Origin of the sequence: Brevundimonas sp., from assembly GCF_965279155.1 — a bacterium.
Classification (GTDB): domain Bacteria; phylum Pseudomonadota; class Alphaproteobacteria; order Caulobacterales; family Caulobacteraceae; genus Brevundimonas.
This window is the reverse complement of the sequence record NZ_OZ257138.1, coordinates 1,016,615-1,918,270: the sequence shown is the minus strand read 5'-3', so window position 1 is coordinate 1,918,270 and position 901,656 is coordinate 1,016,615. Positions and strand designations below refer to the sequence as shown.

Genomic DNA, 901,656 nt, shown 5'->3' with positions numbered 1-901,656 from the left:
ATCGGCGGGTTTGGCTTTGGCGGTCATGGCCGCTAAATCCTCAAACGAAACTCAGGTTCAAACAATACATAGGAACGACCAGGATGAAACTCGACAACACCATCGCCGCCGTGGTCACCGGCGGCGCATCGGGCCTGGGTGAAGGCACCGCTCGCGCCATCGCCGCGACGGGCGCACGGGTCGCCCTGTTCGATTTGAACGCCGAACGCGGCGAGGAGATCGCCAGGGAAATCGGCGGCGTCTTCTGCCAGGTGGACGTGACCGACGACGCCTCGGTCGCGGCCGCCTTCGAAAAGGCCCGCGCCGCCCATGGTCAGGAGCGTCTGACCGTCAACTGCGCCGGCATCGCCACGGGCCAGAAGACCGTTTCGCGCAAGAAGGACACCGGCGAGATCCGCGCCCACGACATGGCCCAGTTCGAACGCACGGTGCGGGTCAATCTGTTCGGCACATTCCGTGTGCTGTCGCAATCGGCGGCCGGAATGATCACGCTGGAGCCGATGGCGGACGGCGAGCGCGGTCTGATCGTCAATACGGCGTCGGTGGCGGCTCAGGACGGCCAGATCGGCCAGGCGGCCTATTCGGCGTCAAAGGGCGGCGTCTACGCCATGACCCTGCCGGTCGCGCGGGACCTGGCCCAGGAAGGCGTGCGCTGCAATACCATCCTGCCAGGCATCATGTGGACGCCGATGATGGCCGGCATGGACCAGAAAATCCAGGACGCCCTGGCCGCCGCCATCCCCTTCCCCAGCCGCCTGGGCACGCCGGCCGACTATGCGTCCCTGGTACTGGAGCTGGCCCGCAACGTCTATATCAACGGCGAATGCATCCGCCTGGACGGGGCTATACGTTTGGCCCCGCGCTGACGCGCGGGGGCGCTACGCTCGCGACGCGGTCGCTCGCTGCTTGAGCGCGAAAGCGCTCAGGCGGCGGGCCTAAAGGCGTTCTGGCAGCGGCCGTCGGCACACGAATTCGGCTCAAGCAGCGCGAAGCGCGATAGCCGCAAAAAAGAGCTTGCAGGACCGCTCAACCCTCCGCTATACGCCCCCTCCTCGACGGGGAGCGCACCTAGCTCCTACGGAGTGCGGGCGTAGCTCAGTGGTAGAGCACAACCTTGCCAAGGTTGGGGTCGAGAGTTCGAATCTCTTCGCCCGCTCCAAGTCGAGACTGATAAAATCAGGGGCCTGTCGTTCTCGGCAGGCCCCGATTTTTTGCCCGGTTCATGTCGGCGTCCGTCAGATCAGACCGGCTGCAATCGTCAGAACGCCCAGCCCCAGCGACAGCGGGATGCGCAAGGCCAGCCAGCCTTCAGGCGTCAGCCCCGCAGCCTTGAGCCGCAGATCGACCAGCAGGCTGGCGGCGATGAAGACCCCGAGGAGGATCAGGGACGGGCCAGGCCAGGCCGAGCCGGTCGCCAATCGCCAGGCGGTCGTCAAGGTCAGCAGGGTTGGTAACACGGCCGCGATCCAGACCCAGCGCGGAACCAAGCCGCGCGCCATGGCGGCCAGGCCCCACCAGACTCCGCCCAGGAAGCTGAAGATCAGGGCGGCGTAGGCATAGGCGAGGCCGAGACCGGCGAACCGCACGTCCGGTCCGCCGAATATCAAAACCGCGACCGCGGCCGCCTGGGGCAGCAGGCCCGCGAAACCCAGGACACGGGCGATCGGCGCCAATCGACGTCGGTCGGTCATTTCGTCATCCATCGGACACCTGTCGGGGCTGCGTGCGATCCGGACTATAGAGGACGCCCGTATATCATGGCGATCGCGCACTCCGTCCACGAAGGCCCTCGACGTCGATGACCCAACTGCTTGTCTGGTATGATGGCGGCTGCCCCCTGTGTCGTCGCGAGATCGCGCTGATGCGTCGGCTGGATCGCCGGGGCGCGATCCGGTTCATCGATGTGGACAAGGGAGACGCGACCTGTCCCATCGACCGCGACGCCCTGCTCGCCCGGTTCCACGCCAGCGAGAATGGGCGGCTGCTGTCCGGCGCGGCGGCCTTCGCGGCGATGTGGCGGGCCATTCCCCTGCTGCGGCCTATCGGGCTGGCGGCGCGTGTCCCGGTGGTTCTTGCGGCGCTGGAAGGCGCGTATCGGCTCTTTCTTCGCGTGCGTCCCCGTCTTCAGTCTCTGGTCCGCAAGTGGGGATGACGCATGTCGGTGCTTAGGCTGGTGCTGGGCGATCAGCTCTCCGACAATCTGTCGGCGCTGAAGGAGCTGGACCCTGCAGCCGACACGGTCCTGATGGCCGAGGTCCGGGACGAGGCGACCTATGTCCGGCATCACAAGCAGAAGCTCGCCCTGGTCTTCGCCGCCATGCGAAACCATGCCGCGCGGCTGAAGGCGCGGGGCGTGCGGGTGCGCTATGTGCGGATCGATGATCCCGACAATAGCGGGTCGATCACCGGCGAACTGGCCCGCGCGCTGGACGAAGACGCCTATGAGGCGGTGGTGCTGACGGAATGCGGCGAGTGGCGGCTGGCCGAGCATCTGGCGGCCTTCGCCGAGGGTGCGGGCCTGCCGGTCGAAATCCGTGAGGATCGCCGCTTCATCAGCTCGCACGACCGCTTCCGACGCTGGGCCTCGGGCAAGTCGCAGCTGCGGATGGAGTTCTTCTATCGCGAGATGCGGCGCGAGACCGGCATTCTAATGGACGGCGCCCAGCCGGAGGGCGGGCGCTGGAACTATGACGCCGAGAACCGCAAGAAGTTGGCGAAGGGCGTGACGCCGCCGGGTCGGCTGCGCCTCCCGCCCAACGCCGTGGCGCGCGAGGCGATGGCGGATGTGGAGCGGCTGTTTGGCGACCATTTCGGGTCGCTGGACGGGTTCGGCTGGGCGACGACGGCGGACGAGGCGGAAACGACGCTGGCGCACTTCCTGATCGAGGTCCTGCCGTCGTTCGGGGACTGGCAGGACGCGATGGCGCAGAACCAGCCGTGGATGTGGCACGGGCTGATCTCGACCTCAATCAACCTGGGCCTGCTGGACCCTCTGGATGTCTGTCGCCGGGCCGAGGCGGTCTATCGGGCGGGGCGCGCGCCGCTGAACGCGGTCGAGGGGTTCATTCGCCAGATCCTGGGGTGGCGCGAGTTCGTGCGGGGAATCTATTGGCTGAAGGCGCCGGAATATCGGGCGCGCAACTTCCTGGACGCCGATCGGGAATTGCCCTGGTTCTACTGGTCCGGTGAGACCGACATGGCCTGCGTCGCCGATGTGGTGAAGACGACGCGCGACAACGCCTATGCCCATCACATCCAGCGGCTGATGGTGACGGGCAATCTGGCCCTGTTGCTGGGGGTGCATCCCGACGCGGTCGACGACTGGTATATGTGCGTTTACGCCGACGCCTATGAATGGGTGGAGATGCCCAATACGCGCGGCATGGCCCTGTTCGCGGACGGGGGGATCGTGGGGTCCAAACCCTATGCGGCGTCGGGGGCCTACATCGACCGGATGAGCGATTACTGCGGGGCCTGTCGCTATGACGTGAAGAGCAAGAGCGGCGATGCGGCCTGTCCGTTCAACCGGCTGTACTGGGGCTTTCTGGAGCGCAATCGCGGCCGGCTGCGCGACAATGTGCGGCTGGCCATGTCGTACAAGACGCTGGACGGGTTCGGCGAAACCAAGCGGGCGGCGCTGAAGGCCGAGGCCGAGGCGTGTCGCACCCTGCTGGGCGCGACGCCGATCGGGTGAGGTCGGAACCTAGACCCGGCGGTCGGGATTTGCTTGGCTGACACAAACTGTCGAAGAGGCCGCCCGTGATCCTGCCCCGCCGTTCCGCACTCGTCCTGACCGCCACCGTCGCGGCCTTGGCCCTGTCGGCCTGCGCCTATAACGAGGCGCTGGGTCGCAACCAGTTCCTGCTGGTGGACAACGCCGCCTTGTCGCAGCAATCGACGCAGGCTTGGCGCGAGGCCATCGCCAAGCCCGGCGTGATGACGACGGGCGCCCAGGTGGACCGGATCCGGCGCGTCGGCGACCGGCTGGTGCAGACGGCGGGCCTGGGGAACCGGACCTGGGACTATGCGGTCTTCACTGAGGCCAGCCCCAACGCCTTCGTCCTGCCGTCGGGCCAGATCGGCGTGACCACCAGCCTGTTGGCCCTGGTCCAGAATGACGACCAACTGGCCAGCGTCATCGGTCACGAGATCGGCCACGTCGTCGCCAACCACGCGGCCGAGCGGGCCTCGAACCAGACGGTGACCAGCGTCGGTCTGGCGGCCGTGGGCGGGGCGGCCGGGCGGTATGGGGATGCCGTGAACGCTTATGGCGGTCTGGCGGCCCAGTATGGCCTGCTGCTGCCCTATTCGCGGCGTGATGAGCTGGAGGCCGACCGGCTGGGCGTCGACTATATGGCGGGGGCGGGGTTCAAGCCGTCGGAGGCCGTCGCCCTGTGGCGGCTGATGGCGGCGCAGCGCCAGACCCAGACGCCGCAGTTCGCCTCGACCCACCCGTCGGATGCGACGCGGATCGACATGCTGCAGCAGTATATCGCCAGCCGCGGCTGGAACTGATCAGACCCGAATGTCGATGTAGGAGCCGGGGCGCATGATGCGCGGCTCCTCGCGCTGAGGCGGGGCCGCCGGCGCCTCGACCGGGCGGGCAGGGTTGGCGGTGCGGATCGTGGACATGACGGCGGCGGCCGGAACCGGCGGTTTTGGCGCGGCGGTCTGGTCCATCGCCGCACGGAAGAAGGCCGCCTGGGCGTTGCGCGCACTGGGCAGGTCGAGGCCCGGGGCGGGCAGGTTCAGCGGCAGGCCGGTGCGAATCGCGCTCATGCCAGTATGGTTAATGGAAACCCTCGAAAAAGGGTTAACGCGCGTTCAGCAGGATTACTGAGGACGCGGCGCCGGGCGCGGCGGAGCCTGCATGGAGGCGACCAGCCGCTCGATGTCGGCGTCGTCCAGCAGGGGGCCGGACTGTTTGGCGGTGATGCGGCCCATGGCGTCGACGGCGAAGGTCTCGGGCACGCCGGAGATGCCCAGGTCCAGACCTGCACGGCCTTCGCGATCCACCAGCACCATCGAATAGGGGTCGCCCAGCTCGTCCAGGAAGGCGCGGGTGGCGACCGGCTCGTCCTTGTAGGCGACGCCGACGACGGCGATGCCGCGCGCCTTCAGCGCCAGAAGCTTGGGGTGTTCGATTCGGCACGGCGCGCACCAGGAGGCGAAGACATTGACCAGCATGGGTCGTCCGACGCCGGCGGTCTTGAGGTCCAGATTGCCCGGCCCCGCCTGATCGCCCGACAGCAGGGGCAGGACGGTCTCGGGGATTGTCTGGCCGACCAGGGCGTCAGGCTTGAAGGCCGGATCGCGCTTCAGCGACCAGCCGACGAACAGGGCCGCCAGCGCCGCGAGGACGACCAGCGGAATAAGGGCCAGCCAGCGGTTCATTTTTGTTGCCCTATCGCGCTTCGCGCTACTTGAGGGCGGTTGGTGTCCGCTGCTTCCGGGGGTGTGCCTTGGTCTGCCTCAAGTTTGGCCAGTTCGCGCTTCCATTTCCGAGAGGCGATGAGGGCGCGGACGGTCAGAGCGGTCAGGACCAGGGCGCTGACGCCCCAGGCGGGCCAGACGAAGGCGGCGTATGGGGTCATGTCGAGGTCGAGCACCTAGGCCTCCTGGACCATGCGGGCGCGCAGGGTCATGACGCGGCGGCGGCGGATCTCGGTGCGGATGGCGGTCAGCCACAGGGCTAGGAACAGCACGCCGTAGGCCGCCAGCATGGTCAGGAAGGGCGGCAAATAGACGGGATCCAGGCCCGACGATCCGGGGGTCAGGAAGCTAGCCGGCTGATGCAGGGTGTTCCACCAATCGACCGAGAACTTGACGATCGGCAGGTTGATCAGGCCGACCAGGCCCAGGACGGCGGCGGCGCGGCCGGCCTTCTGCTCGTCGTCGATCGAGGCCCTCAGCGCCATATAGCCGAGGTAGAAGAGGAACAGCACCAGCACGCTGGTCAGGCGCGCGTCCCACACCCACCAGGTCCCCCACATCGGCTGGCCCCACAGCGAGCCGGTGAACAGGGCCAGGGCCGTGAAGGCGACGCCGGGCAGGGCGGCGGCGCGGGCGGCGGCGTCGGCCAGAGCGTGGCGGAAGACGAGCGCGAAGAAGCTGGACACGCCCAGGGCCGCATAGGCGCCCAGGCCCAGGGTGGCGGCGGGGACATGGACGAACATGATCCGCACCGTGTCGCCCTGCTGATAATCGGCCGGGACGGAGAAGCTGAGCCAGGCACCGACGCCGAGCAGCACGGCGGCGAGGCCCCACAGAACGGGCGTCAACGGGCCGGTGAAGGCCATGAAGCGCTGCGGATTGGACAGGCCGAACATCGGTTCAGCGCTTACGCAACGAATGGGCGGCGGGCAAGCTCACCCTTGCGCGTTCCGAACGGCGGCCGCCCCGGCGAAGGGGGCGATGACGGCGGCGAACAGGACATAGGCGCAGAGCAGGGCCAGGGCCGGGCCGACGGGCTGACCCGAAGCGGCGCGTTCCAGGGCGCCGGCGCCGAAGACCACGGGCGGGATGAACAGAGGCAGGACGACCACGGCGATCAGCAGGCCGCCGCGCTTGGCGCCCAACGCGAGCGCTGCGCCCAGCGCGCCGGTGAAGGCGAAGCCCGCGCCGCCGATCAGGGCGGTCAGGGCGACGAGCGGCGTCAACGGCGCGGGCAGGCCCAGCGCCAGGGCGGCGACGGGCGCGGTCAGGGCGAGCGGCAGGCCGACGGCGATCCACTGGGCCAGGGCCTTGATCAGCACGACCTGCTCCAGCGACAGATGGCCGAGCGCCAGCAGGTCCAGGCCGCCGTCCTCCATGTCCCGCTCGAACAGCCGCTCCAGCGACAGCAGGGACGCCAGGGCCAGGGCCAACCAGGCGACGCCGCCCGCGACCGGGCCGAGCGTGCGGGGGTCGCCCCCGGCCGCCAACGGCAGGATGGCGGTCAGACAGGCGAAGAAGCCGCAGGCCAGCAACGGCCCGCCGCCCCCGCCCCAGGCCAGGTCCAGTTCGCGCTCCAGCAGGACGCGGGTCGCGCCGCGCAGGCCAGGCGGGCGTGGTTCCTGATCGGCGTCGCGGCGGCTCATTTCAGGTTCCCCAGGTCGAGAGCGCGGGTCGGCAGGGGCAGGGGATCGTGGACGGCGACGACGATCAGGCCGTCCGCGTCGAGATGGCGCTGCATCTGGTCGGCGAAGGCCTCGCGCCAGCGGGCGTCAAGCGGGGCCATAGGCTCGTCCAGCAGCCACAGGGCGCGCGGCGATCCGACCAGCCGGCCCATGGCCAGGCGACGGCGCTGGCCGGCGGACAGGCGGCGGACTTCCAGGTCCAGCAGAGGTTTGAGGCCGAAGGCTTCAACGGCGTGATCGAGGCCGTACTGGGTGTGGCCCAGCCAGTCGCACTGAAAGCCCAACTCCTCGCGCGCCGTGCGGCCGCCCTTCAGCCCGTCGAGATGGCCGAGAAAATGGGTTTCGCGTCCGCGCGCCTGCCGCTCGTCCAGCGGATTGCCGTCGCCGTCCTGAAAGGCGACCGATCCGGCGTCGGGCCGCAGCAGGCCGGCTATGGTCCGCAACAGGCTGGTCTTGCCCGCGCCGTTCGCCCCGGTCAGGGCCAGGACCTCGCCGGCGCGCAGGGTCAGGTCGAGGCCGTGGAACAGCCGCCGGTCGCCGCGTGAGACGGTCAGGTCGGAGAGGGTGAGGGTGTGGATCATGCGTAATTCTCCCTCCCCGCTCCGGGGAGGGTGGCCGAGCGTAGCGAGGTCGGGTGGGGGCGGCGCCGCGCCGCGTCTCCGATCCGCTTTGCGTCAGGCCGTGCGTCCCTGCCGGGCCGCCCCCACCCGGTCGCTGCGCGACCACCCTCCCCGGAGCGGGGAGGGAGAAGTGGGGCGCAGAATCTGCGAACCCTTCTCAATGTCCCTGTCGAGGGTGTGGACACATGGACGGTGCGATCCCGTGGAGCTATAGGCACGGTCGCCGCAGCAGGCTTTCGCCGCGCGCGCAGGGGCCCTGTGAGCCGCTGCGTCTGTCGCGCGAAGGCGCAACCGGATTGTCGGGCGGCGCTGACCAGAGGAAGACTCCATGCCGTCGAACGACAGCTTCAAGACCCGCCAGGACCTTTCCGTCGGGCGTAAGAAATACGCCTATTACAGCCTTCCCGCCGCCGAGGAAGCCGGTCTGACCGGGATTTCCCGCCTGCCTCGCTCGATGAAGGTGCTGCTGGAGAACCTGCTGCGCAACGAGGACGGCGTGTCCGTCACCGAAGCCGACCTGAAGGCCGTCGCCGCCTGGGTCGAGAACAAGGGTTCGGTCGAGCACGAGATCGCCTTCCGCCCGGCCCGCGTGCTGATGCAGGACTTCACCGGCGTGCCCGCCGTGGTCGACTTGGCCGCCATGCGCGACGCCATGAGCGCCCTGGGGGCCGACGCCGCCAAGATCAACCCGCTGGTGCCGGTCGATCTGGTCATCGACCACTCGGTGATGGTCGACAACTTCGGCACGTCGAAAGCCTTCGGCCAGAACGTTGAGCGCGAATACGAGCGCAACATCGAGCGCTACAACTTCCTGCGCTGGGGGTCGTCGGCCTTCAACAACTTCCGCGTCGTGCCCCCCGGCACCGGCATCTGCCACCAGGTGAACCTGGAGAACCTGGCCCAGACCGTCTGGACCCTGGACGAAGGCAAGAAGACCGTCGCCTATCCCGACACCGTCGTCGGCACCGACAGCCACACTACCATGATCAACGGCCTGGCCGTCCTGGGCTGGGGCGTCGGCGGCATCGAGGCCGAGGCGGCCATGCTGGGTCAGCCGATCCCGATGCTGATCCCCGAAGTCATCGGTTTCAAACTGTCGGGCGCGATGCCCGAGGGCACGACGGCGACCGACCTGGTGCTGACCGTCACCCAGATGCTGCGCAAGAAGGGCGTTGTCGGCAAGTTCGTCGAGTTCTTCGGCGACGCCCTGCCGAACATGACCATCGAGGACCAGGCGACCATCGCCAACATGGCCCCGGAATACGGCGCCACCTGCGGCTTCTTCCCCGTCTCGGCCGCCACCATCGGCTATCTGACCGCCACGGGCCGCGACAAGGCGCGCGTCGCCCTGGTCGAAGCCTACGCCAAGGCCCAAGGCCTGTGGATCGACGAGACCTCGGAAGACCCGGTCTTCACCGACGTGCTGGAACTGGACATCTCGACCGTCGTGCCGTCGCTGGCGGGTCCGAAACGTCCGCAGGACCGCGTCGAACTGACCACCGCCGCCCCGGCCTTCGAAACCGCCCTGGCCGAAGTCTTCAGCCGCCCGACTGACGCCGAGCGCGTGTCGGTCGATGGCCAGAAGTTCACCGTCGGCGACGGCGACGTGGTCATCGCGGCGATCACCTCGTGCACCAACACCTCCAACCCGTCGGTGCTGATCGCCGCCGGCCTGGTGGCGCGCAAGGCCCATGCCCTGGGCCTGAAGGCCAAGCCGTGGGTCAAGACCTCGCTGGCCCCCGGTTCGCAGGTCGTCACCGACTATCTGACCGACGCCGGCCTGCAAAAGGACCTGGACGCCCTGGGCTTCAACCTGGTCGGCTATGGCTGCACCACCTGCATCGGCAACTCCGGTCCGCTGGACCCGGCCATTTCCAAGGCGATCAACGACAACGCCCTGGTCGCGACCTCGGTCCTGTCGGGCAACCGCAACTTCGAAGGCCGCGTGAACCCCGACGTCCAGGCCAACTACCTGGCCTCGCCGCCGCTGGTCGTGGCCTACGCCATCGCCGGCTCGATGCGGATCGACATCACCAAGGATCCGATCGGTCAGGACAAGAAGGGCAACGACGTCTTCCTGAAGGACGTCTGGCCGACCTCGCAGGAGATCGCCGAAATCCAGAAGAAGTCCGTCACCCCGGCCATGTTCGCCAAACGCTACAAGGACGTGTTCAAGGGCGACAAGCACTGGCAGGCCATCAAGGTCACGGGCGGCCAGACCTATGAGTGGGACGACAGCTCGACCTACGTCGCCAACCCGCCCTACTTCGACGGCCTGTCTATGGACCTGACCCCGGTCCAGGACATCGTCGAGGCGCGTGTCCTGGCCATCTTCGGCGACAGCATCACCACCGACCACATCAGCCCGGCCGGTTCGATCAAGAAGACCTCGCCCGCCGGCGTCTATCTGACCAACCACGGGGTCGAGGCGGCCGAGTTCAACAGCTACGGCGCTCGTCGCGGCAACCACGAAGTCATGATGCGCGGCACCTTCGCCAACATCCGCATCAAGAACCGTATCACGCCCGAGATCGAAGGCGGCGTGACCAAACACTTCCCGTCGAACGACACCATGTCGATCTATGACGCCGCCATGCGTTACCAGTCGGAAGGCCGGCCGCTGGTCGTCTTCGCCGGCAAGGAATACGGCACCGGCTCGTCGCGCGACTGGGCGGCCAAGGGCACGCGTCTGTTGGGCGTTCGCGCCGTCATCGCCGAAAGCTTCGAGCGCATCCACCGTTCGAACCTGGTCGGGATGGGCGTCGTGCCGCTGCAGTTCAAACAGGACGGCTGGCTGAAGCTGGGCCTGACGGGCGAAGAGATCGTCACGATCCGCGGCCTGTCGGACGCCAATATCGGCAAGCTGAAGCCCCGCCAGGACCTGTGGGTCGAGCTGTTCCGTCCGTCGGACGGCAAGATGGCCCGCTTCCCCGTCCGTTGCCGCATCGATAACCAGACCGAGCTGGACTATCTGCTGGCCGGCGGCGTCATGCCCTACGTGCTGCGCAACCTGGCGCGCGGCCCGGAAACCGAAGCGCCCATCGCCGCCGAATAGGCAGCGGTTCGCTGAGATAGAGAAAGGGCCGGCGGAGCGATCCGCCGGCCCTTTTTATTTGCCGATAGGCGGCGGGTCAGTCGGTGCTGACGACCACCAGCTTGCGGTTGACGAACTCCTTGATGCCGACATCGCCCAGCTCGCGGCCGAAGCCTGAGCGTTTGATGCCGCCGAACGGCAGTTCGGGCATGGAGGTGGTGGTGGTGTTGATGAAGACCATGCCGGTCTCGATCCGCGAGGCCAGCTTGCGGGCGCGATTGGTGTCGCCCGAGAAGATCGATCCGCCCAGGCCGAAGCGGGAATCGTTGGCCAGGGCCACGACCGCGTCGTCGTCCTCGACCACAAAGACCTGGGCCACGGGGCCGAAGAACTCCTGATAGAAGGCCGGGTTGTCGCGGGCGACGTCGGTCAGGACGGTGGGTTCGTAGAAGAAGCCGGTGCGGTCTGCGGGCTTGCCGCCGATGACGGCCTTGGCGCCGTGTTGAACCGCCTCCTCGACCTGTTTGGTCAATGTCTTCAGCGCGTCCTCGGACGACAGCGGACCCAGCACGGTCGTCTCGTCCAGCGGGTCGCCCATGACCGCGCTCTTCATGCCCTCGACGAAGCCGGTGGTGAAGGCGTCGGCGACCGACTTCTGGACGATGAAGCGTTTCGAGCCGGTGCAGACCTGGCCGGCGTTGGACAGCCGCCCCTCGACCCCGGCGGCGATGGCCTTCTCGATGTCGGCGTCGTCCAGCACGACGAAGACGTCGCTGCCGCCCAGTTCCAGCGTGGACTTCTTCAGCATCTCCGACGCGCGAGCCGAGACCTTGGCGCCGGCGCCCTCCGACCCGGTCAGGGCCACGCCCTGGATGCGGTCGTCGCCGATCAGTTCGGCGACCTTGTCCGAGGAGATGTAGAGGTTGGCGACGCAGCCCTCGGGCGCGCCCGCCTCACGCACCAGTTCGGCGAAGCGGGCGGCGCATCGGGGCACGATCCCAGCGTGCTTGTAGAGCACCGGATTGCCGACCGCGATGGCCGGGGCGACGACGCGGATCAGCTGATAGATGGGGAAGTTCCACGGCTCGACCGCCAGCAGCACGCCGACGGGATGGAACTCGACCCAGGCCTCGCCCAGCTCGCTGTCGATCTTCTGGGGTTTGAGGAAGTCGGCGGCCTTTTCGGCATAGTAGGCGGCGATGCCGGCGCACAGGTCGATCTCGCCTTGGCCCTGGGCCAGGGGCTTGCCCATCTCCTCGGCAATGGTGCGGGCCAGGCTGTCGCGGTTCTCGGTCAGCAGGGTCGATAGGGACTTCAGCACGGCGAGGCGCGGCTGGATGTCGCCCTGCGACCAGTCGGAGCGGAAGACGGCGTCGGCCTTGGCCAGGGCGGCCTCGACGGCGTCGTCCGAGTGTTCGGGGTATTCCTGGAGCGTCTGTTCGGTGAAGGGATTGAGGGTGCGATAGGCCATGCGGCGTCCTGAAGCTTCGGCCGGACGCCCGGGGCGGCGCCGATCCGTTGTCAGGAAAGCCAACGCCTGCTGGGCAGGGCGGTTGCCCTGTTCCTAATCAGCGTCGCTGAACGGCGGCGGCAGCTGGCCGGACTTGAAGATGATCGTCGGCTCCTCGTCGTAGTCGCCCATTTCGGTGTCGGCCGAGACGGCGAAGGCGACGACGCCGAGACGTAGAGGCGCCAGGCGTTCGGCCTTGCGGCGCGCCTCCTCGGCGTCCTTGCAGCCAACCTGCTGTTCGGCGCGGAGGGCCTTGCCCCGGCCCTGAACATAGGCCTGGACGATGTAGACGGTTTCGGTTGCCATGCGTCTCCAAGCGGCCTGTTCGGCGCTCAGGTCAACAGGGTCGGTCCAGTTTCAGCGCCTCGGCCTCCGTCGGAAGGACAGCCACGCCGATAGTCATTTCTGCGGATATCGAGCACTGTTCGTTTAGGTGAGCGATTCAAGCGCCCGCCGTTTGGGGGATTCATGAGACACGCAACGGCTCTGGCGTTTGCTATTTCTCTGCTGTTCGGCGGCCTCGCATCGGCATCGGAACCGCTCGATCCCCGGCGTGTCGTGGATGAGGTGGCGAACGCGATCGAAGCCAACTATTTCGATGTGGCGGGCGCGCGGACCGCCGCCTCTGCCCTGCGCACGGAGGCCGAAGACGGCGCCTACGACCGATACTTGGACAGTGAGCAGTTGGCCGTTGCGCTGACCCGGCGTCTGAAGCCTATCGATGGGCATTTCGGCGTCGCTGGACCGCCGTCGGCGCCAGCCCCCGAAGAAGAAGCCGGTCTGCATATTGACTATGAGGACCAGGTTCGGCGGATCAATTATGGATTTCGAAGCCTCGAAATACTGCCGGGCAATATCGGCTATATCGATCTGAGGTTCTTCGCGGACATCGATTTCGACGCCGCCAAGAGTCCGGAGAAAATGGCTGCTGACGCTGCGCTCCAGACCTTGGCGCACACCGATGCAGTGGTCATCGACCTGCGGGACAATGGCGGGGGATCGCCCGCGATGGCTATGTATCTGGCCAGCGCCTTTCTGCCTCCAGAAAGCAACGCCTATATGTTCGAGCGCGACCGCACCGGGACCGAAACCAGTCTGAGGCCAGCAGAGCCCTATGCCCAGCCACGCGTCGATGTGCCTTTGATCATCCTTATCAGCGCGCGCTCCGCCTCTGCCGCCGAGGCCTTCCCCTATATGCTGCAATCCGCCGGGCGGGCGACGATCGTCGGTCAGCCAAGCATGGGAGCGGCCAGCATGGCGCAACCCATTGCGACGCCGTCCGGGTTCTCCGTTTTCGTGCCGTTCGCCGTAACTCTCAGTCCTCTGACCCAGACAAACTGGGAGAGATCTGGCGTCCAACCCGACATTGTCGGGCCTGTAGAGGACGCTCGAAACCACGGATGGGCTCTGGCCTTGCAGAAGGTCGTGGATCGAGGCGCGCCAGAGGCGATCGCCGTCGAAGACCGCTGGATCATCGAGACATTGGGGGCGCCGGACTATAAGGCGCCGCTTGATCACTATGCTGGTCAGTATGGCGACGTGCGGGTGTTCGTCGAGAACGAGAGGCTGCTGTATCGTCAGGGGCAACGTCCGCCGTGGACGCTGCGTGCGCTGTCAGTGGATCTGTTCACCGTCGAAGGCGAACCGACCCAGCGGGTGCGTTTCAACCGTGATGGGCAAGGTCGGATCAGCGGGCTGAATGTCCTGTGGTCGGAGGGTTCGACATCACCGGCCGCATTGCGGCAGGACTAGCGTCCGGTCGGTCCCGTTTCAGTCCAGTTTCAGGGCCTCGGCCAGTAGCCGGGCCTCGGCGGCGCGGCTGGAGCCTGCGCGCCAGGCGACGACGATCTCGCGGTGGGGCGGCGCGCCGTCAGCCTGGTTTTCGAAGGCGCGGATGGCGACGGACGGGGTGTCGGCCAGTCCCGCCTGCACCGCCATTTTCGGCAGGAAGCTGACGCCAAGGCCCGAGCCGACCATCTGGACCAGGGTGTGCAGGCTGGTGGCGGCGAAGACGTCGTCGCCGCGCGGCGCCTCGATGTCCAGGGCGGCCAACGCATGGTCGCGCAGGCAGTGGCCGTCTTCCAGCAGGATCAGGTCCTCAGCCCGCAGCGAGCCGGGGCGGATGGGGCCAGGCGCGGCCAGAGCATGGTCGTGGGGGGCGGCGGCCATGATCTCGTCGTCGCCGATGCGGGCGTGTTCGATGCCCGGCGCCTCATAGGGCAGGGCGATGACGGCGGCGTCGATCTGGCCTGCCTTCAGGGCGGCGATCAGGCGCGGCGTCAGATCCTCGCGGATGAACAGCTTCAGGCTGGGGTAGGCCGCCTTCACCGACGGCAGTTTGGCGGGCAGCAGGAAGGGGGCGACGGTCGGGATGACGCCCAGCCGGAACCGGCCCGACAACAGGCGGCCGGCGTTCTTGGCCGCCTCGACCAGATCCTCGGTGCGGGCCAGCACGTCCTCGGCCCGGCGCACGGCCTCGGCGCCAACGGCGGTCATGATGACGGCGCCCCGCGTCCGCTCAACCACGGGGGCGCCCAGGATACGCTCAAGCTCCTGCACCCCGGCGCTGAGGGCGGGCTGGCTGACGTGGGCGGCCTCGGCGGCGCGCGAGAAGCTGCCGTATTCGGCCAGGAGCTTGAGATACTGGAGCTGACGCAGGGTGGGGAGCATGGGAGTGAGATAGGCCTGTCCTATGCCGACGCCAAGGATAATCGATTGGCTTTATCCGTTTGACCCGTGTCGAATGACCTCGTCATCTACAGGGCTATCGAGACCGGCCCTCAAGTCGCGCGAAATCAGCAGGAAACATCACCATGACCGACGAAGCCAAATGCCCCTTCTCCGGCCGGACGACCGAATCCGTCGCGGGCGGCGGGGTGCAGAACCGCGATTGGTGGCCGGGCCAACTGCGCACCGATCTGCTGAACCAGCATTCGAACCGGTCCGACCCGTTGGGCGAGGCCTTCAACTATCGTGAGGCCTTCGCCAAGCTGGACTATGAGGCGCTGAAGGCCGACTTGCGCGCTCTGATGACGGACTCGCAGGATTGGTGGCCGGCGGACTTCGGGCATTATGGGCCGCAGTTCGTGCGCATGTCGTGGCACAGCGCCGGCACCTATCGCGTCGGCGATGGACGCGGCGGCGGCGGGCGCGGCCAGCAGCGGTTCGCGCCGCTGAACTCCTGGCCCGACAACGTCAACATCGACAAGTCGCGCCGCCTGCTGTGGCCGATCAAGCAGAAATACGGCCAGGCCATTTCCTGGGCGGACCTGCTGATCCTGACCGGCAATGTGGCGCTGGAGACGATGGGCTTCCGCACCTTCGGCTTCGCCGGCGGTCGCGAGGATGTCTGGGAGCCGGATCAGGACGTCTATTGGGGTCGTGAGACGACCTGGCTGGGCGGCGACGAACGTTATGCCCACGGTTCGCAAGGGGTGGTGAAGCCCGGCGACGAGGCAGTGCTGGTCAGCGATGACCGGGCGGACGGTGACGAGCATACGCGCGATCTGGAGAACCCGCTGGCCGCCGTGCAGATGGGCCTGATTTACGTCAACCCGGAAGGGCCGGACGGCAATCCCGATCCGATTGCGGCGGCGCGCGATATCCGCGACACCTTCGCGCGGATGGCGATGAACGACGAGGAGACGGTGGCCCTGATCGCCGGGGGCCACACCTTCGGCAAGACCCACGGCGCCGGCCCGGCCGATCACGTCGGCGCAGAGCCGGAAGGCGAGGGCCTGGAGGCGCAAGGGTTGGGCTGGGCCTCCAGCTTCGGGACGGGCTCGGGCGGCGACGCCATCACCAGCGGGCTGGAAGTCACCTGGACCCAGACGCCGGCCCAGTGGAGCAACTTCTATTTCGAGAACCTGTTCGGCTTCGAATGGGAGCTGGAGAAGTCCCCGGCCGGGGCGCACCAGTGGGTGGCCAAGGACGCGGGCGAGATCATCCCCGACGCCCACGATCCGGCGAAGAAGAAGCGGCCGACCATGCTGACGACCGATCTGTCGCTGCGGTTCGACCCGGCCTATGAGGCGATCTCGCGGCGCTTCCTGCACAATCCGCAGGCCTTCGCCGAGGCCTTCGCGCGGGCCTGGTTCAAGCTGACCCACCGCGATCTTGGACCGCGTTCGCGCTACGTCGGGCCGGAAGTGCCGCGCGAAGTGCTGATCTGGCAGGATCCCGTGCCGGAGGTCGATCATCCGCTGATCGATGCGACGGATGCGGCGGTTCTGAAAGCCAAGGTGCTGGACGCAGGGCTGAGCGTGTCGGAACTGGTCGGCACCGCCTGGGCCTCGGCCTCGACCTTCCGGGGCGGGGACAAGCGGGGCGGGGCGAACGGCGCGCGCATCCGCCTGGCGCCGCAAAAGGACTGGGCCGCCAACCAGCCCGAGCAGCTGGACCGGGTGCTGAAGACGCTGGAACGCATCCAGTTCGAGTTCAACCAGGGCCAGACGGGCGGCAAGAAAGTCTCGCTGGCCGACCTGATCGTGCTGGCGGGCAATGCGGGCGTCGAGCAGGCGGCCAAGGCGGCGGGCCACGAGGCCAGCGTGCCGTTCACTCCGGGTCGGACGGACGCCAGCCAGGCGCAGACGGACGTCGAATCCTTCTCCTATCTGGAGCCGGTCGCCGATGGGTTCCGCAACTTCCAGAAGGCCCGCTATGCGGTTCCGGCCGAGGCCCTGCTGATCGACCAAGCGCAGCGGCTGACGCTGACCGCGCCCGAGATGACGGTGCTGATCGGCGGCTTGCGGGCCATCAACATCAATGTCGGCGGGGCGACCCACGGCGTGCTGACGGATCGGCCGGGCGTGCTGTCCAACGATGTCTTCGTCAACCTGCTGGACATGGACGTGAAGTGGACGGCGACCTCGGACGCCAAGGATGTGTTCGAAGGCCGCGACCGCAAGACGGGCGAAGCCAAGTGGACCGGCACCCGCGTCGATCTGGTGTTCGGCTCGAACGCCGTGCTGCGCGCCCTGGCCGAGGTCTATGCCGGTGCGGACGCGCAGTCCAAGTTCGTGTCGGACTTCGTGGCGGCCTGGACCAAGGTGACCGAGCTGGACCGGTTCGACCTGCACGGTTGAGCCTGAGCCAGAACTGAAAGCAAAGGGCCGGACGCCGCCGTGGCGTGCGGCCCTTTCGCTGTTCTAGCGCAGCTTGATCTCGAACAGTTGGGGCCAGCGCTTGCCGGTGACGAACAGACGCTTGCCGGCCGCGTCCCAGGCGATGCCGTTCAGGACGTCGTCGTTGGGGTCCAGGCCGATGCCTTGCGGGACCAGGGCGGTCAGGTCGATGAAGGCCTTCACGACGCCGGTCTCGGGGTCGATGCGGGCGATGCGGTTGTCCTGCCACAGGTTGGCGAAGACCTCGCCGTCGATCCATTCCAGCTCGTTGATCTGATCCAGCGGCTGGCCGTCGGCGGTGACGGAGACGCGTCCGGTCTCGGCCAAGGTGTCGGGATCGAGAAAACGCAGCTGGTCGGTGCCGTCGCTCATGATCAGGCGGCGGCCATCGGTAGTCAGGGCCCAGCCCTCGCCCGGATAGGAGAAGCCGCCCAGAGGCGAGAAGTCGTCCAGCTTCCAGATGAAGCCGATGTGGTTGCGCCAGGTCAGGCTGTAGAGCTTGCCGTTCAGCGTGGTCATGCCCTCGCCGAAATAGACGGTCGGCAGGTCGCGTTGACGCAGCACCTCGCCGGTCTCCAGCCGCACCTGACGGATGAAGGACGGATACAGGCCGGTGCTCTCGTAGAGGGCGCCGCCATGGAAGAAGAGGCCCTCGGTGAAAGCCCCCGTGTCGTGCGGATAGGCCCGCACGACGTCCCAGGACTGGACCGGAACCTCGGCCCGGACAGCCAGGGACGCGCCTGTCGCCAACAGCAGGCCGGCGACAAGACCGGCGAGGCGTAACGACAGGCGGGTCATAGGTATCAGGCCTTTTCTGCGGCGGCTTCGGCCTCGGCCTTCTGGGCGCGGACCTCGGCGGCGTTCGCCTCGCTGCGGGCCCGTTCGGCCTGTTCCTTCTTGGTGGCGCCGCGACGACCCATCATGTTCAGGGCCTCCACGCCGGCCGAGAAGGCCATGGCGGCGTAGATGTAGCCCTTGGGCACGTGATAGCCGAAGCCGTCGGCGATCAGCACCATGCCGATCATCAAGAGGAAGCCGAGCGCCAGCATGACCACGCTGGGGTTCTTGTTGATGAAGTTGGCCAGGGGATCGGCGGCCAGCAGCATCACGGTCACGGCGACCAGGACGGCGACGACCATGATCGGCAGATGTTCGGTCATGCCGACGGCGGTCAGGATCGAGTCGATCGAGAAGACGATGTCCAGCAGGATGATCTGGAAAATCGCGGCGCCCGCGTTCATGATCATCACGTCCTTCTTGTCCATGACGTCATGGCTGGGCGTGGGATCGACGGTGTGGTGGATTTCCTTGGTGGCCTTCCAGACCAGGAAGAGGCCGCCCGCGATCAGGATCAGATCCTTCCACGAGAATTCGTTGCCCATGACGGTGAAGACCGGCTGAACCAGGCCGACCAGCCAGGCGATGATCGACAGCAGGGCCAGGCGCATGATCAGGGCCAGGCCGATGCCGAGGCGACGGACCTTCTGGCGCTGATGCTCGGGCAGCTTGTTCGAGAGGATGGAGATGAAGATCAGGTTGTCGATACCAAGCACGACCTCCATCACGATGAGGGTCACCAATGCGGCCCAGGCGGCCGGATCGGAGAGCAGAGGGGTGATGCTGTCGAGCATTGGGGTTCCTGATGGGAGATAAAGCTTGAGCGGAAAGCGCTAGGGCCGACGTGGGTTCCGATCAAGCCGGAGGGTGCGGCGTCATGGTCGCACCCCCGCCTGTTCGCCGCAATGACCCGATCCTCATCGCCCGGCTTGCACGACGTCCACGACCAGGGGGAAATGATCCGAGATCACCTGACCCGCGAAGGTGTCCGTGGGCACGCCGAACCGCTGTACGGACAGGCTCTGTCCGACGAAGACATGGTCGATGGCCACGCCGTCGTTGTCCTGGGCCACATCGAAATCGTTGAACGTGCTGGCCGGACCGAAGACGACGGGGCTGATGGCGCGGGCGTCCTTCAGGCCCGAGGCGAGGACCCGGCGATAGGGGGCGCTGTCCGGCCCGGCGTTGAAATCCCCCAACAGGACGACTGCCGCCGTCTGGCCATCGATAGCGGCGGGCGCCAGATCGGCGGCAAGGGCGGCGCAGCGCTCGCGCGAGACTGCGCCGACATGGTCCAGATGGGCGTTGCGCACGTCCAGCAGCCGGCCGCTGGTTCTGTCGCGCAGGACCACGCGCGTCACCGTGCGCGGCAAGGCCGCGTCCCAGCCTTTCGACGGTCGGTCCGGCGTGGGCGAACACCAGAGCGTCTGGACGCTGATCCGCTCGAACCGGGTACGCCGCCACAAGACGGTGGTCGTCTCGCCGATCTGAGCGCCGTCGTCGCGGCCGAGACCGTAATGATCATAATGGGTCGCGTGGTCGGCCAGATAGGCGACCATTGGTGAAAGGGCCTCCTGCACCCCCAGTATGTCGGGGTCGAAGAAGGCGATCTGGCGCGCCATGTGCGGTCGGCGCTGCGTCCAGTTCGGCGTGTCCGTCGGCGCGTCGTAGCGGATGTTGTAGCTCATCAGCCGGATGGGGCGGGCGTCGTCGTCGAACGACGACTGCGCGTGGGCGCTTGAGATCGCCAGCAATGGGATCAGAACGGCGACAAGGAAAGAAATCGACTTCATCTTGGCTCTCGGGACAGGGGCGAGTGAATTTCACACAGGCTGATGACCGGCGTGCGACATCGATAGTGAGGGGGTGCGGCTTCATCGCCCCTTCACGCAATGTTGCGAGCGGCGAAACCCCGTGCTATCAGGCGCCCGGCTTGAAGGGGGCGTATTCACGGATACGGCCTCTGTCGTGCTTTCCGTAAGCATTTCAAGCTTTTGACCGTTGCGACCCTCGCAATCGGTCGCGACCCTGACACAACGACCTCGGACCCTAATCAGTGGCTGATGATTTCAGAACGACGGAAGTCGGCGATCGCTACGCACAGGCGCTGTTTGACCTGGCGCTGGAAACCGGCCGCCTGGATGCCGTGCGCGCCGATCTGAAGTCGCTGAAGGCGGCCTGGATCGAGAGCGCCGACCTGCGTCGTCTGGCCGCCTCGCCCGTCATCGGCGCCGACGATCAGGCAAAGGGTCTGGTCGCCATCGCCGCCAAGGCCAAGTTCGAACAGACCACGTCCAACTTCCTGGGCTTGCTGGCCCAGAACCATCGCGCCAAGGACCTGCCCGCCGTCATCGCCGGCTTCGAAGCCCGCTACGCCAAGCACGCCGGCGTCGTCGCCGCCGAGGTCGTCTCGGCCCAGGCGCTGGACGCCAAACAGGTCGCCGCCATCACCGCCGCCCTGTCCAAGAGTCTGGGCAAGGCGCCGGAACTGACCGCGCGCGTCGATCCGTCGATCCTGGGCGGCCTGAAGATCAAGGTCGGCTCGAAACTGTTCGACGCCTCGCTGAAGACCAAGCTCGACCAGATGAAGTTCGCCCTCAAGCGGGCTTAAACGCCCGCTCCCGCCAAACGAATGCGCGCCTGAACGGCGCACCCGCAGAAGACTGAAGAACAGAGAGCCCGTCATGGACATCCGCGCCGCTGAAATCTCGGCCATCCTCAAGTCGCAGATCGCCAACTTCGGCGTCGAAGCCGACGTTTCCGACGTCGGCAGCGTGCTGTCGGTCGGCGACGGCATCGCCCGCATCCACGGTCTGGACAATGTCCAGGCCGGCGAAATGGTCGAGTTCACCAAGGCCGGCGTCAAGGGCATGGCCCTGAACCTGGAACGCGACAACGTGGGCGCCGTGATCTTCGGCGCCGACGCCCAGATCGCCGAGGGCGACGACGTGCGCCGCCTGGGTGAGATCGTGGACGTGCCGGTCGGCCGTGGCCTGCTGGGCCGCGTCGTCAACCCGCTGGGCGAGCCGATCGACGGCAAGGGCCCGATCGAGTTCACCGAGCGTCGCCGCGTGGACGTCAAGGCGCCGGGCATCATCCCGCGCAAGTCGGTTCACGAGCCGATGCAGACCGGCCTGAAGGCCATCGACACCCTGATCCCCGTCGGCCGCGGCCAGCGCGAGCTGATCATCGGCGACCGTCAGGTCGGCAAGACCGCCGTCGCCGTCGACACCATCCTGAACCAGAAGAACGTCAACAAGACCGACGACGAGAGCGCCAAGCTCTACTGCATCTACGTCGCCATCGGTCAGAAGCGCTCGACCGTCGCCCAGATCGTCAAGACGCTCGAAGAGGCCGGCGCGCTGGAATACACCATCGTCGTCGCCGCCACGGCCTCGGAACCGGCCCCGCTGCAGTTCCTGGCCCCGTTCGCCGGCACCGCCATGGGCGAGTTCTTCCGCGACAACGGCATGCACGCCCTGATCGTCTATGACGACCTGTCCAAACAGGCTGTGGCCTATCGCCAGATGTCCCTGCTGCTGCGCCGCCCGCCCGGCCGCGAAGCCTATCCGGGCGACGTCTTCTACCTGCACAGCCGCCTGCTGGAGCGTTCGGCCAAGCTGAACGAAGACTACGGCTCGGGCTCGCTGACGGCCCTGCCGATCATCGAAACCCAGGCCAACGACGTGTCGGCCTATATCCCGACCAACGTGATCTCGATCACCGACGGCCAGATCTTCCTGGAATCGGACCTGTTCTATCAGGGCATCCGTCCGGCCGTGAACGTCGGCATCTCGGTGTCGCGCGTCGGCTCTTCGGCCCAGACCAAGGCGATGAAGAAGGTCGCCGGCACCATCAAGGGCGAGCTGGCCCAGTACCGGGAAATGGCCGCCTTCGCCAAGTTCGGCTCTGACCTGGACGCCTCGACCCAGAAGCTGCTGGCGCGCGGCGCCCGCCTGACCGAGCTGCTGAAGCAGCCGCAATATTCGCCGCTGGCGATGGAAGAGCAGGTCGTCTCGGTCTACGCCGGCACGCGCGGCTATATCGACGGCATCGCCGTGGGCGACGTGGGGCGTTTCGAGAAGGAACTGCTGGCGCGCATCCATGCGAACCACGCCTCGCTGCTCGAAGGCATCCGCACCAAGAAGGACCTGACCTCGGACCTCGAAGCCGAGCTGAAGGACATCCTGGCCGCCTTCGTCAAGACCTTCGCCTGAACCCCTCCGGACAGCTGAGAGAGTAGCGCCGGATGGCCAGCCTCAAGGAAATGCGCAATCGGATCGGAAGCGTCAAAGCGACGCAGAAGATCACGAAAGCCATGCAGATGGTCGCCGCGGCCAAGCTGAAACGCGCCCAGGATCAGGCCGAGAGCGCCCGACCCTATGCGCAGAAGATGGCCTCGGTCATCGCGAACCTGGCCGCCAGCGTCTCGGGCGCCGACGCGCCCAAGCTGTTGGCCGGCACGGGTCAGGACCATCGTCACCTGATCGTGGTGGCGACGGCGGACAAAGGTCTGGCGGGTGGTTTCTCGACCAACGTCATCCGCGCCGCACGCGAGCGGATCAACAGCCTGATCGCCAACGGCAAGGATGTGAAGATCATCGCCGTCGGCAAGAAGTCGCGCGATCAGCTGACGCGTCTGTACGGCGCCAAGGTGATCCACACCTTCGAACTGAGCGAGCACAAGACCATCGGCCTGCCTTCGGCACAGCCGGTCGCCGAGATGATCGCCACGGCGTTCGAGGACGGCCAGGCCGACGTGGTCACCCTGTTCTACAGCCAGTTCAAATCGGTGATCCAACAGGTTCCGACCGGCAAGCAGCTGATCCCGGCCGTGGTCGAGGGCGACGTCCAGCCCATCGACCTGAACGGCGCGGTCTATGAATACGAGCCCTCGGAAGAGGAAATCCTTGAGACCCTGCTGCCGCGCAACCTGACGACCCAGATCCTGGCCGCTCTGTACGAGAACCAGGCGGGCTTCTTCGGGTCGCAGATGGCGGCGATGGACAACGCCACGCGCAACGCCGGCGACCTCATCAACGCCCTGACGCTGCAATACAACCGCAAGCGCCAAGCCCAGATCACCACCGAACTGATCGAGATCATCGCCGGCGCCGAAGCCCTCTGATCCCGACCGAACAGACATTCCGATACGGACCCCAGCCATGACCGACACCGTCGCCAAAAAACCCGCCGCCAAGAAGCCTGCCGTCAAGAAGGCGCCCGCCGCCGCGACCGCGCCCGGCTCCATCGTCGCCACCGGCAAGATCGCCCAGGTCATCGGCGCCGTCGTCGACGTCGAGTTCACCGGCCATCTGCCGGCGATCCTGAACGCCCTGAACACCCAGAACGTCGACCAGAAGACGGGCGAGCCCTTCACCCTTGTGCTGGAAGTCGCCCAGCACCTCGGCGAGAACATGGTCCGCACCATCGCCATGGACACGACCGAAGGCCTGACGCGCGGTCAGCCCGTGATCGACACCGGCTCCTCGATCCAGACCCCGGTCGGACCGGGCGTGCTGGGCCGCATCATGAACGTCGTCGGCCAGCCGATCGACGAAGCGGGTCCGATCCAGACCACGCAATACCGTCCGATCCACCGCGAGGCGCCGACCTTCGAGGAGCAGACCAACTCGTCGGAAATCCTGGTCACGGGCATCAAGGTCATCGACCTGATCTGCCCCTACACCAAGGGCGGCAAGACCGGCCTGTTCGGGGGCGCCGGCGTCGGCAAGACCGTGACGATGCAGGAACTGATCAACAACATCGCCAAGGCGTACGGCGGTTATTCGGTTCTGGCCGGCGTGGGCGAGCGCACCCGCGAAGGCAACGACCTGTATCACGAGATGATCGAGTCCAACGTGAACGTGGACCCGGCCAAGAACGGCGGCTCGACCGAGGGCTCCAAGTGCGCTCTGGTCTACGGCCAGATGAACGAGCCTCCCGGCGCCCGCGCCCGCGTCGCCCTGACCGGCCTGGCCCAGGCCGAGTATTTCCGCGACGAAGAGGGCAAGGACGTCCTGCTGTTCGTCGACAACATCTTCCGCTTCACCCAAGCCGGTTCGGAAGTGTCGGCTCTGCTGGGCCGCATCCCGTCGGCCGTGGGCTATCAGCCGACGCTGGCCACCGAGATGGGTAACCTGCAGGAACGCATCACCTCGACCAAGAAGGGCTCGATCACCTCGGTCCAGGCCATCTACGTCCCCGCCGATGACCCCACCGACCCGGCTCCGGCCGCGTCCTTCGCCCACTTGGACGCGACCACCATGCTGTCGCGCGACATCGCCGCCCAGGCCATCTTCCCCGCCGTCGATCCGCTGGACTCGACCTCGCGGATCATGGACCCGTTGGTCATCGGCGAAGAGCACTACCAGGTCGCCCGTTCGGTCCAGGAAGTGCTGCAACAGTACAAGGGCCTGAAGGACATCATCGCCATCCTGGGCATGGATGAGCTGTCGGAAGAGGACAAGCTGGTCGTCTCGCGCGCCCGCAAGATCCAGCGCTTCCTGTCGCAGCCCTTCTTCGTGGCCGAGCAGTTCACCAATGCGCCGGGCAAGTTCGTCGAACTGGCCGACACGATCCGCTCGTTCAAGGGCATCGTCGCCGGCGACTACGACCACCTGCCGGAAGCCGCCTTCTACATGGTCGGCGCGATCGAAGAGGCCGTCGCCAAGGCCGAGAAGATGGCTTCGGAAGCCTGATCATGGCCGGCAAGCTGAACTTCTCCCTCGTCTCGCCGGAACGCGAGGTCTTCACCGGCCTCGTGGACCAGGTGGATGCGCCGGGCGTCGAGGGCGACTTCGGCGTCCTGCCGGACCACGCCCCCTTCATGACCGCCCTGCGCGCAGGTCTGGTCACCGTCTATAACGGCGGGACCAAGGTCCAGTACGACGTCCACGGCGGCTTCGCTGACGTCAACGGCGAAGGCCTGACCATCCTGGCCGAACAGGCTGTCGAGGTCTTCGCGGGCTGAACCCTCCCAAGGGTCGAACGATTTGAGGCCTCCCGTTTCGGCGGGAGGCCTTTTTCGTGAGCGGCGGTCGCGCTAGGACCAGCTCATGACCGATCCCATCGACATCCAAGGCGTCTGCGCACCTGGCTTTGAGGCCGTGCGCGAGGCGTTCGCCGCCAACTTCACCGAGGCGCCCGAGGGGCTGAACGAGCAGGCGGCGCGGTTCAGCGTGCTGGTCGAGGGCGAGGCGGTCGTCGATCTGTGGGCGGGCCATGCGGATACGGCGAAGATGACGCCGTTCACAGACACGACCCTGACCTCGGTCTTCTCGACCGGCAAGGCGGTGATGGCGATCCTGATGGCGACGGCGGTCGAGGCGGGGCAGGTCGACTACGACCAGACGGTCGCCTCGCTGTGGCCCGAGTTCGGGGCGGCGGGCAAGGCGGACGTGACCGTGGCCCAGTTGATGAGCCACCAGGCTGGGTTGCCGGGGTTTTCCCAGGCGGTCGATCCGACCATCTGGTTCGACGTGCCCGCCGTTCTGGCGCGGCTGGCGGCCCAGGCGCCGATGTGGGCGCCGGGGACGGCCTCGGGCTATCACCCGGTCACGGTCGGCTATCTGGCCAATGAGGTGTTCCGCCGCGCGACGGGGCGGACCATGGGCCAGACGCTGCGGCAGGACTTCCCCGATCTCGATCTGTGGATCGGCCTGCCGGAGAGCGAGCATGGGCGGGTGGCGCAGATGAGGAAGCCGACGGCGGCGCCCAGCCTGGGCGTGGTCGATCCGATCAAACAGGCGGCCTTCCTGGATCGCGGCTCGGCGCCCGGCGGGCGGGGCTCGGCCGCGTGGCGCGAGATGGAAATCCCGTCGGCCAATCTGCACGGCACGGCCCTGGGGCTGGCGCGGATGCTGGGCGTGGTCGCCAATGACGGCGTGCTCGACGGCCGGTCGGTGCTTTCGGCGGGGACGCTGGAGCAGTTGACGCGCGAGCGCATCCACGGACCGGACAAGGTGCTGCCGTTCGAGATCAGCTGGGCGGCGGGTCTGATGCGAAACGACGGGCTGAAGGTGTTCGGGCCGGACGAAGCCTTCGGCCACTACGGCTGGGGCGGGTCGATGGCCATGGCCGATCCGTCGCGCCGGTTGTCGGCCGCTTATGTGATGACGCGCCAGTCGCCGCACCTGATCGGCGATCCCAGGCCCAAGCGCCTGTTGGACGCCCTTTACGCCGCTTTCTGAACAGGGCCGGGCGCGGTCAGCAGGCCGATCAAGCCCGCGACGCCCGCGCAGGCGGCGCAGGTCAGGATCACCGCCCGGAACGCCGCATGAAAGGCCTCACGGCCAAGGGGCGTCATCTCCGCGCCCGACATGACCTGGGCCAGCAGGGCGCGGCCGTCGGGTTGGTCCACGACGGCCGCGAAGACCGCCGACAGCACCAAGCCCAATAGGGCCACGGCCAGCAGGCTGGCGACCCGCGCCACGGCGTTGTTGACGCCCGAGGCCACGCCGGTGTGTCCGGCCTTCACCGCCCCCATCACCGTCGCCGGGCGCAGGAACCGCCAAAAGGGCCAGGCCGATCCCCGCCAGGGCCGGACCGACGCTGAGCGACAGGCGCGCGCCGAACCGGTCGGCGATCCGCCCGGCCAGGCCCGAGAACAGCCCCATGACAGCGGCGAAGGGCAGCATGGCCGCGCCAGCCTCGGTCGCGCTCCAGCCCTGCACTCGGATCAGGTCGAACGGCAGGAAGAACATGGCGCCGCCCAGGGCGAAATAGAGCAGGAGGGTGAGCAGATTGACGCCGCTGAACACCGACGATCGAAATAGGTCCAGCGGCATCATGGGTTGGCGTTGGCGTGCCTCGGCCCAGAGGAAGGCGGCCAGCAGGGCGACGCCGGCGATCAGTCCGCCGAGAATGACAGGCGAGGCGAAGCCCAGATCGGGCGCCGCCGTCAGCGCCCAGGTCAGGGCGCCCAGACCCGCGACCGCCAGCACGGCGCCCATCCAGTCCAAGCCCTTGGCGTCGGGATCGCGGCTTTCGGGCGTGACCGCCAGGGTGACGACAGCGGTCAAGATGGCCAGCGGGACATTGATCCAGAAGATGGCGCGCCAGTCGGCGGCGTCGGCCAGCCATCCGCCGACCAGCGGCCCGATCATGCCGGTCAGGGCGCCGAAGCCGGCCCAGGTCCCAAAGGCCTTGCCGCGCTCCTCCGGCGGGAAGGTCGCGCCGATCACCGCCAGGGCGCCGGGCGTGAGCAGGGCTGCGCCGATCCCCTGGACCGCGCGACCGGCGATCAGGGCCTGAACTGAGGGCGCCAGGGCGCAGCCGATGGAGGCCAGGGCGAAGATCGCCACCCCGATCAGGAAGACGCGGCGTCGCCCGAACCGGTCGCCCGCCGCCCCGCCGATCAAAACGAGGGCGCCCAAGGTAAGCAGATAGGCGTTCGACACCCACTGCACTGCGGCTGTTCCCGCCGCCAGGTCGCGTTGCACGGCGGGCAGGGCGACGCCCAGGGCCGAGCCGTCGATGAAGGTCAGGCTGGATCCCAGGACGGTCGCCACCAGCACCCAGCGTTTGCGCGCCGCCGACAGGTCATGTTCGGGATGGGCGGCGGCGTGGACCTGTCCGCCTTCGCAGGGGCCGGGTTGGGCGGTCGTCATGGCCTCGCCTCCTAGAAGAGCAGAGGCTACGCCGGTTCCGCCGTCGTCTTCAACGCCTCGCGCGCCGCGCGGCTGCGATTGGCGGCGCCCAGGGCGAAGACGCCGGCGCCGGTCCAGATGAAGACGAACGAGACGATGCGCAGCGGCGTCAGGGCCTCGCCCGTCAGGACGCCGCAGGCGAACTGGAGCGTGGGCGCCAGGAACTGGATGAAGCCGACGGTGGACAAAGGCAGACGCCGCGCCGACCAGGCGAACAGCACTAGCGGGATCACCGTCGCCGGCCCGTTGACCAGGGCCCAGGCCAGGCCCGAGGGCGAGGCGAAGCCCACCGCCTGGCCCTGGATCGTCAGCCAAGCCAGGAAGACCGCGCCGATGGGCAGCAGCACCAGACATTCGACGAACAGGCCTGTCTGGGCCGAGGCGGGGACGCGCTTTCGGATCACCGCATAGCCGCAGAAGGTGACGGCCAGGGTCAGGCCGATGATCGGCACATGGCCCAGGGCGATGGTCTGGATCACGACGCCGATGGCGGCGAGGCCGATGGCGACGGCGCTCCAGCGGTCGATCTTCTCGCGGAACAGCACGGCGCCCGCCGCCATGTTGAGCAGGGGATTGATATAGTAGCCGAGACTGGCCTCCAGCGTCGCATGGTGCGTCGTGGCGTAGACGTAGAGGCTCCAGTTGGTGGCGATCAACAGGGCGGACAGGGCTAGCCAGGCCAGGGTGCGCGGCGTGGCCAGCACCTTTTTCGCCTCGCCCCACTGACCCGCCAGCAGCAGGACGAGGCCGGCGACGAAGACCGACCAGACGGCTCGGTGGGCCAGGATTTCGGGTGCGCCGAAACCGTTGGCCGCCATCGCCATGAACAGCAGCGGCAAGAGGCCCCACAGGGTGTAGCAGGCGATGGCCGTGCCGACCGCGCGGGGGTCATTGGGGGTGGCGGGGGCCGGGAGCATGGCGCCTATCCTTTCGTCATCCTCCGGCGAGCCGCGCAGCGGCGAAGACCGGGGGACCCAGCGGCGCGCGTGAGCGCGAACCTGTCGCGGAGAACCTTTCGACGATCCAGCGGCCGAGGGATTTCGCCTTCGGCGCCGCTGGGTCCCCCGGTCGCGCTAGGCGCGCCGGAGGATGACGAAAGTCCGGATCAGACGGTGATCGAACGGTATCCCGACGAGGACGTGATCACGCCTGTCTCGTCCAGCAGCTGGGCGATCTGGATGGCGTTCAGGGCGGCGCCCTTGCGCAGGTTGTCGGACACGACCCACAGGTTCAGGCCGTTCTCGACGGTCGGATCCTTGCGGATGCGCGACACATAGACGCCGTGTTCGCCGGCGGCGTCGACGGGGGTGATATAGCCGTCGTGCTCCTGCTTATCGATCACCAGCACGCCCGGCGCCTCGCGCAGGATGGCGCGGGCTTCATCGGGAGCCATCGGGCGGTCGAACTCGATGTTCACCGCTTCGGAGTGGCCGACGAAGACCGGCACGCGTACGCAGGTGACGGTGACCTTGATGTCGGGGTCCAGCATCTTGTGCGTCTCGTCCGACATCTTCTGCTCCTCGTCGGTCGAGCCGTCCTCAAGGAAGGCGCCGATGTAGGGGATGACGTTGAAGGCGATCTGTTTGGGGAACTTTTTGGGACGCGCGTCGCCCAGGCCGTAGATGGCCTTGGTCTGGTTCCACAGCTCGTCCATGCCTTCCTTGCCGGCGCCGGACACCGATTGATAGGTCGATACCACCACCCGCTTGATCTTCGCCACGTCATGCAGGGGCTTCAGCGCCGTCACCAGCTGGATGGTCGAGCAGTTGGGGTTGGCGATGATGTTCTTCTTGGTCGCGTCCTTGATGGCGTCGGGGTTCACCTCCGGCACGATCAGCGGCACGTCCGGGTCCTTGCGGAAGGCCGAGGAGTTGTCGATCACGATGGGGCCGGCCTTGCCGATCTTCTCGGACCAGGCGCGCGAGACCTCGCCGCCGGCCGACATCAGGACGATATCGACGGTCGAGAAGTCGAACTGTTCGATGTCCTGGCATTTGATGGTCTTGTCGCCGAAGGAGACTTCGACGCCCTTGGACTTGCGCGAGGCGATGGCGTGGATGGCGTCGACGGGGAATTCGACCTCTTCCAGAATGTTCAGCATTTCGCGGCCCACATTGCCCGTGGCTCCGACGATGGCGACGCGATAACCCATGATGCTTGGTCCTTCGGACGCGCTACCGCTCGGCTCAGCGGAGCCTTGCTGCTTGAGCGCCTTTTTTTGGTGTGGTGTTCGGCATTGCAAATAGGCGTTCGGGGCCGCGAAGCAATCGCTTTTCGGCGGAGGGGGCGTTAAGCAGCCGTCCCATGACCTCCCGCATCCGCAACGCCTACGATATCCGCGTGGAAGAGGGCGTGCTGACGCCCGATCCGGCGCAAAGCGCTGTGATCGCGGCGCTGGAGCGGCTGGAGGTCGATCTGGCCAGGCGCGGCCTGTTCGGCAAGGCGCCGGAGGTGCGGGGCGTCTATCTCTACGGCCCGCCGGGGCGGGGCAAGTCGATGCTGATGGACCTGTTCTATTCGGCGACGCCCGAGCCGCGAAAGACGCGCGCCCACTTCCACGCCTTCATGGCCCGCATCCACGACCTGGTGAAACAGTGGCGCGAGGGGGATGCCAAGACGAGGAAGGCCGTGTTCGGCACCCACAAGGGCGACGACCCGATCCCGCCGATCGCGAAACTGATCGCGTCTGAGGCACGGCTGTTGTGTTTCGACGAACTGCAGGTCACCGACATCGCCGACGCCATGATCCTGGGCCGGCTGTTCGAGGCCCTGTTCGAGGACAAGGTGGTGCTGGCCATCACCTCGAACCGGGCGCCCGAGGACCTGTACAAGAACGGCATCAATCGTCAGCTGTTCGTCCCCTTCATCGACATCATCCGCGAGCGTTGCGCGGTGGTGGAGATGGCTGGCGCGCGCGACTGGCGGCGGGACCGGATGACTTCGGCCCAGGTCTGGCACACGCCTGACGACCGGGCGGCGTTCGAGGATCTGTGGCGCGAGCTGAAGGGTGGGGAGCCGGAGGAGCCGTCGCACATGACCGTGCTGGGCCGCGACGTGGTGGTGGAACGCACCGTCGGATCGATGGCGCGGGCGACGTTCGCGGAACTGTGCAGCAAGCCGCTGGGGCCGCAGGACTATCTGGCCATCGCCCAGCGGTTCCACACCCTGTTCCTGGAGGATGTGCCGATCCTGAGTTCGGCCAATCACCACGAGGCGCGGCGTCTGGTGACGCTGGTGGACGCGCTCTACGAGGCCAAGACCAAGCTGATCGTGCTGGCGGCGGCCAAGCCGGAGGCCCTCTATACCGAGGGGGTAGGGGCGTTCGAGTTCGAGCGGACCGTGTCGCGGTTCAACGAGATGCAGAGCAAGGACTGGCTGGCGCACGTCCGCGACTGACGGCTAGGGTGGGGGCTGACCTTCGGAGAGTTTCCATGCGCCGCCTCGCCCTCGCCGCCGCCCCCATTGCGGCAGTTGCTTTGAGTTTGTCGCCGCTGACGGCGGGGGCGGCCTTGGCTCAAACGGCGCCGGCTGCGGCCAGTCGCGGTCTGACGCCGGCCGAGGTCGGGACCTAGATCACCGGACTGGGCGGGCGCGTCGGGCCGGTGCAGACACAGAACGGCCTGACCTTCTTCACCGTGACCAATGCGGGCCTGACCTGGGCGGTGTTCTTCTACGGATGCGAGGCGGGCGGCTGCGGCGAGGTCCAGTTCAGCGCCGTCGTGCCGGGCGCGGGCGCGACGCTGGACAAGGTCAATGCCTGGAACCGCGACAACCGCTATCTGAAAGCCTTCCACACGGCCGCGGAGACCCCGACGGCGACGGTGCAGTACGATGTCGTCGTGCTGTCAGGCGAAGGCGTGGCTCAACTGGTGGACCCGCTGGCGGTCTGGCTGCAACTGCTGCCCAAGTTCTCAGGCGAGATGGAATACCAACCGCAATGACGTCCCTCTCCCTGTGGGAGAGGGCTTGAGCACACGGCGGCGATAGCCGTCGTTCTGGTGCGAAAGGGTGAGGGGCGCGCTCGTGCGATTTGGCCCACTGGCCGACCCTCATCCGGCCCTGCGGGCCACCTTCTCCCACTGGGAGAAGGGAAAAGAAAAAGGGCTCCGGATCGCTCCGCAGCCCTTTCCTTCGACAACAAAGCGCTCAAGCAGCGCGGCTCCGCGAGCCGCGCGATAGCGCCCTTCGCTGGCGTTAAGCCAGCGAGGCGTCGATATCCTTGCAGGCTTGCAGCAGGCCCTGGACCGAGGCGACGGACTTTTCGAACATCGCCTTTTCTTCGTCGTTGGTGGTGAACTCGATCACCTTCTCGACGCCGTTCGCGCCGATCAGGGCGGGGACGCCGACGTAGAGGTCCGACAGGCCGTATTCGCCCGACAGCCAGACGGCGCACGGCAGTACGCGCTTCTGGTCCAGCAGGTAGGACTTGGCCATGGCGATGGCCGATTCAGCCGGGGCGTAGAAGGCCGAGCCGGTCTTCAGCAGGGCCACGATCTCGCCGCCGCCCTTGCGGGTGCGGTCGACGATGGCGTCCAAGTCGGCTTGGCTCAGCAGGCCGGCGGCGACGGCGTCGGGCAGGGGCAGGCCGCCGACGGTCGAGTGGCGCACCATGGGCACCATGTCGTCGCCGTGACCGCCCAGCGTCCAGGCGTGGATGTCCTGAACCGACACGCCGGTCTTTTCGGCCAGGAAGTAGGCGAAGCGGGCCGAGTCGAGCACGCCGGCCATGCCGACGACCTTCTCCTTGGGCAGGCCCGAGAACTTCTGCAGGGCCCAGACCATGGCGTCGAGCGGGTTGGTGATGCAGATGACGAAGGCGTTGGGGGCGTGGGCCTTGATGCCTTCGCCGACGGCCTTCATGACCTTCAGGTTGATGCCGATCAGGTCGTCGCGGCTCATGCCCGGCTTGCGCGGCACGCCGGCGGTGACGATGCAGACGTCGGCGCCCGCGATGTCGGCATAGTCATTGGCGCCCTTCAGGGCCACGTCCGAGCCGAAGACGGCGGTGGCCTCGGCGATGTCGAGGGCTTTGCCTTGTGGCGTGCCTTCGGCGATGTCGAACAGGATCACGTCGCCCAGGGCTTCGCGCGCGGCCACGTGGGCCAGGGTTCCGCCGATCATGCCGGCGCCGATAAGGGCAATCTTCGCGCGAGCCATGGATGTCTCCGTTTATTGCGTGTGCGAAATGGGGATTAATCGTGCGGGCGGTCTAGACCCCTCTCGCGACTGTCGCAAGAACCTCGCTTTACGGCCTTGGTCGGGGCTGCGAAGGTCTGGTCCCAACCGGAGGATTTCGATGCGCCCTTCTCTCACTCTCGCCCTGCTGCTGGGCGCCGCGCCCGTCGTCGCTTCTGCGCCGGTTCTGGCCCAGACGCCGCCCGCCACGATCGGCGATCGCTATATCCCCGCCCCCTGGTGGATGCGCGATCCGGTGATCGCCTCGGTCGGCCAGGTGCGGGTCGAGATCCAGGCCAACCGCGCCTTCGTCTCCGCCAGTTTCCAGTCGGTGGACCGCAGCGTCACCGAGGCTTCGCGCGCCGCCGCCGACCAGGTGCGGGCGCTGAGCCAGTCTCTGTCGGCCTATGGTGCGGACAAGGTGCGGGTCGAGACCAGCGTCACCACCCGGCCCTTGTATGATCAATACCGCGACGAGAACGGGGTGATGCGCGACAACACCCGCGCCGACCGTGTGGCCCGGTATCAGGCCGACGCCTCGGTTAGCGTGACGGTGCGCGACGTGCGCCTGATCGAGCGGGTCTATGCGACCATCGTGGCCTCGCGCCCGACGTCGATCGGTCAGGTGAACTTCAACCTGGAGCCGGAGAACAGCTGGAAGGCCAATCTTCAGGCCGAGGCGATGAAGGATGCGCGCCGCCGGGCCGAGGCGGCGGCGACGAATGCGGGCGCGACCCTGGGCCGGGTGAAGATCATCGATCCGTCGGGGCGGGTCTGTCAGACGGACGTGCTGGCGGGCTGGCCGTCCTACGCCGTCGGAGGACAGGCGACGACGGTGGACGACATCGTGGTGACGGGGTCTCGGTCGGAGGCGCGGATGGAATTCGCGGCGCCCCCGCCGCCGGCGCCGATCTCTGGCGGTGAAGGGCCCAGCGAGGCTCAGATCGAGGCGGCGCGGCTGGCGCTGCAACCGCCGTTGCAGACCCTGACCGACAGCGCCTGCGTCATCTACGGGCTGAACTGATGGGGTTTGAGGTTGCGCCCGCCTTCGAGGCCGGATCGGTCGCCGCCGCCGAATGGCCGCTGTGCCATGTGCGGCTCCAGGACGATGCGCGGTTTCCCTGGCTGATCCTGATCCCGCGCGTCGAGGGGGTGGTGGAGCTGGAGGATCTGAGCGTCGAGCAGCGGGCCATGCTGATGGAGGAAACGGTGCGGGCCGGGGCGCTGGTTCGGCAGTTGGGTGTGGTGGAGAAGCTGAACGTCGGCGCCATCGGCAATGTGACGGCGCAACTGCATGTCCATGTGGTCGGGCGGAGGCGAGACGACGGCCTTTGGCCCGATCCGGTGTGGGGGCGAGGGGCGGTTATTCCGTATACGGATGAAGAGCGGGTGCGACTGCTGGGAGTGATCGCTGATGATGAGGTTTCGGGTCTCTAGGACCAAAAATCCTCTTTTATCTCAAACCCGTCACCCTCGGGCTTGTCCCGAGGGCCCACGGTAAGGCAAGCTCGGTCGCAAGACGCTGTAAGTCACGCCCTGAACGTCAGACTGCCGAGCCTGAACCTGCGGTGGGCCCTCGGGACAAGCCCGAGGGTGACGAATTAAAGCTCTGGAACTCAGATAATATCCAGCGGCACCGCATGGTTCGGCGCCCGGAACGCCTCGTCCAGCCGTTCCAGGTCTTCCAGGTCGAACTGGATTTCCAGGGCGTCGGCATTGGCCTCGACGTGTTCGACGGAGCTGGCCTTGGGGATGGCGATGACGCCGTCGTGGCGCAGGACGGCGGCGAGGGCGACCTGGGCCGGGCTGGCCGAATGGCGATTGGCGATGTCGCGGATCAGGGGCTGTTCCAGCAGTTCGCCGCGTCCCAGGGGCGAATAGGCCATCATCGGCATGTCGCGCGCCTGCATCCACGGCAGCAGATCGAACTCCACCCCGCGCGAGGCCAGATTATAGAGCAGCTGGTTGGCGGCGCAGTCCTCGCCCCCCTCGATCTCCATCAGCTGCTCCATGGTCCGCAGGTCCAGGTTGGATACGCCCCAGCGGGCGATCATCCCCTCGTCGACCAGGTCGCGGAAGGCCTCGACGGTCTCTTCCAGCGGGACATTGCCTTCCCAGTGCAGCAGGTAGAGATCCAGCCGTTCGACGCCCAGCCGTTCAAGCGACTTCTCGCAGGCCAGCATCATCTTCATCTCCGAGGCGTTCTCGGGCCGGACCTTGGAGACCAGGAAGACCTCGTCGCGGCGGTCGGCGATGACCTCGCCCACCAGCCGCTCCGAGCGGCCGTCGCCATACAGTTCGGCCGTGTCGATCAGGGTCATGCCCAGGTCGATGCCGCGGGCCAGGGCCTGCTGCTCCTCGTCGCGCCAGGCCGGGTCGTCGCCCAGCTCCCAGGTGCCTTGGCCGAGGGCGGGAACGGTCGTACCGTCCGCAAAGGTGACGAGGCGGGTCATGTCCGTCCTGACGAAACTAGACGCGGCGAAGACCGCGAAAGAGGGTGGAATGCGAACGCGGCTTATCAAGACCGACGGCCTGGTCCAACAGGTTCTGGACGCCGGGTTCGCGGACCACAACGCGCCGCTGGTCCTGCTGATCCACGGCTTTCCCGAACTGGGGATCAGCTGGCGAGCCCAGGTCGAGGCCTTGTCCCAGGCAGGATACCACGTCGCAGCCCCGGACATGAGGGGTTATGGCGGGACCGAGAAGCCAGCGGGGGTGGAGGCCTATTCCATCCTGCATCTGGTCGGGGACATGGTGGATCTGGTCCGGGCGCTGGGCAAGCGGTCCTGCGTCGTCGTGGGCCACGACTGGGGCGCGCCGGTCGCCTGGCACTGCGCCCTGTTGAGGCCCGATGTCTTCACCGCGGTGGCGGGCCTGTCGGTGCCGTTCCAGCCGCGCCGGCCCAAGGGACCGCCCACCGCCGCCATGGCCGCGATCTCGAAACGGGCCGGACTGGGCGATCTCTACATCAGCCGGTTCCAGGTGCCGGACGCCCATCTGCCGATGGACGCCGATCCGGCGACGGCGTTGAGGAAGCTGTTCTACGCCTATGACGGGGCGACCCCGGCGGTGAGGAAATCGACCGGCTTCATGCCCGAGGGCGTGGCCTTGTTGGACACCATCGCCGGCGACGCGACCCTGCCGCCGTGGATGAGCGCGGATCATTTCGACGAATATGTGCAGGCCTTCTCGGCCGGTGGGTTCGACGGGCCGCTGAACTGGTATCGCGCGATGGACCTGAACTGGTCGCTGACGGCCTTCGTGCAGGACCAGAAGATCACGCCACCGGCCCTGTTCGTCGTCGGCGAGGACGATCCCGTACGTCACTATGCCGGGGGGCATGAGGCGGGGTTGAAGGACTGGGCGCCGGGGCTGACCCGGTCGGTGGTCGTGCCTGGGGCGGGGCATTGGATCCAGCAGGAGCGGGCGGCAGAGGTGAACGGGCTGCTGCTGGAGTTTCTGAAAGCGCTTTAGGCCGCGTCGGCTATCGCCATCTGCTCGCGCGCCTCGGCGACGATTTCCAGGCTGTGGATGCGGGCGGCGTTGTCGAACATCATGCCAGTGACCATCAGCTCGTCCACGCCGGTCAGGGCGATGAAGTCGGTGAGTTGGCGCTTGACGGTCTCGGGTCCGCCGACGGCGGAATAGAGCAGGCGGCCCTTGGCACCCTCGATCTGTTGCGGCGTCAGGATGGTGGTGATGTCATCGACCGGCGGGGGCAGTTTGCCGGGCTTGCCGGTCGAGAGGCGGGCGAAGCTCTGCTGCATGGAGGTGGACAGGCGCATGCCCTCCTCGTCCGTGTCGGCAGCGAAAACGTTGATCGCGGCCATGGCATGGGGCTTGGCCAGGCGGTCGGAAGGGGTGAAGCTGCGGCGATACAGAGCCAGGGCCTCAAGCAGCAGTTCGGGGGCGAAGTGGCTGGCGAAGGCGTAGGGTAGGCCTAGTTGGCCGGCGAGCTCGGCGCTGAACAGGCTGGAGCCCAGCAGCCAGACGGGTACGCGCAGCCCGGCGCCGGGCACGGCGCGGACGGGCTGGTTTTCGGACGCCGGCTCGAACCACTGGATCAACTCGACCACGTCGCGCGGGAACTGGTCGGCGCCTTCGAAATAGCGACGGAGCGCACGGGCGGTAGCGCCGTCCGTGCCGGGCGCACGGCCCAGGCCGACGTCGATCCGGCCGGGGAACAGGGTCTCCAGCGTGCCGAACTGTTCGGCGACGACCAGGGGCGCGTGATTGGGCAGCATGACGCCGCCGGAGCCGACGCGAATACGCTGCGTCCCCGCCGCCACATGGCCGATGACGATGGACGTCGCCGCACTGGCGATGCCCGGCATGTTGTGGTGCTCGGCCAGCCAGAACCGCTCGTAGCCGAGACGGTCGGCGGCCTGGGCCAGGGCCAGGGTTTCGTCCAGGCCGCGGCGGGCGTCGCCGCCTTCGACGATGGGGGAGAGGTCGAGAACTGAGAACGGGATCATGACGCCTAGATCGGGGTTGTGCGCCGAGGTTCAAGGGCGCGGGGGCGGAACCGCAACCGGGTCGGGCGCTTTAAGACTCAAATCCTCACCACGGAGACCTGCGCCATGACGGACATCGATCCCAACAAGCCCGAAGTGGATTGCGATGACGCAAGAGAGGCCGCCGACATGGGCGAAAAGCCGGATCTGGGGCACAAGGCGGACACGCTGATCGACGCCCTCGACGGCAGCGATTCGGGATCGGACACGCGTGCGGGATCGCTGCGGGGCGGATCGGCTTCGGGATCTGACGACGATCCTGATTCACGCGAGATCAACGACGCCCTGGCGGAAGAGGGACGTGAGTCCGCTGATGCGGCCGAGCGTGGGGACTGACGACGGCGCCTTGCTGCAGCCGCACGCATGCGCCACGGTGGCGCTTCGACCAAACTCGGTCAGGGACGATCTCTCGATGAAGCTTCGTAGGGCGGCAGCCGCCGCCGTGGTTCTGTTCTGTCTCGCCGGATGCGACCGCACGGCCAAGCCGGCCGATGCGAAACAGGCGCCCGATGCGGCTGCCACTGCGGTGGTCGCAGAGCCGCCGGCGCCTGACCCGGTCGCGCCGTCCGACGACGCGACCGTCGCGGCCGCGCCTGCGATCGACGGCGCGCCGGCCTTTGCGGCGCTTTATCCGGGCGCCCAGGTCGAGGGACAGCCGCTGCTGGCAGGCGGCGAAGCGGGCGCCGGCGGTCTGGTCACCTTCACCACAGACGCCTCGCCGGATCAGGTCGTGGCCTTCTATCGCGAGCGGGCGGAGGCGGCTGGGCTGCGATCCGTCACAGGCATGAACCAGGGCGAGGCGCGGGCCTATGGCGCGGCAGGCGACCAGGCGAACGGGCCGTCGCTCCAGGTCGTGGCGGCGCCCATGGATGCGGGCGCGACCTCGGTCCAGCTGGGCTGGAGCGCCGGGCAGTGAGGCCGGTCGCCGCCCTAGGCGCGGCGACGGCGATCCTGCTGGTCGTCGGTTGCGCCGGCGCCCCGAAACCGGCCGTGACGACGCCGAGCGAGGGATTTCTGGCCGAGGGCGCGATCGCGCGGCTGGCCGAGGCGGTCCCGCTGCCGCCTGCGGTTGGGTCGGCCCAAGACCTGGCGGACAAGGCGGCCTCCGCGCGCTATGTCGCGCTGGAAGACAGTGATCGCTGGCTGCTGGCGACCTCCCATGCGGAACTGCGTCCGCCCTTGGCCTTGCAGCATTTCGACTGCGCCTTGGGCGTGCGGCTCGGGTCGGCCGAGACCCCGGCGCTGGATCGGTTGATGGCGCGGGTCTTTCATGACGCGAACAGCGTGGCGGAACGGGTGAAGGCGCGACAGGCGCGGCCCCGACCGGTCGGCGACGATCCCAACCGACGCGCCTGTCAGGTGGTGAACGCCGCCGCGCGAAACAGCGCCTCCTATCCGTCCGGCAGCGCCGCCGTCGGCATGGCCTATGGCGAGGCCTTCGCGGCGCTGGAGCCGGATCGCGCCGAGGCCGTGCGAAGGATCGGCCATCAGATCGGCGTCAGCCGCCTGATCTGCGCCATGCATTATCCGACCGATGTCGCTGTGGGTGAGCAGATCGGCCGGGCCGTCGTCGTTGAGACTATGCAGACGTCCGCCTTTCAGGCTGACGCCGCTGCGGCGCGAGCGGAACTGGAGGCCGCGCGTCGCAGCGGCCTGACCAACCCCGGCTGTGCTGCTGAACGCGCGGCCCTGGCGACCGTCCTGCCCTGACATGGCGCTGTGGCTCGCCCTGGCCGCCCTGGCGTTTCAGGCGCCGCCTGCCGACCGGTCCTGCACGGCGCAGGAACTGCGCGAACTGACGACACCGTCCGACCAGCCGTATCGTCTCAGGTGCCGGGCCCAACTGTCTGGAGCCGATGTTCGCCGCCGCGTCCTGATCGAGGGCGCCGAGGCGTCGGGCGCGTCGCTGGACTGCGGCGGGGGCGCCGTGCGTGCGCCGGGCCAGGCGACGACCTCTGCCCCGACCGTCGCCGTCTGGTCCAGGCGAGATGGAGACGCGTGGTCGCGGCCGGTCGATGTCACGGTGCGCAACTGCGCAGTCGTCGGCAATGTGCGGATCTGGGGCATGGGGGCGGGCGGGTCGATGCGCGACCTGCTGGCCTCGTCGCGCACCGCCGGCCATACGCAGGCGGCCCAGTCCGCAGCGCCGATCCGGGTCACCCTGGACCGGGTGCGGTTCGAGGGGGCGGGGACCATTCCCCTCTACGTCGGGCCGGGCGTGACGCGCACGACCGTGACGCGTTCGACCTTCTCAGGGCGTTCAATTTCTGCGGCGATCTATCTGGACGCCGAGAGCGCGGGCGCCCTGATTCAGGACAACGATTTCCACATCCGAACTGGGCGCGAGCAGATCGCCGTGGACGGATCGGGCGCCAACCGCATCGTCGGCAACCGGCTGGCCCTGGGCGGCAAGGGCGGGGTGTTCCTGTATCGAAACTGCGGCGAGGACGGGGTGATCCGGCACCAGACGCCGTCCTATAATCAGATCACGGACAATGTCTTCACCGGGGCCGGCTGGCTGCATCCGCGCGCGGTGGTGATCGGCTCGCGCGAGGGCGGACGGCGCTATTGCGGTGACGACCGGGGCTGGCCGTTCGGCTCCAGCGCAAACGACAGCGATGGCGCCACGGGCAATGTCGCGGCGCGCAATATCGTCCGGCGGTGAGGCCTTTGGGCCGCACTTGCGCAAAGCGGTCGTTCAAGGCTGACTGAGCGTCTGATCGATCGGGGGATTTGAGTATGCGGCTGGTCCTGTTTCTCGCGTCCCTGGCCGCCGCCCTGGGGCTGGCCGTTTTCGCCAGCCAGACGCCCGCGCCCCTGCCGGCCTCGACGCCCGCCATCGGCTTTTCCGCCGAGCGGGCTATGGTCGATGTGCGCCGCATCGCCCGCGCGCCGCATCCTGTCGGATCGGCCGAACATCAGCAGGTCCAGGCCTATCTGGTCCAGCGTCTGGCCGCGCTCGGGCTGCAGCCCAGCCTGCAATCCGGCGCCCTGTCGCCGGCGGCGGTGGCGCGGATCGTGAAGGACGGCGGCGACGCCGGCGCGCTGAGAGCTGTCAATATCGTGGGGGTTCTGCCGGGACGAAATCCCGGGCTGCCCGCCGTCGCCCTGATGGCCCATTACGACAGCGTGCCGAACTCGCCGGGCGCCGCCGATGACGCGAGCGGCGTCGCGGCGATCCTGGAGGCGGTGCCGGCGATCAAGGCGCGAGGCGGGGCGGACAGGACGCTGGTCGTGCTGCTGACCGATGCAGAGGAGCTGAACCTGGACGGGGCGCGGGCCTTCTTCAGCGAGCATCCGTTGCGCGACCGCATCGGGGCGGTGATCAATTTGGAAGCGCGGGGCGGCGGCGGTCGCGCCATGATGTTCGAGACCGGCCCCGGCAACGCCGAGACCATCGCCCGCCACGCCCAGGCGACGCAGAAGGCGACCGGCGGCCCGTCCAGCAACGCCCTGGCGATCTTCATCTATCGGCTGATGCCCAACGGCACGGATTTCACCGTTGCGGCTGGGCGCGAACTGGCGGGGATCAACCTGGCCTTCATCGGCCGCCCGGCCCAGTATCATTCGCCGTCCTCGACGCCCGAAGCGCTGGACCAGGGCAGTCTGCAGCATATCGGATCCCAGGCGCTGGAAACCGCCGACGCCTTCCTGCGCGCGCCAAACCTGCCGCAGGCGACGCAGAATGCGGTCTATGCCGATGTGTACGGTCTGTTCGTCGTGCGTCATCCACCGGCGGTCGGCTGGATCCTTCTGATCGTCGCCGGTCTTGCGACCGCCTTCGCCGCCTGGGGCGCGCACCACGCGACGGGGCTGAGGGCGATGTCGGTGGTGCGGGGCGCGACCGATGGACTGTGGCTGCTGGCCAGCGCCGTCGTCGTCGGCCAGGCCGTGCGGGTGCTGGCCGGGCCGGTCGGCAGCCGGATCGATTCGGCCGACACCTACTACACCCTGCTGCGGTGCCTGCCGGTGCTGGAGGTCGGCGTGGCGCTGGCGGTCGCGGGGCTGGTCATGGCCCTGGTCGTCAGGCGGGGACGGATCGGCCGCAGGGTCACGGCCGGGGTCGTCGCCGCGGCGGCGGTGCTTGCGACGGCTCTGGGCGGGTTCAGCCTGCTGGTCGTCGGGGCGGCGGTGGTCGCTGTGGGGCTGAGCCTGTGGCCCTCGGGCGAGGACGAGACGCCCTGGGGCGGTTGGCTGGGCTTGATCGTGCTGGTGTTGGTCCTGGGCGGGTTGATCCAGGCCGTGGCGCCCGAGGCGGCCTTCCTCTTCCTCTGGCCCGGCCTGATCGCCGCGCTCGCCGCAGCGATTGCGGCCGTGATCGGAGCCAGCCTGGCTCCCTGGCGCGCCTTGATCCCGGCAGCGGTCGCAACCGTAGGCGTGGGCGGATGGCTGCTGGTCCAGGGGCACGGCGTGTTTCTCGGCGTCGGCATGGACCTGCCCGGCGCGCTGGGTCTGATCGCCCTGTTGGCGGTGCTGACGGCCCGGCCGCTGGCGCCGACATCGGCAGGCGAGGTGCGGGTGATCGGCGGGCTCGCGGCTGTCTGCCTTGTGGCTGGATGCGGGGTCGCCCTGGCGGCGAGGGCCATCGCCTGACGCGGTGAGCTTACGTCAAAAACGGACGTGCCTTTTTGATGTTCTTGTTTTGATCGATGAGAACATCTTGTGAACCAGAACAAACCATGCACATAGTCGTCTTCACGAAACGGGGGCGGGTCCAGGCGGGTCTCTCCCAAGCTTAATGACGGGAATCATGGCAAGGGAGACGAAGGCAATGGCTTCACAGGCAGCACTCAAGTTGGTGGGCAAGGACGACGGCGACAAGCAACGCGCCCTGGAGGCGGCGATCGCACAGATCGATCGCGCCTTCGGCAAGGGTTCGGTGATGAAACTGGGAAAGGGCGGGGTCGCCGACGTGATCCCCTCGGTGTCCACCGGATCGCTGGGTCTGGACATGGCGCTCGGCATCGGCGGGTTGCCGCGCGGGCGGGTGATCGAGGTGTTCGGCCCTGAATCCTCGGGCAAGACGACCCTGGCCCTGCATACGGTCGCCGAGGTTCAGAAGGCCGGCGGCGTCGCCGCCTTCGTGGACGCCGAACACGCGCTTGACCCGGGCTATGCCCAGAAGCTGGGCGTCAATCTGGACGATCTTCTGGTGTCGCAGCCCGACACGGGCGAACAGGCGCTTGAGATCGTCGACACCCTGGTGCGTTCGGGCGCGGTGGATATCGTGGTGATCGACTCGGTCGCCGCCCTGACGCCGCGCGCCGAAATCGAGGGCGAGATGGGCGACAGCCTGCCGGGCCTTCAGGCGCGTCTGATGAGCCAGGCGCTGCGCAAGCTGACGGCGTCCATCTCCAAGTCGAACTGCATCGTCCTGTTCATCAACCAGATCCGTCACAAGATAGGCGTCATGTACGGCTCGCCCGAGACGACGACGGGCGGCAATGCGCTGAAGTTCTACGCCTCGGTGCGTCTGGACATCCGCCGCACCGGCGCGATCAAGAACCGCGACGAGGTGGTCGGCAACACCACCCGAGTCAAGGTGGTCAAGAACAAGGTCGCCCCGCCGTTCCGCGAGGTTATCTTCGACATCATGTACGGCGAGGGCATCTCCAAACTGGGTGAGGTCATCGACCTGGGCGTGAAGGCCGGGATCATCGAGAAGTCGGGCAGCTGGTTCAGCTATGACTCGACCCGGATCGGCCAGGGCCGCGAGAATGTGCGCGAATTCCTGAAACAGAACCCGGACATCGCCGTCTCGATCGAGAAGGCGGTGCGGGCCTCGACCAACAAGATCGCCGACGAACTGCTGGGCACACCCGAGCCGGACGAAGGTCAGGATCTCGAAGGCTGACGCCAAGACAAGAGGCTGGGCGGCCGGGGCGGACCTGAAGGGTTCGCGCTCCGGCTACGGCCCGGTCTTTTCCCCCACTCCGTCGCCCCCAGCGACCCGCCACCGACCCCGCGAAGGGCGGCGGAGCGACCCGCTCGACCTCGTGTCGGGCGGGTCTTTCTTTTGGCCTATCGCGCGTTCGCGCTACTTGAGGCCGGATTCAGATATCCGCTCATCCCGGCGAAAGCCGGGACCCAGTTCTGTCGCTCGGCACTGCGTTGGATTGATTGACTGGGCCAGAGGACGAGCCGGATCGCCCAAAGCACTGGGTCCCGGCTTTCGCCGGGATGAGCGGAAGAAAGATAGGCCAGACGAAAACGGGCGACCCGAAGGCCGCCCGTTCCGTAGTTTAAAGCTATCTGCACCGATCAGGCGGCGGCCTTCGACGGGGCGAACTTGCCGTAGAAGGTCTCGTTCTTGGCGGCCATGTCGCGCAGCAACTGCGGCACCTTGAACCGGTCGCCGTACGCAGCGGCCAGGCGGTCCGCCGTTTCCACGAACTGGGCCAGGCCGATGCCGTCGATCATGCTGATCGGGCCGCCGGTCCAAGGCGCGAAGCCCCAGCCCAGGATGGCCCCCAGGTCAGCCTCGCGGGGGTCATCGATGACGCCCTCGGCCCAGCAGCGAGCGACCTCGACGGCCTGGCGATACAGCAGGCGCGTCTTCAACTCGTCGATCTGGGCGAAGGCGGTCGCCTCCTCGGGCTTGTCGATGCCCTTGGTGGTCGGCGCGAGGTCGGCCAGGCCTGCCCAAAGCGTCTTGGGCTTCTGATCATAGTCGTAGAAGCCCTTGCCGTTCTTTCGGCCGAAGCGTCCACCCTCGACCATGGTGGCGACGATCTGCTCGCCCTCGTTGGCCACATACTTGTCGCCCAGGTCGGCCCGGGTCTGTTTGGCGATCTTGTAGGAGAGGTCCAGAGCGACGTCGTCGTGCATCTCCAACGGGCCACGCGGCATGCCGGTCATTCGTCCGACATTGTCGATCAGGGCCGGGCCGTAGCCCTCTTCCAGCATCGCCATGCCCTCCATCAGGAAGGTGGAGAAGCAGCGCGAGGTGTAGAATCCGCGGCTGTCGTTGACGACGATCGGCGTCTTCTTGATCTTCAGCACATAGTCCAGCGCCTTGGCGATAGCGGCCTGACCCGTCTTTTCGCCCAGGATGATCTCGACCAGCATCATCTTGTCGACGGGCGAGAAGAAGTGGATGCCGATGAAGTCCTCCGGCCGCACCGAGGCCTCGGCCAGGCCGGTGATCGGCAGGGTCGAGGTGTTGGAGCCGAAGACGGCGCCCTCGGCCAGTTGCGCTTCGGCGCGCTTGGTCACGTCGGCCTTGATCTCGCGGCTTTCGAAAACGGCCTCGACGACCAGGTCCGAACCCTTGATCAGGTCATAGTCGGTCGTCGCCGTGACCGAACCCAGCAGGGCGTCGTATTTCTCCTGCGTCAGCTGGCCGCGCGACAGGCGCTTCTTCAGCAGCTCCTCGACATGGGCCTTGCCCTTGTCGGCGGCCTCCTGGGTCTGATCGATCAGGATGGTCTCGATGCCGGCGAGCGCCTGCACATAGGCGATGCCGGCGCCCATCATGCCGGCGCCGATGACCGTGACCTTCTTGGGATCGGACTTGGGCACGCCGGCGGGACGCACGGCGCCCTTGTCCAGCTCCTGCTTGGACAGAAACAGGCTGCGGATCATGGCCTGGGCCTGCGGCGTCATCAGGGTCTTGATGAAATAGCGGGTCTCGATGCGCAGGGCCGCATCCATCGGCACCTGTGCGCCTTCGTAGACCGCCTTCATCAGGTTCACGACGGCCGGATAGTTGCCGTAGGATTGTTTGCGCAGCATGGCGTTGCCGACCATGAAGTTCTGGATGCCGGCCGGGTGATAGGGGCCGCCGCCGGGCAGTTTGAAGGACTTGTCGTCCCACGGCTGGACGGCTTTTCCGCCACCCTTGATCCAGGTCTTGGCGGCCTCGACCGACTGGCCCTTTTCGACCACCTCATGGACGATGCCGGCGCCCTTGGCGTCGTTGGGGCGGAAGGACTTGCCTTCGCTCATGGCCATCATGGCGTTCTGAACGCCGACCAGTCGGGTCAGGCGCTGGGTGCCGCCGCCGCCGGGGAAGAGGCCGACCTTGATCTCGGGCAGGCCCAGCTGGATCTTGTTGTCGTTCTCGACCACGCGATAATGGCAGGCCAGGGTGAACTCCAGCCCGCCGCCCAGGGCCAGGCCGTTGATCGCGGCCGCGATCGGCTTGCCCGAGGTTTCCAGCGCGCGGAAGGCGCCGTTCAGCTTCCAGCCGGCGTCGAACGCCTTCTGCAAATCACCGCCGCCCGACAGGACGCCGCCGGCCATGTCGCCCAGATCCGCCCCGGCGCAGAAGCCCGAAGCCTTGCCCGAGGTGATGACCGCGCCCTTGATGGCGTCGTCGGTCTTGATGCGTTCGACCAGTTCGGGGATTTCCGCCATCACCGAAGAGGTCAGGGTGTTCATCGAACGGCCCGGCACGTCGAACGTGATCAGGGCGATGCCGTCGGCGTCGACGTCGATCTTGAAGTTTTCCATGGGTGTGATCCTCAGACGCGTTCGATGACGGTGGCGGTGCCCATGCCGCCGCCGATGCACAGGGTGATCAGGGCCGTCGACTTGTTCGAGCGTTCCAGCTCGTCCAGGGCGATGCCGGTGATCATGGCGCCGGTGGCGCCCAGGGGGTGGCCCATCGAGATGCCGCCGCCGTTCACATTCATCTTGGCGTGGTCGATGTTCAGGGCCTGCATGTAGCGCAGCACGACGGCGGCGAAGGCCTCGTTCAGCTCCCACACGTCGATGTCGTCGGGGGTCATGCCCAGCTTGCCCAGCAGTTTGCGGGTCACATATTCCGGGCCGGTCAGCATGATCGACGGCTCCGAGCCGATCGAGGCGCCGCCCAGGATCTTGGCGCGCGGCTTAAGGCCCAGGGCCTGGCCGGCTTCCAGCGAACCGATCAGCACGCCGGCCGAGCCGTCGACGATGCCGGACGAGTTGCCGGGGGTGTGGACGTGATTGACGCGTTCGACCTCGGGGTAGCGTTGGTTGATCACGCTGTCGAAGGCCATCTCGCCCATCATGGCGAAGGAGGGGTTCAGGCCGCCCAAGGCCTGCATGTCCGTGTTCGGACGAATGGTCTCGTCATGGTCCAGGATGGTCAGGCCCAGCTGGTCCTTGACGCCGATGACCGAGTTCTTGAACCGGCCTTCGGCCCAGGCCTTGGCGGCGCGCTTGTGGCTCTCGACCGAATAGGCGTCTACGTCGTCGCGGCTGAAGCCGTATTTGGTGGCGATCATGTCCGCCGACACGCCTTGCGGCACGAAATAGGTCGGGAAGGCCGACGACGGATCGGTGGGCCAGGCGCCCATGTCCGAACCCATGGGCACGCGGCTCATGACCTCGACCCCGCCGCCGACGGCGAAGTCGGCTTCGCCGGACTTCACCTTGGCGGTGGCCATGTTCACGGCTTCCAGGCCCGAGGCGCAGAAGCGGTTGACCTGAACGCCCGCAGTATATTGCGACCAGCCGGCCGAAAGCACGGCCGTGCGCGCGATATCGGCGCCGAGTTCGCCCACAGGGGTGACGCAGCCCAGGATGACGTCGTCGACCTTGGACGTGTCCAGATCGTTGCGGTCGCGCAAGGCCTCCAGAACCTGGGTCGCCAGGCTCAGGCCGGTGATCTCGTGCAGCGAGCCGTCCTTTTTGCCCTTGCCGCGCGGCGTGCGGACGGCGTCGTAGATATAGGCGTCAGCCATGGGAGTAGGTCTCCATCTTTGGCCCCTAGGCTCACCACGTGGCGGGTCGCGACATGAGGGGCAGGGCGGTTCCAAGCGTGAACGCCAAGAACCCTACGTTTACGTCAACGTCAAGTAATAAGCCGCATGACGCCGTGCCATGGGTCCGGTGTTTTTCGATTCAAGATGAGTTTCGACGCCTCTGGCGAGCGGACCGGGCATGGCTGACTGGCCCGCTCGTGTTCCGTCAGCGCGGCGGAATACGTGTCGCGCCGCCGGTGATCTTGCAGGCGTATTCCGTCTGGGGGCGCCCGGTCTGCAGGCCGGTCGGCGTCAGAATGCCCTGGCTGCGGCTGCATTCCGCCTCCAGCGCGTCCATGTCCTTCTGATAGCTGCTGACGCCGCCCATCGTGCCGCAGGCCGCCAGCAAGGGCAGGCTGATCGCGGCGGAGAGAATGAGGATACGCATGGCTCGGTGCTCCCTGGAGCGTCGACGCGCTCCCTCATTAGCCCCCCGGCGTTTGAAGGTTACTGCGTCGCCGCCAGCCTGACCAGCTTGCCGTTTTCCTCGTCGGTGATGGCCCAGACCGAGCCGTCGGCGCCGACTGCTACGTCGCGGACGCGTTCGCCCAGGTCGGTCAATAGACGCTCCTCTCCGACCACGCGGTCGTTCTGGATCATCAGACGGGCGATATGCTTTTCCTTCAGCCCCGCGACCAGCAGGTTTCCGTCCCAGCCGGGGAACATGGCGCCCTGATAGAAGGTCGCGCCACCCGGCGCGATCACCGGATCCCAGTAATAGACGGGCTGTTCCGTGCCCGGCACCTGGGTCGCGCCGGTGTTGATCTGGCCGCCGGCGTATTCGACGCCGTAAGCCGCGTCGGGCCAGCCGTAGTTCAGGCCCGGCTTGTCGATATTGACCTCGTCGCCGCCGCGCGTGCCGTGTTCGATGGTCCAGACGGTGCCCGTTCCTGGCTGGACGGCGATGCCCTGGACGTTGCGGTGGCCCAGGCTCCAGATCTCGGGCAGGGCGCCGGCGCGACCGACGAAGGGATTGTCCTGCGGAACCGTGCCGTCGGCGTTGATGCGGATGGTCTTGCCCATGTGCGAGCCCAGATCCTGGGCCTGGGGCCGCATGGGCCGGTCGGAGCGTTCGCCCAGGGTGATGAACAGCTTGCCGTCCGGCGCGAACGCCAGGGACGAGCCGAAATGCTTGTCGCCGTCATAGATAGGCAGGGCGCGGAAGATGACCTGAACATTCTCCACCTGCGATCCGTCGTCTGACAGCCGCGCGCGGGCGACGGAGGTGGCGTTGCCGCCCTGACGCGGTTCGGAATAGCTCCAGTAAATCATGCGATCCTGGGCGAAGTCGGGGCTGACGATCACATCCAGCAGGCCGCCCTGACCGCGTGCATCGACGGCTGGCAAGCCCGCGACCGGCTCCCCCACCTGACCCTGGGCGGTGATGATGCGCAGGCGACCGGACTTTTCCGTCACCAGCCAGCGACCGTCGGGCAGGGCGGCAAGGCCCCAGGGATGAGCCAGGCCGGAGGCGACCACCGTGTGAGCCATCGCCTGTGCGGTCTTGACGCCCGGCGCGCGCGTTTGGCCGGCGAAAGCCGGCTGCTGATCGGGATTGTTGGCCTGCCGGGTCTCCAGCGGTGCGCCGGCCTGGGGCGGGGCGTTCGCGCTTTCGCCGTTCGCGCCACAGGCGGCGGCGAGGACAAGCAGGGACGTCGAGGCGGCGGCGACGATCAGGCGCATTGGCGAAGGCTCCGATGGGAAACAGGCGTTGGTTCGGGAACGGCGACGCCAGCGTTACCGTTCCGGCCCTGCGGCGTCTTGCGCCCTATCGCCGCACGATCTGCACCGAGACGACTTGAACCGCGCGCCCGACGGCGATATAGGCACGCCTCTTTCGCGCTGGCCCTTGGCCTCGCGCAGGCCCGGGACTGGGTAGCTCAGATGGTTAGAGCGGTGGATTCATAACCCACAGGTCGGCGGTTCGATCCCGCCTCCAGTCACCACGCTTCGAAGGCCAGCATCTTTAGTGGGGCCTAGTTTGGGTTCGGGATGCCGACGATGCCCCGGTCATTCTGAACATTGTTGCCGCCCTGGAGTTCCTGCGCCTCTTTGCGCTTGGCCTCGACAAGCGCGGCATATTGTTCGGGCGTGTAGCAAATTCTTTGCTCCAGCCGGCGTCCGGTCGGGGCGCGCTGTTCGCAGATACGTCGTGCGCGGGGCGGCGCCGGCTGCTGTTGCGTTGCGCCGGTCTGAGGGGAAGGTGCCGTCGTCACGGGTGGCGTTTGAGCGGACGCTTGAAACGCAAGCGCGGATGCGAAAATGAGGGGGGTTGAGAGCATGGCTTTCTCCTGATCAGCCAAGCTCTCATGTCTGCGCCCATGTGGCAAATCCGACGGGCCATCGGCAGGGACTTACGGTTGCGGTGTCAGGTTTTATCCCTTGGCGCGCTCGACCTCTGCGCGGGGCGCCATCGCCGGGCCCCACTTTCGCATCAAGTCGCACGCTTGCGCTTATGGTCCCGCTTGCGAATCTTGATGCTGCAACCTGCGCCGTGGTGCTGCGTTCTCGGTCGAGACCTTAACCTTGACCGGAGATCCGCCATGACGATCCGAACCAAAGCCTTGATGGCGGCCGTCGCCGCCCTGACCCTGGGCGCCGCCGCCTGCACCCAGGCCGAGCAGGAAAAGACCGAAGCCCATGCCGAGGCCGCCGCCGACAAGACGGCGGATGTCGCGTCGCAGGCCGGCGAAGTGATCGAGGGCGGGGCGATGAAGGCCGCTCAGGCGGTCGAGACCGGCGCGGGGCATGTCGCGAACAAGCTGGAAGGCGAGCAGGCTGAAGCTGCTGCTGAAGGCAAGCCGGGCGCGATCAATCCCGCCACCGACCAACGCGTCCCGGCCGACAACTGAAGCACGGATCAGGCGGGAGGCGGTGAGCCGCCTTCCGCCAGCACCGCGTCGATCAGGGCGCGGGCCTGGGGGCTGGACCAGTCCGCCTCGCCCGCCATGGTGGCGCGGATACGGCCCTGGCGATCCAGGATGATCGTCTGCGGCATGGCGCCCTTGCCCGGAAACTCGAACGGCAGCTGGAAACGAATGTCGCTGTAGAAGGGCAAGGGGGCGTGGGCGTCGAGGAAGCGTCTGGCCTCGGCCGCCGCCTCTGGCGTGGCGTCCACATTGATCGGCAGGACCACCAGATCCTCGTTCGCCTCATAAACTTTGGCCAGGGCCTGAAGCGTCGGCATCTCCGCCTTGCACGGCGCGCACCACATGGCCCACAGGTTCACGACGACCACCTTGCCCTGGAAGGCCGAGAAGCGGACGGCCGTGCCGGTGCGGTCGCGAAACGCATATTCAGGAGCCATTTCGGCCTGAGCCGGGGTCGAAAGCGCCGCCAAGGGGCCGACGGCGAACCGCGCCAGGTCGCTTTTTGGCGTCGCGGCGGCGGTTGCGGCCTGTTCGACTTGCGCCTTCTGGCGATGATTGGCGTATAGCGACATCGCCATGCCGCCGGCGCCGGCGATGGTGCTGATGACGACGACCGCGCCGACGACCGCCCAGATCGCCTTCCTAGAGCCGCTCATGACTGAATCCACCTCTTCCGACGCCAAGCCATCTGGCGGTTCGACTGCGCCGGTGAAGCCCGCGGGTCAAGACATGTGGGGCGGACGCTTTTCGTCGCGCCCTGCAGAAATCATGCAGGCGATCAACGTCTCCATCGGCGTGGACCAGCGTCTATGGCGCCAGGATCTGGCGGGGTCGCGCGCCCACTGTCGCATGCTGGCCAAGCAGGGCATCATCCAGCAGGCTGACGCCGAAGCCATCCTGGGCGGGCTGGACGCCATCGAATCCGAGATCGAGGCCGGCACCTTCCCCTTCCGAGATCAGTTCGAGGACATCCACATGAATGTGGAGGCGCGGCTGAACGAATTGATCGGCGAACCGTCCGGCCGCCTGCACACGGCGCGCAGCCGCAACGACCAGGTCGCCGTCGATTTCCGCCTTTGGGTGCGCGACGCCTGCGATCGTTCGGTCGCTCAGTTAAAGGCGTTGCAAGCCGCACTGCTGGCGCGCGCCGAACAGCATGCGGGCGACCTGATGCCCGGCTTCACCCATTTGCAGACGGCCCAGCCCGTGACCCTGGGTCACCACCTGATGGCCTATGTCGAGATGTTCGGCCGCGATGCGGGACGGTTCGCCGACGCGCGCGTCCGGATGAACGAAAGCCCGCTGGGCGCCGCTGCCCTGGCCGGTTCGCCCTTCCCCATCGACCGGCAGATGACGGCGGCGGAACTGGGCTTCGATCGGCCGATGGCGAACAGCTTGGATGCGGTGTCGGACCGCGATTTCGCGCTGGAGAGCCTGGCCGCCGCCTCGATCACCGCCGGCCACCTGTCGCGGTTGGCCGAGGAGATCGTGATCTGGATGACGCCGATGTTCGGCTTCGCCTCTCTGCCCGACGACCTGACGACCGGGTCGTCGATCATGCCGCAGAAGCGCAATCCGGACGCCGCCGAACTGGTGCGGGCCAAGACGGGCCGGATCATGGGCTCGCTGGTCGCCCTGTCCACGGTGATGAAGGGCCTGCCGCTCGCCTATTCCAAGGACATGCAGGAGGACAAGCCGCCGGTGTTCGAGGCGTTCGACGCCCTGGACCTGGCCCTGGTCGCCATGACGGCGATGGTGGCGGCGCTGCAACCCAATACCGAACGCATGGCCCAGGCGGCGAGCGCAGGCTTCTCGACCGCGACGGATCTAGCCGACTGGCTGGTGCGCGAGCTGAACCTGCCGTTCCGCAAGGCGCACCATGTGACGGGCGCGGCCGTCAAACAGGCCGAGGCGCTGGGCGTGGATCTGTCGCAACTGCCGCTGGAAGAAATGCAGAAACTGGAGCCGGGGATCACCGAAGCGGTTTACAAGGTGCTGACCGCCCAGGCTTCCTGCGAAAGCCGTCAAAGCTATGGGGGAACCGCGCCGGAACAGGTCCGTGCGCGTATCGCCGACTGGAGAGCCCGCCTGTGAAAAGAACCCTCATCGTCGTGGGCGCGCTCGCCCTTATGACCTCCGCCTGCGGCCGCATGGCCGATCTGGAATCGCCGGTGCGCCAGACTGAACGCGCGCCGCGCGACGGCCGCGCGCCGCATCTGCCCGAGCCGGCGACCATGAACCGCCCGTCCAGCAGCGTGCCGATCGACGGCGGCCCGTCCAACCCCATCGGCGCCGGCGCCGCCCAGAACGACCCGCGGTAACCGTTGCACCATTTCGACCTCAAGGACGGCGCCCTGTATGCCGAGGGCGTGCCGCTGGAGCTGATCGCGGACGAGGTTGGCACGCCGGCCTATGTCTATTCGACCGCGACGCTGAAGCGGCATTACGGCCTGCTGCGCGCCGCCGCCGATGCGCATCGCGATGCTCTGGGCGAGGCGCTGATCGCCTTTGCGGTCAAGGCCAACTCCAACCTGTCGGTGCTGGCGACCCTGGCGAAACTGGGGTCCGGGGCCGACACCGTGTCCGAAGGTGAAATCCGCCGGGCGCTGGCGGCAGGCGTGCCGTCCGACCGGATCATCTTTTCCGGCGTGGGCAAGACCGACGTGGAAATGGCCTTCGCCATCAGCGTCGGCGTGCGCCAGATCAATATCGAATCCGGCGCGGAACTGGACCGGCTGATCGCCATCGCCGCCATGATGGACATGTCTCCGGCCATCGCCGTGCGGGTCAATCCCAACGTCGGCGCGGGCGGTCACGCCAAGATCACCACGGGCGGCAAGGGCGACAAGTTCGGCGTGCCGGTCGAGGAGGCGATGGGGCTGTACGCGCGAGCTTCGGCTTCGCCCCATGTCACGCCGGTGGGGCTGGCCTGTCATATCGGCAGCCAGATCACCGACCTGGCCCCGCTGGAGGCCGCCTTCACGGTGCTGGCCGAGATGACGCGGGATCTGCGGGCCCAGGGCCATGCCGTGACGCGGCTGGATCTGGGCGGCGGGCTGGGCGTGCCCTATTCGGGTGGGACCGAACCGCCGTCGCCGGCCGAGTATGTCGCCATGGCGGCGCGGGTTCTGGAGGGCCTGGACGTCGAGGCGGCGTTCGAGCCGGGGCGGCTGCTGGCCGCCAACGCCGGCGTGCTGCTCAGCCAGGTGATCCAGGTCAACGAACGCTCGGACGGGCGGCGCTTCCTGGTGCTGGACGCGGCGATGAACGACCTGATGCGGCCGGCGCTGTACGACGCCTTCCACGACATCCAGCCGGTCAATCCGCGCGTGGGCGAGCGCCTGCCGCACGATGTGGTCGGGCCGGTGTGCGAGACGGGCGACACCTTTGCGCGCGACCGCGACCTGCCTCCGCTGGAGGCCGAGGACCTGGTCGTCTTCACCGGGGCGGGGGCTTACGGCGCGGTGATGTCGAGCGAATACAACAGCCGGCCCCTGGTCCCCGAGGTCCTTGTGGACGGCGATCAGTGGGCCGTGATCCGGCCGCGACCGACCTATGAGGAAATGCTGGACCGCGAGCCGTTCGCCGACTGGCTATGACGTCGAATTCCTCTCGACTGTTATAAAGTAACACGCTATAGGGCCGCTCATGTCCCCCGGTCCCGAACAGTCCGTCATGCTTTCCCTGCTGGGGGGCGGCTTCGTCGCGGCCTTCCTGCATGCGGCCCTGCCGACCCACTGGCTGCCCTTTACGCTGGTGGGGCGGGCGCAAGGCTGGCGACCGTCGCGGATCCTGATGGCGGTGACGGCGGCGGGCCTGGCCCATATCGCCACGACGGCGGTGGTCGGCGGCCTGATCGTGGCCGCGGGCCTGGCTTTGGATGAGTGGATTGGAGGCGTGCTGCCTCATCTGGCGGCGGTGTTGCTGTTCCTGTTCGGCGCCTTCTATCTGGCGCGCGCGACCCTGAAGCGGCCCGCGATGGCAGGCGGCCCCGCTGTCGAGACGCCGGAGCCGGCGGTGTCGGACAAGGCCGCCTTCGTGGGTCTTGTCGTGATGATGGCGGTGTCGCCGGGCGAGGTGCTGTTGCCCATCTATCTGTCCTCGGCCTCGGCGGGCCTAGGCGCCTTGGCGATGCTGACCCTGGTGTTCGCAATCGGCACGGTCGCGGGCATGGCGGTGTTCACGGCCCTGGCCAGCGCCGGCGCCTCGATCCTGCGGCTGGAAAGGTGGGCGAGGTACGAGGGGGCGGTGCTGGGCGTGGCCCTGATCGTTTTGGGCCTCGTCGTCGCCATGCATCAACACTGAGGCGACATTACGTGATAACATTCAACGCGTTATCATGTATCGGCTTGGCTGTTCCGCCAAAGGGCGTATAGGCGAACCATGAACGCCGCACACGACCATGACGACGACCACGATCATGCCGACCATGGTCACGGAGATGGTCACTCCCACAGCCATCATGGACACAGCCACGGTCATGGCGGACACAGCCACGGCCCGGTGGATACCGGCGACTGGCGCTATGCCGTCGGTCTGGTGGTCAATCTGCTGTTCGTGGCGTGCGAGTTCGGGGCGGGGCTGATCGCGGATTCGACGGCGCTGCTGGCCGACGCCGGGCATAATCTGTCGGACGTGCTGGGCCTGGCCATGGCGGGCGGTGCGGCCTGGCTGGCGCGGCGCGGCGCGCATGGGGCGGCGGGCGGTCGGCGCACCTATGGATTCGGCAAGGCCACGGTTCTGGCGGCCCTGGGCAATGCGTTGCTGCTGATCTTCGCCTGCGGGGCCATCGCCTTCGAGGCCGTGCGCCGCTTCAACGAGCCGGCCCCGGTTGGGTCGGGCGTCATCATGGCGGTGGCGGGCATCGGCTTCTTCATCAACCTGGGCACGGCGCTTCTTTTCATGAAGTCGCAGCACGACCTGAATGCGCGCGGCGCCTATCTGCACATGATGGCCGACGCCGGGGTGTCGCTGGGCGTGGTCCTGGCGGGCGGGCTGATCATGATGACCGGCTGGTCGGTGGTCGATCCGCTGGTCAGCCTGGCGATCGTGGTCGTGATCCTGTGGTCGACCTGGGGCCTGCTGAAGGATTCGGTCAACCTGGCAATGGACGGCGCCCCGACGGGCGTGGACGTGTCGGCGCTGGAAAAGGCGTTGGTCAGCCTGCCGGGCGTGCGGGCCGTGCATGATCTGCACGTCTGGGGCCTGTCCACGACCGAGACGGCCCTGACGGCGCATCTGGTGCACGACCGCGAGGATGCGGCGGCCCTGATCGGCGAGGCCCAGGCCGTGGCGAAACGTTACGCCATCGGCCACACGACGCTGCAGCTGGAGAACGAGCCGCTGCCGGATTGCCCGGGCTGCTGACCCTCTAGGCCTGGGCGAAGGTCAGGGGCGCACCCCAGAACTGGGACACCATCTCCGACTGGGGGCCGGCCTGGCCGGTGGTCAGGAAATCGCGGCGGCCGCTGTCGCCCAGGTCGTATTCGGGATGCGCCTTGAAATACCGCTCCAGCGCATCGGCGACCGCCTTGGGCTGTTCGATCAGCGCCGTTCCCGCCGGAAGGGCCTGGGCGAACAGTTCGGCGACGATCTCGTAGTGGGTGCAGCCCAGTATGGCCTTGTCGGGATGGCGGCCGATGCGGCGGCGCAGGGCGTCGACGTGGTCGTCGATCACCACCTTCAGTTCCTCGGGCGGGGCGCCCAGCTCGATCAGGCCCGCCAGGCCAGGGCAGGGTTCGGAGAAGACGGCGATGTCCTCGCGCCGCTTGTCGATCTCGATCTCATAGACGCGGCTGATGGCGGTGGCGGCGGTGCAGAAGACGCCGGTGATGGCGATGGAGGCGACCTTTTCGCCCTCCTGCGGGCGCTCGGCTTCGAAACTCCAGGGCTTGCCGGTCGCGGCCTCGATGGTCGGCACGATGATGCCCAGAATGTTGACCGGACGGCCCAGCCGTTCGCGCAGACCTGGCAGCCAGGTCTGCTGCAGACGGCGAAGCGCGATGGCGCTTGCGGTGTTGCAGGCCAAGACGACCACGGAGGCTCCCGCGTCGAACAGCCGCTCGCACCCCGCCCTGGTCAGTTCGACGATGTCTTCGCCGCTGCGCCCGCCATAGGGGGCGTGGGCCTGATCGGCTAAATAGATGAAGTCCCGTGCCGGGAAGCGTCGGGTCAGTTCGCGGTGAACGGTCAGACCGCCCACGCCGGAGTCGAAAACACCAATAGCCATGGGCGCGCTTTAGAGCAGTGCGACGACGTATCCAACCGACTTGGCGACAAGATTATGCCTGCATCAGGTGACGGGACCGGTCAGTGCGCCTAAGTGTGTGGGCAATCATGATCTTCTTTCGGAGCATTCCATGCATAGACGCCAGCTTCTCATCGCGGGCGGCAGCCTGATGGCCCTGTCCGCCTGCGCCTCGACTGGGGCCGCCTCGGGCGGGTCCGCCGCCGCGCCGTCCGCCGCCAGCCTGGCCGAGGAAGCGCGCATCGCCCGCGCCGTCCTGCCGACCCAGACGCCGCGCGCCGAGCTGCTACAGGTCTGGACCGGCTCCTATGACGGCGTGCCGCCGTTCGACAAGGTGACGCCGGCCAAGCTGCGCGCCGCCATGCTGGAGGCGATGGAACTGGCCCGTGCCGACGTCGCCGCCGTGGCGAACAATCCCGAGCCCCCGACGTTCGCCAACACCATGGCCGCCCAGGAATTGTGGGGCCAGCCTCTGGACCGCGCCTACAACATCTACAGCGTCATGACCGGCAACATCGGCGGAGAGGCCTATGACGCCCTCGACACCGAATTGTCGCCCCAGCTGTCGGCCTTCTTCGACGAGATCAACTTCAACGACAAGCTGTTCCAGCGGGTCAAGAACGTGGCGGACAATGCGGACGCCATGGGCCTGAGCGCCCAGCAGAAACGTCTGGCCGAGCGTCGCCGCGACGAGTTCATCCGTTCCGGCGCCAATCTGGACGCGGCCGGCAAGGCCGAGCTGGGCCGGATCAACACCGCCCTGTCCAACGCCTTCACCCGCTTCGGTCAGAAGGTCGTCGCCGACGAGAACGCCTGGACCCTGATCCCCAACGAAGCCGGTCTGGCGGGCCTGCCGGCCTCCAACAAGGCCGCCGCCGCCGGCGCGGCGCGCAGCCGCAACCTGCAGGGCTGGGCCATCCTGAACACGCGTTCGGCGGTCGATCCCTTCCTGACCTTCGCCGACGACCGGGCGCTGCGCGAGCAGGTCTGGAAGAAGTTCGTCAATCGCGGCGACAACGGCGACGCCAACGACACGAACGCGACCATCGCCGAGATCGTCAAGCTGCGCGACCAACGCGCCAAGCTGCTGGGCTATGGCAATCATGCCGAACTGCGCATGCAGGACACCATGGCCAAGACGCCTGCGGCGGCCCAGGCCCTGATGGACCGCGTCTGGGCGCCGGCCAAGGCCCGCGTCGCCGAAGAGGTCGCCGACATGAAGGCGATCGCCGGCTCTGCCCTTGAAGGGGGGGACATCGAGCCGTGGGACTACCTCTACTTCGCCGAGAAGGTCAGGAAGGCCAAGTACGACCTGGATCAGAACGAGCTGAAGCCCTACTTCGAGCTGAACGCCGTTCGCGCCGGCTCCTTCGCCATGGCCGAGCGCCTGTACGGCTTCACCTTCAAGAAGCTGCCCAAGGGAACGGTCCCGACCTTCGAACCGGACGTCGAGGTCTATGAGGTCCACGACAAGACCAAGGGCCGCCAGATCGGCCTGTACTACACCGACGACTACGCCCGTCCGGGCAAGCGTTCGGGCGCCTGGATGACCACCTATCGGTCGTTCTCGACGCTGGACGGGTCCAAGATCATCCTGGGTTCGAACAACAACAACTTCACCAAGCCGGAGCCGGGCGAGCCCGTCCTGATCTCGCTGGACGACGCCGAGACCCTGTTCCACGAATTCGGCCACACCCTGCACTACTTCTCGTCGAACGTGACCTATCCGTCGTACGGCAACACGCCGCGCGACTTCGTCGAATATCCGTCGCAGGTTCACGAACACTGGGTGCTGAGCCGTCCGATCCTGGACGGCTATCTGAAACACTATCAGACGGGTGCGGCCATGCCGCAGGCGCTGGTGAACAAGATCGAGGCCGCCGCTACCTTCAACCAGGGTTATGCGACGGTCAGCTATCTGTCCTCGGCTATCGTCGACATGGACCTGCACACCCAGGCCACGCCGCCGACCGACATTGATGCGTTCGAAAAGGCCAGCCTGGCGCGGATCGGCATGCCCAAGGAAATCGTGATGCGGCACCGCCTGCCGCAGTTCAATCACCTGTTCACCTCGGACGGCTATTCAGCGGGCTACTACAGCTATCTGTGGTCCGAGACGATGGACGCCGACACCTGGGCCTATTTCGAGGAGTCGGGAGACGTGTTCAATCCGGACATCGCCGGCCGCTTCAAGTCGATCATGCTGGCGCCGGGCAACACCACGGATCGGGCGGAAGCCTATCGCGCCTTCCGCGGTCGCGACCCGGACGTGGCGGCCCTGCTGAAGGTCCGCGGCTTCCCGGTCTCTTGATCTTGAGCCTATCGCCCTTCGGGCGACTTGAGGCCCGGAAAGCGGCTTCGGCTTTGTGAAATGGGACGCCGTCGGACGATCGGTCCGGCGGCGTCCTGCGTTTCAGGCCTCGAAGGCGACGCGACCGCGCGCGTATTCGGTGCGGGCGCGTTCGGGCAGGAGGGACATCGCTTCGTCTCGCACCTTGTCCATGCAGCTCAGGCGTTCGATGGGCAGGCGGCCGGTGCAGAGATTTCGCGCGACGCGCTGGACTCGGGCGTCGAACGCCGTCGCGCCGGCGCGGCTCGACAGGTCGAGGTCGCCGTAGGGAATGCGGGCTTCGATGGGAGCGGAGGAGATTGCGCCGGCGGCGAGGAAGGCGGCGGTCGTCAGAGAGGCGAGTCCGAGCATGATCCTGGTTCCATTTTTCTCGCCCCTTGTCGTCCGGGGCAGGGAACGGTGACGCTGGATCGGATCGAAACGGCGAAGCTTCCGAGGCGGAAAGGCGGCGCTTTCATAATTCGACGTCATGACATTTCGGTCAGGATCGACGCCGCGATGAACGTGCGGGTGCGTCAGGTGCTTCAACTGGGGCCGTTCAGCCTCTAAGTCAGGGGCGGGCATCGGCCTGCTGGAGATTTCATGACCGTCGTCGCCTCCTACGTCTATCGCGACGGCCAGCGCGTGCGCGAGGCGCCGTTGACGCCCGAAGGGCTGGCGCTTGAGCCGGGCGAGTTCGTCTGGGTCGGGCTGTATGATCCGACGGACGCCGAGATCGATGTCCTGGTGAAGCGGTTCAAGCTGCATCCGTTGGCGGTCGAGGACGCCCTGGTCGCGCACCAGATGCCCAAGGTCGAGGTCTATGGCCGCGAACTGTTCGTGGTGGCGCGAACGGCGATGAAGATCGACGACCGCATCGCCTATGGCGAGACCCACGTCTTCGTCGGCGACGACCATGTGGTCAGCATCCGTCACGGCTCGGCGCGGTCGCACAATCTGTTGCGGGCGCAGCTGGAGGCGTCGCCGCTACAGCTCAAGAAGGGGCCGGACTTCGTCCTGCACGGCATTCTGGACTTCATCGTCGACGCCTATTCCCCCATCGTCGACGACGCCGAGGACAGCGTGCTGGAGATGGAGCAGCGGACGCTCGACGCCTTCCTGTCGCGGGTCGAGATTCGGCGCCTGTTCACCCTGCGCCGCGAACTGCTGAAGTTCCGCCGCATCCTGGGGCCGATGGAGGAGGTGCTGGGACGGTTGCAGTCGCTGGATCTGCCCTGTATCGATCCCGACGTGCGGCCCTATTTCCGCGACGTGGGCGACCACGTTCGGCGGATCAACAGCCGGCTCAGCGGGCTGAACGACATCCTGTCGTCGGTGTTCGAAGTGGCCAATCTGCTTGAGCAGCAACGCCAGGGCCTGATCACCCGAAAACTCGCCGCATGGGCCGCCATCCTGGCGGTGCCGACCGCCATCGCCGGCATCTACGGCATGAACTTCGAGCATATGCCCGAGCTGCGCTGGGAATACGGATATTATGCGGTTCTGGGCGTCATCGCGGCGATCTGCGCGGCCCTGTACGTGACGTTCAAACGCACGAAATGGCTGTAGGCGGCGAGGGGACGTAAGCGCCCCCTCGCCGTTACGCTTCAGCTGAGAACGAACAGATCGACGACCTGGGCGACCTGACGGTCGGCGCGCGGCGAACGTGCATAGTCGGTCTGGCGCGCGCGGGGCAGTTCGCGCAGGGCTTCCTGACGGATGATCGTGAGGCAGCGGCGTTGATCGACGGCCAGACGGCCGGTGCGACGCATGTCGCGGCACAGGCGAACGCCGGCCTCATCGACGCGCGTGTCGAAGGCGGCGGCGCCGGCGGCCGTGGACAGGTCCAGGTCGCCATAACGGATGTGGGCGTCCTGGGCTGTCGCGGGGGCGACGACGGCGGCGGACAGAACGGCGGCGGCGAAGAGGACGGGGGAGAGAACCTTCATCACTTAGCTCCTGAGGCGAAAAATTATCGCTCGAAGTGGCGACGAGGGCGCAATAGTCTTGTCGTGCGACAGGATGATGAGGGTTCAGCCGCCGATCCGCGACAATGGGATTAAATCGTCGTCACGGTCGCGGCGCCGTCACCCGCTGTTCCTCAACCCCGCCGCCACGCCATTGATAGCCAGCAGGATGCCCTCGCGAACGCGGGGGTCGTCATCGCCGGCGCGGCGGCGGCGGATCAGCTCGATCTGGACGTGGTTCAGCGGCTCGACATAGGGCATGCGCAGGCGGATCAGCCGGTCCAGCTCGGGCTGGCCGCCCAGCAGCTTGTCATGGCCGGTGATGGCCAGGATGGCGTCGTGGGTGCGCTGCCACTCCTCGCGGATCTCGCCATAGATGCGCGCCGCCAGCGACGCGTCGGGGACCAGGGTGGCGTAGCGGCGGGCGATGGTCATGTCGGACTTGGCCATGACCATCTCCATGTTCTGGACCAGGGTCTTGAAGAAGGGCCAGGCCTCGGCCATCGCCTTCAACTGGCCCATGTCCTGGCCCTGGGCGGCCGAGCCGAAGCCGAACCAGCCGGGCAGCATGACCCGGCTCTGCGACCAGCTGAACACCCAGGGAATGGCGCGCAGATCCTCGATCCGGGTCGAGGCGGTGCGCGACGACGGGCGCGAGCCGATCTTCAGGTCGGCGATCTCGGCGATGGGGGTGGCGGCGCGATAGTAGTCGACGAAGCCGTCGGTCTCATAGACCAACTGGCGATAGGCGGCCATCGACCGGGCCGACAGGTCCGACAGGGTGTCGCCGTGTTCGGCGGTGAAGGCGTGATCCGTCCCCTTGCCCAGCGAGGCCAGCATGGCGCCGCAGGTCAGGGCGTCGAGATTGCGAAGCGCGATCTCGGGCTCGCCGTATTTGTTGGCGATGACCTCGCCCTGTTCGGTGGTGCGGATGCGGCCCTGGACCGTGCCTTCCGGCTGGGCCAGGACGCCGGCGAAGGACGACCCGCCGCCGCGCCCGACCGTGCCGCCGCGCCCGTGGAACAGTTGCAGCTTCAGCCCGTGTTTCTGCGTCACCTCGACCAGGGCGCGCGAAGCCTCGTGCAACTCCCAGCCCGAGGTCAGGTAGGAGCCGTCCTTGTTACTGTCCGAATAGCCGATCATCACCTCCTGCACCCCGCGCGCCTTGGCGACGGCGAGGGCGGACGGTTCCTGAAGCAGACGCTCCAGGGTGGGACGGGCGGCGCGCAGATCCTCGATGGTCTCGAACAGGGGCGCAGCCTGGATCGGGCAGGCGGCGGGGTCTTCGGGCCGATAGAGACCGACCTCCTTGAGCAGCAGATAGACCTCCAGCAGGTCCGAGGCCGCGTCGGTCTTGGACACGATATGGGTACGGATGGCCTGGGGTCCGAAGGCGGCGAGCGAGGTCGCAGCCGCCTGAAGGATGGCGCGTTCCTTCAACGTCTCGGGTTCGTATTCGGCATAGGGGCTGAACAGCAGGCGCGACGAGGCCAGTTCCTCGGCCAGGACGTTCAGCCGCCCTTCCTCGTCCAGCGCCAGATAGTCGGACTGGACGCCTGCGACCTTGAGCAGGTCCGCGACGACGCGTTCGTGGACGTCGGCGTTCTGGCGCATGTCCAGGGTCGCCATGTGGAAGCCGAAAACCTCGACCGCCGTGATCAGGTCGCTGAGCCGGTCGTCGGCGAAGACGCCGCCGTGGTGCGACACCAGACTGTCGTGCAGGGTCTTCAGATCCGCCTCGAAAGCGTCGGGACCGGGGTAGGGCTCGGCCTCGACGGCGGGTCGGCGGGGCGGCGGGGCGTCGCCCAGCTTGCGGTGCGTGGCGGCGAGGCGGGCGTAGACGCCGGTCAGGGCGCGGCGATAGGGCTCGTCGGCGCGGTGAGGCGAGGGGTCGTGGGCGGCGTCGGCTAAAGCCTGAAGTTCGGGCGACACCTGGGCCAGTTCGGCCGCCAGACTGAGCTCGGCGCCCAGGGCGTGGACCTCGTCCAGATAGAAGGTCAATACGGCCCGCGCCTGGGTGCGGAAGGCGGCAGTCATGACCGTGGCGTCCACGTTCGGATTGCCGTCGCGGTCGCCCCCGACCCAGGTGCCGACCCGCATGAAGGGCTTCAGGTCCGGTGCGTCCAGCAGACGCCGCCAGGCCGCCAGCTGCTTGGGCGCGACGTGCAGGAAGATGCGGTCCAGGAAGGAGACGACGGTGTCGATCTCGTCCTGCACCACCAGGCCCTGGGTGCGGACCAGCCGGGTGGCCCACAGGATGACGATCTGGCGGCGCAGCGGCTCGTTCAGCGCGTCGAGGGTGCAGGCGTCGCCGGCCTTGTCGCAGGCGTCCAGCAGGTCGGAAATTGCGGCGATCCGGTCGATGACGCTCTTTCGGCGCACCTCGGACGGGTGGGCGGTCAGGACGGGCGAGATCAGCGACTGGTCCAGCAGGGCGCGCACGGCCTCACGGTCCACGCCCTGATCGGCCAGGCGCTTCAGCGCGCCTTCGGGCGTGTCGGGCCGGGCGCCGGCCTCGGCCTGGCTCTGGGCCCGCCTGCGGGTCGATCGGTCCTCGGCGATGTTGGCCAGGAGGGAGAACAGGGCGAAACCGTGCGCCAGCCCCGCCGCCTGATCCACCGACATGGCGGTCAACAGCTTCTCCAGCCGCTTGGCGGGATGCGAGGCCGGGTCGCGGTGATAGGCGATGGAGGCCTGGCGCACCGCCTCGACGTGGTCGAACAAGGCCTGTCCGCCCTCGTCGCGGATGATGTCGCCCAGAAGACCGCCCAGCAGTCGGACTTCGTCGCGCAGGGCGTCGTCGGCGGCGGGGCTCATCATCGGGCAAATCCTTGGTCGGCACGGGGAGATGGGTATCTGGAAGAGCTGAAGCGGCTGCGTCAACGCACGATCCGTGACAGCCGCCCCCAGAAATCCCCACCGAGATCATGGTGAACCGGCTGTTAGGGTTTCTTAACCGGCGCGGAGCGATGATGCGGGCCTAGGATTCCAGATCGGTTCCGTCCTTGCCCATGTTCGCCAAACGCCAATCCGCCCTCGCCGCCGCCGCCGGAGCCGCTCCGCGCGCAAAGGACGGCCCGAGCTTGACGCCCGTCATCAACGCCCTGAAGAAGCCGCCGGTCGTGGCGGGCCTGGCCGGGCTGTTTCTGCTGAGCACCAGCGCCCTGTTCCTGACGGTGTTGGGCGACCCCAAGGCCGGCACGCCCTCGGCCCATGTTGCGCTGGAGCGCGAAGCCCCGGCCCCGCAAGCGCCGGCCCCGACGGGCTTCGAGGCCTTCTCCATGGGGGCGATGGGCCTGTATCAGAACCTGGCAGGCGGCGGGGACGCCGCCACGGGCGGCGAGGCCATGATCACCCTGCCGGACGGCGGCAGCGTCTCGGGCGGCGGCGCGGCCTATAGCGCGCCGGTCCATGCCGCCTCGCCCCTGGCCAAGGCGCCGATCGCGGGCCTGTCGCAGCCCGGCCCGAACGGCGTCCTGCCGATGATCGCGCCTGACGGCCGCGTCCCGGCCCAGGCCTATGCCCGACCCTTCCGACCGAACGGCAAGCCGCGCGTGTCGCTGATCGTCGGCGGTCTCGGATTGAATGCGGTGACGACGCGGGCCGCCATCGAACGCCTGCCGCCGGAAGTGACGCTCAGCTTCGTGCCCTATGCCGACAACCTGCAATCCTGGATCGACCAGGCGCGGGCGCAGGGCCACGAGGTCATGCTGGAAATGCCGATGGAGCCGACCGGCTATCCCGACAACGATCCCGGCCCCTATACGCTGCTGGCCGACGGCGGCGCGGACGACGTGGGCGCCAAGATGGACTGGCTGCTGGGTCGGGCGACGGGCTATTTCGGCGTCACCAACTATCTGGGCGACCGGTTCGCCACGTCTGACGCCGGCATGAGCGCCTTCCTGGGCGTGTTGCGCCAGCGCGGGATCGCCTTCCTGGACGACGGGTCGTTCCAGCGCCGGCCCGGCGCCTGGGCCCGCGCCAGCGCCGACCGTGTCATCGACCGGACCCAGTCGCCCGCCGCCATCATCGCCTCGCTGAACAGCCTGGAAGCCCAGGCCAAGCTGCGCGGCTCGGCCCTGGGAACCGGTTTCAGCTATCCGGTGACGGTCGAGGCCGCCGCCCGCTGGACCGCCGGTCTGGAACAACGCGGTCTGCAACTGGCCCCCGCCTCGTCCATGTCGATGCGGCCGGGGCGGTAGTGTCCGATCTCGACGTTTATCGCCCCAATGTCGGGGTGGTTCTATTCAACCGCGACGGCCTGGTCTGGTACGGCCAGCGCCACGCCACGCCCGGCCCGCACAACTGGCAGTTCCCGCAAGGGGGCGTCGACGAGGGCGAGGATCTGGAATCCGCCGCCCGACGCGAGCTGCGCGAGGAGACGGGCGTGACCTCGGTCGAACTGCTGGCGCGGACCGACGACTGGATCCTGTATGACTTCCCGCCCGAGGCCATGAACAACGCCAAGGCCTGGCGCGGCTTCAAGGGTCAGAAGCAGCAGTGGTTCGCCTTTCGCTTCACCGGCGACGAGAGCGAAATCGACCTGGCGGCCGACGACGATGTCGAGTTCGACGCCTGGCGCTGGGGCCCGTTGTCGGACGCCTGCGACCTGATCGTGCCGTTCAAGCGGCCGGCCTATGAACAGGTCGTCGCCGCCTTCGCGCATCTGGCGACATAGAATAAAGGGCGGCGCGAACGCCGCCCTTTCAGAGTTCGCCTTGAAACGACTTAAGCCGCTTCGGCCTTGTTTTCGGCCTTGCCTTCGATCAGGGGCTGGCCGGCGCCGATCTCGATGCGGCGGGGCTTGAGCGCCTCGGGCAGTTCGCGCTTCAGCGAAATCGACAGCAGGCCGTTGACCAGGTTCGCGTCGGTGACGACGACATAGTCGGCCAGCTGGAAGCGGCGCTCGAAATCGCGCTCGGCCAGGCCGCGATGCAGATAGGTCTTCTGCGCGGCATCGTCGTTAGCGGTCTTGCGGCCGGTTACGGTGAGCAGGTTTTCCTTCACCTCGATATTCAGCTCGTCAGGGCCGAAGCCGGCGACGGCGATCTCGATGCGGTAGGCATTCTCGCCCGTGGTCTCGATATTGTAGGGCGGATAGCCCGTGTCCTGGCTGGTCGTGCGCGAGGCGCTTTCCAGCAGATTGGCCAGACGGTCGAAGCCGACGGCCGAACGGTACAGCGGGGTGAAATCATAGGTACGCATCAGCATCCTCCTGAGGATCAGCAAGGTTGAGCCGCCCGGCGGTTTGGCCCGGACGGTAGGGATGCAGTCCGACGACCCGAAACCGGCGTCGTCAGTCTGGAGAACCCGAAATCGGCGTTCTCGGGAGCAAAGATGGTGACCTGAAAAACCGCGTCAAGGGCGCGGCGGCGATGATTTTGCTTGCGTCAAATTGGCCGGCGTCTCGCGAACGTCATTTGCTCGGGCGCCGCGCCTGCCTATGGAGAAGGACCTGAACCCGGAGCCCCTGATCATGCGCCCTGCCGTCTTCGGCCTCGCCGCCGTCCTGCTGTCCGCCGTCCCTGCCGTCGCCCAACAGTCGCCCCAGACCGAAGGCGCGTGGACCCCGCCGCGCTCGGCCCTGTCCAGCGCCTTGCCGACCTTGGCCGAGGACACGGCCTTGCAAGCTGCTGTCGCCGCCGAGACCCGGCCCGCCGCCGACCGCGCGCGCGACGTCTATCGCCACCCCTACGAATCCCTGACCTTCTGGGGCCTGACGCCTGGCATGACGGTGGTTGAGATCGAGCCGGGCGGCGCCAGCTGGTGGCGGCATATCCTGGAACCCTATGCGGCGGCGACCGGCGGTCGCTATGTGCCCGTCAACCGCCCGCTGGAGGACATGGGCGTTGCTGAAGGCAGCGCGGACTTCATCCTGGTGGCGCGGGCCTTCCACAACTGGTCGCGCAACGACCGGACCCAGCCCTATCTCCAGGCCTTCTTCAAGGCGTTGAAGCCCGGCGGCGTCCTGGCCGTCGAACAGCACCGCAGCGCCGAGGGGCTGAACGTCGCCGACGTGGCCTCCACCGGCTATGTGCCCGAAAGCTACGTCATCCACGAGGCGCGCAACGCCGGCTTCGTGCTGGAGGCGCGCAGCGAGCTGAACGCCAATCCCAAGGACGATCACGACCATCCGTTCGGCGTCTGGACCCTGCCGCCGATCCGTCAGTCGGCGGCGCGCAACGATCCGTCGGGCCGCACCCTGACGCCCGAGGAACGGGCCGCCTTCGACGCCATCGGCGAGAGCGACCGGATGACCCTGCGGTTCCGCAAGCCGGAATAAGGGATGTTGCGTTTTGACCGGGCCTGCGAACCTGATTAAGCCCAAGGGGTCAGGGTGCGTCGGACGCGTGTCCCGGCGTCCTGCGGGAGTTTTGAATGGCTGATTGTCTGGCGAGCGCGGGCGGGTTTTCGCGTCGGTTCCTGCTGAGCGGCGCTGCGGCGCTGGCTTTGACCGGCGTGGCGGCTTGCGGACGCAAGGACGAGGCCGCCAAGGCGCCCGAGGCGCCGCCCACGCCCGCCGGCCCGGCGGAAGGATCTCTGGAATGGGCGGTCCAGGGGTCCTGGCGTTCGGCCCAGGACAAGGCGCGCGACGCCTTCCGTCATCCGATGGAGACCCTGCGGTTCTTCGGGCTTCAGCCGCGCATGACGGTGGTGGAGTTCTGGCCCGGCAGCGGCTGGTACACCGAAATCCTGGCCCCCTATCTGGCCAAGGGATCGGGGACCTATGTCGCCGCCCTGTTCCCGGAAGGGCCGACCGCCGATCCGGCCCAGGCGGTGCTGAACGCCGCCTTCCGCACGCGGTTCTCCAGCGACAAGAAACTGTATGGCGAGCCACAGTTCACGGTGTTCGGCGCGGGGTCCGGCCCGGTGACCGCAGCAGCGGGGACGGCGGAACTGTGCCTGTTCATGCGCACCCTGCACGGCTGGATGGCGGCGGGCATCGTCGAGAAGGCCTTCTCCGACGCCTTCGCCGCGCTGCGGCCCGGCGGCATATTGGGCATCGAGCAGCACCGGTTGTCGCCGGAAGAGGATCAGGATCCCGTCGCCGCCAACGGCTATGTCCAGGAGGCCTTCGTGCGCCAGCTGGCGGCCGAGGCGGGCTTCGTCTTCGTCGAGGCGTCGGAGATCAACGCCAATGAGGCCGACACCAAGGACCATCCGTTCGGCGTCGACACCCTGGCGCCCACGCGCCTGACGGCGCCGCGCGGCGAGCCGGTCGATCCCGAGTTCGACCGTTCGAAATACGAGGCGATCGGCGAGAGCGATCGCATGACCTTGAAGTTCAGGAAGCCCGAGTGAACCGCGCCCAAGCCTTCGCCGCCAACGCCCCCCTGATGGGGGTGCCCGGCGCCGCCTCGCCCCCCGGCGGCAAGGGCGACTGGTTCCGCGGCGCCGGCGGAATGCGCCTGCGCGCCGGCCTGTGGAAACCCTCGCACCTCAGCGCGGACAAGGTGCGCGGGACGGTGGTGCTGAGCCCCGGCCGCACCGAGCCGATCGAGAAATACTACGAGGTCATCGGTAACTTCCTGGCGCGCGGCTGGTGCGTGCTGAGCCATGACTGGCGGGGCCAGGGCCTGTCGGCGCGCCTGCTGCCCGACCGGCTGAAGGGCCACGCCCGCGCGGTCGAGGAGTTTCTGGACGACTACAACCGCCTGCTGAACGCCTATGAGGACCAGTGCCCCAAGCCCTGGATCATGGTGGGGCATTCGATGGGCGCCTGCCTGAACCTGCTGACCCTCGAAAGCGGCGAGGATCGTTTCGCGGGCGCGGTCCTGTCCAGCCCCATGCTGCGGATCAAGACCGGCAAGCGGTCGATGTGGTCGGTCAAGCTGGTGGTGCGCTGGAACATCCGCCACGGCCAGGCGGGCGATTATATTCTGGGCGATCCCGACGATCCGTTCGACCACAACTTCGCCGAGGACGCCCTGACGTCCGACGAGAGCCGGTACGAGATGTGGCGTCAGCAGCTTTACGCCTGCCCGCACCTGGCCATCGGCGGCCCGACCTACGGCTGGCTGGCCTTTGCGCTGGACGCGGGCGAGCGGGCGCTGAAGCCCAAGGCGCTGAAATCGGTCAAGCCGGCGGTCGCCATCGTCCAGGCCGACGCCGACGACGTGGTGTGGAAACAGACCAACCGCTGGGCCGCCAAACGCATCCCGCGCGGCCGCTATGTCGAGGTCTCCGGCGCCAAGCACGAGGTCATCATGGAGGCCGACGACCTGCGCGCCGTCTTCCTGAACGAGTTCGACGCCATGGCCGACATGGTCGCCCCGACGGCGGATGCTGTCGCTGACCCATCGGCGAGGACGGTGGATGTGACGGCGGAGCCTCCGGTCGGGGCCTAATTCAGAAAGCTGGTTTGAGGCGCGATAGGGGTAACGCGATGAGTTCAGAAACCGCCTATTTTGAGTGCCGATCTGTCGGGTCGATTGGCAGGTATTGTTCTGATCGTTCGATCTGAGGTGGCGGTTCGTTTGAATCCTCCAGCCAAGGGCAGCGTGTCATTAGAACGTCCGTAAACGCGCCATAACCGCGATAGAGATAGCTCCAGTAAACACGTCGTCCATCGGTGGTTTCAATGAAACAATAGTCTGTGATGGTATTGCCTACTCTTACTACTTCGCCCCAACGTATTTCAGTACGCTTGATTCCCAAGGTTGGGCCAAATAGCCGGCATGGGCCTTCGACGCCTTCTGCAGACCAATGCACGCTATGAATGTCGGTAAGCGAAGGGGCCATAAACGCCGCGCATGCCAGACCAATCAGTATTGCTCCCAAGCCTAACGCTATTTGGCTGGCAAACAGTGCAGCTACACCGGCAACTGCAAACGCCAATCCGATTAGGACCGTCATAGCCGCGGTCCATCTTTCGGGCCTTATAATTCCAGATTCGCCTTCCAAGTGGCGTGGTGCAAGATACGCAAAAAACTGCCCGGACAAGCGAACAAGCAAGGCGGCGACGTTTGAAATGAAGACATGATGCATCTGTGAAATCCCCCCTACGCAGATCATCAAAAACACTTGAGAGCACAGTCTCAAGTGACGGCAACCGACTCTCTTCGTTGTGCGATTACATCGCCGCCCGTTTCAGCGTCACCAGGGCCTGATCAATGAGGCGAGCGTCGCCGACGGCGAGGACTTGGCCGCCGTCGTCGGGCGCGGCGCCGCGCCAGTTGACGACCTTGCCGCCGGCGGCCTCGATGACGGGGACCAGGGCGGACCAGTCCCAGGGCTTGAGGCTGGTCTCGGCGACCAGGTCCATCTTGCCGGCCGCCACCATGGCATAGGCATAGGCGTCGCAGCCCAGACGGGCGAGGCGGGCGGTGGCGCGGACCTGGGTCCAGGCGCCCAGTTCGGCGCCGTTGAAGATGTCGGGGTCGGTGGTCGAGATGACGGCGTCGGTCAGTTTCTCGCACGCCCGCACGGCCAGCGGCGTCTCGGTCTCGCCTTGCAGCAGCCGCGCGCCGGACGGGCCGCCGATGAAGATCTCGTCCAGATAGGGCTGGGCGATGACGCCGACCGTAGGGCGGGCTTCCTGGCGTAGGGCGATCAGGGTGGTCCACAGCGGCAGGCCCGAGATGAAGGCGCGGGTGCCGTCGATGGGGTCCAGCACCCAGACATGCTCTGCGTCAGGCCGGTCCTGGCCATATTCCTCGCCGATAACGCCGTGGTCGGGATAACGGGCGGCGATCAGACGGCGGATGGCGACCTCGGCCTGTTTGTCGGCCTCGGTGACCGGGTCGAAACCGGCGGCCCCGCCCTTGTCCTCATGCCCGATGTCGGAGCGGAAGAAGGGCAGGGTGACGCGCGCGGCTTCGCGCGCCAGTTCGATGGCGAAGGCTTCGTAATCGGTCATGAGGCTCCCTTACCGTGCTTTCGCCGGCTTGGGCGCCCCTGGTCGTCTTACGCCGGAGCCACATCCGTGTGCAGGGACTTGGCCAGGTCCAGCAGGCGGCGACGGGGCCGTTCGTCCAGCTGATAATAGGCTTGGATCAGGTCCAGGGTCTCCTTGCGCGAGAAGACCTCGCCGCCCTTGGGCGTCGGCGCGTCATCATCCATCGCTTCGGCGAGACCGTCGTAGAAATAGGCGACGGGCGTTTCCAGCGCCTCGGAGAGTTGCCACAGGCGGGCGGCGGAGATGCGGTTGGCGCCGCATTCGTATTTCTGGATCTGCTGGAAGCGGATGCCGACCTGGACGGCCAGCTGCTGCTGGGTCAGGCCCAACAGACGCCGGCGCCGACGCAGGCGGCGGCCCAGGTGCAGGTCGATGTCGGCGGCCATGGCCGTGATCCTCGTCTCAACGTCTGTCCCGATGCGGGACGACACACGTCGATGGGGGCAATCACCGTGCCGGATCGCGTCCGAGGCGAATTCGACCTTATTGCGGCGACTGCGAGGAAAGGACGCAACCGTATGGCCCGAGTTGCATTTACTGCAACAGCTTGGCTTTTAAAGGAAGGAACCACAGCATGGGTTTGGGAATCATTGGTTGGCTCGTCATCGGCATCGTCGCCGGCTGGCTGGCTGAAAAAGTCATGGGTCGTAATCACGGCCTGCTTACGAATCTGATCGTCGGCGTCATCGGCGCTCTGCTCGGCGGCTTCATCTCCAACAACATCTTCGGCACGCCGGTCGGCGGCTTCAACTTCGTCACGCTGATCGTGGCGTTCCTGGGCGCCTGCCTGCTGCTGTTCCTTCTGGGACTGGTCAAGCGTCGCGCTTGATCCGGCAATAGGCTGAAGACGGAGAGGGCGGCTTGAAAGAGCCGCCCTTTTTGCTGCGTGCTTTTCAAGGCGGCGCGCAAGCGGACAAACGAAAGGGCGGCCGGGAACCGGCCGCCCTCGTCATTCCGTCCGTCAGGACCAGTTATTGCGGCTCGGTCGGAGCCGGCGTCGCCGCGTCCGGGGCCGGGGTGGCCGGTTCGGTCGTAGCTGGATCGGTCGGCTCCGTCGTCGGTTCACTCATCGGGTCCGGCGTGGGCGCTGCGCTCGGCGCAGGAGCAGCGGCGGGGGATGCGGCCGGAGCAGGGGGTGCGCCCGCGATGGGGGAGGCGGCGTCGAACTCGGCCTTGGTGTAGGCCACGACAACGCCGGTGCCTTCCTGGCGGATGCCGCTCAGCGGCACGGCGCGAAGCTGGCCGTCTGCGCCGCGAACGGTGAGCTCTTGCTTGCCTTCGGCATTGGACTGAACGCCTTCCAGCTTGCCCAGTTCGCCGTCAGGACCTGCGACGCTCGAACCGGGGTTGAGCGAGAGCGATTGCTGCGAGGACGGAGCGGCGGCAGGCGCAGCAGCCGGAGCGGGCGTGGTTTCTTGCGCCATAGCCGGCGCGGCGGTCATGAAGGCGGCGGCAGCGCCGGCCAGAAGAACAGTCTTGATGGTCATGGGAGAACGTCCCCGGTTACGCGGGCCCGACGCCCGCACCAGACCAAACTCGCCATGTTACGATATGTTTCACGTGCCTAGAAATGACCTCGGGAGCGCCCCGGTTGGACGATTCTTGGTCTATGTTCGGGCAATTCCCGATTCGAGAGGCCAAGCTTGTCCAGCCGACCCAGACGCACTTCCGGTCTGAACCGTCGTCTTCTGGGCCTGGCCTATGAATTGACGCCGCAGATCTTCGCCATCGTTGCCTTCGTGGCCGGGGCCTTGATGCTGGTGACGGCGGTGACGCCCGAGTTCGACGATCGGCTGCGGCGGCTGACGGGGGTCGTGTCGCCGATTCTGATCGATCTGTCCCACTTCGTCGCCAGCATCGCTGGCTTCCTGCTGCTGCTGTTGTCGGCGGGGCTATGGCGGCGTCGACGTGGGGCCTACTGGGCGGCTCTGCTGGTGCTGGCGATGGGTGCGGTGTTCTCTATCCTCAAAGGCCTGGACTGGCAGCAGGCGATCAATCTCGGGATGGTCGCGGCCCTGCTGGCGCCTTGCCGTTCGGCCTTCAATCGTCGGTCGAGGTTGAGCGAACCTTTGCGGCCAAGCTGGCTGCTGCTGCTGACGGCGGTTGTGGCGGCCATGCTGTGGCTGGGTTTCTTCGCCTATCGCGACGTGGCCTATAGTGATGAGCTGTGGTGGCGTTTCCTCAGCGATCGCCAGGCGTCGGGCTTCCTGCGGGCGGGGCTGGTGCTGGCGATCCTGACGCTGGTCGTGGCGGGGCGCTCCTTGTTGAGTTCACCGGGCGCCCACAATCACGGCCCGGCCAGCGCCGCCGACATCGAACGCGCGACGGCGGCGCTCAAGGCGGCGGATTCGGCCACGCCCGAGGCCTGGCTGGCCATGCTGGGCGACAAGGCCCTGATGTTCAGCCCGTCGGGGTCCAGCTTCCTGGCCTATCGCGTGCGCGGGCGACGCTGGATCGCCATGGGCGAACCGGCGGGCCTAAGGAGCGAGCGGCGTGAACTGCTTTGGAACTTCGCCGAGACGGCCGACAGCTACGGCGGCGCCGCGGTCTTCTATTCCGTCAGCGAGGACGTGCTGGGCGATCTGGCGACGATGGGGCTGGCGGTGCGCAAGGTCGGCGAGACGGCGGTGATCGAGGCCGAAAAATTCTCCATCGAGGGCAAGGGCAAGCAGAACCTGCGTACGGCCGTCAATCGCGCCGAACGCGAAGGGTCGTCGTTCGAGGTGCTGCCGCCCGGCTCGGCCGGACCCATCGCCGACGAGCTGCGCGAGATTTCGGACGCCTGGCTGGCCATGCACGAGGGGTCAGAAAAGTCTTTCTCCATGGGTCGGTTCGACGCCGCCTATCTGGATCTGACCCCGCTGGCCGTGGTGCGCGAGGGGGGGCGGATCGTGGCGTTCGCCAATCTTCTGACCTCGCCGGACGAGGCGGCGGTGGACCTTATGCGCCACAGGCCTGACGCGCCGCACGGGGTGATGGACTATCTGTTCATCCGCTGCGCCCAGTGGGCCAAGGCGGAAGGCCTGGCCAGTTTCGACTTGGGGATGGCGCCGCTGGCGGGCCTGGAGGATCGCCGGATCGCTCCTGTCTTCGCGCGGGTCGGCGCCCTGGTGTTCGAGGAAGGCGGGGCGCTTTACGGCTTCCAGGGCTTGCGCAGTTACAAGGGCAAGTTCGGGCCGGACTGGCGTTCGCGCTTTATCGCCGCGCCGGTTTCGACGCCCCTGCCGCTGGCGCTGCTGGACGTGGCTTTGCTGACCAGCGGCGGCTGGCTGGGGATGCTGGGACTCAAGAAAGGCTAGGTCAGCAGCGCCTTCAGCACACCGTCCAGCACCGGACGGCCGCGTGCGGTGGCGATCAGCCGGTCGTCTTGCAGCCTCAGAAACCCGTCGGCGATCAGGTCCGCGACCGGAGCGCGTTTGGGCGAAAGGTCCAGAGCCGATAGTAAAGCCACGGGTGCGCCCTCGGTGGTGCGCAGCGCCAGCAGGAACCGTTCCTCGGCCGCGTCGGCGGGTGTCTGGGCGTCGCGGTCCGACCAGGGCGTGCCGGCCGAAACCCCCGTGACATAGTCGGCGATGCGGCGATGGGCGACGGTCGCGGTCCTGGCGCCGTCCAGCGTCAGCCGTCCGTGGGCGCCGGGGCCGAGGCCCAGATAGTCGCCGCCGCGCCAGACATGCAGATTGTGCGACGACCGGGCGGCCGGGCCGCGCGCATGGTTGGACACCTCATAGGCGTCGAAGCCGGCGGCCGAGAGCACGGCCTGGGTGGTTTCATAAAGAGAGGCGGCGCGGTCCTCGTCGGGCGGCGTCAGGGTTCCGCGCGCAAAGGCCCGTCCGAAGGCGGTCGTGGGTTCTATGGTAAGTTGGTAGGGCGAGACGTGTTCGAACCCCAGGGCCAAGGCCGTGGTCAGTTCGGCGGCCCAGTCGGCGGGCGTCTGGTCCGGGCGGGCGTAGATCAGGTCAATGGACAGCCGGTCGAAGGCGCGGCGGGCCAGATCGACCGCGCGCAGGGCCTCGGCCGCCGAATGGTCGCGACCCAGAAAGCGCAGGGCGGCGTCGTCCAGCGCCTGAACTCCCATCGACAGGCGATTGATCCCGGCGTCGGCCAGGGCGGCGAACCGGCCGGCCTCGGCGTCGGTGGGATTGGCCTCCAGCGTGATCTCGATCTCGCCGATGGGCGGGAACAGGTCGCGCGCCGCCGCCACGATGCGGGCGACGGCCTCGGGCGCCATCAGCGAAGGCGTGCCTCCGCCGAAGAAAATCGAGGCCAGTCGTCGCGGCCCGGTCAGAACCCTCTGGGCGCGCAGATCGGTCAGGATCGCCGCGACCAGTGCGACCTGTTCCTCGGTGCGCCCCCGGTCGCGCACGACGTTGAAGTCGCAATAGGGGCAGATGCGCGCGCAATACGGCCAGTGGACGTAGAGGCCGACATCGGTCCCAGGGTCGCGGGGATCAGTCAATCAGGGCGGCCTTCAGCTTGGCGAAGGCGCGGGTGCGGTGGCTGATGGCGTCCTTGGCCTGCGGCTCCATCTCGCCGAAGGTCAGGTCGCCGCCGTCGGGCCCATCGTCAGGAATGAAGAGCGGGTCGTAGCCGAAGCCCCGGTCGCCGCGTGGCGGGAAGGTCAGCTGGCCGTGGACCTCGCCCTCGACCACCACGCAGGGCCCGTCGGGCCAGGCGACTGCGAGGGCCGAGGTGAACCAGGCGGCGCGGTCGGTCGCGCCGATCTCCTCCAGCCGCTCCTCGACCTTCGTCATGGCGACGGCGAAATCCTTGCCCGGTCCAGCCCAGCGCGCGGAGAAGATGCCCGGCGCTCCGTCCAAAGCCGCGACGGACAGGCCGGAATCATCGGCCAGCGAAACCTCGCCCGACAGCTGGGCGGCGTGGCGGGCCTTCAGCATGGCGTTGCCGGCGAAAGTGGTCTCGGTCTCGTCCGGCTCGGGCAGATTCAACTGGCCGGCGGTGACGATCTCGTAATTTCCGCCCAGCACGGCCGAGATTTCCGGGACCTTGCCGGGGTTGTGGGTCGCGACGACGAGCCGCATCCCCTTGATAAGCTTGAGATTCATCGACGATCACGCCCCTGAAACAGTCTATTGCCAAAGTTTAATATCGTTAAACGATATGTAACGTGCCTTTTTCGTTCGCACGGCCTATCTATTGATCGTCAGGAACGAGGTAGCAGCGTTCATGACTTCCGCGAAAACGGAAACGATCATGCGATTAACAAATGCAAAGGGCGATAATCGCCCAAACAGGAAAGACGGAGAAATACCATGCACACGATGAACGCCTCGATGTGGCTCGACAAGGTCGGCGCTGCTTTTGTCGCCACCGTTCTGATCGCCGCCCTGCCGACCGCCCTGGTCGTCATTCTGTTCCAAGGCTTCTGATCTAGCCTTTTTCGATCAAGAGAGCTTTGACGACCAGCATGAAGACCGCGATGTATAGAGCCGCGCGCGGGTTCGCCGGACCCCGCGTGGCCATCGCCCCGCCTTCCCCGGCCTGAGACCAGAAAGACCATGCGCCTGCCTACGCCGCCAAATCCGCTGAAGCGAGGCGAGGCAAGCGCCCTGAAGGGGCTGAACGCCCTGCGCATTCCGTTCAAGGCCCCGTTCAAAGCGATGGGACCGGGTTCGGTCTCCAGCATGCTGAAGATGGTGCTGGACGTCGCCTATATCCTTTTGTGGCTGATCACCGGCTTTCTGCTGCTGCTGGTCATCGCTGCGATCTTCATTCCCCTGGACAATGTGAACATCACCGTCAGCGGGGATTCCGGCGGCAAGCAACTGCCGCTGACGCGCACCCTGCTGCTGTTCGGCCTGGGCGCCGCGACGGCCTATTTCGGCGGCTTCATGCTGATCCTGCGCAGCCTGCGCCGCATCATTCGCACCCTGACCATGGGTGACCCCTTCCAGCCCGACAATGTGCGCCGTCTGCGCCAGATCGGCCTGACCCTGGCGGTCGTGACCGGCGGCGTCTGGGTGGCGCAAGGCTTCGTCGCCAAGCGGCTGGCCCCCGGCGTCATGGACCCGCAGGGGTTGGGCGAACTGCTGACCCCGATCTTTTCCGTGCTGATCGTCTTCGTGCTGGCGGAGGTGTTCCGCGAGGGTGCGCGCCTGCGCCGCGAATCCGAACTGACGATCTGAGCTGTTTCGAATAGGGTTTTCCGCATGGCCATCCGCGTCCAGCTCGACCGCGTCCTCGTGGAACGCCGCATGTCGTTGACCGAACTCGCCGACCGGGTCGGGGTGACGGTGGCGAACCTGTCGATCCTGAAGACGGGCAAGGCGCGCGCGGTGCGGTTCTCGACCCTGGACGCCCTGTGCCGCGAACTGGACTGCCAGCCCGGCGACCTGTTGGCGCACGAGCCGGGTCCGGGCGACACGATCGAGGACGACGGCGAGGCATGAGGCGAAAGGGTCCGAGTCGCGACGAGAACGGGCTGACGCCCGAAGACCGTCGGATCTGGACCCGGATCACCGGCACGGTGGCCGCGCCCAGAACGCGCAAGGCCGCCCGCGTCACTCCCGGCGCCGAGACCCCGCCCGAGATCGTCGTCGCGCCGGTCGAGCGCCCGCGTCCGCTGGCCAAGTCGTCGCCCAAACGCGTCGCCGCCGCGCCCCCGATCGAGAAACGCCCCTCGCCCCCGCGTCCCAAGCCCGCGCCCGAGGATCTGGAGCCGCGTCGCAAGCAGCGGCTGTCGCGCGAACGCGACCCCATCGAGGCGCGCATCGACCTGCACGGCTTCGGCCGGTTCGAGGCCGAGGATCAGCTTCGCGGCTTTTTGACATCGTGCCAGGCGCGCGGGATGCGGGCGGTGCTGGTCATCACCGGCCAGGGACGGATGGGCGGCGGGGTCATCCGCTCGGCCTTCGCGGAGTGGATGTCGTCGCCCGCGCTGCGCGGCGTGGTGTCCGGCTTCACCGTCGCCCACCAGCGGCACGGCGGAAACGGCGCCTTCTACGTCACCCTGAAACGTCGGGCCTAACGCCCACGAAAAAGGCCGGACCCGCGCTGGCGGACCCGGCCTTTTCGAAAGCGGTTGTCGTCGGCTTATTTGGCGGCGATGGCGCCGGCCAGGATCACGTCGATCTGCTTGCCCATATGGTCCGACAGGGCCTGCGCGTCCCATTCGTCATAGGCGGCGCGGCGATAGTTGGACAGATAGGCATCCCAGATCAGCTCGACCAGAAGACGGCTGTCGGCGTCCTTGGACAGTTCGCCCTTGGCCACGGCGTCCTGCAGGATGCCGCCGATGGCGAGCAGCAGGTTCTTGGTCGCGGCGCGGGCGCGCATCTCGGCGGCCAGGGGCTGGAACCACGACCGGGCGACGATGGCCTGGAACAGGGGCAGCTGGTCCAGCGACGAATGGTAGCCGGCGCTGAGGGCGGTCACGAGACGCTGGCGGACGGGCTCGCCCTTGGGGGCGGCGGCCTCGACCACTTCGGCGAGACGCGTCATGTCCTCGGTCAGGACGGCCTCGAACAGTTCGGCCTTGTCCTGGAAGTTGGCGAAGACGGCGCCGGTGGACATGCCTGCGCCCTTGGCGATGTCGCGGATGGTGGCGGGCTCATAGCCGCGCTCGGCGAAGAGCGAGCGGGCGGCGTCGAGAACCTTTTGTCGCGTGCGGATCTTAGCGGCCTGGCGCCGGTTCAGGCGGGGTTCGACGGCGAGGGTTGCGACAGTATCAGTCATAAATCAGGCTTTTACTCTACTTTAAGTCGCGGATGAGGGGAGCATCCGCCATCGACTTCAGGTGAATATCTCGGCCCGAGGGCGGGACGGATGGGCGCTGCTGCTCCGAAGATGCAGGGATATGGAAGCCGCGCTTGCATCACGGAACCATGACGAAAATGGGTCCGCTTGGCGACCGTAGGTATCAGCCCCTAGTCTGGACTGGGGGCAGTTTTGGCCGGACGGACCGTGCGGCGCAGCGCCCGGCTGGGGCGATTGCGGCGCTCGATCGGGGTCGCCGCCTGGAAAGCCTTGCGGAACTGGTCGCGCCGTTCGTGGATGGAGGTCAGCACCAGACCCATGGGCACGCCCAGATCCACCAGGGTGTTTTCGGCCAGCTGCAGGCTGGCCTCGGTCGTCTCCGGCACGGCGTCGGTGACGCCCAGGCCATACAGTCGCATGGCGTGCTGGTCGTCGCGGGCGCGGGCGATCAGGATCAGATCCTCGCGCATGGACCGCGCGGCCGTGACTACCTCGTCCACCTTGGTCGGGGCGTCCATGGTCACGATCAGGGCGCGCGTGGACTGGACGCCGCAATGCTGAAGCATCTCGCGGCGGCCGGCGTCGCCATAGAAGACGTCGAAGCCGTCGCGTCGGCCGGCCGAGACGATGCCGGGATCGGTGTCCAGGGCGATGAAGGCCTGGTCGTGCTCCTTCAGCATCTCGCCGATCAGCCGCCCGACGCGGCCGAAGCCGACGATGATCACGGCCCCGTCCATCGCCTCTGGCGTGGGAAGGTCGGGCAGGCGCTCGCCATCCGGCGCCGTCTTGCGCGCCAGCCGCTGACCCAGCATGGCCAGCAACGGGATGGAGAAGATGCTGACCGTCGCCGACAAGGCCACGGTATTGGTCAGTTGAGGCGGCGCCAGACCCTCGACCAGGCCGGTGGCGAAGATGACGAAGGCGAACTCGCCCGCCGGCGCCAGGACCAGGGCCGTCTCCAGCGCCGGTCGCGCGCCCAGGCCCCAGACCCTTGCCAGGCCGAAGATGACGCCTGTCTTCACCACCGTCAGCGCTAGGGCCAGTCCGAAGACGCCGACGGGATCGGCGGCGATGGCGTCCACGTCCAGCCCCAGGCCGACGCCGACGAAGAAGACGCCCAGCAACAGGCCCTTGAACGGTTCGATGGAGACCTCGACCTCGCGCCGGAATTCGGTCTCGGCCAGCAGCACGCCGGCCAGCAGGGCGCCGATGCTCATCGACAGGCCGCTGGCCTGGGCGGCGAGGCCGGCGCCGACCACCACCAGCAGGGAGGCGGCGACGAACAGTTCGCCGCCCTGATCGACCTTGCGGGCCTTGGCCACTGACCGGAACATCGGCCGCAGCACGACGCGCCCCAGCAGCACCATCAGCCCCAGGCCTAGCGCCGCCGGCACCAGGGTGAACAGGGCGCGCCCCAGGACGGCGGCGTCCAGCGCGCCGCCCTGCTGCGCCAGGGCCGCCAGGACGGTGACGGTGATCAGGATGGGGGCGACGGACAAATCCTGGGCCAGCAAGATGGCGAAGGTGGAGCGGCCGACCGTGCCCTTCAGCCGGCCCCGCTCGGCCAGGACCGGCATGACCACGGCGGTCGAGGACAGGGCCAGGCCCATGCCCAGCACCACGGCGCTGGCCAGCGTCTGGCCCATCAGCAGGAAGCCGCAGGCCAGAACGGCGGTGCAGACCACGACCTGCATCATGCCCAGGCCGAACACCAGCCGGCGCATGGCGCGCAGCCGTTCCCACGACAGCTCCAGCCCGATCATGAACAGAAGAAAGGCGACGCCCAGTTCCGACAGCTGGGCCAACTGGTCCGGATCGCCGATGGTCAGCCACGACAGCCAGGGCAGGGCGTGCGCGAACCGGCCCAGTCCATCTGGTCCCAGTAGCACCCCTGCCGCCAGGAAACCCAGGACGGGGCTGATCTTGAGCCGATTGACCAAGGGCACGATGACGCCGGCGGCGGCCAGAAAGACCACCAGATCCTTATAGTCCCCGCCCTGACCGTGCATCCGCCCTCCTTAAGTCTACGTATGTGACCCTGATCCCCCAGCCGTGGCGAGAGGTCGCACGGCTTTCATGAACTTTTTTTAAGGCGACACCCCATCGCGCGGGTCTAGGGTCCGGCCCGACCCGTCCGTTTCAGGGGCGGCTTCCAGGAATCCGTGATGAAAAGACTGCTTATCGGGGCTGCTGTCAGCGCCCTTCTTCTGCCCGCCAGCGCCGCCCTAGCGCAGGACGTCGGCCACGACCACGCCTGTATCGACGAGACCTGCTCGATCGTTTCGCTGTTCTCGGGCGAAGAGACGGCGGCAGGCTGGCAAGGCACAGAGGCGCCCCGCTACGGGACCTGGGGCTTTGACATGGCCGGCCGCGACACATCGGTGAAGCCGGGCGACGACTTCTTCCAGTACGCCAACGGCACGGCTCTGGAAAAACTGGTCATCCCGTCGGATCGCACCAGCTACGGCTCGTTCGCCCTGCTGCGCGAACTGTCGGACAACCGTATGAAGGAACTGGTGCTGGGCCTGGCGAATCGCACCGACCTGGCGCCCGGCTCGGACGAGGCAAAGGTCGCCGACGCCTATCGCGCCTACATCGACGAGGCGCGCATCGAGCAGCTGGACGCCCAGCCGCTGCAACCCTATCTGGCCGCGATCCGCGCCGCCGACAGCCATGACAAGATGGCCGTCTATATGGGCCAGACGGTCGGCCGCTTCGGCTCGTCCTTCTTCGGCACCGGCATCACCATCGATTCCAAACAACCGACCCGCTACGTCGTCTCGACGGGCCAATCGGGCATCGGCCTGCCGAACCGCGACTACTATCTGGACGCCCGTTTCGCCGACAAGAAGGTCCTGTACGAGGCCTATGTCGCGCGCATGCTGGGCATGATCGGCTGGGCCAACCCGACCGAGACCGCCGCCCAGATCGTGGCTCTGGAAGGCAAGATCGCCGAGGCCCACTGGTCGCCTGCCGAGAACCGCAACCGCGACAAGACCTACAACGAGTTCACCATCGCCAAACTGGCCGAGGACGCGCCGGGCTTCGCCTGGCAGGCCTATTACGACGCCGCCGAACTGGGCGGCGTGCCCCGCCTGATCGTGCGCCAGGACACGGCCATGCCCAAGATCGCGGCCATCTACGCCGAGACGCCGGTCGAACTGTTGCAGGCGTGGGAAGCCTTCCACACCGCCGACGACATGGCGCCGATGATGTCCAAGCGTTTCTCGGACGCCCAGTGGGAGTTCCGCTCTCGCGACCTGTCGGGCCAGCCCGAGCAGCGCACCCGCGAAAAGCGCGCCATCTCCTTCGCCGAAGGTTCGCTGGGCGAAGCTGCGGGCCGGCTCTATGTCGCCCAGTATTTCCCGGCCGAATCCAAGGCCAAGATGGAAGAACTGGTCGCCAATCTGCGCACCGCCCTGTCGCACCGGATCGAGAACCTGACGTGGATGGGGACCGAGACCAAGGCGGCGGCGCAGGAGAAGCTGCGCAAGTTCACGGTCAAGATCGGCTATCCCGACAAGTGGCGCGACTATTCCGGCCTGGAGGTCCGCCCCGACGACCTGGTCGGCAACGCCGAGCGAAAGGGCCTGTTCGAATGGAACTATGACCTGGCCCGCCTGAACGAGCCGGTCGACAAGTCCGAGTGGGGCATGACCCCGCAGACGGTGAACGCCTATTACAACTCGGCCAACAACGAGATCGTCTTCCCGGCGGCGATCCTGCAGCCGCCCTTCTTCGATCCGAACGGTGATGCGGCGGTCAACTATGGCGGCATCGGCGGCGTCATCGGCCACGAGATCGGTCACGGATTCGACGACCAGGGCTCCAAGTCCGACGGCGACGGCGTGCTGCGCAACTGGTGGACGCCTGAGGACAAGGCCAACTTCGAGGCCCTGACCGCGCGTCTGGGCGCGCAATATGCGACCTATGAGCCGATCGCGGGCTACACCATCAATCCCGGCCTGACGATGGGCGAGAACATCGGCGACGCCTCGGGCGTGGCGGTGGGCCTTGAGGCCTATCACCTGTCGCTGAACGGCCAGCCGGCGCCGGTTCTGGACGGGGCGACGGGCGACCAGCGCTTCTTCTACGGCTGGGCCCAGGTCTGGCAGTCGAAATACCGCGACGAAGCCCTGAAGCAGCAGGTCGCCACCGACCCGCACTCGGCGGCCCAGTTCCGGGTCATCGGCCCGCTGCGCAACGTGGACGCCTGGTACGACGCCTTCGACGTTCAGCCGGGCACGAAATACTATCTGACGCCGGAGGAACGCGTTCGCCTCTGGTAAGGCGAAGCTTGTTCGATAATGGAAAGGCCGGGGTTCGCCCCGGCCTTTTTCATATCAACAATCCCCTGTCGGAACCTCGATATCGCATCGATAATTTATCGAGGTTTTTCAGAGGTTGCGCTGGGCTCCAAGCGCGAAAAAGCCCGCTGCGGGGGATACATCGCAGCGGGCTTTCGCGCTCTTTGCAGAGCGGACGTTTCCTCCCCGAAACGCCTTCAAGTGCTGCGCGCTTGAGCAACGCTTGCCCTTGAGTGAGTTCATTTGACGCATCGGCCCCGTCCGCGTCAACGACCGGTTTCGTCCGAGTCGAACTTTCTTCGACTTATCGCTGATAACTCATCTTTGGGGTCCCTTATTATCGAAGCTTATTCGATAATGGATTTTATGGCGGCGACCAGGCCTTCGCGGGGGATTTTCATCTGGCCAGGACGTTCGGCCTTCCAGGCGTCGTTGTCGGTGATGGCGGCGGCGGCGGCGCGGCCGGCGTCCAGATCCTTGATGGTGACCTCGCCCGCCGCGATCTCGTCCCCGCCCAGGATGACGACGGCGGGGGCGCCGCGGCGGTCGGCGTATTTCATCTGGGCCTTCATGCCCGCCCGCCCGAGGTAGAGCTCGGCGGAGACGCCCGCGGAGCGCAGTTCGGCGACGGCGGTCAGATAATGAGCCATGTCGTCCTCGGAGAAGACGATGACCACAACGGGGCCGCGCACGGCATCCTCGGCGCCGCGTCCTGCCGCACGCAGGGCCGAGGCCAGGCGCGAGACGCCGAAGGAGAAGCCGGTGGCGGGCGTGCTCTGGCCGGTGAAGCGGGCGACCAGGTCGTCATAGCGGCCGCCGCCGCCGATGGAGCCGAAGCGGACCGGGCGGCCCTTGTCGTCCATGGTGTCCAGCAGCAACTCGGCCTCGAATACGGCGCCGGTGTAGTATTCCAGGCCGCGCACGATGGTGGGGTCGAACTTGACCGCCTCTTGGCCGACCGACATGGCGGCCAGCGCCCGGTCGATGGCGGCCAGTTCGTTCAGCGCCGCCTCGCCCGCCGCGCCCAGATCGCCGGAACGCGCGACGGCGTCCAGGGTCTGCGCCCGCGACAGGCCGGGCGTATTGGCCGAGGCCAGGAAGGCCTCGATGGCGGCCGTGACCTTGGTGGGCAGGCTGGCTCCCTTGGTGTAGTCGCCGGATTCGTCCAGACGGCCTTCGCCCAGCAGCTGGACCACGCCCTCCCAGCCCAGCCGGTCGAACTTGTCGATGGCGCGCAGGGCCGTCAGTCGCTGACCGGCCTCCGTCACGCCGCCGGCGTCGAACAGGCCGTCGAACAGTTTGCGGTTCGAGACGCGTATCTGAGCCTGTCCTGCGTCCAGGCCTGCGCTTGCCAGACCTTCGCAGGCCATGGCGATGATCTCGGCGTCGGCCTCCGGCCGGTCGGAACCGACGGTGTCGGCGTCGCACTGCCAGAACTCGCGGAACCGGCCGGGGCCGGGCTTCTCGTTCCTCCACACCGGGCCATAGGCATAGCGGCGGAACGGCTTGGGCAGGGTCTCCCACGTCTGGGCCGCGAACCGGGCCAGGGGCGCGGTGTGGTCGTAGCGCAGGGCCATCCATTCGCCCGGCTCGTCCGAACCCGCATCGTCCTGAAGCGCGAACACGCCTTCGTTGGGGCGGTCGGCGTCGGGCAGGAATTTGCCGAGCGCGTCGGCATATTCGAACGCCGGGGTCTCCAGCGGTTCGAAGCCCCAGCGCTCATAGACCTCGGACACGCGGGCGACGATGCGCCGCTCAGCGGTCAGGTCGCGGCCGCGCTTGTCGGCGAAACCGCGCGGGTTGCGGGCAATGGGTCCTCGGGTCTCGCCCGAGGATGACGAGGTTTTGTCGGCGGTGCTCATGGCGCGCGCTTAAGCCAAGGGGAGGGCCATCGCAAATTGCATGGGCCGCTGACGCCATATGCGCCGGGCGGTCCAATGTCGGTCGGCGGACACAGGCGTTTGTTTACGCGAAGAGAAATCGCATTGGGGCGGAACCTGGGCATAGGTTTTCCGTTGCTGATCGCCATGACGCCACACGCCCTTCTCGTACCCCGCACCTGCAACACGTCGGACCGCCGCACCATCCGCTGGTGGGAGTGCGAACTTGTCGATACGGACGGGTCGCGACATATCCGCGATCAGGCCTTTTTCTCCATCGGCGAGGCGAAATCCTGGGCCTCGGCTCAAGGCTATCCGGTCAGCGACGACGCCGCGTCGTCCACCGAATCCTGATGTCCCGTTCCGCGCCGACGGGCGTCCTGACCGCCGAAGCCTTTGACACGCCGCGCATCCTGCTGGCCGGCGCCGTCGATTATGCGATGTATGATCGGTTCCGCGATCAGTTGGCGGACGCTCCCAAGACCGGGTTGACGGTGATCGAGCTGTCCACCCTGGGCGGCGATCCCGAGGTGGCGCGAATGATGGGCGAGGACGTTCGGTTCCAGAGCGACATCAACCCGTCGCGGCGGCTGGTCTTTCTGGGCAAGGCGGCGATCTATTCGGCCGGGGCCACCTTCATGAGCTTCTTCGCCACCCCGAACCGTTATCTGACGCGGGGCACACGGGTGATGATCCATGAGCGCAAGATGGACAAGCATCTGCATGTCACCGGGCCGCTGACCACCTGCGTCGCCTCGGTCAAGGCGGTGCTGCACGAACTGGAACACTCCATCGCCATCCAGAACGAGGGGTTCGAGAACCTGGTGCGCGGATCGTCGGTGACGATGGACGACGTGCTGAAACGCGCGCCGGCCAACTGGTATATAGAGGCCCAGGAGGCCAAGGCGCTGGGCCTGATCGCCGAGGTTATCTAACCCGGCGGCCGGCTCAAGCCTCCAGCGTCTCCACCGTCAGATTGCCGTTGGTGTAGACGCAGATTTCGGCGGCGATCTTCATGGCCTTGCGAGCGACCTGTTCGGCGTCCAGCTCGGTTTCCTCGATCAGGGCGCGGGCGGCCGACAGGGCGTAGTTGCCGCCCGAACCCACGGCGGCGACGCCGTATTCCGGCTCCAGCACGTCGCCCACGCCGGTCACGGTGAAGATGGACGACTTGTCCGCCACCAGCAGCATCGCCTCCAGCCGACGCAGATAGCGGTCGGTGCGCCAGTCCTTGGCCAGGTCCACGCAGGCGCGGGCCAGCTGGTCGGGATATTGCTCCAGCTTGGCCTCAAGCCGCTCGATCAGGGTGAAGGCGTCTGCCGTGGCCCCGGCGAAGCCCGCCAGCACCTTGCCGCCGGCCAGAACCCGCACCTTGCGCGCCGCGCCCTTGACGATGGTCGGCCCCATCGAGACCTGGCCGTCGCCGGCGATGACGGTGCGGCCGTTCTTGCGCACCGCCAGGATGGTGGTGCCGTGCCAGTCGGGAAAGTTCGAAGCGCTCTGTGTCATTCCCGTCAGATGGCGCGCCGGGCGGCGTGCATCAAGCCCGTGCCGGACTGGGATAACCGTGTCTTATTTTGACCCCGATAATGGCTAGAACGCACACTCCGCATCCATTAGCACGCTAAATGAGGGCATTATCTTGCTTTATCGCGTCGTTTTCGTAAGCGAAATGATCGGCGCGACGGGCAGAGATGTTCAGTCGGTCGCCGAAATCCTGGGCGTATCCGAGCGCAACAATCGCCGCGACGAGATCAGCAGCGCCATGATGTTCCACGAGGGCGAGGCGGCCCAGATGGCGGAAGGCGCGCGCGGGGATCTGGACCGACTGCTGGCGCGGCTGTCGCGCGATCCGCGGCATCGCAACATCCGCATTCTCGAAGACCGTCCGGTGATGCAGCGCCGCATGCGGGATTCAGCCCGTCTGTGTGCGCTCACGGACATCCAGGCGCGGGACATTCTGTACGGTCGGCGATTGAGCGATCTGTCCTGTGCCGGACTGGAAAAGCTGCTGTCGTGCGAACACGTCAAGATGGCCGCCTGACCCGCCCCTGACCCGCCCCTGATCCGCCCCTGGGGCGGCGCCTTCTGTTAACCCCGATCACCTAGCTGTCACGCGTCGGGCCTTGGCCCTGAGTTGCGTAAGAGTGGTTATGGCGTTGTTCCGTATTGTCTATGTCAGCGAGGCGACCGGTTCGGTCGGCTCCGGCCTCATGCCCCTGATCGACATCATCGGCGTGTCCGAACAGAACAATCGCCGCGACCATCTGACCGGCGTGCTGATGCGCCACGACGGGCGGTTCTTTCAGGTTCTGGAAGGCGCGCGCCCCGATCTGAACCGCGTCATGGCGCGGGTGAGCAACGACCGCCGCCACGACAATCTGCGCACCCTGTCGGACCAGCCGATCTCGGAGCGGCTGTTTCCTGCCTGGGCCATGGCGCGGCTGGAGGCGACACCTGAGGTCGAGGCTTTTCTGGCGACCGATATGACGCAGGCGGACGTCCCCGCCGAGGTGGATCGCCTGGTGGCGGGCCTGGTTCAGACGACGGCCGACGCCGTTTAGCGCGGCGCCCCTCGCGCACCGCCGTCGGGATGGCTAGATGAGGCGGTGATCTTTTCCGAAGACGAAGTCGAACGCTATGCGCGCCACCTTGTCCTGTCCGAAGTGGGCGGGCCGGGGCAGCAGGCGCTGAAGCGCGCGCGGGTGCTGATTGTCGGCGCGGGCGGCGTGGGCACGCCGGCGGCGCTTTATCTGGCGGCGGCGGGCGTGGGGACGCTGGGGCTGATCGACGACGATGTGGTGGGCCTGTCCAACCTGCAGCGCCAGATCGCCTTTTCCACGGCGGAGGTCGGCCGGCCCAAGGTCGAGGCGGCGCAGCAGAGGTTGGAGAGGCTGAACCCCCATGTCTCCATCGAGACCTTTGCCGAGCGGCTGACGGCCGAGAATGCGCAGGCGCGGGTCGGCGCCTTCGACATCGTCCTGGACGGCACCGACGATTTCCAGACCCGGCTGTGGGTCAATGCGGCCTGCGTGGCGGCGGGCAAGCCACTGGTGTCGGGGGCGTTGGGGCGCTGGAACGGTCAGGTCGGAGTGTTTGCGGGCCGGCCCTGCTATCAATGCCTGACGCCGGAGATTCCGCCGGATGCGGAAACCTGTTCGCGCGTGGGTGTCGTGGGGGCGCTGGCGGGCGTGATCGGGTCGATGGCGGCGCTGGAGGCGATCAAGCTGATCACGGGCGCCGGCGAGCCTCTGACCGGGCGGCTGCTGCTCTATGACGGTCTTGCGGGCATGGCGCGCACCGTGCGGGTGGGGGCTGACCCCCATTGTCCGGTCTGCGGCGGCTAAGCCTCAGGCGGCCGTGGCGAAGCGGACGTCGGCCAGATCAAAGCCGGGCAGGGGTGCGGCGAAGCCCAGGGCGGGGTTGCTGAGCACCGTCACCAACCGCTCGCCGCAGTAGAGATACAGGGTCTCGAACCCGACCCAGTTGCGGGCGATCCCCTCCAGCGCCTGATTGGCCGCCGTGTCGTTGGCGGCGTCGAGGACGCAGATGTCCCGCACCGGAACGCCGGGCAGGTTGACGATGCAATAGTAGGAGTCCAACGCAACATTTCCTCGAATACGCCGCCGGAAACGAAGCCCGCTCGCGGCGGTTCCTCCCCTGCCCGTGGTTTTCGACAGCCGTGTGAGTCCGGTCCGACAGACTTGTGAAAAGGAGCCCCGATGGCCCGACGTCCCGCCTCGCCCAAACGCCTGAACGCCGCCAATCTGAGCGGGTTGGGGGCGGATCGCCTGGGCGAACTGCTGATGCAGGCGGCCGACGCGGACGCCATTCTGAAGCGCAGGCTCAGGCTGGTGCTGGCGGCCGAGGCCGGGCCGGACCTGCTGGCGCTGGAACTGGACAAGCGTCTGTCGACCATCGCCGCCAGCCGCGCGCGGGTGTCGTGGAGGAAGCGCCCCGACCTGCTGCGGGATCTGGACATCCTGCGCGGGGCCATCGTGGACGATCTGGCCGTGGCGGCGCCGGGGGAGGGGCTGGAGCGGCTGATCGCCTGGTTCGACCTGTTTCGCGGTCTGGCGACGCGGGTCAAGGATCAGAAGGGCGAGGTGTCGGCCGCGTTCGAGATGGCGGCGCCGGACCTGTGGCGGATCGCCGGGGCTGCGGTTCAGGCGAACGAGAAGGCCGTCGCGCCGCTGGCCCAGGCGGTGGAGCGTCAGCCGCTGGAATACGCTCGCTGGATCGGGGCGGGCGGCGAGGATCTGACGGCGGACTTGGCCAGGCGGCTGCTGGACGCTGTGGACAAGACATCGAGCGCGCGCGGGATGCGGACGGTGATGCGGCGGCTGGCGGACCGGGCGGGCGATCTTGATCTGTGGCTGTCTCTGACCACGCCGGAGGAGCGGGGTTCGCCGGATTTCGCGGCGGTGATGGCCAAGCGGCTGCTGGTCGCCGACCGCGTTCCGGAGGCGCGGCAGGCGCTGGAGGGGGCGCTGAAACCATCGGCAGGCAACCGGCGCTGGACGTTCGGGCGTTCACCGCAAGCCGGCCAGCCGACCCTGACGCCGGCTTGGGAGGCGACCTCGATCGACCTCCTGGAAGCCGAGGGCCGCAAGGACGAGGCGCAAGAGCTTCGCTGGGCGATGTTCGAACGCGACCTGTCGACGCCGGTGCTGAGGGCCTATCTGGCGCGCCTGCCGGACTTTGATGACGTGGAGGCGCTGGACCGCGCCCTGGCGCATGCCGCGACCTATGCCGACTTCGAGACGGCGCTGGGCTTTCTGATGGACTGGCCCGCGCACCGCGAGGCCGCCGCCCTGGTCGAACGCCGCATCCGCGAGGTCCGCGCGCCTCTGCCGTTGAAGGCGGACTGGGCGGCGCGGCTGGCGCAGAAATACCCCGATGCGGCCGAACGGTTGCTGGCTGCGGCCTAAAGCATCGCGGGGATGACACGGTCCGGCGGACGGTGGCCGTTCTGGTAGGTCATGACGTTGGCGATGACGCGGTCGCCCATGTCCTGGCGCGCCTCAAGCGTCGCCGAGCCCAGGTGGGGCAGAAGGACGACGTTGGGTTGGCCCAGCAGGCCGGGATGGATGTCCGGCTCGTTCTCGAACACGTCCAGGCCGACGCCGGACAGGGCGCGCATGGCGACGGCCTGGGCCAGGGCCGCCTCGTCGATCAGTTCGCCGCGCGCGGTGTTGATCAGGATGGCGTGGGGCTGAAGCCGGGCCAGACGTTCGGCCGACAGCAGATGGTGGGTGTCCTTTGTCGCCGGACAGTTCAGCGAGACGATGTCCATCCGCGCCAGCATCTGGTCCAGATCGTCCCAATAGGTCGCGCCCAGCTCTTCCTCGATCAGGGCCGAGACGGGTTTGCGGTTATGATAATGGACCTGCAGGCCGAAGGCCTTGGCGCGCCGGGCCAGGGCCTGGCCGATCCGGCCCATGCCGACGATGCCCAGCCGCTTGCCCCACAGTTTGCGGCCGCACATCCAGGTCGGGGTCCAGCCCTCGAACCGGCCCTCGGCGACCACCTGGGCGCCCTCGACGATGCGACGGCTGACGGCCAGGATCAGGCTCATGGCCAGGTCGGCGGTGTCCTCGGTCAGGACGCCGGGGGTGTTGGTGACGATGATGCCGCGCGCCACGGCCGCGTCGATGTCGATATGGTCCACGCCGGCGCCGAAGTTGGCGATCATCTTCAGCTGTTCGCCCGCGCCGTTGATCAGTTCGGCGTCGATGACGTCGGTGATGGTTGGGACCAGGACCTCGGCGCGCTGGACCGCGGCCTGGAGCGCGGCGCGATCCATCGGCTGGTCCTTGAGGTTCAGCTCGGCGTCGAACAGCTCGCGCATGCGCGTTTCCACCGCGTCGGGCAGGCGTCTGGTTAATACGACCTTAAGCTTGCGGGCGGACATTGCGGGCCTTGGTTTGCGGGCGGCGATTCAGACGGATCGAAAGCCCGCGCGACGGGTCGTTCCATTCAGTGTCTAGCAAAGCCGCCGCCATCTTCCAAAGCCTGCGACGCCGCACCGCCGTCGTTCTGGCGATTCTCGGTCTCGGGGTGATGGCCAGCGCCGGTGCGACCATGCCCGACGGTCGTCCGACCCCGACCGGGCTTGAGGTGCCGCGCTGGATTTCGTTGAAGTCCTCGCACGTGCGCGCCCGTCAGGGGCCGGGGCTGGATTATCCGATCCTGTGGGAATACCGCGCCGCCGGCCTGCCCGTTCAGGTGATCGCCGAGACGACCGAGTGGCGCAAGATTTGCGATCCCGACGGCGCTGTCGCTTGGATCCACCGCACCGTGTCGTCGGGCCGCCGCTATGTCTTCAACACCACCACCCAGGAAGTGCCGATCCGGTCGGGCCGATCCGAGACGGCCTCGGTGCGGGCGCGTCTGTCGCCGCGCGCACTGGTGTCGCTGGACGAATGCGAAGAGGGCTGGTGCAAGGTCCGGGCGCGCAGGCTGGAAGGCTGGGTGGCGCAGCGGGCGGTGTTCGGAACCCAGGAACGGGCGCTGTGCAACGCCAATCGGCCGGCGGGCACGGGCCGCAACTGAAGCCCTGCTGTTGAGCGAAGCGGCGCGGTCGTGTAACCCGCGCGCAACGCATTAAGAAACGGAAGCGCCTTGACCCAGTCCCAATATCCTTCGTCCTTCGATCATGAGGCCCTGCTGGCCTCGGGCCGCGGCGAGCTGTTCGGTCCCGGCAACGCTCAGCTGCCCGCCCCGCCGATGCTGATGTTCGACCGCATCACGACGATCAACTCGGACGGCGGCGAGCACGGCAAGGGCTATATCGAGGCGGAACTGGACATCAATCCCGAGCTCTGGTTCTTCCAGTGCCACTTCATCGGTGACCCGGTCATGCCCGGCTGCCTGGGCCTGGACGCCATGTGGCAGCTGGTCGGCTTCTACCTCGGCTGGATCGGCGGACCCGGAAAGGGCCGCGCCCTGGGTGTCGGCGAGGTCAAGTTCACCGGCCAGGTCACGCCGGACGTCAAGAAGGTGGTCTACAAGATCAACCTGAAGCGCGTCATCAACCGCAAGCTGGTCATGGGCATCGCCGACGGCGTGCTGGAGGCCGACGGCCAGGTTATCTACACCTGCAATGACATGCGGGTCGGCCTGTTCGGCGCCAAGGATGAGGCGGTCGGCGCTTAAGCCCCTATATAACCGCGAACAAGGCGGACGGTCCTCGGGCCAGCAAGCATCAAGAAGGAAACACCATGCGTCGTGTCGTCGTCACCGGCCTGGGCATCGTCTCCTCCATCGGCCACGGCGCCGAAGAGGTCACCCAGTCCCTGCGCGAAGCCCGTTCGGGCGTCGTCCATGCCCCCGATCACGCCAAATACGGCTTCCGCAGCCAGGTCTGGGCGCCGCCGAAGATCGGTCCGTGGGAAGAGCTGGTCGATCGTCGCGCCGCCCGCTTCCTGGCCAACGGAACGGCCTGGGGGCACATCGCCTTCGAAGAGGCGCTGAAGTCGTCGGGCATGACGGCCGACGAGATCAAGGACGACCGCATCGGTCTGATCGTCGGCGAGGGCGGTCCCTCGACCCAGGTCATCCTGCAGGCGGCCGCCACGACGGTCGAGCGTGGCTCGCCCAAGCGGATCGGCCCGTTCGCTGTGCCCAAGGCCATGGCGTCCGGCCCCTCGGCGGTTCTGTCGACCTGGTTCCAGATGCGCGGCGTCAACTATTCGATAAGCTCGGCCTGCGCGACCTCCGCCCACTGCATCGGCGCCGGGGTCGAACAGATCCAGTGGGGCAAGCAGGATGTGGTCTTCGCCGGCGGTTGTGAGGACATCGACTGGTCCATGTCGAACATGTTCGACGCCATGGGCGCCATGTCCTCGGACTTCAACGAAACCCCCTCGGTCGCCTCGCGCGCATATGACGTCAACCGCGACGGCTTCGTCATCGCCGGCGGCGCCGGCATCGTGGTGCTGGAAGAATACGAGCGGGCCAAGGCGCGCGGCGCGACCATCTATGCCGAGGTCACCGGATACGGCGCCAACGCCGACGGTCACGACATGGTCGCCCCTTCTGGCGAGGGTGCCCAGCGCTGCATGAAGATCGCGCTGGAACAGGCCGGCAATCCCCGGATCGACTATCTGAACCCGCACGGCACCTCGACCCCGGTTGGTGATTCCAAGGAAATGGAGGCCGTGCGCGCCGTCTTCGGCGACCAGATGCCGATGATCTCCTCGACCAAGTCGCTGACGGGCCACTCGCTGGGCGCGGCGGGCGCGCAGGAAGCCATCTACTGCCTGTTGATGATGCAGAACGGCTTTGCGGCCGAGAGCGCCCACATCGAAAACCTCGATCCGGCGTTCGAGGGCATGCCCATCCTGCGCAAGCGGCACGAGGGCGAACTGACCCACGTCATGTCCAACAGCTTCGGCTTCGGCGGCACCAACGGCACGCTGATCCTGTCGAAGGTCTGAGCCTCTACCGATGACCCGTCATCCCAGGGCTTGTCCCTGGGATCCAGACTCCCGGTGTTCAACGATGGCGCACGCTGCGAACGCACCGGGAGTCTGGATCCTCGCCACAAGGGCGAGGATGACGAAGTTTTTGCGCGCGGGACTGTCAATGGGGACGCTCGCGCCCGATCATGCCCAACTTGGCTGTTTACACGACCGATTCTCGCCCTTAAGAGCGTCGCCGTGACCCAGCGCCAGATTAAAGCGATGACCTCGAAAACCACCGGCTTCGGCGGGGCGGTTTCGGGTGTGCGCAAGGTCTGAAGCGCCGAACCCCGATCCCAAGCCCCGCCGATGCGCGGGGCGGTCGATCCGGCTGAACCCCGCGCCTCCATCCTTCCAGGAGACGCCTGAATGTCCTTTTCCCCGTCCAATCCCCCCCATGTCGGTATCGTCGGCGCCACCGGCCTCGTCGGCGAGATGATGCGCGGCCTGCTGGTCGAGCGGAACTTCCCGCTGGCCTCGCTGCGCCTGTTCGCCTCGGCCCGGTCGGCGGGCAAGACGGTTCGCTTCGGCGAGACCGACCTCGTGGTCGAGGATGCGGCGACGGCGGATTACGCCGGGCTGGACATCGTCTTCTTCTCGGCCGGCGGCGAGACATCCAAGGCCCTGGCGCCCAAGGTGGCGGCCGCCGGGGCGGTGGTGATCGACAACTCCTCGGCCTGGCGCAGCGACCCCGAGGTGCCGCTGGTGGTCGCCGAGGTGAACCCCCACGCCCTGGCCAACCTGCCCAAGGGGATCATCGCCAATCCCAACTGCACCACCATGGCCGCCATGCCGGTGCTGAAGCCTCTGCACGATGCGGCGGGGCTGAAGCGTCTGACGGTCTCGACCTATCAGGCCGTCTCGGGCGGCGGGGTCGAGGGCATCCGCGTGCTGGAGGACCAGGCGCGTGCGGCCGTGGGACAGGGGGCGGCCCTGGCCCGCGACGGCGGGGCGGTGGACTTCGGCGCGCCGGAAAAGTGGGTCGTGCCGATCGCCGCGAACGTCGTGGCCCTGAACTACTCACTCGGCGAGGACGGCTATACCGACGAGGAGCTGAAGCTGCGCGACGAGAGCCGCAAGATCCTGGAAATCCCCGGCCTGCCGGTCTCGGGCACCTGCGTGCGCGTGCCGGTCTTCACCGGCCACTCCTTGTCGATCAATGTCGAGTTCGAACGCGCGCTGTCCGTGACCCAGGCGCTGGAGCTATTGGGCCAGGCGCCGGGCGTGGTCGTCACCGCCGTGCCGAACCCGCTGGAAGCTGCGGGTCAGGATCCGGTCTTCGTCGGCCGGGTGCGTCCTGATCCGACGGTCGAGCACGGCCTGGCCCTGTTCGTTTCCAACGACAATCTGAGGAAGGGCGCGGCCCTGAACGCGGTGCAGATCGCCGAGGTGCTGGTCCAGCAGCGCGGCTGATCCGGCCCCAGGCGGGGTTCAGTCGTAGCGCACGCCGCTGAGATAGAGCCCCGCCGATGGGGCGACGGGGCCGCACCGGGCGCGGTCCTTCGCCTCCAGCGCCGCCTTGACCTCATGGGCGGTCCAGCGGCCCAGACCCACCTCGACCAAGGTCCCGGCCATCGACCGGACCTGGCGGTGCAGGAAGCTGCGGGCCTGGAAGACCAGGTGCACCTCTTCGCCGAAGCGGGAGACGCGGGCCACGTCCAGTGTCTTGACCGGCGACTTCGACTGGCAGCCCACGTCGCGGAAGGTGGTGAAGTCGTGGTGGCCGACCAGAACCTGGGCCGCGTGGTGCATGGCCTCGGCGTCCAGCGTCTTCTTGACGTGCCAGACGCGGTCGCGCTCCAGCACCGGCTGGGGGCGGCGGTTCAGGATGCGATACAGATAGCCCCGACCGGTCGCCGAGAACCGGGCGTGCCAGTCGGGATCGAGCGCATAGTCCGCCGACAGGACGCAGACATCCTGTTTGATGAGATGGGCGTTCATGGCGTTCAGGACCGTATCGACGGGCCAGTCGCGTTCCAGATCGGCATGGATGACCTGGGCGGTCGCATGGACGCCGGTGTCGGTGCGCCCGGCGGCGGCGATGCGGATCCGCTCGCCTGAAAAGGCCTGGATCGCCGCCTCCAGCGCGCCCTGCACCGTCGGCTGGCCGTCCTGGGCCTGGAAGCCGTTGTAGGCCGTGCCGTCGTATTCGATCGTCAGCTTGTAGCGCGGCATCAGCCGAGCACGGTCCCGGCCGGCAACGCGAAGCCGCGCAGCATCTCGTCCGCCGATTGCGCCGCCTTGCCCTCGCGCTGGACGCGGATCAGGCGCACCGCACTCTCGCCACAGGCCACGGTCAGGGCTTCGTCCAGGGCCTCGCCCGGCGCGCCCGAACCGTCCGCCAGGGCCGACAGCAGGGCCTTCACCCGCACCGGACCCGTTTCCGACGGCGCCTCGAACCAGGCGCCGGGGAAGGGCGACAGGCCGCGGATGTGGGCGTCCACCTCGGCCGCCGGACGGGTCCAGTCGATGCGGGCCTCGGCGGGCGTGATCTTTTTGGCGTAGGTCGGTTCGCCGACCTGATCCGAGGGAGTGACGCTGCCGCGCTCGATGGCGGCCAGGGCGCGGGGCCACAGGCCGGCGCCGACATGAGACATGCGCTCGGACAGGGTGGCGGCCGTGTCGTCGGGGCGGATGTCCATCAGTTCGGTCAGCAGGATGGGGCCTTCGTCCAGGCCGACGCCCATCTGCATGATCTGGACACCCGTCTGGGCGTCGCCGGCCATGATGGCGCGCTGAATCGGCGCGGCGCCTCGCCAACGGGGCAGCAGCGACCCGTGCAGGTTGAAACAGCCCAAGCGGGGCGCATCCAGCACCTCGGCCTTGAGGATCTGGCCGTAGGCGACGACGCAGGCGGCGTCGAGGTCCAGGCTCTGGAAGGCGGCGATGGCGTCCGGCGCCTTCATACTGTCGGGCGTGAAGACGGGCAGGCCCATGGTCTCGGCGAAGGCGTGGACCGGCGACGGCGTCAGCTTCTGACCCCGGCCCTTGGGGCGCGGCGGCTGCGAATAGACGGCGACGATCTCGTGGCCCGAGGCGATCAGCTCGGCCAGAGAGGCGACGGCGAAGTCGGGAGTTCCCATGAAGGCAAGGCGCATGGGCACGCCTTTAGAGGTTTACTGCCAGCGGGTGAAGACGCCGCCGCCCTCGTCCCACTCGCCGCCCGCGTCCAGGGCGTCGTCGAAGTCGAGCAACTTGTCCAGCAGCAGGCCCGCCACCACGCCCAGCAGGGCCACGCCGGCTAGGGTCGCGACCCCGGCGACGCCGATCTTCTGACTGCGGGTCAGGCGACGCCGGCCCGAGGAATCGATGATCAGCGAGCGGCCGCGCGGAATGGACGGCGCGATGCGGCGCGCGGCGCGTTCGATACGTTCAGGGCGGACGATCTTGGTCATCAGGCGGCGATCCTGTCGCGGGCGGCCTTCTTGACCTTGGTCACGGCGCGATCCCGCTTGAGACGCGACAGATGGTCGATGAAGAGCACGCCGTTAAGGTGGTCCATCTCGTGCTGGATGCAGACGGCGTAGAGACCCTCGGCCTCTTCCTCCACAGACTGACCGTCACGGTTCAGATAGCGAATGCGGACGCGGGCGGGGCGTTCCACCTTGTCGAAATACTCGGGGATCGACAGGCAGCCCTCCTCGTAGGTGTAGAGCTCGTCCGAGGTCCACAGGATTTCCGGGTTGGCGAAGAAGCGCGGGTTCTTGCGCGCCTCGAACGCTTCGGGGGTATCCTCTTCCTCGGTCTCGGGGATCGTGCCGTCGCGATCGCCCAGGTCCATGACGATGACCCGGTCCAGGGCGCCGATCTGCACGGCGGCCAAGCCGATACCCGGCGCGTCGTACATGGTCTCCAGCATGTCGTCCATCAGGGCGCGGACGGAGTCGTCCACCGCCGCGACGGGCGTGGAAACCTGCTTCAGGATCGCCAGGTCGGCGGCGTTGTCGATGGTGAGGATGCGTCGGATGGCCATGGCCGGGACGTAAGCCCGCCCCGGCGTCAGGTCAAGATTTGCGCCTATTCCTCGCCAGCCTCATTCCTAGCCAGGAAGCGCGCGCGGTTTGCGGTGCTCGTCGATGGCGACATAGGTGAAGACGCCCTGGGTCACGCGGACGGACGCAGCCTGGGGCTGGCCTCGCGCGCGCTTCCAGGCCTCGACGTGGACGCGAATGGAGGTGCGGCCTGAGCCGATGACATGGGCGTAGATGCTGACCTCGTCGCCGACCGAGACGGGCTGATGAAAGACCATGCCGTCCAGCGCCACGGTGGCGCAGCGTCCGCAGGCCAGTTCGAACGCCGGCGTCGCGCCCGCCACGTCCATCTGGGCCAGCAGCCAGCCGCCGAAGATGTCGCCCTCGGGGTTGGTGTCCGCCGGCATGGCGATGATGCGGCCGACGGGCTGGAACTCGGGCGGTTGTTCGGGGGCGTCGGACATGATGGAGCCTGCTGTTCGGGGAGGCGGGCTCTCTAGCGCGGCTTTGGCGGCTTGTCGCCTTTGAGCGATCTTGTCCGTGTCGGTACAGACAGCGTCAGGCGGGAGGTTCGCACGGCCTGGGCGTCGCGCAACGCGCGCCAGGCGGCGCCAAGCTCCATCGCCGTCAGCAGATGATCCTGCGTCAGGATTTCACGTCGAGAGTTTCGCAATGCCGCCACATCGCCCAAAAGACGGGCGGCGACTCGGAGGTCTTCACGCTCTGACCGGGCGCCCAAATCCTGAAGCCTGGCGAACCGCCAGCCTTGTTCCGGCGGGTATTCCAGCGCCAGGGCGAAGCGTTCGGACGGCCCAAGGTCGGCGGACAGAAAGGTCCAGTCCTTGCTGTCGGGTTCGCGCCGGTAGTGACCGGGCTGCGTCGGCAAGTCGGCGTTGGCATAGATATCCAGCGCGCCGGCCTCAATCTCGTCCAGCGCCAGACTGAGGGCGTCAGGCTCTGTGGGTTCGAGGTCGCCTGAACGTTCGAAAGGATCGGCGTGGTCGTCGGCAGGCGCGGCCGCCGACCTGCGTGAAAACAGACCCGAAAGCAGCGCCCGCCGTCTGGCCATGATCAGTTGTTCAGAGTGCTGGTCACCGACACGTCATAGACGACGCGCGTCAGGCTCTGAACCACTTCGAAGAACTTGCGCATCTCGGCGGCGCCGGCCAGCGGCACATAGATCACGTCTTCCGGCATGACTTGCATGTTGGTGGCGGCGAAGACATTGGCGGCGTCGCTGAAGTCCAGCTCATAGACGACGGGCACGCCGCGCGGGGTGGCGGGCTGGCTGATGCCAAGGGCCTGGGCCACCTCGGGACGTTCGAAACGGAAGATCAGGACGCGACGGGCGTTGGCGGTGTTGGTGTTCAGGCCGCCGACCTTGGACATGGCGCCGGTCAGGGTCATGGGCCCGGCCGGCATGTCGACCTGGGCCACGGCGTTCAGGCCGCCGAAGGTCGAGAAACGGCGGGGCTTGTACTGGACATTGACCACGTCGCCGCGTTGCAGCCGGACGTTCTCGCCGAACTCGGTCGTCACGGCCGACAGGGGGGCAGTATAGGTCCGGCCCTCGCGCTGGATCGAGATGGTCAGGTCGTCGGTGGTGCGGGCCGAACCGCCGGCCGCAGCGATGACGTCCAGGATGCGGTCGCTGTTGACGCCCAGGGGCGCACGGCCCGGCTGGCGCACATCGCCCAGGACGTTGACGGTGTTGGACGCATTGCCGGCGATGGACACCAGCACCTGCGGATTGGCGACCTTGCCGACCAGCGAGCGCCGGATCGCCGCTGCGGCCTGGGTCGAGGTCAGGCCTTGGACGCGAACCTGACCGCCGAACGGAATGGCGACCGAGCCCGAGCGATCGACGACGGCGCCCGGCAGGGCCTGGTTGCCGCCGGACAGGGTCGTGTTCGTGCGGCTGGACGAAGAGCCGGAGCCCAGGGTTCCGCCGAACAACGAGCCGGAAGGGTCGAAGATCGAGATCGCCAGGGTGTCGCCTTCGCCGATCACGTCGGCGGGCTGGTCGCTGGATCCGGCGGCCAGGGTGCCGAAGAACTGCGGCGGAACCTGTTTCATCCGCTCGGTGACCTCATAGGTCAGCGGGACAAGGGCGTAGCTGCCCAAGGCCGAGGCGGTCGTGGCGCCGGCGTTGACCGAGGCCCCCGACGGCCCGTCGCGCGGCAAGGTGGAGCAGCCGCCAAGGATGGCGACGATGGCAAGCGGCAGGATGGTGCGCGTCATGAAGCGGGTTAGCCTTTGTTCGCGGATTGATTACAAGCCTTTGAGCGCGCTCGCCAGAGGCTAGGCGCGTTCAAGGCCGATGGCGTCGGCGACGATGCGGAAATGCCCCGGCCAGTCGGGCGCGACATAGGCGGGCGGCGGGGGCGGGGCCACCTGGGTCGCGCGCTCGATGGCGGCCAGCCAGCCCAGGCCGTCCAGCGGGTCGATCAACTCGGCGTTCGGCGTCAGTTCGCGATGCGGCGCGATGTCGGAGGCGATCAGCGGCAGGCCCATGGCGCAGGCCTCGACCGCCGGCAGGTCGAACCCTTCGACGGATGAGGGCGCGAGCAACGCGCGGGCGCCGCGCATCAGACGCGCGAGGACGGCGTCGGACAGGTTGGAGGCCTGATGCACCACGCCCTGAAGATTGGGCGAGCGTTGCAGGTGGTCCAGCACGGCCTCGTTCTCCCAGCCATAGCGACCGACCAGCACCAGCGACGGTGTCTCGTCGCCCAGCCGCTCCTCCAGTCGGCGCCACAGGGTCAGCAGCAGGGCCAGGTTCTTGCGCGCCTCGATCGTGCCGACGTGGACGAAATAGGGGCGGGGCGCCGTGACGGCGTCGCCGGCGACAAAGGCCGGCTCCAGGCCCAGGTGGGCGACGTGGACGGGCGGCAGGGGCAGTTCCTCGCGCCCCGCGAAGGCGCGCAGTTCCTCGCCCGTATAGGCCGAGTTGACGATGATCCGGCTGGCGTGACGCAGGGTGTTGGCGACGCGGGCGTGGTGTTTTTCGCCGTCGCCTGGACGGCAGAACTCGGGGTGGGTCACGGGGATCAGGTCGTGGATCAGGACGACCCGCTCGATTCCGGCCGCCTCAAGGTCCTGAAGCGCCGCCGGGTCGTGCAGGGTGGTGTGGCCTACGGTCAAATAGAGGTCGGCGTCCGGCAGGGGCGCGACGTGGCGCGAGCGGAAGAACTGCTTCAGCACGCGAGCCTTGTCGGCGGGCTTTTCTTGAACGAGAGCCGGGGGCGCTCCGAGTACCGATGTGGTCGGACGCGTGTCGGAGGTCAGCGCCGCCAGCAGTTGCTGTTCGTGCGCCAGATCGGTGGGAGAGCTGGCCGCCCCGTTCCATTTGGCCCGCAAGTCGGTGACGAAGCGCCGGAACCAGCCGATCTCGACGGCGACGAGCCGGTTCTTGCGACCGCGCACCGGAATGGTCGTCACGTTGGGCGAGGTCAGCAACCATTCGGCATAGGCCAGACAGACCCGGTCCACGCCGGTCGGGGCGGAGCGGTCGGCCCGGCTCATCAGCCGGCTGGCGTCATAGAGGATACGCATTTCAGGCGACGTAACCGGCCTGCATCAGTTCGGCGATGTGGACGATGGCGGTGGGGCGTCCGTCCTCGACCACGAACAGGTTGGCGATCTTGTTGGCGGTCAGCAGATCGACGACATCACTCATGCGGGCGTCGGGATCGACGGTGATCGGGTTGGCGCCCATGATGTCGGCCGCCGTCAGATGGGTGGTGTCGCGCTGGAAGGCGCGGCGAAGGTCGCCGTCCGTGACGATCCCCGCCAGGGTTCCGTCTTCGTCCAGCACTGCCACGGCGCCCTTTCGGCCCTCGGTGATGGCCGAGACGACTTCGCGGAAGTCGGCGTTCAGCGGGACGCTGGCCGGGATGGCGGCGTTGTCGCCCATCCATTCACGCACGCTCTGCAGGCTCATGCCCAGGGCGCCGCCGGGGTGGTGCAGGCCGAAGTCCATGGCCGTGAATTCGCGACGATCCATCAGCACCATGGCCAGCGCATCGCCCAGGGCCAGGGCCATCAGGGTCGAGGTGGTCGGCGCCAGGCCGTTGGGACAGGCCTCGGCGACGCTGGGCATGGTCAGGCAGACGGCGGCGTTGCGGCCCAGGAAGCTGGTGGGGCGCTGGGTGATGGCGATGACGGGAATGTTGTTGCGCTGGCAATAGATCAGCGGATCGCGCAGTTCGCGGCTTTCGCCCGAGTTGGACAGCGCCAGCAGGGTCACGTCAGGGCGCAGCATGCCCAGGTCGCCATGGCTCATTTCGGCCGGGTGGACGAAGAAGGCGTTGGTGCCGGTGGAAGCCAGGGTCGCGGCGATCTTGTTGCCGATATGGCCAGACTTGCCCATGCCGGTGACGACGACATAGCCTGGTCGGCTCATGATCACATCGACCGCGCGCGCCATCGACACATCGATCGAACGCTCCAGCGCCTCCAGCGCCTCGATGTTCAACCGGACGACCTCGCGTGCGCGATCAGTCATGACGGCGATGTCTTCGGGCGTGGAGTGGGTGATCTCGGTCATGCTTTGACGGCCCGCAACCGGGCTCTCCTTCTTCGAGACGCGCGATCTGCCGTAATCGAAGATCGTGCGCAACGCGTCCTTTCAGACGACTTTGTCGGTTTCGGGTCAACCTTTGCCGCATTGGCGCGTTACGGTCATGGGGAAGCCAACAAGAGAACTGATCGTCCATGCCGTCTCACGCCGGAGCCGCCGCGCTATTGCTCCCATCACCGCCTGTCCTCGCCGACGGGATCGCCCTGTTCCTGGACATGGACGGCGTGCTGGCCCCGATGGCGCCGACGCCGGATGCGGTCGTGCCGACGGTGCGTCGCACGGCGGCGCTGAAGGCGGTCGAGGCGCGGCTGTCGGGTCGGGTCGCTATCGTCAGCGGCCGCACCATAGCCGAGATCGACCGCATCTCGGACCACGCCCTGGTGTCCGGCTCGGGCGTGCATGGGTTGGAGCGAAGGCTGAAGGACGGCTCGATCGAGCGCAAGGTCGCCGACGCCGGGGTCGCCCAGGCATTGGAAGCCTTTGAGGAATTCGCCGCCGACCGGCCGGGCGTGATCGTGGAAGACAAGGGCGTCTCGGTCGGCCTGCATTATCGCCAGGCCCCGGATCAGGCGGGCGCCGCCAAGGATCTGGCCGCCGCGCTTCAGGCCGAGACGGGCCTGACGTCGCAGCCGGGGCATATGGTGCTGGAACTGAAGACGCCGGGGGCCGACAAGGGCACGGCCGTGACCGCCTTCATGCAGGAGGCGCCGTTCAAGGGTGCGGTCCCGGTCATGTTGGGCGACGACTTGACCGACGAATACGGGTTCGAGGCGGCGGCGGCGCTGGGCGGGTATGGCGTGCTGGTCGGCCCCGAGCGCGAGACGGCGGCGCGCTACCGCCTGGACGATGTCGACGCCGTACTGACCTGGCTTGAAGCCGTAGCGAAGGCCTGAACCGATGAAGCCCAATCTTGATCTTTTCCCCATCGGCAACTGCGGCGTCAGCGCCCTGATCGACCGTCAGGGCCGCTTCGTGTGGGCCTGCGCGCCGCGCGTGGACGGCGACCCGGTCTTTTCCGCCCTGATGGACGGCGAGGAACCCGAGCACGGCTTCTGGGCCATCGAGATGGAGGGGATGACATCGATCGAGCAGGCCTATGTCCGCAACACCCCGGTGTTGCGCACGGTAATGACGGCCGAGGACGGTTCGAGCGCAGAGATCATCGATTTCGCCCCGCGCCATCCCAAACATTCACGCACTTATCGCCCGTTGGCCTTTGCGCGGATGGTGCGGCCGCTGTCGGGCACGCCGCGCATTCGGGTCAGGCTGCGGCCCTCGACGGACTGGGGCGCGCGCCCGGCGCCGAACACCTCCGGCTCCAACCATATCCGCTATATGTGCGCCGACGTGACCTTCCGCCTGACGACCGATTGTCCGGTGTCGCATGTGCTGGAGGAGCGGGTGTTCCGGCTGGAACGGCCGCACGCCTTCTTCCTGGGGCCGGACGAGGGCTACGATCAGGACGTCGGCCACGGCGTGCAGGGCGCACTTGATCGGACGGTGGCCTATTGGCAGGACTGGGTACGCAAACTCTATCTGCCGCTGGACTATCAGGAGGCGGTGATCCGTGCGGCCATCACCCTGAAACTGTGCGCCTATGAGGAGACGGGGGCCATTGTCGCCGCCATGACGACCTCGGTGCCCGAGTTCAAGGAAAGCGGGCGCAACTGGGACTATCGCTACTGCTGGATTCGCGACGCCTATTACACGGTGCGGGCGCTGAACCGGCTGGGCGCCGTGGACATCCTTGAGAACTACCTCGTCTATCTGAGGAACCTGGTCGACGATTCCGCCGGCGGTCACGTCCAGCCGGTCTATGGCGTGGGTCTGGAGCCCGGTATCGGCGAAAGCATCATCGATTCCGTCGAAGGCTATCGCGGCATGAAGCCGGTGCGGATCGGCAATCAGGCGCACGAGCATCTGCAACATGACGTGTACGGACAGATCGTCCTGCCGCTGGTCCAGGCCTTCTATGACGCGCGTCTGCTGCGTCCTGGCACGCTCGAAGATTTCCATGCGCTGGAGACCATCGGCGAGCGGGCCTTCGCCATGCACGATCAGACCGACGCCGGCCTGTGGGAGTTCCGCACCATTGCGCGGGTCCACACCTATTCCTCCGTCATGTGCTGGGCCGCCTGCGACCGTCTGGCCAAGGCGGCGGACCATCTGGGCCTGCCGGATCGGGGCGAGTTCTGGCGCGAGCGGGCAGGGATCATTCGCGAGCGGATCGAGGCCGAAGCCTATCTGCCGGACGAGGGGCGGTTCGCCGCCAGCTTCGGCGGGCGCGAGCTGGACGCCTCCCTGCTGCAGATGACCGATCTGGGCTTCCTGGAGGCGCACGATCCGCGTCAGGTCGCCACCTTCGACGCCATCGAGCGCGACCTGAAGAAGGGTCCGTTCCTGTTCCGCTACGTCGAGCCTGATGATTTCGGCGAGCCGGAAACCGCCTTCAACTTCTGCACCTTCTGGTTCATCGAGGCCCTGCACCAGAACGGCCGGATCGAGGAGGCGCGCACCATCTTCCAGGAAATGCTGGACCGCCGCACCGCCGCAGGCCTGCTGAGCGAGGACATCTCGATCGACGACGGCGAACTGTGGGGCAACTATCCGCAGACCTATTCGCTTGTCGGGATCATCAATTGCGCCGTGCTGTTGAGCCGTTCGTGGACCGATGTGCGTTAATATCCGGACCCCGGGGCTGGGGTCGCCGTTCGAAGTGAAGTCATGAGCCGCCTTATCGTCGTTTCCAACCGGGTCTCCGCCCCGACCGACCCTGCCGCAGGGTCTGCCGGCGGCCTGGCCATGGCCCTGTCCGCTGCGTTGAGAAAATACGACGGCCTGTGGTTCGGCTGGTCCGGCGAGACTATCGACCATTACACCGGCGAGGTGAAGATCGAGGATCGGGCCGGCGTCACCGTGGGCCTGGTCGATCTGGAAGCCCAGGACGTCGACGAATACTACAATGGCTACGCCAACAAGACGCTGTGGCCGCTGTTCCACCACCGCATCGATCTGGCGCAGTACGAGCGGTCATACGGCGAGGGCTATGAGCGGGTGAACCGCCGCTTCGCCGAGGTGCTGGCCCCGTTGATCCAGCCCGACGACATGATCTGGATCCACGACTATCACATGATCCCGATGGCGCGGGACCTGCGCCGGCTGGGGATCAGGAACCGGATCGGCTTCTTCCTGCACACGCCCTGGCCCGCGCGTCAGTTGCTGGTGACCCTGCCGCACCATCGGCGGCTGGTGGAGTCCATGTTCGACTTCGACCTGATCGGTTTTCATACACAGGAATGGAGCGACCTGTTCACCGACTATGTGGTCAGCGAAGCCCAGGGCGAACTGGACGGGACCGGCGGGCTGGAGTGTTTCGGACGCAAGGTCCAGACCGGCGTCTTCCCCATCGGCATCGACGTGGACGGCTTCCTGGCGGCGCGGAATTCGACCCTGGGCGCGCGGACCTATGACAGGATGGCGGCATCGTCGGCCTTCCGGTCGATGATGGTGGGCGTGGACCGGCTGGACTATTCCAAGGGGCTGGAAGAGCGGCTGCTCGGTTATGAGCAGTTCCTCCAGGACAACGCTTCGATGCGGGGCGAGGTCTTCCTGTTGCAGGTCACGCCGATCTCGCGCGACGACGTGGACTCCTATCAGGATATTCGCGCGCGGCTGGACGCCCTGGCGGGGCGGATCAACGGCGCCTTCGGCGACATGGACTGGCAGCCGATCCGCTATCTGAACCGCACCTATCGCCGGGATCAGCTGGCCGGCATCTATCGCGCGGCGCGGGTCGGTCTGGTGACGCCCTTGCGCGACGGCATGAACCTTGTGGCCAAGGAATATGTCTGCGCCCAGAACCCCGACGATCCAGGCGTGCTGATCCTGTCGCGCTTCGCCGGGGCGGCCGAGCAGATGGGCGAGGCCCTGCTGGTCAATCCCTACAGCCGCGAGGAGCTGTCGGACGCCATTCAGAAGGCGCTGACCATGCCCTTGTCCGAGCGCATTCGGAAATGGGAGGCCCTGATGGAGGTGGTGCGCGCCACCGATGTGGGCATCTGGCGCGACGACTTCGTGCGCGCGCTGCGCGCCGACGACACGACTGCTCAATCGACCCAGTGGGCCGGAGCCGCCTGAAGATCAGTCCAGGTCGAAGGCCAGCATCAGGGTTCGCTGGGCCGGATTGAAGTTGTCGTCGGACAGGATGTACAGGCGCGTCTTGCCATGGCGCGTCTCGGCGGCGACTCCTTCGAAATTATCGGTGGTGCCGGGCAGTTTCAACTCGATCAGGATCGGCCCCAGGGTCCCGTCCGGGGCCATGCGACGCACACGCGCGCGCATGTCGATGGGCGCACGGTACAGGCGCTGAACCACGAACCATCCGTCGCCGGACGTATCGCGATCCAGGCCGGTGATGCGGTAGTCGCTGTCGGGAATGGGCGTCTCGGGCGGGGCGCTCACGACTGTGCACCGGGCCGATGAGCAGTCCCAGACGCCGCCCGCCTCGCCCGAGACGCGCCAGCCGTTGGGCGAGACGGCCAGGCCTTCCATCCCGTCGTTTTCGGTGAAGGCGAAGTCGGGCGCCCGCATCGGCGTCGGCTGGCCCTTCAGGGCTGACAGTGGGCCGTAGTTCCAGATCCGGTGACGCCGTTCGAAACTGACCAGCAACTCGCCGGAGGGGGTGATGGCCAGGCCTTCGGCGTCGCCGTCCTGCTTGTCGGAGATCGCCCGCCCGTCTTCCAGCGTCAGGCGGCGCGAGCGGAAATGATCGAGGCCGATCAGTCGCCCGGAGGCGTCCAGGCGAATGTCGCCGCGCACCAGATCGCCCGCATCCGACACGGTGACGAAGCCGCTGTCGTCGGTCAGTTTCAGGTCCGACAGGCTGTGCAGGGGCGAGGTCGGGGCGGCGATGAGTTGCAGCCCCCCGGCGAACCGCACGCCGTCCGCCAATTGCGCCCCGCCGGGCAGGCCCAGGCTGACGCTTCTCAGTTCCGCGACCGCCGGCGTCCAACCATCGGACGACAGCGGATAGGGACGCGGCGCGCCGAGCGAGGCGGCGCAGGCCGTCAGCGACAGGGCGATCCAGACGGAGGCCAGACGGCCGAAACGGCTCATGCCGCCAGCTTTCGTCTGACCCGACGCGTGGGGCCCGCCGGGCCTTCGTTCTCGAACAGTTCGGCCAGCTTCTCGGTCATGGCGCCCGCCAGCTGTTCCACGTCCACGATGGTCAGAGCCTTGCGATACCAGCGGGTCACGTCGTGGCCGATGCCGATGGCCAGCAGTTCGACCGGCGAGCGATCCTCGATTTCGGCGATGACTTGGCGCAGGTGCTTGTCCAGATACAGCGCCGCATTGGCCGATTGGGTCGAGTCGTCGACCGGCGAGCCGTCGGAAATGACCATCAGGATACGGCGCTGCTCGGTGCGAGCCAGCAGGCGATTGTGCGCCCATTGCAGGGCCTCGCCGTCGATGTTTTCCTTCAGAAGGCCCTCGCGCATCATCAGGCCCAGGTTCTTCTTGGCCCGGCGCCAGGGCGCATCGGCGGCCTTGTATATGATGTGGCGCAGGTCGTTCAGGCGTCCTGGATTGGCGGGCTTGCCGGCGGTGATCCAGGCCTCGCGGCTCTGCCCGCCCTTCCAGGCGCGGGTGGTGAAGCCCAGGATCTCGACCTTGACGCCGCAGCGTTCCAGCGTGCGCGCCAGGATGTCGGCGCAGACCGCCGCCACCATGATCGGACGCCCGCGCATCGAGCCGGAGTTGTCGAGCAGCAGGGTCACGACCGTATCGCGGAACGGGCTCTCGCTCTCGGCCTTGAACGACAGGGGCGCGGTCGGGTCGGTGACGATCCGGGTCAGGCGGGCTGTGTCCAGCATCCCCTCTTCCAGATCAAAGACCCAGGAGCGGTTCTGCTGGGCCAGCAGGCGGCGTTGCAGCTTGTTGGCCAGGCGCGAGACGACGCTGGACAGGATGGCCAGCTGGCCGTCCAGCAGGGCGCGCAGCCGGTCCAGCTCGACCGGGTCGCACAGGTCGGCGGCGTCCACCACCTCGTCGAAGGCGGTGGTGAAGACGCGGTAGAAATCGACCGCGCGGCCGTCGTCGGCCGTCTGCTGGCGGTTCGGCTGCTGGCCTTCCTGCAGCTCGGGGCCGTCGTCTGAGCCTTCGCCGTCGGGATCGGCGGGCGCGCCCTCGGGACGGCTCTCGCGTTCTTCGTCCGAGGACTGATCGTCGGCGTCGCCCTCCATCGACTGGGAGCCCTCGCCGCCGTCCTCTTCTTCCTCCTCGTCCTGATCGTCGTCGGCGGCCGGATCCTGGGGATCGGGTTCCTCGTCGCCGGGATTTTCGGAAGAGTCCTCGCCGCGCCCGTCGCCGGGATCGAGATCCAGGGCGCGCAGCACCTCGCGCATCTTCAGCGCAAAACCTTCCTGATCGCCCGCCGTGCCTGCCAGGGCGTCCAGCTTGGCGCCCGCCTTGGCCTCGATATTGGCGCGCACCAGATCCAGCATGGCCTTGGCGCCGTCGGGGGCGGGCCGTCCGGTCAGCCGCTCGCGCACCAGAAGCGCCACGGCCTCGGACACCGGCACGCGGTCGGCGTCGTTGATACGAAGCGCGCCGGTCTTTTCCAGCCGGGTGATCAGGGCGGCGCCCAGGTTGTCGCGCACCCCGGCCAGATGCTCCGAGCCGAACGCCTCGACCCGCGCCTGCTCGACCGCGTCGAACACCTCGGCGGCCTTGGCGTCCGCCGGCCGCATCTTCGCGTTCACCGCCACGTCGTGGTTGGCCAGCCTAAGCGCCAGCCGGTCGGCCTGGCCGCGCAGGGACGCACTCTCGGGCCCCGACGGGTCGCGCGGCGGATGGGGCAGGGTCAGGACGCCGTTCGACAGCTTGGGGCCGTCGGACCCGAACAGGACCTCCAACTCGGGCTGTTCGGCCAGCGCCCGCGCGGCATGACCCAGCGCGCGTTTGAAGGTTTCGGCGGGAGTATCCTGGGCGGCCATGGCCCTCAGTTAATCCCTTCGCGCCTGCGATAAAAGCGCCGTCAGCCGGGTTTCTGGATCGGCACCCGACGACCATAGGTCAGACAGCGCCAAACCCACTCCAGCGGCCCCATGCTGAACCGCGAAAGCCACAGCGGCGACCAGACCAGTTGCAGCGCCCAGACGCCCAGGACCAGGCCCCACATCTGCACATAGTCCACCTGTCCGAACAGGCGCGGCCCCCAGGGCATGTAGAAGATCGTGGTCATGATCAGGGTCTGGGTCAGATAGTTGGTGAAGGCCATCTGGCCCACGGGCCGCAGCGCCGCCGTGATCCACGCCAGACCTCGCGTCGTCGCCAGCACGATCAGGCTGACATAGGCCAGGGTGACGAAGATCGGGAAGGAGGCGACCACGCCCGCCAGGCCGCGCGTCGGGTCTGTGTTCGGCGCCGCCATGGCCTCGGTCCATTCCAGCACGCCCAGCAGGGCCAGCACCGCCCCGCCCACGGCGATCAGCGTGGCATAGACCCATGTCGGCGCCCGGCCGCTGAAGAACCCCGACTTGAACAGCCCCATGCCCAGCATCATCAGCGCCACGGTCGAGAAGACGAACATGGTCAGGCTGGCCCCTTGCAGGAACATCCAGCTCTGAAGGTTCTGGCCCATCGCGCCGGCCCAGCCGCTGCGATAGGCGGCGATGGCCTCGGCGACCATGGCGGCGGTGTAGTGAGGCCCGCCCTGGCTCATCGCCTCGGTGAAGGCCGGCGGTCCGGCGACCATCAGCCAGGTGGCCAGGGCCTGCATCGCGCCCAGCGCCAGGGTGACGCCCAAGCCGACGCCGATCAGCGTCCCGGCCCGCATCGACCGCATCAGCATCACGAACAGGCCGGACCAGGCGTAGAGCAGCAGCACGTCGCCGTACCAGAAAGCCAGGCCGTGGATCAGGGCGATGATCGCCAGCCAGAACAGGCGCCGCCGCAACAGCCGCCCGCGCGCCGGATCGCCGCGCTCGCCCCCCACCAGAAAGATCGAGGCGCCGAACAGCATGGAGAACAGGGTGATGAACTTCTGATGGAAGAAGACGTCCATCGTCCAGCGCGCAACCGCGTTGGCGCCCGTCACCGCGAACGGGCTCAGGCTCGCGTCTTCATAGACCATGAAGGGCAGGGCGAAGGAGACGACGTTGACCGCCAGGATGCCCAGCACCGCCAGACCCCGCATGACGTCCAGGCTGGCGATGCGCGAGGTCGCGACGACCGGCGACAGCATCGGCGCGGCGTCGGCTTCGTTATCGTCCATGGTCATGTGCGGATCCCCCAATCCCCAGATGTCGGCCTTAAGCGCGGCGGCCTCAGCGCTTGGGCATCAGGCCTAGTCTGTCCTTGACCGCCGGCCGGGCCTCGAAGGCGATGAAGGCGGCGCACAGACCCGCCCACAGGGCGTAGCTGACGCCCACGATCATGGCGATGGGCAGGCCGCCGACGCCGAAGATCAGCAGGGTCGTCTCGGTCGCGCCCAGGGCCTGCATGAAGTCGCCGGCCTCGATCCAGCCCATGACGCTCATGCCCAAGGCGACGACGATCTGGACCAAGGCCGCCGCCAGGCCGCCGTACATCATGAAGCGCCACACCACGCCCAGCCGCGTGCCGGGGCGACCGTCACGCTTGCGCTCGTTCAGGATGCGATACAGCGCCAGCGGCACGGTGATCAGGCCGATCACCATCACCACCAGCCGCCAGTCCATGTCGCGTCCCGGCATGAAGGCATGAGGCCGCCAGAACGGCAGGGTCAGCCACAGCGGCGGCCAGGCCGCGCCCGCCAGACAGGCCAGGATCGGATACAGAGGCGCGGGCCGTGCGGCGATGGTCGCCTGGCCCGGCAGATCGGAATAGCTCTCGAACCGGCTCATCGCGTCGGCGCCGGCGTGTCGCCGGAATAGTCGTAGAAGCCGCGCCCGCTCTTCCTGCCCAGCCAGCCGGCCTCGACATATTTCACCAGCAGCGGGCAGGGGCGGTATTTGCTGTCGGCCAGGCCGTCGTACAGCACGTTCATGATGGCCAGGACCACGTCCAGACCCATGAAGTCCGCCAGCTCCAGCGGCCCCATCGGATGGTTGGCCCCCAGACGCAGCGCCTTGTCGATCGAGGCGACGTTGCCGACCCCTTCGTACAGGGCGAAGATCGCCTCGTTCATCATCGGCACCAGGATGCGGTTGACGATGAAGGCGGGGAAGTCCTCGGCGTCCGTGGTCGTCTTGCCCAGGCTCTCGGCGAAGGCGACGGCGGCGGAATGGGTCTCGGCCGAGGTGGCGATGCCACGCACGATCTCGACCAGTTTCATGATCGGCGCCGGCTTCATGAAGTGCAGGCCGACGAACCGATCCGGCCGGTCGGTCGAGGACGCCAGACGGGTGATCGAGATCGAGGAGGTGTTGGACGCCAGCAGCGTCTGCGGCCCCAGATGCGGCAGGACCTGCGCATAGATGGCCTTCTTGACCGCCTCGTCCTCCAGCGCGGCCTCGATGACCAGGTCGGCGCCGACGACGGCGTCGGCCATCACGTCGCTGACGGCGATGCGGGCCAGCGCCGCGTCGGCGGCGGCCTGATCGATCAGGCCGCGCGACACATGGCGCGACAGACTGGCCGCGATCTCGCCCTGCGCCAGCGGCAGCCGGTCGGCGACGACGTCATAGAGCCGGACCGAATAGCCCCCGAGCGCCACCGCCTGGGCGATGCCTGCGCCCATCTGTCCGGCGCCCAGAATGGCGACTGTGGTGATCGTGGTCATGAACCGTGGTCGAAAGTGGTCGGGCGGGCACCTTTAGGAAGGACGGCGCGCGGCGCAAGAGCGGATCGGCGCTCCGGTGCCAGTTTTCCGCCCGCCGTGTCGCCTCAGCCCAGCAGTTGGACCAGGGCCGGCGCCGCCGTGCGGTTGAACAGCACGCTGATGAACTGCAGCAGCAGGATGACCACGATGGGCGAGATGTCGATGCCGCCCAGGTTCGGGATGATGCGGCGGAACGGCTCCAGCAGGGGCGCGGTGACCCTGTCCAGGAAGGTCCCGACCGAATAGACGAAGCGGTTGCGATAGTTGACGACGTCGAACGCCACCAGCCAGCTCAATATAGCTTGGGCGATGATGAACCAGATCATCAGACTGATGATGGCGTTGATCAACCAGACGAGGGCGTAGCCCATGAACCGTAACTCCTGCTTGGATCGGCGCTTCTAGCGTGTTCGCACCCGGTCCGACAACGGCCGTTTCCGGGCTGCGCGGATTGCGCGCACAAGCCCGTTGACACCACGCCCGCCCGCCTTCTATGTCCGCCACGCCTGTGAACCCGATCCCACGCTGGAAACGGGGCCGTAGCTCAGTTGGTAGAGCGCGTCGTTCGCAATGACGAGGTCAGGGGTTCGACTCCCCTCGGCTCCACCAGGCGGGGCACGCAGGAAGTACGCCCAACCTAATTCTTCGATAGCTTGAGCCTCAGCTTGTGATCGACAGATTGCCGCTGTTGCAGCTTGTACTCAGCTGGTTGGGACGTAACCGTCCGCCACCAAGAGTATTTTTCACCACCACGGCGTGTTATTGCTGTGCATGCCTCTTCAGCCACGCATCGCATCCATTGAAAGTCTGAAGCCGCAAGAGGTGATGGGGCGTAATGATCGTTGTTGGTGTGGGTCAGGCGACAAGTGGAAAGCCTGCCATCGCAACCGGCACTTGGAGGCCCGCCCAAACTATCACGAAGTGAAGCCTGGGATGGCGAAGCTATTCGCCAAAGGGGAGTGTGGTCACCCAGATGCTCCCAACGGCTGTAGCGGAGAGGCGATAAATTCACACACGCTTCAAAGGGGCGGTGCGCTTGCGGCATTGGCCGAGAACGGTCACGTGATTTCAGCTCGTCAAGCCACGGAACGGCTGTTCAAGAATAAGGGACGGCTAGTCCCGCAGAAGACGGGTGTGAACTCAGCTTCGACCTTCCCAGGTTTTTGCAACGCCCACGACACGGCGTTCTTTTTACCCATAGAGTCTGGAGCCTTGCCGCTCACAAGAACTTCGGCGTTCCTGTTGAGCTATCGAGCTATGGCTTATGAGCGTCATACGAAAACAGCGGGCCTCGCGGGCCTCAATGAGATGCGTCGAAAGGGAGATGCTGGTTTGCCATTTCCTGCTCAGGTTGATGTCCAGCAGAGCTTGCATCACATGACTGCAGGAATGCGCCTTGGCCTTGAGGACCTAAGGGTTTGGAAAAACCAACTCGACCAGATGCACCGGTCAGGCGACACGAGCGACATCGGACTTATGGCCGTAACCTTCGAAGGAGTGCTGCCTTTCGTGGCTGCCTTCGGGAAACTCCCTACGGTGGATTTTCAAGGGCTAAAGCGGCAGTCTCTGATGTCTCGTAACGTCTCCACTCTGTCGCTCACGGTCACAGTCGCGGCAGGGCGAACGATAGCTGTTTTCTCATGGTTTGATGGCCCCAAGAGCGCCGGCGCGAAGATGGCCGAATCGTTCGCCAACGTTGCCGAGAACGAAAGGCCGTCGGCGTTGTTGCGCTACTGCCTGAGCAGTTCTGAAAATATCCACATGCGACCCTCTTGGTGGGACGGCCTGACGAGTGAAGATCGTTCAGATGCTGATGTTCTAATACACATGGGTTTACCACTTTCGGACGAAGGCGATCCCGCCCATTTCGTAGTCGGCAAGGGGCCTTTAAGTCTTGCCCCTATGGCGTCCGAGGTCGTTCATCTGTGACCAGAAGGCTATTAGCTGGGTCTCGCTCGCTCCTGGAATCGGAAGCGACGTCACCTCACCGCAGCGAGATATACCCCCGCTCGATGATGCGGCGCAGGGCCTCGTAGGCTTCGGCGAGTTCGTCGTAGGCGGTGCGGGCGGCGGTCAGGCGGGCGACCTGGTCAGGCGTCACGGCCGAGCCGGAGTGGGCGAGGCGCAGGGATTCCGCCACCCATTTGGCGCGGGCCGTGGCGGTCATGACCGCCAGCTTTTGCAGGGACGAGGCGTCGACGCCGGTCAGGGCGTGGCCGATCACCTCCTTGTTGGCAACGTAGGCGGCGTAGTCGATCTGTTCCAGCTGGCCGCGCAGGCGGCGCTGTTCCTGGGGATCGGTATCCTGCGGCTCGAAATGATCGCTGTGTCGGCGGATGCTCGACGTCATTTTGGTCGACATGGGCGAGCCCTCCCCGGCCTGTCCTGGCGGCTGATGGCGACCGCTTCGGCATGAAGGTGCGCTGCGTCGGTTAACGCCGCGTTGCGTCGGACGGGCAGGCGTCCGATATCGAGGGCTGAAACCCAAGCCGGAGATCGACCATGGACCTGAAACTGGACCGCAAGCGCGCCCTGATCTGCGGGGGATCATCCGGCCTGGGCCGCGCCGTGGCGACGGCTCTGGTCGCCGAGGGGGCGCATGTCGCCCTGCTGTCGCGCGATGCGGAAAAGCTTCAGGCCGTGGCGGATGCGCTGAACGCGGCCGGGCCGGGCAAGGCGGTCGTGGTGACGGCGGACCTGGCCGATCACGCGGCGCTGCTGAAGGCGGCGGACCTGGCCGAAGAGCTGCTGGGCGGTCATATCGAGATCCTGCTGAACAACACGGGCGGGCCGCCACCGTCGGGGGTGTCGGGGCTGGAGCCGGCGGTGTGGCGCGATCATTTCGAATCGATGGTGCTTTCGATCTTCCGCCTGACGGACCGGGTGTTGCCGCGCATGCGGGCGGCCGGCTGGGGGCGGATCCTGAACGTCGCCTCGATCACGGTTGTGGAGCCCTCGGCGGCGCTGGGCGTGTCCAACACCCTGCGGGCCTCGGTCGCCGCCTGGGCCAAGACGCTGGCGAACGAGGTCGGCCCCGACGGGGTGACGGTCAACACCCTGTTGCCGGGTCGAATCGACACGCCGCGCATCGAACGGCTGGACCAGGCGGCGGCCGAGCGCACCGGGATCACGCCGCAGCAGGCGCGGGCCGAGTCCGTCAAGGCCATCCCCGTCGGCCGCATCGGTACGACCGAGGAGTTCGGCGCAACCGCCGCCTTCCTGGCCAGCCCCCTGGCGGCCTATGTCACCGGCTCGCTGATCCGGCTGGACGGCGGGGCGATCAAGGCGATCTGACCGCGCCGGCGGCTGAGGGGCGGCGACGCAGCACGCCGCCGAAGGCCACGCGGCTGCGGCCGTAATCCAGGGTGATCCGGCTGAACCGGCTCAGGATGTCGGCGCCCAGCAGCAGGGCCGGCTGGTCGATCAAGCCCATGACCTGAAAGACATGCAGGTCGGCGAACAGCAGCGGGGTCGGTCCCAGCGACCGTCCCGCCACCTGCATGGCCGGGGCTGTCCCCGACTGCGCCGTCACCGCACCGCCGACGATGCCGACCATGCGAACCGGCTGCGACAGGTCGGTGGTCTGGCCGATCCCGGCCGCCTGCATCAGCGCCAGATTGCCGATCGAATATTGCGCGCCGCTGTCGATGAAGGCGGCGACCTCGACGCCCGCCACTTCGATCCGGGTCAGGATCAGTTGGCCGAACCGACCGCGATGGCCGGCGACGAGGATGTCCTGCTGGCGAAGCCGCGCGCCGTCGGTGCTGGTCGTCAGGGCGATGCTGGTCGAGCCCGAGGGCGACAGGGCGACCTGGCGCGCATTGACGTCTAGGGTCAGGCGAAAGCGCGACAGAAGGTCGAGACCCAACAGGCCGTCGGCGCCCAGGGCGGCGCGGGGGAAGACCGGCAGGGTCAGGTCGGCGAAACGCCGCCGCCCGATCTCGATCTGTGCGATTTCGACGGTCGGCGTGACCTCGGCTGCGGTGATGCCGTGCACCACGACCGGGCGGCCGGGCGGCAGCATCAGAGCCTGCGCCAGCTCGGCCGAAAGCGCGCTGCGTTCGGCGCCGGTGTCGATGACGAACACCTGCTGCACGCCGCCGTTCAGACGCACGCCCACGCCCATCCGAGTCAGCAGGTTCTGCAAAAGCCGGATCTGATCGGGCGGCGGCTCCGACGGGGCAGCGGTCTGGGCGGAAAGAAACGGGACAGCCGCCAGCAGGCTCAGCGCCTCGCGCCGCGACGACGTGCAGGAAGTCTGGTCGCCAACTGCAAGGCGCACCCGCCTGTCCTCCTTGACGCCATGGCCGAGGCCATCAGGTTAGGCGCTTTCCGCCAAGGCCATGCGACATATTCTTGTCGGTCCTGTGGTTCGGCGCCGATCTGGTCAATCCGAGGTTGCCGGCGTAGTGTCGGCCTAGAACCCGGAGGATGCGATGCTGACCTTGCTCATGCTGGCCCTGTCTGATCCTGCATCCATGACGCCTTCGACGGCCATGATCGACCATGGCGCGGTTCGGGTCGTTTCCGTTGCGACCCAAGGTACGGAGCCTTGCGCCCCTGCCTTGATGCAGGCCCAGCAAGGCGGCAGCGACCCCGCCATGACGCTGGACCGTTCGCTCGATGACGGCCAGGCGCGACGCTATCTGTTGCTGGATCGGCGCGATCGGAACAACTGCCCCTTGCCGATCAGCTATGTCATCCCCGATCAGCCGCGCGCCCTGGGCCGGGTGTTCGGCCCGACCGTGTCGGTGACGCCGCCCCGTCCCTCACGGCCGGGTCAGTAGGTTAGTCCGGGACCGGGGTGACCGGCGGCTTGTCCGCCAGCACGGCCTCAAGGTTCGCCATCATCAGTTCGGCCATGGCGTTGCGGGTCTCGACGGTGGCCGAGGCGACGTGGGGCGTCAGGACGCAGCGGTCGCTGTCGATCAGGGCCTGGGGCACGTTCGGTTCGTCGGCGAAGACATCCAGGCCCGCGCCGCCCAGTTTGCCTGAGGTCAGGGCGGCGACCAGGGCGTCCTGATCCACCACCTCGCCGCGCGCGACATTGATCAGCACGCCGGTCGGGCCCAGGGCCTCCAGCACCTCGGCCGAGACCAGGCCGCGCGTCGCGGCGCCGCCCGGCACGATGACGATCAGCACATCGACCTCGGCCGCCAGATCGACCAGGTTCGGCACGTGCCGCCAAGGCGCATCCTTGACCGGATTGCGGTTGTGATAGGCGATGTCGCCAGCGAAGGGCTCCAGTCGCCGCGCGATGGCCTGGCCGATGCGACCCAGACCCAGCAGGCCGTAGCGCAGGCCCGTCGCGCTGCGCGACAGCGGCGGCGGCCCGTCCGAGACCCAGCGTCCGGCGCGGACATAGGCGTCCATGGCCGGCAGGCATCGCAGGGTCCCCAGGGTCAGCAGCAAGGCCAGATCGGCCACGTCCTCGTTCAGGACATCGGGCGTATGGGTGACGACCACGCCGCGCGACCGGGCGTGGGCGACGTCGGTCAGATCATAGCCGACGGCGTGGACCGAGACGATCTTCAGTGCGGGCAGGGCGTCGATCAGTCGGGCGTCCACGGTCGCGGCGCCAGAGGCGGCGACGCCGACGATGCGGTCGGCGACCTCGGGCGAAGGCAGGCCGTCGGGGCCGGGGCGATGCAGGGTCCAGCCCAGACCGGGCGCGCGCTGGGTCAGCATCTTGTCGGCGAGGGCGGGCAGGCCGATGGCCAGGATGTCGATACTCATCCAGCCGTTCTAGGCGCGGGGATGGGCGGCCGCATAGGCGTTCAAAAGTCTATCGGCGTCGACGCCGGTGTATTTCTGGGTCGTGGACAGACTGGCGTGGCCCAGCAGTTCCTGGATCGAACGCAAGTCGGCGCCGGCGCCCAGCAGATGGGTCGCGAAACTGTGCCGCAGGGCATGGGGCGTGGTGCGCTCTGGCAGGCCCAGCCGCCCGCGCAGCTTCTGGACCGAGGCCTGGACATGACGGGGGCTGAGCGGGCCGCCGCGTCGGGCGCGGAACAGGGCGTCTGAGGGCTGAAGCGGGAAGGGCAGCAGGGCCAGATAGGCGTCCACCGCCGCACGCACGGCGGGCAGGATGGGGGCGATTCGGGTCTTGGAGCCCTTGCCGACGATGCGCAGGGTCTCGCCCAGCGGCGCGTCGCTGCGGACCAGCGACATGGCCTCGGAAATCCGCAGGCCGCAGCCGTAGAGCAGGGTCAGCACCGCCCGGTCGCGCGCGGCCTCCCACGGTTCGGCGTCGGGATCGGCGTCGGGTTCGGCCAACAGCCCGCGCGCCTGATCCTCGGTCACCGGCCGAGGCAGGGACGGCTTGACCTTGGGCCCGCGCACCAGAGCCAGTTGCGGCGTGGGCGTTTCCAGCCGCCGGTCGAGGAAGGCGTGGAACCCGCGAATGGCCGACAGGCTCTGGCTCAGCGACCGCGCCGCCAGCGGGTGATCGCCTGAACGGCGCTCGGCCATGTGGGCGCGGACCTCGGCGGCGGTGATCGTGCCCATGTCCTTCAGCGACAGGGTCTCGCCGCGATGGCGTTCGAGGAAGGCGACATAGAGCCGGCCGATGTGGCCATAGGCTTCCAGCGTGCGCGGCGACAGCCGACGTTCGTGCGCCAGATGATCCAGCCAGGCGCGCAGGGCGTCGGAGGCGGTCAGTTCAGGACGGGCCATCGCTCGGCCATCCGCTCCACAACCCGCGCCAGGAAGGCGGCCAGTTCGCAGCCCATGTTCGGGGTGAAGCCTTCCGGCTCGGGCGAGCCGAAGGCGCAGATGCAGGGGCGCGGCGGTCCGCCGGGCGTCAGATGCGGGGCCATGCGGACCAGGGCTATGGACTTCACCTGATCCTCGGTCGCGCCGAAGACGTTAAGCCCCGGGATCATCGGACCCAGCCAGGTCAGGCCGTGCTCGCCCAACAGGTTGTCGACGTCGCCTTCTTCCAGCGCGCGCCAGCCGAAGGGCACGCCGCCGGGCTTTTCCAGGGCGATGGCGGCGCCGGCCAGGCCGAACCGCCCCTGCGCCGCCGCATCCAGACGCCGGGCCAGGTCGGAATGGTTCTTGGCCTCCATCAGGTCCAGGGTCGCCACATGGGTCTGGGTCTGGGCGGCGAAGTTGGCCCGCGCGATCAGTTCGATCTCGCGCCGGGCGCCGGTCTCGCGCTCGACCACCGCCTCCAGCCGCGTCAGGGCGGCGGCGCCGAACTCGACCACGTTGCGGCCGTGCGGACGCAGACCGATCTCTTCCAGCAAGGAGCGGTCGTCCAGCAGGGTCTGGGGATGGGTCTGAAGCCAGCCGCGCACGTCGGGCCAGTGCAGGCCGTCGCCGATATGGGGCGTTGCGTCCGCTTCCGACGTTTCGAAAAGGTCCAATGAGCCGCTCAAACAGACCTCTCCGGGAAACGCGATGCTACAGGATCGACTGACCGGTCTTGGCCCAGTCCGCCACGAAGGCATCAAGACCCTTGTCGGTTAACGGGTGGTTCACCAGGGCCTTGAAGGTGTCGGCGCCGAAGGTGGCGGCGTCCGATCCGGCGACGGCGGCGGCGGCCACATGGGCGACGTTGCGCAAGGACGCGGCCAGGATCTGGGTGTCGAACCCGTGGACGTCATACAGGACGCGGATTTCTTCCAGCAGGCCGATGCCGTCGGCGCCGTTGTCTTCCAGCCGGCCGACGAAGGGCGAGACGAAGGTGGCGCCGGCCTTGGCGGCCAGCAGGGCCTGGGCGGCCGAGAAGCACAGGGTGACGTTGGTCTTGATCCCCTTGTCGGTGAAGACGCGGCAGGCGCGCAGACCGTCCCAGGTCAGGGGCAGTTTCACGACCACGTTCGGGGCGATGGCGGCGAGCTTGTCGCCCTCCTTGACCATGGTCTCGAAATCGAGCGAGACGGCCTCGGCGGAAATCGGCCCCTCGACCAGGGCGCAGATTTCGGCGATGACCTCGGCGATGTTCCGACCCGACTTGGCGATCAGCGACGGATTGGTGGTGACGCCGTCCACCATTCCGGTGGGGACCATGTCCTTGATGACGGCGACGTCGGCGGTATCGAGAAAGAGTTTCATGGGCAGGGCTTTTAGCGCCACCGAACAGCGGATGCGACTCCCTTTCTCCTCCCCATCGCTCGCGATGGGGAGGTGGCGCGGCACGTCTTCGCGCCGTGACGGAGGGGCTCTGGCCGCACGACAGGCGCCCCTGATGCGGCAAGAGCCCCTCCACCGCGTAGCCTGTCCTCGGGCTCGCCTTCGGCGAGACCCGGGGGTGGTCCCCCTCCCCATTGCATGGGGAGGAGACGGCGAGTGAAAGTCGCCTCGGTCCTCATTCCTCTACCGGTGCCGGAAGCCTTTGATTATGAGGTTCCCGAGGCCCTGACCCTGGCGCGCGGCGATCAGGTCGCCGTGCCGCTGGGGCCGCGCCTGATGCGGGGCATCGTGTCGGAGGTGTTCGAAACGACGGGGTCGAACCGGCGGCTGAAGGCGGTGGACAGTCTGTTGGACGATCCGGCCCTGCCGTCGCGCGTCGTGGATTTCGTCGAATGGGCCGGGCGCTGGACCCTGTCACCGCCGGGTGAGATGGCGGCGACGGCGTTGAAGGGCCTTCGCGCGCCGCGTCCCCGGCCGGAACGTCGGGTTCGGCGGGTAGACGAGCGGGCGCCATCGCGGGCCACGTCGGCGCGAACGGGCGTGCTGGAGGCCCTGGGCGAGCGATCCATGAAGGGCGCCGATCTGGCGCGAGCGGCGGGGGTGTCGTCCGCCGTGATCAAGGGACTGATCGACGAAGGCGTGCTGGAGATCATCGAGATCGCGGCCGAGGCGGCGTTCGACCGGCCCGATCCCGATCATGCGCCCGCATCGCTGAACGGCGATCAGGCGGCGGCGGCGGCGGCCCTGGCCGAGGGCGTGACCGGCGGCGGTTTCCGTCCCTTCCTGCTGGACGGGGTCACGGGATCGGGCAAGACCGAGGCCTATCTGGAGGCGGTCGCGCGGGTGCTGCGGGCCGATCCGGCGGCGCAGATCCTGATCCTGTTGCCCGAGATCGCCCTGACCCAGGCCCTGATCGAGCGGATCACGGCGCGGTTCGGCGCGGCCCCGGCCGAATGGCATTCCGGCGTCGCCCCGCCGCGCCGTCGCCAGGTGTGGGAGGCCGTGGTCGCCGGGCGCTGCAATATCGTTGTCGGGGCGCGGTCGGCCCTGTTCCTGCCCTTCGTCAACCTGCGCCTGATCGTGGTGGACGAGGAGCACGACGGCTCGTTCAAGCAGGAGGAGGGACTGGTCTATCACGGCCGCGACCTGGCCGTGGCGCGGGCGCGGATCGAGGGTGCGGCGGTGGTCCTGGCCTCGGCGACCCCGTCGCTGGAGACGCTGTGGAACGCCCAGAGCGGTCGCTACGACTGGCTGAAGCTGGGCGCGAGGCACGGGACGGCGGTCCTGCCGGACATCGCCCTGCTGGACCTGCGCCAGAACACGCCCGATCCCCAGACCTGGCTGTCGCAGCCGCTGCGGCTGGCCATCGGCGAGACCTTGCTGCGGGGTGAGCAGACCCTGCTGTTCCTGAACCGGCGCGGCTATGCGCCCGTCGTCCTGTGCCGCGCCTGCGGGCACCGGCTGACGGCGCCCGACACCGACAGCTGGCTGGTCGAGCATCGCTATACCGGGCGGCTGGTCTGTCACCTGACCGGCTTTTCCATGGCGCGGCCCAAGCTGTGCCCGTCGTGCGGGGCAGAGGATTCGCTGGTCTCGGTTGGTCCCGGCGTGGAGCGGGTCGAGGAGGAGGTGCGCCAGCTGTTCCCCGAGGCGCGGACGGCGGTGTTCAGCTCCGACACCGCGCCGGACGCCAAGTCTGCGCGCGCCCTGATCCAGCGGATGACCGACGGCGAGATCGACATCCTGGTCGCCACCCAGGCGGCAGCCAAGGGGCACAACTTCCCGCGCCTGACCCTGGTCGGGGTGGTGGATGCGGATCTGGGCCTGCGCGGCGGCGACCTGCGCGCGGCCGAGCGGACCTACCAGCTGCTGGCCCAGGCGACGGGGCGGGCGGGGCGGGCCGACCGACCGGGACGGGCCATCTTGCAGACCTGGACGCCCGAGCATCCGGTGCTGATGGCGCTGGCGGCGGGCGACCGGGACGCCTTCGTCGAGGCGGAGATGGCCGAGCGCGAGGCGGCGTCCCTGCCGCCCTATGGCCGGCTGGCGGCGATCATCCTGTCCAGCGAGAATGCGGCTGCGGTTGAGAAGGTCGCCGCCGACCTGGCCCAGGCCATTCCCAACGCCGAACGGCTGGAGGTCTATGGTCCCGCCGATGCGCCGCTTGCTTTGGTGCGGGGGCGACGGCGCAAGCGGCTGCTGGTCCGTGCCGACCGCGACGTGAACATCCAGGCCTTCCTGCGCGCCTGGCTGGCGCGGGTGAAGGTTCCGGCCTCGGTCCGCCTGACGGTGGACGTGGACCCCTATTCGTTCTTGTAGGCGCTCAGGCCGCCATCACCGTGCCGAGCAGCACGCGGGCGCCGGCCCGGCCCAGAGTGGCGTTGGTCGCCGCCTGAAGCTCGGCCGACAGCTGGTCGATATTGGGCACGGCGCCCGGACGCAGGCCGTTGGCGAAGCGCTGGGCGGCGGTGTTGTAGGCGGCGCGAAGACGCGGCGCCGACTGCTGGGCGCGGGTGCGAAGGGCGGCGTCGGGCACATCGACCCCCGTCTCGATGGTCAGAACCCCGCGACGGCCGCTGGCCTGGATGATCGAGGCGGTGATGACCGGCAGACGGAAATAGGTGTCGGCGGACGGCGCGGCGCCTCCGCTCGACGCGCGAGCAGAGGTCGAGGCGGCGGCCGTCGCAACAACGGCGAGACCGAGAAGAGCGCGGCGTTCCATGCCGCCAGCCCTAACCCCAATCCCTTAATTCGCCGTTGCACCCACCGGCATGGGCTTCAGATCCAGCAGGGAGAACAGGCGGGCGTCCTCGTCCTGCTCGGGGTTGGGGGTGGTCAGCAGCTTGCCGCCCACGAAGATGGAATTGGCGCCGGCGAGGAAGCACAGGGCCTGCATCTCGGGGCTCATGGTCTCGCGACCGGCCGACAGGCGCACCATCGCCCTGGGGCAGACCAGGCGGGCGACGGCGACGGTGCGGACGAACTCGATCGGATCGATCTCGCCGGTCTTCAGCACGCGCTCGCCCAGCGGTGTTCCCGTGACGGGGACCAGGGCGTTGACCGGCAGGCTGTCGGGGTGGGCGGGCAGGGTCGCCAGGGCGTGCAGCAGGCCGGCCCGTTCCCGCCGCGCCTCGCCCATGCCGACGATGCCGCCGCAGCAGGTGCTCATCCCCGCGTCGCGAACATGCTCCAGCGTATCCAGCCGGTTCTGATAGCTGCGGGTGGTGACGACCTCGGCATAGTAGTCGGGACCGGTGTCGAGGTTGTGGTTGTAGTAGTCGAGGCCGGCGTCCTTGAGCTGCCTGGCCTGATCGGCGGTCAGCATGCCCAGGGTGGCGCAGGTCTCCAGCCCCAGGGCCTTCACGCCCGAGATCATCGCCGCCAGTTTGGGCGTGTCGCGATCCTTCAGCTCGCGCCATGCCGCGCCCATGCAGAAGCGGCTGGCGCCGCCGGCCTTGGCGGCCATGGCCTCGGCGATGACGGCGGTCGGCTCCATCAGTTTCTCGGCCTTCAGCCCGGTCTTGAAACTGGCCGATTGCGAGCAGTAGCCGCAGTTCTCGGCGCAGCCGCCGGTCTTGATCGACAGCAGCTGCGACTTCTGGACCTGGCTGGGGTCGAACCAGCGCCGGTGGACCGAGGCGGCGTCGAACACCAGCTCCATGAAGGGGCGGGCGAACAGGGTCTCGACCTCCTCCAGCGTCCAGTCGTGGCGGGGTTGCGCCGCGTCGATACCTAGGTCGAGGCGGGCGGGAAGGGTGCGGGAAAGGTCGTCGGCCATGACCCAACGACTAGCATCCGTTTCCCCTGATGCAAGCAGGGTCATACGCAAAAGCGTAATTTTGCAAATCTGGGCCTTCACAAAATTGGGCGTCACGACAGCGCATCACATAAGGATATCTTTATGGGTTTCTTGCTCCTTTTGTCCGCTCGGGCTATGAGGCCCCAAACCTTCTTGCGGCTCGGAGCCCTGACATGACCGACTACATCGTTCGCGACATCACCCTGGCCGATTGGGGCAACAAGGAAATCGAGATCGCCGAGACCGAAATGCCGGGCCTGATGGCTCTGCGCGAGGAGTTTGGCGAGCAGCAGATCCTGAAGGGCGCCCGCATCGCCGGCAGCCTGCACATGACCATCCAGACGGCGGTCCTGATCCAGACGCTGGAAGCCCTGGGCGCCGAAGTGCGCTGGGCCTCGTGCAACATCTTCTCGACCCAGGACCATGCCGCCGCCGCGATCGCCGCAGCTGGCACGCCGGTCTTCGCCACCAAGGGCGAGACGCTGGAAGAATACTGGGACTATGCGCATAAGATCTTCGAATGGGCCGACGGCGGCTATCCGAACCTGATCCTGGACGACGGCGGCGACGCGACCCTGCTGACCGTGCTGGGCCCCAAGGCCGAGAAGGACATCTCGGTCCTGGCCAACCCGCAGAACGAGGAAGAGGAAGCCCTCTTCAAGGTCATGAAGCGCTATATCGCCGAGAAGCCCGGCTTCTATTCGGCCATCCGCGACGCCATCGGCGGCGTGTCGGAAGAGACGACCACGGGCGTTCACCGCCTGTATCAGATGGCCGAAAAGGGCGAGCTGCCCTTCCCCGCCATCAACGTCAACGACAGCGTCACCAAGTCCAAGTTCGACAACCTGTACGGCTGCCGTGAATCCCTGGTCGACGCCATCCGTCGCGGCACCGACGTCATGCTGTCGGGCAAGGTCGCCGTGGTCTGCGGCTATGGCGACGTGGGCAAGGGCTCGGCCGCTTCGCTGCGCCAGGGCGGCGCCCGCGTGATCGTGACCGAGATCGACCCGATCTGCGCCCTGCAGGCCGCGATGGAAGGCTATGAGGTCCAGACGCTGGACGACACCGCCGGCCGCGCCGACATCTACGTGACGACGACCGGCAACAAGGACGTCATCACCGTCGATCACATGCGGCAGATGAAGAACAACGCCATCGTCTGCAACATCGGTCACTTCGACAGCGAGATTCAGGTCGCCGGCCTGAAGAACTTCAAGTGGGACGAGATCAAGCCGCAGGTCCACCACATCGAGTTCCCGGACGGCAAGAAGATCATCCTGCTGTCGGAAGGCCGTCTGGTGAACCTGGGCAACGCCACCGGCCACCCCTCGTTCGTGATGTCGGCGTCCTTCACCAACCAGACCCTGGCCCAGATCGAGCTGTGGACCAACGCCAAGGCCTACGACAACAAGGTCTATACGCTGCCCAAACACCTGGACGAGAAGGTCGCCATGCTGCACCTGGCCAAGCTGGGCGCCAAGCTGACCGTCCTGACCAAGGACCAGGCCGACTACATCAACGTGCCGGTCGAAGGCCCGTTCAAGACGGATCACTATCGTTACTAAGACCCTCATACCGAGGGGCCTGTCATGACGAGGGCGTCGTTCGACGTCCTCGTCGTGGGGGCAGGGGCGGCCGGGATGATGGCCGCCATCGAGGCCGGACGACGTGGACGCCGGGTGCTGGTCGTGGATCATGCCGACCGGCCGGGCGAGAAGATCCGCATCTCGGGCGGCGGGCGCTGCAACTTCACCAATCTGGGCTGCGGGCCGACGAACTTCCTGGGCGAGAACCCCCGGTTCGCGACCTCGGCCCTGCGCCGCTACACCCAGCACGACTTCATCAAGCGGATCGACAAGGCCGGGATCGCCTGGCACGAAAAGACGCTGGGCCAGCTGTTCTGCGACGACAGCGCCAAGCAGATCGTCCGTATGCTGACGGATGACATGGCTGCGGCGGGCGTCACCCTGAACATGAAGACCGGAGTGGAGCGGATCGCGCGGTCGGCTGATGGCTGGTCGGCGACCCTGTCGGACGGATCGCAGGTCGCGGCGGTGTCCCTGGTCGTGGCGACGGGCGGCAAGTCGATTCCCAAGATGGGCGCGACCGGCTGGGCCTATGATATCGCGCGCCAGTTCGACATTCGCGTCACCGAGACGCGGCCGGCCCTGGTGCCGCTGACGTTCGAGGCGGGCCTGCTGGAGACGCTGGTTCTGCTGGCCGGGGTGGCTGTGGACGCCTCGGTCGCCTCGGCGCCCGAAGGGACCAAGGCGCGCAAGGCCAGTTTCAACGAGGCGATGCTGTTCACCCACCGGGGCCTGAGCGGTCCGGCCATTCTGCAGATCAGCTCCTACTGGCGCGAGGGCGAGGCGGTGGTGGCCAGTATGGCGCCGGGCCGCGACGTGTTCGAGGAGATGAAGGCGGCCAAGGCGGCGAACGGACGCCAGGCCGTGCATACGGCGCTGGGCCATATCGTGCCGCGCCGCTTGGCCGAAAGCCTGTGCGTACGTGAAGGCGCGTCGGGCAATCTGGCGGACCTGTCGGACAAGGTGCTGAGGCGGCTGGATCAGGCGGTCAACGCCTGGGCCGTCAAGCCGGTGGGGTCGGAAGGCTATCGCACCGCCGAGGTCACCCTGGGCGGGATCGATACGGCCGCGCTGGATCAGCAGACGATGCAGGCCAAGGCCGTTCCCGGCCTGTATTTCATCGGCGAGGCGGTGGACGTGACCGGCTGGCTGGGCGGCTATAATTTCCAGTGGGCGTGGTCGTCGGGCTGGGCGGCCGGGCAGGTCTGCTAGGTTTTCAGGGTGCAATCTGTGCACTTTGGCCGGTCGGACCGACCGAAAAACACCGTCTAATTCCTCTAATGTGTCTCCTTCGGCGCTCGATCTTGCGCGCGCAAGACGATGTCAAAGACCAGGGAATCCAGTTTAACCGGGTTTGGCGCCGTGACCGGCAGATGGTCCCTGGTCGGTTTCAAAGCACGGAAAAGCTGCGCATTTTCCTCGGCAGATAGGATGGAAGGGCGTCGAAAGCACCCTGCGGCCCCGCGACGCATGGCGGCGGGGCAGGGCGGCGCCTAGCTTGAGGGAGCGGAACGGGCCCCTCTGGCGTTGTTGCGGTCTGGCGTTCCCCCTTCCTTGCGCCGGGCTGTGCGACGCGATGTCGGACCGCACGGGTGCGTCGATGCGATGGGGCTTTCTCCCCTCCTGGCTCGTCGTATCGACCGCCCGATCCTGAATCTTTCGACCGGAGCCCGAAATGCCTCTTCTGATGTGTCCCAACGACAATGCCGCCATGCAGACGCTGGAGCGCAACGGCGTCCAGTTCGACATGTGCCCCGACTGCCGGGGGGTCTGGCTGGATCGCGGCGAGCTGGAAAAACTGATGGCCGCCGCCGTCGAGGAAGGCCGCGCCTCTGCGCCGGTCGCGCCCGCGCCCCAGGCCTATGCTGCGCCGCCGGTTCAGCCCCAGCCGCAGCAATACGCCCAACCTCATCCCCAACCCCAGCCGTGGGGTGGTGCGGCGCCGCAGCCCTATCGCGACGACCGGGGCTACAAGAGCGACAAATACCGCGACGACCGGTATCGCGACAACGAGCATGGCTACAAGAAAAAGAAGCGCGACAGCATCTTCGACATCTTCGACTGAGTGTTGAGATAACCTCCCGTCACCCTCGGGCTCGTCCCGAGGGCCCACCCCGGATCGCGCTTTGCATGGGGGGGGCGAGCGGTGCGTAACCCCGACCTTCCGTGTCCAAACCTGCCGTGGGCCCTCGGGACGAGCCCGAGGGTGACGGGTTGCGGGAGAGGCTAGGCGGCGAGACCCGCCGCCTGCATCAGGCCCTTCAGGGCGGCGACGCTTTCGGGCGCGGCCGACAGGGCGGTGCGGACGTCCGGCGCGCGCAGAAGCTTGATCGCTTCGGACCGGGCGCGGTCGGCCGCCGGCCCCAAGGGGCCGGCCTCGCCTGTCGCCAGTTTCAGCAGGGCCGCCAGCTTCTGGGGGGCGGAGACCTGGGCGCGGACGATCTGGGCGATCAGGTTGGCATCGACCTCCAGATTGGCGCCGACCGCGCCGATGGCCTCGGCGATCTGGGCCTGGTCGTGTTCGCCCAGATGGGCGGCGCGGACCGCGCGTTGCAGGCGCGCCAGGGTCGCCAGTTTCTGTGACGCGCTGGGGCCGCCGGGCACGGCCTGACGCATCTCGGTCTCGAACCGCAGCGAGCCGATGCAGGCGCTGAGCCAGCGGGCGGCGGCGCGCTTGTTGGCTCCGCCGGTGACGTTCTCGCACAGGCGTGTCAGCTGTTCGGCCTCGGCCAGGACGGTCGGGCAGGGGTTGACGTAGGCGCCGACGAAATCCGCCGTGACCAGGCTCTTGGAGCGTTCGACGAAGGCGGTCTGAACCTCTTCCAGCGTCAGCAGCCGGCCGGCCGAGGATGTCAGGGCCATGGCCAGAAGCCGCAGGATGTCGATCTCGCCCACCGGATCGGCGGGGCGAAGGCGACGCGGGCTGGTCAGTTCGCGCGTCACCAGACGGGCCAGGGACGCGGCCAGAAGCGGGAAGTCGCCGGCCGCCAGATGCACGCCCAGGCGCGCGGCCGGGCCGTCCACATCGGGCATCATCAAAGCGAGGCGCGGGTCCATGCGCAGAAGGCCGTCCATCTCGGCCGGGGCCACCATCCGCACGATGGCCGCCAGATTGGCGCCCTGATCAAGCGACGGGCCGAGGATTTCGGTCAGGTTGGTGCGCACCGCCAACATTTCGGCGACGATCTGTTCGACCACCACGACGACCAGGGCGCGCGGCGGACCGTCCGTGGGGGCCGCGTCCATCAAATCCATCAGCGCGCCCAGCCGCTCGCGCGCGCCGCGTCGGTCCTTCAGGGCGCCGGCGACGACGCCGCCCATGCTGAAGGCGCGATCCGAAGCGCCGGCCAGACGGTGGGCCAGGTCGGCGATGGAGCGGCCTTCCAAAGCAGGGAACATGCCGTCGCGGCCGGCCTTGCGCAGGCGCGCCATGCCCTGTTCGACCAGCTTCTGATAATGGCGCACGACGCCGTGGACGTCCTGGCCGGTGGCCTGGCTTTCGGGGACGGCGACCTTCTGGATGGCGTGCTGAAGCTCGACGCCCGAGGCCTCCAGCCGTTCGGCCACGTCCGGGCGGTGCAGCAGTTCGAATGCGGTGACGCCCTCGCGCTTCAGCCAGTCCTCAAGCACCCGGCCGATCATGGCGCGGGCATGGGGGGAATAGAGCTCGGCCGGGCCGTTGCAGGCCGGTCGGAGCGTCGGGTCGGCGACCTTCTTCTTTTTCTCTTCCGGCGCGCCCAGGGTCAGGATGGTGAGGGAGCTGAACTCCATCGTGTCGGGGTCCAGCGTCTCCTTGGTGACGCGCGAGGCGACGGCGAGGCGGTCGTTCAGCTGGTCTTCGGCGGTCTCGATGGCGTGTTTGCGGTCTTCGGTGGCGATCAGCAGGGTCCAGGCGGACGGCGCGCTCTTGCGGACATAGACTTCGTAGTGGATCGGACCGGCCATGGCGCCACCCTGGCGCGCAAGGCTTTAAGGCGAGGTTTGCAGAGGCGAATTTGGCGCCGCGTTGAAATGGGCGGGGCGACGAACCATCTTGGGCCTTCGCGCGCTGTTGGAGATCGTGGAGCGAATTCCCTTCTGCCCGCCGGGCTCCAGCCCTAATGTCACCGTGATCGAACGGTTACGCTTGTTGCGCGTTGTCGTTCGCGAGAACGCAAGTTCAGGAGAAGACAGACTTGGCCAACATCACCCTGATCGATGACGACGAGAACATCGTGGCGTCCGTGTCGCTGGCGCTTGAAAGCCATGGCCACAAGATCACCGCCTATCACGACGGCGCATCGGGCCTGGCCGCGCTGGAATCCTCGCCGCCCGATCTGGCGATCCTGGACGTGAAGATGCCGCGCATGGACGGGATGGAGGTGCTGCGTCGCCTGCGCCAGACCTCGCAGATCCCGGTCATCATGCTGACGTCCAAGGACGAGGAGATCGACGAGATCCTCGGCTTCAACCTGGGCGCCGACGACTATATGCATAAACCGTTCAGCCAGCGGCTGCTGATCGAACGGGTCAAGGCGCTGCTGCGGCGCACGGGCGCGGACGGCGGCGAGCCGGAGACGGCGGCCGAGGTCTCGGGCCGGGCGATCAAGCGCGGCAAGCTGTCGATGGACCCGGCGCGTCATGAGTCCACCTGGGAAGGCAAGCCGGTCAAGTTGACGGTGACAGAGTTCCTGCTGCTGCAGGCCCTGGCCCAGCGTCCCGGCTTCGTTAAGAGCCGCGACAACCTGATGGACGCCGCCTACGACGATCAGGTCTATGTCGACGACCGCACCATCGACAGCCATGTGAAGCGGATGCGCAAGAAGTTCCGCGCCGTGGACAATGAGTTCGACGCGATCGAGACCCTGTATGGCGTCGGCTACCGCTACCGCGAGAGCTGATCTTCCGGGCGGGCGAGAGCCCGACGAGGAGCCTGTGCGCCGGCCGTTGTTCCGCTTCGGCGGATCGCGGCTTGGCGGCTTCATCCTGGTGCTCAACCTGCTCAGCCTGCTGATCCTGTTCGGCGGGGCGCTGGCGATCAATGAATGGCGTCCTGGACTGATCGAGGCGCGTCAGGAATCGCTGACGGTTCAGGCTGAGCTGCTGGCCAATGTGCTGCGCGAAGAAGGCGTGACGCGGGGAGAGCCGACGCCCGAGCTGGACCCCATTCGCGCATCGATCTGGCTGACCGATCGGTTCATCCCGGCGGGCCAGCGGGTGCGGCTGTACGATGTGAACGGCCTGTTGCTGGTCGACAGCTATCAGGTGACAGAGGCCATCGGCGGCCGTCCCTTACCCGACGCGCAGCCGGCGGGGACGGCGGCGGAGGACGCCGCCAAGGCCAATCTGCTGTCCGAGCGCCGCGTCGCCCGGGCCGACAGCGAACTGGCGGCCGAGGTGGCGGCGGCGCTGGACGGCTCGCCGCAATCGACCCTGCGTCGCAACGAATCCGGGGACCGCGTCGTCTCCGTCTCCATTCCGGTGCGCCATGTGCGCCAGGTGCTGGGCGTGCTGACCGTCGAATCCGGCGACGTGGATGAAATCCTGGGCGCCCAGCGTCAGGCGCTGTTCCCGTTCGCCCTGGTGGCGCTGGGGGTCAATCTGCTGGGATCGTTGCTGCTGCATCTGTTCGTGGCGCGGCCGATCATGCGGCTGTCGGCGGCGGCGGATCAGGTCAAGCTGCAACGCGCGCGCGCCATCTCCCTGCCCGATCTGGAGGATCGCAAGGACGAGATCGGCGACCTGGCGCGGTCGCTGGAATCCATGACCGATACCCTGTCCACGCGAATGGACGCCATCGAGCGGTTCGCGGCCGATGTGTCGCACGAGATCAAGAACCCCCTGACCTCGATCCGCTCGGCGCTGGAGACCCTGCCGCTGGTCAAGACCGACGCGCACCGCGAGAAACTGACGGCCCTGCTGCAGCAGGACGTGCGGCGGCTGGATCGGCTGATCACCGACATTTCCAACGCGTCGCGCCTGGATGCGGAACTGTCGCGGGACCGGCCGCGTCCGGTGGACGTGAACCGGCTGCTGGCCGACATCGTCGGCATCTATGAAACGACGGCCAAGCCCGGCGACATCCCGGTGACCTTCACGGCGCCCGAGCAGCCGCTGCGGGTCATGGGGCGCGACGGGCCGCTGGGGCAGGTGTTCCGCAACCTGATCGACAACGCCCGCTCGTTCAGCCCGGCCGGCGGGGTGGTCAAGGTGACGCTGGAAGAGACGACCGACGACCTGCCGATCCGCGTGCGGGTCGAGGACCAGGGACCGGGCATTCCGGCCGAGAACCTGGAAACGGTGTTCGAGCGATTCTACACCTCGCGGCCCAAGGGAGCGGTGTTCGGATCGAACTCGGGCCTGGGCCTGTCCATCGTGCGTCAGATCGCCGAGGCGCACGGCGGCCGCGTCCATGCCGAGAACCGTCCCGAGGGCGGCGCCCGGTTCGAGATCGTCTTCCCGGCGGTCGGCCGCAGGGCATGAGGATGGAGCCTCCCGTCCACGCGACCACGGTCGCCGTTCGCAGGCGCGGCGCGTGGCAGGGGGTGATGATCCTGGGGCCGTCGGGCGTGGGCAAGAGCGACCTGGCGCTGCGGCTGATCGCACGGGGTTGGCGGTTAATCAGCGACGATTACACCCAGGTCTGGACGTCGGGCGGGGCGGTTCATGCCTCTGCGCCCGCCTCGATCGCGGGTCGGATCGAGGTTCGCGGGGTCGGAATCGTGTCCGCGGCGACACGCCCCCTGGCCCGCGTGGTGCTGGCCGTCGCCTGCGTGCCGGAGGCCGTCGAACGGCTTCCAGAGCCGCAGACACGGCGTTTCGCGGGGGTGGACCTGCCCCTCTTGGCGCTGGACCCCAGACCGGCCTCGGCCGTCGATGTGGTCGCAGTCGCGCTTGAGACGCTTTGAAAGCCCGAAAGACGGGTCTATGACACGCCCCTTGCGGTCCAAAGAGGGCGGCGTCCGGCCTTCCTTGCCGGGCGGGGGAATGCCTGGGACGGTTCAGGGCGGGATGCGAGTGAAGTCCTCATGATCGGTCTGGTGATCGTCACCCACGGCGGGCTGGCGTCCGAGTTTCTTTCCGCCATGGAGCATGTGGTCGGCCCGCAGCGCGGCGTCGCGGCCATCTGCATCGGGCCGGAAGACGACATGGAGCGTCGGCGTCGCGACATCGTGGACGCGGCGGCGGCCGTGGACGACGGCGACGGCGTCATCCTGCTGACCGACATGTTCGGCGGCACGCCCTCGAACCTGGCGATTTCGGTGATGGAACAGACGCATGCCGAGGTGATCGCCGGGCTGAACCTGCCCATGCTGATCAAGCTGGCCAGCGTGCGCGGTCGCGAGACGCTGGAATCCTGCGTGGCCCATGCGCAGGACGCCGGGCGCAAATACATCTCCGTCGCGTCCTGGGTGCTCGCAGGCGAAAAATGACCGTCACCGCGACCCTGAACATCTGCAACACCCGGGGCCTGCACGCCCGCGCCTCGGCCAAGTTCGTCAAACTGGCCTCCAGCTTCGAGAGCGAGATACACGTCACTCGCGACGGGGTGACGGTGGACGCCCGCTCGATCATGGGCCTTTTGATGCTGGGCGCCGGCATCGGCTGCAGCATCGACGTCTCCGCCGAAGGGCCGGACGCCGAAGAGGCGATGGAAGCCCTGACGGACCTGGTCGCGCGGAAGTTCGACGAGGATCAGTGACTGGTGGTCGCTCTATTGCGACTTCAGGACACCGCACGGCGTAGGTGTTGGACGAAGGCCTCATCAGTGTCGGTCATTTGCAGAACGGGCAGGACCGCCTGCCACCCATTGCTGCTGTTGGTGAACATCACCAGCCCCTCGCCCGTCTCGGGTTCCATATAGGCGAAGGTGAAGGTTCCATCGTCCATGCCGGTGTGCATCAGGAACCGACGCCCGTCGATCAGAATGCTTTCCCATCCCAGACCAAAACCGTCCTCGGTCGCGCAAGGCGTTGCGGCGTCGACTACACACGCGTGGCCAGAGCGCGCGGTTTGGACCTTTTGACGTTCTAGATAGAGCGCTGATGTAAGGCCCTGCCGATGCAATAGGCCGATTATGAAGCGGCCGTAGTCGGAAGGCGTCGAAATCAGATCGTCGGATGCGATGTAGTGATCCGCGATCTGCTGGGGCAAGGCTATCAGATTTGCGTCGTAAGGCATGGCCAGACGGCCAGCGAACCACGGGCGTCGTGTGTAGGCTGTGTCGTTCATTCCGCTTGGGGTGAAGATGAGGTTCTGTGCCAGTGTTTCGAACGGCTCGCCTGTCTTCCGTTCAACGAACCGCGCTAGCCATTCAAAGCCTTCGCCAGAGTAGCCGAAGATTTCTCCCGGTTCGTGATCGAACCGAAGGACACCCCCGTCGTCGGCGCGCCAGTTGGGCAAACCCGTGCGGTGGCTCATGACAAATCGCGGCGTCAACCGAGCCGCCCGAGAATCACCCGCCACGTCCGGATCGATCCAATAGGCCGACATGCTCTCGTCCAAGGCGATACTACCGCTCGAAACCAGCCGCATGGCGACCTCCGCACTGACGGGCTTGGCCAAGGACGCGACGTTGTAGAGGGTTTGCGGGGTCGCGGGTTCGCTGGGCGAGGCTTGGCCCCAAGCCTGGGTGTAAACAATCCGCCCTTCCTTCAAAACCGCGACCGAGATGCTTGCGATGTGGAATTGCAAAAGCAGTTCGGGCGCTCCAGCCTCCAAGGCGAGACTAGGTGATGGGGCGTCTGCGGTTCGAGACCGTGCGTGGGCGGCCGGATCATCGATGGGTTGAGCTGGTGCGGGGCTCGCCGCGAGCCATAAACCTATCGCTGCCATCGTGCCGATGCGCATCATGCCGTTCAAAGCCTCCGCCGCCCTCATGGCGCAAGCCAGCATGTGCTTTCGCTTGACCTGATGTCGCAAGTTAAGCTTAGGCAATGTCAGGGGTCCGACAGCGCTTCGGCTGAGGGTGCTGATCGTGAGTAGCGAACGGTTAGGCCGCGAGGATCGGCTGTTTTAACACCAATCCTCCGGGGTCTCCTCGCGGTAGTCCCACAGGGAGTTCGGCTTGATCGTTGTAGAAGCTACTTGGACCAACCAACGAACGTGAATTGGCTCAGCTGGATCGGCGCCTACAGCCCCAACGTCCTGCGGATGTCGCGCCAGTCGACGTATTTGAAGTTCTGGGTGCCGACGTCGTTGACGTCGTCCTGGATGACGACCAGGCCTTCGGGGAAGGGGCCGACCTGTCCGCTTGCAGCAGCTAAGCCGTCCGTGCCGGTGACGCCGTCCACTGCGCCGTCAACGACCTTGAACCGGCCTTTGTATTCCGGCGCCGCGCCGTCGATGCGCCAGACGGGGAAGGTGGAATCGCCCTGGCTGGAGGCGATCAGGTAGCGGCCCGAGGCGTCGGTGATGGTCGTCAGGCCCTCGGCGTCGGCGACCAGAATGTCCTTGGCGATGGGCTGGATCAGGGTGCGGGCGGCGCCCGACGCCGGGTTCAGGCCATAGCGCCACAGGCCCACGTTCTCCTCGGTGATATAGAGGGCGTCTGTGGCCTCGTCGGCGGCGCAGCCTTCGGAGATCGTGCCGATCTCGGCGCGGCGCACCTCGCGGGCGGCGGGCTTGCCGTCAGCCCCGACGCTCAGGATGAACTGGCGCAGTTCGCCCTCATGGCCGACCAGGATGGCGTGAACCTCGGCCCCGCGACGCGCGAAACAGAAGCCGTAGGGTTCGATCACGTCGGTGGCGACGGCGCCCCAGTAGCGCACGCCGTTGTCGCCAGTCCCGGCCGGGTCGAAGGTGTAGAGCGAGATGCCGGTCTTGCCCGGCGTGCGGTCGCTGGCGCCCAGCACCACCTGCGGGCGGCCGCCGACCGACAGACCCTCGACCACATCGACGTTGTTCAGCAGGCCCTCGGGCAGGAACTGCAGGATCTGGCCGTCGAAGCCATAGATATAGAGGCCGGACTTCTTGTCCGTGCCGGCGACGAAGCCGGGGGTTTGTTTGCCCATTACACTGACGGGCGCGGCGCTGGCCCAGACGGCGGGGTCGTCGGCGGCGTCCTGGCCCGCCGTGCCGACCGACGGGGTTTCCAGCACGGCCTGGACCGATGCGCCGGGGCCGACGAAGCCTTCGCCCTCGCCCTGGAAATCGACCTCGTGCGTGGCGCAGGCGGCGAGAAGCGACATCATAGCGTAGGCGGACAGCAGGCGGGTGGTGGTGCGGCGCATTTTGGTCCCCGAAATGGTCTGAAGGCGTCCTGTCGCGAACCTGCCGTCCCGGTCAACGGCGCGAGCGTGACTGTTGGGCGTCGTTTCGATGACCAATGATCCGTCACAGGATCGATCGTCGCCATCCTGTCTGAAATTCGCGAAGTCCGCGTCGCGGAACCGTCGCTTACGCGTCGTCGCCGAACGTTAATCGGGCCTCCCATCGGCTGAAGCGAAACGTCGCTCGCCGAAGGGGACCTATGACATGAAACTGAACCTGCTGATGGGCGCGGCCCTCAAGCCGATGATCCTGGCGCCGATGATCCTGGCGCCGCTGGCACTGCCTGCGCATGCCGATGTCGCCGTCGCTTCGGCGTCCGCCGCCGTCGCGGGCGACGTGATCTATGGCCGCGTGACCAACGCCGCCGGCTCGCCTCTGCCGGGTGCGGAAGTTCTGGTGCGCGGCACGGGCCAGCGCGCTGTGACCAACACCCAGGGCGAGTTCACCCTGCCGGCCGCCGGCGGCCAGGTGGTTCTGGACGTCCGCTACCTGGGCCTGCCCTCGACCAGCCAGACGGTCATGACCACGCCGGGCGAGGGCGCCAATGTCGCCATCGTCCTGGGCGCCCAGTCCGCCACCGACGTGGCCGACGTGGTCGTGACCGGTGTGATCACCGACGGCGTCGCCCGCTCGCTGAACCAGCAGAAGAACGCGCAAGGCACGGTCAACGTCCTGTCGGCCGACGCCATCGGCCGCTACCCCGACCCCAACGTCGCGGAATCGCTGCAACGCGTCCAAGGCATCGCCATCCAGCGCGACCAAGGCGAGGGCCGCTACATCAACGTGCGCGGTGCGCCGTCGGCCTTCACCGCCGTGTCGGTGGACGGGGTCGCCATCCCGGCCGTTTCGCCCACGACCCGCGCGGTCGATCTGGACACCCTGCCTTCGGACATCGTCTCCAGCGTCGAGGTGTCCAAGACCCTGACGCCGGCCCAGGACGCCGATTCCATCGCCGGCGCCGTGGACATCAAGACTCGCTCGCCCTTCGACAAGCGCCGCCTGACGCTGAGCGGCTACGCCGGCGCAAGCCATAACGATTACGGCGGTTCGGACACCCGCGCCGGCGCGACGGCGTCGAACGTCTTCGGCCCGAATGAGACCTTCGGCGCCCTGGTGTCGCTGAGCTATTCGGAAACCAACCGCCGGCCGGACAACGTCGAGAACGCTTGGGTCTATAACGCCACGACGAACCGCTATTCGCTCGAAGAGTCGCTGTTCAAGGATTACGAGACCAAGCGTACGCGCAAATCCCTGACCGGCGCCCTGGAATGGCGCCCCAGCGACGACATGCGCGCCTGGGTTCGCGGCTCCTATGCGGACTTCGAGGACGACGAATACCGCAACACCCTGCGCTTCGGCTATTCGGACGGCACGCTGGCGGCCGGTTCGACCGATCAGGCGGCGACCTTCACCGGCGCCCGCATCTACAAGGCCCTGCGTCACCGCACCCAGAATAACGAGATCATCACGCTGAACGGCGGCGCAGAGCGCACCTTCGACAACGGCGCGGTTCTGGACGCCACCCTGTCGTGGGCCCGCAGCGAGCAGACCTATCCGCACCGTGACGAGCTGGTCTATCGCTCGGGTTCGCGCACGCTCAGCTACGACACCACCGATCATTATCAGCCGACCTATTCGGCCTTCACGGATCCGACTGGTTATTATCTGAACGCCGCCAACTACAGCTTCCGCGAGAACACCTTCCGCGAGAACTCGACCCTCCAGGAAGACGTGGCGTTCAAGACCAACTTCGAACTGCCGACCATCATCGGCGGCCGCGAAGTGACGCTGAAGTTCGGCGCCAAATACAGCACCCGCGACGTGACCGCCGACGAAGAGCGTTTTCGCGATCGCGACGCCGCCGCCAACCCCGGCGCCCTGGGGCCGCTGTTGAGCACGCGGGAATCGAGCAACTACGACTACGACCTGGGCTTCAAGTTCGACTCCGGCCTGGTGTCCGACTATTTCGACCGCATCGCCGTCACGTCCAAGGGCGCGGCTGCCCGGCGGCTGCCTCAGTCGCTGACTGCAGACTATACCGCCAATGAAGACATCCTGTCGGGTTATGGCCAAGCGCGCTTCGATGTCGGCGCTACCAACGTCTTGATCGGCCTGCGCGTCGAGAAGACGGACTTCGAGGGCTCGGCCTTGCGGGTTCCGCCGACCGGCACGCCGGTGACGACCGAAGTCAATCGGGACCAGACCGATTTCTTCCCGAACCTGACGCTGCGCCACAGCTTCAGCGATCAACTGGTCGGACGTTTCGCCCTGACGCGCGCCATCTCGCGCCCCGACTATACGGACATCGTTCCGCGCGTGCTTGAAACGACGGAAGGCGGCCGCACGACTGTCGCCCGCGGCAACCCGGATCTGCGCCCGACCCTGTCCAACAACTTTGATGCCGGCCTGGAATATTACCTGCGTCCGCTGGGCGTGATTTCGGCCAACGCCTTCTACAAGGATCTGTCGAACTATCGCTTCACCCTGGTTACGGACGGCGTGCCCTATGTGACGCCGACGACGACCGTCGCTCAGGTGACCGAGGCCCGCAACGCGCGTGACGGGCATCTGGCGGGCATCGAGTTCAACTGGCAGCAGACGTTCGACTTCCTGCCGGGCTGGGCGTCGGGCTTCGGCGTCTTCGCCAACTACACCCTGACGGATGCGGAGATCAAAACCAGCCGCGCCTTCGCCGGTCGCGACACCTTCACCCTGCCGGGCCAGTCGGACGAGACCTACAACGCGGCCCTATTCTACGAGAACTACGGCTTCAGCGCGCGTGTCTCCTACACGCACCGGGGCGACTTCCTGGAGGCGATCAACGCCACGACGCCGGGCCTGGACCTCTATGTCGAGGGTCGGGGTCAGCTGGACTTCACCGCCAGCTATGACTTCGGCAATGGCGTCGAGGTGTTCGGCGAGGCCAAGAACCTGACGGACTCGGCCGGCGTGCGCTACTACGGCGTCAAGGAGCGGACCTACGAGTACGAGAAGTTCGGCTACAACGTCTTCGTGGGCGTGCGCTTCAAGCTCTAGGGGCGCCTACCGAACGTGATCGAAGGGGCCGGGCGGCGACGCTCGGCCCTTTTTCGTGGCCCAAGCCTCTGCAATTGGTCGAAACGCGGCCCCATATGGCGTGCAGCGGTTGACCCGTGCGGGGCCGGCGCTAGTGTCCGCGCGCCTTTCCCCGCGCGCCAGAAGACCAGAGGATACCATGGCCGAAGCCACCGCCGCCTACGACGTCGTCATCATCGGCGGAGGCCCTGGCGGCTATAACGCCGCGATCCGTGCGGGCCAGTTGGGCCTGAAGGTCGCTTGCGTCGAGATGCGTTCGACGCTGGGCGGCACCTGCCTGAACGTCGGCTGCATGCCGTCGAAGGCTCTTCTGCACGCCTCGGAAATGTGGAATGCGGCCAACAGCGAGTTCGCCAAGATCGGCATCGAGGTCCAGCCCAAGCTGAACCTGGGCCAGATGCACAAGTCCAAGGACGAGAGCGTCACCGCCCTGACTAAGGGCATCGAGTTCCTGTTCAAGAAGAACAAGGCCGACTGGATCAAGGGCCGGGGCAAGATCGTCGGCAAGGGCAAGGTCGAGGTGACCGCCGCCGACGGTTCGGTCCAGACGCTGGACGCCAAGAACATCGTCATCGCCACGGGTTCGGAGCCGACCCCGCTGCCGGGCGTCGCTTTCGAAGACGGCAAGGTGATCGATTCGACCGGCGCCCTGTCGCTGCCGGCCGTGCCCAAGAAGCTGATCGTGGTCGGCGCCGGCATCATCGGCCTGGAACTGGGTTCGGTCTGGCGCCGCCTGGGCGCCGAGGTCACTGTGGTTGAGTTCTTGGACCGGATCACGCCGGGCATGGACACCGAGGTCGCCACCGCCTTCCAGCGCACCCTGACCAAACAGGGCATGACGTTCAAACTGGGCGCGAAGGTCACGGCCGCCAAGTCGGTCAAGGACGGGGTGGAGCTGACGGTCGAACCGTCGGCGGGCGGTGCGGCGGAAACGATCAAGGGCGATGTCGTTCTGGTCGCCATCGGCCGTCGTCCCTACACGGACGGCCTGGGCCTGGAGAGCGTCGGCGCGACGCCGGACAAGCGCGGCTTCATCGACCATGACCACTTCAAGGTGGCTGGCCAAGTCAACGAAGGGGGCGTCTGGGTGATCGGCGACGTGACCCACGGCCCGATGCTGGCGCACAAGGCGGAAGAAGACGCCGTGGCAGTGATCGACACCATCGCCGGCAAATACGGCCACGTCGACTACGCCCTGGTCCCAAGCGTCGTCTACACCTTCCCCGAAGTGGCCTGGGTCGGTCAGACTGAGGACCAGCTGAAGGCGGCGGGCGTCGCCTACAAGAAGGGCAAATTCCCCTTCACCGCCAACAGCCGCGCCAAGATCAACCACGAGACCGACGGCTTCGCCAAGATCCTGGCCGACGCCGCCACCGACAAGGTGCTGGGCGTCCACATCATGGGCCCGCAGGCCGGCGAGATGATCCACGAGGCCGCTGTCACCATGAGCTTCGGCGGCGCCTCGGAAGACATCGCCCGCACCTGCCACGCCCACCCGACCCGTTCGGAAGCCGTGCGCCAGGCGGCCATGGATGTCGAAGGCTGGATGATGCAGGCCTGATCCGGCGCCGCGTCGAAAGGCGCGGGGCTTCAGGTCAAGAAAAAGGCCCGGTCGCTTCACAGCGGCCGGGCCTTTTGCTGTTCGGCGGGAGGGGGCGTCAGGCGGCCCAGGCCGTCTCTCGTCCTTGGGATTGGCGGCCCGCGTCGATGCGGAAGCGCGACACCAGTTCGGCCAACTGCTCGGCCTCGTGGCTGAGGGCCTGGTTCGCGGCGGTGGTCTGTTCGACCATGGCGGCGTTCTGCTGGGTCGTTTGGTCCATCTGGTTCACGGCGACGTTGACCTCGGCCAGACCCACCGCCTGTTCGCGGGCGGAGGCGGCGATCTCGGCGGCCAGCAGGTTGATGTCGGCGACCTGGCTGATCAGGGCGGTCAGGGCGCCGCCGGTCTGGGACACCAGCCGGGCGCCTTCGCCGACGCTGGCGCTGGAGGCCGCGATCAGCCCCTTGATCTCTCGCGCGGCGTCGGCCGAACGCTGGGCCAGGGCGCGAACCTCTGAGGCGACGACGGCGAAACCGCGACCGGCCTCGCCCGCACGGGCGGCCTCGACCCCGGCGTTCAGGGCCAGGAGATTGGTCTGGAAGGCGATCTCGTCGATGACGCCGATGATCTCGCCGATGCGGCCCGAGGTGCTTTCGATCTGACCCATGGCGGCGGTGGTGTCAGCGATGATCCGCTCGCGCTCCTCGGCGCCGCTTCGGGCCTTGGCGGTGATGCCTGCGGCGGACTGGGCGCCCTCGGCGGTCTTCTTCACCGTGACGGTGATCTGATCGAGGGCTGCGGCGGTCTCTTCCAGGGCGGCGGCCTGCTGCTCGGTGCGACGCGACAGGTCGTTGGTGGCGGTGGTGACTTCGGCCGTGCCGGAGCGCATCGCCCCGACCAGTTCGATGATGTCGCCCATGGTCGCTGTCAGGGTGTCGGCGGCGGCGTTGTAATCGTCCTTCAGCTTTTTGCTGCGCTCGGCGAAGGTGGTGGTGATCCGATAGGTCAGGTCGCCGCGCGCCAGGGCCGCCAGGCCGTCGCCCAGGGCTTCGACCACCACGGCGTCTTCGGCGGCCAGACGTTCGCGTTCGGCCTCGCCGGAGAGGCGGGTGGCGCGGGCGGTTTCGCGCATGGTTTCGGCCTCGGTCTCTGTCTCCTTCTGGCGCACAGCGGCGTCGCGGAAGGCGATGACGGCGCGCGAGATCTGGCCGATGTCATCGCCGCGCGACACCCAGGGGGCGTCGAAGTCGGTGCGGCCCTGGCGCAGGGCCTCCATCCGGTCGCACAGGCCCTTCAGCGGCGAGAACATCCGGCGCGACACATAGAGGCAGGCGCCTAGCGTCAGCAGAGCCACGACCAGGCCGCAGGCGAACAGGGCGATCATCATCTGGTTCACCGAGGCCATGAAGTCGGCCTTGGGAATGCCGACGAACAGGACGCCGATGGTCTGACCGGCCGCCGTCTTGATCGGGTCGTAGGCGACGAAATAGGGTTTGCCGAGGATGTCGGTCTGGCCGCGATAGGGTTTGCCGTCCTTGAGCACGGCATCGAAGACCGGGCCGGGCTTCAGCTTGGTGCCGACGGCGCGCGAGCCGTCGTCCTTGACCACATTGGTCGTGACGCGAAGGTCGCCCATGAAGACCGTCGCCGTGCCGCCGACCAGGGTCTTCACCCGATCCACGGGGGCGGTGAAGTCGTTCATCGGGGTCGAGCCGACGTAGAGTTTGCCGTCGCGCGCGGTGAAACCGTCGCCGTAGTCGGCCAGCACGTCCCAGGCGACCCGCATGTTTGTTTCCTGCCGCTCGGCCGCTCTGGCCGCCGCGTCGCGGGTCAGAAGGACGGCGGCGACCGCCATCACGGCCAGGGTCAGGGCGCCGAGGGCGGCGATGACCATCAGGGCCGTCTTGGCCGAAAGGGAAAGGGCGCTGAGTTTCATCGTCTGGTCCGAGTAGAAGGGCCGGTGGAGGGGCCGAGCTTCTGACTTGCCGGAACGAGGTTAAAATTCTCAACCTATAAGGGTTCTTGCGTAGTCGGCTCAGGCCAGACCCTTCAGGCGATACAAGGCTTCCAGCGCCTCGCGGGGGCTGAGGGCGTCGGGATCGACGTCCTGCATGGCCTTCTCCAGAGGCGAGGGTTCGCGCATCGGTTCAGGCTCGGCGACGGCGAACAGGGGCAGGTCGTCCAGTCGGGCGGCGGCGGCTTTTTCGCCCTCCAGCCGGTTCAGCACCGAGCGGGCGCGGGCGACGACGGCGGCGGGGACGCCCGCCAGTTTGGCGACCTGAACGCCGTAGGAGCGATCGGCCGCGCCGGGCGCCGCCTCGTGCAGGAAGACCAGTTCGCCGTTCCATTCGCGCGCGACCATGGACAGGTTGCAGACGTGGTCCAGCCGCGTCTCCAGCTGGGCCAGCTCGTGATAGTGGGTGGCGAACAGGGTGCGGGCGCGGTTGGTCTCGTGCAGGGCCTCGGCCGTGGCCCAGGCGATGGCGAGACCGTCGTAGGTGGCGGTGCCGCGACCGATCTCGTCCAGAACCACGAAGCTTTTGGGGGTCGCCTGGGTCAGGATGGCGGCGGTCTCGACCATCTCCATCATGAAGGTGGAGCGCCCGCGCGCCAGGTCGTCGCCGGCGCCGACGCGACTGAACAGCCGATCCACGACGCCCAGCCGCATCGACCGCGCGGGCACGAAGGCGCCGGCCTGGGCCAGGATCACCAGAAGCGCGTTCTGGCGCAGGAAGGTGGACTTACCGGCCATGTTCGGGCCGGTGACGATGGCGAGGCGCGATCCGTCCTGGCCCGATCCGTCCAGCCGGGCGTTGTTGGGGGTGTAGGGCGACCCTTGCGCCTTGACCGCCGCCTCGACGACAGGATGGCGGCCGGCCTCGACGCAGAAGACCAAGGTGTCGTCCACCACGGGCCGGGTCGCGCCGACCTCCTGCGCCCATTCGGCGAGGGCGGCGTGGGCGTCCAGTTCGGCCAGGGCCTCGGCGACGGCCTGCAGCGGCTGGGCCAGGCGGGCGGCCTCGCGACGCCAGCCCTCGAAGGTCTCGCCCTCGATGGCCAGGGCGCGGTGACCGGCCTGGCTGATCTTGGCGTCCAGTTCCGACAGTTCGACGGTGGTGAAGCGGACTTGATTGGCCAGGGTCTGGCGGTGGATGAAGGAGCTTTCAGGACCGGCGCGGAACAGGGGTTCCGCCGCCTTGGCCGAGGTTTCCAGGAAATAGCCGAGGACGGCGTTGTGCTTGACCTTGAAGGGCACGCCGGATTCGGCGACGGCGCGCGCTTCCAGGTCGGCGACGACGCGGCGGCTGTCGTCGCGCAGGGTGCGGGCCGCGTCCAGTTCGGGCCGATAGTCGGGGCGCACATAGCCGCCGTCGCGCGCCAGGTGCGAGGGCTCTTCCACCAGACCATCGATCAGGTCGGCCTTCAATCGCGACACGTCCGCAGACAGGGTCAGCCGATCCAGGGCCGAGGCGATGCGGCGCGGCTGGCCGGTCAGGGGGTCGAGCTGGCCCCCCGACTGGCCGACGAACAGACCGGCGACGCCCTCCGCGATCGACAGGCCTATACGCACGGCCGCCAGGTCGCGCGGGCCGCCGCGCCCCAGGGCCAACCGCCCGACGGCGCGGGCGATGTCCGACGACGCCTTCAACGCCTCACGCAGGTCACGCCGCAGATCGCGCCGCTCCAGCAGCCATTCGACGGCGTCGAGCTGTTCGTTAATCGCCAGGGGATCGCGCAGGGGCCGGGCGATCCGTTCGGCCAAAGCCCGCGCCCCGCCCGAGGTGACGGTGCGGTCGATGCAGGCGAGCAAAGACCCCTCGCGCTCGCCGCGCTGGGTGCGGTCGATCTCCAGACTGGTCCGGGTCGCCGGGTCGATGGCCAGAAAGCCGCTTTCGCCCAGCCGGCGCGGCGGGGCCAGGGCGGGGACCTTGCCGGCCTGGGTCGTCTCCAGATAGGCGGCGATCAGACCGAGCGCCGAGACTTCGGCCTCCTCGAAGGCGCCGAAGCCGTCGAGGGCGGAGACGCCGTACAGCCGTTCGACCCGCACGCGTGCGGCCTGGGGTTCGGCGATGGCCGAGGCCAGCGCCTGGACCACGCCGCCCGAGCCGTCGAGGGCATCGCGCGTCGTCTCGTCCGAATACATCCGGTCGGTGACCAGAACCTCGGACGGGCGGAAGGCGGCGAGGGCCGCGCCCAGGTCCTCGATAGAACAGGCGACGGAATCGACCGCGCCGGACGACAGTTCGACCACGGCGACCGCCGCCCGGCCCTTGCGCACCGCCACGGCCGCCAGGCGATTGGCGCCGCGCGCATCCAGCAGGCTGTCCTCGGTCAGGGTGCCGGGCGTGACCACCCGCACCACGCCGCGATGGACCACGGATTTGCCGCCGCGCTTCTTGGCCTCGGCAGGGTCTTCCAGCTGTTCGCAGATGGCGACCTTGTGGCCCATGCGGATCAGGCGGGCGAGGTAGCCCTCCATCGAATTGACCGGCACCCCCGCCATGGGGATGTCTTCGCCCTGATGCTTGCCCCGCTTGGTCAGGGCGATCCCGAGAGCGGCGGCGGCGACCTCGGCGTCCTTGAAGAACAGCTCGTAGAAATCGCCCATGCGGAAGAAGAGGATGGCGTCCGGCTGACCCGCCTTTGCCGTCAGATATTGCGCCATGAACGGCGTCGCGCCCTCCAGCGAAGCGGCGATTTCGGGGGGGTGAGAGACGGGGGCGTTCATGTGGCGACAGGGTGACGGATCGCGCCCGACGGCTCAAGGCCGTTGAACGGCCCTTGCACAGGCTTCTTGCCCCTGCGATAGGCCGCGCCAGGCGGTTTAGGGAACACGGTGAGACACCGTGGCTGTGCCCGCAACTGTAGGCGGCGAGAGCGTCGTTCGTCCGGGGTCTGATCACCTCGGCGCCACTGGGAAACTGGGAAGGCGAGGACGGCGGTTTTTGACCCGCAAGCCAGGAAACCTGGCCGCCAACGTCGCTCGTCGCTGTCCGGGACCAGGCAGAGGCGCGGGACTATCTCGTCGCAGCGACCCGACCTTGCGCCGTCCAGACCCCTTGCGGTTTGGCGGGTCGGCTCGCTTTGAACGGTCTCTCGCGCGCATTCGCGGGACCGGAAACGGGGATTTCGCTCAATGAAGCGTTCCATTCTTCTCTCGACGGCGGCTGTCGCCGCCACCTTCGCCGCCCCTGCCTTCGCCGCTGACGATACGACCCAACTGGATGAAGTCGTCGTCACCGCCACCCGCATCCCCGCCATCGTCGCGGACACGCCCGGCGCCCGCGTCATCGACGCCAAGACCATCGAACAGCGCGGCGCGATCTTCGCCGCCGACATCCTGGCCGACGTGCCGGGCCTGTCGGTCTATCGCGCCGGCTTCGGCGGTGTGACCTCGGTGCGCATCCGCGGGGCCAGCCAAGACAAGTCGCTGGTTCTGGTGGACGGCGTGCCGGTCAACGATCCTTCCCAGCCCTCCGGCGGCTTCGACTTCTCGGGCTTCGATCTGGGCGACGTGTCGCGCGTCGAAGTTCTGAGCGGCCCGCAATCCTCACTGTGGGGATCGGACGCCATCGGCGGCGTGATCTCCTTCACCACACGCGAGCAGAACGGCATCTCGGCCAATGCCGAGGCCGGATCGTACGGCACGGTGCGCGGGCGTCTGGGCCTGGGCGTGGCGACCGACAAGTTCGCCTATGGCCTGTCCGTCTCGCGTTTCCAAAGCGACGGCTTCTCGGTTGCGGACGAGGCCAATGGCGCCACCGAGGCTGACGGTTTCGACAACACCACCGTCAACGCTCGTGCGCGTTACGAACTGAACGATCGCGTCGGCGTGGACGCCAGCTACCGCCACTCCGATACCTTCGCCGACTTAGACGGCTTCGGCCCGGTCGATGCGCTGGACACCGCCGCGACGGTCAACCAGTCGGGTCTGGTGCGTCTGCGCGCCGCCGACGTGCTGGGGCTGAACCATCAGTTCACCGTCGCCGCCTCGAACATCGACCGCGACTCCAACAGCGCCTTCCCCTCGGTCTACACAGGCCAGCACCGGCTGTATCGCTGGCAGGCCGACAGCCGCGACCAGGACGCACGTCTGGTCTATAGCTTCGGCGCCGAGCACGAGGAGAGTAAGGCGGACCTGAACGGTTCGGTCGAGGCCGAACTGGGCGTCAGCTCGGTGTTCGGGGTAGCGCGTTTCGCGGCTACGGATCGGCTGAGCCTCACGGCGGGTCTGCGCCACGACGATACCGACGATTTCGGCGGCGAGACCACAGGGCGCGTTTCGGCCGCCTACGATCTGGGTTCCGGCCTGACGCTGAGCGGCGCCTATGGCACCGGCTTCAAAACGCCGTCGGTCAGCCAGGCGGTGTGCGACTTCTGCTTTATCCTGCCGACAACCACGGTCGCGACCCTGGTTCCTGAAAAGGGCAAGGGCGGTGAATTGGCCCTGGGGTGGCGTTCGCAGGACGGCCGTTTCGATGGTCGCCTCACCGCCTACCGTCTGGAGGTCGAAGACCAGATCGACGGCTTCTTCAACAGCAGCACCTTCGAGTTCTACTACGTCAACCTGTCGCGCACGCGCACGGACGGCGTCGAACTGGAAGGTCGCGCCGCACTGGGCGGCGGGTTCGAGCTGTCGGGCGCCTATGCCTGGACGGACGCGCGCAACGCCGTGACGGATGCGCCAATCCTGCGTGTGGCCCAACATTCGGGATCCGCGACCCTGGCCTGGACGGGCGAGAGCCTGTCGGGCGCCCTGACGGTGCGTGCGGAAGGCGATATGCCGGATTCGGGCGGCCAGCGTGACGGCTTCGTCGTCGCCAATCTGAACGGCGCCTGGGCGTTGAACGACAAGGTGTCGCTGACGGCGCGGGTCGAGAACCTGTTCGACACCCACTACCAGCAACTGCTGGGTTACGGCGAAGCCGGTCTGTCCGGCTATGTCGGGATCAGGCTGCGCTACTGATCCGGGCGCGGGCGCCGGCGGTGAAGGCCGCCGGCGCTTCGAGCGCCAGGGCCGCCCAGTCCAGGTTCGGACAGGGGGCGTGGGCGGCGGCCAGGATGGCGCGCAGTTCGGCGGCCGAGGCGACGCTGGCCACCACCTTGTCCACCCCTTTGAGCGCCAGGGCGTAACCCAGGGCCGCCTGCATCGGGTCGCAGCGTTGCTCGGCCAAGCGCCGACGCGTGCGCGACAGGGCCTGGGCGTGGCTGGCCAGTTCGACCGGCAGATCGTCGCCGCCCGCGAACAGCAGGCCGCCGGCGAAGACCGAAGACAGATGAACGGACGCACCCGTGTCGGCGATGGCTTCCAGCACGCCGTCCTGGGCGGCGCGTTGGTCCAGCAGGCTGCACGGCACCTGAACCACATCGGCTTCGAGACGGCGCGCCAGCAGGGCGGGACCGTCTTCCAATGTGGCGCAGAAACCGATGCGACGATAAAGGCCGCGATCCTTGAGGCTGCGGGCGCGATCCCACAGGGCGCGACCTTCGGCGCCGGCCAGATCGGCGGCGTTGGAAATCAGCAAAACGTCGCCGCGGGGCAGGCCCATCCGTTCCAGCGAGCGCCGGGCGCGGGCCTCGACCCGGTCCAGGCCTTCGCTCAACGGCACGGTCCGCACCGTGACCTGGAAGGGAGAGGGGAAGGGCCAGGCCTGACCCAGCAGGCGTTCGCTGTCGCCCTCGGGCCGGGTGGCGATCAGTTTGACGCCGGCGTCGGCCCCCGTTTGCAGCAGGAACCGCATGGCTTCTTCGCGGGCGCCGGACGGCGCGCTCATGAAGGCGCCGGGCGCGCGTTCGGGCTCTGTCACCACGGCGAGAGCCAGGCGATGGATGGGCGACGACGCCGAAGGTGTGGCGGGGGAATACGACACGCCCGCACAATGACGCCCAATGCTTAAGGGACGCTGAGCGAGACCTTAAGCGAACCCTACTTATCCACCGCTGATATGCGCAATCCGGCGAAAATCAGGCGTCCGCGTCAGGCTGTCGATCCGGGTGGGCCGAGGCGAAGGCGGAGTGGGCCTGGGCGGTCGCCTCGATGGCCAGAAGCCGGGGCCAGGCGGACAGGTCCATATTGAACCGCCGCGCCGAATAGAGCTGTGGAATCAAATAGCAATCCGCCAGCGTCGGGGCGTCGCCAAAGCACCAGGCGCCGCCGTGGCGGGCGATCAGGGCCTCCAGCGCATCGAATCCCGGCGCGATCCACTGGGCGGCCCAGGCGTCCACGGTCGCCTGATCGGCGTCGAAGGTCGACCGCAAGGCCTTCAGCACGCGCAGGTTGTTCAGAGGGTGAATGTCGCAGCCGATCAGGGCGGCCATGGCGCGCACCGCCGCGCGATCGTTGGCCGCCCTCGGCAGCAGGGCAGGTTCGGGGTGGGTTTCCTCCAGCCATTCGAGGATGGCTGGGCTCTGGGTGACGATCAGGTCGCCGTCCTGAAGGGCGGGGACCATGCCCTGCGGGTTCAGCGCCAGATAGGCGGCCGTCTTCTGCTCGCCCTTGCGCAGGTCGTGGGCGGCGAGGTCATAGCCGAGGCCTTTCAGGTTCAGGGCGATGCGGACGCGGTAGCTGGCGCCCGAACGCCAATAGCCGTGCAGGATCATGGCTGGATCTCGAAGCTGAGCGTCTCCAGACCCTCGACGGTGACGACCACGCGGTCGCCGGGACTGACCGGGCCGACGCCGGACGGGGTGCCGGTGAAGATCAGGTCGCCCGGTTGCAGGCTCCACAGGGCCTGCGCCGCCGCGACGATGCGGTCGGGGTTCAGGATCATGTCGTCCAGCGCGCCCGCCTGCTTGACCTCGCCGTTGACGCTGAGGCCGATGGCCCCGGCCGGTGCGGGCAGGGCGCCCAGGGTGATGGGGCCGCACGGCGCCGACTGGTCAAAGCCTTTGGCCGCGTCCCAGGGGCGGCCGGTCTTCTTGGCCTCGGCCTGCAGATCGCGTCGCGTCAGGTCGCAGCCGACGGCCCAGCCGACGATGGCGACCCCGCCGTCCGCATCCGGCCCGATGGCCGCGACCAGTTCGGCCTCGTAATGCAGATTGGCCGTCGCCGACGGATAGGCGGGGTTCGCCCCATCCGACACCACGGCGTCGCCGGGCTTGGCGAAGAAGAAGGGCGTCTGCTTGTCGGGGTCCGACCCCATCTCGCGCGCATGGGCGGCGTAGTTCTGGCCCACGCACAGGATCCGGCGGACGGGAAACCGCTGGTCCGTTCCAACGATCGGAAGCGAAGGGGCGGGGCGGGGCGGGAACAGCCATTGGGTCATTCGACCGTTCTAGTGCGGCGAAAAGCCCGTGGCGAGGGCAGAGACGGGCGCCCATCTGTTGGAACCTCGTCGAACATGTGGCGTTGCAACACGGGGTTCTCTATTCTACCGCCAAGCTTTAAACGGAGCGCGCATCATGGCCACCACCAAGGCCCGAGAAGACATCAAGGCCGACCTGAAGACCCTCAAGGAGGATCTGAAGACCGGGGCCCGCGAAGAAACCCAGCGCCTGCGCGAGAAGGCCGCCGAGGCCGAAGCCAAGCTGCGCGCCAAGAGCGATGAAGTGCGCGACCAGGCTCGCGGCTATTACGACGAAGCCCGCGTGAAAGGCCGCGAATATTACGACGACGCCGCAGAACGTTTCGACGAAGCCCAACGCTATGTCGTCGAACGCGTGCAGGAGCGTCCGCTTCAGTCCACCGCCGTGGCGCTCGGCGTCGGCGTCATTCTGGGCCTGCTGCTGGCCGGCCGCCGCCGCTGATGTTCAAGGGCATCGTCAAAAAGCTGGTGGCGACGGCTGTCGTCGCCGCCAGCGTGTTTCTGGCCGTCGTCTTTCTGGGCGTGTCGATCTTCTATGCGCTCAGCCTGACGTTGACGCCGCTGGGCGCGGCGGCTGTGACCTTCGGCCTGTTCGCTTTGGTCGCCCTGATCGTGGCTGTGGCCTTCCTGAAGGGCGACAAGCACGACGAGGCGGATGAAGAGGACGAGCCGGAAGGCCTGTTGGGCAAGGTGATCCATATCGTGCGCGAGCGGCCCATCGTGGGCGCCGTCGGCGGTCTGGGCGCGGCCTTCCTGTTGCTGCGCAATCCGGCCCTGGCGGCGATCGTCGCCAGCATGGTCGCCGACCGCAAGATGGACCAGGGCGGCTATTCGCGTCGTCGTCGTCGATAAGCCAACCGAAGGACGGAACGGCCAAGCCGCCACGACGTTGATGTATCGGACCGACGATACGGCTCTCGGGTCGCCGACGGCAACATCAACTCAGGAGAGCCAAACCCATGATGCGTTGGGCAATTATCTTCCTGGTCGTGGCCTTGGTCGCGGCCGTCCTCGGCTTCGGCGGCATCGCGAACTTCTCGTTCGAGATCGCCAAATTCGTCGCAGTCGTCGCCATCATCCTGTTCGTCATTGCGCTGGTGGCTGGCGGACTTCGCGGACGCGGCGGCGCCCCCCGACTATAACGGGCGAGATAATCAGATTGAGGGGCGGGACTTCGGTTCCGCCCCTTTTTCTATGCGCCGAGACGATGTTGAGAAAGAACTTTACAATACAAAGTTTATAGACGATGCTCCTCCATCGGATTTGAGGAGGAGAGACCCATGACACGCGAGACCCAGGCCATTCAGGACGACATCGCCTATATGCGCAGCCTCGCGCATGAAGGCCGCCATGCGCCCTTGTTGGCGGGACCGATCCTGGTTACGGCCGCCATCGTTTTCGGCGCCGCCAACATTGGTCAGTGGGCCATTCAGGCGGGAATAATCCAGGTCAATCCATGGGCGCAGTTGTGGCTCTGGATCGCCTCCGGCGTCGTCTTCGCCATCGGCTTGACGGTCCTGATCGGACGCATGAAGGGCAAGCCGGGCATCAACTCGGCTGGCAACAAGGCGGTCAGCGCGGCTTGGTCCGGCGTTGGCTATGGCATCTTCGTCACCTGGCTGGCGCTGATGGCTCTATCGTTCAAGACCGGGAATTGGTCGTGGATGGCGGTGATGCCGACGACTGTGCTGGTCGCCTATGGCTCGGCTTGGATGATCGGTGCGGCGATGACGAAGACGCGCTGGATGTCGTTCACGGCCCTGGCGGCCTATGCCGGCGCGGTCGCGGTGGCCTGGTTCATCGACAGCCCGGCAATCTATCTGGTGTTCACGGTCGTGCTGATGGCCGTCGCCCTGGTTCCGGGGATCATCCTGATGCGCCAGGAACCGTCGGAGATCGTCTGAACATGGCCGATGATTTCGACATCAGCCGCATCGACGACGTCATCCATGGGCGCATTCGGCTGGGCATCATGGCCTATCTGTCGGGGGCGGGCACGGCGGACTTCATCAGTCTGAAGGCCCGGTTGCAGACCACGGACGGCAATCTGTCGGTTCATCTGCGCAAGCTGGAAGAGGCCGGTTTCGTCGCCGTGACCAAGAGTTTCAAGGGTCGAAAGCCCCTGACCGAGGCCAGCCTGACCGACCAGGGACGCGACGCCTTCGTCGCCTATCTGGATGCGATGGCGGGCCTGCTGCCAGATCGGTAAAATCAAGCTAGAAGCGCGGGTATGACCACCCGCCTTCACGCCTTCGAGGCCATCGACAACTTCCGCGACTATGGCGACTACGCCACGACGGCCGGGCGGCGCGTGCAGCCCGCCCGTCTGTTGCGCTCGGCCCACCATGCGCGGGCCAGCGATGCGGATCTGGAGCGGTTGCGGCTGCTGGACATCGGGGCGGTGGTCGATCTTCGCCGGCCCGGCGAGCGGCGCGATCAGCCGTCGCGCCGGCCGGACAACTTCACCGGACTGGTGATCGAAGGCGGCGTGGACGACGGGGCCGAGGCGCCGCACATCGCCTTCCTGAAGACCGCCGACCTGACGCCCGAGTCGGGTCGGCGGTTCATGGAAAACACCTATCGGACCCTGCCGTTCGATGCATCGCATCAGGATGTGTTCAGCCGCTATTTTCAGGCTCTGGCCGATCAGGACCGGGCGGTGGTGATCCATTGCGCGGCGGGCAAGGACCGGACGGGGTTTCTCGCGGCCCTGACCCATCATCTGCTGGGCGTGTCGCGCGACGACATGATCGAGGACTATCTGCTGACCAATACGGCCGTCGATCTGGCCGGGCGCGCGCCGGGCATCGCCAGGAAACTGCACGAGATGACCGGTCGCCTAGCGTCCGACGACGCCGTCGTGGCCTTTCTGGGCGTCGAGGCCGCCTATCTGGAGGCGGCGTTCGCCGAGGTCGAGGCGCGGCATGGGTCGGTGGACGCCTATCTGCGCGACGCCCTGGGCGTCGATACGGCGCGGCGCGACCGGATCGTGGAGCGGCTGTCGGCGTGAGCAAGGTTCTCAGCCACGTCGTCACGCGCGATGCGCCGTGGGCGGAACCCGTCGAGGTCGCTGCGGGACTGGGCGGCCGCGACGGCGTGTTGGCACTGATTTCGGACGGCGGACCGGGCGGGCGCTGGTCGCATATCGCCACGGCGCCGGACCGCGTTCGGGTCGGCCCTGTCGATGACGCCGCGCCGTTCCAGGCGCTGAGAGACCTTGCGTTCGGCGCGGGCGTGGTGGGCCTGGCCACTTATGACGCGGGCGCGCGGCCGGCGACCGGGCGGCGACAGACGACATGGCCCGACCTGATGCTGGCCCGTTACCCGGCCATGCTGACCTTCGATCATCATCAGCGCACCGTGCGCGCGGTGGGGCGAGGGGCGACGGCGGAGCAAGCCAGCGAGGCAGCGGAGGTGGCCCTAGAGTGGCTGTCGAACGCCGCCGTCGTCGCGCCGCCATCGGCGCCGGCCGAGACCTTCGACGCCGAAGCGCCGGCGGGCGCCTATCGCGCCGCCGTATCGGACGTGGTGGAGCGGATCGCGGCGGGCGAGCTGTTCCAGGCCAATATCGCGCAGGCCTGGTCCGGCGTCTTGAAGCCGGCCGCCGATCCGTTCGATGTCTTCTTGCGCCTTCAACAGGACCGCGCCTCGTCCTTCGGAGCCTATTGGCGGATCGGAGAGCGGACGCTGGTGTCCAACTCGCCCGAGCTGTTCCTCGCCTTCGACGCCGCCAGCCGACGCATCGAGGCGCGCCCGATCAAGGGTACGCGCCCCCGCGCCGTCGATCCGGTTCAGGACGCCGCCCTGGCGGACGAGCTGCAGGCCAGCGCCAAGGACAGGGCCGAGAACCTGATGATCGTCGACCTCATGCGCAACGACCTGGCGCGCGTGTCGCAGCCGGGATCTGTGCAGGTCGAGACCCTGTTCGAGATCGAGCGCCATCCGACCGTGCATCACCTGGTCTCGACCGTGACGGCGCTGGCGCAGGCCGGCGTCGGTCCCGCCGACCTGCTGGAGGCGACTTTCCCGCCGGGCTCGATCACCGGTGCGCCAAAGCACCAGGCGATGAAGGTGATCGCGGCCCACGAACCGCCGCGTGGTCCCTGGTGTGGCTCGCTGTTTCTGATCGGGGAAGACGGCGCCCTGACGGCCTCGGTCCTGATCCGAACAGCGGGGTTCGAACGCGTGGACGGCGTCTGGCGGTTTCGCACTTTGGCCGGCGCCGGCATCGTGGCCGAGAGCGACCCGGAGGCGGAAGAGGCCGAGACCGACGCCAAGATTTCGGCGATGCGCGACGCCCTGATCGGGTCTTAAATCAGCAGCTCTTGCAGGCGATGACGTCGGCCGTGCGGGGACGCAGATAAGCCATCCGCTTGAACTGGGTGACATAGGGGGCGACACGATCGAACGGCGACCTGTAGTCGTAGTTCGCCTCGGCCACGATGACGGATTCGCCGTCGGCGAGCATGTCGGAGGGAAGCTTGGCCTCCGCCACCGTCAGTTTCGCGGCTATGCCTTTTCCGACGCTCCAGTCGACCCGGTAGGTCGTCGCATTGACGCGCGTGACGCTTGAGACCCGCTGGGTCAGGCCGCTCGCCGCAAACGGCTTCATGATCAGATCGCCGAAAGCGAGCAGATCCTGGACCTCGGTCTTGGTGACGGAATCGGATTGGGACACCAGGTCAGCCGTCATCGCGGCGACATGACCCGTGCGTTTCAGCGCCATATAGCCCTGGCAGAATTCGACCATGCCGAAATAGAACACGATCAGGATCGGAGCGAGGAAGGCGAACTCCACCGCCGCCAGCCCGCGCGTATCGCGTGCCAACGCCCTGAAGCATGAGATCAGGCCGGTTCTACGCATTCCACGGCTCGTTGCGGAAGGCGGTCGTGGAGCGCAGTATGATCTTGCCGATCCCGAGCGGCGAGGTGGCCTGGCTCAGCATCGGGGTGGCGAGCGGGTGCACATACCAGACGCTGACCAGAATGAGGTCGCCGGGCTTGCCGCCGTCGTAGATGGTCTTTTTCTCGTCCATCGCGCCGTTGGTGATCGGATCGGGAGGATTGGGCTCGGTGAATTTGGGGATCACGCGGACATCCACTGTCGCGCGATTGGCGCAGTCGCTCTCGAACAGCATCATGCGGCTGCAGAATTCGGTCTTGAAGCGGGCGGCGGTGAACTTCTGCTGATCGGCCTGTCCGGTGCGGACCAGGCGGCCGGCTTCCGTGGTCGCCGTCTCCATGACCGAATCCAGAACGAAGACGATGCCCAGCTCCAGGATCGAGAAGATCATCAGGAAGAAAGGAAGGGCGACCATCGCGAACTCGACGGCCGCCGCGCCTTCACGCTTGCGCCGGCGCTGCGCACGACGCTGACTGGCGGCCGATGGGTCCGTAGCGCTCATATCCGGGATCAGGGGGCGGTCGGCGCGGCTGTCGGAGCGACGCGGACGCTGGGCGCGCAGGAAGAACCGCAGGCCATTTCCGTCGACTGCGCGCCGCGCCAGACACGAACCGAACCCGTCGAGCCGCCCGACACCACGATCTCGCGCTGGAACAGGGTGCGGCCGACGCTGTCGACCACGGCGACCTCGGTGACGCCATAGCCCTTGCCGACGATGAACAGGGTGTTGGCGTCGACCATGGACACGTCCGCGATCTGCGAATTGCCGACGATGACAGAGGCGGCGGCGCCGCGCAGCTGGACCCGCGTCGAACGATCGATCTCGACGTTGAGCGGGCCGTTCTGGGCATGCGCCGCGATGGGAGCTGCGACGAGGGCGAAGGCGAGGACTTGCGCCAGGACGGGGGCGGAGATGCGAGACATCGGCGGCTCTGAATGACGGCGCGTGCGGACGCGGACGCACGCATGATGCGCCGATGATCCTCAACAAAGGCTGAAGCACCGGGACGAGAATTTTCTTTGGTAAATCTGCGCGTAACCAAACCTCGTGACTCAGATTTAACGGGGGTCTGGCATTTTGATCCTGCGTTTGGGGGTCAAGCGGGCTACCGGCTCCCCCCGCCAAGTTGCTCGCTAGACCATTTTGAAAAAAAGGAACTACCCATGACCAAGTTCATCTCGCGCTTCGCCAAAGACGAATCGGGCGCTACCGCCATCGAATACGGCCTGATCGCTGCTCTGATCGCCGTCGCTCTGATCACGGTGCTCGGCACCATGAGCACCAGCCTGAAGGCGACCTTCACCAAGGTCTCGACCGAACTGAACAAAGCGAACACCTAATCGTCGAGCGATCGACGTAAGGACGGGGGCCGGAGCTGAAAAGCTCCGGCCCCTTTTCTTTTGGCAACCCAACTTTAAGCCCTGCCGGGCAAGATAGGCGTCATGGATATTCTGCTGCTCATCGTGCTCGGCGTGTTTCCGGCCCTCGTGATCGTCGGCGGTCTGCATGACCTGATCACGATGAAGATCCCCAACTGGGTCTCGCTGGCCTTGATCGCCGCCTTCTTTCCCGTCGCCCTGCTGATCGGCGCCGCGCCGATGGACATCGCCATTCACGTCGGGATCGGCGTGGCTGCGCTTGTGGTCGGAATGGGCATGTTCGCGGCCGGATGGGTCGGCGGCGGCGACGCCAAGTTGCTGGCCGCCAGCTGTCTGTGGATGGGCTTGAGCGGCGTCGCGCCATTCCTGCTGTGGACCGGCATCGCTGGCGGCGTCTTCTGCCTGTTCCTGATGACCGCCCGCCAGTATTTCCCGATGGTAGCACCGTCGGTGTCGCAAGGCTGGGTCGTCAGTCTGATGCAGCCCAAGGGCGACATCCCCTATGGCGTCGCCATCGCCGCCGGCGCCCTGTTGGCTCTGCCGGAAAGCGGTCTGCTGCTGACCTTCGCCTCGGGTCGCTGAGGTTACGCGGACCAGCGTTCGCGCCGCTTAGGAAGCGTTAACCCGTAAGGGTCATGATCGTTAACGGTAGGCCTCGGGGACTGAATCCGAACACAGCGCCTGCTGGAGACATTCTGGATGAAGCCCGCCCGTATCGTCGTCATCTGCATCGCCGCCGTCTCGGCCATTGGTCTGGCCCTGGTGGTCCGGGCCATGGGATCATCCTCGAACCAGCCCGCCGCGCCTGCCGCCGCCGCTGCGGTCGAAACACGGGCGATGGCCAAGGTGCTGGTCGCCGCCAAGGACCTGGAGCCCGGCAAGCGCCTGGTCGAGGGCGACCTGGCCTGGAAGGACTGGCCGGCGGACGAGGTCAATCCGGTCTTCATCACCGACGGCTCCACACCCGTTCCCGCCAAGCCCGTCGCGGAGAACGCGGCCGAGAAGGCCTCCGGCGCGGTCGAGCGTGTCGCCCATGCGGCAAACGAACTGACGGGACCCGGCGCCAAGTCCGACTATATCGGCTCAGTCGTGCGCGAGCCCATTCTGGCCGGTGAACCGATCGTGGCGCGCAAGATCGTGCGCGCCGGCGACAGCGGCTATCTGGCCGCCTATCTGGAACCGGGGATGCGTGCGATGGCGATCGCCGTCACCGTGGAATCCGCCGCCGGCGGCTTCATCCTGCCGGGCGACCGGGTCGATGTGGTCCTGACCGCCGAAACCAATCGCAACGGCGCGGTCGAAGGCGCCTCCAAGTCCAAGTTCATTTCCGGAACCGTGCTGCAGAACATCAAGGTTCTGGCCATCGACCAATCGACGCGCGCCGGCGACGACGAACAGGCCGTGGTCGGCGCGACCGCCACCCTGGAAGTCCGTCCGCAGGCTGCGGAAATGCTGGCCCAGGCCAAGGCCGAGGGCGAACTGTCGCTGTCGCTGCGGTCCTACGCCGACACCGCCGGCCCGTCCGGCGCCACGCACCGTCGCGCCGCGGCGACGGCCCAACCCCAGGCCGTTCGCATCTATCGCGGCGGCGCGCCCGAAGTGGTCGCCGTCCCATGAAAGCCGTTCCGATGCGCCGATCCGCGATGCAAAAGACCGCCGCCGTCGCCTGCGCCCTTCTGGCCAGCCTGACCGCCGCGCCCGCCGGCGTGGCCCAGACGCGGGCCGCCGTGTCGATGGGCGCCGCGCCGCAAATGATCAATCTGCCGCGCGGCACGTCGTTCGCCGTCGATCTGCCCGCCGATGCGCGCGACGTGATCGTGTCCAATCCGCAGGTGGCCGAGGCCATGCTGCATTCGCCGCGCCGCATCACCGTGATCGGCATCGCGCCGGGCGAGACCGACGCCGTCTTCCTGGACGGGGCCGGACGCACGATCCTGAGCCTGAAGGTGCGGGTGGATGCGGGCACCAGCGCCCTGCAGGACACTCTGAACCGGATGATACCCGGCGGCCAGGTCCGGGCCGAGGCGGTCAACGACAGCATCATCCTGACTGGCGTGGCGGAGAACCCCGCATCCTCGACGCAGGCCGCCCGTATCGCGGCGGCCTTCGTTGCGACGCCTGAAAAGGTGCTGAACATGATCACCGTGCCGGGTTCCGATCAGGTGACACTGAGGGTTCGCGTGGTCGAGGTTCAGCGCAACGTTATCAAACAGCTGGGCTTCAACACCTCGGCGGTCGTCGGGCGATTGGGCGATACGCAATGGCTTCTGGGCAATGCGGCGACCTGGGGTGTCAACAGCGCCTTGCTGGGCGGCATCAGCGCAGGCACGTCGATCGATACGACCAAGAACTATCAGATGCAGCGTCCCTGCATTGGGCCGGGCTGGCAACCGGGCGCTCTGTGCCCCTTTACGGTCAATGGCCCGGATGACGCCGTCAACTGGGACACCGCCCAGCCCGGCACCGGCCCCGGTTCGGACAATCTGAGCAAGGGCGAGGCCATGTTGAAGGCCTTCGAACGCGTCGGCCTGTTGCGCACGCTCGCCGAGCCGAACCTGACATCGGTCAATGGCGAGGCGGCCAGCTTCCTGGCGGGCGGCGAATTTCCGGTTCCTGCCAGCCGTGATGCTCAGGGCCAGATCACGGTCCAGTACAAACCCTACGGCGTGGGCCTGGCCTTCCGTCCAGTGGTTCTGTCGGGCGGCCGCATCAATCTGCAGGTCAAGGTCGAGGTGTCCGAACTGTCGTCACAGGGCGGCCTGACCATCGGTGCGGGAACACCGTCCTCCATCACCCTGCCGGGCCTGACGGTCCGTCGCAGCGAGAACACCATCGAAATCCCCTCGGGCGGATCGATGATGATCGCCGGCCTGCTTCAGGAAAGCAGCCGCCAGACGGTGGATTCGCTGCCCGGCGTCACCAACCTTCCGGTGCTGGGCCAACTGTTCCGCTCGCGCGATTATCTGATGGGCGAGACCGAGCTGGTGGTCATCGTCGAGCCCTATATCGTCAGTCCGACCTCGCCTGGTCGGATGCAGACGCCGGCCGATGGCCTGCGGATCGCCGAAGACAGCCAGACCATCCTCTTTGGACAGCTGAACCAGGTCTACGGCCTGCCCAATGCGCCCCCGGCCGGTTCGGTCGGCTATGTGATCGAGTGAGCGCCCCCATGACTTGCAGTGTGATCCGCACCCCGATCATCGCCCTTCTCACCACGACCGCCCTCGCTCTGGGCGCCTGCGTTGGCGGCCCTGCCAGCCTGGGCGGCGAGCCGCCGCTGACGCCGACCTCGCGCTATCAGCTTCAGGTCGAGCCCGATCTGGACCGGATCGCCCTGGCGGTTCATGACACCGGCCTGTCGCCGGCTCAGGGCGACGCCCTGCAGGCCCTGGTCGGACGGTATCGCTACGTCGATGCCGTGCCGATGGTGATCGAGGCGCCCGCCGGAAACGATCCGGTCGCGCTGAAGACCGCCTATGACATCAAGTCCATACTGGCGGCGTCGGGCGTGTCGCCGGATCGCATCACCCTGGTCAGCTATGCGGCGCCGGATCCGAGGGCGCCGGTCGTGGTCGGCTATCAGACCGTCCGCGCCGCCGTGCCGCAATGCGGGACGACATGGGGCAATCTGAGCCGCACCGGAGACAATCAGTCGGGCTCCAACTTCGGCTGCGCCGTCACGGCCAACCTGGCCGCCCAGATCGAAAATCCGCGCGACATCCAGCGGCCGCGCACCATGACGCCTGCCGACGCCGGACGACGTACGGTGGTCTTTGACCTGTATCGCAGCGGCAAGCCGACCGCAGCCGAGGCGGAAACCCTGATCCGGGAGACCGCCGTCTCCCGTGCGGTGAACTAGACCCATGAGCACTGCCCCCGTCCCCCGCGAGTTCGATACTTTCGACGACGCCTTCGACGTCGATATGGAGTTCGCCGAACCCCTGGCCGAGGTTTCGCCCGACCAAACGCGGGCGCCGCTTCAGTTCACGGCCGCCCCGTCCGTTCCGCCAGCGCCCCAACCGCCAGCGCCCCAACCGCCAGCGCCCTTCGCGGTGGCGCCCGCCTATGTGCCCGAGGCCGCCGGATTCAACCCGGTCGGCGAAGTGGTGGCCCAGGCCGAGGCCAGCCTGATGGAGACGGGTCTGGATGTGACGGGCCTGGGGTCCACGGGTCTGGCCCCGTCCAGCAATATCGGCGAAGTGTCGGTGCCGCGCATCGCCATCCATGTCTTCGCCGAGCGCCAGGATACTTTGGCCGCCGCCGAGCGCGCGGCTCAGGATCGCCGCCTGTCGCGCGCCACGACCCAGATCCGCGTCGGCGGCGTGGCGGCTGCGGTCGAAACCTATCATCACGAACCCACGCCGCCGCTGATCATCGTCGAATGCCTGAAAGACCCCCAGACGCTGCTTTGGGAGGTCGATCAACTGGCCGAAGTCTGCGACGCGGGCACCAAGGTCGTGGTCATCGGCGCCACCAACGACATCATCCTGTTCCGCGAACTGATGCGTCGCGGCGTCAGCGAATATCTGGTCGCGCCGTTGCAGCCGCTGCAACTGATCGCGGCCATCGGCGGCCTGTTCAACGATCCGGCCCAGCCCTTCGTCGGGCGCACCATCGCCTTCGTCGGCGCACGGGGCGGGGCGGGGGCGTCGGCCGTGGCGCACAACACGGCCTATGCGATCTCCGAGCGGATCGGCGCCAATACCGTCATCGTGGATTATGACCTGCCGTTCGGCACCGCCGGCCTGGACTTCAACCAAGATCCGCTGAGCGGCGTCGCCGACGCCCTGGGCCAGCCCGACCGGCTGGACGCGACCCTGCTGGACCGAATGATGGTCCGCTGCACCGACAAGCTGAGCCTGTTCGCCGCGCCCGCCAGTCTGGACACGGACTGGGACATCTCGACCGAGGCGTTCGAGGAGGTCACGAACCAGATTCGCGCCACGGCGCCGTTCGTCGTGCTGGACTTGCCGCACCTGTGGTCGCCGTGGATGCGCCGCACCCTGATCAGCGCCGACGAGGTGGTGGTGGTGGCGACGCCCGATCTGGCGTCCCTGCGCAACGCCAAGAACATGATCGACCTGATCCGTCAGGGCCGGCCCAACGACGCGCCGCCGCGCCTGGTGCTGAACCAGGTCGGTGTGCCGGGTCGTCCCGAGATTCCGGCCAAGGACTTCGGCGCCGCCTTGGGGGTTCATCCCAGCCTGCTGATCCCGTTCGACGCCAAGACCTTCGGCGCAGCCGCCAACAACGGCCAGATGATCCTGGACGCCGGGGCCAAGACCAAGGCGGCCGAGGCCTTCCAGACCCTGGCCCAGATCGTGTCGCGTCGCGAACTGCCGATGATCGCGGGACCGAAGGGCAAGCCGGGCAAGCCAGTGAAGTCGGAAAAGGCGTCAAAGCCTGCCGACGGCGCGTCCAAGTCCCTGTTCGCCAATATGTTCAAGAAGCGCTGACGCATGTTCGGCAAGCGCACAGGCCAGCCCGGCGTCACGACGGCGCCGATGCGTCCGGCGCCTGCGCCGGCTGGCGAGCCTGTGTCCGTCTTCAAGGTCGACGCCGCCGCGCCCCCGCCGGGGATGGCCGCCCAGGCCCAAGCTCAGGCCAGGGCCGAGGCCTACGCCTTCGCCGACGAGGATCTGGAGCCGGCGGCGGAGGCTTTCGAGCGCGCCTCGGCGCCGACGCAGCCCGCGCCCGCCGACCGTCTCGACGCCCTGGCCTCGCGCCCCAAACCCAAGCCGGAAGCGCCGCGCCCCACCGGCAATGTCGCCGGAACCGGTCCCAAGGCCACGGCCGGTCTGGAACAGCTGAAGAAGGCCCAGGCGGTCGCCGAGATCGTCCGTGAACAGAGCGACTACTATCACGCCACGAAGACGACGATCTTCAACGCGCTGATGAACACCATCGACCTGGCCCAGCTGGCGCACCTGGACCAGAAGGCGGCGTCCGAGGAAATCCGCGACATCGTCGCCGAGTTGGTGGCGATCAAGAACGTCTCCATGTCGGTCGCCGAGCAGGAGCATCTGGTTCAGGACATCGTCAACGACGTCCTGGGCTATGGGCCGCTGGAGCCGCTGCTGGCGCGCGACGACATCGCCGACATCATGGTCAATGGCGCCGGGCGGGTCTTCATCGAAGTCGCCGGCAAGGTCCAGCTGACCAACGTCCGCTTTCGCGACAACACCCAGCTGATGAACATCTGCCAGCGGATCGTGTCGCAGGTCGGCCGCCGCGTGGACGAGAGCAGCCCCATCTGCGACGCCCGTCTGCCCGATGGGTCGCGCGTCAACGTCATCGCCCCGCCGCTGGCGATCGACGGTCCGACGCTGACGATCCGGAAGTTCAAGAAGGACAAGCTGACGATGAAGAACCTGGTGGAGTACGCCTCCATCAGTCCCGAAGGCGCGCGCGTCCTGGGCGTCATCGGCGCCTCGCGATGCAATCTGGTCATCTCGGGCGGCACCGGGTCGGGCAAGACGACCCTGCTCAACACCCTGACGGCCTTCATCGACCCGACCGAGCGCGTCATCACCTGCGAGGACGCCGCCGAACTGCAACTGCAGCAGCCGCACGTGGTGCGTCTGGAAACCCGCCCGCCAAACCTGGAAGGCCAGGGCACGATCACCATGCGTGATCTGGTCAAGAACTGCCTGCGGATGCGCCCCGAGCGGATCATCGTCGGCGAGGTGCGCGGCCCCGAGGCCTTCGACCTGTTGCAGGCCATGAACACCGGCCACGACGGCTCCATGGGCACGCTGCACGCCAACAGCCCCCGGGAAGCCATCAGCCGGATGGAATCCATGATCACCATGGGCGGATACGGTCTGCCCTCGCGCACGATCCGCGAGATGATCGTGGGCTCGGTCGACGTCATCATCCAGGCCGCCCGCCTGCGCGACGGGTCGCGTCGCATCACCCACATCACCGAGGTCGTTGGCCTGGAAGGCGACGTGATCGTGACCCAGGACCTGTTCGTCTACGACATCACCGGCGAGGACGAGAACGGCAAGATCATCGGCCGTCACCGTTCGACCGGCATCGCCCGTCCCCGCTTCTGGGACCGCGCCCGCTACTACGGGCTGGAGCGCGAGCTGGCCGACGCCCTGGACGCGGCGGAGTAGGACGATGCTGCCGATCCTCGCCGCCGTTCTGGCCTTCATCACCATCGGCGGCCTGGGCTGGGTCTTCGTCGGGGGCGACGATTCGTCGGCCCAGGCGGTCAAGCGCGCCCAGAGCCTGGGCGAGGCCAAGAAGAACCCCGCGATCGCCCGCAAGGCCGCCGCCGCCAATACGCCCGAGGCGCGCCGCAAGCAGATCCTGGTCCAGCTTCAGGAAGCGGATCGTCGCGAGCGCAAGGCGCGCACCACCCTGGCGTCACGTCTGAAACAGGCGGGCCTCAGCCTGAAAGTGACGACCTTCTACATCATCTCCGCCGTGGTCGGGGTGGTTGCGGCGCTGGTCGCCCTGGTGCTGGGCCTGCCGATCCTGGCGGTCCTGGGCGTCGCCGTGGTCTTCGGCCTGGGCCTGCCGCGCTGGGTCGTCGGCTTCCTGGCCAAGGGGCGGATGAAGAAGTTCTCGCTGGAGTTCCCCAACGCCGTCGATGTGATCGTGCGCGGCATCAAGTCGGGCCTGCCGGTCCACGAATGTTTCAAGATCATCGCTCGCGAAAGTCCTGCGCCCTTGGGGCCTGAGTTCCAGAAGCTGGTCGAGGGACTGGGCGTCGGCCTGACGCTGGAGCAGGCGCTGGAGAAGATGTTCGAGCGGATGCCGACGCCGGAACTGCGCTTCTTCACCATCGTCATCGCCATTCAGCAGAAGACCGGCGGCAACCTGGCCGAGGCGCTGGGCAACCTGTCGGGCGTGCTGCGCGCGCGGCGCATGATGGGCGAGAAGATCAAGGCCCTGTCGTCCGAGGCCCTGGCCTCGGCCGGCATCATCGCGTCCCTGCCGCCGGCGGTCATGACGATGGTCATGATGACGACGCCGTCCTACATGATGCCCCTGTTCACCGACTTCCGCGGCAACTTCATGCTGTTGATGGCGGTCTGCCTGATGGCGACCGGCATCTTCGTGATGAAGCGCATGATCTCGTTCAAGTTCTGAGACGGGGATCATGGAAAGCTTCATCCGCTTCATCACCGACCCGCAGAACCTGCTCAGCATCGGCGTGGGCGTGCTGGTCTTCGCCACCGTCCTGACCCTGATGTCATCGATGACCGGGGGCGTCGCGCTGGACAAGCGGATGAAGGCGGTCGCCGAACGGCGCGACGACCTGAAACGCCGTTCTCGCGCCAATATGGCCGCCGGCCAAGGCGCGCTGCGTCACACCGACGACGGGTTCAAGAAGCGGATCGTCGATCGGCTGAACCTGACCAAGCTGCTGGAGGACCCCAAGGTCGCCGGTCAGATGGCCCAGGCCGGCTATCGCGGGCCGCGCCCGCTGACGACCTTCTATTTCTTCCGCTTCGCCTCGCCCTTCGTCTTCATGATCGTGGCGGCCTTCTACATGTTCGTGATCAAGATCGTGGACTGGCCCACGATGAACAAGCTGACGCTGGTCATGGGTGCGGCGGTGGCGGGCTTCTATGCACCCAACCTCTATCTGAAGAACCGCATCACCAAGCGCCGCACCTCGATCATGCAGGCGTTTCCCGATGCGCTGGACCTGCTGCTGATCTGCGTCGAGGCGGGCATGTCCATCGAGGCGGCGATCACCAAGGTCAGCCAGGAAATGGGGCCGTCGTCGATCGACCTGGCCGAGGAGCTGTCGCTGCTGTCGGCCGAGCTTTCCTATCTGCCTGAACGTCGCATGGCCTATGAGAACCTGGGCAAGCGCACCAACCATCCGGGCGTGAAGTCGGTGGCCACCGCCATGACCCAGGCCGAGACCTATGGCACGCCGCTGGCGACGGCCTTGCGCGTCATGGCCAAGGAAAATCGCGATCTGCGTCTGTCCGCCGCCGAGAAGAAGGCCTCGGCCCTGCCGGCGCAGTTGACCGTGCCGATGATCCTGTTCTTCCTGCCGGTGCTGTTCATCGTCATCCTGGGGCCGGCGATCCTGAACGTCATCGATATGATGAAAGAGGGCGGTTAGGCGGCCTCCGCCGCCGCCTTCAGGCCTTCGACAATGGCTTCCTGGGCCTGGCGGATCGCCGGGCGATGCTTGTCGTGGAACAGTTCGCCACGCAGGCCCGAGAAGCGGATGCCCGCCGTCAGGATGCAGTTGCCGGGGCCCAGCTCCTCGATCTGGATGTAGCGCAGGCTCTGGAACAGGAAGCCGCGCCGTTCAGCCCAGACCAGACGCACGCGCGGCTGCCATTCGACGACTTGGGCCAGGGCCTGGCGCTCGGGCATGTCGGGCCAGGCCTCGTTCATCGTCAGGCGCCCGCCATAGGCGATGGCGCCTTCGACATCGGTGTCGACCGGGTTCCAGGCGCTCCAGCCTGACAGGTCGGCGACCAGGTCCCAGATCCGGTCCGAGGTCGCCTGAACGCCGACGCGTTTTTCGATACGAGTGTCATCCATGGTTTCGCTCTGGCACGGCTTGTCGCCGGAAGGAAGGCGCAACCGGCCGCTGTCTTCAGTCCGGTTCGACCAGCTTCAGCCGCCGCCCGTCGTCCAGCCCCAGCCGCGTCTTGACTTCGAACAGGTCGGCGCCGGCGGGAATGATCAGCAGCTTCTTGGGCTGGGCCGAGTTGACGGCGACCACCCCGCCCTTGGGGCAGATGTCGAAACAGTCGGCGCCGGTGACGATCAGTCCGCCCTTTCGCCCCTGCTTGCCCTTCTTGAGATGCAGGTATTTGCGCAGCGCCTTCTTCAGCGTCAGGTCGCCGCCGGGGCCGAAGCCGCCGTCCAGCTTCTTGGAGCATTTGCGGCACACCAGGACCACGTCCCGCCATTCCGTCTTCGCGGTCTTGAAGTCCTTCTCGGCCATGCCGACAGAAATCGCCGTTCGCGACGGCTTGCACAAGCGCTCGCGGCGCCGTCACCTGCGATCAGGCTTAAAATTTCACGGGACCTTCACATGCGCCGACTGTTCGCCGCCTCCACCCTGGCGCTGCTGCTCGCGGCCGGCGCTGCAAATGCCCAGACTGTCGATGCGGCCAGCGTGGACGCCGCCGTCCAGCGCGTGATGCCCGAGGTGACGGCCTGGCGTCGTGATTTCCACCAGCATCCCGAACTAGGCTTCGCCGAGACCCGTTCGGCCGGAGTGATCGCCGAACACCTGCGGTCCCTGGGTCTGGAGGTCCGCACCGGGGTCGGCAAGACCGGGGTCGTCGGCGTGCTGCGCGGCGCGCGGCCCGGGCGGGTCGTGGCCCTGCGCGCCGACATGGACGCCCTGCCGGTGCAGGAGGCGACGGGCCTGGACTTCGCGTCCACCGCCACCGGGACCTATATGGGCAATACGGTGCCCGTGGCCCACGCCTGCGGCCACGACATGCATATGGCCATGCTGATGGGGGCGGCCGAGGTGCTGGCCGGGACGAAGGACCGGATCGCCGGCACGGTGGTCTTCGTCTTTCAGCCGGCGGAGGAGGGCGCCCCTCCCGGCGAACCCAAGGGCGGCGCGGCTCTGATGATCGCCGAGGGCGCGCTGAACGATCCCAAGCCCGAGGCCATCTTCGGCCTGCACGTCGTGCCGGGCCGCCCGGGCAGCGTCTTCTATCGGCCCGAAGGCTTCATGGCCGCCTCGGACCGGGTCGATATCGTGCTGAAGGGCAAACAGACCCACGGCGCCTGGCCCTGGCGCGGGGTCGACGTGATCGCCGTGGCGGGTCAGGTGATCGAGACGGTCAACACCCTAACCGCCCGCACGGTCGATCCGACCACCACCCCGACCGTCTTCACCATCGCCACCCTGAACGCCGGAGTCCGCTACAACATCATCCCCGACAGCGCGACCCTGTCCGGCACCCTGCGCACCTTCGACACGGGCCAGCGCGACGCCCTGGTCACCCGCGCCGAGACCGCCATCGACCATGTCGCGGCGGCTTACGGCGCCACCGCCGAGTTCGGCGTCAAGCAAAACGCCGCCCTGGTCTTCAACGACCCCGGCCTGTCCGCCTGGCTGGCCCCCGTCCTTACCGAGGCGGCGGGCGAGGGCAACGTCAACCCCGCCACGCCCCCGACCACGGTTGCCGAGGACTTCAGCTATTTCCAGCAGGTCATCCCCGGCGTCTTCTACCACCTGGGCGCCAGCCCCGACGGCGTCGATCCCGCGACCTCGGCGCCCAACCACTCGCCGGAGTTCTCGCCGAACGAGAAGGTCTTGCCGCTCGGGGTGAAGACGCACGTCCTGACGGCGCTGCGGTTCCTGGAGCGGAACTAGGCGCTCCATTTTTCAGTCAGTAGGGGCACAAATCAATTCGAGAGCACATTGAACGTGGTATCGTTTAGCCTTGATATGATCGCTGTTGATGGTTCTCAACAGACGTTGTTATAACGACGGCCATTCGCCGATGGCCGGGAAGTTATTTTGCCGGGAGGTTATTTTGATCGACTTAATTTTTCTCTTCGCTCTCGCGATTGCGCCCGCCTCAACGCAACTTGTCCCCGCTGGTGATGCTGAGCTCGATGCATTCATTCAGCAGCGAGTTCGAGCACAGCAGGCGAGCCTTCCGCTTGACGCGGGGCAGGGATTTACGTTCACGAGATTAACTTACATCGATCGGGAGATGCACTATACTGTTGAAGTTTCTGGAATGGACGCTGAGGATCTCAAGATTAGCGTGCCGCAGATGATTTCTTCGAGTTGTGAGACGGCTAAGCCATTCGTTGAAAGAGGGGTGATTTATCGGTATAGCTATACCATACCTCAAACTGGCTACGTGGAGACATTAATCCTGAACAAGGAAATCTGCTCTTTCTAGCTAGTTGACGCACATGCATGCTACGGCTGAAGTCCGGTTGCGCCGCGAACGTAAGAATAAAATCTGTCCATCCATTACCAACATTTCGCAGATCGAAATGTTGGTAATGGGCCGATCAACGATCGATGTTTGACTGCTTACCTCACAACCGCTCGAACACCGTCTCGATCACCCGGCGATAGACGGCCGTCAGCGTCTCCAGCTCCGCCACCGGCACGCGTTCGTCGATCTGGTGCATGGTCTGGCCGACCAGGCCCAGCTCCAGCACCGGGCACAGGGCGCGGATGAAGCGGGCGTCGGAGGTGCCGCCGGTGGTCGAGGCCTCGGGGCGGCGACCGACGACGGCCTCGACCGCGTCCTGCACCGCCGCGACGAAGGCGCCCGGCTCGGTCAGGAAGGCCTCGCCCGAGCACAGGTGCTCCAGGCGGATCTGCAGCCCGGTCTCGGCCTGGATGGCGCCGGCCTCGCGGTTCAGCCAGTCGATCAGGGCGTCGCCGGTGTGGCTGGGGTTGAAGCGGATGTTCAGCCGCGCCCTGGCCTCGGCCGGGATGATGTTGGTCGCCGGATTGCCGATGTCGATGGTGGTGATTTCGAGGTTGGACGGGGGGAAACCCTCATAGCCGTCGTCCAGCGCATGGTCGTTCAGCCGCGCCATCAGTTTCGCGATCACCGGGGCGGGATTGGCCGCGCGCTCGGGATAGGCGACGTGGCCCTGTTTGCCCGTGACGGTGATCCAGGTGTTCAGCGAGCCGCGCCTACCCACCTTGATCATGTCGCCCAGATGCTGTGACGAGGACGGTTCGCCGACGACGCAGGCGTCGATGACCTCGCCCTCGGCCGCCAGGGTCTCGACCACCCGTTTGGTGCCATGCAGCGCCGGGCCTTCCTCGTCGCCGGTGATCAGGAAGGACAGGGAGCCTTCGGGCTCTCCATCCGCCAGCACCTGGGACACGGCGGCGACCCAGGCGGCGATCCCGCCCTTCATGTCCACGGCGCCCCGGCCGTACAGGACGCCGTCCTTGACCTCGGCGTTGAAGGGTTGCGACGACCATTGGTCCGAGGGGCCGGTCGGGACCACGTCCGTATGGCCGGCGAAACACAGGTTGGGCGAGGCGGTCCCGCGCCGCGCATACAGGTTCTCGATCCGCGCATGGACCCCTTCGCCTCCCGGCCCCTCGAAGGCCAGCCGGCGACAGGTGAAGCCCAGGGCCGTCAGATGCCGTTCCAGCACATCCATGGCCCCTTCGTCGGCGGGGGTGACGGACGGAATGCGGATCAGGTCGCGGGTCAGTTCGACAGGATCGATTACGGGAGTTGATGCGCGGCTCATGCGGCTATGCTTTAGGGAAAACGCGCCAAGGCGAGAAGGCCCATGCCCAAGATCGACATCGACAGCGCGCCGAGAGGCGACGGCACGACCTATCCCGAAGAGTTCGCCGACCCGTGCAAGCCGCGTCGCCGCTGGAAGCTGGGCGATGCAGCGGGGCTGAGCCAGTTCGGCGTCAACCTGCTGCGCCTGCCCGACGGCGCCTGGTCCAGCCAGCGGCATTGGCACGCGTCCGAGGACGAGTTCGTCATGGTGGTCGAGGGCGAGGTGGTCCTGATCGAGGAGGACGGCGAGACCATCCTGCGCGCCGGCGACTGCGCCGGGTTCAAGGCGGGCGTGCCGAATGGCCACAAGATCGAAAATCGATCCGGCCGCGAGGCGGTGCTGATTGAGGTCGGGACTCGCAGCCCCACGATCACGCCTTGCGACTATCCCGACATCGACATGGTGCTCCACGCGGGCGTCGACGGCTATTTCCACCGCGACGGCTCGCCCTATCCGAAACAGTCTCGAAGAACGTGACCACAGAATCCATAGCTGCCGGCCCCGCCGCCTCGCCCGTTGCTCCTGCTCCCCCTGAGGGGCCGTCCAGCCCGTGGGGGATCCGTGATTTTCGCCTGCTGTGGTTCGGGCGCGTGGTCGCCGTGCTGGCGATCCAGATCCAGTCCTCGGCCCTGTTGTGGCAGGTCTATGAGATCGCCAGGCGGGATCATCCGATCGAGGAGGCCAGCCTGTATCTGGGGCTGGTCGGCCTGTGTCAGTTCCTGCCGCTGCTAGCCTTTACACTGCCCGCCGGGGCCATGGCCGACCGGCGCGATCGCAAGCGCACGGTGTGGATTTCGATCCTGGTGGAGGCGGCCTGTGCGGGCTCCTTCCTGGCCATGGCGCTGCATGGAAACCCGCCGCTGTGGGGACTGCTGGCGGTCGCGGCCCTGTTCGGCGCGGCGCGAGCGTTTCTGGCGCCGGCCAGCCAGGCCTTCCTGCCGATGGTGGTCGGGCGCAAGGCTCTGCCGCCCGCCATCGCGGCCCAGTCCATCGCCTTCCAGACCGGGGCCATCGCCGGTCCGGCCCTGGGCGGAGTGATCGTGGGGGTCAATGTGCCCCTGGCCTATGCGGTGTCGCTGGGCATGTTCCTGCTGGCGGTCGCGGCCTTCATCCTGATCCGCACCAGCGGGAAGCCCGCGCCCCAGGCCAATCCCCTGTCGCCCATCGAGTCCGTCAAGGAGGGGCTGGCCTATGTCTACAAGACCAAGATCGTGCTGGGCGCCATTTCGCTGGACCTGATCGTGGTGTTGTTCGCCGGCGTGGCCCTGCTGACGCCGATCTTCGCGCGCGACATCCTCCATGTCGGGCCGCAAGGCTTCGGCCTGTTGCGGGCGTCGTTCGGGGTGGGGGCGATGGCCGTGGCCATCTATCTGAGCCGTTACCCCATCGTGCGGCACGGCGGTCGCTGGATGTTCGCGGCGGTGGCGGTGTTCGGAATCTGCACGATCACATTCGGCCTGTCCAAGATCGTCTGGATCAGCGCCCTGGCCCTGTTGATCGGCGGCGGAGCCGACATGATCAGCGTCAATATCCGCCAGACCCTGATCCAGCTGGCCACGCCCGACCATATGCGCGGCCGGGTGTCGTCGGTCTCCATGCTGTTCATCGGCGCCTCGAACGAACTGGGCGAGGCCTATTCGGGGGTCATGGTCCGGTTGCTGGGCGCGGTCGGGGCGGCGGTGTTCGGCGGGTTCGGGGCGCTGGCCGCGACCGGGGCCTGGGCGACGATGTTCCCAGGGCTCAGGAAGGCCGACAAGCTGACTTGAGCTTCTCCCTCCCCTTTATGGGGAGGGACGATCGCGTAGCGATCAGGGTGGGGCCCGAAGGGGCGCGAGCGAGGTCCTGACTGCCCCACCACGGCTGCGCTTCGCTGCGCCGCCCCTCCCCATGAAGGGGAGGGAGAAGTCACCACACCCTGAAATGCTTCGACAGCTTCAAGCCCTGGTTCTGATAGTGGCTGCCGCTTTCGCCATACAGGCGGCTGGGGCGTTCGGTCAGAGGTTCATAGACCAATCGGGCGACGATCTGGCCGTGTTCCAGCAGGAAGGGGGTGTCGTGGGTGCGGACTTCCAGCACACCTTTCGATCCCGCGCCGTGCGCCTCGTCGGTGCCGAAACCGGGGTCGAAGAAGCCGGCGTAGTGGACGCGGAACTCGCCCACCGACGGATCGATGGGGGTCATCTCGGCGGCCTGATCGACGGGGATCTCGACGGCGTCGGACGAGGCCAGAATGTAGAACTCGCCCGGATCCAGCAGCAGTTCGCCACGCCGCAGCGTCAGCGGCTCCCAGAAGTCGCGCGGGTCATGGCCGTCGATATGGTCCAGATCGACCACCCCGGCATGGCGCCGCCCACGGAAGCCGACGATGTCGCCGCCTTGCAGATCCACGCCGACCGACCGGGTCTCCAGCTTGGGCGGATCACCGGCCTTTAGCCGCAGTTGGTTCAGCCGGGTGCCGGGCCGGACCAGGATCGAGAAGGTCTGGGGCGCGACCTCCATATAGAGCGGCCCGTCATAGCCCTCGGCCACGTCGTCGAAACGGGCGCCCTGGTCGGTCAGCAGGCGCACGAAGACGTCCACGCGGCCGGTCGAGCTCTTGGGATTGGCGCGGGCGATCAGGCCCTTGGGCAGTTTCAGCCGCTCCTGCAGGCGCAGGATATAGACGCAGCCCTTTTCCAGCACGACACCGGCGGGCGTGATCTCGATGGCGTGCATGGCCACGTCGGCGATCCGCTCCTCGACCTTGCGATGGCCGGGCAGGAAGGAGGCGCGAACGCGCCAGGCCTGGTCCGACAGGCGCAGGTCCAGGCTGGCGGGCTGGACCTGGTCGTGATCGAATTCTGTGTCCGACGTGATGGCGCCCGTGGCGATCAGCGTCTCGATGGACTGGGCGGGCAGGATGCCGGGACGGGGCGCTTGGAAGGAGCTCATGGCGTCTGTCTCACACGGTTTTCACGACTTGTCTCCAAGTCGCGCTTGCAGCCCGCGCGCGGCGGGGCGAGCATATAGCCCATGCACGATGGTCCTGCCTATACCGCCGAATCGAACGGCATCCTGATCCGGGTCCGGCCCAGCTATCTGGCGGGTCAGTCGGATCCCGACGAAGGCCGCTGGGTCTGGGCCTATCAGATCGAGATCGTAAACCTGACCGGATCGACGGTGCAGCTGATGGCGCGCCGCTGGACCATCACCGACGGCCACGGCCATGTCGAAGAGGTGCGCGGCCCCGGCGTGGTCGGCGAACAGCCGGTGATCGAGCCGGGCGGCAGCTACGCCTACGCCTCGGGCTGTCCGCTGAGCACCGACAGCGGGTCGATGGTCGGCGCCTATTATATGACGGATGCGGAGGGCCGCAGTTTCGAGGCGCAGATTCCGGCCTTTTCGCTCGATACGCCCGACGCGCGGCGGGTGTTGAACTAGCTGTCGTCATTCTCCGGCGAGCGCAGCGAGACCGGGGAACCCAGCGGCGCGCGAGAGCGCGAACCTGTCGCGTACTTGCTTCCAACTAAGTGCGGCGGATGCATCGCCTTCGGCGCCGCTGGGTCCCCCGATCTGCGTCGCCAAGGGGCGACTTGTCGGAGGATGACGAAAGCGGAAAAAGCGGATGGGGCTGCGTCAACCCGGATGAACCGCAGCCCCGCCCCTGAAGTCTCGCCGGCCGCTTGCGCGAACCGGCGAGGGGGAAGTCGGCTCCCTAAAGAGCATCTGTGACGCGGAAATGACCCGCGCGAAGCGCGGCGCTCAAGCAGCGAGCGACCGCGTCGTGAGCGTAGCGCCCTTAGATGTAGCGACGCAGGCTGCGGGCCAGGTCGGAACCGCTTTCCTTGGAGCCGCGACGGACTTGCGGCTGGTAGGCGACGCGGGCGTGTTCGACGCAATAGACGCCTTCCGAGGAGCGGCGACCGCAGAAGCTGAACTCGCGCGACGACGGGTCGCCGATCGGCCATTTGCACATGTGCGCGCCCAGGGTCATCACCGTCGCGGTGCCCGGCAGGTCCGGGATCGGGGCGGGGACCGGGGCGGCGGCCTGGACCGGCTTGGGCTGGACGGCCTCAAGACGGCGCGGGGCCGAGGGTTGGGCCGGGGCGGCCGGCGCCGGGCGCGGACGGGCGGTGCGGAAGGTCGCGGCGACGGTGCGCGCCGGCTGCGACGGCGCGGCCCGGCCCGACAGGCCCAGGCGGTGCACCTTGCCGATCACGGCGTTGCGGGTGACCCCGCCGCCCAATTGTTTGGCGATCTGGCTCGCGGACTGGCCCTCAAGCCAGAGCTTCTTCAGCGCGCCTACGCGGTCGTCGGTCCAGCCTGCGGTCATGCCACCCTCCAGCGAGTTTGGATTCAATATCTAGGTCCAGGCTCCCCCTCCGGGGTCTTGACCTACAACTAATCGTAAACCAGCCGTTAAGAGACGCAAGATGTGCGAATCAATCGTCCACAGAAACCAGATATTGAATCATCGTTAAGGTTAAGGCGGATTGGTGAGGGGTGACGCGTGAATCGTGAGTCAGGCGACTGCGTAGAGACCGTCACGATTCACCAATCACCCGTCACCCCGGCCTTGCGAAGCGAGGCCGTCGAGCGCATCTGGCGGGCCATGACCGAGACCCCCGATCTGATTTCCACCCGCCCCGCCGGTTTGCCGCAGCCGCGTCGCTATCCGGGGGTCAACTGGATCGGGGTGCAGACGCTGTATCTGCGCGAGGTGCGGCGCTTCTGGAAGGTGGGCGCCCAGACGGTGGCGGCGCCGGTGGTGACGACGCTGCTCTATATGCTGGTCTTCGTGGTGGCGCTTCAGAACGCGCGGCCGCCGCTGCACGGCACGCCGTTTGCGTTGTTCGTCGCGCCCGGCCTGATCATGATGGCCATGTTGAACAACGCCTTCGCCAATGCCTCGTCCAGCCTGATCCAGGCCAAGATCATGGGCACGGCCACCGACTTCCTGACCCCGCCGCTCAGTCCGCTGGAGCTGACGCTGGGCTTCACCCTGGGCGCCGCGACGCGGGGCCTGGCGGTTGGTCTGGTGACGGCGATCTGCGTCCTGCCGTTCGCGCCGCTGGGGATCGCCAATATCTTCGCCATCGTCTGGTTCGCCTTGGCCGCCTGTTTCGTCATGGGGATGACGGGCGTGCTGGCGGGGTTGTGGAGCGAGAAGTTCGACCATCTGTCGGCGGTCCAGAACTTCATCGTCATGCCCATGACCTTCCTGTCGGGCACTTTCTATCTGGTCGAGAACCTGCCTGAGCCGTTCCGCTCGCTCAGCCGCTACAACCCCTTCTTCTATCTGATCGACGGCTTCCGTTACGGCTTCATCGGCCATGCTGAGAGCAATCTGACGGTCGGGGTCGTCGGTTCGGCCGTGCTGATGGTCGTCATGGGCGTCGTCTGCTGGCTGGTGTTCCGCTCGGGGTGGCGCCTTAAGAGCTAGATCGCTACCTTTTGAGGATCGCTCCCCCGAGAGGTCCGCCATGCTGTTCCGTTCGCTCGTCGCCGCCACGGCGCTGTTCGCCGCCGTCCCTGCGTTTGCCCAGGAGGCGACGCCCCAGGCCGGCGATCGCCCCGACATCGCCGCCGGCGCCGCCCAGTTCGTCAAGCCCACCAACGCCGAACGGACCCAGGTCCTGGTCGGCATGCTGACCACGCTGGGCTTCACGCCCGAGATCCAGGTCTTCGCCGGCGGCAACCAGGCCACCGGCCCGATGGAGGGCGCGAATGTCGTCGTTACGGTCGGCGAGGGCGCCAAGGACATCGTCCTGACCGCCCACTATGACGCGGTGAAGCTGCGCGACGGCACGCTGTCGCAAGGCATCGTCGACAATGTCGGCTCGGTCATGGCGATGATGGAGGCGGCCAAGACGCTGGAGATGGGCCTGGAGGGCCAGCCTGTCGCCCACCGTTTCGTCTTCGTCTTCACCGACCAGGAAGAGCTGGGCCTGTTGGGCGCCAAGGCCTTCCTGGAAAAACACGGCAAGGACCGGATCGCCGCCGTCATCAACGCCGACGTCGCCGCCTATGGCCAGACGGTGATGTACGGCGAGAACAACGGCCCGCAATCGGGCTTCGTGCTGGAGACGCTGCGCAGCCTGTGCGCCGAGCGCGGCTTCGACTGCATGCCCTATCCGGTCTATCCGCCCAGCGACGACCGCGCCTTCTCGGCGGCCGGCGTTCCGGTGGTGTCGATGGGCACCCAGGACGCGGTCGGCGCCCACCAGATGTGGCTGGCCTTCAACGGCGGCGAGAACAACGGCCTGAAGGAAGGCTTCGTGCCGCCGGTGTTCCAGCGCATCCACTCAACTGAGGACAGGCTGTCGTATCTGAAGGGCGTCGATGTCGCCCGTTTCGGCCTGTTCATCGCCGACCTGGGTCTGGCCCTGGACAAGCGCCTGGTCGAAATCCAGGCCAAGGACGCCGCCGTCGCCGCCGAGACCGCCCCTGCCGCCCCGGCGCCGGTCCCCAGCGCTCAGTGACCATCGTCGTCGAGGAGGTTCAGCCCACGGCGCATGAGCTGCGGCCGTTGAGGAAGGGTTGGGGCCGGCTTCATTGGGTGATGAACCTGCCGCTGTGGGTCGGCTTCATCGGGTTCGGCCTGTTTGGTCTCGCCGCCCTGAAGTCGAGCGACAACGCCTTTCCGCCGCTGCTGCTGATCGTCTCATTGCTGGCGACCTATCTGGCCTGGGCCTTGAGCGTCAAACTGGTCGCCTGCGTGATTGCGCGCGTGGAAAAACGGGCGCCTGTCGGAAAGCCGGTGTGGCGTTGGACTCTGGACGACCGGGGCCTGACCCAGGAGGCGTCTTTGCAGTCCAGCTTCTATGACTGGCGGGCCATCAAGGATGTGCGGGTCGAGGCTGATCGGTTCGTCTTCCTGATTCTGCCCGGCTTCAACCCTGTCCTCCCGCGCCGGCTGCTCGACGCCGATCAGGTCCGCGCTCTGGAGAACCTGATCGCAACGCGGACGTTCGCCCGATGATCAATGTCGTGGAAGTTCGTGGCGTCCAGCCGACGCCCAAGGAAGGTCGGGCCGCGCTCCGGGCGTGGCCGAGCATCCGTCGCTGGGCGACCCTGCCGATGCTGTTCTTCGTCGTCGTGGTGTTGGCGACCATGGGGCTGAGCCTCAATGTGCGCTCGGATATGCTGGTGTGGATATTCGTGCTTCAGATGGTGGGCCTGTATGGGTTCGTGGGCCTGACCGCCCTGGCGCATCACAAGGTCATGGCGATGAGCCGGGCGCTTCCGATTGCACGCCGGCCGGTCGATTGGCGCATCGATGGACAGGGTATCGCCGTCGCAGGCGCGGACTTCGAAAGTCGTGTCGGGTGGCGCAGTCTGGTCGCGGTGGTGGAGGAAAAGGATCGGCTGGTCTTCGCCCTGACGCCGAACAGCAACTTCATCCTGCCGCTGCGGGTTCTGGATGCGGATCAGATCGCCGCCGTTCGCGCCATCGTCGCCGACGTGCGGGCGAAAGGCGTGCTCGGCGCCGGTGTTGACTAACACCGTCACTAATCCGACAACGCCTGTCCGTATCAATCCGGCTCCGTCGCGCTCGCGGCGGGGCCGTATCGCTTTTGGAGGTCTTGGTCCGTGTCCACTGAACATCTGATGGGTGTCTACAATCGCGCGCCGCTGGAAGTGGAACGCGGCCGAGGCGCGCGTCTGTGGGCGACCGACGGGACCGAATATCTCGACTGCGTCGCCGGCATCTCGACCAACGGCCTGGGCCACGCCCACCCCGAACTGGTCCAGGCGGTCAAGGACCAGGCCGAGAAGCTGTGGCACGTGTCCAACATCTTCCGCATTCCGGGCCAGGAAGCCCTGGCCGACGCGCTGTGCGAGTCGAGCTTCGCCGACGTGGTCTTCTTCACCAACTCGGGCACGGAAGCCGTCGAGTGCGCGCTGAAGACGGCGCGCAAATATCACTCCGCCAACGGCGCGCCCGAGCGGATCGACATCTATGGCTTCGACGGCTCGTTCCACGGCCGGACCTATGGCGCGATCAACGCCGCCGCCAACCCCAGCTATACCGAGGGTTTCGGCCCGCCGATGCAGGGCTTCCACCAGCTGAAGTGGGGCGACCATGACGCCATCAAGGCCGCCATCGCCAACCCCACGACCGCCGCCATCATCGTCGAGCCGGTCCAGGGCGAAGGCGGTTGCCGCGCCATGCCGGACCAGTGCCTGCGTGGCCTGCGCGACCTGTGCGACGAACACGGCGTCCTGATCATCTTCGACGAGGTCCAGTGCGGCATGGGCCGGACCGGCAAGCTGTGGGCCCATGAATGGGCCGGCATGGCGCCCGACATCATGGCGGTGGCCAAGGCCCTGGGCGGCGGCTTCCCCATCGGCGCCTGCCTGGCGTCGGCCAAGGCGGCCTCGGGCATGACGGTGGGCGTCCACGGCTCGACCTTCGGCGGCAACCCGCTGGCCATGGCTGTCGGTCAAAAGGCGCTGAGCCTGATCAACAGCCCCGAGATCCTGAACAACGTCAACGAGATCGCCGGCTATCTGAAACAGCAGTTCGTGGGCCTGCAGGAACGCTTTCCCGACGTAATCGCCGACGTGCGCGGCAAGGGCCTGCTGATCGGCATCAAGCTGGTGCCGAACAATCGCGAGTTCATGGCCCTGGCGCGCGATACGCAACAGCTGCTGATCGCCGGCGGCGGCGACAACTGCGTGCGCCTGCTGCCGCCGCTGAACCTGACGCTGGACGAGGCCCGCGAGGCCATCGCCCGGTTCGAAGGCGCCTGTGAGGTCGCGCGCGAGAAGCTGGCGGCGTGAGCTTCCCTCTCCCATTGGGAGAGGGCTTGAGCCTCGCAGAGCGTAGCGATGCGCTAAGGCGAAAGGGTGAGGGTCGTACCTCGCCGGCCAAGACTGAACCCTCACCCTTTCGCGCAAGTCCGAGCGCCTGCGGCTCTCGGGCGCTCAAGCCCTCTCCCAATGGGAGAGGGTGGAGGATGCCATGACCCGCCACTTCCTCGACATCCACCGGCTCGACGCCGCCGACCTGCGCGCCATTCTGGACGACGCCCATGCCCGCAAGGCCGCCCGCAAGGGTTGGCCCCAGGGTCGCGCTGACGCCGATGCGCCGGGCGAGGACCGCGTCCTGGCCATGATCTTCGAGAAGAACTCGACCCGCACCCGCTTCAGCTTCGACGCGGCCATTCGCCAGCTGGGCGGGTCTTCGATCATCGCCACCGCCGCCGACATGCAGCTGGGGCGCGGCGAGCCGGTCGAGGACACGGCCCGCGTCCTGTCGCGCATGGTCGATGCGGTGATGATCCGCGCCAATGACCACGAGGATGTCGAGCGCTTCGCCCGCGTCTCGACCGTGCCGGTGATCAACGGCCTGACCGACCGCAGCCACCCGTGCCAGATCCTGGCCGACCTGCAGACGATCGAGGAACATTCCGGCCCCATCGCCGGCAAGACGATCGCCTGGATCGGCGACGGCAACAACGTCTGCCACAGCTTCATGCACGCGGCGCCCAAGTTCGGCTTCCACCTGAACGTCGCCTGCCCGGCGGAATACCATCCCGACCTGCGCGACCTGGCCAAGGGCGCGAACGCCGTCACCCTGACCAGCGACCCGCGCGAGGCGGTCAAGGGCGCCGATGTCGTCGTCACCGACACCTGGGTCTCGATGGGCGATCAGGATTACGAGGCGCGTCTGGCGGCCTTCGAATCCTATTCGGTGGACGAGGCCCTGATGGCCCTGGCCGATCCCGACGCGGTCTTCCTGCACTGCTTGCCCGCGCACCGCGGTGAAGAAGTCACCGACGCCGTCATCGACGGACCGCGTTCCCTGGTCTGGGACGAGGCCGAAAACCGCATCCACGCCCAGAAGGCCGTTCTGGCCTGGTGCTTTGCCGGCTGAACGAAAAAGGGCGGACCCGATCGGGTCCGCCCTTTCTGACTGAATGGCGTCGGTCGCCTACAGCTTCACGTCCGACACGCCGCCGACGTCGGGCGTCGACTTGGTGAGGTTGGCCTTGAGGACTTCGTAGCCGAAGCCCAGCGCGCCCTTGTCGGACACCCAGACGCGGCCGTCGTTGGCGTTGAACCGGATCAGGGTCAGGTGCGGGTCGTCCTTGCCGTCCGGATACCAGGCGGCGACGACGGGGTTCCAGTATTTGTCGATCCGGGTACGGTCCTGGTCGATGGCCAGGCGGCCGTGGATGCAGGCCTGAACCTTGCCGTCCTTGGCCTGATAGCAGAACATGCCGTCCTGGCCGCCGCCGGCCACGTCACGGGCGAAGTCGGTGTCGTCGCGGGTGAAGAACCAGATCGTCCCGGTCTCGTCCTCGCCATAGCCGGTCATGGGCTGATGGTGATAGCCGGGCTTGTCCAGGCCCAGCATGCCGGTATTGGACTCCTTCAGGCTCTTCCAGAATTCCTTTTCCGCCTCGGCGGCGGTCAGCTTGTCAGTCATGCAGCATCTCCTTGAGTGAGCTGCAGGATCAACAGACCGGCCGGGTTCGGGTTCCTAAAGCTAAGCTCCGGGAATCCACGGCGCGCGTTCGGCGCCGAACAAGGTCGCCAGATGGATCAGCAGCAGCATGGCGATGGCCGCGGACCCGACCATCAGAAACCGCCACGGCATCATGCGCGGTCCCTTGAGAGGATCGGGCGGACGCGCTCCGCGCCAGCCGGTGAAGACCATGACGGCCAGGGCCAGGGCCAGGAAAATGAGGGTTGTCGTCAGGCTCATGCGCCGCACGTGGCGAAGCCCGCGCCGCTTGGCAAGCGAACCCTTGCCGGGAGGTTAATCTTCACACCGCGTTAACCGAGATGATTCACTAATCCCGGCGTCTGGAGGGGTGTCCACAGGATTGAGAGACCGCCGCTAGATATTGCGGTTAACCATCAGTTTACACCCTCGATATTGACGGTATAGCCTGCGTCGTATGGGTCGGGAGCCGAATCAGTGAGCGCTGCAGCGCCGTGGAGCGTTAAGGGAATCGATCCCAAGGCCCGTGAGGTCGCAAAGGACCTTGCGCGTCGTTCCGGCATGACGCTGGGCGAATGGCTCAACTCCATGATCATGGAGGACGAGGAGGAGGGTTACGCCACCCTGCCGCGTCGGTCCCAAGCGTCCGAATACGAACGCCGCAACCGCAGCCGCCGTCTCGACGACGCCTATGATGTCGCCGAGGACAACGGGCATCGGATCAGCGCCTCCATCGATGTGATCGCCGCACGTCTGGAAGCCGCAGAGCGCCGCTCGACCGTCGCCATTCAGGGCGTGGATCAGGCGGTCTCCGGCCTGATGCGTCGCCTCGACGGCCAGTATGTCGAGGCTCAGGGCGCCGCGCGCCGTATCGACGACATCGCCGAGGAACTGCGCGAGGGCCATCGCCGCCTGCGCGCCTTCGAACGCGACACCGGCCCGCTGACTCAGGAAGCGTTCGGCAAGGTCGAGGCCTCGCTGGGCGCCCTGACCGGTCGTCTGTACGACATAGAGGAACGCCAGCGTCTGGGCGTCAACGATCTGCGCGAGCGGATGGAGGCGGTCGAAAAGGCCGCCGGCCCCGGCGTCGGCACGGAAATGCTGGCCCAGGTCGGCGCGCGTCTGGACGAGGCCCAGAACCGCACGACCGAAGCGCTGAAGACGCTGGAACGCTCGTTCGCCGAGCTGGATCAGCGGATGCGGTCGGCCGAAAGTCGGGTCGAGCCAGAAAGCGCGCGCGATCTCGCCCGGTTCGAAAAGCTGGCCGAAAGCCTGTCGCGCCAGATCGAGAACAATCGCGCCGAAATGATGCAGCGTCTCGACGCCGCCGAGACCGGCGCGCGCATCGACCGCATCGAACGCGCCGTTCAGGCCGTCGGCGATCAGATCAAGACGTCCGAGCAGAAGGGCGCCGTGGGCCTGGAAGCCATGGGGCGCGAAGTCCTGCGCATCGCCCGCAACCTGAACGCCCGCGTCCAGAAGGTCGAAACCGACAGCGACGGTCGCACCGACGCCGTCGCCCGCGCCGTCACCGAGGCCGTCGGCCAGACCATCGAGACCGAGGTCGCGCGTCGCGCCGGTCGCCTGGATCAGGAGTTTGCGCGTCACGTCGACCGCGTCGATCAGCGCCTGACCGCCAGCGACGATCGCCATGCCATTGCGCTGGAGAAGCTGGGCGGCGAGATCACCCGCATCTCGGACCAGCTGAGCGACCGCATCGCCCAGTCGGAGCGCCGCTCTCAGCAGGCGCTGGAAGACATCGGCCGGCGCCTGTCGGAAAGCTCGGACAAGATCGAGCAACGCTACGACCGCGCCTCGGGCGAACTGGCCGAGCGGATGCGGATGAGCGAGGAGCGCACCGCCCGTCTGCTGGCCGAGGCCCGCGACAGCATCGACGCGCGCGGCCCGACGCCGATCCGCGACAAGCCGCTGGACAGTGAGCCGTCCTGGACCCCGTCGCGCCCTGTTCTGGAACGCGCTGCGCCGGCAACGATTCAGGCGCCGATCCAGTCCACATCCGTCGATGGCGACTGGCGCGCCGCCGCCTTCCCCGACGAGACCTTCACCGACCAGGACGCCTGGTCCAGCGATCCGGTCACGCCCGAAGTCGCCGCAGCCTCGCCTTTCCCCTCGACCAACTTCGCCGAGCCTGAAGCCGACACGGTCACGGCCGATGCGGACGAAACGCCGGCGCGCCAGGTCGATCCCGACGGCGTCGAACCCATCATCCAGCCCTTCAGCGGCTTCGGCGGCGCCGATGTCGAGGATGCACTGGAAGCGACCTCGCCCGGCTTCTCGACCGAGAAGCGCGACGCCCCCGTTCTGGACGCCGACGACGACGACGATTTCGGCGGCGAGACCGAGTTCGTCGATCCGCGCCAGCTTCGCGCCACCATGGGCGCCGCGGCCGCCGCCGGTCGCGCCTCGGCGACCCGCAGCACCATCGACGCCGCCCGCGCCGCCATCACGACGCCGCCCGAGCCGGAACCGGCCCCGCGTTCGGGCTTCGGCCTAAAGCGCGGCGGCAAGTCCAAGCTGCAGGAACGGCTGGACAAGCAGGCGGCCAAGGACGGCTCGACCGTCAAGAAGACCTTCCTGGCCTCGGTCACGGCGGTCGCCCTGACCGGCGGCGTCTATGGCTATCTGTCCCTGACCGACGGCGGCGCGCCCGACTTCGACCTGCCGAGCTTCGGCGGGGCTCCCGCCGCTGGCCCCGCCATGCCTTTGGCCGCCTCGGCCGTGACTCCGACCGGCGTGCGGCCGACCTTCGATCTCGCCGGTCCCGGCGCGGCCGACTACGAAACGGCTATCGGCAAGCTTGAGGCCGGCGACAGCACGGGCCTGGACGGCATGAAGCGCGCCGCCAACCTGGGTTACGCCCCAGCCCAGACCTATCTGGGTCAGCTGTATCTGGACGGCGCCAACGGCGTTCCCGCCGACCCGGCGCTGAGCCGTCAGTGGGGCCGTCGTGCGGCCGAGGGCGGCGATCCGCGCGGGATGCATCTCTATGGGATGCAACTGTATGAAGGCGACGGCGGCGCGACCAATCAGGCCGAGGCCCTGACCTGGCTGCTCAACGCCGCCGAGCGCGGCCTGCCGGACAGCCAGTACAATGTCGCGCGCATCTACGAGACCGGCGCCGACGGCGTGGCCAAGAATCCGACCGAAGCCCTGAAGTGGTACATGATCGCCGCGCGCGGCGGCGACTCCGAGGCCCAAACCGCCGTGACGCGCCTGCGTCCGACGGCCAGCGCCACCGCCCAGCGCGCCGCCCGCACCGCCGCAGACGCCTTTGTCGCCCAGACCCAACCCGCTTCGCAGGCGACGGGCTAGATTCACGCGCGACGGGCGGCTATCGGTCGCCCGTGTCGTCACGACCTCGTCCCCGCCTGACGGCGATCCTTTAACCGCTTCAGCCGAAGGCGCGTCCTTTGGACATCTATCTGCCGATCGCCGAGGTTTCGGTGAACTGGCCGACCCTGGTGATCCTGGGGGCGGTGGTCGGGTTCGTGTCCGGCCTGTTCGGCATCGGCGGCGGCTTTCTGATGGCGCCGATCCTGGTCTTCCTGGGCATCCCCCCGACCGTCGCCGTCGCCAGCCAGGCCAGCCACGTCGTCGCCTCCTCGACCTCCGGCGTCATCCGCTATGCGGGCGCGGGCGCGGTCGATTTCAAGATGGGTTCGGTCATGGCCGCCGGCGGCGCGGTCGGCGCCCTGGCGGGGGTCGAGCTGTTTCGATATCTGCGTCTGCTGGGCCAGGCCGACCTGGTCGTCGCCGTCTCCTATCTCGTCTTCCTGGGCGCCATCGGCGTTCTGATGCTGAACGAGAGCCTGACCGAGATCCTGCGCCGTCGTCGGGGCCTGCCCGCGCCGCACAAGCAGCGCCGGCGGCCGATGTGGCTGTATGGCCTGCCGCTGAAGATGAAGTTCCCCAAGTCGGGTCTGTACATCAGCGCCCTGCCGCCGTTCGGCCTGGGCGTCTTCGCCGGGGTCCTGTCGGCCATCATGGGGGTGGGCGGCGGCTTCATCCTGGTGCCGGCCATGCTGTATATCTTGCGGATGCGGGCGGGCGCCGTGGTGGGGACCAGCCTGTTCCAGATCATCATCACCACCGCCATCACCACCATCCTCCAGGCCGGCCGCAACCAGACAGTCGACATCGTCCTGTCCACCATCCTGCTGCTGGGCGGCGTGGTCGGCGCCCAGGTCGGCGCGCGGTTCGCCGGTCGGTTCCGCGCCGAGGAGCTGCGGGCGGCGCTGGGGCTGATCGTGCTGCTGGTCGGGATCCAGATGGGACTGGACCTGTTCGTGCGACCCAACGACATCTTCATGATCGCGCCGGGGATCGCGGACTGATGCAGGCGCTTCCTCCCCCACCGCCAGCGATCACAGCGCCGGCTCCGGCCCCGGATCGGTCCGAAGCGACGACGAGCGACCTGCGCGTCGCCGCCGCCCTGACGGACGCCCAGGTTCGGGTCGATTCCAGCTTCACGGGCGCGTCCATTGTTCTGTATGGCGCGGTGTTCAATCCGACGTCCGAGCCGGCCGATGTCGTCGTGGTGGTGCGGGGGCCGGACGCGCCGATCCGCCTGGTCAAGAAGACCCGCACCTCGGGCGTCTGGCTGAACAGCCGGCCCGTGCTGTTCGAAGGCGCGCCCGGCTTCTACATGACCGCCTCCACCCGCCCGCTCAGCGACATCGCCGACTTCGGCCAGTTGCGGCGCCTCGGTGTGGGGGTCGATCACCTGCGCATCGACGCGCCGGAGGAAAGCCGCACCGTCACCCGCTATGGCGTGCGCGACGTGGTCGTCAGCCGGCTGGGCGACGACTATCTGGACTGGCGCCGCGCCGTGATCCGTCTGAAGGAGGCCGCCGCCCTCTACGACACCGATTCTCAGGGTGTAGAGTTCGTCGACCGGGGCCTGTTCCGCGCCGAGGTCGAACTGCCCACCGTCGCCCCGACCGGCAAATACTACGCCGAGGTCTGGCTGTTCCAGAACGGCGAGCCGCAGTCGGTGTCGAACCTGACGCTGACGGTCGAGAAGGTCGGGCTGGAGCGCGACATCTACGAGTTCGCCCACCGTCGTCCGTGGCTGTACGGCGTTTTGTGCGTCGTGCTGGCCGCCCTGACCGGCTACGGCGCCTCGCGCATCTTCAGCCGCCGAAGCTGAAGCCCAGTTCGGCGCGCAGGGCCTCGGCCGTCACTCCGCCCGCCCGCAGTTCCGCAAGAGTGACCGAGCGATCCCGCTTAGCGTAGCGCCGCCCGTCCGGTCCCGCCAGCAGCTGGTGATGACGATAGGTCGGCGCGGGCCAGCCCATCAGCGTCTGGATCAGACGCTGCACATGGGTCGCCTCGAACAGGTCCTGTCCCCGGATCACATGGCTCACGCCCTGCAGCGCGTCGTCGTGCGTCACGGCCAGATGATAGGCGACGCCCGTATCCTTGCGGGCCAGCACCAAGTCGCCCGCCGCCTCGGGATCGACGGCGACGACGCCGGTCTCGCCGTTCGGACCCTCGCCCTCCTCGACAAAGCTCAGGCCGGTCCAAACCGCATCGCCCAGCGCCTCGCGCGCCCGATCCAGCGACAGCCGCCAGGCGAACGGCGCACCCGAAGCCAGCAGTCGCGCCTCTTCCTGTGCCGGATGCGGGCCGGGCCGCACCGCCTCCATCGCCCCGTGCGGCGCGTCGCCGATGGCGTTCAGGATGTCCTTGCGCGTGCGGAAACACCGATAGAGCAGCCCGCGCTCTCTCAGGTCTTCGATCACGGCGGCGTAGTCGTCCAGATGATCCGATTGGCGCCGCACCGGCGTCTCCCAGTCCAGACCCAGCCAGGCCAGATCCTCCAGTATCGCCGCCTCGTAGTCCGGCCTGCACCGCGTCGGATCGATATCCTCGATCCGCAGCAGAAACCGCCCGCCCGCCGCCTTCGCCACGGACCAGGCGGTCAGGGCCGAGAACGCATGGCCCCTGTGCAGGCGGCCGGTGGGCGAGGGGGCGAAGCGGGTGACGAACACGGCTCAGTCTTCGTCCGTCGCCAGCAGATGCGTCCAGTCGCGGGCGGCGTGAAGTATGCGGACGACCTCAACATCGGCCGTCACCCTATAGAAGATCAGATAGCTGCCCTCGGGGCGCTTTCGCAGATCGGCGATGCCGGCCTCTGGATAGCGCCGGGGATTTTGGGCGAGCGTTTCGCAGCGTCCAAAAAGCGTCCTGACCAATCGGCGCGCCGCGTTTGGGCTGTCCAGAGCCACATGGCCCTCAATCGAAGCCAGGTCGCGTAAGGCGGCGTCGGCGAGCCGAACTCTCATTCGCCCTCGGCGGCCCACCGGGCCTCGAACGCGGCGCGGGCGTCTTCGAGCGGGGTCAACCGGCCGGCGTCGGCGTCGGCGATCCCCTCTTCAAGCTTGCCCAGCAGGGCCGCAAGTCGCGCCTCATGCTCCTGCACCAACCGCACGCCGGTGCGCAGCACCTCGCTCTTGGAGCCGTATCGGCCGTCGCGGACCAGACGGTCCACCACCTGTTCCAGCGCACCCAGTTCGACGGTCATGGTCATGACGACATCCTCAATCCACCCGCCAATAATAGTTATTACCTAGGGCGGTCGCCAGCCGAAATCCGCCAATGCCTCCATTTCCTTGAACGCCTGAGCAGGTCATAGATGGGCCATGCCGCTTCAACCCACGCCCCAGGACATCGCCGCTGCGCGCGAGGCGCTGGTCGCTGCCGATCCGGCCATGGCGCGCGTGCATGCGCAAACGCCGGCGTTCGAATGGCGGCTGCGGGTCGGTGGGTTCGAGGGGCTGTTCCGCATGATCGTGGAGCAGCAGGTTTCGGTGGCCTCGGCCGCCTCGGTCTGGGCGCGGCTGCGCGAGGGGATGGGCGGGATCACGCCCGAGCTGTTGCTGGCGCATGATCTGGACCAACTGCGCGGCATGGGCCTGTCGCGGCAGAAGGCGACCTATGGTCAGGGTATCGCCCGCGCCCAGCTCGCCGGCGAGATCGATCTGGAGCATCTGGCCAGCCTCGACGACGAAGCGGCTATCGCCGCCCTGACGGCGCTGAAGGGCGTGGGGCTGTGGACGGCCGAGGCCTATCTGTTGATGTGCGAGGGGCGGCTGGACGTGTTTCCCGGCGGCGACGTGGCGCTGCAAGAAGCCATACGCTGGGCCGACGGCGTCGAGGTGCGGCCGGACCAGAAAGCCGCCTACGCCCGCGCCGAGGTCTGGCGACCGTATCGGGCGGTGGCGACCCATCTGCTGTGGGCCTGGTACACGGGCGTCAAGCGCGGCGAGATCGTTCTGGAGGCTGCGCAATGACCCCGCTCGATCCCGTCCTGACCGAACCCCTGCGCAATCCCCAGACCGTGCTGTCGGCGCTGGACTTCGCCGGCGTCGCCGTGTTCGCCGCGACCGGCGCCCTGGCCGCCGCGCGCGAGAAGCACGACGTGGTCACCTTCGCCTTCTTCGGCGCCATCACCGGCGTGGGCGGCGGCACCCTGCGCGACCTGCTGCTGGGCCTGCCCGTCTTCTGGGTTCAGGATTGGCGCTATCTGGCGGTCTGCCTGTTCGCCTCGACGGCCCTGTGGCTGGTGGGACAGCGAGACTGGCGGTTCCGCGCCCTGCTGTGGCTGGATGCGGTGGGGCTGGCGGCTTACGGCGTCATGGGCGCGGCCAAGGCCGAGGCGGCGGGCGCGCCGGCCCTGATCTGCATCGTCATGGGCACGCTGACGGCCTGTTTCGGCGGGGTGGTGCGCGACACATTGGCGGGTCAGCCGTCGATCCTGCTGCGGCGAGAGATCAACGTCACGGCGGCCATATTGGCGGCGACGGTCTATATCGCGCTGAGGGCGCCCGGCATGCCGATCTGGCCGGCCGCCATCGTCGCCGCCCTGTGCGGTTTCCTGTTGCGGGCCTGCGCCCTGCGCTGGGGCTGGACCCTGCCGGGCTTTCCCACCCATGCCAGCCGGGCCTAGGTCATGAGCGAAATTTCCGCCGCCTATCGCGACGCCCCGCGCTGGCCTTTCGGCGACAGCCCCGAACTGGCCGACGAATTGCTGGCCCTGGTGCTGGCGGGCGGCAAGCGGGCCACCTGTTCGTCTCTGGCGGCGTGCGAGGCCGACATCATGCCGACGGTCGGCGAGGTCAGCGTGATCCTGGACGGCGCGGGCGCCCCCCGCTGCGCCATTCGCACGACCCAGGTCGAGATCATGGCCTTCGAAGACGTCGGCGAGGAATTCGCCCGCGCCGAGGGGGAGGGCGACCTGAGCTACGCATGGTGGCGCGACGCGCACGAGGCCTATTACCGTCGCGAGGGCAGCTGGGCGCCGGGCATGAAGGTCGTCTGCGAGCGTTTCGAACTGGTCGAGGTTTTCTGACGCCGCGTCACGAAAACGCTGCACTCTGGTCATGGCGATGAGCAGGAATCACGCGTAGGCTGTCGCTGCAAGACTAGGGAAGGAGACGTGTCCTCACCTCTGTCGCCTCGATATCCCCCCGTCCGCGCGGGAGGGCCTGATGCAGGTTCTCCATCGACCGCCCTCCGGTTTTCCCGCGTTGGTGTTGAACGCCGACTTTCGGCCGCTGTCCTACTATCCGCTGTCGCTCTGGCCGTGGGAGGAGGCGGTCAAGGCGGTCTATCAGGACCGCGTGGACGTTGTGTCCCTGTATGACAAGGTCGTCCGCTCCCCTTCGATGGAGATGCAGCTTCCCAGCGTGATCGCGCTGCGCAGCTATGTGGACCAGGACCGCAACCCCGCCTTCACCCGCTTCAACGTCTTCCTGCGCGACGGTTTCGCCTGTCAGTACTGCGGGGAATCCAAGGAACTGACCTTCGACCACGTCATCCCCCGCTCTCACGGCGGGCGCACGACCTGGGAGAATATCGTCGCCGCCTGCAGCCCCTGCAACCTGGCCAAGGGCGGCCGCACCCCGCGCCAGGCCATGATGCCGATCCGCCGCGAACCCTACCGCCCCAACGCCTGGCAGCTCCAGGACGCCGGCCGACGCTTCCCGCCCCACTATCTGCACCAGAGCTGGCTCGATTATCTTTATTGGGACATCGAGCTGGAGCCCTAGGGGCGCAGGACGGCGCTCACGGGCGACGGGCCGGTTGATGCGCGACGACGGCGCAGGCGTCGGTCCAGACGGTCGATCTCGGACAGGCTCAGGTCGGGATGGCGGCGGAAGGATTGGCGCAGTTGCTCGATACGGCCGGGCGCCCAGGCGGCCGTGACGCCGGCGGCGCCGGCCAGGAAGTCGATGATGGAGACGCTGCGGCCGGTCAGGGCTTGCAGCAGTTCGACGCCGAAGGCGGCGGCGATGACATACAAGGCCAGGTCGTCGCGGCGCTGGCTGGGCGCGATCAGGAACAGGCCGCTGGCCAGGCCATAGAAGGCGATGACGTGGGCGGCCTTGTCGTTCAGGCCGAAGACCTGCTCCAGCCCCTGGAACGGTCCCAGCATCAGGACGGCCATGCCCAGCGCCGTCAGGGCGAAGCCGAGGCGGGCGGCCATGACGATGCGGCGGGGCGTGAGCATGAGGCGGGCGTCCGTGACGTTGATCCGCCGTCATCCTGCATCGCCGTCCGCCAAGATGCGGTGAAGCGACGTGCTGAACGCTTTACGAACGCCCTATCGCAGCACGTCCCAGTTCAGGGCGTGGACCCGGTCCCGTCCCAGGGCGGCGGCCAGGGGCGGGGCGGCGAACAGATCGGCGATGGCGGGATCGCGCACGTTCAATCCGCCGGTGAAGGCGCCGAAGGCCGGAAGGACGATGCGCGATCCGTCCGTGACGAAACACGGCCGCCGCACGCCGCGTCCATAGGCGGCGACCTTGGCGGCGGGGTGCAGGTGGCCCGCGACCTCGCCTCGCCGGTCGTCGTCGGCTGTCAACGGTTCGGGCTCATGCGTCAGGCGAAGCGCGCCAAGGGCCATGTCGCCGACGATGCGGCCGGGCAGGCGGGTCGCGGCGTCCGCATCCCGAGCGAGGGCCTCGCGGTCGTGATTGCCCTCCAGCCACAGCCAGTCGCGCCCCGCCGCCAGCCGGTCCAGCCGCGCGCGGTCTTCGGCCGCCATGCGGGGAATGGCCTTAGTGTCATGGAAACTGTCGCCCAGCAGCACGACCATGGCCGAGTCCAGATCGTCGATCTCGGCCTCAAGCTTGTCCAGCGTGGCCCGGCTGTCATAGGGCGGCAGCAGCTGACCCCGCACGGCGAAGGCCGACCCCTTTTCCAGGTGCAGGTCCGCCACGACCAAGGCGCGGTGGGCCGGAACCCACAGGGCGCCAGAGCAACGCAGCACGCAGGCCTCGCCCGCGATCCGCACGCTCAACGACCCGCAGGTCTTGCGGGCGGGGGACAGTGTCTGGCGCAGGGCGGCGTTCATGCGGCCCCCGACTGGGTTTGCGGTTCGGCGTCGTCCATGACCTCTGCGATCAGCAGGTCGGCGCTCTCGTCCAGGATCATTTCGGCGGCGTCCCCGCCCACCCGCTCGCGCCCGATCTGGACCAGAACCGGCACGCAGAAGGGCGAGGGCCGCGTCAGGGGCTGATGCCGAATCCGGCCCTCGATCCGCGTCAGCATCTGGCCCAGCCGGGCCACGTCCAGCAGGCCGGATGCTGCATCGGCGCGCGCGGTCTTGAGCAGCAGATGGTCAGGTTGGTGGCGTCGCAGCACGTCGTAGATCAGGTCGGTGGAAAAGGTCACTTGCCGCCCGGTCTTCTCGGCGCCGGGCAGGCGTCGCTCGATCAAGCCCGAGATCAGGGCGCAATTGCGGAAGGACCGCTTCATCATGAAGCTTTCCTCCAGCCAAGCCTCCAGATCGTCGCCCAGCATGTCGGACTGGAACAGGGCGTCCAGATCGATCCCGTCCATCGGCTTGATCGACCAGATGGCCAGCGAATAGTCCGTCACTACGAAGCCCAGCGGCCCGACGCCCATCCGGTCCAGCCGCCGCGTCAGCAGCATGCACAGGGTGGTGTGGGCCAGATTGCCCTCGAACGGATAGGCGACCAGGAAATGGCGGCTGCCGCGCGGAAAGGTCTCGACCAGCATGGATTCCGCATTGGGAATGACCGAGCGGGTCTCCTGGAGCTCCAGCCATTCCTGCACGTCGGGCGGCAGGACGCGCCAGTGGTCGCGGTCGTGGATCATGGTCCGCACCCGGTCGGCCAGCGAGGTCGACAGCGGGAACTTCGACCCGCCCCAGGACGGGATCTTGGGATCCTTGTCATTGGCGTGGGTGACCAGGGCGTCCGTGCCGGTGATGCCCTGGAACGCCCAGACCTGGCCGGCGAACAGGAAGGTGTCGCCGGGCGTCAGCTGTTCGAAATACCACTCCTCGGCCTCGCCCACCTTGCGGCCGCCGATCAGCTGGCGAGATGCCCCGCCCCGGCGGCTCGCGACCCGGACGTTCAGGGTGCCGGCCGAGACGATGGCCCCGACGTTCATGCGGTGGCGCTGGGCGATGTGCTGGTTCCGGACTTTCCAGCGGCCATCCTGGGTCCTGACGATGCGCGCGAACCGGTCATAGGTGCGCAGCGCGTATCCGCCGGTGGCGACGAAATCGACCACCTCCTCGAACTGCTCCCACGTCAGGTCGCGATAGGGGCCGCAGCCGGTGATCTCGTCATACAGGGCCTGCATGTCGAAGGCCTCGGAACAGGCCACGCCCATCACGTGCTGGGCCAGGGTGTCCAGTGTGCCGATGTGGACCGGCTCCCAGTCGAAGGCGTTGTCGGCCACCGCCTCGCGCGCGGCCTGGCACTCCAGCATTTCGAACCGGCTGGCGGGCACCAGCAGGGCGCGCGACGGCTCGTCCAGCCGGTGGTTGGCGCGGCCGATCCGCTGGACCAGGCGGCTGGAACCCTTCGGCGCCGCCATCTGGATGACCAGGTCCACGTCGCCCCAGTCGATGCCCAGGTCCAGTGTCGAGGTGCAGACCACCGCCCGCAGGTCACCCCGCGCCATCGCCGCCTCGATCTTGCGCCGTTGCTCCGCCGCCAGCGAGCCGTGGTGCAGGCCGATGGGCAGGTTCTCGTCGTTGATGGCCCACAGCTGCTGAAAGACGAACTCCGACTGCCAGCGGGTGTTGACGAAGATCAGGGCCAGGGTCGAACGCTGGATGGCGGCGTAGACCTCGGGGATCGCGTGCTGGCCGGTATGGCCTGCCCACGGCACCTTGCCCTCGGAGATCAGCACGTCGATGACGGCGGGCGCGCCGGGGTCGCCACGGACCAGCGTGACTGCGTTGAGAGCCCCTCCACCACCTTCGGCGGTCCCCCTCCCCGCAAAGCGGGGAGGAGACGGCTCGGCCTGCGTCTCCTCCCCGCTTTGCGGGGAGGGGGACCGCGAAGCGGTGGAGGGGTTCTCTGTGTCCGCATCACCCGGCGCCAACCACCCCCGGATCAGATCGGGATCCTCGATGGTCGCGCTCAGCCCCACCCGCCGCATCCCTGGCGAAAAGCTCTGCAACCGCCCCAGCCCCAGCGACAGCAGGTCCCCCCGCTTGCCGCTCCAGATCGCATGGACCTCGTCCAGCACCACGCATTTCAGATCGGCGAAATAGGCCCGCGCGCCCTCCCAGGCGCAGAACAAGGCCAGTTGCTCGGGCGTGGTCAGCAGGATGTCGGGCGGGAAGTCGCGCTGCCGCTGGCGCTTGGACTGTTTGGTGTCACCGGTTCGCGTCTCGACGTGAATGTTCAGCCCGATCTCGCGGATCGGCGTCATCAGATTGCGCTCGACGTCGGTGGTCAGGGCCTTCAGCGGCGACAGATACAGGGTGTGCACCCCCGACCCCGGCCCGGTCGCCGGCCTCGGACCTCGCTCCGACAGTTCGATCAGACTGGGCAGAAACCCCGCCAGCGTCTTGCCCCCGCCGGTCGGCGCGACCAGCAGCGCGTGCCGGCCCGCTTCACCCGCCGCGATCATCTCCAGCTGATGCCGCCGGGGCGACCAGCCGCGCCCCGCGAACCAGTCGGCGAAAAGAGGCGGAAGGGTCGTCACACGTTCCATGGCGATAGCAGACGGCAACCGCTATGCTCGAAGTGGCGAATGTTGCGTGTGACCAGGGTCAGATCGTTGGCGAGCGCGGTCGCGGCGATCAATTCGTCGATCAGCCCCACGGTAATCCCGCTTACCTTGTAGCGCTCGGCCAGTATGGCCAACTGTTCTGCGACCGCGAGATCCACAGCGAGAAGCCGATCGCTGTAGTCTTCGACCATCTCTGCGATCCTTCGTTCGATCACCTCGCGTCTCGGCCCGGGCGCCAGTTTCAGCGCGCCACGCCGCATCTCCCCCAGAGACAGGACGCTGATGTACAAGGTGTCGTCGAGTTCTTCCGGCAGCGAGACGACCGTATCCAGCCAATCGAGAAAGCCCTCGTTGGGTCGGGCCTTTAGCGTTTCGCTGATCGCATTGGTGTCGAGCAGATACTTCAAAAAGAGAAGTCTCGGCTGGGACGCGGATCGCGCTCAATCTCGACGTCGTCAAGCCGGGGACCGGTCAGCAGCCACTCCTTGAAGGTGGGCTTGCGTTCGTTCAATCGCCGGAATTCCGCCTCGGCGATCAAGGTCACGCGGCCGTGCCCGGCGACGTCAACCGTCTGCGGGCCTTCGACCTCGATCTTGGCGGCCATGGCGACCAGCCAGTCCGTGGGATCAATCGGTTTGTTCACGGCGATCTCCTCGTTCCATCGACATATATAACTGTGTGGCGGTCGAAACCAGATGTTCCCGTTCCGTTTCAGCCCCGAGGTCGCTATCTAACGGTCGTGTCCGACGAATCCGTCATCGCTGAAACCCGCCTGACCGGCGCCGAGCCGTGGGCGGGGCTCCCGCCGGCGCTCGCCACGCCGCCCGGCTCGGGTGCGGTGTGCGACGATGCGGGGGCGAGGAAGATCGGGCGCGGGGCGGCCGAGGGCGTGTTCACGACCGGGCCGGTGATGATGGCCCACGCCTCGTTGACGGCGCGGCGGCTGGGGCTGACGCCGCCGCCGAGGTCGTCCGAGTTGATGGATGTGCTGGAGCTTTACGCCTTCGTGCGGCCGGCGCGGTTCTGCGCGCCGTCGCCGACGGGGCTGGCCCTGTCGCTGGGGCTGGCCGAGCCGAAGTCGGCCGAGGAACAGGCGGCGGCTCTGTGCGAGGCGGCGGGTCTGTTGCTGCGCGAACTGGCCGAGCCGGCCTATCCCGAGCGTGAGGCGGCCTATGTCCTGGCCCTGACGATGCAGCGCGCGGGCTGGGCCTGGGGCGAGCGTGCGGTTCAGGCGCTGGAGGCCGGCGGCGTGCGGGCGCGCCAGCATCGCGGGTCGGGCCTGGATGTCTGGAGCCGGCTGACGGAATGGGAGGATGAGGCGCCGCGCGGCGAGGCGGGCTCGGCCCCGGTGGACAGCGAGAGCGCGCGCATCCGGCTTGAGAAACTGCTTCAGGCCTCGGGCCTGGACGAGACACGGCCGACCCAATCGGATTACGCCGCCGAGGCCGCCTTCGCCTTTTCGCCACGCAACGAAGAGGGTCGGCCGCGCGTGCTGCTGGCCGAGGCGGGGACCGGCACGGGCAAGACCTTGGGCTATCTGGCGCCCGCCTCCCTGTGGGCCGAGCGGAACCAGGGGGCGGCGTGGATCTCGACCTATACCCGCGCCCTGCAACGCCAGATCGACCGCGAGAGCCATTCGCTGTGGCCCGATCCGGCCGAGCGCAAGAAGAAGGCGGTGATCCGAAAGGGGCGCGAGAACTATCTGTGCGTCCTGAACCTGCAGGACATGGTCCAAGCGGCCCAGCTGGGGAACGGCGACCTGATCGGCCTGGCGCTGGCGGGGCGCTGGGCCCTGCACACGCGCGACGGCGACATGACGGGCGGCGACTTCCCCGGCTGGCTGCCCGGCCTGTTCGCCATGCCGGCGGCCCATGCGGCGGGGGCGGCGAACCTGGTGGATCGGCGCGGGGAGTGCGTCCACGCCGCCTGTCCCCACTACCGCACCTGTTTCGTGGAGAAGACCATCCGCGCCAGCCGGCGCGCGGACCTGGTCATCGCCAACCACGCCCTGGTCCTGACCCAGGCCGCCTTCGACGGGGCGCGGTCGGCGCGTGGCCAGAAGCAGGACGGCGAGACGGCGGCGCTGAAGCGGATCGTCTTCGACGAGGGCCACCACCTGTTCGACGCCGCCGACAGCGCCTTTTCCGCCTGTCTGTCGGGCCAGGAGGCGGCCGAGCTGCGCCGCTGGATCCGTGGGCCGGAGGGGCGGGGGCGTCGCGGTCGCGGGCTGGAGCAGCGGCTGGGCGACATGGTCGGCGACAATGAGGCGGCGTTGAAGGCGCTGCAGGACGCCATCCGCGCCTCGGCTGCGCTTCCGGGCGAGGGGGTGTCGGGTCGGGTGGCCCCTGCCTCGGGCGAGGTGAACCCCATCGGCCCCATCGAGGCCTTTCTCGCTGCCGCTCTGGACCAGCTGCGCGCGCGCACGGCCGAAACCAACACATACGGCGGGCCCGAGTTCGGCATGGAGTGCGCGCTGAAACCGGTGACTGATCCGGTCGCGGAGACCGCCCGCGCGGCGGCTCAGGCCCTGGCCGCCATCGAGGCGCCGCTGCTGGCCCTGTCGCGGCATCTGGAAGACATCCTCGACGACGAGGCGGCCGAGCTGGACGGCTCGCAACGATCCCGCATCGAGGGGGCCTTGCGCGGTCTGGACCGGCGCGCGCGCATGACCCTGCCGGGGTGGCGGTCGATGCTGGCGGCGCTGGAGGATGGGGGCGATCAGCCCGATCCCGACTTCGTCGACTGGCTGTCGGCCGAGACGGCGTTCGGCCGCATCCACGACGTGGCCCTGCGTCGACACTGGATCGACCCGACCGTGCCGCTGGAGGCCGCCGTGATCGTGCCGTCGCACGGGGTGCTGGTGACCTCGGCGACCCTGTCCGATCCGATGCAGGAGGACCCGTTCGATCTGGCGCGGATGCGGACCGGATCGGCCCGTCTGATCGATCCGCCCCGCACCCTGAAGGTCGAAAGCCCGTTCGACTATGCGACCAACAGCCGGGTCATCGTCGTCAACGACCTGGTCAAGGACGACCCGCGCCAGACGGCGGCGGCGATGCGCGAACTGTTCCTGGCGGCGGGGGGCGGGGGGCTGGGCTTGTTCACCGCCATCCGCCGGCTGAAGGCGGTCTATGAACGGTTGGGGCCGGATTTGGCGAAGTCCGGCGTGCCCCTGTACGCCCAGCATGTCGATCCGCTGGAGGTCGGGGCGCTGGTGGACATGTTCCGGGTCGAGGAGAATTCGTGCCTCTTGGGCACCGACGCCGTGCGCGACGGGGTGGACGTGCCGGGCCGGTCGCTGCGCGTTCTCGCCTTCGACCGCGTGCCCTGGCCGCGCCCGGACCTGCTGCACAAGGCGCGGCGCGAGCGGCTGGGCGGCAAGGGTTATGACGATGCGCTCGCCCGCGCCCGCATCGCCCAGGCCTTCGGGCGGCTGATCCGGCGCGGCGACGACAAGGGTGTCTTCCTGATGCTGGACGCCGCCACGCCGACACGCCTGTTCGCCAGCCTGCCGCCGGGAACGGAGGTGCAGCGTATGGGCCTGGCCGATGCGGTGGAACTGACCCGCAGCTTCCTGACCCCTGAGACGACTTAGGATGTCGAAGACCACGCCCGCGACCGTCGCCCTGACCAAGGCCGGCGTCGCCTTCGACCTGTTCCCCTACGACTACGACCCCGATGCGCCGCGAGTAGGATTGCAGGCCGCCGAGGCCCTGGGGATTGCGCCCGAGCAGGTGTTCAAGACCCTGATGATGCTGGTCGACGGCGCGCCCGCCTGCGTCATCGTGCCGTCCGACTGCGAGGTCAGCATGAAGAAGCTGGCGGCCGTGCTGGGGGGCAAGTCGGCCCAGATGATGAAGCCCGCCGACGCCGAACGGCTGACCGGTTACAAGGTCGGCGGGGTCAGCCCCTTCGGCCAGAAGAAGGCCGTGCCGACCGCGATGGACGAGACGGCCATCCTGTTCGATCAGGTGCTGATCAATGCGGGCCAACGGGGGCTGTTGCTGGGCATCGCGCCGGAGGATGCGCGCAGCGTCGCGCATGCGGTGCTGGCTGACCTCACCGCCTAGAACGGCTGGAAATGGCGCGCTATAGGATCGCGCATGACCGACACCACAAAGCGACCCAGCCGCAAGGGCCTCTATGCGCCCTTCATCCTCGTGCTGATCGCCCTGGCGGTCTGGACCGGCTGGTGGGTCTTTCTGACGCGCCAGATCGACACGCGCCTGGAGGCTCAGGTCCAGACCCTGCGTCAGGACGGGTGGGACGTGCGGTTCGCGGACAAGACGATCACCGGCTGGCCCTTCCGCGCGCGTGTAGGCCTGACCCAGCTGGTTGTGCAGACGCCGTCGGGTCACGCCATCAATGCGGCCGAACTGAACGCCGAGGCCAACGCCTATCAACCGACCAAATGGGTGGTGGTGGCGCCGCAGGGGCTGATGCTGACGCGCGCCGGCAAGGGCGAGGTCGCGGTCAAGGGCGACGCCATCCGCATGAGCGCCAGCGGCATCGATCAGCGCTGGCCCAATCTGGCGCTGGAGATGGTCAATCCGGTCTTCACGACCCAGACAGGCGACGAACCCTTCCCCATCGCCCGCGCCGCGCGGATCGAGCTGTACGCCCGGCCGCATCTGGAAGGCTCGACCACGCCGACCGACGACGTCGATGTCATGTTCCGCCTGGTGGACGGCCAAGGGAGGGCGGACGGCCCCGTCGAAGGCTTCGCCCAGGACGGCCGCCTGACCACCCAGCTTGAGGCCGTGATCGGCCAGGCCAGCCTGTTGAAGACGGGCGGCGACGCGGCCGGGGTCTTCTCGGCCTGGACGAAGGCGGGCGGGACGTTCCGCAATGTGCGCGGCGACCTGCAGGCCGGCGACAGCCGCGCGACCCTGAGCAGCGACGTGTTGAGAGCCGATGCGAACGGACGGCTGACAGGCCAGGTCGAACTGCAGGCGCAGAAACCTCTGCCCGCGCTGGCCGGGCTGATGGCGACGCGACAGGGACCGGTCAACCGGATCGGCGCGGCCGGGGCCGCCGCTGCGGCGGGCGCCGCCCAAGCAACGGGAAAGGCGACGGGCCAGGAGCAACTGCCCCTGACGCTGGTGTTCCGCGACGGCCGCACCTGGCTCGGCCCCTTCCCCCTGGCCCCGGCGCCCAAGCTGTTCTGATGGCCCTGCTGGACGAACCCGAAACGAACGAGGCCCTGCTGGCGCTGGATCGCGCCTTGGTCGAGGCGGTGCGCGCGCGGGTGACGGCGGGGCCGCGCGACCGGGCCGACGCCTCGGCCATCGCCCTGCGCCAGTTGCTGGACGGCGCGTCGCCTTCCGAAGCGGGGGCAGTCAAGGCGGTGTGGGGCCGTCTGGAGGTCGCGACCGGCTCGGCCGTCGTCGTCTGCGGCGGCGTGGCCCAGGCTCTGGCGACCGACCGCTATGGTCTGGGCGCGCGACCGATGTCGGCGGACGATGCCTTGAAGGCGGTCGAGGCCGGGTCGCGCGCGGTGATCGACCTGTCGCCCGACCGGCCGTGGTGGGGACGCCTGCTGGCGCGGCCCGAACTGAAGATCGTCGCCGCCCTGCCGGACGACCGGCGCGGCCGGCCCCAGGCCTTCGTGGTGTCCAGAGATATGTCTGGCCCGAGCGGCGACGACCGCAGCTTTTGGGTCACCGACAGCGGCTGGTCCGAGACCAAGATCGTCGAGGCCCTGGGCGAGGTCGGACTGGTCGCCGATCCGCTGGCGGCGGCGGGCGGCTTGAAGCTGTTCATGCTGACGGGCTATGTGCAGGCCGAGGACGGGCGGCTGAAGAGCGCGCCCGGCCGCCTGAACGGCGTCATCGGCGCCGCCCCCATCTATTAGTTCAAGGTTTCCCATGACCGACGCGCCCGCCCCCAAGCCCGGCATCCTCGACATCGCCCCCTATGTCGGCGGCAAGTCTTCCATCGCCGGCGTCGCCGAGCCGCTGAAGCTGTCCTCGAACGAGAACATGCTGGGCGCGGGCGAAAAGGCGCGGGCCGCCTATGAGGCCGCGATCAAGAACATCCACGTCTATCCCGACGGCCGCGCGACCAAGCTGCGCGACGCGGCGGCCGAGATCCACGGGCTGGAGCCCGAACGCCTGATCTTCGGCAACGGTTCTGACGAGGTTTTCGCCCTGCTGAACCAGACCTATCTGACGGCCGGCGACAACATCGTCTGCGGCCAGTACGGTTTCCTGGCCTACCGGATCAGCGCCCTGGGCTGCGAGGCCCAGGTCAAGCTGGCGCCCGAGCCGAACTTCAAAGCCGAGGTCGATGCCCTGCTGGCCCAGGTCGATGACCGGACCAAGATCGTCTATGTCTCCAACCCGTCGAACCCGACCGGCAGCTACAATACGGGCGAGGAAATCCGCCGCCTGCACGCCGCGCTGGCGCCCCACATCATCCTGGTCGTGGACGAGGCCTATGCGGAATATGTGACCGAGGCCGACTGGGAGACCGCATTCCCGCTGGCCCGCGACGCCCAGAACATCGTCGTCACCCGCACCTTCTCCAAAATCCACGGCCTGGGTGGTTTGCGCATCGGCTTCGGCTATGCGCCGGTGAAGGTCGCCGAGGCCATCGACCGCATCCGCCTGCCGTTCAACGTCTCGGTGCCGGGCGTCGACGCCGCGACCGCCGCCCTGTTCGACGAGGCGCACCAGACGGCGTCGCGTGAGCTGGTGTCGAACTGGAAGCCGCGCCTGACGCAGGCCCTGCGCGGCTTTGGCCTGGAGGTGCTGCCCAGCGCCGGCAACTTCGTGCTGGTGATGTTCGACGGGCCCGAACGCGCCGCCGCCGCCAACGAATACCTCAACACCAAGGGCATCATCGTGCGCCCGGTCGGCGGCTACGGCCTGCCCCAGGCCCTGCGCATCACCATCGGCACCGAAGACCAGAATCGCGCCGTCATCGACGCGCTGAGCGAGTTCGCCGCGACCTGACCGAAGCAAGGGACGGCGGCCGTATCCACGGCCGCCGCTCTGTAATCAGCCGCCGAAGCGGCGGGCGAAGAAGACGCCCGTGCGGATCGTGTCGTCTTCCTGGGACAGGGGGCTGTCGGCGACGTCGCCCAAACGGCGTTCGTAGTTGACCAGAGCGCCCGCGCCCCATTTGTCGCCGATCGGAACCAGCAGCACCAGACTGGCGCCCGCGCCTTGCAGGCCGCTGCCCGGCGAATAGGCGTCGATGCCGTTGCGCACGGCCTCGGCGGCGCTGACGCCGTAGTAGGCGTCCGCCAGCTTGGCGTCGCCGCCGCGGGCATAGACAGAAGCATTCAGCAGACCGACCGGCGTGACGCGTTGATGGCCGACCGAGGCGTAGTATTCGGTGCCTTCGCTGACGTCGGTCACGTCGCGGCTGACCCGGCCGCCGACCACGATGTTGCCCTGCAGACGCTTGTAGGCATAGGCGGCGAGATCGGCGCCGAAGTCGGGACGATCCAGGTCCAGGCCCTCGATGTCTTCAGGCGAGAAGCGCGGGCGCAGTTGCAGGCCGGCGCGGAAGTCGTCGGTCTTGATCGCGTTCCAGCCCAGGCCGTCGATGGCGTTCACATAGACGACGTCGCGATAGTTGGCCGACACCCACGGCACGACCTGGGTTTCGGAGCCTGTGTCGCCGCCGCTATCCTTGCTGTAGAGGGCGCCGACGCCGAGATCGACGGTCCAGCCCTGAGGCGCCGGACGGATCTGCTCATAGGGTTGCGACTGGGCGAAGGCGGAACCGGCGAAGGCGCAGGCGGCGGCGGTCGTCAGGGCGAAGGTACGCAGGAACATACGGGGAGGTTTCCTAAAAGGACGAAATCGGAAGTCCCAATACGCCTGAGCTATGTCTTTGGCTCCAGCAGCGCCAACGAAGCCGTCTCGATGCGACTTTCCAGCAACGCCATCATGGCGCCCCGCTTCAGCTGGGCCGGGATCGGCTCCAGGAATTCGAATACGACCACGCCGGGATAGCGCCGCCAGCCGTGGGCCGGCCAGTGGACGCCGGAGTTGGTGGCGACGGGCCAGCAGGAGCCCTCCAGATCGCGATAGATGGCGGCGACGCCGGGCTTGTAGTCGCCGGGCACGCCCGGATCGTTGCGGGTGCCCTCGGGGAAGATGACGATCTGGCGGCCTTCGGACAGGCGCTCGCGCGCCTGGCGGGTCATGTCCTTCAGGGCCTTGGCGTGACCGGCGCGGTCCACCGCGATCATCTTGGCCTTCCAGGCGAACCAGCCGAAGAAGGGCAGGGGCATCAGCTCCTTCTTCATCACGAAACAGGCGTCGGGCAGCACGGCCAGCAGCGCGACGATGTCCAGCATCCCCTGGTGTTTCGACGCGATCAGGGCCGCGCCCGACGGCGCGTGTTCCAGCCCGCGCACCTCGACCTTGATCCCGGCGATCCAGCGCAGGCCGAACAGGACGATCTTGGCCCACAGCCTGCACACGCCCTGAGCGTAGCGATGCGGACCCAGGAGGGCGGGCGACAGGCCAATGGCGACGATCGGCATCGACAGATAGAGCCAGGCGGTGAAGAGCAGGGAACGCAGGGTGTTCACTAAGGCGCGGCCTTTTCGTCAGGAGACGTGTCGGTTGAGGGCGTCACGGCGTCGCCTTCCGTGTTGGCGGGCCGGTCGCGGGTGATGCGACGCGCGCCCTCGCGGCCCAGGACGGCGAGGTATTTCATGTATTCCAGCGTCATGCGCCGCGCCGTCACCGCCGCTCGCCACCAGCGCGCATTGTCCAGCGACGGGGTGGAGATGGCGTAGGGCGTCAGCTTGACGCCCGGCAGCTGGCCCCGGATTTCGACCAGCGAACGCGGCATATGATAGTCGGAGGTGACCACGATCAGGCTGCGATAGCCCTTGGCGCGGGTCCAGGCGGCGATCTCCTGGGCGTTGCCGACGGTGTCCTCGGCCTCGAAGCCCAGATCGACGCAGCAGTTGAACAGGCGGCTGGAGCCGGGCGTCAGCTCACGCAGCTCCTGGCGGCGGACCTCGCGGTTGACGCCCGAGATCAGCACCCGCTCGCCCTTGCCCTGTTCCAGCAGGCGGATGGCGGTGTTGACCCGTTCGGACGAGGGGCCGGTCAGGGCGACGATGGCGTCGGCGCGTGCGGGATCGTCGGCGGGCGTCAGCTCGCGCACCCGATGCGCAAAGGCGAACAGGCCGACCAACCAGATCAGGGCCGCGATGGCGATGACGCTCAACAGTCTCATGCGCCTCCCCGTTCTGTCGGCCTGCCTGACGCCAGCACCCGCATGGCGGCGAATCTCGCCGCGAGAACCGCAACCGTAGCCGCGAGCAGCGGGCATGGCGAGAGCAGCGCAAGGTCGCTCCAGGTGATCGGCAACGCCGCCGACAGCCCGTCCGATCCGCCCAGGAACCTGAGAAAGGCCAGCAGGATCGCCGCCAGCCCGGCGCCAATCGCGCCCGCGCCCGCCGCCATCAGGCCGAATCGCCGCTGGAACAGCCAGGCGATGGCCCCGTCGGTCGCCCCGTTCAGGCTCAGGGTCTCGATCACGCCTTGCCCGGCCGCCAGACCAGCGCGGGTGGCGTAGGCGATGGCGGCGGCGGCGGCGAAGGCGATGGCCAGGAAGGCGGCGCCGGCCAGGGCCGTGATCAGGGCGGCGGACCGCTCGACCTCGCCGCGCCACAGACTGTGGTCGTCCACCGTCGCATCCAGCCCGGCCTCGGCCAAGGCGCGGCTCAGCGTCACGGCGCTGGCGGGCGCCTGGGCGTTCAGCCGCACCGTCACCAGATGCGGCACGGGCAGGTCGGGCAGGACCGCGTCGCCCAGCCAGGGTCGCAGCAGGTCCTCGGCCGCCTTGCGGCTCAGGGCGGCGGCTTCTTCCACCCCATCGACGCCCGACAGGGTCTCGGCCGCGCGGGCGGCGGCGGTGTCGCCGGTCTCGCCGACGCTGGGGCGCACCTGCACCGTAGCCTCGGCGCCCAACTGTCTGGCCCAGCCATGGGCGGCCCGGTCGGCGGCGGAGGCGGCGACGGCGGCCAGACAGGCCAGGAAACACAGGACCGCGATGACGGTCATCAGCCAGGGCTCGCCGGCCGCGGCGGGCGGCAGCAGGCCGGGGCGGCGGCTGGACAGGCTGAAGTCAGACAGGCGGATCATGCGGCGGCCCGCGACGGTTCGCTCAGACGCCCGGCGTCCAGCCTCAGGACGCGCGCGCCCGAACGCTGGGCCAGGGCCTCGTCATGGCTGGCGATCAGGACCGTGGCGCCCAGCTTGTTCAGCGACTGGAACAGCCGCAGCAGCTTGTCGGCCATGACGGCGTCCACGCTGCCCGTCGGTTCGTCCGCCACGATCAGGCCGGGCCGGGTGATGACGGCGCGGGCGATGGCCAGCCGCTGTTTCTCGCCGCCGGAAAGGGCCGGGGGACGGGCGTCCATGCGGCGACCCAGACCGACCCATTTCAGCATCTCCTGCACATCGGCGGCATAGTCGGCCTCGTATCCGCCCGCCAGGCGCAGGGGCAGGGCGACGTTGTCGAAGGCGGACAGGTGATCCAGCAGGCGAAAATCCTGGAACACCACCCCCATGCGCCGTCGAAAGGCCGGGATGTCGCGCCGGTCGATATGGGTGACATCCGATCCGAACAGGCGGAGGGTTCCCGTCCTGGGCCGGTCCGCCAGCGTCAGCAGGCGCAGCAGCGAAGACTTTCCGGCCCCGGACGGCCCGGTAAGGAAGTGGAAAGAGCCACGCGGCAGAATGAGGTTAACGTCCCTCAGCACATCGGGCGCGCCCACATAGCCGAAGCCGACGCCCGACAGGCGAACGGTCTCAGTCACGGGGGCGGGTTCGGCGGGCGAGGGCGGCATGGTATGTGTTTCAGGAACAGGGCGCGGCGTCGCGCCTTACGGGAGGGGGCGACAGCCTCGCAGTCAGCCACATGATACTGACCTGCCCGGCCTGCGCCACCAGCTATTTCATTCGTGACGACGCGGTCGGTCCAGAGGGCCGCAAGGTCCGGTGCCAGTCGTGCGGCGAAGTGTGGCGCGCCACGCCCGACGAGCCGCTGGAACTGACCCTGACGCCCGAGCCCAAGATCGCCCCGGCCGCTCCCGAACCGGAGCCTGCGCCGACCGCCAGTCTGGCCGAGACGCCCGCGCCCGAACTGCCCCGCGCCTTCCGCGCGCGCGCCGATCGCCAGAAGAAGCTGCGTCGCGCCGCCGCCCACGGCGTCGTCTGGGCGGGCCTGGCCAGCGTCTTCATCGGCCTGATCGTGGCGGCCTTCCTGTTCCGGGTCGAGATCGTCCAGGCCTTTCCCAAGGCGGCCTCGGCCTACAAATTCTTTGGCGCTACGGTGAACCCGGTCGGGCTGGACTTCGAAGCCTTGACCGCCAAGGCCGCGCCTGGCCATCCCGGCATGGTCGTGGTGTCCGGCGCTATCCGCAATGTGCGCGACGTCGAGATCGTGTCGCCGCCCGTCCGCGTCGCCCTGGTGGACGCCAACGGCGCCGAGGTGGGCTTCAAGATCGTTCAGATCGACGCCGCGCCGGTCCTGCCGGGCAAGGTCCAGGGATTCGCCGCCCTGATCCCCGATCCGGGCGGGCACGGCGCCGGCATCGGCGTCGACTTCGCCCCGGCGAAACCTGCCCCGGCCAAGCCGGCCGCAGGGCATGAGGATCACAAGACGCAGGCTGCGCCTGAGCCTCATGGCGCCCAGCCGACCGCCGCCGACCATCCGTCCGCTGCATCAGAGGCGACGGGCGCTGCGGCCGCGCACGGCCTGCGTTCGGCGACCGCGCCTGGCGCCGATGCGCCGAACACTGCGGCTCCGATCGACGCCCGGCCTGTTGGGACGGTGGACAAGGGGCATGGTGAGGCGGTATCGCCCTCGCATCATGGCTGATCCCTCCCCGACGCCGACCGTTCTCCTGCCCGAGACCGAGGTGGCGCGCATCGTCGCCGACCTGGCCCAGCGTATCGCGCCCGTGATCGACGACGACACCGTCGCCGCCGTGCTGCTGACCGGCGGCCTGTGGTTCGCCGCCGACCTGACCCGCGCCCTATCGCGAGTCGGCCGTAACGTCCGCTTCGACGCCCTGTGGCTGGCCTCCTACGGTGACGAACAGACCAGCCGGGGCCGCATCGACGTCTATGCCCCGTTCCAGCGCCCCATCGCCGGGCGTCGCGTCCTTATACTGGACGACGTGTTCGACACCGGCCTGTCGCTGGCCGAGGCCGTACGCATCGCCCGCGAGGCTGGCGCGTCCGAGGTCCTGACCTGCGTCTTCGCCAGGAAGCCTTGGCCCGCGCCCCGTGCGCCGGAACCGGACTTCGTCGGTTGGGAGGCGCCGAACCGCTTCCTGGTCGGCTATGGCCTGGACCACGCCGGAACCCTGCGCGGCCTGCCCGACATCTGCGCCCTGGATTGAGTCCGGGGACTGAGGCGTCAGAGGCCGCGACGACGGGGGATAATCCGTCCGGGGCTGAATTTCCGCCGGGTTCGGCGTTGACTCTCAGACACCCTTCCGTATATGTCGCCGCTCTTCGCCGCCCGGGGTGCCCTCGGACGGCGTATCTTTTTTTGCGTTTGCGCTGAGGCTTCAACATGTACGCGGTGATCAAGACCGGCGGCAAGCAGTACCGGGTCCAACCGGGCGACACCATCGTCGTCGAAAAGCTCGACGGCGACGCCGGCTCGGAGCTGAAGTTCGACAGCGTCCTGATGCTGGGCGGCGACAACGGCGTGACCCTGGGCGCTCCCCTGATCGACGGCGCCTTCGTCGGTGCGACCCTGGTCGAGACCCGCAAGGGTGAGAAGATCAAGATCTTCAAGAAGACCCGTCGCCAGGGCTATCGCCGTACGAACGGCCACCGCCAGATGGAATCGGTCCTGCGCATCACCGGCATCGACGGCGCCGGTGAGACCGCCACGTGGGACGGCACGGTCGATCTGACCACCAAGGCCGAGATCAATCTGCGGGCCCGCAACCTGGCCACGCGCGACGCTTCGTCTTCGCTGGGTTCGACCTCGACGGTCGTGACCGACGTTGACGGCGCCGAGGTCAAGGGCGTCGTGGTCGAGAGCTCGGCTCCCGCCAAGAAGGCCCCGGCCAAGAAGAAGGCCGCGCCCAAGGCTGAAGCCGCCGGCGACGAAGCCTAAGACATTCACCGGCGCCTCACAGCGCCAGACCCAGCTAAGAGAGACGTCCTCAAGTAGGCCGAAAGGCCGATAGGACGCTCAGGAAAGACGGAGCGGCAAGATGGCTCACAAGAAATCCGGTGGTTCGTCGCGTAACGGTCGCGACTCCGAGTCGAAGCGCCTTGGCGTGAAGAAGTATGGCGGCGAGCGCGTGCTGGCCGGCAACATCATCGTGCGCCAACGCGGCACCACCTTCCATCCGGGTGAGAACATCGGCATGGGCCGCGACCACACCCTGTTCGCCTTGACGCATGGCGCGGTGAAATTCACCAAGAAAGCGGGCGGCCGTTGTTACGTGTCGATCCTCGCGGCCAATGACGACGCCCAAGTGGCGATGGCCGCCGAGTAACGCGATCTGGACCTTCCCGGATCGGCGTTGCTTCTGAAAGCAGCCGGTCCGGACCAGGGATTATATTCCGCGGGGAGTCTGGATCACCAGGCTCCCCGTTTGCGTTTCCCCGCCTCGAAGACCGTCCGAGCCCTTCAAGGAGACGGTTGAAGATCCGAGGCAACGCCCATGTGCGTCATCGAAACCTCTCCCGTCGTCGAGACCCGGCGCCTGGTTCTGCGTGCGCCCGCACCCCAGGATGCGCCGCGCATCGCGGCCCTGGCCAACGACCTGGACATCGCGCGCATGACCAAGCGCATGCCGCATCCGTTCCAGATGCGTGACGCCGACGACTTCGTGCTGCAAGTCGCGTCTCAGGATCCGAGGCGGGCCAACACCTTCGTCATCGACCATGAGGACGTGGGGCCGATCGGCGTGATCGGCCTGTTCGAGGGCGAGGATCGCGTGCCCGAGACGGGCTACTGGATCGGGCGCGAGTATTGGGGTCGGGGCTTCGCCACCGAGGCGCTGGACGCCGCCCTGGTCTGGGCCAGCCGCAGGTGGAAGCGCCGGGCGCTGGTCGCCGGCCATTTCGCCGACAACCCGGCGTCGGGCCGCGTGCTGGAGAAGGCGGGCTTTCTCTACACCGGCGAGACGCGCCGAGCCTGGAGCAAGGCGCGTCGGGCCGAGGCGGACACCCGCATGATGGTCTGGCTGGCCTGAGAGCCAGCCGGGCGTCAGCCGCCGGCCAGGGTCGGTCCATAGACGGCGGCGGCGGTGATCAGGCCAACCACCAGCATGGCGCCCGCGCCGGCGATGAAGGTGGCGATGGTCTTGGACCGTCGCCGCCGCATGCCGCCCGCCTTGTATTTGCGGATGATGACCGATGGCCCTCGTGTAAAGGCCTCGGACCCTACGATATTGTGTTGGGACAAGAAAACGCTCCCCGAACTCTCGCACAGAAGAAGCGATCAGTCCGGGGCGCTCGTGGTCAGAAGATGGCGATCCGCGTTACCGGGGTCGCATCTTCGTGAGAACAGGTGTGGGGGTCACAGGGTGACGGCGACCACCCGGCCGCCGCGCGTCTGGACATGGCGCATCAGCACCAGCGGCGCATCGCCCGCCGTCACCGGCACGATCAGGAACCAGCCGCCGTCCGGCAGGCCGTCGAAGCGGAAGCGGCCGTTCTCGCAGCGCGTGTCGCGCACATAGGTCCGGTAGTCGGCGTTGGCGTCGGCGACGGTGCGGGCGCGGACCACGGCGGCCGGCACGGCAGCACGCTCGGTCGAGCCGTACAGGGTGCGGAAGCGGGCGCGGGTGTAGGGCGTGTCGGGGGTGAGGCCGACATTGGCGACACAGGAGAAGGTCTTGCCGTCCTGGGCGAAGGCGACCTGGCCTTGAATGCTGTTGCGGCCGGGCATCTGGGACCAGCCGAAGTCGCCTTCGTCGAAGGCCGCAGGCCCGGCATAGGGCAGGCCGCCTCCGGTCGTGGGGGCGCAGGCCGAAAGGGCGGCGGCGGCCAGGGCGAGGGCGAGGCCTGGGGCGGCGAAGGGGCGGATCGACATGGGCTTTCCTCCGGGGGATTTCGCGGTCGCGGGGGACGACCGCGCCCACTATCGCACGACCCGGCGCCCGACTTCCACGGTCAAGATGTCCGCCTCTGGACCCAGGGCCGACAACGCGCGACACAGGGCCGACAACGCGCCCATTCGTCGAGGCGCGACAGCTCGGAAACGCCCGCATGACCGTCACCTTCGCCGATATCCAAGCCGCCCGCGCCCGGATCGCAGGCCAGGTCGACCACACCCCGACCCGCTATTCCAGGAAGCTGTCGCAGCTGACCGGGGCCGAGGTCTGGGTCAAGTTCGACAACCTGCAATTCACCGGCAGCTTCAAGGAGCGCGGGGCGCTGAACCGACTGCTGATGCTGAGCCCCGAGGAGCGCAAGCGCGGCGTGGTGGCGGCCAGCGCCGGCAACCACGCCCAGGCCCTGGCCTATCACGGCGGACGGCTGGGGGTTCCGGTCACCATCGTCATGCCGGAGGGCACGCCCTTCGCCAAGATCAACGGCACCCGGTCGCACGGGGCGACGGTGGTGATCGAGGGCCTGGACTTCACCGGCTCGACCGAGGCGGCCCAGCGGCTGGAGGTCGAGAAGGGCTATGTCTTCGTCTCCGCCTTCGACGACGCGGGCATCGTGGCGGGCCAGGGGGTCTGCGCCATCGAGTTCCTGGAAGATGCGCCTGACGTCGATGCCCTGATCATCCCCATCGGCGGCGGCGGACTGATCGCCGGCTGCGCCATCGCGGCCAAGGCGATGAAGCCGGACATCAAGGTGTTCGGGGTCGAGGCCGCGCGCTATCCGTCGTTCACCGCGCGGCGGGCGGGCAAGCCGCCGGTCTGCACCGGCCAGACCATCGCCGAGGGCATCGCCATCAAGGCGGTTGGCGACATCCCCTTCGCCTTGGCCGACCCGCTGGTGGACGAGGTCTTCGTCTGCGAGGAGGCGGACTTCGAACGGGCCGTCGCCCACTACGTCACCTATGAGAAGACGGTGTCGGAAGGCGCGGGCGCGGGCGGTCTGGCGGCCCTGCTGGCCTATCCCGAGCGGTTCAAGGGGATGAAGGTCGGGCTGGAGCTGTGCGGCGGAAACATCGATGCGCGGATGCTGGCGGTGGTGCTGAACCGCGAGATGGTCCGTGAACGGAGATTGCTGGTCTATCGCATCCTGGGCGACGACCGACCGGGCATGTTGTCGGCCATGGCGGCGGTGATCGGCGGCCTGGGCGGCAACATCATCGACGTGGTCCACAACCGCCTGGCGCTGGACGTGCCGGCCAAGGGCGCCGAGTTCGACATCATGGTCGAAACGCGCGATAGCGCCCACGCTGACGAGATCGGCGAGGCCTTGAAGGAACGCGGCTATGAACTTCGGATGGGGTAAGGCGGCAATCGTCGCGGCCTTCTTGCTGGCGGGCTGCGGCCAGGCCGAGCCGGTCGATCCGAACGCGGGCAAGGCCGAGGCGGTCGCCTTCATGACCGAGAACGCCAAGGCGGAGGGCATCGTGACCCTGCCCAGCGGCCTGCAATACAAGGTGGTGCAGGCGGGGCCGGCCAGCGGCGTCAGCCCGGACCGCAACGACCTGGTCAAGGTCGATTACGAGGGCAAGCTGGTCGACAACAGCGTGTTCGACAGCTCGTTTGCGCGCGGCGCGCCGGCGGTGTTCACGCCCGAGGAAGTGGTCAAGGGCTGGACTGAGGCATTGCAGAAGATGCGCGTCGGCGACGAATGGCTGCTCTATGTGCCGCCCGAGCTGGGCTATGGTGAGCGCAGCAGCCCCAAGATCCCGGCGAACTCCGTGCTGATCTTCCGGCTGAAACTGCTGGACGTGGCCAAGGTGCCCGGCGGCGGATCGGGTGTCGGCACGGCGATGGGGTGATATCCCACACAATCCGTCTCCTCCCTGCGAAGCGGGGAGGTGGCGCGGCGCTTCTTTAGCGCCGTGACGGAGGGGTTCTGCACCGCATCGCAGGCGCCTGTGGGACTTCAAGAGCCCCTCCACCGCTACGCGGTCCCCCTCCCCGCGAAGCGGGGAGGAGACGAAAAAAGTGCACTGCGAATTTTTTGAGTGCACTTTGGTGCAGACTTTTGCGAGCGGTTTGCAGTTCTCCGGCGAATGTCAAAGACCAGGCGGGCAGTATAGCCCAGCACGCGAGGGCGGTAGGGTGGCGGTCGCTGGTCCCAATCAGGGCTTTGAAATCGCTGCGGTTCGTCGCCGCGATTATGCGGGGTGAGCGGTTTCGGATCGCCGCCATTCGACCAAGACCTGGGGGTCCGTCTCGGTCGTCGCGCCAGCCAGAGCCGCGAACTCGCCGGGGGATGTCAGCCGCGACAGCGCCCAGACGGCGGCGCCGCGCACCAGGGGCGAAGGGTCGGCCAGCAAGGTTTGCGTCGGGGCGATCAGGGTCGCGTCGCCCGAGTTGCCGACGGCGTAGAGGACGTTCCTGAGGAACCGGTCGCGGCCGATCCGCTTGACCGGGCTCTTGGTGAACAGGGCGCGGAAGGCGGCGTCGTCCAGCGCCAGCAGGTCGTGAAGGCGCGGGCTCTGGAAGGCGGGGCGGGGCGTCAGCCGGATCTCGCGCGCTTCCTGAGCGAACTTGTTCCACGGACAGACGGCCAGACAGTCGTCGCAGCCATAGATGCGCGATCCGGTCAGGGTGCGGAACTCGACCGGCCAAGGGTCGGCGAACTCGATGGTCAGGTAGGACAGGCAGCGCCTGGCGTCGAGCTGGAACGGGGCGGGGAAGGCGTTCGTCGGGCAGGCGTCGAGACAGGCGGTGCAGCGGCCGCAGTGTTCGGTCTCGGCCGCGTCCGGTTCGATCTCGGCGGCGGTCAGGATGGTGCCCAGGAACAGCCAGTTGCCGTGGGTGCGGCTGAGCAGATTGGTGTGCTTGCCCTGCCAGCCCAGGCCGGCGCGCTGGGCCAGCGGCTTTTCCATCAGGGGAGCGGTATCGACGAAGACCTTGATGTCGGCGCCGTTGCGGGCCGCGATCTGGCCCGCCAGCTGTTTCAGCCGGCCCTTGATGACCTCGTGATAGTCGTCGCCGCGCGCATAGACCGAGATGTATCCGGCCGAGCGGTCGGCCAACTGGTCCAGCGGGTTCTCCTCGGGGCCGTAGTTCATGCCCAGGACGATGGCGGTCCTGGCCTCGTCCCACATGGCGGTGGGGTGCTGGCGACGATCCAGCGTCGTTTCCATCCATTCCATGTCGCCATGCCGGCCCTCGTCCACGAAACGCCGCAGCCGCTCGCCCGCCGGCCAAGCGTCGGCCGCCGAGGCGAACCGGCAGACATCGAAGCCGAGCTCGGCCGCGCGCTGGCGAATGAAGGTTTTCAGGCGGTCGGACACGGGCGGGGGATAGCATGAAGTCTCCTCCCTGCGGAGCGGGGAGGTGGCGCGGCGCGTCTTCGCGCCGTGACGGAGGGGTTCTTCGCCGCATCACAGGCGCCAGTGGGACTTCAAGAACCCCTCCACCGCTTCGCGGTCCCCCTCCCCATTTCATGGGGAGGAGACGGTCATTCGCCGTCGAACAGTTCAAGAACTTGAGCCTGAATGTCGGTCGGCCAGGAGGCGATCAGGGCGGCGAGACGGTCGCGATCGGCGGCGAACATGGCGCGGCTGGCCTCTTCAAAATTGGAGGCGTCACCGGCCATCTCGACCATGAAGCCATAGGCGGCGTCGGTGCGGCGGCGGCGGGCATCGTCGTCGGCGCCGGTCTTGCGGGCATGTTCAACCAGCCGGCGTAGGGCGGCCGACGCGCCGCCGGGCTGGGCCGCCAGCCAGTCCCAGTGGCGGGGCAAGAGTGTGACCTCGCGCGCGGCGACGCCGAGGCGCGGCCGTCCACGCCGGGGTGGGGGCGCAGGGCGCAGGTCGAGATCGACGGCGCGCCCGGTCTGGAGGTCGAAAACGCGTAGCGCGGCCTGTGGCGAGGCCGACAGGGCGGTTTGGAAGGCGGCCGCCACTACGGCTTCGGACCCCTTGGTGATCCGGGCGGGGCCGTCGAACAGGACCAGTCGGCGAATTTCATCATCCATGTATTTACCCGGATAAAATTAGTGAATAAGATAATACCCGGATAATAAGGAATGCCGTCATGACCACAAGCCGCAAGACCCTGATCGCCGAATACAAGGAGCGTCCGACCATCGCCGGAGTCTATGCCGTGATCTGCAGCGCGACGGGTCAGGCTTGGGTCGGCAAGAGCCGCCACATCGACACCGAGCAGAACGGCCTGTGGTTCGCGCTGCGCCACGGCGGCAGCCCTTACCGGTCGCTTCAGGCGGCGTGGAAGGTGCACGCGCCCGAGGATTTCCGCTTCGAACAGCTGGACCGCTTGCCCGAAGACATCTCGGACCTGCGGCGTAAGGATGAGCTGGTCAGTCGCGCCAAGCTGTGGATCACGCGGCTGGGCGCGGAGGCGCTTTAAAAGTCCAGATCTGCATACCACGCCGACGAAGCCGTCGGCCGGCAGGGGGCGGAAGCAGCGGCAATTCTAGGCGATGGGTCTTGGATTTTTCCGAAGGGCCCGCCGCATCGGGCGTCTATCGACGGATATGCGCTGAACCTGGATCGGTAGGCATCGCCGCCGCCCAATCAGTAAACGACGGGTTGCCGCTCTGGCGGCGGCTTAGCGTATGCCTGTCAGAGCGTAGCGGCAAGTGCGTTTACAGACAGACGACAACCCGGACCGGACACGTTGCGAACATAGGGCTTTTGTGACTTGCTCTTCCAAATGAACGTCGTTCGATTGACCGCGCTCGCAGTCCTTGCGTTGCTGACTATGCCGGAAGCTGCGATTGGGTGCGTTCCACCGCCGGGTTGGAGCATGGCCAAGGAGCGTGCGAGGGAAGACCGGGCCATATTGGATGCCGAGGTTTTTTACCGTGGCGTCATTGAATATGTCGATGTCACAGATCCCGATACAGGCTCGGTAAGGTTCGAGAAGCCGGTGGTCACGATCAGGCGGACAAGAACGCTTTGGGGAAGCGGTGCGCCAGAGACCGTGACAATCCCGTGGGGTTATCTTGTCGTGTGCCCTTTGCCGAATTTGATGGAGGCGTATTGGCAGACGCACGATGGCGATCCCATTCTTAGATCGGGTTGGGGCGTGACTGTCATCGGCCGTCGCGAGGACTTTGCCGACCGGCCTGAGAAGCTCTTTATTCTGATCGATGGCGAACCGGAAACTCGTCGTCTAGTGCGACGGTTTCAGCAACTGCATCTGGAATTATGACGTAAGAGCTATTCGCCCAAGTCCGCTTTCCACCCTTGGCGGTCATCAAACACGCCAGCTAACGTCTAGAAATCCAGATCCGCATACCAGGCCGACGGCGGCACGCCGACGAAGCGGTCCGCCAGCAGGGGGCGGAAGCAGGGGCGGGATTTGAGCTTGGAGTACCAGGTCTTCAGCCCGGGCCAGGTCTTCCACTGGATCTCGCCGAAATAGTCCAGCACCGACAGGTGGGCGGCGGCGATCAGGTCGGCCTGGCTGAGGCGGCGGCCGGCCAGCCAGTCGCGGGCGGCGACCAGGTCCTCCAGCATGGCGAGGTGGGCCTTCAGGGCGTCGCGGCCCTCGCGCAGGGCGCGGGCTTCGGGCGGGCCGAGCTTGAGGAGGGGTTTCTCCATCCGCTCGTGCAGCAGGACGGCGTCGACCTCGTCCATGAAGCGACGCTCGAACCACCCGGTCAGGCGGCGCGCCTCGGCGCGTTCGGCGGCGTCGGCGGGCAGCAGCAGGGGCGCCTTCTGCTGATCCTCGATCCAGCCCAGGACGGCGGGCAGTTCGCACAGGACCAGGGGACGGCCGCGATCCATCGTCTGGATCACCGGCGGCAAGCCGGACGGATTGAAGTCGTTGACCGGGCAGTCGGCCTCCCACGGACGGACCGGGGTGTCGGTCCATTCGATCCGCGCCTCGCCCAGGGCCAGGCGCGCGGCGCGCGAGGCGGGCTGGAAGGCGAAGTGGAAGAGAACGCAAGGGTCGGCCATCAGGGGTTGATGCGCCCCGACCCGTTAATGCGCGTTTACTGCATTGAAATTGGACGCAAGGTCAGGACCAGGGGCCCTTTGGCGCGGGGCCGGTCGGGGCCTCGATAGCTTTGGTTTCGGCCGGCGCGGGCGTCGCGACGGCGGGAACTTCCGTCTGCGGACGGGTGCGGCCGCGCGGGTCGGCGTGGATCAGGATGTCGGCCGTGGGGAAGAGGGCCAGCACCCGGTTCTCGGCCGCGACGACGATGGCGTGGGCGGCGTCCAGGGTCTGGTGGGCGTCCAGGTCGACGTGCATCTGGATCATCATCACCTGGCCGGCCATGCGGGTGCGCAGCTGATGCACGCCGAACACCTGGGGATCGGCCAGGACGGCCTGGGTGATGGCGACACGGTCGGCCTCGGGCACGGCGCGGTCCAGCAGGTGGTCGGCGGCGGCCTTCAACATGCCGGTCGCGCCCCAGAACAGCCAGACGGCGACGACGATGCCGGCCGCCGCATCCAGCCCCGGCGCGCCCAGGAAGGCGCCCGAGATCACCCCGATCAGGACCACGACGTTGGCAGCCAGGTCGGCGGCGTAATGGGCGCGGTCGCCGGCGACGGCGAGAGAGCCGGTCTTCTTCAAGGTCTGTGTCTGCATCCACACCAGCCAGGCGGTGATGGCGATGGCGACGACCATGATCCCGGTCGCCCAGAAGCCTGCGGTGACGGGGCGGGGGTCGAAGATGCGCTGCACCCCCTCCCAGCCGATGAAGATGGCCGAGGCGAACACCAGCCCGGCCTGGACCAGGGCGGACAGGGCCTCGCCCTTGCCGTGGCCATAGCGGTGGTCCTCGTCCGGCGGGGCCGCGGCCCAGCGCACGGCGAAGAAGGTGGTCAGGGACGCCGCCAGATCCAGCACCGAATCCGCCAGGGTCGCCAGGATGGAGACCGAGCCGGAGGCGCCGAGCGCGAACGCCTTCATGGCGATCAGCACCACCGCGACCCCGACCGACAGGCGGGTGATGCGGCGAGTGGCGAGGTTGGCGTCTTCCAGAGGCGCAGGTGCGGGGGCGGGCGTCGTCATATGCGGCCTCTTCTCGCGCAATCATGGCGGAAAGCCAACCGCTCGCCGTCCCTCGCCTAATCGGGGACGATTGCGCTAAGGCAGGGGCGAACCGGGCGCGTCGTGATCCCGGACCTGTTTCGGGGTTTTCATGTCGGACTGGCTGGCGGCCATCATCCTGGGTCTGGTCGAGGGGCTGACCGAGTTCATTCCGGTCTCTTCCACGGGCCATATGCTGCTGCTGGGCCATTTCATGGGGTTCGAGAGTTCGGGCAAGACGTTCGAGATCGTGATCCAGCTGGGCGCCCTGCTGGCCATCGTCAGCGTCTATTTCAAACGGCTGTGGACCCTGGCGACGCGCTGGCCGTTCGACCCGGAGGCGCGGCGGTTCCTGATCGGCCTGCTGGTCGCCTTCGCGCCCGCCGTGGTGATCGGCTTTTTGGCTTACGACTACATCAAGACGGTGCTGTTCGAGACGCCGCAGGTGGTGTGCGTGGCCCTGATCGTCGGGGGCGTGATCCTGCTGCTGCTGGACCGGATGGACAAGCGGCCCAAATGGCTGGACGCCGAGGCCTATCCGATGCGGATCTATTTCCTGATCGGCCTGTTCCAGTGCCTGGCCATGATCCCCGGCGTGTCGCGATCCGGCGCCACCATCGCCGGGGGGCTGCTGCTGAAGACCGACAAGCGGTCGGCGGCCGAGTTCAGCTTCTTTCTCGCCTTGCCCACGATGGGGGCGGCGGTGGCCTATGACCTGCTGAAGAACCACAAGACGCTGGATTTCAGCGACGTGGGCCTGATCGCCGTGGGCTTCATCGTGGCCTTCCTCTCGGCCCTGGCGGTGGTGCGGTTCCTGCTGGATTTCGTGTCCAAGCGCGGCTTCGGCGTCTTCGCCTGGTGGCGGATCGTGGTCGGCGTCGTGGGGCTGGCGCTGCTGCAGGCGGGGTTCTGAGCATCAACAGACAAGGGTGACGGGATTGGGGGCAGGACTCCCTCCGGCTGGCGATTTTCGCCTTCACCCTCTAAGGGCGGGGCATGACCACGCTTCTCTATGGCCGCCCGCCTGTCGTTTTCGATCCGCCAAGCACTGGCGAGGGTGGGGCGACCCAGACCTCGCCCCTGATCCCCGATTCCGCCGCGCTGGAGGCGCAGGACCCCGGCTCGGCCGACACCATCATGATCTACGCCCCGCCCGGCGTACTGGAGCGGCGCTATGTCCTGGCCCTGGCGCTGAGGGCGTTGAAGGTCGGCGGGCGGCTTGACGTCATGGCTCCCAAGGACAAGGGCGGATCGCGCCTGGGCAAGGAGCTGAAGGCGTTCGGCGTCGAGGTCGCCGAGACGGCCAAGGCGCACCACCGGCGCTGCATCGTCTTCAAGCCCGAGACGGCGCAGGGGCTGGATGCGGCCATCGACGCCGCCATCGTTGCGGGCGGGCCGCAGTTCGTGCCGGGGCTGGAAGCCTGGTCCCAACCGGGGATTTTCGCCTGGGACCGGATCGACGCGGGTTCGGCGCTGTTGGCCGAACACCTGCCGCCGATGAAGGGCGAGGGGGTCGATCTGGGCTGCGGCTATGGCGCGCTGTCGATCGTGGCGCTGCGGTCGCCGGCGGTGACCAAGCTGAAGCTGGTCGATCTGGATCGCCGCGCCATCCGCGCCGCGCGCGAGAACGTCACGGACGAACGGGCCAAGGTCTGGTGGTCGGACGCCCGCACCCTGGAGGCCAAGGGCGACAAGGATTTCGTGGTCAGCAATCCGCCCTTCCACGACGGCGGGGCCGAGGATCGGCGGCTGGGCCAGGCCTTCATCCGCAAGGCGGCCGAGCTGCTGAAAAAAGGCGGCGTCGCCTGGGTCGTGGCCAACCGGCACCTGCCCTATGAGGCCGAGCTGAACGCGGCGTTCAAGCGGGTGCGGCTGGTCGCCGAGGCGGGCGGATATAAGCTGTTCGAGGGGGTGAAGTGATTTTCCTTTCGTCTTCGTCATCCTCCGGCAAGCCGCTTGCGGCGCAGACCGGGGGACCCAGCGGCGCCGAAGGCGATGCGTCCGCCACACCGATGGTCGAGAGGGAACATCGCGACAGGTTCGCGCTCGCGCGCGCCGCTGGGTCCCCCGGTCTCGCCGCGCTCGCCGGAGGATGACGAAAGATATGGCGAAGACCCCCACCTCCCGTGTCGACCGCCTGCTGGGCTCGCTGGGCTATGGCTCGCGGGCCGAGATGGCGCGGATGGCCAAGGCGGGCGGGATCGTGCTGGACGGGGCGGACCTGACGGATGTGTCCAAACGCATTCCGGTGACGCGCGACCTGCCGACCCGGATGGAGATCGACGGCCAGCCGCTGGACCCCGTGCAGGGGCTGGTGATCATGCTGAACAAGCCGCTGGGCATGACCTGTTCGCACAAGGAAGAGGGAGCGCTGGTCTATGACATCCTGCCGGGGCGGTGGCGGGCGCGCGATCCGGCCATCTCGACCATCGGGCGGCTGGACAAGCAGACGACGGGCCTGTTGCTGCTGACCGACGACGGCGATCTGCTGCATCGGGTGATTTCGCCCAAGCGCCATGTGACCAAGGTCTATCGCGCCGGACTGGCGCGGCCGCTGGTCGGGACCGAAGGCGATCTGTTCGCCGCCGGGGCGTTGATCCTGGAGGGCGAGGACAAGCCGTTGGCGCCGGCGGTGCTGGAGGTTGTGACGCCGACCGAGGCCCTGCTGACGGTGACGGAGGGGCGCTATCACCAGGTGCGGCGCATGTTCGCCGCCGCCGGAAATCATGTCGAGACCCTGCACCGCGAGCGGATGGGCGGGCTGGCCCTGCCGGCCGATCTGGCGCCCGGGCAGTGGCGGCTGCTGAGCCCGGACGAGATCGCGTCGATCTTTGTGGAACCGACGGGCAATGACTTCGCGGTGAATTCCTAAGGCGTTACATACCTAGGGTAGCGGGGCTTTGTGGTCGGGTCGTGAACGCGATATGATGGCGTCATGAGCCATTATTCGGTGACAGAAGCACAGGCAGACCTGGCCCGCCTCATCGAGGCCGCCGAACGCGGCGAGTCGGTGGTCATCGACCGCCCGGATCCTGACGTCGAGGTGAAGATCGTGGCGCGGCGCATCCGTCCCGATGGGCCGAATGACATCGAATGGCTGAGAGCCGTGCGCGTGCAGCCACGTCGCGGGCCGGTGGATACGGCGGCGGCTCTGGCGGAAATGAAGGAAGAACGCGGCCGGTGAGCGTCTATCTGGACGCCAGCGTCATCGTTCCGTTGTTCGTGCAAGAGAAGACCAGCGAGGCCATGCTTGCCTGGATGGCGTCGGTCGAACGGGCGATCGTGTCCGACTGGGCGATCGCCGAAGGCTCGTCGGCCATGTCACATCACGTTCGGCGCGGGAGCCTGGATGTCGATGAAAGAGACTTGGCCGAGACGAAGTTCAACATCTGGCTGGATCGAGCCGCCGCAGTCAGGGAAGTCGATCCAGAGGACGTGATGGCGTGTCGGTTTCTGCTGCATCGACATCCGCGATTGCGGACGCCGGACGCCCTCCATCTGGCAATCGTGCAGCGGCTGGAATGCGATCTCGCCACCTATGATCACGATCTGGCCGACGCCGCGCGTCGGAACGGGGTGAAGGTGATTGCGCCATGACCGCCATCAAGATTTGCGGCCTGACGACGCCGGACACGCTGGACGCCGCGCTGGACGGCGGGGCGGACTTCGTGGGGGCGGTGGTGTTTCCCAAAAGTCCTCGGCACATCGCGCCCGAGGCGGCGGCCGCCCTGTTCGAACGGGCGCGGGGGCGGGCGAAGATCGTGGCGGTGACGGTCGATCCGGACGATACCTTGCTGGACGAGATCGCGCGGCGGCTGAGGCCCGACTTCATCCAGTTGCATGGATCCGAGACCCCGGCGCGGGCGGAACGGGTGCGGGCCGTGACCGGGGCGGGGGTGATCAAGGCCCTGCCGATCCGGCACGGCGACGACTTCGCCGCCGCCGACGAATGGGATTATCACGCCGATCACCTGATGTTCGACGCCAAGCCGCCGGAGGGTTCGGTGCTGCCCGGCGGGGTAGGGCACAGTTTCGACTGGACCCTGCTGGCGGACCGGGCCTTTCGCCATCCCTGGTTCCTGGCGGGCGGGCTGAACCCGAACAATGTGGCCGAGGCGCTGAGGATCACCGGGGCGCCCATGGTCGATGTGTCCTCTGGCGTGGAAAGCGCGCCGGGTGTTAAGGACGCCGACCGGATCGCGGCCTTCATCCAAAACGCGCGCCGGACGTAATTACGACGCCTCCCTGCGTGAAAGTTGGACTCGTGAACGCCCAAATCCCCATCCAAGCCCCGACCTCTGGCCAGCCGTTGTCCAACGCCTACGCCTGGCCGGACGCGCAGGGACGTTTCGGTCCCTATGGGGGGCAGTTCGTCGCCGAGACCCTGATGCCGCTGATCCACGAGCTGGACGCGGCCTATAAGGCGGCTCGGGCGGACCCCAGCTTCCAGGCCGAGCTGGACGGCTTCCTGACCCACTATGTCGGTCGCGAGAGCCCGCTGTATTTCGCCGAGCGGCTGACCGACCATTTCGGCGGGGCGCGGATCTGGCTGAAGCGCGAGGACCTGAACCATACGGGCGCGCACAAGATCAACAACTGCATGGGCCAGATCCTGCTGGCCCGTCGCATGGGCAAGACCCGGATCATCGCCGAGACGGGCGCAGGTCAGCACGGCGTCGCCAGCGCGACGGTGTCGGCGCGGTTCGGCCTGCCCTGCACGGTTTACATGGGCGCGGTTGACGTCGAGCGGCAGCAGCCGAACGTGTTCCGCATGCGGTTGCTGGGTTCGGAAGTCTTCTCCGTCACGGCGGGCGCCGCGACCCTGAAAGACGCGATGAACGAGGCGATGCGCGACTGGGTCACGAACGTCTCGGACACCTATTACATCATCGGCACGGCGGCGGGTCCGCACCCCTATCCGGCCATGGTGCGTGATTTCCAGTCGGTGATCGGCAAGGAGATCAAGACCCAGTCGATGGCCCGGATGGGCAAGCTGCCCGAGGCGGTCGTGGCCTGCATCGGCGGCGGATCCAACGCCATCGGCGCCTTCCACCCCTTCATCGAGGACGAGGCCGTGCGCCTGATCGGCGTCGAGGCGGCGGGTCACGGGCTGGATACGCCGGACCACGCGGCGTCGCTGAAGGGCGGCCGGTCCGGCGTGTTGCACGGCAACCGAACCTATCTGCTGCAGGACGAGGACGGCAATATCGTCGAGGGCCATTCGATCTCGGCCGGGCTGGACTATCCCGGCATCGGGCCGGAGCACGCCTGGCTGCACGACATCGGCCGGGCCGAATATCGCTCGGCGACCGACAATGAGGCGCTGGAGGCCTTCCAGCTATGCTCCAAGCTGGAAGGCATCATCCCGGCGCTGGAACCGGCCCATGCGCTGGCGCGGACGGGCGAAGTGGCGCGCGAAGTCGGCAAGGGCGGGGATGTCGTGCTGCTGATGTCGGGCCGCGGCGACAAGGATATCTTCCAGGTCGCCAAACATCTGGGAGTGGAACTGTGATCCGTAGTCTGCTGGCGGCGACCGCCGTGATGAGCCTGTCGGCCGCCGCCGTTCAGGCCCAGACGCCGGCGCCCGCGTCCGCTGCACAGCAAGGCGGACCGGCCGATGTGGGCCTGCTGCCCGGCGCGGAGTTGTCTGCCGATTGCGGCGGGCTGAACAATCTGACGGGCCGGGCCTGGTGCGTGACCGCGCAACTGGGCCAGATCGGCGCCCTGGCCGACGCCTATATCGCGGACCTGGCGTCCAAGAATTGGCTGGCGGCGGGTGGCGACGAGAACCGAGTGGTCCTCATCAAACGCCGCGAGGCCGGCGGCTGCGATGGCATGCAGATGGTCGCCTTCTACGACACCACCAAGACCGCCGTCGCCGAATTGCCCGCCTATCTGGGCTTCGCCACCATCCCGGGCGACGTGTGCGCGGCTGCTGCTGCGGCCCCGCCCGCCGCCGCCACGCCGCAATGATCCTGGCGTCTCTCGCCGCTGCTGCCTTGATCGCATCGAAGGCGGATTGGCGCGATGATTTTGTTATGCCAGCGATTGAGGACGCCGTTGTCGGAACCGAGTGCCCGCCTTCAGAGGAAGGCGGCGACCGCTATTTATGCCTGACATATCCTCGCGAAAAGGCACGCGCGGTCCGTGAGCAGTTTACACATGCGCTGGAACAACAAGGATTCATGGTGGGGCCGGCTCCCGAGGTCAGCTTTGGTTTTCTGCGGCTCAAGGGAGCCGATCTGGACAATCCTGATTCCTGCGAAAGCGGGCTGGTTTCGACCTTTGCCGTCGAAGGCGAACCTGATCCCGCAAAAACGGCTGTCATGGTGATTGCCTTGGCAAGAGACACTTGCGGAGACCCCGCACCCGAGAGCAACGACCAATGACCACCGCCCGTATCGACGCCCGTTTCGCCGCGCTGAAGGCCGAGGGCCGTGCGGCCTTCATTCCCTATGTGATGGGGGGCGATCCGTCGCGCGAGGAGGCGCTGGCGATCCTGAACGGCCTACCCGCAGCCGGGGCCGACATCATCGAACTGGGCTTTCCGTTCAGCGATCCGATGGCCGAGGGGCCGCCGATTCAGCGGGCGGCGATCCGGGGTCTGGCCGCCGGGTTCGGCCTGCGCTCGACCATGGATCTGGCCAAGGAATTCCGCAAAGGCGACGACGCCACGCCGATCGTACTGATGGGCTATCTGAACCCGATCGAGAGCCTGGGTTATGACGCCTTCGCCGCCTATGCGGCCGACTGCGGCATCGACGGGCTGATCGTCGTGGACTGCCCGCCGGAAGAGGCCGGGCCGCTGATCGAGGCGTTGGACAAGGTCTCGATCTCGCTGATCCGACTGGCGACGCCGACGTCGGACGACGAACGGCTGAAGATCGTGGTCCGGGGCACCTCGGGCTTCGTCTACTACGTCGCGGTCGCGGGCGTGACCGGGGTCAAGGAAGCGAACGCCGAGGTGGTGGCGCCGGCGGTGGAGCGGGTGCGCAAGGCCTCGGGCCTGCCGGTCGCGGTCGGCTTCGGGGTCAAGACGCCTGAAAAGGCCGCCGAGATCGCACGGGTGGCCGACGCCGTGGTGGTCGGTTCGGCCCTGGTGGACGAGGTGGCGGCGGCGCTGGAGGCCGGCGAAGCCGTTGCGCCGCGCGTTCTGGCACGGGTCAAGGCGCTGGGCGATGCGGTTCGGTCGGTGCGCACTGGTGCATCCCTGGCGGAAACCGTCTAAGAGCCCGCCCATGGTCGACAAGAACAAACCTCAGGAAAAGCGTGGCGGCTGGCTGAGCCGCTTTGCGCCCGGCGTCCGCAAGATCGTGTCGCGCCGCGACACCCCGGACAATCTCTGGGTCAAGGATCCCGACAGCGGCGAGATGCTGTATCGCTCGGATCTTGAGGCGTCCCTGTGGGTGACGCCGTCGGGCCGTCACATGCGAATCGACGCGCCGACGCGCCTGAAGGCCACCTTCGACGGCGGCGTGTTCCAGGCCATCGACACGCCGGACGTGCCGGAAGATCCGCTGAAATTCTCGGACGGCAAATCCTACAAGGATCGGCTGAGCGCGGCGCGCAAGGCCGCAGGGCGCAAGGACACCATGGCCATCGGCTATGGCGTGGTTGGCGGTCAGGACGCGGTCGTGATCGTTCAGGACTTCACCTTCATGGGCGGGTCGCTGGGCATGGCGGCTGGCGAGGCCTTCATCAAGGCCGCGCGCGAGGCCGTGTCGCGCAAGGTTCCGATGATCTGTTTCACCGCCGCCGGCGGCGCGCGGATGCAGGAAGGCGCCCTGTCGCTGATGCAGATGGCGCGCACGACCCTGGCCATCGAAGAGCTGAAGGATGCGAAACTGCCCTATGCCGTGGTCCTGACGGACCCGACCACGGGGGGCGTGACCGCCTCCTACGCCATGCTGGGCGACGTGCATCTGGCGGAACCGGGCGCCCTGATCGGCTTCGCGGGTCCGCGCGTGATCGAGGCCACCATCCGCGAGAAGCTGCCGCCGGGCTTCCAGCGCGCCGAATATCTGCAGGAGAAGGGCATGGTGGACCGGGTCGTGGCCCGCGCCGACCTGCCGCGCACCCTGGGTCAGATCCTCTCCATGCTGATGGGCGGCACGCGCGCCGCCGCCTGAGACCGCCTGAAGGGCCAGTCGATCGCGGTCGAGGCCCACAGGCACCACCAGATTATGACCGGCTGAAACAGCAGGCGCGGGCCATGATAGGCCAAACCCAAGCCCGTGCCTGACGCCAGCCCGTCCATCGCGTGCTGGATATTGGCTGGATAGACGCACACGGCATAGACGGCCAGCGCCCATCCCGCGACGACGCGCAGGCGCGGGATCATCAGACCCGCCGCGCCCAGCAGTTCGGCGATCCCCGTCAGCGCCACGACCAAGGCGGGGTCCGACACCCAGTGCGGCGTGATCCGCACGAAGGGGCCGGGAACCATCAGATGCAGCACGCCGGCGCCCAGGAAGACCGCCGCCAGGACGATGCGGGCCGCCGTTCTGATGTGCGGCCTGGAAGTCATGTCGCGGTTCTCGAAATCAGGGGCTAAAGGAGGCGGATGGATCCCGTCTCCGAACGTCTACGTGCGCGCCACCCCCAGCGGATCGATCTGTCGTTGGATCGGATGCGCGTGCTGTGCGCCGCTCTGGGCGATCCGCAACACAAGTTGCCGCCGGTCATCCATGTGGCGGGCACCAACGGCAAGGGCTCGACCGTCGCCCTGATCCGCGCCATCGCCGAGGCGGCGGGGCTGAAGGTGCATGCCTATACCTCGCCCCATCTGGTGCGGTTCAACGAGCGGATTCGCCTGGCGGGCAAGCTGATCGAGGACGAGGCGCTGAACGCCATCCTGGACCGGATCGAGGCCGTGATGGCCGAGACGAACAGCGAGGCCACGGTGTTCGAAAGCACCACCGCCGCCGCCTTCCTGGCCATGGCCGAGACGCCGGCCGACCTGGCCATTATCGAGGTGGGCTTAGGCGGGGTGCTGGACGCGACCAATGTGATCGAACGGCCGCTGCTCAGCGTGATCACCCCCGTCGATTACGACCATGCGGAGTTTCTGGGCACGGACCTGGCGGGGATCGCCTCGGAGAAGGCGGGGGTGCTGAAGGCCGGGGCGCCGGCGGTGATCGCGCGGCAACGCGAGGAGGCGATGGCCGCCATCGAGCGCCGCGCTGCCGACGTCCATGCGCGGCTGACAGTGCTGGGGGTAGATTTCGACGCCTGGGCCGAGCGGGGCGGCCTGGCGTTCCAGACGGCCGAACTGTTCATGGACCTGCCGGCGCCGGCCCTGGCAGGCGCGCACCAGATCGACAATGCGGCTTTGGCCGTGGCGGCGGCGGTCGAACTGGACCTGCCTGAGGCCGCGATCGCCGAGGGGCTGAAGGCCGTGCGCTGGCCCGCGCGTCTGCAACGAATTTCGGCCGGACCTTACGGCGAGGCGGCGCGGGCGGCCGACGCCGAGCTTTGGCTGGACGGGGGCCACAATCCCCATGCCGCAAAGGCCCTGGCGGCGTTTCTGGCCGAGCGTCAGGCGCGGGCGCCGCGTCCGTTGGCCCTGATCTGCGGCATGCTGTCGAACAAGGATGCGGGCGGGTTCTTCGCCGCCTTGAAGGACAGCCAGGCGACGGTTTTCACCGTCGGCTTCGACGGGGCGGCGGCCGAACCGGCGGCTTTGGCTGCCGTAGCGCGCGGCCATGGATTGGCGGCTACGCCGGCGGGATCGGTGCGCGAGGCGCTGGACCTGGCGCTGCGCCTGGGCGCGGGGCGGGTGGCGATCTGCGGGTCGCTGTATCTGGCAGGAGAAGTGCTGGGGGCGAGCCGGGAGACCTGGCCGGACTAGGCGCCGGTTTCTCCCTCCCCCTGCGGGGGAGGGTGGTCGAGCCGAAGGCGAGACCGGGTGGGGGCGGCAGGGCGACGCCCCACGGACTTCTCTTCAGTCAAGCCAGTGCGGCCTTGCCGGGCCGCCCCCACCCCGTCGCTGCGCGACGACCCTCCCCCGCAGGGGGAGGGAAAATGTGCTTACTTGCTCATCCAGGGGCGCGACTTGCCGGCGGCGATGCGGGCGTTCTGTTCGCGCTGGAAACGGCCGCCGCGTGGGGCTTTGGGGCGGCCGTCGAGCGCCGCGTTCTTCAGGCGCAGGGCGCGCTGGACAGAGGTTTCGCCGGGTATCTCTTCGTCAGAAATCGGGGCGGGGATCGGGGTGTCTTCGTCGCTCATGGCGGCATCCTAGCATGAAAAACGCCCGCCGGTCTGAACCGGCGGGCGTTTGATCTTCAGAGATCCGTCAGGATCAGGCGTCGGCCTTGACGCCCGCCTCGGCCAGCCATTCAACGATCTTGCCCTTGGGCATGGCGCCGACCTTCATCGAGGTCATCTGGCCGTCCTTGAACAGCATCAGGGTCGGGATACCCTTCACGCCCAGCTTGGACGGGGTCATGGGGCTGTCGTCGATATTGATTTTCGCCACGGTGACCTTGCCGCCCAGTTCGTCCGCGATCTGTTCCAGCGCCGGGCCGATCTGTTTGCAGGGGCCGCACCATTCGGCCCAGAAATCCACCAGGACGGGGGTGGACGACTTCAGGACGTCGGCGTCGAAGCTTTCGTCGGTGACTTTTACCGTCGCCATAAATGGCTCCTTGGGGCGCTAGCGCTCGGCCCGCGGGGCCTCGCTGCTTGAGCGCGAATGGGGGTTGGCCGGATGCGTCCGGGTTCGGTTGAAGATGTGGGAGCGAATCGCGGGCAATTCAACTGTTCGCCAATGCCGCGTCCAGCATCGCTTGCGGGATCGGCATCAGTTTCGGGCCGTCGGTCCAGACCAGGGCGGCCTCGACCGGGCGGTCGGGGTAGAGGCGTTTCAGCACCGCGACATAGACGGCGGCCTGAAGCACATAGGCGGGATCGACCCGGTCCAGGGCGTCGGGGGCGGGGCGGTTGGTCTTGTAGTCGATCACCAGCACCCGGTCGGGGGTGACCACCAGCCGGTCGATGCGGCCGTTGATCGCCACGCTGGGCGGGCCAGGCAGGGCGCCGGTCAGGGCCACCTCGGCGCGGGAGCCGGGACCGAAGACGGGGGCGAAGCGGGCGTCGTCCAGCACCGAGAATGCGGCGGCGATCATTTCGGCGCGCTGGGCCTCGTCCAGATCGGTCTCTCGCGCCAGCAGGCGGCGTGCGGCGTCGGGGCGGTCAGCGGGCGCGATCTCGGGCAGGCGCTCCAGCAGCCGGTGGATCAGGTCGCCGCGCCGGAACCGACCCAGCGACGCGCCCCCCGCCGCGCTGCGGGCCAGGGGCGAGGGGGCGGGGATACGGATCGAGCCCTCCATCCGCGACGGTGAGGCGAAGCGGGCGGTGGCGTCGGCCGGGGGCGGGGTAGCGGCCCAGGCGGGCAGGGCGTCGGCGGACCGGGTTTCGGCGACGGCGGCGGGGCGACGTTCGGGATCGACGCCGAAGCGGCGGACGCCGTTCTCGACCTCGCGCACCTGGTCGCTCAGCCTGTCGAAGGTCTCTTCGATCACCGACCACCAGCTGCCGGGCTCGGCGCCCCGGCTGGAGGCGCGGCCCATGACGATGACGCGGTCGCGGGCGCGGGTCAGGGCGACATAGAGCAGGCGCAGGGTCTCGTCGTCGGTGCGGGCCTGGCGCGCTGCGCGGGCGTCGGCGGAGGCGGGGCAGTCGTCCTTGGCCGAGCCGGGAGCCATGAGCCAGGCCTCGCCTTCGCCTTCCGGCGTGACCGCCGGCATCAGGGAGGGGCCTTGAGCCTTCGCCTTCATCGTGGTGTCGGGCAGGATGACGATGGGCGCTTCCAGCCCCTTGGCGCCGTGGACGGTCATGACGCGGACCTCGCCGCGCGCCCCTTCCAGCTCGCGCTTCACCTCGACGTCGGCGGCCTCCAGTTGGGCCAGGCAGGTCTCCAGATCGATCGCGCCCCGGTTCTCGGCCGCCAGGACCTGGTTCAGGGTCTCGTCGATAGCCTCTTCCGCCTCGCGGCCCAGCCGGGCCAGGATGCGGGCGCGGCCGGAGAGCCCTAAGTCGTCCACCCGGTTCAGGGCCTGGGAGAAGAAGGCGAAGGGATCGCCGCCCTGTGCATCGACGGCGGCCTGGAGCGCATCGCGGGCGCGGGTCCATTCGGGGCGTTCGTGCGCCCGGTCGCGCAGGTCGCGCCACAGCTGGCCGGACTTGCGGTTCTCGCGGCCGGCGAGGGCGTAGAGGCCGTCCTCGTCCACGTCGCACAGGGGGCTGCGCAGCACCTCGGCTAACGACAGGTCGTCGTCGGGAAAGAGAGCGAAACGGGCCAGGGCGATCAGATCGTCGAAAACGATGTGGCTGGACAGTTTCAGCCGGTCGGCCCCGGCGACGGGCACGCCCTCGGTCTTCAGTGCGCGAATGATCTCTTCGAAGGTGGCGTCGCGGCGGCGGACCAGGACGATGTAGTCGCCGTATCCGGCTGGGCGCAGGTCGCGCGTGCGGCTGTCGAAGACGGCGAGCCCGCTTTCGACCTGGCGGCGGATTTCGCGGGCCAGGTCGCGGGCCAGGCGTTTTCGGGCGCTGCCGACGCTTTCCTGATCGACCGGATCGTCCCAGGCGTCGGTCTCGGGCGCGGGCTCGTCGAGGAACAGGGGCCACAGGTCGATGGCGCCGTGCTGGCCGATGCGGGCGGGGATGTGGCGGGCGATGTCGCCTTGCGGGCCGGTCAGCGCGCGGGTGCGGTCGGGGTCGGCGAAGACGGCGTCGACGAAGGCCAGCACCTCCTCGGTCGAGCGATAGGAGGTGTTCAACTCGGGCCCGGCGAAGGGTTCGCCGGCGCCCTCGGCCAGGGCCAGGAAGGCGCCGCGTTCCTGACGCAGCCGTTCGGGCCGGGCGCCCTGGAAGGAATAGATCGACTGTTTCTCGTCGCCGACGGCGAAGACGGTGCGGCCGGATTTCTCGCCGGAATAGAACTCGCCGGTCAGGGCGCGGACGATGGCCCATTGTTCGGGGGCGGTGTCCTGGGCCTCGTCGATCAGGACGTGATCGACCCCGCCGTCCAGCTTGTACAACACCCAGGCGGCCGCCCCGCTTTCGGTCAGCAGGGCGGCGGCGCGGGCCACCAGGTCGGGGAAGTCGAGCGCGCCCTTTGCCCGTTTGGCGTTTTCGTAGAAGGCGGCGTGGGCGCGGGCCAGGGTCAGGACCTTGACCGTGTCGTCGGCGATCCGCGCCTTGCGCAGGGCCTCGCGCGTCGCGAGGAATTGGGCCTGGAGATCGACCAGCCAGCCGACCGCCCCCTGCGGCGCCGACTTGGTGCCCATGCTCTTTCGGGGCTCGCCTGCCTGGGTGCAGAAGACCCCGGCTAGGGCCGCGAAGCCGGCGTAGGGGGGCGCGGCGACGCTCATGGCGTCGGCGATCTTGCGGTCGTTGGTCGAGCCGGTCTCCATGGCTTCGGCCATACGGTTCCATTCGGCGGGATCGATCCAGGCGACGAAGTCCTGTTCCAATTCTTCGGGACTGCGGCCCGCCTCGGCGCCGGTCAGGGACCAGGGATCGGGCGCGGTTCCGGCCTCCGCGCGATCCACATAGTCCAGCAGATCGGCGCGCCTGGCCTCGATCATCGACAGCAGGGCCTGGAACCGCTGCCAGTCCAGCTCGACGGCGAAATGGCTGTAGGCCAAGCCGATGGGACCGTCGGGATCGGCGACGGCGGCGCGGGCCAGGTCCTCGCGCGCGGAATGGCTGAGGGCGGTCGCGGCCTGGTCTTCCAGCACGGTGAAGCGGGGCGAGACCCCGGCCTCAAGCGGGAAGCGACGCAGCAGTTTTTCGCAGAAGGCGTGGATGGTCTGAATCTTCAGCCCGCCGGGCGTTTCCAGCGCGCGGGCGAACAGCTTGCGGGCGCGCGACAGGGCGGCATGATCCATTGCCTGCGGGTCGCCGTCGTCCAGCCGGGCCAGTTCGCGCGACAGGGCGGCGTCGTCCAGCACGGCCCAGCCGCCCAGCTGGTCGAACAGTCGGGCCTGCATCTCGGCGGCGGCGGCCTTGGTGTAGGTGACGCACAGGATGGCGCCGGGATCGACCTGATCCAGCAGCAGACGCGCCACCCGGTTGACCAGGGTCGTGGTCTTGCCCGAGCCGGCGTTGGCGGTGACGAAGACGGTCAGGCGGGGATCGGCGGCGACGATCTGAGGGGAGGGTGAGGTCATTCGCCGTCGTCCCCGTCGCCGATCACCGACCATTCCCAGACGCGGGCCAGATGGTCGTAGTTACCGCCCTGGTTGCCCATGAACTGGGGCGCGGCCCAGGAGACGTAAGGGGTGTTCTCGTCGTCGAAACGGGCCACGCGGCGCTTCAGCCCGTCCAGCGCCGCCTGGGCCAGGTCGGCGGCGTCGGCGCCCGAGGCGCGGGTGATGACCTCGCCCGCCGTCTTGCGGCCGACCACGCGGACATAGGTCAGTTCGTCGGGCGTGACCGCGCCGTTGGTGCGTTCGAACCCGCCGTCGGCCAGGATGGCGGCGGTCAGGGTCAGTTGCGGGGCGAAGCCGGACTTGACCTGTTTGGCGGAGGGGGCCGCGCCGGTCTTGAAGTCCATCACCGCCGCCCCGTCGGAGGCCAGCTCGATACGGTCGGCGAAGGCCTTGACCGTGAAGGGGCCGGCGGGGGCGTCGAAGGTCATGGTTCCCTGCTGTTCGACCAGGATGTCGATGCCGCGCGCACGACGGCGGCGCTCGAAGTCGGTCAGCCAGCGGGCGGCGTTGCGGGCCAGGGGGGCTTCGCGCGCCATGGCCGCGTCCTCGAAGCCGCGCGCGCCCAGTTCGCGCAGCAGATGGCCATGCAACAGGGTCTCGGCGTCGTCGGGCAGGACGTCGGGCCAGTCCAGCGTCAGCCGCTCGACGGCGGCGTGGACGGCGTTGCCACGGGCGAGCGCTTCGGCAGAAGCGCCGGGACGGTCCATCGCCTCAAGCCCCAGCACCCACAGGGCGTAGATGGCGTAGGGGTCGCGCACCCAGCGTTCGATCCGGGTGACATAGAGGCTGCGCGGGCGGCGATGCACCGGCGGACGCGGCTCGGGTCGTTTGGCGAAGCGCGGCGGGCCGGGCGGGGGGGCGTCCAGGGCGCGGGCCCAGTCGAGGACGGCGGCCGGCCGGGCGATGGCGACGGGCGTGTCCTTGGCGTCGGCGCCGCGCGTCAGCATCTCCAGCCGCCACAGCCAGCGCGAACGCACGGCAGGCTGGCCGCCGCGCCGGTCGCTGTGGATCAGGATGACCTCGTCGGCGCAGGCGGCCTGGACGAAATCCTGGGCCGTCTGGCCCAGGCGGCGTTCGGGCGGGGGCAGGCCCAGCGCTTTTCGCATCGGTCGCGACAGGAAGGGGTCGGTCGGCGCCGCCTGGGGCCAGACGCCCTCCTCTAAGCCCGCCAGGATCATCCGGTCGGCGCGCACCAGCCGCGCTTCGATGGCGCCGAGAATGCGCAGCGACGGATGGGTCGCTCCGCCGGTTCGCACGACGTTTTCCTTGACCAGAGACGTGACCAGTTCAGCCAGTTCGGCGCGGCGGATACGGCCCAGGGACGCGCCGCCCTCGATCAGGCCGGACAGAAGGGCGGCTGCGGCCTCGCCGTCGGGACCGGCCCAGGCGTTCTGGCCCGCCAGGGTCTCTATTAGCCGGGTCAGGGCCGAGGCGGCGAAGTTCAGATCGGCGTCGGGTGTGAAGGCGGCGGTCGCGGCCTCGACGGCGGTTTGCAGATGATCGACCAGCCGGGTCGCGGCCGACAGTCGGGCCTGTTTCCATTCGGGCGGCGCCTTGCCGCGCCGATCGGGCTGGACCGCCTCCAGCAGGCGGCGATGGATGGCGGCGAAGTCTCGCGGGCGGGGACCGCGCAGGGCGTGCTCCTCCAGCGCCGCGACGGCCGCCGCCTGGGACGCCTCGCCCAGATCGAACCGGCCCAGCGGATGTTTGACCACGGCCAGCAGCAGATGGGGCTGGACCGGATCGGCGATCCAGCGGGCGCAGAGATCGACCAGGGCGCCGGCGGGCAGGCGCGACAGCGGGGCGCCGGCCGACGAATCCGGGATGACGCCCCAGCGTTCCAGCCGGGCCGCGACACGGCGACCCAGGGCCTGGTCCGGCGTGACGAGGGCGCAGGTCTTACCGGGGGTTTCCAGCGTCTCGCGCATCATCAGGGCGATGGCGGCGGCGGCCTCTTCCTCGGCGCGGACGGTCAACAGGGACAGGCCTTGCAGGCCCTCGGCGATGGGGTCACGGGCTTCACCCCGCGCGACGGCGGCCGAGCGAAGGTCACGGATGGCGCGGCGCCAGTCGTCGGTGGCCTCGGCGGGGCGCAGGGCTTCGTTGACCAGCCGCTGACGGGCCAGGCCTTGCGCCGAGGCGGCGGGGCTGACGGCTGGGCGGAACCAGGGGCGGACGGCTTCGCGGGGGATGTCGCAGCGGTCCAGCAGCCGTTTCATCGCGCTCTGCGGATGCTGTTCGTCCAACTGGTCCCAGACCTGGGCGTCCAGATCGAGGTCGAGGCCGGGCAGGACGACGCAGCCCAGCGGGGCGCTGGCCACGGCCTTCAGCACGTCGCCGGCGGCGGGGACGGTGCCGGTCGAACCGGCGGCGATGACGGCCTGGGTCGGGGGCGTATGGTCCCACAGTTCGGCGAGACGGCGCAGCAGAGTGGCGCGGCGCCACGCCGGATCGACCAAGCCCAGTTCGGCGAGGCGTTTGGGCCAGGCGGTGACGGCGAGACCCAGGAACTCGGCTGACCGTTCCCAGTGCTCGGCCATTTCGCCGTCCACCAGTGTGGCGATACGTTCGGGATTGGGGATTTCTTCCAGCTGGCAGGAATCGAGGAAGCCGCCCAGGGCATCGGCTAAGTCCAGGGCGCGCATCGGCGTCAGGCTATTGTCGAACTGTTCGACGATCATCCGCGCCATCTCGAACCGGCGGGTCAGGGCGGGGATGGCGGGCGGCAGATCCAGGCCCAGGGCGCCCGGGGTGAAGGGCGGCTCGTCCTCCTCCAGGTCGCCCAGCGGCCGGACCTGGGGCAGCAGGATCGGTCGGTCGCCCGACAGTTTCGACAGGGCGCCGGTGAAGGCGCGCGCCGCCCGGCGGTTGGGCAGCAGGATGGTGGCGTCGGACAGGGTCTCGGGCGGCAGGTCTCCCAGCCAGGCCAGGGCGCCGGCGGCCAAGTCTTCAAGGAAGGGCCGGTGCGCGGGGATGGCGTACCAGCGGGGCGTGTCCCCCAGGAATGGGTTGAAGGCGCTCACGCGTCTCCCGCCAGTTTCGTCTCGGCCTGGTCCCGCGCCTGGGGGTCGCCGACGTGCATCCAGTCGCCGTCGAGGACGCAACCGAACAGACGGCCCTGGGCGGCGGACTTGCGCCACAGGGGGCTGAGGGAGAAGGGGCCTTCGCAGCCGTTGTCGGCATAGCCGGGCCGGGTGATGTGGACGCCCATGTAGGCGTAAGGAGCGGAAGCGGCCGCGCCGCGGAAGGCCAGGCCGCCCCCCTCTCCAGAAATGGCATCACGCAGGAAGAAATCGCCGTCGCCCTCGAACCCGATGGAGCCTTCGCGACGGGCCAGCAGCAGGGCGGCGTCCATCGTCTCGGGGTTCCACAGGCGGACCAGGTCGCCCAACGCATCGCTCCGGTCGATCCAGACGCTGTCGATATTGGCGACGAAGACGGGATCGTCGCCCAGCAGAGGGTGGGCCTTCTTCAGCCCGCCGCCGGTTTCCAGCAGTTCGGCGCGTTCGTCGGAGATGACGATTTCGGGGCCGCGTCCGCGCGCGGCCAGATGGCTTTCCAGCCGGTCGGCGAACCAGTGGACATTGACCACCGCCTTTTCGACGCCGGCGTCCGCCAGTCGGTCCAGCACATGGTCGATCAGGGCGCGGCCCTGGACCTCGACCAAGGCCTTGGGCCGGTCGTCGGTGAGGGGACGCATCCGGGTGCCCAGGCCGGCGGCGAGGACCATCGCCGTCTTGGGGGCGGTCTTGTTGGTCATGCGCGCACCTCGGCCGGGACGTAACGGTCGAACCAGCGGGCGACGGGCGCCAGGGCCGGCTGTTCCAGATTGGCGTTCAGATGCCGCCACATGCGGGGCAGAAATTGGCGGTAGCGCGGCTTGCCGTCGCGGGCGATCAGCCGGGCGAAGATGCCGATGATGCGCGCCTCGTTCAGGGCGGCGAGGCCTGAGTAGTCGACCATGAAGGCGGCGCGATCCACGCCGGGGCGCAGGGCGAAATAGCGATCCAGAGCCTGGGCCTCCAGCGCCGGCGACACGTCACGGCGGGCGTCCTGCAAAAGGGAATGCAGGTCCCACGACGGGTGGGCGCGCACCGCGTCCTGGAAGTCGATCATGCCGACGCGCGCGGCGCCGTCGCGCTCTGGCAGCCAGATCAGGTTTTCGGCGTGATAGTCGCGGTGGGCCATGACTGAGGCCCCGGCCGCGCCCGAGGCGACCAGGGGCGCCCAGGCCGCGCGCCAGTCGGCGATGGCGGCGGCGTCGAAGCTTACGCGATCGTCCAGCTTCGGCAGCCATTCGACGAACAGATCGGCCCCGCCCTGAAGCGCGGTCTCGTCATAGGTCAGCAGCGGCCAGTCGCCGCCGGGGCCGTGCAGGGTCTGCGGCGGGGTTCCGGCGTCGTGCAGGGTCGCCAGGGCCTCGATGGCGGCCAGATAAAGCGGCGTCTCGTCGGCGCCGTCTTCGATCACCCGGGCGAACAGGGCGTCGCCGAAATCCTCCAGCACGGCCAAACCATTGGCGGCGTCCAGCGCCGGGATTTCGGGGGCGGACAGGCCCAGCGACTTCAGATGGGCGGCGACGGCGGCGAAGGCCTCGATCCGGCCGGCGGACAGGCGGGCGACGGCGTTCCACCCGGCGGCGTGACGCTGCTGCGGCGTCCATGCGGGATCGCAGGGCGGACTTTCGGCGGCGGGCGCCTGGTCCATCAGCATCAGGGTCGGGCCGTTGGCCGGAGTCAGCCGCTCGTAGCGCCGCGTCGAGGCGTCGCCGGGCAAGGGCGCGCGCACGGCGTCGGCCAGGCCGGCGGCCTTCAGGAAGTCGAGACGGAGGGGTTCGCGATCAGACATGCAGTTCCTTCAGCCCCGTTTCCCATCGGCCTACGCCGGAAACGGTCGCAAGGCGGCCGTCGCCCTGTTCGGAAATTTCGATGATCAGTTGATCCGGCCCCAGGAACCGGCCGGGCTCGTCGCCAAGACGCTCGGGCCATTCGATCACGGCGCACCCCTCGTCCAGCGCCTCGTCCAGGCCGATCTCGAAGGCTTCTTCCGGCCGGGTCAGGCGATAGAGGTCGAAATGGGCGACGGGCGGATCGGACTCGTAGAACTGGACCAGGGTGAAGGTCGGCGACGGCACGTCCTCGTCCGCCGTGGTCAGGGCGCGGATCAGGCCGCGCGCCAGGGTGGACTTGCCCATGCCCAGCGGCCCGTACAGCAGGACGCTGTCGCCTGGCGCGAGCAGGGGGGCGATGGTTTGGCCAAGGGCGGTGGTGGCCTCGGCGTCGGGCAGTTCGATCTTCATGCGAACACCGCGTCGGCATCGGCGGCCAGGGTGCGTTCGGTGAAATGTTTCAGCGCCATGGTGGCCTTGGCGGCGTCCACGTCCAGCCGGTCGGCGGGGATGGGCAGGCCGACATCGACGCCGAACGGCTTGCCCGCCTTGTTCAGCAGTTCATGGAACAGGGTCACGTCGCGCAGCTCCTGCGAGACCTTGTCGAACAGGTGGAACAGGCGGCTGTAGGGGCCGGTGACGTGGATGGGGATCACCGGCGCATCGTATTTGCGCGCCATCGAGGCGGCGGTCGGCGCCCATTCGGGATCGGTCAGGACGCCGTTCCTCTCGCGCGCCAGACGACCGGCCGGGAACATGACGACGCAGCGTTCGGCCTCGAACGCTTCTTTCGCGGCGGTCAGGGTGGCGCGGGTCTTTTCGCGGGTGCGTTTGTCGGTGACCCATTCGACGGGGATGATGGTCTCGTCCAGCCGGGGCGAGACGCGGATGGCGTCGGCGTTGGCGAAGAAGATCATGTCGCTGCGTCGCTGCTTGATCGCATCGAACACGGCGACTCCGTCGGCGATGCCGGTGGGGTGGTTGCACACGACGATGCAGCGGCCGGTCGCGGGCAGGCGGTCGAGGTTGGTCGTCGTCACCTTCAGCTTCAGCAGGTCCGAGACGTAGTCGAAGGTCTCAGTCCCCGACAGCGGCTGGATGGCGTCGGCCATCCGCACCGCCGACCCATAGCCCAGCATGCCATAAAGGGCTGGCCGCACCACGGGCCACAGGGGCGAGGCGGTCAGGCGCGGCGCGCGTTCGGCGATCAGCACATCGACGATGTGCGGCTGGCGTCGGGCAGGGAGCGGGGCTGAATTCATGGAAGTCCGCTTGTCGCCGGTTCGGCGGGACGGGGCAAGATGCGCGACGTCTTGAGGCGCGACGGCTTGGGCGCTTGGCGATGCGGCGGGCGGCCCCTATCAAGGTCGGAAAACCTGTGGGGAGTTGAGACATGACGCGTTCACGCTGGATGGCGGCCGCCGCCTTCGGAACCCTGATGCTGGCCGCCGCGCCTGCGTTCGCTCAGCAGGCGGGGCCTGCGCCGGTCGAAGCGGCAGCGCCCGCTTCGCGCGGCCTGTCGCTGAAGGATCTGGCGATGATGGAGCGGGTCAGCGAGCCGCGCGTCTCGCCGGACGGCCGCCAGATCGTCTACGCCGTGCGCACCACCGACTGGGACGGCAACAAGGGCGTCAACGGCCTGTGGCTGACGGACGTCGCGGGTGGAGAGCCGCGCAGGCTGGCGATCTCCGAAGGCGGCGCCGCGGGCGCGCGCTGGGCGCCGGACGGCGGAGCCATCTATTTCCTGTCGTCGCGGGGCGGATCGAACCAGGTCTGGCGCACGGATGCGGCCGGGATGGCGGCGGCCCAGGTGACGACCCTGCCGTTCGACGTGTCGGGTTTCCGCATCGCGCCGGACGGCAAGTCGCTGGTGCTGGCGGTCTCGGTTTTCGTCGATTGCGACACCCTGGCTTGCACCAAGACGCGGCTGGATGAGCGGGGCAAGTCGACGATCCAGTCCTATGACCGGCTGCCGCTGCGCGACTTCGATCACTGGGTCGATACGCGCCGCACCCATCTGTTCGTCCAGCCGCTGAACGGCTCGGGTCTGGGGGGCGGAGAGCCGCGTGACCTGCTGGCGGGCCTGGACGCCGACGTGTCGGCCGGCGATTCCAGTTTCGACATTTCGCCGGACGGGCGGACCCTGGTTTACGGCACACAGACGCAAGGAGCGGGCGAGCCTTTCACCAGCAACAGCGACGTGTTTCGTGTCGCGCTCGACGGCGGCGCGCCGGTCAACCTGACCGAGGCGAACAAGGGCCCGGACGGCAATCCCGTCTTCTCGCCGAACGGCCGTCAGCTGGCCTGGCTGTCGGCCCCACGCGAGAATGTCGGCGGGGATCAGGCGGCGGTCTGGGTGGCAAACGCCGACGGTTCGGGCGCCCGGAAGCTGACCGACTGGGATCGCGGCGCGGGCGGCCTGCAATGGCGCACCGACGGTCGCTCGCTGCTGGTCTCGGCGGCGGACGAGGGGCAGAACCGGCTGTTCTCGGTCGATGCGCGCAACGGTCGCGTCACGCCCCTGACCGGGACCGGCACGGTCGGGTCCTATGAAGAGGTCGCGGGCGTCCTGGCCTATGCCCACGAAAGCTTCGTCGCCCCGGCGCAGATCTTCGTCCATGCCAACGGCGAACCGCGCCAGATCAGCCGCCAGAACGCCGAGGTGCTGGCGCAACTGGACCTGCCCAAGGGCGAGGCCTTCACCTTCGCCGGCTGGAACGATGAGCCGGTGCAGGGCTGGGTGTTCAAGCCGGCCGGGGCGGTAGAGGGGCGGCGCTATCCGGCCGTCTATCTGATCCATGGCGGGCCGAAATCGCCCTGGACCGAGAGTTTCTCCTACCGCTGGAACCCCCAGACCTATACGGCCGCCGGCTATGCGGTGGTGATGATCAACTTCCACGGCTCGCCCGGTTACGGCCAGGCCTTCACCGACGCCATCAACGACCACTGGGGCGACCGGCCGCTGGAGGATCTGGAAAAGGGCTGGACGGCGGCGCTGGCGAGCAATCCGTGGATCGACGGCGACCGGGCCTGCGCCCTGGGCGCCTCCTACGGCGGCTATATGGTCAATATGATCGCCGGCAAGTGGAACGGGCCGTGGCGCTGCCTGGTCAACCACGCCGGGGTGTTCGACGTGCCCCAGCTGATGAACGCCATGGATATCGGCAACTTCATTTGGGAGTTCGGCGGGCCGAGCTGGGAGCGCAAGGCGGTGTACGACGCCTTCAACCCGGAGACGTTTGTGGGCGACTGGAACAAGCCGATGCTGGTGCTGCACGGGTCGAAAGACTTCCGCGTGCCGATGGAACAGGGACTGGCGACCTTCTCGGCCTTGCAGCGTCAGGGCGTGCCCAGCCGCTTCGTCCATGTGCCGGACGAGAACCACTGGGTGCTGAAGCCCCGCACATGGGTCGACTGGCAGCAGGAGATTTTGGACTGGGTCGGCCGTTATACGGCGGCGCAGTAGGTCACCAGAAAGGTCACCAGATCCGGGCCACCCCGAAACTGTCGAACAGGCGCTCGTTGGACACGAGCGTCAGTTCGTTCAGCAGGCCCTGGGCGATCAGCAGCCGGTCGAATGGGTCGCGATGATCGCCTTCCATGCGGCCGGCGAGGGCGGCTTCATCCATCGATATGGACAGGGCGCGGAATCCCATGCGCTCTATCTCTGACGAAAAGTCGCGAGCGAGGCCCTCTGCCTGGGGGAGTTTCCCGATACGATGCTTGATCGTGACCTCGATCGCGGAAACGGCGCTGACGAAAATGACGTTGGCGCGGTTTTCAAGCACGGCTCGGGCGCTGGGCGGTAGACGTTCGTCTCCGAAGGCCCACCACAGCAAGGCATGCGTATCCAGCAGCCAGCTCAATCGCCATGCCCTTCCCAAAGACGGAGTTCTTCTTCGGGCAGCGGATCAAAGAACGATTCATCGAAGGCGCCTTGCCCCTTCAGCAGCCCGAATTGTCGCTTCGGCGTTTCGGAGGGCTTGAGCAGTTCGAACGGCACGATCCGCACGGCCGGCTTGTCGCCGCGGGCGATGACGACCTCTTCGCCGCGTTCGGCGGCGGCGATCAGTTTGGACAGGTGGGTCTTGGCGTGGTGGACGGTGACGGTGGTCATGTCGCGCTCCTTGGACCCACTATCTTAGCTAAGCCAGTCGTTCGCGGCAACTTCCGCCCGGCGAACGGCGGTGCTACGCCTTGCCGCAGCAAGATTTCCGAGGAAGAGCTTGATGCGTCACCGTTCCCTTCTGTCCGCCGCCTGCGCGGCTGTCGCTCTGATGAGCGCCGTTCCGGCCCTGGCCCAGGTTCCGCCCGCTCCGGTTCCCGCCGCGCCTGCGACGCCTGACGCCTTTACCTATCAGGACATGATCACCGCCAACCGGCTGGGCGACCCGCAGGTGTCGCCGGACGGTCGCTATGTCGTCTATTCGGTCACGACCACGGACGTGGACGCCAACAGCCGCGCCGGCAGTCTGTGGATCCTGGACCTGACCACGCCGGACACGGCGCCGCGTCGCCTGGCCATCTCGGACCAGGGCGCCAACACCGCGCGCTGGGGCGGGGACGGCAATCTGTATTTCCTGTCGGGCAAGTCGGGCGCGAGCCAGGTCTGGCGCGTTGCCTCGCCCACGTCGGCGCCGGTGCAGGTGACCAACCTGCCGACCGACGTGAACGCCTATCGGATCAGCCCGACGGGCGACAAGGTGGCGGTGTCGCTGGCCGTCTATCCGAACGCGGCCGACCTGAACGCCTCGGTCGAACAGGGCAAGGCTATCGCCGATCAGAAGACGACGGGCCAGGTCTATGACCGCATGTTCGTGCGTCACTGGGACACCTGGAACGACCACACCCAGAACCACCTGTTCGTCCAGTCCATCGGCCGCGACGGCAAGGCGACGGGAACGCCTTCCTGGATCACCAAGGGCTTCGACGGCGACACGCCCTCCAAGCCGTTCGGCGATGAGAGCGAGTTCGTCTTCACGCCGGCGGGCGACGCCGTGGTCTTCTCGGCGCGTCTGGCGGGTCAGACCGAGCCATGGAGCACCAACTTCGACCTGTGGAAGACCAACGGCCTGACCGGCGACGGCACCTTCACCAACCTGACCGACGACAACGACGCCTGGGACACCGGCCCGGTCTTCTCGCCGGACGGACGGACCCTGGCCTATCGCGCCATGGCGCGGCCGGGCTTCGAGGCGGATCGCTATCAGATCGTGCTGATGGATGTCGAAACCGGCCAGAAGCGCGAGATCGCCTCGAACTGGGACCGGTCGGCCGACACCTTGCAATGGTCGCGTGACGGCCAGACGCTGTACACCACGGCGGGCGACGTCGGTTCGACCAAGCTGTTTTCGGTGGATACGCGCAACGGCGTGGTGACGCCGATCACTGGCGCGGGCCACGTCTCGGCCTTCCAGCAGACGCCGTCGGGCTTTGTCCTGGCTCAGGACAGTCTGAAGGCCCCCAGCGACCTCTATTTCAAGACCTTCCTGGGGCGCGAAATGCCGTTGCGCCTGACCAACGCCAACCCGGCCTTCGACGCCAAACAATTCGGCGAGTATGAGCAGTTCAGCTTCCCCGGCTGGAACAACGAGACGGTGCACGGCTATGTCATCAAGCCGGTCGGCTATGTCGAAGGTCAGAAATATCCGGTCGCCTTCCTGATCCACGGCGGGCCGCAGGGCTCGTTCGGCGACGGCTGGTCCTATCGCTGGAACCCCGAGACATACGCCGGCGCGGGCTATGCGGTGGTGATGATCGATTTCCACGGCTCGACCGGATACGGCCAGGCCTTCACCGATGCGATCAGCCAGCACTGGGGCGATCGCCCGCTGGAAGACCTGCAGAAGGGCTGGGCGGCGGCGCAGCAGAAATACAACTTCCTGGACGGCGACAACGCCTGCGCGCTCGGCGCCTCCTACGGCGGCTATATGATCAACTGGATCGCCGGCAACTGGTCGAACGAGTTCAAGTGCCTGGTCAACCACGACGGCGTCTTCGACACCTTCGGCATGGGCTATTCCAGCGAAGAGCTGTGGTTCACGGAATGGGAATATGGCGGCACGCCGTGGTCCAATCCCGAGGGCTATCAGAAGTTCAACCCGGCCAACCATGTCGAGAATTGGAAGACGCCGATGCTGGTCGTCCAGGGCGATCTCGACTTCCGCATTCCGACGGCCCAGGGCCTGTCGACATATACGGCGCTGCAACGTCGCGGCATCGACAGTCGCCTGATCGTCTTCCCCAACGAGAACCACTGGGTGCTGAAGCCGGCCAACAGCCTGCAATGGCACAACGAGGTATTCGGCTGGCTGAACAAATATCTGACGCCGGCGCAGTAAGCCGCGTCAGCTTGAAATGACAAAAGGGGCGCGGTCGTCAGACCGCGCCCCTTTTTCATGCGTCGGGCCGCAGGATCAGAGTGAGGCGCGGATCTGGGGCGCGCCGGCCAGGCGGTCATACTGGTGCGCGGTCATGCAGCGCGGGGCGGCCCAGCGCTGGCCCGATTGGCGGGCGGCGACCGCCTGTTGTGCGGTGACGAAGGTGGGGGTCACGCCGTTGTCGCGCTGATAGGCGAGGCGCGAGGCCGCATCGGTTCCACAGACCATGACGGACTGGAGCACGGCGGCGCGTTCGGCGCGCGGCGTCGAACTCTGGGCCAGGCTAGGCGACGCGGCGGCCACCAGGGCGGCGACGATCAGGGCAGGGGTGAGAAAACGGGTCAACGGGTCATCCTCCATGGCCTGAATTAAGATCAGGACTCTGATGAAATATGCGCCGATATTTCTGTTTGTAAAGAATATGCGACAAGTTCACGTCAAATAGACGACGATCAACGATAGGTTGACGTTGCGGCGCCAAACCGGGGCTGATGCGTTCCCTCTGGCTGACGGAGACGAGCGATTGTCGAACCCACGGAATTGGCGGACTTTTCGGGCTGACGTGCATCAAAGGGCGCTGGTTCCAGCAGGCGTGCGCCTGCGGTCCTGGCGCGACTGGGTTCGCGACAACGACCCCGTCTATGCGGCGGCGCGGCGGCCCGGATCAGCGGAAAAATGGGCGGCCGGGGTCGTGCTGGTCCTCGTCGCCGTGGTGGTGTTGTTCCTGGCCCTGTTCGACTGGAACATGCTGCGCGGGCCGATCGGCCGCTGGGCCTCGGTCAAATACGATCGCCAGATCGCCCTGACGGGAGATCTGGACGTGAACCTGTTCAGCTGGACGCCGTCCGCCGTCGTGCGAGGGCTGAAGATCGGCGGGCCGGACTGGGCGCGGGATCGCGACACGGCCGACGTCGACGAGGTCCGCGCCTCGGTCAGGCTCAGGAAACTGCTGGCCGGCCAGATCGAGATGCCGCTGCTCAGCTTCACCCGGCCCAGGGTGGTGCTGATCTCGGCAAAGGACGGCCGAAAGAGCTGGGAGCTGAACCCGAACAAACCCGACACCGGCGAGGGTCTGAAACTGCCGGTGATCCAGCAACTGATCATCACCGACGGCCAGCTGTCCTTCGACGAACAGCGGCGCGGCCTGACGCTGCAGGCCGCTGTCAACGCGCGAGAGGCGGCCCGCGGCGCGGCCGGCTTCGTGCTGGACGGACGCGGCGATGTCAGGGGATCGCCGCTGACGCTGAAGATCGAGGGCGGGCCCTTCATGAACATTCGGCGCGATCGACCCTATCGGTTCGAGGCGAACGTGACCGGGGTGGGTTCGTCGCTGAACGCCAAGGGGGCGATCACGCGGCCGTTCGACCTGGGCCGGTTCGATGCGACCCTGACGATGCAGGGGCGCAATATGTCGGACCTCTATCTGCTGACCGGGGTGACGCTACCCAACACGCCGCCCTATCGGCTGTCGGGCGCGCTGAACCGCAACGAGCGGATCTGGACCTTCAAGGATTTCGACGGGCGCGTCGGCGCGTCCGACCTGTCGGGCGAGGTGCGGGTCAATTCCGCCCAGCGCCTGAGGGTGGATGCGCAACTGACCTCACGCCGGCTGGATATCGACGACCTGGCCGCCGTGCTGGGCGCGCGCGTCCGGACCAATGCGGCCGGCACCGACACCGAGGCGCCGGTCGTGGTCGGCGGCAAGCTTCTGCCGGACGCCAAGCTTCAGACCGAACGCCTGCGCACCATGGACGGTACCCTGACCTACCGTGCGACGGCCGTGAAGGCGAACGAGTTCGATGTGCGGGCCGTGAACTTGGGCGCTGACCTGAAGGACGGCATCCTGAAGCTCGACCCGATCAGCTTCAACTTCAACCGGGGCGAGATGAACGGCACGGCGCGGATCAATGCGACCAAGGCTACGCCCTACAGCACCGTCGATCTGCGGCTGGCCGGCTATCCGCTGGAATCGATCATTCCGGCGCGCAACGGCTCGGCTCCCTTGAGCGGTCGTGCTCTGGGTCGAGCCAGGCTGGAAGGGCCAGGCGCCTCGATCCATGATTTCGCGGGGGCGTCGAAAGGCTCGCTCAGCCTGGTGGTGCCGAACGGTCAGATGCGGGCGGCCTTCGCCGAACTGCTGGGTATCAACGCCAGCGCGGGTCTGCTGAAACTGCTCAGTGGCGATCAATCCGAAAGCCAGATCCGCTGCGCCGTCGCCGACTTCAGCGTCAGCGGGGGCACGGCGACCGCGCGCACCTTCGTCATCGACACGGATGTGGTCCTGGCCCAGGGCAAGGGCACGATCGACCTGGGGGCCGAGACGATGAACCTGCGCATCGAGGGCGAGTCCAAGAAGCCGCGCTTGCTGCGTCTGTGGGCGCCCATCACCGTCTCCGGCGCTCTGACGGCGCCCAAGGTCGGGGTCGATCTGGGCGATGTGGTGTCGCAGGGCGGGCTGGCGGGACTGCTGGGCGCGGTGGTGGCGCCGGTGACGGCCCTGTTCGCCTTCGTCGATCCGGGCCTGGCCGAGGACGCTGACTGCGGTCGACTGATTGCCAACGCCAGGTGACATGCCGCGCGGTAATCATCGGGGTGACGAAGACCGAATCGGCGGCGCGAACGTATTGACCGCGATGGAACCTTACGCATGACCCGCCGTGGCCTGTTCGCGCCCGCCCTGGGGCTTCTCGCCGCCGCCTGTTCGCCGCTGGGCCTGCTCAACACCCTGGGGCCGAGAGATGGCGGGGTGCGCCGCGTCGCGCGCGACATCGCCTATGGCGCCGACCCGCGCCAGCAGATGGACCTCTACGCCCCGACCGCGCCGGGACCCTATCCGACCCTGGTCTTCTTCTATGGCGGCGGCTGGGATTCAGGCTCGCGCAGCCAGTACGGCTGGGCCGCGCAGGCGCTGGCGGCGCGCGGGTTCGTCGTGGCCCTGCCGGACTACCGCGTCGTGCCCCAGGTCATCTTCCCGGCCTTCATCGAGGACGCCGCCGCCGCCACGGCCAAGGCGGCGGAAGTGGCGGCTCAGTATGGCGGCGACCCCGCGCGGCTGGGCGTGCTGGGCCATTCGGCGGGCGCGCACCTGGCGATGATGATCGCCCTGGACCGGCGCTATATGGCCGCCGTCGGTCGGCCCGACCTGATCAAGGCGGCGGCGGGTCTGGCGGGCCCTTACGACTTCCTGCCGTTCGACGTGGCGGCGTCACGGAACGCCTTCGGCCGCGCGCCGGACCCCACCCTGACTCAGCCCGTCGCCTTCGTGCGTGCCGACGCCCCGCCCATCTGGCTGGGCCACGGCACGGCCGACACGGTGGTCCACGACGAGGACACGATCATTCTGGACGAACGGATGCGGGCGGCGGGCGGCCGGTCCGAGGCCAAACTCTATCCGGGCCTGGACCACGCGGACCTGATCGCGACCCTCTCGCCCCTGTTCCGCAAGAAGGCTACGGTCCTGGCCGACGTCACGGGCTTCTTCCACCGCGAGCTGGGTTGATCAGATTTTAGAGAAGGGTGGCGGCCCGCCCAGTCACGGGATCGGTCAGGGACGCAATCACCTCCATGTCGAAAGCGTCCTCGGCCTCGACCTCGTCTGTGAAAGATCGAGGCTGGTTCTGGCGAAGGGTTAAAAGCCGCCAGGACAACTGAACGACCTGTCGTCGCGCCATTTGCTCGATGTGTTGAAGTCGCACGCCCGCGAGCGATCTGACGTGGGTCTTCCGTGTCGCCATGATTCACTCCTTCCTGGCGGAAAGGTGCATGGCCCGCGGCGCTTGTGGCGTCACTGCCGATGTGTCGCAGGCCGTTAGCTACGATTTCACTTGCCAGGCGAATAATCTTCTGCCGCAATCCTTGCGGGAGGTTAGCTCCCTTGGAGGATGACGTGATTAAAAAGCTCGCCTTTATTAGCGCAATCGTTTTCTCAGCTGCGGCGGCAGTAGCCACCGCTCAGCCCGCCTCGACAGCGGGAAGCTTCGACGTCCAACGCTCTGCATATGCAGGTGCGAACCTTCGAACCGACCCAGAGCAGTGCTTCCTAAGAGCGGGATGCGTCTACAGTGATCTGACCGGATGGTATTGTCCCAACCCGAAGGCCTATGCACTTTGCGATGTCGGCTGATAGCTAGCCGCAGGCCGTCATCCCTCGGAGTGGCGGCCTTTCGTCGTTTCTCGTCCTGGCCATAGACCGGCTGCGGCGGCGGTCGCCGTTTCCCCATCTCAACCCACCAGCCCAGAGCCGCCAACTTCTCCCGCTCGGCGGTGCTGTAGGTCCACCACGCCTCATCCCGCTCGTTGATCTTATCAAGCCTGCGAGTCCAGATGCTGCTGCGGTCCACGAACCTAGCCCGGCCGGGGGCAGCCGGGGCGCCGATTGGCGAGGGTGAAGCCCCCGTCCTTGGCCTGCTCAATCGCCTAGAGGTCAACAGAGCCGCCGTGGCTAGTCGGAGTGACTTCGCATTGCATTGAACCTTCGCGCCCCGCTTAATCAGAGCGTCGATGGTTTCGCGCGCCATCGCGCCTGGAAGCGGCCCAACCCCATCGCCAAGGCCTGGCCCACCAGCCGGTCGTTCTCTGCTTTCGAGACGTAGCGAGCGTTCGACCCCGGCGCGGGCGTCTCCGGGAGGCTGGCGTGCGGCGCCGGATGGCCGGCGTCCAGCTCTGTGATCAGTTGCAGGCGCTCGGAGAGCCGTAGGAGTTAGACATCCTGTCCTCCGTCGCGCCACCGACTGGACTGGAGACATATCGCCGGGGGAGCGTCAGGTGAACAGGCTGTGCCGCCACTGTGACGACGCGTCCGCGTTTCGTGTCGGAAGTCGCCGGGAGGTCGCGGATCGCGAACCTCCCGAACCCAGGCGGAAAGCCTGAAAAAGCTTGGTGCGGGCGGCCGGGGTCGAACCGGCACTCCTTTCGGAACAGGATTTTGAATCCAGCGCGTCTACCAATTCCACCACGCCCGCAGAGGCCGCCTCATGCCACAGAGACGTGAGGCGGGTCCAGAGGCCTTGTCACTGCATGATGAAGTTGACGCGGAACGCCATCATGCGCGGGGCCGTCGGCTGGTCGCCGTCATAGGCGACGGTGGCGTCGCGGGCGGCCTTGAGGACGGCTTCGCCGAACCGGCCGTCGCCCGGATGTTCGGTCTCGATCACACAGTCGCGCAGAGTGCCGTCCGGCTGGGCGACGCAGGTGGTGACGGCGAAGCCTTCGGCGTAGCGGCTTCTGAAAGGATAGGTCGGACGGATGCGGCGTTCCCAGCGCATGCCGACCTGAAGGCCATCCTCGGCGATGGCGTCCAGCTCCAGGTCGCGCGGATCCACCAGTGGTCGATCACAGGCGCTCAGGGTCTGGTCGATGGCCGAGCCCGAGGCGGGCAGTTCCAGGTCGTAGCGCAGATTTTGTGCCGGACCGGCGCCGCCAGGCACGACGATCTGAAGGCGTCCGCCCTGACGGAGCTCGCGCGCGAACGGCGCAGGGAAATCCGCCACGACCGCCGTGCGGTCCGTGGTCACGTTCCAACGCCACTCCGACCCCTCCTCGTCGCGGAAGGTCAGCCCGAGGGCGCGCGTCTTGGTGCGACGGGGCGTTTCGGGAAGGCCGACCAGAAGCGCCGAATAGCCGCCGTTCACGCAGCGTGTGGCGATGGACAGGCCGGCCGTGGTGGTGACGTAGGCGATGGTCGTCTTCTTGGCCTCGTCCTTGACCAGATCCCAGTCGGCTTCCGCCGGAGCGTCCTGAGCCAGAGCGCCGCCGGCGCAAAGGAAGCCGGCGACGGCCGCGCCGATTGGGGCGCCCAGCCTCACGCCGCGACCTTCACATGCCCGTCCGTGCCGCCGGCCTGGATGCGGCGGGCGCGGATGTACATTTCCACGCGCTGCATGACGATCAGGCCCATGGCGAAGACCAGGAAGGCGTCGGTCACGGCCATGGCGTTCAGATGCCATTCGGCGGCGTGGCTTTCGATCAGGTCGCGCAACAGCGACCGGCCCGCGAACAGCACGACCAGCAGGATCAGGCCCAGAGGCGAGGCCTGGGCCATCAGGGAGCCGTCCGGCTCCTTTTCGATGGTGACGGTCTTGCCGCGATACCAGCCGGCGACGCCGCCCAGCACGCCGCCGATGGCCAGCACCGCCCAGGCGTCGGGGCCGAACGGGGCGTGGGCCATGTGGGGGTTCTGCGCCGTGCCCCATAGGCCCAGGCCGATCAGCGGCAGGACGATGGCCGGCATGATCCACAGCAGATGCGGCTTCAGCACCCGCTTCCTGCGGTTCTTCAGCAGCACGACCACCAGCATGATCGGGATCATAAGCAGCGGGATCAGTTTTTCAGGCGGCACGTCGTCTCTCCCCATGACTTGATCCGGCCTCCCCCGAGGCCGGCGTGATTAACCTAATGCCGTCATGCGTCGCTGGAAAGCGGGGCGACGGTCTGTTCGATGGCGCCGAAGATGGAGTGGTGACGGTCGTCCAGCATTTCGATCCGCACCGTGTCGCCGTGCTTGAGGAAGGGGGTCTCGGCGGCGCCGCGCAGGATGGTCTCGACCGTGCGGACCTCGGCGATGCAGCTGTAGCCCAGGCCGCCTTCGGACACCGGCTTTCCGGGGCCGCCGTCGGCGTCCTTGTTCGACACCGTGCCCGAGCCGATGATCGTCCCGGCCGACAGGGACCGGGTCTTGGCCAGGTGGGCGATCAGGGTTCCGAAGTCGAAGGTCATGTCGACGCCCGCGTCGGCCTTGCCGAAGTCCTGGCCGTTCAGCTGGACGTTCAGCGCGCCATGCAGCTTGCCGTCCTGCCACCGCTCGCCCAGGGCCTGCGGCGTGACCAGGACGGGCGACAGGGCGCTGGCGGGCTTGGACTGGACGAAGCCGAAACCCTTGGCCAGTTCGGCGGGGATCAGGTTGCGCAAGGAGACGTCGTTGACCAGGCCGACCAGGCGGATGGCCTCAAGCGCCTGTTCGCGTGTCGCGCCCTGAGGCACGTCGCCGACGACCACGACGATCTCGGCCTCCAGGTCGCAGCCCCAGGCCTCGTCGGCCAGGGGGATGGCGTCGCGGGGGCTGAGGAAGCTGTCGGAGCCGCCCTGATACATCAGCGGATCGGTCCAGAAGGTCTGGGGCATTTCGGCGCCGCGCGCCTTACGCACCAGCTCGACGTGGTTCACGTATGCAGAGCCGTCCGCCCATTGATAGGCGCGGGGTAGGGGCGAAGCGGCCTCGTGTTCGCGGAAGCGACCGCGCGGCACGCCCTCGTGCTCCAGGCTTTCGGCCAGAGCCTCCAGCCGGGGACCGCACTGGTCCCAATCATCCAGCGCCGCCTGCAGGGTGGGGGCGATCAGGAAGGCGTCCGTGAACCAGTTCAGGTCCTGCGAGACGACGACGAGGCGGCCATCGCGGCCGTGCTTGAGCGAGGCGAGTTTCATGCGTTAGGCCTAGACCGAAATCGGGGGATTGGAAACCGAGCGCCGATCACACGCGCTTACCCGTTCGGCGTCAACAGGGCGCGGGCCTCGGCGCCGGTATGGGCGGCTGCGTCGCGCACCTCGACCTCGACGATGACGCCGCCCTTGGGTTCGACGGCCCACAGGTAGCGGCGCTCGACCTCGACCGTGCGGCCGGACGGGGCGAAGCCTTCGTAGCTGTCGCCCCAGGGGATGATCTTCTTCAGCTCGACGAAGGGCATGGCGCAGGCGGCGTCCAGCTCCTCCTGGGCCATCAGGGTCAGTTCATCGTCGGGTGCAGGCATGGGCTCGGTCTGGAAAAAGAGAGTCTGAAACGTCTGAATCGTCTGAAATCAGTTTTCGTCGGCATAGATGGCGACGCGGGCCGGGGCGGTCGAGGAGACGGCGCCGCGATACATGCCCGAGGTGGACATGGCGAAGGCGGGGGCGCCGTCCGTGGTCATGACGATGACGCCGCCCAGACCGCCGAGGGCTTTCGCCTGTTCGATCTCGGCCTGGGCTGCCGTGGCGGCGGCCGTCGCGCCGCCGATCCGCGCGCAGATGTCGCGGGCCACGGTGGCGCGGATGAAATATTCGCCGTCGCCGGTCGCCGAGACGGCGCAGCCGTCGGCGTTGGAGGCGTAGGTGCCCGCGCCGATGACCGGCACGTCGCCGACCCGGCCCCAGCGTTTGGCGGTCATGCCGCCGGTGGAGGTGGCGGCGGCCAGGCGTCCCTGGCTGTCCAGGGCCACGGCGCCGACCGTGCCAAACTTCTTCTCGTTCAGGGGCGGGGCGATTTCAGCGCCCTGGTCGCCCGAGACCGTTGGGGGCGCGGGCGCGCCGACGGGGCGTTCGGGGACGGGCTGGCGGGCCTCGGTCAGGGCCTTGGTCAAACCCTGCCAGCGGCGCTCGGTGAAGAACCAGGACGGATCGACCTGTTCCAGCCCGACCGAGGCGGCGAAGGCGTCGGCGCCGGGGCCGATCAGCATGACGTGGGGCGAGCGCTCCATCACCGCACGGGCGGCGGCGATGGGATGGCGGGTCGCAGTCAGCCCCGCGACGGCGCCGGCGGTCAGGTCCGAACCGTTCATGACGGCGGCGTCCAGCTCGTTCCGTCCTGCCGCCGTGAAGACGGCGCCGCGCCCGGCGTTGAACAGGGGATCGTCCTCCATGACCTCGACGGCGGCCTGGACCGCGTCCAGCGCCGAGCCGCCCTGCGTCAGGACGGCCGAACCGGCGTCCAGCGCGCGTTGCAACGACGCGCGATAGGCGGCGTCCTGCTCCGGCGTCAGGCTGGACCGCTCGATCACGCCCGCGCCGCCGTGGATGGCCAGGGACCAGCGGGGCGCCGCGTCCTGGGCGTGGGCCGAGGAAAAACACAGTGCAAAGAGTGCAATCAGTCCGAAATAGACGGTGCGCATCGTGAACCCCCTCCGGGCGCCGAAAAACAGGGTGCAATGTGTGCACTTTCCTCGGAGACGCCGGTCGGCGGCAGTTTAACGCAGCGCGTGGGCCTGTCAGGTCGATTGGCTGAAGAAAATTGGAAGTGTCGAAAAATCAGAGTGTTGACCTTCGCCGATATGACGCCCGCAGGGTGAAAGGGAGTACGCCGCCCGAACGTGTCTGCGTGAGGCCATGCTCGATACAGCACTGGCTTGCTGTGATCTCTGCTCGCTTCGGCACAGGCGGGTGTTCGTGATGTGCTGTTTGGCAGTCTGAACGCGCAGGCCCGCTTTCAGATTGACTGCTTACGTCGCAAACCGACCCGTTGCAGACCTTCCACACGCTATGCGGCGAAGACCTCTATCCCAATCAGGCACCCGTTTTTGTCGAAGTCTAAGCTCAGATCGACGCCATTGTAGCCGCGAATGATCTGATCGAGTGGCACAGATTCAGCGACGCACCCAACAGCGCCTCTCCCCGGATGGCCCGGCAAAGTGATGTAAGATTTGTTTGCCAAAGCGTCTCGTGTGAACTCTACCTCATACATCACGGTCATCCTCGTTGATGAGTCAGCTTAGGATTCAAAAGGTCCGCTTTCCACCCCTAGCCGCAGTTCGGTACGTCCGTTTTCGGCGCCGAATCCAAGGCTGTAAACGACCATTGCGGACAGTCGTGCTCATCAGCGTAACAGGGCCTGAACCCAACATCGCACTCGTCGCACGCGCGCCTAGGAGGTAATGGTCGCCTGGCGGCATTCCTCGTCACGGCTTCCCGGGCGACCGAACCGGATCTTCAGGTGAGTTGCCCCCATGAGCGCGGATTGGTTGGTCGAGTCGAAAGTCGGGATCGGGCGCCTGGAGTTCGGTCTTTCGCCGGATGAGGTGGCGGCATTGGCGGACGTCTACGGTTCGCCTGGCCCCTCATGAAACCTGTCGGCGCGGCTGACCTCGACGCCATGCTCCGCGACCTGCCTGCCATGGCAGAATATGTGTCAGAGGACGACATCGCCGCCCTGCGTCAGGCGATCGGGGAACAAGAAGACGTCGATCGGCAAAATCTGGAGATGAACGAGACGGCGGTCCTGCTTGAATACCGCAGTGGAGGTTTGGACGGCGTCACCGTCGAGGCGCGACACATCGAGACGCAGTTCGCGAACGCGCGCATCTTCTCCATGGCGGCGAGCGACGTGCTGCGGATTTGCCAGCGCGCCAATGGGGGACCGGGCCGTTATCGTTCCAACGAGGCGGCCTTCGACAATATCGCGGTGTCCCTCTACGCGTTCAGCCAGGTCTCTGAACGGGGCGAAGTTCAGGCTGCGACACGGAATGATCGGGACTTCCGCGCGCGTTCCCTAACCCTAAGATGCGAGCCCTACATGCCAGCGGACGAGTTGGATCAGTTCGTCAGCGCGTCTTTCGAATAGGGAGCTGCCCACGCCGCTGCCGGCGTCCCGCGCGTCCGCTTTCCGGCCTAGAGGCCAACGTCCGCTTTCGGCGCTGAATCCCAAGGCTGCGCACGACCCATTGCGGACACTCTGATCGGTCCGTTCGTGGTCAAACGGGTCGAAGCTATTGGACCTTAACGACCACGCTGACCGAAACCCTCACGCTGTGCCGCTGACAGGTCGGTCGAGATCGACACGTGCGCGCTGTGCCCATCTCGTGAAGCGATGAAGACCGCAGCGCTAGAGACTGCTCCAACTACAACAAGCCCCAAAAACGGTTTGCCAAAGACAACAAGGGCAAGACCTGCGGGAAGCAAAGCCGCAACAAGCATCGCTAAACTGAGGAGGACGAGGCGCGTTGGTCCAGAGGTTGATTTGGCGCGCTGGATGATGATCCAAGCCCCGAAAGATACCATGGCAGCGAACGCGATGACCACGAACCAACCAACAGAAAGTTGCTTGCCAATGACACCGAGAAACTGCGTGGCCAGTCCTGGCGTGAACCCATGAAGGAAGCCATCCGTCAGAAACACACCGAGATCAATCGCCATGAGGTTCGCCAGTGGGACGACAGCCGAGAACAAGAGCGCGCGAACGGACGACATTACCAACCCCTTAGCAGTGGGTTCAGCTTCACTCGCTTTGGTTACATTTTGGTATAGTCGGCAAGCGGCAACGATATCTAACTTCAACTCCCCGCCCAATGCGGACAACGGCGGCGGCCGCTCTTCAGACTGACGTCAATGTTGCGGCGGCGAAGCCAGAACCGAAATCGACCGGTTGCGGACGCTCCACTTGTCGTTAGGGTCGCTGGATGATCTGCCGAATGAAAACACCCGTTCAACAGACCATATTCGAATGCCAGCATTAAGCGAATTAGCTGCTGTAGTGATGGATGGCGCGTCCTGGCTCCAAGGATCGTGGAGGAGCCATCCTTTTGTGCGGGTGTCCGGCCCTCTGATATGCATTCTCAGCGTTGGCGCCACCGCCTGTAGCGAACCTGATGTCTCTTCATTAGAGCAGCAAGCCACGCTTTCCGTGGTCCAGCAGAAGCCACTTCCAACGCAAATGGCTGTGACGTATGCACGAGTTCCTGCGGGCCAAACGCCAATGACGAACGAAGAGCTACGCTCGACATTTGTCGGTAAACGCTACGTCGATATTCAGCATCGTTCAGCGGTCGTTACTGAGGCATTCGATTCGGATGGGAGCTATCGGTTTGAGAGCGACTATCACAACTTTGGCGGAGCCTATTGGATTGCCAATAGATGGCTATGCCGTCGGTGGGACGAACCTGAACACCCGCTAACGACCTGTTCCCAAGTCTATGTCGTTCCAACAGGAGACATATCTTACGTCGCGCCAGCAAGTGGCCGGTTCCAGCATTACAAGACTGTTCCCTAGCCGAGGTCTACTCTCCCATCCCTTAGCGAACTCCGATCCAGCCCGCTCCCAGCGACGCCCGATCCCGTAATCCTCACCCCCGGTGGTGCAGCCGCTTCCAGACCTGATAGCCGACGATGGGGGCGAAGCCGCAGAGGAGGGCGGCGATCAGGACCATCCAGAAGCCGCCGCCCAGCCAGTATTCGCCGGCCAGGGCCCCGGCGCCGGCCGCGAGGACCGGGCCGAGCCAGGGCAGCCAGGCGGGCGGCCGCATCTGCATTCAGGCGTCGACCTTGATGACGCCGCGACGAATCTGGTCCAGCTCGATGGAGTCGAACAGGGCCTGGAAGTTGCCGTTGCCGAAGCCCTCGTTGCCCTTGCGCTGAATGATCTCGAAGAAGATCGGGCCGAAGGTGTCCTGGGTGAAGATCTGCAGCAGCAGGCCGTCCTCGTCCGAGCCGTCGATCAGGATGCGGTTCTTGCGCATCCGCGCCACGTCGTGCCCGTGGTTGGGCAGGCGTTTGTCGATCAGTTCGAAATAGGTCTCGATGGTGTCCTGGAAATCGACGCCGCGCTCGCGCATGGCTTCGACCGTCTCGAAGATGTTCTCGGTGGTCAGGGCGATGTGCTGGATGCCTTCGCCGTTGTAGCGACGCAGGAACTCCTCGATCTGGGAGTTGTCGTCCTGGCTTTCGTTCAGGGGGATGCGGATGGCGCGGTCGGGCGCGATCATGGCTTGCGAGAACAGGCCGGTCGCCTTGCCCTTGATGTCGAAATACTTCTGCTCTTCGAAGTTGAACACCGAGCCGTAGAAGCCCGACCAGGTGCGCATCTCGCCGCGACGGACGTTGTGGGTCAGGTGGTCCAGGATCTCCAGGCCCATCGAATTCTTGCGCTCGGATTCCTCCCAGCCCTCGATCTCGTCCCAGGTGTCATACAGGGAGCCGGCGTCGCCATACTGGTCGATGACGTAGAGCAGGCTGCCGCCGATGCCTTCGAGGATATAGGGATAGTCTGCGCCCAGGGCGCCGCCCGAGACGCCTTGCGCCGGCTTGGCACCGCGCTCCACCGCGCCCTCATAGGCGGCCTTGGCGTCGGTGGTGCGGAAGGCCATGCCGTTGGCCGACGGGCCGTGATCCTTGGCGAAGGTCGCGGCCTGGCTGTCCGGACGATCCTGGGGCTTGCGGTGAACCAGGAAGCTGATGTCGCCCTGCTTCAGGCGGACCACGTCGGTCCGGGGGTTCACGTGCGTCTGGGTGAAGCCCATCAGCTCCAGGCGCGAGATCATCGCCCTGGGCTCGGGGCCGGTGAATTCGACAAATTCGAAACCGTCGACGCCGAGGGGGTTTTCCTGGTCGAGCTTTTCGACCGTGGACAGTTGTTGATCTGGGGTCATGTCGTTCATGGCGCGTCTCCCGCACAGATTTTTGAGGCGGGCTTAACCGAAAGGGGCCGCCGATTGGCGCGGAACCTAGTCACAGAAGACGACGGAGCCAAGACGAAGCCACGGGGACGTGATGACGGCAGGGCGATATCAGCCCGGCAGCAGCCGGGTCGCCCATTCCGCGCCCATAAGCAGGCCGGTGGCGAGAATGCCCAGAAGGGTCAGCCAGGCCGTGGTGACGGCGCAGCCGGCGAGGACGAACAGGCCGTCGCGCTGGATCAGGCCGACCGACAGCAGGGCCAGGGCGACCGACGGGATGGTGTTGGTCAGGGGCATGACGATGGTCAGGGTCGCCAGGATCATGAAGACGGCCGCCAGCTTCTCGCCGGGCCCGTCGGCGAACCGGCGCAGGCGGGGGCGCGACAGCCGGTCGATCCAGCCCAGTTTCGACTCGGCGAAATCGGCCATGGCCTTCAGCCAGGCGCCCTTGCAGCGCAGGTTCAGGAACCAGCGCGGCAGCCACGGCTCCTCGCGCCCGACCAGCATCTGGCCGGCCAGCAGGATGACGATCAGGCCGACCACCTGCGGCACGCCATAGAGGCCGGGCACCAGGCAGGGGATGGAGAGCAGCAGGATCAGCAGGCCATAGGCGCGCTCGTCCAGCCGGTCGCGGATCTCGTGCAGGGTCAGGCCCGCCTCGCCGCCGTCGTCCGCCAGCCGCCGCAAGAGGCGGGTGACGTTGTGGCTGACGTCGTCCTGCTGGGCCGTGGACGCGGGAGAGGCGGGGGTCGTCATGCAGGCGCTCTAGCAGGTGGATGTGACGGCCGAGGATGACGCAATGCCGCAGGGGTGCTAACGCGCCGTGCCGCCTTAAGGATCGCCATGCTGCGCAAACTCTACGACCGCGTCTTCGATCTGGCGCGCAGCCGCCATGCGACGAAGGCCCTGGCCGTCGTGTCGTTCGCCGAGAGTTCGTTCTTTCCCATTCCGCCCGACGTGATGCTGGCGCCGATGATCCTGGCGCGGCCGGATCGGGCCTATTTCTACGCCGCCGTCTGCACCGTCGCCTCGGTGCTGGGCGGGATACTGGGGTATGCGATCGGCTATTTCCTGACCGACCTGGGCCTGGCGATGATGCGGCTGTTGGGCCATTCGGACGGACTGGCGCAGTTTCGCGTCTGGTTCGATCAGTGGGGGCTGTGGGTCATCTTGATCAAGGGTCTGACGCCGATCCCCTACAAGCTGGTGACCATCGCCTCGGGCCTGGCGGCGTTCAGCTTTCCGGTCTTCATGGGGGCGTCGATCATCACGCGCGGCGGGCGGTTCTTCCTGGAGGCGTGGATACTGAAACGCTGGGGCCCGGCGATGCTGGCGCAGGTGGAAAAGCGGCTGGCGCTGTGGAGCGTGATCGGCATCGTGGCCCTGGTCGGACTGATCGTCGCCGTGAAGCTTCTGTAAGTCGACGCGGCCGCAGGAGCGGGCTAAGACCGTTTCAAGATGATCGATATCTATCGCCTTCTGACCCGTTGGTGGACCGCCTTCGCCCTGGCCGCGTCGCTGGCCATGCTGGGCGCGGCCCATGCGTTTCAGCGGTTTGGCGGGCTTGAGCCCTGCAACCTGTGCCTCAAGCAGCGCGAGGCCTATTGGGGCGCGGTCGCTGTGGCGACGGTCGCCACGGCCTGGACCCTGATCAGCGGCAGTCGGCGGGGAACCCCTCGCATCGCCGCCTTCCTGTTGGCCGCCGTCTTCGCCACCGGGGCCGTGACGGCCATCTTCCACATGGGCGGCGAATACAAATGGTGGGCCTTGCCCGCGACCTGTTCGTCGGTCGGGGGCTCGGTCGATCTGGACAGTCTGACGGCCTTGGCCATGGGCACGGGGCCGGTGGTCAAGGTGATCGGCTGCGGCGACGTGGCCTGGAGCTGGCTGGGTCTGTCGATGGCCGGGTGGAACGCGATAATCGCTTCGGCGCTTGCGGTGTTCAGCCTGCTGGCCGCCAAACGCCCCAAGGACGCCCGCGCCCCCCGTATCGAGAAGGCCTGACCTGACATGAGCGCCTCCACTCCCCTTCCAAGACCGGGCCGCGGCGCCGACAAGGCGCGGATGGACGAGATTCTGCGGGTCGATCATGCTGGGGAATACGCCGCCGTCCTGATCTATCGCGCGCAGAAGGCGGTGTTCGAGGGACGCAAGGGCAGGGGCGAGATCGCCCGTGACCTGGGCGAGATGCAGGACCAGGAGGCGGTGCATCTGGCGCGCTTCGACCGGCTGCTGAACGAGCGGCAGGTGCGGCCGACAGTCATGACCCCCCTGTGGCGGATCGCGGCCTCGGCGCTCGGCGCCGGAACGGCCCTGATGGGCGAGAAGGCGGCGCATGCCTGCACCGAGGCGGTCGAGAGCGTCATCGAGAAACACTATGCCGACCAGATCGCCGAGATCGGCGACCGCGATCCTGAGCTGGCGGCGGAACTGAAACAGTTCCGCGACGAGGAACTGGCCCACCACGACCACGCCATCGAACACGGCAGCCGCGAGGCGCCGGCCTATCGGCTGTTGAGCGGGGTGATCAAGGCGGGATGCCGGGTCGCGATCAAGGTCAGCGAGCGGGTGTAAACCGTTTCCTCCCTGCGAAGCGGGGAGGGGGACCGCGCGTAGCGTGGTGGAGGGGCTCTTGAAGCCCCACGGGCGCCTGTGATGCGGTGAAGAACCCCTCCGTCACGGCGCTGAAGACGCGCCGCGCCACCTCCCCGTCGCTCCGCGACGGGGAGGAGACAGAAGGTTCAGTAAATCTCGAACAGGCCAGCAGCTCCCATGCCGCCTCCGATGCACATGGTGACGACGCCGTATTTGGCGCCGCGGCGTTTGCCCTCGATCAGGACGTGGCCGGTCATGCGGGCGCCGGACATGCCGTAGGGGTGGCCGATGGAGATCGCGCCGCCCGAGACGTTCAGCAGCTCGTTCGGGATGCCCAGGGTGTCGGCGCAATACAGAACCTGGACGGCGAAGGCCTCGTTCAGCTCCCAGATGCCGATGTCGTCCACCGTCATGCCGTGGCGCTTCAGCAGTTTCGGCACCGCATAGACCGGGCCGATGCCCATTTCGTCGGGCTCGCAGCCCGCGACGGCCATGCCGCGATAGACGCCCAGCGGCTGAAGGTTGCGCTTCACCGCCTCGCCGGCCTCCATGATCACGCAGGCCGAGGCGCCGTCCGACAGTTGCGAGGCGTTGCCGGCGGTGATGAACTCGCCCTGCTGGATTTCCTCGCCGGCGCCGAACACGGGCTTCAGCGACTTCAGGCCCTCCAGGGTCGTTTCGGGCCGGTTGCCTTCGTCCTTCGACAGCGTGACCTCTTTGGATGAGGTCTCGCCAGTCGCCTTGTCGGTGACCAGCATGGAGGTGGTCATCGGCACGATCTCGGCGTCGAAACGGCCCGCCGCCTGCGCCGCCGCCGTGCGCTGCTGGGACTGGAGCGCATATTCGTCCTGGCGGTCGCGGTCGATGTTATAGCGACGGGCCACGACCTCGGCCGTTTCCAACATCGACATATACACGTGCGGCGCCAGCTTCAGCAGGGCCTCGTCCTTGCCGCGGTATAGGTTCATGTGCTGGTTCTGGACCAGGGAGATGCTTTCCAGCCCGCCGCCGACCGCCATCTTCTGCTGGTCGAAGACCACCTGTTTGGCTGCCGTGGCGATGCCCATCAGACCCGAGGCGCACTGGCGATCCAGGCTCATGCCGGGGACGGTCGAGGGCAGGCCGGCGGCCAGGGCGATTTGGCGCGCCACGTTTGTGCCGGTCGAGCCCTGCTGCAGGGCCGCGCCCATGACGACATCCTCGATCTCGGCCGGATCGACGCCGGCGCGCTGGACGGCGTGCCTCACCGCATGGGCGCCCAGCTGCTGGGCCTGGGTGTCGTTGAAGGCCCCGCGATAGGCCCGTCCGATCGGGGTGCGGGCGGTGGAGACGATGACGGCTTCGCGCATGAGCTTTCCTCCTGGGGCTATCGCCCTTCGGGCTACTTGAGCCCATTTGTGTTTGGCCTATCGCGCTTTGCGCTGCTTGAGGCCGGTTTCCTCTGGAAGGAAGTTAGGCGCCTGACCCCACGTCAACGCAACCCTCTCCCGGCGGGAGAGGGCTTGAGCACACGGCGGCGTCAGCCGTCGTCCTTGTGCGAAAGGGTGAGGGGTTAGGCTGTGCGACGCGATTGACACCATACCCCCTCATCCGGCCCTACGGGCCACCTTCTCCCCATGGGAGAAGGGGCAGGATCAGATCGTCAGCCTCCGTGCGCTTTCTGGGCCTTTGTCAGTTCGATCATGCCCTGGGCGGCGCCCATGTCGGGAACGATCTCACCCGCGCGGTCCGAGATGGCGTCGAAGTGGGCGGCGACCTGTTCGGGCGCATCCTCGCCGGTGATGAACGCTCCTTGCGTCAAGGTGACATAGGCGCGTTCGAACCCGCCGGCGCCGGCGGCCAGGATGGCGCGGCTGGGGGCATCGCGGCTGACCAGATACAGCAGGCCGGGTGTGACGAGCGCGGGGGAGAGGGCTTCCAGCGGCAGGGCCGCGCCCAGATCCTCGGTCATGCGCGTGTGTGCGGTGGGCGCCAGGCAGTTGACGCGGATGTCGTTCTTGGCGCCCTCGATCGACAGGGTTTGCATCAGGCCGACCAAGGCCATCTTGGCCGCGCCATAGTTGGCCTGTCCGAAGTTGCCGTACAGGCCCGACGACGAGGTGGTCATCACGATGCGGCCATAGTTCTGACCCCGCATGATCTCCCACACCGCCTTGGTGCAGTTGACCGCCCCCATCAGGTGAACATCGACGACGAAGCGGAAATCTTCGATCTCCATCTTGGCGAAGGTCTTGTCGCGCAGGACGCCGGCGTTGTTCACCAGGATGTCGATCCGGCCCCATTTCGCCATCGCCTGATCGACCATGGCCTCAACCGCCGCGAAGTCTGTGACCGACGCCGCATTGGCGATGGCCTCGCCGCCGGCAGCCTCGATCTCGGCGACCACGGCCTGCGCGGCCGTCGCCGATCCGCCCGAGCCGTCGCGCGCGCCGCCCAGGTCGTTGACCACCACCTTGGCCCCCCGCGCCGCCAGCGCCAAAGCGTGCTCGCGCCCCAGCCCGCCGCCGGCCCCCGTCACGATCGCCACCTGTCCGTCGAACCGCATCGCCATAATCGTTTCCTTTCGCCGGCGCCCAATGTGTTGAAATGGCGCCACAGTCGTCACAATCCTAATCCTAGAGCGGAACCGTGCGCCAGCCACGCCGTTCGGCTCGGGAACGCTGTGCCTATGTGCAGCTTCGCGCAATTCACACAGTGAGGAAGCTATGAAGCTCAAACTTCTCGCCTCCGTTGCCGCCGCCGGACTGTTCGCAGCCGGCGCCGCATCGGCGGAACCCAATGGTTGGTACGGGGCGGTCGACGCCGGTTACCAGTTCATGGACGATATCAACGCAGAATCCTCGACGACGGGTGCGTCGTGGAACTATGAAGTCAACGACGGCTGGAACGCGTTCGCGCGCCTCGGCTATCGCTTCAACCCCAACTGGCGCGCCGAGCTTGAAGGCGGCTACCGTTCGGGCGACGTCGGCACGGTTCGCGCCGTCTCGGGAACGCAGGGCGTCTGCAACACCACCCCGGCGACGGGCGGTTGCTTCTCTCCTGAAGGCGACATCGAATCGATGACCCTGATGGCGAACGTCATCTATGACTTCGGTTACGAAGCTTGGGGCATCCGTCCCTTCGTCGGCCTGGGCGCTGGTGTGAACCACGTCAAGACGGACATCTCGGGCACCCTGCGCGGCAACCGCGCCGCCACCTTTACGGCTGACGACGACTCGACCAAGTTCGCCGCTCAGGCGATCGCCGGTCTGGCCTGGGCCATCGGCGACCGCGCCAACATCGACCTGACCTACCGCTACCTGACGGGCGACGCTTCGTTCGCCTCGACGACGGTCGGCACGGGCGTTGGCGCCACGCAGTTCGGCGAATGGGATGGCGACTACGATCAGTCGCACACCGTGACCCTGGGTCTGCGCTACAGCTTCGGTGCGGAAGACGCTCCGCCGCCGCCGCCTCCCCCGCCGCCTCCGCCCCCGCCGCCTCCTCCGCCCCCGCCGCCTCCGGCGCCGGTCGCTCAGACCCCGGTCGCTCGCCAGTTCGTCGTCTACTTCGACTGGGATCGTTCGGACCTGACCGCAGAAGCTCGCTCGGTCGTCACCCAAGCCGCCAACTACGCCAAGTCGGGTCGTCCGACGCGCGTCGTGATCGTCGGCTACACCGATACCTCGGGTTCGGCCGCCTATAACCTGGGTCTGTCCAACCGCCGTTCGCGCACCGTCGCGGACTCGCTGGTTGCTGCAGGCGTCAACGGCGGCGTCATCGCCCTCGACGGCAAGGGCGAAACCAACCTGGCCAAGCCGACCGCCGACGGTGTGCGCGAACCGCTCAACCGCCGCGCGACCATCGACATCAACTTCTAAGACCTGCGTGGAAGCCGGCCTGGACATCCAGGCCGGCGACCGGTGGTTCATGGAAATCGTCGATTTCAAGGCATCGAGCCGTCGTCGCCATCAGGGTGGCGGCGGCTTTGATGTTAAAAAGTCTCGCTTCACGATCTGTTTCGGTAAACCGCTGGGTCGTTGCCGATTTCGGTTGATCGCCTCGGGTTGCCGCGACAAAAGAGCGATAATGACGCTCGTCCGTAAACGTCCTGATTGTGCCGAGTTTCTGGCGCTGCGATTTCCAGCTATTGGGTCGCGCCCGATCGGGGCGGCGTAATGGTCGAATTGCGCTCTTCTTCCCGATTGCTTTCGGCCCGTCGTCGCCGCCGTTACCGTCTTCGCGCCGAGCTGACCCGCCCGGATGCGCATGTGCGTTCGCGCGGTCCGCAAACCGCGACATCTGCGGTTGTTTCTTCATTTCCGACATCCGTCCGGCGCAGCGACGTCGGCTTGGCAGGCCGAAGCTTTCTGATCGTTTCCGCTCCGTTCGGATCCTTCGGTACGGCGCTGGCTTCGGTTCTTGAGGGGCGAGGGGCGACCGTCAGCCGCATGATCTTCAACGCCGGCGACGCCATGAATTGGCGACGGCCCGGACGCTTGGTGTTCAAGGCCGATCCCCAGGCGTGGGCCGATGGGTTTTCCGAGCTTGCTTCGCGTTTCACCGACATCATCGTGTTCGGCGAGGCCGGCCCTTACAACAGGACCGTTCTGACTGCTGCTGAGACTATGTCATCGCGGGTGTGGGTCCTGGAAAACGGCTATTTCCGGCCCGACTGGGTGACGGTCGAGCGTAACGGCGTCAATGGCTCCAGCGCCCTGCCGAGGTTCCGCGACGGCTATCCCGAGCCTATGCCGCCTGTGTCCGAGCCGATCGCGGTCGGCAAGATCCTGCCACACCATGTGGCCAACATCAGCGCCTATCACGCCGCCCAGATCATCGGCGGCGCGATGTTTCCCCACTACGCCGCGCCCTACGTCTTCTCGCCGCTGAAGCAGTGCGTCGGCCATATCCGCCGCTACGTCAGCCTGGCGTTCCGCAAGGCCGAGAACTGCGACGCCGATGTCATAAAGGCGCGCGGCGACTTCTTCATCGCCTGCTTGCAGCGCGAGGGCGACGCCCAGCTGTTGCGGTATTCAAATTATGCCGACAACCGCGCCTTCCTGACGGCGGTCATCGCCAGCTTCGCCGCCAAGGCGCCGTCTGGCGCTCGACTGGTCGTCAAGAACCATCCGCTGGATCCGGGTCTTGTGAACCTTCGAGCGGTGACGCTGCGTCTGGCCGAGGCGCACGGGTTGGCCGGGCGCGTCGATTTCATCGATGGCGGCAATCTGGCCGCCCTGTGCCGCGCATCGCAGGGCATGGTGGTCAACAATTCCAGCGCCGCCCTGTCCGCGCTGGGCTTCCACACGCCCGTCAAGGTCATGGGCGACGCCTTCTTCGATTTCGACGGCCTGACCGACCAGCAGCCGATCGACGCCTTCTGGTCTGCGCCCCAGGCGCCCGACACCGCGCTGTTCACTCGCTTCCGCGCCCATGTGATCGCCCAGAGCCAGGTGAACGGCAACTTCCACGAACCCCACGCCATCCTGCCCACGGCGCGTGGAATTGCGGACGTGTTCGAGCGCGTATCGGACTGACGACACGCTGATCCGCTCCCCTGTCAGAGGGGTGTGGCGCCAACACCACTCCTCTGCCGCTGTCATTTCTCTGTCACATAACTGTCGTCCCAGGGTTCAACATGAGTCCTAGAGGGGGCTGGATTGCGACATGTCTCGAACATGTCCTCGACCCTTTTCGGTCCACCAGCTGGGGATAGCTAATGACCTTCCGGAAACTGGCATACGGCGCTTCGGCCGTCGCCATCATGATGTCCGCCTCGACGGCCGTCTTCGCTCAAGAAACGACCGGCGGCATCTCGGGCGCCGTTTATGACGCAGCGGGTTCGCCGGTGGCGGGCGCCACCGTTACCGTGACCCACGTTCCGTCGGGCACGACTTCGACGACGGTCACCGACCAAACGGGTCAATTCTCGTCGCGCAGCCTGCGCGTCGGCGGCCCCTACCTGGTTCAGAGCACGTCGGCTGCTGGCGATGCTGCGGCCCAGGTCGGCAGCATTGGCATCGGCACGCCGGTGTCCGTTGAACTGGTCATCACCGGCAGCGCCGACACCGCCGCCCAAGTCGACGACATCGTGGTGACGGGTCTTCGCTCTGGCGGTCTGCGCACCTCGCCGCGTAGTAACCTGAACCTCGTCGACATCGAGACCCTCCCGTCGATCGGCCGCGACATCAAGGACATCGTCCGCACCACCCCGTTCGCCACGGTCGATCCGACCAACAACGACGCCCTGTCGATCGGCGGTCAGAACACCCGCTTCAACGCCGTGCTGATTGATGGCGTACGCCAGAGCGACGACTTCGGGCTGAACGGCAACGGCTATCCGACCCGCAGCACGCCGATCTCGCGTTCTGTACTTGAAGCGGTGGTCGTTGATGTAGCGCCCTACGGCGTCCAATACGGCAGCTTCACGGGCGGCGTGGTCAACTCGGTGACCAAGTCAGGTGGTAATGATTTTCACGGCGAAGTGTTCTGGGAAAAGACTGACGACGGCCTGCGCGGCGAGAACTTCAGCTACGAAGACTTCGTCACCGGTCAGCGTCAAGACCGCGTCGTCAGCGGTAAGTTTGAAGAAAAGACCTGGGGCGCAACCCTGAGAGGCCCGATCATCAAGGACCGCCTGTTCTTCCTCCTCAACTACGAAAAATTTGAATCGACCCAGCCTGTACTGTCGGGTCCGCAAGGCTCGGGCGCCGTCAACGAAGCGCCTGGCATCACTCAGGCTCAAATCGACCAAGTCCGTGAAATTTCTCAGCGCGTTTACGGATATGATGCGCTGGACTGGCGCGCGGACGAACTTCCGGTCACGGACGAGAAATACTTCGCCAAGTTGGACTGGAACATCAATGACCGCCACCGCGCCGTCGTGTCTTACCAGCAGAGCGAAGGGTCTGACCTTACTCTGAACGGCACCACCACCAGCGGCAACAACATCAGTGTCGGTCTTTTGTCATCGGCTTACAGCCTCAACACCAGCCTGAAGGTTTACAAGGCTCAGCTGTTCTCCGACTGGACTGACAGACTGTCGACCGAATTCTCGTTCTCTCGCAAAGAAGTCGAGAACATCTCGCAGGGCCTGGGCGGAAACGACTTCGCCGCCATGCAGATTTATCTGGACGCTCCGTTCGGCACCCAAACAGGTACGCGCCGTTCGATCCGCTTCGGCCCGGAACGGTCGCGTCACGCAAACCTCCTGACGACCGACACCACGCTCTATCGCGCCGTCGCCAACTATGACGCAGGCTACAATCACCGCTTTACGGTCGGTCTGGAACGCGAAGAACAGGATATCTTCAACCTGTTCGTGCAGGTGGCGAACGGCGAGTATGAGTTCGCTTCGATTGCAGACTTCGAAGCGCGGCGCGCCTCGTCGATCGGCTATTCCAACGCCGCATCGAACAACAAGGTCGATGGCGCTGCGTCGCTGAGCTATGCGCTGAACAGCCTGTATTTCCAGGATGAGTGGAAGCCCATTCCTGAGCTGACCATCACGGCCGGCCTGCGCTATGACCTCTACACCTCGGACGACAAGCCGCAGCTCAACCAAGCCTTCGTGACCCGGTTCGGATTCGGCAACGACAAAAACCTGGACGGTATCGGCATCCTGCAGCCGCGCTTCGCCTTTAACTGGCGCGCGCCGTGGGACATCACCGTGTATGGCGGCTTCGGTCGCTTCCAGGGTGGTTCGCCCAACGTCTGGATCGCGAACTCCTATTCCAACCCCGGCAACCTGATCGGCAGCTTCCAGTGCAAGGTCGCGGCGAACTATCAGTCGCAGTTCGCGAACGCCTTCCCGGTCTGTAGTGCGGCCCAACAGGCGGCGCTGCTGAACGTCAATGGTTCGGCGGTCAATCCTGTGGCTCAAACAGCTGTCACCTCCAGCGCCAATCTGGGGACGGGCAACATCAACCTGATCGATCCGACCTTCAAGACACCGTCGATTTGGAAGACTTCGATCGGCGCCACCAAGTCGTTCGACCTGAGCCGCTTCTATCTCGGCGATGGCTGGGATGTGACGGCCGAGTACGTCCACTCGGAACTGCAGGACGCGATCGGCTGGGTGGATCTGAGCCTGGCGCGCACTCAGAACGGAACCGGCCCGGACGGCCGTCCGGTCTATGGTCCGAACCCGGTTCGCACCGGTCAGAACGTTCTGATGATGACCAACTTCGAAGGTGGCGAAACCGACCAGTTCGCGATCGGCGTGAGCAAGGACTGGTACGAGGGCTGGCTGACAGGCGCTGGCTTCAACTTCTCCTACACCTATCTTGACAGCACCGACCGTTCGCCGGCGACTTCGTCGACGGCCAGCTCGAACTTCGGCAACATCGCGTTGTCGGATCCGAACAACCCCGGCCTGACGACCTCGAACTACGAGATCGAGCACGCCCTGAAGCTGAGCGTGAACTATTCGCGCGCCTTCTTCGGTGATTACCGGACGCGTATCGGCCTCTATGCGCAGCGTCGTTCTGGCCTGCCTTTCAGCTACGTCTTCGGCACCAACTCGTCGGCTCTGAACGGCGAATACATCTCCACCCAACGCCAACTGCTCTATGTGCCGCAAGCTGACTCCTCGGGTAACGTCACGGCCACCAGCGATCCGTTGGTCCGCTATGGTCCGACGTTCGATATCACGGCCTTCAATGCCTTCCTGCAACGCACTGGCCTGATCGACTATGCGGGTGAAATCTCGCCGCGCAACGCCTTCAAATCGCCGTATGTGACGACGGTGGATATGCATATCGAGCAGGAACTGCCGGCCTTCTTCCCCGGCGGAGCCAAGCTGATCGGCTATATGGATATCGAGAACCTGGGCAACCTGCTCAACGACGAGTGGGGCTCGATCCAGCAGATTGGTTTCCCCTACACATCGACAAACGTGACTGCGGCGCGGACGGGCAACCAGTTCTACACATACAACGCCTTCACGGAACGTTCGCCGTCGACGTTCGGCACGAACTCCGTGTGGCAGGTCAAGGTCGGCGTTCGCTATCAGTTCTAAGCGAACGACAGACTGAAACGACGAAGGGCGGTCCGTTCGCGGGCCGCCCTTTTTATTTGCGCATAGGCCCGGCGTTGAAGTCGGGGGCACGAGGGGCCATATGGCGCGGCTCGCGTTTCGTGCCCGATTACAGACAGGATCAGTTCGCCGATGACCGCTGCCATCCCTGCCGCCATCCCCGCAGAGTGGGCTCCGCACCGCGCCATGTGGGTGGGGTGGCCCAGCCATGCGGAATACTGGTTCGAGGCGCTGGAACAGGCGCAGGACGAGGTCGAGGGGCTGGTGCGGGTTCTGGCCGGGCCGGGGCGTGAGCAGGTCAAGCTGATGGTCGGCAAGGCCGAGGTTCTGGCGGACGCCCAGGCGCGCTTCGCGGGGGTCGAGAATGTCGAGGTGGTGGCCGGCGAGTTCGGTGACATCTGGCTGCGCGACACCGGGCCGATCTTCGGCGCGGGATCGAAGACGGCGGCGGCGTTCAAGTTCAACGGCTGGGGCGGGAAGTATGACATGCCGGGCGACGACCTCGTTGCGGGCCAGATCGGCGAACATTCGGGCGTGCCCCTGACGTGGAACGACTTTGTCATGGAGGGCGGGTCGTTGGATCACGACGGGGAGGGGACGGTCCTGACCACGCGCCAGTGCCTGCTGAACCCGAACCGCAACCCGGCCTGGAACCAGGACGAGGCGGTCGCGACAGCCGCGCTGGAAGCAGCTATCGGGGCCAGGGCCGTGCTCTGGCTGGGCGACGGCCTGCTGAACGACCACACCGACGGCCACGTCGACAACTTGGCGCGCTTCGTCGCGCCGGGCGTGGTGGCTTGCCCGGTGGCCTGGGGCAAGAACGACCCGAACGCCGAGGTCTATGACGCCACGGCCCGCGATTTGTCGGGCATGACGGATGCGGCGGGCCGCACGCTCCGTGTACTGAGGATCCCGTCGCCGGGCCTGGTGCTGGACGAGGACGAACGCCCGATCCCGGCCAGCCACATGAACTTCCTGATCGCCAACGGCGCCGTGGTCGTGCCGACCTATGGCGACGACGAGGCCGCGCGGTTCGCCTGCGAGGCCCTTGCGACGGCCTTCCCCGATCGCGAGATCATTCCTCTGCCGTCCAAGGCCATCCTGACCGGCGGCGGCTCGTTCCACTGCATCTCCCAGCAGGAGCCCGCATGACCCGCAACATCACCGTCGCCGGCATCCAGACCTCTTATGGCGAGGACATGCAGGCCAATATCGCCAAGACCATCGACTTCGTGCGTGAGGCGGCGGGCAAGGGCGCGCAGGTGATCCTGCCGTCGGAACTGTTCCAGGGGCCGTATTTCTGCGTGTCGCAGGAAGAGCACTGGTTCACGCAAGCCTATGAATGGCGCGAACATCCGTGCGTCACGGCCATGGCGCCGGTGGCCAAGGACCTGGGTGTGGCCATTCCCGTCTCGATCTTCGAGAAGGACGGGCCGCAATATTACAACTCGATGGTCATGCTGGACGCGGACGGCGAGGCGCTGGGCGTCTATCGCAAGAGCCATATCCCCGACGGCCCCGGTTATCAGGAGAAATACTATTTCCGGCCCGGCGATACGGGCTTCAAGGTCTGGAACACCCGCTTCGGCAAGGTCGGGGTCGGCATCTGCTGGGACCAGTGGTTCCCCGAGGCGGCGCGGGCGATGATGCTGATGGGCGCCGATGTGCTGATGTATCCGACCGCCATCGGCACCGAGCCGCACGATGCCGATCTGCATACGGCCGAGCCTTGGCGTCGGGCCATGCAGGGGCATGCGGTGTCCAATGCGGTGCCCGTGGTGGGCGCCAACCGGATCGGTCATGAGACGGTGACGAACGTGGGTCAGACCTTCTACGGCCACTCCTTCATCGCCGATCAGCGCGGCGACCTGGTCGAGAGCCTGGGCGCCGAGGAGGAGGGGGTGCTGGTGCACCGCTTCGACCTGGATGAGCTGGACAAGTATCGCGCGGCCTGGGGCTTCTTCCGCGATCGGCGGACGGATCTGTATGGGGCGCTGACGGGTAAGGGCTGAAAAACTCTCCGCTCATCCCCGCGAAAGCGGGGACCCAGTCCTTTTACAGCGCAGTGCGTTGGCCATCTAGCATGCCCTGCCGTCGGCCCCTGAGCGCCCAAAGTGCTGGGTCCCCGCTTTCGCGGGGATGAGCGGAAAAATTATGGACGCATCGCCTCCACCGCCGCGATCAGCCGGTCGAGATCCGTCGGCGTCGAAAGCCGGTGGTCGCCGCCCTCGATCAGGTCCAGGCGGACGTCGACGCCCTTCAGCCGCTCGACCAGCTCGATCTGATGGCGCCACGGCACGACGTCGTCGGCGCGGCCCTGCAGGATGTGAACCGGGGCGGCGATGTCGATCACGCCGCCCAGCAACAGCCAGTCGCGCGCCTCCTCGAACATGCGCCGCGTCAGGACATATTCGCCTAGCCCTTCCTCGACGATCAGGGTCTCGCCCTCTCGCAGGATGGCCTGGCGCTCGTGATCGGCCAGGCCGGGCCACATCAGCCGTTCGGTGAAGTCCTGGGCCGGATTGATCAGGACCAGCCCCTTGATCCGTTCCGGCCGCGCCAGCGTCGCAAGCAGGGCGACCCAGCCGCCCATCGACGAGCCGACCGGGATGATCGGGCCGGACAGGCTGTCGATCAGGGCGATGGCGTCCTCGCGCCAGCGGCCGATGGTGGCCTGGCGCCAGTCGCCAGACGACTGTCCATGGGCGAAATGGTCGTAGCGGATGAAGGTCCAGCCGCGTTCGCGTGCGGCGACGTCCAGCGCCAGGGCCTTGGTCCCCTCCATGTCCGAGCGGAAGCCGCCGATCCAGATCACAGTGGGACCGGCGCCCTCGATGCGTTTGAAGGCGAGGGTTTCGCCGTCGGGGCGGGACAGGTGCTGGATGTCGGTCATGGCGCCCTTGTGCCGCGACTTTGAGGCTCCGTCACCCTTGACCGCGACGCGGGATGGCGGAACACAGACCCATGTCCGCACCCCAAGTCCTGTTCGTCACCTCCAACCGCATCGGCGACTGCGTCATCTCGTCGGGGGTGATTCGCGAGATCGCGCGCCAGGTTCCAGGGGCGCAGATCACCGTGGCCTGCGGCCGGCCGCCCGCGCCCTTCTTCCGCAATGCGCCGGGCGTGGTGCGGACCATCGTGCTCGACAAGAAGAAGATGTCCGGCCACTGGCTCGACCTGTGGAAACAGGTCGTCGGCGCGCGCTGGAACCTGGTCATCGACATCCGGGGTTCGGCGCTCAGCTATCTGATCCCGGCCAAACGCCGCATCGTCTATAATCGCTCGTGGGAGACCGGCCTGCGCAAGGTCGAGATGGTGTCGCGCCTGATGGGGGCGGCGACGCCGCTGGATCCCGAAATCTTCCTGGACGATCAGGCGCGCGCCGAGGCCGCCGCCGTCATCGATCCGCAGCTGGCGGGCGGGACCGGTCCCGGCCGGATCATTGCGCTCGCCCCCATCGCGCATCAGCCGGGCAAGAGCTGGCCCGCCGACCGCTGGGGCGCGCTGGTCGAGAAGTTGAAGGCCGAGCCACGGTTCGACGGCTGGCGGTTCATGCCGGTGGGCGGGCCGGGCGACCGGCCGCCGGCGACCCCGGCGCTGGAGGCTGCGGGCGCGCGGGGCATCGACTTCGTGGGCAAGGGCGACATCCTGGCCTCGGCCGCCGCCATCGACCGGGCCGACCTTTTCGTCGGCAACGACAGCGGTCTGATGCACGTGTCTGCGGCGCTGGGTCGGCCCACGCTGGGCCTGTTCGGGCCGACCGAGTGGTGGCTGTATGGTCCCTGGGGTCCAAAGACGCGCACGGCGGCGTCGAACGAGACGCGCGGCCAGTTCGCGCCCATCGAAGATCTGAGCGTGGATCATGTGTTCGAAGCGGTGTTGGCGCTGCACGACGCCTATATCGGCGCCGCGCCCGTGAAGCCTTGAAAAACCGGCCTTCCGGGCGCATATTGCGGCCTTGAGGGGAACGTGGCGCAAGCTGCGCCATTCCGCTTATCAAGACACACGCCTTCTCTGACCACATAAGGAAACGACGCCCATTCGCCGTCCCATGCAAGCGCCACCCGTGAAAGACGGGCCGCGTATGAACCAGGATATCCGCGCCCCTCGCGTTCTGCTCATCGATCAGAACGGCGAGAAACAGGGCGTCATGCCCACCTCTTCCGCGCTCGAAGCCGCCGAAGAAGCCGGGATGGACCTGGTCGAGATCGTCTCCACCTCCGAGCCGCCGGTGGTCAAGATCCTCGATTACGGCAAGCACCGTTTCCAGGAGCAGAAGAAGAAGGCCGAGCAGCGCAAGCGCCAGAAGGTCGTCGAGCTCAAGGAAATCAAGCTGCGCCCCAACATCGACACCCACGACTATGAGGTGAAGACCAAGGCCATGCACCGCTTCTTCGACGAGGGCGACAAGGTCAAGGTCACGCTTCGCTTCCGCGGTCGCGAGATGGCGCACCCCGAACTGGGCATGAAGCTGCTGAACAAGGTCCAGGCCGATTTCGACGAAATCGCCAAGGTCGAGTTCTCGCCCAAGATGGAAGGCCGCCAGATGATCATGATCCTGGCCCCGCGCTGATCGCGATCCATCGCTGAATACGAAACGCCCCGGTCGCAGGACCGGGGCGTTTTTCGTTGGCGCATCCGCCGCTTGCGTCGCTCCCTGTCTTCTGGTTGAGCTTCACCGTGGATGGGGGAGTTCATGCTGAAGTCTGTTCTGTCGGGATTGGTCCTGACCGTGTTGAGCGTCGTCGCCTTGTGCGGCGTCGTGGTTTCCGGCGCTCAGGCCCAGGCGCAAGTGCAGGCCGAAGCGCAGGGCGCCCCACCGTCGCTCGATGTCTATGCGGCGTCGCCCACGGTCGAGCTGATGGCGCTGTCGCCCAGCGGCGATCTGATCGCGCGTATCGTGGTCACAGGCGAGCAGCGGGCCATCGCCGTCACCCATATGAATACGGCCGAGCATGTCTTCGCTTCGTCCATCGGCGAGGCCAAGGTGCGCGATCTGCGCTGGATCGGCGAAGGCAAGGTGCTGATCATCAGCTCCCAGACGCGGGCCATCCATCTTCTGGGGGTGCCGCGATCCGAGCTCTATTTCGGCATGATCCTCGATCTGGCGACGCAGAAGCTGACCCGTGTGCTGGATCGCACGCAGGATGTTCTGCCGGTGCTCTATGGCGGCGCATCGGTTCGCGAGACCGACCAGGGGCCGACGCTGTTCGTGCGCGGCTTCAACGTCGAAACCGGACAGTCCGATCTTCACAGGGTCGATCTGAGTTCCGGTCGTGGCCGTTCGGTCGTGCCGATGGATCGAGAAACGGACGACTATGTGCTGGATGGCGACGGCGTCGTGATCGCCACCGCGCGCTATGTCGAGCGCAGCGGGCGCTGGACCATGATGCTGCCGAACGGCCGTCGGTTCCGCGAGGCCTGGACGACCGATGCGCCGGTGGACACGCCGACGTTCCTGGGTATGGGCCGCACGCCGCGCACGGTGGTGATCAGCGCGGATCGACCCGATCTGGCCGCCGCCGATCCCGAATCCGAGACGCAGGCCAATCTGTTCGAGGTCAATGTCGATACCGGCGAGTGGACGAAACTGCCGTTTGCGCATCACCCGGACGCGCTGTGGCATCATCCCAGGACCCGTCTTCTGATCGGCGCCTCGCGCACCGAGGAGGATGGCGAGCGCTATGAGTTCATCGACCCGACCTCGGCCAGCCGGTGGCGTTCGATCGAGCGCGCGTTCGAGGGCAAGGCGCCGCAGCTGGTGTCATGGAGCGCCGACCAGAAACGCATTCTGGTCTTCAGCGACATCGGCGAATCTGGCCTCTATCAGCTGGTCGATTTCGACCGTCGCACCGCCGACGCCCTGGCCTTCACCTATCCCGACATACCGCCGGAACAGGTCGGCGCCGTTCGACATGTCACCTATGACGCCGCCGACGGCCTGAAGATTCCTGGCTATCTGACCTTGCCGCCCGGTGTTCAGACGCCCGAGCAACTGCCCCTGATCGTGCTGGCGCACGGCGGGCCCGCGTCGCGCGATGTGATGGGGTTCGACTGGTGGGCCCAGGCGCTGGCGTCGCGCGGCTATGCGGTGCTTCAGCCCAACTTCCGGGGTTCGGAAGGGTACACGCGCGCCTTTCTGGAGGCGGGATACGGCGAATGGGGTCGCAAGATGCAGACGGACCTGTCCGACGGCGTGCGCTGGCTGACCGAACAGGGCATCGTCGATCCCGACCGGGTCTGCATCGTCGGCGCCAGCTACGGCGGTTACGCGGCCATGGCGGGGCTGACGCTGGACCGGGGCGTCTATCGCTGCGCCGTCGCCGTCGCCGGCGTCTCCGACCTGCGCCGCATGGTGAACTGGGAAGCCCGCCAGGAAAGGAGTCAGAATAACCAGACGGTCCGATACTGGAACCGGTTCATGGGCGCCGCGCGTCTGAACGACCGGGCGCTGGATGCGCTGTCGCCCGCCTATCTGACCGACACGGTCGACAAACCGCTGCTGCTGATCCACGGCCGCGACGATACGGTGGTGGCGATCGAGCAGAGCCGCGTCATGGCCGAGGCGATGCGCCGGGCCGGAAAGCCGGTCGAACTGATCGAGCTTGAGGGCGAGGATCACTGGCTGTCGCGCGCCGACACCCGCCAGCAGATGCTGCGCGAGACCGTGCGGTTTCTGGAGGCGAACAATCCGGCTCGCTAGCGACGGAATGCCGCGCTAAGCCTTGGCCATGACCGCGACACCGACCACCCCGCCCAAGCTCAAGACCCCGGCGCTGGCCGTGTTGTTCGCCACGGTGTTCATCAACCTGGTCGGGTTCGGGCTGGTGGTGCCGCTGCTGCCCTTCTTCGCCCAGAGCCTGCAGGCGGAGGCGTGGCAGATCACGCTGATGTTCTCGGCCTATTCGCTGGGTCAGTTCTTCGCCGAACCGTTCTGGGGGCGGCTGTCGGATCGGATCGGGCGCAAGCCCGTGCTGCTGATCACCCTGATCGCCAATGCGCTGGGCTATCTGATGCTGGCCTTCGTGCCCAACATCTGGCTGGCGATTGCGGTGCGGCTGTTTACCGGTCTGGGCGCGGGCAATATCTCCACGGTCCAGGGCTATGTCGCCGATGTGACGCCGCCGGAACAGCGGGCGGGGCGGATGGGGCTGATCGGGGCCGCGTTCGGCCTGGGCTTCATCGTCGGGCCGGGCCTGGGCGGACTGCTGACCCAGCCGCAGCTGGGGCGTCTGGGATATCAGCTGCCGATCTTCCTGGCGGCGGCGCTTGCGGCTGTGGCGGCGGTCGGGGTGATCGTCTTCCTGCGCGAGAGCCGGGCCAAGGCCGATCCCGCCACGCCGCGCCCGGCCTTCCTGGCGGGACTGAAGGATGCGCGCGACAACGATGTGGTGTCGCGGGTGCTGATCGTGACCCTGATCTATATGGCGGGCTTCTCGGCGATGGAGAGCGTGTTCGGCCTGTGGGCCGAGAGCCGCTATCAATGGGGTGCGCGCGAGGTGGGGCTCAGCTTCATGATCGTGGGCATCGTCTCGACCCTGAACCAGGGGTTCTTCGCCGGACGGCTGGCGCGGCGGTTCGGCGAATCGCGCGTGCTGGCGACCGGCATGCTGTTGTTCGGAAGCTCGCTGGTGTTGCAGGTGCTGGCGCCCGTCGCCTGGTTCCCGGCGACCCGGCTTGAACTGGGCGCCCTGTCCATTCCCATCGTCCAGGGCTGGGTCATTCCGATGGTCATGGCGCTGGGGGCGTGCGGCATGTCGATGGCCATGCCCAATATCTCGGCCATGATCAGCCGCGCCTCACCGCCCGACCGGCAAGGGGCCATGTTGGGCCTGAACATGGCCTCCAGCTCGGTGGCGCGCATCTTCGGGCCGATGATCGCGGGCGCGCTGTTTTCCGGCCTGGGGCACGACTGGCCCTTCCTGGTCGGGGCGCTGCTGACCATCCCCGCAGCCGTCATGGCGATCAACGCCGGACGGGCCATCCGGCGGGGTCAGGTTGCGGCGGAGGCGCCCGCCAAGTCCTTGACGTGACTCATCTTGCGTCGCCGGGCGTCTTCGCCTACAAGCCGCGCCTTCGCGTACCGAACCGCCGGGCGAACAGGCATGCCTGGGCGGTTCTTAAACTCTGAGGAGACATCGCAAAACGGGCTCAAGTAGCTCGGAGAGCGATAGCCCCTCAAAAAGGAGACTGAAATGCCGAAACTGAAGACGAAGTCAGGCGCCAAGAAGCGCTTCAAATTCACGGCCACTGGCAAGGTGAAGTCGGGCGTTGCAGGCAAGCGTCACCGCTTGATCAGCCACAACTCGAAATACATCCGCCAGAACCGCGGCACCAAGGTCATGGCCGACGCCGACGCCAAGAAGATCAAATCCTACATGCCGTACGCCTGATCGGCGCGCGCTGTACGACTGATCTCCATCCCAAAGAATTTGAAGGAATAGCGACATGGCTCGCGTAAAACGTGGCGTAACCTCGCACGCCAAGCACAAGAAGGTTCTGGAGCAGGCCAAGGGCTTCTCCGGCCGCCGCAAGAACACCATCCGTACGGCCAAGGCCGCCGTCGACCGCGCCGGGCAATACGCCTATCGCGACCGTCGCACCAAGAAGCGCAACTTCCGCGCCCTGTGGATCCAGCGAATCAACGCTGCCGCGCGTATCGAAGGCTTCACCTACAGCCAGTTCATCAACGGTCTGAACAAGGCCGGCATCGAACTGGACCGCAAGGTTCTGGCCTCGATCGCCGCCGACCCGACCGGCTTCAAGGCTGTCGCCGACAAGGTCCGCGCCGCCCTCGCTTAAGGGTTTTGGCGTAAGGACCGCGCTCAAGCCGCGAGCGACCGCGTCGCGAGCGTAGCGCAACAAGAATGACGCCCGCTCCGGTTTCCGGGGCGGGCGTTTTTCGTTTCAGGCGGCTTCGGCCACCTCCGCCATACGGCTTTGCGCCAGCACCATGCGGATGGCGTTCAGCAGGGCGTCGGGCTGGATCGGCTTTTGCGCCACCCCGTTCATGCCCGCGGCGATATAGTCCAGCTCGTCACGCTCGTCGGCGTTGGCCGTCAGCGCCAGGATCGGCAGGGCGCCGGCCGGGCCGGGCAGGGCGCGAATGGCCCGCGTCGCAGCGACCCCGTCCATCACCGGCATCTTGATGTCCATCAGGGCCAGATCGAACGGGCGAACGCTGACGGCGTCCACCGCCTCGCGACCGTTCTCGGCCATCTCGCAGGTGCAGCCGAACAACTCCAGCAGCTTGCCGGCGACGAAGCGGTTGGTCGCATTGTCGTCCACCACCAGCACATGCAGGGTGTCGTGCGGCGTCGGCTCGGCCATTTCGGGCGCCGTCGTCTTCCGCTCGGTCGCGATACGCAGCGGCAGCCGCACCTGGAACCGGGCGCCGCCCTGGGGCGAGGTGGACAGGGAGATGGAGCCCCCCATCCGTTCGGCGATCTGGCGGCAGATGGCCAGACCCAGGCCTGCGCCCGCGCCTTCGCGCCCGGCCTTGCCGGTGTTGAAGGGGTCGAAGATGGTCGCGGCCGCCGCATCGGGCACGCCGGGGCCGCTGTCGTCCACGGTGAAGATCACCTCGCCGTCGGGGCGGCTTTCGATTAGGGCGACGACCTCGCCCGTCAGGGTGAACTTCAGGGCGTTGCCGATCAGGTTGTTCAGCAGTTGTTTAAGCCGCATGCCGTCGGCCTGGACGCAAGGGACGGCCAGGTCGGTGCGGATCGTCAGGGCCAGGGCCTTCTCCTCGGCCCGCGCGCGCCACAGGGCGTCGATGTCGAAGGCGACGGCCGACAGGTCCAGCGGCTCTTCCTCCAGGGTCAGCATCCCAGCCGAGGCGCGCGACATGTCCAGCGCGTCGGTCAGCAGCCGAAGCAGGCTCTGGCCGGAATCGATGACGGTGCGGACGTAGGGGCGAAGTTCTTCCTGCTCCAGCTTCTTTTCCATCAGGGCGGCGACGCCCAGCACCCCGTTCAGGGGCGTGCGGATCTCGTGGCTCATCACCGCCAGAAACTCGGACTTGGCGCGGCTGGAGGCGACGGCCTCGGCCTCGGCCAGGGCCAGGTCGCGCGCCAGGGCGCCCATCTCCTCGGCGCGCTGGCGGTGCAGGGCCGCCCCGGCCTGAACGACCTGAAGCGCGGTGCCGACGCCGACGTAGCGGCCGTCCGCCACCACGACGAAGCCGCTCAAAAGGGCGCCCATTTCCGCCGCCCCATAGGCCTGGAAGAAGGCCTCCGCGCTGGTCGCCGCGTCCGCCACCGGCGCGTTGCGGTCCATCAGGCTTTCGGCGGGTTTCCTGGCATAGAGGGCGCGTCCGAACTCGGCCGCCATCCTCAGGGTGAAGGCGTTGCGCTCGATGATGCCGACCGGGCGGCCGTCGTCGTCCACGACGGCCAGGGCCAGGGTGTTCGGCTCGGTCTGGAACCGCTCGAACACCTCGGCGCCCGGCGTGGACGGAGCCACCGGCGCGATCAAATCAACGAAGTCACCGATACGCGGCATCAAGGTCCTCACCCGTTCGGCCCTCGCCTTAGCGGATGAGATTTAACGCCAGCTTTGCCGTTCATGAACCTTTCAAGGCGGGTTTCCGACAGTTGATCCGTAAGCGGATGGAAATTGCATAATTCCGAATGGGCGTTCCCCCGCGTGTGCTTCGCCGCTAGCCTCGCGCCATGATGCGCACCCTGATCTGCAGCCTGGCTCTCGCTCTCGCCCTGGCTCACCCCGCCGATGCGCAGGATCGCCGCGTCGCCGTCACCTTCGACGACCTGCCGTTCCAGGCGGATGAGGCGACCCTGTGCGATCCTGCAAGGCTGATGACGATCACTCAGGATTTCGTCGGCATGCTGAAGCCGCTCGACACCCACGGCGCCGCCTTCGTCAACGCAGGCAAGGTGTGCGAGGCCGAGCGCGCCACGACCCTGCCGCGCGTGCTGAACGTCTGGCTGGACGGCGGCCTGGACCTGGGCAACCACACCTTCAGCCACATCGACATCCACCGCACGACGGCCGAGAACTATCTGGCCGACGTGGACGCAGGCGCGCCGATCGTGCGCGACGTGCTGGAGGCGCGCGGCAAGTCCCTGCGCTGGTTCCGCCCCCCCTATCTGTTCACCGGCGAGACTCAGGAAAAGCACGACGCCATCGCCGCCGGCCTGGCCCAGCGCGGCTATACGGTCGCGCCGGTCACGATCGACAACAACGACTGGATGTTCGCCGATGTCTATCGCAAGGCCGAGACGCTGGGCGACACGGCGCTGATGCAGCGCATCGGCTTGGCCTATGTGGCGCACATGACCACGGTGCTGGACTTCTTCGAACCCTACAGCGCCGAGGCCGCCGGCGGACGCGAGCCGGCCCAGGTTCTGCTGCTGCACGCCAACAGTCTGAACCAGGCTTATTATCCGCAGGTCCACGCCCTCTATCTTGCGCGCGGCTATCGCTTCGTGCCGCTGGAGGAGGCGCTGGCCGATCCGATCTACAGTCACGAAGATCGTTATGTCCGCGCCAACGGAATCTCGTGGCTTCACCGCTGGATGCAGACCGACGGCCATCCCATCCGCTGGGAGCCAGAGCCGCCCGCCTGGATCGTCGCGGCCAACAAGGCGCCGGCGTCCGAGCTTCAGGCCATCGCATCCGCCCCTTGAAGGGTGACGAAACGGCTTTCGCCCGCTAAGGCACGGGGCAAATGACCGATCTCGCCACACTCGAACTCGACCTGATCAACGCCATCGGCGGCGCCGAAACCGTCGCTGCCCTGGAAGAGGTGCGCGTCGCCGCCCTGGGCAAGTCCGGCTCCGTCTCCGGCCTGCTGAAGGGCATGGGCGCGATGAGCCCCGACGAACGCCGCGAACAGGGGCCGATGATCAACGGCCTGCGCGACCGTGTCGCCGCCGCAATCACGGCCAAAAAGGCCGAGCTGGAAGCCGCCGAGCTGGACGCCCGGCTTCAGGCCGAACGCATCGACCTGACCCTGCCGGCCCGGCCGCGTCGCAAGGGCGGGGTCCACCCCACCATGCAGGTGATGGACGAGATGATCGCCCTGTTCGCCGAGATGGGCTTTGCGGTCGCCGAAGGCCCGGACATCGAGGACGACTTCCACAACTTCACCGCCCTGAACTTCCCGCCCAAACATCCGGCGCGGGAGATGCACGACACCTTCTTCCTGAAGCCGGATCCCGAGACAGGCGAGCGCAAGGTGCTGCGGACCCACACCAGCCCGGTGCAGGTTCGCACCATGATGAGCCAGAAGCCGCCGATCCGCATCATCGCGCCGGGCCGCACCTTCCGGAAAGATTCGGACGCCACCCACACGCCGATGTTCCACCAGATCGAAGGCCTGGTGATCGACCGCGACATCCATATGGGCCATCTGAAGACCACGCTTCAGACCTTCATCGCCCGCTTCTTCGAACTGGACGAGGTCCAGGCGCGGTTCCGACCGCACCATTTCCCATTCACCGAACCCTCGGCCGAGATGGACATCCGCTGTGATCGTTCCGGCGGCAAACTGGTGTTCAACACCGGCGACGACTGGCTGGAAATCCTGGGCTGCGGGATGGTGCATCCCAATGTGCTGAAGAACTGCGGCATCGACCCGGACGAGTATCAGGGCTTCGCCTTCGGCATGGGCGTGGACCGCCTGGCCATGCTGAAATACGGCGTGCCCGACCTGCGCCCCATGTTCGATGCCGATACCCGCTGGCTGTCGCACTACGGCTTCTCGGCCTTCTCGGCCCCCAATCCGGCCAGCGGACTGAGCTAAACATGACCCACAGCGTTCAATCGCCCCTCAGCCCCGTCGGACCCGGTCCCCATTATCGCGATATGGGAGTCTGGCTGCCGCAGCTCTATCTGGAGGCGGCGCGCGAAGGCGTTTTCACGATCGAGAACCGCACCTTCACCGACTGCCTTCTCGAAGGACCAGCGGTCGTACTTCCCATCGAGGGATGCCATTTCGACGACTGCTTTTTCGGCGAGCACGGCGGTGATCCGACGGTCCTGATGCTCGCACCGTTGGGCGGTTATCAGGTCGTGGGCGTGATTTCGTTCCGCAATTGCCGGTTCGAGCGTTGCCGTTTCGTTGGCGTAGGCTTCACGGGTACGCCGCAGTTCCTGCAACAAATGGGTTCGTTGCTCGCCGGTAAGCCGAGCGCCGAAGGTGGGCAAGTCTGATGAAATCCATACTGCCGATCAATCGCCCGCTTGCCGACGCATCGGACCTGAACGCCGAGACGTTCAAGAACGTCGATATCATCCTCTACGAACTCTATGCGGCCGCCTCTGCGAAGGGTGTTCCGCTGGTCGAGGGGCGCACCTTTATCGGCTGCCGCTTCCAGGGGCCGGCGGTCATCCTGGTGTCCAACGGCGTCACCTTCACCGATACGAACTTCGGCGACGGCCGGGGCAGCATCAAGAACCTGCTGACCCGCTCGTTGGGCGACAAGGCCATCGGCACGATCCCGATGCGTGACTGCCAGTTCATCGGCTGCGAATTCTATGGCGTCGGCTTCACTGGCACGGACGAGTTCCTCGACCAGGTCGCCGCCCTTACCGACAAGCCCAAGGCCTGAGAGCGTCATGAAGTTCACCCTTTCCTGGCTGAAGGACCACCTCGAAACCGAGGCGGACGTGCATCGGATCGCCGAGGCCATGACCATGGCTGGGCTGGAGGTCGAGGAGGTCATCGACCCCGCCGCCAAACTGGCGCCCTTCACCGTGGCCAGGATCCTGTCGGCCGAGCGTCACCCCAACGCCGACCGGCTGCAGGTCTGTCAGGTCGAGACGGTCGATGGGTTGAAGGAAATTGTCTGCGGTGCCCCGAATGCGCGGGCGGGCCTGACCACCATCTACGCCCCGATCGGCGCCTATGTGCCCGGTCTGGGCGTGACCCTGGTCGAGAAGCCGGTGCGCGGCGTGGTGTCGAACGGCATGTTGTGCTCGGCGTCCGAGTTGGAACTGTCTGACGAGAGCGACGGCATCCAGGAACTGCCGCCCGAGATTCCGGTGGGGACGCCCGTCGCCGGTCTGTTCGGCGCCGAGCCCGTGATCGATTTCGAGGTCACGCCGAACCGCCCCGACTGGCTGGGCGTCGCCGGCATCGCGCGGGATCTGGCCGCCGCCAGCGTCGGCAAGCTGAAGCATTTCGACATCGCCGTGGTGCGCGCGGCCTTCCCCTCGCCGATCACCGTGCGGCTGGATGCGCCGCAGATGTGCCCGGTGTTCGCCGGTCGGGTGATCCGGGGCGTGAAGAACGGCCCGTCGCCGGCTTGGCTGCAAAAACGCCTGACCGCCATCGGCCTGCGCTCGATCAACCGGCTGGTCGATGTGACCAATCTGATCGCCTACGACCGCGCCCGCCCGCTGCACGTCTATGACGTGGCCAAGCTGGTCGGGACCGAGATCGTGGTGCGCGGCGGGGTCGCGTCGGCCGAGACGGGCGAGCACGAGCATCTGATCGCCCTGGATGGCAAGACCTACACCGCCTCTCCGACCGACTGCGTCATCGCCGACGCCGGGGGCGAGCGCCCCATCGGCCTGGGCGGCGTCATGGGCGGCGAAAGCACCGGCTGCGACGAGACCACCACCGACGTCTTCGTCGAAAGCGCCTGGTTCGACCCGCTAGTGATCGCCCAGGCGGGCCGAGCGCTCGGCATTCATTCGGACGCCCAGTACCGGTTCGCGCGCGGTGTCGATCCCGTCTCGGTCACGCCGGGGCTGGAGCTGGCCACCCGCCTGATCCTGGACCTGTGCGGCGGCGAGCCGTCCGAGATCGTCTTCGTCGGCGAACCTCCGGCCAGCCCGGCGCCCTTCGCCTTCGACCCCGCCTATGTGAAGCGGCTCAGCGGCATGGATCTGGACGACGACCGGATCGGCACCATCCTGGGCCAGCTCGGCTTCCTGGTCACCGCCGGCCCCGCCGATCAGGCCGAGCCCTGGACCGTGACCCCGCCCTCGTGGCGGCGCGACGTCGAGGGCCGGGCCGACCTGGTGGAAGAGGTGGCGCGGATCGAGGGCTTCGACAGCCTGCCCGACACGCCCCTGCCTGAGGTCGCCCGCCCCGCCGGCGGCGTGTTGAACCCCCGCCAGGCCCGCGTCCGCACGGCGCGCCGCGCGCTGGCGGCCCTGGGCTACGCCGAGGCCGTCACCTGGTCCTTCACCAAGCAATCGATCGCCGTCCTGTTCGGCGGCGGCGACGACAAGCTGGTGCTGGAAAACCCCATCGCGGCCGATCTGGACTGCATGCGGCCGTCGGCCCTGCCGAACCTGATCCAGGCGGCGGCGCGCAACGCCGCGCGCGGCTTCGCCGACGCCGCCCTGTTCGAGATCGGCCCCATCTATCTGGGCGACGGTCCGGCTGATCAGCGCACGGTGATCACCGCCCTGGTCGCCCCCCACGCCGCCCGCCACTGGGCTGGCGCCGGTGAGGACGCCCTGTTCGCCCTGAAAGCCGACCTGACCACCCTGCTGGAAGAGATCGGCGCGCCGGTCGCCTCGTTGCAACTGACGCAAGGCCAGAATCGCGACTGGTGGCACCCCGGCCGTTCGGCCCGGCTGCAACTGGGACCCAAGAACGTCATGGTCGAGTTCGGTGAACTGCATCCGCGTGTGCTGAAAAGCCTGGACGCCGACGGTCCGATCCTGGCCTTCGAGATCGTGCTGGACAACGTCCCCGAGCCTCGCGGCAAATCCGGCAAGGCGCGCGGTTCCGCCGACCTGTCGGCCCTGATGCCCCTGACCCGCGACTTCGCCTTCGTGGTCGAGGACGCCAAGCCTGTGGGCGATCTGGTCCGGGCCGCGACCGGCGCCGACAAGGCTCTGATCGCCGAGGTCCGCGTCTTCGACGTCTATCGTGGCAAGGGCGTGGACGAGGGCTTCAAGTCCGTCGCCCTGGAAGTCGTCATCCAACCCCGCGAGGCGACCCTGGCCGAGGCCGAGATCGAGGCCCTGACCGCCAAGGTCGTGGCGGCGGTGGAAAAGCAGGGCGGCAAGCTGCGCGCGTAAGGCTGACGCAACCACGGTCCTAGCGGCGTTACCGATCCTTAAGTTGCCCCATTGAGCGCAAGTCGCGACGGTGACGGCGAACCGGGGGCGCCGCTTTGAACATGCTGAAACTGGGCCTGGCTTTGGCGGCGGCCATGCCGGGCGTCGCGTTCGCGCAAAGTGCGCCGTCGCGCGCCGTCTTTGAGCCGGCGCCTGCGCCGTCGAGGTCGCGGCTGACGAAAAGATCGACTGCGGCACGTTGAACGTCCCGGAAAACAGGTCGGTGGCGGACAGCCGGATGATCCGGCTGCCGGTCATCATCTTCCGCAGTCGCGCGGCCCAACCAGCGTCCGACCCGGTCATGTTCCTGACGGGCGGTCCGGGCAACAGCGCCCTGACCGGCCAACGCTCGGGCAAGAGCAATCCTTTCTTGGACGCACGCGATCAGGTGTTGCTGGAGCCGCGTGGCGCGAGGCTGTCTCAGCCGGCGCTCGAATGCCCTGAGATCAACGCCCTGAAAGGCGAGATCGGTGCGGGGCGAGTAAGGGCCGAGGCGGCGCAGGCGGCCCTGGTCGATGCAGCGGCGACGTGTCGGACGCGGCTTGAGGACGCCGGAGCGGACCCGAACGGCTACAACTCGGTGGAGGCGGCCGACGACATCGAAGATCTTCGTGTCGCCCTGGGCTATCCCCAACTGAACCTCTACGCCCTGTCCTACGGAACGCGGCTGGCGCTGACGGTGGCCAAGCGGCATCCGGCCTCGGTGCGCGCGATGGTGCTGGACTCCGCCCTGCCGCCGGAGGTGAACTATGACGAGACCGCCAGCGCCAACACCTGGCGGGCGCTGAATGCGGTGTTCGACGGCTGCGCCGTGGACCCTGTCTGCGCGACGGCCTGGCCGAATCCAAGGGCGGACTTCGACGCCCTGGTGGCCAAGGCCGACAGAGAGCGCCTGCCGTTCGGTCTGGCCGATGCTTCGATAGACGCAAGAGGAGCGGAGGTCGTCCAGGCCGTCGGCATGGCGTTGCAGAATCCTCGCCTCATTCCCCTCATCCCTCGCGCCGTGGGTGAGGCTCTGGCGGGCCGGTATGAAGAAATGAGTAGCTGGATCACACAGGCCCAAGGCCCGTCGACCTTCACCTGGGGGCTGAGATTGTCGGTCTGGTGCAACGAAGAAGCGCCGTTCCAGGATGCGGATCGCGTCAGGGCGCAGACGTCGGTGGATTACGGTCTGGGAGGCACGGACGCCCGTGCGGCGTCGCCGGACATGTGCGCGGCCTGGAAGGTTGCGCCGGCGCCGGCGGTCGAGAACGCGGCGGTGCGCAGCGATGTCCCCACCCTGATCCTCGCCGGAGAGTTCGATCCTTCCACCCCGCCGCAGTGGGGTCGACGGCTGCTGGCGAACATGCCGAAGGCCTTCTTCGTCCAGATACCCGGCCTCAGTCACGGGGCCAGCTTCAACGCCTGCGGGGGGCGTATGGCGTTCGACTTCATCAACGACCCGGCCACGCCGCCCGTGATGACGTGCGTCGCCAAACTTCCGGGCGCGGACTTCGCCGCCAGTGCAACAGAGGCAGCCCCGTAAGCCCCCGTTAACCTTGAAGCCGCAAGGCTGCCGCAAAGGTCGGGGACGGTGAAGCCAAGACCGGCGCGCCAGCCGGCCGTCCTCTCGCCGCCCTCGGAGCGTCCCCCATGCATCGTCGCCAAATGATTCTTTCCGGCCTGGCCACAGCCGCCGGCGCCTCGGCCGTCGGCGCCTGCGCCACGGCGCCGGCGCGCGATCCCAACTATCCGATTCGCTCGGATCAGACCGCCCAGGCCTACAGCTTCGACGAACTGGTCTCGGCGGGTTCGCGCGAACTGGGCATCGCGGCAGAGGTCGTGGGCGGCGCCATCGAGCGCGTCTTCGCCGACCAGGGCGACCGGCCGACCGCCTATATCGCGGGCGAAGAGGGCTCCGGCGCCGTGGTCGTCGGCGCCCGCTATGGGCGCGGCGCCCTGCACATGAAGGACCTGTCGGCCTCGCAGGAGGTGTTCTGGCAGGGCGCGTCCGTGGGCTGGGACTGGGGCGGCAACGCCAGCCGCGTCTTCACCCTGGTCTATGGCCTGTATCACCCCGACATGATCTATCGCCGCTATCCGGGCGTCGAGGGTTCGGCCTATCTGGTCGCCGGTATGGGCGTGAACTACCAGCGCGCCGACGGCATCGTCCTGGCCCCCATCCGCACCGGCGTCGGCCTGCGTCTGGGCGCCAATGTCGGCACCATGAGCTACAGCCGCCAGCGGAATCTGTTGCCCTTTTAAGCGCGCTATGCTCGCGACGCGGTCGCGGCTTGAGCGCGCAACCGCTTCTCGGGATTAGCTGACCAACCGCAACGGCGGCGGCGCATCCAGCATCGCCTCCAGCCCATCGCGCCAGGTCGGATAGGCGGGTCGCCAGCCCAGTTCCGCCTTGGCCAGGGCGTTCGAGACGCGTTTGGAATCCAGGTAGAAGCGTCGCATCGCCTCGCTGACGCTGTCGTCGGTCCAGTCGATCTCGGGCGGGCGGGGCAGGCCCATCCGGTCGGCGGCCCATTCCATCACCACATCGGCCGGCGAGGGTTCGTCGTCGGTCAGATTATAGGCCGCCCCCGGACGCGGCCGGGCCATCGAGGCGAACAGCCCCGAGACGATGTCGTCCACATGGATGCGGTTGAAGACCTGTCCGGGCTTGCGCACCAGTTTCGCCGTCCCGTCCCGCAGCCGCTCGACCACGCTGCGCCCCGGCCCGTAGAAGCCGGGCAGGCGGAAGATCTGCACCGTCAGCCCCATCCCCTGCGCCCCATCCAGCCAGTCGCGCTCGGCCCGCACCCTGCGCGCGCCCTCCAGATTGGCGGCGTTCAGCGGCCCGTCCTCGAACACCCAGCCGCCCGCCCGGTCGCCATAGACGGAGGTGGAGGAGACATAGCCGATCCAGTCGGGCCAGGCGTCGCCGGCCAGCGGGCCCAGCGCGCGCAAACCGGGACAACCGTGGGCGTCAGGCGCGGCGGTGATCAGCACGGCGGTCGCCGCCTCCAGCGCCGTCTTCAGCGCGGTCGTATCGGTCGGGTCGATAGCGACGATCCCCTCGGCCGTCAGGGCGCGACGCCGGTCGGGATCGCGCGAGGTAGCGACAGCCCGGCCGCCGCGCCGGATCGCCTCCAGCGCCGCCGCCCGTCCCAGATAGCCGCCGCCGAAGACCAGCAGGTTGAGCGAAGAGGGGGCGTCGGACATCACTTCACTCAGGCCGTCAGAACTTTGGAAAGCGGCGCCGCGACTGGCGGCCGCGCCTCATTTTCCAGCGCCTCCGCCCGGCGTTGGTTCCAGGCGGACACGCAGGGCACCCGCGTCAGATCGGCCCGGTCGGCGTAGCGGCGGGCGATCTCAGTCACCTCGTCCATAAGCCCCTGGGCCAGGGTGATGGGCTTCAGCCCCAGGTCGCGGAACTGGTCGTTGGCGACGACCAGGTCGTTCTCGTCGGCCTCCTGGCGGGGGTTGGCGACGTTATGGATCTCGGCGCCGGTCTTGTCGGCGATCATCGCTGCCAGGTCGCGGACCCGGCGGCTTTCGGTCATCTGGTTCAGGATCTTGACCCGCTCGCCACGCTTGGGCGGGTTCTTCAGCGCCAGTTCGACGCAGCGCACCGTGTCCTGAATGTGGATGAAGGCCCGCGTCTGGCCGCCCGATCCATGCACCGTCAGCGGATAGCCGACCGCCGCCTGCATCAGGAACCGGTTCAGCACCGTGCCGTAATCGCCGTCATAGTCGAAGCGGTTGATCAGCCGTTCGTCCTGCTTGGTCTCGGCCGTCTGGGTGCCCCAGACGATGCCCTGGTGCAGGTCGGTGATGCGCAAGGCGTCGTTGCGGGCGTAGAACTGGAACAGCAGGGCGTCCTGCGTCTTGGTCATGTGATAGATGCTGCCCGGGTTGGGCGGGAACAGGATTTCCTGTTCCGCCGGGCCGTGATCGGTGTCCACCGTCACCTTCAGATAGCCCTCGGGGATGCGCAGGCCGGCGGTGCCGTAGCCATAGACCCCCATGGTCCCCAGATGGGCCAGATGCACGTCCAGCCCGCTCTCGACGATGGCGGCCAGCAGGTGGTTGGTGGCGTTGATGTTGTTGTCGACGGTGTAGAGCTTGTGCCGCGCCGACTTCATCGAATAGGGGGCCGCCCGCTGTTCGGCGAAATGCACCACGCTGTCGGGGGCATAGTCGCGGATCAGGGCGACCAGACGGTCGAACTCCTTGCCGACCGTCATGTTGACGAAGCCGATGTCGCGGCCGGACACCTCTTTCCAGGCCTTGATCCGCTCGCCCATGGTGCGGATCGGCGTCAGCGACTGGACCTCCAGCTCATTGTCGATATTTCGGCGGCTCAGGTTGTCGACGACGGTCACGTCCCACCCTGCGGCCGACAGATGCAGGGCCGTGGGCCAGCCGCAGAAACCGTCGCCGCCCAGAACCAGAACACGCATGGGATAGCCTCGTCGTCGTCTCAAAGGTCATGCCTAGCCCAGCAGGCGGGCATCGGCAAAGCGGGGCTGTTAACGAGCCCGTGCGACGCTTTGACGAATACCCCTTGGAAAGGGGCGTCGCACAGGTTAAGTCTCGCTCGTCTCCCACTCAAACGCAGCTTTACGGGCCTCAACCCGGTTGTTCGCGACTTGAGCTGATCATGACGGTCGGTCCCGAAAGGGCCGGCGCACCATGCGGGCGACAAGGCCTTCCGACAGTTCGACAATCGGGGATCGGCCCCGAGCGAAACGGAACCACGAAACGGACGGAACCGGCCGCTGGCCTGGGCTCCATCCCTGCACACGGTAGCGCGAATGAGAGATTTCAAGGGCATGAAGCGTCAGCGCGGACGCAATCGGAACAAGGCGGGCGCCTCGAACGCCAACAGCGCCAATCCGAATCGTTCGTGGGACTCGCAAGGCCCCGAAAACATCAAGGTCCGGGGCAACGCCCAGACCGTGTACGAGCGCTATCAGCAGCTCGCCCGCGACGCCTCGTCCGGCGGCGACCGGGTGCTGGCCGAAAACTATCAGCAGCACGCCGAACACTATTACCGCGTCCTGCGCGCGCTTCAGCCGCAGCGGTCCTTCTCGGACATCGCCGCGCGCGAACAGTCGAACCAGGGCTTCGACATCGATTTCGAAGATGAATCCGGCGCCCAGGCCGCCGCCTTCGTCGCCGCTCAGCAGGCCGCCGACCGCCAGGTTCAGGAAGCCGCCGAGCGCAGCGAGCAGAACCAGAACCGCGATCAGAACCGCGACCGGGACTACAACCGCGATCGGGATCAGACCCAAAACCGTGATCGGGATCGCGACCAGAATCGCGACCGTGACCGCGACCAAAATCGTGACCGGGATCAAAACCGCGACCAGACCCAGAACCGCGACGCCCAACCGCCTCGCGAACCGCGTGAACCCCGCGAGCCGCGCGAGGGCGATGAGGTCCGCGCCGATGGCGAGGGCGGTCGCCGCGAAAGCCGTCGCGAACGCTGGGAGCGTCGCCGGGAGGAACGCAACCGCCGCTTCGACGGCCAGGAGGGCGCGGAAGACGGCGCCCCCGTCCACGCCGACGCCGGCGATACCGAGACCGTCAGCGAGGCTCCGGCCGTCGAGACCCCCGTCGTCGAGAGCAAGGTCGAAACCCCTGCCGCCGAGGACCGTCCCGCCCGCCGTCCGCGTCGCACCGCCGCCGCCATCGCTGCGGACGAGGGCGACGCCCCGACCGCCCTGCCGGGCTTCCTGACCCGCGCGCCGGCTTCGGCCGCTGCTGCTCCAGAAGCCGAAGGCGAGGCGGCCCCGCGTCGTCGCGCCCCGCGTCGTAAGCCGGAAGCCGCCGCGGCTTCCGAAGACTAAACAACTTGCGCGAGCGTGTTTACGTAAGCGCAACTCCTGCGTGCCATTCTGGCGCGTAGGAGGGCGTCATGGATATCGTCTTGCTTGTCTTGTCCCTGGCCCTGGCCGGGACCTGTGCGGGAATATGGCTCTGGCTTCAGGCGCACGCGGTCGCGCTGCGTCTGCGCCGTGAGAACGACCGGCTCGAAACCCGCATCGTCCAACAGACCCAGGCTTTGCGTCGCGCCCTGACGACCGCCGAGGCGCAGGTCGAGCGCCTGACCGCCGAGGATCGCACGCGCGGCGAGGTGATGCAGGCCCTGGGGCGCGAACTGCGCACCCCCCTGACCACCGTCATGGGCTTTTCCCAACTGCTGCGCGTCAACGCCGAGGCCGATCCCCTGACCGCGCGCCAGTCGCAGGCCGTGCGCCAGATCGAGGCGGCGGGCGGGGTGCTGCTGGCCCTGGTCGAGGAGGCGGACGCCTTCGTGGCCTGCGGCGACGCCGGCGCCCCGCCCTCCATCCACCGCGTCGACATGCGCTTGGCCCTGCGTCAGGTCTGCGACGGGGTCGAGCCTCAGGCGCGCGAGGCGGGCGTGACCCTGGCCTGTCCGCCGCCGGCGTCGGGCCTGTGCGTCATGGCCGACCCCGGCCAGGTCCGCCGCATCCTGCGCCGCCTTGTCGAGAACGCCCTGCGCCATTCGCCGGGCGGCGGGACCGTCCGCATGGAGATGAGGCGCGAAGACGCCCAGGTCATCGTCGCCATCCATGACACCGGCGCCGCGCCGACTGGCGAGGGGACGGACCGCCTGTTCCACCCCCTGGACGGCCAGGACGCGCGCGGCGGCACCGCCCTGGGCGTCGCTTCGGTCCAGCGGCTGGCCGAGCGGATGGGCGGCGCCATCACCCAGCAGCGCGAACCCTGGGGCGGGACCGTCTTCTCGCTCAGCCTGCCGGCCGTCGGCGCGCGGTCAGTCTCGCCCCCGAAACAGGCAGTGGTGCTCTATGTCGAGGACAACCCCGCTAACATCGCCCTGATGCGCCAGGCGGCTGCGGGTCTGGGCTTGACCCTGCATGCGGCGACGACGGGGCCGGAGGGGCTGGAGCTGGCCCGCGCGCTGAGGCCCGATGTGATCCTGCTGGATATCGGCCTGCCGGACATGGACGGCTATGAGGTCAAGGCGCGGCTGGACGCCGATCCGATGACGCGCCACGTGCCGGTCCTGGCCCTGACCGCCGCCGTCTCGCCCCAGGACCGCACGCGCGGCGCCGCCGCCGGCTTCGACGCCTGGCTGGCCAAGCCGCTGGACCTGACCGCCCTGGCGGCTGCGCTGAACGACGTGCTGGGTGACGCATCCGCACCCGGCGGCCTTGACGCCGGCCTGCGCCAGAGGGCCTAAGAGGGCCACTTCGCCCGCAAGGTCGCCCCCAAGGGAAGCGTTGATGCGTCAGTTCGCCCGGTTCGTTTCGTCCCGTCTGCTCGTTCGCCGTCTGGCGCCTCTGGTCGCCCTCTGCGCCGTCGCCGCCTGCGCCACGACCCCGCCGCCCCCGCCTCCGCCGCCCAGTTCCGCGACGGGCGCGGCGCTGATGGACTGGCGCGGCGTCATCACCTCGGGCGACCGCGACCGCTATCGCCGCGTCGACGCTGCCTGGACCCTGGCCCTGCAGCAGGCGAAGCGTCAGCCCGGCTCGGGCGACCTGAACGGGCTGGGCGACCTGATCTCGCCCAAGGCGGCGCGTCCCGGCGTCACGCCGCCGCCCGGCGACTATCGCTGCCGCACCGTCAAACTGGGCTCCCAGGGTGGCGAGGACGGCCTGGGCTATGTCGTCTACGGCTGGTTCGCCTGCCGCATCGAACAGACGCCGCGCGGGCTCAAGTTCTCCAAACTGACTGGCTCCCAGCGCCCGTCGGGCCTTCTGTTTCCCGAAGACGACCGCCACATGGTCCTGCTCGGTTCCATGGCCTTGGCCCAGGAGCCCGCCGCCAACTCCTACGGCCGCAACGCCGACCGCGACCTGGTCGCCGTGCTGGAACGCATCGGCGAGGCCCGCTGGCGCCTGGTCCTGCCCTGGCCCCAGTACGAGTCCAACCTCGACCTGATCGAACTGGTCCCGGCGCCGCGAAGCTGAGCGAGCCGAGAGACATCGCCGTCGCCGGCGCCGGGCCGACCGGCCTGGCCGTCGCCCTGATGCTGGCGCGTCAGGGGCGCCGCGTCGTGGTGTTCGAACGGTTCGATCAAGCCCAGCCGGTGGGCGCGGGCTTCATGCTGCAGCCGACGGGCCTGGCCGTGCTCGACGCCCTGGGCCTGACCGACCAGATCGAGGCGTTGGGCCAGCCCATCGACCACATCTTCGGCCGGGCGGCCACCAGCGGCCGGGTCGTTCTGGACGTCCGATATGCCGATCTGAAACGGCCTCGCGCGGCCCTGGGCGTCCATCGCGCCGCCATCTTCCATGTGCTGCACCAGGCCTGCCTCGACGCCGGGGTCGCGTTCGAACTGGGGCGCGAGGCCGTGGCGGCGTCGCAGGGGCGGCTGACGTTCGCCGATGGATCGATTTCCGCCGGCTTCGACCTGATCGTGGACGCCACCGGCGCCCGCTCGTCCATCGCCCAGGCCCACGGCGCGCGGCGGCGGGCCCTCAGCTTCGGCGCGCTTTGGGCGACGACGCCCTGGCCGGCCGATCCGCATTTCGATGTCCGCGCCCTGCAACAGGTCTATCGCGGGGCGTCCAGGATGGTCGGCGTCCTGCCGGTGGGCGCCAGGCCCGAGGCGCCGGATCGGCTGGCGACCTTTTTCTGGAGTCTGAAGACCGACGACTATCCCGCCTGGCGAGAGGCGGGGCTGGAGCCGTGGAAGGCCGAGGTGCGCGCCCTGTGGCCCGAAACGGCATCGGTTCTGGACGCCATCGGCCATGTCGATGATCTGGTCCTGGCTCGATACGGCCATCATACCCTGACCCATCCCGTGGCGGATCGGCTGGCCATCGTCGGCGACGCCGCCCATTCGACCAGTCCGCAACTGGGCCAGGGCGTCAACATGGGCCTGCTGGACGCCCATGCCCTGTGCGAGGCCATCGGCGGTCATCCCGATCTGGGCGCAGCGCTTTCGGCCTATGCGCGCGAGCGACGCTGGCACCTGCGGCTCTATCAGGCGCTCAGCCTGGGGTTCACCCCCTTCTATCAGGCCGACGGACGCGTGCGGCCCTGGATCCGCGACCACATCCTGGGCAAGGCCGCGCGGCTTCCGTTCGCGCCGCGCCTATTGGCCGCGACGGTCTCGGGCCTGCTGCTGGACCCGCGCAAGACCATCGCCGGCTGAACCTCGCGCGCGCTGTCACGTTCGGTTTCGACAACCGATGGAGACGCCCGCATGCGCCGCACCCCTCTGGCCATTCTGGCCCTGATGACCACGACGGCCCTGGCGGCCTGTGGCGATGACCGCCCCGCCAGCCCGGCCGAGACCTCGCCCGCCGTGACCGAACCAACCGCAAGCGCGCCGCCTCAAGCCGCGCCTGAGGCTGTGGCCACCCCACAGCAACAGGCGGCGCCCGCAGGGGGCATCCAGGGCGGAACCGACAACTGGCGTCAGGTCGCCAATACTGCCGACGCCAGCCTGCTGGGCCGGCTGGACCAGGCCTGGCGTCTGGGTCGCGCCGAGGCCGAGGACGGTGGTTTCGCCCGTCAGGTCGAGGCGCTGGGGCCGCTCGCTGATCCGAATGCGGCCCAGACCGGCCGCATCCAGCCGGGGCCGGGGACCTATCGCTGTCGCACCATCAAGATGGGCCGCCGCGTCGAGGGCCAGGGGCTGGCCTATATCGAATATCCCTGGTTCGCCTGTTCGGTCGAACTGACGCCGGGCGGCGACCTGGTCCTGACCAAGACGAGCGGGTCGCAGCGCACGCGCGGCCTGATCTATCCCGACACCGACCGCCGCGCCGTCTATGTCGGCGCCCAGGCCTGGGGGGCGGACGAAAAGACCTTCCCCGCCTATGGCGACAAGGCCGAGCGCGATCAGGTCGGCGTCATCGAACGCATCGGCCAGAGCCGCTGGCGCCTGGTCCTGCCGTGGCCCAAGCAGGAGGCCAAGCTGGAGCTGCTGGAGATCACGCGCTAGCGCGCCGTGCAGTCCAGCGGCTTTGCATACTCGACGGCGCTGGGGTCCAGCCGGCGCGCCTCCGCGATCTGCGTCTCGGCCTCGGCGCAGCGGCCGGTTGCGGCCAGGGCTCGGGCGTAGGAATGCCGGATCGGCGCGGCCTGCGGCAGGGTCGCCAACGCCGCCTCGCAATAGGGCAGACCTTCGGCCGCGCGCCCGGCCTGATACAGGATGAAGCAGTGGTTGTTCTGCACGCCCGCCTCGTCCGGCGACAGGGCCAGGGCGGCGCTGCTGTCGGCGACGGCGGCGGGATAGTCGCCCAGCTTGGCCAGCAGGCCCGCCCGGTTGGTCAGGGCGATCCCATCGGTCGCCGACAGGGACATGACCTGGGCCTTGGCCGCCGCAAACGTCGCCGGATCGCCGTCCTTCAGGATCGGCAGGATGCGGATCAGCACCTCGAACCTCAGCTGGTCGTCCACCGGCATGTCGTTCGCCGGGTCGCCCGACGCGCTGACCTCGCCCTTCAGCATCCGCCACGCCAGGCCGGCGTCTTCCTGCGCCGCCTCGTTGCGTCCGGCGTGGAAGTAGGTATCGCCCCGGAAGGCGTGGAAGACGATGTCGGAGGTCACCGCCATGCCGGGCGGAATGGCTTCGTCATAGAAGCCCAGGGCCTTGGCGTATTGGCCCGCCAGATAGGCCTGCGACGCCAGGTTGATCAGCGCCAAAGCCCGCACGGGCGACCCCTTGGGCGCCGCATCTGCGCAGGCCTGGACGTTCATCTGTCCCGCCACATCCGGTCGGCAGACGGCGGGAATGTCCTGGGGCGTCTGCTCGCTCTGAAGCGCCAGGGACAGACCCAGGATCAGGGCGACGGTCGCGATCATCTCAATCGACGCGCGTCAGCTTCAGGTCCTGATAGTCGTAGCTGAAGTCGATGTCGGGGCTGACCCCCTTCACCGTCGCCGTCGCGGGCTTGGCCGTCAGGATGGCGAAGGTGACAAAGGCGTCCTCCTCGCGCTTGTCCGGGAAACGGGTGCGGAAGGTCTCGCCATCATAGGGCTCCAGCCAGCCTTGCAGGGCCGGGGTGTGGGTGAAGCTCAGCCACAGGCCGCTCTTGCGATTACGCCCGCGTCCCTCGGTCTTGGGCGCGATGACGATGTCGCCGTACCAGGGGTCGCGCCAGGTTCCGGCGTAGGCCTCCAGCGGCATGGGCGGGGCGGCGCCGGCCGCCTGTTTGGCGTCGATCTCGGCGGCGGCGGCGATGGATTTCGCATTGCCCTCGGTCTCCATCCGCTTGGAGTCCGCGATCCAGTCGACGTCCACCTTGCCCATGCAGATGTCCGAAATCCCCGAACGAAGCGCGCGCAGCAGGAAGCTCTCCTCAGCGTTGGAGAAGATGCAGAAGCCGGTCTTGCGGCCGGGGATCAGCACCGTCGCCGAAATCCCGCCGGGCGAGCCGCCGCCGTGGCTGGCGATCCGCTCGCCGCGATAGTCCTGAACCTGAAGCCCCATGGCGTAGGTCGAGGCGATGGACCGGTTGGGCAGTTCGGCCGTCGGCCCGGGCGAGGATCCGACGATGATGTTGGGTCGAACCATCTCGCGCGCCGCCTCCTCGGAATAGAGCCGCGTCCCGTCCGCCAGCTTGCCGTCGTTCAGACGCACGGCGATCCATTTGGCCCAGTCGGTCGGGGTGGTGCAGATTCCGCCTGCGGCCGCCGCCGAGTCCCAGTTCCACACCTCGACGATGGACTTGGCGATGGGCGTCATCGCCCCTTGATAGCGCAGCGGCGGCCCGACGCGGCCGTGGGGCAGGGCGGATTTGGACGCATCGGCCAGACGCGCCAGCGGCACGGTCTCGATCATGCCGACCTTGTCCAGGATGCGGGTCTGGATGAAGGCTTCCCAGCTCAGGCCCGCTGCCGCCTCCAACACAGCCCCCGCCACCACGAACATCAGGTTGCAGTAGTGGTAGCGGGCCCTGAACCCGTCCTCGATCGGCACGAAGGCGGCCTGGGCCAGCACCTCGGCGCGGGTGCGGTCCGAATTGGGCCAGAACAGCAGGTCCCCGGCGCCTAGGCCGAACCCGGCCCGGTGGCTCAGCGTATCGCGAACCGTGATGTGTTCGCCGATATAGGGGTCCGACAGGGTGAAGCCGGGCAGGTAGGTTTTGACGGGTTCGTCCCACTTCACCTTGCCCTCGTCGACCAGAATGGCCAGGGCGGCGGCGGTGACGTTCTTGGTGTTGGACGCGATGGCGAACAGGGTGTGCTCGTCGGCACGGGCCGGCTGGCCCTGCACCTTGACGCCGTATCCGCGCGCCAGGACGGTCGTCCCATCCTTGACCACGGCGACGCCCAGCGCGGGCTGATCCGGCCACGCCGCCATGCATTTCGCCACATAGGCGTCCACCGCCTGGACCAGCGACGCATCGTCATTCGCGGGCGCAGTCTGGGCGAAGGCCGGCTGGGCCGCCAGCGCCGCCGCGCCTCCGGAAGCGAACAGGGAACGGCGCGACAGGCGAAGGGACATGGCGAACTCCAGCGAAGACGCCGGACGCTAGCGCCCCTGCGCCGTCTAGGCCAGTCGCCACCGCTGAAGTTGCTCCAGCACGTCGGCGACGATCTGGTCGGGGGTGAAGCCGGTGATGTCGTGCGGGCGGGCGCCGTCGCCGGTCTGGGCCATCAGTCGCCACTCCAGCAGGCGGCGGCCCTGGGAGGTTTCGCGCGCGGTCATGGTCGGTCGCGGGCGTGATCGCGCGCCGATGCGATAGACGAAGGTCCGCTCGCCGTGCCGCAAGGTCAGCCAGGCGGCGGCCTCGTCCGTGCCGATCTCGGCGTCCGGCTCTTCGGCCTCCAGGGCACCGCGCACCGTCTCCAGCGCGGGCAGGCCGTGGCGGTCGATCTTCTTGACGATGTCGGCGCGGCTGGCAGGGGCCAGGATGCGTTTCAGCCGCTCGGCCAGGGGCGGGCCCTCGGTCTCGACGTTGCGCCCCGCCAGGTCGGCGTTCATCTGGCGCACCAGGCCGATCGACAACAGGATCATGATCAGGACGAAGGGCAGGGCGGCGGCCAAGGTGGCGGCCTGAAGCGCGCCCAGCCCGCCCGCCAGCAACAGGGTCGCGGCGATCAGACCCAGCAGCAGACACCAGTAGACCCTCTGCCAGCGCGGCGTGTCTTCGGCCCCTCCCGAGGCGATCGTGTCGATGACCAGGGCGCCGGAATCGGCCGAGGTGACGAAGAAGACCGCCACCAGCAGGATCGCCAGGGTCGAGGTGAATGCCGCGCCCGGCAGCTGTTCCAGGAAATAGAACAGGGCGGTCGACAGGTCGGTCGAGACGGCGTTGGAAATCGCCCCCGCCGCCTGGCCCATGTCCAGGCTGATGGCCGTATTGCCGAAGACCGTCATCCACAGGAAGGTGAAGCCGGCCGGCACCAGCAGCACGTTCAGCAGGAACTCGCGCACCGTGCGCCCACGCGAGATTCGGGCGATGAACATGCCCACGAACGGCGACCAGGCGATCCACCAAGCCCAGTAGAACAGGGTCCAGTCCGCCATCCAGGCGCGCGGCTCATAGGCGTAGAGGGTGAAGGTCCGTTCGAAGAAATGGTCCAGATACAGGCCGAAGTTCTGGACCAGCGCCTTGAACAGGAAGTTGGTCGGCCCGACCACCAGCACGAACAGCATCAGCAGGACCGCCAGGATCAGGTTCAACTCGGACAGGCGTCGAACCCCCTTGCCGACGCCGCTCATCACCGAGGCGGTCGCCGCCGCCATGACCACCACGATCAGCCCGACCTGCACCCAGGGCGTATTGGGGATGCCCAGCAGATAGGTCAGGCCGCTGTTCATCTGCGACACGCCGAAGCCAAGTGAGGTGGCGATGCCGAAGGCCGTGCCCCAGATGGCGAAGATGTCGACGGCGTCGCCGATGGGGCCGTTGATCCGCTTGCCCAGCAACGGCGACAGCCCCGACCGTAGCGTCAGCGGCAGGCCCTTGCGGTGCGCGAAATAGGCCAGGCTCAGCCCCACCAGCGCATAGATGGCCCAGGCGTGCGCCCCATAGTGGAAGAAGGTGATCCCCATCGCCTCACGGGCGGCGGTGAAGGTGCCGCCTTCGCCGGAGGGCGGGTTGATATAGTGCTGGATCGGCTCGGCGACCCCGAAATACATCAGGCCGATCCCCATGCCGGCGGCGAACAGCATGGCCAGCCAGGACAGGTAGGGGAAGTCGGGCTCGGCGTCGTCCGGCCCCAGTTTCAGCGCGCCCGTCGGCCCGATGGCCAGCACCAGCACCAGGCCCACGAACCCGGCCACCGAGGCGATATAGAGCCAGCCGAAGGTGTCGATCACCCAGGCCTGGACGCTCTGGAACACACGGTCGGACTGTCCAGGGGCGATGACGGCGACAAGCAGCAGCAGCGCGATGATGGCGCTCGCGCCCCAGAAGACGCGGGGATTCATCTTTGTAGTCAGCATCGGCTCAAAGCGTATGGCGAAGCTGGCGGTTCCCTGCACGGCCGAAGGTCCGCCGCGTGCATGAAGAAGATGTAACTTTGCTTTTCAAAGTAGCATCGTTAGGCAGGCGTCATCGAAGGGCGTCGCGGACGTCTGGGCGCACTTTCAGGATCTCCGGGGCATGACCTCCTCCAAACTCGTTCTCATGCTGGGCGTGGCTGCGGCCGTGCTGCCCGGCGCCGCCCTGGCGCAACAGGCTCCCGCCCAGCCGACCACCCAGCCCACGGCACAGACTCCTGCGCCCCGCACCGCGCCCCCGGCCCAGCCGACGCAGCAACCGGCCGCCGTCGGCGACGTGGTCGTCAACGCCCGCGCCGCCGATGTGCGGACCTCGATCGATTCCACCAGCTATAGCCTGGCCAACGATCTTCAGGCCACGACCGGCACCCTGGCCGACGCCCTGCGCAACGTGCCCTCGGTCGAGGTCGATCCTGACGGCAACGTCAGCCTGCGCGGCGACTCCAACGTCACCATCCTGGTCGACGGCCGCCCCTCGACTCAGTTCAACGGCCCCAGCCGCGGCCAGATGGTGCAGCAGATTCCGGCGGCCCAGTATGCCCGCATTGAGGTCATGACCAATCCGTCGGCGGCCTACAGCCCCGAGGGGTCGGGCGGGGTCATCAACCTGATCACCAAGCCCACGACGGTCCGCCCGACCCAGACCACGACCGGATCGATCCGCGCAAACGTCGGCGACGGCGGCCGCTACAACATCGGCGGCAGCGTCGCACATGTGAACGGCAAGACGACCCTGACGGCCGATGTCGGCGTTCGCCACGACGGCTATTTGGCCGAGACCAATCGCGTGCGCGATCGTCTGGACACCGGCTCGGGACGCTTCCTGGAATCGCGCCAGAGCCAGGACATCGACGGCGCCTCCGACAGCGCCTACGTCCGCCTGTCCGCCGAATACAATCTGGACGCAAAGACCCAGCTGGTCGGCGAATTGCGCCACACAGAGGTCGATGCGGGCGGCGACGGCGTCACCCTGTATGAGGCCGACAATGCGGCCGGCGGCATCGGCTCGGCCTATCGCCGCGCCGGCGACGGTCGCTTCAAGGGCCAGTTCTCGGGCGCGACGGCGCGGATGCTGCGGCGCTTCGACGACCAGGGCCACGAATGGACCAACGAGGTCCGCTTCGACCGCAACAGCTTCAACTTCACCTCCGACAGCTTCGTCGATCAACAGATCCCGGCCGCCGCGAACTTCATCGAAGCCACCGCCAACAAGAACGAACAGGACCAGTGGGGCGTCACCAGCGCTTACGTCCGGCCTCTGTCGGACGGCGGCAAGTTGCGCCTCGGCTACGAGCTTCAGGCCACCCTGCTGGAGCTGGACAACGGCGTCGCGCGCGGCCCGACGCAGGCCACCCTGACGCCCGACCCGCTGGTGTCCAACCGTTTCGACGTCGATCAGGTCGTCCACGCCCTCTACGTCACCTACGAGAAGCCGTTCAGCGAGAAACTGTCGGCCCAGTTCGGCCTGCGTCTGGAACAGGCGAACCTGGACCTGGATCAGGTCACCAGCGGCGCGAAGACGTCCCAGGACTATTTCCGCGCCTATCCGACCGGCCACCTGTCCTACAAGCTGAACGACAAGGACACGGTGCGCGCCAGCTACAGCCGCCGAATCCAGCGTCCCGGCCCGGCCGATCTGAACCCCTTCCTGACCTATGGCGATCCGCAGAACTATCGTTCCGGCAACCCGGACCTTCAGCCGCAGGAAACGGACTCGTACGAGCTGAACTGGCAGCGCCGGGTCCAGCAGACCTTCTACCAGGCCACCCTCTATTACCGCGACACCAACAAGGCCTTCAGCCAGACGACCCGCGACCTGGGCAACGGGATATTTCTGACCCGGCCCGAGAACCTGGGCGCCAGCACCTCGACCGGCCTGGAGCTGGTCGCCAACGGCCCGCTGCTGCCGACCCTGCGCTACAGCGCCAGCCTGAATGTCTATCGTCAGGAGATCGACGCCGCCGGCATCGTCGGCGCCCAGGATCGTTCGGGCGACGCCGTTTCGGGCCGCCTGTCCCTGAACTGGCAGCCGACTCCCAAGGACTTCGTCCAGGTCTCCGGCATCTGGAGCGGCGACCAGCTGCTGGCCCAGGGCGTGCGCGAGCAGTCGACCCTGGTCAACCTGGGCTATCGCCGCAAGCTGAACGATGCCTGGTCGATGCAGATGACGGTGCGCGACCTGTTCGACGATTTCGGCTCGACCACCACCCTGACCACCCCGACCTTCCGCGACCGTTCGGACCAGACCTTCGGCGGCCGGGCGGCCTATATCGGCCTGACCTGGAACTTCGGCGGCGGCCAGCGTCGTCCCGAACAGTTCGACTTCCAGGGTCCGACCACCGGCGGCTGACGGCCCTTGAAGAGGCTCTCGGTCGCGCCCACCTGAAACGGCAAGAAACCGGGACATCGCTCAGCAGAGGGTGTTCCGGTCCATCCGCTTCTCGAAGGGATACCGATGAATCTCGAACTCTATTCCGACCGCGCCAAACAGGCCGTTCAGTCGGCCCAGTCGCTGGCGCTCGCCCGCCGTCACCAGCAGTTCGCGCCCGAGCACCTGCTCAAGGTGCTGCTGGAGGAACGCGACGGCCATTCTTCAGGAGGGTTGGCCCGCAACCTGATCACGGCCGCCGGCGGCGACGCCAAACGCGCCGAGGCCGATGTCGAGACCGCCCTGAAGAAGCGCGCCCAGGTCTCGGGCGGCTCGGGCCAGCTCTATCTGGACGGCGACACCGCCCGCGTCTTCGCCGCCGCCGAGGAGGCCTCCAAATCCGCCGGCGACGCTTTCGTCACCACCGAACGGCTGCTGGCGGCGCTCGCCAAGGAGGGCGGGGTCGCCGCCGAGGTGCTGAAATCCTCGGGCGCGACGGCCGAGAAACTGGACGCCGCCATCGCCGAGGTGCGCAAGGGCAAGACCGCCGACAGCGCCGGCGCCGAGGACGGCTATGACGCCCTGAACCGCTACGCCCGTGACCTGACCCTAGCCGCCCGCGACGGCAAGATCGACCCGGTTATCGGCCGCGACGAAGAGATCCGCCGCACCATCCAGGTCCTGGCCCGGCGGACCAAGAACAACCCCGTCCTGATCGGCGAACCGGGCGTCGGCAAGACCGCCATCGTCGAGGGCCTGGCCCTGCGCATCGTCAACGGCGACGTGCCTGAGAGCCTGCGCGACAAGACCGTCATGGCGCTGGACATGGGCAGTTTGATCGCCGGCGCCAAATACCGCGGCGAATTCGAGGAGCGGCTGAAGGCCGTGCTGTCCGAGGTCACGGCGGCCGAGGGCGGCATCATCCTGTTCATCGACGAGATGCACACCCTGGTCGGCGCCGGAAAGGGCGACGGGGCCATGGACGCCTCAAACCTGCTCAAGCCCGCCCTGGCGCGCGGCGAACTGCACTGCGTCGGCGCCACCACCCTGGATGAGTATCGCAAGCACGTCGAAAAGGACGCGGCCCTGGCCCGTCGCTTCCAGCCAGTCTTCGTCGCCGAACCGACGGTGAAGGACACGGTCTCCATCCTGCGCGGCCTGAAGGAGAAGTACGAGGTCCACCACGGGGTCCGTATCTCGGACAGCGCCATCGTCGCCGCCGCGACCCTGTCGAACCGCTACATCACCGACCGCTTCCTGCCGGACAAGGCCATCGACCTGATCGACGAAGCCGCCAGCCGCGTGCGCATGGCCGTGGACTCCAAGCCCGAGGCCCTGGACGAGATCGACCGCCGCCTGGTCCAGCTGAAGATCGAACGCGAGGCCCTGAAGAAGGAGACCGACCAGGCCTCAAAAGCCCGGCTGGAAAAGCTGGAGGACGAGATCGCCGATCTGGAAGGCCAGTCCGACGACCTGACCACCCAGTGGAAGGCCGAAAAGGACAAGGTGGGGCAGGGGGCGCAACTGCGTGAGACCCTGGACCGTCTGCGCCTCGAACTGGCCAACGCCCAGCGCGCCGGCGACCTCGGCCGCGCGTCAGAGATCGCCTACGGCCAGATCCCCCAGATCGAGAAACAGCTCGAAGAGGCCGAGGCGAACGAGACCTCAGGCAAGGGGCCGTTGACGCCGGAAGTCGTCGACGCCGAGCAGATCGCCGCCGTCGTCAGCCGCTGGACCGGCGTCCCCGTCGACAAGATGCTGGAAGGCGAGCGCGAAAAACTGCTGTCGATGGAGACCGCCCTGGGCGGCCGCGTCGTGGGTCAGGACGAGGCGCTCGCCGCCGTCTCCGACGCCGTGCGCCGCGCCCGCGCCGGCCTGAACGACCCCAACCGACCGCTGGGCAGTTTCCTGTTCCTGGGCCCGACCGGCGTGGGCAAGACCGAACTGACCAAGGCTTTGGCCGAGTTCCTGTTCGACGACGAGGCCGCCATCACCCGCCTGGATATGTCGGAATATATGGAGAAGCACAGCGTCTCCCGCCTGATCGGCGCCCCTCCCGGCTATGTCGGCTATGACGAGGGCGGCGCCCTGACCGAGGCCGTGCGCCGCCGCCCCTATCAGGTCGTCCTGTTCGACGAGGTCGAAAAGGCCCACCCCGATGTCTTCAACGTGCTGCTGCAAGTGCTGGACGACGGCCGCCTGACCGACGGCCAGGGCCGCACCATCGACTTCCGCAACACCCTGATCATCATGACTTCCAACCTGGGCAGCCAGTATTTAGCCGAACAGGGCGAGGGCGACGATGTCGAAGCCGTCCGCCCCTTCGTCATGGACGCCGTCCGCGCCCACTTCCGGCCCGAGTTCCTGAACCGGATCGACGAGATCATCCTGTTCCACCGCCTGGGCCGCGACCAGATGGGCGGCATCGTGCGGATCCAGCTGTCACGGTTCGAGAAGCTGCTGGCCGACCGCCGCCTGTCGCTGGACCTCGACGACAGCGCCCTCGCCTGGCTCGCCGACCGGGGCTACGACCCCGCCTATGGCGCGCGTCCGCTGAAGCGGGTGATCCAGAAGGATCTGGTCGATCCGATTGCGCGGAAGTTGCTCGCCGGCGAGATCGAGGATGGCGGGGTGATTGCGGTCACCGCCGGCGAGGGCGGGTTGGAGATCGGGAAGATGCGGATACATTAGAGCGCCTTTAAAGCGCGTGGCTTGGTAGGCCTTTTGCGGGGATGACACGTACAAGAACGTAAGTTTCCCGCACGGCTGAGGTTGTATCTCGCACAGTGCGTCTTCTAAAAATCCCGGTAATCTCATGGCCAACCATGGGGTCGGACTCAAGGCTTCGGAGGTATTCCTCACTGATGTCTCGGGCAACCTTCCCCTTTATTTCAAAGCCACCACCTCGAAACTCAAATCGTCGAGCTCCGGGTAGGATGCCTTGAAGAATGCCGTCGAGCGTCAGTTCTTCGTCGACTATTGTGGCATTCGCTACCCGTTCATAAGCACGAGCCAATGCGGGAGAGTTGAGTTCTAAGGTTCGATCTTTCTCGGATATAGTGAGAGTGGCCTTATGATCGTGGACGAGCTTAACAAAATCACGAATATTCACAAATAAGCGGTCGTTTACCTCTTCGAGTGCAGCTTCGGCCTCGGCTTCGTCAGGCGCGGAAACTCGTTCTAGTAGACGAACAGTTGCATCGGCGGCCGTTTTTAGCGCGCTGTCTGTCCACTGCTCTCCTTTGGGGTCGATCTCCTCAAGAATAAAGCCAAACGATCCATGAACTACGCCTGTAATATGAAGCGCTGCCATTTCGCTAGAGATGGTTGGGCCACGTTGTCCGACTCTGCCGTCTGACGCCTGCACGGCGAAAGCAGTAGCGACGGTCCGTTGAAACGCATCAATGGCTTTGCTTCCGAAACTCGCTTCGATAGCAGCGGCTCCGGCGACGGGAGCACCATTGAAAACCAGAGCTATTTCAGCTCTAGTCCCAAGTTGACGGCCTAGCTTTTCCAGCTCTTTTCGAACGCCTCGAAGGCGGGCATCAAGAGACACGCGACCTAGTATATCAGTTGAACTGGTATGATCGATCAGCCTCTGAAGGCTAGCGCTCTCAGCCTCAAGACGCTGACGCATGAGGAAAGTGCTCACGGTGTCAGTCCTGCGGCTTTGAGGGTTCCTAAAAGCGCGTCATCAACTGCTTGACCTTCATCCGTGATTTGAAGGTAGCCCTTCCAAAGGCCGTTGCGGCGATGCGAAAACAATGAGTTCCAATAGCAAAGCTGTTCTACAGAGATGGCATTGGCGGTCATAGCGTAGTGGTCGCAGCGAAACTGCACCTTGCTTTGAGTTGGATCGAATAAATGAATGTTCGCGCCAATAAGAGCATTATACGCGACTACGTCATTTTCGGTCGGATGGCTCAAAAAAGACATTACGTCGATGTCGCCAGGAGGCCTTCCCTCCGAAGCCTCAATGTTCTCACAGAAGCTTCCGTCAATCCATTGCCGATCAAGCGCGAAACCCAAGTTTCGAAGTTCAGCACGTATACCTAAGAAGCCGACCAAAATTGCCCGACGTTCGGCTGTCGTAGCCAAATGAGTCGCAATCTCGCCGATGGTCGTGGGGTATGGCGAGAATCCCAAAGGAGCTCCAGGCCACACACCAACAAATGGTGGGAGAACGTTGCTCGCGGAAAAGACTGGAAACGGCAAAGAGCCTCCCCTCTCATTGCCAAGACACCTTCTAAACCGCACTTTTGCTTTCGACGCAATCCTTGGCTGTGAGCGGCACGCGCGCTCAAGCCCTCTCCCAATGGGAGAGGCGAGGCCAAAACTTGATCCTTCTCCCGTTGGGAGAAGGTGGCCGCGAAGCGGACGGATGAGGGCCGGGTGTCGAAGTCGGCGTGAGCCGTCGCACCGGTCTGGCCGCAGCGGGTGTCTGGGGGCGCTCGACCCTCACCCTTTCGCGCAAGGACGTCGGCTGCGCCGCCGTGCGCTCAAGCCCTCTCCCAATGGGAGAGGGTTACAGGCCCAGCGTCCTGGCGTGGGCGCGGATGGCGTCGTCGATGCGGGCGGGGTCGGTCAGGGCTTCGGCGTTGGTGAAGCGGACGACGGTCCAGCCCAGCGCCTCGACCTCCTGCTGGCGGTAGTGGTCGTTCAGCGCGACCTCATCGCGCTTATGCACCCCGCCGTCGATCTCGATGACCAGCCGCAGCGGAACACAGGCGAAATCGACCACGAACCGGCCGACCGGGTGCTGGCGTCGCACCTTCCAGCCATCGACCGCGCCACCGCGCAGTCGCGCCAAGATGCGGTCCTCGGCCAGGCCGCTGCTCTGGCGAAGCCCCCGCGAGCGCGGCGTCAGGCGGCTGGTCGTCATGCGCGGCTCCCCTTCGGAAGGCCATCCCACATCCGTCGCCGCCTTTCGGCAAGCAAAACCCGCCAGCCAGCGTATCTGCGCCAAAGGGAGCGAGCATTTTCAATCCCCTGCGGCCCGCTAGCGTCCTCTTCCTGCCCAGCCCCCAAAACCGTGCGATCCTGTTTCGGTTCGTCCGCAGGGGACGCGTCGCGCGGTCGGGGAGGGTGGAGATCAGACGAATTGCACTATTCAGACGGTGTTTTTCGCAGCCGACCGTCTGAAATCCGTCAGTCCTTGGGGATCGGATTGGTCCTTGGGTCGGGGCCATTGGTGATGACGCGGTCGCGGTCGCCCAGGTCCTTGATGATTTTGACGTCGGTGAAGCCGGCGGCCTCGAACAGGGCCTTGACCTGGGGGCCCTGGTCCCAGCCGATCTCGACGGCGAAGACGCCGCCGGGCTTCAGGATGCGTTTCACCTCGGGCGCCAGGTCGCGATAGGCTTGCAGCCCGTCGGGGCCGCCGTCCAGGGCCAGGTGCGGGTCGTGGTCGCGGACCTCGGGATCCAGGGTGGCGATATGGTCGGTGGGGATGTAGGGCGGGTTGGACAGGACCAGGTCGAAGCTGGCGTCGCCGAAGCCCGCCGCCCATTCGGTGCGCAGGAAGACGGCGCGGTCGTTCAGGTCCAGGTTGGCCGCATTCTCCTTGGCCACGGCCAGGGCTTCCGACGAGATGTCGGTGCCGACGCCCTTGGCGGCCGGCCGCTCGGCCAGCAGCGCCAGCAGGATCGCGCCCGAGCCGGTGCCCAGGTCGATGACGTTGAAGGCCTCGTTCCGGGCAAAGGCCAGCATGGCCACGTCCATCAGGGTCTCGGTGTCGGGGCGGGGGCTGAGCACGTCGGGGGTGACGTTCAGCATGATCTTCCAGAACCCCTTCTTGCCGATGATGCGCGACACCGGCTCGCGCTTCAGGCGGCGCTCGACCATGGCTTCATAGGCGCCCAGCTGGTCGTCGGTGATGACGCGGTAGGGGTCGGTCAGGATGTCCATGCGGCTGGCGCCCGATGCGGCCTCCAGCAGCAGGCGGGCGTCGATGGCGGGGCTGTCGATGCGGCCGGTCTTCAGCCTGGCCTGGGCGGCCTTCCACGCGGTCAGCAGGGTGTTGGATGCGGTCATGGTCGCTGATTGGCCCGCGCGGGCGCCGATTTCAAGCATTTGCGGAACGGGCGAGCAGCTATACCGTTCGCCAGACCATGTCCGACCGCAAGTCCCCCCGCCGCCCGTCCGTCCTGTCCAGCCTGTCGTCCTCGGCCCGTCCTGCGCGACGGGGCGGCAAGGCGGCCGGCGGGATCTGGCGCTATGTGGCGGCGGCGGTCGGTGGGCTGACGGCCGGGGCGGGCGCGGCCCACCTGCTGTACAGCCAGGGCCACAAGGTCGGGGTCGAGCTGCGTCCCGAACGCCCCGAGCCCCTGCCGCCCAAGCCCCCCACGCCCGAGGACTATGAGGCCAAGGAGCCGGGGCGGGGCCGCATGGCCAGACGGCCCGAGCACATCCCGCACAGGGGCTGGTCCGACATCGTCTGGCGCACCGGCGGCTCCTATTTCGGGGACCGGGTCGGCTTCCTGGCGGGGGGCGTGACCTTCTTCACCCTGCTGTCGCTGTTCCCCCTGCTGGGTACGTTCGTGACCCTGTACGGCCTGTTCGCCGATCCGTCCGACGCCTGGGGACGGCTGAACTTCCTCTACGCCGTCCTGCCTGACAGCATCGCCGTCTTCCTGGGCGGAGAGATGCAGCGCCTGGCCCAGAACTCGAACGGCCAGCTGACCTTCACCCTGATCTGGACCCTGGCCCTGTCGCTTTGGACCGCCAACGGGGCGGTCAAGGTGTTGTTCTATGGGCTGAACGTCGCCTACCACGAGGTCGAGCGGCGCAACCTCGTGCGCTACAACCTGATCTGCATGGGGTTCACCGTCGGGGCGATCTTCGCCGTGCTGCTGACCTCGGTGCTGGTCGTCGGCGTGCCGGTGGTGGTTCGGCTGTTCGGGCTGGAGGAGGAGTGGGGCTATCTGGCGCTGTTGCGCTGGCCGCTGCTGCTGGCGGGCTATATCGCCGCCCTGACCGTCATCTACCGCTTCGGGCCCTGCCGTCAGAGGGCGCGCTGGCGCTGGGTCACGCCTGGGGCGATCTTCGCGGCGCTGCTCAGCCTGACGGTGTCCTTCCTGTTCAGCTGGTATCTGAACAACTTTGTGCGGACCGACAGTTACGGCCCGCTGGCGGCCATGATGGGCTTCCTCTTGTGGACCTGGCTGTCGGTGCAGGTGATCCTGATGGGGGCCGAGCTGAACGCCGAGATCGAACACCAGACCGCCGTGGACACCACGACCGGCAAGCCGCTGCCGATCGGCGAGCGGGGCGCCAAGGTCGCCGACAGCATCGGCGCCCGACGCGGCAATCCCGCCGCCCTGGCCTTCACCCAGCGCCAGGCCGAGCGGGTAGCGGACCGGTTGCGCGGCCGCCAGAACCGCAAGGCCGTCGAGGCCGCCTCTAAAGAATGAAGCGGCTCAGATCGACGTCCTTGGTCAGGGCGTCCATCTTCTCGCGCACCGCGTCGCCGTCGAAGGCCACGGTCTGGCCCGACAGGTCCGAGGCCTTGAAGCTGGTCTCCTCCAGCACCCGCTCCATCACGGTCTGAAGCCGCCGCGCGCCGATGTTCTCGATGGCGCTGTTGGCCGCCACCGCCGCATCGGCCATGGCCTCGACCGCATCGTCGGTGAAGGTCAGGGTCACGTCCTCGGTCGCCAGCAGGGCCTGGTTCTGACGGATCAGATTGGCCTCCGGCTCGGTCAGGATCCGCTTGAAGTCGTCGCGCGTCAGGGCCTTCAACTCGACCCGGATCGGCAGCCGGCCCTGAAGCTCGGGCAGCAGGTCCGACGGCTTGGCGACGTGGAAGGCGCCCGAGGCGATGAACAGCACATGGTCGGTCTTCACCGGCCCATATTTGGTCGAGACGGTGGTCCCCTCGATCAGGGGCAGCAGGTCGCGCTGGACCCCCTCGCGCGACACGTCGGCGCCGGATGCGCCCTGGCGGGCGGCGACCTTGTCGATCTCGTCCAGGAAGACGATGCCCTCGTTCTCGGCCAGCATCAGCGCTTCCTGCGTCAGGCTGTCCTGATCCAGCAGCTTGTCGCCCTCTTCGGCGATCAGGGGCGTGACAGCGTCGCGCACGGTCAGCTTGACCGTCTTGGTGCGCCCGCCGCCCATCTTGCCCAGCATCTCCGACAGGTTCAGCAGGCCGACATTGCCGCCGCCCGGAATGTCCAGGCCCTGGATCGGCGAGGCGGTGTCGGCCAGCGAGATTTCGATCTCCTTGTCGTCCAGTTCTCCGGCCCGCAGCTTCTTCCTGAAACTGTCGCGCGTCGCCGGCCCGGCACCCGGTCCGACCAGGGCGTCCAGGATGCGGTCCTCGGCGGCGGCTTCCGCCTTGGCCCGCACGTCGCCGCGCCTGCGCTCGCGCACCATGATCAGGGCGCTCTCGACCAGGTCGCGCACGATCTGGTCCACGTCGCGGCCGACATAGCCGACCTCGGTGAACTTGGTCGCCTCGACCTTGAGGAAGGGCGAGCCGGCCAGCTTGGCCAGGCGCCGTGCGATCTCGGTCTTGCCGACGCCGGTGGGGCCGATCATCAGGATGTTCTTGGGCGTCACCTCGTCGCGCAGGTCCGCCGGCACGCGCTTCCTGCGCCAGCGGTTCCTCAACGCCACGGCTACGGCGCGCTTGGCGTCGTCCTGGCCGACGATATAGCGATCCAGTTCGGAGACGATCTCGCGGGGGGTCAGTTCAGTCATGCGGTGCAGATAGGAGGTCGCGAAGCGGAGCGGGAGGGGGCGGGGCGTCGCAGCGCATTATCCCGTGTGAGGCGCCGAGACTGACCGCTCGGCCTGTCCCTCCCAAGGTGTTGTGCGAAAGCTCTGCGGAGGGCTAGTCAGCGTTCATTGTAAAGGCTTTAGTCGGCAATCTTCGAATCCGGAGCCATCACGTGTCGAGGAAAGCCACCCCCAAGATCGGCGAAGGCGCCGTTGTCGCTATACCGTTAGGCGATGGACGTTGGGTGATGTCCCAGGTTTATCGGCCGGGCATAAGTTTCTTCCTCTTGATCTTCGGCGAAGCGGCCGACAGCCTGTCGGACCTATCGGCGATAACAACGCCCCCTGTCCTCGGCTCGTGGACAAATGACGCTGAGGTATATCGCGGGAATTGGAAGCTGCTGGCTCATCTTCCCGTTCCCGCAGGGATACTCACGGAGCCGGAATACGCCGTACTAGTTGAGGGGGAGCCGATGGTGGAATCTTTCGACGGTAAATCGTGGCGGACGAGACAAGCCGGAGACGAGGCCTTGTTGAACAGGTCCACCAGATCCCCGCTTTTAGTGGAAGGGGCGGCGCGTGCTTTCTTCGGTCTTGAGGACTGGCTTTCGACGTATGAGCGGATGCTGCTTGGTCCTCGCGCTTCCGCCTACTGATCGAGTCTGCGCGCAATCAGTAAAAAGGCGCCCTCCAGCCGGAGGGCGCCTCGATGGATCAGCCGATGTCGCCCGGATCAGGCGGCGTTGGCGGCCTTGGTCTTGGCAAGCTTGTCCTGGTGGGCCTTCATGCCTGCCGCGATCAGGTCGGCGGCTTCGCCGGCGTCGCCCCAGCCTTGGACCGTGACCGACTTGCCCTTTTCCAGGTCCTTGTAGCGGGTGAAGAAGTGCTCGATCTGCTCGATCAGGATGGCGGGCAGCTGACGATAGCTGGCGATCTCGGTGTAATAGGGGTTCAGCTTGTCGACCGGAACGGCCAGGATCTTCTCGTCGCCGCCGGCCTCGTCCGTCATCTTCAGCACGCCGATGGGGCGCGAGCGGATGACGCAGCCGGGCACGACCGGCGTCGGGTTCAGCACGATCACGTCGCAGGGGTCGCCGTCGTCCGACAGGGTGTGCGGGATGAAGCCGTAGTTGCCCGGATAATACATGGCGGTGTGCAGGAAGCGGTCGACGAACAGGGCGCCCGAGGCCTTGTCCATCTCGTACTTCACCGGCAGGCCGCCCTGCGGGATCTCGATGATGACGTTGATGTCCCAGGGGGCGTTGGGACCGACCGGAATGGCGTCAAGGTTCATGGCGGATCTTTGCTGCGACTGCGAAATTCGAAAAGGCGAGGCGTGATAAGCCTACCAGCCCGCAACGGCAAGCGCGACATGCGGCAGACAGGCTTGCGTCCGGGCGCGTCATCGCGGACATCTGGCGCATGACCTTGACCGACTGGGCCGCCCTGGCGCTCTTTTTCATCTGCTGGCTGGGATACAGCCCCATACTGGCCTTCATCAGCCGCAAGGGCGGCTCGCTGAACAAGGACATGGAGCATGTCCGCGCGGTGTGGATGCAGTCCATGACCCACCGCGAGATGAAGCTGATCGACAGCCAGCTGATGGGGCATTCGATCAACTCGGCCTCCTTCTTCGCCTCGACCAACCTGCTGCTGATCGCGGCGGTGGGGGGCATATTGTTCGGCGGCGAGAGCGCGCTGCAGGGGTTCGCGGCCGTCGGGGCGGAGAACGTGCCGCTCAAGATCCTGGAGGCCAAGCTGGCCCTGGTGCTGGTCTGCCTGGCGCGGGGCTTCCTGGATTTCATCTGGGCGCTGCGCCAGATGAACTACACCCTGGCCCTGATCGGCTCGGCGCCCGAACTGCATTCCAACACCGACCGCAAGGCGTTCAGCGAGGCGGCGGGGCAGCTTCTGAACCCCGCGCTGAGCGCGTTCAGCCAGGGGGTGAGGGGATACTACTTCGCCCTGGCGGCGGCGGCCTGGCTGTTCGGTCCGCTGTGGCTGGCGCTGGGCGTAGCGTCGTCGTTCGGCCTGCTGATCTATCGCCAGGAAGCCTCGCCGGCCGCGCGGGCCATTCGCAATGCGCGCCGCTTGCTGGAGCATTGAGGCCGGCTATTTCGCAAGTGCGAGATGAGGCTTGGGGTCAGACTTTGGTCTAATACGCGCCATGTTACCGGTTACATCGCCGTATTTGCGTAACACGGCGTGACCGAGAAGGCGTATATCGGCCTTGACCCATTGTGCATCGCAACCTAAGTTGACCTCTGACGCCTCCGGGCGTCTTGCCCTTCCTGGGCGTTTCCTCCCTATAGACTTTAATGCCGCACCTTCGGGTGCGGCTTTTTTTTGATCTGATCAGCGATCAGTCAGGCCGACCATGGCTCTGCACACAGGGCGACGATCACGCGCGACAGGGCCTTCTGCGTCGTGGCGTAGGTCGCGGCGGGTTGAAGCGTCGCCTCGTCAAGATACAGCCGCCGGCTCAGCTCGATCTGGATCGCCTCATAGCCGTCGTCCGGCCGGCCCCAGCGCTGGGTGGACCAGCCCCCGGCGTAGGGATGGTTCTGCGCCACCCGCCAGCCCAGCTCCTCGAAAAGCTCGCGCAGCCGTCGGCTGAGCCGCGCGCTGCAGGCCGAGCCGTAACGGTCGCCCAGCACCACCTCGGCCCCCACCGCCCGCGTCGGCATGGAATGCCAGTCGATCAGCACCGCCCGCCCGTGCGTCGCGCGCGTCTTCTCCATCAGTCCGGCCAGCGCCTGATGATAGGGGCGATGGACCTCGTCGATGCGGCCCTGCGCCTCGGCCAAGCTCAGCCGACGCGCATAGAGGGGCGTTCCGTCGCCGGCCAGACGCGGCACGACGCCGTAGCCCGCCGCCGTCTTGGCCCCGACCGGCCCCTCCAGGCCGTCGATCAGCGCGGGGTCCAGCTCGCCGGGGTCGCGGTTCAGATCGACATAGGCCCGACCGATCCGCCCCTCGATCAGGGTCGCGCCCTGACGCGGCCCCTCCGCGATCAGCCGTCCGACCAGGGCGTCCTCGGCGCTTTTCAGGCTGGAGAGCGACAGGTCGGGCACGGCGCCCATGTCGTCGGGATAGCGGTCGCCCGAATGGGGCGAGGCGAACACCAGCGCGGTCGCCTTGACGCCCGCGGCCGGCGCGGTGATCGAAAAGCTGTCGCCGCCGTCGGTCATGCCTCCGCATAACGGGTTTCGCTGTGGAAGGAAGTCGGCTGATCGGTGAATTTCATCGGCGGTTTACCGTTGCACCTCTAGTCTGGTCGCCTGTTTCAAAGGTGTTTTTCGAATGGCGCGTATTCTCCTGGCCGAAGACGACGGTTCGTTGCGCGGATTTCTGACGCGCGCGCTGGAGCGGGCGGGCCATCAGGTCATCGACTGCGAGAACGGCGACGACGCCATCGACGCCCTGGAACACGGCCCCTACGACCTGCTGCTGACCGACATCGTCATGCCGGGCGCGGACGGGATCGAGGTGGCTCGCGTCGCCGCCGCCCGCCAGCCGGGCCTGCGCATCATGTTCATCACCGGTTTCGCCGCCGTGGCCCTGACCGCCGCCCAGGCCACGCCGGACGCCAAGGTCCTGTCCAAGCCCGTCCACCTGCGCGACCTGGTCAATGAGGTCGAGCGTATGGTCGCCGCCTGAGCGGCTGATCTGACGGCGGTTTTCGAGAAATCTCTTTCTGGCCGTGAAATCGGCTTGATGAAGCCCGGCCTCGCCGCTATACGACCGCTCTTCCCGCTCCGAACCGCTTTTTCGGAGCCCTACGGCGGATGCGTAGCTCAGCGGGAGAGCACCTCGTTGACATCGAGGGGGTCACAGGTTCAATCCCTGTCGCGTCCACCATTTCCTTCCTTTTTCAGATTTGCCGCAGCCCGCGTCCAGCGTCGGCTTGCTTATTTGGTCACCTGAATGGGTTTCAGATCGGCATGGAAGACTACGGCAATGCCGTAGTTTCTGCTTGCGCCACATACGGCAATGCCGTATGTGATTCACATGGAGGCCCCGCCGCATACCGTCGCTGAAACGCCAGCATTCGGCGTTAGCGCCGGCAATGTCGGGATGACGGACGCCGAGCGTGAGGCGGCTATTCTGCAAATCGCCGATGATCCCAAAGCAGGCGACATGATCGTCGGCTCGGGCGGCGTCCGAAAGGTTCGGGTCGCCGGGCGCGGCAAGGGCAAGTCGGGCGGGTACCGGGTGGCCACCGCCTACCTGAACGACGACCGCCCCGTATATCTGCTGTTCGTTTTATCGAAGGGTCGGGCTGCGAACTTCACCGATAAGCAGGTGACGGCCCTCAAGACCATGATGGATAGGCTGCGAGGGGCCTGATCTTACCATCCTGTAACCGCTCACCGATCACGGAGGATCATATAATGAGCAAGAGCACCACTGCCCAGCAACGCCGCGACGCCGACTTCGTGGGGATTATGGAAGGTCTGGAGCAAGCTGTCGCACACGCTGAAGGCAAGCCCGAAGGCGCGGCCGTTCGTGTCCATGCGCCCGTGGCCGTAGACGTGGCGGCGATCCGCAAAGCCCAAAAGCTTTCCCAAGAAGGCTTCGCCATGGCCTATGGGCTTTCGATCGCTACGATTCGAGACTGGGAGCAGCACCGCCGTGAGCCAGACACTGGTAGCCGCCTGTTTCTGAAGGTCATCCAGCGTGAGCCGGATGCCGTGCGCCGGGCGCTGGCCGAGGCCTGACGACTGCCGATGATGATCTTGTCGGCAGAATGGCCATCGCCTTTACAGGTAATGGGACTGGAAGCGGCGAGCGCCGTCGATGGTGCAGGGTTCAGTGACTGTGGTTTGGCTACCAAGGACCGAGTACCAGAGTGGCGCGCGTAAGGTGCTGGGAGGAAGATGATGAGCGACGAGTATGATGGCGAGCCAGACTATGTCCCCGAGCCGCGAAAGGTGTTCTGGCAAGGTCGCCAGTGGTGCGTGACGGACTATGGCATCGAGACTATCAAGCGAGATCGCTACTACATCGAGGCCGAGCGGCTTGGTGATCTGACCGACGGTCGAGATCGGGACGTGCGGCCTGGTGCTGAACGCATGAGGCACACCGGCGGCAAGGCATGGGTCGATATCGAGGACTTGGCCGCCGCGTTCGCCGTGGCCTTTCAAGTGCACGCTGGGAAGTTTCCGGCGCTGCCTGATGGCGCCTTTCACAATACTTTGGCTGACCTGCGTTGGGCGAAAATCTCCAATGGCGTCTATCGAGAGCTGGTGGATGCACGGGGTGGCGAGCCTGATGATGGTTCTTTCGGCTCTGCTCCGATACTTGAAACAGGTGAAGAGATGGATCGCCGATACCCCGACCCCCGCTATTTCTATGAGGTTATCGACCTGCCGGCTGCCGATGAGTCGTGACCTAGGCGACGGATTGTTTCCAGTATGGCCCGCTTTCACCGTGAAAACGGAAACTACTGAACGCAAAAGCCCGGAAGTGCGGGGCTTAGGCGCGATGTTCCGTTGTTGACGTCTTCCCCGAAACGATAAGCGACACTTGTATGACGCCGCCGGTCAGTGCGCGCCTTACTCGAATTGTTTGTGGCGCGTCGATGCGCGTTCGCTGGACCTTGGCCGTGGAATGGGCGATCTCGAAGCGATGGGATCTGTCGCGCGCCTTTTCCGTCTGCATTTCTCCCTGTGGCTGGGGCTGCTGGTGCTGGCGACGGTGGCCGCGCTGACGCCGTCTGGCTTCGGCTGGCCGCTCAGGCTGGCGGCGGGCTGGGACGCGGGCGTCGCGGCCTTTCTGATCGTCACCTTCTATCATGTCTTCCGGGCGCGCTCTCAGGACGCGATCCGACGCCGCGCGGCCGAGCTGGATCAGGCGGGAGCTCTGGTCTTGCCGCTCAGCATGGCGGCGGCCGTCGCCAGCGTCGTGGTGCTGATTCTGGCCATGGTGGCGAGCGGTGGAAAGCCGACGGTGGGGCAGGCGGTGTTCTCGGTCTGCACGGTGGGCCTGTCGTGGCTGTATGTGCACATCATCTTCGCCCTGCACTACGCCCACGGCTTCTACGCCCCGCGCGATCACGGCAAGGGCGATCAGGGCGGCCTGATTTTCCCCGGCGAGGACGACCCCGACTACTGGGATTTCCTGCATTTCAGCCTGATCATCGGCGTGGCGAACCAGACGGCCGACATCCAGATTTCCAGCCGCAAGCTGCGCGGCCTGGCCACCCTGCACAGTCTGGTGGCCTGGTTCTTCAACGCCGTCATCCTGGCGCTGACGGTCAATCTGGCGGCGACGCTGTTCTGAAGCGTCGCCGCCGTTTCGATCAGAGATCGACGGGCTTGCCGGACTCTTCCTCTTCGAGCGTGACGGCGACGTCGGCGTTGGCCGACAGACGCACCTTATCGCCCTCGACGTCGGCGACGAAGCCGTTCTCGATATAGTGGTGATGGTCTGCGTGGGCGCCGGAGTTCTCGCGGCGGGTCAGCTTGATCCGGTCGCTCTCGACCCGGTCCACGACGCCGACGTGCACGCCGTCGGCCCCGATGACCTCCATGCCTTCCTTGATCTCGCTCATCGCCGTCTCTCCTGGTTGAAAATAACAACAGGACAGGAGCCCGTCGGACAGGATTCCGTTCCCCTTGCGGTTGGAGGTCCGCCGTTTGCGTTTTACAGGCGGCAGGGACGGGCATTGGGTGCATTATCGCGCCTTAAGGACCGTTTCAGCGCACGGGCTGAGGATTGCAGGCGACAGGGATGCCGTTGACTTGATCGAACAGTATGGATGGTCCGACGCCTGGGCGACGGCGTTTGCCCCTCAGGCCCAGGCCGGTCACGCGCCTGGCCGTGTCGTTCTCCAGCATCGCAACGGCTATGTGGTCGCCACGGACGAGGGCGAGCTGCAGGCCAAGGCGTCCGGCCGCCTGCGTCACGAGGCCCAGGAGGTCGGCCATCCCGCCGTCGGCGACTGGGTCGCGCTGTCGCTGAACCTGCAGGACCGCACCGCCACCATCCATGCCGTCCTGCCGCGCCGTACCGCCTTTGTGCGCCGGGCGGCGGACAGCGTGCGGCGGGTGCAGATTCTGGCCGCCAATATCGACGTGGCCTTTGTCGTCACCTCGATGAATGCGGATCTGAACCCGCGTCGGATCCAGCGCTTTCTGGCCGCCGCGTGGGAGAGCGGGGCGCGGCCTGTGCTCGTGCTGACGAAATCGGATCTCAGCGCCGATCCGCAAGCCGAGGCCGCTCAGGTCGCGGCGCTGGAGACGGGGTGTCCGGTCCTGATGGTCTCGGCCCGCGAAGGCGTCGGCCTCGACGCGTTGCGCCTTCAGGTGAAGCCGGGCGAGACCTGCGTGCTGATCGGCTCATCCGGCGTGGGAAAATCCACCCTGGTCAACGCCTTCCTGAACGAAGACCGGATGGCGACCCGGGCGATCCGCGCGTCCGACGACCAGGGGCGTCACACCACCAGCCACCGCCAACTGATCCCCCTGCCGGGCGGGGGGCTGATCATCGACACGCCGGGGATACGCGAAGTGGGCCTGATCGACGCCGAAGAGGGGGTGGGCGCGGTGTTCGACGATATCGAACGCCTGGTGCAGGCGTGCCGCTTCACCAACTGCAGCCATACGAACGAGCCGGGCTGCGCCGTGCAGGCGGCCTTGGAAAGCGGGGCGCTGGAGGCCTCGCGGTGGGCGCACTTCCAGAAGCTGACGCTGGAACTGTCGGAGGCGGGGGACAAGGCGGAACGGGTCGCCAAGGCCGCCGAACGGCGCCGGCTGGGCGGGCTTCAGAAGGTCTATCGCGCGACCAAGCGCAACGATCGGGGCGGCGCCGATTGATCGGGGCTTTCCTGTTCGCTTTTTCGACCTGTTCGACCTCTAAGAATTTAGGCCTCTCGCGCCGCCAAACAGGCTAGGTGAGCGACCTAGACTCAAGAAAGAACATCATGTCCGCATTCACCATCGTAACCACCAGCGCCGTCCAGGGCAGCGAGGCCGCAGAGGTCAACACGCTGACGGACGACTTTTCCGACGCCAGCGAGGCCGTCGGCTATGCGCGCCGCATGGCCGACGAGATGATCGACATGGCCGCTCAGCTGCTGCTGGATTTCGATTACAGCAATGTCGGCGTCTATGAAGGCGACCTGCTGGACGAGGACGTCACCCCGGACCACCCCGCCCTGATCGGCGTGTGGGTGCTGGACGAAGAAGGCTCGGCCTTCGTGCCCGCCGAAGAGTTCCGGCAGGGATCGACCGAAGTCGAGAACTGATCGGCGACGATCGCGGCGGGAGGCTCGGATCGAGCCGCCTGCCGCGTCTGCCATCGGACGAAGCGCGAGCGCGTACATCGCGAACCGAATAGCGTCTGCGGTGCATCGAGGATGTGAGGGAAGGTGGCCGTCCCTCCGAGCACCTTGCAGTGCTCGGAGGTGACGATGGTGGAGCTTAGCGGAGTCGAACCGCTGACCTCTTGCATGCCATGCAAGCGCTCTACCAACTGAGCTAAAGCCCCGGACCTGTCGGTCTGGATCGCCCGGTTCATCTTGCGATGGCCCCCGGCGAGGCGGCGGAAACTATGTCAGGGCTTTTCTACGATCAAGCCCGTTTCGAGATTTATTTTCACCGCGTTCCCGAGGGTGAAAATACGCAGATTTTTCAAACCGAAGTGGCTGGAAAAGCCTGCTGTCCCGCCGCGCTTCCCTAACTGGAAATGCGGCGGGTGCAACAAGAATCTGAGCCTGATCGCAAGAAGCCCAGAGGAAGGCGGGCCTCAAGTAGCGCAAAGCGCGATAGGCCCAAGAAACAAGCCCTCAAGTAGCGCGAAGCGCGGTAGGCCCAAGAAGCATTAGTCGTCGTCGCGCGACGGCTTGGCGATCTCGTCGTCGATCGAGTCATCGTCGTCGTCTTCGATGAACGGCACGGAGTCGTCATCGTCGTCGGCCAGATCGTCGTCGCCGTCGGTCGCGCCCATGCCGGCTTCTTCCGAAGCATCGGCGGGGACGTCCTCGTCCTCGTCGTCCGGCGTCAGGATGGGCTCGTGGCCTTCCTCGTCGATCTCGGGCGTCTTGACGTCTTCTTCCTCGTCCTCGTCGCCGTCGACCTTCTTGTCCTTGACCTGGTCTTCAGCCTCGTCGTCGGCCGGATAGCCGGGGCGAGCGCGGCGGCTGCGCAGCTTCAGCGCTTCTTCCGGATCGAATTCCGTCGCGCATTTGGGGCAGTGGGCGGGTCTACGGTTCAGGTCGTAGAATTTCGCCTGGCAGTTGGGGCAGACCTGCTTGGCGCCCAGTTCTGGATTGGCCACGTGAGGACACTTTCAACGGGTTGAATTCGGGGCGGTCCCTTGCCACCCCTTTGACCCGCTGTCAAAAGCCATCTTTCGCGCCGCCCGCGCGGCCGTTCGACAATACAGCCTGAAGCGGGTGAATATGCCTTCCCAACTGACCGCCCAACTGACCGCGAGCCGTTCGTCCGCCCTGACCGGCAAGGTCCGCGCGCCCGGCGATAAATCCATGTCGCACCGGTCGATGATCCTGGGTGGAATGGCGTCGGGCGTGACCGAGGTCGAGGGCCTGCTGGAGGGCGACGACGTTCTGGCCACCGGCCGCGCCGTCGAAGCCTTCGGCGCCAAGGTCGAGCGGACGGGCGACGGCAAGTGGCGGATCGAGGGCGCGGGCGGCTTCAAGACGCCTTCGTCGGTGATCGATTGCGGCAATGCCGGGACCGGGGTGCGCCTGCTGATGGGTGCGGCGGCGGGCTATCCGCTGACGGCGACCTTTGACGGCGACGGCTCTCTGAGAAAGCGGCCGATGAAGCGCGTGACTGGGCCGCTGGCCGACATGGGCGCGCGGTTCGGCTGGCTGGCGGCCGAGGATCGTTTGCCGGTGGCCCTGACCGGCGGGACCCTGAAGGCCATCGACTATGTGCAGACAGTGGCCTCGGCCCAGGTGAAGTCGGCGATTCTGCTGGCCGGGCTGAACGCCGAGGGCGTCACCTCGGTGGTCGAGCCCGAAAAGAGCCGCGATCACACCGAGCGGATGCTGCGGGCCTTCGGCGCCGAGGTCGGCGTGGAAGAAATGGGCGAGGGCTGGAAGGTGACGCTGAAGGGCGGTCAGCCGCTGACCGGAACCTTCGTCGCTGTGCCGGGCGATCCGTCCTCGGCGGCCTTTCCGCTGGCGGCGGGGCTGATCGTGCCGGGGTCGGAGGTCACGGTCGAGGGGGTGATGCTGAACAGCCTGCGCACCGGCCTGTTCGACACCTGGATCGAGATGGGCGCCGACCTGACCATCACCAACCGGCGAGAGGCCGGCGGCGAAGACGTCGGCGACATCACCGCCCGCCATTCGGCCCTGAAGGGCGTGGTGGTGCCGCAGGCGCGCGCCGCCTCGATGATCGACGAATATCCGATCCTGGCGGCTACGGCGGCATTCGCCGACGGCGTCACGGTCATGCGCGGCGTGGGCGAGATGCGGGTCAAGGAAAGCGACCGGATATCGCTGATGGTCGAGGGCCTGCGCGCTTGCGGCGTCCAGGTCGAGGAAGAGCCGGAGGGTTTCATCGTCACGGGTGGAGGGGTTCGCGGCGGCGCGACCGTCCACACCGCCCACGACCACCGCATCGCCATGAGCCACCTGGTCTTGGGTTTGGCCGCCGAACAGCCGGTCTCGGTCGATGAGCCTGGCATGATCGCCACCAGCTTCCCCGGATTTGTCGAGATGATGAACGGGCTGGGCGGGCGGATCGCTTGAAGCCGACGCGCGACGTCCTTTATCGCGGCGTCGCGGTCCTGGGACTTTTGACCTGTCTGGGCGGGGCCGGCTGGACGGCCTGGACCGTCTGGCAGGGGATGATGACCGGCAGCGTCAGGGGCAAGCACGGCGCCGTCCATCTGAGGGCGGAAGGCGACTTCTTCTTCTATTCGACAGTGGCGCTGAACGGCGTCGCCTGTCTGGTTTGGCTGGGCCTGGCGGCGTTCGCGGTCGTCGTTCTGGCGCGCTGGAACGACTGGACGTGAGCCGGGTGGCGGGTTTCAACTGAAGGCCTGCGTCTGGATTGGTTCGGCGATCCTCGCTATCAGGTTCGCCCTCCCGTGCATTCGGGATCAAGATTGAAAAGCGCCACGCGCTGCGGAGACCTGCTTGACCCTGATCATCGCCGTCGACGGACCGGCCGCCTCTGGCAAGGGGACGATCGCCGCGCGCCTGGCCCAGACCTATGGACTGCCGCATCTGGATACGGGGTTGCTGTATCGGGCGGTGGGTTACGCGGCCGCCCAACACAATCCGCCATTCGACGAGGGATACGCTACGATGTTCGCAGAGCGCTCCATCCCCGAGACTTTGGACAATCCCGGTTACCGAACTGGGGAAGCGGGCGAAGCCGCCAGTCGCGTGGCGGCTATGCCAGGCGTGCGTTCCGGTCTGCTGAAGTTTCAGAAGGACTTTGCCGCCAAGCCTGGCGGAGCGGTGCTGGATGGTCGTGACATCGGCACTGTGATCGCCCCTGATGCGCTGGCTAAGCTGTTCGTCACAGCGTCGCCGGAGGTGCGTGCGCGCCGCCGTTGGTTACAGGTCCGTGGTCAGGGATCGGACATCGCCTTCGAGGACATGCTGGCCGACATTAAACGCCGGGACGAGCGCGACGCCGGGCGCGGGTCCGCGCCGATGGTGCAGGCCGACGACGCGGTCTTGCTGGATACGACCGATATGGGTATAGAGGCGGCCTTCGATGCGGCCCGCCGTATCGTCGAGGCGGCGCGCGCGAAACACGGTCTCTGACCCTTCTTCGCAAATCCAACGCTCCCATCCTCGGCTTCCGCGGGCGTTTTGATCGTTCTGAACGGCCTCGCATCCTGACGACCTGCCTATCCTTTCCTCTCGCCTCGGCGCAGCGCCTTGCTGTGTCAGGGGCGTCCACCTCGCGCGGGGCCGTCCGGTCGCGCGCCACAGCCCTACCGGAAACACCAGAGCTTCATGTCTGATACTCTCAATCCCACACGCGACGACTTCTCGGCGCTGCTCGACGAACAGCTTCAGGGTCGCGACTTCGGCGAAGGCCAGGTCGTTCACGGTCGCGTCGTCGGCATCGAAAAAGATATCGTCATCATCGACGTCGGTCTGAAGACCGAAGGCCGCATCGCCATGCGCGAGTTCGGCCAAGGCGACGACGGCGCCCTGCCCAAGGTCGGCGACAACGTCGAGGTTTACCTGGAGCGCGTCGAGAACGCCCTGGGCGAAGCCGTCATCAGCCGCGACAAGGCTCGCCGCGAAGAAGCCTGGACCCGTCTGGAAGTCGTGTTCGCCGAAGGCCAGCCGGTCAACGGCGCCATCGTCGGTCGCGTCAAGGGCGGCTTCACCGTCGATCTGGGCGGCGCCTCGGCCTTCCTGCCCGGTTCGCAAGTCGACATCCGTCCGGTCCGCGACGTTGGTCCGCTGATGGGCAAGGAACAGCCCTTCGCCATCCTGAAGATGGACCGTCCGCGCGGCAACATCGTCGTCTCGCGTCGCGCCATCCTGGAAGAAGCCCGCGCCGAACAGCGCACGGAACTGGTCGGTCAGCTGGCCGAGGGTGAAGTCCGCGAAGGCGTCGTCAAGAACATCACCGACTACGGTGCGTTCGTCGACCTGGGCGGCATCGACGGCCTGCTGCACGTCACCGACATGTCGTGGAAGCGCGTCTCGCACCCGTCGCAGGTTCTCGCCGTCGGCGACACCGTCAAGGTCCAGATCGTCAAGATCAACCCGGACACCCAGCGTATCTCGCTGGGCATGAAGCAACTGCAGTCGGACCCTTGGGACGGCGTGGAAGCCAAATATCCGGTCGGCGCCAAATACACGGGCCGCATCACCAACATCACCGACTACGGCGCCTTCGTGGAGCTGGAAGCCGGTGTCGAGGGCCTGGTGCACGTCTCGGAAATGTCCTGGACCAAGAAGAACGTCCACCCCGGCAAGATCGTCTCGACCTCGCAGGAAGTCGACGTCGTGGTTCTGGATGTCGACGCCTCCAAGCGCCGCATCTCGCTGGGCCTGAAGCAGGCTCAGGACAATCCGTGGGACGCCTTCGTCGCCAACAACCCGATCGGTTCGACCGTCGAGGGCGAAGTCAAGAACGCGACCGAGTTCGGCCTGTTCATCGGCCTGGACAACGACATCGACGGCATGGTGCACCTGTCCGACCTCGACTGGTCGGTGTCGGGTGAAGAAGCCATCCAGCGCTACCGCAAGGGCGAGATGGTCAAGGCCAAGGTCCTGGACGTCGACGTCGAGAAGGAACGCGTCTCGCTGGGCATCAAGCAGCTGGGCGGCGATCCGATCGGCGAGGGCGACACCTATCGTCGCGGCCAGCAGATCACCGTCACCGTCTCGTCGATCGAGTCGGGCGGCATCGAGGTCAAGTTCGGTGAAGACGACGCGCCGGTCACGGCCTTCGTCCGCAAGTCGGACCTGTCGCGCGACCGCAACGAGCAACGTCCGGAACGCTTCGCCGTCGGCGATCGCATCGACGCCATGATCACCGCCGTGGACAAGGCCTCGCGCCGCGTCTCGGTGTCGATCAAGGCGCTGGAAATGAAGGACGAGGCCGAGGCCATCGAACAGTTCGGATCGTCCGATTCGGGCGCTTCGCTGGGCGACATCCTGGGCGCCGCGCTGAAGAACGCGGGCACCAAGGACTAAGCGCTCAAGCAGCGGAGCGCCGCGCGCTCCGCGATAGCGCACTAAAGATGAGGGCGGCGGGAGCGATCCGGCCGCCCTTTTCTCTGTCTGGGACAGCCTTGTGTTCGCTGGCGGACATAATTCCTGCGAATGGCGCGCATCATTGGCGGATAAGGGCTTTTTCGAGAGCCGGTCGAAGGTTAGGGTGCAGCTTCTGGATCGACGGCGGGCGAGACGGCCTGTCAAAACGCGCTGGCAGGGGCATCGATGATCAAGTCCGAACTGATCGAAAAGCTGGCGATGGAAAACACCCACCTGACCCACGCGGAGGTGGAGCGGTTGGTCAACGTCATCCTGGGCACCATGACCACGGCCCTGTCCGAGGGCGGCCGGGTCGAGCTGCGTGGTTTCGGCGCCCTTTCGGTTCGCTCGCGACCGGCGCGGGCCGGACGCAATCCCCGCACCGGCGAGGCCGTCGAGGTGCCGGCCAAGGCCGTGCCCTTCTTCAAAAGCGGCAAGGAACTGCGCGAGCGGCTGAACGCCTCCGGCGACGCGTGATCCAGCGCCTCGTCTTGTGACGACCACCCAAGGAAAGTCCCATGAGCCTGCTGTCTGAGTTTCGTGAGTTCGCGGTCAAAGGCAATGTCGTCGATCTGGCAGTCGGCGTCATCATCGGCGGCGCCTTCGGCAAGATCGTCACCAGCCTAGTCGATCAGGTCATCATGCCGCCCATCGGCTGGCTGATCGGCGGGATCGACTTTGCGGACCTGAAGATCACCCTGCCGGTCAATCCGGCCAATCCGACAGGCGAGCCGGCCGTGATCGAATACGGCGCCTTCATCAATGTGATGATCCAGTTCCTGATCGTGGCCTTCGTCATCTTCATGATGGTGAAGCTGATCAACAAGCTGCGCCGCCAGCAGGCCGCCGAACCGGACGCGACACCTTCCGCGCCCACCGCGACCGAAGCCCTGCTGATCGAAATCCGCGACGAGCTGAAGGCCCGCCCGACCGCCTGATCATGCCTTGGAGACGCGGCCGCGCGATGTCGCGCGCGCCGCAGACGGCCGGCTGTTACCCGCCGGCGCCGGCGGGTTGCGCGAACAGATGCCGTAGTCGCCGTCGAACGGGGTCGGCGCCCAGGCCGAGGCCAGCGCCGGATCTTCGATGATGGCGTGGCAATGGCCCCAGCCGCCTTCGCGCCGCGCCGAAGTCGCCAGGTCTCCCAGGGCCGTCAGCATCTGCGGCGTCACCATCTGCAACCGCACCTTGGCGGCGCCCATGTTTCGCGCGTTGTCGATCAAGGCCTGCGTCAGCACTTCGATCGCATCCTGCGCCGTCTCCAGCGCGACCAGGTCGATGATGTCCAGGCAAGGCGGCTCGATCAGGCTGGTCTTGGTCATCTGCGCCATGGCGGTCGCGACGATCCGGCCCTCGCGCACGCAGGCCAGCAACATCGGCTTCAGCGTCAGGTCGGGGTCCGCCATACGCCAGCGCAGGGTCTCGGGGCTGCGATCCGCCAACAGCCGATCCTCGGACGACAATCGCCGCCAGAAATCGGCATAGGGCGAGCTGTCCGACAGGTCGCGCAGCTCGGTCACCTGCGGCGGCAGGGACGGGGCCGTCTGTCGAAACACCCGCCGGTTCATCAACTGCTCGCCCAGTCGGGCGGCCGTCTGCGCCGAGGTGCGACCCAGAAGGCTGCGCAGCACCCGACCCTGGGCGCAGGCCAGCCGGTCCGTCACCCAGGACAGCTTCAGCCCATGGGTTTCGGTCGGCCAGGGTTTGAGACCGAACAGGCCGTACAGCGGGGCCGAACGCGCATTGGCGTTGAAGGTGTATCGGGCGAACAGGCCGGGTTGTTTCAGGAAGCTGCGGATCAGTGCGCGGCTGGCCCCCTTGCGGCTGGGCGGCACGATGATCGAGAAGCCGGTCGCCCCATACAGACTGCGCGACCCGTGCCGGAACCGCTGGACGAAGTTGCCCAGCATGGCCACGGCCTCGTCCCGCTCGTCGGCGACCACCCAGCCGGCCGGGGCCCCAATGTCATCGCGCGCCGGATTGGCTTCCAGCCAGCGCCAGCCGGCCGGCGACCGCTCGGGCCAGCCCACGTCGCGGTGCAGCCGGTTCAGGGCGTCATTGTCGGATCCGACGATCGGTCGAACGGACATCGGGCGCTCCTTCCCATTATGAAACCGGGGGTTTCTCTTGGGCGCGAGGATTGCAGAATGGGCGCCAACTTCTATCACTTCAGGTTGTGTCTGGCGACAGGTCTTCGCGGCACGCTGTCCCACAACGGCCTTAACACTTGTTCGGATTCGCCCGCTGTGCTGGGTATGCGCCTTTCGCGCGCCCGATAGCGGCGCGGCAGTTGGGAGTGAGCCGTTGAATATGACGGACATGGGGGGCGCGCGACTTACGCGCTGCGTTACGAAACTTCGACGTGGGGTGGCGGCATGAACATCGTCGTCGCTCTTGGACTGATCATCACCTTCGCGACCGGCGTGCCGGTGCTGATGCAGATCCTCAAACACCATCCGCGCGGACTGATCATCCTGTTCTTCGCCGAGATGTGGGAGCGTTTCTCCTACTACGGCATGCGCGGCATCCTGATCTTCTTCCTGACGCAGCACTTCCTGTTCGACGACACGATGGCGGGGTCGACCTACGGCTCCTACACCTCGCTGGTCTATCTGCTGCCGCTGCTGGGCGGCATCATGGCGGACCGGTTCATCGGCACGCGCAAGGCCGTCGCTTTCGGCGCCCTGTTGCTGGTCGCCGGTCATGGCATGATGGCCTTCGAGGGGCGTCCGGCGACGGAAACCCTGACCTACGCCGGCCAGACCTATCAGATCGACGCCGAAGGGCGTGGCGCGGCGCGTGAAGTGGCGATCGTCATCGATGGCCAGAAGTACAGCTTCGAACCCGCCGAAAATGGTATCGCCATTCAGAACCTGCCGGCGACCTCGACCCTGCCTGCCGTCATTCCGACCGCCGACTACAAGATCGAAACCACGCGCGACATGGCGGGCGTGAACGTCTTCTATCTGGCGATTTCGCTGATCATCATGGGCGTCGGCTTCCTGAAGCCGAACATCTCGACCATCGTCGGGCAGCTTTATCCGCAGGGTGATCCGCGGCGTGATTCCGGCTTCACACTCTACTATTACGGCATCAATCTCGGGGCGTTCTGGGCTGCGGTGCTTTGCGGCCTTCTGGGGCAGACCATCGGCTGGTGGGCCGGCTTCGGCCTGGCAGGCATCGGCATGGCGCTGGGCTGGGTCGTCTTCATGCTCGGCAAGCCGCTGCTGCAAGGCAAGGGCGAGCCTCCGGCCGACGCCAATCTGAAGAAACCCATGCTGGGGCCGATCAACCGCGAATGGTCGATCTATCTGCTCAGCATCCTGGGCGTGGGCGTCGTCTGGTTCATGGTCCAGCGCAATGCGCTGGTCGGTTGGGTGTTGGGCGCCGCGACGGTCGCCTCGCTACTGTTCATCCTCTACGTGATCGTCAAGGTCTGCGAGAGCAAGGCGCAGCGCGAGCGGATGATGCTGGCGATGGTGCTGATCTTCGGATCGGTGGTCTTCTTCACCCTGTTCGAACAGGCTGGCACCTCGCTGAACCTGTTCGCCGATCGTAACGTGGACCTGAGCATCACGCCCCAGGCCTTCCAGTTCTTGGGCATGACGGTGGGAACGCCGGCTCAACTGGCCGCAGCAGGCATCACGCCGAGCGGCTTCTGGATCGACGCGACGATCACCGCCGCCCAGACCCAGTCGTTCAACGCGGGCTTCATCCTGATCTTCGCGCCCATCATGGCCGCGATCTGGGCCTTCCTGGCCAAGCGCAAGCTGGATCCCAATCCGACGATGAAGTTCGGCCTGGGCCTGCTTCAGGTCGGTCTGGGCTTCATGATCGTGGTGTGGGGCGCCGGCATGGCCAACTCGGCCTTCCAGATGCCTCTGCTGCTTCTGGGCCTGCTCTATCTGTTCCACACGACGGGCGAACTGTTCCTGTCGCCGGTGGGCCTGTCCGAGATCACCAAACTGTCGATGGCCAAGGTGGTCAGCTTCATGATGGCGGTCTGGTTCCTGGCCAGCTCCATCGCCCAATACGTCGGCGGCTGGATCGCCGGCCTGGCGGGCACGGAGACCGTGGGCGGCCAGGTGCTGAACCCCGGACTGGCGCTGCGGACCTCGCTTGAGGTGTTCAGCATGCTGGGACTTTGGGGCATGGGCATCGGCGTGGCCTTCATCGTCATCAGCTTCTTCATCAAGGGCTGGTCGCATGGGGCCAACGACGGAGACGATCATCCGGGTCCGGCCCTGAGCGATCGTGGCCAGGAGGATGGCAACATCGCTGCGCCGCGGACCTCCACGGTTGGCTGATCCTCTAGGATCGACATGAAGAAGGGCGGCGTCCTCGCGGACGCCGCCCTTTTTTCTTGCCTGGACCTTTTGGTCAGAACGTCTTGCGGACGCGCAGCGACACGAAGGTGCGCGGGTCGATGTCGCGGTCCTCGACGAAGGCGACGGTGCGGGGGTCGCGCGAGGCATAGACCGTGCGGCGGATGGTGAAGTCGTCCCACAGGTTCAACTGGGCGCGGATGGCCAGGGTGGGCGTGGGCTTGTACTCGACGAAGGTCTCGACATAGCCCGACCCGCGCCAGATGCTGACCTGATCGGGACCGTAGGTGGGCTGGCCCAGGTGGGGCAGCCAGTTGATCCCCCACTGGATCTTCCAACTGGTGATGTCCTGCTGGAAGCCGATGTTGGCCTGGCTGGAGCGGACGCCCGAGATCCGACGATCCTCGCCCGTGGTCGGGTCGGTGACGCTGGTCTTGTTCCAGTCGTTTCTGAAGGTGAAGCGCGCGCCCGAAATGCCGACTTTGTCCAGCGGCACCGTCACGTTAAGCGACAGCTGGTCAAGCGTGCCGTCGCCGATATTGCCCACCGCCGACAGGCCGCCCGGCAGGGGCAGGCGGTCGATGACGTCGATGATCCGGTCATGGCGATAGCCTATGGCCACGACGCCCTCGCCCCAGAAGCGGCGCTCGTAGGTCAGTTCGGAGATCCAGCGCTGCTCCGGCTCCAGATCGACGTTGCCGCCGAACACGTTGTTCTCGTCCAGATCGGCCGAGGCGGCGAAGTCGCCGAAGTCGAGCTGACCCAGTTCACGCTCGAAGCGGAAACGCAGCTGGTTGTTCGCCATCGGCGTCCAGGTCGCCAGCAGGCGGGGTTTGGCGAAGAAGAAGCTCTTTTCCTGGTTCGCATCGCCGGACTGTTTGATGGTCGAGGCCTCCAGGCGCATGCCGCCTTCCAGCGTCAGCTTGGGGTTTATGCGCCAGGTCGCCTTGCCGAAGGCTTCGCCGCGCGTCTCCTCGACCTTGACAGAGGCGCTGGGCAGATCGACGACCGTCCCGCCGATGGTGAAACCCTGCTGCACGTCCAGCATATTGTAGGCGACCTCGCCGCCGGCCTCGAAGGTCAGGGCCGGCGAACGCTCGTTGCGGACCAGGGCGCGCAGGATGGTTTCCGAAGAATCGCCGTCGGACTTGAACTGCTGTTCCGGGGCGACTGCGCCGCTCAGGGTCTCGTTGCTGTTGGAGACATTGTCGAAGCTGCTGAACTCATGGATGAAACGCGTCTCGAACTGCCAGCGCGGATTGATCGGGCGAGTCCAGGTGACGCCGACCTCGCCGAACTTCTCGTCCTCGGCATAGTCGCTGCGGCGGAACGAGGTGTTCGAAGTCAGCTCCGACCAGTTCTGGAAGTCGCTGATGCCATAGCGGGCCGTGCTCTCGACCTTGCCGCCGAACAGGGGGCCGGAATAGTTGCCGCGGATCGAGTTGCTGCCGCCCCAGCTGTCGTTCTCGTAGCGCTCGTCGCGGATGACCTGGCCCGCCGCATTGGTGCGGACCGAACGGCCAACGCCGTTGGAATCGCTTGAGCCGATGCCGTCGGACAGGACGACGCCCCAGCTGCGGTCGCCGTCGCGCGCGGTGAACTGGTACGAGCCGCCATAGATGTCGTGGCCGCCCTCGAACAGCATGGCGTTCCAGGTCAGGATCGACTGGCGGCTGCTGGTGGATTTCAGGACGACGTTCACGACGACCGCATAGCCCTGCATGTCGATGCCGGACGCGCCGCCTCGGATCAGCTCTATGCGCTCGACCTGGTTGGCCAGGGTGCGGCCCAGGACGTTCGAACCCGAATCGTTCTTGGACGCCGGGCGGTTGTTGTTGATCAGGACGTTGCCGACCGCGCCTTCGAACCCACGCGCGCCCGAGCCGTCGTCGATGGAGAAGCCGGGCACGCGGTTGACCATGTCCAGCGCGGTGTTGGGACGCTGGGTCGCGAAGAAGTCGGGGGTGAAGACCAGCACGCCGCGCTGGCTGGCGTCGGCCAGCGGAGCCTCATTGGTGGGGCCGGTCGGGACGGGGGCCTCGGCGACTTGCGGTGCGTCCCCTGCTAAGGCTGGGCCGGCGAAGGCTGCGCCGGCGGTGAAGAGCAGTGCGGTGCTGGCCAGCAGCAGGGTCTTGGTCATGGGGTTCCCCTCGGTTCGTTGGCGAGAGGTGTGCCGATCCGGCGTCTTCATCTCCAGTTACAAGGCGGCAAGGTGGATTAAATCGACGACATCATTACAGGGATTTCATTACACGTAAGACAGTAAAACATCTTACAGCGATGTAATGATCAGACGCTCATCTTGCCTGTTGTTGTCCCTGCTGGCCGCCGCCGCGCTGGCCGGTCCGGTCTCGGCACAGGACGCGCCGTCCGATGCGGTCGAGGACATCGTCGTCACCGCGCGCCGGATCGAGGGGCCGATGTGGGAGGTGCGGCGCGGCGACAGCGTGCTGATCCTGGTCGGATCGATCGACGGCCTGCCGCGCGACATGGAATGGCGCACCGACGCCCTGATCTCGGCGGTCGAACGGGCGGATCGGGTGCTGTTTCCGGTCGAGGGTCGCGCGTCCCTGGCGGATGTCGGTCGGCTGCTGTGGCGAATGCGAACCCTGACGCGTCTGCCGGACGACCGCACCAGCGCGGACTATCTGTCGCCCGAGCTGGAGGGGCGGGTGGAGCAGGCGACGGGTGAGGGCCCCAGCCGCAAGAGCATGCTGATGCTGTCCGCGGACCTGATGGAACATGGCGGCTATGCGCGTCGGGCGCGGCCGGTGTCGGAGGTTGTGCGCCGCGCCGCCCGGACCAACCGCACCCCGGCCGAGCCGGTCGGCGTCTTTCGCGGCGACGAGATGGTGGACAAGATCCTGACCACGCCGCCCGAGGCCTATGTGGACTGTATCACGGCGGCGGTGACGGCGGCGGAGGCGCATCCCGAAGAGGCCGCGCAGCGGGCCGAGGCCTGGCGTTTGCGGCGTGTGCCCGCCGTATTGGCCTCGTCGTTGGACCAGGCGACCAACGCCTGTTCCTACTGGGCGGTGATGGGGCAGGGGGAGACGCTGCGGGGAATCTGGAATACGGCGGTGGACGAGGCTCTGGCCGAGACCGGCGTCACGGTCGCCATCGCGCCCTTGCGGCTGCTGGCCGAGCCGGGCGGCGTGCTGGATCGTCTGGAGGCGGACGGGCTGGAACCGCTGGGTCCAGAGTGGCGTCCGTCCGCCCCCTGACTGGGTTTTAGTTGGCCATTTTTTAGTTAGCGGGCGTCGGCGCGCGTTCCGGCACGGCGTCGCGGGCGGCCTCGCCGATGTTGTCGGCGGCGTTGCCGACACTTTCGGCCGCGCCGGCGATGGCGTTGGATTCGACCGCGTCGTTGCGGTTCATGTTCATCAGGAAATAGCCGATCACCAGAACGGCCAGCAGGCCGATGATCAGGGCGACGATGGCGCCCATGCCGCTTCCGCTGCGGCGCTCGACAATGGTCGTGGGTGCGGCGGTGGTTTCGGTGATGCGTTCAACCCGGCCATCGGGATGTTCGACAGTGCGTTCGGTCGGCATGGGGGTTCCCTCTCCAGTGTGGCGGGAAAACACCCTGCGTCGCGATACGGTTCCGCTCGCTCAGACCGCCGTTCCACCGACCGTCAGGCCGCCGATCTTCAGCGAAGGCTGGCCGATGCCGACGGGAACGCCCTGCCCGGCCTTGCCACAGACGCCCACGCCTGGATCGAAGGCGAAGTCGTCGCCGACCATCTGGATCTTCGTCAGGGCCGTCGCGCCGTCTCCGATCAGGGTGGCGCCGCGGACGGGTGCGGTGATCACCCCGTCCTCGATCAGATAGGCCTCGTTGCACTGGAACACGAACTTGCCGTTGGTGATGTCCACCTGACCGCCCGAGAAGTTGGCGGCGTAGAGGCCGCGGTTCGTATTGGCGATCATGTCGGCCTTCGAATCCTTGCCGCCTTCCATGAAGGTGTTGGTCATGCGCGGCATGGGCATATGGGCGAAGGACTGGCGACGGCCGTTGCCGGTGGCGGCGACGCCCAACTGACGGGCCGACAGCCGGTCGTGCATCAGCCCGACCATGATCCCGTCCTCGATCAGGACGGTGCGCGAGGTCGGGGTGCCCTCGTCATCGACCGACAGGGAGCCGCGACGCCCAGCGATGGAGCCGTCGTCGACCACGGTGACGCCCGGGGCGGCGACGCGCTTGCCCATCATGCCGTTGAAGACGGACGAGCCCTTGCGGTGGAAGTCGCCCTCGAAGCCGTGGCCGATGGCCTCATGCAGCAGGACGCCGGGCCAGCCGGCGCCCAGGACCACGTCCATTTCGCCCGCCGGACAATCGATGGCGTCCAGATTGACCAGGGCCTGGCGCAGGGCCTCGTCCACCTGGGCCTGCCAGCGTTCGGGCGCGACCCAAGTTTCAAAACCGGCCCGACCGCCGGCGCCGGACGAGGCGCTCTCGCGCTTGCCGTTCTGTTCGACGGTGACGGCGACGTTCAGCCGGACCAGGGGACGGATATCGCGCACCACCCGTTCGTCGGCGCGCAGGATCTCGATGGCGCGGCGCTCGCCGACCAGGGAGGCCGAGACCTGGACCACGCGCGGATCGCGGGCCCGGGCCCAGGCGTCGATCTCGGCCAGCAGGGCGATCTTGTCGGAGAAGGCGGGCGAGGCGAGCGGATCGACCGCGTCATACAGTTTCTGATTTGTGGCGCGCGGCCCCTCGGCGACGCGGGCGGCATGGCCTTGCTTGGCCAGGGCGGCGCTGTCGGCGGCGCGGCGCAGGGCGGCGGCCGAGATCTCGTTGGCGTGGGCGTATCCGGCGGTCTCGCCCGCCACGACCCGCAGGCCGAAGCCCTCGGTGGCGTCATAGGCGGCGGACTTCAGCCGCCCGTCGTCGAACACCAGGCTCTCGCTCTCTGACCGCTCCAGGAACAGCTCGCCGTCGTCGGCGCCGGCCAGGGCCGTTTTCAGGATCGACAGGGCTTCGTCGGTATCGACGCCAGCGGCGTCGAGGATGGGCGGCATGGAGGCGTGAACGGTCATGGCCTGTAGGTAGGGGCTGCAGGCCGTTTCGTCACCTGCCGTGGCGCGCGATCTTTCGGATCAGTCCAGCGGCTGGGGCCGGGTCACGACCGGGGCGTCGGGATCGCTGGCGCCGGGACGCGCGGCGGTCGGGGCCGGGGTGGACGGCACGACCACCAGCGGCTCGGTCTGGACCGTCGGGGCGGGCGTCGCTGCGGGCTGGGCCGCAGTGGGCGCGGGCTGGCGCGGCGCGGCGTTCGCAGGGCGAGGCTGAGCGTTCGTCGTGGTCGACGGCGTCGTCGTCGGTGTGGTGCGGGCGGCTTGGGTTGGAGCGGTCTGCGCCTGTACGGGGGCCGGGGCGGGTGCGGCTGTCGCTGGCGTCGGCGTTTCAGCCTGAACCACGGGGGCCGCCCCGGTCGGGACCGTGTCGGCTGGCGGCGTGGTCAGCGGCGCCTCGGGAACCACGGCGGCGGTCGTCGCCGGGGCGGGCGTGGAGGCCGGACGCGTGGCGAACCAGACGCCGCCGATCACCAGCAGTGCGGCGACGCCCGCGCCGACATAGAGCGGCAGGCGCGAGGGCTTGGTCGGCGCGCGGGCGAAGCTGGGCGTGATAGGAGGCGCCGGCGTTGCGGCGACAGGGGCCGGCGTCTGGACGGCAGTTTCGGAGGCGACAGGCGGGGTGGCGACAGCTTTGGCCGCGACCGGCGCGGCTTCCGCCGGCTTCGGCGTGGAGGCAGGCGCGGCCTGCGGCGTTGGCAGCGGACGCACGGTCAAGTCCGCAGCCGACGATGGCTGGAGCTGGGGCTGCGGTGTCGGCTGGGGCGTCGTCGCGGTCTGAGCCGGGCGGGCGGTGGGGATCAGCGATCCGCCCAGGATGCTTCCGGTCTGCGGACGCGGCGGCCTGGGCTGCGCGGGCGCCCGGCTGGGGGCCGCCGCCTGACCCTTGGCGGGCGCCACGCCGGAGGCCAGGCTCTGGGTCTGGATCGAGGCTTGCTGTTGTTGCGGAGAGGGCTTGCGCGGCGGCGGATTGGGGATGCGGTCCAGCGGATTGGGCGCGACCGGCACCGGCCCGACGTGGAAGGTCGTCGCGGGCATGCGTCCCCAGGTCACCGGCTTGCGGGCGAAGGGCTCGGGCGGGGTCTTCTGGTCGTCGGACATTCTATTCCATTCGCTGGCGATCTGGCCCGTTTCGTGACGGATCAGTTCTTGAGCCGATAGCCGGTCTTGAACATCCACATGACGATGGCAAGGCAGACGGCGAAGAAGCCCAAGGTAGCCGCCACGCTGATCCCGATCGCGACATCGCCCTGACCATAGAAGGCCCAGCGGAAGCCCGAGATCAGATAGACCACCGGATTGAACAGGGTCACCGTGCGCCAGCCGTCGGGCAGCATGTCGATGGAATAGAAGGCGCCGCCCAGGAAGGTCAGGGGGGTGACCACCAGCATCGGGATCATCTGAAGCTGCTCGAACCCGTTGGCCCACACCCCGATGATGAAGCCGAACAGGCTGAACGTCACCGAGATCAGGATCAAAAAGGCCATCATCCAGAACGGATGCAGGATCTGCAGCGGCACGAAGAAGGCCGCCGTCGCCAGGATGATCAGGCCCAGCACCGCAGACTTGGTCGCCGCCGCCCCGACATAGGCCAGCACGATCTCAAGCGACGACACCGGCGCCGACAGGATCTCGTAGATGGTGCCCGTGAACTTGGGGAAGTAGATGCCGAAGCTGGCGTTGAAGATCGACTGGGTGAACAGGCTGAGCATGATCAGGCCCGGCACGATGAAGGCGCCATAGGGCACGCCGTCCACCTCCTGCATCCGACTGCCGATGGCGCCGCCGAAGACGACGAAATAGAGGGCCGTGGTGATGACCGGCGTGACGATGCTCTGCCAGACGGTGCGCAGGGCGCGCGCCATCTCGAAGCGATAGATCGCCCAGACGCCATATCCGTTGAAGGTCATGCCGCGGCTCCGTTCTGGTGGACCAGGCTGACGAAGATGTCTTCCAGCGAGCTCTGGCGGGTGTTCAGATCCTTGAAGCCGATGTTCAGCGCCTCAAGCCGGCGGATCAGCGACGGCACGCCCGTGTCGTCGGCGTTGGCGTCGAAACTGTATTCCAGCTCGCCCCCGTCATTTTTCAGCGTCAGGTCCCAGTCGGACAGGTCGGCGGGCAGGGCGGTCAGCGGGTCGATCAGGTTCAGGGTCAGGGTCTTCTTGCCCAGCTTCTTCATCAGGGCCGACTTCTCCTCGACCAGGATCAGTTCGCCTTTCAGGATCACGCCCACCCGGTCGGCCATCTCCTCGGCCTCCTCGATATAATGGGTGGTCAGGATGATGGTGACGCCGCGCTCGCGCAGCTTCCTGACCATCGCCCACATGTCGCGACGCAGTTCGACATCGACGCCGGCGGTGGGTTCATCGAGGAACAGGATGTCCGGCTCGTGGCTCAGAGCCTTGGCGATCATCACGCGCCGCTTCATCCCGCCCGACAGGGTCATGATCTTGGCGTCGCGCTTGTCCCACAACGACAGGTCCTTCAGCACGCTTTCGATGAAGGCGGGGTTCGGCGCCTTGCCGAACAGGCCCCGGCTGAAGGTGACAGTGGCCAGCACGGTCTCGAAGGCGTCGGTGGTCAGCTCCTGCGGCACCAGGCCGATCTTGGTGCGGGCGGCGCGGAAGTCCTTTTGGATGTCATGACCGTCGGCGACCACCGTCCCCGTCGTGGGCGTGACGATGCCGCAGACGATGGAGATCAGGGTGGTCTTGCCGGCGCCGTTGGGGCCCAGAAGGGCGAAGATCTCGCCCTTTTCGATGGTCAGGTCGATGCGCTTCAGCGCCTGCAGCCCCGACTTGTAGGTCTTGGTCAGGCCGTCGATCTCGATTACGGGCATGGGCGTTCCTTTCCGGCGGCGCAGCGGCGCCGGCCGGGGTGTGGCGGCAATATGGCGTGCCTTGCGCCTTACTCAAGGGGGCGCCTGACTCAACGAACGCCAAGTCGTTGTTAACCGGATTGCCCGCACAGTGAGCGGCCTTCCCTTCGTTGGCGGGAGCTTTCGTGTCGTCCCTGTCCGCCGCCCACCGCGCCGCCCTGACGGCGGTCGTCCAGGCCTGTCCCGACAAGTCGCTGGCGACGCTGGGGGCGGCCGTCGCGGCCTTGCGTGGGGACAAGGCGGACGAACTGGCGATCATCGTCAGGGACGAGGCTCGCGATCGCGCCCGTCGCGCCACGGCTTTCGGTCCCCTGCTGCCCCTGTTTCATCCGCGCGAGGACGGCGCGCCGGCCCTCACTTTTCCAAGGATGATCCTGGCCCGTGTGTGGCGACAGGCGATCCAGGGCGAAGAGACCTTTTTGCCGCTGCTGGACGGCGCCGTCACGGTCGATGGCGAATGGACCCTGGCCGCCGACCGGCTGTGCGCCAAGGCGGCGGCGGTGCTGCGCGACCGGCCGCGCGAGGTCTGGCCCGAGTTTCAGCGTCCGGCGGAGGGCGAGCCGCCATCGACGCCGGCTGAGCTGGCCGGCTGTTTCGACCTGACGCCGTTGGCGCGGTCTGCCTTGCCGCGCCTGCCGGTGTGGCTGGAACGGCCCGACGACAATCAGTTGGCGGGGCTGAGGCTGTTGATCCAGGACTGTCTGGAGATGTCGCCCGAGGGCGGCCGTCGGATGATCGACATCCTGTTCGCCCATGTGGCGGACGCCGAGCGGATGCTGCGGGTCGTAACGCGCACCAGCCGCTTAGCCGACCGCGAAGTCACGCTCAGCCATTCCGATATGGGCGTCTTCGTCGAACGGTTGCTGACCTCTGTGCAGGCGCGGGTGCAGAAGATCGCCGCCGTAAGGCCGTCGATGGGCGAGGCGGCCATGCTGGGCGTCGTGGACGACGTGACCTGGTGCGCGGGCGTATTGTCCGAGATGGACATGAGCCTGCAGGTCCGGCCCGATTCCAGCTGGGGCAAGACCGCGCGGATGGCGCGCGTCCAGGTCTCGGGCCAGTTGTCGGGGCTGATGAAGTCCACCTCGGCCGCCGTCCACGCGGCCCTGCCGATGAAGCGCCGCGTCATCACCGGCCGCATGACCCGGATGTCGCCCTGGCTGGAAGCGCCCAGCGACGGCGAACCCATCGAGGCGGCGGCGGCTCTGCTGGCGGCAGTCGCGGCTCTGCGTGGCGCGGCCGTCACCTTCGGCTGCGAGGCCGACCGTTCGGCGCTGAAGACCGAACTGACCGATTATCTGACCACCTGGGCCAACGAGGCGCTGGACAGCGCGGCGGACGGAGAGGCGGAGAATGCCGATCACGTGCTGCGTCTGGTTGGGGTGACGGCGCGTTTCCTGACGCTGATCGAGGCGCTGGAGGCGGCGCGGGCCGTACGGCGGCGCGCGGCGTCGGCGGAAATGGCCCGCCTGGGCTGAAACGACGCCTCGCCCGTCGTTCGCGGATGGGTTAGACGGCGAGGATGATCGCCTTCTGGATGATGACGGGACTGGCGGCGGCCTTGGCCGCTCTGCTGGTGTTGACCGGCGCACGGCGCGGCGCCGATCCAGCCGCGGGGGCAGAGACCCAGGCCGGCTCGCGCGAGATCGAGGAACTGGATCGGCTGAAGGCGCGCGGCCTGCTGGACGATGCGGCCTATGCCGGCGCTCGGGCCGAGGCGGGGCGGCGGCTTCTGGCCACGACGACGAGCGCGGCCCCCGTGGCTGGGGCTAAGGATCGGTTCTGGGTGCTGGGCGGGATCGCCGTGACGGTCGCGGGCGCGCTGGGCCTTTATGTCTTCACCGGATCGCCCGGCCTGCCGGATCAGGCCTATGAGCGGCGGGTCGACGACTGGGCGGCGAACCTGGAGGGGCTGGAGCCGGCGCAGCTCGCCGCCGTGACGGCGCGGGTCGTGCGGGAACGGCCGCAGGATCGCCAGGCCCTGGCCATGCTGGGCGCGGCGCGTTATGCGGCCGGCGATCCCTTGGGCGCGGCGTCGGCCTTTCGTCGTCTGATCGCCCTCGACCCCAAGGACGCCCAGGCCTGGGCGCGACTGGGCGAGAGCCTGGTGGTCGCCAATGACGACCAGATCGGCGGCGACGCCGAGGCCGCCTTCCGCGAGGCGCTGAAGCTGGACCCGGACCAGCTGGGCGCGCGTTTCTTCCTGGGCGAGGCGGCCCTGCGGCGCGGCGATGGCGCATCGGCGCGCGCCCTGTGGACGCCCCTGATCGCCGTGCTCGACCCGGTTGACCCGCGTCGTCTGGACCTGGAGCGGCGACTGCCGAAGGACGGCGCGCAATGACGCGTTGGTCGCGCGCCGCGGCGGCGGTATATGCCGCCGATCCGTCCTCCGAACCCGGAATGTCCGTCGCATGAGCTGGCTGCCCAAATCGCCGAAGGCGCGTCGTCGCCTGTGGGTCGTCGCCGCCGTGGCGCCGATCCTGGCGCTGGCGGTCGGCCTGTCGCTGTGGGCGATGCAGGACAGCGTGACCTTCTTCTACTCCCCGTCCGAGGCCACGGCCGACAAGGCGCCGGAGGGCCGCAACATTCGCCTGGGCGGTCTGGTCGAGGCCGGCAGCGTGCAGAAATCCGGCGACGGCGTTGTGGCCTTCGTCGTCACCGACAACGCCGCGACGACCCGCGTCGTCTATCACGGCGACCTGCCCGACCTGTTCCGCGAAGGGCAGGGGATCGTTGCGCAGGGCGCCTTCGGCGCCGACCGCACCTTCCACGCCAGCCAGGTCCTGGCCAAGCACGACGAGAACTATATGCCGCGCGAGGTCTCCGACCGGCTGAAGGAAAAAGGCGAATGGCGGCCGGACGGCCCCGAAACGCGCTCAACTAGGCCGCAGGCCGATAGCGCGCAGACCAGCTTATGATCGCTGAGCTTGGGGCCTTCGCCCTGGCGCTGGCTCTGGCGCTGTCGATCCTTCAGACGGGCCTGTCGGCGGCCGGGCGCGCGCGACGCAGTCCGGTTTTGGCCGGGGCGGCGCAAGGCGCGGCGCTGGCGGCGGCGGGTGCTATCGGGCTCAGTTTCGCGGCCCTGATCTACGCCTTCGTCGTGTCGGACTTCTCGGTGTCGAACGTGGCGGCCAACAGCCACACCGACAAGCCGATGCTCTACAAGGTCGCCGGCGCCTGGGGCAGTCACGAGGGGTCGCTGCTGCTGTGGTGTCTGGTCCTGACCGTCTTCGGCGGAGCCTTGGCGCGCGCGCGCGGCCTGCCGTTCGGGCTCAAGGCCTCGGCGGTCGCGGTGCAGGGCGCGCTGGGGTCGCTGTTCCTGGCCTTCGCCGTCTTCACCTCCAGCCCCTTCAGCCGCCTGGACCCCGCGCCGTTCCAAGGGGCGTCGCTGAACCCGCTGCTGCAGGACCCGGCTTTGGCCGTGCATCCGCCATTGCTCTACGCGGGCTATGTCGGTTTTTCCGTCTGCTTCTCCCTGGCCGTCGGGGCCCTGATCGAGGGGCGCGCGCAGACCGCCTTCTGGCCCGCCTGGGGGCGCTGGGTCCGGCCTTGGGCCCTGGCGAGCTGGGCGTTTCTGACGGTCGGCATCACCCTGGGGTCGTTCTGGGCCTATTATGAGCTGGGCTGGGGCGGCTGGTGGTTCTGGGATCCGGTCGAGAACGCCAGCTTCATGCCCTGGCTCGCGGGCGCGGCCCTGCTGCACAGCGCGGTCGTGACCGAACGGCGCGGGGCGCTGGCGGGCTGGACGGTGTTCCTGGCGCTGCTGGCCTTCACCTTCTCCATGCTGGGCGCCTTTTTGGTGCGGTCGGGCGTGCTGACCTCCGTCCACGCCTTCGCCGTCGATCCCCAACGTGGCATGATGCTGCTTGCCATTCTCGGGATCACGGCCGGCGCAGCCTTCGCCCTGTTCGCCTGGCGAGCGCCCCAGCTGAAGGGCGGCGGCCTGTTCGCGCCGGTCAGCCGCGAGGGCGCGCTGGTGCTGAACAACCTGTTCCTGACAGCCTCGGCCGCGACCGTACTGCTCGGCACCCTGTATCCGTTGATCCTTGAGGCTGCGTCCGGCGCGACCATCTCGGTCGGCCCGCCCTATTTCGCCGCCACCTTTGTCCCCCTGATGGTCGTCGCCTTCATCATCCTGCCCGCAGGACCGCTCTTGGCGTGGAAGCGCGGCGACCTGACCGGCGCAGCGCAGCGCCTGGCCGTCGCGGCGGGCCTTGCGATCCTGTCCGCGCTCGCCGCCTTCGCCTTGTGGGAGCCGAAGAGGGCCCTCGCCGCCGCTGGCATCGGCCTGGGGGGCTGGCTGATCCTGGGATCGCTGGCCGAGGTGGCCGAACGCGCACGCCTGTTCCGCGCCTCCGTTGCCGAGACCCTGCGCCGGCTGAGGGGCCTGCCGCTGGGCGCCTGGGGCATGACCTTCGCCCATCTGGGCTTGGGCGTCTTCATCTTGGGGGCGGTGGTCGAGACCGGCTTCAAGGCCGAGACGGCGCGCGCCCTGTCGCTGGGCCAGAGCGTGTCCGCCGGCCCCTGGACCGTCACCCTCGACGAGGTTCGCGTGGTCGAGGGGCCGAACTATCTGGCCGAACAGGGCCGTCTGACAGTGCGCGCCACAGATGACCGGGGTCGCGCCAGCACGGTCACGGCCGAGCGCCGCTTCTTCCCCGCCGGCGGTCAGACCACGACCGAGGTCGGGCTGGATTTCCGGGGTCTGGACGACGTCTATGTCGTGATCGGCGAACGGGCGGGCAGCCCCGAACAGCCGGCCTGGGTCGTGCGCCTGTACTGGAACCCTTGGGCGCGACTGATCTTCCTGGGACCGATGATCATGGCCCTGGGCGGCGTCCTGTCCCTGATGGATCGGCGTCTGCGGCTCGGCGTCGGTCCGCGACGGCGCAAGACGGCATGAGGCGTCTGTGGACCCTTGTCGCCGCGCCGGTCCTGGCGCTGATGCTGACGGCGGCTGAGCCGCCCGCCGCGCCCGACAGGCCCTTGCCCGATGCGATCCAGGAGGCCCGCGCCCAGGCCCTGTTCAAGGACGTCCGCTGCGTCGTCTGCCAGCACGAGGCCATCGCCGACAGTCCGGCCGGAGTGGCGGGCGACATGCGCCGGCTTATCCGCGAGGAAATCGCGGCCGGCGCCTCGGACCAGGCTGTGCGCGACGACCTGGTGCGGCGGTTCGGCGACTATGTGCTGTTCACCCCGCCGGTGCGGGCAGGGACCTGGCTGCTGTGGTTCGGGCCGTTCGCCCTGGTGCTGCTGGCGGTCGCCGTGCTGATGCTGCGCGCGCGCCGTCGTCCGGTCGAGGCCGCGCCTCTCACTGCCGAAGAAGAAGGCCGACTGGACGAAGTTCTGCGAAATGAGAAGCTTCGCCGCGATCCTGACGCAACCTCGCCTCACGACGGGCGCTAGTCGAGATCAACGATCGGCGGCTGGGATTGGCGTAAGCGCCGTCCGGCCTATATCAATCGCGAAACCGGCGCCCGCATGGCGCTGGACAGAGGATCGCAAGGACCACGATGCTGAAGCGCAAGGAGTTCATTCTCGGGGCCGCGGCCGGCCTGACCCTGGCGGCGGCGGCGACCGCCGGCGGCGTGATCAATTGGCCCGGCGCGCATGCGGAACCGCAGGCGGTCAACCGGATCACCCCGGTCCCGGCCAACGGCGACAGCTTCACGCCCCCGCCGGGCGCCCCCAGCAGTTTCGCGACCATCTTCGATCAGGTCTCGCCCGCCGTCGTTCAGATCGACGTGACGGTCAAGGTCGATCAGCCCCAAGGCGGCGGCGCCTTCACCATCCCCGGCCTGCCGTTCCAGTTCGTGCCGCCGCAAGGTCGTGGCGGTCAGAACAATGACGAGCCGCAGACGACCCAGGGCGCCGGATCGGGCTTCTTTATCTCGCAGGACGGCTTCATCGTCACCAATAACCACGTCGTCGCCGACGCGACCGAAATCAAGGTCAAGATGTCGGACGGCCGCGAACTGCCGGCCCGCCTGATCGGCCGCGATCCCGCGACGGACCTCGCCGTGATCAAGGTCGAGGGTGCCGACTTCAAATACGTCAGCTTCGAAGAGACGGCCGAACCACGCGTGGGTGACTGGGTCATCGCCATCGGCAACCCCTTCGGCCTGGGCGGCACCGCCACGGCGGGCATCGTTTCGGCCAAGGCGCGCGACATCGGCGGCGCCGAAAGCCCCTATACGGACTTCCTTCAGATCGACGCCGCCATCAACCGGGGCAACTCGGGCGGCCCGACCTTCGACATCCACGGTCGCGTCATCGGCGTGAACTCAGCCATCTATTCGCCCACCGGCGGCTCAGTCGGGATCGGCTTCGCCATTCCCGCCGAGGTCGCCAAGCGCATCACCTCGCAACTCATGCGGGGCGAAACCATCGAGCGCGGCTATCTTGGCGTTCAGATTCAAACCGTTACGCCGGACCTAGTCGGCGCATTGGGTCTGACCGAAGGTCAGAAGGGCGCGTATGTCGGTGAGGTGACGGCTGGCGGCCCGGCCGCGCGTGCGGGCATCCAGATCGGCGACATCGTAACTGCGGTGGACGGTCAGGCCGTAACCAACAACACCGAACTGACTCGCCGGGTCGGCGCGGCTAAGGTTGGAGACAGTCTGCGTCTCGACATACTGCGCGACGGTCGCCGCCAGACCGTGAACGTTCGTGCGGCCCGCCGTCCGGCAGAAGCCGAACTTCAGGGCGACGCCCAGAGTGGCGACGAGTCGCCCACGACGCCGAACGCGCCGTCGGGGGCAGTGGTCGAAGGCATGCGGGTTGCCCCCATGTCCGACACCCTCCGTCAACGCTACTCCGTGCCAGCCGATATTAACGGTGTGGTCGTGACGGATGTGGCGCGCGGATCTAAGGCGGCTGGGCTTGGAATGCCGGCAGGCGTGGTCATCCTGCGCGCCAACAACCGAGCGGTGACGACGCCGGCAGAACTGGAAGCTGCGGTCGCTGCGGCCAAGGCCGCCAATCGTCCTGGTATTCTGCTGCTGCTTCGCGCGACTGACGGCAACCGGTCGATTGTCCTGCCAATCACCAAGGCGGAATGATCTGACTTTAGAAATCGTCGAGAAAATCGGGAAGTTGATGAGTCTTTAGAGTTGTGCGTGTCGCATGCTTGTGTTGTGCTCAGCGTGAGGGATTATCTCTCGCAGTAGGTCGGAGAATTATGATGAAACGCCTTTTTAAAGTGTCATTGGCCGTTGCAGGTCTTTTTGCAGGGGTCTTGGGGATGGGTGCTCCTGCCTCTGCATCTGAATGGTTCTGCGGTCCAAGGTGGTGCTGCACTCTGTCGGAAACGGGATCGTTCTGCGTAGAGAAGCTTGATCAAGCTTAAGCTTATGTTTTGATTTTAGTTGTCGCCAGGGTTCTATCATCGGCGCCGTTGTCGATTCCCTACAGTGCCCCTGCGCTTCGCCACCGGCGAATGATCGGCATTCTGACCAAGCCTTAACTCACCCTATCGCCGCCGATGCGCTACCATCGGCGGCGATTTTGATTCCGGGAGGGGTTTGATGCGGATTCTAGTGGTCGAAGACGACGCCGAGGCGGCGACCGCCATGGTGCGGGGCCTGTCCGAAGCCGGGCATGAGGTGACCCATGCCGTGGACGGGGCCTTCGGCCTGCTGGAGTCGCAAAAGGGCGGCTACGACGTCTATGTCGTGGACCGGATGATGCCGCGCCTGGATGGTGTCGGCATGGTCGAGACCGTCCGCAAGGGCGGGGACCAGACGCCGGTCCTGTTCCTGTCGGCCCTGGGCGAGGTCGAGGACCGGGTCACGGGCCTGAAAGCCGGCGCCGACGACTATCTGGTCAAGCCCTACGCCTTCGCCGAACTGATCGCGCGCGTCGAGGCCCTGGCCCGCCGTCGCGAGACCGGCGGCGTCCAGACCGTGCTGAAGGTCGGCGATCTGGAGATGAACCTGATCGCCCGCACCGTCCATCGCGGCGCGGCCGAGATCGATCTTCAGCCGCGCGAATTCCAGCTGCTGGAGTTCCTGATGCGCCACGCCGGCCAGTCGGTGACCCGCACCATGCTGCTGGAGAAGGTCTGGGAATATCATTTCGACCCCCAGACCAACGTCATCGACGTCCACATCAGCCGCCTGCGCTCCAAGATCGACAAGGGCTTCGACCGCGCGATGCTGCAGACCGTGCGCGGGGCGGGGTATCGGTTGGAGGCGTGATCAATTCTCCCTCCCCTTTATGGGGAGGGACGATCGCGCAGCGATCAGGGTGGGGAAGTACTGATGTCCTCCGAGACCGACCGCGCCCGCGCGATGCGCAAGTTGATGACCCCGCCCGAAGCCCGGATGTGGGCGAATTTGAAGCTGCTGCGACCAGAGGGTTTTCACTTTCGCCGTCAGGCGCCCTTCAAGGGTTATTACCTGGACTTCGTCTGTTTCGCGCACCGCCTGGTGATCGAGGTCGATGGACAGGTGCATCAGTTGGATGAACAGATACGCCATGATCGGATCAGGGACGCGGTCCTGGCGAAAGAGGGGTTCGTCACCTTGCGCTTCGACAATGCGGCCATCCGCGACAATATCGACGATGTGATGGATTTCGTCGTGGCCAGGCTCAAGAACTCCCCCACCCTGGCGTCGCTGCGCGCCGCCGTCCCTCCCCATGAAGGGGAGGGAGAATAGTTGCGCCTTCCCTCCCTCCTTCGTCGCACGCCCTTTCGGCTGACGCTGCTGTTCCTGGCGCTGTTCGTGGCGGCGGCGGGGGCGATTCTGGCCTATGTCTATTTCGCCTCGGCGTCGGAGGCTCAAGGGCGGGCCAAGGCGGACGTGGAGATCGAGCTGGGCGCCCTGAAGGCGATCCACGGCACGCGAGGCATCGACGCCCTGAACCAGGCGTTGGTGGAGCGGTCGATCCGGGGCGGGCCGTATCTGTATCTGCTGACCGACGCGGCCGGAAAGACGATCACCGGCAACATCACCGAATCGCCCATCGACATCGACCTCAGCCTGCCGGCCGGCGCCAGTGACTGGGAAACCTTCCGCCTGACTGACACGGATGCGCAGGGCAAGGTCCAGCGTCGGCGCTCCATCGGGGTGATCACCACTCTGTCGGGGGGCGAGCATCTGTTCGTCGGTCAGGACATCGGCGACATCGAGGAGTATCTGGCGCGCCTGACCCAGGCCCTGTGGGGCGCCATGGCGCTGGTGATGCTGCTGGGCCTGGCGGGTGGTCTCTACATCAGCCGGCGGGTGGAACAGTCGATGGCCGGTCTGAACCGGGTCGTTCAGGCGGTGCAGGAGGGCGACCTCAAGGTCCGCGCGCCCATCCGCCACACTGGCGACGAACTGGACGAGCTGGGCCAGGGGCTGAACACCATGCTGGACCGGCTGGAGGCGTCGATGTCCTCCATCCGCCACGCGGGCGACGCCATCGCCCATGACCTGCGCTCGCCTTTGACGCGAATGCGGGCCAAGCTGGAGGTCGCATTGATCGACGCCGAGGCGGGCAAGATCGACGGGGTGGAGGCCCTGGGCATCGCCCTGGATGAGGCCGATCATCTGCTGAAGACCTTCAACACCGTCCTGGCCATCGCGCGTCTGCAGGCGGGCGGCGCGCCGGACCCCAGGCTGATGGACGCTGCCGACCTCGCCGCCGACATGGCCGAACTGTACGAGCCGGCGGCCGAGGACAAGGAGATCGACTTCTCGTCCGAGGTCGAGCGCGGCCTGATGATCGAGGGCAACCAGCCCTTCCTGGCCCAGGCCCTGGCCAACCTGATCGACAACGCCATCAAATACACCCCGGCCGGCGGCGCGGTGAAGCTGCGGGCGCGTCGGCGCTCGTCGGGCGAGATCGAATATTCCGTCACCGACACCGGACCGGGCGTGCCCGAGGAGGATCGCGAGCGGGTCGTCCAGCGCTTCGTGCGCCTGGACAACAGCCGCACCGAACCCGGCTCGGGCCTAGGCTTGTCGCTGGTGACGGCGGTGGCCGAGGCGCACGGCGGCCGGGTCGTGCTGGATGAGGGACCGGGCGCTTACGGTGATTTCGGGCCGGGGTTGCGGGTCGCGCTGGTGCTACCCGCTGCGGTCCAGAACTAACGATTTCCGCTCATCCCCGCGAAAGCGGGGACCCAGTTCTTTGGGCGGGCAGGCTTGTGGCGTGTGTCAGGATCGTGGTCCAACGCTTTGCCGAGCGAAAGCACTGGGTCCCCGCTTTCGCGGGGATGAGCGGATGATTTAATGGCCGAAACTGCAACCTCCGCACCGATCCCGTTGGGCCAGAGGATCAAGCCCGCAGGACCCGTCGCCAACACGGCAGCAGCCGACCGCCTGCTGGAAAGCCTGGTCGAGGCCGCCGAAACTGACGGTTGGCACGCTGGCCTGGACGCCGCCTGGCCCGCTATGGCTCCGGTCGCGGGAGGCTCCCCCTATCTCGCCGGACTTATGCGTCGCCGCCCCGCCCATCTGCGTCGCCTGCTGGAACAGGATCCCGCCGCCAGCCTCGCCGGGATCATCCGCGACACCGATGCGCTGGACGCCGAGCCGGATGAGGTTCGCGCCCCGCTGCGGGTGCTGAAGGCCGACCTGCATCTGCTGACCGCCCTGGCCGATCTGGGCGGCGTCTGGGATCTGGATGAGGTCACGGACGCCCTGTCGAAATTCGCCGACGCCTCGTGCCGCGCCGCCCTGCGCGCCGTCGCCGCTGAACAGTGGGCGCGCGGTCGGCTGGTATCGCCACCCGGCGATCCGCGTGGTCCGATCCCCGGCCTGTTCGGCCTAGCCATGGGCAAGCACGGCGCCAATGAGCTGAACTATTCCTCCGACATCGACATCTCGCTCTTCTTCGAGCCGCGCCTGATGGTCCTGGCCCTGCGCGAGGGCGAGGAGATGCAGGATTTCGCCAATCGCGTCGGCAAGGGGATCGCCACCTTGCTGACCGAGCGGACGGCCGACGGCTATGTCTTCCGCGTCGACCTGCGGCTGCGGCCCGACCCGTCCTCGACCCCGCCGGTGGTCGCGGGACCGATGGCCCTGGCCTACTATGAGAGCGTCGGCCAGAACTGGGAGCGGGCGGCCTTCATCAAGGCGCGGCCGGTGCTGGGCGACATGCGCGCGGCGGGCCGGTTCCTGAAGGCCATGATCCCCTTCATCTGGCGGCGCAGCCTGGATTACGCCGCCGTCCTCGACATCCAGTCGATCAAGAAACAGATCCACGTCCACAAGACGGGCGAGGGGCTGCACGCCGCCGGGGCCAATCTGAAACTGGGGCGCGGCGGTATCCGCGAGATCGAATTCTACGCCCAGACCCAGCAGCTGATCCTGGGCGGGCGCGATCCGGGCTTGCGCAAACAGCGCACGCTGGAGGCGCTGAAAGCGCTGGCCGACGCCGACCACATCCCCCAGGCGGTCTGCGAGGAGCTGTCGGCCGCCTATGTCGAACTGCGCGGGCTGGAGCACCGGGTGCAGATGCTCGACGACGAGCAGACCCACCGCCTGCCCGAAGACCGCGAACGCCGCGCCGCCGTCGCCGCGCTGGCCGGTTTTGGCGAACTGGCGACCTTCGACGCCCATGTCGAGGCCCTGCTGGTGCGGGTAAACACCCGCTACGGCGAGCTGTTCGAGGGCGGCGAGGATCTGGATTCCAGCTACGGCAGTCTGGTCTTCACCGGCGTCGAGAACGATCCCGAGACGCTGGAGACCCTGCGCCGCATGGGCTTTTCCGAGGCCCCGTCCGTCGCTGCTGCCATCCGCAGCTGGCACCACGGCCGCATACCGGCGACGCGGACGGCGCGGGGGCGTGAACTGTTCACCCGCCTGGCCCCGCGCCTGCTGGAAGCCTTGGCCCGTTCGGGCGCGCCGGACGACGCGTTTCGGCGTTTCGCCACCTTCTTCTCGGGCCTGGCGGCGGGGGTTCAGGTCCAGGCCCTGTTCCTGAACCAGCCCAAACTGTTCGAGATGGTGCTGGGCGTCATGGCCTTTGCGCCACGCCTGGCCCGGACCCTGGGGCGGCAACCGGCGGCGCTGGACGGGGTGCTGGACGCCCGCTTTCTCGCCGACCTGTCCGCCGAGACCGGCCTGACCGAACAGATCCTGCGCGAGGCCGGCGAGACCGAGGATTTCGAAGGCGCCATGAACGCCGTACGCCGCCTGCACCGCGAACAGATGTTCCGCATCGGCATCCACGCCATGACCGGACGCGCGGGGCCGGAGGCGGCGGGTCGCGCCTATGCGGCCCTGGCCGACGCCGCCATGCTGACCCTGTCGCCGGCGGCCCTGGCCGAGACGGAACGGCTGGGCGGCGCCTTGCCCGGCGCGGTGGCTGTGGTGGCCCTGGGCAAGGCCGGCTCGCGCGAGATGACGGCCGGGTCCGATCTGGACTTGATGACCCTGTACGAGGCGCCGCCGGAGGCTGCGTCCGCGATCAAGGGCTGGAGCGCCGATGTTTTCTACGCCCGCTTCACCCAGAGACTGATCGCGGCCCTGTCGGCGCATACGGCCGAGGGCGGCCTGTACGAGGTGGACATGCGGTTGCGCCCCACCGGCTCCAAGGGGCCGGTCTCGGTGCGGCTGAAGGCCTTCGACGCCTATTACGCCCGCGAGGCCGAGACTTGGGAGTTCATGGTTCTGACCCGCGCCCGCGTCGTCTGGGCCAGCGATCCGAAGTTCGGCGCCCAGGTGTCCGCTGCCATCGAGGCCGCACTGCGCCGCCCGCGCCCCGGCGTCGATATCGCCGACGATGTGCGCAAGATGCGGGCGTTGATGGATCGCGAACGTCGCCCCCACGGCTTCTGGGATTTGAAACTGTCGCCCGGCGGCCAGGTGGACGCTGAGTTCGCAGCCCAGTTCCGTCAGCTGCAGGCCGCCGCCATCGGCGAGCCCCTGACCCTGTCGACGCTGGAGGCCTTGCACGACGACCCGGTCCTGGCCGAAGCCTGGCGGGTGCAGCAGCGGCTGGCGCACCTGCTGGCCGCCGCTTTCGAGGGGCGTGTGGATCCCGAGGCCGAGCCTTCGGTCTTCCAGCTGCGTCTGGCCGAGGCGGCGGGCGCTCAGGATTTCGAGAGCCTGAAGACCGAACTGACCGATCTGCGGGCGCGGGCGCGCAAGGCCTTCGAGCGCGCGGTCCCCGCAGGCCGCGACGGAGATTCGCAGACGCCGCGTTCAATCTCCTGACAGGGCAATGTCAAAGGGTCGCGCAATGCGCCCGTGGAGATCATCGAGATGAGAAAGACCTTTCTGACCGGCCTGAGCGCCATCGCACTGGCCGCCGTCGCCGGCGTCGCGACCGCACAGGTTCCCCCCACTGGCGCAGCCGCTCCGCATCAGGCGCGCGGCGAGCCAAACCGTCAGATCACGCGCGCCGAGTTCGTCGATACGCGCGTCGCCCGCCTGACCGCGCTGGATGCGAACCGTGACGGCACGGTCAGCGTCGAGGAACGTCAGGCCGGCATGCAGGCCCGCCAGGCCGAACGCGCCGACGCCCGCTTCGCCAAGCTGGACGCCAACGCCGACGGCTCCATCAGCCGCGCCGAGTTCGACGCCGGCTATGCCGCTCGCCCCGATCGCGGCCCGCGCGCCGAACGCGCCGGCAATCGTGAGGGTCATCGCGGCGGCCCGCGTCACGCCATGCGCGGTCCCGGTCGGCCGGGCGCCGAAGGGCGTGGTCCCGGCCGCGAACGCGGTCCGGTGGTGATCTCCGACGTCGCCGCCAAGCTGGGCGAGCGCTTCGACAAGATGGACGGCGACCGCGACGGCGTGATCTCGGCCGACGAGCGCCGCACGGCCATGACCGCCCATCGTGCGGAGCGTCAGGCCCAACGTGCGGAACGCCGCGCAGCCCGTCCGGCGCAACAACCGGCTTCCCCCGCCCCGGCTTCGGAGTAAGAACGGTGTCGGGGTCGGCCGTCATGAGCGAACCGGTCCCTTTCGTCAGCAGCGGAAGAGGCAGGTTTGGTCGCGATCGTCGACCCCGACGAGGATCTGGTGCGCCGGGTGGGTCAGGGCGACCCGGCGGCGGCGCAGACGCTCGTCGCGCGCAAGCTGCCGCGCATTCTGGCCCTGGCCCAGCGGATGCTGGGCGACGCGGCCGAGGCCGAGGACGTGGCCCAGGAGGCCATGCTCAAGGCCTGGCGTCAGGCGCCGAAATGGGCGCCCGGCAAGGCCCGGTTCGACACATGGCTGCACCGGGTGGCGCTGAACCTCTGTTACGACCGGCTGAGGCGACGGCGCGAAATCCCGACGGATACGCCGCCGGATCGCCCCGACGAGGGCCCGGCGCCGGATCGGGGGCTGCTGGCGGCCGAGACAGGCGTGCGGGTCGATGGGGCGCTGAAACGTCTGCCGGACCGTCAGCGCGAGGCCATCGTCCTGTGCCATTATCAGGAGCTGTCCAACATCGAGGCGGCCGCCCTGATGGAGATCAGCGTCGAGGCGCTGGAGAGTTTGTTGTCGCGCGGTCGTCGCGCATTGCGTCAGGCCCTTTCGGACATGGCTCCGGCCGGGTCGCCGAGGGCGGGTAGAGGAGACGGAAGATGAAGGCGGAACGGTTGCACGAACTGGCGGACGCCTACGGCGCCGACCGGCGTCGGTGGCCCGCGTCCGAGCGCGCCTTCGCCGAAAGCCTGCTCGCGGCCGATCCGTCGCTGAAGGCGGTGCTGGACGAGGCGGCGACGCTGGACGCCCTGCTGAACGCCGCGCCTGCGCCGGTTCCGTCCGCCGCCCTGACCGCGCGCATTCTGGCCGCTGCGCCCAAACGCAAGGCGCGTGGCCGCCTGGGGCGGGCGGTCTGGTATCTGGGCGCGGGCTGGGCCGCCGCCGCCTGTGCGGGCGTGGTCGCCGGGGTGGGCCTGACCACCCATTTGAGCGCCGACGCGCGGGCCGATGCGGTGCTCTATCAATCCTCGCTGACCGGCGTGGACGACACCGAGGTTCTGGGATGACGCCGAAGACCCTGAAGATCGCCCTGGCCGTCTCGGTGGCGCTGAACGTCTTCGCCGTCGCGGGGGCCGTGACCTATGGCGTCAACCGCGACAGGATCGAACGCAAGATCGAGGATCAAAGGCGTCCCGGTCGCGAAGGTCCGCTGGCCGAGGTGCTGGGCGATTTGGACCCCGCCGTTCGAGACCGCGTGCGCACGGCCCTGCGGGAATCCGCCTTGGCGGCGCGGCCGGACTTCGAGGCGGCGCGGGCGGCGCGGCGTGAGGCCATCGACGTGGCCGGTCAACCGACGCTGGACGCAGCCCGCGTTCAGACGCTGCTGGACCAATCCCGGGCTGCCGAGATGCGAGGCCGCACGCGGCTGGAAAACGGCGCCGTCGCCGTGCTGGGCACGCTGACGCCCGATGAGCGCAAGGCCCTGACGCCGATCCTGCAACGCAAGGGCGACGCCCGCCGCGCCATCGTTCACGGCGAACGAAACGATCGTCAGCGGGACCAAAGTCCGTCCCGCTGACGGCCTGACAGATCAGCCTTTTTTCGACCCCCGGAACGCCGCTACGGCGTCCACCGTCGCGCGGACCTTGGCCTCGATGGCGGCCCAGTCGCCTGACTTGACGGCCTCGTCTGTCACCAGTTTCGAGCCCATGCCGGCCGCGACGATGCCGGCGCCGAACCATTTGGCGATCGAGGCCTCGTCGGGATCGACGCCGCCCGTCGGCATGATCTTGACCCAGGGCATCGGCCCCTTGACCGCCTTGACGAAGTCCGGGCCGCCGACCGACGAACCGGGGAACAGTTTGACGATGTCGCAGCCCAGTTCGTGCGCCTCGCCGATGTCCGTCACCGAGCCGCAGCCGGGGAAATAGGCGACCATGCGACGGTTGCAGACCTTGGCCACGTCGGGGATCAGGCAGGGGCTGACCACGAAGCGCGCGCCCCGGTTCAGATAAAGCGACGCCGTGCCCGCATCGACCACCGAACCGATGCCTAGGACGACGTCCGGGTCGGTCTTGATCAGTTCGCGATTGATCTCGCCGAACAGGTCGCAGGCGAAGTCGCCGCGATTGGTGAACTCGACCACCGGCGCCCCGCCGCGCGCACAGGCGCGAATGACGTTCAGGCTGACCTCGGCGTCGGGGTGATAGAAGACCGGGCAGACGCCCTGGGTCTCCAGCGCCTGAAGCACGCTGACGCGATCATGGGCCATGGATGGTTTCCTCTGCGATAGGTTCGCGTCCGACCTCCGATGTCGCGGCCGCAAGGTCAAGTCAAACCGCGTTAGCGACCGTGCGCCAAAGTCGCCAGACGTGCGACTATGGCGCTGTCCACATCGAACAGCGGGTCCAGCACTGTGAAATGATTCAGGCCAGGCAAGGCCTCGAACCGTGTCTCGGCGCCTTGAGCGCCCCATTGCTCAGCCATGGCCAAGCTCTGTTGTTGGAAGGCGTCGCTCTCGGCGCCGCCGACGATGCAGTCCAGAACGGCGTCGGCGGGCGCGGGCCAGTGGATCGGCGAGAGGGCGTGCGCCTCGGTGGGGTTCAGGTCCAGAGCCACGTTCAGCGAGGTCGGGATCAGCGGCTCCAGGTCGAACACGCCAGAGAGGGCGACGGCGGCCGAGGCGCGACCGTCCGACAGCAGGCAGGCCGCCATATGCCCGCCCGCCGAATGGCCGCTGACGACGGGGCGGGCGCCGGTTCGGGCGTGGATCAGATCGACGGCGGCGCGCATCTGGTCGACGATCCGGCCCAGCCGCACGGTCGGCGCCAGGTCATAGGTCGGGATGGCGACGCTGACGCCGTGGGCCAGCAGGGGCGGGGCGACGAAGCTGAACCAGCCGGCGTCCAGCGCCTGCCAATAGCCGCCGTGGATGAAGACCACGACCGGCGCGCCTTCGCCGGCGTCGAACCAGTCGATCCGCTCGCGCTCTCCGGGGCCGTATTTCAGGATTTCAGGCGGGTGGGCCGCCCGCGCGGCCTCCGATCCCGCCTTCCAGCGCGCCATGACGGCGGGGTGGTCGGGGACCAGGGCGCGGTTGTTGTATTGCGCCTCCAGCACGGCGTCTGTGTCTTGCGGCTTACCCGTCACGTTGCGATCCGCTAGGAACGCCCTCGAACCAGAGGACTGATCCGCCATGATGACCGCCATCTTCGTCTTCATCAAATGCGAGCTGGGCTACGCCAACGAGGTGGCGGCCGACATCGTGGACAATGTCGAGAACGTCTCGGAGGTCTATTCGACCTCGGGCCAGCATGACCTGCTGGCCAAGTTCAACCTGCCGCGCGACGCCGACATCGGCACCTTCGTGACCAAACAGGTCCAGACGCGGCCCCACGTGCGCGACACCTTCACCGTGATCACCTTCTCGCCTTTCCTGCCTTCGAAGGGCTAGGTCGCGGCCTTTCGCTTGACCTTGTCCTTGCGGTCCTCGGCCTCGTCGTCGTCGCCGACCTTTTCCTCGACCGTGGCCGACAGGCGCTGGAAGACGCCTAGCCCAACCAGCACCATCACCGAGGCGACCAGCAGGGCGGTGGGATAGAGCAGCAGAGCCACGTCCTCGCGCGCCGTTTTGAACACGACCACCAACGCCTCCAGAAACAGGGCGATGACGATGGTGGACAGGAACTTGGTCAGGCTGCGCCGGGCCTCGGCGGCGCTGCGCTTTTCGTTGCCGCGCCGCACCTCGTCCTCGAAGATGTATTTGGCCACGTCGAACACGGCGATGGCGACGATGACATAGCCCAGCACGTCCAGCACGGCGTCGGCGCCCGACGTGTCCGGCGACCCGATCCCCTCCAGCGCGTCCTTCACGCCGAAGCCGATCAGGGCCATTGCGGCCAGCAACAGCAGCAGGCTGGCGAAGGCGAAGACCGCCCGGGTCAGATAGGTCATGGAAATCCCTCCGTGAAGCCACAGCAACGCGCCACCCGCCAAGCTGTTGCCTCGCCGCAAAAGGGTGACGCTGACCCAAGGGACGGCTAAACCGACGCCATAGGGAGACACGACATGACGCGATCCAACGCGCCCGCCTATCTGACCGGCTTCGGCAATCATTTCGCCACCGAGGCCGCGCCCGGCGCCCTGCCTGTGGGCCGGAACTCGCCGCAGAAGACGCCGATGGGCCTGTATGCCGAACAGCTGTCGGGCACGGCCTTCACCTCCCCGCGCGCCGAGAACCGCCGCAGCTGGCTGTATCGCCTGCGCCCCTCGGCCCAACACGGGCCTTACACGCCCTTCGATCAGGGGCTGGTGCGCTCCGGCCCGTTCGACGAGACGCCGCCCAATCCCAACCGGATGCGCTGGGATCCGCTGCCGATGCCGCAGGCGCCGACCGACTGGGTCGAGGGGCTGACGACCTATGGCGGCAATGGCGAGCCGGACGCGGGCGCAGGCGCGGGCATCCACCTCTATGTCGCCAACCGTTCGATGACCGACCGGGTCTTCTACGACGCCGACGGCGAGCTGCTGATCGTGCCGCAAGAAGGGGCGCATCGCTTTGTCACCGAGATGGGCGTGATCGAGGCCGAGCCGGGCCATGTGGTCCTGATCCCGCGCGGCGTGCGCTTCCGCGTTGAGGTAGACGGGCCGGTGCGGGGTTATATCTGCGAGAACTACGGCAGTCCGTTCCGCCTGCCAGATCTGGGCCCCATCGGATCGAACGGCCTGGCCAATCCGCGCGACTTCGAAGCCCCGGTTGCGGCCTATGAAGACGTGGATCGCCCGACCCAGTGCGTTCAGAAATACGGCGGCCGCCTATGGGCCACCACCTTCGATCACAGCCCGCTGGACGTGGTCGCCTGGCACGGCAACCTGGCGCCCTGCCGCTATGACACGGCGCGGTTCAACACGATCAACACCGTCAGCTTCGACCACCCGGACCCGTCGATCTTCACCGTTCTGACCAGCCCGTCCGAGACGCCGGGCACCGCCAACATCGACTTCGTCATCTTCCCGCCGCGCTGGATGGTAGCCGAACAGACCTTCCGCCCGCCCTGGTTCCACCGCAACGTGATGAGCGAGTTCATGGGGCTGGTGACCGGCGCCTATGACGCCAAGGCCGGCGGCTTCGCGCCGGGCGGCGCGTCCCTGCACAACCGCATGAGCGGTCATGGTCCCGACCAGGCCAGCTATGAAGGGGCGATCAAGGCGGAGCTGAAACCGCACAAGATCACCGACACCCTGGCCTTCATGTTCGAAACCCGCGCACCGATCCGCGTCACGAAATGGGCGTCGGAATCACCGCAGATGCAGCTCGACTACGACGACTGCTGGTCAGGCTTCACCAAAGGACAGATCTCATGATCCGTATTTCCCTCATCGCCGCCGTCGCCTTGCTGGCTGCCGCCTGCTCGTCCCAACCGACGGGCTCCGCCGCCGATGCGCCGATGCAGAGCGCGGACGCGGCGTCCTGCGCCACGCGTGGCGGAACGATGCAACAGGTCGGCCGGATGCAGTCCTGGCAGTGCGTCGTCCGCTATGCCGACGCCGGCAAACGCTGCACCGACGGCGATCAATGCCAGGCGGACTGCCGCATCGAGGGCAACAGCGGCGTCGCGCCGGGCGCAACGACGGCCGGCGTCTGTCAGGCCACCAGCGACCGTTTCGGCTGCAACACCCCGGTCGAGGACGGCAAGGCCGGCCCGACCCTCTGCATCGACTGACCCTTCAGGCACGAAAAAGCCCCCGTCGCGAACGACGGGGGCTGATCCATCCGTAAACGGATTTAGTGGGTCGCCAAACCTTAGTGGGTCGAAGGCGTGTTGGCCGTGGTGGCGCCGCCGTCGGCGTTGCCGGCTTGCTGCTCGACCATGTCGGCCTTGCGGTCGGCGTTCTCCTCGACCTGATCGGCCTGGGCGTTCAGAGCGCCGGCCTGAGCGGCGGTCGGAGCGGTCGCGGCTTGGGCTTCCAGCTGATCGGCGCGGGCTTCGCCCGTCGCTTCGATGGCGTCGGCTTGTTTTTCAGCGGTTTTGTCGGCGGCGCTTTCACCGCAGGCGGCGACGCCGGCGAGCATGAACAGCGATGCGGCGGCGATGGCGAACTTTTTCATTTGAGTTTCCTCTCCTAGGTGGAAACTCGAAAACGCCACGGCGCTGGTTCGGTTCACGCCGCCGTGAGATTTTCGTGATCGCCCGAGTTTTTTCAGTCCTCGGACTGGGCGAAGGCGACGCGCGCGGCGCCCAGCAGGGCGGCGTGTCTGTGCATGATCACCTTGGTCGGAATCTCGGACATATAGTCCTTGAATCGGCCCTTGCGCTCGAACCGCTGGCGGAAGGGGCTGGCTTTGATGAAGGGCAGGATGCGCGGAACGATGCCGCCGGCGATATAGACGCCGCCGCGCGCGCCTGTGGTCAGGGCGATGTCGCCGGCGACCGCACCCAGGATGGCGCAGAAACGGGCCAGGGTCGCGCCGCACGGGCTGTTGGGGTCCGCCATCGCCGTCTCGGTGATCTGGGCCGGATCGTCGATATGGGTCTCGCGGCCGTCGATCTCGGCCAGGGCCCGGTGCATGTTCAACAGGCCGGGGCCGCAGATCAGGCGCTCGATCGACACCCGGTCATAGCGACGACGCAGGATGCGCAGGATCTCGTCCTCGATCGGATCGCCAGGGGGGAAACAGGCGTGGCCGCCCTCGGACGGCATGGCCATCTCCTTGCCGACCGCATCGCGCACCAGGGCCGAGACGCCGAAGCCGGTGCCCGGCCCCATGACCGCGACGGTGCAATGCGGATCGCCTTCGGCTGGCCCGCCCAGGCTTTCCAGCTGGTCTTCCGGCACCACGGGGGCGCCCCAGGCCAAGGCCTCGAAATCGTTGATCAGTTTGACCGGCTTGAGCCCCAGGGTCTGAAGCTCGCTTTCCGACACCTGCCAGGGCGAGTTGGTCAGGTCGATGGCGCCGTCGGTGACCGGGCCGGCCACGGCGATGACGCCGCCCGTCGGCTTGACGTCGCAGCCGTCAACGTAGGCGGCGACGCCTTCCAGGAAGGTCGGATAGGTCTCGGCCGGGAAGCTCTCGTGGTGGTCCAGCACGGGTTTGCCGTCCACCATACGGGCCACGGCGAAGCGGGCGTTGGTGCCGCCGACATCACCGACGAGGAGGGTCTTGTCATTCATTGGGGCGTTTCCTGCGCTCGGTTCGGTGGATCAGGCGTCCACGGTCCGGTCGACGAAGTTGGGGTTGGGCGGCGTGTCGTCATGACCGCGTGAACCGGTCGGGACGGCGAAACAGACGGTCGCCCCCTGTTCGGCTGTGGTGACCACATGGCGGAAGGCGCCGAACAGTTCGCGGCCATAGCCCCAGGACGAGCCCTCGGCGTTGGCGTCGGACCGGGCGGCGAGGGGACGGGCGGTCAGGTCGGCGATCCCGACTGTGGTCAGGACCCCGGCCTCGGCGTCCAGGCGGATGATGTCGCCATCCTGCACATGGGCCAGCGGCCCGCCGGCGAGGGCCTCGGGCGAGACGTGGATGGCGGCGGGCGTCTTGCCGCTGGCGCCCGACATGCGGCCGTCGGTGACGAAGGCGACCTTGAACCCCTTGTCCTGAATGACCGACAGGGCCGGCGACAGGCTGTGCAACTCGGGCATGCCGTTGGCCTTCGGTCCCTGGAAGCGCAGGACCACGACCACGTCGCGGAACAGCTTGCCGTCCCGGAAGGCCTGGAGCGCGTCTTCTTGGGTCTCGAATACGGCGGCAGGAGCTTCGACGATGCGGTTCTCAGGCTTGACCGCCGAAATCTTGATGACCGCGCGGCCCAGGTCGCCCTTGACCAGGCGCAGCCCACCCTCCTTGTCGAACGGGTTCGAAGCGGGGCGCAGGATGTCCAGGTCCAGGCTTTCCGCCACACCGTCGCGCCAGACCAGTTCGCCGTCCACCATCGACGGTTCCTGGAAATAGGCTTCGATGCCCTGACCCATGATGGTGGTCACGTCGCTGTGGATGTTGCCCGCCTTGGCCAGTTCGCGGGCGATGAAGGCGACGCCGCCGGCGGCCTGGAAGGCGTTCACGTCGGCCGAGCCGTTGGGATAGACGCGGGCCAGAAGCGGGGTAACGGAGGACAGCTCGTCCATGTCGGTCCAGTCGACCAGCACGCCGGCCGCCCGCGCCATGGCGACCAGGTGTATGGCGTGGTTGGTCGAACCGCCGGTGGCCAAGAGGGCCACGATCATGTTGACGATGGACTTCTCGCTGATGACGTCGGCCATGCGGCATTCGCCGCTGCGGGCCAGTTCGACCGCCCGCTTGGCCGCCGCCGCCGTCAGGGCGTCGCGCAGGCCGGTGTCGGGGTGGACGAAGGCGGTGGACGGCATGTGCAAGCCGCCCAGCTCCATCATCATCTGATTGGAGTTGGCTGTACCGTAGAAGGTGCAGGTGCCGGGCGAGTGGTAGCTGCCGATCTCGCTTTCCAGCAGGGTGTGGCGATCCACCTTGTTCTGCGCATATTCGGCGCGGACGCGGGCCTTTTCCGCATTCGGAATGCCGGACGGCATCGGGCCTGCCGGGGCGAAGACGACGGGCAGGTGGCCGAAGGCCAGGGCGCCCATGAACAGGCCGGGCACGATCTTGTCGCAGACGCCCAGCATCAGGGCGGAATCGAAGGCGTCGTGCGTCAGGGCGACGCCCGTGGACATGGCGATCACGTCGCGGCTGAACAGCGACAGCTCCATGCCCGGACGACCTTGGGTGACGCCATCGCACATGGCGGGAGTGCCGCCCGCGACCTGAGCCGTGGCGCCGACTTCGCGCACGGCTTTGCGCACCACTTCGGGGAAGCGTTCGAACGGCTGGTGGGCCGACAGCATGTCGTTATAGGCGGTGACGATGCCCAGGTTGGGCTTGGATCCATCCATCGCCGTCAGCTTGTCGGCGATGGTCTGACCGGCGAAGGCGTGGGCCCAGTTGGCGCAGCTCAGCTTGGCCCGACCAACGCCAGAGTCGCGGGCGGCGTCCATGCGACGGATGTAGTCGGCGCGAGTCTCGCGGCTTTTTTCGACGATGCGGGCGGTGACCGCGGCGACCGTGGGGTGAAGCGTCATCAGCTTTCCTCCGTCCACAGAACTTCAAGGGGAACGCCGGCGGCGATCAAGGCGGCGATGGGCTGAATCCTGGGATCGCCCTGCGCCTGTTCTTCGAACACGCGACGCTTGGTGGCGCCCTTCAGGCCCAGGATCACCCGGCCGGCCGACATCAGATAGGGCAGGTTGATCGACAGGCGCTCGATGGTCGGCGCCATGCCGTCGCGACCGTGCGGCACGCCCAGGACGGTCGGCTTCAGCGCCGGGGTCAGCAGGGTCTTCAGCGTCGGGCTTTCGGGGAACATCGAGCAGATATGGCCATCCTCGCCCATGCCGAGAAGAACCGCGTCGAAACGCCCTCCCGCATCGGCCAGGGCCTTGGCCGCCACGATGCCCGCGCGGTCCACCGTGACCTCGGGCGTATAGAGGGGGATGAAGCGCGCCGCAGCCGCCTTGTCCTGCAACAGCACGTCGCGGATCAGGCGGGCGTTCGATTCCGGCGAGGTCTCGGGCACATAGCGCTCGTCCACCAGGGTCACGGCGATCCTGGCCCAGTCCAGATCGGTCGCGGCGAGGCGGCGATAAACCGGGGCGGGCGTCGAGCCGCCAGGACCGGCGAACAGTGCGCGGCCATTGTCGCGCACGGCGGCGCCCAGGGTCTCGGCCAGGCGCGCGGCGATGGCCTCGGCCCAGGCGTCGACGGTGGGGAAGGCTTCGATGGGGTGGGCTTCAGACATCGGTCGTGTTCCAGTCGCGGCCGGTCCGCATCATCAGCATGTCGGCGCTGTCGGGGCCCCAGGTGCCGGCGACGTATTCGTCAGGCTTCAGGCCGGATTCGGCCCAGGCCTCGGACACCTCGTCCACCCATTTCCAGGCCTGCTCGGCCTCGTCGCGGCGCACGAACAGGGTCGAGTCGCCCGCCATCGCGTCCAGCAACAGGCGCTCATAGGCGATGCGGCGGCGCGGCGGGGCCGCGGACTTGCCGTCCACACCCCACGACAGGCTCATCTTGATCGGCTGAAGCTGCATGCGGCGATCCAAACCGGGGCGCTTGTTCATCACCGTCAGCGAGATGTCTTCCTCGGGCTGAAGCTCGATGATCATGCGGTTGGCCTGCACTTCTCCCCGGTCGTCGCGGTCGAAGATAGAGTGGGGCAGCGGCTTGAACTGGATGACGATCTCGGTGCGCTTCTCGGGCAGGCGCTTGCCGGTCCGCATGAAGAAGGGCACGCCGGCCCAGCGCCAGTTGTCGATGTCGGCGCGTACGGCGACGAAGGTTTCGGTGTCGGACGGCTGCCCGCGCTCCTCGTCATAGCCCTTGGCCGGCTTGCCCTCTGAGACGCCCGCCACATACTGGCCGCGCACGGTGACGCGCTCGGCCTCGTCCACCGTGACGGGACGCAGAGATCGCAGCACCTTGACCTTCTCGTTGCGCACCGAATCCGGGTCCAGGTCGCTGGGCGGCTCCATCGCCACCAGACACAGCAGCTGCAGCATGTGGTTCTGCAGCATGTCGCGAAGCGCGCCGTATTCGTCGTAGTAGGGCCAGCGGTCGCCGACCCCCACCGTCTCGCCGATCGTGATCTGGACGTGATCGATCGACAGGTTGTTCCACAGCGGCTCGAAGATCGTATTGCCGAAGCGCAGGGCGATCAGGTTCTGAACCGTCTCCTTGCCCAGATAGTGGTCGATGCGGAACACCTGGCTCTCGCTGAAGGCGTGGGCCACGGCGTCGTCGATCTCCAGGAAGGACTTCAGGTCGCGCCCGACCGGCTTTTCCAGCACGATGCGGCAGTTCTTGTCCGCCAGACCCGCCGCCTTCATCGCCGTGACGATGCGGGCGTAGAGCGAGGGGGAGACGGCCAGGAAGGAGGTGACCTCGCCGTCGCCGACCTTGTCCTTCAGGGGCTTGAGGCTGTCGGGCGAGGTGGCGTCCACGGCCAGATAGTCCAGTCGGGCCTTCATCTTTGTCCAGCTGGTTTCGTCCCAGGCCTGGTCGGCCTCGGCGCGGGCCTTCACGGCCTCATGAACCTTGGCGATATAGTCGTCGGCGCTCTCTTCCGAGCGGGCGGCGCCGATGATCTTCAGCCCTTCAGGCAGAAGGCCGTCGTGTTCGAGGAAATACAGCGACGGCAGCAGCATGCGCATCGCCAGATCGCCGCCGCCGCCGAACAGAATGAGAGCCGCCATAGAATTTCCCTCGACTGTCCCATTTGTCGGGACGCACGCCTTTACGGCCTAGCCGCTGTCTTTGGCCGCTTCCGCACGCGAGGCCAACACGTCCAGCACGTCCTGAAACACCATGTTACGGGCATGGAGAAGAACGAGCAGGTGATAGATCAAATCCGCAGCCTCGCTGGCGAGTTCCTCGTCAGGGCCTGCGACGCCGGCCAGAGCGGTCTCGACTCCCTCTTCACCGACCTTCTGGGCGATGCGTTTGGGCCCTTGGGCGATTAGTTTGGCGGTCCAGCTTTCGGACGGATCGGCGGCGGCGCGAACGGCGATGGTCTGTTCCAGCCGGGCGATGCGGCCCACGCCCGGCGCGTCTGCCTCGCCGAAACAGCTGGTCCGGTTCAGGTGGCAGGCGTTGCCGACCGGCTTCACCGACAGGACCAGGGCGTCGTTGTCGCAGTCGGGCGTTACTGCGACGACATGCAGCCGGTCCCCCGAGGTCTCGCCCTTGCGCCAGCGTCCGCCGCGCGAGCGCGAGAAGAAGGTGGCCTCGCCGGACGCGAGGGTCTCGTCCAAGGCCGGGCGGTCCATATAGGCCAGAGTCAAGACCTGCAGCGTCGCGGCGTCCTGCACCACCACGGGAACCAGGCCATTCCCTTTTTCGAAATCGATGGTGTTGGGGTCGAGGGTCATATCCGCATCTCCAGGCCTTGGTCGGCCAGGTATCGTTTCAAGTCGGGGATGGCTATCGCGCCGGTGTGGAAGACGCTGGCGGCCAGGGCGCCGGAGACGTCGGCTTGTTCGAACACATCCTTGAAATGCTCGGGTGCGCCGGCGCCGCCCGAGGCGATCAGGGGGATGGTCAGGCGCGCGCGGGCGGCGGACAGTTGTTCGATGTCATAGCCGCGTCGAACCCCGTCCTGGTCGATGCAGTTCAGCACGATCTCGCCGGCGCCCAGGCCCTGCGCCTCATCCAGCCAGTCCAGGGTGCGCTTGCCGGCGTGGCGGCGCGCATCGGGATCGCCGGTGTATTTGTGGACCACCCATTCGCCGTTCTCCAGACGGCTGTCGACGCCGACGACGACGCACTGGCTGCCCAGCCGCGCGGCCATGTCGGCGATCAGTTCCGGGCGTTCCAGAGCGGGGGAGTTGATCGAGACCTTGTCCGCCCCGTGATCCAGGCAACGCGCCGCCTGGTCCACGCTGCGGATGCCGCCGGCGACGCAGAAGGGGATGTCCAGCAGCCGGGCGATATCCTTGATCCAGCCATAGTCCAGCGTCCGCCCCTCGGGGCTGGCGGTGATGTCGTAGAAGACCAGTTCGTCGGCGCCCGCATCGCGATAACGAGCGGCCAGTTCCGCCGCGTCGCCCATGTCGGTGTGGCCGACGAACTTCACGCCCTTGACCACCCGGCCGTCCTTCACGTCCAGGCAGGGGATGATGCGCCGCGCTGTCATGCGCGCCTGGCCGTCGCGATGGCTTCGGGCAGGGTGAAGCGGTTCTCGTACAGCGCACGTCCCACGATGGCGCCGTGGCAGCCTAGGGCCTTCACTGCCGCGATGTCCTCCAGCGACGAAACTCCGCCCGAGGCCTGGAGCACCAGGTCGGGGCGTCGCTGCCGGATTTCCGCCAGCAGATCCAGGTTCGGCCCGGTCATTGCGCCGTCGCGGCCGACGTCGGTGACCAGCAGGTGCTTGGCCGTCCCCTTGGGATAGCGATCCAGCGCCTCCCACAGAGTCACGCCCGACGACTGGGTCCAGCCTTTGAGGGCAGGGACGGGTACGCCGTCCTCGATCTTGACATCCAGGGCCAGGGTGATGCGTTCGACGCCGAAGCCCTTGAGCCAGGCGGCGACGTCGTTGGGCTGGGTCACCGCCAGCGAGCCGACGACGACGCGCGACACGCCCGCGTCCAGCAGCTTGGCCACGTCATTGGCCCCGCGCACTCCGCCGCCCGACTGGATCTTGACGTCGATGGCCTGGGTCAGTTCGCCGATCAGGCCGTGCTGACGCGCCTCGCCCGCCTCCGCGCCGTCCAGATCGACGATGTGGATCCACTGCGCGCCCTCGGTCGCGAAGGCGGTCAGCCGGGCGGCCGGCTGTTCGTCATATTGCGTCACCTGGTCGAACTTGCCGTGCATCAGGCGCACGCAGACGCCGTCCTTCAGGTCGATGGCGGGATAGATCAGCATGACAGGCCCAGGAAGTTCTTGAGGATGGTCGCCCCGGCCTCGGCCGAGCGTTCGGGGTGAAACTGACAGCCCCAGCGGTTGGCGGATCGCACCATGGCCGGGACGGGGCCGCCATAGTCGGCGCGGGCCAGGGTCGCCGGGCCATCGGGACAGACGAAGCCGTGAACGAAATAGGCGTAGGCGCCGTCGGCGACGCCGTCCAGCAGCGGGTCGTCGCGCTCCCGCGTCAGGCGGCTCCAGCCCATGTGCGGCACCGGCAGATCGCCCGCCGGTTCCAGCCGGGTCACAGTGCCCGGGATCAGGTCCAGCAGGTCGACGCCCTCGCCCTCCTCGCTGGCGCCGAACAGCAGTTGCTGGCCCAGGCAGACGCCGAGCAGGGGACGGGAGAAGGCGCGGATCGGTTCGATAAGGCCCAGTTCGGTCAGGCGGTTCATGGCGTAACCGGCCGCGCCGACGCCGGGCAGGATGACCCGTTCGGCGTCCGCGATCACGGCGGGATCGTCGGTTAAGCGCACGGTCGCGCCCAGCCGCTCCAGCGCGAACTGGACCGAGGCGACGTTGCCGGCGCCGTAGGCGATGACGGCGACCTCGGTCACAGCACCCCCTTCGTGCTGGGCACCGCGTCGCCCTCGACGCGGATGGCCTGGCGCAGGGCGCGCCCGAAGGCCTTGTAGACGGCCTCGGTCTTGTGGTGGTCGTCCTGGCCGGTGACCTTGATGTGGACGGCGGCGCCCATCGCTTCCGCCAATGAGCGGAAGACGTGGGCCGTCAGGTCGGTGCGATAGTCGCCGATGAAGGGGGTGTCGAACGTGCCCTCGAACAGCGGATAGGGACGGCCGGACAGGTCGATGGAGACGGTGGCGTTGGCCTCGTCCATCGGCAGGACGAAGCCGTAGCGGGCGATGCCTTTACGCTCGCCCAGCGCCTGTTTCAGCGCCTGGCCCAGGGCGATGGCGCTGTCCTCGATGGTGTGGTGCGGGTCGGTGTGCAGGTCGCCCTCGCACTGAAGCCGCAGGGAGAAGCCGCCGTGGGCCGCGATCTGCTCCAGCATGTGATCGAAGAAGCCGACGCCGGTTTCGATCTTGATCGGGCCGGGGGCGTCCAGATCGACGGCGCAGACGATCCGGGTCTCCTTGGTGTCGCGCACGGCCTGGCCGACGCGGGCCGGACGGCGCTTGGCGGGCGTCAGGCCGAAGGCGGCCAACAGCCGGTCGTTGATCTCGGGCTTGATCGAGACGGGCAGACGCAGGCGGTCGCCGGACAGGTCGGCCTCGACGCCGTAGGCCTTCAGACCGGCCAGGGCGGCGGCGGGGTCTTCCGGCCGGGCCATGATGATGGGGCCGACGCCGGGTTCGACCGTCATCTGGCGGCCCAGTTCGCGGGCGACCCGCTCGCGCTCGCGCCGGACCGAGGCGATCCGCTCGGCGGTTTCGATCATTCGGGAAGGGTCCAGCGCCTGCATCGCCAGCCGCACCAGGGGTTCGGGCAGGGCATAGGGTTCCAGCACCGAGGCCAGGCGGGCCAGGGTCGGGGCTTGCGCGATGGCGGCGCCGACGCGGGCGCCGGCGAGGCCATAGGCGAGGGACAGGCTGCGCAGCACGACAACGTTCGGCAGATCGGCGACGACCGTGACGGCCGAGACGCTGTCGGAGAACTCGATCAGGCCCTCGTCCACCACCAGGAGGGCGGGGGCGACGCGGGCGGCCATTTCGGCGACGGCCTCCGGCGAGCCCAGCGCGCGGATGACCACGACTGCGGGTTCGCCCTGGGCCGGATAGATGGCGGCGAGACTGTCGTAGGGCTCGGCCTTGGGCGCCTCGACCGAACCGCCGTCGCGGGCGGCGAGGCGCCAGGCCAGCTCCAGCCCGTGGGTCAGGCCACGCAACGGCAGGACCTGGTCGGCGGGCACGGCGTAGATCGCGGCCATGCGGGCGCCCAGAGCCGAGGCGTCGCCAGGATAGCGGTCCAGGCCCTCGCCGCCGGAGACCAGCGGGGGATAGGGGGCGGGCAGGGTCATTGGATGGCGCCCCGGACAAAACGAGGTGCAATCAGTGCAATTGGTCTCAAATCGGCGCCCGAAAAACAGGGTGCAATGTGTGCAATTCGCCTGGATGCGGTCACGATAAAAGAGGGTGCAATTGGTGCACTTCGTCCATTCAGCGCTGGGCGACGCATAGGAGGTGGGGCGGGGGCGGGGCCTTGTCCAGAGGCTGCGGCGTTCATCCCTCGCTCCTCAGATCGGCGGCGCGGGCGTGGGCTTCGAGGCCTTCCATCCGGGCGAGGCGGGCGGCGATGGGGGCGAGCGCACGGGCGCCGGCCTCGGAGACCAGCTGGACCGACATGGTGGTCATGAAGCTGGCCGTGGTGACGCCACCCAGGGTGCGGGCGCCGCCGTCGGTGGGCAGGACGTGGCTGGGGCCTGCGGCGTAGTCGCCCAGGGTCTCGGCCGCGAAACGCCCGACGAAGACGGCGCCGGCGGCGTTGATGGAATCGACCAGCGGTTCGGGATCGTCGATCTGGATCGCCAAATGTTCGGGGCCATAGAGGTTGGCCACCTCCGCAGCGGCGTCGAGGTCGCGGACCAGGATGGCGCGGGCCTCGTTCAGCGAGGCGCGGGCGATGGCTTCGCGGGGCAGGGTCGCGATCTGAACCTCAACCTCCGACAGGATATAGTCGATGGTGGCGCGACTAGTGGAGACCAGGATGACCTGGGCGTCCGCGTCATGTTCCGCCTGGCTCAGCAGGTCGGCGGCGGCGATCTCGGGCGCGGCGTCGCGGTCGACGATGACCATGAGTTCTGACGGTCCGGCGGGCATGTCCACGGCGGGTCCGCCGGCCCCGAACCGACTTTGGGCGGACGCCTGTTTCTTGGCCTCAGCCACATAGGCGTTGCCGGGGCCGAACAGCTTGTCGCAGGCCGGAATGATCCCGTCCTCCAGTTCAACGCCGAAGGTCAGGGCGGCGATGGCCTGGGCGCCGCCCATCAGCCAGAGGGCGTCCAAGCCGGCCTCGGCGGCGGCCAGGATCATGGCAGGGTGGACGCCGCCGTTCTTGTCGGGTGGAGTGACGGCGACGCGCTGGCCCACGCCCGCGACCCCGGCCGGAATGGCCAGCATCAGCAGGGAAGAGAACAGGGGCGCGGTGCCGCCGGGGATGTAGAGGCCGGCCGAGGCGATGGGGCGCCAGGCCAGTTTCGAGCGCACGCCGGGCGTGGTCTCGATGAAGGGGGTGTCTTCCGGCCTGGTCGCCTGATGGAAGACGCGGACGTTCTCGGCCGCCATGCGCAGGGCGCGGGCGTCGGCGGGCGGCAGGGCGCCCCGCGCCTCGGCGACGACGCCGGGCGTGATGGCGATGCGGCGGGGCGGCGCCTTGTCCAGCTTCAGGCACCAGTCGGTGACGGCCGCGCCGCCGCGCATCCGCACGTCGTCCAGGATGGTGCGGACCACGTCGGTCACGTCGCCGGCCGTGCGTTGGGCCGGGCGGGCCAGGGCCGCCGTCTTGCCGGCGGCGTCGAGGGACGACCAGTCGATGCGTTTGAAGGCCGTGGTCATCACATCATCTTCTCGATGGGCAGGACCAGGATGGCCGAGGCGCCGGCGGCCTTCAGCTTCTCCAACGTCTCCCAGAAGACGGCCTCCTGACAGACGGCGTGGACGGCGACCGCATCGTCACGACCCATCAGGGGCATGACAGTGGGCGAACCGGCGCCGGGCAGGATGGCGGTGATCTCATCGAGCGCCGAACGCGGCGCGTTCAGCATGACGTATTTGGCGCCCTGCGAGGACACCACGCCCGACATGCGTTCGATGACGCTGTCCAGCAGGTGCTGCAGGCCGGGCTCGGGCGCGACGGGGGACTGGATCAGGACCGCCTGGCTTTCCAGCACCGTGTCCTTTGCGCCCAGGCCGTTGGCCTCCAGTGTGGCGCCGGTCGAGACCAGGTCGCAAATGGCGGCGGCCAGTTTCAGCCGGGGCGCGACCTCGACGGCGCCGCGCATGACGACGATCTCGGCCTTGACCCCACGCTCGTCCAGGAAGCGGCGCAGGATCTTGGGATAGGAGGTGGCGATGCGCAGCCCGTCCAGCGAGGCCGGGCCGTCATAGGCCAGGGTCGGGGGCGTGGCGATCTTCAGCGTGCAGCGGCCGAAGCCCAGCGGCATGATCACGGAGGCGTTGGCCCCGCCGTTTTTTCCCTCTTCCAACACGTTCTCGCCGACGATCCCCAGGTCGCAGACGCCGTCGGCCACGAAGGTGGGGATGTCGTCGTCGCGGACGCGCAGCAGGTCGATCGGATAGTTCTCGACCCGATAGAGCAGGTCGTTGTGGCCCTTGACCCATTTCAGACCCGCGTCGCGGATCAGGTCGAGGCTGCGGTCGGCCAGACGGCCGGATTTCTGGACGGCGATGCGAAGCCGGCCTTGGACGGTGCTCATGTTCGGATACTCAGTTCTTGTTCTTCAGGCGATCCAGGGCGAGGCGATAGCCCTGATGCGGCATGTCTTTCAGATAACGGGCGACGCGGACGACTGTGGTGGGGCTGGCGTGGGCCTCGGCCGCGATCTCGCGATAGGATTTGCCGCCGGCGTCCAGCAGCCGCGCCACCTGCCAGCGCTCGGAGAACGCCCGCAGTTCCGTAGGGGTGCAGAGATCGGCAAGAAAGGCGTCGATCTCCGCGCGCGTCTGCATCGACAGCAGGGCGTCATGAAGGGCGTCACGGGCGGGCGGAGTGGTCATGCGCGTTCCACTATGCTGTAACAATGGAACGGTCAAGGGGAGCACGTGAGTCGTGATTGGTGACTCGTGATTGGTGTGGGCTTCAGTCACGGCTCACGATTCACCAATCACGACTTACGCACACTCGTTCACCGCTCTACATCACCCCCATGACCAAGATCCTCATCATCGGCGCCGGGCATGCCGGCGGCTCCGTCGCGGCGTTTCTGCGGCAGTACGGCCATGAGGGGCCGATCGTGCTAGCGGGCGAGGAGGATGCACCGCCGTATCAGCGGCCGCCCCTGTCCAAGGCCTGGCTGAAGGGCGAGGCGGATCTGGAGGCGCTGCTGTTGCGGCCGCTGAGCTTCTATGCCGAGCAGAACATCGACTTCCGGCCCTCGACGGTCGCCGTGTCGGTGGACCCGGAGGCGAAGACGGTCGCCTTCCATGACGGATCGAGCGAGACCTATGACGTGCTGGTCCTGGCGACGGGATCGACGGCGCGGAAACTGCCGGTTCCGGGCGGGGATCATCCGGACCTGCTGGAACTGCGGACGCTGAAGGACGCCGAACGGCTGAAGGCCGTGCTGGGGCCGGGCAGGCGGCTGGCGGTGGTCGGCGGCGGCTATGTCGGGCTGGAGGCGGCGGCCTCGGCCCGCGCCCTGGGCGCCGAGGCGGTGGTGATCGAACGGGCGCCGCGCGTGCTGGCGCGGGTGGCGTCCGAGACGCTGTCGGTCTTCTTTACGGCCCAGCACAAGGCGCATGGGGTCGAAATCCTGACCGGGGCCGAGGTCGTCGCCGTGGCCCATGACGGTGTGACCCTGGCGGACGGATCGGTGGTGCGGGCGGACGCGGTGCTGGTCGGGGTCGGGGCGCTGGCGTGTGACAGCCTGGCGCGGTCGGCGGGTCTGACCTGTGACGACGGTGTGGTGGTGGACGAGCAGGCGCGGACCAGCGGTCCGGCCATCTTCGCCGTCGGCGACATGACGCGGCGGCCAATACCTGTTCACGGCGGGGTGCATCACCGGCTGGAGAGCGTGCCCAATGCGCTGGAACAGGCCAAGCAGGCGTCGGCGGCCATTGTCGGGCGCGCCGGACCGACGCCCGAGGTGCCGTGGTTCTGGTCGGACCAGTATGACTTCAAGCTGCAGATCGCCGGCTTGCCGTTCGACGCCGACCGCCAGGTGGTGCGCGGCGATCCGTCAGTAGGGGGATTTGCGGTGTTTCACCTGAACGGCGACCGCATCGTCTGTGTCGAGGCCGTCAACGCCCCGCCGGAGTTCATGGGCGGCAAGCAACTGATCGGGAAGGCGACGCCGGTGGATTTGGAAAAGCTGGCCGATCCGGCGGTGTCGATGAAGGCCGTGGCGGCCTGATCGTCACCTCCCTATGCGCGAAGGCGCATGGGGAGGACAGACCGCGAAGCGGTCAGGAGGGGGCGACTCCGACGGCGAAGGCGACCTCCTAAAATATTCAAAGACCGAGTCGCCCCCTCCTGGTCGCTGCGCGACCTGTCCTCCCCGCTCGCCTTCGCGAACGGAGAGGTAGGCGTCGCCGCAGTGCAACAAAACTGTTGCGCTTTTCGTTTGGGGACGTTCAAGCTGCGACTTCAACGCGGCGGGGGCGAATGACGAGAGCTTTCGACGAAATGAACGGCGGCGGGTCGGGTGCGATCCGCGACAGCTACAAGACCCTGGCGGCGTGGCTGGAAAACGCGCCGGCCGATCTGCTGCAGGCGCGTTCGCGTCAGGCGGAGCTGTTCTTCCGCCGTATGGGTGTGACCTTCGCCGTCTATGGCGACGAGGAATCCAACGAGCGCCTGATCCCCTTCGACGTGGTGCCGCGCATCATCGGGGCGGACGAATGGAGCGGGCTGGAAAAAGGGTTGAAGCAGCGGGTCACCGCCATCAACGCCTTCCTGAAAGACATCTATGGCGCCCAGGAATGCATCAAGGCGGGCATCGTCCCGGCTGACCTGATCCTGACCAACCCGCATTATCGACCCGAAATGCAGGGCCGCCGTCCGCCGGGCGATGTCTGGTGCCATATCTCGGGCGTGGATCTGGTGCGCACCGGCGAGGACGGCTTCTACGTCCTTGAAGACAACTGCCGCACGCCGTCGGGGGTCTCCTACATGCTGGAGAACCGCGAGATGATGATGCGGCTGTTCCCCGACCTGTTCGCAGAACACGCCGTGCGGCCGGTCGAAATCTATACCGACATGCTGCTGCGCTCTTTGCAGGCGTCCGCGCCGGCGGGCGCGGGGGCGGACCCGACCATCGTCGTGCTGACGCCGGGGCCGTTCAACTCGGCCTACTATGAGCACAGCTTCCTGGCCGACAAGCTTGGGGTCGAACTGGTCCAGGGCACCGACCTGTTCGTCAACGACGATACGGTCTTCATGCGCACGACCGAGGGGCCGAAGCGTGTTGATGTCATCTATCGTCGGATCGACGACGACTTCATCGATCCCCTGACCTTCATGCCGAACTCGACGGTCGGGGTGCCGGGGCTGATGTCGGCCTATTTCGCCGGACGGGTGACCCTGGCCAATGCCATCGGTACGGGCGTGGCCGACGACAAGGCTGTCTATACCTACATGCCCGAGATCATCCGCTTCTTCACCGGCGAGGACGCGATCCTGCAGAACGTGCCGACCTGGCGCTGTCGCGAGGCGGACGCCTTGAAAGAGGTGCTGGAAAAACTGCCGGAACTGGTGGTCAAGGAAGTGGGCGGATCGGGCGGCTATGGCATGCTGGTCGGGCCCACCTCGACCAAGGCCGAGATCGAGGCGTTTCGCGCCAAGCTGATCGCCGACCCTGACGACTTCATCGCCCAACCGACGCTGAGCCTGTCGACCGCTCCGACCCTGAACGGGGGCGACCTGTCGCCTCGCCACGTCGATTTGCGGCCGTTCGTCCTGTCCAGCCCGGCCGGGGTGCGGGTCGCGCCCGGCGGCCTGACGCGGGTGGCGCTGAAAGAGGGGTCGCTGGTGGTGAACTCCAGCCAGGGCGGCGGAACCAAGGACACCTGGGTGCTGGACAACTGATGCTTTCACGCACTGCAGACAGCCTCTACTGGACCGGCCGCTACATGGAGCGGGCGGACTTCCTCGCGCGCATTCTTGAGGCCGCCATTCGCCTGGCCGCCCTGCCGGCCAAGGACCAGGCCACGGTCACGGCCTGGGCGGGCGCCATCGCCTCGTCGGGGGTCAAGAGCGGCTTCGACGCCTCGGGGCGTACAATCTCCGAGAAGTCGGTCCGGGAATATCTGGCCTTCGGCTACGACAACTCCACCTCGATCAAGGCCTGCATCACCAAGGCGCGGACCAATGCGCGTTCGGTGCGAACCGCCCTCACCATCGAACTTTGGGAGGCGATCAACGGCGCCTGGAACGGGCTGAACGAGCTGGGCGAACCGACCAAGCGCGACGACTTCACCAACTTCCTCGACTTCGTGAAATCGACGTCACTGGCGGTCGAGGGCGCCTCGTCGCGGACCATGTTGCGCAACGACGCCTACTGGTTCCTGCGGCTGGGCATGGCGATCGAGCGGGCCGACAACACCGCGCGCCTGCTGGACGTCAAATACCATCTGCTGCTGCCGCCCGGCGAACGGGTCGGCGGACAGCTGGACTATTTCCAGTGGACGACCCTGCTGCGCGAGGTCTCGGCCCTGACCGCGTATCGCTGGGTCTATCGCGAGAGCGTGCGGCCCTGGCTGGTGGCGGACCTGCTGGTGCTGAACCGCCAGATGCCGCGCTCGCTGGCGTCGTGCCAGGGGATGATCGTCAGCTATCTGGAGCGGTTGGCGACCGACTATGGGCGGCGGGGCCCGGCGCAGCGGTTGGCCTCCAACCGCCTGACCCAGTTCAACGAGGCCAAGATCGAGGACATCTTCCAGTCCGGCCTGCACGAGTACATTCAGGGCTTCCTGAACCAGAACAACGCCCTGGCTGCGGCCGTCCAAGAACAGTATCTGGTCTGACCATGCGGATACGGATCGACCACTCCACCCGCTATGCCTACGCCCGCCCGGCGCGGTTTATCGTGCAGATGCTGCGACTGACGCCGCGCTCGTGCGAGGGCCAGCAGGTGCGCGACTGGCGCATCGAGACCGACGTTGACGCTCGCCTGCGTCGCAGCGAGGACGCCTTCGGCAATGTGGTCCACAGCCTCTATACCGAGCGGCCGACCGACGCCCTGACCATCCGGGTCACCGGCGAGGTGGCGACCGTGAACACGGGCGGTGTGGTGCGGGGCCAAGCCGAGCGGCTGTCGCCCATCGTCTACCTGCGCGAGACGCCGATGACCAAGCCGGATGCGGCCATCGACGACTTCGCCCGGTCGATCCCGGAAAGCGCAACCCTGGGCCGGATGCATGCCCTGATGGGGGCTTTGAAGCAGGATGTGGCGTTCGAGGTCGGCTCGACCTCGGCCAGCCACACCGCCGCCGAGGCCTTCGCCCAGAAGCGCGGCGTCTGTCAGGATCACGCCCAGATCTTCATCGCGGCGGCGCGCCGGATGGGGGTTCCCGCCCGCTATGTCTCGGGCCACCTCAGCCGTCAGGACGGCCAGCACGACCAGGACGCCGCCCACGCCTGGGCCGAGGCCTGGGTCGAGAACCTGGGCTGGGTCGGCTTCGATCCGGCCAACGGCATCAGCCCGACCGAACACTATGTCCGTGTCGCCGTCGGTCTGGACGCGCGCGGGGCCACGCCGATCCGGGGAACCAGCTATGGCGGGGGGCATGAGACCCTGACGGTCGCTCTGAATGTGCGGCCTGTGCAACAGACCCAACAACAACTGCAGTCGCGCGGATGGCCCTGATAGGCATGACGCGCGAATCTGTTAGCGTCATCGGATTCGCAACGCGGGGAGCGGATAGAGCGAAGTGACCTATTGCGTAGGCATGTTGGTGGACGAAGGGTTGGCGATGATCGCTGACACGCGCACCAATGCGGGCGTGGACAACATCTCGTCCTATCGCAAGCTGCACATCTACAAGTCGGCGGGCGAGCGGCTGCTGGCGGTGGCGACGGCGGGCAATCTGTCGGTGACCCAGACGGCGCTCGCCATGGCGTCGGCAGGCGTGAAACTGCCCGACTCCATTGATGTCGAGACGCTGGAGACCGCGCCGACCCTGTTTCGCGCGGCCCAACTGCTTGGCCATGCGATGGCCAGCGTGCGCGCCAGCATCAATACGCCGCCGACCCCCACGGCTGACGGGCTGAACGTCACGGCCTCCATGCTGCTGGGTGGTCAGATCTCGGGCGGCAAGATGGGGCTGTATCTGATCTATGGTCAGGGTAATTTCATCGAGTGCGGGCCGGACACCCCCTATCTTCAGATCGGCGAGCTGAAATACGGCAAGCCCATCCTGGATCGGGCCCTGCACAGTTCGACGACCTTGTCCGAGGCGGTGAAGCTGGGGTTGATTTCGTTCGACTCGACGATTCGCTCGAACATCGCCGTCGGGCCGCCGCTGGACCTGATCGTCATGCCGCGCGACCAGTTGAGTGGCACCGCACGGCGTATCGAAGCCGACGACCCCTATTTCCGCGACCTTGGTCGCCGCTGGTCCGAGGCTCTGGCCGCCGCCCACCGGGCCATGCCCGATCCGACCTGGCTGGATGTGGACAAGACGCCGGCGCCGAGGGCGATGACTGTCGTCAGCTGATTAAGATTGCGATTTGTTCGCAATTTGGCTTGTGCGACATATTGAAGCTGGTTATTGCGACCGCATCGCAAAATCAGACCAAAAGGTCGCAAGACTATGTCCGACTCCCGCGCCGCCGCGCTCCGTTCGCTCCTGTTCGCCTCCAGCGCCGCCGGCATGCTGATCGCCGCGCCCGCTTTCGCCGCTGACGCCGCCGCCGAAGACGGCGTGATCGTTACGGCCGACCAGCAGCAGCCCGCCAACCTGGGCACCATCGACGTCAACGGTCAGGTCAAAAAGCCGGCTCCGGTCAGCCCCGAGTTCGTGGCGCCCCTGGTCGATACGCCGCGTTCGATCACCATCATTCCGCAAGCCATCATCGAACAGACTTCGGCCTCGTCGTTGCAGGATCTGCTGTCCAACTCGCCCGGCATCACCTTCGGCGCGGGCGAGGGCGGCCAGCCGCTGGCCGACCGTCCGTTCATCCGGGGCCAGTCGTCGGGCAACAACATCTTCGTGGACGGCATCCGCGACACCGGCGGCCAGCAGCGCGAAGTCTTCAACCTGGAGCAGGTCGAGGTCATCAAGGGACCGGACGCCGTCTATTCGGGTCGCGGCTCGGGCGGCGGCAGCATCAACCTGGGATCCAAGTCGCCCAAGCTGAACGCCTTCACCAATGTCAGCGCCGGCGCGGGCACGGACGGCTATCTGCGCGGCACTGTCGACACCAATCTGCCGCTGGGCGAGACCGCAACCCTGCGCATCAACCTGATGGGCGCCCAGGGCGACGTGCCCGGTCGCGACGCCGTCGACTACGACAAATGGGGTGCGGCCATCAGCCTGGGCGCTGGTCTCGGCACGCCGTCATCGATGGTTTTCAGCTACTACCACCTGACCAGCGACCAGATGCCGGACTACGGCATTCCACTGTTCACGAAGCTGGTTCCGTCGGCGACCTCGACGGCGCCGGTGCGGCCGCGCACGGACAGCGGCGTGCTGGATGTGCCCTATGACAGCTTCTATGGCCTGAAGGCGCGCGACTATCTGACCAATGAGGTGGATACCTTCACCTTCCGGGCCGAGCATCGCCTCAGCGACTTCGCCACCATCCGCAACGTCAGCCGCTTCTCGCGCACGCTGAACGACTACATCGTCACCAACCCCGGCGACGGCGGTTATGTCGGTCGGGCGGCGGACGGAACCTACTGGATGAAGCGCGGCACCAAGACCCGCTGGAACCCGGTCACCACCCTGGCCAATGTGACCGACGTCTTTGGTCAGTTCGCCACCGGCGGGGTCAAGCACAGCTATGACGTAGGCGTGGAGCTGTCGCGCGAGCACAACAAGAACGCAGCCTATTCGACCTATACGACCTCCGGCTCGGCCTGCCCGGCGGGCCTGACGACGGTGAACGGTTCGCCGCCCACGGCGACGGGCGCGCTGGGCGCCGGCGACTGCACTCAGGTGTTCAATCCGAACCCTGACGACGCCTGGACCGGCGTGATCAATCGCGGCCCGACCAGCTCGAACACGACCGAGGCCATCGGCGTCTACGCGAACGACAGCATTACCCTGACCGAGCGCCTGATCCTGAACCTGGGCGTTCGCTGGGACCAGTATTCGGTCAAGGGCGTCAATGCGACGGCGACACAGGCGGCTGGCGTCTGGACAACGACGGGATTCACCGCCGTGCCGGAACGGACTTGGGAGTTCACCAACTATCAGGCCGGCCTGGTCTTCAAACCGACGGCGAGCAGCAGCGTCTATGCGTCCTGGTCCACCTCCTCGACGCCGCCGACCATCTCGGCGGGCGACCAGAACGCTTCGGGCGGCACGGGCACGGTCGATGGCGTCGCCAATGTCGTGCTGGAGCCGGAAGACACCGAAAGCTTCGAAATCGGCGCCAAGGCCAATGTCTTCCACGACCGTCTGGCCCTGTCGGCGGCGGCCTTCCACCTGACGCGCAAGAATGCGCTGATCCTGGTCGAGCCCAACGTCTTCCGTCAGGAGGGCGAGGTCGAGGTCAAGGGCATCGAACTGGGCGTGTCGGGCAACATCACCCGCGAGTGGACCGTGTTCGGCGGCTATACCTACATGGACTCCGAGCTGACCAAGGCGGCCGTGGTCGTGTCGGGCACGCCGCCGGTCTCAAGCGTCAATCCGTTGCAGGGCCTGCCGCTGGCCAATACGCCCAAGCACAGCGCCAGCCTGTTCACCACCTACCGCGTCCTGCCCAAGCTGACGATCGGCGGCGGCGTCTATTACACGTCCGAATCGCTTGGCGGGAACCAGGGCGGCGCCGGCGGCGGGAACAACCGCGTCTATGCACCGGAATGGACCCGCGTGGACGCGTTCGCGACCTATGACCTGACGGATCGAGCGACGCTGCAACTGAACGTCAAGAACGTGGCGGACGAGGAATACATCATCCGCACCAACGGCGTTCACCACGCCGATGTGGCGGCGGGTCGACAAGCCATCCTGGCTCTGAACCTGCGCTTCTAAAGGCCGTCTTCCCGGCCTATTCTGACGGCCCCGCGATCCCCCGCGGGGCCGTTTTTTCTTTCCGCGAGGCGTCATGCTGCTGCAGATCCCGGAAGTCTTCTCCAAGGCCGAGGTGAAGGCCTTGCGCGCGCGGCTGGACGTCGGTCCGTGGAGCGACGGCAACGCCACCTCGGGCCATCAGTCGGCGACGGCGAAGAAGAACCTGCAACTGCCCGAAGAGTCGGACGTAGCGAAAGAGGTTTCGGCCCTGGTCGTCCAGGCCCTGAACGCCAATCCGATGTTCGTGGCGGCGGCCTTGCCGCACACGATCTTTCCGCCCCTGTTCAACCGTTACGAGGGCGGGGGCGAGTTCGGCCTGCACGTCGACAACGCCATTCGCCAGGCGCGCGGGGGTGGGGCGTTGCGTATCCGCAGCGACCTGTCGGCGACCCTCTTCCTGTCCGAGCCCGAGGATTACGACGGCGGCGAACTGATCATCGAGGAGATGTACGGGTCGCAGGCGATCAAGCTGCCGGCCGGTGATCTGGTCCTTTATCCGTCCAAGAGCCTGCACAGCGTTACGCCGGTCACGCGCGGCGCGCGGGTGTCGTCCTTCATGTGGCTGCAGAGCCTGGTGCGCGACGACGCCGACCGCGAGACGCTATTCCGCCTCGACATCGCCACCCAGCGGGTCGGGCTGGAGAAGGGACCGAAGGATCAGGCGGTGATCGAATTGACCGGGGTCTATCACAATCTTCTGCGGCGCTGGGCCGAGGTCTGAGGCGCAAGGTGTCGCGGGGCTGCTAAACGCTATTGCAACCCGTTCGCAACAATGGCACAGCGACCCCGTGACCGAACTCGCCACACAGCGTCAGGCCGAAACCGCAGCCAAGGGGGCCAAACCCAAGGCGGCGCTGAACGGCGCGCGGTCGTTCTGGCTGAAACAACTCCATAGCTGGCACTGGATTTCGGCGGCGGTCAGCTTGGTCGGCATGATCCTGTTCGCGATCACCGGCATCACCCTGAACCACGCGGCCTCGATCCCCGGCAATCCGGTGACGGTCGAACAGACCGCGACCCTGCCGGCGCCGCTGTTGCAGCGGTTGGCGACATTCCCTGAAGAAACGACCGATCCCGTCCCCGACGCCGTCGCGCGCTGGGCTGCCGAGGCGCTGAAGGTCGAGATCGCCGGCAAGCCGACCGAGACCACCCCGGAAGAGGTCTATGTCGCCCTGGCCATGCCCGGCGGCGACGGATGGGTGACGATCGACCGTTCAAACGGCGAGACGCTGCACGAGAAGACCACCCGTGGCTGGATCGCCTACCTCAACGACCTGCACAAGGGCCGCAACGCCGGCGCGGTCTGGTTCTGGTTCATCGACGTCTTCGCCGTCGCCTGCACCATTTTCGCCCTGACGGGGCTGGGCCTGATGTTCCTGCACGCCAAGGGTCGGCCCTCGACCTGGCCGCTGGCGGCGCTGGGCCTCCTGATCCCCGTCGTCATCGCCCTGATCTTCATTCACTGACGAGTTTTCCGATGCGCCTGCTCCCCATCGTCATCACCACAGTCGGTCTCGCCGCCGCCGCTGCGCCCGCCATGGCCGCCGACCTGACGGTGTCGGTCGAGATTCCGCGCCTGAACACCGCCTCCTATCACCGCCCCTATGTCGCCGTGTGGATCGAGAAGCCGGATCAGTCGGCCGAGCGGACTCTCGCCGTCTGGTATCAGCAGACCCGCAACAACGAGGGCGACGGCAAGGACTGGCTGAAGGACCTGCGCACCTGGTGGCGCAAGGGCGGTCGGGCCATGAGCCTGCCGGCCGACGGCGTATCGGGCGCGACCCGCGCGCCGGGTCGCCAGACCGTCACCGTGCCGGGTGTGCGCCTGCGCAACCTTCAGCCCGGCCAGTACAACATCGTCGTCGAGGCGGCCCGTGAACTGGGCGGCCGCGAGGTCGTGCGCGTGCCCTTCCGCTGGGGCGCCGCCAATACCGGCGCCGGAACCGGCTCCACCGAACTGGGCGCCGTGCGCGTCGCCGTCTCTCGCTAAGGAACAGACCCATGAAGAAGACGATCGCTCTGCTCACGCTGGCCGCCGCCTTGGCCGCCCCCATGGCCGCCCAGGCTCACCGCGCCTGGCTGGCGCCGACCGCCACGACCCTGTCGGGCACGGACGCGTGGGTCGGTTTCGACGCCGGCATGTCGAACCAGGTGTTCAACCCCGATCACGCCGCCATGCGCCTGACGGGCCTGTCCATCACCGCCCCGGACGGTTCGGCGGTCCAGCCCGAGCACGCCATGCAGGGCCAGTATCGCTCGACCTTCGACGCCCATCTGACGCAGAACGGCACCTACAAGATCGCCAACGTGATGGGCGGCGTCATGGCCAGCTACAAGCTGAACGGCGAGCAGAAGCGCTGGCGCGGCGCAGCGGCTGAATATCCGGCGGCCCTGCCGCAGGGCGCGACTGACGTGCAGGCGACCCGCACCGCCAGCCGGATCGAGACGTTCGTCACTTTGAACAACCCGACCGACACCGTCTTCAAGACGACCGGCGAAGGGCTTGAGCTGGTTCCCGTGACCCACCCCAACGACCTGGTCGTCGGCGAGCCCGCGACCTTCAAGCTGCTGAACAACGGCCAGCCGGCGTCGGGCCTGGAGGTCACCGTGGCGCGCGGTGGCCTGCGCTATCGCGACAATCCCGAGGAATCGACCGTCACGACCGGCGCCGACGGGGCCTTCACCGTGACCTGGCCGGAAGCGGGCATGTACTGGCTGAACGCCTCGGTCCGCACCGAAGGTCAGGGTGAAACGCTCGGTTCCAACGCCAGCTATGTGGCGGCGATGGAAGTCCTGCCCTAAGCGAAGGGCATGTCAGACACGCCTCCCCCGCGCGGTTCACGCGCCGCCCCGCCCACGGTCAATCTCGGTGACGACAGCCCTTTGGCCGACCGCGCCGACAACCGGGTGCTGGTGCCCGTCATCGAGGGGGCGCCGCCCCGTCCACCCAGCGACCTGATCCGTGCGCTGGGCGGCGAGACCATGGGCACGACCTGGAGCGCGCGGGTCATCGCGCCGCCGGGCGTGGGCGAGGGCGCGATCCAAACGGCCATCGAGGAAGAACTGGCGACCGTCATCGGCCTGTTCAGCCCGTGGGAACCGTCCAGCGAGATCAGCCGGTTCAATAATGCGCCGGCCGGTTTCTGGGCGGTGTCGCCGCCGTTCTGGGATCTGCTGGATGCGGCCATGAACTTGGGCGACGAGACGAACGGGGCGGTCGATCCGACCCTGGGCGCCTTGGTCGATCTGTGGGGTTTCGGCCCGCCGGGACCACGCTCGGCCCTGCTGCCGGTGCCGTCCGAGGACGAGATCGCGGCGGCCATGGCCGTGTCCGGCTGGCAGAAACTGCGGCTGAACCCCGATGCGCGCGGCGTGATGCAGATGGGCGGGATGAGGCTGGACTTCTCCGGCATCGCCAAGGGCCACGCCGTGGACCGGGTGTCCGACCGGCTGATGGCGATGGGCGCGACCTCGCACCTGATCGAGATCGGCGGCGAGTTGAAGGGATGCGGCGTCAAGCCGGACGCCCAGCCCTGGTGGGTCGAGATCGAACGGGTCGAGGGCAGCCCAGCGCCCCACACCGTGGCGGCCCTGTTCGACTTGGCCGTGGCGACCAGCGGCGACTATCGCCGGGCGTTCCGGCATGACGGCCGCCTGTATCCCCACACGATCGACGGCTCGACCGGGCGCCCGGTCGGCAACAATCTGAGCTCGGTCACCGTGCTGCACGCCTCGGCCATGATGGCCGACGCCTACGCCACGGCGCTGACGGTCATGGGGCCGTTCGAGGGGCCGGAGTATGCCGAGGCGCTGGGCCTGATCGCCCACTTCGTCGAGCGGACCGAACGCGGGCCGGTCGAGCGGATGACGCCGGCCTTCGCCGCAATGATGGACGATCCTGACGGGGATCAGCCGGGGTGACAGCCGATCCGCAGCGCTGGCTGTGGGCGGTCGGGGCGTTGGTGCTTTGGCTGGCCCTGATCGCCGTCATCGTCTGGCGCGAACGCCGGGCCAGGGCCCAGGCGCGTGCACGGTCGGACGCCCTCGCGGGGGCGGGCGAGGGACGGCCGGTGCTGATCGCCTTCGCCAGCCAGACGGGGTTCGCCGAGGAACTGGCCTGGATGACGGCGCGCGCCTTGAGCGACGGCGGCGTGGGCGCACGGGTGCTGTCCTTCGCCGATCTGGACGCCCAGGCTCTGAAGGCGGCCGACCGGGCGCTGCTGGTCGTGTCCACGACGGGCGAGGGCGATCCGCCCGACAGCGCCGCCCGGTTCGTGCGCAAGATCATGGGCGAGACGGCGGACCTGTCCGGCCTTCGCTTCGGCCTGCTGGCGCTGGGCGACCGCAGCTACGATCAGTTCTGCGGCTTCGGTCATGCGGTGGACGGCTGGCTGAGGCGGTCGGGCGCCGAACCCCTGTTCGACACGGTCGAGGTCGACAACGGCGAGACCGGCGCCATCCGCCACTGGCAGCATCAGCTGAACCAGATCACCGGCAGCGTGACGGCCCCCGACTGGACCCCGCCCGCCTATGACCCCTGGCGGTTGGTCGAGCGGACCCTGGTCAATCCCGGCAGTCCCGGCGGCGAGGCGTATCATCTGGCGTTCGAATGCGTGGGCACGACGCCCGACTGGTCGGCCGGCGACATCGCCGAGGTCGGCCTGCCCGAGCAAGACGGCATTACGCCCGGCTCGCGTGAATATTCCATCGCCTCACTGCCGTCGGACGGCCGGGTCGAGTTCCTGATCCGCCTGATGCGCCATCCCGACGGCGCGCCGGGCTTGGCCTCGGGCTGGTTGACGCAGGATCTGGCGGTCGGCGGCGAGATCGGGATGCGGCTGAGGGCGAACCGCAGCTTCCACGGCACGGCGGACGAGACGCCGATGATCCTGATCGGCAACGGCACGGGGATCGCCGGACTGCGGGCGCATCTGAAGGCGCGGACGGCGGCTGGCGGGGCCTGGCTGCTGTTCGGCGAGCGGACCCAGGCGCACGACGCCTTCTTCGATGCGGAGCTGCACGAATGGCTGGCCTCGGGCGTGCTGCAACGGCTGGACCGCTCCTTCTCGCGCGACGCGGGCGACGGGCGATATGTGCAGGCTCTGGTCGCGGCGGCGGCTGAAGATCTGCGTGAGTGGGTCGAACGCGGGGCGGCGATCTACGTCTGCGGCAGTCTGGAGGGCATGTCTCAAGGCGTTCATGCCGCGCTGGAAAATGCGTTGGGTGCGGACACGGTGCTGACGATGCTGGAAGACGGCCTCTATCGGCGGGATGTGTACTAACTTTCCGCTCATCCCGGCGAAAGCCGGGACCCAGTGCTTTGGGCGCCCAGACGTGACATGTCTGGCGGCCTGTCGATCCCAGACACCCTGCTTCGCGAAAGGACTGGGTCCCGGCTTTCGCCGGGATGAGCGGCTATTTCCGTAGTCGCTCCAACAGGTCCGCCGCGAAGGACGAAAGCGTGTCGTCCCGGGCGCCCATGACGATGATGCGGTCTCCCGGCTGAGCGATCTCCACGATCCGGTCGCCGCATGCCGCGCGCGTCGGAAGCGCCTCCGCCTGACGCCCAGCGGCGCGGACGCCGGAGGCGATGTCCTCGGACCCAACGCTGCGGTCCGTCGTGCCGCCGTAATAGACCGGCTCGGGCATCAGCAGCACGTCGTCCTCGCGCATCAGGCCGGCGAAGCCGTCGATGAACTCCGACTTCATCAGCATCAGCGGGCCGAACCCATGCGGCTGGAACAGGATCAGCAGACGGCCGTCGAAGGCGTGCAGGGTCTTCAGCGTGGCGGCGATCTTGTCCGGGTTGTGGGCGAAGTCGTCGATGACGGTGATGTCGCCGGCCGTCCCGACCACCTCCATGCGGCGACGGATGCCGGCGAAGCTTTCCAGCGCCTTGACCGCCTCGCTGGTCGGCACGCCCAACGCCCTGGTCGCGCCCAGCGCCGCCAGGGCGTTGGCGACATTGTGGGCGCCGGGGACGTTCAGGATGACGTCGTGCTCGCTCCAGCCCTCGATCAGGCGGAACTTCATGCCGGCGGGCAGGGGCGTCAGGTCGTGGCCGGACAGGTCGGCCTTCTCCTCGCCAAGGCCGAAGGTGATGGCCTTGCCGGCCGGCAACGTCTGGGCCAAAGCCGCCGTCTCGGGATTGTCGAGGTTCAGCACGGCCGTCGTCGCGCGTGCGGTGAAGCCGCCGAACAGGTCGCGCAGCTCCTCCATCGACTTGTGATCCAGCGAGATGTTGGAGACCACGGCGACGGTGGGGTCGTAGGCGGCGATGGAGCCGTCGCTCTCGTCCACCTCCGACACGAACAGGTCCGGGCCGCCGATCAGGGCGCTGGCGAACGGGTGATCGGCGTCGGCGAAGTTCTTCATCACCGCCCCGTTCATGACGGTGGGTTGGCGACCCGTCTGGTGCAGAATCCAGGCGATCATGCCGGTGATGGTGGACTTGCCGCTGGTGCCGGCCACGCCGACCGAGGTCGGGGCGGCGTTGAAGATTTCGCTGAGCAACTGGGGGCGGGTCTTTATGATCGCGCCAGCGCGTTTCGCCGCGCCGATGTCGGGCACGGTATCCTCGATGGCGCCGGTGGCGATCACGGTCTGATCGGCGCGCGTCACGCCCGACCCGTCCTGGGGGTGCAGGGTCACGCCGTGGGCGCGTAGCCAGTCGAACTTCTCGGGCGTGCGGCCCTGATCCAGCGCGCGGTCCGAGCCTTCGATCGCGGCGCCGCGCGCCTGAACGATCATGGCCAGGGGCAGCATGCCCGACCCGCCGATGCCGCAGAAGAAATAGGAGGCGTCTTGGTTCATGCCCCCTTAGAACAGGGGATCGGGCCGATCCGCCAGTGGGGATCGCAAAAACGACGAAGAAGGCGCGCGTGGCGACCAACAGCTTCAAGATCGGCGTCGTCTGCGCCAGTTCGCGGTTTTCGAAAGAGCGCGCCGAGGCGGTGGAGGCCTGGATGGCGCAGAACCATCCCGACCGCGACGTGGCGGTGGTGTTTCACCCCGCCTGCTTCCTGAAACACGGCCATTTCGCCGGCGACGACCGGGCGCGGGCCGACGCCTTCGTCGAGTTCGCCAACGATCCGCGCATCGACGCCATCTGGTTCGCGCGCGGAGGATACGGTTCATGCCGCATCGCCGATGCCGTGATCCCGCGCCTGGACGCTGTCGCGCGCAAGAAGCGTTATATGGGTTATTCCGATGCCGGCAGCCTGCTGGCCGGGATGTACAAGGCGGGTTTCCAGCATCTGGCGCACGGGCCGATGGCCTCGGATTCTGTGCGCGACGACGCGACGGCGCGGGGCGCCCTGTCGTGGCTGACCACCGGACGGACTGACTGGATCGAGCCGTCGCTGGCGACAGATCCGCGACCGGCCGTGGCCTTCAATCTCACCATCCTGAACGAGCTGACCGGCACGGCGCTGGAGCCGGATTTGTCCGGTCACGTCCTGATGCTGGAGGAAGTTTCTGAGGCCGCCTACCGGATCGACCGGATGATGTTTCATTTGACCAGCCAGGCCAGCATTCGGCGTGTGGCCGGGATTCGCCTGGGGCGTGTTTCCGATGTCACGCCAAACGATCCCGATTTCGGACAGACTCCGGAGGAGATCGTTCGATACTGGTGCTTGAGGTCGGGCATAGCCTTCCTCGGAAATGCCGATATCGGGCACGACGGCGCCAACAAGGTCGTCCCCTTCGGTCGCCCCTGAGGCGAACGGCGCGCGGCGTAAAAGACACAGTCTCGCCTTGATCCGTCGAAAGACACCGGTAGCCCCCTCGACAGAACGCCGGTCCTGACTTCAGATGCCGGTCCGCGAGGCGTTAGGACTTCGTTAGCCAAGGCGTTGGGGGACGCCAAGGTTTACGCCTTCTGCGATGCGGCGGTTCGTTCGGATATCGGGGGATGCCCGGACGAGCCGCCTGATCGTTTTCCGATCATCGACGGAATGGGCCGCAAGGCTTAAGGATCGCCAGGTGCGTTTCGACGAAAGATTCATCGATGAACTGAAGGCCCGCCTTCGGCCGTCCGACGTGATCGGGCGGACGGTGAAGCTGAAACGTCAGGGGCGCGAATATGTCGGCCTCTCGCCCTTCTCCAAGGAAAAGTCGCCGTCCTTCTTCGTCAACGACGACAAGGGCTTCTTCCACGACTTCTCGTCCGGGAAACACGGCGACATCATCTCGTTTCTGCAGGAGACGGAGCGGCTGAGCTTCGTCGAGGCGGTGCAGCGCCTCGCCGGCGAGGCGGGCATGCAACTGCCGGCCGAAGACCCCAAGGAGGCCGAGCGCGAGCAGAAGCGGGCGGGCCTGTCGGACTGGATGGACCTGGCCCAGAAATGGTTCGCCGCCAATCTGCGCCGCACGCCGGGCAAGGCGGCGCGCGAATACCTCGAAAAACGCGGCCTGCCCGAGGATCAGTGGGAGCGGTTCGGCCTGGGCTATGCGCCCAACGATCGCGAGGGACTGAAACAGGCGCTGGTCCAGCGCGGCGCCAAGCCCGCTGAACTGGTCGAGGCCGGGATGCTGATCTCGCCGGAAAGCGGCGGCCAGCCCTATGACCGGTTCCGCGACCGGCTGATGTTCCCGATTCTGGACGCGCGTGGGCGGATCGTCAGCTTCGGCGGCCGGGCCATGAACCCCGACGACCGCGCCAAATATCTGAACGGCCCGGAAAGCCCACTCTTCCACAAGGGCGCGACCCTCTACGGCCTGCCTGAGGCGCGGCGGATACTGGGGGCGGAAAGCAAGAACGACCAGGCCATCATCGTGGTCGAAGGCTATATGGACGTCATCGCCTGCCAGCGCGCGGGTCTGCCGGCCGTGGCGCCGATGGGCACGGCCCTGACCGAGGAACAGATGGAACGGCTGTGGCGGGTGTCGTCCGAGCCGGTGCTGTGTTTCGACGGAGATGCGGCTGGGCTACGCGCCGCCTATCGCGCCATCGAACGGTCGTTGCCGCTGTTGAAGGCGGGGCGGTCGTTCCGGTTCGCCCTGCTGAGCGCCGGACAGGACCCCGACGACATCCTGCGCGACAAGGGGGCGCCGGCCCTGCGTCAGGCCCTGGCCGACACCCACGGTTTCGCCGAGGTGCTGTTCCGCCGCGAACAGGATCTGGAGCCGCTGGATACGCCCGAGCGCAAGGCTGGCTTCAAGGCGCGGCTGAGGAACACGGCCTCGGCCATCCAAGACAAAGATTTAGCCGAACAGTACCGCCGCGACCTGTTCGACCGCTTCGACGCCCTGTTCCCGCGCAGCCCCCAACGCGCGCCCTGGACGCCGGGGCAGGGCAGGCGCGGTTTCGGCCCGCCGCCCAAGCTGGGCCAGACGGCGGAAGGGGCGCAGGCGATGCAGTCGCTGTTTCGCGCCATCGAACCGGTGCCGGCCGCCCTGGCCCACGGCGCCATCGACGACCCCGAACGGATGGACGACCATCTGGAAGAGATCGCGGCTCACGGTTTCGGCGACAAGGGGCTGGATGGACTGGCCCAGGAGTTGGTTCGCCTGCGTCTGTCGGGACATAGCCTTGACTCTGCCGCCCTGCGACGCCATCTGGCGCAATCGGGTCATGATGCCTTAGTGCGCGAGGTCGAGAAGGCGGCGGCAAAGTCCGGCGCGCCTTTCCTGGCCGCAAATGCGCCCCTCGCCGAGGCAAGGGTCCGATGGTCGCAGGCGTTCGACGCTTCAACACGCGTAGCCGCGTTGGAGGACGCCTTGGCCCATGCACGTGATGTGCCTGGGCAGGATGAGGCGTTTCGCCGGCTTAAGGCCGAGCGGGATGCGCTTCGCCGTGCGATCAAAGCCGGAACGATTTGGGAAGACAGCGCGGGCTCGTAACCTTACGGCCCGCCAGGCATTGTATTTTTCGTCGGGGCGGATTGATCACCCCCTCCGGCTGGAGACAGACTGACTATGAACGCACAGACCGAGACGCAGGAAACCGAGGCTTCGACCGATGGGCCCCTGCTCGATCTGACCGACGCCGGCGTCAAGAAGTTCATCAAACAGGCCAAGGCTAGAGGCTATGTGACGATGGAGGAGCTGAACAAGGTTCTGCCGTCCGAAGAAGTCACGCCCGACGCCATTGAAGACACCTTGGCCATGTTGTCCGAGATGGGCGTCAACGTCGTCGAGGCCGAGGAGGACGCGCAGGAGCAGCAGTCCACCGACGTCGCCGCCGCCGCCGGCACCGCCGTCGCCGAAGCGCCCGCCAAGGCCGCCTATGACCGCACCGACGACCCGGTGCGGATGTATCTGCGCGAGATGGGCTCGGTCGAATTGCTGAGCCGCGAGGGCGAAATCGCCATCGCCAAGCGGATCGAAGCCGGCCGCGACGCCATGATCTCGGGTCTGTGCGAAAGCGCCCTGACCTTCGAGGCCATCATGGTGTGGCGTGACGAGCTGGAGAACAACCGCATCCTGCTGCGCGAGGTCATCGACCTCGACGCCACTTACGGTGTGCTGAACCCCTCGTCCCTGCCAGGCGCCGCCCAGCCCGAGGCTGAGGCGGAAGAAGAAACTGAGGAAAAACCGGCAGCCGAGGCCAAGCCCGAATCCGACGACGACGATGACGACGACGATTTCGACGACGGCGGCGGCATGTCGATCTCGGCGCTGGAAGCCGAGCTGCGCGATGGGGTGATGGAGGTCCTGAACCTGATCGCCGCCGACTTCGGCGCGTTCCGGGGGCTGCAGGACAAGCTGGTCCAGACCCGTCTGAAGGGCGAGGTGCTGAGCGCCAAGGACGAGAAGGCTTATCGTGCCCTGACGCTGTCCATCTCGGACCGTCTGAAGACGATGAAGCTGAACAACAACCGTATCGAGGCCCTGGTCGAGCAGCTTTATGCGATCAACAAGCGCCTGATCGGTCTGGAAGGCCGTCTGCTGCGCCTGGCCGACAGCTACGGCATCTCGCGGCCTGAGTTCCTGAAGGCCTATTTCGGCGCAGAGCTTGACCCGACCTGGACCGAGCGGATCAAGGAGCAGGGCGTGCGCTGGACCAAGTTCAGCGACAATGAAGCCACGCAAATCGCCACCATCCGCGCCGACGTCGCCGCTGTGGCGCTGGAAGCCGGCCTGCCGATCGACGACTACCGCCGTATCGTCCAGACCGTGCAGAAGGGCGAGCGCGAAGCCCGGCAAGCCAAGAAGGAAATGGTCGAGGCCAACCTGCGCCTCGTCATTTCCATCGCCAAGAAATACACCAACCGCGGCCTGCAGTTCCTGGACCTGATCCAGGAGGGCAACATCGGCCTGATGAAGGCGGTCGACAAGTTCGAGTACCGTCGCGGCTACAAGTTCTCGACCTACGCCACCTGGTGGATCCGTCAGGCGATCACCCGCAGCATTGCAGACCAGGCGCGCACCATCCGCATCCCGGTGCACATGATCGAGACGATCAACAAGATCGTCCGCACCAGCCGCCAGATGCTGCACGAGATCGGCCGCGAGCCGACCCCGGAAGAACTGGCCGAGAAGCTGGCCATGCCGCTGGAGAAGGTCCGCAAGGTCCTGAAGATCGCCAAAGAGCCGATCTCGCTCGAAACCCCCATCGGGGACGAGGAAGACAGCCACCTGGGCGACTTCATCGAGGACAAGAACGCCGTCCTGCCGATCGACGCCGCCATCCAGTCGAACCTGCGCGAGACCACCACCCGCGTGCTGGCCTCGCTGACGCCGCGCGAGGAACGGGTCCTGCGGATGCGTTTCGGCATCGGCATGAACACCGACCACACGCTGGAAGAAGTCGGCCAGCAGTTCTCGGTGACCCGCGAACGGATACGTCAGATCGAGGCCAAGGCGCTTCGCAAGCTGAAACACCCGTCGCGGTCGCGCAAACTGCGGTCCTTCCTGGACAGCTAGTCATCAATCTCTGATTGATAAGAATCGTCTATTGATTGTATCCCGCTTTCCAATCTGGAGAGCGGGATGCCTGGCTACACCAAGACCATTCTTTGTCTGGCGAACTCATATAAGACCAGTGGACGCTGCCTTGCAGGCGTAGAGATCTGCCCAGACGGCACATTGCAATGGATCAGACCTGTCAGCGCGAGAGAGCACGGGGAAATTTCCGAGCAGGAACGGATGTATGCCGATGGGACGGATCCCCGTGTCGGCGATATATTGGAAGTTCCGCTGCTGCGACCGTCGCGTCACCCTTTCCAGTCCGAAAATCACCTGATCGACCCTCATCGGCATTGGGTGTTCAGTCGCAGGGCTGTTGAGCGCGATATCCAGAGATGCCAGGATCATAGCGGCCGCCCGCTTTGGAGAAATGGAAGTTCCAGCACCTACGGCAAGAATGATCGGGTTCGCGAAAACATCGCAACGCCGAACGAGGGGTCTTTGCGGTTGATCAAGGTCGATCAATTGGAAGTCAGGCTAGAGGTGGAAACCACTCGCCACGGATCAAAGCGAAAGTTGAGAGGGGCATTCGTTCACGCCGGGGTTCAGTATATCCTTGGGATCACCGATCCCCCGTTTCGCAAGCGATACTTTATTGGCCCCGATGGTCGCTACCAGATCGGTCCTGCCTATCTTTGCATCAGTCTCGGGGATCCTTTGGGGGGCTTCGCTTACAAGCTGATCGCGACTGTCATCCTTCCGCAAAATTGATAGAGTGGGGCGTGACGACTGCTTCCGATACCGCGCCTGTGATCCTGAGCATCGGTCATTCAACCCTGGCCTATGACCAGTTCCTCGCGCGCCTGACGCATGCCGGCGCCACAGCGGTCGCCGACGTGCGGACAGCCCCGTATTCGCGGCATTTTCCTCAGTTCAATCGAGACGTTCTCAAAACGGCGCTGACGGGTGACGGCATCGCCTACGTCTTTCTTGGCGATGAATTGGGCGGGAGGCCCAGTGAGGCGGAATCCTATACCGACGGCGTCGCCGACTACGAGAAAATGGCGCGGTCGAAATCGTTCCAGCGGGGGCTAAACCGCTTGAGACAGGGCGCACGGAACTATCGGATCGCGATGATGTGTTCCGAGAAAAATCCTCTCGACTGTCATCGTTGCCTGCTGGTCGGCCGGGCGCTGAAACAGGCTGGTGTCGCTGTCGAGCATATCGTCGAAGATGGCGAGCGACTGACCCAGGACGACATCGAGGCGCGTTTGATGGTCATGGCCAACAAGTTCAACACCGACATGTTCGCCGAAGAGGCGCAACTGCTGACCGACGCCTATCGTGACCGCGCTAAACGGGTCGCATTCGCCGAGCAACACCCTGATCCTGTGCTGGCTGCGAGCTGAAAATGTCCAAGACGACTGTCGCCACCATCGGGTTCACCAAGACCAATGCCGAGGGGTTTTTCGAGCGATTGCTTAAGTCCGGCGTGACGAAGATTGTCGATGTTCGCCTGCACAACACCTCGCAACTGGCGGGCTTCGCCAAGGCCGACGACCTGGCTTATTTCCTCAAGAAACTCGGCGGCATTCAATATGCGCACCAGCCGCTTCTGGCGCCCACGGACGGCATGCTGAAGGCTTTCAAGAAGGAGAAGGGCGATTGGGCCGTATATGAAACCCGCTTTCTGGATCTGATGAAGGAACGGCGCATAGAGACCCGCCTCAAGCCGCAGATGTTCGAGGGCGCCTGCCTGCTGTGTTCGGAGCCCACGCCGCACCAATGCCATCGCCGCTTGGTGATCGATTATCTGAATGACCGCTGGAGCGGCGCTCTATCGGCGAACCACCTCTGAACGACGCTTGATGGCTCGAAAGCACGTCAACCTCGGCACGGCGCCCGCCAAGGCCGACCTGCCGCAGAAGGTCTGCGCCGCCTGCGGCCTGCCGTTCGCGTGGCGCAAGAAGTGGGCGCGGGACTGGGATCAGGTTCGGTTCTGCTCGGACAGGTGTCGCGCGAAGGGTGCGGCGGAAAACCCGCGATAGATGGCTCTCCGCCTCGTGACCGCACGCGATCAGGGAATCAGATAGCGTCGCGACGATGTTTGCTGTGTCCCGCGCCTCACCCTTCTTGATCGCCCTCAGCGTCTGTCTGATCCTGAGCGGTTGTGTGCGGCGGCCGCCCGAGCCGTTGCGCCCGTCATCCTATCCGGGTGGGTATCCGTCGCGCACCGAGGCGCCGCTGGTTGGGGGGCTGGTAGACCGGGCGATCGATGGGGGCACGCAGGGCGCAGTCGTGCGCGAGGGGCGGGACCTGGAGCGATGCCTGGCCGAGCTGAACGCCGCACGGGTGCGGTTCAGCCCCGTGCCGGATCGTCAGAACACCGCGACCTGCGGCCTGAGCCAGGGCGGAGTGCTGGGCGCCGACTTGGGAACGGTGGCGCGGTTGGCGCCCGGCGATGTGGAGATGACGTGTCAGACGGCGCTGGCGCTGAGCATCTGGCGCAGGCAGTCGCTGGAGCCGGCGGCGCGCGAGATCCTGGGCTCGGACGTGGTCCAGATCGATCACATGGGCGCCTATGCCTGTCGCAACGTGAACAACGGCGTCGGCTCGAACCGGATCAGCGCCCATTCCCAAGCGGCGGCGCTGGACTTCGCCGGGGTGCGGCTGAGGGACGGGCGCCGGATCACGGTGACGAAGGACTGGTCGGGCGATGCGCCCGAGGCGCGTTTCCTGCGCCGCATCCGCGACGACGCCTGCCGTATCTTCGGCACGACGCTGAGCCCCGACTACAACGCCGTCCACCACGACCACCTGCATCTGGAGGCGACCGACACGCGGTTCTGCCGATAGGAGATCAGTCCTTGCCGTCGCGGCCGTCAGGCTCCTTGGCTACGCCTTTGAAGGCGCCGTCGCTGGACTTGCGCTCCATGAAACGGCCGGAGCCTTCGTCGCGTTTCTGCCAGTCGCCGTTCTCGTGCTGGAACTGCGTTCGGCCCTTGACCGCACCGATGCGGTAGTCGTTTCCGGTGTTCTTTCCCATTGTCGCCTCCTTGCGAACAGAAGAAGAACGTCGCACGATTCGCGCCCCTCGCATACGGTCACGTGCGCGAGCGACAACCTCGACGGCCTCGGAATAGGCTTGGGCGCCGAAACTGCGAGCATCCAAAAGATAGGCGGCGATACCCTCTTCGGAGGTCAGATAGTCGGCGGGATCAAAGGGCCGGGTGTCCAAGTCAAAAGTCCTTCGCGAAAGACTTGGCGCGGATGATATCCCGCGCTTGGGAACTCTTGTCGCCACCACATAATAACACGACGACCGTGCTTCCACGCTTCACAAAATACACCCGATATCCGGGTCCGTGATTGATACGCAATTCGGAAACGCCTTCTCCTACAGGTTTGACGTCGCCGATCTGCTCCGCCGCCAAGCGGCTGATGCGTTGCAAGATTATGGCGCGGCCAACTTCATCACGAAGGCTGAGAATCCATTTTCGAAAGGCTGGCGTTTCCTCGATTTGCCATGCCATGAAATCTCAGCCCTCGATGTGTGAGCGACATGCGAGGCTGCTGAACCTCACTCAGGTACAGTCGGTAGTCTCTGCATCACGCAGTTCGGTAAAGGCGGCAATCCTTGGTAGTCACTAATATTTCTCCTAGGTATGTTTCAAGTCTTAACCTTGAAGGTCAGGCCTTGCCGTCGAACACGACCTCGAACCCGCCCCACATCATGCGCTTGCCGTCGAAGGGCATGTCCATGTTGGCGAAGCCGGGGTCGTCCTGCATCTTGCCGAAACAGGCGTCGGCGGTGGCGCGGTCGGGCCAGGTCACCCAGGAGAAGACCACGACCTCGCCGTCCTCCAGCTTCACGGCCATGGGAAAGCTGGTCAGCTTGCCGTCGGGCACGTCCTCGCCCCAGGTCTCGACCTGGGACAGGGCGCCGTATTTCTGGAACAGGGGCCATGAGGCCTCGGCGGACTTGACGTAGCGCGCCTTGTCCTCGGATTTCACGGGGGTCAGGAAGCCGGTCACATAGGTCATCGGTTGTCTCCTTGGTTTGGGTTCAGAGGTCGGCGACGGCGCGGTCCAGCGCCGCGATGTCGATCTTGGTCATGCTCATCATGGCCGTCATTGCGGCGGCCGCGCGCGCGGGATTTGCGTCGGTGGTCAGGTCCATCAGGCGGCGGGGCGTGATCTGCCACGAGAGGCCCCAGCGGTCCTTCAGCCAGCCGCAGGCGTTCTCGCGGCCGCCGTCGGCGATCAGGGCGTCCCACAGGCGATCCGTCTCGGCCTGATCCTCGGTCATCACCATGAAGGAGACGGCCTCGGTGAAGCGGAAGGCGGGACCGCCGTTCAGGGCCACATACTCATGGCCGGCCAGGACGAACTGGACCGTCAGGACCGAGCCGGCCGGACCGGACGGCGTATCGACGGGGGAGCGATTGACCGCCGTGACGCGGCTGTCGGGCAGGAGGGAGACATAGAAGGCGGTCGCCGCCTCCGCGTCACCGTCGAACCACAGGCAGGGGACGATCTTGTCGGCCATCACGCGTGCGCCTGGGGCGGGAAGGTGTTGATCATCCAGTCCTTGCCGAACCGGTCGCGGACCATGCCGAAGCCGGGCGACCATGAGGTGGCGGCGAAAGGCAACTGGACCAGGCCGTTCTCGCCGAGCCGGTCGAAGACCGTTCTGGCCTTGTCGGCGCTGTCGAAATGCACGGCGACCGAGGTTTGGGCGGGCGGCTTTCGCATTTCTTCGGCCTTGCGCTCGCCGGTGTCGGCGCAGACACCGGGCTGGCTGTCGGAGCCCATGATCGCCTGGTCGCCGACTTGCATCCATGCATGGGCGATCTTGTCCTTCCACTCGGGGGCGACGGGGGCCTCGGGCATGTCGGCGAAGGTGATCAGGTTCAGTTGGTCGGCGCCCAGAACCTCGGCGTAGAAGCCGAAGGCCTCGCGCGCCTGATCGTGGAACATCAGATTGGGGGTGATCTTCACTGGGTGTCTCCCTCTGCAAGGGCGGCGAGCTGATCGGCCACGGCGCCCCAGCCCTGTTCGAAGCCCATGTCCCTGTGTTTCGCGGCGGTCTTCTCGTCCCAGTGACGGGCGATGGAGGTGTAACGCGTGCCGCCCGCCTCGGGCTCGAAGGTGTCGATGCGCACGAAGTCCAGATCGCCGGACTGAGGCACCCAGCCCTCGGTGAAGGCGCTGGTCGAGACCAGCTTGCGGCCCGGCACGACCTCCAGGAAGACGCCGGAATGGGGATGGCGTTCGCCCTCGGGAGAGGCCAGTTCGATATTGGCCCGTCCACCGACGCGCAGATCCCAATCGACGACAGGGGTGGTCCAGGGGCGAGGGCAGAACCATTCGCCGGTGCGCTGGGTGTAGATCTTCCAGACGGTTTCCGGCGAGGCCTTGATCAGGCGGCTGATGCTGAGTTCGCGGGGGTCGGCCATCACGCTGCCGTGGCGTCGGCGGCGAAGGCCTCGGGGCCGGCGGACGCGGCGGCCGGGTCCATCCACATGACTTCCCAGATATGGCCGTCGGGGTCGGCGTAGCTGCGACTGATCATGAAGCCGTAGTCCTGGGTCGCGTTGGGATCGACGCGACCGCCCGCGTCGCCAGCCTGTTTGACGACCGCATCGACCGCCTCGCGACTGGTGTGCGACAGGCACAGCATGACCTGGGCCGAGGCATGGGCGTCGGGGATCTGGCGGTCGGTGAAGGTGCGCCATTTGTCGTGGGTCAGCAGCATGACGTGGATCACGTCCGACACCACCATACAGGCGGCCGTGTCGTCGCTGAACATGGGGTTCCGGGTCGCGCCGACGGCTTCGTAGAAGGCGATGGACTTGGGCAGGTCGGCGACGGGCAGGTTGATGAAAATCAGCTGGGGCACGGCGTTTCCTCTTCCTTGTTTGTTTGCGAAACCTGACTCCTATGATTATGATAGTCAACCATGAAGTTAGAAAAAGTAACCGACAAGGCTGGTCGCAAATATCACGATGCGTGCGGGGCAGCGCACGGGCTGGACCTGATCGGCGAGCGCTGGGCGCTGCTGGTCATCCGCGAACTGATGATGGGGCCGCGCCGGTTCGGTGATCTGAGGAAGGATCTGCACGGCATCTCGGCCAATGTGCTGACACAGCGGCTGGAGGGGCTGGAGGCGTCGGGCATTCTGCGGCGCAGAAAGCTGCCGCCGCCCGCCTCGGTCCAGGTCTATGAGCTGACGCCCTGGGGTTACGAGATCAAGCCGGTCTTCATGGTGCTGGGCGGCTGGGCGGCGCGCTCGCCGCTGCACGATCCGACCCTGCCGATCAGCGCTGTGTCGATCATGCAGTCGTTCGAGACGATGTTCGATCCGACCCTGGCCGGCGATGCGGTCATGAGCGTGGGCTTCGTCTTCGGCGACGAGCCCTTCGTCGTTCGCATCGAAGGCGGCGTCATCACGACGCGCCGCGACGCGACGGACGCCGCCGAGGTGGTGCTGACGACCCAGCCGCCGCTGGTCGCCGCCTGCGTCTATGGCAAGGTTCCGCCGGCTGCGTTCGAGGCGGATGGGATGATGACGCTGACCGGCGACAGGGCCGTGTTCGACCGGTTCGCGGGCTTCTTCAACCTGCCGGAGAAGACGCAGGCCTGACGGCGATCAGGCCAGGATGTCCAGAAGGGTTCCGGTCATGTCGTCGGCGGTGCGGACCACGGCGGCGTTGGCGCTGAAGGCGGTCTTGGCCTGGATGCGTTCGACGGTTTCCTCGGCGAGGTTGTCCAGCGGCGCGGTCGCGGTGCGGCGCGCGCTGTTGTCGAAACGGGTCTGGGCGCCGAGCATTCCGGCGGCGCCGATGGCCATGCTTGAAATGGAATGGGCCTGCATCTCAAGCCTCCCGAAAGGAAATCCCTCGGCGGCCAGATGAGGCCTGATCCGTCAACGTGGCGCGAACAAACAGGGTGAACGGCGAAATGTGCCCGCACGGGTTACATATCGCCGTCGCTGATCCATATCGGGTGGACGCCAACGCATAAAAAGGAGACCGGCGCCATGACACTCAAGGATCAGGCCATCATCGTTACGGGCGGGGCCAGCGGCATCGGCCATGCCTCGGCACTGGAGCTGGCGCGACATGGGGCGAACCTGATCATCGCCGACTTCGACATCGACGGGGCCGAACGGGTCGCCGCCGAGGTCCAGGCGCTGGGCGTCAAGGCGTTCGCCTATAAGGTCGATGTGTCCGATCCGGCCGCCGTCGAGGCCCTGGTCGATTTCGCGGTCGAGACGCTGGGAACCCTGACTGGCGTGTTCAACAACGCCGGCATCTCCAAGGTCCAGTCCCTGCTGGAGATGGACCCTGCCTCCTATCGCCGGGTGATCGAGGTCGATCAGTTCAGCGTCTATTACGGCCTGCATTATGGGGCCAGGAAGATGGTCGAGCTGGGCGTGAAGGGCGTGTTCGTCAACACGGCCTCGATCTATGGCTCGGTCGCCGCCAAGGGCAGCTTCAACTACAACGCCGCCAAGGCCGCCGTCATCGCCATGACCCGATCGGGCGCGTTGGAACTGGCTGAGCACGGCATCCGCGTCACGGCCGTCGCGCCGGGCTTCATCGACACGCCGATGATGGGCCAGCTGGATCAGTCCGCCCGTGCGGCGCTGGCCGCCCAGCACGTCACCAACAAACTGATCTCGCCCGAGAAGGTGGCCAGCGTCGTGGCTTTCCTGTTCAGCGACGCCGCCTCGGCCGTCAACGGATCGACGGTGGCGGCCGACGACGGCTTCCTGGCGTTTAAAGTTTAAGAGGGCAAAACCGAGCGGGCGAAGGTCCGATCCGAGGTCGGTCTTTCGAACAGTGATCGCGGTAACGCCGTTTTCCGCCCCGCTTGCGCCCTTATTCGTGTATAGAGCGCCATCATTCGCCCGGCCTGAGGTCTGACCTCGGCCGGGCGCGGTCGTTTCAACGACCGCCCTTGTCCGTTTGCCCAGGTTTCCTATGCCCTTTCCCGCCGTCCATCCCGCGCTCGACCGCGCCCTGATCAACAAGGGCTATGCCGAACCCACCCCGGTTCAGGCCGCTGTCCTGGAAGCCGAATACGCCGGTCGCGACCTGCTGGTCTCGGCCCAGACGGGCTCGGGCAAGACCGTCGCCTTTGGTCTGGCCGCAGCCCCGACCCTGTTGGGTGACAAGCCGATCTTCGCCCCCGGCGGCGCGCCGCTGTGCCTGGCCATCGCCCCGACCCGCGAACTGGCCATGCAGGTCGCAGCCGAGCTGGAATGGCTGTACGCCGACTCCGGCGCCAAGATCGCCACCTGCGTCGGCGGCATGGATGCGCGTCGCGAAGCGCGCGCCCTCAGCTTCGGCGTCCATATCGTCGTCGGCACGCCCGGCCGCCTGAAGGATCACATCGACCGGGGCAACCTGGACCTGTCCGAGCTGAAGGTCGCCGTTCTGGACGAGGCCGACGAGATGCTGGACATGGGCTTCCGCGAGGACCTGGAGCATATCCTGGACCAGGCCCCGGCCGAACGCCGGACCCTGCTGTTCTCCGCGACCATCGCACGCGAGATCGCGACCCTGGCCAAGCGCTACCAGAAGGACGCGGTGCGCATCGACGCTACCGACAAGACGCGCCAGCACGCCGACATCGAATATCGCGCCTATCGCATCGCCCCGAACGAGATCGAGCATGCAGTGGTCAACACCCTGCGCTGGTTCGAGGCGCCGCGCGCCATGGTCTTCTGCTCGACCCGCGACAGCGTGCGTCACCTGCAGTCGTCGCTGCTGGAGCGCGGCTTCTCGACCGTCAGCCTGTCGGGCGAGATGGGTCAGCGCGAGCGGACCGACGCGCTTCAGTCGCTGCGTGACGGCCGCGCCCGCGTCTGCGTCGCCACCGACGTGGCCGCGCGCGGTCTGGACCTGCCGGACCTGGGTCTGGTCATCCACGCCGAACTGCCGATGAACCGCGCCGGCCTGCTGCACCGTTCGGGCCGGACGGGCCGGGCGGGCAAGAAAGGCGTCTCCGTGATGCTGGTGCCGCACTCGCGCCGCAGGAAGGCCGAACGTCTGATGGACGAGGCTGGCGTCGACGCCGTCTGGACCGGCGCGCCGACCTTCGACGAAATCCGCAAGGCCGACGAAGGCCGTCTGCTGTCGCCCGAGTTCTTCGAGGCCGAGGTCTCCGACGAGGACATGATCGTCGCCAAGCGGATGATCGCCGAGCGCACGCCCGACGAGATCGCCGCCGCCCTGGTGCGCCTGTTGCGCAAGGAACAGCCGGCGCCGGAAGAACTGTCCGATCCCGGTTCGGACCGTGGTCCCGCCAAGCGCGAACGCACCGTGCGCAACGACGACGGCACGGCCGCCCAACCCTGGCCGGGCGACCGCCTGGGCTCTGACGACGTGGTGTGGTTCCGCCTGGACGTGGGCCGCAACAAGAATGCCGATCCCAAATGGCTGATCCCGCTGATCTGCCGCATCGGCGGCATCACCAAGCCCCAGATCGGCGCCATCCGCACCTTCCCCGACGAGACCCGGTTCGAGGTCGCCAAGACCCATGAGAAGGCCTTCCGCGAAGCCGTCGCCGCGTCCAAGGACGAGGTGAAGATCACGCCGTCGGAAGCCCCGACGCCGGGTTCGATGAAGTCCAGCCGCTTCGCCGGCAAGCCCAACCGCGACGAGGGCGACCGCCCGTTCAAGAAGACCCCCTACAAGCGCGCCGACGGCGGTGCGGGCGACGCCCGTCCGGCCTTCAAGAAGCCCTGGGCGCCCAAGGCGGACGGCGGCGGCAACCCGCGCTCGAACGCCGCGGCCGACAAGCCGTTCGCCAAGAAGGCCTTCCAGGGCAAGCCGAACTTCAAGAAGGACGGCTTCAAGGGCAAGCCGAAGGGCTGAGACTTGCCTGATCATGGGCGGAGGCGCACCCTTCGCCCATGAGCACGCCACTGGAATCCGAGCAGGGATACGCCTCGTTCGAAGTCTTCTATCCCTTCTATATCAGTCAGCATCAGAACCGGGTCTCGCGACGCATCCATGTGATCGGGACGGGTCTGATGATCCTGGCGGTTCCGATCAGCCTGCTGACCCTGAATCCATGGTGGCTGGCCATCTTTCCGGCGGTGGCCGCGAGCGCCTGGATCGGGCATTTCGTGTTCGAGAAGAACCGGCCGCTGGGATTGCGCCATTTCGTCTGGAGCCTGATGGGCGATTTTCGTCTGTTCTTCGAGACCGTGACCGGCCGGCGCCCCTTCTGATCCCGGACTTGCCACACGCTTAATCCCGGCGCACCTTTCGCCCATGACCACGCCGTCGGCACCCCAAGAACGATACGCCTCGTTCGAGGCCTTCTATCCCTATTACATCCACGAGCATTCGAACCGGACGTGCCGGCGTATCCACGTCGTGGGCACCGGCCTGGTGATCCTGGCGTTCGGGGTCTTTGTGGCCACGCAGAACCCCTGGTGGCTGCTGGCCATGCCGCTGATCGGATACGGGTTCGCCTGGGTGGGGCATTTCTTCTTCGAGAAAAACCGGCCCGCGACGTTCAAATATCCGCTGTGGAGCCTGATGGGCGACTTCCGCCTGTTCTTCGAGACGGTGTCGGGCAAGCGTCGCTTCTGATCCGCATTTCAAGCTGCACGGTTTTTTGAAACCGACTAGTCTGCCTCCTGCGGCGCCTCGCCGCTGCTGGAGGGAGCGCTCATGAAATCCATCGCCATCGTCGCCGCCGCCTCGGTCCTGTTCGCGCCGGGCGTCAGCCTGGCGCAGAAGGGCGAAGCCAGGCCCGACTTCAACCTGGATCCCAATTACGGCACGGTCGACCTCTCGGTCGGGTTCGAGCCCGATCCCTACACCAAGGCCATACGCGCCGGCGGTTCGATCCCGGCCTCTCGCGCCAAATCCGGCTGCGAGGGCAATGTCAGCGCCGCGCCCGATTTTCAGGTCACCTATGAGGCGGGCGCGCTGGACCTGACGTTCAAGGCCGTGGCGTCGGAGGATACGACGCTGCTGGTCAATACGCCGGGCGGCGACTGGTATTGCGACGACGACAGCGGCGGCGATCTGGACCCCGAGGTCACGATCAACGGTCCCCAAAGCGGCCGTTACGATATCTGGGTCGGAACCTATGGCGACAGCATGGTCGATTCGACCCTGTCGGTCACAGAGCGCGTCGGCATGGATGGCGACGATTCGGGCAGCGGCCCGGACATCAGCCTGGAGCCCAACTACGGCACGGCCAATCTGCGCGGCGGCTTCACGCCCGATCCGTGGATCAAGTCGATCCTGGCCGGCGGTTCGTCGCCGGCCTCGGCCGCCAAGTCGGGCTGCGAAGGCTCGGTCAGCGCGGCGCCGGACATTCAGATCTTCTTCGAGCCGGGCGATTCCGACCTGACCTTCCGCGTGCGGGCGGAGGAGGACACCACCCTGCTGATCAATACGCCGAACGGCCGCTTCTATTGCGACGACGACAGCGGCGGCGACCTGGATCCCAAGGTCACGATCACCAATCCGCAGAGCGGCCGCTACGACATCTGGGTCGGCACCTACAACGACTCGATGGTGCAATCGACGCTGGAAGTGTCCGAGCTGGACTGATCGCAGCTCGGCGCAGACACGGAAACGCCGGCTGACCTTCGCGGTCAGCCGGCGTTTTCATTTCCGCATGGACTTAGTTGGAGGCGGTGGTCCAGGCCGGGGGGCAGCCGTCGAAATCGCCGGCGTCGACGATGGTCAGGGTGCGCATGTTCAGACGCTGCGCCTGGTTCATCGAGCCACGGCCGTTGCCGGTGTAGAGATCGACCTTCTGGCCCTTGATGGCGCCGCCGGTGTCCGACGCATACCAGTAGCCGTCGTGGATCGTGCCGTCAGCCATACGCAGGCCGACCGTCTCGCGGATGAACAGCTTGGTGCGGCGGGGAATGACACGAGGATCGACTGCGACGGTGCGCATGGCGATCGGACGGCAACCCAGGGAATCGTTGCCCGTCGCGCCGCCGCCGCCTGCGTGATACAGGCGCGCCGAGGCGCGCCAGTCGGGATCGGAGGCCATCATCTCGGCCTGTTCGGCGTTCAGCGCGGTTTCGATTTCGGCGGAACCGACTGTGGCGGCAGGGGTTTCAACCCTGACTTCATCCGCAGCTATGACATCATTGTAGGGGACAGGCCCGCTCGTCACAGACGACACGGCAGCCCAAAGAATGGCGATAGCAGCGGAAGCGCCGATCATGAGTTTCGCTCAGGAGACACCGGCTCCCAACGCCGCCGGCGCTCGCCTTGTCGCGTTAACTTGTGGCGAGAAAGCGGCCAAATCGTTCTGCGCGCTGTGCGTTACGATTTGTTTCTAAGTTAATGCCTTGTTTTTCATGATCTATCCATCCCCAGCTTGCGCGCCTGTGCGGCAAGCCAGGGACGGGGTCAGCCGTCAGAATTTGAAGTTCAGACCCGCCTGAACGACGGGCAGGACCTTGTAATCGTCGGCTTCGGACTGGATTTCCTGCTCTTCCTGATCCAGCCGGGCGCGGAAGATCGGATCGTTGGACAGGGTGCCGCCGCGCGCATCCAGATCGACCTGGGGCGAGTCTCCGAAGGCGGCGCCGGCCAGGATGCGGAAGCCCAGGCGGCCGCCGCGCGTAAAGGTGTTGTCGTAACCCAAGCCGACGAAGGGCGCGGTGCTTTCCAGGTCGATGCGACCCGTCAGCGTCCCGACCTGGGCCGGGGTGAAGGTCGCACCGCCGACGTTGACGTTGCCGGTGGGCGTGGCGTCCAGATCGATCTTGCGATCCCCGAAATAGGCCCCGCCCGAGACCAGGAACCCGTTGCGGAACGGATGAAGGTCCACGAAGGCGCCCGGGGATTGGAAGTCGATCTTGGCGTCGTAATCGATGCCCTTGTAGGTCTGGTCGCGATCCCACTTCAGCACGTCATAGCCGCCGCGCAGAACGACGACGGGGCTGAGAGAAAACTGGGCCTGAAGGCCGGCGCCGGGCGTGCCGACCTGGGCGCCGACGGCGAAACGTCCGTTCTCCTGGGCCAGGGCCGAGGTCGCGGGCAGGACGGCGGCCGCGAGGGCGGCGATCAGCAGGGTTTTCATAATGCAGGTCCGAAAGGGGAGGGTTCGCCCCCACCCTGACGTTCGGCCCTGAAGATTGGGTTACGCAGCCCATTCTCCCTGTGGCGTGTCGCGACGCGCCTCGGCCTCGCGCACCGCCTCGACCGCGCGGTCCAGCACCTCCAGCCCGGCGCCGGGCTGAACAGCTTCGACCGTCAGGATGCGGCGGAAGGCGCGTGCGCCGGGGCGGCCGTGCATCAGACCCAGCATGTGCCGCGCCATTGCGGGCAGGGCGACCCCTTCGGCCAACCGCGCGGCCATATAGGGCCGATAGCGGTCCAGGGCCGCAAAGGCGTCGGTGTCGGCGACAGCCTCGCCATACAGGCGACGGTCCGCCTGACCCAGGATGGCCGGCTCGTGATAGGCGGCGCGGCCCAGCATGACCCCGTCCAGCTTGACCCCGTCGGCTTCGGCCAGATGGGTCTCCGCCTCGTCCATCGAGGCGATGCCGCCGTTGATCGAGATGTTCAGATGCGGGCGCTCGCGCTTCAGCCGGCGCACCAGGGCGTAATCCAGCGGCGGCACGTCGCGGTTCTCCTTGGGCGACAGACCCTTCAGCCAGGCCTTGCGCGCATGGACGATGAAGACCTCGATCCCGACGGCGGCGCAGGCGTCCACCGTGGCGAACAGGCTGACCGCCGGATCCTGATCGTCCACGCCGATGCGGCATTTGACGGTGGCGGGCACGCTTACCGCCCCGCGGATCGCCGCCATACAGTCGGCCACCAGCTCCGGCTCGCGCATCAGACAGGCCCCGAACCTGCCCGACTGGACCCGGTCCGACGGGCAGCCGACGTTCAGATTGATCTCGTCATAACCGAACGCCTGACCGATCCTGGCGGCCTCAGCCAACTGCGCCGGATCCGATCCGCCCAGTTGCAGCGCCACCGGATGCTCCAGCGCATCGAACCCCAACAGCCGCTCGCGATCCCCATGCAACACCGCCGGCGCCGTCACCATCTCGGTATAGAGCAATGCCCGCGTCGTCAGCGCACGGTGAAACGCCCGGCAATGCCGGTCGGTCCAGTCCATCATCGGGGCCACGGCCAATCTACGTGCTTGATTTATCGGCATTTTTTAAGTAATATCAAAACGTTGGTTGGTGACGTGTGCACTCGATCTTACGCCGTGTTGCGACGTTTTTTCCGGCTTTTCGACATCTCAGTGCACACAGAGCGCACACGAAAATGGCGACATATTCGAAACTCCCGTCCGGAACTTGGCGGGTCCAGGTCAGACGGAAGGGCCGCTATATAAGCGAGACCTTCCTCAAACGCGATGATGCGCGCCGCTGGGCCACCGAGACCGAGGGCCGGATCGATCGTGGTGAGGTTCCGACGCCTGAGCGCGCTGCGCGTCTTCGCACCTTCGGCGAGCTTATCGACCTGCACATCGACGACATGAAATTGGTCGGTAAGGCGCCGCGGCGCTCGAAAGCCGCGACGCTGAGAATGCTCAAGGCGCGTCTCGGGCGGAAGAAGCTCGGTCAACTCGATCGGCGGCTATTCATCGACTTCGGCAAAGAGCGTGCGAAGGAGGGGGCTGGGCCGATGACTTTGAGCATCGACATCGGCGCCATCAAGCTGGTCATCACACACGCGATCGCAGTCCACGGACTGACAATCTCCGCCGAACCGGTGAACATGGCTCGTCTGGCGCTCAAACGCCTTGGACTTGTCGGCAAGGGCGTCGAGCGCGATCGGAGACCGACTGAGGAAGAGCTGCAGAAGCTCATCGGTCACTTCGAAGGCAATCCACGCCAAATCATTCCGATGGCAAGAGTCATCCGTTTCGCAATCGCCACAGCCATGCGGCAGGAAGAGATTTTCCGGGTGGTGTGGTCAGACTACTCGGCGCGGACATTCAGGCTCAGGGTCTTGATGGCGCCGGAATAGGCGTCGTCCGTGCGGGTGAAGGTTCCAATGGTCGCCATGTTCGTCTCTCCATTTGCAGATCGGGCCGCGCCAGCCGCGGCCTCGATGGCGATCGGCAGGCCGAGCGGACGCCGGTCCGCAGCCCCGCAGCCGCAGGCGCCCCGGGGCCCGAAGCCTTTGGCGGAGGACCGAGAGGCGACGTCTTTCTTGTTGCGCGAGGAGGCCGAAAGGCCGGGGAAGAAAGTCGTCGCCGACGGTTGCGAAGACCGGGGGACGGTTGGACAGATCAAGCCAGGAGAGGCCGCGCGCGGCGTGATCGGACCGCCCGGAGAGCCGGACAGGCCGGGGCTTGGCGCCTTCACCCGCACGGTCGTCGCGGTTAGGCGGGAGGCGGACCTGACCTCGGGCGCGCAAGGCGGTGGCGTGATGGCCGGGGCGAAGGACGAGGCGTTGGCGAACCGATGACGCGACGGCGGCGCACCGCTCGCCGATGGGAGGACGACCATCCAGGCCGACCGCGACTACCTGTCGGTCAAGTTGGACGATCCCAGCTTCCCTGCCCCGATCTACGCGTCCCGTAACGAGGTCACCGACGGCGTCAGCTTGATCTGGCGGGGCCGTTGCGCGCGAGGCTGCGGCGGGGCGCGGGGACAGTGCCGTCAGTCCGTCTGGATCGCCCACCAAGACGGAGGACGCTTGCTGGCTGGTGACCCTGAAAATCGCGCGCGACAGGCGTGTCCGGGGCGGATTCGGTGCTGATCAAGCGGACCTCCGAGCTTTGATGTCGGACGCCTGATCCGCACCCGGCGTCGGACGGCGGCGTGGTTCGCCTCGGCCAGGTCAGGGCCGCGCCTGTGAGCGCGGCCCGTCCTTCTGCGGTATGGCGTCCTATTCCGCCGCGAAGGGATAGGCGTCAGGATCGGTCTTCATCGTGTCCGGCGCGTCCTCTGACGCGAGGGCGTCGGCCGGTTCCGAGGCCGTTTCGGCCTTGTCCGGCGCCGTCCGAAGCAGCGCGGGCAGCCAGCCCCGGCCCTCGACCAATCGTTCGGCGGCTTCGGCCATGTCGCCCTTTTTGAACCCGGCGATCCGCTCCGCCTCGGCGGCGTCGCGAGCCTCGGTCACGGCCTCCAGCATTCTCGCCTTGGAGACGCGCGAGAAGTAGGCGGCCGCTGTCGGCGACCAGACGGCGGTCATGTCCAGCGACAGGGCCGTCGCCAGCACGTCCGCCTGCGCCCAGGCGCCTGGGCGGCGGTCATGCGGGTCGCGCACGGCGTTGAGGCCGAGCGCGGCGCAATAGGCGAGCAGGTCCAGCACCTCCGAGCCGGGCAGGGCCGACAGCGCCGCCCACAGGTCCTGCGGTCTGGCGGGCAGGCGGGCGGCCCAGGCCTCGCCCCTTTGGGTCAGCGCCCGTCCTGCCGGACCCTCCGTGACGCCGGGTGCGAGCCGTTCCAGACCGGTGCGAACCAGCCGTATCTGAAGCGGCGTCGCCTGTTCATGGCCAGGATAGAAGACTTGAAGGGCCAGCGCATGAACGAGAGCGGTCAGGGCGACGGTCGGCGCGGCGGCGAGCGCGGCGCGCAGCCCGGCGGTGCGATGGGCCGTCAGGTCCATGACCAGCCGCTCCGAAAGCGGCGCCAGCCCCTCGTCGGCCTCCGCGTCGCGCGCTTCGTCGCCCGTCTTCGTCGCTTCGTCGGCGTCCGCCTCTCTCCCGCGACCGGACTTGGTCGCGTCCGGATCGGAGGGCCGCAGGGCATCCTCGGCGCGGACCAGACCGCGCTCGAACCGCGCTCGACCGTCGTAGTCCAAGGTGACGATCAGTCCCGAGCGGGACAGGTCGTCGGGCCGATAGGCCACGTCTGGACCGTAGTCCTGCAAGGCCTTGTCGATCTCTTCCAGCCGGGCGTCCTGTTCCGGCGTCAAGCCGTCCTCGCCCGCTTGGGCGAGCGCGGCGATGCCGGAGACCTCCGCTTCGGTGCGTTCCACCGGCTCGGGCCAGACCCGGCCATAGCCGGTTCCGTGCGGGAAGTCGGAATGGGCCTCGGCCCAGGCCCAGCCCTCGCGTTCGCGGGCGTCCTCGGCGAGGTCGGCCAGCTTTTGCGCCGTCAACCGGTCGAGCAGGGCGGGGTCTTCCAGCCAGCCGCCGCCGTCTTCCGTGAAGAGGTCGCGGAGGATGACGCCGCCCGCCGCCTCATAGGCGGCGGCCCCGACGAAGCGGGCGCGCCGGTCGTCGGCGCGAACCTTGCTTTCGGTCATGGCGCGGCGGATGGCGTAGGAGGGGGCATGGGGGCCGACCTGCTCGAACACCTGGCGTTGGCGCGCGCCGTCGTCGCTGACGCCGAAGGCCATCAGTTGTTCGAGGGAGAGATCGCCTGCGCGATAGGCGGTGATCAGTTCGGGCGCGACCGCGCCGAGCCGAAGCCGTTGACGCACCACTTGGGCGGAGACGCCGAACCGGGCGCCGATCTCTTCGGCGCCCCATCCCTTTTCGTCCGAGACGCGCCGGAAGGCTTCGAACTGATCGGCCGGATGCATGGCCTCGCGCGTGACGTTTTCGTCTAGCGAGATTTCATGGGCGTCGTTGGTCTCGTTTACGGTTACGCGCACGGGATGGGTCCGCTTGATCGCCTTGCGCTTGGCTAGCAAGCGCAGCGCCTGCCGCCGCCCTTCGCCGATGGTGACCAGATAGGCCCCGGAAGGCGTACCGTCGCGCTTCCGCTCGATTTCGACCACGGGCGGCTGCAAGACGCCCTTGGCTTTAATCGAGGCGGCAAGCGCCTCGAGGGTCGCTGGTGCATGCGGCGTCTTGCGGGCGTTGTGCGGTGAGGCCTTCAGCCGGTTCAACGGCACGACGAGGGTCGCGCCGAGGAACTTTCCGGCCTCCGTCGCGGCCGTCGCCGGGGTCGGGGTGGTCTGAGGGGAATGAGCAGTCATGTCTGCCTCCTTTGGGCATGGGTTGCAGGCACGCGAACTGCGCGCCTGAAACCGTGCCCGTCGGCGAGACCGGGGTAGCAAGGGCCAGGGCGGACCGGCCGGAGGGGGATCGCCCGGCCTGCACAAAGCCTCCTGTCATGACGCATCATCGCCCTCTTGGCCGGCGCGGAAGGCCGGGGAGACCGGCCGGTCCGGCGGCGAAGCCGCGGACCCTGGCCCGCGCGAGGGCGGAGCCCTTAGCCGCTTGAAGCCCTGGTCGAGGTTCCACAGATGCGGTCGTTGGCCACGGCGTTCGCCCTGGCGTTTGGAGACCCTATGGCGAAACCCGCATCTTCCTGAGCTCGACCTGCTACGACCTGGGCGATGCGCGGGCGACACTGACCGAATATCTCGAAGGCTATGGCTTCGAGGTGCTCCTTCGAGTGGGACACGCGGGCCGAGGGCCGAAGAAGCGTAACACCCCGTCGTCAGAAAGGCCTGCTCTTCCACAGCATATAGGCGGCGACGACAAAGACGAGGATCGAGAAGATGGTCGTCAGCAAACCGCCAGCGCTTGAGAGCTTTTTGGCGGCGAGCGCGCCGCCGAAGCTCCCGGCAAGGCCGCCCAGGATGAAAACGCCGGCCAAGGGCCAGTCAATCAGGCCGGAGAAGGCGTAGTTCAATGCCGTGGTCAGGCCGAAGGCCGTCACCGCGACGAGTGACGATCCGATTGCATTCAGGATCGGCATCCCGGTCGAGGCGACAAGACCCGGTACGATCAGAAAGCCGCCGCCGATCCCAAAGAATCCGGAAAACATCCCGGTGCCCAGTCCGAAGCCCAGGACCTTCGGGGCATTCTCGCGATCGCACTCAGCGCCTGGGTTGCCGATGTCGGCGCGCCCGCGCAGCATCAGAATGCCCACCACGACCATCACGAGCGCGAACAGGAACAGCAGCTTCTCGCCGTCGAACGCCTTTCCGACGGTCGAACCTGCAAACGCCCCTGCCACGCCGGCTCCGGCGTACATCGCTGCGCAACGCCATTTCACCGTCCCATTTCGGGCATGGTTGGCCAGTCCTGCCGCCGCATTGGCGGCCACGGCCACGGCCAGGGCGCTGGTGCCGATCGCGACATGCGGGCTCGGGACGCCCACCAGATAGACCATCAGCGGCACGGCCAGGATCGACCCGCCGCCGCCCAGGAGCCCAAGGGTGAAGCCGACCAGGCCGCCCGACAGGGCGCCAAGCAGATACTGGAGAGGCTCAAGGCTCATCCGGCGTCATTCGGTATGGACCTCGCCGCTCCATCGTCGCCGGCGATAGCGGCGCGTTCGGCGCCCGCAGCGCTCGTGCCGCCGCGCCGGGCGTTGAGCCGAAGTCGAAGCGGCGACAGGTCGTAGCCGGCGTCGGCGGCGGTCGCGATCAGAGCGTCCGCCGTCTGCGACCCGCTCTGCGTTAGCGCCCACAGGGTCGCCGCACGCGTACCGGTGCGGCAGTAGGCGAGGACAGGACCGTTCAGACGGGCCAAGGCCTCAGCCATCTGGGCGACATGTTCGTCCGAAACCGCTCCGCCAAGGGTCGGCACATGGGCGAAACCCAAGCCGTGGGACGCCGCCAAGGCGCGCATTTCGGCGGCTGTCGGCTGGCCTGGCTCTTCGCCATCCGGCCGGTTGTCGATGATCGCCCGGAAGCCGTAGCGCCCCGCCTCGGCGACGTCGGCTGCGGTCAGTTGTGGGGCGACGGAAAAGGTGACGGACAGCGGCATGAAAGGCATGGGATCGTCCTTTGGGGGGAATGGCGCTAAGCGCCTGGGGGAGGTGCGCCAGGCCGACGATGTTTGGGGCGCGGACCAGGGGCGTTTCTACCGCGGCGGCTTTGCGCGGACGGCCGGCAGCAGGCGGTGAACGAGCATCCCGCCCAGCATCGCCATGACAAAGATCGCGGCCTGGGCTGGCGCGATCGCGAGGTCGGCGATCGCGGGACCTGGACAGAGCCCGGCGATGCCCCAGCCCATGCCGAACAGGGCCGCGCCCCCGACCAGACGAGGGTCAAGGTCTCTGGCCGAAGGCAAGGCGAACGCCGGGGCCGCCCAGGGCTTCACCATTCCCTTTTGAAAGCGCCAGGCGACGGCCATGGCCACGACAGCGCCGCCCATGACGAAGGCGAGCGTGGGATCCCAAGTCCCGAACAGGTCGAGGAAGCCCCGCACGCGTTGCGGGTCGGCCATGCCGGAAACGGCCAGGCCGGCGCCGAACAGGGCGCCCGCAAACACGGCCAGGGCGAGGGGCGCCAGGTTAGGCCGGGCCAGGGTGAACGTGCGCTTCATCGGCCCAGCCCCAGGGCGTTCATGATGGCGACGGTGGCGAAGCCGGCTCCCATGAAGGTCGCCGTCGCCACCATTGATCGCGCCGAAAATCGCGACAGGCCGTAGACGCCGTGGCCACTGGTGCAGCCGCTGCCCAAGCGGGTCCCGAAACCAACCAACAATCCGGCGATAATCAGAGAACTAACGCCCGCCGGGAACCGCGCCTCGACGGGGCCAAGAGCCAGGGTGACCAGCAGGGCGCCCAGAGGCAGCCCCATCACGAAGGCGATCGACAATCCTCGCGGCGCGCCGCTCGCGGAGATCCCGGCCGCCCGCGCCACCAGACCGCTGACACCCGCGATACGCCCGAGGCCCAGCAGCATGACGGCCGAGGCCGTGCCGATCATCAAGCCACCGATCAGCCCTCGGACCGGCATAGCATTAGCCAGAAGGTCGCCCATCACAGCACGTCCAGTGGGATTTTGAGGTAGCGTGTGCCGTTCGGCTCCGGCTCGGGCAGATGACCGCCGCGCATGTTCACCTGGATTGAGGGCAGGATCAGTCTGGGCATGGACAGGGTGGCGTCACGCGCGTCGCGCATGGCCACGAACTCATCCTCGCCGACGCCTTGATGAACATGGACATTGCCCGCGCGCTGGGCTCCGACCGTCGTCTCCCAGGCGAAGGTGTCGCGTCCGGCGGCCTTGTAGTCGTGGCAGTGGAACAGGCGCGTGCGCTCAGGCAGCGCCATCAGGCGGCGGATCGACCTGTACAACTGGCGGGAATCGCCGCCGGGGAAGTCGGCGCGGGCCGTGCCGTAGTCCGGCATGAACAGGGTGTCGCCTGTGAAGACGGCGTCCCCGACGACATAGGCCAGGTCCGCGGGCGTATGGCCCGGCACATGCAGGGCCGTCGCTTCGATCCCGCCGATCTTGAACCGGTCGCCATCCTCGAACAGCCGGTCGAACTCCGAGCCGTCGCGGGCGAAGGCGGTCCCTTCGTTGAAGATCTTCCCGAAGACGGTCTGGACGTGGATGATCTCGCGACCAATCGCGAGTTGGCCGCCCACATGGGCCTTCAGGTAGGGCGCGGCCGACAGGTGGTCGGCATGGGCGTGGGTTTCCAGCAGCCAGGCGACGGTCAGCCCCTCGGCCTTCACATAGGCGATGACAGCGTCGGCGGATGCGAAAGAGGTCCGACCTGCGGCCGCATCATAGTCCAGCACGCTGTCGATCACGGCCGCCTCGCCGGTCGCCGAATCATGGACGACGTAGGTGACGGTGTTGGTTGGTTCGTCGAAGAAGCTCTTGACCGTCGCTACGGCCCCCGAACCCGGTCCCGACTGCTCGATGATACGCGTTGCGTACTTGAGGGCGGGGTCGTTCACCTGAGTCTCCGGTTCGGCTGTGTCGTCTGCGGGCAGAAGCGAAAAGGGTGGCGATCGGCGGGACACGCTGACGTCACATCGACGAACAGTGGTAAGCTGCTGCTAACGCCCTATATATTAGGGATGGCTCAATTAGCAAATACAAATATAAGGGTGGAATGGTCGACGTAGGAAGTTTCGCGGTCGAGCGCCTTGAAGCCAGCGCCTCGGAAGCCGCAGGGTTGCTTCGCGCCCTCTCCAACGAGAAGCGTCTGATGATCCTGTGTCAGCTCGGGGATCGAGAACTGGCCGTGAGCCAGATGATGCCTTTGTTGGGTCTGTCCCAGTCGGCCCTGTCTCAGCATCTCGCGAAACTGCGCGAAGAGGCCCTCGTCGCCACGCGACGGGAAGGCACGACGATCTTTTATCGGATCACAGACCCGTCGGCGCTGAAGGTCATAGGCGTTCTTGCCGAAATCTACTGCCCGCCGGACGGTCCCGGTCAATCCTAGCGCCACGGTGGCACGACGGCGCGCGAACCGGCCTGTTAGTGGCCGGCCGCGTCTTGGTTTGAGGCCGGATTGCGCTGAGGACCGTCTGCGGCTCGAAAACCGATGCGTTTCACGCCACGTTGCCTGATCGTCCGTTCGCAGGCGGCCAGGCATGGGGCGTTCTTGGCGGCGACGCAGGATCGAGCACGCTAGCCGTGTCCAGACGTTCCAGTTGATCCGCTGTGAGTTCGATTTTGAGCGCGCCGAGATTGCTGGTGAGCTGTGCCGGCGATCGCGGCCCGATCATGGGAACGGCGCCGTGGGTGCCGGCCCAGGCGATGGCGACCTGGTCGGCGCTGACCCCCTGTTCCGATGCAATGGCGAGGACGGTGTCGAGGATTGCGGTGCGTTGGGCCGAGTTTTCGGCTTGGAAGACGTTTCCGCCAAGACCTTCGGCTCGGCCCTTCTCGCCCTGCCTGTATTTGCCGGTGAGCATGCCGCCGCCAAGCGGCGACCAGGTGACGACGCCGAGGCCGAAGGCGCGAGAAGCCGGGAACAGGTCGGCTTCGGGCTGTCTGTGGACCAGGCTGTGCTCGAATTGCGCGGCCGCGACAGGAAGGGACCGGCCGATATCGGCAAGCGTCGCGGCGTGGGCCAAACGCCAGGCAGGGAAGTTCGACAGGCCCGCATAGAGAATCTTGCCAGCTCGCGCCAAGTCGTCGAAACCGCGCAGGATTTCGTCAGAACCGGTGACGTTGTCGGGCCAGTGGGCCCAATAGATGTCGATCCGATCGGTCTTGAGGCGTCGCAGGCTGGCCTCCACGGAAGCGATCATCGCTTTGCGGCTGTTGCCCGTGACCAGGCGATTGGCATTCGGGGCGTCGCCTCGCGTGAATTTGCTGGCGAGGACGAAGTTTTCGCGCCGGCCTTGCAGAAGCGATCCCAAGATCTCCTCGGACTGACCGAACTGATAGACATCAGCGGTGTCGATGAAGTTGCCGCCGGCCTCGGCATAGGCGTCGAAGATCGCCTTGCTGGTTTCAATGTCGGCCCCGTGGCCCCAGGCCGTACCGAAGTTGGCAGTCCCCAGCGCAAGCCGAGACACCTGCAGGCCGGTTTTTCCGAACAGCGTATAGTTCATGGAGCAAGCCTTTCACGTCGTGAGTTGAGGCGCTGTGGGGCGCGTTGCGCGATCAGTCTTCCAGGAACTGGATCGCGTGCTTCAGGAAGCGCTCGGGGTACTGGAACTGCGCTCCGTGACCGGCGTCCGGATAGACGATCAACTGGGCGTTCGGGATGTTCTGGACCATGTGCCAGGAGTTGATCGTGGCGATCATGACGTCGTTGACGCCGTTCACGACCATGGTGGGTTGGGTGATCTCGGCCAGGTGATCGAACGGTCGTTCGGGATCCAGGGGAGTGACGAAGGCGGTGTTGGCCTCGATCTGACCCATCATCAGCTCAGGCGAACTCGGCGGATCCTGGTCGACGCGCTGATGACGACGGTCCCAGAACGCCCGACCGGCCTGTTTGGCCGCTTCGGACGGGCCGAAGAACAGGAACAGGAAGTCGTCGACGGTCGGAATCGGCCGCGGCGCGACCTCGAAGATCTTCGGATCGGGGCCGGGATTGCCGCCGCGCGGCTGGGTGCCCAGTAGCATCAGCTTGCGCACGCGGTCGGGATGGCGTCGGGTGAACTCCTGGGCGACCATGCCGCCCAACGAGAAGCCGACCACATCCACCTGCGACAGGCCGAGCGCGGCGATCACCTTGGCGGCGTCGTCGGCCATGTCCTCGATGGTGTTTCGGGGCGTGCCGGAGGAGGAGGCGCTTCCCCGATAGTTGTAGAGGATGACTTCGCGACCGGCCGCCAGGCCGTCGGTCATCAAAGGATCCCAATGATCCATGCCACCGCGGAAATGCTGGAAGAACAGCAGAGGCGGCTGACCAGAGTCGGTCTTGCCCCAGCGACGATAGGCGAAGCGATCGCCATCGACGTCGATATGGCGGGTGGGGGCGGTCAGATGGGTGTCGGACATTGGGAGTTCTTGAAAGAGAGGGATGGAGGGCGTTCGAAGACAGCCTCAGTTGTCGAGGAACTTCAGCGCCTTGGGCACGAAGGCCTCGTGATACTGGAAGATGCCGCCGTGGCCGGCGTCGGGGTAGCGGACGAGTTCGGCGTTCGGCAGACGGTGCGCCATGTCGATGGAGTTGCGGCTGGGGACCATGATGTCGTGGTCGCCGTTCGCGACCAGGACCGGCTGCTGGATCGCGCCCAGATCCTGCGCCGGCAGGTTTCCCCAGGCCTCGATGGCCTTCAGCTGGCGACGGAAGGCCGCGATGGTGATGGCCTTATCCCGATCATTGCGGCGTTCCTTCAGCCTTTCGAGGAACGCCTTGGCGGCGTGCCGGCCGGCCTTGCTGGAGGTGAAGAACAGATAGGTCTTGGGATCCTTCAGGGTCAGCATGCCCTTGACGATCAGCGGCGTGGACACCGCGCCGACCTTGTTGATGCCCGGTCCGCCGGCGGGGCCCGTGCCGGTGAGGACGACCTTGCGCGCCAGATCGGGCGCCTGGCGAAGCATGTCCTGGGCCACGAATCCGCCGAGCGAGAAGCCCATGAGATCGATCCGGGTCAGACCCAACGCACTGACGACGGCCAGCATGTCGGTCGCCATCTCGGCGATTGTAAGGGGCGCGTCTCCGCCCGAGGCGCCCACGCCCCGGTAGTCGAGGGCGAAGACGGTGCGTTTCGTCGCCAGACCGTCCAGGATGCGCGGGTCGAAATTGTCCAGCGTGGCGCCCCAGTGATTCAAGATCACCAGCGGCAGGCCTTCGCCCGATCCGAGCCGACGATAGGCGAAGGTGGTTCCCGCCGCCGCGATCGTCCGGTTGGGCGTGGTGCTCCAGGTCTCTGCGGCGGCGGCGTTCAATTGCGTCTGGTTCATTGCGCATCCTCCTTGACGGTGACGACGACCTTGCCCTTGGCCCGGCCGGTTTCGATGTAGGCGAAGGCGGCGTTGAGATCGGCGAAGGCGAAGGTGCGATCGAGCACCGGACGGATGTCGCCGGCCTCGATCAGGGCGGTGATCCGTTTCAATTGTTCGCCGTCGGCGCGCATGAACAGGAAGGAATAGTCGATGCCCTTCGCTGCGGCCTTGCGTCTGATCTTGCCGCTCAGCACGCCCAAGACCAGCTTCAGGATGGCGTTCAGACCCTGGGCCTTGGCGAAGGCGGGGTCGGGTGGTCCCGAGATCGAGATGAGCTTGCCGCCGGGCTTCAGAACGTCCAGCGAGCGTTCCAGCGTGTCGCCGTCGAGACTGTTCAGCACGACGTCGTAGCCCGACAGGATCTTGGCGAAATCCTGGGTCCTGTAGTCGATGACCACATCGGCCCCCAGGCTGCGGACCAGATCGGCGTTGACGGCGCTCGCCGTCGTGGCGACCGTGGCGCCGAGGTGTTTGGCCAACTGGATGGCGACCGTACCGACTCCGCCAGAACCGGCGTGGATCAGGACTTTCTGGCCGCGGCTCAGCTTGGCGCGATCGACCAGGACCTGCCAGGCGGTCAGGCCGACCAGCGGAATGGAGGCGGCTTCCTCCATGGTCAGGTTGGTGGGCTTCAGCGCGACATCGGCTTCGTCGACGGCGATGAACTCTGCGAAGGTTCCGATCCGGCCGTCACGTGGGCGGGCGTAGACGGCGTCGCCGACCTTGAAACGCCGCGCGTTCGGGCCGAGGCGCACGACCTTGCCCGCCACGTCGTGACCCAGCACGAGCGGCGGACGGTACGGCAGGATGGGCTTGAACTCGCCATCGCGGATTTTCGAATCGAGCTGGTTGAGACCCGCCGCGTACACTTCGATCAGCACATCGGTGTCGCGCAGCGCCGGATCGGGACGTTCGCCGAGACGAAGCGCGCCCTTCTTGGCGTAGCGGTCGAGGATGTAGGCTTTCATTCGGATCGTCCTTCTTCGCGCAGCACGGCGGTCGATCAGGCCTGGGTGGCGTGGAGAGGGGGATAGTCGGTGTAGCCCGCCGCTCCGCCGCCATAGAGGGTCGCCGGATTGATGTCGGCCAGAGCCGCACCCGTCTTCAGACGTTCCACCAAATCGGGATTGGCGATGAAGGGGCGCCCGAAGGCGAACAGATCGGCCTCGTCTGCGCTGAGCCGGGCTTCAGCGAGCGCGCGACCGTAGCCGTTGTTGGCGATGTAGGTGTTCTTGAACCGGCGGCGCAGCGACCCGTAGTCGAAGTCGGCATTGTCGCGCGGCCCGCCGGTCGCCCCTTCGACCACGTGGAGGTAGACCAGACCAAGCGCGTCCAGTTGATCGACGATATAGTCGAACTGGGGCTGCGGATCGCTGGACGAGACGCCGTTGGCCGGCGAGGCGGGCGAAATCCGGATTCCGGTGCGATCGGCCCCGATCTCCTCGGCCACGCCGGCGGCCACTTCCAACATCAGGCGCGCGCGGTTTTCGACCGACCCGCCATAGGCGTCGGTGCGGACATTGGCGCCGTCCTTGGCGAACTGGTCCAACAGATAGCCGTTGGCGCCGTGGATCTCGACGCCGTCGAAACCGGCCGCGATCGCGTTGGCGGCAGCCCGCCTGAAATCATCGACGATGTCCGGAAGCTCCTCCAAGGTCAGGGCGCGCGGCTCGGACACATCGACGAAGCCGTTGTTGACGAAGGTCTTGGTCTCGGCGCGGATCGCCGAAGGGGCGACAGGCGCTGCACCGCCGGGCTGCAGATCGACGTGGGAGATGCGGCCGACGTGCCAGAGTTGCAGGACGATGCGGCCGTCTTCTGCGTGAACAGCATCCGTCACCCGGCGCCAGCCCTCGATCTGGGCCGGCGTGTAGATGCCGGGGGTGTCCTGGTAGCCCTGACCCTGCTGCGAGATCTGGGTCGCTTCGGCGATGATCAGCCCCGCCGTCGCACGCTGGCGATAATATTCCACGGCGAGGTCGCCGGGTACGAAGCCCGGCCCCGCCCGGTTGCGCGTCAAGGGCGCCATGACGATGCGGTTGGCCAGGGCGATGGGACCGAGGGCGTAGGGTGCGAACAGATCGGGGGTGGTCATTGGGGGTCTCGCAGTCTCGAAAAGGCGGAGGAGGTCTCGGAATCAGGCGCGGTAGCGATCCGCCGGAACGGTGGCGGCGAACCCGGGCAGCATGGCTTGGCGGGCGCCTTGGAAGGCGTCCCACAGGGCGGCGTCATGGAGCGGGGGAACGGTGACAGGCTCGCGCCGGTCGAACCCGACCAAGGCGGCGTCCACGAGGTCCGCGACCTCCATCAGGGGCGGTAGGTTTGCGGGGTCGGCGCCGGATCGGTCCCAGATTTCGGTTCGGGTGCCGGAGGGCACGACGGCCTGGACGTAGACGCCCTTGGGGCTGAGTTCGACGGCCAGACCCTGAGAGAGATAGAGCACGAAGGCCTTGGTCGCGCCGTAGACCGACATGCCGAACTCCGGCGCCAGCCCCACGACGGAACCGATGTTGACGATAGCGCCGGTTCCGGCTCGAGCGAAGCGGGGCGCGACGGCGTTGGCGAGGGCGACGACCGCCGAGACGTTCAGGGCGATCAGGTTCTGCTGGGCGGCGCTCGACTGGGTGGCGAACGACCCGCTGAGGCCTGCGCCGGCGTTGTTGATCAGGACGCCGATGCGGTCGTCTTCTTGCAGACGACGAGACACGGTCTCCACGTCCGACGCCTGGGTCAGGTCGGCCTTCACAACCTCGATCGCCACGCCGGTTTCGGCGCGCAGCGTCGAAGCAAGGGTTTCCATTCGCTGTGCGTCGCGGGCGACGAGCACCAGATCATGGCCCCGGCGCGCGAAGCGGTCGGCATAGACAGCGCCGATGCCGCTGGAGGCGCCGGTGATCAGGACAATGGGAAGATCGGGCATGTGTGAAACTCCTTGGGCCGTTATTCATGACGGCTATCATCTGAGTTGCCAAATATGATGTTCGTCATATATAAGTCAACAGGCCGAATGGAGAGTTTTTGAAATGAGGGTCACGCGCGAGCAGATGCAGGCCAACCGGATGCGGATTCTGGACGCCGCCGGCCGCCTGTTCCGCGAGAAGGGCTTTGACGCCGTCGGCGTGGCGGAGGTGATGAAGGCCGCAGGACTGACACACGGCGGTTTCTACGGACACTTCGAGTCCAAGGACGATCTCATCGCAAAGACGATCGCCCACATCTTCGGGAGCGGGACAGACGGTCCTGCAGACCTCGCGACCTACCTCGACGCCTATCTGTCGCCCTTGCACAGAGACAGCATCGCCAAGGGATGCCCGACGGCCGCCCTGATCGCCGACGTCCGCCGTCAGACGCCGGAGGCGCGTCTCGCCATGACCGAAGGCTTCAAATCCCAGATCGATCGCATCGCCTCGGCGATCACCGAAACGGAACTCGAGCCCGCGCGTCGGGCGGCCATCGGAGCCTGGGCCACATTGGTCGGCGCCATCATGATGGCCCGAACGGTCGAGGACCCGGTGTTGTCCGAAGAGATCCTGCGCGAGACGCGCGCCTGGATCGGCGACAAGGCGGACGTGCGACGCGATGAGGCGCCGGTCGTATCGGCTTCCGAAACCTAAGCTCGGGTCGGACGTCGCGGGCTTTCAATCCTGCCCCGGATCACGGACCCCACTGCGCCGCCAGGCCGGTCAGGCTGTCCGCCGACCAGTCCCAGTCCTGCGCGGCGCCCGCGTCCGGGGCCGTGCGGCCACCGTACTCGTTCGACCTTGAGATGTAGGCGGTCAGCAGGCCAGCGGCGCGCGCTGCGGCGAGATCGCTGTGGTGGGCGGCCACCAGGCAGAGCTGTTGGGGCGCCAATCCCAGGATTTCCGCCGTGCCGAGATAGGCTTGTGGATCGGGCTTGTAGACCCGGGTGACCTCGGCGCCGAGAATGGCGTCCCAAGGCAGTCCGGCCCGGCGCGCCATCTCCAGCATCAGGGCGATGTTGCCGTTCGACAGGGTCACGATGGGCAGGCCGGCCTTGAGCCGGGTGAGACCCTCGACGGAGTCCGGCCAAGGATCCAGCCGATGCCAGGCCGTGTTCCAATCCGACAGCATCGCCTCGTCGAGTGTCGTCGGGTCGATGTCTTGGGCGCGCAGCGTGGCGTCCAGCATCTCGCGATGAAGAACGTCGAGCGTCACATAGCCTCGGTTCGACGTGCGATAGGCGGCCATCACCTCGATGTAGCGAAAGCGCCAGGCGTCGGCGAAGGCGGCCGGATCGACGTCGTCCCGGCCGATCCGCTGGAGAAACCCGGCCGACTCCTGGGTGATGCTGGTTCGCCAATCGACCACGGTGCCGAAGACGTCGAACGCCAAGGCCATCGGCCTTGGGGAGGAGGATTGGGACACGACAGGGCTCCTGCGGGCTGAGGATCCAGGTGACGCCCAGACCGAACTGGCTGGGCCGATGAGCGCGCCCGTCGCCAGGCCGGCGATCATGAGGCGCCGCCGGTTCATGACGTCGCCCTGGACGGGAGCCGGGTCAAGTCAGCCGCTCCGCGCCGGCGGCGCGAACGTCGGCGAGGGTGGGATAGCCGTTGACGGCCATCAACAGATCCGCCTCTGCGAGGATGGAGCGCAGGACGTGGGCGGCGCCTTCCGCTCCGCCGAGCGCCAGGCCGTAGAGATAGGGGCGCCCCACGCCGACGGCCCGGGCCCCGAGGGCGAGCGCCTTGACGACATCGCTGCCGGATCGGACGCCGGAATCGAACAGCACGGGCGTATCGCCGCAGGCGGCCACCACGCCGGGGAGATGGTCGATGGCGGCGATTCCGCCATTGGCCTGTCGTCCGCCGTGATTGGAGCAGTAGATGGCGTCGGCCCCGCCGTCGATCGCCCGTCTGGCGTCATCGGGATGGCAGATCCCCTTGAGCACCAGCGGTAATTTGGTGAGCGACCGCAGCCAAGCCATGTCGTCCCAGGTCAGCACCTTGCCGAAGGTCGCCATCCACTGACGGACCGCAGCGGGAAGGTCCTCGTGCGGCGGCTTGTCCAGCATCTGCAGAAAGACGGGGTCGCTGAAATAGTTGCTCAGCACATGGCCGCGGAGTTGGGGGAAGTTCCCGCTGTTCAGGTCGCGCGGCCGCCATCCCGTCAGCCAGGTGTCCAGCGTGACGACGATCGCCTTGTAGCCGGCGGCTTCGGCCCGGCGGACGAGGCTTTCTGTCAGATCACGGTCCTTGGGGGTGTAGAGCTGGAAGAAGCCCGGCGTCTCGCCGAGCGCGTGTGCGACATCCTCAAGGGGGTCGTTCGTCAGCGTCGAGATGGTGAGCGGAACCCCCGTCGCCGCTGCGGCGCGAGCGGCGGCCAGGTCTCCGTGTCCGTCCTGGGCGCACAGGCCCGCCACGCCGATCGGCGCCATGAACAGCGGGTGGGGCAGGGTCAGGCCGAACAACTCGACCGACAGATCGCGCGTCGAGGTGTCCACCATCATGCGCGGCGTCAGTCCCCAGCGACGAAAGCCTTCGGCGTTGCTGCGCTGGGTGAACTCGTCGCCGCAGCCGCCCTGGACATAGTTCAGAACGGACGTGGGCAGGGCGGCTTCAGCCCTTTGCTCCAGCGTCGCGAAGTCGACCGGAACCTTGGGCAAGACCCCGTTCAGGCCAGCGAGATAGAGTTCGTTTTGGTAGTCGCCGTAGTGCGCCAAGGCCTTGGCTCTCCCGTCAGTGATGGAACCGGAAATGGGGCGGGGACATCCCCGCCAAGGGACGGCCTTAGTCCCGGAAGCCGGGATCGATGCGGTCCAACTTGCGCAACAGGGCGGGCCAGGCCAGCGCGTCGGAAACCATGGTCATGGCCTCGGCCCCGGACTGAGACTCGACCTTCTCGGCGACGCCCTGGTTCGGCGTATTGAGGCCGCCTCGTCCGGCGCTGAGCATCAACACCTGAGCCTCGCAGGCCCGTTCCAGGAAATACATCCGCATGAAGGCCTGGGCCACGGTCGAACCGACCGTCAGGGTGCCGTGATTGCGCAGGATCATCGCGTGGCGCTCGCCGAGGTCGGCGACAAGCCGCTCGCGCTCGTCCAGGTCCGTCGCGATCCCCTCGAAGTCATGATAGGCGACGTCGTGCCCGGCGATCATCGCCGTCTGGGTGTGGGGAAGGAGCCCTTCGGCCATGGCCGACACCGCCTGCCCGTGCGGTGTGTGCAGATGTAAAACAGCAGTCGCGTCCTCGCGCGCCGCGTGGATGGCCGAGTGGATCACGAAGCCTGCGCGGTTCACCGGCGCCGGGCTGTCCGAGACCTTGTTCCCGTCGATGTCGATCTTGACCAGGGACGAGGCGGTGATCTCCTCGAACATGCGGTCGTAGGGGTTGATAAGGAAGTGATGCTCCGGCCCAGACACGCGCGCAGACAGGTGGGTGAAGATCAAGTCGTCCCAACCGTAGAGGGCGACCAGCCGATAGGCCGCCGCCAGATCGACGCGCAAGGTCCATTCTTCCGGCGAGACGGCGTCGCTGGCCGGAATTGCTTGCAGTGCCGTGGTCATGCTCGATCCTCCCGTTATCGTCCTTGTTGTTGCCTGCACGGTGACACAGCCGGGACGATGAGAATGTCGCAAACTTGACAATTCGGATCCGGCCGCGACCCTAGGGCATGGACGCCGCCGACCTCGCAATGCTCGATTCCGATCCCTGGTTCGGCGACCTCCCGTCCCATACGCGCGCTCTGTTGCTGGACAAGGCCCAGGCGCGGGTGATCCCGGACGGCGGACGGATCTATGGGTTCGGAGACCCCCCGAATGGCCTGTGGGCGGTTCTGGAGGGGCAGGTCCGGCTCAAGGGCTATCCCGCGCCAGGCGTTGAGTTTGTGGCCCTGATCGCCGGCCCCGGCGCCTGGTTCGGCGAGGTCTCGACCCTCGACGGCGGTCCGCGTCCGCATGACGCCGCCGCGTCCGGGGCCGCGCGCGTCCTGCACCTGTCGATGGCGGCGTTTGGTCGGCTCGCGGAGACGACCCCAGCCCTCTATCTGGATGTCGGGCGGCTGGCTTGCCGACACCAGCGGGTCGCCTTGGATTTCATCGCCCAGACCGTGGCCCTGCCGTTCGAGGTGCGTCTTGCCAAGCTGTTGGAGGGCAGAACCCGGGACGACAGCGGCGTCCTGACCCTCCGTCAGGAGGATCTCGCGGTGATGTTGAGCGTCTCGCGCCAGACGCTCAACCGCGGCTTGAGAGGCATGGCGCAGGCCGGCGTGATCAAACAGGCCTACGGTCGCATCGAAATCTTGGATCGCGCCAGGCTCAAGGTCACGGCCTCGGCCGCTGACCGCTGAGCACCTGTCTCGTTCAGGTCACGACCGCTCCACCTGGAAGATCATCAGGGTGGAGGTAGCGCTGGCGCAGAGCCGCCCCTGTGCGTCCACCAACCGGGCCTCGGCGAAGGCGGCGCGCCGGCCCCGGGAGGCGATCGTTCCCTCGCATCTGACGGGTCCGCTCGTGTCGCTCAGGCCCCGGTGATAGGCCACCTTCAACTCAAGCGTGGTGAAGCCCTCGCTCACCTCCAGAGTGGAATGGACCGCGCAGCCGCAGGCCGTATCGAGCAGGGTCGCGGCGTATCCGCCGTGAACCGAACCGATGGGATTATAGACCGCGCGACTGGGACGCCCTTCGAAAACGACCCTCCCGCGTTCAACCTCGATCAGATCGAACGCCAGCGTTTCTCCGATCGGCGCCTTGAGATCGCCCCGGAGAATCGCCTGCACCTGGGCCAGGCCGTCCACACCCGTCAAGTCGCTCGCCACAACGGCCATCGTGGCCCTCCCCAACAATCTCGACCTATCGGTAAGTCTTGAAAGAGGACGGAGTCAAGGTTACTCCAAGGCGATGAAATCCGGGGAACTGGCACAATCGACCTGCGGCATGGAACGCGCGCTTGCGATCGTGGGCGATCGTTGGGCCTTGACGATTCTGCGGGACGCCTTTCTGGGCGTCAGGCGCTTTGAGGACTTTCAGCGCCGATCGGCGATGGCGCGCAATGTTTTGGCCAAGCGCCTGGCGCTGCTCGTGAGCCATGGCGTCCTGGCCCGGACCGTCTATCAAGATCGTCCGATCCGGCATGAGTATCGGCTTACGTCGAGAGGGCAGGGCCTGTTTCCGGTCGTCCTGTCGCTCGCAAGTTGGGGCCAGGCGCATCTGGCGGAAGATCATGCGCCCGCGACCGTATTCCGTCATCGCGACCGCAACCATGACATGCGTCCGATTCTTGCCTGTTCTGCATGCGGTGACGAACTTCACGCGCGATCGGTCGATGTCGAAGTTCAATCCGACGCCGGCGGGGCCCCGGCGGTGCGGGCGTTGTCCGGATAAGCCGGTCGCGAAGCCTGAGGTCGTCAACGACGACAGGCGGGTAGAGGAAAGGTTGCGCTCATGGAATATTTCGAGGACGTCGCCGTGGGCGACACGGCTCGGTTCGGCGCCTATGCCGTCGAGCGGTCGGAAGTCATCGCCTTCGCCGAGAAGTTCGACCCGCAACCGTTTCACCTGTCCGATGAGGCCGCCGCCGCGACGCCTTTCAAGCGGCTCGCCGCCAGCGGCTGGCATACCTGCGCCATGACCATGGCCATGACGGTCGCCCATGGTCAGGAACGCCGACAGGCGCTTCTTGGCTCGCCGGGGATCGACATGCTGCGCTGGCTCAAGCCGGTCTATCCCGGCGACACGCTTCGCTGCGAGACGGAGGTAGTCGAGACACGCCGCTCTGAAAGTCGCCCGACCATGGGCCTCGTCAAGACCGCTGTTACGGTCTTCAATCAGGACGACGTCGCCGTCATGACGTTTGTCGCCAATATGATGATGCAGGCTAGGCCTGCCTGACGAAACGCGCGGGCTGCATATTGCTATAGCAGTTGTCCAGGTCTCACCGACCGGGATGCGCCATTTCGGAAACCCACGCCCCTTTCAGCGTCAGGAGAAGGCGGCCAGCCGAGACCCGATCAGCTTGATCTGCGGCTTGGTCACACCGTGTCGAGCCGCCAATTCGGGCCATGCTTGTACAGCTTCGCGAGTGTTCCCAATGATGGCCTGCACATCAATCTTCGGCAGCCCCGCCACCTCTCCGAGCTTCGTCAGATCGGCGATCGACGGCGCCTTGCCTTGCCCCATGACCGTCGTCGTCTGCTCCCCGCCGGGTCCGGACGAGAACGTCAGATCATAGGCCGGCGACAGTCTCCACTCGCCTTTGGCGTTCATCAGGTAGGTGAAATTCTTGCCGTGGTCGTCTCGGTTGTGGGCGATGACGTTGAACACGGCCATGCGGAACATCGCTTCGACCTCACGGACATCTCGCGTGAGGCCCTGGGTCAGGGCGACCAGCATCTCGTAGTCGAGCGAGGGGATCCGGTGATCCGCATGAAGAAGGCCGGACGCCGTGTGCGCATGCAAGCAAGCGCTTCCCACCCGATCGAACCGCTTGGTGGCGAAATAGGCTCCGCCTTTCGCTGTCTCGATCAGACGCGTTTCGGTCATCGCGACGCCTGCGGCTTGAGCCATCTGCGCATAGACGTATTCGATCGCGCCCGCGTCCTTGCCGTCGTGGGTGTTCGGAAACTTGACGAGCCAGGCTTCATAGCCGGGTGGTAGCGTATCGACGCCGTGGACCAGGTCTCCTGTCTCCGGATGCAAGCCGATCATCGCCTTGGGCCGTGCCCCGGTTGAAGAACCGTTGAGGGCGATGAGCTCCTCGAGAACCTCATCGGCCTCCCCTTGCAAGACGTCCCGGGACTGAGCGGCGAGACGGTCCAGGTCGAGGTCAGCCTCCGGCGCATCGGGCGCTTGGTCGGGTTCGTAGACGAGGGCTCCCATGCCGCGCTTGCCCACATGGGCGAGGCGATCAAGCGGCGTCACCTGTTCGGGAAGGATGCCGTTCGCGCGCAAGGCGCGATCAAACAGAAGGCGTCCCCAACCATCCGGCAGGCTGTCGTTATAGACGCCGGGCAGTCCTTCGAACAGGTGAGGATCTCCCGGGAACAGGCCTGGCCGCAGAGGCAGGCGATGCGGGGAGATCTCCAAACTCGCTGAGACGAAGGCCGCATCATACTCGAAGTAGATACGCCGATCTCGGGTCGCGAGCCGCCCGACCGGGACGGCGCCGTCCCCGAAATCCAGACCGACGCTCACGGCGTTGACGGGGGTGATCTTCACGTCCGCCATCCGCGTTTGCGTGAGGGCTTGGGTGACGATTCCAGCACTTGGTCGATCGATGCGAAAGCTGTGGCCTCTGGCTCTGAAGCCTTCAACATCGCCTCTGCCGCCCCCAAAGCGATCAGAAGCTTCATAAGGGCTTCCGTGGACGTCTGGCCGGTCTGTTCGAACTTCTTCAGCGTGCCGAGCGGAACGCCGGATCGGGCGGAAAGGCCGGCTTGGGTCAAACCAAGCCCGAGACGCCTTTGCTGGAGGTTGGAAGCCAACTGCTCCAAAGCCCTGCTTGGTGTTAAAAAAGCTATCATGAGAGCTATTATAGCGAAATAATTGACATAACTGCTATCGTTATATCCCTAGATAGCATGCCTTCACATTGCCTAAGGCCGGCTTTCACCCCAAGAGACGCCACTCGCTAGGTAAGAAGGAACACTCCTTGCCTCCGAGGTTGAAGGCCTGCGAACGCCGCCAGACGGGTCTCAGGAGCGCGGAACGGCCAACGCCGACCGTGGCATCCAGCCACTGGTTGAGCCGCCACTGTAATCGAACACCTCGACCTCCACCCAACTACCCTGCGCCCGTCTGACCCGGACAAGTTCGTCCGGGAACAGCTTACGGATGGGCGCCGCCGACTGATCGGGTTCAACACGCAGCCAGGAGGAGCGGTTCAGCCCTCGCACGTTCCGGTCATCCCGGGCGGCTTGAACAATCTCCGCCTGCGTCTGCGCGATCCGGTTGAGAACAGCATTGTTCTTCGTTTCCGTAGCGATAAGCGCCTGGGTGTCGCGATCATCGAGCTCAAAAGCCACTGTGGTCGCGATGGCCGCGACGGCCAGAAGGACTGCTATGAGATTGACCAGGCCGTGGCGCCCCACGAGGTCGGCGCGATCCAACATCGAAAGGCGGTCGGGGATGCGATCCACGCGATCCTGCAAACCCTCCAGACCGCCTGAATCGAAGGCCTGGATGTCCCCGACGATCTCGCCCACCGGGGTATTCCCGTCGGCGGCATCGTAGTCGCGCAGAACAGCCGAACCGGCGCTCGGCGGGGCGCCTCCAACTAGGATGGCGTCTGCGGTATAGAGCCAGCCCGGACGGCCGTGCACGCCGAGCGTGTCCACGATCCCGGCAAGCGTCGTCGCGTCAGCCATGTCTGCGGCCGAGAAGATCGCGAGGCTTGCAAGCGCGGCCCGGGGAAGACCCAGATCGAGTTGGCGATTGAGCGACCGGGCCCAGGAGGGCGTTCCGGAGATTGCAAGGGCGAGGGCGGAAGCGGTTTCCGCCCGCCGCCAGGTGTCCAGCACACCATCCGTGGCGGCGCGCTCAACAGCCGAGAGTCTCAGAGCGTCGGCGAGGCCGGCGGTCTTCAGAATGCTCTGACCCTCCAGCGCGGTCCGGATCGAGCCTTGGAGAAGGTCCCTGTCCCGCGTGAGGATGCTCAGCCCTTGGGTCCAGCCTGACGCTACGTCCAGCAAGGGCGAGTTCGCGCGCATCATCCTCGATACCGTGCTGTCCTCCCCCATGGCGGCGAGCAGGGTCGAGGAGACGCCGACCCGCCCCAAGGTCTCTTTCAGCGCAAAGGCAGGGCTGGCCTGTCGCATCAGTTCGGACAGCTTACTCTGTTCGGCCAGAACCCGGCTGATGCCGATTGCCGCCTGCTGGGTTGCGCCCAACTGACGGTCATAGCGCGCCGCCGCCTTCTGTCGCGCCAACTCCCGGTCCGCGATCTTCGCGGCGACAATCCGGACGAGGGCGGCGGCAGGGGCTTCGTCCGGCAATATCGCCACCGAGGCCTTGGCCATTTCCGCGTCCCGCGCAACCACCTTCCCGCCCCGGCTTTCCAGATGGGGCAAAAGGAAGTCGAAGGCGGCTGCGATCACCTGCGTGGCGAAAGCGTCCACGGTTTCGAGCGGGATGGCGGAGACGGCAGCGGAATCGAACGCCGCCGGCGCCGCCTCCCACGCCTGGTCCGGGGCCGCAATGCGCGCCCGTTCGGTCAGCAGCGCCTTGACGAAATCGGGACCATCCGGCCAGCGCGACTGGCGCAATCCTCGCCTGGCCCAGGTGTCGAAATCCCCCGAACCGACGTCGATTGTCACAGTAGGGAGGCCGGGCGTTTCGACGACGACGAATGCGAGTTTGCTCAGATCCATAGCCGCTTCGTACGATGGCGTTCGGCCGACCGAAAGATGGCATGGCGGCCAACCGCGGGCAGAAGGTATTGACCCGAAAATTGCCGTACAGTTACGGCTGCGTCCGCCGTGAACTGCTCGTGGACAGGCTCATCGCGGCGTCGCGCTCGCCCGCGCCGTCTCGATTGCTGCCCTGAAGGTCTCGTTTCCGGCCGCAAGCCAAAGTCGCATCTCGACCCATTCAGGACTTTCCTCCTCCCGAGGAGTGTAACCAAACGAGGATGGTTACTGTTGGAAGCGGGCGAGATGGCAAGGCCCGATGCGCGGATGAAATCGACGTCATGACATAAGCTTAAGCTTAAAGTTGTTGTCGGTTGTGCGACATGGCGTGGCGGGTCGGTGCAGAGTTCGACCCTGTTGAAAGCGCCTCATGCAATTCCTCGCCCTCACCCATCGATTCACGTCTGCAGGAGGGATAGAGCGGCATGTCGTGTGACGAGACTGGCTGGATAGTACGGGCGCCGGGTGACTTCGAGCGGTTTGAAGCGTCCCTCAACGGGGCAGCCTATGGTCCACACCGGCACGACACATACGCCATCGCCATAACCGTCGCGGGGGTGCAGACCTTTTCCTACCGCGGATCGCGGCGCCATTCGCTGCCCGGTCAAATCGTCATTCTCCATCCGGATGAGCTTCATGACGGTCACGCCGGGGACGAGCGACACTTCCAGTACCGGAGCGCCAGCGTCGCACCATCCGCGCTTCAGGAGGCTCTCGGCGGACGCCCTCTTCCTTTCCTTGCCGAGGGCGTATCTGACGACGCGCGGCTTCACGCGGCCGCCACGGCCCTTGTTGGTGATCTCAACCAAGCCCTCGGTGGCCTGGAGTATGATCAGGCCATGCTCGACCTCGCGGAGGCACTGTCAGAGCTTGGGAGTGAACAGACGTATCACCGACGCGTCGACCTCCGGGCGGTGGCGATGGCGCGCGCGTTCATTGACGCCCACGCGGACAACAATGTCCGACTTGATGATCTCGAACGCGTCAGCGGGCAGGATCGTTGGCAGCTCTCGCGCGGATTTCGGGCGCTGCTGGGCGTCAGTCCATATCGCTATCTGATCTTCCGCCGCCTCGACACAGCGCGAGCCATGATGAACGGCAGGACCCCGCTTGCAGAAATCGCCGCTGCCAGCGGATTCTCTGACCAGAGCCACCTGACGCGACACTTTCGGAGCGCCTACGGCCTGACGCCGGCGCAATGGCAACGGCTCAATCGGCCTAGACCCGTATGAGGCGCGCCCGCAGTCTCCATATCACGCTTGGGCCCGGAGACTTTTTCGTCGTCCCAAGGGGCGAGGAACACCGCCCGCACGCGAGACGCGAAGTCGAGCTTTTGCTCATCGAGCCTTCTGGCACGCCCAACAGCGGCGACCCCGAAACCGCCGCCCCGCGTTAGTGGGAGTGAACGCACACGATCGTTCTATAACTGGACCGCGACCCGCTTCAGTCTGCGGGTATGAACCTCAAGACCATTTACAGCACCTCACCGGCGCGCGGCTGGCTTCCATGGGCGCTTCTCGCTCCCGTCATCTGTATCGCCCTCGCGATCGCCACCGAGATTCCGTCCGCACTTTTACTTGAGCGGTTCGGCTTTCAGGATGCGCAAGGCGAATTCGTCGGCGCCCAGGGCCTCACGGCGATGCTGTTGGTATCCTTCATCACGTGGCTGCTCGCCGTCGCCGCGTGGATAGCCGTCGTCGAGCGGCGGAATGCCCGCACAATCGGTCTTACGAGAGCCGGTGCGACGCAAGGATTCTATGGCGGCCTGGTCGTTGGTGTCGTCATGCCGTCGGCAATGATAGCCTGTATCTGGTTGGCGGGCGCCTACGAACCTGGCGCACTGTTTCCGGCCGCTCAGTTCTCTGGCGCAATCATCGCAATGGCTGGCCTCTTCGTAGGCTTCCTCGTTCAAGCCAGCATCGAAGAAATCATTTTCCGTGGATGGCTCACCTCGGTCATCACACGCCGCACGAACCTCATCGTTGCCGTCCTGTTATCGTCGCTTACCTTTACGCTGCTCCATTTCTCCCGGGGTCAGCCCTGGCTCGTCACCGGCAACATTCTGCTTTTCGCTCTCTTCGCGAGCGCGTGGTCAATCTCATCCAACAACATCTGGGGTGTGATGGGGTGGCACGTGGGATGGAACTGGATCATAGCCACCGGCTTCGACGTGCCGGTCACCGGCCTAGACGCGGGCGTGCCCGCGCTCATCGTCTCGCTGGCCCCAGCAGGAACGGACTTTCTCACCGGTGGCTCGGATGGCCCGGAGGGAAGCATCTTCTGCACGCTGTTCTTGGTCTGCGGCATCATCTTCTTTATGTGGCGCATCGCACGAAAAGGCAGAGACGTCGGACCGGATCACAACAAACCTGCGGGCGCGCAGATTTGACGATGCGGCCAAGCACATCCCCGACACTCGTCCCCACCCCAAGATCCTCGATTAGAATATGCCTCGCCTTCAGGGGTTCGGCGCTCTCCAGCACTCTGACCTTGCCCGTGATGGTGCTGACAGCTCGCTATCAGGCCATCGACATTCAGGAAGCGATCAAACTGGGCGCGAAAGACTTATTGGCGAGGCCCTCAAAGACAATCAGCGGTTCATGAGGTTAGAGCGGCTGCTTCGCTCGACGGCGTGACCAGCGGCCCAAATCGCTTTCATCTAGCGCCAGAGTTCCGTGGAAGCGCTGGGCGTGAACAACTCCAGCGTCGGCTTTCCACCCCTAGCTGAATCGCGCGGAGTCTGCTTTCGGACCGTCACCGGAATGTCGGGTTTCCGGCGGGACGCCAACTTCGCAAGCCGACCGGGTGCGGACATTCGGAGATGGGCTCAAGTCGAAGCTATGACCTACGAAGCTTTGATCTAGCGACGATGGGGGGGGGCGCAGTCAGCTACGCCGGTTTAGAGAAATGCCCTGCACGCCACGCAAGTGCCATCACCACAAGTCCCACGGTGGTACAGACGACGAGAGCGGGCAGCGAGGCCTCGGGTCCGAAGGCTCCGCCGGTCAGCCATTCGGGAAAGCCCGGCCGCGCCGTGCTGCTGGCGACGGCGGGGCCAAAGTCACCGCCGCTAACGGCGGCGCCGTAGAGGTAGCCCTGGGTGAAGTTCCAGGCGGCGTGGACGCCGATCGACACCCAGACCCGCCCCGTCAGGGCGTAAAAGGCGCCCAGCATGATGCCTGCCTCCAAAGCGATGCAGATTGCCGCGAACACCGTGGCGTTGGGGTTGGCGATATGGCCGAAGCCGAACAGGGCGGCCGAGACGGCGAAGGCGATCCACGGCCCAAACGCTCGCCACACCAGACGAAGAAGGATGGCGCGGATCATCAGTTCCTCGACCACGCCCGACTGAGCGGCGCGACCTGCGGCGACCCAGATCGGAGCGGCGCCCAGGCTGCGGATCTCATACAAATCTAAGCCCGTCATGATCGCCATCACGGCCGCGAACATCCCCGCACCTATCAGCAGGCCGATGCCGAGTTCCGGCAGCAAGGGTTTCAGCGCGATTTCGGACGGCTTGCGCCCTTCGGCCAGCCGCACAGCCAAGGCATAGACCGCGAGGGCCGCCAGAGCCCCGATCAGACTCGCTGCGAATTTCCAGGCTCCGGTCTGGGGCATTAGATGGCCCAGAACCTCGGTCAGGGGCAGCGAAGAGAAGGCCGCCAGAAAGAACAGGGCCACGGCCCAGCCCAGCGCCCGCAACCAGCGCAGCGGCCCCGGATGCAGGAAGCGCCTATCGCCTAACTCAGGAGGTCTAATCCCCTGACGGGACGTGAGAATGCGCACCGCGGCGGCGGTGGAAAACAGTGTCGAACGCATGGAAACTCCCTAGGCGTCTATGTTTGGGAAGGCTCAGTTTGGATCTTGGCAGCATCAGCGATGCGGATGCCAAAAGAGCGCCGGTGCAGGGCCGTTATGGCCTGGCCCAGCACCTCGGTCAGCGGCACAGAAAGCTCTGAATCCAATTCGGCGGCGGCAGCGTTGGTCGCTGCCTGCTGGCGTTCCAGAGCAGGTATCATGGCCTCGGTCATCGGCATCAGCATCACGATCCGCTCGCGTGCATCGGTGCCGGGCGTAAGGGCCACTAGTCCTTCCCGAACCATTTGTGAAACGGTCTGGCTCACCGCCGAATGACTGACACCGATCTCTACGGCGATCGCCTTGAGCGAGGTTGGCCCTGATCGCGTCAAAGCGCGGAGCACGGGCGTGTAGCGAGGTCTCCACGGCAAGCCAGCAGTAGCGTAGGCGGCCTCCACCTCGCCATCGAGCAGGTCGATCAAGCTGCGCAATAGCGTACCAAGAGTGGGGGAAGTGAAGGTCATGAGGGAGATATATAAGCGCTGTTATATAAGAGCAAGCATCTTTGCGGCGCGGCCGAAAGGGCCTGTCCAATGTGGCGGAAGACTCTGTTTACGTGACCTGCGGTTTTGGAAAGCGCGAGCAATGTCTGATTCCCACCCGTTCCGGGCATTCAGAATGTCCGCTCTTGAGTCGGCACCGTAACTCGGCGAACGTGCCGTCCTCTCCTCATCTCCCCGCGCCGAGCCAGTCATGCAGATCGCCATCCTAACCCTTGACGGATTCAACGAGCTGGATTCCTTCATCGCAGCGGGCATCTTGAACAGGATGAAGTCACAGGGCTGGGCGGCCCACATCACCTGTCCTACGCCGGAGGTCACCTCAATGGCGGGGGTAACGGTCCAGCGCCAGAAGCCGCTGGAGTTCTTGGCGGACGCCGACGCGGTGCTGATTGGCAGCGGGATCAAGACCCGCGATTACGCCGCCAATCCCACTTTCCTGTCGCGCCTTCCGCTGGACCCGGCGCGTCAGCTGATCGGCGCTCAGTGCTCTGGCACGCTTCTACTGGCCAAGCTGGGGCTAATCGGCGACCTGCCCGCCTGCACCGATCTGACGACCAAGCCTTGGGTCATCGAGGCGGGCATCAATGTGGTGGATGCGCCCTTCGCCGCGCACGGCAATGTCGCAACCGCCGGTGGCTGCCTTGCCTCGCAATACCTCGCCGCTTGGATGATTGCGCGCTTGGCAACGCAGCGTGACGCCGAAGAAGCTATCCACTACGTCGCGCCGGTCGGCGAGAAGGCCGAATACGTCCAGCGTGCGATGGCGGCGGTGACGCCATTTTTGCAAGCCGGAGAGATGCGGGCTGCATAAACCAGCATGGTCTGCAAACCACCCCTTGGAGGCCCTGCGGAGATCCGCTTTTAAGACGCGAGGTCGGCGGCAGAATCGCGCCTGGGGAGGTTATGGCGGGCTCCAGCGTAGGCGCGCCTGGAGCGATTCGAGCTGCTACTCCTGCTGGGTGAACTTAGAGGGAGCAGGGACCCCGTAGTTGTGCAACCAATCGCAACCAAACGTAGAATTTCGGTAGAACGAAAAGGAAAGAAAACAGGAACTGTGTGTGCAAATTTTGCACACGAAGAACTATAAATGTCTGAATTAAATCAGAAAGTTACCCAATCCATCATCGGGGCGATGGAGAGCGTGCGGGATGGGTTCAAGGACATTTTTGGCGATATCAGAATGTTGGTTGGCGACGTGTGCACTCGATTTTACGCCGTGGTGCGACGTTCTTTCCGGCTTCTCGAAATCTCAGTGCACACAGAGCGCACACGAAAATGGCGACATATTCAAAGCTCCCGTCCGGAACATGGCGGGTCCAGGTCAGACGGAAGGGCCGCTATATAAGCGAGACCTTCCTCAAACGCGATGATGCGCGCCGCTGAGCCATCGAGACGATCGTCGAGACGTTCCGACGCCTGAGCGGGGCTGCGCGTCTGCGGGCGTTCGGCGAGCTGGTCGATCTGCACATCGGCGCCATGAAATCGGTCAGGAAGGCGCCCGAGCCCGTCGGCATGTCCAGGCGGTCAAACCATCCGCGACAACACTCCGTCGCGCCGAATCCCGTGCCAGGCCGCTGCAGCGATATGTAGGAGAGTCAGGCCGGCGAGCGCCCAGCCAGCGGCATAGTGGACATGCCAGGCCGCAGCGCGCAACCGCTCGTCGTCAGGGTTGGGCGTCAACAGCCGTGGGATTTCGACAAGGCCCAGAACCTTCATGTCGGCGTCCATGTGAACCCAGATGAGGTAGCCGCTGATCGGCAGGACGAGCAGCAGCCCGTAGAGCATCCCATGCACCGCGACGGCCGCGATCGAGGCGACTTCTCGCGTGGGCGACTGTGCCGGCGGCCGGGTGGAGAGACGCCACAATACGCGCAGAACTATCAACCCCAGCAGCGTCATGCCTGCCTGAAAGTGAGTGCGGATCAGTCCGAAACTGGCATCGCGATCCGCCGTCGTCTCGGCGAGCCAGCCGGTGACGAACTGCCCGACGACGAAGGCCGCCACAGCCCAGTGAAGAGTACGGGCTACGAGGCCCCAGCGGGCCGGCGTGTTGCGCCAGGCGATCATAGGGACGAGGGATGCGTTTCGAGCCGGATATTGCGTTCGGCGATCCAGCCTGAAGCGGGGTCGCGACGCAGGGTGACGATGCCGGAGCCTCCACGCCGTTCCTGGCGGGCGTGGTAGTCGCGATCGACGCCGAACTCACCGTCGAACACCACGTCATCGATGTAATAGGGGCGCCGGCCCGGTTCACCGATGAAGAGATGCACATGCGCCGGCAGTTCGCCTGACGGATAGGGCGCCGGCTTGATCGTCTCGAAACGATAACGACCTTCGCGATCCGTGCGGACCCAGCCGCGCAGGCGCCCGTGTCGACGGCTCCACTCCGTGTCCTCGGACCCGTCGGCGTACAGGCCGCGTGCGTTGGTGTGGTGGGCCTAGACCACGACGTCTGCTGCCGGCGTGCGTCCGTCGGCGGCCAGGACGCGGCCGAACAGGATCATGGGTTCGCCGGGCTGGCCGGGCGAACCCAGGCGAACGACGGACGGGAGCGCCGTCGCCGGGCGTTCGTTCACGACCTCACAGCCCTCGCAGTTGTAGAGGTCAGCGCGAGCGGCCTGCCGACCAAGACCGCAAGATCCTATCCCGCCCACCGATGCCAGCCCCAGGGCGCCGTCACGGCGATTCCAATGCATCACTTGATCCTCACAGGCTAAGGGGAGAGCGTCGGGACGTCCGTCGGCTTCAGGGTCCGCTCCAGGAACGCCAAGACGCGCGGCCATGCGTCGGCCTGGGCGTGCGCATTGGCTTGGGCGGACCCGCCGCCTCGTGCCACTTCGCCGGTCACCGGCGCCCAGCCGTCGCCGCCGACATCGTGACCCGCTTCAGGATAGATCAGCAGCTCGGTTTCTCGCCCTGCGGACCGACGGGACGCCTCGATGTTGCGCGCCATCCGCCCCGAACGCCATTCACGGTCGGCGTCGCCGGCGATCAGCATCACGGGTCCGGGGAAGGCCTCGACCGGAATACGCGCCGCCGCCTCACGGTCCGGATGGGCCGCGCGGCCGTCGTCATGGATTTTCAGCAGATTCGCATTGGGTCCGGAGAGCAGCCCGTCGACGAAGCCGACGTAGGGCATGAACGGGAGGGGCTGGCCCTGGAAGGAGAAGGAGGATCGCGTGCCCTCCGCCTCCACCATCTCAAGTCCCCAGCCCTCCCAGACCAGATCCGATGGCGCCATCGCGACGACGGATGTGATCCAGGGATAGCGGCTGGCCGCGATGAGGGCGAACTCGGCGCCCTTCGAGCCGCCGAACAGGGCGATGCGATCGGCGTCCACATCCGACCGGGTCTTCAGCCAGTCCCGCAGTTCGCTGATCTGATCGATGCGGATATCGATGAAGCTGCCCGGCAGTTCCGGGATCGCCTTGGGCGGACCATAGGCGCCCCAGTCCGGGGAATAGTAGGGCAGACCCACGACCGCGTAGCCCAGCGAGGCCAGCTTGGCGCCGAACCGCCGACTGGCGTCGACGCCTCCGTCCGCCCCGTGCAGGACGACGATGACGGGGCGTGGTTGTCCCCCGGGCAGACGATAAAGCGTCGCGGACGGAAAACCCGGGATGTCCTCGGCCTCTACAGTCGCCAGTGCTCCGATGAGACGCGTCATGCCCTGGGCGGCAACGCGGTCGCCGATGCGGGCCGACAGCCTGACTTCGCCTGTTCGCCAGTCATCGGGAAGCGGTCTGTCGGTCGGCGTCATCGACCAGAACAGGCCGGCGGCGTCCGCGCCGACATAGTCTCCTGCGGTCGGCGCAGAGGTCTGGAGATCGACCACGCCGGACGCATCGGACCGGTAGACCGCGCTGGACGCATAGACCTGCGCTGGACGACCGAACCGGCGTTCCGCCTGGATCGTCACGGTGGCGTCGGGCGCTAGCCCTTCCAGGCGAACGGCCACGGGTCGGCCCTGGAGAACCTCTCCATCGGGCGTGATGCGGAACGTCTGTGCGGACGCCGGCTGGCCGCAGGCCAGAGTAGCCGCCGCTAGAATTGTAGCGAGCATCGTTCGTCGGAGCTGTGACGTCATTGTGTGTCTCGTGCGGGCGGATGAGCCGCGTGTTCGGAGGGAGGCGTCTTCCAATGGAAGACATCATCGACGGGGCAGCCGAAGACGAGCGCCAGTCGCATCGCCAACTCAAGCGAGGGCGCATAGCGACCCGCCTCCAGCGAAATGATCGTCTGCCGTGTCACGCCGGCCGCCTTGGCCAGGGCGTCTTGCGTCATCTCGCCGTGATCGAACCGCAGCCGACGAAGATTGTTTGCGATCGCCAACTCAGCCATCGGCATGGTCCGGGCGCGCCGCCTCCCAATAGCCGATCAGCTGGGCGACAAAACCGGCGAGCAGGCCGAACTGGATAATGACGACCAACAGGTTGCCGATCACGAAGGGGGTGAGCAACTCCGTCATCGCGACGGGGGCGAAGCCGAGGGTCACAAGCAGCACGATCAGCAGCGCGATCAGGGTCCTGAGCCCGACATGGGCGCCTTGGGCCGCCATTTCTCTGTCCCGCTCGTCTCGCTGCATCGCCCGAGGTCGCATCAGAATCCAGCCGACTGCGGCGCCGAGGATCAGCGTCCAGTTGTCTGTGGCGAGGCTGTTGCCCTGGCCCACATGGATGTCGAGGCCGGTGGCGAGCGAGGCGGTCAGATGGCTGGACAGAACCGCCATGGCGGCCATCGAATGCCAGGCGAGGCGCTCGTAGGGGCCAGGCTCGTCACCCGCAGCGTTGCGTCGGCGATCCCAGTGCCGCCGCGCAGCGGCGGCGGACAGGATCAGCACGCCCGCACCGATCCAGCCCGGCGCAATCGGCCAGGCGGCCCATGTCCACGCCAGTCCGAACCCGAAACACAGGCATACGACCAGGACAGCCAGAACTCGGATCAAAGGCTCGCTCCACCAGACATAATGTAATGTCTAGCGGACATCATGTAATGTCAAGGCGACATTACATGATGGAGGATTGCTGACGAATCTTGGGCGGAACCGACAGGTCGCCGCATAGGCATACGCGAGACCCCTTTTGCGGCTTGACGTTAAAGTTCCGGTGTATTAGTCAACCAATACACCAGGACTTCAGCTTTTGCCTTTCGTCATCAATCCCTCCGACACCCGCCCCATCTACGTTCAGATCATGGACGAGATCCGGCGTGCGATCGTCGTCGGGACGTTCGCTCCCGGCGACCCGCTTCCATCCGTCCGCCAGCTTGCCGGCGAATTGCGCGTCAATCCGAACACCGTGTCGCAGGCCTATCGCGAAATGGAGCGTGACGGGCTCGTCTATGTCCAGCGCGGGCAGGGGACATTCGTCGGGTCTGAGCGGCCTCTGGACGTGGATCGTCGCGCCCTGCGCACAGACGTGGCGCGCCGGGCCTTGCTCGACGCCAACCGCCACGGCCTGGCCCTGGAAGAATTCATCGACGCTATCCGGGACGCCGCCCAAGCGGCGGCCGATCCGGCGAGGACACTGCAGCCATGACCAAGACAGAACCCAATCCCGTCGCTGCGCCGCCTGATGCGCCACAGGGTGGACCGTCCATTGCGATCCGCAGCCTTTCGAAACGCTATCGCAGTCAAGAGGTGCTGAAGCGTATCGATCTCACCGTGCCGGCGGGCAGCGTCTATATGCTCGCAGGCGAAAACGGAGCCGGAAAGACCACCCTGCTGCGGATACTGCTCAACCTGGAGCGGGCCGACAGCGGGACTATTCGGGTCGGCGACCTCGATCCCCGACGACAGGGTCCCGGCGTACGCGCACGGGTCGGCTATGTTTCGGATCGCGTCGGCAGCGAGCCGGGCTGGATGAGCGTGGGGCTCTGGCTGGACCAGCGCGCGGCCTATTATCCGACCTGGGATGAATATCGTCTTCGTCGTCTCTGCCGACGCCTGGACATCGATGTTGATCGGCGTTTGCGCCAACTGTCCAAGGGTCAGGCGCGGCGTGTTCAACTCGCCGCAGCCCTGGCCCACCGGCCCGACGTGCTGGTTCTCGACGAGCCCATCGACGGCCTGGATCCTGTGGCCAAGGACGCGTTTCTGAGCCTCGTCTCCGATCATCTGGCGGATACGGGGTGTACGGTCCTCATCGCATCCCACCAGATCCATGAGATCGACGGCCTGGTCGATCATGTCGGAGTCCTGTCGGAGGGAAGCGTCAGGTTTCAAGGAACACGGGAAGCCCTGCATCAGTCGCTCAAGGTCTATTCCGCAGGCGGGCCTGAGGGATGGGTCGGTCCTGCCGACCTGAAGGGCGTGCTTCAACAGCGCCGGCTTGGGCGAGATATTCACTGGACCATTCAGGGCGCGGAGACGGAGATCGTCGCCCGGATTGTTCAGTCCGGCGGCCAGATTCGAGCCGTCACGCCGCTCACTCTGCACGACGCTGTCGTCACCCTCATGTGTGGAAAGGGTCAAGCATGACCGACGCCAAGATCGCTGCGACGCCTGACGACATCGTCGTCTTCAGGGTCAGTGTTCGCTTTCTGGGCCGCGCGCTGCGGCCTGAGCTTCTGGCGCTCGCCGGACTGCTCGGGGTGGCGACCTTCATAGGTTTCAGTTTCATGATCCTTGAAGGCGCGGTTCTGGACTACCCAGACGAGTTGTCGACCCTGATCCCGCTGGTCGCCTTCCTGCTTCCGTTCCGCCTTTGGTCGATGCTCAGGTTGTTCGACCGCAGCGATTTCTGGACCCTGCCTGTCGAGCGACAAAAGCATGTGCTGATCCGCGTCGGCGCCGGGGGCGTCTGGGTTCTGGGTCTGACGAGTCTGGTGGTGGTCTGGTTCAACGTCCTGGCTGTTATGTCCGGTGGGTTGAAATTCAGCCAGTGGGCCGGCCTGTCGGCGTCGACGGTTATGGCGAGCGGGCTCTATCTCGCGCCCTTCGGCGCTGCGGTCGTCGCCTATCTGTTCGGTTCGGCCCTAGCGATCGGTCTGCGGTATCCCGTGCGCTGGGTGTTGGGCGCAGCCTTGGTCTCCATGATCTTCATCGGCATGGGGCCGGATCGTCTGGCCTCCTCCATGGCCCAGACGTTGGGCCAGGGCTACTTCGGGTTGGACGCCGTTTTGACGGGTGGGATCGGGGTCTGGCGCGAGCAAGTCCAGCACGCGGGGGCGTCTGCGATCCTTGATCCGCCTTCCACGGCGCGCTGGCTGATGGCCCTGACGCTCTGGCTTGGAGCCGGTCTCGCCCTGGTCGGCGCCGCCTCCGCCCGCCACAGGGAGAGAGGCTGATGGACGGCTTCGTGCAGGAGATATCCGGCCTCATCACCCGAAACGCTTTCTGGGCAGGACCCATGTTGGGTCTTCTCACCCTGGGTGAGTCGCTGGCGATCGTAGGCGCGTTTGTTCCGGCGACGGTGTTGATGCTCATGGCCGGCGGACTCGTCGCCAGCGGCGTCCTTCCGCTCGGGCCTGTTCTCGCTTGGTGTTTCGTCGGAGCGATCCTGGGCGAAGCCATCTCCTACGCCATCGGACGACGGACGGGGTGGTCGTTCGTCCGCACGCCGATCTTGCGCCGGCATCGCCGGTCGATCGCCAAGGCCAGGCTGTGTTTCGCCCGGTATGGCGTCATCGCCATCTTCGCCGGTCGGTTCATGGGACCCGTTCAGGCCTTCGTGCCCCTCGTCGCCGGCATCACCCGGATGGCGGGACCGCGGTTCCAGATCGCCAATGTGGGCTCGGCGCTGATCTGGGTTCCGGTGATGCTGGCGCCCGGCTATCTCGCCACGGGCGGCCTGGCCGGGCTCGCCCGCTGGCCTGAAATGTCAGCGTCCCTGATCGCCCTGACGGCGCTGCTGACGGGACTGGTCGTGACCTTCGAGCCGTTTCTGAAAGGCCGACTTCAGAACCGGATCGGCCTCACCGGGCCAACCCCGTTCGGTTCGCTTCAGCGTCTCGCCTGACGCCGTTTCAAAGCCAACCTCCAAGCGTCGGCCTCCGATCCACGTCGCCCGCCCGATAGCCGCTTTCTGTCTTTCTGAACCTCTCATCCGCCACGCCCGCAACCTTGCGGCCGTGCCTTCAATCCTGCCTCGAACCCTGGAAACCCAAGATGTCTAACGCTCACCTTCGCACCCGCGTCTGCCTGGCGGCGCTCATCGCCCTGGCGACCGCCGTCCCTCTTGTCGCTCAGGCCCAGACACCCGCGCCGCCGCAGACCCAGGCCGAGCCTCCTTCGACGCCACGGACCTACAGCGCCGCTGACTTCTTCAAGACCACGAGTTTCGGCCTGGCCAGCGGTTCCGGCCTGGCCTTCTCTCCGGACGGCGCCTCGGTCCTGGTCTCCAGCGACGTCTCGGGCGTCTTCAACGCCTACGCCATCCCCGTGACCGGCGGGGCCCCTGTGCCGCTGACCGCCTCCACCACTAATGCGACCTATGCGGAAAGCTACTTCCCGAACGACGCCCGGATCCTGGTCGCGGCGGATCGCGGCGGCGACGAACGCAGCCACGTCTATGTGCGTGAACTCGACGGGACCTTGCGCGACCTGACGCCCGGGGACGCCGTCAAGGCCAATCTGATCGGGTGGAGCGGCGACCGGTCCGAAATCTGGGTCGCCTCCAATGCGCGCGACACGGAGACGTTCGACATCGTCGCGATCGATCCCACCACCTACGAGAGCCGGCTGCTGTTCCAGAACACGGGCATGACGCTGGCCGCCATCTCTGCCGACGGCCGGTGGGTCGTCTTGGAAGAGCGCCTCGGCAGCGCCGACGGCAACATTCACCTCGTCGATCTGCAGGCCGGCGGCGAACCGCGCCTCATCACGCCCCATGAAGGGTCGGCGCGGTATCGGGTGTTCGACTTCACGCCTGACTCCCAGGCCTTGATGTTCGGCAGCGATGCGGTGGGGGAGTTCGGCCGGGGCTATCGCTACGATCTGGCGACCGGCAGCACGACCGAGGATCTGAAGGGAGACTGGGATCTCACGGCGTTGAGCTACTCGCCCACGGGCCGCTATCGGATATCGGCCTTCAACGCTGATGCGCGGACCGAACTGACCGTGCTGGATACCACCACCGGACGGGCTGTGGCGCTGGCCGGCGTGCCGGAGGGCGACATCGGCACGGTGCGGTTCAGCGATGACGAGCGGCGCATGGCTTTCACGGTCGCGTCCGACACCTCGCCCAATGACATCTTCGTCGCCGATCTGACGACGGGTCATGCCCTCCGGCTGACGACCGCCCTGAACCCGGCGATGCGGGAAGACGACCTGGTCGAGGCCACGGTCGTCCGATACCGGGGGGAGGGCGATGTGATGATCCCGGCCATCCTGTATCGCCCGCACGGCGCATCCGCCGCGAACCCCGTTCCGGCGATTGTCCTGGTGCACGGCGGTCCGGGCGGGCAGAGCCGTCGCGGCTATTCCGCCATGGTTCAGCACCTGGTGAATCATGGCTACGCCGTGCTGGCCGCCAACAACAGGGGCAGTTCGGGCTACGGCAAGACCTTCCTGCACATGGACGACCGGCGTCACGGCGAGGCGGACCTGCGCGACATCGTCGCCGGCGGCGACTGGCTGCGCGCGCAGGACTGGATCGCCGACGACCAGGTCGCTGTCATGGGCGGGTCCTATGGCGGCTATCTCGCGGTCGCCGCCCTGGCCTTCCACCCCGAGGCCTTCGAGGCCGGGATCGACATTTTCGGCGTCACCAACTGGGTCCGAACCCTGACCTCCATTCCGGCCTGGTGGGGCGCTCAGCGCGCGACGCTCTACGACGAGATGGGCGATCCGGCGACGGACGCCGAACGCCACCGCCGCATCTCGCCCCTGTTCCACGCGGAGAATATCGTAAAGCCCCTGCTTGTCGTTCAGGGCGCAAATGATCCGCGCGTGCTTCAAATCGAGAGCGACGAGATGGTCGCCGCCGTGCGCGCCAATGATGTGCCCGTCGAATACATCGTCTTCCCGGACGAAGGGCACGGCTTCCGCAAGCGCGACAACCGGGTCGCCGCCCAGGAGGCCTATCTGCGCTTCCTCGACACCCATGTGAGGCGCTGACCGAAGGTTTGGGGGTGAGCGGCGGCGGTATGTCGCCGCTTCTCCATTCTCCGACATCCCGTCGACCCAGGTCGAGGCCAAAGACCAGCTTCAGGTCGCCGCCAGCCAGTCGTCAGTCCGGCGTCTTCTACTTGGTCCGGATATTGTCTCGCCTGTAGGTTCGAGGCGTCGTGCCGGTCTCCGCCTTGAAGGCGCGATTGAAAGGGCCCGTCGAAGCGAATCCGCAATCCATCGCAATATCCAGAATGGATCGCTCCTCCCTGGGGTCTGAAAGCAGGGATTGCGCCAGGGCGATCCGATGATGGTTGATCAGCCGGTTGAAGTTGGGAAAGCCCAGGCGGCTCACGCAACGGGAGATTCGATACTCCGGCGCTCCGAGCCGCATCGCCACGTCGCAGGCACGCAGATCCGGTTCGGCATAGATCGCCTGATCCTGGAGCAGGCGCATCAGACGGTCGCTGAGGTCCGCGTCCTCATCACGAATTGGTTTTGGCGCAGCGGCCGCGCGCGCGGCCTTCTTCAGGGGATGGCGCAAACGATAGACGGTTGCGGCCAAGGCTCCGCCGAGACCGACGATCGCACACAGGGTCTGTATGGGTTCGGGATCGAACCAGACCCCGAGCACCGCGGCGCCGACCAGGGCGCTGAACACAGTGACGGTGATGATGCGAAAGCGCAGCTCGCCGGGCGTGATCGTCCATCCGTGTCGCTGCAACGGCTCTATCAGCGTCAGCAGCAAGGCGGCGGATCCGCTGATCGCATAGAGTTTGATCGCCATTCCGGAGATCAGGCCGCCTGGGGCGGCCAGACTGGCGATCGCTCCGGCGCCCGTCAGGACCGCGACGACGGCGCGTGGCCAGACCGCATCCTTCGGGGTGGGATCAAACAGCGCGCGCGCCAGCAACCAAGCCCAGCCGCATGCCGAGACCCCGACTGCGGTTAAGGCGGAAGCGGCTGCGCCTTCCACCACTCGGGCGAGGATGTAGGCGATGAACGACAGGCTCGCGATGATCGCATAGGCCAGCAGACGACGCGACGACCCGCTATGCCGGATGTCCCTGAGGCCGCCGTCAAGTCGCGCTGCGAGATCGGTCACCGTCAAGGCTGCTCCCTTTCGCGATCACAAGGCCAGCGCGCCCCGGACTTTCGAGCAGGACGCCTCAAACCACAAGCGCGGACTTCTGGCCGAATTCCAAATCCGGCGAGACGGGGCGATGCCCTGCCGTCAAGACGCTGTCCGTTCACAATCTATCGGAGCCGTCATGTCGGCCAGTCCTGTCACAACGCCGCTCTCCGCCGTCGCCGCCCGGTGGCTGAAGTGGTCCGGCGCCTTATGGTTCCTGGTCGCGGCCGTAGGCCAGATGGCGTTCATCGGCTTCATCTGCATCTACTACGGGTCAAGGACACTGAGCGGCGATTTCCCGGCGTGGAACGACAAGCCGCTCATCGACGGCTATGTCGAGGGCGATCCGCTGGGCAACGGCGTTTTCGCGATCCACGTCCTTCTCGCGGCCGTCGTGACGCTGGCTGGATTGATGCAACTCATTCCCTCGATCCGCCGCCGATTCCCGCGACTGCACCGCTGGACCGGAAGGCTGTTTCTGGCCTTGGCGGGACTGATGGCCGTGAGCGGGATCTGGCTGACGGTGGGCCGCGGCACCTTCCTGTCAGAGGTGTCTGCGGTCGCCATTCTGATCAACGCCGCGCTCATTCTTGTCTTTGGAGGCCTGGCGTGGCGCAGCGCCCTGGCCCGGCGCTTCGAGGCGCATCGCCTTTGGGCCATGCGCACCTTCATGGTGGTCAGCGGCGTTTGGTTTCTGCGCGTGGGACTGATGGGCTGGGTTCTGGTCAACCAGGGTCCTGTCGGCATGACCGACGAGATGTCGGGTCCCGCGGATATCGTGCTGACGTTCGGAAGCTATCTGATCCCGTTGCTGGTGCTTGAGGCCTATCTGAGGGCGAGCCGCAGCGCGCGCGGGGGGATCAAGATCGTCGTGGCTCTTGGCCTTGGCCTCGTCACCCTTTTCACCGCCCTGGGGGTGTTCGGAACCGTGGTGCTGATGTGGGGACCCTATCTTTGGTGAACGCAACGCCCCGCAGAGGTTTGCAAATCTTGTTCGGCGAACTCCGCGCCTAGGCCGTCATGCCTGAAGTTGCATGCTCCGCGTGACGAGACTTTCGACGCGTGGCGGTCATCAAGAGTTCGTCCAGGCGAAGCCGAACAGTGACCTGAGCGTCATCGGTTCGCCTTACGGCGCGGTCGTCGGATCGACATCGGGGGATGCCATGACCATCAAGATCGCACGGCGGGCCTATGGGCCGCTGCTTCTCGCCACCACAGCCCTGGCCACGGCCGCCTTCGCCGCCTCGGCGCGCGCGCAGGAAGCGGGACAGGCCGCCGAGGTCGACGAGATCGTCGTGACAGGCCAACGCGAGGCCCAGCGCGCCGCCATCGCCGTCAAACGCGCCGAGTTCGAGGTCATGGACGCGGTGTCGGCCGACGACATCGGCAAGCTGCCCGATCACAACACCGCCGCCGCCCTGCGTCGCATTCCGGGCGTGTCCGTCATGGAAGACCAGGGCGAGCCGCGCTGGCCGATCCTGCGCGGCCTGGCCTCGACCTATAACCGCACGACCATCGACGGCGCCTTCGTCGGTTCGGTGGACGAGAGCGCGCGCACCGTGCCGATGGACATCGTGCCTTCGGTCATGGCCGGGCGGGTCGAGGTCATCAAGACGGTGACGCCCGAGAACGACGGCAACGCCATCGGCGGCGTCATCAACATCGCCACCCGCAGCGCCTTCGACGCCTCCAGACCCTTTTTCAACGGCATGGCGTCGTATGGGGTCTATGAGCAGCACGGCGACGTGCGCAACGATGATCCGTCCTATCGCCTGTCCTTCGCCGCCGGTCGCCGGTTCGGCGCGGCCGACGAATGGGGCGTGGTGATCGGCGCCTCGCACGAACAGCTCGACTACGACATTCCGCAGGTCGAATCCGCCGCCCCCTCGATCCGCGAATACACGACCGCCGGCGCGCCCGTGAACTCCGGCGCGGCGAACGGAAACGGCATCCAGGTGCCGACCCAGTTGCGCCTGTTCTGGTACAACAACACCAAGCAGCGCTCGGGCGTGAACGGCAAGCTGGAGTGGCGGCCGAACGTGGACTTCCGCTGGGAGGCCTCGGCGCTTTACGCCCGTATGGAGGACGACGAGGAGCGCACCGAGTTCCGCACCGAGCCGACCGGAAACGTGACCAACCAGACGCGCACCTCGGGAACCTTCGCCACGGGCCGCAACATCGTCGGTCTGAACCAGCCGATCACGCGCCGCGAGATCGGCCTGGGACGCACCGCCTTCCGCTGGGACGCCACGCCGCAATGGCGGCTGGACGGCGACCTGGTCTATTCGCAGGCCGGTCTGGAGACGCCAAACACCTCGATGGAGTTCCGCACGGCTTCGAACGCCAACTTCGGCTTCAGCTACGACACCTCGAACTTCTTCCCGGTCTTCACCCCGACCAATCCGACGGCCTTTAGCAATCCGGCCCTGTTCAATCTTCAGCAGCGCCGGGTCTCGCTGGTCGAGACCGACGAGAACACCACCCAGGCCCGGTTCAACCTCGCCTTCGACGACGGCGGCGATACGCGGAACCTGAAGGCGAAGTTCGGCGCCGTGCTGCGATCCAGCGACCGCAGCTACGCCTCCAGCCGCACCGACTACACGGCCAGGACCGGCTTCATCTACACGCTGGATCAGGTCGATCGTCCGGGTCCGGACACACTGATTGAAGACCAGTATCGACTGACGCCGCGCATCGACGTGGCGATGGCCGAGGCCTTCTACGAAGGCAACGCCGCCAACTTCAACGTCGTGACCGCCGCCCCGACGGGCAATTATGACGTCACCGAGGATGTGTTCGCCGGCTATGCCCAGGCCAGCTACCGCATGGGCGACCTGACCCTGCTGGGCGGGCTTCGCTACGAGAGCACCGAGGTGGGTTCGGACGCCGTGCGCGCCACGGGAGCGACCCTGACGCCGGTGTCGAACAGCGGCGACTACGACAACTGGCTGCCCAGCCTGCACCTACGCTGGGATGTGCGCGATGACGTGGTGGTGCGGGCCGCCTGGACCAACACCATCGGCCGGCCCGACTTCGGCTCGCTGGCGGCCAACGAAAACGTCAGCTTCGACGGCTCGCAAGCGACGCTGTCACGCGGCAACCCTGGCCTGAAGGCGCGCGAGAGCGAAGGGCTGGACCTGTCGTTCGAATATTATCCGACCGACGGCCTGATGTCGGTCGCCCTGTTCACCAAGGATATCGCCAACGAGATCTTCACCCTCAGCTCGGTCCAGAACCTGGACGTGGGCCGGGGCGTGGAGGCGGTGATCGTCTCGACCCCGACGAACGCCGAGACGGCCAAGATCCGCGGCGTCGAGGTGGCCTTCCAGCAGGCCTTGACCATGTTGCCGGCGCCGTTCGACGGGTTCGGCGTCAGCGCCAACGCCACCTTCCTGGACACCGAGTTCACCTTCCTGACCACGGCGGGCCAGCGCCACACGGGCCTGTTCCAGCAACCCTCGACCACGACGAACGAGTCGATCTGGTACCAGCGCGGGCCGATCGAGGCGCGGGTGTCGCACAACTATATCGGCGGCTTCCTGGAGACGATCAACGACACCATCCCCAACGCCGACCAGTACTGGAAGGGCCGTCACGTCTATGACGCCTCGGTCAGCTGGCGGTTCGACAACGGGATCACCGTCTTCGCCGAGGGCCAGAACCTGTCGAACTCGGGCCGTCGCGAAGTGACGGGTCCGGGTCGCACCTATCTGCAGGAATCGGCCAACTACGGCCGGACCTTCTGGATCGGTTTGTCGGCCAGCTTCTGATACCGGTCCGAACGGCCGCTTCCTCCAGGGGCGGTCGCTTTCGCCTTCGAAAGGTCCGCAATGTCCGTCTCGATCCTGTCCGCCCTGGTGCTGTCGGCCGTACAGGCGGCGCCGGCGCCTGTGGAACACGCCACGCCTGCGCCGGTCGTCCTGGCGGGGCGGGCAGAGACCGTGCGGCGTTATGCATCGGATGCGCGCCAGGGCGTGGCGGTGGGGCCGGACGCCGTCTATGCCGTGTCCAACTGGTCCATCGTCCGCTACGACAAGGCCCGTGGGGAGAAACAGGCGGAATGGACCGGAGACCGCGCGCGGTTTCCTCACATCAACTCCTGCAATCTGATTGCGGCCGAACTGGTCTGCGCCAGTTCCAACTTCCCCGCCACGCCCCACGTCAGCACGGTCGAGGTGTTTGATCCCGCCGATCTGCATCACAAGCGCAGCCTGTCATTGGGCCTGGGAACGGGCTCGATCACCTGGGTCGATCGTCACGACGGATCGTGGTGGGCCCTGTTCGCTAACTATGATGGGCGAGGCGGCGAGGCCCCGCGCGACCATCGTCACACCACCCTGGTCCGTTTCGACGACCAGTGGCGCCGGCTGGAGGGATGGGCTTTGCCGCCCTCGATCCTGGAGCGCATCGCGCCCCTGAGCATCTCCGGCGGCGGCTGGGGGCCGGACGGGCGGCTGTATCTGACCGGTCACGACCTGCCCGAGCTTTACGTCGTAGCGCTTCCGATGGGCGGCGGCGTGCTGGACCACGTCGAGACGCTGGGCATCGAGGCCGAGGGCCAGGCGGTCGATTGGGACGAAACCCAGCCCGGCATGCTTTACGGGATCACCCGCCGCACCCGCGAAATTCTGGCGATGAAGGCGCCGGTTTCGGTACGATGATCCGGGCTTAAACCTAGTTCGTCGCACGTGCCGCTTGGCTACCGCGTTTCTCGGCGGACCAGAACAATGCGATCAAACACGATCTGCGAGCTTAGGGTTTGGCGGCGGACAATGTCGCAGGCGTGCTGTCTCTTGCGGTGGCGGCGAGGCGGTGCTGATTGAGATAGACAGGATTTCCGACCAGGATCAGACGGCCCTGGCTGTCATGGACGTCGGCGCGGATCCACCGGGCCGCGGGGTTCGCTTGGCCTGTGATGACGATCTTCTGTTGCGCTTCCGTGGCGGCGAGTACGACCGGAGCCGGGGTCGGCTGCCCGTCGATCAGCAAGGTCACCGCGCCCATCGGGACGCCCTGCACCGTCAGGCTGGCCTCGAACGGCAAGGCCGCGTTCGCCAGATTGTGGGTCAGGGTTTCTCCCATCAAGGCCACCTGCGTTCCCGAGCGGACCGACAGATCCAGCAGCCGTCCAGGCTGGTCGCCGAGGTCGATGAAGACCCGTCCTGCCCTTAGTCCCGCCAGAATGCCGGCCTGCGACAGTTCCTGTGCGTGGACGACCGTGGTGGGACGCCCGACGGGGGACTGCGGTCCGATCGGAGGATCCGCTTCCAGATGCTGGACGGCGTCGTGGTTGTCGGAGCCCGCGATCCCGGTCAGTCGATACCCGCGGCTGAGCAGGTCCTGCCAATAGGCGAGGTGGTAGGCCGCGCCGGCCTCAGGGCCTGCGGGCAGTTCGGCGATGGTGCCGCCGTTGACCACCTCGATGCCGTCCAGGAGGGTGAAGTCGGTGTCGGCCGCCGTCCAGCCGCAACCGACGCAGTCGGGGCCGGAGGCGAGGGCAGGGTGGTTGAGCGACAAAAACCCGCCGGTGGCATGGGCGGCGGCCAGAAGTCGGTTCGCGGTTTCGGCTTGGGGTCGGCCCAGATCGGTTTCCAGCGGATCCATCGATCCGATCAGATTGGCGTGGCCCAGGGTCGTCGTGATTTCACGGCTTGGAAGCAGAACCAGGGTGTCGAAATAGGCGGCCAGTTCACCCATGGGCGCGAAATGGGAGGTCACATTGTGGTCGGTGATCGAGATGAAATCCAGGTGGCGCTCGGCCGCCTGCTGAAGGGTCAGGAACAGGGGGCAGGGGGTGGAGCGCCCGCCCAGACTGCGGCAGGCTGCGTCGCTGTGGCCGGTGTGGGTATGCAGGTCGCCGCGGTACCATCCCGGCGTCGCCGCCAGCGGCATGGTGGAAAAAGCATCCGCCGAAGCATCGGTTTCCTGGCCCAGATCGATGCGGACCCGATAGGGGACCTGGGCGTCCGGTCGGATTTGCGGAACCGTGACGGCGATGCGCCACCGACCCGGCGGTATTCGGCCCGGATTGAAGGACGGCGTCGCAAACGCCTCGGCGACCGTGAAATCGCGCTTCACGCCACCGCCCCAACCCCGAAATCTATCGGGATCATACAGGCCCAGCCAGACCGAGGCCCCGGCCTGTCGGTCGAAGACGAACCGGACGCGAACACTGCGGACGCCGGCTGGAACCTCGAAAGGTATGTCGAAGACCGTCGCGCCGGCGCTGCCGTCCAGCACGCCGTCGATGACGATGTCGGACGGCCTGTCGACGGCGTCTTGGGCCCATCCCGGCGAACCGATGAACAGGCCCAGGATCAGGATCATCAAACGGGACAGTTTCAGCATCGGGACGCTCCAGACAAGTCGGCGATCCCCCGCCGGGACCAGGGTCTCGGCGGGGGGGCTGAACGGCGTTGGGATCAGAAGGTCGCGGTCAGGCTGACCTGGAACACGCGTCCGGTTTCCAGGTAACCGCCGTTACGGTCGTTCGCGATGTAGGTCTTGTCCTCGCCGATGGTCGTCCAGTAGGTCTCGGCATCCAGCAGGTTTCGGACCGACACCCCGACCTCGATCATCGGGGTGATCGAATAGGCGACGCCCAGGTTCAGCTGGCTGAGCGGCTGAATGAAGACGTCCGGCTGGGTGTTCTGGATCGCGGCCAGACGCTTGCCGGTGTAGTTGTACCAGAGGTTGGCGCGAAGACGGCCCATCTCATAGAACAGCTCGGCGTTGTAGATCAGGTCCGGGGCCTGGGGCAGCATGCCGGTACGGGTTTCCGAGGCGGAGACGCGATAGTCGGCCTCGGTTTCCTGCAGGGTGATGTTGCCGCCGATCCCAAAGCCCGACAACGGGCCGCCGTCCAGGACATCTGCGAGGCTGTAGCGTCCCGACAGTTCGATCCCTGTCGCGGTCCCGCTCAGGCCGTTTTCCGGACGGCTGTAGGTGATGCCGTCGATGACCGTGGGCACATTGATGCTGGTGACCAGCAGGTTCTCCAGCGCCTTGTGATAGACCGCCGCCTGGAAGACGGCGCCGTCAGCGCCATAGTATTCCAGTCCCAGATCGTAGTTCCAGGCTTCCACCGGGGCGAGGTCGGGATTGGGCTGGGAAATGGCGATGATCGCGCCGCCCCCGTCCCGGCTGATGCTGGTCGGGCCGGCCAGCTGAGCGAACGAGGGACGCGTGTAGCTGGAGCGCGCGGCGCCTCGAACCACGATCTGATCGTTCGGACGCCACACGGCCAGAAGCGTCGGATCGAGATGGTCATAGTCGCGATCGGCCGAGATGAAACGGGCTCCGTCCGCGTCGTTCAGATAATACTGGGCCTGGAAGCTGTTGTCCTCGTACCGCAGGCCGGGGATGATCTGCAGATCGCCGAACGACAGGGTCGCGGTCGCATAGGCGGCGGCCCGGCTTTCTTCGCCGCTGGACAGACCCCGGTTGATTTCGAGCGCCGTCGGCTGGTCGATCGAGACGTAGCGATCGATCTGGGCCTGGATGAAATCACGGTTGACCAGGATCATCGGCCGGGCGATCGACCCGCCTAGGAAGTTGGTCACCAATGTGCCGGGAACCTGGGCCATGGTCGGGCCGACCACGACGGCGCCGTTGTACAGGGTTCCGCCCTGGGTCGGCGTGCGGAAGCTGAACAGGCGATCGTCGCCGTCCAGGATACGACCCTCGCGGTTGGATTTCTCGTACAGACCGCCGACGGCGACGTGGGCCAGCACGCCGGTCCCGGTCCAGGCCAGATCTCCCTTCACCGTCGACTTGTCTTCCGACAGATATTCGTAGCCCTCGACGATGTAACGCTGGCCCTGACCGCTCAGGTCAGAGGCGAAGGCGGCCGCTCCGGTGGACAGGATCGGCTGGGGCGAACGCGGGTTCGACAGGTCCAGCACCAGGCCTTCGCGCGCGACGCCGGTATTGCCGGGCGTGCCGATGTAGGAGATGGCGCGCCAGCCGGCCTGGATCCGCTGAGGCGAGTCGAACCGGCCGTCGGCATAGGCGGCCTCCAGCGACGCGGTCAGCGCGCCGAAGCGATATTTGCCGCCGATCTGGGCCGAGAACATCTCCTGCTCCACGTCTTCGGTGCGGTAGTAGTTGGCGGGGCCGATGCCGTAGGGCGTGTAGATGCCTGCGGCGTTGTAGCCATTGCCGCCGGGGTTCGAGCTGGCGTTGGGGTTGGTCTGAACGACGACCGGAGTCACGCCTGCAATCGTGCTGGTCAGCTCGTTGCGCAGACCCGACTGGTTCATGTCATTGGTGTTGTTATAGGCGGCGTAGTTGACGCGCGCGAACAGATCCAAGTCCGTCGTGCGGTAGTCGAGGGCGGTCGTCAGGCCGTAACGTTCGACCTTGTTGTTGAAGAAATTCCACTGGATGCCGACGCCGGACAGGGCGTCGCCGTTCTGACGGGCATTGCCGACGCCGCCCTGGGTGGGGCGATACTCGCTCTGGACGGCGACGGATTCGGCGGCGTTGTCGCGCTGCTCATAGTAGGTTGCGGCATAGAGGCCGAACTGGCCGTGGCTGCCGAACCGGCGGGCGATGTCGATGCCGATGGCCCCGCCGAGCGCGTCCTGATCGCGGTCATAGGCCAGCTGCGCCAACTGTCCCAGGGCCCGGAAACGCGTCATGGAGCCGTTGAAGTCGAACGCGCTGGGGGTGGTCAGATCGACGACGCCGGCGATGGAATCGGCGTCCTTGGTCGCGCCGGGCGTCTTGTCCAGATTGATGCCGCCGACCGCGAACGGCGAGAACAGGTTCAGCGAGATCGAGCGTCCACCCGAGGTTTGCGGCAGGCGCAGGCCATCCAGGGTGTAGGCGTTGTAGGCGGTGTCGAAGCCGCGGATGCTGGCGTACTGGGCCTCGCCCGTAGCGGTCTGGTTGCGGCCCTGGTCGAAGCCGACCGAAACGCCGGGCAGGCGCCGCGCCAAGTCGGCGATGTTGGTCTGGCTGTTCAGGCTGATGTCGCCCGTTTCGACGATGTCGATCGTTTCGGCCTCGGCGCGTTCCTGTTGGATCGCGGTCACGCTGCGTTGGCCGGTCACCACGATCTCGCCGACGGTGGTCGCCTGCTGGTCCAGCGGATCCGACACGGGCTCGTTGGCGAAGGAGGGCGACGCCAGGGCGACCAGGATCGCGGTCAGGCTGGTGGAAGCCGTGAGACGGCCGAGTGTGATGTCGAACATAGTATCCCCTGTCGGCATCGACGCCGGGGCGCTCCCGGTCGTTCATGATGCTCGACAGGCAGAACGAGGGCTTGGCGACACCCCCGGAATTCTTCGCGAAACCTTCACGAAGGGCTGTGAGGCGACCCCTCAGCCGTCCGTCGATGAGACCCGGATGCCGCCCACGACAGGGGTCGTTCGGACCGGCAGCACGCTCTCCAGCGCTGTGGTCCATTCCTGCGGTCGATCCACCCGCAAGACGCCAGAGAACCTGAGCCTGGACACGTCAGGCGACGCGAACGACATCGTCTGGCCCGTGTGACGCAGGAGCCCTGACGCGACCTCCGCCAGGGGGGCGTCGTCGAAGATCAACCGACCCTGCGTCCAGGCGGCGGCCCCATCGACGTCGATCGGAACGACGCGGGGCGTCTGGTTCTGCCTGAACCCCTGACCCGGTTGCAGGACCACGCCGGCCCCGCCGTCGCTGGGTTGAACGCGCAGCCGCCCGTCGAGCAGGTCCACTCGCAGACCCTCGGCGTCGGGCGTCACATTGAAACGTGTGCCCAGCACCGTCAGCCGCTGTCCGCCGGTCATGACGACGAAGGGCCGCGTCGTGTCGTGCGCCACGTCGAAGAAGGCCTCTCCCGTCAGTTGATCGACCTTGCGGCCCTGAGCGTCCATCGCGACCCGCATCCGTCCGCTGCGGCTCAGCGTCACCTGGCTGCCGTCGGCCAGAAGAACGATCCGCACGGCCTCGGGCGGCGCCGCGTAGATTATCGAGTCCGCCGGCCTGAGCGACCATACGGTCAGGCCGATGGCGGCGACCAGCACGGCGGCTGCGGACATGACCCATCGACGGTCCAGACGCACAGGCAAAGAGGCTGGCGCGGGTGTCTTGACCCCGGCGACGGCGCTCAGCATCCAGACGTCGCTCAGGTCCCTGACCCTCGCCAGCGCCTCGGGCGAGGCGGCGCACAGGTCGTCGAGGCGGGCGGCCTCTTCCAGGGTCAGTCGGCCCTGCAATCCGCAGAGCGCCAGCCTTTCCACCTCGTCCAGAACATGCGTCGCGGCGGGATCAACCATCGCGGTCCCGTCCGAGCTTTTGACGCAGATGGGCGACGGCATGGGCCACGCTTTTCTCGGCCGAGCTGACTGAAATCCTCAACCGGCGCGCCACCTCTTCGTGACTAAGCTGTTCGAACCGGTTCAAGACGAAGGCCTTCCTCCACATCTCCCTCATGGCGGGAAGCTCATTCAGCATAACGCGCAGGGCTTGACGATCCGCAAAAATCGTTTCGGGCGAAGGCTCGTTCGCGCCATGCTCGGGGTCCAGATCGACGCCTTTCATCGTTGGCTGCGTCATCGATCGGCGGTGATGATCGATCAGGACGCTGGAGGCGGCGCTGAAGACATAACCGTCAGACAGATCGGCGGTGTCGGCATCCATCTTTCGCAGCAGTTTCAGGAACACGTCCTGAACCATGTCCTCGGCGTCCGGCAGGGCGATGCCGCGCTTGCGGAAATACTGGATCAGCGGGTTGCGAAAGCGCGCGACCAGGGCGTCGAACCGTCTGGCCCGCGCCAGCAGGGCCGACGCGCTTGGGGGGGCTGGCCTGGTCACCATGGCGCCGGACGCCAGCGCAGGCTCAGCTGAACGGTTCGTCCGAAGGCGTTGATCTCCTTGGGCTGGTCTTCGTTCACGCCATACAGATATTTGCGGGCGCCGGTCAGGTTGGAGCCTTCCGCCACCAGGGTCAGGCTGGGCGAGATCGACCAGGCGATCTGGGCGTCGAGCAGGCCGATCGGCGCGACATACTCCTCGCCGACCGTCGTGCCGCCATAGCTGTTCAGATATCGGTCGCGCCAGAACCAGCCGATGTTGGCCGTGACGCCATGCGTTTCATAGCCGGCGGTCAGGGTCAGGCTGGATCGCGACAGCCCGACCAGTTGATCGACAATCTCGCGGTTGCCTGCCCGAAACGACGAGGCGGCGTCGGTTGCCGTATAGGCCCCACCCATCGTCAGCCGGCCCGGCAAGGCCTCCGGCAGCGGAATACGCCCTCGCACCGCCAGTTCCAGCCCCGTCAGCGTGGCCTCGCCCCCGCTGACGGTGGTGGACAGCTCCAACGTCCGGCCCGCCAGGATGATCGGGCGATCCTCGGAGGTCGTGAAAGGGGCCATGCGTTTGCGAAACACCGCGATCGAAAAGACCTGCGCAGAGCTTGCGTACCAGTCCAGCCCAAGATCGACGGCGTCCGCCGCATAGGGCGCCAGACCCGGATTGCCGCCGTTAGCCAGACCATTGTCGAACGAGGCCGTCAGGCGCGGTGCGATATCCGTCAGGTTGGCCGGTGTCGTGACGCGCGCCGCCGAGACCCTTGCCACCAGATCGGGCCTCAGCTCGGCCTTGACGTTCAAACTGGGCAGCCAAGCCCCGTCGGTGTGGTCGAAGCGGACCGGAAGGCCTTGCCCGCCGTCGTCGACGAAGCCTTGGGATGTCTGGCGTGTCGTGGTTCGTCTCAGCCCGAGAACGCCGTCGACGGGTATGCTGCCGACCATCAGTCCGGCGAGGGCTTCGACATAGACCGCGCCGACCGCCTCCTGGACACTGTAGGAGGCGGCCCGGTCCTGAACCGTCAGGTCGGACGCTGCGACGGCGTTCGTGAACAGGGCGGCGTGATAGGCATCGGCTGTCGGCGACAGCCACATGCGCGGTCCACCGCCCGCGACCCCGGACAGAAAGTCGTCGAACGGCAGGGGCTGATAGAAGGCCTGGCTGAGCGCCGACAGGGGAACGCCCTTCAGCCCGTCGAGGAACCAGTCCCTGCGGCGATAATCGCGCGTGCGTCTCTGGGCGAAGATCCCGGCGCGCAGCCTGTCGACCGGGCCTTGCAGTCGTCGCTCCAGGTCCAGCCGCCAGGCCGTGTCCGTGTCCACTGACCGCTTGGGCGCATAGCCGTAGGTCCAGCCCGAGAAGACGGCGGGATCCCTGTAGTTCGTGGACGTGTCCAGGGTCGGCAAGACGCGATAGCCCCCTGAGAAGTCGAACGTCAGAGGGGCCGTGAAGGCCAGCCGGCTGCGCGATGTGCCCCGCCCATCCGGATGTCCGCTTTCGGCCCGCGACCAGGCAAGGTCCCCGGTTACGCTCCAGTTTTCCGCGACATAGCTGTGCCGGACCCCGAGCGAGATCAGATCGTGGCGATTGAAGCTGGTCTCATGCGAGGCCAGCCACCGCACGTTCTCGATCTGGCCCGCCACGACGGTGTCGCCGATCAGACGCTGTGATCCGGGGACGAAGCGCGCCCCGGTCGCCTGCGGATAGATATCCAGGCCGAACTCATCGTAGGCGACCTCCAGCCGGTTCGCCACCAGGTCCATCTCCGTCAGATGTCCCGGCGCGGGCCGCCATTGCAGGGTCATGTTCAGCGCCTGCTGGCGTCGCTCTTCCAGCTCGATCGTCGGCCTTACCCGACCGGGGACGTAAAGGTCCGGCCCGACGACCCCGCTGAACGGGCCCCGCATCCACTGGAACTGAAAGAACCGATCGTTGCGAACCTGGCGAGTCTCGACCAGGGCCGAGGCCAGCAGGCCCAGGTCGCCGTCGCCCCGAACCCAGCTGATCGAGCCCGACGCGCCATAGCCTGGGCCGCCGCTCAGGCTGTTGTCGGCGACGTGCATCGACATCGCGCCGCCGGTCCCGATCGTAAGCGGCCGGGGCGTCCGCAGATCGATGGTGACGCCGACGGCGCCGCCCTGGTCCGACGCGGTCGCCGTCTTCTTGACGACGACATCGGAGACGAACTCGCCGGGCAGGGTCTCGAAACGGAAGCTGCGGCCACGCGGCCCGCCGTTCTCGATCAGTTCGTTCAGCGCCAAGCTGCGTCCATTGACCTGAACGAGTTGAAACGGGCTGTCCAGGCCTCTCGCCGTGACGTGCAGGCCGGTCCCCCTTTGCGTGTCCAGCTGGATGCCGGGCACCAGTCGCAGAGCCTCTGCGACCGAGGACGTCGGCAAATCCGTGATCTGTTGCGACGACAGGGTTTCGACGCTCTGGGCCGAAAACCGCTCCATCCAGAGGCTCGACAGGTCCGGACTGGCCGATGGGGCGATCACGATGATGTCGGTTAGATGGACAGGAGCGTTCTCAAGGTTCGGCGCCGGGCGTGCGGACGGTCTGCTGACATTGAGCGCGTACAGACCGCCTCCCAGCGTCACCAGATCCATCCCCGCTATTTGCGCCAGTCGCCGCAGATCGGCGCGCGTATCGCTTGAGCGCCTGAATCCTGAGACGCAGCGGTCGCGAAGACGCACGGGATTGAACACGACACGCAGGTCGGAGCGACGAGACAGGCTCAAAAGCTCGTCGCTCAAGGTGGGGCCGGCGCAGACGGCGGCGGCGGCAGGCGCACACGACATCGCGCTGACCGCAGACGCCAGGCACAGCGCCGAAATCCGCGAAACCCGAACCCGATAACGATGTCGGGCGGCGATCCCCAAGCAGAACGACCTTCATGCAGCGTACGACAGGCGTCGCCCTACAGTCGGATCGCGTCAGTTTCATAAAGCGCTCAGGATATCGACAGGATTGCCGGGCTCATGTCCGGCGCCGCCGGATCCCGAACCAAGGCGCGAGATACGGTTCCGCCCCTTTGAGAACTGTGTTGGATCGGGCGCGAGGAAGACTTCCCCTCGTCGGCCCCAGCTTCTAGCGTCGGGTGATGGACCAACTCCAACTCGATTTCGGATGGCGAACGGCGCTTCTCGGCCTAATCGCCGTTCAGATCACCGCCATCGCCATCGCTCTCGTCACCGCCTCGACGCGACGGACAGCCAACCGCCTTTTGGCCGGCGCCCTCTTGGTCATTGCAGGCCTTCTGATCCCCTATGCCATCGGGTTTGCGGGCGCCTACGATCTCTGGCGCGGCCTGACCTTCGCGCCCTTCGCCATCCCCCTGGCTCTAGGCCCCCTGCTGTACGCCTATGCCCATGCGCTACAGGCCGGACGCCTGCCTCACCGCATGGCCTGGCGCATGGCCCCGCCTCTCGCGCAGTTCCTCTATTTCGGGGCCTGCTTCCTCCTGCCGCTGGACGTTAAATGGGCCTGGTACACAGGCGCTCACCGCGAGGTGGCGGCCCCTGTCCTCGACGTGCTCGCCATGGCCAGCCTCGGCGCCTACGCTTGGGCCATCGGCCGTGTGCTCAGGGACTACCGACGCCGGTTGGCCGACGCCCGCAGCGACGACGACCTGTTCTCCGCGCGCTGGCTCGGCCGAGTGCGAGCGGCCATTGTCCTCGGCCTCCTCGTCGAAGTCGGCTTCTGGCTTTGGTCCGCCCTGACCGGCGGCATCGACTATTTCCAACAGGCCGGCCTCTATTTCGCGCTCGGCGCCCTGGGCCTTTATCTCGGGGTTTCGGGCTGGCGACACGCCGGCCTCCCTGAGACGTTCGTCCCTGAAGATATGCCGGTGACTGACGAGCCCGCGCGCATCGCGCCTGACTGGGGCGCCATCGCCGCCGACTTTGCGGCCCGCACCCGTGCCGAAGGCTGGTGGCGCGAGCCGGCGCTGACCTTGCCGCGTCTGGCCCGGTGTATGGGCACCAACAGCGGGCGGCTGTCACGAGCGATCAACCTCGGGCTCGGCGTCAATTTCTCCACCTTCGTCAATGGTCTCAGGGCCGAGGGTGTGGCTGAGGCGCTCGCGGCCCGCAAGGACACCGATCTGCTCGACCTGGCCTTCGAGATGGGCTTCGCCTCCAAGGCCAGTTTCAACCGCGCCTTCCAGACCCGATATGGCCTGCCGCCCTCCCGGTATCGTCAGCAGGTCTCAGATCCTGCCTTTATGCCGCCTGACGACGTTCTGAGGCGCGCAAACGCGTGAGACCGCACATCCTCGACACCATCGAGACCGAGGATATCCCATGCCGTCGCTGAACCGCCGCCGCCTTCTACAAGTCTCTGCGGGCTTGTCCCTCGCTTCCGCATGTCCGGCGTGGGCGCAGTCCCGGTCCGACGACTGGAGCGGCGATGTCGCCATCCTGCGCGAGGTCTGGGAGGCCATGCATCCGGGCCTTTACCGCTACAGCACACCGGCCGAGATCACCGTGCGCCTCGACGCGCTAGCCGAGATATGGCGGTCGCCGGGATCGTTTCGTGAGCGCTTTCTGGCCCTGACGCGGGTCACCGCCTCGCTCCGCTGCGGCCACACCTATCCCAGCCCCTACAACGGCGACGACGCCATGGTCGCGGCCATGTACCCGGACCGGTCGCTCGTGCCGTTCCGCTTTCGCTGGATCGACGGCCGTATGGTGGTGACGCAGGATCACACGCCCGCAAGCGACCTGCCGCGAGGGACGGTGGTCACCGCCATCGACGGCGTCGCCACAGAAACGCTCCTGGCCCGTCTTGTCCCGCTCGCCCGCGCCGACGGCGGCAACGACGCCAAGCGGATCAATCTGATGGAGGTTCGCGGCGAAGACCGGTTCGAAACCTTCGATATCCATCTGCCGCTCATCCTGCCGCTGAAGGACGAGGCCGCCTTCACCCTCGCGGCGGACGGCCGGATCGTGCGCGCGCCGCTGCTCACTCTTGCGGAGCGGCAGTCCCGCCTCGCGCCGTCGGCCAGCCCGACAGGCGACGCCAATCCCTGGACGCTCGAAGCCCTTCCCGATGGCGTCCGCCGCCTGACCATGCCCAGTTGGGCCCTGTTCAACTCGACCTTCGCCTGGGAGGCCTGGCTGGGCGAGACCATGGACGCCTTGAGTTCAGAGCGGGCGCGGGGCCTGATCATTGATCTGCGCGGCAACGAGGGCGGCCTCGACTGCGGCAATCTCATCCTCAGCCGGTTGATCGACCGCGACCTGCCTTTGTCGCGCAACCAGCGCTGGACCCGTTACCGCAGCGCCCCTGCGTCGGTCCGGCCCTATCTCCACACCTGGGACCGCAGCTTCCTTGACTGGGGTGACCAGGCCCAGCCCTCCGCCGAACGCCCCGGCTTCTACCGGCTGACGCGTTACGACGACGATGCGAAGGGCACGGTGATCCGACCGGCCGGAACGCGCTTCACAGGACCGGTCGCGGTCCTCTGCGACGCCTCCAACAGCTCCGCCACCTTCGGCTTCGCCCAGGCCGTGCAGCAAAGCGGCGTCGCCAAGCTGATCGGCCAGCCGACCGGCGGCAACCGGCGCGGCATCAACGGGGGCGCCTTCTTCTTCCTCAAGCTTCCGGCATCGGGCATCGAGATCGACCTGCCGCTGATCGCCAGCTTCCCCGACACGCCCCAACCGGACGCCGCGATCCAGCCCGACGTCTTGGTTCAGACGACGGCCGAGGACATCGCCTCGGGTCGGGATCCGCAGATGGCGGCGGCAATGGCGTCCATCGGGTTATCGGGGTGATGGAAGGTTTGCGCGCTATTTGCCCGCACTCTTTGCGCACCCAGGACATGGCTTCGATCGACACAAAGGTTCCGGCGGCGGAGGGGCCAGGGGTGGGTGCCTGTGGTTGACTCCGTTTCTCCGAACGGTATGGCTTGGCTGTTCGGTGAGGGTGCGTGCTCAAGATGCAGGATAGGGCTTCGCCCACAGATGAAGCCCTGGCCAGGGCGCACGCCCGCCTCCTGAAGGACGATTCCCTTCAGTTCGACCGCATCGGCTTTGATCGCCCGGACATCAAGACGCCCGGCTGGCTGCACTGGATCGGCGATGTTCTTCAGTTCATTGCGCCGGTTCTGCAGTGGGTGTTCTGGATCGGCCTGGCCCTGGTCGCGGCTCTGATCCTGTATGCTATCGTCCGCGAGATCCTGCGGATGCGCGCGCCGCCCGCCAAGCCGACGAAGCCGAAGATCGTCGCCGATGCGCAATGGCGGCCCGATGCGCGCGTCGCTCGCGATCTGCTGGCCGACGCCGACGCCCTGGCGGCGCGAGGGCTCTATGCCGATGCCGCTCACCTGCTGCTGCTGCGTAGCGTTCAGGACATCGAACAGCGCCAGCCGCGCGCCGTGCGCGTTTCGCTGACCACGCGCGAGATCGCTCGGCTGAAAGCCCTGCCCGACGCCGCCCGTCCGGCCTTCGACCTGATCGGCCGGATGGTGGAGCGCAGCCTGTTCGGCGGCGCAACCGTCGGCGCCCAGGACTTCGCAGACTGTCGCCAGGCCTATGAGGCCTTCGCCCTGCCCGAGGGCTGGCGCGCATGAGCCGATCCAGCAAGGCCGGCGACGGCGGCTTCTCGCCCGTCACCATGATCGTCGTCCTGCTGGTCGGGGTGGTGGCGCTGGCGGGGCTGGGGGTCCTGTCCGCCTATGCGCCGGAGCTGAGGTCCGGCAACGACGGCGGCGGTCATGCCTTGTCGCGGTCGTCCACCGGCTTCGGCGGCCTGCCTTCGCTGTTGCGCGGCGTGGGCGTGCCGGTGGTGCTGAACCGGGGGGCGCTGACCGAGGCGTCGGACGAGAGCCTGCTGATCCTGACGCCTTCGGCCCAGACGAAGCCCGAACAGATCGACGACATCGAACATTACGGCGCCACGCTGGTCGTCCTGCCGAAATGGACGTCCGTGCCCGACGCGGATCGCCCCGGATGGGTGCGCACCCTGGGCGTCCAGCCGCCGTCGATGGCCCTGGCCGCGCTGCCCGACGATCTACGCAAGGATCTGACGCTGAACGCGCGTAAGGGGCGTGCGACCATCAGCCTTCGCCGTCCCAGCGGCGCGCCGTTCGGCAAGCCGATTCAGGTCGAAGAGCTGCGCACGCTCGAAGGGCCGGCCTGGATCCCCGTCGTGGTCGACGATCAGGGCCGCGCGGTCTTGGCGATGCATCGCGAACTGCGGACCTATGTCCTGGCGGATCCCGACCTGGTCAGCACGGCTGCGCTCAAGACCCTGAACGGCGCGACCACCGCCGTCGGCCTTATCGACCTGGTGCGCGCCGACGATGCGCCGGTGGTGTTCGACCTGACGCTGCATGGCTTCCAGCGCACCCGCAACATGCTGCGGCTGATGCTGGAGCCGCCGCTGGTCGGAATGACCCTGGTGCTGGTCGCCCTGGCCGCCTTCGCCGGCTTCCAGGCCGCCGTCCGTTTCGGCCCGGCGCGCGAAAAGGGCCGGGTCATCGCCCTGGGCAAGCGTGGGCTGGCGGACAATACGGCCGGCCTGGTCCGGCTGGCGCGGCGCGAGCATCGCATGGCGGCGCCCTACGCCCTGTTGGTGCGCGCCGCCGTGGCCCGCGCCATCGGGGCGCCGCGCAATCTGGACGAGGCCGCGCTGGACGCCTTCCTCGACCGCGTCGGCCGCACCGGCGGCGCGACCGAATCCTACACCGCCCTGGCCGAACAGGCCCGGGCCGCCAAGTCGCCGGCCGACCTGATGCGGGTCGCCGGCGCCCTTCATCGCTGGAACCAGGAGCTGACCCGTGCACGTCAATGAGGTGAAGACGATCGCCGAGCGCATCCGCGCCGAGATCGCCAAGGCCGTGGTCGGCCAGGAGGACGCCGTCGACATGCTGTTGACGGCCCTGTTCGCCGGCGGCCATGTCCTGCTGGAAGGTCCGCCCGGCACGGCAAAGACCCTGCTGGCCCAGAGTTTCGCGCGTACCCTGGGCCTCGACTACGGCCGCATCCAGTTCACGCCCGACCTGATGCCGGGCGACATCATCGGCTCCAACCTGTTCAACTTTCAGACGTCCAGCTTCACCCTGACGCGCGGGCCGATCTTCTGCGAACTGCTGCTGGCGGACGAGATCAACCGCACCCCGCCCAAGACCCAGGCCGCCCTGCTGGAGGCCATGCAGGAACGCCAGATCACCATCGACGGCGAGGCCCACGCCCTCAGCGCGCGCTTCACCGTCGTCGCCACCCAGAACCCCATCGAGCAGCAGGGCACCTATCCTCTGCCCGAGGCCCAGCTGGACCGGTTCCTGTTCAAACAGGTGCTGGAGTATCCCAGCCTGGAGCAGGAACGCGCCATCGTCGCCGCCCACGGCTCGCGCACCGGCCTGATGGACCCCATCGCCCTGGGCGTCGAGGTCGTCGCCGACGCCGCCGTCATCGATGCGGCGGTGAACACGGTCGCGGACGTGCGCCTGACGGACGAGGTGATCGGCTATATCACCGGCCTGGTGCGCGCGACCCGGACTTCGGCCGACGTCGAGACCGGCGCGTCTCCGCGCGCCGGGGCCATGCTGGCTGTCGCGGCGCGGGCGCGGGCGGCGCTGGACGGTCGCGACTATGTCATTCCCGACGACGTGAAGGCCCTGGCCATCCCGGCCCTGCGTCACCGTCTGGTCCTGTCGCCGGCGGCCGAGATCGAGGGACGGCGCGTCGAACAGGTGCTGGCCGGTCTGGTGGATCAGGTGGCGGCGCCCCGGTGATCTATCCCACCCGACGCGCGGTGACGGCGATGGCGGCGGGCGTTCCCGTGGCCCTGCTGGCCGGCGTCCTGACGCCTCTGGGCTGGATCGCGGGCCCGGTCTGGATCGCCGCCCTGCTGCTGCTCGTCGCCGTCGATGCTCTGTCGGGCGGATCGAGACGCGGGCTGGAGCTGGACGCGCCCAAACCCATGCGCGCGGCGGTCGGTCGGTCGGACATGGCCGGGTTGAGGGTGCGGTTCGGCGCGAAAGGCCCCGTTCCCAGGACTGTCGAGGCCGCCCTGTCGGGCGAGGCCCGGCTGGGGCTGGATGATGCGACGCGCCAGGCGACGGTGTCGGATCGCGGCGCGGCCCTGGCCTTTCCCTTCACCCCCAACCGCCGGGGCGCCGCCAGTCTGGACGCCCTGTGGGTGCGCTGGCGCGGGCCGATGGGACTGGTGTGGAAGCAGAAGACCTTCGCGCTAGACATCGCAGCCCCTGTCCTGACCGACCTGAAATGGGTCCGCGATCAGGCGGTGCGTCTGTTCGCCCGCGACGCCCTGTTCGGCGCCAAGACCCAGCTGGAGATCGGCGAGGGGTCGGAGTTTCAGGCCCTGCGCGATTTCCAGGCCGGGATGGACCGCCGCTCCATCGACTGGAAACAGTCGGCGCGTCACGCCGCCCTGCTGGCCAAGGAGTTCCGCACCGAGCGAAACCACAACGTCATCATGGCGCTGGACTGCGGCAGGGCGGCTTGCGAGCCGGTCGGCGGCATGCCGCGCATCGACCGCTTCATCCATGCGGCCCTGCTGCTGTCTTACGCCTGCCTGCGGTCGGGGGACCGGACGGGAATCTTCGCCTTTGATTCCCAGCCGCGCGTGACGACCGGCGCGGTGGGCGGGCTGGACGCCTTTCGCACGCTTCAAGCGGTGGTGGGGCGCATCGACTATTCGACGCACGAGACCAACTACACCCTGGCCCTGGCGACCTTGTCGGGCCAGCTTCAGCGCCGCTCGCTGATCGTGGTCTTCACCGACTTCACCGATTCCACGGCCGCCGAGCTGATGATCGAGTCGCTGGGGCGGCTTCTGCGGCGTCACCTGGTCCTGTTCGTCGTCCTGCGCGACGACGAGCTTGAAGGCCTGACCGCCGCCGATCCCCGGACGCCCGAGGACGTGTCCCGCGCCGTAGTCGCTGGAACCCTGCTGCGTGAACGCGAGACGGTGATCGGGCGGTTGCGGCGCATGGGGGCGCACATCGTCGATGCCCCCGCCGAGCGCGTGGGGACCGAGGTGGTCAACGCCTATCTGGACCTGAAGCGGAGGGACCTGCTGTGACCGACGTGCGCCCCTCCGGCCTGCTCAAGAGCCAGCGTTTCCGCCAGGCCCGCGAAGAGGACTGGCGTCGTCTGGAACGGCTGATGGACAAGGCCGAGAAAGGCTCGGCGTCCAAACTGACCGACGCAGAAATCCTGGCCGTGCCGGTGTTGTACCGTTCGACCCTGTCGGCCCTGTCGGTGGCGCGCGAGACCTCGCTGGATCAGGGTCTGATCGACTATCTGGAGACCCTGTCGGCGCGGGCCTATTTCTTCGTCTATGGCTCGCGGGCGACGATCCAGGATCGGCTGGTCGCCTTCTTCCGCACCGACTGGCCCGCTGCGGTGCGCGGCCTGTGGCGCGAGACCCTGATCTCGACGGCCCTGATGCTGCTGGGCGCCCTGGTCGGCGCCTGGCTGGTGATGCACGAGCCGGAGTGGTTCTACGCCTTCGTCCCCGCCGACCTCAGCGGCGGACGCGACCCCGCCGCCTCGACCGAAACCCTGCGCGCCACGTTGGAAGGGGCCGAGGACGCCCAGGGCCTGTCGGCCTTTGCCGCCTATCTCTTTACCCACAACGCCCAGGTCGCCTTGCTGGCCTTCGCCCTGGGGTTCGCCCTGTGCCTGCCGACGGGCCTGTTGATCCTCTACAACGGCGCGACCCTGGGGGCCTTCTTCGCCCTGTTCGCCAGCCGCGGGCTGGGGTTCGAGCTGGGCGGCTGGCTGCTGATCCACGGCGTGACCGAACTGTTCGCCGTCATCCTTGCGGGGGCGGCGGGATTGCGCATCGGCTGGGCCGTCGCCTTCCCCGGTCAGAGACGACGGATGGACGCCGCAGTCGAGGCGGGACGCACCGCAGCCATCGCCATGGGCGGGGTGGTGGTGATGCTGATGTTCGCCGGCCTGCTGGAGGGTTTCGGCCGTCAACTGATCGTCGATACCGGCCTGCGCTACGCCGTGGCGGCGGCGACCGCCGTGATCTGGGGGCTTTATTTCTACGCGCCGAGACCAGGGGTCGCCCATGTCCGCTGAACCCATCGCGCCGCGCACCGAACGCGCCTTCGTCACGCCGGAGGGCGTGGACCTGCGCCTGAACATCGGCGATGCGGGCCAGAGGGCGGGCGCCTTTCTGCTGGACGCCGCCATCATCATCGGCGTGCTGATCGTCTTCACCATCGCCTCGGCCTTCGCCTTCAGCGCAGGGGCATCCATGGTCGGCGGCCCGACCGGCGCAGAGATGATCGCCGTCATCTGGCTGATCGTCTTCTTCCTGCTGCGGAACTTCTACTTCACCGCCTTCGAACTGTCGGCGGCGGCTGCCACGCCGGGCAAGCGGGTCATGGGCCTGCGGGTCGCGTCGCGCGACGGCGGACGGCTGAAGGCCGAAGCCGTCTTCGCCCGCAACGCCATGCGCGAGCTGGAGGTCTTCCTGCCCCTGTCTATCCTGGTCGCCCGCAGTCAGGAGGGCGGGGTCGAGGGCTGGATGTATCTGCTGGCCTTCGTCTGGGCGGCGATCTTCGTCTTCTTCCCCCTGTTCAACAAGGATCGGCTGAGGGTCGGCGACCTGATCGGGGGGACTTGGGTCGTGCGCACACCGCGTCGCAAGTTGATCCGCGACATGGCCGACGACGGCGCAGGTCGGATGGCCGCCTATGACTTCACGCCGGCTCAGGTGGACGCCTATGGCGCCAAGGAACTGCACGTGCTGGAAACCGTCCTGCGCCAAGGCGATCGCAAGACCCAGCGCGACGTCGCCGACCGGATCGCCAAGAAGATCGGCTGGACGCGCAGCCCGCAAGAGGCGGACCGCGACTTCCTCAGCGCCTATTACGCCGCCCTGCGCGGCCGACTTGAACAGAAGCTGCTGATGGGCGTCAGACGCCGCGATAAGCACGACGTCTGACATCGCCAGCGATCAGTCGAAGATCGAGGCCAGTTCCTCGGACCCGCCGCCTTCCTTGGCCGAGCGCAGTTCGTAATACAGCGACGCCACGCCCGCCGAGGCGACCACGCCGGACAGGATGCTGACCAAGGGCTCGGAGATCAGACTGACCATCAGGTTCGGCGTGCCGCCGGTCAGGGTTCCGCCGGTCGCCAGGCTGAGCCCGCCGATTGCGGCGCCGATGATCCACGACAAGATCACATAGATGACCAGCAGGCCGAACACGTGCCAGCGATAGCCCTTGGTCAGTTCGCGGCTGCGCTGCAGGCTGGCGAAGACGCCGCGCTTCTCGACCACGATGGCCGGAGAACAGACCGACCACATCACCGCCAGCATTATGCCCGGCACGATCAACAGGACGAAGCCCAGCATCATTCCAAGGGTGGCGATGATGGCCGTGCCCAGCAGCGGCAGGAATTTATTGATCCCCACACTAAAGGCGTCGGCGAAGGTGGTCGTCTTGCCGTTGAAGCCGTTCACCGCCGCCTTCACCACCATGCCCTGCAAAAGGTATAGGCCGATCAGGTTCAGAACAGCGCCGATCATGATCAGGACCAGGCCGGACATCTCGCTGCCGCCGGTCAGCATGGAGCTTTGACCGAAGGCGGCGAGCACATTGGGCAAGCCCACCAGAATCGCGGCTGCGCCGAAGAAGATCGCCGCGTTCTGCTTGATCGCGGCGAACGTCCGCTGGATCACGCGCCCCAGGTCGAACACGCCGGCGCCTGCACCACCGCCGGACATCGCGCTCGTGATCAGAGGGGGCCGCATGGCGATGATCTGCTGGGCGCGCCAATCTTTCTCGGCGATGAAATCGACCCTCTGGCTGCGTTCCAGAACCGAAGGCGGCTGGACGTCCTCTTTCGTGAACGAATACCGCGCGCCGTCGTCGCCGAGGATGAACCCCAGTCCGGTCGCCTCGTCGAACGTCAGAACCTCGCCCCGCAAACTCGCCTCCCCCTTGCTGATGCGTCGCACGGTTGTAGAAGCTGGGCCGCAGCCTCGCCAGTCCATTCCTGCAACCGGCGATCGGATCAGCCCGCCCCATGCGCGACCCGAGGCGACAGGGCGACGCCAGGATTTATGCGGGACGCAGGCGACCGACCAGGGCGTCCCCGATCAGGATGACGATCAGGCTGAGCCCGGCCAGCGGGAAGACGACGGCGAGCGCGATCGTCAGCAGGGCGACGGTGCGCAGTTTCAGCGGATGAAGTTCGCGCGGGGCGCCGATCCTGCCCTTGGGGCGACGCTTCCACCACATCAACGGTCCGGTGATCGACAGGACGATGACGCCCAGGCAGGCGATCAGCATCACGATCTGGTTGGCCCATCCGAAATAGTTGCCCATGTGGATCTGGACGCCCAGTTCGACGGCCTTGGCCGCGACGCCATAGTCCGAGAAGCGGACATCGCCGAGCACGCGGCCCGAATACTGGTCGATGTGCAGGGTGCGCTGGCCCTCGGGTCGGCCGGGATAGGTGTAGGCGGTGTAGACGCCGTCCACCCCCTTGGGCAGGGTCAGGCGATAGGCGGTGGTCATGCCCGCGCGCGCCAGGGCCGCCACCGCGCCATCGACGCCGATGCCCGTCTGGGCGTGCGCCATCGTCATTCCCATGCCGCCGCCGTGGTGACCGGCGTGGGGGTCGGAGACCGGCATGGGCGCGTTCTCGACGGTCCAGGGCGCCTCGCCGATAGCCTGCTGAACCGTCTGTGCAGGCGGGGCGGCTTGCGTCTGGCCGGCGACCGGCGTGGCACCATGCAGGCGGTGGTTGGCCGGATAGCCGATGCCCAGCGCGTCCGTCCCCTGTTTGAGCAGGCCGCCCCAGACCGTGGCCCAGGGCAGGCCGGTCAGGATCAGGAAGGCGATCAGGACGGCGGTCCAGACGCCGGTGACGGCATGGACTTCGCGCCACAGCAGACGGCCCCGGCTCTTCAGTCGAGGCGACAGGGCGGCGGCGAGCCCGCGTCCGCCGCGCGGCCACCACAGGTAAAGACCGGTGATGACCAGGATCAGCCCCCAGCAGGCCATCAACTCGACCACCGCGTCGCCCCGGTCGCCCAGCATCAGCGAGCCGTGGAAGGTGTCGGCGAAACCGACCAGGGTGCGGGTGTAGACATAGGAGCCAAGCACCTGCGCCGTGCCGGGATCGACGAAGACCCGCCGGGGTTCGCCGTCGGCCGGGGTGACGAAGACCTGGGCGCTGCGGCCGGCCTCGACCGGCATGTCGATCCGCGTGGCCGAACCGCCGGGATAGTCGGCCAGCGCCGCCGCGATCAGACGGCTCGTCGGCGCCGCCGGGGCCTCGGCGACGAAGCGCTGGTGCGGATAGACGGCGTCGTTGATCTCGTCGTTGAACAGATAGATCGCGCCCGTCACCGCCAGGATCAGCATGAAGGGCGCGACGATCAGGCCGGCGTAGAAATGCCAGCGCCAGATCGTGCGATAGAGTCCTGTCAGGCCGGCGTTCGGGCGGGTTTCGGGCGCGATCGTCATGGTCAGAAGCTCCGGCTCAGGGTCAGGTCCACGCTGCGCGGCGCGCCGAGATAGAGCTGTGTGGCGCCATAGCCGGACCAGTCCGCATAGAGTTCGTCGAACAGGTTGCGGCCGCGAACCGTCACCCGCCCGAACGGCGCGCGCCAGCTGGCCTGGGCGTCCACCACCGTGCGCCCCTTGACCCGGTAGGTGTTGGCGTTGGAGGTGTAGAAGTCGCCGTCGTATCGCACCGTCGCGCCCAGGGTCACGGGCAGCCACGGCAGGCTGTAATAGGCGCTGACGTCGAACATCTGCTCGGGCACGTTGGGCGGTCGATTGCCGGAGCGGTCGACGCCGCCGGCCTCGATCAGGGTCTTGAACTCGCTGTTCAGGAGGGCGCCGCTGGCGTCGATGCGAAGACGGTCGGTCACGGCGGCCGACAGCGACACCTCCACCCCGTAAGACTGCTGTTCCCCGCCCTGGATGGTCAGGGCCGGGTTGGCGGGATCGCGCGTCAGGATGTCGTCCTGGGTGATGTGATAGACGGCGGCCGTCACGTCGGCCCGGTCGCCCCAGAAGCTGGTCTTGATCCCTGCCTCGATCGCGTCGCCCGCGCTGAGGTCGAAGCGCGCATTGGTGCTGTTCAGGAACAGGAAGCTGGAGACCGGCGTCACCGCGTGGCTGAACTGAGCATAGAGCTGCGTCTTGGGGTGCAGGTCATAGACCGTGCCGATCCGCCAGGAGACGGGATCGTAATCCTGGCCGTAGTTCGCGCGGACCAGGGTGTTCAGGTCGTAGGTCTCGCGTTCCAGCTCGACCCTGTCGTAGCGAAGCCCGCCGACCAGCAGCCACTTCGGCGTCACGTTGAAGGCGTTCTCCAGGAAGATCGCCGCCGTGGTGCTGTCGCTGACCCAGTCGACCCGCGATCCCGCGCCGGGGAAGTTGGCCTGGGTCGTCTGGGGGAAGACGCCCCTGACCGGATCGAAGCGATCCACGGCGGTCGTCGTGCCGAACCGGCGCGTGGTCTCGAAATGGGTGTCGCTGTATTCCGCCCCTATGGTGAAGCGGTTGCGGCGCCCGCCGATAAGGCCGTCGAAGGCGGCCCAGGCGCGGTCGGTCCAGTACTGGTGATCATGGGCGATCAGGGTGGTGTTGCGGTTCAGCAGGTTGGCGGCGCTGTTGAACGAGACATCCTCGACATTTCGCCACAGACGGTCGGCGGTGTAGCCCGCCAGCTCGTTGGTCAGGGTCCAGTGGTCGTTCAGGCGATAGTCGGCGCGGGTCCGAACCTGGAAGGATTCCGACTTCATCACCCCGTCTTCGACGTTGTAGTTGGTGCGGATCGTGGCCCGGTCCAGCACCAGGCCCTGGCTGTTCTCGACCAGGCCTGACGGATCGCGCGCCACGGATGCGGGGACCAGGGTCGAGCCGAAGTAGGGCGATGACTTGTCGTAGAAATAGTCGGCGAACAGGTTGAGCGTCAGCCTGTCCGAGGCCTTGATCAGCAGCGAGGTCGTCAGGGCGCGGGTCTGGGCCTCTGTGTCGTCGGCCCAACCGTTCGTGTCGCTGAAGCTGGCGTCGGCCCTCAGCGCCATGTGATCGTTGATCGGCAGGTTGCCGCCAAGGCCGGCGCGAACCGTCCCGAACGACCCGAGGCTGACCAGACCCTCGCCACTGCTTTCGCCGACATAGGCGCGCTTGGGCACCAGGTTGATCGCGCCGGCCAGGGCGCCCTCGCCATAGAGGACCGAGGCCGGCCCCTTGAGCACTTCCACGCGCTCGAAGTTGAAGGTGTCGAAGTTGCGGATGGCGCTGTTGGAGCCGGTCACCCGCACGCCGTCGAACAGATAGGCGATGGCGGTGGAGGTGAAGCCGCGCATCGAGGTGACGCCGACCGAGCCGGGAAGCGTGCCGCCGTTGACGCCCGGCGCGGCGTTGAAGGCCTCGACCGACGTCCGCAGGCCCTCGGTCTGCATCCGCTGTTGCGTCAGCACGTCCAGCGTCGCCGGCGTCTCGCGGTGGGTGAGGCCCAGCCGATTGGCGGCGGGGGCAGGGCGGTCCAGCGCCATGGCCGTTGGCCTGGCGGTGACGATGACTTCGTCGATTGTGGTCGCCTGATCGGCATAGGCGGACTGGGCATAGGCGGACTGGGCGAAGGCGGGCGTCGCGAACGCCGCGATCAGCAGCGCGCAGGGCGCCGCCGTGGTCTTGAGAGACATGTGTGGATTGTCCTGAACAGGGAAGGGCGTGCGCCGACGGGGGCGTCAGCGCATAGGCGTCGATCTGTTCAGGCGAGAGGCGGGGCCGTCGATGGCGGGCGCAGACCCGTACGGAAGTCGTCGAAGGGCAGGCTGGTCCACAGCGCGGTCGGCTGGACCGCGACAATGCGCGGGGGCGCTACGGGATGGATCGGCGGCGGTGAAGGCAGGGCCGTGAAACTGGCCAGCACGCAGGAGGCGCACTTCAGACTGTCGATCGGCGACGGTTTTTCAGGCCGTGGCGCGCCGTCGGCGTCGTAGGAGACCAGGATACGGTCGCCCGAGCACAGCATGATCGGAGCGCCCGTCGCGGCCGACGCCGCCACCGCAGAAGGCAGCAGGGTCGCAAACACGATCGCGAACGTCGCGGCGAGGAACGCCAGCGATCGCGACAACGACCAATGCTCACAGGATGATGACGCCACGGGCGGGGACATACCGGGTGTGGGGGAGGGAGGGAAGACCTATGCAGTCACCCGCGGCGCTGCGAGTTGTTGCGACCAATTCGCAATCAATGTATGGGGCCGCACACGATGGCTCAGCCGAACACACAGCCAGGGCAGACCCTCTCGCAATTATGGGTCGTCGAAAGACCGTCTCTGCTGCGGCTGGCGCGCCGCATTCTGGGTGACGCCAGCCTTGCCGAAGACATCACCCAGACCCTTTGGCTGCGCATCCAGCGCATCTCCGATCCGGCCGCGATCAAGGACAAGCGGGCCTATCTGTATCGTCTGGTGCTGAACCTGACCTCGGACCAGATGCGCAGCCGCAAGCGCGGCGCCGCGCTGTTCGACGGTCCGGCCGACGACGCGCGCATGGCCGATGCTGCGCCCACGACCGAGACGCTGATCATCCATCGCCAGCGGCTGGACATGCTGGCCGCCGCCATCGACGAGCTGCCGCCGCGTTGCCGCGAGGTCTTTATTCTGCGCCGCGTCGAGGGATTGACGCCGGCCGAGGTGGCGGATCGGCTCGGGATCGCGCCCAACACCGTGGCCAAACACGTCCGTCACGCCATCGGCCATTGCCAAATGCGGCTGGCTGAGGGAGAGGCGGCGTAATGACGTTCACTCATTCCCGATCCAAGACCCCGCCGGTCTCCCGCGCGGATCGCGAGGCCGCACGCTGGGTCGCCGATCAGGAAGGGGGCGCGTTGGACGCCGAGGGCGAGGCGCGGCTTGAGGCGTGGCTGAAGAACCCCTCCAACGCCCAGGCCTTTGCGCGCGCCCAGGGCCTTTGGCGCGACATGGGCGAGGCCGTCAGTCTTTCCGCTCCCTCTTACACCGCGCCGGCCGTGCCGCCGCGGCGACACAGGCGCGACTACGCCAGGGATGCCGTTAGGACGCGACGCTGGGCGCCCATGGCCGCGACCGGCATGGCCGCCGCCCTAGCCCTGGCCTTCATGGGGCTGGACATCCCGACCCGCATCCAGGCCGACGCCATCACCCGGCCGGGCGAGCAGCGCACCCTGACGCTGGACGACGGCTCGATCATCCAGCTGAACACCGACAGCGCCGTCGCGGTCGCCTACGAACCCGGTCGGCGCACCGTGAGGCTGCTACGCGGCGAGGCCGCCTTCACCGTCGCCCCGAACACCCAACGTCCCTTTGCGGTAGAAGCCGGAGGCGGATCGACGACGGCGCTGGGCACACGGTTCGTCGTGAGGCGGCGCGGCCCCCTGACCCAGGTGTCGGTGACCGAACACGCCGTGCGCGCGGCGTCGCGGCCGGGATCGGTCGTGGTGGGCGAGAATCAGACCTCGACCTATCGCCCGCATCAGGCCCCGACGGCCCCGACGCCGTCGCCCCTTGGCGTCGACGCCTGGACCGACGGCTGGCTGGTGTTCGAGGATCAGCCTCTGTCGCAGGTGGTCGAGGAAATCGCGCGATACTCGTCCTCGCCGATCAACGTCGTCGGCCGATCCGTCCGCGCCCGTCGCGTCAGCGGCGCCTTCCGCATCGATCAGCCCGATCTGACCGTGGCGCGGCTGGAACAGACGCTGGGCGTGCGCACCACGCGTCTGATCGGCGGCGTGGTCCTGATCCACGACTGACCGGCCGGTCAGAACTTTTTTCGATCCTGACAGTCCCGGTTCGCGTCCCCGAGGCGTCTATCACAAGAGAACCATTCTCATTCGCATGAATGCGGACCATACAGGACGGCGCGGGGCGCGCCATGTGAGGCGAAGTTGACCAAGGCAAGACACGATCTGGGGGCCATGCGCCTGTTCCTGATGGCGACCACGGCGGTCGTGCCGGCCGCGATCCTGGCGCCCGCCGCCCAGGCGCAGACGGCGGCGCCCAGTTTCGATATTCCCGCCGGTCCCCTGTCGCCCGCCCTGGCCCGTTTCGCGCAACAGGCCGATGTCGAGCTGGCCTATGACGCCGCCCTTACGCGGGGCGCCGCCACGCGCGGTCTGCAGGGTCGCCACAGCGTGTCCGACGGCCTGTCGCGGCTGCTGGCGGGTTCGGGCGTGACCTATCGCCTGTCGGGCCGCACCGTGACCCTGTCGTCCGCGCCGGTCATGGCCGATGGAGCGATCGCGCTTGGCCCCGTGCGGGTGCAGGGGGCGACCGACGGCGCGGCCGGGCGTCTCAGCGCCGACGGGTCGGGCGAGGCCGGCGATCCGGTCGAGGCGCCGTATCGCGCCTCGGGCTCCAGCACCTATATCGCGCGCGACACCATCGAACGGTTTCGTGGCGCCTCGACCGCCGACATCGTCAAGGGCGTGGCGGGGGTGACGGCCGGCGACCCTCGCGTCGCCAACGCCCTGGACGTCAACATCCGCGGCATTCAGGGCCAGAGCCGCGTGCCCGTCATCATCGACGGCGGCCAGTCCACGATGGACACCTATCGGGGCTACGCCGGCCAGTCGCAGCGCACCTATCTGGATCCCGACCTGATCTCCAGCGTGACGATCAACAAGGGGCCGAGTCTTGAGGCCAACGCGTCCGGCGGCATCGGCGGCGTGGTGGTGATGGAGACGCTGAAGGTTGACGATGTCCTGACCGAGGGCCACGACCTGGGCCTGCGCGTCCGCACCGGCGTGTCCGACGCCAGCGCCCGCAGCCTGCCGGCCTATGGCGACCGGTCGCGGACGGACCGGGGCGACCTGACCCGTCCGGGCGGCCAGTTCTTCAACATCGCCGGCGCCGGCCGTTGGGACCGGTTCGACCTGGTCGCCGCCTATGCGTGGCGCGACACCGGCAACTATTTCTCGGGCCACCGAAACTACAACGACTTCCCCCAGGGCCGCCGCGTCCTGGCCAGCTTGAACCCCACCAATGCCGAGGTCTTCAACACATCGTCGCAGTCGCAATCCCTGCTGCTGAAGGGCACGTGGCGGATCACCGACGCGCAGACGCTGGAGGCCGGCTATCGCCGTTACGAAGGCGAGCAGGGCGAGATCATGGCCTCGCAGATCATTCGCGTGGATCGCGACCAGGTGCCGCAATGGGACCTTGGGGCCGTGGACATGGACGCATACAATCTGCGCTATCGCTTCAAGCCCCAAGGCGACCTGGTCGATCTGAAGGTCAACGCCTGGTACACCCACGCCGACAGCCTGATGTACAATGGCCTGACCGGCATCACCCCCTGGTATTTCGACCGCCGCACCGAATGGTACGACGGTCCGACCTTCAACACCGATCCCGGTTACAAGGACGCCTATCGCAACGAGCTGAGCCAGGAGCGGTTCGGCGGCGACATCACCAACACCTCGATCCTGCTCACCGGCGCCGGAAAGTTCACGCTGAACTACGGCCTGTCCTTCAGCGACGAGGACATCGGTCCCGGCCCGAACTCGCCGATCATGATGGACGACCTGGTCAACAACCGCTTCCTGCGCAATGCGCAGCGCCAGGAATACAGCGCCGTCGCCTCGGTCAAATGGGAGCCCGATGCGCACTGGGAGCTGATGGCGGGCGGCCGTTTCAACCGTGTCGAGGTCCAGGACCGCAATCGCCTGGCCACGCCCGCGACCTATGAGGTCATCGGCCAGTATCGCTACACCGAACTGCTGAACGGCGACCCCGGCCGGCCGTCCTATCTGGCGAAGCGGATCGTGCTGCTGAACTGGTATCCCGACGCCAATGGCCAGTTCACCCAGGCCTCGCTGCTGGCCTCGCCCTATGAAAAGGGGACGGTGGGCGACATCGGCGGCTGGAACTTCCTCAGCGCCGGCGCGCCCGAGGATCTGGAAGTTCCCGTCTCGTGGACCTGGTCCCAGCCGATCCGCCGCACCGACGACGCCTTCATGCCGACCGGCAGCGCCACCTATCGCTTCGACGAGGACACCCTGGTCTATGTGAAATACGCCGAGGGCGTGAAGCTGCCGAGCCTGTTCGAATCGACCCTGGGCTTGTTCACCGCCGCCCGGCCGACGGCCGAGATGAAGCCCGAGCGCGCCCGCACCTGGGAAGTCGGCGCCAGCACCATCCGTCGCGACCTGATTACGGGGGGCGACCGCGCCGCCTTCAAGCTGGCCTATTTCAACACCGTGATCGACGACCTGATCACCCGCGACTATCGCACCCTGTCGGCGGGCCTGATCCGCAACATCGACCAGTTCAAGGTGTCGGGCGTCGAGTTCCAGTCGACCTATGACAACGGCGTCGTCTTCGGCGACCTGTCGGCCCACTATTATTTCGAGGCCAATACCTGCGCCCCGGACATCGCCGCCGAACGCCGCGCCTATGGCGCCGGCCGCAACAACGCCGAACTGATGGCCACGCCCGACTGCGTCGACGGCGGCTTCGTCGGGGCCTACACCAATACCCAGAACCCGCCGCGCTTCAATCTGAACCTGACCTTGGGCGCGCACCTGTTCGACGATCGCCTGACCATCGGCGGCCGCGCGGTCCACAACTCGGGCCCGATCAGCAAGCTGGACAAGGCCTGGAACGTCGGCCTGTCGGCGATCCAGCAGCTGTATCTGGATGCGACCGTCTATGACGCCTTCGCCAGCCTGAAGGTCACGGACCAGACGGCGCTGGACCTCAACATCGACAATGTAATGGACGAATACTACCTCGACCCTCTGGCCCTGGGCATCATGCCCGCGCCCGGTCGCACCGTTCGTCTCGCCCTGACCTACCGCTACTGAGGCCCGTCATGACCCAAGTCGAAACAAGCCGCGCCAAGCGACTGAAGGCCGCCAGCCATGGCGTCCACGAAGGGCTGGACAACGCGATCATGGCCGCCAGGCCGTTCAGTAGCCGCGAGGCCTATGCGGAGTTCCTGCGGATCCAGCAGATGTTCCACCGCGACATCGCCGCGCTCTACGACGCGCCGGCACTGGCGGCCCTGTTCCCCGACCTGACCGAACGCCGTCGCTACGAACAGGTGAAGGCCGATCTCGCCGACCTGGGCGCCGCCCCGGCTGCCGAGACCGGCGCACCGCGCTTCGTCGCGGGTCAGGCGCTGGACCTGCCGACGGCCCTGGGCTGGCTCTATGTGGCCGAAGGTTCGAACCTGGGCGCCGCCTTCCTGATCAAGGCCGCGGCGGCCCTGGGTCTGTCGGCCGAGTTCGGCGCCCGTCACCTGTCCGCCTCGCCCGAGGGGCGCGCCAACCACTGGCGCAGCTTCACCGCCGTGCTCGACGCCCCGGACATGACCGATGAAGAAGAGGCCCGCGTCATGGACGGCGCCTCGGCCGCCTTCACCCGCGTGCGCGGCCTGGTGGACGCCGGCTTCCGGCACGGAACCGCCGACGCCGCATGACGGCCGTGCCGCGCGCCACGATCCTGAAAGACGTCGGGGCCATCGCGCCCCGGCGTACAAAGGCGCGTGCGCGTGGCGCTGTCGCCCTGGGCGCCGCCTTGGCGCTTCATGCCGCGCCCCTGCTGCTGCTGATCAATCTCGTCGTGCCGGCGCCCGTTCCGATCGAGGAGCCACCCGCCATCGTCGTGGAACTGGTCCGCAGCAACGCCGCGCCGCCCCGACCGCCTTCCGAACAGATCGACGGTCCCAAACAGGTCCAGGCCGTCGCCAGCCGTCCCATCCCGCGTCCGCCGGTCCAGATGCGGGTCCAGGCCGAGGCGCCCGAGGCCGTGAACATCCCCGTCGCACCGCCGGTCCCGCGCGCGGCCGAACGCCAGACGCCGGCGCCCGCCACCACAGCCCCGGTCTCGCGCCCGGCCCCACCCTCGCCCAGCGCCTCGACCGCGCCTCAGGACTGGAAGACCCGCGTCCTGGCGCATCTGGACAGCAAAAAACGCTATCCGCCCGCCGCCCAGCGTCTGCGCCAGGAGGGGGTGGTCTTGATCCGTTTCACGATGGATCGGTCGGGTCGGGTGCTGACCTCGCGCATCGAACATGGCTCGGGCCGCGCCCTGCTGGACCGCGAGGCCCTGGCCATGCTCCAGCGCGCGCAGCCCCTGCCTGCCCCGCCCGACGAGGTGCCGGGCGCGACGCTGGAGTTGGTCACGCCCGTCGAGTTCTTTCTGGCGCGATGACGCGGTCTGAACGCAAAGCTTCGCGGGGGTAGCCAGCCCAGAGGTGGACGCGCCCGGTCTGGCGTGCTGCTCTCACGCTTGTGACTTTCCAGACGAATCCGCACCGCAACCACACCATGGGCGACATCGCGCGCCTGGCCGGCGTTTCGCCGATGACGGTGTCGCGCGTGGTCAATGGGGATGCGCGGGTGCGCGAGGCGACGCGCGAGAAGGTCCAGGCGATCATTCGCGAAACCGGATACGTGCCCGATCCCGCCGCGCGGATCCTGGCGCGGGCCGGGGGCGGGCGGATCGGCCTGCTCTACGCCAACCCGTCCAGCGCCTATCTGGCCGAACTGTTGTCAGGCGCCCTGGACGGGGCGCGGTCGGTGGGATTGCTGTTGCTCATCGAGCCATCGCGGCCCGGAGCGCCGGACGAGGAGCGCGAGGCGGTTCAGCGGCTGGCGGCCGGCGGGGCGCAGGGGGTGATCGTGCCGCCGCCTCTGGGCGAATCGGCCGCGACCCTGGACGCCATCGCCAGGAGCGGCATGAAGGCCGTGGTCCTGGCCGCGCCCGTGGATCGCGACGGCCTGATCTCTCTGCGGGTGGACGATGAAGGCGCCGCGCATGAGATGACGCGTCATCTGCTGGAGCTGGGCCATCGCCTCATCGGATTCGTCGAAGGCCGTCAGGATCAGAGCGCCAGCGCGGATCGCCGCACGGGCGCCCAGGCCGCCGTCGATGCGGTCGAGGGTGCGGTGCTGCTGGTCGAGGCCGGCGACTTCACCTATCGATCCGGCTTCGAGGCGGGGCGGCGGCTTCTGGCCCGGCCCCAGCGTCCGACCGCCGTCTTCGCCAGCAACGACGACATGGCCGCCGGCGTCCTGGCGGCCGTTCATGCCGCCGGCCTGTCGACGCCGGGCGACATTTCGGTGGCCGGTTTCGACGATACCTATCTGGCCGCCAGCGTCTGGCCGACCCTGACCACGATCCGCCAGCCGGTCGCCGAAATGGCCCGTTCGGCCGCCGTCATCCTGGGGCGGGGCGGGGAGGCGGACGGTCCGGTCCCCCATCAATTCATCGCCCGCGAAAGCACCGCCGCACCGCGCGATTGACATCCGCCTCCCGCTAAAAGATGTTAGCGCTACCACGTCGGAGAACGTGGAGAGGAGACGACTGTGGATCTAGTTTCATGCCTGCCGGCGGACTGGCGCGATGCGCGCCTGCTTGGACGCGTGATGACCCCGGCCGGGCCGTCGCCGGTGCTGGCGCGCGGCGGGCGGCTTTATGATCTTTCCAGCCATGTCGCGACGACAGCCCAGGCGGTCGCGCGGGACGATCTGGATACGGCCGGCGTGGACATGGGGCCGCTGGATGAGGTGACGGTCGCCTCGGCCTGGTCGGCGCAGGGCATGCAGTTGCTGTCGCCGCTGGACCTGCAATGTATCAAGGCCTCGGGCGTCACCTTTGCCGTGTCGGCCCTGGAACGGGTGATCGAGGAGCGCGCACGCGGCGACGCCGACGCGGCCAACGCCGTGCGCCAATCTATCCTCGACCGGATCGGCGGCGACCTGAAGGACCTGCGTCCCGGCTCGGAACAGGCGGAGGCCGTCAAGGCGCAGCTGATCGCCGAGGGCCTGTGGTCCCAGTATCTCGAAGTCGCCATCGGCCCCTACGCCGAGATCTTCACCAAGGCGCCGGTGCTGGCCTCGGTCGGCTGGGGCGCCGAGGTCGGAGTGCGGTCGGACTCGGCCTGGAACAACCCCGAGCCGGAGGTGGTGGTCGTCTGTGACCCCGCCGGTCGCCCGGTCGGCGCCAGCCTGGGCAACGACGTCAACCTGCGCGACATCGAGGGCCGCTCGGCCCTGCTGCTGGGCAAGGCCAAGGACAACAACGCCTCGGCCTCGGTCGGCCCCTTCATCCGCCTGTTCGACGACGGCTTCGGCATGGACGACGTGCGCTCAGCGACCGTTCGATTGGAAGTCGAGGGGACGGACGGCTTCGTCATGACGGGCGAAAGCTCGATGAGCCTGATCAGCCGCGATCCCGAGGAACTGGTGCGCCAGACCTTGAGCGCGCACCAATATCCCGACGGCTTCGCCCTGTATCTCGGCACCATGTTCGCGCCGATCGATGATCGCGATGCGCCGGGCAAGGGCTTCACCCACAAGATCGGCGACCGGGTCCGCGTCTCGTCCGAAAAGCTGGGCGTGCTGGAGAACATCGTCGCCACCTGCGACCAGGCGCCGCCCTGGCAGTTCGGTGTGCTGGCGCTGATACGCAATCTGGCCGGTCGCGGCCTCCTGGGAGCCACCGCATGAGCGGCGCAATCTATCCGTCGCTGAAAGGCCGTCTGGTCGTCGTTACCGGCGGTGGTTCGGGCATCGGCGCGGGCTTCACCGAGGCCTTTGCGCGCCAGGGCGCCCGCGTCGTCTTCTTCGACATCGCCGAGGCGGATTCGAAGGCATTGGAGGCGTCTCTGTCCGAGCTGTCGCCGGCCCCGACCTTCCGCCCCTGCGACCTGACCGATGTCGCCGCCCTGCAAGGGCGTCTGGCCGAGGTCGTCGCCGAGCATGGTCCCATCGACGTCCTGATCAACAACGCCGCCAACGACGATCGCCATACCTTGGCCGAGGTCACGCCCGACTACTGGGATGAGCGGATCAACGTGAACCTGCGCCACCTCTATTTCGCGGCCCAGTCGGTCGCGGCGGGCATGCGTGAGCAGGGACGGGGTGTCATCATCAACCTCGGCTCGATCAGCTGGCACCTCGGCCTGCCCGATCTGTCGCTGTACGAGACCGCAAAGGCGGGCATCGAGGGCATGACGCGGGCCCTGGCGCGCGAACTGGGCGGCGACGGCGTGCGCGTCGTCTGCATCGTGCCCGGCAACGTCCAGACCCCGCGTCAGATGAAATGGTACACGCCCGAGGGCGAGGCCGAGATCGTGGCGGCTCAATGTCTGCCCGGCCGGCTTCAGCCCGACGATGTCGCGGCGCTCGGCCTGTTCCTCGCGTCCGACGACGCGCGTCTGATCACCGGTCACGAGTATTTCGTGGACGCGGGCTGGCGTTAGGGTTTTCTGATTTCACGCCCGCGTCAGACGGGCCTTGGGAGGTTACATCGAGATGGCAGGACCGACGGGGGGCTCAGGCCCCGATATTGCGGGCGACGACCGCGTCAACATGGCCTTTATCGCCCTGATCGTGGCGGTCGCCACCATCGGCGGCTTCATGTTCGGCTATGATTCCGGCGTCATCAACGGCACCCAGGACGGGCTGGAAGCGGCCTTCAACCTGTCGGCGCTGGGCACCGGCTTCAACGTCGGCGCCATCCTGCTGGGCTGCGCAGTCGGCGCCTTCATCGCGGGGCGTCTGGCGGACGCCATCGGCCGTCGCACGGTGATGCAGATCGCCGCCGTCCTGTTCATCATCTCGGCCTTCTGGGCTGGGGCTGCCGATACCTCGGCCCACTTCATCATCGCCCGCTTCATCGGCGGTCTGGGCGTCGGCGCGGCTTCGGTCCTGTCGCCGGCCTATATCTCCGAAGTGACCCCGGCCTCGATCCGCGGCCGACTGTCGTCGGTGCAGCAGATCATGATCATCACCGGCCTGACGGGCGCCTTCGTGGCCAACTATGTGCTGGCGCGCACCGCCGGCGGATCGACCGCCGACTTCTGGCTGGGCTTCCCGGCCTGGCGCTGGATGTTCTGGCTGCAGGTCGTGCCGGCCGCCATCTATCTGCTGGCCCTGCTGATCATCCCGGAAAGCCCGCGCTTCCTGGTCGCCAAGAAGAAGGACGCCCAAGCCGAGGCCGTGCTGTCCAAACTCTTCGGACCCGCCGCCGGCGCACGCAAGGTCAAGGAAATCCGCGCCTCGCTGAGCGCCGATCACAAGCCCAAGTTCACGGACCTGCTCGATCCCGCCACCAAGAAGGTGCGCCCCATCGTCTGGGCCGGTCTGATCCTGGCCGTGTTCCAGCAACTGGTCGGCATCAACATCGTCTTCTACTACGGCGCCGTGCTGTGGCAGTCGGTCGGCTTCTCCGAGAACGACGCGCTGCAGATCAACATCCTGTCCGGCGTCCTGTCGATTGCGGCCTGTCTGGCGGCCATCTCGGTCATCGACAAGATCGGCAGGAAGCCGCTGCTGCTGATCGGTTCGGCGGGCATGTTCGTGACCCTGGGCACGGTCGCCTGGTGCTTCTCGCGCGCCGCCCTGATCGACGGATCGCTGCATCTGGACGACAACACCGGCCTGATCGCCCTGATCGCCGCCAACGCCTATGTCGTCTTCTTCAACTTCAGCTGGGGCCCGGTCATGTGGGTCATGCTGGGCGAGATGTTCCCCAACCAGATGCGGGGTTCGGCCCTGGCCGTCGCCGGCTTCGCCCAGTGGATCGCCAACTTCGCCATCTCGGTCAGCTTTCCGTGGATGGCGGCCACCTTGGGCCTGGTCATCACCTACGGCTTCTATGCGATTAGCGCATTGATATCGTTTTTCCTTGTGCAAGCCTGGGTCAAGGAGACACGTGGGCGCGAACTGGAAGACATGACCGGCTGACCCCGGTCTGACGCCTGAAACTCTCCCCCGAAACGGGCGGCGCTCCCCCGCCGCCCGTCAGCCTTATGAAAAGGACTTCCCATGACCGGCACGCTTGAACTTTCGCACTGGATCGGCGGCGAGAAGGTCGCGGGCGCGTTTGCGGGCGAGAGCCTGAACCCGTCCGACACGCGCGACGTCGTAGCGCGCACGCCCAAGGGCGGGGCCGCCGAGGTGGATCAGGCCGTTCAGGCCGCACGCGCCGCCTTCCCCGGCTGGTCCGACGCCTCGCCGGAAGTGCGCTTCGACGTGCTGGACAAGGCCGGCAGCCTGATCATGGAACGCGCGGCCCAGATCGGCCGTCTGCTGGCCCGTGAAGAAGGCAAGACCCTGCCCGAGGGGATCGGCGAGACCATGCGCGCCGCCCGCATCCTGAAGTATTTCGCCGGCGAGGCGTTGCGCGTCCACGGCCAGAACCTGGCCTCGACCCGTCCGGGCGTCGAGATACAGACCTATCGCCAAGCGGTCGGAGTCTTCGGCCTGATCACGCCGTGGAACTTCCCCATCGCCATCCCGGCCTGGAAGATCGCGCCGGCCATCGCCTTCGGCAACACCGTCGTCATCAAGCCCGCCGGCCCGACCCCGGCCACGGCCGAGGCCCTGATCGCGGTCCTGCATGAGGCCGGCCTGCCCAAGGGCGTGGTCAATATGGTCATCGGCGACGGCGACGTCGGCCGCGCCATCGTGGCCCACCCCGGCATCGACGGCATCAGCTTCACCGGCTCGCAAGCCGTGGGCGCGGGCGTCGCCGAGGGCGCGGTCAAGCGCCAGGCGCGGGTCCAGCTGGAGATGGGCGGCAAGAACCCGCTGATCGTGCTGGACGACGCCGACCTGGACCGGGCGGTCGCCATCGCCCTGGACGGCAGCTTCTTCGCCACCGGCCAGCGCTGCACCGCCTCCAGCCGTCTGATCGTTCAGGACGGCATCCACGACCGCTTCGTCGCCGCCCTGGCCGAAAAGGTCGCCGCCCTGCGCGTCGGCGATGCGCTGGACCCCAACACCCAGATGGGCCCGGCGGTCACCGAGGCCCAACGCGAGACCTCGTACAAATACATCGACATCGCCCGCGAGGCCGGCGGCCGTATCGTCACGGGCGGCGAGCGCCTGACCTTCGACGCGCCCGGCTGGTACGTCCAGCCGACCCTGATCGCCGACACCGCGGCCGACGCCCGCATCAACAATGAAGAGGTCTTCGGCCCCGTCGCCTCGACCATCCGCGTCGCCAGCTACGAAGAAGCGCTCGCCGTCGCCAATGGCGTCGAGTTCGGCCTGTCGGCGGGCATCGTCACCCAGTCGCTGAAACACGCGCGCGACTTCCAGAAGAACGCCCGCGCCGGTATGACCATGGTCAATCTGGCCACCGCCGGGGTCGACTATCACGTGCCGTTCGGCGGATCGAAGAAGTCCTCCTACGGCGCACGTGAACAGGGCTTCGCCGCCGTGGAATTCTATACCCAGATCAAGACCAGCTATTCGGCGGGATAAGCGATGAGCGAGCCGGAACTGGTCTGGGACATCCAGGCGGAGCTGGGCGAAGGCCCCGTGTGGGATGCGGCGCGCGGCGCGGTGTGGTTCGTCGATATCAAGGGTCGAAAGCTGCATCGCTACACCCCCGCGACCGGCGAAAAACGGTCGTGGGACACCCCCGATCAGACCGGCTTTGCTCTGCCCGCCGAGGACGGTTCGCTGATCTGCGGCGTGCGGGGCGGGCTGTATCGCTTCGATCCTGACCAGGGCGACTTTTCGCGCTTTCAGCCAGTCGAGGAAGACCGGCCGCAGAACCGGCTGAACGACGGCTTCGTGGCGCCTGACGGCTCGCTGTGGTTCGGTTCGATGGACGACAGCGAGGAAGTCGAGACCGGCGCCCTGTATCGCTGGTTCCGGGGCGAGCTGACGCGGCACGATGACGGCTATGGCGTCACCAACGGCCCCTGCCTCAGCCCCGACGGCCGCACCCTGTATCACCACGACACGCTGAAGAAGACCGTCCTGGCCTTCGACCACGCGGACGGCGCGATCTCCAACCGGCGCGTCTTCGCGGTGACCGAGGACGGCTATGCCGACGGTCCCAGCATGGATGCGGCGGGCGTGCTTCACGTCGGCCTGTTCAACGGCTGGGGCGTGGCGCGTTTCGCGCCCGACGGGACGCCGCTGGGCAAGATCGACATGCCGGTCCAGACGGTGACCAAGGCCGCCTTTGGCGGCCCGGATCTGCGCGACCTCTATATGACCACGGCCTGGCTGGGGAACGCCGACAAGCGGGCGGACCAGCCGACCTTGGGCGGCCTCTATCGCACCCGTGTCGAGACGCCGGGTCTGCCCCAGAACCGGATACGCCTGTGATCGCGCTGGCGGCCGGCGACTGGCGCACGACCCTGGCGCCGGAACTGGGCGGTTCGGTGCTCAGCCTGGATTGGCAGGGTCAGCCGGTGTTTCGTCCCACGCCGGACAGCGCCACCGACATTCTGGAGACCGCCTGTTTCCCGCTGGTCCCCTACGCGAACCGCATCGCCGATGGACGCTTCGCCTTCGAGGGGCGTTCGGTCCAGTTGCCGACGCTGGAACGGTTCGCCCCCCACGCCTTGCACGGCGACGGCTGGCTTCTGCCCTGGACCGTCGAGAGCGAGACGGCGAACCGGATCAAGATGAGCCTGGATTGGCCCGGCGACGAAGCCGGTTGGCCCTGGCCGTGGCGTGCGCATCAGCTCATCGAACTGACGGACCAAGGCTTGACGATCACTCTGTCCATGGCCAATGCCGGCGAGGCGGTCATGCCCGCCGGCCTGGGCCTGCATCCCTATTTCCACCGATACAGCGACAGCCGACTAACCCTGGTCGCCGACAGAGTCTGGATCACCGACGCGCGCGAGATTCCCGAACGGCTGACGCCGGTCGCCGAGATCGCGGACTGGTCGAACGGTCTGGCTCTGGCCGACGCCCCCTTCGTCGATCACGCCTATGCCGGCCGGTCCGGCCAGGCGGTGCTGGAGGGCGGCGGTCGCCGGGTGACGCTGAGCGCCGACGCGCCCGCCCGCTGGACCCAGGTCTATGCGCCGGTGGGCGCCGACTTCTTCTGCGTCGAGCCGGTCACACACCGCCCGGACGCTCACAATGCGCCGCAGGGCGAGGACCACGGCCTGATCCGCCTGGCGCCGGGCGAGACCCGATCGCTCGCCATGACGATCGGCGCCGCGACGGCTCTCTGATCGCTCAGCCTGCCGCGATTGACCGTTTCCAGGCCGGATAATCCTTGTCGATCAGCGTCTCGGCCCATACCCCGACGTAGCGATAGCCGTTGCGACGCTCGTACTCGATCTGCATCAGGTCGTGGCGGATGACAGAATCGCGGCCGATGTAGATGGGCTGGCCGCTCTCCAGATCGTAGAAGCGCGCCCAGAGGCGGGCGCCGGACTTGGGCGCCAGCACGCGGTCGCGGCGACCTTGTGCGTCTGTGACGAAGACCTCGGTCGTGTCGTGAAGGGCGGCGGCTTCCAGCCAGGCGACGGCGCCGTCCACGGCGGCGACGACCTGCGGGCTCGGATCGGGCAGGCTCATCAGGAAACGGACGATGCCGACGCTTTCCTGACCAGACAGTGACGCCGGCTCGAACCGACGCGCCGGGGCCGGGGCCAGGGTCTGTGCATCGTGCTGGGCGCACCAGCCGGTCAGGACGCCGTTCTTGCGGACCTGGGTGCGCAGGAGGGTGTCCACGCCGCGCGCGACGGCCTGACGCGCGCGCTCGCGTCGAGCGTCATCAACGAAGCCATAGGGCGCGGTCCCGTCGCCTACGTCGCGCAACAGCTCCAGCACATGGACCATGGCGTCGTCGTTGAAGGTGATCTGGTCGTGATAGCCGCCGCGCAGCGGGAAAAACTGCGGCCAGCCGCCATTCGGCTGCTGGGCCGCGAGCAGATAGTCCAGGCCCCGGTCGAAGGCGGCGCGACTATTCGTGTCGCCCGCCGCGATCGTCCTGGCCAGGAAGGCCAGCGGCAGGGTCGTGCCGCCGTTGTCGATCGTATTGGCCAGGCCCGGATCGGCGTCGGCGCGCGGCGCAGCGAACAGGTCGGTGTTCTTGGGCCAGCCGCCCTCGGACGACTGGTGCAGGATGACCGTCGCGGCCAGACGCCACGCCTCATCGGTGGCGTACCAGTCGGCGGGGCGACGCACGACGGCTGAGTTCCAGGCGACGGCGGCGGCGTCCTGAGGGGCCGCCCAGCTCGGGCCGGCGCCCAACGCCGTCGTGGAAAGGGCGAGGCCCAGGATCAGAGCGACCTTTTTCATCGAGAGCCTTTCCCGTTCGGGCAAAAAAGAAGGGGCGCCGATGTTTCGCGGCGCCCCGAGGGACAGCATCCTGGGAGAGATTAGCTGTCGAACGTCAGGGTCAGAACACGAAGCGCGCGCCGACGAAGTATTGACGGCCGGTCGAGCCATAGCTGGCGACGACAGGGTCGGCTTGATACGCCCAACGCTCGTCCGCCTGATCCGTCAGGTTCAGGGCCTCCAGCGTCAGGGTGACATTGTCCGTCAGCTTGTAGGTGGCGGATGCGTCCACGTTCAGCGTCTCGGACGACCCCAGGAAGTCGTTGATCAGCGGCGAGTCGCAGGCGCCGGGATCGCAACCGCCCGAGGCCAGCGGATAGGTGGTCTGATATTCGGCGCGATAGGCGGTGGAGACGCGGGCGCTCCACTTGGGCGCTTCATAGAAGATGGTGGCGTTGAAGGCCTCGGGCGAGGCGCCCAGGAAGGGCGCAGTGCCGGTCAGGTTGCGCGCCGGGTCCAGGATGTATTCCAGCTCGGAATCGATCTTGGTGTAGTTCGCCTGGACGCCGAAGTTCTTGAGGAAGCCCGGCAGGAAGGTGAAGTTCTGCTGATAGGCGATCTCGAAGCCCGACAGGGTGCCGCCCGGCGCATCGTTGAACTGACGCACCTGGAAAGGCGAGTCCGCGTCGATATAGGCGCGGCGGCTGTCGGAGGCGACGTCGGTCAGACCGTCGAAGGCCAGACGCAGATTGGCGACCTGATCGGCGTTGAAGATTTCGCTGAGCTTGCCCTCGCGCAGGACGATCTGCGGGAAGCTTTCGATCTCCTTGTGGAAGACGGCGACCGACAGGATGGCGTCGCGGGCGAAATACCACTCGACATTGAAGTCAAGGTTGGTGGCGCGGAACGGCTTCAGCTTGGTGTTGCCCAGGGTGATCCGGGCGTTGGAGCCGTCGAAGGCTGCGGCCGCGCCCTGATCGCCGACCGGCACGGCGAAGTCCGTTACGCCGGGCTGCAGCGCCGTCATCTGCGGACGCGCCATGACCTTGGCGGCGGCGAAGCGCAGCATCAGCTTGTCGTTCAACTCCCAGACCAGGTTTATCGACGGCAGGGTGTCGTTGTACTCGTTCTCGTTCTGGACCGGACGGCCGCTGGGCGAACGACCGCGAGAATCGACCTTGGTCTCGGCGCGACGCAGGCCCGCGTTGCCGCGCAGTTCGCCGATGAACAGCGGCACGCGGAAGTCGGCCTGGGCGTAGTAGGACAGGCTGTCCTCATCGACCCAGAAGGTGTTGGTGCCGCCGTTGCGCAGGTCCGACAGACGCCAGTCGCCGAAGGCGTTGATGCAGTCGCAGTCGAAGCCGAAGCGTTGCTTGAAGGCGTCCAGATTGGGCGTGAAGAAGCTGGTCGGCGTGCCTTCCGGCACATTCAGACCCTCGCCCCAGCTGGTCAGCTGGCCCATTTCGGCGACGGTGGTCGCCTGGACCAGGCCGGAACGCACGCCTTCCAGCAGGCTGGGGTTCATCGTATCGCCGATCAGGCGTTCGAAGCGGGTGTAATAGAAGTCGAACTTGCGCTTGCTGATGCCGAAGCTGAAGCTCAGGTCGTCGCTGGCGTCCCATTCGAAATCGATCTTGGCGGTCTGGTAGCCGTTCTCGGTGACGGTGCGGAAGTGACGCAGCGCCGAATAGCCCTTCACGACATCCCAGCTGTTGGGGTTGGCCACGTCGAAGCCGAAGTTCATGATCGGCATGTCGCCGCCCTGACGATCGTCGAAGACGAAATAGTCGTTTCCGGCGACTCCCTGGCCCGAGTCCAGGCGGATGAAGTCGGCCAGCAGGCCCTGGTTCGTATTCGAAGACTTGGAGTCCCCGACCAGCACCGACATGCGGAAGGTGTCGCTGAAGTCGTGTTCGATGTTGATCGAGTTCTGACGGAACTCGGTCGTATAGCCGCCCTGGTCGACGCCCGAACGCATGTCGACATTGCCCAGCACCAGATAGTTGGCGTTGGTGCCCGTCTCGCTGAGACCGGCGTCGATCAGACGAACCGACGGACGGCCGATGAAGGCCCCGCGCCGCGCCAGGAACTGCGGGTGGGCGATGTAACCGACCGATCCCGGCTGGTTGTAGTAGTCGTAGACCTCAAGATTATTGGGGTTGAAGCTGCCCGTGCCGGCGGCGAGGTTCTGGTTCGTCGCGCCCGGCGCCGTGCCGAAGATCGGCGTGCCGCCGTACATCGACTGGCCGCAGTCGATGGCGTCGCGGAAGTCGGTCGCGGCCTGGGTGGCGCAGTTGGCGTAGGTGGCCCGGCGGTTGGCGTAGGAGTTGTTGGTCGCGTTGGCCGTCGTCGCGGTCTGATAGCTGAAGGCCGTTCCCGTGCGGTTGCCGTTGGTGTTGTTGCGGTTCAGGCCGACCGGACCAATCTGGTAGTTCGTCGAGACCTGGTCCTGCTTGGAATACAGGTTGTCGAAGTTGACGATGGTGCGGTCGGTCGGACGCCATTGTCCCGACAGGGTCACGCCGAGACGTTCCTGCTCGACCTCGCGGTGGTTCAGCGACGCCAGCGACGGAATATGCACCAGCGACCCGCGGTTCGACGCGCCGTTCAGCAGGGCGTAGGCGGCGGGGTTCGACCCGATCAGCAGATTGCGGGCTTCGGGATTGGTGACGCGCGGAAGGGCGGTGGCGGGGTTGGTGCCGATCGGCAGGGCGAAGCCCTGTGGATCCGTGGTCGCGCCCGATCCGGCGTTGTTGAATGTCGCGCCGCGATACAGATATTCGTTCGAACCGATGCCGCGCGAATAGCTGTCGATGTTCTGCTTGCGCTCGTTGTAGGCGACCGAGCCCATCAGGCCGAACTCGCCGATCTTGCTGGTCCAGCGGTCCGACGCCAGCAGGGCGACGCGGGGATTGTGAGTGCCGCCGTTCTCGTAATAGGCGTCCTGAAGGGTCAGGGCGATGCGGCTTTCGCTGAAGTCGAACGGACGACCCGAGATCAGATCCACGGTCGCGCCCAGCGAGCCTTCGTCTGTTTTGGCGTCGGCGGATTTCTGCACCTTCAGCGAGTTGAACAGCTCGGAGGCGAAGGTGTTGAACTGGAAGCCCCGGTCGCGACGCAGGGCGCCGTCGGCGTTGTTCGCGCCCGAGGTGGACAGGGTCTCCAGGCCGTTCAGACGAACGCGGGTGAAGTCGCCGCCCAGGCCGCGCACCGAGATGGAGTTGCCCTCGCCGTTTTCACGGTCGATCGAGACGCCGGGGATCCGCTGCAGGGATTCCGCCAGGTTGGCGTCCGGGAAGTCGGCGATGTCTTCGGCGTTGATGACGTCGACGATGGTGTTCGACCGGCGTTTTTCGCTCAGCGCGCTGGCGAGAGAGGCACGGATGCCGGTGACGACGATCTCGCCGACCTCGGTGGCTTCCGGGTCGGCCTCCTGCGCCTGGACGGGGGCGGCGAACAGCATGGCTCCCATCAAAAGGGCGGCCGGCGACGCAGCCGCGCGCAAATATCCCGTGTGTTGGTTCCGCATTGTTCCCTCCGTTGCAGTCGCGCTCCTGGCCTCTTGGCGGGCTGGATGCCGACTTTCCCTAATCCCGGTGCGCCGGGTCACAATCAAAAAGTAGTATGATACGATTTGGACATCAAGCAGAAATGTCACCGGTGTCATGACGCGCGCAGACGCAGCTTGCAACCTAAAATAACGACGTTTGGAGGAACGCGATGATCTTGGGCAGACGAGGGTTTCTGGCTGGTGCGGCCGGGATAGCGAGCATCGGCGCGGCGCGCCCCGCCTGGGCCGATCAACCGCTGGACGATTCAGGGCGATTGATCCCGACGCCCGAGCGCAATCCCTATCCCTATTCCGGCGTCAGCGGACCGGGCCTGCCGGTGCAGCCGGAGGACGCGCGAGGCGGCTGGATGTCGGGCCTGCCGGGCGTGCGCTACAGCGGCCGACGACCGATGCCCTATCCGGTCCTGCCCTGGGGCGAGGCGGCGACGGGGGCCGCCGTGGACAAGGGACTGCTGCCGCCGATCCATCCGTTGATCCAGGTGCAACTTCGCGACACCCAGATCTGTATCGGCGGCGACGGGGCCTATTACATGACTGGCTCGACCGGCGGAAACATCTGGGCCTTCAACGACGGGGTCGAGTTGTGGCGCTCCGAGAACCTGACCGACTGGACCTATCTGGGCCTGGTCTGGAGCCTGGATCGCGAGGGCGGCTGGGCCAGGTCTTGGCGGTCGCGGCGCGGCGTGCCTTTCCGCGCGATCTGGGCGCCGGAAATCCATTATGTGGCCGGAAACTACTTCATCTGCTTCAGCGTCAGCCGCGCGGGGCTGGGCGTCTTGCGCAGCACCAGCGGCCGGCCGGAGGGACCGTATGAATACGCCTTCTCGCCCGACGCCCACCTGCGTCGCGGCATCGACGCCACCCTGTTCCAGGACGACGACGGCGCCGTCTATCTGACCTATGGCTCGGGCGACGAGATGGTGCGGCTGAAGGACGACCTGTCCGGCTATGCAGGCGAGTGGCGCAAGACCGAATTCGTCGAGACCGAGTGCCTGGTCGCGCGCGACCGCGACCGCTGCCTGCGCGGCGAGAACATCCTGGGCTATGAAGGCGCGACCCTCTTCAAGAAGGACGGCCTCTATTATCTGGGGGCGGTCGGGAATGTGGAGGGGCGGTATTCCTTCGTCTTCGCCGTGTCGGAAAACATCCACGGCCCCTATCGGATGCGGCACGAGGCGGCCCCCTGCGCGGGCGGCGGCAATGTCTTCAAGGACAAGGAGGGGAAGTTGTGGTCCACCTTCTTCGGCAATGACGAACAGAGCCACTTCCGCGAAAAGCCCGGCCTGATCCGGGTCGAGTTCGACGACGCCGGGCGGATCGTCACCGCCAAGGACCAGCCCTTCGCCCGCCCTCTGCCGCCCCTGCCGACGCCCCAGCCGGAGATGATGTCGTGATGAATCGCCGAACCCTGCTGCTGACCGGCGCCGCCTTGGTCGCCCTGCCGACGTCCAGTCTCGCGAGGGACGGACAGCGGGCCTTTCCGGGCGCCATGGGATGGGCCGCATCGACGCCGGGCGGGCGTGGCGGTCGGATCGTGCGGGTCACGACCCTGGCCGGCGACGGGTCGGGATCCCTGCGCGCGGCCCTGGAGGCCGAGGGGCCGCGCATCGTCGTGTTCGAGGTCGGCGGCGTCATCGATCTGAACGGCCACGACATCCGGGTGCAGACCCCTTTCCTGACGATCGCCGGTCAGACGGCGCCCGAGCCGGGGATCACCCTGATCCGGGGCGGGATCGGCATCCGCACCCATGACGTGATCGTGCGCCATATCCGCGTGCGCCCCGGCGCGAACGGCGCATCCCCCCGCAGCGGGTGGGAGGTGGACGGCCTGACCACCTCGGGCGGCTGGAACGTGATCGTGGACCAGTGCTCGTTTTCGTGGGCCACGGACGAGAACCTGTCGGCCTCGGGGCCGCGCTTCGACGGTGGAGATCGCGCCGAACAGTGGCGTCGGAACACGTCGCGCCGCATCACCTTCAGCCGCAACATCGTCGCCGAAGGCCTGTCCCATTCCAGCCACGCCAAGGGCGAGCATTCCAAGGGCACGCTGATCCACGACAATGCGACGGAGGTGCTGATCGTCGGCAATCTGTATGCCCACGACTACGAGCGGAACCAGCTGTTCAAGGGCGGCGCCCATGCGGTGACGGCCAACAACCTGATCTACGACCCCGGCAATCGCTGCATGCACTATGCGCTGAACGCCTCGGAATGGGTCGGCCATCCGTGGGAGGTGGGACAGTTGTCGATTGTCGGAAACGTGACGCGCGGCGGCCCTTCGACCCGCGCCGACCTGCCGTTCCTGATCGTGGAGGGGCAGGGCGATCTGGACCTCTACGCCATCGACAATCCCGCCCGTTACGCCGACGGCCGGCCGATGCAGGAGATCGGGATCATCTCTGACCGCGACCCGAAGATCACCCGGCTGGAACGGTCGCCGCATTGGCCCGTCGGCTTCCACGCCCGACCGTCGGGCGAGGTCGAGGCCTGGGTCTTCGCCGAGGCCGGGGCGCGGCCCTGGGCGCGCGACGCCATCGACCGTCGCATCCTGCAGCAGGTCCGCGACGGAACCGGCCGGATCATCGACGACGAAAAGGCGGTCGGCGGCTATCCGATCCTGACGCCGACACAACGGGCTTTCGTCGAGGCTGACTGGGACCTGGCGACAATGACGCGGCGGGACGGCAGGCCGAGCTAAGCCAAGGTGAACATGGGCTGGAGATCGACCTGGACCGGCGACTGGTCCGGGTTGGTTTTCATGATGTCGCCCATCATCGCCCACCAGCGCTGCATGATCTCGGTGTCTGGCAGGGTGTCCAGCCCATGGTCGCGACGCCGCGTCATGACCGCGAACAGGGCCAGGCTCTCGGGGTCCAGGAAGATGCGGTAGTCCAGCACCCCGCGCGTCTTCAACTCGTTCGCCAGTTCAGGCCAGATGGCGTCGTGGCGGCGGCGGTATTCGTCGGCCTGATCAGGATTCAGCCGCATCCGAAAGGCCACGGTTTCGATGGCGTCGCTCATGGCTGTTTCCGTTCGGCGGTCAGTCGGTTTCGGCCCCATAGCCGGTCATAGGGCCAGCCGGTCAGGTCCTGCACCACGGCGCCGGCTTCGGGACTGGCGGGGGTGGTTTCGCCGGCGCGCAGCCGCTCGATCTCGGTCATCAGCACCGCGTGATTCGGCCCGTTCAGGCGGAACCGCCACGAGGCGATCAGTCCGATCAGCATCACCAGGATCGGCCCTGCGACCACGACGCCGACGATCACGTTCACGGTCCCCTGGCTCTGGACCGGCGCATCGGCGACATAGCCGCCCGCGCCGATGATCCAGCCCGTGGCGATGATGGCCAGCGACTGGGCCACCTTGCGCACCAGGGTCATGACCCCGGCGAAGACGCCTTCGCGCCTCTGTCCCGTCACCGCCTCGTCCACGTCGGGCAGGTAGTTGTAGACCGACCAGGGCACGAAGTTCAGCGTGCCGCGCCCCAGCCCCGCCAGCACGATAGGGACCAGCAGCCACAGCGCCGTGGCGGGACTGAACAGCGCCGATCCTGGGTTCAACACGGCGAACAGGTCGCGCCCCGCCAGCTCGGGCCGGATCAGATAAAGGGCCAAAAACAGCAACAGCGCCGCGCCGAAGAAGCCGATGGCGACCCGGTAAGCTACGGCCGGGCCGATACGGATGACCAACTGGATGGCGATCATCACCGAGACCAGCTGGGCCACATACATCACGGTCATCATCTGCGAGATCATGACGGTCGCCCCCATCATCACCGTGGCGACGAAAATGGGGAAGGCGGTGTTGAACACGTCCTGCGAGATATAGCCGCCCAGATAGATCGACAGATGCTGGCGAAACGCGCGGATCCGCAGGGTCGAGAACAGGTCGCGGAACATCCGGACCGGCAGCAGCAGGGCGGCGCGCGCATCGAACGGCGGGGCGACGATGGCCTTCTCCTCGCCGGTATAGGGCCGTTCCCAGCTGAAACAGACGACCAGGATCACCACCAGGCTGAACAACAGGCCGAAGACGACGCCCATGATCAGGAAGGTCTGGGCCGAATCCCGCCCGCCGAACGCATCGATGATCAGGATCGGCAGATAGGAGGCCAGTATGGCCGAGGCCTGGCCCGTCAGGATGCGCGCGCCCGCGAACCGCGCCTTTTCTCGATAATCCCTGGTCATCTCGGCGGCCAGGGTTTCCCAGGGGATCAGGAACATCGTGTAGAGCAGCTCGAACACGATGAAGACGGCGAGGTAGTAGAAGAAGGTCTGGCCCGTCACGAAGATCAGGGCGAAACAGGGCAGCAGGGGAATGACGATCAGCAGGAAGATCTTGCGTCGTCCGATGCGCCGCCCGATCCAGGTGTTGCGCAGATTGTCCGAGACATAGCCGATCAGCGGACAGGTTATCGCCTCCAGCAGGCGCGGCAGGCCCAGGATCAGCCCCGCCTCCACCGGCGTCAGGTCGCAGAAGGTGGTGAAGAAGTAGAATAGCCAGCCGGTGACGACGGCCTGTGCGCCGGCCCCCAGCATGTCGCCCGAGCCCCAGCCCCAATAGTTCCACCAGCGCGGCGTGCGCGCCTGCGATCGCACCATCGATTTTCCACCCGCGCCTGTTCTTGATCGGCGGATCGAGGCGGCGCCGGCCTCGCCCGCCTGAGATCAGATGAAGCCGCGTCGGAACTCCGCCAGCGCCAGGATGGCCAGCGACTGGCCATAGGGCATGGAGGTCAGCGGAATGTCGCGATAGCCCTGCAGGTCGTCGAAGACCGGGGTGCCGAACGACACCTGCTGCAGTTCGCCGTCGTCGGAGATATTGGCCAGCACCCCCTGGATCGCCTTCAGCGCCATCGGCGCATGTTCGGCGCCGATATAGCGTTTGCGCACCGCCTTCAGGACGCCATAGGCGAAGCCGGCGGTCGCCGACGCCTCCAGATAGCTGGTCCGATCCGGGATCAGGGTGCGCCACAAGCCGCTGTCGTCCTGATGCGCCGCCAGCGCCTTCACCTGGGCCTCAAGCGTCTCGATCAGGAAGCGACGCAGGTTGTCCTCGGGCGGCAGGTCCAGCAGTTCGATGAACTCGGGGATGGCGATGGTGACCCAGCAGTTCCCGCGCGCCCACAGGGCGTCGGCGAAGTTGTGCCGGCCCAGGAAGGTCCAGCCATGGAACCACAGGCCGGTCTTGCGGTCGAACAGGTATTTGATGTGGACCAGGAACTGCTTCTTGGCCTCCTCGATGTAGTGCGGCCGGCCCAGCACCAGGCCGATCTTGGCCAGGGGCAGGACGCTCATCATCAGGGTGTCGTCCCACAGTTCCTGCGGGTTCTCGTCGTTGAAGACGATGTGCTGGAACCCGTCCTCCTCAGTGCGGGGCAGACCGTCCATCAGCCATTCGGCCCAGGCGTCCAGATAGGGCAGATAGGTCTGGTCGCCGGTCTGTTCGTACAGATGCGCCAGGGTCAGGAAGGGCGAGACGGTGTTGATGTTCTTGGTCGGCGTCCCGGCCGCGAACCGGTCTCGGAACCAGTCCAGCATGATGTCCAGCACCGCCTGGTCGCCGGTCTGCTGATACAGGCCATACAGCCCGTACAGGCCGATGCCGTGGGTCCATTCCCAGTCGTTCCAGCCCTTGGTGTCGATCACCCGACCGTCGTCGAGCCTCAGCAGGAACTCGCCGCTCTCGTCCGTGATGTTCACCAGATTGTCGATCAGGCGACGCAGGGTGTCGTCGATCTGGGCGCGCGTCAGGCCGTGCAGGGTGTTGGGCATTGTAAACTCGGGAAACAGGGCAAGGGGGCCGGGGCATCGGAATGCGCCCGGCGTCTTTGATCAGAGGGACTTGAACTTGAAGTTCTTGAACCGGACCTCGCCTTCGCCAGCGGCGTAGATGCCGGGGCGCAGCATCATGAAGCCGCCCCGGACGTTCTGGTTATAGCCCGAGACCTCCATGCCCCGGTCGAAACGGTTCCAGGTCACGCCGTCGCCCGATGTGTCGAAATAGACGTTCTGGTAGGCGTTGGTCAGGCGGATGAACATGCGCCGCCCGTGCGGATTGGCCGGCCGTCCCCGCTCGATCCCGTACTGGTGGGTGACGTAGCGGGTCGCGTCGAAACCGAGGCCGGCATACAGGGCGCGGTCGTAGAACAGGATCAGGCCCGCCACCGCGCCGGGATCGATCTCGACCTCGCATTCGATCTGATAGGCCTGCTCGCCCTGGACGAAGGTCAGGGGCGAGCAATCGACCGGCGCCTTGCCCTTGGCGCGCATGTGCAGGACGCCGTTCTCGCGACGCAGGCGATCCTTCTCGTTGGGTTGCGGATCGTAGAAGCTCCACTGGATGCCGAACTTGTCGGTCGAGAAGTCGTCCGACAGGGCCATGCCGTGCGGCACGGCGTCGCCGCCCTGGGGCTTGGCGATAGGCTGGGACAGGTCGCCGCCCTTGGCGCGGAACCAGCCGTCGTCGGTCCATTCGATCGGGTCCAGCAGGGTCTGGCGGCCCAGGCTCCAATAGGCGTTTTCATAGCCGTGATAGACCATCCACCAGTCGCCGTCGGTCGGTCCCTCGACCAGGGTGGCATGGCCGCGCGACCACCATTTCTCGGCGCCCGAGGCGGTGCGGACGATGGGGTTGTGCGGGCAGTCTTCCCACGGCCCATTGATCGACTTGGACCGCGCGGCGATGACCATGTGACCGGTCGGCGGACCAGCCGTGCCGCCGATGGCGGTGATCATGTAGAAATAGTCGCCGTGCTTCAGCAGCTTGGGCCCTTCCTGGGCGAAGCCTTCGACGATCCAGTCGTCGGGATAGCGCCAGGCCTTGTAGACGCCTTCCTCCAGCGGGCCGTCGGTGGCCAGGCCGTCGTCGGTCAGCTTCACCCGGTCGCCGCCGTTCAGGAACAGATAGCGTTTGCCGTCCTCGCCGACGATATGGCCGGGGTCGATGTTGGCCGGGATTTTCAGGTCGATGGGCTCGCTCCACGGCCCTTCGATCTTGTCCGCCCAGATGACGTAGTTGGAGCGGTATTCCGGGAAGCGGGCGGGGATGTAGCAGTAGAACTTGCCCTCGTGCTTGATCAATTCGGGCGCCCAGACCGAGCCGATATTGGTGGTCAGGGCCGCGATCACCGGCTGCCAGTTCACCAGGTCGCGCGAGTGCCAGATGTGGATGCCCGGCACCGACTCGAACGACGAGAAGGTCATATAGTAGTCGTCGCCGTCCTTCAGGATCGACGGATCGGGATGGTCGCCCGACATGATCGGGTTGAGGAAGGTCCCGTTCCCCAGATCGGCCATCCGCTGGCCCTCGATGCCGCGACGCCATTTCATGCTGGCCCATTCGCGACCCAGGGGCGCGGCCTCTTCGTTGGTCTGGGCGAAGGCGGCGCGCACCGGCAGGGCGGCGGCGGCGACGCCTCCCAGCAGGCCGGTCAGGGCGGCGCGGCGGTCGATGAATCTCATGGCGTTTCCTTTGTCGTTCTGTGTTCGAGCGCGGGCCGGATCAGGGCTCGCGAATGAAGGGGTCCAGCGTGCGGATCGTACCGTCCGCCTCGTGCGTCAGATCCAGCACCTTGGCGCTGCGCAGGTTGTCGCGGTTCGACAGCTGGGTGTCGTGGAAGAACAGCCGCCAGCGGCCGTCCACCTCGACGATGGAATGATGGGTGGTCCAGCCCTGGACCGGCGACAGGATCGTGCCGCGATAGGTGAAGGGGCCATAGGGCGTGGTCGCCGTGCCATAGGCCAGCAGGTGCGTGTCACCGGTCGACCAGCTGAGGTAATAGAGGCCGTCGTGCTTGTGCATCCAGGCCGCCTCGAAGAAGCGGCGGTCCAGGTCGCCGCCCAGCAGGGGCTTGCCGTCCGCATCCACGATCACCGCGTCGCGCACCGGCTCGGCCAGGCTCAGCCTGTCGTCGCTCAGCCGGGCGACCTTGGGCGTCAGGGCCGGCTGGTCCGGGCGGCCCAGGTCGGTGTCGCCGCCGGCGGGGTCATAGGTTCCCGTGGCCCAGCGTTGCAGCTGTCCCCCGTGAATGCCGCCGAAGAACAGATAGGCCGCGCCGTCGTCGTCGACGAAGACGCTGGGGTCGATGCTGAAGGCGCCGGGGATCGGTTGTGGTTGAGGACGGAACGGTCCCTCGGGCCGGTCGCCGACCGCCACGCCGATGCGGAACACGCCCTCGCGGTCCTTGGCCGGGAAGTAGAGGTAATAACGGCCGTCCTTCTCCGCCGCGTCGGGCGCCCAGAGCTGGCGGTCGGCCCACGGCACGTCCTCCAGGGTGAAGGCGACCGGGTGCTGCGTCACCGGCCCGCCGATCCGGTCCATCGACAGGACGACATAGTCCCGCATCGCATAGCCCTTGCCCGGCTGATCGTCGGCGGGCGGCGCGTCGATGTCGTGCGAGCCATAGACATAGACCCGGTCGTCGAACACGTGGGCCGACGGGTCGGCGAAGAAGATCTCGGTGGTCAGGGGCTGGGCGCGATAGGCCAGGCCCTCGGGCGACCGTTCGGGAACCGTCTGCCGGGCCTGGGCGGACGTGCCGACGATCAGGGCCAGGGCGGCCGCGCCGAGAAGACGTTCGATCATGTCGTAGGCCTCGCCATGGCGGCGATCAGCCGGCTCATGGCGTTGATATAGGTTCCGGTCGATATGCCCATCGGCCCGCTGGCCTCGGTGAAGGGCGAGGTGTCCCAGTCGTCGCCGACCTGGCCGCGATCGACGAAGCCGGGCGGCGGTTGGGCGGGGCCGGGGCCGCGATAGGGATGGCTGGTGGTCTTCAGCTCGACGGGCCAATAGTCCTCGGCGTTCAGGCTGGAGACCAGCATCGCGACCGAGGCCGGTCCGGCGGCGTTCAGGTCCGAACCCGCCTGCGGCCGTGTGATGACATAGTCGGGCATCAGAGACGGACCGCGTCCCAGCAACGGCGAATTCTGCGTCGCTTGCTCAGGCGACAGGGCCGCGACCTGGGCTGTGCGACGGCGCAGGGCGGCCACGTCGATCTGTTTCTCACCCCGCGCGCCGGTCATGTCGAAGTCGGCGTAATAGTCGCCGTTCTGGGCGTTGGAGCCGCGCCGATGCACGGCGATGAACCGGTTGGTCCCCGGCTCGACATAGCGGAAGAAGTTGCGGCCCTCGTGGTGCGCCTCGACCGGCGCCTCTATCCGCTCCAGCCAGTCCAGCGCCTGCGGCAGGCGAGCCAGGAAGCTGCGGTCGCCGGTCAGGCGATAGAAATCCAGCATCTTGTCGATGGCCGCGGCGGTTGTGTGCGGCGAGACGGCGGCGGGTTCGTAGGTCCGACCCCAGGCGGGCTTGAAGTCGGGGGTGTATTGCAGCGCCCAGCCCGGCGTCGGGTCCGGTTGTTGCAGGTCGCGATAGCAGGCCATGGCGCGCTGGATCGGTTCGCGCACCCGCTCGTCCTTCAGCTGCTGCAGGACCAGCAGCAGGAAGTCGATGTTCTCATCGGCCACCTCGTCGTTCAGGGTGATCAGGCCGGTGTAGTCGGGCTTGCCGTGGTTCTCGAACGCGCCCGCGCGGGGCCAACGCTGGGGCCATCCGCCCGACGGCAACTGGCTGTTCAGGATGAAGTCGACGGCCTTGTCCACGGCGGGCCGGAACCGCGACTCGCCCTTGGCCAGATGCAGCCGCAGCAGGAAGCGGGCGCACTCGACCGTGGCGTGGTCGTCGAAGGTGGCGTTGCCGTAGTAGTGCTGAAACTCCTCCAGCCGCCAGCCATTGGCGCCGATCGTCTCGTACCAGCTCCGGATCGAATCCTCGCCCGCCGTGTCGATGACGTAGTTCCAGCCGCCGGCCGGATGCTGGCCCTGGATCAGTGCGTCCGCCGCCTGGGTCGCCGCTGTGTAATAGAGGTCGTCGCCGGTCGCTCGCCAGGCGTCCAGGAAGATCTGGCCCATCTCCGGCGTGCCCGGCGCCTGGGTCCAGACCATGGTCGGATAGGCCTCCATCTCGCCCCAGCGGCGCGACAGGTCGGGCAGGTAGGACCAGACGTAGCCGCCGTTCACCGCCACCTTCTCCGTCATGAAGCGGGTGGCGCGGGCCATGGTCGCCAGCATTTGGGCGCGCGTCGGCTCGGCTGCGCGCCAGCCGGCCAGAGGCACGGCCAGGGCGGCGCTCGCCGCGGTCGCCAGACAGGTGCGTCGGCTCAGCATCGAAGACCCCTTCGTTTCCTGGATGTCCGACGCTCTGACGGCGACTTGCGGAATGACACCGCTGGACATGTCTGGAAATATAATAATACTTTTCGGCAAATGGCTAGGGAGGAAAGGCCATGAAATGGCGGATGGGCGGCTTGGCCGCAGCGGCGTTGGTCGCGCTGTCGAGCATGGCGGGGGCGCAAGATCCCGATCCGCGCGCCGTCTGGCGTATCCCGCCCATCGACTTTTCCCATGCCGGCTATCGTGGCGGCGGCGTGGCCCCGGCGGTCCATCCGGCGACCCTGATCGTTGAGCCTGTCGCGGGCGATGACGGCGCGCGGATTCAGGCGGCGATCGACCTTGTCGGGGCCCGGCTCGCCGACCGGCGCGGCCATCGCGGCGTGGTTCAGTTGACGGCCGGAACCTATGAGGTCGAGGGTCAGATTCGCATCGCGGCCGACGGCGTGGTGCTGCGCGGCGCGGCCGATGGCGTCACGACCGTCGTGGCGACCGGCGTGGACCGTCGCGCCCTGATCACCGTGGCCGGCCAAAGGGAGGCTGCGCCTTCCGGCGATCCCGTGTCGGTCGTCGGCGCCGTGCCGGTGGGGGCCATGCGGCTGCCGCTGGCCTCGACCGCAGGCTTGGCGGTCGGTGATCGGATCACGATCCGTCGGCCGAGCACGGACGCCTGGATCGCCGCCCTGGGCATGGACGACTTCGTCGGCTGGCGACCCGAAGGGCGGCTGAACTGGAAGCCGGGCACGCGCGACGTCGTTTGGGACCGCACGGTGACGGCGGTTCAGCCGGGCGCCGTCCTGATCGATGCCCCCCTGACCACCGCTCTGGACCCGGCGATGGGCGGCCTAGTCACGCGCGGGCCATCGACGCCGCGCATCCGCGAGGTCGGGATCGAGGGCCTGACCCTGGTCTCCGCCCATGATGCCGAACGGCCGATGGATGAGGATCACAGCTGGTACGCCATCGCCTTCGACGGGGTCGAGGACGGCTGGATCCGCAATCTGTCGGCGCGCGGCTTCGTCGGTTCGGTGGTCGACCTGGGCGAGACGACGCGGCGCATCACGGTTCAGGATGTCTCGGCCTCCGACCCCGTGTCCGAGATCGGCGGCTGGCGCCGTCGGGTCTTCTACACGGCCGGTCAGCAGAGCCTGTTCGTCCGCTGCGACAGCCGCGACGGCATCCACGATTTCGGCCTGGGCCATGCGGCGGCCGGCCCCAACGTCTTCCTCGACTGCACCGCCACGGACGCCAAGGGCGACAGTGGCGCGCTGGAAAGCTGGGCTTCGGGCGCCCTGTTCGACGGGGTAAAGGTGCGCGGCGGCGCCCTGACCCTGACCCATCGGGGCCGAGAGGCCCAGGGCGCCGGTTGGGCCGCCGCCAACTCGCTGCTGTGGAATTGCGAGGCGACGGTGGTCGAGGTGCGCAATCCGCCTGAAGCCCCCAACGCCGCCGTCGGCTGTCGCGGCGAACGGATCGGCGACGGCGTGCTGGAGGATCCACGCGCCCAGCCCGGCCGCGACTTCCATCGCGCCCAGCCACAGGAACCGGCAAGCCTTTATCGCTATCAACTGGAGGCGCGGCTGGGGCGCGAGGCGCTCGACGCGCTCGACCGGGTCGTCCTGCCGACGCCCGCGCGCGGAACACCCAGCTTGACCGATGCCCAAGTCGCCGCCTGGCGTGACGCCCATCGTGCGTCCGACGACCGCCATCCCCTGACCCTGGCCGACGGCCGGTTCCAGATCGACGGCCGCCCGGCCTATGTCCGCAAAATTGGCTTCGCCTTCTTCCAGGCCCAGATGCCGACGGCCGCCGCCGCCGGTTCAGGCCCCTTCCTGACCCGGTTCGCGCCGGGCAAGATCGGACCGGGCCTGACCGACGATCTGGACGCCCTGGTCGCGGGGCTGAACACCGGCGACGTGGTCCAGCACAACTATGGCCTCTGGTACGACCGCCGCCGCGTCGATCACGACTTCTACGGCTCGCCCGATCAGAAGGACGGCGAGGTCTGGGCGCCCTTCATCGAACTGCCCTGGGCGCGCAGTGGCACGGGACGCGCTTGGGACGGCCTGAGCAAATACGACCTGACCCGCTTCAATCCCTGGTTCTTCGACCGGCTGGACGGCTTCGCCGAACGGGCCGAACGGCGCGGCGTCGTGTTGCATCACCGCATGTATCTGCAGCACTGGCTGCTGGAGAGCCGCACCCATTACGTCGACTTCCCTTGGCGGCCGATGAACGCGATCCAGGCGACGGGCATGCCGATGGAGGTTCCGGCGGCCGAGGTCTTCTGGGACGTGTCCGACCCCGTGCGGCGCGACCTGCATCGGCTCTATATCCGCCATACGCTCGACGCGCTGAAGGACCGGTCCAACGTCATCTTCGGCCTGGATCCAGAATACACCGGCCCTGCATCCTTCGTCCGCTTCTGGCTGGAGACCATCGCCGAATGGGAGGCCGAGACCGGCCGCTCGGTCTGGGTCGTGCTGGAGGCGCCCAAGGCGGTGACGGACGCGGTGCTGGACGATCCGGCCCTGTCGCGCACGATCGACGGCGTCGAGTTCCATCACTGGACCTATCGCCCGGACGGGACGCTGTTCGCCGTTCGGGGCGGCATCGACAAGGCGCCGCGCGAACAGGTGGACGCCATCGCCCGACCGCAGGATCTGGCCAACGGCGCCGACCCTGCCCAGGTGCGCCGCGACCTGTGGAAGTCCACGCCCGCCATGCGGTACCGCGCCTATCGCGAATATCGCGACCGCCGCGCCGATCTGGCGCTGCTGGACGGCGACGACGCCTATCCCGACCTGAGCCAGGCCGTCGAGGCGGCCTTCCCGGCGGCGGCGCGGGCGGGGATGCGACCGTCCGACAGCATCATCGCCGGCCCGTCGTCCTGGGGCGGCGCCGACGCCGATGGGCGGCTGCTGGTCTATGCGATCGAAGGTCCCGCGACGCTGCGCCGACTGGCTCGACCGATGACCGTTCGCTGGGCCAGCGGCCAAGGCGTCGCCTGCCTGCCGGCCGGCGCGACGCTTCTGGAAAGCACGGCCCAGACCCCTTGGGCCGCCTGGCTCGAACCGACCGCCGACTGTGCGAACTGAACCGAAGGAAATCCCATGACGCTCGCCGCCATCCTCTCGTCCGTCGCGCTGCTCGCCGCCCCCCAGGCCGCACCCGCGCCGCCGCCTGGGGGCACGCCCATCACGCCGATCCAGGCGTCCAAGATCATTCTGGTCGGCGACTCGACCACGGCGGTGATCGGCGGCTGGGGCCCCAGCTTTTGCGCCGACCACGTGACGTCCTTCGTCGCCTGTGTGAACCTGGCGCGCGGCGGGCGCAGTTCGGGCAGCTATTTCGCCGAAGGCTCCTGGGATCTGGCCCTGGCGGAAATGTCTACGCCCGGCTTCGTCCAGACCTATGTGCTGATCCAGTTCGGCCATAACGATCAACCGGGCAAGCCGGGCCGCTCCACCGATCTTGCGACCCAGTTTCCCGTCAATCTGAAACGCTATGTCGAGGAGACCCGCGCACGTGGCGCCATCCCCGTCTTGCTGACGCCCCTGACACGACGCCAGTTCGTCGACGGCCGGCTACAGAACGACCTGGTCCCCTGGGCCGATGCGGTGCGCAAGGTCGCCGAGGAGACGGGCGCGCCCTTGGTCGATCTGAACACGTCCAGCGCCGCCGCGGTGCAGGCCCTTGGGCCGATGATGTCCGCCCGCTTCGCCCAGGTTCCGCCGTCGCCCGAGGTCGCGGCCGCCCTGCTGACCGGCACGACCATCCCCGGCTCGACCGGCGTGACGCCAGCGCCGGCCACGCCTGCGGTCCAGGCCCAGAACAACGCCGCCATCGAGCCGTTGGGTCAGGCTCGGGTGTCGTTCGACTACACGCACCTGGGGCAAGAAGGGGCGGACTTCTTCGCCGCGCTGGTGACGCGCGATCTGATCCTGGCCGTGCCCGCCTTGCGTCGGGTGCTGGTGCCCTGAGGCGTGCGGCATATAATCATATTATTTGGTTTGCTGACTTTTGAGCCGGCCTGGCTTACGACCGCAGGATGAGCGCCAGCAACGATGCCCCGGTCGGTCCCCTCAGATCGACGCAGGTCCTGTCCACGCACGAGCAGATCGTGCGTGCCCTGGCGCAGGACATCCTGACCGGCCGACTGGCGCCGGGCGAAAAATTGCCGCTGGAGGCCGATCTGCTCGACCGTTTCGGCGTCTCGCGTACGGCCTTGCGCGAAGGCTTGAAGACGCTGGCGGCCAAGGGGTTTCTCAGCGTCAAGACGCGCGTCGGCACCCGCGTGACCGACCCCGTTCACTGGAACTATTTCGACCGCGAAGTCCTGACCTGGCAGGTCTCGGGCGGCATGGACGCGGCGTTCCGTCGTCAGCTGGCAGAGGTGCGTCGCGCCCTCGAACCGGCCGCCGCCGCCCTGGCCGCCCAACGCCGGACGGCGGAAGATCTGTTCGCCATGCGCCACGCGGTGCAGAGGATGCAGGTCAAGGATCTGTCCGAGCACGACTTCGCCCTGGCCGACCTGGCCCTGCATGTCGCCATCGGCGCGGCGTCGCAGAATCCGATGATGCGCTCGCTGGCCAGCGTCATCGAGACGGCCCTGCTGGAGGTCTTCACCCTCAGCCCCCCGACACGGGATCTGCGGCTTCAGGCCGACACGGCCGCCGCCCACGAACGCATCGTCGATCTGATCGAACGACAAGATGGCCCCGGCGCCGCCGAGGCCATGCTGTTCGTGATCGACGCGGGTTACGAGCGTGTGGAAGCCGAGCGTCGGGGATAATGGCCCGGCCTCAGCGGCGTGCGCGGGCTTCCAGTTCGCCGATGCGGCGGCTGAGGTAGGCGGTGTCGTCGGCCGACGGGCTGGTGCGGGTGTATGCGGCGTCGAGACGGGCCAGGTCGCCGGCTTCGACGCGTATGTCTGCGGCCTCGGCGCGGGTGACGGCGCCCGAGCGTTCGGACGCGGTCAGGGTGGTCTCCAGGTTCGTCAGTCGTGCGCGCGCCGTCAGGTTCGTAGCCGGGGTCTGACCGGCCGGGCCGTCGCCAACACGCAGGTCCAGCGCATCCAGGCGCGCGTCCAGATCGGCGCGTTCCGTGGCGTTGATCGTCCCGTCCGAATTATATCGCGTCTCGACCTGGATCAGAGCTTGGTAATCGGTCTTCAGGCGCGTGGCCTCGGTGCGGGTCAGGCGGCGAGCGGTCACGGCGGCGTCCACGCGCGAATTGAAGGCGGCGCGGCCCTGGGCGACCGTGTCGGTCTCTTCATAACCCGAAGCGCCAGACTGCAACGTCTGGGTCAGTGCCGTGTAGCGGGCGTTCAGGTCCGCGCGTTCCTGGGTATTGATGCCGTCCGCGGCGTAACGGGTCTCCAGATCGACCAGGGCGGTATAGTCCGACCTCAACCGCGTCGCGGCCGAGCTGGACACCGAGCCTGCTCTCAGGCTGGCGTCCACCTGGGTCGAGAACTGGCTCTGGCCGTCACGCAAAGGGCGGCCGCCGCGCAGCCAGGCCTGGTCCATGGCCGACAGGCCGAGCCGATCCCCGAACAGGGCGCCGACGACGGCGCCGAGGCGGTCCTGGGTCGTCGATGGAGCCTGGGTCTGGGCGCTGGCGGCGCCGGTGGCGAGGGTCAGGGCGGTCGTGGCGACCAGGGCGAGGCGGATGCTGGGCATGGATGCGGCTTTCGGGCGTCTGTGGGACCCCAAGAACGACCCGCGCCTTGCATTGGTTGCCGCCTTCGCCAACCGGCGTGACGCGGCCCTAGCCCCGAATGAAGTGCGGCACGAAGCGCGAGGTGTTGCGGGTGATCCGGCCCGTGTCTTCGCGCAGGCTGATGCCGGCCGGCTCCGTCCCCACGACCCAGGACCCGATGATCGCATAGTTGCCGTCGAACAGGGGCGGATCGCACAGCGCCTGGCGGATGTGGCGCCCCTCGCCATAGCCGCCGTCCACGACCTCGGCCGCGCTGAGGCCCTGGTCGATCAGTTCGACATTGTCGCCCTCGCGCGAGAACAGGGGCTTGCGGACATAGGACGACCCCAGCGCGCTCTCGGCCGCATCGCCCTCGAAATAGGATTCCAGCAAGTTGGGGTGGCCTGCATGCCGCTCCCACAACAGGGGCAGGATGGCCTTGTTGGACAGGATGCTCTTCCACGCCGGCTCCAGCACCGTCACGTCTGCGGTGGGCAGGGGGGCGGCGTATTCGTCGCGCAGCATCTGCTCCCACGGATACAGCTTGAACATCGCCTGGATGATCCAGTTCTCGTGATCTACGAAACGGCCGTCGGCGTTCAGGCCGATCTGGTCGATGGCGACGAACTGCGGGTCCAGCCCGGCCTGGCGCGCCAGGTCTTCGAGGAAGCGCACCGTCTGGCGGTCCTCGACGAACTCGGCGTCCGAGGCGAAATGCACGAAGCCGCCGTTCGGGAAGATGGCCCGGAACCGATCCACCAGCTTCTCATGCAGGCTGTTGAACTGGTCGGCGTCGGCGGGCAGGGCGCCGGCCGCGATCTGGTCCTCCAGCCACAACCACTGGAACACCGCCGTCTCATAGATGCTGGTCGGGGTGTCGGCGTTGTATTCATACAGCTTGGCCGGCCCCGCTCCATCATAGGCGAAGTCGAACCGGCCATAGAGGGATGGATCGCCCCGCTTCCAGCTGTCGGCCACATAGTCCCGCATGGTCTCGGGAATATCGAGCTGCTCCATCAGCCGCTCAGACTGAACCGCCTCATCGACCAACTCCAGGCACAGGCCGTGCAGTTCCTCGGTCGGCGCCTCGATCCCGTCCTCGATCTCGGCCAATGAGAAGGCGTAGGCGGCCGTCTCGTCCCAATAGGGTTTGCCGTCGGTATGGCGCCAGGTGAAGCCCAGTTCTTCGGCCTTGGCGTCCCAGTCGGTGCGGGGATCGAAGCGCAGACGCTCCATGGATCAGGCCGGATCTTTGTCGGGGGTAGATTGCCCGATGCGCGGCGTGACCACGGTCACTTCCGGCTGGCTCAGGCGGGCCAGGACGTCGTCGGCCGACGAATGGCCGGGCAGGATGCCGGCCTCGCGCAGCTTGGCGTCCAGGTCGGCGCCGGTGCGGCGATCCTCCAGCGCCTGGTTGGCGTTCAGCTTCTCTTCCTGGATCGCCTGGCGTTGCTTGATGCGTTGCAGGCTGTCGGCGGCCGAGCCGATGCGCGACTGGGCGCCGGCCGAGTTCAGGGCGACCGAGGTCTGGGCGCGCTGGACGGAATCGTTGACCTTGACGATGTCGATCTCGCGACGAAGCGTCTCGATCTTCTGGTCGGTCGCCGAGATGGCGGTGCGCAGCCGTGTCTCGGCCGTCTTCATGTCCTCGATCAGCGGGCCGCGGCTGTTGATCTCGACCTCCAGCTCGGCGATGCGGCCGGCGACTTCGCGTGCCAGGTCGGTCTTGCCCTGACCCAGGGCGGTGCGGGCCGAGCTTTCGTATTTGCCGATCTGGTCGCGGAAGCTGGACATCTCGTTCTCGGCCATGCGGCGGCGCGCCACCAGGCCGGCCAGGTCGTCGCGCGCCTTGCCCTGAGCGTTGTCGGCGTCGCGGATTTCCTGATCGAGAATCTTCAGCGCATTGGCGTCGACGACGCCCTGGGCCGCGTCATGGGCCGAACCCCGAAACAGGGCGGACAGTTTTCTGAGCATGGACATGGTCGGTCTTCCGGGATCAGGCGGCGTCGGCGCCGAAGGTTTCACGCAGTTCGGTGGCGTCGATCGCATTCTCGGCCAGGGTGCGCAGTTCGATGAGGATGGTCTGCAGCGTCGTCTTGCAAGAGAGTTCGCCCATCAGCTCATACACGTCTTCGCCACCGACGTTGGTGATGGCGAAGTTGGACAGGGGCACCACGCGCTGGGCCTTCAGCAGGAACTCGTTGAAGGCGTGGCGGTCGGCCTGTTCGGCGACGGGCCACAGCAGGACCGAACAGACGATCTGGGCGCCGCCGACGCTCAGATAGACCGGCAGGTCGCCGTATTCGTGCATGGTCGCCAGCAGAACGGGCTCGGCGCCCTCGACCACGCGCAGGGTCATTTCCCCGTCGCGCAGCAGGGCGGAACCGTCCAGCGCCGACTTGATGGCAGGCACGGTCCAGGGGGTTTCGATCACGGCGTCCATATGGTGGTCGTCTCCAGGGGTGATGGGATCAGAAGTGGGGCGGCGCGGGCGTTGGGCAAGCTGAGGCCCGCGTGTGGAATCGGTGACGATGGCGCGAACGGCCGCCTTCACGTCGTCGCGGGCGGCCTCCGGCACCCACAGCTCCAGCTTGACTAGGCCCGCCTCGCGACGCGCCTGTCGCCACGCACGGATGCGGTCGTTTGCGGCGGAGGAGGATGAGGCGTCATTCGGCATGTCGTTACATGAAACGCGTAACATGAACGCTTGACTTGACGCAAGATCGGACGGAAGTTGACGCCATGAACCGCCTCATTCGGTCGCATCGTCTCTGTTCGCTCGCCGTCGGCGCGCATCGGGCCTAGATAGTCGCCCATGTTCAAGAAGCTTTTCGGATCGTCGGAGAAGGCCGCACCCGCCAATCGGCTGGCGACGGTGCGCAACATCACTGTGGGCCGCACCGTGTCGCTGGACCCGCTGGCCTGGCGCCGGCTGGGCGACGAAACCCATTTCACCCTGGACCGCGACGTGCTGGACATCTCGGCGCAGGGGCTGGTCAGCCTGGACAGCGGTCAGTTCGTGCATCGCTTCTACACCGACGACCACGTCATGCTTCAGGCCATGAGCGACGACGAGGCAGGGCTGGAATCCTATGACTTCAGCCTGTTCGTGCCCTGGACCTCGGCCTATCCGCCGGGCGAGCGCGAACGCCGCATCTGGCGCGACCGCCTGTCGGCGCCGGTCTTCCACGGCGCGGCCGAGGACCTGCCCGACTATCCGCGCTTCTGGTTCGCCGAGAGCGACGCGATCCAGCCGCCCGTCACCCTGTGGGAGACGATCTGGGACGACCGCGCCGCGACCACCCCCTATGCCAAGATCTTCCAGACCTGCATGCTGTATGCCCGTGAGCTGGGCGGTGGGCGCGAACTGATGATCGCCCTGGAGCAGCAGCCTGACGGCGGCGAGACGACGCACGAAATCATGATCGGCATTCCGCTGGAAATGGCCGAGTTCCGCGCCTGAGCGCGCAATCCGAGGGGCAAGACAGATGTTCGACTGGTTCGTATTTCAGCAGGGGGCGATCGCCTTTCTGATCGCCTTCGCCATGGCGGGCGCCTTCACCCTGGCCTTCAAACTGGTCTACCAGTGGGTCACGCCGTATCACGAACATACGCTGATCCGTCAGGGCAACACCGCCGCCGCCATTGCTCTCGGTGGCGCCCTGATCGGTTACGTCCTGCCCCTGGCCTCGGCCCTGTCGCATACCGTCAGCCTGATGGAGTTCGCGGCCTGGGCCCTGCTGGCCGGGATCATCCAGATCGTCGTCTTCGTCGCCATCAGCCGCATGGCCTTCCGCAACCTGGTCGTCCGCATCGAGGCAGGCGAGATCGCCGCGGCCGTCTATCTGGCCTCCATCTCCATCTGCGTCGGCCTGCTCAACGCCGCCTGCATGACGTCGTGACCGCCATGACCGATCCCAAGGACCTGCCCAAAACAGAGACCATGCGCCGGCTGAAGCGCTCGCGCGTGCTTCATGTCAGCAGCCTGATGGCGACGGCCAGCTTCTCGCTGGCCGCCTGCGGTTCGCCCCAGCGCGTCCCGGCGCCCGATCCCGAACCGACCCTGGCCTATCAGTCGCTGGACGAGTGCAAGGCCGCCAACGACATTACCCCTGCCGAATGCGACGCCGCCCAGGCCAAGGCCCAGGAAGAGGCCGCCAAGACCGCGCCCCGCTATGCCTCTCGCGAGGAATGCGAAGGCCAGTGGGGGCCGTCCCAGTGCCAGCCCAACAATCAGGGCGGCAACGGCTCCTTCTTCACCCCGCTGCTGACCGGATTCATCATCGGGCAAATGCTGAACGGCGGCGGCTATCGCGGCGGCGGGCCGCTGTATCGCGACCGCGAGGGGCGGCTGTCGAACGGCTACGGCGGCGGCTACACCTACCGCGACTACCGCACCGGCAAGACCCTGACCAACGGGCGCGAGCACGGCGACGTGGCGCGTCAGGCGCCCAGCCGCGTACAAAGCCGCACCACCGTCGTCTCGCGCGGCGGCTTCGGCGGCGGCGGCCGGAGCTACGGCGGCTAATCCGAAACTCTCAACTCCGTCACCCTCGGGCTTGTCCCGAGGGCCCACGGTCGCTTCCGATGCGATGGTGGACGGCATCAAAAATGCACCCACGCATCCGGCGTCCGAGCGCGCCTAAAGGTAGGCCCTCGGGACAAGCCCGAGGGTGACGGGAGTTTATAAAGCGCTTCTGCTTTGAACCTCTCACAGCCTCCGATCCTACCGGGTCGGAGGCTTTCTGCATTTTGCACCCGCCGCTCCGCATTATGGTTCCTTTATGCCCTGAGCCGGGATTCACATCGCGACGTTACGGCCCCGCGTGATCTCCTCCTGCTTCACTTGAGCTTGAGGAGGCCGGATTGGCCGACGTGATCTTTCTGGCGGTGGGGGCAGGGGCGTTCGCCGCCTTCGCCCTGCTCGCCACAGCATTGAAACGGGTATGACGATGATCGCCATACTCTGGGGGGCGGGGGCGGTCGCCGTCGCCGTTTACATGGTCGCGGCGCTGCTGCGGCCCGAGCGGTTCTAGGGAACCGGGACGGAATTCATGAACATTCAAGGATGGGGCGAGATCGCCCTGACCCTTGGGCTGGCCGTAATGCTCGGCTGGCCCATTGGCATTTATATGTCGCGCGTCTGGAACGGCGAACGGACCTGGCTGGACCCGGTGCTCAAGCCGGTGGAGGCCGTCTTCTACGGCGCGGCGGGCGTCGATCCGAAGCGCAGCCAGGGCTGGCTGGGATACGCCGGCGCGCTGCTGGCCTTCAACCTGGCGGGCTTTGTCCTGTTGTATGCCATCCTGCGGCTGCAGGGCGTGCTGCCGATGAACCCGCAAGGCTTTGCGGGCGTGTCGCCGCACCTGGCCTTCAACACCGCCGTCAGCTTCGTCACCAACACCAACTGGCAGAGCTATGGCGGGGAGGCGACGATGTCGACCTTCAGCCAGATGGTCGGTCTGACGGTGCAGAACTTCGTTTCGGCCGCCACAGGCGCCACCATCGCCGCCGCCCTGGCGCGGGCCTTCGTCGCCAATCGCGGCGAGGGCGTCGGCAACTTCTGGGCCGACCTGACACGTACCACCCTCTATGTCCTGCTGCCCGCCGCCCTGATACTGGCCGTGGCGCTGTCGGGCCTCGGCATCGTCCAGAGCCTGGCGGCCAACGTCCACGCGGTCGGCGTCGAGGGCGGATCGCAGACCCTGCCGCTGTTTCCAGCGGCCAGCCAGGTGGCGATCAAGCAACTGGGCATCAACGGCGGCGGCGTCTTCAACGTCAACGGCGCCCATCCGTTCGAAAACCCGAATGCGATCACCAACCTGCTGACCGCCGTCGCGATCAACGTCATGGGCTGGGCCGCCTTCTTCGCCTTCGGCCGCACGGCCCTGGCGGGACGCGACATCAAGGCCTTGGCTGCGGCGGCCCTGATCATCCTGACCGTCTCAAGCGCGGCCATGTATGTGATCGAGACTCAGCCGGCCCCGTCCCTGGTCGCCGCCCAGGTGGACGCCTCGGTGAACATGGAGGGCAAGGAGGTCCGCTTCGGCGCGCCCGCCTCGACCGTCTGGTCCGTCGTCACGACGGGCGCCTCCAACGGCTCGGTCAATTCGATGCACGCCAGCTATATGCCGCTGGGCGGGGCCTTGCAGATGTTCCTGATGCAGCTTGGCGAGATACTGCCCGGCGGCGTCGGTTCGGGCATCGCCATCATGGTGGTCATGGCCCTGCTGTCGGTCTTCGTCGCCGGCCTGATGGTCGGTCGCACGCCGGAATATCTGGGCAAGAAGATCGAGGCGCGCGAGATCCAGTTCGCCATGATCGCGGTGCTGATCCTGCCCCTGTCCATCCTGGGCTTCTCGGCGATCTCAGCCGTCTTCCCGACGGCGCTGGCGGGCCTGCTGAACAAGGGGCCGCACGGTCTGTCGGAAATCCTGTACGCCTACACCTCGGCGGCGGCGAACAACGGCTCGGCTTTTGCGGGCCTGACCGCCAACGCACCCTGGTGGAATACGACCTTGGGCCTGGCCATGCTGTTCGGGCGGTTCATTCCGGCCGTCGCCGTCCTGGCCATCGCCGGCAGCCTGGTGGTCAAGCCCAAGCTGGCGCCCTCCACCGGCACCCTGCCCACCGACAACGGCCTGTTCATCGGCCTGCTGATCGGCGTGATCCTCATCCTCGGCGGTTTGCAGTTCCTGCCCGCCCTCGCGCTGGGACCGATCGTCGAGCACTTCCAGGTGCTCGCCGCGGTCGCCGGCGCCTGATCCCCCGGACATCATGACATGACACAAATCACATTGGACCCACGCGAGGGCGGTCGTTCGTCGCCCCTCGCGGGCGGGCTCTCCGGGGCGATGATCGGACGCGCCGTCGGTGACGCTTTCGTCAAGCTGAACCCCGTCAAACTGATCAAGAACCCGGTCATCTTCACCACCTGGATCGTGGCGCTTCTGTCCACCATCTCGGCGGCGGCGGCCATCGCGGGCGGTCAGGCGGCGGGCTTTGCGGTGCAACTGGCCCTGTGGCTGTGGGCCACGGTCCTGTTCGCCAACGTCGCCGAAAGCATCGCCGAAGGGCGGGGCAAGGCGGCCGCCGACAGCCTTCGCGCCACCCGAGTCACGACCAAGGCCAAGCTGATCGTCGATCCCAAGACCGGCACGGTGGTCCCCACCAATGCGTCGGAACTTGAGGTCGGCTCGATCATCCTGGTCGAGGCGGGCGAAGTGATCGCCTCGGACGGCGAGATCATCGAGGGCGTGGCCTCGGTCAACGAGGCCGCCATCACCGGCGAGAGCGCCCCGGTGATCCGCGAAAGCGGCGGCGACCGGTCCGCCGTGACCGGCGGCACCACCGTCGTCTCAGACTGGATCAAGGTCCGCATCACCGCCAAGCCCGGCTCGACCTTCCTCGACCGCATGATCGCCATGGTCGAGGGCGCGGACCGCAGGAAGACGCCGAACGAACTGGCCTTGGCCGTGCTTCTGGCCGGCCTGACCTTGATCTTCCTGATCGCGGTCGTGACCCTGGTGGGCCTCGGCGCCTATTCGGGCGTCGATCTGGATCCCATCGTCCTGGGCGCCCTGTTCATCACCCTGATCCCGACGACGATCGGGGGCCTGATGTCCGCGGTCGGCATCGCCGGCATGGACCGGTTGCTGAAGGTCAATGTGCTGGCCACCTCGGGCCGTGCGGTGGAGGCGGCGGGCGACGTCGACACCCTGCTGCTCGACAAGACCGGCACCATCACCTTCGGCAACCGTATGGCGACCGAGGTCATCCCGGTCCCCGGCGTGCGTCCGGAAGCCGCCCTGGCCGCCGCCGTTATGGCGTCCCTGGCCGACGAGACGCCCGAGGGCCGCTCCATCGTCGAACTGGGCCGCAACGCCGGCGTCTCGGTGGATCAACCGGCCGGCGCCGTCGCCATTCCCTTCACCGCCGTCACCCGCCAGTCAGGCCTGGATGTCGGCAAGGACAGCTGGCGCAAGGGCGCGGTCGATGCCGTGCTCAAGGACCTGAACCTGACCGATGGTTCGGCGCCGGCCGAGTTCCGCCAGGCCGTAGACCGGATCGCCAGGTCGGGCGGCACGCCCCTGGCCGTCACCCAGAACGGCGCCCTGGTCGGCGTCATCCACCTGAAGGATGTGGTCAAGCCGGGCGTGAAGGCGCGCTTCGCCGACCTGCGCCGCATGGGCCTGCGCACTGTGATGATCACCGGCGACAATCCGGTGACGGCGGCGGCGATCGCTTCGGAAGCCGGGGTCGACGACTACCTCGCCGAGGCCACGCCCGAGGACAAGATGCGCCTCATCAAGGCCGAACAGGCCAAGGGCCGTCTGGTCGCCATGTGCGGCGACGGCGCCAACGACGCCCCTGCGCTCGCTCAGGCCGACGTCGGCGTGGCCATGCAGACCGGAGCCCAGGCGGCTCGCGAGGCCGGCAACATGGTCGATCTCGACAGCGACCCGACCAAGGTCATCGAGATTGTCGAGGTCGGCAAGCAACTGCTGATCACGCGCGGCGCCCTGACCACCTTCTCGGTCGCCAACGACGTGGCCAAGTATTTCGCCATCATCCCGGCGATGTTCGTGGTCGCCCTGCCGTCGCTTGGCGCGCTGAACGTCATGCGTCTGCACAGTCCCGAGAGCGCCATCCTGTCGGCGGTGATCTTCAACGCCCTGGTCATCGTCGCCCTGATCCCGCTGGCGCTGAAGGGCGTCAAATACCGGGCCATCGGCGCCGGCGCCCTCCTGGGCCGCAACCTGCTGATCTACGGCCTGGGCGGCCTGATCGCCCCGTTCGTCGGCATCAAGCTGATCGACCTTCTCATTTCCGCGCTCGGCCTGGCCTGATGCGCGCTTCCAAGGACATCTCCATGCGTAAACCCCACTCCAGGGCCTCCGGGCGCAACGACGCCTGGTTCGCCGCCGCCTGCATCCTCGGCATCGCCGGCCTGGGCCTGTGCAGCGAGGCCAAGGCCCAGGACGTTTCGGCAAACGTCGCCGTCACCTCAGACTATGTCTTCCGCGGCGTCAGCCAGACCCAGGAAAACCCGGCCATCTCGGCCGGCGTCGATCTGACGAAGAACGGCTTCTACGCCGGCGGCTGGGCCTCCAACGTCGATTTCGGCGACGACACGGACGCCGAGGTCGATCTCTATGCCGGCTACCGGCCCGAGGTCGCCGGCTATGCGCTGGACTTCGGCGTGATCGGCTACCTTTACGCCGGTCAGCCGGACGGCGCGGACTATGACTATGTCGAGCTGAAAGCCGCCGCCTCGCGCGCCGTGGGCCCGGCGACCCTGGGCGCCGCCGTCTATTATTCGCCCGACTTCTTCGGCGCATCCGAGGACGAGGCCACCTATGCCGAGATCAACGGCGCCGTCAGCCCGGCCGACAAATGGACGATCTCGGGCGCACTCGGCCGTCAGTGGGTCTCGTCGGACCTGGACTACACCACCTGGAACCTGGGCGCGGCTTATCAACTGACCAGCAATCTGGCGGTGGACCTGCGCTATCACGACACCGATCAACACGACTTCGGCGACATCTACGGCGCGCGCGCCGTGGCGACGCTGAAAGCCAGTTTCTGAGGCGACGACCATGGTCAATCAACTTCGCCCGGCCCTCGTCATGACGGCCCTGTTCACCCTGCTGCTGGGGCTGGCCTATCCGCTGGCCGTCACCGGCATCGCCCAGGTCGCCTTCCCGGATCAGGCCAACGGCAGCCTGGTGCGCGACGCCGGCGGTCAGGTGGTCGGTTCCTCGTTGATCGGTCAGCCGTTCGCCGGCGCGACCTATCTGCATCCGCGCCCCTCGGCGGCCGGCGACGGCTATGACGCCGCCGCCTCGTCCGGCTCCAACATGGGGCCGCTGAACCCGGACCTGACCGCGCGCGTCGCCGAAACCGCCCAGGCGATCCGCGCCGAGGACGCCCCGGGCGTCATCCCCGCCGATGCGGTTACGACCTCGGGTTCGGGCCTCGACCCGGACGTGTCTCCGGCCTACGCTCGGCTTCAGGCCGCGCGGATCGCCCGCGCCAGAGGCGTTCCCGTGCAGCAGGTCCAGAGCATCATCGACGCGCGGACCGAGGGGGCCTTCCTCGGCTTCATCGGCCAGCCGCACGTCAATGTCCTGATGACCAATCGCGCGCTGGACGCCCGCTTCGGCGCGGAGGGCTGATTGCCCGAACCAGCGCCCGAAACGCCCGCGACTTCAGCCGTTCCGCGCCGCAAGCGCGGGCGGCTGAAGGTGTTTCTGGGCATGTCGCCCGGCGTGGGCAAGACCTATGAGATGCTGCGCGCCGCGCGCCGGCGAAAGGCCGAGGGGCTGGATGTCGTCGTCGGCGTGGTCGAAACTCACGGCCGCAAGGAGACGATGAGCCTGCTGCGCGGCCTGGACGTCATGCCGCGCGCGCCGATCGATCACCGCGACCGCGCGCTGATGGAGTTCGACCTCGACGGCGCCCTGGCGCGGCGTCCCGAACTGCTGCTGGTCGACGAATACGCCCACTCCAATGCGCCGGGTTCGCGCCATCCGAAACGGTGGCAGGATGTGGAGGAGTTGCGCGACGCCGGGATCGATATTTGGACGACGCTCAACATCCAGCATCTGGAGAGCCTGTCCGACGTCGTGCTGCGCATCACCGGCGTGCGCCAGCGGGAGGCGGTGCCTGACAGCGCCTTGACCGGCGCCGACGACATCGAGGTCGTGGACATCACACCCGAGGACCTGCGGGCGCGTCTGGCCGAGGGCAAGGTCTATGTGCCCGAGACGGCGCGGGTGGCGTCCGAGAACTTCTTCAAGATCGAGAACCTGACGGCCCTGCGCGAACTGGCCCTGCGCCGCGCGGCCCAGACGGTGGATGATCAACTGCTGTCGCACCTGCGCGAGCGGGGCGTGTCGGGGCCGTGGGCGGCGAACGAGCGGATCCTGGTGCTGGTCGGCGGCGACGCCATGACCGCCTCACTGGTTCGCACCGGGCGGCGCATGTCCGACATGATGATGGACGCCCCCTGGTCGGTGGCACACGTCGAACGGCCCAGTGGATCGCGCGCCGACGCCCGCTCGGCGGGCCGACTGTCCGAAGCCTTCAAGCTGGCAGAACAACTGGGCGGCCGGCCTGTGACGATCAGCGGCGACGACGTGGTGCGCGCCGTGCTGGACCATGCCCACCGCAACAACGTCACCCAGATCGTCATCGGCAAGACGCGCGGCGGGCGGTTCGCTGAATGGACCGGCCGGGCGCTGGCGACCGAACTGCTGCGCAAGGCCCAGGGCGTCGCCGTCCACGTCGTGACCGAGGGCGACCTGACCGCCCCCGAACCGGCGTCCAGGTCTGGCGTCAGGGCGGCGCTGGACTGGCGCGGCTATCCGGCCGGGGCGGCCTTCGTCCTGGCGGCGACGGGCGCCGCCCTGTTGCTGGATACCCGGTTCGAGCGGGTCGATCTGGGCGTCATCTATCTGGCGGCCGTGGTGGCGGCGGGCGTGCTGAACGGCTTGCGGCCGGCCCTGGCGGCGGCGACCCTGGCCTTCCTGACCTACAACTTCCTGTTCCTTCAGCCGCGCTACAGCTTCCTGATCGGCTCGCCAACGGACGTACTGACTTTGATTGTCTTCTGGGGCGTGGCCCTGGGCACGGGCGCTTTAGCCGGACGGGTGCGCGAACAGGCGAGGGCGGCCCAGCGTCGCGCCGCCGCCGTTTCGGCCCTGCTGGCGGCCAGCCAGACCCTGTCGGCGGGTCAGGATCGCGCGACCACGGCCCGCAGTCTGGCCGAACAGGCCTCGGCCGCCGCCGGCGCCGGGGCGGTCGTCCTGCTGCCTGAAGACGACGATCTGACCCTGACGGCCGCCAGCCCCGAAGGCGTCACACTGGCCCCCGACGCCATGGCCGCCGCCCGCTGGGCCTGGACCCATGGCGAAGTGACGGGGCACGGCACGGGCACCCTGCCGCAGACCCACTGGCGGTTTCAGCCCTTGCAGGGCGTGCGCGGCCGGGCCGGCGTGGCAGGCATCGACGCCTCGGCCGTGGCGGCGGGCTCGGACGAGGAACGCCTGGCCATGGCCCTGCTGGACCAGGGCGCGGTGGCGCTGGAGCGGGCCGACCTGGCCGGTCAGGCGCTGGAGACCGAGACCCTGCGTCGCGCCGACCGTTTCCGCGCCGCCCTGATGAACTCGGTCAGCCACGATCTGCGCACACCCCTGTCCACCGTCCTGGGCTCGGCGACGACCCTGATCGACTATGGCGCGACCCTGAAGCCGGAGGTCCGCGATGACCTGCTGCTCAGCATCCGCGAGGAGGCCGAACGCCTGTCGCGCTATGTCGGCGACCTCTTGGATATGACCCGGCTGGAGGGCGGCGGCCTGAACGTCCGCACCGACTGGACCGATGTGCGCGACATCCTGAACGCCGCCGCCGACCGCGTGTCGCGCCGCCTGGGCCAACGCAAGGTCACGCGCGACTTTCCGGCTCAGCTCAGCATGGTCGAGGCCGATCCGGGCCTGCTGGAACAGGCCGTGGTCAACATCCTGGAAAACGCCATCGCCTACAGCCCCGACGGCACGACCATCGAACTGGCGGCCTATGAGGATCGCGGCGCCGTCGTCATCTCCATCGAGGACGAGGGGCGCGGCATTCCCACCGCCGAACTAGAACGGGTGTTCGACAAGTTCCGCCGGATGGAAGAGTCCACGGACCGCGCCCCCGATCGCGTGCAGGGGGCGGGCCTGGGCCTGGCCATCGCCAAGGGTTTCGTCGAGGCCATGCGCGGCCGCATCGCCGCCGCCAGCCCGATCCAGGATGGCCCGGACGGAAGCAAGCTTGGCACCCGCATCCTGATCAGCCTGCCCAAGTCCATCGCCACCCACCGGGATCTGCTGTGATGTCCGCCGTTCGCCCCCAGGTTCTGGTCATCGACGACGAGCCCCAGATCCACCGCTTCCTCGCCCCCGCTCTGGACGCCGCCGGCTATGAACCCCGCCGCGCCGACAGCGGTCAGGAGGGCCTGCGCGCCATCGCCCTGTGGAGCCCCGACGCCGTGGTCTTGGACCTCGGCCTGCCCGACATGGACGGCAAGGACGTGCTGACGCGGGCGCGGGACTTCTATCAGGGGCCGATCATCGTCCTGTCCGCGCGCGACCGCGAGGCCGAGAAGATCGTGGCCCTGGACCTGGGCGCCAACGACTATGTGGAAAAGCCGTTCGGCGTCGGCGAACTGTTGGCCCGCATCCGGGCGGGCCTGCGTCAGGGCGCGCTGACGCCGGTCGCGGGCGGCGTGGTCACGGCCGGGGATGTGGTGATCGACCTGGACCGCCGCATCGTCACCCGCGCCGGCGAGCGGGTGAAGCTGAGGCCCAAGGAGTACGACGTTCTGGCCTATCTGGCGCGCAACGCCGGCAAGGTGCTGGGCCACGTCGATCTGCTCAAGACCGTCTGGGGCGCCGGCCATGCCGACGACGTGCAGTATCTGCGGGTCGTCGTCGGCCAGCTGCGGCATAAGCTGGAGGCCGATCCGGCCGAGCCGACCCTGGTGGTCACCGAACCCAGCGTCGGTTATCGGCTGAACGTCTGATCGTCCGGCTGGCGTCGGCGGCCGGACTTCCCTTATTAGGGAGGGCTCTCTCGCCCCACCACAGACCGGACCGCCCCGCCTCATGACCGCATCGCCGCCCCGGATCGGAGGCCTGGACGTCGAAAGCTGGGGCGACCCGGAGGAGCCCATCGTCCTGCTGATCGGCGCGCCCGAACGTCTGTCCGGCGACTGGCGCCGGTCGGTGCGCGCCTTGGTCGAGGCTGGGCGGCACGTCGTACTGGCCGCCGATTTCGACAAGACCGAGGACGGCTCCACCGCCCTGCGTCGCCTGCTGACCGAAATCCCCTCGCGCCCGGCCATCGTCTGTTCCGACCGGACGCTGGAGGCCGTGGCTCCCGCGCTCGCCGTCACCGGACCGGCCCTGGCCAGTTGCCTGACCATCGTCGCCGGCGAAGGGCAGGGAGCCGTGTCGCCCGAGGTCGAGGCCCTGCTGGCCGGCCTGCCGGTCCAGATCATCTCCCGCGACGACGGTCCCGACCCGGTCGAGGCCGAGAACGCCGCCCTGCTGGGCTTTCTGGAACGTCAGGCCCCGCGCGAGGCCATGGTCTATCAGGCCGGGTCCGACCCGCGCACCCTGCGCGACGCCCTGGGCTGTTTCGCGACCGGGGTGACGGTGGTGACGACGCTGGACGAGGCCGGACAGCCCGTCGGCCTGACCGCCAACTCCTTTTCGTCGGTGTCGCTGGACCCGCCGCTGATCCTGTTCTGCCTGGCCCGCTCGTCCACCAATGTCGAACGCTTCCGTCAGGCCGAGCATTTCGCCATCAACGTCCTGCATATCGGCCAGCAGCCGACCTCCGGCGTCTTTGCCCGGTCCCAGGCCGACCGGTTCCAGGACGTGGCGTGGGAGACCTGGGACACCGGCGCGCCCATCCTGTCGGGCGCCTTGGCCAGTTTCGAATGCGGGACCGAACAGATCGTCGAGGCCGGCGATCACCTGGTCATCATCGGCCGGGTCACGCGCGCGCGGTTCGAGCCGCGACGCGATCCGCTGCTCTATTTCCGGGGCAAGTATCGGCGGCTGCACTTCTCCTGACGCTTTGAATTGGTCGGGCGGATCGCTATCTGTCGCCGCAAGCAAGAGGAACCGCTTCATGTCCGATCCCGTCGTCATCGTCTCCTACGCCAGAACCCCGATGGGCGGTTTCCAGGGCGCGCTGTCGGACGCCAAGTCCACCGACCTGGGCGCCGTGGCGGTCAAGGCGGCGCTGGAGCGCGCCGGGCTGGACCCGAACAAGGTCGAGCAGATCATCATGGGCTGCGTCCTGCCCGCCGGCCTGGGCCAGGCGCCGGCGCGTCAGGCGGGGATGGGCGCGGGCCTGCCCGTCTCGACCGAGGCGACCACGATCAACAAGATGTGCGGCTCGGGCATGCAGGCGGCCATGATGGCGCACGACGCCCTGGCCGCCGGATCGGCCGACGTGATCGTGGCGGGCGGCATGGAGTCCATGACCAACGCCCCGTATCTGATGCAAAAGCACCGCGGCGGCGCGCGCATCGGCCACGACGTCATTTCCGACAGCATGTATCTGGACGGGCTTGAGGACGCCTACACCCCCGGCAAGCTGATGGGTCAGTTCGCCGAGGACACGGCCAAGGTCTATCAGTTCACGCGCGAGCAGCAGGACGCCTACGCCATCGAGAGCGCCGGCCGGGCCAAGCGCGCCCAGGACAGCGGCGCCTTCGACGCCGAGATCGCCTCGGTCGAGGTCAAGACGCGCAAGGGCCCCGTCATCGTCGATCGCGACGAACAGCCGACCAAGTCCGACCCCTCCAAGATCCCCAACCTGAAGCCCGCCTTCGGCAAGGACGGCACCATCACCGCCGCCTCGGCCGCCTCGATCTCGGACGGCGCCGCCGCCCTGGTCATGATGCGCCGGTCTACCGCTGAAACCCTGGGCCTGACGCCCATCGCCCGCGTCGTCAGCCAGGCCGCCCACGCCCAGGAGCCCAGCCTGTTCACCACCGCCCCGGTCTTCGCCCTGCAGAAGGCGCTGAAGAAGGCGGGCTGGAGCGCCGACGACGTCGATGTGTGGGAGGTCAACGAGGCCTTCGCCATCGTGCCGATGATCGCCATGCGCGAACTCGGCATCCCCCACGACAAGATCAACGTCAACGGCGGCGCCTGCGCTTTGGGCCACCCGCTGGGCGCATCCGGCGCCCGCGTCCTGACCACCCTCCTGTCCGCCCTGAAAGCCCACGGCAAGACCAAGGGTATGGCCGCCCTGTGCATCGGCGGCGGCGAAGCCACGGCGATGGGCGTGGAGTTGATCTAAGGTCTGTCCTGATCGGCTATCAGTCGAGCGCACGCCGTTTCGCGACCAGGAAATCGACCAGGGCCCTGAGCTTGGGCGCCATCTGCTCACGCGAGGGCAGGTAGAGGTCAAAGCCGTCGAAGGGCGGGCACCACGCCTCCAGAACGGAAATAAGGGCGCCGGAGGCGACATGGTCACGAACCATGCAGTCCATGTGCATGACCAGGCCCACTCCCTGAAGCCCGGCGCTGAGCATGGTGTCGTCCGAGTTGGTGACGAATGCGCCGTGCGGCTCGATCGTGAAGTCCTGTCCTGTGGACGGGTCGGTGAATTCCCACTTCGAGATCGTTCCCTGGACGCCCGGACGAAAGGCGACGCATTCGCTTGTATCGAGTTCCCATGGGGTCTTAGGCGCCGGGTGAGCCGCGAGATAGGCGGGCGCCCCCACCACCACCAGCCGCATCGGCGGACTGACCGGCACCGCGATCATGCTGTCCGGCACGACCTCGCGCAGGCGGACCCCCACATCGCAGCCCTGGCGGATGATGTCGCCAGGGGCGTCGTCGATCACCAGTTCCAGTCGCACCTTGGGATAGCGTCTGTGAAACTCGCCCAGGTGCGGCTCGATGAAATGGCGCGCGGCGAGGCGTGAGATCGAGATGCGGATTTCCCCGGCCGGTTGGTCTCGGTCGTCGTCGAGGCTGACCACGGCCTGGGTGATGTCGGCCAGCGCCGGTTCGATGCGCGCCAGCAGGCTTCGCCCCGCTTCCGTCACCGAGATCGACCGGGTCGAACGGTTCAGAAGGCGCACGGCCAGCCGCTCCTCCAGCATCCGCAGATTCTGCGACAAGGCTGAGGGCGAGACGTTCAACCGCCGGGCGGCGGCGGTGAAACTGCCCTCGCGAGCAACTTCGGCGAAGGCGGCCAGCGCCGGGAGAAGGGTGCGATCCATAGGGATTATTATGAAGCCAAACTTCAAGACAATTGAAGAGATGGCCGATTTTTCCGCGCATTCGACCAGATTAGCCTGGGATCACTGAAAACCCGTCGTCTCGCCGCCCTTCATCGCGGCGGTTGAAACAACGCTCAGATCTCTGGAGAATCCCGATGCAAAACGTGAAAATTCAAAACCCCGACATGGCCTGGCACCTCTCGGCGGACATCCGATTCCCGCCGGGCTTCGACGAGGCCAGGACCTATCCGGCGATCATCACCGTCCATCCTTTCGGCAGTTGCAAGGAACAGACTTCGGGCAACATCTATGCCCAGGGCATGGCCGAGCAAGGCTTCGTCGTCATCGCCTATGACGCCAGTTTCCAGGGCGAGTCCGGGGGTTCGCCACGCTGGATCGAAGACCCGACCCAGCGGGTCGAAGACATCAGCCGCGTCATCGATTACGCCGTCACCTTGCCCTATGTCGATGCCGACCGGATCGGGTTGATCGGGGTCTGTGCGGGCGGCGGCTATGTCGTCAACGCCACCCTGACCGAAAAGCGGATCAAGGCCGTGGCCAGCGTCACCGGCGTCAACGTCGGCCGCCTGTTCCGCGAAGGCTTCAGCAACTACGATCCCGTGGGCGCCCTGAACGCCATGGCGGCCCAACGCACCGCCGAGGCTCGCGGCGCCGAACTTCAGATCAATGAGCTGTTGCCGCCGAGCCTGGAAGCCGCACGAGCCAAGGGTTTGACCGAGCGGGACGTGTTCGAGGCCACCGACTACTACAAGACGCCGCGTGGACAGCAGAAAGGCGGCGCGACCCGAGTGCTGTTCTCGCACGCTCAGAAGACCCTGGCCTGGGACGCCTTCGCCTTCGCCGAGACCCTGTTGACCCAGCCGGTCCTCGTGGTCGTCGGTCAGAAGGTCGGAGCCTTCGGCGCCTATCGCGACGGTATGGAAATCTATGGCCGCGCCGTCGCCTCCAGGGATCGCCGTCTGGTCTCTCTGGAGGAGTGGTCGCACTACGACCTCTATGACCGGCCCGAGCCCGTCGCCCTGGCGATGGATCAACTGGTTCCGTTCTTCAAGAGCCACCTCTGAGGCGATGCCGGGGCGCCAGCGCGCCCCGGCCGTTTCAACGGCAAGCTGAAGCTGACCACGGCGTCCGCCGAGGGATCACTCCGCATCGAGGTCTCATGGATTGCGAACGGCGTTCAGATCCTTGTTCGCGCTCTCTCGATACTCGTTCGGTGAGAGGCCCGTCTCTCGCTTGAAGAACTTCGTGAAATTGGTCGCCTCGGCGAAGCCGAGATCCTGAGCGACCAGATAGACGGGTCTGTCTGTGTGGACGAGAACCCGCTTGGCTTCCAGAACGATGCGATCGGTGATGACGCTCTTGGCGCCTTGGCCGGTCGTCTCCAGCGATGCGCGCGTCAGGCTTTTCTCGGTGCAGGACAGAGCATGGGCATAGGCAGACACCTGATGCCATTGCGAGTAATTCTGCTCGACCAGCTTTCGAAATCTGGCATAGCGTTGCACGCTCGGCCGATGCTCGCCATCGGTGTGCGTGCGCCTGTCTTGCAGAATGACGAGGCGCAGAAGCAGGGCGCAAAGCTGGTGCCGCAGAAGGGCATGTATGTCCTTGATCGACGCCTCGCCGACCGCGTCTTCCTGCATCCTGGCGATCGCCTCGTTCACAGCCCGCAAGTCCGGGGCTGCCAGGGACAGATGATCGGGCAATCGATCCAAGCCGAGAACCGGCAGCAGATCGCTGGTCGTCTGCGTCTCTGAGGGCAGGAATTCCGCACGGAACAGGACCATCCACCCGTCCCAGCTCGCATCGTCGCCGAAACTGTGGAGCTGCCCCGGCCGCAACACGATGAGCGATCCGGCGCAGCAGGCGACGGGCTGAAAGTCCACGACCTGGGTGACCTCGCCTTCGGTCACCAGGATCAGGGAGTGGAAAGAATAGCGATACAGCGCCAGGATTTCCTCTGAGGGAACCCGACGCCGCAGGTCGGAAAAATGGAAAATCTCGACATCGAGCTCTCGGCCGCCAGGGCTGTAGTCGATCTGATCAAACCCTGCGCCGCCCCTGCTCATCTTGCCCCTCGCCTGCTGACTTGTCCGATAAGTATCGTATTGTAGCGCATTTGAACCACGACAGGCTTGGGTCGCGCCCATTATTACCAGTGCTGAAGCCAAGGCAGCATTTGTCCTGGTTCACAGCGACAGAGGCGGACCATGACCAACATCGACATCGCGAAATCCTATATCAAAGCCGTTCAGACCGGCGACCAGGCCACGCTGGGCGATCTTCTTTCGCCCCAAATCATCTGGCATCAACCGGGCGACAACCGTTTCTCGGGCGTCAAGACCGGCATCGCCGAGTTCGGCGCCATGATGGGCGGCATGATGGAGGTGGCGGGCGGCACCTTTGCGATCACCCGCGCCAACCGCTACGCCGCGAATGGCGACATGGTCGCCATCGAGATCGAGTTCGCCGGTCAGCGCGAAGGCGCCAAGATGGATCAGGCCGGCATCGACCTGTTGCGCATCGCGAACGGTAAGATCGTCGAAGTCTGGCTGTTCTCTTCGGATCCCGAGCAGGAAGACGCTTTCTGGGGTAAATGACCTGCGCGACCCGCTCTGGCCGGCGCCAGGCCTAGGCCTTAGGCAAACCGGATGGAGCGTTTCACAGGATCGCCAAATGCAAGCCTGCTCTGCATCTTGCATTTGGCGATTTCGCTGACGACGTCGCCAAAATCATCGAAGATCGCAAGCCGAGACATCATCGTCGAATGCGGCAATGCCCAGGCTTTCGGCTTGCGAAGGCTTGCTCTGTCACCCACCGAGGGCGAACACGCTAGGCCGCGAACGCCGCCCGGATCGGCTGCACCGTCTGGTCCGGCCGCTTCACCGGCAGGTCGAAGCTGACTACCGTGCCGACGCCCGGCTCGCTTTCCATGGTCAGCTGGCCGCCGTGCATCTCGATCAGGGCCTTGGTCAGGGCCAGGCCCAGGCCCGTCCCTTGCGTGGTCTTGGAGTGCTGACCCTCGACCTGTTCGAACGGGCGGGCCAGGCGCACCAGGTCGTCGGGGGCGATGCCGATACCGGTGTCGGCGCAGGCGACGCGGATACGGTCCTCGCCCGCCGGGCCGGCGAACCGGTTCAGCGACACGACGATGGAGCCGCCGTCGGGCGTGAACTTCACGGCGTTTGAGATCAGGTTCAGCAACACCTGTTTGACGCCCCGGTGGTCGGCCTCGATGTCGGGCAGGTCGCCGCCCTCGACCGAGATCTTCAGCCCCGCCTCCTGCACCTTGCCGCGCATCAGGCGCACCGCGTCCTCGCACACCTCGCGCAGCGACACCGGCTCATAGTGCAGGGTCATCTTGCCGGCCTCGATCTTGGCCATGTCCAGCACGTCGTTGATCAGGCTGAGCAGGTGCTGGCCCGACTTCAGGATGTCGCCAGCATAGCCCTTGTACTTCTCGTTCAGCGGCCCGAACAGCTCGCTGGCCATGATCTCCGAGAAGCCGTTGATGGCGTTCAGAGGCGTGCGCAACTCGTGGCTCATGTTCGCCAGGAACTCGGACTTGGCCTGGTTGGCGGCCTCGGCGCGGGTCATGGCGACCTCGTATTTGCGCGCCAGCAGCGCCAGCGTCTCACGGCTGGCTTCCAGCTGATCGACGGTGACGCGCAGGTCGTCGGCGGCGCGGCGGCGCTCGGCTTCCTGGCGTTTGATGGCGGTGATGTCGGCGGCGGTGACGACAGAGCCGCCTTCGGAGGTGAATCGCTCTGACAGCTGCAGCCAGCGCCCGTCGTGCAGTTCGACCTCACGCAGGCCCGCCCGGCCCCCTGCAGGTTTATGCTCGGCCTTGATGGCCAGGGCCGCGATGCGGTTCAGCTCGTCCTTTAGCGCGCCGCGCCGCACGATGTCGTGCTCGAAGCCGAAGGCGTCCTCGAACGCCTGGTTCCACAGGATCAGCCGCCCCTGACGGTCGAACAGGACGAAGGCGTCGGAAATGCTCTCCACCCCGTCACGCAGCCGGCTCTCGGCGGCCTGGGCCGCAGCCTTGGCGCGGCGGGCCTCGGTGATGTCCAGCGCCACGCCCAGAATGGCCGAAAAGCCCGCATCGCCACGCGGCCCGCGCGCCTGGCCCCGCGCGTCGATCCAGCGCGCCCGCCCGTCGGCGCCCGGCACGGGGAAGGTGATCTCGAACGCGCCATAGGCCGCGGCCTGGCGCAGGGCGTGGCGGAAATCTTCCTGGAAGCGCGGATGGACGCGCGCGATCACGGCCTCGGCCGAACTGACGCCGCCGCGCTCGAAACCCAGCAGCACGGCCATGAAGTCGGACAGGGACACCTCGTCCTTCTTCAGATCCCATTCCCACACGCCGCAACGCGCGGCCTCGACCGCGATGCGGAACCGCTTCTCGGTGGCGACGCGCTCGCGGTGCTGACGGGTCCGGCGAAAACCGTAAAAGACGAACAGGCCGACGACGCCCAGCCCCAGCATCAGCGGCACGGTCACCAGCCACAGGTCGTCAAGGAACGACGCCGCCGCCCCCTTGGACAAGGTGACCACATAGGGCCCGTCCGGCGTCGTGCGCGCAGCGGTCGCGATCCGGCCTTCGCCGTTGATGGTCACGTTGCGCGGCTTTGTCTGGTCGGCCAGAGCTGCGGCGTCCACGCCGATCAACGCCCGGATCGGCTGGCCGATTTCGGCGGCGCGTTTTGAGGCCAGAACGACCCCGCCCGCCGACACGATCCGCGCCTCGCCCGACGCCGGCAGCGGTGGGTCCATCCGCGCCTCCAGCCTCAGGCCGTCGATGTTGGCGCTGGCCGTCGGGACTGCGCCTTCGCCCTCGGCCGCCTGAACGGTCTCGCCGGGGCCGATCAGCGAGAACCCGACCTGGGGCGCGACGCGACGTGCGGCCTCGACCACGTTGATCGGCGCACGACCCGCGCGGATTTCGGCCTGACCGGCGGCGAGGCCGGCGTCGGCGGACTGGATCAGGACGGTGGTCTGGCTGGCGACCAGTTGCGCGCTCAGCGTCAGGTTCTCGGCTTCCAGCCGGCTGACATCCCGCGTCGGTCTGGTGATTTCACGTGACGCCAGAAACACATAGCCGGTGGCGACCAGGGCCAGCACAAGCACGGCGATGCGCAACCAGGCTGGCGCGCCGGGGGCGCGGTCAGAGGCGCGACGCCCCGACCGATTTTCCCGCCGCTCCTCGTCGCGCAAGCCCCGTCCCTCCGGCAAATCTGCTGTCAGGGGAATCTAGGCTGCGTCGCGGATTCCTGTCGAGGCTTGGCGCGCGCTTTAACGGTATTTTAAGCCGCTGCGACCGGCGACATCAGCCGATCGGGCGCCGGTTCCAACACCCGCGTCACGCCCTGCAGCGTATCGCGCGCCTGACGGGCCAGTGTCAGGACGGCGGGCGGGGCGTCGTCGGGCGCCTCCGACACCATATCGACCAACCCTTGGGCGATCTGCATCAGTTGCGGCGCAGCGGCGATCAGCCGGGCCTGAAGCTCGATCTGTTGCGGGTCACGATCGTATTCGGCGCCCGGCACGCGCCAGCCGCCCCAGTCCGCCCGATCGGTCACAACCACCGGATAGGTGCCGGGGTGGGGGTGGTGCAGACAGTCCTCGGGAAGCTGCCATTTGTTGCGCGCCCGCAGCAGCCGCCACTCGCCCACGCCCTCTTTCGCCGACGGATCGTCCATCGCCAGCATCAGCTCGCCGGCGGTGAACTCGCGCCCCAGGCCGACATCGTAGGTGACGCGCACGGGTTCGTCGAAGCCCTTGGCCCAGACGGGCTGGACCTGTTCGATAAAGGCCCAGGCGCCGACGCATTCGACCCAGACCTTCTGACCCTTCTGGAACTGCGCGCGCGCCATGCCATTCTCCGAGATTCGAAGAACAGCATGAACGACGATCCTTGACGCCCGGTGTCGGGTCGCGGTTACGCAGGTCTTAACGCGAGATGCTTTCTAGCGTCTCGCCGGCGTATTTCTCCTTCACCCGCGTGGACAGGTCGCCCAGCGAGACCACGCCGACGACGCGGCCGTGCTTGTCCACCACGGGCGCGCGGCGGATCTGCTTGGCGCCCATCAGGTCCAGCACGACCTTCAGGTCGTCGGTGTCCAGCACCGTCTGCGGATCGCGGGTGATGAACTCCACCACCGCCGCAGTGGAGGCCGCGCCGGTCGCCAAGGCGCGCACCACGATGTCGCGGTCGGTGATCGTGCCGATCAACTGGTCGCCGTCCGCGACGGGCACGAAGCCGAAGCCGCCCTTGGCCATGCGGCTGGCCACGTCCTGGATGGTGTCGGCAGGGCGGGCCAGATGCACGTCCTTGGTCATCACGTCGCGGATTTTCATGGCGGGTTTCCTTGGTTGAAGCGTTGCGCTGGAAACCCGCCGCGAGCGTGGCGGTTCCGATCAGGGCGTCCGTTGCGGCGGCAGGCTCTCGGCAGCGCGCACCATCTGCACGAACTCGGCCCGATCGCCGTACGGATCCTCGCCCCTGGCCCCTTGCGCCTGATCGACGATCCGGTCCCAGCCATAGTCGGCCGCCATCCAAGGATCGCCCCGCAACTTCTGGCCGAACCCGGCGACGGCGATGGCCCAACGGGTGGCCTCCGGCGGCTGGGCGCCGACCTGGCCTGAGGCGCGATTGGTCAGCGGCTGCTGGATCAACTCCGAACGGCTCTGGCCTGGCAGTTTGTAGCGCACCTGGACGAAGCCGATCTCGCCGTTCGGATCGCCGCCGCCCACGCCGATGCGGTTGTCCGGATAGCGCCGCTCGGGCACCTGGGTCGGGCCACCGACGGGCGTGATCTCATACAGGGCCGTGACGCTGGCGCCCGATCCGACCTCGCCCGCGTCGATGCGGTCGTTGGCGAAATCCTCTTCGTTCAGCAGCCGGGTCTCGTATCCGATCAGCCGCCATTCGGCGACGCGGGCGGGGTTGAACTCGACCTGGATCTTGACGTCGTCGGCGATGGGGAAGGCGCCCTTGTCGAAGGCTGGGCCGAACAGTCTGCGGGCATCGCGCAGGTCTCCGACATAGGCGGCGACGCCATTGCCCGCCTGGGCGATGGTCTGCATCCGCGCGTCCTGATAGTTGCCGCGCCCGAAGCCATAGACCGACAGATAGACGCCGGTCCCGCGCTTGTCGGCGACATAGTCCTCCAGCCGCTTGTCGTCGGTGACGCCGACGTTGAAGTCGCCGTCGGTGAACATCAGGATGCGGTTGACCTTGTCGCGCGCGAAACTGGCTTGGGCCTGGTCGTAGGCGTTGGTCATGCCGGTCGCCCCGGCGGTGCCGCCCGACGCGCGCAGACTGGCGACGGCGCAGCGCATCTTCAGCTTCTGATCGCCGGGCGTCGGCTGCAAGGTCGTGCCCGCGCCTTCCGCGTAATAGGTCACCGCCAAGGTGTCCTGCGGCCTCAGCCGGTCGATGGCCAGGTTCATCGCCTTCTTGGCCAGGTCCAGCTTGTCGGCCGACTGCATCGACCCCGACACATCGACCAGGAAAGTCAGGTTCAACGGCCGCTGCTCGCCGGCTGGCAGTTCATAGCCTTGCAGACCGATATGCACGATCTGCCGGCCCTCAGCCCATGGCGAAGCAGCGACCGCCGTCGTGATGGCGAACGGCCGGCTCTGCGCGGTCGGCCGGGCGTAGTCATAGTCGAAGGCGTTGATCAGTTCCTCCACCCGCACGGCGTCCCTCGGGGGGCTGCGCCCCTCGTCGATGAAGCGGCGGACATTGGAATAGGCGGCGGTGTCCACGTCGATGGAGAAGGTCGAGACCGGCTGATCGCTGGTCCGCTTCACCGGATTGGGCGTCGCATCGGGATAGCGTTCGGTGTCGGCTGGCGCAGGCGCGACGCCGCCCGGCATGACCCGCGAGCCGGTGACGACGAGTTCACTCACCGAGCCCGACGCGGCGGACGAACCCTGGATGAGGGCCGGCCGCATCGGCGCTGGCGGGGCCGGGGGCGGCGGGGGAGGGGGCGGCGGAGGCGGCGCGCTGTATTGGACGCGGTCCTCCTTGCGGGTCGGCGTGATGTTCACGGGCGGCGTCGGCGGGCTTATCCGCCGCATCGGAGGCGCAGCCACCGGCGCAGGCTGTCCCAGGTCGAAGCCCAGCGGCAGGCACGCCGCCTGCGTCGCCTCTCCGTCCAGCGGTTTGGCCAGGGCCAAGGAAGGAACTGTGATGGGCGGCAGCGCTACGGACATCGCCACCCCGGCGACGGCGGCGATTTTGACGAGACGCGGCATGGTTTCCTCCGGTTGTTGTTTTTACCACTCCGCCGCCGACGTTAGGCCAAACTGTGGCGTGGCATGGCTTTATGGCCGCGTCCGAAAAACGCCAGCGTCAGGCGTGGCATTCATGCCAATTCCGCTGACCACAAGAGGAGACGATCATGACCGATCAGGTTCGCCGCGCGCAGCATTTCAAGGCCTTGCACGAGAGCGGTTTCATCCTGCCGAACGGCTGGGATGCGGCGAGCGCGCGTGTGTTTCAGAGCGCAGGTTTCGACGCCGTGGCGACGACCAGCGCGGGCGTCGCCTGGGCGCGCGGCGCACGGGACGGAGAGGGGCTGAGCCGCGAGGAAATGATGCGCGAAATCGCTGTCGTCGCACGCGTCGTCGATCTTCCGGTGAACGCAGACATCGAAGCGGGCTATGGTCAGAGCGATGGGGACGCGGCCGAGACGGCGCGCGCGGCGTGGGAGGCTGGCGCTGTCGGCGTCAATATCGAGGATGCGAACTATGATGCGCCCGGAGCCCTGACTTCCATCGCAAGACAGCAGTCCAGGATCGTAGCGATGCGATCGGCTGCGCCCGACCTGGTCATCAACGCCCGCACCGATGTCTTTCTGCTCGGTCTGGGCGATGACGAGAACGACCGTGTCGACAGGGCGGTCGAGCGCGGCCGGGCATGGCTGGCGGCGGGCGCCGATGTCGTCTTCCTCCCCGGCGTGACCGATCCCCTCGTCGTGCGGCGACTGGCGCAGGCCATCGCGGGGCCGATCAGCCTCATGGCGGGACCGGACGCCGCGCCCGCCGCCGCCCTGTTCGAGGCCGGCGCCTGCCGCATCAGCACGGGTCCCTATCCGATGCTGGCGATGCTGGATCGACTGAAGACTCTGGCCGACGGCTTGGCGGGCGACTGGAAGGCGATGTCGCCGGCGGGCGATGGTCTCGCGAAGATCGGATCGGTCTTCGGCTGATCGGGCTCGCATTATCGGCTCCGCTTCCCCACTATCAGCGTCCAAGACGACAGGGGACACGATGGCCGAGGCGACGACGGGACTGGATCTGGGCGCGGCGGCCGCCTTGCTGGCGGCGGGCGTGTTCGCCGTGCCGGTGTTCAAGCGCATCGGCCTGGGGTCGGTGCTGGGCTATCTGGCGGCGGGCCTGGCTATCGGTCCCTTCGGCCTGAAATTGTTCCAAGAGCCCGAGACCATCCTGCATGTCGCCGAGTTCGGCGTGGTCATCTTCCTGTTCATCATCGGGCTGGAGATGCGGCCCAAACGCCTTTGGGGCTTGCGCAAGGAAATCTTCGGCCTGGGCGCAGCGCAGGTGCTGTTCTGTGGTTTGATCCTGACGCTGACGGCCATGCTGGCCGGCTTCTCCGCCCCGGTCGCCTTCGTCGGGGCCATGGGCTTCGTCCTGTCGTCCACCGCCGTCATCATGCAGATGCTGGAAGAGCGCGGCGAGATCGCCGGCGGGCCGGGCCAGCGCGCGGTCTCCATCCTGCTGCTGGAAGACCTTGCCATCGTTCCGCTGCTGGCCATCGTCGCCGTCCTGGCCACGGTGCTGGGCGTGGCGAACGAACAGGCGCCGCCCCTGTGGCAGACCGTAGGATTCGCGGTCGCGGCGGTCGGCGGGGTGCTGCTGGCCGGCAAATATCTGGTCGATCCGATCTTCCGCCTGCTGGCCCGATACGGCGGGCGCGAGGTGATGACGGCGGCGGCCCTGCTGGTCGTGGTCGGCGCGGCCTGGGCCATGTCGCTGGGCGGTCTGTCGATGGCCATGGGCGCCTTTCTGGCCGGCGTCCTGCTGTCGGAATCGACCTTCCGCCACCAGCTGGAATCGGACGTCGAGCCGTTCCGAGCCATCCTGCTGGGCCTGTTCTTCCTCAGCGTCGGCATGTCGCTGGACCTGTCGGTGGTCGTCGCCGACTGGCGTCTGGTCGTCGGCGGCGTGGTCGTCTTCATGGTGGTCAAGGCGCTGGGCATCTATGGCGTCGCGCGCCTGTTCAAGGCCACGCACCACGAGGCGGTCGAGCGCGCGGCCCTGTTCGCCCAAGGCGGCGAGTTCGCCTTCGTCCTTTACGGGGCGGCGGTTACGGCGGGCCTGTTCGACGCCCAGGTCGGCGCCATGCTGTCGGCCATCGTCATCCTGTCCATGGCCCTGACGCCTCTGACCAGCCTGCTGACCCAGCGCTTCCTGCCCAAGCCGACCATTTCGGCCGAGGACGCGGACGGCGTCGATTTCGCCAAGGACCTGCGCGGCCAGGTGCTGATCATCGGCTTCGGCCGTTTCGCCCAGGTCGTGTCCCAGCCGCTGCTGGCGCGCGACGTGGACGTGTCGATCATCGAGAATGACGTGGAGATGATCCAGGCCGCCTCCCAGTTCGGGTTCAAGGTCTACTACGGCGACGGCGCCCAGCTCGCCACCCTGAGGGCCTCCGGCGCCGAGCAGGCCGAGATCGTCCTGGTCTGCGTGGACAAGCCCGAGGCCGCCGACCGCATCGTCGAACTGGTCAAGTCCGAGTTCCCGACCACCAAGATCATGGTCCGCGCCTTTGACCGGGGCCATTCGATGCGCCTGATCCAGGCTGGGGTCGATTACCAGATCCGCGAGACCTTCGAATCGGCGCTGAAGTTCGGCGAGCGCGCCCTGGTCGAACTGGGGCTGGACGAAAGCCAGGCGGCCGAGACCATCGGCGACGTGCGCCGTCGCGACGAGGCGCGTCTGGACCTGCAACTGACGGGCGGCCTCAAGGCCGGCCGCCAGCTGATGCGCGGCAACATGACGACGCCGCAGCCCGCCCCCTACATCAAACCGCGCCGCGAAGGCCGTCTGCTGAACGAGGACGAGGCGGGCCCGGCCGCCCCGGACATCCAGCGGGAACCCGCCGACGTCTGATCCCTACTGGCTGACGCCCTTCTCCAGACGCGCGCCGGCCAGCTCGGCCTTGGCCTGCAGATAGGGCGCTTCCGACACCAGGCGGGAGATCGTGTTGAAACGCTCCGTCGTCAGGCCCGACGCTTCGACCGCCGCCGTCAGCTGAGCGCTCTGCTCGGGCGTGGCCTGATTGTTCTGGACCTCGGCCGTGATGGCGCGGATCTGGGTCATGGCGGTCACGAAGCGGGTCAGCTCATCGTCGGTCACGGCGGCGGCCGGCGTGCCGGGCGCCGGCGGCGTGGCGTTGACCACGCGAATGCGGGCCGCCAGAGCCGGATCGGCGGCGACGGCGTTCGACAGGGTGTTGAAGCGCGTCACCTCAAGACCGGAGTCCTGCACGGCGGCCGCCATCTGCCCCTGCTGTTCCGGCGTCGGCTGGGCGCCGTTCAACGTGTCGCTGACGGCTCTCACCTTGACCATGGCGTCGTCGAACTTCTTCAGCTCGTCATCGGTGAAGGTCGCAGCGCCGGTCGAGGCCGCAGGCGTGGCGGCAGAAGTCGGGGCAGGGGCGTCCTGGGCCTGAGCGGTTGCGGCGGTCGCCAGAACGGCGACGGAGGCGAAAAGGGCGAGGCGGGGCGTGCGCATGGGCATGTCCTTTCGATCTGGCGTCCACTTGGAGGCGCCGTCGAACGACGGCGACGACGCAATCACGTCATCGCTCCCCGAGAAACGTGGAGCCTGGATAAGACGAAGGGGGGAGCCTTCATAACCTAGGCTTTGACGCTCGGATCGCCAGTCTTCGACGCTGGAGGCGCGATCAAGGATACGTTAGACGGGCGTGATCGCCTCAAAGGTTTGCCCCCATGAAACGTCTCGCCATCGCCGCCCTGGCCCTGATCGCGGTCGCCGCGCCGGCCGTCACCGTCACCGCCTGGGGCAATACCGGCCACCGCCTGATCGGCGTGGCGGCGATGCGGGCCCTGCCTGATGATCTGCCCGCCTTCCTGCGCACCCCGGCCGCCATCGCCGACGTGGGCGAACTGGCGCGCGAGCCCGACCGCTGGAAGGGCGCAGGCCAGCCGCACGATCGCGAGCGCGACACCGCCCACTTCATCGACATGGACGACCAGGGTCGCGTCTTCGACCAGCGCGGCATGAGCATCAATGACCTGCCGCGCCTGAAATCGGAATATGATGCCGCCCTGACCAAGGCCGGTCTGGACGTCAACGACGCGGGATATCTGCCCTACGCCATGATCGACGGCTGGCAGCAGCTGGGCCGCGATTTCGCCTATTGGCGCGTGCTGAACGCCGCCGAAAAGCGCGAGACCAACATGGAGCGCCAGGCCTGGTACCGGGCCGACCGCCTCCGCCGCGAGGCCCTGATCCTGCGCGACATCGGCGTGATGGGCCATTACGTCGGCGACGGCTCCCAGCCGCATCACACCAGCATCCACTACAACGGCTGGGGCGACTTCCCGAACCCGGAAGGCTTCACCAACTCGCGTCAGACCCACGCCCTGTTCGAGGGAGAATTCACCAACCGCGTCGCCCGCCTGGACGCGGTCGAGGCCGCCATGCCGGCCGCCAATCTGGACGGCTTCGACGTCAAGGCGCGCACCGTCTCCTACCTGACCACGACGCTCGGCACGGTGATCCCCTTCTATCGCCTTGAGAAGGCCGGCGGCTTCCGCGACGCCGATCCGCGCGGCGCGGCCTTCGTCAACGAGCGTCTGGCGGCGGGCGCCGGCGAACTGCGCGACTTCATCGTCACCGCCTGGACCGCCTCGGGCAGCGCCTCCATCGGCTGGCCCGCCGTCAAGGTCGCCGAGGTCGAGGCCGGAACCGCCGACCCCTGGATCGCCATGGTGGGCGAGGACTGATCTTCTTGTCCGATCTCACACCCCCCGCCGTCATCCTCGACAAGTCGCAGATGGCCGAGAACATCGGCGCAGTGGCGCGGGTGATGGCCAACTTCGGCCTGACGGATTTGCGTCTGGTCACGCCCCGCGACGGCTGGCCCCAGGACCGGGCCTGGGCCATGGCCTCGGGCGCCGACTGGGTGCTGGACGGCGTTCGGGTGTTCGACAGCGTCGCGGACGCCGTCGCCGACCTGAACACCGTCTTCGCCACCACGGCCCGCCCGCGCGAGACGCGTCAGCCGGTCCGCACCCCGCGCGAGGCCGGGCGTGTCCTGTACGACGATACCGCTTCCGGCCTGAAGACTGGCCTGCTGTTCGGCGGCGAACGGGCAGGGCTGGAGACGACCGACATCGCCCTGTGCGCCGGCATCGTCACCATCCCCATCGATCCCCGGCACCATTCGCTGAACCTGGCCCAGGCCGTGGCGATCAACGCCTATGAGTGGCGCACCCTGATCCTGGACGCCCCGCCGCCGCGCTTCCGCGACAGCGAGCCGCCGGCGTCCAACGAGCTTCTGGTCGGCATGTACGAACATCTGGAAGAAGAGCTGGAAAACGGCGGCTTCTTCTATCCACCCGAGAAGAAGCGTTCGATGAGCCAGAACCTGCGCGTCATGCTGGGCCGCGCCGCCTTCTCGGAGCAGGAGGTCGCCACCATGCGCGGCGCCATCCACGCCCTGTCGCGCGGTCGCGGCCGGGTGCTGGCCAAACTGGCGGCCGAACGGGCGGCGAAGGCGAAGATGGACGCGCCCGAGTGAAAGCCTTGCTGATCTATCCGTTGGCGGCGCTGGCGGAGATCGGCGGCTGTTTCGCCTTCTGGGCCTGGCTGAAGGTGGATCGCTCGCCGCTTTGGCTGGCGCCGGGCGTCGTCTGCCTGATCGCCTTCGCCTGGCTGCTGACCCTGGTCCCCAGCGACGCGGCGGGCCGGGCCTTCGCCGCTTATGGCGGGGTCTATATCTGCGCCGCCCTGGTCTGGATGGCCGTGGTCGAAAAGACGACGCCGGATCGATGGGACGTGCTGGGCGGCCTGGTTTGCATCGTCGGCGCAGGGATCATCCTGTTCGGGCCGCGCGCCTGACGCGCGCCGCTCTGGAAGGGAAGGCGGTTGGCTCAAGCGCCAGCATCCTCTATTCTGACCTCAGCCATCAGGTCGCTCCGCGCGGCCAGGCCGGCGCGCTCCGAAAGGGGCGACGAATCCGGTCCGACGCCCGTCGATAACCTGGCGTCACGACAGCTTCAGTATTCCGATGGAGGCCGCCGTGGCGCGCAAACTGACACTCGATTTCCTCAAGACCGAGGCCGCATCCGGCTCGGCCCTGGCGCTCGCCGCCATCGCCGCCGTGTTTGTGGCCAACTCGCCGTGGGCGGGGGACTATTTCACCTGGCTGAAGAGCTATCACGTGCTTCAGATCGGCCCGATCCGGCTGGAGGAGTCGATCTCCGACTGGATCAAGGAAGGTCTGATGGCGATCTTCTTCCTCGTGGTGGGGCTGGAGATCAAATACGAGATCGTGCGTGGCGAGTTGAGCGACCCGCGCAAACTGGCGACGCCGGTGCTGGCGGCGCTGGGCGGCATGGCCGGGCCGGCCGCGGTCTATCTGCTGCTGTCCGCGACCATGGGGGCGCCGCATGCCGGCTGGCCCATTCCGCTGGCGACCGACATCGCCTTTGCGCTGGCCATCTTCGGCTTCGTCGGCAAGGGACTGCCGTCGTCGCTGCGGGTCTTCCTGCTGACCCTGGCCATCGTCGACGATCTGGGCGCAATCGCCCTGATCGCCGTGCTGTTCAGCGAGGGCGCCAACTGGACGCCGCTGTTCTGGGCGCTGGGCGCCCTGGCCGTCGGGGCCGTCGCCGCGCACCGCGTCCGTATTCCCGCGCCCTTCTGGGTGCTGGGGTTTGGCCTGGTCTGGTATCTGACGGTGCTGTCGGGCCTCAGCACCTCCCTGACCGCCGTGGCCTTCGCCATGATCGTTCCGATCAAGGGCCGCGCCGAAGACGGTCAGAGCCCGCTGAAGGAGGCGATGCACGACCTGCATCCGTGGAACGCCTTCCTCGTTCTGCCGCTGTTCGCCTTCGCAAAGGCGGGCGTCTCCTTCGCCGGTCTGTCGATGGAGCAGGCGTTCGCGCCCCTGGTCGTCGCCATCGCGCTGGGTCTGTTCTTCGGCAAGCAGATCGGCGTCATGGGCGCCGCCTGGCTGGCCTCGGCGCTGAAGATCGGCGCGCGGCCGACGGGCGCCAGCTGGCTTCAGGTCTATGGTGTCTCGCTACTGTGCGGCGTGGGCTTCACCATGAGCCTGTTCATCGGCGTTCTGGCCTTCCCCGGCGCTGTGGATTCGCCCGAACAGGTCGAGGTCAAGCTGGGCGTCATCGGCGGCTCGATCCTGTCGGCGATTGCGGCGGCCGTCGTGCTGGGTTTCGCCGGTCGTCGTCGCCAGACCGACCCGGCCGCGCTGCACCCTGAGGTCGAGCCCTTGGGGCCGAAAAGCGGGCAAAAACTGACCTAACGTCAGGCTTTTATGTCTCTTCACCGACACACAAAGGCCAATCCACGGCGAAAAATCGTCGCGGGTGAGAACGCTCGCTTGTCGGTGGGGCCGAACCGCGCTTAGCCTGACGATAACGAACGATCCCCCAAGAAGGGGACGTCGATTGGGACAGGAAACGCTGCGATCGCTCTGTGCGAACGTGGCTTCAGCCGGGAGGACGCCTATGCGCCGCAATCTTCAACTCAGAACAACCGTGTCCGCCGCCGTCATGGGCGCCGCCGTTATGGGCTTTGCCGGCGTCGCCGCCGCCCAGGAGGCCCCGGCGACCGTTGACGACATCATCGTCACCGCCCAGAAGCGCGAACAGAGCCTGCAGGACGTGCCGATCGTGGTCACGACCCTGTCGCAGGAACTGCTGGACGGCGCCGGCGTGCGCGACATCAAGGATCTGCAGATCCTGACGCCCGGCCTGACCGTCACCTCGACCCAGTCGGAAGCCTCGACCACCGTCCGCATCCGCGGCGCCGGCACCGTCGGCGACAACCCCGGCCTGGAAAGCTCGGTCGGCGTGGTCATCGACGGTGTCTATCGCTCGCGCAACTCGGTCGGCTTCGGCGACCTGGGCGAACTGAGCCGCATCGAGGTCCTGAAGGGTCCGCAAGGCACCCTGTTCGGCAAGAACACCTCGGCCGGCGTCATCAACATCATCACCGAGCGCCCGTCGTTCGACCCGTCGATCTCGGCGGAACTGACCGGCGGCAACTTCGGCGCCATCGGCGGTTCGGTTTCCGTCACCGGCGGCCTGACCGACCAGATCGCCGGTCGCCTGTTCGTCGCTCACCGCGAGCGTGACGGCTTCTATGACGTCAATGTCGGCGACGGCCCCAACTCCAAGACCGAAGACAACACCCAGAACTACTGGACCGGGCGCGGCCAGCTGCTGATCCTGCCCAGCGACGACGTCTCGGTCCGCCTGATCGCGGACTACACCAAGCGCGACGAGTACTGCTGCTCCGCCGTGCAGACGCGCGTCGGCCCGACCCAGGCCTTCATCGCCGCCCTAACGGCGCCCAACGGTCCGGGCCAGCGCCCGCCGGTCGCCGGCTTCGGCACAGTGCCCTTCTCGCGCCTGGCCTATTCCAACCGCGAGACCCCGCAAGAGATCGAGGACATGGGTCTGTCGGCGGAAGCGACCATCGACTTCCCCAGCATCAACGCCACCCTGACGTCCCAGACCTCGTGGCGCGACTGGTCGTTCCAGCAGGGGATGGACCTGGACTATACGGGCGCCGACATCCTGTACCGCGCCAACGACGGCTCCAACGGCTATGGCGTCGACAACCTGACGCAAGAGTTCCGCCTGGCTGGCACGTCGGACAAGCTGGACTGGCTGGTCGGCCTGTTCGCCACCAAGGAAGGCGTCTATCGCGACGACAGCTACGTCTATGGCTCGGACTACAACGCCTTCGCCTCCTTGCTGCTGACGGCGTCCTTGCCGGCCGCCGTCGGCGGTCCCAGCCTGTCGCGCCTGGGCTGCTTCACCAACCCGAACGGCTTCCTGGTCGGCACGGCCGGCGCGGGTGCGGGCCAGCCGCTGTGCGTCATCGGCGCCGTGCCGCCCAGCGCCGCCGCCCCGACCTTCACGCCGGGCAAGGCCTATCAGGACCACTATTCGCAGCGCTCAGAGTCGGTGGCCCTGTTCACCAACAACACCTATCGGGTGACCGAGGCCTTCGATATCAATCTGGGCCTGCGCTACACCTACGACAGCAAGCGTCTGCTGGGCGTGCAGGACAATCTGGGCAGCAACGGCGCGGCCTGCGGCGGCGCCCTGGCCAACCAGAACCCGGCCAACCGCACGGTCTCGCCGATCCCCGGCACGGCCAACATCGCCACCCCGGCCGCTGCGCTGGGCCTGCTGTGCCTGCCTTGGTCCAACCCGCTCTACGACAATCGCCGGATCCAGGAGAAGTTCAGCGACACCGACCTGTCGGGCACCATCAAGGCGTCCTACCGGTTCAACCCGTCGATCATGGTCTATGGTTCGTATGCGCGCGGCTACAAGGGCGCGGGCTACAATATGGACCGGGTGCAGACGGGCGTGACGCCGGACGCCTCGCTGTTCTTCGCCGCCGAGACGGTCGACAGCTATGAGGCGGGGGTCAAGACGACCCTGTTCAACCGCACCATGCTGCTGAACCTCACCTACTTCGATCAGAAGTTCGAGAACTTCCAACTGAACACCTTCCTGGGCACCGCCTTCGTGGTGGAATCCATCCCCGAGCTGACCTCGCGCGGCGTCGACGCCGACATGGTCTGGTTCACCCCGGTCGAGGGCCTGTCGTTCCAAGGCGGCGTAACCTACACCGACGCCAAATACGGTCAGTTCGGCGCCGCCGACCTGTCCAGCCCCGGCCGCTTCCCGCAGTTGTCGCTGCTGCCGGGCGCGCGCGCCTCGTTCGCGCCGGAATGGTCGGTCACGGGCGCCCTGGCCTTCGACCGCGAACTGGGCGGCGGCCTGCGCGGCGGGTTCAACCTGTCGGCCAAATATTCGACCGAATACAACACCGGCTCGGACCTGCTGCCCTACAAGAACCAGGACGCCTTCACCGTCGTCAACGGCCGGGTCTCGATCGGTTCGGCCGATGAGCGCTGGACGCTGGAGGTCTGGGGCCAGAACCTTCTGGAAGAAGAATACACCCAGGTCGGCTTCGCCGCCCCGCTGCAAGGCACGGCCTTCACCAACACTACGACGCCGCAAGCGAACGGCACCTTCTACAACCAGGCCACCGACACGGCGACCTACAACGCCTACCTCGGCGCCCCGCGCACCTACGGCGTGACGCTGAAGGTCAAATACTGATCGTCAGCCTGCAAGGCTGAACGACGAAGGGCCGACCGGGAAGCCGGCCGGCCCTTTTGTTTGGGGGTGTGTTGGTCGGGGGAAGCGGGAAGGCCGTTCTTATACTGAACGCTTATTTCCGCGTCCGCTCCATAGGCGACATTCGATGTGACGCGTAGTCTCTAGTTCTGGAGGACCAATGTCGGAGTTCACAGAACTTGAGCGGACAGTGCTCGCTATCATTTGTGATGATCAGCCCGGCATAGGCGAGGCGCTTCGCAAACTTTTATCTGCCGCTCGAATTTCCGAGCGGGATAATACTGGCCACGGCTTTTATACGTCGTTTGATGTGGGGAAGGACAAGCCGCCAGTTGCATGGCCAGAGCGTATGTTGGACGGACCGGATGGTGAGGTTTCTGTGGGCGGCGAAACCCTGCTCATGGGCTTCATCCTTTGGCTTGAAGACGGCTATCCAGATTGCCTTGAAGGCTTTCAATACGGCACAACAGCGGGAGACGACATCGACCTGAAAGTTGTCGATCTGACCAGTATTCGATGGATCAAGCCCTTGCTCTGATAGCGGTTCAACGCCCATTTCTCGGCCAGAAGAAGGTCGTGAAAGTCTCCTCCCTGTCGCGTAACGATGGGGAGGTGGATCCGAGCTCTTCGTGAGGAGACGGAGGGGTTCTTCACCCCAGACGGGGTGCGAACTTCAAGAGCCCCTCCACCGCTTCGCGGTCCCCCTCCCCATTCGCCAAGCGGCGAACGGGGAGGAGACAAGCGGCAGCTCTCTCTATTTCACCACTGTCCCCGGCCTCGGCTTGGCCAGCTCGCGCTGTCCGGCCGTCTTGCGGTGCAGGATGCGGCGGCCCCAGCCGGCGATGTCGTCGACGATGGTGAAGATGGCGGGGATGTAGAGCAGGGACAGGAAGGTCGAGGAGATCAGTCCGCCCAGCACGGCGATGGCCATGGGCGAGCGGAACTGGACATCGGCCCCCACCCCCATGGCGATGGGCACCATGCCCGCCCCCATGGCGAAGGTGGTCATCAGGATGGGACGGGCGCGCTTGTGCGCCGCATCCATGATGGCCTCGTGGCGCGGCATGCCGTCCCGCTCGGCCATGATGACGTAATCGACCAGCAGGATGGAGTTCTTGGCCGCGATCCCCATCAGCATCAGCACCCCGATCAGGGCCGACATGGAGAAGTTGGCGCCGCCGATGGCCAGGGCGATGAAGGCGCCGCCGATGGCCAGGGGCAGGGCCGCCATGATGGTGATCGGATAGGCGAAGCTTTTGAACAGCAGCGTCAGCACCGCGTACATCAGCAATATGCCAGAGGCGAAGGCGATGGCGAAGCCGGTCAGCATCTCCTGGATGAACTCGGCGTCGCCGGCCGGCACCTGGCGCACGCCGGCGGGCAGGTTCTGGACCGAGGGCAGGCGGTTGACCGCTGCGCCTGCCGCGCCGGTGGCGATGCCGTCCAGCTCGGCGCTGATCGAGGCGATCCGCGACCGGTCCTGGCGGGTGACGGTGGCGGGACCGGCCCCGAACTGGATGTCGGCGACGGCGCTCAGCGGCACCGAGGCGCCGTTGTTGCCCGGCACGCGCAGGTTCTCCAGCACGCTCAGATCCTCGCGGGCTTCCTCGGTCAGCTGCAGGCGGATCGGGATCTGGCGGTCGCCCAGATTGTATTTGGGCAGGTTCTGATCCACGTCGCCGATGGTGGCGACCCGCACGGCCTGGGAGATGGCGCCGGCCGAAACGCCGGCTAAAGCCGCCTCGTCGGGGCGCGGCGTGACCAGGATTTCGGGACGGGCGATGGCGGCCGAGTTGACGACGTTGGCCAGGCCGGGAACGCCGCGCATCTCCTCTTCGACCTTGCGCGCTGCGGCGTTCAGGGCGTCGGGATTATCGCTCAGGATCGAGAAGGTGTAGCTGGTGCCGTCGCCCGGACCGCCGCCCTGCTGGGCGATACCCGCACGGATGCGGGCGCCGGGGATCTGTTTCAGCTCGTCCACCATGACCCGCGCAAAGGCCTGCTGGCTCAGGTCGCGGTCGCCCTTGGGCACCATGTCGGCATAGACATTGGCCTGGGTCACGTCCTGACCGCCGACGGCGGCATAGACGGAGGTGACCTCGGGGCGGGCTTCCAGCCGCTTGGTGACCTGCTGAACCACGGCGTCGGTCTGGCGCAGGGTCGAGCCGGGCGGCAGCTCGACCTGGAAGGCGGCGCGGGCCACGTCGCCGGGCGACATGAACTCGAACGACATCTTGGCCACGACGGCCGTGGCGACGGAGCCGACCAGGAACAGCACGCCGAGGATCAATACCTTCCAGCGGTTGCCCAGCGACCAGCGCAGGGCCTTCAGATAGCCCGACATCCAGAAGGGATCGCGGTCCTCGTGGTTGGTGTGTTTCAGGATGAAGGCCGCCATCAGCGGCGTCAGGGTCCGTGCGACCAGCAGCGAGAAGGCCACGGAGACGCAGGCGGCCAGGGCGAAGGCCTTGAAGAACTGGCCGATTATGCCCGGCATGAAGCCTACGGGCGCGAAGACGGCGATGATGGTGGCGGTGGTGGCCACGACCGCCAGGCCGATCTCGTCCGCCGCCTCCAGCGAGGCGTCATAGGGCGGCTTGCCGTCACGCATGTGGCGGACGATGTTCTCGATCTCCACGATGGCGTCGTCGACCAGGATGCCGATGGTAAGCGACAGGGCCAGCAGGGTCACCACGTTCAGCGACTGATCCAGCGGGCCCAGGATGGCGAAGGTCGGGATCAGCGACATCGGCATGGCCATGGCCGCGATGAAGGTGGCCCGCCAGTCGCGCAGGAAGATGAAGACGATGATGACCGCCAAGACGGCGCCCAGCAGCAGGGCCTCCAGCGACGCCAGGTAGCTTTCCTCGATCTGTTCGACGCTGGCCGTGACCTGCTGGATCGTCAGTTCGGGATGGGCGTCGTCGAGTTTCTTGACCTCTTCGCGGACCTTCTCGGCGACCTTGACCTCGGAGGCGGTGCGCGAACGCAGGAAGTTGAAGGTGACGGCCTCCTGGCCGTTGTAGCGGGCCAGGCGGCGCGGTTCGCTCCACTTGTCCTCGACCGTGCCCAGGTCATCCAGGCGGATGGTCTTGCCGTCGCCCAGGGGGACCAGGGTCTCGCGCAGTTGCGCCACAGAGGTCGCGGCGCCCAGGGTGCGCACGGCGCGCTCGGACCCGGCGATGGTGACGCGGCCGCCCGGCAGGTTGTTGTTGACGTTGTTCAGCGCCTGGCTGACCTCGGCGGCGGTGACGCCATAGGCGGCGAGCCGTTGCGGATCCAGCTCGACGCGGATCTCGCGATCCACCCCGCCCGAGCGGTTGACTTCGCCCACGCCGCCCAGCGCCAGCAGGCCCCGGCTGACCTCGTTGTCGATGAACCAGCTGATCTCTTCCGGCGTCATGGTCGGCGAGCGGACCACATAGGTGATCAGGGCGTCGCCGGTGATGTCGATGCGCTGGACCGCCGGTTCCTGCATGTCCTGTGGCAGGCTGGCGCGCAGGCCCGTCATGGCGTTGCGCACGTCGTTGGTCGCGCGGTCGGTGTCGGTGCCCAGTTCGAACTCGATCGTCGTGGAGGACACACCATCGGTGATGTTGGACGTGATGTGGCGCACGCCGGACAGGCCGGCCAGCGAATCCTCGATCAGGCGCGTGACCTGGACCTCCATCTCCGCCGGGGCCGAGCCGGGGCGGGCGGCCGTGACGGCGACCAGCGGGAAGTCGATGTCGGGGTTCTGATTGATCCGCATCCCCATGAAGCCGACCACGCCGCCGAGCGTCAGCAGCAGGAACAGCAGGATGATCGGGATCGGGTTCTTGATCGCCCAAGACGACATCTGATTCATGGTCGTCGGTCCTACTTCTTGGCCGCCGGGGCCGCAGGTTGGGCGGCAGGTGCGGCGGGGGCCGCGCCCACGGCCTGGGCGACGTTGACGCGGTCGCCCTCGTTCAGGAAGCCGGCCCCGTCCACGGCGACGCGGACGCCGACGTTGACGCCGCTGACCGCCGTCTGGGTCTCGGTGCGCGACAGGATGGTCACGGGCTGGAAGTGGACCGTGCTGTCGCCGTTGACGACGAAGACGCCGGGCTTGTTCTCGCGATACAGCACCGCGCCGGTCGGCACGGTGGTCGCCGGCTGGTCGCCGACGGCGATGTCGGCGCGGGCGAACATGCCGGGGCGCAGCTGGGCGCCGGGCGCCAGCGAGATGCGCGCCAGGCCCAGGCGGGTGGTGGCGTTGACCTCGGGCGTGACGATGCGGACCGAGCCGGTGGTCTGACCCGCCTCGCTGGAGGTCACGGTCGCCGACTGACCGGCGCGGATCAGGCCCAGCTCCGTCTCGGGCACCTGGGCGTCCAGCTCAAGCCGGCCGTCACGGACCATGCGGAACAGTTCGGTCCCGGCGGCGATGATCTGGCCCTTGGTCACGCTGCGGCTGATGATCAGGCCGCCGACGGGCGCGCGGATGGTCGCCTGCGACAGCTGGGTCTGGGTCTGGGCCAGGGTGGCGCGGGCGGCAGCTAGATTGGCGTTGGAGGCGCGCTGGTTGGCCAGGGCCGTGTCCAGCGACGCCTGGCTGAGGAAGCCGCGCTCCTTCAACTGCTGGGCGCGGTCCAGGGCGGCGTCATCGCGCGACACATTGGCCTGGGCCAGCTGGACCTGGGCCTGCTGCTGCTGCAACTGGGCGCGCAGCAGGACGTCGTTCATCTGCACCAGGGCCTGGCCCTGACGCACGTAGGAGCCTTCGTCCACATAGACGGCGACGGCGGTCAGGCCGCCGGTCTCGGCCGCCACCGGCACCTCTTCCCAGGCCGAGACGGTGCCCGAGGCGGTGACGGTGCGGTTCAGGCTCGTCTGGGCGACGGTCGCAGCGCTGACGGTCTGGCGCGAGCCGCCTCCGGCCTTTTCGTCCGTCTTTTCCTCGCCATGTCCGCCGCAACTCGCCAGCAGGAAGGCCGACAGGGCCATGGCGCCGACGTTGAGAACGGTGCGGGTCGTCTTGGACACGGGGGAAATCCTCGGTTGCAGGCGAAGCGGATCGCCGGCTCGCGCCGGTTATCGGGAGGTCTGTCCCATACCGCGTCCGCGAAACCTTCTCAAACGGCGAAGGCGTTTATTGCGAAGGCTTAATGTGACCTAAGGCGCGGGCGGGATCGGCCGTGCGACTGGTCCCCGCCCTCTACGCGTGATAGGGGCGCGCGGATGACGACTCCCCCTATCTCGAACATTCGCAACTTCAGCGTGGTCGCGCACATCGACCACGGCAAGTCGACCCTGTCCGACCGACTGATCCAGCACACCGGCGGCCTGACCGCGCGCGAGATGTCCGAGCAGGTGCTCGACAACATGGACATCGAGAAGGAACGGGGCATCACCATCAAGGCGCAGACCGTGCGCCTGAACTACCGGGCCAAGGACGGCCAGGACTATGTCCTGAACCTGATGGACACGCCGGGCCACGTGGACTTCGCCTATGAGGTCAGCCGGTCCCTGGCCGCCTGCGAGGGGTCGCTGCTGGTCGTGGACGCCTCGCAAGGCGTCGAGGCCCAGACCCTGGCCAATGTCTATCAGGCCATCGACAACAATCACGAGATCGTCCCGGTCCTGAACAAGGTCGATCTGCCGGCCGCCGAGCCCGAGCGGGTCCGCGCCCAGATCGAGGATGTGATCGGCATCGACGCCTCCGAAGCCGTGCTGTGCAGCGCCAAGTCCGGCATCGGCATCGAGGACGTGCTGGAAGCCATCGTCACCAAGCTTCCGGCGCCCAAGGGCGACGCCAATGCGCCGCTGAAGGCCATGCTGGTGGACGCTTGGTACGACCCCTACCTGGGCGTCGTCGTGCTGGTGCGCGTCTTCGACGGCGTGCTGAAGACCGGCATGCGGGTCAAGATGATGCGCAACGGCTCGACCCACCTGATCGACCGGGTCGGCGTCTTCCTGCCCAAGAACACGCCGGTCGATCAGCTCGGCCCCGGCGAGGTCGGCTTCATCACCGCCCAGATCAAGGAAGTGGCCCACGCCGCCGTCGGCGACACCATCACCGACGAAAAGAAGCCGACCGCCGAACCGCTGCGAGGGTTCAAGGAAGTCCAGTCGGTGGTCTTCTGCGGGCTGTTTCCGGTAGACGCCGCCGACTTCGAAGACCTGCGCGCCGCCATCGGCAAGCTGCGTCTGAACGACGCCTCCTTCACCTATGAGATGGAAAGCTCGGCCGCCCTGGGCTTCGGCTTCCGCTGCGGCTTCCTGGGTTTGCTGCACCTGGAGATCATCCAGGAGCGTCTCAGCCGCGAGTTCAACCTCGATCTGATCGCGACGGCGCCGTCGGTGGTCTACAAGATCGGCCTGCGCGACGGCTCCGAGATCGACCTGCACAACCCGGCCGACCTGCCCGACGTGATGCAGATTGAGACCATTTCCGAGCCCTGGATCAAGGCCACCATCCTGACGCCCGACGAATACCTCGGTAGCGTGATCAAGCTGTGCCAGGACCGTCGCGGCCAGCAGATCGAACTGTCCTACGTCGGCAGCCGCGCCATGGTGGTCTATGAGCTGCCGCTGAACGAGGTGGTGTTCGACTTCTACGACCGGCTGAAGTCGATCTCGAAGGGTTACGCCTCGTTCGACTATGAGATCACCGAGTACAAGGTCGGCGACCTGGTCAAGATGAACATCCTGGTCAACGCCGAGCCGGTGGACGCCCTGTCCATGCTGGTCCACCGCGCCCGCGCCGAGACGCGCGGCCGGGGCATGGTCGAGAAGATGAAGGAACTGATCCCGCCCCATCTGTTCGTCATCCCGATCCAGGCGGCCATCGGCGGCAAGATCATCGCCCGCGAGACGGTGCGTGCGCTCCGCAAGGACGTGACCTCGAAATGCTACGGCGGCGACGCCACCCGCAAGAAGAAGCTGCTGGAGAAGCAGAAGGCCGGCAAGAAGAAGATGCGCCAGTTCGGCAAGGTCGAAATCCCGCAGGAAGCCTTCATCGCCGCGCTGAAGATGGACGACGATTGATCTCATAACTTTCCCTCCCCCTGCGGGGGAGGGGGGCTGAGCCGCAGGCGAAGCCGGGTGGGGGCGGCCAGGCGACGGCGCACCGATCTGACTTCAAACGAGATCTGGGGTGTTTGCCTGGCCGCCCCCACCCGGTCGCTGCGCGACCACCCTCCCCGGAACGGGGAGGGAGAGCCTTGTCCGCGCCGTCAGTGCGCGCCGTTCAGACGCTCGAACACCGCCTCATAGCCATTCACCTCCGCGAACCGCAGCGGCTTGACCCGTTCGACCAGGATCTCGCCGCGCGGGGTCTCGCCGCGTTCGATCAGGCCGATCACCTCGGCCGTATAGTCGGCCAGGGGCATGGAGTTGGGGTCCTCCGCATGGCCCGGCATCAGGTCGGTGGCGACGGCGGGCGGGGCCAATTCCAGCACCTCGACCGAGGTGTCGGCCAGCTTATGCCGCAGCGACTGGGTCCAGGAATGGATCGCCGCCTTGGTGGCGTTGTAGGTCGGGGTCGCCGTCAGCGGGATGAAGGCCAGGCCCGAGGTCACGGTGATCACCGTGGACGCCGCCTGAGCCCGCAGATGCGGCAGCAGCGCCGCCGTCAGGCGGATCGGCCCCAGCAGGTTGGTCGTGATGGTCGCGTCCACCACGTCCAGGTCGAACGGCTCGGCCTTCAGGTCTTCGGCCTGCATGATGCCGGCGTTGTTGATCACCACGTTCAGGGCGGGGTGATCGCGCACGACCTGGGCGGCGAAGGCGCGGATCGCGGTCGGATCGGCGACGTCCAGCGCGGCCCAGGCCATGCCCGGATTGGCCTCGACCACCGCCTTCAGCGCGCTCTCGCGGCGGCCGGTGATGACGACCTGGTTTCCGCGTGCGTGCAGGGCCTCGGCCAGGGCGCGGCCGATGCCGGAGCCGCCGCCGGTGATCAGGATGGTGTTGCCGGTGATGTTCATGGGTGTCTTTCCTGACGGGGGTGCGTCGTTGCGACAGACGAGGTATGCCTGACGCTCTCCATTGGAAAGCAGGCACCGAAAGTCGCCATACTTACCCGAGCGAAAGATTTGGACATGACGGCCGTTCCGCCCGCAAGAATTTCTCATCCCGAGACCGGCGAATGCGCCGACCCCCGCGTCGAGGCTCTGGTCAACGACGTGATCGGCCGGGTGGCGGACAAGTGGACCATGCTGATCCTGGAGGTCCTGGCCGAACACGGCGAGCAGCGCTTCACCCGCGTCGGCGACCTGGTCGGCGGCATCAGCCAGAAGATGCTGACCCAGACCCTGCGTCAGATGGAGCGCGACGGCCTGGTGGTCCGCACCGTCCACCCGGTCATCCCGCCCAGGGTCGAATACCGCCTGACCGACCTGGGCGTCACCCTGGCCGAAGCCTTCTGCGGCGTCTGGACCTGGGCCGAAAAGAACATCGACCGCATCGAGACGGCGCGGGCGGAATTCGATGGGCGCAAGGGCTGAGGCACGATTTCCCTCCCCGTGCCGGGGAGGGAGAGGCTTGGTGCGATCTATCCCTGCACCTTCTCCGTAATGAAGTGCCGGCCCTGTTTGTCCTCGATCTCGACGACCCACAGGTCGGGGTCGTAGCCGCGTTGGCGGGCGATGTAGGCGTCCAGTTCGCTTTCGCTGTCATTGGTCACCGGCTGGATCCACAGGCGGTCGCCGTCGGTTCCGAAGGCCTCGGTATAGAGGCGCGCGGTGCGGGTCGAAGTGTCATAGGCCTTGACGATGACCGTGCCGGCGCGGTCGTCGCCCCTGGCGACCACGGTCGCATAGGCGCCCTCGATCTGGGCGCGGCGGATCAGGGCGCTGACCCACAGGTCGCTGGAAAGAAGCAATTCGCTAACCCTGCTCGAACACGGAACCCCAACCCTGGCGGGCTAGGGTGGCGGCATGAGGATAGGCCTTTCCACCCGGCAAGCCAGAGCTTTGACGTGCGCCGTGCTGATCGCGGCGACGCCCGTCGTGTCGTTCGCCGCGCCGCAAGACCGCTTCTATGAGCGCAGCTTCGTGCTGGCCGCCAACGACCGCTGCGGCCTGTTCGAACCGCAACTGACCGCCGCCCTGACCGCCGCCGCCTATCAGGCGCGGGGCGCGGCCCTGCGCGCGGGCGCCAACGACCGGCAGCTGGCCGAGACGGCGCAGCGGGCGCGGGTGCGGGCGGGCACGACGCCGTGTGGTTCGGCCGATCTGAAGACGGTCAGCGGCCGGGTCCAGACCGCCTTTTCCGGCTGGTCGCGCACGGCGCGGATGGAGTTTCCCGGCGAGCGCCGGGGCTGGAGCGCGGACCGCGCCGCATACGCCCGCCCGACCTGGCGGCTGATGCAGGCGACCGTCACCGGCGCCTCGCCGGTGCGGTTCGGGGTGGTTGGCGGCATGGACCGGCCCGATCAGCTGGCGGCCGTGGTGTCCTGGCAGGGTCGGTCGCGTCCGACCGGAGTGCGGGTGGTGATGCGCGACCACACGGTGGCGCCGCGTCCGTGGCTGGCGCACGAACTGCCGCCGGTCTCCCAGCGTCGCGCCTTCTGGGCCGCAGGCGTGACCAGCGCGGATACCATGCTGCTGGCCGAAGGCCGCCCGGCCGGTCAGGCCTGGCTGTTCCCCGCCACCGCCGCCGATACGCTGGCCGCGCTGGACCCGCGCGAGGTCTTCACCGTCGAGTTCCTGTTCCGCGACGGCAGCATCGCCCGCTCCACCTTCGAGGCCGGCGATTTCGCGGCGGGCCGGGCGTTCCTGGCGATGGGGCAGGTTTAGGCGAAGGGGCGTTCAAGCCATGCGCGATGCGCCAGCCATCCATTTCCCGTCCGCTCTCGACAGCATCGAAGTGCTGAGCGATCGCGGCTTGCGGGTCGTCGTTCGGGAACGTGCCGGCTTGGGGGCCGAGTCCGACGACGCGTTCGAACTGGTATGGGAGGTGGTCGTGGGCTTTCTCGTGCGCGGCGATCCATTCCCTCTGTCCGGACCAGAGGCGACCCTGAGCGAGGCGGGAACCGCCACCGCCTTTCTGGACATGATCCGGTCCGACAGCGCAACCGACCCCGACTATATCGACGCCATGTACGGTGTGTTGTCGCTGCGGCCGGGCGAGATGCGGCACTGGCGGATCTCGACCACCGAGGCCATGATCGATGTCGCTGCGACCCGTGCGCCGATGATGCAGCGGCTCGCGCGCGAGGCGGAAGAGATCCGGTGAAGACGCCAAGCCATCGCCGCAGTCCAGTCATCAGGCGTCAGAAGGAAGCATGGCGATGCTTAGCGACGATGACCTCATCCCAGACGCGAAACTCTGGAACAACGGTCGAGGGGTCGATCCCGAGAGCTGGATATGGATGACCGGCAACTACGACTTGGCCGTCGGCTACAGCTTCGTATTCTGGCCCGAGTTCGTGGTGATCGACGACTACGTTCTTCGGCAAGGATCGACCGAGGCCAATCTGCGAGAATGGGAAAAGACCGGTCACAGCCGGAAAGGTATCGAGGCCGTCATCAACCACATCCACATCGCGGACATCCACTCAGACATGCCGACTTCCGAAGCTCAGCTTCGCCACCTTGGCCGTGTTCTCAAGGCGATCTATCAGCTGAAACTCTCAGTCGATTTTCCTGATCGGGCCTTTGAAGTTCACTTCAATGACGAGCCGGGTTTGGGCGACATCGACTATGAACTGACGTTCTTCCAAGTTTCGGCCGCTGGCGACGAAGGTCTGCGATCCATTTTGAGCCGTCTTTTCGGTTCTTGGATTAAACCTCGACCTTAACATCTGTGGTTTCGGCGGCCGTCTCGCTCGCCTCCTCTTCGACCACCATCACCGGCAACCGGATCATCACCGCGGCGCCTTCGCCCAGGGTGCTGTCGATGGTCATGCGGCCGCCGTGCAGTTCGGTGAGGCTGCGGACCAGGGACAGGCCCAGGCCGGTGCCTTGCGCCTTTTGGTCGGCGCCGCCGGCCTGTTCGAAGGGGCGGCCCAGGCGTTTGAGGTCTTGCGGGGCGATGCCGACGCCGGTGTCGGACACGACCAGGTCCAGGTCCGGGCCGTCGGCGTCCAGGGTGATGGTGACCGAGCCGCCGGCGGGGGTGAACTTGACCGCATTGGACAGCAGATTCAGCGCCATCTGCTTCAGGGCGCGGGCGTCGGCGCGGACATTCACCGGCTCGGACGGCAGGACGGCGGCGAGATCCACGCCCTTGTCGTCGGCCTGGAGCCGGACCAGGGCGACGGCGGCGGACACGGCGTCGCGGGCGTCGAAGGCCTCCATGACCAGCTGGTAGCGTTCGGCCTCGATCTTGGACAGGTCCAGCACGTCGTTGATCAGGTCCAGCAGATGGCCGCCCGCCTGGTGGATGGCGTCGGCGTATCCGGCGTAGCGTTCGGGCAGGGGGCCGAACAACTTCTGGCGCATGATGTCGGCGAACCCGATGACCGCGTTCAGGGGGGTGCGCAGCTCGTGGCTCATGTTCGCCAGGAAGCGGGTCTTGCCGGCGGACTGGGCCTCGGCCTCGACGCGGGCGGTCTCCAGGCCGAGTTCGCGGGCGAACTGGGCCGTGCCGTCGAAGGCCTGGGCGATCAGGCGGGGGTGATCCGCATCGTGCTGGAACGGCCCCAGGATCATGACCACGCGGCGGTCCAGGGCGATGCGCGGGGTGAACTGGACCTCGACCTGTTGGCCCGACAGGGCGCGGGCCAGGGCGGCGGACACGGCCGGGCGGTCCGGCGCATGGACGGCCGAGATCAGCCCCTGTTCACTGAGCGCCAGCACCGACAGGGCAGGCGGGGGATTGCCCCAGGTCGCCACGGCGCGGCCGGACGGATCGAGCACCAGGGTCAGGGCCGGTTGATCCTCCAGCAGGCCGGCGATGCGGGCGGCCTGTTCTTCCGCGTCGGCCAGGCGGCTTTGACGCTCGCTCCAGGTCAGGCGCATGGCGGCGATGATCGCGCCCATGGCCAGCAGGCCCGAGACGGCCGCCAGTAGAGGGGCTTGCGCCTCCGGCCCGTTCAGCCAGGTCGAGATCAGGCCTGACAGCAGCGGCAGGATGACCGCGAAGGCGCCCAGCCGCGTCAGCCGGTCGGCGCCTGTCCTGCCGTGATCGAGGGCGATCCCGGCGGCCAGAGGCATCAGGATCAGTCCCGGCAAGGCCCCGGTCGTGCCCCCCGTCAGCCCCGCCGAAGCCGTCGCAGCCAGCAGCCAGCCGGCCATGGTCGCGAACCGCAGGCCCGCCGTGTCGCGCACCATCAGCACCACTCCGAAGATGCCGGGGAAGGCCATGATCAAGAGGGCGGCCAGCGGCGCGTCCTTCAGCCCGTCCAGCATCTGGGCCGCCAGGGCCGTCAGGCTGATCGCCACGGCCCAGATCGCGTGCCACAGGGCGACCAGCGGCGCGCCACCTTGTTCGTGGGGGCGTCGGTCGTCCTGTAATCTGGCGTGGGCGTCGGTTTTCAAGCGGTCGGGCCGTTGTTCTGTCTGCATCCAGACTAGTCCCCGCCTTGAGTCGGAGCGAGGCCGCTCCCCCGTAAGGCGAACCCCATGGCGGCGTTCACCATGAATATCGGGGGACAAAACGGCCGGTTGTCGTTAACGGCCCGGCGGCCTATCTGGCGGGCCATGAGCGCGCGCACCCCTCCGACCGAAAGCATTGACCAGACCCTGGCCGAACTGGCCGAGGATTTCGACCTGCTGGGCGATTGGGAGCAGCGGATCGAATATGTGATCGAACTGGGCAAGGGGCTGGCCCCGCTGGACGAGGCCGACCGCTTCGAAGCCAACAAGGTGCCGGGCTGTGCGGCCCAGGTCTGGCTGGCCGTGAAGCCGACCGAGGATCGCCTGTGGTTCGCCGCCGACAGCGACAGCGCCCTGTCCAAGGGCAATATCGCCCTGTTGCTGAAGCTGTATTCCGGCCGCACCCCGGCCGAAATTCTGGCCTTCGACGCCCGCGCCGCGCTGGACCGGCTGGGCCTGCCGTCGGCCCTGACGCGCCAGCGCGCCAACGGGCTGAACAGCATGGTCGGCCGTATCCGCGAGGCGGCCCTGGCTTAACGGCCTTGCCACCGGCGTCCCGACGACCCACCATCGCGGGGTGTGGACGAGGGACGCGGAATGGACCTGCTGAAGATCCTGCGCAGTTTCGAGGAGTTTCTCTTCGAGGCCGTCAGCTGGCTGCTCTTCTATCCCCTGACCCTGTGGCGGATCGTGCGCGGGCCGCTGGCGGCGATGGACTATTCGGACCGCGAGCAGGGCGACAGCGAGGAGCATCGTTACGACGACGCGCTCAGCCCGCCCTTGTTCCTGTTGGCCACCATCGTCCTGGCCAATCTGATTTCGCTGGCCCTGCATGTGCCGCCGCCGCAAGAGACGTCGGAGACGACCCACATCCTGCTCGCCTCGCAGCAGAACCTGGTCCTGTTCCGCTCCCTGGCCTTCAGCCTGATCCCCCTGGTCGCCGCCGTGACCCTGTTGCGTCATCAGAAGAAGCGGATCAGCCGCGAGACCCTGCGCGCGCCCTTCTATGGCCAATGCTATCTGGCGGCCGTCTGCGCCGCCTGCGTCTCGGTGGGCGGGGCCATCTTCCAGCGGCCCGAACTGCCCAACGCCGTCGGCGCGGCGATCATGATCGGCGGCGCGGCTTGGTTCCTGTTCGTCCAGTCGCACTGGTTCGCGCGGCGACTGAACGTCTCCGTCGGCAAGGGCGCCGGGATTGCGGTCTGGGCCATGGTCCGGGCGGTGATCTATCTGTTCGCGATCCTGATCCCGGTCGCCCTGATCTGAAGCCTCAGCCGGGGTCCATCGAGCGCACGTCGCCGGAGGCCGAGACGGTGCAGCGCGAACGATACGAGCCGGTCGCCATCGTCAGCTCGAAGTCGCCGCGTCCCAGGTCGCGCACGCCGATGGGCACGCTGGAGCCATAGGGGCGGTTCTGGAACTCGTCGGCGCGACGCGAGCAGGCCTGGCGCGCGGCGTATGGGGCGTTCTGCATCCAGCCGCTGTTGGCGTGGCGGCGGTTCTGACCCTCGTCCTCGCCGGCCAGGAAGCCTTCGTGATAGCCCTCGGTCTCATGGTTGGCGTCATAGTCGGCGCCGTGCAGGGCGGCCTCGTAGCCGCGCTGATATTCCCGGTCATGGTCGGCGTCGGCGTCGCGGTGATGGTTGTTATGGGCGGCGATGGCGGCGGCCAGGCCGACGATGGCGACCCCGGCGGCGATGGCCGTGGCGTTAGACCGATCCGATCCGCCCGATCCGCACTCGCTGCGGCCCGCCTGGTTGATCGAGGCGTAGCGGCCGTCGCGCGTCATGATCGACACGCAGTCGTTGCCGTTCCGCCAATAGGTCATGCGCCCGTCGCCGACGACCTCGGACCGATCCGTGGCCTGATAGCCGCGACGGTTCAGCTCGCCCTCGGCCTGGCCCGCGCGGGCGCCGACGAGGTCTCTGAGCGCAGAGGGCGTCTGGGCCGACGCCGGCAGCGCGGTCGCCAGCATCAGGGTGGACAGGGCGCAGGCCAGGGGACGGGACATGGGGAGATCTCCGGTGGGGCAGGACAACCCAGAGACGATGCCACAGCCGCCCCGGTTCGGAAATCCTCGCTGTGTTCGAGCGCCGATTTTTGGGGTGCAATCTGTGCACTTCGTCTCAAATCATCCGATCCCATAGTGGTCCGCCAGGGCTTGCAGCGCCTGTTTCAGCACCGTCTTGCCTTGGCGGCGGCGCAGGCCCAGGCCGGTTTCGGCCAGTTGCAGGCTGTCGCCGTGGATGCAGATGCGGGTCAGGATGGGGCGCAGGCGCGGGCCGACGGCGCAGAGCGCGCTCTCGACCCGGCGGGCGGCCGACAGGGCGCGGTCGGTCGGCTCCATCCGGGCGGAGGTCCCCGACCCGCTGTGGGGCAGGGCGTCCCAACGCATGGTCAGCGACGGCCCCTTCATCGCCTGTTCCGCCTCGCGACGCAGCCGCTCGCCGGCGGCGGCCTCGGCCGGGGTCAGCCAGGGCCGGCCCGAGGCGTCCTTGCGCCGCGCCAGCCAGGCGATGGGGCTCTCGCCCAGGTTGGCGCGGTGACGCACCAGCCGGCCGTCGGCCAACATCACGTCGCGCTCGCCCGCAACGAAGCCGGGGCGGCCGGGGGGAGGGGGCGCGGTTTCGTCCGCCGTCGTTCGCGCGAACCAGCCGCCGCCCGGTCGCGCGCGCAGCCCCGGCTGATCGACCAGGGCGCGGAACTCGGCCTCGGTCAGGGTCAGGCTGATGCGGCTGCGGCGATCCGCCGACAGGCGCAGCGCATAGACGCCCCCACTCCCCGGGCTGTCGGCCCCCAGCCAGGCGCCGGGGCGCGTCATCAGGCCGCGCGCGCGTTCCAGCAGCCGGCTCATTGGACCAGGTCCAGGCGCGGGGTCTGGTACAGGCCCTGGATACAGGTCTCCAGCTCGTTCAGCAGGTCGTCGATATTGCGTCGTTCGCGCTCGTCCTCGACCCAGCGGCAGGCGGTCCCGACGCTGGCGCGATTGACGCCGAAGACGTGGCTGACCCGCTCCAGGGTCCAGCCGAAGGCGACATGCGACAGATACATGGCCAGCCAGCGCGGCCGGGCGGCGCGCGGGTGCATCCGGCCCCCGCCGATCATCTGCGACGGCTGCGCGCCCGTGCGCGCCGCGACCAGATGGATGGCCAGCCCCGCCTTGACCCGGTCCTCCTCGCTGACCGGCACCCTGTAGTCCTCCATGGCGAAACCCTCCCGCTCTCGAAATCGATAACGACAGCATAGAGGGCCGCCGACCTTGAGATAGGAATAAAGTCCTACTGCACGTCAAAGCCGGACGTGACGCCTTGCCCGCCTTGAGGTTGTGAAGGCGACCCTATGTCGGATGTCGGCGGATGGAGGGGATGAAGCGGGGGGGCGTGCGGCGGCGAGCGACGCAACATGGTTAATAAATTTCGAATCGTTGACTCCAACCCCTCGACGGCGATTCGCAAATCACCCTAGATTCGACTCAATCGGATGGCGTTAACCCTTCTTAAGGTTTTCACGTCTTAACTTGCGAACAAGGTTACCCGGACGTTCGTCGGGGTGGTTACCACAAAGCTTTTGCCTGGAGGGGCACGTATGCGCGTCCTGTTGATTGAAGACGATCACGCAACCGCCCAAAGCATCGAACTGATGCTGAAGTCGGAAGGCTTCAACGTCTATACGACGGACCTGGGTGAAGAAGGCATCGATCTGGGCAAGATCTATGACTACGACCTCATTCTGCTTGACCTGAACCTGCCGGACATGAGCGGCCTGGAAGTCCTGCGCCAGCTGCGCGTCGGCAAGGTCAACACGCCGGTCATGATCCTGTCGGGCAGCCACGAGATCGAGACCAAGGTCAAGACCTTCGGCGGCGGCGCCGACGACTACATGACCAAGCCCTTCCACAAGGACGAGCTGATCGCGCGCACCCACGCCGTAGTCCGTCGCTCCAAGGGTCACGCCCAGGCGATCATCCACACCGGCGAGATCGCCGTGAACCTGGACGCCAAGACGGTCGAGGTGAACGGTCACCGCGTCCACCTGACGGGCAAGGAATACCAGATGCTGGAGCTGCTCTCGCTCCGCAAGGGCACAACCCTGACCAAGGAAATGTTCCTGAACCACCTGTACGGCGGTATGGACGAGCCCGAGCTGAAGATCATCGACGTCTTCATCTGCAAACTGCGCAAGAAGCTGGCCACCGCCGCCGACGGCAAACACTATATCGAAACCGTCTGGGGCCGCGGCTATGTGCTGCGCGACCCGTCCGAGAGCGTCGTCACCGTCGCCGCCTGATCGGTTTTCGAGGTTCCGCAAGTTTGAAACGCTCGCCGGCAACGGCGGGCGTTTTGCGTTTCGGCGTCGAGGTCATCGATTGAGCCGGAATCGCGATGGTTGACGTCCGGCGCTGCGACGGCCACAATCTGAAATATCTGTCGGGGCCACGTTCGGCTGATCTCGATCTCCGAAAGGGATGATGGCCAAATACAAGCCGATCGATTGCGGTCCATTGGCGGTCAGCCTCGTCAACGACGCGATGGGTTGGTCTCTGCGCCCTGGTCCCGTTCATTTCTCCGCATCGGCTCAGGAACATGCGGAAGATCGGCATCCTGCCGATTATGCGCTCTGCATTCGACACATCGGCCAGATCCTCCAGGCGCCCGATTGGGTTGGGCAGGGGCCGAAGGATCGCGAGGGCTTCGTCATGGTCCGCCGCATCGCCGTCGCAAAAGCGATCCTGCTGGTGGCGATAAAGCTGAAGCCGGACGAGCAGGGGCGATATGTCGTCGCCAGCACCTATCGGGTCTCGCAGCACGATCTGGATGGCCGCGTCGCCAAGGGCTACTGGCTGCCCACATAAGCAAAAGGCCCCGCCGATGGCAGGGCCTCTTTTCCAATCTGAAGGCGGGTTCCCAAGGTCCCGCATCTCTTTCGGCTTTCGCCTACTTTACGCCGTCGTGAGACGGAGTGTGTGAGGAGGGAGTTCTCACCTCATCAGGTTGGACTTTCAACATAGACGTGAAAGCGTGAAATTTCAACTCACGCGTCGAACGCCGCCGCCTGCGACCCTACTGCCGCTTGGCCGGCATGTTGCGGCCGCCCTGGTGCAGAACCAGCCCATCGACCGCGCCGGCCGTGTCGCGGGTGAAGGTGATCTGGGCGTCGATGGCGGTCAGGAAGAAGGCGTCCTCGGCCTCGGCCGTCAGTTCGAAGGCGGGCTGGCCCCTGGCCTGGGCCATCAGTTTGCCGTCTACGACCGAAATGGTCAGGGCGAAGGTCGGGGCCAGATTATAGACGCCCTCATAGGCCTGCAGCGCCTGGGGCGAGAGCGCGACGGCGCGCCGCTCGCTGGCCAGGGTGACGGTCCCGCCGCGCGCCAGGGTGACCAGGGCGGCGCCCAGCTTGTCCGGGGCCTCGCCGTTCAGATTGCCCAGGACGATGACGGCGGTTCGGTCGCCCGGATCATAGGCCATATAGGTGTTGAAGCCCTCGATGGCGCCATTGTGCCAGACCAGCTTTTTGCCGTCGGCCTCGGAAACCATCAGCCCCATGGCGTAGCTGTTTCGGACGGGCGTGGTCAGGGCGGTCATCGACTGGGGGTTTAGCACCCGGCCGCCGAACAGGCCCTGCTCCCACTTCAGCAGGTCGTGGGTGGTCGAATACAGGGCGCCGGCGCCGGTCGGAATGCTCATGTCGACATAGTCGGCGTTGACCACGCCGGTTGCGCCCGGCGCATAGCCGGAGGCGCGGCGGGGCAGGATGGCGTCGTGGCGGTCATAGCCGCTGTCGGTCATGCCCAGCGGGGCGAACAGTTCGGCGGTGACGAAATCGGCGTAGGTCTGTCCGCTGGCCGCCTCGATGATCGTGCTCAACAGGATATAGCCCGAGTTGGAATAGGCGAACCGCGCGCCGGGCGCGAAATCCAGCGGCCGTCCGCTGAACCGGGCGATCAACTCGGCCGTGGTCGCCGGTCGGGTTTTCAGCGCCTCATAATCGGGGAAGGCGGTGAAGTTGGGGATGCCCGCCGTGTGGTTCAGCAGATGCCGCACCGTTACTGCGTCCCAGGCGGCCGGCGCCTGGGGCAGCCAGGTCTTGATCGGCGCATCCAGATCGGCCTTGCCCTGCTGGTTCAGGATCATGATCGCGACGGCGGTGAACTGTTTGGTCAGCGAACCGAGGCGGAACTTGGTGTCGCCGTCGTTGGGAATGTTCCACTCCCGATTGGCCAGGCCATAGCCCTGATCCAGCAGGATACGCCCGTCGCGCGCGACCAGAACGGCCCCGGAAAAGGCGTCGGCCTCGCTGGAGGCGCGCACGACCTGATCCATGCGCGCGACGTCCTGGGCCGCGACGGGACCGACCGCAAACGCCAGCGCGCTGAAGGCGACCAGCAGGACCGCGCTACGACGACGGGCTGGAAGGAACTGGGGCAAGGGCGGTCTCCTGGAGCGCGTCACGGTGACGCTTCAACAGAGAGGCGTCGAGCGAGTGTTCTGGATGCAGGCCCGGCTGATTTCTTCAGGCGGGCGTCTTAAACCCCGCCGCCAGGGCCGCCGCCATCGGATTGGGGCGGCCGAAGCTGTCGAAGGGCAGGGGCTTGTCCTTGCCGTCGTCCTTCTCGCCCTGGCGATACCAGCTGTCGGTGTCGCGCAGGCCCCAGGCGGTGAAGGCGAACTGCTGGGCCTCGGGCAGGGCGGCGAAGGCCGAGGCCAGTTCGGTGACGCGGGCGCCCTGGGCGGCGATCCGTTCGGCTTGACTGCGCAGATCCAGCCGGTTTTCGGTGCGCAGGGTGCAGTCCAGCTCAGACACGTGGATCGGCAGGCCGAACTGGGCGACCTCGCGCATATAGGCGGCGATGACGCCTTCTGGGATGTCGATCCACAGGTGGGATTGCAGGCCCAGGCCCTGCAGCGGACAGCCGGCCTTCAGCAGGCGTTCGACCAGTTTCAGGAACTGCGCGCCTTTGGCCGGGACGCTTTCCTGATTGTATTCGTTCAGGAACAGCAGGGCTTGCGGATCGGCGATCCGGGCCTTTTCGAAGGCGCGCAGGATATAGCCGTCGTGGCCGTAGCGGGCGCTCCAGTGGCAGTCGCGCATGGCCGAGCCGTCGTCCAGGATCGGCTCGTTGACCACATCCCAGCTGCGGACCTTGCCGCGATAGCGACCGGCGACCGTGGCGATATAGCCGTCGAAGGCGCGGTCGAAGGCGGCGTCGTCCAGGCCGGCGAAGGCTTCCTGGCCTTGCGAATACCAGATGAGGGTGTGGCCGTGCATCGCCATGCCGTTGGATTGGGCGAAGGCGGCGATGCGGTCGGTGCGGTCGAAGTTGGGCCGGTCCAGGCCGTTGGCCAGGATGTATTCCATCTTCATCTCCCACTCGGGCGTGAGCTGGGAGACGTTGGCGCGGGCAAGCGTGACCCAGGCCGGGTCGTCGATATGGCTGGCCTTGATGCAGGTCCCGACCGGGCAGGGGATCAGGGATTTCAGCGGCGGGACGTTGGGCGGCGTCGGCTCGGCCGAGGCGAAACGGTCGCAGGCGACGAGGGGCAGAGCCAGAGATGAGGCGAGGATGGTGCGGCGGGAGATCGACATTCTATTTTCCCTCCCCCTGCGGGGGAGGGGGGCGGAGGCGTAGCCGACGCCGGGTGGGGCGGGCCAGGCAAGGTCCCACGGACCTGTCTTGTCTTAAATCCGTGCGACGGCGCCCTGCCGCCCCCACCCCGTCGCTGCGCGACGTCCCTCCCCCGCAGGGGGAGGGAGAAATCTGACGGGTGTCAGACCGCACGTTTCCGCAGGCCCAGTTCGTCGAAGGCGGCGGTTTCGCGCTTGGCGATGGCGACCAGCTGGCTGAGGCGGGTGGTCTCGGCGACGTGTTCGAACTTCTTCAGCTCTTCGAAGGCTCCGGTCAGGGCGTCGCGGGCGCCGGCTTCCTCGGCGTCCAGCACGGTCAGGTCGCCTTCGGCCTTGGCCTTGCGGGATTTCCAGCCGTTCAGATAGGCGCCCAGCATCATGCCGGCCTCGGCGTCCATGCGGGCGCGATTGCGTTCGCCCTCGGCCTCGGCGTCCAGGACGGCGATGCGGATCTCGGCGTTGGCGCGGCGTTCGGTGATCTCGGCCAGGCGCTTCTGCAGCGTCTCGACCTCGTAGTTGGAGATGCGGATCAGGGATTGGGCCCAAGCGGTCATTTCGTCGTCACTCTCTGATCATGCCTTGATTGAGGATGTGCTCCAGCCGGGTAAAGGAATCGGAAAGACGGGTGTGATCGTCCTTGTCCTGACCCAGGAAATCTTCCAGCGCGGGGTTCAGCGCGATGGCGCGGTCCACGATGGGATCGGCGCCGGAGCGGTAGGCGCCGATCTTGATCAGCTCTTCCATATTGGCATAGGCCGACAGGCACTGGCGGGCGCGCTTGTTCAGCTCGCGCTCGGGCGGGGTCTGGCAGGTGGGCATGGTGCGGCTGACGGACTTCAGCACGTCGATGGCGGGGAAGCGGCCGCGTTCGGCGATCTTGCGGTCCATGACGATGTGGCCGTCCAGAATACCGCGAACGGCGTCGGCGATGGGCTCGTCATGGTCGCCGCCGTCCACCAGCACGGTGAACAGGGCGGTGATGGGCGCCGCCGTCGTGCCGTCGGGCCGCACCGGGCCAGGGCCGGCCCGCTCTAAGAGCTTGGGCAGTTCGGTGAAGACGGTGGGGGTGTAGCCCTTGGTGGTCGGCGGCTCGCCTGCCGCCAGGCCGATCTCGCGCTGGGCCATGGCGAAGCGGGTGACGCTGTCCATCAGGCACAGCACCTCCAGGTCCTGGTCGCGCAGATATTCGGCGATGGCCATGGTCATATAGGCCGACTGGCGGCGTTTCAGGGCCGGCTCGTCCGAGGTGGCGACCACGACGACGGCGCGTTTCAGCCCCTCTTCGCCCAGGGTCTCTTCCACGAACTCGCGCACTTCCCGGCCCCGTTCGCCGATCAGGCCGACCACGACGGCGTCGCAGGTCGCCTGTTTGGCCAGCATGGACAGCAGCACCGACTTGCCCACGCCCGAACCGGCGAAGATGCCCAGGCGCTGGCCCCGGCAGGTGGTGGTGAAGACGTCCATGGCCCGAACGCCCAGGTCCAGACGCTCGCCCACACGCCCGCGCGAATGGGCGGGGGGCGGCGGGGCGCGCAAGGGGTAGGGAGCCGGTCCCTGGGGCAATGGTCCCTTGCCGTCGATGGGCTGGCCGAAGGCGTCGATGATCCGGCCCAGCCAGGCGGTGGTGGGGCGCACGCTGGCGGCCTGGTCGATGATGCGGATGTCGGCGCCGGGGGCCACGCCCTCGACCGGGCCGAACGGCATCAGCAACGCCTTGGAATCGCGGAAACCGACGACCTCGGCGGGCAGGGGGGAATGGCCGCGTCGGCTGATCTCGGCGCGGGCGCCGACGGCGAGACGCGACAGGCCGCCGCGCGACTCGATCAGCAGGCCCGACACGCCCGCGACCTTGCCGGTCACGACCAGCGGATCGATCGCTTCGACGGCGGCGACGAGATTGCGCAAAAACAGACCCCAGGAACAGGGGTTGAGAGATGCGCCATCGTGGTTAACGAGCGGTGAAGTTCGGGGTCGGATTCAACCTTGGCCTTTGCGGGACCTGTTTACGGTTTGCAACTTTTGGGCGAAAGACTTTCGAAACCAATTAGGATGTTAATCTTACAACTGAAGCGGGCGATGGCCGGCCGATTGCGAAGGGGTTGTGCCTATGTTCGCGCGTAAACGTAAATCGCTAGATATGCAGGATCGGCTGATCGACCTGGACGGCAAGATGGCCGCCATCGGCCGATCCCAGGCGGTGATCGAGTTCAATCTGGACGGCACCATCATCGACGCCAACCAGAACCTGCTGACCACCATGGGCTATAGCCTCGAAGAAATCCGGGGGACGCATCACCGCCAGTTCATGGACCCGGCAGAGGCCGCCTCGCCCGACTACGCCGCCTTTTGGCGCGATCTGAACGCGGGTCAGTTCCTGGCGCGCAAGTTCCGGCGGTTGGCCAAGGGCGGGCGGGAGGTCTGGCTCCAGGCCTCCTACAACCCGGTCTTCGGTCCCGACGGGCGGCCCACGAAAGTCATCAAGCTGGCCATCGACATCACGGCTGAGGAGCAGGAGGCCGCGCGCCGCGAGACGCAGCGGATCGAGGCGGAGCAGGCGCAGAACCTGCTGGTCGAGGCCCTGGCGGGGGCCCTGGCGCGGCTGTCGGCGGGCGACCTGACGGCGCGGATCGAGGCGCCGGTGCAGGGCGCGCATATCCGGGTGCGCGACGACTATAACGCCGCCGTGGAAAGCCTGCGCCAGACCCTGGGTCAGGCGTTGCAGGCCGTCGCGGGCCTGAGAGGCGGGGTCAGCGAAATCTCCAGCGCGTCGGACGACCTGTCGCGCCGCACCGAACAGCAGGCCGCCAGTCTGGAAGAGACGGCGGCGGCTCTGGACCAGATCACCGCCACGGTGAAACGCAGCGCGGACGGGGCAAAACAGGCCTCCTCGGCTGCCGTGGGTGCGCGGGCCGAGGCCGACCGCTCGGGCGAGGTGGTGCGTCAGGCCATCGCGGCGATGGACGGTATCAAGCGCAGCTCGACCCAGATCAGCGACATCATCGGCGTGATCGACGAGATCGCCTTCCAGACCAATCTGCTGGCGCTGAACGCCGGGGTCGAGGCGGCGCGGGCGGGCGAGGCGGGGCGGGGTTTCGCGGTCGTCGCGTCCGAAGTGCGCGCCCTGGCCCAGCGTTCGGCGGAGGCGGCGAAACAGATCAAGACCCTGATCACCACCTCGGGCCACGAGGTGGCGCAAGGGGTGCAGCTGGTCAACGAGACGGGGTCGGCCCTGTCGGCCATCGCGATCAAGGTGGCGGAAATGGACGCCCTGATCTCCGAAATCGCGGCCTCGGCCCAGGAACAGGCCACGGGCCTGAGCCAGGTCAACAGCGCCGTCAATCAGATGGATCAGGTGACGCAACAGAATGCGGCGATGGTCGAGGAAACCACGGCCGCCGCCATGAGCCTGAAGACCGAGACCGAGCAGTTGGCCCAGCTGGTCGAACGGTTCGACACGGGCGAGGCGCCGGTTCAGACGCGGGTCCACGACCTGTCGCAGGGTTCCGGCCCCGTCCCCCTGGCCCGCGAACGCGCCCGCATCCGCGCCTATGCGGGCGGCGGGGGCTCGGCCTCCGCGCCGACCCAGGATTGGACGGAGTTTTAGAGCGCGCTGGGCTCCACCGCGATCTTGGGTTCCCGCGTCGTCGCGATCGCCCCGACCGAGGCGGCGACGATGGCGGCGATGGCGAGCCATTGCTGGCCGGTCAGGTGTTCGTGCAGGATCAACAGACCGGCAAGGGCGCCGACGGCCGGTTCGGCGCTTAGCACGACGCCGAAGGTGCGTTTGGGGATGCTGCGCAGTGCCACCATCTCCAGCGAATAGGGCAGGGCGCTTGAGAAGATCGCCACCGCCACGCCGGCCAGGATGATGGCCGGGTTCAGCAGGGCCGCGCCGGCATGGGCCACGCCGAACGGCACGACGACGAACGCCGCGATCGTCATGCCGAGCGCCACCGACTGGCCCGCATGGATGTGCGACAGCCGTTTGCCGAACACGATATACAGCGCCCAGCACAGGCCGGCGAAGGCGGCCAGCGCCATGCCGACCGGGTCCAGCGCCCCGGCTCCGGCCTTGAGCGGCAGCAGCAGGCCCAGGCCCACGACCGCGAACCCGATGCAGACGAAATGGATGGGCTTTCTCGAATGGATCAGGGCCAGGGTCAGCGGTCCCATGAACTCGATGGCGATGGCCAGGCCCAGGGGAATGGTGCGCAGCGACATGTAGAAGCTGAGGTTCATCGCCCCCAACACGACCCCGTAAAGCGCGATGGCGCCCAGGTCGGCGCGGGCCAGACGGAACCGCCACGGCCGGACCACGGCGACCAGCACCAGGGCCGAAATCCCGACGCGATAGGCCGACGTCCCCTCCGCCCCGATGATCGGGAACAGGGTCTTGGCGAAGGAGGTGCCGCCCGCCAGCGTGACCATGCCCGCGAACAGCGCCAGATAGGGGATCAGGCGCAGCGCCAGGGGCGAGGTCAGATGCTGTTTCAGGGCCACGGAAGTCATGGTGGATAAGTAGCCGAATGCCGCTTGCGCTTCCCGGCGATTTTCCGCTTGAATGCGCCTGAAATCGTCACGAAAGGCCATCCAATGACGAATTTCGTCACCCTCGACGATTTCGACCATCGGCTGCTGGCGCGGGTCCGGCGCAACAATCTGGAGCCCGCGCGGGTGACGGCCGATGCGGTGGGCCTGTCGGAATCCGCCGTGCTGCGCCGCCTGCGTCGCCTGCGAGCCGAGGGGGTCATCGCCGCCGACGTCGCCGTGATCGATCCTGCCAGGGTCGAGCCGCGCATCGTCCTGCACGTCCAAGTCGAGATGAACACCCAGGACCGCAAGGTGATGGAGGCCTTTCAGCGCGCCATGAAGGCCAGCCCCGAGGTGCAGGGGGCCTGGGACGTGACGGGCGAGACCGACTATCTGCTGACCGTCGCCGTCCGCTCGATGCAGGACTACGAGGTGTTCGGCATCCGCGAACTGATCCCCGAAAAGGGCGTGCGCGGCTTCAAGAGCATGATCGTCATCCGCGAGGTGGTCGGCTTCGATCCGGGGCGGGCGGTGCTGGAGCGTTGAGGCCTCAGAACAGGGGCACGGTGACGCGCAGCGAGACCACGACCACATTGTCGGCGTCGCGCAGGCCGCCGGGATTGCGGATCAGCTGGATGTCGGGCTGGATGCCGAACCGGCCGATGGTGTCGGCATAGGTCAGTTCCAGTCCCTCCTCGTGGCGGGCGGGATCCAGGCCGGTGTCGGCGAAATTGGCGCGGGCCTTGTCCGACAGCCATCCCTGATGCAGGCCGAAGGAAAGCTGGCTGTCGGGGCGTGCGGCGAAGACCTGGCGCATCAGGACGCCGGCCTGCCAGCCGCCCTTGAAGTCGGTTGTGTCGCCGTCCGACAGGCCCAGGCGCGCGAAGGCGTCGATCTGTAGACCGTCCGGGGCGGCGGCGCCGTAGATGCGGCCCTCGGCGAGCGCATAGGCGCCTTGGGCCAGGCTGTGCGCGGGGTCGCCGGCGGGCGTCAGGTCGCGGATGTCGTCCTGACGCTGGTCATAGCGCCAGACGCCCAGGGCGTAGCGGACGGGTCCGCCCATGCCCGCCTCGGCGATGCCCAGCACCCCTTCGTCCAGGGTGGTATCGACCCCGCCGTGGTCGCCCAGGGTCCGGGCGTCGGCGTTGACGACCGCGACCTGGCCATACAGCGCATCGCTGTCGCCCACGCGAAGCCGCGCCGCCAGCGACGACGACGGGAAGATGGCCGGGCCGTTGGGGCCGGTCGATGCAAGCTCCGACCCGATGCCGAACGGCGGCGCAATCAGCAGGCCGGACGCCTCGGTGGCGTAGAACTCGCTGTTGAGGTCATATAGGCCCGCCAGCAGCGAGGCCGATCCGCCCAGGTCCTGTTCGATCCAGGCCTCGAACAGGCGGGCGCCCTGCTGACCCACCTCGATATTGTCGACGCCCTGTAGGGTGCCGGCGAGAGCGTTCGGCTCGCCGCCGCCGTTATAGAGGCCCGACACATGCAGCCGTGCGCCACGCCAGCCGACGGCCTGCTCCAGGTCGCCGTCCAGTTGGACCGACAGATTGTCCAGATACCGGCCTGCGCGCGAGGCGCCGCCCGAGACCACGCCGGAGACGTCGGCCGTATATTCCGCCGACACCGTCCAGACCGGATCGGCGACGCGCGCGGCGGCCGGTCCGGCGAGGCAGAAGGCGCCGACGGCGGCCGCTGCGACAAGGGGTTTCATGAGTGGGCGCTTAGCGTTCTGCATGGCCATACATCCGTTCTGTGTTGCAGACCGGTGTAATCTCAGAAGATGAAGATCGCGCTTACGCCCTGAATTGGAAGGACAACAAACCCTTAACCACAGTTCGAGTATCACCGTTTCACAATGTCGCACGGGGAGTGGACGACCATGGGCTGGACGATCGGCAAGAAGGTGACCGCGACCGGTATCGGTGTGCTGGTCCTGTCCGTGGGCACGGCCGGGGTCGGCCTGATGATGAATACCCAGTTGAGCGGCGCGCTGGACCGGGCCTCGGTGTCGTCGGACATCCTGCGCAATCATATGCAGGCGGACATGATGCACGACGCCTTGCGGGCGGATGTGTACGGCGCCTTGCTGGCGTCCGACCCCGCCAACGGCGTGTCGATCGACGATGTCAGGGCGGACCTGGCGGACCATCGCGAGATTTTCGAGAAGTCCATCGCGGACAATACGGCCCTGGCGACCGACCCTGACATTCAGGCGGTTCTGAAGGCGGTCGAGGCGCCGTTGAAGACCTATATCGCGGCGGCGGCCCATGCCGTCGACGTGGCCGCGAGCGACCGTGCGGCGGCTCAAGAAGAGATGCCGTCGTTCCAGAACCAGTTCACCGCGCTGGAAACCGCGATGAGCGCCGCCGCCGACAAGATCGAGGCCGCTGCTGTGCGCAATCACGACGCCGCCGAGACCGAAGCGAACAACGGACGGATCGTCATGATCGCGGCCATGATCGTCAGCCTGCTGATCAGCATCGGCCTGATCCTGGGCGGGGTGCGGGGCGTGGTGGCGCCGATCCGGCGGCTGACCGCAGACCTGCGGGCGATGGCCCAGGGCAAGACCGGTGTGCAACTGAGCGAGGCGCGGCGCAAGGACGAGGTCGGCGACATCGCGCGGGCCGTGGTCGATATCCAGGCCCTGATCGTCGCGCGCGCCGAGGCCCAGGCGGCCCAAGCCGAGCAGCAACGCCTGAAGGAGGACGAGGACCGGATGGCCGGCGATCAGTCGCGTCAGGCCGCCGCGCGCGAACAGGCGGCGGTGGTCGATGGACTGGGGCAGGGGCTGGACGCCCTGGCCGGCGCCGACCTGACCTTCCGCCTGGTTCAGCCTTTCCCGGCGGCCTATGAGCGCCTGCGCGCCAACTTCAACGCCGCCCTGGACGGATTGCAGGAGGCCATCGGTTCGATCGCCTTCAACGCCGGGGCCATCAACGCCGGCGCCGGAGAGATCGCCCAGGCCGCCGACGACCTGTCGCGCCGCACCGAACAACAGGCCGCGTCTCTGGAAGAGACCGCCGCCGCCCTGGACCAGATCACCGCCACCGTGCGGGCGACCGCTGCGGGCGCCGTTCAGGCCGCCGGCGCCGTTCAAGCTGCGCGGGGCGACGCCGACAAGAGCGGCGCCGTCGTTCGCGAGGCCATCACGGCCATGGGCGAGATCGAACGGTCGTCCAACGAGATCGGCCAGATCATCGGCGTCATCGACGAGATCGCCTTCCAGACCAATCTGCTGGCCCTGAACGCCGGGGTCGAGGCCGCGCGGGCGGGCGAGAGCGGGCGCGGCTTCGCCGTCGTCGCCTCCGAGGTTCGGGCGCTGGCCGAACGGTCGGCCCAGGCCGCCAAGGAGATCAAGTCCCTGATCACCCAGTCCGCGAACCAGGTGGGATCGGGCGTGCGTCTGGTCGGCGAGACCGGCGCCAGCCTGGAGCGGATCGCGGCCCATGTCGCCCAGATCGAAACCCTGGTGACCGACATCTCGGGCTCGGCCGCCGAACAGGCTACGGGGCTTCAGGAGGTCAATACGGCGGTCAACCAGATGGACCAGATGACCCAGCAGAACGCCGCCATGGTCGAGCAATCCACCGCCGCCAGCCACTCGCTGTCGCAGGAAGCCGACAGCCTGAACGCGGCGGTCGCCCGCTTCAAGGTCGGGGCGCCTCAAGGCCAGGCCGCGCGCCCGGCCCCGGCGAAACAGACCGCACCCGCCGCACCGCGCACGGTCACGGCGATGAAGACGGTCGGTCGCGGCGGCGCGGCCGTGGCGCCGACAGTGCAGGCCGACGGCTGGGAAGAGTTCTAGGGGCGGACCTAGGTCGCCGAGGCCTCGACCACCAGGATGGCGCCGACGCCTTCGCCTTCCCCGGCGTCTGGGGCCTGGTTCACGATAGTCCCGCCGATCTGGCGCACCAGGCTGTCGATCACGCGCATGCCCAGGCTGCGGTCGGTGCGGGCGGCGATCAGGTCGAAGCCCTTGCCCTGGTCCGCCACCGTCACCGTCAGGCGTCCGTCCGCGATCCGGCCGGTCACGGCGATGGCGCCGCCCTCGGGGCCATAGGCGTATTTGATGGCGTTGGTGACCAGTTCGTTGACGATCAGGCCCAGCGGAATGGCGATGTCGGCGCCCAGCGGCGCGTCGGAGGCCTCGCAGGTGATGACGTGACGATCGCTGCCGGTGTCGATAGCCTCGCACAGCTGGCACAGGAAGTCGGACAGGATCACGGTCTGGACGTCGGCGCCGCGCCACAGCTGGTCGTGGACCTGGCTGATGGCCTGGATGCGCGATCCGGCCGTGGCCAGGGCGGCGCGCACGTCGTCCGACGCGGCGCCGCGCGCCTGCATCGACAGCAGGCTGGAGACCAGGGACAGGCTGTTCTTGACGCGGTGGCTGACCTCGCGCGTCAGCAGGGCCTGGTGTTCGATGGCGGCCAGCAGCCGCTGCTCGGTCTGCTGGCGGGCGATGGCGGCGCCGACGACGGCGGCGAAGGCGTCCAGGAACAGGGCGTCGCGGGCGTCGAACTGGCCCTCGTCGGGGCTGTCGACCTCAAGCACGCCCCAGGGTTCGCCGTCCAGTTCGGGCCGGATCAGCACGTTGATGGCGCGCCGCACCCCGTGGTCGGCCAGCAGTTTGGGCGTGCGGAACCGGTCCTCGATGTCCAGATGGTTGGAGATCAGGGGCTTGCCGGTCTGGAAGGCGTAGCCGGCCGGCGAATCCAACTCGACGCCCAGCGAGGCGCGGCCCTCGACCTCGCCGCTCCAGCCCACGCCGGCGATCAGGACCAGGCGGTCGCGGGCCTCGTTGTGGATCAGCACCTTGGACAGCGGGGTCTCAAGTCCGTCGGCGCAAACCTCGCAGGCGGCGTTGAGCAGGGCCTGGCGGTCCCGCTCGCGCAGGGCCAACTCGCCGAACCGCGCCAGCAGCGACTGCTGCTTGAGGCGATAGCGCAACTCGTCGGCCGTGGAGCGAGTCTCGGGCGTCGGGGGCGCCTCGACCTTTGGCGCGACCGGATCGTCCATCTGAATCTGGGTCTCTGCGGCCGTGTCGGCGTACACCTCCGCGACCAGTTCGGCGATCTCTGGCGTCAGGCCGGTGTCGGAAGGCGGGCGGGTATGGGGCAAGGAAGAAAATCTCGGTTCGCGCGACGGCGTCGTATAGGCCTACATAGCCGCTCTGAAAGGCTCGCGCAGAAATGATCGCGTTGGCCCCCTTGCGCGGTGCGGCGAGGCCTTATCTGTTGCGGGCCACAGATTCACGGAGACCTTCCCATGACCGACTTCAGCTACGACGCGTCCCGCCACCTGAAGAAGGGCCGGGGCAAGGTCTATGACTCGATCGTCGACACCATCGGCGACACCCCCATCGTGCGCCTGCCGCGTCTGTCGGCTGAGTATGGAGCCAAGGCCACGGTGCTGGCCAAGCTGGAGTTCTTCAACCCCATCGCCTCGGTCAAGGACCGGATCGGCGTGGCCATGGTCGAGGCCTTGCAGGAGGCGGGCAAGATCAATCAGGACACGCTGCTGATCGAGCCGACCAGCGGCAACACCGGCATCGCCCTGGCCTTCGTGGCGGCGGCCAAGGGGCTGAAGCTGATCCTGGTCATGCCCGAGAGCATGTCCATCGAACGGCGCAAGATGCTGGCCCTGCTGGGCGCGCGGCTTGAGCTGACCCCGGCCGAAAAGGGTATGAAGGGCGCGATTGCGCGGGCGCAGGAACTGCTGGAAACCACGCCGAACTCGGTCAGCCCGTCGCAGTTCGAGAACCTGGCCAACCCCGCCATCCACCGGGTGACGACGGCCGAGGAAATCTGGAACGACACCGACGGGGCGGTGGACATCGTCATCGCCGGCGTCGGCACCGGCGGCACCATCTCGGGCGTGGGCCAGGCGCTGAAGGCGCGCAAGTCTTCTGTAAAAATGATCGCGGTCGAGCCGGAGGCCTCGCCGGTGCTGTCGGGCGGCGCGCCCGGCCCGCACAAGATCCAGGGCATCGGCGCCGGCTTCACGCCCGCTATCTACGATCCGTCGGTGGTCGATGGGGTCGAACAGGTGTCGAACGACGACAGTTTCGACATGGCGCGCAAGGCCGCCCGCGTCGAAGGCATCCCCGTCGGCATCAGCTCGGGCGCGGCCCTGACCGCCGCCTTCAGGCTTGCAGCCCTAGACGAGAATGCAGGCAAGACCATCGTGGTCATCATCCCGTCCTTCGCCGAACGCTACCTGTCGACGGCGCTTTTCGAAGGCTTGTAAGCGGAGCCTTTCTGCCGCTCGCGTGTTCGATACCGGACGCGCGTGCGGCTCCGCTTGGGATGAGGGGCGACGCGCGGCGGATCAACAACGCCGGAGCGTTTCATGACTGTCGCCGCCCTTCGCCTGATCGCCGTCGCAGGGGCCTCGGCCCTGGCGCTCGCCGCCTGTTCCAACAATGACGACAAGGCGGCGGTCGATCCGTCGATGTCGCCGGAGCAGCAGGCCGCAGCCGCCGCCAATACCCCCGTCACCGCCCAGCCGCGCCAGATCCGCAACGTGCCGGTGGACGTTCAGGGCGTGACGGACGTGGGCGCCACGGTGCGGGTCAAGAACGTCGATCTGGCTGAGGACGCCACCATCCTGGACGTCAGCATCTCGTTCGCCAGCGACATGACCAACAGCGTCAAGATGGCGAACGACGCGACCTATGTCGAACTGCCCAACGGTCAGAAGCTTCGTCTGAAGCCGCCCGAGGGCAATCCGTATATGAACATCGTCAAGGGCGATACGATGAACGGCCGGCTGGTCTTCATGGGCGCGGTGCCGTCCGGGGTGAACCAGATCTCGGTGGTGTTCAACGAAGGCTCGACCTCGGACAGCATCATCGGCCCGTTCCTGCGAATGACCATTCCGCTGACGGCCCAGGCCGCCCAGAATCCGACGGCCCAGAATCCGACGGGAGCGGCGGGATGATGCGACGGCACGCGCCCGCCATGGCGGCGGCGCTGTTGGCCGCCGGTCTGACGCCGGGCGTGGTCTCGGCCATGACGGTGCGGCTGATGAGCGGCAGCGCCATCGGCACGATCTCGACGTTCGAGAAGGACATGACCGCGCCCCAGTCCAGCTTCGCCAAGGCGGGGCCGGACAGCGAACTGGAAAGCGTGTTCGTCTCGTCCGAGGTGGCGCCGGAACGGGTCGAGACGACGCGCAGCCTGCTGACCGAGCTGAATGCGCGGCGCAGCGACGGGGTGATCGTGATCGACCTGCCCGCCGACGTGCTGTTCGACTTCGACAAGGCGACGATCCGGGCCGACGCGGAGCCGGCGCTGACGCGGGCGGGCGAACTGCTGAAAAGCTATCCCGACGCCCAGGTCAGCATCGGCGGCCATACCGACGCCAAGGGCGACGACGCCTATAACGAAGGCCTGTCGCTGAGACGTGCGCGGGCGGTGGCGGCGCGGCTGCAACGCGAGGCCGGGCGCACCCTGGGCGCGCAAGGGTTCGGGGAACGCCAGCCGGTCGCCGCCAACGCCAGGCCGGACGGCTCGGACGATCCCGACGGGCGTCAGAAGAACCGCCGCGTCGAAATCCGCATCACCCCGAAACCGGGAGGCTGAACATGGCCCTGATGTCTTGCCCCGCCTGCGCGCGCCAGGTGTCCGAGGCGGCCGTCGCCTGTCCCAACTGCGGTCATCCGATTGCAGGTGATGGGGGCGGTGCGGGCGGCACGTTCAAACAGGCGCTGACGCGGCCGGAGGCGGTCAAGAGCGGCTTCACTGTGCTGGGCGTCTTCGTCGCCGCGCCGTGGATCGCGCGCGTCCTGGCGGTTGTGGCCTTCGTGATCCTGGCCATCGTGGTGGTGGTCAACAAGAGCTGAAGGCTCACGCCCGGTTAACCGCTGGCGCCTAGAGTGGGCCAATGGGCGAACGATCAGCCATGATGGGGGAAGAGGCGACGCCGCAACCGCCGCTGCGCGCACGCCGTGCGCTGCTGAAGCGGCTGGCCGATGTCGTGTCGCTTCCCGCCAGCCGGATCAACGCCTTCGAGCGGTCCGTCACCGGCGACTTGCTGGTCGAGATGCTGCGTTTGGCGTCGCGCGAGGAGCGCCGGCGGGTCGCCTCGCGCCTGGCGCCGCTGGCCGAACTGCCCAACAGCGTGGCGCGCCTGCTGCTGCGCGACGAGGCGGAGATCGCGGGCCTGCTGATCGAACAATGCGCGTCTCTGAGCGACGCCGACATCGTCGGCTGTGCGCGCGACGCCAGTTTCGAGCACCGCCTGCTGATCGCGGCGCGCCGCGGCCTGTCCGAGATCGTGACCGAGACCCTATTCTCGTTCGGCGAGATGGAGGTGATCGAGGCGGTGCTGCGCAACAAGACCGCGCGGCTGTCCCAGGTCGGGATCGAGGCGGTAGTGGGCCTGAGCCGCCAATCGCCGGGCCTGTGCGGTCTGTTGCTGAAACGGCCAGAGCTTCGGCCGTCGGGCGCCTATGTCATGTTCTGGTGGTGCGCATCCGAGGATCGTCGCACCATCCTGCAGCGGTTCGCCGTGTCGCGCGAAGTCATGCAGGAGGCGTCCGAGGACGTCTTTCCCATGGCCGCCGAAGAGGGATGGGCCGACCCGGTGGCGCGCAAGGCGCTGCAGTTCATCGAGCGCCGCCAACGCAACCGCGCCGCCATCGAAAAGAGCCCGTTCGACAGTCTGGAACAGGCGGTCATGGTCGCCGCGCGCGACGGGCTGACCCGCGAAACGGCGTCGGAGATCGCCTTTCTGGCGGGGGTCAAGCCTCTGACCGGGGCCAAGCTTCTGGGCGATCCGGGCGGGGAGCCGCTGGCGATCCTGTGCAAGGCGACGGGGATGTCGCGTGTGGACCTGACCAATCTGTGGCGCTCGATGCGTCGGCCAGAGACCCTGGCGGACGGCAAGATTCATCCCGACTGGGAGCGGGTGCAGATCACCTATGAGATGCTGGCGGTCGACCGGGCGCAGACGGTGTTGCGATACTGGAACTGGTCTTTGTCGTCGGCTTTGACGCCGTCCTTGCTGCGCGCCATACGCGACGGCGAGGATGATGCTGTCGACGAATATTCGGCGCCCGAACGCGCGGCGATGATGGTGCTGGCCGAAGACTTCGGCCGCTGATCCTAACCACTACATGTATTTTCAGTAACGTGCATATCGCACCGCTTGGGCGCGTGTTTGCTTTCAAGTGGAAACAACCCTATGAGGATATAGGGATGTCTCGACTGGAGAATCAGTCGAGCGCACATGGATCATGAAAGCGATGTCGATAATGGAAGATAAGCCCGAACTGCTAGAGATGACTGCGGACATCGTGTCGGCCTATGTCGGCAACAACTCCGTCTCGGCAGAGGCTCTGCCGGCGCTTATCGCCAATATTCACGCCGCCCTGTCGGGTGTTTCCAATGGTCCGGTCGAGGCCGAACCCGAGCCCAAGGAACCGGCCGTGCCGATCCGCAAGTCGATCGCGCCGGACTTCCTGATCTGCCTGGAAGACGGCCGCAAGTTCAAGTCGTTGAAGCGCCACCTGCGCACCAAATACGACATGAGCCCCGAAGATTACCGCGCCAAATGGGGTCTGCCGAAAGACTATCCCATGGTCGCCCCGAACTACGCCAAGGCGCGTTCGGAACTGGCCAAGTCGATGGGCCTGGGCCAGGGCGGTCGCAAGCCCGCCCGCGCCGCAACGACGGCTCGCGCCAAGAAATAGGCCGGAGATTTCCGGTAAAAGGACGCCCGCTTCCGAAAGGAGGCGGGCGTTTTTGCTTTGGGGGCACAATCGTCTCCCTCCCCCTGCGGGGGAGGGTGGTCGCGTAGCGACCGGGTGGGGGCGGCCCGGCAGGGACGCACTTGCCTGAAACAAGAAGGATGGTGGGACGTCGCCTTGCCGTCCCCACCCGGCTTCGGCTGCGCCTCAGCCACCCTCCCCCTGCGGGGGAGGGAGACGTCGGTTCTGCGTCAGGCCGCCTGTGCTGTCCGCCGCATGCGCCAGAAGCGCAGGGTGCGAAGGGCGGCGTCGCGGGTCAGTTCGCCGTACATGCGGCCGTAGGCGGCGGCCTTGCCCATCGGATTGTCTTCCGATCCCAGCACGGCGACGGCGTAGGTCAGGTAGACGGCGCGGTCCATGTCGGCCGCCTTGCAGACCACCGACAGGGCGTCCAGGTCCTTGCGCTCGACGATGCCGCGCGCGGTGTGGAAGTCGATGTCGGCCAGTTTGGACAGGGCGATCAGGAAGGGCGTGCGGCCGTTCGAGCGCAGGAAGCGGATCAGCACCTGGGGCGTCAGCTGGCCGGCGGCCTTCAGCTCGTCCACATAGGCCAGGTTCTCGGCGTAGTCGGCGGGCAGGGCGCCGTCGTCGGTGGCGACCCGCGTGCGGCCGGCGGCCAAGGCCGCCTCCAGCAGGTCGGGGTCCATGCGGGCGTTCTGTTCCAGGATCTGGTGACGCAGCCGGGCCTCGACGACGAAATACATCTCGTTCAGCAGGTCGGCGGGCAGGCTCTGGCGCTCGACCGTGGCGGCGTGCAGGGCCGGATTGGCCTTGGCGCGTTCGACGGCGGTCTCGGACGCCGCGCGCGACAGGCGGGCGCCGTCGTTGCGCAGCAGGGCGTCCAGGGTGTCGTCGTCGCCGCGCTCGACGATGATGTCGGACACGGCCTCGGAGACGACCGCGCGGCCCGAGACGGCGCGCAGATGGCCCTGGCCGCGCCGGCGCACGACCTGGATCAGGTCTTCGTCGGTCAGGACGCTGGAGGCGCGCAGCACCTGTTCGGCGACCTCCAGCTCGTCGTCGGCGAAGCGGCGGATCAGGCTGTGGGGGGCGTTGGGCGCCTCGGCGAAACGGGCGGCCAGTTCGGCGCGGACCGCGACCTCCATCTCGTCGGACAGCTTGGCCAGGACCGAGCCATAGAGGTCGGTCTCGTTGGCGTTGTGGTCGGGAACGCCGAAGAAGTGGTCGGTCAGTTCGCGCAGCAGCAGGCGACGCTTCTCGCTGGAATCCTCGGCCGCCAGTGCGATCAGCTGCGGCAGGCGCGAGCCGGGGATCACGGCAGGTTCGATCACGGCTTGATCGCTCATGGCAGGTCGTCGGCTTCGGTCTGGGGCACGGCGCGCAGGGAGCCGTTGGCGTTGCGGATCAGGGCCGGCGGGCCGTCCGGCTGGGCCAGGTCGTTCGAGCGCGGCGTCTGGGTCATCTCGACCGGCAGGGCGTCCAGATAGGTCTGCTGCGGAGCGGGGATGGCGTCGGGGTGACGGCCGGCCTGGCGGTGGACCGAATAGTAGCGGGCGCTGTTGTCGCCGGTCGGGGCCATCTGGGCCGCCTGCTGATTGGCGGCGACGGCGGCGCCGTCGAGGGGGACGCCGGCCTGGGGGCGTTGCAGACGATAGATAGGGGCGTCGCGGCGTGGGGCCATGGGGTCGGCGACGGCGACGGCTTCGGCCGGTTGCGGCTGGGGCTGCGGCTGGGGTTCAGGCGCCGCCTGGGCCGTCTGCTGCGGGGCGGGGGCGGGCGCGACCTCGGCTTGCGGTTGAGATTGGTTCCGGACCGGCTCGGGCGCCTGCGGCTGAGGCGCGGGGGTGTAGGGCGCAGGGGCGGATTGCACCGGGGCGGCCTGCGCGGGGGCGGGCTGGCCCATCCAGGCGCTGGCGGGCGTCAGGCCGTTGCTGCGCGGCGTGGCGGCGGAGGGCGCGGGCGACAGGCGGGCCAGGGGAATGGCGCCGGGGATGGTGCGGTTGGCGGCGACGACGGTCGGCTGCGGCACCTCTGGCCGCGTCACGGCGGGCGTGGGAACGGACCGCGCGGCGACCGGCGGCTTGCCGGGCCACGACAGGTAGCGCAGGCCGGATGTATTGGTCGACGCCTGCTGGGCGACGGCGGCGCTGGTCACCAAACTGGCGGCGGTCAGGACGGTCGAGAGAACGAGGGCGCGGCGCAAGGCGGCTCTCCGGTAAGGAATTGCAGCCCGCACACTAGGGTTCGACCACTTAATCCCGCGCTAACGCCACGGCCGGTTGCGACAACGAAGGCGTGTCAACCGCGACCAGGCAGATAGTTGTCGGTGAAGGCGTCGCGCCAGTTCAGGTCCGCCTCATAGACGCCGGCCTGGGAGGTCACGTCGAAGAAGGCCTGCCAGCGCTCCTCGGTCAGGGCGCCCAGGCCGTAGAGGGCGGCGTCGCCCCCGTCGACGATGGCGTAGTCGCGCAGCTTGTCGCGAGCCTGATCCAGCACGGCTTGCGTCATGTCCGGGTTGTCCTTGCGGATCAGGGCGTCGGCGGCCGAGGCGTCGCCCCGGATATAGTCGCGCCACCCCTCGGCCGAGGCGGCGATGAAGCTGCGTAGGGCCGCCGCATTGTCGCGGGCGAAGGCGTTGGGGGCCAGGACCATGGCGGCGTAGGAGGGATAGCCTTCGTCGGCCATCAGGAAGACTCGCGGGTCGAAATCGGCTGCCTGTTCGATGGCGTAGGGATCGCTGGTCAGATAGCCCTGCTGCACCGCGCGGGTGTTGGCGATGAAGGCGGCGGGGTCATAGGCGTAGGGGCGCAGCTGCTCGTCGGTGAAGCCGTAGCGGGCCTTCAGCCAGACCCAGAAGGTGGCGACAGCCGTATCGGACAACAGGAAGGGTCGGCCGGTCAGGTCGGCGATGGTTTCCAGCGCGTCGTCGGGATGGGCCATCAGGACCTGCGGATCCTTCTGGAAGAAGGCGGCGACGGCCTTCACCGGGGCGCCGGCCGCGACCAGGTTCATCGGGATGAAGCTGTTGGAGCCCATGCCCAGTTCGACGGCGCCCGAGGCCAGCAGGTGCGGCACGTTCACGCCGGGACCGCCCTGGACGATCTGGACGTTCAGCCCGCGCTTCTCATACGCCCCGCTGGCCAGGGCCTGATAGAAGCCGCCCTGTTCGGCCTGGGCGCGCCAGTCGGTGGCGAAACGCAGGCGAACCCGACCCTGTTCGTCCACCGGCGCCTCGACCCGCCCGCAGGCCCGCAGCCCCACGGCCCCCGCCGCCACGGCCGCTCCGCCCGCGATCAAGGCGCGGCGGCGGGTCAGCAGGCGATTCCACAGCATAGTCATGCGCCTGACTTACGGGGGGATAGGGGCCTTGGGAAGGCGCGGCGTCAGTCGGCGGCGATGTCGTTTGAGGTCGTTTCGTTCGTCGTGGTCTCAGGCATTGTGTATCGAACGGGAACGACGCAGCGCACGCCGGCCGTATAGGCGGGCTCGGCGCGACCCGACTGGACTGTGCGTCTAGCGGAATCGCCGAAGGCGGCGGCAGGTTGAGCGTCGATCACTTCAACATTTCCGACCTCACCCCAGGTGGCGAGGTCAAAACGGACCAATGCCCACCCTTCGATGCCGCGCTCGTGGAATGCGCGCGGGAACGACTCCGGCCCGCCGCGCGCCTGGAAGCGCGTTCCAACTTCGGCGGGGCAAACCTGAAGAGGATCTTCGTCGCGTGTCGGCAGATCGGGAGCAGGCAGGCGTTCGCCATTTCGATAGAAGTTGTAGACGCAGCCTTTCAGCGGCGCGCCGCTTTGGACGACCGATTCAGAAACGGCCCGGCGGGTCTCGGAATCGAACGCCGTATCTCCGGACGAACCCAGGGTCTCGACGTCTGTTGTGGCGCCGTCAGGACTCACATTCCATCGAACGACCGACCATGATCGACCGCCGGGCGGTGGGCGTTGACCGATCCGGTTGTCGGGATAGCTGAGCGTGCGCGGGGCGCGACCGCCGCGCCCGTCGCTGCCGCAGTTCGCGCCGGGACCGGCTAGGCGCTCGGCGACGGCGTTACGGATCGGTCCACGCGAGCGTGTCACGGCGAAGTAATGCAGCAAGTCGCTCTTCGTCGCCTCGGCTATGAGCTTGGCGGAGTAGCTGATCGTCATGCGGCAATCGCCGCGCGGGCCGCCAGGAAAGCGCCAAGCAGCCAGAGCGGCTTGCTCCAGATCAGACGATTGAATTCCGGGAACGAGAATGGCGCCGGAGAGATGAGGTGCGCGTGTTGAGGCAGGGCGGATGTCGCGGGTGCGGCCTTTTGCGTCCACCGCAAAGTTCAGGACGACCTGGCGTTTTTCAGGTTGGTCCCGTCCATCGGTTGAAGAGATGCGGGTGGTCTCGATCCGCAAATCCTCGCTGTATGATGGTTGGATCGCGACGCCGCCACAGGTCGTCTCGACAGCTGGACTCTGCAGCAGGAATTGATCGGCAGACGGCTCGCTCCGTCGCATATGAGGGGGCGTCAAATCTATAGGCGGCGGGGGGAGGGGCGAGGGGCCCTGCTGTGGCGCTGAGGCCAGGGCCGGCGTCGTCGTCAGGGCAAGGCCAAGGGTGATTAGGGTTGCGCGCATGGGTGTCTCCGTCTGCATCTCATGGGTGCATCTGGAGCGGCGGCTGTCTAGCGTGATTTCGTGAAATCCACGCCCCAATTGAGCGAGGGGACGAAGCGTGCGGGCGAGCCCGTGCTCTTCGTCCCCTCGCCAAGTCCGGGTTGGACTTGGCCGTCCGGGTCAGGGCCTTGGCGTCAGCGCCGTTTCGGGCGAACCCGAAAGGGCGGTCGGCTGTGTCCTGTCGCGCTCCTGGTCTTGGGCGTCCCACGGCGTTTTCGTCCGCGTCGTCCCTCGATCCCGATCCGGTTCTCTCGTTCCTCGTCGATCCTGAGACCGTCGAGGACTGGAGCCTGGATCCCGCCTGCCGCACGTTACGATCCGAAGATCGCCCGATCGCGCCGGGTCGGAGAGCCGGGCCGGTTCGCTTGATGTCCGGGGTCTCCCCTGGATGTCCGCGCCGCCGTGTCCCTTGGCCTGTTGACGTTCCGATGAAACCGGCTATGAGGCAAGCGCCCGATCTCGCCCCGGTGTGCACGACTGGCCCGGCGGCGGTGGACAAGCCTGTGAACATCGGTGGACGGATCAAATTCGCGGTTGCGGATCAGGGCCTTGCCTTGTCCACAGAAACGCGGCGATAGACGCCTGTGTCCGGTGTCGGACGGATCGATTGCAACCGGTCGCCGTGCTTTGTGTTTTGTGAAACCAAGACCGCTGTCTTTGGGGAAAGTGCTTGCCCGATAACGTCTCCAGCCAGGCCGAGAAAGCCGGGATCGATCGCGATCATCTGACCCAGATGTTCGCCCATGCGCCGGGGTTCATGGCGTTGCTGGTCGGGGCGGATCACCGGTTCGAACTGACCAATCCCAACTATCAGAAGCTGATCGGTCATCGCGAGGTCGTGGGACGCACGGTGGCGGAGACCTTGGCCGATGCGGTGGACCAGGGCTATCTGGACCTGCTGGACGAAGTCTATCGCTCGGGCGAGCCGCACCGGGCCGAGGGCGCGCTGTATGCCGTTCAGGCCGAGCCGGACGGCGACGTGGTGGATTGCTACGTCGATTTCGTCTTCCAGCCCCTGAAGGACGCGAGCGGTCAGGTCTGGGGCATCTTCATACAGGGCGCAGACGTCACCGAACGGCATCAGGCGGCCGAGGCCCTGGCGATCAGCGAGGCGCGATACGGCGCCCTGTTCGCGGCCATGGCGACGGGGTTCTGCGTCATCGAGATGAAGTTCGACGAGACGGATCGGCCTGTCGATTACAAGATCGTCGAGGGCAACCAAGCGTTCGAGGAGATGACCGGCCTGGTCGATCCCTACGGCAAATGGGTCAGCGAGATCGCGCCGGGGCTGGAGCAGCACTGGTTCGATCTGTATGGCGGCGTGGCGCGCACGGGACAGCCGGCGCGGTTTGAAAACCCCGCAGATATCTTCGGCCGCTGGTACGATGTGCAGGCGCTGCGCATCGGCCAGCCGGGCGCCTGGCAGGTCGCGATCCTGTTCAACAACATCACCGAGCGCAAACAGAGCGAGGCGCGCCAGAACGCCCTGCTGGAACTGAACGACGCCATCCGCGACCTGACCGACCCCGGCGAGATCGCCCAGGCGTCCGCCCAGGTTCTGGCCCAGACCATGGGCGTCAGCCGTGCGGGATACGGCACGGTGGACACGGTCGGCGAGACCATCACCATCGAGCGCGACTTCAACCAGCCGGGGGTGACCAGCATCGCCGGCACCCTGGCCTTCCGCGAGCACGGCTCCTACATCGAGGACATCAAGCGGGGCGAGACGGTGACCATCGCCGACGTGGCCCTGGACCCCCGCACTTCTGCGACCGCGGACGTTTTGAAGCGGATCAGCGCCGGGTCCTTCGTCAACATGCCGCTGATGGAGCAGGGCCGGGTGGTGGCGATGGTCTTCGTCAATCATGCGACCGCGCGGCATTACAGCGACAGCGACCTGAGGCTGATGCGTGACGTGGCCGAACGGGTGCGGATGGCGACCGAGCGCGCCAGGAGCGAGGCCGCCCTGCGCGACAGCGAGGCGCAGTTCCGCGTCTTCGCCCAGGCCACGCCGAACCAGATCTGGGCCAGTTGGGCGGACGGGTCGATGTATTGGTTCAACCCCCAGGTCTATGCCTACACCGGTTCGTCGCAAGGCGATCTGGATGGGGCCGAGGGCTGGATCCAGAACGTGCATCCCGACGACTTGGACAGGGTGAGCCAGGCCTGGTCCCGGTCGCTGGCCAGCGGCCAGGTCTATGAAACCGAGTTTCGCGTGCGTCGGCACGACGGCGTCTATCGCACCTTCATGGTGCGGGCCGAGCCGGTCCATGACGAGGAGGGCCGGATCACCCGCTGGGTCGGCTCCAACATCGACATCGAGGAACTGCGCAGCCAGTCGGCCGAACTGGCCCGGTTCAACGAGACGCTGGAAGACCAGGTCGCCGAGCGCACCGCCGCCCTGATGCAGGCCGAGGAGGCGCTGCGCCAGAGCCAGAAGATGGAGGCGGTGGGCCAGTTGACCGGCGGCATCGCCCACGACTTCAACAATCTGCTGGCCGGCATCAGCGGCAGTCTGGAGCTGATCACCAACCGGATCGCCCAGGGTCGGTATGGCGATGTCGAACGGTTCACTGCGGCGGCCCAGGGGGCGGCGAAGCGGGCGGCGTCCCTGACGCACCGGCTGCTGGCCTTCTCGCGGCGTCAGACCCTGGATCCCAAGCCGACCGATCCCAACCGCCTGATCCGCGGGATGGAGGATTTGATCCGGCGCACGACGGGGCCGGGGGTCCATCTGGAAGTGGTCGCCAGCACCGGCCTGTGGCCCGTCCTGATCGATGCGCATCAGCTGGAAAACGCGGTGCTGAACCTGTGCATCAACGCCCGCGACGCCATGCCGGACGGCGGGCGGCTGACCATCGAGACCGGCAATCGCTGGATCGACGCGCGCACGGCCAAGGCCCAGGATCTGGACCCCGGCCAGTATGTCTCGATCTGCGTCAGCGACACCGGCGGCGGCATGGCGCCGGACGTCGCAGCGCGCGCGTTCGAACCCTTCTTCACCACCAAGCCGCTGGGCGAGGGGACGGGGCTGGGCCTGTCGATGATCTATGGCTTCGTGCGCCAGTCGGGCGGCCAGGTGCGGATCTATTCCGAGCCGGGACAGGGGGCGATGATCTGTCTGTATCTGCCGCGTCACCATGGTGCGGTCGACGAGGGCGAGGCGGTCCCAGAGGTCGAACAGGCCCCGCGCGCGCAGGCCGGCGAGACGGTCATGGTCGTGGACGACGAGCCGACGGTGCGGATGCTGGTCGCCGAAATCCTGCACGAGCTGGGCTATCAGTGCATCGAGGCCTCGGACGGCGCGGCGGGGCTGAAGCTGCTGAACTCAGAGGCGCGGATCGACCTGTTGGTCACGGACGTGGGCCTGCCCGGCGGGATGAACGGGCGTCAGATGGCGGACGCCGCGCGGCTGGAGCGGCCGGACCTGAAGGTGCTGTTCATCACCGGCTATGCCGAGAATGCGGTGGTCGGCAATGGGCACCTGGACCCCGGCATGCACGTCATGACCAAGCCCTTTGCGATGGAGGCGCTGGGCAGCCGGATTCGCGAGCTGATCGAAAGCTAGAGACCTGGTCTGGGTTGACGAAAGGGGGGATCACAGCGGTCACGACGAGGTCACAACGACCACGACGGAGCCGTGTCGGTTTGCAAAGTCTTGATGGCCTGCGGCGGCGAAGCCGCAGACTTATCGATGGCCTGGACATGGGACTGGACATGGGAGTTGGAAGCCGACGCGCGTTCGATCCCGTCGTGTCCTCTGTGACTTCGTCGTGCCCGTTGTGAAGAACCCCTTGCAGATCCGATCGTCCTAGAGTTTCGCATCCATCCAGCGGCGGATGGCGGCGCGCGCGCCCCGGGCGGCCGGGCCGCCGAAGTGCAGGAAGCCGTGCGGGGTCTGGGGCACGCGGATAAGGTCGGCGTCCGACGTCTCGCCCCAGCGGGTGGCCATCAAGAGGCTGTCCTCGAACAGGGGGTCGTCCTCGCCGGCGATGAACAGGGCGGGCGGCAGGCCGGTCAGGTCGGCATAGAGAGGCGAGACGTCGGGCCGGCGCAGCCCCCCCTCATCCCGGTCGGGGGCCAGCCTGGCCAGGTCGGCGCGCATGGTCGGGCCGTTGAACAGCAGGGTCTCGGGTCCGGCCGACCGCACGCTTTCCGTGCCCGACAGGTCGAAGACGCCGTAGGTGAAGACGCAGCCCTTCACCAGGTCGATCAGCCCCTGGTCGCGCAGGGCCACCGCGGTCAGGGCCGCCAGATGGCCACCGGCGGATTCGCCCGTCAGGAACAGGGTCGAGGCGCCCAGCCGGTCGACGTTGGTCACGGTCCAGTAGGCGGCGGCTAAACAGTCGGCGATGGCGGCGTCGACATAGACCTGGCGACGCTCGGACAGCAGGCGGTAATCGACCGAGACGACGCAGAAGCCGTGGTGGGCCAGATGGGCGTTCAAGCGGTCGTTCAGCCCGGCGCTGCCCAGCACCCAGCCGCCGCCGTGGATGTCCAGGATGACGGCGCGGGGTGTGCCGACGGGATGCAGGATGCGCAAGGGGACGGGATGGTCGCCGTCGGTCTGGATGATCTCGACCGTGACGCCGCGCTTTCTGAGGCGCGGAACCGTGACACGCCCGGCGGCGGCGTCCAGCCACAGCGACAGCCGCTGACCTGCATCGATCCGCCAGCCGTCGGTGCGCAGGCGCGGCGCGCGGGCGAGGACGGCGTTGATCCGCCGCACCGCCGCCTGCTGGGGCGGGGCGAACTCGACGAGGTGGGTGCGCAGGGTCATGAAGCTTGAGTGTGCGTCGGCGGATTTGGTTTCAAGGGGCTGGAGCCCGCTTGCATAAAACCCGTCACCCTCGGGCTCGTCCCGAGGGCCTACGGCGGAGGCGGCACGGGATTGCGTGATTGTTTCGGGCGCTGGCCTGCGGCGTCTCGCGGCCGAGCGGCGGAAGGGTGGGCCCTCGGGACGAGCCCGAGGGTGACGGGATATTTGGGGGTTGGTTACCCCGCCAGCGTCGCCTTCTTCTCTTCCAGTTCCAGCCATTCCAGTTCGGCGCTTTCAAGGTCGGCGCGGGCCTTGTCGGCGGCCTTCATCGTGGCGTCGAAGGTCTTGGGGTCGCGGGCGTAGAGGGCGGGGTCGGCCAGGGTCGCGTCGTGTTTGGCGATCGTGGCGGGCAGGGTGTCGATGAGGGCTTCCAGTTCCTTCAGGCGATGCGCGTCCTTGAAGGTCAGCTTGCCGGCTTTCTTGGGGGCGACGGCGGCCGGTGCGGCCTCGGCGGCGCGCTGGGCGGCGGCCTTGTCCTGGGGACGGGGGTTGGAGCCGGGCTGGAGGAAGCCGGGGTTCTGGCGGATGAAGTCGGTCCAGCCGCCGGGGGTCTCGACGATGTCGCCGCGTCCGTTCAGGGCCAGGGTCGAGGTGGACAGCCGGTCGATGAAGTCCCGGTCGTGGGAGACCAGGATCAGGGTGCCGTCATAGCCCTCCAGCAACTCTTCCAGCTTGTCCAACGTGTCCATGTCCAGGTCGTTGGTTGGTTCGTCGAGGATCAGCAGGTTGGCGGGCTTGGCCAACGCCCTTGCCAGAAGCAGGCGGTTGCGCTCGCCGCCCGACAGGGTCGAGATCGGCTGGCGCAGTTGGGCCTCTGAAAACAGGAAGTCCTTGGCGTAGGCGGCGACGTGTTTGGACACGCCGCGCACCAGGATCGAGTCGCCGCCGCCCGGCGTCAGGGCGTCCCAAAGGGTCATGTCCGACTTCAGCCCCTCGCGCGACTGGTCCAGATAGACGGACTCCAGGTTGGAGCCCATGCGAACCGTGCCCTCGTCAGGCGGCAGCTCGCCCAGCAGGGTCTTGACCAGGGTGGTCTTGCCCGCGCCGTTGGGACCGACGATGCCCAGACGGTCGCCGCGGATGATGCGGGTGGTCAGGTCCTTGAACAGGGTGCGGCCGTTGAATCCCTTGGACACGCCCTTGATCTCGGCGACCAGCTTGCCCGAGGTGCCGCCGGAATCGACGCCAAGATACAGCTCGCGCGGGGCGTCCTTCATCTTTTCGGCGCGTTCGGCGCGAAGGGCGTTCAGCGAGCGGGCGCGGCCCTCGTTGCGGCTGCGGCGGGCGGTGATGGAGGAGTAGAAGGTGGCGGTCTCGCGCTCGATGGTCTTGGTCAGGCGACGCAGGGATTCGGCCTCTTCCTCCATGACCTTGGAGGACCATTCGTCGAACTCGACGAAACCCTTGCTCAGGGTGCGGACGCGGCGGCCTTCCAGCCAGTGGACGGTGTTGGTGACGCGGTTCAGGAAGGCGCGGTCGTGGCTGACGACCAAGAGGGCGAACCGGGCCTGGATCAGCTCGTTCTCCAGCAATTCGATGGCCAGGATGTCGAGGTGGTTGGTCGGCTCGTCCAGCAGCAGCAGGTCGGGCTCTTCGGCGAAGGCCTTGGCAAGCGCCGCGCGGCGGGTCTCGCCGCCCGACAACCCTTGCGTGGATTTCTCGGGGTTCAGGCCGAAGGTGGCGAGCCAGCTCTCGGCGGTCCAGCTCTCGGCCTCGCCGGAGGAGGCATAGTCCAGCAGGGTCTCGCCGGTGATGACGGGTTCCTGCGGCACATAGGCGAAGCGGACGGCGGACTGGACCGAACGGTCGCCGCTGTCGGGCTCGATCATGCCCATGACGACCTTCATCAGGGTGGACTTGCCGGCGCCGTTTCGGCCGACGAGGGCGGCGCGGCTGCGCGGCTCGACCGCGAGGTCGACGCCGTCGAAGAGGGGGCGCTGGCCGTCCTGAAGACGGACGTCCTTGAGTGCGACGAGGGGGGGTCTGGCTGCCATGTGACTTTCGATCCTCACCCGCGAAACGGGGGAGGGGGCCGCGCGCGGCGCGGTAGAGGGGGCGGAAACGGGTGTGATCTAAGGGTTGTGGCGCGATGACGCCAGCCCGATCCTCACCCGCGAAGCGGGGGAGGGGGACCGCGCGAAGCGTGGTGGAGGGGGCGGACGCATCCGCAGGCGTCGAAAGGGAGCGGTTTTCAGGCGTAGAAGTCGGTGGGGCGTTCGCCCCCTCCACCCCTTCGGGGTCCCCCTCCCCCGCAGGCGGGGGAGGATTTGTCAGAGCGAGAGGATGTAGTCTGTGACGGCGTCGAGGTCGCGAAGGACAGAGGACGCAGGGATGCGGATGGTGCGGATGTTCCGTTCGATCAGGAAGGCGTCCCGTCTGGCGTCGTGATCCGGGTCGTGTCCTTGCCCGTCGATTTCGATGCAAAGGCGATCCTTGGGGCGATAAAAATCGAGAATGTAGAAGGCCAGCGCGTGCTGCCGGCGAAAGCCGTGACTGCGGATACGTTGCCACACGAGGACTTCGGGCAAGGTCATCGACCGCCTGAGAGCGCGGGCTCGCTTTTGCGTCAGGATGGTTGCGCGCATGTGTAAGAACAACCTGAAATCATTAACGATACAATCCTTTGATTTCGCAATTTGACAGTTACCGTCCGGTTGGTATGTAACGGTCATGGATACGATCACACGCCGCCGCGCGCCCGATGATACCCGGGCCGAGATCATCGAAAAGGCCCTGGAGGTCGCCGCCGAGCTGGGGGCGTCGGGTTTTACGCTGGATGCGGTGGCGGCGCGGACGAGCGTCAGCAAGGGGGCCCTGCTGCATCATTTTCCCAGCAAGATCGCCCTGCTGGAGGGGATGGTCGATCATCTGGGGCGGATGCATACGGACATGATCCTGGCCGAGGCGGCGCGCGATCCCGAACCTTATGGCCGAAGCGCGCGGGCCTATCTGAGGGCCACGGTCAATGAGCCGGTGACGCCGCAGGATGTCAGCATCGGCCGGGTCATCATGGCCGCCTGCGCCATCGATCCGGCCTTGGCGCTGCGGTGGAATGGCTGGGTCGACAGGGTGAAGGTCGATGATCCCAGCGATCCGGTAGGGGCCGACGACGCCCTGATGCTGAGGCTGATCGCGGATGGACTGTGGATGTCGGACCTGTTCGGCACCCATGTCGTGTCGCCGCAACAGAGGAAGGCGCTGCTGTCGCTGCTGACGCCCGGCCACCCGATCACGGCCAACGACGCATGAGCCCGGTGACGTGGATGGCGCTGCTGGGCGCCATCATGCTGGAGGTGGCGGGGACGACCCTGCTGCAGGCCTCGCAGCAGTTCACCCGGTTGTGGCCGACGGCGGGGATGGCGGCCTGCTACGGGCTGGCCTTCTACCTGTTGTCGATCGCCCTGAAACAGATGCCGGTGGGGATCGCCTATGCGATCTGGAGCGGGCTGGGCGTGGTGCTGATCTCGGTGATCGGGACGGTGGCGTTCCGCCAGCGGCTGGACCTGCCGGCCATCGCGGGCCTGACGATGATCGTCGGCGGGGTGGTGGTGATCAACCTGTTCTCGAAGACGGTCGGCCACTGAAACCCGTCAGTGACGGCCGGTCCCCGGACGCTGGAACAGTCGCAGGCCGATCAGGCCGACGACGGCGGCCAGCATCAGGACGGACACGGCCTCGGCCGCGCCGTCGTAGAGCAGGGCGGCGACCAGGGCGACGGCGGTGACGAGGCCGATCAGGGCGGGAACCCGCAAGGGGCCGACGGGATAGCGACCCTTCATGCGCCGGCTCCGCGCGCGACCTTGAGACGGTCCAGGCGGCTCTTGTCGCCGGACTTGCGCAGCCACAGGACCACGCCGCTGATCAGGATGGCGATGGCCATCAGGTCTAGCAAAGCCCAGAGAATCTTGAGCGGAAGGCCGCCGTAGTCGCCGAAATGCAGCGGCTGGCTGACCAGCAGCATGGTGATGTACCAAGGCGGACGGGGCTGGGCCGTCAGGGCGCCGGTCTCGGCGTCGATCAGCATGGGGCGGTACAGGCGCTCGGTCAGGGGCGTGTCGCCGACCATGAAGACGCCGTAGTGATGGTCGCCGCTGTAGCCGGTGCCGGGCCAGCTGACGAAGGCGGGCTTCATGTCCGGCTCGGCGGCGCGGGCGGTGCGGATGGCCTGATCGACTGAGGCCAGGCGGACAGGGGCCGGGCGGCCTTCATACTGGTCGGCGAAGGTCGAGACGGCGCTGGCCTGCCAGGCGGCCTCCAGGGGGCCGGCGACAGTGTTGATGGCCCCGGTGACGCCGACCGTCAGCACCCAGATCATCGTCGCCGCGCCCAGCAGATTGTGCAGGTCCAGCCAGGCCAGGCGGCGGCTGCGATCGGTACGGAAGACGCCGAACGGCTGCTTCTTCATGAAGGGGGCGTAGAGCACCAGGCCCGAGACGGTCGAGACCACGAACAACAGGCCCATGGCGCCCAGGAACAGGAAGCCGGGAAGGCCCGCATACAGGTCCGTGTGCAGGCGCAGGAGGATATACATGATCCCCGTGTTGAACTGGGGCGCCTGCATGTCGCGGCCGGTGACGGCGTCCATGACGACCGTGTTCATGCCCGCCGGCGGGGTGGAGGGCTGGGCGCCCATGTTGACGTAGACCGTGCCGGCATGGTGGTCCCAGCCGAAGAACAGGGGCACGTCGCCAGGATACTGGGCCAGGGCCTTTGCGACCAGCGCGTCGGCGTTGGCGGGGACGCCGCCTGAGGCGGGCGGCGCCTCAGGCTCGGTCAGGTGGGCGATCTCCTCGCCGAAGATCAGCGGCAGGCCGGTGAGGCACAGCAGCAGCAGGAACAGGGTGCAGACCAGGCTGGTCCATTTGTGAACCCAGAACCAGGCGCGAAGCGTGCCGTGTTTCATCGGCCCTAGAACCGATAACCGACGCTGGCGACGAGGTTGCGGCCCTGGCCGGTGAAGCAGTCGCCGAAGAAGCGGCAGGGGGCGAAATACTGCTCGTCGAACAGGTTGGTGGCGTTGACGCTGAAGGACCAGTCTTTCCAGTCGATGGCGACCAGGGCGTCGGCCAGAGTGTAGGAAGGAGTGCGCAGGACGATGTTTGCGCCGATCGACTCGCTGGGGCCGACGTAGCGGACGCCGCCGCCCAGCCGCAGGTCCATGCCGTTGGACAGGGGCAGGGTCTTGACCGCCCAGGCCGAGGCCAGGGTGCGCGGGGTGTCGGAGGCCTGGCGGCCTTCCTCGAAATCGGCCGAGGAGTTTTCGACGATGGTCTCGGCGTGGCTGGCGGCCAGGGTGACGGACCAGTCGCGCGGGCGGGTCCAGCTGGCCTCCAGCTCGACGCCCTGGCCGCTGATCTCGCCGGTCTGGACGGTGTTCAGGACGTTCTCGGGGTCGTTGGTCAGGCGGTTGGTCTCGGACAGGTCATAGGCCGCCAGGGTGACCAGGGCGCCGGCGAACGGGCGCCATTTGACGCCGACCTCCCACTGTTCGCCTTCCTGGGGACGGTAGGCGACGCCGAAGAAGTCCTGACCGGCGAGGGGCAGGAAGGATTCCGAATAGCTGACGTAGGGCGAAAGGGCAGCGCCCAGGTCATAGATGGCGCCGATGCGCAGGCTGGTGGCCTCGTCCACCTGTTTGGCGGAGCCGGAGGTCTGTTGCTCGGCGCGGTCGCGGCGGACGCCGGCGACGACCGTCAGGGCGTTCCAGCGCAGCTGATCCTGGAGGTAGATCCCGACCTGGGTCTGATCCAGATCCGGCAGGGCGGCCAGGGTCGGGACGGTGAAGGGCAGGCCATAGACGGGGTTGTAGGCGTTGATCGGCGACGTCGCGTCGAAGCCGCTGGAGGTGCGGCTGTTGAAGTCCAGGATGTCGACGCCGGCCAGGACGACGTGGCTGATCGGGCCGGTGGTGAAACGGGCCACGCCGTTGATGTCGGCCGTCAGAACCCTGGAGTCGGAATCGATGGCGTAGGCCGAGCGCGGCAGCACCTGGTTCGCGGCGTCGATGAAGGGGTTGGTCGGGTTGGCGTAGACGTTGGGATAGATCTCGCGGAATTCGGTCGAGGCCTCGACGTAGCGGACATTGGCGTTGGCCTCGAACCGGTCGCCGAAGCGGCGGTTGGCCAGCAGGGTCACGCCCTTCTGATCGGTGTCCAGCCGGTCGTAGTCCGGCTCGCCCAGGAAGCGGTCCACGGGCAGGCGCGGGAAGGTGTTCTGAAGGCTGGCGACATAGGGCAGGAACTGCTGGGTCGAGGCCGTGTGGTCGTCCTGATAGAGGCCCAGCAGGGTCAGGGTGGTGTCGGCGTCGGGACGCCAGCTGATCGAGGGGGCGACGACGATGCGGTCGTCGTCGACGTGGTCGGTCTGGGTTCCGGCGTCGCGGCCGACCACGACCAAACGGGCGGCGAGCGTGCCGGCCTCGTTCAGCGGCGTCTGGTAGTCCAGCATGCCCTGATAACGGTCGAAGGAGCCGACCTGGCCGACGATCTCGCCGCCGCGTTCGAAGGTGGGCTTCTTGGAGATGTAGTTGACGACGCCGCCGGTCGAACCCTGGCCGTACAGCATGGAGGAGGGGCCGCGCAGGACCTCGACGCGCTCCAGCGTATAGACCTCGGTGCGGGGGATCAGGTTGAAGCCGAGGATCTTGTTCAGGCCGTCCTGGTACTGGGCCGAGTTGAAGCCGCGCAGGACGGGGGCGTCGCCGCGCGTGTCGAGACCGAAGGGCTCGGCCGTGGCGCCAGCGGAATAGCGCAGGGTTTCCTGCACCGTCAGGGCGCCGCGGTCGTTGAACAGGGTCTGGTCCACCACGCTGATCGCCTGGGGCGTGCGGATCAGGGGGGTGTCGGTCTTGGTCGCCGTCGTCGCGCGCTCGCCGGTGACGATCACCTCGTCCACCGAGGTCGGGCCCGTCGTCGATTGGGCCGAGGTGGACTGGGCCAGGGCGGGCTGAGCCGCCAGGAGGAGGGCGACGGCGGACGAGGAAAGCAACAGACGCATGGGGACTTCCTGAAAAACAGCCGGCTTCTTATTGATTTTGATAAGCTGTCGCAAGATGCGGCATCGACGCATCTGGACGCGACATCGCCGGGATCGGCGCGTATGAGGCGCGCCATGCAGCCCTACTGGGAAACCAAGACCCTGGCCGAGATGTCGCCTTCCGAATGGGAGGGGCTGTGCGACGGGTGCGGGCTGTGCTGCGTGATCCGGTTCGAGGACGAGGATACGGGCGACGTCGTTCCGACGCGGGTGCACTGCAAGCTGTTCGATTCCCAGGCCTGTTCGTGTTCGGACTATGCGAACCGCAACGCGCAGGTGCCGGACTGCATCAAGCTGACGCCGAATAACATCCAGGCGCTGGGGTGGATGCCCCTGTCGTGCGCCTATCGCCGGCTGCACGAGGGGCGGTCGCTGGCGGGGTGGCATCATCTGATCTCGGGCAGTCGCGAGACGGTGCATACGGCCGGGGTGTCGGTGCGGGGGCAGACGATCTCGGAGCTGTCGCTGGCCCAGCCGGAGGATGCGCTGGACTTCGAGGCGCCCGAATGGATGCTGGAGCGGGGCTGAGGCTGATAGGGTAGACCCCTCTAGCCAGCGCAATGACGCTGGTTCAAGTCGTTAGAAAACAAACCGTTGGCGAATTATGTGGGCGTTCTTCCGGCCTGAGGACGCTGCTGCGCTATGGTTTGGGCATGACGGGAAATCGGGATGACGGAGAGGGCGGCGGTGGTGCTGCTCGCGGGACTGCTGCGGCCTGCGCCGGATGGCTGGAGCCGATGTTCCTGATGCTGAAGGCCAAGATGGAAGAGGCCGCGCAGAAGGTTTGCAAGACAGAGATCGAGGACGCGGCCGTCGCCGAAAAGGTCGCGCGTCAGATCGGCGTGATCGCGCGCTCGGCCAAGGCGGTCGAGGCGATGCGGCTGCTGTGCCTGAGCGACAACGAAGAGGACGAGATGGGTGGACGAACCTACGACCCTGCAGACGACGAGCGAATCCGAGGAGAACTGCTCGTCGAATACGAGCGGCTCGACCGGATCATGGAAGAAAAGCAGGCCGAAGCCGACGAACGGGCAAGAGCTAAGGCTGCATCGCAATCACGTTCGGCTGCTGAAGCACCAGATCAAGCCGCTTGATCACGACCTGCGGACCTGGCTGCTGCTGGGTGGGCGAGGGTCGGGCAAGACCTTCGCCGGGGCGGTCTGGATCGACAAACTGGCCCGCAAAAGAGCGGGCATCACCCTGGCCCTGGTCGGCCCCGCCCTGCACGACGTGCGCGAAGTGATGGTGGAGGGGGCGTCGGGGATCAAGGCGCTGGCGGAACCGGGTGACCGGCCGCGCTGGGAAGCGGGGCGGCGTCGGTTGGTGTGGGACAATCAATCGGCGGCTTATGCGTTCTCGGCGGAAGACCCGGACAGTCTGAGGGGGCCGCAGTTCCATGCGGCGTGGGCGGACGAGTTCTGCGCCTGGCGAAAGCCGGAGATGGTGTTGTCGAACCTGAGGTTCGGGTTACGGCTGGGGGACGAGCCGCTGCTGGCGGTGACGACGACGCCCCGGCCGATCCCGGCGCTGAGGCGGTTGATGGCCGAGGCGGGGACGGTGACGGAGCGGGCGGCGACGGCGCTGAATGCGCAGAACCTGTCGCCCGGATTTCTGGCGCATCTGCACGACGTCTATGGGGGAACACGGCTGGCGGCGCAGGAGCTGGAGGGCCTGGTGGTCGAGGGGGAAGGCGCCCTGTTCCGCATCGAGGATCTGAAACGGGCCAGGGGCGCGCGGCCGGTCGAGCTGGAGCGGATCGTGGTGGCGGTCGATCCGCCGGCGACGGCGGGCGGCGACGCCTGCGGGATCGTGGTGGTGGGGCGAAAGGGGCGGCAGGCCTTTGTGCTGGCCGACCGGACGGTGCGGGGGCAGTCGCCCGGCGGCTGGGCCGGGGCGGTCTGTCAGGCCGCGCGGGATTTCGGAGCGCACGAGGTGGTCGCCGAGGGCAACCAGGGCGGGGACATGGTGCGCGCGGTTTTGAGGACCAACGACTGCCCCGCGCCGGTCGAGATGGTGCACGCCTCGCGGTCCAAGGCAGCGCGGGCCGAGCCGGTGGCCCTGCTCTACGAACAGGGGCGGGTGGTCCATTGCGAGGCCTTTCCCGCGCTGGAGGAAGAGATGCTGGCCCTGGGGTGCGAGGGCGGACCTAGCCCCGACCGGGCCGACGCCCTGGTGTGGGCGATCACGCGGCTGATGCTGGGACCGCAGTCGGCGGGGCCCTCGATAAGAAGGCTCTAGGGCATTTTCCCTCCCCGTACCGGGGAGGGTGGTCGCTGAGCGACCGGGTGGGGGCGGCCCGGCAGGGGCGCGTGGATTGATCGCGCAGGATTGGTGATGGGGCGCTCTGCCGTCCCCACCCGGCTTCGCCTGCGGCTCAGCCACCCTCCCCCGCGGGGGGAGGGAGAATTTGTTTGAACAGGAGAGAGACATGCCGGCCATTCCCGAGCGGGACGGATTGCTGAATCATGGGCGTGACGCGAGCGGGCCGGCGCGGCGCGCGGTGGCGGTGACGCCCAGCGATACGGTCGATCTGACGACCTATGCCAAGGCGCTGTATGTCGGGGTGGCGGGCAATGTCCGTGTGCTGACGGTCGGAGCCGAGGACGGGGACGCCGTGACCTTCGCCAACCATCCGGTGGGGTGGTTGCCGGTGCAGGTGCGGCGGGTGCTGTCGACCGGGACGACGGCGACGCAGATCGTGGCGGTCTTCGACTGATGGCCGAGGTCGGGTTCAGCGTCGGGGCCGCTGCGCCGGGCGGGGTGCTGGGGCGGTCACGGTTTTCCGTGAGCGACCTGCCCGTCTGGTCGGCGGCGGTGCGGACGATGCAGGCGGGCGGGCGCGAGTCGCGGCTGCTGTGCATCGGCGACAGCGTGACGCAAGGCTATGGCGGGGTCTCCGGCGGCTGGACGCCGAACGGTCGGGCGGGCGCCTGGCCCGAGCGACTGGCGGCGATGATGAGCGGGCGGGGCCTTCCGGCCTCGGCGGCGTCGGTGGCCGGGGCGGGTGCGGCGGACGGGGCGAGCGGGGGCTATTCCGCCTATGATCCACGCGTGACGTTGGGCGCCGGGTGGGGCGTCAACACGCTGACGGGGATGGGCGGCAAGCTGTTTTCGGGCGCAGCGTCGTCGACGGGCATCTGGAGCTTTCAGCCCGATGGACCGGTCGATCGGTTCGACCTGTGGGCGGTGACCAATACGGCGCTGGGGGTGATGACGGTTGAGACGGACGGGGTGGTGCGCGGCACGGTCGTGACGACCAAGGCGGCGTCGATGGAGGTGACGACCGTCGCCTTTCCCGAGACGAGCGGGTCGGTGACGGTGCGCTGGGCCTCGGGCGGGGCGGTGTTCATCGCGGGCGGGGTCGCGTGGCGGTCGGACGTGAAGCGGGCGCGGGTGATCAATGCCGGATGGGGCGGGGCGAAGGTGGCGGACTGGATCACGACGGACCAGCCGTACCGGGCCTATGGGTCGATCCCGGCGGCGGGGCCGGATCTGTCGGTCGTGTGTTTGACGATCAACGACTGGAACGCGGGGACGGCGGTCGCGACCTACAAGGCCGGACTGGGGCTGCTGGTGGATCGGTGCCTGACGACGGGGGACGTGCTGTTGATGACGGGATGTCCGTCGGACCCGGCGCAGGGCAAGGCGAGTTATGCCGCTCAGGGCGCGATCCGAGATGCGGTGTTCGAGGTGGCGGTGGCGCGGGGACTGGCGGCGCCCATCGACGGGACGGCCCTGTTCGGCGGCGGGTTCGCCGGCGGACTGATGTTCGACGCCGTCCATCCCAATGCGGAGGGTCAGGCCAGGATCGCCGAGGCGGTGCGGGCGCGGGTGATGATCTGAGGCTGTCGGCTCTGCGCGTGCGGTGTTAACCGTGGCGGATGGGGGAGCGGTTTTACGGGGTGCAGGGGCTGCGGTTCGCGGCGGCGACGGCGGTGGTCGTCGCCCATGCGCTGGACCTGGCGGGGACGCGGCTGGGGCTGGAGACAGCGCTGGCGGGAAGTGCGCTGGAGAATTTCGGCGCCGTGGGCGTGGACGTGTTCTTCGTCATCAGCGGCTTCATCATCGCCACGACGACGCGGGGGCAGGGCGGGGTTCAGGCCGCCGGCGACTTCCTGTGGCGACGGTTTCGCAGGGTGGCGCCGATCTACTGGCTGTTGTCGCTGCCGATCCTGATCGGGATGGCGCGGGGCGGGACGCTGAGCCCTGAGGTGGCCGTGGCGACGTTTCTGTTCTGGCCGTTCAGCGGACTGGAGATGACCTTTCCGGCGCTGGGGCCGGGGTGGACCCTGTGTTTCGAGATGCTGTTCTACGCCGGGTTCGGGCTGGCGATGATGGGCGGGCGACGGGTCGGCTGGGGGCTGGTCGGGGCCTATGCGGCGATGCTGGTCGCGGGGTTGGTCGTGGCGGCGCCGGTGCTGAGGTTTTGGGGCGCGCCGATCATTCTGGAGTTTCTGCTGGGCGTCGGGGTCGCGTCGGTGTGGCGGGAGGCGCCGCGTCGGTTGGGCGCATGGGCGGCCGGGCTGGCGCTGGTCGGGTTCGGGCTGAGCTTGGTGGTCGGCTATGGCGGGATCGACGATGTGAGGGCGTTGAACGATCCGTGGAACGGGTTGAGGCGGGTGCTGATCTGGGGTCTGCCCAGCGCCCTGCTGGTGTTCGGCGTGGCAAGGATGGAGCGGGCGGACGCGGCGCCGGGGCGGTTGGGCCGGGCGGCGGCCTTCATGGGGGATGCGTCGTATTCGATCTATCTGACGCATGTGCTGGTGATCCGGGCGTTGGGACGGCTGTTCGAGAGCGGGATGGTCGCGGCGCCGGGGGATGCGGTGGTGGGGCTGACGGTGGTGGCGAGTTTGGCCGCGGGGGTGGTGGTGCACCTGGCGGTGGAGCGGCCGGTGTTGAAAGTCATGCGACCCTCTCCCGTTGGGAGAGGGCTTGAGCGTCCGAGAGCGTAGCGTTCGGCCTTGCGCGAAAGGGTGAGGGGCAGGTGGTGCGAACTGGCCCACCGGCCGACCCTCATCCGGCTCTTCGAGCCACCTTCTCCCACTGGGAGAAGGGAAGAAAATTTGAGGAGATTGCGATGGTTTCGATCCGGTGGCCGTTCGGCCAGGCGGGGCGCGTGCGCGCGCCTGAAGCGAAGGAGAGCCGGGCGGGCGGGGTGATCGCCTTGTCCGGCGTGGGGCGGCCGCGGTGGACGCCCAACGACTACGCCAGCCTGGCGCGCGAGGGGTATCAGAAGAATGCGGTGGCCTATCGCTGCATCCGCATGATCGCCGAGGCGGCGGCTGCGGCGCCGTTCGCGGTGTTCGTGGACGGGGTGCGCGACGAGGCGCATCCGCTGGCCAAACTGATCCGCCGGCCCAACCCAGAACAGTCGGGGGCGGAGCTGATGGAGGCGGTCTATGGGGCGCTGCAGGTGTCGGGCAACGCCTATGTCGAGGCGACCGGCGATGCGGACGGGGACGGGGCGCCGGACGAGCTGTGGGCGCTGCGGTCGGACCGGGTGAAGGTGGTGCCCGGCCGGTCGGGCTGGCCCGAAGCATGGGACTATTCCGTGGACGGACGCTCGGTTCGGATCGGGCGGGCGGAGGACGGCTGGGCGCCGGTGATGCACCTGAAGCTGTGGCATCCGCTGGACGACTGGTACGGGCTGTCGCCGATGGAGGCGGCGGCGCAAGGGGTGGATGCGCACAACGCCGCCGGGGCCTGGAACAAGGCCCTGCTGGACAATGCGGCGCGGCCGTCGGGGGCGCTGGTCTACGGGGCGAGGAACGGCGAGCGGCTGACGGACGGACAGTTCGAGGCGCTGAAGGATCAGCTTTCGAACGTCTATGCCGGGGCGACGAACGCCGGGCGGCCGATCCTGCTGGAGGGCGGGATGGACTGGAAGCCGCTGAGCCTGACGCCGGCGGAGATGGACTTCACCGCCGGCAAACATGCGGCGGCGCGCGAGATCGCCCTGGCCTTCGGGGTGCCGCCGCAGCTGCTGGGGATCCCCGGCGACGCGACCTACGCCAACTATCGAGAAGCCAATGCGGCCTTCTGGCGACAGACGGTGATCCCGCTGGTGAAGAAGGCGGCGGGGGCGATGACGGGCTGGTTGGGCGAGCGGTTCGCGGGGTGCGAGGTGCGGGCGGACCTTGATGCGGTGTCGGCGCTGCAGCCCGAGCGGGACGCCCTGTGGGCGCGGCTGGAGGCGGCGAGCTTCCTGACGGACGAGGAACGCAGGCGGATGGCGGGGTTGGGCGAATGACCGAACATCAAATCCGGCGCGTGCCGACGGCGTTGCTGATCGCCGTCGTGGTGCAGACGGTGGGCGGCCTGGTCTGGGCCGGGGGCGCCGCGGCGCGGATCGCGACGCTGGAGCAGCAGGTCGGGGAACAGAGGCTGGTCGCCGAACGGCTGGCGCGGCTGGAAGTCCAGGGCGAGGCGACGGCGGCGGCCGTGGAGCGGATCGAGCGGCGGTTGGAGGGGACGACATGAGTGGTGAATCGGGACTGGTAATCGGGCGCGAGCATTCACGGCTCACGCTTCACCTCTCACCCCTTCGCATCGAAGGCTACGCCTCCCTTTGGGGCGTGGCGGATCTGAACGGGGATGTGGTGCAGGCGGGGGCGTTTGCGAACAGTCTGGGCAAGACGGGCGCCGAGGGGGTGCGGATGCTGAACCAGCATGACGCGCGGGCGCCGGTCGGGGTCTGGGAGCAGATCGTGGAGGATGCGCGGGGCCTGTTCGTGCGCGGACGGATCGAGGACTGGTCGGCCGAGGCGCGGTTCGCCGGGGCGCTGAGCCGGGCGGGGGCGATGGACGGACTGTCGATCGGATACCGCACGGCGCGGGCCCGGCGTCAGGGGCGGCTGAGGGTGCTGAGCGCGGTCGATCTGTGGGAGGTGTCGCTGGTGACATTTCCGATGCTGCCCGGCGCGCGGTTCAGTTTGGCTTGAGGGCTTCGAAGGCGCCGTTGCGGTCCAGGAGGTCGGCGAGGTCGGCCATCTGGGCGCGGCCCTTGGGGCTGTGGATGTAGCGCAGCGCCCAGGCGGCGACGATGGCGGAGAAAACCCAGCCGAAATTCAGGACGAGTTCGGCGAACAGGACGAACATAACCGCCAGCGCATAGGCGCCGAGATAGACCAGGGCCAGCTTGCCAGCGCGAGAGGCGGTGGGGTTGGAGGCGCTGGCGAGGATTTCGCTGATGCTGGGCGTGGCGGGGGACGCAGAGGCGGGGTCCGCAGGCTTGGCGGCGGCGACCGGGGGCTTGGTCTGGGTCGGGGTTTGGGCCTGTGGGGTCGGTCGGGCGGCGGGTCTCGGCCTGGGGGCGACGGTATCGGGCGCGCGCCAGGCGGGACGGTAGAGGATGGATTGGCCACGTGCGTCGACGGTGAAGACCTCGCCGAAGGGGGTGCTGGAGAAGTCGATGGCGCGGGTGTCCTGGCCATAGCTCTGGCCGTGCAGGGCCGTCAGCCGGCCCTGGCGCAGTTCGATCTGGAAACCGATGGGATCGGGCAGGTCTGCGATCATGACATGGACCGTGCCGAACAGGCCGGTGGCGTCCGGGTTGGCGGCGATGCGGTCCGCATCGACGACGATCCGGGAATAAAGGCCGGCACCAGTGTTGCGACGCAGGCCCGGCGAGCTGGCCGCTGCCTGAGACGCCAGATCGGGGACGCTGTCGCCCATCTGCCAGACCATGGCGTCCATGACGGCGCTTTCGAGCGGCGTGAGGTGGGACATCAGGGGAGCGTCACAGGGCGGGGAAGGGATGGCGGCCCGAAGTCGAGGCCTCGCCGGTATAGTGGCGGTGCATCTGGGTCAGTCGTCCCACCACGCGCAGGGTGATCAGCACTCCAGTCAGGGTGATGAAAACCGGCCAGTAGGGCAAAAGGGGTGCACCCAAGCGGCGTGAAAAGTCACCCATCGGATCGTCCATAAGGACCATCGCCAGCAACACGACGACAATACTCAAATCCAGCACGACCAGGGCGGCGGAAATGGATTTGGGCAGGGGCGCTCCCCAAAAGGCGATCACCGACTGAATGGGGCGCGGCAGGTTTTCGATGGCAGGATGGTCTGCGATGCGCAGCCTTTCGCTCATCGGGACGAGATTGGCTTCATCAGACATCTGCATTCGCTGCAAAGGTGACAATGCGCGAAGGCGGGCGCGTCTCTGACGACGTTCGATGATCGCAAATCCGTAAGACGTGGCGAGACCGCCGAAAAGGAAAAGTAGCGCGGCTGTAGACAGCCACTCAGCCCAACGACCTGCGCCGTGTTTTGACAGAGCCACGACCAGGAGCGGCCCTAAGGGCGCAATCACCCAGACGAGCTTGAGCAGCCAGGAGCGCTGCAGTCCGTCCATGAATTTCGAGGTCGTGTCGGTCACGCCTCGACCCTAACCGCAACAGGCGGTTCTTCAACCGGAGATATCATGAAAGAGACCAAACAGGCTTCCGGCTCGCCCATTCTTGCGAGTGATGGGGCGCGCGCTGTCGTGCATGAGATGATGGCGGCGTTCGAGGCGTTCAAAGGGGCGAACGACGTCCGGCTGGGCGAGATCGAGAAGAAGGCGGCGGCCGATGTGCTGCTGGAGGAGAAGGTGGCGCGCATCGACCAGGCGGTGGCGGCGGCGCAGGCGCGGCTGGATCGGGTGATGAGCCAGAGCCGGCGTCCGGTGATCGGGGGCGAGCCCGCCGAGCCGGCGTCTGCGCCCGAGGCGAAGGCGGCGTGGGACGGCTATCTGAAGACAGGCCAGTCTGGCGCCCTGGAGGTCAAGGCGGGCTTGTCCGGCGGTGCGACCTCGGGCGGCTATGTCGTGCCGTACGAGACGGAGCGGGCCATCGAGCGGCGTCTGATGGCGGCCTCGCCGATGCGAGAGATCGCCACGGTCAGGACGGTGGCGGCGGGGGTGTTCAGAAAGCCGGTGTCGACGGCGGGCGTGGCCTGCGGCTGGGTGGCGGAGACGGCGGCGCGGCCGGAGACGGACCCGGCGACCTTGGCCCTGCTGGAGTTTCCGTCGGCCGATCTCTACGCCAATCCGGCGGCGACCCAGGCGTTGCTGGACGACGCCATGGTCGATCTGGACGAATGGCTGGCCGCCGAGGTCGAGGACGCCTTCGCGGCGCAGGAGACCCAGGCCTTCGTGGGTGGCGACGGCGTGAACAAGCCCAAGGGCTTTCTGACCTATCCGACCGTGGCGGACGCGGGTCAGGCCTGGGGGCAGATCGGGTATGTCGCATCGGGGGCGGCGGGCGGTTTTGCGCCGACCAGTCCGGCGGATCGGCTGATCGACCTGGTCTATGCGCCCAAGGCCCAGTACCGGCCGAACGGGCGCTTCGTGATGAACCGCAAGACGGTCTCGGCCGTGCGCAAGTTCAAGGACGCGGACGGCAACTACATCTGGCAGCCGGCGACGCGGCTGGGCGAGACGGCGTCGCTGCTGGGCTATCCGGTCACCGAAATCGAGACCATGCCGGATGTGGCGGCCAACAGTCTGTCGATCGCCTTCGGGGACTTCCAGCGGGGCTATCTGATCGTGGATCGGGCGGGGGTGCGGGTGTTGCGCGATCCCTATTCGGCCAAGCCCTATGTGCTGTTCTACACGACCAAGCGGGTTGGCGGCGGGGTGCAGAACTTCGACGCTGTGAAAGTCATGAAGTTCTCCGCGACGTAGTCGCGGAGGGGCAAGGTGATGAAGTTCAGCGCGAGCTGATGTGACGGCGCTCGTTTCTCCCTCCCCCTGCGGGGGAGAGCAGGCCGCGTAGCGGCCGGGTGGGGGCGGCAGTGCGACCGGACTCGGATTGCCTGGCCCTCCCCACCCGGTCTCGCCTGCGGCTCGACCACCCTCCCCCGAGGGGGAGGGAGAATTGTGAATCTGACAATGGAGATTGCCATGACGCAGCCGGTGACGGTGGCGGAGGCGAAGCTGTTTCTGAGGGTCGAGCATGAGGCCGAGGACGGGCTGATCCAGACCCTGATCGAGGCGGCCCAGGCGAAGGTCGAGGGGGATGTGGGGTTGAGCCTGACGTCCACCTCCCCGGCGCCGTTGCGGCTGGCGATCCTGATGCTGGTGCTGCGGGGCTATGAGCGGGGGGAGCCGGTGGCGGTCGAGCCGATCGAGGGCTGGGTGGCGCCGTATCGCGTGGTGCGACTTTGACTGGGCGCTATCGGCCTTCGGCCTACTTGAGCGCCGACATGAGGATCCTGGCGGGGCTGTTTCAGCCGGTGGAGGCCGAGACGCCCTATGGCGGGCGCAGCGTGTCGTTCGAGGCGGTCGGGTCGGCCTGGCTGAAGTGCGGGGCGCGTCGGCGGATCGAACGCGGCGAGGGCGATCAGCGGCGGGCGGTCGAGACGATGGGCGCTGAGGCGCGGGCGGATCCTCGGCTGGCGGTCGGGCGGGTGCTGCGGTTCGGCGGGGCGGACTGGCGGATCGTGGGGATGGAGGAAGCGCGGCCGGCGCGGGCGAAGCTGGATCTGGAGCGGGTGCGATGAGGGATCATGAGAGCGCGCTGCAGAAGGCGGTGGTGGCGGCGCTGAAGGGGGATGCGGCGGTTGAGGCGCTGTTAGGCGGGCGTGTCTGGGATCAGGCGCCGGAAGTGGCCGATTTTCCGCATCTGTTGATCGGGCGGTGCGAGAGCCGGCCGGTGGCGGCGGACGGGGGCGGGGTCGAGCAGAGGCTGACGCTGACGGCTGTGTCGCGGTTCGCGGGATCGGAAGAGGCCAAGGCGGTGGCGGCGGCGGTGCGGGCGTGTCTGCACGAGGCAGCGCTGGAGGCCGACGGCGTGCGGACGGCGACGCTGAGGGCGACGTTCGCGGATGTGTTTCGGGCGGGTGACGGGCGGCGGACCTATGCGGTGGTGCGGCTGAGGGCGGTGACGGAAGACGTGAGTGGTGACCCGTGAATCGTGAGTGGCGACGACGTCGGCCGTCACCCGATCACGCGATCACGATTCACAACCAGAGGGAGAGACAGAAATGACGGCACAAGCCGGCAAGGACATGCTGCTGAAGATCGAGGGCGCGCCGGGCGTATTCACGACGGTGGCGGGGTTGAGGGCGCGGACCATCTCGCTGAACGCGAAGACGGTGGATGCGACGGACGGCGACAGCGCCGGGCGGTGGCGTGAGCTGCTGGCGGGGGCGGGCGTGAAATCGGCGGCGGTGTCGGGGCAAGGGATCTTTCGTGATGCGGCGTCGGACGCCCTGGTGCGCGAGGCCTTCTTCGATCAGGCGGCGAAGCGGTGGCGGCTGATCGTGCCGGACTTCTGCGTGCTGGAGGGACCGTTCCTGGTGGCGGCGCTGGAATACGCCGGCGAGCATGAGGGCGAGGCGACCTTTGCGCTGAGCCTAGCCAGCGCGGGGGCCATCGGGTTCAGCGCGATATGAACGGGGCGCGGGGCGAGGCTGCGGTGGTGCTGGGCGGCGCGCGGCGTCGGGTGTGTCTGACGCTGGGGGCGCTGGCGGAGATCGAGACGGGGCTGGGCGTCGATGGGTTGGCGGCCGTGGCCGAGCGGATGAAGACGCTGTCGGCGAGGGATCTGATGGTGGTGCTGGCGGCGGTGTTGCGTGGGGGCGGGGACGAGGCGGCGGATGTCTCGGCGGTCGATCCGCGCGAGGCGGCGGTCGCGGTGGCGCAGGCGTTTGCGGCGGCGTCCTCCGGTCAAGCCGGAGGATGACGAGGTGACGCCCTGGGGCGAGATGCTGAGGCTGGCGGCAGCGATGGGCGTGGGGCCGGAAGCGTTCTGGCGGCTGTCGCTGAAGGAGTGGCGGATGCTGACGCAAACACCGCGCGGAACGGCGCCCTTGGGGCGCGAGGGGCTGGCGCGATTGATGGAGGGTTGGCCGGATGGCGGATGAGTTTGGGCGGGACGGGATCGATCAGGTCGCGCTGAGAGCGGCGGAGGCCGGGGCGGCGCTGGAGGCGCTGAAGGCGCCGGCGCAGGATGCGGCTGACGCCATCGAAGAGGCGTTCGGGCGGGCGGGCGACAGCCTGACGCGGTCGCTGGCAAGGGCCGCGGCGGACGGGGAGGTATCGCTGGCCGAACTGGCGCGGGCGGTGCTGAATGCGGTCAATGCGGCGGCGGGATCGCAGGGTGGCCCAGGCGGTGGATTGAGCGGCGCGATCCAGGCGGCGATGTCCAGCTTCGGCGGGGCGCGGGCGGACGGCGGGCCGGTGTTGGGCGGCGGGGCCTATCTGGTCGGAGAGCGCGGGCCGGAGGTATTTCGGCCCGGGACGGGCGGCGAGATCGGGCCTGTTTCCGGCGTTGGGGTGACGGTCAATGTGGCGGTGGACGGCGGGGCGCCGGCCCTGCTGCGGTCCGAGGCGCAGATCGCCCAGATGCTGGCGCGGGCGGTCAGCCTGGGCGCGCGACGGATGTAGAAACGCCGCCCCGTCGAGGACGGGGCGGCGCTGAAGTCATTCAGACGATGAGGCTTATTGGCCCTTAGGGTTCGGACCGAAGCGGTTCTCGCCCTTCTGGCTGTCCGTGATGCCGACCCACAGCAGGAAGGCCAGATTGACCAGCATGATGATGCCGAAGATGCCGATCGCCGGGCCCATCATGGACAGGGCGGCCATCGGGTTGTTCTCGTAATAGCTCTCGTCCATGCCACTGGCGGCGATGCCGGCGACCATCATGACGACGGCGACGATGCCCAGAGCGAAGGACACGCCGTAGGGGATGGCGACCAGCCAGCCGGTCTTGCCCATGTCGTGCAGGCGCTTCACCGAAATGGCCAGGTTCGACCAGATCAGGGCCAGCGAGATCACCGCGCCAATGAAGGGAATGAAGTTCAGCACGATATTCGCGCCGAAGAGGATCAGCCAGCCGATCCAGAAGTGCGAACGGCGCAGGCGTCCATTGAAGGACAGCATGGCGGACTGGAAGTCGAAGCCCGAGCCGGGCGCGCCGACTGCGGCCGAGGCGGCCGAAGCAGCGTAACCGCCGGCGACGCCGGTGGTGGTCGCAGCGCCCGCGAGGATCAGGATCTGGGTGGCGACGCCGCCCTCGGGCACGAAGTCGACGCGGACGCCGGCGGCGGGCACGGCCGGCGACTGAAGCGCGGCCGAGGTGAAGTCGTAACGGGCGCCGTCATCGCCGCTGATCAGGCCGGCGCCGGTTGTGGCGTCGTAGCTGAGAATTTCACCGCGCACGGAGGTCTCCTTGGTTGTCGCCGCCGAGCGGCAGTTTGCGAACTTCGCCGGACGACGTGCGCCGGACAAGACTGAAAGGTCAAGCTTGGCGAACGGTTCCTGAGAATTTCTCTCAAATAGCGATTTGGCCCGTGCCCGTGGGCGGGGCGCCGTACAAATTCACTGCCGGCTGAGACGGTAGAAGACTGACGACGAAGAGGAACAGTCCACCGACGTAGGGGATGAGGCCGATCAGGACGAGCCAGCCGCTGAGGCCGACATCGTGGAAGCGGCGGATCAGAACGGTGACGCCGGGGAGGATCAGCCCCGCCATGATCAGGCCGACAAATGCGATGCCGGCCATGCCGAACGCCGCCATGTCTCGTCCTGTCTCCGCATCGATGATCACGAGAAAGAGGACGGGCGTGAAGAGCAGGAACAGGATCAGGGTGTGGAACAGGGCGAAGGACCAGTATTCCTTGCGCCGGGCGCGCCCGTTTCCATCGACGTATTTCGTCGTCACGCAACGCCGGAAATAGCCCCACAGGCCCAGGTTCGGCTCGGGCGCGATGGCGACGGGCTGGGGGCGGGCGTCCTGAAGAACGATCAGGTCCGTCGCCGCGCCGTCGTCCGCGACGATGAAATCGACGCGTCGTCCGACCGCCAGATCCGGTGACCTGGATGAGAAGTCGTAGCGGGCGAGGTCGTCGCCGCTGACCAGGCCGGCGCCGGTTTCGGGATCGTACTGGACAATCTCACCGCGCATGAGTGGCTCGCGCCGTCGTCGCGGGATCCAAGCTCAGAACATCGCTTCTCATGTCTCTGTCCGGGGACGCGGCGGGTGCGCCGTTGTCGAACCTTGGCCGAAGACGCAGGCAGCCACAATGGAGACAGCAATGGCTTTTCACGAGGTGCGGCTGCCGGCGCGGCTGGCGTTCGGCTCGACCGGCGGGGTGGAGCGGAGGACGGAGATCACGACCCTGGCGTCGGGGTTCGAGCGGCGTTCGACGCCGTGGGCGCTGGGGCGCAGGCGTTATCTGATCGGGGCCAACCTGAGATCGCTGGACGACATGGCCGAGCTGGTCGCCTTCTTCGAGGCGCGGCGAGGGCGGCTGTACGGGTTCCGGTTCAAGGATTTCGCCGACTTCAAGTCGTGCGCGCCGGGCGGGGTGGTCTCGGCGGAGGATCAGGTGCTGGGCGTGGGGGACGGGGTGCGGACCGCGTTCGATCTGGTGAAGCGATACGGTGATGTGGAGCGGCCTGTCAGCAAGCCGGTCGAGGGATCGGTGCGGGTGGCGGTCGGGGGCGTCGAGGTCGCGGATTTCACGGTGGATGAGACGACGGGGGCGGTGACGCTGACCAGCGCGCCGGGGACGGGCGTCGTGGTGACGGCGGGGTTCGCGTTCGACACGCCGGTGCGGTTCGACACAGACCGGATCGAGACGACGCTGGAGAGTTTCGAGGCCGGGCGGATGGCGGCGGTGCCGCTGATCGAGGTTCGGGTCTGAACCATGCGGAACATACCGGAAGACATGGCCGCCCGCATCGAGAGCGGGGCGGCGACGCTGTGTCATGTCTGGCGGCTGGAGCGGGCCGACGGGGCGGTGATGGGGTTCACCGATCACGACCGCGACCTGGTGGTGGACGGGGTGGTCTGTCGGGCCGCGAGCGGCTGGACGGCGGGGGCGGGCGAGAGCGCCGTGGGGCTGGCGGCGGGGTCGATCTCGGCGGCGGGGGCGCTGGATGACAAGGCCATCAGTGAGGAGGATGTGGCGGCGGGGTTGTTCGATGCGGCGACGGTCGAGTTGTGGCGCGTGGACTGGGCGCGGCCGGATCTGAGGGTGCGGTTGTGGGCGGGGACGCTGGCGCGGATTCGCCGGGAAGGGGGAGGGTTCGTCGCCGAGCTGGAAGGGCCGCTGGCGAAGCTGGAGCGGGTGGTCGGGCGGACCTATGGGCGGATGTGCGATGCGCGGCTGGGGGACCAGAGGTGCGGGGTCGCGGAGACGGCGGGGCGGGTCTGCGACAAGCGGTGGGAGACCTGCGTCGGGACGTTCGGCAATGGGGCGAACTTTCGCGGGTTCCCGGATGTGCCGGGGGACGATTTCCTGACGGCGTATCCGGCGGGAAGCGCGCGGAACGACGGCGGGAGCCGGCGGTGAGGGGCGGGGCGGTGAAGAACTCTCCCTCCCCCTGCGGGGGAGGGTGGTCGCGAAGCGACCGGATGGGGACGGCAGGGAGAGCGGACTCGGAGTGCCGGGTCCTTCCCACCCGGTCTCACCTCCGGCTCGACCCCCCTCCCCCGAGGGGGGAGGGAGAGGTTGGTGCGCTTGTCGTTGCATCGGCGCGATCCTGGCTCGGCACGCCGTATCGGCATCAGGCCAGTGTGAAGGGCGTGGGTGCGGATTGTCTGGGGCTGGTGCGCGGTGTGTGGCGCGAGGTCGTGGGGCGTGAGCCGGAGGTCTTGCCGGCCTATTCGGCGGACTGGGCCGAGACGGCCGGGCGCGAGACGCTGCTGGAGGCGGCGGGGCGGTGGCTGAGGCCGGTCGCAGTCGATGAGATGCGGGCGGGGGATGTGGTGCTGTTTCGGATGTCGCCGGGGGCGGCGGTGAAGCATTGCGCCATCCTGAGCGATGTCGGCGGGCCGGAGCCGAGAATGATCCACGCCTATTGGGGACGGGCTGTGGTCGAGAGCTGGATGGGCGTGTGGTGGCGGCGACGGCTGGTCGCGGTGTTTCGGTTTCCCGAGGAGGTCTGATTGGCCCAGGTTGTGTTGAGCGCGGTGGGACAGTCGGTGGGCGGGCCGATCGGGCGGGTGATCGGCTCGACCATCGGGCGGGCGATCGACAATCGCGTGGTGGGCTCGCTGGGGCCGGCGCGGCAGGTGGGGCCCCGGCTGGAGACGCTGAAGGTTCAGGGGACGGCGGAAGGGTCGCCGATGGCCTGTGTGTTCGGGCGGGCGCGGGTGACCGGTCAGGTGATCTGGGCGGCACGCTTCCTGGAGGGCAAGTCCAAGGGACGGGCGGGCAAGGGCGGGCCGAAGACGGTCGACTATGTCTATTCGCTGAGTTTCGCGGTGGCGCTGTGTGAAGGCGAGATCGACGGGGTCGGGCGGGTCTGGGCCGATGGGCGGCTGATGGACATGACGGGCGTCGTGATGCGGGTGCATCGCGGGGGCGAGGACCAGACGCCGGACCCGCTGATCGAGGCGGTGGAGGGGGCGGCACCGGCCTATCGCGGCACGGCTTATGTGGTGTTCGAGGACTTGCCGCTGGGGCCGTTCGGGGATCGGGTGCCGCAGCTGAGTTTCGAACTGTTCCGGCGGCCGAGGGGGCAGGCGGCGCGGCTGGAGGACTTGCTGGAAGGGGTGTGCCTGATCCCTGGGGCGGGGGAGTTCGCCCTGGCGACCGAGGCGGTGGTGCGGCGCGAAGGGCTGACGCGGACGCAGCCTGAGAATGTGCACAACGGCGAGGGTCGCGCGGACCTGATCGCATCGCTGGATCAGCTGCAGGCGCAGCTGCCGAACCTGAAGCGGGTCAGTCTGGTGATCGGGTGGTTCGGCAGCGACCTGAGGGCGGGGGAATGCCGTGTGCGGCCAGGCGTAGAGCGGCGGGACAAGCCGACGGAGCCGAGCGTCTGGTCCGTGGCGGGGGTGGCGCGCGAAGACGCCTATGAGGTCAGTCAGGTGGATGGGGCGCCGGCCTATGGCGGGACGCCGTCGGACGAGAGCGTGCGGCAGGCGATCCGCGAGTTGAAGGCGCGGGGGCTGGAGGTGACCTTGTATCCGTTCGTCTTCATGGACTGCCCCGGCTATCCGTGGCGGGGGCGTGTGGCGGGCGTGGATGGCGCCGGGGCGACGGCGGAGATCGCGGCCTTGTTCGGCGGGGCGGGCGATTGGGGTCTGCGGCGGATGGCGCTGCACTATGCGTGGATCGCGGCCGAAGAGGGGGCGGACGGCCTGTTGATCGGGTCGGAGATGCGGGGCGTGACCTGGACGCGGGATGCGGGCGGGGGCTTTCCGGCGGTGGAGCAGTTGCGGGCGCTGGCGGGGGAATGCCGGGCGGTGGGCGGGCCGGGCGTGAAACTGTCCTATGCGGCGGACTGGAGCGCACGGCGAGGACTGGGTGTTCCGGCCCAAGGACCTGAAGAGCTGGTGGTCGAACCGGCACCATGACCGGCCGGGCGGGGTGCGAAGCGCGACGCCGACGGCCTGGGTTCCGGGGATGAAGCCGGTGCGGCTGTCGGAGTTCGGCTGTGCGGCGGTGGACCGGGGCGGCAATGCGCCGAACCTGTTTCAGGACCCCAAGAGCAGCGAAAGCCGTCTGCCGCCGGCATCGACCGGGGCGCGCGACGACGCAGTGCAGCGGGCGGCGCTGGAGGCGGTGCTGGGGCACTATGCGGCGGCTGAGAACAATCCGGTGTCGGCGGTCTATGGCGGGCCGATGCTGGAGGGGGCGGACGCCTGGTGCTGGGATGCGCGGCCCTATCCGGCGTTTCCGGCGAGGGGGGACGTGTGGGCCGATGCGGGGGCGTGGCGGGCTGGACATTGGTTGAACGGACGGTTGGCGGGGGATGGACGCGACCTGATCCAAGCGGTGCTGGCGCGGGGCGGTCTGGCGGCGGATGAAATGTCGGTGGAGGGCGTCGAGGGGGCGGCGGCCGGCTATGTCATCGACCGGCCGATGCGGACGCGCGATGCGCTGGAGCCGTTGCTGGCGGCGTTCGACGCGGTGGCGGCTGAGCGTGACGGACGGGTCGCCGTGCTGGGGCGCGTTGAGACGGTGGTCGAGATCGCGGGCGAGGAGCTGGCCCTGCCTGAGACCGGTGCGGCGGAGGCGACGACGCGGACGCTGGAGCCGAGGGCGGGCGAGGCGCGGGTGCGGTTCATCGACGAGACGGCGGACTATCAGACCGGCGCGGTGGTGGTGCGCTCGGACGATGCAGCGGCGACGGGCGGCGGGGTGGATATGGACCTGCCGCTGGTGTGTGGCGGCGGGCTGGCCAGGGCGGCGGCGGAGCGGGCGCTGATCGGAGACGGGGGCGAGGCGAAGACCCTGGCGCTGGGACCGCTGGAAGCCTTGCGGCTGGAGCCGGGGGATGGGGTGCGGCTGGAAGGTCGGCCGGGTGACTGGCGGGTGATGCGGGTGGCGGCGGATGAGACGCCGTCGGCGGTGCTGGAGCCCCTGCTCACGCGGCGGGTTGTCGAGGATGATGGGGTCTGGCGCGGGGGCGAGACGCCGGCGGTGGTCGGGGCGCCCTTCGTGAGGGTGATGGATCTGCCGCCCTTGATGGGGCGCGAGGAGGATGGGCGGCCGGTCGTGGCGGTTGCGGCGGAGCCCTGGCGGACGATGCGGCTGCATGCGGGGGCGTCGGCCGAGACGCTGACGGCGCGAGGCGATGTGGAGACGCCGGCGACGGTCGGGGTGCTGGTCGAGGCGTTGGGGCCAGGGGTGCGGCATCGCTGGGACGAGGCCAATACGGTCGTGGTGCGGGTCGAAGGCGCGGCGCCGGAGAGCGCGGTCGAGGCGGCGGTGCTGGGCGGCGGCAATGCGCTGGCGGTCGAGACGGCGGCGGGCTGGGAGGTCGTGCAGTATCGATCGGCGGTGCTGGTCGGGCCGGGGACGTGGCGGCTGACGGGTCTGTTGCGCGGACAGCAGGGAACCGAGGTCGAGATGCGGGCCGGCGCCGGGGCGGGATCAGTCGTGGTGTTCCTGGACGACCGGCTGGCGCGAGCGGAGATCGGGCGGGGGGAGCAGGGCCTGCCGCTGGTCTGTCGCGCGGGGCCGGCAGGGGCGGCGCCGGGCGGGGCGGGGTTCACCGAGACGGTGTTTCAGTCGAGGGGCGTGCATGACCGACCGTGGTCGCCGTGTGGACTGGCGGTCGCTGCCGATGCGGACGGGCTGACGATCCGGTGGATGCCGCGTGTGCGGCTGTTCGGCGACGGCTGGGACGGGGAGCCGGCGGCGGTCGATCCGATGCGGTTTCGCCTGAGGGTGCTGGACGGCCGCGTCGGGGTTCGGACGATGGAGGTGGAGGGGCTGTCGTCATCTTATGATGCGGAGGACCTGGCCGTGGACTTCCCCAAGGGCGTCACGGCGGCGGCGCGGATCGCCGTGGCGAAGTGGGGCGAGGGCTTCGGGTGGGGTGTGGAGGCGGAAATCGGGCTGATCTGAGCAAATGACGGGTCCGGCCCTTTGCGTGGGGCGGGGCATGGCTTAACTGACGGCCTCTCGGTTTTTCAGTTGGAGCGACAACGCACGTGGCAGGCGACCCCTACAAGGAACTGGGCGTTTCGAAGGGCGCGAGCGCGGACGAGGTCAAGAAGGCGTATCGCAAGCTCGCCAAGGAGCTGCACCCCGACAAGAACCCCGGCGACAAGATCACCGAGGACAAGTTCAAGCGGGTGACTGCGGCCTTCGACATCCTGGGCGACGCCGAGAAGCGCGCCAAATACGACGCCGGCCAGATCGACAACGACGGCAACGAACAATATCGCGGCTTCGGCGGGGGCGGTCGCGCCGGCGGCAGTCCGTTCGGCCAGGGTGGTGCGGGCGGCGGCTTCGGCGGCGGGCCGGGCGGCCGGGCCAACTTCGAAGGCGTCGATCTGGACGACCTGTTCGGCATGTTCGGCGGTGCGGGGCGTCAGCGCGGCGCGCGGGACTTCACGTCGCGCGGGCAGGACGTGAAGGCGACGCTGGACATCAGCCTGGAGGACGCCATCGCGGGGGCGACGCGACGGATCCAGTTCTCGGACGGTCGCACGCTGGACGTGACCATTCCCAAGGGCGCGTCGGAAGGCCAGACCATCCGCCTGCGTGGACAGGGTTCGCCGGGGCGCGGGGCCGAGAACGGCGACGCCCTGATCGAGCTGAAGATCGAGGCGCATCCGATCTACAAGCGCGACGGAGCGGACTTGACCATGGACTTGCCGGTGTCGGTGCCCGACGCGGTGCTGGGCGCCAAGGTGCGGGTGCCGACGCCCGAGGGCGTGGTGCAGATGACGATCCCGGCGGGGTCGAACTCGGGCAAGATCCTGCGGCTGAAGGCGCGCGGGGCCTATGCGGCGGGCAAGCGCGGGGATCTGCTGGCGCGGCTGGTGGTGACGCTGCCGGACGAGCCGGACGAGGCCTTGACCCGGTTCGCCGAGGAATGGCGGGCCAAGCGGTCCTATACGCCGGGGCGTTGAGCGCGCTCAAGCAGCGCGAGGCGCGGTAGCGCCAAGGGGAAAGAGCATGAGCGTGAAGCCTGATATGAAGCCGGCGCGGCCGTGGTTTTCGGCGGGGCCGACGGCGAAACGGCCGGACTACAGCCTGGCGGGTCTGCCGTCCGATCTGCTGGGACGCGGCATCCGCGCGCCGGAAGTGGTTGAGCGGTTTGCCCATGGCCTGCGGCTGACGCGCGAGGTGCTGGAAGTGCCCGAGAGCCATGTGATGCTCTATACGCCGGGGTCGGACACGGGCGCGGTCGAGGCGGCGCTGTGGGGCATGCTGGGGCAGCGGCCGGTGCAGGTCGTGGCTTTCGAGAATTTTGGCCTGACCTGGCTGACGGACGTGAAGGATCATCTGGGGCTGGAGCCCGATGCCCTGACGGCGCCGTGGGGCGAACTGCCCGATCTGAGCCAGGCGGACTGGTCCAAGGACGTGGTGTTTCCGTGGAACGGCACGACCTCGGGCGTGCGCGTGCCGGACGCCGACTGGATCGCCGACGACCGCGAGGGGCTGGCCATCTGCGACGCCACCTCGGCCGCCTTCGCCATGCCCTTGCCGTTCGACAAGCTGGATGTCGTGACCTTCAGCTTCCAGAAGGCGCTGGGCGGCGAGGCGGGCATAGGCGTGATGGTGCTGTCGCCGCGTGCGGTGGCGCGGCTGGATGGGTATCGGCCGGATCGGGCGATCCCCAAGCTGCTGCGACTGACGGACGGCAACGGTCGGTTCGACCGGGCGCTGGCTGACGGGGTGGCGATCAACACTTTCTCGATCCTGACCATCGAGGACTGGATCGACGCTCTGGACTGGGCGAAGGGGATTGGCGGCCTGACGGAGCTGATCCGGCGCACCGACGCCAACTATGCCGCGTTGGCGGAGTGGGTTGAGCGGACGGACTGGATCGCCTTCCTGCCGGATCGGCCGGAGATTCGGTCGACGACGTCGGTGTGCCTGAAGTTCACCGATGCGCGGGTCGCGGCCCTGGACGCCAAGGCGCAGAAGGCCTTCGTAATGCGGTTCAAGGCCTTGCTGGAAGACGAAGCGGCGGTGTTCGACATGGAGCCGCACCGCAACGCCCCGCCCGGACTGCGCCTGTGGTGCGGTTGCACGGTCGAGACGGCCGATGTGATCGCGGCGACGCCCTGGCTGGAATGGGCGTTTGAAACGGCGGTCTCGGAATTGGTCCTCACCCGAGAAGCGTAGCGTAACGGGGGAGGGGACCATGCGCAGCATGGTGGAGGGGGCGGATAGCGCGCCCGGCCTTTCAGATTGGTTTCTTGCGACCTGGGCGTAGGTCGGAGGCGCGTCCGCCCCTCCACCACTTCGTGGTCCCCCTCCCCCGCTGCGCGGGAGAGGATTAGAGGGACGACATCGGATGATTCCCCCGCTATAGGCTGCGCCCGCATTCAATGCGGAGAGACGGCTTTGGCGAACGTAGCGGTGGTCGGCGCCCAGTGGGGCGACGAGGGCAAGGGCAAGATCGTGGACTGGCTGTCCAACCGCGCCGACATGGTCGTGCGGTTCCAGGGCGGTCACAACGCGGGCCATACGCTGGTCGTGGACGGCAAGGTCTACAAGCTGGCGCTGCTGCCCAGCGGCGTCGTTCAGGGCAAGCCGTCGATCATCGGCAATGGCGTGGTCGTGGACCCTTGGCATCTGGTCGGCGAGATCGAGAAGATCCAGGCCCAGGGCGTGGCGATCAGCCCCGAGATTCTGACCATCGCTGATAACGCCTGTCTGATCCTGCCGATCCACCCCGCGCTGGACGTGGCGCGCGAGGCGGCGGCGAGCGCGCCGGGGGCCAAGATCGGCACGACCGGGCGCGGCATCGGTCCGGCCTATGAGGACAAGGTCGGGCGTCGCGCCATCCGCGTCTGTGACCTGGCCAATGAAGACGATCTGAAGGTCAAGATCGACCGCCTGCGCTCGCACCACGATCCGCTGCGCGCGGGCCTGGGGCTGGAGCCGATCGATCCGGCGGCACTGCTGGCTCAGCTGCTGGAGATCGCGCCTAAGATCCTGCCTTATGTGAAGCCGGCGTGGCGGGTGCTGGATCAGGCGCAGAAGGACGGCAAGCGCGTGCTGTTCGAGGGGGCGCAGGGCGCCTTCCTGGACGTGGACCACGGCACCTATCCCTATGTGACCAGCTCCAACACCGTGGCGGGGCAGGCGGCGGCGGGGTCGGGCATCGGTCCGCGCGGCGTCGGCTATGTGCTGGGCATCGTGAAGGCCTATACGACGCGCGTCGGCGAAGGCCCGTTCGCCTGCGAGCTGGACGACGAAGTTGGACAGCATCTGGCGACCGTGGGGCGTGAGGTCGGGGTGAATACGGGCCGGGCGCGACGCTGTGGCTGGTTCGACGCCGTGCTGGTGCGCCAGTCGGTGGCGATCAACGGCATCGACGGCATCGCCTTGACCAAGCTGGATGTGTTGGACGGGCTGACGACGCTGAAGATCTGCGTCGGTTATCGCGTCGATGGCGAGGTGCTGGATTACCTGCCATCCAGTCTGAAGGCCCAGGCCGCCGCCGAGCCCGTGTTCGAGGAACTGGAAGGCTGGAGCGAAAGCACCGTCGGGGTCCGCAGCTTCAAGGACATCAACGCCAACGCCATCAAGTATGTGCGCCGGATCGAGGAGTTGATCGGCGCGCCTGTGGCCCTGTTGTCCACCAGCCCGGAACGGGACGACACGATTTTGATGCGGGATCCCTTCCAAGGGTGAGGCGACGGTTTCGTTGATTCAACAGGCTTTAACCAGCGCGCGGTAAGGATAACGGCTCCAACCGGGAGACGGACGTGTTCGCCGCCAACGCCAGAACCTTGAGTCGCATCGAACCCGCCGTCAGGCGGGTGGTGATCATTGACCCCAATCTGTCGTCCGCACGACTGCTGACGGACATCATGAAGGGGATGGGCGCGCGCGAGGTCTATGCCGAGACCGACGAGGAGCGGGCGCTTGAGCTGCTGCGCGACGTCGAGCCGGGCATGATCTTCACCGAGCGGTCCGGCGATACGTTGAATGGCGAGACGCTGGCGCGGCGGATACGCCGGTCCAGCATGTCGTGCCGGATGTCGCCGATCATCATGGTGACGGGCGAGGCGACCGCCGCCGCCATCAAGGGCGCGCGCGATTCCGGCATCCACGAGTTTCTGAGAAAGCCGTTCACGACCGGCGACCTGTTCAAGCGGGTCGAGAACGTAGCGTTGAAGCCCCGGCCCTGGATCGAGGCGGTCGGCTATGTCGGGCCGGATCGGCGGCGATTCAACTCGGGCGAATATTCGGGATCCCGCAAGCGGCGCAGCGATGGCGCGGCAGGCGGAGGGCCGGCAGAAGTGAAGGATCAGGCGATCCGCATCCTGATTTCGGCCATGGCGCAGTTCGATCAGGATCCGTCGCAAGCCACGCGCGCCATTCGACAGCAGGCCGAGACGCTGAACGGGCTGGCGATCAAGACGGCGGACGCCAAGCTTGCGATGGTCGTGGCGACTTTGCAGGCCTATCTGGCCGGCGGTCAGGTGACCAAGGTCGGTCTGGCCCAGCCGATCGGCGCGGTGGTCGCAGCGGCGAAGGTAGCAGAGCAAACGGCTCCGATGGCGCGGGCGTCCTGAGGGCATAGAGGCCTGTCGCGCCGATAAAGCGCGACAGGTTATTCTCGATCAGGCGTCGACCAGGTTCCGCTCTTCAGCGGCGGCGCGCATGGCTTTTTGCAGCTTCTCGAAGGCGCGGACCTCGATCTGACGCACGCGTTCGCGCGACACGCCGTACTGGCCGGCGAGTTCTTCCAGGGTGACGGGGTCGTCCTTGAGGCGACGTTCCGTGAGGATGTGCTTCTCGCGGTCGGTCAGCTCTTCCATGGCCTCTTGAAGGAGGCTCATGCGGATGCCCTTTTCCTCGTCTTCGGCGAGTTGGGTTTCCTGGGACACGGCCGTGTCGTCGGCCAGCCAGTCCTGCCACTCGCTTTCACCGTCGGCGCGTAGAGGCGCGTTCAGCGAGGCGTCGCCGCCCAGGCGGCGGTTCATGTTGGTGACCTCTTCCTCGCTGACGCCCAGTTTGGTGGCGATGGCGGCGAGGTGTTCGGGGTGCAGGTCGCCTTCCTCGAAGGCCGAGATCTGGCTCTTGGCCTTGCGCAGGTTGAAGAACAGCTTCTTCTGCGCGGCGGTGGTGCCCATCTTCACGAGCGACCAGCTGCGCAGAATGTATTCCTGGATCGAGGCGCGGATCCACCACATGGCGTAGGTCGCCAGGCGGAAACCCTTGTCCGGGTCGAACTTCTTGACGGCCTGCATCAGGCCGACATTACCCTCGGAAATCACTTCGCCGATCGGCAGCCCGTAGCCGCGATACCCCATGGCGATCTTGGCCACGAGACGAAGGTGCGAGGTGACAAGGCGGTGGGCGCTCTCGGCGTCCTGGTGCTCAGACCAGCGCTTCGCCAGCATGAACTCCTCGTCCTTGGTCAGCATCGGAAACTTGCGGATTTCCGTCAGATAACGCGACAGGCCTTGTTCAGGCGACATCACCGCGAGCGTACTATTGGCAGCCATATACAGGTCCCTCCGACCGTCTAAACGAGCGGGCTCTTCGTCATCGGCCACGGTGCGTGCGCCGAAGTCTCACCCCTCAACCGGTGAAGTAGCGATGGGTTGCCGCCATTTTTAGAGGCGGATCGTCACACGAAAGCGTGACAGTGGCCCTGGCGCCACTCGCGCCGATCAATGTCCTATATAGAACTTTGTCGGTTGCTATTCAAGATGCACGGACGCGGCAGGCTGACGCGCTTGCCGCCGTCGCTTCGCAGATTGTATGACACCGGTGACAAATGACTCCTGGGGAGGAGCGAATGGGACGTGAACTGACACGCAGGGGCGCGCTGGCGACAGCGGCGGCGGCCCTGGGAGTGGCGGGGACGGCGCAGGCTGCGACGCCCGAAAGGGTGGAACGCTGGGGGCTGTTCGAGGTCGCACTGGAGGCGACTGTCCCGGGCAATCCGTTCGCAGTCGAGGTGGTCGGAATTTTCACCGACGGTCGGACCACGGTGCGGGCGCCGGGCTTTTTCGATGGGGACGACACCTGGCGCATCCGGTTCTCGCCGCCTGAGACGGGGACGTGGCGTTGGACCAGCGAAAGTCCGGTCGCGGCGCTGAACGGGCGGTCTGGGCGGTTGGAGGCGGTGGCGCCGTCGTCGGGCAATCACGGTCCAGTCGGGGTGGTGGAGACCTATCATTTCGCCCACGCGGACGGGACGCCGTTCCGCCAGATCGGCACGACCGCCTACGGCTGGACGCACCAGCCGGAGGCGAAGCGGCGGCAGACGCTTGAGACGCTGAAGGCCGCGCCGTTCAACAAGATGCGGATGCTGGTCTTCCCCAACGCCTCGGTGAAGACGAACGAGGCTCTGTTCCCGTTCGAGAAGGCCGGATCGGGCGACAAGGACTGGGATTTGACGCGGTTCAACCCGGCCTATTTCCGACGGCTGGAGGCCTGTGTGGCGGCGCTGGGGGACCTTAGGATCCAGGCGGACGTGATCCTGTTTCATCCCTATGACGGCAAATACGGGTTCGATGAGATGCCGGCCGAGGCGGACGATCGCTACGTCCGCTATGTCGTGGCGCGGTTGGCGGCCTATCGGAACGTCTGGTGGTCCATGGCCAACGAGTTCGACATCCTGAAGACCAAGACGGACATGGACTGGGATCGCTTATTCCAGCTGGTGGAGGCCAGCGATCCGTACGGACGGCTGCGATCGATCCATAACTGGCGCAGGCTGTACGACAACGGCAAGCCCTGGGTGACGCATTCCAGCATCCAGAACGGCTCGGCCGTGCTGGACGATGCGCGGGCCGAGATCTATCGCAGCGTCTGGCAGAAGGCCGTGATTTTCGATGAAGTTTGCTACGAGGGTTCGCTGGACGAGCGTTGGGGGAACCTGACCGGGCCGCAGATGGTGCGGGCCTTCTGGCACGGTCTGATCGCCGGGACCTATGTCGGCCATTCGGAGTGTTTCCCGATCGATGGCGGCGAGTTCTGGCTGGGCGAGGGCGGGGCGCTGCGTGGCGAGAGCGCGCCGCGTCTGGCCTTCCTGAAGGCCCTTATGGAGGCGGGGCCAAAGCCGGGGGTCGAGCCGATCGACAAATGGTGGGAGCAGCATCTGGGTGGCGTGCCGGGCCGGTACTACCTGCGCTATTTCGGGGATACGGCGCCGACGGAATGGGCGGTCGATCTGCCCCGCGACGAGATCGTGAGCGGCGAGCGGTTCAAGGTCGATGTGATCGACACCTGGAACATGACCGTCGAGGCCGTGCCGGGCGAGTTCACGATGCAAAAGCGCGACGATACCAAATACTTCTTTCGCGATCCGGCGCGGCCCACCCTGACGTTGCCGGGGCGGCAATGGATGGCGGTGCGGTTGACGCGCGTGAACGTTTGAAGTTCGAACCGCTTAGATGGCAGCCATGAAAAAGAGCGTGCGCGAACGGGTTTTGATCGTTGTCCTGGCCGTGGGGGCAGTCGCCGCCAGCGTGTCGGCCATTGCGATCGTGGGCCTGTTCGTCATGGCCATGGCCGGGGTGTTCGGCGCCGGATCCTAGATTCCCAAGATGCCGCGATAGGTCGGGTGAACCGCTTCGGCGTGTTCGGGGTGTTTCTGAAGATAGGCCGAGAAGAAGGGGCAGACCGGCAGGATCAGCAGGTCGCGGGCCTTGGCGTCGGCCAGCACATGTTTGGCAAGCCGACTGGCGATGCCCTGACCCTCAAGCCGTTCCGGGACCAGGATTTCAGTGATCATCAGATTGGGCGGCGAGAGGTTGTAGGTGACGATCGCCACTTCGCCGTCGACGGGCAGTTCGTAGCGTTTCAGCTCGGCGTTGTCGTGAATTTCGGGATCGAGCATGGCGGGTCTCAGAGTTCGGACAGCAGGGCTTCGAGGCGAAGCATATCGGTCGGAGGCGCGGTTTCGAAGCGCATTTGTTCACCGGTGACGGGATGGACGAAGCCGAGGACGGCGGCGTGGAGGGCTTGGCGCGAGAGCTCCGCCTCGGCGATGGCGGCGCGCACGGGGATCGCCGGACTGCCGGAGCCATAGACAGCGTCGCCGAGGATGGGCGAGCCTTTCGACGACAGGTGAACGCGGATCTGGTGGGTACGGCCGGTGTGCAGGGTGCAGGCGACGCGGGCGGCCATGGGGGCGCCGCCGGCCTTGGCCGGTTCGCCGAAGGTGGTCTGGACGACATAGTCGGTGATGGCCTCGCGGCCGCCGGCCTTGAGCACAGCCATCTTCTTGCGGTCGCCGGTGGAGCGGCCGATGCGGGTCTCGATCCGGCCCTTGGACGGCGACGGTGCGACGCGCGTCAGGGCGATGTAGGTGCGCTCGATGTCGTGGGTCGCGAACAGGGCGGACAGGCCCTGGTGGGCGCGGTCCGTCTTGGCGGCGACCATGACGCCGGAGGTGTCCTTGTCCAGCCGGTGGACGATGCCGGGGCGGGCGATGCCGCCGATGCCCGACAGGCTGTCGCCGCAGTGGGCCAGAAGGGCGTTGACCAGGGTGCCGTCGGGCGTGCCGGGCGCCGGATGGGCGGCCATGCCTGCGGGCTTGTCGATGACGATCAGTTCGGCGTCCTCGTAGAGGACGGTCAGGGGGATGGCCTGCGGCTGGGGCGTGGCGGGAGCCACGGGCGGAAGGGTGACGACGTAGAGGCCGGGCTGAGCCTTGGCCGAACCGCCAGTCAGGACCACGCCGTCGCGGGTGACGGCGCCGTCGGCCAGCAGGGCCTGGAGCCGGGCGCGCGACAGGGTCGAAAAGGCGTTGGCCAGGGCCTTGTCCAGGCGAACGCCGGACGCGTCGATGTGGGCTTCCAGCACTTCGGCGGGGCCGACGGTTGCCGGGTCTTCTTCATCGTCGATCAGGTCAGGGTCGGACACGAGGCCTCCCTAGCACGACCGGCCGCTTGCACGAGAGGTGACGTGGGGCGATAGTCAAGCTTGGGGGCGTAAGAGGGTATCCGATGACACGGTTGATGATCGCCGGGGGCGCGGTCGCCTTGGCGGCGCTGCTGGGCAGTTGCACGACCATGAGCAAGGACCAGTGCCTGGCCGGCGCCTGGGGCGAGAAGGGCTACGCCGACGGGACATCGGGATATCCGATGACGCGGCTGGACGACCACGCCAAGGCCTGCGCCAAATATCAGGTCGCGCCCAATCCGACCGCCTATGGTTCGGCGCGCGAGGACGGATTGCGGTCCTATTGCACGTTCGAGCGGGGATGGGCCGAGGGGCGGGCGGGCAATGCCTATTATGGGGTCTGTCGGCCGGAGGAGGAGCAGGTCTTCCTGCCCGCCTATCAGGACGGACGGATGTTGCATGAGGCCGAGGCGGCGTTCGAGACAGCGCAAAACACACTCAACAGCGCCGAGGACCGGATCGAGAATCGCGAGGACAAGCTGGAAGCCAAGCAGAACGAACTGCGCGGCGAGGGCCTGACGGACGAGGAGCGGGAGCGGATTCGCGACCGCATCCAGGAGGTCCGGGGCGAGATCCGCGATGCGCGCCGCAACGCCAGAGACGCACGCGATGCGCTGGACAGGGCCGAATGGGAGGTTCGCCGGGTGCGGCGCGAACTGAGCGGCCGCTACCCGGTCTAGACGTGGTTCAGGCGGCCCCGATCAAGCCGCCTTGACGGAGGCACCGCGGAAGGACGGATCCAGGTCGCCCGAGGCATAGCGTTTGGCCATCTGGGCGGTGGACAGCGGGCGGATTGTGGAGGCCTGGCCTTCGCAGCCGAACTGGACGTAGCGCTCCATGCAGAGCTTCTTCATCGCCTCCTTGGCGGGCTTAAGATAGAAGCGCGGATCGAACTCGCCCGGCTTTTCCGCCAGCGCTTTACGGATGGCGCCGGTGATGGCCATGCGGTTGTCGGTGTCGATGTTGACCTTGCGCACGCCGTGCTTGATGCCGCGCTGAATTTCCTCGACCGGCACGCCCCAGGTCTGGGGCATTTCGCCGCCGTACTGGTTTATGATGTCCTGCAGGTCCTGGGGCACGGAAGAACTGCCGTGCATCACTAGGTGGGTGTTGGGCAGGCGGCGGTGGATTTCCTCGATCACGTTCATGGCCAGGACTTCGCCATCCGGCTGGCGCGAGAACTTGTAGGCGCCGTGGCTGGTGCCCATGGCGATGGCGAGCGCATCGACCTTGGTGGCGGCGACGAAATCGACGGCCTGGTCTGGGTCGGTCAGCAGTTGCGAGTGGTCGAGGACGCCCTCGAAGCCGTGGCCGTCTTCGGCCTCGCCCATGCCGGTCTCCAACGAACCCAGCACGCCCAGTTCACCCTCGACCGACACGCCGCAGGCGTGGGCCATTTCGGTGACGCGACGGGTGACATCGACGTTGTAGTCGTAGGAGGCGGGGGTCTTGGCATCCTCTTCCAGCGAACCGTCCATCATCACCGAGGTGAAGCCGTACTGGATGGCGGTGGCGCAGGTCGCCGGGCCGTTGCCGTGGTCCTGGTGCATGCAGACCGGGATGTGCGGATAGAGCTCGGCCAGGGCGTCGATCAGCTTGGCCAGGACGATGTCGTTGGCGTAGTTCCGGGCGCCGCGCGAGGCCTGGATGATGACGGGGGCATTGACCTCGTGGGCCGCCTCCATGATCGCCAGGCCCTGTTCCATATTGTTGATGTTGTAGGCAGGCAGGCCGTAGTCGTTCTCTGCCGCGTGATCGAGCAGCTGTCGCAGCGTGATGCGCGCCATGGGGTAGTCTCCTGAGCCGAATAGTCTTTTTTGATTGGGCGAGAGACTAGCCGCGAGGCGTGACGAAGTCACGCCGCGTTACAGCCGTTTCAGCGCGAATTCGGAGGGCCGGGACGCAGGCGTGATCCGCCTGCATCGCCGTCGATCAGACGCGCAGCGCCTCGACGCCGGGCAGAGGCTTGCCCTCCATCCATTCCAGGAAGGCGCCGCCGGCCGTGGAGACGAAGGTCATGTCGTCCGATACGCCCGCATGGTTCAGGGCCGAGACCGTGTCGCCGCCGCCGCCGACGGCGACCAGCACCCCAGCCTTGGCCAGGGCCGCCGCATGACGGGCGACGGTCACGGTGGCGGCGTCGAAGGGCGGTACCTCGAACACGCCCAGGGGGCCGTTCCAGATCAGGGTCTTCGAAGCTGTCAGGGCCTCCAGCAGCCGCGCGACCGTGGCGGGGCCGGCGTCCAGGATCTTGTCGTCGGCCGACAGCGTAGCGCCGACGGTGACGGGGCGAGATGCGGCGCCGGGCTTGACCTCGGTCGCCACCACGAAATCGACGGGCAGCAGCAGTTTGCAGCCCTGCGCCTCGGCCTCGGCCATGATCTCGCGGGCCGTGTCGGCCATGTCGCGTTCGGCCAGAGAGCCGCCGATGTCGATGCCCTGGGCGAACAGGAAGGTGTTGGCCATGCCGCCGCCGATGGCCAGCCGGTCCAGCTTGCCGACCAGGTTCTTCAGCAGGTCCAGCTTGGTCGAGACCTTTGCGCCGCCGACGATGCCCAGGACCGGTTTCTGCGGATTGCCCAGGGCGGCGTCGAGCGCATCGAGTTCGCGGCGCATGGATTCGCCGGCATAGGCGGGCAGGTGGTGGGCGACGCCTTCGGTCGAGGCGTGGGCGCGGTGGGCGGCCGAGAAGGCGTCGTTGACATAAAGGTCGCCCAGGTCGGCCAGCTTCTGGGCGAAGACCGGATCATTGGCCTCTTCCGCCGCATGAAAGCGGACGTTCTCCAGCAGGACCACGCCGCCGGCGTCCAGGTCCCGGATGGCGTCCACGGCGTCCGGGCCGATGCAGTCGTCGGCGAAGCGAACCGGGGCGCCGAGCAGTTCCTCCAGCGGCAGGACGACCGGCTTCAGGCTCATCGACGGGACGCGCTGGCCCTTGGGACGGTCGAAGTGGGCCAGCAGCGCGACCTTGGCGCCGGCGTCGCGCAGGCGCTGGATCGTCGGCAGGGCGACCCGCAGCCGGGTGTCGTCCGTGACCTTGCCGTCCTCCATCGGCACGTTGAAGTCCACGCGGACCAGAGCTGTCTTGCCGGCGAGGTCGTGAGCGTCGTCGAGGGTGCGGAAGGTCATGGTGTTGTCCGGGTGTAGAGGATGGTAGAGGTCTCAGGATCAATGGCGCGCAGGACGTCTGACGTCCAAACGAACATGATCTCTTCTCCCTCTATTTCAGGAGAACAGTTGAGGGTCGTGTGTTCCCACTCGGCCCCCATGTCGCGGCCGTAGGCGCTGTTGAAGGCTCGGATGATCGCGCCATTCTCCATCTCCAAAAGCGTTAGCTGACCCTGTCGGGCTTTGAGCAAGCCGACCAGCTCAAAGCCGCGACCAGGGACGATGTCGCCCGGTCCCTGATCTTGGTGCCGGGCGACGTTCATCTCATAGGAACTTCGCCATCACCAGGGCCGTGTCGGCCATGCGGGTCGCGAAGCCCCATTCGTTGTCGTACCAGCTGAGCACGCGGGCCAGCTTACCGTCGACGACTTGGGTCTGGGGCAGGGCGGCGGTGGAGGAGGCGGGGATGTGGTTCAGGTCGTGCGAGACCAGCGGATCGGTCGTCGTGAACAGGACGCCCTTCATCGGGCCGTCGGCGGCGGCCTGAAGCGCGGCGTTGATTTCTTCCACCGTCACGTCGCGGCTGGAGACGACCTTGAGGTCCACGACCGAGACGTTCGGGGTCGGGACGCGGATCGACGAGCCGTCCAGCTTGCCCTTCAGTTCCGGCAGGACCAGGCCCAAGGCCTTGGCGGCGCCGGTCGAGGTCGGGATCATCGACAGGCCGGCGGCGCGGGCGCGGTACAGATCCTTGTGCATCGTATCCAGCGTCGGCTGGTCGCCGGTGTAGGAGTGGATGGTGGTCATATAGCCGCGCTCGATGCCGAACAGGTCGTTCAGCACCTTGGCGACCGGGGCCAGGGCGTTGGTGGTGCACGAGCCGTTAGACACGACGATGTCGTCGGCGGTCAGAACCTCATGGTTGACCTTGAAGACGATGGTCTTGTCGGCGCCGTCGGCGGGGGCCGAGACCAGGACGCGCTTGGCGCCGGCCTTCAGGTGCGCGCTGGCCTTGTCCTTGGACGTGAAGATGCCGGTGCATTCGAAGGCGATGTCCACCTTCAGTTCGGCGTGCGGCAGGTTGGCCGGGTCGCGTTCGGCCGTCACCTTGATCTTGCCCGTGCCGACGTCGATCCAGTCTTCGCCCGAAGTCACCGTGCCGGGGAAGCGGCCGTGGACCGAATCGTAGCGGAACAGGTGGGCGTTGGTCTCGACGGGGCCCAAATCGTTGATCGCCACGACTTCGATATCCGTGCGGCCGTGTTCGACGATCGAGCGCAGGACAAGGCGGCCAATGCGGCCGAAACCATTGATGGCGACGCGAACGGTCATGGGAGGCTCCTCTGAACGGTAGGTGTTGAGCGGTGTATATAGGTGGGCGTCTCAATGGAGCGGTCGCGGATGGGTTTCAACCCCGCGCGCGTAACATGATGTGATGGACGGTTACGCTTCCTGAGGCTGCTCTGTCAGCTTTAGGCAAGAAACACCCTTGAGGCGGTTCTTTTCGAGATAACGCGCAAAATTTTTGCGACAGGGGTTGTGCCTGTCCAGCGCCTATGGTTTCTTGGCGTCAGAACAGGGAGCCACCCGTGGCCACGATGACGCGCGACATGATGAAGGGGCGAACCGCGAAGGCGGTGGCGGCCGTTCGCGCGCCTGTCGGCCTGGAAAGCCCTGTATTCCTCATTACCCTCGTACTTCTCGGCCTGCTTACGCAAGCGGCGTGGATGCACGCGACCTGACCTAAACGCACTCAGGATCGCCTCGCACCACCCCGCTCCCGAAAGGAAGCGGGGTTTTTCGTGCTTGGCGGTTCCAAAAGAACCGGACCGATGACGCAAGATTCTACCTCACAGCCCAGAAAGCCCAATGCGCGCAGCGCGGCGGTGACGGCTGGCCCGAGCCGGGCCGCCGCCCGCTCATATCTGCGCGCCGCCGGCATGCAGGACGCCGACTTCGACAAGCCGATGATCGGCATCGTCAACACCTGGTCGACGGTCACGCCGTGCAACATGCACCTGGACCGGCTGGCCAAGGACGTGCGCGCCGGCATCGTCGCGGCGGGCGGTTATCCGGTCGATTTCAACACCATCGTCGTCACCGACGGCATCTCGATGGGCACGGCGGGCATGAAGGCTTCGCTGATCAGCCGCGAGGTCGTCGCCGACTCGATCGAACTGGCCATCGAGGGCCATCAGCTGGACGGCGTGGTCTGCATCGTCGGCTGCGACAAGACGATCCCGGCGGCGGCCATGGCCCTGGCGCGGATGGATATCCCCGGCCTGGTCTATTATGGCGGCACCATCATGCCCGGCGTGATCGGGACCAAGGAGGTCTCGGTCCAAGAAGTCTTTGAGGCCATCGGCGCCCATTCGGCGGGCGCCTTGGACGACGCCGGTCTGAAGGCGGTCGAGCAAGCCGTCTGCCCCGGCGCCGGCGCCTGCGGCGGTCAGTTCACGGCCAACACCATGGCCATGGCCCTGTCGGTCATGGGCATCTCGCCGATGGGCGCCAACGATGTGCCCGCCGTCGATCCGAACAAGGCGGCCGAAGGCGAGCGGTGCGGCCGGATCATCGTCGAGCGCGTCTTCTCCGGCGACACGGCCCGCAAATACATCACCCGCGCCAGCCTGAAGAACGCCGCCGTCGCCGTCTCGGCCTCGGGCGGATCGACCAATGCGGTCATGCACCTGACGGCCATCGCGGCGGAAGCCGGCGTCGATTTCGGTGTTGAGGACTGCCACCAGGCCTGCGTCGAGGCGCCGGTCATCTGCGACCTGAAGCCAGGCGGCCGCTTCCTGGCCTCGCACCTGTTCGCCGCCGGCGGCACCCGCCTGGTCACCCAGCGGATGGCCGAGGCCGGTAAGATCGTGAACACCCCCACCGTCACCGGCCGCAGCCTGTTCGCCGAGGCGGCCGAAGCCGAAGAGACGCCGGGCCAGGTGGTCGTGACCAGCTTCGACGCCCCCGTCATGGCGCGCGGCAGCTACGCCGTCATCTATGGCGACGTCGCCCCCGAAGGCGCGGTCATCAAGCTGACGGGCCACAAGGTCGATACGTTCGAAGGTCCGGCCTGCGTCTTCGACAGCGAGGAAGACGCCTTCCACGCCGTTCAGGACGGATCGGTCGGCGAGGGCGACGTCATCATCATCCGCTACGAAGGGCCCAAGGGCGGTCCCGGCATGCGCGAAATGCTGCAGGTCACCGCCGCCCTGAAGGGCCGCAAGATCGACAATGTCGCCCTGCTGACCGACGGCCGTTTCTCGGGCGCCAGCTACGGCTTCGTCGCTGGACACGTTTCGCCGGAAGCCGCCGTCGGCGGCCCGATTGCTCTCATTCGCGATGGTGACCGCATCACCATCGACGTCACCAACCGCCGCATCGACGTCAATGTCGATCTGGCGACGCGCCGGGCGGGCTTTACGCCCCACGTAGTCCGCCCGGCGCGAGGTGTTTTCGCCAAATACCGCGCCTCGGTCTCCTCTGCGGCCCAGGGCGCCGTCACCATTCCCAACCCGCCGCCGGCCCAAGTCCCGGCAAGCCACAAAACCAACGCTGCTCAGGACGCCTGACCCATGGCCATCACCATCTACACCAACGAAGACATCCGCCCCGGCGCCATCGCCGGCCAGCGCATCGCCATCATCGGCTATGGCTCGCAAGGCCGCGCCCACGCCCAGAACCTGAAAGACAGCGGCCATGACGTGGTCGCCGGCGTCCGTCACGGCGGCACGGGCTGGAAACACGCCACCGAGGACGGCGTCGCGACCGCCGAGCCGGCCGAGGCCGTCAAGGGCGCGGACATCATCGCCATCCTGACCCCGGACATGGTCCAGGGCGACGTCTATCGCGACATCATCGAGCCGAACGCCAAGGAGGGCTCGGCCCTGCTGTTCGCGCACGGCTTCTCGATCATTTACGAGCGCATCACGCCGCGCGCAGATATGGACGTGATCCTGGTCGCGCCCAAGGGACCGGGCGATCTGGTCCGCCGCGAGTTCCAGCGCGGTCGCGGCGTGCCCAGCCTGTTCGCCATCGAGAAGGACGTCACCGGCAAGGCGCGCGACCGGGCCATGGGCTATGCCAAGGGCAATGGCGGCGCGACTGGCGGCCTGCTGGAAACCACCTTCCGCGAAGAGACCGAGACCGATCTGTTCGGCGAACAGGCCGTTCTGTGCGGCGGCGCCAAGGAACTGGTCATTCAAGGGTTCAACACCCTGGTCGAGGCGGGATACCAGCCCGAGATCGCCTATTTCGAATGCCTGCACGAGCTGAAGCTGATCGTGGACCTGTTCTACGAGGGCGGCATCTCGAAGATGCACCACTTCATCTCGGAGACGGCCAAATACGGCGCCGTCGCCAGCGGCCCCCGCGTGGTCAACGAAGAGACCAAGGCCCGCATGAAGACCATCCTGGACGAGATCCAGGACGGCACCTTCGCGCGCAACTGGATCGCCGAGAACGAGGCCGGCAAGCCGCAGTACGAAGCCTGGCTGAAGGCGGACCGCGAAAGCCAGATCGAACAGGTCGGCGCGCGGCTGCGCGAACGCATGGCCTGGCTGAACACGCCCAAGTCCGAAGCGGCCTGAGCCCAGCATTAAAGACCGGATGACCCTGATGACCGCCGCCGCTTTCAAAACCTCAGCCGAGGCCGCTCCCCAGTCGGGCGCGCGCCTGCTGGTCTCCACCCTGGAGCGGCTGGGCGTGGAGGTGGTGTTCGGTTATCCGGGCGGCGCCATCATGCCGGTCTATGACGCCCTGGCCGGATCCAAGCTGAAGCATATTCTGGTCCGCCACGAGCAGGGCGCGGCCTTCTCCGCCGACGCCTATGCAAGAAAGAGCGGCCGGGTCGGGGTCTGCATCGCCACCTCGGGTCCCGGCGCCACCAACCTGGTCACCGGCATCGCCAATGCGATGATGGATTCCGTGCCGATGGTCTGCATCACCGGCAATGTCGCCCAGGGCCTGATGGGCACCGACGCCTTTCAGGAAATCGACATCCTGGGCGTCACCCTGCCGATCGTGAAACACTCGATCCTGGTCCGTTCGGCCGCCGAGGTTCCGGCCGCGATCGAGGAAGCCTTTTACATCGCCCGGTCGGGTCGCCCCGGTCCGGTCCTGGTCGATCTGCCCAAGGACGTGCAGTTCGCCACGACCAGCGAAGACTATGGCTTCCACATTCCCAACGAGACGCCACGCGTCGATCACGACGCCATCGCCGCCGCCGAGGCCGCGATCCGGGCGGCCAAGAAGCCGCTGGTCTATATCGGCGGGGGCGTGAAGATCGGCGGCGCGACCGAGGCCCTGCGCGCCTTCGTCGCCGCGACCGGCATCCCTCAGGTCTCGACCCTGAACGCCCTGGGCACCATCCCGACCGACGCGGCGGGCATGCTGGGCATGCTGGGCATGCACGGTACGCGCGCCGCCAACCATGCGGTGCAGGACAGCGATCTGCTGATCGTCGTCGGCGCCCGGTTCGACGACCGCGCCACGGGCAAGCTGGCCGAGTTCGCCCCCAACGCCCGTATCGTCCATTTCGACATCGACGCCTCGGAGGTCGGCAAGCTGCGCGCGGCCAATGTCGCCGTCGTCGGTGAACTGCCTGAAGGGGTAGAAGCCCTGACACAGCGGATGCGCGCGGGCGCGGCGCTGGATATCCAGGCCTGGGCCGACGACTGCTCTCGGGCGACCGAGGCAGGGGCGCACCGCTATGACGCGCCGGGCGAAGGGGTCTATGCCCCGGCCCTGCTGAAGGAAATCTCGGAAGCGGCCGGCGATGATTTCGTCGCCGCCTGCGACGTGGGCCAGCACCAGATGTGGGCGGCCATGCACTGCCGCTTCGCCCGCCCGGAATCGCACATCACCTCGGGCGGTCTGGGGGCCATGGGCTTCGGTCTGCCCGCCGGCATCGGCGCCAAGCTGGCCGATCCGTCGGCGACGGTCGTCACCATCGCCGGCGACGGCGGCTTCATGATGAACATCCAGGAGCTGGCGACGCTGAAGCGTTACGGCATCCCGTTGAAGATCGTGCTGATCGACAACTCCTCGCTGGGCCTGGTGCGCCAGTGGCAGGAGCTGTTCTTCGCCGAGAACTATTCCGAGATCGACCTGTCCGACAACCCGGACTTCGTGAAGGTCGCCGAAGCCTTCGGCATCGAGGCATTCCGCATCGATCGTCGCGATCAGGTGTCCGATGGCATCCAGCGCCTGCTGGCCGCCGACGGCCCCTGCCTGGCCCATGTGGTCATCGATCCCCGAGACAATGTCTGGCCGCTGGTTCCGCCGGGCAAGAGCAATGCTGAAATGATGGAGGGCTCCTGAGATGAGCGACACGATCCACATCCAGATCGACCGTGCAGACGGTTCGCTTCAGCGTCTCATCGGCCTGGTGGAGCGTCGGGGCTTCCACATCGACGGCATGGCGATGGCCGACGAAGGCGCGTTCCGCAAGATCGCCCTGACCGTGCGCGGCCGCGACGCCGGTCGCTGCATGGACAACCTGGGTCGCCAGATCGACCGGCTGTTCGGCGTTCGCCGCATCAGCAACGACATTATTCAATCCGAGGCCGCGTAATGATTACCCCCGAAGAGGTGCGAGTATCGCGCACCGAACAGATCGCAGCCGATCCCAACCGCGTCATCATTTTCGACACGACGATGCGGGACGGGGAACAGGCGCCGGGCTTCTCAATGAGCGCCCAGGCGAAGGTGAAGATGGCCCAGGTCCTGCGCGACCTGGGCGTCGACGTTATCGAGGCCGGCTTCGCCGCCGCCTCGCCGGGCGACGAAGACTGCATCCGCCGCGTGGCGGGCGAGGTCGAGGGGCCGGTCTTCTGCTCCCTGTCGCGCGCTAATGAAAGGGATATCGACGCCAGTTTCCGCGCGCTGGAGCCAGCGCCGAAGTCGCATCGCCGTTGCCACACCTTCATTGGCACCAGCCCGATCCACCGCTCCGCCAAACTGAAGATGTCCACCAACGAGGTGCTGTCGACCGCGGTGCGTTCGGTCGAATACGCCCGCAGCCTGTTCGACGACGTCGAGTTCTCGGCCGAGGACGCCTTCCGCACAGAGCCGGAGTTTCTGGCCGACGTGATGGAAGCCGCCGCCGACGCCGGCGCGCGCACCCTGAACGTGCCCGACACCGTCGGCTATGCGACGCCGCAAGAGGTGCGCGAGCGGTTTGCGGCCCTGGCCGCGCGCATTCATAAACGCCATCCGCACGTGATCTTCTCGGCCCACTGCCATGACGACCTGGGCATGGCGGTCGCCAACTCCCTGGCCGCCATTGAGGGAGGCGCGCGTCAGGTCGAGGGCGCGATCAACGGCATCGGCGAACGCGCCGGCAATGCCTCCATTGAAGAAGTCATCATGGCCCTGAAGGTCCGCGAGGACCGCTACGGCGTCACGACCGGCGCCGACAGCCGCCACCTGGTGCGCGCCTCCAAGATTTTGTGCGAGATCACCGAGACGGTCATCGCCCGCAACAAGTCGGTGGTGGGCATCAACGCCTTCGCCCACGAGGCCGGCATCCACCAGCACGGCATGCTGGCCGACAGCCGCACCTATGAGATCATGCGTCCCCAGGACGTGGGCTTCGAGGGCAGCTGGTTCGTGCTGGGCAAGCATTCGGGCCGCCACGCCATCGCCAAGCGCGCCGAGACCATCGGCCGGCCCATCGAAGGCGAACGTCTGGCGGCTGTAGTCGTGGGTTTCAAGCAGCGTGCGGACCAGATCGGCGAGATCAACGATGCGGAACTGATCGCCATCATCGACCGTGTCGATGGCGTGTCCGAGGTCGTGGCCCAGTATGCCTGATCCCAAAACCCTGTTCGACAAGGTCTGGGACGCCCATGTCGTGCGGTCGGAAACGGCCGACACGCCGGGGGTGCTGTATATCGACCTGCACTTGGTCCACGAGGTCACCAGCCCGCAGGCCTTCAGCGAGATCGAGGCGCGCGGCCTGAAGGTGCGCCGCCCCGACCGGACCTATGCGACCCTGGACCATTCGACCCCGACCCTGCCGGCGGGTCTGAACGGGCTGAAACCCTATGTCACCGCCCAGGCCGAGGCCCAGGTGCATCGGCTGGAGAAGAACTGCGCCGCCCACGGCGTACCGCTGGCGGGCTGGGACTCCGACGACCGTGGCGTGGTCCATGTGATGGGGCCGGAACTGGGCCTGACCCAGCCAGGGATGACCGTGGTCTGCGGCGACAGCCATACGGCCACCCACGGCGCGTTCGGAGCCCTGGCCTTCGGCATCGGCACTTCGGAAGTCGGTCATGTGCTGGCGACCCAGTGCCTGTTGCAACGCAAGGCCAAGGCCATGCGGGTGACGGTGGACGGCGAACTGCAGCCCGGCGTTTCGGGCAAGGATGTCGCCCTGGCCGTCATCGCCGCCATCGGCTTCGGCGGCGGCACCGGATACGTCATCGAATATGCCGGCGAAGCCGTGCGTTCGCTGGACATGGAAGGGCGGATGACCCTGTGCAACATGTCCATCGAAGCCGGCACCCGCGCAGGCATGATCGCACCGGACCAGACGACCATCGACTGGCTGCGCGGCCGCAAGCATGTGCCTGCCGACTATGAGGCGGCGACGGCCGAATGGCTGAAACTGTCCAGCGATCCGGGCGCGGTGTTCGACAAGGAAGTCGTTATCGACGGCGCGGCCATCCAGCCGATGGCGACCTGGGGCACGACCCCGGACGCCGGCGCGCCCATCGGCTCGCCGGTGCCGCAGCCGCAGTCGGACAGCGACCGCAAGGCCATCGCCTATATGGGCTTCACGGCCGGGGAAGCGACGACCAGCCGTCCGGTGGACGTGGTCTTCATCGGCTCCTGCACCAATGGCCGCCTGCCCGATCTGCGCGCCGCCGCCGACGTGCTGCGTGGTCGCAAGGTCAAGCCGGGCCTGCGCATGCTGGTGGTGCCGGGGTCCGAGGCCGTGCGTCGCGACGCCGAGGCGGAAGGCCTGGATCAGATCTTCATCGCCGCTGGGGCCGAATGGCGTATTCCCGGCTGTTCGATGTGTATCGCCATGAACGGCGATTTCGTCGCGCCAGGGCAACTTGCTGTATCCACTTCGAACCGCAATTTCGAAGGCCGGCAGGGCAAGGACGCGCGCACCATCCTGGCCAGCCCGGCGACGGCGGCGGCGACGGCGGTGGCCGGCGTGCTGACCGATCCCCGCGTCTATCTGAACGAGGTGGTTGCCCTCAAGCAGTCGAGCGCCGCGCGCGAGACGGTAGGAGCGCAAAATGTCTGAACCGTTCCAGGTGCTGACCTCCAAGACCGTGATCTTGAGCCAGGCCAATATCGACACCGACCAGATCATTCCGGCGCGCTTCCTTACCACGACGACGCGAGACGGGCTGGGCAAGGCCGCCTTCCACGACTGGCGCTATGAGGAAGACGGTTCGGAAAAGCCCGAGGCGATCCTGAACCGGATCGATCCGGCCGAGCATCGCATCCTGCTGGCGGGCAGGAATTTCGCCTGCGGATCATCACGCGAACACGCGCCCTGGGCCCTACTGGACTATGGGTTCAAGGCGGTGATCTCGACCGAAATCGCTGACATTTTTACATCGAACGCATTGAAAAACGGCCTGCTGCCCATCGTCGTCAGCCAGGCGGTCTGGGACGATCTGGCGTCGCAGCCGGACCAGCCGGTCACGATCGACCTCCAGTCGAACCAGATCCAGCGCGGCAATGCCGAACCCGTGTCGTTCGGGGTCGAATCCTTCGCCCGACAATGCCTGCTGGACGGGGTGGACACCCTGGGCTGGCTGCAAGCAAACATGCCCGAGATCGAAGCCTACGAGCGATCGAGAGAGACCGTCTGATGACCCACGCCGCCCCCAAGACCTACAACATCGTTTTGCTGCCCGGCGACGGCGTCGGACCCGAGGTGACGCGCGCCGCGCGCGATGTGCTGGCCGTCATCGGCGACTTCTATAGCCATGATTTCCAGTTCTCCGAACACCTGATCGGCGGCGCGGCCATCGACGAAACGGGCGAGCCTTTGCCAGAGGCCACGCGCGCGGCCTGCGTCGCCTCCGACGCCGTGCTGCTGGGCGCCGTCGGCGGGCCGAAATGGGACGGGGGCAAGCGTCGGCCCGAGGAAGGCCTGCTGGCGATCCGCAAGGCCATGGGCCTGTTCGCCAACCTGCGTCCTTTGCAGGTCTCGCCGGTGCTGGCGCATCGCTCGCCGCTGAAGAAGGAGATCGTCGAGGGCGTCGATCTCATCGTCTTCCGTGAACTGACCGGCGGGGTTTATTTCGGCGAGAAGACCCGCACAGCCGACCGCGCCACCGACCTGTGCGAATATACGGTGCCCGAGATCGAGCGCGTCACCCGCGCCGCCTTCCAGACCGCGCGCCAGCGTCGCGGCAAGGTGACCTCGGTCGACAAGGCCAATGTCATGGAGACCAGCCGTCTGTGGCGTGAGGTGGTCACCCGCATCCACGCCGAGGAGTTTCCCGAGATCGAGCTGGAGCATGCCCTGGTCGACTCCATGGCCATGCACCTGATCAGGAAGCCGCGCGAATACGACGTCATTCTGACCGAGAACATGTTCGGCGACATTCTGTCGGACGAGATCTCGGTGCTGGGCGGATCCATCGGCCTGCTGCCGTCGGCCTCGCTGGGCGCGGGCGGTCCGGGCCTGTTTGAGCCGATCCATGGTTCGGCGCCGGACATCGCCGGTCAGGACCTGGCCAACCCGGTCGGAACCATATTGTCGGCGGCCCTGTTGCTGCGGCACAGCCTGAAGCTGGAAGACGAGGCCGATTCGATTGAGGCCGCCGTCGCCGCCGTGCTGGCGGCCGGCGCCGTCACCGCCGATCTGGGCGGGGCGTTGGGCACGCGGGCGGCGACCGAGGCCGTCATCGACGCCATTCGCGCCATCCACTGGGCGGCGGCGCATCGGGTGCAAATGCATTGGGCTTAAGGCGCGTCAGGCGGAAAAGAGCCCAAACGACCGGCGAATTTCCTGCCTCTCAACCTTGGCTGTGAAGACACGAAACTGATCCTTGAGGCGCATGAACTGCACGGTTCATGCGCCTCATGCTTTTTAATGTGCGACCGTTGCAAGAAAGTTGCACCGCCTGCGGTGAATCTCCTTGCGTGTTTCGCGATTGCAGTAAAACCTTCGCAACTGCGAGATTGCATAGGGGGTACTAGCTCATGTCGCGGACAACGAACCGACTTGTGGGGGCCGCAGGGCTCCTTCTTCCAACACTCTGTCTGATGGCCGCAGGAGCGGCCAATGCGCAGGACGCCGCGCCGGCTCTGCTGGGCCATCAGGCTGTGCTTGAACTGGATAGCGCCGGCACGTCGTGGCTGGGCACATCCACCGCCCTGGTTCTGCTGATGACCCTCCCTGGTCTGGCGCTGTTCTACGGCGGCATGGTGCGCAAGAAGAACGTCATCGCCACCATCACCCAGTCCGTCGGCGTCTTCGCCGTGGTGTCGCTGGTGTGGTTCATCGCCGGTTACAGCCTGGCCTTCGGCGCCAACGGCAATGCGGGGCTTCAGCCCTATATCGGCAGCCTGGACATGCTGTTCCTGAACGGCGTGTCGCTGCAAACCGCCAACGCCCTGCTGCCGGGCATTCCCGAGTTTCTGTTCATCTCCTTCCAGATGACCTTCGCCATCATCACGCCTGCGCTGGTGACCGGCGCCTTCGCCGAGCGGATGAAATATTCGGCGCTTCTGCTGTTCACCGCCCTGTGGTCGCTGCTGGTCTATGCGCCCATCTGCCACTGGGTCTGGGGCGGCGGTTTCCTGGGCTCTGCCGGCGTACTGGACTTCGCAGGCGGCGCCGTCGTTCACGTCAACTCGGGTGTCGCGGGTCTGGTCTGCGCCATCTTCCTGGGTCGTCGCAAAGGCTATGGCATCGAGCCGATCCTGGCGCACAATCCCGTCCTGACCATGATCGGCGCCTCGCTGCTGCTGGTCGGCTGGATCGGCTTCAACGCCGGTTCGGCGGGCGCCGCCAACGACCTGATGGGCGTGGCGCTGCTGAACACCATCCTGGCCGCCGCAGCCGGCGCCCTGACCTGGAAGATCGTCGAATATATCGAGAAGAAGAAGGTCTCCCTGGTCGGCATGCTGTCGGGCGTCGTCGCAGGTCTGGTCGCCATCACGCCGGCGGCCGGCTTCGTCGATCCCAAGGGCGCGGTCATCATCGGCCTGATCGCCGGTCCCGTTTGCTATGCCTCGTCGGTGTGGATCAAGAAGCTGCTGCGCTACGACGACAGCCTGGACGCCTTCGGCATCCACGGCGCGGGCGGCCTGATCGGCGCCCTGCTGACCGGCGTGTTCGCCACGACCGCGATCAACAGCCTGTCGGAAGGCGCCAACGTCGGCGCCCAGGCGCTGGGCCTGTTGTGGACCATCGTCTACAGCGCCGTCGGCACCCTGATCATCCTGTTCATCTGCAAGTTCACCACGGGCCTGCGCGTGAGCGAGGCGGAAGAAGCCGCCGGTCTGGACACCTCGCTTCACGGCGAAGCGCTGGAACACTGACGGAAATCGGGCGCGGCTCCCGAACCCCGCGCCCGACTTTTCCGACCTCGAACAGAACAAGCACAACAAGGGGATAGACTATGAAGAAGACCACCATCCGTGCGGCCGCCGCCGCAACGCTCGCCATGGGTCTGATCGGCCTCGCCGCGCCAGCCTCGGCCCAGAGCACCGTCGATGTCGCCTGGAACGTCGGCGTCGTCAGCGACTATGTGTTCCGCGGCTTCAGCCAGACCGGCGAGGATCCCGCCATCCAGGGCGGCGTCGATGTGACGTCGGGCAGCTTCTACGGCGGCGCCTGGGCCTCGAACGTCGATTTTGGCGACGACACCGATGCGGAAGTCGATCTGTACGGCGGCTATCGCACCGAGGCCGGCGGTTTCGCGCTGGACTTCGGCGTGATCGGCTACCTCTACGTCGGAGAGCCGGACGGCGCCGACTATAACTATGCCGAGTTCAAGGCTGCGGCCTCGCGCGCCGTTGGACCCGCCACTTTCGGCGCCGCCGTCTATTACTCGCCCGACTTCTTCGGCATCGACGACGAAGCAACCTACGCCGAGGTCAACGCCGCCTTCAGCCCGGCCGACAAGTGGACGGTCTCGGGCGCCGTCGGCAAGCAGTGGCTGAACGTCACCGACGACTACACCACCTGGAACGCCGGCGTGGGCTATGCCCTGACCGACAAACTGAGTCTGGACGTCCGCTACTATGACACCGACGTCGATGGCGTGCCGGGCGCCGAAGACCGGATCGTGGGCGCCATCAAACTCGCCTTCTGATCCAGCGGCCGACTTAAAAGAGAAAGGCCCCGGAGAGCGATCTCCGGGGCCTTTTTCGTTCAGCGGGCGTACCGGTCGTGGACGGGATCGTAGCTGTCCCAGACCTTGCCGTCGGCCAGCGACCGCAGCAGCTTCAGATACTCCGCATGGGTCCAGGCCAGGGGCGTGGCCGAGTCCGTGTTCTGACCCAAGGCGTAATCCCTGGTGGTCGGATCGCCCACGCCGTCCCAGACCTGTTCGGCCAGCATCAGGCCGTCGTTGGCGAACCGCTCCATGCCGCGCACATAGGTCTGGCGGATAGCGGCGATGTCGGCGGCCGAGGGGGCGCCGTTCACGCTGACGCGGGCCAACTCATAGTGACCGCGCTCACCTGTGAAGAAGGGCCAGACCCGGCCGCGCTGACCAGCGCTCATTTCGCCGCCGACGCCATAGTTGGCGCCGGTCAGATGATCCTCGCCATAGCCATCGACGCCGTAACGCCGCCAGCCCGGCGTCTTGTCGCCTTCGGGACCGAAGTCGTAGCGAACGCGATACAGCGGCTCCAGCGACTGGTCGTCATAGACGGGCAGGGTGGACAGGATGTGCGGATCGTCGGCCTTGCGCACGCCATAGCGGACCAGTTCCAGGAAGCCGCCGTCCACGACCCGGTCTTCGGCCGGGGCGATCTGGCCGTTGGCGGCGCCGATCGGGGCCTTGTCGTTCGGGTTCTCGTTCTGGGTGATGCGGATGAAATAGCGGCCGTCGCCGAAGTCGCCGTTGGTGGTGAACATCCGGTCTTCGATCTTGGACGCATAGCTGTCGGCCGCGATCTGGTAGCGCGTCGCGCCGGCGGCGTCGCCCGAGGCGCGCGCCATTTCGGCGGCGACCGTCAGGCCGGCGACCACGGCGGCGGTGCTGGACGGCGAATAGCCCTGCTGCTCTTCCCAGCGTTCCTGCTGGGTAAAGGGCGGCTTGATCTCGGAGTCGTTCCACAACAGGCCGATCTTGCCGCCGTCCACCAGGAAATCGGCGGCCGGTTTCAACATGGACTGATAGTGTTCGGTCATCTGGGCGTCCGACAGCCAGCCCATCTTCCACAGACGGTAGCCCAGCATGATCGGCATGGCCGTCTGGTCCAACTGGACCGCGACCCATTCCAGTTCGCCATCGACGTGGGTCTTTTGCAGGAACCAGCCGCCGACGCCGGTGTTGCCCGGCGTGTTCGCGCCGACCTGGACCTGGGGCAGATAGTTGAAGGCCGCCAGCGGCGTTTCCTTGTCGCCCAGGGCCGCCAGGGCCATGGCCACCTGATAGAAGTCGCGCGGCCAGACGGCCTTGTAGCCGGTCGAGGATTTCGACGCGTCCACCGTGTCGCCCCAGGGGTTGGACAGGGAGGCGATCAGGGCGCCGGCGTGGGTGCGGTCTTCCTGAACCTTCAGCATCAGGGCCGAGGCATAGGCCAGCTTGCCGCCGTCGGTCGACTGTTCGGCGATGCGCGGCAGTTCGGTCAAGGAGGCGACATAGTCCTCCCAACCGGCGCGCTCGCCCTCGCCGTTGAAGCGGGCCAGAACCTCGTCCAGGCCTGTCGCGAATGCGCCGTCCGCAGCGGCGCGGGCCTCGGCCTCGCTGGCGCCGAAGCCGATGACGAAGTCGCGGGTCAGGATCGCGCTTTCACCCATGTGCGGCAGGGCGCCGGTCATCATGGTGTTGCCGGCCTGATCGCCCGTCGAGGCGTAGACCCAGTCCAGCTTGCCGTCCTTCAGATCCGTCAAACCATCGGAGGCGCCGACGAAGCCGACACTGGCCTTCTCGAAGGCCTCGCTGGGCTTGAGGAACAGGTGGGTGTCGCCTTCCCAGGCGTGGAAGCCGTCGCGCGCAACCTCCCCCCGGTCATCGATCCCGGTGTTGGCGATGTGCGGCTCCAGCATCAGATAGGGCGTCACCTCGCCCTTCAACGCCTTGATGGTGACGCGCAGCACCAGGGCGTTGCGGTCGGGGTCGGTGAAGATCTGTTTCTCGATCTCGAAGCGGCCGTTCTTGTCCTGGGTCAGGACGCGATAGGCGGGCGACAGCGGGCGACCCTGAACATCGACATGCAGGTATTCGGTGCGGCTGGTGGTGTCGTCGCCCTCGACGATTAGACCGTCATGGGTCACGCCGGCAAAACGCAGGGCCTTGATCTGCGCCTCATGGATCAGGCCGTACATGGTCTCGGTCAGGACGCCGTCGGCGATGGAAAACCAGACCTTGGACACCGCCCCGGTCGGGCCGCCGTCGCGATATTGGCCATCCACATAGGCTTCATAAGACGCGCCGGCGCCAGTCTTTGCGGCGCTGGACCAGACGGGTGGGGCGCCCGGTGCGCCCGGCGCAACGGAATTAGGGGCTACTGACTGGGCTGAAGCGGCCGAGGCGAGGGCCAGGGCGGCGACGCTGGCGAGGCAGAGGGTCTTTGACATACGCATGGAGGTCCTCACGGATTGCGCGTGGGGGGAAGCGAGCGGGACTCGCGGACGAACAGCGCGCTGACCGCAGCCAGCACGAAGGAGACGGCGCCCAGCACCAGGGCCCAGATCGCCTGGCCGTCGAACAGGGTCTTCAGGATCAGGCCCAGGACGGTGGCGGCCAGCAGCTGGGGCACGACGATGAAGATGTTGAAGACGCCCATATAGACGCCCATCTTCCGGTCCGGCACCGCCGCCGACAGGATGGCGTAGGGCATGGAGACGATCGACGCCCAGGCGAAGCCGACGCCGATCATCGGCAGCCACAGCAGGCCCGGCTCGCGGATGACGAAGACCCCTAACAGCCCAGCCGCGCCCAGCAACAGCATCAGGGCGTGGGTCGCCTTGCGGCCGATACGCTTGGCCAGAACGGGCAGGGTAAAGGCCGCCAGGGCCGCCACGCCGTTATAGACCCCGAACAGAACCCCGACCCAGTCGGCGCCCGTCGCATAGGCGGGCGAGGTTGTGTCGGTCGTGCCGTAATGGAAGCTGGTCACGGCCGCAGTGGTGTAGATCCACATGGCGAACAGGGCGAACCAGCTGAAGAACTGAACGACCGCCAAGCCGCGCATCGTCTCGGGCATGCGGAAGATGTCGTTCAGGATCTCGGTCGCAGCGTTGACGATGCGGCGACGCTGCATCAGGCCGACTGCGATCTGCAGCAGACCGAAACCGGCGAAGAAGCCGGCGAGGACCAGCAGTTCCTTTTCCAGATCCAGCACTGAAATCAGCACGAAGCCCAGCCCGCCCAGGACGGCGCAGACCAAGCCGGAGGTCATCCAGCCCTGGACGCTGCGGGCCGGCGCCTCTGGGCCGTCATCGGCAGGGGCGCCCAGCGCCGCCTGCTTCGCGCGTTCGAAGGCGGCGATCTGTTCGGGGCTGTATTCTTTGGTCGAAAGCACGGTCCACAGCACGGCTGCGAACAAGCCCGCCGCGCCGACGTAGAAGGCGATCTTTACCGACAGGGGCACGACGCCGGCCTCGGCCGTCGAGGCGATGTCGAAGACGTTGGACAGCAGCCAAGGCAGGGTCGAGGCGAAGACCGCGCCGGCGCCGATGAAGAAGCTCTGCATCGCATAGCCGGCGGTGCGTTGCTCTTCCGGCAGATTGTCGCCGACGAAGGCGCGGAACGGCTCCATCGTGATGTTGATCGAGGCGTCCATGATCCACAGCATGGCCGCGGCGAACCACAGGCTGGGGCTGTTGGGCATGGCGATCAGGGCCAGGGTGGTCAGTATGGCCCCGACCAGGAAATAGGGGCGACGCCGCCCGAACCGGGTCCAGGTCTTGTCGCTGAAATGACCGATGATCGGCTGGACCAGCAGACCCGTCAGCGGCGCGGCGATCCACAGGATGGCCAGCGAATCCACCTCGGCGCCCAGGGTCTGGAAGATCCGGCTGGTGTTGGCGTTCTGCAGGCCGAAGCCGATCTGGATGCCGAAGAAGCCGACGCACATGTTCCAGATCGCCAGGCCGGACAGGCGCGGGCGGTGGGCGAGCAGGCTCATGGACGGACACCCGATGCTTCTCCCCTCGGGGGAGAAGGTGGGCGGCGAAGCCGCTCGGATGAGGGGGCTACCGGATGCGGATTTCGCGTCGGACGATCGGGGCGCGGAACCAACCCCCTCATCCGTCTCGCTCCGCGAGCCACCTTCTCCCCCGAGGGGAGAAGGAGATCAGTGGCGATGCTCATCACCGACGGCTCCGACCCAGCGGGACGAACCGGATCGCCTGGCCGCCGCCGGGCGCCAGGGCCAGGGTCAGGACGTCAGCCGACGTGACCTCGCGTTGCTCGATGACGATGTCCTCGCGCTTGCCCTTGTAGTCGGCCTCTGGACCGTCGCGATAGATTTCGGCCCGATAGCGGCGGCTGGCGTCCAGGAAGTCCAGCGGTGCGGACAGGACGCGCGGATGCTCGTCGGTGACGGCCCCCAGGGCCCAGATGTCAGTGCCGCGTTCCTTGCGGGCGGTGACGACATAGTCGCCCATTTCGGCGGCCAGGGTGCGGCTCTCGTCCCAGTCGACCGGCACGTCCTTGATGAACTGGAACGGCGCCGGATTGGCCTCGTAGTTGACCAGCAGGTCGGCGGCCATCTGGATCGGGCTGTAGATGACGACATACAGGGCCAACTGCTTCGCCCAAGTCGTCTGCAAGCCGCCGGGGCTGCGCGTCTCCATGCCGAAGATGCCGGGGGTATAGTCCATCGGTCCGGCCAGCAGGCGGGTAAAGACCAGGTTCGGCTCGTGCTCGGGCGGATTGCCGGGATTGCCCCAGGCCGAATATTCCATACCGCGCTGGCCCTCGCGGCTGATGATGTTCGGATAGGTCCGGCGCAGGCCCGTATCCTTGAACGGCTCGTGGGCGTTGATCGCGACCTTGTGGCGCGCGCCGGTCTCGACGACCTTCATATGGTGCTGGGCCATCGCCTGGCTCTCGTGCCAGGCCATGACCATCTGGCCGTTCGGCCCGGCGACTCGGGCGCCCTGCGCATCCGCGACATAGCCGGTCTTTACCGAATGGACGCCGAGGCGTGCATACAGGGCCATCGCCGGTTCGAGCTGCTGCTCATAATGGAAGGCGTTGCCGCCGGTCTCGTGGTGGCCGATCAGCTGCACGCCCTTGGACCGGGCATGGGCGCAGACCGCCTCGATGTCGAAATCGGGGTAGGCCTCGGTGAAGCTGAAGTCCGAACCATTGGCGAACCACTGGCCGTCCCAGCCCTTGTTCCAGCCCTCGACCAGGACGCCGCCGAAGCCGTGCTCGGCCGCGAAGTCGATGTGCTTGACCGTGTTTTCGGTGGTCGCACCATGCTTGGGGCCGGCGTTCCAGCTCTTCAGCTCCAGGTGCATTTCCCACCAGACGCCGACGTATTTCATCGGCTTGAACCACGACACGTCGCCCAGCTTGTTGGGCTCATTCAGGTTCAGGATCAGGCTGGAATCGATCAGGCCCGCCGCGCTGTCCGAAATCTGCAGCGTGCGCCACGGGGTGTTGAACGGCGCTTCGCGCACCACGGAGGCGTTGGTCAGGCCGGGCGTCAGCTGCGCGCGGAATTTGGTGCCTTCGGAGCGGCGCAGGTTCATGCCGGCGTAGTCGATGCAGGCCGCCTCGTGGATCGAGACGTGCAGGCCCGACTGGCCTTTGACCGTCATCGGGGTCTGGGCGCTGCCCACCGCGTCGATCGGCGTGCGGCTGTAGAGGTATTCCTCGCGGTTCCATTCCCAGGCCGGGCACCACAGGGCCTCGCCGTTTTCGGCCAGGTTGAACTCGGTGATTTCCGACCCGATGCGGACGGTCTTCAGCGCGGCCTGGTCCGGGAATTCGTAACGGAAGCCCAGGCCGTCGTCATACAGGCGGAACACCACGTCCACGCGGCGTTGCAGACCGCCGGCCTCGGCATAGGCGACGCGCCATTCGTTGTAGTGGTTGCGGATCAGGCGGCGCTCGCCCCACGGCTGTTCCCAGGTAGCGTCCACGGTGACCGGCTGACCGGCGCTGATGGCCAGGCCGCGTTCGATGGCGGGGGCGTCGGTCAGCAGGAAGCCCAGCTTAGACGGGGCCACCACGACCCGGCCCTGGCGCAGGACCGAATACATCGGCCGGCCGTCGTTGTCGGTAAAGGCCTCGACCGTCAGCATGCCGCCGGGCGAGCTGGCGCGGGCGTGGGTCGGCGTGGTCTGGGCGCGCACGCCGGTCGCTCCGAAAGCCAGGATCGAAGCGCCGCCAAGGGCCAGGAAGGATCTGCGTTGCATCATGGGAACTCCGTTACGCCGCCTCTTGCCAACCGCCGCGAACGGTGGCTGAAATATTTGCAGAAAAATTTGCAGCGTCGCCATGCTGCTGTGAGGACCCGCGACCTTGAGCCGCAAGACAACCCGTCTGGAAGACATCGCCCGCCTGGCGGGGGTGTCCATCGCCACCGCCTCGCGCGCGCTGAACGACAGCCCCGCCGTCAACGACCGCACCAAACAGACGATCTGGAAGCTGGCGAAGGAACACGACTATCCGTTCCGCCGCCACATGCCCGCCGGCCCCATTGGCGCCCAGGGCACCATCGCCCTGGTCGTGCCGCGTCCTCAGGGTCGGGAAGGACGCCTCAGCGATCCCTTCTTCCTCGAACTGCTGGCCGGGGTGGGCGAGGCGGCGCGCGAACGCGGCTGCGACTTGTTGATGAGCCATATCTCGCCCGCCAACTATGACGAGCTGTCGGGCGCGCTGAACACCAGCCGCGCGGACGGGGTGATCTTCCTGGGTCAGTCCAGCCTGCATTCGGCCTTCAACCGGCTGGTGGACGCCGACCATCGCTTTGTCGTCTGGGGCGCCGAACTGCCGGATCAGGACTATTGCTCCATCGGCTCGGACAATATCTCGGGCGGACGGCGTGCGACCCTGCACCTGGCGCGGCTGGGGCGAAAGCGCATCGTCTTCCTGGGCGATCTGGATCCGCCCGAGTCGATGCAGCGGCACCGCGGCTATCTGGACGCCCTGGCCCAGGCCGGATTGGCGGTCGAGCCGGACCTGATCGTATCGGCCCATTTCGAGGTCGAGTCTGCCGAGGCCACGGTGGACGCCCTGATCCGGCGCGGCGTCGCCTTCGACGGGGTGGTGGCCGCCTCCGACCAGATCGCCCTGGGCGCCGTGCGCGCCCTGCTGCATGCGGGGATCGACGTGCCGGGCCAGGTCTCGGTCATCGGTTTCGACAATGTGCCGTTCAGTCGCTACTCGCGCCCGGCCCTGTCCACCATCGCCCAGGACACGATGAAGGCTGGCCGGCTGATGGTGTCCAAACTGCTGGACCACGGCGGCGCCGACGTGGGCGCCGGCCGGTCGGAGCGGGTGCCCACCGAGCTGATCGTGCGCGAGACCTGCGGCGGCTGAACCCATCCTCAGACCGTGAACAACAGGCCGGCGAGAGGCGGCAGGGTCTGTGCGTCCGTCTCGGTCCAATTGATCGCCTCGATGCGATGCGCCCTCGCAGGCGGCGTCCAGTCGATGGCGACGTGGCCCAGGTTGAAGACGCACAACAGGCGCTCGCCCTCCCCGCCGCGTTCGAACCGCTCGAAGACCACCAGACCCTGGGGCGCCTCGACCAGTTCAAGACCGCCCAGGCGCAGCGCCGGGTGGGCCTTGCGCAGGGCGATGACGCGGCGCGCGACGTGCAGGGTCGAGGTCAAATCGGCCTCCTCAGCATCGACGGCCAGCGTCAGGTGGCGTGGATCGACCGGCAGCCAGGGCTCCACGGTCGAGAAGCCGGCGTTGGGCGCGGACCCCACCCAGGGGATCGGGGTGCGGGCGCCGTCGCGGCCCAGGGTCTGGGGCCAGTTGGCGATGGCCTCGGGATCGACCAGCCGCTCGAATGGCACCTGGGCCTGCGGCAGGCCCAGCTCTTCGCCCTGATAGACGAAGACATTGCCGCGCAGGCACATCAGCAGCAGCAGGGCCATCTGGGCGAAGGCCGTCTCGTCGCGGCCCTCGGCCCAGCGCGAGACGGCGCGCGGCGCGTCGTGGTTCGAGAAGGTCCAGGAGGGCCAGCCTTCGCCCTGCTGGTCCGGCCACATGCTGTCGCCCACGCCGATCAGTTCGGGCTTCAGCGCATCGGCATAGAGGTAGAGGAAGCCGTAGGCGGAATGCAGCCGGTCGTTCCCGGCGGTGAACGCCTTCATCTCGCGGTCGGCGTGATCGCCGCCGACCTCCGCCACCGTGAACCGGCTGTCATAGCTGTCGGTCAGGGCGCGGACGCGGTTCAAAAAGCCGATGATGTCGGGGTGGGACTGGTTGTAGATCTTGTCCTGGAAATCGAACGGCCGCGTCCGCTTCTTGCCGTCGGCGATGGGCGGATTGTCGCGCAGGGACGGGTCGTGGATGGCGAAGTTGATGGCGTCCAGGCGGAAGCCGTCCACCCCCTTGTCCAGCCAGAAGCGCGCCGCCGCGATCAGGGCGTCCTGCACCGCCGGGTTCCTGACGTTCAGCTGAGGCTGGGAGGCCAGGAAATTGTGCATGTAGTATTGGCCGCGCCGCGCGTCCCACGTCCAGGCCGGGCCGCCGAACACCGACTGCCAGTTCGACGGCGGCGAACCGTCCGGCTTGGCGTCGGCCCAGACATACCAGTCGGCGTGTTCGCCGTGGCGACCGGCGCGGCTGTCCACGAACCAGGGGTGTTCGTCCGAGGTGTGGGAGAAGACCTGATCGATGACGACCTTCAGGCCCAAGGCATGGGCGCGCGCGATCAAGGCGTCGAAGTCGGCGAGGTCGCCGAAGATCGGATCGACGTCGCAATAGTCCGCCACGTCATAGCCGAAGTCCTTCATCGGCGACGTGAAGAAGGGCGACAGCCAGATCCCGTCCACGCCCAGCGAGGCGACATGATCCAGATGCTCGGTGATCCCCTTCAGGTCGCCGACGCCGTCGTCGTTGGAGTCGGCGAAGCTACGCGGATAGATTTGATAAAGGACCGCCCCCCGCCACCAGTCGTGGGCGAGGGCAGGGGCGGCGTCAGCCGTGGAAAGATCGAGAGGCTGGGCGGTCACGGGACGCTCTTGCAGACGAGGTAATCGAGGGGAGGGACGCGGACGCCGACACTGGCGGGCGCCGAGGATTGGACGGCGCAATCACCGCGCAGACCCTGCCACCGAAGCGAGCCGGGCTCCACCTCGACCTGTGCGGCGACGGGCGTGGTCGAGGTGTTGAACAGGATCAGGATTTCACTCCCGTCCTGGCCGATGCGCGAAATGGCGAACAGGCCCGGCTTGTCGCCATAGGCGCGCACCACCTGACGGCCGCGTCGCAGGGCCGGTTCGGCGGCGCGGATGCGCGCCATTTCGGCGATGGCGCGATACAGAGGCGCGTCGGTGGAATAGGCGGGCTGGCGACCGCCGACGGGCGTCTCGTTTGCATAGACCGGGGTCTGGCTGGGCCACATGTCCTGGCGCGAGTTTCCGTATCCGCCCGCGCCGGCGAAGCCCTGTTCGTCGCCGTAATACAGTGTCGGCACGCCCCGGCTGAACATCATCAGGGCGTGAGCCAGGGCGATGCGCGACTGCAGTTCCGCGTCGCTCGCGTTCGGATTGGCCTTTTTCACGAAGAAGCCGACCCGGCCCATGTCGTGGTTGCCCAGGAAGGTCGGCAGGATGGCGGCTGTGTCGGCGCCCTTGTCGTAGATCGTGTCGGCGTCGAACAGCTTGGACAGGGCGTCGGTGCCGACCTTGCCCGAAGCCGCGTCCACCGCCTGTTTCTGGAACGGGAAGTCCAGCACGGCCGGATAGCCGTCGACGCGCGTGAACCGCGCCGTCACGGCCGGATCGTGGTCATAGACCTCGCCGAAGATGTGGAAGTTCGGGATTCCCTTGGCCTCGGCGCGGGCGATCATGGCGGGGATGAAGGCCTGCCAGAACTCCGGGTTCACATGGCGTGCGGTGTCGATGCGGAAGCCGTCGATCCCGTATTTGTCGATCCAGCCGCCAAAGATGTCGATCATGCCTTGGACGACCACAGGGTCCTCGGTCAGCAGGTCATCCAGACCGGCGAAGTCCCCGTCCAGCGAGCTTTCGCCCGAGAAGGTGCTCTCGCCCCGGTTATGATAGTGGATCGGATCGTTCAGCCAGGCCGGAACCTTGGCGTTCTCCTCGCCCGCCGGGACGTAGGGCGTATAGGCGTAGTCGGGCCGGGTCAGACGCGAGAAGTCGCGGCCGTCGAAGCCTTCGTTGATCGGCGCGCCATCGACGCCGCCGCGACGGGTGTAGGGATAGTTGGCGCGGCTGCGATAGGCGCAGCGCCCCTCGGGACATTCCCGGTACTGGATCACGTCGGCGGTGTGGTTGGCGACGATGTCCAGATAGACCTTCATGCCGCGCGCATGGGCGGCCTCGACCAGGGCGCGCATCGCCGCCTCATCGCCGAAGTGCGGATCGACGGCCGTGAAGTCGGTGATCCAATAGCCGTGGTGCGCCGCGCCGGTGTAGTTGCCGTGCGACTGGACCGGCTTGTTCTTGAAGACGGGCGCCAGCCAGACGGCTGTGGCGCCCAGGCCTTGAATATAGTCCAGCCGCTGGGTCACGCCCGCCAGATCGCCGCCGTGATAGAAGTCGGTGTCAGACGGATCGAAGCCGCTCTTGAGCCGCTCGGCCGCGTAACCGCCGTGGTCGTTCGACGGATCGCCATTGGCGAACCGATCCGGCAGCAGGAAATAGATCACCTCGTCCTGGGGCAGGCGCTGGCGCAGATCGGCCAGGCTGTCGGCGCTGGCGTTGGAGGCCACCAGCAGGCTCGCTGCGGCCGCCATGGCGTGCAGTCCGTTTCGGACGGCGGTCCTCTTCCTCATGACGATCGCTCCCTGCTGTCTGGAAAATGCAAAGCCTTCCAGATCGATTTGCAAGATTTTGCAGCAATGGCCGGGCCTGTCAACGCGGGTTTAATTTGCTGCAATGCAGCGCAAGCGTCGCCATTCGTTGCCCTACGTCCAGCCTACAGGGGCTTGAAGAAACGCCTGGGGAGGGCTGAAATCGGGCGACAATATTAACTGCTTGCAACCTTGCCAAAGATTTGCATATTTTTGCGACGGTTTCAGATTGCGACGCTCAGAATCGCGATCAGCCCCAGGGAGGATGACCATGTTCCAACGTCTCAACCGGCGCGCGCGCCTGCTATCCGGCGTCGCCTTCGGCGCAGCCGCCATGATGTCGGTCGGCGCGGCGCAAGCCCAGACCGCCGCCACGCCCCTTCAGGCCGACGATCAAGCGACGGAAGTCGGCGAGATCGTGGTCACCGGCATCCGCCGCTCCATCGAGGCGTCGATCAACGCCAAGGCCAACAACACCTCGATCGTCGAGGTCATCTCGTCGGAAGACATTGGCAAGCTGCCGGACGTGTCCATCGCCGAATCCCTGGCGCGCCTGCCCGGCGTGACGATGCAGCGCCTGGACGGCCGCAGCCAGGCGATCTCGATCCGGGGCCTGGGTCCCGACTTCACCACCGCCCTGCTGAACGGGCGCGAGCTGGTCACGACCGGCGACAACCGCGGTGTCGAGTTCGACCAGTTCCCCGCCGAGCTGCTGTCGAGCGTCGTCGTCTACAAGACCCCGGATGCGTCCCTGATCGGCCAGGGCCTGGGCGGCACCGTCGATCTGCGCACCGTGCGCCCGCTGGCCTACGGTCGTCAGGCCATCGCGATGAACTATCGCCATGAGTGGAACGACATCGGCGCACTGAACTCGGGCACGACCGACAAGGGCGACCGCTACACCGTCTCCTACATCGACCAGTTCCTGGACGGCACCCTGGGCGTGGCCCTGGGTTACGCCCACATGAGCTCGCCCTATCAGTCGGAGCGGTTCAACGCCTGGGGCTATCCGAACTACACCGATGGCAATCTGCTGACGGGCGGCGTCAAGCCCTACGTCATGTCGTCGGAGCTGGAGCGCGACGGCTATATGGGCGTGCTGGAATGGCGCCCGAACGACCGCATCCACTCCACGATCGACGCCTTCTATTCCGAGTTCAAGAACACCCAGGTCCTGCGTGGCATCGAGTTCCCGCTGGCCTGGGGCGGTTCGTCGGGCGACTGTACGGTGAACGTGCCGTCGGCGATCTGCCGTCCCGCGCCGGCGCTGCGTCCCGGTTATACGCTAGAAGACGGCCTTATCGTCGCCGGCACATGGGACAACATCAAGGGCGTCGTCCGCAATGACCTGAACAAGCGCGAGAGCAACATCACAGCCCTGGGCTGGAACACCGAGTTCGTCCTGAACGACGACTGGTCGGCGAACCTGGACCTCAGCTACTCCAAGGTCGAGCGCAACGACATCATCCTGGAAACCAACGCCGGCACGGGCCGCAACATCAACGGCGCCTTGGACAGCCTGGGCTTCGAGCTGACCGACGACGGCGTGACCCGTTTCACCAGCCGCCTGAACTATGCCGATCCGGCTCTGATCAAGATCACCAGCCCGCAAGGCTGGGGCGGCGACGTGATCCCCGAGGGCCAAGCCGGCTACATGAACACGCCGTCCATCGAGGACGAGATCAAGGCCGCCCGCTTCTCCGTCACACGCGAACTGCACCAGAGCCCGTTCAAGTCGATCGATTTCGGCGCCAACTACACCGAACGCCAGAAGAGCTTCGTCAACGATCAGTTCTATCTCGGCGTCCCCGGCGGCGGGGACCTGACCGTGCCCACGGCCTTCCTGCTGGATCCGACCGATCTCGGCTACCTCGGCATTTCGCAGGTGCTGAGCTACGACGCTCTGGGCCTGGTCAACAGCGGCGCCCTGAACCGCATCCGCAATCCGAACGCCGACGTCACCGCCGGCAACTGGGAAGTCACCGAAAAGGTTTCTACAGCCTACGTTCGCGCCAACATCGACCACAACCTGTTCGGTCGCGCCCTGACCGGCAACATCGGCATGCAGTTCGTTTATACCGACCAGAGTTCGAACGGTTTCTCGGCGCGCCAGGTCGGGCCGGGCGTGTCGGAGACCATCGCCGTCAACGGCGGCGCCGAATATCTGGAAATCCTGCCCAGCTCGAACTTCATCCTGGAAGTCGGCGACGACATGTTCGCGCGTATGGCCGTGGCGCGCACCCTGGCGCGTCCGCGTATGGACGATATGCGCGCCTCGCGTAACTTCAGCTATAACGCCGGCCTGGCTCAATCGACCGACATCAACCAGTCCCCATGGGGGGGCGGCGGCGGCAATCCCGAACTCAAGCCTTTCATCGCCGACGTGATCGACCTGTCGTTCGAGAAGTATTTCGCCAACCGCAAGGGCTATGTCTCGCTGGCGGCCTTCTACAAGCATCTGGAAAGCTACGTTTATAACCGCAACCAGATCGTCGATTTCACCGGCTATCCGATCGGCACGATCTCGCCGACCAATCCAGAGCCGGCTCTGCGGCAGGGTCTGGTGGGCGCTCCCGACAACGGCGAAGGCGGCTGGATCAAGGGGCTGGAGTTCTCGATCTCGGCGCCGTTCGACATCTTCCATCCGGCGCTGGAAGGCTTCGGCGCCCAGTTCAGCGCCTCGACGACGGACAGCGAGGTCCAGCCCGATCCGACCCAGCCCCCGACCGCTCTGCCGGGCCTGTCGGAGAACGTGATCAACGGCTCTCTCTACTATGAGCGCTACGGCTTCCAAACCCGCGTTTCCGCCCGTCACCGCTCGGACTACCTGGGCGAGGTCGCCGGTTTCGGCAACGGCCGCACCCTGCGGTCGGTCGCGGCGGAGACCGTCGTCGACGCCCAGATCGGCTACGAGTTCCAGGCCGGTCCGCTGGAGGGTCTGTCCATCCTGGCCCAGGTTAACAACCTGACCGACGAGCCGTTCAAGACCTTCGAAAACGGCGATGAGCGCCGGACCATCGACTATCAGAGCTATGGCCGGACCTTCGCGGTCGGCATGAACTACAAGTTCTGATTTCCACTCCTCTCTTCTGAGCAAACTTGGGCCGCCGCGTTCGCGAGGCGGCCCTTTTCTTTGCCCATGACGCAGCATGGCGGGAAAGTTTCGTTACAGACGACGCTTTTCGGCTGGACGCCTGTCGCGCGATGTCGGAACCAAGCGAGACGAGAACCGCGCGAGCACAGCGCGGCCGTTCTGTTTCACTGGGGGATCACATCCATGACCGTTCCGGACACCGGAAAACGCCAGGGCGCGGGCCTGGCCTTCGCCTACGTCACCACGCTCTTCTTCGCCTGGGGCTTCGCCACCTCTCTGATCGATCCGCTGATCGCGGCGGTGAAGCGCGTGTTCGACCTGAACAACGCCGAGGCCTTCCTGACCACCTTCGCCTGGTTCATCGCCTATGGGCTGATGTCGCTGCCGGCCGCGTCGGTTCTGAGCAAGCTGGGTTATAGCCGCTCGATCATCGGCGCCCTGATCGTCATGGTCGCGGGCTGTCTGATCGTGCCGGCCGCCACGGCCGCCGACTGGTATCCCGGCGTGCTGATCGCCCTGTTCGTCATCGCCTCGGGCGTGACCCTGTTGCAGGTCGCGGCCAATCCGCTGGTCGCCGAACTTGGCAGCCCCAAGGGCGCGTCCAGCCGCCTGAACCTGTCTCAGGCCTTCAACTCTCTGGGCACCACGATCGGGCCGTGGCTGGGCTCGCACGTCCTGCTGACGGGCGGCGTCTTCGCCGCCGGCGCGGTCGTCACCGTCGCCACGCGCACACAGTCGCTGCGCAGCATCGACATGGCCTTCCTGGGCATGGGGTCCTTCTTCGCCCTGGTCGCCGTCTTCATCTTCACGGCGCGCAAGAAGATCAACGCCGCCGCTCCGGCCACGACAAACGCCGTGTCGCCGCTGAAGGCGCTTTCCTCGCCCTGGGCCGTCTTCGGCGCCCTGGCCATCTTTCTTTATGTCGGATCGGAAGTCGCCATCGGCGGCATGCTGACCAACTTCCTGGAAAGCCCCGACATCCTGAACGCCCCCATCGAGACGGCGGGCAAGATGGTCGCCCTCTACTGGGGCGGCGCCATGGTCGGCCGGTTCATCGGCTCGGCCGTCCTGACCAAGGTTCGCCCCGGCATCGTCCTGGTTTGCTGCACCGTGGCGGCGGGAATCCTGTGCCTCATCGTCAGCCAGATCGGCGGTCCGACGGCGGCCTACGCCGTGCTGTCGATCGGTCTGTTCAACTCGATCATGTTCCCGACCATCTTCACCCTGACGCTGGAGCGTTCGACAGCCCCGACCTCGGCGACCTCGGGCCTGCTGGTCTTCGGCATCATCGGCGGCGCGCTTCTGCCCCAGGTCGCGGCGCACATCGCCGATGCGGCGGGCCGGCTGCAACCGGCTTTCATCGTGCCGATGCTGGGCTATGTCGGTCTGACCGTCTTCGCCATCGCCTGTATCCGCACCAAGGCGCGGGCCGAAGTGACCTCGACCGCCTCGCACTGAGGCCGGTCGTCGGACAAGACAAAGGGCGCGGAGGTTTCCCTCCGCGCCCTTTTGCATTCCGGGGTGTGATCAGCCGTCGATCAGGGCCTGAAGGATCGGCGCCAGCCGGTCGCGCATCCGTTCGCACTCGGCAGGTTCCAGATCGAAACTACCGCCGCCCAGCTCGCGGCTGACGGACATGCCCATCAGGAAGCCGGCCAGCACCCGGGCGCGCACCGTGGCGTCCGGTCCGGCGAGCCATTCCTCCAGCGGGCCGAAAAAGCGCTGGGTGCAGGTGGTCTGGACCATTTCCGACGCCTTGGCCGAGCCGATGGAGCGCAGCATGATCGACATGCCCTTCAGCTTCTCGGCCTTCTTGGGTTCGAAGACGATCTCGTGGGCCACGCGCCGGCCGAAATCGGCCTTCTCGCCCGACATCAGGGCGCTGCCGTCGCCGCAGCTGTCCAGCGCGGCCAGGAACAGGTCGTCCTTGGAGCCGAAGTAGCGGCTGATCAGCGCGGCATCGACGCCGACGTCGCGCGCAATGTCGCGCATGCCGACGTCGTCATAGCTGTCAGCCGCGAATCTCTCACGCGCAGCATCGAGAATGGCCGTGCGGGTCGCGGCGGCGTTTCTCGGGCGTGGGCCGGGACATAACAAGGTGATGACACTCCACAGGTGAATAACCGTAGATCACATATGGCTTTGTCAACGCCTGTTGACAAGCGGCATGGCCCCGATCATTAAGTCACCACGCGTTGACAAGGCCGCTCCCCATCGGCCTCTGTCCGCACGACTGGGATTTACCTCCGACAGGGAGAATGCGCAGATGCGCGGGCTGAAGATTGCGGCTGTATCCGTCATGGCGACGGGTGCGCTTTATGGTTGTTCCCCCAAGGCGGAGGCTCCGGCGCAAGGCGCGCCTCCTGTGACAGTGGCCACGCCGCTGAAGCAGCAGGTCAGGGACTGGGACGAGTTCACGGGGCGCTTCGAAGCGGTCGAGAGCGTGGACGTTCGCGCCCGCGTCGGCGGCTATATCCAGGCGGTTCACTTCCGCGACGGACAGATGGTCCAGCGCGGCCAACTGCTCTTCACCCTGGATCCGCGCCCGGCCCAGGCCGCCTTGGCCCAGGCTCAGGCCCAGGTCGCTCAGGCCCAGTCGCAGCTGTCGCTGGCCCGCGCCAACCTGGCCCGCAGCGAGACGCTTCTGGCCTCGCAGGCGGTGTCCAAGGCCGAATATGATTCCAACAAGGCCGCCGTCGATGCGGCCCAGGCCAATCTGGCGGCCGGAAACGCCGCCGTCCGCACGGCGCGTCTGAATCTGGACTACACCCGCGTCACGGCGCCCACCTCGGGCCGCGTGTCCGACCGTCGCGTCGATCCGGGCAATGTCATCGCCGGCGGTTCGTCGGCCGGCGACGTCCTGACCACCATCATCTCGGGCGGCCCGATCCACTTCGTCTTCGACGGTTCGGAAGCGGTCCTGCTGAAGTATCTGCGTGAGGGCGGCGCCAATCAGGGCGCGACCGTCAACGTCCGCCTGCAGGACGAGAGTACCTACAAGCACAGCGGCCGTCTCGACTTCTCGGACAACGCCGTGGACACCGCCTCGGGCGTCATCCGCCTGCGCGCCATCCTGCCGAACGCCGACGGCTTCCTGCGCCCCGGCATGTTCGGCAGCGCCCAAGTCGCCGGCGCTGGCGCCTACGACGCCCTGCTGGTGCCGGATTCGGCCATCGGCACGGATCAGGCCCGCCGCACCGTCGCCGTGGTCAACGCCGACGGCACCGTGACGAACAAGGCCGTTCAGCTCGGCCCGATCGTCCAGGGCCTGCGCGTCGTCCGCTCGGGCCTGGCTCCGACCGACCGCGTCATCATCGCCGGCCTGCAACGCGCGGCCCAGCCGGGTTCCAAGGTCACGCCCAAGAACGGTCAGATCCAGCCGGTCGCAGCCGATGCGTCGCAAGCGCCGGTCACCCAGGCGGCCCCGGCGTCCAGCGCCTCGTTCGCCAACTCCATTCCCGCTGGCTAAGCCATGAACATCTCCCGCTTCTTCATCGACCGGCCGATCTTCGCGGCCGTGATCGCGGTGGTGATCTCCATCATCGGCATCGCCGCCTATCCGCTGCTGCCCCTGTCGCAGTATCCGGAGATCGCGCCGCCGACGATCACCATCAACGCCGCCTATCCCGGCGCCTCGGCCGAGACTTTAGCCGAGACCGTCGCCGCCCCCATCGAGCAGGAGGTGAACGGCGTCGAGAACATGCTCTACATCACCTCCTCGTCCACATCGGACGGGGCGGTGGCGATCACCGTGACATTCCAGCCCGGAACGGACCTCGATTCCGCACAGGTGCTGGTCCAGAACCGCGTCGCCCTGGCCGAGCCTCGTCTTCCCGAGGCGGTTCGTCAGACGGGTGTCGTGGTCAACAAGGCCGAGAGCGGCTTCCTGATGATCCTGGGGCTGACGTCGCCCGACGGCACCCTGGATAACGACTATGTCGGCAACTACGCCAACTCGACGCTGCGGGACCGCCTGCTGCGCATCGAAGGCGTGGGCGCGGTTCAGGTGTTCGGCGGCGGCAACTATTCGATGCGCGTCTGGATCGACCCGGCCAAGGCGGCCGAGCGCGGTCTGACGGGCCCCGAGATCGTCGCCGCCCTGCGCGCCCAGAACGTCCAGGCTGCGGCCGGCTCAATCGGTCAGCCGCCCTTTGCCAACAACGCTTCCTCCTTCCAGCTCCCGGTCCAGGTTCAGGGCCGTCTGAGCGATCCCGAAGAATTCTCCAAGGTTATCCTGAAGACCGACGCCGAAGGGCGCGTCACCTATCTGCGCGACGTGGCGCGGATCGAACTGGGCGCCCAGGACTACGGCATTCGCGGCTTCTTCGACGGCAAGCGCGGCGTCGGCGTCGCGATCGTTCAGCAGCCGGGCGCCAACGCGCTGGGCACCGCTGATCGTGTCCTGGCCGAAGTCGATGCCCTCAAGGCCGAACTGCCCGCCGGCATGAACATCTCGGTGCCCTATAACCCGACCGAGTTCGTCGCCGCCTCGGTGGAGTCGGTTCAGCACACGCTGGTCGAAGCCGTCATCCTGGTCGTCATCGTGATCATGGTCTTCCTTCAGACCTGGCGTGCGGCCATCATCCCGATCATCGCCATTCCTGTCGCCCTGGTCGGCACCTTCGCGGTGCAGCTGGCGCTGGGCTATTCGATCAACTCCCTGTCCCTGTTCGCCCTCGTCCTTGCGGTCGGCATCGTCGTCGATGACGCCATCGTGGTGGTCGAGAACGTGGAGCGGGCCATCAGCGAGGGCCTCACGCCAAAAGAGGCGGCCTATCGATCGATGCAGGAAGTGTCCGGCGCCCTGATCGCCATCGGCCTGGTGCTGGTGTCGGTGTTCGTGCCGACCATGTTCGTGCCCGGCATCCCAGGCATCTTCTACCGCCAGTTCGCGGTCGTGATCGCCTCGGCCTCGGTCATCTCGCTGTTCGTGTCGCTGACGCTGTCGCCGGCCATGGCCGCCCTGCTGCTGAAGCCGCACAAGAAGGACCATGAACATGCCCGCAAGCCGGGCGTCCTGGGCACGGTCGTCTATTACGGCGGCTGGGCTGGGCGTAAGTTCAACGAAGGCTTCGACTGGCTGTCGGACCGCTACGGCCGCTTGACGGCGCGTCTGGTGCGCACGGTCGGCCTGGTGCTGATCATCTATGCCGGTCTGCTGGGCCTGACGGCCTGGCGCCTGATCGATACACCCTCGGGCTTCATTCCCGAGCAGGATCAGGGCTTCCTGATCGGCGTCATCCAACTGCCGGCCGGCGCTTCGCTGGACCGTACCGAAGCCGTGATGACCCGCGCCAGCGACATCATTCGCCAGACCCCGGGCGTCGACGGCGCCATCGCCTTCGCCGGCCTGGACGGCTCCAGCTTCTCCTTCGGCTCCAACGCCGCGACCATCTTCGTGCGTCTGAGTCCGTTCGAAGACCGCACCAAGGAAGAGGCCGCCGCCGCCCTGGCCGGGGCCATCACCCAGGCCACCGGTCAGATCGAGGACGCGCAGATCTTCGTCATCGCCCCCCCGGCGGTGCAGGGTCTGGGCACGGGCAACGGCTTCTCGATGATGATCCAGGATCGCGAAGGCGCCGGCTATCGTCCGCTGGAAGGCGCGACCTTCGCCATGATGGGCGCCGCCGCCCAGGCGCCGACTGAGGTCAGCCAGGTCTTCTCGACCTACAATACCGCCTCGCCCCGCATCACCGCCGACGTCGATCGTGACAAGGCGCTGATGATGGGCGTCCAGCCCAGCGCCGTGTTCGACACGCTGGGGGTCTATCTCGGCTCGTCCTACGTCAACGACTTCAACATGCTGGGCCGCACCTTCCGGGTGACCGCGCAGGCGGAGCCACAGTCCCGCGACGACATCGCCGATATCGCCAACCTGAAGACCAAGTCGTCGTCGGGGGCCATGGTGCCGATCGGTTCGGTGGCCAACCTGGTGAACGATTCCGGCCCGTCGCGGATCGTGCGCTACAACCTGTTCCCTGCGGCCGAGCTTCAGGGCAACGCCGCAGCCGGGGTGTCTTCGGGTGAGGCGCTGCAGATCATGGAAACCATGGCCGCGCAGAACCTGCCCCAGGGCTTCTCCTACGAATGGACGGGTCTGGCCTATCAGCAGAAGGCGGCCGGTTCGGGCGCGACGGTCATCTTCCTGATGGCGGTTGTGTTCGTCTTCCTGGTGCTGGCGGCTCAGTATGAGGCGTTCACGCTTCCGCTGGCGGTTATTCTGATCGTGCCGATGTGTCTGCTTGCGGCCATCATCGGGGTGAACCTGCGGGGTCTGGACAACAACATCCTGGTCCAGATCGGGCTCGTCGTTCTGATCGCGCTCGCGGCCAAGAACGCCATCCTGATCGTCGAGTTCGCCAAGCAAGCCGAAGAAGACCAGGGCATGAACCGGTTCGAGGCTGCGGTCGCCGCCGCCAAGACCCGTCTGCGCCCGATCCTGATGACCTCGTTCGCCTTCATCCTCGGCGTCGTGCCGCTGATGCTGGCGACGGGTCCGGGCGCGGAGATGAGGCAATCGCTGGGCACGTCCGTCTTCTCGGGCATGCTGGGCGTGACCTTCTTCGGCCTGATCTTCACGCCGGTCTTCTATGTGGTCAGCCGCTGGCTGTCCTCGAAGCTGCCGCAAGGCGGAAAGCCCAAGCCGACCACGACCCCCGACAACGCTTCTGATCGGGCCGTGCGTTACGACGAAACCAGCGACCTGACCGATCCGAACGCTCCGGCGCCCGCGACCGGCCGGGGAGGGGACATCTGATGACCCGCAACAAGACCCTTAGCTTCCTGACCGCTGCGGCCCAATTGACGGCTTCTGGCGCCCTGCTCGCCGCCTGCGCGGTCGGGCCCAAGGCGCCGCCTGCCGACCTGCCCGTCGCCGGGACGGGGGGCTTCATCGGCTCGGCCAGCCCCACCGTCTCGACCGCTGCGGCGCGCGACGACTGGTGGCGGCTGTATGAAGACCCGACGCTGGACGCCCTGATCCAGCAGGCCTTCGCCGAGAACAACCAGCTGGAAGCTGCCTTCGCCAACCTGCGCGCCGTCCGGGCGTCGCTGTCGGAGGCCCGCGTGGGCCGCTTCCCGACCACGACGACCAGCGGCGGCGTCACCCGGTCGCAGGGTTCGTCGGCCAGTCTGGCGGCTCAGCCCGGTATTCCCGCCGGCACGACGATCCCCGAGATCGACACCTACGACGTCGGGATCGAGGCCTCCTATGAAGTCGATCTGTTCGGGCGAGTGGAATCCACCATCCGCGCCGCCCGCGCCGACGCCCGCGCCGCCGAGGCCGCCCTGGCCACGGTCCAGGTGACGGTCGCGGCCGAGACGACCCGCGCCTATGCCGACACCTGCTCGGCCAATGCGCAGATCGCGGTGGCCGAACGGACGCTTGAGTTGCAACGCAACACCGCCAACCTGACCCAGACTCTGCTCGACGGCGGGGCCGGCACCGGGCTGGACGTGGCCAGCGCCCGCGCGGCCCTGGCTCAGACAGCCTCGACCCTGCCGACCCTGCGCGCGGCCCGCAACGAGGCGCTGTTCCGCCTGGCCACCTTGACCGGGGCCACCCCCGCTGAGGCCAGCCAGGCCGCCGCCGCCTGCGTTCGCCCGCCGCAACTCAGCCAGCCGATCCCGGTCGGCGACGGCGCGGCCCTCTTGGCGCGTCGCCCCGACGTGCGCGAGGCCGAGGCCAATCTGGCCGCCGCCGCCGCCCGCGTGAACGTGGCGACCGCCAATCTGTATCCGCGGATAACCTTGGGCGGTTCCTATGGTTCGACGGCGCTGGACGCCGACGGCTTGGGCGATTCTGGAAATACGCGCTTCAGCTTCGGTCCGCTGATCAGTTGGTCGTTCCCGAACGTCTTCGCCGCCCGCGCCCAGATCAAGGCCGCCGGCGCACGGTCGGACGCCGCTCTGGCCACCTTCGACCAGACGGTGCTGACGGCCCTGCAGGAGACGGAAACGGCCCTGTCCAACTACGCCAACGAGCTGGACCGCCGTGCCGCCCTGACCGAGGCGCGCGACCAGGCGGCCCGCGCCGCCGACCTGTCGCGCCTGCGCTTCAACGCCGGCGCCGACAGCTTCCTGCTGGTGCTGGACGCCGAACGCACCCAGGCGGCTGCCGACGCGGCCTTGGCCCAGTCCGACGCCCTGGTCACCACCTACCAGATCGCCCTGTTCCGGGCGCTGGCCGGCGGCTGGCAAGCCGACAGCTGATCGGTTCGTCTAGCGACCAAAACCGAAGGGCCGGGCGACACATCGCCCGGCCCTTTTTCTTTGATTCCGTCGTAACGGATGACTTGAAAAGCGGACACCATTGTCCATTTAAGCGTGCTGCCATGTCGCGCCTCGCCTCCAAACCTGTCCGCAAGGACGCCGTCCTCAACCGCGCCGCCGTGCTGGAAGCCGCGCGCGCGGTCTTCGCCGACCAGGGTCTGGACGCGCCGCTGGACCTGATCGCCGAAAAGGCCGGGGTCGGGCGCGGCACCCTCTATCGCCACTTCGCCGACCGCACCGAACTGGCGCTGGCCGTGCTGGAGGCCGATGTCGCGGACCTGGGTCGGCGCACTGCCGAACAGGGGGACGATCCGTCGGTCTTCTTCTGGTTTCTGGACCGGCTGGCCGAGGACATGGTGCGCAATGCGGGCCTGGCCGGGGTCGTGCGGAACGTGCGGTCGCCGGATGCGCTTACCCCCTTGCGGCAGAGCTTGATGGAGGCGGGCGCCGCACCGCTGGCGCGGGCCCAGGCCGCCGGCCTGGTGAGGGAGGATCTGCGGCCGATGGACATCCGTCTGATCGCCACCCTGCTGGGCGCCGGCTTCCAGGGCGCCGACGCGGCCGAGCGTCAGGCCGTGTCGCTGCGCACCCGCGCGATCATCCTCGACGGACTGAAGCCTCGCGGGGAGCCCCGCTGATGGCCCGCAACAACTGGCACCTGCCCTGGGAACAGTATGTCGAGACGCTAAAGCCGCACGAGCGGCCGATGATGCCCGGCTCGCCCGCCACGCCCGACCATTCCTGGCCGATGCGGATCCAGTACGCCCTGACCGGCCTGCTGGTCGCCATGGTCGGATCGTTGGGCAACGCCGCCGTCACCGCCAACATCCAGAACCTGCAAGGCTCGCTGGGGATCACGATCACCGAGGCCGCCTGGCTGCCGGTCGTCTTCGTCATGACCAACGCCTGCATGAACCTGATCCTGGTCAAGTTCAGGATGCAGTATGGGCTGCGCCTGTTCACCCAGATCTTCCTGGGCGCTTTCGTGCTGGTCTGCGCCGCCCACCTGTTCGTCGACAACTATCAGTCGACCCTCTTGGTGCGGGCCATCGCCGGCATGGCGGGCGCGGGCCTAAGCAGCCTGGGCTTCCTCTATATCATCCAGGCCTTCCCGGCGGCGCACCGGCTGAAGGGGCTGATCATCGGCATCGGCCTGGCCAGTTTCGCCGTGCCGATCTCTCGCCTGGCGATGCCCGGCTTGTTGCAACTCGGCGACTGGCGCGCCTTCTATATGTTCGAACTGGGCATGTGTCTGGTCGCCTGGGGCGCGGTGCAGGTGGTCAAACTGCCGCCGTCCGAACGGCTGCGGGTGTTCGACCGGCTGGACTTTCTGACCTTCGCCCTGTTCGCGCCGGGGGTTGCCCTGCTGTGCGCCGCGCTGGGCCTGGGGCGGATCGTGTGGTGGACGCAAGCCCCCTGGATCGGATGGGCCCTGGTCGGCTCCATCGTCCTGTTGACCGCCGCTTTTTTGGTCGAGCACAACCGGAAAAATCCGCTGATCAACACGCGCTGGCTGACGGGGCCGGACCTGTTGCGGCTGTTTGGGGCCATCCTGTTGATCCGTATGGTGCTGACCGAACAGACCTCGGGCGCCGTGGGCTTTCTGACGGTCGTCGGCCTGGGACCGGACCAGCTGCATGGGCTGTTCGTCGTCATCCTGCTGTCGATGATCGCCGGCACCTTGGTCAGCGCCTTCACCCTGAACATGGAGAAGCTGAACAAGCCGATCGCCATCGCCCTGGCCCTGATCGCGGTCGGCGCGTGGATGGACAGCCATTCGACCGTGCTGACCCGCCCGGCCCAGCTCTATTTCAGCCAGGCCCTGATCGCCTTCGCCTCGGCCATGTTCATCGGCCCGGCCCTGATGATCGGCATCGCCAAGGTGCTGACCCAGGGCAAGCAGAACCTGATCAGCTTCATCGTCATGTTCAGCGTGCTTCAGAACGTGGGCGGTCTGGCCGGCGGCGCCCTGACCGGCACGCTGCAGATCGTCCGCGAGAAATACCATTCCAACCAGTTGGCGGCCGGCATCTCGGCCCTCGATCCGCAGGTCGCGCTGCGCCTGCGCCAACTGTCGGGCGCCTATGCGTCCACCATCACCGACCCGGCCCTGCTGAACGCCGAGGGCGCGGCCCTGCTGGGCCGACAGGTGACGCAGCAGGCCAATGTCCTGGCCTACAACGACGTCTTCCTGGTCATCGCCGTGATCGCGGCCCTGGGCTGCGCCTGGGTGACCGTCACCCATCTTCGCCCGCGCTGGAAGGCGCGCCGCGACGCCAAGAACAACACGACCGACGCTGCGGCTAACGCAGCCGCCGTCGCTGCTGCAGATTGAACCGAGACCCGCCATGACCGACGCCGCCCCGCCCGCCACCGCACCTCAACCGGCCCCCGCCGCCCCTGCCCCTGCGCCCACGCCCGCGCCCGCGCCCAAGAAGAATGTGCTTTGGGCCGTCATCGCCGCCGGGGTCGCCCTGCTGGGCGTCCTGATGGTGCTCTATGCCTGGCAGTTGCCGCCGTTCAAGGGCGCGATCCAGCGCACCGACAACGCCTATGTGCGCGGCCAGGTGACCATCATCAGCCCGCAGGTGAACGGCTATGTGGTCCAGGTGCCGGTCCAGGACTTCCAGTCGGTGCAGCAGGGTCAACTGTTAGCCCAGGTGGACGACCGCATCTATCGCCAGCGGCTGGAGCAGGCCGAGGCCAGCCTGCACTCCGCTCAAGCGGCTTTGTCCAACTCGACCCAGACCCAGGCGTCCGCGCGCGGATCGGTGGCCCAGCAGCGCGCCTCCATCGCCGCCGCAGAGGCGACGCTGACGCGGGCTCAGGCCGACGCCAACCGCGCGCGGACCTTGAAGGCCGGCGGCTGGGTGGCCCAGGCCAATGTCGACATCGCCGAAGCCGCCTTGCGCAGCGCCCAGGCCCAGGTCGCCCAGGCCCGCGCCGCCGAGGGGATCGCCCAGACCGGCGTCACCTCGGCCGTCGTCGGCCGCGACAGCCTGGCCGCCGCCGTCGAGAACGCCCAGGCCGCCGTGCGCCTGGCTCAGATCGATCTGGCCAACACCCGCATCACCGCCCCCCGCCCCGGCCGCCTGGGCGAGATCGGCGTGCGTCAGGGCCAGTATGTCACTGCAGGAACCCAGCTGATGGGCCTGGTCCCCGACGTGGTCTGGGTCACGGCCAACATGAAGGAGACGCAGATGAAGAACATCCGCGTCGGTCAGCCGGTCGAGATCACCGTGGACGCCCTGGGCGGCCAGACCCTGCGCGGCCACGTCGAACGCATCGCCCCCGCCGCCGGCAGCGAGTTCAGCGTCATCCGCCCCGACAACGCCACCGGCAACTTCACCAAGGTCGCCCAGCGCATCCCCGTCCGCATCCGCATCGATCCCGGTCAGGAAGCCGCCGGACGCCTGGCTCCGGGGATGTCGGTGGTGGCGAAGGTGAATACGGCGGGTTAGGTCAGGCCGCCCAGCGGGGCGACAGGCTGGCGGCCAGCAGATGCACGTCGTGCGCCCGCATCCGCTCGAAATTGCCCAGCCCCAGGGCCAGGGCGCGCATGATCTCGGTCTGGCGCGTGTGTTCGGGATGGGCGGGCAGGGACGATTCCGCCCGCGCCAGTTCCGCATCCAGTTCGGCCATCATATGGGCCAGTATTCCGTCGTTCATCCCGTCCTCCATCACCGCCGACCGCCGCAAACTGTTAGAGCACGGCGAGAACAAATGCGGAACACGCTTATTGTTGTCGTCTGTGGACGAAAGACGGCTAGAGCGCCTTCTCCAACACCACGAAAGCCAGTTCCGGCCGGGGCGGATCGACGGGGAAGGGGCGGGTCTCACCGGTGGGGGCATAGCCGCGCCGTTCGTACCAGACGATCAGTTCGGTGCGGCGGCGGATGACCGTCATCTCCATGCGACGCGCGCCGAACCGGGCGACAGCCTCGACCTCGGCGGCGGTCAGCAGGCGGCGGCCCAGGCCGGACGCCTGCAGGGTCGGCTCGACCGTCAGCATGCCGAGATAGGCCAGGTCCTCGCCTGCGCGGGCCACCTGGACGCAGCCGATCAGGACGCCATCGCGATGCGCCAGCAGGACGACCCGGTCGGGATCGGCTACCAGGGCCGTCAGCTCGTCCGCACTGGTCCGGTCGTCGAACAACAGGTCCGCCTCATGCGTCCAGCCGGCCTTGGCCGTTTCGCCGCGATAGGCGCGCTCGATCAGGGGATGAAGCGCGGCGACATCGTCAGGCGTCGCCGCGCGGAAGACGACCTCGCTCACCGGGTTACGCCCAGCTCCTCGACCAGATGGTCCATGCCATAGACGTCGCGCAGGGCGACGGTCACGGCCTGGGTGGTGACGATGACGCTGCGGTTGACGGCGCGATCATAGCCATAGGCGTTGCGCTGGGTCAGGACGGTGGAGTCGAAGTTGGCCCCGATGATCTCGCCCCTGGCGTTGATGGCGGGCGAGCCGGACGAGCCGCCGATGGTGTCGGTCGAGACCGCCATGTCCATCACCGCGTTGGGATCGATCTGGTCCTTGGCCGCCAGAAGTTTGGGCGCGACGGCGAAGGGCTCGGCGCCGGTGGCGCGGTCCCACAGGCCGGCGAAGGTGGTGAAGGCGGCGAACCGCTGGCCCGGCACGTCCGAACCTTCGACCTGGCCATAGGTCAGGCGCAGGGTGCCGGTGGCGTCGGGATAGACGGCGTCGCCATAGGCGGCGAACCGCGCGGTCGCCAACTGCTCGGAGGCGCGGTCGGTCGGGGCCTTGACCTTGTTCTCCCATTCCGTGCGAACGGCGCGAGCGTCGGCGTCGATCGACAGCACATACTGGATCAGCGGATCGTCCGACGCCTGAACCGCCGCCAGTCCGCCGGTCCACAGGGCGCGGCGCACGGCCGGATCGGCCAGTTTGGTGCCCGCGACGACGCGGGCCGACAGACCCTCGGGGCTTTCCTTGCCCAGCAAAATGCGGACGTGGGGGCTGTCGACCGTCAGCCATTCCCGCGTCTTGGACAGCCACCACTCCAGCCGGATCTGCTCCAGCTCAGGATAGGTAGGCCGTTCGGCGAACAGGCCGGATTCGACGCCGGGCAGGCGACTGTCGGCGTATTCGGCCAGACGCTGGTCCGACGGTTTGGCCCGCTCCTGCGCGCCGCGCACGATGGCGCGCGCCCACTGGAACAGTTGGGATCCACCCGCGACCGAGGTCGTGCCCAGGGCGGTGCCGCCCTCAAGCAGGGCGGTGGGGGCGTAGAGTTCGCGGGCGAGAGGCTGGACGGCTTCCAGCGCGCCCCACGGATCAGGGCCAGCGCTGTTCGCGGCGGCGTAGCGCTGCATGAAATCAACCTCGGCCGCCGCCTTGGCCGTCATGAAGTTGGCGTCGGTCAGGGCGCGCATCCGGCCCAGGCCGCGCTTGTAGGTGTTCTCGACGCCCACGATGGGGTCCATGGCGATGAAGGCCTGGTCCTCGCCTTCCTCGGCATAGCGGATCAGGCGACCACGCAGCTCTGAAGCGATGAGCTGGTCCAGCGGCAGGACCACGTCGCGGATCGTCGCCAACTGATCCATCGTCAGCAGGCGCTGCGTCGCGCCCGGATTGCCCGAGACGAAGACGGCCTCGCCCTCTGTGGGCTTGTCGGCGTTCCAGGTGAAGTGGATCGGCGTCTCGACCGGCTTGTCGTCCTCGTACAGGCGGATGAAGGCCGCATCGATGGCGAAGCGCGGGAAGGAGAAGTTGTCGAGGTCGCCGCCGAAGGTCGCGGCACGATCTTCCGGCGCCCAGGCCAGGCGGACGTCTGAGTATTTGCGGAACTTGTAGAGCTTGAACTGGCCTCCCCGATACAGGCTGACGACCTGGCAGCGGATCTTGGGATCGTTTCCGCAGGCTTCGGTCTCGATCCGGCCGGCCTCGGCCTCGCGCGCCTGGGTGAAGGCCTGACCGTCCAGGCCCTCGCCGGCCTTGTGCATCCGCTCGGTGACGTCGGAGATGTCGGTCAGGATTTCGGCCGTGGCGCCGGGGCATTTGCGCTCTTCCTCGCGCGTCTTTGGCGTGAAGCCGGTCTCGCCATATTGCTGTTGCGGCGTGGACAGGTTGGCGACGCAGGTGGCGACGCAGTGGTTGTTGGTCATCACCAGACCCTGGCCCGACACCACCCCCGCCGAACAACCGCCGAACTTCACCGACGACAGCCGCACCCGGTCCAGGAAGGCCTGGTCGATGTTCGTGCCCAGGGTCGCGTTGGCGCGAGCGATGGGGAAGTTGTCGTAGGTCCACATGCCTTCCTCCGCGCGCGCCGAGGTGGCGGCGAGAGCGAGGACGGCGGCGGAGGCGAGGAGGGCGAGACGCATGGGGGGACTCCATAACTATCCCTCCCCGTCCGGGGAGGGTGGCCGGCGCGCAGCGCCGGACGGGTGGGGGCGGCAGAGCGACAAGGGCGCGGTCCTTTGATGGATCGCCGAGCCCTTCCCACCCGGTCGCTTCGCGACCCCCCTCCCCGGAGGGGGAGGGAGAGGCGCCTATGCTGGCTCTTAGCGAGCCACGCCCAGTTCGCGCAGCAGGCGCGGCTGGTTGTAGACGTTGCGCAGGGCTTCGGTGATGGCAGCGGTCGAGACCGTCACCGTGCGGTTCAGTTCGGGGTCGTAGCCGAAGCTGCCGCCCAGCGAGTGGATGTTGCCGTCGAATGCGGCGCCGATGACTTCACCCTTGGCGTTGATCACGGGCGAGCCCGAGTTGCCGCCGATGATGTCGTTGGTCGAGACGAAGTCATAGACGGTCGACTTGTTGACCTTGTCCTCGGCCGCCATCCAGTCCTCGGCGGCGTTGAAGGGCTCGGCGCCAGTGTTGCGCTCGTACAGGCCGCCGATCTCGGTGAAGGGCGTCACCGTCACGCCGCGATAGGTCCAGCCCTTCACCTGGCCATAGGACAGGCGCAGGCTGAAGGTCGCGTCGGGATACAGGTTGGTGCCGTAAACCGCGAACCGGGCCTGGGCGATCTTCTCGCCCGCGCGGCTGGTCGGGCCGGACACGGCCGATTCCCACTGGGTGCGCACGGCCTGGGCCGCGTCGTCATTGGCCAGGACGAAGGCGATCAGCGGATCGCCCGAGGCGGCCAGCTGTTCCGGCGTCATGGCCAAGGCCTGGGCGCGGAAGGCGGGGTCGGCCAGGCGGGTGCCGTCGATCAGGCGCGCGGCCACCTGTTCGGGGCTTTCCTTGCCCAGCAGCGCCTTCACATTGGCATTGTCGACGGTCAGGTATTCGCGGGTCTTGGACAGCCAGAAATCGACGTAAATCTTCTCCAGATCGGTCGAGATCGGCGCCTCGGTCGCCAGGCGGCGGCCCAGCGAGGCGATGTCGGCGTCCGAATAACCGGCGCGGCGCTCAGCCGCCGGCTTGGCGCGTTCCTTGGACGCACGGACGATGGACTTGGCGTAGCTGTAGAGCTGCGAGCGCTGGCCCGCCGCCGATTCCAGCTGGCGATAGGGCAGATACAGGTCGCGCTGGGCCGTCGAGACGCGCTCCAGATCGGCCCACGGGTCGCCGATGCGCTGGGCCAGGGCCGGGTCCGCGGCGACGCGCTGACGCAGTTCCTGCTCGGCTGCGCGCTTCGTGGCCATGAAGGCCGGATCGGTCAGGGCGCCCTGCTGGCCGTAGAAGACCTTGAAGCTGTTCTCCAGGCCGAACAGCGGATCGACGGTGACGCGCTTGGCCTCTTCGCCGGTGGTCGAATATTCGAGCAGCCGACCGCGCAGTTCCGACGACTGGATCAGGGTCAGCGGCATCTGCTGGTCACGCAGAACCTCCAACTGGGCCATGGTCAGCAGACGCGAGGTCGAGCCGGGGTTGCCCGCGACGAAGGTGACGTCGCCTTCCTTGGGCGCGTTGGCGTTCCAGGTCAGGTGGTTCGGCGTGGCGACCGGCTTGCCGTCCTCGTAGATGCGCAGGAAACCAGCATCCAGGGCGTAGCGCGGGAAGTTGAAGTTGTCGGGGTCGCCGCCGAAGAAGGCCGCCTGAAACTCTGGCGCGAAGACCAGGCGCACGTCGTCGTATTTGCGGAACTTGTAGAGCTTGTACTGGCCGCCGCGGTAGAAGCTGATGACCTGGCAGGTCAGCTTCTGGTCGTCGCCGCAGGTCTCCTTCTGGATCTTGTCGATCTCGGCGGCGCGGGCCTGGACGAAGGCGGCGCCCTCAAGCCCGGCGCCGGCGCCGGTGACGCGGTCGGTCACATCGACGATGTCGGTCAGGATTTCGGCCGTCTGGCCGGGGCACTTCTTCTCTTCCTCGCGGGTGGCGGGCATCCAGCCGTTCTTGACGTAGTCGTTGTCGGCCGTGGACAGGTCCTGAACGCAGGAGACGACGCAGTGGTGGTTGGTCAGCACCAGGCCTTCGTTCGACACCAGCGAGGCCGAGCAGCCTTGAAGACGAACGGCGGCGTTACGCACTCGATCCAGCCAGGCCTGGTCGATGTTGGTGCCGTATTTCTCGTTCACCGTGGCGATGGGGAAGTTGTCGAAGGTCCACATGCCTTCGTCGGCCCTGGCGGACGTGGCGGGGGCCGACAGGACGGCGGTGGCGGCGCCGAGCGCGGCCAGCGAGGCGGTGAGACGAAGAGAGGGCAAGGACATGGCGGCGTGTTTCCCGGAGCGTGGGACGGCCTGTCCCATCTGTTATGTTGTAACTAGCCCCGACCGAGGGCCGGCGCCAATAGGCTGCAACGCCCTTAATCCCCTGATTTCGAACCCGCAATGTCTGGGAGGCGGAACCCTTACCCCGATTTAACTTGGCGGTGAGGCGGCTCACGCTCAGATAGGCGGACGTACCGGGGGTTTATCGACGACCATGTCGCTTGCGCTATCTACGCTGCTGTTCGAGTGGCGCCGCTATATGGCGGCGGTCATGGCCCTGGCCCTGTCGGGTCTGCTGGTCCTGGCGATGACCGGTGTCTTCATCGGCATCGGCAAGGGGTTCACCGCCGCGATCGAACGCTCGCGCGCCGACGTGATCATCATGCAGCCCGGCGCCACCCAGCTTTTCGGCGGCTCCATGAGCGTGCCGACCCGATTTGTCCCGCTGGTCTACAACCACCCCGAGGTGGTCGAGGTGAAGGCGATGGAGATCAACGGTGGCAATCTTCAGAATGTTCGCGAAATCGATCCGACCATGAGCCAGGCCGAACGCGCGAGCCAGAAGGCGCCGCGTTCCAAACAGGTGATGGTCAATGTCATCGACACCCAGCCCGGCTCGGTCACCATACCCGTCGATTATTCGGACGAGCTGGTCGCGGCGCTGCGTCAACCGTTCACCATTGCGGTCGATGAATCCGCATTGAGCACCTTGGGCGTCAAGCTGGGCGACCGGGCGATCTACGCCGGCCAGACCGTCACGGTGGTCGGGGTTCTGCGCGGCTATCCCAACATGATGCAGCCGACCATCGTCATGTCGCGCGACTCGCTGCGGATGCTGGGGCAGTCGTGGGGCAATACGAACGGCGGTCCGCTGATGATCAAGCTGCGCGACCCGGCCAAGGCCAAGGTCGTGGCGGCGCAACTGAACACGATGGGCAACGGACAGTGGAAGGCCTGGACGCGTCAGGAACTGGCGGACGCCAACGCCAAGTCGATGTTCGAGGAAGGCATCCTGGTCATCATCATCGGCGGCTGCGTCGTACTGGGCGTCATCATCGGCGTGGCCATCACCTGGCAGACCCTGCGCGGCGCGATCATGGCGAATATCAAGGAGTTCGCCTCGCTGCGGGCGCTGGGCGTCAGCATGGGGTCGCTGCGCCGGATCGTGGTCGAACTCAGCTTCTGGGTGGGCCTTGTCGGGGTCGCGGCGGCGATCTTCCTGACGTGGCTGGTGTCGTTGCTGGCGATGATGGGGGCGGTGATCATCGCCCTGCCGCTGTCGCTGCTGATCGTGGTGGGGATCGGCCTGATCGCTATCGCCATGGTGTCAGGCCTGCTGTCGCTGGGCATCCTCAAGAACAGCCAACCGGCGGACCTGCTGCGATGAACGTTCATACAAAGGTTCATGAAAAGCACGGCGAGTTCGCCATCGAGGCCAAGAATCTGGTCAAGCGGTTCAAGTCCGGCAAGGCCTGGGTCGAGGTGCTGAAGGGCGTCGATTTCGACGCCAGACACGGCGACCTGACCATGGTCATGGGGCCGTCAGGCTCGGGCAAGTCCACCCTGATCGCGGCCCTGTCCGGCCTGCTGAAACCCGAAGAGGGTCGGGTGGACGTGCTGGATGTCGACGATCTGTGGAAACTGTCCTCGGGTCGGATCGACAAGTTCCGTCTGGATAACTGTGGCTTCATCTTCCAAGGCTTCAACCTGTTCCCCGCGCTGACGGCGCTGCAGCAGGTCGAGACCGTGCTGAAGTTCCAGGGGCTGACCACCGGTCAGGCCAGGAAGCGCGCCACGACGGCCCTGGAAGAAGTCGGCCTGGGCCATCGTCTGCACCAGCGGCCGGCGGCTCTGTCCGGCGGCGAGAAACAGCGCGTCGCCATCGCCCGCGCCCTGGCCAAGGATCCCAAGATCCTGTTCGCCGACGAACCGACATCGGCCCTGGACGGCGAGAACGGCCAGGTGGTGATCAAGCTGCTGCGCCGCGCCGCCACCGAACACGGCGCCGCCGTGATCTGCGTGACCCACGACCCGCGCCTTGAGGCCTGGGCCGACCGGGTCATCCATATCGAGGACGGCAAGATCCTGGACGACCAGCGCCGCATCCCCGATCCGAACGCCATCCTGGCGTCCCACTGAACATACCGACGACATCGCTTAGGACGACACGCCAATGCCCGGCTTTCTGAAGAAAAAACGCACCTGGATCGGCCTGCTGCTGGTGATCGTGCTGGTGGTCGGCTTCATGCTGTTCCAGTCCGCCGCCAAGACCAAGAAGGTCGAGCAGGACAAGGCTGCGGCCACCAAGGTCGAGAGCCCCTATGCCGCCATCGCCAACGGCAAGGTCGATGTCGAGGGCGGGATCATCCAGATCGCGGCCCGTCGCGGCGGCATCGTGCGCGAAGTGCTGGTGCAGGAAGGCGACCGCGTCGTCGCCGGCCAGATCCTGGCCCGCCAGGAGGACGACGAAGCCCGCCTGTCCGTTCAGAGCGCACAGGCCGCCGTCAACCAGGCCGAGAGCCAGCTGGCCCAGATCCGCGTCGACATCCGCACCGCCCAGCGCGAGCAGGAACGCTTGCAACGCCTGGTCGCCACCAACTTCGTGGCCGCCCAGCGCATGGACCAGGCCCAGGACGCCATCGCCACGGCCCAGGCCCGTCTCGGTTCTCAGGCCGCCGCCGTCCAGACCGCCCGCGCCCAGCTGGATCAGGCCCGCTACAATCAGGAACTGACGATCATCCGTGCGCCCAGCAACGGCCGGATCGTGCGTCGCTACGCCAACCCCGGCGCCGGCGCTTCGACCCTGAACGTCTCCAACATGTTCGACCTGGAGCCCGAGGCCCCGCGCATCGTCCGCGCCGAGGTGGTCGAGAGCGACCTGCCCAACCTGACCGACGGTCAGGCTGTCGAGATCAGCCCCGAGGGCGACGCCACCAAGGTCTATATCGGCGCGGTGATGCGTCGGGCCGCCGTGTTCGGCGCCCGCAAACTGGCCTCGGACGATCCCTCGCAACGCACCGACGAGCGGGTGGTGGAGGTGGTCGCCTCGGCCGGCGATGCGCCCCTGCTGATTGGTCAGCGCGTGCTGGTCAAGTTCATGAAGCCGGGCGAGACGGCCGGCGCCAAGCGCGTCGCCACGACCGGCGTCGGTCCGAACCAGGCGATGCGCGCGCAGTAGAACGCGAGTGGATCAGCGGCCGGTGAAGACGCCCGGCCGCTTTTCCAGCACGGCGGCGACGCCTTCCTGATGGTCGTCGGTCAGGTGGGCGATGGCCTGCATGGCGGCCGACATCTCCAGCATCTGGTCGAAGTTCATGTCTCGCCCCTGGCGCAACAGGGTCTTGGCCATGCGCAGGGCTTGCGGCGGCTGCGCCGCGACCTGGGCGGCGGTGGTCAGGGCCTCGTCCATCAGACTGTCATGGGCGACCACGCGATTGACCAGTCCCCATTCAGCGGCCGTCGCGGCGTCGATGGAGCGGGCGGTGAACAGCATTTCGGCGGCGCGGGCATAACCGATGTTGCGCGGCAGCAGCCAGGATCCGCCGTCGCCGGGAATGATGCCCAGCTTCAGGAACGGCACGCCGAAGCTGGCGCGATCAGAAGCGATCCGGATATCCGCCAGGCCGGCGATGTCGCAGCCCAGCCCCATGGCCGGCCCGTTGACGGCGGCGATCAGCGGAACCTCCAGCCCGTACAGCGACCGCACGATCCGGTGGACGACACGACGATAGCGTTCGCGGATGGCGGCGCCCGATCCCTCGAACAGGTCGCGCCGGTCGCGCATGGCCGTCAGGTCTCCGCCGGCGGAGAAGGCCCGCCCTGCGCCGGTCAGGACCACGCACCGGATCGACGGATCGGCGTTGACCCGCTCGCACGCCGCCGCCACCTCGTCCCCGTCGGTCAGGTCGGGCAGGGCGTTCAGCCGGGCCTCGCGGTCCAGCGTCCAGATCAGGATCGAACCCTGGCGGTCTTCGGCGATCAGGCCCATGCGTCGTCTCCGTGTTCGCGTTCGTCATCGGCTGCGAACGCCGCGTCAGGCAAGTCCGCAATTGCAAAAGCCCCGGCCGAGACCAGGGCTTTTTCAGGCTTGGGCCGAAAAGGGCCGTCAGCGTTTCTTGATCGTATAGGGTACGAAGTTCGACGGATGGCTGACCACCCGGCTCGAATTCGACGGCATATGCCGACTGTTGACCAGCATCCCGCCCCAAAGGGCAAAGGACATCATGGCGTGTTGGAGATTACGCTCCTTATCGTTCATTTTGGCGTCTCCTTTCGCAGAACGATGAAAAGAGACGCGTCGTACCAATGGGATTCCACCGTCAGTCGTTTCGCGTCATGAGGCAATATAAGACGGTTTCGTGAATTTGCAAATTTATTCGTCAGGAGTCGGAGTGTATTTCGCGTCCGTGTCACAATGAGCGTCCCCATCCCGAGCAGGCCGGGACCGCCCAAGGCCATCGCCACGCCTTGCGTCATGGTCTGCGCCGTCGATGGCGAGAGCGGCCTGTGCCTGGGCTGTTTCCGCACGCTCAAGGAGATCGCCGGCTGGCGCGCGCTCAGCGACGCCGAACGCGCGGCGGTCATGGCCGACCTGCCCATGCGGCGGTCTCAGGTCGATCCGGCCAAACTGGGCTAGCGCGGTTCGGGGTTTAAGCTTTCGTCAGCCACGTCGTTTCACGGCATCCAAACGACGCCCCCTTAGACAGGGGACATGGTTCGCATCGATTTCCAGTCCGTCATCGTGCTCGGCGTCGCCCTCATGGCCTCGTTCGGCACGGCGCTGACGATCAGGCATCTGGAGGGGGACGGCGCGGCTCAGGCGGCGACGCCTGTGATCGCGGCTTCGACTGCCAAGGCCTCAGGCACGGACGCCCAGGTGGTCAAGGGCGCGGACGGTCACTACTGGGCCCAGGCCAGGATCGAAGGGCGGGCGGTGCGCGTGCTGGTGGACACCGGCGCCAGTGTCGTGGCCCTGACGCGGGCGGACGCCCTGCGGCTGGGCGTCGATCCCGAGCCGGCGGACTTCACCGGCCGCGTCCAGACCGCCTCGGGCGTGGTGCGCGCCGCCCCGGTTCAGCTGAAATCGGTTTCGGTGGCCGGGGCGCGAGTGGACGAGGTCGAGGCGCTGGTCGTGGAGCAGGGCCTCGAATACTCCCTGCTGGGCATGAGCTATCTGGGCCGGCTGTCGGCCTTCGAGGCCACGCCGGTCGGTCTGACGCTGCGGCCCTAGAGGTCTCTCATCTGGCGACGCGCCTCGCTGAAATACTGCCAGCCCGTCCACAAGGTGATGATGGCGGCGAACCAGATCAGGAAGATGGCGAAGGATTCGAACGCCGGCTGCCAGGCCAGCGGCGAGCCATCCGGATTCTGCAGGCCAAGGGCGCTCCACAACAGCGTCAGTTGAAGGGCAGCCAGAGCGACCATCTGCACCGTGGTTTTCCATTTCGCCGCCAGGGTGACGGGCAGTTCGATCCGCCCGGCCATGGTCTCGCGCAGCGCCGAAACGGCGAACTCCCGGAACAGGATCAGGCCGCAGGGCAGGGCGATACCGGGCAGCGAACCCGAGGCCAGAACGCCCAGGATGGCGCCCGTGACCAGCACCTTGTCGGCGATCGGATCGAGGATGGCGCCCCAGCGCGTGGTGGAGTTCCAGCGTCTGGCCAGAAAGCCGTCGACCCAGTCGGTGGACGCCGCGATGACGAAGATCCAGAAGGCCCAGACGCTGAACCGACCTTGGGTTTCTGGCGAAAGCCAAGCCTCCAGCGCGCCGGGCGCCGCGCCGGCCATCATGGCGAACATCACCACCCCGGCCACAAGGCGCAGGCCGGTCAGGATGTTGGGGATGGGATTGGCGCGGTGGGCGGCTGTCATGGTCATATCCGTTCAACGCGCCGGGTGTGACACGGTTCGCAAGTCACGCCAACGGTTCGAACCGCGGCTTGTCGGTCATGACGGTCAGGGCCCCCTCTGCGATGCCAAAGTGCAGGCCGCTGAGCTCCAACTCGCCCTTGGCCTCGCGCTCGGCGATCCAGGGGAAGGTGCGCAGGTTTCGGATCGACAGGCGAACGATGGCCTCTTCGGCCGCGCGCTCCAACTGATCAGGCGAAACAGTTTCGGCGACGTGCTGAACCACGGGCGTGCCTTGCGCGACCCAAGGCGCCACGAAGTCGGCGCAGCTGTCGGGCGCGCCGTTCAGCATGGCGTTAACCCCGCCGCAGTGGGCATGGCCCATGACCACGATCCGCTTGACATTCAGCACCTTGACCCCGAACTCCAGCGCGGCCGAGACGCCGTGCAGCCGACCGTCAGGCTCATACGGCGGCACCAGATTGGCGACGTTGCGGACCACGAACAACTGGCCCGGTGCGGCGTCGAAGATGAGCGCCGGATCGGCGCGGCTGTCCGAGCAGGCCACGATCAGGGTGTGCGGCTTCTGCCCCTGGGCCAGCGCCTCATATTCCGCATGGGCTGTCGGCCAATGCTCGGCCCGGAAGCGGCGGTAGCCGGCGGTCAGTTCGTCTTCGATGTCGCTCATGCTGCGCCTGTAGCGCTTTGAGCGCTGCCGATAAATCGTGTATACGTGTCTATACGAAGGAGCGCGCTATGGCTGTCACCAGTCGAACATTCCGAAGCGGCAACAGCGACGCCGTACGCCTGCCCAAGGAAATCTCGTTCGGTCCCGGCGTCGAGGTCGAGATCGAACGCAAGGGCGACGTCGTGACCCTGACACCCAAGCGACCTTCGGTGAAGGAAATGTTGGCCAAGCTGGATGCGTTGCCAAAGCCTTCCAGCATTGGAAAGCGGCCGCCTTTCATCGCGCCGATCCGCAAGGGGCTTTGATCGTTGCTGATGCTGGATGCCAGCGTCGCCATCCATCTGCGTGATGGCGACCCGATTGTACGCGCGCGGATCGAGGAGACCGACGAGACGCTGGTTTTCTCCATCATCACCGTGGTCGAGTTGGAGGCGGGCTTTCTGGACGGAGAGGCCGAACTGCGGCGCGCGCGGATGGTGGCCTTGCTTGAAGCTATAAATTATAGGCCGTTCGATAGCCGCGATGCCGCCGCCTATGGGCGCATTATCGCGCACACCGGCTATTCGCGGCGCAAGGTGCTGGATCGGATGATCGCAGCGCAGGCCTTGGTCGACGAAGCGACGTTGATCACCCGCAACGGCGACGACTTTCGCGAAATTCCCGGTCTGAAGCTGCTGGAGTGGTGACACAGTTCAGGCCTTCCTGAAGAAGGCGTGGATGCGTTCGGCCAGGGGTTGGTTGATGCCGTCCACCTTGACCAGGTCCGACACCGAGGCGCGGCCGACGCCCTTGGCGGAGCCGAAGGCGTGGAGCAGGGCCTTTTTGCGGCCGGGGCCGACGCCTTCGATCTCGTCCAGCGGGTTCTTCTTGATGTCCATCGAGCGGCGCTTGGCGTGGGCGCCGTTGGCGAAGCGGTGGGCCTCGTCGCGCAACCGTTGCAGGTAGTAGAGGGCCGGGGACTTCAGCGGCAGCATGAAGGGCGGCTTGCCGGGCATGAAGAACTTTTCCATGCCCGCATCGCGGTCCGGCCCCTTGGCGACGCCGACCACGGCGATGTCGTCCAGGCCCAGATCGGCCAGAACCGCCAGCACCTCGGCCAACTGGCCCGCGCCGCCGTCGATCAGCAGCAGGTCGGGGCGGACGGCGTCCTCGCCCTCTTCCTCGTCCTTGACCAGGCGGGCGAAGCGGCGGCGCATCACCTCGCGCATCATGCCGTAGTCGTCGCCGGGGGTCAGATCCTCGCCCCGGATGTTGAACTTGCGGTACTGGGACTTCTGGAAGCCGTCGGGGCCGGCGACGACCATTCCGCCCACCGCGTTCGTGCCCTGGATATGGGCGTTGTCGTAGATTTCGATCCGTTCGGGCCGGGTCTCCAGGCCGAAGGCCTCGCAGACCTCGTCGAGGATTTTCCCTTGCGCCGAGCTTTCGGCCAGGCGACGGCCCAGGGCCTCGCGGGCGTTGGTCAGGGCGTGGTCGACCAGGGCCAGTTTCTCGCCGCGCTGGGGCCGGACGATCTCGATCTTGCGGTCGGCCTTCATCGAGAAGGCCTCCTCCAGCAGCTCCAGCTCGTGCGGGCGGACGTTGGACAGGATCAGGCGCGGGATCGGCTTGTCCTCATAGAACTGACCCAGGAAGGCGGCCAGGATCTCCGGGTCGGTGTCGGTCTTGTCCACGCGGGGGAAATAGGCGCGCCCGCCCCAGTTCTGGCCGGCGCGATAGAAGAAGACCTGGACACAGGCCTGGCCGCCGTCGGAATGCAGGGCGAAGACGTCGCCTTCAGGGACGCTGTCGGCGCTGACGGAGTTCTCCATCGAGATGGCCGACAGGGCGCGGATGCGGTCGCGGACGCGGGCGGCCTGTTCGAAGTCCATCTCGTCGGACGCCGCCTGCATCTCCTGGGACAGACGGCCGATGACGGCGCGGGACTTGCCGCGCAGGAACTGTTCGGCCTCGGTGACCAGTTCGCCATAGTCCTCAAGCGAGATCAGGCCGGTGCAGGGGGCCGAGCAGCGCTTGATCTGGTGCAGCATGCAGGGGCGTGTGCGGGTCTCGTAGACGCTGTCCGAACAGGACCGCAGCAGGAAGGCTTTCTGCAGCGTGTTCAGCGTCCGGTTGACCGCCCAGGTCGAGGCGAAGGGGCCGAAGTAGTGGCCGGGCGTGACATGGGCGCCGCGATGCTTCCTGACCTGGGGGGCGCGGTGGTCGCTGCGGATCATCAGCTCGGCGAAGGATTTGTCGTCGCGCAGCAGGACGTTGAAGCGCGGCTTCAGCTTCTTGATGAAGTTGGATTCGAGCAGCAGGGCCTCGGTCTCGGACGCCGTGACGACCAGCTCCATCGACCGGGTCTGGGCCACCATCAGGCCGATACGCTGGGTGTGGAAACGGCCCTGGGCGTACTGGACGATGCGCTTCTTCAGCGACTTGGCCTTGCCGACATACAGGCATGAGCCGTCCTCGCCATACATGCGATAGACGCCCGGCTTGTCGGGCGCCCGACGCGCCTCGTCGGCGATCAGGGCGGCGGCCGTCAGGTTCGAATCGAGCGTCTCCTCCGTCATCCGGGGGATATAGGGGGGCGACGGCGTTCGCGTCACCTCTCCGCGCGCGAAGGCGCGTGGGGAGGACAGATCGCGCAGCGATCAGGAGGGGGCGACTCCGGCAGTCGTGATGACCCTGCCAGCTTCAGACACCGGATCGCCCCCTCCTGGCGCTCGCTGACGCGATCGCCTGTCCTCCCCATTCGCCTTCGCGAATGGGGAGGTGAGATTTTACGATCGGCGGACCAGCAGCACGCCCGCCAGAACCAGGCCCACCCCGGCGATGCGGCCGATGTTCAGCGGCTGGCGCGGCACGCCCAGGGCGCCGAAATGGTCGAGGATCAGGCTGAGCAGCAGCTGGCCGCCGACCATCAGGGTGATGGTCATGGCCACGCCCAGGCGCGGCACGCCCCAGGCGGCGGCGACCACGAAACAGGCGCCGTAGACCCCGCCCAGCCAGGCGTACCAGGGCAGGGCGCGCGTGGCGGCGAAGTCCGGCCGCGTGTGCATCAGGGCCGCCACGATCCCCAGCACCGTCGTGCCGACGGCGAACGAGATGAAGGCGGCGTTGACCGGGGAGGCGACCGCCGTGGCCAGCTTGGCGTTGGTCGGCGCCTGGAGCGCGGTGGCGCCGCCGGCCAGGATGACGACGAGGATGGCGAGCAGGGACGGGTTCATGGCCCCTGGCTAGCACGGCTTTCGCCGGATGCGGAGGGCGGCTTGAGGCGGCCGGCGCGACGCAGGCGGCGCCGCTAGGCGCGGTTCAGGGGTTGAGGGGCGGGCGGCGTCAAAACAGGGTGCAATCTGTGCACTTCGTCCGGTTCGGACCCGGCATCGTCGAAAACAGGGTGCAAAGTGTGCACTTCGTCCAGATCGTCCAGATCGGGCGCGGCGGGCGAAAAATCAGGGTGCAATCTGTGCACATCCTGGGTTTCGGCAGGCGGGGTTTCGGCGGGCGTTTCGGGAGCCATGGACGACAGGGTCTCGAAGATCCTGAGCCAGCGCAGGGCCTCGGTCGCCTCGCCGTCCATCAGCGACAGTTGCAGGCGACGCCGCGCCGACAGGGCCATGGCCGACAGGTCGATGTCCTCGATGTCCTCAAGCTCGACGGCGGGATCGTACATATCGGGGTCGTCCTGATCCTGTAGTCGCCAGCCCGCCTTGCGGGCGCGAACGCGAAAGGCCGAAAGGCCCAGGTCGTAGCGGCGGCAGACGACGCGCGCCGGCTCGCCCGCCAGATAGTCCTTGCGGGCCAGGTCCCAGACTTGCTGCGAACGGACGCGATAGGCGGGGGCGGCTTGGGTCATGGGCGGACGCTGGCACGCGCCTGCGTCAGATGCGGACGTCTCTCACCAGTCCGGATCGATCGGGGCGCCGTCGAAGATTTCGGCCAGACGCGCGCGACAGCCCCGGTTGGTGTCGGCCGGCAGGTCGGAGGGCGAGAACCAGCCGACCTCGGCGATCTCGCCATGGCTGGTGCGCTCGCCCCGGTCGAAATCGTCCAGGCGGAAGACCACGACGTGATCGCCGGGAAAGAAGCGGTCGTTGGAATGGATCGAGATCAGGCGCGGCGGCGCCCGCGCGATCAGCCCGGCCTCTTCGTGCAGTTCGCGCACCACGGCGGCGTGGGTCGTCTCGCCTTGATCCACCCCGCCGCCCGGCAACCACCAGCCGGCCAGATAGGTGTGCCGAACCATCAGCACCCGCCCCTGCGCATCCACCGCCACCGCCCGCACGCCCAGCGTCTTGCCGCGCGTCAGGCGCGACCAGGCGAAGAAGAGGGGGCGGGTGAAGGGTTCGACGTGGATGCGCCAGGTCATGGGTGTGTCGTGTGCGGAGTGGCTGACGATTCGTTCGACCATCTTTGTGGTCAGGAGGGAAGGGTGACGGCAAGACTTGTCAGCAGCACCCTTTCTGAACTGCGTCAGTTTTTTCTTTCCCGTAAGAAAAAACTAACCTAATGAGTTCTGACGGCTCGCGGCCGATGCTGCAGACGCCGGTGCATCAGAGGAAAGACCAGCATGATGGACATCAATCGACGCGCTTTTGCAGCTCTAGCCGGCAGCTCAATCGCGATATCGGCGTCAGGAGCCGCAGCGAGCCAGACCGCTCCCGTCTCAACGCTTCAAGGCCGAGAATACCATATCGTCATGACGACCGATCGGCCGAAGCCAAAAGTGGCGATGCTGATGTTCCCCGGATTGACGCTGCTGGACCTGGCCGGCCCGCAGGCGGCTCTGAGCGCCGTCTGCGATATTCATATCGTTTGGAAGAACAAGGATTTGATGGTCAGTGATACCGGGGTTCTACTGCAAGCTGACACGACTTTCGATGAGTGCCCTGAGGATCTCGACGTTCTCTTCATCCCCGGTGGGCCCGGCCAGGTCGCCGTCATGCGGGATGACGCCATGCTGCGGTTCCTTGCCGATCGGGGTGAACGCGCCAGGTATGTAACGTCCGTGTGCTCAGGTGCGCTCGTTCTGGGTGCGGCCGGGCTGCTCCAGGGGTACGACGCCGCGACACACTGGGCGGCGATGCCTCTCCTGCCGCTGTTCGGTGCCAATCCCGTCGAAAAACGCGTGGTCAAGGACAGGAACCGCATGACGGGTGGGGGCGTCACCGCCGGACTGGATTTCGGACTGACTTTGGTCGCTGAGTTGGCTGGTGAACAGGCTGCCAAAATCCAGCAACTCGCAATGCAGTACGATCCTGAGCCACCCTTTGACGTTGGAGTGCCTGCGAAGGCCGGACCCGAACTCACTCAGGCCGCGATCGCTTGGATGGCTGGCGGAGGCATCGACATGCGCGAGGTGGCTCAACAGGCCGCGGCGGACATGGGCAAATATTCGCGACCCGATAGTCCGCCGACGCCGTAACGGCCTGTCAGCGCAGCACGCAGTTTCGTCGAGTTGGCTTCAGAATAAGAGGAGGATAGGCGATGGCGGCTGCTAATCTGATATGGCGGCGCTCGCTTAACCGTAAAGGTCCTTTCGTGATCACATCCGAGAAGCTGCTGCTGCAGATTCAGGCCTTGGCGCACCCGGCGCGTCTGTGGATCGTGGCGTATCTTGCTGACGGCAGGCGCGCCTATGTCAGCCAGCTTGCGCGCGAAGGCGGCATCAGTCGCCCGCTGATGAAAATGCATCTGCGCAAGCTGGAAAGCGCCGGATTGGTGGCTAGCGCCATCGAGACGGCGGATAGCGGCAAAGCCGCCAATTTTTACGAGAACACCCCGTTCGCTCTGGCGCTTGATGCCGGAAGCATCGCCGCAGCCGGGCCGTTTCCCACGCCAGGTTCCGTCCACGCCAATGGAGACCCCAATGACTGAGGCTTCGTCAGTTTTCTATCCGCTCACGCTCATCATCCTGCTGGGAATCATTGTTCTTTTCGCGATGAAATATGCGGCTTCAATCTATCGAAGCAGACTGGACGCGAAACGAGTGACCGCAAGCGATGAGACGCTTGCGGCGCTGCGACAGGAAGTCAGTGCGCTGACGGCACGTTTGAACGCGGTCGAGAAGCTCCTGCGCGAGGTCGAATGATGCCAGGTCGCGCCCTGCGCCTTCTCTCGATTGCCGAGGCGGTGACGCTTCTCTCACTCCTACTCATCGCCGTGCCCCTGAAGCATCTTGCCGGGATCGGAGAGGTCAGCCGTATTCTCGGCCCGATCCACGGACTGACTTTCCTGGCGTTTCTCTGGGTGATCGCCCAGGCATGGTCAGAAGGTCTCATCGCCAGGCGCGACGCCATGCGCCTGTTCATCGGCGCGACCCTTCCGTTCGGTGGCATCATCAACGAGCGCTGGCTCAGGTCCAAACTCGCCGAACGGCAGGCATGATCCTCTACGACGTGATAAAGGCCGGGCACATCGTAGCCCTTCTGATGTGGTCTGGCGGCATGATGGCTGTCGCGCTCGTCGTCACGAAGGGCGACCGCGAAACAATGGCGCGCTTTCGATCATGGGATCAAGCTGTCACCACGCCCGCGATGATCGTGACCTGGGGGTTGGGCCTGACACTCTCGGTCTGGGGGGGCTGGCTCCCGAGCGGATGGTTGATGTCGAAGCTGGCGTTCGTGCTAGTGATGTCTGCGGTCCATGGCTTCTTGTCTGGACAACTGCGCAAGGTCGCTGCGAACGGTGACTTTACGGCGAAAGCCGGCGTGCGGATCGCAATGCCAGCCATATTTGTCAGCCTGAGCATCGTCGTGTTGCTTGTCGAGACGAAGCCTTTCTGACCGATCCCTCGTGAAACCCTCACGTGACAGGAAATTGGGATCCGAAGCCGGAATGACGATGGCAATAGCCGCCGTCCCGAACCGCCGCTATGAGTCCTTCCGTTTCCCATCCCGCCCACAGGCCCTGCCCGATTCATCCCCGCTTGAACCCCGCCGCGGTCCGCTCTAATCCAAGACCGACAACAGGAGCATCCCATGCTGGCTCTCGGCATCATCTTCGGCTTCATCGCCGTCATCGCGGCTTTCAATGCGTTCGAGTTCGGCCGGGTTGACTGAGGCTTCAGCTCGCTCTGAACGGGGCGTCGCCCTGGTCACGGGCGGGGCGCGGCGGATCGGGCGGGCCATCTGTCTGAAGCTGGCCGAGGCCGGGTTCGACGTGGCGATCCATCATCATGCGTCGGGCGAGGACGCCCGGACCCTGGCCGACGAGATCGCGGGCCTGGGGCGGCGCGCGTGCCTGTTGCAGGCGGACCTGACGGACGAGGCCAAGGTGCGGGCGCTGGTTCCGGCGGCGGCGGAGGCGCTGGGGCCGGTCAGCGTGCTGGTCAACAACGCCTCGGTGTTTGAGGACGACCGGGTCGGCGGCCTGACGCGCGACAGCTGGGACCTGCATATCGAGACCAATCTGAGGGCGCCCATCGTGCTGGCCGAGGCGTTCGCGGCCCAGATTCACGAGAGGGGGGCCGTCGAGGGGGCCATCGTCAATCTGCTGGACCAGAAGGTGCTGAAGCCGGATCCGCGCTTCTTCTCCTACAGCCTGTCGCGCAATGGGCTGTGGTGGGCGACGCAGACCCTGGCCCAGGCGCTGGCGCCGGGCATCCGGGTCAATGGGGTGGGGCCGGGGCCGACCCTGCCGTCGATCCACCAGACGCCCGAGGAGTTCGCCGCCGAGGCGCGCGCCACCCTGTTGCAGACGCCAGGCAGCCCCGAGGCGGTGGCCGAGGCGGTGCTGTGGCTGATTGACGCCCGCATGGTGACGGGCCAGATGATCGCCGTCGACGGGGGCCAGCACCTGGCCTGGCGCACCCCCGACATCCAGGAGTAGCGCGTGGTTGCATCCTCTCACGTGACGCCGTTTCCGGCGGAAGAACCGCTGCGTTTCGAGCGGCTGAGCGTGTTCGTGCGCGGGCTGGAGGTCGAGGCCGGGATCGGGGTCTATGACCACGAGCAGGGGCGGCTGCAGCGGCTGGTGATCGACGTGACGCTGGAGCTGGAGCCCAAGCCCATCGAGCGGCTGGGCGACACCATCAACTATGAGACCGTGGCCAATGCGGCGCGCGCGATTGCGGCCGAGGGGCATGTCGGGCTGGTCGAGACCTTCGCCGAGCGGCTGGCGCGGGCGTGCCTGGAAGACGGCTGCGTGCAGCGGGCGACGGTGCGGATCGAAAAGCCGGGGGCGTTGCAGGGCGTGATCGCGCCGGGGTGCGAGATCGTGCTGGGGCGGTAAGGGCGGTTGCGTCGAAACTGACGGACGGCCATTGTCGCGCCCTTGAGTCCAGCCGGGCGTCCGGCGTGTGAGAAGCGATGTTCATGGCCGAGCCCGTCGATCCGAAAGACCCTGCGGTCCCCAACGACGATCACGATCACGACGCCCAGGTCGGCTTCGTCTCGCCGGCGTCGCTGGCCGGGCGGGCGCGGGCCCCGGAGCCGGTCGCTCAGGAGGCGCGCGAGCCGGACCTGTTCGATCCGCCGGAGCCGGAGTCGGGGCCGGGGCCGTTCGATCTGTCGGGACAGATGACGCGGCCGACGGCGCCGTTTGCGCCAAGGCCGGAGCCGACGCTGGAGACGCCCGTCGCGCCGACGCCCGTGACCCGCGCCATGCGCGAGCCGATGACGTCCGACGCCGCGCCGCGCCGCGAGGGGCCGGCCGTGCCGATGCGGCTGTATGCGATCTATGTGCTGATCCTGCTGGCGGTGCCGACGCTGGGCGTGTCGTGCCTGGTGGCCTTGCTGGCGGTGATGCGACGCGACGGGGCGACGGGCGCGCTGGAGCACAGCCATGCCGTCTATCAGCAGCGGACCCTGTTCGGGACGGTCGCCGCGGCGGTGGTCGGGGCGGTTCTGATCGTGGTCAATATCGGCGTGCTGGTGCTGTTCGCCCTGGCGATCTGGGTCCTGGCGCGCGGCGCGTTCGGGGTGCTGAAACTGAAGAGCGGTCAGGCCGTTCCCAACCCTCGCAGCTGGCTGTTCTGAAGGACCGACGATGACGAACGAACCCAATTTCATCGCCGGACGCGAGTCCGAGGGCAAGGTCGGGGCGCTGATCGCCTGGGCGCTGTTCATCCTGTCGATCCCCAGCGCGAACCTGTTGGTGCTCGTGGGGCTGGTGGTTGCTTATGTCACCCGCGGCACGGCCACGGGCGTGGCGCGCCAGCACATCGACGCGCAGATCGCGTTGTTCTGGTCGGTGTTCTGGTGGACCATCGCCGCCTGGGTCGGGGTGTTCGTCAGCATTCCGCTGATGGCGCTCGGCATCGGCTTCGTCACGATCTTCGTGTTCGGCTTGGCGCTGTTGGTGCTGTCGATCTGGTTCACGATCAAGAGCGTGATCGGCCTGCTGAACCTGCTGAACGACAAGCCTATCTGAGCCTTACGGAACGTCCGCGCGGCCTCGGCGGTTGATCCGTCAAAGGAGAGACGCATGGGACAGTTCAAAGACGTCGAGGGCGACAACCGGTTCGAGCAGGCGTTCGACGACGACAAGGGTTCGGGCCTGGTCTGGGCCGACTATGCCGTCAAGGGCGATGCGCGGATGATCCTGCACGTCGAGGCGGAACAGTCGTTGCGCGGATCGGGCGCGGCGGGCCGGTTCATGCAGGCGATGGCCGAACATGCGCGCGAGACGGGGCTGAAGCTGTTTCCGCGCTGCAGCTACGCCGTCGCCTGGCACAAGCGCCATCCCGATTACGACGACGTATTGGCCTGACGACCGTGACGCCGCCTAGCCGACGCGGTGGACGATGGTCTTGATGGTCTCGGCCTTGGTGGGCAGGTCGGCGGCGAGGCGTGACGCGATCTCGCGGGCGCCGACCGGATAGGCGTCGCCGCCGTCGGCGATGGCTTTGGCCTTGGCGGCGGCGTCGAGCAGCAGCTTCTCCAGCGCCTCGATCTCTTCCAGCGCCAGGGAGTGGGCTTCCATCTGAAGGCGTTTGACGCGGTCGGCCGTGGTCTCGGGCGCGCGCATCAGATCATAGACGGCGGATTCGCTCTCGACGATCCGCAGGTCGGGCTTGGTGTCGGCGCTGGTCTTCTTGGTCATGGAATCGGGTCCACAGCAGGAGCTGAAAATCGAGGGTGAACGCGATCCCGTCGCACGTCGAGCTTGGCCGTAACGGTTGTGGCGGCGCTGTGGCCGCCACGCATCGCTTTTGGATCGATCAGAGCTCGGGTGCGCGGGCCGGGACCATGGCCGGGGCGGCGACGGGGGCCAGGACGCCGCCGGCGACCGCACGCAGCGGCGAACGCGGCGTGTGCAGGACGGCGGGATTGACGCTGACGCCTTCCTGGATCGGGGTGACCAGATAGCCCTTGGCGGCCAGGGCGTCGCCCGAGCGGACGCGAGAGGTCCAGACGACGATGGGCGCGGCCAGCAGCAGCGGCAGGACGATCGGGGCGAACCAGGTGGCCAGGTCGGGGCGGACGCACAGCGGGATCATGAAGCCGACGCCGACGATCATCTGCCAGCGCATGGCGCGGAACGCATCGGACCAGGCCAGGCCGTCGGCCTCGCGTTGCTGGGTCGACCAGCCGGTGTCGTGACCCGAGACGATCTGGATGAAGGCCTTGGTGTTGGCGACCATCAGGATGGGGGCCAGAATGGCCGACAGGGCGATCTCGGCCGCCATGCCCTTGGCGATGGCGCGACGGCCGCCGAAGGCGCGCAGCTCGGCCGGACGGCTGAGGACCAGGGCGGCGCCCATGAACTTGGGTCCGATCAGCAGCACGCCCGACAGGAAGGAGGCCAGCATGAACGGCGTGAACTGGGGGTTCAGGATGTAGAAGAAGCTGGACCAGTCGACCGGATAGAACATCTGGATGAACAGGCCGACCATCAGCGACGCCAGCCACAGGGGCGAGGACAGATAGGCCATGCAGCCCATGGCCAGCTGCAGGCGGCTCATGGGCGACAGGCCCTTGGCGCCGATCAGGCCCAGGTGTTGCAGGTTGCCCTGGAACCAGCGGTGGTCGCGACGGATGAAGTCGGTGATCGACGGCGGGGTCTCTTCCCACGATCCGTCGAGGGCGGCGGTGACGTGGACGGCCCAGCCGGCGCGGCGCATCAGTGCGGCCTCGACGACGTCATGGCTCATGACGTGACCGCCGAAGGGCTTGCGGCCCTTCAGGTGCGGCAGGCCGCAGCAGGCGGCGAAGGCGCGGGTGCGCAGGATGGCGTTGTGGCCCCAGTAGCTGGATTCCGAGCCGGTCCAGTACGCGAGACCCGCGGCGGCGACGCGGCCGTACAGGCGCACCGAATACTGAGACACGCGGGCGAAGATGGTGCGGGCCTTGATGATGACCGGGGCGGTCTGGATCAGGCCCACGCCGGGATTGCGTTCCATGGCGTCGACCATGCGCAGCAGGGTCTCGCCGGCCATGGTGCTGTCGGCGTCCAGGACGATCATGTTCTCATAGGCGCCGCCGAAACGACGGACCCATTCGGCCAGGTTGCCGGCCTTGCGCTCGGCATTATCCGTGCGGCGGCGATAGAAGGCCTTGGAGTTGGCGGCCATGCGGAACGACTGGAACACCGAACGCTCGTCGGCGGCGGCGTCTTCCTTGGTCGAATCGCTGAGCACGAAGATGTCGAAGGCCGAGGACGCGCCCAGGCGGGCCAGCGAGCCGTCGATCATCGCCAGGCGGGCGAAGGAGGCGCGGGCGTCTTCGTTATACAGCGGCATCAGCAGGGCCGTGCGGGTGCGGGGCAGGGGCGGGTGCGGCGAGAAGGCGAGATCCGCCTGGTCCTTGCCGCGCAGCATGACGAACAGACCCATCAGGCCGCTGATGAACCAGCAGCAGATGGCGGTGATCAGGACCATGAAGATGCCGAAGGCCAGGATCTCGGTCCCGTCCCAGCCCTTGCGGGCGTACAGGTAGAAGGGGGTGATGGCCGACAGGCTGGTCAGGGCGATGGTGCCGGCCAGCAGCATCATGCGGCGCATGGCGACGGTGCGCGGCGAGGTCGCGGGCGTCACGTCGGCGACGGCGTCGGGTGCGCTCAGAGACTGAACCGGCATGGCCAGCGGCGCCTCGTCGGGCAGCCACGACCAGCTCGGCGTGTGAGCGCCGTGGATCGTCGTCTCGATATCAGCCTGTTCGACAGGCCGGATCGCCAGCTTGTTCATGCCGCTCTGGACGCCCCCGTGTGAACCGGATGTCCTCCCGAGGGCTGGGGAAGACGCGGAGTGCTGCACTGCAACACGAAATGCATAATCGATCACATTCGCGCGATTTTCAATCACGCAATGTTGATATGACCAAAAAAAGAGGGGGAAAATTTACAGCGAAGCTTCGATCGCGGCGGAAGACGGGCGCGGGGCCGGCGATTCCGTGGCGACCGACAGCAGTTTACGGTCCAGAACCCAGGCCGCAACCCCCACCCAGCAAACCAGGACGATGGCGTAGAGCCGCTCCCACCAGCCGACATTGGCGTCGTTGACCGTGCCCGGCAGGACCAGATGCTTGGTCAGGACCGTCAGAATGGCCATGACGACGAAGGTGACGGCCAGGAAGATCTTCAGGCGTGGCAGGTCGCGACGCCTGGCCAGGCCCCACAGCAGAAGAACAGGGGCCAACTGGATCCCCAGCGCCAGGTTGATGACCATATGGCGCGGATCGGGCCAGGGCCACAGGGTCGAGGCCGACATGCCCGCCCCCGCCAGGACGAAGACCACGGCGATGACCGCCCCGGCGACCCGCGCCCCCGTCAGGGCGTAGACAGCCAGGCCGAAACCGATGCCCGCCAGCGCGGCCATGACCCCGGCGACGAAGACCCCGCCGTTGAAGATCATCGGCGCCCGCGCGGTCGCCCCGCCCAGTTCGCTGAGATACTGGGTCGCGTTGTTGAAGCCGGGGTAGGCCAGGATGGCGGCGGCTACGACCGTCAGGGCCAGGATCGGCGCGGCGACGCCCACGCCCAGCAGGCGACGGCGGCGGTGATAGCGCAGCCGAGGTTTCAGCAGGGCCTGGAGGTCCAGCGGCCAGGGCCGGTCGTCCAGCGGCTTCAAGCCCCACAGCGGGCGGATGACGGGAATGCGCCGCACGACCTCATAGACCGCCAAACTGCCGACGAAGGTGATGGCGATCAGGGACAGCAGTTCGATCGGCGCCGGCAGATTGGCCGGGCGGATGATCCAGACCGCCGCCACCAGCACCGTCTGGTGCGCCAGATAGAAGGGGAAGGTGGCCTGGGTCAGGTAGTTCAGCGCGCGCCCGCCCCGGTCGCGCAGATGTTTTGAGCCGAAGCCCAGGATGGCGACGATCACCGCCCACTGGTCGATGCCGTAAACCACGGCCTTGGGCACGCCCCAGAAGGCGCGGCCGCCCGGATGCCAGACCTGGATCATCATGATCGGCAGGGCGACGGCGGCGAGGCCCAGGGCGATCCAGCGATAGCGCTCCATCGTGCGCCACAGGCTTTCGCGCCTGACGATGCTGAAGCCGAACAGGAAGGCGACCAGCGACAGGGCGTGATTGTACCAGTCGTTGTGCAGGGTGTTGGTCAGGCCGAACCAGGGGAACAGGCCGATGCGGATGGCGATCAGATACAGGATCGGCAGGATCAGCAGCCACGGCCCGTTCAGCGCCTTTTCCAGCCCGTCGCCCAGCCGCTCGATCAGCCCCGGCACGCGCCACAGCAGGACGGCAACCAAGCTGTAGACCGCGATATAGACGATGAACCACAGGTGATTGACCGGAATGCCGTCGGCGAGGCCGCTCCAGCTGAACTCATGGCCCAGCCAGGCGGCATAGCCGGAGACGCCGCCCGGCCAGCCGCCCTTGTCCATCGACTCGATCCAGGACTGGATCGGCACCAGAACCAGAGCCCCGAAGATCAGGGGCGGAACCAGCCGCGCGAACCGCGTGCGGGCGACCTGGCGCGGGGTGCGCCGGAAGGTCATGAACCGCAGCGCCGCGCCCGACACCAGGAACAGCAGGGTCAGCCGCCACGGATTGGTGATCAATATGGCTTCGCGCATCCACGCGAAGGTGTGGGCGCTGTGGATGTGCCAGTCGTAGACCCCGTAGACCAGGCCGACGTGATACAGGATCAGCAGACCGAAGGCGCCGATCCGGATCCAGTCCAGATCATAACGGCGCACGGACGAGGATACGGACGGGTTCACGGCCGCGTCTATGATCCGGGGACGCGGATCAGGCAAGACGCCGGATGGACGCGGGCGGTGGGAAGCGGGCCTGGGGATCAGGCGGCGGCCAGAGGTCGAACCCTGATGTCCCGTTCGTGGGCGCGGGCCTTGGACAGGTCGTGCCGGGCCTGCATGCGCATCAGGGTGTCGGCGCTGACGCCGAACAGCTTCTCGAACCGGATGGCCATTTCGGCTGACACGCCTGCCTTGCCGTTCAGCAGATTGCTGGCGGCCTGACGCGTCACGCCCAGCGCCTCGGCCAGGGCGGTGACGCTGAGATCCCTGGGCGTGACCAGTTCGTCACGGAGCCAGGCGCCCGGATGAACCGAGAAGGCGGAATGAAGTCGGATGGCCATCAGTGATAATCCTCCAGATCCATGTCCTCGACGCCGAGGGCCGCGTTGATGCGGAACGTCAGCCGCCAGTTCCGGGTGAGCGTCAGAGACCAGGTTCCCGTTCGATCTCCCGTCAGTCTGTGGGCGCCGAAGTTGGGCGGGACCAGCAGTTCGTCCTCCGTTGCGATCGCGTCGATATAGGCCAGGATATTGGTGATACGGCCGATCAGCGTGCCTGGCAGGCCCTTGGCCCTCCCGGTCTCCGCGAACTGCCGCAGCGCCTTGTGTCTGATGCTGTCGATCTGCACAGGACAACATCGTCATCGATGTGACGTGTGTCAAGTGACGGTTGACGGCGACTTATACTGGGACGGTCAATCCCAGCGCCTTCAACGTCGCGGCGATGGAGGCGTCCTGTTCGGCGCGGTAGAGGGCCATCTCGTCTAGCACCGAACGGCCCAGCGCCTGTTCGAAGTCGGCCTTGGCCGGGTCGGCGGCATAGGCGGCGGCGCGCGCCTCGGCGCCCAGGTTGGACTGGAAGATGCCGGCGGCGCTGACGGGCAGAAAGTCTTCGTAGGTGATCGGTTCGGCGACGACGTGGCCCAGGGCGATCAGGGCGTCCAGATCGGCGGTCTCTGCGCGGGCAGCCAGGCCCTGCGGCGTCGCGCGATAGCGGAACCAGGCCAGGTCGCCGCGTCGCAGGGCGTCCCAGTCGTCGGGCAGGGCCGAGAAATCCTTTGACGCCAGGGCGGCGTCATACAGGGCGCGTCCGGCGGGGGTCAGGGCGCAGCCGCGCTGTTCGATCTCGCCGAAGCGAGCGGTGTGGGTGCCCGCGGTGGTCCCCTCTGCGCCGGGGAAGGCGATGGCCTCCTCCAGCGCCTTGAAACTGGTCTGGCGCAGCAGGATGGGACAGGCGCGGGCGGGCGGGCCCTCGATGGTTTCCTTGGGCGTGATGCCGCGTTCGGGCATGGCGGCCTGGGCCGCGTCGATGTCGAGCGTGCGCGGGGTCAGGTGGTTGATGTGCGGCCCCTTGAAGCTGACCACATCGGCGATCAGGCGGTGGGCGGCGACCAAGCGTTCGTAGGTCTGCGCGCTGACCGTCGCCTGGGCGTGCCAGCGGAAGGTTTCCAGCAGTTCGGACACGAAACGATCGGCCTGATCCTCGTTCAGCCCGCCCGCGGTCTCGGCCGTGTCGATCAGGTCGCGGGCGCCGGGGGTAAAGATGTCGCGGCGTGCCAGGGTCTCGGCCGCCTCGGCCCGCAGGGCTTCGTCCTCGATCAGCTCCAGCCGCAGCAGGGACGTGAAGACCCGGAACGGATTCTTCGCCAGGGCCGCCGGATCGACGGGCCGGAAGGCGGTCGAATGGACCGGCACACCCGCCGGGGCCAGGTTGTAATAGCTGACCGGCTCCATCCCCATGACCGCAAAGGCGCGGGCGATGGTTGCCAGTTCGGCCGCCGTGCCGACGCGGATGGCGCCGTGGCGTTCCTCCGACAATCGCGCCAGTTCGCCCGACGCCGCCAGACGGTCCGCACCTGCCGCATCGGCCTTCAACGCCTGGGCGTTGATGTCGGCCACCAGCGTCAGCAGGTCGCCGTATTGCGGCACCTCGGCCCGATACAGGGCGGACAGGGCGGCCGAGAACCGGCTGCGGATCTCGTCAGGATGGACGAAGGCGGACATGTTCACTCCCACGTTTTCGCCGATCCATAGGCCGGTCGGCCGCCGGTTGGAACCCGGCGGCCGTCGGATGGGTCAGGCGTCGACGCCGACCCCGATGGGGCAGACCACGCCGGTGCCGCCGATGCCGCAATATCCGGCCGGGTTCTTGGCCAGATAACCCTGGTGGTAACCCTCGGCGTAGAAATATTCGCCGGCCGGTTCGATCTCGGTGGTGATCGTCCCGCGCCCGGCCTTGGTCAGAGCCGCCTGATAGGCGTCGCGCGAGCTTTCGGCCTCGGCCTGCTGCTCGGCGTTCAGGGTGTAGATGGCCGAGCGATAGGTGGTGCCGATGTCGTTGCCCTGGCGCATGCCCTGGGTCGGGTCGTGGTTTTCCCAGAAAGCCTTCAGCAGTTCGGCATAGGTGATCACCTTCGGATCGAACACCACCTTGACCACCTCGGTATGGCCGGTGCGGCCGGTGCAGGTCTCTTCATAGGTCGGATTGGGCGTGATCCCGCCGGAATAGCCGGCCGAAGTCACCCACACGCCCGGCAGGGACCAGAAGATCCGCTCCACGCCCCAGAAACAGCCCATGCCGAAGATGGCGGTCTGGAAACCCTCGGGATAGGGGCCCTTCAGCGGATTGCCGCTGACATAGTGGTTGGCGTCGGTGGCCAGGGGCTCGGCGCGGCCGGGCAGGGCGGTGTCGGTCGTGGGCATTTCGGGGCTTTTCTTGAACAGCATTTGCGGCTCCCTCATCGGAAAATGGCGTTGAAGTCCATATGGGGATGCGAGAGGCGCTTGCCGAGGGGGCGAGGGTGTTCTATCAGGCCCGCCTCCCGCCGGATCGACCTCCGGCGGCGCGCAAGACGTGGCGTGAAACGGACAGGTGGCGGAGTGGTCGATCGCGCACGCTTGGAAAGCGTGTGTAGGTGAAAGCCTACCGAGGGTTCGAATCCCTCTCTGTCCGCCACCCCGCTAAAAATATCATTACATTTCATCATGTTACCTCATGGGTTGTCTAACTTCTTGACGGAAGTTAGACAGGTTTGTTCCGCTTTCGTGCCTTAGGCGATGCGTGTCATGGCGCCGTCGGCAAGTCCGCGACGGTTTGCGTCGCGCGTATAGCGCTCAACTTCCTTGAGGCTTTGGTGGCCGGTGATCGCCATGATTTCATGGGGCGAGCAGCCTGCTTCCGCCAAGCGACGGGCCGCCGCCTTTCGTAATCCGTGAGCCGAGCAGTGCGGCAGGCCAGCGGCCACAGCTGCCTTTTTAATCCAGTTGCCGAAGCCCTTCTCGGAATAGGGCTTCCCATGGTGCGTGGTCAGAATGACCAAGTGGCCCAGCTTGGTCTTTGCTAGGGAGGTCTGGAGACGGGGATGCTGCGGAATATCGACCGGTTGCCCGGTCTTGTCCTGTTTCACGATGACCCTGTCGGCTGCGATCTGGTGAACAGTCATCTGTCGCACATCACCGGACCGCTGCGCTGTGTAGAGCAAAAGATCGAAGCCCAAACGCTGGTTGGACCCCACCGGCCATCGCGCCTCGAACTTCGCGATTTCGTCATCCGTCCAAGTGTGAAAGCCGTTCGTCTGGTGCTTGAGCATACGCACGCCCATGGTCGGGTCCACAGCGATGAGGCCGCGATCAACGCCGAACCGCATCACAGACCGAAGAACTTTCAGCATGGTATTCGCGGGGGTCACCGTGTTCCCCTGCTCGATCATTTCGCGCGCAAGCTCATCCATCTGTTGGCGGATATGGCGCGCCTCAAGGCGGTTGAACGGTTTGTCGCCGTGCACGTCGCGATATCGGTCCAGAACGCCTTTGTACGTGCGCTTCGTCCGCTGTTTCAGTTGGAGGAACCTTGCGGAGCTATAATAGGCAACGGCCAGTGCGTGGATCGATCCTGGCTTTGTGCGGTCTTGTCCGATCGCCTTTGGTTGCGATTCACAAGCCGCTGCGTACCAGGCCCACCAGTCTTCCGTGCCGAAGATTGCCCGTGTCTGGCTTTGAGGTGAGCCTGTGCGCCTGAACCGCCAGCGCAGCACCCCGTGACGGTCACGATACGCGGAAACGAACTTCGGCTTTGTCTTCACGCCGCGGCGTCCCAGGGATTATCGAACGGGTCCGGTCCATCGTCAGGCAGTGCCGAAAAAGCGCGATCGATCGCATCACGATCCCAAATCTTACGGCCATCGATCCGCTTTGCAGATGGCATTCGACCGTCATCTACTAGCTGATCGAACTTGGAGACGCTGATCCCGATGTATTGGCTGGCCCAGATGCGGCAAAGTCCGCGCGGGGCCAGGCTCACGGGTAGGTCTGGTCGGTTGCGAGCCATCGTCAAGCTCCTTGGCCAGGTGTTGCCGCTGGTGCAGGGCCATCGGACTGGCCTGCCTCAATGCGTCTGAGCAATCCGTCATGACGGCGGATAAAGGGGTGATCGATGCCGCGCACGCAGTTCATGGCGAGGTGAGCGGCGATGGCCGCCAGTCGTATCGACGTGACCTTGGCCCTTGTGGCGTTGTCGAACGGGCCGACCGATTTCAGGCGTTCCAAAATAGGGGCGGGCTGCGGCAATCCGTCTTGCGTAAAGCGCAGATGCACGTCCTCGCCGCTCCGGACGTAGACGTTGATATCGCCCGACCAACCGAAGCTGTCGTGGCGAACAATGAATGAGATTTCAGACGGCCTTCGGTCCCCAACCCCTACCGTGTCCGCAGGCGAGCATTCGCCATTGGCGTACTGCTCCAAAAGGAGCGTCAAGCATTCCAGCATCGTCGCGCCGGGCTCCAGGCCGATCCCAACCGGTCGTTGACTGAGTGAGAATTTCTCGTGAACGCCGTCGTACGTACGGCCCTCCGATCCTTCGAGGAGGCGCAAGTTCCCGACATGCCGAAGGGTATCGGCGGCGCGAGTGTTGTCACCTCCCGAGGCCACAGCAAGCAGCATGGCGGCAGCATCGCGCTCGGTCATGTGGGCCGCGCTACGGCCGCGCCCTCCGGTCGTGATGTAACCGGCTTCCCTAAGCGAGCGAGCGAGGACGACCATTCCGGGTTCCGGATCGCCGGTAACCTCCGCCAAGACGCCGACAAGTTGGGAAAGCAATGCCATGCATCATTCGTAGCTTGCGCAGATCGAAAGATCAACCATCATGTGCGGGTCCCGCAGATGCCTGATTTTGGACGGATCTGCCTCAGCCGGACACACGGAAAGAGATGGAAATCTATGGAAAGACTTGGATCCGCTCCTCGCCCTGCATGGCTCAAAGCCCCGTCGTCTGAGGGGGTTTCCATACCTTTCCATCCTTTGCCTGGCGTTAGATGGCAGGATATGCATTCCGATATCAGTTCGCGGTGCTCCCTCCCCCGGAATGCGGCTTACTCGCCTGCGGCTCGACGCTCCGCTGGCGCGGGGTTTTGGAGGGCGGCGGTATGAGGGCCGCTCGGGAGCGCGCACTTCATGTCGTGCTGAGCGAAGAGGAACACGCGCACATCAAGGCCACCGCCGCATCGGCCGGGATGTCGATGGCGGAGGTGGTCCGCCGGCTCACAAAGGGGGCCGAACTCAAGTCCCGATTGGACGGAGAGCGGGTCGAGGAGATTATCCGCACTAGGGGCGATCTGAACCGCCTGGGTAACCTTTTGAAGCTGTGGCTCGATCAACGCCCAGGCGAGGGCGCGAGCGCTCAGGAGGTCGCGGCCCTCGCCGGGCAGATCGCCGCGACATCGGAGGAAATCCGTCAAAAGGTGCGCGCTCTTTGATCGCGCATCACATCGCCCGCAAAGCGGGAGCCGGCGCCTATGCGCGCCTCGGCTGCTACATCCTCGACATCAAAAATCCCACCGACGAACAGGCCTTCGACCGGCTCGCTGGCTATGTTGTCGATCGCGTCGGCGGCGGGCATCGGGTGGTCGCCGCGCGGGTGACCAACTGCGCCGACGACGACCTCGAGATGGCCATCACCGAGATTGAACTGGTGCAGGCCCGGAACACGCGGTCGCAGTCGGACAAGTCCTATCACCTGGTCATCAGCTTTCCCGAAGGCGAACGGCCGACCCTGGAGCAGCTCCGCGACATCGAGGATCATCTCGTCGCGGCCATAGGCTTCTCGGAGCACCAGCGGATATCCGCCGTCCACGACGACACGGACAATCTTCACGTCCATGTGGCGATCAACAAGGTGCATCCGAAGACCCTGAGGAACGTCGCCCCCCATAACGACTATCCCAAGCTGATGGCGGCGTGTCGCGAGCTGGAGCTGCGGCATGATCTCCTTCAGGATAATCACGGACTGGTCAGCGATCAGGTCCAAAATCTTGGCCAGGAGGCGGAGCCGACGCGGACGCCGGAACGGGCCAAGACGATGGAGGCGCATTCCGGGCGCCAATCTCTTTCGGGCTGGATCGCGGCCCATGCGCGCGATGACATTCTGACGGTCGCCGCTACGGCATCGTCTTGGGAGGTCGTTCATGAGGTCTTCGCCCGATACGGCTTGGAGCTTCGGCCAAAGGGGGCAGGGCTGGTCGCCGGCGTGCCGGGCTCAAAAACCTGGGTGAAGGCCAGCAGCATCGACCGGAGCCTGTCCGCCAAGGCGCTGACCGACCGTCTGGGCGCCTATAAGGCGCAGTTCTACGACTATGGGCGACCGCAACAGACCTATGACGGCACCGTCCGGCGCAGCGCTCAGGCCCGCCGTCTGCACGCCGACTATCGGGCGGCCCGCACGGCGGCCGAGCGAGGGCGCGCCGCCGCCATGGCCGAGGTCAATACGCGGCACGGCGACTACGCTCAGCGTCTCCGCGAGCACTATCGCAAGGAGAAGGCGGGCATCCGCATAAGACACGACTTGCGAGGGCCGCTGCGCCGCGAAGCCCTCAGTCGCGTCGAAGCGTCCAGAAAGTCAGCCTATGTCGAGCGAGACCGGCTCCTGGCCGAGGACCGGGCGGCGGTGAAGGCCGCGCATCCTCTTCCGACCTGGCAGGGGTTTCTCGAGGAGCAAGCGTCGCGTGGGGATGAGGCGGCGCTGTCGGCTCTGCGATCGCGCACGGTTCGCCGGAGTGGTTCTTTCGGCGACATCATCACCGCCAAGGATCTCCGGGCCGTGCAGGACGTCCTGTATCAGCCGCGCATGCCGACCGTCCTGCGGAACGGAGACGTGGTCTATCAGACCCCGGACGGCGGCCGCGTCACGGATCGAGCCGCCGAGGTGCGGACCGACACCCTGTCGCGCGAAGCCGCGTTTCTGGCTTTGGCCCTGGCGTCGGATCGCTTCCCCGGCCAGCCGCTTGTTGTGGAAGGCAGCCCCGCCTTCCGGGCGGCGGTCCTCGAAGTGTCGCTTCTCGCCATCTTCCAGGTGACGTTCGCAGACCCTGCCTTGGAGAAGGCGCGCAGAAGCGTCGCGCTCGAGGAAGAGCGGAAACATCCGGCGCCGGAGCCGGTCCGAAGGGCGACCCCGCCCCTCGCCGAACTGCGAGGTGATGACCGGTTGATCCAGAACGAGAGGGAGCGCGAACACTCACGGGGTCGAAGCGGCCCAGAGCTCAGTCTTTAGGAGCCCGAATGGCACGATCACGCCGCGCGAAGAAGGCCGCCCAATTCACACTCGAACGGGTGCTGTCCCACCTCGACAACAAACATCCTGGGCTCCCGCCCGAACTGCGTCAGCGCTTTGGCAGCGAGATCGCCGACCGGCTCTGGAGCCCGCCGGTTAGCCTTGGACAAGCCGTGGGCATCGTGATGTCCACCTACGTCCGGCACGAACAAACCGACTACGATACCCTTATGCGCAAGCATAAGCTGACGCGCGACGAGGCGCGTCAGGTGGTGAAGGCGGAGCATGATGAGCTGCTGAAAGCTTGGTCGAAGTGCGAGATCGCGCCACCGGTGTCTCCCGATGTCAAATCGCCAGAAGGACTAGGCTAGAACTTGGCGCTGGCTAGGCGGGGCTGCGCGACCGTTGGCGTACGACGAGGCCAACTCGGGATGTTTTTGGCAAATTCGACCTCCCAATCATTGGGAAGCGCGCCGGCGAGATAGAGGTCGTGGACGAGGTCCATCAACCTCTTGGCTAGGCGTCGATCCATCAGGACATCACAGATCCGATCCACCGGCATTGGCCCCCCTCAAGAGCGCTCCCGTTAGGTAACAACGTTATCGATTCTGCTAGATTTTCAACTCCGGCCTTCGGCGGCATACATGCCCGGCGCTTCTCAACGAGATGTATGTATCCCTATCAGATCGATTAGCGCCCAGCCCTCGCGGCCCGGCGCGGCGCATCAGCCGCTCCACGCGGGAACGACCGATCCGACGTCCATGCCGGCGCAGGCTGGCATGGAGATGGCGTCAATGACCCATTCGCTGAGGGACCTTCTCCGCCGGGACTTCAGCGGCGAAGAGACATGCGAACGAAGCCTTTGGCGGCTTACAGGGGGTCGGGACCGTCGGCTCCATGAATGCTTGGAGGTCCGATTCTGATTCAAGTCGGCGGTCCGAACGGCCGGCAATCGGCAGATCGACCTGAGCTCGCTACATAGCGGCGCTCTGACAATAGCTCCCTAACCTACAGACCCGCAATGAAGACGACCTAAATGTCGGCCGTACGGGGGCGGCGGAAGCTCTTTAACAATCAATCTGAACTCATCCGGAGGCTTAGTTCAGGTACCCATGCGTTCTAAGTAGTCGCGAGCCTAGTGCTCGGAACTACTCGCTCGCTAACATAGTCCATCGCCAGCAAAGATCCTATCGGTCTGACGGACGCTGAGCTCACGCTGGCGTTTTGGTTTAGAACACGCGTACGATATGAGGGCATATTGGCTAGTGGCGGCAACCGGAGGCGGTGGACCGTCTAGGCGACTGGGGGGCGAGTGAACGACACGACAGAAAGCTTGGCTTTCCGGCCTCGGGCAAGACTGCTCCAGCTTCTTGGAGACGAGTTGATCGGAAGCGCCCGGCTGGCCGTCTTCGAACTGGTCAAGAACGCCTATGACGCGGACGCCACGGACGTATCCGTCAGTCTGAACCGCATTCTCGAGAAGGATGCGAACATTGTTGTGACCGACAATGGCGAGGGTATGTCGCCAAACACGATCCGCAACATCTGGCTTGTGCCGGGTCACAACCACCGCGGCGTCGCCCGACGGAAGCTACAACGGACTACCGGCGGCAGGCTGCCGCTGGGCGAGAAGGGTCTTGGCCGGTTTGCGGTTCACAAGCTGGGCGACCGCATCGAGCTCGTGACGAAAGCCAGCGGACAGCCCGAATGCGTCGTCCAGATCGACTGGGAGCAACTTTCAAAAGCGGAGTTCCTGTCTGATGCGGCGGTTGAGGTCCGGACCCGCCCGCCAGAAGTGTTTCTCGATCAGGAAACGGGCACCCGTATTACGATCACCCGGCTTCGCGAGAACTGGACCCGGGGTGAAGTGCGACGCCTTTATCGCCAGATCACATCCATTGCGTCGCCGTTTAAAAGTCGCTCGGACGATTTTCGGGTGACGCTTGAAGTACCCACCCATCCAGACTGGATCTCCACTATACCGGATCTGCAGCGTCTTCTGGACCGTGCGCCGTGGCGATACACGTTTGAGATCGAAAACGGGATTTTTAGCTGGGACTATGAGTTCAGGGGTGTTCCGGGCTTGCGACTTGAAACTCGCCAGGAAACACAAACGAGCGAAAGACTCGAGGTTCCGGGTGGCCGGGAAGACGGCGAGGATGATCTCTTCAGCCGCCGCCGCCGGGTGCCGGTGCGGGTCGCAGATGCAGGCTTTTTCGACGGCATCGGCCCGATTCGCGGCGAGTTCTATGCATTCGACCGCTCCACCGAGATTTTGGCGCGCCTCGGTGAGAGTCAGTTCATCGAAAACTTTCTTGACCAGAACGGAGGGGTCCGCGTCTACCGCGACGGGATCCGCGTCTACAACTACGGGGAACCGGGGGACGACTGGCTGGGGCTTGACCTGAGACGGGTGAACTCGCCTGTCCAGAGCCTCAGCCGGAACCTTGTGGTGGGCGCGATCGACCTCGAGCTTGAGTTTAGCGGGGGGCTGGTCGAGAAGACGAACCGGGAAGGGTTTGTCGAGAGCCTTCAGTATTCGAGACTGCAACAAGCCGTCGTGGCGGCTCTCGCTCCGCTGCAGATTGAACGGGCCGAGGACAAGGAACGTATTCGGGCGGTGACTGGCAAGGCCATCACACAGGAGGAGCGGCGGATCGCTGCCCCTCTCGACCGGTTGCGCAGCGAGATCGAGAAAAGGAAACTGACGGGCGAGTTGGGGCCTCTCGTCAACAGGATCGAGAGCGATTATGGCGAGATGCGGGATACGCTTCTGCGGGCCGGTTTGTCGCAGCTAAGCTTGGCTCTCGTCTTTCACGAGATCGAACGCGGCGTCCGCGTCCTGGCGGAAGCCATATCGCGAAACGGGAACGCGGATAGACTGCAGCTGGAGGCTCATGAGCTCGTCCGTCTCCTAGACGGAGCTTCCGACATGCTCAGACGCGGCGACCGGAAGAGCCACGATCTCAAGCAACTCCTCAAACGGGCGCGGGATGTTAATCGGGTCAGGTTTCGGGCTCACGCGATCAAGCTTCAATGCCCCCCGCTCGAGGACTCCGTTCCCCAGCCCGCGACGTTCGCGTTCGGCCTGACGCTGGGCGCCCTCAACAACCTCATCGACAACGCGATCCACTGGAATGAGATACGGCATCCCGAGGATCACGGTCAGCGCCGGATTTACGTCGGGATTCACGAGCTATCCGGCGGACCTGCAATCGTAGTCGCGGATAATGGTCCCGGGTTCAATGACGAACCGGAACGGCTCAAGCAACCCTTCTTCACGCGGCGCCCGACGGGAATGGGCTTGGGACTTTATTACGCCAATCTGGTCATGGAGCTCAACGAGGGTCGATTGCTTTTCCCATCTGCCGACGAGGCGGACATCCCCGAAGGTTACGACGGCGCAGTCGTGGCGCTCGCATTCCGGGCGGAGGGCTAGATGTTCACGCCACCGCGATTTGTTGTTGTCGATGACAAGCCCGAACATCTTCAGGCGATCGTGACCACATTCCGGTCCCTGGGGACGACCTGCAGCCCCATCCTCTATCGTCCTGAGGAAGATTTCGAGGGCGAACAGCTCCGGGGAGTCCGCGCCCTGTTCATGGACTTGAACCTGAACGCGGGTCCGGTCTCCAATGACCACAGCCAGCATTTTGCGACGATTGTCGGCCTACTTGAGGATCATATCACCGAGGCCGGCGGCCCGTTTGTTCTCGTGCTCTGGACCGAGAACGCGAAAGAGGCTCCCAATCTCATCAAATATATTGATGACAATCTAAGCCCGGAGACGCCTTGGGCTCGCCCCGTCGCGACTATGGGATTGTCCAAGACCGACTATCTTGTCGGCGACAAGTTGACTGCCGAAAAAGCCGAGGAGCTGAAGGATGCGATCCTGAAAAAGCTGGAAGACAGTCCCCAGATCGCCGCGCTCTTGACTTGGGAGGGCGAGGTTGTCGTCGCAGCGTCTGAAACTCTTCGGGCGCTCGTCGGCCAAGTCCCCCTCAACAAACGAAAACACGTCGATTTCGGTCCGGCCTTGGACGTCGTCCTCAGCCGACTGGCCCGCGCGGCCGTCGGGAAGCCCAATGCCGTCATCGACCCCCGTGCTGCTGTCAACGCCGTCCTCGGTCCGATCCTCTCGGACCGGCTCAGCCACGCTGTCGGCAACGGCACACTTTGGAAGAAGGCGTTGACCAGGGTCTCGAGGAGCAAACTGCCTGACATGCCCCTCGCTGATCAGGGTACCATGAACCGGATGCTGCATCTCGCCGAAGCGGGGTCAGAGCCGCAGATGCGAAGCAGCGACTGGGGCGTCGTCAGCGCCCCCAACTGGATAGCCGCGACCTATCTTTCACGGCTTGGCATTTCCAAAGAAAGTTTTCTCACCAAGGTCCTAAAGGTTCCGGTTGGTTCCCAAGCTGACGTCACCTTGGTAGTGGTTCGGGCTGGAGCGACGTGTGACCACGCCCAGGGGCGGGACGGTCCGGTGCCCTATTATGTCGGTGCCATCGTACCCGAGGAGATCATCCAGCAAAGGGAGGACGTCCCAGCTTCAGAGTGGATGTCGCCGGTGCTGAGTGTGCCCGGTACTGCCGGAAGCGTGAGGATCGCCGTCAATGCCCGGTTCCCCCTGACCCTGGTGCGGGATGTAGCCAATCGCATGACCCCGTCCTTCCGCATCAGAGAACAACTGCTGATGCAGATGATCACAGCGGCTGGTGACTATCAGAGCCGGCCGGGTATCGTTCAGTTGCCCGGGTAGTCCCCGCGATTGTACTTCTCCCGCGACCGCCGGGCGTCGAAGTCTCAAATCGCTGCCCGGTGTGAGGGATGCCCATCGCACAGACCGGCTTGGCGGTTTGCGCCGAATGACCGGGGGAGCGATACTGTCGTCTCAGGGTTGGTGAGGGCAGGTTGGCTTATAAGATCGTCAGCAACGGCGTGGCGTTGGACGCCCGGATCGAGATCGAGGGAACCGATATCCGGCTCTACAGCCGGAGTGGTCGCACCGGCTCTGCGGCAGCCAGGAACGTGGATTATTCGCCCGGGCTTCGCGCGCTGCTAACCCAGCTCAGGGCCGCGCAGATCGCCGTCACGGAGGGTTTTGTCGATAGCGGGCGGGTACAAACACTTCCTCTAGAAGACCGCCGTATCCTGTCGCCGAAGGATATAGGGGCTAGCCCAGACGAGCAGTTTCGGTTGCTCAGCCAGCGCATGCGACGGGTCGGACGAACGGATGACAGTCCCGGCGGAAACAATAACAAGCTGATCAGGCTCCGGACCTCTGCGAATACCCGGGAGCTCCTGCTGGCGCTCGATCTGGCGCCCACATCCACGGACGCCCGGAGTCTGAACCGGATTCCGGATATCCAGCTTGCGGCGGTGAGGCCTCACCACATCTGGACGGCTATCGAGGCGCTCCGGACACTCACAAGCTGGTCGCCCTATTACCCCTCGATCGACTACGATGTGCTGCTGGACGACGGTGTCCGACTTCCCCCGAAAGCCGTTTTCGGGCGCGCCGCGTCGCTCGCTCTGGGCCTCGAGGTCCTTCCGCGACATTTCTCAGGCGGGCTCGGAACCGTCTGCTTCGCAGCGCTCGAAGAGGCCGGATTCGTCATAGTGGCAAAGAACGGCTTGACGCCGGCTTCGAACCCCGCCGCTTCGGAAGAGGACGCTTGGGCGGAAGGAACGCCTAAGCTGGGAAGCCACATGCGGCGAGAACGGGCGCGGGGCCTTTCAAGGGCGAAAAAGAGTGCGTTCATGGCGGCGAACGACGGCAGACTGTTTTGCGAGCAGTGCCTGCTGGAACCCGCTGTCGCGTTCAACGATCCCCTCGCCGATGCTTGTATCGAAGCGCATCACCGGGAAGTGGTTGTAGCGTCGATGGCGGAAGGTCATGTGACGAAGCTTGAGGATTTGGAGTGCCTCTGCGCGAATTGCCATCGTCTGGTCCATGCGCGCCTCAGGGCTGCCGAAAAGGCAGCCTTGGTCACGACCGCACCGGCTTGAGAACTTGGCAATGCGCTGGCTCAGCCTGCAGCCCCGGCGATCCCGCGCTGGAGGCGGCTCTTTTCCATCTTCGTGCTCTTCTTGAAAGGTCAGGCCATGTCCGGTCAGTCCGGACTTCGGCAGAAGCCTCGAACAGATCTGCCCGGACCCGCTTCAGCGACCAGCATCACGAGCGCGCCTAACAGGAAAAGGCGCGCCCCCCGTGCTCGGTGGCTACAACGGCCTGAACCAAGCTGGCCGGATATGGTCGGCGAGGCCGCCAGCGTGACGGGGGAAGCGAGTAAACACTCCGATATCGCGGCTTCCATTCGTAGACGCGAGCACCGGCCAAAGGCGGGTTACGACCGAATCTGTCGTGCCTTAGATCGACACCCTCTTGAACTTGACGAACCCGGTTCGCGCGAATCTTGGATCTAAGGAAGAACAAAAAGAGAACAGGTGATTGTGCGGCGGGAATCTTTCTGCCATCCTGACGAAAATCGACACAGGGTCAGGGCGAATCAATGCGGAAGCCGCGCGACAGGCATAACGAATTCCGGACGCTGAGAATGCGGGCCGGTCTGAGTCGGGAGGAAGCGCGCGATCTTTTGAAGGTTTCAGACCACACCGCTTATCGCTATGACAATGGAACGAGCGTGCCCAATGCTCTGGCCCTTCAGGTTCTCAGTCAGGCTGCGGAACAGTCGCAGTCTTCGGGAAATGTTCCTTCCGCATTCCGGTTTATTGACCTGTTCGCCGGAATCGGGGGGCTGCGCTTAGGCTTTGAGAGTATTGGCGGCCATTGTGCGTTTACGTCCGAATGGGATTTGAATGCCCAGAAGACATATAATCTGAACTTCCGCGACAACCATGAGCTTGCCGGGGACATTCGTGAGTACGCGGCCGATCCGGCGCGGATTCCGGAACATGACCTGTTGCTGGCCGGCTTCCCCTGCCAGCCCTTTTCCATCGCCGGTGTGTCGAAAAAGAACGCCCTCGGGCGTCCGCACGGCTTTCTGTGCGACACCCAAGGGACGCTATTCTTCGATACCGCCCAAATCATCGCCCACCATCGGCCAGCGGCGTTCGTTCTTGAGAACGTCAAGAATCTGGAGCGACACGACGGCGGCAACACCTTCCGAACAATCATGCACGTGCTTCGCAATGAGCTGGGCTATCACGTCACTGCGCGAGTGATAAGCTCAGAGCCTTGGGTGCCGCAGAAGCGGGAACGGATCTTCATCGTCGGCTTCCGCGAGAAGAATGACTTCGATCTCGACGCCCTGAAACTTCCCGATAAGAAGGACGGCCCGAAGCTGGGCTCGATTCTCCAGCCGCATGACGAGGTCGACCCCAAATACACGCTGACGCCGCGCCTGTGGGAGTATCTTAAGGCTTATCGGGCCAAGCACGCCGCTGCCGGCAACGGCTTCGGTTACAGCCTGTTCGGACCTAATGACGTCGCCCGGACCTTGTCAGCCCGCTACTACAAGGACGGGTCGGAGATCCTGATCGACCAGAACGGAGAGCGGCCGAGACGCCTGACGCCTCTTGAATGCGCCCGGTTGATGGGTTTTGAACGTGGCGAGCGACATTTCAAACTGTCGGGCTCCGACACCCAATCCTATAGGCAGTTCGGAAACTCGGTCGTCGTGCCGGTTGTCGAGTTCCTTGCCGCCGCCATGCGCCCGTATCTAGAAGAGGCGATCGCTCGCGGCCCCGCAGACGAAAGGCAGCCCGTGGCAACGGTGACGCGTCCTGATCGCGAGCCGGAGCTGGCCTTTGGCTGATATCGTCACGGCTGCAGTGCGCAGCCGGATGATGTCGGGCATCCGGAGCAAGGACACCAAACCCGAACTTGTACTTCGCAAGGCGCTGCACGCTCGAGGCTTTCGCTATCGTCTTCACGACCGATCCCTGCCTGGAAAACCGGACATCGTCTTCCCGGTTCGGCGGGCGGTCATCCAGGCGCACGGCTGTTTCTGGCACGGGCATGATTGCCATCTGTTCAAGTGGCCCTCCAGCCGGCCGGAGTTCTGGCGCGTTAAGATCGCCCGCAACCGGGAGGTCGATGTCCGCAACGAGGCGGCCCTCGCGACGCTCGGTTGGCGACAGGCCACAGTGTGGGAATGTGCGCTGAAGGGGCGAGAGCGCCTTCCGCTCGAGACAGTTGTGAGTGATTGTGTATCTTGGTTGCGCGACGGCGCGGGGCCGTTGGAGATTCGGGGAAGCTGAGCGTGAGGCACGGAAGCCTGTCCGCCTATTTCCAAGGGGTCGCCGCTAAGAGGCTGGCGGCGGTTGACGCCAGTTCCGCCAGCTCTAACCAGCACGAAGTTACGGGCTCGGAGCCGCTTCTGCGCATCCTTGGCGATCAGGACCGCAAATTTCCACGCGGCGGCTCCGACTGCCGCTTTCCCAGCACCTATATCTGGCTTGGCGGCGAGGGCGAGGCGCTGACGGAGGAGGGCCAGCTTTCGTGGTACGACGCCCGCCGGAACGTGGCCACCCGCCGTGCGGAATGGCGCCTCTACTATCAGGATAATCCCATTACCGAGCTGATGCGCCCGGGTGACACCCTGTTCATCGCGCTCAGACCTGACGGCCAGCTGATGTTCATCGTCACGCCGGAAAACAGCACCGGCGAAAGCCAGTTGCTCTGGCTGTTCGGTCTTAACCCGCAGCCTCAGCTTGAGTTTGAGCCACGCAATTTCGGTCCGGACACCGATAGCGAAATCGACTTTTCCGCCCGCTTTATTCTGGATGAACTGGGAATCGAGGCCGAGGAACCAGAGTCCGATCGCCTCGACGCACTGCTCGAGCCATATGGTATGGCCTTTCCTAAGACGGCGGTCTTTTCCGACCTGGCGCGTCAGTCGCTTCCGGATCTGTCGCCCCGGGACGAACCCGACAGGACTCTGATGGCCTGGATGGAACGTGAGGAACTGCTGTTCCGGCGCCTTGAACGGCGCATCGTGGCTGACCGGATCGCGAACGGGTTCCGGTCATCCGATGGCGAGGATGTCGACGGCTTCCTAGCCTTTTCGCTCAGCGTCCAGAACCGGCGCAAGTCGCGAGTTGGATACGCCCTCGAGCACCATTTGTCGGCGATCTTTTCAGCCAACGAGGTGCGATTCCAGCAAGGGGCAGAGACCGAAAACCGAAACAAGCCCGACTTCCTATTTCCCGGCGAGGCCGCCTATCGTGACCCGAATTTCCCCGTTGAGGCCCTGACCATGCTTGGCGCGAAATCAACCGTGAAAGACCGCTGGCGACAGGTTCTGTCGGAGGCGGTCCGGCTTCCGAACAAACATCTTTTGACCTTGGAGCCAGGGATCTCGGTCAACCAGACTGAGGAGATGGGGGCGAAGGGTCTGCAACTCGTCGTTCCAAGGGCCGTCCACACAACGTATCGGCCCGCCCAGCAACCGTTACTTATGGATCTTGCCGGTTTCCTCACGCTGGTTCGGGGCCGCCAGCAAATGCTCGATGTAGTCATTTGAACCATCACCCAAAGCCGATCTTCTCTCTGCTTGAGGGCCCTAACAGGTGCCCGGCCGCGGCGGGACTGATGCAGGCGCTCTTCTGCGGTCGGGCTTTCAGCCGCGTCGCTGAGTGCCCGGCCGCCGGCCGCCGCGCATGAAGCTTGGAGATCCAATGCCAGAAGATTCCGGCGGTGCAGGGCAGACGTCTACGGACGCGATATTCGATCTCTCTGATATATCCCCGGAGCAGGCTGCGGTCTTACGCATCCCGACTAGACATGAGACAATCATCTTCATACCTCTGGACAGTATTGGCGTCACTAACTCGCCGCGGGATATCGTCGATGATCTCGGCATGGCCTCATGGTGCTGTGAGCAGCTTGCGGCGTGCGGCGACAGTGTCGCTGCCGAACACGACTATCCGGTAGGCACGCACAAAACCCGGATCAAACTCACGATTGCCGGCGCGAATGGAAAGCTCGCCGAGACCTTAGGCCGTTGTTCTGTTGTCTACACTGCCGTCGATGATGACGATGAAGCGGGACAGCGCCGGTTTCAGGATGCCTACGAAACGGTACTGGCCTACCGGGGACAGCTTGAGAGTGGCATCTACCACGCTCGGGTTCCTGAGGTTATCGACTGGTATATGGCAAACCTGATCGGGGGTGCGTTGTGGGAGATTCTCGCCGATGCGCCTGACCTGTACGATACGCTTGTCAGCCAGTTTCCGGAGCGAAGGACCGGCTTCTGGAAGAGCGCTTTCAGCAGCCGCTTGGCGACCACCTGCTACGCCTCGCCCGACAGCTGGATTCTTCCCCGTGACATCGAACCCGACGTATTTTTTCAGGCGACCCGGCAGCAGTACCGGATGTCAAACTTCATCAGGGCCAGCGTTCTGACCATAGACAACGCCTCCTATGTGACCGGCGAGGGTGTGTTCGCTTTCTTTCCGATGGCGCAATACTTCCGCTCTCGCGCCTGCGTGAGCCTGACCCGGGAATTCGATGAAGACGAATACCCGGTCCTGTTTGACTGGTCGAAGGCGGCGTTCAGCCACTCCCCGTGGCTCGATGCGTTCGGCCCGACCTCCGAACGATCAGATGCCGAACCCGTCTCCGGCCGGATGGAGTGTCTTGTCGATCCGGACAGTACACTCGTCATTGTTGGCGATGGGGAGTTCAGGTACCTGATGTACGATACGCGCCCGGTTTCCATGGACCGGATCAAGCATGTCCACCATCAGCTGGGCCTCACCAGTGAGGCGCTGGCCGGCAACATCGGCCTTTCCTTCCATCCGAAATACGACTGGGCCGCGCTTGATGATGAGCGTTTTGAAGAACTTTGCTACGACCTGATCTTCGCTCACCCTAGATTCAATTCGGAAACCATACGCAAGCACGGAAAATCACGCTCGCGCGATGGAGGTCGTGATATCGAGGTGTACGAGACCGTCCGCTACGGCGCTTCGCCGCGGAAATGGATTTTCCAGTGCAAACTGGTCACCTCGTCCGCCTCTCTATCGGCGACAAAGCTTCAGGACATTGGCGACCTGATCGACCACTACGGAGTCGGAGGGTTTGGCGTCATGACGTCTGCGCCGATTGACGCCACGCTGTATGACAAGCTCGACGGCGTGTGCAGCCGCCGTGGAGTTGAGCAGCTCAATTACTCGGGACTGGAGATCGAGCGATCGCTAGTGCGAAACCAGACCATTTCTCGCCGCTATTTCCCTAGGCCTTGAGCATTGCGAAGTCCCGGAAGTGCCGGTGAAGCGGCGGGCTCCGAAGAGACACCGCGATCGGCCGAACGCGGACATTCCCTTCAATGGCAATTTGGCGTCTGGTGTCCGTCTCAATCCCGATGTCCCCCGTTGGCGCCTTGGTAGGCGTCCTACCGTGGCTACCCGAGACATCGTTGAACTGGCCACGCGTCTAGCCGTCGCCTCGTGCTTTCTCTGCTGAATCATTAGAAGCTGTCGTCTTCTCAACGTTCGTTCTCTCCCCGCTAGCAAGCGAGTAGCTCGTGCTTCGCCCGCCGGCTCCATCTCTCATCAGCACTCCCCGCTGCACCAAATCGCTCATGTCGCGCAGCGCTGTGTCCGGCGACGTCTTCGCCAGTGCCGCCCATTTGGCGTTGGTCAGCTTGCCTTCGAAGCCGTCGAGCAGGCGATTGAGCACCTTTTTCTGGCGTTCGTTAAGCGGCTGGTCGGCCAGGGCGTCCCAGAAGCGCGCCTTACGTATGACGCTGGCCAGGATGGTCTCGGCGCCGTCGAAGGCGCGGTCGAGACAGGCGATAAACCACAGCAGCCAGGCGGTGATGTTCAAGCCGCCCTTCTGCGTAACCTCCAGCGTCTCGTAGTAGGCCTTCCGCTCGGCGCGGATCTGGGCGGACATGCTGTAGAAGCGCTGCGGCGTGCCCTCGGCGCGGGCCAGGGCGAGGTCGGCGATGGCGCGGGCGATGCGGCCGTTGCCGTCGTCGAAGGGGTGGTTGGTGACGAACCAAAGGTGGGCGACGCCGGCTTTCAGCACCGGGTCGGGCGCGGCGGTTTTGAACCAATGCAGGAACGCCGTCATTTCGGTGTCCAGTCGGTCGGCGGTCGGGGCCTCGTAGTGGACGCGTTCGCGGCCGACGGGGCCTGAGACGACCTGCATCGGGTCGCCGTCCGGTTTGCGCCAAGCCCCCACCGTTATCCGGCTCATGCCGCTCCGGCCCGTCGGGAAGAGGGCGGCGTGCCAGCCGAACAGGCGGTCGGCGGTGAGCGGCTGGGCATAGCTCTGGGTGGCGTCGAGCATCATCTCGACGACGCCTTCGACGTTGCGATCCGCTGGGACGAGGCCGACGACGTCCATGCCCAAGCGGCGGGCGATGGAGGAGCGGACCTGGTCTCGGTCCAGGACTTCGCCCTCGATCTCGCTGGACTTCAGCACGTCCTCGGTCAGGGTGCGGAGCACTGCTTCCTCGCGTAGCGGAAAGCCCAAGGTCTCCATCCGTCCGATCAGCCGGCCTTGGCGATGGCGGACGGCGGCGAGCGGTTGTGCGAGGGCGCTGTCGTCCCAGGTCAGGTTGGGCCAATCGGCCAGTTCGTGGATGTAGGTCATATTTGCCGCGCTTTCTGCGGTGAATGTGTAGGCTATTCGCCGCAAGGGCAAGACGTAATCGACGCAAGATATGCGGGGATTGTCGGGTGTATCGCCGCATGCCTCTCAATCAGGCCGCGAGTTGCCGGGCGTCACAGGGCTGCAGCGCGATGGATACGCCTCTCGCCGCCAGCGGCTCCCCCACGAGATCCGTCAGTCGGGTGAAGGCAATGGGGCTAGTGCAGAGGATGCGTCGTTCTTCGGGCTCCCATCTGGCGCGATCCAGGTAACTCACCGCCGCCCCTTCCCCCGCGATTTTGACGACCGCCTGGCGGATGTCGGTCTGGGCGAACGGGATGAGCCTCGCCGGCGTCCCGGCGCCGCCATCTGGTCGTCGGCTTTCGGCGGCGCGAAATCTTTTAATGGGGTCATAAAGGTATTGTGGGTCACCGGTGACCGGTTTTCGTGTCGCTGATGTCCGCTTTTCTGACGTTTGAGCGGTCGCCTGTGGCCGCTTTTCGTGGGTTTGATCGGTCGCCGATGACCGGCTTTGCGGCGTCTCGGCCGTATCGTCGGGCAGGGTCGCGCGGCAGATGTTGGTGCGGCCGCGTCCCCGGCGGACCTCGACCTGCAAATAGTCGGCGGTCTGAAGCTCTTCGAGCAGCCGGCGCAGTTGACGGGGGCTGACGCCCAGGCTGGCGGCCATGCTCTCTTGGCCGCGCCAGGCGCCGCCCTCGCAAGGGTTCAGGTCGTGGAGGATGAAGCCCGCGACGGCCTTGGCCTGTAGGCTGATCTTCGGATCGCTGGCGATGCGCTGATGCCAGGCCAGCTTCTCGGCGACGAAGTTTTCGGGATCGAGGCGGCGGGTCATCGGCGCGACTCCGACGTTGCGGCCGGGCAGGGGAGGGGGTAGAATCCCTGTGGCGTCGAGTGTTGTGATAAGCCCTTTCGAACCCCGCCGAGCGCTGCAACGCTGGCGGGGTTTTTTGTGTCCGAGAAGCGTCCCGAGGGGTTAGCCAAACGGGAAAAATCCCTAGCGATTTCAATATGCGCCATACACCCCGTTAGACGAGGCAAGGCGTTGTATTCACGAGAAGAAACGACTTCCTCTCTGTCCGCCACGCCGTCCTCCGCTAAACGACAAGTCTTCGAGAGCAGGGAAATAAGCCCGACATTCCGGCGCGTTACCGCCTGGGCTCAGCCCAGAGCGCGTCTCTGCGCGCCTTTTGCCATGCCCAAAACCGCGTCGACGTGACGCCAGTCTCCCGTTTCGAGAGGCCAGTCCGTTTTCGGCCCATGCCTGTTTACAGGGAAATACAGGGAAATCCGGCCAGAATCACTTGTTCGGCTCAGATCCCACGACGGCCTTGGAGCCCGGCATGTCGGGCTCCATTGGGTACGGCAGAATCAAATTCCCGCAACAGATAACAGGGAAAATAATGGCCCCGAACAGGGAGCGTCTTTTCAGGATCAGGGAATTAAATCGACCGGATCAGGGATCGCCAAGCGCCTCAGGCGGCGAACATCGCTCGCTGTTCATCCCAGTCGAGTGGCAGACCGCGATGCATGATGGCGTAGAGCGAGAGGGCCTCGGGCGCAGTCCCATCGAGGACCGCCTGTTTCAGATCTGGCGCCAGGAACGCCACTCGAAGCATGCGCGAGGCATAGGATTGATTGAGCTTCTCCTCATCCGCGATCGTTTCGAGCGTCGCGCCTTCGCCGTCAATCAAACGCCGCTTCCACGCCTCTGCTCGCACAAGCGCCGAGCTTAAGGCTGGATCGATTGACTGGCGGGTGATGGCCGCACCGCCGCCCGGACCGACCATGGCAATGCCGCCACCGCGATTGAAACAAAGCGCCAGGCGCAGGAGCGGAGCGTTTCCGTCGCGCTCCAGCTGCCCGAGCCTGAGCTTGGCCTGGCTGGTGACGACGTTCGCGTCGCAACGTGTCTGGTCCAGCCGCACGACCAGTTCACGCCGGTGAATCTCCACACGATCGATCATGTCCCGCACATTGAGCCAGTCTTCGCTATCGGCGGCGTTCGCCAGAAGCGGAGCGATCGCGTCGCGGACCATTGTCTCGATGACGGGAGCGGGGACGCGCTTGTGAACGCCGGCTTCGTCAGGCCGACCGCGCTGGGCGACGCAGGAGACGTAGTAGCGATAGGTGGCTCCGCCCTTCCGTGAGGCGCTGACCGGTGACATCAGATGTCCGGCGCTGTCGTAGACCAGGCTAGTGAGGGGCGCGCCGCGATGCGGTGGTCGGGCCTTGCCAGGATGCCGACGCCGCACGCTCAGATCCAGGAGCGCCTGGGCGGCCTCGAACGTCTCCCGATCGATGATCCCAGGGTGCTGTCCGGGGTAGACGGCGTCCTTGTGGGGGATGTCGCCCACGTAGATCGGGTTACGCAGCATCTGGTAAAGCACGCCGCGAACGAGCGGCACGCCGCCCTGGGCTTCACCCGCTCTGTTGATCCACCGTTTTGAGGTCACGCCGCGCGTCTTAAGCTCGGCGACGAGCTTGTTGACCGATCTGATCTCGAGGTAGCGGGCAAACATCCATCGCACCTCTTCCGCCTCGGCAGGATTGATCGTGAGCGTGCGGCCGTCGGGATCGTAGCCGAACACCGGCCGACCTCCCATCCAAAGGCCCTTCTTCTTGGAGGCGGCGATCTTGTCGCGGATGCGCTCGCCGGTGACCTCACGCTCGAACTGGGCGAAGGAGAGCAGGACATTGAGTGTCAGCCGGCCCATCGAGGTGGTGGTGTTGAAGGCTTGGGTGACGCTGACGAAGCTTGAGCCGGTCCGATCGAGCACGTCGACGATCTTCGAGAAGTCGGCGAGGGATCGAGTGAGGCGGTCGACCTTGTAGACGACGACCACGTCGATCTTCTTGGCTTCGATGTCGTCCATCAGACGGCGCAGCGCCGGACGATCCAGGTTGCCGCCGGAGTAACCGCCGTCATCGTAGATTTCAGGCAGCAGCGTCCAGCCTTCGCCCGCCTGTGACATCACATAGGCGGCGCAGGCGTCGCGCTGGGCGTGGAGGGAGTTGTAATCCTGCTCCAACCCCTCCTCGGTGCTCTTTCGCGTGTAGATGGCGCAGCGGATCGTTCGGCTCGGCTGCATTAAGCGGCCTCCTCGCGCAGGCCAAAGAAGCGCGGCCCATTCCACCGAGAGCCCGTGATCTGACGAGCGATCGGAGAGAGGCTGGCGAAAGTCTGACCGTTCCAGACGTAGCCGCCATCGACCACATCGACCTGATGGCGCTCCCCCTTCCATTCACGCTCCAGCCGAGAGCCCGGTTTGAAGGCGGCAGTCCGAACCGTCGGCTTGTAGCCCGGTCGGTGACGACTGGCAGTTTTGCTAAGCCGACGATCTAAGTCGTGGTTCGAGCCATGCGCGCGCAACTGAAGACGCTCGGCGAGAAGGTAGCGCAGGACATTGGCGGATCGGAGGGGCGGCGGCCCCTCCTCAAACTGTTCGCACCAGATGCTGCGTAGAGCATCGATCCTTTGCCCTTCAAGAGTGGCGATGAGCGCTTTGATCTCGCTCATCGGGCGGCGCCCTCCTGCGATAGACTCCAGCGGCGAACGCCGTCGATGCGGTTGCTGGCGATCTTGAGTCCGCGTTTGCGCAGTGCGCCCGCCATGGCGCCGCGCACCGAATGCGGCTGCCAGCCCGTGGCGTCCATCATCTGCTTCATGGTCGCGCCGTCGGAGGCTTTGAGCAGCCCGGAGAGCAGGTCCAACTTTGAGACGCGCGGCGTTGCGTTCATGGGCTTGTCGGTAGGAGCAGTGGTTTTGGTCATGGTATCCTCGGTTCAACAGGGGCGGGTGCCTCCTACTGAGCCGAGCCCGGCTGGCCGGGCGGAACACGATCAGTAGCGCTCTGGTCGTAGCGCTAGTCCAGTTGATTGAAGTCGAAAAATCTTCCGGCAGGAGGCCTTGTCGGCTTCATTCCTCACACCCACCTTTTCGTAACGAGCTGGCAGCACATGGGTCTCGACCCGCAGAGCACTCAGCGACTTTCCCCTAACCCCCGGCGTCCGCCGCACGTGCTTTTGCACGCGCTTGCGGCTGCCTAACGGAAGGAGAGCCGTCATGGTCTCTGCAAAACCCGCGCGCCTCGGCGCACCCGAACTGCCATTCGACCTCCAACTTGTCATTGAACATCTGCCCATCGCAGATTTGGCTGCTGGCGGCCGCAAGCTGCGTCTGCACAAGAAGCAAGACATCACCGCCCTAGCCAACGCCATTCGTACGTTCGGCTTCCTTGCTCCGGTGATCATCGACCGGAACAATAAGATCGTCTCCGGCAATGGCCGCATCGAAGCGGCGCGCCAACTGGGCATGACGCACGTGCCCTGCATCCGAGCCTCTCATCTGGACGCTGCCAAACTGAAGGCGTTTCGGATCGCCGAGAACCAACTCAGTCAGCTGGCAGGGTGGGACACCGAGGCGCTGGGCTTAGAGCTGAAGGAACTGTCCAACCTCAAGCTGGACTTCAGCCTGGAAGTGACTGGGTTCTCAGCGGCTAAGATCGACTCGCTCATCCTCGAAGGCGACCGAGGGGGCGAGAAGGCTGATGTCTCGCCGGATCGTCCGACGTCACCCGTGAGCCGGCTGGGCGACCTTTGGCTCCTGGGTGATCACCGTCTTTATTGCGGGGATGCTACAGATCCGGGGAGCTTCGACGTTCTGCTTCAAGGCGAACAGGTTCGGACCGTTTTCACGGACCCGCCATACAACGTCGCTGTGGATGGCCACATTACCGGATCGGGGCATCACGGGGAGTTCGTGATGGCGTCGGGCGAAATGACCGACGCCGAGTTTACTGACTTTTCAGTCAAGGCGATGGCCAGAGCGAGCGACCATCTGATGCCTGGCGGATTGCTTTACTGGTGTATGGATCACCGCCACATAACGAACACAATTGCCGCAGCTTCCGCGACCCAAATGGAGATGCTCAACCTTATTGTTTGGGACAAGGTAACGGGTGGCATGGGCAGCTTCTACCGCTCGCGCCACGAGCTCATCTTCCTTTTTCGCAAGGCGGGTGGCTCGCATCTGAATCGGGTTGAACTTGGCAAGCACGGCCGGAACCGTGCGAACGTCTGGGCTTACGAAGGCGTCAATGGGTTCGGCGCCAAGAAGGCCAAGGCCCGAGAGATGCATCCGACGGTCAAGCCCATGGCGATGGTGCGAGACGCACTATTGGACAGCTCAGCCCGGGGGGATGTCGTGCTGGACTTGTTTAGCGGCAGCGGGACTACGATTATCGCTGCAGAACAGAGCCGACGGCAGGGTAGGGCGACCGAGCTTGATCCGGGCTATGTCGATGTCGGCGTCATCCGCTGGCAGGACTACACGGGCCTCGAAGCGCGATTAGCCGCAAGCGGAAAGACCTTCCGAGAAGTCCGCGCCGAACGGCAGCAGACGGCGCTGACCCTCGCAGTATCTAACCCGGACATGCCTATCATACCTACAGTCGTGCCTGCTGTGCGGGTCCGGACGCGCGTTCGCGCGGCCGCGGCGTAGGGGGTGAGTTATGTCAGACTCATCATCGCCAAAAGGGGTCGGCTACGGCCGGCCCCCCGTCGCTACGCAGTTCAAGCCGGGCCAGTCGGGCAACCCCAAGGGGCGTCCGAAGGGTTCAAAAAATATGCTGAACCTTTTGATGGAAGAGCTTGATCAGAAGGTGACTGTCACGTCCGACGGACGAACCCAGCGCATGTCAAAGCGTCGGGTCGCCGTGCGTCAGCAAGTCGATCGCGCCGTAAAGGGAGATCCGAAGGCCTTCGCGGCATTGATGAAGCTAGAGAGCCAAGGCTTCGGTGGAGACGAGGTCGATACGCCAGGGAAGCATCATGCATCGAGCGAGATCCCATTGGATGTCTATGACGATATCCTGGCGGGCTTGCACGCGGGTAGCTCGATGCAAGAAGGTCCCGGTCATGAGTAGCGCTCTGGCCAAGCAGGCTGCTCTCCACGCCTTCGCACGTGAGAACTTCGAAGCCTTCCTGTATCTCGTCTTCCACCACTTGAATCCTGGCGTGCGGCTTTCATCGGGCTGGTACATCCAGGCCATGGTCCAGGCGCTCATGGACGTTGAAGCGGGCCACGATCGCCGTCTCCAGATTACTGTGCCGCCTCGGCACCTGAAATCTGAGATGGTGTCGATCGCCTATCCCGCTTGGTTGATGGGGCGACGGCCCGAGACCCGCATCATCTGCGCCAGCTACAGCCAGGACCTCGCTGACAATCTGGCTCGCAAGTTCCGTAAGGTTGTGGAGTCCAACTGGTACGCTGATGTCTTCCCGCAAATGGCTGCGTCGATCGTCCGTAGCACCACGGCGGAGTTCACGACGTCTGCGGGCGGCTACCGTTATGCCACAGCGGTCGGCGGGACCGTCACCGGCATCGGTGCGCACCTGATCATTGTAGACGACCTGATGAAGGCGAGTGACAGCGCCTATCCCGAGGCGCGGGCGAAAGCCAAAAGGTTCGTCGATGAGACACTGATGTCCCGCTTGGATGACAAGAAGACGGGCGCGGTCGTAGCGATCATGCAGCGGCTTCATGAGGACGACGTCTCAGCGCACCTGGCGGCGAAAGGATCTTACAGGCACCTGAACTTGCCTGCGATTGCCGTCCAAGATGAAACCATCAGACTGACCCGCGGGGCAGTCCATAACCGTCGCATAGGCGATATTCTCAACCCGCTGCGCGAGCCGCACGACGTTTTGCAAGAGTTCCGACTGGACGTCGGTCAGCGGGTCTTCGAAGCCCAATGGCAGCAGAACCCTAGTGCGGGGGCGAATGACTTCCTGCGCTGGGAGAAAGTGCAGTTTTACGACGACCCCCCAGAGCGGGATCGGCTCCAGATGGTCGTTCACAGCTGGGACCCTGCCGCTACGTGCGACCCAGGCTCGGACTACTCTGTAGGCACCGTGTGGGGGTATGACGGGGAGGCATGGCTGTTGCTGGATGTCATCCGTGTCAAACTGGCCTACTCTGACCTGCTCGCCCGCGTAAGAGCGGAGCGTCGGAGATGGAACGCGGACTACATTTTGGTCGAGAAATCGTCGGTGGGTCACGCGCTTCTTCCCGACCTCATTCGAGACCATCGAGGCCTCGGGCAGGACCGAGCTCACTACGCGCCACGGTCTAAGCCTATCGCGGCCTCTACCCGCGTGCCTAAGACAGAGCGCTTTTTTTCGTCGGTCGATCGCCTCTACACGGGGCTCGGGAAGTTCCCTCGATCAGCCCCTTGGATGGACGATCTGCGCCATGAGCTGCAGGCCTTTCCGGACGTCAGGCATGACGACCAAGCCGACAGCATCAGCCAGTTTCTGAACTGGGCGGTCGGTCGGGGAGGGAGGACCGCTCTCAATCCTCATGCGCGGCGTGACATCCAAAACCGAACCTAACCTCGCTGCAGGCGCCCGGGGCGCCGAAGCCGAGTGAAGTCGCTTAGCGAGCGGCCTCACTCGGCCTCGTTTAGCGTTTGCACTCTGCTCGGCCGGTGTAGGCTGTGTGAGGTACCCCGCCGCGGCTCGTGGCGTCTAAGAAGGTGATCTCGAACTTCTCGATCTCGCCGCGGCAGGCTTCCGCCAGATCGGCCCGAACTTTTTGCTCGATCGCCGCCTCGTCCCGGGTGAACTGCGCAAGACCCTGAAGGGTGAAGCCAAGTCCGCCAGCGGTCGTTTGAAACGGCGCGACGGCGGTCGATGGGATCGAGGCGCAAGCGGCGACGGAAAATGCGAGCGCGGCGGCTACAAGAACGCGGTTAGTCATTAGCCGCATCTCCGGGTGCAAGGCGGTCCGTGTAGTCGACGGCGTTAAGACGGTTCGCTCGGGAGCAAACTTCCGTGGCCATCACGCCGAAGGCGCTCGGAGTGTATCCGGGCAGGTGAGACCCGAAGTAGAAATCCTTGAAGCCGATGTAGCCACCCATACGGTTGCGGGCGTTGGCCATGCCGCAAACAGCCAGATAAATTTTTCCGCGGTCGCGTCTATCGGGGCTCAACAAAACCACTCTGACGTCGCGGAAGCGGGCGGTCTCGTAATCGAGCAGGGACGTTTCCAGCCATCCCCGAGTGGCGACGAGCTCGCGGGTGATCGCCTCATCCGAGAATAGTCCGTTGGAGCCTGTCTCCTCCCCAGCGGAAGCCTCCTGGCCTAGGGCGGGGCTGGTGATCCCCAATAGAGCCGTGGCGGCGAGAATAGTTTTAAGCATCTTGCATCCTATGAGTCTTCATCGCAGTTCGCTGGTCGCTCGAACGGCGTGCGCTAGTCAACCTGAAATGAGACTCATCGGCTGTCGTTCGATAGGCGTCACGCGCAGCATTTGGCGGGATGGATATCCGTCGGAAACTAGGAGCCCGCGTTCAGCGGCTCCGCCAGGATCAGGGCTGGTCGCAGGAGGAGTTTGCCGATCGGGCCGGCCTGCACCGGACTTACGTGTCAGGCGTAGAACGCGGTGTCAGAAATCCAACGGTCACGGTCTTGGAGAAATTGGCTATCGGCCTGGGTGTCCCAATGCCTGATCTGGTCAGCTTTGACGGGTAGCAGGCACGCTGCGGCGCTCTAGGACCTCGATAGCGTCGACGAGCTTGGAGAAGTCGGAAGCTACGGTCTGCAAAAGCTGGCCGGTGATCGACGTCCGAAGGATTCCGACGTCCGTGCACATAATATCTGCTCGCTCAATCAAGTTCGATGCGAGCACGCCCAGCCGCAGCTTGGCCTCTAACGCATCTTCCGGGTCAAGGACGGGGGCGGGCGGGTCGTAATCGTCAAACATGACTGCGACTACCGCTCTCGTCGGCCAAGAAGTCCAGTGGTTTAGAGGCGGAGGGCTGTTCTGCGCAGAAGTGGTCTTTCGGGTCGCTCCTGATTAGCGACATTGGCGGCGGAGTGCGTGGTCGACTAGCCCTTGGGGCAATCGCCTTGTGATCCTCAATACCGTAAGCGATCAGTCAACAGGTTCCACAGTTGAGCCGCGCCTTCCTCGGGCGTCAAAAGCCTGTCCCGATCCCCGCCGAAATGGCCCGACATCGTCGCTCTAAGGGAGAGGCCTTCCTCGCCCGCCTCAACGAACAGATCCTCGTTCATGCTGTTGGTCTCGCCATTGTCATTGCCGCTGTAGGCGATGCCGTTGGCACCGAAGTGGCCCGTTCCGGTGAAGACAGTGCAGCCTGCGATCTTCTGGCCTTCGCGGTAAAGGGTCGCTGTGAAGCGGTTTGCGTCGAGACGACGGAAGCGTCCTGCGACGGGGCCCTCAAGCGCGGCGATTGAAGCCTCAAATGCATCGGCCACGATTTCGAAAGCCTCGTGCCGGAAGTCGTCCTTCTGCTGGTCCGTAGGTCGCGTTGATTTGGGAATCGAGAAAGTTGTGCGGGGCGCGCTGCGCCGCGCGACCTCTGGCGTTTGAGGTTTCCGAAGCTCGACAGGCCGCCTATTTGCTACGACACTTGGCGATTCGACAGTCGCTGCTGCAGCTCTCTCAATCGCTTGGGCGACGATGTCCCAAGCCTGATCCTGGTTCGCCCAGGTAGTCACCGCTTTGCCGTCGGTCGGCGTCGCGAGTAGGTCCGACAAGCTTGTGAGCTTCCATCGGCACGGCTTTGCGATGATCGGAACGACCCGCGCCAATCCTTGCTGGTGGCGCCGGATGGCCTCTTCCATCTCGACATCCATACAGTAATCGGAATCAAGGAAGCGTGCGGTTACCAACGCTGCAATGAAATCGGATTCAGCAAGCGCTTCGCGCACCTTCCGGTCAAACTCATCGCCAGGGATCAGATAGCCGTCAAACCAAGGCGTAACGACGCCAGCGCGTTCGAGTGGGCGAATGTGGGCCCTCAACTCGCCCATCAGGTCGGCGTCGTGGTGGGTGTAAGAGATGAAAAGTTTACGCGCCATTAGCTCCCTAGGTCCGAAGGCTTCCGAGCCGTTTGCGCGCACGCTGGCGGTCGATCAGTCGCCTTTGTCGCCCTCATTCTTCGGCTTTTTGGTTTTAGCGTGTTGTTTGACTTCCTTGCTCAGCGATTTGGACTGATCATCCGAGTCGCTCCAGGTCCCGTCCTCATTCCGACGTTGATAGCGCTTGTCGCCTTGATGAGGCTGGTTCAGTTCCCGCTCTGACATGGCTTGCACCTCCATAGCATGGCCAGGACAATCAACGATCCCGTTCGCACTTCGTTCCGGCGTCGCTTGCTGCGCGAAAGGTCGCGGTGGGAGGGCTATGCGCCAGGAGCAGAAGTTCGATGACGACCAGGAATCCGACGTCCGATGACGAGATCACCAAGCTAAGAAATTAGGTCGCTGCCGCGCTCGATGGAGTCGGGTGCCGCCGTCAGCGCTTCCACTGTCCATACTCGTTGAGACGATATGCGCCATGCAGCATTGGGTGCACCCGGACGTGGGTCGAAGCGGCGATCAGGTCCGGCGAGACCAATGGTTCGTCGAGGTGCGAGACAATGAAGCGATCTTCCTCGCGGGTCTTCAGCGATACCGCACCTACCCGGTAGAGGATGGACAACACATTCTTTAGAAGCGCTTCCTTTGCACTTTGTTTAGTGTCGCAGACCGCTTGGCAGAGGTCATATATCGGATCGTAGGAGACTTTCTTCCCGCTGCCTACATTGAGCGCCAACTCCTCCAACTTGGGGCTGTCGATCAAGGTCGCGTAGTTGACTGAAACTGACTTCTCACTAGCGACAAAGGACAACATCTCTGAGAGGGTCGGAAAAGTGCTTCTCCACTCCTGTACCAACGCATCACGTCGTTTTCGCGAATACTCGCCTTCCGCCCTCTGAATATGCGTCGGAGCTACTTCGTACTGACCGTCTGATGCCGTCAGACATTCATTCACGAAAGCGATCAGATCTCTCGGTCGCATGTGGGAGCGCTCGATCAGATATTCGAACGGATCCTTGTTCCTGATGTTTTTGCTAAACACGTCTTTGAAGGCAATGTTGGTGCCCGTGTACTGACGGCGAAGGACTGTTGAGAGGCGCTTGTCCACTAACTGCCTGAGGTCATTTCTTGACCATCGGATATTGATGAAATGGTCTTCGAACTTTTCGCGCTGGAAGGTGATATCACTCGTCTCTTGAACCACGCGTTCGAGGATGTCCGTCCTCAGAGCGACTAAAATCTTCAGATTGCGTACCGCTTTGAAGGATTTTAGCGAGGCGATGAGGGCTCGGATCAGCCGAAAGCGGATGGACTCATCGACCCAACGCTCGTCGAGCTTGTCGATGAGAATGAAACACTGTTGCATGTCTTCGTTGGAAGTCGACGCGAGCATCTCGACGACGCCATGAAGATCGCGAAGCTGATCGGCGCTGACGATGTCCCGAGCGCGAGCGACCAGTTCGCTCTTCTTTTCGGTACTCAGGCGCTTTTCGTACTGACCGCCGGCCTTGAACTTCGAAATCTCCGCGCCGAACTCGGCGTTGAGGCGATTTTCGTACGCCTCAGTAATCTCCTTGATGTTCTGGTCCATTGTGATCCAGAACTTGTTTCCCCACTCCTGAAGATAAGCTACCGCCCGCTTCTTCCGATCGTCCTTGGTAAACCGGGAAACAATCTTGTCGAATATAGTCATCGACTTGGCGGCGTTATCGACGCCCCATCGGAGCCGGATAAACTCCAAGCAGAGGACATGCTTCCAAAGCACTTGGAATAGCAGGTCAAGATCGGCCCCGATGGCGTGGAGAAATCTCAGCGCATCGGAGTTCGCGACATAGCTCATCGACATCTCGGAGGGGTCGATCTCGGACGTGTGCGTCCGCTGCTGCTGGACGTATCGGATGATGGCAGTTTTGCCAGAACCCGTTCTGCCGGCGAGAATCATCCCCGCCGAGCCGACCTTCAGGGCTTCATCGACGGGAGGGTAGGTGACGAAGCACTCGAATAGGAGATCGTCATCAGACTCGGCATTGCCTGTGCCGATCGACATGCCCGCTTTCAAGATGACCGGGTTGGTCCGTTTCGTCTTGCTCAACCTGCCCCCGCAGTTCCGTCGCAAACATCAGAGCGCTAAGCCCGAATGGTTCCAGTCTACGCGCTCTGAAGAGCGTTGCAATGTGAAGCGAAATCGCAATTCGTACAGGCCTGCGATGAGGAAGTTCAGCACACTCTTGGCGTTGAGCGGTGACGCTTACCCGGTGTCCCTCGTGCGGATTATTGGCTTAATGATCACTCAGCCTTGCCATCAATGCTGATCGTCTGAACGAAGCCCCTCTCGCGGTTCTGATCGTAGATCACGAGGGCCAGATCAGCTTTGGGCATCCACACGCGACCTACTTCGACAGCGAGCGAGACCGGCAAGACAGGGAAGAGGTGGATCACTTGCCCCTCGCCATGCCTCGCCTTGATCTCATCGTAGAGTTTGCGCATCGCTATCCGGAAGGCCGCCACGTCCTCTGGACGTCGTACGACATCATTCCCCGGCTCAGGAATCGTGAGGGTCCACAGGGCCGCGTTATCGCCCACCACCTTCAAGATCCGCTCGTCATTGACGGTGGCGCTCACCGCCAGTTTCAGAGCGATAGGTCCCTTGACGTCCGGCGGCGGCGCGACGACCTGATAGTCCAGCACCGATCGGTCGCACTGCCAACGCCAGGTCGCCGGTTCGCGATGGCGCTGGTGAACCGTGACGGGGACAATGTCATATAGCAGGCGGCCAAGCTCGATCAGCAGGGGCTGAGGCGCGAGGGCGAAGACGCTGAGGTGCCGGATTTCCTGGCGTTCGATACGGCCGCCGATTCGCTCGGCGAAGAGCCGGCGAAGGTTCCTTATCTGCAAGGCCCAGTATTCCGGTTCGTCGTCGCGGTAGGCCTGGTTGATCAGTTCGAGATCGATCGTCTGCTTGCTCGCCGGGTGGCGGTCCGGAGGCATGGCCGAGAAGATGGCCTGGGTCGAGACGAGAGCTTCGTTGGCGCCGATCGTCGCACCGAACCGGAGGACGTATGAGGCGCGCTCCTCGTCGATCCCCGCGTTCGTCTCGACACGCGCTTCATGGGCGTCCTTCATAGCCAGCAACAGCGCTTCAGGGTGTTCATCCGGAGCATCGGTGTCGACGAGCTTGTGGTGACGTGCGCACAGGATCATCAGGTTCTCGAGGCTTTTGGCGAGTAACGGAGACCGAACCGCGTCGCCACGCGGACCGGCCGGGCTGTCGGCAACGATGTGAGCGATGAACCCGTAGAGCCCGTCTTCCTTACCCGCGATGAGGTCGCCGACGAGGTCTTCGTTGCAGCCACGATATTCACATCGCCCTGCGGACCGCGCCCAGATCGCGGACTGGACCTTCTGCGGGATGTTGGTCTTAGCCATCTTCAGTCTCCGAAAAATGCGCTGTCCCATCAGACGCCGACGATCGCCACGTCTCTGATCGGCGCATCGCGTTGAAAGAGCCTGGCGCTCAGTGCGAGTGCGCCACGCCTGGCCTGAACGATCAAAAGGACGGCGAATTCAATCTCACGCTCCCCCTGAACCAGTCGCTCCATCGAGCGGACATCTTCCATGCTCGGGACAGGCGGATGGTTTGGGTGCGAATGCCATTCGCCGAGGTAGTTGAAGCGGCCGAAGTCCGATCCGGTCAGCGAGAAGAACTCCGCCAGGGCCTCGCGATGGTGATCGACGGATCGGACGAAATGGGCCTCATCCCCGACACGACGATCGACCGTGAAATCCACCAGGGTGAAATGGCCGGGCTCGATCTGCTCGGCCATCATCACGCCCCCGATTTCATTTTTGCCAGCGCGCCGGACCGCATGGTGCAGACGTCGGCTAACATCTATGGGCAGATCAAGCCTCATGGCCCGGTTCCTGGCCGGTCTCGGGAAAGAACTCCACGGTGAAAGCTTCCAACTGCTCAGACAGGTTGTCGTCCTGAACTGGCCCCCAGGTCCCCTCGGGAACAAGGGTGATAGGCCAGGTGTCGAACGGCGCCTCGAAAACCCAGCCTGGCTTTAAGCCGATGGCATAGGCGGACTGCGGAAACAGGGTTGCCTCTCTTACCAGGATATCCAGCGCCAGACGCGTCATATGGCCCGCGATCAGTGTCACGTCCGCATCATCGGCGATCAGGGGCGGCGAGGTCTCGTCTAGGGTCACACCATACTGAACGTCGGTGTCGCTTACCGTCGGCAAAGCCTGACCTTTCTCGGCGCACCAGTCCGAGATTTGCCGGCGCGCGGCGTGCGGCAGGGGGTCGAGATCGGGACGCAGTCGCGCGATGAGGCCGCCGATCCCGCCCCCAAGCACCTGCCCCCAAACCAGAGGCTTGCGGTCGTTGCGCGCCACGGCGGCGCAGAGGTTGAAGATTTCCGGATCCGCCGTGGCGTCGATGATCAGGTCGCATTTCCCAGCTGCGACCAGGGCCCCGTCCGTAGCCCCCGAACTCTCCTGCCCGCCCAGGAGGATGCGGTAGATCTTCACATCCGCCTTGACAGACACCTCCTCGATCCGCGTTTTCAGCGCGTCGGGCTTGTTTAGGCCCACCCCGCGCCAGTCGAGCTCGTTGCGTACAAGATTGCCCGGGAAAAGGACGTCGCCGTCCACGAGCACAAACTTGCCGACGCCGGCGCGGGCCAGGGATGCGGCGATCTTGGACCCGACGGAGCCGCAGCCAATGATCGCAACGCTCGCCTGGGAGAGCCGCGCGTATTCGGACGAAAGCCGGCCTTGTTCAGCCGGGATAGCCACGGTCGTGTAGTCATAGACGGGCCGTTTGCCTTCCCCCGGCGACACCGAGACAAGCTTGATGAGCCCATCGCATTCCGTGATGAAGATGAGCTCCTCGTCCGATTTCGCCAGTCTCGCTGCGGCGTCCTCGTGCTTCATCGCCTCGACAAGGGCTTCAACGACGTCGTAATCCGCCTTGACCGTCGCCCCGAGCCCGGGAGGCAAACGCATGAAAAAGCCCTTGCGGGTCCGCAGATCGGAAAGCGCTGGAGTGTGGATCCAGTAAGGCTTTTCTTCCCCGCCGACCCGGCTGGGGAAGGCCATCCACTTCCGCGTCGAAAGCTGCTCGACGATCTCCGCTTCCTGAGCCTCGACTATCGGGACGGCGGCGAGCGCCGTGCGGGCATCTTCCGTAACGATGAAGCGGCAGACGGCGCTGCGGACCTGTTGCCCGAGGGTTGTCCGGTGGGCGGTTGCGACGTCCGCGGTTTCCCCCTCAGCCGGCGTCTCTCCGGTCAGCAGGCGGAACGCGCTTTCCAGCATCATCGCCCCAGTGAAGGACGGCTCCCAGTTGTCGGTCCTATATTCGAGGCAGAGTTCGCCGCCCGCGCCGTACTGGTGATGGGACAGTCGAACCCCGTCGCGCGGCGTGACCTGCGGCGGCATGTCCGGAAAATAGTTCGGATAGGTGAGGGTCAACGGGACGGGTTTGCCCAGATGATCGATATCCAGATCGCAGCACAGCCGTCCCTCTGACGTCAGCCTCCATGTCAGCACGGTCAACCAGCTGTGCTGCTCGGCCAGATCCGCAATCGCCAGTCTTTCGCTTCGCGCCCGGCTCGGCTGCGAAGCCCACCAGATCATGCAAAGCCCTTGGGAGTGCTGGGCACGCGCGGTGTCGAACCGAACGAAGGGGTGCTTGAGGCCGCCGCGCTGGTGGCGCCGCGCAGTAGCGACCCTGTCCCGCCAAGGCGTCCTTCTGCACGCTTGGCCAGCTCAGCGCCCATGCGGGGCGTCAGAGCTTCTGCAATCAGAGTGCGGCCCTCCATGTTCGCGATGCGGCGGAAATCGTCCCGCGCCTGGGCCAACCAGTTGTAGAAGGCGCGTTCCCTCGCCGGGTACTCGGCCCATTTATCTGCGAAATTCTCCATCGGGTCGCTCGGATTGCGGATCCACGCCCGGCCACGTTCGTCTCGCTGGATGTAGCGATCCATCCCCGACAGGATCGACAGCAGCGCTTCGGCGATATCCTCCTCGCCGTTGTAGGCATGGGCAGACAGGGTGGTAATGATGATGGAGATCGGGCAGCAGTGGATCTCGTCGTCTTGGAACATGATGTCCCGGTGGCGCTTCAGAATCATGATCGCCGCCTGCAAAGGCGTCCGCACCCGATAGTCGGGGATCTGCTCCACTGTCGCGTTTATCGACTTGGCCAGCTCCCGCTTGCGCTCGGTCAGGACGACCAGCATCCGGGATTTAAACCACTGCAGATATCCCTTCGGGTTTGAACGCGGCCAGTCGTCGGAGACCACGCTGTAATTGTATCGCTCGTTGTCCGTGATGGCGATCGCCGTCCCGGCCCAACGGGCATCGAAGCGATGTGCCTCAAGCATCCTGCGGACCTCCGCCCCATTGGGAACAGCGGGCACGATGTCCATATGGAACTGGGCACCCTCGGCGTAGTTCAGCGTCCAGCAGCGCCGTCCCTCCCCCAGGGGCTTCACCATGGTCTGGGCCTTGCGGTAGGCCTCGATCTCGGTCCCCAGCAGGGTCTTCAGGCGCTTCTGTGAAACGGTGTGCTTTGCGATCGACTTGAACTCGCAAACGGCGTCAACGTCATATTCTTCTTCGAGGCTCAACGGCTTGATCACCGTCCCGAGACCGAAGGACCCCTGGATGTAAACCGCTGGCGCATAGACTGCGATCGTAGACGCCGGTCGATTGAGCCAGCGTCCGAGCGACAGATAGCTGTCGTTCGCCTGTTCGTAGCGCCCGTCGCTGATGCCGAGTTCGTCGGCGATCGCCTCGATGAAGCGTTTTGAAGATGTGGTTGCGCTCGCGGCCAAGGCCCTCTCCCGGCAATTTTGTTTCTTGTTTGTTCCTAATGTGAAGCTGCATTTGAAACAAGCCACACCCCTAGGAAGATGGTCATGGATGGCTCGGTAGCGACCCGACATGACCCACTCGAATGAGCTGCGGTGCCGGCTTCGCCTTCAGCCCGCGAGCAGACCTTGCAAACGTCTGCTCGGAGTCAGGATCGGACGTAGCTATCGGCCAAGTCCCAATGTCTCTTCGTGACTCATCGCTGACATCCGAAATGTCCGGATAAAATGCGAATATGATCTTCGATCGTGGCTTGCTGCTAAGGTAGCGCGGGTCGGTCCGGCTTTAGCCAAACGCGCTGTTCGGCAGCTCGACCGGCAGCTGCGTGTCTAAACCAAGAGCCGCGCACACGGCGACAATCAACGAGTATTTGAGAGGCCGGCGGCGGAGATAACGGCGTCCAAGAGAACCTTGACGGCCTGGACAGCTGGCCCCTCGACTAGCATGCCGCATTCCAGGTTGGCCATCTTCGACCGTCTCAGCAGGTTTGCCGAGCCGACGTATGCAGCGACGCCGTCGGCCAGCACTATCTTGGCGTGGAAGGTCTCCTGGCTGAGGTCGGCCCCGCCGTAGTCGATGATCCGCGTCGCCGCGCGCTTGAGACGCCGGCCTGGACTTCCGCACCTATCGAGCTGTCCCGCATCCCTGATCACGAGCGTGCGCTCAGTGGCGGCCGTGTTCTCGAACATCTCCGCAGCCCAGTCCGCTCCGACCGAGTCGATGTATGGCACCATGATCATGAGCCGCTCGCGGGCCAGCGAGGCGATGTGGTGGAACGCGTCGGTCGTGGGCGTCAAGGTGACGTAGTCGCTGGCGATGTCATGGGATAGCGCGGTTCCGAGACGGCTTGGCTCGGGTGGCATCGTGACCACCAGTCTGGCCTTAGCCTTCGGTGAGATAAGTACCCCGCGCGTCACCGGGCGACTGCGGGATCGAGGAAGCCTACGAGGTCCGGAGCCGACTTGGGTTCCCACTCGGGTCCGCGGCCGCCCTTGAGCACGGCGCGCGACAGCAGCAGGTTCGACGCGATACAGCTCACCTCCGACACCATCACGCAGGCCGGGCAAGCCCCACCGCGCGCGTCGCACAGGCTGCCCGATCCGCACCGCAGCGTCCGTGGGTCTATCGCCCGGCGGAGGAATTCGTCGGAATGGTTGCGCCACATCGCGGATATGTTGCCGAGGTCCGGCGTCATTCCCTTGCGGTAGATCACGAAGGCGAGGTCAGCGGGGAAGATGTGCTCGCCGATCCCATCGCGATCGACGCCCGAAGTATCCGCAAGTGAGTGCATCATCTGATGCGACAGCGTGTGTAGGAGGAGATAGACGTAGGCCGGGACGGTCCTCGGGTATCCGCCGGTCCCCTCGCGGTCCTTGAAGATCTCGAGGAATGGGCCGAAGTCGTCGTATCGCTCTAAGAAGACCCGGCCCAGACCTTCGTCGGGCACGTCGCTGACCCCGTTGGCCTTCAGCCAGCGGATGACGCGCGCCTCGTCGAGCTTGAAGTATAGCGCCTCATTCCGCTGCTGCGTGACGTAGATCGGCCGCTTGGTCCCCTGGATGGGTAGTTGGTCGAACGCCTTGAGGCGCACCGGCATGTCGATGCTCTGGCCTTGGTATTCGCGCTTGTAGACCGGGGTCGAGGAAACGCGGGAATAGCCGAAGCTGAACTCACAGATCGGTAGGCCCCGCACGATGACGAGGCGCTCGACACCGAGGAGGGCTAACAGGTTGCCGGTGGCCGCTTGGTAGCGCGCCCTGCGCTCGGGATCGTTCACGACGTCGGTCAGCGTGATGTCAGGTTCCATTACATCGACGGCGGCGTGCCGCGACATGGCATCGTCGATGTGCTCGCGGGTGAACGCATCGTGCTGGACGGTGAGCCGGACCGGGTCGTAGCGGCGAGTCCATTCCTCGCGCAGCGCGATTGCGCGCAGGACGCCCGGGCTGCCGAGACGACCCCGGTCGACGATCCCGGCCGCGAACCAGCCCTCGCGCATTTCGGTCGCCTGCTCCCGGTAGTTGCGGGCGCGATCCGGCCGTCCGCTCGCGTCGGCGCGTTGGGCCATGGCCATGAACCCGACGTGGTCGTCCCATTCCCCCGAATGCGGCGGGGATGCCTCGACCTTGTCCCTGATCTCGTCGTCATTCGGCTCGTCGAACGGGATGGCGTGGATCTGCCCGAGCTTCGCCGTCAGCGCGCCGGTCCGCTGCGGCGTCATCAGGTCGACGACCGAGCTGTCCTGGAACTCGATGAAGCTGATGCGCTGGGGGTAGAAGGTGGAGTTGGCCCGGTATGAAACCGGCAGCATGTTGACCTCAACCAGCTGGAATGTCCGCCCACCAGCGAGCTGCTCGGCCTGCAGCCGGGCGACGACGTCCGGGCATTTCTTCTCAAGACCCCGCACGTTGCCGCAGTCCTCGCAGACATACCTCCACTCGGAGAACACCGGCCCGGAATTCAGCAGCTTGAAACTGTTGGAGCCACAAGTGCAGACCTTGATCTGGCGGACCTCGCCGCTCTGAGCATCGTAGTTGAAGTTGAACGGGCTGAGCGGCTGGATGTCGCCCGACCAGTGCGCGTAGACGACGTCGACCTGGGTCCAGCGCGCGTCGTGGCCGTGGCACTTCTTCGGGAGCGGCTGCCTGTATTGGTCGGCGACACTGTCGTATTCACGGGTCGAGCCGCAGACGCCGCACCGGTAGAGCAGCGGATAGGGGACATATCCGACGCGGTCCGGTCCTGTCATCTGGAAGTCCGATCGTTCGACGTTCGCCTCGCCGGTGCGGGAGTTGAGGAACGGGCCGTCGAGCACAAGTTCCGGCGGGGCGTCGGGCACCGCCTTCATCGCGCGTTCGCGCCAGTTCGTCACGAAGTCGCGCAGGTTTTCATAGATCAGCTCGATCGTCGTCTGCTTTAGCTCCTTCGTGATGTCGTTCGCGAGCGGAACGGTTCGGCAGATACCCTTGCCGCCCTCCCAAGTCATGAGCACGCCCGGCGCATACGAACTGGCCAGCTGCACGCGCGATCGTGACATCGTCGGCGGTTCGAGGCGATCGGGTTCCCTGCGCCCGCCGCCGAACGCGGACGGACGGCGCCCGCCGCCGCCACTGCGCCAGTCCTTGGCGCCCCCCTTCGCATCAGCCATCGGTTCCTCCGTCGGCGTCCATGTCCGAGGCAGTGCCCCGCTGGGTTCTGATGGCGCGCATGACCTCCGCCAGCTGTCCACGGTCGATGTCGGTCGATCGGCTGCGCGCGAGGGGGTCACGACCCGCCGCGACGATGTAGCCGGCCTCGTCCACGTCGCGCAGCGACGTCATCGGTTTCTGGAATACCGGAAGGTCATCCCAGTATTCCCGCAAGCTCGAGGTAGTGCCGCGACTGGCAATGCTGCGGACGAACATGTCGACCTGCTTGTCGACGAGGGAGCGGTAGAACTCCTCGTAGTGCGGCGCTCCCAGCTTTGATGGGCCTTTTCCGGTGTAGCCACTGGCCCTGAGCATGAAGTCGCCGATCGCCTCGCAGAGGGCGACGTGGTTTAGGCGCGCGAGTGACGCGAGGCGGCTAACCTGGTCCATCTGGAGGACGTCGGGCTTCTTGGCGTCGTCCTGCCTGATGAACTCGCGGGCCTCGCGCAGAATCGCCCATGCCTGCACATACGACGCCATCGCGCGCTTGATCGCGTTCTCCGCCCAGCGCTCGACAGCGGGCGGCGCGATCATCCGCTCGAGGAATCGGTGGAAAATGTCGTGCGTCTCCACAACGTAGCGGTCACGCCGGTTCTGCGGCGTCGGCAGCAGCATCACGAACCCAACGTGGGTGCGGCCGACGCGGCTGGAGGCTTGGATGTATTCGGCAATGTCGGACGGCAGCCCCGCGAAGAACATGCTGTTGAAACGGTCGACGTCGACGCCGTGGCTGATCGCCGAGGTTGCGACGATGTTCCGAACCGTCGCGCCGATGTCGGGATAGTCTTTGCCATCGAAGGAGGTCTCGGCCTCCTCCATCACGCGCTGGATATCCTTCATGTCGATGCCGCCCGAGATCAGGCGGCTGGCGAACGGCGAGTTCTCGTGGCCAAGGCGGCGATGCTGGTGCTCGACGGCGGCGCTCAGGGCGTCAATGATCTGGTCGCCGCCCTTTTTGTTAGTAACGTATGCGAGCGCAATCCGGTGCAGGTCCACCAGCGCCATAATCTTATCGTGGCGGCCCTCCGCGAGGGCACGGTCGATCGCCGCCCGGTGCCAATCCCCCGCACGGCCCGGCGACACGGCCGCCCGCATTGACTCGATGGTCGTAGCGCGGCGGTCGTCTGCGATCATGCCGTCCCACAGCGCTGTGACGATGCCGTGGAACGCGGCCAGCACCCCGACCGTGGTGACCGTGTGCGTCGCGTCGTTCGTCATCAGCGACACGTAAAGGCGCATCCATGGTGCGGTCTGCTCGGGAGCCTGGGCGAACGGTAGCCGCGTCGCCAGCTCGACTCGCTCGGGGTTCACGGCCGGCGGCGGTGCCGGCTCGGCGAAAAAGGAATGGTAGAGATCCGGACCAGGATAGGGGAAGCGCAACGCGTGCCGCTGGTAGAGTGTCTCGAGCTGGCGTTCGGGCACCGAGATCGTGGCCGTCGCCGCGATGACCTTCGGCATCCGAGGAGCGCCCCAGCCGTCGCCGGTCCATCGCCGGGCGACGTCCAGTCCATCGCCACCCATCTCGGCGATCTCCTCGAACGCCGCGTCGAGCAGCGTGTCGAACAGGCCGCTGAACGTCCCGAGGCTCTCCTCAAGAAGGTGCGCCTCATCCTGGATGATCAGCGACGGGAACGGATCGTGGAAGACCCTCTTCCCGTCCGCGTATGCGGGATGCACGTTCGAGCTGTTGTCGCCGGCCGGATCGCGGCGGAGGTCCTCCTCGCGCCGTGGCGTAGACAGGTTTCCCCATTGATCGACACGGCGGGCGAGCCCGAACATGCCGAGCACCTTGGAGATCGTGCCGGTATGCTGGCCCAGCATGGCCAGCTTGTCGACGGTGCCGAGCACGATCGCCGGCGCGCGGGCGTAGATGGCATCGTCGGTCAGCAGAAACGGGAGAGGGTGTCGCCGGCCGTGCTCTTTGTTCCACGCACACCTGTCGTTGAAGCACACGATGGCCGCGCGCCGCCCGGTCGGACCCTCGTTCTCGTCCCGCCGCAAACCAGTGAGTTGTCCGCAAACCGGGCACTCGGGGATCTTGTCGAAAGCTTCGCGGGCCTCGGCGTATCGGCGGCCGCGGGCGCGTTGGTCCTCTTCTCCCCTCTCACCGTCGAGCATGCTGTCGTCGGCGAATTTGGCATCGTTGGCGAGCGGGATATCGGCGCTGAACGCACTGTAGTGGTTCGGCGTGTTCTGGCTTCCCACCCAGAAACCCATCTCGAATGGCCACCCGCCGACCTTCTGGCGACGGCGGACCATTTCTGCACGCATGACAAGTTTGAGTAAGCGCTGCGCCTGTTGTAGCGTCAGGAGCCGCAGGGGATAGCGGATCAAGGCAGTGACCCCACGGTCCTTCCCGCGCAGGCGGTCGAGGAACATGGCAAATAGCAGTGTGCCGTAGAACGCTTCCGACTTGCCGCCGCCGGCCGGGAAATAGAGCAGGCTCACTCCGTCCTCGTCGAGCATCGAGTCGTGGAATTCGCGCCACTCGGCCATGCGGGATGCAAACACCGGGATATGGGAGAGCACGAACGCCATCTGGAATAGGCGCCAGCCTCGGCTCGTGTCGTGCGCATCCCGTAGCGCGAAGGCCTCGTTGGTGAGCGTCCATGCCATCCAGGGCGCGGCGCGTCGCGCGAGGTCGCCCCCATCGCCCGGCGGGTTGTCGGCCAACTGGTCGCTGGCCTCCTTAGACGCGATCAGGATCTCGACGCCGCGCTCGATGTAGCGCGCCTCGGCGCGCTGGGCGGCGATGTCCTTCGCCAGACGAGCCTTTTCTACCGCCGCATCGTCCCGCGTCAGGCCCTTCGTTACGGTGTCGCGCAGCCGCTTCTCTTGGCCGTCGATCCATTCGCTGTAGGCACGTGGCAGCTCGAGCAGCCGTTTCGCGTCGAAGGACCGATCCTTAAGGATCGCAAACTGAAAGGGCAGGTCAATATTTCGTGGAACGATACGCGGCTGTGCGAAACGAGGGGCGGCGGTGGTGCCCAGGGAGAGTTGGTCCCCGGCTGCGATCGCCTCGACCCCGCAGTTGAGCCCGATCGCCGGATAGTCGAGGTGGTCGCGGAAGCGGTAGGAAGGCTCGACCCTATCGAGCCGGAGCGGCCGGTGTGCGGCGGCGGGAAGGGCGAGCGTTAGCCCGGCGCCGAAGACGGTGTTGCACCGACCGCGCGCATCGTGCGGTGTGGGCTCGGGTGACTGGTTATCCAACATGACCCGTAGCGACAGCCGCGCGGGGTCTAGGAAGTCGATCTGGCGCTCGACCTTCAGGGCGATGCGGGAGAGATCGGGGACGACGCGCGTACGGTCGACGGGCCTGGCCGCTAGCGCCGCGACGGCGCCATTCCACCGGGCCTCGTCCAGCGTCTCGCCGGGTGAGACGTTGACGTCGCGCCATGCCTCGGCGACACCTTCGCCCGCAGCCCACGCCTCGAGCTGGACCGCCACCGCCGCCGCGAGGCTGGAATTGTAGGTGACTAGCGCGGCGGCGAGGGCCGGCGACGCCATTGCGCTGTCGAACTCAAAGGTCGGGAGGGAGAGGTCCAGCCGCCGCCATTTGCCCGGTATCGGCGCGGGATCGACGAGCGCCAGCGGCAGGGCCCGACCCTCGCGGATGAGGCGCGAGATCGGTGCCGGCTGTTCGGTGGATTCCCCGGTGGCGCCCTCGTTCCCATTCGGGGACTCTTCCGTCAGGGCAGGTTCATCGGGCACTCCCGACAGCAGCTTGATACCAAATGCAGCGTAGGCCTTGACCCGCACATCGGCGAGGATTTGGGCTCGCTCGGCGCGGACCTTCGACCGGCGCGCCTCGTCCATCGCCTTCCAGTCGGGCCGTTCCAGGTTAGCAGCCTTCAGGGCGGTCGCCCGGTCGACGCGGATCGCAGCGTCGATCTGCTGCTGGAGCGCCTTCTGCAGCTTGAAGTCGAAATCAAGCAGACCACCGCCGCCAGTCAGGTCTCGCCACTGCGGAATGACTCGCACGTATACGGAGAAACGGGGCGTCGCCAGTATAGCGGCAGAGCCGTTCGCACCTACCACAAAGTCCATGCCGATCGCGGCGATGCGGATGTCGGTGGTCTCGTCGAGGGCACCGCTAACGTCGAAGCGCGGGAGCAGCTGGCCTGCGAATATTCCACGCCGCGGCGATCCGCCATAGATCGTCCGCCCTCGCTCGTCAGTGCCGCTCACGCGCTCAACGAGTGCATTCACCAGCGCGTCGCAGACCGCTTCCTTGAGCTCGACGTCGATCCCAGACAAGTTCGCGTTCGACAGACCCTTCATGATGCCTCGATGCTCCGCGTGTCGGCGACGGTCGCGACGTGTTCCTCAGCCATTGCGCGAAGCGCCCTGATGTTGGCGCTGCGGTCGCGGTTGCTCGCGAGCGCGGCATGGGGATCAGTAAGAATGCCGCGGAAGGCATCGTGGAAGATGTTTCCCGCGCGCATCCGGTGGGAACGCTGGGCGACTACGGCCCACAGCCAGAAACTCTCGGCTAGCTTTTGTCCGATCCCGAGCGCCTCAGTGAACCGCATGAATGTGTCCCGATCCTGCGGGGCATGCGGCACGACCTCGTGGAGTGGCTTGTCGATCTCGTCATGCAGATCGATCCAGTATCTGGCGCGCTCGATCGGCACGACCGGCTGGCCCATCCGCGCGACCAGAACGCGGAGCCGTCCCTGCGTCGAGTCCTCAGGTATGCCTGCGAACCGCTTTGCCACCTGATTGTGGTATTCGCGGATTTCCTCGGCCGCGGTCGCGCGAATGTTCACGAGCGACCGGGCGCGCTCGATGAACCCAGCGCCGATCACGCAGACTTCATCGCCCCGTTTTAACTGTGACGCGGGTCGCTCGACGAAGGTGGTCGTCGCCGCGCCGTCATCCCGCAGGACCATGCCGGTTGACGGGCGGGCGATGATGCGTTGCCCATTGCCGAGCTTGATCTCAACCAGCCGGCGTTCGCCCCGACCGCCGCCAGTGAGGTCGATCACCGAACCGGTCGGGAACTCGACGTCCTCCGACGGCGCCTCCGCATCCAGCTGCACACTGTGGCGGCCGATTTCCGCTACGCGGCTGTTTGCCTTCTCGGCGAAAGTTCGCAGCCGCGCCGCAAGCGCGTCAACGCCGATCTCATCGGCGAGGCGCGAGGCGTCGCGGGCGGCGAACGCAAGTGTATCCGCATCGGCTAGGACCACCACGTGCTCGGGCAGCCACGGTTCCGCCAGCATGGCCAGTATCGTCGATGTCGTGGGGGCGACGACGATGGCGCGCTTGAAATGGTTGCGAGCGGATGCCGGCGCGTCGGCGACGGTGTCGAGCGCGCGTGCACCGCCAAAGCGTATGACGCCGTTTCCGATCCGCTCGGCGAGCTTGGGATGCGACCGGCCCAGCCTGTCCGCGGCGAACTCGGCGATCATGTCGGACCGGAACACGAAGACGGAGCGGGAGCTCGATCGCAACGCGGGCTGCATCGCATCCTCAATCAGCGTGGCCATCGGCGTCGCCTGCTCGAGCGTGCGCATCACAGTCCTGGCTTCAGCCGCCACTCCCTTGTCGGCGTCGCCCTGACTTGCGAGGCTGGTGGGGTCGGTCAAAGTGCTGATGTCGGCTGTCGCGCGATATGTGGCGAGACGGTCGTCGGCGATGGCTGCCGACGTCTCACGCTCGATAAAGCGGCTTAGCTCGGCGATCGAGCCAGGTAGGCTCGCCGACCGGCGGACCGTCCCCATTAGGTTGCGGGCGGTCGCGGCGCCCGCGGGATCCCCCATGTTGGCAAGGCGGTTGGCGAGCTCGCGCAGGTGCTCGATGTTGCGATCGACGTCGCCGTAGAACCCGTCAACAGTGATGGACAACGCACCCTCGAATGGGGGAGCGATCTGCCCGACCTCCTGGAGAATTCCGGAAGTTGGGCAATAAACGACGCTGCCCGGCGCGGGGAAGACTTTGCCATTCTTGCCGGGCCGCCTGCTTGCGAGCACGTCAAAACGGGCTGCGCGATATGACCATGGATCATCAACGACGGCCAGGATGCCTGCCGAGGGGTGGATCTCTCGCAGAGACGCGACCATCTCGCTAGCCCGGCGTACCCAGTCCCAACCGAGGCGGTCCCGTCCGTTGCGTGACAGGTCTAAGATGAGGAGATCAAGCGGCCGCTTGATGGCGCGCAGTTCGTTGCCCAGCCGGTCGTCCCGGCGGACGGTGAACATGAAGTATGCGGCTTTGGCGGGATCATCTGCCTCGCCCGAGCGCGCCTGACGGCCAATGTCGGTTTTGGCGCGCGTACGCCAAAGGATTGAGCTGTTGGATGGGCGGTCGCCGCGGGCGGGACCGTGGGGAATGACCTCGTCAAGGATGGGGTGCTCGAACTCGGCGTATTCGCGTCCGTCAGACGCGCGTCCGTTCAGCTGGCGGACCCGCGCGAGAACCTGATGCAGATCTTTCGCCGCGTCACTGCCGCTGCCGAGATATCGCGCGACGTGCTCGAAGTTTGTACGGCCCAACTCATGCCTATCGACCTGCACCTGCCTCGCCTGGGCGTGTGCGCTGCGGGCGTACGGAAACACGACTGCGCGCACTTCGTCGGCGCGCCCTCGGCTGTGAGTCTGCGCGCCTTGAAACTCGACATTTTCGCGGGGCGCGCTGCCGATCGCGCCGATCGCCAGCAGCGAGACGATTGCCGATGGCGACACCTTGGATGGCGGCCACGGCATCACGACCTTGGCGTCACCCCGTCCGGCAATTTCAACGGCCGACCGAACTAGGGTCGCGTATGTCAGGGTCAGATCTGCGGCGTGTTCTTCACCGAGCCGATAGAGCGGATGGGCTGCGATCGCGGCGATGTAACTGTCTGCATCGCGCGACGGCCGCTCCGGCTTGGGCTCCAATGGTGGGACTGGATTGGCGGCACGTTTCGCCGCTGTCTCTGTGAGCTTGGCGATGAGCGCCTGGCGCCGGGCAAGTTCCACCTCCCGTACATTGTCCCGGTCCTGCGTGCCCGGCGGGCGATTATAAGGCCGATTGCGGGCCATCAGGCGTCTGCCAGCTCGAGCCGCCGATAGGCGGCCAGCGCGGCGATTTCGGGATCGCCAGCTGCATCGACCAGCGCTGCTGCGAAGGCGGACGGCTCCGGCAAATCCAGCTGCCGCAGGAGGGTGACGGAGACAGCCGCGGTGCCGGACACGCGCCGGTAGCGCTGATCCACTGCGGAGGTATTGAGCAAGGCAATGGCGGTCCGAAGCTTCTCGGGATCATCCGCAGTGAGCACGATCGTGTGGTTCTCAGTCACGAACCCGCCCCACTTTTCGATGACAGCTGGATCGACCATGGCGGCGATCAAGCGGCGCGGTTGCTTGTCGTTGGTCGTCCGCTGCATGACAGCGGCTGCGGTTTTGATGACTGCGGCGCTGTCGTCGTCGAATGTGACGAAATCTGCGCTGAGATTCTTCTTGCCTGCGGGTCGGCAATCTTCGTGCAGGCGCACATTCTTGGCCCATATGAGGGGGTAGCCGCGCTGATGACGCCGCAACTTCTCGACCAGCCTGCCCCGTTCTCTGTTCCAAACAAAGTATCCGGCGCGCGCCGTGACGCCGTAGTCGACGAGTGTCGCGCCGCCGTAGTTGCGTGGATCCGCTGCCGGCAGCGGCCATGCAACGCCAGCTTCCGGCGGCAATGCTTGCTCGACGACCGCCTCGGTCGCTGTCGCGTGCCCGATAGTCGGAAACGATACCATCGCGCAGCTAGGGTGCGGTTTGCCCTTCCGCGCGACCAAGACACTGATGTCCTGCGCTACGTCGACGAAGACGCCGTCCCGACCGGCGATTGATCCAATGCTGAGCACCTCGCCCTGAGAGCGAATGAACGTGCGCATGCGGTCGTAAAGCGGGCCCGCTCGGAAGCTCGAAGGAATGACGAGGGCGACGACCCCGCCGGGCTTAGTGTGTCGGAAGCATAGCTCGGTGAACAAGGCGTACTTGTTGACGTGACCTCTGTGCGCGACGTGTTTCCAGGCGTCGCCCGAGACTTCCTCGAGGGAAATGCGGCCATACGGGGGATTCGCGATGACTAGGCCGTATGAGGCTGGGATCGGATAACGCAGCGCATCGCCCGCTACGATAATCTCGCGGGACAGCGGCGCGCCGAGGCGCTCTGCAATCAGCTGGCGCGAAAGCACCGCAAGGCCCTCGTCGATCTCGATGCCGTTCAGACGGTGGGATACCTCGCGTGGCGGCAGCTCAGCGATCGACATCCGACCGGCGAGCGTGGAGAGGAAGGCGGCCCCGCCAGCAGCGGGGTCAAGCACGTCATCTTTGGCGAGATCAAAACCAGCCGCTATTGCCATTTCGACAACGGCGTCGGCCACAGTAGGCGGCGTAAAGTATGTGGCTTGCGACCGCCGCACCTTGGTGGGCAACATCAGGGTGTAGAGCGTTCCAACCCAGTAGTGCCGTTCGTCCATCGGCAATGCATGCAGAGCCTGCCGGAATCCATCAAGGCGCTCGTCGGCACCGACTTTCGAAAGCAGATCGAGGCACACTCCAGCGCGTGTCTGGAGGGTATGTTTCGGGTCGGAAAGGTGTTTGGCCGCGGATCGGGCATGGGCGAGCAGCGCCGATTTTGACACTTCACTCCCCATCCAACTACGCCCCCCCGTCAATCAACTTTTACGGTAGCTTGTTAGATCGCACTGCTTTTGACAAATCGACATATTTTCTCGCGGCCGCGAAAATCAATCAGGCTTGGAAAGCTGAGATCGAAACGGCACCGCAGATCGGCTGACTGCTGTTTCGAGCCAGGACATCAAAGGCTGCTGCTGGCGCTCCACGCCTTGCAGCGACAAGTCGTGGCACCTTCCAACGGTCTGGAGACTCTCCATGTATGACGACTGGCTTCGGGCAAACGTGCCTGGATATCGAGATCTTCGAGGAGTGGAACGCGACGCCGTAACGGGCTTCCTCCATTTCTGGGCACTGTTCGAAGGCCGTCTACTGGACGAACACGCGGGTCCAGGCAAGATTTGCGATCTGGCCGCCCGTTGGCGCGAAGACGGCTTGGCGCGCTCAGCACCCGTTCGGTCGGCGTTGAACTATTGGCGGAGGAGATACTTCGCAAATGGGGCGCTCAACGTACGGTTTGAGAGCCTGCTGTTCAGGCCGAACGACCGTGGAGAGCTCGTGGGAGCAGTTATGACCGAGGAGCGTGATGATGCCGAAAGTGTTGTGGCGGCAGTTCTTCTGATCATCTATCGCCTCCGGAACAACCTCTTTCACGGCCTCAAGTGGCAGTATGGTCTAGCCGACCAGGAGGGAAATTTCCGACACGCAAACGAAGTGCTTATGGAAGTTCTCGAACGCTACGGCGAACTCTGAACTCTCGCTTGGCCTGGGTGCGCATTCTGCGCTGGATCAATGTCTGCTCTTCGGCCGTCTACCAACTTCCGCTAATGGCGCTTCTTAGCCCCTGGGCGCTGCCGAAGCTCGTGATTTCTCATCAGCTCTCGGGACCACTCCAGCAATACATTGCCGGGTGATCAGGCCATCACCCGGCAAGATGCTGTCGAGAGCCTTAGAGTTCTTGGGCAGTGGGGCGGAAGAGTATCTCGTTGATCCCCACATCCTCGGGCTCATTGATGGCGAAAGCGACCAGTCGGGCTAGGGTTTCGGCGGGGACACCAATCTGACCCACATAATCCTGGTTGGCCTTCTGGACGTCCGTCTCGCTGATGTGGTCGAGGAGTTCTGTCTTGACTGCGCCGGGGGAGATGATCGTGGTCCGGATATTGTGGGGCGCCATCTCCTGACGGAGGCCTTCCGACAGGGCGCGCACTGCGAACTTGGTGGCGGAATAGACGGCCGAACCGCCGAACAGTTTGTGGCCCGCAACCGACGAGACGTTGATGATGTGGCCGGACTTTTGGGCGATCATGGATGGCAACGCTGCGGCGACCCCGTAGAGCACGCCCTTCAGATTGACGTCGATCATCTGGTCCCATTCGTCGACCTTGACCCGCTCCAGCGGCGACAGGGGCATGACGCCGGCGTTGTTGATCAGCACGTCGATGCGGCCATAGGTCTCGACGGCGGCCGCGACCAGTCGTTGCAGATCGTCCCGCTTCGTCACGTCCGTCGCCACGGCGATGGCCTTGCCGCCTGCGGCGGTGATCTCGGCCACCAAGGTCTCAATGCGGTCGGTGCGGCGGGCGCCGAGGACGACGGCGGCGCCCTTCGCGGCCAGGTGGCGAGCGGCAGCCGCGCCCATGCCGGAGGACGCGCCGGTGATGACGATGGTCTTGCCTGTGATGTTGTCGGTCATGGTTATTCAGCCTCTGTGACGGCTGCCGATGTGTCGGCGAGATATTGTTCGTCGGTAACCTGCTCTAGCCAGGTGACGGGTGAGCCGTTCTGGCTTTCCTGGATGGCGATGTGGGTCATGGCCGCGTGCGGCATCGCGCCGTGCCAGTGCTTGTGCTCGGGCGGGCACCACAGGATGTCGCCGGCATGAAACTCCAGCTTCGGACCGCCCTCAATCTGGGTCCAGCCGACGCCTTCGGTGACGATCAATGTCTGGCCCAGCGGATGGAGGTGCCAGGCGGTACGGGCGCCGGGCTCGAAGTGGACGACGGCGCCGCCGACGCGTGACGGCGCTTCGCGCTGAAACTGGCCGCTGATGGTGACGCGGCCCGTAAACCATTCGGCCGGACCGTCGATGGTGGTCTGGTCGACCTTGCGGGTGATTTCCATGACGGGGGCGCCTTCCTGGGTTTGATTGAGGGTTTCGCCGCCGAACAGGGCGGCTGTGGCTGAGAAAATCGAGGCGATCACGACAGGTGCTCCTCGAAGAAGCGGGTCAGGCGATCGAACGGGATCAGGTCGACGCGGTCGTAGAGATCGACGTGGCTGGCGCCCGGGACGATCAGCAGTTCCTTCGGCTCGGCCGCCGCCGCGAAGGCGGTCTCGCTGAAGTAGCGCGAGTGGGCCTTCTCGCCGTGGATCAGCAGGATCGGGCGTGGCGAGATTTCCGCGATGTAGGTCATGAGCGGGAAGGTCATGAACGACAGCGGCGTCGTGACCGACCAGGCGTTTCCGGAGTTCACCGCGCGCGCGTGGTAGCCGCGCGGCGTCATGTAGTAGGCGTGATAGTCGACCAGGAACTGCGGCTCACCGCCCTTCAGCACATTGGCGGCGGGGCCGTAGGCGGGACCGCCGTTGCGGGCATCGATCCAGCGCTGGCGGCTGATCTGCTCCAGCGACTGCGCCCGCTGTTCGGGGGTCACACTGTCGTTGTAGCCGCGCGACATGACGCGGCTCATGTCATACATGGTGCTGGTCGCGACCGCCTTGACCCGCTTGTCCGTGGCGACGGCGTTCAGCGCCATGCCACCCCAGCCGCAGATGCCGATGACGCCGATCCGCTCTTGGTCGACCGATGGGTGCAGGCCGAGGAAATCGACCGCCGCCATGAAGTCTTCGGTGTTGATGTCAGGAGAGGCGACGTTGCGGGGCTGTCCGCCGCTCTCGCCTGTGAAGGACGGATCGAACGCCAGGGCCACGAAGCCCCGCGCCGCCATGGTCTGGGCGTAAAGGCCCGACGACTGCTCCTTGACCGCGCCGAAGGGGCCCCCGACGGCGAGCGCGGCCAAGCGTTGGCCGTCCCGGCCCTGGGGTCGATAGAGATCGCCGCTCAGCGTGATGCCGTAGCGGTTGGTGAAGCTGACCTTCTCGTGGTCAACGGCTTCGTCGCGGGGGAACACCTTGTCCCAGTCGCTGGTCATGGTCTGCGCCTTTGCGTTGGAGATCGGGAGGAGCGACGCGGCGGCCAGGGCGGTCACACCGGCGCCGGTCAGTTTTATCAGGCCGCGACGGTCCATCGAGGGGGAAGGCCGGGTCTGAAGATCGGAGGAAGTCTGAGTCATGTCGGGCTCCGGGGTCTGTGTGCTCAGCGGGGTTTCAGCAGGGTGCGTCCATCGCGGACGATCAGCACCGCCACGGCGGCGAGGGCGACGCTGGCGATCAGGACGGCGTGGATCGAGAGGTGGTCGAGCAGTAGGCCGCCGACGACGGCGCCCAGAAGGATCGAGGCCTGGACGGCGGCGACCATCAGGCCGCCGGCGGCTTCGGGCGCGTCCTCGGCATTCTGGGACATCCAGGTCATCCAGATCACGGACATGGCGGTGTTCATCGCGCCCCAGACGATCAGAAGAAGGCCAGCCGCGATCGGCCAGCCGCCCAGGACCAGCAGCCCGGCAGTGACCGCGCCCATGATCAGGGCCGGCAGGCGGAGAAGTTTGGACACGTCGCCTTTGATGAAGCGGCCCGAGGCCCAGGTGCCGACGAAGCCAGCACAACCGAGCGCGAGCAGAACGATCGACAGGCCGGTGACGCCCACGCCGGTTACCTGTTCGAGGAAGGGCCGCAGGTATGTGAAGAGGGTGAAGGCCGAGCCCCACGACAGCATCGAGGCGATCAGGCCGAACAGGAAATACCGGCGACGCAGCAGGTCGATCATGTCGCTGACGCCCCGCTGCCCACGGGCCGGCAGCGACGGCAGGGCGACGAGATGCCAGACCAGATTGGCGGCCACGAGCGGCGTCAGCGCCCAGAAGACCTCGCGCCAGCCAAACAGGCCGCCGAAATAGCTGCCGATCGGCGCGGCGAAGGCGGCGGCGATCGCTTGGCCGCCATACATCAGGGCCAGGGCGCGGGGCACATCCGACGTCGGGACCAAGCGCATGATGACGGAGGTCGCCAGCGCCCAGAAGCCGCCGATGCAGAGACCCAGCAAGGCACGCCCGACCATCAGGATCTCGAAGTTCGGCGCAGCGGCGACCAGCACCAGCGAGACGCCCATTAGGCCGGTCAGGCCGACGAGAACCCATTTGCGGTTCAGCCGACCCGCGACCGTGCTCACCCCCAGACTGGCGATGACGGCGAAAAGGCCGCTGATCGACACGGCTTGGCCGGTCTGCCCGACAGAGGCGTCGAGGCCCTCGGCCATAGGCGTCAGCAGGCTGACCGGCATGAACTCGGACGCGATCAGCAAGGCCACGCAAAGCGCCATGGACAGGACCGCGCCCCAGGCGGCGGTCGGTGTCGGGACTTCGGATGTTTGTGCGGTTGCCGCGACCATGGTCGTCTCCCTCTTTCGTCAGAGACAAACTAGGCGCTGGCCTTCAAAGCGATTAGCCATAGAGATCGGCATGAACTAATCGATGCAGACGATTAATCGAGGAGGCCGTCGATGGCGGGATCGGACCTGAACCAGTTGACCTGGTTCCAGATCGTCGCGGAGGAGCGCAGCTTCACCAAGGCCGCCGCCCGGATCGGCGTGGCCCAGTCCACCCTTAGCCATGCCATCCGTCAGCTTGAGACTCGTCTCGGCATCCGGTTGCTCGACCGCACGACCCGCAGCGTCGCGCCGACGGCGGCCGGTGAGCGTCTGCTACAGACGATCACCCCGCGCCTGGCCGAGATCGAACAGGAGATCGAAAGCCTGACCAGCGTGCGGGACCGGCCGGCGGGCTCGATCCGCCTGACCCTGTCCGATCATGCTCTGGACAGTGTGGTCTGGCCCAAGCTGAAGCCGGTCCTCGCCGGCTATCCCGACATCAAGATTGAACTGATCCTCGACAGCACCTTCCGCAACATCGTCGAGGAGCGGTTCGACGCCGGGGTTCGGCTGGGCGAAAGCGTCGAGAAGGACATGATCGCCGTGCGCATCGGCCCCGACTGGCGGCTCGTTGCCGTCGCTTCACCCGCCTATCTGGCAGAGCACGGCAGGCCGATTCAACCCAAGGACTTGGTCGCCCACGCCTGCATCAACATGCGCCACGAATCGGCCGGCAGCCTCTATGCCTGGGAGTTCGAGAAGGACGGTCAGGCCCTGCGCGTCCGTGTTGACGGTCAGGTCACCTTCAACAATTCCTACGCGATGATCGACGCGGCGGTCAGCGGTCTGGGGATCGCCTATGTGCCGGAAGACATCGTCGCGTCTCGCATCGCAAACGGCTCACTGGAACTCGTCCTCGACGATTGGTCTCCGATGTTCGACGGCTATTTTCTCTACTATCCGAGCCGGCGGCAGAACCTCGCAGCTTTTCAGATTGTGGTGGATGCGCTTCGCTATCGATGAAGCTGAAGGTCTGCTTTCCAGCCAGACGTCAATGTCCGCTACTGGCGCGCTACGGACGCTCCGGAGTCGGAGGGGGCAGGGCGCTTTGCGTCTAAGCGCCATTCGCTGAAATGGGACCCCTCGCTAAAATCCGCTCCCGCTTTTGGACAAGGTCTACGATTAGCGCTGAATGCGTAAGTTCGACCGTAGCGAGGCGAGATATCCAATCGGTGTCTCTCGAGCGCACACGCCGCCTCGAGATCCGGCTAACCCATGTTAAAATGCGAGGCGAAAGGCGGTTGGAACAAGGCGGGTGTACCCAACGCGAAGTTCCGCTCCAGCGTTTCTCCTCCAAAATGCAGTCCGACCACCAGCGGATTGTCCCCATCTAGAAAGGCCACTGGCGCGCCTGACGCGCCGCCGAGCGTTGTTGCATCGTGAGCAAACACCCATTCGCCCGCATCCACCACGGCGCCCGGTGCCTCCGTCACTACGCCGAGCGAAAGACGTTTGACGCCAAAGCGAAGAGCAAAAATGCGGTGCATAACTGCGATCAATTCGGCTCGCTGGGCATCGGGTAGTGACCCTCGAGGCGGTAGATCCGGCGGCCCAGGGTAGCCGCAGACCACGATTTTGCCTGCCGTTCGCAGCGCTTCTCCCGGCTGCGACGCTATAGCGAGGGCAGGGGGAAGCAACGTTCCGTCCTCGGACACCGCCTCCACCTCCAGCAGAGCCGCATCGGTTTTGGTCAGCGACATGGTTCCGCCGATGGGGTCCTTGCCAGCGACGGCGACGCCGGTGACCCTGAACACGGCACCCTTCAGCCCGTCCAACTCCCGACCGAACGCAATCACCGGTTCGCCGGCCGACAAAATCCAAGTAGAGCCGGTTGAGGTTCGATAGCATTTTCCGATCAGCTCGAGAACATGGCGGTTCGTCAAAATCAGTCCGGGCCCAACCACAAAACCCGTCCCCACATGTCCGCCGCGCAGCTCGATCCGCCCGGTTGAAGCAGTTAGTTTGCGAATAGGACCATCAAAGATCTTCAGTCCTTTCCAGCCTTCTGCAGCCGCCTGTTCATAGTCCGGGACGCCGCCGCGGACCGGAACAGCAGGCCGGTCACCCAGTCTGACAAGGGCTTCCAACGCTTCCAGCGCTTCGAGTCCGCCTGGTGCTGCGCCGGGCCCCAGTGCGTCGAGACCCGCCGGCAGACTTGCTCGCTCCTCTCGCGACAGAAACCGCCTGGCAACGCTAACTAGCCGTTGACGATCAATCTCCTCGCCCTCCGTCATCGGACGACGCCCAACCAGTTCATCAGCGTCGGATCCCCCGAACTAATCGCGGCCTCGCGCGCCGTATGGCTCGACAGCGCAGGCTGGGTGTTTTCCAACGTTTCCTGCTTCTCGACCATCATCGACATCGCCCGGCGAAGGGCCACCGCGCCGAGCTCCCCGCCGTAGAGGGCCCAGTTCAGCTTTGCGCCTTCTGGCTGTGATCCGCCCATGCTACGGTAAATTTCCTCATATTCCTGAGGCATGTTGTCGCCCGGGTCGTCGCCTGGAAGTTCTACGACCACCTTGACGGTGCCAATGGCCGATAGCTCCAGTTTGAGCAGCGCTTCGACATTGACCACGCCGGCACCGTGCCGTTGCGGGTCGAGCAGGGAGGAGGGCGTCGCTGTCTGCATCAGGGCGGTCCGGAAGAGCTCATGCACCGGCACGCCGCGACGGGCCGCTTCCGCCTTGACTGCCCCGGTCCCGAAGTGGCCGATCCATTGCGCTGCGGCTCCAGCCGTGAGCGCCACCGCGAAAGACGTGCCTTGACCGTGTTTGTAGCCGTCGGGATGCTGAGCTGAGGCGTGCCATACCTGTTCGCCCGGCGCGGTGATATCCACCGATGGCCCTCGTGAGGTGCCCTTCCAAGGCATGCCGTATATGTTGCATCCTGCCACGGCGATGCATTCTGGATAACGGGCAGGCCAGACGACCAGCTTAACGCAGTTGCCGGCCGCCGCGAGCACGATAATCCCTTCCGATCGGGCCCTCCGGATCGCCGCGCGCACGGCTCGACTGGGCACGCCGCCGAGGCTCATGGTGACCACCTGAGCCTTGACCAAAATGGCGCGCTCGATCGCCCGGGCTACCGGTCCTGCCTTATGGATCACCACCGATGTAATTGCCCGGATGGGGTAGAGGGTAGCCGCCGGAGCTGAGCCCTCCACCTTGCCGCGCGTCCTGCTGATGACACAGCTGCCGGTGGCCGTCCCGTGGCCGGGATTGCCCTTGATGAGAGGGTCCGTCGCGCCGACCCGGTCCTCAATCACATCCCAGCCGCCGTCGGGTGCTATCGATCCGGCTTCTAGTTCAGCGTTGGCCGTAACTCCCGTGTCAGGTTGGGCGACGAGCACGCCGTGTCCCGCCGCCGGCCTGTCGATCGATCGGCTGAACGCCGCGCCGTCCCGGGCCTTGATCATCTTGATCGCCCAATGACGATCCGCTGGCGGGGCGTGGTCAACCTCGCAATAGAGCTTGACGATGGCGCTTTCCGCGGCGATGCGCGCGTTAACGGGCTCGTCAGGCTCGATGAAAAAACCGGTTGGTAGATCGGGCTCGACCGATCTGATGTCCGGATCGCTGGCGGCCAGTGCATAGGCGGCGTCCCAGGCGACGGGGGCTGCCAGTTCTGCGTCGACGGCCGGAAATACGACAGCCAGGAAACGCCGCGTCTCGGCATCCGGTTCGTCAAAAAGCGGTCGGACCTTGGCGAGAGCGCCGAAGTACATCTCGAGCCGGGTCCTCAACTCATCGACCTTGTCGGCGTCCCTCGCCTCGACATGAAAGGCCAGCTGATCTTCTCGCTCCGGCTGTGCGCCGTTCGCCATCATGTCTTCAGCCAGTCTCGTGATCTCGGTCCAGGCCTTGCCCTGCATGGTATCGCCCCTTGCACTGTCAAGCTTCACGCTATGTATATCTCGGGTTGCTGGTCAAGGAGTTTTGGATGGTAGTTTGTCCCATGGGCACCAAAGTAAAGGTCAAGGCAAACAGGCGGCCGAATTCGACTGGCATGCTCGTCCAAGCGGACGAAATCTTCCACGTAACGGCGAGGGGCGAATCGAAGGACTCGACCATCCCGGTCGATGCTGACGGGCTCGAAAAGCCTTGGCTGAACCCAGCCCGACAATGGCGATGCATCCCGGACGCGCCGTGGTTTTGGCTGTCCGGCGCGATCGGTGAGGACGAAGACTGTCTGTTTGCGCTTGGCGTCGATGCGCGCGTCACGGCGCGGGGGCGCGCCTCTACCTTTTCGCGAACCACATGGGGGCGATTTACTGGAATAATAAACTGTATGTGGATGTGGTCATACGCCGCGTAAAAACTTGCCGTGTGCTGGCTTTTTAAACGGCTCGCCGAACAGCGCGTTCCAGCGTCCAGTCCACTTCAGCGCGCAGCATGGAGACGAGCCGTCGGGTGTCCTCGGCCTTCTCGCTGAAGACAAGCCGGGTCAAAGCTTCGTCGAGCGAGCGTTCGCTATATGCCTCGCCCTGCGGTAGCCCAAGCCTCGAGGCCAGCAGGCGTCGCCGATCCGGGCCTTCAGCGGAACTGGGCAGGGCGTCGCCGGTTCTGACAATTTGGGACAACAGATCCCGGACCGTCCAGAAGGCGGACCGGTTGGCCATCGGCGACAAAAGGTCGTCGCCGAGTTCCGCCGCCGCCTCTCTCACTAAAGTGGTGTTGCGCATGAGTTCGGTCAAACCGCTCGTTACCAGATCGCGCAGTTCATTGACTTCTCGCGTCCGGCTCTCAGCGTTCCTAAAGAGCTTGCGCCGGATGCGGGCGCAGCCCGCGACCGCGGCAATACGTACGTTGACGGTGTTGGCCCCCCGAGCTTGGCGTCTGGCCTGAACCCAGAGCCGCTCGGCCTCGAAGTGACGACGTAAGCCTTCCGCCGCGGCGGCGGCGGTGATCAAGACCTGATCGGAAAATCGCCTTCCTGACGTCTTATTGGCTGAGCTCGACAGACTCGACAGGAGTATTTCCGCCTTACCTTGGGCAACAAGGGACTCGGCGACGACGGCCCCGGCCGGTCCGGACAAATCGCCCAGATCCCTGTCCTCGATTTCCCTGACCAGGTCGTCGAGGTCTTCACCCTCGTGAAGACGACGCGTGAAGGTCTGCTCAAGCTCGCGATTGATGATCCTTTGATCAATGAAGCCAGACGGCACTGCATTGGCGCGCGCGCCATAACGGCCGCCCGCGTGAGCTAAGACGAACCGTTGTGCATTGATCGGGAACTCCGATACGACCTGGCGAAGCGGGATCTCGACGTCCGGTGTCCAGCGGTCTTCCAGCAGGTCAAACGCCTGATCAAGGCGCAGACGGTGATAGAGCTCTTCTACCCGAGCGGCGGGCGTCGACTGAGCCGCATAGTAGCTGACCGCCGCCTCATTGATATATTTCACCAGCGCTGATTGGCCGGCCGTAACGAGGGACTCGTCAAGCAGGCGCAGCATGGTCGTCCGGACATCCGCCCGGTGTCGGAGGGTCCCCGGTTCGTTTGGATCGCGTTCGAACAGCTGACCTTCCTGTTCGGCCACCTCCATGAGACTTTCAGGCGTGCGCTGCGCAAGGTCGATCTCGCAAGGCCCGGCAAGCACCTCGCTAATCAAGTCGCTGTCTAGTCGGCGAACAAGCAATCCCGGCCGGGCCAATTTGCGGAGATCCGGGTCCCGAATCCGGTCGAGAATCCGATCGTAGAGGCCCGCCTGTACCGCTTCGTCCGAAGTCTCCGCCGCGCGCAGCCATGCCGCTGGATCGATTTCGCCTTCGCTCTTGTCGATAAGGGAGATTGCCAGTCTAAGCGCAAGCGGAGACACACCCACAACCTTGCGGATATCTCGAAGCAGGGTTTGGCTGGGCAACAGTCCGAGCCGCTCTGCTTCATTGCGGAGATATTGTTCTGCTTCTGGAACTGTGAGGCCGCCCAGACGGGTCGGACGGAACCGGAACTCGCCCTTGAAATCGCTCGAGAAGGCGCGGGAAACTAGTATGGTGAAGACTTTCGCTTCATTTCGCAGCATGCTCTCAAGTCTGTGCAGACTGTTCACCGCTTCAAAATCAAACCCGTCGATCTGCTCAAGACTGTCAACGACGAGGACGATGCGCGGGATGTGACCCTTCATATGCAGGGCACCGACGAGAGCCGCGATGTCGTATGATATCTCGCGGAAGGAATCGCTGCCGCGCCCTGAGCCTAGGAGTTCGCGGTTACGGCTGTCATGGCGGGTCAGCCGGCTGACCCGCTCCGGATCGACGTTGAAGTAGCGCACGGCCTGGCGCGCCAATTCCGCAACAAGGATAGGGAGCCGGGCCGAGCGAAAGCCCGGACGATCGAAATCCAGATGGAAGACCGCATCAGGCGCGTCGTTTGCATCTCCCTCCAATACGTCGCTGACGAAACGGCTCACCGCTAGGGACTTGCCGATTCCTCCGGGCCCCTCGATGCCGATCCGCGCGACCGTATCGCGCGAGCGGGACCAGGCGGCATTGAGCGTCTTGAGCAGGCGAACGCGCCCGACGAACCGGTGAAGGTCAGGTCCGCCGAGGGCTTCGAGAAAGTCTATCCGCCGTAGATCGGCCCGCAGCGTGTCGGGAGCAACGACGGGTTCGAGCCCTAGTGCCTGTGTCCAAGGCTCGATCTTGGCCAGGGCGGCAAGTTGAACGCGATCATCAGCATTGATTGCGGGCAGGTCCTGCGTGAGGGCCAGCTGAAAAAGCTGCTCGGCCTGGGTCGGTCGATCCGCCTGTGTGACGGCTTCAAGCGCTCCGACTACCCCGAGCCCGCGCAGAATTCGAGCGCGTAGTAGGTCAGGCAGGGCAAGCACCGGATCGACGACAACGCCGTCGATGACAGTCTCGACCGCCGCCGCACCCGCAGCCACGCTTTTCAGAGAAAGTGCCGCCGCAGACGCTGCGGAAAGTTCCTCTATAGTGCTGTCCGGATGGTTCTTAAGCCAGGCGCGGAGCAGCGTCTCCGCCTGGAACCTTTCCCGCACAGCTGCGGCCGCCCATAGAGGATGGCTGAAATCAGCGGGGGTTGATCCGCTCAGCAGTTGTTCGCCGATCATGCCTCGATCTCTCGGCGCAAGCGCGAAAGACCGGAGGAGACTCCCCTGCACGCAATCCGGATATCCGGATCGGCATTGATGGCGATCAGATTGTCGATCCTGTCCTGGAGCGCGTCCGGCAATAGTGGACTAGCGCCCAGCATATTAAGTCCGTGCGCGCATTGGGCGATATCCCCATGGGCGAATGGACTGAGGCGCTCACGGTCCGACATCAGATAGTCGTCTTGAAGGTTTAATTCGTCTCCTGCGCCGAGCAAGAAGAGTTTGAGCGGCGAGCACATGCCAGAAAGAGCTAGGCTGGCAAGGGCGGCGACCAGCTCCACTACCGGAGGCGGCGGATCATTATCCAGGCCGTCCAGTGTGAGCCATAGGCATGTTCCGCGCTCATGAATGACCTTACGGAGGCGGTCAGCGAACCGCCGGGCAAGGGACTGGGACGGTACACCGACGCTTGTCGGCGCTGGGCAGGTCAAACTGCAGTCCTCAACGATCCGGACGAACAGCCCTTCAATAGTCAGCTCTTCCGCAGTCATGTCCGTCAAGTTAATGTGCACGAACTGGCGCCGGTGGCGCTCTGCGACATGACGAATTAGGTGGACTGAATGGGTCCGACCCGCGCCGCTCGGACCATCCACGAGCACCACCTTGGGCCGATCGCGCGCGATCTGGCCCTCCAAAGTGGCGCGCAACTGTTGGCGATTGACGATCGGAACCCCATCCACATGAACTACAGCCCAAGGCGGAACGGAAATCTGGCGCTGGACGATGATGCGGTCGATCCGGTCCGCCAGAGTCGAAAGGCGCAAGGCGATTGGAGCCGCCGGCCGCGCCTGGGCCGCGTGGCGCGCTACACGCACAAGCTCAGAAGGATTTTCGTCGAGCCACGAAACTAGTCGAAGGGCGATGACGGGGAGGGTTTCCATCACCGAAGAGAAGTATGGCAATCGCACGCCTGACACGGCCAGCTCGGCGTAAAGTTCCAGCTGGCTCGGAAACTCATACACGAGGGTGTTCAGGACTTTCACATCCTGCTCTGACAGATATTTCATAGGGCGGCCCCCGCCGTCCGGGCGTGGGCGACAATGGCGGCGATCTGGACAGCGCAGTTGGATTGCGGCGTGTCTGGCCCGGTCCCGGCCCTATGCAGGGCGGTGACGCGCAGACGGTTGTCCATGAGCGGCGCGCCCGACGAACCTGTCACGGTGTTAGCGGTATGGGTGAGTTCATCGCCCGCGAGCGCGGTGACATTGCCGAAGGCGATTTTCAGCGGGCGGGCGTCAGGGTGCTGGACTATCACAGCGCTTTCGGCCAGCGCGGCCGGCGGGCTGGGCCGAAGCGGCGCCGTCCCGCGCCGGGGTCCGCCTGTAATCGCCGAGGTCTCAGCAGCGGCGTCGACCAGTCGGAGCAAGGCGTAGTCTAACCCTCCGTCAGCGCCGGCTGGCGAACCATTTCTTTCGCCGGAGCCGCAGACCCGCGCGGCGACGTCGAAAGCCCGTCCGTCGTGAACCACGCCGTCCTCACCGACCCGGTAATCGAAGCGGCAGGTGACATGGCCTGTAAGCCGATCGCCGGAGAGCGCTCTAGCGACCACATGGTGGCTGGTGAGGACGAGATCGGGTCCAACCAGCACACCGGTTCCATAACCGTCCGGCCCGGCCCCCACTTCGATGCGGCAGACCTGCGCCTCGCGATTCGCCAGGCCGGCTCGGAAGGTCGCTAGGTCCGCGAATGGGAAGGCTCCATCGTTCAACAGGCTCTGCAACTCATGATCAGGCGGGGAGTCGGTGAGGCCGAGCCTGTCGTTTAATCGCAGAAAGTTGGGGACGCGCGGCCGCGCATCCCGTGCCGCCGCGACCAGCTTCTCCGTCGTATGCCGCTGCTGAAAGGCGTTGACGACGTCCACCACCTGGGTTGGGAAGGTCCGCATTGCTGAGGTGACGTGGTGGAACTGCACGCCGCCGCCACGTTCGGCCACGAGAACCTCAAGAGATGAGCTGTCGAATGCCTCCTTAAGGGCACCGACCAGTTCAGTGTAGTCCGTCGTATCAAGTCTCACGCCACTTTTCCCCCGCGCTCCCGCGTCTATCTCTCCGACCTGCGACTTTGCGTCAACCTGGGATTACTAATGCCACCACTGTTTGTCCGCGGATATCTACGACGCGAAGGGAGCTGTCAGGTTAACTGGCCCAGTCGATGTTCGGGTAGATCTTGGTGAGAATAGAAGGCCAGGCTGTTGGCCAAATCCTTCGCGTGCCCGACGCTGCGCCATGCTCCGTGAGAACCGACAACATAGAGGCGTTGCTTAGCTCGGGAGACCGCCACATTAAGAATGTTTGGCGTCCCCGCGGCCCAAGCCCTTGCGCCATTTTGCGAGGCCTTCGGTGCGCCGAGGACGAGGATTACAGCTTCTGCTTCTCGGCCTTGAACTGTGTGAATCGTACCCACGCGATCCTTCAACCACTCGTCCACACCAACCCCGAACTGCCCCAATAGCTCACGTTCCGCTTTAAGGCGTGTGCGCAGTTCTTGAGCCACAATCCGGAAGGGCGTGATGACAAACACGTCTGGATTTCGAAGGCCCACATCGGCGATCTCGCGGAGCAAAGAGACGACCTGTTCGCCCTCCTCGGCGCTCCACTTCGAGTCCGCATCGCCATCCACATCATGCCAGCTCGACGGGCCGAGAATGTCGCCGATCGTGCTGGGCTTGGGGCCTGGTGCGTGAACCATTTGACCGTCATAGGCGATGCGATTGGAGATCCCGAACATGGGCTCCTGACACCGACGATGGACGAGGAGTGGAATGCCAACCTGACGCGGGCCCACGTCCGACTTAAACGCGGACTGAAAGGGAGACACGCGGTCAGCCACGGTCTGGGTTGAAGCCTCAGGCGCAGTCCAGGACGTCCGATGAATTTTGAAGAAGTCAGCGATCTCAACGGTCAGTCGCTCGGGCAGCGTGACCACCGGCGGGATCTGAAGCGGGTCGCCGACGATGATCGCACGCCGTGCGCGCATGACCGCGCCGACGGCAGCCTGCGGCAAGGCCTGGCCCGCCTCGTCGACGAGCAGCCAGCCGATGCTGTCCGGCGGGAGATCGCCGAGCATCCGCTCGACCGAAGCGAAGGTAGTCGAAAGAACGGGGGTGACCATGAACAGGGTCGACCAGAGTTCTCCGAGCAGCGCGCGCTTGGCGGGATCTTGTGGCGAGCCTCCCGAGAAGACGTCCATGAGGATGGATAGATTGTGCAGCACCTTCTGGGCCGCAGCGTCGATAAAGGCCTTCTGGACGGCAATCGCCGCAATGAAGAGGTCTTCGCGTTTGCGTTGAAGCGCTTTCGGCAGCCACGGGGATTCCAAGTTGGAAGCCTCGTGGCCGAGGTCAAAGAAGGCGTCATCGACAATGTGCTGCCCGAGCATTGGGCGATAAGCGTCGAGCTGACCTTGGAGCAGCACGACCTGTTCCTGTGGTTCGATTAAGGCGCGCTCGGCGCGTGCAATCTCTAAGGTGAGAGCCGAGATCCGATTGGCACAATCGGCCGACGCCGTCTCAGCCTGGCGATGTTCGATCTTCGCCCGCTCGGCCGCCTCAAGCAAAGGCGCGTTCTCAGCAATCCAAGTGACGCGAGCATCCCGCCGAAACAGCCAGGCGAAGAAACCAGGGCGTCGTTTGCGATGCTGTTTGACTGCGTCATCGGCCTGTTTTGTGGCAAGGCTCGCAATATTGAGATCCGCTTCCTCCAACGCCTGTTCTGACTTAACGGACTGAAGACGATCAGCAAGCGTCGCACGTTCAGCGACACGTTCTGCAAGCTCTCTTTTCACGACGGCGAGCCTGAGCGCAAGTTGACGCACGGCCTCCAATCCAGCCAACTCGTCCTGGATCTCGTGATGTAGCGTCATCAGCTTTTGGCGAGCACGTCGCCAGTTCGCTCCGACCTCGTGCGGTGATGGCGGAGCCTCGTCGATAACCACCGAAGGTGTCTCGCGGGCAATCACCTTGTCCGTTTCCGGATCCTTGATCTCGCGGACGACAGAGTCGCCCTTGGCCGCTTTCAGAGAGATCCGGAAACCATGGTCATCATCCCACCAGAATGATTTGGAGAAGGCAGCGCGGTTCTTGGCATTGCCCAGAACGGCGGCGATGAGCCCCCAGGTCTTGAGAGGTTCAACGTCAGTTCGGACCTCGGCATCGGCGCCTTCCTCGGCCTCCGGTGGCCGATAGACAAAGTCGCTGATGGACTTGAAGTAGCTCAACTCATCCGGCCGGCCGATCGCCTTGGCTGCAGGCAGCTCTCGGCTGACGTTCTCGACGGCCTTGTTGTTGCTGGAGGCGACGAGGATCTCGTGGCCTCGCAAGCTGGGATCCAGCTTGTACAAGTGGAAATAGCCGGCCCCGCCGAACGTCCAGCGCTCGCCCGACGCCGTGAAGGCTTCCTGCGGATCATCAAACGCCGCCATCGCCATAGCGCGATCCAGAACCGTCGCGGCCACGATGTCACGAAGGAGGGTTGTCTTGCCGGTGCCGGGCGGACCGTTAACGGCGATCATGCCTGAGCCTTCAGCCAGTTCTGACCGGACCAAGTTCACCGCCGCTTGCTGAAGCAGTACGAGGGCATGACCGCCAGGGCTGGGCCAACGCGCCGCCGGCATTTTCGAGGGCGCAACGGCGTCTTCCACGGCGTGGCGGTCGTTCAGAAGATCGAAGACGCGATCGGGGCGTTCAATGCCCAGGTATTGGCGCAGTGTTTTTGGCGCGGTCTGCTTGCGGCAGTGGACGGCGGCCTTGGCCAGATCGCCCATGAAGAAGGAGTTGAGCAGCGAGGCTTCAGGCGGGTTTTTGGCCTTGAAATAATGGTAGACGCGCAGCGCAAAACTGGGGGGTTCAACCAGGTGATCCGCCAGCGCAAAACGCTCGACCAGATGGGCGTGTGCGCGTGCGATCGCCTCTCGGTCCACGGGCAACGGCTTACCGGCCTTGTCGGTACGCCTTAGGATCTCGTCGAGCGCTTGGATGATTTTGGGCTCGAGGCTGGGCCAGCCGCCCAGGGCTTCCAGCTTCAACTGGATTGTGAGCGGCAAGGCCCAGCCGAAGCTGGACACGGCGATGCCGTTGTCTTCGACCAGCACGCCATTTCGATCCACGAGCACGGCGCCGATTGCGGCCTTTTCTCTGGCGCGAGTTCTCAGTTCCTCATCGGAGCCGAAGGCTTTGACGAGGTCGGCGGTCGCCTTCTCCATCGGGATCGCGCCAAGCATGATCTGATAATAGAGTTGATGTTTCGGCCGAGACTTCTCGCCTCGCTCCCAGGGCAAGGGGCCGCTGCCCAGCTCCGCCACGCTACCGTACTGACCGACCTTCAGATCGTAGGGGCGCTTGTAGGTCTGGGGCGATAGGGCTTCCAGCGCGGTCCATGCGCCGAGGACGCCCGAAGGCGTGTTAGGCTCGGTCGGGCGAACCGGTACAAACGTCTCCTCTAGATCTTCGGCCCAGGCGTTGGCTGCGGCCGCAATCTGCTCCGACCTGTCGGGTTTTGCCGGCTCAGGTTGAGGCTCGGGACGCGGCGCTGAAGGCTTACGCGTTGCTGCCTTGGGCTTGTCGGTCGCGGGCCGGCTCATAGAAGCCGCCGGGCTCAACAGGAATTGTTGCGCGCTCAAACGCAGCTTTGCGGCACGGTCCGTCTTTCGGAAGCTTAGCTCGTGCTCGATCTGGCCAACCACCATCGGGTCGGCTTTGGACTTGGCGAACAATTGTTCGAGTTGAACAATCGAGTGCTGGACGTACGGACGCTTATTGGAGGGCACGAAGGAAGCCTTTGGTGAGGGGCGAAGACGGCGTCGCGAGCATCGGAAGGCGTTCAAATGGTTCGAGGGCGGCGAGTGTGTTCACGCCCCGTCAGCTTTTGGAGCTGAAGGTCACGGCGATTAGACTGGCGCGTGCGCTCCAGTCGCCCGAAATTAGTTTTGCGGCAGGGTTCTGCACCATCTGCACCTTGGGGTGGGCCGTCTCGCAGTTCGCCACCAGGCAGAGCCAATAGTCGTCGCCATGAGCCTCGGCGGCGGCAAGCTCATTGGCGGTTAGCTCGACGCCAGTGAAGGCGGCGCCGACCGTGCCCTTGACCTCGACCCGCTGCAGTACGCCCGCCGCATTGATAAAATCGATGTCCCAGCCCGGCGTCTCGCCTTGGGCAGCCCGGTGGACACAATCTCTGCAGCCGACGATCTGTGTCTGCAAATAGGCGAGTGCGGTGAGCTCGGCCCAGTCGCCGACCGCCTTGGCGCGCGCGCTGCGACGAGGGCTCGACTTACCCGTAGCCGCAGTGGCGGAAGAGGCGATCAGTCTGGGCGGGACGATCAGAGCCTCAGAAGCTTCAATCGTTATGGGAGCAACGGCCGCCGGCTCCGGTGTCACTAGATCGTCCACAGCCTCCGCGCCGATCGCCAATCCAGCCTCAGCCATGATGGCGGCGTAGACTGCGGGATCTAGGTCGCGCACGCCGTCGCGCCATAAGTTGAGCGGAATCTGTTCGCGGTTCTGGCCGTCGACCTTGGCCCGAACCGGAACAGCAAATCTCTGGTAATCGTCGATGGCGCAGTACCAGCCATTGGCGCGATCTGGATCTTTTCGGATCTCGCCGATCCGACCTGCCCCAAAATACTCGGCCGGCTGGCGTGGCCCCGACACGCGGTGGACGCCGCGGTAATAGACGAAGGGTTCGCCGGGCTGCATCAGGCGACGGTATTTGCTGGGGTAGTTTTAGTGGACGCCTTCTAAGTCATCCCACTGATGAGCGGGATCCCGCTTCACCTCATTATGCACGAGAACCACAGGCATATGCGCAACTGATGCGGCGCAGAGCGCCTAACCCCCGGCGCCGACCAGCGCCCCAAGCACAACCGTAAGCATTCAGGCTGAGCCTGTCTATGATGCGGAGGACGGCGTAATGCCCCACCATGTTTTCACCCGCCAGGACCTCTACGACCGGGTGTGGCGCGAGCCGATGCTGACCATCGCGCGCGAGCTCGGCGTTTCGGATGTCGGATTGGCCAAGGCTTGCCGCGCTCATCAGGTTCCGACGCCGCCAAGGGGCTATTGGGCCAAGCTGAAGGCCGGCAAGTCGGTCGGCAAACGACCGCGTCTGCCAGCTTGTGTGGGCAAGGCGAACCGCATCGTGATCGCCCCAGCGATCAAATCACCCGTCCGTTCACAGGCAGTGCGCGCGGTCCTAGACGCAGTCGCCGACCAGCCTGAGATCCCCATCCCCCACGATCTGCGTAACCCGCACCCGATCGTTAAAACCTGGCTGGATCAGGACGCCGCCACTCGCGTCCGCGCCCGCCGCGAGGGCTGGGGCGCGTCGGGCGAAGACTTGCGACATGGACTGGCACATCGCCGTCTTCGTCTAACCTCCGCCCTGCTGAAGGCGCTCGTCGCGCGCGGTCTGGTCGTCGATCAAGCCTACACTTGGCTGACGGCCAGGCGTGGCGAGGATAAGGTGGAGTTCCGCTTTTCGGAGCGCACCCAGTTCGTCCCGCGGCCCGCCACTGACTATGAGCTTCGTTGGGCGCCGGAAAGGACCATGGTGCGCTCGGCCCAACCGGCCGGCGATCTGATCCTGTCGATCCGCGACTGTCGCAACGCCGCTGGCGTCTTTCGCGAAACCAACTACCCCCTGGAGACCCAACTGCCGCGCATCGTCGTCACCCTTGAAGCCGAACTGATCCACCGCGAAGAGCGGCGGTTGGAGCGGGCGAGGGAAGAAGAGGCGTACCGCCTTCGTCAAGCCGAAGCGCGACGTCGCGACGCTCACGCCGCCGCGGAGCGCGCCCTTGAGACCCGCCTGCTGCAGGAGGCCAGCCGCCACGCCCAGGCCGGCCAGTTGCGCGCCTATTTGGCGGCCGCCGATCAGGCGACGATGGCGGCGGACCCGGCTTATCCGGCCTGGCGCGCCTGGGCTCAGCGGCGACTAGAAGCGCTGGATCCGCTCACAGGAGTGCAGCCGCCGTTCGCATTACTGGGACCCTATCAATCGGAAGAAACGCAAGAGACGCACGCATAACATCCGATTGGCAATCCCAGGCGGGAGTTGGGGTTACGTCCGGCTTTGACGCCGAGATGAGGCAATCTCCCTGCGGTGGTCCTGGACGGGCGGATACTGGCTGCAAAGGAGACCGCCCATGTCCGTCACGCCCGACCTGATCCTCGCCGTCGCCACCCTGGTCAGCGCCATCGCCGGTCTGATCTGGTCGCTGCGCCGCAGCCGCTAAACCCGCAAGATCTTCCGCCTCGTCTCGGCTAGGACCACCCCATGATCACCGCCCTTGTTCTCGCAGTCAGCCTCCAGTCCGCCGTCACCTCAACACCCCTCGTCGGCCGCGCCACCGTCATCGACGGCGACACCCTGGAGATCCGCGGCCAGCGGGTGCGCCTGTGGGGGATCGATGCGCCCGAGAGCCGCCAGTCCTGCCAACGCGACGGCCAGGCCTACCGCTGCGGCACAGAGGCCGCCCGACACCTCGATAGCCTGATCAACGACCGTCCGGTGACCTGCACGCCCCAAGGTCGCCCCGACCGCTGGGGGCGCATGGTTGCGCGCTGCGAAGTCACCGCCGACTGCGCCCACGACGAAGACTGCAAAACCTTCCGCCGCGACCTGGGCGGCTGGATGGTCGCCGCCGGCTGGGCTCTGGACTATCCCCGCTTCAGCGACGGCGAACACGTCGAGCAGCAATACGACGCCGAACAGGCCCGAAAAGGCCTCTGGGCCGGCCCATTCATCACCCCTTGGGACTGGCGCGCCGGCCAACGCTGAGCCTCAGGTCATCTTGCCGGCCGCCGTCGAAGCTAGGGGGAGTCGAACTTGAGGCGCGTAATTAGGGTTTCGCACCATTCTTTGTGCGGCTCAGTGGAAATCCCGCGATCCCGGCAAGATCCGCACATCGCGCGGATGGCGATGCGGCGCATGACGCGGCGGCTGGGGGGTGGCGACGACGTCGGCGCGGGCGAGTTGGACTGAGGTGTCGTGGTCTTCGGACAGGCGGGACAGTTCGCTGGAGCGGTCGATGACGCGGCGGGCGATCAGGTGGACGACGCCTTCGGGACTTTTCTCCACCACGCCTTCGACCGCCATCAGCCTAGCGGCCATGACTTCGCGGCGGAACTGTTCGAACATTCGCGCCCACAGAACGACGTTGATGATGCCGGTCTCGTCTTCCAGGGTGACGAAGATGGCGTTGCCCTTGCCAGGACGTTGACGCACCAGAACTACGCCGGCGACCCGCACCAGGGCGCCGCCGCGTTTCGCCTCGGTCTGGACGCAGGTCAGGAGACCTTCGGCGTCGAACAGGGGACGCAGGATGGCCATGGGATGCGCCTTCAGCGACAGGCGCAGGGTCTGGTAGTCGGCGGCGACGTGTTCGCCCAGCGGCATGATCGGCAGGCGGGCGTCGGGTTCGGCGCCCAGTTCACGCGCATCGGCGGCGGCGAACAGCGGCAGGGGCGCGTCGTCGGGCAGGCGGCGCACGGCCCACAGGGCCTCGCGTCGATCCAGCCCTAAAGATCGGAAGGCGTCGGCGTCGGCAAGTTTGCGCATGGCGGGGGACGGCAGGGCGGCGCGGCGGGCCAAGGTTTCGATGTCGGACAGGGAGAAGGCGCGGGCAGCGACCAGGGCCTCGGCCCAATCCTCGTGGAAGCCGTCGATCTGACGCAGGCCGAGCCGCAGCGCCGGCTGTGTGCTCGGGCCTTCCAAACTATTGTTCCAATGGCTGTATGAGACATCGACCGGGCGCACCTCGACGCCGTGGTTGGTGGCGTCCCGCACGATCTGGGCCGGGGCGTAGAAGCCCATTGGCTGGCTGTTCAGCAGGGCGCAGGCGAAGGCCGCTGGATGGTGGTGTTTGATCCAGGACGAGACATAGACCAGTTGGGCGAAAGAGGCGGCGTGGCTTTCCGGGAAGCCGTAGGAGCCGAACCCCTTGATCTGGTCGAAGCAGCGCTGGGCGAAGGTCGGGTCGTATCCGCGTTCGATCATCTTGCCGACCATCCGGTCCTCGTAGATGTGAAGGGTGCCGTCACCGCGGAAGGTGCCCATGGCCTTTCGCAGGCCGTTGGCCTCCTTCTCGTTGAACTCGGCGGCGACCATGGCGACCTTCATCGCCTGTTCCTGAAATAGGGGCACGCCCAAGGTCTTCTTCAGCACCTGTTCCAGTTCGTCCTGGGGGTATTGCGGCCCCGGCTTGGAATAGTCGGGCTCCTCCAGCTTGTTGCGACGACGCAGATAGGGATGGACCATGTCGCCCTGGATCGGGCCGGGACGGACGATGGCCACCTGGATCACCAGATCGTAGAGCCGGCGCGGCTTCAGCCGGGGCAGCATGTTGATCTGGGCGCGGCTCTCGACCTGGAAGACCCCGATGGAGTCGCCCTTGCACAGCATGTCGTAAACCTTGGGGTCGTCGGCCGGGATCGTATGCAAGGCCCAGTCTTCGCCCGCATGGGCGCGGATCAGGTCGAAGGCCTTGCGAATGCAGGTCAACATGCCCAGCGCCAGCACATCGACCTTCATCAGGCGCAGTTCGTCGATGTCGTCCTTGTCCCATTCGATGAAGGTGCGGTCGGCCATGGCGGCGTTGCCGATGGGGACCAGTTCGTCCAGCCGGTCCTGGGTCAGGACGAAGCCGCCGACGTGCTGGGACAGATGGCGGGGGAAGTTCAGCAGCCGCATGGCCATCTTCACTGCACGCCGGATCATCGGGTTGGCGGGGTCCAGACCCGCCTGTTCGACATGGCGTTCGCCGATCTCCGCGCCCCAACTGCCCCATTGGCTGGAGGCCAGGCGGGCCGTCACGTCCTCGGTCAGACCCAGAGCCTTGCCCACGTCGCGGATGGCGCTCTTGGGGCGATAGCGGATGACGGTGGCGGCGATGCCGGCGCGCTCGCGGCCATAGCGGGTGTAGATGTGCTGGATGATCTCCTCGCGCCGCTCGTGCTCGAAGTCGACGTCGATGTCGGGCGGCTCGCCCCGGTCCGACGACAGGAAGCGTTCGAACAACAGGTCGGATTCGGCCGGATCCACCGCCGTGATGCCCAGCACGTAGCAGACGGCGGAGTTGGCGGCCGAACCTCGACCTTGGCACAAAATCCGCTTGTCATGCGCCACACGCACGATGTCGTAGATGGTCAAGAAGTACGGCGCGTAGCTGGCCTTTGCAATGAAGGTCAGCTCTTTCTCCAGCAGCGCCTTGACCTTGTCTGGCACGCCGTCGGGATAGCGCATCTCGGCATGCCGCCAGGTCAGGTGTTCCAGCCAGCCCTGTGGCGTCTCGCCAGGGGGCGTCGTCTCCTCAGGATACTGGTAGCTGATATCCCCCAGATCGAAACCGATGCGAGCCAGAACTTGCTGGGTTTCAGCCAATGCCTCGGGGACGTCGCGGAACAGGCGGGCCATTTCGGGTGGCGGCTTCAGCCAGCGTTCGGCATTGGCGTTCAGGCGCCGGCCCGCGTCCTCGATCGTCACGCCTTCGCGGATACAGGTCAAAACGTCCTGCAAATCGCGCTGGATCGGGTCGTGATAGAGGACGTCGTTGACAGCCAGAAGCGCCGCGCCGCCCTGCTCCGAAAGCGTCTTCAGCCGCGCCAGTCTTCGACGGTCATCGCCGTTGCGCCCCATGACCGCACCCAGCCAGACCGCGCCGGGCGACGCATCGATCAATTGCGCCAAGGTCTGACCTAAACCATCCAGCCGTGCGCCCGGCATAAGGATCAGCAGCAAATCCTCGGGCGCGGCCAGCAGGTCGCGCAATCCGATCTCGCACTGGCCCTTCACCGCCCGGCGATTGCCCAGGGTCAGCAGCCGCGTCAGCCGCCCCCAGCCGGCGCGCGTCTCGGGATAGGCGATGATGTCGGGCGTTCCGTCGTTGAAAACGAGACGCGCGCCCGTCGCCAGTTTGAAGCTCGCGGCCCGTTCCTTGACCATTTGCGACAGAGCCGGATCGTTCAGCGGATCCTCGACATAGGTCACTTCGCCGGGGCCGGCGCCGTCACGCACGACATCCGGCGGCGACAGGCCGTCCTCGCGGATGGTCCGCAGGGCGCTCCAGGCCCGCACGACACCGGAGACCGTGTTGCGGTCTGCCAGACCCCATCCCGTGTGTCCCCTCAGGATCGCGGTCAGCACCAGATCCTTGGGATGGGACGCCCCGCGCAGGAAGGAGAAGTTGCTGGTCGTCGCCAGTTCGGCATAGGCGGGCGCGCTCATGCGAACAGGCCGTGGACGAACCAGCGCGGCTCATCGGTTTCGCCATATAGGCCTTGACGAAACAACCAGAAGCGCCGGCCCTCGCGGTCCTCGACGCGGTAATAGTCGCGGGTCTTCTGATCCGGCGCGCGCCACCATTCGCCGCCGATCCGCTCCGGCCCTTCAGCCAAGGCCACCTCATGCAGCACCCGGCGCCAGCGGAACCGCAGGGGCGAGCCGTCGGGCACTTCCGCGAGGGTGTCGACGGGCTGGGGCGGATCGAACATCTGCAAGGGGCGCAACGGCGGATCGCCAGGATCGAGATCGGGCCAGTCATGAGCCGGTCGCAGGGGCTTCATAGTCGCCGGGACCATCCGTGCGGCGCGCTCGGGGATGTGCGACCCCAAGGGCTCGAAACTCAACACCGCCTCGGGGCCCAACCGCGCCGTCAACCGGTCGATCAGGCGGCTGAAATCCTCGCCGTCGGGGCGATCCTCCTCCAGACCGCGCTGGGCCGGTTTCAGCGTCTGGGTTTCCAGAACCGACAGCCGCATCTGATCGAAGCCAAAACCGGGATCCAGAGGATTGGCCAGGGCCGCCAGCCGTTCGCGGAACAGGCGCAGCACGGCGTTCACATCGCGCGTCGCCAGGCCCGTCCGCGCGATGATGCGGCGAATCTGACCATCGACGCGGTAGAAGCCGGCCTCGAAGGCGCGGCCGCCCTGACCTGCCTGATCCAGCCGATCGGCGGTTTCGACCAGCAGGTCGGATAGGACGCGGTCCACGTCCGTATCGGTGAGGATGGGTTCGAAGAAGACGCGGTCCACGACGATGGGCGGCGGCGGGCGGTGTGGCGTGATGCGGATGTCCTCGTCGCCCAGAACACGCGCCAGGCGGGCAGGAAAATCGGCGCCGAAACGCGCGGCCAACGGCGCGCGCGGACGGTCGTCCAGATCGGCGATCCGCTTCAGTCCCGCACGCTGAAGCGCCTGGGTTTCGCGCTGCGGCAGTTCCAGCGCCGTGATCGCTAGCCCGCGCACGGCCTGTCGATCCTGCCCGGCTTCGAACAGGCCGCCCGGCCCGAACCGGGCCAGGGCCCGCGCCGCCTGGGGTGTGGAGGCCAGGGCGCTGCGGATCTCCAGACCAATCAGCCCCGCCCGCCGATGCGCCGCACGCACCAGTCCGGCCTCGCCGCCGAACAGATGGGCGCAGCCTGTGACGTCCAACATCACGCCGTGCGGCGGATCCTCGGCCATCATGGGGGTGAAGCGGCCGAAGTCCTCCATCACCTGCAACAGCAGGGCCGCATCCGCCTCTGGTCGATGGACCAAGGTGCGCAGGGACGGCGTTTGCGCGCGCGCATCGGCCAGGGTCAGGCCGGGCGTGAGGCCCGCTTGCGCCGCCGCCGGATCGACGGCGGCCAGCCGTAGGGCGCCGCCGATCTTTTCGACCAAGACGACAGGCGCCGCATCAGGCGACGCGTCGGCCGCTCGCGTCCCACGCTTCAGCCGGTCGCTGGGCAGCCAGGGGAACCACAGCGCCAGATAGCGGCGCTGGCTCACGGAAGGATCGGGCGTCACGATCCCACTCCAGGGTCCAGGTTCTCGGTTCGCCCCCGCCGCGTCGCCGCAACAGGGTGGCGGAAAAAGACGGCCGCCCCGGCGCTCCCCCTTCCAGCGGCGCGGAGGCCGCAGCCTGCACCGACCATCGTGTCTCGGCCGCGCTGGGACTGGGCACGGCGCCCGCACGCGCCAGGAACAGGGTCGCCCCGCCGTTCTCAGCCGCCAAAGCCAGCCGCCGGCTGGCTGTCAGGCTAAAGGCCCTGGCTTCGCCCCATGCACTGAGCAGGACGGCTCCAACCGCCGGCGTCCGCAACGCCTCTTCGCCGATGACGAGCAGGGTCTGGATATCCGGCGCCCGCACCAGCAACATCTCGGACGGCGACAACCCCATCTCGTGCAGGCCAGGCCCGTGTGGTCGCCCCGCCTCCAGCCCCATCATCTCGTGCAGGCCCCAGATGATGATACGCCCCTCCGCCGCTTGTAGCGCGGCGCCCAGTCCGAAGGCGTTGATCGTCACGGCGTCGGCGGGGGTTTCAGCATAGAGGTCATGCAGGGCTCCACGTGTCCACCTTGACGGAAATGCAGCGCAATCCTGCGCGTATCTACGGGCGCCCGGTCGCGGGGAAGCGTCGAGGGACGCCAGCCGAAGTCTGAGAGCGGCCAGTCGATCTTCAGGTTTGGTGTTCCTCATTTGTTCTATATGGCGCTCAGGGTCGATAGGGAGTCAAGCACGGCGTTAAGCGATCGCTTGCGGCTTTGATCGAAACCTCGCAACGGGCGTTCCTGCCATCAAGGCGGGAGCGGCAGATGGCGAATGGACTGGACACCTATCGGGCCAAGCGGGTTTTCAGCCGCACGCCGGAGCCCTCGGGTCAGGCCAAGGCCGGTCGCAAGGGCAGGCTGACCTATCTGATCCAGCGTCATGCGGCGACGCGGCTGCATTATGACTTCCGCATCGAACATGAGGGCGTGCTCAAGTCGTGGGCCGTGACCAAGGCGCCGTCGCGCGATCCGGCCGTCAAACGTCTGGCGGTGGAGGTCGAGGATCATCCGCTGGATTACGGGACGTTCGAGGGGACCATTCCGTCCGGCAACTATGGCGCGGGGACGGTCCAGCTTTGGGACCAGGGTAAATGGGAGCCGCAGGAGCCGGATGTGGAGGCGGCGCTGGCGCGCGGATCGCTGAAGATGATCCTGCACGGGGAACGGCTGAGCGGCGGCTGGGCCCTGGTGCGGCTGAAGTCGGATCGCGGCAAGCCTTCGAAACGCAATAACTGGCTGCTGATCAAGGAGAAGGACGAGGCGGCTGTGCCGGGCGAAGGGGACGCCAATATGGAGATCGACGCCTCGGTCGCGACCGGCCGCAGCCTGGCCGAGATCGCCACGGGAAAGGCCGAGTGGACGGCGTCACTGCCGGTGGCGCGCAAGGGACCGAGAAAGCCCAGGGCCCAGCCTGGCGAGGCGACGCTTTCGAAGCCGTCAGCCTTCGTGCCGATCCAGCTGTGCAAGGTCGTCGATCATCCGCCGGGCGGCGCCGGCTGGGTGCATGAGATCAAGTTCGACGGCTATCGCATTCAGGTGGCGACGGGCGGCGGCAAGGCGAAACTCTATACCCGGCGCGGGCATGATTGGACAGAGCGGTTTCCCGAACTGGCGGCGGACGCAGCGACCTGGCCCGACGGGGTCGTGGACGGCGAACTGTGCGCGCTGAGCGACGATCAAACGCCGGACTTCTCGGCGTTGCAGGCCGCCATATCTGACGAGGATACGGGGCGGCTGGTCTATTTCGCTTTCGACCTGCTGGCCGAGGGCGAAGAGGATCTGCGCAAGCTGCCGCTGTCGCATCGCAAGGCGCGGCTTCAGGCCCATGTGGATCGCGTACCGAAGAAGGGGCGGGGTCGGCTGCGCTATGTCGATCATTTCGCCTCGACCGGTCAGGCGGTTCTGGACAGCGCCTGCCGGATGGATCTGGAAGGGGTGATCTCCAAGAAACTGGATGCGCCCTATCACGCGGGCCGATCGGCGACCTGGGTCAAGTCCAAGTGCCGGGGGCATGACGAGGTGGTGATCGGGGGCTGGTCGTCCGAGGGCGGGACGCGGTTCCGATCCCTGCTGGTCGGCGTGGTCGAGGGGGAGGGGCTTCGCCATCTCGGCCGGGTCGGCACGGGCTATGCGGCGCCCCTGCTGAAGACCCTGCTGCCGGCCTTGAAGAGCGCGGCGGCCGAGACCTCGCCCTTTACAGGCAAGGGTGCGCCGAGAGGCGGCAAGGATGTTCACTGGGTCAGGCCGGTGTTGGTGGCGGAACTGGAGCACGGCGGCCTGACCGAGGGCGGGTCGTTGCGTCATGCGGCCTTCAAGGGCCTGCGCGAGGATAAGGCGCCCGCCGAGGTGGTGGACGATCCGCAGCCGCCCGTGAAAGCGAGAGCAGCGTCGGCAAAATCCGCCAAGTCGAAGGTCGTCGTCGCGGGCGTCACCCTATCCAGCCCGGACAAGATCCTGTGGCCTGCCGCGAACGGACGGCCGGCGATCACCAAGGCGGACCTGGCGCGATACTATGAGATGGCGGCGGAGCGGATCCTGCCACATGTGGCCGAGCGTCCGACCTCCATCATCCGCGCGCCGGAGGGGATCGAAGGCGAGACCTTCTTCCAGCGGCACGCCATGCGGGGTTCGAACCCGCGTCTGAAACTGATCGACGTCGGCGACCGCAAACCCTATGTGGCCGTCGCCGATGTCGGCGGCCTTGTGGCCATCGCTCAGTCGGGCGGTCTGGAACTGCATCCCTGGGGCTGTCGGCCCGGAGACCCGGAGACGCCCGAAGAGGTGACGTTAGATCTCGACCCGGACGAGGGGCTGGACTTCGCCGATGTGATCGCGGCCGCCAGGACCGTGCGAAAGGCGCTGGAGGCGCTGGGCCTGCACCCGTTCGTCAAGACGACCGGCGGCAAGGGATTGCATGTTGTCGCGCCCATCCGCTCGGCTGGCCGGAGCCGGATCGAATGGGACCAGTGCAAGGCCTTCGCCAAGGCGGTGTCGGAGGAGGTGCGCCGCGCCGACCCCGACCGTTTCACCACCACCCTGGCCAAGAAGGCTAGGGGCGGAAAGATCTTTATCGACTATCTGAGAAACGGCCGATCGGCCACGGCGGTCGCGCCCTGGTCGCCGCGCGCGCGGCCGGGGGCGGGGATCGCTTTCCCGCTTTCGTGGGGCCAGGTGAGGACGGGCCTCGATCCGCGCGCCTTCACCCTTCAAGACGCGCAGGTTCTGCTGAAGAAGGCCGATCCGTGGAAGGATTTCCGGGCCGGCGAAGTCAGCCTTCGGTCCGCGCTCAAGGCGATGGGGCTTTAGAGGTCAGGCCGCCTTCTTCTTTGCGGCGGGCTTCTTCTTGGCGGACGCCTTGACCGGCTTCTTCGCCGCGGGTTTCTTGGCGGCAGCCGACCCCGCCAGACTGTTGCGCAGGGCCTGCATCAGGTCGATCACATTGGTGTCGTCGGGTTCGGGCGCAGCGACCACGCCCTTGCCGCCTTTCTGCTTGGCCTTGATCATTTCGCGCAGGGCGTCGTCGTAGCGGTCCTTGAACCTGGTCGGGTCGAACTCCGTGTCCTTCTGGGCGATGATGCGGCTGGCGATCTCGACCATGTCCTTGTCGGCCTTCAACGCCGGGATATCGTCGAAATAGTCTTCGGCGTCGCGCACCTCGTCATGCGGGCGCAGCGAATAGGCGATCAGGCCCTTGCCTCGCACCTCCAGCGCCAGTTGACGCTCGCGGCCGCGCAGGACCAGACTGCCGATGGCGATCTTGCCCGCCGATTTCATCGCGTCGCGGATAACGGCGAACGCCTCGGCTCCCACGCCCTTCTCCGGCACGACATAGAAGGGATCGTCCCAGTACAGGCGATCAATGTCGCCTTCGTCGACGAAGCTGTCGATCGAGATGGTGCGCGTGGTCTCCAGCTTGACCTTGTCGAAATCGGCGTCGTCGAACAGGACATATTCGTCCTTGGACACCTCATAGCCCTTGACCAAGTCCGACCGCTCGACCGGGCCGGCGTCCGGGTCGGTCGGCACCATGCGGATGCGGTTGTTGGTATCCGGGTTGATCAGATGGAAGCTGACATGGGCGCTGGACGAGGTGGCTGTGTAAAGGGCGACGGGACAGGTCACCAGCGACAGCTTCAGATGTCCCTGCCAGGTGGGGCGCGCGGCCATGATCGTCATCCTTCGCTCGGTTCGACGACCTAACGTCGCAGCCGATCAGGCGTTGCCTCATGGAAAATCCACCGGTCACAGAAGGTGTTACTCCAGCGAGGCTTTAAACAAACATGTCCTTTTGCATCCAAGCCCGATGATGCTTTATTGGCACGGTGACGACAGTTTTAGCTGAGACAAGAGTGGGCAAGGACATCTGTCCTTAGAACAGAACCTTTCGCCTCTGCCGTTACAAAACAGAACGGGTTCTTGGCCATGCGCCATGCTGGATTCCTTGAGGCGTCGCCGTTGCGCAGCAACGTTAATGATTGCATGGTCAACGCTTGGAGATAGAGACTCATGGCGGACATCGACCCCAACGACATCGAAATCGGCGCACGCGTTCGTCAACGCCGCGAGGCTCTTCGCCTGACCCAGCAGACGCTTGCCGTCGCCATCGGTGTGACGTTCCAGCAGGTGCAAAAGTATGAGCGGGGCGCCAATCGAATCTCAGCGTCGCGTCTGATCCAGATCGCGCAAGCGCTTCAGGACGCTCCAGCGTCTTTCCTGCGTACATCCGACGATACCGACGAGGCGCTTCCCACAGACCTCTTGCACACGCCTGGCGCCGTGCAACTTCTCAAAGCCTATTGCGCCATCCATTCGCCGCGCCACCGCGAAGGGCTTCTGGCGATGGCCAAGGCGCTAGACGCCGTCTGAGGTGGCCTCGGCCTCGCTTGACATTCTCGGTGTGCGGCTGACGCCGATGGAGGCGGCCTGTCTGTCGCGAGTGCGAGACGGACTGCAGTCCAAGGAGATCGCCCTGGAGCTGGGTCGATCGGCCAAGACAATCGACAAACACATTGAGAACGCTTGTCGAAAACTTGGCGTCGGCAGCCGTCGACAGGCCGCCAGACTCTGTGCTGACCTTCTACGGAATGACCCCGTAGAGGCGCCGTTCCCCCTCCCATCCGAGCCGGAAGGCCGCTCTGATCCTCCACGGAAAGGAGGCCTGGATGCCGCACTCGGGATGTCATCTTCCCTCGATCACGTGGGGGGAGCTGGAGGCGATTTTCGAGGACTTGGCGGCGACGACCGAGGAACGGGAGACGGCCCAACGGCTGCTCGACCTGACGCGGATCCTGCAACCCTATCTCTCGCCTCTCGATTTGATGCGCGAGATACTCTGCATCGCGCTCGTTCTCCCCAGCGGGAACGATCGGCCGCCCCGGCCGCCAGCGTTGCCGAGCGGATCCGCAAACTGGCGATGATCCCTGTGATCGCCGCCGTCGCCATCGCCGTGCTGTCCGCCCTTCTCGGCGGCAGCGTCCAGCTCCAGCTGGCGGTCCAGGCCCTCGATCGCTTGCTGTCCGGCCGCTAGGCCCTGCTTTCCGCCCATCAATGACGATCCGCCGCGCGACCGAGGTCGCCGGCTGGAGGAGCGGATATGCAACGACGTGAAATGGCTCAGGCGATCGCCAACGCCCTGTTCAAGGCGGAGGATCAGGCCGATCAGAGCCTTATGGCCGCAAGCGCCCTCATTGGTCTTATGGCGGAGATGCGCCTCGATCATCGGCTGTCGGCGGTGCTGGGCGCCCAGGCTGTCTCGGAAACCGCTGAAGCGATCCGCGCGCTCGGCGAAGCCCGCGCCCGGCTGGTCGCGGCGCACGCCGCTCTGGAACAAGCAGCGCCGGCGCTGATTGGCCGCGAGACCCGTTTGATGGGACCTTTGACGGGAAAGCCCGAGGCGGCGCGCACCGTTGCGACCGGTCCGCTTCAGGTGGCGGCCTGATGACCTGTGCGGTCTTGTGCGCATCCGCGTCGCGGGCCACGGTGCGGCATGGAATGGCTCCATACTCCTCTCCAGATCGGCCTGACGCTGGCGATGGTCCTGTGCCTGGCGCTCGCCCTTTGGAAAGGCGGTCAAGCGCTGCGCCTCGCCGCAGCCGGCATGGTGCTCGGCTCAGTACTCAGCGCCCTGGTTCAGGATCGGACGCGCCCCGAGGCGGCGCAGTGGATCATCATGGTGGTCGACGCCGGCTATTTGTTGCTGCTGGTCGCCCTGGTCTGGCGCACGTTACAGGGCTGGTTAGTCTGGGCGGCCGCCCTTCAACTCGCGCAGGCGATCACACATGTCAGCTTCGCGCTCAACCCGGAGATCTTCGGACGGGCCTATATCAGCACCTCCTACGTCCTGTTCGCCGGCCTGTTGGCCGCTCTGTTCTGGGGATTAAGCGCAAGGGGCGACTGGCATGACCCAGGTCCACGAACCCGTTGACGCCACCGACCGCTACATCGGCGGGCGACTGCTAGGCTTTCGTCGCGCAATGGGGCTTGAACTCAGTGATGTGGCGCACGCCGGTGCGGTGAGGCCGGCTGAGTTGGCGGCGATCGAGGCCGGGGAGGGGAAGGTCTATATGTCTACGCTCTGGCGGCTATGCCGAGTGTTGCAGGCCGACCTCGAAGACGTTTTGCCTGTCCTCGACGAAGACTGAGCCGGACAGCGACCGTCCCGATCCTCATCGTATGCGTTTGCACTTGCTTAACGCGCTAAACATTGCAACCTGTAACAAGTGTAACGCAACGTGGAGGGTGTGTTATGGGAAGCGCTTTGGCCGCGTCGGCGATCAGGTCCTACGTCGTGCAGATGACGGCTGAGATGGCGGAAATGTTAGAAAACATTGGTGATCCGCTCGCGCCTCAGGCGCGTGCGCTTGCGCTTAGCCTTGCAGAAAAACCCGCCGAATACGAATGTAGGCCGCCCGCTTAGTTTATATTATAACACCAACCAGAAACGGTTGGAGACAGTCATGTCGAACGGTGTGGTTGAAGCCCATATCCATCGGGCGCTTCTGGCCTTGGCGGATCTTGCGGCGAGTTCGGGGTTAGAGATTGAGCAGGGTCTTCGGGGCCTGGCGGAACAGATTACGCCAGGGCCGTCAGGCCGGGCGTAAACGGCGAGGTCTGATTGTTGACCGTATCGCCACACGTCTGATCAGACCGTGAGGAGTCGGAACTTGGCGACGGCTCTATGACTGGCCTCTTGCAGCGCTTGCAGCTTGACGTGATTGGTGAGCCGCTTGGCGATCGCGTCGGTCGTCCGGCGGCCTTCTCGCTCTGTTGAGCTCAAAGTGTCGGTTTTTGGCCTTTTACCTATCCAGAGACCGGCAGAACGCTTCGCCATCCGTTGGGTTAGTCTGGAGAGATGTCTCGCATTGCGAGTTGCTGCGCCATGTTCAGGATCAGCTTACGTGCGTTGGCGGAGAGGTCTGCCTCTAGCGTGATGAGCTCGTTCGCCCAGGGTGTGACGATTGGATGCGCAATCTGGGTGTCAGAGCCTGCTGGGACACCGTCGAAAAAATAGGTCATTGGCGCATCCAGAACGACGGCGATTTTTGAAAGCCTCGACGACGAGATCCGATTTTTTCCGGTTTCGTACTTCTGAACCTGCTGAAAGCTTACCCCAATACCCTTCGCAAGTTCCGCTTGAGACAGGCCCAGCGCTAGCCGACGTGTGGCGACCCGAGCGCCGACAGCTATGTCTACAACTTGAGGGGCCTGCGAGATTACACCAACCATAATCCTATCCACCAACAGCCGACAGTTTTGTTATGCAAGCTCAGAATGTATGAAGCAACGCTTCAACCAGCGACGGCCGTGCGTCGGAGACTCATCCTGGTTAAATGGACAATGACTGTCGTTCGTTTGGGCGTCTCGGGCTAACAGCAGTCGGCAGTGATTTGCCTACAAGGTGGAATCTCAGCGTCTGCGGCGGCACAAGCTTTATCGGCGCTGGCGTAAAAGCGTTGGAGGCAGGCATTTCGAGCACTGGCAATCAGCGAAACGATGCCGCATCGTGAGGTGTGGTGCTCATGGAAATTTAGGTGCGAAGGAATAGCTTGACCAGCGATCGGACGGGGTCATGACTTCCGCTATGGATGCCTACGAAAAGCGCTTTGATGCTCAGATCGGCGAGGCCTTGCGTCTGCGCCGAGAAGCCCTCGGCTTCACGCAAGTGCAACTTGGCAAAGCCATGGGCGTCACCTTCCAGCAGGTACAGAAGTACGAGCAGGGCCGAAACAGCGTGCGGATAGCCAAGCTGCTGATGGCCGCAGAGTTCCTCAAATGCGAAGTCGGAGATCTGCTCGGGCAAAAGCCTGAAGAGACGCCGGGAACGGCGCGACTCGTCCGAGCCTGGAGCGCGCTGGGACCTGAACAGCGAGAGGCCGTGACAGCGCTAGTGGAAGCGTTTCGTCGCGTAGAAGCTGACTAAGGCTGAAGGGTAGGGCGCTTTGCGCCTAATGCGGCATTGGCGGAAGGCGGACTTCGGGTAGATGCCTAGCTTGCTCCAGAACGATATCCACAGTTGTTTAAGCGTCGCCATTGACGTCCACAGGGTTTCCCCTGACCCTACATCTAGGGGGAACGTCTTATGCAGCGTTGGCGGGTGTGCGCGGTCTTGGCCGCCGTCGTGTTCGGCTCAAGCCCCGTCGGTGCGCAGGAGAGCCAAGCCTATGTCTATGATGCACACGGACGCCTTTCCTCCGTGCATCGCGACACCCCGTCCTCGTCGATTGTAACGGCCTACGCGCTCGATGGGGCGGACAACCGCGCCGAGCGCGCCAGTGGTCCGACAATGATGGCGGTTTGGGAGGCGGAAAACCTACCTCACGTCGTGGGCTTTGCAGAGGCGGATGGCTGGGCGGCCAATATCAACCAGCCTCAGCATTACATGACTTATGGACCGTACGCGCCCGATGTGCCGGCCGGCAGCCGTGTCGCAGTCTGGCGGATGATGGTCGACTGGGTCGATGTCTCAGGATCGGCCACAGCTATTCGGCTCGATGTTTATGACGCCACAGCGGGAGAAGCATTAGCGACCGGGTATTTGTCGCACGCCTCTTGGCGAGCGCCTTGGACCTACCAATGGGTTGAAGTGCCGTTCCAGATGGACGCGTCTCGCGCGGGGCATTTAATCGAGTTTCGGACATGGTTTATTCCGATCGCTCATGTGCGCGTGGATAAGGTTGGTTACCGGTGAGCCGTCGCCTTTTCCTCGCGGCTGCAATTGTCCTTGGCGGTGTCTCTTTTTCGGCTGAGGCGCATCAGACCGAGACCTACTTTTACGACGTCCATGGCCGGTTGGCGGCGACGACCAAGGCCCCGCCGAATGGCGGCTATCGGACGCGTTACGAATTGGATGTCGCCAACAATCGGGACGGCCGGATGGCGGAACAGGCCGGTGCCCGGACCGCAGGCGATCAACTGCTTCCCGGTCAGGATTTGTTGCCGGGACAACGGCTTGTTTCGGCGGACGGCCGCTTGTTCTTTTTGCTTCAAGCGGGCGACAGCAACGCGGTGATCTACGGTCCTCCGGGGGCGCTGTGGTCGACCAACACCGCCAATGGTCGAGGAACGGTGCTGAGTCTGCAGACGGACGGCAACCTCGTCATGCGTGGCCCACAAAACGAACTGACTTGGCAGAGCGGCACGGGTGGTCATCCCGGCGCGCGGCTCGTCATGCAGAACGACGGCAATCTCGTCATCTATTCAGGCTGGACGGCTGTCTGGCACACCGGCACCTGCTGCTACTGATCTCGGGGGAGATTATGAACAACACGCTTAAAGCCGCCCTGCTGGTCAGCAGCGCCCTGATCGCCACGCCCGTCTTGGCGCAGACAAACGCTCCGCCGCCACCGGACCACTTCACTCTGGATGGGCGCGGTGTGGATTTGATTTCCGGGCAGTTTGTTCATACTGCAACCGATCTCACAATCGGTCAGCCGGGAGCAGGCGGCCTGAGCCTGAGCCGATCATATTTTGGCTCTAACCAGTGGCGAGACAATTTTATTGGCACGGCAAACCTCTCCGGTTCGGTATTAACAATCTCGATTGGGCTAAATTCGGAGAGATTCCAGAAGTCCGGTTCTGTGTGGACTTCCCTTGATGGTTCCGGGTCTACATTGACCGAAACCACAACGGCTTATACCTATAAGTCGAGTGATGGGTTGTCGGCAACGTTCGCACGAAGTCTTGGTGGTCAGTATATGATCTATCAAGGCAATGCGGGGCTGATCACAAGCATTTCTCAGGTGAATGGTGAGGTTTTGAACTTCACTTATTCAGCCGCCAATGTCTGCATATATCAGGCATCTAACCCCTGTATCACAACGGTAACGTTCCGACGCCTGCAGTCTGTGACCAATAATTTCGGCTATCAGGTCAAGTATGCCTATAGCAGCAATTCCATACCCTCTAATCAGAATGCGGTGTCGCCATGGCTGACTGTTGTTGGCGCCACAGGCTTCAATATGGCCGTGGACTACTGCGATCCGAGTGCCGCAGCGTGCAGTTATTCGCGAGTTTGGCCTAGTGCGACCTACACGGGTTCCGTGAGGCAGGTGGACACCGTCACCGACCAAGCGGGCCGCACGACCACCTACAACTATGCGGGTCTAAAGGTTCGTCTTCCAGGAAGTACTACAGACGATTTATCGGTCAGCTATGCTTCTGGCAAAGTGTCATCTTGGTCGAATGGCGCAGCGACCTGGACGTATAATTTCACTGATGCCGCCGACAATCGAACAGCGACGGTCACGGCGCCGGACGGATCAACGAATGTCGTAGTGTCAAAAATCTCGACCAACCGACCAGTTTCAGCAACGAATGAGATGAGCGCGACGACGACCTTCACTTGGGATGCTCAGGGACGCCTGACGTCCACCGTGGCTCCGGGAGGCATTTCTGCCGGCTACATTTACGATGGTCGGGGCAATGTCACGCAGACCACGCTGACGCCGAAGCCAGGATCAGGCCTCTCTCCTGTCACGACATCCGCGAGCTTCCCAGCCGCTTGCACCAACCCGATCACTTGCAATCTTCCCGCATCGACGACCGATGCGCGCGGCGGAGTGACCGACTACACCTACGATGCGAGCCACGGAGGGCTGCTGACGGTGACGGCGCCTGCGCCGACCTCTAACGCGGTTCGTCCTCAGACGCGGATCGGCTACGCGGCGCAGACGGCCTATTACAAGAACGGTGCGGGGACCATCGTGGCCGCACCCAGTTCCATTGTCCTGCCGGTTTCGGTATCGTCGTGCGCGACCAATGCTGCGGCGGCGTGCGTGGGCACGGTTGATGAGGTGCGTCAGACGATCCAGTACGGCTCGGCGGGTGTAGCGAACAACCTGCTGCCGACGGTCGTGACGCAACGCGATGGCACAGGCGCGCTGAGCGCTTCGGTGACGACGGCCTATAGGGCGAACGGCGACGTGGCGTCGGTGGATGGCCCGCTGCCGGGAGCTGAGGACACCACCACCTACCGCTACGATACGGCGCGTCGCCCGGTCGGCGTGATCGGCCCGGATCCCGATGGAAGCGGCAGCCTGATGCGCCGGGCGCAGCGCGTGACCTATGACGCCGGTAGTCGGCCGACGCAGGTTGACGTGGGAGCGGTCAATGGCATCAGCGACGGGGACTGGAACGGCTTTGTCAGCCTTCAGCAGCAGCTGACCGCCTATGACGGCTTCGGACGCCCGGTGGTGGTGGCCCAACACGGCGGCGGCCAGGCGCATGCGGTGACCCATGTCAGCTATGACGCTGCGGGGCGTCAGGACTGCGTGACGCAACGGATGAACCCGGCGGCCTTCAACAGCCTGCCGGGCTCGGCCTGCGCCTTAGGTGCAGCGGGCGCCTATGGCCCCGACCGGATCATCAAGTACGAATACGACCCTGCCGGACGGCTCAAGCAATCGACGTCCGGCTATCTGTCCGGCGCGCCGATCACCGAGAGCGCGACCTACACCGCCAACGGCAAGCCGCTGACGCTGAAGGACGGGGCGGGCAACGTCTCGACCATGGTCTACGACGGCTTCGACCGGCTGTCGCAGCTGCGCTATCCCGATGCGACGACCGGCAGCGGGACGTCTTCGACCAGCGACTACGAGCAATATGGCTATGACGCCGGCTCCAATGTCATCAGCTTCCGCAACCGGGCGGGGGAAACCATAGGCTCTGGCTACGACGCCCTGAATCGTCAGGTTTCGACGGGTGGATCGGCGATCGCGGATCGCACGATCAGCTATGACAACCTCAATCGCTTGAAGGGGACGAACTTCACGGGCGGCGGGGCGTCCTCCTCCAACACCTATGATGCGCTCGGTCGTCTGATCTCCCAGGCGCAGGCGGGGTTGGGCACGGTCAGCTATGGGTATGATCTGGCGGGACGTCGCACGTCGATGTCGTGGCCGGACGGCTTCTGGGTGACCTATGACTACAACCTCGCCAACGACCTGACGGCGATCCGCGAGAATGGCGCGACGAACTGGTCGCTGACGTCGTTGGCCTATGACAACCTGGGCCGGCCCATTGCTCAGGGCCGCGCGAACGGCGCGACGACCTACAGGAGCTATGACGGCGCGAGCCGCCTGATCAGTTTGAGCCACGACCTGGCGGGGACGGCGAACGATCTGACGCTGACCTACGGCTACAATCCCGCCGGCCAGATCGTCAGCCGGACGATGTCGAACCCAGTCTATGCCTATACGCCGGGAACGGGCAACACGGCCTACGCCAACAACGGCAAGAACCAGGTCACCAGCGTCAATGGCGCGGGCGTCGGCTATGACGGCCGGGGTAACATCGTTCAGATTGGTGGAACCAACACGCAAACCTACGATGGGCTAAATCAACTGACGGCGGCGAACACGACTTCGGGCTGGTTGGGAATGTCCTATGACCCGTCAGGCCGCCTCTATCAGACAACGGATGGCGGTGGAGCTGCGATACGCTTCCTCTACGACGGCCAGCAAGTGATCGGAGAGTACGGCACATCCGGCGCTCTGCTGAAGCGCTATGTGCCGGGATTGGGTCTGGACAATGTGGTTACGGCCTATGAAGGCGCGACCTACGACCGCCGTTATCTGCTGGCGGACGAGCGGGGCTCGGTCGTGTCGATTGCCGACGGTTCGGCCAACGCGCTGACGACCAACACCTACGATGAGTACGGCCAGCCGGGCTCGGGCAACAGCGGCCGGTTCCAGTACACGGGGCAGATGTGGCTGCCGCAGGCCCAGCTCTACCACTATCGGGCCAGAGCCTACGCCCCGCAGCTCGGGCGCTTCATGCAGACCGATCCGATCGGGTATCAGGCTGGGGCTAATGTGTATGGTTATGTCGGAGCCGATCCCGTGAACTTGTCAGATCCGTCTGGGTTGCAAGAATGCGATGGTATAAAGATTACTCCAATCGTCGTTCGTGGCCCCAATCCTTCCAATGCGCCATACGTAAACGACGTCTGCGTTAATGGCACTAAACGTCCACCTTCTTCGCCCGGACCATGTGATCGAAACCCAGCTTTGTGCGGCCCTTCAGGTCCAAATCCGCAGCCCGTGGGAAATCCTAGTGGAAATGGTAATAGCGGGGTAGCACCACCACCCGCACCTAGTGCACGGGAACAATGTGAAGCAGCTTTGAATCCGGGCGATGATCGATTTTTCTGTGATGATAATGGTCGCATGCAGATGTCCGAATCTTACGCGCGAAGAGCCTGTGATAATTATCGTGCTATGATGGAGTCGAATCGAGAAGTGTCTCGCTGGACTGGTGGCTGGGGGCTCGGGTCCGGCACGCTGCGAGTATTTATCACAACACCAAAAGCGTTTTCAGTTTTCGGTTTAGCATTGGGGGGCACGAGTTACTTCCTGTCCCTATCGACGCCACCGCCGGGTTGTACTCGATGAAAAAGTATGTAAATATTTTCTCCCTTGTGTTGATATTACTTCTTTCAGGGGGGTTTTTTGCTGAGCTGTTATTTCCGAGTAACGCTCGTCATTCCGCAGGGATCCTAGCAGGGTCTGGAATTTTGGCGATTTTGGTAGCTTGGGGTCGATCTATAATAATCAGTTGGTTTATAGAGAAGTAATAAAATGCTGTCAGGTTCAGCTTGACAGGAAGCAGATCACTCATCCTCCTGGTTTCTAGGCGGCCGCCATCCACGCACTGCTGTCGACTTAACTGGTCGATGCAACAACGGCCTCACCCAGTTGAAGTTAGGCGGTAGAGGCCACCTAAGTCGCATCTGCCATGGCGTGAAAGAGGCAAAGGTTGGCAGGCTAATGAAATGTTGTTGGGTTTGAAAAGTGTTTTGGATCGCCGAGTGAGTGGTGCGGAAACTCTGGGCTGACTTATGAGGCTTGGGATACTTCTGCTAGCGCTTTCGTCGTAGGATCAGCAGGTGAGATTTCCCGACGCGCTTGTTTTCGCTAAGGTCGCCCGGTCGGTGAGCCTCGGACCGACTAAGTTCCTGAAGCGCCACCGTTCAGCCTGTTTACAGCGCAAAACTCACCCGCCCCTCACCATACCCCCACCGAAGATAGTGCCAAAGCGGATCGTACGCCGCCGTGTCGGGGTAGGCCGCGTGATAGGCCGTCGTCGAGAAACCGGCTGAGGGGTTACGCCCCGCCTGCCAGCCGCCATTGTGATAATCGGTCAGCTGATTGACCGAGGCCGACAGCCCATAGGTCGCGCGATACCAGGCCGTGTTGAAATACCGATTAGGCCAGCGGTTCTCCGAGGCGCCCCATTGTAGCCAATGCTGATAGGGCTCGAGGCCTGCCGCGCGGATATCCGGATAGGTCTGAAGGTAGAAGTAGGGATCAAACCCATCGTCCAGCACTTGGGCTCCCCCGATGGCCTCGCAGCACCGACGTGATGCGCGGTTATCCGCCCCGTCGAGCTTATAGGAGGTGGTGTCATTGTTGTTGGTCCCAGAGTGCGTCAGGCGACCCTGGGCGTCATAGCCATAGACCGTGGTGGTCTGAGCCAGCGCCTGCAGGGGGAGAGCTCCGGCAATGGCAACGATCGCGACGGTGATGACGCTGAACCTCATAACCCCTGCTCCTTGAGGCGAACCTCGCTGACGGACCGACGCCCAGAGGTACGGTCCAGTTGAATGAAAACGTCGATGCTGGCGCGAACATAGTGCAGCACATCGTCTCGGCTGAGCCTGGTCGCGCCCTGCAGAACCAGGAGCGCCAACTGCTCGATGGCCCGATCAGGACTGTCGGCGTGGACGGTCGTCATCGATCCCGGGTGGCCCGTGTTGACCGCCCTGAGGAAGGTGTAGGCTTCCGGTCCGCGCAACTCGCCCAGGATGATGCGGTCAGGCCGCATACGTAGCGACGCGTTCAGCAGGTCTTCCGCGGTCACCGACGCTTCGCCCAGAGCGCTGCGAGCGGCTAGCAGGCCGACGCCGTTGGGATGCCGCAGAACTAGTTCGGGCGTGTCCTCGATGAGCAATAGCCGCTCATCGATTGGGATCTCCTGGATGAGCGCGTTGAGGAAAGTGGTCTTGCCGGTCGATGTGCCGCCGGAGATCAGGATGTTGCGCCGCGCCGATACGGCCGCCTTTAGCAATCCGGCCGTATCCCCCGCATTCTGAAGGAACCTAAGGTGCGCATCGATCGGACGATCCTCGTTTGAACGCCCAAGCTGCGTCGCCTCAAATGCACCTGCCGCGAGGTAGTCATTCAAGCTCATATCCGCGGCCACCTGTTTGCGGATGGCCAGCGCCACTTCCCCTCGTGTTGCCGGCGGGATCACGATCTGGATGCGCTCACCGGTCGGCAATGACGCCGACAGAATGGGGTGTTCTCGGCTGATCCCCTGATGACTGAAGGCCGCGATCTGCCGCGCAAGGCGACCCAGCACCTCGTTGGTCAGATGTGGAACCTCATGTTGTTCAACGCAGCCGCCCAGTGTCTCCGCCCAAAGCTCGCCCGGACGGTTGACGTAGATGTCGGTGACGTCAGGCCTGCCCAATATCCCAGCCAGCGGCGCCAGATAGCTCCTGAGGTAAACCTGACCCTGCGCCGAGCCGTCGCTCACCGGCGTGCTCCCCCAGAAGCAAACTCCAAGTCACGCGAGACCAACACGGTCACTCTGGCCCCCGCTTCGGTCCTTAGGGTGGGCTGAAACCTGTTTGTCTCAGTCGCAGCCCCACCAGCATTTGGGCTCGATCCAGGCAGGGCGACAACCAGACCGCCATCGCCGCCGAGGCTACGTGCCGCTGCGCCTGCGCCGATGTTGAGAGTGGTTTGGAGAAGCGCCGCGCCGAAACGCTCGATGAAGTGGCTGTCGACGCGGCCGCGGATCCCCGTCCGACCCTGGAGATCTCCGGCCGGCGACGCCAGAGCGATAGTCACCCCGTCGGGTCTCACCAAGCGCGTCCATTCGACGAGCGCCCGGTTCTGTCCGGCGGCGAGATCCGTCTGATACTCGCCGAACAACCGAGAGCCGCGCGGGATGAGGACGCGGCTGCCATCGAACCCTCGCACGTCGCGAGAGACGATGGCGCGGACATTCCCAGCGCGCGTGGAGTCGAGCGCAGTTTCAAGCACAGCCGGGATCAATGTGCCCTGCGGGACCGTCGTCGCCGTTCGCCTTAACCGCCCCGAGCGGACGGCGGTGTCTTGCACGGCGGCCGACGGATTAGGTCCATCGGATGCCGTGGCGCTGCGTGCGCTCCCACCTGCTGTGGTGTCTATGACGAGGGCTGCACTGGTCGACGCGCCTGATCCTTGGCCCATCGGCGGTATGGCTTGAGGCGGCGTGAAGTTCTGTTGCGGCATATAGGTCGGCGGCGGAGGCTGCGGCGCAAAGGGAGCAGGCTGCATGGGGGGCTGCCGCATCGGCTGACCGGTCAGGGTAGGCGCCGCAAACACGTTTTCAACTGCGGCGACAGGCGATGCTGGAGGCGGGGGCGGGACCGGGGGTTCCGGGAAAATGTAAAGCGGCGGCGGCGCTTGAACCGTTTGCACCGCGTCCACAGAGCGCGCCTGGATGGAGGGGGCGGATGCCGCACGTCTTTGACCATCGAGCACCAGGAACAACAACACTGCCCCCACCGCCAGGCCGACGGCCATCACCCAGATTGAGACCTGCCTCCCTTGGCGCGCCACGACCGGTCGGATGTCGGCATCGTTGGAAAGCGGCGGGCGAGGATCGCTCGTCGGGCGGTTCACCGGCTGGCCCTTTCGCGAAGTCTTTGCGCGCGGGCGACCTGGCCATCCAGGCGGAACAGCAAGGCGCGGTGAACGGCGTCGATCACATAGCGGCCATCGCGCATATGCCCATCGAGCAAAATCTCGTCGCCCTGGTCGTCAATGGCGAACACGACAGGCAGGGTTTGCGCCGCACGCCATTGGATGAAGGTTCTCACGCCATCGTCGTCGATCGCGGCGGGACGCAAGCCGATGGCGCCAGACAGGCGATAGCGACCAACTCCTGGACGGGCGGCCGGTTGGCCGTCGTCACTCGCGCCCGGGTAGACGAAGCGCACTGTGAAGGGCGTGTCGGGCCCAGGCGCAGGAGCGGCGGAGAGTTCAAAACTGTAGACACGGACATCGGTGATGACCGTCATATTGGTCGTCCCGCCAGACCGTAGCGGTTTCAGGAACAGAGCATCACCCTGGTTATTGAGCGTCGCCTGCCAAGCGTCGCCATCGCCGATGGCGACATTCTCGACCTGCTCTCCGGGCCCGAAGATGACAGTCGTCTGGAAGTTGCTGGCGACCCTCAACCGCACGACCTGCCCGACATCATATCGAACGGTCTGGAGCCTTGGATCGTTAGCGGGCGCTGCAGGAGTTGAAGGCGCCGGGCCAAGCGCTGGAGGTCCGGGCATACCCACCCCAGGCGTTTGCGCCATGGTCGGTGTCGCGATGAGAGCCAAACAGAAAACCAAGCGCCTCATGGCGTTTCGACCTCAACGGCGTCAACGGGCTCTAGAGCCGCCTCATCCTTCAAGGCGGGTTGCGAGACGGCTTCCTGAGCGGGGAGGAGCGCCTCGGGATCACGTCTGTAGCTCAGGACCTGGAAGCCCAGAGGATTGATGAAGCGGTCGGCGGCCGACATGGGTTCGCCGGAGAAGCGATACTGAACAATGGCGACCCAGGGCAAAGCCGGGTGAGGGGATCCGCCGGCGTCGCGCCGTATGGTTTCAAAGCGCACGAGGGCGGAGCTATCATTTAGGGGCGAGACGCTCTTGACCCGCGTTTCGATGACCGTGGTCTTTGGATAGCGGGTGAGGGGGCTGTCGAGGTTCGACGCCTGCATCAGGGCCACATAGTCGGTACGCGCCTGCTCGGCGGACCACAGGCCGACCTTCTGATAGTTGGCCTGAAGCGCAGCCATGTCGAAGCTCTCGCGACCAATCACATACTGAACAAGCATCGACTGAACGAGCGCCTTGTCAGGCGTGATTTGGCCCGGTGCGAGAGGCTTCAGCTCCTGAACAAAGCCGGTCGTACGATCGACCAGAAGTGTATAGGGCACGACGGTCTTCAGCGGCGCGAGCGCGACCAGGGCGACACCCTCGGCGACCGCGACAGTCGCCGCGCAGCCCGCAACGATCCAGGCGATCCGGCGGGAGGTTTGCAGCGCACCGATCCGGTCGGCGGCCCAACTTCCGGCTTCGCGATAGTAGGCGTCCAACGCCTCACGACTGGATTTCTTCATGAGCGGCGGTCTCGAAGTGCAGCGCCGAGAGATTTTCTCGGTTTGGTGCGGCGAAGAGTCTGGCTTGGACTGGGGATGGCGAAGGTCTCTGCGCCCGCGGCGGAGACCTGTGAACTGCGCGCCATTGGGGTGGTCGCGTAGGGCGCGATGGCCGCCTGAGCCTGTTGCTCACGGCGCTGACTGGAGCGCATGGCGTCGGCGATGACGAGCGATCGAGAGGATACCGCGGGAGCCTCTTGGCGGGTGACGGTTGGACTGTGAGGGGTTTCACCCGCCTTGATCATCACCGGCGCGGGAAGGACGTCGGCGTGGTCCATTACAGCCCTGAAGTTCGGCGCGCTCGTCATGAAGGCGAGGCGTAGCAGGATGGCCATACTTCCGAACAAGGCGACGGCGAAGCCAAGCGAAAGGATAAGAAGTTCAACCGGCGCTGAAGGAGCGACAGTCGATGCCTGACGCAGCCCCACCACCTGCGTTAGCCAAGGCTCGATCACCGCAAGTTCCACCCCAAGGATCAGCGCCGTAACGACCGAAGCCAGCAGGGTGAACACGAGGGCCCTCGCCCATCCGATCACCAGGCCGCGCGACATGTCGAACAGGAGCAGGCCTGCAAAGAGGGGGGCGAGCGCAAGCAGGACGCCTGCAGTGATGCGAACAATAGAAAAGGCTGCGACGACGCTGGTCAGGAAGATGACGCGCGCCCATCCGAAGGCGGGGTCGTCCGCGATCGGGAACCGTTGCTGCTCTCCAGAAGATGACGGCAAGGTCGCGGCCGGTTCGCGTCCCGTGCCCAGGTTGGTGAGCCTGATGATCGCGCTGTCTGCCGCCTGCAATCGCGCAATGAGCGCGGTTTCCCCGGCAGCGCCCGGCAGTGCTGCGGGACCGCCCACGGCGGCGATGATCTGTTCTGGGGCGTCAACGATGACGTCATAAACGACGGTTTTGTAGGCAGGCCAACTGCCCGCCAAGGTCAGGACGACGCCGATCTTCACCACGGCCATTAGGCCGTCTCGCAAGGACGGGGTTTGGCCCATCATCATTCGCAGGCCCAACAGCGCGACGAAAATCGTCAGCAACCCGGTCAGGACGAGAGAGACGAAGGAGGCCGGGTTCGAAAGGGACTGATAGCCCACGCTGCCGATTGCTTGCGCCTGGCAATCGATGTGCGCCAGCAGGGTCGATAGGAAGGCATCGCCAGTCGAGAGGGGGGAGCAAGTCGCCATGATCACGCGCGCTCCAAGAGCGGCGTCATCCAATCAGCAGGATCATCGCCGACCTCTGCGCGAATTTCGTCGAGTTGGCGGACGGTGCGCTCTCTTCCCGAGAGGATAGTCAGGATGTCTTGTTCGCCGGACAGATCCAGGCGGGCGACGACGCTCTCACCGCCGCGTTTGATCAGGAAGCAGTGCGAGCTGTCTGGCAGGCTGCGGATGAGATCAAACTCATGCGGCGTCAGGCCGAAGCCGCCCACGTAGTCCTCGGCGCGCGCCTTGGGGTTGATCATGAAGATCTGGGTTGCAGCCTGTTCGACAATGGCGCTGGCGATCCGGCTTTCCAAGGCGTCTTGGGCGCTTTGGGTGGCGAAACCGACGATGCCATTGCGTTTGCGGATCGTCTTTTCCCAATCCTTGATGCGGCGCACGAAGACATCGTCATCCAGCGCCTTCCAGCCCTCATCGACGACAATGATGGCGGGCGACCCGTCCAGTCGTTCCTCCACGCGGTGGAACAGGTACATCATCGCCGGCGTCCGCAGTGTCGGGTCGTCAAGCAGGACGGTCATGTCGAACCCGACGGTCTCAGCCGACAGGTCGGTCAGGTCAGACGCATTGTCGAACAACCAGGCGCGTTCGCCGTCACCCCACCAGGACCGCAAGCGGGACCAAAGATCGCTTGCGGTTGGCCGCCGGTCGCCGCGGAAGAGTTCGACGAGGTAGCGAAGCCGACGATGCTCGATGGGTTGATCGTAGTTGGCGGCGACGGCGTCCCGGATCCGCTCCAAGTCCTCGAGATTCACGTCGCCGGCGAGAGCGGTCAGCCATTCGACCAGGAAACCCCGATTGGCGGCTGTGTCGTCCAATTGAAGGGGGTTGAGGCCTGAGGCCTCGCCTGGGCGAAGCAGATCGTAGCGACCGTCCATCGCGCGGATGAACAGTTCCGCGCCGCGATCCTTGTCAAAAAAGATGATGCGGGGCGAGAGTTTGCGGGCTTGGGCCAGCAGGAAGTTGAGAACGACGGTCTTGCCGGAGCCGGAGGGGCCGATAATGGTAAAGTTGCCGAGATCGCCCTGGTGGAAGTTGAAGAAGTAGGGACCTGCGGCCGTGGTTTCGAGGAGCGTGACGGCGTCGCCCCAGTGATTGCCGGAGGGCGAGCCGAGCGGAAAGTTATGGGCGCTGGCCAGGCCCGCGAAGTTGTTGGTCGAGACCAGACCGCGGCGAGCGATGTAGTTGAAGTTGGCAGGGAACTGAGCCCAGAAGGCGGGCTCCAGTGCAATGTCCTCGCGCACGGCGACGACGCCCATGTCGGCTAGAGCCGCCGTGACCTCAGCGACGCCGGCGTCGATCTCGGCCAGGGTGTCGGCGCGCACGGCGATGGTCATATGGTGTTCGCCGTAACCCGCGCGTCCAGCCGCTACATCGTCCTTGGCCTGCGCGAGTTCGCCCCGCAGCGAGAGGGCTTCGTCCTCGGCCGATCTCATGCGACGCAGGGCCAGGTTCATCCGCTCGAGTGCGGCCTGGCGCTCCACGAAGGCGAAGGATTGAGTGATGGTCAGTTCGTGGGGCAATCGTAGCAGTTCATCGAACATGCCGGGGGCTGTGTGGGCGGGATAGTCTTTGACGGAAACCAGCCCGACAAAGCTGCGCGCCAAATGACCGGCTGCGGAGAGCTCGACCGCGTTCTGCCCAAAGCTCACCCGGCGGTAGGGGAGGTAGGCGCCGAGATCCTGGTGCGGCAGCAGCACCGCGCGTCGCTCGCCGTTGTAGAGCGAAGAAAGAAACTCCAGCGGTTCAGAGCACGGTCCGCTGGGTGTGTCATAGACCCCCAGCAGTCGAGGCGCATAGTCGCCAAGCGCCGCAAAAAGGGCTTCGCGACCCGCATCCAGTTGAGCGAGTTCATAGGCCTGCGCGGTATCGTTCGTGTCACCGACGCGGGCGAACCAGTTCCTCAGGCGATCCGCAACGCCGATCCGACCCTGCAAAGGGCGACGCACAAGCGTCAGATACAGATCGTTGGCGAATAGGGTCTTGGCAGCCAGACGATCAGCCCATCGATCGCCGAGCGCCTGGGAAAAGGCGTCGGGGAAGGGCGCATCGACATTGATCACCACCCGGCGGCGCTCGATATGGTGGTAGAGGGCAAAGCGCGACGTGCCGACGGCGCGGAGCATCGCGTCGCGCAGGGTCTTGCGATAGTTGAGTTCCGCCGTGTCTGCCGTCTCGAACAACAGCCCGCGCAACTGAATGACCTGGAACAAGAGCCCGTCCCGGGTCTCAATCGTGTGGTCATTCAGGTGCCGCCCATAGGGCAGGTGGGTCCCCGCCGCCTGTTCGCGCTCAACAGTGCGACGTCCCTGGCTCAGGGCCGGTAAGAGTTGCATCGCCAAAGACTATTGTTGCGAACACGCGGGCACTGACGGACGCGGGTCAGCCACAGGTCGATGATCCGGGGCTCACGCAGGCAGAGCAAGACGCCTGCGCCGTGGATGATCAGGGCGACGGGCAAGACCCAAATCGAGCGAAAAATCAGGAAGAGCTCTGCGGCGATGACGGCGTTGATGATGAAGTAGTTGTAGGTGACGCCGGCGAACATCTGCGGACGCGTGAGAGCGGTGAAAAGCGGGGTCCGTTCCAGATCCTCCAACGCCTAGCCCCCGAGCGCGGCGGTGGAGCGGATGCCGGCCACAATGCTGGCGGCGCCGAACAGAATGAAGCAGCCGACGATGACGACGGCGCCGTAGCGCCAGTTAAGGCGTCCGCTTAGCATCAGGAGGCCAACGCAGGCGACTGCAATGACGGCCACGACGGTGGCGATGGTGCCAAGAAGCGTGCCTTGCAGCCACTGGACCGCTTTGACGATCGGGCCGGACCCTTGAGGGTCAGCCAGCACCGTTTGGGCGTGGGCGATCGTTGGTCCGACTAAGGCGACACAAGCGACGATGCCGCCGCGAAGCGGCGCGACAAAGTTCTTCATTGGCAGTCCCCCAGTCCCCTGACTGGTGATCATACTTGCCGAGAAATCTAGTGGCGCCAAGGCGAAACGCCGCTTTCAACTCCTCATGTGTGGATCAATCTGCGGGTGCGTTGTCGCTAATGATTTCATCCACCAATTCGTCAAGCGCTGCCATTGACGGGTATCTGTGTTTGACGAATAGTTCGCGCACAGGGGGAATTGATGCAGCAATGGCGAGCGTGCGCGACTATAGTCGCAGCAATGTTTTTTGCAGGCCCTGTGGGGGCTCAGGAAAGCCAAGACTTCGGTTACGATGTGCACGGACGGCTTATTGCTGTGCATCGCGACACGGCGTCGTCCTCGACAGTGACGGCTTACGGTCTGAATTCCGCTGACAACCGAGCCGCGCGCGAAATCGTGCTCACAATGGCGGCAGTTTGGGAAGCGGAGGCTCTTAACCACTACACTGGATATGCGCAGGACGAAGGCTGGGAGGCGAATGCGCAGCAGCCCAGTTCGCTCCTGATCGCTGGCCCATATACCGCGACGGTTCCAAGCGGGTTTAGGGTCGCGGTGTGGAAGATGATGGCTGGGCCGTCGTCGAGCACGGCGCCCTTGGTGAAACTCGACGTCTTTGATCTCTCCAACATGGAGGTGCTGACGGAGGTCACTCTACCTCGATCGGCCTGGCGATCCGACTGGACCTATCAGTGGTTTGAGCTGCCCTTCATGATGGATTCCTCGCGTGCAGGTCATGTCATGGAGTTCCGCGTCCACTTTTTCCCGATCACTCACGTGCGCGTCGACAAGGTGGGGTATCGATGAAACGGCATTTTCTCGTTGTAGCAGCGCTCACGCTTAGCTGCATAACCTCCTCGGTCCAGGCGCAGCAGACCGAGACCTTCGTCTACGATGTTCATGGACGTTTGCAGGCGGCGGCTAAAGCGCCCGCCGTTGGTGGCTCGGTTAGTCGCTACGGGTTGGATGGAGCGGATAACCGCGCGGGGCGTCTGACCGAAGCGGTACCACTAAGATCGCCGGTGCAGGAGCTACAGTCGGGGCAGTTCATCCTCGCATCCCAATTCATCCCATCTGCAGACGGTCGGTTTTCGCTCCATGTGCAACTGGACGGCAACGTCGTGCTTTACGGACCGCCCGGTTATCTCTGGTCCGCCGCCGGAACGTGGGGACGCGGATCGACCACCCTCACCATGCAAACGGACGGCAATCTGACCGTCCGCGGCCCGCAAAACGAACTCATCTGGCAGAGCGGCACCGGCGGTTATCCAGGCGCACGACTCGCCGTTCAGAACGACGGCAATCTTGTCATTTACTCAGGCTGGACCGCCATCTGGCACACAGGCACCTGCTGCTACTGAAATCCTTTTGGAAAAGTCCATGAAGAATACGCTAAAAGCCGCCCTGCTGGTCACCAGCGCATTTACTGGATTAATCGCGGGCGCAGCTAGCGCTCAGAGTGTTCTTCAGGCGCCTCCGCCGTCGACCTATAGTCTGGACGAGAGAGGGGTTGATCTAATCTCCGGTACTTTCGTTTATTCCAGAAACGAAGTCGCTATCGGTCAACTCGATCAGGGCGGCTTAGCCTATTTGAGAACCTTTATCGGCTCCGGATCGCGAGACAATCTCCAGGGGGCCATCACCCAAAACAGCGCCAACAAATTTGTCGTCAGCATAGGACCCTCGTCCGAAGCATTTGATCCGGCTGGTTCTACCTTCGTTCCTGTTGAACAGACCGGTTCTACGCTCGTCATATCCGGCTCCGACTATATCTACACCGCTTCGGATGGAACTGTGGCGACATTCTTTGGGGGTGACTGGAGCGCAGCAGGCTTGCCTGACGCCAATGTGGCACGCTTAAGTACAATTCGCAGGCCTTCTGGTGAGGTTCTGAGTTTCACCTATCGCCAGATAAGATCGGCGCGCCAAGGTGGGATTTTTCGCCTTCAATCGGTTACTAACAATCGTGGCTATCAACTTCATCTCAAATATTTTGCAGATGCCGTTGGTAATGGCGCGACCTACACCGATGTGGTCACGTTGAACCGCGTGACCGCTATCAACAATGCCGTCGATTATTGCGCGCCTACGGCTTTTACCTGCACCGGATTGAGCCAGCCCTGGCCGACCGCCACGATCAACAACAGCGGTGGAACCATCACCGACTCACTTGGCCGGGTGACGGGATTATCGTTCGGAACGTATGGGCTGACCGGAATCAAGCCGCCGTCGAGTTCGACGCCGACGATTGAGATGACCTACAATGCGGATGGCCGAGTTAGCTCTTACACGCAAGGAGGAGTGAGTTGGAGCTACACTTACAGCGATAGCTCCAACGTCAGAACCACGACGGTGACCGATGCGTTGTCGAACCAGACGGTCGTCACGTCTAACCTGACAACAGGTCGCATCAGCAGCTTTAAAGATCCGCTTAACCGTACAACAAGCTTCGTTTACGACTCCCAAAAACGCCCGACGAGGATTACCTATCCCGAGGGAAACTATATCGAATACTCCTACGATGCTCGCGGAAATATTCTCACTACACGGGCAGTCGCGAAGCCGGCTGGGGGATTGGCTGACCTTGTGACTTCGGCAGTCTATGAAAGCAGCTGCTTTAACCCCGTCACCTGTAACATGCCGACCTCGACGACGGATGCGCGTGGTGCGGTCACAGATTATACGTACGATCCGACGCACGGCGGGGTTCTGACGGTGACGGCACCTGCGGCTGTCCCGGGAGCAGTTCGTTCGCAGACGCGGATCGGCTATGCTGCGCAGACGGCATACTACAAGAATGGCTCGGGCAATGTGATTGCAGCGCCCAGTTCCATCGTCTTGCCGATCTCAACCTCGTCTTGCGCGACCAATGCTGCACCGTCTTGCGTGGACACGGTCGATGAGGTGCGACAGACGATCCAGTACGGCTCTGCAGGCGTGGCCAACAATCTGCTGCCGACCGTGGTGACGCAGGACGACGGCGCGGGCACGCTGAGCGCCTCGGTGACGACGGCCTACACGGTAAACGGGGATGTGGTGTCGGTCGATGGCCCGCTGCCCGGTGCTGATGACACCACCTATTACCGCTATGATACGGCGCGTCAGTCGGTGGGAATGATTGGTCCGGATCCGGACGGCGCCGGCAGTCTGATGCGCCGCGCCCAGCGCGTGACCTACGACGCCGACAGCCGACCGACGCAGGTGGAAGCGGGCGCGGTCAACGGGATCAGCGACGCAGACTGGAACGGCTTTGTCAGCCTTCAGCAGCAGCTGACCGCCTATGACGGCTTCGGACGCCCGGTGGTGGTGGCCCAACACGGCGGCGGCCAGGCGCATGCGGTGACCCATGTCAGCTATGACGCTGCGGGGCGTCAGGACTGCGTGACGCAACGGATGAACCCGGCGGCCTTCAACAGCCTGCCGGGCTCGGCCTGCGCCTTAGGTGCAGCGGGCGCCTATGGCCCCGACCGGATCATCAAGTACGAATACGACCCTGCCGGACGGCTCAAGCAATCGACGTCCGGCTATCTGTCCGGCGCGCCGATCACCGAGAGCGCGACCTACACCGCCAACGGCAAGCCGCTGACGCTGAAGGACGGGGCGGGCAACGTCTCGACCATGGTCTACGACGGCTTCGACCGGCTGTCGCAGCTGCGCTATCCCGATGCGACGACCGGCAGCGGGACGTCTTCGACCAGCGACTACGAGCAATATGGCTATGACGCCGGCTCCAATGTCATCAGCTTCCGCAACCGGGCGGGGGAAACCATAGGCTCTGGCTACGACGCCCTGAATCGTCAGGTTTCGACGGGTGGATCGGCGATCGCGGATCGCACGATCAGCTATGACAACCTCAATCGCTTGAAGGGGACGAACTTCACGGGCGGCGGGGCGTCCTCCTCCAACACCTATGATGCGCTCGGTCGTCTGATCTCCCAGGCGCAGGCGGGGTTGGGCACGGTCAGCTATGGGTATGATCTGGCGGGACGTCGCACGTCGATGTCGTGGCCGGACGGCTTCTGGGTGACCTATGACTACAACCTCGCCAACGACCTGACGGCGATCCGCGAGAATGGCGCGACGAACTGGTCGCTGACGTCGTTGGCCTATGACAACCTGGGCCGGCCCATTGCTCAGGGCCGCGCGAACGGCGCGACGACCTACAGGAGCTATGACGGCGCGAGCCGCCTGATCAGTTTGAGCCACGACCTGGCGGGGACGGCGAACGATCTGACGCTGACCTACGGCTACAATCCCGCCGGCCAGATCGTCAGCCGGACGATGTCGAACCCAGTCTATGCCTATACGCCGGGAACGGGCAACACGGCCTACGCCAACAACGGCAAGAACCAGGTCACCAGCGTCAATGGCGCGGGCGTCGGCTATGACGGCCGGGGTAACATCGTTCAGATTGGTGGAACCAACACGCAAACCTACGATGGGCTAAATCAACTGACGGCGGCGAACACGACTTCGGGCTGGTTGGGAATGTCCTATGACCCGTCAGGCCGCCTCTATCAGACAACGGATGGCGGTGGAGCTGCGATACGCTTCCTCTACGACGGCCAGCAAGTGATCGGAGAGTACGGCACATCCGGCGCTCTGCTGAAGCGCTATGTGCCGGGATTGGGTCTGGACAATGTGGTTACGGCCTATGAAGGCGCGACCTACGACCGCCGTTATCTGCTGGCGGACGAGCGGGGCTCGGTCGTGTCGATTGCCGACGGTTCGGCCAACGCGCTGACGACCAACACCTACGATGAGTACGGCCAGCCGGGCTCGGGCAACAGCGGCCGGTTCCAGTACACGGGCCAGATGTGGTTGCCGCAGGCCCAGCTCTATCACTATCGGGCCAGGGCCTACGCCCCGCAGCTCGGGCGGTTCATGCAGACCGATCCTATCGGGTATCAGGCGGGGGCTAATATCTATGGGTATGTCGGAGCGGATCCTGTCAACTTGATTGATCCGCTGGGGCTACAGGAGGTTCCAACCCGTGTTGGAGATGTAGTAGTTAACAGACATAGATGTCTGGTTTCAAGGGAAAGTATTTGTATGGATGGTGGGGCGCGGAGCCCTAATCCTGGCAGATCAGGCCAGCCTGCTGCCGGGAATGAGAGAGGGGAGAGCGCAGGAAGATCTCGACCTGAGGAAAGAGCGAGGACCTGTGCCGCTGCTTCAGTGGCGCGGGAAAATACGCAAGGTGCGATCCCTCCTGGTCTTCGTCGAAATCCTGATTTTTGGAACAATCCTGATGCTTTGCGTGCGACGCTGTCATCCAGCATTAGGACAGCGAACGCTGCAGATTGGATTGCAGACGCCACTTCACCCCTAGGTACCGCACAAGCTATTGGAGCGGTGGTAAACCGAGAGGTACGTGTTGGTACCGGCAGGGGTGGTCGTCAAGGTTTAATTGGAAGATTTACTTCAACTCTTGCTGGCGGATTAACTGCTGCGACATGGATAGTATCAAGAGATTTGGAGATGACTGAAAGAAGGAGTCAAATCGCAGCTAGGAACCGGATAGCGGAGATTGAGGCGTGTTCGTCATGAGGCGATTTGCTAAGATGTTGGGTTTGATCATAATCATAATGACAGTTGGGTTTCTGATGTATGATGTTCAGTCAGATCGTGGGCCCCTATTCTTTGCTGCCGTGTTTGGCGGGTTCTTTTTAATTTTATTCGCGATTGCGTTGTTCGTTATTATTTCGGAGCGACGTTGAGGGGGTTTAGAGCGCTGTCAGGTTAATCGAGAGCATTGTCAGGTTAATGGAGACGGGCCGCAGCTGTCCCCATCCGACGAAATCTCAGGCAGCTGCGGCCACCCACGCCGCCTCGGCTCCGACGCGGAAGCGACGAAGGGTAGGACGGGCGATCAGATGTCGCTGGGTGTAGAAGGTGTTGTAGATCGCGGCGTGTGTGGTGAGAAAGCGCTGGGCTGGAACAGCTGCTGCTGCCGCTCTCGCCGGCGGATTGGCAGATGCGAGTTCTCTGCTCGATTGTTCTGCCGCAATCGGCCTGGGGAATGAAGGTGTCGCAGACCAAGCTGGCTCAAGGCCGCTTGGTATGATGCGAGCCCGTCGGTGACGATCTTCTCGGGCTCGACAGGCTGGTTACGCAGCAAACGCCGGAGCAGCTTCAAGGCCGCGTCGGTGTCTCGCCGTCTCTGGACGACAACGTCCAGCACCTCGCCTTCATCATCTACCGCGCGCCATAGGAACATCCGCTTCCCACCGATCGAGCAAACGACCTCGTCGAGATGCCAGCGGGGAGAAGGGGAGGGGCGAAGCTTCTTCAACCGCCGTGCGATCTGGGGTCCAAACTTGATGGTCCAGCAGCGGATCGTCTCGTAGCTGACGTCGATCGCGCGCGCCGCCATCAACTCCTCGATGTCGCGCAGGCTGAGACTGAAGCGGAAGTAGAGCCACACGGCCTGCCGGATCACCGCCGCAGGAAAGCGGTGGCGCTTGAAGTATAGTGGCTTTACGAAATGCGATTTCCGATCAGGTTCTTACGCGGCCTGAACTGGAGACAAGTTAGCGTTAGACTGACAGCACCGCCACCCGTCATTCTCAGAACGACGAGGCTGCCAAGATAAAGCGTGGGCAGCGCTTGGGATGGTCTCTCGCTTCTTAACCAAGCTTCGCTGTCAGCGTGAGCGTGAACGCGAGACGGGCAGGGAGGTCGCCAGGTCTTTGGCGTGGCCGACGCCGCGCCATGCGCCATGGGAGCCGACGACGTAGAGGCGTTGTTTTGCGCGGGAGACCGCGACGTTGAGAATATTGGGCGTGCCGGCGGCCCAGGCTCGTGCGCCGTTCTGCGAAGCCTTCGGGGCGCCCAGGACGAGGATCACGGCCTCGGCTTCGCGGCCCTGCACTGTGTGGATCGTGCCCACGCGATCCGTCAGCCATTCATCGACATCGACGTCGAACCGAGCGAATAATTCTTTTTCGCCCTTCAATCGTGTTCTCAGTTCCTGCGCGACGATGCGGAACGGGGTGATGACGAACACATCCGGGTTTCGAATGCCCACAGCGGCGATCTGGCGTAGCAGAGACACGACCTGTTCGCCCTCGTCGGGGCTCCATTTCGAGTCCGCCTCGCCGTCGATGTCGTGCCAGGTGGATGGACCAAGACCGTCGCCGATGACGCTGACCTTCTGGCCCGGCGCGTGGACCATCTGACCGTCGTAGGCGATGCGGTTGGAGATGCCGAACATCGGTTCCTGGCAACGCCGGTGAACGAGCAGGGGAATCCCGACCTGACGGGGGCCGACATCCGACCTGAACGCGGCCTGAAACGGCGACACCCGGTCGGCCACGGTCTGGGTGGAGGCCTCCGGGGCCACCCAGGACGGGCGATGAATTTTGAAGAAGTCGGCGATCTCGACGTTCAATCGTTCGGGCAAGGTCACCACCGGGGGAATCTGCAGCGGATCGCCGACGATGATCGCGCGCCGCGCGCGCATCACGGCGCCGACGGCGGCCTGGGGCAGGGCCTGGCCGGCCTCATCGACCAGGAGCCAACCGATGCTGTCGGGCGGCAGGTCGCCCAGCATGCGCTCGACCGAAGCGAAGGTGGTCGAAAGGACCGGCGTGACCATGAACAGCGTCGACCAGAGATCGCCGAGCAAGGCCCGTTTGGCGGGGTCCTGGGGCGGGCCGCCCGAGAAGACGTCCATCAGGACGGTCAGGTTGTGCAGCACCTTCTGCGCCGAGGCGTCGATGAACGCCTTGTGCACGGCCATCGCCGCGATGAAGAGGTCTTCGCGCTTGCGTTGAAGCGCCTCGGGCAGCCAGGGCGATTCAAGGTTGGACGCCTCGTGTCCCCGCTCGAAGAAGGCGTCGTCGACGATATGCCGGCCGAGCAGGAGGCGATGACCTTCGAGCCGGCCGTCCAGCATCACGACCCGTTCGCCAGGTTCGATCAGGGCGCGGTCGGCGCGGGCGATCTCCAAGGTCACAGTATCGATCTGGCTGGAGCAGGCGCCGAGTGCATGTTCGGCAAGGCGGTATTCGCCATTGGCGACCTCGGCCGCCGCCAGCAGCGGCTGGTTCTCGGCGTTCCAGCGCTGGCGTGCATCCCGGCGGAAAAGCCAGGCGAAAAAGCCTGGGCGGCGCTGACGATGGCGCTTGACCGCGTCCCTGGCCTGCTTGGCTGCAAGGATTGCGACATTGAGGTCCGCGTCCAGCATCGCTCTGTCGGATTTGATGCGCTGGAGGCTTTGAGCGAGTGAAGCCTTTTCGGCGAGGCGTTCGGCGACCTCGCGTTTCGCCGCCGCAAGATCGAGCGCGATCTGGCGCACGCCTTCCAATGTCGCCAGTTCATCCTGGATTTCGCGGTGCAACGTCATCAGCCGCTGGCGTGCGCGTCGCCAGTTGGATGCGGCTTCCTGCGGGCTGGGGGGCGCTTCTTCGATGACGACCGCAGGGGTCTTTCGCTCGATCACCTTGTCCGTCTCGGGATCCTTGATCTCGCGTATGACAGGGTCGCCCTTTGCGGCTTTCAGATAGATTCGAAAGCCGTGATCGTCGTCCCACCAGAACGACCTGGAGAAGGCCGCGCGGTTCTTCGCATTGCCCAGGACGGCTGCGATCAGGCCCCAGGTTTGGAGCGGCTCCATGGTGCGCGCCGCGGTCGCCTGCGCGCCGTCCTGTGACGTCTCGGGGCGATAGATGAAGTCGCTGATGGACTTGAAGTAGCTCAGCTCCGGTCGGCCGATCGCCTTGGCGGCAGGCAGTTCGCGGCTGACGTTCTCGACGGCCTTGTTGTTGCTGGAGGCGACCAGGACCTCGTGGCCACGCAGACTGGGGTCGAGCTTGTAGAGCTGGAAGAAGCCGGGACCGCCGAAGGTCCACCGCTCGCCCGAGGGCTTGAAGGCTTCGTGCGGATCGTCGAACGCGGCCATCGCCAGGGCGCGATCCAGCACGGCGGCGGCGACGATGTCGCGAAGGAGGGTCGTCTTGCCCGTGCCGGGCGGGCCGTTGACGGCGATCATGCCGGAACCGGTCGCCAGTTCCGACCGTGCGAGGTTCACCGCCGCCTGTTGCAAGAGCACGAGGGAATGGCCGCCGGCGCTGGGCCAACGCGCGGCTGGCGTCTTGGCCGGCGCCACGGCGTCCTCGACGGCGCGGCGGTCGTTCAGCAGATCCAGGACATGAGTCGGCCGCTCGATGCCCAGATACTGGCGCAGCGTTCGAGGGGCGGTCTGTTTGCGGCAGTGGATGGCGGCCTTGGCCAGATCCGTCATGAAGAAAGAGTTCAGCAGGGAGGCTTCCGGCGGATTCTTGGCCTTGAAGTAGTGAAAGACCCGCAGAGCGAACGTGGGCGCCTCGACCAGATGATCTGGCAGTCCAAACCGCTCGACCAGATGAGCGTAGGCGCGGGCGATGGTCTCTCGATCAAGCGGGAGGGGCGCGCCGGCTTCGTCGGTTCGCCGCAGGATGTCGTCGATCGCTTGAACAACCTTGGGCTCAAGACCGGGCCAGGCTCCGAGTGCTTCCAGCTTGAGTTCAAGGGCGAGCGGGAGGGCCCAGCCGAAGCTTGAGACGGCGATGCCGTTGTCCTGAACCAGGACGCCGTTGCGATCGACCAGGATGGCGGCGATCGCCGCCTTTTCACGGGCGCGGGTTCTGCTTTCCTCATCGGAGCCGAAGGCCTTGACCAGGTCGGCGGTCGCCTTGCCCATCGGGATCGCGCCGAGGATGATCTGATAATAGAGCTGGTAATTCGGTCTCGACTTTTCACCTCGTTCCCAGGGCAACGGGCCTTTGCCCAACTGCGCGACGCTGCCGTATTGGCCTATGGCGAGGTCGTAGGGGTGTTTGTACGTCTGAGGCGACAGGGCCTCCAAAGCCACCCATGCGCCCAGCACGCCGTCGGGCGTATTGGGTTCGGTCGGCCGAACAGGATCGAAGGCCTCTTGGAGATTATCGCTCCAGGCCTTCGCGGCGGCGGCGACATGCTCCGTACGGCTGGGCCTGGGCCTGGGCTTGGAGGCGGGGGGCGATGGGGCAGGCCGAGCCGAAGGCTTGGCGGGCTTTGTCTTGGAGGGGGCGCTCGCAGGGCGAGGTCGCGTTGCGGCTGGGCTGAGCAGGACCTCCTGGGCGCGCAGGCGCAGCTTTGCGGCGCGGTCGGTCTTGCGCAAGCTCAGCTCGTGCTCGATCTGGCCCACCACCATGGGATCCGTCTTGGCCTTTGCGAACAAGGCCTCAAGCTGGACGATGGAGTATTGGATGTAGGGACGCTTACTGGACGGCACGGAGAAAGCCCTTGGCAGGAGGCGAGCGATGGCGGGTAGGCGACCAAGACGGTGTGCGCCGATCCGCGACCCTGGATTACAACCTTAGGCATTCAGTGAAATCGCGTCCATGGCGAGGGTGACGCCAGATGCCTGCGACCTCCCTCAGCGCGACGGGGACACCAGTTCGGCGATGTCCTGACTGAACTGTCGGCGCGTGGCGGTGTCGCGGTAGAACATGTGGCCGCCCTCGTAGCAGCGATAGGTCATCGTGGCGCGTAGGGGCGCCGGCAGGATCTGTTCGGTGGCGGCGTCGCGGGCGCAGCTGGCCAGGGAGTCGTAGCGGCCCGAGGCGACGAGAACCTTCAGTGTCGGCGACAGGGCGAGGGCGTCTTCGGTCGCGGGAAGCGGCGGGCCGATGCGGGGCGGGCCGCCGCCGCGCCGGATGGCTTCGCTGATGGCGGCCTGGACCACGTCGGGGCTGGCGTCCTCGATGGTCGCATAGTTCCAGCGGGCGCCGACGCTGTCCGGGAAACGGTCGTGGGGGGCGTAGCCGACCTGAACCTCGTCGAGCCCGACATAGGCGAGGTCGGTGCGATAGTTCAGCGTGCGGCGCAGGTAGCGGTCGATGGCGGCGTTGAAGGTGTCGTGGGGGCTTTCGGTCAGCCGCATGTCGAAGATGTTCAACGTCTTTCCCTGGTCCTGCAGCAGGCCGCGCAGATGCTGGCGCGGCGTGAAGGTCAGGGTGGCGCGGTCGATGTGATCGATCGGAACGCCGGTGAAGCGCGACAGGTCGGAGATCACCGTGTCGCGTTCAGCGTCTGTCAGCTCGGCGCGGCGGGCCAGGGCCGGTTCATAGGTCGTGCGCGCCCAGGTCTCGGCGGATGCGCGCGCCGCCTCGGGGGTGCTCCCCAGTTCGGCAGGCAGTCTGCCGTGGAACAGGGTGACGGGCGCCAGGTCGACGACATGCAGGGCCGTGGCGGTCTCGGCCGGTAGCCGCACGGTGTTGAGGCCGTCGCCGCCGGAGATCAGAATCAGGCCCTTTATCGGCACGCCTTGGCGCAGCAGGCGATAGCCGACGCTGGCGGCGCGGCCGGCGCCCCAGCTTTCGCCGGCGAGGAAGACAGGGCGATCCTGGGCGTCGTGCAGCAGCAGCCAGGATCGGACGAATTCGGCGACCGAGGCCACGTCGCCGACCGTGCCGTAGAACTGGTCGGCTGTCTGCGTGCTGGTGGGGCGACTGAAGCCGGTCCCGATGGGATCGACGAAGACCAGATCGGCGCTGCTCAGCCAGGTCTCGGCATTGTCGACCAGGTGGTCGCCCTCGCCACGACGGGGACCGGCGACTTCGAAATGCAGGGTCGCCGAGTTGGCGCCGGGGCCGCCGTTCCAGACGAAGATGAGCGGGCGTGGCGAACGGCTGGGCACGCGATAGGCGATGTAGCCCATGTAGCCGAGGGCTTCCGTCGTCTCGACATCGCGGATGGCGACCCGGCCGACCTCTGTGACGTGGTCGAGGCGGCCGGTAGCCAGACGGATGCTCTGATGCGTTTCGACCGGTGCGGGCGGCACGACATCGCGTTCTGAACGGGCGGCGCTCATCTCGGCGGCGTTGACGGGGAGAGCGGCCATGGCGGTCAGCGTCAGACCGCAGAGAAGGCCGCCCGTCCGTCTGGCGAGCTGTGTGCAAAAACTCATGAGTGGCTCCCTCGTGCAGGAGCAGGTTACGCAGTCACGCCCGCAAGCGTTATGCAAACTCGCCGTCACGTTCCGGTGTCGGTGGCATGAACGCTGTGGTCTTGAGACCTCTGGCGAATAGACGCCATCCGAGAGTGAGCTGCGTTCCCGCAATATCTATGCGCGATTTGTCAGCCATTGAGGCGTGTGACGGCGAGCGCTTCCTTGCTCTTCAACTGTCCAGGCACGTCGATTAGGCCAGATTTTCCTAGGAATGATGGCCTGGCCCTGCGTGGCTGTCGGATGCGTCGGGCGCATCTCCAAATTTGGCTGAGGAATATTTCAGTCGCTTGAATCGCGTCGCTTGGATGAAAGTTGTGTGACGATCCGCGTGCGGCCGGAAATAGGAAAGAATGTGCGGGTCCTGCGGGGTTAGCCTTTCGGCAGAGGCGGGATGACGGGGGTCGTCGTCCTGCGAACCTGAAACGCAGATCGAGGGGGATACGATGACGCGGATGTCCATGAAGAAGCGCCTGCTGGCCACGACCGTGGCGGGGGCCGCCCTGCTGTTGATCGGCGGTGCGGGCTCGGCTCTGGCCCAGACCGCCTCGGCGGCGCAGGTGCAGGACGAGACCCAGGCCGTGGACGACATCGTCGTCACCGGATCGCGTATCCGCCGTGTCCAGACGACGACGGCCGCGCCGGTCTCGGTCATCGACGCCGAGGTGTTGTCGGAGCGCGGCTTCGTTCAGGTCGGACAGGCGCTGAACCAGATCACCTCCGCGACGCCATCGACGCCGGTCGCCAGCGGGTCCGGTTCGGCGGCGGGTTCGGGGCAGCAGTTCCCCAACCTGTTCGGCCTGGGCGCCGGGCGCACCTTGTCGCTCGTGAACGGTCGTCGGTTCGTGACCTCGTCGTCCGGCATGGGCGACCGGGTGGTGGACACCAACCTGATCCCGGTCGGGCTGCTGGAACGGGTCGATGTGGTCCAGGCGGGCGGCGCGGCAGTCTATGGCTCGGACGCCATCGCCGGCGTGATCAACTATGTGCTGAAGGACGATTTCGAGGGGCTGGAGGTGGACGCCCAATACGGCATCTCCTCGCGAGACGACTATCCGCAGACCAGCCTGCGCATGACGTTCGGCGACAACTTCCTGGACGGTCGGGCCAATCTGGCCGGCAATGTCGAATGGTCGAAGTCGGACCCGCTCTATGGGCAGGATCGGCCCCGCTCGAACCTGTCGCGGCTGACGGTCTCGAACGCGGCCAACACCGGTCCCGGCGACGGCATTCCGGCCGTGCGCGAACTGTTGGACTCCCATTTCTGGCCGTTCAACACCAATGGACTGATCTTCTCGATTCCGGCGCCGGTTCAGGGATTCCTGGTGCGCTCGGGCGGCGTGCCGCAGCAGTTCTCCGCCGATGGGACCAGCCTGATCGCCTTCAACCCCGGCGCCGTCGCCGGGGTGCCCTTCGCCTCGGGCGGCGACGGCTTCGACTATCGCGATCTGGCGGCCCTCTATACGGGCGTGGAGCGGTTCAACGTGAACCTGCTCGGCCGTTACGATCTGACGGACCGGATCAAGCTGAAGGGCGAACTGCTCTATTCGAATACGGAGGGTCGTGATCCCTTCGGCACCCAGGGTTCGACCCGGACGGTGCTGAACTCGGCCGCGTCCGGCGCGGGCCCGATCGCCTTCTTCAGGACCAACCCCTTCCTGACGCCGACCGCCCTGGCCCAGCTGACGGCCGCCAACGCGGGCTTCGCTGCGGGGGGACCTTTGTGGCTGTCCAAGAGCTTTTCCGATGCCCTGCCCACGCGGGAGTTCGTGACGGAGACGGATGTCTGGCGTGGCCTGGTCGCGCTGGAAGGCGACTTCGACTGGGCGGATCGCAACTTTTACTGGAGCCTGTCGGCCAGCCGCGGGATCACCAAGGGCGAACGGTCGGGTTGGGACACCTGGACCTCGCGCCTGACCAATGCGGTCAACGCCACGCGCAATACCGGCGGCCAGGCCGTGTGCGCCATCAACGCCGACGCCTCGACGACAAATGACGATGCGGCCTGCGTGCCCATCAACATCTTCGGCACCGGCACCATCACCGACGAGATGCGGGCTTATGTCGCCGTGCCGGTGGGCGAGCGGTTCGAGAACACCCAGGACGATATCCTGGCGACCATCGGCGGCGAGATGTTCACCCTGCCCGCCGGTGCAGCCAGCTTCAGCCTCGCCTACGAGTATCGGCGCGAGAAGGCCGAGTTCAATCCCTTTGACGCCAATCAGCGCGGGCTGACGGGATCGGGCACGCCGACGCGGGCCACCAGCGGCGCCTACGACACCAACGAGTTCTCGGCGGAAGTGCTGGTGCCGATCTTTGGGGGCGACTTCACCCTGCCGTTCGTCAACTCGCTGGAAGTGGACGGCGCCTATCGGACCGTCGACAACTCCATCGCGGGCAAGGCCGATGTCTGGGGCGCGGGCCTGCGCTGGGAAGTCGTTTCCGGCGTGACGGTGCGCGCGTCGCGCAGCCGCAACTTCCGGGCGCCGACGCTGGACCAGCTGTTCTCGCCGTCCAGCACCACCCTGGGCGCGATCGCCCAGAACCCGTGCGATTCGGACCGGATCAATAGTGGCCCGAACCCCGCCGTTCGCCTGGCCAACTGTCAGGCCCTGTTCGCCGCCAATCCGGGATATGGCGCGCTGACGGGCTTCCAGGATCCGGGCGAGAACTTCAACAACGTCCTCATCACGACGGGCGGCAATCCGAGCCTGAAGAACGAGATCTCCGACACGACGACCTTCGGCGTGGTGCTTCAGCCCGGCTTCGTTCCCGGTTTGACGATCGTGGCGGACCGGATTCAGGTTGAGCTGCGCGACGGCCTTTCGGCCTTCACGCCGCAGAACTTCCTGGCGACCTGCTTCGACTCCTCGCCGCAACCGGCCGACGTCTGCGGCCAGTTCACCTTCAACGCCTTGGGCCAGGTGGCGACCGCCAACTCGACCACCTTCAACGCCGGCACGGTGAAATATGAAGGCGAGATCTACACGGTCAACTATGCCTTCGATGTTGCGGACCTTGCTCGGAGCAATGCGGACTGGGGCCGTCTCGAACTGGGGCTGGAAGTCACCCACAACGCCCTGCTGGAAACCTCGGTCACCGGCTTCGACTACAACCGCACAGATGACACGACCCTGACGCCCGACTGGGTCAGCCGCTTCGACGCGCGTTATGCACTCGGTCCCGTGAGTCTGAGCTATTCGATGACCTATCTGCCCAAGTCGCAGGTCAATCGGTTCGACACCATCGAGACGACGCCGACGCCGTTGATCAGCGAGAACGTGCGCCACAACCTGTCGGGCGAGTATCGTTTCGGCGACTATGCGGTGCGGGCCGGGGTCATCAACCTGACCGACGAGGAGCCGTCGTATCCAACGCGGAACTATGGCGACATTCTGGGCCGTCAGTATTTCGTCGGTCTGAACGCGCGCTTCTAGGGCTGATCATCGTCCCCGAGCGCTTCGGCGGTCGGGGACGGGACTGCATGAGATTTCCCGGAGAGCCTCCGACATGACGATTTCCGACTTCCTGCGTCATCCTTTGTCGGTTCTGGCGGCCGTCATGCTGCTGCTGGGTGCATCTCCTGCATCGGCGTCCGCGCAGACGATGCAGGTGACGCTTCGGCCCGGCGATGTCGATGTCGCGCGCGGTCTCGCCCGGTTGGATGTCGAACTGAAGATCTCGGCGATGGAGGCGGACGCGGGCCAGGCGGTTCTGACCCTGCCGGTCGTCATCGCCAATACCGACACCATCGCCACGACCCTGACGGACCTGACGATGACAGACGCCCTGGGGCCGGTGCCGTTGACGGTGCGGGACGATCCGGTGGCCCTGGTCTATTCGCGGAATTGGATCGCCGGGCGGGCCGTCAGCGGGGATGTGACCGTCCGTTATCGCGCGCCCATCGACAATACGCCGCCGCGTCGCGGTTCGGGCCCGCCCTTCAGCCTGCGCACCGAGGGCGGCGGCGTCTCTGGCGTCGGCAATACCTTCATCCTGCTGCCGGAAGACGACCGCGACTATCGCATCGCGCTGCGCTGGGATCTGACCGGCCTGGGCGCCGGGGCCGGGGCGACGTCCAGCTATGGCGAGGGCGACGTCGATCTGGAAGCGGGCAAGGCGGACAGGCTGTCCTCGACCGTCTTCATGGCGGGTCCGATGCAGCGCGAGCCGATGCCGGTGTCCAACGCCGGCTTCTCGGCGGCCTGGATGGGCGAGACGCCGTTCGAGGCGCGGCCGCTGATGGCCTGGACCCACCAGTTGCACGGCTGGATGAGCCGGTTTTTCGACGAGCCGGGCGATCCGCCTTATCGCGTCTTCATGCGCTACAATCCGATCAACGCTGGCGGGGGGGTGGCGCTGACGCGGTCCTTCCTCGTCACTTATGGCCAGGCGACCGATCCGGCCGATCTGAAATCGACGCTGTCGCACGAGATGATCCATACCTGGACCCAGTGGGACGGGCGCGGCCAATGGTATGGCGAGGGGATCGCCGTCTATTATCAGGGGCTGCTGCCTTATCGGGCGGGGCTGATCACGGCGGACGCCTATCTGGCCGACATCAACGACACTGCGCGTCGATATTATTCCAACCTCCTCAACGACACACCGGACGATCAGATCGCGCCGCGCTTCTGGGAGGACAGCCGCATCCGGGTGCTGCCCTATGATCGGGGCGGTCTGTATTTCGCGGTGGTCGATGGCAAGATCCGTCGGGCCAGCCAAGGTGCGCGGTCCTTGGACGACCTGATCCTGGAGATGAACCGCCGCCGACGCGCGGGCGAAACGGTGGACGAGGCGGCCTGGGTCGCGCTGCTGACGGCCGAGCTGGGCGCGGATGGACCAATGCTGCATGCCGCGATGAAGGCGGGCGAACTGATGCTGCCTGAACCCGGCGACTATGGTCCGTGCTTCACCCGCTATGTAGCGCAGGCGCGACGGTTCGACCTGGGCTTCGACCCCAAATCCTTCGTCGGCGACGTGAAGACCATCCGGGGCCTCGTGCCTGGATCGGCGGCGGAGCGGGCCGGGATTCGCAACGGGGACGTGGTCACCTATGCCGTGGCGATGGACGGGGTTCAGAGCAATCAGGAAGCGACGCTGACCCTGCAGGTGACGCGCGGCGACGATCGCTTCCCGGTGACCTATCTGCCCAGGGGCGAAGAGGTCGACGTCTATCAGTGGCGGCGTGCGCCGGATGCCGCCGACGCCGACTGCAAGGCCTGATCAGTCGGCGGCGCGCAAAGTCGAATACAGCAGGCCGGCCGCCGCGATGTCCTGCACGGCGTGGCCCAGCGACTTGTAGACCGTGATCTCGTCACTGTGTGTCCGCCCCGGCGCCGCGCCGGACAGGACGGCGCCGATCTCGGCGGCGATATGATCCTGGTCGATGCGGCCTGCCTTCAGCGCGCGCAGGAACTCGCCGCCATGGACCCGGACATGTTCGGCGTGATCGACGATGAAGCAGCTGCGGGCGATCAGGTCCGTGTCGATCTCGGCGGCGGACGGGCCGCTGGAACCGACGACATTGATGTGGGCGCCGGGTGCGACCCAGGCGCCTTCCAGGATGGGATCGACGGCGGCGGTGACGGTGCAGAGGATGTCGGCGCCCTCGGCGGCGGCGCGCGGGCTGGCGACCGCCGAGACGGGAAGGCCGGTCAGGGCGGTCATCTCGGCCGCGAAAGCTTCGGCCCGCCGCAGGTCGCGGCCCCAGACGCGGATGGTGTCGAGCGGGCGAACCCGGGCGATGGCGACGATATGTTCGGCCGCCTGACGGCCCAGGCCTAGAACAGACAGGGTTTTCGCATCGGGGCGGGCGAGGGCCTGGGTGGCGACGGCGCTGGCGGCCGCCGTGCGCAAAGCCGTGATCTCGCCTGCGTCGGCGATGCAGATCGGAACCCCCGTATGGCCGTCGAACAGGACGACGACGCCCTCGTGCGCCTTGCGGCCTGCGCCGTCTGCGAAGACGCTGACCAGCTTGGCCCCGAACAGGCCCTCATCGGAGAAGGCGGCGGGCATCAGGGCGAAGGTCCGGCCTTCGCCCAGGCCGATGAAGCTGCGCAAATTCTGGCGCACCCGTCCGTCGGACAGGGCGATCATGGCGTCGCGGATGACACGGATCAGCCGTTCGGCGTCCAGGCCCGCGCGCACCGCCGCAGCGTCGAAGACGATGAGGGCGGGGGCGGTGGAGGGCGATGACGACATGAGCGGACGAACCCGGTCAGGGATGGAGTTCTGTGCAGCCTATCGCATCGTCCGTGGCTATTCCTGCCTTTCGTGGCGGCCGTCGATCGACAAGACGAAAGGATTATTCCGCCACGTGGTCCTAGGATGGCGCGTCCCGAGCCTCTTGCGAGTCCCGCCATGCGTTTCACCCGAAGAGCCCTGATCGCTGCGGCCGCCGTCTCGCCGACGGTCGGTCTGGCCTCGCCGACCACGGCGAAAGAGGTGCAGTCCGAGCCGCAGTTGACCCTGCCGGCGCGGGGAGCCTTCGCCGCCATGCCGGTGACTTATCTGGACAGCGGATCGACCCACCCGATGCCCTTGGGCGCGCGGGCGGCTCTGGAGGACTATCTGCGCTACAAGACCCGGGCGACCGGGGCTCCCGATCTGGACCTGTCGGCGATGGAAGAGAATGCGGTTCGTCAGTTCGGCCTGATGGTCGGGGCCGATCCTGACGAGCTGTGCTTCGTCCAGTCCACGACCATGGGCGAGAACCTGGTGCTGCAGGCGCTGGATATGCCGGCGACGGGCGGGCGGATCGTCACCGACGCCCTGCATTTCTTCGGCTCATTCTACACCTATGGCGAACTGGCCAAGGCGGGGATGGATGTCGTCACCCTGCCCATGACCGCCGAGGGGCGGATCGACATGGCGGCGATGGAGGCGGCGGTGAACCACCGGACGCGCCTGGTCTCGATCAGCCATGTCTCGACCATCAACGGCTTCGAGCATGACCTGAAGCGGGTCTGCGACGTGGCCCATGCCCACGGCGCCTATGTCTATGTCGATATCATTCACGGGGCGGGCTCGACGCCGCTGGACCTGAAGGCGGCGGGCGTCGATTTCGCGGCCTGCGCCTCTTACAAATGGCTGATGGGGGATTTCGGCCTGGGCTTCCTCTATGTGCGCAAGGCCGTGCAGGAGAAAATCCGGCGTCCCTGGTGGGGCTATCATCAGATCCGGTCGTTTCAGAGCCATGCCTATCCCTATGACTCGCCGGGTCCAATGCCGGCCGACTATGCGGCGCGCGAGGACGCCACGGGTCGGTTCGCCATGGGCACGACCTCTTGGACGGGCGCGGTGCAGCTCGACCATTCCCTGACCTGGATCAACCGGCTGGGCGTCGACGCCATCCAGAAGGCGCGTCAGCCGCTGGCGGATGCGGTGCAGTCGGAACTGCGGCGGCGCGGGTATGAGCCTCTGACGCCGTTGGACAGCCGCACGGCCCTGGTCGCCTTCGCGCTGAAGGATGCGCGGCCCAAACTGTCGGAGCGGCTGGCGGCGGCCAAGGTGCGGATCACCGTCTCCCAGCACCGGTTCCGGGTGTCGCTGGCGGTGTTCAACGACATGAACGACATCGACCGCCTGCTGGAGGCCCTGCCGGCGTCGCCGCCCGCCTGACGATCAGAAGGGGACGTGGAAGCCCTGGTTCAGGGCGCTGGCCAGGTCGAGCAGGTAGCGGGCGCTGGCCAGATCCTGGGCGACGTGGCCCAGGGATTTGTAGATCGTGATTTCCTGGTCGGAGGTGCGGCCGGGTTTCAGGCCCAGGAAGACCTCGCCGATCTCGGCGACGACGTGATCGTCGTCCACCCGGCCGGCGCGCTTGGCCGACAGGAACTCCGCGCCCTGGGCGAGGACCCCGGCGCGGGAATCGGCGATGAAGCGGGCGCGGACCACCAGGTCGTCGTCGATCTCGACCGGGCCGTCATAGCTGGATCCCACCAGGTTCACATGGCAGCCGGCGGGCACGTCCGCTGCGTGCAGGATCGGCTGGGCCGAGGCGGTGGTGGTGCAGACGATATCGGCATTGGCGACCGCATCGGCGACCGTGGGGGCGGCGACCACCGGCAGGCCGGTCTCCTGCGCCAGACGCTCGGCCAGGGCGGCGGCTTGGTCCGCTGATCGGCCCCAGATCGTGACGGACGACAGGCGAAAGGCGATGTGGAAGGCGCGGACATGGGCGGCGGCCTGTTCTCCTGTGCCGAGAACAGCCAGGCGCGAGGCGTCGGGTCGCGCCAGGATCTGGGACGCGGCGGCGCTGGCGGCGGCGGTGCGAATGCCGGTGACCTCGCCCGCGTGTACCAAGGCGGACAGGGCGCCGGTGGCGGGGTCGAACAGGGCGACGGCGCCTTGATGCGACTGAAGGCCCGCCGCGTGGTTCTGGGGATAGACGCTGACCAGCTTAGCCCCGAAGGCGCCGCCCGCTGACAGGGCACCGGGCATGACGCCGAAGGCGCGGCCCTGGTCGAGGGGCACGATGCTGCGCAGCGGCTGTCGCGTCTCGCCTCTGGACAAGGCGGCCATCGCGTCCCGCATCAGGGGGATACAGGCGGCATAGGTCAGGTGGGTGCGGACGAAGTCGCGGTCCAGGATCAGCATTTCGAGGCGCCTGCTCAGGTGTCGACGAAGGGCGTTCCGGTGACGAAACTGCGGATGTCGCGGGTGAAAGCCGTCAGGGCCGGCCGGTTGGTATAGGCCATGTGACCGCCCTCGTAGCGCCGCTGGATCACGCGTTCGGCGGGATAGTCGCTCTGGGCGGCCAGATAGAGGGCCGGGCCGACGGTCGTGGTCAGGTCATAGATGCCGGTGCCGATCATCAGCCGGAAACGCGGATTGGCCTTGAAGGCCGCGACCAGTTTGGCGGGATAGTCGTATTCGTTGAACGGTCCGCCCGCCCCGCCGGTGGTATTGTAGTTCCAGATGTCGACGCCCGGTGCGAGCGGGCGATAGTCGGCGGCGTCGCGTTCGGGCGCCAGTTCTGTGCGCAGATAGTGCTGCATCATCGGCAGGATGGTGTCCGACACCTTTGCGCCGAACGGGTCCTGGGGGCGTTGGCCCTGCGCAGGCGACGGGCCGACATAACGGGCGTCGTAGATGCCCAGCCTCTGGCCCTTGTCGGCAAGCAGTCGGCCGGCGAAGGCGACCTTCGAAATGGTCAGGTCGCCGTCGAAATAGAAGTCCGAGTCGATCCCGGTCAGTCGCTCCAGCTCGGCGGCGACGGCGCGACGTTGCGTTTGAGGCAGGGCCTGGCCCTGGACCAGGGCGGCGAGATAATCGCTCATCCCCCACGCATAGACGTCGTCGATGAAGCGGTTCATCGACCGGCCGTCCGTGTCGGCCTTGCCATGATAGACCGCGATCGCCGCCAGGGCGGGCAGGTTGGTCGCATAGGCGATCATGTTGTCGACGCGCTGGGACGTCTCGATCATGTTCACCGCCTGGCCGAACAGGAAGACCCCGTCCAGCGGCATGTCGTGCGACAGCTGCTCCGCCATGATGGCGGCGCGGATGGTGCCGTAGCTCTCGCCGAGGACATATTTGGGCGAGGTCTGGCGACCGTGATCGGCGATCCAGGTGCGGATGAAGTCCGACACGGCGCGCGCGTCGCCGTTGACGGAATAGGCCTCGGCGCGGTCGGCTTCTGACGCCAGCCGCGTGAAGCCGGTTTCCGGCGGATCGACCAGGACGATGTCGGCGACATCGAGCAGGGTTTCCGGGTTATCGACCAGGCGCGGGGGCGAGAGGGCAGCCGCGGCGGGGTCCTGTTCCAGTGCGATCCGCTTCGGTCCCAGAGCCAGCATGTGCAGGGTCGCGGACGAGGAACTGGGGCCGCCGTTGAAGGCGAAGATCACCGGCCGGTCGCTATGCGCGACGCCTTCGCGGATGTAGCTGGCGCAGACGAACCGCACCCGAGGCGCGCCCTGCGCGTCCCTGACCACGGTCTCTTCCAGCCCGGCGGTGTAGTTCACGCTCTGTCCGTTGAAGACCCCGGTGCGTCGCTGGCGCGGTTTGGCCACGGATTGGACGTGGGCGGAAACCATCCCGGCTGACGCCAGCGCCAGGCCAGCAGCCGTGGCGCCGATGAGATGTCGCTTGGTGAGTGTCGTCATCGTCATCTCCGTGTTCGAGATCAGTCTAGAGCCTGACACCGCGACAATTCTTTCTTTGTCGGGGCTGACGCGCGCGGACGCGACACAGGTGTCATGCCGCTGTCCGATGAGACGAATAATATTTGCGCGGATGATCGGAGCATCCTCGTCTGGAGCCGGGCCTCGTCAGCAAGGGTTTGGAGCGAGATGTCGACTATCTGGCGCGAACATGGTCGATGCGCGATGGCCTCCTTTGAGGACTAAAGCAGTCGTCTGTTCCTGTCGCCGCCGCCGGGTTTGAATAGTCCTTGCAGCCATCCGGCGTTACGGTTGTCGTTCGCTCCCGTGGAGCCGATCACACGCCCGGACACACGCCGCATGACCGCATCTTCCTCGCCGCCGCCGTCCGAGCTGAAGCATGGGGTCGGCCTGGTCGATCTGGTGATGCTGGGCGCGGGCACGGCGATCGGGGCGGCGATCTTCACCGTGCTGGGTCCAGCCGCCGCCGTTGGCGGTACGGGCATATTGATCACCGTGGCCCTGGCCGCCCTGCCCATGGTCCTGTTCGCCCTGGTCTACGCCTATATGGCCTCGGCGGCGCCCAGCACGGCGGCTTCTTATGAATGGCAGCGCCGCTTCACCCATCCGCTGGTCGCCTTCGCCATCGTCTGGCTGCGGGTGCTGAGCAATGCGGTGGTCATGATCGTGTTGGCGCGGGTGCTGGTCAACTATCTGTCGATGGTGATCCCGTTGCCGGCCAAGCCGGTCATGTTCGGCCTGTTCGCCCTGATCTTCGCCCTGAACTATGTCGGCGTCGCCGTGGCCGCGCGGGCGCAGACCGTGCTGATGCTGTTGCTGCTGGCGATCTTCACCGTGTTCGTCGTGGCGGGAGCGCCCGACCTCAAGCCGGGGCTTCTGGTCCAGGCGACTGCGGGCGGGTGGTTGCCGATCCTGGCGGCCCTGCCGCTGATGATCCAGCTCTTCCTCGGCATCGAGACCGCGACCGAAGTCGGGGACGAGGTGCGCAACGCCAAGGTGGTCGTGCCGCTTGGGATCGCCCTGGGGCTGGCGCTGACCGTCGTCGTCTATCTGGTGATCACCTTCACGGCCCTAAGCCTTGTCGGCCCGCAAGCCTTGGCGACCAGCGACGCGCCGCTGTTGACGGCGGCCGAAGCGGCGCTGGGGCCGTGGGCGGCGCCTCTGATCGTCACCGCGGCTGTGGTGGCCCTGATCAAGTCGATGAACGCCGTCTTCCTGGTCTATTCCCGCTTCCTGTTTGCCATGGGCCGGTCGGGCGTCCTGCCGTCGGCCCTGGCGCGGATCCATCCCCGGTTCGGCACGCCGCATGTGGCGACCTTGGTGGCTTTTGGCGCTTCGTCGGCCGCCCTGTTCCTGCCGTCCAGCCTGCTGTTCCTGCTGCTGGCGGTGAACGTGCCGACGATGATGAAATATCTCGGGACCTGCCTGGCCGCCTACAATGTCGCGCGCGCCCACCCGGAGGTGCATGACCAGGCCCGGCTTCGGTTCAGCCGGCCGACGGTCAAGACCCTGTCCGTGCTGGGCGTCATCGCCGCCGTCGTCATCGCCGCTCTGGGCTTCAGCACCGACTGGCGGCCCTATGTGCTGCTGGCCGTCTGGCTGGCGATCGGTCTGGCCTACTACGCCTGGCGCCTGAGGCGTCAGACGCCCTGACGCACCGGAAGGGCGGTGGTCCGCTTCATTTCCGACAGGGCGACGGTCGAGCTGATATCGATGACGCCGGGTAGTTTCAGGATCTTGCGGAAGATGAAGTCCTGGTACCATTTGATGTCGGGGGCGATAACCTTGATCATGGCGTCGCGCTCGCCCAGCACCGAATAGCATTCGACGATTTCGGGGATGGCGGCGATCTCGCGGATGAATTTCTCGCGCTCGTTTTCGGCCAGGTTGTTCATCTTCAACTGGGCGAAGATGTGCATGTGGAAGCCCATTCGTTCCGGGTCGAGAATGGCCACCTGCGCCTTGATGTAGCCCTCCTCGCGCAGGCGCTGGATGCGCCGCCAACAGGGCGATTGAGACAGGCCCACACGCTCCGCCAACTCCGAGGTGGAGATGGAGCAGTCTATCTGCAGTTGCTGCAGAATGCGGACGTCGATGGCGTCCAGGCCGGTGGACATCGTCTAGTCTCCGATTTGCCGATACAGCGCATTAGCTATCCAATCCTTTGAAGGCGCAAGCGGCGATACGCAAAGAAGCTGCGGTGCGGCGACGGTAACAATGCAGGGGTGAAAGACGACGCTCTGTCGTCCCCGACGGGCAAGCCATTGCGACAGACGAATACCCCAGCCGCAGCCTGCGGCGGCCCGGAACCGCAAGCGTGATCGGGCGCGACGTCCCGGCGCGGGCGCCGATCTACGACATCAGGGATTTCGCCGCCTTCGGACGATCCCTGTATCGGCACATGCCTCTGCCGGCCGAGGCTTCCATCCTGTTCGAGAGCACGGTCGCGGAGCCCGAACATCTGCTGGCGCGGGTCGTCGCCGACGCCTTCGCCCCACCCGTGACGGACCGGTTCGAAAGCGTGTTCGGGCGCGGCAATCCCTATCTTCTGGCCGCCCTGGCCCAGCGTTACGGCGTGGACGAGCAGTGCATCTTGCCGACCACTGGCGTCTGCAACGGCGTCGCCCAGGTGCTGGCCGGACTGGTGGAGCCCGGCGATCATGTGCTGGTCGAGACGCCGGGCTTCGACGTCCTGTCCGACCTGGCGCGGCTTGCGGGCGCCGAGGTCGATCTGCTGCCTCGAATGGGCGATACGTTCGCTTTCGATGCCGATGATCTGCGGGCGAGGCTGAGGCCGAACACGCGGCTGGTCATCATCACCAATCTGCATAATCCATCCGGTCATCATCTGGATGAAAAGGCGCTTCAGGCCCTGGCCGCCGTTGCCGCGACCGTGGGCGCCCATGTGCTGGTGGACGAGGTCTATGCGGACTTCGCCAGCGACGCGGGCGATCTGCCCGCCGCGCGGCTCGCGCCCAATCTGATCAGCGTCAACAGCCTGACCAAGGTGTTCGGCCTGTTCTCGTTGAGATGCGGCTGGATCTTCACGACGCGCTCGCTGGCGCGACGGATCGCCAACGCCAGTGCGGGCCGCGAGTTCGGTGTGTCGAAACTGACCCATGCCATCGGGGCGCTGGTGGTCGAAAATCCCGCTCCGTTCGAGGCGCACTGGCGTGGGGTGTTGGCCGAAAGTCGGCCGGTGGTGGAGCGTCATCTGGCGGCCATGCGCGCAGACGACCTGATCGAGGGCGACCCGCCGCCCTATGGCTGTATCGCCTTTCCCAAGGTCGTCGGTCACGCCGATACGCGCAGGCTGGCGGAGGTCTTGTGGCGCGACCACGACATCGTCACGGCGCCGGGCGAGTTCTTCGGCCAGGCCGGTCATATGCGGTTGGGTTTCGGCGTGCCGGCGCCGGCCATCGACCGGGGACTGGCGAAGTTGCACGAGGCCCTGTTCGCGCTTCGACGCTCGGGGTCGCCGCCCGTTTCACGTCCTGCCGCAACGCGTTGAGGAGACGTCCATGCGTCGCTTGCTGACCCCGATCCTCTTCGCCGTCGCCTGGCTGGGCGCGACTTCCGCAGTGGCGGAGGTTCAGCGGTTCGCGGTCATCTCCAGCGGCGAGAACGTCGGCCATCTGATCGTGGATCAGGTCGGCGATACGGTCGATGTCGATTATCATGTCGACAACAACGGTCGCGGTCCCAAGCACAAGGAGCATCTGGTGCTCGGCGCCGACGGCATGCCGCGGCTCTGGACCATCGAGGGCGTGTCGCTGTTCGGCGCGCGCGTCGACGAACGGTTCGAGCAGGGCGGCGGAACGCTGCGCTGGCGCAGTCAGGCGGACGGCGGTGAACGTCCCGCGCCTGCGCCCGCCCTTTATATCGCCAATGACGACAGTCCCTGGAGCCTGGCCCTCTACGCCAATGTGTTGAAGGCCGCCCCGGAGCATAGCCTGGACGTGACGCCCGGCGGCCGGTTGACCCTGACCGCCGTTCGCAGCCAGGTGTTCGGTCCCGAGGCCCTGCCGGTGACCCTCTATCGCCTGACCGGACTGGAGCTTCAGCCCGGCTATGTCATGCTGGACGACGCCGGACGGATGGTCGCCGAGTTTTCGGGCAGCCAGATCACGGTGCGCGAGGGTCTGGAAGCGACCGCACCCGAACTGATGCGGATGACGGCGGCGCTGGAGGGCGAGCGCATCCATGCGCTGCAGACCCAACTGGCGCACACGTTCGATGCGCCGGTCCGCATCCGCAACGTGCGGATATTCCAGCCGGAGACTGGGACGCTGTCGGCCCTGTCGTCGGTGACGGTCTTCGGCGACCGGATCGCCGCCATCGTGCCCGAGCCGGACCTGCCGACCGCCGCCAGCGATTACGAGATCGACGGCCAGGGCGGGACGCTGGTCCCAGGTCTGCACGACATGCATTCGCACAGCACCTTGCAGACCGGCCTGTTCTATCTGGGCGCGGGCGTGACCTCGGTGCGGGACATGGGCAACGGCAACGCCTTTCTGCTGAACCTGACCCGCGACATCGATCAGGGCGTGACCCCCGGACCGCGCATCGTCCGCGACGGCATGCTGGAGGGCCGCAGCCCCTATTCGGTGCGCACCGGCCTGCTGGCCGATACGCTGGACGAGGCGCTGGAGGATGTGCGCTGGTATGGCCAGCGCGGCTATCGCCAGATCAAGATCTACAACTCCCTGCACCCCGACTGGGTCGCGCCGGTGGCGCAGGAGGCGCATCGTCTGGGCATGGGGGTGACGGGCCACGTCCCCGCCTTCGTCACGCCGGACCAGGCCATCGAAGCAGGCTATGGCGAGATCGCCCATATCAACCAGCTGATGCTGGGCTGGCTGCTGCAACCAGGCGAGGATTCTCGCACGACCCTGCGCCTGACCGCCATGGCGCGGGCGGCGGACCTGGATCTGGACAGCCTGCCGGTCCGGCGCACCCTCGCCCTGATGCAGGAAAAGGGCGTCGCCCTGGACACCACGGCCGTGGCGCTGGAAGTTTTGATGCTGAGCCGCGCCGGCGAAGTCCCGCCGTCGGCCGTCGGCTATGTCGATCACATGCCGATCGGTTACCAGCGCTACCGTCGTCGGTCCTTCGTCGACATCGACAGCCCGGCCGTGGACCAGACCTACAAGGCGGCCTTCCAGAAGCTGCTCGACACCATAAAGCTGCTCCACGACAGCGGCGTGCAACTGTTGCCCGGCACGGACGCCGGCACCGGCTTCACCGTACACCGCGAACTGGAGCTCTACGTCAAGGCGGGCCTGACCCCGGCCGAGGCGCTGAGCCTGGGCACGCTTAAGGCCGAACAGTATCTGGGGCGCGACCAGTCTCTGGGCAGTATCGCGCGCGGCAAGCTGGCGGATTTCTTCCTCGTGCCCGGAGATCCGACGCAGGACATCAACGCCATCCGCCAGATCCGCATGGTGATGAAGGGCGGGGTGCTCTACTTCCCCAGCGAGATCCACCAGGCGCTCGGTATTCGGCCCTTCGCCGGTCCGGTCGTCGTCCAGCCGCCCAAGGCGCCGGAAGACACGGCGGCGGGCGCGGCGGGCGAGAGCTTCCTGTTCGGCGAGGGGATGGACGATGACCACGGTCACTGAGCGCATGCGGCGTCGGAAAATCCGGGTGGGCGCGGCCTTCGTCCTGGCTGTAACGGTGCTTGCCTTGGGCATAGCGCCGACGTCGGTCCGGGCGAGGTCGTCCGACGCGGTCACGGTCGCCACGCCGGTGTTGACGCGCCACGAGACGACCATTCGGGGCCAGCGCATCGCCTATACGGCTACGGCCGGCGAGACCCTGTTGCGCAACGACAGGGACGAACCGACGGCCTCGATCTACAGCTTCGACTACGTCAAGACGGGGGGCGAGCGCGATCGGCCGGTCATGTTCGTCTTCAACGGCGGGCCGGGTTCGTCGTCGGTCTGGCTGCACATGGGGGTGGTCGGTCCGCGCCGGGTCCAGCTGGACCGCGAGGTGAACCCCAGCAATGTCCCGCCTTTCGGGGTGGTCGATAATCCCGACAGCCTGCTGGACGTCGCCGATCTGGTCTTCATCGACCCGGTCGGCACCGGCTTTAGCCGCATCGTCGGCGTCGGCAAGCCCGAGGACTTCTACGGCGTGGACGAGGACGCCGAAAGCGTGGCCCAGTTCATCGAGCTGTGGCTGACGCGAAACAACCGCTGGGACGCGCCCAAATATCTGATGGGCGAAAGCTATGGCAGCGCGCGGGCGGCGGTTCTGCCCCGCGCCCTGATGGGTGGGCCGACCTATGGCGGGGTGATGCGGGGGATCACGGTCAATGGCATCGTTCTGCTGGGATCCAGCCTGAACGGCGCAGGGACGGCCGGGCTGTCGCCGTCGCTCGGCGCGGCCCTGAACCTGCCCGCCATGGCCGCCACGGCCTGGGCCCATCAGAAGATCGACCGCCGGGGCCTGACCATCGAGGCCTTCAATACCGAAGTCACCGCGTTCGCCACCACCGACTATCTGGCGGCGCTGGACAAGGCCGCCGCCGGAACGCTGGACGACGCCGAACGGGGTGCGGTCGCGGCGCGTCTGGCGACCTATACCGGACTGCCGGCAGAGGCCTGGCTGCCCGGTCTGGCGATGTCGCCCAAGGCCTTTTCGCAGCAGATTCTGGCCGAGCAGGGCCTGACCGTGGGCCTCTACGACGGTCGCTACACCCTGCCGTCGGCGCACGACGGTGGAGAGCCGGTCGCCGACGATCCGGCCATGACCCGCTATGTGCCCGGCTTCATCGCCGCCTTCCACCAGATGCTGGCGGAGGATCTGAAGGTTCAGGAAGACCGGCCCTATGGCGCCATCGTCTGGCGCAACCTGCTGTTCGGCTGGAACTGGAAGCGGACCGGGGTGCCCGAGGGCCAGTCCTTCGCCGGCGATCTGGCCACGGCCATGCGTCGTAACGGCGACCTGAGGGTGCTGGTGGCCAGCGGCTATTTCGACATGGTCACGACCCCGGCGGCGGCGCACGACGCGCTGGACAAGGCCGGGGTTCCCACCGATCGACTGACGATCCGCAATTACGAGTCCGGCCATATGCTCTATCTGGGCGACACGGCGGCGGCCTTTTCCGACGACGTTCGGGCGCTGATCCGGGACGGACGCCGATGAGCGCGAAGGGGAGGGAGCCGATGGCGTTGTTCGGGCGTGGCGCAGTCGTCTCTCTCCTGACCTTGGCGATCGCAGCCGGTTCGGGCGCGGCGCCGACGATGGCCCAAGTCGCAGTCGCACCAGCATCCATCGCGCCAACGGCGATGGAGCCTCGACGTTCGGTCACCCATCATGCGGGCCGCTTCAACGGTCAGGCCGTCGCCTACACCGCCACTGTCGCCGACAATTTCGTTGACGGGCCCGACGGCGATCCGGGCGCGTCGGTCATCACCATCGCCTATACGCGCGACGACGTCGGCGATCCCGCGACCCGGCCGGTGATCTTCGCCTTCAATGGCGGGCCGGGTGCATCCTCGTCGCCCCTGCACATCTCGGCCCTGGGGCCGATGCGCAAGGCGCCGGCGGGGCAGAGCGGTCTGGTCGACAATCCGTTCAGTCCGCTGGATGCGGCGGATATCGTCTTCATCGATCCGGTCGGCACCGGCTTCAGTCGCGCCTTTCCCGGCGTGGACGAAAAATACTGGTACACCGGCGCCACCGATGCGAAGGCGGTGCAGACGGCCATCCTCAACTGGCTGAAGCTCAACGGCCGTGAGGCCTCGCCGCGTTATCTGGCGGGCGAGAGCTACGGCACCACACGGGCGGCCCTGATCGCCGCCGACGCGGAGACGCTGAGCTTCGACGGCGTCATGTTGATCGCGCTGGTCGCGCCGTTGACCGGGCGCGAGATGCCTTTCGTGGCGAGCCTGCCGACGATGGCGGCCGGGGCCTGGCATCACCAGCGGATCGACCGAGCCGGACGCACCGTCGATCAGGTCTATGATCAGGCGCTGGCGTTCGCCCGTACGGACTATGTCGAGGCCCTGATTCAGGGTTCCAGCCTGCCCGACGCCGACCGACGCCGCGTTGCGGACCAGATGTCTGCCCTCATCGGCCTGCCGACGGATCTGATCCTGGCCGAGAACCTGCGCATCTCCAGCAACACCTGGATGTTCAACCTGTTGAAGGACCGGGGACTGCGCACCGGCCTGTTGGATGTCCGGGTCACCTCGCCCATGGAAGCCGGGGCGCTGGGCGCGTTGGACGATCCGTCCCTGGGCGTCGTGCCCAAGGGCAGAGCCAGCGGAACCGCGCCGACCCCGGCCAGCATCGGTCCGATCGTCAATCAGGCCCTGGGCGACTATGTCCGCGACACGCTCGGCTTCACGACCGACGAGCCCTACTACAGCCTCAACTTCCTGGTGAACGCCGCCTGGTCCCATGGGGATTCGCCCCAGGCCATGGAGGGGCTGGCCAAGACCCTGCAGGCACGACCGATCATGCGGCTGTTCTGGGCGGCGGGCTATTACGACCTGACCACGCCGGCCTATGCCGGCCGCTATGTTCTGGATCAGGTGGGCGTGCCGACAGGCCAACTGACCGCCGCCTATTTCGCGGGGCCGCACGGTGTCTATGACGGCGAGGACAATCTGGCCCGGTTCAACGCGGCAGTTCGAGCCTTTGCCGTTGGAGTCCGGCCCTAGACTCGTTTTGGTCTTTTGGGGTGGTTGTCTCGACAAGAGATAAGGCCAATCAGCGGTGTAGGCCCCAATCCGCTAGGGATAACCCCAGCTCGTCTCTGTCGGCGTTTTTGATAGGTTGGCGGGCTTGAGCATTGGGAGGCTGCGTCATGTCGGCGGTACAGTCGTCGTCAGGGATCACGGCAGGGCGGGCCGGTGCGGGGGAGCCGTCGCTGGCGCTGCAATTGCTGGGCGAGAACCAGCTTGCGGGGCAGATCGATGTTCGGGGGATCGCGCAGGGTGTGTCCGATCTTGCGCAGGTGAACCCGCTGGGGGCGGTGCAGGTGCTCGAACAGTTGAAGACTGTGTTGGCGCCGTTGGATCTGGCGCGGTTGACGTCTGACTTGACCGGAATTGTCGGCGCGGTCGGGGGGCTGTTCGGTCAGATCGTCGATGGGCCGGTAAGGGGTCTGACCGACGGACTGACGAACGGGCTTGGCGGGGTGGTCGGTGGCGCTGTCGAGACGCTGACGCGGACGACGGCGGCGTTGAGCCTTGATCTGTCGAGAGGTCTCGATGCGACGATCGTGGCGGGGCTGGGGGCGACGCGGTCGCTGGAAGCGGATGGCGGCCAGGGGCTGCGATCGGGGTTTATGGGGGGCGTGGACGTCGTGGCGGATCGGTCGTTTGGGTCGGTCGTATTGCCGGGGCACCGCCTTACTGTGACCGCAGGCGGGTCTGTGGATGTCGTTAGACTGAAGGTCGGTTCGACCACCGGCGTCGAGATGATCAAGGCCGTCGGGCCTGATGCGGCGACGTGGGGGCTGGACGCTCAGGGTCGGTTTGTTCGGGCCGAAGCGGTTCTCACCGATCTGGAGCGCAGCAGGGTCGAGACGAGGGCGCAGGGTGCGGCGGATCGCGGAGTGGAGGGCGAACATGGCGGCCCGATCATCGGCCAACGGCTCGTCAAGGATCAGGGATTGGACAGTCTGGCGCCGCAGATCGGCGGCCTCGACAGCACGGCCTACAAGACGCTCGAAAACGAGATGGGCGACTGGGTCGAGGCGGGGGCCGAGGTGCGGGTCACGGTCGATCTGATCGGGGGCGGGGACAAACCTGTGCGGGTGCGTGTCGCCTATGAGGTGCTGAGCGCCGCCGACGGGGACGTGGTCTACGAGAACAACGTCATTTTCAGGAACGCCGCCGGACAGACGTTCGAGCAGATGCCGTCTTCGATGCTGGACGGGTGAGGTCAGGGAGATCGCGTTGGATCGGGACCGCGCCGATATGCTGATCGAACAGATCGGCGGAATGATCATCGCCGACGAACGCTATGCGGATCGCAAATGGTCGGCGATCTCGGTCGTGGCGGTGCTGGACGGCGGGGCCAGCCAGGTCAGCGGTTATAGCTATGACGCCGAGGGGCGGGCGCAGGCGGGGGCGCCGCGCAATGCGGATTTGCACGACCGGTTCGTCGATCTGCAGGCGGCGATGCAGGACGAGGGACGGTCGCCGTGGAAAGCCTGTCTGGTGCAGATCAGGCGCGACGACCTGAAGACGCGGATCCTGTTCGAATATGACGACGCGGCCCGCTGGAAGGTGACGCCCAGGACGCTGAACATCATGCCGGCGCGGCTGAAGCCGCATTAGGCTTTAGTCGGGCCAGAGGCGGCGCATACGATCGACGATCTCGGGCGACGGGGGGCGGCCGCCCTGAGCGTGGGCGGGGGGCCAGCGGCCGGCCAGTACCTCGGCGCGGACGGCCTGGGCCGAGGGCGGAGGCAGTTTCCAGCCGGCGGCCTGGAGCCGGGCGAGGACGCGGTCGCGGGCCTGGGCTTCCTCGGGTTCGTCGGGTCGCACGGGGGCGGTGGCTGCGGCGGCGATGGTGTCGCCGTTGACGCCTACGGCCCAGGGATCGGCGCCGCGTTCCAGAAGCAGTTCGGCGATGCGATAGTTCTGCATGGCCACGGCGCTTTCCAGGGGCGTGCCCCCGGTGCGGTCGGCGCGGTTCACGTCCGCGCCATGATCCAGCAGCAGCCGCACCGCGCCGAGGGAGTTCAGCGATATCGCCTCGTCCAGGGGCCAGAAGCCGTCCGCGCGGATTGGGTCTGGCTTGGCGCCGGCTTGAAGCAGAGCCTGGGCGTGCCAGGGGGCGCGGGCGCGCAGGGCCAGGCTGAGGGGAACCTCGCCGTTGGGGCCGTCGGGCGGCGCGCCCTTGTCCAGCAACAGGCGCACCATGGGGCGGTCGTCACGCGCGATGGCCAGGGTCAGCATGTCGAGGTCGCGGCCGTCGCCGATGCGGGCCAGGGCCGGATCTGCGTCCAGCAGCCGGCGGGCGGTTTCGGCGTCACCGTCGCGCACCGCCTCCACCATCTGACGGGTCGAATGGCCGTCCGCGCCGAGGGCGCGCACCTGATCCGCTGTCGGCAGGGTGGTGCCGGAAACGAAGGCGCCGGCGCGGGCGTCGCAGCCACTCATCAGGACTCCCGCGATGACGATCGATGTGAAGACGTGTCTTGTCATCCTGACGCTCAACGAGCGGCGGGTCGAGGGCGTTCCTGCATCAGGGGGCCGCATCCAGGCTGGACTGGAACCATTCGACGCCGTGCAGGGCGCCGGGGCCCGCATCCCACCATGACTGGCCCGCAGGCGGGGTCGGCTCGATCGGGATACGGTCGCCGACGGCGGGAGCGGCGTCGCCGACCGCGCCGCCCAACAGCGCGCCAGGCAGGCCGAGAATAATGGCGCCAAGGCCGCCGACGATCAGGCGGTCGCCGCCGTCCTGAAGCGCGCTGAGGGGATCGCCGCGCAGATAGAAGGCGTCGATGTCCGGTGTGGCGCGGCCACCGGATCGGGCGGCGTCGAGGGTGGAGGCGTGCAGGCCGGCGGCGTTGAAGGTGTCCGCCTCGTGACCCGAGGCCAGGGCTGCGGCGGAGGCCATGCCGCCACCCAGCGAATGGCCGGTCAGGGTGACATCGGCGTCGACGGCGGCGAGGCGCTGACCGATGCGCAGGGCCTTGTCATAGTGTTCGGACGAGGCGCCGATCAGCTGCTGGCCGTTGTTGACCCAGTCCTCGCCGGATTGGGAGCCGCGAAAGGCGACGACATATTTTGTCTCGCCGCCCGCGTCGCTGACGTAGACGCGGGCGCGGAAACTGGAATCCGCACGCTCCAGAAGATCGGGCGTCAGGCGCAGCCGATCCAGGTCGTCCTGACTGGCGACGCGCCAGCCTTCTGGCGGATTGGGCGTGTCGTTGTAGACGTCGGCCGAGAGGGCGAGATGGGTGCGGGCCTGATCCAGATTGGAGACATCGGATGTCTTGGCCGGGGCGACGGGGCCGGCGTCCGCGAAAGCCCTGGGCTCGGCGAAGACGCGGGGCGAGGCCCAGTCCTGGGCGATGCGCGGGTCGGTCGCCAGGGCGTCCGAGGTCGCTGCCGACCGGGTCGAATCCTGGGGTTGAAACCCTGTCGCGCCGATCCGGTCGATCTGCATGGCCGCCTCCCGATCACTGTGAGGGTGAGCCTAGCGCGGGTCGGCGAAACGCGATGCTGGGGTCTTCCCTAGTCGGGCCTCGTCGCGCGATAGGCGGCGCGGAAGGCGTCGTCGAAAGCCGACCGGGCAGGGCGGGGCAGGGTCGTCGCGGGCTCTGACAGCCATGCCTGGAGATCCGCGTCCGCCGCCGGTGGCGAACGACCGGCGCCCTTTGCAAAGGCGGGCAGGGCGTCCTTGTGCGTGGCGAGAACGGCGCCGATGCCGCCCGTGACGAAACCGGCGTCCTCGGCGCGGGGATACCAGACGGCGCCGTCCTGATCCTGCGGTTGGGCGAGGGGTTCGCCCTGATTCTGGATGCGCGCGAGCTGGCGGCCGAGGCTTTCGGCCTGACCGTGCTGGATCATGGCGGTGGCATAGCGAGTCAGGGCGGACCGGCCGCCGATGTCGCGTTCCAGCCTGTCGGCGACGCCGACGGGATCGCCGTCGAAGGCGGCGATCAGCGCGGGCAGATTGGCCGGCTGGATGTCGGTCGTGGCGGCGATGAAGCCCTCGGTCGAGACGGGCTGCGCCGGCGACGCAGGCGCGGCGTGATCGGGATTACAGGCCATCATAAACATCGCTGTCGCGGCGATCAGGATCAGTCGCGAAGATCGCAAGCGGCGTCCTTTCGTGTCGATGAGACGGTCAGTTCAGCGGGATCCGCGTCACCGACTCCCAGCCTTCATTGTAGCTGACTTCCGCAGGGCCGTCATAGGGCCGGCCGTTGGCCGCGGTCGGCGTGGTCAGGTCCACGATGCTCTCGAACAGGTCGGCCTGGCCGCTCTTGTATTCGCCCAGGGCCGTATCCAGCGCCTGTTCGGTCAGCCAGCCCGTGGCGTCGCCGACGCCCGGCCCCGGCAGCTTGCCGGTCGCAAAGCCGAAGATGGTCTTCAGGGTGTCGACATTTTCGGCGGCGCTCTTGTTCACGCCCTCGAACGCCTGATGCAGGGCGCCGGAGAAGTAGCCCATTCGTTCGGCGGCCGGGAAGAACACCCCGCCGTCCTGTTGCGTCGAGGCGGTGAAGCGCGACAGCAGGTCGCCGCTCAGGTCATTGCCGCGCGCCAACTGATCGACCAGGCCGCGGATGGTCTCGGGCCCGCCGTCCTGACCCAGGGTCTCCTGCAGGAAGGCCGTCATGCCCTTGCCGGCCTGATAGTCCTGCTCCAGCGCCTCGACAACGCCGTTGACGTCGGACTTCAGCAGACCCTCCATGCTGGTGCGGATCTGGTCTGCGGCCTCGCCCGTGCCGACGGTGGGGGTGAGGACGCCGTTGGCGCCGGACACCGTGTCCATCTGACGTCCGGCCAGTTCGAACACGCGCGCCTTCAGGTCGGCGTTGGTGCTGGTGGCGGCGGCGTCGACGACGCTCGCCAGAGGGCCTGCGTCATAGCTGTAGGTCGGAACGCCGCCCGACATGTTGGCGTACATCGTCTGCTGGGTCGCGGCCTCGAACACCGACGACAGCTGGGTGTCGCTCAGCTTGCCGTAAGCGTCGTTCAGCGCGGTCTGGTTGCCGCCCAGGCTGCCCAGTACATGGGCGACGGCTAGGCCTTCGGTATCGCCCAGGTCGCTGATCATAACGCCTTCAAGGTCGTCGTTCTCGGTCGTGGCGGCCGCCAGTTCGCCCACGAACTCGGTCTTGACGTCGGCGGTGGCATGGGCGGCGACGCCCTGGGCCAGCTCCAGCTTCTGGGCGCGGTCGTCATAGGCGTTGTAGACCCGCTCCAGCTGGGTCGCATCCAGCGCACCGCCGAGCGAGGCATGCAGGTCGCGGCGTTCGTCCGCGCTCAATCCCTCGCCCATGCCCAGGAAGCCGCCGTTGTCGAGTTCGTCGGTCCAGGTGTTGAGTTCGGCGTCAGACAGCCCCGAGACGACGGCGTTGCGTTCGTCCGCCGTCAGCCCGGCCAGGGTCTGGTTGATGTCCTTGAGGTCGCCGTGGGAAACATCGTTGAACCAACCCTGGTCCAGCCGGTCGCGGACGGTGGCGAGCGCCTGATCGACCCGGTTCACAGGCGTCTGGGCGACGAGCGGCTGCGAGGGCGGCGCGGCGACAAGAGTGGACGACGAAACGGGCGTGGCGGTCATGGGAAGGCTCCTGAACAAGGGTTCGGGCAGTGTTGCGCGCGAGCTTAGGCAGGCGCGTCGGTCGGGATAAGTCGGGGACGTCCATAGCTAGGGAAAACCCGGATACCCGCGACGCGTGGATGGGCCACAATGTCGGGATGGATAAACGCGTCTCGATTATGGAGCCGTTCCCCGTCGCTGCGCCAACGGCGAGGGCCGAGGCGTCCGTCCAGAACGGCCGGTGCGCCCGTGGCTGAGGCGGGCGTGGTCACGGGTAGCGGAGCCGCCGCGTCGAGCAGCGGACCGTCCGACGCGCGCGATGTCCGGGCGCTGGCGGCCGGCGTCGCCTTCGAGACCATGGCCGGTCTGGCCGGCGCGGTGCTGGAAGGCGCGGCCCAGCCGGATTCCGCCGAAAGTCTGGACCGGGGCGTGGCCCTGTCCCAGGTATGGGCCGAACAGGGTCAGCAGGGCGGGGCCGTGGTCGCCGGAGACATGCGGGTTCTGGCCGCGCAGACGGGGCAGTCGGTCGCGGGGCGATTGAGCGCCGTGTCGCCGATCGAGACCGGACGGATCGACCGGGCCATCACCGATTTCGTGCGGGCGTTGCAGGTCCATGCCTCGGCTGCGCCTCATGTGACGGCGCCGGCGGTGGTTGAACCGCTGGCCCGCGCCCTGGCGGCCGGATTTCTGCGTGAGGAAGGACCGATGTCGGCGCGGTCCAGCGCGGTCGAACAGTTCGTGCGGATGGTCGAGGCCTCGACAGAGACCTTGCGCCGCGCCGACTGATCAGGTCGCGACCGCGGGTCAGCGCGCCTGCATCAGGCCGTGGGGAAGACGCGATCCATTTCCTTCGCCGACGCTGGACGTCGAGCCGATTTCGGACATGCCGGTGAGAACGCCGGCGAGCAGCCATGAGCCCAGGACGCCGCGCATGGCGTCGCTGAAGGCCTGGAGCACCTCGGGCAGGCCGTCGTTGCCGATCCTGGTCAGGTTGAAGTCGTTCTGGCCGACGGCCTGGTCGGTGATGCCGCTGGTCCAGCCCGAGGATGCGCCGTCGTTCTCGCGGATGGTCAGGCCGTCACTGAAGGCGGCGTCTAGGGCGTAGCCATTGTTGCTCATCGAAATCGACAGGTCGCCCAGCTGGTTCTGGCTGACGCCGTCGATGACCATGGCCTGAGCGCCGCGTGTGATGACCAGTTGGCTGGTCACGGTGGCGCCGGGGTTGGGGCCGAACGGCTCGGTGTTGACGGTGATCTTGGTCCCGTTCTCCAGCTCCAGGGTCATCGTGTCCCAGAAGTCGCCGACGTGCTGGCCGTTGTAGTTGAAGTGCGGGTCACCCCAGATCTGGGTCACGTTGCCTTGGGCGTCGCGAACGACGAACTCGGAGTTGGCCTCGTTGATCTCCAACGTATAGCCGTCGCCCAGATCGACCGTCGCCTTGCCGTCCTGAGGCATTGAGGCCGAGAAGGACGGGGCGGCGGGCTGGAAGGCGCCGGCCAACATCGTGCCCATCTGGAAAGCCATCTGCGTGAAGTTGGATGCGGTCGCCAGACGGTCGGCGACGGCCCCAAGAACCAGCGTGCCGACGGCGTTGGAGAAGGCGGTGTTGATGGTGGTCATCGGTCGGCCCCACGGTTGAGATTGCGTGGATCGACAAGATCATTTCGAGCGCGGCCGTTATAGCTGGGGCGGTCCCCATCAGGGACGACCCTAGCGCCTCATACTCCTGCGGCGCGGCCCAGTGATTTCAGCACGTTCAGCACCACTTCGCGGCGGCCCACGATCTCGTTCAGCAGGGTCTGCACCAGGCCGGTCATCATGATCAGGATGATCAGGGTCGCCAGCCACGACTTGATCGAAAGCGACAGGGAAAAGACGTTCAACTGCGGCGCATAGCGGTTGACCAGACCCAGGCCCGCATCGGTGATGAACAGGATCACCAGCGGCGGCGACGCGAACAGGACCGACAAAGTCATCAGCCGGGTGAACTCACCTTCGAACAGGCTGAGGCTGCTCATGGTCAGGACCGGCGTCAGGCTGCCGATCGGCCAGATGACGAAACTGTCGAGGATGGTCCCGACAAGCATCAGCAGCCCGCCCGAGAACATGAAGACAAAGTTGGCCAGCCGACCAAGGAACTCGCCGTTCAGCGAGGTTTGGTGTCCGCTGAGGGGATCGACCACCTGGGCCATTGTGGCGCCCACCTTGGTGTCGATGATCTGGCCTGCCGCCTCGAAGGCCCACAGCATGGTGGCGAAGAAGAAGCCGATGACGATGCCGATCAGGGCCTCCTTGCCGAACAGCAGGATCCATTCGACGACCGGCAGGGTCATCTGCATCACCTGCGGCTGCATGGTCAGGACCGCCAGTCCGAAGACCAGGAAGATGGAGTTCCTGACCATGGCCGGGACGGTCTGGGGCGACAGCAGCGGCATCAGGAGGAAGGCCGTCGCGATACGCGTCGTCGACACCGCCACCAGGATGGCGTTGTCGAACAGGTTCTCCAGACCGCCGAACACCTAGCGGCGCACCAGGGCCGGGAACTCGGTGAAGATGCGGTCGCCGAACTGATACAGGCTGCCGCCCAGCAAGGCGGCGGTGGCGAAGAGGGTCAGGACGATGGCGAAGAATTTGGCGGTGTACTGAAGCGTCTGTTCCTGGATCTGGGTCGCGGACTGGACCACGGCCACGATCAGACCGACCACGGAGGCGGCGATGATCGGCGGGGCGGACAGGAAGAGGACGAGCCAGAGCGCCTGATTGACGATCTCGATAGCCTGGGCGTTCATCATGGGGGCGTCTCCTTCAGACGTAACTGAGCACGAGGCCGTGGGCCAGCTTCACCCAGCCGTCGATCAGGACGAACAGAAGCAGCTTGAACGGCAGGGATACGGTGGTGGGCGACAGCATCATCATCCCCATCGCCAGCAGGATGTTGGACACCACAAGGTCGATGATCAGAAACGGCAGGAAGATCAGGAAGCCAATCTGAAACGCGGTCGCCAGCTCCGACACGGTGAAGGCGGGAACGACGACCAGGAAGTCGCGGCCGGTGATCTCGGCGCGCTTTTCCGGGGCCGAGATGCGTTGGGCCGTGCGAAGGAAGAAGGCGCGCTCGCGATCCGACGAGTGTTTGATCAGAAACTCGCGCAGCGGTTCCTTGGCCTGGTTGGCGTAGGAGAACAGCTGCTGGGTGTCGCTGAGGGCGGCGGTGGGCGGCATGTTGTCGGTCGCCTCGGCCATCTTCTGACCGACGGGGAACATGACGTAGAGCGTCAGGATCAGGGCCATGCCGTTCAGCACGATGTTGGGCGGCACCTGTTGCAGGCCTAGCGCATTGCGCAGCAGCGACAGCACCACGACGATCTTGGTGAATGAGGTCACCATTACTGCGACGAATGGCGCGAGCGCCAGCAGGATGACGGTGACGAGGGCCGAGCCGGGAGAGAACTGCGACAGATCCATGGTCAGTGCGTCTCGCTGGTTTCGGCGATGGCTTCGATCAGCACGGCGTGGGCGTCGCCCAGCGACACCAGCCGCCCGCGCGCGAAGCCTCGGCCGGCGCTGGACAGGGTGACGGCGAGGTTGGCGGGCAGGTCGGGCAGAGGCAGGACCGAGCCGGGGACCAGGCCGGTAAGGGCTTTCAGCGACACCGACGTCTCGCCCAGATCGACCGTGACGGCGACACGTGCATCCGAAGCGGGGACGAGATCGGGCGCGGTCGCCGCCGGCGGCGCGACGTCCGATGGAGCCTGGTCGGTCATGCGGCTTTCCTTGGTCTGATGGGTGAAAAATCGGGTCGTCGGGGAGAAGAGACCCAGCGCCGTTCGGGCCGCGCCCTGGGCGGACAGGCGCAGACGCCAGCCGCCGTCGATGATGGGGACCAGCACCAGGTCGCCAGGCCGCAGGGCGCCGATCTCGGCGGGCGACAGGGTCGGGCCCTCCGCTTGCAGACGAACGGGCAGGGGAATGTCCAGCGCCTGGGGCACGTCGCCGATGCGGCGCAAGCGCCGGGCCACGCTGGGCGCCAGCGACAAGCGCGCGGCGTGCAGGGGCCGGCCGTCCGTGTCGGCCAGGCTGACCGTGATCCGCACGGCCCCGATCAGATCGGTGCGGGTGACGCCCTCGGGCCGCAGGGTCTCTGCGCCGGCGTCCTCCAACGTCCTGAACAGCGGTTCCAGCAAGGAGATAACGGACAAAAGGGCGGCGTGGTCTTGGCCGACGAAGACCGCGCCGTCCGCCATGAACGGCGCGACCTGGATCGGACCGTGCGGGGTGGTGAAGGCGACCTGATCCACGACGCTGTCGGCATCGGCCTGGGTCTGGGGTGCGGCCGAGACGGTCAGTCCATCGACGACATGACCGTCCAGCGCGGCAAGGGCGGCGTTGACGCCCAAGGCGGCGTCTTCGTCCAGACGCGGCAGGCGGGGCGGGGCGTGTTCGACAGTGTCCAGCGCCATGCTCAAGCCTCCTCGACCTGGCCGGACACGGCCATGCGGACCAGATGGGTCAGGGTCGGCGCCTCCATCTTGGTCATGATGCGGGCGCGGTGCAGTTCGACGGTCTTGGGACTGATGCCCAGCTCATAGGCGATCACCTTGTTGAAGGCGCCGGCGACGACCAGATCCATCACCTCGCGCTCGCGCGCCGTCAGTCGGGCCAGCCGCTCCTGATAGGCCAAGGCGCCGGGCGTGACGGACAGTTCGCTCTCCGCAGCGACGGTCGGGCCGGAGCGGAAGGCCAGGGCGATGGCGTCTTCCAGCGCTTGTTCCTGGAACGGCTTTTCGAGGAAGGTCACGGCCCCGCGCCGCATCGCCTCGACCGCCAGAGGCACGTCGCCGTGGCCGGTCATGAAGACGACCGGCTGGGTCAGGCCGCGCTCGCGCGCCGCATCCATCAACTCCAACCCCGACATCTCGGGCATCCGCACGTCCAGCAGGAAACAGGCGGGCTCGGTCGGACGGTCGGTCATCGCGTCGAGGAAGGCCTTGGGTTCCTCCCAGCATTCGACCTCGTAGCCCAGGCTTTCCAGCCACCAGGCGGCGGACTGGCGGAACTCGGCATGGTCATCGACCAGGCAGATGCGGCCGGCGGATTGCGCCGTCTGCGGCGATGCGGCGGTCATGCGGATACCTCCTCGGATGCGGCGAGCGGCAGGGCGATGTGGAAGACGCTGCCCCCCTCCGGCGCGGGGCTGAACCAGAGCCTGCCCCGGTGCAGTTCGATGATCGACCGGCAGATGCCCAGGCCCACGCCCATCCCGCCGCTGCGGGTGCTGAAGAAGGGCGAGAAAACGCGTCCGGCGGCGTCCTGCGGAATGCCGGGGCCGGTGTCGGTCAGGGTCAGTTCGATCTGGCGCGTCTCGGCGAGCTCGCGCGCGGCGATGGTCAGGGCGCGGCGTGGCAGGTCGGCGCCGCGCATGGCGTCCAGCGCATTCCGGGCCAGATTGACCAGCACCTGCTGGATCATCACCGGATCGCCCAGCACAGCCGGCAGGTCGGCGGGCGTGTCGGCGCGGGCCGTGACGCGGTCGCGCGTGATCTCCCAGTCCAGAAGGTCCAGGGTGTTCCTGGCCAGGCGCGCCAGGTCGAGGCGCTGCACCTGGGGCTGGCGCTGATCCACGAAGGTGCGGACCCGCTGGATCACGCCGGAGGCATACAGGGCCTGTTCGGTCGCCCGTTCCAAGGCCTCGGTCCCGACCTCCTTCGTCAGGGCGTCGCGCTCAATTCGGGTCTTGAGGCCGCGCAGGATGTTGGCGATGGAGCCGATCGGCTGGTTCAGTTCGTGGGCGATCATGGTCGCCATCTCGCCCACCGACAGGACGCGCGAGGTCAGCAGAAGCTCCTCACGGTCCGCCAGATGGCGTTGCTGAGCCTCCTGGCGTTCGGCCGCGTCGGACAGTTCGACGAAGATCCGGTCGCCGGATCGGGCCAGACGCGCATCATGCACCCGCTTGCCGCCAGGCTGGACGATCAGGGCCGTGGCGGTTCCGGCGCTGCGGGCGGTGGTCAGCGCCTGGGCCAGACCCGGCAGACGCGCATCGACCGCTTCCAGCGACGCCCCCTCGGTCAGGTCGGAGAAACAGGCGGCGAAGGCGTCCGAGCGCCAGACCAGATCGCGCCCGTCGAAGGCGACGGCGCACAGGCCGAGGGCGGCGACCGCTTCCGCCGTCCAGTCCGGCGGCGTCTGCAGGCGAAGCGCGGCGGTCATGGACGCGCCTCGGCTAGGGATATCCCGAATGGCGCAGCGGGTGTTTCGAGCCTAGACAAGCCTCCTAACGTGGGCCCATCCGCGTCGAGGAGACCGTCATGAACACGATCCGCACCGACAACGCCTCGATCTCCGGCGTCTGGTCGCGCGATCTGTCGGGCGTCACGCCCCAGGCGGCGGGCCAGAGCAAGGGCAGCCAGGCTTTCGGCGATTTCTCCGCCTTCGCCGGCGATGACGCGCGTGTCAGCATTTCCGGCCGTCTGGACATGGACGAGGCCGCCGGCGCGGTGGCCAGCTATCTGACGGAAGCCCGCGACAACGGCTTCGGCTGAGGCTATGCCTCGGTCATCGTGACCGATCTCATCATCAAGTCTGAACCCGACTGGGCCGGCGCGGCCCAGGCCCTGGTCGATGGGCTGAACGGCCAGACGACGGTCGACGGCCGCGTCACCGTGCTGCAGCGTATCTGCGACGGCCTGGGCGAGGCGCTCTATCCCGGCTTCGTCAAACTGCTGGCGGCTGCGGCTCGGTTTGGAGACGGACCGGTGCGGGTGCTGGTCGCCGACGCCCTGGCGCGCGCCCTGGTGACCGATCGGCTGCCGTCCGTGCGCCTGCCCGCCTGGGGCGCGGCTGCCTTCTCCGGCCTGCCCGGAATGGGCGGGGGGTTGATGACCAATGCGCGCAGCGTCGGGCCGCTGGAGTTCTTGTGCATCTGGCTGACGCGCGACGTGGTCGGACAGCCGCTGGAGGACGAGGCGTTCGAACGGGCGGCGAGCCTGGTTCTGACGCTGGTCGCGGCCTCGCCCGAGGCGATGCGGCTGTATGCCGGCAAGCTGGCCGACGACGCCGACAATCCGACCGAGGGGCTGCACAATCGCCAGAGCCGCCGCCTGGTGCGGCTGATGGCCGAGGGGATGGCGGCGAACCGCGCGCCCGCCGACACCGTCAAGGCGGTGCTGTACGTCGCCCGCGCGGATCGGGATCAGGGTCGCTGGAATTTCACGCCGCGCTGAGGCCATGGATCACCGCGCCTGATCGATCGGGCGATGGATGCTGTCGGGATCGACCTCGGCGACGCTGACATCGCCGACGTGGACGCCCTTGGCCTCCAACCGGCGACGCATCAGTTCCAGGGCGCGTTCAAGCTCCGGCGTCGAACGCTGGTGAGCGGCGAGTTGCAGCGACAGGCCGCCGTCAGCCATCCGCATCACGCCGAACCCGGCCAGGGCGAAGGCCTTGTCGGTGAACTGGACCTGCATCCCCTTGGCCGCGTCGGCCTGGGCCGCCAGCCAGGCCTTTTCCATCATCATGGCCATGGCCTCGGCGTCGCCGGTGAAGCCGACGGTTCCGATCTGTCCGGCCTGAAGTCCGGCGAAAGCCGTCTGGCCCGTCAGGGCGGTCAGGCCTTCGGCCTTGTCCGCACGGTCTTCCCTGGAAAGGCTGTCGTCCTGATTGCGGTCGTCGGCCCGGTCGCGGACGGGTTCGACCTCGTCGTCGCGTTTCAGGAACTTCGGCTGGCGTTCGCCGGCCTCCAAGCCCTGACGGCGCGCGGCGGCCTGATCCATAGCCGCCTCGAAGGAGGCGGCGCTCCAGGCCGAAGGGGGCTGAGCGGATCCGCGCGACGGCGTCGGCGTGCGGGGCTGGGTGTTGTTCGTCACGGCGTCGGCCATCAGGCGCGTCCTCCCATCACCAGTTGAAGGCGGGGGCGACCCCGGTCCTCGAATTCGCTGTGTTCGCGTTCTTCGCGCTGGCCCGCCCGCACGGCGACGGCGCGGCGCAGCTGGCCGTCCACCGCGTCGTGACGGGCCGTGGCGCGCATCAGGGCGCGCAGGGCGTCGTCGCGTTCGGTCATGGCCTGTTCGACGGCGCGGCGGTCGTCCTCGCGCGCCTGGGTCTCGGCCGCGCGGCGATCGGCGATCAGGCCGCGCCGCGACAGGGCGCCTTCGATAAGCCGAGCATCCCCGCCCGCGCCCGAGGCGAACCATTCGTCCAGGTGTTCGATGTCTCGGTCCAGGGCGACGATGGCCGCCTCGCGCGCCTGTAAAGCGGCTTCGGCGCGGGCCAGGGCGTCCTGGGCGACGGCGACGACGCGGCGTGCGGCCTCGACCCGCTGGGCGCGCAGCCGCATCAGACGGCGCAGGGCGGTGATCCGGTCGCGACCACTCATGACGCCGCCGCCATCAGCTGGTGCAGGGCGTCCTCGGCCCCGACGCCTTCGTGCGCGCCCTGCTGCAACAGGATACGCAGGGCCGGCATCCGCTGCACGGCTTCGTCGGCCAGTGGGTCGCCGCCCGGCTTGTATTCCCCGATCTGGAGCAGGAACTCGATCTCGGCATAGCGGGCCAGCCAGGCGCGCACCTTGCCCGCCGCCGCCTGGTGATCGCGCGAGGTCACGCGCGGGAAGACCCGGCTCAGGCTCGTCAGCGGATCGATGGCCGGATAGTGGTTCGCCTGGGCCAGTTTGCGCGACAGATAGATGTGGCCATCCAGGATCGAGCGGACTTCCTCGCCTATGGGGTCGCCGCCGTCCTCGTCCTCGATCAGCACCGTGTAGAAGGCGGTGATCGAGCCGCTCTCGATGGCGCCGGCGCGCTCGAACAGGCGCGGCAGTTCGGCGAAGACCGAGGGCGGGAAGCCCCGACGCACGGCCGGTTCGCCGACCGAAAGGCCGATCTCGCGCAGGGCGCGGGCGAAGCGGGTGACGGAATCCATCTGCAGCATCACGCGACGGCCCTGGGCGCGGAACCCCTCGGCGATGGCGGTGGCGGCGTGGGCGGCGCGCACCCGTTCCATGGCCGGACGGTCGGAGGTGGCGACGACCACGACCGACCGGGCCAGGCCGTCCGGTCCCAGGCTGTCGTCCAAAAATTCGCGCACCTCGCGGCCGCGTTCGCCGATCAGGGCGATGACATTAACGTCGGCGGCGCAGTGGCGGGCGAACATGCCCATCAGGGTGGACTTGCCGCCGCCGGCCATGGCGAAGACGCCGACGCGCTGGCCCACCCCGACGCTGAGCAGGGTGTCGATCGCGCGCACGCCGGTAGGGAACAGGTCGCTGATCGGCGGCCGATCCAGCGGATTGGGCGCGTCGGCATAGACGTCGCGCATGGGCGCAGGGCCGACGATGGGACCCAGCCCGTCCAGCGGATTGCCGAAGGCGTCGATCACCCGACCCAGCAGGCCTGGGCCTGACAGGATTTCGGTGCGTTCGTCGCCGGCGATGACCTCGGCGTCCAGACCCAGGCCGTTCAGGCTGGTCAGGGGCGTCAGTATGGCCGAGCCGTCGCTGAGGCCTACCACCTCGGCCTTGACGGAGGGACCGCCGGACGGGTCGCGGATCTCGACCTGCTGGCCGATGCGGGCGTTCAGGCCCGTGGCCCGGATGGTGGTGCCGAAGGCTTGCACCACCCGGCCGCGCCGATCAACGGTGCGGGCGCGGCGCAGCGCGTCTTGCAGGCGCTGGTCGTTGGCGGCGTCGGGGGTCATGCGGCCTGATCCCGTTCGAACACCCGTTCCAGCGCCGCCAGCTGGACCTCAAGCCCGGCGTGGCTGCGCCCGGCGGCGGTCTCGATGATGCAGTCGCCGGGGGCCAGGGTCTCGTCGGCCTCGACCGCGATGGGCGCGCCGATGGGCCACAGGCGGGTGGTCACGGCGCCGACGCTGGCGGGGGCGACATGGACGGTGATGGGCGCGTCGGGCAGGACGTCGCGGACGGCGCGCTCGGTCAGGGCGGCGAGCGTGGCCTCGGGGCCCAATTCTACGGCGATGCGGCGCACGACGTCCAGCGCCAGCCGGCCGGTGGCGGCGCGCATCTGCTCGCGCACGGCCTCCATGTCCTCGTGCAGGCGGGCGACGACCTCGGCGGCTTCGCGGGCGGCGAGGGCGCGGCCTTCCTCGTAGCCGGCGGTGAAACCTTCGGCATGGCCGGCCTGACCCTGGGCGGTGCGATGATCGTCGACGACCGCCAGACGGGCCTGGGCCAAGGCGACCAGTTCGGCCGCGCGCTGAACTTGGGCGGCGTCCTCGCGCGGGATCACCAACTGGTCCGTCAGCAAGGCCGCGCCGGGGGCGGAGGCGATCAGCAGATAGGTCATGCGGTCGCCTCCGCGATGCGAAGCGCGTGATAGCGGGCGGCGGCGGCCTGTTCGGCGTCCAGCCGCAGAAGGGGTGCGGCCAGATCGCGGCCCAGCCGTTCGGCCGTCGGTTCGTTCAGCCCCGCGAGCAGGGCCGCGGCGCCCAGGCCCTGGAGAACCTCGGGATCGAGCGAGGCCAGAGGCGGGCTTTCCGGGCGGTCCGTCGGCGCCAGGAGCAGCACCTGGTCCAGGGCGTCCTCGCCGATCGCCAGACCCACGGCGCCCAGAAGGCGACCGTCGATAGTCGAGGCCAGACGACCCGACATCAGGACGGCGCCGGCGACGACGGCCAGACGGCGGCGTTCGTCGCCCGACCAGCCGGACCAGACCGGCGCCGCGACCACGGCCTGATAATCGAGCGGCGTCGAGGCAGCCCGCAACTGGCGGGCCAGCAGGCGCGCGCGGGGCGAGCGCGCCTGGTCCCGTGCGCCGTCCAGCGTTCGGGCGCGACGCCACAGGGCGTCGCGATGGTTTCTGACATCGACCAGGGTCAAGCGACCTCGCCTTTCGGCTTGGACCGCCCGTCCTTGCGCTTGGGCCGGCGATACAGGCCATAGACCCCCAGACCTGCGGCCCCCAGGATCAGGGCGCCCATGGGCAGGCTGAGCTGGGTGTAGGTCGGCTTGGCAGGCTCTGCCAGAACGTCACCCGCCGGGAAGGCGACGACCGTGACCTTGTCATAGGGCAGGCCTTCGATGGAGTTGACCACCAGGGCCTTGATCGAGCCGGTCTGGGACGAGATGTCGTAATCCGGCCGGTGCTTGATGAAGACCGAGGCGGATGACGGGGGCTTGTCCTCGGCGAGCGGATCGCTTTCCGGCACGGCGATGTGGACGCGGGCCTGCACGACGCCGTCGATGGAGGAGATGGTCTGGCCCAGCTCCTGTTGCAGCGCGAACATCATCCGCATCCGCTGTTCCATCGGCGATGAGACGAAGCCCTCCTTTTCGAAGACCTCGCCCATGCTGGCGAAGTTCTCGCGGGGGTAGCCCCGGTCGTGAAGGACCGCGACGGCGCGCGAGAAGTCGCCGCTATCGGCCTTCAGAACCCAGACCTCGCCGTCCTTGCTCTTGGCCGCGTCGATACCCTGGGACTTGAGCACGGCCGCCATCTCGTTGGCGTCGCGTTCGGTCAGATCGCCGTAGAGCTCCTCCTGACCGCAGGCGGCGAGGAGGAGCGTGACGGCGGCGACGGCGGCGAGCGATCGGATACGCATCACCGCCCCCTACGACTGTTGCCGGAACAGCTGTTGCAGGCCGTCCGATGTGCGGTTGGCCATGTTGGAGGTCAGTTGGCAGTTGAACATGAACTCGTGGCAGCGAACGGTCATCATGACCATTTCGCCAGGGGTCATGCCCGCGCCGCTGTTCTCGGCCTTCTGGGCCATGGCCGAGAGGTCGGAAGCCTGGCCGTTCACCTGTTCCAGCGCACCCATCATGGTCTTCATGACGCCGGTCGGTTCCGTCGGCCCGGTCGGGGCCGGAGCCGCCGACGGGCTGACATGGAGCAGGTTCTGGAACTGCACCGCCTGACCGAGGGTGGCGTTGTAGCCCACGTCGATCTGCTGGGGCTGGAGCTGCATCTGGGGCTGCAGCATTTCCGGTGGCATTGCGGCCATGGCCGCGGAGGCGTCGAAGGACATGCGTCCCTCCTGTCAAAAAGGGGACTAGTTCTTGCGGGCCATGGTCTCCAGCGCCTTGCCGACGGAGTCGGTCGAGGTGGAGGAGGAGTTGGCCATGAAGTTCATGCGCATCGACTCGGCGGTCAGCATCGCCATGGTCGAGGGCTTGTCCTCGCCGCCCGGACCGATCTGTTCCGACAGTTCGGTGATGCGGCCGGCCTGGGCGTCCAGGGTCTGGCCCCAGGCGTGGGCCATGGCTTCGAACCAGGACCCGGGCCGGGCCTTGTCCTTGTCGCTGTTGAGACCGGGCGTGACCGCCAGCATGCTCAGACCGTTCAGACCTTGGGATGACATAGACGTTTCTCCTTTGGGTTGGACTTGGGGGGGGTGGGCGTTCAGAAATTCAACTCGGATCGGCTGCCGTTGCGCTCGACCAGAACCTTGGTCTCCTCGATCGAGACGATGCGGTGGCCCGTGGGCAGGACCGCGCCGGGGAAATAACGCGCGCCGTCGGCGGTGGTTACATGGCCGCGCGGGCCGCCGATGACGGAGACGACACGCTTGCCGCCGCCTTCCTGCATGTCTTCGAAACGGCCGCCCTCGTCGGCGCCCGGCAGCATGCTGATCTCGATGCGGCGCACGCCCTTGATCTCGGTCATGGCCAGGCGTTGCAGGCGGCCGGCTTCTTCCTGGCTGCTGCCGACGACGTCCAGGCGCACCAGGCCGACCCCTGCGGATCGGGCCGAAGCCTCGACGCCGTTGGCCAGGTAGAAGTCCTCGACCTGACGGGCCATGCCCTCCTGGCTCTGGACCTGCAGCCGGGGCTGCCAGTCGTGGGCGGCCATGAGGCGTTGCAGCCGGGCGCGGTCGGCGTCCAAGGCCACCATGCCCTCGATGCGCAGGTCGCCTTCGCTGGTCTTGGTGACCGCCAGGTCGGTGAAGCCCTCGTCCTGAAGGACGCCCTGAACCTTGGCCGGTTTCGGCTGTGACTTGGGCCAGGTCGGCACGCCGGAGCTGATGGCGAACAGGGCGGACACGGTGATCACCGCGATCAGCAGCACCGGCACGAACTTCACCGAGCGCGAGACCAGGGCGTTGGTGTTGTTCAGCAGATATTGCCAGGACTGGCCGGGTTGGGCTGCGTCGTCCTCATCCTCATCGTCGCTGATGGGGCGGCCGGCGGTCAGGATGCGCTCGGCCTCGCTCCAGCGCGGGCTGTCGGGGTCGCCGATCGCCACGGCGTTGTCGCCGATCATCAGCGGCAGATACAGCGGCAACAGGGCCTGGGCCGGGGCGGTCAGCTCGTGCCCCAGCAGGACGACCTTGCCCTCCAGCAGTTCCAGATCGGCGGCGTCCGTCCGGGCCTTCAGCTTCAGCCGCACCCCCTCGGCGCTGGGATCGCGCAGCACGATGTCGGCGTCCAGATCATGACCGACCGTGACCGTCTGACCCCGTTCCAGCGGCGCCGACGCGCCACGCACGCGCCCGGCCAGCACCTTGAGGACCAGGGTTTCGATCTCGGCTGTCGATGCGGTGGCGGCGTCGGTCATGAGAGGGCTTCAGCGTCCTGACGGCTGATAGGGAACGGCGCCCGCTGGCAGCGGGGGCAGGGGGGCGGAGGGCAGGGGGTCGTTCGGCGGCGACGCCTGCTGATTGAAGCCCATGCGGGGGCCGCCCTGGGGCAGGGCGGGCGCGGCCGGCAGGGGCTGTGCTTCGGGCGAACCGGGCGTGGCGCCGAAGTCCAGGCGCGGTCCGGCCACGTCGCCGCCGATCGAGGCAAGGCGCGGGGTGATCAGGAACAGGCGCTCGACCCGGCCCGTCGAACGTGACGAGCGGCGGAACAGCAGGCCCAGGCCGGGAATGTCACCGAGGACGGGCACCTTGCCGACCGAGTTGACGTCCTGCTGAACCACCATGCCGCCCAGCAGCAGGCTCTGGCCTTCGACGATCATGGCCTGGGTGCTCAGGGCCGCGCGCTCGACCACCGGAATGTCGTCGACGCTGGCGTCGGTGACCGAACCGTCCTCGATCTCGACCTGCATGCGGATGCGGGTCTGGTTCTGGTCGCGCAGGACGTGGGGCGTGACCTTCAAGGTCGTGCCGGCGGTGACGTTGAACAGATCGACGTCGCGCTCGCCCTCAAGGCCGACGTAGAAGCTGCGGGTGTTTTCGAACAGGGCCTGGACGTTGGACAGGGTCACGACCTGGGGCCGCGACACGATCCGAGCGACGCCCTCGTCCTCCATGGCCGTGATGCGAGAGACGAAATAGTCGCCGTTGCCGATGATGGAGGAGATGGCCAGGCCGTTGTTGCTGGGCGTGATGTCCTGGCCTCGGCGCAGGCGCAGGTCGTTGGCCGTGCCGTCGCCGAACAGGACGCCGCCGCGACCGTCGTCGAACCGCCAGGTGATGCCCAGCTCGCGGGCGCGGACCGTGTCGATGTCGATGATCGTGGCCTCGATCTCAAGCAGCTGGGGTTCCTTGTCCAGCGCGGCGATCAGGGCCTCGTAGGCGGCCATCCGGTCGGCCGTGTCGCGGATGATCACCGCATTCAGGCGGGTGTCCGCCTGGATCCGAGCATGTTGCACTGGCGCGCCGCCCGCCATCTGCTCGTCAGCGACGGCGGCGCCGAGCGTGTTCGGCGTGGCCGAGAAATCGTCGGGATAATAGCTGGTCGACTGGACGCCGCCTTGCGACGCCAGGCCCTGGCCGCGCAGACCCTGGACGCGCGGGCCGTTGCGGGTCTCGATGCGGCGGGCGACGGCGCCGTTGGGGTCGTTGCTGACCATGGCGCGCAGGATGGAGGCGACGCCGGGGATGACCGTCTCGCTCTGGGCGGTCTTGAAGGTGACGTCGTCGGCCCAGGCGTAACGCAGGCTGAAGACCCGATACTCATAGGTCGGCTGGGCCGCCTCGGCCTGCGCGCCTGGTCCGACGCTGGCGATCTCGCTGATCTGCTGGATGAAGCGACGGGTGCCGTTGGCGACCAGCATCTGGCCCGCGCCCTGAAGCGTGTTACGGCCGTCCGTCAGGCCCATCTCCTGGGCCGTGGCGCGCACGCGACGCAGCGCCTGAGGCGAGATCGGCATCGACTGGGTGGTCAGCTCCGAGGTCTGGTAGATGTAGACCGCTGCGCCATCGTAATAGCCGACCAGATCGAAGGCGTCCGCGACCTGGGCGTAGACGTCCGACGCCGAGCCGCTGAAGGCGCCGTTGACGGTTCCGCGCAGGTTGGGGCTGACCACGACGGGCACGCCGATCTGGCCGAAAAAGCTTTGCAGGAACTGGCCCACCGGCTGCTCGCGCGGCGCGATCTGGATCGTCTGCGAACCGATCGGCGGGTCGCCCGCCGCTGCGGGAGCGGCGAAGGCCAACAGGCCGGCGGCCGCCAGCATCGCCACCGACGAGGGCGTGAAGGGCGTTCTGCGCTTCGAAGGCTGAGACGTCATGCAGGGTCCTTGGTTCAGGCCGCAGCGGCCGAGGGAGGGGAAACTTGCGAAGAGGCGGTGGGGGCGGTGGTCGCCACGTCCAGGCGGGGCAGGGCCACGCGGCCGACGATGTCGAGCTTCAGGCTGGGCAGCAGCTCGTGGAACGACAGGGCCGGCGTCTCGAACAGGTCCGGCTCAACCAGTTTGCGGATATGCCGGCGCAGGTCGATGGCGGTCAGGACGGCGTCGGCGTCGACGGCTCGCACGGCGTCGCGAATGGCCTCGATCGTCGCGCGGGCCATGTCGGGATCCAGTGCCAGTTGCTGGCCGGCCCCGCCGACGCGGATGGAATCCCGCAGATGCTGTTCCAGCGCCGGCTCCAGAACCACCGCCTTCAGCACGCTTTCCGGGGCGTAGCGGTGGCTGATCTGACGACGCAGGGCGACGCGGGCGAACTCGGTCAGGGCCAGCGGATCCTTCTCGCGCTGACCGGCGTCGGCCAGGGCTTCCAGGATGTCGCGCAGGTTTCGCAGAGGCACCTCTTCCTCGGCCAGGCGGCGCATGATCTCGGCGATCCGGGCCAGCGGCAGGGCGCGCGCCACCTCCTTGACCACCTCGGGATAGGATTCGCCGGCGCGGGTCAGCAGGGCGGAGGCCTCCTGAATGCCGATGAACATGCCGGCGTTGCGGCGCAGCAGGGCGCGCACGCCCAGCACGGTCTCACCGACCGGATCCTCGGCGGCGACAAGATCGCCCGATCCCAGCGGGGCCTCGAAGGCCATCAACCGCCAGCGATCCGGCGCATCAGCCGCGCCATAGCGTAAGGTGACGCGGGGCAGGGCGACGCCCAGAGAATTCTCGAACTCCTCCAGCAGGGCTTCGAGGGCGGCGGTGATCCGGTCGGATTCGAAGGTGCGGATGGCGCGGCCCTGGACCTCCAGCAGCAGCGGGGTCATGGCGGTGCTTTCCATGGCGCGGGTCTGGGCCTGTTCGATCGGACCCTCGGCGTCGTTGGCGGCGCGGCCCGTCATGGCCTTGACCCGGCGGCTGGCGCGCTTGCGCCAGTTCGGCTCGATCATAACCGCACCCAGCATGGCCGCCGCGCCCAGCAACAGGAAGACGATGGTCGGGAAGCCGGGCACCAGGGCCAGCAGCCAGCACATGCCGCCGGCGACCAGGAAGACCTTGGGCTGGGCCGACAACTGGCGGTGCATCGAGGCGCCCAGGTGCAGGTCGCCGCTGTCGCCGTCGCCGCTGCGGGTCACGATCAGGCCCGCCGCCATCGCGGCCAGCAGGGCCGGGATCTGCATAACCATGCCGTCGCCGATGGTCAGGATCGAATATTTGTGGACCGCTGCGCCGAAGTCGAGACCGCCCTGCAGCATGCCGACCGCAAGCCCGCCCAGCAGGTTGATGACGACGATGATGATGCTGGCGATGGCGTCGCCCTTCACGAACTTCATCGCGCCGTCGAGATTGCCGTTCAGCTTGCTTTCCATCTCCAGCAGCTTGCGGCGACGCTTGGCCTCGTCCTTGTCGATCAGGCCCGAGCGCAGGTCGGAATCGATCGACAGCTGCTTGCCGGGCATGGCGTCCAGGCTGAAGCGCGCGGCGACCTCGGCCACGCGTTCCGCGCCCTTGGCGATGACGATGAACTGGACGACGGTGATGATCAGGAAGACCACCAGGCCGACCACCAGATTGCCGCCCGCGACCATGTTGCCGAAGGTGTTGATGATCGCCCCGGCGTGACCCTCCAGCAGGATCATCCGTGTCGTGGCGATGGACAGGGCCAGGCGGAAAAGGGTCGTGATCAGCAGCAGGCTGGGGAAGACCGAGATCTCGACGATCGAGGCGATGTAGATCGAGACCAGCAGCAGCACGACGCCGGCGCTGATGTTGATGGCCACCAGCGTGTCGATGGCCAGCGACGGCAGGGGCATGATCATCATGGCGATGATCGCCGCCACGCCCGCCACCAGGAACAGGTCCGAAAACTGGCCCAGCCCGCGGCCCGAGGCGCGCGGATTGAAGAAATTCAGCGGGTTGGCGAAACGCATGGAACACGCCTTCTTGGCTGCCGGCGGATCAGGCCGGTGAGGGGATCGGGCCTATCGGATGTAGGCGCGGCGCGCCTGGAGGAGCTGGTCGTAGCGGGCCAGCACATTGCGGACGTAGGCCTGGGTCTCGCGGTAGGGCGGGACCTGGCGGCCGTATTTCTGAACCGCGCCCTCGCCGGCGTTGTAGGCCGCAAGCACGAGGGTCAGGTTGTTGCCGAACAGCCCCTGAAGCGTCTTCAGATAGGCCGAGGCGGCGTGAACATTGGTCTCTGGCTCATACAGGCCGGCGGGGTCGGCGACACCGAAACGGGCGCCGGTCGCGGGCATGACCTGCATCAGGCCGCGCGCGCCGACGGGCGAGGTGGCGCGCGCGTTCGACGCGGATTCCACGCTCATGATCGCCTGCAACAGATCGGGATCGATGTCGTGGCGCCGGGCGGCCGCGACGATGACGTCCCGATACTGAGCGGGCGCGGTTCGCACCCGACCGACGCGGGGCCGTGCAACGGGAGCTTGTGAAGAAAACGCAAGTCCGGCGGAACCGATCGCATCCACGGGCGTCTGATCTTCATAGGCCAGCAACTGCTGCGAGGCCGAAGGCGTGCTTGCGCATACCGGTCGGTTGCCCAGGGCCAAGGCGAAGCGGCTGACGGAATCGGCCGAAGCGACCAGATTCGACTGGCTGCCGTTACAGTCTTGCGCCTGCGCATCCTGATAAGAATGCGCAACTAGAAGCATCGATATGCTTATGGTCAAGCATAGCTGTTTCATAGCTCGTTTGACCTCCGTTTCTCGGAACAACGGTGTTGCGTTACGTTGATATGGGTGGCCATGAATGTTGTCAACGAAGTGGCAAAGATTGATTTTTTGCAACTCGGTTAACATCGTCATGTCTAATTGTGCGTATTAATCAGTGTCCTGATTGGCTTTTAAGCTTTGCCATAAGCGTGATGCTCTAACGCCTGTCGGTGACGAAATTGCGCGTCGTTTCCGTCGCATCCGGGAGATTCGATCCTCATGGCCGAGAAGAACGACGGCGGGGACAAGACAGAACGTCCGACACCCAAGCGGCTGCAGGATGCACGCAAGAAGGGTGACGTGGCCAAGAGCAAGGACGTCGGTTCGACCGCCGTCCTGTTCGCCTGGCTTCTGGTCGGCCTGCTTTTGTCGGGTACGGTGTTCGATCATTTCGCCGGCCTGTTCGACGAGGTGTTCCGCGTCATGGATCAGCCATTCGGCGACGCCTATGAGCAGATCGCCTGGTCGGCGGCGCGGCGGCTGGTGCTGATCATGGCGGTGCTGATGCTGCCGGTGGCGTTGTTCGCCTCGGTCGTGGAGTTCCTGCAGGTCGGGCCGGTCCTGACCTTCGAGAAGATGACGCCCAAGATGGACCACATGAACCCCGGCGAGGGGCTCAAGCGGATGTTCAATACCGACAATCTGTTCGAGGTCGGCAAGTCGCTGATCAAGACTGTGCTGCTGCTGGGGCTGACGGCGCTGCTGCTGTTCGGCCAGATCGACCGTATCCTGCGTCTGCCGGGCGCCCAGCCGGGCGAAGTCCTGGGCGCGTTCGGATCGACCGCCTTCCACCTGCTGGGCTGGACCCTGGTGGTGTTCGTCTTCATCTCGATCCTGGATTCCTCATACCAGCGCTTCAGCTTCATGAAGAAGATGCGGATGAGCCATCGCGACATCCGCCAGGAAGCCAAGGACATGGAAGGGGATCCGACCGTGAAGGCCCGCCGTCGCGAACTGGCGCAGGAATGGGCCCAGTCGAACGCCGTCGGCTCGGTGCGCGGCGCGGCCGCCCTGGTGGTCAACCCGACCCATATCGCCGTGGCCTTGGCCTATGACCCGACCGAGCATGTGGTGCCGGTGGTGGCGGGCAAGGGGGACGGCATGATCGCCGGCGCCATGCGCGACATGGCCGAGCGCGAGGGCGTGCCCATCATCCGCAACGTGCCCCTGGCGCGGGCTCTGCACGAACAGGTGCCGGTCGAGGCCGTGGTGCCCGAGGACATGTTCGCCGCCGTCGCCGAAATCATCCTGATGGCGCGCCGCCTGCGCGACGACGCGGCGCGGGGCGAGCGGTTGCAGCCGGTCGAGATGGCCGGCGATCCTGACGAGCAGCCCGCCGCCGCGCATGAAACCGCACCGGATCGGTCCGGGAATTCCGGTCCGCTCTTTCCCGCCATGCCCGAGGACGGCATGGTGACGCCCCGTTCACCGTCGCCGGAGACCCGATGAACCCGCTTGGAATGCTGATGGACCTGTTCACGGTCCTGGTCGCCATGGCCCTGGTGCTGGGGCTGGCCTTCTTCTCGATCCGCTTCCTCAAGAAGGTCCAGACCGGAACCCCGAGCGGCGACGAAATCCGCTTCGTCCGCGCCCTGCCGCTGGGCCCGCGCGAGCGGGCGACGGTGGTGATCTGGCGCGACGAGGTGCTGCTGCTGGGCGTCACGGCAGGCAGCGTCACCGTGCTGGACCGCCGCACGCGCACCCCCGAAGAAATCGCCGAAGACGCCGCCCGCGTCGAGGCCGCCCAGGCCCAAACGGCCGCCATGCCCAAGCGTCTGAAGGCGCTGCTAGGGAAATCCCTAGCTGGGGAACGGCCTGACTACCGGCGATAGGGGAGGGGTGGTTTTGTGACGACGTCGGGTTTCCGGGCGATGCGCCTGCCCGGCGGACCGGAAACCCAAACTCGGAGATTTCAGATGTCATTCCTCGGTATCGGCGGCGGCGGCAACCTCTTCAGCACCCTGGTCAGCACGGTGGCTCAGACGGCTCTGGCCACCGTGACGGGCGGCGCCTCGGCCCTCATCCAGGCGGCCTTGACCCAAGCCATTTCTTCGATCGGCCAGCAGGTCATCCAGATGGTCGGGCAACAACTGGGCCTGCCGCAGTCGGTCATCGACCTGGCCCAGAGCGCCTTCGCCGCGAGCTCGGGCAATACGGGCGGCGCCTTCCAGAGCATCGGTGAATCGGCCGCAGGCCTGGCGGCGGCCACGGGCGGCGGCGCCTTCGAGGCGGGCGAGATCGATCGTCAGATGAACGACATCGTTCAGGATCTGGTCGACAAGACCCTTGAGAAGGCCCGCACCGGCGGTCGCGACGAGGACGGCAACACCGTCGGCGGCGGCGCCAACGGCAAGAGCTTCATGCTGCGTCTGGCCCTGGCCCTGGGCAGCGTCCTGGACGCCAAGATGGAGCGCATGGCTGAGATCGGTGAGAAGATCGACGCCGAAAGCCAGAAGAAGAAGCCCAAGATGGGCAGCCTGTCCGCAGAAATGACGGCGGTGGGCAAGGAACTGGACTTCGTGTCCCAGGCCCTGAACAACGCTCTCAAGTCGATCGGCGAATCTGCCTCGACCCTGGCGAGAAAGCAAGGCTAGGCCTGACGGACAGACGACATCGGGCGGCGGGCGAAACCTTCGCCCGCCGTCTTGGTTTTAATGAAAACCGGTTGAATGGAGCGAGGACCATGAGCATCAGAACGGATATTCTCGGCGCAGTCGCGGCAGTCGCGCTTCTGGGGGCCGGAGCGACTGTGGCTCAGGACTATGCATTCCAGGGCTTCGCGACCTCAGACGCCATGAACCAGATGCACGCGGCCATGCGGGACAATATGATGTCCTCGGGCGATGGCTCGTCTTCGTCTTCCAGGCGGGCCGCACCTCGCACTCTTGCGGCTCCTTCCGGGGCCGTGGTCCGCACGACCTATCGCGCCTCGCCTGCCGTCTCGACGCGGGTCAGGTCTCAGTTCGCGGAATTCGTCGGCAAAAATTCGGGTCGCGAGGCGGAGCAGCGCGTGCGATCCGTGCTCACGAACGGTGATCCCATCGGCAGCTGGTCAGGCATCGTCCGGTCGGACGGCCTGCGATCCGGCGATGTGGCGGACGCCATGGCCGCCTATTGGGTGATGAACTGGGTCATCGCCAATCAGGGCGATAACAACCGCGCCCAGACCCTGGCGGTTCGTGACCAGGTTCGTCGCTCGATCGCCGGCGGGCCGGTCGCAAGGCTCGACGACGCCGGTCGCCAGGAGATGGCCGAAGTGCTGATGCTTAACTTCCTCGTCCAACACGCAGCCTATGTGGACGCCATGCAGCGTGGCGACAACGCCACGGCGCGCCGTCTGGGCGATGCGGCCGTCGCTCGGTTCAGAAACGAAATGGGCGTCGATCTTCGTCAGTTGCGACTGACAAACGGCGGTTTGGTTCCTGCCTGAAAGGGTCAGGGTGAAAGCCCGGCGGCCAACTCTTTCCCGGCTGGAGCGACGACAGCGGCGAAGTCTCCTGTCTTGAACACAGTAGTGGTGGGCCTCGGCTTGGCTCTGTTGGCGACATTGCTCGGTTTGACCTTCGCCCTTGGGCGGCGCGGTAGGAAAAGGGAATGACATGAAGAACCAGTTCGCCTCAGTCGTCTTGACCCTTGCAATGAGCGCCGTCTGCGGCGTGGCGTCGGCTCAGGACTTCACGCCTTCGTACAGTCCTTCGTTCACCTCAGATATGAACTCTGCGGTGAATATGGGCATCCAGCTACGAAGAGATTCGGAGCGTCCGCGCGGCACATCTTCGAGATCGACAGCCTCGTCGAGCGCAGCGTCAAGAGTGGGGTCTACCACTTACCGCTCCTCTCCTGCCGTGACCCAACGCGTGAAACAGCAATTTGCTGATTTCGTCGGCCGGAGCGCTGGTCCACAAGGCGCAACAGATATCGCAACGGCGCTGGCGCGTGGCGACGCCGTCGAAAGTTGGGCAGGCATTGTGCGCAGTGACGGCCTGCGTCCTGGCGACTTGGCTGACGCCATGGCCGCATACTGGGTCTTGAACTGGGTCATCGCAAACCAGTCGGACAACAATCGTGTTCAGACGATAGCTGCACGCGACCAACTGCGCGGCATCATCGCCTCTAACGCCAATCTATCTCGACTAAGCGACGCCGAGCGCCAGGAAATGTCGGAGGCGTTGATGTTGAATTTCCTAGTGCAGCACGCAGCCTATACAAATGCCATCCAGGCTGGCGATAACGCGGCGATGCGCCGATTAGGAGACGCTGCGGTCGCACGCTTTAGAAGCGAGGCAGGTGTAAATCTGCGTAATGTCCAACTGACCAACACAGGGTTCACCCCCGGCGCTTGAAAGGGTCAGGGCGAAAGCCCGGCGGCCAATCCTTCTGCGGACGATGAAGCGCCGTCGGCCTTCCCCGTCTTTCATTATGTGATCGTAGGCCTGGGCGTGGCCACATTGGCGGGTCTGTTCGTGCTGTTCTTCTTCTTGGGACGTCGGAGTCGGAGATAGGTCGTCGTGAAGCGTGCGCGTGATGTCAAAATACTGTTCGCCATAATGGCGGCGACTGCGGTGGTGCTGGCGGGTCCTGTCAGGGCTCAGGACTACGCTTTCCAGGGGTTTGCGGCATCCGACGCCATGAACCAGATGCAGGCGGCGTCTCGTGACGCCATGGTGGGTTCTTCCGGGACTGAAGCATCCTCGCGTTCGGTTCGAGCGCCAGCGGAGACCGCCTCGGTTACCTATCGTGTCGATCCTTCAGTTCGCCGGGGCGTCGAGCAACGGATCGTGGAAGCGGTAAGCCGGCGAGACCCCACGGGCGCACAGCAGCTGAGCGCAGCCTTCCGGCAGCGCGATTTTGTTCAGTTGTTCGATCGCGGGGTCTCTCGATTCGGACTTCGATCAGGCAATGTCGTGGACGCAACGGCCGCCTATTGGCTAGCCATGTGGGGCGCGGCCAATGATCAGCGAGAACCTTATTCCCGCACACAGGCCCAAGCAGTCCGGGCGCAGGTCGCGTCGGGTTTTGACTTCAGCAGGGCTGGACTTCGAACCTCGGCCCAACGACAGGAATATGCGGAGACCTTGATTTATCAGGCCATGCTTCTCGATTCTGCTGTGGACGAAGCCCAGCGCGCTGGACGCACGGACGATGTGCGAACGCTTGGAGACGAAGCTCAACGCCAGATGCGGGCTGCAGGAATGGACCTGCGTCGGCTGCGGCTCACTGACAGAGGTTTTGTTCCAATCGCTTGAAAGGGTCAGGGCGAAAGCCCGGCGGCCAATCCTTCCTCGAACATGGTGACGACAGGGGCGAAGTCTCCAGCCCTTAACACAGTGACGGTCGGCCTTGGCTTGGCTCTTCTGGCGGCATTGCTCGGTTTGACCTTCGCTCTTGGGCGTCGCGGTGGGAAAAGGGAATGACATGAAGAACCAGTTCGCCTCAGTCGTCTTGACCCTGGCCATGAGCGCCGTCTGCGGCATGGCGTCGGCTCAGGACTTCGTGCCGACCTATACGCCTGATTTTCAGACCAGTATGGCTCTGAACACGGTGGTTGGGAATCAGCTGGAGCGGGACTCCCGTCGCGGCCTTGCCTCATCCTCTTCGTCGTCTTCGGCCAGCAGCCCTGCCGCCTCCGGGGCGGCAGGCGCGGTTTCGACCTCCTATCGCGCATCGCCCGCAGTAACATCGCGGGTCAAAAGCCAGTTCGCCGCTTTTGTCGGATCAACTGGGGGCCACCAGGCCGGCATCGCGGCGGCCATGGACCGTGAAGACTTTTTCGCGCGCTGGGGGCGTCATGTGTCGCAGTATGGCCTGCGACGCGGAAGCGTCGCTGACGCAATGACCGCCTATTGGGTTCTGAACTGGCAGATTGCGAATGACGTCCGCGAAGTCGATCGTTCGCAAGTTTCCGCCGTCCGTTCACAAGTCCAATCCATTCTGGGAGGGAACCCAGGCTTCTCAAGTCTGGACGACGCTCAGAAGCAGGAGATGGCCGAGGCGATGATCTTGAACTTCATCGCCCAAAGCGTCGCCTACGAGGACGCTATGGCGGCAAATGACGCAGGCATGCAGCGCCGTCTGCAGAACGCCGCGGTGGCGCGTTTCAACAACGAGATGGGCGTCAATCTACGCAGTATTCGGCTCACCAACACAGGGTTCACCCCCAGCGCTTGAAAGGGTCAGGGTGAAAGCCCGGCGGCCAATCCTTCTACGGACGATGAAGCGCCGATAACGGCCTTTCCTGTCTTCCATTATGCAATCGTCGGACTGGGATTCGCCATGTTGGCGGGTCTGTTTGCCCTATTTTTCTTCTTGGGACGTCGAAGTCGGAGATAGGCTAATGACGAAGCGTTCGCATCACGCAAAAATACGGTTCGCCATGATGGTCGCGACTGCGGTGGTGCTGGCGGGTCCTGTCGGGGCTCAGGACTATGCGTTTCAGGGGTTCGCGACATCCGACGCCATGAACCAGATGCACGCGGCCATGCGGGACAATATGATGTCCTCGGGCGATGGCTCACCTTCGTCTGCCAGACGGGCCGCACCTCGCGCTCTTGCGGCTCCGTCGGGGGCCGTGGTCCGCACGACCTATCGCGCCTCGCCTTCCGTCTCCACGCGGGTCAGGTCTCAGTTCGCGGAATTCGTCGGCAGAAATTCGGGTCGCGAGGCGGAGCAGCGCGTGCGATCGGTGCTCACGAACGGAGATCCCATCGGCAGTTGGTCCGGCATCGTCCTGTCCGATGGCCTGCGAGCCGGCGATGTGGCGGACGCCATGGCCGCCTATTGGGTGATGAACTGGGTCATCGCCAATCAGGGCGACAACAACCGCACTCAGACCCTGGCGGTTCGTGACCAGGTTCGCCGCTCAATCGCCGGCGGACCGGTCGCGAGGCTCGACGACGCCGGTCGCCAGGAGATGGCCGAGGTGTTGATGCTGAACTTCCTCGTGCAGCACGCGGCCTATGTGGACGCCATGCAGCGCGGCGACAACGCCACGGCGCGTCGTTTGGGCGATGCGGCCGTCGCTCGGTTCAGAAACGAAATGGGCGTCGATCTTCGTCAATTGCGACTGACCAATGCCGGCCTGACGCCTGCTTGAAAGGGTCAGGGCGAAAGCCCGGCGGCCAATCTTCCTTCAGACGATTTAGCGCCGATGCCGGGCGCCCCCGTCTTGCACTATGCGATGGTCGGCCTGGTGTTGGCGGGACTGCTGGTTCTGCTCTTCTTGCGGGGGCGCAGAGGCGGGGATAGGTCAGAATGAAGCGTGCGTGCTGTGAACGACATGATCTCCAATCGCAGCGCCGGCCAATCCGCTGAGGATTTGCGGCTGAGATGACCTCGCTCTTGCCGTGTCACCAATCCAGAGTGAGCGCCCTCGTCTCCATTAACCTTATCGCCTTTCGGTTGTTTGGTCGCAAGGACGGTGATGGTCTTGCCTATCGGGGCGGGATGTCGGACCGTCGGGGTGAAGGGTCGATGCACGTCGGGGTTGGCGGCGTCGGCTGAGGTCGAGAGGGCGGGATGGTGCGCGGATCACGTCGGCGGTGGGGGCTGGGCCTGGCGGTTGTGGCGCTGGTGGTCGGTCTGGCGTGCGTCGGGCTGGAGATGCGGCGTGATTTCGAGCGGGTTCGGGCCCTGCGTCAGGAGACGGCGCAGTCGCACAAGGCGCGCGAGGAGCTGCAGACCGTCTTCTCGTTGATGCAGGACGCCGAGACGGGACAGCGCGGCTATATCATCAGCGGCGATCCCGACTTTCTGGTCCCCTATACGACCGCGACCGAGCGCCTGGGCCGGGAGTTGCCGCAGCTTAGGGCGGCCTATGCGGGCGATCCGGTTCAGCGCGCCAACATCGCCGAGCTGGAGCGGCGAATCGCGGTCAAACAGGCGGCGATGCGCGAGGCGCTGGAGGCCTATGATCGGCGCGGCCGCGAGGCGGGGCTGACGGCCGTCGCCACCGGCGGGGGCAAAGAGGCGATGGACCGTATTCGCACGACCATCGACCGGATGACGGACATCGATGCGCGGGCGCTGACGACGCTGACGGGGCGGGTCGAGGCGCGGTCGCAGATGACGGAGACGATGGTGACGGCGCTGTTCCTGGCGCTGATCGTCGTGGTGGCCGGGTCGGCATGGCTGTTCGTGCGCTACGTCACCACGCGGCGGACGCTGCTGGCCGAGGTTCGGGCCACGGCGGCGCGGCAGGAGGCCATCTTCGACAGCGCCATCGACGCCATACTGACGCTGAACCCCAGCGGCACCATCGAGACGATGAACGCCGCCGCCACGCGGATGTTCGGCTGGTCGGCGCAGGAGCTGGGGCGGCGTGACGTGGCTGTGCTGCTGGAAGCGAGCGATCAGGGCGACAAGGGACTGATGGCGCGGATCAGGGCGGGCGGGGCCGATGCGACGGGCGGTCTGGTGCAGGAACTGACGGGGCGGCGGCGAAGCGGCGAAGCGTTTCCGGTCGATGTCGCCTTCAGTCCGCTGGAACTGCCGACCGGCGTGCATCTGGTGGCAGTGGTGCGCGACATCACAGACCGGCGCCGGGTCGAGGAGCTGAAGAAGCAATTCGTCTCGACTGTCAGTCATGAGCTGAGGACGCCGCTGACCTCCATCGCCGGGTCGCTCGGCCTGCTGGCGGGTGGTGCGGCGGGCAGCCTATCGGAGCGTGCGGGACGCCTGATTGGCATCGCTCATTCCAACAGCCTGCGGCTGGTGCGGCTGATCAACGACATTCTGGATGTGGAGAAGCTGGAGTCCGGGCAGATCAATCTGGAACTTCAGCCCATCGATCTGCGCGAGGTCGCGATCCGGTCGCTGGATAATGTGCGGGGGTTCGCTGACGGGCTGGGGGTCAGGCTGGAGCTAGCCGAGGGGCCGGCGGCGCCCGTGATGGGGGATGTAGATCGACTGGTGCAGGTGGTGGTCAATCTGTTGTCGAATGCGGCCAAATTCTCGCCCGAGAGCGGCACGGTCGAGGTCGCGGTTATGCCCGAGGCGCGCATCGTGCGGCTGAGCGTGCGCGATCACGGGCCGGGTGTGCCCGATGCGTTCCGGGCGCGCATCTTCACCAAGTTCGCCCAGGCCGACGGATCGGACACCCGCCAGCGCGGCGGCACCGGCCTGGGGCTGGCGATCGCCAAGGAAATTGCCGAGCGGCACGGTGGGCGGCTGTGGTTCGAATCGGCGCCGGGCGAGGGGGCGACCTTCCATCTGGACCTGCCGATGACCGTCGGCGACGCTGCGCCGCAGACGACGCACGGGCCGCGCCTGTTGATCGTCGAGGACGATCCCGATGCGGCCGAGGTGCTGCGCATCATGCTTGCGCAGGACGGGTTCGACGCCCTGGTCGCCGGCAGCGCCGCCGCCGCGCTGGACGCCGTCGAGGACGAGGGGTTCGCCGCCATTCTGGTGGATCTGCAACTGCCGGACGCGGATGGGATCGGCCTGATCCGGGCGTTGCGCGAACGGCCTGATACGGTGGACACGCCGGTCGTCGTCGTTTCGGCCGATGTGGCCCGAGGCCGTGCGCGGGGGCGGTCGCTGGAGGTGATCGACTGGCTGGAGAAGCCGTTCGATCAGGAGCGGTTGCGTAGCGCCATCGCTGCGGTGCTGGAACGGCTGGGGCGTCAGGCCCCGGTCATCCTGCATGTGGACGACGACCCCGACATTCTGCAGGTCACCGCCGAGACCCTGGCGGGTATCGCCGAGATCACCCACGCAACCAGCCTGTCGCAGGCGCGCAAGGTGCTGGCGCGGGTCAGGCCGGATCTGGTGATCCTGGACCTGGGGCTGCCGGACGGGTCGGGTCTGGAGCTGTTGCCCGACCTTGGCGAGGGAGCCAAGGGGATTCCTGTCGTGGTCTATTCCGCGCAGGACATGGACGCGGCGCTGGGCGAGCGGGTCGAGGCCGTGCTGGTCAAGTCGTCGGCGTCGCTGGCCGATCTGGCGCGGACGGTGCGGCGATTGACCTTCACCCCACGTGACCGCTGAGAGGAAAGCCCATGCCCCTGACCGTGATGCACGTCGACGACGAACCGGACATCCGCGAGGTGGCGGCGTTCGCGCTGGAGCTGGACCCCGACCTGGCGTTGACCAGCGTGGCGTCAGGGGCGGAGGCGATGGTGCAACTGGAGACGGGGCCGGCGCCGGACATCATCCTGCTGGACGTGATGATGCCGTCGATGGACGGACCGAGCGTGCTGGTGCGTCTGCGCGAGATTTCGGGGCTGGAGAAGACGCCGGTCGTCTTCATGACGGCGCGTGCCCAGAGCGAGGAGGTCGAGCGGCTGATGGCGCTGGGAGCCATTGGCGTGGTGGTCAAGCCGTTCGATCCCATGACGCTGGCGCGCCAGCTGCGGGACATTCTGGCGGCGGCGGACGCATGAGCGACGATCCGCTGGCGGCGTTGAGGGCCGAGTTCTGCGTCCGGGCGGTGGAGGATCGGGCCGCGTTGGCGCAGGCTCTGGCGGTGGGTGATCTTGATCGGGTGGAGCGGGTGGCGCACGGGTTGGCGGGATCGGCGGGGCTGTTCGAGTTCACCGATATTGGTGCAGCGGCGCTGGCGGTGGACGACGGGTTCGCGTCGGGGCGGGGGCTGGATGCGGCAGCGGCTGACAAACTGATCGCGGCGCTGGACGCCTTGCCCTGATCTATTCGTAGTCGATGCTGAGGGGCAGGGCGGCGACGGATTCGGACGCGCCGTTGGCGGGGCGCAGGCGGCCGGAAACCCGCAGCATGTCGCGGCCGTCCAGGTCCATGTGCGAGGTGCGGGTCACCGACACGTCGCCGGTGTTCTCGCTCCAGATCTGCAAGTCCTCGACCAGGGCGACGCCCTCGCTGGAGGTCAGGGTGCGGGGCACGCGGATGCGATAGACCCGGCCCGGATCGCCGGTGACGCGGATCACCGCAGGCGCATTGGGCTGAATGTCGGCGCTGAGCGACAGGGTGGCGACGCGTTGTTCGGGCGAGAGCTGGATCGGGCGGACGGAGACGATGCTGAGGCTGCGTTCGATGCTGATCGTGGCGCGCGCCGGTTCCTGCGCCAGCGCGGGGACGGAGAGGGCGAGGATCGGCGCGGCGAGGATGAGGACGCGAAGGGGTGTCATGACACCAGTTGAACCGTGACGACGTAGTCGAAGCTGTAGACGCCGCTGGCGGCGTTGGTGGCCAGCACCACATCCATGCCGAGCTGAAGGGTGGCGGTGCTGAGCAGGCCTATGGGGTTTAGGTCGAAGGTCAGGCTGGCCGCCTCGGTCGGGGCCGATCCAGTGCGATATGTGGCGCCGCTCAGTCCGCCGACACGGAGCCTGGAGATGGTCGCGGCGCCGCTGCCGGTGACGGGGGTGATGGTGACGCGGATGTAGCGCAGGGCGCACAGGCCCGACAGGTTCAACAGGCCGCAGTTGATCGACAGGGTCGGCGTCGTCACCGAGCCTGATGTCAGCCGAATGGCGTCGCCGCTGGTGCGGGTCACGGAGCCGGCGGTGGAGATGCTGAAGGTCGTCGCCGACGTGCCGCGAATGGTCGTGCCTAGGGTGGGCGCCGTCGCGGGGGATCGCGTCACCGAGGCGTCTGCGAGAGCGTCGCGCGGGGTGCTGAACGCAAGAGCGGCGGTCAGGGCGAGCAGAAGGGCTGTGCGGTTCATTGCCGGACCTCGCCTTCGATGCGGACCAGGAAGCGACCTGCATCCACGAAGCCGCCCGTGGCGGGTACGACAACACGCGCGCCCTCGACCAGGGAAACCCCCAGGGCGTGGGCCTGATCCCCATCCAGCCGGACATCATAGATGCCCGGCCGCACCCTTTCGAAGAACAGCACGCCTGCGTGGTCGCTGCGGCCGGCGATGGGCGCGCCGGTGCCTTGCGGGACCAGTTCGATGGCCAGGGCGGCGAGGGGGCGGGGCTCGCCCGACCCACGCACCAGCAGGGCCAGCAGCTGCACCTCGGCGCTGCGCTGCATCGGATAGTCGATCTGCGCCGCCTGACCGGGACGCGGCACGATCTGGATGTCGGTGGGGCCGCCGACCAGGAAGGGATCGTCGATGCCTTCTGTCGTCAGGCGAATGCGGGCGGTGGGCACGTCGCCCAGGCCGGTGGCGTAGACGCGGCCGTCGGCGTCGGTGGTGACCCCGCCGGCGTTGGTGTCGGCGACGATGCCCGGCACGCCCGGCTCGTCGGTCTGGCGAAGGCCGTCGCCATTCTCGTCCACCCAGGCGTTGATCGCGACAGATCCACCGCCGGCCACGCCGGGTCGCGTCAGCCGGTAGCGGTCTCGCCCGGGATCGTAGCCGAAACCGAAGCCCAGCTGCAGGCCGACCCGCCAATCCTGCCGCCGGGTCTCATAGCCGACGTTCAGGGCCAGGTCGAAACGGGACGCGCGCCACAGGTGCGAGGCCTGAACGGTTGTCGTGGCCTGGGGGCCGAGGGTGCGGATGGCGCCGAAACGCAGGGCGGCGGTCGGGCTGAGCTGCCAGTCGGCGGTAGCGTAGGCGGTGTCGAGGCTGAGGTCTGGCGACAACTCGTAGGTCAGGCCGGCGCGGGTCTGGAGCCGCGCCGAGACCAGGGTGGTCACGTCCACGCCGCCCAACCAACGGCGGCGGTCGGCGCCCCCGTCGGTTTCGGCCTCATAGGCGATGTTGCTGGAGGCGTAGAAGCGGCCGATGGGCGCGGAGGCGCGCAGTTCGGCGGTGGTCAGGTTGACGCCGTCGGTGCGGACCAGGCGGCGGGCGTTCAGCGAGATCGGCACGACCAGTCCGCCGGGCGCCGTCCACTGACCGTCGGCGCGAATGTCGGTGGCGCGCGACAGGGGCGCCTGATCGAGGGCGCCGAGCTGACGCGTCTCGTCGATGAAGCCGGCGCCGTATTCGGAATGCCGGCCGATCAGGGAGACGCCATAGGCGCGCGTGGCCAGGCCGACTGAGACGCCGTGGCCGCCCTGGTCGTCCAAGGCTACATCGATCTGGGCGGCGACGGGGCCTAGCGAGCTGCGGACGCCGGCCGTGCCGAGGGTGCGGCTGTCGCGCCCTAGAGGTTCATAGCGCGCGGCGCCGGCGCTGAGGGTCAGGCCGGGCGACAGGCCGTAATCGACGGTGGCGACCAGGCGCAGCGCCCCGACATCCTGACCGCCGATGGGATCGCCCACGTCGAAGACGGTCAGGCCCTGTTCGACGGCGCTGAGCCGCACGACGAACCGGCCCGGTTCCAGCTGACCCGAGCCGAAGTTGATGCGGCGCACGACCTCACGAATCTGCCCCTGCGAGCCGTAGAAGACCAGGCGGATCGTGTTCAGGCCGAAGGCCAGGGGCACATCGAGAAACTCGTAACGCCCCTGGACCGGCGAGGTCTGGGCGCGTTGCAGCACCTCGTTGACATACAGCTCCACCTCTTCGCCGAGCGCCAGCTCGCCGCGCAGATTGAGCGGGGTGGCGAGATCGAGGTTTTCCAGCGGCGCCGACGAATAATAGACCCCGCGTCCGGCGACGCCGGAGACGCCAATGGGCATTGAGGGGGAGAAGACGTCGCCGATGCTGGCGCGCGTGCCGCCCAGCGGCCCCAGCGCGTGGCCGTAGGGATCCTTGCGCGTCAGGGCGACGCGGACGGCGTTGATCGCGCCCTCGTCGTCGGAACCGACATAGGCTTCGAGCCCCGCATAGAGCAGGTCGCCAGCCGCGCGCACGTCGTAACGCCGGGCGTTGTCGATGCCGTCGCGCGCGACCTGGCCCCCGATATTGACGTCGAAGGCCGGGGGACTGGCGAGGCGATAGGGGGTGGATTGGCGGACCACATCGTCCTCGGCGTCTATGATACCGGCGGCCGCCTGGCGACGCGCGCGTTCGGCCCGCTGCTCGAACGGCAGGGCGCGCGTGGTGGCCACGGTCAACATCTGGGCGCTGGCGTCCGCCTTCAGCTTCACCGGCAGAAGCTGTTCGATCAGGTCGGTGCGAAGATAGAGGTCGTCGTCATAGATGGCCGCCTGGTCCGCTCCGAACCGGATCGTGCGACCGGCGACCTTGGCCTCGCGCGTGGCCAGATCGACGGTGATGCGGTTGGACGGATCCAGCACCCAGCCCTCGGCGCGGCGTTGGGCCGGGAAGACGCCGACTGCGAGGTCCAGCACGCGTGAGAACTCGCCCAGCGGCACGAAGACGCCGGCGCGCGAAGCATAGACGTTCATGGAATCGGTCAGGGCGACGCCGCCGGCATCCACCTCCATCCACAGCAGATCGTCGGTGCTGAAGGGCTGGGGATCGGCGGCGATGACCAGATTGCGCACCAGATTGTCCTGGGCCGTCGCGCTCCAGGCGATGCCCGATGTCGCCAGCGCCATCAGAGCCGCACCGGTGGAGCGCGCCACTGTCACGGGGCGGTCAGGGTCGTGGTCGCCAGTACCTGGCCCTTCTCCGCGTCGTCGTCGCGATAGATGATGGTCAGGGTCTGGCCAGACGCCACGCCTTGCGGCAGGGCGGCGATCACCGTGCGGCGCGCGACCTCGGGATAGACGGCGACGCCGCGCACGGCGGTCAGAGGACGGCGTCCGGCGGAATCCTCGACGAAGACCTCAACGTCTCCATAGACCGAGTTGGCGCCGTTGCGCACCAGATCCAGCGACAGCAGGGTCTGTGCGCCGTCCTGGGTCAGGGAGACGCGGTCGATGCCGGCGCGCGCGTCCACGGCGCCGTCGCGGACGATGACCGGAATGCTGACGCTGAACAGGGCGACGACCTGAAGGGTCACATCGTCGCCGCCGGCCGCGGCCTGATCGACGGTGAAGCCGGCGTTCTCGGGCGGAAGGGCGGTGACGGTCAGGTGGCTGCGATGCTCGCCCTCGCCGCCGGGACGGGCGCGCACACGGATGGCCTGGCTCTCGCGCGGTTGAAGGGTGATGCGGCGCGGGGTGTATTGAACCAGGTCGCGCGCCGAATCGAGCATCGTCTCGGGATGGTCGGCGGAGGCCACGATCTGGCCGTCCGCCGTCATCACCCGGTCGATCAGTTCGACGGAATAGGTCGCGGGCTGGTCGCCCTGATTGAAGACATAGACCGTGGCGCTGCGTTCGCCGGGGCCGAACACCACCCGCTTGGGCGAGATGTTAAGGTCGGCCCCCACCTGCGCGAACACCGGATCGGCGATCGCGAGGAAGGCGACGGCGGGCAGCAGGTAACGAAACATCTTCACTCCGAGCCAATGCAACGGCGACGCGAAGCGACGATGATCCTTCAAGCCTTCCGCTTCGTTAAGCGCGGTCCGCTCGGCGTTATCGACCTGGAGCGGATACATGGTCTTAGTTGTAGGCGGCCGAGACGGTGAACGTGCCGGTATAGGCGCCCGTCGCGGCGGTCGAAATGATCGTGACCGAGCCGCCGACGCTGAAGGCCAGCGAACCGGCCGAGCCCAGGGCGTTGGACAGGGTCTGGCTGGCGACGGAGCCGGTCAGGCTGTTCGAGGTCGTAACCGTCAGGTTGTCGGACCCGTTCGCCATCGTGAAGGTGGCGGGGATGGTGACAGAGACCGACTGACCGCCTTCGCCAGCGACCGAGAAGGCCGCAGCAGCCGGCGTGTCGCCCGAGGCCAGGCCGACGACGCCGCCGGTGACCGAACGCGCGCCAGCCGCGCTGACCACGACCGTGCCGGAGCCCGTGCCTGGACGCACCACAGTGCCGAACTTCAGATCGGCCGTCTTGGTGATGGTCAGGGGGCGGATCACGGTGATCGAACCCGACCCGGTGGCCGAGGATTGGGCCATGGCCGGAGCGGCGACGGCGGTCAGGACGAGGGCGGCGACGGCGATCAGCGTTTTCATCATCAGCTCCAACTGAGGGACGGCGCCGGGTGGGCGTCGTCGTTGGAGAGCCAAATCATCCCGAAACGCAGAGGAGTCCACAAGCCCGACGTGCAAAACGGTCTAAACATAACCAAAGTTATAGTCAGGCGACGAATTCGTTAGCATGCTGCGTTTACTGGCTTGGGTTGTAAGGCTAACGCGCTGTTAACCTCCTGGGCTGCAATCATGACCTGTGGCGTAGCAACTCAAAGGCATAGCTTGGAGGCGCGAAACGATGCGCTGGACCGTTCTGATCGTCGATGACCACCCCCTGATCGGCCAGGCGCTGGAGCTGTCGATCCGTGCGGCATACCCTCATCTGGACGTGGCGCGCGTGCTGTCCGCCAAGGAGGCCGAGGCCTGCGCCAAGACCCTGGGTGGTCGGATCAAGCTGGTGATGCTGGATCTGCTGTTGCCGGACGCCACGGGATTCGATGCGTTGCTTCGCCTGCAACTGCTGTTGCCCGATGCGGACTTCGTCATGGTCTCGGCACGGATCGACGCCCATTCGGTGGCGATGGCGCGAGCGTTCGGCGTGAAGGGCTATTTGTCCAAAGCGGCGCCGGTCGAGACCCTGGTCAACGGCGTGGGGGCCATCATGCGGGGCGAGCAGTTGTTCCCGACCGAAACCGCCGCCGATCCGGTCGCCATCGATTTCCATCGCCGCGTCGCCCGCCTGTCCGCCGCACAGCTAAGGGTGCTGCGGGCGCTGGCCGAGGGCAAGCTGAACAAGGAGATCGCGGGGGACATGAACCTGACGGAGGGGACGGTGAAACAGCATGTCTCGGCCATCCTGAAGAAGCTGGAGGTCAACAATCGCAGCCAGGCGGTCCTGGCCTCCGCGCCCTTCCTGCGAAACGCGAGCTGAGACCCGGCGTCAGGCGGCGTAGTATTTCCGGTAGGCCTGATAGTCGTAGCCGGCGTGGCCGTAGTCCTGTTTGGCCTGGGCCCTGACGTCCACCTGGGTCAGGGTGACGCCCAGGATGCGTGCGCCGGATTGGTTCAGGATGCGGACGGCGGCGGCGACCGCGCGGGCGGGCGTTGTGCGCCAGCGGGCCAGCAGAAGGACGCTGTCGGCCTTGCCCGCCAGGACGCGCGCGTCGGCCAGGACCAGCACCGGCGCCGTGTCGATGAGGATCAGATCGAAGGCCTGACGCAGCTCTGTCAGCAAGGCGTCCATGGGCGGGGCGGCGAAGAGATCGTCCGCCGACAGGCCGGCGCCCGACAGAGGCAGGACGTGTGCGCCTGATGCGGGGTCCAATACCAGAAGGTTTCGCCAGGACGCCGCGCCGTGCAGCGCCTCGGCCAGACCCGCATCGGGATCGAGGCCCAGCATCCGCGTGACGCCGCGCCGACGCGGGTCGCCGTCGATCAGCAAGATGCGGCCGCCCGACCGGGCCGCGACGCGGGCCAGGCTGATGGCCGCGGTGGTCTTGCCCTCGCCGGGCAAGGCGGAGGTGACGGCGATGATCCGGCCCGCCGGCTCGCCCACGACGCTGACGATGGGGGTGATCGAGGTGCGCAGGGCGCGAAACGCCTCGGTGAAGACCGACAGCGGCCGTTGCAACACAAGGTCGATGGGATGCAGGTCGCGATCTTCCAGCGCGGCGACGGAGGGGGCGAGCGGGATCGCGCCTATGGAGGCCAGACCCAGCTTGCGTTCGATGTCTTCTGGGCCACCGAGGCCGGTCTGCATCGTATTGGCGACGATGACGGCGAAGGCGCCTGCGCCGACGCCCAGCACCAGACCGAGCACGAGGCTGAGCATCAGATTCGGCGCGCTTTGCGAGGTCGGTGGCGTGGCGCGCGAGACGATGCGGGCGTCGGCCTGTTCGACGCCGGTCTGGGCGCTGGTTTCGCGATAGCGATCCAGAAAGGCGCGGTAGATGGCGCGGGCGGCCTCGGCTTCTCCCTCCAGTTCGCGCAGGCGCACCGAGGCGGCGTTGTTGTCGGCCAGGACGCCGCGCGCGGCGTTCAGGCTTGTCTCGACCGAATCCGTCCGCTGGCGGGCGACCTGGGCCTGGGCGTCCAGGTTGGAGACGACGCGGCGGATCTCGGCCTGGATCTGGGCGTCGATGTCGGCCAGCTCCTGGCGGGCGCGGATCATGTCGGGGTGCAGGGGGCCATAACGGACGGACAGGTCGGCGACGCGGGTGCTGATCGCCGCACGTTGGGCGCGCAGATTCTGGACCACGGGCGAGGTCAGGGCCTCGCCGACATCGTCGCCGTTCGATCCCGCCGCCATCTGGGACCGGGCGGTGCGCAGCCGGGCGTCCTGTTCGGCCTGCTGGGCGCGGGCGCTGGCGAGTTGCTGGTTGTAGACCGAGATTTCCTGCTCGGTCAGGGTCGCGCCCTGGGCGCTGAGCAGGCCGTTTTCGATGCGGTAGAGGGAGACGGCGGCGTCGGCGGTCTCGACCTGGCGGCGCAAGTCTTCCAGCCGGGCGCCGAGGAAGGCGTTGGCCTGGCTGTTGGCGTCGAACTTGGCCGTCAGCTGGGACTGGAGGTAGCGTTCGGCGAAGGCGTTGGCGATGCGGGCCGCCTTGGTCGGGCTGTCGGAGGTGAAGCCGACCGCCATCGAATAGGTCAGGCCGACGCGGCGCACGGTCAGGCGGCGGCTGACGGCGTCGATGACCTGCTGGCGTTCGATCTCGCGGGCGGGAATCGCGGCGCGGCCGATGCGGTCGGTGAGGGCGGCGAAAGGAGACCTACGCAGTCGGGCGTTGAACTCGGGATCTTGGGTCAGGTTCAGCGCGTCCACGACGCCGGCCGCGAGCTGGGGCGACTTCAGCACCTCGACCTCGGTGTCGACAATGGCGGCCTCGGCGTCGAGGGCGGACAGGACGGCGGGGCCCGCGATCACCTGTTCCTTGCGGGTGTTGATCTGGAGATTGGCGGTGGCTGTATAGACCGGCGTCTGGCCCAGCATCAGGGCGAGAACGATCAGGCATACGACTGTCGCAACCGCCATGAACAGGCCGGTGCGACGGCGGAAGGCGGCGACGTAGCGTTGGAGGTCGATGTCGTCGTCGGAAAACATGGTCCCGAGGGCAGGGTCGTTCGTCTGTGTCATCGCGCCATCGAACGGTGATCGTCAGCGTCAGTGGTGCGGCGTCGCCTTCAGGTTGTCAATCTTCGCGAGAGTTAGAACTGGGCGGTCGAGCCGACGTAGAACCGCGTGGTTCGATAGCTGGGACCTTGGGCGGCGCCGGACGAGGACTGGTCGAGCCAGGTCAGGCCGGCGGTGAACCCGTAGCGACGATTGATCCGATAGGCGGCGCTGACCCCGGCGCCGAAGCGCGTGTCGGTGCGCGCCAGGCCGTTGTAGGCGTCGTCGGCATAGGTCGCCTGGGCCGTCAGAATTAGATTGCGCAGCAGTTCGTGATCGACGGTGAGCGACAGGTCGGTGCGCAGGGCACCGGCCGAGCCGATGACGCCCGTGTCCTCGACGGTTCGCGCTGCGGCGGCTGTGACGGTGGTCAGCTGCGTAGGGAACCAGGACAGCTTGGCCCTGCCACCGAAACCGTCGAGGTCTCCGAAGGCGGCATCCTCGAAGTCCTGGCGGATATAGCCGGCGGCGACCTCGCCCCGGACCACAGCGCCCAGTTCGAAATCCACGCCTGCCAAGGTCTGATAGCCGGACGAGGATCTCAGCGGCCGTGTGGCCACGCGCTCGTAGTCGCGGTCGTCGCCAGTGATCTGAAGGAAGATCGCCGTGGCGGGCGACAGGGCATAGTCGGCGCGGCCGGTCAGGGTGAAGAGCGTGCGGTCGCGGTCGTCCTGCTCGATCACGGCGCCCGTCTCGCTGAAGCCGTCGCGGTAGTCGTAGCGGTGAACGACGGCGCGCGCCGAGACGCGCAGACGCCCCATTGCCCGTTCGGCGCCAAGATGGGCTGAGGCCAGGTTGAAGGCGACGGGCCGCTGGGTGATCGGATCGGCGCTGGCGGCGGTGCGCGCTTCGTGGGCCTTGGCGTAGTCAGCCCCGGCGACGAGGTTCGCGCCACGAACCACGTCCAGACGGCCGGCGGCGCCCAGGCTCCAGTCGGTGGTGTTCTCGCTGTCGAAGTTCAGGTTGCGGTCGATGGCGGCTAGGGCTTGGGCCTGGAGCGCGTGGCGGGACCAGTTGGACCTGGCGACAATCTCGGGCCGGAGGCGGAAAGTCGTGGCGGCTTGGGGCGCTTGGTCACTGGCGAAGACATTGTCGTCTTGGACGATGTCGAACTGAAGCTGAGGAAATACAGTGAACCCGCCGCTGCGGATGCCTAGGGCATCGTAGGCGGGTTGCGGACGGTCCCGGACGGCGATGGCGCGGTCGCGGGCGAACAGGTCGGCCATGCGGTCCTGGTCCGTGCGTAGAGATTGGGCGGAAGCCTCGGTCGCGCCGAACAGGGCTAGAGCGGCGGCGGCCGGAAGGATGTCGCGTCGCATCGGCCCCCGCCTTTCGCTTCAGCCGTTCTCGTACTGCCGCCACCAGGCGACGAACGTCTCCAGTCCGGCCTTCAGCGGCACCTTGGGCTGGTAGCCGCAAAGGGCGTTCAGTTTGGAGATGTCGGCATAGGTGGCGGTTACGTCGCCGGGCTGCATCGGCCGCATGACCTTCTTCGCCTCGACGCCCAGGGCGGTTTCCAGCGTCGAGATCATCTCCATCAGACCGACCGGCTGGCTGTCGCCGATGTTGTAGATTTCATGCACGCCCTGGGCCGGGGGCTGATCCAGCACGGCGACCACGCCATCGACGATGTCGTCAATATAGGTGAAGTCGCGCGCCATTCGGCCCTCGCCATAGACCTCGATGGCGTCGCCGCGCACGATCTTCTGGGTGAAGCTGAAATAGGCCATGTCGGGCCGGCCCCAAGGACCATAGACGGTGAAGAAGCGTAAGCCGGACTGGGGAAAGCCGTAGAGCTTTGCGTAGCTCTGGCTCATCAGTTCGCATGAGCGTTTGGTCGCGGCGTAGAGCGACACGGGCTGAACCGTCAGATCGTCTTCGCGAAAGCCCGAACCCTCCAGCGGCCGGTCGCCATAGACCGAGCTGGACGAGGCATAGACCATATGAGTCACGCCATTGTGCCGCGCGGCCTCCAGCATCGACAGATGACCGGCCAGGTTGGACCGCTCATAGGCGAAGGGGTTCTCCAGCGAATACCGAACCCCCGCCTGGGCCGCGAGATGGACGATCCGCTTGACGCCGGCGTCCGCGACCAAGGCGCGCATCTGTTCGTGATCGGCGATGTCGGCGCGCACCATGCGAAAGCCGTCGCGCCCTTCCAGCCGGGCGGCGCGGGCCGCCTTCAGGCGCGGATCATAGTAGTCGTTGAAGACATCGACGCCGATCACCTGTTCGCCACGGTCCAGCAGGCGTTCGGCGACGTGCATGCCGATGAAGCCAGCTGCACCGGTGACGAGGATCGGCGACCCCATCAGCCGCGCCCGATGCCCATGTAGCGGAACCCGCGGCTCTTCATGTCCTCAGGCCGATAGATGTTGCGCAGATCGACCAGGACCGGCTGCTTCATCAGAAGCTTGATGCGGTCCAGATCCAGGGCGCGGAACTGGTCCCATTCGGTGACCAGGACGACGGCGTCGGCGCCGACGACGGCGTCATAGGCGCTGTCCTTCATCTCGACGTCGGGCAGCAGTTTGGCGGCCTCGTGCATGCCTTCGGGGTCGAAGGCCTGAACCTTGGCGCCGGCGGCGATCAGGGCGGGCGCGATGTCCAGGCTGGGCGCGTCGCGCATGTCGTCGGTGTTCGGTTTGAACGTCAGGCCCAAGAGGGCGACGGTCTTACCCTGGACGCTGGTCCCCAGGGTCGCGGCGACGCGATCGGCCATGGCCTTCTTGCGGGCGTCGTTGACCTCGACCGTGGCTTCGATCAGCCGGGTCGGAGCGTCGTACTGCTGGGCGGTGCGGACCAGGGCGATGGTGTCCTTGGGGAAGCACGAGCCGCCGTAGCCGGGGCCGGCGTGCAGGAATTTCGAGCCGATCCGCTTGTCCAGGCCGATGCCGCGCGCGACCTGTTGCACGTCGGCGCCGACGGCCTCGCAAAGGTCGGCCATCTCGTTGATGAAGGTGATCTTCATCGCCAGGAAGGCGTTGGCGGCGTATTTGATCAGCTCGGACGTGCGGCGGCCGACGAACAGCAGCGGGCTCTCGTTCAGGTTCAGCGGGCGATAGAGTTCGCTCATCACCTTCTGGGCGCGCGACCCTGTATCGCTGTCGATATCGTCGACGCCGATGACGACGCGGTCGGGGCGTTTGAAGTCGCCGATGGCGGCGCCTTCACGCAGGAACTCTGGGTTGGAGACGACGGCGAAGTCGGCGCTCGGATTGGTCTTCCTGATGATGGCCTCGACCTCGTCGCCCGTGCCGACCGGGACGGTGGACTTGGTGACGATGACGGTGAAGCCCTCGATCAGGCCGGCGATCTCCTCGGCGGCGGCGTGGACGTAGGAGAGATCGGCATGGCCGTCGCCGCGACGCGTAGGCGTGCCCACGGCGATGAAGACGGCGTCGGCGTTACGGATGGCCTCGGCGCCGTCCAGGGTGAAGAACAGCCGGTCCTCGCGCACATTGGCGGCGACCAGATCGTCCAGCCCCGGCTCGAAGATCGGGATCTCGCCCCGCTCCAGCCGTTCGATCTTGGATGGGTCCTTGTCGATGCACGTGACGACGTGCCCGAAGTCGGCGAAACAGGCGCCGGACACCAGGCCCACATAACCCGTCCCAATCATCGCTACGCGCATCGAAATCCCTCATCAGCGGCGACGCGACCTTTAGCGGGGCGGTGCGCTTCGGGACAATGGCTTTTGGTTTCTTGGTGCAACCGGGATGCAGCCGACGCCTCGCCGCGCCGGCTGCATCCCGTGGGGCTAGAGGACGCCGATCATTGAGGCGACCAGCGGGTGACGGACGATGTCGCGTTCGGCCAGGCGAACCACGGCGATGTCCGGCACGGCCTCCAGGCGGGCGGACACGTCGGACAGGCCCGAGATGCCGGGCAGCAGGTCGGACTGCTGCGGGTCGCCCGTGACCACCATGGTCGAGTGCCAGCCCAGGCGGGTCAGCAGCATCTTCAGCTGCACGTAGGTGCAGTTCTGGGCCTCGTCCACGACGATGAAGGCGTTGTTCAGCGTGCGGCCGCGCATATAGCCGATGGGCGCGATCTCGATCAGGCCCTCGGCCATCAGGGCCTTGACCCGCTTCATCGACAGGCGATCCGACAGGGCGTCGTAGAGCGGGCGCAGATAGGGGGCCAGCTTGTCCTCCATGTCGCCGGGCAGGAAGCCGATCGATTCCCCGGCCTCGACGGCGGGACGGCTGAGGACGATGCGGCCGACCTTTCCGGCCTCCAGCGCCTCGACGGCCTTAGCGACGGCGAGATAGGTCTTGCCGGTGCCTGCGGGACCGAGCGCCATGACGAGGTTATGGGTGTCGATGGCCTCCATCATTTCGATCTGGCCCTCCGACTTCGGCTTCAGGGTCTTGAGGTAGCCCTGTTCCCGATCATCGTTGGACGGGTTGGGCGACCAGCCTGACCTTTCGTTGTGAGGGGCATGGAGCCGGCGAACTTTCGACTCCTCCATGAAGTCACGCGAATCCAGGATTCCGTGTTCACGCGTTTGACGCTTGGTTGCAGCACGCTTGGTCATGGACGCCTCCAGGGCATGAAAAAAGGCGGACCCGAACGGGTTCCGCCTTGGATGGTCTTGGGGAGGAAAGGGTCGCGGCCCGCATCGCAGCGACCGCCCGGATCGACAGCTGAGCCGTCTGCAACGGGACAGGCCCGCCGCCGAACAACCGAACCAGGATCCCAACGCGCCACGCGAAAGCCCCGACAATGACCGGACCGGGCTTGATCCGGCTTCGGATCCGGGGCCGAAATGACGACCCACGAATCGCATCAACAGAATGATGCTATCGTGGTTAGCGATCCGTTAAAGCCCTCATTTTTCAAAGATTAGGTGGTGTACTGATGACCATTTACGCATTGGGCGACAGCAAACCTCAGCTTCCGCCTGAGGGCGAATACTGGGTGGCTCCAAGTGCGTCGGTGATAGGGAATGTGATTCTGCATTCCAACGCCAGCGTCTGGTTCGGCGGCGTGCTGCGCGGGGACAACGATCCCATCACAGTGGGTCCCGACAGCAACATCCAAGACGGCAGCGTCCTGCATACCGACATGGGATCGCCCCTGACGCTGGGGCGCGGCGTGACGGTGGGGCACAAGGCCATGCTGCACGGCTGTGAGGTCGGGGATTACAGCCTGATCGGCATCGGGGCGGTGGTGTTGAACGGGGTGAAAATCGGCAAGAACTGCATCATCGGCGCGAACGCCCTGATCACCGAGGGCAAGGTCATTCCCGACAACAGCCTGGTCGTGGGGCAGCCGGGCAAGGTGGTGCGCGAACGCGATCCGGCGCACATCGCCGTGCTGCAAATGTCGGCCGAGCACTATGTGCAGAACTGGAAGCGGTTTGCGGCGGAGTTGAGGGCGGTCTGACCCTCAGGTCGCGAGAACCGCCCGCGCCGCTGCCGCATCCGCGTCGATCTGGGCCTTCAGGGCGTCGAGGCCGTCGAAGGTTTCCTCGCTGCGCAGCCAAGCGATCAGCTGGGTGTCCAGCGTCTGGCCGTAGAGGTCGCCGTCGAAGTCGAACAGCCAGACCTCCAGCAGAGGGGTCTCCAGCGCATACATGGGGCGCAAACCCAGGCTGGCGACGCCGTCGATGATGCGCCCGTCCGCCAAGCGGCTGCGGGTCGCATAGACGCCGTAGGCGGGGCGCATGTAGTCGCTGAGCGCGATGTTGGCGGTCGGCACGCCGATGGTGCGGCCGCGCTTGTCGCCGTGGATCACCTCGCCCCGGATGGCGAATGGGCGGCCCAGGATGGCGGCGGCGCGGGCCATGTCCCCGGCCTTCAAGGCCTCGCGTACGGCGCTGGACGACAGTTTCAGGCCGTGGGCGTCGTCCAGGCGTTCGGCGACCGACACGGTGAAGCCCAGCCGCTCGCCATAGGCGCGCAGACCCTCGGGCGAGCCGGAGCGGCCCTTGCCGAAGGTGAAGTCGAAACCGACGGCGGCGTGGCGGATGCCCAGGCCTTCCGACAGCACCCGCTCGGCGAAGGCAGCGTCGGTCATGCCGGCCATCTCGGCGTCGAAGGGCAGAAGATACAGGACGTCCACGCCCAGCGGCGCCAGAGCCTCGGCCATCTGGTCGGCGGTCATCAGGCGGAAGGGCGCGGCCTCGGGCTGGAACCAGCGGCGCGGATGGGGATCGAAGCTGACGACGCCTAAAGGCGCGCCCAGCCTTTCAGCGGCGTCACGCGCGCCGGCGATGACGGCCTGGTGGCCGCGATGCACGCCGTCGAAGGCGCCGACGGCGACCGCCGCGCCCTTCAGGGCCTCGGACAGGCCGCGCCAGTCGCGGACGATCTGCATCAACGCTGGGACGGTTTGCGCCGGCGGGGCACGCGGACGACGGCGACGCCGTCCATGATCATGGTCTCGCCGACGAAGCCTTCGCAACTGAGCTTGACCCGCGCGCTCTCGGCCTCGACCTCGATCACGGTGATCACGATGCGAACGACGTCGTCGATGCGCACCGGCTGATGGAAGGCCAGGGTCTGGGAGATGTAGATCGATCCCGCGCCCGGCAGCATGGTGCCGACCACCGCCGAGCCGAACGAGGCGCTGAGCAGGCCGTGCGCGATCCGGCCGCGATAGGCGGTCTTGGACGCGTAAGCCTCGTCCAGGTGGACGGGATTGAAGTCGTCGGACGCCTCGGCGAACAGCCGGATGCGGTCCTCCGTGGCGACGACGATTTTTTCGGCGGCCATGCCGACGTGAAGTTCGTCCAGGATGTAACCACCGGACGGATGCTGTTGAACCAATTCGACCATGGATGAGGCTTTAGCGGCGGTGCGACAAAATGGCGAGCCTTACCAGGCGAGTTCGAGCGCGGCGTATCGCGCATAGGTCGTTTCCGCCTTCAACAGGGCGGCGGCGCGGGCGGGGTCCAGGGTTCCGTCCTCGCCCTTGGCCTGGTCGCCGTGGATGCCCTGGGCGATGAACAGGCAGTCCAGCGCCTGGGCGTTGGCGCCCATGACGTCGGTGACGACACCGTCGCCGATGCACAGGACGCGCGAGCGATCGACCGGACGACCCAGCAGGGTTTGCGCCTCGTGCAGGGCCAGGTCGTAGATGGGGGCGAAGGGCTTGCCCGCCATGACGACGCGACCGCCCAGGGATTCGTAGAGATCGGCCAGCGACCCGCCGCAGTAGATCAACTGGTCGCCCCGCTGCACCACGCGGTCGGGGTTGGCGCAGATCAGTTCGATATCGCGCGCCGCGCCGACGGCGAACCGCTCGCGGTAGTCCTCGGGCGTATCGACCGTATCGTCGAAGGGGCCGGTGACGGAGATGAAGGCGGCGTCTTCAGCGCTGGCGGCGCGTGTCAGGTCCAGACCGGCGTAGAGGGGGGCGTCGCGTTCGGGGCCGACGATCCAGGCCGGGCCGGGCGCGCGCTTGGCCAGTTCGGCGCGGGTCGCGTCGCCGGAGGTGACGAAGGCCTTCCATGCCTCGCGCGGCACGCCCAGCCCGTCGAGTTGGGCGATCACGTCCGAAGCCGGACGGGGCGAGTTGGAGATCAGCACGACGTGCCCACCCTCGCGGTTGAACCGCGTCAGCGCCTCGCAGGGCGCCGCCCAGCTTTCGCGGCCGTTGTGGATCACGCCCCACACGTCGCAGAGCAGGATGTCGTAGTCGCCGGCGACGGCGCCGAGGTGAGGCAGGGCGTGGGGGAGGGTCATGGGAGGCAAGTAGCGGTTCAAGGCCGCCCGTGAAAGTCTCCTCCCCATGAAATGGGAGGGGGACCGCGAAGCGGTGGAGGGGTTCTTGAGGCGGGCTCGGCGCCTGTGATGCGGGGAGAGCCCCTCCGTCACGTCGCTGAAGAAGCGCCGCGCCACCTCCCCGCGAAGCGGGGAGGAGACAGATTGTTTAGCTGAACCGTCGGCGCTGTTCTGCGCTGCGCAGGGTGGAGCGGAGGAACTCGGCCGGGGGGTCGGTCTCGGCCAGGACCTGTTCCTTGATGGCGCGTGGTTCGCCGAACAGGTGGCCCTGGCCCATCGCAACATCGAGCTCCAGGATGTCAACGACCTGGCGTTCGTTCTCGACCTTTTCGGCGATGACCTCGACGCCGTAGCGACGGGTCAGGGCGGCGAAGTCGGCGGCCTGGATGTCGGGCATGGAGCGCAAGGGCGCGCCGCCGTCCAGGTCCAGCAGTTGTTCGATCATAAGGTCCGCCGAGACCTTGATGAACTTGACATCCGAACGCTGCAGGTCGGCGAAGTCGAGATCCAGCGTCTGGACCTTGTCCAATGAGAAGCGGAAGCCGAGGTCGGCCAGCTTGGCCATGTTGCGGGCCTCGATGGCGCCGCGGGCGTCGAAGGTGGCCTGACCCAATTCGAAGATCAGGGCCTGGTTCAGGTCGCGGTTCTCGGACAGGAAGTCGAGGAACTGCGGGAAGAAGGTGTCGTCGCCCAGCGAGGTCAGGGCCACGTTGCAGAAGACGCCGACCTTGCGGTCCTGACGCGCCAGGCGGCGCACGATCTGGGCGCAGCGGAACAGCAGCAGATTGTCGATGGCCGGCACCAGGCCCTCGCCCTCGGCCATGGACAGGTATTCCGCCGGCATCATGACGCGGTCGGTCGAGTCCCGCAGGCGGGTGAAGCTCTCGTAGAAGATGGTCCGGCGCTGGGGCAGGGAGACGACGGGCTGAAGATACAGATCGACGCGACCTTCGCTGAGCGCCTCGTGGATCGTGCGCAGCAGGACGTTGGACTGGGCCACGCGACGGCCCTCGAAGGTCTCGACACCGATGTGGGGCGCGGCCGACAGGCGTTCGTCGATGCTCTCGCTCATCTGCTGGACCAGGGATTCCAGCATGCGGACCTCGCCGGTCAGGGCGTCGGTGTCGGACAGGACGCCGCTCTCGATGGCGTGGGCCAGTTCGGTCAGAGCGCCTTGCGTCGACTCCATGGCATCGGCCAGCAGGCGGTGGGCCTCTCGGACCTGGCCGATTTCCTTCTTCAGGATGCGGCGCTCGGCGATGCCGGTGACGATGCCGTGAAAGGCGCCCAGCAGACCCAGCGCGCCAAGCGTTCCGGCCACGCCTGCCCCGATACCCAGACCGGCGCGCCACAGGAAGGCGCCCACGGTCATGCCGAGGAACAGATAGGCGAAGTAAAGAAAGCCCGTTGTTACGTTGCGCATCGACTGGCGGTCGGCCACTCCCGGATGGAATCGCCCGAGTATCAGGCTATCAATGTCATTCGGCTAGAGCGGGACGATAAATATCCCCGCCAGAACCACGGGAAACGCAATGGAACTGTTCGATCTGACCGGCAAGGTCGCAATCATCACCGGATCGTCGCGCGGAATCGGCAAGGCGATCGCCGAACGGCTGGCCGAACACGGCGCCAAGGTGGTCATCTCTTCGCGCAAGGCCGGGCCGTGCGATGAGGTCGCCGCAGAGATCAACGGCAAATATGGAGAGGGCCGCGCCATCGCGGTTCCGGCGAACATCGCGTCCAAGGAAGATTTGCAGCGTCTGGTGGACGAGACCAACGCCGCCTTCGGCAAGGTCGATATCCTAGTCTGCAACGCGGCGACCAATCCCTATGCCGGGCCGATGGCGGGCATCGCCGACGACCAGTTCGAGAAGATCCTGCAGAATAACGTCATCTCGAACCATTGGCTGATCCAGATGGTCGCGCCGCAGATGGTGGAGCGCAAGGACGGGGCGATCCTGGTGATCTCGTCCATCGGCGGCTTGCGCGGCAATGCGCTGATCGGCGCCTATAATATCTCCAAGGCGGCGGACATGCAGCTGGTGCGGAACCTGGCGGTGGAGTGGGGGCCGTCGAACGTGCGGGTCAACTGTATCGCGCCGGGCCTAGTGCAGACCGACTTCGCCAAATATCTTTGGGAAAATCCCGAGCTGTTGAAGACGGTCACCGAGCCGGCGCCACTGAAAAGGATAGGGCAGCCCGATGAAATCGCGGGCACGGCGGTCTATCTGTGCAGCCCTGCGTCGGCCTATGTGACCGGGCAGACGCTTGTGGTGGACGGTGGATTGACGATTGCCTGGTGAAGAAACGCGCTCAAGCCCGACGGGCGGTCGCGCCGCGAGTGTGAAACAGGATCTGATCTGGCGTCTGGAGGCCTTGGGCTTCCAGGCGTTGTTCGGGTTTCTGCGCCTGCTGGGCGTCGAACGAGCGTCGGGGCTGGGTGGCTGGCTGCTGCGCACGCTGGGTCCGCTGACCGGCACGCAGAAGACGGTAATGAGGAATCTGCGGATCGCCTTTCCCGACCTGCCCGCCGCCGAGCGTGAGGCGCTGGCGCTGGCCCAGTGGGACCAGACGGGGCGGACCTTCGCCGAGCTGGCGGTGATGGACCACCTGACGCCCGAGGGCGGGCGGGTCGAGGTGGTCGGGATGGAGCGGCTGCACGCCCTGCGCGACAGCGGCCGGCCGGCAGTGCTGATCTCGGGCCATCTGGCCAACTTCGAGGTGATGGCGGCGGTGATCATGGCCTCGGGCGTGCCGTGCCAGGTGACCTATCGCGCCGCGAACAATCCGTATGTCGACGCCCTGATCCGCCAGAGCCGCGAGCGATACGGCATCCACCTGTTCGCGCCCAAGGGCGACGGGACGCGCGAGCTGATGGCGGGGATGAAGCGTGGCGATTCCATCGCCCTGCTTGTCGATCAGAAATACAATCAGGGGCCGGAGGTCGAGTTCTTCGGTCAGCCGGTCAACGCCTCGCCGGGGGCGGCGAGGCTGGCGCTGAAGTTCGATACGGTCATGCTGCCACTATCGGTGGTGCGGCTGCCGGGCGTCCGGTTCCGGGTGACGGCGCACGAGCCGATCGTCGTCAGCCAGAGCGAGGACAAGGCGGCCGATACCCTGGCGGGAATTCAGGCCGCCAATCGCTTCGTCGAGGATCGGGTGAGGGAGCGGCCCGTGGACTGGTTCTGGGTCCACAAGCGCTGGCCCGACAAGGTCTATGCGGCGTTGGAGCGCGCGGCTTCGGACGAACGGCGGAACGGTCCGGCGTAGTCCGGCGTCTCGCGCCGACGGCGGCAGGGGCCGTTGTAGTCGTCGGTCTTGATGAAGGCGCGGGGCCGCATGATGACGGCGTTGATCCGGTCCAGCACGGCCTTGGCCGTGATCGGTTTGACGATGAACTCGGTCACGCCGGCGTCGCGGGCCTCATAGACGCGGCTGCGCTCGGAATGACCGGTCATCATGATGATCGGCAGGAAGGTGTTGGGGCTGTCGGGGCTGGTGCGGACCAGGCGGGTGAACTCGACCCCATCCAGCGGGAACATGTTGAAATCGACGATGGCCAGGTCGATGGGGTGGCGTCGCAGCAGGTCGAAGGCGGTCGCGCCCTCGGCCGCCTCATGGACGTTGCGGATATCGGCCGAGTGCAGCACGGCGGCGGCGATGGCGCGCATGTTCTGATTGTCGTCCACGAGCAGGACGTTCAGCGATCTAAGAGAAAACATCGGTCCCCGACGAATGGCGCCTGGACGCTTAAGGGGATGTACCTAGTCCTGCAAGCGCAGCCTTTGATCAGGCGAGCATTTCCGGGACGCGGGCGCCGACCATCAGCGACGGGTCCAGATTGCGGTCGCGCCATTTCATGCGCCAGCACAGGTGCGGGCCGGTGGCGCGGCCGGTCATACCGACACGGCCCAGCGGATCGCCGCGCCGCACGCGCTGGCCCTGCTGCACGTCCAGCCGCGACTGGTGCAGGTAGCAGGTGATCAGGCCTTGGCCGTGGTCGATCAGGGTCAGGCCGCCCTCGAAATGCATGTCGGGCCGCACGAAGGCGATGCGGCCGTCGGCGGGGGCGCGGATCACGCTGCCCCGGGGCGCGGCGAGATCGATGCCGTAGTGGGGCCGGGCGGGCGTGCCGTTCAGGATGCGCTGGGCGCCCCAGGCGCTGGAGACGCGGTAGGTCTCCAGCGGCCAGATGAAGCCGGACTTGAAATCGTCGGCGTCGATGCGGCTGGCGAACCCTTCGGTCTTCAGCGCGATCTCGTGCTGGATGCGGGCCAGCAGGGCGGGGTCGCTGGGCGCGACGGTCGAGGGCGGCAGGCCGTTCACGCTGGTCGAGGGGAAGACGTAGGGGGCGATGTCGAGGGTGCGCCGCGCCGAGCGATTGCCGGTGCGGGCCTCGATCTGGACGCTGGCGGCGGCGTCGCGGTCGAAGCCGATCACGAAGAGGCCGGCGGCTGAGGCGGTGGTCAGGGCCTCGCCATCGACGAAGATCAGGGCGCGCGGCGCGGTGCGACCGAAGGCGTAGCCGCCCTGACGCCAGGCGCCGTTCAGGGCCAGGGGCAGGGCGTTGCGATCTTGAGCCGCCAGCGGTGCAGCGATCAGGCTGGCGCCCGCGCCGGTCAGCAGGGCGCGGCGAGACGGGATCATGTCGCGGCTTGCTGGGCCGCGATGAATTCGGCGGGACCGTAGTAGGGCTGCTGGCGCGTCGGGCTCCAGTAGCGGAGGATTTCCAGCGGGATCGCCTTGTCCGTCACGGCGCAGCGTACGAAGCGGCCGGGCTTCAGCACCGCGAACTCGCCGTCGCCATAGTGAAGAACGGCCTGGTCTGCAGCGGTCATGTCCATGATCGGACGATAGCGGGCGGCGGCCGGTGCGAAAAGGGGTTCAGGGCGTGGCGACCGCATCCGTGATCGGACCGTCTGCGGCGCCGGGTCGGATCGCGCCGGCCGGGGGCGGCTTGGGCTTGCCGCCCATCCGGTCGGTGAACAGGAAGACGAACGGGTTCAACGAGATCGACAGCAGGGCGGCGGCCAGGATCAGGTCGTGGGTCTCGCGGCTCATGGCGCCCAGGGACACGCCCAGCGCGGCCAGGATGAAGGAGAACTCGCCGATCTGGGCCAGGGAGGCCGCGACGGTGAAGCCGGTCGGGCGGTCCAGTTTGAAGGTCTTGGTGATGACGAGGGCCGCGACCGACTTGCCGACGATGATGATGCCCACCACGCCCAGGACGGCCCAGGGCTGGCGCACCACGATCATCGGGTCGAACAGCATGCCGACGGAAACGAAGAACAGCACGGCGAAGGCGTCGCGCAGCGGCAGCGACCGCTCGGCCGCATTGTGACCCAGGGGCGAGGCGTTCATCACCAGGCCGGCCAGGAAGGCGCCCAAGGCGAACGAGTGGAACAGGAAATAGGCCAGCCAGGCGATGCCCAGGGCGATGGCCAGAACGCCCAGGGTGAAAAGTTCGCGCGACTTGGTGTGGGCGATGCGGATCAGTAGCCACGGAATGACCTTGCCGCCGACGACCAGCATGCCGACGACGAAGAGGACCACCTTGAGTAGGGTCAGGCCGACGTCGGTCCCCAAGGCGGCGAAGTCCGTCTGGGTTCCGGGCGGAACCAGGATCATGGGCAGCATGACCAGAGCGATGACGATGACCAGATCCTCGACGATCAGCCAGCCGACGGCGATGCGCCCGATCTCGCCCTTGACCTGTTTGCGCTCCTCCAGCGCCCGCAGCAGGACGACGGTGGAGGCGACGGACAAGGCGAAGCCCATCAGCAGGGCCTCGACATCGCCCTGGCCCAGGACGAACCGGCCGAGACCCCAACCCAGCACGGTGGCGACGGTGATCTGAACCAGGGCGCCTGGAATGGCGACCTTGCGGACCTGCATCAGGTCCTTGGGCGAGAAGTGCAGACCGACGCCGAACATCAGCAGGATGACGCCGATCTCGGCCAGCTGCGGCGCCAGTTCGGTGTCGGCGACGAAGCCGCCCGTATAGGGACCGACGATGACGCCAGCGACCAGATAGCCGACCAAGGGCGACAGTTTCAGCCGATGCGCCAGCATGCCGAACACGAAGGCGAGGACGAAGCCCCCGACCAGGGTGAGGATCAGGCTGTCGGCATGCGGCATCAGGGCTCCTGTCGCGGGCGAGGGGTGCGGTGTGGGCAGGCTTTGCAGTTGGGGCGCGACGGCGGGTTTGACAAGATGACGCAGTGTCGCGCGGGGCGGAAAACGGCTTCGCCTTCGCGGCTATTCGCCTGCGAAGTTATTGGAGGGCTGGGCGGAGCGCCGGGCCTTCGCCCGGAGTGTGATTAGAGATTACCGTTTCGACGAAGGGTTGACGCTCCGCGCGGGTGGTTGGCCTGCAAGCTCGGGGCGTCGAGCGGTGGCGGTCTTATCGCCTAACCCCATAAGCCTGCGACGGGTCGGCGGGATCTGCGAAACCCCGTCCCGAGTGCGATCGAGTATCCCCCTCAATCCTCCGACGGCGTTCGCCGCCGGCGCGGGCCGTTTCAGACCCGCTCCCGTTCCATCCGCTCCCGCCACCGCAAGGTCGCAGGCCAAGCGAGCCCTCCGGGCGACGGGACGGCGTTAGAATACGCGCGTTTCGGAGGGGGGATGGGAGAACGGGGACATAAATCGGCAAGCGATTGGATTCGCTAGAAATGAACCAGCGTCATTGTGATGGCTGGGGCGCAATTCACGCTTCTCTACACCCGTCATCCTCGGCCTTGTGCCGAGGATCCACCAGTCCGCCGCATGATCACCGGGCGGGGCGCATGAACCGTTGTGCGCCTTCTTCGACGTTCGAGTCCGCCTGACCGTGGGTCCTCGGCACAAGGCCGAGGATGACGGACTTTAAAATAGAGGCGAGACGCCTGCGGGTCTTCGACAGCCGTCCGCCACAGGCATTCCTTCTCCCCTCGGGGGAGAAGGTGGGGCCGGAGGCCTTGGATGAGTGGTTTCTTTCCGCCTCGGGACGGTGAGGGTGAGACTGCGGAAACAGCCCCCTCATCCGTCTCGCTGCGCGAGCCACCTTCTCCCCCGAGGGGAGAAGGATTTGTCAGGCGTGGGATTCGTCCCAGTATTTTACCGCATCGGCGTCGCGGGCCGAGAGGTCGGGGTAGGCGGGGTCGGAGCCGACGTCGGGGACACGGCGCCAAGAGCGGGCGCATTTGGCTGTTTCGATTTTGGATACGATTGGCCAAACTCGTTCTTCATCAAAGCCCGTAGCAGTCCAACCGCTAAGCTCGCCAACACCCTGACGGATTGTTGCTGTGCTGGTTCGGAACACCTCAGCAGCGTCTAGGCCTACGAAAGCTTGATAAAGATCGTCGCTATCGATCCAGACCAGCACGTTGGCGTCTAGCGCACCGCCAATCCACTTGTTGTTTCTGCTGTGTTCCAACGCATCATTCACTAGCGAAATCACGCGCTGCACTTTCGCCCAACGCTCCGCCTCGGCCGGGTTCTTCCACTCCGCCGGCGTCTCCGGGATCACTCGGGCGCAGTTGGTGCCGGCATCCGGGAAGCGCGTCGTCCAGGCTTCTTCCATGGTGAACGGGGTCAACGGAGCCAGCCACGCAGTCAGGCGCATGAAGACCTCGTCCATCACCGTGCGGGCGGCGCGACGGCGAAGGCTGTCGGGGCGGTCGCAGTAGAGGGCGTCCTTGCGGATGTCGAAATACAGGGCCGACAGGTCGTTGGAGCAGAACTCCAGCACCGGGCGGACGACGTCCTGGAAGCGGTATTCAGTGTAGGCGCTGCGGACCTGGGCGTCGAGTTCGTGCAGGCGGTGCAGGATGAACTTTTCGAGCGGCGGCATCTGGTTCAGCGGCAGCCGCTCGGCCTCGTCGAAATCGGCCAAGGCGCCCAGCAGATAGCGGACGGTGTTGCGCAGCTTGCGATAGGCGTCGACCGTGGTCTGGAGGATCTGTTTGCCGATCCGCTGGTCCTCGGAATAATCGACCAGGGCCACCCATAGGCGCAGGATGTCGGCGCCGGATTCCTTGATGATGGTCAGGGGATCGGTGGTGTTGCCCTTGGACTTGGACATCTTCTCCCCCTTTTCGTCGAGGGTGAAGCCGTGCGTCAGGACCGCCTTGAACGGGGCGCGGCCACGGGTGCCGCAACCTTCCAGCAGGGACGACTGGAACCAGCCGCGGTGTTGGTCCGAACCTTCCAGATAGAGGTCGGCAGGCCAGTGCGCCGGGCGGTCGCCGGCATAGCCGTGCTCGGCCGTGCGCGGGTCCAGGGTGAAGGCGTGGGTCGAACCGGAATCGAACCAGACGTCCAGGATGTCCTCGACCTTTTCGTAGCGGGCCGGGTCGTGGGCGCCGAGGAAGTCGGCGTCGGGCGCGGTGAACCAGATGTCGGCGCCGTGTTCGGCGACGGCGGCGACTATGCGGGCGTCGACCTCGGCGTCATGCAGAGGCTGGCCGGTCTGTTTGTCGATGAACATGGCCAGCGGCGTGCCCCAGGCGCGCTGGCGGCTGACCAGCCAGTCGGGACGGCCCTCGACCATCGAGCGGATGCGGTTCTTGCCGGCGGCGGGGTGGAAGGCGGTGTCGTCGATGGCCTTCAACCCCGTCTCGCGCAGGGTGTCGCCGGACTTCAGCGGCTCGTCCATGCGGATGAACCACTGGGGCGTATTGCGGAAGATGATCGGTGCCTTTGAGCGCCACGAGTGGGGATAGGAGTGCTCCATCCGGCCGCGCGCCAGCAGGTTGCCAGCCTCGATCAGCTTGTCCATCACCGCGCCGTTGGCGGGGCCGAACTTGCCGGTCTTCTTGCCTTCGGTCTCCAGCACCTTCAGGCCCGCGAACAGGGGGACGCCAGGGTAGTAGGCGCCGTCGGGATCGACCGTATCCGGCACCTCGTGATGACCGTGGGCCTTCCAGACCTCGAAGTCGTCGGCGCCGTGGCCCGGGGCGGTGTGGACGAAGCCTGTGCCGGCGTCGTCGGTGACGTGGTCGCCGGCCAGCAGGGGCACCGAGAAGCCGTAGCCACTGTCGAGCGCCGCCAGCGGGTGGGCGGTTTCCAGGCCCGACGGATTGATGTCGTAGACGCGGGTCCAGGCGGCGATCTTGGCGGCCTTGAACACGTCCTCGGCCAGCTTGTCGGCCAGGATCAGGCGGTCGCCCGGCTTGGCCCAGGGCGCGAACTCCAGCCCCTCTTCCATCGCCGTGACCTCATACAGACCATAGGCGATCTCGGGGCCGTAGCTGATGGCGCGGTTGGCCGGGATGGTCCAGGGCGTGGTGGTCCAGATGACGATGGACGGGGTGCCGGTGCGGAAGGCCAGCAGGTCGTCGGGATGGTCGTCGGACATGGCCGTGACCGGGAACTTGACCCAGATCGTCGGGCTGACGTGGTCGTGGTATTCGATCTCGGCGTCGGCCAGCGCCGTGCGCTCGACCGGCGACCACATGACGGGCTTGGACCCTCGATACAGTTGGCCCGAGTTCTTGAACTTGTGGAACTCGGCGACGATGGCCGCCTCGGACGTGAAGTCCATGGTGGCGTAGCGGTTGGCGAAGTCGCCGGTGATGCCCAGGCGTTTGAACTGGTCGCGTTGCAGGTCGATGTATTTGCCGGCGTATTCGCGGCAGGCGGCGCGGAACTCGTCCTTGGAGACCTCGTCCTTGCGGCGGCCCTTGGCGCGGAACTGTTCCTCGATCTTCCACTCGATCGGCAGGCCGTGGCAGTCCCAGCCGGGGACGTAATCGACGTCGTAGCCCAGCAGGAAGCGGCTGCGGACAACGAAATCCTTCAGCGTCTTGTTCAGCGCATGGCCGATGTGGATGTCGCCGTTGGCGTAGGGCGGGCCGTCGTGCAGGACATAGAGGGGGGCGTTCTGCTTCTGCCGCTCGGCGCGCAGGGTTCCGTACAGGTCGCCCCACTGTTCCAGGATGATCGGCTCCTTCTGGGGCAGGCCACCGCGCATGGGGAAGGGCGTCTCGGGCAGGAAGACGGTGTCGCGATAGTCGCGGGCGGTGGATTCAGGGGCGTCAGCCATGGGAAGTCTCGGAGTCTCTAGAGTTACGTTCGCTGTTCTTCGCCCTATCGCGCTTCGCGCTGCTTGAGGGCTGTCGATCCCGGCGTGCACGGGGCCAAGAGGCCCAAAGTTGCTACGCCGGGCGGCTAATCGAAATCAGGCGAATGGAGACGCGGACGGTCATTATGCGGGCGGTCTAGCAGACGGATGCGGCATTGCGCCATCCCGAAGCGCAGGCGTCATCAACGGAAACGAAAGGCTTTTGTCGTTTTGGTGAATGCAGGATCGGCCGGCGTCTTGCCCAGTCGACACGAAATCTACGTTTGGGAGTTCCCGCCGATGCGGCTGCGGATCACGAAATGGATGCTGGGCCTGGCGGCCGGTCTCGCTGTCTCGGCGGGCGCCGGCGCCGCACTGGCGCAATGCACGTCCGGCTGCGAGCCGCCGCCCTGCACATCGTGCGAGCCGCCGCCTCCGCCCGAGCCGCCGCCCTGCAACGGCGGTGGAAACTGCGGTCCCGGCGGCGGTGGAAATTGGAACGGCAACATCAACACCAACGTCAATGTGAACGTGAACCTTGGCGCGAACGCCAATGCGAACGCGGGCGCGAACGCCAGCTCGGGCGCCCGGTCGTATCTGAACGCGCGGGCCGGCGGGTTCTCGGGCAGCTTCGGCGGGGGGGGCGGCGCGGCCTATGTAAGCGTGGACCAGCCCTATCCGACCACGATCCAGGGCCTGGCCGTCGAGGGCATGGTCGCCCAGACCATCCGCACGCCCTACAGCGCCTTCCGCAGCATGATGAAGCGGGTCGTCATCCAGGCCGTCTGCATCGACGACCGCCAGGTGCCGCACCCTGCCTCGCAGGTGCGGCCGGATCGCGAGATCGCGGACGGGTTCGACGGCGAGCTTTATCGCTGCCTTTCGGGCACATGGCTGCAGGCGACCATCGCGGACTATAACGGCGACATCAGCTTCGATCACGGCACGACCCTGACCTGCCGCAAGCACGAGGCGCTGTGGTACGGGCCGGAAGGCAAGCTGGAATGCCGTCCCGAGAAGCCCGAGCGCGACTGCAACGAGCGTTCGCTGCTGCGTCGCTACGGCGCCGGGGTGAAGATCCTGACGATGTATCGTGAAGAGGAATACACCGAATACCGCGAGGAACAGGTCGAGAGCGCGACCGTGCTGACCGGGGTCATCACCTTGGATGGCGGCGTCGGCGGCCGGGTGTTCTGAACGGGAACCGAACTGGTCTGTTCAGCCGCCGATCAGGCGGGAAGTGAAATAACAAGACCGTCGGCTCTCCGTCGACGATCCTGACGACTGGCCCCGGCTCGCAAGAGCCGGGGCCTTTTTCATGGGCGTTTATTGAGACGTGGCGGCCTGGGCCGTGACGGTGGCGCGCCAGGCGGCGTCGGGCTTCAGATACTGGCGGGCCAGGGTCTGAAGATCGGCGGCGGTGACGGCTTCCAGGGTGGCGACCTGGCTGCGGGTCTGGTCCAGCGTGGCCGGGTTGGACTGGGCCTCGGCCAGCTGGGTCATCCAGTAGCCGTTGTCGGCCATGCTGCGGCGCAGGCGTTCGACGGCCGGGCGGCGGGCGCGGTTCAGTTCGTCGTCGCTGACCGGGTTGTCGCGCAGATCGGCGGCGATGGCGTCCACCGTCTCGAACAGCGTGGGCAGGGCGGCGGGCGGGGTTTCCGCCGTCACCGAGATGAAGCCGTAGCCGGGATAGACGTCCGAGGCGCTGGAGCCGGCGCTGGGCGAATAGGCCAGGCCTTGTTTCTCGCGGATCTCGTCGTTCAGGCGCAGTTGCAGCACGTCCGACAGGATCGACAGCTGCCGCGCGGTCTTGCGGTCGGTGACCTGGTCGGTGGTCGGCCAGGCGACGAAGCCCAGCGCCTGTTCGGCCGGGCCTGTGTGATGCAGCTGGACCGGCGTGGCGACGGGTGCGGGGAATTTGCGCTCGGTCGAGCCGGCGGGCGGGGTCGGTTCGGCGCCGCGCGAGGGCAGGGCGCCGAAGGTCGAGCCGACGGCGGCGATGACGGCGTCGATGTCCACGTCGCCGACGACGGTGATTTCGACCGGACCCTGGGCCAGGGCCGAGCGGACGCCGTTTCGGACGTCGTCGATCTGGATCGCGGCGATCTGTTCCGCTGTCGGGGTCATTTCGCGCGCATCGCCGCCAGCCAGAAGGCCCGAGGCGTCACGCTGGAACACGCCTCGCGGCGTGGCGCCCAGCTGGGCCAGGATCTGCGGGAACATGGCCTTGGTCTGTTCGAACGGCGCGGCGCGCAGGCCGGGATCGGTCAGATAGGCGGCCAGAACCTGAAGCTCCAACTGGAGGTCGGCGGGCTTGGTCGCGCCCGAGAAGACATAGGCGTCGCCGGCCTGGTTGACCGAGGCGCTGTAGGTCCGGCCGCTGAGGACGCGGTTGATCTCGTCCAGGCTGAGCTTGCCCAGGCCGCCAGGCGTCAGGACCGTGCTGGCCATCGACAAGGGCGACAGCGCATCGGCCGGCAGGCCGAGTTCGCCGATGCCGGTGCGGGCGCTGACCAGAATCTGTTCGGCGCGGAAGTCGGTCTTCTTGATGTTCAGCAATGTGCCGTTCGGGAAGCGGACCAGGGTGGCGCCCAGGTCTGCGACCTCGGTGCGCGAGGCCGGGACGGCGGGGGCGCCGAAGTTGTCATAAGGCCATTTCAGCTCGGCCTCAACGGCGCGGGCCTGGATCGGGGTGTTGCGTGAGGCCTCCAGCGCGGCAGTGACGGCCGCTTCGCCGCCCTCGACCGGGACGGGTGAGCTGAACAGCACCAGCGGACCCTGGCCCTCGAACACGGCCTTGGCCGCCTGGTTGACCTGATCGACCGTGAGGCCCTCGACCGCCTTGTTGAAGAGGTCGAGATTGGTCTGGGGCGCGCTGAAGACCTGATCGTCGTTGACGGCGCCGAGCAGGCCGGTGGCGAGGGCCGGGGTCGAACGGGTCGCGGCCGAGGCCACGGCGTTCTGAAGGGCGGTGCGGGTGTTGACGATCTCGCGCTGAAGCTCGGCGTCGGTCACGCCGTATTCGGCCAGGCGACGGCTTTCCTGTTCGACGGTCTCAAGCGCGCGCTGCCAGCCGCCGGGATTGAAGGCGACCGACAGGGTGCCGGCGTCCAGACTGTCGAACAGCGACTGATAGCCGGCGCCGGCGCCGATGAAGGGCGGGTTGTCGGCGCGGGCGATCTCGCCCAGGCGACGGTTCAGCACGGACAGGCCCAGGCCGCGACGGATGTCGGCGGCGCGCTCGGCGGCCGTGTCGGGTTCCAGGTCGGGGTTCTTGATCCAGTTGATCTGGATCGAGGACTGGATGCCGGGCTCGACCAGGATGCTGGTCTGGGGCTCACGCGGAGCGACCGTTCCGAGATCGGGTTCGGGACCGTCGGCGGCCGTAGGTTTCCAGTCGGCGAAGGCCGCACGGACCTTGGCCTCCATCGCGTCCACGTCGAAGTCGCCCACAGCGATGAAGGTGGCGCGCGAGGGACGATAATAGGCGTCGTAGAAGTCGACGAACCGTTGGCGCGGGGCATTGCGGATGATGTCGAGGTCGCCGATCGGCAGACGCTCGGACAGCCGCTGGCCGGGCGCCAGCAGACCCAGCTGGGTCTTCAGCACGCGCAGTTGCGGCGTGTCGCGGGTGCGTTCCTCGCCGACGATGACGCCGCGCTCGGAATCGATGGCGTCCGGCGCCATCAGGGCCGCCGACATCATCTCACGCAGGATGTGCAGGCTGGGATCGACCGTCTCGTCCTTGGTGTTCGGCAGCTCCAGCATATAGGCGGTCTGATCGAAGCTGGTGAAGGCGTTGGTGTCTGCGCCGAAGGCCAGGCCCAGGCGTTCGAGGATACGCAGCATCTCGTTTTCCGGCACGTCCTTGGTGCCGTTGAAGGCCATGTGCTCCATGAAGTGCGCCAGACCCTTCTGGTCGTCGCGCTCCATCAGCGAGCCGGCGTCGATGCGCAGGCGGAACGAGGCCTGGCCCGGAGGCGTCGCATTGTGCAGCAGGGCGTAGCGCATGCCGTTGGGCAGCAGGCCGTAACGGACGGCGGGATCGGCAGTAATGTCGCTGGCGGCCTGGGCCCAGGGGGCGGACGGCGCGACCTGACCGGCCGAGGCGGCGGCGGGGGCGGCTGTCTGGGCGAAAGCGGGGGCGGCGAACGCCCCGGTGATAAGGGCCAGTCCCGAGACGGCGACGAGCAGCAGATGACGCGCAGAACGCATGATATCACTCCGAAACCGCAACCCCCGATGGAGCGGCGGGGTTTGGAGTAGGGGAGCGACGGGCGTGGATCAAGGGTCGCAAATCTGAGGGTTGCCCAGCCGGCAGAGGTGAGCGAAACCGGCAGGATGATCATTCGCCCCGAGACCCCCGCCGATGTTGCGTTCATCAGGTCGTTGACCGACGCCGCCTTTGTCGGGGTCGAACACAGCAGTCAGACCGAGGGCGCCATCGTCGATGCCTTGCGGCGCGCCGGCGCGCTGAGCCTGTCGCTGGTGGCCGAGCAAGACGGTGCGATCATCGGCCATGTCGGGTTTTCACCCGTGCGGATCGATAGCGAGGACATCGGATGGTTTGGCCTGGGGCCGGTCTCGGTGTCGCCAGGCCTGCAAAGGGGCGGGGTCGGATCGGCTTTGATAAAGGCGGGGCTTGATCTGCTGGAGAGCCAGGGCGCGAAGGGATGCGTCGTGCTGGGCGACCCCCAATACTATGGCCGGTTCGGCTTCAGCAGCGACCACGGGCTTCGATACGGCGATGTGCCCGCCGAGTATTTCCAGTCGCGCGTGATGAGCGGCGAACCCGTCGGGGGCGAAGTGACCTACCACGAGGGCTTCGAAGCGACCTGAGCGTCAGCGATCCACGACCAGCTTCAGACCGTCCGCAAGAGCGTCAGCCGCCCGGGCGGCTGACATAGAAGGTGGCGGTGTTGCCGACGGCGTTGGCGCCGACGACGGCGGTGCGGCCGGAGGCGACCGTTGCGCTGGTAGTCGCCGTCACATTGCCGCTGTTGGTCTGGTTGTTGGTGATGTTGACGTCGCCGCCGCCGCACTGGGTACAGGCGTAGCCGGTCACCGCATTGCCGACCGCGTCGGCGCCGACATAGGCGTCATAGCCGTTGACGCCCACATAGGTCGCGTTGGCCTCGACCCCGCCGGAGTTCAGCTGGGTGTTGTCCAGCTTCAGATAGATGTCGTTATTGCCGGCGACGGTCTCGTTGGCGACGCTGCGGGCGGCCAGCACCGTCTGGCCCTGGAGATTGGTCTGGACGCGGGCGTCGGCGCGAACGCGGCCGGCGTTGGTCTGGTCCGTCGCGATCAGCATCGAGCCGCCGGCGTTGGCCGTGATGGCCTGGTTGGCGCCTGCGTTGGCGCCGACCGTCAGGTCCCAGGCGTTGTCGACATAGACGTCGGTGCGGGCCTCGGTCGTCGAGGCGCCGTTGGACTGACGGATGGCCAGGTCCTGGTGCGAGGCGCCGGTCGTATTGGTCTGGACCGCATTGGCGACGGCCTGGGACGAGAAGGTGGCGGGCGCGGGGATGTATTGAACATCGGCGACGGTCTCGGCGAAGACGGTGGTCTGGGCCGTCTGGTCGATGACGCCGGTCAGAGAGGAGGAGGGGCCGCCCATGGCGACGGTGTTGGCGACGGCGGCGCTGGTCGCGAAGCCGCCCTGGAGCACGCGGCCGCCCGGCACCTGGACATAGGTTCCGGCCCGCACCTGATCGCCGGTCGAGGACTGGGTGGCATCGACGGCGAAGGTCGCGCGGTCTGTGGTGACGGCCAGGTAGTTGCCGCGCGCGGTGGTCTGGACGCTGAGCTGGCCGTCGGCCTCGCCGTTCACGACGACATTGCTGCGCGCGACCGTCGCACCGGTCATGGTCTGGCGCGAGACCAGGCCGGCGGACGCAGCTGTCACCCCGCCCGCGAGCGCATTGCCCTGGGCGCTGTTGCTGACGGTCACCTGATCGACGGACATGTCGATGTCCACCAGGCCGGTGACGTCGCCGGTCTGGGTCTGGGTGCTGGAACAGGCTTCGCCGGCTTGCGGATCGCAGGCCGGCGTCGCTTGCGCGCTCGCTTCAGTGGCGAGTGCGGCGAACGTCGCCGTCGCGACTATCATTCCAGCGAGACGGATCGGCGCGGGTCTGGCCATTGTTCGTGTCCTGAGTGGGATAGGCCGGATAATAACCGCCGGTCGGACCGACGGTGGAATCGCCGAGCGGATCGTTGGCGGCGTTGAGGCAGATTTCGGGGCCGGGCGCGCCATAGAGGTTAGCCATAAACTCGACCGTGGCGCGTTCGACCAGAGCGCGGACGGCCAGCTGCGTCGGCTCCATGCCGCCGGTGCCGGCCGAGATGTCGAAGACGTTGCCGTTCAGGAAGTCGAACACGCCGGCCGAGATCTCCCGGCCGATGATCTGCTTCTGATAGGAGACGACATCGACGACCTCCAGCGTGGTCGTCTGGACCAGGCGCAGGTCCATGGCGATGTTCATCACATAGACGCGGTGGTTGACGATGCCCGAGCCGGGGCGATTGCTGTCGACCTCGCCGCCGGCGATGTCGAAGCCGCCCGAGCGGATGTTGTAGTTCACCTCGGTGATGCCGCCGACGACATAGAAGTCCGAGCCGGGCACCTGGCCGGCCAGGATGCGGCGGTACTGGGTGTCCTCGGGGCCCTGGGCGTCGGGGGCCTGATCGCCGATCAGCTTGTTGTTGGCGTAGCGCAGCTCAAGCTCGGACACCGAGGTGTCGTAGCGTTCGACGATGCGGGCGCCGGCCTTGGCCAGGGCCGAGTTGGCCATCAGGGAGGCGCCGCCGGTGATCTGGCGTCCGCCGTCCGAAGAAACCGTGCCGGTGTAGTCGCTGATCCGGCCCACGGCCATGCGCGGCGAGGGCAGGTTGTAGCGACGTGCGTAGTCGGCCAGGCAGTACAGGGCTGCGGAATAGGGGGTCGGGTTGGCGGTCACCGGCGCATTGCCGATCGGGGTCGCATATTGACCCGACGGACCTGCGACCGGACTGACGCAGCCGGCGAGCAGCAGGGCGACGGCCGAGACGGCGGCTCCCCCTTTAATGAGATGGCGGCGGCTCATGGCAGGTCGATGTTCCCGTTCAGGGCCGTGCCGGCGTTGATCGCGCCGGTGTTGGTCTGTGTCGAGTTGACGATGACGGTGTTGCGGCTGCCCTGGACCACCACGTTCAGCTGATTGCCGATGGCGGTGGAGCCGCCGATGGTCGTGCCGCCGTTGCTGGACGAGCCTGCGCCGGCATAGGCCGAGGCGACGCCGCCCGACTGGCTGGAATAGGAGGATGCGCCCGGCTGGATGATGCCGTTGACGATCAGGCGGTTGCCGTTGGCGTCGCGGGTATAGCCGGTGGTGGCGGTGTTGGCGGCCTGTCGCGCGCCGCCGTAACCCTGCTGGAAGCGCGATGCGCCGCCCGACCCCGTCGATTGCGCGGCGGCCGGCAGGCTCGCTGCGGCCACGACGGCCATGACGGCGGTGGATAGAAACAGCCTCTTGGCGGGCATTACGATGGTTCCTCGCGCACAAACGAACGCCGGACCCCGAACGCGATCCGCACCCCAACCTGCATTAAGGATGTTAAGAAGCGCTTGATGTCGCAGGAGGCCTTGCGCATTTGTGCGCCATGTCAGACGCACACGGTCGATTCGACGGTCCGCCCAACGGCAAGCCGCCCAGAGAGAAGGCGTTCAACGTCCCGCTGGTCGTGCTGTTGATCGCCGTGTCGATGCCGGTGCTGTTCTACTTCCAGCGGCAGTTGCCCGACATGGGGATGAGCATGGCCTTTGCGCCTGCCGATCTGGAGCAGGGACGCTGGGGCGGACTGCTGACGGCCATGCTGCTGCACGGCGGCTGGACCCACGCCATCATGAATGCGGTCGCGGCGGTCGCTTTCGGCTCGCCGGTCGCGCGGCTGTTCGGCGTCAAGATGGGGCCGACGGTCTTCCTGCTCTTCTATGTGGCGTGCGGCGTGTTGGCCGCGCTGGGCTATGGGCTGATCCATTGGGGTTCCACAGAGCCGATGGTCGGGGCGTCGGGCGCCGTTTTCGGCCTGATCGGGGCGGCGACGCGGTTGATGGGTGGGCAGGGGCGGGTGCTGGCCCTGACCGACCGTCATGTGATCGGCGCGGCCATCGCCTGGATGGCCGTCAATGCGGTGACCGGCCTGATCGGTTATGCGCCGGGCGCCGAGGGCGCGCGCATTGCCTGGGAAGCGCATGCCGTCGGCTTCGTGGTCGGGCTGCTGGCCATCGGGCCGCTGGCGCGTCTGTTCGGCAAGGGTGTCGTTGTCGACGGTTGATCAGGGGCGTTTGCTTCCTGACGCCGGCTGAGCGATCATCGGTTCCCGAGCGGCCCTGTCGCCATTCCGGCCCTGCGGTCGTCTCTTCTATAGAGAGAAGGAGCCGCGATGTTCGTCGCCGAGATCCTCAAGACCAAGGGAAACGCCGTCTTCTCAATCGCGCCCGACCTGACGGTGACGCAGGCGTGCGCAGAACTGGAGCAGAAACGGGTCGGGGCGCTGGTCGTCTGTGACGGCGACCATGTCGTCGGGGTGTTTTCCGAGCGGGATGTGGTCAAGGCTTTGGCCGCCGATGGCGCCGGGGCGCTGGATCGCCCGGTCGCCGACTACATGACCGCCAAGGTGATCTTCGCCGAGCCGGGCGAGGAGATGTCCGTCCTGATGACCCGCATGACCGATCGGCGCATCCGCCATCTGCCGGTGATGCAGGCCAAGCGACTGGTCGGCGTCATCTCTATCGGCGACGTGGTGAAATGCCAGATCGCCGAGCACGCCCAGGAGGCGGCGAGTTTGCGGACTTACATAGCGGGCTGATGCTGCTGGTTTGTGATCATCGATCGTGAGTCTTTGAGAAAGTTTCGCGGTCTTGTCAGAATCCGCTTGCTGACAAATCGGGGTCTACGTATAGAGCCGCCTCGCTCGGAAACGGGCTGGCCGACGGGGCCGCGGGGGTGAAGATCTCCGGGGTTTCACGGAAGAGAGAAGCGAAAAACTTCTTGCTTTCATCGGTTGGTTTCACTAGGTTCCGCGCTCCAATCGAATCGCCGACGGGTTTTAAGAGGTAAGCCTCGCTTTCCTCCGGTGGTTTCTTGCGGTCTGAAGGGTTCGCTCTTCTCTCCAAAAGATCTCTGAAAAGAGCGGTTGACATGAGGTTCGGCGGTCTCTAAATCCCCGCCTCCGCCGACGACAACGGCGCTAAACAAGTCGGGCCGCTGAGGCGGTTCAGGTCTTTGACATTGTTGATTTGGAAAGAGAAACGCAGGCGGCGGTGTTCTTGCGATGACCCTAGAAGGTCATCATACGACACTGACTATCTGCGGTCTTTTTGAAAAGATACCATGCGTCGGTCTTCGGATCGATGAATGGGAACTCGTCAATAAAATACGTAGAACTAATGCCAAGACGTCCTTCGGGATGTTCTTAAGCTTAGGTCAGAAGTCAACTCAACCTGAGAGTTTGATCCTGGCTCAGAGCGAACGCTGGCGGCAGGCCTAACACATGCAAGTCGAACGAACTCTTCGGAGTTAGTGGCGGACGGGTGAGTAACACGTGGGAACGTGCCTTTAGGTTCGGAATAACTCAGGGAAACTTGTGCTAATACCGAATGTGCCCTTCGGGGGAAAGATTTATCGCCTTTAGAGCGGCCCGCGTCTGATTAGCTAGTTGGTGAGGTAAAGGCTCACCAAGGCGACGATCAGTAGCTGGTCTGAGAGGATGATCAGCCACATTGGGACTGAGACACGGCCCAAACTCCTACGGGAGGCAGCAGTGGGGAATCTTGCGCAATGGGCGAAAGCCTGACGCAGCCATGCCGCGTGAATGATGAAGGTCTTAGGATTGTAAAATTCTTTCAGTAGGGACGATAATGACGGTACCTACAGAAGAAGCCCCGGCTAACTTCGTGCCAGCAGCCGCGGTAATACGAAGGGGGCTAGCGTTGCTCGGAATTACTGGGCGTAAAGGGAGCGTAGGCGGACATTTAAGTCAGGGGTGAAATCCCGGGGCTCAACCTCGGAATTGCCTTTGATACTGGGTGTCTTGAGTATGAGAGAGGTATGTGGAACTCCGAGTGTAGAGGTGAAATTCGTAGATATTCGGAAGAACACCAGTGGCGAAGGCGACATACTGGCTCATTACTGACGCTGAGGCTCGAAAGCGTGGGGAGCAAACAGGATTAGATACCCTGGTAGTCCACGCCGTAAACGATGATTGCTAGTTGTCGGGATGCATGCATTTCGGTGACGCAGCTAACGCATTAAGCAATCCGCCTGGGGAGTACGGTCGCAAGATTAAAACTCAAAGGAATTGACGGGGGCCCGCACAAGCGGTGGAGCATGTGGTTTAATTCGAAGCAACGCGCAGAACCTTACCACCTTTTGACATGCCTGGACCGCCAGAGAGATCTGGCTTTCTCTTCGGAGACTAGGACACAGGTGCTGCATGGCTGTCGTCAGCTCGTGTCGTGAGATGTTGGGTTAAGTCCCGCAACGAGCGCAACCCTCGCCATTAGTTGCCATCATTTAGTTGGGAACTCTAATGGGACTGCCGGTGCTAAGCCGGAGGAAGGTGGGGATGACGTCAAGTCCTCATGGCCCTTACAGGGTGGGCTACACACGTGCTACAATGGCGACTACAGAGGGTTAATCCTTAAAAGTCGTCTCAGTTCGGATTGTCCTCTGCAACTCGAGGGCATGAAGTTGGAATCGCTAGTAATCGCGGATCAGCATGCCGCGGTGAATACGTTCCCGGGCCTTGTACACACCGCCCGTCACACCATGGGAGTTGGTTCTACCCGAAGGCGCTGCGCTGACCGCAAGGGGGCAGGCGACCACGGTAGGGTCAGCGACTGGGGTGAAGTCGTAACAAGGTAGCCGTAGGGGAACCTGCGGCTGGATCACCTCCTTTCTAAGGATGCTTCTCCAGACTGTCTCTCACGAGGCTGTCTATTGAGGCTCCAATAGCGAAGCGCTTCACAGCGCCGAGCACAAACGGCGGAACGCCGCCGTCTCCGTTTCTCTTTCCACTTTCGTCATCGACGCATCGACCATTCGGGTCGTTGTATTGGTGACGCGATCGCGAGCCTGGGTATTTATGACCCGGCTGTCGCTGCCATAGGCCCGTAGCTCAGGTGGTTAGAGCGTACGCCTGATAAGCGTAAGGTCGGCAGTTCGAGTCTGCCCGGGCCTACCAGGACTTCTGGTTCGCCGGGGTTCTCAGCCTCAAGACGGCATCGCCGACAGCTCTCCTGGGCTTCGCACTATTCCTGTTGGAATGGGGCCATAGCTCAGTTGGTAGAGCGCCTGCTTTGCAAGCAGGATGTCGTCGGTTCGACTCCGTCTGGCTCCACCAGGATCTTGTGATCGCATTCAAGTTTGCCGTCGGCCTCAGGGTTGGCGTGCATTGAAATCGTAAAGGAAGAACGTGACCGGCTCCCCTGAGCTTGTAGGTCTAGTTCGAGAAGAAGACATTGTCTGACAAATATCAGGCTTGGTCCCCCGGCAACTTTCCAGTCGGGCGGAATAAACCAAGCATGAGTTTTGCTGAGAAACGATCAAACGTTGAAGGGCTTCTGACGGATGCCTTGGCGTAGAGAGGCGATGAAGGACGTGGCAAGCTGCGATAAGAACCGGGGAGGCGCTAGCACCCTTTGATCCGGTTATTTCCGAATGGGGAAACCCACCTTTACAGTCTTCCAACTCTGTTTCTTCGGAGACAGCGATTGGCGGATTGTTGAAAGGTATAATGAACTGAATACATAGGTTCATTAAGCGAACCCGGGGAACTGAAACATCTCAGTACCCGGAGGAAAGGACATCAACCGAGACTCCCGTAGTAGTGGCGAGCGAACCGGGACCAGGCCAGTGCTCTTGTGAAATAAAGACGAACGATCTGGAAAGGTCGGCCATAGTGGGTGAAAGCCCCGTAGTCATCAAATAGCAAGAGACTCGAGTAGGGCGGGACACGTGAAATCCTGTCTGAACATGGGGGGACCACCCTCCAAGCCTAAGTACTCCTCTACGACCGATAGTGAACAAGTACCGTGAGGGAAAGGTGAAAAGCACCCCGACAAGGGGAGTGAAACAGATCCTGAAATCGGAAGCCTACAAGCAGTCGGAGCCCCCAAGCGGGGTGACGGCGTACCTTTTGTATAATGGGTCAGCGACTTCATGTGTCGAGCAAGCTTAAGCCGTTAGGTGTAGGCGCAGCGAAAGCGAGTCTGAATAGGGCGCTAAGTTCGACGTATGACGACCCGAAACCAGGTGATCTATCCATGAGCAGGTTGAAGGTTGGGTAACACCAACTGGAGGACCGAACCCGTGAATGTTGAAAAATTCTGGGATGACTTGTGGATAGGGGTGAAAGGCCAATCAAACCTGGACATAGCTGGTTCTCCGCGAAATCTATTTAGGTAGAGCGTCCGACGAATTCCTTGGGGGGTAGAGCACTGGATGGTTGCGGGCTGCGCGAGCGGTACCAATACTAACCAAACTCCGAATACCCAAGAGAACTATCGGGCAGACACACGGCGGGTGCTAACGTCCGTCGTGAAAAGGGAAACAACCCTAACCATCATCTAAGGCCCCCAAGTCACGGCTAAGTGGGAAACGATGTGGGATTGCTTTGACAATCAGGAGGTTGGCTTAGAAGCAGCCATCCTTTAAAGAAAGCGTAACAGCTCACTGATCAAGCGATCCTGCGCGGAAAATGTAACGGGGCTCAAGCCGTGCGCCGAAGATATGGGTTTGCAGTTTACTGCAAGCGGTAGCGGAGCGTTCCGTAGGCCGGTGAAGGTCAGGCGTGAGCCTGGCTGGAGGTATCGGAAGTGAGAATGCTGACATGAGTAACGATAGGAGTGTGAGAGACACTCCCGCCGAAAGACCAAGGGTTCCTGCGTAAAGCTAATCTGCGCAGGGTTAGTCGGCCCCTAAGGCGAGGCTGAAAAGCGTAGTCGATGGGAAGCAGGTAAATATTCCTGCACCAGCTGGAAGTGACGGATGGCTTAACTCGTACCCACTTATTGGATTGTGTGTGCGGGGGCGTTGTCCCAGGAAATAACTCCAGCAGAGACCGTACCCGAAACCGACACAGGTGGTCAGGTAGAGCATACCAAGGCGTTTGAGAGAACTATGCTGAAGGAACTCGGCAAATTGCACGCGTAACTTCGGAATAAGCGTGACTCACCCTGGGCAACCAGGACTGAGTGGCACAAGCCAGGGGGTAGCGACTGTTTAGCAAAAACACAGGGCTCTGCGAAGCAGCAATGCGACGTATAGGGTCTGACGCCTGCCCGGTGCCTGAAGGTTAAAGGGAGTTGTGAAAGCGACGAACTGAAGCCCAGGTAAACGGCGGCCGTAACTATAACGGTCCTAAGGTAGCGAAATTCCTTGTCGGGTAAGTTCCGACCTGCACGAATGGCGTAACGACTTCCCCACTGTCTCCAGCATAGGCTCAGTGAAATTGAATTCCCCGTGAAGATGCGGGGTTCCCGCGGTCAGACGGAAAGACCCTATGAACCTTTACTATAGCTTCGCCTTGGCGTTAGCGACCGTATGTGTAGGATAGGTGGGAGACTATGAAACCGGGGCGCCAGCTCTGGTGGAGTCGTCCTTGAAATACCACCCTTACTGTCGTTGACGTCTAACCGAGGGCCGTTATCCGGTCCCGGGACATGGCGTGGTGGGTAGTTTGACTGGGGCGGTCGCCTCCTAAAGTGTAACGGAGGCGCGCGATGGTGGGCTCAGACCGGTCGGAAATCGGTCGTCGAGTGCAATGGCATAAGCCCGCCTGACTGCGAGACTGACAAGTCGAGCAGAGACGAAAGTCGGCCATAGTGATCCGGTGGTCCCGAGTGGAAGGGCCATCGCTCAACGGATAAAAGGTACTCTAGGGATAACAGGCTGATTTTGCCCAAGAGTCCATATCGACGGCAAAGTTTGGCACCTCGATGTCGGCTCATCACATCCTGGGGCTGGAGCAGGTCCCAAGGGTATGGCTGTTCGCCATTTAAAGTGGTACGTGAGCTGGGTTCAGAACGTCGTGAGACAGTTTGGTCCCTATCTGCCGTGGGTGTTCGAAGCTTGAGAGGATCTGTCCCTAGTACGAGAGGACCGGGATGGACATACCTCTGGTGTACCTGTCATGGCGCCAGCTGTGCAGCAGGGTAGCTAAGTATGGAATAGATAACCGCTGAAAGCATCTAAGCGGGAAACTAACCTCAAAACAAGGCTTCGCTGAGGATCGTGGAAGACTACCACGTTGATAGGCCAGGTGTGGAAGTGGGGCGACCCATGAAGCTTACTGGTACTAATAATCCGATCGGTTTGATCGTTTCTCAGCAAAACTCATTCGATGGTTGCTCCTTGACCGAAGCAACCTCAGACAATGTCTTCTTCTCATCCTTGTTCAAGCTACCGCGCCTTAGCGCTGCTTGAGCTTGGATGTCTTCTTGCTCGCTCTATCGGCCCTAGGCCTACCTGAGAGCGATCGGCCTCATGTAGCGCGAAAGCGCGATAGGCCCAGCAAGACGTTCATGTGTGCTTGGTTGACCTGGTGACTATGTCGGAGGTTCCCCACCCGATCCCATTCCGAACTCGGTCGTTAAGCCCTCCAGAGCCAATGGTACTTCGTCTCAAGGCGCGGGAGAGTAGGTCGTCGCCGGGTCTACCAAGCACACATGATATTTGCCCTAACGCGCTTCGCGCTACTTGAGGGCATCTTCTCGAACCGTTCTTCCTTCACGATACTACCGTTTGCCGCGGGATGGAGCAGCCCGGTAGCTCGTCAGGCTCATAACCTGAAGGTCGTAGGTTCAAATCCTACTCCCGCACCCAAACTTCAACAAAGCCCCACAGTCCCAGACTGTGGGGCTTTGTGCGTTCCGAAACCGCCCATGACGCACAAAGGCTCGGCTAAATGCCGTGATCGCCGGCGGCTTCCTCACGCCCGCGACCGAGCCTGGAGACGCCGATACAGGATCCGCGTCTCCAGAAGATTGGCGATCCGAAGCGCAACCTCGACAACGTCGAACGGCTTGCTGACAAAGTCCTTGGCCCCCAAAGACAACGCTCGACGCCGCGCTGAGGCCGTCGAATCAGCCGTCAGGATAGATGCCGAACACACGCGCAAGTGGCGTAAGTTCAGTCGCTGCAATTAATAGAAAAAAACATTTCATTTAAGGCTGGCGTTTCCGATCCAGCTGCGTAAAGTTCCGTCTACAGCCCGCATCAGACGGGTAGGGGTGGGAGGAAAGGCCGCGAAGCGGCGCACATCCCGATTGATCAGACTGGGCGTTCGCCCAATTCGGCCGCGAAAGCGGCCGCAGGCTTAATCATGCGCTGTTGGGGGCGCGACGGGAGGGGTGTCTATGTTGAATCCACGGTGTGGTCGTGCCGGAAGCTTGATGGCGGGGGCTTCGGCTCTGGCGTTGGGTCTTGTTCTGACTGTCGGCGCCTCAGGGGCGTCGGCGCAGTCTGCGCAGGACGAACCGGTCCAGACCAATGACGGCGACGCCGCCACGGTCGACGAGGTCGTCGTCACGGGCATTCGTGGGGCGCTGCGATCGGCACAGGCCATCAAGCGCAACGCCGACACGGTCGTCGATTCGATCACGGCCACCGACATCGGTTCCTTCCCCGACAAGTCCGTGGCCGAGGCGCTTCAGCGCGTCGCCGGCGTGACCGTCAACCGCTATGCGGCGACGTCGGACACCACCCACTTCTCCAACGAACCGTCCGGCGTGATCGTGCGCGGCCTGCAGCAGGTGCGTTCCGAGTTCAACGGCCGCGACACCTTCAGCGCCAACTCCTCGCGCGGGTTGAGCTGGGGCGATATTTCGCCAGAGCTGATGTCCGGCGTCGATACCTACAAGAACCAGACCGCCGAACTGATCGAAGGCGGCATCGCCGGCACGATCAACCTGCGGACCCGCGTGCCTTTCGATTCGCCAGGCCAGTTGAAGGCCATGACGGTGACGGGCAACTACGGCAGTCTGGCCGAGAAGCTGACGCCGGAAGTTTCCGCCATCTTCAGCGACCGTTACGACACCCCGATCGGTGAGTTCGGGATCATGGCGAACCTCGCCTATTCCGAACTGGCGAGCGTTTCCGAAAGCGCCCAGTACGGTCGCATGGGGATCTTCGAGAACGTCACCGCCTTTGGCGGCGGCACGAAGTATATTCCGGCCTGGTATCGCGTCGGCACGACCGACTTCGACCGCACCCGTCAGGGCATCGCCCTTGCCGGTCAGTTCCGCGACACCTCGGGCAAGTTCGAAGCCACGCTGCAGTACAATCGCTCGACCTACGAAAACGTCTGGCACGAGCGCTCGGTGCAGGGCAGCGCATTCAGCCTGTTCGCCCAGCCGACCGATTTCCGCATCACCAACGCCAATGTGGACAACTTCATCAAGCAGGCCCCAGGCACGAGCTTCACCTTCGACGACGAGGGCAACTTCGAAACCGGTGTGATGAATTCGCCGCTGGGCTGGGTCGGCAATCCGTTCGACGGCACCAACCCGCGCTTCTCGATCGGCCAGACCTCCGACGGCGCGCCGATCATCAACCCCTGCTATAGCTGGAACGTCACCGACAACTGCGCCCCGGAAGTGCGCGGCGGCGAGGTCTCGACCAGCACCCGCTACAACCGCAACAAGCAGATGACCGAAGATATCGGTTTGAAGCTGCGTTACAACGCCAGCGACAGCCTGAGCTTCTCGGCCGACGTTCAGTATGTGAATGCGACCGTGACGAACCTGGATCAGGACATCAGCCAGGTCGCCTACGCCAATATCGGCCTGGACGCGACGGGCGAGCATCCGACCATGGCGTTCACGCCCGGCACCAACAACAACTACGCCGCCGGTTTCCTGTCCAATCCGAACGCCTGGCGCTTCAACAACGTCAACGACCACACAGAAGACAGCGAGGGCAGCCAGTTCGCGATCCGTGGCGACATGGAATACAAGTTCGAAAGCGGCGGCTGGCTGGACAGCCTGCGTGCGGGCGTTCGCTATGCGGACCGGGATCAGACCGTGCGTTGGAGCGCCTACAACTGGGCGGGCGTCGCGGTCGCCTGGGGATGTGACGGCGCCAACAGCCCTGCGACCAACTATCTCTGGTACAACGCCGATCGCACGGCTCCGGCGGCAGGCGTGAACGGCGACTGCAACGCCTCCACGCCGAACACCAACTTCCGCGGCTGGAGCCCCAATCTGACCGACGTGCGCGACTTCCCCGGCGGCTTCGGCGGTCTGGTCGGCGGCGGGCCTTATTCCTTCTTCAATATGGACATTCTGGAGAGCCACGACCGGTTCTCGGACGAGTTCGAATACAACCGCGCCGGCGTCGGCGCCTCGCGTTGGGCTCCGGTCTGTCGCCGCGTCGGCGAGGTGGACGGCTGCTACCTGCCGCAGGAAATCGCCAAGATCCAGGAAGAGACCCAGGCCGCCTACGTCATGCTGAAGTTCGGCGGCCCGGAAACCCGGATCGGCGGCTACCGTGTATCGGGCAACATCGGTGCGCGTTACATCGAAACGAAGGACACCAGCGAAGGCGCCTTGATCCACGCCGATCTGTTGCGTTCGACGTCGCTGGACTGTCGTGCGAACACGCCGCCGGTCGGGCAACCTCCGTCGCCCAACCGCGTGCCCAACACCATCGGCTGCTACATCAGCGCTCAGGACATCGCTTACGCCGACGGTCTGGCGTCGCCGTCGACGATCGAAGCCAACCACAAGAACTTCCTGCCCAGCTTCAATCTGCGCGTCGATCTGAACGATACCTGGCTGATGCGCTTCGCGGCGTCGCGGGCCATGTCGCGGCCGGATATCGGCTATCTGAAGAATTATCAGCAGATTTCGATCAGCCTGCCGAGCACGGACGACAACACCGATCCGCGTTGGGTCAAGGATGCTTCGGGTACGATCGTCGGCGTCAATCCGCGCTACACGGCGGACTCGTATAATCCGAACCTGAAGCCGGTGACGGCCGATCAGTTCGACCTGACGCTGGAGAACTACTTCTCCGATACGGGGTCGTTCTCGATCGCGCTCTTCTACAAGAAGTTCAACGATTACATCCAGTACGGCACCTTCGATCAGCAGACGACGATCAACGGCGTGACCCGGAACGTGCTGGTGCGCGGCCCGGCCAACAGCGACGGTGCGTCGATGCAGGGTGTCGAGGTCGCGTTCCAGACCTTCTTCAACTTTCTGCCCGATCCGTTCGATGGTTTGGGCCTGCAGGCGAACTTCACCTATGTGGAGAATACCGGCATCAGCAACGCCAACCTGACCAATACGTCGAACGGCGGAACCGCCGGGACGGCGGGTGGCGGCGTCAACCAGGCGGACGACAGCATTTCGGTCGATCGTCTGGAGGGGATGTCCGACTATGCGTTCAACCTGGTCGGTATGTATGAGAAGGGCGATTGGTCGGCGCGTCTGGCCTACAATTGGCGCTCGGAGTTCCTGCTGACGGCGGTCGATTGCTGCATCGGTGTGCCGGTGTGGTCGGAAGCGGCCGGTTATCTGGACGCCACCGTGCGCTACAAGGTCAACGACAATGCCGAGCTGAGCTTCCAGGCGTCCAACCTGCTGGATACGGAGTCTGTCCTGACCCAGCAGCTGACGGATGCCGAGGACGGCGGACTGCGCAAGGACTATTCCTGGAACCGCACCGACCGCCGTTACATGGTGACGCTGCGACTGAAGTACTGATGGCTTGAGAGTGCGCCCCGTTGATGCGGGGCGCACCGATCATCGCGCGGAGCCGGAGAATGCAGCCCTATCCTGAGAACGGCGCTCCGAAATCCATCGTCATATTGGGCGGGGGAACGGCGGGGTGGATGACCGCCGTTGCGCTGAGCAACCATCTCGGCGGGCGCGGATCGTCCAAGCCTGTCGCTATCCGATTGGTTGAATCCGACGACATCGGTATCGTCGGTGTGGGCGAGGCGACCTTGCCCGCCATTCGCGAGTTCAACGCCTTCGCCGGTGTGGACGAGGCCGAGATGCTGGCCGCGACGAACGGGACCTACAAGCTCGGCATCGAGTTCGTCGATTGGGGCCGGGTCGGCAACCGCTACGTCCATCCGTTCGGGGCGCACGGCCGACCGATCGGCGGTGTGGATTTCGTCCATCACTGGACGCGGGCGCGGCTGGCGGGAGAAGCCGTCGGAGCCATCGACGACTATTCCTACGCCATCGAAGCCTGCCGTCAGAACCGCTTTCAGCCGCCCTCCAAGGATATGGCTGCGGTCGAGTCGACCTACAGCTACGCCTATCATTTCGACGCGGGCCTCTATTCGCGGTTCCTGAGGAGCATCGCGGAACGGCGCTGCGTCGTGCGGACCGAGGGCAAGGTCGAGGCGGTCGAACGCGAGGGCGACCGGATCACGGCCTTGCGGCTGGCGTCCGGCGAGCGGATAGCGGGCGACCTGTTCATCGATTGCAGCGGGTTTCGCGCCGTGGCCATCGGCTCTCAGCCGGACGACGCCTGGGAAGACTGGACCCAATGGCTGCCGTGCGACCGCGCGGTGGCGGTTCCGTGCGCGCGGTCGGACGACTTCTCGCCCTACACCCGATCCACCGCCGACACCGCGGGCTGGCGCTGGCGCATTCCGCTGCAGCACCGGACGGGTAACGGCTATGTCTATTCCAGCGCCCATATCTCGGACGACGAGGCGGCGGCTGTTCTGCTGGCGAACCTGGACGGCGAGGCGCTGGCGGATCCCCGGCCGTTGCGATTCAAGTCTGGACGGCGCCGCGCGTCGTGGAACGGCAACTGCGTGGCGGTGGGCCTGTCGAGCGGGTTTCTGGAGCCGCTGGAATCGACCAGCATCTATCTGATTCAGGCCGCCGTGACCTATCTGGTCAAATACTGGCCGGGCGCCGAGGCCGGGCAGGCCGTGCTGCGGAACGCGTTCAACCAGGCCATCGATTTCGAATACGACCGGGTGCGCGATTTCCTGATCCTGCACTACTGGCTGAACGAGAGGCCCGAGCCATTGTGGCGTCGCTGTCGCGAGACGCCGCCGCCGGAAAGTCTGATCGAGATCGTCGATCTGTTCCGCAAGCGGGGACTGGCGCCATCGCGGCGCAACGGCCTGTTCGCGGCGCCCAGCTGGATTTCGGTGCTGACGGGACAGGGGTTGTCGCCGGAAGGCTACGATCGTCTGGCGGATCACACGCCGTTCGAGGCCTCGCTGGCGGCAATGACAGGCGAACGCGCGCAGATCGTGCGTGGCGTGGCGGGGATGACGACGCACGCTGACTATGTCGGCCGTCACGCTGCCGGGATGGCCGCCTGATGGGCCGGCCGGTGTCGCGGATCGTCATGGTCGGGGCAGGCGTAGACGCCTGGCTGTCGGCCCTGGGTCTGGCGCGCGCGGTCGCGGCGCTTGGCGTCCAGATCGAGGTGCTGGAGACGCCGAACGATCCGACGCCGATCGCCCTGGATGTCCTACCGGCCGTCAAGGCTTTGCACCGCATCCTGGGCGTGGACGAGCGCGAGATCGTTCGGTCGTGCGCAGCTGTGCCAGTCGCAGGGCAGAGGTTCAGCGACTGGACCGAGGGCGAGGGCTTCTTCGTTCACGCCTATGCCCAGGTCGGCGAGACGGCTTCGCACATGGATTTCCTTCAGCACTGGCTGAGGGCGCGCGGGCGGGGAATGCCGGCCCGGTTCAGCGATTTCAGCCGGGGCGGGGCGGCCGTGATCAAGCGTCGGGCGCCGCCGTTGCGGGGAGATTGGGTCGGCGCCGACTACGGCTACCATCTGGACGGGGCCGCCTATGTCGATCTGCTGCGGCGCAAGGCCTTGGCGCTGGGCGTCACGACGCGGCCGGTTCAACAGGTCGCGGTGGTCTGGGAAGGCGGTCGGATCGTGCGGCTGGACCTGGGCGAAAGCGGCGAGGCGCAGGCCGACCTCTACATCGACGCGACGGGCGCCGAGGCGAAGCTGATCGGCGAGGCGGGTCCATGGGAGGACGGGTCGGCGTGGTTTCCGTTCCGCCGACTGGCGACGTTCGTTGCGCCGCGTGCGGGGCCGCTGGAAGCCGTAACCGATGTGCTGGCCTGGGCGGCGGGCTGGGTCTGCGTCGTCGATCTTCAGGACCGGCGTGTCCTGCAATGCGCCTTCGACGAGACGGTCGCCGGGATCGACGCCGTCGAGGCGCGGATGGCCGAGCTGATAGGGGCGCCAGTGCAGCGCGTCTCGGATCAGGCGCTGACGCCTGGCCTGCGTCAGGGCTGGATCGGCAACTGTGTGGCGCTCGGGCGATCAGGCGTTCGAGCCGACATGCTGGACGGCGGCTGGCTGCATGGGCTTCAGGTCGGATTGACGCATCTGGTGACCCTGTTTCCGACGGACGACGACATGGCGGCCGAGGCGCGGGCGTTCAACGCCGCCGTCCGCCGTCATGCCGAGGCCCTGAGAGATTTTCAGGCGGCGCATTATCGCCTGGCCAAGCGGCCGGAGCCGTCCTGGCGTGCGGCGGCGGACGTCGCCCCGCCAGCGTCGCTGGCCGAGCGGCTGGAGCTGTTCGCCCTGCGCGGGGCGCTCGGGATGTTCGAGGACGAGACGTTCCAGGCCGACAACTGGCGCATGATGCTGCTGGGGCATGGGCTGATCCCGACCGATCCCGATCCGGGTGCGGCTGCTCTGGACGATTCAGTCGAGCTGCCGCGCCTGCACGGCTTCATGCAGTCGCTGATCAACGAGGTCGGGGCTTTGCCGACGGTCGAGGCCTGGATCGACGCGAGGCGGGCGGCATGAGCGAGATCCGACGCATCGTGGTGGTCGGCGGGGGCACGGCGGGCTGGATGGCCGCCGCCGCCCTGGCCAAGACCCTGGGCACGCGCGAGCGCGAGATCGTGCTGATCGAGTCCGAACAGATCGGCACGGTCGGGGTGGGCGAGGCCACCATCCCGATGATTCTGATGTTCAACCGCGTGCTGGGCATCGACGAGGATCAGTTCATCCGCGAGACGCGCGCGACCTTCAAACTGGGCATCGAATTCGTCGACTGGCGCAGGCTGGGTCACAGCTATTTTCACCCGTTCGGTCTGTATGGGGCGGACATGGACGGCGTGCCGTTTCAGCATTTCTGGCTGAGGCATCAGGCGAACGGCGGCGAGGCTGACCACGGCCGTTTCAACGCCGAGACCCTGGCCGCGCGCGAGAACCGCTTCATGCGTGTGCCGCCCGAGCAGACGCAGCGCCTGCCCCGCATCAACTACGCCTTCCAGTTCGACGCCGGCCTGTATGCCGCCTTCCTGAGGCGATATGCCGAGAACCTGGGCGTCGTCCGTCAGGAGGGGCGGATCGTCGATGTGACCCGCCACGGCGAGAGCGGTGAGGTGACGGCGGTCGTACTGGACGATGGAAAAGCGGTCGAAGGCGACTTCTTCATCGACTGCTCGGGTTTTCGCGCCCTGCTGATCGGCGAGACGCTGGGGGTCGGGTTCGAGGACTGGACCCATTGGTTGCCGGCCAACCGGGCCGCCGCCGTGCCGTGCCAGTCGGCGGGCGAGTTGACGCCGTTCACGCGGGCGACAGCGCGCGAGGCCGGTTGGCAGTGGCGCATTCCCTTGCAGCACCGGATCGGCAACGGCTACGTCTTCAGCGACGCCTTCCTGTCCGAGGACGAGGCCTGTCGGTTGCTGATGGAGCGGCTGGACGGCGAGGCGCTGGCCGAACCGCGCATCCTGCGGTTCCAGGCGGGGCGGCGTGTTCGGACCTGGGACCGAAACGTGGTGGCCCTGGGTCTGTCGAGCGGGTTCCTGGAGCCGCTGGAATCCACCAGCATCCATCTGGTCCAGGCCGGGATCGCCAAACTACTGGCCCACTTCCCGACACGACGCAGCGAGCCGCTGCTGGCGGCGAAATACAGTCGCGAAATGTCGGAGGAATACGACAGTATCCGCGACTTCCTGATCGCCCATTACAAGCTGACCGAGCGGGACGACACGCCGTTCTGGCGGCACTGCCGCGACATGGCGATCCCGGATTCCCTGGCCGAGCGGCTGGAGATTTTCCGCAGCCGGGGGGAGGTTCTGGTCGGCCAGCAGGAGCTGTTCAAGGAAACCAACTGGTTCGCCGTGCTGATCGGCCAGGGGCTGATGCCGCACGGGCGTCACCCCGTCGCTGACACCGTCGACGAGGCGACGTTGGCGCGGACGCTGAACCATATTCGCGGGGCTGTGGCCGAGCGCGTGGCGGGCATGCCGCCGCACGAACGCTATCTGCGCGACGCCCGTCTTTCACAGAATTCGACGCCCCTGGGCATCGTCTGATTTTCGTTCGTTTTCGAGGAGCCGCCATGTTCAATCGCCGCCAGATACTCGCCGCAGGGGCCGTCGCCGCCGCCGTGCCCGGAACCTTCGCCTGCGCCACGACCGGAGGCGCGGCCGGCGCGTCCGGCTTCGTGCGTCGCGATGGCATGGGTCTGACGCTGAACGGCAAGGCCTATCGGTTCGCCGGGGCCAACGCCTGGTATCTGCCGTGGCTGGGCGCCGACGCCGACTATGGCGATCACGGGCGGCTGACGCGCGAACTGGACCGGCTGAACGACGACGGCGTAAACAACATCCGCGTGTCGGCCTCGGCCGAACTGTCGCCGCTGAAGAACTCGGTGCGGCCCGCCTTCCGCGACCGTGGGACGGACTACAATGAGACCCTGCTGGTCGGACTGGATCGCACCCTGTCGGAGATGGGGCGGCGGAACATGAAGGCGGTGCTGTATCTGACCAACTTCTGGGAGTGGTCGGGCGGGATGATGACCTATCTGTCGTGGGTCAACGGCGGTCGCTACATCAACATGAACGACCCGGCGCACCCCTGGCCGGAGTTCGCGGACATGAACGCCGACTTCTATCGCAGCGCCGAGGCGGTGGGCCTATATCACGACTATATCCGAGCCGTGGTGGGACGCACCAATACCCTGACCGGCAAGCGCTACGCCGACGACCCCACCATCATGTCCTGGCAGTTGTCGAACGAGCCGCGCGCGGCCGGCGCCGCCGACAAGGTGCGCCAGAACCAGCCGGCCTTCCTGACCTGGGTCAACGATACGGCCCGCCTGATCAAGTCCATCGCGCCCAACCAACTGGTCTCGACCGGCAGCGAGGGGCTGAAGGGTTCGGGCGAGCAGGCCGACATCGTCGTGGACACCCACCGTTCGCCGGACATCGACTATGTCACCGCCCACATCTGGCCCGGCAACTGGGGCTGGCTGGATCGCCAGAACATGGCCCAGACCCACGACCGCGCCTGCGCCCTGACGGCCGAATACATCGCCCAGCACGTCGAGATGTCCAAGGGCCTGAACAAGCCGTTGATCATCGAGGAGTTCGGCTATCCGCGCGACGGCGACCTGTATGATCCGGCCGTGCCGACCACGCTGAGGGATGGCTTCTACGACACCATCTATGCGGCGGCGCTGGCCGATGCGCGGGCGGGCGGTCCCATCGTGGGCACCAACTTCTGGGCCTGGAACGGCGAGGGACGGGCGGCGCATGCTGACTTCCGCTTCAAGTCCGGCGACACGGCCTGGCTGGGCGATCCGCCGCACGAGCCGCAGGGCTGGTATGGGGTGTTCGATGCGGACGCCTCGACGCGGCAGCGCATTCGCGCCAACGCCGCCGCCATGTCGGCGCTGAGCGTGTGAAGCCTATGGCGGGGCGCGAAAATCTAGTCGCGGCCCGCCTGCATCAAGATGGCGTCGGACGGCAGCAGTTGGTCGAGGAAGGGCAGGATGGCCGCGCCGATGGCAGGCGCATCCTGTGCGATGACGGCCGGCATGATCTTGGGCCGCGAGGGCAGGGCGATCCGGCCCAGCGCGTCGCCCAGGCCCGAGGCCAGCCGTTCGATCAGCGGCGCGGGCAGGCGCCCGCCGATCAGCACGGCGTCGGGATCGATCAGGCAGGCCAGACCGACCAGTGGCAGGGTCAGCGACCGGATGGAATCCGCCAGCCACGTCTCCACGACGGTCGCGACGACCGCCGTCGGGGTCTCCAGATCGTCGATGGAGGGCGATGCCACGCCGGCCTTCTCCAACCGCTCAAGAAGAGCGGACATGGAGACCGTGTCCTGGACGATGGCCCCCGGCGCGTCGGCCGTGGGGTCCGGCATCAGGCCGATCTCGCCGCTGCGCGAGGCGGCGCCGCGATGATAGCTGCGATCGATCACCAGACCGCCGCCCAAGCCGGCGCTGATCAGCAGATAGAAGAAGCTGGGATTGTCGAAGGCGGTGCCGTATTCGGCTTCGCCCAGGGCCGCCGCCGCCGCGTCGTTGTCGCAGTGGATCGGCCAGGGCATCAGGGCCGCCAGATCCTGATCGATGGCCGTATCGTTCCAGCGGTCGTAGCCTTCCGGCCGGTGCGCCAGGCTGATCCGGCCCAGGTCGTCAGGGATGGCGACGCCGACGCCGAGGATGCGCGACCGCTCGACCCCGCCCGAGGCGATCAGGTCGTCCAGGCTTTGGCGCACGAAGTCGATCACCGCGTCAGGCATGGCGAAGGCGATCTCGCGCGATACGCGGCTACGCACCACGCCTTCCAGATCCAGGGTGACGAGGGTCAGGTGATCGCGGTCGATGTTCAGCCCGATGCTGAAGGCGCCCTCGGCCACGACACGCAGCTTCAACGCCGGATGGCCACGTACGCCCTTGCGGCGGCTGGCGACGGTGACCAGGCCCATTTCCGTCAGGCGATGGGTGATGTTGGCGATGGTCGGCGCGGTCAGGCCGGTCTGCTGCGAAATCTCGATCCGCGTCACGTCGGGCTGAAGCCGGATGGCCTGAAGCACGGTGCGAAGATTGTAGTCGCCGGCCCGAACCAGATTCGTGCCAGACAACGTGCCCGAAAGGGTGCGCGACGGTCGCGCCTCGCGCCCCTCGGGAGCGCTGGTTTCGGACGCGGCGGAGGGCATTTCGGGACGTTTGGCTGTCATGAACTCGTGCAGCGATTTTTCGAGCGAAATCTCTGGCTCGTGAATGTTCAAGATACAAGAAAATCGGATAAGTAAAACAAATTGACTTTTCTTGCTTCGCCACCGTTTTCGGCTTCGGCGCAGAGAAGGTCTCAGTGGGGTGATTAGATGATTCAGATTGGCGTGGATTTTGGCGGGACCAAGATCGAGGCTGCGGCGCTGAATGGGGCGGGGGACTTTCTGACGCGTCTGCGCACGCCCAATCCGGGCGGTTACGATGCGGCGATCCGCGACGTGCGCGACCTGATCCTGAAGGTCGAGGAAGACACGGGGCGTCAGGGCACCATCGGCATCGGCGCGCCCGGTTCTCCGTCGCCGCGCGATGGCATGATGCGCAACGCCAACGCCACCTTCCTGAATGGACGGCCCTTCCAGCAGGATCTGGAGGCGGCCCTAGGCCGTGCCGTGCGTCTGGCCAACGATGCGAACTGCATGGCTCTGTCGGAAGCGTTCGACGGGGCGGCGGCGGGCGCGCGTTCGGCCTTCGGCGTCATCGTCGGCACGGGCGTCGGCGGCGGTCTGGTCGTCGATGGCAAGATCGTCGAGGGAGCCAACGGTATGGGCGGCGAGATGGGCCATATCTCCCTGCCGTGGATGACGCCGGAGGAATATCCGGGGCCGGAATGCTGGTGCGGCAAGCGGGGCTGCCTGGAGACCCTGGTGTCCGGCACCGGCCTGCGCCGGGATCATGAGCGCCGGACGGGTCAGGCGTTGGAGGCGCCGGCGGTGATCGAGGCGGCGCGGGCGGGTGAGGCCCAGGCCCAGGCGACGCTGGACGCCTATGTCAGCCGGTTGGGGCGGGCACTGGCGATGATCGTCAATATCGTCGATCCCGAGGTGTTCGTCCTGGGCGGCGGCATGTCGAACGTGACCGAAATCTACGACCGATTGCCGGAAGTCATATCCGCCCATGCGTTCGGCGGCGCCTGGCAGGGAAGGGTGGTCCAGGCGCGCTGGGGCGATTCTTCCGGCGTGCGCGGCGCCGCCCGGCTGTGGAGCTGACGGCAGTCGATCGATGACGCGCAACCGCGCAAGGACATGAAGATGAAGAACAGCTTCGCCGCCGCCCTGCTTTGCGCCACGCTTCTCGGCGCGAGCGGCGCCTGCGCCTCGACGTTGACGGTCGTGCCGACGTCTACGGCGCCGGGAGTTTCGCTGCCCGTCCATGTCGGGGGCCGCGTTCAGGTTCTGGGGGCGGGCGCCGAGACCACCTATCGCTTGCAATGGCCCGGCGTCTATTTCGAGAGCGCCTTTCAAGGGCGAGAGGTCGCCTTTCGCACCGGGGCGGGCGATGTGCGGCTGCGCGTGACGGTGGACGGGCAGGCGGTCGATGTGACGCGTCCCGCAGCGGGCCTGCACCGGATCGACGGCCTCTCGGACGGAGACCATCGCCTGCGGATCGACGTCATCAGCGAGAACCAGTCGGCGCCCGTCGATTTCGGCGGCGTCTACGGCGCGCCGGCGCAGGGCCTGTCCGTCCAGGCGCGGGATCGGCAGATCGAATTCATCGGCGATTCCCACACCGTCGGTTACGCCAACACCTCGAACCAGCGGATATGTCCACCTGGTCAGGTGTGGGAGACGACCGATACGGCGGCCGGGATCGCGGGGCTGCTGGGACAGCGGTATCAGGCCGATTATCAGGTCAACGCCATCTCGGGCCGGGGCGTCGTGCGCAACTATGACGGCGCACCGCTGGACACTCTGCCCCAAGCCTATGGCTTCGCCCTGTTCGACAAGAAGACGCCCTACGCCGATCCCGACTGGCGGCCCCAGGTCGTCGTCGTCGCCTTGGGCACCAACGACTTCTCCACCCCCGTGAAGCCCGGCGAGAAATGGAGCGACCGCAACGCCCTGACGGCCGACTACGAGGCGTCCTATGCCGCCTTTCTCAGGGGCGTGGCGCAACGCGATCCGCAGGCGCGTATCCTGGTCTGGGGCATGGCGGGCAGCGAGATGGCGGGCGCCGCGTCGCGCGTGGTCGATGCCCTGAGGGCGTCGGGACTGGATCGCATCGCCTTCGTGCCGGTGTCCGGCATGGGGCTGAACGCCTGCGACTGGCATCCCGATCTGGCCGACGACCGTGCGGTCGTCGCGGCTCTGGCGGCGACGCTGGGCGACGATGCCGCCGTGTGGACACGATGAAGCGGTCCATCAAAGCCTGCGCCATCGCGCTTTTTCTGGCGGCTGCGCCGGCGGTGGTCATGGCGCAGACCGTGACCGGGACGCTGCATCTGGACCAGCCGGGTCCGGTCATCGCGCCCGAGGTCTATGGCCAGTTCATGGAGCAGCTGGGCACCGGCATCGACGGCGGTGTGTGGGTGGGGCCAGGCTCAGAAATCCCGAACACGCGCGGCTTCCGCAACGACGTGGTCGGAGCGCTGAAGGCGCTGAAGACGCCGGTCGTGCGTTGGCCGGGTGGTTGTTACGCGGACATCTATCATTGGCGCAACGGGATCGGTCCGCGCGAGCAGCGGCCCATCACCCTGAATCGCTGGTGGGGGAACAAGGAAGAGAACAACGCCTTCGGCACCCATGAATTCTTCGAGTTCGCCGAGCTGATCGGGGCCAAGACCTATCTCAGCATCAATGCCGGATCCGGCACGCCGGCCGAGGCGGCGGACTGGATCGAATACGTCACCTCGCCGTCCAACTCTCACCTGGCGCAGGAGCGACGCGCCAATGGGCGCGAGCAGCCGTGGAAGATCGACTATCTGGGGATCGGCAACGAGCCCTGGGGGTGCGGCGGTCGGATGCGGGCGAACTGGTATGCCGACGTGTTTCGTCAGTATGTCGGCTTCATCACGCCGGGCGCCGGGACGACCGTCGTGGCGGGCGGGCCGAACGCCGACGACTATGACTGGACCCGCACCCTGATGAGCGTGGCGGGCAAGGACTTCGACGCCCTGTCGCTGCACTACTACACCTTGCCCACGGGCGACTGGACCACCAAGGGTGCGGCGCGGGGCTTTGGCGAGGATCAATGGCTGTCCGCCTTCGTCCAGACCTATCGCATGGAGACGATGCTGCGCGCCCATGACGCGATCATGGACGAGACCGATCCCGGCTCGAAAAAGGTCCTGGCCGTCGACGAGTGGGGCGCCTGGTACGATCCGACGCCGGGTTCTCCGCCCGGATGGCTGCAACAGCAAAACACCTTGCGCGACGCCCTGCTGGCGGCGGTGAACCTGAACATCTTCCATCGTCACGCCGACCGGGTGAAGCTCGCCAACATCGCCCAGATGGTCAATGTCCTGCAGGCCATGATCCTGACCGATGGCGACGAGATGGTGCTGACGCCGACCTATTACGCCTTCCAGATGTATCAGCCATTCCAGGGCGCAACCGTGCTGCCGCTTGAGATCGAAGCGCCCGCCTATGGTCCGCTGAAGGCGGTCGATGGAACGGCGGCGCGCGGCGCGGACGGCAAGGTTCGGCTGGCGCTCGTCAACCTGGATCCCGACCGGGCCAATACGGTCTCGATCGTCCTGGGCGGCGCGGGGGCGAGGGCGGTTTCGGGACAGGTGCTGACGGCGCAGGCCATGGATTCCCAGAATGACTTCGACGCCGCGCCGGATGTGACGCCGCAGGCATTCCACGATGCGCGCGTATCGGGCGGTCGCGTGACCGCCACCCTGCCGGCCAAGTCGCTGGTGGTTCTGACCTTGGATTGATGGGGATGACGATGACGAAGGCGCATCGAGGACGCGGCGTGGGCCTGGCGCTGATGGTGGCGTCGGCGGCATGGATGCCCACTTGGGCGGCTTCGGCCCAGACGGCGGCCAAACCGTTGATGGCGAGCCTGTTCGCGGATCACGGCGTGCTGCAACGGGATCGTCCGATCTCGGTCTGGGGCGACGCCGCGCCGGGCGAGACCGTGAGCGTCACGCTGGGCGATGCGCAGGCGCAAGGGTTGGCGGACGCGTCCGGGCGGTGGCGCGCCGCCTTGCCGGCCCAGGGCGCTGGCGGTCCCTATATGCTGACGGCGCGGACGGCGGCGGGGGCGGTCCAGTCGGCGCAGGACGTGATGGTCGGCGACGTCTTCCTGTGCTCGGGTCAGTCGAACATGGAACAGCCGATCCGCTACGCCCAGCGGGCGTGGGATCCGGTCGCGACCGAGGCCGACCGACAAATCCGATTGCTGACCGTGGCCAAGGACAGCGCGGCGCGACCGTTGGACGCCCTGCGCCATCCCGTCTCTTGGAGCGAAGCCACGCCCCAGTCGGTCGAGGAGTTTTCCGCCGTCTGCTTCTTCTTCGGCCAGGCGCTGCGTCAGAAGGAAAATGTGCCGGTCGGCCTGGTTTCGGATTCCTGGGGCGGATCGTCGCTTCAGACCTGGATCGGCGCGGATCGGTTGAAGGCGATGGGGCGGTACGATCCGTCGCTCGCGGCTTTGGACGCCTATGCAGACGACCCCCAGGCGGGCGTTCGGCGTTGGATCGACATCTGGCAGGACTGGTGGGTCGCCAAGGCCGGAGATCGGCCGTGGCGCGATCAAGGCGGCGACTGGACCCCGGTCCCGGACATGACCAAGCCGTGGGAGCAGTGGGGCGCGCCCGCCCTGGCCCAGTTCGACGGCATGGTCTGGTATCGGCTTGAATTCGACCTGACGCGGGCGCAGGCGGCGTCGGGCGCGACCCTTTCGCTGGGCATGGTGGACCAGATCAACCTGACCTGGATCAACGGCAAGCCGGTCGGCGTGGGCGAGCCGGGACAGCAGAATTATCCTGTGCCGGACGGGGTGCTGAAGCCCGGCCGCAACGTCCTGATGGTCAATGTGATGGACAGCTGGGGCGACGGCGGCATCTTCGGTCCGACCGAGGCGCGGGTGCTGAAGACGGCGGACGGCGCCAGCCTGCCGCTGGATCCGTTCGGGTGGCACTATCGCCCGGTCTCGCCCGAGATCAAGTCGGCGCCGCGCGCGCCGTGGGAGGCTCTGTTCGGCCTGTCCACCCTGTCCAACGCCATGATCGCGCCGCTGCACGACTACGGCCTGAAGGGCGTGCTCTGGTATCAGGGCGAGTCGAACGTGGGCTATGAGCAGGATCGTTACGCCGAGGATCTTGGGGTGATGATGGCGGACTGGCGGGCGCGGTTCGGCCAGCCGGAACTGCCGTTCCTGATCGCCCAACTGGCCAACTTCGGCCGGCTTCAGGACGAGGGCGGCGGTTCGGGCTGGGCCGAGGTGCGCGACGCCCAGCGGCGTGCCGTCGAGGCAGACCCTCATGCGGGCCTGGCCGTGACCATCGACCTGGGCGACCGTCATGACATCCACCCCGGCCAGAAGCGCGAGGTCGGCCGCCGTCTGGCGCGCGCGGCCGAGGCGGTGATCTATGGCCGGGAGGGCGCGAAGTCCGGGCCGGCCGCCGTCTCCGCCTCGCGCGAGGCGGATGGGCGTATTCGCGTGCGACTGCGTGATGCGGCCGGCATTCGCACGGTCGGCAGCGGCGCCGTGACGGGGCTGGAGCTGTGCAGTCCGGCCGAGACCGACTGCCGTTATGCGGTCGGTCATGTCAGCGATAGCGACCTCGTCATCGACGCGACCGGGTCGGACCGCGACGTCGTCCGCTACTGCTGGGACGACGCGCCGATCTGCAATCTGTTCGACGCCGCCGATCTGCCGCTGGGACCGTTCCGCCTTTCCGCAGGGCGATGATGCCGGGCGGTCTCAATCGTCGCGAGACCATGCTGGGGCTGACGACGGCGGCCGGGCTGAAAGCGTTCGCGCCGGGGCCCGACCGCAGGCTGCGTCATCCTTCGCCGTCGCCGGAAGCCAAGGCGCTTTACGGGTTTCTGTGGGGCATCTACGGCGCCCACACCCTGACCGGGCAGCAGGAACAGAACTTCACCTCCGCAGGGCCGGGTCAGGAGTTGG

General features: G+C 66.6%; 843 protein-coding genes, 10 tRNA genes, 3 rRNA genes, 5 pseudogenes and 1 riboswitch (2 of these 862 only partly in view). Of the genes and pseudogenes, 461 read left to right on the top strand and 400 right to left on the bottom strand.

The genetic code is table 11. The annotated features are described in order from the left end of the window. Positions 1-27, bottom strand: partial view of a YkvA family protein gene (locus ACQY72_RS09230; protein WP_428153153.1) — the start only. Its footprint begins 372 nt before the window's first position; only the first 27 of its 399 coding nucleotides appear in the window; it begins with the start codon at positions 25-27; its stop codon lies off the left edge, out of view. A gap of 56 nt (positions 28-83) precedes the next feature. On the opposite strand from ACQY72_RS09230, the gene ACQY72_RS09225 reads away from it, so the two are divergent. Next, positions 84-866, top strand: a complete 783-nt coding sequence (locus tag ACQY72_RS09225; RefSeq protein WP_428153152.1) for an SDR family NAD(P)-dependent oxidoreductase — start codon at positions 84-86, stop codon at positions 864-866. Positions 867-1,084: 218 nt separating this feature from the next. Continuing rightward, positions 1,085-1,159, top strand: a tRNA-Gly gene (locus ACQY72_RS09220). Positions 1,160-1,235: 76 nt separating this feature from the next. On the opposite strand, the gene ACQY72_RS09215 is transcribed toward ACQY72_RS09220, so the two are convergent. Beyond that, positions 1,236-1,691 carry a DUF3429 domain-containing protein gene (locus ACQY72_RS09215; protein WP_428153151.1) on the bottom strand — a complete coding sequence of 152 codons (456 nt, stop codon included), beginning with the start codon at positions 1,689-1,691 and terminating at the stop codon, positions 1,236-1,238. Positions 1,692-1,798: 107 nt separating this feature from the next. Here ACQY72_RS09215 and ACQY72_RS09210 point away from each other — a divergent pair, with 107 nt between their 5' ends. The 3 genes from ACQY72_RS09210 to ACQY72_RS09200 all read left to right on the top strand — a co-directional run bounded on the left by ACQY72_RS09210 (position 1,799) and on the right by ACQY72_RS09200 (position 4,515). After that, the gene (locus tag ACQY72_RS09210) at positions 1,799-2,152 is read left to right on the top strand and encodes a thiol-disulfide oxidoreductase DCC family protein (RefSeq protein ID WP_428153150.1); all 354 of its coding nucleotides are present in this window, start codon (positions 1,799-1,801) and stop codon (positions 2,150-2,152) included. Between the two features lie 3 nt (positions 2,153-2,155). Further along, positions 2,156-3,694: a cryptochrome/photolyase family protein gene (locus ACQY72_RS09205; protein WP_428153149.1), complete on the top strand. Its 1,539-nt coding sequence runs from the start codon at positions 2,156-2,158 to the stop codon at positions 3,692-3,694. Positions 3,695-3,759: 65 nt separating this feature from the next. Beyond that, positions 3,760-4,515 carry a M48 family metallopeptidase gene (locus tag ACQY72_RS09200; RefSeq protein ID WP_428153148.1) on the top strand — a complete coding sequence of 252 codons (756 nt, stop codon included), beginning with the start codon at positions 3,760-3,762 and terminating at the stop codon, positions 4,513-4,515. Here ACQY72_RS09200 and ACQY72_RS09195 read toward each other — a convergent pair whose 3' ends face one another. Genes ACQY72_RS09195 through ccmA form a run of 6 tightly spaced genes read right to left on the bottom strand, consistent with a single transcriptional unit; the run spans position 4,516 to position 7,699 of the window. Beyond that, positions 4,516-4,779 (bottom strand): hypothetical protein, encoded by a 264-nt coding sequence (locus tag ACQY72_RS09195; RefSeq protein WP_428153147.1) that lies wholly within the window; start codon positions 4,777-4,779, stop codon positions 4,516-4,518. 54 nt (positions 4,780-4,833) lie between these two features. Next, a complete protein-coding gene (locus ACQY72_RS09190) occupies positions 4,834-5,394 on the bottom strand; it encodes a DsbE family thiol:disulfide interchange protein (protein ID WP_428153146.1) in 561 nt (186 codons plus the stop codon). Continuing rightward, complete coding sequence (gene ccmD, locus ACQY72_RS09185; RefSeq protein ID WP_428153145.1) at positions 5,391-5,609, bottom strand: heme exporter protein CcmD; 219 nt, start codon at positions 5,607-5,609, stop codon at positions 5,391-5,393. The genes ACQY72_RS09190 and ccmD overlap by 4 nt, the downstream gene beginning before the upstream one ends. Next, positions 5,610-6,329 (bottom strand): heme ABC transporter permease, encoded by a 720-nt coding sequence (locus ACQY72_RS09180; protein ID WP_428153144.1) that lies wholly within the window; start codon positions 6,327-6,329, stop codon positions 5,610-5,612. Between the two features lie 39 nt (positions 6,330-6,368). Continuing rightward, positions 6,369-7,079: a heme exporter protein CcmB gene (gene ccmB, locus ACQY72_RS09175; RefSeq protein ID WP_428153143.1), complete on the bottom strand. Its 711-nt coding sequence runs from the start codon at positions 7,077-7,079 to the stop codon at positions 6,369-6,371. After that, the gene (gene ccmA / locus ACQY72_RS09170; protein ID WP_428153142.1) at positions 7,076-7,699 is read right to left on the bottom strand and encodes a heme ABC exporter ATP-binding protein CcmA; all 624 of its coding nucleotides are present in this window, start codon (positions 7,697-7,699) and stop codon (positions 7,076-7,078) included. Before ccmA ends, ccmB begins: the two co-directional genes overlap by 4 nt. A gap of 367 nt (positions 7,700-8,066) precedes the next feature. Between ccmA and acnA the strand changes: the two genes are divergently transcribed. Further along, positions 8,067-10,793 carry an aconitate hydratase AcnA gene (gene acnA, locus ACQY72_RS09165; protein WP_428153141.1) on the top strand — a complete coding sequence of 909 codons (2,727 nt, stop codon included), beginning with the start codon at positions 8,067-8,069 and terminating at the stop codon, positions 10,791-10,793. Between the two features lie 76 nt (positions 10,794-10,869). On the opposite strand, the gene ACQY72_RS09160 is transcribed toward acnA, so the two are convergent. Next, complete coding sequence (locus tag ACQY72_RS09160; RefSeq protein ID WP_428153140.1) at positions 10,870-12,243, bottom strand: NAD-dependent succinate-semialdehyde dehydrogenase; 1,374 nt, start codon at positions 12,241-12,243, stop codon at positions 10,870-10,872. A 93-nt stretch (positions 12,244-12,336) separates the two neighbouring features. Then, positions 12,337-12,588, bottom strand: coding sequence for a hypothetical protein (locus ACQY72_RS09155; protein WP_135194053.1), 252 nt, complete (start codon positions 12,586-12,588; stop codon positions 12,337-12,339). Positions 12,589-12,750: 162 nt separating this feature from the next. On the opposite strand from ACQY72_RS09155, the gene ACQY72_RS09150 reads away from it, so the two are divergent. Then, the gene (locus tag ACQY72_RS09150; RefSeq protein WP_428153139.1) at positions 12,751-14,034 is read left to right on the top strand and encodes a S41 family peptidase; all 1,284 of its coding nucleotides are present in this window, start codon (positions 12,751-12,753) and stop codon (positions 14,032-14,034) included. 18 nt (positions 14,035-14,052) lie between these two features. On the opposite strand, the gene ACQY72_RS09145 is transcribed toward ACQY72_RS09150, so the two are convergent. Beyond that, complete coding sequence (locus ACQY72_RS09145) at positions 14,053-14,952, bottom strand: hydrogen peroxide-inducible genes activator (RefSeq protein WP_428153138.1); 900 nt, start codon at positions 14,950-14,952, stop codon at positions 14,053-14,055. Between the two features lie 143 nt (positions 14,953-15,095). Between ACQY72_RS09145 and katG the strand changes: the two genes are divergently transcribed. Beyond that, positions 15,096-17,366, top strand: coding sequence for a catalase/peroxidase HPI (gene katG, locus ACQY72_RS09140; protein ID WP_428153137.1), 2,271 nt, complete (start codon positions 15,096-15,098; stop codon positions 17,364-17,366). A 63-nt stretch (positions 17,367-17,429) separates the two neighbouring features. Here katG and ACQY72_RS09135 read toward each other — a convergent pair whose 3' ends face one another. From ACQY72_RS09135 to ACQY72_RS09125, 3 genes are all read right to left on the bottom strand, one after another. Further along, positions 17,430-18,203: a glutaminyl-peptide cyclotransferase gene (locus ACQY72_RS09135; protein WP_428153136.1), complete on the bottom strand. Its 774-nt coding sequence runs from the start codon at positions 18,201-18,203 to the stop codon at positions 17,430-17,432. Positions 18,204-18,208: 5 nt separating this feature from the next. After that, positions 18,209-19,036, bottom strand: a complete 828-nt coding sequence (locus ACQY72_RS09130; RefSeq protein ID WP_428153134.1) for a TerC family protein — start codon at positions 19,034-19,036, stop codon at positions 18,209-18,211. Positions 19,037-19,159: 123 nt separating this feature from the next. Beyond that, positions 19,160-20,035 carry an endonuclease/exonuclease/phosphatase family protein gene (locus ACQY72_RS09125; protein ID WP_428153132.1) on the bottom strand — a complete coding sequence of 292 codons (876 nt, stop codon included), beginning with the start codon at positions 20,033-20,035 and terminating at the stop codon, positions 19,160-19,162. A gap of 263 nt (positions 20,036-20,298) precedes the next feature. Here ACQY72_RS09125 and ACQY72_RS09120 point away from each other — a divergent pair, with 263 nt between their 5' ends. From ACQY72_RS09120 to ACQY72_RS09095, 6 genes are all read left to right on the top strand, one after another. After that, positions 20,299-20,853 (top strand): F0F1 ATP synthase subunit delta, encoded by a 555-nt coding sequence (locus tag ACQY72_RS09120; protein ID WP_428153131.1) that lies wholly within the window; start codon positions 20,299-20,301, stop codon positions 20,851-20,853. Positions 20,854-20,926: 73 nt separating this feature from the next. Further along, positions 20,927-22,459 (top strand): F0F1 ATP synthase subunit alpha, encoded by a 1,533-nt coding sequence (gene atpA, locus ACQY72_RS09115; protein ID WP_135194047.1) that lies wholly within the window; start codon positions 20,927-20,929, stop codon positions 22,457-22,459. A gap of 32 nt (positions 22,460-22,491) precedes the next feature. Continuing rightward, positions 22,492-23,370 (top strand): F0F1 ATP synthase subunit gamma, encoded by an 879-nt coding sequence (locus tag ACQY72_RS09110; RefSeq protein ID WP_428153129.1) that lies wholly within the window; start codon positions 22,492-22,494, stop codon positions 23,368-23,370. 37 nt (positions 23,371-23,407) lie between these two features. Then, positions 23,408-24,943 (top strand): F0F1 ATP synthase subunit beta, encoded by a 1,536-nt coding sequence (atpD, locus tag ACQY72_RS09105; protein WP_409719602.1) that lies wholly within the window; start codon positions 23,408-23,410, stop codon positions 24,941-24,943. 2 nt (positions 24,944-24,945) lie between these two features. After that, on the top strand, positions 24,946-25,215 hold the full coding sequence (locus tag ACQY72_RS09100) for an ATP synthase F1 subunit epsilon (protein ID WP_428153127.1): 270 nt from the start codon (positions 24,946-24,948) through the stop codon (positions 25,213-25,215). Between the two features lie 85 nt (positions 25,216-25,300). Next, entirely contained in the window at positions 25,301-26,434 is a 1,134-nt protein-coding gene (locus ACQY72_RS09095; RefSeq protein WP_428153126.1) for a serine hydrolase domain-containing protein, read from the top strand. Here ACQY72_RS09095 and ACQY72_RS09090 read toward each other — a convergent pair. The 4 genes from ACQY72_RS09090 to ACQY72_RS09075 form a co-directional block, all read right to left on the bottom strand. Continuing rightward, a complete protein-coding gene (locus tag ACQY72_RS09090) occupies positions 26,419-26,550 on the bottom strand; it encodes a hypothetical protein (RefSeq protein ID WP_428153125.1) in 132 nt (43 codons plus the stop codon). The genes ACQY72_RS09095 and ACQY72_RS09090 overlap by 16 nt on opposite strands. After that, complete coding sequence (locus tag ACQY72_RS09085; RefSeq protein WP_428153124.1) at positions 26,531-27,853, bottom strand: DHA2 family efflux MFS transporter permease subunit; 1,323 nt, start codon at positions 27,851-27,853, stop codon at positions 26,531-26,533. Before ACQY72_RS09085 ends, ACQY72_RS09090 begins: the two co-directional genes overlap by 20 nt. Before the next feature lie 26 nt (positions 27,854-27,879). Then, on the bottom strand, positions 27,880-28,809 hold the full coding sequence (rarD, locus tag ACQY72_RS09080) for an EamA family transporter RarD (protein WP_428153122.1): 930 nt from the start codon (positions 28,807-28,809) through the stop codon (positions 27,880-27,882). Positions 28,810-28,997: 188 nt separating this feature from the next. Continuing rightward, a complete protein-coding gene (locus ACQY72_RS09075; RefSeq protein WP_428153120.1) occupies positions 28,998-30,044 on the bottom strand; it encodes an aspartate-semialdehyde dehydrogenase in 1,047 nt (348 codons plus the stop codon). 152 nt (positions 30,045-30,196) lie between these two features. On the opposite strand from ACQY72_RS09075, the gene zapE reads away from it, so the two are divergent. Genes zapE through ACQY72_RS09060 form a run of 3 tightly spaced genes read left to right on the top strand, consistent with a single transcriptional unit; the run spans position 30,197 to position 31,833 of the window. Beyond that, a complete protein-coding gene (gene zapE / locus ACQY72_RS09070) occupies positions 30,197-31,288 on the top strand; it encodes a cell division protein ZapE (protein WP_428153118.1) in 1,092 nt (363 codons plus the stop codon). Between the two features lie 35 nt (positions 31,289-31,323). Continuing rightward, complete coding sequence (locus ACQY72_RS09065; RefSeq protein ID WP_428153117.1) at positions 31,324-31,464, top strand: hypothetical protein; 141 nt, start codon at positions 31,324-31,326, stop codon at positions 31,462-31,464. Between the two features lie 30 nt (positions 31,465-31,494). Next, on the top strand, positions 31,495-31,833 hold the full coding sequence (locus ACQY72_RS09060; protein WP_428153116.1) for a YbjN domain-containing protein: 339 nt from the start codon (positions 31,495-31,497) through the stop codon (positions 31,831-31,833). Between the two features lie 253 nt (positions 31,834-32,086). Here the strand turns inward: ACQY72_RS09060 and mdh are convergent, their stop codons facing one another. Next, positions 32,087-33,049 carry a malate dehydrogenase gene (mdh, locus tag ACQY72_RS09055; RefSeq protein ID WP_428153115.1) on the bottom strand — a complete coding sequence of 321 codons (963 nt, stop codon included), beginning with the start codon at positions 33,047-33,049 and terminating at the stop codon, positions 32,087-32,089. 139 nt (positions 33,050-33,188) lie between these two features. Between mdh and ACQY72_RS09050 the strand changes: the two genes are divergently transcribed. Both ACQY72_RS09050 and ACQY72_RS09045 read left to right on the top strand, forming a co-directional pair. After that, a complete protein-coding gene (locus ACQY72_RS09050) occupies positions 33,189-34,091 on the top strand; it encodes an SIMPL domain-containing protein (RefSeq protein ID WP_428153113.1) in 903 nt (300 codons plus the stop codon). Further along, complete coding sequence (locus ACQY72_RS09045) at positions 34,091-34,504, top strand: HIT domain-containing protein (protein WP_428153111.1); 414 nt, start codon at positions 34,091-34,093, stop codon at positions 34,502-34,504. Before ACQY72_RS09050 ends, ACQY72_RS09045 begins: the two co-directional genes overlap by 1 nt. 179 nt (positions 34,505-34,683) lie before the next feature. On the opposite strand, the gene ACQY72_RS09040 is transcribed toward ACQY72_RS09045, so the two are convergent. Further along, positions 34,684-35,520, bottom strand: a complete 837-nt coding sequence (locus ACQY72_RS09040) for an aldo/keto reductase (protein ID WP_428153110.1) — start codon at positions 35,518-35,520, stop codon at positions 34,684-34,686. 49 nt (positions 35,521-35,569) lie between these two features. Here ACQY72_RS09040 and ACQY72_RS09035 point away from each other — a divergent pair, with 49 nt between their 5' ends. Continuing rightward, the gene (locus tag ACQY72_RS09035) at positions 35,570-36,541 is read left to right on the top strand and encodes an alpha/beta fold hydrolase (RefSeq protein WP_428153108.1); all 972 of its coding nucleotides are present in this window, start codon (positions 35,570-35,572) and stop codon (positions 36,539-36,541) included. On the opposite strand, the gene ACQY72_RS09030 is transcribed toward ACQY72_RS09035, so the two are convergent. Then, positions 36,538-37,542, bottom strand: a complete 1,005-nt coding sequence (locus ACQY72_RS09030; RefSeq protein WP_428153107.1) for an LLM class flavin-dependent oxidoreductase — start codon at positions 37,540-37,542, stop codon at positions 36,538-36,540. The two genes, ACQY72_RS09035 and ACQY72_RS09030, sit on opposite strands and share 4 nt — an antisense overlap. 105 nt (positions 37,543-37,647) lie before the next feature. Here ACQY72_RS09030 and ACQY72_RS09025 point away from each other — a divergent pair, with 105 nt between their 5' ends. The 6 genes from ACQY72_RS09025 (at position 37,648) to recA (ending at position 43,435) form a co-directional block, all read left to right on the top strand. After that, positions 37,648-37,917: a ribonuclease gene (locus tag ACQY72_RS09025; protein WP_135194032.1), complete on the top strand. Its 270-nt coding sequence runs from the start codon at positions 37,648-37,650 to the stop codon at positions 37,915-37,917. Positions 37,918-37,993: 76 nt separating this feature from the next. Further along, the gene (locus tag ACQY72_RS09020) at positions 37,994-38,497 is read left to right on the top strand and encodes a hypothetical protein (protein WP_428153105.1); all 504 of its coding nucleotides are present in this window, start codon (positions 37,994-37,996) and stop codon (positions 38,495-38,497) included. Then, a complete protein-coding gene (locus tag ACQY72_RS09015) occupies positions 38,494-39,291 on the top strand; it encodes a phosphatase PAP2 family protein (protein ID WP_428153103.1) in 798 nt (265 codons plus the stop codon). The genes ACQY72_RS09020 and ACQY72_RS09015 overlap by 4 nt, the downstream gene beginning before the upstream one ends. A 1-nt stretch (position 39,292) precedes the next feature. After that, on the top strand, positions 39,293-40,246 hold the full coding sequence (locus ACQY72_RS09010; protein ID WP_428153102.1) for a right-handed parallel beta-helix repeat-containing protein: 954 nt from the start codon (positions 39,293-39,295) through the stop codon (positions 40,244-40,246). A 74-nt stretch (positions 40,247-40,320) separates the two neighbouring features. Then, the gene (locus ACQY72_RS09005; protein WP_428153100.1) at positions 40,321-42,174 is read left to right on the top strand and encodes a M20/M25/M40 family metallo-hydrolase; all 1,854 of its coding nucleotides are present in this window, start codon (positions 40,321-40,323) and stop codon (positions 42,172-42,174) included. 178 nt (positions 42,175-42,352) lie between these two features. Next, positions 42,353-43,435: a recombinase RecA gene (gene recA, locus ACQY72_RS09000; protein WP_372693284.1), complete on the top strand. Its 1,083-nt coding sequence runs from the start codon at positions 42,353-42,355 to the stop codon at positions 43,433-43,435. Positions 43,436-43,842: 407 nt separating this feature from the next. Here the strand turns inward: recA and ACQY72_RS08995 are convergent, their stop codons facing one another. The 4 genes from ACQY72_RS08995 to ACQY72_RS08980 all read right to left on the bottom strand — a co-directional run bounded on the left by ACQY72_RS08995 (position 43,843) and on the right by ACQY72_RS08980 (position 48,995). Next, positions 43,843-46,035, bottom strand: coding sequence for a 3-hydroxyacyl-CoA dehydrogenase NAD-binding domain-containing protein (locus ACQY72_RS08995; protein ID WP_428153098.1), 2,193 nt, complete (start codon positions 46,033-46,035; stop codon positions 43,843-43,845). A gap of 11 nt (positions 46,036-46,046) precedes the next feature. Next, positions 46,047-47,252: an acetyl-CoA C-acetyltransferase gene (locus ACQY72_RS08990; protein WP_428153097.1), complete on the bottom strand. Its 1,206-nt coding sequence runs from the start codon at positions 47,250-47,252 to the stop codon at positions 46,047-46,049. 226 nt (positions 47,253-47,478) lie between these two features. Then, entirely contained in the window at positions 47,479-47,700 is a 222-nt protein-coding gene (locus tag ACQY72_RS08985; protein ID WP_428153096.1) for a hypothetical protein, read from the bottom strand. Between the two features lie 59 nt (positions 47,701-47,759). Continuing rightward, positions 47,760-48,995 (bottom strand): PQQ-dependent sugar dehydrogenase, encoded by a 1,236-nt coding sequence (locus tag ACQY72_RS08980; RefSeq protein WP_428153094.1) that lies wholly within the window; start codon positions 48,993-48,995, stop codon positions 47,760-47,762. Between the two features lie 186 nt (positions 48,996-49,181). Here ACQY72_RS08980 and ACQY72_RS08975 point away from each other — a divergent pair. Then, positions 49,182-49,258: transfer RNA gene (locus tag ACQY72_RS08975), tRNA-Met, on the top strand. 30 nt (positions 49,259-49,288) lie between these two features. Here the strand turns inward: ACQY72_RS08975 and ACQY72_RS08970 are convergent. Beyond that, positions 49,289-49,594, bottom strand: a complete 306-nt coding sequence (locus ACQY72_RS08970) for a hypothetical protein (protein WP_428153093.1) — start codon at positions 49,592-49,594, stop codon at positions 49,289-49,291. A gap of 261 nt (positions 49,595-49,855) precedes the next feature. On the opposite strand from ACQY72_RS08970, the gene ACQY72_RS08965 reads away from it, so the two are divergent. After that, a complete protein-coding gene (locus ACQY72_RS08965) occupies positions 49,856-50,164 on the top strand; it encodes a hypothetical protein (protein ID WP_428153091.1) in 309 nt (102 codons plus the stop codon). Between the two features lie 8 nt (positions 50,165-50,172). Here ACQY72_RS08965 and ACQY72_RS08960 read toward each other — a convergent pair whose 3' ends face one another. After that, positions 50,173-50,838, bottom strand: coding sequence for a TlpA family protein disulfide reductase (locus ACQY72_RS08960; RefSeq protein ID WP_428153090.1), 666 nt, complete (start codon positions 50,836-50,838; stop codon positions 50,173-50,175). Here ACQY72_RS08960 and argH point away from each other — a divergent pair. The 5 genes from argH to ACQY72_RS08935 all read left to right on the top strand — a co-directional run bounded on the left by argH (position 50,837) and on the right by ACQY72_RS08935 (position 55,549). Beyond that, the gene (gene argH / locus ACQY72_RS08955; protein ID WP_428153089.1) at positions 50,837-52,276 is read left to right on the top strand and encodes an argininosuccinate lyase; all 1,440 of its coding nucleotides are present in this window, start codon (positions 50,837-50,839) and stop codon (positions 52,274-52,276) included. The two genes, ACQY72_RS08960 and argH, sit on opposite strands and share 2 nt — an antisense overlap. Beyond that, positions 52,273-52,503, top strand: a complete 231-nt coding sequence (locus ACQY72_RS08950; RefSeq protein ID WP_428153087.1) for a hypothetical protein — start codon at positions 52,273-52,275, stop codon at positions 52,501-52,503. The genes argH and ACQY72_RS08950 overlap by 4 nt, the downstream gene beginning before the upstream one ends. Positions 52,504-52,506: 3 nt before the next feature. Further along, positions 52,507-53,781 (top strand): diaminopimelate decarboxylase, encoded by a 1,275-nt coding sequence (lysA, locus tag ACQY72_RS08945; protein ID WP_428153086.1) that lies wholly within the window; start codon positions 52,507-52,509, stop codon positions 53,779-53,781. A gap of 76 nt (positions 53,782-53,857) precedes the next feature. After that, positions 53,858-54,487 carry a hypothetical protein gene (locus ACQY72_RS08940; RefSeq protein WP_428153084.1) on the top strand — a complete coding sequence of 210 codons (630 nt, stop codon included), beginning with the start codon at positions 53,858-53,860 and terminating at the stop codon, positions 54,485-54,487. Between the two features lie 78 nt (positions 54,488-54,565). Beyond that, on the top strand, positions 54,566-55,549 hold the full coding sequence (locus ACQY72_RS08935) for a cation diffusion facilitator family transporter (protein ID WP_428153083.1): 984 nt from the start codon (positions 54,566-54,568) through the stop codon (positions 55,547-55,549). A 4-nt stretch (positions 55,550-55,553) separates the two neighbouring features. Here the strand turns inward: ACQY72_RS08935 and ACQY72_RS08930 are convergent, their stop codons facing one another. Next, entirely contained in the window at positions 55,554-56,411 is an 858-nt protein-coding gene (locus ACQY72_RS08930; protein WP_428153082.1) for a glutamate racemase, read from the bottom strand. Between the two features lie 130 nt (positions 56,412-56,541). Between ACQY72_RS08930 and ACQY72_RS08925 the strand changes: the two genes are divergently transcribed. Next, a complete protein-coding gene (locus tag ACQY72_RS08925; protein WP_428153080.1) occupies positions 56,542-58,740 on the top strand; it encodes a M3 family metallopeptidase in 2,199 nt (732 codons plus the stop codon). 102 nt (positions 58,741-58,842) lie between these two features. Here ACQY72_RS08925 and ACQY72_RS08920 read toward each other — a convergent pair whose 3' ends face one another. Beyond that, on the bottom strand, positions 58,843-59,307 hold the full coding sequence (locus tag ACQY72_RS08920; protein WP_428153079.1) for a UrcA family protein: 465 nt from the start codon (positions 59,305-59,307) through the stop codon (positions 58,843-58,845). A 54-nt stretch (positions 59,308-59,361) separates the two neighbouring features. Between ACQY72_RS08920 and ACQY72_RS08915 the strand changes: the two genes are divergently transcribed. Continuing rightward, positions 59,362-60,327, top strand: coding sequence for a magnesium and cobalt transport protein CorA (locus ACQY72_RS08915; RefSeq protein ID WP_428153077.1), 966 nt, complete (start codon positions 59,362-59,364; stop codon positions 60,325-60,327). A gap of 38 nt (positions 60,328-60,365) precedes the next feature. On the opposite strand, the gene ACQY72_RS08910 is transcribed toward ACQY72_RS08915, so the two are convergent. Next, positions 60,366-60,707, bottom strand: a complete 342-nt coding sequence (locus tag ACQY72_RS08910; RefSeq protein WP_428153076.1) for a UrcA family protein — start codon at positions 60,705-60,707, stop codon at positions 60,366-60,368. A 138-nt stretch (positions 60,708-60,845) separates the two neighbouring features. Next, positions 60,846-63,545 (bottom strand): phosphoenolpyruvate carboxylase, encoded by a 2,700-nt coding sequence (gene ppc, locus ACQY72_RS08905; protein ID WP_428153075.1) that lies wholly within the window; start codon positions 63,543-63,545, stop codon positions 60,846-60,848. A gap of 191 nt (positions 63,546-63,736) precedes the next feature. On the opposite strand from ppc, the gene ACQY72_RS08900 reads away from it, so the two are divergent. Together ACQY72_RS08900 and ACQY72_RS08895 are read left to right on the top strand one after the other, a co-directional pair. Beyond that, the gene (locus tag ACQY72_RS08900) at positions 63,737-64,927 is read left to right on the top strand and encodes a divergent polysaccharide deacetylase family protein (protein WP_428156691.1); all 1,191 of its coding nucleotides are present in this window, start codon (positions 63,737-63,739) and stop codon (positions 64,925-64,927) included. Beyond that, positions 64,927-65,403, top strand: coding sequence for an RNA pyrophosphohydrolase (locus ACQY72_RS08895; RefSeq protein WP_428153074.1), 477 nt, complete (start codon positions 64,927-64,929; stop codon positions 65,401-65,403). Before ACQY72_RS08900 ends, ACQY72_RS08895 begins: the two co-directional genes overlap by 1 nt. A gap of 50 nt (positions 65,404-65,453) precedes the next feature. Here ACQY72_RS08895 and ACQY72_RS08890 read toward each other — a convergent pair whose 3' ends face one another. After that, on the bottom strand, positions 65,454-65,930 hold the full coding sequence (locus ACQY72_RS08890; RefSeq protein WP_428153073.1) for an Hsp20 family protein: 477 nt from the start codon (positions 65,928-65,930) through the stop codon (positions 65,454-65,456). A gap of 271 nt (positions 65,931-66,201) precedes the next feature. On the opposite strand from ACQY72_RS08890, the gene ACQY72_RS08885 reads away from it, so the two are divergent. From ACQY72_RS08885 to ACQY72_RS08875, 3 genes are all read left to right on the top strand, one after another. Further along, entirely contained in the window at positions 66,202-67,008 is an 807-nt protein-coding gene (locus tag ACQY72_RS08885) for a class I SAM-dependent methyltransferase (RefSeq protein WP_428153072.1), read from the top strand. Positions 67,009-67,103: 95 nt separating this feature from the next. Continuing rightward, positions 67,104-68,027 carry a class I SAM-dependent methyltransferase gene (locus tag ACQY72_RS08880; RefSeq protein ID WP_428153070.1) on the top strand — a complete coding sequence of 308 codons (924 nt, stop codon included), beginning with the start codon at positions 67,104-67,106 and terminating at the stop codon, positions 68,025-68,027. Beyond that, on the top strand, positions 68,024-69,073 hold the full coding sequence (locus ACQY72_RS08875) for an alpha/beta fold hydrolase (protein WP_428153069.1): 1,050 nt from the start codon (positions 68,024-68,026) through the stop codon (positions 69,071-69,073). Before ACQY72_RS08880 ends, ACQY72_RS08875 begins: the two co-directional genes overlap by 4 nt. 55 nt (positions 69,074-69,128) lie before the next feature. Here the strand turns inward: ACQY72_RS08875 and ACQY72_RS08870 are convergent, their stop codons facing one another. The 3 genes from ACQY72_RS08870 to ACQY72_RS08860 all read right to left on the bottom strand — a co-directional run bounded on the left by ACQY72_RS08870 (position 69,129) and on the right by ACQY72_RS08860 (position 71,018). Beyond that, positions 69,129-69,713 carry a hypothetical protein gene (locus ACQY72_RS08870; protein WP_428153068.1) on the bottom strand — a complete coding sequence of 195 codons (585 nt, stop codon included), beginning with the start codon at positions 69,711-69,713 and terminating at the stop codon, positions 69,129-69,131. Between the two features lie 85 nt (positions 69,714-69,798). Continuing rightward, the gene (hisN, locus tag ACQY72_RS08865) at positions 69,799-70,584 is read right to left on the bottom strand and encodes a histidinol-phosphatase (RefSeq protein WP_428153067.1); all 786 of its coding nucleotides are present in this window, start codon (positions 70,582-70,584) and stop codon (positions 69,799-69,801) included. Between the two features lie 47 nt (positions 70,585-70,631). Next, a complete protein-coding gene (locus tag ACQY72_RS08860) occupies positions 70,632-71,018 on the bottom strand; it encodes a helix-turn-helix domain-containing protein (protein ID WP_409719590.1) in 387 nt (128 codons plus the stop codon). 179 nt (positions 71,019-71,197) lie between these two features. On the opposite strand from ACQY72_RS08860, the gene ACQY72_RS08855 reads away from it, so the two are divergent. After that, positions 71,198-71,452 carry a GlsB/YeaQ/YmgE family stress response membrane protein gene (locus ACQY72_RS08855; RefSeq protein WP_055754335.1) on the top strand — a complete coding sequence of 85 codons (255 nt, stop codon included), beginning with the start codon at positions 71,198-71,200 and terminating at the stop codon, positions 71,450-71,452. 142 nt (positions 71,453-71,594) lie between these two features. On the opposite strand, the gene ACQY72_RS08850 is transcribed toward ACQY72_RS08855, so the two are convergent. Beyond that, complete coding sequence (locus ACQY72_RS08850) at positions 71,595-72,110, bottom strand: hypothetical protein (RefSeq protein WP_428153065.1); 516 nt, start codon at positions 72,108-72,110, stop codon at positions 71,595-71,597. 156 nt (positions 72,111-72,266) lie between these two features. On the opposite strand from ACQY72_RS08850, the gene ACQY72_RS08845 reads away from it, so the two are divergent. Further along, positions 72,267-73,922 (top strand): GNAT family N-acetyltransferase, encoded by a 1,656-nt coding sequence (locus tag ACQY72_RS08845; protein ID WP_428153064.1) that lies wholly within the window; start codon positions 72,267-72,269, stop codon positions 73,920-73,922. Here ACQY72_RS08845 and hemW read toward each other — a convergent pair. Both hemW and rdgB read right to left on the bottom strand, forming a co-directional pair. Beyond that, on the bottom strand, positions 73,919-75,079 hold the full coding sequence (gene hemW, locus ACQY72_RS08840) for a radical SAM family heme chaperone HemW (RefSeq protein ID WP_428153062.1): 1,161 nt from the start codon (positions 75,077-75,079) through the stop codon (positions 73,919-73,921). The two genes, ACQY72_RS08845 and hemW, sit on opposite strands and share 4 nt — an antisense overlap. Beyond that, positions 75,072-75,686 carry an RdgB/HAM1 family non-canonical purine NTP pyrophosphatase gene (gene rdgB / locus ACQY72_RS08835; RefSeq protein ID WP_428153061.1) on the bottom strand — a complete coding sequence of 205 codons (615 nt, stop codon included), beginning with the start codon at positions 75,684-75,686 and terminating at the stop codon, positions 75,072-75,074. The genes hemW and rdgB overlap by 8 nt, the downstream gene beginning before the upstream one ends. Before the next feature lie 453 nt (positions 75,687-76,139). Between rdgB and ACQY72_RS08830 the strand changes: the two genes are divergently transcribed. Genes ACQY72_RS08830 through ACQY72_RS08820 form a run of 3 tightly spaced genes read left to right on the top strand, consistent with a single transcriptional unit; the run spans position 76,140 to position 77,608 of the window. Further along, positions 76,140-76,766 carry a DUF2975 domain-containing protein gene (locus ACQY72_RS08830; protein ID WP_428153060.1) on the top strand — a complete coding sequence of 209 codons (627 nt, stop codon included), beginning with the start codon at positions 76,140-76,142 and terminating at the stop codon, positions 76,764-76,766. A 24-nt stretch (positions 76,767-76,790) separates the two neighbouring features. Beyond that, entirely contained in the window at positions 76,791-77,030 is a 240-nt protein-coding gene (locus ACQY72_RS08825; protein ID WP_017504942.1) for a helix-turn-helix domain-containing protein, read from the top strand. Next, the gene (locus ACQY72_RS08820) at positions 77,027-77,608 is read left to right on the top strand and encodes a Smr/MutS family protein (protein WP_428153059.1); all 582 of its coding nucleotides are present in this window, start codon (positions 77,027-77,029) and stop codon (positions 77,606-77,608) included. Before ACQY72_RS08825 ends, ACQY72_RS08820 begins: the two co-directional genes overlap by 4 nt. 65 nt (positions 77,609-77,673) lie before the next feature. Here ACQY72_RS08820 and ACQY72_RS08815 read toward each other — a convergent pair whose 3' ends face one another. Beyond that, a complete protein-coding gene (locus ACQY72_RS08815; RefSeq protein WP_159848427.1) occupies positions 77,674-78,315 on the bottom strand; it encodes a TetR/AcrR family transcriptional regulator in 642 nt (213 codons plus the stop codon). A gap of 191 nt (positions 78,316-78,506) precedes the next feature. Further along, a complete protein-coding gene (locus ACQY72_RS08810) occupies positions 78,507-80,345 on the bottom strand; it encodes a cation:proton antiporter (RefSeq protein WP_428153057.1) in 1,839 nt (612 codons plus the stop codon). Positions 80,346-80,501: 156 nt separating this feature from the next. On the opposite strand from ACQY72_RS08810, the gene ACQY72_RS08805 reads away from it, so the two are divergent. Beyond that, positions 80,502-82,625, top strand: coding sequence for a M13 family metallopeptidase (locus ACQY72_RS08805; protein ID WP_428153056.1), 2,124 nt, complete (start codon positions 80,502-80,504; stop codon positions 82,623-82,625). Positions 82,626-82,990: 365 nt separating this feature from the next. Here the strand turns inward: ACQY72_RS08805 and hisS are convergent, their stop codons facing one another. Further along, the gene (gene hisS, locus ACQY72_RS08800; RefSeq protein ID WP_428153054.1) at positions 82,991-84,505 is read right to left on the bottom strand and encodes a histidine--tRNA ligase; all 1,515 of its coding nucleotides are present in this window, start codon (positions 84,503-84,505) and stop codon (positions 82,991-82,993) included. A 165-nt stretch (positions 84,506-84,670) separates the two neighbouring features. Between hisS and ACQY72_RS08795 the strand changes: the two genes are divergently transcribed. Beyond that, positions 84,671-84,877 carry a hypothetical protein gene (locus ACQY72_RS08795; RefSeq protein ID WP_428153053.1) on the top strand — a complete coding sequence of 69 codons (207 nt, stop codon included), beginning with the start codon at positions 84,671-84,673 and terminating at the stop codon, positions 84,875-84,877. Continuing rightward, on the top strand, positions 84,877-85,458 hold the full coding sequence (locus ACQY72_RS08790) for a peptidase S14 (RefSeq protein ID WP_428153052.1): 582 nt from the start codon (positions 84,877-84,879) through the stop codon (positions 85,456-85,458). Before ACQY72_RS08795 ends, ACQY72_RS08790 begins: the two co-directional genes overlap by 1 nt. 13 nt (positions 85,459-85,471) lie before the next feature. On the opposite strand, the gene hslV is transcribed toward ACQY72_RS08790, so the two are convergent. After that, the gene (gene hslV / locus ACQY72_RS08785) at positions 85,472-86,032 is read right to left on the bottom strand and encodes an ATP-dependent protease subunit HslV (protein ID WP_428153050.1); all 561 of its coding nucleotides are present in this window, start codon (positions 86,030-86,032) and stop codon (positions 85,472-85,474) included. Positions 86,033-86,165: 133 nt separating this feature from the next. Between hslV and ACQY72_RS08780 the strand changes: the two genes are divergently transcribed. The 3 genes from ACQY72_RS08780 to ACQY72_RS08770 all read left to right on the top strand — a co-directional run bounded on the left by ACQY72_RS08780 (position 86,166) and on the right by ACQY72_RS08770 (position 87,870). Then, positions 86,166-86,567 (top strand): BLUF domain-containing protein, encoded by a 402-nt coding sequence (locus tag ACQY72_RS08780; RefSeq protein ID WP_428153049.1) that lies wholly within the window; start codon positions 86,166-86,168, stop codon positions 86,565-86,567. Between the two features lie 109 nt (positions 86,568-86,676). Then, positions 86,677-87,087: a BLUF domain-containing protein gene (locus ACQY72_RS08775; protein ID WP_428153048.1), complete on the top strand. Its 411-nt coding sequence runs from the start codon at positions 86,677-86,679 to the stop codon at positions 87,085-87,087. A gap of 45 nt (positions 87,088-87,132) precedes the next feature. Further along, positions 87,133-87,870: a HesA/MoeB/ThiF family protein gene (locus ACQY72_RS08770; RefSeq protein ID WP_428153046.1), complete on the top strand. Its 738-nt coding sequence runs from the start codon at positions 87,133-87,135 to the stop codon at positions 87,868-87,870. A gap of 3 nt (positions 87,871-87,873) precedes the next feature. Here the strand turns inward: ACQY72_RS08770 and ACQY72_RS08765 are convergent, their stop codons facing one another. Next, positions 87,874-88,125 carry a hypothetical protein gene (locus ACQY72_RS08765; protein WP_428153045.1) on the bottom strand — a complete coding sequence of 84 codons (252 nt, stop codon included), beginning with the start codon at positions 88,123-88,125 and terminating at the stop codon, positions 87,874-87,876. Between the two features lie 120 nt (positions 88,126-88,245). Here ACQY72_RS08765 and ACQY72_RS08760 point away from each other — a divergent pair, with 120 nt between their 5' ends. Further along, entirely contained in the window at positions 88,246-89,454 is a 1,209-nt protein-coding gene (locus ACQY72_RS08760) for a DUF6880 family protein (protein WP_428153043.1), read from the top strand. Here the strand turns inward: ACQY72_RS08760 and ACQY72_RS08755 are convergent. Further along, positions 89,451-90,437: a 2-hydroxyacid dehydrogenase gene (locus tag ACQY72_RS08755; RefSeq protein ID WP_428153042.1), complete on the bottom strand. Its 987-nt coding sequence runs from the start codon at positions 90,435-90,437 to the stop codon at positions 89,451-89,453. The two genes, ACQY72_RS08760 and ACQY72_RS08755, sit on opposite strands and share 4 nt — an antisense overlap. A gap of 68 nt (positions 90,438-90,505) precedes the next feature. Here ACQY72_RS08755 and ACQY72_RS08750 point away from each other — a divergent pair, with 68 nt between their 5' ends. From ACQY72_RS08750 to ACQY72_RS08735, 4 genes are all read left to right on the top strand, one after another. After that, complete coding sequence (locus tag ACQY72_RS08750; protein ID WP_428153040.1) at positions 90,506-91,078, top strand: SH3 domain-containing protein; 573 nt, start codon at positions 90,506-90,508, stop codon at positions 91,076-91,078. Positions 91,079-91,147: 69 nt separating this feature from the next. Next, positions 91,148-91,681: a 3-hydroxyacyl-[acyl-carrier-protein] dehydratase FabA gene (gene fabA, locus ACQY72_RS08745; protein WP_428153038.1), complete on the top strand. Its 534-nt coding sequence runs from the start codon at positions 91,148-91,150 to the stop codon at positions 91,679-91,681. Positions 91,682-91,746: 65 nt separating this feature from the next. Beyond that, positions 91,747-92,964 carry a beta-ketoacyl-ACP synthase I gene (gene fabB, locus ACQY72_RS08740; RefSeq protein ID WP_428153037.1) on the top strand — a complete coding sequence of 406 codons (1,218 nt, stop codon included), beginning with the start codon at positions 91,747-91,749 and terminating at the stop codon, positions 92,962-92,964. 393 nt (positions 92,965-93,357) lie between these two features. Continuing rightward, positions 93,358-94,401 carry an aspartate-semialdehyde dehydrogenase gene (locus ACQY72_RS08735; RefSeq protein WP_428153036.1) on the top strand — a complete coding sequence of 348 codons (1,044 nt, stop codon included), beginning with the start codon at positions 93,358-93,360 and terminating at the stop codon, positions 94,399-94,401. Positions 94,402-94,419: 18 nt separating this feature from the next. On the opposite strand, the gene truA is transcribed toward ACQY72_RS08735, so the two are convergent. The 9 genes from truA to ACQY72_RS08690 form a co-directional block, all read right to left on the bottom strand. Further along, a complete protein-coding gene (gene truA / locus ACQY72_RS08730; protein ID WP_428153035.1) occupies positions 94,420-95,163 on the bottom strand; it encodes a tRNA pseudouridine(38-40) synthase TruA in 744 nt (247 codons plus the stop codon). Continuing rightward, positions 95,163-96,086, bottom strand: a complete 924-nt coding sequence (gene fmt, locus ACQY72_RS08725; protein WP_428153034.1) for a methionyl-tRNA formyltransferase — start codon at positions 96,084-96,086, stop codon at positions 95,163-95,165. Before fmt ends, truA begins: the two co-directional genes overlap by 1 nt. Positions 96,087-96,104: 18 nt before the next feature. Continuing rightward, entirely contained in the window at positions 96,105-96,383 is a 279-nt protein-coding gene (locus tag ACQY72_RS08720; protein ID WP_236547456.1) for a hypothetical protein, read from the bottom strand. Then, positions 96,383-96,961, bottom strand: coding sequence for a peptide deformylase (def, locus tag ACQY72_RS08715; RefSeq protein ID WP_428153033.1), 579 nt, complete (start codon positions 96,959-96,961; stop codon positions 96,383-96,385). Before def ends, ACQY72_RS08720 begins: the two co-directional genes overlap by 1 nt. Before the next feature lie 66 nt (positions 96,962-97,027). Beyond that, on the bottom strand, positions 97,028-97,423 hold the full coding sequence (locus ACQY72_RS08710) for an acyl-CoA thioesterase (protein WP_428153031.1): 396 nt from the start codon (positions 97,421-97,423) through the stop codon (positions 97,028-97,030). Positions 97,424-97,455: 32 nt separating this feature from the next. Then, positions 97,456-98,028 carry a hypothetical protein gene (locus ACQY72_RS08705; RefSeq protein ID WP_428153029.1) on the bottom strand — a complete coding sequence of 191 codons (573 nt, stop codon included), beginning with the start codon at positions 98,026-98,028 and terminating at the stop codon, positions 97,456-97,458. Between the two features lie 2 nt (positions 98,029-98,030). Continuing rightward, the gene (locus ACQY72_RS08700; protein WP_428153027.1) at positions 98,031-99,200 is read right to left on the bottom strand and encodes a polysaccharide biosynthesis/export family protein; all 1,170 of its coding nucleotides are present in this window, start codon (positions 99,198-99,200) and stop codon (positions 98,031-98,033) included. 60 nt (positions 99,201-99,260) lie between these two features. Next, on the bottom strand, positions 99,261-100,514 hold the full coding sequence (locus tag ACQY72_RS08695) for a glycosyltransferase family 4 protein (RefSeq protein ID WP_428153025.1): 1,254 nt from the start codon (positions 100,512-100,514) through the stop codon (positions 99,261-99,263). A gap of 1 nt (position 100,515) precedes the next feature. Continuing rightward, positions 100,516-101,508 carry a KpsF/GutQ family sugar-phosphate isomerase gene (locus ACQY72_RS08690; RefSeq protein ID WP_428153023.1) on the bottom strand — a complete coding sequence of 331 codons (993 nt, stop codon included), beginning with the start codon at positions 101,506-101,508 and terminating at the stop codon, positions 100,516-100,518. A gap of 167 nt (positions 101,509-101,675) precedes the next feature. Here ACQY72_RS08690 and otsB point away from each other — a divergent pair, with 167 nt between their 5' ends. From otsB to ACQY72_RS08675, 3 genes are read left to right on the top strand one after another with little or no spacing between them, the layout of a single operon-like run. Beyond that, positions 101,676-102,434 carry a trehalose-phosphatase gene (otsB, locus tag ACQY72_RS08685; protein ID WP_428153022.1) on the top strand — a complete coding sequence of 253 codons (759 nt, stop codon included), beginning with the start codon at positions 101,676-101,678 and terminating at the stop codon, positions 102,432-102,434. A 4-nt stretch (positions 102,435-102,438) separates the two neighbouring features. Then, a complete protein-coding gene (locus ACQY72_RS08680) occupies positions 102,439-104,223 on the top strand; it encodes a glycoside hydrolase family 15 protein (protein ID WP_428153020.1) in 1,785 nt (594 codons plus the stop codon). 42 nt (positions 104,224-104,265) lie between these two features. Further along, entirely contained in the window at positions 104,266-105,678 is a 1,413-nt protein-coding gene (locus tag ACQY72_RS08675; protein ID WP_428153019.1) for an alpha,alpha-trehalose-phosphate synthase (UDP-forming), read from the top strand. Between the two features lie 3 nt (positions 105,679-105,681). Here ACQY72_RS08675 and ACQY72_RS08670 read toward each other — a convergent pair whose 3' ends face one another. From ACQY72_RS08670 to ACQY72_RS08645, 6 genes are all read right to left on the bottom strand, one after another. Further along, positions 105,682-106,656 carry an esterase-like activity of phytase family protein gene (locus ACQY72_RS08670; protein ID WP_428153017.1) on the bottom strand — a complete coding sequence of 325 codons (975 nt, stop codon included), beginning with the start codon at positions 106,654-106,656 and terminating at the stop codon, positions 105,682-105,684. After that, positions 106,653-108,536 (bottom strand): cobaltochelatase subunit CobT, encoded by a 1,884-nt coding sequence (cobT, locus tag ACQY72_RS08665; protein ID WP_428153015.1) that lies wholly within the window; start codon positions 108,534-108,536, stop codon positions 106,653-106,655. Before cobT ends, ACQY72_RS08670 begins: the two co-directional genes overlap by 4 nt. A 41-nt stretch (positions 108,537-108,577) precedes the next feature. Next, the gene (locus ACQY72_RS08660; protein WP_428153014.1) at positions 108,578-109,822 is read right to left on the bottom strand and encodes a DUF418 domain-containing protein; all 1,245 of its coding nucleotides are present in this window, start codon (positions 109,820-109,822) and stop codon (positions 108,578-108,580) included. A 46-nt stretch (positions 109,823-109,868) separates the two neighbouring features. Continuing rightward, positions 109,869-110,426, bottom strand: a complete 558-nt coding sequence (locus tag ACQY72_RS08655) for a phthalate transporter (protein WP_135193967.1) — start codon at positions 110,424-110,426, stop codon at positions 109,869-109,871. After that, on the bottom strand, positions 110,423-111,304 hold the full coding sequence (locus ACQY72_RS08650; RefSeq protein WP_428153013.1) for a 3-hydroxybutyryl-CoA dehydrogenase: 882 nt from the start codon (positions 111,302-111,304) through the stop codon (positions 110,423-110,425). The genes ACQY72_RS08655 and ACQY72_RS08650 overlap by 4 nt, the downstream gene beginning before the upstream one ends. A 104-nt stretch (positions 111,305-111,408) precedes the next feature. Next, positions 111,409-111,714, bottom strand: coding sequence for a YggT family protein (locus ACQY72_RS08645; RefSeq protein WP_135193965.1), 306 nt, complete (start codon positions 111,712-111,714; stop codon positions 111,409-111,411). Between the two features lie 162 nt (positions 111,715-111,876). Between ACQY72_RS08645 and ACQY72_RS08640 the strand changes: the two genes are divergently transcribed. The 3 genes and pseudogenes from ACQY72_RS08640 (at position 111,877) to ACQY72_RS08630 (ending at position 113,272) form a co-directional block, all read left to right on the top strand. Continuing rightward, positions 111,877-111,952: transfer RNA gene (locus tag ACQY72_RS08640), tRNA-Ala, on the top strand. Positions 111,953-112,114: 162 nt separating this feature from the next. Continuing rightward, positions 112,115-112,228, top strand: a pseudogene (locus ACQY72_RS08635) (SEC-C metal-binding domain-containing protein); the annotation flags it as partial. A gap of 48 nt (positions 112,229-112,276) precedes the next feature. After that, positions 112,277-113,272: a hypothetical protein gene (locus ACQY72_RS08630; protein WP_428156737.1), complete on the top strand. Its 996-nt coding sequence runs from the start codon at positions 112,277-112,279 to the stop codon at positions 113,270-113,272. A gap of 55 nt (positions 113,273-113,327) precedes the next feature. Here the strand turns inward: ACQY72_RS08630 and ACQY72_RS08625 are convergent, their stop codons facing one another. Further along, positions 113,328-113,705, bottom strand: a complete 378-nt coding sequence (locus tag ACQY72_RS08625; RefSeq protein WP_426022325.1) for a hypothetical protein — start codon at positions 113,703-113,705, stop codon at positions 113,328-113,330. 140 nt (positions 113,706-113,845) lie between these two features. On the opposite strand from ACQY72_RS08625, the gene ACQY72_RS08620 reads away from it, so the two are divergent. After that, positions 113,846-114,637 (top strand): SDR family oxidoreductase, encoded by a 792-nt coding sequence (locus tag ACQY72_RS08620; RefSeq protein ID WP_428153012.1) that lies wholly within the window; start codon positions 113,846-113,848, stop codon positions 114,635-114,637. Here the strand turns inward: ACQY72_RS08620 and ACQY72_RS08615 are convergent. Then, entirely contained in the window at positions 114,624-115,625 is a 1,002-nt protein-coding gene (locus ACQY72_RS08615; protein ID WP_428153011.1) for a retroviral-like aspartic protease family protein, read from the bottom strand. The two genes, ACQY72_RS08620 and ACQY72_RS08615, sit on opposite strands and share 14 nt — an antisense overlap. Before the next feature lie 154 nt (positions 115,626-115,779). Here ACQY72_RS08615 and ACQY72_RS08610 point away from each other — a divergent pair, with 154 nt between their 5' ends. Further along, complete coding sequence (locus tag ACQY72_RS08610; protein WP_428153010.1) at positions 115,780-116,130, top strand: hypothetical protein; 351 nt, start codon at positions 115,780-115,782, stop codon at positions 116,128-116,130. 1 nt (position 116,131) lies between these two features. On the opposite strand, the gene ACQY72_RS08605 is transcribed toward ACQY72_RS08610, so the two are convergent. From ACQY72_RS08605 to fsa, 4 genes are read right to left on the bottom strand one after another with little or no spacing between them, the layout of a single operon-like run. Further along, positions 116,132-117,079 (bottom strand): 2-hydroxyacid dehydrogenase, encoded by a 948-nt coding sequence (locus tag ACQY72_RS08605; protein WP_428153009.1) that lies wholly within the window; start codon positions 117,077-117,079, stop codon positions 116,132-116,134. Between the two features lie 9 nt (positions 117,080-117,088). Next, entirely contained in the window at positions 117,089-118,018 is a 930-nt protein-coding gene (locus ACQY72_RS08600; protein ID WP_428153008.1) for a tyrosine recombinase XerC, read from the bottom strand. Further along, entirely contained in the window at positions 118,000-118,713 is a 714-nt protein-coding gene (locus tag ACQY72_RS08595; protein ID WP_428153007.1) for a DUF484 family protein, read from the bottom strand. Before ACQY72_RS08595 ends, ACQY72_RS08600 begins: the two co-directional genes overlap by 19 nt. Before the next feature lie 37 nt (positions 118,714-118,750). Then, a complete protein-coding gene (gene fsa, locus ACQY72_RS08590) occupies positions 118,751-119,404 on the bottom strand; it encodes a fructose-6-phosphate aldolase (RefSeq protein ID WP_284876490.1) in 654 nt (217 codons plus the stop codon). Between the two features lie 216 nt (positions 119,405-119,620). Between fsa and ACQY72_RS08585 the strand changes: the two genes are divergently transcribed. Continuing rightward, positions 119,621-121,801 (top strand): primosomal protein N', encoded by a 2,181-nt coding sequence (locus ACQY72_RS08585; RefSeq protein ID WP_428153006.1) that lies wholly within the window; start codon positions 119,621-119,623, stop codon positions 121,799-121,801. Positions 121,802-121,805: 4 nt separating this feature from the next. On the opposite strand, the gene ACQY72_RS08580 is transcribed toward ACQY72_RS08585, so the two are convergent. Beyond that, on the bottom strand, positions 121,806-122,204 hold the full coding sequence (locus ACQY72_RS08580; RefSeq protein ID WP_428153005.1) for a Tat pathway signal protein: 399 nt from the start codon (positions 122,202-122,204) through the stop codon (positions 121,806-121,808). A gap of 24 nt (positions 122,205-122,228) precedes the next feature. Further along, entirely contained in the window at positions 122,229-123,260 is a 1,032-nt protein-coding gene (gene bioB / locus ACQY72_RS08575; protein ID WP_428153003.1) for a biotin synthase BioB, read from the bottom strand. A gap of 194 nt (positions 123,261-123,454) precedes the next feature. Here bioB and ahcY point away from each other — a divergent pair, with 194 nt between their 5' ends. The 3 genes from ahcY (at position 123,455) to ACQY72_RS08560 (ending at position 126,932) form a co-directional block, all read left to right on the top strand. Then, the gene (gene ahcY, locus ACQY72_RS08570) at positions 123,455-124,846 is read left to right on the top strand and encodes an adenosylhomocysteinase (protein WP_428153002.1); all 1,392 of its coding nucleotides are present in this window, start codon (positions 123,455-123,457) and stop codon (positions 124,844-124,846) included. 24 nt (positions 124,847-124,870) lie between these two features. Further along, on the top strand, positions 124,871-126,079 hold the full coding sequence (locus ACQY72_RS08565) for an NAD(P)/FAD-dependent oxidoreductase (RefSeq protein WP_428153001.1): 1,209 nt from the start codon (positions 124,871-124,873) through the stop codon (positions 126,077-126,079). Positions 126,080-126,542: 463 nt separating this feature from the next. Beyond that, positions 126,543-126,932: a zf-TFIIB domain-containing protein gene (locus ACQY72_RS08560; RefSeq protein WP_428153000.1), complete on the top strand. Its 390-nt coding sequence runs from the start codon at positions 126,543-126,545 to the stop codon at positions 126,930-126,932. A gap of 161 nt (positions 126,933-127,093) precedes the next feature. Here the strand turns inward: ACQY72_RS08560 and ACQY72_RS08555 are convergent, their stop codons facing one another. Further along, positions 127,094-128,812 carry a hypothetical protein gene (locus tag ACQY72_RS08555; RefSeq protein ID WP_428152999.1) on the bottom strand — a complete coding sequence of 573 codons (1,719 nt, stop codon included), beginning with the start codon at positions 128,810-128,812 and terminating at the stop codon, positions 127,094-127,096. A gap of 230 nt (positions 128,813-129,042) precedes the next feature. Here ACQY72_RS08555 and ACQY72_RS08550 point away from each other — a divergent pair, with 230 nt between their 5' ends. From ACQY72_RS08550 to ACQY72_RS08530, 5 genes are all read left to right on the top strand, one after another. Beyond that, on the top strand, positions 129,043-129,747 hold the full coding sequence (locus tag ACQY72_RS08550) for a response regulator transcription factor (RefSeq protein ID WP_372693363.1): 705 nt from the start codon (positions 129,043-129,045) through the stop codon (positions 129,745-129,747). Continuing rightward, positions 129,716-131,329 carry an ATP-binding protein gene (locus ACQY72_RS08545; RefSeq protein ID WP_428152998.1) on the top strand — a complete coding sequence of 538 codons (1,614 nt, stop codon included), beginning with the start codon at positions 129,716-129,718 and terminating at the stop codon, positions 131,327-131,329. Before ACQY72_RS08550 ends, ACQY72_RS08545 begins: the two co-directional genes overlap by 32 nt. Before the next feature lie 2 nt (positions 131,330-131,331). Beyond that, positions 131,332-131,754 carry an HPr kinase/phosphorylase gene (locus ACQY72_RS08540; protein ID WP_428152997.1) on the top strand — a complete coding sequence of 141 codons (423 nt, stop codon included), beginning with the start codon at positions 131,332-131,334 and terminating at the stop codon, positions 131,752-131,754. 120 nt (positions 131,755-131,874) lie between these two features. After that, positions 131,875-132,279 carry a PTS sugar transporter subunit IIA gene (locus tag ACQY72_RS08535; RefSeq protein ID WP_135193946.1) on the top strand — a complete coding sequence of 135 codons (405 nt, stop codon included), beginning with the start codon at positions 131,875-131,877 and terminating at the stop codon, positions 132,277-132,279. Further along, positions 132,276-132,548, top strand: a complete 273-nt coding sequence (locus tag ACQY72_RS08530) for an HPr family phosphocarrier protein (protein WP_017506134.1) — start codon at positions 132,276-132,278, stop codon at positions 132,546-132,548. Before ACQY72_RS08535 ends, ACQY72_RS08530 begins: the two co-directional genes overlap by 4 nt. 23 nt (positions 132,549-132,571) lie before the next feature. Here ACQY72_RS08530 and ACQY72_RS08525 read toward each other — a convergent pair whose 3' ends face one another. Next, positions 132,572-133,699, bottom strand: a complete 1,128-nt coding sequence (locus ACQY72_RS08525; RefSeq protein ID WP_428152995.1) for a serine hydrolase domain-containing protein — start codon at positions 133,697-133,699, stop codon at positions 132,572-132,574. 278 nt (positions 133,700-133,977) lie between these two features. Then, a complete protein-coding gene (locus ACQY72_RS08520; RefSeq protein ID WP_428152994.1) occupies positions 133,978-135,078 on the bottom strand; it encodes a phytase in 1,101 nt (366 codons plus the stop codon). A 244-nt stretch (positions 135,079-135,322) separates the two neighbouring features. Here ACQY72_RS08520 and ACQY72_RS08515 point away from each other — a divergent pair, with 244 nt between their 5' ends. Beyond that, a complete protein-coding gene (locus tag ACQY72_RS08515; RefSeq protein WP_428152993.1) occupies positions 135,323-138,154 on the top strand; it encodes a TonB-dependent receptor in 2,832 nt (943 codons plus the stop codon). Positions 138,155-138,332: 178 nt separating this feature from the next. After that, positions 138,333-139,754: a dihydrolipoyl dehydrogenase gene (gene lpdA / locus ACQY72_RS08510; protein WP_428152992.1), complete on the top strand. Its 1,422-nt coding sequence runs from the start codon at positions 138,333-138,335 to the stop codon at positions 139,752-139,754. 97 nt (positions 139,755-139,851) lie between these two features. On the opposite strand, the gene ACQY72_RS08505 is transcribed toward lpdA, so the two are convergent. Together ACQY72_RS08505 and mutS are read right to left on the bottom strand one after the other, a co-directional pair. Beyond that, positions 139,852-141,669 (bottom strand): methyl-accepting chemotaxis protein, encoded by a 1,818-nt coding sequence (locus ACQY72_RS08505; protein WP_428152991.1) that lies wholly within the window; start codon positions 141,667-141,669, stop codon positions 139,852-139,854. 99 nt (positions 141,670-141,768) lie between these two features. Continuing rightward, a complete protein-coding gene (mutS, locus tag ACQY72_RS08500) occupies positions 141,769-144,462 on the bottom strand; it encodes a DNA mismatch repair protein MutS (RefSeq protein WP_428152990.1) in 2,694 nt (897 codons plus the stop codon). A 98-nt stretch (positions 144,463-144,560) separates the two neighbouring features. Then, positions 144,561-144,702, top strand: a riboswitch (cobalamin riboswitch). Positions 144,703-144,870: 168 nt separating this feature from the next. Here mutS and ACQY72_RS08495 point away from each other — a divergent pair. Further along, the gene (locus tag ACQY72_RS08495; RefSeq protein ID WP_428152988.1) at positions 144,871-146,700 is read left to right on the top strand and encodes a TonB-dependent receptor plug domain-containing protein; all 1,830 of its coding nucleotides are present in this window, start codon (positions 144,871-144,873) and stop codon (positions 146,698-146,700) included. On the opposite strand, the gene ACQY72_RS08490 is transcribed toward ACQY72_RS08495, so the two are convergent. The 3 genes from ACQY72_RS08490 to ACQY72_RS08480 form a co-directional block, all read right to left on the bottom strand. Continuing rightward, positions 146,684-147,604 (bottom strand): aldo/keto reductase, encoded by a 921-nt coding sequence (locus tag ACQY72_RS08490; protein WP_428152987.1) that lies wholly within the window; start codon positions 147,602-147,604, stop codon positions 146,684-146,686. The genes ACQY72_RS08495 and ACQY72_RS08490 overlap by 17 nt on opposite strands. A gap of 94 nt (positions 147,605-147,698) precedes the next feature. After that, positions 147,699-148,334: a maleylacetoacetate isomerase gene (maiA, locus tag ACQY72_RS08485; protein ID WP_428152986.1), complete on the bottom strand. Its 636-nt coding sequence runs from the start codon at positions 148,332-148,334 to the stop codon at positions 147,699-147,701. Continuing rightward, entirely contained in the window at positions 148,331-148,999 is a 669-nt protein-coding gene (locus ACQY72_RS08480; protein ID WP_428152985.1) for a fumarylacetoacetate hydrolase family protein, read from the bottom strand. Before ACQY72_RS08480 ends, maiA begins: the two co-directional genes overlap by 4 nt. 136 nt (positions 149,000-149,135) lie before the next feature. On the opposite strand from ACQY72_RS08480, the gene ACQY72_RS08475 reads away from it, so the two are divergent. The 7 genes from ACQY72_RS08475 (at position 149,136) to ACQY72_RS08445 (ending at position 153,352) form a co-directional block, all read left to right on the top strand. Then, on the top strand, positions 149,136-149,480 hold the full coding sequence (locus tag ACQY72_RS08475) for a DUF883 family protein (RefSeq protein ID WP_135193936.1): 345 nt from the start codon (positions 149,136-149,138) through the stop codon (positions 149,478-149,480). Then, a complete protein-coding gene (locus tag ACQY72_RS08470; RefSeq protein ID WP_428152984.1) occupies positions 149,480-149,890 on the top strand; it encodes a hypothetical protein in 411 nt (136 codons plus the stop codon). Before ACQY72_RS08475 ends, ACQY72_RS08470 begins: the two co-directional genes overlap by 1 nt. Positions 149,891-149,997: 107 nt before the next feature. After that, positions 149,998-150,180: a DUF1328 domain-containing protein gene (locus ACQY72_RS08465; protein WP_291538791.1), complete on the top strand. Its 183-nt coding sequence runs from the start codon at positions 149,998-150,000 to the stop codon at positions 150,178-150,180. Between the two features lie 138 nt (positions 150,181-150,318). After that, positions 150,319-150,942: a hypothetical protein gene (locus ACQY72_RS08460; protein WP_428152982.1), complete on the top strand. Its 624-nt coding sequence runs from the start codon at positions 150,319-150,321 to the stop codon at positions 150,940-150,942. A gap of 2 nt (positions 150,943-150,944) precedes the next feature. Then, entirely contained in the window at positions 150,945-151,247 is a 303-nt protein-coding gene (locus ACQY72_RS08455) for a winged helix-turn-helix domain-containing protein (RefSeq protein WP_428152980.1), read from the top strand. A gap of 21 nt (positions 151,248-151,268) precedes the next feature. Continuing rightward, complete coding sequence (locus tag ACQY72_RS08450) at positions 151,269-152,048, top strand: tyrosine-protein phosphatase (RefSeq protein ID WP_428152979.1); 780 nt, start codon at positions 151,269-151,271, stop codon at positions 152,046-152,048. Further along, complete coding sequence (locus ACQY72_RS08445; protein ID WP_428152978.1) at positions 152,045-153,352, top strand: anthranilate synthase component I family protein; 1,308 nt, start codon at positions 152,045-152,047, stop codon at positions 153,350-153,352. Before ACQY72_RS08450 ends, ACQY72_RS08445 begins: the two co-directional genes overlap by 4 nt. A gap of 1 nt (position 153,353) precedes the next feature. Here the strand turns inward: ACQY72_RS08445 and ACQY72_RS08440 are convergent, their stop codons facing one another. The 3 genes from ACQY72_RS08440 to ACQY72_RS08430 are packed head-to-tail and all read right to left on the bottom strand — an operon-like array spanning position 153,354 to position 154,865. Further along, positions 153,354-153,902: a TadE/TadG family type IV pilus assembly protein gene (locus ACQY72_RS08440; protein WP_428152976.1), complete on the bottom strand. Its 549-nt coding sequence runs from the start codon at positions 153,900-153,902 to the stop codon at positions 153,354-153,356. Next, entirely contained in the window at positions 153,895-154,443 is a 549-nt protein-coding gene (locus tag ACQY72_RS08435) for a TadE/TadG family type IV pilus assembly protein (RefSeq protein ID WP_428152974.1), read from the bottom strand. Before ACQY72_RS08435 ends, ACQY72_RS08440 begins: the two co-directional genes overlap by 8 nt. Before the next feature lie 8 nt (positions 154,444-154,451). Beyond that, positions 154,452-154,865 (bottom strand): pilus assembly protein N-terminal domain-containing protein, encoded by a 414-nt coding sequence (locus ACQY72_RS08430; RefSeq protein WP_428152973.1) that lies wholly within the window; start codon positions 154,863-154,865, stop codon positions 154,452-154,454. Positions 154,866-155,105: 240 nt separating this feature from the next. Between ACQY72_RS08430 and ACQY72_RS08425 the strand changes: the two genes are divergently transcribed. From ACQY72_RS08425 to ACQY72_RS08385, 9 genes are all read left to right on the top strand, one after another. Beyond that, positions 155,106-155,282 (top strand): Flp family type IVb pilin, encoded by a 177-nt coding sequence (locus ACQY72_RS08425; RefSeq protein ID WP_425986367.1) that lies wholly within the window; start codon positions 155,106-155,108, stop codon positions 155,280-155,282. Between the two features lie 102 nt (positions 155,283-155,384). Next, positions 155,385-155,903 (top strand): A24 family peptidase, encoded by a 519-nt coding sequence (locus tag ACQY72_RS08420; protein WP_428152972.1) that lies wholly within the window; start codon positions 155,385-155,387, stop codon positions 155,901-155,903. Between the two features lie 117 nt (positions 155,904-156,020). Continuing rightward, on the top strand, positions 156,021-156,938 hold the full coding sequence (gene cpaB, locus ACQY72_RS08415; protein ID WP_428152971.1) for a Flp pilus assembly protein CpaB: 918 nt from the start codon (positions 156,021-156,023) through the stop codon (positions 156,936-156,938). A 26-nt stretch (positions 156,939-156,964) separates the two neighbouring features. Continuing rightward, positions 156,965-158,482, top strand: coding sequence for a type II and III secretion system protein family protein (locus ACQY72_RS08410; RefSeq protein ID WP_428152970.1), 1,518 nt, complete (start codon positions 156,965-156,967; stop codon positions 158,480-158,482). Between the two features lie 8 nt (positions 158,483-158,490). Further along, positions 158,491-159,180 carry a CpaD family pilus assembly protein gene (locus ACQY72_RS08405; RefSeq protein ID WP_428152968.1) on the top strand — a complete coding sequence of 230 codons (690 nt, stop codon included), beginning with the start codon at positions 158,491-158,493 and terminating at the stop codon, positions 159,178-159,180. Positions 159,181-159,184: 4 nt separating this feature from the next. Next, positions 159,185-160,777, top strand: a complete 1,593-nt coding sequence (locus ACQY72_RS08400; RefSeq protein ID WP_428152966.1) for an AAA family ATPase — start codon at positions 159,185-159,187, stop codon at positions 160,775-160,777. A 3-nt stretch (positions 160,778-160,780) separates the two neighbouring features. Beyond that, the gene (locus ACQY72_RS08395) at positions 160,781-162,442 is read left to right on the top strand and encodes a CpaF family protein (protein WP_372692316.1); all 1,662 of its coding nucleotides are present in this window, start codon (positions 160,781-160,783) and stop codon (positions 162,440-162,442) included. Positions 162,443-162,446: 4 nt separating this feature from the next. After that, positions 162,447-163,424: a type II secretion system F family protein gene (locus tag ACQY72_RS08390; protein ID WP_372692318.1), complete on the top strand. Its 978-nt coding sequence runs from the start codon at positions 162,447-162,449 to the stop codon at positions 163,422-163,424. A gap of 10 nt (positions 163,425-163,434) precedes the next feature. After that, positions 163,435-164,415, top strand: a complete 981-nt coding sequence (locus ACQY72_RS08385) for a type II secretion system F family protein (RefSeq protein WP_428152965.1) — start codon at positions 163,435-163,437, stop codon at positions 164,413-164,415. Here ACQY72_RS08385 and ACQY72_RS08380 read toward each other — a convergent pair. Further along, positions 164,412-164,846 carry an SRPBCC family protein gene (locus tag ACQY72_RS08380; RefSeq protein ID WP_428152964.1) on the bottom strand — a complete coding sequence of 145 codons (435 nt, stop codon included), beginning with the start codon at positions 164,844-164,846 and terminating at the stop codon, positions 164,412-164,414. The two genes, ACQY72_RS08385 and ACQY72_RS08380, sit on opposite strands and share 4 nt — an antisense overlap. Before the next feature lie 55 nt (positions 164,847-164,901). Continuing rightward, on the bottom strand, positions 164,902-165,255 hold the full coding sequence (locus tag ACQY72_RS08375) for a hypothetical protein (protein WP_426022286.1): 354 nt from the start codon (positions 165,253-165,255) through the stop codon (positions 164,902-164,904). Positions 165,256-165,345: 90 nt separating this feature from the next. Here ACQY72_RS08375 and ACQY72_RS08370 point away from each other — a divergent pair, with 90 nt between their 5' ends. Together ACQY72_RS08370 and ACQY72_RS08365 are read left to right on the top strand one after the other, a co-directional pair. Then, positions 165,346-166,650, top strand: coding sequence for an amidohydrolase (locus tag ACQY72_RS08370; RefSeq protein ID WP_428152962.1), 1,305 nt, complete (start codon positions 165,346-165,348; stop codon positions 166,648-166,650). Positions 166,651-166,735: 85 nt separating this feature from the next. After that, positions 166,736-167,191: a hypothetical protein gene (locus tag ACQY72_RS08365; RefSeq protein WP_428152961.1), complete on the top strand. Its 456-nt coding sequence runs from the start codon at positions 166,736-166,738 to the stop codon at positions 167,189-167,191. 142 nt (positions 167,192-167,333) lie between these two features. Here ACQY72_RS08365 and dapE read toward each other — a convergent pair whose 3' ends face one another. Further along, entirely contained in the window at positions 167,334-168,521 is a 1,188-nt protein-coding gene (dapE, locus tag ACQY72_RS08360) for a succinyl-diaminopimelate desuccinylase (protein ID WP_428152959.1), read from the bottom strand. A 42-nt stretch (positions 168,522-168,563) separates the two neighbouring features. Here dapE and ACQY72_RS08355 point away from each other — a divergent pair, with 42 nt between their 5' ends. Together ACQY72_RS08355 and ACQY72_RS08350 are read left to right on the top strand one after the other, a co-directional pair. Next, a complete protein-coding gene (locus ACQY72_RS08355; RefSeq protein ID WP_428152958.1) occupies positions 168,564-169,040 on the top strand; it encodes a cupin domain-containing protein in 477 nt (158 codons plus the stop codon). Further along, a complete protein-coding gene (locus ACQY72_RS08350) occupies positions 169,037-170,329 on the top strand; it encodes an MFS transporter (protein WP_428152956.1) in 1,293 nt (430 codons plus the stop codon). The genes ACQY72_RS08355 and ACQY72_RS08350 overlap by 4 nt, the downstream gene beginning before the upstream one ends. Positions 170,330-170,468: 139 nt before the next feature. On the opposite strand, the gene ACQY72_RS08345 is transcribed toward ACQY72_RS08350, so the two are convergent. Continuing rightward, the gene (locus ACQY72_RS08345; RefSeq protein WP_428152955.1) at positions 170,469-171,494 is read right to left on the bottom strand and encodes a 2'-deoxycytidine 5'-triphosphate deaminase; all 1,026 of its coding nucleotides are present in this window, start codon (positions 171,492-171,494) and stop codon (positions 170,469-170,471) included. A gap of 81 nt (positions 171,495-171,575) precedes the next feature. On the opposite strand from ACQY72_RS08345, the gene apaG reads away from it, so the two are divergent. Continuing rightward, positions 171,576-171,983, top strand: coding sequence for a Co2+/Mg2+ efflux protein ApaG (gene apaG / locus ACQY72_RS08340; protein WP_428152954.1), 408 nt, complete (start codon positions 171,576-171,578; stop codon positions 171,981-171,983). Between the two features lie 358 nt (positions 171,984-172,341). Here the strand turns inward: apaG and ACQY72_RS08335 are convergent, their stop codons facing one another. Beyond that, positions 172,342-172,875 carry a GcrA family cell cycle regulator gene (locus ACQY72_RS08335; protein ID WP_159848688.1) on the bottom strand — a complete coding sequence of 178 codons (534 nt, stop codon included), beginning with the start codon at positions 172,873-172,875 and terminating at the stop codon, positions 172,342-172,344. A gap of 279 nt (positions 172,876-173,154) precedes the next feature. Here ACQY72_RS08335 and ACQY72_RS08330 point away from each other — a divergent pair, with 279 nt between their 5' ends. From ACQY72_RS08330 to argF, 6 genes are all read left to right on the top strand, one after another. Continuing rightward, positions 173,155-173,985 (top strand): ABC transporter permease, encoded by an 831-nt coding sequence (locus ACQY72_RS08330; protein WP_428156690.1) that lies wholly within the window; start codon positions 173,155-173,157, stop codon positions 173,983-173,985. A gap of 40 nt (positions 173,986-174,025) precedes the next feature. Further along, a complete protein-coding gene (locus ACQY72_RS08325; RefSeq protein ID WP_428152953.1) occupies positions 174,026-175,024 on the top strand; it encodes a M28 family metallopeptidase in 999 nt (332 codons plus the stop codon). Further along, positions 175,021-175,524 (top strand): YcxB family protein, encoded by a 504-nt coding sequence (locus tag ACQY72_RS08320; RefSeq protein WP_428152951.1) that lies wholly within the window; start codon positions 175,021-175,023, stop codon positions 175,522-175,524. Before ACQY72_RS08325 ends, ACQY72_RS08320 begins: the two co-directional genes overlap by 4 nt. Beyond that, positions 175,521-176,045, top strand: coding sequence for a YcxB family protein (locus tag ACQY72_RS08315; RefSeq protein ID WP_428152949.1), 525 nt, complete (start codon positions 175,521-175,523; stop codon positions 176,043-176,045). The genes ACQY72_RS08320 and ACQY72_RS08315 overlap by 4 nt, the downstream gene beginning before the upstream one ends. A 90-nt stretch (positions 176,046-176,135) precedes the next feature. Next, on the top strand, positions 176,136-177,329 hold the full coding sequence (locus tag ACQY72_RS08310) for an aspartate aminotransferase family protein (RefSeq protein ID WP_428152948.1): 1,194 nt from the start codon (positions 176,136-176,138) through the stop codon (positions 177,327-177,329). Positions 177,330-177,510: 181 nt separating this feature from the next. Next, positions 177,511-178,425 carry an ornithine carbamoyltransferase gene (gene argF / locus ACQY72_RS08305; RefSeq protein ID WP_428152946.1) on the top strand — a complete coding sequence of 305 codons (915 nt, stop codon included), beginning with the start codon at positions 177,511-177,513 and terminating at the stop codon, positions 178,423-178,425. Positions 178,426-178,482: 57 nt separating this feature from the next. Here argF and ACQY72_RS08300 read toward each other — a convergent pair whose 3' ends face one another. Continuing rightward, positions 178,483-178,980, bottom strand: coding sequence for a pyridoxamine 5'-phosphate oxidase family protein (locus ACQY72_RS08300; RefSeq protein ID WP_428152945.1), 498 nt, complete (start codon positions 178,978-178,980; stop codon positions 178,483-178,485). Positions 178,981-179,040: 60 nt separating this feature from the next. Beyond that, positions 179,041-179,259, bottom strand: coding sequence for a hypothetical protein (locus tag ACQY72_RS08295; protein WP_409719058.1), 219 nt, complete (start codon positions 179,257-179,259; stop codon positions 179,041-179,043). Between the two features lie 216 nt (positions 179,260-179,475). Here ACQY72_RS08295 and ACQY72_RS08290 point away from each other — a divergent pair, with 216 nt between their 5' ends. The 3 genes from ACQY72_RS08290 (at position 179,476) to ACQY72_RS08280 (ending at position 184,168) form a co-directional block, all read left to right on the top strand. Further along, on the top strand, positions 179,476-182,331 hold the full coding sequence (locus ACQY72_RS08290; RefSeq protein WP_428152943.1) for an SEL1-like repeat protein: 2,856 nt from the start codon (positions 179,476-179,478) through the stop codon (positions 182,329-182,331). A 98-nt stretch (positions 182,332-182,429) separates the two neighbouring features. After that, positions 182,430-183,353 carry a sulfite exporter TauE/SafE family protein gene (locus ACQY72_RS08285; protein WP_135193904.1) on the top strand — a complete coding sequence of 308 codons (924 nt, stop codon included), beginning with the start codon at positions 182,430-182,432 and terminating at the stop codon, positions 183,351-183,353. Then, a complete protein-coding gene (locus tag ACQY72_RS08280; RefSeq protein WP_428152941.1) occupies positions 183,353-184,168 on the top strand; it encodes a TIGR02186 family protein in 816 nt (271 codons plus the stop codon). The genes ACQY72_RS08285 and ACQY72_RS08280 overlap by 1 nt, the downstream gene beginning before the upstream one ends. On the opposite strand, the gene gluQRS is transcribed toward ACQY72_RS08280, so the two are convergent. Genes gluQRS through ACQY72_RS08265 form a run of 3 tightly spaced genes read right to left on the bottom strand, consistent with a single transcriptional unit; the run spans position 184,152 to position 185,551 of the window. Further along, positions 184,152-185,012, bottom strand: a complete 861-nt coding sequence (gene gluQRS / locus ACQY72_RS08275) for a tRNA glutamyl-Q(34) synthetase GluQRS (RefSeq protein WP_428152940.1) — start codon at positions 185,010-185,012, stop codon at positions 184,152-184,154. The genes ACQY72_RS08280 and gluQRS overlap by 17 nt on opposite strands. A 3-nt stretch (positions 185,013-185,015) precedes the next feature. Next, a complete protein-coding gene (locus tag ACQY72_RS08270; protein WP_428152938.1) occupies positions 185,016-185,306 on the bottom strand; it encodes a type II toxin-antitoxin system RelE/ParE family toxin in 291 nt (96 codons plus the stop codon). Continuing rightward, positions 185,303-185,551 carry a type II toxin-antitoxin system ParD family antitoxin gene (locus tag ACQY72_RS08265; RefSeq protein WP_372692345.1) on the bottom strand — a complete coding sequence of 83 codons (249 nt, stop codon included), beginning with the start codon at positions 185,549-185,551 and terminating at the stop codon, positions 185,303-185,305. Before ACQY72_RS08265 ends, ACQY72_RS08270 begins: the two co-directional genes overlap by 4 nt. A 112-nt stretch (positions 185,552-185,663) precedes the next feature. Here ACQY72_RS08265 and ACQY72_RS08260 point away from each other — a divergent pair, with 112 nt between their 5' ends. The 4 genes from ACQY72_RS08260 (at position 185,664) to ACQY72_RS08245 (ending at position 188,072) form a co-directional block, all read left to right on the top strand. Beyond that, positions 185,664-186,314, top strand: coding sequence for a DNA-3-methyladenine glycosylase family protein (locus tag ACQY72_RS08260; RefSeq protein WP_428152935.1), 651 nt, complete (start codon positions 185,664-185,666; stop codon positions 186,312-186,314). Beyond that, entirely contained in the window at positions 186,311-186,970 is a 660-nt protein-coding gene (locus ACQY72_RS08255; protein WP_428152934.1) for a trimeric intracellular cation channel family protein, read from the top strand. The genes ACQY72_RS08260 and ACQY72_RS08255 overlap by 4 nt, the downstream gene beginning before the upstream one ends. A gap of 3 nt (positions 186,971-186,973) precedes the next feature. Beyond that, a complete protein-coding gene (locus tag ACQY72_RS08250) occupies positions 186,974-187,372 on the top strand; it encodes an ASCH domain-containing protein (protein WP_428152932.1) in 399 nt (132 codons plus the stop codon). Between the two features lie 139 nt (positions 187,373-187,511). After that, on the top strand, positions 187,512-188,072 hold the full coding sequence (locus ACQY72_RS08245; protein ID WP_372692349.1) for an HNH endonuclease: 561 nt from the start codon (positions 187,512-187,514) through the stop codon (positions 188,070-188,072). Here ACQY72_RS08245 and ACQY72_RS08240 read toward each other — a convergent pair. From ACQY72_RS08240 to ACQY72_RS08220, 5 genes are all read right to left on the bottom strand, one after another. After that, positions 188,069-188,533: a hypothetical protein gene (locus tag ACQY72_RS08240; protein ID WP_428152931.1), complete on the bottom strand. Its 465-nt coding sequence runs from the start codon at positions 188,531-188,533 to the stop codon at positions 188,069-188,071. The two genes, ACQY72_RS08245 and ACQY72_RS08240, sit on opposite strands and share 4 nt — an antisense overlap. Positions 188,534-188,626: 93 nt before the next feature. Beyond that, on the bottom strand, positions 188,627-189,379 hold the full coding sequence (gene pdeM, locus ACQY72_RS08235; RefSeq protein ID WP_428152929.1) for a ligase-associated DNA damage response endonuclease PdeM: 753 nt from the start codon (positions 189,377-189,379) through the stop codon (positions 188,627-188,629). Then, entirely contained in the window at positions 189,376-192,006 is a 2,631-nt protein-coding gene (locus ACQY72_RS08230) for a ligase-associated DNA damage response DEXH box helicase (protein WP_428152927.1), read from the bottom strand. Before ACQY72_RS08230 ends, pdeM begins: the two co-directional genes overlap by 4 nt. Further along, positions 191,994-192,431: a type II toxin-antitoxin system VapC family toxin gene (locus ACQY72_RS08225; RefSeq protein ID WP_428152925.1), complete on the bottom strand. Its 438-nt coding sequence runs from the start codon at positions 192,429-192,431 to the stop codon at positions 191,994-191,996. The genes ACQY72_RS08230 and ACQY72_RS08225 overlap by 13 nt, the downstream gene beginning before the upstream one ends. Next, positions 192,428-192,667 (bottom strand): hypothetical protein, encoded by a 240-nt coding sequence (locus tag ACQY72_RS08220; RefSeq protein WP_428152924.1) that lies wholly within the window; start codon positions 192,665-192,667, stop codon positions 192,428-192,430. Before ACQY72_RS08220 ends, ACQY72_RS08225 begins: the two co-directional genes overlap by 4 nt. 96 nt (positions 192,668-192,763) lie before the next feature. On the opposite strand from ACQY72_RS08220, the gene ACQY72_RS08215 reads away from it, so the two are divergent. The 5 genes from ACQY72_RS08215 to hisC are packed head-to-tail and all read left to right on the top strand — an operon-like array spanning position 192,764 to position 198,980. Next, a complete protein-coding gene (locus tag ACQY72_RS08215; protein WP_428152923.1) occupies positions 192,764-195,619 on the top strand; it encodes an ATP-dependent DNA helicase in 2,856 nt (951 codons plus the stop codon). A gap of 1 nt (position 195,620) precedes the next feature. Next, the gene (gene ybaK / locus ACQY72_RS08210) at positions 195,621-196,094 is read left to right on the top strand and encodes a Cys-tRNA(Pro) deacylase (protein ID WP_428152921.1); all 474 of its coding nucleotides are present in this window, start codon (positions 195,621-195,623) and stop codon (positions 196,092-196,094) included. A 33-nt stretch (positions 196,095-196,127) separates the two neighbouring features. Continuing rightward, a complete protein-coding gene (locus ACQY72_RS08205; protein ID WP_428152919.1) occupies positions 196,128-197,192 on the top strand; it encodes a DUF2125 domain-containing protein in 1,065 nt (354 codons plus the stop codon). Continuing rightward, a complete protein-coding gene (locus tag ACQY72_RS08200) occupies positions 197,192-197,878 on the top strand; it encodes a hypothetical protein (RefSeq protein WP_428152917.1) in 687 nt (228 codons plus the stop codon). Before ACQY72_RS08205 ends, ACQY72_RS08200 begins: the two co-directional genes overlap by 1 nt. 13 nt (positions 197,879-197,891) lie before the next feature. Then, a complete protein-coding gene (gene hisC, locus ACQY72_RS08195; RefSeq protein ID WP_428152916.1) occupies positions 197,892-198,980 on the top strand; it encodes a histidinol-phosphate transaminase in 1,089 nt (362 codons plus the stop codon). 45 nt (positions 198,981-199,025) lie between these two features. On the opposite strand, the gene ACQY72_RS08190 is transcribed toward hisC, so the two are convergent. Genes ACQY72_RS08190 through ACQY72_RS08170 form a run of 5 tightly spaced genes read right to left on the bottom strand, consistent with a single transcriptional unit; the run spans position 199,026 to position 202,852 of the window. Further along, entirely contained in the window at positions 199,026-199,811 is a 786-nt protein-coding gene (locus ACQY72_RS08190; RefSeq protein ID WP_428152915.1) for a MipA/OmpV family protein, read from the bottom strand. 50 nt (positions 199,812-199,861) lie between these two features. Continuing rightward, on the bottom strand, positions 199,862-200,575 hold the full coding sequence (locus ACQY72_RS08185) for a lysophospholipid acyltransferase family protein (protein ID WP_428152914.1): 714 nt from the start codon (positions 200,573-200,575) through the stop codon (positions 199,862-199,864). Beyond that, the gene (locus ACQY72_RS08180; RefSeq protein ID WP_428152913.1) at positions 200,575-201,234 is read right to left on the bottom strand and encodes a YdcF family protein; all 660 of its coding nucleotides are present in this window, start codon (positions 201,232-201,234) and stop codon (positions 200,575-200,577) included. Before ACQY72_RS08180 ends, ACQY72_RS08185 begins: the two co-directional genes overlap by 1 nt. Then, on the bottom strand, positions 201,231-202,145 hold the full coding sequence (locus ACQY72_RS08175) for a cell division protein FtsX (protein WP_428152911.1): 915 nt from the start codon (positions 202,143-202,145) through the stop codon (positions 201,231-201,233). Before ACQY72_RS08175 ends, ACQY72_RS08180 begins: the two co-directional genes overlap by 4 nt. Continuing rightward, positions 202,142-202,852 carry a cell division ATP-binding protein FtsE gene (locus ACQY72_RS08170; RefSeq protein ID WP_428152909.1) on the bottom strand — a complete coding sequence of 237 codons (711 nt, stop codon included), beginning with the start codon at positions 202,850-202,852 and terminating at the stop codon, positions 202,142-202,144. The genes ACQY72_RS08175 and ACQY72_RS08170 overlap by 4 nt, the downstream gene beginning before the upstream one ends. 71 nt (positions 202,853-202,923) lie before the next feature. Between ACQY72_RS08170 and ACQY72_RS08165 the strand changes: the two genes are divergently transcribed. The 5 genes from ACQY72_RS08165 to ACQY72_RS08145 all read left to right on the top strand — a co-directional run bounded on the left by ACQY72_RS08165 (position 202,924) and on the right by ACQY72_RS08145 (position 206,233). Further along, entirely contained in the window at positions 202,924-203,886 is a 963-nt protein-coding gene (locus ACQY72_RS08165; protein WP_428152908.1) for an MJ0042-type zinc finger domain-containing protein, read from the top strand. Continuing rightward, positions 203,879-204,412, top strand: a complete 534-nt coding sequence (locus tag ACQY72_RS08160; protein WP_428152907.1) for a phosphoribosyltransferase — start codon at positions 203,879-203,881, stop codon at positions 204,410-204,412. Before ACQY72_RS08165 ends, ACQY72_RS08160 begins: the two co-directional genes overlap by 8 nt. A 176-nt stretch (positions 204,413-204,588) precedes the next feature. Then, the gene (gene rplU / locus ACQY72_RS08155) at positions 204,589-205,143 is read left to right on the top strand and encodes a 50S ribosomal protein L21 (RefSeq protein WP_428152906.1); all 555 of its coding nucleotides are present in this window, start codon (positions 204,589-204,591) and stop codon (positions 205,141-205,143) included. Positions 205,144-205,243: 100 nt separating this feature from the next. Next, complete coding sequence (gene rpmA, locus ACQY72_RS08150) at positions 205,244-205,531, top strand: 50S ribosomal protein L27 (protein ID WP_159848772.1); 288 nt, start codon at positions 205,244-205,246, stop codon at positions 205,529-205,531. A 168-nt stretch (positions 205,532-205,699) separates the two neighbouring features. Next, entirely contained in the window at positions 205,700-206,233 is a 534-nt protein-coding gene (locus tag ACQY72_RS08145; RefSeq protein ID WP_428152904.1) for a GNAT family N-acetyltransferase, read from the top strand. A gap of 14 nt (positions 206,234-206,247) precedes the next feature. On the opposite strand, the gene ACQY72_RS08140 is transcribed toward ACQY72_RS08145, so the two are convergent. Together ACQY72_RS08140 and ACQY72_RS08135 are read right to left on the bottom strand one after the other, a co-directional pair. Next, positions 206,248-206,445, bottom strand: a complete 198-nt coding sequence (locus tag ACQY72_RS08140) for a hypothetical protein (protein WP_135193876.1) — start codon at positions 206,443-206,445, stop codon at positions 206,248-206,250. Positions 206,446-206,559: 114 nt separating this feature from the next. Next, a complete protein-coding gene (locus ACQY72_RS08135) occupies positions 206,560-207,075 on the bottom strand; it encodes a hypothetical protein (RefSeq protein WP_428152903.1) in 516 nt (171 codons plus the stop codon). A 176-nt stretch (positions 207,076-207,251) separates the two neighbouring features. Here ACQY72_RS08135 and ACQY72_RS08130 point away from each other — a divergent pair, with 176 nt between their 5' ends. Both ACQY72_RS08130 and ACQY72_RS08125 read left to right on the top strand, forming a co-directional pair. Further along, positions 207,252-208,454, top strand: a complete 1,203-nt coding sequence (locus ACQY72_RS08130; RefSeq protein ID WP_428152901.1) for a threonine ammonia-lyase — start codon at positions 207,252-207,254, stop codon at positions 208,452-208,454. Beyond that, positions 208,435-208,950: an FKBP-type peptidyl-prolyl cis-trans isomerase gene (locus ACQY72_RS08125; protein ID WP_428152900.1), complete on the top strand. Its 516-nt coding sequence runs from the start codon at positions 208,435-208,437 to the stop codon at positions 208,948-208,950. Before ACQY72_RS08130 ends, ACQY72_RS08125 begins: the two co-directional genes overlap by 20 nt. A gap of 342 nt (positions 208,951-209,292) precedes the next feature. Here ACQY72_RS08125 and queG read toward each other — a convergent pair whose 3' ends face one another. Next, positions 209,293-210,420 (bottom strand): tRNA epoxyqueuosine(34) reductase QueG, encoded by a 1,128-nt coding sequence (gene queG, locus ACQY72_RS08120; RefSeq protein ID WP_428152899.1) that lies wholly within the window; start codon positions 210,418-210,420, stop codon positions 209,293-209,295. A 167-nt stretch (positions 210,421-210,587) separates the two neighbouring features. After that, positions 210,588-211,106, bottom strand: a complete 519-nt coding sequence (locus tag ACQY72_RS08115; protein WP_428152898.1) for a DUF2239 family protein — start codon at positions 211,104-211,106, stop codon at positions 210,588-210,590. A gap of 59 nt (positions 211,107-211,165) precedes the next feature. Here ACQY72_RS08115 and ACQY72_RS08110 point away from each other — a divergent pair, with 59 nt between their 5' ends. Together ACQY72_RS08110 and ACQY72_RS08105 are read left to right on the top strand one after the other, a co-directional pair. Continuing rightward, entirely contained in the window at positions 211,166-211,498 is a 333-nt protein-coding gene (locus tag ACQY72_RS08110) for a GIY-YIG nuclease family protein (RefSeq protein WP_428152897.1), read from the top strand. A gap of 399 nt (positions 211,499-211,897) precedes the next feature. After that, complete coding sequence (locus tag ACQY72_RS08105; RefSeq protein WP_428152896.1) at positions 211,898-212,305, top strand: hypothetical protein; 408 nt, start codon at positions 211,898-211,900, stop codon at positions 212,303-212,305. A 65-nt stretch (positions 212,306-212,370) separates the two neighbouring features. Here the strand turns inward: ACQY72_RS08105 and ACQY72_RS08100 are convergent, their stop codons facing one another. Together ACQY72_RS08100 and ACQY72_RS08095 are read right to left on the bottom strand one after the other, a co-directional pair. Further along, positions 212,371-213,057: a glutathione S-transferase family protein gene (locus ACQY72_RS08100; protein WP_428152894.1), complete on the bottom strand. Its 687-nt coding sequence runs from the start codon at positions 213,055-213,057 to the stop codon at positions 212,371-212,373. Between the two features lie 61 nt (positions 213,058-213,118). Beyond that, the gene (locus tag ACQY72_RS08095) at positions 213,119-214,120 is read right to left on the bottom strand and encodes a cation diffusion facilitator family transporter (protein WP_428152893.1); all 1,002 of its coding nucleotides are present in this window, start codon (positions 214,118-214,120) and stop codon (positions 213,119-213,121) included. A gap of 130 nt (positions 214,121-214,250) precedes the next feature. On the opposite strand from ACQY72_RS08095, the gene ACQY72_RS08090 reads away from it, so the two are divergent. From ACQY72_RS08090 to accD, 11 genes are all read left to right on the top strand, one after another. Continuing rightward, entirely contained in the window at positions 214,251-215,051 is an 801-nt protein-coding gene (locus tag ACQY72_RS08090; RefSeq protein WP_428152892.1) for an undecaprenyl-diphosphate phosphatase, read from the top strand. A gap of 83 nt (positions 215,052-215,134) precedes the next feature. Further along, positions 215,135-216,058, top strand: coding sequence for a class I SAM-dependent methyltransferase (locus ACQY72_RS08085; protein ID WP_428152891.1), 924 nt, complete (start codon positions 215,135-215,137; stop codon positions 216,056-216,058). A 184-nt stretch (positions 216,059-216,242) separates the two neighbouring features. Further along, positions 216,243-217,010: a pseudouridine synthase gene (locus tag ACQY72_RS08080; protein WP_428152889.1), complete on the top strand. Its 768-nt coding sequence runs from the start codon at positions 216,243-216,245 to the stop codon at positions 217,008-217,010. A gap of 63 nt (positions 217,011-217,073) precedes the next feature. After that, a complete protein-coding gene (locus ACQY72_RS08075) occupies positions 217,074-217,322 on the top strand; it encodes a type II toxin-antitoxin system Phd/YefM family antitoxin (protein WP_428152888.1) in 249 nt (82 codons plus the stop codon). After that, positions 217,319-217,735 (top strand): type II toxin-antitoxin system VapC family toxin, encoded by a 417-nt coding sequence (locus ACQY72_RS08070; protein WP_428152887.1) that lies wholly within the window; start codon positions 217,319-217,321, stop codon positions 217,733-217,735. The genes ACQY72_RS08075 and ACQY72_RS08070 overlap by 4 nt, the downstream gene beginning before the upstream one ends. Next, complete coding sequence (locus ACQY72_RS08065) at positions 217,732-218,370, top strand: phosphoribosylanthranilate isomerase (protein ID WP_428152886.1); 639 nt, start codon at positions 217,732-217,734, stop codon at positions 218,368-218,370. Before ACQY72_RS08070 ends, ACQY72_RS08065 begins: the two co-directional genes overlap by 4 nt. A 77-nt stretch (positions 218,371-218,447) precedes the next feature. Next, positions 218,448-219,650, top strand: a complete 1,203-nt coding sequence (gene trpB, locus ACQY72_RS08060; protein WP_428156689.1) for a tryptophan synthase subunit beta — start codon at positions 218,448-218,450, stop codon at positions 219,648-219,650. After that, positions 219,647-220,111 (top strand): hypothetical protein, encoded by a 465-nt coding sequence (locus tag ACQY72_RS08055; protein WP_428152885.1) that lies wholly within the window; start codon positions 219,647-219,649, stop codon positions 220,109-220,111. The genes trpB and ACQY72_RS08055 overlap by 4 nt, the downstream gene beginning before the upstream one ends. Continuing rightward, positions 220,108-220,527, top strand: a complete 420-nt coding sequence (locus ACQY72_RS08050; RefSeq protein ID WP_428152884.1) for a hypothetical protein — start codon at positions 220,108-220,110, stop codon at positions 220,525-220,527. Before ACQY72_RS08055 ends, ACQY72_RS08050 begins: the two co-directional genes overlap by 4 nt. Continuing rightward, positions 220,524-221,366, top strand: coding sequence for a tryptophan synthase subunit alpha (gene trpA / locus ACQY72_RS08045; RefSeq protein ID WP_428152883.1), 843 nt, complete (start codon positions 220,524-220,526; stop codon positions 221,364-221,366). The genes ACQY72_RS08050 and trpA overlap by 4 nt, the downstream gene beginning before the upstream one ends. A 10-nt stretch (positions 221,367-221,376) precedes the next feature. Beyond that, the gene (gene accD / locus ACQY72_RS08040) at positions 221,377-222,267 is read left to right on the top strand and encodes an acetyl-CoA carboxylase, carboxyltransferase subunit beta (RefSeq protein WP_428152882.1); all 891 of its coding nucleotides are present in this window, start codon (positions 221,377-221,379) and stop codon (positions 222,265-222,267) included. Here accD and ACQY72_RS08035 read toward each other — a convergent pair. Further along, positions 222,222-222,665 (bottom strand): DoxX family protein, encoded by a 444-nt coding sequence (locus ACQY72_RS08035; RefSeq protein WP_428152881.1) that lies wholly within the window; start codon positions 222,663-222,665, stop codon positions 222,222-222,224. The genes accD and ACQY72_RS08035 overlap by 46 nt on opposite strands. A gap of 36 nt (positions 222,666-222,701) precedes the next feature. Between ACQY72_RS08035 and ACQY72_RS08030 the strand changes: the two genes are divergently transcribed. Next, on the top strand, positions 222,702-223,988 hold the full coding sequence (locus ACQY72_RS08030; RefSeq protein ID WP_428152880.1) for a bifunctional folylpolyglutamate synthase/dihydrofolate synthase: 1,287 nt from the start codon (positions 222,702-222,704) through the stop codon (positions 223,986-223,988). 179 nt (positions 223,989-224,167) lie between these two features. Here ACQY72_RS08030 and ACQY72_RS08025 read toward each other — a convergent pair whose 3' ends face one another. The 8 genes from ACQY72_RS08025 to ACQY72_RS07990 form a co-directional block, all read right to left on the bottom strand. Continuing rightward, the gene (locus ACQY72_RS08025) at positions 224,168-224,365 is read right to left on the bottom strand and encodes a hypothetical protein (RefSeq protein WP_428152879.1); all 198 of its coding nucleotides are present in this window, start codon (positions 224,363-224,365) and stop codon (positions 224,168-224,170) included. 73 nt (positions 224,366-224,438) lie between these two features. Next, positions 224,439-224,774 carry a thioredoxin gene (trxA, locus tag ACQY72_RS08020; protein WP_135193854.1) on the bottom strand — a complete coding sequence of 112 codons (336 nt, stop codon included), beginning with the start codon at positions 224,772-224,774 and terminating at the stop codon, positions 224,439-224,441. Between the two features lie 118 nt (positions 224,775-224,892). Next, positions 224,893-228,315 (bottom strand): double-strand break repair helicase AddA, encoded by a 3,423-nt coding sequence (gene addA / locus ACQY72_RS08015; protein ID WP_428152878.1) that lies wholly within the window; start codon positions 228,313-228,315, stop codon positions 224,893-224,895. Further along, entirely contained in the window at positions 228,312-231,380 is a 3,069-nt protein-coding gene (gene addB / locus ACQY72_RS08010) for a double-strand break repair protein AddB (RefSeq protein ID WP_428152877.1), read from the bottom strand. The genes addA and addB overlap by 4 nt, the downstream gene beginning before the upstream one ends. Next, a complete protein-coding gene (gene murU, locus ACQY72_RS08005) occupies positions 231,377-232,087 on the bottom strand; it encodes an N-acetylmuramate alpha-1-phosphate uridylyltransferase MurU (protein ID WP_428156688.1) in 711 nt (236 codons plus the stop codon). Before murU ends, addB begins: the two co-directional genes overlap by 4 nt. A gap of 26 nt (positions 232,088-232,113) precedes the next feature. Further along, positions 232,114-233,205: an N-acetylmuramate/N-acetylglucosamine kinase AmgK gene (amgK, locus tag ACQY72_RS08000; protein WP_428152876.1), complete on the bottom strand. Its 1,092-nt coding sequence runs from the start codon at positions 233,203-233,205 to the stop codon at positions 232,114-232,116. After that, complete coding sequence (gene tsaE, locus ACQY72_RS07995; RefSeq protein WP_428152875.1) at positions 233,198-233,656, bottom strand: tRNA (adenosine(37)-N6)-threonylcarbamoyltransferase complex ATPase subunit type 1 TsaE; 459 nt, start codon at positions 233,654-233,656, stop codon at positions 233,198-233,200. Before tsaE ends, amgK begins: the two co-directional genes overlap by 8 nt. Further along, entirely contained in the window at positions 233,653-234,507 is an 855-nt protein-coding gene (locus tag ACQY72_RS07990) for a GNAT family N-acetyltransferase (protein WP_428152874.1), read from the bottom strand. The genes tsaE and ACQY72_RS07990 overlap by 4 nt, the downstream gene beginning before the upstream one ends. Positions 234,508-234,638: 131 nt before the next feature. On the opposite strand from ACQY72_RS07990, the gene ACQY72_RS07985 reads away from it, so the two are divergent. Beyond that, the gene (locus ACQY72_RS07985) at positions 234,639-236,711 is read left to right on the top strand and encodes a prolyl oligopeptidase family serine peptidase (protein ID WP_428152873.1); all 2,073 of its coding nucleotides are present in this window, start codon (positions 234,639-234,641) and stop codon (positions 236,709-236,711) included. 13 nt (positions 236,712-236,724) lie between these two features. Here ACQY72_RS07985 and ACQY72_RS07980 read toward each other — a convergent pair whose 3' ends face one another. Both ACQY72_RS07980 and ACQY72_RS07975 read right to left on the bottom strand, forming a co-directional pair. Further along, a complete protein-coding gene (locus tag ACQY72_RS07980) occupies positions 236,725-237,111 on the bottom strand; it encodes a type II toxin-antitoxin system VapC family toxin (protein ID WP_428152871.1) in 387 nt (128 codons plus the stop codon). After that, a complete protein-coding gene (locus ACQY72_RS07975) occupies positions 237,108-237,362 on the bottom strand; it encodes a type II toxin-antitoxin system Phd/YefM family antitoxin (RefSeq protein WP_428152869.1) in 255 nt (84 codons plus the stop codon). Before ACQY72_RS07975 ends, ACQY72_RS07980 begins: the two co-directional genes overlap by 4 nt. A gap of 112 nt (positions 237,363-237,474) precedes the next feature. Between ACQY72_RS07975 and ACQY72_RS07970 the strand changes: the two genes are divergently transcribed. Continuing rightward, positions 237,475-239,586: a prolyl oligopeptidase family serine peptidase gene (locus tag ACQY72_RS07970; RefSeq protein WP_428152868.1), complete on the top strand. Its 2,112-nt coding sequence runs from the start codon at positions 237,475-237,477 to the stop codon at positions 239,584-239,586. 75 nt (positions 239,587-239,661) lie between these two features. On the opposite strand, the gene ACQY72_RS07965 is transcribed toward ACQY72_RS07970, so the two are convergent. Next, the gene (locus ACQY72_RS07965) at positions 239,662-239,970 is read right to left on the bottom strand and encodes a hypothetical protein (RefSeq protein ID WP_428152867.1); all 309 of its coding nucleotides are present in this window, start codon (positions 239,968-239,970) and stop codon (positions 239,662-239,664) included. Positions 239,971-240,217: 247 nt separating this feature from the next. On the opposite strand from ACQY72_RS07965, the gene ACQY72_RS07960 reads away from it, so the two are divergent. Both ACQY72_RS07960 and ACQY72_RS07955 read left to right on the top strand, forming a co-directional pair. Then, positions 240,218-242,194, top strand: coding sequence for an AsmA family protein (locus ACQY72_RS07960; protein WP_428152866.1), 1,977 nt, complete (start codon positions 240,218-240,220; stop codon positions 242,192-242,194). A gap of 78 nt (positions 242,195-242,272) precedes the next feature. After that, positions 242,273-243,124, top strand: a complete 852-nt coding sequence (locus tag ACQY72_RS07955) for an alpha/beta hydrolase (RefSeq protein ID WP_428152864.1) — start codon at positions 242,273-242,275, stop codon at positions 243,122-243,124. Between the two features lie 1,377 nt (positions 243,125-244,501). Here ACQY72_RS07955 and ACQY72_RS07950 read toward each other — a convergent pair. The 6 genes from ACQY72_RS07950 to ACQY72_RS07925 form a co-directional block, all read right to left on the bottom strand. Then, positions 244,502-244,586: transfer RNA gene (locus tag ACQY72_RS07950), tRNA-Leu, on the bottom strand. A gap of 48 nt (positions 244,587-244,634) precedes the next feature. Next, positions 244,635-245,429 (bottom strand): hypothetical protein, encoded by a 795-nt coding sequence (locus tag ACQY72_RS07945; protein ID WP_428152863.1) that lies wholly within the window; start codon positions 245,427-245,429, stop codon positions 244,635-244,637. Continuing rightward, the gene (locus ACQY72_RS07940) at positions 245,426-245,977 is read right to left on the bottom strand and encodes a DUF1453 domain-containing protein (RefSeq protein WP_428152862.1); all 552 of its coding nucleotides are present in this window, start codon (positions 245,975-245,977) and stop codon (positions 245,426-245,428) included. The genes ACQY72_RS07945 and ACQY72_RS07940 overlap by 4 nt, the downstream gene beginning before the upstream one ends. A gap of 47 nt (positions 245,978-246,024) precedes the next feature. Further along, on the bottom strand, positions 246,025-247,044 hold the full coding sequence (locus ACQY72_RS07935) for a fumarylacetoacetate hydrolase family protein (RefSeq protein WP_428152861.1): 1,020 nt from the start codon (positions 247,042-247,044) through the stop codon (positions 246,025-246,027). A gap of 56 nt (positions 247,045-247,100) precedes the next feature. Continuing rightward, the gene (locus ACQY72_RS07930; RefSeq protein WP_428152859.1) at positions 247,101-247,367 is read right to left on the bottom strand and encodes a hypothetical protein; all 267 of its coding nucleotides are present in this window, start codon (positions 247,365-247,367) and stop codon (positions 247,101-247,103) included. A 48-nt stretch (positions 247,368-247,415) separates the two neighbouring features. Beyond that, a complete protein-coding gene (locus ACQY72_RS07925) occupies positions 247,416-248,483 on the bottom strand; it encodes an isoaspartyl peptidase/L-asparaginase family protein (protein WP_428152858.1) in 1,068 nt (355 codons plus the stop codon). Positions 248,484-249,427: 944 nt separating this feature from the next. On the opposite strand from ACQY72_RS07925, the gene ACQY72_RS07920 reads away from it, so the two are divergent. Next, the gene (locus tag ACQY72_RS07920; protein ID WP_428152857.1) at positions 249,428-249,928 is read left to right on the top strand and encodes a hypothetical protein; all 501 of its coding nucleotides are present in this window, start codon (positions 249,428-249,430) and stop codon (positions 249,926-249,928) included. A 155-nt stretch (positions 249,929-250,083) separates the two neighbouring features. Here the strand turns inward: ACQY72_RS07920 and ACQY72_RS07915 are convergent, their stop codons facing one another. The 4 genes from ACQY72_RS07915 to ACQY72_RS07900 form a co-directional block, all read right to left on the bottom strand. Next, positions 250,084-250,500 (bottom strand): hypothetical protein, encoded by a 417-nt coding sequence (locus ACQY72_RS07915; protein WP_428152856.1) that lies wholly within the window; start codon positions 250,498-250,500, stop codon positions 250,084-250,086. Positions 250,501-251,426: 926 nt separating this feature from the next. Continuing rightward, positions 251,427-251,612 carry a hypothetical protein gene (locus tag ACQY72_RS07910; protein ID WP_346497806.1) on the bottom strand — a complete coding sequence of 62 codons (186 nt, stop codon included), beginning with the start codon at positions 251,610-251,612 and terminating at the stop codon, positions 251,427-251,429. Next, positions 251,613-252,737, bottom strand: a complete 1,125-nt coding sequence (gene hppD, locus ACQY72_RS07905; protein ID WP_428152855.1) for a 4-hydroxyphenylpyruvate dioxygenase — start codon at positions 252,735-252,737, stop codon at positions 251,613-251,615. It lies immediately after the preceding gene. A 129-nt stretch (positions 252,738-252,866) separates the two neighbouring features. Beyond that, complete coding sequence (locus ACQY72_RS07900) at positions 252,867-253,511, bottom strand: exopolysaccharide biosynthesis protein (protein ID WP_428152854.1); 645 nt, start codon at positions 253,509-253,511, stop codon at positions 252,867-252,869. Between the two features lie 87 nt (positions 253,512-253,598). Here ACQY72_RS07900 and ACQY72_RS07895 point away from each other — a divergent pair, with 87 nt between their 5' ends. From ACQY72_RS07895 to ACQY72_RS07885, 3 genes are read left to right on the top strand one after another with little or no spacing between them, the layout of a single operon-like run. Next, positions 253,599-254,174, top strand: coding sequence for a YqaA family protein (locus tag ACQY72_RS07895; protein WP_428152853.1), 576 nt, complete (start codon positions 253,599-253,601; stop codon positions 254,172-254,174). Positions 254,175-254,213: 39 nt separating this feature from the next. Continuing rightward, entirely contained in the window at positions 254,214-254,759 is a 546-nt protein-coding gene (locus ACQY72_RS07890) for a disulfide bond formation protein B (RefSeq protein ID WP_428152851.1), read from the top strand. 6 nt (positions 254,760-254,765) lie between these two features. Beyond that, positions 254,766-255,329, top strand: a complete 564-nt coding sequence (locus ACQY72_RS07885) for a demethoxyubiquinone hydroxylase family protein (protein WP_428152850.1) — start codon at positions 254,766-254,768, stop codon at positions 255,327-255,329. 167 nt (positions 255,330-255,496) lie between these two features. Here the strand turns inward: ACQY72_RS07885 and ACQY72_RS07880 are convergent, their stop codons facing one another. After that, positions 255,497-256,699 (bottom strand): acetyl-CoA C-acyltransferase, encoded by a 1,203-nt coding sequence (locus ACQY72_RS07880; RefSeq protein ID WP_428152848.1) that lies wholly within the window; start codon positions 256,697-256,699, stop codon positions 255,497-255,499. Between the two features lie 293 nt (positions 256,700-256,992). Then, entirely contained in the window at positions 256,993-257,901 is a 909-nt protein-coding gene (locus ACQY72_RS07875; RefSeq protein WP_428152847.1) for an SDR family NAD(P)-dependent oxidoreductase, read from the bottom strand. A gap of 154 nt (positions 257,902-258,055) precedes the next feature. Between ACQY72_RS07875 and ACQY72_RS07870 the strand changes: the two genes are divergently transcribed. After that, positions 258,056-259,210, top strand: a complete 1,155-nt coding sequence (locus ACQY72_RS07870; RefSeq protein WP_428152846.1) for an OmpA family protein — start codon at positions 258,056-258,058, stop codon at positions 259,208-259,210. Here the strand turns inward: ACQY72_RS07870 and ACQY72_RS07865 are convergent. After that, positions 259,200-259,649, bottom strand: a complete 450-nt coding sequence (locus tag ACQY72_RS07865; protein ID WP_428152845.1) for a hypothetical protein — start codon at positions 259,647-259,649, stop codon at positions 259,200-259,202. The two genes, ACQY72_RS07870 and ACQY72_RS07865, sit on opposite strands and share 11 nt — an antisense overlap. Positions 259,650-259,780: 131 nt before the next feature. Between ACQY72_RS07865 and ACQY72_RS07860 the strand changes: the two genes are divergently transcribed. The 4 genes from ACQY72_RS07860 (at position 259,781) to aguB (ending at position 266,381) form a co-directional block, all read left to right on the top strand. Beyond that, complete coding sequence (locus ACQY72_RS07860) at positions 259,781-260,869, top strand: capsular biosynthesis protein (RefSeq protein WP_428152843.1); 1,089 nt, start codon at positions 259,781-259,783, stop codon at positions 260,867-260,869. A gap of 182 nt (positions 260,870-261,051) precedes the next feature. Then, positions 261,052-264,351 (top strand): TonB-dependent receptor, encoded by a 3,300-nt coding sequence (locus ACQY72_RS07855; protein WP_428156669.1) that lies wholly within the window; start codon positions 261,052-261,054, stop codon positions 264,349-264,351. A 204-nt stretch (positions 264,352-264,555) separates the two neighbouring features. After that, complete coding sequence (locus ACQY72_RS07850) at positions 264,556-265,521, top strand: agmatine deiminase family protein (RefSeq protein WP_428156687.1); 966 nt, start codon at positions 264,556-264,558, stop codon at positions 265,519-265,521. After that, a complete protein-coding gene (aguB, locus tag ACQY72_RS07845) occupies positions 265,518-266,381 on the top strand; it encodes an N-carbamoylputrescine amidase (protein WP_428156668.1) in 864 nt (287 codons plus the stop codon). Before ACQY72_RS07850 ends, aguB begins: the two co-directional genes overlap by 4 nt. 140 nt (positions 266,382-266,521) lie before the next feature. Here the strand turns inward: aguB and ACQY72_RS07840 are convergent, their stop codons facing one another. Then, positions 266,522-267,262, bottom strand: coding sequence for an alpha/beta fold hydrolase (locus tag ACQY72_RS07840; protein ID WP_428156667.1), 741 nt, complete (start codon positions 267,260-267,262; stop codon positions 266,522-266,524). Positions 267,263-267,333: 71 nt separating this feature from the next. Here ACQY72_RS07840 and ACQY72_RS07835 point away from each other — a divergent pair, with 71 nt between their 5' ends. From ACQY72_RS07835 to rplT, 6 genes are all read left to right on the top strand, one after another. Beyond that, complete coding sequence (locus ACQY72_RS07835) at positions 267,334-268,296, top strand: glycosyltransferase family 9 protein (RefSeq protein ID WP_428156666.1); 963 nt, start codon at positions 267,334-267,336, stop codon at positions 268,294-268,296. A gap of 124 nt (positions 268,297-268,420) precedes the next feature. Further along, on the top strand, positions 268,421-268,942 hold the full coding sequence (infC, locus tag ACQY72_RS07830; RefSeq protein ID WP_135193774.1) for a translation initiation factor IF-3: 522 nt from the start codon (positions 268,421-268,423) through the stop codon (positions 268,940-268,942). Between the two features lie 123 nt (positions 268,943-269,065). Next, positions 269,066-271,072 carry an alpha/beta hydrolase family protein gene (locus ACQY72_RS07825; protein WP_428156665.1) on the top strand — a complete coding sequence of 669 codons (2,007 nt, stop codon included), beginning with the start codon at positions 269,066-269,068 and terminating at the stop codon, positions 271,070-271,072. 28 nt (positions 271,073-271,100) lie between these two features. Further along, positions 271,101-272,402 (top strand): MFS transporter, encoded by a 1,302-nt coding sequence (locus ACQY72_RS07820; protein ID WP_428156664.1) that lies wholly within the window; start codon positions 271,101-271,103, stop codon positions 272,400-272,402. Positions 272,403-272,564: 162 nt separating this feature from the next. Then, positions 272,565-272,762: a 50S ribosomal protein L35 gene (gene rpmI, locus ACQY72_RS07815; protein ID WP_135193772.1), complete on the top strand. Its 198-nt coding sequence runs from the start codon at positions 272,565-272,567 to the stop codon at positions 272,760-272,762. 55 nt (positions 272,763-272,817) lie between these two features. After that, on the top strand, positions 272,818-273,171 hold the full coding sequence (gene rplT, locus ACQY72_RS07810) for a 50S ribosomal protein L20 (RefSeq protein WP_428156663.1): 354 nt from the start codon (positions 272,818-272,820) through the stop codon (positions 273,169-273,171). Positions 273,172-273,276: 105 nt separating this feature from the next. Here rplT and ACQY72_RS07805 read toward each other — a convergent pair whose 3' ends face one another. Next, positions 273,277-274,872 carry an ATP-binding protein gene (locus tag ACQY72_RS07805; protein ID WP_428156662.1) on the bottom strand — a complete coding sequence of 532 codons (1,596 nt, stop codon included), beginning with the start codon at positions 274,870-274,872 and terminating at the stop codon, positions 273,277-273,279. Positions 274,873-275,042: 170 nt separating this feature from the next. Here ACQY72_RS07805 and ACQY72_RS07800 point away from each other — a divergent pair, with 170 nt between their 5' ends. The 7 genes from ACQY72_RS07800 to ACQY72_RS07770 all read left to right on the top strand — a co-directional run bounded on the left by ACQY72_RS07800 (position 275,043) and on the right by ACQY72_RS07770 (position 282,657). Continuing rightward, a complete protein-coding gene (locus ACQY72_RS07800) occupies positions 275,043-276,017 on the top strand; it encodes a polysaccharide deacetylase family protein (protein ID WP_428156661.1) in 975 nt (324 codons plus the stop codon). A gap of 41 nt (positions 276,018-276,058) precedes the next feature. Beyond that, positions 276,059-277,135 (top strand): phenylalanine--tRNA ligase subunit alpha, encoded by a 1,077-nt coding sequence (pheS, locus tag ACQY72_RS07795; protein WP_428156660.1) that lies wholly within the window; start codon positions 276,059-276,061, stop codon positions 277,133-277,135. A gap of 2 nt (positions 277,136-277,137) precedes the next feature. After that, the gene (locus ACQY72_RS07790; protein WP_428156659.1) at positions 277,138-277,545 is read left to right on the top strand and encodes a hypothetical protein; all 408 of its coding nucleotides are present in this window, start codon (positions 277,138-277,140) and stop codon (positions 277,543-277,545) included. Continuing rightward, the gene (locus ACQY72_RS07785) at positions 277,545-277,943 is read left to right on the top strand and encodes a hypothetical protein (protein ID WP_428156658.1); all 399 of its coding nucleotides are present in this window, start codon (positions 277,545-277,547) and stop codon (positions 277,941-277,943) included. The genes ACQY72_RS07790 and ACQY72_RS07785 overlap by 1 nt, the downstream gene beginning before the upstream one ends. Before the next feature lie 7 nt (positions 277,944-277,950). Next, the gene (pheT, locus tag ACQY72_RS07780; protein ID WP_428156657.1) at positions 277,951-280,374 is read left to right on the top strand and encodes a phenylalanine--tRNA ligase subunit beta; all 2,424 of its coding nucleotides are present in this window, start codon (positions 277,951-277,953) and stop codon (positions 280,372-280,374) included. A gap of 277 nt (positions 280,375-280,651) precedes the next feature. Continuing rightward, positions 280,652-281,938, top strand: coding sequence for an alpha/beta fold hydrolase (locus ACQY72_RS07775; protein WP_428156656.1), 1,287 nt, complete (start codon positions 280,652-280,654; stop codon positions 281,936-281,938). 107 nt (positions 281,939-282,045) lie between these two features. Then, complete coding sequence (locus ACQY72_RS07770) at positions 282,046-282,657, top strand: DUF1134 domain-containing protein (RefSeq protein ID WP_135193763.1); 612 nt, start codon at positions 282,046-282,048, stop codon at positions 282,655-282,657. 54 nt (positions 282,658-282,711) lie between these two features. On the opposite strand, the gene ACQY72_RS07765 is transcribed toward ACQY72_RS07770, so the two are convergent. Continuing rightward, positions 282,712-283,605 (bottom strand): SDR family oxidoreductase, encoded by an 894-nt coding sequence (locus tag ACQY72_RS07765; protein WP_428156655.1) that lies wholly within the window; start codon positions 283,603-283,605, stop codon positions 282,712-282,714. Between the two features lie 8 nt (positions 283,606-283,613). Beyond that, positions 283,614-284,846: an NAD-dependent epimerase/dehydratase family protein gene (locus tag ACQY72_RS07760; RefSeq protein WP_428156654.1), complete on the bottom strand. Its 1,233-nt coding sequence runs from the start codon at positions 284,844-284,846 to the stop codon at positions 283,614-283,616. A 354-nt stretch (positions 284,847-285,200) separates the two neighbouring features. On the opposite strand from ACQY72_RS07760, the gene ACQY72_RS07755 reads away from it, so the two are divergent. The 5 genes from ACQY72_RS07755 (at position 285,201) to ACQY72_RS07735 (ending at position 290,332) form a co-directional block, all read left to right on the top strand. Next, complete coding sequence (locus ACQY72_RS07755) at positions 285,201-286,238, top strand: DUF4167 domain-containing protein (RefSeq protein WP_428156653.1); 1,038 nt, start codon at positions 285,201-285,203, stop codon at positions 286,236-286,238. 68 nt (positions 286,239-286,306) lie between these two features. Further along, on the top strand, positions 286,307-287,617 hold the full coding sequence (locus ACQY72_RS07750; protein WP_428156652.1) for a hybrid sensor histidine kinase/response regulator: 1,311 nt from the start codon (positions 286,307-286,309) through the stop codon (positions 287,615-287,617). Between the two features lie 43 nt (positions 287,618-287,660). Further along, on the top strand, positions 287,661-288,347 hold the full coding sequence (locus tag ACQY72_RS07745; RefSeq protein ID WP_428156651.1) for a DUF4893 domain-containing protein: 687 nt from the start codon (positions 287,661-287,663) through the stop codon (positions 288,345-288,347). Continuing rightward, a complete protein-coding gene (locus tag ACQY72_RS07740) occupies positions 288,269-289,537 on the top strand; it encodes an FAD-dependent oxidoreductase (protein WP_428156686.1) in 1,269 nt (422 codons plus the stop codon). The genes ACQY72_RS07745 and ACQY72_RS07740 overlap by 79 nt, the downstream gene beginning before the upstream one ends. A gap of 51 nt (positions 289,538-289,588) precedes the next feature. Next, positions 289,589-290,332 carry a DUF4893 domain-containing protein gene (locus ACQY72_RS07735; protein ID WP_428156650.1) on the top strand — a complete coding sequence of 248 codons (744 nt, stop codon included), beginning with the start codon at positions 289,589-289,591 and terminating at the stop codon, positions 290,330-290,332. Here ACQY72_RS07735 and ACQY72_RS07730 read toward each other — a convergent pair. From ACQY72_RS07730 to ACQY72_RS07720, 3 genes are read right to left on the bottom strand one after another with little or no spacing between them, the layout of a single operon-like run. Then, entirely contained in the window at positions 290,329-291,195 is an 867-nt protein-coding gene (locus ACQY72_RS07730; protein ID WP_428156649.1) for a tetratricopeptide repeat protein, read from the bottom strand. The genes ACQY72_RS07735 and ACQY72_RS07730 overlap by 4 nt on opposite strands. Before the next feature lies 1 nt (position 291,196). Beyond that, complete coding sequence (locus ACQY72_RS07725) at positions 291,197-292,840, bottom strand: serine hydrolase (RefSeq protein WP_428156648.1); 1,644 nt, start codon at positions 292,838-292,840, stop codon at positions 291,197-291,199. Positions 292,841-292,885: 45 nt separating this feature from the next. Beyond that, the gene (locus ACQY72_RS07720; RefSeq protein WP_428156647.1) at positions 292,886-294,787 is read right to left on the bottom strand and encodes a BCCT family transporter; all 1,902 of its coding nucleotides are present in this window, start codon (positions 294,785-294,787) and stop codon (positions 292,886-292,888) included. 160 nt (positions 294,788-294,947) lie between these two features. On the opposite strand from ACQY72_RS07720, the gene ACQY72_RS07715 reads away from it, so the two are divergent. Together ACQY72_RS07715 and clpB are read left to right on the top strand one after the other, a co-directional pair. Further along, positions 294,948-297,194, top strand: a complete 2,247-nt coding sequence (locus ACQY72_RS07715; protein ID WP_428156646.1) for a TonB-dependent receptor domain-containing protein — start codon at positions 294,948-294,950, stop codon at positions 297,192-297,194. A 105-nt stretch (positions 297,195-297,299) separates the two neighbouring features. Next, a complete protein-coding gene (gene clpB / locus ACQY72_RS07710; RefSeq protein WP_428156645.1) occupies positions 297,300-299,903 on the top strand; it encodes an ATP-dependent chaperone ClpB in 2,604 nt (867 codons plus the stop codon). Between the two features lie 7 nt (positions 299,904-299,910). On the opposite strand, the gene ACQY72_RS07705 is transcribed toward clpB, so the two are convergent. The 4 genes from ACQY72_RS07705 to prmC form a co-directional block, all read right to left on the bottom strand. Then, on the bottom strand, positions 299,911-300,864 hold the full coding sequence (locus tag ACQY72_RS07705; protein WP_428156644.1) for a hypothetical protein: 954 nt from the start codon (positions 300,862-300,864) through the stop codon (positions 299,911-299,913). Continuing rightward, positions 300,861-301,469 carry a DUF6932 family protein gene (locus ACQY72_RS07700; RefSeq protein WP_428156643.1) on the bottom strand — a complete coding sequence of 203 codons (609 nt, stop codon included), beginning with the start codon at positions 301,467-301,469 and terminating at the stop codon, positions 300,861-300,863. The genes ACQY72_RS07705 and ACQY72_RS07700 overlap by 4 nt, the downstream gene beginning before the upstream one ends. A 268-nt stretch (positions 301,470-301,737) precedes the next feature. Next, the gene (locus ACQY72_RS07695; RefSeq protein ID WP_428156642.1) at positions 301,738-302,094 is read right to left on the bottom strand and encodes an endonuclease domain-containing protein; all 357 of its coding nucleotides are present in this window, start codon (positions 302,092-302,094) and stop codon (positions 301,738-301,740) included. A gap of 266 nt (positions 302,095-302,360) precedes the next feature. Continuing rightward, on the bottom strand, positions 302,361-303,245 hold the full coding sequence (prmC, locus tag ACQY72_RS07690; protein WP_428156641.1) for a peptide chain release factor N(5)-glutamine methyltransferase: 885 nt from the start codon (positions 303,243-303,245) through the stop codon (positions 302,361-302,363). A gap of 77 nt (positions 303,246-303,322) precedes the next feature. On the opposite strand from prmC, the gene ACQY72_RS07685 reads away from it, so the two are divergent. Continuing rightward, on the top strand, positions 303,323-304,624 hold the full coding sequence (locus tag ACQY72_RS07685; protein WP_428156640.1) for a YihY/virulence factor BrkB family protein: 1,302 nt from the start codon (positions 303,323-303,325) through the stop codon (positions 304,622-304,624). On the opposite strand, the gene hslU is transcribed toward ACQY72_RS07685, so the two are convergent. Beyond that, on the bottom strand, positions 304,614-305,915 hold the full coding sequence (hslU, locus tag ACQY72_RS07680; RefSeq protein WP_428156639.1) for an ATP-dependent protease ATPase subunit HslU: 1,302 nt from the start codon (positions 305,913-305,915) through the stop codon (positions 304,614-304,616). The two genes, ACQY72_RS07685 and hslU, sit on opposite strands and share 11 nt — an antisense overlap. A 751-nt stretch (positions 305,916-306,666) precedes the next feature. Then, a complete protein-coding gene (gene ppa, locus ACQY72_RS07675; RefSeq protein WP_135193748.1) occupies positions 306,667-307,227 on the bottom strand; it encodes an inorganic diphosphatase in 561 nt (186 codons plus the stop codon). A gap of 128 nt (positions 307,228-307,355) precedes the next feature. Between ppa and ACQY72_RS07670 the strand changes: the two genes are divergently transcribed. After that, entirely contained in the window at positions 307,356-308,039 is a 684-nt protein-coding gene (locus tag ACQY72_RS07670) for a DUF599 domain-containing protein (RefSeq protein WP_372692456.1), read from the top strand. A 260-nt stretch (positions 308,040-308,299) separates the two neighbouring features. On the opposite strand, the gene ACQY72_RS07665 is transcribed toward ACQY72_RS07670, so the two are convergent. Further along, positions 308,300-309,124, bottom strand: coding sequence for an N-formylglutamate amidohydrolase (locus ACQY72_RS07665; RefSeq protein ID WP_428156638.1), 825 nt, complete (start codon positions 309,122-309,124; stop codon positions 308,300-308,302). 112 nt (positions 309,125-309,236) lie between these two features. Between ACQY72_RS07665 and cpdR the strand changes: the two genes are divergently transcribed. The 6 genes from cpdR (at position 309,237) to ACQY72_RS07635 (ending at position 312,218) form a co-directional block, all read left to right on the top strand. Next, a complete protein-coding gene (gene cpdR / locus ACQY72_RS07660) occupies positions 309,237-309,593 on the top strand; it encodes a cell cycle two-component system response regulator CpdR (RefSeq protein WP_017506825.1) in 357 nt (118 codons plus the stop codon). 126 nt (positions 309,594-309,719) lie between these two features. Continuing rightward, positions 309,720-309,794 (top strand) — tRNA-Val (locus ACQY72_RS07655). 132 nt (positions 309,795-309,926) lie between these two features. Beyond that, positions 309,927-310,283: a type II toxin-antitoxin system RelE/ParE family toxin gene (locus ACQY72_RS07650; RefSeq protein ID WP_428156637.1), complete on the top strand. Its 357-nt coding sequence runs from the start codon at positions 309,927-309,929 to the stop codon at positions 310,281-310,283. 44 nt (positions 310,284-310,327) lie between these two features. Then, entirely contained in the window at positions 310,328-310,654 is a 327-nt protein-coding gene (locus tag ACQY72_RS07645) for a helix-turn-helix domain-containing protein (RefSeq protein WP_428156636.1), read from the top strand. Positions 310,655-310,816: 162 nt separating this feature from the next. Continuing rightward, positions 310,817-311,326 (top strand): hypothetical protein, encoded by a 510-nt coding sequence (locus tag ACQY72_RS07640; RefSeq protein ID WP_428156635.1) that lies wholly within the window; start codon positions 310,817-310,819, stop codon positions 311,324-311,326. Positions 311,327-311,546: 220 nt separating this feature from the next. After that, complete coding sequence (locus ACQY72_RS07635; RefSeq protein ID WP_428156634.1) at positions 311,547-312,218, top strand: DUF1345 domain-containing protein; 672 nt, start codon at positions 311,547-311,549, stop codon at positions 312,216-312,218. Between the two features lie 19 nt (positions 312,219-312,237). Here the strand turns inward: ACQY72_RS07635 and ACQY72_RS07630 are convergent, their stop codons facing one another. Next, positions 312,238-312,489: a DUF2171 domain-containing protein gene (locus ACQY72_RS07630; RefSeq protein ID WP_428156633.1), complete on the bottom strand. Its 252-nt coding sequence runs from the start codon at positions 312,487-312,489 to the stop codon at positions 312,238-312,240. Between the two features lie 190 nt (positions 312,490-312,679). Here ACQY72_RS07630 and rsgA point away from each other — a divergent pair, with 190 nt between their 5' ends. Next, complete coding sequence (gene rsgA, locus ACQY72_RS07625; RefSeq protein ID WP_428156632.1) at positions 312,680-313,753, top strand: ribosome small subunit-dependent GTPase A; 1,074 nt, start codon at positions 312,680-312,682, stop codon at positions 313,751-313,753. Between the two features lie 107 nt (positions 313,754-313,860). Continuing rightward, positions 313,861-314,184: a hypothetical protein gene (locus ACQY72_RS07620; RefSeq protein ID WP_135193716.1), complete on the top strand. Its 324-nt coding sequence runs from the start codon at positions 313,861-313,863 to the stop codon at positions 314,182-314,184. Positions 314,185-314,350: 166 nt separating this feature from the next. Here ACQY72_RS07620 and ACQY72_RS07615 read toward each other — a convergent pair. Both ACQY72_RS07615 and ACQY72_RS07610 read right to left on the bottom strand, forming a co-directional pair. Next, positions 314,351-314,426: transfer RNA gene (locus tag ACQY72_RS07615), tRNA-Ala, on the bottom strand. Between the two features lie 333 nt (positions 314,427-314,759). Further along, positions 314,760-315,215 (bottom strand): TIGR02300 family protein, encoded by a 456-nt coding sequence (locus ACQY72_RS07610; protein ID WP_135193715.1) that lies wholly within the window; start codon positions 315,213-315,215, stop codon positions 314,760-314,762. Positions 315,216-315,339: 124 nt separating this feature from the next. Between ACQY72_RS07610 and aroA the strand changes: the two genes are divergently transcribed. From aroA to mscL, 6 genes are all read left to right on the top strand, one after another. Then, entirely contained in the window at positions 315,340-316,659 is a 1,320-nt protein-coding gene (gene aroA, locus ACQY72_RS07605; protein ID WP_428156631.1) for a 3-phosphoshikimate 1-carboxyvinyltransferase, read from the top strand. Continuing rightward, on the top strand, positions 316,656-316,925 hold the full coding sequence (locus ACQY72_RS07600) for a hypothetical protein (protein WP_428156630.1): 270 nt from the start codon (positions 316,656-316,658) through the stop codon (positions 316,923-316,925). The genes aroA and ACQY72_RS07600 overlap by 4 nt, the downstream gene beginning before the upstream one ends. Positions 316,926-317,049: 124 nt before the next feature. Beyond that, the gene (locus ACQY72_RS07595; RefSeq protein WP_428156629.1) at positions 317,050-317,688 is read left to right on the top strand and encodes a (d)CMP kinase; all 639 of its coding nucleotides are present in this window, start codon (positions 317,050-317,052) and stop codon (positions 317,686-317,688) included. Positions 317,689-317,883: 195 nt separating this feature from the next. Further along, positions 317,884-319,587 carry a 30S ribosomal protein S1 gene (rpsA, locus tag ACQY72_RS07590; protein ID WP_159849104.1) on the top strand — a complete coding sequence of 568 codons (1,704 nt, stop codon included), beginning with the start codon at positions 317,884-317,886 and terminating at the stop codon, positions 319,585-319,587. 246 nt (positions 319,588-319,833) lie between these two features. Beyond that, positions 319,834-320,124 carry an integration host factor subunit beta gene (locus ACQY72_RS07585; RefSeq protein WP_135193710.1) on the top strand — a complete coding sequence of 97 codons (291 nt, stop codon included), beginning with the start codon at positions 319,834-319,836 and terminating at the stop codon, positions 320,122-320,124. A 41-nt stretch (positions 320,125-320,165) separates the two neighbouring features. After that, positions 320,166-320,585 (top strand): large-conductance mechanosensitive channel protein MscL, encoded by a 420-nt coding sequence (gene mscL, locus ACQY72_RS07580; protein WP_372693901.1) that lies wholly within the window; start codon positions 320,166-320,168, stop codon positions 320,583-320,585. Here mscL and ACQY72_RS07575 read toward each other — a convergent pair whose 3' ends face one another. Continuing rightward, a complete protein-coding gene (locus tag ACQY72_RS07575; RefSeq protein ID WP_428156628.1) occupies positions 320,586-321,737 on the bottom strand; it encodes an N-acetyltransferase in 1,152 nt (383 codons plus the stop codon). Positions 321,738-322,022: 285 nt separating this feature from the next. Between ACQY72_RS07575 and ACQY72_RS07570 the strand changes: the two genes are divergently transcribed. Further along, positions 322,023-323,954 (top strand): peptide MFS transporter, encoded by a 1,932-nt coding sequence (locus ACQY72_RS07570; RefSeq protein WP_428156627.1) that lies wholly within the window; start codon positions 322,023-322,025, stop codon positions 323,952-323,954. A 73-nt stretch (positions 323,955-324,027) separates the two neighbouring features. On the opposite strand, the gene ACQY72_RS07565 is transcribed toward ACQY72_RS07570, so the two are convergent. Then, positions 324,028-326,112, bottom strand: a complete 2,085-nt coding sequence (locus ACQY72_RS07565) for a TonB-dependent receptor plug domain-containing protein (RefSeq protein WP_428156626.1) — start codon at positions 326,110-326,112, stop codon at positions 324,028-324,030. A gap of 145 nt (positions 326,113-326,257) precedes the next feature. Here ACQY72_RS07565 and ACQY72_RS07560 point away from each other — a divergent pair, with 145 nt between their 5' ends. Continuing rightward, positions 326,258-327,196: a TraB/GumN family protein gene (locus tag ACQY72_RS07560; protein ID WP_428156625.1), complete on the top strand. Its 939-nt coding sequence runs from the start codon at positions 326,258-326,260 to the stop codon at positions 327,194-327,196. A gap of 22 nt (positions 327,197-327,218) precedes the next feature. On the opposite strand, the gene ACQY72_RS07555 is transcribed toward ACQY72_RS07560, so the two are convergent. The 5 genes from ACQY72_RS07555 to ACQY72_RS07535 are packed head-to-tail and all read right to left on the bottom strand — an operon-like array spanning position 327,219 to position 331,890. Next, positions 327,219-327,524, bottom strand: a complete 306-nt coding sequence (locus ACQY72_RS07555; RefSeq protein WP_428156624.1) for a hypothetical protein — start codon at positions 327,522-327,524, stop codon at positions 327,219-327,221. A gap of 60 nt (positions 327,525-327,584) precedes the next feature. Beyond that, positions 327,585-329,015 carry a metalloprotease TldD gene (gene tldD / locus ACQY72_RS07550; RefSeq protein ID WP_428156623.1) on the bottom strand — a complete coding sequence of 477 codons (1,431 nt, stop codon included), beginning with the start codon at positions 329,013-329,015 and terminating at the stop codon, positions 327,585-327,587. A gap of 60 nt (positions 329,016-329,075) precedes the next feature. Further along, the gene (locus tag ACQY72_RS07545) at positions 329,076-330,152 is read right to left on the bottom strand and encodes a hypothetical protein (protein ID WP_428156622.1); all 1,077 of its coding nucleotides are present in this window, start codon (positions 330,150-330,152) and stop codon (positions 329,076-329,078) included. 41 nt (positions 330,153-330,193) lie between these two features. Continuing rightward, the gene (locus tag ACQY72_RS07540; RefSeq protein ID WP_346494372.1) at positions 330,194-330,961 is read right to left on the bottom strand and encodes an ABC transporter permease; all 768 of its coding nucleotides are present in this window, start codon (positions 330,959-330,961) and stop codon (positions 330,194-330,196) included. Beyond that, entirely contained in the window at positions 330,958-331,890 is a 933-nt protein-coding gene (locus ACQY72_RS07535) for an ABC transporter ATP-binding protein (RefSeq protein ID WP_426024355.1), read from the bottom strand. The genes ACQY72_RS07540 and ACQY72_RS07535 overlap by 4 nt, the downstream gene beginning before the upstream one ends. Positions 331,891-332,054: 164 nt before the next feature. On the opposite strand from ACQY72_RS07535, the gene ACQY72_RS07530 reads away from it, so the two are divergent. The 14 genes from ACQY72_RS07530 to ACQY72_RS07465 all read left to right on the top strand — a co-directional run bounded on the left by ACQY72_RS07530 (position 332,055) and on the right by ACQY72_RS07465 (position 347,358). Next, positions 332,055-333,407, top strand: coding sequence for a hypothetical protein (locus ACQY72_RS07530; RefSeq protein WP_428156621.1), 1,353 nt, complete (start codon positions 332,055-332,057; stop codon positions 333,405-333,407). 44 nt (positions 333,408-333,451) lie between these two features. Continuing rightward, positions 333,452-334,270, top strand: coding sequence for a c-type cytochrome biogenesis protein CcmI (gene ccmI, locus ACQY72_RS07525; protein ID WP_428156620.1), 819 nt, complete (start codon positions 333,452-333,454; stop codon positions 334,268-334,270). A gap of 70 nt (positions 334,271-334,340) precedes the next feature. After that, complete coding sequence (ccmE, locus tag ACQY72_RS07520) at positions 334,341-334,847, top strand: cytochrome c maturation protein CcmE (protein ID WP_428156619.1); 507 nt, start codon at positions 334,341-334,343, stop codon at positions 334,845-334,847. After that, positions 334,844-336,832: a heme lyase CcmF/NrfE family subunit gene (locus ACQY72_RS07515; protein ID WP_428156618.1), complete on the top strand. Its 1,989-nt coding sequence runs from the start codon at positions 334,844-334,846 to the stop codon at positions 336,830-336,832. The genes ccmE and ACQY72_RS07515 overlap by 4 nt, the downstream gene beginning before the upstream one ends. Beyond that, a complete protein-coding gene (locus tag ACQY72_RS07510; RefSeq protein WP_428156617.1) occupies positions 336,829-337,335 on the top strand; it encodes a cytochrome c-type biogenesis protein in 507 nt (168 codons plus the stop codon). The genes ACQY72_RS07515 and ACQY72_RS07510 overlap by 4 nt, the downstream gene beginning before the upstream one ends. A gap of 107 nt (positions 337,336-337,442) precedes the next feature. Then, positions 337,443-338,990, top strand: coding sequence for a Do family serine endopeptidase (locus tag ACQY72_RS07505; RefSeq protein WP_428156616.1), 1,548 nt, complete (start codon positions 337,443-337,445; stop codon positions 338,988-338,990). A gap of 465 nt (positions 338,991-339,455) precedes the next feature. Then, positions 339,456-340,127 carry a response regulator transcription factor gene (locus ACQY72_RS07500; protein WP_066623947.1) on the top strand — a complete coding sequence of 224 codons (672 nt, stop codon included), beginning with the start codon at positions 339,456-339,458 and terminating at the stop codon, positions 340,125-340,127. A gap of 63 nt (positions 340,128-340,190) precedes the next feature. Further along, the gene (locus ACQY72_RS07495; RefSeq protein WP_428156615.1) at positions 340,191-340,589 is read left to right on the top strand and encodes an endonuclease domain-containing protein; all 399 of its coding nucleotides are present in this window, start codon (positions 340,191-340,193) and stop codon (positions 340,587-340,589) included. After that, positions 340,590-342,008: an ATP-binding protein gene (locus tag ACQY72_RS07490; protein WP_428156614.1), complete on the top strand. Its 1,419-nt coding sequence runs from the start codon at positions 340,590-340,592 to the stop codon at positions 342,006-342,008. A 141-nt stretch (positions 342,009-342,149) separates the two neighbouring features. Continuing rightward, positions 342,150-345,080 carry a bifunctional [glutamine synthetase] adenylyltransferase/[glutamine synthetase]-adenylyl-L-tyrosine phosphorylase gene (locus ACQY72_RS07485; RefSeq protein WP_428156613.1) on the top strand — a complete coding sequence of 977 codons (2,931 nt, stop codon included), beginning with the start codon at positions 342,150-342,152 and terminating at the stop codon, positions 345,078-345,080. Between the two features lie 48 nt (positions 345,081-345,128). Further along, a complete protein-coding gene (locus ACQY72_RS07480) occupies positions 345,129-345,791 on the top strand; it encodes an EF-hand domain-containing protein (protein ID WP_428156612.1) in 663 nt (220 codons plus the stop codon). A gap of 66 nt (positions 345,792-345,857) precedes the next feature. Then, positions 345,858-346,442 carry an RNA polymerase sigma factor gene (locus ACQY72_RS07475; RefSeq protein WP_428156611.1) on the top strand — a complete coding sequence of 195 codons (585 nt, stop codon included), beginning with the start codon at positions 345,858-345,860 and terminating at the stop codon, positions 346,440-346,442. Then, positions 346,439-346,846: a hypothetical protein gene (locus ACQY72_RS07470; protein ID WP_428156610.1), complete on the top strand. Its 408-nt coding sequence runs from the start codon at positions 346,439-346,441 to the stop codon at positions 346,844-346,846. Before ACQY72_RS07475 ends, ACQY72_RS07470 begins: the two co-directional genes overlap by 4 nt. Beyond that, entirely contained in the window at positions 346,843-347,358 is a 516-nt protein-coding gene (locus ACQY72_RS07465) for a periplasmic heavy metal sensor (RefSeq protein WP_428156609.1), read from the top strand. The genes ACQY72_RS07470 and ACQY72_RS07465 overlap by 4 nt, the downstream gene beginning before the upstream one ends. Positions 347,359-347,370: 12 nt before the next feature. On the opposite strand, the gene ACQY72_RS07460 is transcribed toward ACQY72_RS07465, so the two are convergent. Both ACQY72_RS07460 and ACQY72_RS07455 read right to left on the bottom strand, forming a co-directional pair. Beyond that, positions 347,371-348,051 carry a bifunctional 4-hydroxy-2-oxoglutarate aldolase/2-dehydro-3-deoxy-phosphogluconate aldolase gene (locus ACQY72_RS07460; RefSeq protein ID WP_428156608.1) on the bottom strand — a complete coding sequence of 227 codons (681 nt, stop codon included), beginning with the start codon at positions 348,049-348,051 and terminating at the stop codon, positions 347,371-347,373. A gap of 71 nt (positions 348,052-348,122) precedes the next feature. Beyond that, the gene (locus tag ACQY72_RS07455; RefSeq protein WP_428156607.1) at positions 348,123-348,989 is read right to left on the bottom strand and encodes an alpha/beta hydrolase; all 867 of its coding nucleotides are present in this window, start codon (positions 348,987-348,989) and stop codon (positions 348,123-348,125) included. Between ACQY72_RS07455 and ACQY72_RS07450 the strand changes: the two genes are divergently transcribed. Next, positions 348,976-349,233, top strand: coding sequence for an Lrp/AsnC ligand binding domain-containing protein (locus ACQY72_RS07450; protein ID WP_306002252.1), 258 nt, complete (start codon positions 348,976-348,978; stop codon positions 349,231-349,233). The two genes, ACQY72_RS07455 and ACQY72_RS07450, sit on opposite strands and share 14 nt — an antisense overlap. Here the strand turns inward: ACQY72_RS07450 and ACQY72_RS07445 are convergent. Next, complete coding sequence (locus ACQY72_RS07445) at positions 349,230-349,733, bottom strand: GNAT family acetyltransferase (RefSeq protein WP_428156606.1); 504 nt, start codon at positions 349,731-349,733, stop codon at positions 349,230-349,232. The two genes, ACQY72_RS07450 and ACQY72_RS07445, sit on opposite strands and share 4 nt — an antisense overlap. Positions 349,734-349,847: 114 nt before the next feature. On the opposite strand from ACQY72_RS07445, the gene hmgA reads away from it, so the two are divergent. After that, positions 349,848-351,143 (top strand): homogentisate 1,2-dioxygenase, encoded by a 1,296-nt coding sequence (gene hmgA / locus ACQY72_RS07440; protein WP_428156605.1) that lies wholly within the window; start codon positions 349,848-349,850, stop codon positions 351,141-351,143. After that, positions 351,140-351,502: a hypothetical protein gene (locus ACQY72_RS07435; protein WP_428156604.1), complete on the top strand. Its 363-nt coding sequence runs from the start codon at positions 351,140-351,142 to the stop codon at positions 351,500-351,502. Before hmgA ends, ACQY72_RS07435 begins: the two co-directional genes overlap by 4 nt. Positions 351,503-351,582: 80 nt before the next feature. Here the strand turns inward: ACQY72_RS07435 and ACQY72_RS07430 are convergent, their stop codons facing one another. The 13 genes from ACQY72_RS07430 to ACQY72_RS07370 form a co-directional block, all read right to left on the bottom strand. Then, positions 351,583-351,888: a hypothetical protein gene (locus ACQY72_RS07430; protein WP_428156603.1), complete on the bottom strand. Its 306-nt coding sequence runs from the start codon at positions 351,886-351,888 to the stop codon at positions 351,583-351,585. 92 nt (positions 351,889-351,980) lie between these two features. Continuing rightward, on the bottom strand, positions 351,981-352,952 hold the full coding sequence (gene glk, locus ACQY72_RS07425) for a glucokinase (RefSeq protein ID WP_428156602.1): 972 nt from the start codon (positions 352,950-352,952) through the stop codon (positions 351,981-351,983). Between the two features lie 30 nt (positions 352,953-352,982). Further along, the gene (edd, locus tag ACQY72_RS07420; RefSeq protein ID WP_428156601.1) at positions 352,983-354,872 is read right to left on the bottom strand and encodes a phosphogluconate dehydratase; all 1,890 of its coding nucleotides are present in this window, start codon (positions 354,870-354,872) and stop codon (positions 352,983-352,985) included. Further along, a complete protein-coding gene (gene pgl, locus ACQY72_RS07415) occupies positions 354,872-355,588 on the bottom strand; it encodes a 6-phosphogluconolactonase (RefSeq protein WP_428156600.1) in 717 nt (238 codons plus the stop codon). Before pgl ends, edd begins: the two co-directional genes overlap by 1 nt. Then, the gene (gene zwf / locus ACQY72_RS07410; protein WP_428156599.1) at positions 355,581-357,041 is read right to left on the bottom strand and encodes a glucose-6-phosphate dehydrogenase; all 1,461 of its coding nucleotides are present in this window, start codon (positions 357,039-357,041) and stop codon (positions 355,581-355,583) included. The genes pgl and zwf overlap by 8 nt, the downstream gene beginning before the upstream one ends. A 48-nt stretch (positions 357,042-357,089) precedes the next feature. Then, positions 357,090-357,716 carry a bifunctional phosphoribosyl-AMP cyclohydrolase/phosphoribosyl-ATP diphosphatase HisIE gene (gene hisIE, locus ACQY72_RS07405; protein WP_428156598.1) on the bottom strand — a complete coding sequence of 209 codons (627 nt, stop codon included), beginning with the start codon at positions 357,714-357,716 and terminating at the stop codon, positions 357,090-357,092. Next, on the bottom strand, positions 357,713-358,480 hold the full coding sequence (hisF, locus tag ACQY72_RS07400; RefSeq protein WP_428156597.1) for an imidazole glycerol phosphate synthase subunit HisF: 768 nt from the start codon (positions 358,478-358,480) through the stop codon (positions 357,713-357,715). Before hisF ends, hisIE begins: the two co-directional genes overlap by 4 nt. Then, positions 358,477-359,214 (bottom strand): 1-(5-phosphoribosyl)-5-[(5-phosphoribosylamino)methylideneamino]imidazole-4-carboxamide isomerase, encoded by a 738-nt coding sequence (gene hisA / locus ACQY72_RS07395; RefSeq protein WP_428156596.1) that lies wholly within the window; start codon positions 359,212-359,214, stop codon positions 358,477-358,479. The genes hisF and hisA overlap by 4 nt, the downstream gene beginning before the upstream one ends. Beyond that, positions 359,208-359,810 (bottom strand): imidazole glycerol phosphate synthase subunit HisH, encoded by a 603-nt coding sequence (hisH, locus tag ACQY72_RS07390; RefSeq protein WP_428156595.1) that lies wholly within the window; start codon positions 359,808-359,810, stop codon positions 359,208-359,210. The genes hisA and hisH overlap by 7 nt, the downstream gene beginning before the upstream one ends. Next, entirely contained in the window at positions 359,807-361,231 is a 1,425-nt protein-coding gene (hisB, locus tag ACQY72_RS07385) for an imidazoleglycerol-phosphate dehydratase HisB (RefSeq protein ID WP_428156594.1), read from the bottom strand. The genes hisH and hisB overlap by 4 nt, the downstream gene beginning before the upstream one ends. A 202-nt stretch (positions 361,232-361,433) precedes the next feature. Continuing rightward, positions 361,434-362,765, bottom strand: coding sequence for a histidinol dehydrogenase (hisD, locus tag ACQY72_RS07380; RefSeq protein ID WP_428156593.1), 1,332 nt, complete (start codon positions 362,763-362,765; stop codon positions 361,434-361,436). Continuing rightward, positions 362,765-363,646, bottom strand: a complete 882-nt coding sequence (hisG, locus tag ACQY72_RS07375; RefSeq protein WP_428156592.1) for an ATP phosphoribosyltransferase — start codon at positions 363,644-363,646, stop codon at positions 362,765-362,767. The genes hisD and hisG overlap by 1 nt, the downstream gene beginning before the upstream one ends. Before the next feature lie 10 nt (positions 363,647-363,656). Then, on the bottom strand, positions 363,657-363,947 hold the full coding sequence (locus tag ACQY72_RS07370; RefSeq protein WP_428156591.1) for a YerC/YecD family TrpR-related protein: 291 nt from the start codon (positions 363,945-363,947) through the stop codon (positions 363,657-363,659). A 149-nt stretch (positions 363,948-364,096) separates the two neighbouring features. Between ACQY72_RS07370 and ACQY72_RS07365 the strand changes: the two genes are divergently transcribed. The 12 genes from ACQY72_RS07365 to ACQY72_RS07310 all read left to right on the top strand — a co-directional run bounded on the left by ACQY72_RS07365 (position 364,097) and on the right by ACQY72_RS07310 (position 377,410). After that, positions 364,097-365,302, top strand: a complete 1,206-nt coding sequence (locus ACQY72_RS07365) for an NAD(P)/FAD-dependent oxidoreductase (protein WP_428156590.1) — start codon at positions 364,097-364,099, stop codon at positions 365,300-365,302. A 251-nt stretch (positions 365,303-365,553) separates the two neighbouring features. After that, entirely contained in the window at positions 365,554-366,975 is a 1,422-nt protein-coding gene (locus ACQY72_RS07360; RefSeq protein ID WP_428156589.1) for a circularly permuted type 2 ATP-grasp protein, read from the top strand. Further along, a complete protein-coding gene (locus tag ACQY72_RS07355) occupies positions 366,975-367,913 on the top strand; it encodes an alpha-E domain-containing protein (protein ID WP_135193667.1) in 939 nt (312 codons plus the stop codon). Before ACQY72_RS07360 ends, ACQY72_RS07355 begins: the two co-directional genes overlap by 1 nt. Positions 367,914-367,915: 2 nt before the next feature. Further along, a complete protein-coding gene (locus ACQY72_RS07350; RefSeq protein ID WP_346494307.1) occupies positions 367,916-368,755 on the top strand; it encodes a transglutaminase family protein in 840 nt (279 codons plus the stop codon). Positions 368,756-368,861: 106 nt separating this feature from the next. Continuing rightward, complete coding sequence (locus tag ACQY72_RS07345) at positions 368,862-369,605, top strand: peptidase (protein ID WP_428156588.1); 744 nt, start codon at positions 368,862-368,864, stop codon at positions 369,603-369,605. A 96-nt stretch (positions 369,606-369,701) separates the two neighbouring features. Then, positions 369,702-372,089 carry a TonB-dependent receptor gene (locus ACQY72_RS07340; protein WP_428156587.1) on the top strand — a complete coding sequence of 796 codons (2,388 nt, stop codon included), beginning with the start codon at positions 369,702-369,704 and terminating at the stop codon, positions 372,087-372,089. Positions 372,090-372,162: 73 nt separating this feature from the next. Next, positions 372,163-372,849 (top strand): Fe2+-dependent dioxygenase, encoded by a 687-nt coding sequence (locus ACQY72_RS07335; RefSeq protein ID WP_428156586.1) that lies wholly within the window; start codon positions 372,163-372,165, stop codon positions 372,847-372,849. A 67-nt stretch (positions 372,850-372,916) separates the two neighbouring features. Continuing rightward, positions 372,917-373,594, top strand: coding sequence for a PepSY-associated TM helix domain-containing protein (locus ACQY72_RS07330; RefSeq protein WP_428156585.1), 678 nt, complete (start codon positions 372,917-372,919; stop codon positions 373,592-373,594). Between the two features lie 11 nt (positions 373,595-373,605). Continuing rightward, the gene (locus ACQY72_RS07325; protein WP_428156584.1) at positions 373,606-374,118 is read left to right on the top strand and encodes a DUF2271 domain-containing protein; all 513 of its coding nucleotides are present in this window, start codon (positions 373,606-373,608) and stop codon (positions 374,116-374,118) included. Between the two features lie 11 nt (positions 374,119-374,129). Further along, complete coding sequence (locus ACQY72_RS07320) at positions 374,130-374,930, top strand: DUF4198 domain-containing protein (RefSeq protein WP_428156583.1); 801 nt, start codon at positions 374,130-374,132, stop codon at positions 374,928-374,930. Between the two features lie 9 nt (positions 374,931-374,939). Further along, complete coding sequence (locus ACQY72_RS07315) at positions 374,940-376,049, top strand: FAD:protein FMN transferase (RefSeq protein WP_428156582.1); 1,110 nt, start codon at positions 374,940-374,942, stop codon at positions 376,047-376,049. Continuing rightward, entirely contained in the window at positions 376,046-377,410 is a 1,365-nt protein-coding gene (locus tag ACQY72_RS07310; protein ID WP_428156581.1) for a sulfite reductase subunit alpha, read from the top strand. Before ACQY72_RS07315 ends, ACQY72_RS07310 begins: the two co-directional genes overlap by 4 nt. Positions 377,411-377,543: 133 nt before the next feature. Here the strand turns inward: ACQY72_RS07310 and ACQY72_RS07305 are convergent, their stop codons facing one another. Continuing rightward, the gene (locus ACQY72_RS07305; protein WP_428156580.1) at positions 377,544-378,941 is read right to left on the bottom strand and encodes a UDP-N-acetylmuramate--L-alanine ligase; all 1,398 of its coding nucleotides are present in this window, start codon (positions 378,939-378,941) and stop codon (positions 377,544-377,546) included. A gap of 35 nt (positions 378,942-378,976) precedes the next feature. On the opposite strand from ACQY72_RS07305, the gene ACQY72_RS07300 reads away from it, so the two are divergent. The 8 genes from ACQY72_RS07300 to ACQY72_RS07265 all read left to right on the top strand — a co-directional run bounded on the left by ACQY72_RS07300 (position 378,977) and on the right by ACQY72_RS07265 (position 386,834). Further along, positions 378,977-379,846 carry an LD-carboxypeptidase gene (locus ACQY72_RS07300; RefSeq protein WP_428156579.1) on the top strand — a complete coding sequence of 290 codons (870 nt, stop codon included), beginning with the start codon at positions 378,977-378,979 and terminating at the stop codon, positions 379,844-379,846. Between the two features lie 265 nt (positions 379,847-380,111). Beyond that, complete coding sequence (dnaG, locus tag ACQY72_RS07295; RefSeq protein ID WP_428156578.1) at positions 380,112-381,971, top strand: DNA primase; 1,860 nt, start codon at positions 380,112-380,114, stop codon at positions 381,969-381,971. A 75-nt stretch (positions 381,972-382,046) separates the two neighbouring features. Continuing rightward, on the top strand, positions 382,047-383,996 hold the full coding sequence (gene rpoD, locus ACQY72_RS07290) for an RNA polymerase sigma factor RpoD (RefSeq protein ID WP_428156577.1): 1,950 nt from the start codon (positions 382,047-382,049) through the stop codon (positions 383,994-383,996). Positions 383,997-384,062: 66 nt separating this feature from the next. After that, the gene (locus ACQY72_RS07285; RefSeq protein ID WP_428156576.1) at positions 384,063-384,749 is read left to right on the top strand and encodes a dual OB domain-containing protein; all 687 of its coding nucleotides are present in this window, start codon (positions 384,063-384,065) and stop codon (positions 384,747-384,749) included. An 11-nt stretch (positions 384,750-384,760) separates the two neighbouring features. Next, positions 384,761-385,387, top strand: coding sequence for a DUF488 family protein (locus ACQY72_RS07280; protein ID WP_428156575.1), 627 nt, complete (start codon positions 384,761-384,763; stop codon positions 385,385-385,387). Positions 385,388-385,389: 2 nt separating this feature from the next. Beyond that, a complete protein-coding gene (locus ACQY72_RS07275; protein ID WP_428156574.1) occupies positions 385,390-385,836 on the top strand; it encodes a DUF488 family protein in 447 nt (148 codons plus the stop codon). A gap of 10 nt (positions 385,837-385,846) precedes the next feature. After that, the gene (locus ACQY72_RS07270) at positions 385,847-386,026 is read left to right on the top strand and encodes a DUF2256 domain-containing protein (protein ID WP_428156573.1); all 180 of its coding nucleotides are present in this window, start codon (positions 385,847-385,849) and stop codon (positions 386,024-386,026) included. A gap of 55 nt (positions 386,027-386,081) precedes the next feature. Beyond that, positions 386,082-386,834: an extensin family protein gene (locus tag ACQY72_RS07265; RefSeq protein WP_428156572.1), complete on the top strand. Its 753-nt coding sequence runs from the start codon at positions 386,082-386,084 to the stop codon at positions 386,832-386,834. A gap of 4 nt (positions 386,835-386,838) precedes the next feature. Here the strand turns inward: ACQY72_RS07265 and ACQY72_RS07260 are convergent, their stop codons facing one another. The 7 genes from ACQY72_RS07260 to ACQY72_RS07230 form a co-directional block, all read right to left on the bottom strand. Continuing rightward, positions 386,839-387,216, bottom strand: a complete 378-nt coding sequence (locus ACQY72_RS07260; protein WP_372694031.1) for a hypothetical protein — start codon at positions 387,214-387,216, stop codon at positions 386,839-386,841. Position 387,217: 1 nt separating this feature from the next. Then, entirely contained in the window at positions 387,218-387,511 is a 294-nt protein-coding gene (locus ACQY72_RS07255) for a type II toxin-antitoxin system RelE/ParE family toxin (RefSeq protein ID WP_428156571.1), read from the bottom strand. 157 nt (positions 387,512-387,668) lie between these two features. Then, the gene (locus ACQY72_RS07250; RefSeq protein WP_428156570.1) at positions 387,669-388,022 is read right to left on the bottom strand and encodes a DUF1428 domain-containing protein; all 354 of its coding nucleotides are present in this window, start codon (positions 388,020-388,022) and stop codon (positions 387,669-387,671) included. 22 nt (positions 388,023-388,044) lie between these two features. Continuing rightward, positions 388,045-388,527 (bottom strand): VOC family protein, encoded by a 483-nt coding sequence (locus ACQY72_RS07245; protein WP_428156569.1) that lies wholly within the window; start codon positions 388,525-388,527, stop codon positions 388,045-388,047. Continuing rightward, the gene (locus ACQY72_RS07240) at positions 388,527-388,979 is read right to left on the bottom strand and encodes a VOC family protein (RefSeq protein ID WP_428156568.1); all 453 of its coding nucleotides are present in this window, start codon (positions 388,977-388,979) and stop codon (positions 388,527-388,529) included. The genes ACQY72_RS07245 and ACQY72_RS07240 overlap by 1 nt, the downstream gene beginning before the upstream one ends. Next, positions 388,976-389,437: an SRPBCC family protein gene (locus ACQY72_RS07235; protein ID WP_428156567.1), complete on the bottom strand. Its 462-nt coding sequence runs from the start codon at positions 389,435-389,437 to the stop codon at positions 388,976-388,978. The genes ACQY72_RS07240 and ACQY72_RS07235 overlap by 4 nt, the downstream gene beginning before the upstream one ends. Then, positions 389,437-389,880, bottom strand: a complete 444-nt coding sequence (locus ACQY72_RS07230) for a VOC family protein (protein ID WP_428156566.1) — start codon at positions 389,878-389,880, stop codon at positions 389,437-389,439. The genes ACQY72_RS07235 and ACQY72_RS07230 overlap by 1 nt, the downstream gene beginning before the upstream one ends. Before the next feature lie 60 nt (positions 389,881-389,940). Here ACQY72_RS07230 and ACQY72_RS07225 point away from each other — a divergent pair, with 60 nt between their 5' ends. Beyond that, complete coding sequence (locus ACQY72_RS07225; RefSeq protein WP_428156565.1) at positions 389,941-390,624, top strand: winged helix-turn-helix transcriptional regulator; 684 nt, start codon at positions 389,941-389,943, stop codon at positions 390,622-390,624. 6 nt (positions 390,625-390,630) lie between these two features. Here the strand turns inward: ACQY72_RS07225 and ACQY72_RS07220 are convergent, their stop codons facing one another. After that, positions 390,631-390,855: a flagellar basal body rod C-terminal domain-containing protein gene (locus tag ACQY72_RS07220; RefSeq protein WP_428156564.1), complete on the bottom strand. Its 225-nt coding sequence runs from the start codon at positions 390,853-390,855 to the stop codon at positions 390,631-390,633. Positions 390,856-391,020: 165 nt separating this feature from the next. Here ACQY72_RS07220 and ACQY72_RS07215 point away from each other — a divergent pair, with 165 nt between their 5' ends. The 5 genes from ACQY72_RS07215 (at position 391,021) to ACQY72_RS07195 (ending at position 395,566) form a co-directional block, all read left to right on the top strand. Beyond that, positions 391,021-391,773 carry an SDR family NAD(P)-dependent oxidoreductase gene (locus ACQY72_RS07215; RefSeq protein WP_428156563.1) on the top strand — a complete coding sequence of 251 codons (753 nt, stop codon included), beginning with the start codon at positions 391,021-391,023 and terminating at the stop codon, positions 391,771-391,773. Positions 391,774-391,966: 193 nt separating this feature from the next. Continuing rightward, positions 391,967-393,865 (top strand): DEAD/DEAH box helicase, encoded by a 1,899-nt coding sequence (locus tag ACQY72_RS07210; protein ID WP_428156562.1) that lies wholly within the window; start codon positions 391,967-391,969, stop codon positions 393,863-393,865. A 38-nt stretch (positions 393,866-393,903) separates the two neighbouring features. Next, complete coding sequence (locus ACQY72_RS07205) at positions 393,904-394,224, top strand: Mpo1-like protein (RefSeq protein ID WP_428156561.1); 321 nt, start codon at positions 393,904-393,906, stop codon at positions 394,222-394,224. 43 nt (positions 394,225-394,267) lie between these two features. Continuing rightward, entirely contained in the window at positions 394,268-394,591 is a 324-nt protein-coding gene (locus ACQY72_RS07200) for an Mpo1-like protein (protein WP_428156560.1), read from the top strand. 81 nt (positions 394,592-394,672) lie between these two features. Beyond that, positions 394,673-395,566, top strand: coding sequence for a hypothetical protein (locus ACQY72_RS07195; protein ID WP_428156559.1), 894 nt, complete (start codon positions 394,673-394,675; stop codon positions 395,564-395,566). Between the two features lie 73 nt (positions 395,567-395,639). Here the strand turns inward: ACQY72_RS07195 and ACQY72_RS07190 are convergent, their stop codons facing one another. The 3 genes from ACQY72_RS07190 to dusA form a co-directional block, all read right to left on the bottom strand. Beyond that, entirely contained in the window at positions 395,640-396,197 is a 558-nt protein-coding gene (locus ACQY72_RS07190) for a 3D domain-containing protein (RefSeq protein ID WP_428156558.1), read from the bottom strand. A gap of 195 nt (positions 396,198-396,392) precedes the next feature. Further along, entirely contained in the window at positions 396,393-397,061 is a 669-nt protein-coding gene (locus tag ACQY72_RS07185; protein WP_428156557.1) for a hypothetical protein, read from the bottom strand. A 60-nt stretch (positions 397,062-397,121) separates the two neighbouring features. Continuing rightward, positions 397,122-398,153 carry a tRNA dihydrouridine(20/20a) synthase DusA gene (dusA, locus tag ACQY72_RS07180; RefSeq protein WP_428156556.1) on the bottom strand — a complete coding sequence of 344 codons (1,032 nt, stop codon included), beginning with the start codon at positions 398,151-398,153 and terminating at the stop codon, positions 397,122-397,124. Positions 398,154-398,266: 113 nt separating this feature from the next. Between dusA and ACQY72_RS07175 the strand changes: the two genes are divergently transcribed. The 3 genes from ACQY72_RS07175 to ACQY72_RS07165 are packed head-to-tail and all read left to right on the top strand — an operon-like array spanning position 398,267 to position 399,712. Beyond that, a complete protein-coding gene (locus tag ACQY72_RS07175; protein WP_428156555.1) occupies positions 398,267-398,974 on the top strand; it encodes a hypothetical protein in 708 nt (235 codons plus the stop codon). Between the two features lie 27 nt (positions 398,975-399,001). Continuing rightward, positions 399,002-399,418: a hypothetical protein gene (locus ACQY72_RS07170; RefSeq protein ID WP_428156554.1), complete on the top strand. Its 417-nt coding sequence runs from the start codon at positions 399,002-399,004 to the stop codon at positions 399,416-399,418. 39 nt (positions 399,419-399,457) lie between these two features. Continuing rightward, positions 399,458-399,712: a DUF736 family protein gene (locus ACQY72_RS07165; RefSeq protein WP_428156685.1), complete on the top strand. Its 255-nt coding sequence runs from the start codon at positions 399,458-399,460 to the stop codon at positions 399,710-399,712. A 129-nt stretch (positions 399,713-399,841) separates the two neighbouring features. Here the strand turns inward: ACQY72_RS07165 and ACQY72_RS07160 are convergent, their stop codons facing one another. The 6 genes from ACQY72_RS07160 to ACQY72_RS07135 form a co-directional block, all read right to left on the bottom strand. Next, positions 399,842-401,884, bottom strand: coding sequence for a ParB N-terminal domain-containing protein (locus ACQY72_RS07160; protein ID WP_428156553.1), 2,043 nt, complete (start codon positions 401,882-401,884; stop codon positions 399,842-399,844). A gap of 467 nt (positions 401,885-402,351) precedes the next feature. Beyond that, positions 402,352-403,137 (bottom strand): sulfite exporter TauE/SafE family protein, encoded by a 786-nt coding sequence (locus ACQY72_RS07155; protein ID WP_428156552.1) that lies wholly within the window; start codon positions 403,135-403,137, stop codon positions 402,352-402,354. Further along, entirely contained in the window at positions 403,134-403,637 is a 504-nt protein-coding gene (locus tag ACQY72_RS07150; RefSeq protein WP_428156551.1) for a TIGR01244 family sulfur transferase, read from the bottom strand. The genes ACQY72_RS07155 and ACQY72_RS07150 overlap by 4 nt, the downstream gene beginning before the upstream one ends. Positions 403,638-403,724: 87 nt before the next feature. Next, positions 403,725-404,189 carry a DUF6691 family protein gene (locus tag ACQY72_RS07145; protein ID WP_428156550.1) on the bottom strand — a complete coding sequence of 155 codons (465 nt, stop codon included), beginning with the start codon at positions 404,187-404,189 and terminating at the stop codon, positions 403,725-403,727. Continuing rightward, positions 404,186-404,629 carry a YeeE/YedE family protein gene (locus ACQY72_RS07140; protein ID WP_428156549.1) on the bottom strand — a complete coding sequence of 148 codons (444 nt, stop codon included), beginning with the start codon at positions 404,627-404,629 and terminating at the stop codon, positions 404,186-404,188. Before ACQY72_RS07140 ends, ACQY72_RS07145 begins: the two co-directional genes overlap by 4 nt. Then, a complete protein-coding gene (locus ACQY72_RS07135; RefSeq protein ID WP_428156548.1) occupies positions 404,629-405,555 on the bottom strand; it encodes an MBL fold metallo-hydrolase in 927 nt (308 codons plus the stop codon). Before ACQY72_RS07135 ends, ACQY72_RS07140 begins: the two co-directional genes overlap by 1 nt. 158 nt (positions 405,556-405,713) lie before the next feature. Here ACQY72_RS07135 and ACQY72_RS07130 point away from each other — a divergent pair, with 158 nt between their 5' ends. Next, entirely contained in the window at positions 405,714-406,046 is a 333-nt protein-coding gene (locus tag ACQY72_RS07130) for an ArsR/SmtB family transcription factor (protein ID WP_428156547.1), read from the top strand. A gap of 109 nt (positions 406,047-406,155) precedes the next feature. Here ACQY72_RS07130 and ACQY72_RS07125 read toward each other — a convergent pair whose 3' ends face one another. The 6 genes from ACQY72_RS07125 to ACQY72_RS07100 are packed head-to-tail and all read right to left on the bottom strand — an operon-like array spanning position 406,156 to position 411,935. Then, positions 406,156-407,166, bottom strand: coding sequence for an aldo/keto reductase (locus ACQY72_RS07125; RefSeq protein ID WP_428156546.1), 1,011 nt, complete (start codon positions 407,164-407,166; stop codon positions 406,156-406,158). Between the two features lie 52 nt (positions 407,167-407,218). After that, on the bottom strand, positions 407,219-408,064 hold the full coding sequence (locus tag ACQY72_RS07120) for an alpha/beta fold hydrolase (protein ID WP_428156545.1): 846 nt from the start codon (positions 408,062-408,064) through the stop codon (positions 407,219-407,221). A gap of 45 nt (positions 408,065-408,109) precedes the next feature. Beyond that, a complete protein-coding gene (locus ACQY72_RS07115; RefSeq protein ID WP_428156544.1) occupies positions 408,110-408,973 on the bottom strand; it encodes an alpha/beta fold hydrolase in 864 nt (287 codons plus the stop codon). Then, entirely contained in the window at positions 408,970-409,983 is a 1,014-nt protein-coding gene (locus ACQY72_RS07110; protein WP_428156543.1) for an NADP-dependent oxidoreductase, read from the bottom strand. Before ACQY72_RS07110 ends, ACQY72_RS07115 begins: the two co-directional genes overlap by 4 nt. Positions 409,984-410,018: 35 nt before the next feature. Then, positions 410,019-411,110, bottom strand: coding sequence for an alkene reductase (locus ACQY72_RS07105; protein WP_428156542.1), 1,092 nt, complete (start codon positions 411,108-411,110; stop codon positions 410,019-410,021). 42 nt (positions 411,111-411,152) lie between these two features. Next, positions 411,153-411,935 carry an SDR family NAD(P)-dependent oxidoreductase gene (locus tag ACQY72_RS07100; protein ID WP_428156541.1) on the bottom strand — a complete coding sequence of 261 codons (783 nt, stop codon included), beginning with the start codon at positions 411,933-411,935 and terminating at the stop codon, positions 411,153-411,155. 103 nt (positions 411,936-412,038) lie between these two features. Here ACQY72_RS07100 and ACQY72_RS07095 point away from each other — a divergent pair, with 103 nt between their 5' ends. Further along, positions 412,039-412,629: a TetR/AcrR family transcriptional regulator gene (locus ACQY72_RS07095; protein ID WP_428156540.1), complete on the top strand. Its 591-nt coding sequence runs from the start codon at positions 412,039-412,041 to the stop codon at positions 412,627-412,629. Positions 412,630-412,669: 40 nt separating this feature from the next. Here ACQY72_RS07095 and ACQY72_RS07090 read toward each other — a convergent pair whose 3' ends face one another. From ACQY72_RS07090 to ACQY72_RS07080, 3 genes are all read right to left on the bottom strand, one after another. Next, positions 412,670-413,401 carry a haloacid dehalogenase type II gene (locus ACQY72_RS07090; protein ID WP_428156539.1) on the bottom strand — a complete coding sequence of 244 codons (732 nt, stop codon included), beginning with the start codon at positions 413,399-413,401 and terminating at the stop codon, positions 412,670-412,672. A gap of 133 nt (positions 413,402-413,534) precedes the next feature. Further along, the gene (locus ACQY72_RS07085) at positions 413,535-414,698 is read right to left on the bottom strand and encodes an alpha-hydroxy-acid oxidizing protein (RefSeq protein WP_428156538.1); all 1,164 of its coding nucleotides are present in this window, start codon (positions 414,696-414,698) and stop codon (positions 413,535-413,537) included. 67 nt (positions 414,699-414,765) lie between these two features. Further along, positions 414,766-415,542, bottom strand: a complete 777-nt coding sequence (locus ACQY72_RS07080; RefSeq protein ID WP_428156537.1) for a class II aldolase/adducin family protein — start codon at positions 415,540-415,542, stop codon at positions 414,766-414,768. 107 nt (positions 415,543-415,649) lie between these two features. On the opposite strand from ACQY72_RS07080, the gene ACQY72_RS07075 reads away from it, so the two are divergent. Continuing rightward, positions 415,650-416,324, top strand: a complete 675-nt coding sequence (locus ACQY72_RS07075) for a Crp/Fnr family transcriptional regulator (RefSeq protein ID WP_428156536.1) — start codon at positions 415,650-415,652, stop codon at positions 416,322-416,324. Positions 416,325-416,342: 18 nt separating this feature from the next. Here ACQY72_RS07075 and ACQY72_RS07070 read toward each other — a convergent pair whose 3' ends face one another. Beyond that, positions 416,343-416,801 (bottom strand): PaaI family thioesterase, encoded by a 459-nt coding sequence (locus tag ACQY72_RS07070; RefSeq protein ID WP_428156535.1) that lies wholly within the window; start codon positions 416,799-416,801, stop codon positions 416,343-416,345. Between the two features lies 1 nt (position 416,802). On the opposite strand from ACQY72_RS07070, the gene ACQY72_RS07065 reads away from it, so the two are divergent. Beyond that, positions 416,803-417,357, top strand: coding sequence for a winged helix-turn-helix transcriptional regulator (locus tag ACQY72_RS07065; protein WP_428156534.1), 555 nt, complete (start codon positions 416,803-416,805; stop codon positions 417,355-417,357). Positions 417,358-417,417: 60 nt separating this feature from the next. Continuing rightward, the gene (locus ACQY72_RS07060; RefSeq protein WP_428156533.1) at positions 417,418-417,864 is read left to right on the top strand and encodes a MaoC family dehydratase; all 447 of its coding nucleotides are present in this window, start codon (positions 417,418-417,420) and stop codon (positions 417,862-417,864) included. 90 nt (positions 417,865-417,954) lie between these two features. Here ACQY72_RS07060 and ACQY72_RS07055 read toward each other — a convergent pair whose 3' ends face one another. From ACQY72_RS07055 to ACQY72_RS07045, 3 genes are all read right to left on the bottom strand, one after another. Then, positions 417,955-419,190, bottom strand: coding sequence for a type II toxin-antitoxin system HipA family toxin (locus ACQY72_RS07055; RefSeq protein WP_428156532.1), 1,236 nt, complete (start codon positions 419,188-419,190; stop codon positions 417,955-417,957). After that, a complete protein-coding gene (locus ACQY72_RS07050) occupies positions 419,187-419,495 on the bottom strand; it encodes a helix-turn-helix domain-containing protein (protein WP_428156531.1) in 309 nt (102 codons plus the stop codon). Before ACQY72_RS07050 ends, ACQY72_RS07055 begins: the two co-directional genes overlap by 4 nt. A 171-nt stretch (positions 419,496-419,666) precedes the next feature. Beyond that, a complete protein-coding gene (locus ACQY72_RS07045) occupies positions 419,667-421,340 on the bottom strand; it encodes a hypothetical protein (protein WP_428156530.1) in 1,674 nt (557 codons plus the stop codon). A gap of 464 nt (positions 421,341-421,804) precedes the next feature. Between ACQY72_RS07045 and ACQY72_RS07040 the strand changes: the two genes are divergently transcribed. Continuing rightward, entirely contained in the window at positions 421,805-422,611 is an 807-nt protein-coding gene (locus ACQY72_RS07040; protein ID WP_428156529.1) for an AraC family transcriptional regulator, read from the top strand. 224 nt (positions 422,612-422,835) lie between these two features. After that, positions 422,836-423,768 (top strand): CPBP family intramembrane glutamic endopeptidase, encoded by a 933-nt coding sequence (locus ACQY72_RS07035; RefSeq protein WP_428156528.1) that lies wholly within the window; start codon positions 422,836-422,838, stop codon positions 423,766-423,768. 500 nt (positions 423,769-424,268) lie between these two features. On the opposite strand, the gene ACQY72_RS07030 is transcribed toward ACQY72_RS07035, so the two are convergent. Both ACQY72_RS07030 and ACQY72_RS07025 read right to left on the bottom strand, forming a co-directional pair. Then, entirely contained in the window at positions 424,269-425,198 is a 930-nt protein-coding gene (locus tag ACQY72_RS07030) for a lysostaphin resistance A-like protein (protein ID WP_428156527.1), read from the bottom strand. Positions 425,199-425,215: 17 nt separating this feature from the next. After that, positions 425,216-425,701, bottom strand: coding sequence for a MarR family winged helix-turn-helix transcriptional regulator (locus tag ACQY72_RS07025; protein WP_428156526.1), 486 nt, complete (start codon positions 425,699-425,701; stop codon positions 425,216-425,218). Between the two features lie 229 nt (positions 425,702-425,930). On the opposite strand from ACQY72_RS07025, the gene ACQY72_RS07020 reads away from it, so the two are divergent. Continuing rightward, entirely contained in the window at positions 425,931-426,551 is a 621-nt protein-coding gene (locus tag ACQY72_RS07020) for a DJ-1/PfpI family protein (protein WP_428156525.1), read from the top strand. A gap of 713 nt (positions 426,552-427,264) precedes the next feature. Here the strand turns inward: ACQY72_RS07020 and ACQY72_RS07015 are convergent. The 6 genes and pseudogenes from ACQY72_RS07015 to ACQY72_RS06990 form a co-directional block, all read right to left on the bottom strand. Further along, positions 427,265-427,807, bottom strand: coding sequence for a cytochrome b (locus tag ACQY72_RS07015; protein ID WP_428156524.1), 543 nt, complete (start codon positions 427,805-427,807; stop codon positions 427,265-427,267). After that, positions 427,804-428,160, bottom strand: a pseudogene (locus tag ACQY72_RS07010) (hypothetical protein); the annotation flags it as partial. The gene ACQY72_RS07015 and the pseudogene ACQY72_RS07010, both read right to left, overlap by 4 nt. Positions 428,161-428,178: 18 nt before the next feature. Beyond that, positions 428,179-428,316 carry a hypothetical protein gene (locus ACQY72_RS07005; protein ID WP_428156523.1) on the bottom strand — a complete coding sequence of 46 codons (138 nt, stop codon included), beginning with the start codon at positions 428,314-428,316 and terminating at the stop codon, positions 428,179-428,181. Between the two features lie 137 nt (positions 428,317-428,453). After that, the gene (locus tag ACQY72_RS07000) at positions 428,454-429,803 is read right to left on the bottom strand and encodes an acyl-CoA thioesterase/bile acid-CoA:amino acid N-acyltransferase family protein (protein WP_428156522.1); all 1,350 of its coding nucleotides are present in this window, start codon (positions 429,801-429,803) and stop codon (positions 428,454-428,456) included. A gap of 20 nt (positions 429,804-429,823) precedes the next feature. Beyond that, positions 429,824-430,081 carry a helix-turn-helix transcriptional regulator gene (locus ACQY72_RS06995; protein WP_428156521.1) on the bottom strand — a complete coding sequence of 86 codons (258 nt, stop codon included), beginning with the start codon at positions 430,079-430,081 and terminating at the stop codon, positions 429,824-429,826. After that, positions 430,074-430,685 carry a hypothetical protein gene (locus ACQY72_RS06990; RefSeq protein WP_428156520.1) on the bottom strand — a complete coding sequence of 204 codons (612 nt, stop codon included), beginning with the start codon at positions 430,683-430,685 and terminating at the stop codon, positions 430,074-430,076. Before ACQY72_RS06990 ends, ACQY72_RS06995 begins: the two co-directional genes overlap by 8 nt. Before the next feature lie 196 nt (positions 430,686-430,881). Between ACQY72_RS06990 and ACQY72_RS06985 the strand changes: the two genes are divergently transcribed. From ACQY72_RS06985 to ACQY72_RS06965, 5 genes are all read left to right on the top strand, one after another. Next, positions 430,882-431,277, top strand: a complete 396-nt coding sequence (locus ACQY72_RS06985; protein ID WP_428156519.1) for a GntR family transcriptional regulator — start codon at positions 430,882-430,884, stop codon at positions 431,275-431,277. A gap of 101 nt (positions 431,278-431,378) precedes the next feature. Continuing rightward, on the top strand, positions 431,379-432,218 hold the full coding sequence (locus ACQY72_RS06980) for an ABC transporter ATP-binding protein (protein WP_428156518.1): 840 nt from the start codon (positions 431,379-431,381) through the stop codon (positions 432,216-432,218). Beyond that, entirely contained in the window at positions 432,215-433,027 is an 813-nt protein-coding gene (locus ACQY72_RS06975; RefSeq protein WP_428156517.1) for a hypothetical protein, read from the top strand. Before ACQY72_RS06980 ends, ACQY72_RS06975 begins: the two co-directional genes overlap by 4 nt. Next, on the top strand, positions 433,027-433,698 hold the full coding sequence (locus ACQY72_RS06970; RefSeq protein ID WP_428156516.1) for a DedA family protein: 672 nt from the start codon (positions 433,027-433,029) through the stop codon (positions 433,696-433,698). Before ACQY72_RS06975 ends, ACQY72_RS06970 begins: the two co-directional genes overlap by 1 nt. Before the next feature lie 149 nt (positions 433,699-433,847). Continuing rightward, the gene (locus ACQY72_RS06965) at positions 433,848-435,797 is read left to right on the top strand and encodes an alpha/beta fold hydrolase (RefSeq protein WP_428156515.1); all 1,950 of its coding nucleotides are present in this window, start codon (positions 433,848-433,850) and stop codon (positions 435,795-435,797) included. Positions 435,798-435,924: 127 nt separating this feature from the next. Here ACQY72_RS06965 and ACQY72_RS06960 read toward each other — a convergent pair whose 3' ends face one another. Further along, complete coding sequence (locus tag ACQY72_RS06960) at positions 435,925-436,893, bottom strand: helix-turn-helix domain-containing protein (RefSeq protein ID WP_428156684.1); 969 nt, start codon at positions 436,891-436,893, stop codon at positions 435,925-435,927. 166 nt (positions 436,894-437,059) lie between these two features. Here ACQY72_RS06960 and ACQY72_RS06955 point away from each other — a divergent pair, with 166 nt between their 5' ends. From ACQY72_RS06955 to ACQY72_RS06945, 3 genes are all read left to right on the top strand, one after another. Further along, positions 437,060-437,881 carry a DUF2306 domain-containing protein gene (locus ACQY72_RS06955; RefSeq protein WP_428156514.1) on the top strand — a complete coding sequence of 274 codons (822 nt, stop codon included), beginning with the start codon at positions 437,060-437,062 and terminating at the stop codon, positions 437,879-437,881. Between the two features lie 202 nt (positions 437,882-438,083). Beyond that, a complete protein-coding gene (locus tag ACQY72_RS06950) occupies positions 438,084-440,690 on the top strand; it encodes a TonB-dependent receptor (protein WP_428156513.1) in 2,607 nt (868 codons plus the stop codon). Between the two features lie 60 nt (positions 440,691-440,750). Beyond that, a complete protein-coding gene (locus tag ACQY72_RS06945; protein ID WP_428156512.1) occupies positions 440,751-441,581 on the top strand; it encodes a hypothetical protein in 831 nt (276 codons plus the stop codon). 91 nt (positions 441,582-441,672) lie between these two features. Here ACQY72_RS06945 and ACQY72_RS06940 read toward each other — a convergent pair whose 3' ends face one another. The 5 genes from ACQY72_RS06940 to ACQY72_RS06920 form a co-directional block, all read right to left on the bottom strand. Then, on the bottom strand, positions 441,673-443,268 hold the full coding sequence (locus tag ACQY72_RS06940) for a CehA/McbA family metallohydrolase (RefSeq protein ID WP_428156511.1): 1,596 nt from the start codon (positions 443,266-443,268) through the stop codon (positions 441,673-441,675). A gap of 74 nt (positions 443,269-443,342) precedes the next feature. Next, the gene (locus ACQY72_RS06935) at positions 443,343-446,117 is read right to left on the bottom strand and encodes a TonB-dependent receptor (protein WP_428156510.1); all 2,775 of its coding nucleotides are present in this window, start codon (positions 446,115-446,117) and stop codon (positions 443,343-443,345) included. 129 nt (positions 446,118-446,246) lie between these two features. Then, on the bottom strand, positions 446,247-447,179 hold the full coding sequence (locus ACQY72_RS06930) for a FecR family protein (protein WP_428156509.1): 933 nt from the start codon (positions 447,177-447,179) through the stop codon (positions 446,247-446,249). Next, complete coding sequence (locus ACQY72_RS06925) at positions 447,172-447,720, bottom strand: RNA polymerase sigma factor (RefSeq protein WP_428156508.1); 549 nt, start codon at positions 447,718-447,720, stop codon at positions 447,172-447,174. Before ACQY72_RS06925 ends, ACQY72_RS06930 begins: the two co-directional genes overlap by 8 nt. Further along, positions 447,714-450,512 (bottom strand): TonB-dependent receptor, encoded by a 2,799-nt coding sequence (locus ACQY72_RS06920; protein ID WP_428156507.1) that lies wholly within the window; start codon positions 450,510-450,512, stop codon positions 447,714-447,716. The genes ACQY72_RS06925 and ACQY72_RS06920 overlap by 7 nt, the downstream gene beginning before the upstream one ends. Positions 450,513-450,814: 302 nt before the next feature. Here ACQY72_RS06920 and ACQY72_RS06915 point away from each other — a divergent pair, with 302 nt between their 5' ends. The 8 genes from ACQY72_RS06915 to ACQY72_RS06880 all read left to right on the top strand — a co-directional run bounded on the left by ACQY72_RS06915 (position 450,815) and on the right by ACQY72_RS06880 (position 459,648). Next, positions 450,815-451,975 carry a helix-turn-helix domain-containing protein gene (locus tag ACQY72_RS06915; protein ID WP_428156506.1) on the top strand — a complete coding sequence of 387 codons (1,161 nt, stop codon included), beginning with the start codon at positions 450,815-450,817 and terminating at the stop codon, positions 451,973-451,975. An 85-nt stretch (positions 451,976-452,060) separates the two neighbouring features. Beyond that, entirely contained in the window at positions 452,061-453,491 is a 1,431-nt protein-coding gene (locus tag ACQY72_RS06910; RefSeq protein ID WP_428156505.1) for a S41 family peptidase, read from the top strand. Positions 453,492-453,655: 164 nt separating this feature from the next. Further along, entirely contained in the window at positions 453,656-454,288 is a 633-nt protein-coding gene (locus tag ACQY72_RS06905; protein WP_428156683.1) for a DUF4129 domain-containing protein, read from the top strand. Beyond that, positions 454,285-455,511 (top strand): DUF4350 domain-containing protein, encoded by a 1,227-nt coding sequence (locus tag ACQY72_RS06900; protein ID WP_428156504.1) that lies wholly within the window; start codon positions 454,285-454,287, stop codon positions 455,509-455,511. The genes ACQY72_RS06905 and ACQY72_RS06900 overlap by 4 nt, the downstream gene beginning before the upstream one ends. Further along, positions 455,498-456,454, top strand: a complete 957-nt coding sequence (locus ACQY72_RS06895) for an AAA family ATPase (RefSeq protein WP_428156503.1) — start codon at positions 455,498-455,500, stop codon at positions 456,452-456,454. The genes ACQY72_RS06900 and ACQY72_RS06895 overlap by 14 nt, the downstream gene beginning before the upstream one ends. After that, positions 456,451-457,767 (top strand): DUF58 domain-containing protein, encoded by a 1,317-nt coding sequence (locus ACQY72_RS06890; protein WP_428156502.1) that lies wholly within the window; start codon positions 456,451-456,453, stop codon positions 457,765-457,767. Before ACQY72_RS06895 ends, ACQY72_RS06890 begins: the two co-directional genes overlap by 4 nt. Beyond that, positions 457,764-458,777 carry a stage II sporulation protein M gene (locus ACQY72_RS06885; protein WP_428156501.1) on the top strand — a complete coding sequence of 338 codons (1,014 nt, stop codon included), beginning with the start codon at positions 457,764-457,766 and terminating at the stop codon, positions 458,775-458,777. Before ACQY72_RS06890 ends, ACQY72_RS06885 begins: the two co-directional genes overlap by 4 nt. Then, positions 458,767-459,648, top strand: coding sequence for an RDD family protein (locus ACQY72_RS06880; RefSeq protein ID WP_428156500.1), 882 nt, complete (start codon positions 458,767-458,769; stop codon positions 459,646-459,648). Before ACQY72_RS06885 ends, ACQY72_RS06880 begins: the two co-directional genes overlap by 11 nt. Before the next feature lie 12 nt (positions 459,649-459,660). Here ACQY72_RS06880 and ACQY72_RS06875 read toward each other — a convergent pair whose 3' ends face one another. The 4 genes from ACQY72_RS06875 to ACQY72_RS06860 form a co-directional block, all read right to left on the bottom strand. Further along, positions 459,661-460,635 carry a hypothetical protein gene (locus tag ACQY72_RS06875; RefSeq protein WP_428156499.1) on the bottom strand — a complete coding sequence of 325 codons (975 nt, stop codon included), beginning with the start codon at positions 460,633-460,635 and terminating at the stop codon, positions 459,661-459,663. Between the two features lie 133 nt (positions 460,636-460,768). Further along, positions 460,769-462,181 (bottom strand): PepSY-associated TM helix domain-containing protein, encoded by a 1,413-nt coding sequence (locus ACQY72_RS06870; protein WP_428156498.1) that lies wholly within the window; start codon positions 462,179-462,181, stop codon positions 460,769-460,771. 2 nt (positions 462,182-462,183) lie between these two features. Then, on the bottom strand, positions 462,184-464,379 hold the full coding sequence (locus ACQY72_RS06865; protein WP_428156497.1) for a TonB-dependent receptor: 2,196 nt from the start codon (positions 464,377-464,379) through the stop codon (positions 462,184-462,186). Positions 464,380-464,447: 68 nt separating this feature from the next. Next, positions 464,448-464,813, bottom strand: a complete 366-nt coding sequence (locus ACQY72_RS06860) for a hypothetical protein (RefSeq protein WP_428156496.1) — start codon at positions 464,811-464,813, stop codon at positions 464,448-464,450. A gap of 138 nt (positions 464,814-464,951) precedes the next feature. On the opposite strand from ACQY72_RS06860, the gene ACQY72_RS06855 reads away from it, so the two are divergent. The 12 genes from ACQY72_RS06855 to ACQY72_RS06800 all read left to right on the top strand — a co-directional run bounded on the left by ACQY72_RS06855 (position 464,952) and on the right by ACQY72_RS06800 (position 478,662). Continuing rightward, a complete protein-coding gene (locus ACQY72_RS06855; RefSeq protein ID WP_428156495.1) occupies positions 464,952-465,479 on the top strand; it encodes an RNA polymerase sigma factor in 528 nt (175 codons plus the stop codon). Next, positions 465,479-466,471, top strand: a complete 993-nt coding sequence (locus ACQY72_RS06850) for a FecR family protein (RefSeq protein ID WP_428156494.1) — start codon at positions 465,479-465,481, stop codon at positions 466,469-466,471. Before ACQY72_RS06855 ends, ACQY72_RS06850 begins: the two co-directional genes overlap by 1 nt. Positions 466,472-466,606: 135 nt before the next feature. After that, positions 466,607-469,525, top strand: coding sequence for a TonB-dependent receptor domain-containing protein (locus ACQY72_RS06845; protein ID WP_428156493.1), 2,919 nt, complete (start codon positions 466,607-466,609; stop codon positions 469,523-469,525). A gap of 8 nt (positions 469,526-469,533) precedes the next feature. Continuing rightward, entirely contained in the window at positions 469,534-470,142 is a 609-nt protein-coding gene (locus ACQY72_RS06840; protein WP_428156492.1) for a biliverdin-producing heme oxygenase, read from the top strand. Then, complete coding sequence (locus ACQY72_RS06835; protein ID WP_428156491.1) at positions 470,139-470,876, top strand: TonB family protein; 738 nt, start codon at positions 470,139-470,141, stop codon at positions 470,874-470,876. Before ACQY72_RS06840 ends, ACQY72_RS06835 begins: the two co-directional genes overlap by 4 nt. 80 nt (positions 470,877-470,956) lie before the next feature. Next, positions 470,957-471,970, top strand: a complete 1,014-nt coding sequence (locus tag ACQY72_RS06830) for a LacI family DNA-binding transcriptional regulator (RefSeq protein WP_428156490.1) — start codon at positions 470,957-470,959, stop codon at positions 471,968-471,970. A 63-nt stretch (positions 471,971-472,033) separates the two neighbouring features. Continuing rightward, complete coding sequence (locus ACQY72_RS06825; protein WP_428156489.1) at positions 472,034-473,176, top strand: fumarylacetoacetate hydrolase family protein; 1,143 nt, start codon at positions 472,034-472,036, stop codon at positions 473,174-473,176. Beyond that, a complete protein-coding gene (locus ACQY72_RS06820; protein ID WP_428156488.1) occupies positions 473,173-473,931 on the top strand; it encodes an SDR family NAD(P)-dependent oxidoreductase in 759 nt (252 codons plus the stop codon). Before ACQY72_RS06825 ends, ACQY72_RS06820 begins: the two co-directional genes overlap by 4 nt. A gap of 52 nt (positions 473,932-473,983) precedes the next feature. Further along, entirely contained in the window at positions 473,984-475,417 is a 1,434-nt protein-coding gene (locus tag ACQY72_RS06815; RefSeq protein ID WP_428156487.1) for a sugar porter family MFS transporter, read from the top strand. 81 nt (positions 475,418-475,498) lie between these two features. Continuing rightward, a complete protein-coding gene (locus tag ACQY72_RS06810) occupies positions 475,499-476,941 on the top strand; it encodes an aldehyde dehydrogenase family protein (RefSeq protein ID WP_428156486.1) in 1,443 nt (480 codons plus the stop codon). A gap of 3 nt (positions 476,942-476,944) precedes the next feature. After that, the gene (locus ACQY72_RS06805; RefSeq protein WP_428156485.1) at positions 476,945-477,799 is read left to right on the top strand and encodes an SMP-30/gluconolactonase/LRE family protein; all 855 of its coding nucleotides are present in this window, start codon (positions 476,945-476,947) and stop codon (positions 477,797-477,799) included. Then, positions 477,796-478,662, top strand: a complete 867-nt coding sequence (locus tag ACQY72_RS06800) for an aldose 1-epimerase (protein WP_428156484.1) — start codon at positions 477,796-477,798, stop codon at positions 478,660-478,662. The genes ACQY72_RS06805 and ACQY72_RS06800 overlap by 4 nt, the downstream gene beginning before the upstream one ends. 4 nt (positions 478,663-478,666) lie before the next feature. On the opposite strand, the gene pelA is transcribed toward ACQY72_RS06800, so the two are convergent. Together pelA and ACQY72_RS06790 are read right to left on the bottom strand one after the other, a co-directional pair. Continuing rightward, positions 478,667-479,737 carry a pectate lyase gene (gene pelA / locus ACQY72_RS06795; protein WP_428156483.1) on the bottom strand — a complete coding sequence of 357 codons (1,071 nt, stop codon included), beginning with the start codon at positions 479,735-479,737 and terminating at the stop codon, positions 478,667-478,669. A gap of 100 nt (positions 479,738-479,837) precedes the next feature. After that, positions 479,838-483,245 (bottom strand): TonB-dependent receptor, encoded by a 3,408-nt coding sequence (locus ACQY72_RS06790; RefSeq protein WP_428156482.1) that lies wholly within the window; start codon positions 483,243-483,245, stop codon positions 479,838-479,840. 191 nt (positions 483,246-483,436) lie between these two features. Between ACQY72_RS06790 and ACQY72_RS06785 the strand changes: the two genes are divergently transcribed. Both ACQY72_RS06785 and ACQY72_RS06780 read left to right on the top strand, forming a co-directional pair. Beyond that, a complete protein-coding gene (locus ACQY72_RS06785; protein ID WP_428156481.1) occupies positions 483,437-484,681 on the top strand; it encodes a family 43 glycosylhydrolase in 1,245 nt (414 codons plus the stop codon). Beyond that, positions 484,681-485,985, top strand: a complete 1,305-nt coding sequence (locus ACQY72_RS06780) for a pectate lyase family protein (protein WP_428156480.1) — start codon at positions 484,681-484,683, stop codon at positions 485,983-485,985. The genes ACQY72_RS06785 and ACQY72_RS06780 overlap by 1 nt, the downstream gene beginning before the upstream one ends. Here ACQY72_RS06780 and rhaM read toward each other — a convergent pair. From rhaM to ACQY72_RS06750, 6 genes are all read right to left on the bottom strand, one after another. Continuing rightward, positions 485,982-486,308, bottom strand: a complete 327-nt coding sequence (gene rhaM / locus ACQY72_RS06775; protein WP_428156479.1) for an L-rhamnose mutarotase — start codon at positions 486,306-486,308, stop codon at positions 485,982-485,984. The two genes, ACQY72_RS06780 and rhaM, sit on opposite strands and share 4 nt — an antisense overlap. After that, the gene (locus ACQY72_RS06770; protein WP_428156478.1) at positions 486,305-487,885 is read right to left on the bottom strand and encodes an MFS transporter; all 1,581 of its coding nucleotides are present in this window, start codon (positions 487,883-487,885) and stop codon (positions 486,305-486,307) included. The genes rhaM and ACQY72_RS06770 overlap by 4 nt, the downstream gene beginning before the upstream one ends. 66 nt (positions 487,886-487,951) lie before the next feature. Beyond that, on the bottom strand, positions 487,952-489,058 hold the full coding sequence (locus tag ACQY72_RS06765; RefSeq protein WP_428156477.1) for a glycoside hydrolase family 88/105 protein: 1,107 nt from the start codon (positions 489,056-489,058) through the stop codon (positions 487,952-487,954). Positions 489,059-489,118: 60 nt separating this feature from the next. Next, the gene (locus tag ACQY72_RS06760) at positions 489,119-490,747 is read right to left on the bottom strand and encodes a family 43 glycosylhydrolase (protein ID WP_428156476.1); all 1,629 of its coding nucleotides are present in this window, start codon (positions 490,745-490,747) and stop codon (positions 489,119-489,121) included. A 40-nt stretch (positions 490,748-490,787) separates the two neighbouring features. Then, positions 490,788-491,870 (bottom strand): glycoside hydrolase family 43 protein, encoded by a 1,083-nt coding sequence (locus tag ACQY72_RS06755; protein WP_428156475.1) that lies wholly within the window; start codon positions 491,868-491,870, stop codon positions 490,788-490,790. Next, a complete protein-coding gene (locus ACQY72_RS06750; protein WP_428156474.1) occupies positions 491,867-493,450 on the bottom strand; it encodes a pectate lyase in 1,584 nt (527 codons plus the stop codon). Before ACQY72_RS06750 ends, ACQY72_RS06755 begins: the two co-directional genes overlap by 4 nt. Before the next feature lie 119 nt (positions 493,451-493,569). On the opposite strand from ACQY72_RS06750, the gene ACQY72_RS06745 reads away from it, so the two are divergent. The 3 genes from ACQY72_RS06745 (at position 493,570) to ACQY72_RS06735 (ending at position 498,248) form a co-directional block, all read left to right on the top strand. Continuing rightward, on the top strand, positions 493,570-496,551 hold the full coding sequence (locus ACQY72_RS06745) for a DUF6298 domain-containing protein (RefSeq protein WP_428156473.1): 2,982 nt from the start codon (positions 493,570-493,572) through the stop codon (positions 496,549-496,551). A gap of 15 nt (positions 496,552-496,566) precedes the next feature. Further along, complete coding sequence (locus ACQY72_RS06740) at positions 496,567-497,436, top strand: rhamnogalacturonan acetylesterase (RefSeq protein ID WP_428156472.1); 870 nt, start codon at positions 496,567-496,569, stop codon at positions 497,434-497,436. 68 nt (positions 497,437-497,504) lie between these two features. Next, positions 497,505-498,248: a FadR/GntR family transcriptional regulator gene (locus ACQY72_RS06735; RefSeq protein ID WP_428156471.1), complete on the top strand. Its 744-nt coding sequence runs from the start codon at positions 497,505-497,507 to the stop codon at positions 498,246-498,248. Positions 498,249-498,258: 10 nt separating this feature from the next. Here ACQY72_RS06735 and ACQY72_RS06730 read toward each other — a convergent pair whose 3' ends face one another. The 4 genes from ACQY72_RS06730 to ACQY72_RS06715 all read right to left on the bottom strand — a co-directional run bounded on the left by ACQY72_RS06730 (position 498,259) and on the right by ACQY72_RS06715 (position 501,833). Next, positions 498,259-499,137 (bottom strand): hypothetical protein, encoded by an 879-nt coding sequence (locus ACQY72_RS06730; protein ID WP_428156470.1) that lies wholly within the window; start codon positions 499,135-499,137, stop codon positions 498,259-498,261. 88 nt (positions 499,138-499,225) lie between these two features. Further along, complete coding sequence (locus ACQY72_RS06725; protein ID WP_428156469.1) at positions 499,226-500,392, bottom strand: glutathionylspermidine synthase family protein; 1,167 nt, start codon at positions 500,390-500,392, stop codon at positions 499,226-499,228. 3 nt (positions 500,393-500,395) lie between these two features. After that, positions 500,396-501,136 (bottom strand): PspA/IM30 family protein, encoded by a 741-nt coding sequence (locus ACQY72_RS06720; protein ID WP_428156468.1) that lies wholly within the window; start codon positions 501,134-501,136, stop codon positions 500,396-500,398. Positions 501,137-501,152: 16 nt separating this feature from the next. Further along, positions 501,153-501,833 carry a YjfI family protein gene (locus ACQY72_RS06715; RefSeq protein ID WP_428156467.1) on the bottom strand — a complete coding sequence of 227 codons (681 nt, stop codon included), beginning with the start codon at positions 501,831-501,833 and terminating at the stop codon, positions 501,153-501,155. A gap of 138 nt (positions 501,834-501,971) precedes the next feature. On the opposite strand from ACQY72_RS06715, the gene ACQY72_RS06710 reads away from it, so the two are divergent. From ACQY72_RS06710 to ACQY72_RS06655, 12 genes are all read left to right on the top strand, one after another. Further along, positions 501,972-502,619 carry a DUF2491 family protein gene (locus ACQY72_RS06710; RefSeq protein ID WP_346494768.1) on the top strand — a complete coding sequence of 216 codons (648 nt, stop codon included), beginning with the start codon at positions 501,972-501,974 and terminating at the stop codon, positions 502,617-502,619. A 25-nt stretch (positions 502,620-502,644) separates the two neighbouring features. Beyond that, positions 502,645-503,058, top strand: a complete 414-nt coding sequence (locus tag ACQY72_RS06705; RefSeq protein WP_135194814.1) for a DUF350 domain-containing protein — start codon at positions 502,645-502,647, stop codon at positions 503,056-503,058. 5 nt (positions 503,059-503,063) lie between these two features. After that, the gene (locus ACQY72_RS06700; protein WP_428156466.1) at positions 503,064-503,684 is read left to right on the top strand and encodes a DUF1190 domain-containing protein; all 621 of its coding nucleotides are present in this window, start codon (positions 503,064-503,066) and stop codon (positions 503,682-503,684) included. Positions 503,685-504,102: 418 nt separating this feature from the next. Further along, on the top strand, positions 504,103-504,192 hold the full coding sequence (locus ACQY72_RS06695; protein ID WP_135194816.1) for a potassium-transporting ATPase subunit F: 90 nt from the start codon (positions 504,103-504,105) through the stop codon (positions 504,190-504,192). Between the two features lie 18 nt (positions 504,193-504,210). Further along, the gene (kdpA, locus tag ACQY72_RS06690) at positions 504,211-505,920 is read left to right on the top strand and encodes a potassium-transporting ATPase subunit KdpA (RefSeq protein WP_428156465.1); all 1,710 of its coding nucleotides are present in this window, start codon (positions 504,211-504,213) and stop codon (positions 505,918-505,920) included. Between the two features lie 18 nt (positions 505,921-505,938). Beyond that, a complete protein-coding gene (kdpB, locus tag ACQY72_RS06685) occupies positions 505,939-508,005 on the top strand; it encodes a potassium-transporting ATPase subunit KdpB (protein ID WP_428156464.1) in 2,067 nt (688 codons plus the stop codon). A gap of 23 nt (positions 508,006-508,028) precedes the next feature. Further along, positions 508,029-508,745: a TorF family putative porin gene (locus tag ACQY72_RS06680; RefSeq protein ID WP_428156463.1), complete on the top strand. Its 717-nt coding sequence runs from the start codon at positions 508,029-508,031 to the stop codon at positions 508,743-508,745. A 10-nt stretch (positions 508,746-508,755) separates the two neighbouring features. Then, positions 508,756-509,334, top strand: a complete 579-nt coding sequence (gene kdpC / locus ACQY72_RS06675) for a K(+)-transporting ATPase subunit C (protein WP_428156462.1) — start codon at positions 508,756-508,758, stop codon at positions 509,332-509,334. After that, the gene (locus tag ACQY72_RS06670) at positions 509,335-512,034 is read left to right on the top strand and encodes a DUF4118 domain-containing protein (protein ID WP_428156461.1); all 2,700 of its coding nucleotides are present in this window, start codon (positions 509,335-509,337) and stop codon (positions 512,032-512,034) included. It abuts the gene before it with no gap. Next, positions 512,034-512,723, top strand: coding sequence for a response regulator (locus ACQY72_RS06665; protein ID WP_428156460.1), 690 nt, complete (start codon positions 512,034-512,036; stop codon positions 512,721-512,723). Before ACQY72_RS06670 ends, ACQY72_RS06665 begins: the two co-directional genes overlap by 1 nt. A gap of 82 nt (positions 512,724-512,805) precedes the next feature. After that, on the top strand, positions 512,806-513,780 hold the full coding sequence (locus tag ACQY72_RS06660) for a flavin reductase family protein (protein ID WP_428156459.1): 975 nt from the start codon (positions 512,806-512,808) through the stop codon (positions 513,778-513,780). A gap of 58 nt (positions 513,781-513,838) precedes the next feature. Beyond that, on the top strand, positions 513,839-515,020 hold the full coding sequence (locus tag ACQY72_RS06655; RefSeq protein ID WP_428156458.1) for an acetyl-CoA C-acyltransferase: 1,182 nt from the start codon (positions 513,839-513,841) through the stop codon (positions 515,018-515,020). 19 nt (positions 515,021-515,039) lie between these two features. On the opposite strand, the gene ACQY72_RS06650 is transcribed toward ACQY72_RS06655, so the two are convergent. Further along, the gene (locus tag ACQY72_RS06650) at positions 515,040-515,951 is read right to left on the bottom strand and encodes a LysR family transcriptional regulator (RefSeq protein WP_428156457.1); all 912 of its coding nucleotides are present in this window, start codon (positions 515,949-515,951) and stop codon (positions 515,040-515,042) included. 155 nt (positions 515,952-516,106) lie between these two features. On the opposite strand from ACQY72_RS06650, the gene ACQY72_RS06645 reads away from it, so the two are divergent. Further along, positions 516,107-517,036, top strand: coding sequence for an alpha/beta hydrolase (locus ACQY72_RS06645; RefSeq protein ID WP_428156456.1), 930 nt, complete (start codon positions 516,107-516,109; stop codon positions 517,034-517,036). Between the two features lie 93 nt (positions 517,037-517,129). On the opposite strand, the gene ACQY72_RS06640 is transcribed toward ACQY72_RS06645, so the two are convergent. Next, positions 517,130-518,140: an AraC family transcriptional regulator gene (locus ACQY72_RS06640; protein ID WP_428156455.1), complete on the bottom strand. Its 1,011-nt coding sequence runs from the start codon at positions 518,138-518,140 to the stop codon at positions 517,130-517,132. A gap of 39 nt (positions 518,141-518,179) precedes the next feature. Between ACQY72_RS06640 and ACQY72_RS06635 the strand changes: the two genes are divergently transcribed. Beyond that, positions 518,180-518,569, top strand: coding sequence for a nuclear transport factor 2 family protein (locus ACQY72_RS06635; protein ID WP_428156454.1), 390 nt, complete (start codon positions 518,180-518,182; stop codon positions 518,567-518,569). 232 nt (positions 518,570-518,801) lie between these two features. Here ACQY72_RS06635 and ACQY72_RS06630 read toward each other — a convergent pair whose 3' ends face one another. From ACQY72_RS06630 to ACQY72_RS06615, 4 genes are all read right to left on the bottom strand, one after another. Beyond that, complete coding sequence (locus ACQY72_RS06630; protein WP_428156453.1) at positions 518,802-521,186, bottom strand: PAS domain-containing sensor histidine kinase; 2,385 nt, start codon at positions 521,184-521,186, stop codon at positions 518,802-518,804. A gap of 89 nt (positions 521,187-521,275) precedes the next feature. After that, positions 521,276-521,845 (bottom strand): hypothetical protein, encoded by a 570-nt coding sequence (locus tag ACQY72_RS06625; protein ID WP_428156452.1) that lies wholly within the window; start codon positions 521,843-521,845, stop codon positions 521,276-521,278. A gap of 76 nt (positions 521,846-521,921) precedes the next feature. Beyond that, positions 521,922-522,329, bottom strand: coding sequence for a CBS domain-containing protein (locus ACQY72_RS06620; RefSeq protein ID WP_135194828.1), 408 nt, complete (start codon positions 522,327-522,329; stop codon positions 521,922-521,924). Positions 522,330-522,389: 60 nt separating this feature from the next. Beyond that, on the bottom strand, positions 522,390-524,234 hold the full coding sequence (locus tag ACQY72_RS06615; protein ID WP_428156451.1) for a vWA domain-containing protein: 1,845 nt from the start codon (positions 524,232-524,234) through the stop codon (positions 522,390-522,392). Between the two features lie 146 nt (positions 524,235-524,380). Between ACQY72_RS06615 and ACQY72_RS06610 the strand changes: the two genes are divergently transcribed. Together ACQY72_RS06610 and ACQY72_RS06605 are read left to right on the top strand one after the other, a co-directional pair. Continuing rightward, positions 524,381-525,190 (top strand): isocitrate lyase/PEP mutase family protein, encoded by an 810-nt coding sequence (locus ACQY72_RS06610; RefSeq protein WP_428156450.1) that lies wholly within the window; start codon positions 524,381-524,383, stop codon positions 525,188-525,190. 61 nt (positions 525,191-525,251) lie between these two features. Further along, positions 525,252-527,114 (top strand): monovalent cation:proton antiporter-2 (CPA2) family protein, encoded by a 1,863-nt coding sequence (locus ACQY72_RS06605; protein ID WP_428156449.1) that lies wholly within the window; start codon positions 525,252-525,254, stop codon positions 527,112-527,114. A gap of 3 nt (positions 527,115-527,117) precedes the next feature. Here ACQY72_RS06605 and ACQY72_RS06600 read toward each other — a convergent pair whose 3' ends face one another. After that, the gene (locus ACQY72_RS06600; RefSeq protein WP_428156448.1) at positions 527,118-527,738 is read right to left on the bottom strand and encodes a DUF4168 domain-containing protein; all 621 of its coding nucleotides are present in this window, start codon (positions 527,736-527,738) and stop codon (positions 527,118-527,120) included. Between the two features lie 218 nt (positions 527,739-527,956). Between ACQY72_RS06600 and ACQY72_RS06595 the strand changes: the two genes are divergently transcribed. The 6 genes from ACQY72_RS06595 to ACQY72_RS06570 all read left to right on the top strand — a co-directional run bounded on the left by ACQY72_RS06595 (position 527,957) and on the right by ACQY72_RS06570 (position 534,920). Then, positions 527,957-528,976 carry a S1/P1 Nuclease gene (locus tag ACQY72_RS06595; RefSeq protein ID WP_428156447.1) on the top strand — a complete coding sequence of 340 codons (1,020 nt, stop codon included), beginning with the start codon at positions 527,957-527,959 and terminating at the stop codon, positions 528,974-528,976. A gap of 5 nt (positions 528,977-528,981) precedes the next feature. Then, positions 528,982-529,773, top strand: a complete 792-nt coding sequence (locus tag ACQY72_RS06590; protein WP_428156446.1) for an RNA methyltransferase — start codon at positions 528,982-528,984, stop codon at positions 529,771-529,773. Continuing rightward, positions 529,770-530,093: a YnfA family protein gene (locus ACQY72_RS06585; protein WP_428156445.1), complete on the top strand. Its 324-nt coding sequence runs from the start codon at positions 529,770-529,772 to the stop codon at positions 530,091-530,093. The genes ACQY72_RS06590 and ACQY72_RS06585 overlap by 4 nt, the downstream gene beginning before the upstream one ends. Before the next feature lie 181 nt (positions 530,094-530,274). After that, positions 530,275-531,519, top strand: coding sequence for a Na+/H+ antiporter NhaA (gene nhaA / locus ACQY72_RS06580; RefSeq protein ID WP_428156444.1), 1,245 nt, complete (start codon positions 530,275-530,277; stop codon positions 531,517-531,519). A gap of 205 nt (positions 531,520-531,724) precedes the next feature. Next, the gene (locus ACQY72_RS06575) at positions 531,725-534,364 is read left to right on the top strand and encodes a TonB-dependent receptor (RefSeq protein WP_428156443.1); all 2,640 of its coding nucleotides are present in this window, start codon (positions 531,725-531,727) and stop codon (positions 534,362-534,364) included. A 178-nt stretch (positions 534,365-534,542) separates the two neighbouring features. Continuing rightward, entirely contained in the window at positions 534,543-534,920 is a 378-nt protein-coding gene (locus ACQY72_RS06570) for a hypothetical protein (RefSeq protein ID WP_428156442.1), read from the top strand. 216 nt (positions 534,921-535,136) lie between these two features. Here ACQY72_RS06570 and ACQY72_RS06565 read toward each other — a convergent pair whose 3' ends face one another. Together ACQY72_RS06565 and ACQY72_RS06560 are read right to left on the bottom strand one after the other, a co-directional pair. Then, on the bottom strand, positions 535,137-538,229 hold the full coding sequence (locus tag ACQY72_RS06565; RefSeq protein ID WP_428156441.1) for an efflux RND transporter permease subunit: 3,093 nt from the start codon (positions 538,227-538,229) through the stop codon (positions 535,137-535,139). Between the two features lie 11 nt (positions 538,230-538,240). Next, entirely contained in the window at positions 538,241-539,389 is a 1,149-nt protein-coding gene (locus ACQY72_RS06560; protein WP_428156440.1) for an efflux RND transporter periplasmic adaptor subunit, read from the bottom strand. Between the two features lie 195 nt (positions 539,390-539,584). Here ACQY72_RS06560 and lepA point away from each other — a divergent pair, with 195 nt between their 5' ends. Then, on the top strand, positions 539,585-541,393 hold the full coding sequence (gene lepA / locus ACQY72_RS06555) for a translation elongation factor 4 (protein ID WP_428156439.1): 1,809 nt from the start codon (positions 539,585-539,587) through the stop codon (positions 541,391-541,393). Between the two features lie 188 nt (positions 541,394-541,581). Here the strand turns inward: lepA and ACQY72_RS06550 are convergent, their stop codons facing one another. Beyond that, positions 541,582-542,334: an SDR family oxidoreductase gene (locus ACQY72_RS06550; RefSeq protein WP_428156438.1), complete on the bottom strand. Its 753-nt coding sequence runs from the start codon at positions 542,332-542,334 to the stop codon at positions 541,582-541,584. 114 nt (positions 542,335-542,448) lie between these two features. Here ACQY72_RS06550 and ACQY72_RS06545 point away from each other — a divergent pair, with 114 nt between their 5' ends. Beyond that, positions 542,449-542,853, top strand: coding sequence for a winged helix-turn-helix transcriptional regulator (locus ACQY72_RS06545; protein WP_428156437.1), 405 nt, complete (start codon positions 542,449-542,451; stop codon positions 542,851-542,853). 47 nt (positions 542,854-542,900) lie between these two features. Here the strand turns inward: ACQY72_RS06545 and ACQY72_RS06540 are convergent, their stop codons facing one another. After that, the gene (locus ACQY72_RS06540) at positions 542,901-543,230 is read right to left on the bottom strand and encodes a DUF1491 family protein (RefSeq protein WP_428156436.1); all 330 of its coding nucleotides are present in this window, start codon (positions 543,228-543,230) and stop codon (positions 542,901-542,903) included. A gap of 91 nt (positions 543,231-543,321) precedes the next feature. Between ACQY72_RS06540 and ACQY72_RS06535 the strand changes: the two genes are divergently transcribed. Genes ACQY72_RS06535 through ACQY72_RS06525 form a run of 3 tightly spaced genes read left to right on the top strand, consistent with a single transcriptional unit; the run spans position 543,322 to position 545,150 of the window. Next, entirely contained in the window at positions 543,322-544,146 is an 825-nt protein-coding gene (locus ACQY72_RS06535; RefSeq protein WP_428156435.1) for a hypothetical protein, read from the top strand. Between the two features lie 19 nt (positions 544,147-544,165). After that, complete coding sequence (locus ACQY72_RS06530; protein WP_428156434.1) at positions 544,166-544,585, top strand: hypothetical protein; 420 nt, start codon at positions 544,166-544,168, stop codon at positions 544,583-544,585. A gap of 49 nt (positions 544,586-544,634) precedes the next feature. Continuing rightward, positions 544,635-545,150 carry a hypothetical protein gene (locus ACQY72_RS06525; protein ID WP_428156433.1) on the top strand — a complete coding sequence of 172 codons (516 nt, stop codon included), beginning with the start codon at positions 544,635-544,637 and terminating at the stop codon, positions 545,148-545,150. Here ACQY72_RS06525 and ACQY72_RS06520 read toward each other — a convergent pair. Beyond that, complete coding sequence (locus ACQY72_RS06520; protein ID WP_428156432.1) at positions 545,134-546,858, bottom strand: sensor histidine kinase; 1,725 nt, start codon at positions 546,856-546,858, stop codon at positions 545,134-545,136. The genes ACQY72_RS06525 and ACQY72_RS06520 overlap by 17 nt on opposite strands. A gap of 135 nt (positions 546,859-546,993) precedes the next feature. Here ACQY72_RS06520 and ACQY72_RS06515 point away from each other — a divergent pair, with 135 nt between their 5' ends. Both ACQY72_RS06515 and ACQY72_RS06510 read left to right on the top strand, forming a co-directional pair. After that, positions 546,994-547,425 carry a SufE family protein gene (locus ACQY72_RS06515; protein WP_428156431.1) on the top strand — a complete coding sequence of 144 codons (432 nt, stop codon included), beginning with the start codon at positions 546,994-546,996 and terminating at the stop codon, positions 547,423-547,425. Positions 547,426-547,485: 60 nt separating this feature from the next. Next, positions 547,486-548,154, top strand: coding sequence for a hypothetical protein (locus tag ACQY72_RS06510; protein ID WP_428156430.1), 669 nt, complete (start codon positions 547,486-547,488; stop codon positions 548,152-548,154). A gap of 4 nt (positions 548,155-548,158) precedes the next feature. Here ACQY72_RS06510 and ACQY72_RS06505 read toward each other — a convergent pair whose 3' ends face one another. From ACQY72_RS06505 to ACQY72_RS06495, 3 genes are all read right to left on the bottom strand, one after another. Next, on the bottom strand, positions 548,159-548,899 hold the full coding sequence (locus ACQY72_RS06505) for a hypothetical protein (protein WP_428156429.1): 741 nt from the start codon (positions 548,897-548,899) through the stop codon (positions 548,159-548,161). Between the two features lie 120 nt (positions 548,900-549,019). Continuing rightward, the gene (locus tag ACQY72_RS06500; protein WP_428156428.1) at positions 549,020-549,742 is read right to left on the bottom strand and encodes a DUF6456 domain-containing protein; all 723 of its coding nucleotides are present in this window, start codon (positions 549,740-549,742) and stop codon (positions 549,020-549,022) included. Continuing rightward, positions 549,739-550,092 carry a chromosomal replication initiator DnaA gene (locus ACQY72_RS06495; protein ID WP_428156427.1) on the bottom strand — a complete coding sequence of 118 codons (354 nt, stop codon included), beginning with the start codon at positions 550,090-550,092 and terminating at the stop codon, positions 549,739-549,741. Before ACQY72_RS06495 ends, ACQY72_RS06500 begins: the two co-directional genes overlap by 4 nt. 381 nt (positions 550,093-550,473) lie before the next feature. On the opposite strand from ACQY72_RS06495, the gene ctrA reads away from it, so the two are divergent. Further along, positions 550,474-551,175, top strand: a complete 702-nt coding sequence (gene ctrA, locus ACQY72_RS06490) for a response regulator transcription factor CtrA (protein ID WP_135193504.1) — start codon at positions 550,474-550,476, stop codon at positions 551,173-551,175. A gap of 181 nt (positions 551,176-551,356) precedes the next feature. Continuing rightward, positions 551,357-551,740, top strand: a complete 384-nt coding sequence (locus ACQY72_RS06485) for a hypothetical protein (RefSeq protein WP_428156426.1) — start codon at positions 551,357-551,359, stop codon at positions 551,738-551,740. A 208-nt stretch (positions 551,741-551,948) separates the two neighbouring features. Here ACQY72_RS06485 and ACQY72_RS06480 read toward each other — a convergent pair whose 3' ends face one another. The 4 genes from ACQY72_RS06480 to fliI all read right to left on the bottom strand — a co-directional run bounded on the left by ACQY72_RS06480 (position 551,949) and on the right by fliI (position 556,416). Further along, entirely contained in the window at positions 551,949-553,313 is a 1,365-nt protein-coding gene (locus ACQY72_RS06480; protein WP_428156425.1) for a serine hydrolase, read from the bottom strand. Between the two features lie 85 nt (positions 553,314-553,398). Continuing rightward, positions 553,399-554,472, bottom strand: a complete 1,074-nt coding sequence (locus ACQY72_RS06475; protein ID WP_428156424.1) for an endo-1,4-beta-xylanase — start codon at positions 554,470-554,472, stop codon at positions 553,399-553,401. 182 nt (positions 554,473-554,654) lie between these two features. After that, positions 554,655-555,065 (bottom strand): flagellar export protein FliJ, encoded by a 411-nt coding sequence (locus tag ACQY72_RS06470; protein WP_428156423.1) that lies wholly within the window; start codon positions 555,063-555,065, stop codon positions 554,655-554,657. Between the two features lie 7 nt (positions 555,066-555,072). Beyond that, positions 555,073-556,416: a flagellar protein export ATPase FliI gene (gene fliI, locus ACQY72_RS06465; protein WP_428156422.1), complete on the bottom strand. Its 1,344-nt coding sequence runs from the start codon at positions 556,414-556,416 to the stop codon at positions 555,073-555,075. A gap of 232 nt (positions 556,417-556,648) precedes the next feature. Between fliI and ACQY72_RS06460 the strand changes: the two genes are divergently transcribed. Further along, positions 556,649-558,115, top strand: a complete 1,467-nt coding sequence (locus ACQY72_RS06460) for a methyl-accepting chemotaxis protein (RefSeq protein WP_428156421.1) — start codon at positions 556,649-556,651, stop codon at positions 558,113-558,115. Here the strand turns inward: ACQY72_RS06460 and ACQY72_RS06455 are convergent. Next, positions 558,112-559,020: an EamA family transporter gene (locus ACQY72_RS06455; protein ID WP_428156420.1), complete on the bottom strand. Its 909-nt coding sequence runs from the start codon at positions 559,018-559,020 to the stop codon at positions 558,112-558,114. The two genes, ACQY72_RS06460 and ACQY72_RS06455, sit on opposite strands and share 4 nt — an antisense overlap. A gap of 84 nt (positions 559,021-559,104) precedes the next feature. Here ACQY72_RS06455 and ACQY72_RS06450 point away from each other — a divergent pair, with 84 nt between their 5' ends. Beyond that, positions 559,105-559,587, top strand: a complete 483-nt coding sequence (locus ACQY72_RS06450; protein ID WP_428156419.1) for an Lrp/AsnC family transcriptional regulator — start codon at positions 559,105-559,107, stop codon at positions 559,585-559,587. Between the two features lie 4 nt (positions 559,588-559,591). Here the strand turns inward: ACQY72_RS06450 and ACQY72_RS06445 are convergent, their stop codons facing one another. After that, positions 559,592-560,758 (bottom strand): carbohydrate porin, encoded by a 1,167-nt coding sequence (locus ACQY72_RS06445; RefSeq protein WP_428156418.1) that lies wholly within the window; start codon positions 560,756-560,758, stop codon positions 559,592-559,594. Between the two features lie 168 nt (positions 560,759-560,926). Here ACQY72_RS06445 and ACQY72_RS06440 point away from each other — a divergent pair, with 168 nt between their 5' ends. After that, the gene (locus ACQY72_RS06440) at positions 560,927-562,852 is read left to right on the top strand and encodes a methyl-accepting chemotaxis protein (protein WP_428156417.1); all 1,926 of its coding nucleotides are present in this window, start codon (positions 560,927-560,929) and stop codon (positions 562,850-562,852) included. 8 nt (positions 562,853-562,860) lie between these two features. Here the strand turns inward: ACQY72_RS06440 and ACQY72_RS06435 are convergent, their stop codons facing one another. Further along, positions 562,861-564,168, bottom strand: a complete 1,308-nt coding sequence (locus tag ACQY72_RS06435) for a sensor histidine kinase (protein ID WP_428156416.1) — start codon at positions 564,166-564,168, stop codon at positions 562,861-562,863. Between the two features lie 147 nt (positions 564,169-564,315). On the opposite strand from ACQY72_RS06435, the gene cysK reads away from it, so the two are divergent. The 6 genes from cysK to ACQY72_RS06405 all read left to right on the top strand — a co-directional run bounded on the left by cysK (position 564,316) and on the right by ACQY72_RS06405 (position 568,744). Further along, positions 564,316-565,296, top strand: coding sequence for a cysteine synthase A (cysK, locus tag ACQY72_RS06430; protein ID WP_428156415.1), 981 nt, complete (start codon positions 564,316-564,318; stop codon positions 565,294-565,296). 102 nt (positions 565,297-565,398) lie between these two features. Continuing rightward, complete coding sequence (locus ACQY72_RS06425) at positions 565,399-565,989, top strand: hypothetical protein (protein WP_428156414.1); 591 nt, start codon at positions 565,399-565,401, stop codon at positions 565,987-565,989. Further along, positions 565,986-566,633, top strand: coding sequence for an OmpA family protein (locus ACQY72_RS06420; protein ID WP_428156413.1), 648 nt, complete (start codon positions 565,986-565,988; stop codon positions 566,631-566,633). Before ACQY72_RS06425 ends, ACQY72_RS06420 begins: the two co-directional genes overlap by 4 nt. 2 nt (positions 566,634-566,635) lie before the next feature. After that, complete coding sequence (locus tag ACQY72_RS06415) at positions 566,636-566,893, top strand: hypothetical protein (protein WP_428156412.1); 258 nt, start codon at positions 566,636-566,638, stop codon at positions 566,891-566,893. 41 nt (positions 566,894-566,934) lie between these two features. Further along, positions 566,935-568,155 carry a DUF2336 domain-containing protein gene (locus ACQY72_RS06410; protein ID WP_428156411.1) on the top strand — a complete coding sequence of 407 codons (1,221 nt, stop codon included), beginning with the start codon at positions 566,935-566,937 and terminating at the stop codon, positions 568,153-568,155. 151 nt (positions 568,156-568,306) lie between these two features. After that, entirely contained in the window at positions 568,307-568,744 is a 438-nt protein-coding gene (locus ACQY72_RS06405; RefSeq protein ID WP_159845967.1) for a MucR family transcriptional regulator, read from the top strand. Between the two features lie 248 nt (positions 568,745-568,992). Here ACQY72_RS06405 and ACQY72_RS06400 read toward each other — a convergent pair whose 3' ends face one another. The 4 genes from ACQY72_RS06400 to ACQY72_RS06385 form a co-directional block, all read right to left on the bottom strand. Next, positions 568,993-570,108 (bottom strand): DUF2336 domain-containing protein, encoded by a 1,116-nt coding sequence (locus ACQY72_RS06400; protein WP_428156410.1) that lies wholly within the window; start codon positions 570,106-570,108, stop codon positions 568,993-568,995. After that, positions 570,105-570,965 carry a hypothetical protein gene (locus ACQY72_RS06395; RefSeq protein ID WP_428156409.1) on the bottom strand — a complete coding sequence of 287 codons (861 nt, stop codon included), beginning with the start codon at positions 570,963-570,965 and terminating at the stop codon, positions 570,105-570,107. The genes ACQY72_RS06400 and ACQY72_RS06395 overlap by 4 nt, the downstream gene beginning before the upstream one ends. 95 nt (positions 570,966-571,060) lie before the next feature. Then, positions 571,061-572,101, bottom strand: a complete 1,041-nt coding sequence (locus tag ACQY72_RS06390) for an ABC transporter substrate-binding protein (protein WP_428156408.1) — start codon at positions 572,099-572,101, stop codon at positions 571,061-571,063. Positions 572,102-572,145: 44 nt separating this feature from the next. Further along, positions 572,146-573,258: a TonB family protein gene (locus ACQY72_RS06385; RefSeq protein WP_428156407.1), complete on the bottom strand. Its 1,113-nt coding sequence runs from the start codon at positions 573,256-573,258 to the stop codon at positions 572,146-572,148. 829 nt (positions 573,259-574,087) lie between these two features. On the opposite strand from ACQY72_RS06385, the gene ACQY72_RS06380 reads away from it, so the two are divergent. Further along, entirely contained in the window at positions 574,088-576,985 is a 2,898-nt protein-coding gene (locus tag ACQY72_RS06380; RefSeq protein ID WP_428156406.1) for a PAS domain S-box protein, read from the top strand. 243 nt (positions 576,986-577,228) lie between these two features. Here ACQY72_RS06380 and ACQY72_RS06375 read toward each other — a convergent pair whose 3' ends face one another. The 3 genes from ACQY72_RS06375 to ACQY72_RS06365 form a co-directional block, all read right to left on the bottom strand. Next, positions 577,229-578,197, bottom strand: coding sequence for an alpha/beta hydrolase (locus ACQY72_RS06375; protein WP_428156405.1), 969 nt, complete (start codon positions 578,195-578,197; stop codon positions 577,229-577,231). A gap of 215 nt (positions 578,198-578,412) precedes the next feature. After that, positions 578,413-580,230 carry an ABC-F family ATP-binding cassette domain-containing protein gene (locus tag ACQY72_RS06370; RefSeq protein ID WP_428156404.1) on the bottom strand — a complete coding sequence of 606 codons (1,818 nt, stop codon included), beginning with the start codon at positions 580,228-580,230 and terminating at the stop codon, positions 578,413-578,415. A gap of 276 nt (positions 580,231-580,506) precedes the next feature. Then, positions 580,507-580,821, bottom strand: coding sequence for an endonuclease domain-containing protein (locus tag ACQY72_RS06365; protein ID WP_428156403.1), 315 nt, complete (start codon positions 580,819-580,821; stop codon positions 580,507-580,509). Between the two features lie 85 nt (positions 580,822-580,906). Here ACQY72_RS06365 and ACQY72_RS06360 point away from each other — a divergent pair, with 85 nt between their 5' ends. Together ACQY72_RS06360 and ACQY72_RS06355 are read left to right on the top strand one after the other, a co-directional pair. Then, on the top strand, positions 580,907-581,485 hold the full coding sequence (locus ACQY72_RS06360; RefSeq protein ID WP_428156402.1) for a TetR/AcrR family transcriptional regulator: 579 nt from the start codon (positions 580,907-580,909) through the stop codon (positions 581,483-581,485). Beyond that, a complete protein-coding gene (locus tag ACQY72_RS06355; RefSeq protein WP_428156401.1) occupies positions 581,482-581,820 on the top strand; it encodes a DMT family transporter in 339 nt (112 codons plus the stop codon). The genes ACQY72_RS06360 and ACQY72_RS06355 overlap by 4 nt, the downstream gene beginning before the upstream one ends. Positions 581,821-581,826: 6 nt before the next feature. Here the strand turns inward: ACQY72_RS06355 and ACQY72_RS06350 are convergent, their stop codons facing one another. The 3 genes from ACQY72_RS06350 to ACQY72_RS06340 are packed head-to-tail and all read right to left on the bottom strand — an operon-like array spanning position 581,827 to position 585,232. Beyond that, complete coding sequence (locus ACQY72_RS06350; protein WP_428156400.1) at positions 581,827-582,015, bottom strand: hypothetical protein; 189 nt, start codon at positions 582,013-582,015, stop codon at positions 581,827-581,829. Then, a complete protein-coding gene (locus ACQY72_RS06345) occupies positions 582,012-583,139 on the bottom strand; it encodes a PepSY-associated TM helix domain-containing protein (RefSeq protein WP_428156399.1) in 1,128 nt (375 codons plus the stop codon). Before ACQY72_RS06345 ends, ACQY72_RS06350 begins: the two co-directional genes overlap by 4 nt. Positions 583,140-583,144: 5 nt before the next feature. Then, positions 583,145-585,232: a TonB-dependent siderophore receptor gene (locus ACQY72_RS06340; protein ID WP_428156398.1), complete on the bottom strand. Its 2,088-nt coding sequence runs from the start codon at positions 585,230-585,232 to the stop codon at positions 583,145-583,147. A 114-nt stretch (positions 585,233-585,346) separates the two neighbouring features. Here ACQY72_RS06340 and ACQY72_RS06335 point away from each other — a divergent pair, with 114 nt between their 5' ends. The 8 genes from ACQY72_RS06335 (at position 585,347) to ACQY72_RS06300 (ending at position 592,212) form a co-directional block, all read left to right on the top strand. Continuing rightward, entirely contained in the window at positions 585,347-585,799 is a 453-nt protein-coding gene (locus tag ACQY72_RS06335) for a YcgN family cysteine cluster protein (RefSeq protein WP_428156397.1), read from the top strand. Positions 585,800-586,189: 390 nt separating this feature from the next. Next, positions 586,190-587,509 carry a DNA-packaging protein gene (locus ACQY72_RS06330; protein WP_428156396.1) on the top strand — a complete coding sequence of 440 codons (1,320 nt, stop codon included), beginning with the start codon at positions 586,190-586,192 and terminating at the stop codon, positions 587,507-587,509. Positions 587,510-587,699: 190 nt separating this feature from the next. Next, positions 587,700-587,987, top strand: a complete 288-nt coding sequence (locus ACQY72_RS06325; RefSeq protein ID WP_428156395.1) for a spike base protein, RCAP_Rcc01079 family — start codon at positions 587,700-587,702, stop codon at positions 587,985-587,987. Beyond that, on the top strand, positions 587,987-589,114 hold the full coding sequence (locus tag ACQY72_RS06320) for an SGNH/GDSL hydrolase family protein (RefSeq protein ID WP_428156394.1): 1,128 nt from the start codon (positions 587,987-587,989) through the stop codon (positions 589,112-589,114). The genes ACQY72_RS06325 and ACQY72_RS06320 overlap by 1 nt, the downstream gene beginning before the upstream one ends. A gap of 38 nt (positions 589,115-589,152) precedes the next feature. Continuing rightward, positions 589,153-590,223: an acyltransferase family protein gene (locus ACQY72_RS06315; protein WP_428156393.1), complete on the top strand. Its 1,071-nt coding sequence runs from the start codon at positions 589,153-589,155 to the stop codon at positions 590,221-590,223. A 125-nt stretch (positions 590,224-590,348) separates the two neighbouring features. Continuing rightward, complete coding sequence (locus ACQY72_RS06310; protein ID WP_428156392.1) at positions 590,349-591,521, top strand: phage portal protein; 1,173 nt, start codon at positions 590,349-590,351, stop codon at positions 591,519-591,521. Then, complete coding sequence (locus ACQY72_RS06305) at positions 591,518-591,751, top strand: hypothetical protein (RefSeq protein ID WP_428156391.1); 234 nt, start codon at positions 591,518-591,520, stop codon at positions 591,749-591,751. Before ACQY72_RS06310 ends, ACQY72_RS06305 begins: the two co-directional genes overlap by 4 nt. Beyond that, a complete protein-coding gene (locus ACQY72_RS06300; RefSeq protein ID WP_428156390.1) occupies positions 591,748-592,212 on the top strand; it encodes an HK97 family phage prohead protease in 465 nt (154 codons plus the stop codon). The genes ACQY72_RS06305 and ACQY72_RS06300 overlap by 4 nt, the downstream gene beginning before the upstream one ends. Here ACQY72_RS06300 and ACQY72_RS06295 read toward each other — a convergent pair. Together ACQY72_RS06295 and ACQY72_RS06290 are read right to left on the bottom strand one after the other, a co-directional pair. Further along, positions 592,199-592,999: a hypothetical protein gene (locus ACQY72_RS06295; protein WP_428156389.1), complete on the bottom strand. Its 801-nt coding sequence runs from the start codon at positions 592,997-592,999 to the stop codon at positions 592,199-592,201. The genes ACQY72_RS06300 and ACQY72_RS06295 overlap by 14 nt on opposite strands. A 10-nt stretch (positions 593,000-593,009) precedes the next feature. Then, positions 593,010-593,648, bottom strand: coding sequence for a hypothetical protein (locus tag ACQY72_RS06290; protein ID WP_428156388.1), 639 nt, complete (start codon positions 593,646-593,648; stop codon positions 593,010-593,012). A 45-nt stretch (positions 593,649-593,693) separates the two neighbouring features. Between ACQY72_RS06290 and ACQY72_RS06285 the strand changes: the two genes are divergently transcribed. From ACQY72_RS06285 to ACQY72_RS06250, 8 genes are all read left to right on the top strand, one after another. Beyond that, positions 593,694-594,935, top strand: coding sequence for a phage major capsid protein (locus ACQY72_RS06285; protein ID WP_428156387.1), 1,242 nt, complete (start codon positions 593,694-593,696; stop codon positions 594,933-594,935). 219 nt (positions 594,936-595,154) lie between these two features. Beyond that, positions 595,155-595,418 carry a head-tail connector protein gene (locus ACQY72_RS06280; protein ID WP_428156386.1) on the top strand — a complete coding sequence of 88 codons (264 nt, stop codon included), beginning with the start codon at positions 595,155-595,157 and terminating at the stop codon, positions 595,416-595,418. 38 nt (positions 595,419-595,456) lie between these two features. Continuing rightward, positions 595,457-595,753, top strand: coding sequence for a phage head-tail adapter protein (locus ACQY72_RS06275; RefSeq protein ID WP_428156385.1), 297 nt, complete (start codon positions 595,457-595,459; stop codon positions 595,751-595,753). Further along, the gene (locus ACQY72_RS06270) at positions 595,750-596,163 is read left to right on the top strand and encodes a DUF3168 domain-containing protein (protein ID WP_428156384.1); all 414 of its coding nucleotides are present in this window, start codon (positions 595,750-595,752) and stop codon (positions 596,161-596,163) included. Before ACQY72_RS06275 ends, ACQY72_RS06270 begins: the two co-directional genes overlap by 4 nt. Positions 596,164-596,236: 73 nt before the next feature. Then, positions 596,237-596,647: a phage major tail protein, TP901-1 family gene (locus ACQY72_RS06265; protein WP_428156383.1), complete on the top strand. Its 411-nt coding sequence runs from the start codon at positions 596,237-596,239 to the stop codon at positions 596,645-596,647. Continuing rightward, positions 596,644-596,937 carry a GTA-gp10 family protein gene (locus ACQY72_RS06260; protein WP_428156382.1) on the top strand — a complete coding sequence of 98 codons (294 nt, stop codon included), beginning with the start codon at positions 596,644-596,646 and terminating at the stop codon, positions 596,935-596,937. The genes ACQY72_RS06265 and ACQY72_RS06260 overlap by 4 nt, the downstream gene beginning before the upstream one ends. Positions 596,938-596,941: 4 nt before the next feature. Beyond that, positions 596,942-597,118, top strand: coding sequence for a phage tail assembly chaperone (locus tag ACQY72_RS06255; RefSeq protein ID WP_428156381.1), 177 nt, complete (start codon positions 596,942-596,944; stop codon positions 597,116-597,118). Then, positions 597,108-597,641 (top strand): phage tail tape measure protein, encoded by a 534-nt coding sequence (locus tag ACQY72_RS06250; protein WP_428156380.1) that lies wholly within the window; start codon positions 597,108-597,110, stop codon positions 597,639-597,641. The genes ACQY72_RS06255 and ACQY72_RS06250 overlap by 11 nt, the downstream gene beginning before the upstream one ends. 54 nt (positions 597,642-597,695) lie before the next feature. Here ACQY72_RS06250 and ACQY72_RS06245 read toward each other — a convergent pair whose 3' ends face one another. Beyond that, complete coding sequence (locus tag ACQY72_RS06245; RefSeq protein ID WP_428156379.1) at positions 597,696-598,415, bottom strand: DUF805 domain-containing protein; 720 nt, start codon at positions 598,413-598,415, stop codon at positions 597,696-597,698. Between the two features lie 112 nt (positions 598,416-598,527). Further along, positions 598,528-599,160, bottom strand: a complete 633-nt coding sequence (locus ACQY72_RS06240; RefSeq protein WP_428156378.1) for a DUF805 domain-containing protein — start codon at positions 599,158-599,160, stop codon at positions 598,528-598,530. Positions 599,161-599,290: 130 nt separating this feature from the next. On the opposite strand from ACQY72_RS06240, the gene ACQY72_RS06235 reads away from it, so the two are divergent. The 8 genes and pseudogenes from ACQY72_RS06235 (at position 599,291) to ACQY72_RS06200 (ending at position 609,204) form a co-directional block, all read left to right on the top strand. After that, the gene (locus tag ACQY72_RS06235; protein ID WP_428156377.1) at positions 599,291-599,902 is read left to right on the top strand and encodes a phage distal tail protein, Rcc01695 family; all 612 of its coding nucleotides are present in this window, start codon (positions 599,291-599,293) and stop codon (positions 599,900-599,902) included. Between the two features lie 3 nt (positions 599,903-599,905). Beyond that, positions 599,906-600,553, top strand: a complete 648-nt coding sequence (locus ACQY72_RS06230) for a baseplate hub protein (RefSeq protein WP_428156376.1) — start codon at positions 599,906-599,908, stop codon at positions 600,551-600,553. Between the two features lie 62 nt (positions 600,554-600,615). Further along, a complete protein-coding gene (locus ACQY72_RS06225; protein ID WP_428156375.1) occupies positions 600,616-601,149 on the top strand; it encodes an NlpC/P60 family protein in 534 nt (177 codons plus the stop codon). After that, positions 601,150-604,564 (top strand): annotated as a pseudogene (locus ACQY72_RS06220) (glycoside hydrolase/phage tail family protein). Positions 604,565-604,650: 86 nt separating this feature from the next. After that, positions 604,651-605,577, top strand: a complete 927-nt coding sequence (locus ACQY72_RS06215; RefSeq protein ID WP_428156374.1) for a DnaJ C-terminal domain-containing protein — start codon at positions 604,651-604,653, stop codon at positions 605,575-605,577. 46 nt (positions 605,578-605,623) lie between these two features. Beyond that, entirely contained in the window at positions 605,624-606,799 is a 1,176-nt protein-coding gene (locus ACQY72_RS06210; RefSeq protein WP_428156373.1) for a phosphoserine transaminase, read from the top strand. A 222-nt stretch (positions 606,800-607,021) separates the two neighbouring features. After that, positions 607,022-608,317: an adenylosuccinate synthase gene (locus tag ACQY72_RS06205; protein WP_428156372.1), complete on the top strand. Its 1,296-nt coding sequence runs from the start codon at positions 607,022-607,024 to the stop codon at positions 608,315-608,317. A 74-nt stretch (positions 608,318-608,391) separates the two neighbouring features. Beyond that, entirely contained in the window at positions 608,392-609,204 is an 813-nt protein-coding gene (locus ACQY72_RS06200; protein WP_428156371.1) for a response regulator, read from the top strand. Between the two features lie 48 nt (positions 609,205-609,252). Here the strand turns inward: ACQY72_RS06200 and rpoH are convergent, their stop codons facing one another. Then, positions 609,253-610,140 (bottom strand): RNA polymerase sigma factor RpoH, encoded by an 888-nt coding sequence (gene rpoH / locus ACQY72_RS06195; protein ID WP_135193456.1) that lies wholly within the window; start codon positions 610,138-610,140, stop codon positions 609,253-609,255. Positions 610,141-610,436: 296 nt separating this feature from the next. Here rpoH and ACQY72_RS06190 point away from each other — a divergent pair, with 296 nt between their 5' ends. Further along, positions 610,437-612,023 (top strand): DUF5605 domain-containing protein, encoded by a 1,587-nt coding sequence (locus tag ACQY72_RS06190; RefSeq protein ID WP_428156370.1) that lies wholly within the window; start codon positions 610,437-610,439, stop codon positions 612,021-612,023. A 25-nt stretch (positions 612,024-612,048) separates the two neighbouring features. Then, positions 612,049-612,183, top strand: a complete 135-nt coding sequence (locus ACQY72_RS06185; RefSeq protein ID WP_428156369.1) for a hypothetical protein — start codon at positions 612,049-612,051, stop codon at positions 612,181-612,183. Here the strand turns inward: ACQY72_RS06185 and ACQY72_RS06180 are convergent. After that, positions 612,180-612,485, bottom strand: coding sequence for a GNAT family N-acetyltransferase (locus ACQY72_RS06180; RefSeq protein WP_428156368.1), 306 nt, complete (start codon positions 612,483-612,485; stop codon positions 612,180-612,182). The genes ACQY72_RS06185 and ACQY72_RS06180 overlap by 4 nt on opposite strands. A gap of 8 nt (positions 612,486-612,493) precedes the next feature. Then, positions 612,494-613,513, bottom strand: coding sequence for an RluA family pseudouridine synthase (locus ACQY72_RS06175; RefSeq protein WP_428156367.1), 1,020 nt, complete (start codon positions 613,511-613,513; stop codon positions 612,494-612,496). Positions 613,514-613,596: 83 nt separating this feature from the next. Between ACQY72_RS06175 and ACQY72_RS06170 the strand changes: the two genes are divergently transcribed. Further along, complete coding sequence (locus tag ACQY72_RS06170; protein ID WP_428156366.1) at positions 613,597-614,232, top strand: DUF2799 domain-containing protein; 636 nt, start codon at positions 613,597-613,599, stop codon at positions 614,230-614,232. Positions 614,233-614,253: 21 nt separating this feature from the next. On the opposite strand, the gene fba is transcribed toward ACQY72_RS06170, so the two are convergent. The 4 genes from fba to gap form a co-directional block, all read right to left on the bottom strand. Beyond that, the gene (gene fba, locus ACQY72_RS06165) at positions 614,254-615,339 is read right to left on the bottom strand and encodes a class II fructose-bisphosphate aldolase (protein WP_428156365.1); all 1,086 of its coding nucleotides are present in this window, start codon (positions 615,337-615,339) and stop codon (positions 614,254-614,256) included. 145 nt (positions 615,340-615,484) lie between these two features. After that, on the bottom strand, positions 615,485-616,681 hold the full coding sequence (locus ACQY72_RS06160) for a phosphoglycerate kinase (protein ID WP_428156364.1): 1,197 nt from the start codon (positions 616,679-616,681) through the stop codon (positions 615,485-615,487). Next, a complete protein-coding gene (locus tag ACQY72_RS06155; RefSeq protein ID WP_428156363.1) occupies positions 616,678-616,983 on the bottom strand; it encodes a hypothetical protein in 306 nt (101 codons plus the stop codon). The genes ACQY72_RS06160 and ACQY72_RS06155 overlap by 4 nt, the downstream gene beginning before the upstream one ends. A gap of 1 nt (position 616,984) precedes the next feature. Continuing rightward, positions 616,985-617,992 (bottom strand): type I glyceraldehyde-3-phosphate dehydrogenase, encoded by a 1,008-nt coding sequence (gap, locus tag ACQY72_RS06150; RefSeq protein WP_428156362.1) that lies wholly within the window; start codon positions 617,990-617,992, stop codon positions 616,985-616,987. 257 nt (positions 617,993-618,249) lie between these two features. Here gap and ACQY72_RS06145 point away from each other — a divergent pair, with 257 nt between their 5' ends. The 11 genes from ACQY72_RS06145 (at position 618,250) to ACQY72_RS06095 (ending at position 629,964) form a co-directional block, all read left to right on the top strand. Further along, positions 618,250-618,402 carry a hypothetical protein gene (locus ACQY72_RS06145; protein ID WP_157076419.1) on the top strand — a complete coding sequence of 51 codons (153 nt, stop codon included), beginning with the start codon at positions 618,250-618,252 and terminating at the stop codon, positions 618,400-618,402. Positions 618,403-618,492: 90 nt separating this feature from the next. Then, positions 618,493-620,232, top strand: coding sequence for a dihydroxy-acid dehydratase (locus tag ACQY72_RS06140; protein ID WP_428156361.1), 1,740 nt, complete (start codon positions 618,493-618,495; stop codon positions 620,230-620,232). Between the two features lie 3 nt (positions 620,233-620,235). Beyond that, positions 620,236-621,249, top strand: coding sequence for a ketol-acid reductoisomerase (gene ilvC / locus ACQY72_RS06135; protein ID WP_428156360.1), 1,014 nt, complete (start codon positions 620,236-620,238; stop codon positions 621,247-621,249). 19 nt (positions 621,250-621,268) lie between these two features. Beyond that, the gene (gene ilvG, locus ACQY72_RS06130) at positions 621,269-622,981 is read left to right on the top strand and encodes an acetolactate synthase 2 catalytic subunit (protein ID WP_428156359.1); all 1,713 of its coding nucleotides are present in this window, start codon (positions 621,269-621,271) and stop codon (positions 622,979-622,981) included. Position 622,982: 1 nt separating this feature from the next. Further along, on the top strand, positions 622,983-623,234 hold the full coding sequence (locus ACQY72_RS06125; RefSeq protein ID WP_428156358.1) for an ACT domain-containing protein: 252 nt from the start codon (positions 622,983-622,985) through the stop codon (positions 623,232-623,234). Then, complete coding sequence (locus tag ACQY72_RS06120) at positions 623,234-624,475, top strand: 2-isopropylmalate synthase (RefSeq protein WP_428156357.1); 1,242 nt, start codon at positions 623,234-623,236, stop codon at positions 624,473-624,475. Before ACQY72_RS06125 ends, ACQY72_RS06120 begins: the two co-directional genes overlap by 1 nt. After that, positions 624,468-625,925 carry a 3-isopropylmalate dehydratase large subunit gene (gene leuC, locus ACQY72_RS06115; RefSeq protein ID WP_428156356.1) on the top strand — a complete coding sequence of 486 codons (1,458 nt, stop codon included), beginning with the start codon at positions 624,468-624,470 and terminating at the stop codon, positions 625,923-625,925. The genes ACQY72_RS06120 and leuC overlap by 8 nt, the downstream gene beginning before the upstream one ends. Then, positions 625,918-626,502, top strand: a complete 585-nt coding sequence (gene leuD, locus ACQY72_RS06110; RefSeq protein WP_428156355.1) for a 3-isopropylmalate dehydratase small subunit — start codon at positions 625,918-625,920, stop codon at positions 626,500-626,502. The genes leuC and leuD overlap by 8 nt, the downstream gene beginning before the upstream one ends. After that, complete coding sequence (gene leuB, locus ACQY72_RS06105) at positions 626,502-627,608, top strand: 3-isopropylmalate dehydrogenase (RefSeq protein ID WP_426023824.1); 1,107 nt, start codon at positions 626,502-626,504, stop codon at positions 627,606-627,608. The genes leuD and leuB overlap by 1 nt, the downstream gene beginning before the upstream one ends. A gap of 236 nt (positions 627,609-627,844) precedes the next feature. After that, positions 627,845-629,188: an ammonium transporter gene (locus ACQY72_RS06100; RefSeq protein WP_428156354.1), complete on the top strand. Its 1,344-nt coding sequence runs from the start codon at positions 627,845-627,847 to the stop codon at positions 629,186-629,188. An 80-nt stretch (positions 629,189-629,268) separates the two neighbouring features. Next, a complete protein-coding gene (locus tag ACQY72_RS06095) occupies positions 629,269-629,964 on the top strand; it encodes a TorF family putative porin (protein ID WP_428156353.1) in 696 nt (231 codons plus the stop codon). Positions 629,965-630,023: 59 nt separating this feature from the next. Here ACQY72_RS06095 and ACQY72_RS06090 read toward each other — a convergent pair whose 3' ends face one another. From ACQY72_RS06090 to ACQY72_RS06080, 3 genes are all read right to left on the bottom strand, one after another. Beyond that, a complete protein-coding gene (locus tag ACQY72_RS06090) occupies positions 630,024-632,408 on the bottom strand; it encodes a glucan 1,4-alpha-glucosidase (RefSeq protein ID WP_428156352.1) in 2,385 nt (794 codons plus the stop codon). Positions 632,409-632,416: 8 nt separating this feature from the next. Continuing rightward, positions 632,417-633,955 (bottom strand): MFS transporter, encoded by a 1,539-nt coding sequence (locus tag ACQY72_RS06085; protein WP_428156351.1) that lies wholly within the window; start codon positions 633,953-633,955, stop codon positions 632,417-632,419. 184 nt (positions 633,956-634,139) lie between these two features. Beyond that, positions 634,140-636,200 carry a glycoside hydrolase family 97 protein gene (locus ACQY72_RS06080; RefSeq protein ID WP_428156350.1) on the bottom strand — a complete coding sequence of 687 codons (2,061 nt, stop codon included), beginning with the start codon at positions 636,198-636,200 and terminating at the stop codon, positions 634,140-634,142. A 106-nt stretch (positions 636,201-636,306) separates the two neighbouring features. On the opposite strand from ACQY72_RS06080, the gene ACQY72_RS06075 reads away from it, so the two are divergent. Continuing rightward, positions 636,307-637,326: a LacI family DNA-binding transcriptional regulator gene (locus tag ACQY72_RS06075; RefSeq protein WP_135193437.1), complete on the top strand. Its 1,020-nt coding sequence runs from the start codon at positions 636,307-636,309 to the stop codon at positions 637,324-637,326. An 8-nt stretch (positions 637,327-637,334) separates the two neighbouring features. On the opposite strand, the gene ACQY72_RS06070 is transcribed toward ACQY72_RS06075, so the two are convergent. Beyond that, positions 637,335-638,975, bottom strand: coding sequence for an alpha-amylase family glycosyl hydrolase (locus tag ACQY72_RS06070; RefSeq protein ID WP_428156349.1), 1,641 nt, complete (start codon positions 638,973-638,975; stop codon positions 637,335-637,337). After that, complete coding sequence (locus tag ACQY72_RS06065) at positions 638,972-640,765, bottom strand: alpha-amylase family glycosyl hydrolase (RefSeq protein ID WP_428156348.1); 1,794 nt, start codon at positions 640,763-640,765, stop codon at positions 638,972-638,974. The genes ACQY72_RS06070 and ACQY72_RS06065 overlap by 4 nt, the downstream gene beginning before the upstream one ends. A gap of 289 nt (positions 640,766-641,054) precedes the next feature. On the opposite strand from ACQY72_RS06065, the gene ACQY72_RS06060 reads away from it, so the two are divergent. Next, positions 641,055-643,856 (top strand): TonB-dependent receptor, encoded by a 2,802-nt coding sequence (locus tag ACQY72_RS06060; RefSeq protein WP_428156347.1) that lies wholly within the window; start codon positions 641,055-641,057, stop codon positions 643,854-643,856. Positions 643,857-644,060: 204 nt separating this feature from the next. Then, entirely contained in the window at positions 644,061-645,335 is a 1,275-nt protein-coding gene (locus tag ACQY72_RS06055; protein WP_428156346.1) for a sugar MFS transporter, read from the top strand. 69 nt (positions 645,336-645,404) lie between these two features. Here ACQY72_RS06055 and ACQY72_RS06050 read toward each other — a convergent pair whose 3' ends face one another. Next, positions 645,405-645,974 carry a TetR family transcriptional regulator gene (locus ACQY72_RS06050; protein ID WP_428156345.1) on the bottom strand — a complete coding sequence of 190 codons (570 nt, stop codon included), beginning with the start codon at positions 645,972-645,974 and terminating at the stop codon, positions 645,405-645,407. Positions 645,975-646,143: 169 nt separating this feature from the next. Here ACQY72_RS06050 and ACQY72_RS06045 point away from each other — a divergent pair, with 169 nt between their 5' ends. The 6 genes from ACQY72_RS06045 (at position 646,144) to ACQY72_RS06020 (ending at position 655,609) form a co-directional block, all read left to right on the top strand. Continuing rightward, positions 646,144-647,346, top strand: a complete 1,203-nt coding sequence (locus tag ACQY72_RS06045; RefSeq protein WP_428156344.1) for an efflux RND transporter periplasmic adaptor subunit — start codon at positions 646,144-646,146, stop codon at positions 647,344-647,346. Positions 647,347-647,349: 3 nt separating this feature from the next. Beyond that, positions 647,350-650,634, top strand: a complete 3,285-nt coding sequence (locus ACQY72_RS06040; protein ID WP_428156343.1) for an efflux RND transporter permease subunit — start codon at positions 647,350-647,352, stop codon at positions 650,632-650,634. After that, positions 650,634-652,088 carry an efflux transporter outer membrane subunit gene (locus tag ACQY72_RS06035; protein WP_428156342.1) on the top strand — a complete coding sequence of 485 codons (1,455 nt, stop codon included), beginning with the start codon at positions 650,634-650,636 and terminating at the stop codon, positions 652,086-652,088. Before ACQY72_RS06040 ends, ACQY72_RS06035 begins: the two co-directional genes overlap by 1 nt. Positions 652,089-652,210: 122 nt before the next feature. Further along, positions 652,211-652,786: a TetR/AcrR family transcriptional regulator gene (locus tag ACQY72_RS06030; protein WP_428156341.1), complete on the top strand. Its 576-nt coding sequence runs from the start codon at positions 652,211-652,213 to the stop codon at positions 652,784-652,786. After that, positions 652,786-654,483, top strand: coding sequence for an MFS transporter (locus ACQY72_RS06025; protein ID WP_428156340.1), 1,698 nt, complete (start codon positions 652,786-652,788; stop codon positions 654,481-654,483). The genes ACQY72_RS06030 and ACQY72_RS06025 overlap by 1 nt, the downstream gene beginning before the upstream one ends. A 13-nt stretch (positions 654,484-654,496) precedes the next feature. Further along, the gene (locus ACQY72_RS06020) at positions 654,497-655,609 is read left to right on the top strand and encodes an HlyD family secretion protein (RefSeq protein ID WP_428156339.1); all 1,113 of its coding nucleotides are present in this window, start codon (positions 654,497-654,499) and stop codon (positions 655,607-655,609) included. 1 nt (position 655,610) lies between these two features. Here ACQY72_RS06020 and ACQY72_RS06015 read toward each other — a convergent pair whose 3' ends face one another. The 4 genes from ACQY72_RS06015 to ACQY72_RS06000 form a co-directional block, all read right to left on the bottom strand. Further along, the gene (locus tag ACQY72_RS06015) at positions 655,611-655,817 is read right to left on the bottom strand and encodes a hypothetical protein (RefSeq protein ID WP_428156338.1); all 207 of its coding nucleotides are present in this window, start codon (positions 655,815-655,817) and stop codon (positions 655,611-655,613) included. Positions 655,818-655,914: 97 nt separating this feature from the next. Beyond that, positions 655,915-656,424 (bottom strand): GNAT family N-acetyltransferase, encoded by a 510-nt coding sequence (locus ACQY72_RS06010; protein WP_428156337.1) that lies wholly within the window; start codon positions 656,422-656,424, stop codon positions 655,915-655,917. Next, on the bottom strand, positions 656,421-658,496 hold the full coding sequence (locus ACQY72_RS06005; RefSeq protein WP_428156336.1) for a S46 family peptidase: 2,076 nt from the start codon (positions 658,494-658,496) through the stop codon (positions 656,421-656,423). The genes ACQY72_RS06010 and ACQY72_RS06005 overlap by 4 nt, the downstream gene beginning before the upstream one ends. Positions 658,497-658,676: 180 nt before the next feature. Next, entirely contained in the window at positions 658,677-660,770 is a 2,094-nt protein-coding gene (locus tag ACQY72_RS06000) for a S46 family peptidase (RefSeq protein ID WP_428156335.1), read from the bottom strand. 214 nt (positions 660,771-660,984) lie between these two features. Here ACQY72_RS06000 and ACQY72_RS05995 point away from each other — a divergent pair, with 214 nt between their 5' ends. Genes ACQY72_RS05995 through ACQY72_RS05985 form a run of 3 tightly spaced genes read left to right on the top strand, consistent with a single transcriptional unit; the run spans position 660,985 to position 663,948 of the window. Then, positions 660,985-662,157 carry an ABC transporter permease gene (locus tag ACQY72_RS05995; RefSeq protein ID WP_428156334.1) on the top strand — a complete coding sequence of 391 codons (1,173 nt, stop codon included), beginning with the start codon at positions 660,985-660,987 and terminating at the stop codon, positions 662,155-662,157. Beyond that, positions 662,154-662,909, top strand: a complete 756-nt coding sequence (locus tag ACQY72_RS05990; RefSeq protein WP_428156333.1) for an ABC transporter ATP-binding protein — start codon at positions 662,154-662,156, stop codon at positions 662,907-662,909. The genes ACQY72_RS05995 and ACQY72_RS05990 overlap by 4 nt, the downstream gene beginning before the upstream one ends. 34 nt (positions 662,910-662,943) lie before the next feature. Then, a complete protein-coding gene (locus ACQY72_RS05985) occupies positions 662,944-663,948 on the top strand; it encodes an HlyD family secretion protein (protein WP_428156332.1) in 1,005 nt (334 codons plus the stop codon). 12 nt (positions 663,949-663,960) lie between these two features. Here the strand turns inward: ACQY72_RS05985 and ACQY72_RS05980 are convergent, their stop codons facing one another. Continuing rightward, the gene (locus ACQY72_RS05980) at positions 663,961-664,758 is read right to left on the bottom strand and encodes a crotonase/enoyl-CoA hydratase family protein (protein ID WP_428156331.1); all 798 of its coding nucleotides are present in this window, start codon (positions 664,756-664,758) and stop codon (positions 663,961-663,963) included. 117 nt (positions 664,759-664,875) lie between these two features. After that, positions 664,876-665,028: a hypothetical protein gene (locus tag ACQY72_RS05975; RefSeq protein ID WP_167762455.1), complete on the bottom strand. Its 153-nt coding sequence runs from the start codon at positions 665,026-665,028 to the stop codon at positions 664,876-664,878. Positions 665,029-665,184: 156 nt separating this feature from the next. On the opposite strand from ACQY72_RS05975, the gene ACQY72_RS05970 reads away from it, so the two are divergent. After that, positions 665,185-665,406 carry a DUF1289 domain-containing protein gene (locus tag ACQY72_RS05970; protein ID WP_428156330.1) on the top strand — a complete coding sequence of 74 codons (222 nt, stop codon included), beginning with the start codon at positions 665,185-665,187 and terminating at the stop codon, positions 665,404-665,406. Between the two features lie 75 nt (positions 665,407-665,481). After that, complete coding sequence (locus ACQY72_RS05965) at positions 665,482-666,000, top strand: retropepsin-like aspartic protease family protein (RefSeq protein WP_428156329.1); 519 nt, start codon at positions 665,482-665,484, stop codon at positions 665,998-666,000. Here ACQY72_RS05965 and pgsA read toward each other — a convergent pair. Further along, positions 665,997-666,641, bottom strand: coding sequence for a CDP-diacylglycerol--glycerol-3-phosphate 3-phosphatidyltransferase (pgsA, locus tag ACQY72_RS05960; RefSeq protein WP_428156328.1), 645 nt, complete (start codon positions 666,639-666,641; stop codon positions 665,997-665,999). The genes ACQY72_RS05965 and pgsA overlap by 4 nt on opposite strands. Positions 666,642-666,684: 43 nt before the next feature. Continuing rightward, the gene (locus tag ACQY72_RS05955) at positions 666,685-667,305 is read right to left on the bottom strand and encodes a carbonic anhydrase (protein WP_428156327.1); all 621 of its coding nucleotides are present in this window, start codon (positions 667,303-667,305) and stop codon (positions 666,685-666,687) included. Between the two features lie 68 nt (positions 667,306-667,373). Between ACQY72_RS05955 and ACQY72_RS05950 the strand changes: the two genes are divergently transcribed. After that, positions 667,374-667,610: an antitoxin gene (locus ACQY72_RS05950; protein ID WP_428156326.1), complete on the top strand. Its 237-nt coding sequence runs from the start codon at positions 667,374-667,376 to the stop codon at positions 667,608-667,610. Positions 667,611-667,619: 9 nt separating this feature from the next. Beyond that, the gene (locus ACQY72_RS05945; RefSeq protein ID WP_428156325.1) at positions 667,620-667,991 is read left to right on the top strand and encodes a PIN domain-containing protein; all 372 of its coding nucleotides are present in this window, start codon (positions 667,620-667,622) and stop codon (positions 667,989-667,991) included. 6 nt (positions 667,992-667,997) lie between these two features. On the opposite strand, the gene uvrC is transcribed toward ACQY72_RS05945, so the two are convergent. From uvrC to ACQY72_RS05925, 4 genes are all read right to left on the bottom strand, one after another. After that, entirely contained in the window at positions 667,998-669,899 is a 1,902-nt protein-coding gene (uvrC, locus tag ACQY72_RS05940) for an excinuclease ABC subunit UvrC (protein ID WP_428156324.1), read from the bottom strand. A 174-nt stretch (positions 669,900-670,073) separates the two neighbouring features. After that, entirely contained in the window at positions 670,074-670,520 is a 447-nt protein-coding gene (locus ACQY72_RS05935) for a DMT family transporter (RefSeq protein WP_135193410.1), read from the bottom strand. A 74-nt stretch (positions 670,521-670,594) separates the two neighbouring features. Continuing rightward, positions 670,595-671,149, bottom strand: coding sequence for a hypothetical protein (locus tag ACQY72_RS05930; protein ID WP_428156323.1), 555 nt, complete (start codon positions 671,147-671,149; stop codon positions 670,595-670,597). A 42-nt stretch (positions 671,150-671,191) separates the two neighbouring features. After that, a complete protein-coding gene (locus tag ACQY72_RS05925; protein ID WP_428156322.1) occupies positions 671,192-671,662 on the bottom strand; it encodes an NUDIX domain-containing protein in 471 nt (156 codons plus the stop codon). Positions 671,663-671,863: 201 nt separating this feature from the next. Here ACQY72_RS05925 and ACQY72_RS05920 point away from each other — a divergent pair, with 201 nt between their 5' ends. The 10 genes from ACQY72_RS05920 (at position 671,864) to ACQY72_RS05875 (ending at position 677,004) form a co-directional block, all read left to right on the top strand. Continuing rightward, positions 671,864-672,718, top strand: coding sequence for a DJ-1/PfpI family protein (locus ACQY72_RS05920; protein WP_428156321.1), 855 nt, complete (start codon positions 671,864-671,866; stop codon positions 672,716-672,718). A gap of 62 nt (positions 672,719-672,780) precedes the next feature. After that, positions 672,781-673,170 carry an ArsR/SmtB family transcription factor gene (locus ACQY72_RS05915; RefSeq protein ID WP_428156320.1) on the top strand — a complete coding sequence of 130 codons (390 nt, stop codon included), beginning with the start codon at positions 672,781-672,783 and terminating at the stop codon, positions 673,168-673,170. Then, positions 673,163-673,384 (top strand): hypothetical protein, encoded by a 222-nt coding sequence (locus ACQY72_RS05910; RefSeq protein ID WP_428156319.1) that lies wholly within the window; start codon positions 673,163-673,165, stop codon positions 673,382-673,384. Before ACQY72_RS05915 ends, ACQY72_RS05910 begins: the two co-directional genes overlap by 8 nt. Then, positions 673,381-673,680, top strand: coding sequence for a DUF3817 domain-containing protein (locus ACQY72_RS05905; protein WP_428156318.1), 300 nt, complete (start codon positions 673,381-673,383; stop codon positions 673,678-673,680). The genes ACQY72_RS05910 and ACQY72_RS05905 overlap by 4 nt, the downstream gene beginning before the upstream one ends. After that, positions 673,677-674,078 carry a CopD family protein gene (locus ACQY72_RS05900; protein WP_428156317.1) on the top strand — a complete coding sequence of 134 codons (402 nt, stop codon included), beginning with the start codon at positions 673,677-673,679 and terminating at the stop codon, positions 674,076-674,078. The genes ACQY72_RS05905 and ACQY72_RS05900 overlap by 4 nt, the downstream gene beginning before the upstream one ends. A gap of 268 nt (positions 674,079-674,346) precedes the next feature. Next, positions 674,347-675,123: an SDR family oxidoreductase gene (locus tag ACQY72_RS05895; protein ID WP_428156316.1), complete on the top strand. Its 777-nt coding sequence runs from the start codon at positions 674,347-674,349 to the stop codon at positions 675,121-675,123. A gap of 3 nt (positions 675,124-675,126) precedes the next feature. Beyond that, positions 675,127-675,525: a dihydroneopterin aldolase gene (gene folB / locus ACQY72_RS05890; protein WP_428156315.1), complete on the top strand. Its 399-nt coding sequence runs from the start codon at positions 675,127-675,129 to the stop codon at positions 675,523-675,525. A gap of 83 nt (positions 675,526-675,608) precedes the next feature. Then, positions 675,609-676,271: a hypothetical protein gene (locus tag ACQY72_RS05885; protein ID WP_428156314.1), complete on the top strand. Its 663-nt coding sequence runs from the start codon at positions 675,609-675,611 to the stop codon at positions 676,269-676,271. A 10-nt stretch (positions 676,272-676,281) separates the two neighbouring features. Next, positions 676,282-676,665, top strand: a complete 384-nt coding sequence (locus ACQY72_RS05880; RefSeq protein ID WP_428156313.1) for a hypothetical protein — start codon at positions 676,282-676,284, stop codon at positions 676,663-676,665. A 54-nt stretch (positions 676,666-676,719) separates the two neighbouring features. Further along, positions 676,720-677,004, top strand: a complete 285-nt coding sequence (locus ACQY72_RS05875; RefSeq protein WP_425982628.1) for a GNAT family N-acetyltransferase — start codon at positions 676,720-676,722, stop codon at positions 677,002-677,004. A 15-nt stretch (positions 677,005-677,019) separates the two neighbouring features. On the opposite strand, the gene ACQY72_RS05870 is transcribed toward ACQY72_RS05875, so the two are convergent. The 7 genes from ACQY72_RS05870 to msrA all read right to left on the bottom strand — a co-directional run bounded on the left by ACQY72_RS05870 (position 677,020) and on the right by msrA (position 684,183). Further along, positions 677,020-677,337, bottom strand: a complete 318-nt coding sequence (locus ACQY72_RS05870) for a hypothetical protein (RefSeq protein ID WP_346495020.1) — start codon at positions 677,335-677,337, stop codon at positions 677,020-677,022. A gap of 118 nt (positions 677,338-677,455) precedes the next feature. After that, a complete protein-coding gene (gene mdoH / locus ACQY72_RS05865) occupies positions 677,456-679,420 on the bottom strand; it encodes a glucans biosynthesis glucosyltransferase MdoH (RefSeq protein WP_428156312.1) in 1,965 nt (654 codons plus the stop codon). 153 nt (positions 679,421-679,573) lie between these two features. After that, positions 679,574-681,421, bottom strand: a complete 1,848-nt coding sequence (locus tag ACQY72_RS05860) for an acyltransferase family protein (RefSeq protein WP_428156311.1) — start codon at positions 681,419-681,421, stop codon at positions 679,574-679,576. A 77-nt stretch (positions 681,422-681,498) separates the two neighbouring features. After that, on the bottom strand, positions 681,499-681,798 hold the full coding sequence (locus ACQY72_RS05855; protein WP_428156310.1) for a HigA family addiction module antitoxin: 300 nt from the start codon (positions 681,796-681,798) through the stop codon (positions 681,499-681,501). Next, positions 681,798-682,085: a type II toxin-antitoxin system RelE/ParE family toxin gene (locus ACQY72_RS05850; protein WP_428156309.1), complete on the bottom strand. Its 288-nt coding sequence runs from the start codon at positions 682,083-682,085 to the stop codon at positions 681,798-681,800. The genes ACQY72_RS05855 and ACQY72_RS05850 overlap by 1 nt, the downstream gene beginning before the upstream one ends. Before the next feature lie 52 nt (positions 682,086-682,137). After that, positions 682,138-683,460: a 2-oxoadipate dioxygenase/decarboxylase HglS gene (gene hglS, locus ACQY72_RS05845; RefSeq protein ID WP_428156308.1), complete on the bottom strand. Its 1,323-nt coding sequence runs from the start codon at positions 683,458-683,460 to the stop codon at positions 682,138-682,140. A 72-nt stretch (positions 683,461-683,532) separates the two neighbouring features. Beyond that, on the bottom strand, positions 683,533-684,183 hold the full coding sequence (gene msrA / locus ACQY72_RS05840) for a peptide-methionine (S)-S-oxide reductase MsrA (RefSeq protein ID WP_428156307.1): 651 nt from the start codon (positions 684,181-684,183) through the stop codon (positions 683,533-683,535). A 139-nt stretch (positions 684,184-684,322) separates the two neighbouring features. Here msrA and ACQY72_RS05835 point away from each other — a divergent pair. Further along, positions 684,323-684,412: transfer RNA gene (locus tag ACQY72_RS05835), tRNA-Ser, on the top strand. 94 nt (positions 684,413-684,506) lie between these two features. Here the strand turns inward: ACQY72_RS05835 and ACQY72_RS05830 are convergent. From ACQY72_RS05830 to ACQY72_RS05820, 3 genes are read right to left on the bottom strand one after another with little or no spacing between them, the layout of a single operon-like run. Beyond that, positions 684,507-685,538, bottom strand: a complete 1,032-nt coding sequence (locus ACQY72_RS05830; RefSeq protein WP_428156306.1) for a tyrosine-type recombinase/integrase — start codon at positions 685,536-685,538, stop codon at positions 684,507-684,509. After that, positions 685,535-685,756 carry an XRE family transcriptional regulator gene (locus ACQY72_RS05825; protein WP_428156305.1) on the bottom strand — a complete coding sequence of 74 codons (222 nt, stop codon included), beginning with the start codon at positions 685,754-685,756 and terminating at the stop codon, positions 685,535-685,537. Before ACQY72_RS05825 ends, ACQY72_RS05830 begins: the two co-directional genes overlap by 4 nt. A 29-nt stretch (positions 685,757-685,785) precedes the next feature. After that, positions 685,786-686,556: a hypothetical protein gene (locus ACQY72_RS05820; RefSeq protein WP_428156304.1), complete on the bottom strand. Its 771-nt coding sequence runs from the start codon at positions 686,554-686,556 to the stop codon at positions 685,786-685,788. A 209-nt stretch (positions 686,557-686,765) separates the two neighbouring features. On the opposite strand from ACQY72_RS05820, the gene ACQY72_RS05815 reads away from it, so the two are divergent. The 10 genes from ACQY72_RS05815 (at position 686,766) to ACQY72_RS05770 (ending at position 700,210) form a co-directional block, all read left to right on the top strand. Beyond that, positions 686,766-687,206: a plasmid mobilization protein gene (locus tag ACQY72_RS05815; RefSeq protein ID WP_428156303.1), complete on the top strand. Its 441-nt coding sequence runs from the start codon at positions 686,766-686,768 to the stop codon at positions 687,204-687,206. Continuing rightward, complete coding sequence (traI, locus tag ACQY72_RS05810; RefSeq protein WP_428156302.1) at positions 687,203-688,996, top strand: TraI/MobA(P) family conjugative relaxase; 1,794 nt, start codon at positions 687,203-687,205, stop codon at positions 688,994-688,996. The genes ACQY72_RS05815 and traI overlap by 4 nt, the downstream gene beginning before the upstream one ends. Before the next feature lie 8 nt (positions 688,997-689,004). Then, complete coding sequence (locus ACQY72_RS05805) at positions 689,005-689,367, top strand: DUF2293 domain-containing protein (protein WP_428156301.1); 363 nt, start codon at positions 689,005-689,007, stop codon at positions 689,365-689,367. A 941-nt stretch (positions 689,368-690,308) separates the two neighbouring features. Continuing rightward, entirely contained in the window at positions 690,309-692,435 is a 2,127-nt protein-coding gene (locus ACQY72_RS05800) for a sensor histidine kinase (protein WP_428156300.1), read from the top strand. Beyond that, positions 692,436-693,758 (top strand): hypothetical protein, encoded by a 1,323-nt coding sequence (locus tag ACQY72_RS05795; RefSeq protein ID WP_428156299.1) that lies wholly within the window; start codon positions 692,436-692,438, stop codon positions 693,756-693,758. A 152-nt stretch (positions 693,759-693,910) separates the two neighbouring features. Then, positions 693,911-695,008, top strand: a complete 1,098-nt coding sequence (locus tag ACQY72_RS05790; RefSeq protein WP_428156298.1) for a hypothetical protein — start codon at positions 693,911-693,913, stop codon at positions 695,006-695,008. Positions 695,009-695,556: 548 nt separating this feature from the next. Further along, positions 695,557-696,777, top strand: a complete 1,221-nt coding sequence (dcm, locus tag ACQY72_RS05785) for a DNA (cytosine-5-)-methyltransferase (RefSeq protein WP_428156297.1) — start codon at positions 695,557-695,559, stop codon at positions 696,775-696,777. Further along, positions 696,770-697,222 (top strand): very short patch repair endonuclease, encoded by a 453-nt coding sequence (locus tag ACQY72_RS05780; RefSeq protein ID WP_428156296.1) that lies wholly within the window; start codon positions 696,770-696,772, stop codon positions 697,220-697,222. The genes dcm and ACQY72_RS05780 overlap by 8 nt, the downstream gene beginning before the upstream one ends. A 2-nt stretch (positions 697,223-697,224) precedes the next feature. Then, positions 697,225-698,487, top strand: a complete 1,263-nt coding sequence (locus ACQY72_RS05775) for a type II restriction endonuclease (RefSeq protein ID WP_428156295.1) — start codon at positions 697,225-697,227, stop codon at positions 698,485-698,487. Between the two features lie 154 nt (positions 698,488-698,641). Continuing rightward, a complete protein-coding gene (locus ACQY72_RS05770) occupies positions 698,642-700,210 on the top strand; it encodes a hypothetical protein (RefSeq protein ID WP_428156294.1) in 1,569 nt (522 codons plus the stop codon). A gap of 190 nt (positions 700,211-700,400) precedes the next feature. Here the strand turns inward: ACQY72_RS05770 and ACQY72_RS05765 are convergent, their stop codons facing one another. From ACQY72_RS05765 to ACQY72_RS05745, 5 genes are all read right to left on the bottom strand, one after another. Further along, a complete protein-coding gene (locus ACQY72_RS05765) occupies positions 700,401-701,567 on the bottom strand; it encodes a Fic family protein (protein ID WP_428156293.1) in 1,167 nt (388 codons plus the stop codon). A 109-nt stretch (positions 701,568-701,676) separates the two neighbouring features. Beyond that, positions 701,677-702,417: a hypothetical protein gene (locus tag ACQY72_RS05760; protein ID WP_428156292.1), complete on the bottom strand. Its 741-nt coding sequence runs from the start codon at positions 702,415-702,417 to the stop codon at positions 701,677-701,679. A 640-nt stretch (positions 702,418-703,057) separates the two neighbouring features. After that, positions 703,058-704,674 (bottom strand): recombinase family protein, encoded by a 1,617-nt coding sequence (locus ACQY72_RS05755; protein ID WP_428156291.1) that lies wholly within the window; start codon positions 704,672-704,674, stop codon positions 703,058-703,060. Further along, positions 704,674-705,102 carry a DUF2924 domain-containing protein gene (locus ACQY72_RS05750; protein ID WP_428156290.1) on the bottom strand — a complete coding sequence of 143 codons (429 nt, stop codon included), beginning with the start codon at positions 705,100-705,102 and terminating at the stop codon, positions 704,674-704,676. The genes ACQY72_RS05755 and ACQY72_RS05750 overlap by 1 nt, the downstream gene beginning before the upstream one ends. Further along, entirely contained in the window at positions 705,099-705,356 is a 258-nt protein-coding gene (locus ACQY72_RS05745) for a DUF3489 domain-containing protein (RefSeq protein WP_428156289.1), read from the bottom strand. Before ACQY72_RS05745 ends, ACQY72_RS05750 begins: the two co-directional genes overlap by 4 nt. Positions 705,357-705,648: 292 nt before the next feature. On the opposite strand from ACQY72_RS05745, the gene ACQY72_RS05740 reads away from it, so the two are divergent. From ACQY72_RS05740 to terL, 3 genes are read left to right on the top strand one after another with little or no spacing between them, the layout of a single operon-like run. Further along, positions 705,649-707,085 (top strand): site-specific DNA-methyltransferase, encoded by a 1,437-nt coding sequence (locus ACQY72_RS05740; RefSeq protein ID WP_428156288.1) that lies wholly within the window; start codon positions 705,649-705,651, stop codon positions 707,083-707,085. A 10-nt stretch (positions 707,086-707,095) separates the two neighbouring features. Further along, a complete protein-coding gene (locus tag ACQY72_RS05735) occupies positions 707,096-707,509 on the top strand; it encodes a DUF5681 domain-containing protein (protein ID WP_428156287.1) in 414 nt (137 codons plus the stop codon). Further along, positions 707,502-708,977 (top strand): phage terminase large subunit, encoded by a 1,476-nt coding sequence (gene terL, locus ACQY72_RS05730; protein WP_428156286.1) that lies wholly within the window; start codon positions 707,502-707,504, stop codon positions 708,975-708,977. The genes ACQY72_RS05735 and terL overlap by 8 nt, the downstream gene beginning before the upstream one ends. Before the next feature lie 70 nt (positions 708,978-709,047). Here terL and ACQY72_RS05725 read toward each other — a convergent pair whose 3' ends face one another. Further along, positions 709,048-709,344 carry a hypothetical protein gene (locus ACQY72_RS05725; protein ID WP_428156285.1) on the bottom strand — a complete coding sequence of 99 codons (297 nt, stop codon included), beginning with the start codon at positions 709,342-709,344 and terminating at the stop codon, positions 709,048-709,050. Beyond that, a complete protein-coding gene (locus ACQY72_RS05720) occupies positions 709,337-709,786 on the bottom strand; it encodes a hypothetical protein (protein ID WP_428156284.1) in 450 nt (149 codons plus the stop codon). Before ACQY72_RS05720 ends, ACQY72_RS05725 begins: the two co-directional genes overlap by 8 nt. A gap of 119 nt (positions 709,787-709,905) precedes the next feature. Between ACQY72_RS05720 and ACQY72_RS05715 the strand changes: the two genes are divergently transcribed. After that, positions 709,906-710,118, top strand: coding sequence for a helix-turn-helix domain-containing protein (locus ACQY72_RS05715; protein ID WP_409714231.1), 213 nt, complete (start codon positions 709,906-709,908; stop codon positions 710,116-710,118). Here the strand turns inward: ACQY72_RS05715 and ACQY72_RS05710 are convergent. The 13 genes from ACQY72_RS05710 to ACQY72_RS05650 form a co-directional block, all read right to left on the bottom strand. Beyond that, positions 710,102-710,350 carry a hypothetical protein gene (locus tag ACQY72_RS05710; protein ID WP_428156283.1) on the bottom strand — a complete coding sequence of 83 codons (249 nt, stop codon included), beginning with the start codon at positions 710,348-710,350 and terminating at the stop codon, positions 710,102-710,104. The two genes, ACQY72_RS05715 and ACQY72_RS05710, sit on opposite strands and share 17 nt — an antisense overlap. Positions 710,351-710,505: 155 nt before the next feature. After that, complete coding sequence (locus ACQY72_RS05705) at positions 710,506-711,471, bottom strand: toll/interleukin-1 receptor domain-containing protein (protein WP_428156282.1); 966 nt, start codon at positions 711,469-711,471, stop codon at positions 710,506-710,508. A gap of 54 nt (positions 711,472-711,525) precedes the next feature. Further along, positions 711,526-711,696, bottom strand: a complete 171-nt coding sequence (locus tag ACQY72_RS05700) for a hypothetical protein (protein WP_428156281.1) — start codon at positions 711,694-711,696, stop codon at positions 711,526-711,528. A 208-nt stretch (positions 711,697-711,904) separates the two neighbouring features. After that, positions 711,905-713,560 (bottom strand): P-loop ATPase, Sll1717 family, encoded by a 1,656-nt coding sequence (locus tag ACQY72_RS05695; protein WP_428156280.1) that lies wholly within the window; start codon positions 713,558-713,560, stop codon positions 711,905-711,907. 194 nt (positions 713,561-713,754) lie between these two features. Continuing rightward, positions 713,755-714,894 (bottom strand): SAVED domain-containing protein, encoded by a 1,140-nt coding sequence (locus tag ACQY72_RS05690; protein ID WP_428156279.1) that lies wholly within the window; start codon positions 714,892-714,894, stop codon positions 713,755-713,757. 29 nt (positions 714,895-714,923) lie between these two features. Then, the gene (locus tag ACQY72_RS05685) at positions 714,924-715,379 is read right to left on the bottom strand and encodes a Mov34/MPN/PAD-1 family protein (RefSeq protein ID WP_428156278.1); all 456 of its coding nucleotides are present in this window, start codon (positions 715,377-715,379) and stop codon (positions 714,924-714,926) included. Beyond that, a complete protein-coding gene (locus ACQY72_RS05680; protein WP_428156277.1) occupies positions 715,369-717,111 on the bottom strand; it encodes a ThiF family adenylyltransferase in 1,743 nt (580 codons plus the stop codon). The genes ACQY72_RS05685 and ACQY72_RS05680 overlap by 11 nt, the downstream gene beginning before the upstream one ends. Continuing rightward, a complete protein-coding gene (locus ACQY72_RS05675) occupies positions 717,108-718,313 on the bottom strand; it encodes a nucleotidyltransferase domain-containing protein (protein ID WP_428156276.1) in 1,206 nt (401 codons plus the stop codon). The genes ACQY72_RS05680 and ACQY72_RS05675 overlap by 4 nt, the downstream gene beginning before the upstream one ends. A 396-nt stretch (positions 718,314-718,709) precedes the next feature. Beyond that, a complete protein-coding gene (locus ACQY72_RS05670) occupies positions 718,710-719,213 on the bottom strand; it encodes a phospholipase D-like domain-containing protein (protein WP_428156682.1) in 504 nt (167 codons plus the stop codon). A 50-nt stretch (positions 719,214-719,263) separates the two neighbouring features. Next, the gene (locus tag ACQY72_RS05665) at positions 719,264-721,498 is read right to left on the bottom strand and encodes a hypothetical protein (protein WP_428156275.1); all 2,235 of its coding nucleotides are present in this window, start codon (positions 721,496-721,498) and stop codon (positions 719,264-719,266) included. Beyond that, on the bottom strand, positions 721,491-725,819 hold the full coding sequence (locus tag ACQY72_RS05660) for a helicase-related protein (RefSeq protein WP_428156274.1): 4,329 nt from the start codon (positions 725,817-725,819) through the stop codon (positions 721,491-721,493). Before ACQY72_RS05660 ends, ACQY72_RS05665 begins: the two co-directional genes overlap by 8 nt. Then, positions 725,816-728,563, bottom strand: a complete 2,748-nt coding sequence (locus ACQY72_RS05655; RefSeq protein WP_428156273.1) for a hypothetical protein — start codon at positions 728,561-728,563, stop codon at positions 725,816-725,818. Before ACQY72_RS05655 ends, ACQY72_RS05660 begins: the two co-directional genes overlap by 4 nt. Next, positions 728,563-730,155: an N-6 DNA methylase gene (locus ACQY72_RS05650; RefSeq protein WP_428156272.1), complete on the bottom strand. Its 1,593-nt coding sequence runs from the start codon at positions 730,153-730,155 to the stop codon at positions 728,563-728,565. Before ACQY72_RS05650 ends, ACQY72_RS05655 begins: the two co-directional genes overlap by 1 nt. 250 nt (positions 730,156-730,405) lie before the next feature. Here ACQY72_RS05650 and ACQY72_RS05645 point away from each other — a divergent pair, with 250 nt between their 5' ends. After that, positions 730,406-730,900 carry a hypothetical protein gene (locus tag ACQY72_RS05645; protein WP_428156271.1) on the top strand — a complete coding sequence of 165 codons (495 nt, stop codon included), beginning with the start codon at positions 730,406-730,408 and terminating at the stop codon, positions 730,898-730,900. Positions 730,901-731,096: 196 nt separating this feature from the next. Here ACQY72_RS05645 and ACQY72_RS05640 read toward each other — a convergent pair whose 3' ends face one another. The 4 genes from ACQY72_RS05640 to ACQY72_RS05625 are packed head-to-tail and all read right to left on the bottom strand — an operon-like array spanning position 731,097 to position 734,657. Continuing rightward, positions 731,097-731,843 (bottom strand): SDR family oxidoreductase, encoded by a 747-nt coding sequence (locus tag ACQY72_RS05640; protein WP_428156270.1) that lies wholly within the window; start codon positions 731,841-731,843, stop codon positions 731,097-731,099. Between the two features lie 2 nt (positions 731,844-731,845). Continuing rightward, positions 731,846-732,352 (bottom strand): (R)-mandelonitrile lyase, encoded by a 507-nt coding sequence (locus ACQY72_RS05635; protein WP_428156269.1) that lies wholly within the window; start codon positions 732,350-732,352, stop codon positions 731,846-731,848. Next, entirely contained in the window at positions 732,349-733,443 is a 1,095-nt protein-coding gene (locus tag ACQY72_RS05630; protein ID WP_428156268.1) for an alpha/beta hydrolase, read from the bottom strand. Before ACQY72_RS05630 ends, ACQY72_RS05635 begins: the two co-directional genes overlap by 4 nt. Positions 733,444-733,466: 23 nt before the next feature. Then, on the bottom strand, positions 733,467-734,657 hold the full coding sequence (locus tag ACQY72_RS05625) for an MFS transporter (protein ID WP_428156267.1): 1,191 nt from the start codon (positions 734,655-734,657) through the stop codon (positions 733,467-733,469). A 111-nt stretch (positions 734,658-734,768) separates the two neighbouring features. On the opposite strand from ACQY72_RS05625, the gene ACQY72_RS05620 reads away from it, so the two are divergent. Beyond that, entirely contained in the window at positions 734,769-735,659 is an 891-nt protein-coding gene (locus ACQY72_RS05620) for a LysR family transcriptional regulator (RefSeq protein WP_428156266.1), read from the top strand. A gap of 245 nt (positions 735,660-735,904) precedes the next feature. Here the strand turns inward: ACQY72_RS05620 and ACQY72_RS05615 are convergent, their stop codons facing one another. The 7 genes from ACQY72_RS05615 to ACQY72_RS05585 form a co-directional block, all read right to left on the bottom strand. Beyond that, positions 735,905-736,930, bottom strand: a complete 1,026-nt coding sequence (locus ACQY72_RS05615) for a trypsin-like serine peptidase (RefSeq protein ID WP_428156265.1) — start codon at positions 736,928-736,930, stop codon at positions 735,905-735,907. Beyond that, positions 736,927-738,567 (bottom strand): S8 family peptidase, encoded by a 1,641-nt coding sequence (locus ACQY72_RS05610; protein WP_428156264.1) that lies wholly within the window; start codon positions 738,565-738,567, stop codon positions 736,927-736,929. Before ACQY72_RS05610 ends, ACQY72_RS05615 begins: the two co-directional genes overlap by 4 nt. Positions 738,568-739,032: 465 nt before the next feature. Then, positions 739,033-741,762 carry a hypothetical protein gene (locus ACQY72_RS05605; protein WP_428156263.1) on the bottom strand — a complete coding sequence of 910 codons (2,730 nt, stop codon included), beginning with the start codon at positions 741,760-741,762 and terminating at the stop codon, positions 739,033-739,035. After that, on the bottom strand, positions 741,759-742,811 hold the full coding sequence (locus ACQY72_RS05600; protein ID WP_428156262.1) for an AAA family ATPase: 1,053 nt from the start codon (positions 742,809-742,811) through the stop codon (positions 741,759-741,761). The genes ACQY72_RS05605 and ACQY72_RS05600 overlap by 4 nt, the downstream gene beginning before the upstream one ends. Beyond that, positions 742,808-743,818 carry a trypsin-like peptidase domain-containing protein gene (locus ACQY72_RS05595; RefSeq protein ID WP_428156261.1) on the bottom strand — a complete coding sequence of 337 codons (1,011 nt, stop codon included), beginning with the start codon at positions 743,816-743,818 and terminating at the stop codon, positions 742,808-742,810. Before ACQY72_RS05595 ends, ACQY72_RS05600 begins: the two co-directional genes overlap by 4 nt. Before the next feature lie 116 nt (positions 743,819-743,934). After that, on the bottom strand, positions 743,935-747,567 hold the full coding sequence (locus tag ACQY72_RS05590) for a DEAD/DEAH box helicase (protein WP_428156260.1): 3,633 nt from the start codon (positions 747,565-747,567) through the stop codon (positions 743,935-743,937). 91 nt (positions 747,568-747,658) lie between these two features. Then, positions 747,659-748,492, bottom strand: a complete 834-nt coding sequence (locus ACQY72_RS05585) for a DUF3883 domain-containing protein (RefSeq protein WP_428156259.1) — start codon at positions 748,490-748,492, stop codon at positions 747,659-747,661. Positions 748,493-748,763: 271 nt separating this feature from the next. Here ACQY72_RS05585 and ACQY72_RS05580 point away from each other — a divergent pair, with 271 nt between their 5' ends. Beyond that, entirely contained in the window at positions 748,764-749,822 is a 1,059-nt protein-coding gene (locus tag ACQY72_RS05580) for a hypothetical protein (protein WP_428156258.1), read from the top strand. A gap of 249 nt (positions 749,823-750,071) precedes the next feature. Then, complete coding sequence (locus tag ACQY72_RS05575) at positions 750,072-750,575, top strand: thermonuclease family protein (RefSeq protein WP_428156257.1); 504 nt, start codon at positions 750,072-750,074, stop codon at positions 750,573-750,575. 90 nt (positions 750,576-750,665) lie between these two features. Here the strand turns inward: ACQY72_RS05575 and ACQY72_RS05570 are convergent, their stop codons facing one another. From ACQY72_RS05570 to ACQY72_RS05560, 3 genes are read right to left on the bottom strand one after another with little or no spacing between them, the layout of a single operon-like run. Next, on the bottom strand, positions 750,666-754,019 hold the full coding sequence (locus tag ACQY72_RS05570; protein ID WP_428156256.1) for an error-prone DNA polymerase: 3,354 nt from the start codon (positions 754,017-754,019) through the stop codon (positions 750,666-750,668). Continuing rightward, the gene (locus ACQY72_RS05565; protein WP_428156255.1) at positions 754,016-755,560 is read right to left on the bottom strand and encodes a Y-family DNA polymerase; all 1,545 of its coding nucleotides are present in this window, start codon (positions 755,558-755,560) and stop codon (positions 754,016-754,018) included. Before ACQY72_RS05565 ends, ACQY72_RS05570 begins: the two co-directional genes overlap by 4 nt. After that, entirely contained in the window at positions 755,469-756,077 is a 609-nt protein-coding gene (locus tag ACQY72_RS05560) for an ImuA family protein (protein WP_428156254.1), read from the bottom strand. Before ACQY72_RS05560 ends, ACQY72_RS05565 begins: the two co-directional genes overlap by 92 nt. A 290-nt stretch (positions 756,078-756,367) precedes the next feature. Here ACQY72_RS05560 and ligD point away from each other — a divergent pair, with 290 nt between their 5' ends. After that, on the top strand, positions 756,368-758,908 hold the full coding sequence (ligD, locus tag ACQY72_RS05555) for a DNA ligase D (protein ID WP_428156253.1): 2,541 nt from the start codon (positions 756,368-756,370) through the stop codon (positions 758,906-758,908). Positions 758,909-758,911: 3 nt separating this feature from the next. Here ligD and ACQY72_RS05550 read toward each other — a convergent pair whose 3' ends face one another. Beyond that, the gene (locus tag ACQY72_RS05550; RefSeq protein WP_428156252.1) at positions 758,912-759,769 is read right to left on the bottom strand and encodes a Ku protein; all 858 of its coding nucleotides are present in this window, start codon (positions 759,767-759,769) and stop codon (positions 758,912-758,914) included. 339 nt (positions 759,770-760,108) lie between these two features. Here ACQY72_RS05550 and ACQY72_RS05545 point away from each other — a divergent pair, with 339 nt between their 5' ends. The 5 genes and pseudogenes from ACQY72_RS05545 to ACQY72_RS05525 all read left to right on the top strand — a co-directional run bounded on the left by ACQY72_RS05545 (position 760,109) and on the right by ACQY72_RS05525 (position 762,243). Beyond that, positions 760,109-760,468 (top strand): helix-turn-helix domain-containing protein, encoded by a 360-nt coding sequence (locus ACQY72_RS05545; RefSeq protein ID WP_428156251.1) that lies wholly within the window; start codon positions 760,109-760,111, stop codon positions 760,466-760,468. A gap of 46 nt (positions 760,469-760,514) precedes the next feature. Further along, positions 760,515-760,655: pseudogene (locus tag ACQY72_RS05540) on the top strand (helix-turn-helix domain-containing protein); the annotation flags it as partial. 540 nt (positions 760,656-761,195) lie between these two features. Beyond that, positions 761,196-761,540 carry a hypothetical protein gene (locus ACQY72_RS05535; RefSeq protein WP_428156250.1) on the top strand — a complete coding sequence of 115 codons (345 nt, stop codon included), beginning with the start codon at positions 761,196-761,198 and terminating at the stop codon, positions 761,538-761,540. A 48-nt stretch (positions 761,541-761,588) separates the two neighbouring features. Further along, on the top strand, positions 761,589-762,026 hold the full coding sequence (locus ACQY72_RS05530; protein ID WP_428156249.1) for a hypothetical protein: 438 nt from the start codon (positions 761,589-761,591) through the stop codon (positions 762,024-762,026). Continuing rightward, a complete protein-coding gene (locus tag ACQY72_RS05525) occupies positions 762,001-762,243 on the top strand; it encodes a helix-turn-helix domain-containing protein (RefSeq protein WP_428156248.1) in 243 nt (80 codons plus the stop codon). The genes ACQY72_RS05530 and ACQY72_RS05525 overlap by 26 nt, the downstream gene beginning before the upstream one ends. A gap of 697 nt (positions 762,244-762,940) precedes the next feature. Here ACQY72_RS05525 and ACQY72_RS05520 read toward each other — a convergent pair. Continuing rightward, positions 762,941-763,327 (bottom strand): helix-turn-helix domain-containing protein, encoded by a 387-nt coding sequence (locus ACQY72_RS05520; protein WP_428156247.1) that lies wholly within the window; start codon positions 763,325-763,327, stop codon positions 762,941-762,943. Between the two features lie 355 nt (positions 763,328-763,682). Here ACQY72_RS05520 and ACQY72_RS05515 point away from each other — a divergent pair, with 355 nt between their 5' ends. From ACQY72_RS05515 to ACQY72_RS05500, 4 genes are all read left to right on the top strand, one after another. Beyond that, a complete protein-coding gene (locus ACQY72_RS05515) occupies positions 763,683-764,021 on the top strand; it encodes a helix-turn-helix domain-containing protein (RefSeq protein WP_428156246.1) in 339 nt (112 codons plus the stop codon). Positions 764,022-764,207: 186 nt separating this feature from the next. Beyond that, positions 764,208-764,789 (top strand): hypothetical protein, encoded by a 582-nt coding sequence (locus ACQY72_RS05510; protein ID WP_428156245.1) that lies wholly within the window; start codon positions 764,208-764,210, stop codon positions 764,787-764,789. After that, positions 764,786-765,343, top strand: coding sequence for a hypothetical protein (locus ACQY72_RS05505; protein WP_428156244.1), 558 nt, complete (start codon positions 764,786-764,788; stop codon positions 765,341-765,343). The genes ACQY72_RS05510 and ACQY72_RS05505 overlap by 4 nt, the downstream gene beginning before the upstream one ends. Before the next feature lie 14 nt (positions 765,344-765,357). After that, entirely contained in the window at positions 765,358-769,491 is a 4,134-nt protein-coding gene (locus ACQY72_RS05500; protein WP_428156243.1) for an RHS repeat-associated core domain-containing protein, read from the top strand. A 587-nt stretch (positions 769,492-770,078) separates the two neighbouring features. Here ACQY72_RS05500 and ACQY72_RS05495 read toward each other — a convergent pair. The 9 genes from ACQY72_RS05495 to ACQY72_RS05455 form a co-directional block, all read right to left on the bottom strand. Then, the gene (locus tag ACQY72_RS05495; RefSeq protein ID WP_428156242.1) at positions 770,079-770,639 is read right to left on the bottom strand and encodes a hypothetical protein; all 561 of its coding nucleotides are present in this window, start codon (positions 770,637-770,639) and stop codon (positions 770,079-770,081) included. Next, a complete protein-coding gene (gene virB11 / locus ACQY72_RS05490) occupies positions 770,636-771,637 on the bottom strand; it encodes a P-type DNA transfer ATPase VirB11 (RefSeq protein ID WP_428156241.1) in 1,002 nt (333 codons plus the stop codon). Before virB11 ends, ACQY72_RS05495 begins: the two co-directional genes overlap by 4 nt. After that, positions 771,634-772,338 carry a TrbI/VirB10 family protein gene (locus ACQY72_RS05485; RefSeq protein WP_428156681.1) on the bottom strand — a complete coding sequence of 235 codons (705 nt, stop codon included), beginning with the start codon at positions 772,336-772,338 and terminating at the stop codon, positions 771,634-771,636. Before ACQY72_RS05485 ends, virB11 begins: the two co-directional genes overlap by 4 nt. Before the next feature lie 431 nt (positions 772,339-772,769). Further along, positions 772,770-773,435, bottom strand: coding sequence for a TrbG/VirB9 family P-type conjugative transfer protein (locus ACQY72_RS05480; protein WP_428156680.1), 666 nt, complete (start codon positions 773,433-773,435; stop codon positions 772,770-772,772). Between the two features lie 65 nt (positions 773,436-773,500). Further along, entirely contained in the window at positions 773,501-774,268 is a 768-nt protein-coding gene (locus ACQY72_RS05475; RefSeq protein ID WP_428156240.1) for a virB8 family protein, read from the bottom strand. Then, positions 774,265-775,524 carry a type IV secretion system protein gene (locus tag ACQY72_RS05470; RefSeq protein ID WP_428156239.1) on the bottom strand — a complete coding sequence of 420 codons (1,260 nt, stop codon included), beginning with the start codon at positions 775,522-775,524 and terminating at the stop codon, positions 774,265-774,267. The genes ACQY72_RS05475 and ACQY72_RS05470 overlap by 4 nt, the downstream gene beginning before the upstream one ends. Continuing rightward, entirely contained in the window at positions 775,494-777,866 is a 2,373-nt protein-coding gene (locus ACQY72_RS05465; protein ID WP_428156679.1) for a VirB4 family type IV secretion/conjugal transfer ATPase, read from the bottom strand. Before ACQY72_RS05465 ends, ACQY72_RS05470 begins: the two co-directional genes overlap by 31 nt. Then, positions 777,845-778,129 (bottom strand): type IV secretion system protein VirB3, encoded by a 285-nt coding sequence (locus ACQY72_RS05460; RefSeq protein ID WP_428156238.1) that lies wholly within the window; start codon positions 778,127-778,129, stop codon positions 777,845-777,847. Before ACQY72_RS05460 ends, ACQY72_RS05465 begins: the two co-directional genes overlap by 22 nt. Before the next feature lie 3 nt (positions 778,130-778,132). After that, positions 778,133-778,459 carry a TrbC/VirB2 family protein gene (locus tag ACQY72_RS05455; RefSeq protein WP_428156237.1) on the bottom strand — a complete coding sequence of 109 codons (327 nt, stop codon included), beginning with the start codon at positions 778,457-778,459 and terminating at the stop codon, positions 778,133-778,135. A 240-nt stretch (positions 778,460-778,699) separates the two neighbouring features. Between ACQY72_RS05455 and ACQY72_RS05450 the strand changes: the two genes are divergently transcribed. Genes ACQY72_RS05450 through ACQY72_RS05440 form a run of 3 tightly spaced genes read left to right on the top strand, consistent with a single transcriptional unit; the run spans position 778,700 to position 784,006 of the window. Continuing rightward, a complete protein-coding gene (locus ACQY72_RS05450) occupies positions 778,700-779,263 on the top strand; it encodes a hypothetical protein (RefSeq protein ID WP_428156236.1) in 564 nt (187 codons plus the stop codon). Beyond that, positions 779,260-779,817: a hypothetical protein gene (locus ACQY72_RS05445; RefSeq protein ID WP_428156235.1), complete on the top strand. Its 558-nt coding sequence runs from the start codon at positions 779,260-779,262 to the stop codon at positions 779,815-779,817. The genes ACQY72_RS05450 and ACQY72_RS05445 overlap by 4 nt, the downstream gene beginning before the upstream one ends. A 19-nt stretch (positions 779,818-779,836) precedes the next feature. Further along, positions 779,837-784,006 (top strand): RHS repeat domain-containing protein, encoded by a 4,170-nt coding sequence (locus ACQY72_RS05440; protein WP_428156234.1) that lies wholly within the window; start codon positions 779,837-779,839, stop codon positions 784,004-784,006. Between the two features lie 254 nt (positions 784,007-784,260). Here the strand turns inward: ACQY72_RS05440 and ACQY72_RS05435 are convergent. The 3 genes and pseudogenes from ACQY72_RS05435 to ACQY72_RS05425 form a co-directional block, all read right to left on the bottom strand. Further along, positions 784,261-784,898, bottom strand: a pseudogene (locus ACQY72_RS05435) (IS6 family transposase). 204 nt (positions 784,899-785,102) lie between these two features. Then, positions 785,103-788,714 (bottom strand): DEAD/DEAH box helicase, encoded by a 3,612-nt coding sequence (locus tag ACQY72_RS05430; RefSeq protein WP_428156233.1) that lies wholly within the window; start codon positions 788,712-788,714, stop codon positions 785,103-785,105. 144 nt (positions 788,715-788,858) lie between these two features. Then, complete coding sequence (locus ACQY72_RS05425) at positions 788,859-790,325, bottom strand: S10 family serine carboxypeptidase-like protein (RefSeq protein ID WP_428156232.1); 1,467 nt, start codon at positions 790,323-790,325, stop codon at positions 788,859-788,861. Positions 790,326-790,876: 551 nt separating this feature from the next. Between ACQY72_RS05425 and ACQY72_RS05420 the strand changes: the two genes are divergently transcribed. Continuing rightward, positions 790,877-793,867: a TonB-dependent receptor domain-containing protein gene (locus ACQY72_RS05420; protein WP_428156231.1), complete on the top strand. Its 2,991-nt coding sequence runs from the start codon at positions 790,877-790,879 to the stop codon at positions 793,865-793,867. Between the two features lie 73 nt (positions 793,868-793,940). After that, positions 793,941-795,656 carry a hypothetical protein gene (locus tag ACQY72_RS05415; RefSeq protein ID WP_428156230.1) on the top strand — a complete coding sequence of 572 codons (1,716 nt, stop codon included), beginning with the start codon at positions 793,941-793,943 and terminating at the stop codon, positions 795,654-795,656. Here the strand turns inward: ACQY72_RS05415 and ACQY72_RS05410 are convergent, their stop codons facing one another. Continuing rightward, positions 795,657-796,634 carry an ornithine cyclodeaminase family protein gene (locus tag ACQY72_RS05410; RefSeq protein WP_428156229.1) on the bottom strand — a complete coding sequence of 326 codons (978 nt, stop codon included), beginning with the start codon at positions 796,632-796,634 and terminating at the stop codon, positions 795,657-795,659. A 159-nt stretch (positions 796,635-796,793) separates the two neighbouring features. Here ACQY72_RS05410 and ACQY72_RS05405 point away from each other — a divergent pair, with 159 nt between their 5' ends. After that, positions 796,794-798,053, top strand: coding sequence for an aminotransferase class V-fold PLP-dependent enzyme (locus ACQY72_RS05405; RefSeq protein ID WP_428156228.1), 1,260 nt, complete (start codon positions 796,794-796,796; stop codon positions 798,051-798,053). Positions 798,054-798,056: 3 nt separating this feature from the next. On the opposite strand, the gene ACQY72_RS05400 is transcribed toward ACQY72_RS05405, so the two are convergent. Then, positions 798,057-799,031, bottom strand: a complete 975-nt coding sequence (locus ACQY72_RS05400) for an ornithine cyclodeaminase family protein (RefSeq protein WP_428156227.1) — start codon at positions 799,029-799,031, stop codon at positions 798,057-798,059. Between the two features lie 14 nt (positions 799,032-799,045). Next, a complete protein-coding gene (locus tag ACQY72_RS05395; RefSeq protein WP_428156226.1) occupies positions 799,046-800,542 on the bottom strand; it encodes a S10 family peptidase in 1,497 nt (498 codons plus the stop codon). Between the two features lie 357 nt (positions 800,543-800,899). Here ACQY72_RS05395 and ACQY72_RS05390 point away from each other — a divergent pair, with 357 nt between their 5' ends. After that, positions 800,900-802,213, top strand: coding sequence for an APC family permease (locus tag ACQY72_RS05390; protein WP_428156225.1), 1,314 nt, complete (start codon positions 800,900-800,902; stop codon positions 802,211-802,213). Here ACQY72_RS05390 and ACQY72_RS05385 read toward each other — a convergent pair. Next, a complete protein-coding gene (locus ACQY72_RS05385; protein ID WP_312597182.1) occupies positions 802,201-802,677 on the bottom strand; it encodes an Lrp/AsnC family transcriptional regulator in 477 nt (158 codons plus the stop codon). The genes ACQY72_RS05390 and ACQY72_RS05385 overlap by 13 nt on opposite strands. A 200-nt stretch (positions 802,678-802,877) precedes the next feature. On the opposite strand from ACQY72_RS05385, the gene ACQY72_RS05380 reads away from it, so the two are divergent. The 6 genes from ACQY72_RS05380 (at position 802,878) to ACQY72_RS05355 (ending at position 810,861) form a co-directional block, all read left to right on the top strand. Continuing rightward, positions 802,878-804,071: an aminotransferase class I/II-fold pyridoxal phosphate-dependent enzyme gene (locus tag ACQY72_RS05380; RefSeq protein ID WP_428156224.1), complete on the top strand. Its 1,194-nt coding sequence runs from the start codon at positions 802,878-802,880 to the stop codon at positions 804,069-804,071. Between the two features lie 10 nt (positions 804,072-804,081). Further along, positions 804,082-806,181, top strand: a complete 2,100-nt coding sequence (locus ACQY72_RS05375) for an amidohydrolase family protein (protein ID WP_428156223.1) — start codon at positions 804,082-804,084, stop codon at positions 806,179-806,181. Beyond that, positions 806,165-807,712: a S10 family peptidase gene (locus tag ACQY72_RS05370; protein WP_428156222.1), complete on the top strand. Its 1,548-nt coding sequence runs from the start codon at positions 806,165-806,167 to the stop codon at positions 807,710-807,712. The genes ACQY72_RS05375 and ACQY72_RS05370 overlap by 17 nt, the downstream gene beginning before the upstream one ends. Before the next feature lie 20 nt (positions 807,713-807,732). Continuing rightward, positions 807,733-809,235 carry a S10 family peptidase gene (locus tag ACQY72_RS05365; protein WP_428156221.1) on the top strand — a complete coding sequence of 501 codons (1,503 nt, stop codon included), beginning with the start codon at positions 807,733-807,735 and terminating at the stop codon, positions 809,233-809,235. A gap of 146 nt (positions 809,236-809,381) precedes the next feature. Then, entirely contained in the window at positions 809,382-810,461 is a 1,080-nt protein-coding gene (locus ACQY72_RS05360; RefSeq protein ID WP_428156220.1) for a hypothetical protein, read from the top strand. 16 nt (positions 810,462-810,477) lie between these two features. Beyond that, on the top strand, positions 810,478-810,861 hold the full coding sequence (locus ACQY72_RS05355; RefSeq protein WP_428156219.1) for a hypothetical protein: 384 nt from the start codon (positions 810,478-810,480) through the stop codon (positions 810,859-810,861). Positions 810,862-810,864: 3 nt separating this feature from the next. Here ACQY72_RS05355 and ACQY72_RS05350 read toward each other — a convergent pair whose 3' ends face one another. The 4 genes from ACQY72_RS05350 to ACQY72_RS05335 all read right to left on the bottom strand — a co-directional run bounded on the left by ACQY72_RS05350 (position 810,865) and on the right by ACQY72_RS05335 (position 814,828). Continuing rightward, on the bottom strand, positions 810,865-811,734 hold the full coding sequence (locus tag ACQY72_RS05350) for an ankyrin repeat domain-containing protein (RefSeq protein WP_428156218.1): 870 nt from the start codon (positions 811,732-811,734) through the stop codon (positions 810,865-810,867). A gap of 40 nt (positions 811,735-811,774) precedes the next feature. Beyond that, complete coding sequence (locus ACQY72_RS05345) at positions 811,775-812,704, bottom strand: hypothetical protein (RefSeq protein ID WP_428156217.1); 930 nt, start codon at positions 812,702-812,704, stop codon at positions 811,775-811,777. A 68-nt stretch (positions 812,705-812,772) separates the two neighbouring features. Continuing rightward, positions 812,773-813,360, bottom strand: coding sequence for a hypothetical protein (locus tag ACQY72_RS05340; RefSeq protein WP_428156216.1), 588 nt, complete (start codon positions 813,358-813,360; stop codon positions 812,773-812,775). Between the two features lie 28 nt (positions 813,361-813,388). Next, positions 813,389-814,828 (bottom strand): hypothetical protein, encoded by a 1,440-nt coding sequence (locus tag ACQY72_RS05335; protein ID WP_428156215.1) that lies wholly within the window; start codon positions 814,826-814,828, stop codon positions 813,389-813,391. Between the two features lie 243 nt (positions 814,829-815,071). On the opposite strand from ACQY72_RS05335, the gene ACQY72_RS05330 reads away from it, so the two are divergent. Then, complete coding sequence (locus ACQY72_RS05330) at positions 815,072-815,593, top strand: hypothetical protein (protein WP_428156214.1); 522 nt, start codon at positions 815,072-815,074, stop codon at positions 815,591-815,593. An 18-nt stretch (positions 815,594-815,611) separates the two neighbouring features. On the opposite strand, the gene ACQY72_RS05325 is transcribed toward ACQY72_RS05330, so the two are convergent. The 7 genes from ACQY72_RS05325 to ACQY72_RS05295 all read right to left on the bottom strand — a co-directional run bounded on the left by ACQY72_RS05325 (position 815,612) and on the right by ACQY72_RS05295 (position 821,017). Then, positions 815,612-816,427 (bottom strand): DUF1521 domain-containing protein, encoded by an 816-nt coding sequence (locus ACQY72_RS05325; RefSeq protein ID WP_428156213.1) that lies wholly within the window; start codon positions 816,425-816,427, stop codon positions 815,612-815,614. Between the two features lie 98 nt (positions 816,428-816,525). Next, positions 816,526-817,326, bottom strand: a complete 801-nt coding sequence (sctT, locus tag ACQY72_RS05320; protein ID WP_428156212.1) for a type III secretion system export apparatus subunit SctT — start codon at positions 817,324-817,326, stop codon at positions 816,526-816,528. Beyond that, positions 817,327-817,599: a type III secretion system export apparatus subunit SctS gene (gene sctS, locus ACQY72_RS05315; RefSeq protein ID WP_409714465.1), complete on the bottom strand. Its 273-nt coding sequence runs from the start codon at positions 817,597-817,599 to the stop codon at positions 817,327-817,329. Between the two features lie 13 nt (positions 817,600-817,612). Continuing rightward, complete coding sequence (gene sctR, locus ACQY72_RS05310; RefSeq protein WP_409714468.1) at positions 817,613-818,272, bottom strand: type III secretion system export apparatus subunit SctR; 660 nt, start codon at positions 818,270-818,272, stop codon at positions 817,613-817,615. A gap of 2 nt (positions 818,273-818,274) precedes the next feature. Beyond that, entirely contained in the window at positions 818,275-819,267 is a 993-nt protein-coding gene (locus ACQY72_RS05305) for a FliM/FliN family flagellar motor switch protein (RefSeq protein WP_428156211.1), read from the bottom strand. Positions 819,268-819,269: 2 nt separating this feature from the next. Further along, the gene (locus tag ACQY72_RS05300) at positions 819,270-819,932 is read right to left on the bottom strand and encodes a response regulator transcription factor (protein WP_428156210.1); all 663 of its coding nucleotides are present in this window, start codon (positions 819,930-819,932) and stop codon (positions 819,270-819,272) included. Continuing rightward, complete coding sequence (locus ACQY72_RS05295; RefSeq protein ID WP_428156209.1) at positions 819,929-821,017, bottom strand: sensor histidine kinase; 1,089 nt, start codon at positions 821,015-821,017, stop codon at positions 819,929-819,931. The genes ACQY72_RS05300 and ACQY72_RS05295 overlap by 4 nt, the downstream gene beginning before the upstream one ends. Before the next feature lie 98 nt (positions 821,018-821,115). Here ACQY72_RS05295 and ACQY72_RS05290 point away from each other — a divergent pair, with 98 nt between their 5' ends. Together ACQY72_RS05290 and ACQY72_RS05285 are read left to right on the top strand one after the other, a co-directional pair. Then, on the top strand, positions 821,116-821,349 hold the full coding sequence (locus tag ACQY72_RS05290; RefSeq protein ID WP_428156208.1) for a hypothetical protein: 234 nt from the start codon (positions 821,116-821,118) through the stop codon (positions 821,347-821,349). 18 nt (positions 821,350-821,367) lie between these two features. Beyond that, positions 821,368-822,030 (top strand): hypothetical protein, encoded by a 663-nt coding sequence (locus tag ACQY72_RS05285; RefSeq protein WP_428156207.1) that lies wholly within the window; start codon positions 821,368-821,370, stop codon positions 822,028-822,030. Positions 822,031-822,039: 9 nt separating this feature from the next. Here the strand turns inward: ACQY72_RS05285 and ACQY72_RS05280 are convergent, their stop codons facing one another. Genes ACQY72_RS05280 through ACQY72_RS05225 form a run of 12 tightly spaced genes read right to left on the bottom strand, consistent with a single transcriptional unit; the run spans position 822,040 to position 832,997 of the window. Next, the gene (locus ACQY72_RS05280; RefSeq protein WP_428156206.1) at positions 822,040-822,687 is read right to left on the bottom strand and encodes a hypothetical protein; all 648 of its coding nucleotides are present in this window, start codon (positions 822,685-822,687) and stop codon (positions 822,040-822,042) included. Then, a complete protein-coding gene (locus tag ACQY72_RS05275; protein WP_428156205.1) occupies positions 822,687-823,184 on the bottom strand; it encodes a hypothetical protein in 498 nt (165 codons plus the stop codon). The genes ACQY72_RS05280 and ACQY72_RS05275 overlap by 1 nt, the downstream gene beginning before the upstream one ends. Further along, positions 823,181-824,503 (bottom strand): FliI/YscN family ATPase, encoded by a 1,323-nt coding sequence (locus tag ACQY72_RS05270; protein ID WP_428156204.1) that lies wholly within the window; start codon positions 824,501-824,503, stop codon positions 823,181-823,183. Before ACQY72_RS05270 ends, ACQY72_RS05275 begins: the two co-directional genes overlap by 4 nt. Further along, positions 824,500-825,111, bottom strand: coding sequence for a FliH/SctL family protein (locus tag ACQY72_RS05265; RefSeq protein WP_428156203.1), 612 nt, complete (start codon positions 825,109-825,111; stop codon positions 824,500-824,502). Before ACQY72_RS05265 ends, ACQY72_RS05270 begins: the two co-directional genes overlap by 4 nt. After that, positions 825,108-825,644, bottom strand: coding sequence for a hypothetical protein (locus ACQY72_RS05260; protein ID WP_428156202.1), 537 nt, complete (start codon positions 825,642-825,644; stop codon positions 825,108-825,110). Before ACQY72_RS05260 ends, ACQY72_RS05265 begins: the two co-directional genes overlap by 4 nt. Further along, a complete protein-coding gene (sctJ, locus tag ACQY72_RS05255) occupies positions 825,641-826,366 on the bottom strand; it encodes a type III secretion system inner membrane ring lipoprotein SctJ (protein WP_428156201.1) in 726 nt (241 codons plus the stop codon). Before sctJ ends, ACQY72_RS05260 begins: the two co-directional genes overlap by 4 nt. 9 nt (positions 826,367-826,375) lie before the next feature. Then, positions 826,376-826,792 carry a hypothetical protein gene (locus ACQY72_RS05250; RefSeq protein ID WP_409714504.1) on the bottom strand — a complete coding sequence of 139 codons (417 nt, stop codon included), beginning with the start codon at positions 826,790-826,792 and terminating at the stop codon, positions 826,376-826,378. A gap of 24 nt (positions 826,793-826,816) precedes the next feature. Continuing rightward, positions 826,817-827,125 (bottom strand): hypothetical protein, encoded by a 309-nt coding sequence (locus tag ACQY72_RS05245; RefSeq protein WP_409714507.1) that lies wholly within the window; start codon positions 827,123-827,125, stop codon positions 826,817-826,819. Between the two features lie 41 nt (positions 827,126-827,166). Further along, positions 827,167-828,321 carry a SctD/MshK family protein gene (locus ACQY72_RS05240; protein ID WP_428156200.1) on the bottom strand — a complete coding sequence of 385 codons (1,155 nt, stop codon included), beginning with the start codon at positions 828,319-828,321 and terminating at the stop codon, positions 827,167-827,169. Positions 828,322-828,330: 9 nt separating this feature from the next. Continuing rightward, entirely contained in the window at positions 828,331-830,220 is a 1,890-nt protein-coding gene (sctC, locus tag ACQY72_RS05235) for a type III secretion system outer membrane ring subunit SctC (protein WP_428156199.1), read from the bottom strand. Between the two features lie 14 nt (positions 830,221-830,234). Further along, positions 830,235-832,259, bottom strand: coding sequence for an FHIPEP family type III secretion protein (locus tag ACQY72_RS05230; RefSeq protein WP_428156198.1), 2,025 nt, complete (start codon positions 832,257-832,259; stop codon positions 830,235-830,237). Positions 832,260-832,310: 51 nt separating this feature from the next. Further along, complete coding sequence (locus ACQY72_RS05225; RefSeq protein WP_428156197.1) at positions 832,311-832,997, bottom strand: lytic transglycosylase domain-containing protein; 687 nt, start codon at positions 832,995-832,997, stop codon at positions 832,311-832,313. Between the two features lie 279 nt (positions 832,998-833,276). Between ACQY72_RS05225 and ACQY72_RS05220 the strand changes: the two genes are divergently transcribed. The 11 genes from ACQY72_RS05220 to ACQY72_RS05170 all read left to right on the top strand — a co-directional run bounded on the left by ACQY72_RS05220 (position 833,277) and on the right by ACQY72_RS05170 (position 843,702). Next, positions 833,277-834,506 carry an EscU/YscU/HrcU family type III secretion system export apparatus switch protein gene (locus ACQY72_RS05220; protein ID WP_428156196.1) on the top strand — a complete coding sequence of 410 codons (1,230 nt, stop codon included), beginning with the start codon at positions 833,277-833,279 and terminating at the stop codon, positions 834,504-834,506. Next, on the top strand, positions 834,503-834,889 hold the full coding sequence (locus tag ACQY72_RS05215) for a FliO/MopB family protein (RefSeq protein ID WP_428156195.1): 387 nt from the start codon (positions 834,503-834,505) through the stop codon (positions 834,887-834,889). The genes ACQY72_RS05220 and ACQY72_RS05215 overlap by 4 nt, the downstream gene beginning before the upstream one ends. 84 nt (positions 834,890-834,973) lie before the next feature. Then, positions 834,974-835,651, top strand: a complete 678-nt coding sequence (locus tag ACQY72_RS05210) for a hypothetical protein (protein ID WP_428156194.1) — start codon at positions 834,974-834,976, stop codon at positions 835,649-835,651. Positions 835,652-835,740: 89 nt separating this feature from the next. Beyond that, positions 835,741-836,487 carry a DUF6683 family protein gene (locus tag ACQY72_RS05205; protein ID WP_428156193.1) on the top strand — a complete coding sequence of 249 codons (747 nt, stop codon included), beginning with the start codon at positions 835,741-835,743 and terminating at the stop codon, positions 836,485-836,487. 169 nt (positions 836,488-836,656) lie between these two features. Continuing rightward, positions 836,657-837,400, top strand: a complete 744-nt coding sequence (locus ACQY72_RS05200) for a DUF6683 family protein (protein ID WP_428156192.1) — start codon at positions 836,657-836,659, stop codon at positions 837,398-837,400. Between the two features lie 165 nt (positions 837,401-837,565). After that, positions 837,566-838,303 (top strand): hypothetical protein, encoded by a 738-nt coding sequence (locus ACQY72_RS05195; protein WP_428156191.1) that lies wholly within the window; start codon positions 837,566-837,568, stop codon positions 838,301-838,303. 169 nt (positions 838,304-838,472) lie between these two features. Then, positions 838,473-839,225, top strand: a complete 753-nt coding sequence (locus tag ACQY72_RS05190) for a DUF6683 family protein (protein WP_428156190.1) — start codon at positions 838,473-838,475, stop codon at positions 839,223-839,225. A gap of 166 nt (positions 839,226-839,391) precedes the next feature. After that, entirely contained in the window at positions 839,392-840,150 is a 759-nt protein-coding gene (locus ACQY72_RS05185; RefSeq protein ID WP_428156189.1) for a DUF6683 family protein, read from the top strand. 422 nt (positions 840,151-840,572) lie between these two features. Next, positions 840,573-843,044 (top strand): response regulator, encoded by a 2,472-nt coding sequence (locus ACQY72_RS05180; protein ID WP_428156188.1) that lies wholly within the window; start codon positions 840,573-840,575, stop codon positions 843,042-843,044. An 11-nt stretch (positions 843,045-843,055) separates the two neighbouring features. Beyond that, positions 843,056-843,439, top strand: coding sequence for a response regulator (locus tag ACQY72_RS05175; RefSeq protein ID WP_428156187.1), 384 nt, complete (start codon positions 843,056-843,058; stop codon positions 843,437-843,439). Then, positions 843,436-843,702, top strand: a complete 267-nt coding sequence (locus ACQY72_RS05170; RefSeq protein ID WP_428156186.1) for an Hpt domain-containing protein — start codon at positions 843,436-843,438, stop codon at positions 843,700-843,702. The genes ACQY72_RS05175 and ACQY72_RS05170 overlap by 4 nt, the downstream gene beginning before the upstream one ends. 1 nt (position 843,703) lies before the next feature. Here the strand turns inward: ACQY72_RS05170 and ACQY72_RS05165 are convergent, their stop codons facing one another. From ACQY72_RS05165 to ACQY72_RS05145, 5 genes are all read right to left on the bottom strand, one after another. After that, positions 843,704-844,159 carry a hypothetical protein gene (locus ACQY72_RS05165; RefSeq protein WP_428156185.1) on the bottom strand — a complete coding sequence of 152 codons (456 nt, stop codon included), beginning with the start codon at positions 844,157-844,159 and terminating at the stop codon, positions 843,704-843,706. Then, complete coding sequence (locus ACQY72_RS05160; RefSeq protein ID WP_428156184.1) at positions 844,156-844,698, bottom strand: hypothetical protein; 543 nt, start codon at positions 844,696-844,698, stop codon at positions 844,156-844,158. The genes ACQY72_RS05165 and ACQY72_RS05160 overlap by 4 nt, the downstream gene beginning before the upstream one ends. Further along, positions 844,695-847,412, bottom strand: a complete 2,718-nt coding sequence (locus ACQY72_RS05155) for a hypothetical protein (RefSeq protein ID WP_428156183.1) — start codon at positions 847,410-847,412, stop codon at positions 844,695-844,697. Before ACQY72_RS05155 ends, ACQY72_RS05160 begins: the two co-directional genes overlap by 4 nt. Next, positions 847,409-848,221 carry a fimbrial biogenesis chaperone gene (locus ACQY72_RS05150; RefSeq protein WP_428156182.1) on the bottom strand — a complete coding sequence of 271 codons (813 nt, stop codon included), beginning with the start codon at positions 848,219-848,221 and terminating at the stop codon, positions 847,409-847,411. Before ACQY72_RS05150 ends, ACQY72_RS05155 begins: the two co-directional genes overlap by 4 nt. A gap of 112 nt (positions 848,222-848,333) precedes the next feature. Next, on the bottom strand, positions 848,334-848,852 hold the full coding sequence (locus ACQY72_RS05145; RefSeq protein ID WP_428156181.1) for a DUF4402 domain-containing protein: 519 nt from the start codon (positions 848,850-848,852) through the stop codon (positions 848,334-848,336). Positions 848,853-849,108: 256 nt separating this feature from the next. Between ACQY72_RS05145 and ACQY72_RS05140 the strand changes: the two genes are divergently transcribed. Further along, positions 849,109-849,741, top strand: coding sequence for a LuxR C-terminal-related transcriptional regulator (locus tag ACQY72_RS05140; protein ID WP_428156180.1), 633 nt, complete (start codon positions 849,109-849,111; stop codon positions 849,739-849,741). Between the two features lie 9 nt (positions 849,742-849,750). Here ACQY72_RS05140 and ACQY72_RS05135 read toward each other — a convergent pair whose 3' ends face one another. From ACQY72_RS05135 to ACQY72_RS05115, 5 genes are all read right to left on the bottom strand, one after another. Continuing rightward, positions 849,751-851,943, bottom strand: coding sequence for a GumC family protein (locus ACQY72_RS05135; protein ID WP_428156179.1), 2,193 nt, complete (start codon positions 851,941-851,943; stop codon positions 849,751-849,753). Positions 851,944-852,014: 71 nt separating this feature from the next. After that, a complete protein-coding gene (locus ACQY72_RS05130) occupies positions 852,015-853,298 on the bottom strand; it encodes an outer membrane beta-barrel protein (protein ID WP_428156178.1) in 1,284 nt (427 codons plus the stop codon). An 18-nt stretch (positions 853,299-853,316) separates the two neighbouring features. After that, a complete protein-coding gene (locus tag ACQY72_RS05125) occupies positions 853,317-854,291 on the bottom strand; it encodes an SDR family NAD(P)-dependent oxidoreductase (RefSeq protein ID WP_428156177.1) in 975 nt (324 codons plus the stop codon). Then, entirely contained in the window at positions 854,291-855,613 is a 1,323-nt protein-coding gene (locus tag ACQY72_RS05120) for a UDP-glucose dehydrogenase family protein (protein WP_428156176.1), read from the bottom strand. Before ACQY72_RS05120 ends, ACQY72_RS05125 begins: the two co-directional genes overlap by 1 nt. 126 nt (positions 855,614-855,739) lie before the next feature. Next, a complete protein-coding gene (locus ACQY72_RS05115) occupies positions 855,740-856,531 on the bottom strand; it encodes a PhoH family protein (protein WP_428156678.1) in 792 nt (263 codons plus the stop codon). Positions 856,532-856,842: 311 nt separating this feature from the next. On the opposite strand from ACQY72_RS05115, the gene ACQY72_RS05110 reads away from it, so the two are divergent. After that, entirely contained in the window at positions 856,843-857,370 is a 528-nt protein-coding gene (locus ACQY72_RS05110) for a gamma carbonic anhydrase family protein (protein WP_428156175.1), read from the top strand. Positions 857,371-857,373: 3 nt separating this feature from the next. Here ACQY72_RS05110 and ACQY72_RS05105 read toward each other — a convergent pair whose 3' ends face one another. The 4 genes from ACQY72_RS05105 to ACQY72_RS05090 all read right to left on the bottom strand — a co-directional run bounded on the left by ACQY72_RS05105 (position 857,374) and on the right by ACQY72_RS05090 (position 861,135). After that, on the bottom strand, positions 857,374-858,303 hold the full coding sequence (locus ACQY72_RS05105; protein WP_428156174.1) for a bifunctional riboflavin kinase/FAD synthetase: 930 nt from the start codon (positions 858,301-858,303) through the stop codon (positions 857,374-857,376). Then, complete coding sequence (locus tag ACQY72_RS05100) at positions 858,303-858,764, bottom strand: MaoC family dehydratase (protein ID WP_135193325.1); 462 nt, start codon at positions 858,762-858,764, stop codon at positions 858,303-858,305. Before ACQY72_RS05100 ends, ACQY72_RS05105 begins: the two co-directional genes overlap by 1 nt. 39 nt (positions 858,765-858,803) lie before the next feature. Next, positions 858,804-859,673, bottom strand: coding sequence for a TIGR01459 family HAD-type hydrolase (locus tag ACQY72_RS05095; protein ID WP_428156173.1), 870 nt, complete (start codon positions 859,671-859,673; stop codon positions 858,804-858,806). Between the two features lie 187 nt (positions 859,674-859,860). Further along, positions 859,861-861,135 (bottom strand): EAL domain-containing protein, encoded by a 1,275-nt coding sequence (locus ACQY72_RS05090; RefSeq protein ID WP_428156172.1) that lies wholly within the window; start codon positions 861,133-861,135, stop codon positions 859,861-859,863. Between the two features lie 109 nt (positions 861,136-861,244). On the opposite strand from ACQY72_RS05090, the gene ACQY72_RS05085 reads away from it, so the two are divergent. Together ACQY72_RS05085 and ACQY72_RS05080 are read left to right on the top strand one after the other, a co-directional pair. Next, complete coding sequence (locus ACQY72_RS05085; RefSeq protein ID WP_372694883.1) at positions 861,245-862,015, top strand: SDR family NAD(P)-dependent oxidoreductase; 771 nt, start codon at positions 861,245-861,247, stop codon at positions 862,013-862,015. Positions 862,016-862,055: 40 nt separating this feature from the next. Next, positions 862,056-862,982, top strand: a complete 927-nt coding sequence (locus ACQY72_RS05080; RefSeq protein ID WP_428156677.1) for a lysophospholipid acyltransferase family protein — start codon at positions 862,056-862,058, stop codon at positions 862,980-862,982. Here ACQY72_RS05080 and ACQY72_RS05075 read toward each other — a convergent pair. From ACQY72_RS05075 to ileS, 5 genes are all read right to left on the bottom strand, one after another. Then, complete coding sequence (locus ACQY72_RS05075) at positions 862,928-863,434, bottom strand: response regulator (protein ID WP_428156171.1); 507 nt, start codon at positions 863,432-863,434, stop codon at positions 862,928-862,930. The two genes, ACQY72_RS05080 and ACQY72_RS05075, sit on opposite strands and share 55 nt — an antisense overlap. Positions 863,435-863,501: 67 nt before the next feature. Beyond that, positions 863,502-864,359 carry a M23 family metallopeptidase gene (locus tag ACQY72_RS05070; RefSeq protein ID WP_428156170.1) on the bottom strand — a complete coding sequence of 286 codons (858 nt, stop codon included), beginning with the start codon at positions 864,357-864,359 and terminating at the stop codon, positions 863,502-863,504. After that, a complete protein-coding gene (locus ACQY72_RS05065) occupies positions 864,356-864,556 on the bottom strand; it encodes a DUF2093 domain-containing protein (protein ID WP_428156676.1) in 201 nt (66 codons plus the stop codon). The genes ACQY72_RS05070 and ACQY72_RS05065 overlap by 4 nt, the downstream gene beginning before the upstream one ends. A 40-nt stretch (positions 864,557-864,596) precedes the next feature. Beyond that, on the bottom strand, positions 864,597-865,850 hold the full coding sequence (locus ACQY72_RS05060) for a cation:proton antiporter (protein WP_428156169.1): 1,254 nt from the start codon (positions 865,848-865,850) through the stop codon (positions 864,597-864,599). Between the two features lie 934 nt (positions 865,851-866,784). After that, positions 866,785-869,739, bottom strand: coding sequence for an isoleucine--tRNA ligase (gene ileS, locus ACQY72_RS05055; protein ID WP_428156168.1), 2,955 nt, complete (start codon positions 869,737-869,739; stop codon positions 866,785-866,787). A 318-nt stretch (positions 869,740-870,057) separates the two neighbouring features. Between ileS and ACQY72_RS05050 the strand changes: the two genes are divergently transcribed. Beyond that, positions 870,058-870,954, top strand: a complete 897-nt coding sequence (locus tag ACQY72_RS05050; protein WP_428156167.1) for a hypothetical protein — start codon at positions 870,058-870,060, stop codon at positions 870,952-870,954. Positions 870,955-871,083: 129 nt separating this feature from the next. Here ACQY72_RS05050 and ACQY72_RS05045 read toward each other — a convergent pair whose 3' ends face one another. After that, positions 871,084-873,972, bottom strand: a complete 2,889-nt coding sequence (locus ACQY72_RS05045) for a M16 family metallopeptidase (protein ID WP_428156166.1) — start codon at positions 873,970-873,972, stop codon at positions 871,084-871,086. Positions 873,973-874,098: 126 nt separating this feature from the next. Between ACQY72_RS05045 and ACQY72_RS05040 the strand changes: the two genes are divergently transcribed. Further along, positions 874,099-874,596, top strand: coding sequence for a GNAT family N-acetyltransferase (locus tag ACQY72_RS05040; protein WP_428156165.1), 498 nt, complete (start codon positions 874,099-874,101; stop codon positions 874,594-874,596). Positions 874,597-874,639: 43 nt separating this feature from the next. Here ACQY72_RS05040 and hfaD read toward each other — a convergent pair whose 3' ends face one another. Genes hfaD through hfaA form a run of 3 tightly spaced genes read right to left on the bottom strand, consistent with a single transcriptional unit; the run spans position 874,640 to position 877,282 of the window. Beyond that, positions 874,640-875,902 carry a holdfast anchor protein HfaD gene (gene hfaD / locus ACQY72_RS05035; protein WP_428156164.1) on the bottom strand — a complete coding sequence of 421 codons (1,263 nt, stop codon included), beginning with the start codon at positions 875,900-875,902 and terminating at the stop codon, positions 874,640-874,642. Then, positions 875,829-876,845 carry a holdfast anchoring protein HfaB gene (gene hfaB / locus ACQY72_RS05030; RefSeq protein WP_428156163.1) on the bottom strand — a complete coding sequence of 339 codons (1,017 nt, stop codon included), beginning with the start codon at positions 876,843-876,845 and terminating at the stop codon, positions 875,829-875,831. The genes hfaD and hfaB overlap by 74 nt, the downstream gene beginning before the upstream one ends. Further along, the gene (gene hfaA, locus ACQY72_RS05025) at positions 876,842-877,282 is read right to left on the bottom strand and encodes a holdfast anchoring protein HfaA (RefSeq protein WP_428156162.1); all 441 of its coding nucleotides are present in this window, start codon (positions 877,280-877,282) and stop codon (positions 876,842-876,844) included. The genes hfaB and hfaA overlap by 4 nt, the downstream gene beginning before the upstream one ends. Before the next feature lie 119 nt (positions 877,283-877,401). Here hfaA and ACQY72_RS05020 point away from each other — a divergent pair, with 119 nt between their 5' ends. The 13 genes from ACQY72_RS05020 to ACQY72_RS04960 all read left to right on the top strand — a co-directional run bounded on the left by ACQY72_RS05020 (position 877,402) and on the right by ACQY72_RS04960 (position 894,459). Then, positions 877,402-878,076: a rhomboid family intramembrane serine protease gene (locus ACQY72_RS05020; protein WP_428156161.1), complete on the top strand. Its 675-nt coding sequence runs from the start codon at positions 877,402-877,404 to the stop codon at positions 878,074-878,076. A 108-nt stretch (positions 878,077-878,184) separates the two neighbouring features. Continuing rightward, on the top strand, positions 878,185-878,610 hold the full coding sequence (locus ACQY72_RS05015; RefSeq protein ID WP_428156160.1) for a CBS domain-containing protein: 426 nt from the start codon (positions 878,185-878,187) through the stop codon (positions 878,608-878,610). 630 nt (positions 878,611-879,240) lie between these two features. Continuing rightward, a 16S ribosomal RNA gene (locus ACQY72_RS05010) occupies positions 879,241-880,701 on the top strand. A 208-nt stretch (positions 880,702-880,909) separates the two neighbouring features. Further along, a tRNA-Ile gene (locus ACQY72_RS05005) sits at positions 880,910-880,986 on the top strand. Positions 880,987-881,069: 83 nt separating this feature from the next. Continuing rightward, positions 881,070-881,145 (top strand) — tRNA-Ala (locus tag ACQY72_RS05000). 200 nt (positions 881,146-881,345) lie between these two features. Continuing rightward, positions 881,346-884,125 (top strand): 23S ribosomal RNA (locus ACQY72_RS04995). A gap of 217 nt (positions 884,126-884,342) precedes the next feature. After that, positions 884,343-884,457: ribosomal RNA gene (gene rrf, locus ACQY72_RS04990) — 5S ribosomal RNA — on the top strand. Together the 16S, 23S and 5S rRNA genes with 3 tRNA genes alongside form the textbook arrangement of a ribosomal RNA operon. Positions 884,458-884,550: 93 nt before the next feature. Further along, positions 884,551-884,627: transfer RNA gene (locus tag ACQY72_RS04985), tRNA-Met, on the top strand. Between the two features lie 569 nt (positions 884,628-885,196). Further along, entirely contained in the window at positions 885,197-888,511 is a 3,315-nt protein-coding gene (locus ACQY72_RS04980; RefSeq protein ID WP_428156159.1) for a TonB-dependent receptor, read from the top strand. 59 nt (positions 888,512-888,570) lie between these two features. Next, a complete protein-coding gene (locus tag ACQY72_RS04975) occupies positions 888,571-890,103 on the top strand; it encodes a tryptophan halogenase family protein (RefSeq protein ID WP_428156158.1) in 1,533 nt (510 codons plus the stop codon). Then, a complete protein-coding gene (locus ACQY72_RS04970; RefSeq protein ID WP_428156157.1) occupies positions 890,103-891,566 on the top strand; it encodes a tryptophan 7-halogenase in 1,464 nt (487 codons plus the stop codon). Before ACQY72_RS04975 ends, ACQY72_RS04970 begins: the two co-directional genes overlap by 1 nt. Next, the gene (locus ACQY72_RS04965) at positions 891,563-893,086 is read left to right on the top strand and encodes a tryptophan halogenase family protein (RefSeq protein WP_428156156.1); all 1,524 of its coding nucleotides are present in this window, start codon (positions 891,563-891,565) and stop codon (positions 893,084-893,086) included. The genes ACQY72_RS04970 and ACQY72_RS04965 overlap by 4 nt, the downstream gene beginning before the upstream one ends. A 26-nt stretch (positions 893,087-893,112) precedes the next feature. After that, on the top strand, positions 893,113-894,459 hold the full coding sequence (locus tag ACQY72_RS04960) for a glycoside hydrolase 5 family protein (RefSeq protein WP_428156155.1): 1,347 nt from the start codon (positions 893,113-893,115) through the stop codon (positions 894,457-894,459). A gap of 23 nt (positions 894,460-894,482) precedes the next feature. Here the strand turns inward: ACQY72_RS04960 and ACQY72_RS04955 are convergent, their stop codons facing one another. Next, positions 894,483-895,742 carry an ROK family protein gene (locus ACQY72_RS04955; protein WP_428156154.1) on the bottom strand — a complete coding sequence of 420 codons (1,260 nt, stop codon included), beginning with the start codon at positions 895,740-895,742 and terminating at the stop codon, positions 894,483-894,485. A gap of 147 nt (positions 895,743-895,889) precedes the next feature. Between ACQY72_RS04955 and ACQY72_RS04950 the strand changes: the two genes are divergently transcribed. The 5 genes in view from ACQY72_RS04950 to ACQY72_RS04930 are tightly spaced (at most 42 nt apart) and all read left to right on the top strand, a layout consistent with a single transcriptional unit that may run on beyond the window. Continuing rightward, on the top strand, positions 895,890-896,783 hold the full coding sequence (locus ACQY72_RS04950) for an ROK family protein (protein WP_428156153.1): 894 nt from the start codon (positions 895,890-895,892) through the stop codon (positions 896,781-896,783). 42 nt (positions 896,784-896,825) lie between these two features. After that, positions 896,826-897,926, top strand: a complete 1,101-nt coding sequence (locus ACQY72_RS04945; protein WP_428156152.1) for a GDSL-type esterase/lipase family protein — start codon at positions 896,826-896,828, stop codon at positions 897,924-897,926. Next, on the top strand, positions 897,923-899,455 hold the full coding sequence (locus ACQY72_RS04940) for an alpha-N-arabinofuranosidase (protein ID WP_428156151.1): 1,533 nt from the start codon (positions 897,923-897,925) through the stop codon (positions 899,453-899,455). Before ACQY72_RS04945 ends, ACQY72_RS04940 begins: the two co-directional genes overlap by 4 nt. An 11-nt stretch (positions 899,456-899,466) precedes the next feature. Beyond that, the gene (locus tag ACQY72_RS04935) at positions 899,467-901,437 is read left to right on the top strand and encodes a sialate O-acetylesterase (RefSeq protein ID WP_428156150.1); all 1,971 of its coding nucleotides are present in this window, start codon (positions 899,467-899,469) and stop codon (positions 901,435-901,437) included. Further along, positions 901,437-901,656 carry the 5' portion of a glycosyl hydrolase gene (locus ACQY72_RS04930; protein WP_428156149.1) on the top strand. The gene runs 830 nt beyond the window's last position, so only the first 220 of its 1,050 coding nucleotides appear in the window; it begins with the start codon at positions 901,437-901,439; the stop codon falls past the right edge of the window. Before ACQY72_RS04935 ends, ACQY72_RS04930 begins: the two co-directional genes overlap by 1 nt.

Bases quoted from the DNA above. Each gene is read 5' to 3' on its own strand.
- ACQY72_RS08480 (WP_428152985.1), bottom strand. From the start codon at position 148,999: ATGACCCAATGGCTGTTCCCGCCCCGCCCCGCCCCTTCGCTTCCGATC.
- ACQY72_RS07145 (WP_428156550.1), bottom strand. From the start codon at position 404,189: ATGAAGCGCACGTTCACCCTGGCCCGGCCTAACCTGGCGCCCCTCGCC.
- ACQY72_RS07190 (WP_428156558.1), bottom strand. From the start codon at position 396,197: ATGATCGGCGCTTCCGCTGCTATCGCCATTCTTTGGGCTGCCGTGTCG.
- ACQY72_RS08295 (WP_409719058.1), bottom strand. From the start codon at position 179,259: ATGAGCCTGACGACAACCCTCATTTTCCTGGCCCTGGCCCTGGCCGTC.
- ACQY72_RS05265 (WP_428156203.1), bottom strand. From the start codon at position 825,111: ATGACCTATCTGCTGATCGCCTCCGCCCCCGGCGCGGCCTTGCTGACG.
- ACQY72_RS08085 (WP_428152891.1), top strand. From the start codon at position 215,135: ATGACCACGCTTCTCTATGGCCGCCCGCCTGTCGTTTTCGATCCGCCA.
- ACQY72_RS05410 (WP_428156229.1), bottom strand. From the start codon at position 796,634: ATGTCGTCATCGCCCTCCACCGCCCCCGCCCTCATCGTCTTCGACGCT.
- ACQY72_RS09110 (WP_428153129.1), top strand. From the start codon at position 22,492: ATGGCCAGCCTCAAGGAAATGCGCAATCGGATCGGAAGCGTCAAAGCG.
- ACQY72_RS06780 (WP_428156480.1), top strand. From the start codon at position 484,681: ATGAATCGCCGAACCCTGCTGCTGACCGGCGCCGCCTTGGTCGCCCTG.
- ACQY72_RS07720 (WP_428156647.1), bottom strand. From the start codon at position 294,787: ATGCTGACTACAAAGATGAATCCCCGCGTCTTCTGGGGCGCGAGCGCC.
- mdoH (WP_428156312.1), bottom strand. From the start codon at position 679,420: ATGAACAAGCTGGCGATCCGGCCTGTCGAACAGGCTGATATCGAGACG.
- ACQY72_RS08515 (WP_428152993.1), top strand. From the start codon at position 135,323: ATGAAACTGAACCTGCTGATGGGCGCGGCCCTCAAGCCGATGATCCTG.
- ACQY72_RS08245 (WP_372692349.1), top strand. From the start codon at position 187,512: ATGCAGGTTCTCCATCGACCGCCCTCCGGTTTTCCCGCGTTGGTGTTG.
- ACQY72_RS06820 (WP_428156488.1), top strand. From the start codon at position 473,173: ATGAGCGGCGCAATCTATCCGTCGCTGAAAGGCCGTCTGGTCGTCGTT.
- ACQY72_RS07685 (WP_428156640.1), top strand. From the start codon at position 303,323: ATGTCCGACCGCAAGTCCCCCCGCCGCCCGTCCGTCCTGTCCAGCCTG.
- ACQY72_RS08090 (WP_428152892.1), top strand. From the start codon at position 214,251: ATGTCGGACTGGCTGGCGGCCATCATCCTGGGTCTGGTCGAGGGGCTG.
- ACQY72_RS08825 (WP_017504942.1), top strand. From the start codon at position 76,791: ATGGCCATCCGCGTCCAGCTCGACCGCGTCCTCGTGGAACGCCGCATG.
- ACQY72_RS05085 (WP_372694883.1), top strand. From the start codon at position 861,245: ATGGAACTGTTCGATCTGACCGGCAAGGTCGCAATCATCACCGGATCG.
- ACQY72_RS07185 (WP_428156557.1), bottom strand. From the start codon at position 397,061: ATGAAAACCCTGCTGATCGCCGCCCTCGCGGCCGCCGTCCTGCCCGCG.
- ACQY72_RS05270 (WP_428156204.1), bottom strand. From the start codon at position 824,503: ATGACCCCCGACGCCGCCAACGACCAGCGCCTGCAAGACGCGCTGCGC.
- ACQY72_RS06230 (WP_428156376.1), top strand. From the start codon at position 599,906: ATGCGGAACATACCGGAAGACATGGCCGCCCGCATCGAGAGCGGGGCG.
- ACQY72_RS08915 (WP_428153077.1), top strand. From the start codon at position 59,362: ATGACCGTCGTCGCCTCCTACGTCTATCGCGACGGCCAGCGCGTGCGC.
- ACQY72_RS07775 (WP_428156656.1), top strand. From the start codon at position 280,652: ATGATCCGGCTGCCGGTCATCATCTTCCGCAGTCGCGCGGCCCAACCA.
- ACQY72_RS06335 (WP_428156397.1), top strand. From the start codon at position 585,347: ATGCAGCCCTACTGGGAAACCAAGACCCTGGCCGAGATGTCGCCTTCC.
- ACQY72_RS07370 (WP_428156591.1), bottom strand. From the start codon at position 363,947: ATGACCACTCCGCCCGCCCGTGACGCCCTTCATGACGCCCTGCTGTCG.
- ACQY72_RS06735 (WP_428156471.1), top strand. From the start codon at position 497,505: ATGAGCGCCAGCAACGATGCCCCGGTCGGTCCCCTCAGATCGACGCAG.
- otsB (WP_428153022.1), top strand. From the start codon at position 101,676: ATGCCGTCTCACGCCGGAGCCGCCGCGCTATTGCTCCCATCACCGCCT.
- ACQY72_RS06250 (WP_428156380.1), top strand. From the start codon at position 597,108: ATGGCGGATGAGTTTGGGCGGGACGGGATCGATCAGGTCGCGCTGAGA.
- ACQY72_RS07215 (WP_428156563.1), top strand. From the start codon at position 391,021: ATGACACTCAAGGATCAGGCCATCATCGTTACGGGCGGGGCCAGCGGC.
- ACQY72_RS05640 (WP_428156270.1), bottom strand. From the start codon at position 731,843: ATGACCGACAACATCACAGGCAAGACCATCGTCATCACCGGCGCGTCC.
- ACQY72_RS06925 (WP_428156508.1), bottom strand. From the start codon at position 447,720: ATGGTGACCAGGCCAGCCCCCCCAAGCGCGTCGGCCCTGCTGGCGCGG.
- ACQY72_RS07900 (WP_428152854.1), bottom strand. From the start codon at position 253,511: ATGACGACCCCCGCCTCTCCCGCGTCCACGGCCCAGCAGGACGACGTC.
- pdeM (WP_428152929.1), bottom strand. From the start codon at position 189,379: ATGAACGCCGCCCTGCGCCAGACACTGTCCCCCGCCCGCAAGACCTGC.
- ACQY72_RS07555 (WP_428156624.1), bottom strand. From the start codon at position 327,524: ATGCCGACCGAACGCACTGTCGAACATCCCGATGGCCGGGTTGAACGC.
- ACQY72_RS05385 (WP_312597182.1), bottom strand. From the start codon at position 802,677: ATGTCCACCGGCCTGGACGCCATCGACGTCCGCATTCTGCAGCAACTG.
- ACQY72_RS07855 (WP_428156669.1), top strand. From the start codon at position 261,052: ATGACCTTCCGGAAACTGGCATACGGCGCTTCGGCCGTCGCCATCATG.
- ACQY72_RS08965 (WP_428153091.1), top strand. From the start codon at position 49,856: ATGACGATCCGAACCAAAGCCTTGATGGCGGCCGTCGCCGCCCTGACC.
- ACQY72_RS05970 (WP_428156330.1), top strand. From the start codon at position 665,185: ATGAGCGTCCCCATCCCGAGCAGGCCGGGACCGCCCAAGGCCATCGCC.
- ACQY72_RS06815 (WP_428156487.1), top strand. From the start codon at position 473,984: ATGGCAGGACCGACGGGGGGCTCAGGCCCCGATATTGCGGGCGACGAC.
- truA (WP_428153035.1), bottom strand. From the start codon at position 95,163: ATGCCGCGCTACAAGCTGACGATCGAATACGACGGCACGGCCTACAAC.
- ACQY72_RS07985 (WP_428152873.1), top strand. From the start codon at position 234,639: ATGACGCGTTCACGCTGGATGGCGGCCGCCGCCTTCGGAACCCTGATG.
- ACQY72_RS08790 (WP_428153052.1), top strand. From the start codon at position 84,877: ATGTCCCGTTCCGCGCCGACGGGCGTCCTGACCGCCGAAGCCTTTGAC.
- leuC (WP_428156356.1), top strand. From the start codon at position 624,468: ATGCCTGATCCCAAAACCCTGTTCGACAAGGTCTGGGACGCCCATGTC.
- ACQY72_RS07120 (WP_428156545.1), bottom strand. From the start codon at position 408,064: ATGTCCGACACCCATCTGACCGCCCCCACCCGCCATATCGACGTCGAT.
- ACQY72_RS06920 (WP_428156507.1), bottom strand. From the start codon at position 450,512: ATGTCGTGTGCGCCTGCCGCCGCCGCCGTCTGCGCCGGCCCCACCTTG.
- ACQY72_RS05870 (WP_346495020.1), bottom strand. From the start codon at position 677,337: ATGACCAAGAAGACCAGCGCCGACACCAAGCCCGACCTGCGGATCGTC.
- ACQY72_RS07115 (WP_428156544.1), bottom strand. From the start codon at position 408,973: ATGAACCAGACGCAATTGAACGCCGCCGCCGCAGAGACCTGGAGCACC.
- ACQY72_RS08145 (WP_428152904.1), top strand. From the start codon at position 205,700: ATGTGCGTCATCGAAACCTCTCCCGTCGTCGAGACCCGGCGCCTGGTT.
- ACQY72_RS06500 (WP_428156428.1), bottom strand. From the start codon at position 549,742: ATGAGCCGGCTGCTGGAACGCGCGCGCGGCCTGATGACGCGCCCCGGC.
- ACQY72_RS06325 (WP_428156395.1), top strand. From the start codon at position 587,700: ATGCCGGCCATTCCCGAGCGGGACGGATTGCTGAATCATGGGCGTGAC.
- fba (WP_428156365.1), bottom strand. From the start codon at position 615,339: ATGGCGCGCATCACGCTGCGACAGCTGCTCGATCACGCGGCAGAGAAC.
- ACQY72_RS05405 (WP_428156228.1), top strand. From the start codon at position 796,794: ATGCGTTTCACCCGAAGAGCCCTGATCGCTGCGGCCGCCGTCTCGCCG.
- ACQY72_RS05445 (WP_428156235.1), top strand. From the start codon at position 779,260: ATGAAACGGCATTTTCTCGTTGTAGCAGCGCTCACGCTTAGCTGCATA.
- ACQY72_RS08605 (WP_428153009.1), bottom strand. From the start codon at position 117,079: ATGAGTATCGACATCCTGGCCATCGGCCTGCCCGCCCTCGCCGACAAG.
- ACQY72_RS08855 (WP_055754335.1), top strand. From the start codon at position 71,198: ATGGGTTTGGGAATCATTGGTTGGCTCGTCATCGGCATCGTCGCCGGC.
- ACQY72_RS07715 (WP_428156646.1), top strand. From the start codon at position 294,948: ATGACCTCCTCCAAACTCGTTCTCATGCTGGGCGTGGCTGCGGCCGTG.
- ACQY72_RS07325 (WP_428156584.1), top strand. From the start codon at position 373,606: ATGCGCCTGCTCCCCATCGTCATCACCACAGTCGGTCTCGCCGCCGCC.
- ctrA (WP_135193504.1), top strand. From the start codon at position 550,474: ATGCGCGTCCTGTTGATTGAAGACGATCACGCAACCGCCCAAAGCATC.
- ACQY72_RS05375 (WP_428156223.1), top strand. From the start codon at position 804,082: ATGCGTCGCTTGCTGACCCCGATCCTCTTCGCCGTCGCCTGGCTGGGC.
- ACQY72_RS07155 (WP_428156552.1), bottom strand. From the start codon at position 403,137: ATGAGCCTTGAGCCTCTCCAGTATCTGCTTGGCGCCCTGTCGGGCGGC.
- ACQY72_RS07930 (WP_428152859.1), bottom strand. From the start codon at position 247,367: ATGCCTGCACCCGACGATGAACTGACCCTGATGGCCCAGGAGGAGCTG.
- ACQY72_RS08580 (WP_428153005.1), bottom strand. From the start codon at position 122,204: ATGGAACGCCGCGCTCTTCTCGGTCTCGCCGTTGTTGCGACGGCCGCC.
- ACQY72_RS07820 (WP_428156664.1), top strand. From the start codon at position 271,101: ATGACCGCGACACCGACCACCCCGCCCAAGCTCAAGACCCCGGCGCTG.
- ACQY72_RS07480 (WP_428156612.1), top strand. From the start codon at position 345,129: ATGAGAAAGACCTTTCTGACCGGCCTGAGCGCCATCGCACTGGCCGCC.
- ACQY72_RS07880 (WP_428152848.1), bottom strand. From the start codon at position 256,699: ATGCGCGAAGCCGTCATCGTCTCCACCGCCCGCACCCCGATCGGACGG.
- ACQY72_RS05935 (WP_135193410.1), bottom strand. From the start codon at position 670,520: ATGAACCCGTCCCTGCTCGCCATCCTCGTCGTCATCCTGGCCGGCGGC.
- ACQY72_RS06285 (WP_428156387.1), top strand. From the start codon at position 593,694: ATGAAAGAGACCAAACAGGCTTCCGGCTCGCCCATTCTTGCGAGTGAT.
- ACQY72_RS08380 (WP_428152964.1), bottom strand. From the start codon at position 164,846: ATGGATGACACTCGTATCGAAAAACGCGTCGGCGTTCAGGCGACCTCG.
- ACQY72_RS08880 (WP_428153070.1), top strand. From the start codon at position 67,104: ATGGCTGATTGTCTGGCGAGCGCGGGCGGGTTTTCGCGTCGGTTCCTG.
- ACQY72_RS07430 (WP_428156603.1), bottom strand. From the start codon at position 351,888: ATGAAAAAGTTCGCCATCGCCGCCGCATCGCTGTTCATGCTCGCCGGC.
- ccmA (WP_428153142.1), bottom strand. From the start codon at position 7,699: ATGATCCACACCCTCACCCTCTCCGACCTGACCGTCTCACGCGGCGAC.
- ACQY72_RS06645 (WP_428156456.1), top strand. From the start codon at position 516,107: ATGCAAAACGTGAAAATTCAAAACCCCGACATGGCCTGGCACCTCTCG.
- ACQY72_RS05415 (WP_428156230.1), top strand. From the start codon at position 793,941: ATGACGATTTCCGACTTCCTGCGTCATCCTTTGTCGGTTCTGGCGGCC.
- ACQY72_RS08735 (WP_428153036.1), top strand. From the start codon at position 93,358: ATGTCCTTTTCCCCGTCCAATCCCCCCCATGTCGGTATCGTCGGCGCC.
- ACQY72_RS09195 (WP_428153147.1), bottom strand. From the start codon at position 4,779: ATGAGCGCGATTCGCACCGGCCTGCCGCTGAACCTGCCCGCCCCGGGC.
- ACQY72_RS05530 (WP_428156249.1), top strand. From the start codon at position 761,589: ATGGAATGGCTCCATACTCCTCTCCAGATCGGCCTGACGCTGGCGATG.
- ACQY72_RS05735 (WP_428156287.1), top strand. From the start codon at position 707,096: ATGTCAGACTCATCATCGCCAAAAGGGGTCGGCTACGGCCGGCCCCCC.
- ahcY (WP_428153002.1), top strand. From the start codon at position 123,455: ATGACCGACTACATCGTTCGCGACATCACCCTGGCCGATTGGGGCAAC.
- ACQY72_RS06935 (WP_428156510.1), bottom strand. From the start codon at position 446,117: ATGTTCGACATCACACTCGGCCGTCTCACGGCTTCCACCAGCCTGACC.
- ACQY72_RS04950 (WP_428156153.1), top strand. From the start codon at position 895,890: ATGATTCAGATTGGCGTGGATTTTGGCGGGACCAAGATCGAGGCTGCG.
- ACQY72_RS06315 (WP_428156393.1), top strand. From the start codon at position 589,153: ATGGGGGAGCGGTTTTACGGGGTGCAGGGGCTGCGGTTCGCGGCGGCG.
- dusA (WP_428156556.1), bottom strand. From the start codon at position 398,153: ATGCCGATAAATCAAGCACGTAGATTGGCCGTGGCCCCGATGATGGAC.
- ACQY72_RS08660 (WP_428153014.1), bottom strand. From the start codon at position 109,822: ATGACCATGGACGATAACGAAGCCGACGCCGCGCCGATGCTGTCGCCG.
- ACQY72_RS08990 (WP_428153097.1), bottom strand. From the start codon at position 47,252: ATGGCTGACGCCTATATCTACGACGCCGTCCGCACGCCGCGCGGCAAG.
- ACQY72_RS05230 (WP_428156198.1), bottom strand. From the start codon at position 832,259: ATGCGTTTCGCCAACCCGCTGAATTTCTTCAATCCGCGCGCCTCGGGC.
- ACQY72_RS05215 (WP_428156195.1), top strand. From the start codon at position 834,503: ATGAACCCGCTTGGAATGCTGATGGACCTGTTCACGGTCCTGGTCGCC.
- ACQY72_RS05060 (WP_428156169.1), bottom strand. From the start codon at position 865,850: ATGCCGCATGCCGACAGCCTGATCCTCACCCTGGTCGGGGGCTTCGTC.
- ACQY72_RS09160 (WP_428153140.1), bottom strand. From the start codon at position 12,243: ATGGCCTATCGCACCCTCAATCCCTTCACCGAACAGACGCTCCAGGAA.
- ACQY72_RS06805 (WP_428156485.1), top strand. From the start codon at position 476,945: ATGAGCGAGCCGGAACTGGTCTGGGACATCCAGGCGGAGCTGGGCGAA.
- rpsA (WP_159849104.1), top strand. From the start codon at position 317,884: ATGTCTGATACTCTCAATCCCACACGCGACGACTTCTCGGCGCTGCTC.
- hisIE (WP_428156598.1), bottom strand. From the start codon at position 357,716: ATGACCCTCGACCCCAACACCATCGATTTCGAAAAAGGGAATGGCCTG.
- fmt (WP_428153034.1), bottom strand. From the start codon at position 96,086: ATGCGCCTTGCCTTCATGGGAACTCCCGACTTCGCCGTCGCCTCTCTG.
- ACQY72_RS08675 (WP_428153019.1), top strand. From the start codon at position 104,266: ATGAGCCGCCTTATCGTCGTTTCCAACCGGGTCTCCGCCCCGACCGAC.
- ACQY72_RS06355 (WP_428156401.1), top strand. From the start codon at position 581,482: ATGAGCCCGGTGACGTGGATGGCGCTGCTGGGCGCCATCATGCTGGAG.
- ACQY72_RS05955 (WP_428156327.1), bottom strand. From the start codon at position 667,305: ATGAGCGACATCGAAGACGAACTGACCGCCGGCTACCGCCGCTTCCGG.
- ACQY72_RS06485 (WP_428156426.1), top strand. From the start codon at position 551,357: ATGGCCAAATACAAGCCGATCGATTGCGGTCCATTGGCGGTCAGCCTC.
- sctC (WP_428156199.1), bottom strand. From the start codon at position 830,220: ATGACGTCTCAGCCTTCGAAGCGCAGAACGCCCTTCACGCCCTCGTCG.
- atpD (WP_409719602.1), top strand. From the start codon at position 23,408: ATGACCGACACCGTCGCCAAAAAACCCGCCGCCAAGAAGCCTGCCGTC.
- ACQY72_RS05090 (WP_428156172.1), bottom strand. From the start codon at position 861,135: ATGCGCAACGTAACAACGGGCTTTCTTTACTTCGCCTATCTGTTCCTC.
- ACQY72_RS05145 (WP_428156181.1), bottom strand. From the start codon at position 848,852: ATGAAAACGCTGATCGCCGTCGCCGCCCTCGTCCTGACCGCCGTCGCC.
- ACQY72_RS08930 (WP_428153082.1), bottom strand. From the start codon at position 56,411: ATGGCTATTGGTGTTTTCGACTCCGGCGTGGGCGGTCTGACCGTTCAC.
- ACQY72_RS08705 (WP_428153029.1), bottom strand. From the start codon at position 98,028: ATGGCCAGACGGCGGGCGCTGCTTTCGGGTCTGTTTTCACGCAGGTCG.
- ACQY72_RS08315 (WP_428152949.1), top strand. From the start codon at position 175,521: ATGATCAATGTCGTGGAAGTTCGTGGCGTCCAGCCGACGCCCAAGGAA.
- rpoD (WP_428156577.1), top strand. From the start codon at position 382,047: ATGAACGCACAGACCGAGACGCAGGAAACCGAGGCTTCGACCGATGGG.
- ACQY72_RS05070 (WP_428156170.1), bottom strand. From the start codon at position 864,359: ATGATCCCGTCTCGCCGCGCCCTGCTGACCGGCGCGGGCGCCAGCCTG.
- ACQY72_RS05040 (WP_428156165.1), top strand. From the start codon at position 874,099: ATGATCATTCGCCCCGAGACCCCCGCCGATGTTGCGTTCATCAGGTCG.
- ACQY72_RS07515 (WP_428156618.1), top strand. From the start codon at position 334,844: ATGATCGCTGAGCTTGGGGCCTTCGCCCTGGCGCTGGCTCTGGCGCTG.
- rpoH (WP_135193456.1), bottom strand. From the start codon at position 610,140: ATGGCTGCCAATAGTACGCTCGCGGTGATGTCGCCTGAACAAGGCCTG.
- ACQY72_RS05805 (WP_428156301.1), top strand. From the start codon at position 689,005: ATGGCACGATCACGCCGCGCGAAGAAGGCCGCCCAATTCACACTCGAA.
- ACQY72_RS06185 (WP_428156369.1), top strand. From the start codon at position 612,049: ATGAAAAAGAGCGTGCGCGAACGGGTTTTGATCGTTGTCCTGGCCGTG.
- pgl (WP_428156600.1), bottom strand. From the start codon at position 355,588: ATGTCTGAAGCCCACCCCATCGAAGCCTTCCCCACCGTCGACGCCTGG.
- ACQY72_RS08430 (WP_428152973.1), bottom strand. From the start codon at position 154,865: ATGTCTCGCATCTCCGCCCCCGTCCTGGCGCAAGTCCTCGCCTTCGCC.
- ACQY72_RS05880 (WP_428156313.1), top strand. From the start codon at position 676,282: ATGACGAACGAACCCAATTTCATCGCCGGACGCGAGTCCGAGGGCAAG.
- ACQY72_RS08395 (WP_372692316.1), top strand. From the start codon at position 160,781: ATGTTCGGCAAGCGCACAGGCCAGCCCGGCGTCACGACGGCGCCGATG.
- tldD (WP_428156623.1), bottom strand. From the start codon at position 329,015: ATGACCGTTCACGCCTCCATGCCGCCCATCCTCGACGCCGCTGGCGTC.
- ACQY72_RS07695 (WP_428156642.1), bottom strand. From the start codon at position 302,094: ATGACGACCAGCCGCCTGACGCCGCGCTCGCGGGGGCTTCGCCAGAGC.
- ACQY72_RS05520 (WP_428156247.1), bottom strand. From the start codon at position 763,327: ATGGTTGGTGTAATCTCGCAGGCCCCTCAAGTTGTAGACATAGCTGTC.
- ACQY72_RS06725 (WP_428156469.1), bottom strand. From the start codon at position 500,392: ATGGAGCGTCTGCGCTTCGATCCCCGCACCGACTGGGACGCCAAGGCC.
- ACQY72_RS07360 (WP_428156589.1), top strand. From the start codon at position 365,554: ATGACGAGAGCTTTCGACGAAATGAACGGCGGCGGGTCGGGTGCGATC.
- ACQY72_RS05475 (WP_428156240.1), bottom strand. From the start codon at position 774,268: ATGAAGAAATCCAGTCGTGAGGCGTTGGACGCCTACTATCGCGAAGCC.
- ACQY72_RS08670 (WP_428153017.1), bottom strand. From the start codon at position 106,656: ATGAGCCGTTTCGGCCGTCTGGCCTCCGTCTGGATCGCCCTGTCGCTG.
- ACQY72_RS07335 (WP_428156586.1), top strand. From the start codon at position 372,163: ATGCTGCTGCAGATCCCGGAAGTCTTCTCCAAGGCCGAGGTGAAGGCC.
- ACQY72_RS06575 (WP_428156443.1), top strand. From the start codon at position 531,725: ATGCGCCGCAATCTTCAACTCAGAACAACCGTGTCCGCCGCCGTCATG.
- ACQY72_RS05855 (WP_428156310.1), bottom strand. From the start codon at position 681,798: ATGGCCATCCGACTTCATTCCGCCTTCTCGGTTCATCCGGGCGCCTGG.
- ACQY72_RS05615 (WP_428156265.1), bottom strand. From the start codon at position 736,930: ATGACGGAGGGCGAGGAGATTGATCGTCAACGGCTAGTTAGCGTTGCC.
- ACQY72_RS08805 (WP_428153056.1), top strand. From the start codon at position 80,502: ATGAAAAGACTGCTTATCGGGGCTGCTGTCAGCGCCCTTCTTCTGCCC.
- ACQY72_RS05515 (WP_428156246.1), top strand. From the start codon at position 763,683: ATGGATGCCTACGAAAAGCGCTTTGATGCTCAGATCGGCGAGGCCTTG.
- ACQY72_RS06700 (WP_428156466.1), top strand. From the start codon at position 503,064: ATGACCGATCCCAAGGACCTGCCCAAAACAGAGACCATGCGCCGGCTG.
- ACQY72_RS08280 (WP_428152941.1), top strand. From the start codon at position 183,353: ATGCAGGCGCTTCCTCCCCCACCGCCAGCGATCACAGCGCCGGCTCCG.
- addA (WP_428152878.1), bottom strand. From the start codon at position 228,315: ATGACCTCACCCTCCCCTCAGATCGTCGCCGCCGATCCCCGCCTGACC.
- msrA (WP_428156307.1), bottom strand. From the start codon at position 684,183: ATGCTGTTCAAGAAAAGCCCCGAAATGCCCACGACCGACACCGCCCTG.
- ACQY72_RS06730 (WP_428156470.1), bottom strand. From the start codon at position 499,137: ATGCCCAGCATCCGCCTCGCCCTGGTCGCCACGACCGCCCTGACCCTC.
- ACQY72_RS05995 (WP_428156334.1), top strand. From the start codon at position 660,985: ATGTCGCTTGCGCTATCTACGCTGCTGTTCGAGTGGCGCCGCTATATG.
- ACQY72_RS05680 (WP_428156277.1), bottom strand. From the start codon at position 717,111: ATGATCTGGTGGGCTTCGCAGCCGAGCCGGGCGCGAAGCGAAAGACTG.
- ACQY72_RS08910 (WP_428153076.1), bottom strand. From the start codon at position 60,707: ATGAAGGTTCTCTCCCCCGTCCTCTTCGCCGCCGCCGTTCTGTCCGCC.
- ACQY72_RS09225 (WP_428153152.1), top strand. From the start codon at position 84: ATGAAACTCGACAACACCATCGCCGCCGTGGTCACCGGCGGCGCATCG.
- ACQY72_RS05135 (WP_428156179.1), bottom strand. From the start codon at position 851,943: ATGACACAGACGAACGACCCTGCCCTCGGGACCATGTTTTCCGACGAC.
- ACQY72_RS05920 (WP_428156321.1), top strand. From the start codon at position 671,864: ATGATGGACATCAATCGACGCGCTTTTGCAGCTCTAGCCGGCAGCTCA.
- leuB (WP_426023824.1), top strand. From the start codon at position 626,502: ATGACCCACGCCGCCCCCAAGACCTACAACATCGTTTTGCTGCCCGGC.
- ACQY72_RS08995 (WP_428153098.1), bottom strand. From the start codon at position 46,035: ATGGAAAACTTCAAGATCGACGTCGACGCCGACGGCATCGCCCTGATC.
- ACQY72_RS08760 (WP_428153043.1), top strand. From the start codon at position 88,246: ATGGCCCGACGTCCCGCCTCGCCCAAACGCCTGAACGCCGCCAATCTG.
- hisB (WP_428156594.1), bottom strand. From the start codon at position 361,231: ATGACCCTGCCCGCCCCCTATCCCCCGCTGGTCTCCGGCGGCGAGGGC.
- ACQY72_RS08885 (WP_428153072.1), top strand. From the start codon at position 66,202: ATGCGCCCTGCCGTCTTCGGCCTCGCCGCCGTCCTGCTGTCCGCCGTC.
- ACQY72_RS05945 (WP_428156325.1), top strand. From the start codon at position 667,620: ATGCTGGATGCCAGCGTCGCCATCCATCTGCGTGATGGCGACCCGATT.
- rdgB (WP_428153061.1), bottom strand. From the start codon at position 75,686: ATGAATCTCAAGCTTATCAAGGGGATGCGGCTCGTCGTCGCGACCCAC.
- ACQY72_RS06170 (WP_428156366.1), top strand. From the start codon at position 613,597: ATGACACGGTTGATGATCGCCGGGGGCGCGGTCGCCTTGGCGGCGCTG.
- gap (WP_428156362.1), bottom strand. From the start codon at position 617,992: ATGACCGTTCGCGTCGCCATCAATGGTTTCGGCCGCATTGGCCGCCTT.
- ACQY72_RS07645 (WP_428156636.1), top strand. From the start codon at position 310,328: ATGAGCAAGAGCACCACTGCCCAGCAACGCCGCGACGCCGACTTCGTG.
- ACQY72_RS08530 (WP_017506134.1), top strand. From the start codon at position 132,276: ATGACCGTCACCGCGACCCTGAACATCTGCAACACCCGGGGCCTGCAC.
- ACQY72_RS06295 (WP_428156389.1), bottom strand. From the start codon at position 592,999: ATGTCCCACCTCACGCCGCTCGAAAGCGCCGTCATGGACGCCATGGTC.
- ACQY72_RS07940 (WP_428152862.1), bottom strand. From the start codon at position 245,977: ATGGGGAGAGACGACGTGCCGCCTGAAAAACTGATCCCGCTGCTTATG.
- ACQY72_RS07890 (WP_428152851.1), top strand. From the start codon at position 254,214: ATGATCGATATCTATCGCCTTCTGACCCGTTGGTGGACCGCCTTCGCC.
- ACQY72_RS08775 (WP_428153048.1), top strand. From the start codon at position 86,677: ATGGCGTTGTTCCGTATTGTCTATGTCAGCGAGGCGACCGGTTCGGTC.
- hisN (WP_428153067.1), bottom strand. From the start codon at position 70,584: ATGACCGATTACGAAGCCTTCGCCATCGAACTGGCGCGCGAAGCCGCG.
- ACQY72_RS05685 (WP_428156278.1), bottom strand. From the start codon at position 715,379: ATGAGGCTTGATCTGCCCATAGATGTTAGCCGACGTCTGCACCATGCG.
- ACQY72_RS08610 (WP_428153010.1), top strand. From the start codon at position 115,780: ATGCTGACCTTGCTCATGCTGGCCCTGTCTGATCCTGCATCCATGACG.
- ACQY72_RS08095 (WP_428152893.1), bottom strand. From the start codon at position 214,120: ATGACGACGCCCGCCCCCGCACCTGCGCCTCTGGAAGACGCCAACCTC.
- ACQY72_RS05910 (WP_428156319.1), top strand. From the start codon at position 673,163: ATGACTGAGGCTTCGTCAGTTTTCTATCCGCTCACGCTCATCATCCTG.
- ACQY72_RS05605 (WP_428156263.1), bottom strand. From the start codon at position 741,762: ATGATCGGCGAACAACTGCTGAGCGGATCAACCCCCGCTGATTTCAGC.
- ACQY72_RS06905 (WP_428156683.1), top strand. From the start codon at position 453,656: ATGCAGGATAGGGCTTCGCCCACAGATGAAGCCCTGGCCAGGGCGCAC.
- ACQY72_RS08985 (WP_428153096.1), bottom strand. From the start codon at position 47,700: ATGCGTATCCTCATTCTCTCCGCCGCGATCAGCCTGCCCTTGCTGGCG.
- ACQY72_RS06140 (WP_428156361.1), top strand. From the start codon at position 618,493: ATGACGCAAGATTCTACCTCACAGCCCAGAAAGCCCAATGCGCGCAGC.
- sctJ (WP_428156201.1), bottom strand. From the start codon at position 826,366: ATGCGTATCCGATCGCTCGCCGCCGTCGCCGCCGTCACGCTCCTCCTC.
- ACQY72_RS06190 (WP_428156370.1), top strand. From the start codon at position 610,437: ATGGGACGTGAACTGACACGCAGGGGCGCGCTGGCGACAGCGGCGGCG.
- ACQY72_RS07095 (WP_428156540.1), top strand. From the start codon at position 412,039: ATGAGGGTCACGCGCGAGCAGATGCAGGCCAACCGGATGCGGATTCTG.
- ACQY72_RS07970 (WP_428152868.1), top strand. From the start codon at position 237,475: ATGCGTCACCGTTCCCTTCTGTCCGCCGCCTGCGCGGCTGTCGCTCTG.
- hisD (WP_428156593.1), bottom strand. From the start codon at position 362,765: ATGACCACGGCCTTCAAACGCATCGACTGGTCGTCCCTCGACGCCGCC.
- pelA (WP_428156483.1), bottom strand. From the start codon at position 479,737: ATGAAAAAGGTCGCTCTGATCCTGGGCCTCGCCCTTTCCACGACGGCG.
- ACQY72_RS09045 (WP_428153111.1), top strand. From the start codon at position 34,091: ATGGGGTTTGAGGTTGCGCCCGCCTTCGAGGCCGGATCGGTCGCCGCC.
- ACQY72_RS06400 (WP_428156410.1), bottom strand. From the start codon at position 570,108: ATGAGCGATCAAGCCGTGATCGAACCTGCCGTGATCCCCGGCTCGCGC.
- ACQY72_RS07565 (WP_428156626.1), bottom strand. From the start codon at position 326,112: ATGACCAAGACCCTGCTGCTGGCCAGCACCGCACTGCTCTTCACCGCC.
- ACQY72_RS05275 (WP_428156205.1), bottom strand. From the start codon at position 823,184: ATGAGTGGTCGCGACCGGATCACCGCCCTGCGCCGTCTGATGCGGCTG.
- ACQY72_RS05365 (WP_428156221.1), top strand. From the start codon at position 807,733: ATGGCGTTGTTCGGGCGTGGCGCAGTCGTCTCTCTCCTGACCTTGGCG.
- ACQY72_RS06450 (WP_428156419.1), top strand. From the start codon at position 559,105: ATGACGAATTTCGTCACCCTCGACGATTTCGACCATCGGCTGCTGGCG.
- ACQY72_RS05745 (WP_428156289.1), bottom strand. From the start codon at position 705,356: ATGACCAAAACCACTGCTCCTACCGACAAGCCCATGAACGCAACGCCG.
- ACQY72_RS06750 (WP_428156474.1), bottom strand. From the start codon at position 493,450: ATGCTGAGCCGACGCACCTGTCTGGCGACCGCGGCGAGCGCCGCCCTG.
- ACQY72_RS04945 (WP_428156152.1), top strand. From the start codon at position 896,826: ATGAAGAACAGCTTCGCCGCCGCCCTGCTTTGCGCCACGCTTCTCGGC.
- ACQY72_RS06370 (WP_428156404.1), bottom strand. From the start codon at position 580,230: ATGGCAGCCAGACCCCCCCTCGTCGCACTCAAGGACGTCCGTCTTCAG.
- ACQY72_RS06525 (WP_428156433.1), top strand. From the start codon at position 544,635: ATGGCGATGCTTAGCGACGATGACCTCATCCCAGACGCGAAACTCTGG.
- ACQY72_RS08410 (WP_428152970.1), top strand. From the start codon at position 156,965: ATGCAAAAGACCGCCGCCGTCGCCTGCGCCCTTCTGGCCAGCCTGACC.
- ACQY72_RS07435 (WP_428156604.1), top strand. From the start codon at position 351,140: ATGATCCGTATTTCCCTCATCGCCGCCGTCGCCTTGCTGGCTGCCGCC.
- ACQY72_RS05980 (WP_428156331.1), bottom strand. From the start codon at position 664,758: ATGGGCCTGATCGCCGAAGACCGCCAGGGTTCGATCCTGATCTGGACG.
- ACQY72_RS05120 (WP_428156176.1), bottom strand. From the start codon at position 855,613: ATGCGCGTAGCGATGATTGGGACGGGTTATGTGGGCCTGGTGTCCGGC.
- leuD (WP_428156355.1), top strand. From the start codon at position 625,918: ATGTCTGAACCGTTCCAGGTGCTGACCTCCAAGACCGTGATCTTGAGC.
- ACQY72_RS05075 (WP_428156171.1), bottom strand. From the start codon at position 863,434: ATGTTTTCTCTTAGATCGCTGAACGTCCTGCTCGTGGACGACAATCAG.
- ACQY72_RS07160 (WP_428156553.1), bottom strand. From the start codon at position 401,884: ATGACTGCTCATTCCCCTCAGACCACCCCGACCCCGGCGACGGCCGCG.
- ACQY72_RS08870 (WP_428153068.1), bottom strand. From the start codon at position 69,713: ATGCATCATGTCTTCATTTCAAACGTCGCCGCCTTGCTTGTTCGCTTG.
- ACQY72_RS07560 (WP_428156625.1), top strand. From the start codon at position 326,258: ATGATCAGACGCTCATCTTGCCTGTTGTTGTCCCTGCTGGCCGCCGCC.
- ACQY72_RS07320 (WP_428156583.1), top strand. From the start codon at position 374,130: ATGAAGAAGACGATCGCTCTGCTCACGCTGGCCGCCGCCTTGGCCGCC.
- ACQY72_RS07365 (WP_428156590.1), top strand. From the start codon at position 364,097: ATGACCAAGATCCTCATCATCGGCGCCGGGCATGCCGGCGGCTCCGTC.
- ACQY72_RS08370 (WP_428152962.1), top strand. From the start codon at position 165,346: ATGCGCCGACTGTTCGCCGCCTCCACCCTGGCGCTGCTGCTCGCGGCC.
- ACQY72_RS07125 (WP_428156546.1), bottom strand. From the start codon at position 407,166: ATGAACTATACGCTGTTCGGAAAAACCGGCCTGCAGGTGTCTCGGCTT.
- ACQY72_RS07020 (WP_428156525.1), top strand. From the start codon at position 425,931: ATGCAGATCGCCATCCTAACCCTTGACGGATTCAACGAGCTGGATTCC.
- ACQY72_RS08540 (WP_428152997.1), top strand. From the start codon at position 131,332: ATGGAGCCTCCCGTCCACGCGACCACGGTCGCCGTTCGCAGGCGCGGC.
- hfaD (WP_428156164.1), bottom strand. From the start codon at position 875,902: ATGGCCAGACCCGCGCCGATCCGTCTCGCTGGAATGATAGTCGCGACG.
- ACQY72_RS06870 (WP_428156498.1), bottom strand. From the start codon at position 462,181: ATGACGATCGCGCCCGAAACCCGCCCGAACGCCGGCCTGACAGGACTC.
- ACQY72_RS09030 (WP_428153107.1), bottom strand. From the start codon at position 37,542: ATGATCCCGTTCTCAGTTCTCGACCTCTCCCCCATCGTCGAAGGCGGC.
- rplU (WP_428152906.1), top strand. From the start codon at position 204,589: ATGTACGCGGTGATCAAGACCGGCGGCAAGCAGTACCGGGTCCAACCG.
- ACQY72_RS06300 (WP_428156390.1), top strand. From the start codon at position 591,748: ATGAGTGGTGAATCGGGACTGGTAATCGGGCGCGAGCATTCACGGCTC.
- ACQY72_RS08265 (WP_372692345.1), bottom strand. From the start codon at position 185,551: ATGACCATGACCGTCGAACTGGGTGCGCTGGAACAGGTGGTGGACCGT.
- dapE (WP_428152959.1), bottom strand. From the start codon at position 168,521: ATGAGCCGCGCATCAACTCCCGTAATCGATCCTGTCGAACTGACCCGC.
- ACQY72_RS05500 (WP_428156243.1), top strand. From the start codon at position 765,358: ATGAACAACACGCTTAAAGCCGCCCTGCTGGTCAGCAGCGCCCTGATC.
- ACQY72_RS06765 (WP_428156477.1), bottom strand. From the start codon at position 489,058: ATGCCCAACACCCTGCACGGCCTGACGCGCGCCCAGATCGACGACACC.
- ACQY72_RS09090 (WP_428153125.1), bottom strand. From the start codon at position 26,550: ATGACGCCCCTTGGCCGTGAGGCCTTTCATGCGGCGTTCCGGGCGGTG.
- ACQY72_RS06760 (WP_428156476.1), bottom strand. From the start codon at position 490,747: ATGAGATTCATCGACCGCCGCGCCGCCCTGACCGGCCTGCTGGGAGGC.
- ACQY72_RS05900 (WP_428156317.1), top strand. From the start codon at position 673,677: ATGATCCTCTACGACGTGATAAAGGCCGGGCACATCGTAGCCCTTCTG.
- ACQY72_RS07665 (WP_428156638.1), bottom strand. From the start codon at position 309,124: ATGACCGACGGCGGCGACAGCTTTTCGATCACCGCGCCGGCCGCGGGC.
- ACQY72_RS07200 (WP_428156560.1), top strand. From the start codon at position 394,268: ATGACCACGCCGTCGGCACCCCAAGAACGATACGCCTCGTTCGAGGCC.
- ccmB (WP_428153143.1), bottom strand. From the start codon at position 7,079: ATGAGCCGCCGCGACGCCGATCAGGAACCACGCCCGCCTGGCCTGCGC.
- ACQY72_RS08525 (WP_428152995.1), bottom strand. From the start codon at position 133,699: ATGATGCGCATCGGCACGATGGCAGCGATAGGTTTATGGCTCGCGGCG.
- dcm (WP_428156297.1), top strand. From the start codon at position 695,557: ATGCGGGCCGGTCTGAGTCGGGAGGAAGCGCGCGATCTTTTGAAGGTT.
- def (WP_428153033.1), bottom strand. From the start codon at position 96,961: ATGGCCATCCGACGCATCCTCACCATCGACAACGCCGCCGACCTGGCG.
- ACQY72_RS07455 (WP_428156607.1), bottom strand. From the start codon at position 348,989: ATGGCGGTCATCATGGCGGATCAGTCCTCTGGTTCGAGGGCGTTCCTA.
- terL (WP_428156286.1), top strand. From the start codon at position 707,502: ATGAGTAGCGCTCTGGCCAAGCAGGCTGCTCTCCACGCCTTCGCACGT.
- ACQY72_RS07170 (WP_428156554.1), top strand. From the start codon at position 399,002: ATGGTCGCCATGTTCGTCTCTCCATTTGCAGATCGGGCCGCGCCAGCC.
- ACQY72_RS07040 (WP_428156529.1), top strand. From the start codon at position 421,805: ATGTCGTGTGACGAGACTGGCTGGATAGTACGGGCGCCGGGTGACTTC.
- ACQY72_RS07825 (WP_428156665.1), top strand. From the start codon at position 269,066: ATGCTGAAGTCTGTTCTGTCGGGATTGGTCCTGACCGTGTTGAGCGTC.
- ACQY72_RS06095 (WP_428156353.1), top strand. From the start codon at position 629,269: ATGAAGAAGACCACCATCCGTGCGGCCGCCGCCGCAACGCTCGCCATG.
- ACQY72_RS06365 (WP_428156403.1), bottom strand. From the start codon at position 580,821: ATGCGCGCAACCATCCTGACGCAAAAGCGAGCCCGCGCTCTCAGGCGG.
- ACQY72_RS08180 (WP_428152913.1), bottom strand. From the start codon at position 201,234: ATGAGACTGTTGAGCGTCATCGCCATCGCGGCCCTGATCTGGTTGGTC.
- hfaA (WP_428156162.1), bottom strand. From the start codon at position 877,282: ATGCCCGCCAAGAGGCTGTTTCTATCCACCGCCGTCATGGCCGTCGTG.
- ACQY72_RS06030 (WP_428156341.1), top strand. From the start codon at position 652,211: ATGTCGCGCCTCGCCTCCAAACCTGTCCGCAAGGACGCCGTCCTCAAC.
- ACQY72_RS05170 (WP_428156186.1), top strand. From the start codon at position 843,436: ATGAGCGACGATCCGCTGGCGGCGTTGAGGGCCGAGTTCTGCGTCCGG.
- ACQY72_RS09065 (WP_428153117.1), top strand. From the start codon at position 31,324: ATGCGCCGCCTCGCCCTCGCCGCCGCCCCCATTGCGGCAGTTGCTTTG.
- ACQY72_RS07760 (WP_428156654.1), bottom strand. From the start codon at position 284,846: ATGCGTGTTCTGGTTCTGGGCGGCGACGGTTTCTGCGGCTGGCCCACG.
- ACQY72_RS07130 (WP_428156547.1), top strand. From the start codon at position 405,714: ATGGTCGACGTAGGAAGTTTCGCGGTCGAGCGCCTTGAAGCCAGCGCC.
- ACQY72_RS07035 (WP_428156528.1), top strand. From the start codon at position 422,836: ATGAACCTCAAGACCATTTACAGCACCTCACCGGCGCGCGGCTGGCTT.
- ACQY72_RS07910 (WP_346497806.1), bottom strand. From the start codon at position 251,612: ATGCAGATGCGGCCGCCCGCCTGGCTGCCCTGGCTCGGCCCGGTCCTC.
- ACQY72_RS07235 (WP_428156567.1), bottom strand. From the start codon at position 389,437: ATGGCCGACCCCCGCGAACTCAGCATCAGCCGCCTGATCAAGGCCTCG.
- amgK (WP_428152876.1), bottom strand. From the start codon at position 233,205: ATGTCTGATCGCGAACCCCTCCGTCTCGACTTCCTGAAGGCCGCCGGC.
- rarD (WP_428153122.1), bottom strand. From the start codon at position 28,809: ATGCTCCCGGCCCCCGCCACCCCCAATGACCCCCGCGCGGTCGGCACG.
- ACQY72_RS05200 (WP_428156192.1), top strand. From the start codon at position 836,657: ATGAAGAACCAGTTCGCCTCAGTCGTCTTGACCCTTGCAATGAGCGCC.
- ACQY72_RS05455 (WP_428156237.1), bottom strand. From the start codon at position 778,459: ATGAAGAACTTTGTCGCGCCGCTTCGCGGCGGCATCGTCGCTTGTGTC.
- ACQY72_RS05105 (WP_428156174.1), bottom strand. From the start codon at position 858,303: ATGCAGATCGTCCGCGACTGGCGCGGCCTGTCCGAGGCCCTGAAGGGC.
- hslV (WP_428153050.1), bottom strand. From the start codon at position 86,032: ATGACACAGAGCGCTTCGAACTTTCCCGACTGGCACGGCACCACCATC.
- ACQY72_RS05290 (WP_428156208.1), top strand. From the start codon at position 821,116: ATGAACACGATCCGCACCGACAACGCCTCGATCTCCGGCGTCTGGTCG.
- ACQY72_RS08600 (WP_428153008.1), bottom strand. From the start codon at position 118,018: ATGGCCCGTCCTGAACTGACCGCCTCCGACGCCCTGCGCGCCTGGCTG.
- ACQY72_RS07575 (WP_428156628.1), bottom strand. From the start codon at position 321,737: ATGTCCGTTCGACCGATCGTCGGATCCGACAATGACGCCCTGAACCGG.
- ACQY72_RS08630 (WP_428156737.1), top strand. From the start codon at position 112,277: ATGGCGAAGCTATTCGCCAAAGGGGAGTGTGGTCACCCAGATGCTCCC.
- ACQY72_RS08335 (WP_159848688.1), bottom strand. From the start codon at position 172,875: ATGACCGCAGGCTGGACCGACGACCGCGTAGGCGCGCTGAAGAAGCTC.
- ACQY72_RS06000 (WP_428156335.1), bottom strand. From the start codon at position 660,770: ATGTCCTTGCCCTCTCTTCGTCTCACCGCCTCGCTGGCCGCGCTCGGC.
- ACQY72_RS08820 (WP_428153059.1), top strand. From the start codon at position 77,027: ATGAGGCGAAAGGGTCCGAGTCGCGACGAGAACGGGCTGACGCCCGAA.
- ACQY72_RS05180 (WP_428156188.1), top strand. From the start codon at position 840,573: ATGGTGCGCGGATCACGTCGGCGGTGGGGGCTGGGCCTGGCGGTTGTG.
- ACQY72_RS05755 (WP_428156291.1), bottom strand. From the start codon at position 704,674: ATGCAGCCGAGCCGAACGATCCGCTGCGCCATCTACACGCGAAAGAGC.
- ACQY72_RS06715 (WP_428156467.1), bottom strand. From the start codon at position 501,833: ATGCCGAATGACGCCTCATCCTCCTCCGCCGCAAACGACCGCATCCGT.
- ACQY72_RS05795 (WP_428156299.1), top strand. From the start codon at position 692,436: ATGTTCACGCCACCGCGATTTGTTGTTGTCGATGACAAGCCCGAACAT.
- ACQY72_RS08435 (WP_428152974.1), bottom strand. From the start codon at position 154,443: ATGAGCGCTACGGACCCATCGGCCGCCAGTCAGCGTCGTGCGCAGCGC.
- ACQY72_RS07885 (WP_428152850.1), top strand. From the start codon at position 254,766: ATGAGCGCCTCCACTCCCCTTCCAAGACCGGGCCGCGGCGCCGACAAG.
- ACQY72_RS06340 (WP_428156398.1), bottom strand. From the start codon at position 585,232: ATGCGTCTGTTGCTTTCCTCGTCCGCCGTCGCCCTCCTCCTGGCGGCT.
- ACQY72_RS07745 (WP_428156651.1), top strand. From the start codon at position 287,661: ATGCGTCAGTTCGCCCGGTTCGTTTCGTCCCGTCTGCTCGTTCGCCGT.
- bioB (WP_428153003.1), bottom strand. From the start codon at position 123,260: ATGGCCGACGACCTTTCCCGCACCCTTCCCGCCCGCCTCGACCTAGGT.
- ACQY72_RS05665 (WP_428156275.1), bottom strand. From the start codon at position 721,498: ATGGCTGATGCGAAGGGGGGCGCCAAGGACTGGCGCAGTGGCGGCGGC.
- ACQY72_RS06600 (WP_428156448.1), bottom strand. From the start codon at position 527,738: ATGCGCACGCCCCGCCTCGCCCTTTTCGCCTCCGTCGCCGTTCTGGCG.
- ACQY72_RS08815 (WP_159848427.1), bottom strand. From the start codon at position 78,315: ATGACTGATACTGTCGCAACCCTCGCCGTCGAACCCCGCCTGAACCGG.
- ACQY72_RS07650 (WP_428156637.1), top strand. From the start codon at position 309,927: ATGCCGTATGTGATTCACATGGAGGCCCCGCCGCATACCGTCGCTGAA.
- ACQY72_RS08135 (WP_428152903.1), bottom strand. From the start codon at position 207,075: ATGTCGATCCGCCCCTTCGCCGCCCCAGGCCTCGCCCTCGCCCTGGCC.
- ACQY72_RS07355 (WP_135193667.1), top strand. From the start codon at position 366,975: ATGCTTTCACGCACTGCAGACAGCCTCTACTGGACCGGCCGCTACATG.
- ACQY72_RS09035 (WP_428153108.1), top strand. From the start codon at position 35,570: ATGCGAACGCGGCTTATCAAGACCGACGGCCTGGTCCAACAGGTTCTG.
- ACQY72_RS05110 (WP_428156175.1), top strand. From the start codon at position 856,843: ATGACCATTTACGCATTGGGCGACAGCAAACCTCAGCTTCCGCCTGAG.
- ACQY72_RS05480 (WP_428156680.1), bottom strand. From the start codon at position 773,435: ATGCCCGGACCTCCAGCGCTTGGCCCGGCGCCTTCAACTCCTGCAGCG.
- ACQY72_RS08900 (WP_428156691.1), top strand. From the start codon at position 63,737: ATGTTCGCCAAACGCCAATCCGCCCTCGCCGCCGCCGCCGGAGCCGCT.
- ACQY72_RS07265 (WP_428156572.1), top strand. From the start codon at position 386,082: ATGTTTGCTGTGTCCCGCGCCTCACCCTTCTTGATCGCCCTCAGCGTC.
- rpmA (WP_159848772.1), top strand. From the start codon at position 205,244: ATGGCTCACAAGAAATCCGGTGGTTCGTCGCGTAACGGTCGCGACTCC.
- clpB (WP_428156645.1), top strand. From the start codon at position 297,300: ATGAATCTCGAACTCTATTCCGACCGCGCCAAACAGGCCGTTCAGTCG.
- ACQY72_RS05350 (WP_428156218.1), bottom strand. From the start codon at position 811,734: ATGACAAGACACGTCTTCACATCGATCGTCATCGCGGGAGTCCTGATG.
- ACQY72_RS09125 (WP_428153132.1), bottom strand. From the start codon at position 20,035: ATGAAGTCGATTTCTTTCCTTGTCGCCGTTCTGATCCCATTGCTGGCG.
- ACQY72_RS07485 (WP_428156613.1), top strand. From the start codon at position 342,150: ATGGCCGAAACTGCAACCTCCGCACCGATCCCGTTGGGCCAGAGGATC.
- ACQY72_RS07865 (WP_428152845.1), bottom strand. From the start codon at position 259,649: ATGAAGAAACAACCGCAGATGTCGCGGTTTGCGGACCGCGCGAACGCA.
- ACQY72_RS06940 (WP_428156511.1), bottom strand. From the start codon at position 443,268: ATGCTGAAACTGTCCCGTTTGATGATCCTGATCCTGGGCCTGTTCATC.
- ACQY72_RS08535 (WP_135193946.1), top strand. From the start codon at position 131,875: ATGATCGGTCTGGTGATCGTCACCCACGGCGGGCTGGCGTCCGAGTTT.
- ACQY72_RS04975 (WP_428156158.1), top strand. From the start codon at position 888,571: ATGCAGCCCTATCCTGAGAACGGCGCTCCGAAATCCATCGTCATATTG.
- ACQY72_RS05250 (WP_409714504.1), bottom strand. From the start codon at position 826,792: ATGTCCTTCGACGCCTCCGCGGCCATGGCCGCAATGCCACCGGAAATG.
- ACQY72_RS04940 (WP_428156151.1), top strand. From the start codon at position 897,923: ATGAAGCGGTCCATCAAAGCCTGCGCCATCGCGCTTTTTCTGGCGGCT.
- ACQY72_RS07875 (WP_428152847.1), bottom strand. From the start codon at position 257,901: ATGGCGATGCGGTTCGACGGACAGGTGGCGATCGTGACGGGGGCCGGC.
- ACQY72_RS06055 (WP_428156346.1), top strand. From the start codon at position 644,061: ATGACCGTTCCGGACACCGGAAAACGCCAGGGCGCGGGCCTGGCCTTC.
- ACQY72_RS07285 (WP_428156576.1), top strand. From the start codon at position 384,063: ATGCCTGGCTACACCAAGACCATTCTTTGTCTGGCGAACTCATATAAG.
- ACQY72_RS06790 (WP_428156482.1), bottom strand. From the start codon at position 483,245: ATGCGGAACCAACACACGGGATATTTGCGCGCGGCTGCGTCGCCGGCC.
- ACQY72_RS07450 (WP_306002252.1), top strand. From the start codon at position 348,976: ATGATGACCGCCATCTTCGTCTTCATCAAATGCGAGCTGGGCTACGCC.
- ACQY72_RS07840 (WP_428156667.1), bottom strand. From the start codon at position 267,262: ATGACCGACATCCAGCACCTGTCCCGCCCCGACGGCGAAACCCTCGCC.
- ACQY72_RS06360 (WP_428156402.1), top strand. From the start codon at position 580,907: ATGGATACGATCACACGCCGCCGCGCGCCCGATGATACCCGGGCCGAG.
- ACQY72_RS08390 (WP_372692318.1), top strand. From the start codon at position 162,447: ATGCTGCCGATCCTCGCCGCCGTTCTGGCCTTCATCACCATCGGCGGC.
- ACQY72_RS07150 (WP_428156551.1), bottom strand. From the start codon at position 403,637: ATGCCTTTCATGCCGCTGTCCGTCACCTTTTCCGTCGCCCCACAACTG.
- ACQY72_RS06005 (WP_428156336.1), bottom strand. From the start codon at position 658,496: ATGCGTCTCGCCCTCCTCGCCTCCGCCGCCGTCCTCGCTCTCGCCGCC.
- ACQY72_RS06035 (WP_428156342.1), top strand. From the start codon at position 650,634: ATGACCCGCAACAAGACCCTTAGCTTCCTGACCGCTGCGGCCCAATTG.
- ACQY72_RS08695 (WP_428153025.1), bottom strand. From the start codon at position 100,514: ATGCGTATCCTCTATGACGCCAGCCGGCTGATGAGCCGGGCCGACCGC.
- ACQY72_RS05160 (WP_428156184.1), bottom strand. From the start codon at position 844,698: ATGAACCGCACAGCCCTTCTGCTCGCCCTGACCGCCGCTCTTGCGTTC.
- ACQY72_RS09010 (WP_428153102.1), top strand. From the start codon at position 39,293: ATGGCGCTGTGGCTCGCCCTGGCCGCCCTGGCGTTTCAGGCGCCGCCT.
- ACQY72_RS07245 (WP_428156569.1), bottom strand. From the start codon at position 388,527: ATGGCCGACAAGATCGTCCCCTGCCTGTGGTTCGACGGTGACGCGGAG.
- ACQY72_RS09085 (WP_428153124.1), bottom strand. From the start codon at position 27,853: ATGACGACCGCCCAACCCGGCCCCTGCGAAGGCGGACAGGTCCACGCC.
- ACQY72_RS08935 (WP_428153083.1), top strand. From the start codon at position 54,566: ATGAACGCCGCACACGACCATGACGACGACCACGATCATGCCGACCAT.
- ACQY72_RS05655 (WP_428156273.1), bottom strand. From the start codon at position 728,563: ATGGCCCGCAATCGGCCTTATAATCGCCCGCCGGGCACGCAGGACCGG.
- ACQY72_RS06265 (WP_428156383.1), top strand. From the start codon at position 596,237: ATGACGGCACAAGCCGGCAAGGACATGCTGCTGAAGATCGAGGGCGCG.
- accD (WP_428152882.1), top strand. From the start codon at position 221,377: ATGGTCGACAAGAACAAACCTCAGGAAAAGCGTGGCGGCTGGCTGAGC.
- lpdA (WP_428152992.1), top strand. From the start codon at position 138,333: ATGGCCGAAGCCACCGCCGCCTACGACGTCGTCATCATCGGCGGAGGC.
- ACQY72_RS07070 (WP_428156535.1), bottom strand. From the start codon at position 416,801: ATGGCCGTTGTGGCGAGCGACTTGACGGGTGTGGACGGCCTGGCCCAG.
- prmC (WP_428156641.1), bottom strand. From the start codon at position 303,245: ATGACCGCATCCAACACCCTGCTGACCGCGTGGAAGGCCGCCCAGGCC.
- ACQY72_RS06015 (WP_428156338.1), bottom strand. From the start codon at position 655,817: ATGAACGACGGAATACTGGCCCATATGATGGCCGAACTGGATGCGGAA.
- ACQY72_RS07050 (WP_428156531.1), bottom strand. From the start codon at position 419,495: ATGATAGCTTTTTTAACACCAAGCAGGGCTTTGGAGCAGTTGGCTTCC.
- ACQY72_RS05740 (WP_428156288.1), top strand. From the start codon at position 705,649: ATGGTCTCTGCAAAACCCGCGCGCCTCGGCGCACCCGAACTGCCATTC.
- ACQY72_RS05450 (WP_428156236.1), top strand. From the start codon at position 778,700: ATGTTTTTTGCAGGCCCTGTGGGGGCTCAGGAAAGCCAAGACTTCGGT.
- ACQY72_RS08260 (WP_428152935.1), top strand. From the start codon at position 185,664: ATGCCGCTTCAACCCACGCCCCAGGACATCGCCGCTGCGCGCGAGGCG.
- rhaM (WP_428156479.1), bottom strand. From the start codon at position 486,308: ATGAGCGACGCCATCGAAACCGTGGCCTTTCGGATGCGGCTGAATCCT.
- cpaB (WP_428152971.1), top strand. From the start codon at position 156,021: ATGAAGCCCGCCCGTATCGTCGTCATCTGCATCGCCGCCGTCTCGGCC.
- rpmI (WP_135193772.1), top strand. From the start codon at position 272,565: ATGCCGAAACTGAAGACGAAGTCAGGCGCCAAGAAGCGCTTCAAATTC.
- ACQY72_RS08755 (WP_428153042.1), bottom strand. From the start codon at position 90,437: ATGTCCGCCCGCAAGCTTAAGGTCGTATTAACCAGACGCCTGCCCGAC.
- ACQY72_RS08110 (WP_428152897.1), top strand. From the start codon at position 211,166: ATGACCACAAGCCGCAAGACCCTGATCGCCGAATACAAGGAGCGTCCG.
- ACQY72_RS07640 (WP_428156635.1), top strand. From the start codon at position 310,817: ATGAGCGACGAGTATGATGGCGAGCCAGACTATGTCCCCGAGCCGCGA.
- ACQY72_RS07105 (WP_428156542.1), bottom strand. From the start codon at position 411,110: ATGACCACCCCCGATCTGTTCGCACCCTACGCCCTCGGTCCCATCGCC.
- trpA (WP_428152883.1), top strand. From the start codon at position 220,524: ATGACCACCGCCCGTATCGACGCCCGTTTCGCCGCGCTGAAGGCCGAG.
- ACQY72_RS08115 (WP_428152898.1), bottom strand. From the start codon at position 211,106: ATGGATGATGAAATTCGCCGACTGGTCCTGTTCGACGGCCCCGCCCGG.
- hmgA (WP_428156605.1), top strand. From the start codon at position 349,848: ATGACGCGATCCAACGCGCCCGCCTATCTGACCGGCTTCGGCAATCAT.
- ACQY72_RS08400 (WP_428152966.1), top strand. From the start codon at position 159,185: ATGAGCACTGCCCCCGTCCCCCGCGAGTTCGATACTTTCGACGACGCC.
- ACQY72_RS05905 (WP_428156318.1), top strand. From the start codon at position 673,381: ATGATGCCAGGTCGCGCCCTGCGCCTTCTCTCGATTGCCGAGGCGGTG.
- argF (WP_428152946.1), top strand. From the start codon at position 177,511: ATGACCCGCCACTTCCTCGACATCCACCGGCTCGACGCCGCCGACCTG.
- ACQY72_RS05305 (WP_428156211.1), bottom strand. From the start codon at position 819,267: ATGGCGCTGGACACTGTCGAACACGCCCCGCCCCGCCTGCCGCGTCTG.
- mscL (WP_372693901.1), top strand. From the start codon at position 320,166: ATGAGCCTGCTGTCTGAGTTTCGTGAGTTCGCGGTCAAAGGCAATGTC.
- ACQY72_RS06505 (WP_428156429.1), bottom strand. From the start codon at position 548,899: ATGTCCCGTCCCCTGGCCTGCGCCCTGTCCACCCTGATGCTGGCGACC.
- ACQY72_RS05965 (WP_428156329.1), top strand. From the start codon at position 665,482: ATGGTTCGCATCGATTTCCAGTCCGTCATCGTGCTCGGCGTCGCCCTC.
- ACQY72_RS09020 (WP_428153105.1), top strand. From the start codon at position 37,994: ATGAAGCTTCGTAGGGCGGCAGCCGCCGCCGTGGTTCTGTTCTGTCTC.
- ACQY72_RS09095 (WP_428153126.1), top strand. From the start codon at position 25,301: ATGACCGATCCCATCGACATCCAAGGCGTCTGCGCACCTGGCTTTGAG.
- ACQY72_RS06855 (WP_428156495.1), top strand. From the start codon at position 464,952: ATGGCTCAGCCGAACACACAGCCAGGGCAGACCCTCTCGCAATTATGG.
- ACQY72_RS07075 (WP_428156536.1), top strand. From the start codon at position 415,650: ATGGACGCCGCCGACCTCGCAATGCTCGATTCCGATCCCTGGTTCGGC.
- ACQY72_RS09150 (WP_428153139.1), top strand. From the start codon at position 12,751: ATGAGACACGCAACGGCTCTGGCGTTTGCTATTTCTCTGCTGTTCGGC.
- ACQY72_RS08425 (WP_425986367.1), top strand. From the start codon at position 155,106: ATGACCAAGTTCATCTCGCGCTTCGCCAAAGACGAATCGGGCGCTACC.
- ACQY72_RS08450 (WP_428152979.1), top strand. From the start codon at position 151,269: ATGACCACCCGCCTTCACGCCTTCGAGGCCATCGACAACTTCCGCGAC.
- ACQY72_RS08980 (WP_428153094.1), bottom strand. From the start codon at position 48,995: ATGCGCCTGATCGTCGCCGCCGCCTCGACGTCCCTGCTTGTCCTCGCC.
- ACQY72_RS05485 (WP_428156681.1), bottom strand. From the start codon at position 772,338: ATGGGCCAAGGATCAGGCGCGTCGACCAGTGCAGCCCTCGTCATAGAC.
- ACQY72_RS06605 (WP_428156449.1), top strand. From the start codon at position 525,252: ATGGCCGAGGCGACGACGGGACTGGATCTGGGCGCGGCGGCCGCCTTG.
- ACQY72_RS04935 (WP_428156150.1), top strand. From the start codon at position 899,467: ATGACGAAGGCGCATCGAGGACGCGGCGTGGGCCTGGCGCTGATGGTG.
- ACQY72_RS07255 (WP_428156571.1), bottom strand. From the start codon at position 387,511: ATGGCATGGCAAATCGAGGAAACGCCAGCCTTTCGAAAATGGATTCTC.
- ACQY72_RS08455 (WP_428152980.1), top strand. From the start codon at position 150,945: ATGGCCGATGATTTCGACATCAGCCGCATCGACGACGTCATCCATGGG.
- ACQY72_RS05370 (WP_428156222.1), top strand. From the start codon at position 806,165: ATGACCACGGTCACTGAGCGCATGCGGCGTCGGAAAATCCGGGTGGGC.
- ACQY72_RS06680 (WP_428156463.1), top strand. From the start codon at position 508,029: ATGCGTAAACCCCACTCCAGGGCCTCCGGGCGCAACGACGCCTGGTTC.
- ACQY72_RS08720 (WP_236547456.1), bottom strand. From the start codon at position 96,383: ATGACCAAGATCGTCCGCCCTGAACGTATCGAACGCGCCGCGCGCCGC.
- ACQY72_RS05325 (WP_428156213.1), bottom strand. From the start codon at position 816,427: ATGACCACCATCAACACCGCCTTCTCCAACGCCGTCGGCACGCTGGTT.
- ACQY72_RS07975 (WP_428152869.1), bottom strand. From the start codon at position 237,362: ATGACCACCGTCACCGTCCACCACGCCAAGACCCACCTGTCCAAACTG.
- ACQY72_RS06085 (WP_428156351.1), bottom strand. From the start codon at position 633,955: ATGAGCCTGCTCGCCCACCGCCCGCGCCTGTCCGGCCTGGCGATCTGG.
- ACQY72_RS05225 (WP_428156197.1), bottom strand. From the start codon at position 832,997: ATGCTTCTAGTTGCGCATTCTTATCAGGATGCGCAGGCGCAAGACTGT.
- ACQY72_RS04960 (WP_428156155.1), top strand. From the start codon at position 893,113: ATGTTCAATCGCCGCCAGATACTCGCCGCAGGGGCCGTCGCCGCCGCC.
- ACQY72_RS08645 (WP_135193965.1), bottom strand. From the start codon at position 111,714: ATGGGCTACGCCCTCGTCTGGTTGATCAACGCCATCATCAGTCTGATG.
- ACQY72_RS08165 (WP_428152908.1), top strand. From the start codon at position 202,924: ATGATACTGACCTGCCCGGCCTGCGCCACCAGCTATTTCATTCGTGAC.
- ACQY72_RS05465 (WP_428156679.1), bottom strand. From the start codon at position 777,866: ATGCAACTCTTACCGGCCCTGAGCCAGGGACGTCGCACTGTTGAGCGC.
- ACQY72_RS05190 (WP_428156190.1), top strand. From the start codon at position 838,473: ATGAAGAACCAGTTCGCCTCAGTCGTCTTGACCCTGGCCATGAGCGCC.
- ACQY72_RS06710 (WP_346494768.1), top strand. From the start codon at position 501,972: ATGTTCAAGAAGCTTTTCGGATCGTCGGAGAAGGCCGCACCCGCCAAT.
- ACQY72_RS05495 (WP_428156242.1), bottom strand. From the start codon at position 770,639: ATGAGGTTCAGCGTCATCACCGTCGCGATCGTTGCCATTGCCGGAGCT.
- katG (WP_428153137.1), top strand. From the start codon at position 15,096: ATGACCGACGAAGCCAAATGCCCCTTCTCCGGCCGGACGACCGAATCC.
- ACQY72_RS07670 (WP_372692456.1), top strand. From the start codon at position 307,356: ATGACCTTGACCGACTGGGCCGCCCTGGCGCTCTTTTTCATCTGCTGG.
- ACQY72_RS08620 (WP_428153012.1), top strand. From the start codon at position 113,846: ATGGACCTGAAACTGGACCGCAAGCGCGCCCTGATCTGCGGGGGATCA.
- ACQY72_RS05975 (WP_167762455.1), bottom strand. From the start codon at position 665,028: ATGAACGATAAGGAGCGTAATCTCCAACACGCCATGATGTCCTTTGCC.
- ybaK (WP_428152921.1), top strand. From the start codon at position 195,621: ATGTCGAAGACCACGCCCGCGACCGTCGCCCTGACCAAGGCCGGCGTC.
- ACQY72_RS07635 (WP_428156634.1), top strand. From the start codon at position 311,547: ATGGGCGATCTCGAAGCGATGGGATCTGTCGCGCGCCTTTTCCGTCTG.
- ACQY72_RS08460 (WP_428152982.1), top strand. From the start codon at position 150,319: ATGACACGCGAGACCCAGGCCATTCAGGACGACATCGCCTATATGCGC.
- ACQY72_RS06810 (WP_428156486.1), top strand. From the start codon at position 475,499: ATGACCGGCACGCTTGAACTTTCGCACTGGATCGGCGGCGAGAAGGTC.
- ACQY72_RS08470 (WP_428152984.1), top strand. From the start codon at position 149,480: ATGTTCAAGGGCATCGTCAAAAAGCTGGTGGCGACGGCTGTCGTCGCC.
- ACQY72_RS05400 (WP_428156227.1), bottom strand. From the start codon at position 799,031: ATGCTGATCCTGGACCGCGACTTCGTCCGCACCCACCTGACCTATGCC.
- ACQY72_RS08710 (WP_428153031.1), bottom strand. From the start codon at position 97,423: ATGTCCGACGCCCCCGAACAACCGCCCGAGTTCCAGCCCGTCGGCCGC.
- hisF (WP_428156597.1), bottom strand. From the start codon at position 358,480: ATGACAGCGCGGCGCATCATCCCCTGCCTGGACGTGAAGGACGGCCGG.
- ACQY72_RS07340 (WP_428156587.1), top strand. From the start codon at position 369,702: ATGTCCGACTCCCGCGCCGCCGCGCTCCGTTCGCTCCTGTTCGCCTCC.
- mdh (WP_428153115.1), bottom strand. From the start codon at position 33,049: ATGGCTCGCGCGAAGATTGCCCTTATCGGCGCCGGCATGATCGGCGGA.
- ACQY72_RS07210 (WP_428156562.1), top strand. From the start codon at position 391,967: ATGCCCTTTCCCGCCGTCCATCCCGCGCTCGACCGCGCCCTGATCAAC.
- ACQY72_RS08105 (WP_428152896.1), top strand. From the start codon at position 211,898: ATGGCCAAGGAGCGTGCGAGGGAAGACCGGGCCATATTGGATGCCGAG.
- ACQY72_RS05770 (WP_428156294.1), top strand. From the start codon at position 698,642: ATGCCAGAAGATTCCGGCGGTGCAGGGCAGACGTCTACGGACGCGATA.
- ACQY72_RS08240 (WP_428152931.1), bottom strand. From the start codon at position 188,533: ATGCTCACGCCCCGCCGCATCGTCATGGCCGCCCGCCTCGGCTTCGCC.
- hglS (WP_428156308.1), bottom strand. From the start codon at position 683,460: ATGTCCGCCTTCGTCCATCCTGACGAGATCCGCAGCCGGTTCTCGGCC.
- ACQY72_RS06745 (WP_428156473.1), top strand. From the start codon at position 493,570: ATGAAATGGCGGATGGGCGGCTTGGCCGCAGCGGCGTTGGTCGCGCTG.
- ACQY72_RS07785 (WP_428156658.1), top strand. From the start codon at position 277,545: ATGAAATCCATACTGCCGATCAATCGCCCGCTTGCCGACGCATCGGAC.
- ACQY72_RS06620 (WP_135194828.1), bottom strand. From the start codon at position 522,329: ATGAAAATCCGCGACGTGATGACCAAGGACGTGCATCTGGCCCGCCCT.
- maiA (WP_428152986.1), bottom strand. From the start codon at position 148,334: ATGATCCTGCACGGCTATTGGCGTTCGGGCGCCAGCTACCGCGTCCGC.
- murU (WP_428156688.1), bottom strand. From the start codon at position 232,087: ATGGTCCTCGCCGCCGGCCTGGGCACCCGGATGCGTCCCCTCACCGAC.
- ACQY72_RS06025 (WP_428156340.1), top strand. From the start codon at position 652,786: ATGGCCCGCAACAACTGGCACCTGCCCTGGGAACAGTATGTCGAGACG.
- ACQY72_RS06900 (WP_428156504.1), top strand. From the start codon at position 454,285: ATGAGCCGATCCAGCAAGGCCGGCGACGGCGGCTTCTCGCCCGTCACC.
- hisA (WP_428156596.1), bottom strand. From the start codon at position 359,214: ATGCTGATCTATCCCGCCATCGACCTGAAGGACGGCGTCTGCGTGCGC.
- ACQY72_RS08655 (WP_135193967.1), bottom strand. From the start codon at position 110,426: ATGAGCCGGTTCGAGAGCTATTCCGATCTGCCGGGCCAGGCGACCATC.
- ACQY72_RS07270 (WP_428156573.1), top strand. From the start codon at position 385,847: ATGGCTCGAAAGCACGTCAACCTCGGCACGGCGCCCGCCAAGGCCGAC.
- ACQY72_RS07860 (WP_428152843.1), top strand. From the start codon at position 259,781: ATGATCTTCAACGCCGGCGACGCCATGAATTGGCGACGGCCCGGACGC.
- ACQY72_RS06045 (WP_428156344.1), top strand. From the start codon at position 646,144: ATGCGCGGGCTGAAGATTGCGGCTGTATCCGTCATGGCGACGGGTGCG.
- ACQY72_RS08025 (WP_428152879.1), bottom strand. From the start codon at position 224,365: ATGAGCGACGAAGACACCCCGATCCCCGCCCCGATTTCTGACGAAGAG.
- ACQY72_RS06930 (WP_428156509.1), bottom strand. From the start codon at position 447,179: ATGGTTGATCCCGCCGCGACGCATGTTCTGGACGAGGTGGAAAGGCTG.
- ACQY72_RS07570 (WP_428156627.1), top strand. From the start codon at position 322,023: ATGAACATCGTCGTCGCTCTTGGACTGATCATCACCTTCGCGACCGGC.
- ACQY72_RS05390 (WP_428156225.1), top strand. From the start codon at position 800,900: ATGACCGCATCTTCCTCGCCGCCGCCGTCCGAGCTGAAGCATGGGGTC.
- ACQY72_RS07195 (WP_428156559.1), top strand. From the start codon at position 394,673: ATGAAATCCATCGCCATCGTCGCCGCCGCCTCGGTCCTGTTCGCGCCG.
- ACQY72_RS06705 (WP_135194814.1), top strand. From the start codon at position 502,645: ATGTTCGACTGGTTCGTATTTCAGCAGGGGGCGATCGCCTTTCTGATC.
- ACQY72_RS06445 (WP_428156418.1), bottom strand. From the start codon at position 560,758: ATGAAACCCCTTGTCGCAGCGGCCGCCGTCGGCGCCTTCTGCCTCGCC.
- ligD (WP_428156253.1), top strand. From the start codon at position 756,368: ATGGCGAATGGACTGGACACCTATCGGGCCAAGCGGGTTTTCAGCCGC.
- ACQY72_RS05175 (WP_428156187.1), top strand. From the start codon at position 843,056: ATGCCCCTGACCGTGATGCACGTCGACGACGAACCGGACATCCGCGAG.
- ACQY72_RS08405 (WP_428152968.1), top strand. From the start codon at position 158,491: ATGACTTGCAGTGTGATCCGCACCCCGATCATCGCCCTTCTCACCACG.
- ACQY72_RS08385 (WP_428152965.1), top strand. From the start codon at position 163,435: ATGGAAAGCTTCATCCGCTTCATCACCGACCCGCAGAACCTGCTCAGC.
- ACQY72_RS08065 (WP_428152886.1), top strand. From the start codon at position 217,732: ATGACCGCCATCAAGATTTGCGGCCTGACGACGCCGGACACGCTGGAC.
- ACQY72_RS08050 (WP_428152884.1), top strand. From the start codon at position 220,108: ATGATCCTGGCGTCTCTCGCCGCTGCTGCCTTGATCGCATCGAAGGCG.
- ACQY72_RS08345 (WP_428152955.1), bottom strand. From the start codon at position 171,494: ATGAGCTCCTTCCAAGCGCCCCGTCCCGGCATCCTGCCCGCCCAGTCC.
- ACQY72_RS06655 (WP_428156458.1), top strand. From the start codon at position 513,839: ATGTCCGATCCCGTCGTCATCGTCTCCTACGCCAGAACCCCGATGGGC.
- ACQY72_RS06240 (WP_428156378.1), bottom strand. From the start codon at position 599,160: ATGCGCGGTGAGATTGTCCAGTACGATCCCGAAACCGGCGCCGGCCTG.
- ACQY72_RS05715 (WP_409714231.1), top strand. From the start codon at position 709,906: ATGGATATCCGTCGGAAACTAGGAGCCCGCGTTCAGCGGCTCCGCCAG.
- ACQY72_RS05280 (WP_428156206.1), bottom strand. From the start codon at position 822,687: ATGGCCGACGCCGTGACGAACAACACCCAGCCCCGCACGCCGACGCCG.
- ACQY72_RS05645 (WP_428156271.1), top strand. From the start codon at position 730,406: ATGTATGACGACTGGCTTCGGGCAAACGTGCCTGGATATCGAGATCTT.
- ACQY72_RS05985 (WP_428156332.1), top strand. From the start codon at position 662,944: ATGCCCGGCTTTCTGAAGAAAAAACGCACCTGGATCGGCCTGCTGCTG.
- ACQY72_RS07770 (WP_135193763.1), top strand. From the start codon at position 282,046: ATGCATCGTCGCCAAATGATTCTTTCCGGCCTGGCCACAGCCGCCGGC.
- ACQY72_RS05720 (WP_428156284.1), bottom strand. From the start codon at position 709,786: ATGCTTAAAACTATTCTCGCCGCCACGGCTCTATTGGGGATCACCAGC.
- ACQY72_RS05425 (WP_428156232.1), bottom strand. From the start codon at position 790,325: ATGGCCGCTCTCCCCGTCAACGCCGCCGAGATGAGCGCCGCCCGTTCA.
- ACQY72_RS09050 (WP_428153113.1), top strand. From the start codon at position 33,189: ATGCGCCCTTCTCTCACTCTCGCCCTGCTGCTGGGCGCCGCGCCCGTC.
- ACQY72_RS08585 (WP_428153006.1), top strand. From the start codon at position 119,621: ATGGGGAGGAGACGGCGAGTGAAAGTCGCCTCGGTCCTCATTCCTCTA.
- ACQY72_RS07205 (WP_428156561.1), top strand. From the start codon at position 393,904: ATGAGCACGCCACTGGAATCCGAGCAGGGATACGCCTCGTTCGAAGTC.
- ACQY72_RS06950 (WP_428156513.1), top strand. From the start codon at position 438,084: ATGACCATCAAGATCGCACGGCGGGCCTATGGGCCGCTGCTTCTCGCC.
- ACQY72_RS09025 (WP_135194032.1), top strand. From the start codon at position 37,648: ATGACGGACATCGATCCCAACAAGCCCGAAGTGGATTGCGATGACGCA.
- ACQY72_RS08190 (WP_428152915.1), bottom strand. From the start codon at position 199,811: ATGTTCCTGCGTACCTTCGCCCTGACGACCGCCGCCGCCTGCGCCTTC.
- ACQY72_RS08650 (WP_428153013.1), bottom strand. From the start codon at position 111,304: ATGACCACGATCACCACAGTCGCCATTCTGGGCGCCGGACAGATGGGC.
- ACQY72_RS09135 (WP_428153136.1), bottom strand. From the start codon at position 18,203: ATGACCCGCCTGTCGTTACGCCTCGCCGGTCTTGTCGCCGGCCTGCTG.
- hisC (WP_428152916.1), top strand. From the start codon at position 197,892: ATGACCGACGCGCCCGCCCCCAAGCCCGGCATCCTCGACATCGCCCCC.
- hfaB (WP_428156163.1), bottom strand. From the start codon at position 876,845: ATGAGCCGCCGCCATCTCATTAAAGGGGGAGCCGCCGTCTCGGCCGTC.
- ACQY72_RS05240 (WP_428156200.1), bottom strand. From the start codon at position 828,321: ATGACCGACGCCGCCACCGCATCGACAGCCGAGATCGAAACCCTGGTC.
- ACQY72_RS07835 (WP_428156666.1), top strand. From the start codon at position 267,334: ATGTCCGCACCCCAAGTCCTGTTCGTCACCTCCAACCGCATCGGCGAC.
- ACQY72_RS08700 (WP_428153027.1), bottom strand. From the start codon at position 99,200: ATGACGCGCACCATCCTGCCGCTTGCCATCGTCGCCATCCTTGGCGGC.
- ACQY72_RS06635 (WP_428156454.1), top strand. From the start codon at position 518,180: ATGACCAACATCGACATCGCGAAATCCTATATCAAAGCCGTTCAGACC.
- ACQY72_RS07990 (WP_428152874.1), bottom strand. From the start codon at position 234,507: ATGAATTCAGCCCCGCTCCCTGCCCGACGCCAGCCGCACATCGTCGAT.
- ACQY72_RS06390 (WP_428156408.1), bottom strand. From the start codon at position 572,101: ATGACTATGCTGTGGAATCGCCTGCTGACCCGCCGCCGCGCCTTGATC.
- ACQY72_RS05990 (WP_428156333.1), top strand. From the start codon at position 662,154: ATGAACGTTCATACAAAGGTTCATGAAAAGCACGGCGAGTTCGCCATC.
- ACQY72_RS05185 (WP_428156189.1), top strand. From the start codon at position 839,392: ATGACGAAGCGTTCGCATCACGCAAAAATACGGTTCGCCATGATGGTC.
- kdpC (WP_428156462.1), top strand. From the start codon at position 508,756: ATGGTCAATCAACTTCGCCCGGCCCTCGTCATGACGGCCCTGTTCACC.
- infC (WP_135193774.1), top strand. From the start codon at position 268,421: ATGCAAGCGCCACCCGTGAAAGACGGGCCGCGTATGAACCAGGATATC.
- ACQY72_RS05335 (WP_428156215.1), bottom strand. From the start codon at position 814,828: ATGACCGCCACGCCCGTTTCGTCGTCCACTCTTGTCGCCGCGCCGCCC.
- ACQY72_RS05600 (WP_428156262.1), bottom strand. From the start codon at position 742,811: ATGAAATATCTGTCAGAGCAGGATGTGAAAGTCCTGAACACCCTCGTG.
- ACQY72_RS05420 (WP_428156231.1), top strand. From the start codon at position 790,877: ATGACGCGGATGTCCATGAAGAAGCGCCTGCTGGCCACGACCGTGGCG.
- ACQY72_RS07535 (WP_426024355.1), bottom strand. From the start codon at position 331,890: ATGCCCGTAATCGAGATCGACGGCCTGACCAAGACCTACAAGTCGGGG.
- ACQY72_RS07735 (WP_428156650.1), top strand. From the start codon at position 289,589: ATGCGCCGCACCCCTCTGGCCATTCTGGCCCTGATGACCACGACGGCC.
- ACQY72_RS05670 (WP_428156682.1), bottom strand. From the start codon at position 719,213: ATGCCACCCGAGCCAAGCCGTCTCGGAACCGCGCTATCCCATGACATC.
- ACQY72_RS07540 (WP_346494372.1), bottom strand. From the start codon at position 330,961: ATGACCTTCAACGGATATGGCGTCTGGGCGATCTATCGCTTCGAGATG.
- ACQY72_RS05570 (WP_428156256.1), bottom strand. From the start codon at position 754,019: ATGAGCGCGCCCGCCTATGCCGAACTGGCGACGACCAGCAACTTCTCC.
- ACQY72_RS05750 (WP_428156290.1), bottom strand. From the start codon at position 705,102: ATGAGCGAGATCAAAGCGCTCATCGCCACTCTTGAAGGGCAAAGGATC.
- ACQY72_RS08130 (WP_428152901.1), top strand. From the start codon at position 207,252: ATGACCGTCACCTTCGCCGATATCCAAGCCGCCCGCGCCCGGATCGCA.
- ACQY72_RS06350 (WP_428156400.1), bottom strand. From the start codon at position 582,015: ATGAAGGGTCGCTATCCCGTCGGCCCCTTGCGGGTTCCCGCCCTGATC.
- hisS (WP_428153054.1), bottom strand. From the start codon at position 84,505: ATGAGCACCGCCGACAAAACCTCGTCATCCTCGGGCGAGACCCGAGGA.
- ACQY72_RS05550 (WP_428156252.1), bottom strand. From the start codon at position 759,769: ATGGCCGCGCGCCCCACCTGGCAGGGACATCTGAAGCTGTCGCTGGTG.
- ACQY72_RS08030 (WP_428152880.1), top strand. From the start codon at position 222,702: ATGGATCCCGTCTCCGAACGTCTACGTGCGCGCCACCCCCAGCGGATC.
- ACQY72_RS06545 (WP_428156437.1), top strand. From the start codon at position 542,449: ATGACGGCCGTTCCGCCCGCAAGAATTTCTCATCCCGAGACCGGCGAA.
- ACQY72_RS06740 (WP_428156472.1), top strand. From the start codon at position 496,567: ATGACGCTCGCCGCCATCCTCTCGTCCGTCGCGCTGCTCGCCGCCCCC.
- ACQY72_RS06565 (WP_428156441.1), bottom strand. From the start codon at position 538,229: ATGAATCAGATGTCGTCTTGGGCGATCAAGAACCCGATCCCGATCATC.
- ACQY72_RS07500 (WP_066623947.1), top strand. From the start codon at position 339,456: ATGCGGATTCTAGTGGTCGAAGACGACGCCGAGGCGGCGACCGCCATG.
- ACQY72_RS05165 (WP_428156185.1), bottom strand. From the start codon at position 844,159: ATGACACCCCTTCGCGTCCTCATCCTCGCCGCGCCGATCCTCGCCCTC.
- ACQY72_RS06975 (WP_428156517.1), top strand. From the start codon at position 432,215: ATGACCGACGCCAAGATCGCTGCGACGCCTGACGACATCGTCGTCTTC.
- ACQY72_RS07350 (WP_346494307.1), top strand. From the start codon at position 367,916: ATGCGGATACGGATCGACCACTCCACCCGCTATGCCTACGCCCGCCCG.
- ACQY72_RS07015 (WP_428156524.1), bottom strand. From the start codon at position 427,807: ATGATCGCCTGGCGCAACACGCCGGCCCGCTGGGGCCTCGTAGCCCGT.
- ACQY72_RS05045 (WP_428156166.1), bottom strand. From the start codon at position 873,972: ATGCGTTCTGCGCGTCATCTGCTGCTCGTCGCCGTCTCGGGACTGGCC.
- ACQY72_RS04970 (WP_428156157.1), top strand. From the start codon at position 890,103: ATGGGCCGGCCGGTGTCGCGGATCGTCATGGTCGGGGCAGGCGTAGAC.
- ACQY72_RS09155 (WP_135194053.1), bottom strand. From the start codon at position 12,588: ATGGCAACCGAAACCGTCTACATCGTCCAGGCCTATGTTCAGGGCCGG.
- ACQY72_RS08355 (WP_428152958.1), top strand. From the start codon at position 168,564: ATGCCCAAGATCGACATCGACAGCGCGCCGAGAGGCGACGGCACGACC.
- ACQY72_RS05625 (WP_428156267.1), bottom strand. From the start codon at position 734,657: ATGGTCGCGGCAACCGCACAAACATCCGAAGTCCCGACACCGACCGCC.
- ACQY72_RS05710 (WP_428156283.1), bottom strand. From the start codon at position 710,350: ATGTTTGACGATTACGACCCGCCCGCCCCCGTCCTTGACCCGGAAGAT.
- ACQY72_RS06125 (WP_428156358.1), top strand. From the start codon at position 622,983: ATGAGCGACACGATCCACATCCAGATCGACCGTGCAGACGGTTCGCTT.
- ACQY72_RS05760 (WP_428156292.1), bottom strand. From the start codon at position 702,417: ATGACCCGCCGCCTCGATCCCGAAAACTTCGTCGCCGAGAAGCTGGCC.
- ACQY72_RS08830 (WP_428153060.1), top strand. From the start codon at position 76,140: ATGCGCCTGCCTACGCCGCCAAATCCGCTGAAGCGAGGCGAGGCAAGC.
- ACQY72_RS07935 (WP_428152861.1), bottom strand. From the start codon at position 247,044: ATGAAACTCGCCTCGCTCAAGCACGGCCGCGATGGCCGCCTCGTCGTC.
- cysK (WP_428156415.1), top strand. From the start codon at position 564,316: ATGACCGACTTCAGCTACGACGCGTCCCGCCACCTGAAGAAGGGCCGG.
- lepA (WP_428156439.1), top strand. From the start codon at position 539,585: ATGACGACTCCCCCTATCTCGAACATTCGCAACTTCAGCGTGGTCGCG.
- ACQY72_RS09205 (WP_428153149.1), top strand. From the start codon at position 2,156: ATGTCGGTGCTTAGGCTGGTGCTGGGCGATCAGCTCTCCGACAATCTG.
- ACQY72_RS05015 (WP_428156160.1), top strand. From the start codon at position 878,185: ATGTTCGTCGCCGAGATCCTCAAGACCAAGGGAAACGCCGTCTTCTCA.
- ACQY72_RS05660 (WP_428156274.1), bottom strand. From the start codon at position 725,819: ATGAAGGGTCTGTCGAACGCGAACTTGTCTGGGATCGACGTCGAGCTC.
- ACQY72_RS07045 (WP_428156530.1), bottom strand. From the start codon at position 421,340: ATGGATCTGAGCAAACTCGCATTCGTCGTCGTCGAAACGCCCGGCCTC.
- ACQY72_RS05820 (WP_428156304.1), bottom strand. From the start codon at position 686,556: ATGGCATTGCTTTCCCAACTTGTCGGCGTCTTGGCGGAGGTTACCGGC.
- ACQY72_RS06310 (WP_428156392.1), top strand. From the start codon at position 590,349: ATGGTTTCGATCCGGTGGCCGTTCGGCCAGGCGGGGCGCGTGCGCGCG.
- ACQY72_RS05300 (WP_428156210.1), bottom strand. From the start codon at position 819,932: ATGACCGCCGCATCGCCGCAGACGGCGCAATCCGCCGGCCGCATCTGC.
- ACQY72_RS06120 (WP_428156357.1), top strand. From the start codon at position 623,234: ATGATTACCCCCGAAGAGGTGCGAGTATCGCGCACCGAACAGATCGCA.
- pgsA (WP_428156328.1), bottom strand. From the start codon at position 666,641: ATGACAGCCGCCCACCGCGCCAATCCCATCCCCAACATCCTGACCGGC.
- ACQY72_RS08465 (WP_291538791.1), top strand. From the start codon at position 149,998: ATGATGCGTTGGGCAATTATCTTCCTGGTCGTGGCCTTGGTCGCGGCC.
- ACQY72_RS05620 (WP_428156266.1), top strand. From the start codon at position 734,769: ATGGCGGGATCGGACCTGAACCAGTTGACCTGGTTCCAGATCGTCGCG.
- glk (WP_428156602.1), bottom strand. From the start codon at position 352,952: ATGAATGACAAGACCCTCCTCGTCGGTGATGTCGGCGGCACCAACGCC.
- ACQY72_RS07470 (WP_428156610.1), top strand. From the start codon at position 346,439: ATGAAGGCGGAACGGTTGCACGAACTGGCGGACGCCTACGGCGCCGAC.
- ACQY72_RS06420 (WP_428156413.1), top strand. From the start codon at position 565,986: ATGATGCGACGGCACGCGCCCGCCATGGCGGCGGCGCTGTTGGCCGCC.
- pheS (WP_428156660.1), top strand. From the start codon at position 276,059: ATGACCGATCTCGCCACACTCGAACTCGACCTGATCAACGCCATCGGC.
- ACQY72_RS05440 (WP_428156234.1), top strand. From the start codon at position 779,837: ATGAAGAATACGCTAAAAGCCGCCCTGCTGGTCACCAGCGCATTTACT.
- ACQY72_RS05575 (WP_428156257.1), top strand. From the start codon at position 750,072: ATGATCACCGCCCTTGTTCTCGCAGTCAGCCTCCAGTCCGCCGTCACC.
- ACQY72_RS07805 (WP_428156662.1), bottom strand. From the start codon at position 274,872: ATGCCGCGTATCGGTGACTTCGTTGATTTGATCGCGCCGGTGGCTCCG.
- ACQY72_RS07100 (WP_428156541.1), bottom strand. From the start codon at position 411,935: ATGCCCGATCTTCCCATTGTCCTGATCACCGGCGCCTCCAGCGGCATC.
- ACQY72_RS06755 (WP_428156475.1), bottom strand. From the start codon at position 491,870: ATGATCGAACGTCTTCTCGGCGCGGCCGCCCTGGCCCTGATCGTCGGC.
- cobT (WP_428153015.1), bottom strand. From the start codon at position 108,536: ATGGCCGCCCAGGATACTCCCGCCGAAACCTTCAAACGCGCGCTGGGT.
- hslU (WP_428156639.1), bottom strand. From the start codon at position 305,915: ATGACTGAACTGACCCCCCGCGAGATCGTCTCCGAACTGGATCGCTAT.
- hppD (WP_428152855.1), bottom strand. From the start codon at position 252,737: ATGAACGACATGACCCCAGATCAACAACTGTCCACGGTCGAAAAGCTC.
- fabB (WP_428153037.1), top strand. From the start codon at position 91,747: ATGCGTCGTGTCGTCGTCACCGGCCTGGGCATCGTCTCCTCCATCGGC.
- ACQY72_RS07630 (WP_428156633.1), bottom strand. From the start codon at position 312,489: ATGAGCGAGATCAAGGAAGGCATGGAGGTCATCGGGGCCGACGGCGTG.
- ACQY72_RS06840 (WP_428156492.1), top strand. From the start codon at position 469,534: ATGACCCAAGTCGAAACAAGCCGCGCCAAGCGACTGAAGGCCGCCAGC.
- ACQY72_RS07850 (WP_428156687.1), top strand. From the start codon at position 264,556: ATGTGGGTGGGGTGGCCCAGCCATGCGGAATACTGGTTCGAGGCGCTG.
- ACQY72_RS06020 (WP_428156339.1), top strand. From the start codon at position 654,497: ATGACCGACGCCGCCCCGCCCGCCACCGCACCTCAACCGGCCCCCGCC.
- ACQY72_RS08230 (WP_428152927.1), bottom strand. From the start codon at position 192,006: ATGGAACGTGTGACGACCCTTCCGCCTCTTTTCGCCGACTGGTTCGCG.
- ACQY72_RS06970 (WP_428156516.1), top strand. From the start codon at position 433,027: ATGGACGGCTTCGTGCAGGAGATATCCGGCCTCATCACCCGAAACGCT.
- ACQY72_RS08330 (WP_428156690.1), top strand. From the start codon at position 173,155: ATGACCGAGACCCCCGATCTGATTTCCACCCGCCCCGCCGGTTTGCCG.
- ACQY72_RS08475 (WP_135193936.1), top strand. From the start codon at position 149,136: ATGGCCACCACCAAGGCCCGAGAAGACATCAAGGCCGACCTGAAGACC.
- ACQY72_RS08075 (WP_428152888.1), top strand. From the start codon at position 217,074: ATGAGCCATTATTCGGTGACAGAAGCACAGGCAGACCTGGCCCGCCTC.
- ACQY72_RS05690 (WP_428156279.1), bottom strand. From the start codon at position 714,894: ATGGCTAAGACCAACATCCCGCAGAAGGTCCAGTCCGCGATCTGGGCG.
- ACQY72_RS07790 (WP_428156659.1), top strand. From the start codon at position 277,138: ATGACCCACAGCGTTCAATCGCCCCTCAGCCCCGTCGGACCCGGTCCC.
- ACQY72_RS06470 (WP_428156423.1), bottom strand. From the start codon at position 555,065: ATGACCGCTTGGGCCCAATCCCTGATCCGCATCTCCAACTACGAGGTC.
- ACQY72_RS08680 (WP_428153020.1), top strand. From the start codon at position 102,439: ATGAAGCCCAATCTTGATCTTTTCCCCATCGGCAACTGCGGCGTCAGC.
- mutS (WP_428152990.1), bottom strand. From the start codon at position 144,462: ATGAACGCCCCCGTCTCTCACCCCCCCGAAATCGCCGCTTCGCTGGAG.
- ACQY72_RS05150 (WP_428156182.1), bottom strand. From the start codon at position 848,221: ATGTTTCGTTACCTGCTGCCCGCCGTCGCCTTCCTCGCGATCGCCGAT.
- ACQY72_RS08555 (WP_428152999.1), bottom strand. From the start codon at position 128,812: ATGGCCGGTCCGATCCACTACGAAGTCTATGTCCGCAAGAGCGCGCCG.
- ACQY72_RS06455 (WP_428156420.1), bottom strand. From the start codon at position 559,020: ATGACTTCCGTGGCCCTGAAACAGCATCTGACCTCGCCCCTGGCGCTG.
- aguB (WP_428156668.1), top strand. From the start codon at position 265,518: ATGACCCGCAACATCACCGTCGCCGGCATCCAGACCTCTTATGGCGAG.
- hisG (WP_428156592.1), bottom strand. From the start codon at position 363,646: ATGAGCACCGTCCAAGGCCGGCTTCGCATCGCCGTCCAGAAATCCGGC.
- ACQY72_RS07925 (WP_428152858.1), bottom strand. From the start codon at position 248,483: ATGCGCACCGTCTATTTCGGACTGATTGCACTCTTTGCACTGTGTTTT.
- ACQY72_RS06785 (WP_428156481.1), top strand. From the start codon at position 483,437: ATGATCTTGGGCAGACGAGGGTTTCTGGCTGGTGCGGCCGGGATAGCG.
- ccmI (WP_428156620.1), top strand. From the start codon at position 333,452: ATGATCGCCTTCTGGATGATGACGGGACTGGCGGCGGCCTTGGCCGCT.
- ACQY72_RS08565 (WP_428153001.1), top strand. From the start codon at position 124,871: ATGACGAGGGCGTCGTTCGACGTCCTCGTCGTGGGGGCAGGGGCGGCC.
- ACQY72_RS06375 (WP_428156405.1), bottom strand. From the start codon at position 578,197: ATGACCCTGCGCACCCACCTCGTCGAGTTCGCCCCGCCCCAGCAGGCG.
- ACQY72_RS07545 (WP_428156622.1), bottom strand. From the start codon at position 330,152: ATGTCCGACGACCAGAAGACCCCGCCCGAGCCCTTCGCCCGCAAGCCG.
- ACQY72_RS06080 (WP_428156350.1), bottom strand. From the start codon at position 636,200: ATGCAACGCAGATCCTTCCTGGCCCTTGGCGGCGCTTCGATCCTGGCT.
- ACQY72_RS06060 (WP_428156347.1), top strand. From the start codon at position 641,055: ATGTTCCAACGTCTCAACCGGCGCGCGCGCCTGCTATCCGGCGTCGCC.
- ACQY72_RS07495 (WP_428156615.1), top strand. From the start codon at position 340,191: ATGTCCTCCGAGACCGACCGCGCCCGCGCGATGCGCAAGTTGATGACC.
- ACQY72_RS08890 (WP_428153073.1), bottom strand. From the start codon at position 65,930: ATGCGTACCTATGATTTCACCCCGCTGTACCGTTCGGCCGTCGGCTTC.
- ACQY72_RS06320 (WP_428156394.1), top strand. From the start codon at position 587,987: ATGGCCGAGGTCGGGTTCAGCGTCGGGGCCGCTGCGCCGGGCGGGGTG.
- ACQY72_RS05295 (WP_428156209.1), bottom strand. From the start codon at position 821,017: ATGACCGCCGCGCTTCGCCTGCAGACGCCGCCGGACTGGACGGCGGAA.
- ACQY72_RS07025 (WP_428156526.1), bottom strand. From the start codon at position 425,701: ATGACCTTCACTTCCCCCACTCTTGGTACGCTATTGCGCAGCTTGATC.
- ACQY72_RS08970 (WP_428153093.1), bottom strand. From the start codon at position 49,594: ATGCTCTCAACCCCCCTCATTTTCGCATCCGCGCTTGCGTTTCAAGCG.
- ACQY72_RS08200 (WP_428152917.1), top strand. From the start codon at position 197,192: ATGGCCCTGCTGGACGAACCCGAAACGAACGAGGCCCTGCTGGCGCTG.
- ACQY72_RS06995 (WP_428156521.1), bottom strand. From the start codon at position 430,081: ATGGCTGAGTTGGCGATCGCAAACAATCTTCGTCGGCTGCGGTTCGAT.
- ACQY72_RS05725 (WP_428156285.1), bottom strand. From the start codon at position 709,344: ATGACTAACCGCGTTCTTGTAGCCGCCGCGCTCGCATTTTCCGTCGCC.
- ACQY72_RS07585 (WP_135193710.1), top strand. From the start codon at position 319,834: ATGATCAAGTCCGAACTGATCGAAAAGCTGGCGATGGAAAACACCCAC.
- ACQY72_RS05210 (WP_428156194.1), top strand. From the start codon at position 834,974: ATGTCATTCCTCGGTATCGGCGGCGGCGGCAACCTCTTCAGCACCCTG.
- ACQY72_RS09130 (WP_428153134.1), bottom strand. From the start codon at position 19,036: ATGCTCGACAGCATCACCCCTCTGCTCTCCGATCCGGCCGCCTGGGCC.
- ACQY72_RS07060 (WP_428156533.1), top strand. From the start codon at position 417,418: ATGGAATATTTCGAGGACGTCGCCGTGGGCGACACGGCTCGGTTCGGC.
- ACQY72_RS08420 (WP_428152972.1), top strand. From the start codon at position 155,385: ATGGATATTCTGCTGCTCATCGTGCTCGGCGTGTTTCCGGCCCTCGTG.
- ACQY72_RS07175 (WP_428156555.1), top strand. From the start codon at position 398,267: ATGGCGACATATTCGAAACTCCCGTCCGGAACTTGGCGGGTCCAGGTC.
- ACQY72_RS06965 (WP_428156515.1), top strand. From the start codon at position 433,848: ATGTCTAACGCTCACCTTCGCACCCGCGTCTGCCTGGCGGCGCTCATC.
- ACQY72_RS08255 (WP_428152934.1), top strand. From the start codon at position 186,311: ATGACCCCGCTCGATCCCGTCCTGACCGAACCCCTGCGCAATCCCCAG.
- fsa (WP_284876490.1), bottom strand. From the start codon at position 119,404: ATGAAACTCTTTCTCGATACCGCCGACGTCGCCGTCATCAAGGACATG.
- ACQY72_RS07140 (WP_428156549.1), bottom strand. From the start codon at position 404,629: ATGGGCGACCTTCTGGCTAATGCTATGCCGGTCCGAGGGCTGATCGGT.
- ACQY72_RS06440 (WP_428156417.1), top strand. From the start codon at position 560,927: ATGGGCTGGACGATCGGCAAGAAGGTGACCGCGACCGGTATCGGTGTG.
- ACQY72_RS07030 (WP_428156527.1), bottom strand. From the start codon at position 425,198: ATGCGTTCGACACTGTTTTCCACCGCCGCCGCGGTGCGCATTCTCACG.
- ACQY72_RS06880 (WP_428156500.1), top strand. From the start codon at position 458,767: ATGTCCGCTGAACCCATCGCGCCGCGCACCGAACGCGCCTTCGTCACG.
- ACQY72_RS05875 (WP_425982628.1), top strand. From the start codon at position 676,720: ATGGGACAGTTCAAAGACGTCGAGGGCGACAACCGGTTCGAGCAGGCG.
- ACQY72_RS05220 (WP_428156196.1), top strand. From the start codon at position 833,277: ATGGCCGAGAAGAACGACGGCGGGGACAAGACAGAACGTCCGACACCC.
- ACQY72_RS06305 (WP_428156391.1), top strand. From the start codon at position 591,518: ATGACCGAACATCAAATCCGGCGCGTGCCGACGGCGTTGCTGATCGCC.
- ACQY72_RS06410 (WP_428156411.1), top strand. From the start codon at position 566,935: ATGGGCGAACGATCAGCCATGATGGGGGAAGAGGCGACGCCGCAACCG.
- ACQY72_RS08495 (WP_428152988.1), top strand. From the start codon at position 144,871: ATGAAGCGTTCCATTCTTCTCTCGACGGCGGCTGTCGCCGCCACCTTC.
- ACQY72_RS08325 (WP_428152953.1), top strand. From the start codon at position 174,026: ATGCTGTTCCGTTCGCTCGTCGCCGCCACGGCGCTGTTCGCCGCCGTC.
- ACQY72_RS06280 (WP_428156386.1), top strand. From the start codon at position 595,155: ATGACGCAGCCGGTGACGGTGGCGGAGGCGAAGCTGTTTCTGAGGGTC.
- ACQY72_RS07955 (WP_428152864.1), top strand. From the start codon at position 242,273: ATGACCCGCCGTGGCCTGTTCGCGCCCGCCCTGGGGCTTCTCGCCGCC.
- ACQY72_RS07275 (WP_428156574.1), top strand. From the start codon at position 385,390: ATGTCCAAGACGACTGTCGCCACCATCGGGTTCACCAAGACCAATGCC.
- ACQY72_RS05630 (WP_428156268.1), bottom strand. From the start codon at position 733,443: ATGACTCAGACTTCCTCCGATCTTCAGACCCGGCCTTCCCCCTCGATG.
- ACQY72_RS07505 (WP_428156616.1), top strand. From the start codon at position 337,443: ATGCTGAAGCGCAAGGAGTTCATTCTCGGGGCCGCGGCCGGCCTGACC.
- acnA (WP_428153141.1), top strand. From the start codon at position 8,067: ATGCCGTCGAACGACAGCTTCAAGACCCGCCAGGACCTTTCCGTCGGG.
- ACQY72_RS08300 (WP_428152945.1), bottom strand. From the start codon at position 178,980: ATGACTGACAAGCTGACCGCCGCCGAGGCGGAAAAGGAATTCTGGAAG.
- ACQY72_RS06260 (WP_428156382.1), top strand. From the start codon at position 596,644: ATGAACGGGGCGCGGGGCGAGGCTGCGGTGGTGCTGGGCGGCGCGCGG.
- ACQY72_RS06530 (WP_428156434.1), top strand. From the start codon at position 544,166: ATGCGCGATGCGCCAGCCATCCATTTCCCGTCCGCTCTCGACAGCATC.
- recA (WP_372693284.1), top strand. From the start codon at position 42,353: ATGGCTTCACAGGCAGCACTCAAGTTGGTGGGCAAGGACGACGGCGAC.
- ACQY72_RS05205 (WP_428156193.1), top strand. From the start codon at position 835,741: ATGAGCATCAGAACGGATATTCTCGGCGCAGTCGCGGCAGTCGCGCTT.
- ACQY72_RS06865 (WP_428156497.1), bottom strand. From the start codon at position 464,379: ATGTCTCTCAAGACCACGGCGGCGCCCTGCGCGCTGCTGATCGCGGCG.
- ACQY72_RS07620 (WP_135193716.1), top strand. From the start codon at position 313,861: ATGTCCGCATTCACCATCGTAACCACCAGCGCCGTCCAGGGCAGCGAG.
- ACQY72_RS07460 (WP_428156608.1), bottom strand. From the start codon at position 348,051: ATGGCCCATGATCGCGTCAGCGTGCTTCAGGCGCTGGAGACCCAGGGC.
- ACQY72_RS05765 (WP_428156293.1), bottom strand. From the start codon at position 701,567: ATGACCTACATCCACGAACTGGCCGATTGGCCCAACCTGACCTGGGAC.
- ACQY72_RS07920 (WP_428152857.1), top strand. From the start codon at position 249,428: ATGAAACCTGTCGGCGCGGCTGACCTCGACGCCATGCTCCGCGACCTG.
- ACQY72_RS05925 (WP_428156322.1), bottom strand. From the start codon at position 671,662: ATGACCTGGCGCATCCACGTCGAACCCTTCACCCGCCCCCTCTTCTTC.
- ACQY72_RS05100 (WP_135193325.1), bottom strand. From the start codon at position 858,764: ATGGTCGAATTGGTTCAACAGCATCCGTCCGGTGGTTACATCCTGGAC.
- ACQY72_RS05125 (WP_428156177.1), bottom strand. From the start codon at position 854,291: ATGGGGTCGCCGATCCTCGTCACCGGTGCAGCTGGCTTCATCGGCATG.
- ACQY72_RS07730 (WP_428156649.1), bottom strand. From the start codon at position 291,195: ATGATCGCGACCGTCGCCCTGATCCTGGGTCTGTCCCTGGCGCTTCAG.
- ACQY72_RS07510 (WP_428156617.1), top strand. From the start codon at position 336,829: ATGAGGCGTCTGTGGACCCTTGTCGCCGCGCCGGTCCTGGCGCTGATG.
- ACQY72_RS07000 (WP_428156522.1), bottom strand. From the start codon at position 429,803: ATGCTCGCTACAATTCTAGCGGCGGCTACTCTGGCCTGCGGCCAGCCG.
- ACQY72_RS07915 (WP_428152856.1), bottom strand. From the start codon at position 250,500: ATGGCGATTGATCTCGGTGTGTTTCTGACGGATGGCTTCCTTCATGGG.
- ACQY72_RS06550 (WP_428156438.1), bottom strand. From the start codon at position 542,334: ATGAACATCACCGGCAACACCATCCTGATCACCGGCGGCGGCTCCGGC.
- ACQY72_RS06720 (WP_428156468.1), bottom strand. From the start codon at position 501,136: ATGTCCATGCTCAGAAAACTGTCCGCCCTGTTTCGGGGTTCGGCCCAT.
- zwf (WP_428156599.1), bottom strand. From the start codon at position 357,041: ATGGCGGCTCTCATTCTGTTCGGCGGCGGCGGCGATCTGGCGATGCGC.
- ACQY72_RS06225 (WP_428156375.1), top strand. From the start codon at position 600,616: ATGGGGACGGCAGGGAGAGCGGACTCGGAGTGCCGGGTCCTTCCCACC.
- ACQY72_RS07750 (WP_428156652.1), top strand. From the start codon at position 286,307: ATGGATATCGTCTTGCTTGTCTTGTCCCTGGCCCTGGCCGGGACCTGT.
- ACQY72_RS06595 (WP_428156447.1), top strand. From the start codon at position 527,957: ATGAAACGTCTCGCCATCGCCGCCCTGGCCCTGATCGCGGTCGCCGCG.
- ACQY72_RS06425 (WP_428156414.1), top strand. From the start codon at position 565,399: ATGACTGTCGCCGCCCTTCGCCTGATCGCCGTCGCAGGGGCCTCGGCC.
- ACQY72_RS05885 (WP_428156314.1), top strand. From the start codon at position 675,609: ATGGCCGAGCCCGTCGATCCGAAAGACCCTGCGGTCCCCAACGACGAT.
- ACQY72_RS05245 (WP_409714507.1), bottom strand. From the start codon at position 827,125: ATGTCATCCCAAGGTCTGAACGGTCTGAGCATGCTGGCGGTCACGCCC.
- ACQY72_RS05345 (WP_428156217.1), bottom strand. From the start codon at position 812,704: ATGCAGATCGACCGGATCGGCGCGACAGGGTTTCAACCCCAGGATTCG.
- aroA (WP_428156631.1), top strand. From the start codon at position 315,340: ATGCCTTCCCAACTGACCGCCCAACTGACCGCGAGCCGTTCGTCCGCC.
- ACQY72_RS04965 (WP_428156156.1), top strand. From the start codon at position 891,563: ATGAGCGAGATCCGACGCATCGTGGTGGTCGGCGGGGGCACGGCGGGC.
- ACQY72_RS08810 (WP_428153057.1), bottom strand. From the start codon at position 80,345: ATGCACGGTCAGGGCGGGGACTATAAGGATCTGGTGGTCTTTCTGGCC.
- ACQY72_RS06100 (WP_428156354.1), top strand. From the start codon at position 627,845: ATGTCGCGGACAACGAACCGACTTGTGGGGGCCGCAGGGCTCCTTCTT.
- ACQY72_RS05930 (WP_428156323.1), bottom strand. From the start codon at position 671,149: ATGACCCAAGCCGCCCCCGCCTATCGCGTCCGTTCGCAGCAAGTCTGG.
- ACQY72_RS07315 (WP_428156582.1), top strand. From the start codon at position 374,940: ATGTCAGACACGCCTCCCCCGCGCGGTTCACGCGCCGCCCCGCCCACG.
- sctS (WP_409714465.1), bottom strand. From the start codon at position 817,599: ATGATGAACGCCCAGGCTATCGAGATCGTCAATCAGGCGCTCTGGCTC.
- sctR (WP_409714468.1), bottom strand. From the start codon at position 818,272: ATGGATCTGTCGCAGTTCTCTCCCGGCTCGGCCCTCGTCACCGTCATC.
- ccmE (WP_428156619.1), top strand. From the start codon at position 334,341: ATGAGCTGGCTGCCCAAATCGCCGAAGGCGCGTCGTCGCCTGTGGGTC.
- ACQY72_RS08170 (WP_428152909.1), bottom strand. From the start codon at position 202,852: ATGCCGCCCTCGCCCGCCGAACCCGCCCCCGTGACTGAGACCGTTCGC.
- ACQY72_RS06405 (WP_159845967.1), top strand. From the start codon at position 568,307: ATGGAAGATAAGCCCGAACTGCTAGAGATGACTGCGGACATCGTGTCG.
- ilvC (WP_428156360.1), top strand. From the start codon at position 620,236: ATGGCCATCACCATCTACACCAACGAAGACATCCGCCCCGGCGCCATC.
- ACQY72_RS07870 (WP_428152846.1), top strand. From the start codon at position 258,056: ATGAAGCTCAAACTTCTCGCCTCCGTTGCCGCCGCCGGACTGTTCGCA.
- ACQY72_RS05815 (WP_428156303.1), top strand. From the start codon at position 686,766: ATGGCAGGATATGCATTCCGATATCAGTTCGCGGTGCTCCCTCCCCCG.
- ACQY72_RS09005 (WP_428153100.1), top strand. From the start codon at position 40,321: ATGCGGCTGGTCCTGTTTCTCGCGTCCCTGGCCGCCGCCCTGGGGCTG.
- ACQY72_RS09190 (WP_428153146.1), bottom strand. From the start codon at position 5,394: ATGAACCGCTGGCTGGCCCTTATTCCGCTGGTCGTCCTCGCGGCGCTG.
- ACQY72_RS06570 (WP_428156442.1), top strand. From the start codon at position 534,543: ATGTCGGAGTTCACAGAACTTGAGCGGACAGTGCTCGCTATCATTTGT.
- ppc (WP_428153075.1), bottom strand. From the start codon at position 63,545: ATGATGAGCCCCGCCGCCGACGACGCCCTGCGCGACGAAGTCCGACTG.
- kdpA (WP_428156465.1), top strand. From the start codon at position 504,211: ATGAACATTCAAGGATGGGGCGAGATCGCCCTGACCCTTGGGCTGGCC.
- kdpB (WP_428156464.1), top strand. From the start codon at position 505,939: ATGACACAAATCACATTGGACCCACGCGAGGGCGGTCGTTCGTCGCCC.
- ACQY72_RS06180 (WP_428156368.1), bottom strand. From the start codon at position 612,485: ATGCTCGATCCCGAAATTCACGACAACGCCGAGCTGAAACGCTACGAA.
- ACQY72_RS09215 (WP_428153151.1), bottom strand. From the start codon at position 1,691: ATGACCGACCGACGTCGATTGGCGCCGATCGCCCGTGTCCTGGGTTTC.
- ACQY72_RS06090 (WP_428156352.1), bottom strand. From the start codon at position 632,408: ATGCGTATGTCAAAGACCCTCTGCCTCGCCAGCGTCGCCGCCCTGGCC.
- ACQY72_RS05395 (WP_428156226.1), bottom strand. From the start codon at position 800,542: ATGACGACACTCACCAAGCGACATCTCATCGGCGCCACGGCTGCTGGC.
- ACQY72_RS08250 (WP_428152932.1), top strand. From the start codon at position 186,974: ATGAGCGAAATTTCCGCCGCCTATCGCGACGCCCCGCGCTGGCCTTTC.
- ACQY72_RS05130 (WP_428156178.1), bottom strand. From the start codon at position 853,298: ATGCGACGCGACATCCTTCCGGCCGCCGCCGCTCTAGCCCTGTTCGGC.
- ACQY72_RS08205 (WP_428152919.1), top strand. From the start codon at position 196,128: ATGACCGACACCACAAAGCGACCCAGCCGCAAGGGCCTCTATGCGCCC.
- ACQY72_RS05065 (WP_428156676.1), bottom strand. From the start codon at position 864,556: ATGGACATGACCGCTGCAGACCAGGCCGTTCTTCACTATGGCGACGGC.
- ACQY72_RS07445 (WP_428156606.1), bottom strand. From the start codon at position 349,733: ATGACCTATCTGACCCGGGCGGTCTTCGCCTTCGCCAGCCTGCTGCTG.
- apaG (WP_428152954.1), top strand. From the start codon at position 171,576: ATGCACGATGGTCCTGCCTATACCGCCGAATCGAACGGCATCCTGATC.
- ACQY72_RS05535 (WP_428156250.1), top strand. From the start codon at position 761,196: ATGCAACGACGTGAAATGGCTCAGGCGATCGCCAACGCCCTGTTCAAG.
- ACQY72_RS08160 (WP_428152907.1), top strand. From the start codon at position 203,879: ATGGCTGATCCCTCCCCGACGCCGACCGTTCTCCTGCCCGAGACCGAG.
- ACQY72_RS06385 (WP_428156407.1), bottom strand. From the start codon at position 573,258: ATGCGACGGAGCGAGCCGTCTGCCGATCAATTCCTGCTGCAGAGTCCA.
- ACQY72_RS06520 (WP_428156432.1), bottom strand. From the start codon at position 546,858: ATGCAGACAGAACAACGGCCCGACCGCTTGAAAACCGACGCCCACGCC.
- ACQY72_RS08270 (WP_428152938.1), bottom strand. From the start codon at position 185,306: ATGAGAGTTCGGCTCGCCGACGCCGCCTTACGCGACCTGGCTTCGATT.
- ACQY72_RS05580 (WP_428156258.1), top strand. From the start codon at position 748,764: ATGCTGACCATCGCGCGCGAGCTCGGCGTTTCGGATGTCGGATTGGCC.
- ACQY72_RS08440 (WP_428152976.1), bottom strand. From the start codon at position 153,902: ATGCGTAGAACCGGCCTGATCTCATGCTTCAGGGCGTTGGCACGCGAT.
- ACQY72_RS06665 (WP_428156460.1), top strand. From the start codon at position 512,034: ATGTCCGCCGTTCGCCCCCAGGTTCTGGTCATCGACGACGAGCCCCAG.
- cpdR (WP_017506825.1), top strand. From the start codon at position 309,237: ATGGCGCGTATTCTCCTGGCCGAAGACGACGGTTCGTTGCGCGGATTT.
- ACQY72_RS05915 (WP_428156320.1), top strand. From the start codon at position 672,781: ATGGCGGCTGCTAATCTGATATGGCGGCGCTCGCTTAACCGTAAAGGT.
- ACQY72_RS05610 (WP_428156264.1), bottom strand. From the start codon at position 738,567: ATGCAGGGCAAGGCCTGGACCGAGATCACGAGACTGGCTGAAGACATG.
- ACQY72_RS05050 (WP_428156167.1), top strand. From the start codon at position 870,058: ATGCGGCTGCGGATCACGAAATGGATGCTGGGCCTGGCGGCCGGTCTC.
- tsaE (WP_428152875.1), bottom strand. From the start codon at position 233,656: ATGAAGATCGAACTGCCCGACGCCGAGGCCACCACCGCCCTTGGCCAA.
- ACQY72_RS09100 (WP_428153127.1), top strand. From the start codon at position 24,946: ATGGCCGGCAAGCTGAACTTCTCCCTCGTCTCGCCGGAACGCGAGGTC.
- ACQY72_RS06040 (WP_428156343.1), top strand. From the start codon at position 647,350: ATGAACATCTCCCGCTTCTTCATCGACCGGCCGATCTTCGCGGCCGTG.
- ACQY72_RS06460 (WP_428156421.1), top strand. From the start codon at position 556,649: ATGCAGGATCGGCTGATCGACCTGGACGGCAAGATGGCCGCCATCGGC.
- ACQY72_RS04955 (WP_428156154.1), bottom strand. From the start codon at position 895,742: ATGACAGCCAAACGTCCCGAAATGCCCTCCGCCGCGTCCGAAACCAGC.
- ACQY72_RS08795 (WP_428153053.1), top strand. From the start codon at position 84,671: ATGACGCCACACGCCCTTCTCGTACCCCGCACCTGCAACACGTCGGAC.
- ACQY72_RS07765 (WP_428156655.1), bottom strand. From the start codon at position 283,605: ATGTCCGACGCCCCCTCTTCGCTCAACCTGCTGGTCTTCGGCGGCGGC.
- ACQY72_RS06155 (WP_428156363.1), bottom strand. From the start codon at position 616,983: ATGAACGTCGCCCGGCACCAAGATCAGGGACCGGGCGACATCGTCCCT.
- ACQY72_RS09075 (WP_428153120.1), bottom strand. From the start codon at position 30,044: ATGGGTTATCGCGTCGCCATCGTCGGAGCCACGGGCAATGTGGGCCGC.
- ACQY72_RS06915 (WP_428156506.1), top strand. From the start codon at position 450,815: ATGGACCAACTCCAACTCGATTTCGGATGGCGAACGGCGCTTCTCGGC.
- pheT (WP_428156657.1), top strand. From the start codon at position 277,951: ATGAAGTTCACCCTTTCCTGGCTGAAGGACCACCTCGAAACCGAGGCG.
- ACQY72_RS06275 (WP_428156385.1), top strand. From the start codon at position 595,457: ATGAGGATCCTGGCGGGGCTGTTTCAGCCGGTGGAGGCCGAGACGCCC.
- ACQY72_RS07345 (WP_428156588.1), top strand. From the start codon at position 368,862: ATGATCGCTGACACGCGCACCAATGCGGGCGTGGACAACATCTCGTCC.
- ACQY72_RS08960 (WP_428153090.1), bottom strand. From the start codon at position 50,838: ATGAGCGGCTCTAGGAAGGCGATCTGGGCGGTCGTCGGCGCGGTCGTC.
- ACQY72_RS07250 (WP_428156570.1), bottom strand. From the start codon at position 388,022: ATGACCTATGTGACCGGCTTCCTGACCCCCGTGAAATCCGAGGACAAG.
- ACQY72_RS06660 (WP_428156459.1), top strand. From the start codon at position 512,806: ATGACCGCATCGCCGCCCCGGATCGGAGGCCTGGACGTCGAAAGCTGG.
- ACQY72_RS05545 (WP_428156251.1), top strand. From the start codon at position 760,109: ATGGCGGACATCGACCCCAACGACATCGAAATCGGCGCACGCGTTCGT.
- ilvG (WP_428156359.1), top strand. From the start codon at position 621,269: ATGACCCTGATGACCGCCGCCGCTTTCAAAACCTCAGCCGAGGCCGCT.
- ACQY72_RS06695 (WP_135194816.1), top strand. From the start codon at position 504,103: ATGACGATGATCGCCATACTCTGGGGGGCGGGGGCGGTCGCCGTCGCC.
- argH (WP_428153089.1), top strand. From the start codon at position 50,837: ATGACTGAATCCACCTCTTCCGACGCCAAGCCATCTGGCGGTTCGACT.
- ACQY72_RS05525 (WP_428156248.1), top strand. From the start codon at position 762,001: ATGACCCAGGTCCACGAACCCGTTGACGCCACCGACCGCTACATCGGC.
- ACQY72_RS07800 (WP_428156661.1), top strand. From the start codon at position 275,043: ATGATGCGCACCCTGATCTGCAGCCTGGCTCTCGCTCTCGCCCTGGCT.
- ACQY72_RS05950 (WP_428156326.1), top strand. From the start codon at position 667,374: ATGGCTGTCACCAGTCGAACATTCCGAAGCGGCAACAGCGACGCCGTA.
- ACQY72_RS06510 (WP_428156430.1), top strand. From the start codon at position 547,486: ATGGACCTGCTGAAGATCCTGCGCAGTTTCGAGGAGTTTCTCTTCGAG.
- ACQY72_RS08940 (WP_428153084.1), top strand. From the start codon at position 53,858: ATGCTTTCCCTGCTGGGGGGCGGCTTCGTCGCGGCCTTCCTGCATGCG.
- ACQY72_RS05700 (WP_428156281.1), bottom strand. From the start codon at position 711,696: ATGTCAGAGCGGGAACTGAACCAGCCTCATCAAGGCGACAAGCGCTAT.
- ACQY72_RS08125 (WP_428152900.1), top strand. From the start codon at position 208,435: ATGAACTTCGGATGGGGTAAGGCGGCAATCGTCGCGGCCTTCTTGCTG.
- ACQY72_RS06650 (WP_428156457.1), bottom strand. From the start codon at position 515,951: ATGGATCGCACCCTTCTCCCGGCGCTGGCCGCCTTCGCCGAAGTTGCT.
- ACQY72_RS07725 (WP_428156648.1), bottom strand. From the start codon at position 292,840: ATGTCCCTTCGCCTGTCGCGCCGTTCCCTGTTCGCTTCCGGAGGCGCG.
- rplT (WP_428156663.1), top strand. From the start codon at position 272,818: ATGGCTCGCGTAAAACGTGGCGTAACCTCGCACGCCAAGCACAAGAAG.
- ACQY72_RS06945 (WP_428156512.1), top strand. From the start codon at position 440,751: ATGTCCGTCTCGATCCTGTCCGCCCTGGTGCTGTCGGCCGTACAGGCG.
- ACQY72_RS05585 (WP_428156259.1), bottom strand. From the start codon at position 748,492: ATGCAGCCCGGCGAACCCTTCGTCTATTACCGCGGCGTCCACCGCGTG.
- ACQY72_RS06850 (WP_428156494.1), top strand. From the start codon at position 465,479: ATGACGTTCACTCATTCCCGATCCAAGACCCCGCCGGTCTCCCGCGCG.
- ACQY72_RS08375 (WP_426022286.1), bottom strand. From the start codon at position 165,255: ATGGCCGAGAAGGACTTCAAGACCGCGAAGACGGAATGGCGGGACGTG.
- ACQY72_RS07895 (WP_428152853.1), top strand. From the start codon at position 253,599: ATGCTGCGCAAACTCTACGACCGCGTCTTCGATCTGGCGCGCAGCCGC.
- ACQY72_RS06835 (WP_428156491.1), top strand. From the start codon at position 470,139: ATGACGGCCGTGCCGCGCGCCACGATCCTGAAAGACGTCGGGGCCATC.
- ACQY72_RS04980 (WP_428156159.1), top strand. From the start codon at position 885,197: ATGGCGGGGGCTTCGGCTCTGGCGTTGGGTCTTGTTCTGACTGTCGGC.
- ACQY72_RS07755 (WP_428156653.1), top strand. From the start codon at position 285,201: ATGAGAGATTTCAAGGGCATGAAGCGTCAGCGCGGACGCAATCGGAAC.
- ACQY72_RS06625 (WP_428156452.1), bottom strand. From the start codon at position 521,845: ATGGCGCGCGCGCAGTTCCAGAAGGGTCAGAAGGTCTGGGTCGAATGC.
- ACQY72_RS07225 (WP_428156565.1), top strand. From the start codon at position 389,941: ATGAAGTTAGAAAAAGTAACCGACAAGGCTGGTCGCAAATATCACGAT.
- zapE (WP_428153118.1), top strand. From the start codon at position 30,197: ATGACCTCCCGCATCCGCAACGCCTACGATATCCGCGTGGAAGAGGGC.
- ACQY72_RS09145 (WP_428153138.1), bottom strand. From the start codon at position 14,952: ATGCTCCCCACCCTGCGTCAGCTCCAGTATCTCAAGCTCCTGGCCGAA.
- ACQY72_RS06160 (WP_428156364.1), bottom strand. From the start codon at position 616,681: ATGACCTTCCGCACCCTCGACGACGCTCACGACCTCGCCGGCAAGACA.
- ACQY72_RS07080 (WP_428156537.1), bottom strand. From the start codon at position 415,542: ATGACCACGGCACTGCAAGCAATTCCGGCCAGCGACGCCGTCTCGCCG.
- ACQY72_RS06235 (WP_428156377.1), top strand. From the start codon at position 599,291: ATGGCTTTTCACGAGGTGCGGCTGCCGGCGCGGCTGGCGTTCGGCTCG.
- ACQY72_RS06345 (WP_428156399.1), bottom strand. From the start codon at position 583,139: ATGAAACACGGCACGCTTCGCGCCTGGTTCTGGGTTCACAAATGGACC.
- ACQY72_RS06475 (WP_428156424.1), bottom strand. From the start codon at position 554,472: ATGTCGATCTCCCGCCGCACCATCCTCGCCTCATCTCTGGCTCTGCCC.
- ACQY72_RS08035 (WP_428152881.1), bottom strand. From the start codon at position 222,665: ATGACTTCCAGGCCGCACATCAGAACGGCGGCCCGCATCGTCCTGGCG.
- ACQY72_RS06515 (WP_428156431.1), top strand. From the start codon at position 546,994: ATGAGCGCGCGCACCCCTCCGACCGAAAGCATTGACCAGACCCTGGCC.
- ACQY72_RS08850 (WP_428153065.1), bottom strand. From the start codon at position 72,110: ATGACCATCAAGACTGTTCTTCTGGCCGGCGCTGCCGCCGCCTTCATG.
- ACQY72_RS07220 (WP_428156564.1), bottom strand. From the start codon at position 390,855: ATGCAGGCCCATTCCATTTCAAGCATGGCCATCGGCGCCGCCGGAATG.
- edd (WP_428156601.1), bottom strand. From the start codon at position 354,872: ATGACGCTTCACCCCACGGTCGCCGCGGTCACCGCCCGCATCGTCGAA.
- ACQY72_RS07110 (WP_428156543.1), bottom strand. From the start codon at position 409,983: ATGAAAGCCTACATCCTCGACCGCTACGCCAAGAAGGGCGCGCTTCGT.
- ACQY72_RS05020 (WP_428156161.1), top strand. From the start codon at position 877,402: ATGTCAGACGCACACGGTCGATTCGACGGTCCGCCCAACGGCAAGCCG.
- ACQY72_RS08080 (WP_428152889.1), top strand. From the start codon at position 216,243: ATGGCGAAGACCCCCACCTCCCGTGTCGACCGCCTGCTGGGCTCGCTG.
- ACQY72_RS09180 (WP_428153144.1), bottom strand. From the start codon at position 6,329: ATGTTCGGCCTGTCCAATCCGCAGCGCTTCATGGCCTTCACCGGCCCG.
- ACQY72_RS06495 (WP_428156427.1), bottom strand. From the start codon at position 550,092: ATGGAGGACTACAGGGTGCCGGTCAGCGAGGAGGACCGGGTCAAGGCG.
- ACQY72_RS07465 (WP_428156609.1), top strand. From the start codon at position 346,843: ATGACGCCGAAGACCCTGAAGATCGCCCTGGCCGTCTCGGTGGCGCTG.
- ACQY72_RS08690 (WP_428153023.1), bottom strand. From the start codon at position 101,508: ATGACCGAGATCACCCACTCCACGCCCGAAGACATCGCCGTCATGACT.
- ACQY72_RS05095 (WP_428156173.1), bottom strand. From the start codon at position 859,673: ATGACCCTCCCCCACGCCCTGCCTCACCTCGGCGCCGTCGCCGGCGAC.
- ACQY72_RS06615 (WP_428156451.1), bottom strand. From the start codon at position 524,234: ATGCCGCGTCTCGTCAAAATCGCCGCCGTCGCCGGGGTGGCGATGTCC.
- ACQY72_RS06210 (WP_428156373.1), top strand. From the start codon at position 605,624: ATGAGCGTGAAGCCTGATATGAAGCCGGCGCGGCCGTGGTTTTCGGCG.
- ACQY72_RS08175 (WP_428152911.1), bottom strand. From the start codon at position 202,145: ATGATCCGCCTGTCTGACTTCAGCCTGTCCAGCCGCCGCCCCGGCCTG.
- ACQY72_RS07305 (WP_428156580.1), bottom strand. From the start codon at position 378,941: ATGAACCAAGACGCCTCCTATTTCTTCTGCGGCATCGGCGGGTCGGGC.
- ACQY72_RS06415 (WP_428156412.1), top strand. From the start codon at position 566,636: ATGGCCCTGATGTCTTGCCCCGCCTGCGCGCGCCAGGTGTCCGAGGCG.
- ACQY72_RS06270 (WP_428156384.1), top strand. From the start codon at position 595,750: ATGAGGGATCATGAGAGCGCGCTGCAGAAGGCGGTGGTGGCGGCGCTG.
- ACQY72_RS06770 (WP_428156478.1), bottom strand. From the start codon at position 487,885: ATGGTGCGATCGCAGGCGCGCACGCCGCGCTGGTGGAACTATTGGGGC.
- ppa (WP_135193748.1), bottom strand. From the start codon at position 307,227: ATGAACCTTGACGCCATTCCGGTCGGTCCCAACGCCCCCTGGGACATC.
- ACQY72_RS05705 (WP_428156282.1), bottom strand. From the start codon at position 711,471: ATGGCGCGTAAACTTTTCATCTCTTACACCCACCACGACGCCGACCTG.
- ACQY72_RS06610 (WP_428156450.1), top strand. From the start codon at position 524,381: ATGACCGATCAGGTTCGCCGCGCGCAGCATTTCAAGGCCTTGCACGAG.
- ACQY72_RS09210 (WP_428153150.1), top strand. From the start codon at position 1,799: ATGACCCAACTGCTTGTCTGGTATGATGGCGGCTGCCCCCTGTGTCGT.
- ACQY72_RS09040 (WP_428153110.1), bottom strand. From the start codon at position 35,520: ATGACCCGCCTCGTCACCTTTGCGGACGGTACGACCGTTCCCGCCCTC.
- atpA (WP_135194047.1), top strand. From the start codon at position 20,927: ATGGACATCCGCGCCGCTGAAATCTCGGCCATCCTCAAGTCGCAGATC.
- ACQY72_RS08625 (WP_426022325.1), bottom strand. From the start codon at position 113,705: ATGTCGACCAAAATGACGTCGAGCATCCGCCGACACAGCGATCATTTC.
- ACQY72_RS08560 (WP_428153000.1), top strand. From the start codon at position 126,543: ATGCCTCTTCTGATGTGTCCCAACGACAATGCCGCCATGCAGACGCTG.
- ACQY72_RS08100 (WP_428152894.1), bottom strand. From the start codon at position 213,057: ATGGCCGACCCTTGCGTTCTCTTCCACTTCGCCTTCCAGCCCGCCTCG.
- ACQY72_RS05360 (WP_428156220.1), top strand. From the start codon at position 809,382: ATGTCGGCGGTACAGTCGTCGTCAGGGATCACGGCAGGGCGGGCCGGT.
- ACQY72_RS08505 (WP_428152991.1), bottom strand. From the start codon at position 141,669: ATGAAACTCAGCGCCCTTTCCCTTTCGGCCAAGACGGCCCTGATGGTC.
- ACQY72_RS08520 (WP_428152994.1), bottom strand. From the start codon at position 135,078: ATGCGCCGCACCACCACCCGCCTGCTGTCCGCCTACGCTATGATGTCG.
- ileS (WP_428156168.1), bottom strand. From the start codon at position 869,739: ATGGCTGACGCCCCTGAATCCACCGCCCGCGACTATCGCGACACCGTC.
- ACQY72_RS08545 (WP_428152998.1), top strand. From the start codon at position 129,716: ATGGCGTCGGCTACCGCTACCGCGAGAGCTGATCTTCCGGGCGGGCGA.
- trxA (WP_135193854.1), bottom strand. From the start codon at position 224,774: ATGGCGACGGTAAAAGTCACCGACGAAAGCTTCGACGCCGACGTCCTG.
- ACQY72_RS08925 (WP_428153080.1), top strand. From the start codon at position 56,542: ATGCATAGACGCCAGCTTCTCATCGCGGGCGGCAGCCTGATGGCCCTG.
- ACQY72_RS06065 (WP_428156348.1), bottom strand. From the start codon at position 640,765: ATGAGGAAGAGGACCGCCGTCCGAAACGGACTGCACGCCATGGCGGCC.
- ACQY72_RS06955 (WP_428156514.1), top strand. From the start codon at position 437,060: ATGTCGGCCAGTCCTGTCACAACGCCGCTCTCCGCCGTCGCCGCCCGG.
- ACQY72_RS05140 (WP_428156180.1), top strand. From the start codon at position 849,109: ATGCGCTGGACCGTTCTGATCGTCGATGACCACCCCCTGATCGGCCAG.